General features: G+C 36.2%; 829 protein-coding genes, 1 tRNA gene, 25 pseudogenes, 7 riboswitches and 6 other annotated features (1 of these 868 only partly in view). Of the genes and pseudogenes, 661 read left to right on the top strand and 194 right to left on the bottom strand.

Annotated elements, in window-relative coordinates:
* The 3 genes and pseudogenes from BM350_RS05080 to BM350_RS05075 all read left to right on the top strand — a co-directional run.
* Positions 1-384: pseudogene (locus BM350_RS05080) on the top strand (hypothetical protein); the annotation flags it as partial.
* A gap of 127 nt (positions 385-511) precedes the next feature.
* The gene (locus tag BM350_RS26775; RefSeq protein WP_170857649.1) at positions 512-652 is read left to right on the top strand and encodes a hypothetical protein; all 141 of its coding nucleotides are present in this window, start codon (positions 512-514) and stop codon (positions 650-652) included.
* Between the two features lie 95 nt (positions 653-747).
* Positions 748-1,455 carry a YhcN/YlaJ family sporulation lipoprotein gene (locus tag BM350_RS05075; RefSeq protein WP_090920732.1) on the top strand — a complete coding sequence of 236 codons (708 nt, stop codon included), beginning with the start codon at positions 748-750 and terminating at the stop codon, positions 1,453-1,455.
* 18 nt (positions 1,456-1,473) lie between these two features.
* Here BM350_RS05075 and BM350_RS05070 read toward each other — a convergent pair whose 3' ends face one another.
* Entirely contained in the window at positions 1,474-2,004 is a 531-nt protein-coding gene (locus BM350_RS05070) for a P-loop nucleotide/nucleoside kinase family protein (protein ID WP_244547934.1), read from the bottom strand.
* Between the two features lie 834 nt (positions 2,005-2,838).
* Between BM350_RS05070 and BM350_RS05065 the strand changes: the two genes are divergently transcribed.
* The 8 genes and pseudogenes from BM350_RS05065 (at position 2,839) to yajC (ending at position 8,145) form a co-directional block, all read left to right on the top strand.
* Positions 2,839-3,369: a BofC C-terminal domain-containing protein gene (locus BM350_RS05065; RefSeq protein WP_090919695.1), complete on the top strand. Its 531-nt coding sequence runs from the start codon at positions 2,839-2,841 to the stop codon at positions 3,367-3,369.
* A gap of 166 nt (positions 3,370-3,535) precedes the next feature.
* A complete protein-coding gene (gene ruvA, locus BM350_RS05060) occupies positions 3,536-4,153 on the top strand; it encodes a Holliday junction DNA helicase RuvA (protein WP_090919698.1) in 618 nt (205 codons plus the stop codon).
* A gap of 5 nt (positions 4,154-4,158) precedes the next feature.
* Entirely contained in the window at positions 4,159-5,160 is a 1,002-nt protein-coding gene (ruvB, locus tag BM350_RS05055; RefSeq protein WP_139207768.1) for a Holliday junction branch migration DNA helicase RuvB, read from the top strand.
* Complete coding sequence (locus BM350_RS27415) at positions 5,157-5,510, top strand: hypothetical protein (protein ID WP_090919704.1); 354 nt, start codon at positions 5,157-5,159, stop codon at positions 5,508-5,510. The genes ruvB and BM350_RS27415 overlap by 4 nt, the downstream gene beginning before the upstream one ends.
* Positions 5,488-5,631 (top strand): annotated as a pseudogene (locus BM350_RS05045) (DUF2905 domain-containing protein); the annotation flags it as partial. The gene BM350_RS27415 and the pseudogene BM350_RS05045, both read left to right, overlap by 23 nt.
* A 19-nt stretch (positions 5,632-5,650) precedes the next feature.
* Positions 5,651-6,703: a tRNA preQ1(34) S-adenosylmethionine ribosyltransferase-isomerase QueA gene (gene queA / locus BM350_RS05040; RefSeq protein ID WP_090919710.1), complete on the top strand. Its 1,053-nt coding sequence runs from the start codon at positions 5,651-5,653 to the stop codon at positions 6,701-6,703.
* 14 nt (positions 6,704-6,717) lie between these two features.
* On the top strand, positions 6,718-7,857 hold the full coding sequence (gene tgt, locus BM350_RS05035; protein ID WP_090919713.1) for a tRNA guanosine(34) transglycosylase Tgt: 1,140 nt from the start codon (positions 6,718-6,720) through the stop codon (positions 7,855-7,857).
* Positions 7,858-7,884: 27 nt separating this feature from the next.
* On the top strand, positions 7,885-8,145 hold the full coding sequence (gene yajC / locus BM350_RS05030) for a preprotein translocase subunit YajC (protein WP_090919716.1): 261 nt from the start codon (positions 7,885-7,887) through the stop codon (positions 8,143-8,145).
* A 30-nt stretch (positions 8,146-8,175) separates the two neighbouring features.
* Here the strand turns inward: yajC and BM350_RS05025 are convergent, their stop codons facing one another.
* A complete protein-coding gene (locus BM350_RS05025; protein WP_090919719.1) occupies positions 8,176-8,562 on the bottom strand; it encodes a TIGR04086 family membrane protein in 387 nt (128 codons plus the stop codon).
* Positions 8,563-8,676: 114 nt separating this feature from the next.
* Between BM350_RS05025 and BM350_RS05020 the strand changes: the two genes are divergently transcribed.
* Together BM350_RS05020 and BM350_RS05015 are read left to right on the top strand one after the other, a co-directional pair.
* Positions 8,677-9,324 (top strand): DUF421 domain-containing protein, encoded by a 648-nt coding sequence (locus BM350_RS05020; RefSeq protein WP_090919722.1) that lies wholly within the window; start codon positions 8,677-8,679, stop codon positions 9,322-9,324.
* A 77-nt stretch (positions 9,325-9,401) separates the two neighbouring features.
* Positions 9,402-9,887, top strand: coding sequence for a GNAT family N-acetyltransferase (locus tag BM350_RS05015; protein ID WP_090919725.1), 486 nt, complete (start codon positions 9,402-9,404; stop codon positions 9,885-9,887).
* A gap of 33 nt (positions 9,888-9,920) precedes the next feature.
* Here the strand turns inward: BM350_RS05015 and spoVB are convergent, their stop codons facing one another.
* Complete coding sequence (spoVB, locus tag BM350_RS05010) at positions 9,921-11,480, bottom strand: stage V sporulation protein B (protein WP_090919728.1); 1,560 nt, start codon at positions 11,478-11,480, stop codon at positions 9,921-9,923.
* Positions 11,481-11,601: 121 nt separating this feature from the next.
* On the opposite strand from spoVB, the gene BM350_RS05005 reads away from it, so the two are divergent.
* From BM350_RS05005 to BM350_RS04970, 8 genes are all read left to right on the top strand, one after another.
* Positions 11,602-11,886: a post-transcriptional regulator gene (locus BM350_RS05005; protein WP_090919731.1), complete on the top strand. Its 285-nt coding sequence runs from the start codon at positions 11,602-11,604 to the stop codon at positions 11,884-11,886.
* Between the two features lie 106 nt (positions 11,887-11,992).
* A complete protein-coding gene (gene secDF / locus BM350_RS05000) occupies positions 11,993-14,254 on the top strand; it encodes a protein translocase subunit SecDF (protein WP_090919734.1) in 2,262 nt (753 codons plus the stop codon).
* Between the two features lie 335 nt (positions 14,255-14,589).
* Positions 14,590-15,483, top strand: a complete 894-nt coding sequence (locus BM350_RS04995) for a cation diffusion facilitator family transporter (protein ID WP_090919737.1) — start codon at positions 14,590-14,592, stop codon at positions 15,481-15,483.
* Between the two features lie 100 nt (positions 15,484-15,583).
* Positions 15,584-17,923, top strand: coding sequence for a single-stranded-DNA-specific exonuclease RecJ (gene recJ / locus BM350_RS04990; protein WP_090919740.1), 2,340 nt, complete (start codon positions 15,584-15,586; stop codon positions 17,921-17,923).
* Between the two features lie 47 nt (positions 17,924-17,970).
* Positions 17,971-18,483, top strand: a complete 513-nt coding sequence (locus tag BM350_RS04985) for an adenine phosphoribosyltransferase (protein ID WP_090919743.1) — start codon at positions 17,971-17,973, stop codon at positions 18,481-18,483.
* A gap of 206 nt (positions 18,484-18,689) precedes the next feature.
* Positions 18,690-20,873, top strand: coding sequence for a GTP diphosphokinase (gene relA, locus BM350_RS04980; RefSeq protein WP_090919746.1), 2,184 nt, complete (start codon positions 18,690-18,692; stop codon positions 20,871-20,873).
* 16 nt (positions 20,874-20,889) lie between these two features.
* Positions 20,890-21,330: a D-aminoacyl-tRNA deacylase gene (dtd, locus tag BM350_RS04975; RefSeq protein ID WP_090919749.1), complete on the top strand. Its 441-nt coding sequence runs from the start codon at positions 20,890-20,892 to the stop codon at positions 21,328-21,330.
* Between the two features lie 197 nt (positions 21,331-21,527).
* Entirely contained in the window at positions 21,528-21,929 is a 402-nt protein-coding gene (locus BM350_RS04970) for a hypothetical protein (protein WP_090919752.1), read from the top strand.
* A 516-nt stretch (positions 21,930-22,445) separates the two neighbouring features.
* On the opposite strand, the gene BM350_RS04960 is transcribed toward BM350_RS04970, so the two are convergent.
* The gene (locus BM350_RS04960; RefSeq protein WP_090916839.1) at positions 22,446-22,694 is read right to left on the bottom strand and encodes a VanZ family protein; all 249 of its coding nucleotides are present in this window, start codon (positions 22,692-22,694) and stop codon (positions 22,446-22,448) included.
* Positions 22,695-22,768: 74 nt separating this feature from the next.
* On the opposite strand from BM350_RS04960, the gene BM350_RS26770 reads away from it, so the two are divergent.
* The 4 genes from BM350_RS26770 to BM350_RS04940 all read left to right on the top strand — a co-directional run bounded on the left by BM350_RS26770 (position 22,769) and on the right by BM350_RS04940 (position 27,477).
* Positions 22,769-22,945, top strand: coding sequence for a hypothetical protein (locus BM350_RS26770; protein ID WP_020060835.1), 177 nt, complete (start codon positions 22,769-22,771; stop codon positions 22,943-22,945).
* A gap of 69 nt (positions 22,946-23,014) precedes the next feature.
* Positions 23,015-23,244, top strand: a binding site (T-box leader).
* A gap of 67 nt (positions 23,245-23,311) precedes the next feature.
* The gene (gene hisS, locus BM350_RS04950) at positions 23,312-24,583 is read left to right on the top strand and encodes a histidine--tRNA ligase (protein WP_090916837.1); all 1,272 of its coding nucleotides are present in this window, start codon (positions 23,312-23,314) and stop codon (positions 24,581-24,583) included.
* Positions 24,584-24,595: 12 nt separating this feature from the next.
* The gene (gene aspS, locus BM350_RS04945; RefSeq protein ID WP_090916836.1) at positions 24,596-26,371 is read left to right on the top strand and encodes an aspartate--tRNA ligase; all 1,776 of its coding nucleotides are present in this window, start codon (positions 24,596-24,598) and stop codon (positions 26,369-26,371) included.
* Between the two features lie 338 nt (positions 26,372-26,709).
* Positions 26,710-27,477 (top strand): tRNA threonylcarbamoyladenosine dehydratase, encoded by a 768-nt coding sequence (locus BM350_RS04940; RefSeq protein ID WP_090916834.1) that lies wholly within the window; start codon positions 26,710-26,712, stop codon positions 27,475-27,477.
* Positions 27,478-27,508: 31 nt separating this feature from the next.
* Here the strand turns inward: BM350_RS04940 and BM350_RS04935 are convergent, their stop codons facing one another.
* Entirely contained in the window at positions 27,509-28,150 is a 642-nt protein-coding gene (locus BM350_RS04935; RefSeq protein WP_090916832.1) for an RsfA family transcriptional regulator, read from the bottom strand.
* 273 nt (positions 28,151-28,423) lie between these two features.
* Here BM350_RS04935 and BM350_RS04930 point away from each other — a divergent pair, with 273 nt between their 5' ends.
* Together BM350_RS04930 and BM350_RS04925 are read left to right on the top strand one after the other, a co-directional pair.
* Positions 28,424-28,675, top strand: coding sequence for a hypothetical protein (locus BM350_RS04930; protein WP_090916830.1), 252 nt, complete (start codon positions 28,424-28,426; stop codon positions 28,673-28,675).
* A gap of 91 nt (positions 28,676-28,766) precedes the next feature.
* Positions 28,767-28,982: a hypothetical protein gene (locus tag BM350_RS04925; RefSeq protein ID WP_090916829.1), complete on the top strand. Its 216-nt coding sequence runs from the start codon at positions 28,767-28,769 to the stop codon at positions 28,980-28,982.
* 485 nt (positions 28,983-29,467) lie between these two features.
* Here BM350_RS04925 and BM350_RS04920 read toward each other — a convergent pair whose 3' ends face one another.
* A complete protein-coding gene (locus BM350_RS04920) occupies positions 29,468-30,751 on the bottom strand; it encodes a replication-associated recombination protein A (protein ID WP_090916827.1) in 1,284 nt (427 codons plus the stop codon).
* A 503-nt stretch (positions 30,752-31,254) separates the two neighbouring features.
* Here BM350_RS04920 and BM350_RS04915 point away from each other — a divergent pair.
* The 7 genes from BM350_RS04915 (at position 31,255) to BM350_RS04885 (ending at position 37,700) form a co-directional block, all read left to right on the top strand.
* Positions 31,255-31,671 (top strand): cysteine metabolism transcriptional regulator CymR, encoded by a 417-nt coding sequence (locus tag BM350_RS04915; RefSeq protein WP_090916825.1) that lies wholly within the window; start codon positions 31,255-31,257, stop codon positions 31,669-31,671.
* Between the two features lie 35 nt (positions 31,672-31,706).
* On the top strand, positions 31,707-32,864 hold the full coding sequence (locus tag BM350_RS04910; RefSeq protein WP_090916824.1) for a cysteine desulfurase family protein: 1,158 nt from the start codon (positions 31,707-31,709) through the stop codon (positions 32,862-32,864).
* A 4-nt stretch (positions 32,865-32,868) separates the two neighbouring features.
* Positions 32,869-33,984 carry a tRNA 2-thiouridine(34) synthase MnmA gene (mnmA, locus tag BM350_RS04905; RefSeq protein WP_090916822.1) on the top strand — a complete coding sequence of 372 codons (1,116 nt, stop codon included), beginning with the start codon at positions 32,869-32,871 and terminating at the stop codon, positions 33,982-33,984.
* A 266-nt stretch (positions 33,985-34,250) separates the two neighbouring features.
* Positions 34,251-34,907: a tetratricopeptide repeat protein gene (locus tag BM350_RS04900; protein ID WP_090916820.1), complete on the top strand. Its 657-nt coding sequence runs from the start codon at positions 34,251-34,253 to the stop codon at positions 34,905-34,907.
* A 19-nt stretch (positions 34,908-34,926) separates the two neighbouring features.
* Positions 34,927-37,257: an SF1B family DNA helicase RecD2 gene (locus BM350_RS04895; RefSeq protein WP_090916818.1), complete on the top strand. Its 2,331-nt coding sequence runs from the start codon at positions 34,927-34,929 to the stop codon at positions 37,255-37,257.
* Positions 37,258-37,365: 108 nt separating this feature from the next.
* On the top strand, positions 37,366-37,554 hold the full coding sequence (locus BM350_RS04890; RefSeq protein WP_020060848.1) for a hypothetical protein: 189 nt from the start codon (positions 37,366-37,368) through the stop codon (positions 37,552-37,554).
* A gap of 17 nt (positions 37,555-37,571) precedes the next feature.
* On the top strand, positions 37,572-37,700 hold the full coding sequence (locus BM350_RS04885) for a YrzQ family protein (RefSeq protein WP_090916815.1): 129 nt from the start codon (positions 37,572-37,574) through the stop codon (positions 37,698-37,700).
* Between the two features lie 100 nt (positions 37,701-37,800).
* On the opposite strand, the gene BM350_RS04880 is transcribed toward BM350_RS04885, so the two are convergent.
* Positions 37,801-38,016 carry a hypothetical protein gene (locus tag BM350_RS04880; RefSeq protein ID WP_090916814.1) on the bottom strand — a complete coding sequence of 72 codons (216 nt, stop codon included), beginning with the start codon at positions 38,014-38,016 and terminating at the stop codon, positions 37,801-37,803.
* A gap of 197 nt (positions 38,017-38,213) precedes the next feature.
* Here BM350_RS04880 and BM350_RS04875 point away from each other — a divergent pair, with 197 nt between their 5' ends.
* The 14 genes from BM350_RS04875 (at position 38,214) to BM350_RS04810 (ending at position 52,834) form a co-directional block, all read left to right on the top strand.
* A complete protein-coding gene (locus BM350_RS04875) occupies positions 38,214-39,290 on the top strand; it encodes an AI-2E family transporter (protein WP_170857657.1) in 1,077 nt (358 codons plus the stop codon).
* 42 nt (positions 39,291-39,332) lie between these two features.
* Positions 39,333-39,601, top strand: a binding site (T-box leader).
* A gap of 204 nt (positions 39,602-39,805) precedes the next feature.
* A complete protein-coding gene (alaS, locus tag BM350_RS04870; RefSeq protein ID WP_090916811.1) occupies positions 39,806-42,448 on the top strand; it encodes an alanine--tRNA ligase in 2,643 nt (880 codons plus the stop codon).
* A 73-nt stretch (positions 42,449-42,521) separates the two neighbouring features.
* Positions 42,522-42,788: an IreB family regulatory phosphoprotein gene (locus BM350_RS04865; protein ID WP_035434175.1), complete on the top strand. Its 267-nt coding sequence runs from the start codon at positions 42,522-42,524 to the stop codon at positions 42,786-42,788.
* A gap of 3 nt (positions 42,789-42,791) precedes the next feature.
* Entirely contained in the window at positions 42,792-43,205 is a 414-nt protein-coding gene (ruvX, locus tag BM350_RS04860) for a Holliday junction resolvase RuvX (protein WP_090916809.1), read from the top strand.
* 12 nt (positions 43,206-43,217) lie between these two features.
* A complete protein-coding gene (locus BM350_RS04855; protein ID WP_090916807.1) occupies positions 43,218-43,505 on the top strand; it encodes a DUF1292 domain-containing protein in 288 nt (95 codons plus the stop codon).
* 230 nt (positions 43,506-43,735) lie between these two features.
* A complete protein-coding gene (mltG, locus tag BM350_RS04850; RefSeq protein ID WP_090916806.1) occupies positions 43,736-44,806 on the top strand; it encodes an endolytic transglycosylase MltG in 1,071 nt (356 codons plus the stop codon).
* Positions 44,807-45,003: 197 nt separating this feature from the next.
* A complete protein-coding gene (locus BM350_RS04845) occupies positions 45,004-45,651 on the top strand; it encodes an O-methyltransferase (RefSeq protein WP_090916804.1) in 648 nt (215 codons plus the stop codon).
* Positions 45,652-45,657: 6 nt separating this feature from the next.
* The gene (locus BM350_RS04840; protein WP_090916802.1) at positions 45,658-46,587 is read left to right on the top strand and encodes a peptidase U32 family protein; all 930 of its coding nucleotides are present in this window, start codon (positions 45,658-45,660) and stop codon (positions 46,585-46,587) included.
* A 17-nt stretch (positions 46,588-46,604) separates the two neighbouring features.
* Complete coding sequence (locus BM350_RS04835) at positions 46,605-47,885, top strand: peptidase U32 family protein (protein ID WP_090916800.1); 1,281 nt, start codon at positions 46,605-46,607, stop codon at positions 47,883-47,885.
* 17 nt (positions 47,886-47,902) lie between these two features.
* Positions 47,903-48,541 (top strand): uridine kinase, encoded by a 639-nt coding sequence (udk, locus tag BM350_RS04830; protein WP_090916798.1) that lies wholly within the window; start codon positions 47,903-47,905, stop codon positions 48,539-48,541.
* A 280-nt stretch (positions 48,542-48,821) separates the two neighbouring features.
* Positions 48,822-49,298, top strand: a complete 477-nt coding sequence (greA, locus tag BM350_RS04825; RefSeq protein WP_090916796.1) for a transcription elongation factor GreA — start codon at positions 48,822-48,824, stop codon at positions 49,296-49,298.
* Between the two features lie 249 nt (positions 49,299-49,547).
* Entirely contained in the window at positions 49,548-50,252 is a 705-nt protein-coding gene (locus BM350_RS04820; protein WP_090916794.1) for a hypothetical protein, read from the top strand.
* Positions 50,253-50,347: 95 nt separating this feature from the next.
* Positions 50,348-52,105: a peptidoglycan D,D-transpeptidase FtsI family protein gene (locus BM350_RS04815; RefSeq protein WP_090916792.1), complete on the top strand. Its 1,758-nt coding sequence runs from the start codon at positions 50,348-50,350 to the stop codon at positions 52,103-52,105.
* Between the two features lie 84 nt (positions 52,106-52,189).
* Positions 52,190-52,834, top strand: a complete 645-nt coding sequence (locus BM350_RS04810; RefSeq protein ID WP_090916790.1) for a YrrS family protein — start codon at positions 52,190-52,192, stop codon at positions 52,832-52,834.
* Between the two features lie 34 nt (positions 52,835-52,868).
* On the opposite strand, the gene BM350_RS04805 is transcribed toward BM350_RS04810, so the two are convergent.
* The gene (locus BM350_RS04805; protein WP_090916788.1) at positions 52,869-53,084 is read right to left on the bottom strand and encodes a YrzA family protein; all 216 of its coding nucleotides are present in this window, start codon (positions 53,082-53,084) and stop codon (positions 52,869-52,871) included.
* Positions 53,085-53,221: 137 nt separating this feature from the next.
* On the opposite strand from BM350_RS04805, the gene BM350_RS04800 reads away from it, so the two are divergent.
* From BM350_RS04800 to BM350_RS04775, 6 genes are all read left to right on the top strand, one after another.
* Positions 53,222-53,860: a class I SAM-dependent DNA methyltransferase gene (locus tag BM350_RS04800; protein ID WP_090916786.1), complete on the top strand. Its 639-nt coding sequence runs from the start codon at positions 53,222-53,224 to the stop codon at positions 53,858-53,860.
* A 14-nt stretch (positions 53,861-53,874) separates the two neighbouring features.
* Complete coding sequence (mtnN, locus tag BM350_RS04795; RefSeq protein WP_090916784.1) at positions 53,875-54,570, top strand: 5'-methylthioadenosine/S-adenosylhomocysteine nucleosidase; 696 nt, start codon at positions 53,875-53,877, stop codon at positions 54,568-54,570.
* Positions 54,571-54,654: 84 nt separating this feature from the next.
* Complete coding sequence (locus tag BM350_RS04790; RefSeq protein ID WP_090916782.1) at positions 54,655-55,578, top strand: O-acetylserine dependent cystathionine beta-synthase; 924 nt, start codon at positions 54,655-54,657, stop codon at positions 55,576-55,578.
* A 1-nt stretch (position 55,579) separates the two neighbouring features.
* Complete coding sequence (locus BM350_RS04785; RefSeq protein ID WP_090916780.1) at positions 55,580-56,713, top strand: bifunctional cystathionine gamma-lyase/homocysteine desulfhydrase; 1,134 nt, start codon at positions 55,580-55,582, stop codon at positions 56,711-56,713.
* A 460-nt stretch (positions 56,714-57,173) separates the two neighbouring features.
* A complete protein-coding gene (gene adhE / locus BM350_RS04780) occupies positions 57,174-59,777 on the top strand; it encodes a bifunctional acetaldehyde-CoA/alcohol dehydrogenase (RefSeq protein ID WP_090916778.1) in 2,604 nt (867 codons plus the stop codon).
* Between the two features lie 312 nt (positions 59,778-60,089).
* Positions 60,090-60,326, top strand: coding sequence for a YrhC family protein (locus BM350_RS04775; protein WP_090916777.1), 237 nt, complete (start codon positions 60,090-60,092; stop codon positions 60,324-60,326).
* A gap of 346 nt (positions 60,327-60,672) precedes the next feature.
* Here the strand turns inward: BM350_RS04775 and BM350_RS04770 are convergent, their stop codons facing one another.
* Positions 60,673-61,428: an HAD family hydrolase gene (locus BM350_RS04770; RefSeq protein WP_090916775.1), complete on the bottom strand. Its 756-nt coding sequence runs from the start codon at positions 61,426-61,428 to the stop codon at positions 60,673-60,675.
* 59 nt (positions 61,429-61,487) lie between these two features.
* Here BM350_RS04770 and BM350_RS04765 point away from each other — a divergent pair, with 59 nt between their 5' ends.
* Entirely contained in the window at positions 61,488-62,543 is a 1,056-nt protein-coding gene (locus BM350_RS04765; protein WP_175483383.1) for a LacI family DNA-binding transcriptional regulator, read from the top strand.
* Positions 62,512-63,021, top strand: coding sequence for a GNAT family N-acetyltransferase (locus BM350_RS04760; protein ID WP_090916773.1), 510 nt, complete (start codon positions 62,512-62,514; stop codon positions 63,019-63,021). The genes BM350_RS04765 and BM350_RS04760 overlap by 32 nt, the downstream gene beginning before the upstream one ends.
* A 26-nt stretch (positions 63,022-63,047) precedes the next feature.
* On the opposite strand, the gene BM350_RS04755 is transcribed toward BM350_RS04760, so the two are convergent.
* Positions 63,048-63,590, bottom strand: a complete 543-nt coding sequence (locus tag BM350_RS04755) for a helix-turn-helix domain-containing protein (protein ID WP_090916771.1) — start codon at positions 63,588-63,590, stop codon at positions 63,048-63,050.
* A 155-nt stretch (positions 63,591-63,745) separates the two neighbouring features.
* Here BM350_RS04755 and BM350_RS04750 point away from each other — a divergent pair, with 155 nt between their 5' ends.
* A complete protein-coding gene (locus tag BM350_RS04750) occupies positions 63,746-64,150 on the top strand; it encodes a DoxX family protein (RefSeq protein WP_090916769.1) in 405 nt (134 codons plus the stop codon).
* Positions 64,151-64,205: 55 nt separating this feature from the next.
* Here the strand turns inward: BM350_RS04750 and BM350_RS04745 are convergent, their stop codons facing one another.
* The 3 genes from BM350_RS04745 to BM350_RS04735 all read right to left on the bottom strand — a co-directional run bounded on the left by BM350_RS04745 (position 64,206) and on the right by BM350_RS04735 (position 66,987).
* Positions 64,206-64,517, bottom strand: coding sequence for a 4a-hydroxytetrahydrobiopterin dehydratase (locus BM350_RS04745; protein ID WP_090916767.1), 312 nt, complete (start codon positions 64,515-64,517; stop codon positions 64,206-64,208).
* Positions 64,495-66,252, bottom strand: a complete 1,758-nt coding sequence (locus BM350_RS04740; RefSeq protein WP_090916766.1) for an aromatic amino acid hydroxylase — start codon at positions 66,250-66,252, stop codon at positions 64,495-64,497. Before BM350_RS04740 ends, BM350_RS04745 begins: the two co-directional genes overlap by 23 nt.
* A 240-nt stretch (positions 66,253-66,492) precedes the next feature.
* Entirely contained in the window at positions 66,493-66,987 is a 495-nt protein-coding gene (locus BM350_RS04735) for a GNAT family N-acetyltransferase (protein ID WP_090916764.1), read from the bottom strand.
* A gap of 213 nt (positions 66,988-67,200) precedes the next feature.
* Here BM350_RS04735 and BM350_RS04730 point away from each other — a divergent pair, with 213 nt between their 5' ends.
* The gene (locus tag BM350_RS04730) at positions 67,201-67,779 is read left to right on the top strand and encodes a histidine phosphatase family protein (protein ID WP_090916762.1); all 579 of its coding nucleotides are present in this window, start codon (positions 67,201-67,203) and stop codon (positions 67,777-67,779) included.
* Between the two features lie 318 nt (positions 67,780-68,097).
* Entirely contained in the window at positions 68,098-68,598 is a 501-nt protein-coding gene (locus tag BM350_RS04725; RefSeq protein ID WP_090916760.1) for a DoxX family protein, read from the top strand.
* 68 nt (positions 68,599-68,666) lie between these two features.
* On the opposite strand, the gene BM350_RS04720 is transcribed toward BM350_RS04725, so the two are convergent.
* Together BM350_RS04720 and BM350_RS04715 are read right to left on the bottom strand one after the other, a co-directional pair.
* Positions 68,667-69,545: an alpha/beta fold hydrolase gene (locus BM350_RS04720; protein ID WP_090916758.1), complete on the bottom strand. Its 879-nt coding sequence runs from the start codon at positions 69,543-69,545 to the stop codon at positions 68,667-68,669.
* A gap of 15 nt (positions 69,546-69,560) precedes the next feature.
* Positions 69,561-70,400, bottom strand: a complete 840-nt coding sequence (locus BM350_RS04715) for a GNAT family N-acetyltransferase (RefSeq protein WP_090916756.1) — start codon at positions 70,398-70,400, stop codon at positions 69,561-69,563.
* 238 nt (positions 70,401-70,638) lie between these two features.
* Between BM350_RS04715 and BM350_RS04710 the strand changes: the two genes are divergently transcribed.
* Entirely contained in the window at positions 70,639-72,024 is a 1,386-nt protein-coding gene (locus tag BM350_RS04710) for an alkaline phosphatase (protein WP_090916754.1), read from the top strand.
* Between the two features lie 62 nt (positions 72,025-72,086).
* On the top strand, positions 72,087-72,566 hold the full coding sequence (locus BM350_RS04705; protein WP_090916752.1) for a hypothetical protein: 480 nt from the start codon (positions 72,087-72,089) through the stop codon (positions 72,564-72,566).
* A gap of 30 nt (positions 72,567-72,596) precedes the next feature.
* On the opposite strand, the gene BM350_RS04700 is transcribed toward BM350_RS04705, so the two are convergent.
* The gene (locus BM350_RS04700; RefSeq protein ID WP_090916750.1) at positions 72,597-73,247 is read right to left on the bottom strand and encodes a GTP pyrophosphokinase; all 651 of its coding nucleotides are present in this window, start codon (positions 73,245-73,247) and stop codon (positions 72,597-72,599) included.
* 441 nt (positions 73,248-73,688) lie between these two features.
* On the opposite strand from BM350_RS04700, the gene BM350_RS04695 reads away from it, so the two are divergent.
* The 3 genes from BM350_RS04695 (at position 73,689) to BM350_RS04685 (ending at position 77,028) form a co-directional block, all read left to right on the top strand.
* Positions 73,689-75,173: a YcdB/YcdC domain-containing protein gene (locus BM350_RS04695; protein WP_090916748.1), complete on the top strand. Its 1,485-nt coding sequence runs from the start codon at positions 73,689-73,691 to the stop codon at positions 75,171-75,173.
* Between the two features lie 144 nt (positions 75,174-75,317).
* Positions 75,318-76,031: an RNA polymerase sporulation sigma factor SigK gene (gene sigK, locus BM350_RS04690; RefSeq protein ID WP_090916745.1), complete on the top strand. Its 714-nt coding sequence runs from the start codon at positions 75,318-75,320 to the stop codon at positions 76,029-76,031.
* Between the two features lie 217 nt (positions 76,032-76,248).
* Complete coding sequence (locus BM350_RS04685; RefSeq protein ID WP_090916743.1) at positions 76,249-77,028, top strand: phosphatidylserine decarboxylase; 780 nt, start codon at positions 76,249-76,251, stop codon at positions 77,026-77,028.
* Between the two features lie 143 nt (positions 77,029-77,171).
* Here the strand turns inward: BM350_RS04685 and BM350_RS04680 are convergent, their stop codons facing one another.
* Entirely contained in the window at positions 77,172-77,327 is a 156-nt protein-coding gene (locus BM350_RS04680; protein WP_139207688.1) for a sporulation histidine kinase inhibitor Sda, read from the bottom strand.
* 383 nt (positions 77,328-77,710) lie between these two features.
* On the opposite strand from BM350_RS04680, the gene BM350_RS04675 reads away from it, so the two are divergent.
* The 8 genes from BM350_RS04675 (at position 77,711) to BM350_RS04640 (ending at position 82,816) form a co-directional block, all read left to right on the top strand.
* Complete coding sequence (locus BM350_RS04675) at positions 77,711-78,223, top strand: YqeG family HAD IIIA-type phosphatase (protein WP_090916742.1); 513 nt, start codon at positions 77,711-77,713, stop codon at positions 78,221-78,223.
* Positions 78,224-78,226: 3 nt separating this feature from the next.
* Positions 78,227-79,333: a ribosome biogenesis GTPase YqeH gene (gene yqeH, locus BM350_RS04670; protein ID WP_090916740.1), complete on the top strand. Its 1,107-nt coding sequence runs from the start codon at positions 78,227-78,229 to the stop codon at positions 79,331-79,333.
* A gap of 14 nt (positions 79,334-79,347) precedes the next feature.
* The gene (gene aroE / locus BM350_RS04665) at positions 79,348-80,181 is read left to right on the top strand and encodes a shikimate dehydrogenase (protein ID WP_090916738.1); all 834 of its coding nucleotides are present in this window, start codon (positions 79,348-79,350) and stop codon (positions 80,179-80,181) included.
* A gap of 4 nt (positions 80,182-80,185) precedes the next feature.
* A complete protein-coding gene (gene yhbY, locus BM350_RS04660) occupies positions 80,186-80,485 on the top strand; it encodes a ribosome assembly RNA-binding protein YhbY (RefSeq protein WP_090916736.1) in 300 nt (99 codons plus the stop codon).
* A 103-nt stretch (positions 80,486-80,588) separates the two neighbouring features.
* Positions 80,589-81,158, top strand: coding sequence for a nicotinate-nucleotide adenylyltransferase (locus BM350_RS04655; protein ID WP_090916734.1), 570 nt, complete (start codon positions 80,589-80,591; stop codon positions 81,156-81,158).
* Entirely contained in the window at positions 81,148-81,717 is a 570-nt protein-coding gene (gene yqeK / locus BM350_RS04650; protein WP_139207687.1) for a bis(5'-nucleosyl)-tetraphosphatase (symmetrical) YqeK, read from the top strand. The genes BM350_RS04655 and yqeK overlap by 11 nt, the downstream gene beginning before the upstream one ends.
* On the top strand, positions 81,714-82,070 hold the full coding sequence (rsfS, locus tag BM350_RS04645) for a ribosome silencing factor (protein ID WP_090916730.1): 357 nt from the start codon (positions 81,714-81,716) through the stop codon (positions 82,068-82,070). Before yqeK ends, rsfS begins: the two co-directional genes overlap by 4 nt.
* On the top strand, positions 82,067-82,816 hold the full coding sequence (locus BM350_RS04640; RefSeq protein ID WP_090916728.1) for a class I SAM-dependent DNA methyltransferase: 750 nt from the start codon (positions 82,067-82,069) through the stop codon (positions 82,814-82,816). Before rsfS ends, BM350_RS04640 begins: the two co-directional genes overlap by 4 nt.
* 95 nt (positions 82,817-82,911) lie before the next feature.
* Here the strand turns inward: BM350_RS04640 and comER are convergent, their stop codons facing one another.
* The gene (gene comER, locus BM350_RS04635) at positions 82,912-83,736 is read right to left on the bottom strand and encodes a late competence protein ComER (RefSeq protein WP_090916726.1); all 825 of its coding nucleotides are present in this window, start codon (positions 83,734-83,736) and stop codon (positions 82,912-82,914) included.
* 82 nt (positions 83,737-83,818) lie between these two features.
* Here comER and BM350_RS04630 point away from each other — a divergent pair, with 82 nt between their 5' ends.
* From BM350_RS04630 to BM350_RS04620, 3 genes are all read left to right on the top strand, one after another.
* Entirely contained in the window at positions 83,819-84,418 is a 600-nt protein-coding gene (locus BM350_RS04630) for a helix-hairpin-helix domain-containing protein (protein ID WP_090916845.1), read from the top strand.
* A gap of 67 nt (positions 84,419-84,485) precedes the next feature.
* Positions 84,486-85,043, top strand: a complete 558-nt coding sequence (locus BM350_RS04625) for a ComE operon protein 2 (RefSeq protein WP_090916725.1) — start codon at positions 84,486-84,488, stop codon at positions 85,041-85,043.
* A 19-nt stretch (positions 85,044-85,062) separates the two neighbouring features.
* Entirely contained in the window at positions 85,063-87,420 is a 2,358-nt protein-coding gene (locus tag BM350_RS04620; RefSeq protein WP_139207686.1) for a DNA internalization-related competence protein ComEC/Rec2, read from the top strand.
* Here the strand turns inward: BM350_RS04620 and BM350_RS04615 are convergent.
* Positions 87,407-87,541: a YqzM family protein gene (locus tag BM350_RS04615; protein ID WP_020062228.1), complete on the bottom strand. Its 135-nt coding sequence runs from the start codon at positions 87,539-87,541 to the stop codon at positions 87,407-87,409. The genes BM350_RS04620 and BM350_RS04615 overlap by 14 nt on opposite strands.
* A gap of 367 nt (positions 87,542-87,908) precedes the next feature.
* On the opposite strand from BM350_RS04615, the gene holA reads away from it, so the two are divergent.
* A complete protein-coding gene (holA, locus tag BM350_RS04610) occupies positions 87,909-88,922 on the top strand; it encodes a DNA polymerase III subunit delta (protein ID WP_090916721.1) in 1,014 nt (337 codons plus the stop codon).
* 82 nt (positions 88,923-89,004) lie between these two features.
* On the opposite strand, the gene rpsT is transcribed toward holA, so the two are convergent.
* Positions 89,005-89,262: a 30S ribosomal protein S20 gene (rpsT, locus tag BM350_RS04605; protein WP_034638779.1), complete on the bottom strand. Its 258-nt coding sequence runs from the start codon at positions 89,260-89,262 to the stop codon at positions 89,005-89,007.
* 182 nt (positions 89,263-89,444) lie between these two features.
* Between rpsT and gpr the strand changes: the two genes are divergently transcribed.
* The 32 genes from gpr to BM350_RS04445 all read left to right on the top strand — a co-directional run bounded on the left by gpr (position 89,445) and on the right by BM350_RS04445 (position 121,541).
* Positions 89,445-90,548, top strand: a complete 1,104-nt coding sequence (gene gpr, locus BM350_RS04600; protein ID WP_090916719.1) for a GPR endopeptidase — start codon at positions 89,445-89,447, stop codon at positions 90,546-90,548.
* A 21-nt stretch (positions 90,549-90,569) separates the two neighbouring features.
* On the top strand, positions 90,570-90,911 hold the full coding sequence (locus tag BM350_RS04595; RefSeq protein WP_090916717.1) for a YqxA family protein: 342 nt from the start codon (positions 90,570-90,572) through the stop codon (positions 90,909-90,911).
* A gap of 213 nt (positions 90,912-91,124) precedes the next feature.
* Positions 91,125-92,948 (top strand): elongation factor 4, encoded by a 1,824-nt coding sequence (gene lepA, locus BM350_RS04590; RefSeq protein ID WP_090916715.1) that lies wholly within the window; start codon positions 91,125-91,127, stop codon positions 92,946-92,948.
* Positions 92,949-93,189: 241 nt separating this feature from the next.
* Entirely contained in the window at positions 93,190-94,329 is a 1,140-nt protein-coding gene (gene hemW / locus BM350_RS04585) for a radical SAM family heme chaperone HemW (RefSeq protein WP_090916714.1), read from the top strand.
* A gap of 429 nt (positions 94,330-94,758) precedes the next feature.
* A complete protein-coding gene (gene hrcA, locus BM350_RS04580) occupies positions 94,759-95,790 on the top strand; it encodes a heat-inducible transcriptional repressor HrcA (protein ID WP_090916712.1) in 1,032 nt (343 codons plus the stop codon).
* 123 nt (positions 95,791-95,913) lie between these two features.
* The gene (gene grpE / locus BM350_RS04575; RefSeq protein ID WP_090916710.1) at positions 95,914-96,480 is read left to right on the top strand and encodes a nucleotide exchange factor GrpE; all 567 of its coding nucleotides are present in this window, start codon (positions 95,914-95,916) and stop codon (positions 96,478-96,480) included.
* A gap of 25 nt (positions 96,481-96,505) precedes the next feature.
* Positions 96,506-98,341 (top strand): chaperone protein DnaK, encoded by a 1,836-nt coding sequence (dnaK, locus tag BM350_RS04570; protein ID WP_090916709.1) that lies wholly within the window; start codon positions 96,506-96,508, stop codon positions 98,339-98,341.
* A 216-nt stretch (positions 98,342-98,557) separates the two neighbouring features.
* Positions 98,558-99,670 (top strand): molecular chaperone DnaJ, encoded by a 1,113-nt coding sequence (gene dnaJ, locus BM350_RS04565; protein WP_090916707.1) that lies wholly within the window; start codon positions 98,558-98,560, stop codon positions 99,668-99,670.
* Positions 99,671-99,698: 28 nt separating this feature from the next.
* Positions 99,699-100,637: a 50S ribosomal protein L11 methyltransferase gene (prmA, locus tag BM350_RS04560; RefSeq protein WP_090916705.1), complete on the top strand. Its 939-nt coding sequence runs from the start codon at positions 99,699-99,701 to the stop codon at positions 100,635-100,637.
* Positions 100,638-100,812: 175 nt separating this feature from the next.
* A complete protein-coding gene (locus BM350_RS04555) occupies positions 100,813-101,562 on the top strand; it encodes a 16S rRNA (uracil(1498)-N(3))-methyltransferase (RefSeq protein ID WP_090916704.1) in 750 nt (249 codons plus the stop codon).
* 6 nt (positions 101,563-101,568) lie between these two features.
* The gene (gene mtaB, locus BM350_RS04550) at positions 101,569-102,921 is read left to right on the top strand and encodes a tRNA (N(6)-L-threonylcarbamoyladenosine(37)-C(2))-methylthiotransferase MtaB (RefSeq protein ID WP_090916702.1); all 1,353 of its coding nucleotides are present in this window, start codon (positions 101,569-101,571) and stop codon (positions 102,919-102,921) included.
* Between the two features lie 165 nt (positions 102,922-103,086).
* On the top strand, positions 103,087-103,752 hold the full coding sequence (gene deoC, locus BM350_RS04545) for a deoxyribose-phosphate aldolase (protein ID WP_090916700.1): 666 nt from the start codon (positions 103,087-103,089) through the stop codon (positions 103,750-103,752).
* A gap of 571 nt (positions 103,753-104,323) precedes the next feature.
* On the top strand, positions 104,324-104,497 hold the full coding sequence (rpsU, locus tag BM350_RS04540) for a 30S ribosomal protein S21 (protein WP_020062243.1): 174 nt from the start codon (positions 104,324-104,326) through the stop codon (positions 104,495-104,497).
* Between the two features lie 15 nt (positions 104,498-104,512).
* Complete coding sequence (locus tag BM350_RS04535; protein WP_090916698.1) at positions 104,513-104,956, top strand: GatB/YqeY domain-containing protein; 444 nt, start codon at positions 104,513-104,515, stop codon at positions 104,954-104,956.
* Positions 104,957-105,062: 106 nt separating this feature from the next.
* A complete protein-coding gene (gene yqfC, locus BM350_RS04530; RefSeq protein WP_035429805.1) occupies positions 105,063-105,356 on the top strand; it encodes a sporulation protein YqfC in 294 nt (97 codons plus the stop codon).
* 169 nt (positions 105,357-105,525) lie between these two features.
* Positions 105,526-106,725: a sporulation protein YqfD gene (gene yqfD / locus BM350_RS04525; RefSeq protein ID WP_090916696.1), complete on the top strand. Its 1,200-nt coding sequence runs from the start codon at positions 105,526-105,528 to the stop codon at positions 106,723-106,725.
* A gap of 7 nt (positions 106,726-106,732) precedes the next feature.
* Positions 106,733-107,692, top strand: a complete 960-nt coding sequence (locus tag BM350_RS04520) for a PhoH family protein (RefSeq protein ID WP_090916695.1) — start codon at positions 106,733-106,735, stop codon at positions 107,690-107,692.
* 404 nt (positions 107,693-108,096) lie between these two features.
* Positions 108,097-110,262, top strand: coding sequence for an HD family phosphohydrolase (locus tag BM350_RS04515; protein WP_090916843.1), 2,166 nt, complete (start codon positions 108,097-108,099; stop codon positions 110,260-110,262).
* Positions 110,246-110,716 carry an rRNA maturation RNase YbeY gene (gene ybeY, locus BM350_RS04510; protein ID WP_090916693.1) on the top strand — a complete coding sequence of 157 codons (471 nt, stop codon included), beginning with the start codon at positions 110,246-110,248 and terminating at the stop codon, positions 110,714-110,716. The genes BM350_RS04515 and ybeY overlap by 17 nt, the downstream gene beginning before the upstream one ends.
* Positions 110,713-111,066, top strand: a complete 354-nt coding sequence (locus tag BM350_RS04505; RefSeq protein ID WP_090916692.1) for a diacylglycerol kinase family protein — start codon at positions 110,713-110,715, stop codon at positions 111,064-111,066. Before ybeY ends, BM350_RS04505 begins: the two co-directional genes overlap by 4 nt.
* Before the next feature lie 55 nt (positions 111,067-111,121).
* Positions 111,122-111,520, top strand: coding sequence for a cytidine deaminase (locus BM350_RS04500; protein WP_090916690.1), 399 nt, complete (start codon positions 111,122-111,124; stop codon positions 111,518-111,520).
* Complete coding sequence (gene era, locus BM350_RS04495; RefSeq protein WP_090916688.1) at positions 111,513-112,421, top strand: GTPase Era; 909 nt, start codon at positions 111,513-111,515, stop codon at positions 112,419-112,421. Before BM350_RS04500 ends, era begins: the two co-directional genes overlap by 8 nt.
* Positions 112,422-112,572: 151 nt before the next feature.
* Positions 112,573-112,716: a YqzL family protein gene (locus tag BM350_RS04490; protein WP_090916686.1), complete on the top strand. Its 144-nt coding sequence runs from the start codon at positions 112,573-112,575 to the stop codon at positions 112,714-112,716.
* A gap of 33 nt (positions 112,717-112,749) precedes the next feature.
* Positions 112,750-113,496, top strand: a complete 747-nt coding sequence (gene recO / locus BM350_RS04485) for a DNA repair protein RecO (RefSeq protein WP_090916684.1) — start codon at positions 112,750-112,752, stop codon at positions 113,494-113,496.
* Positions 113,497-113,601: 105 nt separating this feature from the next.
* On the top strand, positions 113,602-114,234 hold the full coding sequence (locus BM350_RS04480; protein WP_090916841.1) for a transcriptional regulator CcpN: 633 nt from the start codon (positions 113,602-113,604) through the stop codon (positions 114,232-114,234).
* A 29-nt stretch (positions 114,235-114,263) separates the two neighbouring features.
* Positions 114,264-115,076: a pyruvate, water dikinase regulatory protein gene (locus BM350_RS04475; protein WP_090916682.1), complete on the top strand. Its 813-nt coding sequence runs from the start codon at positions 114,264-114,266 to the stop codon at positions 115,074-115,076.
* 254 nt (positions 115,077-115,330) lie between these two features.
* Positions 115,331-115,789 carry a YaiI/YqxD family protein gene (locus BM350_RS04470; RefSeq protein WP_090916680.1) on the top strand — a complete coding sequence of 153 codons (459 nt, stop codon included), beginning with the start codon at positions 115,331-115,333 and terminating at the stop codon, positions 115,787-115,789.
* Between the two features lie 38 nt (positions 115,790-115,827).
* Positions 115,828-117,624, top strand: coding sequence for a DNA primase (gene dnaG, locus BM350_RS04465; RefSeq protein WP_090916679.1), 1,797 nt, complete (start codon positions 115,828-115,830; stop codon positions 117,622-117,624).
* A 59-nt stretch (positions 117,625-117,683) separates the two neighbouring features.
* Positions 117,684-118,805 carry an RNA polymerase sigma factor RpoD gene (gene rpoD, locus BM350_RS04460; RefSeq protein ID WP_020062259.1) on the top strand — a complete coding sequence of 374 codons (1,122 nt, stop codon included), beginning with the start codon at positions 117,684-117,686 and terminating at the stop codon, positions 118,803-118,805.
* A 372-nt stretch (positions 118,806-119,177) separates the two neighbouring features.
* Positions 119,178-119,537 (top strand): cytochrome c550, encoded by a 360-nt coding sequence (cccA, locus tag BM350_RS04455; protein ID WP_090916677.1) that lies wholly within the window; start codon positions 119,178-119,180, stop codon positions 119,535-119,537.
* 178 nt (positions 119,538-119,715) lie between these two features.
* Positions 119,716-120,423, top strand: coding sequence for a tRNA (adenine(22)-N(1))-methyltransferase (locus BM350_RS04450; protein WP_090916675.1), 708 nt, complete (start codon positions 119,716-119,718; stop codon positions 120,421-120,423).
* Positions 120,420-121,541 (top strand): Nif3-like dinuclear metal center hexameric protein, encoded by a 1,122-nt coding sequence (locus BM350_RS04445; protein ID WP_090916673.1) that lies wholly within the window; start codon positions 120,420-120,422, stop codon positions 121,539-121,541. The genes BM350_RS04450 and BM350_RS04445 overlap by 4 nt, the downstream gene beginning before the upstream one ends.
* A gap of 94 nt (positions 121,542-121,635) precedes the next feature.
* Here the strand turns inward: BM350_RS04445 and BM350_RS04440 are convergent, their stop codons facing one another.
* Together BM350_RS04440 and vrrA are read right to left on the bottom strand one after the other, a co-directional pair.
* The gene (locus tag BM350_RS04440; protein WP_090916671.1) at positions 121,636-122,577 is read right to left on the bottom strand and encodes a 4-hydroxy-3-methylbut-2-enyl diphosphate reductase; all 942 of its coding nucleotides are present in this window, start codon (positions 122,575-122,577) and stop codon (positions 121,636-121,638) included.
* 90 nt (positions 122,578-122,667) lie between these two features.
* Entirely contained in the window at positions 122,668-123,336 is a 669-nt protein-coding gene (vrrA, locus tag BM350_RS04435) for a VrrA/YqfQ family protein (RefSeq protein WP_090916669.1), read from the bottom strand.
* A 501-nt stretch (positions 123,337-123,837) separates the two neighbouring features.
* Between vrrA and BM350_RS04430 the strand changes: the two genes are divergently transcribed.
* Positions 123,838-125,148, top strand: coding sequence for a DEAD/DEAH box helicase (locus BM350_RS04430; protein ID WP_090913725.1), 1,311 nt, complete (start codon positions 123,838-123,840; stop codon positions 125,146-125,148).
* 98 nt (positions 125,149-125,246) lie between these two features.
* Positions 125,247-126,143, top strand: a complete 897-nt coding sequence (locus tag BM350_RS04425) for a deoxyribonuclease IV (protein ID WP_090913728.1) — start codon at positions 125,247-125,249, stop codon at positions 126,141-126,143.
* Positions 126,144-126,212: 69 nt separating this feature from the next.
* Here the strand turns inward: BM350_RS04425 and BM350_RS04420 are convergent, their stop codons facing one another.
* Positions 126,213-126,467 (bottom strand): DUF2624 domain-containing protein, encoded by a 255-nt coding sequence (locus BM350_RS04420; protein WP_090913730.1) that lies wholly within the window; start codon positions 126,465-126,467, stop codon positions 126,213-126,215.
* Between the two features lie 148 nt (positions 126,468-126,615).
* On the opposite strand from BM350_RS04420, the gene BM350_RS04415 reads away from it, so the two are divergent.
* The 4 genes from BM350_RS04415 (at position 126,616) to BM350_RS04400 (ending at position 129,683) form a co-directional block, all read left to right on the top strand.
* Positions 126,616-127,494: a YitT family protein gene (locus BM350_RS04415; protein WP_090913732.1), complete on the top strand. Its 879-nt coding sequence runs from the start codon at positions 126,616-126,618 to the stop codon at positions 127,492-127,494.
* Positions 127,495-127,652: 158 nt separating this feature from the next.
* Positions 127,653-128,426, top strand: a complete 774-nt coding sequence (locus BM350_RS04410) for a metal ABC transporter ATP-binding protein (RefSeq protein ID WP_090913734.1) — start codon at positions 127,653-127,655, stop codon at positions 128,424-128,426.
* Positions 128,423-129,256, top strand: a complete 834-nt coding sequence (locus BM350_RS04405; protein WP_090913736.1) for a metal ABC transporter permease — start codon at positions 128,423-128,425, stop codon at positions 129,254-129,256. The genes BM350_RS04410 and BM350_RS04405 overlap by 4 nt, the downstream gene beginning before the upstream one ends.
* Before the next feature lie 13 nt (positions 129,257-129,269).
* Positions 129,270-129,683 (top strand): Fur family transcriptional regulator, encoded by a 414-nt coding sequence (locus BM350_RS04400; RefSeq protein WP_090913738.1) that lies wholly within the window; start codon positions 129,270-129,272, stop codon positions 129,681-129,683.
* 54 nt (positions 129,684-129,737) lie between these two features.
* On the opposite strand, the gene ispG is transcribed toward BM350_RS04400, so the two are convergent.
* The 3 genes from ispG to BM350_RS04385 all read right to left on the bottom strand — a co-directional run bounded on the left by ispG (position 129,738) and on the right by BM350_RS04385 (position 132,352).
* Complete coding sequence (gene ispG / locus BM350_RS04395; protein WP_170857655.1) at positions 129,738-130,820, bottom strand: flavodoxin-dependent (E)-4-hydroxy-3-methylbut-2-enyl-diphosphate synthase; 1,083 nt, start codon at positions 130,818-130,820, stop codon at positions 129,738-129,740.
* Between the two features lie 354 nt (positions 130,821-131,174).
* Positions 131,175-131,519: a hypothetical protein gene (locus tag BM350_RS04390; RefSeq protein WP_090913740.1), complete on the bottom strand. Its 345-nt coding sequence runs from the start codon at positions 131,517-131,519 to the stop codon at positions 131,175-131,177.
* 65 nt (positions 131,520-131,584) lie between these two features.
* On the bottom strand, positions 131,585-132,352 hold the full coding sequence (locus BM350_RS04385) for a DUF1189 domain-containing protein (RefSeq protein ID WP_090913742.1): 768 nt from the start codon (positions 132,350-132,352) through the stop codon (positions 131,585-131,587).
* 230 nt (positions 132,353-132,582) lie between these two features.
* Here BM350_RS04385 and BM350_RS04380 point away from each other — a divergent pair.
* The 15 genes from BM350_RS04380 to BM350_RS04310 all read left to right on the top strand — a co-directional run bounded on the left by BM350_RS04380 (position 132,583) and on the right by BM350_RS04310 (position 148,387).
* Positions 132,583-132,656 (top strand) — tRNA-Ile (locus tag BM350_RS04380).
* Positions 132,657-132,880: 224 nt separating this feature from the next.
* The gene (gene sodA / locus BM350_RS04375) at positions 132,881-133,492 is read left to right on the top strand and encodes a superoxide dismutase [Mn] (protein ID WP_090913743.1); all 612 of its coding nucleotides are present in this window, start codon (positions 132,881-132,883) and stop codon (positions 133,490-133,492) included.
* Between the two features lie 189 nt (positions 133,493-133,681).
* Positions 133,682-134,959: an MFS transporter gene (locus BM350_RS04370; protein WP_090913745.1), complete on the top strand. Its 1,278-nt coding sequence runs from the start codon at positions 133,682-133,684 to the stop codon at positions 134,957-134,959.
* A 108-nt stretch (positions 134,960-135,067) separates the two neighbouring features.
* Positions 135,068-137,197 carry a peptidoglycan D,D-transpeptidase FtsI family protein gene (locus BM350_RS04365; RefSeq protein ID WP_090913747.1) on the top strand — a complete coding sequence of 710 codons (2,130 nt, stop codon included), beginning with the start codon at positions 135,068-135,070 and terminating at the stop codon, positions 137,195-137,197.
* Between the two features lie 613 nt (positions 137,198-137,810).
* Positions 137,811-138,686 (top strand): PstS family phosphate ABC transporter substrate-binding protein, encoded by an 876-nt coding sequence (locus BM350_RS04360; RefSeq protein ID WP_244547950.1) that lies wholly within the window; start codon positions 137,811-137,813, stop codon positions 138,684-138,686.
* Between the two features lie 27 nt (positions 138,687-138,713).
* Entirely contained in the window at positions 138,714-139,664 is a 951-nt protein-coding gene (pstC, locus tag BM350_RS04355) for a phosphate ABC transporter permease subunit PstC (protein ID WP_090913751.1), read from the top strand.
* Position 139,665: 1 nt separating this feature from the next.
* Positions 139,666-140,532: a phosphate ABC transporter permease PstA gene (gene pstA / locus BM350_RS04350; RefSeq protein ID WP_090913752.1), complete on the top strand. Its 867-nt coding sequence runs from the start codon at positions 139,666-139,668 to the stop codon at positions 140,530-140,532.
* 29 nt (positions 140,533-140,561) lie between these two features.
* On the top strand, positions 140,562-141,377 hold the full coding sequence (pstB, locus tag BM350_RS04345) for a phosphate ABC transporter ATP-binding protein (protein WP_090913753.1): 816 nt from the start codon (positions 140,562-140,564) through the stop codon (positions 141,375-141,377).
* Positions 141,378-141,455: 78 nt separating this feature from the next.
* Positions 141,456-142,112 (top strand): phosphate signaling complex protein PhoU, encoded by a 657-nt coding sequence (gene phoU / locus BM350_RS04340; protein ID WP_090913755.1) that lies wholly within the window; start codon positions 141,456-141,458, stop codon positions 142,110-142,112.
* Between the two features lie 354 nt (positions 142,113-142,466).
* Positions 142,467-143,657 carry a glycosyltransferase family 4 protein gene (locus BM350_RS04335; protein ID WP_170857648.1) on the top strand — a complete coding sequence of 397 codons (1,191 nt, stop codon included), beginning with the start codon at positions 142,467-142,469 and terminating at the stop codon, positions 143,655-143,657.
* 6 nt (positions 143,658-143,663) lie between these two features.
* Entirely contained in the window at positions 143,664-146,021 is a 2,358-nt protein-coding gene (locus tag BM350_RS04330; protein WP_090914453.1) for a sugar phosphate nucleotidyltransferase, read from the top strand.
* Positions 146,022-146,091: 70 nt separating this feature from the next.
* Positions 146,092-146,241: a 50S ribosomal protein L33 gene (rpmG, locus tag BM350_RS04325; RefSeq protein WP_012095458.1), complete on the top strand. Its 150-nt coding sequence runs from the start codon at positions 146,092-146,094 to the stop codon at positions 146,239-146,241.
* A gap of 51 nt (positions 146,242-146,292) precedes the next feature.
* Positions 146,293-146,862, top strand: a complete 570-nt coding sequence (locus BM350_RS04320) for a 5-formyltetrahydrofolate cyclo-ligase (RefSeq protein WP_090913759.1) — start codon at positions 146,293-146,295, stop codon at positions 146,860-146,862.
* A gap of 113 nt (positions 146,863-146,975) precedes the next feature.
* Positions 146,976-147,182, top strand: coding sequence for a YqgQ family protein (locus BM350_RS04315; protein ID WP_090913761.1), 207 nt, complete (start codon positions 146,976-146,978; stop codon positions 147,180-147,182).
* 227 nt (positions 147,183-147,409) lie between these two features.
* Positions 147,410-148,387, top strand: coding sequence for an ROK family glucokinase (locus BM350_RS04310; protein ID WP_090913762.1), 978 nt, complete (start codon positions 147,410-147,412; stop codon positions 148,385-148,387).
* Between the two features lie 266 nt (positions 148,388-148,653).
* On the opposite strand, the gene BM350_RS04305 is transcribed toward BM350_RS04310, so the two are convergent.
* The gene (locus BM350_RS04305) at positions 148,654-148,827 is read right to left on the bottom strand and encodes a DUF2759 domain-containing protein (RefSeq protein ID WP_090913764.1); all 174 of its coding nucleotides are present in this window, start codon (positions 148,825-148,827) and stop codon (positions 148,654-148,656) included.
* 164 nt (positions 148,828-148,991) lie between these two features.
* Between BM350_RS04305 and BM350_RS04300 the strand changes: the two genes are divergently transcribed.
* A complete protein-coding gene (locus BM350_RS04300) occupies positions 148,992-149,621 on the top strand; it encodes an MBL fold metallo-hydrolase (RefSeq protein WP_090913766.1) in 630 nt (209 codons plus the stop codon).
* 11 nt (positions 149,622-149,632) lie between these two features.
* Positions 149,633-150,748 carry a class I SAM-dependent methyltransferase gene (locus tag BM350_RS04295; RefSeq protein ID WP_090913768.1) on the top strand — a complete coding sequence of 372 codons (1,116 nt, stop codon included), beginning with the start codon at positions 149,633-149,635 and terminating at the stop codon, positions 150,746-150,748.
* 157 nt (positions 150,749-150,905) lie between these two features.
* Here the strand turns inward: BM350_RS04295 and BM350_RS04290 are convergent, their stop codons facing one another.
* Positions 150,906-151,196: an ArsR/SmtB family transcription factor gene (locus BM350_RS04290; RefSeq protein WP_020062633.1), complete on the bottom strand. Its 291-nt coding sequence runs from the start codon at positions 151,194-151,196 to the stop codon at positions 150,906-150,908.
* A gap of 356 nt (positions 151,197-151,552) precedes the next feature.
* Here BM350_RS04290 and BM350_RS04280 point away from each other — a divergent pair, with 356 nt between their 5' ends.
* Both BM350_RS04280 and BM350_RS04275 read left to right on the top strand, forming a co-directional pair.
* Positions 151,553-152,398, top strand: coding sequence for an MBL fold metallo-hydrolase (locus BM350_RS04280; protein ID WP_090913770.1), 846 nt, complete (start codon positions 151,553-151,555; stop codon positions 152,396-152,398).
* 13 nt (positions 152,399-152,411) lie between these two features.
* The gene (locus BM350_RS04275; RefSeq protein WP_170857647.1) at positions 152,412-153,191 is read left to right on the top strand and encodes a class I SAM-dependent DNA methyltransferase; all 780 of its coding nucleotides are present in this window, start codon (positions 152,412-152,414) and stop codon (positions 153,189-153,191) included.
* 250 nt (positions 153,192-153,441) lie between these two features.
* Here BM350_RS04275 and metC read toward each other — a convergent pair whose 3' ends face one another.
* Both metC and BM350_RS04265 read right to left on the bottom strand, forming a co-directional pair.
* The gene (gene metC, locus BM350_RS04270) at positions 153,442-154,644 is read right to left on the bottom strand and encodes a cystathionine beta-lyase (RefSeq protein ID WP_090913774.1); all 1,203 of its coding nucleotides are present in this window, start codon (positions 154,642-154,644) and stop codon (positions 153,442-153,444) included.
* Positions 154,641-155,753, bottom strand: a complete 1,113-nt coding sequence (locus BM350_RS04265) for a methionine biosynthesis PLP-dependent protein (protein WP_090913776.1) — start codon at positions 155,751-155,753, stop codon at positions 154,641-154,643. Before BM350_RS04265 ends, metC begins: the two co-directional genes overlap by 4 nt.
* Before the next feature lie 74 nt (positions 155,754-155,827).
* A riboswitch (SAM riboswitch) is annotated at positions 155,828-155,947 on the bottom strand.
* Positions 155,948-156,148: 201 nt separating this feature from the next.
* A riboswitch (SAM riboswitch) is annotated at positions 156,149-156,259 on the top strand.
* 134 nt (positions 156,260-156,393) lie between these two features.
* Between BM350_RS04265 and BM350_RS04260 the strand changes: the two genes are divergently transcribed.
* The 8 genes from BM350_RS04260 to BM350_RS04225 all read left to right on the top strand — a co-directional run bounded on the left by BM350_RS04260 (position 156,394) and on the right by BM350_RS04225 (position 167,099).
* On the top strand, positions 156,394-158,229 hold the full coding sequence (locus BM350_RS04260) for a bifunctional homocysteine S-methyltransferase/methylenetetrahydrofolate reductase (protein WP_090913778.1): 1,836 nt from the start codon (positions 156,394-156,396) through the stop codon (positions 158,227-158,229).
* Complete coding sequence (gene metH, locus BM350_RS04255) at positions 158,226-161,627, top strand: methionine synthase (RefSeq protein ID WP_090913780.1); 3,402 nt, start codon at positions 158,226-158,228, stop codon at positions 161,625-161,627. The genes BM350_RS04260 and metH overlap by 4 nt, the downstream gene beginning before the upstream one ends.
* A gap of 41 nt (positions 161,628-161,668) precedes the next feature.
* Entirely contained in the window at positions 161,669-162,727 is a 1,059-nt protein-coding gene (locus tag BM350_RS04250) for an undecaprenyldiphospho-muramoylpentapeptide beta-N-acetylglucosaminyltransferase (protein ID WP_090913781.1), read from the top strand.
* 265 nt (positions 162,728-162,992) lie between these two features.
* A complete protein-coding gene (locus tag BM350_RS04245; RefSeq protein ID WP_090913783.1) occupies positions 162,993-164,720 on the top strand; it encodes a DUF2339 domain-containing protein in 1,728 nt (575 codons plus the stop codon).
* A 255-nt stretch (positions 164,721-164,975) separates the two neighbouring features.
* Entirely contained in the window at positions 164,976-165,179 is a 204-nt protein-coding gene (locus BM350_RS04240; protein ID WP_090913785.1) for a DUF3966 domain-containing protein, read from the top strand.
* Between the two features lie 58 nt (positions 165,180-165,237).
* Complete coding sequence (locus tag BM350_RS04235) at positions 165,238-165,615, top strand: nucleoside 2-deoxyribosyltransferase (protein ID WP_090913787.1); 378 nt, start codon at positions 165,238-165,240, stop codon at positions 165,613-165,615.
* Positions 165,615-166,592, top strand: a complete 978-nt coding sequence (locus BM350_RS04230) for an HD domain-containing protein (protein ID WP_170857654.1) — start codon at positions 165,615-165,617, stop codon at positions 166,590-166,592. Before BM350_RS04235 ends, BM350_RS04230 begins: the two co-directional genes overlap by 1 nt.
* 15 nt (positions 166,593-166,607) lie before the next feature.
* Positions 166,608-167,099: a hypothetical protein gene (locus BM350_RS04225; RefSeq protein WP_090913791.1), complete on the top strand. Its 492-nt coding sequence runs from the start codon at positions 166,608-166,610 to the stop codon at positions 167,097-167,099.
* Positions 167,100-167,326: 227 nt separating this feature from the next.
* Here the strand turns inward: BM350_RS04225 and BM350_RS04220 are convergent, their stop codons facing one another.
* Positions 167,327-167,629: a hypothetical protein gene (locus BM350_RS04220; protein ID WP_090913793.1), complete on the bottom strand. Its 303-nt coding sequence runs from the start codon at positions 167,627-167,629 to the stop codon at positions 167,327-167,329.
* A gap of 351 nt (positions 167,630-167,980) precedes the next feature.
* Between BM350_RS04220 and BM350_RS04215 the strand changes: the two genes are divergently transcribed.
* Positions 167,981-168,196, top strand: coding sequence for a DUF3912 family protein (locus BM350_RS04215; RefSeq protein ID WP_139207622.1), 216 nt, complete (start codon positions 167,981-167,983; stop codon positions 168,194-168,196).
* Positions 168,197-168,528: 332 nt separating this feature from the next.
* Here BM350_RS04215 and BM350_RS04210 read toward each other — a convergent pair whose 3' ends face one another.
* The 3 genes from BM350_RS04210 to BM350_RS04200 form a co-directional block, all read right to left on the bottom strand.
* Complete coding sequence (locus BM350_RS04210) at positions 168,529-169,923, bottom strand: L-cystine transporter (protein ID WP_090913797.1); 1,395 nt, start codon at positions 169,921-169,923, stop codon at positions 168,529-168,531.
* Between the two features lie 106 nt (positions 169,924-170,029).
* The gene (locus BM350_RS04205; protein WP_020061634.1) at positions 170,030-170,272 is read right to left on the bottom strand and encodes a DUF2626 domain-containing protein; all 243 of its coding nucleotides are present in this window, start codon (positions 170,270-170,272) and stop codon (positions 170,030-170,032) included.
* Positions 170,273-170,386: 114 nt separating this feature from the next.
* Positions 170,387-171,085, bottom strand: a complete 699-nt coding sequence (locus BM350_RS04200; protein ID WP_090913799.1) for a helix-turn-helix transcriptional regulator — start codon at positions 171,083-171,085, stop codon at positions 170,387-170,389.
* A 224-nt stretch (positions 171,086-171,309) separates the two neighbouring features.
* Here BM350_RS04200 and comGA point away from each other — a divergent pair, with 224 nt between their 5' ends.
* The 9 genes from comGA to BM350_RS04155 are packed head-to-tail and all read left to right on the top strand — an operon-like array spanning position 171,310 to position 175,967.
* Positions 171,310-172,353 carry a competence type IV pilus ATPase ComGA gene (gene comGA / locus BM350_RS04195; protein WP_090913801.1) on the top strand — a complete coding sequence of 348 codons (1,044 nt, stop codon included), beginning with the start codon at positions 171,310-171,312 and terminating at the stop codon, positions 172,351-172,353.
* Positions 172,340-173,380, top strand: coding sequence for a competence type IV pilus assembly protein ComGB (gene comGB / locus BM350_RS04190; RefSeq protein ID WP_280141353.1), 1,041 nt, complete (start codon positions 172,340-172,342; stop codon positions 173,378-173,380). Before comGA ends, comGB begins: the two co-directional genes overlap by 14 nt.
* Before the next feature lie 12 nt (positions 173,381-173,392).
* Entirely contained in the window at positions 173,393-173,698 is a 306-nt protein-coding gene (gene comGC, locus BM350_RS04185; RefSeq protein WP_090913806.1) for a competence type IV pilus major pilin ComGC, read from the top strand.
* Positions 173,695-174,129 (top strand): competence type IV pilus minor pilin ComGD, encoded by a 435-nt coding sequence (gene comGD / locus BM350_RS04180; RefSeq protein WP_090913808.1) that lies wholly within the window; start codon positions 173,695-173,697, stop codon positions 174,127-174,129. The genes comGC and comGD overlap by 4 nt, the downstream gene beginning before the upstream one ends.
* Positions 174,119-174,436 carry a type II secretion system protein gene (locus BM350_RS04175; RefSeq protein ID WP_090913810.1) on the top strand — a complete coding sequence of 106 codons (318 nt, stop codon included), beginning with the start codon at positions 174,119-174,121 and terminating at the stop codon, positions 174,434-174,436. Before comGD ends, BM350_RS04175 begins: the two co-directional genes overlap by 11 nt.
* Positions 174,423-174,863, top strand: a complete 441-nt coding sequence (gene comGF, locus BM350_RS04170; protein WP_090913812.1) for a competence type IV pilus minor pilin ComGF — start codon at positions 174,423-174,425, stop codon at positions 174,861-174,863. Before BM350_RS04175 ends, comGF begins: the two co-directional genes overlap by 14 nt.
* Positions 174,860-175,237 carry a competence type IV pilus minor pilin ComGG gene (comGG, locus tag BM350_RS04165; RefSeq protein ID WP_090913814.1) on the top strand — a complete coding sequence of 126 codons (378 nt, stop codon included), beginning with the start codon at positions 174,860-174,862 and terminating at the stop codon, positions 175,235-175,237. The genes comGF and comGG overlap by 4 nt, the downstream gene beginning before the upstream one ends.
* Position 175,238: 1 nt before the next feature.
* Entirely contained in the window at positions 175,239-175,736 is a 498-nt protein-coding gene (locus tag BM350_RS04160; RefSeq protein WP_090913816.1) for a shikimate kinase, read from the top strand.
* 36 nt (positions 175,737-175,772) lie between these two features.
* Positions 175,773-175,967: a YqzE family protein gene (locus BM350_RS04155; protein ID WP_090913818.1), complete on the top strand. Its 195-nt coding sequence runs from the start codon at positions 175,773-175,775 to the stop codon at positions 175,965-175,967.
* Between the two features lie 137 nt (positions 175,968-176,104).
* On the opposite strand, the gene BM350_RS04150 is transcribed toward BM350_RS04155, so the two are convergent.
* Positions 176,105-176,728 (bottom strand): VC0807 family protein, encoded by a 624-nt coding sequence (locus tag BM350_RS04150; RefSeq protein WP_090913820.1) that lies wholly within the window; start codon positions 176,726-176,728, stop codon positions 176,105-176,107.
* Positions 176,729-176,961: 233 nt separating this feature from the next.
* Between BM350_RS04150 and BM350_RS04145 the strand changes: the two genes are divergently transcribed.
* Positions 176,962-177,192, top strand: coding sequence for a hypothetical protein (locus BM350_RS04145; RefSeq protein ID WP_170857646.1), 231 nt, complete (start codon positions 176,962-176,964; stop codon positions 177,190-177,192).
* A gap of 91 nt (positions 177,193-177,283) precedes the next feature.
* Positions 177,284-177,430 (top strand): hypothetical protein, encoded by a 147-nt coding sequence (locus BM350_RS26765; RefSeq protein WP_090913824.1) that lies wholly within the window; start codon positions 177,284-177,286, stop codon positions 177,428-177,430.
* 138 nt (positions 177,431-177,568) lie between these two features.
* Here the strand turns inward: BM350_RS26765 and BM350_RS04135 are convergent, their stop codons facing one another.
* Positions 177,569-178,363 (bottom strand): YqhG family protein, encoded by a 795-nt coding sequence (locus BM350_RS04135; RefSeq protein WP_090913826.1) that lies wholly within the window; start codon positions 178,361-178,363, stop codon positions 177,569-177,571.
* Entirely contained in the window at positions 178,350-180,032 is a 1,683-nt protein-coding gene (locus BM350_RS04130; RefSeq protein WP_090913828.1) for a DEAD/DEAH box helicase, read from the bottom strand. The genes BM350_RS04135 and BM350_RS04130 overlap by 14 nt, the downstream gene beginning before the upstream one ends.
* 260 nt (positions 180,033-180,292) lie before the next feature.
* On the opposite strand from BM350_RS04130, the gene gcvT reads away from it, so the two are divergent.
* From gcvT to BM350_RS04065, 13 genes are all read left to right on the top strand, one after another.
* Positions 180,293-181,393 (top strand): glycine cleavage system aminomethyltransferase GcvT, encoded by a 1,101-nt coding sequence (gcvT, locus tag BM350_RS04125; protein ID WP_090913830.1) that lies wholly within the window; start codon positions 180,293-180,295, stop codon positions 181,391-181,393.
* A 20-nt stretch (positions 181,394-181,413) separates the two neighbouring features.
* Entirely contained in the window at positions 181,414-182,757 is a 1,344-nt protein-coding gene (gene gcvPA, locus BM350_RS04120; RefSeq protein WP_090913832.1) for an aminomethyl-transferring glycine dehydrogenase subunit 1, read from the top strand.
* Complete coding sequence (gene gcvPB / locus BM350_RS04115) at positions 182,754-184,229, top strand: aminomethyl-transferring glycine dehydrogenase subunit GcvPB (RefSeq protein ID WP_090913834.1); 1,476 nt, start codon at positions 182,754-182,756, stop codon at positions 184,227-184,229. The genes gcvPA and gcvPB overlap by 4 nt, the downstream gene beginning before the upstream one ends.
* A 465-nt stretch (positions 184,230-184,694) precedes the next feature.
* Complete coding sequence (locus tag BM350_RS04110; protein WP_090913836.1) at positions 184,695-184,919, top strand: DUF3929 family protein; 225 nt, start codon at positions 184,695-184,697, stop codon at positions 184,917-184,919.
* 161 nt (positions 184,920-185,080) lie between these two features.
* Positions 185,081-185,272, top strand: coding sequence for a hypothetical protein (locus BM350_RS04105; RefSeq protein WP_090913838.1), 192 nt, complete (start codon positions 185,081-185,083; stop codon positions 185,270-185,272).
* 291 nt (positions 185,273-185,563) lie between these two features.
* Complete coding sequence (locus BM350_RS27990; RefSeq protein WP_139232922.1) at positions 185,564-187,144, top strand: alpha-helical endospore appendage domain-containing protein; 1,581 nt, start codon at positions 185,564-185,566, stop codon at positions 187,142-187,144.
* 401 nt (positions 187,145-187,545) lie between these two features.
* Positions 187,546-187,920: a GntR family transcriptional regulator gene (locus BM350_RS04095; RefSeq protein WP_090913840.1), complete on the top strand. Its 375-nt coding sequence runs from the start codon at positions 187,546-187,548 to the stop codon at positions 187,918-187,920.
* 5 nt (positions 187,921-187,925) lie between these two features.
* On the top strand, positions 187,926-188,798 hold the full coding sequence (locus BM350_RS04090) for an ABC transporter ATP-binding protein (RefSeq protein WP_090913842.1): 873 nt from the start codon (positions 187,926-187,928) through the stop codon (positions 188,796-188,798).
* On the top strand, positions 188,779-189,450 hold the full coding sequence (locus BM350_RS04085; protein ID WP_170857645.1) for an ABC-2 transporter permease: 672 nt from the start codon (positions 188,779-188,781) through the stop codon (positions 189,448-189,450). Before BM350_RS04090 ends, BM350_RS04085 begins: the two co-directional genes overlap by 20 nt.
* Positions 189,451-189,465: 15 nt before the next feature.
* Positions 189,466-190,098: an ABC-2 transporter permease gene (locus BM350_RS04080; protein WP_090913845.1), complete on the top strand. Its 633-nt coding sequence runs from the start codon at positions 189,466-189,468 to the stop codon at positions 190,096-190,098.
* A gap of 555 nt (positions 190,099-190,653) precedes the next feature.
* Positions 190,654-191,556 carry an ABC transporter ATP-binding protein gene (locus BM350_RS04075; RefSeq protein ID WP_090913847.1) on the top strand — a complete coding sequence of 301 codons (903 nt, stop codon included), beginning with the start codon at positions 190,654-190,656 and terminating at the stop codon, positions 191,554-191,556.
* Positions 191,556-192,332 (top strand): ABC transporter permease, encoded by a 777-nt coding sequence (locus BM350_RS04070; RefSeq protein ID WP_090913849.1) that lies wholly within the window; start codon positions 191,556-191,558, stop codon positions 192,330-192,332. The genes BM350_RS04075 and BM350_RS04070 overlap by 1 nt, the downstream gene beginning before the upstream one ends.
* Positions 192,333-192,504: 172 nt before the next feature.
* Positions 192,505-192,684: a hypothetical protein gene (locus tag BM350_RS04065; protein ID WP_090913851.1), complete on the top strand. Its 180-nt coding sequence runs from the start codon at positions 192,505-192,507 to the stop codon at positions 192,682-192,684.
* A 27-nt stretch (positions 192,685-192,711) separates the two neighbouring features.
* On the opposite strand, the gene BM350_RS26755 is transcribed toward BM350_RS04065, so the two are convergent.
* The 6 genes from BM350_RS26755 to BM350_RS04040 all read right to left on the bottom strand — a co-directional run bounded on the left by BM350_RS26755 (position 192,712) and on the right by BM350_RS04040 (position 195,770).
* The gene (locus BM350_RS26755; RefSeq protein WP_170857644.1) at positions 192,712-192,870 is read right to left on the bottom strand and encodes a hypothetical protein; all 159 of its coding nucleotides are present in this window, start codon (positions 192,868-192,870) and stop codon (positions 192,712-192,714) included.
* Positions 192,871-192,929: 59 nt separating this feature from the next.
* Positions 192,930-193,187: a DUF3975 family protein gene (locus BM350_RS04060; RefSeq protein ID WP_090913853.1), complete on the bottom strand. Its 258-nt coding sequence runs from the start codon at positions 193,185-193,187 to the stop codon at positions 192,930-192,932.
* 13 nt (positions 193,188-193,200) lie between these two features.
* Positions 193,201-193,515 carry a DMT family transporter gene (locus tag BM350_RS04055; RefSeq protein ID WP_090913855.1) on the bottom strand — a complete coding sequence of 105 codons (315 nt, stop codon included), beginning with the start codon at positions 193,513-193,515 and terminating at the stop codon, positions 193,201-193,203.
* A 1-nt stretch (position 193,516) separates the two neighbouring features.
* Positions 193,517-193,849, bottom strand: a complete 333-nt coding sequence (locus BM350_RS04050; protein WP_090913857.1) for a DMT family transporter — start codon at positions 193,847-193,849, stop codon at positions 193,517-193,519.
* A 68-nt stretch (positions 193,850-193,917) separates the two neighbouring features.
* On the bottom strand, positions 193,918-194,499 hold the full coding sequence (locus BM350_RS04045) for a TetR/AcrR family transcriptional regulator (protein WP_139207608.1): 582 nt from the start codon (positions 194,497-194,499) through the stop codon (positions 193,918-193,920).
* 293 nt (positions 194,500-194,792) lie between these two features.
* Entirely contained in the window at positions 194,793-195,770 is a 978-nt protein-coding gene (locus BM350_RS04040; RefSeq protein ID WP_090913861.1) for a LacI family DNA-binding transcriptional regulator, read from the bottom strand.
* Positions 195,771-196,006: 236 nt separating this feature from the next.
* On the opposite strand from BM350_RS04040, the gene BM350_RS04035 reads away from it, so the two are divergent.
* The gene (locus BM350_RS04035; RefSeq protein WP_090913863.1) at positions 196,007-196,591 is read left to right on the top strand and encodes a DNA polymerase III subunit delta; all 585 of its coding nucleotides are present in this window, start codon (positions 196,007-196,009) and stop codon (positions 196,589-196,591) included.
* A gap of 31 nt (positions 196,592-196,622) precedes the next feature.
* Here BM350_RS04035 and BM350_RS04030 read toward each other — a convergent pair whose 3' ends face one another.
* Positions 196,623-197,012 carry a rhodanese-like domain-containing protein gene (locus BM350_RS04030; protein WP_090913865.1) on the bottom strand — a complete coding sequence of 130 codons (390 nt, stop codon included), beginning with the start codon at positions 197,010-197,012 and terminating at the stop codon, positions 196,623-196,625.
* Between the two features lie 167 nt (positions 197,013-197,179).
* Here BM350_RS04030 and BM350_RS04025 point away from each other — a divergent pair, with 167 nt between their 5' ends.
* Positions 197,180-198,016 (top strand): lipoate--protein ligase family protein, encoded by an 837-nt coding sequence (locus tag BM350_RS04025; protein WP_090913867.1) that lies wholly within the window; start codon positions 197,180-197,182, stop codon positions 198,014-198,016.
* Between the two features lie 71 nt (positions 198,017-198,087).
* On the opposite strand, the gene BM350_RS04020 is transcribed toward BM350_RS04025, so the two are convergent.
* From BM350_RS04020 to BM350_RS04010, 3 genes are all read right to left on the bottom strand, one after another.
* The gene (locus tag BM350_RS04020; protein WP_090913869.1) at positions 198,088-198,936 is read right to left on the bottom strand and encodes a hypothetical protein; all 849 of its coding nucleotides are present in this window, start codon (positions 198,934-198,936) and stop codon (positions 198,088-198,090) included.
* A gap of 199 nt (positions 198,937-199,135) precedes the next feature.
* Positions 199,136-199,807, bottom strand: coding sequence for a DUF1129 domain-containing protein (locus tag BM350_RS04015; protein ID WP_090913871.1), 672 nt, complete (start codon positions 199,805-199,807; stop codon positions 199,136-199,138).
* 5 nt (positions 199,808-199,812) lie between these two features.
* The gene (locus BM350_RS04010) at positions 199,813-200,130 is read right to left on the bottom strand and encodes a PadR family transcriptional regulator (RefSeq protein ID WP_090913873.1); all 318 of its coding nucleotides are present in this window, start codon (positions 200,128-200,130) and stop codon (positions 199,813-199,815) included.
* Positions 200,131-200,227: 97 nt separating this feature from the next.
* On the opposite strand from BM350_RS04010, the pseudogene BM350_RS26010 reads away from it, so the two are divergent.
* Both BM350_RS26010 and mntR read left to right on the top strand, forming a co-directional pair.
* Positions 200,228-200,358 (top strand): annotated as a pseudogene (locus BM350_RS26010) (spore photoproduct lyase); the annotation flags it as partial.
* 424 nt (positions 200,359-200,782) lie between these two features.
* Positions 200,783-201,211: a transcriptional regulator MntR gene (gene mntR, locus BM350_RS04005; RefSeq protein WP_090913875.1), complete on the top strand. Its 429-nt coding sequence runs from the start codon at positions 200,783-200,785 to the stop codon at positions 201,209-201,211.
* 40 nt (positions 201,212-201,251) lie between these two features.
* On the opposite strand, the gene BM350_RS04000 is transcribed toward mntR, so the two are convergent.
* A complete protein-coding gene (locus BM350_RS04000) occupies positions 201,252-201,656 on the bottom strand; it encodes an SA1362 family protein (protein ID WP_090913877.1) in 405 nt (134 codons plus the stop codon).
* Positions 201,657-201,738: 82 nt separating this feature from the next.
* On the bottom strand, positions 201,739-202,662 hold the full coding sequence (locus BM350_RS03995; RefSeq protein WP_090913879.1) for a DUF1385 domain-containing protein: 924 nt from the start codon (positions 202,660-202,662) through the stop codon (positions 201,739-201,741).
* 239 nt (positions 202,663-202,901) lie between these two features.
* Between BM350_RS03995 and BM350_RS03990 the strand changes: the two are divergent.
* From BM350_RS03990 to efp, 4 genes and pseudogenes are all read left to right on the top strand, one after another.
* Positions 202,902-203,388, top strand: a pseudogene (locus BM350_RS03990) (YqhR family membrane protein).
* A 50-nt stretch (positions 203,389-203,438) separates the two neighbouring features.
* Positions 203,439-203,879 carry a type II 3-dehydroquinate dehydratase gene (gene aroQ / locus BM350_RS03985; protein ID WP_090913881.1) on the top strand — a complete coding sequence of 147 codons (441 nt, stop codon included), beginning with the start codon at positions 203,439-203,441 and terminating at the stop codon, positions 203,877-203,879.
* 3 nt (positions 203,880-203,882) lie between these two features.
* Positions 203,883-204,944, top strand: coding sequence for a Xaa-Pro dipeptidase (gene pepQ / locus BM350_RS03980; RefSeq protein WP_090913883.1), 1,062 nt, complete (start codon positions 203,883-203,885; stop codon positions 204,942-204,944).
* Positions 204,945-204,964: 20 nt separating this feature from the next.
* On the top strand, positions 204,965-205,522 hold the full coding sequence (gene efp, locus BM350_RS03975; RefSeq protein WP_090913885.1) for an elongation factor P: 558 nt from the start codon (positions 204,965-204,967) through the stop codon (positions 205,520-205,522).
* Positions 205,523-205,565: 43 nt separating this feature from the next.
* Here efp and BM350_RS27410 read toward each other — a convergent pair whose 3' ends face one another.
* Complete coding sequence (locus tag BM350_RS27410; RefSeq protein WP_090913887.1) at positions 205,566-205,880, bottom strand: hypothetical protein; 315 nt, start codon at positions 205,878-205,880, stop codon at positions 205,566-205,568.
* Between the two features lie 208 nt (positions 205,881-206,088).
* Here BM350_RS27410 and BM350_RS03965 point away from each other — a divergent pair, with 208 nt between their 5' ends.
* Genes BM350_RS03965 through BM350_RS03925 form a run of 9 tightly spaced genes read left to right on the top strand, consistent with a single transcriptional unit; the run spans position 206,089 to position 211,479 of the window.
* The gene (locus tag BM350_RS03965; RefSeq protein ID WP_035429538.1) at positions 206,089-206,370 is read left to right on the top strand and encodes a YqhV family protein; all 282 of its coding nucleotides are present in this window, start codon (positions 206,089-206,091) and stop codon (positions 206,368-206,370) included.
* Positions 206,371-206,391: 21 nt separating this feature from the next.
* Positions 206,392-207,315 carry a stage III sporulation protein AA gene (spoIIIAA, locus tag BM350_RS03960; protein ID WP_090913888.1) on the top strand — a complete coding sequence of 308 codons (924 nt, stop codon included), beginning with the start codon at positions 206,392-206,394 and terminating at the stop codon, positions 207,313-207,315.
* Complete coding sequence (spoIIIAB, locus tag BM350_RS03955; protein WP_090913890.1) at positions 207,312-207,827, top strand: stage III sporulation protein SpoIIIAB; 516 nt, start codon at positions 207,312-207,314, stop codon at positions 207,825-207,827. The genes spoIIIAA and spoIIIAB overlap by 4 nt, the downstream gene beginning before the upstream one ends.
* A gap of 12 nt (positions 207,828-207,839) precedes the next feature.
* Entirely contained in the window at positions 207,840-208,043 is a 204-nt protein-coding gene (spoIIIAC, locus tag BM350_RS03950; RefSeq protein ID WP_020061584.1) for a stage III sporulation protein AC, read from the top strand.
* Positions 208,044-208,053: 10 nt separating this feature from the next.
* Entirely contained in the window at positions 208,054-208,452 is a 399-nt protein-coding gene (gene spoIIIAD, locus BM350_RS03945) for a stage III sporulation protein AD (protein ID WP_230317767.1), read from the top strand.
* 11 nt (positions 208,453-208,463) lie between these two features.
* Positions 208,464-209,636, top strand: a complete 1,173-nt coding sequence (gene spoIIIAE / locus BM350_RS03940) for a stage III sporulation protein AE (RefSeq protein ID WP_090913892.1) — start codon at positions 208,464-208,466, stop codon at positions 209,634-209,636.
* A 12-nt stretch (positions 209,637-209,648) separates the two neighbouring features.
* On the top strand, positions 209,649-210,278 hold the full coding sequence (spoIIIAF, locus tag BM350_RS03935; RefSeq protein WP_090913893.1) for a stage III sporulation protein AF: 630 nt from the start codon (positions 209,649-209,651) through the stop codon (positions 210,276-210,278).
* Positions 210,271-210,909, top strand: a complete 639-nt coding sequence (spoIIIAG, locus tag BM350_RS03930; protein WP_090913895.1) for a stage III sporulation protein AG — start codon at positions 210,271-210,273, stop codon at positions 210,907-210,909. Before spoIIIAF ends, spoIIIAG begins: the two co-directional genes overlap by 8 nt.
* Positions 210,910-210,921: 12 nt before the next feature.
* A complete protein-coding gene (locus BM350_RS03925; protein WP_090913897.1) occupies positions 210,922-211,479 on the top strand; it encodes a SpoIIIAH-like family protein in 558 nt (185 codons plus the stop codon).
* A gap of 4 nt (positions 211,480-211,483) precedes the next feature.
* On the opposite strand, the gene BM350_RS03920 is transcribed toward BM350_RS03925, so the two are convergent.
* The gene (locus tag BM350_RS03920) at positions 211,484-211,696 is read right to left on the bottom strand and encodes a DNA recombination protein RecO (RefSeq protein WP_090913899.1); all 213 of its coding nucleotides are present in this window, start codon (positions 211,694-211,696) and stop codon (positions 211,484-211,486) included.
* Positions 211,697-212,520: 824 nt separating this feature from the next.
* On the opposite strand from BM350_RS03920, the gene accB reads away from it, so the two are divergent.
* The 14 genes from accB to spo0A all read left to right on the top strand — a co-directional run bounded on the left by accB (position 212,521) and on the right by spo0A (position 227,230).
* Positions 212,521-213,003: an acetyl-CoA carboxylase biotin carboxyl carrier protein gene (gene accB, locus BM350_RS03915; protein WP_090913901.1), complete on the top strand. Its 483-nt coding sequence runs from the start codon at positions 212,521-212,523 to the stop codon at positions 213,001-213,003.
* 17 nt (positions 213,004-213,020) lie between these two features.
* The gene (gene accC, locus BM350_RS03910) at positions 213,021-214,373 is read left to right on the top strand and encodes an acetyl-CoA carboxylase biotin carboxylase subunit (protein ID WP_090913903.1); all 1,353 of its coding nucleotides are present in this window, start codon (positions 213,021-213,023) and stop codon (positions 214,371-214,373) included.
* Between the two features lie 23 nt (positions 214,374-214,396).
* Entirely contained in the window at positions 214,397-214,789 is a 393-nt protein-coding gene (locus BM350_RS03905; RefSeq protein WP_090913905.1) for an Asp23/Gls24 family envelope stress response protein, read from the top strand.
* A 344-nt stretch (positions 214,790-215,133) separates the two neighbouring features.
* Positions 215,134-215,517 (top strand): transcription antitermination factor NusB, encoded by a 384-nt coding sequence (gene nusB, locus BM350_RS03900; RefSeq protein ID WP_090913906.1) that lies wholly within the window; start codon positions 215,134-215,136, stop codon positions 215,515-215,517.
* 181 nt (positions 215,518-215,698) lie between these two features.
* A complete protein-coding gene (folD, locus tag BM350_RS03895; RefSeq protein ID WP_090913908.1) occupies positions 215,699-216,559 on the top strand; it encodes a bifunctional methylenetetrahydrofolate dehydrogenase/methenyltetrahydrofolate cyclohydrolase FolD in 861 nt (286 codons plus the stop codon).
* Positions 216,560-216,586: 27 nt separating this feature from the next.
* The gene (xseA, locus tag BM350_RS03890) at positions 216,587-217,945 is read left to right on the top strand and encodes an exodeoxyribonuclease VII large subunit (protein WP_090913910.1); all 1,359 of its coding nucleotides are present in this window, start codon (positions 216,587-216,589) and stop codon (positions 217,943-217,945) included.
* Complete coding sequence (locus BM350_RS03885; RefSeq protein ID WP_090913912.1) at positions 217,935-218,165, top strand: exodeoxyribonuclease VII small subunit; 231 nt, start codon at positions 217,935-217,937, stop codon at positions 218,163-218,165. The genes xseA and BM350_RS03885 overlap by 11 nt, the downstream gene beginning before the upstream one ends.
* Complete coding sequence (locus BM350_RS03880; RefSeq protein ID WP_090913914.1) at positions 218,165-219,058, top strand: polyprenyl synthetase family protein; 894 nt, start codon at positions 218,165-218,167, stop codon at positions 219,056-219,058. Before BM350_RS03885 ends, BM350_RS03880 begins: the two co-directional genes overlap by 1 nt.
* 256 nt (positions 219,059-219,314) lie before the next feature.
* The gene (gene dxs, locus BM350_RS03870) at positions 219,315-221,207 is read left to right on the top strand and encodes a 1-deoxy-D-xylulose-5-phosphate synthase (protein ID WP_090913917.1); all 1,893 of its coding nucleotides are present in this window, start codon (positions 219,315-219,317) and stop codon (positions 221,205-221,207) included.
* Between the two features lie 3 nt (positions 221,208-221,210).
* Positions 221,211-222,050, top strand: coding sequence for a TlyA family RNA methyltransferase (locus BM350_RS03865; protein WP_090913919.1), 840 nt, complete (start codon positions 221,211-221,213; stop codon positions 222,048-222,050).
* A gap of 155 nt (positions 222,051-222,205) precedes the next feature.
* Entirely contained in the window at positions 222,206-222,655 is a 450-nt protein-coding gene (argR, locus tag BM350_RS03860; protein ID WP_090913921.1) for an arginine repressor ArgR, read from the top strand.
* Between the two features lie 277 nt (positions 222,656-222,932).
* Entirely contained in the window at positions 222,933-224,672 is a 1,740-nt protein-coding gene (gene recN, locus BM350_RS03855) for a DNA repair protein RecN (protein ID WP_090913923.1), read from the top strand.
* Positions 224,673-224,791: 119 nt separating this feature from the next.
* Positions 224,792-226,093, top strand: coding sequence for a SpoIVB peptidase (spoIVB, locus tag BM350_RS03850; protein WP_090913925.1), 1,302 nt, complete (start codon positions 224,792-224,794; stop codon positions 226,091-226,093).
* A 342-nt stretch (positions 226,094-226,435) separates the two neighbouring features.
* On the top strand, positions 226,436-227,230 hold the full coding sequence (gene spo0A / locus BM350_RS03845; RefSeq protein ID WP_090913927.1) for a sporulation transcription factor Spo0A: 795 nt from the start codon (positions 226,436-226,438) through the stop codon (positions 227,228-227,230).
* A gap of 788 nt (positions 227,231-228,018) precedes the next feature.
* Here spo0A and BM350_RS03840 read toward each other — a convergent pair.
* A complete protein-coding gene (locus BM350_RS03840; RefSeq protein ID WP_020061562.1) occupies positions 228,019-228,165 on the bottom strand; it encodes a YycC family protein in 147 nt (48 codons plus the stop codon).
* A 286-nt stretch (positions 228,166-228,451) separates the two neighbouring features.
* Here BM350_RS03840 and BM350_RS03835 point away from each other — a divergent pair, with 286 nt between their 5' ends.
* Positions 228,452-229,180 (top strand): glycerophosphodiester phosphodiesterase, encoded by a 729-nt coding sequence (locus tag BM350_RS03835; RefSeq protein WP_090913928.1) that lies wholly within the window; start codon positions 228,452-228,454, stop codon positions 229,178-229,180.
* Positions 229,181-229,566: 386 nt separating this feature from the next.
* Here BM350_RS03835 and BM350_RS03830 read toward each other — a convergent pair whose 3' ends face one another.
* The gene (locus BM350_RS03830) at positions 229,567-229,800 is read right to left on the bottom strand and encodes a DUF2627 domain-containing protein (RefSeq protein ID WP_090913929.1); all 234 of its coding nucleotides are present in this window, start codon (positions 229,798-229,800) and stop codon (positions 229,567-229,569) included.
* A 138-nt stretch (positions 229,801-229,938) separates the two neighbouring features.
* On the opposite strand from BM350_RS03830, the gene BM350_RS03825 reads away from it, so the two are divergent.
* The 18 genes from BM350_RS03825 to BM350_RS03740 all read left to right on the top strand — a co-directional run bounded on the left by BM350_RS03825 (position 229,939) and on the right by BM350_RS03740 (position 247,580).
* Positions 229,939-232,011 (top strand): sigma-54 interaction domain-containing protein, encoded by a 2,073-nt coding sequence (locus tag BM350_RS03825; RefSeq protein ID WP_090913931.1) that lies wholly within the window; start codon positions 229,939-229,941, stop codon positions 232,009-232,011.
* Positions 232,012-232,208: 197 nt separating this feature from the next.
* Positions 232,209-233,108: a phosphate butyryltransferase gene (yqiS, locus tag BM350_RS03820; RefSeq protein WP_090913933.1), complete on the top strand. Its 900-nt coding sequence runs from the start codon at positions 232,209-232,211 to the stop codon at positions 233,106-233,108.
* Between the two features lie 104 nt (positions 233,109-233,212).
* Positions 233,213-234,313, top strand: a complete 1,101-nt coding sequence (locus tag BM350_RS03815; RefSeq protein ID WP_090913935.1) for a leucine dehydrogenase — start codon at positions 233,213-233,215, stop codon at positions 234,311-234,313.
* An 87-nt stretch (positions 234,314-234,400) separates the two neighbouring features.
* Positions 234,401-235,504: a butyrate kinase gene (gene buk / locus BM350_RS03810; protein ID WP_090913937.1), complete on the top strand. Its 1,104-nt coding sequence runs from the start codon at positions 234,401-234,403 to the stop codon at positions 235,502-235,504.
* A gap of 5 nt (positions 235,505-235,509) precedes the next feature.
* Positions 235,510-236,931, top strand: a complete 1,422-nt coding sequence (lpdA, locus tag BM350_RS03805; protein WP_090913939.1) for a dihydrolipoyl dehydrogenase — start codon at positions 235,510-235,512, stop codon at positions 236,929-236,931.
* Between the two features lie 81 nt (positions 236,932-237,012).
* Positions 237,013-238,014 (top strand): 3-methyl-2-oxobutanoate dehydrogenase subunit alpha, encoded by a 1,002-nt coding sequence (gene bfmBAA, locus BM350_RS03800; protein WP_090913940.1) that lies wholly within the window; start codon positions 237,013-237,015, stop codon positions 238,012-238,014.
* 13 nt (positions 238,015-238,027) lie between these two features.
* Positions 238,028-239,011, top strand: a complete 984-nt coding sequence (gene bfmBAB / locus BM350_RS03795; RefSeq protein ID WP_090913942.1) for a 3-methyl-2-oxobutanoate dehydrogenase subunit beta — start codon at positions 238,028-238,030, stop codon at positions 239,009-239,011.
* Positions 239,012-239,026: 15 nt separating this feature from the next.
* Positions 239,027-240,349 carry a dihydrolipoamide acetyltransferase family protein gene (locus tag BM350_RS03790; protein WP_090913943.1) on the top strand — a complete coding sequence of 441 codons (1,323 nt, stop codon included), beginning with the start codon at positions 239,027-239,029 and terminating at the stop codon, positions 240,347-240,349.
* Between the two features lie 312 nt (positions 240,350-240,661).
* Positions 240,662-241,366: a DUF421 domain-containing protein gene (locus BM350_RS03785; protein ID WP_139207610.1), complete on the top strand. Its 705-nt coding sequence runs from the start codon at positions 240,662-240,664 to the stop codon at positions 241,364-241,366.
* A gap of 76 nt (positions 241,367-241,442) precedes the next feature.
* A complete protein-coding gene (locus BM350_RS03780) occupies positions 241,443-241,904 on the top strand; it encodes an NUDIX hydrolase (RefSeq protein ID WP_090913945.1) in 462 nt (153 codons plus the stop codon).
* A gap of 139 nt (positions 241,905-242,043) precedes the next feature.
* A complete protein-coding gene (locus BM350_RS03775) occupies positions 242,044-242,451 on the top strand; it encodes a YjdF family protein (protein WP_090913947.1) in 408 nt (135 codons plus the stop codon).
* A gap of 152 nt (positions 242,452-242,603) precedes the next feature.
* Entirely contained in the window at positions 242,604-243,017 is a 414-nt protein-coding gene (locus tag BM350_RS03770; RefSeq protein ID WP_139207623.1) for a BrxA/BrxB family bacilliredoxin, read from the top strand.
* Between the two features lie 234 nt (positions 243,018-243,251).
* Positions 243,252-244,031, top strand: coding sequence for a transporter substrate-binding domain-containing protein (locus BM350_RS03765; protein ID WP_090913951.1), 780 nt, complete (start codon positions 243,252-243,254; stop codon positions 244,029-244,031).
* A gap of 36 nt (positions 244,032-244,067) precedes the next feature.
* Entirely contained in the window at positions 244,068-244,727 is a 660-nt protein-coding gene (locus BM350_RS03760) for an amino acid ABC transporter permease (RefSeq protein WP_090913953.1), read from the top strand.
* Positions 244,720-245,442, top strand: a complete 723-nt coding sequence (locus BM350_RS03755) for an amino acid ABC transporter ATP-binding protein (protein ID WP_090913955.1) — start codon at positions 244,720-244,722, stop codon at positions 245,440-245,442. Before BM350_RS03760 ends, BM350_RS03755 begins: the two co-directional genes overlap by 8 nt.
* A 103-nt stretch (positions 245,443-245,545) precedes the next feature.
* Positions 245,546-246,514: an aromatic acid exporter family protein gene (locus BM350_RS03750; protein ID WP_090913957.1), complete on the top strand. Its 969-nt coding sequence runs from the start codon at positions 245,546-245,548 to the stop codon at positions 246,512-246,514.
* Positions 246,515-246,531: 17 nt separating this feature from the next.
* Positions 246,532-247,119, top strand: coding sequence for a L,D-transpeptidase (locus tag BM350_RS03745; protein WP_090913959.1), 588 nt, complete (start codon positions 246,532-246,534; stop codon positions 247,117-247,119).
* 221 nt (positions 247,120-247,340) lie between these two features.
* Entirely contained in the window at positions 247,341-247,580 is a 240-nt protein-coding gene (locus BM350_RS03740; RefSeq protein ID WP_090913961.1) for a DUF3894 domain-containing protein, read from the top strand.
* 26 nt (positions 247,581-247,606) lie between these two features.
* On the opposite strand, the gene prli42 is transcribed toward BM350_RS03740, so the two are convergent.
* On the bottom strand, positions 247,607-247,699 hold the full coding sequence (gene prli42, locus BM350_RS26750) for a stressosome-associated protein Prli42 (RefSeq protein ID WP_090914459.1): 93 nt from the start codon (positions 247,697-247,699) through the stop codon (positions 247,607-247,609).
* A 406-nt stretch (positions 247,700-248,105) separates the two neighbouring features.
* Here prli42 and BM350_RS03730 point away from each other — a divergent pair, with 406 nt between their 5' ends.
* Complete coding sequence (locus tag BM350_RS03730; RefSeq protein ID WP_090913962.1) at positions 248,106-249,224, top strand: tripeptidase T; 1,119 nt, start codon at positions 248,106-248,108, stop codon at positions 249,222-249,224.
* Positions 249,225-249,506: 282 nt separating this feature from the next.
* Here the strand turns inward: BM350_RS03730 and BM350_RS03725 are convergent, their stop codons facing one another.
* Both BM350_RS03725 and BM350_RS27985 read right to left on the bottom strand, forming a co-directional pair.
* Positions 249,507-250,427 (bottom strand): MBL fold metallo-hydrolase, encoded by a 921-nt coding sequence (locus BM350_RS03725; protein WP_090913964.1) that lies wholly within the window; start codon positions 250,425-250,427, stop codon positions 249,507-249,509.
* Positions 250,428-250,452: 25 nt separating this feature from the next.
* Positions 250,453-250,653 (bottom strand): hypothetical protein, encoded by a 201-nt coding sequence (locus tag BM350_RS27985; RefSeq protein ID WP_090913966.1) that lies wholly within the window; start codon positions 250,651-250,653, stop codon positions 250,453-250,455.
* 137 nt (positions 250,654-250,790) lie between these two features.
* Between BM350_RS27985 and BM350_RS03715 the strand changes: the two genes are divergently transcribed.
* The gene (locus BM350_RS03715) at positions 250,791-252,029 is read left to right on the top strand and encodes a DNA polymerase IV (RefSeq protein WP_090913968.1); all 1,239 of its coding nucleotides are present in this window, start codon (positions 250,791-250,793) and stop codon (positions 252,027-252,029) included.
* A gap of 278 nt (positions 252,030-252,307) precedes the next feature.
* Here BM350_RS03715 and BM350_RS03710 read toward each other — a convergent pair whose 3' ends face one another.
* Positions 252,308-252,595, bottom strand: coding sequence for a hypothetical protein (locus tag BM350_RS03710; RefSeq protein WP_090913969.1), 288 nt, complete (start codon positions 252,593-252,595; stop codon positions 252,308-252,310).
* 304 nt (positions 252,596-252,899) lie between these two features.
* On the opposite strand from BM350_RS03710, the gene BM350_RS03705 reads away from it, so the two are divergent.
* Complete coding sequence (locus tag BM350_RS03705) at positions 252,900-253,673, top strand: alpha/beta fold hydrolase (RefSeq protein WP_090913971.1); 774 nt, start codon at positions 252,900-252,902, stop codon at positions 253,671-253,673.
* A 237-nt stretch (positions 253,674-253,910) separates the two neighbouring features.
* On the opposite strand, the gene BM350_RS03700 is transcribed toward BM350_RS03705, so the two are convergent.
* Entirely contained in the window at positions 253,911-254,159 is a 249-nt protein-coding gene (locus BM350_RS03700) for a DUF3932 family protein (RefSeq protein WP_090913973.1), read from the bottom strand.
* Between the two features lie 189 nt (positions 254,160-254,348).
* Between BM350_RS03700 and rnz the strand changes: the two genes are divergently transcribed.
* From rnz to sdaAA, 3 genes are all read left to right on the top strand, one after another.
* Positions 254,349-255,272, top strand: a complete 924-nt coding sequence (gene rnz / locus BM350_RS03695; RefSeq protein ID WP_090913975.1) for a ribonuclease Z — start codon at positions 254,349-254,351, stop codon at positions 255,270-255,272.
* Positions 255,273-255,870: 598 nt separating this feature from the next.
* Complete coding sequence (gene sdaAB, locus BM350_RS03690; protein ID WP_090913977.1) at positions 255,871-256,530, top strand: L-serine ammonia-lyase, iron-sulfur-dependent subunit beta; 660 nt, start codon at positions 255,871-255,873, stop codon at positions 256,528-256,530.
* A gap of 18 nt (positions 256,531-256,548) precedes the next feature.
* Positions 256,549-257,427 carry an L-serine ammonia-lyase, iron-sulfur-dependent, subunit alpha gene (gene sdaAA, locus BM350_RS03685; RefSeq protein WP_090913979.1) on the top strand — a complete coding sequence of 293 codons (879 nt, stop codon included), beginning with the start codon at positions 256,549-256,551 and terminating at the stop codon, positions 257,425-257,427.
* 31 nt (positions 257,428-257,458) lie between these two features.
* Here the strand turns inward: sdaAA and proI are convergent, their stop codons facing one another.
* The gene (proI, locus tag BM350_RS03680; protein ID WP_090913981.1) at positions 257,459-258,298 is read right to left on the bottom strand and encodes a pyrroline-5-carboxylate reductase ProI; all 840 of its coding nucleotides are present in this window, start codon (positions 258,296-258,298) and stop codon (positions 257,459-257,461) included.
* Positions 258,299-258,469: 171 nt separating this feature from the next.
* Between proI and BM350_RS03675 the strand changes: the two genes are divergently transcribed.
* Positions 258,470-259,420: an MBL fold metallo-hydrolase gene (locus tag BM350_RS03675; RefSeq protein ID WP_090913983.1), complete on the top strand. Its 951-nt coding sequence runs from the start codon at positions 258,470-258,472 to the stop codon at positions 259,418-259,420.
* Positions 259,421-259,429: 9 nt separating this feature from the next.
* Positions 259,430-260,224 carry an SDR family oxidoreductase gene (locus BM350_RS03670; RefSeq protein ID WP_090913984.1) on the top strand — a complete coding sequence of 265 codons (795 nt, stop codon included), beginning with the start codon at positions 259,430-259,432 and terminating at the stop codon, positions 260,222-260,224.
* A 391-nt stretch (positions 260,225-260,615) separates the two neighbouring features.
* On the opposite strand, the gene BM350_RS03665 is transcribed toward BM350_RS03670, so the two are convergent.
* A complete protein-coding gene (locus tag BM350_RS03665; RefSeq protein ID WP_090913986.1) occupies positions 260,616-260,801 on the bottom strand; it encodes a YqzH family protein in 186 nt (61 codons plus the stop codon).
* Between the two features lie 629 nt (positions 260,802-261,430).
* On the opposite strand from BM350_RS03665, the gene argC reads away from it, so the two are divergent.
* From argC to BM350_RS26745, 7 genes are all read left to right on the top strand, one after another.
* Complete coding sequence (gene argC / locus BM350_RS03655; RefSeq protein ID WP_090913988.1) at positions 261,431-262,468, top strand: N-acetyl-gamma-glutamyl-phosphate reductase; 1,038 nt, start codon at positions 261,431-261,433, stop codon at positions 262,466-262,468.
* A gap of 12 nt (positions 262,469-262,480) precedes the next feature.
* Complete coding sequence (gene argJ, locus BM350_RS03650; protein WP_090913989.1) at positions 262,481-263,704, top strand: bifunctional glutamate N-acetyltransferase/amino-acid acetyltransferase ArgJ; 1,224 nt, start codon at positions 262,481-262,483, stop codon at positions 263,702-263,704.
* Between the two features lie 11 nt (positions 263,705-263,715).
* Positions 263,716-264,510 (top strand): acetylglutamate kinase, encoded by a 795-nt coding sequence (gene argB / locus BM350_RS03645; protein WP_090913991.1) that lies wholly within the window; start codon positions 263,716-263,718, stop codon positions 264,508-264,510.
* Positions 264,479-265,633, top strand: coding sequence for an acetylornithine transaminase (locus tag BM350_RS03640; RefSeq protein WP_090913993.1), 1,155 nt, complete (start codon positions 264,479-264,481; stop codon positions 265,631-265,633). The genes argB and BM350_RS03640 overlap by 32 nt, the downstream gene beginning before the upstream one ends.
* 13 nt (positions 265,634-265,646) lie before the next feature.
* On the top strand, positions 265,647-266,597 hold the full coding sequence (gene argF / locus BM350_RS03635; protein ID WP_090913995.1) for an ornithine carbamoyltransferase: 951 nt from the start codon (positions 265,647-265,649) through the stop codon (positions 266,595-266,597).
* 103 nt (positions 266,598-266,700) lie between these two features.
* Complete coding sequence (locus BM350_RS03630) at positions 266,701-267,252, top strand: DUF2062 domain-containing protein (RefSeq protein ID WP_090913997.1); 552 nt, start codon at positions 266,701-266,703, stop codon at positions 267,250-267,252.
* A 54-nt stretch (positions 267,253-267,306) separates the two neighbouring features.
* Positions 267,307-267,465, top strand: coding sequence for a hypothetical protein (locus BM350_RS26745; RefSeq protein WP_170857643.1), 159 nt, complete (start codon positions 267,307-267,309; stop codon positions 267,463-267,465).
* 24 nt (positions 267,466-267,489) lie between these two features.
* On the opposite strand, the gene BM350_RS03625 is transcribed toward BM350_RS26745, so the two are convergent.
* Together BM350_RS03625 and BM350_RS03620 are read right to left on the bottom strand one after the other, a co-directional pair.
* Positions 267,490-267,963, bottom strand: coding sequence for a MarR family winged helix-turn-helix transcriptional regulator (locus BM350_RS03625; RefSeq protein ID WP_139207624.1), 474 nt, complete (start codon positions 267,961-267,963; stop codon positions 267,490-267,492).
* Positions 267,964-268,278: 315 nt separating this feature from the next.
* Positions 268,279-269,058, bottom strand: coding sequence for a GDSL-type esterase/lipase family protein (locus BM350_RS03620; protein WP_090914001.1), 780 nt, complete (start codon positions 269,056-269,058; stop codon positions 268,279-268,281).
* A 301-nt stretch (positions 269,059-269,359) separates the two neighbouring features.
* Here BM350_RS03620 and BM350_RS03615 point away from each other — a divergent pair, with 301 nt between their 5' ends.
* Complete coding sequence (locus tag BM350_RS03615; protein ID WP_090914003.1) at positions 269,360-271,579, top strand: bifunctional 2',3'-cyclic-nucleotide 2'-phosphodiesterase/3'-nucleotidase; 2,220 nt, start codon at positions 269,360-269,362, stop codon at positions 271,577-271,579.
* Between the two features lie 18 nt (positions 271,580-271,597).
* Here BM350_RS03615 and nhaC read toward each other — a convergent pair whose 3' ends face one another.
* Positions 271,598-272,974 (bottom strand): Na+/H+ antiporter NhaC, encoded by a 1,377-nt coding sequence (gene nhaC / locus BM350_RS03610; protein WP_090914005.1) that lies wholly within the window; start codon positions 272,972-272,974, stop codon positions 271,598-271,600.
* 243 nt (positions 272,975-273,217) lie between these two features.
* Positions 273,218-273,438, bottom strand: a binding site (T-box leader).
* A gap of 130 nt (positions 273,439-273,568) precedes the next feature.
* On the opposite strand from nhaC, the gene BM350_RS03600 reads away from it, so the two are divergent.
* The 8 genes and pseudogenes from BM350_RS03600 to BM350_RS03565 form a co-directional block, all read left to right on the top strand.
* Positions 273,569-273,916, top strand: a complete 348-nt coding sequence (locus BM350_RS03600) for a hypothetical protein (protein WP_090914007.1) — start codon at positions 273,569-273,571, stop codon at positions 273,914-273,916.
* A gap of 125 nt (positions 273,917-274,041) precedes the next feature.
* A complete protein-coding gene (gene bioA / locus BM350_RS03595) occupies positions 274,042-275,421 on the top strand; it encodes an adenosylmethionine--8-amino-7-oxononanoate transaminase (protein WP_090914009.1) in 1,380 nt (459 codons plus the stop codon).
* Positions 275,421-276,149 carry a dethiobiotin synthase gene (gene bioD / locus BM350_RS03590; RefSeq protein WP_090914011.1) on the top strand — a complete coding sequence of 243 codons (729 nt, stop codon included), beginning with the start codon at positions 275,421-275,423 and terminating at the stop codon, positions 276,147-276,149. Before bioA ends, bioD begins: the two co-directional genes overlap by 1 nt.
* A complete protein-coding gene (gene bioF, locus BM350_RS03585) occupies positions 276,115-277,302 on the top strand; it encodes an 8-amino-7-oxononanoate synthase (RefSeq protein WP_090914013.1) in 1,188 nt (395 codons plus the stop codon). The genes bioD and bioF overlap by 35 nt, the downstream gene beginning before the upstream one ends.
* Entirely contained in the window at positions 277,299-278,009 is a 711-nt protein-coding gene (locus BM350_RS03580) for an alpha/beta fold hydrolase (protein ID WP_090914015.1), read from the top strand. The genes bioF and BM350_RS03580 overlap by 4 nt, the downstream gene beginning before the upstream one ends.
* 4 nt (positions 278,010-278,013) lie before the next feature.
* Positions 278,014-278,871 (top strand): malonyl-ACP O-methyltransferase BioC, encoded by an 858-nt coding sequence (gene bioC / locus BM350_RS03575; protein ID WP_090914017.1) that lies wholly within the window; start codon positions 278,014-278,016, stop codon positions 278,869-278,871.
* Positions 278,825-279,823: a biotin synthase BioB gene (gene bioB / locus BM350_RS03570; RefSeq protein WP_090914019.1), complete on the top strand. Its 999-nt coding sequence runs from the start codon at positions 278,825-278,827 to the stop codon at positions 279,821-279,823. The genes bioC and bioB overlap by 47 nt, the downstream gene beginning before the upstream one ends.
* A gap of 338 nt (positions 279,824-280,161) precedes the next feature.
* A pseudogene (locus BM350_RS03565) lies at positions 280,162-280,371 on the top strand (hypothetical protein); the annotation flags it as partial.
* Positions 280,372-280,569: 198 nt separating this feature from the next.
* Here the strand turns inward: BM350_RS03565 and ribH are convergent.
* The 4 genes from ribH to ribD form a co-directional block, all read right to left on the bottom strand.
* A complete protein-coding gene (ribH, locus tag BM350_RS03560; RefSeq protein ID WP_020059455.1) occupies positions 280,570-281,031 on the bottom strand; it encodes a 6,7-dimethyl-8-ribityllumazine synthase in 462 nt (153 codons plus the stop codon).
* A 409-nt stretch (positions 281,032-281,440) separates the two neighbouring features.
* Positions 281,441-282,634 (bottom strand): bifunctional 3,4-dihydroxy-2-butanone-4-phosphate synthase/GTP cyclohydrolase II, encoded by a 1,194-nt coding sequence (locus tag BM350_RS03555; protein ID WP_090914021.1) that lies wholly within the window; start codon positions 282,632-282,634, stop codon positions 281,441-281,443.
* A 13-nt stretch (positions 282,635-282,647) separates the two neighbouring features.
* Positions 282,648-283,292, bottom strand: coding sequence for a riboflavin synthase (gene ribE / locus BM350_RS03550; RefSeq protein ID WP_090914023.1), 645 nt, complete (start codon positions 283,290-283,292; stop codon positions 282,648-282,650).
* A complete protein-coding gene (gene ribD / locus BM350_RS03545) occupies positions 283,273-284,385 on the bottom strand; it encodes a bifunctional diaminohydroxyphosphoribosylaminopyrimidine deaminase/5-amino-6-(5-phosphoribosylamino)uracil reductase RibD (protein ID WP_139207612.1) in 1,113 nt (370 codons plus the stop codon). The genes ribE and ribD overlap by 20 nt, the downstream gene beginning before the upstream one ends.
* 302 nt (positions 284,386-284,687) lie before the next feature.
* A riboswitch (FMN riboswitch) is annotated at positions 284,688-284,831 on the bottom strand.
* Between the two features lie 525 nt (positions 284,832-285,356).
* On the opposite strand from ribD, the gene BM350_RS03540 reads away from it, so the two are divergent.
* The gene (locus tag BM350_RS03540; protein ID WP_090914025.1) at positions 285,357-285,761 is read left to right on the top strand and encodes a fluoride efflux transporter FluC; all 405 of its coding nucleotides are present in this window, start codon (positions 285,357-285,359) and stop codon (positions 285,759-285,761) included.
* Positions 285,758-286,111, top strand: a complete 354-nt coding sequence (gene crcB, locus BM350_RS03535; RefSeq protein ID WP_090914027.1) for a fluoride efflux transporter CrcB — start codon at positions 285,758-285,760, stop codon at positions 286,109-286,111. Before BM350_RS03540 ends, crcB begins: the two co-directional genes overlap by 4 nt.
* Before the next feature lie 34 nt (positions 286,112-286,145).
* On the opposite strand, the gene BM350_RS03530 is transcribed toward crcB, so the two are convergent.
* A complete protein-coding gene (locus tag BM350_RS03530; protein WP_090914029.1) occupies positions 286,146-286,349 on the bottom strand; it encodes a CDGSH iron-sulfur domain-containing protein in 204 nt (67 codons plus the stop codon).
* A gap of 143 nt (positions 286,350-286,492) precedes the next feature.
* Here BM350_RS03530 and BM350_RS03525 point away from each other — a divergent pair, with 143 nt between their 5' ends.
* Positions 286,493-286,735, top strand: a complete 243-nt coding sequence (locus BM350_RS03525; RefSeq protein WP_090914031.1) for a DUF2552 family protein — start codon at positions 286,493-286,495, stop codon at positions 286,733-286,735.
* Positions 286,736-287,165: 430 nt separating this feature from the next.
* Here the strand turns inward: BM350_RS03525 and BM350_RS03520 are convergent, their stop codons facing one another.
* Positions 287,166-288,260: a serine hydrolase gene (locus tag BM350_RS03520; protein WP_090914033.1), complete on the bottom strand. Its 1,095-nt coding sequence runs from the start codon at positions 288,258-288,260 to the stop codon at positions 287,166-287,168.
* Positions 288,261-288,683: 423 nt separating this feature from the next.
* Between BM350_RS03520 and BM350_RS03510 the strand changes: the two genes are divergently transcribed.
* Positions 288,684-289,142, top strand: coding sequence for a DUF4352 domain-containing protein (locus tag BM350_RS03510; RefSeq protein WP_090914035.1), 459 nt, complete (start codon positions 288,684-288,686; stop codon positions 289,140-289,142).
* A gap of 8 nt (positions 289,143-289,150) precedes the next feature.
* On the opposite strand, the gene BM350_RS03505 is transcribed toward BM350_RS03510, so the two are convergent.
* Positions 289,151-290,074 (bottom strand): alpha/beta hydrolase, encoded by a 924-nt coding sequence (locus BM350_RS03505; RefSeq protein WP_090914037.1) that lies wholly within the window; start codon positions 290,072-290,074, stop codon positions 289,151-289,153.
* 350 nt (positions 290,075-290,424) lie between these two features.
* On the opposite strand from BM350_RS03505, the gene BM350_RS03500 reads away from it, so the two are divergent.
* Together BM350_RS03500 and BM350_RS03495 are read left to right on the top strand one after the other, a co-directional pair.
* Positions 290,425-291,591, top strand: coding sequence for a cation:proton antiporter (locus BM350_RS03500; protein WP_090914039.1), 1,167 nt, complete (start codon positions 290,425-290,427; stop codon positions 291,589-291,591).
* Between the two features lie 113 nt (positions 291,592-291,704).
* The gene (locus tag BM350_RS03495; RefSeq protein ID WP_090914041.1) at positions 291,705-292,649 is read left to right on the top strand and encodes a LacI family DNA-binding transcriptional regulator; all 945 of its coding nucleotides are present in this window, start codon (positions 291,705-291,707) and stop codon (positions 292,647-292,649) included.
* 143 nt (positions 292,650-292,792) lie between these two features.
* On the opposite strand, the gene BM350_RS03490 is transcribed toward BM350_RS03495, so the two are convergent.
* The gene (locus BM350_RS03490; protein ID WP_090914043.1) at positions 292,793-293,794 is read right to left on the bottom strand and encodes an alpha/beta fold hydrolase; all 1,002 of its coding nucleotides are present in this window, start codon (positions 293,792-293,794) and stop codon (positions 292,793-292,795) included.
* A 178-nt stretch (positions 293,795-293,972) separates the two neighbouring features.
* Here BM350_RS03490 and BM350_RS03485 point away from each other — a divergent pair, with 178 nt between their 5' ends.
* The gene (locus BM350_RS03485) at positions 293,973-294,428 is read left to right on the top strand and encodes a ribbon-helix-helix domain-containing protein (protein ID WP_244547932.1); all 456 of its coding nucleotides are present in this window, start codon (positions 293,973-293,975) and stop codon (positions 294,426-294,428) included.
* A 260-nt stretch (positions 294,429-294,688) separates the two neighbouring features.
* Here BM350_RS03485 and BM350_RS03480 read toward each other — a convergent pair whose 3' ends face one another.
* A complete protein-coding gene (locus BM350_RS03480; RefSeq protein WP_090914047.1) occupies positions 294,689-296,278 on the bottom strand; it encodes a bifunctional metallophosphatase/5'-nucleotidase in 1,590 nt (529 codons plus the stop codon).
* 603 nt (positions 296,279-296,881) lie between these two features.
* On the opposite strand from BM350_RS03480, the gene BM350_RS03475 reads away from it, so the two are divergent.
* Together BM350_RS03475 and BM350_RS03470 are read left to right on the top strand one after the other, a co-directional pair.
* Positions 296,882-297,142, top strand: coding sequence for a DUF3886 domain-containing protein (locus tag BM350_RS03475; protein WP_090914049.1), 261 nt, complete (start codon positions 296,882-296,884; stop codon positions 297,140-297,142).
* Between the two features lie 25 nt (positions 297,143-297,167).
* Entirely contained in the window at positions 297,168-297,683 is a 516-nt protein-coding gene (locus BM350_RS03470) for a GrpB family protein (RefSeq protein ID WP_090914053.1), read from the top strand.
* 39 nt (positions 297,684-297,722) lie between these two features.
* On the opposite strand, the gene BM350_RS03465 is transcribed toward BM350_RS03470, so the two are convergent.
* Entirely contained in the window at positions 297,723-298,688 is a 966-nt protein-coding gene (locus tag BM350_RS03465) for a quinone oxidoreductase family protein (RefSeq protein ID WP_090914055.1), read from the bottom strand.
* 210 nt (positions 298,689-298,898) lie between these two features.
* Here BM350_RS03465 and BM350_RS03460 point away from each other — a divergent pair, with 210 nt between their 5' ends.
* Together BM350_RS03460 and BM350_RS03450 are read left to right on the top strand one after the other, a co-directional pair.
* Positions 298,899-299,441, top strand: coding sequence for a DinB family protein (locus tag BM350_RS03460; RefSeq protein ID WP_170857642.1), 543 nt, complete (start codon positions 298,899-298,901; stop codon positions 299,439-299,441).
* Positions 299,442-300,008: 567 nt separating this feature from the next.
* Positions 300,009-300,836 carry an aldo/keto reductase gene (locus tag BM350_RS03450; protein WP_090914059.1) on the top strand — a complete coding sequence of 276 codons (828 nt, stop codon included), beginning with the start codon at positions 300,009-300,011 and terminating at the stop codon, positions 300,834-300,836.
* A gap of 26 nt (positions 300,837-300,862) precedes the next feature.
* Here BM350_RS03450 and BM350_RS03445 read toward each other — a convergent pair whose 3' ends face one another.
* Positions 300,863-301,777: an aldo/keto reductase gene (locus BM350_RS03445; RefSeq protein WP_090914061.1), complete on the bottom strand. Its 915-nt coding sequence runs from the start codon at positions 301,775-301,777 to the stop codon at positions 300,863-300,865.
* Between the two features lie 53 nt (positions 301,778-301,830).
* Positions 301,831-301,959 carry a Z-ring formation inhibitor MciZ gene (gene mciZ / locus BM350_RS03440; protein ID WP_090914064.1) on the bottom strand — a complete coding sequence of 43 codons (129 nt, stop codon included), beginning with the start codon at positions 301,957-301,959 and terminating at the stop codon, positions 301,831-301,833.
* 74 nt (positions 301,960-302,033) lie between these two features.
* Between mciZ and BM350_RS03435 the strand changes: the two genes are divergently transcribed.
* On the top strand, positions 302,034-302,573 hold the full coding sequence (locus BM350_RS03435) for an NUDIX hydrolase (RefSeq protein ID WP_090914066.1): 540 nt from the start codon (positions 302,034-302,036) through the stop codon (positions 302,571-302,573).
* A gap of 59 nt (positions 302,574-302,632) precedes the next feature.
* Here BM350_RS03435 and BM350_RS03430 read toward each other — a convergent pair whose 3' ends face one another.
* The gene (locus BM350_RS03430) at positions 302,633-303,184 is read right to left on the bottom strand and encodes a GNAT family N-acetyltransferase (RefSeq protein ID WP_090914068.1); all 552 of its coding nucleotides are present in this window, start codon (positions 303,182-303,184) and stop codon (positions 302,633-302,635) included.
* A 124-nt stretch (positions 303,185-303,308) separates the two neighbouring features.
* Between BM350_RS03430 and spoIIM the strand changes: the two genes are divergently transcribed.
* From spoIIM to corA, 9 genes are all read left to right on the top strand, one after another.
* Positions 303,309-303,959: a stage II sporulation protein M gene (spoIIM, locus tag BM350_RS03425; protein ID WP_090914071.1), complete on the top strand. Its 651-nt coding sequence runs from the start codon at positions 303,309-303,311 to the stop codon at positions 303,957-303,959.
* Positions 303,960-304,066: 107 nt separating this feature from the next.
* Entirely contained in the window at positions 304,067-304,522 is a 456-nt protein-coding gene (locus BM350_RS03420; protein WP_035429393.1) for a ferric iron uptake transcriptional regulator, read from the top strand.
* A gap of 104 nt (positions 304,523-304,626) precedes the next feature.
* Positions 304,627-304,857 (top strand): YqzK family protein, encoded by a 231-nt coding sequence (locus BM350_RS03415; RefSeq protein WP_090914463.1) that lies wholly within the window; start codon positions 304,627-304,629, stop codon positions 304,855-304,857.
* A gap of 6 nt (positions 304,858-304,863) precedes the next feature.
* Positions 304,864-305,754 carry a site-specific tyrosine recombinase XerD gene (gene xerD / locus BM350_RS03410; protein ID WP_090914073.1) on the top strand — a complete coding sequence of 297 codons (891 nt, stop codon included), beginning with the start codon at positions 304,864-304,866 and terminating at the stop codon, positions 305,752-305,754.
* 138 nt (positions 305,755-305,892) lie between these two features.
* The gene (locus tag BM350_RS03405) at positions 305,893-306,636 is read left to right on the top strand and encodes a FixH family protein (RefSeq protein WP_090914075.1); all 744 of its coding nucleotides are present in this window, start codon (positions 305,893-305,895) and stop codon (positions 306,634-306,636) included.
* 692 nt (positions 306,637-307,328) lie between these two features.
* Entirely contained in the window at positions 307,329-308,513 is a 1,185-nt protein-coding gene (deoB, locus tag BM350_RS03400; protein WP_090914077.1) for a phosphopentomutase, read from the top strand.
* Between the two features lie 12 nt (positions 308,514-308,525).
* A complete protein-coding gene (locus tag BM350_RS03395; RefSeq protein ID WP_090914079.1) occupies positions 308,526-309,347 on the top strand; it encodes a purine-nucleoside phosphorylase in 822 nt (273 codons plus the stop codon).
* A 7-nt stretch (positions 309,348-309,354) separates the two neighbouring features.
* The gene (locus tag BM350_RS03390; protein ID WP_090914081.1) at positions 309,355-310,659 is read left to right on the top strand and encodes a pyrimidine-nucleoside phosphorylase; all 1,305 of its coding nucleotides are present in this window, start codon (positions 309,355-309,357) and stop codon (positions 310,657-310,659) included.
* A gap of 77 nt (positions 310,660-310,736) precedes the next feature.
* Positions 310,737-311,699, top strand: a complete 963-nt coding sequence (gene corA / locus BM350_RS03385; protein WP_139207625.1) for a magnesium/cobalt transporter CorA — start codon at positions 310,737-310,739, stop codon at positions 311,697-311,699.
* Between the two features lie 81 nt (positions 311,700-311,780).
* On the opposite strand, the gene BM350_RS03380 is transcribed toward corA, so the two are convergent.
* Both BM350_RS03380 and BM350_RS03375 read right to left on the bottom strand, forming a co-directional pair.
* Positions 311,781-313,070 carry an NCS2 family permease gene (locus BM350_RS03380; RefSeq protein ID WP_090914083.1) on the bottom strand — a complete coding sequence of 430 codons (1,290 nt, stop codon included), beginning with the start codon at positions 313,068-313,070 and terminating at the stop codon, positions 311,781-311,783.
* Positions 313,071-313,204: 134 nt separating this feature from the next.
* Positions 313,205-313,864: an SIMPL domain-containing protein gene (locus BM350_RS03375; RefSeq protein ID WP_090914084.1), complete on the bottom strand. Its 660-nt coding sequence runs from the start codon at positions 313,862-313,864 to the stop codon at positions 313,205-313,207.
* A 262-nt stretch (positions 313,865-314,126) separates the two neighbouring features.
* On the opposite strand from BM350_RS03375, the gene BM350_RS03370 reads away from it, so the two are divergent.
* The gene (locus BM350_RS03370) at positions 314,127-314,546 is read left to right on the top strand and encodes a MarR family winged helix-turn-helix transcriptional regulator (RefSeq protein WP_139207613.1); all 420 of its coding nucleotides are present in this window, start codon (positions 314,127-314,129) and stop codon (positions 314,544-314,546) included.
* A gap of 257 nt (positions 314,547-314,803) precedes the next feature.
* Entirely contained in the window at positions 314,804-315,349 is a 546-nt protein-coding gene (locus tag BM350_RS03365) for a hypothetical protein (protein ID WP_090914088.1), read from the top strand.
* 12 nt (positions 315,350-315,361) lie between these two features.
* Here BM350_RS03365 and BM350_RS03360 read toward each other — a convergent pair whose 3' ends face one another.
* The 6 genes from BM350_RS03360 to BM350_RS03335 all read right to left on the bottom strand — a co-directional run bounded on the left by BM350_RS03360 (position 315,362) and on the right by BM350_RS03335 (position 322,047).
* Complete coding sequence (locus BM350_RS03360; RefSeq protein ID WP_090914090.1) at positions 315,362-317,146, bottom strand: adenine deaminase C-terminal domain-containing protein; 1,785 nt, start codon at positions 317,144-317,146, stop codon at positions 315,362-315,364.
* A 322-nt stretch (positions 317,147-317,468) separates the two neighbouring features.
* Complete coding sequence (locus BM350_RS03355) at positions 317,469-318,536, bottom strand: ABC transporter permease (protein WP_090914092.1); 1,068 nt, start codon at positions 318,534-318,536, stop codon at positions 317,469-317,471.
* A 50-nt stretch (positions 318,537-318,586) separates the two neighbouring features.
* Positions 318,587-319,657 (bottom strand): ABC transporter permease subunit, encoded by a 1,071-nt coding sequence (locus BM350_RS03350; protein WP_090914094.1) that lies wholly within the window; start codon positions 319,655-319,657, stop codon positions 318,587-318,589.
* A gap of 48 nt (positions 319,658-319,705) precedes the next feature.
* A complete protein-coding gene (locus BM350_RS03345; protein ID WP_090914096.1) occupies positions 319,706-320,791 on the bottom strand; it encodes an ABC transporter permease subunit in 1,086 nt (361 codons plus the stop codon).
* The gene (locus tag BM350_RS03340) at positions 320,781-321,662 is read right to left on the bottom strand and encodes an ABC transporter ATP-binding protein (RefSeq protein WP_090914098.1); all 882 of its coding nucleotides are present in this window, start codon (positions 321,660-321,662) and stop codon (positions 320,781-320,783) included. The genes BM350_RS03345 and BM350_RS03340 overlap by 11 nt, the downstream gene beginning before the upstream one ends.
* On the bottom strand, positions 321,628-322,047 hold the full coding sequence (locus BM350_RS03335) for a GntR family transcriptional regulator (protein ID WP_139207614.1): 420 nt from the start codon (positions 322,045-322,047) through the stop codon (positions 321,628-321,630). Before BM350_RS03335 ends, BM350_RS03340 begins: the two co-directional genes overlap by 35 nt.
* 167 nt (positions 322,048-322,214) lie before the next feature.
* Here BM350_RS03335 and BM350_RS03325 point away from each other — a divergent pair, with 167 nt between their 5' ends.
* The 12 genes from BM350_RS03325 to BM350_RS03270 all read left to right on the top strand — a co-directional run bounded on the left by BM350_RS03325 (position 322,215) and on the right by BM350_RS03270 (position 331,541).
* The gene (locus BM350_RS03325; RefSeq protein ID WP_090914101.1) at positions 322,215-323,393 is read left to right on the top strand and encodes a D-alanyl-D-alanine carboxypeptidase family protein; all 1,179 of its coding nucleotides are present in this window, start codon (positions 322,215-322,217) and stop codon (positions 323,391-323,393) included.
* 660 nt (positions 323,394-324,053) lie between these two features.
* Positions 324,054-324,404, top strand: a complete 351-nt coding sequence (gene spoIIAA / locus BM350_RS03320; RefSeq protein ID WP_090914103.1) for an anti-sigma F factor antagonist — start codon at positions 324,054-324,056, stop codon at positions 324,402-324,404.
* A complete protein-coding gene (gene spoIIAB / locus BM350_RS03315) occupies positions 324,405-324,845 on the top strand; it encodes an anti-sigma F factor (RefSeq protein WP_090914105.1) in 441 nt (146 codons plus the stop codon).
* A 12-nt stretch (positions 324,846-324,857) separates the two neighbouring features.
* On the top strand, positions 324,858-325,616 hold the full coding sequence (gene sigF / locus BM350_RS03310; protein WP_090914107.1) for an RNA polymerase sporulation sigma factor SigF: 759 nt from the start codon (positions 324,858-324,860) through the stop codon (positions 325,614-325,616).
* A 91-nt stretch (positions 325,617-325,707) separates the two neighbouring features.
* The gene (locus BM350_RS03305) at positions 325,708-326,328 is read left to right on the top strand and encodes a stage V sporulation protein AA (protein ID WP_090914109.1); all 621 of its coding nucleotides are present in this window, start codon (positions 325,708-325,710) and stop codon (positions 326,326-326,328) included.
* Positions 326,321-326,737 (top strand): stage V sporulation protein AB, encoded by a 417-nt coding sequence (locus BM350_RS03300; RefSeq protein WP_090914111.1) that lies wholly within the window; start codon positions 326,321-326,323, stop codon positions 326,735-326,737. Before BM350_RS03305 ends, BM350_RS03300 begins: the two co-directional genes overlap by 8 nt.
* A gap of 11 nt (positions 326,738-326,748) precedes the next feature.
* Complete coding sequence (gene spoVAC / locus BM350_RS03295; RefSeq protein WP_090914112.1) at positions 326,749-327,204, top strand: stage V sporulation protein AC; 456 nt, start codon at positions 326,749-326,751, stop codon at positions 327,202-327,204.
* Positions 327,205-327,241: 37 nt separating this feature from the next.
* Complete coding sequence (gene spoVAD / locus BM350_RS03290; protein ID WP_090914114.1) at positions 327,242-328,255, top strand: stage V sporulation protein AD; 1,014 nt, start codon at positions 327,242-327,244, stop codon at positions 328,253-328,255.
* Between the two features lie 3 nt (positions 328,256-328,258).
* Positions 328,259-328,609, top strand: a complete 351-nt coding sequence (gene spoVAE, locus BM350_RS03285; protein ID WP_090914116.1) for a stage V sporulation protein AE — start codon at positions 328,259-328,261, stop codon at positions 328,607-328,609.
* Between the two features lie 5 nt (positions 328,610-328,614).
* Positions 328,615-329,193, top strand: a complete 579-nt coding sequence (locus BM350_RS03280) for a stage V sporulation protein SpoVABEA (protein ID WP_090914118.1) — start codon at positions 328,615-328,617, stop codon at positions 329,191-329,193.
* Positions 329,171-330,643, top strand: a complete 1,473-nt coding sequence (locus BM350_RS03275; RefSeq protein ID WP_090914120.1) for a spore germination protein — start codon at positions 329,171-329,173, stop codon at positions 330,641-330,643. The genes BM350_RS03280 and BM350_RS03275 overlap by 23 nt, the downstream gene beginning before the upstream one ends.
* A 112-nt stretch (positions 330,644-330,755) precedes the next feature.
* Positions 330,756-331,541: a Cof-type HAD-IIB family hydrolase gene (locus BM350_RS03270; protein ID WP_090914122.1), complete on the top strand. Its 786-nt coding sequence runs from the start codon at positions 330,756-330,758 to the stop codon at positions 331,539-331,541.
* Positions 331,542-331,569: 28 nt separating this feature from the next.
* On the opposite strand, the gene BM350_RS03265 is transcribed toward BM350_RS03270, so the two are convergent.
* Positions 331,570-332,436 carry a DUF1002 domain-containing protein gene (locus BM350_RS03265; RefSeq protein ID WP_090914124.1) on the bottom strand — a complete coding sequence of 289 codons (867 nt, stop codon included), beginning with the start codon at positions 332,434-332,436 and terminating at the stop codon, positions 331,570-331,572.
* 208 nt (positions 332,437-332,644) lie between these two features.
* On the opposite strand from BM350_RS03265, the gene BM350_RS03260 reads away from it, so the two are divergent.
* Both BM350_RS03260 and BM350_RS03255 read left to right on the top strand, forming a co-directional pair.
* On the top strand, positions 332,645-333,082 hold the full coding sequence (locus tag BM350_RS03260; protein WP_090914126.1) for a peptidylprolyl isomerase: 438 nt from the start codon (positions 332,645-332,647) through the stop codon (positions 333,080-333,082).
* 487 nt (positions 333,083-333,569) lie between these two features.
* The gene (locus BM350_RS03255; RefSeq protein ID WP_090914128.1) at positions 333,570-333,935 is read left to right on the top strand and encodes a GNAT family N-acetyltransferase; all 366 of its coding nucleotides are present in this window, start codon (positions 333,570-333,572) and stop codon (positions 333,933-333,935) included.
* 17 nt (positions 333,936-333,952) lie between these two features.
* Here the strand turns inward: BM350_RS03255 and BM350_RS03250 are convergent, their stop codons facing one another.
* Entirely contained in the window at positions 333,953-334,471 is a 519-nt protein-coding gene (locus tag BM350_RS03250) for a DUF309 domain-containing protein (RefSeq protein ID WP_090914130.1), read from the bottom strand.
* A 137-nt stretch (positions 334,472-334,608) separates the two neighbouring features.
* On the bottom strand, positions 334,609-334,704 hold the full coding sequence (locus tag BM350_RS03245) for a YjcZ family sporulation protein (RefSeq protein ID WP_081904749.1): 96 nt from the start codon (positions 334,702-334,704) through the stop codon (positions 334,609-334,611).
* A 169-nt stretch (positions 334,705-334,873) separates the two neighbouring features.
* Here BM350_RS03245 and BM350_RS03240 point away from each other — a divergent pair, with 169 nt between their 5' ends.
* The 6 genes from BM350_RS03240 to phnF all read left to right on the top strand — a co-directional run bounded on the left by BM350_RS03240 (position 334,874) and on the right by phnF (position 340,211).
* Positions 334,874-335,605 (top strand): segregation/condensation protein A, encoded by a 732-nt coding sequence (locus tag BM350_RS03240; protein WP_090914132.1) that lies wholly within the window; start codon positions 334,874-334,876, stop codon positions 335,603-335,605.
* Between the two features lie 85 nt (positions 335,606-335,690).
* A complete protein-coding gene (gene scpB, locus BM350_RS03235; RefSeq protein WP_090914133.1) occupies positions 335,691-336,263 on the top strand; it encodes an SMC-Scp complex subunit ScpB in 573 nt (190 codons plus the stop codon).
* Positions 336,264-336,340: 77 nt separating this feature from the next.
* The gene (locus BM350_RS03230) at positions 336,341-337,243 is read left to right on the top strand and encodes a ComEC/Rec2 family competence protein (protein WP_090914135.1); all 903 of its coding nucleotides are present in this window, start codon (positions 336,341-336,343) and stop codon (positions 337,241-337,243) included.
* A 375-nt stretch (positions 337,244-337,618) separates the two neighbouring features.
* Entirely contained in the window at positions 337,619-338,761 is a 1,143-nt protein-coding gene (nagA, locus tag BM350_RS03225) for an N-acetylglucosamine-6-phosphate deacetylase (RefSeq protein WP_090914469.1), read from the top strand.
* Positions 338,762-339,550: a glucosamine-6-phosphate deaminase gene (locus BM350_RS03220; protein WP_090914136.1), complete on the top strand. Its 789-nt coding sequence runs from the start codon at positions 338,762-338,764 to the stop codon at positions 339,548-339,550.
* Positions 339,480-340,211 (top strand): phosphonate metabolism transcriptional regulator PhnF, encoded by a 732-nt coding sequence (gene phnF, locus BM350_RS03215; RefSeq protein WP_090914137.1) that lies wholly within the window; start codon positions 339,480-339,482, stop codon positions 340,209-340,211. The genes BM350_RS03220 and phnF overlap by 71 nt, the downstream gene beginning before the upstream one ends.
* A gap of 168 nt (positions 340,212-340,379) precedes the next feature.
* On the opposite strand, the gene BM350_RS03210 is transcribed toward phnF, so the two are convergent.
* Entirely contained in the window at positions 340,380-341,195 is an 816-nt protein-coding gene (locus tag BM350_RS03210; protein WP_090914139.1) for an HAD family hydrolase, read from the bottom strand.
* Positions 341,196-341,359: 164 nt separating this feature from the next.
* Between BM350_RS03210 and glcT the strand changes: the two genes are divergently transcribed.
* The 4 genes from glcT (at position 341,360) to ptsP (ending at position 346,706) form a co-directional block, all read left to right on the top strand.
* Positions 341,360-342,208, top strand: coding sequence for a glucose PTS transporter transcription antiterminator GlcT (glcT, locus tag BM350_RS03205; RefSeq protein WP_090914141.1), 849 nt, complete (start codon positions 341,360-341,362; stop codon positions 342,206-342,208).
* A gap of 324 nt (positions 342,209-342,532) precedes the next feature.
* Positions 342,533-344,593 (top strand): glucose-specific PTS transporter subunit IIBC, encoded by a 2,061-nt coding sequence (gene ptsG, locus BM350_RS03200; protein WP_090914143.1) that lies wholly within the window; start codon positions 342,533-342,535, stop codon positions 344,591-344,593.
* Between the two features lie 137 nt (positions 344,594-344,730).
* Positions 344,731-344,994 carry a phosphocarrier protein HPr gene (gene ptsH / locus BM350_RS03195; protein ID WP_020059386.1) on the top strand — a complete coding sequence of 88 codons (264 nt, stop codon included), beginning with the start codon at positions 344,731-344,733 and terminating at the stop codon, positions 344,992-344,994.
* The gene (gene ptsP, locus BM350_RS03190; protein WP_090914145.1) at positions 344,994-346,706 is read left to right on the top strand and encodes a phosphoenolpyruvate--protein phosphotransferase; all 1,713 of its coding nucleotides are present in this window, start codon (positions 344,994-344,996) and stop codon (positions 346,704-346,706) included. Before ptsH ends, ptsP begins: the two co-directional genes overlap by 1 nt.
* 487 nt (positions 346,707-347,193) lie before the next feature.
* On the opposite strand, the gene BM350_RS03185 is transcribed toward ptsP, so the two are convergent.
* The 3 genes from BM350_RS03185 to BM350_RS03175 form a co-directional block, all read right to left on the bottom strand.
* Entirely contained in the window at positions 347,194-347,505 is a 312-nt protein-coding gene (locus BM350_RS03185) for a DUF3915 family protein (RefSeq protein ID WP_090914147.1), read from the bottom strand.
* 223 nt (positions 347,506-347,728) lie between these two features.
* On the bottom strand, positions 347,729-347,947 hold the full coding sequence (locus BM350_RS03180) for a hypothetical protein (RefSeq protein ID WP_090914149.1): 219 nt from the start codon (positions 347,945-347,947) through the stop codon (positions 347,729-347,731).
* 386 nt (positions 347,948-348,333) lie between these two features.
* Entirely contained in the window at positions 348,334-348,951 is a 618-nt protein-coding gene (locus BM350_RS03175) for a nitroreductase family protein (protein ID WP_090914151.1), read from the bottom strand.
* A 299-nt stretch (positions 348,952-349,250) separates the two neighbouring features.
* Here BM350_RS03175 and BM350_RS03170 point away from each other — a divergent pair, with 299 nt between their 5' ends.
* The 4 genes from BM350_RS03170 (at position 349,251) to BM350_RS03155 (ending at position 353,010) form a co-directional block, all read left to right on the top strand.
* Positions 349,251-350,543: a GGDEF domain-containing protein gene (locus tag BM350_RS03170; RefSeq protein WP_170857653.1), complete on the top strand. Its 1,293-nt coding sequence runs from the start codon at positions 349,251-349,253 to the stop codon at positions 350,541-350,543.
* Positions 350,544-350,643: 100 nt separating this feature from the next.
* On the top strand, positions 350,644-351,792 hold the full coding sequence (locus BM350_RS03165; RefSeq protein ID WP_090914155.1) for a serine hydrolase domain-containing protein: 1,149 nt from the start codon (positions 350,644-350,646) through the stop codon (positions 351,790-351,792).
* Positions 351,789-352,673, top strand: a complete 885-nt coding sequence (locus BM350_RS03160) for an NAD(P)-dependent oxidoreductase (RefSeq protein ID WP_090914157.1) — start codon at positions 351,789-351,791, stop codon at positions 352,671-352,673. Before BM350_RS03165 ends, BM350_RS03160 begins: the two co-directional genes overlap by 4 nt.
* Before the next feature lie 4 nt (positions 352,674-352,677).
* On the top strand, positions 352,678-353,010 hold the full coding sequence (locus BM350_RS03155) for a DUF3909 family protein (RefSeq protein ID WP_090914159.1): 333 nt from the start codon (positions 352,678-352,680) through the stop codon (positions 353,008-353,010).
* A gap of 28 nt (positions 353,011-353,038) precedes the next feature.
* On the opposite strand, the gene BM350_RS03150 is transcribed toward BM350_RS03155, so the two are convergent.
* The 6 genes from BM350_RS03150 to BM350_RS03125 form a co-directional block, all read right to left on the bottom strand.
* On the bottom strand, positions 353,039-353,317 hold the full coding sequence (locus tag BM350_RS03150; RefSeq protein ID WP_090914161.1) for a hypothetical protein: 279 nt from the start codon (positions 353,315-353,317) through the stop codon (positions 353,039-353,041).
* Positions 353,318-353,653: 336 nt separating this feature from the next.
* On the bottom strand, positions 353,654-354,223 hold the full coding sequence (locus BM350_RS03145; RefSeq protein ID WP_090914163.1) for a 1,2-dihydroxy-3-keto-5-methylthiopentene dioxygenase: 570 nt from the start codon (positions 354,221-354,223) through the stop codon (positions 353,654-353,656).
* Complete coding sequence (locus BM350_RS03140; RefSeq protein WP_090914165.1) at positions 354,201-354,839, bottom strand: methylthioribulose 1-phosphate dehydratase; 639 nt, start codon at positions 354,837-354,839, stop codon at positions 354,201-354,203. The genes BM350_RS03145 and BM350_RS03140 overlap by 23 nt, the downstream gene beginning before the upstream one ends.
* A complete protein-coding gene (locus tag BM350_RS03135) occupies positions 354,836-355,495 on the bottom strand; it encodes a 2-hydroxy-3-keto-5-methylthiopentenyl-1-phosphate phosphatase (RefSeq protein ID WP_090914167.1) in 660 nt (219 codons plus the stop codon). The genes BM350_RS03140 and BM350_RS03135 overlap by 4 nt, the downstream gene beginning before the upstream one ends.
* Positions 355,492-356,736 carry a 2,3-diketo-5-methylthiopentyl-1-phosphate enolase gene (gene mtnW, locus BM350_RS03130; protein ID WP_090914169.1) on the bottom strand — a complete coding sequence of 415 codons (1,245 nt, stop codon included), beginning with the start codon at positions 356,734-356,736 and terminating at the stop codon, positions 355,492-355,494. The genes BM350_RS03135 and mtnW overlap by 4 nt, the downstream gene beginning before the upstream one ends.
* Before the next feature lie 63 nt (positions 356,737-356,799).
* Positions 356,800-356,906: riboswitch (SAM riboswitch) on the bottom strand.
* Positions 356,907-356,957: 51 nt separating this feature from the next.
* Positions 356,958-358,148, bottom strand: a complete 1,191-nt coding sequence (locus tag BM350_RS03125) for a pyridoxal phosphate-dependent aminotransferase (RefSeq protein WP_090914171.1) — start codon at positions 358,146-358,148, stop codon at positions 356,958-356,960.
* A gap of 104 nt (positions 358,149-358,252) precedes the next feature.
* Here BM350_RS03125 and BM350_RS03120 point away from each other — a divergent pair, with 104 nt between their 5' ends.
* Positions 358,253-359,032: a carbon-nitrogen family hydrolase gene (locus tag BM350_RS03120; RefSeq protein WP_090914173.1), complete on the top strand. Its 780-nt coding sequence runs from the start codon at positions 358,253-358,255 to the stop codon at positions 359,030-359,032.
* Positions 359,033-359,103: 71 nt separating this feature from the next.
* Positions 359,104-359,249: riboswitch (SAM riboswitch) on the top strand.
* Positions 359,250-359,351: 102 nt separating this feature from the next.
* Positions 359,352-359,537 (top strand): YvrJ family protein, encoded by a 186-nt coding sequence (locus BM350_RS03115; RefSeq protein WP_090914175.1) that lies wholly within the window; start codon positions 359,352-359,354, stop codon positions 359,535-359,537.
* Positions 359,538-359,812: 275 nt separating this feature from the next.
* Here the strand turns inward: BM350_RS03115 and BM350_RS03110 are convergent, their stop codons facing one another.
* The gene (locus BM350_RS03110; protein ID WP_090914177.1) at positions 359,813-360,589 is read right to left on the bottom strand and encodes a 3-hydroxybutyrate dehydrogenase; all 777 of its coding nucleotides are present in this window, start codon (positions 360,587-360,589) and stop codon (positions 359,813-359,815) included.
* A gap of 198 nt (positions 360,590-360,787) precedes the next feature.
* Between BM350_RS03110 and BM350_RS03105 the strand changes: the two genes are divergently transcribed.
* Positions 360,788-361,120: a PadR family transcriptional regulator gene (locus tag BM350_RS03105; RefSeq protein WP_090914178.1), complete on the top strand. Its 333-nt coding sequence runs from the start codon at positions 360,788-360,790 to the stop codon at positions 361,118-361,120.
* Positions 361,121-361,176: 56 nt separating this feature from the next.
* Entirely contained in the window at positions 361,177-361,938 is a 762-nt protein-coding gene (locus BM350_RS03100) for a DUF1129 domain-containing protein (protein WP_090914180.1), read from the top strand.
* Between the two features lie 344 nt (positions 361,939-362,282).
* Here BM350_RS03100 and BM350_RS03095 read toward each other — a convergent pair whose 3' ends face one another.
* On the bottom strand, positions 362,283-362,900 hold the full coding sequence (locus BM350_RS03095; RefSeq protein ID WP_090914181.1) for an ImmA/IrrE family metallo-endopeptidase: 618 nt from the start codon (positions 362,898-362,900) through the stop codon (positions 362,283-362,285).
* A 387-nt stretch (positions 362,901-363,287) separates the two neighbouring features.
* Positions 363,288-363,800 carry a hypothetical protein gene (locus BM350_RS26740; RefSeq protein WP_170857641.1) on the bottom strand — a complete coding sequence of 171 codons (513 nt, stop codon included), beginning with the start codon at positions 363,798-363,800 and terminating at the stop codon, positions 363,288-363,290.
* 368 nt (positions 363,801-364,168) lie between these two features.
* Here BM350_RS26740 and BM350_RS03080 point away from each other — a divergent pair, with 368 nt between their 5' ends.
* The 3 genes from BM350_RS03080 (at position 364,169) to BM350_RS03070 (ending at position 366,358) form a co-directional block, all read left to right on the top strand.
* A complete protein-coding gene (locus BM350_RS03080) occupies positions 364,169-364,462 on the top strand; it encodes a DUF3928 family protein (RefSeq protein WP_090914185.1) in 294 nt (97 codons plus the stop codon).
* A gap of 128 nt (positions 364,463-364,590) precedes the next feature.
* Positions 364,591-365,040: an NUDIX hydrolase gene (locus BM350_RS03075; RefSeq protein ID WP_090914187.1), complete on the top strand. Its 450-nt coding sequence runs from the start codon at positions 364,591-364,593 to the stop codon at positions 365,038-365,040.
* Positions 365,041-365,182: 142 nt separating this feature from the next.
* Entirely contained in the window at positions 365,183-366,358 is a 1,176-nt protein-coding gene (locus tag BM350_RS03070) for an acetyl-CoA C-acetyltransferase (protein WP_090914189.1), read from the top strand.
* Positions 366,359-366,396: 38 nt separating this feature from the next.
* Here the strand turns inward: BM350_RS03070 and BM350_RS03065 are convergent, their stop codons facing one another.
* Complete coding sequence (locus BM350_RS03065; protein WP_090914191.1) at positions 366,397-367,125, bottom strand: AAA family ATPase; 729 nt, start codon at positions 367,123-367,125, stop codon at positions 366,397-366,399.
* A gap of 234 nt (positions 367,126-367,359) precedes the next feature.
* Between BM350_RS03065 and BM350_RS03060 the strand changes: the two genes are divergently transcribed.
* The 3 genes from BM350_RS03060 to BM350_RS03050 all read left to right on the top strand — a co-directional run bounded on the left by BM350_RS03060 (position 367,360) and on the right by BM350_RS03050 (position 369,359).
* On the top strand, positions 367,360-368,103 hold the full coding sequence (locus BM350_RS03060; protein WP_090914193.1) for a hypothetical protein: 744 nt from the start codon (positions 367,360-367,362) through the stop codon (positions 368,101-368,103).
* Between the two features lie 298 nt (positions 368,104-368,401).
* Positions 368,402-368,911, top strand: a complete 510-nt coding sequence (locus tag BM350_RS03055) for a GNAT family N-acetyltransferase (protein WP_090914195.1) — start codon at positions 368,402-368,404, stop codon at positions 368,909-368,911.
* A 70-nt stretch (positions 368,912-368,981) separates the two neighbouring features.
* Positions 368,982-369,359 (top strand): hypothetical protein, encoded by a 378-nt coding sequence (locus tag BM350_RS03050; RefSeq protein ID WP_090914196.1) that lies wholly within the window; start codon positions 368,982-368,984, stop codon positions 369,357-369,359.
* Positions 369,360-369,381: 22 nt separating this feature from the next.
* Here the strand turns inward: BM350_RS03050 and BM350_RS03045 are convergent, their stop codons facing one another.
* Positions 369,382-369,816: a DUF3997 domain-containing protein gene (locus BM350_RS03045; RefSeq protein WP_090914198.1), complete on the bottom strand. Its 435-nt coding sequence runs from the start codon at positions 369,814-369,816 to the stop codon at positions 369,382-369,384.
* 146 nt (positions 369,817-369,962) lie between these two features.
* On the opposite strand from BM350_RS03045, the gene BM350_RS03040 reads away from it, so the two are divergent.
* From BM350_RS03040 to BM350_RS03030, 3 genes are all read left to right on the top strand, one after another.
* Positions 369,963-370,418, top strand: coding sequence for an RDD family protein (locus BM350_RS03040; protein WP_090914200.1), 456 nt, complete (start codon positions 369,963-369,965; stop codon positions 370,416-370,418).
* A 257-nt stretch (positions 370,419-370,675) separates the two neighbouring features.
* Positions 370,676-370,774 (top strand): flagellar motor protein, encoded by a 99-nt coding sequence (locus BM350_RS03035; RefSeq protein ID WP_090914473.1) that lies wholly within the window; start codon positions 370,676-370,678, stop codon positions 370,772-370,774.
* A gap of 97 nt (positions 370,775-370,871) precedes the next feature.
* Positions 370,872-371,348: an SDR family NAD(P)-dependent oxidoreductase gene (locus BM350_RS03030; RefSeq protein WP_090914202.1), complete on the top strand. Its 477-nt coding sequence runs from the start codon at positions 370,872-370,874 to the stop codon at positions 371,346-371,348.
* 38 nt (positions 371,349-371,386) lie between these two features.
* On the opposite strand, the gene ugpC is transcribed toward BM350_RS03030, so the two are convergent.
* Complete coding sequence (gene ugpC / locus BM350_RS03025) at positions 371,387-372,487, bottom strand: ABC transporter ATP-binding protein (RefSeq protein ID WP_090914204.1); 1,101 nt, start codon at positions 372,485-372,487, stop codon at positions 371,387-371,389.
* A 278-nt stretch (positions 372,488-372,765) separates the two neighbouring features.
* On the opposite strand from ugpC, the gene BM350_RS03020 reads away from it, so the two are divergent.
* Positions 372,766-374,442 carry a glycoside hydrolase family 13 protein gene (locus BM350_RS03020; protein ID WP_090914205.1) on the top strand — a complete coding sequence of 559 codons (1,677 nt, stop codon included), beginning with the start codon at positions 372,766-372,768 and terminating at the stop codon, positions 374,440-374,442.
* 242 nt (positions 374,443-374,684) lie between these two features.
* Here BM350_RS03020 and BM350_RS03015 read toward each other — a convergent pair whose 3' ends face one another.
* On the bottom strand, positions 374,685-376,445 hold the full coding sequence (locus tag BM350_RS03015; protein WP_090914207.1) for an alpha-glycosidase: 1,761 nt from the start codon (positions 376,443-376,445) through the stop codon (positions 374,685-374,687).
* A 303-nt stretch (positions 376,446-376,748) separates the two neighbouring features.
* Between BM350_RS03015 and BM350_RS03010 the strand changes: the two genes are divergently transcribed.
* The 4 genes from BM350_RS03010 (at position 376,749) to BM350_RS02995 (ending at position 381,598) form a co-directional block, all read left to right on the top strand.
* Positions 376,749-378,011, top strand: coding sequence for a sugar ABC transporter substrate-binding protein (locus BM350_RS03010; RefSeq protein WP_090914209.1), 1,263 nt, complete (start codon positions 376,749-376,751; stop codon positions 378,009-378,011).
* A 78-nt stretch (positions 378,012-378,089) separates the two neighbouring features.
* On the top strand, positions 378,090-379,391 hold the full coding sequence (locus BM350_RS03005) for a carbohydrate ABC transporter permease (RefSeq protein ID WP_090914211.1): 1,302 nt from the start codon (positions 378,090-378,092) through the stop codon (positions 379,389-379,391).
* Entirely contained in the window at positions 379,392-380,234 is an 843-nt protein-coding gene (gene malD, locus BM350_RS03000) for a maltosaccharide ABC transporter permease MalD (RefSeq protein ID WP_090914212.1), read from the top strand.
* A gap of 335 nt (positions 380,235-380,569) precedes the next feature.
* Complete coding sequence (locus BM350_RS02995; protein ID WP_090914214.1) at positions 380,570-381,598, top strand: LacI family DNA-binding transcriptional regulator; 1,029 nt, start codon at positions 380,570-380,572, stop codon at positions 381,596-381,598.
* 15 nt (positions 381,599-381,613) lie between these two features.
* Here BM350_RS02995 and BM350_RS02990 read toward each other — a convergent pair whose 3' ends face one another.
* The gene (locus BM350_RS02990; RefSeq protein ID WP_090914216.1) at positions 381,614-382,771 is read right to left on the bottom strand and encodes an aminotransferase A; all 1,158 of its coding nucleotides are present in this window, start codon (positions 382,769-382,771) and stop codon (positions 381,614-381,616) included.
* Positions 382,772-382,878: 107 nt separating this feature from the next.
* Positions 382,879-383,079 (bottom strand): hypothetical protein, encoded by a 201-nt coding sequence (locus BM350_RS02985; RefSeq protein WP_090914218.1) that lies wholly within the window; start codon positions 383,077-383,079, stop codon positions 382,879-382,881.
* A gap of 215 nt (positions 383,080-383,294) precedes the next feature.
* Here BM350_RS02985 and BM350_RS02980 point away from each other — a divergent pair, with 215 nt between their 5' ends.
* Positions 383,295-384,581: a sensor histidine kinase gene (locus BM350_RS02980; RefSeq protein WP_090914220.1), complete on the top strand. Its 1,287-nt coding sequence runs from the start codon at positions 383,295-383,297 to the stop codon at positions 384,579-384,581.
* A 30-nt stretch (positions 384,582-384,611) separates the two neighbouring features.
* On the opposite strand, the gene BM350_RS02975 is transcribed toward BM350_RS02980, so the two are convergent.
* The gene (locus BM350_RS02975; protein WP_090914222.1) at positions 384,612-385,370 is read right to left on the bottom strand and encodes a DUF3967 domain-containing protein; all 759 of its coding nucleotides are present in this window, start codon (positions 385,368-385,370) and stop codon (positions 384,612-384,614) included.
* 260 nt (positions 385,371-385,630) lie between these two features.
* Between BM350_RS02975 and BM350_RS02970 the strand changes: the two genes are divergently transcribed.
* Complete coding sequence (locus BM350_RS02970; RefSeq protein ID WP_090914224.1) at positions 385,631-386,065, top strand: NucA/NucB deoxyribonuclease domain-containing protein; 435 nt, start codon at positions 385,631-385,633, stop codon at positions 386,063-386,065.
* A 13-nt stretch (positions 386,066-386,078) separates the two neighbouring features.
* Positions 386,079-386,291, top strand: a pseudogene (gene comJ, locus BM350_RS02965) (competence protein ComJ); the annotation flags it as partial.
* Here comJ and BM350_RS02960 read toward each other — a convergent pair.
* Positions 386,215-386,550, bottom strand: coding sequence for an MFS transporter (locus BM350_RS02960; RefSeq protein ID WP_244547930.1), 336 nt, complete (start codon positions 386,548-386,550; stop codon positions 386,215-386,217). The pseudogene comJ and the gene BM350_RS02960 sit on opposite strands and share 77 nt — an antisense overlap.
* A 48-nt stretch (positions 386,551-386,598) precedes the next feature.
* A complete protein-coding gene (locus tag BM350_RS02955) occupies positions 386,599-387,072 on the bottom strand; it encodes a DinB family protein (RefSeq protein ID WP_090914227.1) in 474 nt (157 codons plus the stop codon).
* Positions 387,073-387,141: 69 nt separating this feature from the next.
* Between BM350_RS02955 and BM350_RS02950 the strand changes: the two genes are divergently transcribed.
* Positions 387,142-387,852, top strand: coding sequence for an ArsR/SmtB family transcription factor (locus BM350_RS02950; protein WP_090914229.1), 711 nt, complete (start codon positions 387,142-387,144; stop codon positions 387,850-387,852).
* 298 nt (positions 387,853-388,150) lie between these two features.
* On the opposite strand, the gene metE is transcribed toward BM350_RS02950, so the two are convergent.
* From metE to BM350_RS02935, 3 genes are all read right to left on the bottom strand, one after another.
* Entirely contained in the window at positions 388,151-390,442 is a 2,292-nt protein-coding gene (metE, locus tag BM350_RS02945) for a 5-methyltetrahydropteroyltriglutamate--homocysteine S-methyltransferase (protein ID WP_090914231.1), read from the bottom strand.
* Between the two features lie 127 nt (positions 390,443-390,569).
* A riboswitch (cobalamin riboswitch) is annotated at positions 390,570-390,758 on the bottom strand.
* 91 nt (positions 390,759-390,849) lie between these two features.
* A complete protein-coding gene (locus BM350_RS25995) occupies positions 390,850-391,125 on the bottom strand; it encodes a hypothetical protein (protein ID WP_139207616.1) in 276 nt (91 codons plus the stop codon).
* Positions 391,126-391,537: 412 nt separating this feature from the next.
* A complete protein-coding gene (locus BM350_RS02935) occupies positions 391,538-393,073 on the bottom strand; it encodes an MDR family MFS transporter (RefSeq protein ID WP_090914235.1) in 1,536 nt (511 codons plus the stop codon).
* 714 nt (positions 393,074-393,787) lie between these two features.
* Here BM350_RS02935 and BM350_RS02930 point away from each other — a divergent pair.
* The 4 genes from BM350_RS02930 (at position 393,788) to BM350_RS02920 (ending at position 396,729) form a co-directional block, all read left to right on the top strand.
* Entirely contained in the window at positions 393,788-394,324 is a 537-nt protein-coding gene (locus BM350_RS02930; protein ID WP_090914237.1) for a hypothetical protein, read from the top strand.
* Positions 394,325-394,775: 451 nt separating this feature from the next.
* Positions 394,776-394,949 (top strand): hypothetical protein, encoded by a 174-nt coding sequence (locus tag BM350_RS26735; protein WP_170857640.1) that lies wholly within the window; start codon positions 394,776-394,778, stop codon positions 394,947-394,949.
* Between the two features lie 284 nt (positions 394,950-395,233).
* A complete protein-coding gene (locus BM350_RS02925) occupies positions 395,234-396,052 on the top strand; it encodes a peptidoglycan-N-acetylglucosamine deacetylase (RefSeq protein ID WP_170857639.1) in 819 nt (272 codons plus the stop codon).
* Positions 396,053-396,108: 56 nt separating this feature from the next.
* Complete coding sequence (locus tag BM350_RS02920; protein ID WP_139207626.1) at positions 396,109-396,729, top strand: YkyA family protein; 621 nt, start codon at positions 396,109-396,111, stop codon at positions 396,727-396,729.
* 31 nt (positions 396,730-396,760) lie between these two features.
* Here BM350_RS02920 and BM350_RS02915 read toward each other — a convergent pair whose 3' ends face one another.
* On the bottom strand, positions 396,761-397,219 hold the full coding sequence (locus BM350_RS02915) for a YkyB family protein (RefSeq protein WP_090914240.1): 459 nt from the start codon (positions 397,217-397,219) through the stop codon (positions 396,761-396,763).
* Between the two features lie 426 nt (positions 397,220-397,645).
* Between BM350_RS02915 and BM350_RS02905 the strand changes: the two genes are divergently transcribed.
* Entirely contained in the window at positions 397,646-399,184 is a 1,539-nt protein-coding gene (locus BM350_RS02905; RefSeq protein WP_090914244.1) for a Ppx/GppA family phosphatase, read from the top strand.
* 110 nt (positions 399,185-399,294) lie between these two features.
* Positions 399,295-401,403: an RNA degradosome polyphosphate kinase gene (locus BM350_RS02900; protein WP_090914246.1), complete on the top strand. Its 2,109-nt coding sequence runs from the start codon at positions 399,295-399,297 to the stop codon at positions 401,401-401,403.
* Positions 401,404-401,725: 322 nt separating this feature from the next.
* Here BM350_RS02900 and BM350_RS02895 read toward each other — a convergent pair whose 3' ends face one another.
* Together BM350_RS02895 and BM350_RS02890 are read right to left on the bottom strand one after the other, a co-directional pair.
* On the bottom strand, positions 401,726-401,932 hold the full coding sequence (locus BM350_RS02895; RefSeq protein WP_090914248.1) for a hypothetical protein: 207 nt from the start codon (positions 401,930-401,932) through the stop codon (positions 401,726-401,728).
* 106 nt (positions 401,933-402,038) lie between these two features.
* Positions 402,039-402,905: a metallophosphoesterase gene (locus BM350_RS02890; RefSeq protein ID WP_090914250.1), complete on the bottom strand. Its 867-nt coding sequence runs from the start codon at positions 402,903-402,905 to the stop codon at positions 402,039-402,041.
* 198 nt (positions 402,906-403,103) lie between these two features.
* Between BM350_RS02890 and fadH the strand changes: the two genes are divergently transcribed.
* From fadH to BM350_RS02875, 3 genes are all read left to right on the top strand, one after another.
* The gene (fadH, locus tag BM350_RS02885) at positions 403,104-403,868 is read left to right on the top strand and encodes a 2,4-dienoyl-CoA reductase (RefSeq protein ID WP_090914253.1); all 765 of its coding nucleotides are present in this window, start codon (positions 403,104-403,106) and stop codon (positions 403,866-403,868) included.
* Positions 403,869-404,091: 223 nt separating this feature from the next.
* Positions 404,092-405,309: an EAL domain-containing protein gene (locus BM350_RS02880; protein WP_090914255.1), complete on the top strand. Its 1,218-nt coding sequence runs from the start codon at positions 404,092-404,094 to the stop codon at positions 405,307-405,309.
* 184 nt (positions 405,310-405,493) lie between these two features.
* Positions 405,494-405,985, top strand: coding sequence for a DUF3993 domain-containing protein (locus BM350_RS02875; protein WP_090914257.1), 492 nt, complete (start codon positions 405,494-405,496; stop codon positions 405,983-405,985).
* Between the two features lie 146 nt (positions 405,986-406,131).
* Here the strand turns inward: BM350_RS02875 and BM350_RS02870 are convergent, their stop codons facing one another.
* Positions 406,132-406,371: a glutaredoxin domain-containing protein gene (locus BM350_RS02870; RefSeq protein WP_090914258.1), complete on the bottom strand. Its 240-nt coding sequence runs from the start codon at positions 406,369-406,371 to the stop codon at positions 406,132-406,134.
* A gap of 341 nt (positions 406,372-406,712) precedes the next feature.
* On the opposite strand from BM350_RS02870, the gene BM350_RS02865 reads away from it, so the two are divergent.
* The 12 genes from BM350_RS02865 (at position 406,713) to BM350_RS02810 (ending at position 415,458) form a co-directional block, all read left to right on the top strand.
* Entirely contained in the window at positions 406,713-406,949 is a 237-nt protein-coding gene (locus tag BM350_RS02865) for a YkuJ family protein (protein ID WP_020059327.1), read from the top strand.
* Positions 406,950-407,235: 286 nt separating this feature from the next.
* Positions 407,236-407,385, top strand: a complete 150-nt coding sequence (locus tag BM350_RS26730) for a hypothetical protein (protein WP_090914260.1) — start codon at positions 407,236-407,238, stop codon at positions 407,383-407,385.
* A 74-nt stretch (positions 407,386-407,459) separates the two neighbouring features.
* Positions 407,460-407,978 (top strand): ribonuclease H-like YkuK family protein, encoded by a 519-nt coding sequence (locus tag BM350_RS02855; RefSeq protein WP_090914262.1) that lies wholly within the window; start codon positions 407,460-407,462, stop codon positions 407,976-407,978.
* An 86-nt stretch (positions 407,979-408,064) separates the two neighbouring features.
* Positions 408,065-408,256: an antirepressor AbbA gene (gene abbA / locus BM350_RS02850; protein ID WP_090914264.1), complete on the top strand. Its 192-nt coding sequence runs from the start codon at positions 408,065-408,067 to the stop codon at positions 408,254-408,256.
* 219 nt (positions 408,257-408,475) lie between these two features.
* Complete coding sequence (gene cbpB / locus BM350_RS02845; protein WP_090914266.1) at positions 408,476-408,919, top strand: cyclic-di-AMP-binding protein CbpB; 444 nt, start codon at positions 408,476-408,478, stop codon at positions 408,917-408,919.
* Positions 408,920-408,994: 75 nt separating this feature from the next.
* Complete coding sequence (locus tag BM350_RS02840; RefSeq protein ID WP_139207618.1) at positions 408,995-409,852, top strand: LysR family transcriptional regulator; 858 nt, start codon at positions 408,995-408,997, stop codon at positions 409,850-409,852.
* A gap of 71 nt (positions 409,853-409,923) precedes the next feature.
* Positions 409,924-410,646 carry a 2,3,4,5-tetrahydropyridine-2,6-dicarboxylate N-acetyltransferase gene (gene dapD, locus BM350_RS02835; RefSeq protein ID WP_090914268.1) on the top strand — a complete coding sequence of 241 codons (723 nt, stop codon included), beginning with the start codon at positions 409,924-409,926 and terminating at the stop codon, positions 410,644-410,646.
* Between the two features lie 57 nt (positions 410,647-410,703).
* Positions 410,704-411,834: an N-acetyldiaminopimelate deacetylase gene (locus tag BM350_RS02830; RefSeq protein ID WP_090914270.1), complete on the top strand. Its 1,131-nt coding sequence runs from the start codon at positions 410,704-410,706 to the stop codon at positions 411,832-411,834.
* Between the two features lie 591 nt (positions 411,835-412,425).
* On the top strand, positions 412,426-412,974 hold the full coding sequence (locus BM350_RS02825; protein ID WP_090914271.1) for a peroxiredoxin: 549 nt from the start codon (positions 412,426-412,428) through the stop codon (positions 412,972-412,974).
* Between the two features lie 72 nt (positions 412,975-413,046).
* Positions 413,047-413,505 (top strand): TlpA disulfide reductase family protein, encoded by a 459-nt coding sequence (locus BM350_RS02820; protein WP_090914273.1) that lies wholly within the window; start codon positions 413,047-413,049, stop codon positions 413,503-413,505.
* A gap of 99 nt (positions 413,506-413,604) precedes the next feature.
* A complete protein-coding gene (locus BM350_RS02815; RefSeq protein WP_090914275.1) occupies positions 413,605-414,471 on the top strand; it encodes a cytochrome C oxidase assembly protein in 867 nt (288 codons plus the stop codon).
* Positions 414,472-414,789: 318 nt separating this feature from the next.
* Positions 414,790-415,458: a potassium channel family protein gene (locus BM350_RS02810; RefSeq protein ID WP_090914277.1), complete on the top strand. Its 669-nt coding sequence runs from the start codon at positions 414,790-414,792 to the stop codon at positions 415,456-415,458.
* 39 nt (positions 415,459-415,497) lie between these two features.
* On the opposite strand, the gene rnjA is transcribed toward BM350_RS02810, so the two are convergent.
* Together rnjA and BM350_RS02800 are read right to left on the bottom strand one after the other, a co-directional pair.
* Complete coding sequence (rnjA, locus tag BM350_RS02805; RefSeq protein WP_090914279.1) at positions 415,498-417,165, bottom strand: ribonuclease J1; 1,668 nt, start codon at positions 417,163-417,165, stop codon at positions 415,498-415,500.
* 3 nt (positions 417,166-417,168) lie between these two features.
* Positions 417,169-417,381: a DNA-dependent RNA polymerase subunit epsilon gene (locus BM350_RS02800; protein WP_090914281.1), complete on the bottom strand. Its 213-nt coding sequence runs from the start codon at positions 417,379-417,381 to the stop codon at positions 417,169-417,171.
* A gap of 503 nt (positions 417,382-417,884) precedes the next feature.
* Between BM350_RS02800 and BM350_RS02790 the strand changes: the two genes are divergently transcribed.
* Positions 417,885-418,658, top strand: a complete 774-nt coding sequence (locus tag BM350_RS02790; RefSeq protein ID WP_090914283.1) for a Cof-type HAD-IIB family hydrolase — start codon at positions 417,885-417,887, stop codon at positions 418,656-418,658.
* A gap of 274 nt (positions 418,659-418,932) precedes the next feature.
* On the opposite strand, the gene def (BM350_RS02785) is transcribed toward BM350_RS02790, so the two are convergent.
* Both def (BM350_RS02785) and BM350_RS27405 read right to left on the bottom strand, forming a co-directional pair.
* Entirely contained in the window at positions 418,933-419,487 is a 555-nt protein-coding gene (gene def / locus BM350_RS02785) for a peptide deformylase (RefSeq protein WP_090914285.1), read from the bottom strand.
* Positions 419,488-419,593: 106 nt separating this feature from the next.
* A pseudogene (locus BM350_RS27405) lies at positions 419,594-419,692 on the bottom strand (YjcZ family sporulation protein); the annotation flags it as partial.
* A 558-nt stretch (positions 419,693-420,250) separates the two neighbouring features.
* Here BM350_RS27405 and pdhA point away from each other — a divergent pair.
* The 5 genes from pdhA to BM350_RS27400 all read left to right on the top strand — a co-directional run bounded on the left by pdhA (position 420,251) and on the right by BM350_RS27400 (position 425,844).
* Positions 420,251-421,366: a pyruvate dehydrogenase E1 component subunit alpha gene (gene pdhA / locus BM350_RS02775; RefSeq protein WP_090914289.1), complete on the top strand. Its 1,116-nt coding sequence runs from the start codon at positions 420,251-420,253 to the stop codon at positions 421,364-421,366.
* 3 nt (positions 421,367-421,369) lie between these two features.
* Positions 421,370-422,347 (top strand): pyruvate dehydrogenase complex E1 component subunit beta, encoded by a 978-nt coding sequence (gene pdhB, locus BM350_RS02770; RefSeq protein WP_090914291.1) that lies wholly within the window; start codon positions 421,370-421,372, stop codon positions 422,345-422,347.
* A gap of 89 nt (positions 422,348-422,436) precedes the next feature.
* Positions 422,437-423,723, top strand: a complete 1,287-nt coding sequence (locus BM350_RS02765; RefSeq protein ID WP_090914293.1) for a dihydrolipoamide acetyltransferase family protein — start codon at positions 422,437-422,439, stop codon at positions 423,721-423,723.
* Positions 423,724-423,729: 6 nt separating this feature from the next.
* On the top strand, positions 423,730-425,142 hold the full coding sequence (gene lpdA / locus BM350_RS02760) for a dihydrolipoyl dehydrogenase (protein ID WP_090914295.1): 1,413 nt from the start codon (positions 423,730-423,732) through the stop codon (positions 425,140-425,142).
* Between the two features lie 468 nt (positions 425,143-425,610).
* Positions 425,611-425,844, top strand: coding sequence for a hypothetical protein (locus BM350_RS27400; RefSeq protein ID WP_090914297.1), 234 nt, complete (start codon positions 425,611-425,613; stop codon positions 425,842-425,844).
* Here the strand turns inward: BM350_RS27400 and BM350_RS02750 are convergent.
* A complete protein-coding gene (locus BM350_RS02750) occupies positions 425,841-426,233 on the bottom strand; it encodes a DUF1885 family protein (protein ID WP_090914299.1) in 393 nt (130 codons plus the stop codon). The genes BM350_RS27400 and BM350_RS02750 overlap by 4 nt on opposite strands.
* A gap of 131 nt (positions 426,234-426,364) precedes the next feature.
* Here BM350_RS02750 and BM350_RS02745 point away from each other — a divergent pair, with 131 nt between their 5' ends.
* Together BM350_RS02745 and BM350_RS02740 are read left to right on the top strand one after the other, a co-directional pair.
* A complete protein-coding gene (locus BM350_RS02745) occupies positions 426,365-426,661 on the top strand; it encodes a DUF3055 domain-containing protein (RefSeq protein ID WP_090914301.1) in 297 nt (98 codons plus the stop codon).
* A gap of 199 nt (positions 426,662-426,860) precedes the next feature.
* Positions 426,861-426,992 carry a GapA-binding peptide SR1P gene (locus BM350_RS02740; protein ID WP_090914303.1) on the top strand — a complete coding sequence of 44 codons (132 nt, stop codon included), beginning with the start codon at positions 426,861-426,863 and terminating at the stop codon, positions 426,990-426,992.
* Between the two features lie 31 nt (positions 426,993-427,023).
* Here BM350_RS02740 and BM350_RS02735 read toward each other — a convergent pair whose 3' ends face one another.
* Positions 427,024-427,854, bottom strand: coding sequence for a protein-glutamine gamma-glutamyltransferase (locus BM350_RS02735; protein WP_090914305.1), 831 nt, complete (start codon positions 427,852-427,854; stop codon positions 427,024-427,026).
* Between the two features lie 341 nt (positions 427,855-428,195).
* A complete protein-coding gene (locus BM350_RS02730) occupies positions 428,196-429,680 on the bottom strand; it encodes an aminotransferase class I/II-fold pyridoxal phosphate-dependent enzyme (protein ID WP_090914306.1) in 1,485 nt (494 codons plus the stop codon).
* A gap of 516 nt (positions 429,681-430,196) precedes the next feature.
* Between BM350_RS02730 and BM350_RS02725 the strand changes: the two genes are divergently transcribed.
* Entirely contained in the window at positions 430,197-430,466 is a 270-nt protein-coding gene (locus tag BM350_RS02725; RefSeq protein WP_090914308.1) for a UPF0223 family protein, read from the top strand.
* An 82-nt stretch (positions 430,467-430,548) separates the two neighbouring features.
* On the opposite strand, the gene BM350_RS02720 is transcribed toward BM350_RS02725, so the two are convergent.
* Positions 430,549-431,175 (bottom strand): YktB family protein, encoded by a 627-nt coding sequence (locus BM350_RS02720; protein WP_090914310.1) that lies wholly within the window; start codon positions 431,173-431,175, stop codon positions 430,549-430,551.
* Between the two features lie 210 nt (positions 431,176-431,385).
* Between BM350_RS02720 and BM350_RS02715 the strand changes: the two genes are divergently transcribed.
* Positions 431,386-431,574 (top strand): hypothetical protein, encoded by a 189-nt coding sequence (locus tag BM350_RS02715; RefSeq protein WP_090914312.1) that lies wholly within the window; start codon positions 431,386-431,388, stop codon positions 431,572-431,574.
* Positions 431,575-431,662: 88 nt separating this feature from the next.
* Entirely contained in the window at positions 431,663-432,451 is a 789-nt protein-coding gene (locus BM350_RS02710) for an inositol monophosphatase family protein (protein ID WP_090914314.1), read from the top strand.
* A 67-nt stretch (positions 432,452-432,518) separates the two neighbouring features.
* On the opposite strand, the gene BM350_RS02705 is transcribed toward BM350_RS02710, so the two are convergent.
* A complete protein-coding gene (locus BM350_RS02705) occupies positions 432,519-432,698 on the bottom strand; it encodes a DUF5325 family protein (protein ID WP_090914316.1) in 180 nt (59 codons plus the stop codon).
* A 141-nt stretch (positions 432,699-432,839) separates the two neighbouring features.
* On the opposite strand from BM350_RS02705, the gene typA reads away from it, so the two are divergent.
* The 3 genes from typA to BM350_RS02690 all read left to right on the top strand — a co-directional run bounded on the left by typA (position 432,840) and on the right by BM350_RS02690 (position 435,441).
* The gene (gene typA / locus BM350_RS02700; RefSeq protein ID WP_090914318.1) at positions 432,840-434,681 is read left to right on the top strand and encodes a translational GTPase TypA; all 1,842 of its coding nucleotides are present in this window, start codon (positions 432,840-432,842) and stop codon (positions 434,679-434,681) included.
* 166 nt (positions 434,682-434,847) lie between these two features.
* Entirely contained in the window at positions 434,848-435,150 is a 303-nt protein-coding gene (locus tag BM350_RS02695) for a YlaH-like family protein (protein ID WP_090914479.1), read from the top strand.
* A gap of 15 nt (positions 435,151-435,165) precedes the next feature.
* Positions 435,166-435,441: a hypothetical protein gene (locus BM350_RS02690; RefSeq protein ID WP_090914319.1), complete on the top strand. Its 276-nt coding sequence runs from the start codon at positions 435,166-435,168 to the stop codon at positions 435,439-435,441.
* A gap of 328 nt (positions 435,442-435,769) precedes the next feature.
* Here the strand turns inward: BM350_RS02690 and BM350_RS02685 are convergent, their stop codons facing one another.
* On the bottom strand, positions 435,770-435,970 hold the full coding sequence (locus BM350_RS02685; protein ID WP_139207619.1) for a YlaI family protein: 201 nt from the start codon (positions 435,968-435,970) through the stop codon (positions 435,770-435,772).
* 265 nt (positions 435,971-436,235) lie between these two features.
* Here BM350_RS02685 and BM350_RS02680 point away from each other — a divergent pair, with 265 nt between their 5' ends.
* Positions 436,236-436,691, top strand: coding sequence for a pyridoxamine 5'-phosphate oxidase family protein (locus BM350_RS02680; protein WP_090914321.1), 456 nt, complete (start codon positions 436,236-436,238; stop codon positions 436,689-436,691).
* Between the two features lie 167 nt (positions 436,692-436,858).
* A complete protein-coding gene (locus BM350_RS02675; RefSeq protein WP_090914323.1) occupies positions 436,859-438,187 on the top strand; it encodes a PhoH family protein in 1,329 nt (442 codons plus the stop codon).
* Between the two features lie 81 nt (positions 438,188-438,268).
* Here BM350_RS02675 and BM350_RS02670 read toward each other — a convergent pair whose 3' ends face one another.
* The gene (locus BM350_RS02670; RefSeq protein ID WP_090914326.1) at positions 438,269-438,766 is read right to left on the bottom strand and encodes a molybdopterin-binding protein; all 498 of its coding nucleotides are present in this window, start codon (positions 438,764-438,766) and stop codon (positions 438,269-438,271) included.
* Positions 438,767-438,919: 153 nt separating this feature from the next.
* Here BM350_RS02670 and BM350_RS02665 point away from each other — a divergent pair, with 153 nt between their 5' ends.
* From BM350_RS02665 to pyc, 3 genes are all read left to right on the top strand, one after another.
* Positions 438,920-439,204 (top strand): Fpa/YlaN family protein, encoded by a 285-nt coding sequence (locus BM350_RS02665; RefSeq protein WP_020059288.1) that lies wholly within the window; start codon positions 438,920-438,922, stop codon positions 439,202-439,204.
* Between the two features lie 139 nt (positions 439,205-439,343).
* The gene (locus BM350_RS02660) at positions 439,344-440,537 is read left to right on the top strand and encodes an FtsW/RodA/SpoVE family cell cycle protein (RefSeq protein WP_090914328.1); all 1,194 of its coding nucleotides are present in this window, start codon (positions 439,344-439,346) and stop codon (positions 440,535-440,537) included.
* A gap of 338 nt (positions 440,538-440,875) precedes the next feature.
* The gene (gene pyc / locus BM350_RS02655; RefSeq protein WP_090914330.1) at positions 440,876-444,322 is read left to right on the top strand and encodes a pyruvate carboxylase; all 3,447 of its coding nucleotides are present in this window, start codon (positions 440,876-440,878) and stop codon (positions 444,320-444,322) included.
* 98 nt (positions 444,323-444,420) lie between these two features.
* On the opposite strand, the gene BM350_RS02650 is transcribed toward pyc, so the two are convergent.
* Positions 444,421-445,368 carry a COX15/CtaA family protein gene (locus tag BM350_RS02650; protein ID WP_090914332.1) on the bottom strand — a complete coding sequence of 316 codons (948 nt, stop codon included), beginning with the start codon at positions 445,366-445,368 and terminating at the stop codon, positions 444,421-444,423.
* A 629-nt stretch (positions 445,369-445,997) separates the two neighbouring features.
* Here BM350_RS02650 and cyoE point away from each other — a divergent pair.
* The 6 genes from cyoE (at position 445,998) to ctaG (ending at position 451,928) form a co-directional block, all read left to right on the top strand.
* The gene (gene cyoE, locus BM350_RS02645; protein ID WP_090914334.1) at positions 445,998-446,921 is read left to right on the top strand and encodes a heme o synthase; all 924 of its coding nucleotides are present in this window, start codon (positions 445,998-446,000) and stop codon (positions 446,919-446,921) included.
* A gap of 92 nt (positions 446,922-447,013) precedes the next feature.
* Entirely contained in the window at positions 447,014-448,063 is a 1,050-nt protein-coding gene (gene coxB, locus BM350_RS02640) for a cytochrome c oxidase subunit II (RefSeq protein WP_090914336.1), read from the top strand.
* Between the two features lie 33 nt (positions 448,064-448,096).
* Positions 448,097-449,959: a cytochrome c oxidase subunit I gene (gene ctaD / locus BM350_RS02635; protein ID WP_090914338.1), complete on the top strand. Its 1,863-nt coding sequence runs from the start codon at positions 448,097-448,099 to the stop codon at positions 449,957-449,959.
* Positions 449,959-450,582: a cytochrome (ubi)quinol oxidase subunit III gene (locus BM350_RS02630; RefSeq protein WP_090914340.1), complete on the top strand. Its 624-nt coding sequence runs from the start codon at positions 449,959-449,961 to the stop codon at positions 450,580-450,582. Before ctaD ends, BM350_RS02630 begins: the two co-directional genes overlap by 1 nt.
* 3 nt (positions 450,583-450,585) lie before the next feature.
* The gene (ctaF, locus tag BM350_RS02625) at positions 450,586-450,924 is read left to right on the top strand and encodes a cytochrome c oxidase subunit IVB (RefSeq protein ID WP_090914341.1); all 339 of its coding nucleotides are present in this window, start codon (positions 450,586-450,588) and stop codon (positions 450,922-450,924) included.
* A gap of 65 nt (positions 450,925-450,989) precedes the next feature.
* Complete coding sequence (gene ctaG / locus BM350_RS02620) at positions 450,990-451,928, top strand: cytochrome c oxidase assembly factor CtaG (RefSeq protein WP_090914483.1); 939 nt, start codon at positions 450,990-450,992, stop codon at positions 451,926-451,928.
* A gap of 168 nt (positions 451,929-452,096) precedes the next feature.
* Here the strand turns inward: ctaG and BM350_RS02615 are convergent, their stop codons facing one another.
* The gene (locus BM350_RS02615; protein ID WP_090914342.1) at positions 452,097-452,462 is read right to left on the bottom strand and encodes a YugN family protein; all 366 of its coding nucleotides are present in this window, start codon (positions 452,460-452,462) and stop codon (positions 452,097-452,099) included.
* Positions 452,463-452,673: 211 nt separating this feature from the next.
* On the opposite strand from BM350_RS02615, the gene BM350_RS02610 reads away from it, so the two are divergent.
* From BM350_RS02610 to BM350_RS02585, 6 genes are all read left to right on the top strand, one after another.
* On the top strand, positions 452,674-453,711 hold the full coding sequence (locus tag BM350_RS02610) for a CAP domain-containing protein (RefSeq protein WP_090914344.1): 1,038 nt from the start codon (positions 452,674-452,676) through the stop codon (positions 453,709-453,711).
* Between the two features lie 87 nt (positions 453,712-453,798).
* Positions 453,799-454,212 carry a YlbD family protein gene (locus BM350_RS02605; RefSeq protein WP_090914345.1) on the top strand — a complete coding sequence of 138 codons (414 nt, stop codon included), beginning with the start codon at positions 453,799-453,801 and terminating at the stop codon, positions 454,210-454,212.
* Positions 454,213-454,223: 11 nt separating this feature from the next.
* The gene (locus BM350_RS02600; RefSeq protein ID WP_090914347.1) at positions 454,224-454,469 is read left to right on the top strand and encodes a YlbE-like family protein; all 246 of its coding nucleotides are present in this window, start codon (positions 454,224-454,226) and stop codon (positions 454,467-454,469) included.
* Between the two features lie 76 nt (positions 454,470-454,545).
* Positions 454,546-455,118 carry a histidine phosphatase family protein gene (locus tag BM350_RS02595; RefSeq protein WP_090914349.1) on the top strand — a complete coding sequence of 191 codons (573 nt, stop codon included), beginning with the start codon at positions 454,546-454,548 and terminating at the stop codon, positions 455,116-455,118.
* Between the two features lie 76 nt (positions 455,119-455,194).
* The gene (locus BM350_RS02590; RefSeq protein ID WP_090914351.1) at positions 455,195-455,647 is read left to right on the top strand and encodes a YlbF/YmcA family competence regulator; all 453 of its coding nucleotides are present in this window, start codon (positions 455,195-455,197) and stop codon (positions 455,645-455,647) included.
* Between the two features lie 226 nt (positions 455,648-455,873).
* Positions 455,874-456,149 carry a YlbG family protein gene (locus BM350_RS02585; RefSeq protein WP_090914352.1) on the top strand — a complete coding sequence of 92 codons (276 nt, stop codon included), beginning with the start codon at positions 455,874-455,876 and terminating at the stop codon, positions 456,147-456,149.
* Positions 456,150-456,192: 43 nt separating this feature from the next.
* Here BM350_RS02585 and BM350_RS02580 read toward each other — a convergent pair whose 3' ends face one another.
* Entirely contained in the window at positions 456,193-456,582 is a 390-nt protein-coding gene (locus BM350_RS02580; RefSeq protein ID WP_090914354.1) for a DUF7147 family protein, read from the bottom strand.
* Between the two features lie 631 nt (positions 456,583-457,213).
* Between BM350_RS02580 and rsmD the strand changes: the two genes are divergently transcribed.
* Positions 457,214-457,789, top strand: a complete 576-nt coding sequence (gene rsmD, locus BM350_RS02575; protein ID WP_090914359.1) for a 16S rRNA (guanine(966)-N(2))-methyltransferase RsmD — start codon at positions 457,214-457,216, stop codon at positions 457,787-457,789.
* Positions 457,777-458,265: a pantetheine-phosphate adenylyltransferase gene (gene coaD / locus BM350_RS02570; protein ID WP_020059268.1), complete on the top strand. Its 489-nt coding sequence runs from the start codon at positions 457,777-457,779 to the stop codon at positions 458,263-458,265. Before rsmD ends, coaD begins: the two co-directional genes overlap by 13 nt.
* Here coaD and ylbJ read toward each other — a convergent pair.
* On the bottom strand, positions 458,260-459,492 hold the full coding sequence (gene ylbJ / locus BM350_RS02565) for a sporulation integral membrane protein YlbJ (protein WP_090914361.1): 1,233 nt from the start codon (positions 459,490-459,492) through the stop codon (positions 458,260-458,262). The genes coaD and ylbJ overlap by 6 nt on opposite strands.
* Positions 459,493-459,599: 107 nt before the next feature.
* Between ylbJ and BM350_RS02560 the strand changes: the two genes are divergently transcribed.
* Together BM350_RS02560 and BM350_RS02555 are read left to right on the top strand one after the other, a co-directional pair.
* The gene (locus BM350_RS02560; protein ID WP_139207621.1) at positions 459,600-460,391 is read left to right on the top strand and encodes a patatin-like phospholipase family protein; all 792 of its coding nucleotides are present in this window, start codon (positions 459,600-459,602) and stop codon (positions 460,389-460,391) included.
* Positions 460,384-461,409, top strand: a complete 1,026-nt coding sequence (locus tag BM350_RS02555; RefSeq protein WP_090914363.1) for a SepM family pheromone-processing serine protease — start codon at positions 460,384-460,386, stop codon at positions 461,407-461,409. Before BM350_RS02560 ends, BM350_RS02555 begins: the two co-directional genes overlap by 8 nt.
* Before the next feature lie 356 nt (positions 461,410-461,765).
* On the opposite strand, the gene BM350_RS02545 is transcribed toward BM350_RS02555, so the two are convergent.
* Entirely contained in the window at positions 461,766-463,007 is a 1,242-nt protein-coding gene (locus BM350_RS02545; RefSeq protein WP_090914366.1) for a nucleotidyltransferase, read from the bottom strand.
* Between the two features lie 153 nt (positions 463,008-463,160).
* Here BM350_RS02545 and BM350_RS02540 point away from each other — a divergent pair, with 153 nt between their 5' ends.
* The 3 genes from BM350_RS02540 to BM350_RS02530 all read left to right on the top strand — a co-directional run bounded on the left by BM350_RS02540 (position 463,161) and on the right by BM350_RS02530 (position 464,545).
* On the top strand, positions 463,161-463,661 hold the full coding sequence (locus tag BM350_RS02540) for a YceD family protein (RefSeq protein WP_090914368.1): 501 nt from the start codon (positions 463,161-463,163) through the stop codon (positions 463,659-463,661).
* A gap of 61 nt (positions 463,662-463,722) precedes the next feature.
* Positions 463,723-463,896 carry a 50S ribosomal protein L32 gene (gene rpmF / locus BM350_RS02535; RefSeq protein ID WP_001984764.1) on the top strand — a complete coding sequence of 58 codons (174 nt, stop codon included), beginning with the start codon at positions 463,723-463,725 and terminating at the stop codon, positions 463,894-463,896.
* A gap of 127 nt (positions 463,897-464,023) precedes the next feature.
* Complete coding sequence (locus tag BM350_RS02530; protein ID WP_090914370.1) at positions 464,024-464,545, top strand: RsfA family transcriptional regulator; 522 nt, start codon at positions 464,024-464,026, stop codon at positions 464,543-464,545.
* Between the two features lie 29 nt (positions 464,546-464,574).
* Here BM350_RS02530 and BM350_RS02525 read toward each other — a convergent pair whose 3' ends face one another.
* Positions 464,575-465,045, bottom strand: a complete 471-nt coding sequence (locus tag BM350_RS02525) for an N-acetyltransferase (protein WP_090914372.1) — start codon at positions 465,043-465,045, stop codon at positions 464,575-464,577.
* 346 nt (positions 465,046-465,391) lie between these two features.
* On the opposite strand from BM350_RS02525, the gene BM350_RS02520 reads away from it, so the two are divergent.
* The 40 genes and pseudogenes from BM350_RS02520 (at position 465,392) to pyrE (ending at position 509,653) form a co-directional block, all read left to right on the top strand.
* Complete coding sequence (locus tag BM350_RS02520; RefSeq protein WP_090914374.1) at positions 465,392-466,273, top strand: 2-dehydropantoate 2-reductase; 882 nt, start codon at positions 465,392-465,394, stop codon at positions 466,271-466,273.
* A 78-nt stretch (positions 466,274-466,351) separates the two neighbouring features.
* Complete coding sequence (gene bshC / locus BM350_RS02515) at positions 466,352-467,968, top strand: bacillithiol biosynthesis cysteine-adding enzyme BshC (protein ID WP_090914375.1); 1,617 nt, start codon at positions 466,352-466,354, stop codon at positions 467,966-467,968.
* A 383-nt stretch (positions 467,969-468,351) separates the two neighbouring features.
* The gene (rsmH, locus tag BM350_RS02510) at positions 468,352-469,284 is read left to right on the top strand and encodes a 16S rRNA (cytosine(1402)-N(4))-methyltransferase RsmH (protein ID WP_090914377.1); all 933 of its coding nucleotides are present in this window, start codon (positions 468,352-468,354) and stop codon (positions 469,282-469,284) included.
* Positions 469,285-469,299: 15 nt separating this feature from the next.
* A complete protein-coding gene (gene ftsL / locus BM350_RS02505; protein ID WP_090914379.1) occupies positions 469,300-469,665 on the top strand; it encodes a cell division protein FtsL in 366 nt (121 codons plus the stop codon).
* Positions 469,666-469,686: 21 nt separating this feature from the next.
* The gene (locus BM350_RS02500; protein WP_090914381.1) at positions 469,687-471,858 is read left to right on the top strand and encodes a PASTA domain-containing penicillin-binding protein; all 2,172 of its coding nucleotides are present in this window, start codon (positions 469,687-469,689) and stop codon (positions 471,856-471,858) included.
* An 85-nt stretch (positions 471,859-471,943) separates the two neighbouring features.
* Positions 471,944-473,860 (top strand): stage V sporulation protein D, encoded by a 1,917-nt coding sequence (locus BM350_RS02495; protein WP_090914382.1) that lies wholly within the window; start codon positions 471,944-471,946, stop codon positions 473,858-473,860.
* A 362-nt stretch (positions 473,861-474,222) separates the two neighbouring features.
* Positions 474,223-475,698, top strand: coding sequence for a UDP-N-acetylmuramoyl-L-alanyl-D-glutamate--2,6-diaminopimelate ligase (locus BM350_RS02490; RefSeq protein WP_090914384.1), 1,476 nt, complete (start codon positions 474,223-474,225; stop codon positions 475,696-475,698).
* Between the two features lie 22 nt (positions 475,699-475,720).
* Positions 475,721-476,692 carry a phospho-N-acetylmuramoyl-pentapeptide-transferase gene (gene mraY, locus BM350_RS02485; protein ID WP_090914386.1) on the top strand — a complete coding sequence of 324 codons (972 nt, stop codon included), beginning with the start codon at positions 475,721-475,723 and terminating at the stop codon, positions 476,690-476,692.
* Positions 476,693-478,045: a UDP-N-acetylmuramoyl-L-alanine--D-glutamate ligase gene (murD, locus tag BM350_RS02480; protein WP_090914388.1), complete on the top strand. Its 1,353-nt coding sequence runs from the start codon at positions 476,693-476,695 to the stop codon at positions 478,043-478,045.
* A 263-nt stretch (positions 478,046-478,308) separates the two neighbouring features.
* The gene (gene spoVE / locus BM350_RS02475; protein WP_090914390.1) at positions 478,309-479,406 is read left to right on the top strand and encodes a stage V sporulation protein E; all 1,098 of its coding nucleotides are present in this window, start codon (positions 478,309-478,311) and stop codon (positions 479,404-479,406) included.
* A 167-nt stretch (positions 479,407-479,573) separates the two neighbouring features.
* On the top strand, positions 479,574-480,677 hold the full coding sequence (murG, locus tag BM350_RS02470; protein WP_090914392.1) for an undecaprenyldiphospho-muramoylpentapeptide beta-N-acetylglucosaminyltransferase: 1,104 nt from the start codon (positions 479,574-479,576) through the stop codon (positions 480,675-480,677).
* A gap of 50 nt (positions 480,678-480,727) precedes the next feature.
* Entirely contained in the window at positions 480,728-481,633 is a 906-nt protein-coding gene (murB, locus tag BM350_RS02465; RefSeq protein WP_090914394.1) for a UDP-N-acetylmuramate dehydrogenase, read from the top strand.
* Between the two features lie 96 nt (positions 481,634-481,729).
* Positions 481,730-482,476, top strand: a complete 747-nt coding sequence (locus BM350_RS02460) for a cell division protein FtsQ/DivIB (RefSeq protein WP_090914396.1) — start codon at positions 481,730-481,732, stop codon at positions 482,474-482,476.
* Between the two features lie 113 nt (positions 482,477-482,589).
* Positions 482,590-482,720, top strand: a pseudogene (locus BM350_RS27395) (DUF1290 domain-containing protein); the annotation flags it as partial.
* Between the two features lie 165 nt (positions 482,721-482,885).
* Complete coding sequence (gene ftsA, locus BM350_RS02450) at positions 482,886-484,205, top strand: cell division protein FtsA (protein WP_090914397.1); 1,320 nt, start codon at positions 482,886-482,888, stop codon at positions 484,203-484,205.
* 39 nt (positions 484,206-484,244) lie between these two features.
* Positions 484,245-485,396 (top strand): cell division protein FtsZ, encoded by a 1,152-nt coding sequence (gene ftsZ, locus BM350_RS02445; protein WP_090914398.1) that lies wholly within the window; start codon positions 484,245-484,247, stop codon positions 485,394-485,396.
* A 419-nt stretch (positions 485,397-485,815) separates the two neighbouring features.
* Positions 485,816-486,733, top strand: a complete 918-nt coding sequence (gene spoIIGA, locus BM350_RS02440; protein WP_090914400.1) for a sigma-E processing peptidase SpoIIGA — start codon at positions 485,816-485,818, stop codon at positions 486,731-486,733.
* 21 nt (positions 486,734-486,754) lie between these two features.
* Positions 486,755-487,471 carry an RNA polymerase sporulation sigma factor SigE gene (gene sigE, locus BM350_RS02435; RefSeq protein ID WP_020059244.1) on the top strand — a complete coding sequence of 239 codons (717 nt, stop codon included), beginning with the start codon at positions 486,755-486,757 and terminating at the stop codon, positions 487,469-487,471.
* Between the two features lie 141 nt (positions 487,472-487,612).
* Complete coding sequence (gene sigG, locus BM350_RS02430; protein ID WP_090914402.1) at positions 487,613-488,392, top strand: RNA polymerase sporulation sigma factor SigG; 780 nt, start codon at positions 487,613-487,615, stop codon at positions 488,390-488,392.
* A 335-nt stretch (positions 488,393-488,727) separates the two neighbouring features.
* Entirely contained in the window at positions 488,728-489,006 is a 279-nt protein-coding gene (locus tag BM350_RS02425) for a YlmC/YmxH family sporulation protein (protein ID WP_090914404.1), read from the top strand.
* A 116-nt stretch (positions 489,007-489,122) separates the two neighbouring features.
* Entirely contained in the window at positions 489,123-489,941 is an 819-nt protein-coding gene (gene pgeF / locus BM350_RS02420; RefSeq protein WP_090914405.1) for a peptidoglycan editing factor PgeF, read from the top strand.
* Positions 489,938-490,612 carry a YggS family pyridoxal phosphate-dependent enzyme gene (locus BM350_RS02415; protein WP_090914407.1) on the top strand — a complete coding sequence of 225 codons (675 nt, stop codon included), beginning with the start codon at positions 489,938-489,940 and terminating at the stop codon, positions 490,610-490,612. The genes pgeF and BM350_RS02415 overlap by 4 nt, the downstream gene beginning before the upstream one ends.
* Positions 490,613-490,631: 19 nt before the next feature.
* Positions 490,632-491,093: a cell division protein SepF gene (locus BM350_RS02410; protein WP_090914409.1), complete on the top strand. Its 462-nt coding sequence runs from the start codon at positions 490,632-490,634 to the stop codon at positions 491,091-491,093.
* A 6-nt stretch (positions 491,094-491,099) separates the two neighbouring features.
* A complete protein-coding gene (locus BM350_RS02405) occupies positions 491,100-491,366 on the top strand; it encodes a YggT family protein (RefSeq protein ID WP_090914411.1) in 267 nt (88 codons plus the stop codon).
* Positions 491,367-491,376: 10 nt separating this feature from the next.
* Complete coding sequence (locus BM350_RS02400; RefSeq protein ID WP_090914413.1) at positions 491,377-492,150, top strand: YlmH family RNA-binding protein; 774 nt, start codon at positions 491,377-491,379, stop codon at positions 492,148-492,150.
* A 92-nt stretch (positions 492,151-492,242) separates the two neighbouring features.
* Positions 492,243-492,749: a septum site-determining protein DivIVA gene (gene divIVA / locus BM350_RS02395; protein WP_090914414.1), complete on the top strand. Its 507-nt coding sequence runs from the start codon at positions 492,243-492,245 to the stop codon at positions 492,747-492,749.
* A 51-nt stretch (positions 492,750-492,800) separates the two neighbouring features.
* Positions 492,801-493,020, top strand: a binding site (T-box leader).
* Positions 493,021-493,099: 79 nt separating this feature from the next.
* Positions 493,100-495,865, top strand: coding sequence for an isoleucine--tRNA ligase (gene ileS, locus BM350_RS02390; protein WP_090914416.1), 2,766 nt, complete (start codon positions 493,100-493,102; stop codon positions 495,863-495,865).
* 129 nt (positions 495,866-495,994) lie between these two features.
* Positions 495,995-496,327: a TraR/DksA C4-type zinc finger protein gene (locus tag BM350_RS02385; RefSeq protein ID WP_090914418.1), complete on the top strand. Its 333-nt coding sequence runs from the start codon at positions 495,995-495,997 to the stop codon at positions 496,325-496,327.
* Between the two features lie 121 nt (positions 496,328-496,448).
* Positions 496,449-496,907 carry a signal peptidase II gene (lspA, locus tag BM350_RS02380; protein ID WP_090914419.1) on the top strand — a complete coding sequence of 153 codons (459 nt, stop codon included), beginning with the start codon at positions 496,449-496,451 and terminating at the stop codon, positions 496,905-496,907.
* 3 nt (positions 496,908-496,910) lie between these two features.
* The gene (locus tag BM350_RS02375) at positions 496,911-497,819 is read left to right on the top strand and encodes an RluA family pseudouridine synthase (protein WP_090914421.1); all 909 of its coding nucleotides are present in this window, start codon (positions 496,911-496,913) and stop codon (positions 497,817-497,819) included.
* A 198-nt stretch (positions 497,820-498,017) separates the two neighbouring features.
* Entirely contained in the window at positions 498,018-498,560 is a 543-nt protein-coding gene (pyrR, locus tag BM350_RS02370) for a bifunctional pyrimidine operon transcriptional regulator/uracil phosphoribosyltransferase (RefSeq protein WP_090914423.1), read from the top strand.
* A 147-nt stretch (positions 498,561-498,707) separates the two neighbouring features.
* Complete coding sequence (locus BM350_RS02365) at positions 498,708-499,991, top strand: solute carrier family 23 protein (protein ID WP_090914425.1); 1,284 nt, start codon at positions 498,708-498,710, stop codon at positions 499,989-499,991.
* 148 nt (positions 499,992-500,139) lie between these two features.
* The gene (locus BM350_RS02360; RefSeq protein WP_090914427.1) at positions 500,140-501,054 is read left to right on the top strand and encodes an aspartate carbamoyltransferase catalytic subunit; all 915 of its coding nucleotides are present in this window, start codon (positions 500,140-500,142) and stop codon (positions 501,052-501,054) included.
* Positions 501,038-502,324, top strand: coding sequence for a dihydroorotase (pyrC, locus tag BM350_RS02355; RefSeq protein WP_090914429.1), 1,287 nt, complete (start codon positions 501,038-501,040; stop codon positions 502,322-502,324). The genes BM350_RS02360 and pyrC overlap by 17 nt, the downstream gene beginning before the upstream one ends.
* Complete coding sequence (locus BM350_RS02350) at positions 502,321-503,418, top strand: carbamoyl phosphate synthase small subunit (RefSeq protein ID WP_090914431.1); 1,098 nt, start codon at positions 502,321-502,323, stop codon at positions 503,416-503,418. Before pyrC ends, BM350_RS02350 begins: the two co-directional genes overlap by 4 nt.
* Complete coding sequence (carB, locus tag BM350_RS02345) at positions 503,403-506,621, top strand: carbamoyl-phosphate synthase large subunit (RefSeq protein WP_090914432.1); 3,219 nt, start codon at positions 503,403-503,405, stop codon at positions 506,619-506,621. Before BM350_RS02350 ends, carB begins: the two co-directional genes overlap by 16 nt.
* Positions 506,618-507,397, top strand: a complete 780-nt coding sequence (gene pyrK, locus BM350_RS02340; RefSeq protein ID WP_090914434.1) for a dihydroorotate oxidase B electron transfer subunit — start codon at positions 506,618-506,620, stop codon at positions 507,395-507,397. The genes carB and pyrK overlap by 4 nt, the downstream gene beginning before the upstream one ends.
* The gene (pyrD, locus tag BM350_RS02335; protein ID WP_090914436.1) at positions 507,394-508,305 is read left to right on the top strand and encodes a dihydroorotate oxidase B catalytic subunit; all 912 of its coding nucleotides are present in this window, start codon (positions 507,394-507,396) and stop codon (positions 508,303-508,305) included. Before pyrK ends, pyrD begins: the two co-directional genes overlap by 4 nt.
* Positions 508,306-508,307: 2 nt before the next feature.
* Complete coding sequence (gene pyrF / locus BM350_RS02330; RefSeq protein WP_090914438.1) at positions 508,308-509,024, top strand: orotidine-5'-phosphate decarboxylase; 717 nt, start codon at positions 508,308-508,310, stop codon at positions 509,022-509,024.
* Positions 509,021-509,653 carry an orotate phosphoribosyltransferase gene (gene pyrE, locus BM350_RS02325; protein WP_090914440.1) on the top strand — a complete coding sequence of 211 codons (633 nt, stop codon included), beginning with the start codon at positions 509,021-509,023 and terminating at the stop codon, positions 509,651-509,653. The genes pyrF and pyrE overlap by 4 nt, the downstream gene beginning before the upstream one ends.
* A 316-nt stretch (positions 509,654-509,969) precedes the next feature.
* On the opposite strand, the gene BM350_RS02320 is transcribed toward pyrE, so the two are convergent.
* The 4 genes from BM350_RS02320 to BM350_RS02305 form a co-directional block, all read right to left on the bottom strand.
* Entirely contained in the window at positions 509,970-510,425 is a 456-nt protein-coding gene (locus tag BM350_RS02320; protein WP_090914443.1) for a hypothetical protein, read from the bottom strand.
* 61 nt (positions 510,426-510,486) lie between these two features.
* Positions 510,487-511,167 carry an HAD family hydrolase gene (locus BM350_RS02315; protein WP_090914445.1) on the bottom strand — a complete coding sequence of 227 codons (681 nt, stop codon included), beginning with the start codon at positions 511,165-511,167 and terminating at the stop codon, positions 510,487-510,489.
* Positions 511,168-511,391: 224 nt separating this feature from the next.
* Positions 511,392-511,646, bottom strand: a complete 255-nt coding sequence (locus BM350_RS02310) for a YbeF family protein (RefSeq protein ID WP_090914447.1) — start codon at positions 511,644-511,646, stop codon at positions 511,392-511,394.
* A 27-nt stretch (positions 511,647-511,673) separates the two neighbouring features.
* Positions 511,674-512,348 (bottom strand): MOSC domain-containing protein, encoded by a 675-nt coding sequence (locus BM350_RS02305; RefSeq protein WP_090914449.1) that lies wholly within the window; start codon positions 512,346-512,348, stop codon positions 511,674-511,676.
* A gap of 246 nt (positions 512,349-512,594) precedes the next feature.
* Here BM350_RS02305 and BM350_RS02300 point away from each other — a divergent pair, with 246 nt between their 5' ends.
* Positions 512,595-512,975: a YoqO family protein gene (locus BM350_RS02300; protein WP_090914451.1), complete on the top strand. Its 381-nt coding sequence runs from the start codon at positions 512,595-512,597 to the stop codon at positions 512,973-512,975.
* A gap of 51 nt (positions 512,976-513,026) precedes the next feature.
* Positions 513,027-513,251, top strand: a binding site (T-box leader).
* A gap of 48 nt (positions 513,252-513,299) precedes the next feature.
* Positions 513,300-513,524: a binding site (T-box leader), on the top strand.
* Between the two features lie 457 nt (positions 513,525-513,981).
* Positions 513,982-515,328 (top strand): amino acid permease, encoded by a 1,347-nt coding sequence (locus BM350_RS02295; RefSeq protein WP_090912664.1) that lies wholly within the window; start codon positions 513,982-513,984, stop codon positions 515,326-515,328.
* Positions 515,329-515,706: 378 nt separating this feature from the next.
* Here BM350_RS02295 and BM350_RS02290 read toward each other — a convergent pair whose 3' ends face one another.
* The 6 genes from BM350_RS02290 to BM350_RS02265 all read right to left on the bottom strand — a co-directional run bounded on the left by BM350_RS02290 (position 515,707) and on the right by BM350_RS02265 (position 523,508).
* The gene (locus BM350_RS02290) at positions 515,707-516,237 is read right to left on the bottom strand and encodes a DinB family protein (protein WP_090912667.1); all 531 of its coding nucleotides are present in this window, start codon (positions 516,235-516,237) and stop codon (positions 515,707-515,709) included.
* 100 nt (positions 516,238-516,337) lie between these two features.
* Positions 516,338-517,408, bottom strand: coding sequence for a DUF4018 domain-containing protein (locus BM350_RS02285; protein ID WP_244547948.1), 1,071 nt, complete (start codon positions 517,406-517,408; stop codon positions 516,338-516,340).
* Positions 517,409-517,475: 67 nt separating this feature from the next.
* Positions 517,476-518,648, bottom strand: a complete 1,173-nt coding sequence (locus tag BM350_RS02280) for a DUF58 domain-containing protein (protein ID WP_090912671.1) — start codon at positions 518,646-518,648, stop codon at positions 517,476-517,478.
* 361 nt (positions 518,649-519,009) lie between these two features.
* Positions 519,010-520,335 carry an alpha-glucosidase/alpha-galactosidase gene (locus BM350_RS02275; RefSeq protein WP_090912673.1) on the bottom strand — a complete coding sequence of 442 codons (1,326 nt, stop codon included), beginning with the start codon at positions 520,333-520,335 and terminating at the stop codon, positions 519,010-519,012.
* Between the two features lie 145 nt (positions 520,336-520,480).
* Entirely contained in the window at positions 520,481-521,548 is a 1,068-nt protein-coding gene (locus BM350_RS02270; RefSeq protein WP_090912676.1) for a M24 family metallopeptidase, read from the bottom strand.
* A 250-nt stretch (positions 521,549-521,798) separates the two neighbouring features.
* Complete coding sequence (locus BM350_RS02265; protein ID WP_090912677.1) at positions 521,799-523,508, bottom strand: Rqc2 family fibronectin-binding protein; 1,710 nt, start codon at positions 523,506-523,508, stop codon at positions 521,799-521,801.
* A gap of 104 nt (positions 523,509-523,612) precedes the next feature.
* On the opposite strand from BM350_RS02265, the gene BM350_RS02260 reads away from it, so the two are divergent.
* The 17 genes from BM350_RS02260 to spoVM all read left to right on the top strand — a co-directional run bounded on the left by BM350_RS02260 (position 523,613) and on the right by spoVM (position 541,670).
* Positions 523,613-526,333: a calcium-translocating P-type ATPase, SERCA-type gene (locus BM350_RS02260; protein WP_090912678.1), complete on the top strand. Its 2,721-nt coding sequence runs from the start codon at positions 523,613-523,615 to the stop codon at positions 526,331-526,333.
* A 97-nt stretch (positions 526,334-526,430) separates the two neighbouring features.
* Positions 526,431-527,306: a YicC/YloC family endoribonuclease gene (locus BM350_RS02255; RefSeq protein WP_090912680.1), complete on the top strand. Its 876-nt coding sequence runs from the start codon at positions 526,431-526,433 to the stop codon at positions 527,304-527,306.
* 66 nt (positions 527,307-527,372) lie between these two features.
* Complete coding sequence (locus BM350_RS02250) at positions 527,373-527,636, top strand: extracellular matrix/biofilm regulator RemA (protein WP_020059206.1); 264 nt, start codon at positions 527,373-527,375, stop codon at positions 527,634-527,636.
* Positions 527,637-527,649: 13 nt separating this feature from the next.
* Positions 527,650-528,267: a guanylate kinase gene (gene gmk, locus BM350_RS02245; RefSeq protein ID WP_090912682.1), complete on the top strand. Its 618-nt coding sequence runs from the start codon at positions 527,650-527,652 to the stop codon at positions 528,265-528,267.
* A 1-nt stretch (position 528,268) separates the two neighbouring features.
* On the top strand, positions 528,269-528,481 hold the full coding sequence (rpoZ, locus tag BM350_RS02240; RefSeq protein WP_090912684.1) for a DNA-directed RNA polymerase subunit omega: 213 nt from the start codon (positions 528,269-528,271) through the stop codon (positions 528,479-528,481).
* A gap of 323 nt (positions 528,482-528,804) precedes the next feature.
* Positions 528,805-530,010, top strand: a complete 1,206-nt coding sequence (gene coaBC / locus BM350_RS02235; RefSeq protein ID WP_090912686.1) for a bifunctional phosphopantothenoylcysteine decarboxylase/phosphopantothenate--cysteine ligase CoaBC — start codon at positions 528,805-528,807, stop codon at positions 530,008-530,010.
* A complete protein-coding gene (gene priA, locus BM350_RS02230) occupies positions 530,007-532,412 on the top strand; it encodes a primosomal protein N' (RefSeq protein ID WP_090912688.1) in 2,406 nt (801 codons plus the stop codon). The genes coaBC and priA overlap by 4 nt, the downstream gene beginning before the upstream one ends.
* 140 nt (positions 532,413-532,552) lie before the next feature.
* Positions 532,553-533,029: a peptide deformylase gene (gene def, locus BM350_RS02225; RefSeq protein ID WP_090912690.1), complete on the top strand. Its 477-nt coding sequence runs from the start codon at positions 532,553-532,555 to the stop codon at positions 533,027-533,029.
* 16 nt (positions 533,030-533,045) lie between these two features.
* Positions 533,046-533,990 (top strand): methionyl-tRNA formyltransferase, encoded by a 945-nt coding sequence (gene fmt / locus BM350_RS02220; protein WP_090912692.1) that lies wholly within the window; start codon positions 533,046-533,048, stop codon positions 533,988-533,990.
* Entirely contained in the window at positions 533,987-535,321 is a 1,335-nt protein-coding gene (gene rsmB, locus BM350_RS02215) for a 16S rRNA (cytosine(967)-C(5))-methyltransferase RsmB (RefSeq protein ID WP_090912694.1), read from the top strand. Before fmt ends, rsmB begins: the two co-directional genes overlap by 4 nt.
* 4 nt (positions 535,322-535,325) lie before the next feature.
* A complete protein-coding gene (gene rlmN, locus BM350_RS02210) occupies positions 535,326-536,414 on the top strand; it encodes a dual-specificity RNA methyltransferase RlmN (RefSeq protein WP_090912696.1) in 1,089 nt (362 codons plus the stop codon).
* A gap of 4 nt (positions 536,415-536,418) precedes the next feature.
* Entirely contained in the window at positions 536,419-537,171 is a 753-nt protein-coding gene (locus BM350_RS02205; protein WP_090912699.1) for a Stp1/IreP family PP2C-type Ser/Thr phosphatase, read from the top strand.
* A gap of 8 nt (positions 537,172-537,179) precedes the next feature.
* Positions 537,180-539,147 carry a Stk1 family PASTA domain-containing Ser/Thr kinase gene (pknB, locus tag BM350_RS02200; protein ID WP_090912701.1) on the top strand — a complete coding sequence of 656 codons (1,968 nt, stop codon included), beginning with the start codon at positions 537,180-537,182 and terminating at the stop codon, positions 539,145-539,147.
* A 118-nt stretch (positions 539,148-539,265) separates the two neighbouring features.
* A complete protein-coding gene (rsgA, locus tag BM350_RS02195; RefSeq protein WP_090912704.1) occupies positions 539,266-540,147 on the top strand; it encodes a ribosome small subunit-dependent GTPase A in 882 nt (293 codons plus the stop codon).
* A 2-nt stretch (positions 540,148-540,149) separates the two neighbouring features.
* A complete protein-coding gene (rpe, locus tag BM350_RS02190) occupies positions 540,150-540,794 on the top strand; it encodes a ribulose-phosphate 3-epimerase (RefSeq protein WP_090912706.1) in 645 nt (214 codons plus the stop codon).
* A 90-nt stretch (positions 540,795-540,884) separates the two neighbouring features.
* Positions 540,885-541,526, top strand: a complete 642-nt coding sequence (locus tag BM350_RS02185) for a thiamine diphosphokinase (RefSeq protein WP_090912708.1) — start codon at positions 540,885-540,887, stop codon at positions 541,524-541,526.
* 63 nt (positions 541,527-541,589) lie between these two features.
* Entirely contained in the window at positions 541,590-541,670 is an 81-nt protein-coding gene (gene spoVM / locus BM350_RS02180) for a stage V sporulation protein SpoVM (RefSeq protein WP_020059192.1), read from the top strand.
* 71 nt (positions 541,671-541,741) lie between these two features.
* Here the strand turns inward: spoVM and rpmB are convergent, their stop codons facing one another.
* Positions 541,742-541,930 (bottom strand): 50S ribosomal protein L28, encoded by a 189-nt coding sequence (gene rpmB, locus BM350_RS02175; protein WP_012094952.1) that lies wholly within the window; start codon positions 541,928-541,930, stop codon positions 541,742-541,744.
* 374 nt (positions 541,931-542,304) lie between these two features.
* On the opposite strand from rpmB, the gene BM350_RS02170 reads away from it, so the two are divergent.
* The 30 genes from BM350_RS02170 to codY all read left to right on the top strand — a co-directional run bounded on the left by BM350_RS02170 (position 542,305) and on the right by codY (position 574,232).
* Positions 542,305-542,667 (top strand): Asp23/Gls24 family envelope stress response protein, encoded by a 363-nt coding sequence (locus BM350_RS02170; protein WP_000021111.1) that lies wholly within the window; start codon positions 542,305-542,307, stop codon positions 542,665-542,667.
* A gap of 22 nt (positions 542,668-542,689) precedes the next feature.
* On the top strand, positions 542,690-544,366 hold the full coding sequence (locus BM350_RS02165; protein WP_090912710.1) for a DAK2 domain-containing protein: 1,677 nt from the start codon (positions 542,690-542,692) through the stop codon (positions 544,364-544,366).
* Between the two features lie 457 nt (positions 544,367-544,823).
* Positions 544,824-546,872: an ATP-dependent DNA helicase RecG gene (recG, locus tag BM350_RS02160; protein WP_090912712.1), complete on the top strand. Its 2,049-nt coding sequence runs from the start codon at positions 544,824-544,826 to the stop codon at positions 546,870-546,872.
* Positions 546,873-546,959: 87 nt separating this feature from the next.
* The gene (gene fapR, locus BM350_RS02155; RefSeq protein WP_090913673.1) at positions 546,960-547,550 is read left to right on the top strand and encodes a transcription factor FapR; all 591 of its coding nucleotides are present in this window, start codon (positions 546,960-546,962) and stop codon (positions 547,548-547,550) included.
* Positions 547,547-548,539 (top strand): phosphate acyltransferase PlsX, encoded by a 993-nt coding sequence (gene plsX / locus BM350_RS02150; RefSeq protein WP_090912714.1) that lies wholly within the window; start codon positions 547,547-547,549, stop codon positions 548,537-548,539. Before fapR ends, plsX begins: the two co-directional genes overlap by 4 nt.
* Positions 548,540-548,554: 15 nt before the next feature.
* Positions 548,555-549,499 carry an ACP S-malonyltransferase gene (fabD, locus tag BM350_RS02145; protein WP_090912716.1) on the top strand — a complete coding sequence of 315 codons (945 nt, stop codon included), beginning with the start codon at positions 548,555-548,557 and terminating at the stop codon, positions 549,497-549,499.
* Complete coding sequence (gene fabG, locus BM350_RS02140) at positions 549,499-550,242, top strand: 3-oxoacyl-[acyl-carrier-protein] reductase (RefSeq protein WP_090912718.1); 744 nt, start codon at positions 549,499-549,501, stop codon at positions 550,240-550,242. Before fabD ends, fabG begins: the two co-directional genes overlap by 1 nt.
* Before the next feature lie 132 nt (positions 550,243-550,374).
* Positions 550,375-550,608, top strand: a complete 234-nt coding sequence (acpP, locus tag BM350_RS02135; RefSeq protein WP_020059185.1) for an acyl carrier protein — start codon at positions 550,375-550,377, stop codon at positions 550,606-550,608.
* 60 nt (positions 550,609-550,668) lie between these two features.
* A complete protein-coding gene (gene rnc / locus BM350_RS02130; RefSeq protein WP_090912720.1) occupies positions 550,669-551,406 on the top strand; it encodes a ribonuclease III in 738 nt (245 codons plus the stop codon).
* Between the two features lie 55 nt (positions 551,407-551,461).
* Positions 551,462-555,031: a chromosome segregation protein SMC gene (smc, locus tag BM350_RS02125; protein WP_090913675.1), complete on the top strand. Its 3,570-nt coding sequence runs from the start codon at positions 551,462-551,464 to the stop codon at positions 555,029-555,031.
* A 15-nt stretch (positions 555,032-555,046) separates the two neighbouring features.
* Positions 555,047-556,036, top strand: a complete 990-nt coding sequence (ftsY, locus tag BM350_RS02120; RefSeq protein ID WP_090912722.1) for a signal recognition particle-docking protein FtsY — start codon at positions 555,047-555,049, stop codon at positions 556,034-556,036.
* A gap of 141 nt (positions 556,037-556,177) precedes the next feature.
* Positions 556,178-556,510: a putative DNA-binding protein gene (locus tag BM350_RS02115; RefSeq protein WP_020059181.1), complete on the top strand. Its 333-nt coding sequence runs from the start codon at positions 556,178-556,180 to the stop codon at positions 556,508-556,510.
* Positions 556,511-556,522: 12 nt separating this feature from the next.
* Positions 556,523-557,872, top strand: coding sequence for a signal recognition particle protein (ffh, locus tag BM350_RS02110; RefSeq protein ID WP_090912724.1), 1,350 nt, complete (start codon positions 556,523-556,525; stop codon positions 557,870-557,872).
* A gap of 101 nt (positions 557,873-557,973) precedes the next feature.
* Entirely contained in the window at positions 557,974-558,246 is a 273-nt protein-coding gene (gene rpsP, locus BM350_RS02105; RefSeq protein ID WP_090912726.1) for a 30S ribosomal protein S16, read from the top strand.
* 14 nt (positions 558,247-558,260) lie between these two features.
* Positions 558,261-558,488: a KH domain-containing protein gene (locus BM350_RS02100; protein WP_090913677.1), complete on the top strand. Its 228-nt coding sequence runs from the start codon at positions 558,261-558,263 to the stop codon at positions 558,486-558,488.
* A 120-nt stretch (positions 558,489-558,608) separates the two neighbouring features.
* The gene (gene rimM, locus BM350_RS02095) at positions 558,609-559,124 is read left to right on the top strand and encodes a ribosome maturation factor RimM (RefSeq protein WP_090912728.1); all 516 of its coding nucleotides are present in this window, start codon (positions 558,609-558,611) and stop codon (positions 559,122-559,124) included.
* On the top strand, positions 559,124-559,858 hold the full coding sequence (gene trmD / locus BM350_RS02090) for a tRNA (guanosine(37)-N1)-methyltransferase TrmD (protein ID WP_090912730.1): 735 nt from the start codon (positions 559,124-559,126) through the stop codon (positions 559,856-559,858). The genes rimM and trmD overlap by 1 nt, the downstream gene beginning before the upstream one ends.
* Positions 559,859-559,999: 141 nt before the next feature.
* Positions 560,000-560,344, top strand: a complete 345-nt coding sequence (gene rplS, locus BM350_RS02085) for a 50S ribosomal protein L19 (RefSeq protein ID WP_035428999.1) — start codon at positions 560,000-560,002, stop codon at positions 560,342-560,344.
* 102 nt (positions 560,345-560,446) lie between these two features.
* Complete coding sequence (gene lepB, locus BM350_RS02080) at positions 560,447-560,998, top strand: signal peptidase I (protein WP_090912732.1); 552 nt, start codon at positions 560,447-560,449, stop codon at positions 560,996-560,998.
* A gap of 22 nt (positions 560,999-561,020) precedes the next feature.
* Positions 561,021-561,884, top strand: coding sequence for a ribosome biogenesis GTPase YlqF (ylqF, locus tag BM350_RS02075; protein WP_090912734.1), 864 nt, complete (start codon positions 561,021-561,023; stop codon positions 561,882-561,884).
* A 167-nt stretch (positions 561,885-562,051) separates the two neighbouring features.
* Complete coding sequence (locus tag BM350_RS02070) at positions 562,052-562,828, top strand: ribonuclease HII (protein WP_090912736.1); 777 nt, start codon at positions 562,052-562,054, stop codon at positions 562,826-562,828.
* Positions 562,829-563,023: 195 nt separating this feature from the next.
* A complete protein-coding gene (sucC, locus tag BM350_RS02065; protein ID WP_090912738.1) occupies positions 563,024-564,184 on the top strand; it encodes an ADP-forming succinate--CoA ligase subunit beta in 1,161 nt (386 codons plus the stop codon).
* 20 nt (positions 564,185-564,204) lie between these two features.
* Positions 564,205-565,107 carry a succinate--CoA ligase subunit alpha gene (gene sucD / locus BM350_RS02060; RefSeq protein WP_090912740.1) on the top strand — a complete coding sequence of 301 codons (903 nt, stop codon included), beginning with the start codon at positions 564,205-564,207 and terminating at the stop codon, positions 565,105-565,107.
* An 89-nt stretch (positions 565,108-565,196) separates the two neighbouring features.
* A complete protein-coding gene (gene dprA, locus BM350_RS02055) occupies positions 565,197-566,084 on the top strand; it encodes a DNA-processing protein DprA (RefSeq protein ID WP_090912742.1) in 888 nt (295 codons plus the stop codon).
* Between the two features lie 731 nt (positions 566,085-566,815).
* Positions 566,816-568,894 carry a type I DNA topoisomerase gene (topA, locus tag BM350_RS02050; RefSeq protein WP_090912744.1) on the top strand — a complete coding sequence of 693 codons (2,079 nt, stop codon included), beginning with the start codon at positions 566,816-566,818 and terminating at the stop codon, positions 568,892-568,894.
* Positions 568,895-568,945: 51 nt separating this feature from the next.
* On the top strand, positions 568,946-570,250 hold the full coding sequence (gene trmFO, locus BM350_RS02045) for an FADH(2)-oxidizing methylenetetrahydrofolate--tRNA-(uracil(54)-C(5))-methyltransferase TrmFO (RefSeq protein ID WP_090912746.1): 1,305 nt from the start codon (positions 568,946-568,948) through the stop codon (positions 570,248-570,250).
* Between the two features lie 65 nt (positions 570,251-570,315).
* The gene (gene xerC, locus BM350_RS02040; RefSeq protein ID WP_090912748.1) at positions 570,316-571,221 is read left to right on the top strand and encodes a tyrosine recombinase XerC; all 906 of its coding nucleotides are present in this window, start codon (positions 570,316-570,318) and stop codon (positions 571,219-571,221) included.
* Between the two features lie 191 nt (positions 571,222-571,412).
* Positions 571,413-571,955 (top strand): ATP-dependent protease subunit HslV, encoded by a 543-nt coding sequence (gene hslV / locus BM350_RS02035; protein WP_090912750.1) that lies wholly within the window; start codon positions 571,413-571,415, stop codon positions 571,953-571,955.
* A 22-nt stretch (positions 571,956-571,977) separates the two neighbouring features.
* Complete coding sequence (hslU, locus tag BM350_RS02030; RefSeq protein WP_090912751.1) at positions 571,978-573,375, top strand: ATP-dependent protease ATPase subunit HslU; 1,398 nt, start codon at positions 571,978-571,980, stop codon at positions 573,373-573,375.
* Positions 573,376-573,452: 77 nt separating this feature from the next.
* Complete coding sequence (gene codY / locus BM350_RS02025; protein WP_090912755.1) at positions 573,453-574,232, top strand: GTP-sensing pleiotropic transcriptional regulator CodY; 780 nt, start codon at positions 573,453-573,455, stop codon at positions 574,230-574,232.
* A gap of 46 nt (positions 574,233-574,278) precedes the next feature.
* On the opposite strand, the gene BM350_RS26725 is transcribed toward codY, so the two are convergent.
* Positions 574,279-574,443 (bottom strand): hypothetical protein, encoded by a 165-nt coding sequence (locus BM350_RS26725; protein ID WP_170857638.1) that lies wholly within the window; start codon positions 574,441-574,443, stop codon positions 574,279-574,281.
* 350 nt (positions 574,444-574,793) lie between these two features.
* Between BM350_RS26725 and rpsB the strand changes: the two genes are divergently transcribed.
* The 59 genes and pseudogenes from rpsB to mutL all read left to right on the top strand — a co-directional run bounded on the left by rpsB (position 574,794) and on the right by mutL (position 643,136).
* The gene (gene rpsB / locus BM350_RS02020) at positions 574,794-575,495 is read left to right on the top strand and encodes a 30S ribosomal protein S2 (protein ID WP_090912758.1); all 702 of its coding nucleotides are present in this window, start codon (positions 574,794-574,796) and stop codon (positions 575,493-575,495) included.
* A gap of 80 nt (positions 575,496-575,575) precedes the next feature.
* The gene (tsf, locus tag BM350_RS02015) at positions 575,576-576,463 is read left to right on the top strand and encodes a translation elongation factor Ts (RefSeq protein WP_090912760.1); all 888 of its coding nucleotides are present in this window, start codon (positions 575,576-575,578) and stop codon (positions 576,461-576,463) included.
* Between the two features lie 65 nt (positions 576,464-576,528).
* Positions 576,529-577,251 carry a UMP kinase gene (gene pyrH, locus BM350_RS02010; protein WP_090912762.1) on the top strand — a complete coding sequence of 241 codons (723 nt, stop codon included), beginning with the start codon at positions 576,529-576,531 and terminating at the stop codon, positions 577,249-577,251.
* A gap of 1 nt (position 577,252) precedes the next feature.
* Positions 577,253-577,810, top strand: coding sequence for a ribosome recycling factor (gene frr, locus BM350_RS02005; protein ID WP_090912765.1), 558 nt, complete (start codon positions 577,253-577,255; stop codon positions 577,808-577,810).
* 85 nt (positions 577,811-577,895) lie between these two features.
* A complete protein-coding gene (locus BM350_RS02000; protein WP_090912766.1) occupies positions 577,896-578,672 on the top strand; it encodes an isoprenyl transferase in 777 nt (258 codons plus the stop codon).
* A gap of 17 nt (positions 578,673-578,689) precedes the next feature.
* Complete coding sequence (locus BM350_RS01995) at positions 578,690-579,478, top strand: phosphatidate cytidylyltransferase (protein ID WP_090912768.1); 789 nt, start codon at positions 578,690-578,692, stop codon at positions 579,476-579,478.
* A gap of 23 nt (positions 579,479-579,501) precedes the next feature.
* Positions 579,502-580,644, top strand: a complete 1,143-nt coding sequence (dxr, locus tag BM350_RS01990; RefSeq protein ID WP_090912770.1) for a 1-deoxy-D-xylulose-5-phosphate reductoisomerase — start codon at positions 579,502-579,504, stop codon at positions 580,642-580,644.
* A gap of 18 nt (positions 580,645-580,662) precedes the next feature.
* Positions 580,663-581,919: an RIP metalloprotease RseP gene (gene rseP, locus BM350_RS01985; protein WP_090912771.1), complete on the top strand. Its 1,257-nt coding sequence runs from the start codon at positions 580,663-580,665 to the stop codon at positions 581,917-581,919.
* Positions 581,920-581,934: 15 nt separating this feature from the next.
* Entirely contained in the window at positions 581,935-583,632 is a 1,698-nt protein-coding gene (locus BM350_RS01980; RefSeq protein WP_090912773.1) for a proline--tRNA ligase, read from the top strand.
* Positions 583,633-583,714: 82 nt separating this feature from the next.
* Entirely contained in the window at positions 583,715-588,016 is a 4,302-nt protein-coding gene (locus BM350_RS01975; protein WP_090912775.1) for a PolC-type DNA polymerase III, read from the top strand.
* Between the two features lie 340 nt (positions 588,017-588,356).
* Positions 588,357-588,827 (top strand): ribosome maturation factor RimP, encoded by a 471-nt coding sequence (rimP, locus tag BM350_RS01970; RefSeq protein WP_090912778.1) that lies wholly within the window; start codon positions 588,357-588,359, stop codon positions 588,825-588,827.
* A 17-nt stretch (positions 588,828-588,844) separates the two neighbouring features.
* A complete protein-coding gene (gene nusA / locus BM350_RS01965) occupies positions 588,845-589,945 on the top strand; it encodes a transcription termination factor NusA (protein ID WP_090912780.1) in 1,101 nt (366 codons plus the stop codon).
* Positions 589,946-589,956: 11 nt separating this feature from the next.
* The gene (locus tag BM350_RS01960; RefSeq protein WP_020059150.1) at positions 589,957-590,229 is read left to right on the top strand and encodes an RNase P modulator RnpM; all 273 of its coding nucleotides are present in this window, start codon (positions 589,957-589,959) and stop codon (positions 590,227-590,229) included.
* Positions 590,230-590,541 (top strand): YlxQ family RNA-binding protein, encoded by a 312-nt coding sequence (locus tag BM350_RS01955; protein ID WP_090912784.1) that lies wholly within the window; start codon positions 590,230-590,232, stop codon positions 590,539-590,541.
* 4 nt (positions 590,542-590,545) lie between these two features.
* Complete coding sequence (infB, locus tag BM350_RS01950) at positions 590,546-592,612, top strand: translation initiation factor IF-2 (protein WP_090912785.1); 2,067 nt, start codon at positions 590,546-590,548, stop codon at positions 592,610-592,612.
* Complete coding sequence (locus tag BM350_RS01945; protein ID WP_035428961.1) at positions 592,609-592,890, top strand: DUF503 domain-containing protein; 282 nt, start codon at positions 592,609-592,611, stop codon at positions 592,888-592,890. Before infB ends, BM350_RS01945 begins: the two co-directional genes overlap by 4 nt.
* A gap of 16 nt (positions 592,891-592,906) precedes the next feature.
* A complete protein-coding gene (gene rbfA, locus BM350_RS01940) occupies positions 592,907-593,263 on the top strand; it encodes a 30S ribosome-binding factor RbfA (protein WP_017151269.1) in 357 nt (118 codons plus the stop codon).
* A 78-nt stretch (positions 593,264-593,341) separates the two neighbouring features.
* Positions 593,342-594,265, top strand: a complete 924-nt coding sequence (gene truB, locus BM350_RS01935; RefSeq protein ID WP_090912787.1) for a tRNA pseudouridine(55) synthase TruB — start codon at positions 593,342-593,344, stop codon at positions 594,263-594,265.
* A 43-nt stretch (positions 594,266-594,308) separates the two neighbouring features.
* Positions 594,309-595,280, top strand: a complete 972-nt coding sequence (ribF, locus tag BM350_RS01930) for a bifunctional riboflavin kinase/FAD synthetase (RefSeq protein ID WP_090912789.1) — start codon at positions 594,309-594,311, stop codon at positions 595,278-595,280.
* Between the two features lie 100 nt (positions 595,281-595,380).
* On the top strand, positions 595,381-595,650 hold the full coding sequence (gene rpsO, locus BM350_RS01925; protein ID WP_090912790.1) for a 30S ribosomal protein S15: 270 nt from the start codon (positions 595,381-595,383) through the stop codon (positions 595,648-595,650).
* 160 nt (positions 595,651-595,810) lie between these two features.
* A complete protein-coding gene (gene pnp / locus BM350_RS01920) occupies positions 595,811-597,964 on the top strand; it encodes a polyribonucleotide nucleotidyltransferase (RefSeq protein ID WP_090912792.1) in 2,154 nt (717 codons plus the stop codon).
* 259 nt (positions 597,965-598,223) lie between these two features.
* Positions 598,224-599,123, top strand: a complete 900-nt coding sequence (locus BM350_RS01915) for a polysaccharide deacetylase family protein (RefSeq protein WP_090912794.1) — start codon at positions 598,224-598,226, stop codon at positions 599,121-599,123.
* Between the two features lie 88 nt (positions 599,124-599,211).
* Positions 599,212-600,456, top strand: coding sequence for a M16 family metallopeptidase (locus BM350_RS01910; RefSeq protein ID WP_090912796.1), 1,245 nt, complete (start codon positions 599,212-599,214; stop codon positions 600,454-600,456).
* A gap of 487 nt (positions 600,457-600,943) precedes the next feature.
* A complete protein-coding gene (locus tag BM350_RS01905; RefSeq protein ID WP_090912798.1) occupies positions 600,944-601,195 on the top strand; it encodes a YlmC/YmxH family sporulation protein in 252 nt (83 codons plus the stop codon).
* Between the two features lie 168 nt (positions 601,196-601,363).
* The gene (gene dpaA, locus BM350_RS01900; RefSeq protein WP_090912801.1) at positions 601,364-602,266 is read left to right on the top strand and encodes a dipicolinic acid synthetase subunit A; all 903 of its coding nucleotides are present in this window, start codon (positions 601,364-601,366) and stop codon (positions 602,264-602,266) included.
* On the top strand, positions 602,263-602,862 hold the full coding sequence (locus tag BM350_RS01895) for a dipicolinate synthase subunit B (protein ID WP_090912803.1): 600 nt from the start codon (positions 602,263-602,265) through the stop codon (positions 602,860-602,862). The genes dpaA and BM350_RS01895 overlap by 4 nt, the downstream gene beginning before the upstream one ends.
* A 149-nt stretch (positions 602,863-603,011) precedes the next feature.
* Entirely contained in the window at positions 603,012-604,058 is a 1,047-nt protein-coding gene (gene asd / locus BM350_RS01890; protein WP_090912805.1) for an aspartate-semialdehyde dehydrogenase, read from the top strand.
* 22 nt (positions 604,059-604,080) lie between these two features.
* Positions 604,081-605,292, top strand: coding sequence for an aspartate kinase (gene dapG, locus BM350_RS01885; protein ID WP_090912807.1), 1,212 nt, complete (start codon positions 604,081-604,083; stop codon positions 605,290-605,292).
* Between the two features lie 23 nt (positions 605,293-605,315).
* Positions 605,316-606,194 carry a 4-hydroxy-tetrahydrodipicolinate synthase gene (gene dapA, locus BM350_RS01880; protein ID WP_090912809.1) on the top strand — a complete coding sequence of 293 codons (879 nt, stop codon included), beginning with the start codon at positions 605,316-605,318 and terminating at the stop codon, positions 606,192-606,194.
* Between the two features lie 951 nt (positions 606,195-607,145).
* Positions 607,146-608,816, top strand: a complete 1,671-nt coding sequence (locus tag BM350_RS01870; RefSeq protein ID WP_090912811.1) for a ribonuclease J — start codon at positions 607,146-607,148, stop codon at positions 608,814-608,816.
* A 362-nt stretch (positions 608,817-609,178) separates the two neighbouring features.
* Positions 609,179-609,928 (top strand): ClpP family protease, encoded by a 750-nt coding sequence (locus BM350_RS01865; RefSeq protein ID WP_090912813.1) that lies wholly within the window; start codon positions 609,179-609,181, stop codon positions 609,926-609,928.
* The gene (locus BM350_RS01860) at positions 609,925-610,131 is read left to right on the top strand and encodes a YlzJ-like family protein (protein WP_090912815.1); all 207 of its coding nucleotides are present in this window, start codon (positions 609,925-609,927) and stop codon (positions 610,129-610,131) included. The genes BM350_RS01865 and BM350_RS01860 overlap by 4 nt, the downstream gene beginning before the upstream one ends.
* Before the next feature lie 235 nt (positions 610,132-610,366).
* On the top strand, positions 610,367-612,736 hold the full coding sequence (locus BM350_RS01855) for a DNA translocase FtsK (protein ID WP_090912817.1): 2,370 nt from the start codon (positions 610,367-610,369) through the stop codon (positions 612,734-612,736).
* 171 nt (positions 612,737-612,907) lie between these two features.
* A riboswitch (purine riboswitch) is annotated at positions 612,908-613,010 on the top strand.
* A gap of 235 nt (positions 613,011-613,245) precedes the next feature.
* The gene (locus BM350_RS01850) at positions 613,246-613,971 is read left to right on the top strand and encodes a GntR family transcriptional regulator (protein WP_090912819.1); all 726 of its coding nucleotides are present in this window, start codon (positions 613,246-613,248) and stop codon (positions 613,969-613,971) included.
* Positions 613,972-614,060: 89 nt separating this feature from the next.
* Positions 614,061-615,143 (top strand): BMP family lipoprotein, encoded by a 1,083-nt coding sequence (locus BM350_RS01845; RefSeq protein ID WP_090912821.1) that lies wholly within the window; start codon positions 614,061-614,063, stop codon positions 615,141-615,143.
* Between the two features lie 81 nt (positions 615,144-615,224).
* A complete protein-coding gene (locus BM350_RS01840) occupies positions 615,225-616,757 on the top strand; it encodes an ABC transporter ATP-binding protein (RefSeq protein ID WP_090912824.1) in 1,533 nt (510 codons plus the stop codon).
* The gene (locus BM350_RS01835; protein ID WP_090912826.1) at positions 616,750-617,808 is read left to right on the top strand and encodes an ABC transporter permease; all 1,059 of its coding nucleotides are present in this window, start codon (positions 616,750-616,752) and stop codon (positions 617,806-617,808) included. The genes BM350_RS01840 and BM350_RS01835 overlap by 8 nt, the downstream gene beginning before the upstream one ends.
* On the top strand, positions 617,809-618,768 hold the full coding sequence (locus BM350_RS01830; RefSeq protein WP_090912828.1) for an ABC transporter permease: 960 nt from the start codon (positions 617,809-617,811) through the stop codon (positions 618,766-618,768). It abuts the gene before it with no gap.
* A 131-nt stretch (positions 618,769-618,899) separates the two neighbouring features.
* Positions 618,900-620,174, top strand: coding sequence for an EF-P 5-aminopentanol modification-associated protein YfmF (locus BM350_RS01825; protein WP_090912830.1), 1,275 nt, complete (start codon positions 618,900-618,902; stop codon positions 620,172-620,174).
* Between the two features lies 1 nt (position 620,175).
* Positions 620,176-621,462 carry an EF-P 5-aminopentanol modification-associated protein YfmH gene (locus tag BM350_RS01820; RefSeq protein WP_090912832.1) on the top strand — a complete coding sequence of 429 codons (1,287 nt, stop codon included), beginning with the start codon at positions 620,176-620,178 and terminating at the stop codon, positions 621,460-621,462.
* A 21-nt stretch (positions 621,463-621,483) separates the two neighbouring features.
* Positions 621,484-622,197 carry an elongation factor P 5-aminopentanone reductase gene (locus BM350_RS01815; RefSeq protein WP_090912834.1) on the top strand — a complete coding sequence of 238 codons (714 nt, stop codon included), beginning with the start codon at positions 621,484-621,486 and terminating at the stop codon, positions 622,195-622,197.
* 110 nt (positions 622,198-622,307) lie between these two features.
* The gene (locus BM350_RS01810) at positions 622,308-622,556 is read left to right on the top strand and encodes a DUF3243 domain-containing protein (RefSeq protein ID WP_090912835.1); all 249 of its coding nucleotides are present in this window, start codon (positions 622,308-622,310) and stop codon (positions 622,554-622,556) included.
* Between the two features lie 151 nt (positions 622,557-622,707).
* Positions 622,708-623,493 carry a DUF3388 domain-containing protein gene (locus BM350_RS01805; RefSeq protein WP_090912837.1) on the top strand — a complete coding sequence of 262 codons (786 nt, stop codon included), beginning with the start codon at positions 622,708-622,710 and terminating at the stop codon, positions 623,491-623,493.
* Positions 623,494-623,514: 21 nt separating this feature from the next.
* Positions 623,515-624,402, top strand: a complete 888-nt coding sequence (locus BM350_RS01800; RefSeq protein WP_090912838.1) for a helix-turn-helix domain-containing protein — start codon at positions 623,515-623,517, stop codon at positions 624,400-624,402.
* A 64-nt stretch (positions 624,403-624,466) separates the two neighbouring features.
* Positions 624,467-625,045, top strand: a complete 579-nt coding sequence (gene pgsA / locus BM350_RS01795) for a CDP-diacylglycerol--glycerol-3-phosphate 3-phosphatidyltransferase (protein ID WP_090912840.1) — start codon at positions 624,467-624,469, stop codon at positions 625,043-625,045.
* A 21-nt stretch (positions 625,046-625,066) separates the two neighbouring features.
* Positions 625,067-626,305 carry a competence/damage-inducible protein A gene (locus BM350_RS01790; protein ID WP_090912842.1) on the top strand — a complete coding sequence of 413 codons (1,239 nt, stop codon included), beginning with the start codon at positions 625,067-625,069 and terminating at the stop codon, positions 626,303-626,305.
* Between the two features lie 153 nt (positions 626,306-626,458).
* A pseudogene (recA, locus tag BM350_RS01785) lies at positions 626,459-627,067 on the top strand (recombinase RecA); the annotation flags it as partial.
* A 328-nt stretch (positions 627,068-627,395) separates the two neighbouring features.
* Positions 627,396-627,821 (top strand): annotated as a pseudogene (locus BM350_RS01780) (DNA recombination/repair protein RecA); the annotation flags it as partial.
* 656 nt (positions 627,822-628,477) lie between these two features.
* Positions 628,478-630,040 carry a ribonuclease Y gene (gene rny, locus BM350_RS01775; protein WP_090912848.1) on the top strand — a complete coding sequence of 521 codons (1,563 nt, stop codon included), beginning with the start codon at positions 628,478-628,480 and terminating at the stop codon, positions 630,038-630,040.
* Positions 630,041-630,222: 182 nt separating this feature from the next.
* Positions 630,223-631,017 (top strand): TIGR00282 family metallophosphoesterase, encoded by a 795-nt coding sequence (locus tag BM350_RS01770; RefSeq protein ID WP_090912850.1) that lies wholly within the window; start codon positions 630,223-630,225, stop codon positions 631,015-631,017.
* Positions 631,018-631,165: 148 nt separating this feature from the next.
* Entirely contained in the window at positions 631,166-631,426 is a 261-nt protein-coding gene (spoVS, locus tag BM350_RS01765; RefSeq protein WP_020059065.1) for a stage V sporulation protein SpoVS, read from the top strand.
* Between the two features lie 148 nt (positions 631,427-631,574).
* Entirely contained in the window at positions 631,575-632,498 is a 924-nt protein-coding gene (locus BM350_RS01760) for a dipeptidase (RefSeq protein ID WP_090912852.1), read from the top strand.
* 245 nt (positions 632,499-632,743) lie between these two features.
* Positions 632,744-634,501, top strand: a complete 1,758-nt coding sequence (locus tag BM350_RS01755; RefSeq protein WP_090912854.1) for a 2-oxoacid:acceptor oxidoreductase subunit alpha — start codon at positions 632,744-632,746, stop codon at positions 634,499-634,501.
* Positions 634,488-635,354: a 2-oxoacid:ferredoxin oxidoreductase subunit beta gene (locus BM350_RS01750; RefSeq protein WP_090912856.1), complete on the top strand. Its 867-nt coding sequence runs from the start codon at positions 634,488-634,490 to the stop codon at positions 635,352-635,354. Before BM350_RS01755 ends, BM350_RS01750 begins: the two co-directional genes overlap by 14 nt.
* Before the next feature lie 330 nt (positions 635,355-635,684).
* Positions 635,685-637,214: a tRNA (N6-isopentenyl adenosine(37)-C2)-methylthiotransferase MiaB gene (gene miaB / locus BM350_RS01745; protein WP_090912857.1), complete on the top strand. Its 1,530-nt coding sequence runs from the start codon at positions 635,685-635,687 to the stop codon at positions 637,212-637,214.
* A 3-nt stretch (positions 637,215-637,217) separates the two neighbouring features.
* Positions 637,218-637,649, top strand: a complete 432-nt coding sequence (locus BM350_RS01740) for a YlbF/YmcA family competence regulator (protein ID WP_090912859.1) — start codon at positions 637,218-637,220, stop codon at positions 637,647-637,649.
* A 215-nt stretch (positions 637,650-637,864) separates the two neighbouring features.
* The gene (gene cotE / locus BM350_RS01735) at positions 637,865-638,413 is read left to right on the top strand and encodes an outer spore coat protein CotE (protein ID WP_090912861.1); all 549 of its coding nucleotides are present in this window, start codon (positions 637,865-637,867) and stop codon (positions 638,411-638,413) included.
* A gap of 128 nt (positions 638,414-638,541) precedes the next feature.
* Entirely contained in the window at positions 638,542-641,208 is a 2,667-nt protein-coding gene (gene mutS, locus BM350_RS01730) for a DNA mismatch repair protein MutS (protein WP_090912863.1), read from the top strand.
* Between the two features lie 8 nt (positions 641,209-641,216).
* On the top strand, positions 641,217-643,136 hold the full coding sequence (gene mutL / locus BM350_RS01725) for a DNA mismatch repair endonuclease MutL (protein WP_090912865.1): 1,920 nt from the start codon (positions 641,217-641,219) through the stop codon (positions 643,134-643,136).
* Between the two features lie 70 nt (positions 643,137-643,206).
* Here the strand turns inward: mutL and BM350_RS01720 are convergent, their stop codons facing one another.
* Positions 643,207-643,569 carry a tyrosine-type recombinase/integrase gene (locus BM350_RS01720; protein ID WP_348272194.1) on the bottom strand — a complete coding sequence of 121 codons (363 nt, stop codon included), beginning with the start codon at positions 643,567-643,569 and terminating at the stop codon, positions 643,207-643,209.
* A 222-nt stretch (positions 643,570-643,791) separates the two neighbouring features.
* On the opposite strand from BM350_RS01720, the pseudogene BM350_RS01715 reads away from it, so the two are divergent.
* The 11 genes and pseudogenes from BM350_RS01715 to BM350_RS01675 form a co-directional block, all read left to right on the top strand.
* Positions 643,792-645,021: pseudogene (locus BM350_RS01715) on the top strand (cellulase family glycosylhydrolase); the annotation flags it as partial.
* 9 nt (positions 645,022-645,030) lie between these two features.
* Positions 645,031-645,326 (top strand): annotated as a pseudogene (locus BM350_RS27980) (SdrD B-like domain-containing protein); the annotation flags it as partial.
* A 364-nt stretch (positions 645,327-645,690) separates the two neighbouring features.
* Positions 645,691-646,641 (top strand): nucleoside hydrolase, encoded by a 951-nt coding sequence (locus tag BM350_RS01705; protein WP_090912869.1) that lies wholly within the window; start codon positions 645,691-645,693, stop codon positions 646,639-646,641.
* A gap of 169 nt (positions 646,642-646,810) precedes the next feature.
* Positions 646,811-646,936, top strand: a pseudogene (locus BM350_RS27385) (RidA family protein); the annotation flags it as partial.
* Between the two features lie 130 nt (positions 646,937-647,066).
* Entirely contained in the window at positions 647,067-647,960 is an 894-nt protein-coding gene (locus BM350_RS01700; protein WP_090912870.1) for an alpha/beta fold hydrolase, read from the top strand.
* A gap of 532 nt (positions 647,961-648,492) precedes the next feature.
* Positions 648,493-648,633 carry a hypothetical protein gene (locus BM350_RS26720; RefSeq protein ID WP_170857636.1) on the top strand — a complete coding sequence of 47 codons (141 nt, stop codon included), beginning with the start codon at positions 648,493-648,495 and terminating at the stop codon, positions 648,631-648,633.
* Positions 648,600-649,148 (top strand): N-acetylmuramoyl-L-alanine amidase family protein, encoded by a 549-nt coding sequence (locus BM350_RS01695; RefSeq protein ID WP_090912873.1) that lies wholly within the window; start codon positions 648,600-648,602, stop codon positions 649,146-649,148. Before BM350_RS26720 ends, BM350_RS01695 begins: the two co-directional genes overlap by 34 nt.
* A gap of 288 nt (positions 649,149-649,436) precedes the next feature.
* On the top strand, positions 649,437-650,234 hold the full coding sequence (locus tag BM350_RS01690) for a peptidoglycan-N-acetylglucosamine deacetylase (protein WP_090912874.1): 798 nt from the start codon (positions 649,437-649,439) through the stop codon (positions 650,232-650,234).
* Between the two features lie 16 nt (positions 650,235-650,250).
* Positions 650,251-650,910: a YkyA family protein gene (locus BM350_RS01685; protein ID WP_090912876.1), complete on the top strand. Its 660-nt coding sequence runs from the start codon at positions 650,251-650,253 to the stop codon at positions 650,908-650,910.
* 97 nt (positions 650,911-651,007) lie between these two features.
* Positions 651,008-651,697, top strand: a complete 690-nt coding sequence (locus BM350_RS01680; protein WP_090912878.1) for a response regulator transcription factor — start codon at positions 651,008-651,010, stop codon at positions 651,695-651,697.
* Positions 651,694-653,493: a sensor histidine kinase gene (locus tag BM350_RS01675; RefSeq protein WP_090912880.1), complete on the top strand. Its 1,800-nt coding sequence runs from the start codon at positions 651,694-651,696 to the stop codon at positions 653,491-653,493. The genes BM350_RS01680 and BM350_RS01675 overlap by 4 nt, the downstream gene beginning before the upstream one ends.
* Before the next feature lie 305 nt (positions 653,494-653,798).
* On the opposite strand, the gene BM350_RS01670 is transcribed toward BM350_RS01675, so the two are convergent.
* Positions 653,799-654,743: a nucleoside hydrolase gene (locus tag BM350_RS01670; protein WP_090912882.1), complete on the bottom strand. Its 945-nt coding sequence runs from the start codon at positions 654,741-654,743 to the stop codon at positions 653,799-653,801.
* 657 nt (positions 654,744-655,400) lie between these two features.
* Here BM350_RS01670 and BM350_RS27380 point away from each other — a divergent pair.
* The 7 genes and pseudogenes from BM350_RS27380 to BM350_RS01635 form a co-directional block, all read left to right on the top strand.
* A pseudogene (locus BM350_RS27380) lies at positions 655,401-655,569 on the top strand (IS3 family transposase); the annotation flags it as partial.
* Positions 655,570-655,635: 66 nt separating this feature from the next.
* Entirely contained in the window at positions 655,636-656,541 is a 906-nt protein-coding gene (locus BM350_RS01660; RefSeq protein ID WP_090912886.1) for an ABC transporter ATP-binding protein, read from the top strand.
* Positions 656,542-656,543: 2 nt separating this feature from the next.
* Positions 656,544-657,269: an ABC transporter permease gene (locus BM350_RS01655; protein WP_090912888.1), complete on the top strand. Its 726-nt coding sequence runs from the start codon at positions 656,544-656,546 to the stop codon at positions 657,267-657,269.
* Between the two features lie 15 nt (positions 657,270-657,284).
* Entirely contained in the window at positions 657,285-657,998 is a 714-nt protein-coding gene (locus BM350_RS27375) for an ABC-2 family transporter permease (protein WP_090912890.1), read from the top strand.
* Positions 657,999-658,313: 315 nt separating this feature from the next.
* The gene (locus BM350_RS01645) at positions 658,314-658,982 is read left to right on the top strand and encodes an O-methyltransferase (protein ID WP_090912892.1); all 669 of its coding nucleotides are present in this window, start codon (positions 658,314-658,316) and stop codon (positions 658,980-658,982) included.
* Positions 658,983-659,143: 161 nt separating this feature from the next.
* Entirely contained in the window at positions 659,144-659,791 is a 648-nt protein-coding gene (locus BM350_RS01640; protein WP_090912894.1) for a TetR/AcrR family transcriptional regulator, read from the top strand.
* 114 nt (positions 659,792-659,905) lie between these two features.
* Positions 659,906-661,216 (top strand): MFS transporter, encoded by a 1,311-nt coding sequence (locus tag BM350_RS01635; protein ID WP_090912896.1) that lies wholly within the window; start codon positions 659,906-659,908, stop codon positions 661,214-661,216.
* 105 nt (positions 661,217-661,321) lie between these two features.
* Here the strand turns inward: BM350_RS01635 and BM350_RS01630 are convergent, their stop codons facing one another.
* On the bottom strand, positions 661,322-662,665 hold the full coding sequence (locus BM350_RS01630) for an APC family permease (RefSeq protein WP_090912898.1): 1,344 nt from the start codon (positions 662,663-662,665) through the stop codon (positions 661,322-661,324).
* 527 nt (positions 662,666-663,192) lie between these two features.
* Here BM350_RS01630 and ald point away from each other — a divergent pair.
* The 13 genes from ald (at position 663,193) to BM350_RS01545 (ending at position 678,730) form a co-directional block, all read left to right on the top strand.
* Positions 663,193-664,302, top strand: coding sequence for an alanine dehydrogenase (gene ald / locus BM350_RS01625; protein ID WP_090912900.1), 1,110 nt, complete (start codon positions 663,193-663,195; stop codon positions 664,300-664,302).
* Between the two features lies 1 nt (position 664,303).
* Positions 664,304-665,302, top strand: a complete 999-nt coding sequence (tdcB, locus tag BM350_RS01620; RefSeq protein WP_090912901.1) for a bifunctional threonine ammonia-lyase/L-serine ammonia-lyase TdcB — start codon at positions 664,304-664,306, stop codon at positions 665,300-665,302.
* A 110-nt stretch (positions 665,303-665,412) separates the two neighbouring features.
* Positions 665,413-666,828, top strand: coding sequence for an amino acid permease (locus tag BM350_RS01615; RefSeq protein WP_090912904.1), 1,416 nt, complete (start codon positions 665,413-665,415; stop codon positions 666,826-666,828).
* A 915-nt stretch (positions 666,829-667,743) separates the two neighbouring features.
* Positions 667,744-668,463 carry a YebC/PmpR family DNA-binding transcriptional regulator gene (locus BM350_RS01600; RefSeq protein ID WP_090913679.1) on the top strand — a complete coding sequence of 240 codons (720 nt, stop codon included), beginning with the start codon at positions 667,744-667,746 and terminating at the stop codon, positions 668,461-668,463.
* 147 nt (positions 668,464-668,610) lie between these two features.
* Complete coding sequence (gene pepT, locus BM350_RS01595) at positions 668,611-669,843, top strand: peptidase T (RefSeq protein ID WP_090912908.1); 1,233 nt, start codon at positions 668,611-668,613, stop codon at positions 669,841-669,843.
* A gap of 695 nt (positions 669,844-670,538) precedes the next feature.
* Entirely contained in the window at positions 670,539-671,507 is a 969-nt protein-coding gene (locus BM350_RS01585; RefSeq protein WP_090912913.1) for an iron-hydroxamate ABC transporter substrate-binding protein, read from the top strand.
* A 22-nt stretch (positions 671,508-671,529) separates the two neighbouring features.
* A complete protein-coding gene (locus BM350_RS01580) occupies positions 671,530-672,537 on the top strand; it encodes a FecCD family ABC transporter permease (RefSeq protein ID WP_090912915.1) in 1,008 nt (335 codons plus the stop codon).
* Positions 672,530-673,552 (top strand): FecCD family ABC transporter permease, encoded by a 1,023-nt coding sequence (locus BM350_RS01575; protein ID WP_090912917.1) that lies wholly within the window; start codon positions 672,530-672,532, stop codon positions 673,550-673,552. The genes BM350_RS01580 and BM350_RS01575 overlap by 8 nt, the downstream gene beginning before the upstream one ends.
* A 15-nt stretch (positions 673,553-673,567) precedes the next feature.
* Positions 673,568-674,392: an ABC transporter ATP-binding protein gene (locus tag BM350_RS01570; protein WP_090912919.1), complete on the top strand. Its 825-nt coding sequence runs from the start codon at positions 673,568-673,570 to the stop codon at positions 674,390-674,392.
* A gap of 9 nt (positions 674,393-674,401) precedes the next feature.
* Complete coding sequence (locus BM350_RS01565) at positions 674,402-675,220, top strand: alpha/beta hydrolase (protein ID WP_090912921.1); 819 nt, start codon at positions 674,402-674,404, stop codon at positions 675,218-675,220.
* 1,018 nt (positions 675,221-676,238) lie between these two features.
* Entirely contained in the window at positions 676,239-676,544 is a 306-nt protein-coding gene (locus BM350_RS01560) for a hypothetical protein (RefSeq protein ID WP_090912924.1), read from the top strand.
* A gap of 369 nt (positions 676,545-676,913) precedes the next feature.
* Positions 676,914-677,453 carry a DUF420 domain-containing protein gene (locus tag BM350_RS01550; RefSeq protein WP_090912928.1) on the top strand — a complete coding sequence of 180 codons (540 nt, stop codon included), beginning with the start codon at positions 676,914-676,916 and terminating at the stop codon, positions 677,451-677,453.
* 113 nt (positions 677,454-677,566) lie between these two features.
* On the top strand, positions 677,567-678,730 hold the full coding sequence (locus tag BM350_RS01545; RefSeq protein WP_090912930.1) for an iron-containing alcohol dehydrogenase: 1,164 nt from the start codon (positions 677,567-677,569) through the stop codon (positions 678,728-678,730).
* A 441-nt stretch (positions 678,731-679,171) separates the two neighbouring features.
* Here the strand turns inward: BM350_RS01545 and BM350_RS01540 are convergent, their stop codons facing one another.
* Complete coding sequence (locus tag BM350_RS01540) at positions 679,172-679,414, bottom strand: hypothetical protein (RefSeq protein WP_090912932.1); 243 nt, start codon at positions 679,412-679,414, stop codon at positions 679,172-679,174.
* A 196-nt stretch (positions 679,415-679,610) separates the two neighbouring features.
* On the opposite strand from BM350_RS01540, the gene miaA reads away from it, so the two are divergent.
* Both miaA and hfq read left to right on the top strand, forming a co-directional pair.
* Positions 679,611-680,561, top strand: coding sequence for a tRNA (adenosine(37)-N6)-dimethylallyltransferase MiaA (gene miaA, locus BM350_RS01535; protein ID WP_090912934.1), 951 nt, complete (start codon positions 679,611-679,613; stop codon positions 680,559-680,561).
* Positions 680,562-680,585: 24 nt separating this feature from the next.
* A complete protein-coding gene (hfq, locus tag BM350_RS01530; RefSeq protein ID WP_000813896.1) occupies positions 680,586-680,810 on the top strand; it encodes an RNA chaperone Hfq in 225 nt (74 codons plus the stop codon).
* A 117-nt stretch (positions 680,811-680,927) separates the two neighbouring features.
* Here the strand turns inward: hfq and BM350_RS01525 are convergent, their stop codons facing one another.
* Positions 680,928-681,890, bottom strand: a complete 963-nt coding sequence (locus BM350_RS01525; protein ID WP_090912936.1) for a tyrosine-type recombinase/integrase — start codon at positions 681,888-681,890, stop codon at positions 680,928-680,930.
* A 119-nt stretch (positions 681,891-682,009) separates the two neighbouring features.
* On the opposite strand from BM350_RS01525, the gene spoVK reads away from it, so the two are divergent.
* Entirely contained in the window at positions 682,010-682,966 is a 957-nt protein-coding gene (spoVK, locus tag BM350_RS01520; protein WP_090912937.1) for a stage V sporulation protein K, read from the top strand.
* 39 nt (positions 682,967-683,005) lie between these two features.
* Here spoVK and sspL read toward each other — a convergent pair whose 3' ends face one another.
* The 3 genes from sspL to BM350_RS01510 all read right to left on the bottom strand — a co-directional run bounded on the left by sspL (position 683,006) and on the right by BM350_RS01510 (position 684,101).
* The gene (gene sspL, locus BM350_RS01515; RefSeq protein WP_090912939.1) at positions 683,006-683,140 is read right to left on the bottom strand and encodes a small, acid-soluble spore protein L; all 135 of its coding nucleotides are present in this window, start codon (positions 683,138-683,140) and stop codon (positions 683,006-683,008) included.
* Between the two features lie 6 nt (positions 683,141-683,146).
* A complete protein-coding gene (locus BM350_RS26715) occupies positions 683,147-683,290 on the bottom strand; it encodes a hypothetical protein (protein ID WP_170857635.1) in 144 nt (47 codons plus the stop codon).
* 187 nt (positions 683,291-683,477) lie between these two features.
* Positions 683,478-684,101 carry a trimeric intracellular cation channel family protein gene (locus tag BM350_RS01510; RefSeq protein ID WP_090912941.1) on the bottom strand — a complete coding sequence of 208 codons (624 nt, stop codon included), beginning with the start codon at positions 684,099-684,101 and terminating at the stop codon, positions 683,478-683,480.
* A gap of 88 nt (positions 684,102-684,189) precedes the next feature.
* On the opposite strand from BM350_RS01510, the gene hflX reads away from it, so the two are divergent.
* From hflX to glnA, 4 genes are all read left to right on the top strand, one after another.
* Entirely contained in the window at positions 684,190-685,470 is a 1,281-nt protein-coding gene (hflX, locus tag BM350_RS01505) for a GTPase HflX (protein ID WP_090912943.1), read from the top strand.
* A complete protein-coding gene (locus tag BM350_RS01500; protein WP_090912945.1) occupies positions 685,463-686,734 on the top strand; it encodes a methionine gamma-lyase family protein in 1,272 nt (423 codons plus the stop codon). The genes hflX and BM350_RS01500 overlap by 8 nt, the downstream gene beginning before the upstream one ends.
* Before the next feature lie 223 nt (positions 686,735-686,957).
* Positions 686,958-687,299 (top strand): MerR family transcriptional regulator, encoded by a 342-nt coding sequence (locus BM350_RS01495; RefSeq protein WP_090913681.1) that lies wholly within the window; start codon positions 686,958-686,960, stop codon positions 687,297-687,299.
* 48 nt (positions 687,300-687,347) lie between these two features.
* On the top strand, positions 687,348-688,682 hold the full coding sequence (gene glnA / locus BM350_RS01490; protein WP_090912947.1) for a type I glutamate--ammonia ligase: 1,335 nt from the start codon (positions 687,348-687,350) through the stop codon (positions 688,680-688,682).
* Positions 688,683-688,790: 108 nt separating this feature from the next.
* Here glnA and BM350_RS27210 read toward each other — a convergent pair.
* The 3 genes and pseudogenes from BM350_RS27210 to BM350_RS01475 all read right to left on the bottom strand — a co-directional run bounded on the left by BM350_RS27210 (position 688,791) and on the right by BM350_RS01475 (position 690,829).
* Positions 688,791-689,934: pseudogene (locus BM350_RS27210) on the bottom strand (site-specific integrase).
* A gap of 15 nt (positions 689,935-689,949) precedes the next feature.
* The gene (locus tag BM350_RS01480; protein WP_090912949.1) at positions 689,950-690,378 is read right to left on the bottom strand and encodes an ImmA/IrrE family metallo-endopeptidase; all 429 of its coding nucleotides are present in this window, start codon (positions 690,376-690,378) and stop codon (positions 689,950-689,952) included.
* A 22-nt stretch (positions 690,379-690,400) separates the two neighbouring features.
* Entirely contained in the window at positions 690,401-690,829 is a 429-nt protein-coding gene (locus BM350_RS01475; RefSeq protein WP_090912951.1) for a helix-turn-helix domain-containing protein, read from the bottom strand.
* Positions 690,830-690,972: 143 nt separating this feature from the next.
* Between BM350_RS01475 and BM350_RS01470 the strand changes: the two genes are divergently transcribed.
* The 16 genes and pseudogenes from BM350_RS01470 (at position 690,973) to BM350_RS01395 (ending at position 702,492) form a co-directional block, all read left to right on the top strand.
* Complete coding sequence (locus BM350_RS01470; RefSeq protein ID WP_090912953.1) at positions 690,973-691,230, top strand: helix-turn-helix domain-containing protein; 258 nt, start codon at positions 690,973-690,975, stop codon at positions 691,228-691,230.
* Entirely contained in the window at positions 691,215-691,916 is a 702-nt protein-coding gene (locus tag BM350_RS01465) for a Rha family transcriptional regulator (RefSeq protein ID WP_090912955.1), read from the top strand. The genes BM350_RS01470 and BM350_RS01465 overlap by 16 nt, the downstream gene beginning before the upstream one ends.
* A 19-nt stretch (positions 691,917-691,935) precedes the next feature.
* Positions 691,936-692,202: pseudogene (locus tag BM350_RS01460) on the top strand (group-specific protein).
* Between the two features lie 153 nt (positions 692,203-692,355).
* Positions 692,356-692,673, top strand: coding sequence for a hypothetical protein (locus BM350_RS01450; RefSeq protein WP_090912959.1), 318 nt, complete (start codon positions 692,356-692,358; stop codon positions 692,671-692,673).
* Between the two features lie 93 nt (positions 692,674-692,766).
* The gene (locus BM350_RS01445; RefSeq protein ID WP_090912961.1) at positions 692,767-693,630 is read left to right on the top strand and encodes a DnaD domain-containing protein; all 864 of its coding nucleotides are present in this window, start codon (positions 692,767-692,769) and stop codon (positions 693,628-693,630) included.
* A gap of 11 nt (positions 693,631-693,641) precedes the next feature.
* Positions 693,642-693,782, top strand: a complete 141-nt coding sequence (locus BM350_RS27975) for a hypothetical protein (protein WP_348272193.1) — start codon at positions 693,642-693,644, stop codon at positions 693,780-693,782.
* A gap of 125 nt (positions 693,783-693,907) precedes the next feature.
* The gene (locus BM350_RS27970; RefSeq protein ID WP_348272192.1) at positions 693,908-694,111 is read left to right on the top strand and encodes a hypothetical protein; all 204 of its coding nucleotides are present in this window, start codon (positions 693,908-693,910) and stop codon (positions 694,109-694,111) included.
* On the top strand, positions 694,104-694,328 hold the full coding sequence (locus tag BM350_RS01435) for a hypothetical protein (RefSeq protein ID WP_090686983.1): 225 nt from the start codon (positions 694,104-694,106) through the stop codon (positions 694,326-694,328). Before BM350_RS27970 ends, BM350_RS01435 begins: the two co-directional genes overlap by 8 nt.
* A 259-nt stretch (positions 694,329-694,587) precedes the next feature.
* Positions 694,588-694,974 (top strand): DUF1492 domain-containing protein, encoded by a 387-nt coding sequence (locus BM350_RS01425; RefSeq protein WP_090912963.1) that lies wholly within the window; start codon positions 694,588-694,590, stop codon positions 694,972-694,974.
* A gap of 240 nt (positions 694,975-695,214) precedes the next feature.
* The gene (locus tag BM350_RS01420) at positions 695,215-696,231 is read left to right on the top strand and encodes a lysozyme family protein (RefSeq protein WP_090912965.1); all 1,017 of its coding nucleotides are present in this window, start codon (positions 695,215-695,217) and stop codon (positions 696,229-696,231) included.
* A gap of 267 nt (positions 696,232-696,498) precedes the next feature.
* Positions 696,499-697,545, top strand: coding sequence for a GH25 family lysozyme (locus BM350_RS01415; RefSeq protein ID WP_090912967.1), 1,047 nt, complete (start codon positions 696,499-696,501; stop codon positions 697,543-697,545).
* Between the two features lie 340 nt (positions 697,546-697,885).
* Positions 697,886-698,008, top strand: a complete 123-nt coding sequence (locus BM350_RS27820) for a hypothetical protein (protein ID WP_280141349.1) — start codon at positions 697,886-697,888, stop codon at positions 698,006-698,008.
* 142 nt (positions 698,009-698,150) lie between these two features.
* Positions 698,151-699,023, top strand: coding sequence for a M23 family metallopeptidase (locus tag BM350_RS01410; RefSeq protein ID WP_090912969.1), 873 nt, complete (start codon positions 698,151-698,153; stop codon positions 699,021-699,023).
* A gap of 726 nt (positions 699,024-699,749) precedes the next feature.
* Complete coding sequence (locus tag BM350_RS01405) at positions 699,750-700,985, top strand: hypothetical protein (protein WP_090912971.1); 1,236 nt, start codon at positions 699,750-699,752, stop codon at positions 700,983-700,985.
* An 80-nt stretch (positions 700,986-701,065) separates the two neighbouring features.
* Positions 701,066-701,476: a phage holin family protein gene (locus BM350_RS01400; RefSeq protein ID WP_090912973.1), complete on the top strand. Its 411-nt coding sequence runs from the start codon at positions 701,066-701,068 to the stop codon at positions 701,474-701,476.
* A complete protein-coding gene (locus BM350_RS01395; RefSeq protein ID WP_090912975.1) occupies positions 701,476-702,492 on the top strand; it encodes a GH25 family lysozyme in 1,017 nt (338 codons plus the stop codon). The genes BM350_RS01400 and BM350_RS01395 overlap by 1 nt, the downstream gene beginning before the upstream one ends.
* Before the next feature lie 58 nt (positions 702,493-702,550).
* Here the strand turns inward: BM350_RS01395 and BM350_RS27370 are convergent.
* The 5 genes and pseudogenes from BM350_RS27370 to BM350_RS01370 form a co-directional block, all read right to left on the bottom strand.
* Positions 702,551-702,742, bottom strand: a pseudogene (locus tag BM350_RS27370) (hypothetical protein); the annotation flags it as partial.
* Between the two features lie 20 nt (positions 702,743-702,762).
* The gene (locus tag BM350_RS01385; RefSeq protein WP_090912976.1) at positions 702,763-703,209 is read right to left on the bottom strand and encodes a hypothetical protein; all 447 of its coding nucleotides are present in this window, start codon (positions 703,207-703,209) and stop codon (positions 702,763-702,765) included.
* A 24-nt stretch (positions 703,210-703,233) separates the two neighbouring features.
* Positions 703,234-703,734: a DUF3994 domain-containing protein gene (locus tag BM350_RS01380; protein ID WP_090912978.1), complete on the bottom strand. Its 501-nt coding sequence runs from the start codon at positions 703,732-703,734 to the stop codon at positions 703,234-703,236.
* Between the two features lie 123 nt (positions 703,735-703,857).
* Positions 703,858-704,427 (bottom strand): annotated as a pseudogene (locus BM350_RS01375) (helix-turn-helix domain-containing protein); the annotation flags it as partial.
* Positions 704,418-704,597 (bottom strand): WXG100 family type VII secretion target, encoded by a 180-nt coding sequence (locus BM350_RS01370; protein WP_244547926.1) that lies wholly within the window; start codon positions 704,595-704,597, stop codon positions 704,418-704,420. The gene BM350_RS01370 and the pseudogene BM350_RS01375, both read right to left, overlap by 10 nt.
* Positions 704,598-705,164: 567 nt before the next feature.
* Between BM350_RS01370 and BM350_RS01365 the strand changes: the two genes are divergently transcribed.
* On the top strand, positions 705,165-707,123 hold the full coding sequence (locus BM350_RS01365) for a M6 family metalloprotease domain-containing protein (protein ID WP_090912980.1): 1,959 nt from the start codon (positions 705,165-705,167) through the stop codon (positions 707,121-707,123).
* Between the two features lie 548 nt (positions 707,124-707,671).
* Here the strand turns inward: BM350_RS01365 and BM350_RS01355 are convergent.
* Entirely contained in the window at positions 707,672-708,064 is a 393-nt protein-coding gene (locus BM350_RS01355) for a hypothetical protein (RefSeq protein WP_090912982.1), read from the bottom strand.
* 54 nt (positions 708,065-708,118) lie between these two features.
* The gene (locus tag BM350_RS27815; RefSeq protein WP_139207588.1) at positions 708,119-708,250 is read right to left on the bottom strand and encodes a wnt family protein; all 132 of its coding nucleotides are present in this window, start codon (positions 708,248-708,250) and stop codon (positions 708,119-708,121) included.
* Positions 708,251-708,508: 258 nt separating this feature from the next.
* Here BM350_RS27815 and BM350_RS25965 point away from each other — a divergent pair, with 258 nt between their 5' ends.
* On the top strand, positions 708,509-708,646 hold the full coding sequence (locus tag BM350_RS25965) for a DUF3956 family protein (protein ID WP_139207589.1): 138 nt from the start codon (positions 708,509-708,511) through the stop codon (positions 708,644-708,646).
* A gap of 97 nt (positions 708,647-708,743) precedes the next feature.
* On the opposite strand, the gene BM350_RS01350 is transcribed toward BM350_RS25965, so the two are convergent.
* The 4 genes and pseudogenes from BM350_RS01350 to BM350_RS01335 all read right to left on the bottom strand — a co-directional run bounded on the left by BM350_RS01350 (position 708,744) and on the right by BM350_RS01335 (position 710,855).
* Positions 708,744-708,980 (bottom strand): hypothetical protein, encoded by a 237-nt coding sequence (locus tag BM350_RS01350; protein WP_090912985.1) that lies wholly within the window; start codon positions 708,978-708,980, stop codon positions 708,744-708,746.
* Positions 708,977-710,061: pseudogene (locus BM350_RS01345) on the bottom strand (Rap family tetratricopeptide repeat protein). Before BM350_RS01345 ends, BM350_RS01350 begins: the two are co-directional and overlap by 4 nt.
* Before the next feature lie 173 nt (positions 710,062-710,234).
* On the bottom strand, positions 710,235-710,441 hold the full coding sequence (locus BM350_RS01340; protein ID WP_090912987.1) for a bacteriocin immunity protein: 207 nt from the start codon (positions 710,439-710,441) through the stop codon (positions 710,235-710,237).
* A gap of 54 nt (positions 710,442-710,495) precedes the next feature.
* Complete coding sequence (locus BM350_RS01335; RefSeq protein ID WP_244547925.1) at positions 710,496-710,855, bottom strand: CdiA family toxin C-terminal domain-containing protein; 360 nt, start codon at positions 710,853-710,855, stop codon at positions 710,496-710,498.
* Between the two features lie 307 nt (positions 710,856-711,162).
* Between BM350_RS01335 and BM350_RS01330 the strand changes: the two genes are divergently transcribed.
* The 5 genes from BM350_RS01330 (at position 711,163) to BM350_RS01310 (ending at position 714,090) form a co-directional block, all read left to right on the top strand.
* On the top strand, positions 711,163-711,438 hold the full coding sequence (locus BM350_RS01330) for an NUMOD3 domain-containing DNA-binding protein (protein ID WP_170857634.1): 276 nt from the start codon (positions 711,163-711,165) through the stop codon (positions 711,436-711,438).
* A gap of 235 nt (positions 711,439-711,673) precedes the next feature.
* Positions 711,674-711,994: a PadR family transcriptional regulator gene (locus tag BM350_RS01325; protein WP_018768018.1), complete on the top strand. Its 321-nt coding sequence runs from the start codon at positions 711,674-711,676 to the stop codon at positions 711,992-711,994.
* Between the two features lie 71 nt (positions 711,995-712,065).
* Positions 712,066-712,407, top strand: a complete 342-nt coding sequence (locus BM350_RS01320; RefSeq protein WP_090912991.1) for a DUF1048 domain-containing protein — start codon at positions 712,066-712,068, stop codon at positions 712,405-712,407.
* Between the two features lie 171 nt (positions 712,408-712,578).
* Positions 712,579-713,340: an ABC transporter ATP-binding protein gene (locus tag BM350_RS01315; protein ID WP_090912993.1), complete on the top strand. Its 762-nt coding sequence runs from the start codon at positions 712,579-712,581 to the stop codon at positions 713,338-713,340.
* The gene (locus BM350_RS01310) at positions 713,341-714,090 is read left to right on the top strand and encodes an ABC transporter permease (RefSeq protein WP_090912995.1); all 750 of its coding nucleotides are present in this window, start codon (positions 713,341-713,343) and stop codon (positions 714,088-714,090) included. It abuts the gene before it with no gap.
* Between the two features lie 86 nt (positions 714,091-714,176).
* On the opposite strand, the gene BM350_RS01305 is transcribed toward BM350_RS01310, so the two are convergent.
* Both BM350_RS01305 and BM350_RS01300 read right to left on the bottom strand, forming a co-directional pair.
* Positions 714,177-714,407 carry a hypothetical protein gene (locus tag BM350_RS01305; protein ID WP_175483362.1) on the bottom strand — a complete coding sequence of 77 codons (231 nt, stop codon included), beginning with the start codon at positions 714,405-714,407 and terminating at the stop codon, positions 714,177-714,179.
* 239 nt (positions 714,408-714,646) lie between these two features.
* Positions 714,647-715,003, bottom strand: a complete 357-nt coding sequence (locus tag BM350_RS01300) for a carboxymuconolactone decarboxylase family protein (protein WP_090912997.1) — start codon at positions 715,001-715,003, stop codon at positions 714,647-714,649.
* Between the two features lie 217 nt (positions 715,004-715,220).
* On the opposite strand from BM350_RS01300, the pseudogene BM350_RS27965 reads away from it, so the two are divergent.
* From BM350_RS27965 to BM350_RS01285, 3 genes and pseudogenes are all read left to right on the top strand, one after another.
* Positions 715,221-715,650, top strand: a pseudogene (locus BM350_RS27965) (DUF2383 domain-containing protein).
* Between the two features lie 155 nt (positions 715,651-715,805).
* Positions 715,806-715,979, top strand: a complete 174-nt coding sequence (locus BM350_RS01290; RefSeq protein WP_090912999.1) for an asparagine synthase — start codon at positions 715,806-715,808, stop codon at positions 715,977-715,979.
* A gap of 109 nt (positions 715,980-716,088) precedes the next feature.
* A pseudogene (locus tag BM350_RS01285) lies at positions 716,089-716,280 on the top strand (IS4 family transposase); the annotation flags it as partial.
* Here BM350_RS01285 and BM350_RS27355 read toward each other — a convergent pair.
* From BM350_RS27355 to BM350_RS01260, 5 genes are all read right to left on the bottom strand, one after another.
* On the bottom strand, positions 716,277-716,579 hold the full coding sequence (locus BM350_RS27355) for a hypothetical protein (RefSeq protein WP_244547952.1): 303 nt from the start codon (positions 716,577-716,579) through the stop codon (positions 716,277-716,279). The pseudogene BM350_RS01285 and the gene BM350_RS27355 sit on opposite strands and share 4 nt — an antisense overlap.
* 487 nt (positions 716,580-717,066) lie before the next feature.
* On the bottom strand, positions 717,067-717,180 hold the full coding sequence (locus tag BM350_RS01275) for a YjcZ family sporulation protein (protein ID WP_090913000.1): 114 nt from the start codon (positions 717,178-717,180) through the stop codon (positions 717,067-717,069).
* A gap of 864 nt (positions 717,181-718,044) precedes the next feature.
* On the bottom strand, positions 718,045-718,344 hold the full coding sequence (locus BM350_RS01270; RefSeq protein WP_090913002.1) for a WGxxGxxG family protein: 300 nt from the start codon (positions 718,342-718,344) through the stop codon (positions 718,045-718,047).
* 507 nt (positions 718,345-718,851) lie between these two features.
* Complete coding sequence (locus BM350_RS01265; RefSeq protein ID WP_090913004.1) at positions 718,852-719,241, bottom strand: helix-turn-helix domain containing protein; 390 nt, start codon at positions 719,239-719,241, stop codon at positions 718,852-718,854.
* A 277-nt stretch (positions 719,242-719,518) separates the two neighbouring features.
* On the bottom strand, positions 719,519-720,052 hold the full coding sequence (locus tag BM350_RS01260; protein ID WP_090913006.1) for a hypothetical protein: 534 nt from the start codon (positions 720,050-720,052) through the stop codon (positions 719,519-719,521).
* Positions 720,053-721,182: 1,130 nt separating this feature from the next.
* On the opposite strand from BM350_RS01260, the gene BM350_RS01255 reads away from it, so the two are divergent.
* Positions 721,183-722,721, top strand: a complete 1,539-nt coding sequence (locus BM350_RS01255; RefSeq protein ID WP_090913008.1) for a glycosyltransferase family 2 protein — start codon at positions 721,183-721,185, stop codon at positions 722,719-722,721.
* A 1,160-nt stretch (positions 722,722-723,881) separates the two neighbouring features.
* The gene (locus tag BM350_RS27350; protein ID WP_348272195.1) at positions 723,882-724,064 is read left to right on the top strand and encodes an SH3 domain-containing protein; all 183 of its coding nucleotides are present in this window, start codon (positions 723,882-723,884) and stop codon (positions 724,062-724,064) included.
* Positions 724,065-724,170: 106 nt separating this feature from the next.
* On the opposite strand, the gene BM350_RS01245 is transcribed toward BM350_RS27350, so the two are convergent.
* Positions 724,171-724,596: a DUF1259 domain-containing protein gene (locus BM350_RS01245; RefSeq protein ID WP_090913010.1), complete on the bottom strand. Its 426-nt coding sequence runs from the start codon at positions 724,594-724,596 to the stop codon at positions 724,171-724,173.
* A 1,003-nt stretch (positions 724,597-725,599) separates the two neighbouring features.
* Between BM350_RS01245 and BM350_RS26700 the strand changes: the two genes are divergently transcribed.
* Positions 725,600-725,740, top strand: a complete 141-nt coding sequence (locus BM350_RS26700; protein ID WP_170857633.1) for a hypothetical protein — start codon at positions 725,600-725,602, stop codon at positions 725,738-725,740.
* Positions 725,741-725,876: 136 nt separating this feature from the next.
* Here the strand turns inward: BM350_RS26700 and BM350_RS26695 are convergent, their stop codons facing one another.
* Entirely contained in the window at positions 725,877-726,041 is a 165-nt protein-coding gene (locus tag BM350_RS26695; RefSeq protein ID WP_090913012.1) for a hypothetical protein, read from the bottom strand.
* Positions 726,042-726,240: 199 nt separating this feature from the next.
* Between BM350_RS26695 and BM350_RS01235 the strand changes: the two genes are divergently transcribed.
* The gene (locus BM350_RS01235; RefSeq protein WP_090948203.1) at positions 726,241-726,492 is read left to right on the top strand and encodes an ArpU family phage packaging/lysis transcriptional regulator; all 252 of its coding nucleotides are present in this window, start codon (positions 726,241-726,243) and stop codon (positions 726,490-726,492) included.
* A 461-nt stretch (positions 726,493-726,953) separates the two neighbouring features.
* Here BM350_RS01235 and BM350_RS25950 read toward each other — a convergent pair whose 3' ends face one another.
* The gene (locus tag BM350_RS25950; protein WP_139207592.1) at positions 726,954-727,094 is read right to left on the bottom strand and encodes an exosporium protein G; all 141 of its coding nucleotides are present in this window, start codon (positions 727,092-727,094) and stop codon (positions 726,954-726,956) included.
* A 601-nt stretch (positions 727,095-727,695) separates the two neighbouring features.
* On the opposite strand from BM350_RS25950, the pseudogene BM350_RS27960 reads away from it, so the two are divergent.
* The 5 genes and pseudogenes from BM350_RS27960 (at position 727,696) to BM350_RS01215 (ending at position 731,965) form a co-directional block, all read left to right on the top strand.
* Positions 727,696-728,865: pseudogene (locus tag BM350_RS27960) on the top strand (hypothetical protein).
* A gap of 479 nt (positions 728,866-729,344) precedes the next feature.
* Complete coding sequence (locus BM350_RS01225) at positions 729,345-729,572, top strand: Z-ring associated ZapG family protein (protein WP_090913015.1); 228 nt, start codon at positions 729,345-729,347, stop codon at positions 729,570-729,572.
* Between the two features lie 552 nt (positions 729,573-730,124).
* Positions 730,125-730,358, top strand: coding sequence for a hemolysin XhlA family protein (locus tag BM350_RS01220; RefSeq protein WP_090913017.1), 234 nt, complete (start codon positions 730,125-730,127; stop codon positions 730,356-730,358).
* Positions 730,359-730,681: 323 nt separating this feature from the next.
* The gene (locus BM350_RS26690) at positions 730,682-730,834 is read left to right on the top strand and encodes a hypothetical protein (protein WP_170857615.1); all 153 of its coding nucleotides are present in this window, start codon (positions 730,682-730,684) and stop codon (positions 730,832-730,834) included.
* Positions 730,835-730,906: 72 nt separating this feature from the next.
* Entirely contained in the window at positions 730,907-731,965 is a 1,059-nt protein-coding gene (locus tag BM350_RS01215) for a GH25 family lysozyme (protein WP_090913019.1), read from the top strand.
* Here BM350_RS01215 and BM350_RS01210 read toward each other — a convergent pair.
* Both BM350_RS01210 and BM350_RS01205 read right to left on the bottom strand, forming a co-directional pair.
* Positions 731,958-732,155 carry a hypothetical protein gene (locus BM350_RS01210; protein WP_090913021.1) on the bottom strand — a complete coding sequence of 66 codons (198 nt, stop codon included), beginning with the start codon at positions 732,153-732,155 and terminating at the stop codon, positions 731,958-731,960. The two genes, BM350_RS01215 and BM350_RS01210, sit on opposite strands and share 8 nt — an antisense overlap.
* A 2-nt stretch (positions 732,156-732,157) precedes the next feature.
* The gene (locus BM350_RS01205; RefSeq protein ID WP_090913023.1) at positions 732,158-732,631 is read right to left on the bottom strand and encodes a hypothetical protein; all 474 of its coding nucleotides are present in this window, start codon (positions 732,629-732,631) and stop codon (positions 732,158-732,160) included.
* A gap of 385 nt (positions 732,632-733,016) precedes the next feature.
* Between BM350_RS01205 and BM350_RS26685 the strand changes: the two genes are divergently transcribed.
* The 35 genes from BM350_RS26685 (at position 733,017) to BM350_RS01045 (ending at position 772,732) form a co-directional block, all read left to right on the top strand.
* Positions 733,017-733,154 carry a hypothetical protein gene (locus BM350_RS26685; protein ID WP_170857632.1) on the top strand — a complete coding sequence of 46 codons (138 nt, stop codon included), beginning with the start codon at positions 733,017-733,019 and terminating at the stop codon, positions 733,152-733,154.
* 816 nt (positions 733,155-733,970) lie between these two features.
* Positions 733,971-734,711 (top strand): YveK family protein, encoded by a 741-nt coding sequence (locus BM350_RS01200; RefSeq protein ID WP_090913025.1) that lies wholly within the window; start codon positions 733,971-733,973, stop codon positions 734,709-734,711.
* Entirely contained in the window at positions 734,660-735,322 is a 663-nt protein-coding gene (locus BM350_RS01195) for a CpsD/CapB family tyrosine-protein kinase (RefSeq protein ID WP_090913027.1), read from the top strand. The genes BM350_RS01200 and BM350_RS01195 overlap by 52 nt, the downstream gene beginning before the upstream one ends.
* 663 nt (positions 735,323-735,985) lie before the next feature.
* On the top strand, positions 735,986-737,812 hold the full coding sequence (locus BM350_RS01190; RefSeq protein WP_090913029.1) for a polysaccharide biosynthesis protein: 1,827 nt from the start codon (positions 735,986-735,988) through the stop codon (positions 737,810-737,812).
* 57 nt (positions 737,813-737,869) lie between these two features.
* Entirely contained in the window at positions 737,870-739,036 is a 1,167-nt protein-coding gene (locus BM350_RS01185) for a glycosyltransferase family 4 protein (RefSeq protein ID WP_090913031.1), read from the top strand.
* Positions 738,999-740,066, top strand: a complete 1,068-nt coding sequence (locus BM350_RS01180) for a glycosyltransferase family 2 protein (RefSeq protein ID WP_090913033.1) — start codon at positions 738,999-739,001, stop codon at positions 740,064-740,066. The genes BM350_RS01185 and BM350_RS01180 overlap by 38 nt, the downstream gene beginning before the upstream one ends.
* Before the next feature lie 11 nt (positions 740,067-740,077).
* On the top strand, positions 740,078-741,187 hold the full coding sequence (locus BM350_RS01175) for a glycosyltransferase family 1 protein (RefSeq protein ID WP_090913035.1): 1,110 nt from the start codon (positions 740,078-740,080) through the stop codon (positions 741,185-741,187).
* A 29-nt stretch (positions 741,188-741,216) separates the two neighbouring features.
* The gene (locus BM350_RS01170; protein WP_090913037.1) at positions 741,217-742,149 is read left to right on the top strand and encodes a glycosyltransferase family 2 protein; all 933 of its coding nucleotides are present in this window, start codon (positions 741,217-741,219) and stop codon (positions 742,147-742,149) included.
* A 42-nt stretch (positions 742,150-742,191) separates the two neighbouring features.
* On the top strand, positions 742,192-743,262 hold the full coding sequence (locus BM350_RS01165; protein WP_090913039.1) for an EpsG family protein: 1,071 nt from the start codon (positions 742,192-742,194) through the stop codon (positions 743,260-743,262).
* 73 nt (positions 743,263-743,335) lie between these two features.
* Positions 743,336-744,103: a glycosyltransferase family 32 protein gene (locus BM350_RS01160; RefSeq protein WP_090913041.1), complete on the top strand. Its 768-nt coding sequence runs from the start codon at positions 743,336-743,338 to the stop codon at positions 744,101-744,103.
* The gene (locus BM350_RS01155; RefSeq protein ID WP_090913043.1) at positions 744,096-744,704 is read left to right on the top strand and encodes an acyltransferase; all 609 of its coding nucleotides are present in this window, start codon (positions 744,096-744,098) and stop codon (positions 744,702-744,704) included. Before BM350_RS01160 ends, BM350_RS01155 begins: the two co-directional genes overlap by 8 nt.
* A gap of 91 nt (positions 744,705-744,795) precedes the next feature.
* Positions 744,796-745,998, top strand: a complete 1,203-nt coding sequence (locus tag BM350_RS01150; protein ID WP_090913045.1) for a glycosyltransferase — start codon at positions 744,796-744,798, stop codon at positions 745,996-745,998.
* A 411-nt stretch (positions 745,999-746,409) separates the two neighbouring features.
* Positions 746,410-747,441: a glycosyltransferase gene (locus tag BM350_RS01145; RefSeq protein ID WP_090913046.1), complete on the top strand. Its 1,032-nt coding sequence runs from the start codon at positions 746,410-746,412 to the stop codon at positions 747,439-747,441.
* Between the two features lie 18 nt (positions 747,442-747,459).
* Complete coding sequence (locus BM350_RS01140; protein WP_090913048.1) at positions 747,460-748,620, top strand: polysaccharide pyruvyl transferase family protein; 1,161 nt, start codon at positions 747,460-747,462, stop codon at positions 748,618-748,620.
* A gap of 9 nt (positions 748,621-748,629) precedes the next feature.
* Positions 748,630-749,820, top strand: coding sequence for a glycosyltransferase (locus tag BM350_RS01135; RefSeq protein WP_090913050.1), 1,191 nt, complete (start codon positions 748,630-748,632; stop codon positions 749,818-749,820).
* Between the two features lie 12 nt (positions 749,821-749,832).
* On the top strand, positions 749,833-751,032 hold the full coding sequence (locus BM350_RS01130; RefSeq protein ID WP_090913052.1) for a glycosyltransferase: 1,200 nt from the start codon (positions 749,833-749,835) through the stop codon (positions 751,030-751,032).
* A gap of 26 nt (positions 751,033-751,058) precedes the next feature.
* The gene (locus BM350_RS01125) at positions 751,059-751,619 is read left to right on the top strand and encodes an acyltransferase (RefSeq protein ID WP_090913055.1); all 561 of its coding nucleotides are present in this window, start codon (positions 751,059-751,061) and stop codon (positions 751,617-751,619) included.
* A 36-nt stretch (positions 751,620-751,655) separates the two neighbouring features.
* Complete coding sequence (locus BM350_RS01120) at positions 751,656-752,837, top strand: glycoside hydrolase family 88 protein (RefSeq protein ID WP_090913057.1); 1,182 nt, start codon at positions 751,656-751,658, stop codon at positions 752,835-752,837.
* A gap of 104 nt (positions 752,838-752,941) precedes the next feature.
* Complete coding sequence (locus BM350_RS01115) at positions 752,942-754,030, top strand: acyltransferase family protein (RefSeq protein ID WP_090913059.1); 1,089 nt, start codon at positions 752,942-752,944, stop codon at positions 754,028-754,030.
* A gap of 73 nt (positions 754,031-754,103) precedes the next feature.
* A complete protein-coding gene (locus BM350_RS01110) occupies positions 754,104-754,979 on the top strand; it encodes a glycosyltransferase family A protein (RefSeq protein WP_090913061.1) in 876 nt (291 codons plus the stop codon).
* A gap of 9 nt (positions 754,980-754,988) precedes the next feature.
* On the top strand, positions 754,989-756,536 hold the full coding sequence (locus tag BM350_RS01105) for a lipopolysaccharide biosynthesis protein (protein ID WP_090913063.1): 1,548 nt from the start codon (positions 754,989-754,991) through the stop codon (positions 756,534-756,536).
* A gap of 313 nt (positions 756,537-756,849) precedes the next feature.
* Positions 756,850-759,273 (top strand): right-handed parallel beta-helix repeat-containing protein, encoded by a 2,424-nt coding sequence (locus tag BM350_RS01100; protein WP_090913064.1) that lies wholly within the window; start codon positions 756,850-756,852, stop codon positions 759,271-759,273.
* 209 nt (positions 759,274-759,482) lie between these two features.
* On the top strand, positions 759,483-760,496 hold the full coding sequence (gene galE / locus BM350_RS01095) for a UDP-glucose 4-epimerase GalE (protein WP_090913066.1): 1,014 nt from the start codon (positions 759,483-759,485) through the stop codon (positions 760,494-760,496).
* Between the two features lie 328 nt (positions 760,497-760,824).
* On the top strand, positions 760,825-760,977 hold the full coding sequence (locus BM350_RS26680; protein WP_170857631.1) for a YwzD family small protein: 153 nt from the start codon (positions 760,825-760,827) through the stop codon (positions 760,975-760,977).
* Between the two features lie 315 nt (positions 760,978-761,292).
* Entirely contained in the window at positions 761,293-761,883 is a 591-nt protein-coding gene (locus tag BM350_RS01090; protein WP_090913068.1) for a sugar transferase, read from the top strand.
* Positions 761,884-761,903: 20 nt separating this feature from the next.
* The gene (locus BM350_RS01085; RefSeq protein WP_090913070.1) at positions 761,904-762,539 is read left to right on the top strand and encodes an acetyltransferase; all 636 of its coding nucleotides are present in this window, start codon (positions 761,904-761,906) and stop codon (positions 762,537-762,539) included.
* A gap of 11 nt (positions 762,540-762,550) precedes the next feature.
* Positions 762,551-763,702, top strand: coding sequence for a DegT/DnrJ/EryC1/StrS family aminotransferase (locus tag BM350_RS01080; protein WP_090913072.1), 1,152 nt, complete (start codon positions 762,551-762,553; stop codon positions 763,700-763,702).
* A 603-nt stretch (positions 763,703-764,305) separates the two neighbouring features.
* The gene (locus BM350_RS01075; RefSeq protein ID WP_090913074.1) at positions 764,306-764,650 is read left to right on the top strand and encodes a helix-turn-helix domain-containing protein; all 345 of its coding nucleotides are present in this window, start codon (positions 764,306-764,308) and stop codon (positions 764,648-764,650) included.
* 1,102 nt (positions 764,651-765,752) lie between these two features.
* A complete protein-coding gene (locus BM350_RS01070) occupies positions 765,753-767,651 on the top strand; it encodes a lasso peptide isopeptide bond-forming cyclase (RefSeq protein ID WP_090948199.1) in 1,899 nt (632 codons plus the stop codon).
* 14 nt (positions 767,652-767,665) lie between these two features.
* Positions 767,666-767,821: a paeninodin family lasso peptide gene (locus BM350_RS25945; protein WP_139207593.1), complete on the top strand. Its 156-nt coding sequence runs from the start codon at positions 767,666-767,668 to the stop codon at positions 767,819-767,821.
* 158 nt (positions 767,822-767,979) lie between these two features.
* Positions 767,980-768,906 carry an HPr kinase/phosphorylase gene (locus BM350_RS01065; RefSeq protein WP_090913078.1) on the top strand — a complete coding sequence of 309 codons (927 nt, stop codon included), beginning with the start codon at positions 767,980-767,982 and terminating at the stop codon, positions 768,904-768,906.
* 3 nt (positions 768,907-768,909) lie between these two features.
* Positions 768,910-769,215 (top strand): lasso peptide biosynthesis PqqD family chaperone, encoded by a 306-nt coding sequence (locus BM350_RS01060; protein ID WP_090913080.1) that lies wholly within the window; start codon positions 768,910-768,912, stop codon positions 769,213-769,215.
* Between the two features lie 39 nt (positions 769,216-769,254).
* Positions 769,255-769,707 carry a lasso peptide biosynthesis B2 protein gene (locus BM350_RS01055; RefSeq protein ID WP_090913082.1) on the top strand — a complete coding sequence of 151 codons (453 nt, stop codon included), beginning with the start codon at positions 769,255-769,257 and terminating at the stop codon, positions 769,705-769,707.
* Between the two features lie 21 nt (positions 769,708-769,728).
* Entirely contained in the window at positions 769,729-770,916 is a 1,188-nt protein-coding gene (locus tag BM350_RS01050) for a nucleotidyltransferase domain-containing protein (protein ID WP_090913084.1), read from the top strand.
* Positions 770,917-770,929: 13 nt separating this feature from the next.
* Positions 770,930-772,732, top strand: coding sequence for an ABC transporter ATP-binding protein (locus BM350_RS01045; RefSeq protein WP_090913086.1), 1,803 nt, complete (start codon positions 770,930-770,932; stop codon positions 772,730-772,732).
* A 278-nt stretch (positions 772,733-773,010) separates the two neighbouring features.
* Here BM350_RS01045 and BM350_RS01040 read toward each other — a convergent pair.
* The 3 genes and pseudogenes from BM350_RS01040 to BM350_RS01030 all read right to left on the bottom strand — a co-directional run.
* Positions 773,011-773,330: pseudogene (locus tag BM350_RS01040) on the bottom strand (phage integrase SAM-like domain-containing protein); the annotation flags it as partial.
* Between the two features lie 318 nt (positions 773,331-773,648).
* Positions 773,649-774,080 (bottom strand): exosporium protein C, encoded by a 432-nt coding sequence (locus BM350_RS01035; RefSeq protein WP_090913088.1) that lies wholly within the window; start codon positions 774,078-774,080, stop codon positions 773,649-773,651.
* 546 nt (positions 774,081-774,626) lie between these two features.
* Positions 774,627-775,454 carry a peptidoglycan-N-acetylglucosamine deacetylase gene (locus tag BM350_RS01030; RefSeq protein WP_090913685.1) on the bottom strand — a complete coding sequence of 276 codons (828 nt, stop codon included), beginning with the start codon at positions 775,452-775,454 and terminating at the stop codon, positions 774,627-774,629.
* A gap of 223 nt (positions 775,455-775,677) precedes the next feature.
* On the opposite strand from BM350_RS01030, the gene BM350_RS01025 reads away from it, so the two are divergent.
* From BM350_RS01025 to BM350_RS01015, 3 genes are read left to right on the top strand one after another with little or no spacing between them, the layout of a single operon-like run.
* The gene (locus tag BM350_RS01025) at positions 775,678-775,989 is read left to right on the top strand and encodes a PadR family transcriptional regulator (RefSeq protein WP_139207594.1); all 312 of its coding nucleotides are present in this window, start codon (positions 775,678-775,680) and stop codon (positions 775,987-775,989) included.
* A gap of 3 nt (positions 775,990-775,992) precedes the next feature.
* Positions 775,993-776,538 (top strand): DUF1700 domain-containing protein, encoded by a 546-nt coding sequence (locus tag BM350_RS01020; RefSeq protein WP_090913092.1) that lies wholly within the window; start codon positions 775,993-775,995, stop codon positions 776,536-776,538.
* Between the two features lie 5 nt (positions 776,539-776,543).
* The gene (locus tag BM350_RS01015; RefSeq protein ID WP_090913095.1) at positions 776,544-777,362 is read left to right on the top strand and encodes a DUF4097 family beta strand repeat-containing protein; all 819 of its coding nucleotides are present in this window, start codon (positions 776,544-776,546) and stop codon (positions 777,360-777,362) included.
* Positions 777,363-777,386: 24 nt separating this feature from the next.
* Here the strand turns inward: BM350_RS01015 and lexA are convergent, their stop codons facing one another.
* Positions 777,387-778,007: a transcriptional repressor LexA gene (gene lexA / locus BM350_RS01010; protein WP_090913097.1), complete on the bottom strand. Its 621-nt coding sequence runs from the start codon at positions 778,005-778,007 to the stop codon at positions 777,387-777,389.
* A 140-nt stretch (positions 778,008-778,147) separates the two neighbouring features.
* Between lexA and BM350_RS01005 the strand changes: the two genes are divergently transcribed.
* Both BM350_RS01005 and BM350_RS01000 read left to right on the top strand, forming a co-directional pair.
* Positions 778,148-778,804 carry a YneB family resolvase-like protein gene (locus BM350_RS01005; RefSeq protein WP_090913100.1) on the top strand — a complete coding sequence of 219 codons (657 nt, stop codon included), beginning with the start codon at positions 778,148-778,150 and terminating at the stop codon, positions 778,802-778,804.
* 45 nt (positions 778,805-778,849) lie between these two features.
* Positions 778,850-779,089: a DUF896 domain-containing protein gene (locus tag BM350_RS01000; protein ID WP_090913102.1), complete on the top strand. Its 240-nt coding sequence runs from the start codon at positions 778,850-778,852 to the stop codon at positions 779,087-779,089.
* A gap of 45 nt (positions 779,090-779,134) precedes the next feature.
* On the opposite strand, the gene BM350_RS00995 is transcribed toward BM350_RS01000, so the two are convergent.
* Positions 779,135-780,718 (bottom strand): bifunctional metallophosphatase/5'-nucleotidase, encoded by a 1,584-nt coding sequence (locus BM350_RS00995; RefSeq protein ID WP_090913104.1) that lies wholly within the window; start codon positions 780,716-780,718, stop codon positions 779,135-779,137.
* Between the two features lie 179 nt (positions 780,719-780,897).
* Here BM350_RS00995 and BM350_RS00990 point away from each other — a divergent pair, with 179 nt between their 5' ends.
* Both BM350_RS00990 and BM350_RS00985 read left to right on the top strand, forming a co-directional pair.
* Positions 780,898-781,632: a MerR family transcriptional regulator gene (locus BM350_RS00990; protein ID WP_090913106.1), complete on the top strand. Its 735-nt coding sequence runs from the start codon at positions 780,898-780,900 to the stop codon at positions 781,630-781,632.
* Between the two features lie 181 nt (positions 781,633-781,813).
* Positions 781,814-782,290 (top strand): coproporphyrinogen III oxidase, encoded by a 477-nt coding sequence (locus BM350_RS00985; protein WP_090913108.1) that lies wholly within the window; start codon positions 781,814-781,816, stop codon positions 782,288-782,290.
* A 73-nt stretch (positions 782,291-782,363) separates the two neighbouring features.
* Here BM350_RS00985 and BM350_RS00980 read toward each other — a convergent pair whose 3' ends face one another.
* The 3 genes from BM350_RS00980 to BM350_RS27810 form a co-directional block, all read right to left on the bottom strand.
* Positions 782,364-782,573 carry a hypothetical protein gene (locus BM350_RS00980; protein WP_090913110.1) on the bottom strand — a complete coding sequence of 70 codons (210 nt, stop codon included), beginning with the start codon at positions 782,571-782,573 and terminating at the stop codon, positions 782,364-782,366.
* Positions 782,574-782,629: 56 nt separating this feature from the next.
* Complete coding sequence (locus BM350_RS00975; protein WP_090913112.1) at positions 782,630-783,184, bottom strand: hypothetical protein; 555 nt, start codon at positions 783,182-783,184, stop codon at positions 782,630-782,632.
* A gap of 665 nt (positions 783,185-783,849) precedes the next feature.
* Positions 783,850-784,647, bottom strand: a complete 798-nt coding sequence (locus tag BM350_RS27810; RefSeq protein WP_280141347.1) for a 3D domain-containing protein — start codon at positions 784,645-784,647, stop codon at positions 783,850-783,852.
* 179 nt (positions 784,648-784,826) lie between these two features.
* On the opposite strand from BM350_RS27810, the gene BM350_RS27805 reads away from it, so the two are divergent.
* The 9 genes and pseudogenes from BM350_RS27805 (at position 784,827) to BM350_RS00920 (ending at position 795,630) form a co-directional block, all read left to right on the top strand.
* Positions 784,827-785,663 carry a C40 family peptidase gene (locus tag BM350_RS27805; RefSeq protein WP_139207595.1) on the top strand — a complete coding sequence of 279 codons (837 nt, stop codon included), beginning with the start codon at positions 784,827-784,829 and terminating at the stop codon, positions 785,661-785,663.
* Positions 785,664-785,969: 306 nt separating this feature from the next.
* Entirely contained in the window at positions 785,970-786,323 is a 354-nt protein-coding gene (locus BM350_RS00960) for a hypothetical protein (protein ID WP_090913119.1), read from the top strand.
* A gap of 278 nt (positions 786,324-786,601) precedes the next feature.
* Positions 786,602-786,909: pseudogene (locus BM350_RS00955) on the top strand (hypothetical protein); the annotation flags it as partial.
* 762 nt (positions 786,910-787,671) lie between these two features.
* Positions 787,672-788,100, top strand: a complete 429-nt coding sequence (locus BM350_RS00945; RefSeq protein WP_090913121.1) for a hypothetical protein — start codon at positions 787,672-787,674, stop codon at positions 788,098-788,100.
* 940 nt (positions 788,101-789,040) lie between these two features.
* Complete coding sequence (gene tkt, locus BM350_RS00940; RefSeq protein WP_090913123.1) at positions 789,041-791,041, top strand: transketolase; 2,001 nt, start codon at positions 789,041-789,043, stop codon at positions 791,039-791,041.
* Between the two features lie 204 nt (positions 791,042-791,245).
* Complete coding sequence (gene sirA / locus BM350_RS00935; RefSeq protein WP_090913126.1) at positions 791,246-791,686, top strand: sporulation inhibitor of replication protein SirA; 441 nt, start codon at positions 791,246-791,248, stop codon at positions 791,684-791,686.
* A gap of 78 nt (positions 791,687-791,764) precedes the next feature.
* Positions 791,765-791,989 (top strand): YneF family protein, encoded by a 225-nt coding sequence (locus BM350_RS00930; protein ID WP_035436970.1) that lies wholly within the window; start codon positions 791,765-791,767, stop codon positions 791,987-791,989.
* A 126-nt stretch (positions 791,990-792,115) separates the two neighbouring features.
* Positions 792,116-793,867, top strand: a complete 1,752-nt coding sequence (locus tag BM350_RS00925; RefSeq protein ID WP_090913127.1) for an ABC transporter transmembrane domain-containing protein — start codon at positions 792,116-792,118, stop codon at positions 793,865-793,867.
* A complete protein-coding gene (locus BM350_RS00920) occupies positions 793,867-795,630 on the top strand; it encodes an ABC transporter ATP-binding protein (RefSeq protein ID WP_090913129.1) in 1,764 nt (587 codons plus the stop codon). Before BM350_RS00925 ends, BM350_RS00920 begins: the two co-directional genes overlap by 1 nt.
* A gap of 578 nt (positions 795,631-796,208) precedes the next feature.
* Here BM350_RS00920 and BM350_RS00915 read toward each other — a convergent pair.
* Complete coding sequence (locus BM350_RS00915) at positions 796,209-796,415, bottom strand: DUF3903 domain-containing protein (RefSeq protein WP_090913131.1); 207 nt, start codon at positions 796,413-796,415, stop codon at positions 796,209-796,211.
* 719 nt (positions 796,416-797,134) lie between these two features.
* Between BM350_RS00915 and alsR the strand changes: the two genes are divergently transcribed.
* The 3 genes from alsR to BM350_RS00895 all read left to right on the top strand — a co-directional run bounded on the left by alsR (position 797,135) and on the right by BM350_RS00895 (position 800,917).
* The gene (gene alsR, locus BM350_RS00910) at positions 797,135-798,031 is read left to right on the top strand and encodes an acetoin biosynthesis transcriptional regulator AlsR (protein ID WP_090913133.1); all 897 of its coding nucleotides are present in this window, start codon (positions 797,135-797,137) and stop codon (positions 798,029-798,031) included.
* A 169-nt stretch (positions 798,032-798,200) separates the two neighbouring features.
* Entirely contained in the window at positions 798,201-800,090 is a 1,890-nt protein-coding gene (locus tag BM350_RS00900) for an FtsX-like permease family protein (RefSeq protein ID WP_090913135.1), read from the top strand.
* A gap of 251 nt (positions 800,091-800,341) precedes the next feature.
* Entirely contained in the window at positions 800,342-800,917 is a 576-nt protein-coding gene (locus BM350_RS00895; RefSeq protein WP_090913137.1) for an ABC transporter permease, read from the top strand.
* Positions 800,918-800,993: 76 nt separating this feature from the next.
* Here BM350_RS00895 and BM350_RS00890 read toward each other — a convergent pair whose 3' ends face one another.
* Positions 800,994-801,902, bottom strand: a complete 909-nt coding sequence (locus BM350_RS00890; RefSeq protein WP_090913139.1) for an EamA family transporter — start codon at positions 801,900-801,902, stop codon at positions 800,994-800,996.
* A gap of 775 nt (positions 801,903-802,677) precedes the next feature.
* On the opposite strand from BM350_RS00890, the gene BM350_RS00885 reads away from it, so the two are divergent.
* A complete protein-coding gene (locus BM350_RS00885; RefSeq protein WP_090913141.1) occupies positions 802,678-803,385 on the top strand; it encodes a cytochrome c biogenesis CcdA family protein in 708 nt (235 codons plus the stop codon).
* 89 nt (positions 803,386-803,474) lie between these two features.
* Positions 803,475-803,981: a CcdC family protein gene (locus BM350_RS00880; protein WP_090913143.1), complete on the top strand. Its 507-nt coding sequence runs from the start codon at positions 803,475-803,477 to the stop codon at positions 803,979-803,981.
* Positions 803,982-804,006: 25 nt separating this feature from the next.
* Here the strand turns inward: BM350_RS00880 and BM350_RS00875 are convergent, their stop codons facing one another.
* Positions 804,007-804,438, bottom strand: coding sequence for a DUF2621 domain-containing protein (locus BM350_RS00875; RefSeq protein ID WP_090913145.1), 432 nt, complete (start codon positions 804,436-804,438; stop codon positions 804,007-804,009).
* A 103-nt stretch (positions 804,439-804,541) separates the two neighbouring features.
* Positions 804,542-804,841, bottom strand: coding sequence for a hypothetical protein (locus tag BM350_RS00870; protein ID WP_090913147.1), 300 nt, complete (start codon positions 804,839-804,841; stop codon positions 804,542-804,544).
* Between the two features lie 257 nt (positions 804,842-805,098).
* Here BM350_RS00870 and BM350_RS00865 point away from each other — a divergent pair, with 257 nt between their 5' ends.
* The 7 genes from BM350_RS00865 to BM350_RS00835 all read left to right on the top strand — a co-directional run bounded on the left by BM350_RS00865 (position 805,099) and on the right by BM350_RS00835 (position 813,128).
* Entirely contained in the window at positions 805,099-805,791 is a 693-nt protein-coding gene (locus BM350_RS00865) for an aspartate/glutamate racemase family protein (protein WP_090913149.1), read from the top strand.
* A gap of 450 nt (positions 805,792-806,241) precedes the next feature.
* Positions 806,242-806,682 carry a hut operon transcriptional regulator HutP gene (gene hutP, locus BM350_RS00860; protein ID WP_090913151.1) on the top strand — a complete coding sequence of 147 codons (441 nt, stop codon included), beginning with the start codon at positions 806,242-806,244 and terminating at the stop codon, positions 806,680-806,682.
* A 107-nt stretch (positions 806,683-806,789) separates the two neighbouring features.
* On the top strand, positions 806,790-808,307 hold the full coding sequence (hutH, locus tag BM350_RS00855; RefSeq protein WP_090913153.1) for a histidine ammonia-lyase: 1,518 nt from the start codon (positions 806,790-806,792) through the stop codon (positions 808,305-808,307).
* A gap of 16 nt (positions 808,308-808,323) precedes the next feature.
* Positions 808,324-809,982 (top strand): urocanate hydratase, encoded by a 1,659-nt coding sequence (gene hutU, locus BM350_RS00850; RefSeq protein ID WP_090913155.1) that lies wholly within the window; start codon positions 808,324-808,326, stop codon positions 809,980-809,982.
* A gap of 12 nt (positions 809,983-809,994) precedes the next feature.
* On the top strand, positions 809,995-811,266 hold the full coding sequence (gene hutI, locus BM350_RS00845; protein ID WP_090913157.1) for an imidazolonepropionase: 1,272 nt from the start codon (positions 809,995-809,997) through the stop codon (positions 811,264-811,266).
* Complete coding sequence (gene hutG, locus BM350_RS00840; RefSeq protein WP_090913159.1) at positions 811,245-812,216, top strand: formimidoylglutamase; 972 nt, start codon at positions 811,245-811,247, stop codon at positions 812,214-812,216. Before hutI ends, hutG begins: the two co-directional genes overlap by 22 nt.
* A gap of 345 nt (positions 812,217-812,561) precedes the next feature.
* Positions 812,562-813,128 carry an undecaprenyl-diphosphatase gene (locus BM350_RS00835; RefSeq protein WP_090913161.1) on the top strand — a complete coding sequence of 189 codons (567 nt, stop codon included), beginning with the start codon at positions 812,562-812,564 and terminating at the stop codon, positions 813,126-813,128.
* A gap of 127 nt (positions 813,129-813,255) precedes the next feature.
* Here the strand turns inward: BM350_RS00835 and BM350_RS00830 are convergent, their stop codons facing one another.
* A complete protein-coding gene (locus BM350_RS00830) occupies positions 813,256-814,815 on the bottom strand; it encodes a PAS domain-containing sensor histidine kinase (protein ID WP_090913163.1) in 1,560 nt (519 codons plus the stop codon).
* A 585-nt stretch (positions 814,816-815,400) separates the two neighbouring features.
* On the opposite strand from BM350_RS00830, the gene BM350_RS00825 reads away from it, so the two are divergent.
* Positions 815,401-815,775 (top strand): VOC family protein, encoded by a 375-nt coding sequence (locus tag BM350_RS00825; protein WP_090913165.1) that lies wholly within the window; start codon positions 815,401-815,403, stop codon positions 815,773-815,775.
* Positions 815,776-815,809: 34 nt separating this feature from the next.
* Here the strand turns inward: BM350_RS00825 and BM350_RS00820 are convergent, their stop codons facing one another.
* Positions 815,810-816,619 carry a YitT family protein gene (locus tag BM350_RS00820; protein WP_090913167.1) on the bottom strand — a complete coding sequence of 270 codons (810 nt, stop codon included), beginning with the start codon at positions 816,617-816,619 and terminating at the stop codon, positions 815,810-815,812.
* A gap of 154 nt (positions 816,620-816,773) precedes the next feature.
* On the opposite strand from BM350_RS00820, the gene BM350_RS00815 reads away from it, so the two are divergent.
* Genes BM350_RS00815 through BM350_RS00805 form a run of 3 tightly spaced genes read left to right on the top strand, consistent with a single transcriptional unit; the run spans position 816,774 to position 818,309 of the window.
* Positions 816,774-817,577, top strand: a complete 804-nt coding sequence (locus BM350_RS00815; protein ID WP_090913169.1) for a protein phosphatase 2C domain-containing protein — start codon at positions 816,774-816,776, stop codon at positions 817,575-817,577.
* A gap of 11 nt (positions 817,578-817,588) precedes the next feature.
* Entirely contained in the window at positions 817,589-818,062 is a 474-nt protein-coding gene (locus BM350_RS00810) for a peptidoglycan recognition protein family protein (protein WP_090913173.1), read from the top strand.
* A 1-nt stretch (position 818,063) separates the two neighbouring features.
* A complete protein-coding gene (locus tag BM350_RS00805) occupies positions 818,064-818,309 on the top strand; it encodes a DUF2164 domain-containing protein (protein WP_090913175.1) in 246 nt (81 codons plus the stop codon).
* A 537-nt stretch (positions 818,310-818,846) separates the two neighbouring features.
* Here BM350_RS00805 and BM350_RS00795 read toward each other — a convergent pair.
* Positions 818,847-819,617 (bottom strand): annotated as a pseudogene (locus tag BM350_RS00795) (ANT(4')-I family aminoglycoside nucleotidyltransferase).
* Positions 819,618-820,211: 594 nt separating this feature from the next.
* On the opposite strand from BM350_RS00795, the gene BM350_RS00790 reads away from it, so the two are divergent.
* A protein-coding gene (locus BM350_RS00790) for an esterase/lipase family protein (RefSeq protein WP_090913177.1) crosses the window boundary here: on the top strand, positions 820,212-820,264 show its beginning. It continues 1,186 nt past the right edge of the window; the window shows 53 of its 1,239 coding nt (coding positions 1-53); the start codon lies at positions 820,212-820,214; the stop codon falls past the right edge of the window.

Genomic DNA, 820,264 nt, shown 5'->3' with positions numbered 1-820,264 from the left:
CCGATGCAAGGAATGCCGCCGATGCAAGGAATGCCGCCGATGCAAGGAATGCCACCGATGCAAGGAATGCCGCCGATGCAGGGGATGCCGCCAATACAAAGAATGCCACAATATGATATGCAATACACCGCTATGTCAAATCCAGATGTCGCATCTGTAACAATGGATAATAATACATCGTCTATTGCGCCGGTACAAGAGGATTGCGGTTGTGATGACGAACCGCAATTGTATAGTCCACAGCCAGGAATGCCCTATTTTTCACGTGAATTTCATCAACAAAATCCATATATTCCGCATGCGCTGCAGCCAGGTACAATGTATTATCAACAAAATTCTCCTTCTGTATTTGGAGCACCTTATCCAGAAGAAGAGGAAGCTTAAAAAGAGTGTTAGGAAGCCGTTCTTTCATGAAGAACGGTTTTTTTGTGAGAATTTGTTTGGAAATTCAGATTATATAATATAGTCCCATAAGAGTAAATGAACCCTGCTGAGAAAGAAAATAGCAGAAATGGAACAAAAAATTGAAAAACTTGTTGAGAAGCTACAAACGAAGGTAAAAGCAGCAAATGTAAAAGGCCTTATTACTGAGCACCTTCATGCCAGCTCGGAGTATAAGCGTTATTTAGCAGCGGTATCTCCGGAATTTTAAGTAAAATACTTACAGTGTAAAAACCTCCTTTGTGACTCATGATAAGAGGGAGCTTTTCGAATGAAAAGTTCATTCTAACAGAGGGGGTTTTTGCATTGAACAAAAAAATTAAACTTATTGCTGCTTCTTTGTTAGTTACCAGTGCATTAGCTGCATGTGGTACACCTAAAAATAAAAGTGCAATGGATCGTAATGCTACTTATAATTATGAGCGTACATCGTATGAGAATGCTTCTCCGTATAGAGATAATGTAGCACGTACAGACCGTTACACAGATTATGTCACATACCGTAACAATGCAAGAACTGACGATTATGGGAATGTAAAGTATACAAAAATTAATCAAGACATTCACAATCGTCGTGATAACGTTGGATACAATTATTACCGCGATGTAAATTATCATGGACAAATGACGAATCCATATCCAACTCGCAATGTTACGATGAACAACACGTATATAAACAATGATGGTAAAGTAGCTGAAGCAGTTACCAACCGAGTAAAAGGTATGGATAATGTCGACCGTGTTTCTACTGTTGTACGTGGTAACGATGTTGTCATTGCAGTAAAAACTCGTAACAATCCAGACGAAAAAGCGTTAGAAAATGATATTCGCAAAGCTGTTGCACCTCTTGTGAACAATCGTAATGTCTATGTAACAGCGAAAGCAGATATGTTTACTCGCGTAGATACAATGAGTACACAGCTACGAAATGGAACAATTACAAACGATTTAAATCGTGATATAACAAATATGTTCCGAGACATTCGTACGAATGTAACTAACGTGGTCCGATAATGGAAAGAAGGGGAGATGTTATTTCCCCTTCTTCTTATGTATATAATGTATCACTTTTTTCGTTAGTAAATGTATATCTTCTATGCAGTCTAATTGAAGTTCATCTTCTAATAATACGGCATCAATTGTACTATAATGTTTTTTTAATTCATATAAATCCGTGATGAGTTGATTCGGCTGAGGGTTTGTTTTTCGTTCATTTAGTCGATGCGCCCAGACAGATTCATCACTACAAGTACATGAAATAGACGTTAAAATCCCTTTTCGTTGTTCGACCCAAGATTTTAACTTCAGAACATCATCTAAGTGGTTATAACCGAAATCGATAATAACGGTTGCATTGCAAGCAAGAGTGGATTCTAACAATCGGAATAGAATATCAAAGCAAATTTTGTTTCGAATGAAATGATCTGTTATGTGTTCAGCGATAGAGTCATATAGATCGTCTTTATGAATAACCGGTATATGTAGTTGTGCGCCTACAGAATTTGATATTGTTGTTTTACCGGTACATATTTTTCCCCTAAATAAGATCACTTGTGTCATCATTCTATATCCTTTCTTTATAAGTGTTCTCCATATTCGACATTTTGTGAAATGATCCTTCTTTTTAGAGACAGCGTTTTTGATTATTATTTTTTTCTTGCTTTCTCTTAGCATTAATGTTATATTAACAAAGCGATGAGCTAATTTACGTAAGACGAGAGATATGCTTAAGTGCTAAACACGCGGATGTGGCCGCCTGGTCTCTCGCCGTAAACGCATCAAGACGCCTGCATGACAGGCGTCTTTCTTATTTATATAGAAAATGGTAGCGGAGTAGGTTGAAGAGCTTATTCCGCTTTTTTATATTCTTAATCTTGTACACCTCATTCTTTATTGACAAAAAATCTATTCAATACAAATTCATTTTAATGTTTCGACATATCAATTGCTGTTATGTAGAGTACGACATAACAGCTACTTGCTTTCTCCTTTTGTTTTAAACCTTGCATGTGGCAGAAAAAGGCCCTGACCGCTTCTATGCACAGCTAGATGCTCTCGTCCCCTAAAAAAGGGAGGATGTCGTTTTTAAAAAAATATATATAAATTTCTAGACATATAAATCGCTGTTATGCAGAATACAACATAACAGCTACTTGCTTTCTCCTTTTGTTTTAAACCTTGCATGTGGCAGAAAAAGGCCCTGACCGCTTCTATGTATGGCCAGATGCTCTCGCCCACCTAAAAAAGGGGGGATGTCGTTTTTTAAACTTGTATATAGCCAGTTGATGCTGCTTTTTGAGATATCTAACTTCGAATCTTCTAAGGGGCATAAAACTTCTACTTTCGGTCAAACTGTAAATAGAAGTTTTTTATTTTCCCTAAAAGAGGTGACAGCATATGAAGTTCATGATCGTTGCTATGCAGATTGTACTAGCTGCGTTTTGTTTGTATCATGAATCGAGTGTAGCATCGGCAGAGAGTTCAGGTAATGCAGTTAGGCAGGAACCTCAAATTACAATCATGTTGCAGCGTATATATTTAGACGGGGAAGTGAGTCAGGAGATTTTTAGAGAAGAAGTTGTGAATTTAGAAAAGCTTTTCGAGCAATATAAAGATTGGCAACTCGTTGATCGAGATGATGTACAAATTGTATTGCAACAGCGCATTGATGATATTTCACCGTTATTAAAAACGAGTGGGTATTTTGGAGTTTCAAAAGAGGGAATTCTCCAAATTTTTAACGGTGTGCCGGAAAATGACAATGCCATTCATTCCTTCTTTCAAATTGATATGAAAAAGATGAAGAGCTATCAGCGTGAACAGCTGAAGCGAGGAATTCGAGTGAAGTCAAAAGAGCGGTTTGTGAAAGTGATGAAAGATATGGAACAATATTCTATGAGAAATGGAAACAGCCGTAGCGTAAGATAGCTGCGGCTTGTTTCTTATTTTTGTTTTGCTAAAATCATTTTTCGAGAGCATTCTGTCAATATGAAAATGAAAAATAGGATAGAGAACATTTGTTGGGGGAACCTCGCATTTTTATCGTTATTTATGTTAAAATGGAATACATGATTTGAGAGGGAGAGATACAGTTTTGTTTGAATATATTACAGGTTATGTGGAATATGTAGGACCGGAATATATCGTTCTTGATCATAACGGAATTGGTTATCAGATTTTCACACCAAATCCGTATGTATTCCAAAGAAGTAAACAAGAACTTCGTGTATATACATATCATTATGTAAGAGAAGATATAATGGCCCTTTACGGATTTAAAACACGTGAAGAACGCTTACTATTTACAAAGCTTTTAGGTGTATCGGGGATTGGACCGAAGGGAGCGCTTGCGATTTTAGCTTCAGGTCAAACGGGGCAGGTTGTACAAGCGATTGAACATGAGGATGAAAAATTTTTAGTGAAGTTCCCTGGCGTTGGGAAGAAAACAGCGCGTCAAATGATTTTAGATTTAAAAGGGAAATTGGCAGATGTTGTGCCTGACGCTTTTGTCGACTTATTCTCAGATGCAGACCGCTTCGATGAGAAGAAAGGAACATCTGCGGAGCTTGATGAAGCACTAGAAGCGCTTAGAGCACTTGGATATGCAGAGCGAGAAGTATCTCGCGTCGTGCCAGAATTATTAAAAGAATCACTTACGACGGATCAATATATTAAAAAGGCACTTAGTCTTTTACTAAATGGTAAGAGGTGAGTAGAATGGACGAACGTCTCGTTTCAGGAGAATCCGCGTATGAAGATGCGGACTTAGAATATTCGTTAAGACCACAAACGCTCCGTCAATATATTGGCCAAGATAAAGCAAAGCATAATCTAGAAGTATTTATTGAGGCGGCGAAAATGCGTGAAGAAACGTTAGATCACGTATTATTATATGGACCGCCAGGACTTGGAAAAACGACATTAGCAAATATTATTGCGAATGAAATGGGCGTGAATATTCGTACAACGTCAGGACCAGCAATTGAACGGCCAGGTGATTTAGCAGCAGTATTAACAGCACTTCAACCAGGTGATGTTTTATTTATTGATGAAATTCACCGTTTACATCGTTCAATTGAAGAGGTGTTGTATCCAGCGATGGAAGATTTTTGTCTTGATATAGTTATTGGAAAAGGCCCGACAGCACGCTCAGTTCGGCTTGATTTACCGCCGTTTACGTTAATTGGGGCAACAACGCGGGCAGGAGCGTTATCTGCACCGCTTCGAGATCGCTTCGGTGTATTATCTCGTTTAGAATATTACACAGTTGATCAGTTGTCAGCCATTGTAAGGCGTACTGCAGAAGTGTTTGAAGTTGAAATCGACTCCTTAGCTGCTTTAGAAATCGCAAGGCGTGCACGAGGTACGCCTCGTATTGCGAACCGTTTATTGCGCCGTGTACGTGATTTTGCACAAGTTCGAGGCGATGGAACGATTACGATAGAAATTGCGCAAATGGCACTTGAACTACTACAAGTAGATAAGCTTGGACTCGATCATATTGACCATAAATTATTGCTTGGTATTATTGAAAAATTCCGCGGTGGTCCAGTTGGATTAGAAACCGTTTCCGCAACGATTGGAGAAGAATCACACACAATTGAAGATGTGTATGAGCCGTATTTACTACAAATTGGCTTCCTACAAAGAACACCACGAGGCCGTATTGTTACACCGCTTGTATATGAACATTTCGGAATGGAGATGCCACAAGCATGACGGATATGCCAAAGCTGCTCATTAAAGTAGGTATTTTCTTCATTGTTGTTGGATTGGCTTGGAAGTTTATCCCGCTATTCGTGGGCAGTAAGACCCTCACCTCAAGATTGAGAGAGAATCGTTGTCCAGCTCTAGCGGCTAGAATCTCCGGTCGTTTCGCCCCCTCCGACGAGGCAAAAAGCGCCTCTTTGTCAGGGACTCCAACGTCCTGTGTTTCTGAGCGAGCCGCTTCCGCTTTTCTAAAGAAGATAGGTGGGGGGATAACTGTCCGTAAAAGCCCGATTGGTTCAACTAACCATCAGTGGGGGATGAAAAAATCCCCACTGATGGAAGTTTCACTTTATAGGTAGGCTTCCAGGCGATATTTTTGTGAAAAAGGGGAAAGTTACCTTTTATTTTCCTGTCATTACGTGTATTGTGATAAGTATTGTATTATCTTTTATTATGTACGTAATAAATCGATTTAGATAGAAATAGGTGAACATAAGTTATGGATATTAATCTGTTTGATTTTCATTTACCAGAAGAACTCATTGCACAAATACCACTTGAAGAGCGAGAAACATCAAGGTTAATGGTGCTAGATCGTGAAACTGGCGAGATTCAGCATAAGCATTTTACTGACATTCTTTCTTATTTACATGAAGGTGATTGCTTAGTTTTAAATGAAACGAAAGTAATGCCTGCTCGTTTGCACGGTGTGAAAGAAGATACAGGGGCACATATTGAAGTGCTTTTATTAAAGCAAGAAGATGGCGATACTTGGGAGACACTTGTTAAACCGGCGAAACGTGTGAAAGAAGGAACGGTAATTTCTTTTGGTGAGGGAAAACTAAAAGCAACATGTGTTGGAACTGGCGATCAAGGTGGCCGCCATTTAGAATTTTCGTATGACGGTATTTTCTATGAAATTTTAGATGAACTTGGGGAAATGCCGCTTCCTCCGTATATTAAAGAAACACTTGAAGACCGTGACCGTTATCAGACGGTATTTGCACGTGAAGTTGGTTCAGCAGCAGCGCCAACAGCAGGGCTTCATTTTACAGAGGAGCTGTTAGAAGAACTGAAGAAAAAAGGCATTCATTTAGCGTTTATTACGCTTCATGTTGGTCTTGGGACATTTAGACCGGTTTCTGCAGATACAATTGAAGAACATCATATGCATGCGGAATATTATCATATGTCAGCGGAAACAGCAGACCTTCTAAATCGTGTGAAGCAAGAAGGTGGTCGTATTATTACTGTTGGAACAACATCAACGCGTACGCTTGAAACAATTGCAACAGATAATAATGGCAAGATTTGCGCCGCTTCTGGCTGGACTGATATTTTTATGTATCCAGGATATGAATTTAAAGCGATCGATGGTTTAATTACAAACTTCCATTTGCCAAAGTCAACATTAATTATGCTTGTGAGTGCATTTGCAGGAAGAGAAAATGTTCTTCATGCCTACAATGAAGCGGTAAGAGAAAAGTATCGTTTCTTTAGCTTCGGTGATGCGATGTTTGTTGCATCTCACTCTCAAGTAGAAAAGAAATAAAAAGGAGTAAAGATATGACAGCAATACGTTATGAATTAATTAAAACATGTAAACAAACGGGTGCACGTTTAGGACGCGTTCATACACCGCATGGTTCATTTGAAACGCCGATTTTTATGCCAGTTGGAACACTTGCAACTGTAAAAACAATGTCACCAGAAGAGTTAAAAGCAATGGATGCGGGTATTATTTTAAGTAATACGTATCATTTATGGCTTCGTCCTGGTCATGAAATTGTGCGTGAGGCAGGCGGCTTGCATAAATTTATGAACTGGGATCGGTCGATTTTAACAGATTCTGGCGGCTTCCAAGTATTTAGTTTAAGTGACTTCCGCCGCATTGAAGAAGAAGGCGTTCATTTCCGTAATCACTTAAACGGGGATAAATTGTTCCTGTCACCAGAAAAGGCAATGGAAATTCAAAATGCACTTGGTTCTGATATTATGATGGCGTTTGATGAGTGCCCGCCGTTTCCGGCAACATTTGAGTATATGAAAAAATCAGTAGAGCGTACGAGCCGCTGGGCAGAACGTTGCTTAAAAGCACATCAGCGTCCAGAGGATCAAGGTCTATTTGGTATTGTACAGGGCGGAGAGTTTGAAGAGCTTCGTCGTCAAAGTGCACGCGACCTTGTTTCAATGGATTTTCCGGGTTACGCAGTTGGTGGTTTATCCGTTGGGGAACCAAAAGATATTATGAACCGTGTGCTTGAATTTACAACACCGCTTCTTCCTGATAACAAGCCGCGTTATTTAATGGGCGTTGGATCACCAGATTCGTTAATTGATGGTGCAATCCGCGGTATTGATATGTTCGACTGTGTACTTCCAACTCGTATTGCGCGAAACGGTACGTGTATGACAAGTGAAGGCCGTTTAGTTGTAAAAAATGCGAAATTTGCGAAAGACTTTGGTCCGCTTGATCCGAATTGTGATTGTTATACATGTAAAAACTATTCACGTGCGTACATTCGTCACTTAATGAAATGTGATGAAACATTTGGAATTCGTTTAACGTCTTATCACAACCTGCATTTTCTGTTAAAATTAATGGAGCAGGTGAGACAAGCCATTCGTGAAGACCGTCTTGGAGATTTCCGTGATGAGTTCTTTGAACAATATGGTTTTAATAAACCGAATGCTAAAAACTTCTAATACATAATAATTAAGGAGGCATAAAAGATGAATCCAGGTATGATGAATATTATCATGATCGTTGCGATGTTTGCGATTTTCTACTTCTTACTAATTCGTCCACAACAAAAACGTCAAAAGGCTGTAGCGCAAATGCAAAGTGAACTGAAAAAAGGCGATGCAATCGTAACAATTGGCGGCTTACACGGTACAATTGAATCTGTAAACGATACAACAATTGTGATTAAATCTGGTGGTTCACACCTTACATTTGATCGCAGTGCAATTCGCGACGTTGTGAAAAACTAATGAAAAAGCCCTGAAAATACAGGGCTTTTTTTAATATGTTGTGCGCTTACCGATATTGACTCCAAGTATGCCTCCAATTGTACTTGCCGCAATAAGTACAAGTTGATATAGAAGCTGTACGTTCGATAACGCCGATGAAAAGCCTAAATAATTTACAAGAAATACGAGAATAGCAAATACAACTCCAGTAGATCCACCGACAAACCATCCTTTTCCTTGTGCTTTTACTCCAGCAACAAATCCAGCGATTACTGTCGATACAATTGCGAGGACAAGAAGTGCGATGGATAAAGTTCTTTCATTTATGTTTGTAAACTTCAATAATAAAGCAATGATGATACTTGCTAGGCAAGCAAAAATAAGCAAGGTAACGATGCCGAATCCAACTGCAATTGATAATTTTCTAGTTCCATCCATAGAGCATCTCTCCTTTCTAATACAAGCATATTTCTTCTTCTGCTAAGTTAGACTAGTTTCTTTTTGTGCGGGGAAACTAATATATAGAAATTGCGACGAGGAAGGAAATGAAAGATGGAACTACTTCAAATTATCTTTCGAACAATTCTTTTATACAGTGTGATGTTAATTATTTTTCGGCTGATGGGAAAACGCGAAATTGGTGAATTAAGTGTTTTAGACTTAGTTGTATTTATTATGCTTGGTGAAATGGCGGTTATTGCAATTGAAAATATGGATAAAGCAATTTGGCATCAACTCGTTCCGATGGTGCTGATTATGCTTATTCAAATTGTGTTATCCCTTGTCTCGCTAAAAAGTCAGCGTATTCGTCATATATTAGAAGGGGAGCCGGCTATTATCATACGTGAGGGAAAGATTGATGAGAAGCAAATGCGTAAACAGCGTTATAACATGGATGATTTACTTATGCAATTACGCGAGCAAAGTATCGGTGATATACGTGATGTAGAGTATGCGATTTTAGAGCCATCGGGAAGATTATCAGTATTTGAAAAACAAAAAAGTAAAAATGACACACCATTATTTTCAGTTCCACTTATTATTGATGGAGAGATTCAGAAAAAACATTTATACATGATGGAACATACCGATATATGGCTGGAGAATAAGCTAAAGAAACTGGGGCATACAGATATTGAGAAGATTTCATATTGTAGTTTTCAAAACGGTCAGTTTTTTGTTGATTTAAAAGATGAGTAAATATATGCTCCAAACAGGACTTCATAGAACTATGTCGAATATGAAAGTGCAAAGAAGTCTAATTTGGAGTGAATGATATGGGAGTCACACTAGAAAAAGCTGCGGTTTCTGACGCGGAATTGATTTATGCGATGCAAGTAGAGACTTTTCTGCCGTTATTGGAAACATACCAAGATTATAATACGAATCCTGCAAACGAGAAATTTGATAGAGTCATTACAAGAATTCATAATCCGTATGGTGGATTTTATAAAATCATGTACAATAAGGCCGTTGTTGGTGCTGTATGTGTAGTTTGGAAAGAAGGGACAACCAAGTTTTGGATCAGTCCTATGTTTATTCTTCCGAAGTATCAAGGAAAAGGAATTGCTCAAAAAGTAATATTGTTACTAGAAGAGATGTTCCCGCAAGCAACAAGTTGGGAATTAGCTACAATTTTAGAGGAAAAACGGAACTGTTATCTGTATGAAAAAATGGGTTTTGTACAGACTGGTGTTAGTAAACGATTGAATGATTGTACAACGCTTGTCTATTACCAAAAGCCATTGCAGCTTATGAAATAAAAATAGCCATCGAAATAAATTCGATAGCTATTTTTATTTTAAAAAAGAAAATTTGCGAAGAATAGGGAGCCTTAGTAATTCTTCTTTTCGAATAATTCGAAAAAGGATTAACAGGAATACATATAGTATCGTAGTAGATAGTACCTCCCATAATGTTTGCTTGCCAAGTGAAGGAGAAAAGGTAAGATGCTTATGTATGTAGTAACCTACTCCCCCGGAGATGATAATAGCAAGTAAACCGTATACATAATCTTTTATATAAATAGTAAACGTAATTTTTTTTAAGACAGTTGCATAGTGAAGTAAAGTAACTGTAACGATATTGGCTGCAATTGCAAGAGCGACGCCCATCATTTGAAACTGTGGTTGTGAGGCCAGGACGAAAATAACAAGTAATTTTACAATTGCTCCGATAAATGTATTCATCATGGCCGCTCGTGCTAAATTTAGAGCTTGTAATACAGACGTGAGTGGTCCTTGAAAATAGTGAAATAAAAAGCAAGGTGCGAGCACTTGAATGAAAAGAGTAGCGCTATCGGAACCGTACATAAGTGTTAAAATAGGCGAAGTGAATACATATAAAATAACGACAGACCAGCCGCCTGTGATAAGAGAGATGCGCAGCGCTTGCTGTAGTCTATGCTCTACTAACCGACGTTGTTTTTTTGCGTTTGCTTCGCTAATAGAAGGAACAAGTGCCGTAGAAAGAGCATATGTAATAAAGGCTGGCAGAGACAAAAGTGGAAAGGCATATCCATTTAAGATGCCGTATTGCTGCGTTGCGATAGAAGCTGCAACTCCGGCAATTGCTAAACTTTGCATAACAACAATTGGTTCGAAAAAGTAAGAAATAGATCCAATTAAGCGGCTTCCTGTTGTAGGAAGCGCAATATCCATTAAAGAATAAAAGGTACTTTTACTTTCTTTTACAGTACTTATAAAATGAGAACGTATGGAAAGATGTTTTTCTCTTTGAAATAATGTTAATAGAAATAACAGAGAAGCAATTTCTCCAAGTACAGCTGAGAGCATGGCACCTGCTGCTGCGTATTCCACTCCATATGGTAAGAAAAAGCGAATGCATACAGCAATAATAGTAATGCGAACGACTTGTTCTAGCACTTGTGCATAGGCACTTGGCTTCATGTTTTGTCTCCCTTGGAAATAACCGCGCAGCACAGAGGAAACAGCAATAACAGGCACAACCGGTAAAATAGCGATTAATGGATAGTAGGTTCGTTTATCAGTTAGTAATGTTTCTGCTAATAAAGGAGCAAGAAGCATAATTCCGATTGTTAATAGAATACTAATGACCGAGGTAATGGCCAATGAAACAGTTAATATTTTTTTAACTTGTTGTTTATCATGTGTCGCCTCTGCTTCAGCGATCAGTTTTGCAATGGCAACTGGAAGACCGATTTGTGTAATAGTAATAGCTAATATAAATGTTGGCACAGCCATCATATATAACCCAACACCTTCTTCGCCTAAAATACGCGCCATCACAATGCGATTAATAAAGCCTAATATTTTTGTAATAAAGCCGGCGAACATTAAAATAAAAGCACCTCGTAAAAAGGTTTGTTTCGTCATCGTTTTCTCCTACCTTCTCAAAATCAGTGGAATGATTTACAATAATTTATATGCATGAATAAGATAAGCATGACAAGCTTTTGAAATGAGGAATCTGTGACCAGAGGGAGATGAGATAGAAGTGGCTGAGAAAGAGGAATTAATAGAAGTGTACCGTGAACAATTACAAATTGTTTTAGACAGTAAAGTGGAAGAGTTTCACATGCTCGGCTATGATCGTGTTACACTAGAAGACGTATGGAAATGTTTAAAGGACAAAAAGTGGAAAAAAGTAGGGCCCGATGTCAGATTGTATGAGCTTGTAAATGATGTGTTAACGTTAACAGCTAGCGATTATATGACATATTTAACGCTGAAGGCGTATCAAGCACCGCTTTGGTCGTTTGATGAATATGAAAATAAATAATAAGGTTGTAATTGGTTTGTTCTTCCTCTTGCAGTATAATAATGAGTATTGATAAAGAGGTAATTTTGGAACAAGCGCTTTTGTTCAAAGGAGGAACAAGAAACATATGGCAAAGCGAAGCAGCAGAATCGTTGCCTTTTTCCTCGTTGTGTTATTAATTGGAGGAATCATTGGAGCAACGACAAAAAACATTACAAAAGGAATTAACCTCGGACTTGATCTTCGAGGCGGCTTTGAAATTTTATATGAAGTAAAGCCAGCGAAAAAAGGGGATAAAGTTACCAGGGATACTCTTGTGAGTACGGTTGGTGCACTCGAAAAACGTGTAAACGTTCTTGGTGTAAGCGAACCGAATATCCAAATTGAAGGGAATGATCGCATTCGTGTGCAGCTTGCTGGCATCAAAGATCAACAGCAAGCACGAGATGTATTATCAACTCAAGCGAAATTAACGTTCCGTGATGTGAATGATAACATTCTAATGGACGGTGCGGATTTAGCAACGGATGGTGCAAAGCAAACATTTGATGAGCAAGGACGACCAAGTGTTAGCTTAAAATTAAAGAGTGCTGATAAATTCCGTCAAGTGACTGAGAAAATATTAAGCATGAAGCCGAACAATTTAATGGTAATTTGGCTTGACTTTGAAGAAGGAAAAGATTCTTATAAGGCAGAAGCAGCAAAACCAAAACCGAAATATTTATCAGCAGCTACTGTGAATCAAGTGTTTAATCAAGCGGAAGTATCTATTGTTGGTGGGAACTTTACAGTAGAGAGCGCGAAACAACTTTCAGAGTTGTTAAATGCCGGAGCGCTTCCTGTTGATTTAAAAGAAATTTACTCTACTTCTGTTGGAGCAAAATTTGGTGAGCAAGCACTACAAAAAACAATTTTTGCGAGTGCAATCGGTATAGCTCTTATTTTCTTGTTTATGATTGTGTTCTATCGTCTACCTGGTCTTGTAGCGATAATTATGCTTGGTTTATATATTTACATAACGTTACTCGTATTCAATTGGATGCACGCGGTTCTCACATTGCCGGGTATAGCAGCACTCGTACTCGGGGTCGGAATTGCGGTTGATGCCAACGTTATTACGTATGAAAGGCTGAAAGAAGAATTGCGCATCGGAAAATCGATGTTATCAGCATATCGTGCAGGTAATCAGCGTTCGTTATCAACGATTTTAGATGCGAATGTTACAACACTTGCAGCAGCGGCTGTCTTATTTGCATATGGTAATAGCTCTGTTAAAGGGTTTGCGACAAGTTTAATTGTAAGTATTTTAGTCGGCTTCATTACCAATGTATATGGTACACGTTTCTTACTGAGTTTACTTGTTAAGAGCCGTTACTTTGATAAAAAATATTCTTACTTTGGTGTAAAACCGAAGGAAGTTATTCCGTTATCAAAAGGTGTAGAACATGCACCGACGAAATTTGACCGTATTAACTTTGTTAGTATCGGACATAAATTTTTCTGGTTCTCTGTTGTTGTCATGATTGCAGGTTCAATTATTTTACCAATTTTTAAATTAAACCTTGGTATTGATTTTGCAAGTGGTACGCGCATGGATATTAAAACAAATCAAGCGATAACAGTATCACAAGTACAAAAAGAATTGCATGATTTGAAAATAGATGTGAAGCCAGAAGATATCGTGCCAACAGGTAACGATAATAAAGGATTTGCTGTTCGTACAATTGGTGTACTATCAAAAGATGATATTACGAAAGTAAAAACAGTCTTCCACGATAAATATGGTACAGAGCCAAACGTAAGTACAGTTTCTCCAACAATTGGGAAAGAAATTGCACGAAATGCGTTTATTGCTGTACTGATTGCATCAGTTGTTATCATTTTATATGTGAGCATCCGTTTCCGCTTTACATATGCATTATCAGCAGTATTAGCACTTCTGCACGATGCATTCTTCATTATCGTTGTGTTCAGTTTACTTCACTTAGAAGTCGATCTAACGTTTATCGCAGCGGTGCTAACAATTATCGGTTATTCTATTAACGATTCGATTGTTACGTTTGACCGAAATCGTGAGTTGTACAAACAGAAACAAAAAATTCGCACATTAAGCGATTTAGAAGAGATTGTGAATGCGAGTATTCGTCAAACAATCGGTCGTTCTATCAATACAGTTATGACAGTGTTACTACCTGTTATTACATTATTAATTTTCGGTAGTGAGTCATTGCGTAACTTCTCAATTGCATTATTTGTCGGTTTAATTGTTGGTACTTACTCTTCTGTTTTCGTTGCATCCCAAATTTGGCTGATGCTTGAAAACCGCCGCTTGAAAAAAGGAAAAGGTCAGAAGAAAGTGGAAGTAAAGACATCTGAACCGCAAGTATAAGAAAAATCACTTGAATTTGAACGAAAAGAGATGCCTCTTTGCAGGCATTTCTTTTTTTGTTCTGGGATAGAATAAAGTAAAGGTTAGTGCGGGCTTTTACGGACAGTTATCCTCCACCTATCTTCTTTAGAAAAGCGGAAGCGGCTCGCTCAGAATCGTAGGACGCCCGCGCCCCTGACGGAGAGGCGTTTTTTGCCTCGTCCGAGGGGGCGAAACGACCGGAGATTCTAGCCGCTAGAGCTGGACAACGTTTTTCGCGGAATCTTGAGGTGGGGGTCTTACTGTCCGCGAGTAGCGGGATAACGTGTACGTTGATGAAAGAAAGGGTTTCGATTATGGAAAAAGATGAACGTTTTAAACAAGCGGAGTTTGGGGCAATTATTGGAATTGTCGGCAATATTGTGCTTGCGATTGTCAAAGCAGTCATTGGATATATTGGAAATAGTAAGGCGCTTATGGCGGATGCGGTTCATTCTGGTTCGGATGTGATTGGCTCATTAGCAGTCTTTTTTGGACTGCGTGCAGCAAAGCAACCGCCTGATGAGGATCATCCATATGGGCACGGAAAAGCGGAATCTATTTCTGCAATTATTGTAGCTGTTCTTTTATTTATTGTCGGAATTGAAATTGTTATTTCTTCTGTTAAAGCTCTTACACAAGTGCTTGAGCCTCCGCGCTGGATTACTGTGATTGCTGTACTTCTTTCTATTGTTGTGAAAGAAGGGATGTTTCGATACAAATATCAGTTAGGCAAAAGAATAAATAGTGATGCTATTATTGCAAACGCGTATGAGCATCGTTCAGATGTGTTTTCATCAATTGCAGCTTTAATTGGTATTGGAGCGGCGATTATAGGCGATAAACTGGGAATGGAGTGGCTTGTATATGCTGATCCAGTTGCTGGTTTATTTGTATCTTTACTCGTTATAAAAATGGCTTGGGATATTGGAAAAGAAGCGATTCATACAACGTTGGATCATGTGCTTCACGAAGAAGATATCATTCCGATGAGAGAAGCGGTTATGCAAGTAGAAGGAATTAAGAAAATAGGCTCGCTATATGCAAGAGAGCATGGACACTATGTCATTGTTGATATTAAAGTGTCTGTTGATCCATACATTACGGTAGAAGAAGGGCATCGCATTGGTAAACGTGTGAAAGAGATGCTCATGCAGCAAGATCATGTGCAAAATGTTTTCGTTCACATTAATCCATATTCTCCTGATTAATGTAGGAGAAGGGCTACCTGTAAGAGCCTAATTGGTTAGTCAAACCTCATTGTCACCCCTTAGTCTGTCTAGTATAATAGACAGGTTAAGGGGTGATGTCGTGTTACAACCGAAGACGCGTTGGAAAGAAAAGGATAATAATGAGGAGCTTGTAGGACAATTGGCAAATAAACTTCAATTGTCATCTCTTGTTACTTCGTTATTATTAAATAGAGGTTTAGATACAGAAGAAAAGATTGTGGATTTTTTAAATACAGAGCAGCAAGAATTTCACGATCCTTTTTTACTTAAAGGTATGGATCGTACTGTAGAGCGCGTTCGCCAAGCGATTCAAAACGGTGAACAAATTTTAATTTTCGGTGACTATGATGCGGACGGTGTTAGTAGTACAACCGTTTTATTTCTAGCATTGCAAGAACTCGGAGCGGATGTAGAGTTTTATATTCCGAACCGGTTTACAGAAGGGTATGGACCGAATGAAGAAGCGTTTCGCTGGGCGCACCGTGCTGGTTTCTCGCTTATCATTACGGTTGATACAGGCATTGCAGCCGTTCATGAGGCGCAGGTTGCGAAGGAGCTCGGCATTGATTTAATTATTACTGACCATCATGAGCCGCCGCCAGAATTACCGGAAGCTTTGGCTATCATTCATCCGAAGTTAGAGGGTGGCGTATATCCATTTCACTATTTAGCAGGTGTTGGTGTTGCGTTTAAAGTTGCTCATGCATTGCTTGGGAGTGTACCAGAACATTTATTAGAAATTGCTGTTATTGGTACAGTAGCCGATTTAGTGCCTCTTTATGGTGAAAACCGTCTGCTTGTGCAGCGCGGATTGAAAAAATTGCGAACAACGCAGCGAGTGGGACTACAGGCGCTGTTTAAAGTTGCTAATATTTCGCAAGGTGAAATTACAGAAGAAAGTGTAGGGTTTGCAATTGGACCACGCATTAATGCGGTTGGACGATTAGAAGATGCAGCGCCAGCTGTTCATTTATTATTATCAGAAGACGTAGAAGAAGCAAAAGAACTCGCACAAGAAATTGATGAATTGAACAAATTACGAAAAGATATTGTAAAGCAAATTACAGAAGAAGCGATTGCAGAAGTAGAAACACATTATCCACCAGAAGAGAATGCAGTATTAGTTTTGGCAAAAGAAGGGTGGAATCCCGGCGTAATTGGGATTGTTGCTTCAAAGCTCGTAGATCGCTTTTACCGTCCGACAATTGTGCTAAGTATTGATCCTGAAAAAGGTACGGCAAAAGGATCAGCTCGTAGTATTGAAGGGTTTGATTTGTACGCGAATTTATCAGATTGCCGGGATATTTTACCGCATTTTGGCGGGCATCCAATGGCTGCTGGTATGACCCTTAGTATGGATGATGTCGATGAATTGCGCCGACGCTTAAACGAGCAAGCTACTGCATTGCTATCAGATGAGGATTTTATCCCGGTCACTACGGTAGATGTAGTGTGTAAAGTTGAAGATGTCACACTTGCTGCAATAGAAGAAATGCAAAAGCTTGCTCCGTTCGGTGTTGGGAACCCAAAGCCGCGCGTTGCTGTGAAAGATGCAAGTCTGGAAAGTATTCGTGCTATTGGTTCCGATGGTTCACATTTGAAAATGACACTTCGTGATGGACAAGCGACATTAGATAGCATTGGCTTTGGTTTCGGGACATTGGCAAAAGAAATTTCTCCTGTTGCGCACGTATCGATTGTTGGAGAAGCTTCTATTAATGAATGGAATAATTTCCGTAAACCACAAATTATGGTTCAAGACATTGCTGTAGAAGCTTGGCAATTATTTGATTGGCGTAGTATGCGTAATGTAGAAACGAATTTAGCTGATCTTTCGAGAGATAAATTGATAATCGTCTATTTTAAGGAAGAAGCACTGCAAAAATTTTCTTTAGAAGCATATAACGATTATGTTGTACACGCTAAAGATGTGATAACATTAGAAGATCGTTATGTTGTTGTTCTTGATTTACCAGATGTAACAGAAGATTTAAAGCACATATGTGAAAAAGGATTCCCGGCCCGCATCTATACTGTTTTTTATCAAGAAAACAATCATTTATTTAGTACGGTTCCGACGAGAGAACACTTTAAATGGTACTATTCATTCCTACATCAAAAAGCACCATTTTCGCTTCGTCAATATGGTGAGCAGCTTTGCCGTCATAAAGGGTGGTCAAAAGATACAGTAAATTTCATGACACAGGTGTTTTTTGAGTTAGAATTTGTTACAATAAAAGACGGTGTCATTTTTATGGCGGAAGAAATGAAAAAGCGTGATTTAACGGAATCAAACACGTATCGTGAGAAAATAAACCAATTACAATTAGAAAAGGAACTAGTTTATAGCACATATCAGCAGTTATATGCATGGTTTGAAACGATTCGTAATCATAAAGAAGTAGAACAGTTAGGATAAAGGACTTGTATTTACAACTCTTTTAAATTCGAGGAGGATTCATAAATATGGATTTCAAGCAACATATTGCAATCGTACCAGATTATCCGAAAGAAGGTATTGTCTTTAAAGATATCACACCTTTAATGAACGATGGAAAAGCATATAAAGCAGCAACAGATGCAATCGTTGCGTATGCAAAAGAAAGAAGTATCGACCTTGTAGTAGGACCAGAAGCACGTGGTTTTATTATCGGATGTCCAGTTTCTTACGCATTAGAAGTAGGATTTGCACCGGTTCGTAAATTAGGTAAATTACCACGCGAAGTAATCAAAGTAGATTACGGTAAAGAGTATGGTAAAGATGTGTTAACAATTCATAAAGATGCAATCAAACCAGGTCAACGCGTATTAATTACAGATGACTTATTAGCTACAGGCGGAACAATCGAAGCGACAATTAAGCTGGTAGAAGAACTTGGCGGTGTTGTTGCAGGTATCGCATTTTTAGTAGAGCTTACTTACTTAGATGGCCGTAAAATGTTAGATGGCTATGACGTATTAGTATTAGAAAAATATTAATCGTAAACAGGACGACATGCGGAGTACCCGTGAATCTCTTTGAGAGGATCGGGTATTTTTATATATGTATCGAAAAAAAGTAAAGTGAAATGTCTGTGAAATCTTTTCCTTTTCACAATTCACACTCATTACGTTATAATGGTAAGATAAAAATTATTCTAATTGGCAAGGAAAAAGATTATGAATCTTCAATAAAAGGTGATTAGATGGCGAATGAACAAGTACTAACAGCTGAGCAGGTACTGGAGAAAGCAGGGCAATATTTACACGATGATGATATCGATCTTGTTGCGCGCGCTTATGAATTTGCACGTGCAGCGCATAGCGAGCAATACCGAAAATCAGGTGAACCATATATTATCCATCCTATTCAAGTAGCAGGAATTTTAGTGGATTTACACATGGATCCGTCTACTGTATCAGCAGGTTTTTTACATGATGTAGTAGAAGATACAGATGTAACATTAGAAGATATTGAACGTGAATTTACAAAAGAGATTGCGATGCTTGTTGATGGTGTAACGAAGCTTGGGAAAATTAAATACAAATCTCATGAACAGCAGCAGGCAGAAAATCATCGAAAAATGTTTATCGCAATGGCGCAAGATATCCGTGTTATTTTAATTAAGCTTGCAGACCGACTTCACAATATGCGAACATTGAAACATTTACCGCAAGAAAAACAGCGCCGCATTGCAAATGAAACATTAGAAATTTTCGCCCCATTAGCACACAGGCTCGGAATTAATACGATTAAGTGGGAATTAGAAGATACGTCGCTTCGTTATTTAAATCCGCAGCAATATTATCGTATTGTCAACTTAATGAAACGTAAGCGTGCAGAACGCGAAGAATATTTAGATGAAGTTATGACGGAAATTCGTGACAAATTAAAAGAAGTCGCGATTCAACCAGAGATTTCTGGTCGTCCAAAGCATATTTATAGCATTTACCGAAAAATGGCGATGCAAAATAAACAATTCAATGAAATTTACGATTTGTTAGCTGTTCGTGTTGTCGTAAATAGTATTAAAGATTGTTATGCCGTTCTGGGTATTATTCATACGTGCTGGAAGCCAATGCCGGGACGTTTTAAAGATTATATCGCAATGCCAAAAGCGAACTTATATCAGTCGCTGCATACGACAGTAATTGGACCGAAAGGCGATCCGCTTGAAGTGCAAATTCGTACGAAAGAAATGCATGAAATTGCTGAATACGGAATTGCAGCACACTGGGCATATAAAGAAGGAAAAACGGCTGAAACAACAGGTACGCTTGAGAAAAAATTAACATGGTTCCGTCAAATTTTAGAATGGCAAAATGAAGCATCGAATGCAGAAGAGTTTATGGAATCATTAAAAATTGATTTATTCTCTGATATGGTGTTCGTTTTTACACCAAAAGGAGATGTCATGGAACTGCCACTTGGCTCTGTTCCAATTGACTTTGCTTACCGCGTTCACTCTGAAATCGGGAATAAAACGATTGGTGCAAAAGTAAACGGTAAAATGGTTACTTTAGATTACAAGTTAAAAACAGGTGACATCATTGAAATTTTAACATCTAAACATTCATACGGTCCGAGTCAGGATTGGGTGAAATTAGCGCAAACATCGCATGCGAAAAATAAAATTCGTCAATTTTTCAAAAAGCAGCGCCGTGATGAAAATATTGAAAAAGGCCGCGAGCTTGTTGAAAAAGAGGTGCGAGGCCTTGAGTATGAGATGAAAGAAGTATTAGCATCTGATAACTTAAAGCGCGTTGCTGAGAAATTTAATTTTGCAAACGAAGAAGATATGTTTGCAGCTGTTGGGTATAATGGCATTACTGCATCGCAAATTGTCACACGTCTAACAGATAAATTCCGTAAACAACGCGAAGAGGAAGAGTTAACAGAAGTAAAAGAAGTTCGAAAACCGATGAAAATTCGCAAATGGGATTCTGGTGTGAAAGTAAGCGGAGCGGATAATTTACTTATTCGTTTATCAAAGTGCTGTAATCCAGTTCCAGGTGATGATATCATTGGCTATATTACAAAGGGCCGTGGTGTATCCATTCATCGTACCGACTGTGTAAATGTTCATACAGAAGAAGCGCAGGTTAGGTTGTTAGAAGTAGAATGGGAAGGCAGCCCAGAAAAAGAAATTGAATACAACGTTGATATTGAAATTTCAGGATATGACCGCCGTGGTTTATTAAATGAAGTATTGCAAGCTGTAACAGAAACGAAAACATACATTTCGGCTGTTTCAGGAAGAAGCGACCGCAACAAAATGGCGACTATTCATATGTCTATTTCGATTCGTAACTTACAGCATTTGAAAAAAGTTGTCGAGCGTATTAAACGAGTTCCAGAAATTTATGCGGTGCGCCGCATGATGCATTAATAAGGAGTGAAGAGAAATGAGAGTTGTCTTACAACGATCAAAAGAAGCATCTGTAACAGTAAAAGGTGAAGTTGTAGGACAAATTCCTTTCGGCTTAACACTATTAGTTGGAATTACCCATGAAGATACAGAAAAAGATGCAACGTATATCGCTGAAAAAATTGCAAACTTACGCATTTTTGAAGACGAAAACGAAAAAATGAACCATTCTGTATTAGATGTTGGGGGACAAGTTCTTTCCATTTCACAGTTCACGTTATACGGAGATTGCCGAAAAGGGAGAAGACCAAACTTTATGGATGCAGCAAAACCCGACTACGCAGAACGTTTATACGACTTCTTTAACGAAGAACTTCGCAAGCGAGGACTGCACGTAGAAACAGGACAATTTGGGGCGATGATGGACGTTCAGCTTATTAATGATGGTCCGGTGACATTGATTGTAGAGAGTAAATAATAATAGTAGAAGAGAGGGGATATGTTCCCCTCTCTTTTTGATTTGTTTAAAACATATGCACAATTGGTCTATTGTATAATGGAAAGGGGGAGTGATACGATGAATAGAGAATATGAAAAGTTAATCGTAAAAAATTTCTTTAAATGATATTTCCATTTATTGTCGTTATCGATTAGATCATATAGAAGGTGTTCGATATGATGAAGTATTCCTACAAAGAATTTTCACCAAGTTTATTAGCACAGATAAAGGAGATAGAAGAGTCCTTAAAGGAACCCATCGCTTTATTGTTAAAAAAATATAAATCCGTGTTCGCAGAAAAAAATATAGATTTCGGTGCAGGACTTGAGATAGAGGGAGAAAATCATTTTACTCCTGGATACAATTCTGTTGTTGTTATAGGAATAACAGAAGAAGATGATGAATTACTTGATTTATATATGATTACAATTTGGAAATGCGAACGAACGTGGCTTGGTATGCCTGTTTCTAAAAACATACCTGGATGCAAAATTACGGGAGAATTAGTGGAGGAATCGGTCAAGGAAGTTTTGCTAGAGTTGGAAGAGCATATAGAAGAGATATGGAAAGAGGATTAATTGGAAAGTGAACGAAATGAGACATACGTGTTTGAACATTCATCCCGCTATTTGTGGGCAGTAAGACCCCCACCTCAAGATTCAGAGAGAAACGTTGTCCAGTTCTAGCGGCTAGAATCTCCGGTCGTTTCGCCCCCTCCGACGAGGCAAAAAGCGCCTCTTTGTCAGGGACGTGGGCGTCCTGCGTTTCTGAGCGAGCCGCTTCCGCTTTTCTAAAGAAGATAGGTGGGGGATAACTGCCCGTAAAAGCCCGATTGGGCGGGCTTTCCATCAGTGGGAGATGAAAAAACTCTCCACTGATGGAAGTTTCACTTTATCGAACTAGCCGATGACTTTTATTTTTCAAAAATCTGCTGAAGGACTCAAAGATTTTTCATGGCTACAACTATATCGGCGCTTTTTTCGATATATCAGCGCAAATGTATCATTTATCGGCGACTTTTGCAATATATCGGCGATTCGACACGAAATAAAGATCTTTCGATCATATTCGACACAAGAAAAGCCACCTTATCATCAAAATGAGATGGTTTTATTAGTACGCTTATAGCGAATCCATAATTTTTTCATGCCAATATAAATGCTGTAGCCGATTAATGCGCCGCTAGTGTTCAAAATAATATCATCCACATCAAAGATGCCAGTAAAAGTTAGTAATTGCAGTAATTTGATAAAGAAAACGATTTTGATAAAACGCTCGCATATGTATTCTCCCAAAATAGGCGGGCATTCAGTTAGGGAATAGGCGATGACTCCTTTTGGCAATAGTGTATAACCTCCATATCAATATGGAACACTAGTCATTAGAATTCCACTATTTGAATGTGAGGGATATACGTATGCGTATGAATGAAAAGGGAAACTCTGCTACTAACGGAGCAAACCAATTGTTTAATGTGAATTTTCATGAGTTTATTTCAAAGGAACAGCAAAATACATCGCTAGAACTTGCTTCTGAATTTGGAATTTCTTTAAAAGATGTGAAAACTTTAAAGAAACACCTTGGACGTTCTTGAGAATCTTGACAACAATTGTGAATAACCGTATAGTAGTAAACAAATTCATTTTTTTACAGTTACATATGTTATAAACCGATGATAGAGAAGAGTAGATGAGAGACACATGAAAAGAGAGGAAATGTCCAGGGCTGAAAACATTTCTGCATGATGACTGATCGAATGACACTCTGTAGGTTTCGTCTTGAACGGCATAGTGCTTAGTAGAGGTCGAACGCAATTTAAGCGTTATTAAAAAAGTGGAAGCATACGTGCTTCAATTAGGGTGGCACCACGGGTATTATACTCTCGTCCCTACTGTAAAATCAGTAGAGGCGGGAGTTTTTTTATTTTTATTATTATTGAGAAAATGAGGAGGAACTGAATATGTCTATTCAAATCCCACGCGGAACGCAAGATATCCTTCCTGGTACTGTGGAACTATGGCAGTATATTGAAGGGCAAGCACGTGAAATTTGTCGTCGTTACAACTATAAAGAAATTCGTACACCGATTTTTGAGCACACAGAATTATTTTTACGTGGTGTTGGGGATACGACAGATATCGTACAAAAAGAAATGTACACATTCGAAGATCGCGGAGAGCGCAGCTTAACACTTCGTCCAGAAGGAACAGCACCAGTTGTACGTTCTTATGTAGAAAATAAAATGTTTGGCGACGCTACGCAGCCGACAAAATTATATTATATCGGGCAGATGTTCCGTTATGAAAGACCACAAGCAGGACGCTATCGTCAATTTGTTCAGTTTGGTATTGAAGCGATTGGTAGTAATGACCCAGCAATTGATGCAGAAGTTATTGCGCTTGCTGTTGAGTTTTATCGCGGGATGGGCTTAAAGAATATTAAAGTTGTGTTAAATAGCTTAGGTGATGCAGCGAGCCGTAAAGCGCATCGCGATGCATTAATTGCACACTTTGAGCCTCGCATCGGTGAGTTCTGTTCAGATTGCCAATCTCGTTTAGAGAAAAACCCACTTCGTATTTTAGATTGTAAAAAAGATCGCAATCATGAATTGATGAACACAGCGCCATCTATTACAGAATACTTAAACGAAGAATCAAGTGTGTACTATGAAAAAGTACAAGAATTATTAACAATGATGGGTATTCCATTTGAGAAAGATCCAAACCTTGTGCGCGGTTTAGATTATTATCAGCACACTGTATTTGAAATTATGAGCAAAGCAGAAGGTTTTGGGGCGATTACGACGTTAAGCGGCGGCGGTCGTTACAACGGACTTGTACAAGAAATCGGTGGACCGGAAATGCCTGGTATTGGTTTTGCGATGAGTATCGAACGTTTAATTATGGCGCTGAAGGCTGAGAATATTGAATTACCAATTGCTCATCATATTGATTGTTATGTTGTAGCACTTGGTGAAAAAGCGAAAGATCATGCTGCCAAAATTGTCTTTGACCTTCGTAAGGCTGGATTAGCAGTTGAGAAAGATTACTTAGATCGTAAAATGAAGGCGCAGTTTAAATCAGCGGATCGTCTAAGTGCAAAATATGTAGCTGTATTAGGTGATGATGAATTAGAAAAAGGTATTATCAATTTAAAAGATATGGCAACGGGCGAACAAGAAGAAGTTGCGTTAGATGTATTTGCTTCTTATGTAGCAGAAAAATCACTATAGGGGGAAAAAGAAATGGCTGAAAGAACGCATGCATGCGGAAAAGTAACAGTAGAAGCTGTGGGACAAACGGTTCAATTAAAAGGTTGGGTACAAAAGCGCCGTGATTTAGGCGGATTAATTTTCATTGACTTACGTGACCGTACAGGTATTGTACAAGTCGTATTTAGTCCAGAAACTTCAAAGGAAGCGTTAGAAATAGCAGAAACAATTCGCGGTGAATACGTACTGCACGTAGAAGGTACAGTTGTTGAGCGCGCAGCTGGTGCAATTAATGAAAATATGGCAACAGGTCGTATTGAAGTACAAGCGATAAAAGTAAACGTACTAAATGCAGCAAAAACAACACCAATTATGATTACAGATGATACGGATGCATCAGAAGATGTACGTCTAAAATATCGTTATTTAGATTTACGTCGCCCTGTTATGTACAACACATTTAAAATGCGTCACGACGTAACGAAAACAATTCGTAACTTCTTAGATAGCGAAGATTTCTTAGAAGTAGAAACACCAATTTTAACGAAAAGTACACCAGAAGGAGCTCGTGATTACTTAGTACCAAGCCGTGTACATGAAGGCGAATTTTATGCGTTGCCGCAATCTCCGCAGTTATTTAAGCAGCTTCTTATGGTCGGCGGATTTGAGCGTTATTATCAAGTAGCACGTTGCTTCCGTGATGAAGACTTACGTGCAGACCGTCAGCCAGAATTTACACAAATCGACATTGAGACATCATTCTTAACGCAAGAAGAAATTCTAGAAATGATGGAACGTATGATGGTAAAAGTGATGAAAGAAGCAAAAGATGTAGAGATTAACGCACCATTCCCGCGCATGACATATGCCGATGCAATGGCTCGCTACGGCTCTGATAAGCCGGATACACGCTTTGCGATGGAACTGATTGATCTATCAGAGTTTGCGGCAGACTGCGGATTTAAAGTGTTCACAAGCGCTGTAGAGAGCGGTGGACAAGTAAAAGCAATCAATGCAAAAGGTGCAGGGAGCAAATATTCTCGTAAAGATATCGATGCATTAACAGAATTCGTTAAAGTATACGGAGCGAAAGGATTAGCTTGGTTAAAAGTTGAAGAAGACGGCTTGAAAGGACCAATCGCGAAATTCTTTAACGAAGAAGATGCAAACACGCTTATGAGCACGTTAGAAGCGAATGCTGGCGATTTATTATTATTCGTTGCTGATAAGAAGAGCGTTGTTGCAGACAGCTTAGGAGCCCTTCGTTTACGTCTAGGTAAAGAACTTGAGTTAATTGATGAAAGCAAGTTTAACTTCCTATGGGTAACAGATTGGCCGCTTCTTGAGTATGATGAGGATGCGGATCGTTACTTCGCAGCGCATCATCCATTCACAATGCCATTCCGTGAAGATGTAGAGCTATTAGAAACAGCACCGGAAAAAGCGCGTGCACAAGCATATGACCTTGTATTAAATGGTTATGAGCTTGGCGGCGGATCACTTCGTATTTACGAGCGTGACGTACAAGAAAAAATGTTCAAAGCACTTGGTTTCTCACAAGAAGAAGCACAAGAGCAGTTCGGATTCTTATTAGAAGCATTTGAATACGGTACACCGCCGCATGGAGGAATTGCATTAGGTTTAGACCGCCTTGTAATGTTACTTGCAGGTCGTACAAACCTTCGTGATACAATTGCCTTCCCGAAAACAGCAAGCGCAAGCTGCTTATTAACAGAAGCGCCAAGCCCAGTTGCAGATGCACAGCTTGAAGAGCTTTACTTACAATTAAAAGTAAAAGAAGAGAAGTAAGAACGAATCCTAGATGGACATACTAATTCCATCTAGGATTTTTTATTTGAGTATATAACTTATATAAATACAAAATAACTACTCAGTTACTTTATGAAAAAACGACAGAAAAGCATTTTTTTTAAATGGGCGAGAGGGACTGGCCATGCATAGAAGCGGTCAGGGCCTTTTCCTGCCACGTGCAAAGTATAAAACAAAGAGAGAAAGCAAGTAGCAGTTATGTTTTATTCTGCACGGCAGCGACTTAGATTCTAAAAAATCAAAGTGGATATATACAAATAGTCGGAAAAACGCTAGAATACATGGTAGACCATTTTTGTAATAGGAGTGTAGAACGCATGTTACATCAATTTTCACGTAATGAATTAGCCTTTGGAAAAGAAGGTATTGAAATATTAAAGAATAGTACAGTTGGTATTTTAGGAATTGGCGGCGTTGGTTCGTTTGCAGCAGAAGCGTTAGCGCGTTCTGGCGTAGGTCGTCTTGTATTAGTTGATAAAGACGTTGTAGATATTACAAATGTTAACCGTCAAATCCATGCGTTACTTTCTACTGTAGGTCGTTCAAAAGTAGAATTAATGAACGAGCGTATTGCTGATATTAATCCGGACTGCGAAGTTATTGCATTAGAAATGTTTTATACAGATGAAACATACGAAGAGTTCTTTAAACATGGTTTAGATTTCGTAGTGGATGCATCTGATACAATTACGTTCAAAATTCACTTAATTAAACAGTGTTTGCGACGTAAAATTAAAATCATTTCAAGTATGGGTGCAGCAAATAAAATGGACCCAACTCGTTTCCGTATTGCGGATATTTCTAAAACGCATACAGATCCAATTGCGAAAGTTATTCGTACGAAACTTCGTAAAGAAGGTATTAAAAAAGGTGTAAAAGTTGTATTCTCTGATGAAAATCCAATTGTGATTCGTGAAGATATTCGTAAAGAAATCGTTCCAGATGAAAATGCAAAAATTCGCAAAGCGAAATTACCACCGTCCTCTAACGCATTCGTTCCGTCTGTGGCAGGCTTAATTATGGCAAGTCATGTTGTGCGTGAACGTTTGAAGGCTATCGAAGTAAAACGTGTCGGACAAGACTAAACGAAGAGAGGTGCTCATGCACCTCTCTTCTTCATTGTGAAACAATATCTAAATTTCCGTTCTGATCCATTTTAAAAATCGGTGCCATTTGTTCTTTCGGCTCATCTAGTAGGACGAGCTTGCGGGCACGGTCCATAATTCTAACGAGTGTTTCATAATCTTCTTGTACAGATTGCTGTTGTTTCTGCAGCGCTTCAAGCTTTTTCTCTAATTGATGATTTATTTTTTGTAGTGTTTCAAGCTGACTATGTAATGTTTCATTTTCAGTTTGTAATTTTTCTATATGTGGATTGTTTTGTTCTATATTTTGTAAAAATGAAATAATATCTTGCATCGTAAGTGACGGCTCAGTTGCGATAACATCTTCCGAAAACTCAGCCTCAATTACGACCTTTTTTTTCGGTTCCACTCGTGATACTTGCGTTTTCGGTTTCACTGCTTGTTCCCTCTTTAATTCTTTTCGTTGTTTTCTCGCAATTTGCACAGCTTCTTCATAACTTTGCCGAACTTCTGCATTCCAACGAAAGCCGCAAGCGGCAGATGTTCTATTTAATTGATCGCCAACTTCATCAAATGCTTTTAATTGTGTGCTGCCTTCGCGAATGTGACGTAAAACGGTTTCTGCGAGAAGTAAATCTTCTTCTCCAGTCCATGCATCCTGGCGCATTTTCATTATGAAACCTCCATATTTCATGTCGTTTTTGCTTATGTTACCCTTTTGCTTCATTTTTATACGAATGCTATCGTTTTTCATGATAAATTCTGTTGCTTCTTTTTTGGTAATTCGAAGTGGAAATAAATGGTTTCATAACTTATAGTTAGAAGAACAGGTAAAATTGCTATTATGTGGAGAATTGAAAATGTAAGCTTTTAAATGGAGATCGAATATAGTAGGAAAAAGAGGCTAGTAGTTTATTGAAACTTACTATAGTTTGGAGTGAAATACATGTACGCACTAATATTAGGACTACTTATAGTCGGGGTTCTTTTTACCGCTATTCCCATATCTAGAGCTATACAGGAAGTTAAACAAGAAAAATCAGTAGCAGATAAATGGAAGTTAGGGTTCGGTTTTATTATTGATATGTGTATAATGAATCCTCTTTCTGGTTTATTTTTCTCTCTAATGATTGGTATTCCAGCACTCTTAGGAGGAATCATATTAATTTTACTCATTGTATTGGACATACCGATTTAAAATAATTAAAAAATGGAGCTGAAAATGGATCGCTTGTATATGATATAGAATAAAAAATTTTAATTTTTTAACGGAAGCGGCAGGAGGAAAGATGGGGAAGGTAATAGGAGTATTTTTAATTTTGGCTGGATGCATCCCTTTAGTATATTTAATAATATCAATTTTCAAAGGGTGGAGAGAAAAGGGAAGTAAATTTGTCGTTAAGTCATTGGTGATGGTTGCCATTAGTATTATTTTAAACACGGGTGGAATTGTAGTCTGTATAGGAATAATCATATTAGGTTTTGCTTTCGTTTTATATGGATAAGCAATAATTGGGGATTTTTTGAACATAATATCTTTCTTTATTTGTATTTAATAGGAGAGAGGGGTATATATGCTAAAAATGATACGAAATAGATTACCTTTAATTGGAGCGATTTGTTTATTGTTACTTACTCTATTTAATTATTTTTTAGAAAATGATGTTTGGAGAAATTGTATAAGCATAGGGTTATTTTTGTTTGTTTTATTTTTATATCTGATATCTAGGGAGCGTAAAGAATAGTTGGATTTTTAAAGGGGTATTTTTGAACAGTCTAATATACCAGAGGAATATTGGGGCCCGGAAGGTTATGGTTTTGAAGATACCCTCTTTATATTATTGCCTGATAAAAGTAAAAGAATATAAGATTAATAATCAATACAGCTATAGTAGATTTTGAAACATTTATGAATGGCTTATACATCCATAGAGATTAGGAAACCTTTTTCGTTAAGGTTTCCTAATCTCTTATTTGAATAGTAACATTATCATTTTGATTTACTTTGATGCGAATGTTGCAGTCGTTCGTATACAGTAGCAAGTGCTTGCTCGAATTTACCAGTCGTTTTTGGTTTATAGTATTGCTTGTTTTTTATTTTATCCGGTAAGTATTGTTGCTGAACCCATCCATTTGGATAATCGTGCGGATAGAGGTAGCCAATTCCTCTGCCGAGCGATTCGGCACCTTTATAGTGACTATCTTTTAAATGAGCTGGAACATCACCTGTTTGTCCATTTCGTAAGTCGTGAAGTGCTGCATCGAGCGCTTTATATGCTGAATTTGATTTCGGTGATAAGCATAGTTCAATGACCGCATTTGCTAGTGGAATGCGAGCTTCTGGAAAGCCGACGCGTTCTGCGGATTCGATGGCTGCAAGTGTACGAGGCCCAGCCTGAGGGTTTGCAAGTCCAACATCTTCGTATGCCATAATCAGTAATCGTCTGCCAATGCTTTGCATGTCACCAGCTTCAATAAGGCGAGCTAAATAATGAAGAGCGGCATTCACATCACTTCCGCGCACTGATTTTTGGAAAGCCGATAATACATCGTAATGAGCGTCGCCGCCTTTGTCGTGTACAAAGCTTTTCTTTTGTAAACATTCTTCAGCGATTTCAAGTGAGATTTCTACTGTTTCTTCATTTGTTGAAAAGCTAGATAAGACAGCAAGTTCAAGTGCATTATAAGCAGAGCGCATATCACCGCCATTTGCGTTTGCAAAGTGACGCAGAGCTTCATCGGTTACGATTATGTTATATTCTCCTAGCCCTTTTTCCTTATCTGTTAAAGCGCGTTTTAATCCTTGTAAAAGGTTTTCTTCTGTTAAAGCGTGTAGTTCAAAAATTTGACAACGGCTCCGAATAGCGGAATTAATCGCGTGAAATGGATTGCTTGTCGTTGCCCCAATTAATGTAATGAGCCCGCTTTCTAGGTGAGGAAGCAGGAAATCTTGTTTTCCTTTATCTAACCGATGCACCTCATCTAAAATTAAGATGAGATGACGATGCATTTTGGCCTCTTGGACAACAACTTCCATATCTTTTTTATTATGAGTAACGGCATTTAATAGACGAAAAGGCATACCGATGCTGCCGGCAATGGCGCTTGCGATTGATGTTTTTCCTGTTCCGGGAGGTCCGTATAAAATCATTGATTGTAGATGCTTTGCTTGTACCATCCGCCATAAAATTTTGCCTTCGCCCACTAAATGTTCCTGTCCGATCACTTCTGTAATATTGGTCGGACGCATTCGATGTGCGAGTGGTTGTTTCATATGTTCTCTCTCCTTAAGTGACTGTTCCTGTTATATATAAATTCATTGTAACTACTCAGCCATATATTTAATTTAGAAGCTTGATAAGGGGCATTATTCCAGCGAAAATATGTCCCTTATTACCTATAGAAAGTTATTTTCATTTTTCGGCATATAGATTACTGCCATGAAGATAAAAATGGGCCTACACCTTGCTGTCTTTCTTTGTTTTCAAACTTTGCATGTGGCAGGAAAAGGTCCTGACCGCTCCTATACATAACCAGTCCCTCTCGACCAATTTAAAAAAATGCTTTTCTGCCGGTTTTCAATTTGTATTTATATAAATTCCGAGTTATTTGGTATATTTATATGTTATCATTTCTGTTAGAAAAGTTGAAATTCCTTATCATACTATATTATGCTATAATTTCAAAGGATTTTGATTTCAGAGAGTGTTTTTCCTATTAAATAAAAGAATAACAAACCAAGTAGAAGCGAAAGACTTGAAAAGAGGTGCTACATATATGAAAATCTCAACAAAAGGCCGTTACGGTTTAACAATTATGATCGATCTTGCGAAAAAGTTTGGAGAAGGTCCGATTTCATTAAAATCGATTGCGCAGGCGCACGATTTATCTGAGCATTATTTAGAGCAATTAATTTCTCCGCTTCGTAATGCTCGTCTTGTAAAAAGTACACGCGGTGCATATGGTGGTTATGTATTATCAGACCAACCGATTAACATTACGGCAGGTGATGTAATCCGCGTATTAGAAGGTCCGATTAACGTAGTAGAAATGTTGGATGAAGAAGAACCAGCACAGCGTCAGCTTTGGATACGTGTTCGTGATGCGGTGCAAGAAGTTCTTGATAGTACAACGTTAGAAGATTTAGTACGCTATGAAGAAGAAAACAACGGCGGTTATATGTTTTATATCTAATTCCGTGTGTAACGATTTGGAAAGAAGGAGATATTATGGAACGCATTTACTTAGATCATGCTGCGACATCTCCGGCTCACCCAGAAGTAGTCGAAAAGATGATTCCATATATGACAGAAGCATTTGGTAACCCGTCAAGCATCCATTTCTTTGGGCGCCAAGGCCGTCATGCAGTGGATGAAGCAAGACGTGCGTGTGCGCGCAGCATTCATGCAAATCCAAATGAAATTATTTTTACAAGCGGCGGTACAGAGGCTGATAATTTAGCACTTTTAGGCGTAGCTCGTGCGAATCGTAAAAAAGGAAATCATATTATTACGACAGCAATTGAGCATCATGCGATTTTGCATACGTGTAATGTGCTAGAACGGGAAGGGTTTGAAGTGACGTATTTACCTGTTGATGAAACAGGGCGTATTCGCATTTCAGATTTGCAAGCGGCATTAACAGAGCAAACGATTCTTGTCTCTATTATGTTTGGAAATAATGAAGTTGGTACAGTGCAACCAGTAGCAGAAATTGGTGCTCTATTAAAAGAACATAGCGCTTACTTTCATACAGACGCAGTACAAGCGTACGGTTTAACAGCAATTGATGTGAAAGAGCTTGGCATTGATCTATTGTCAATTTCGGGACATAAAATTAATGGTCCAAAGGGTGTGGGCTTTTTATATGCAGGACAGCATGTAAAGTTTGAACCGCTATTAACAGGCGGAGAGCAAGAGCGGAAACGCCGCGCTGGTACAGAGAATGTGCCGGGAATTGTTGGGCTTTGGCAAGCTATTTTATTAGCAGAACAAACTCGTGAGCAAAAAATTGCCCGGTACAAGGGATTTAAAGATATAATAATATCTGTCTTTAAAGACGAAAACATTACTTTCGAGGTAAACGGAAGCTTCGAACATAGCCTACCACATGTGTTAAATGTAAGTTTTGCAGGAATGCATATTGAGTCATTTTTAATGAATTTAGATTTAGCAGGAATTGCAGTTTCAAGTGGATCTGCTTGTACAGCCGGCTCTATTGATCCGTCACATGTGCTTGTAGCGATGTTCGGAAAAGAATCCGATAAAATACGTTCATCCGTACGTTTTAGCTTCGGTTTTGGAAATACGAAAGAACAAGTCGAAAAAGCAGCGTACGAAACAGTGAAGATCGTGAAGCGATTAACACAAAATGAATATAGGGGGTGACATGATGAACAAACTACCTCACGAAACACGCGTTGTCATCGGGATGTCTGGTGGCGTCGATTCATCTGTAGCAGCAATGTTGTTAAAGAAACAAGGCTATGATGTAATCGGAATCTTTATGAAAAACTGGGATGATACGGACGAAAACGGCGTATGTACAGCAACAGAAGACTATAACGATGTCATTGAAGTATGTAACCAAATTGGAATCCCGTATTATGCAGTCAATTTTGAAAAGCAATATTGGGAAAAAGTATTTACGTACTTTTTAGATGAGTACCGCGCTGGTCGTACACCGAACCCAGATGTAATGTGCAATAAAGAAATTAAATTTAAAGCATTTTTAGAACATGCAATGGCGCTTGGCGCAGATTATGTAGCGACAGGACACTATGCACGTGTAGCGTATATAGATGGTGAATATAAAATGCTGCGCGGCGTTGATGATAATAAAGACCAAACATATTTCTTAAATCAACTTGGTCAAGATCAATTATCAAAAACAATGTTCCCGCTTGGTGAGCTAAAGAAGCCGCAAATTCGTGAAATGGCGAAGGAAGCTGGTTTAGCAACAGCGGCGAAAAAAGATAGCACAGGTATTTGCTTTATCGGCGAGCGTAACTTTAAAGACTTTTTAAGCAATTACTTGCCGGCACAGCCAGGTAAGATGCAAACATTATCTGGTGAAGTGAAAGGGAAGCATGACGGGTTAATGTATTATACAATTGGACAACGTCATGGCCTTGGTATTGGCGGCAATGGTGATCCATGGTTTGCTGTTGGGAAGAACTTGAAAGAAAACATTTTATATGTAGAGCAAGGATTCCATAATGAACTGTTATATGGTGACGAAGTATTTGCTACAAATGTAAGTTGGGTAAGCGATAAGCCGAAAGAAAAAGAATTTGCATGCACAGCGAAATTCCGCTATCGTCAAGCGGATAACGGTGTAACGGTTCAAATCGTTGATGAGAATACAATTCGCATTCTTTGTGATGAACCAATTCGTGCGATTACGCCAGGACAAGCAGTTGTTTTTTATGATGGAGATGAGTGCTTAGGCGGTGCGACAATTGATGACGTATATTGTAATGGTAAGAAACTTGATTATTTAGGATAAGAAAGAAGAACCTCTGCCTTGTATCGGTCAGAGGTTTCTTTTTAGATAAAGTGAAACTTTAATCAGTGGGGGGGCTTTATCCCCCGTTGATTATCAGCCCTCACCAATCGGGCTTTTACGGGCAGTTTATCTCCCACCTAACTTCTTTGCTTTCGCCAAATCTTGAGGTGGGAGTATTACTGCCCGTTAATGCGGGATAAACGCGAATTTTTGTTCGCTCGGAAAATGGATTCTTTGTTATAATTTGTTGTAGAGGTGAAGGATAAATGTCAAACAAGCTTGAAACAGGCATTCAATATATGCAAGAAGGAAACTGGGAAGAAGCAGCAAAGAATTTTACTGAGGCGATTGAGGAAAATCCAAAAGATGCACTTGGTTATATTAACTTTGCAAATTTATTAGATGCATTAGGAGACAGTGAGCGTGCCATTGCTTTTTATAAACGTGCGATTGAATTAGATGAGAAATCTGCTACAGCATACTATGGATTAGGAAATATATATTATCAGCAAGAACTTTTTGCAGAGGCGAAAGAAGCGTTTGAGAAGGCGATGCAAGCGGGGCTACAGACAGGAGATGTATCGTTTATGCTTGGCATTACATATGTGCAGCTTGGAAACGACCGTTTAGCACTGCCGTTCTTCCAACGTGCAGCTGAGTTAGATGGAAATGATGTTGAAGCCATTTTCCAATGCGGATTATGCTTTGCGCGTCTAGAGCATGTAAAAGAAGCAAAACCTTATTTTGAACAAGTTGTAGCGCTTGATGAAGAACATGCAGATGCATATTACAATTTAGGTGTTGTGTATGCGTTTGAAGAAAATCGTGAGAAGGCGCTTGCGATGTTTAAGAAAGCTGTAGCGATTCAGCCAGATCACTTTTTAGCAGGTAATGGCATTCGTTTACTAGAGCAAGACGCATAAAATGGAAGGAGGGGGCAAAATGGGAAATCAACATGCAATGGATTTGTTTGAGGAAGAGCAAAAGTTTATAAAAGCGCAAGTTCTTCATACCATTTTCCACAACGAAGAAAACCTCTATTCCGTTGTCAGTATGAAAATTATTGAAACGAATGAAACATATGACGAAAAAAAGGTCATGATAACAGGTCATTTTCCCCGAATGCATGAAGATGAAGTGTTTACATTAACGGGTCACTTTAAAGATCATCCAAAGTACGGGAAACAATATCATATTGAAACGTTTAAAAAAGAATTGCCGCAAACAAAAACAGGAATGGTGCAATATTTAGCGAGTGATTTATTTAAAGGAATCGGGAAACGAACAGCTGAAAAGATTGTTGATCATCTTGGTGAACATGCGATTTCAAAAATTATGGATGATCCCGCAGCTTTGGACGGAATTGTAAATAAGCAAAAAGCACAGGAAATATACGAGACGATTATTGAACATCAAGGTCTTGAAAAAGTAATGAGCTTTCTAAACGGTTATGGATTTGGAACGAAGCTTTCTATTAAAATTTATCAACAGTATAAAGAAATGACACTGGAAGTCATTCGCAATAATCCGTATCAACTTATTGAAGAGGTAGATGGTATTGGTTTTGGTCGGGCTGATGATATTGGACGAGCGCTTGGTATCTCTGGTAATCATGCTGATCGTGTACGAGCAGGATGCTTTTATACATTAGAGCACGTGTCGCTGCAAGAAGGTCATGTATATATGAAAAGAGAGCAGTTAGTGCAGCAAACAATGGAGTTATTAAATAACCAGGAAATGGCTGTTACAGAAGAAGATGTTTTGCAATGTGCGGAAATGATGCAAGGAGAAGGTAAAATTATTATAGAAGATGAGCGTGTATATTTAGCCTCCTTGTACTATTCTGAAAAAGGTGTTGTAGCCTCCATTAATCGTTTACTTGGCCAAGAAGAACTTCCTTCCTTTCCTGAATCAGAGCTGTTGTTAACACTCGGAAAAATTGAAGAACAACTTGGCGTGCAATACGCACCGCTTCAGCAAGAAGGTATTCAAACAGCTCTTCATAAGCCAATGATGATTTTAACAGGTGGACCTGGTACAGGAAAGACGACTGTTATTAAAGGGATTGTTGAAATGTATGCTTCTCTTCACGGTTTATCATTAGACCCGAAGGATTATAGTGATGACAATCCGTTCCCTATTTTATTAACAGCACCGACAGGAAGAGCGGCAAAGCGTATGAGTGAATCAACAGGATTGCCTGCTTGTACGATCCATCGTTTGCTTGGATGGACACCGGAAGGATCGTTTCAACGTAATGAGCACGATCCTGTTAAAGGGAAACTACTCATTATTGATGAATTTTCCATGGTTGATATTTGGCTTGCGAATCAATTGTTCAAATCATTGCCATCTACGATTCAGGTCATCATCGTTGGAGATGAAGATCAATTGCCATCTGTTGGTCCTGGACAAGTGTTGAAAGATTTATTAGAAGCAGGCGTTATTCCGACGGTAAAGCTTACGGAAATCTATAGACAAGCAGAAGATTCATCTGTCATTCAGCTTGCTCATGCGATTAAAAAAGGTGTACTACCTTCTGATGTAACGCAAAACAAGAAAGATCGTTCGTTTATTGCATGTACAGGAACTCAAATTGTAGATGTTGTGAAGCAAGTGTGCGAAAACGCAAAAACAAAAGGATTTAGTGCGCGAGATGTACAAGTGTTAGCTCCGATGTACAAGGGACCGGCGGGTATTAATACGTTAAATGAAGCGCTGCAAGAAGTATTTAATCCGAAAAAAGAAAAAAGAAAAGAAATCGCATATGGCGAAGTTGTGTATAGGACTGGAGATAAAGTGCTTCAACTTGTCAATCAACCGGAAAGTCAAGTGTTTAACGGTGATATTGGTGAGATTGTGTCGGTGTTTTATGCGAAAGAAAACGTGGAACAACAAGATATGGTTGTTGTTTCTTTTGACGGTATCGAAGTGACCTATACAAAAGCAGATTTAAATCAAATTACACACGCATATTGCTGTTCGATCCATAAATCACAAGGAAGCGAATTTCCAATTGTAATCATGCCTGTTGTGAAAAGTTATTATCGTATGTTGCGCCGTAATTTAATTTATACAGGGATTACACGCAGTAAAAAGTTTTTAATTATTTGCGGCGAAGAATCGGCGTTTCAATCTGGCGTAAGTCGCCTTGATGACGCGCTTCGTCAAACTACATTATGCAACCGCCTGCAAGGAAAGACAGAAGTAACTGAGGTTATAACTGCGGAAGGTCTCGATGTGGAAAACATTTCACCGTATGATTTTATGTGATGAGGTGAAATTATATAGTGTAATGCAGTTCTTCTCGTGTATAAACATATACAGTTTGGACATAATGGCGTAATAGAATACGGGAGATTGTAAGGAGATGAACGCCATATGTTTAGTTGTCCAAACTGTAAAGGGAAAGATATTGGAAAAATCGGTGTGAATCAATATTATTGCTGGAACTGTTTTATTGAATTATCGATTTCAAAGGGGAAAATTCATACACATCAAGTCGAAGAAGATGGTTCATTAAGTTCTTTAGATGATTTGTTTGATGAGAATGAACGAACAATCGGCTAATAAGGAGAGTGTTAACTTTGAAATTGCGTTCATCATTAATTGCATTAGGTATAGGGGCAGCAGCATATCAATATGCACGTAAGCAAGATGTATTTTCAAGACGAAATATGAAAAGAGCACGTAAAATGCTTCGGTCCTATTTATAATTCACATTATACATGCGAAAAAGCTTCCTAATTTTAGGGAGCTTTTATCATATCTGGCGAGAAGACCCCCGTCTCAAGCGGAAACGGTAGGTGGGGTAGTTCAATATGTACTTGTATAGAGATAAAACAGTCCGATTTGGGAGAAGAGATGGGAAAGTCCGTAGCAGCCAAGTCCTAAAATGCCATAATGCCAGAGATGCCTGGCACGTTCTTGATTTGAAGAGGGAATGAAAAATCCCTTCCAAATGCCAAGACAAATACATACCCATTCTAATAGCATACAAAGTGCGGAAAGACCTAGCATCAACCAAACCATCGTATTCCCCCTAACTTTGTGGAACGAATTGGGATATTACTGCCCATTCATGCGTAATAGCGCATGAAATGGTGCTTGTTATTTTAAGTATATGTATTCTTCTACAAAACAATAAGAATACCTACAAAAATATTGCAACGCGGCAAGGTTTTTTAATTTTTACACATAACCTTCTCTATTTCTTTTCAAACTAAGAAATAGAGGAGGTTTTTCTGTTGAAGAATCTTAAAATTATTTGGATCTATCGGTTAGGATTATTATTGCTGATTTTTTTATGTTTACTTGTCTTTTTGAAAATTAAGCCGCTTTGGGCACCGATTTTATTTGTGTTTAAGGTTGCTATTACACCATTTCTCATCGCTTGCTTTGTTGCTTATTTGCTGCACCCGCTTATTGAAAAATTGCATGAAAAAGGTATGCCGCGTACAATTGCCATTTTATTCATTTACATTCTTTTCTTTGGGGGCCTTGGATACGGTGTGTATAAAGGGACACCAGCCGTTATTGCACAGCTCCAAGAAATGAACGAACAATTCCCACAAATTGTAAATATGTATGAAATGTGGACGGATGGAGTAACAGAGCAAACTGAAAATTTTCCTGAGTTCGTGAATGAGAAAGTGAAGCAAACATTTACAGGGATTGAAGGGAAGATACAAGCGCTTTTAAATAAAGTAATGAGTACAGCAAGAGGAATACTTGATTCGCTTCTTATTATTTTTTTAATTCCATTTATCGTATTTTATATATTGAAAGACTACGCAGAGTTTTACCGCATTTTTTGGAATATTGTACCAGTTAAATGGCGTAAGGATGGGCAACAGTTAGCAAAAGAAATTGATAAGTCTCTTGGAAATTATATTCGCGGCCAATTATTTGTTTGTTTAATTTTGGGTGGGGTTTCTGCACTAGCCTTTTGGTTTATCGGGATGAAATATCCACTGCTTTTAGGAATTATTGTTGGAGTTACTGACATTATCCCGTATTTCGGCCCTATTTTAGGAGCGATTCCAACATTAATGATTGCTGCAACAGTATCGACGAATTTAGTCATTAAAGCTGGCATTGCGCTTGCGATTTTACAATTTGTTGAGAGTAATATACTATCTCCGTATATTGTGGGAAGATCGCTGCGGATGCACCCAGTTGTTATTATGCTTGCGCTACTTGTTGGGGGAGAAGTTGGCGGCATTGTCGGGCTTTTATTATCCGTTCCCCTTCTAGCAATTCTTCGTACGATCATTGTGCATACTAAGCCATTTTGGAAACATTGACAAATAGAAATGGATTCGCTACAATTTGGGCATATAGTATATGTTAAATTGATGACGGAACGAGTATGTTACAGTCCATTTTGCAGAGAGAGGCTTCCTTAGGCTGTAAGAAGCTTCAAATGAAGGGTAACAGAACGCTATTCCTGAGAGCAGCTAATTCCTGCCGTCTTGCCACGTTACGGCAACTTGAGGTGATGAAATATATGCATATTGTTATGATATGCAATTTAGCCGTCGTGTCTAAAAATGAGACACTTCCGCTTTTTATTTCATAATCAGGGTGGTAACGCGAGTCAACTCTCGTCCCTGTTATAGGGGACGGGAGTTTTTTGTTTTTTATCCCGCATTAACGAGCAGTAATCCCCCACCTCAAGATTAAGAAAATGCGAAGGAGATAGGTGGGGGATAACTGCCCGTAAAAGCCCGATTGGTGAGGGCTAATGATCAGTGGAGGAAGAAGCCTCCCACTTATCAAAGTTTCACTTTAATTGATTTTAATGAAGGAGGAAATACATATGAAACACTTAACAGGCGCACAAATTCGTCAAATGTTTTTAGATTTTTTCCAGGAAAAAGGACATGCAGTAGAACCGAGTGCATCATTAGTTCCGCATGAAGATCCATCTCTTTTATGGATTAACAGTGGTGTTGCAACGCTGAAAAAATATTTTGATGGCCGCGTAATTCCGCAAAACCCACGCATTACAAATGCGCAAAAATCAATTCGTACAAACGATATTGAAAACGTAGGAAAAACAGCTCGTCACCATACATTCTTTGAAATGTTAGGAAACTTCTCAATTGGTGATTACTTCAAAGAAGAAGCAATTACATGGGCTTGGGAGTTTTTAACGAGCGACAAATGGATTGGATTCGATAAAGAATTACTATCTGTTACCATTCATCCAGAAGATGAAGAAGCATTTATGATTTGGCATGAAAAAATGGGTGTACCAAAAGAGCGCATTATTCGCTTAGAAGAAAACTTTTGGGATATCGGTGAAGGCCCAAGTGGACCGAACACAGAAATTTTCTACGATCGCGGAGAAGCTTACGGTAATGATTTTAGCGATCCAGAATTATATCCAGGCGGAGAAAATGAGCGTTATTTAGAAGTATGGAACCTTGTATTCTCACAATTTAACCATAACCCTGACGGTACATATACGCCGCTTCCAAAGAAAAACATTGATACAGGGATGGGTCTTGAGCGTATGGCATCTGTTGTACAAAACGTGCCAACGAACTTTGACACAGACTTATTTATGCCAATTATCGGTGCAACAGAAGTTATTTCTGGTGAAAAATACCGTGCTGGTAACCATGAACAAGATACAGCATTTAAAGTAATCGCTGACCATATTCGTACAGTAACATTTGCAGTTGGAGACGGAGCGCTTCCTTCTAACGAAGGTCGAGGTTATGTATTACGTCGTTTATTACGCCGCGCTGTACGTTATGCAAAGAAATTAAACGTTAACCGTCCATTTATGTACGAATTAGTACCAGTAGTTGGTGAAGTAATGAAAGACTTCTATCCAGAGGTTCTGGAAAAGAAAGATTTCATTGCACGCGTTGTGAAAAATGAAGAGGAGCGTTTCCATGAAACACTTCATGACGGCGAGGCAATTTTAGCTGAAGTGATTGGAAAAGCAAAAGAAGAAAAATCAACTGTTATTTCTGGCGAAGACGCGTTCCGTCTATATGACACATACGGATTCCCGGTTGAGTTAACAGAAGAATATGCAGAAGAAGCTGGCATGACAGTTGATCATGAAGGTTTTGAAGCAGAAATGGAAAAACAACGTGAGCGCGCACGTGCAGCTCGTCAAGATGTTGATTCTATGCAAGTACAAGGCGGCGTTCTTGGTGAAATTAAAGTAGCGAGCGAATTTGTTGGTTACAATACAGTTGGGACAGAAAGTAATGTTGTTGCACTTGTGAAGAATGGTGAGTTCACAGATAGCCTGCAAGTTGGTGAAGAAGGACAATTAATGTTAGATGTAACACCATTCTATGCTGAGAGCGGTGGTCAAATTGCGGACCGTGGTTACATTTTTGCTGATGGCGTAAAAGTACTTGTAAAAGATGTGCAAAAAGCGCCAAATGGTCAAAACTTACACAAAGTAGTTGTAGAAGAAGGAACATTAACGAAAGATGCGGCAGTAAAAACGGTAATTGATACGAAAAACCGTGGGGAGGTAGTGAAGAACCATACAGCAACTCATCTTCTGCATCAAGCATTAAAAGATGTTCTTGGTGGACATGTAAACCAAGCGGGATCTCTAGTAACATCAGAACGTTTACGTTTCGACTTCTCTCATTTTGGTCAAGTACAAGCTGATGAACTTGAAAAAATTGAGCGTATTGTAAACGAGAAAATTTGGGAAAGTATCACAGTAGATATTTCTCAAAAAGCAATTGAAGAAGCAAAAGCGATGGGTGCAATGGCCCTATTCGGTGAAAAATACGGAGATGTTGTACGTGTTGTACAAGTAGGTGATTATAGCTTAGAGCTTTGCGGCGGTTGCCACGTAGATAACACAGCATCTATCGGTATTTTCAAAATCGTTGCTGAATCTGGTATTGGAGCAGGAACGCGTCGTATTGAAGCAGTAACAGGAAAAGCTGCATATGAATTAATGAACGAACAAGTAAGTTTATTAAAAGAAGCAGCAAACAAAATGAAAACAAATCCGAAAGACATTTTAACAAGAGTGGATGGCTTATTTACTGAAGTAAAACAACTGCAAAAAGAAAACGAATCTCTTGCAGCAAAACTAAGTAACATTGAAGCTGGTAACTTAACAGATGCAGTGCGTACAATTGATGGTGTAAATGTACTTGCGACAAAAGTTAATGTTGCAGATATGAACAACTTACGTACGATGATGGATGATTTAAAGAATAAATTACAATCCGCAGTTATCGTACTTACAGCTGTAAATGATGATAAAGTTAACATTCTTGCTGGTGTAACGAAAGATTTAATTGAAAAAGGATACCATGCTGGTAAACTTGTGAAAGAAGTGGCATCTCGCTGCGGCGGTGGCGGCGGTGGTCGTCCTGATATGGCACAAGCTGGCGGTAAAAACCCAGCACAAGTAGAGGATGCACTTGTATTTGTAGAAGAGTACGTTAAATCTGTTTCAAAATAAAGAGATAGTAGTGTACAATAGTAGGGAGAAGGAATATCTTTCTCCCTATACCTAGTAAAGTGAGGTGCTTAAAATGGACGGATTCGATAAAACGATGAAGTTTAACTTCCAAGAAGAAAAACAAAATGTCCATGTCAATGACGTACTATTAACTGTGTATGATGCACTTCAAGAAAAAGGATACAATCCGATTAATCAAATCGTCGGTTATTTATTAAGCGGCGATCCGGCATACATACCTCGTCATAAAGATGCTCGCAATATTATTCGTAAGCTAGAACGTGATGAATTGATTGAGGAGCTCGTAAAGTCTTACTTGAAACATCATCGTGAGGAGTAGTTTATGCGTATATTAGGTTTAGATGTTGGTACAAAAACAGTTGGTGTTGCAATAAGCGATGAGATGGGCTGGACGGCGCAAGGTTTAGAAACGATTAAAATTAACGAAGAAAGAGGAGAATTTGGTTTTAATCGTATTTCTGAATTAGTAAAACAGTACAATGTGGACAAGATAGTAGTAGGATTGCCAAAGAACATGAATGGAACAATCGGTCCGCGCGGCGAAGCTTGTCAGCAATTTGCAGAAAAATTGCATGAGCTTGTGCAATTAGAAGTTGTACTGTGGGACGAACGCTTGTCAACAATGGCAGCAGAGCGCCTGCTCATTTCGGCAGATGTGAGCCGAAAAAAACGAAAGCAAGTCATTGATAAAATGGCAGCTGTCGTGATTTTACAAGGATATTTAGATAGCAAATAAGAGGTGACCATAATGGAAGAAAATCAAATTACAATTGTTGACGAAAAAGGTAACGAACATCTATGTGAAATTATTTTCACTTTTGATGCTGAGAAATTTGGTAAAAAATCTTACGTAGTATTCTCACCAATCGGTGAAGTTGACGAAGATGGAGACCCAATTTACGATGCTATGGCTTACGAGCAAAATGACGATGAGTCTGGCGGTACATTACTTCCAATCGAATCAGAAGAAGAGTGGGAAATGGTACAAGAAATGTTTAACACTCTTGCTGATGAAGAAGAAGGCGAAGAAGAGTAATATGGTAAGTACAAACAAACTGATTTCATATTGAAATCAGTTTGTTTGATTTGTAAGGTAAATGAAAGATTTTTTTATCGAAAGCATACCGTTCTTTGTAGTATAATAGTACAGATTGTAGAAAAAAGAAAAAACATGTCTAACGGTAGACATGTTTTTTAATATTCCGTAGATTTTGTATAGGGTAGGCCCGTGCAGTCTATAATTGGGAGTAAGGAGGAAGTACGGTAGTGGATCAAAGGAAAACAAAAAAACGAATACGAGTAGTTGCGGTCATTTTCATTGCATTGCTTGTTGTGTGCGGTGGTGCATATGCGTATGTTACATCAGCTTTAAAACCACTAAATACAGCAAGTAAACAGGAAATTGAAGTGGAAATTCCAAAAGGTTCTTCTACAAGTAAGATTGGAGAGATTTTGGAAGACAAAGGAATTGTGAAAAACGGGACTATATTTAGTTTTTATGCAAAAATGAAATCAAAAAATTTACAAGCCGGTACATATTTGTTAAACCCATCGATGAATGTAGAGGAAATAATGGGACAAATGTCATCAGGTAATGTACATCGCCCAGTTGTTTATAAAGTGACAGTTAAAGAAGGCGCACAAGTTGTTGAAATTGCAGATACAATTGCAAAGGAATTGAAATGGAATAAAGAAGATGTTGTTCGCCAACTAAACGATAAAGCGTTTGTACAAAAATTACAACAGAAATACCCTGTTTTATTAACAAATAAAATTTTTGATGCAAATATTAAATATCCATTGGAAGGATATTTATATCCAGCAACGTATTCTTTTTATAAAAAGGACCTAACGTTAGAAGAAATTATTATTTCAATGTTAGAGAAAACAAACAAGCTCATTGTTGAAAATGAGCAGAAGATGAAAGAGAAAAAGTGGGATGTTCATCAATTATTAACTTTATCTTCACTTATTGAAGAAGAAGCAACAGGTTATACAGATCGTCAAAAAATTGCAAGCGTGTTCTATAATCGTTTAGCGAAAGGAATGCCTTTGCAAACAGATCCAACAGTGTTATATGCATTAGGTAAACATAAAGAGCGTGTATTATATGATGATTTAAAAGTAAACTCTCCGTATAATACATACGTTATAAAAGGGTTACCAGTTGGACCAATTTCGAATTCTGGTGTAAAATCAGTACAGGCAGCACTTGAACCTGCACAAACAGACTATTATTATTTCTTGGCGGCACCGGATGGCCAAGTATACTACGCTAAGACATTAGAAGAACATAACGCGTTAAAACAAAAATATATTACACAAAAGCAATCGTAAATTTTTTGAGGGAAGCGAGAAAAATTCGCATATCCCTCTTTTTTATGATAAAATATACCGGGTTAAAAACTGGTAGAAGAATCGTTTTTAATATAGAAACGGGACGTACAAGCTAAGGATAGAGCGGGCTTGTATTTTTCTGTCCACATAGAGACAATATTCTTTTTTACTTCTCCATGCGATAAGGAGGACTATCTATGGAGCAACAAGATGTAGTTTGTGAATATTTGCTGTCTTTTATCGATCCAAAAGATGAGCTCATTCTTGAGATGGAACAGTATGCACGTGAGCATCACGTACCAATTATGGATCGCCTTGGCATGGAATTTATGTTGCAATTTTTGCGTTTAATTGGGCCAAAGAGCATATTAGAACTTGGTACAGCAATTGGATATTCTAGCATCCGCATGATGCAAGCCATTCCAAATTCAAGCATTGTGACAGTAGAGCGAAACGCAGATCGATATGAAAAAGCACTTGAATATATAAATCGTTCCCCAGTAAAAGAGCGCATTTCTGTTATTTTTGGAGATGCTTTAGAAACAGGGGAGAAAGTAAAAGAACATGGCACATTTGATGTTATCTTTATTGATGCAGCAAAAGGACAATATCGTCGCTTTTTCGATATATATGAGCCGTTATTAAATCCTGGCGGCGTCATTATTTCAGATAATGTATTATATCACGGTCTTGTGACGACAAAGGAACACATTGAAAATAGACGTACACGCGGTTTAATTAGACGAATTAAAACGTATAACGAGTGGCTCATGAATCATGAAGGATATGATACAACCATCTTCCCAATTGGTGACGGAGTAGCAGTGAGTAAAAAGAAAGGGTGACAGGCAATGAAAAAACCTGAGTTGTTAGTAACGCCAAGAACAGTGGCGGATATCGAATCACTTGCAAAAGCAGGCGCAGATGCAGTGATGATTGGTGAACAAAAGTTTGGCTTACGTTTAGCCGGCGAATTTTCTCGCGAAGATGTAAAAGAAGCGGTAGCGATTGCACATGAAAATAATATGAAAGTATATGTCGCAATGAATGCAATGTTCCACAATGAGAAAGTAGAGGCTTTAAAAGATTACGTTTCATTTTTACAAGAAGTAAACGTAGATACGGTTGTATTTGGAGATCCAGCTGTATTAATGACGGTGCGTGAAGTTGCCCCAAATATGAAAATGCATTGGAATACAGAAACAACGGCAACGAACTGGTTTACATGTAATTACTGGGGACGTAAAGGTGCAAAGCGCGCTGTGTTAGCTCGTGAATTAAGCTTAGATGCAATTGTTGAGTTAAAAGAACATGCAGAAGTAGAAATAGAAGTACAAATTCATGGTATGACATGTATGTTCCAGTCGAAGCGTTCTTTAGTAGGAAACTACTTCGAATATCAAGGTCGTGAAATGGAAATCGAGAAGAAGAAATACGAAGAAAACATGTTCTTGCATGATGCAGAGCGTAACAATAAGTACCCAATTTATGAAGATGAAAACGGTACGCACATTATGAGTCCAAATGACATTTGCTTCATCGACGAGCTAGAAGAGTTAATTGATGCAGAAATTGATAGTTTAAAAATTGAGGGTGTATTAAAAAGCTCTGAGTATATCATTGAAGTGACAAAGAAATATCGTAAGGCGATTGATTTATGTGTAGAAAATCGCGACGCATATTACGATGTGAAAGACGACTTATATAAAGAGATTGAGGAATTACAACCAGTAAATCGTCCGTTAGATACAGGGTTCTTCTTTAAAGAAACGGTTTATTAAAATAGGAGGTAACGCACATGAGTTTTCAAGAAATTTCACGCGTCATTAACGGAAAGCGTGTTATTGTAAAAAAACCTGAGTTATTAATGCCCGCAGGAAACCTAGAAAAATTAAAAATAGCTATTCATTACGGCGCAGATGCTGTATTTTTAGGAGGACAAGAATTTGGTCTTCGTTCGAATGCAGGGAACTTCACGTTAGAAGATATGGCTGAAGGCGTTGAATTTGCAAAGAAGTACGGTGCAAAAATATATGTTACAACAAATATCTTTGCTCATAATGAAAACATGGATGGGTTAGAAGAATATTTAAGAGGGATTGAAAAAGCAGGTGTAACAGGTATAATCGTTGCAGACCCTCTTATCATCGAAACATGTAAGCGCGTAGCTCCTTCTGTGGAAATTCATTTAAGTACACAGCAATCATTATCAAACTGGAAAGCGTCCCAGTATTGGAAAGAAGAAGGATTGCACCGCCTTGTACTTGCTCGTGAAGTAAGCTATGAGGAAATGAAAGAAATTAAAGAAAAAGTGGATATTGAAATTGAAGCATTTATTCATGGTGCGATGTGCATTGCTTACTCTGGAAGATGTACATTAAGTAATCATATGACAGCGCGTGACTCAAACCGCGGTGGTTGCTGTCAGTCTTGTCGCTGGGATTATGATTTAATTCAAACAGTATCGCAACATAAAGAAGCACAAGAACTTCCTCTATTCCAGGAAGAGGATGCTCCGTTTGCAATGAGTCCAAAAGACTTAAATCTTATTTTATCAATTCCGAAGATGATTGAAATCGGAATTGACAGCTTGAAAGTTGAAGGCCGCATGAAATCTATTCACTATATTGCAACTGTGGCAACTGTATACCGCAAAGTAATTGATACGTATTGCGGGGATCCAGACAACTTCGAGTTTAAACAAGAATGGTTAGAAGAGCTTGATAAATGCGCAAATCGTGATACAGCTCCTGCATTCTTTGAAGGAGTTCCAGGGCACTTAGAACAAATGTATGGAAATCATAGTAAGAAAACAACGTATGATTTTGCTGGTTTAGTGTTAGATTATAATGAAGAAACAGGCATTGTGACAGTTGAGCAGCGTAACTACTTCAAGCCAGGTCAGGAAGTTGAGTTTTTTGGACCAGAAATTGAAAACTTTACACAAACGGTGGAAAAAATTTGGGATGAGGATGGAAACGAATTAGACGCAGCGAGACATCCGTTGCAAATCGTGAAATTCAAAGTGGATCGACCAGTGTATGTGAACAACATGATGCGAAAAAGCATACTTCAATAAGAAAGAGTGATAGTTGAATGGGGACGAACAAGCCTGTTGTAATTGGAATTGCTGGTGGTTCAGGATCAGGTAAAACGAGTGTAACAAAAGCAATCTTTGATCATTTTCAAGGTCATTCGATTTTAATTTTGGAGCAAGATTATTATTACAAAGATCAAAGCCATTTGCCAATGGAAGAGCGTTTAAAAACAAATTATGATCATCCATTAGCATTTGATAATGACTTGTTAATTGAGCACTTGCAGCAGTTGCTGGAGTATAAGGCAATTGAGAAGCCAGTATATGATTATACATTGCATACACGTTCGGAAGAAATTATTCCAGTTGCACCGAAAGATGTAATTATTTTAGAGGGAATTCTTATTTTAGAAGATCCGCGTCTTTGCGATATAATGGACATTAAAGTGTTTGTTGATACAGATGCTGACCTTCGCATCTTACGTCGTATGCAACGCGACATTAAAGAACGCGGCCGTACGATGGACTCTGTTATTGAACAATATGTAAATGTTGTGCGTCCAATGCACAATCAATTTATTGAGCCTTCTAAGAAATTCGCGGATATTATTATCCCAGAAGGTGGACAAAATCACGTTGCAATCGATATTATGGCCACAAAAATTGCAACAATTCTTGAAGAAAAAGTGAATTTGTAATAGCATAGTAAAAGATATCCGATAGGAAGGGATTTTCTCCCTTTCTATCGAATACAATGAAACATGCAACCTCACCCGCATCTAGGTGAGGGCATATTTATATTACCTTTCCATACATATCTTTTGGATATAAGGAAGAATTAAGGAAATACGGGGTTGTATGTGACAACTCCGCTAGTGCTGTGTGTACTAGAAACCTTCGCTATTTTATAAGGCGGGGGAGTTTTCATATGGAACTCCTCTTTTTTCGGGGGATCGGTATATAAAAGGAGTGGAAAACATGGCAACAGAAAAAACATACCCTATGACACTTGAGGGAAAACAAAAATTAGAACATGAGCTTGAACAATTAAAAACAGTAAGACGTAAAGAAGTTGTAGAACGTATTAAAATTGCGCGCAGCTTTGGTGATCTTTCTGAGAACTCTGAGTACGATGCAGCAAAAGATGAGCAAGCTTTTGTAGAAGGTCGTATTACACAACTTGAAAACATGATTCGCAATGCAGTTATTATTGAAGATAACGGCGAAGATTCTACAGTTGTAACACTAGGTAAGACTGTAACATTCAAGGAATTACCAGATGGAGAAGAAGAAGCATATACAATCGTTGGTAGCGCGGAAGCAGATCCATTTGAAGGTAGAATTTCTAACGATTCTCCAATCGCGAAAAGCTTATTAGGTAAGCAAATTGGTGAAAAAGTAGCGATTCAAACACCAGGTGGAGAAATGCAAGTAGAGATCGTCTCTGTAAAATAATAAAAAAGGTTCACTCTTAGGAGTGAACCTTTTTTATTTATCCCCCATTTCAAGATTCACAGTACCAAGTTTTATATCAAATAGTGTGATCAATAAAAAAGAAGGTGGAACTATCTTTGAAGGAATTGTTATTTTATTCGACAGAATATGACAATACAAGGACTTTCATTCTGATATTATAGTTGAAGAATTTCTTTACGTTTTGAATTGTAAAGGAATTTTAAAGGGGATAGGAAAGAGGGGAAGTTTATGAACAAAAAATTATTTGTAGCACTTACTTGTGGTGTTATGATGACAGGATTAGCTGCATGTGGATCTAATGATAAAACAAGTGCATCAAATGAATCGAAACCGAAACAAGAAGAAAAAAAGGAAGAGGCGTCTGCATCTTCAAAAAATTCGACTAGCGAAAAGGGAAAACAAGAATTAGGAAAAGAACAAAAGAGAGAGAAATTTGAAGATTTCGATCCAGCATATCAGTTAGCTATTGTAATGAGAATGTTTCAAGATGTAACGATCAAGTATGATTATGCGATTGGTAATCCAGAGTATTTGTTAAAGGGTACAATGGATCAAAAGACAATAGATGATATGAAGGAGATGTTACAAGAACAGGCAAAGAATAATGATAAGCTGTTCAAAGATGAAGTGAATCAAGCGTTTACTTTCTTAAAACAGTCTAAAATAAGTAATAAAGGTGAAATCCAAAAGCTAATTGACGCAGAAAATGATTATTTAAAGATAGTAGACAAGATGATTGTATGTATTGATTCTGTAACAGTTGAAAATGCAAGTGAAAAAAGAAATGAAATGAATGCTTTACATTCGGAATATTTAAAAGCGGCAACTCAAGTAACAACTGCTTCAATTGAGACTGCAAAAAATTCAGGAATAGATGAAGAGGACTATAAAACGATTCTTAAGAAATTTTTAAAGATGCCAAAAGATCAATAAAAACTATACAAGAAAAATATAAACGCTAATAATAGCTTGCTTTGTATAAAAAGAATGACACCTCGTCTAAACTGAAAAGACGAGGTGTTTTTTTTATGAAAATCAAGCGGAGAATAATCTTCATCTTATTATGTTTTATGTCCATTATATTATTACTAATTGGCAGATTGGTGCAAATACAGCTTATAGCTACTGAGTCATTTACAGATAGACATATTAATTTAATAGAAAAGAGTGTCACTCAGCGTACACAAGCAGTCACAGTGGACGACGGTAGGGGACGTTTTATTGATCGAAATGGAGAAGATCTTGGAGAAGAAAGATATCCAGTTTTAGTTGTTTTTCCATTTGTACAAATAAACAATGATATGTTAGAGAAAATAGCTCATATAATTGGTGTGTCTCGCAAAGATATTCAAGTGCAGATGAAAAGTAGAAGTAAACCATTTGTATTTCAAAAAGATAATCGTTCATTTCCATTAACAAAAGAACAAATGGAAAAGGTGAACCGTACCGGTATGTTAGGTATGGTAGCAACCGAAGTAAGAATGCAACGAAGCCGAGAAGCAGAGCACTTAATCGGTGTAGTCGGAGAAAATGAGAAAGAATTTAAAACGCGTTATGAGAAATTAAAAAAGTTATCTAGCAAAACTCCCATCGGTATTTCTGGATTACAACAATCATTTGATGAATTTTTAATAACTGACGGTGAAACGAAAGTGTTGTATCAAATAGATAGGCAAGGGGAGCCGATTTTTGGAGAACGTGCGCAATATATAGCGCCTGGAAACCCCTTTTATCCAGTTACGGTTCAAACAACAATAGACAAATGGTTGCAGCTAAAAGCAGAAGAGCTTATGAAAAAGCATGGGTTGCAAAAGGGTGGATTAGTATTATTGGATGTACAGGCGAGTGAAATTGTAGCAATGGTGAGTAAACCATCATTGCAGATGAACAATCAACATACATATAAACAGAGACTGGAAAATCAGATGCTAACACCGCATTTTCCTGGTTCTGTCTTTAAAACAGTTATTGCAACGGCAGTAATTGATAACGGAATGATTCAATCTCATCGTATGTTTAACTGCGATACAGATTTATATGGCGAATATGCTCCGCAGGTTATGATGGGAAAATTAAGCTTTACAGATAGTTTCTCTAGGAGTTGTAATAGAACATTTGCGTTACTTGGTGATGAATTGATGCGAAAAGATCAACATATCATGGAAACGTATTTAGGGGCGCTAGGAGCGAGTGAGACAGTAGGATGGGAAGGTCAATTGTTTCATACGCCTCGATTTAAACAATTGCTAGAAGAAAAGAAAGCAATTGTTTGGAATGAAGAAGAAACTAAGAGGAGTCATAAGGCAATTGCTCAAACAGCAATTGGACAAAAGGATGTGAAGATCTCTCCTTTAGCGATTGCCAATATGATGGCAACAATTGCGAGGGGAGGCGAAAAGAAAGAAGTAAAAGCTGTTCGAGATATTACATATAAAAATGGAACGAATTTATTTCATTTTGAAGATCATATGTTGGGAGGGAAAACACTCTCAAGTAGCACAATAAAGAGAGTACAGCAGCTGTTAAGAAGCGTTGTAACGGCACCGAACGGTACCGGCTCTGCATATCAATCGTTGCCATTTACAGTAGCGGGAAAATCAGGAACCGCACAAACAGGGAAAGAAAATCGTGAGAATCGTTGGTTTGCTGGTTATTTTCCGTATGAAAACCCTCGCTATGCGTTAGTTGTTGTTGATTTGGAGACGAATCGCCAAGAAAATGCTGTCACACACATTTTTGTTGATTATGTAGACGCTATTTATAAGTGGGAACAGCAGAGAAAGTAGTAAGAAATATAGTGATAGTTCTTCACCCTTTTGGCATTTGATGTTACAATAACAAGTATGAAAATCGTCATGGAGGTTTGAATGATGGCAGGTGGATCTAGATTTCAGCAAAAACAAGAAAAACGTCGTCAAAATGGTGTATTGAATATTGCAATTGCTATCGTACTATTAGCAGTAGTAATTGTAGCATATCAACTATTCTTTACTTCTGATAATACAGAGCAGGCTGCTTCTAGTGATAAAAAAGTAACGCAGCAAACTGAAAAAGAAAAAGAAGCCGCAAAAAAGAAAGAAAAAGAAGAATCTGCTAAGAAGAAAGACGAAGCAAAAGCAGCGGAACAAAAGAAAAAAGAAGAAGCAGCAAAGAAGAAAGAGGAAGAAGAAGCGAAAGCAAAAGAGAATGAAAAAGTATCCGCAGAGAAAACAATTGCACAAGCAAAAGAAGCATATACAAAATCAGCTTGGAAACCAGTTGGTACTGAGCAAGGGCAATCACCAGCAATGACGTTCCAACAAGGAAGCGTAGATTGGAATGAGATGAAAAAAGCGATTGCTTATGCAATTGATATCCCAGAAGATCAGTTGGTGATTAACCGAATTGGAAATAGCGGAAAACAGAAAGCATACGGTAGAGTAACAGATAAACAAACTGGAAACAAATATTATGTAAATATTGATTGGGTAGAGGATGAGGGCTGGAAACCAACGCTTGTTCAAACCCTGAATTAAAAAAGGAGAGAGGTGATAGAGCCTCTCTCCTTTTTTAACGCAATTTTTTAAATTTAAAGTGGACAACAGCGCTATAATATGGCCGTTTGCTTTCAGGATCCATTATCATTTGATGCGAAACGTGATGCACTTCTAGCATAAGTGCCTTATTATTATCAATTTGTTCATTGATTTTCTTTTCTAGCAATGCTAAGTTAGCTGCCTCGAAAAACTCAACTTTATCTTCTATCATTTCGAATGTAAACGACATGAAGAGCACCTCTTTCTGCGTGTTCATAGTTTAGTTTATCAAAGAAAATTAAGAAATACCATGTGCATTTTTGTTGACTTTTTAACGAATAAGGCATATTATACTGATAAATCCGATAAGAAAAAGGGGAATTTTCTATGGGAACAGAATTTAATGAACTATTTGATCAATGGGCTCATACGTACGATTCTTTCGTACAGGGTGAAGATATACAGTATAAAGAAGTTTTCGCTCATTATGAGGAGATTTTAGAGGATGTAGTAAATAAATCTTTTGGTAATGTTTTAGAATTTGGTGTTGGTACTGGCAATTTAACAAATAGATTATTAGCTGCTGGTCGCGCTGTCTACGGTATAGAGCCATCAAAAGAAATGCGTACAATTGCGAAGCAAAAGCTTCCAAAAGAAGTATCGATTACAGAAGGTGATTTCTTGAACTTTGTCACTCCTTCGCATGTGGATACAATCGTCAGCACATATGCGTTTCACCACTTGCTTGATGAAGAAAAAAATGTAGCAATTGCGAAGTATAGTCAATTGCTAAACAAAGGTGGTAAAATAGTGTTTGCTGACACGATATTTGTAGATCAGGAAGCATATGATAAAACTATTGAATATGCACAAGAGCGAGGGTTTTATGAGTTAGTAAATGATTTACAAACGGAATATTATACGCGTATTCCAGTCATGCAATCTATTTTTGAAAACAATGGCTTTCATGTCACATTTACTCGTATGAATCATTATGTTTGGGTAATGGAGGCAACGAAGCAATAGAAAGAGGGATTAGATTGAGAATAGCTGTAATTGGAGCAATGGAAGAAGAAGTACGTATTTTACGTGACAAGTTAGAACAAGCAGAAACAGAAACAGTTGCGGGTTGTGAATTTACGAAAGGTACATTAGCAGGGCATGAAGTAATCTTGTTAAAATCTGGTATCGGCAAAGTGAATGCAGCGATGTCCACGACGATTTTATTAGAACGTTATCAGCCGGAAAAAATTATTAATACAGGTTCAGCTGGTGGATTCCATCATTCTTTAAACGTAGGCGATGTTGTCATTTCAACAGAAGTTCGTCATCATGACGTAGATGTAACAGCATTTAACTATGAATACGGTCAAGTACCAGGAATGCCAGCAGGATTTCCAGCAGATGAAGAACTTGTTGCATTAGCTGAAAAATGTATGCAAACAGCAGAAGGAATTCAAGTTGTTAAAGGTATGATTGCAACAGGAGATTCTTTCATGAGCGATCCAAACCGCGTTTCATTTATTCGTGAGAAGTTTACTGATCTGTATGCAGTAGAAATGGAAGCTGCGGCAGTTGCACAAGTATGTTATCAATATAAAGTACCATTTGTTATCATTCGTGCACTTTCTGATATTGCTGGTAAGGAATCAGATGTTTCGTTTGAGCAGTTTTTAGATCAAGCAGCTCTTCATTCTACAAACTTTATTGTAAAAGTATTAGAAGAGTTACAATAATGTAGCAAAAAGGCAACTGTTTCATATATAGAAACTACATACAGTTGCCTTTTCTTTTGAGGGGTTAGGTAAGGAGGAAATACGATGAAAGTGTATCACAGTGTTCATGACCTAATCGGACATACACCGCTCGTTGAGATTACGCGCTTTTTACTTCCAGAAGGTGTTCGAATTTTTGCGAAGCTTGAATTTTTCAATCCAGGCGGAAGTGTGAAAGATCGGTTAGGTCGAGAATTAATTGAGGATGCTCTTACGAAAGGGCTTGTAAAGCCAGGGGGAACCATTATTGAACCGACAGCTGGCAATACAGGAATCGGACTGGCACTGGCAGCACTTGAGCATGATTTACATGTTATCGTTTGCGTTCCGGAAAAATTTAGTATTGAAAAACAAGAACTTATGAAAGCTCTTGGTGCAACAATTGTCCATACACCAACATCACAAGGGATGACAGGTGCTATTGAAAAAGCAGCAGAACTTCTGAAAGAAATTCCAAATTCGTATTCTCCATGTCAATTTGCAAATGAAGCAAATCCACGTGCATATTATAAAACGTTAGGGCCTGAACTGTGGGAGGCACTAGATGGACATATTGATATATTTGTCGCTGGTGCTGGTACCGGTGGAACATTTATGGGAACGGCATCATATTTGAAAGAGCAAAATCAACAAATTAAAACAGTAATTGTTGAACCAGAAGGCTCTATTTTAAATGGGGGCGAAGCCGGTTCTCATGAGACAGAAGGAATTGGGCTTGAGTTTATACCACCATTTCTTAATCCAACATATTTTGATGCCATTCATACGATTTCGGATCGTGATGCGTTTTCAAGTGTTAAACACCTGGCGCAAAAAGAAGGGCTCCTCGTTGGCAGTTCTTCGGGGGCAGTACTTCATGCAAGCTTATTAGAAGCTGAGAAAGCAAAGCCAGGAACAAATATTGTAACCATTTTTCCAGATAGCAGCGAACGCTATTTGAGTAAGCATATATACAAAGGATGGGAATAAAATGAGAACAAAAACAAAGTTAATTCATGGTATTCATATCGGAGAACCTTCAACTGGATCTGTAACAGTACCGATTTATCAAACGAGTACGTACAAACAAGAAGGTGTAGGAAATCATAAAGGGTATGAATATTCACGTACAGGAAATCCAACTCGTTCAGCTCTTGAAGAAACAATTGCTGTTCTTGAAAATGGCCATGCGGGTTTTGCTTTTGGATCAGGTATGGCAGCAATTACAGCAGTAATGATGCTTTTCTCTAAAGGAGATCACGTTGTTTTAACAGATGATGTGTACGGCGGAACGTACCGCGTAATGGCAAAAGTATTGAATCGCTTTGGGATTGAACATACATTTGCTGATACAACAAACTTAGAAGAAGTAAAAGCAGCGATTCTTCCAAATACAAAAGCGATTTATGTTGAGACACCGACGAACCCGCTATTAAAAATTACCGATATTAAACAAATTGCAGCACTTGCTAAAGAACGAGGCTTATTAACAATTGTCGACAATACATTTATGACACCGTATTGGCAAACGCCAATCTCTCTTGGTGCAGATATTGTCCTTCATAGTGCGACAAAATATTTAGGCGGTCATAGTGATGTTGTTGCGGGTGTAGTAGCTGTGAATAACGCAGAGTTAGCAGAAGATCTTCACTTTGTACAAAACTCAACAGGTGGTATTTTAGGGCCGCAAGATAGCTTTTTATTACTACGTGGTTTAAAAACATTAGGAGTGCGCATGGAAGAGCATGAAGCAAATGCTCGTGCACTTGCTGAGTTTTTACAAAATCATCCGAAAGTAAATAAAGTGTATTATCCAGGACTTAGCACTCATCATAACCATAACTTAGCAGCAAAACAAGCAAATGGCTTCGGTGCAATTATTTCATTTGATGTAGATAGTCAAGAAACATTAAACACTATTCTTGAAAAAGTACAATATTTTACACTTGCTGAAAGTTTAGGAGCAGTAGAAAGCTTAATTTCTATTCCTTCGCAAATGACACATGCTTCTATTCCAGCAGAGCGCCGTGCGGAACTAGGAATTACAGATACATTAATTCGTATTTCAGTTGGCATTGAAGACGGAGAAGATTTAATTGAAGATTTAGCACGAGCGTTAGCATAAGGGAACAAGCACCATATGTATATAAATTAAAAAAAGACATAAAAACCTCTTTCTTTTTTATGGAAGGACGAGAGCATCTGACCGTGCATAGGAGCGGTCAGGGCCTTTTCCTACCACATGCCATGGTTTAAAACAAAAGGAGCAAGTTAGTAGCGGTCGCGATGTATTCTGGATAGCAGCGACTTATATGTCGAAACATTAAAACAGATTTATATAGAAGTAGTGTTTGTTTATTCTACCTTAAATTTGTGAAACTTTTCACAAATTAGACACACACATATATAAATATCTAGTGTATAGTAAAAACATAAAGCGAGATGCTTCACACATAATTATGTGAAACATTTCACAAATAATAAAATTCATGTAGAAAAGGTAGTTCTATTTTTTTAAGCTAATAGGGACATATTTAGACCCCTAGGGACTTTATGAGTCCAACAGCAGAATAGGAGGAAATTACATGGTAGTCAAAGAGAAAATTGTAAATGAAACACAAGAAGTTACAGGCATGATTGAGACGTTAGTAAAGAAAGGTCAAAAAGCTTTACAAGCATTAGAAGGTTTTACACAGGAACAAATTGATAAAATTGTACATGAAATGGCACTTGCGGGTGTGGATCAACATATGCCGCTTGCAAAAATGGCTGTTGAAGAAACGGGTCGCGGTGTGTATGAGGATAAATGTATTAAAAATATTTTCGCAACTGAATATATTTGGAATAGTATAAAAAATGATAAAACAGTGGGAATTATTCGTGAGGATCCACATGAGGAAGTAATAGAAATTGCAGAGCCGGTCGGTGTAGTTGCTGGGGTAACGCCAGTAACAAATCCAACATCAACAACAATGTTTAAAGCGATCATTGCGATGAAAACGAGAAACCCAATTATTTTTGCATTCCACCCTTCAGCGCAGCAATGTTCTATCGCAGCTGCAAAAACAGTGCGCGATGCTGCAGTGAAAGCTGGTGCACCAGAGAACTGTATTCAATGGATTGAAAAGCCTTCTGTTGAGGCAACAAAACAATTAATGAATCATGAAGGTGTAGCGCTTGTCTTAGCAACTGGAGGAGCAGGAATGGTGAAATCAGCATATTCTACTGGTAAACCAGCTCTAGGGGTAGGACCAGGTAACGTTCCATGCTATATGGAAAAATCAGCGAACGTGAAACGTGCTGTAAATGATGTGATTTTATCGAAAACATTTGATAACGGTATGATTTGTGCTTCTGAACAAGCGATTATTGTAGACAAAGAAATCTATAATGATGTGAAACAAGAAATGATCGCAAATAATTGTTACTTTGTGACAGAAGAGGAACGAAAAAAATTAGAAAAGCTTGTTATTAATGAGAATACATGCGCAGTAAATAGTGATATTGTTGGGAAATCCGCACATTACATTGCAGCTTTAGCTGGGATTACAGTGCCTGAAGATACAAAGATGCTTGTGGCTGAAATTAAAGGAGTCGGTGCAGCTTATCCGTTATCTCGTGAAAAGTTAAGCCCAGTATTAGCTTGTATAAAAGCGAATTCATTAGAAGAAGGATTACAGCATTGTGAAAATATGTTAGAGCTTGGCGGGTTAGGACATTCTGCTGTAATTCATTCTACAAATAAAGAAGTACAAAAACAGTTTGGACTACGTATGAAAGCGTGTCGTCTTATTATAAATGCTCCGTCAGCACAGGGCGGAATTGGTGATATATATAATGCTTTCATTCCATCACTTACACTTGGATGCGGATCATACGGAAAGAACTCTGTTTCTCAAAACGTAACGGCAACACATTTAATGAACGTAAAGAGACTTGCAAATAGAAAAAAGAACATGCAGTGGTTCAAGTTGCCACCAAAAATTTATTTTGAAAAACACGCTACGCAGTATTTAGCAAGTATGCCGAACATTTCACGCGCATTCATTGTAACAGATCCTGGAATGGTGCAGTATGGGTATATTGATGTAGTAACGCATTATTTAGCTCAACATAGAAATGATGTAAAAGTAGAAATATTCTCTGAAGTAGAACCAGATCCATCAGATGAAACTGTATTTAAAGGTGCAGAAATGATGAGAAGCTTCAAACCGGACGTTATTATTGCTCTTGGTGGCGGATCAGCGATGGATGCAGCAAAAGGAATGTGGCTATTTTATGAGCACCCAGAAACAGAATTCTTTGGTATAAAACAAAAGTTTTTAGATATTAGAAAACGTACATGTAAATATCCAAAACTAGGAAATAAGGCGCAGTTTGTTGCGATTCCGACAACATCTGGAACAGGGTCAGAAGTGACACCATTTGCGGTTATTACAGATAAAAAGAACAATATCAAATATCCGCTCGCTGATTATGAATTAACACCAGACGTTGCCATTGTGGATCCGCAGTTTGTTATGACAGTACCGCCGCATGTTACTGCTGACACAGGAATGGATGTTTTAACACATGCAATTGAAGCGTACGTATCAATTATGGCAAATGATTACACAGATGGATTAGCTTTAAAAGCAATGGAACTTGTGTTTAAATATTTACCACGCGCATATAAAGATGGCAATGATGAAGAAGCTCGTGAAAAAATGCATAATGCATCAGCAATGGCTGGTATGGCATTTGCAAATGCATTTCTTGGTATTAACCATAGCTTAGCACATAAACTTGGACCGGAATTCCATATTCCGCATGGACGTGCTAATGCGATCTTAATGCCGCATGTCATTCGCTATAATGCAATCAAACCAAGAAAACATGCACTATTCCCAAAATATGAGCACTTTATTGCAGATGAGCGCTATGCGCATATTGCAAGAGTGCTTGGACTTCCAGCACGTACAGTGGAAGAAGGAGTAGAATCATTAGTACAAGCTATTATCGCTCTTGGAAAAGAATTAAATATTAATATGAGCATTGCTGGCCAAGGTGTTGAAAAAGAAGCATTTGAAGCGGTTGTTGATGTACTTTCTGAACGCGCATTTGAAGATCAATGTACAACAGCAAATCCGAAATTACCGCTTATTTCAGAATTAAAAGAAGTATATAAGCAAGCATATAAAGGTGTATAAATCAAAAAGAGCCGTACTCTGATTACGGCTCTTTTTTAATTTTTCAACTATAAGTCACAGCTATGCAGAACAAAAAGTGACCACTACTTGCTTTCTCTCTTGGTTTTCATATGGCACGTGGCAGGAAAAGGCTTTGACCGTTTCTATGCATGGCCAAATACTCTCGCCCTCCCTTAAAAAGAAAAGGTTTTTAAATCCTACTTTTTCAATTTGTGTTTAAATAGTATGGAAAACTTCTCCCTCATTGGCTGTATTTACTTGCCTACGAAACGATGAAAATATGATACAGTGAAAAGGAGGAGTGATTAAAGAATGAAAGAATTACAGCAAAAAATTGCTGATTATATTCGTTTCGGTCAAGTCATGTTAGCACTAGGTGCATTTTTAATGCTCGGTTTATTACTCCCAAATGGACAGAAAGAAACGGTGCAAATATTTGCCATGATGGGTGTGATTGCTGCTTTTTTAGGCGGCTCATTTTATTTTTTCTACCGCGTGAGAGAGCTGCGTGACAAACTAGAGGAGAACGAACATGAACAGTCGCTATAAATAGAAACGTTACTTAAAGAATGCGTATCTTTGAGTAACGTTTTTTTATTTATATAAATCCTGTAACTACTCGGCCATACATTTTATTTAGAAGTTTGGTAAAGGGTATAGTTCCAGCGAAAATACGCCCCTTATTACCTATAATTGCTGCCATGAAGATAAAAATGGACCTACGCCTTGCTGCCTTTCTTTGTTTTAAAACTTTGCGCGTGGCAGAAAAAGACCCTGACCGCTTCTACGCATGACCAGATGCTCTCGCCCACCTAAAAAAATGGTTTTATGTCGGTTTTTTAATTTGGATATATATATAGTTATGATACGAATACAGTAGAGTAGACAGTTGTTCCTACTGCGTTTTTTTAGTTAAAATTTGAATGTCAGTGTAAGCTGTAATGATAAAGTCAGCATACGGTGTTAACTCTTCTATTGCATGTTCGTGATTTGCAATCCCTACAGCAATACTACCTGCCTCTTTGGCCATTTTCACATCAACAACAGTATCTCCTATCATAACGAGCTCCTTTGTTTGAATTCCAAGTTGTGTACATGTTTTTATAATCATCTCTGGGTTTGGCTTTCCGCATGTTACATCTTCTGGAGTAAGCAGAAAATGCAGAGGTGGCACGCGAAGAAGTTCGATACACTTTTTTGTTCGTAATTTATTGTCTGATGTTAAAATACCTGTATAAATTCCTTCGCTTTGCAAGGAACTTATACAATTAGCTGCTCCTTGAATCGGATGAAAAGCATTTTCGATACATAACTCTTCATCGCTTTCTTTAAAAATTGCAGCGGCAAGTTCTTTACAGTGATGCCATGGATATTTTGTAATTTGGTATAACAAGCTCGCGGTAACAATGATTTCATCTTCTTCAGGTGCAACTGCTAATAATCCTTTAAAATCAACCTGATCAGGATGTACGAAACCAACTGCTTTTTCCCAAAGTGACTCGTATTCCTCTCCGACAATTTGTGAAAATTTATATTTTCGCAGTCTATCAATTTCATACCAAAACGGGATAGCTTGAAATAATGTACCATCCTTATCGAAAGCAACAGCTTTTGCACTAATAATTTCTCCTGAAATTTGAATTTTCCCCATATTTAAGTTCACTCCATTTATAATAGATATATAACTTACTATATACTGTACATTCTGAAATGCGTTACAGGTCAAGGGGGAGAGTCAAAATTTCTACAATTGAAGATATTGCCAAATTAGCTGGAGTTTCGAAAGCGACCGTTTCTCGTGTAATCAATCATCATCCGTATGTTCGATCAGAATTAAGAGAAAGAGTGCAAGCGATTATTGATGAAAAAAATTATGTCCCTGTAGCGGTAGCAAAAGATTTACGTCGTCTTCAAACGAATTTAATCGGTGTGGTAGTACCAAATTTACATCATCCATTTTTCGGTAAATTAATTCAAGAAATCAGTAATATTTTAAAAGAAGATTGTTATGATGTTGTGATATTACAATCCAATTATGCTCCAGAGAGAGAAAGGGAATTTATCCATTACGTAAGAACGAAGAAGCTAGATGGGCTTATTTTTACGACACTTTCTTTGTCAATAGAGGAGGTTGAATGTGTAAGTACCTCAGGTATGATTGTTATATGCAATGAACATGTAGAAACAGAATTGATATCAACAGTTCAATTTGACGAAGAACGGGCAGGGTATTTAGGAACAAAGCATCTTTTAGAAAAAGGGTATACACGCATTGCATTTTGTTACGACACATTAAAAAGTAAGGCGCAGCGAAAAAGATATAAAGGATATAAAAAAGCTTTATGTGAGCATCATTTATCATTGCAACAGGAATGGATATTTCGCAATTGTTATGGATTAAAGGATGGAAAACGGATGATACAGATGATGCAATCCATGAAAAATGCCCCTGATGCAATGTTTACAGGTAGTGACGAAATAGCTGCTGGAATGATTATGGAAGCACAGCGAATGGGGATTTGTATTCCAAAAGATTTTGGTGTGATTGGATTTGATAATCAGGAACTGTCAGTGATGATGAGTCCTAGTATAACGACAGTTTCCACCTCGATTGCAAGTATGGCAAAGCATTCTATTATTTTATTACATAAACAATCACAAGGTGAAGGTGTGCAAAAGGTACAATTACCTATTTCGGTTATAGAAAGAGAATCGACAAGAAGGGAGGAAGGACATGTTTCATACAGACCGCTTACAGTTTCGTAAATATACAATGGATGATTTAGATTTTTACGCTTCTTTATGGGGGAACGATCAAGTAATTCGTTATATCGGGAAAGGAACACCAAAAACGTATGAACAATGTAAAAAAAGTCTTGAAAGCTGGGTCTTACCGGGATACGAACGTGGACTTGGTTTATTTCTAATGTTGCATAGAGAAACGGGAGAACCAATGGGACATGCGGGACTTGTTCGGCAACGCGTTGAGGGAAAAGAAGAGATTGAAGTTGGCTACTGGCTACTCCCAGAGTATTGGAGAAACGGATTTGCGAAAGAAGCGGCGGCGGCTTTTCGAGATTATGGCTTTCAAGTACTTAAGCTTCAAAAACTTATTTCTCTTATTAATCCGAATCACCCAGCTTCTATTTTTGTAGCAAGAAAAACAGGTATGGTTTATGAGAAGACAGTTTTATTCCACGATATGGATGTTCTCGTATATGCAATGAAACGAGCAGGAGAGTGAAGTAACGATCTGCTCGTTTTATTTTATTATACATGTTTTCGATTTTCAGTATGGCTTGAAATAAGAAGAAGTGCAGCTTCATCACCAATATTACGAACGATATGTGGTACACATGCGCTCCAAGAAAACGAATCTCCTTCTTCTACAATGGCAATATCTTCTCCGTGTTGTACTTGTAATTTTCCGCGTAAGACAAGATGACATTCTTCACCTTCATGAGCATTTGGTGTGTTTTCTTTCGGAAAGCCGACAGGAATTTCTACTAATGATAAACGCAGTCCGCCTTGCTCGGCTACATGTTCAATTTTTTGTTGATCTTTTCCGTAAATACTATATTTCCGTTCTTCTTTTTTTACAATTTTCATCCGATCTTTTTGCTCCAACAATAAATAAGGAAGAGGAACATTTAAAAAATGAGCGATTGTTTCGAGAGTAAGAATAGATGGAGATGTTTTATTGTTTTCCACTTGACTCATAAATCCTTTAGAAAGCCCTGTTCCTTCACAAATTTGCGCAATTGTAATTCCTCTGCGCTGGCGAATTTCACGTATTGTCGAACCGATATTCATAATGACCCTGCTCCTTTTTATTAACAGATAGTTGTATCATAGCAAATCTTTTTTATATTTTCTCAATAAAAATAAATTGACGGATAAAAATTTTTAGTGTATGTTTTGTAATGTTAATAAAAGTTTTGTATTACAAAACAAAAAGGAGAGAAAAGATGAATCAATATATTGGTAATTTAATTATTCGAGTTGTATTAGGAATTATATTTTTTGCTCATGGTTTAAAGAAATTTCAAGCAGGAATCGATAATATTGCAGGTTGGTTTACAAGTATTGGTTTACCAGGTGGTCTTGCGTATGGTGTTGCAACAGTAGAAGTAGTTGGCGGTGCGTTATTAATTATCGGTTTAGGTGTAAGATACGTAGGATTATTATTTGCACTTATTTTAGTTGGAGCAATTATAAAGGTAAACGGACCGTTTGGTTTATTAGGAGATGGAAAACATCCTGGATATGAATTAGACTTAGCGTTATTAACAATGGGTCTGTATTTATTTGTTGTAAAAGCAGAAGGGTTTGTAGATCGTTTCTTAAAAGCTACGATTTTGAAGAAAGACTAATGTAACATAAAATGAAAGGAACCAGCAGAAAAGTTTCTGTCTGGTTCACTGTAATTTATCTTATAATCGCTTTTTCATTTTGTAAAAACATCTCATCAAACTGCTTTGCCATTTCAAAATCGAGTTTTGTTAATCCTTTTGCATTCCATGATGACAATGTAATAATCACTGCTTTATATTGGATAAGGATAAATGGATGGTGATTGCGTTCTTCTGATAGTTTGGCTGCTTCAGAAACAAATTCTACACCTTTTAAGTAGTCGGAGAACATGTATTTTCGTTCAATCCATTTTTTGTCTTTTACTGTCCATTTATCCAACTTCATTAACTCTTCTTGTACCTCTTCATTGGTTAGTCGTTGCATTATTTGTCACATCCTTTATGGGAAGTAAGGCAAGTCCATTATTGATTAAACGCTGCACAGCTTCATTATCTGTAAAGGATGAAAGTTGTTGGAACAATGTTGCACGTTCTGGCTTCTCCACTTTATATTCTTGTAACAACTCTAAAATTTCAAGGCGCAGTAACCATTCTTTTTTATAAAATCGTTCTAGTACGTGATAAATCGCGACAAGCTGTTCTATGTGCTGTTCATGTAGTAAACCTTCACCACGAATGTTACGAACTGCTTCGTACATGTTTTCTAGTTCTGATTGAATACGCGGTGTAGGTGTTGCTTCTTCTTCGTCATCCGCCTGGAAGAATGCTGCTGGATCTGCTGCCCCGGGGAATACAGAAGTAATAGCCGAACCAATTGCCATGTCAAATGTACCCCATGATGCATCAAATAATAAGCGGTCTTTTAGCGTTACTGTACAGTTTGTAAACGAAATGACAGCGACTTTTTCTTTATTTCTAATCATATCACTTACTAGTCCTATTACATGTACACCACTTTTAAAAATAAGCTCAGCCTTATTACCAATAACGATTCCTAATGTGCGTAATTCTTCATCAGTACAAGACTCTAATGCGATATCATTTTGTAATAAGCCAATTGGTGTACCGAAACCGTCTTGATGTGCAGCTGTAGAATGATTTTGTAATTGTGTATGGTGAATTGCTAATGCCGTCGGGCTATTTGTTTTCATATAAATTGCTTCGCCGTTTTTATTTTTTACGATTTCAGCGAGCGTACCTGTAATTTGTAATCCGCTGTTTAGCTCTACTGTTGCTGTATTTTCAGAGCGCAGTGCTTTATCTAAACTTTCTGTACCGCCTAATTTGAATGCCATTGTTTCTGAGAATGCTTCAAGGGAGTCAATAAGCTCTTCAAACGATTGACAAACAAACAGTTGCGGTTGCATTTTCGTTACATCATAAGTTGTTTGAATACATGCTTCAATAGAGAAAGGTACTTTTTTGACTGCATCAGTTAAACAATGCTTACTTTCACCAACAGAGGAAAGGAGACCGGCACCGTAAATTTTCGGGTTTTGTAGATCCCCAATTAGCCCGTATTCTACTGTCCACCAGAATAGACGCGAAATTTGTTCTGCTTCTGATAGACCGGAAATATGTTTTTGTTTTTCTTCCACTTCTTTTTCTGCTGCTATAACTTCTTCTGGTGTAGACGTCCGGCTTTCTTTTACAATCGTTAATTGGCGAACTGCTTCAAATAATTCGTGTTCTTCTTTTGTCGAGAAAGCCTTTGCTCCAATCTTCCCAAATAATTTCACGTACTTTGCATATGTAGGATCAAGTAAGATTGGAGCATGACCAGCAGCTTCATGAACGATATCCGGAGCGGGTGTATATTCAATATTTTCTACTTTGCGAATATCTGTCGCAATGGGCAAAAGCCCGTGTCCTTGGAAATCAAAGAATGCGACGCCAGGAATCAATCCGTCAATTGTCACAGCACCCCAACCGCTTGGTGCCAAACAATCATTCATTTCTTCTACTTTTGGAATGGCATCTATGTTAATCCCGGAAGATTGCAATCCATTTACATACGCTGGATGTGCAACGTCTTTTAAAAAGTTATGATTTTGTCTCATAATGTAGCGCCATACAGCATGATCAACTGGTGTGTATTGATCGTAATGCTGCTTTGATACATACGGTTTTAAATGTGATGGAATTTCTGTTTTTTTAGTCATATATACATCCTCCTTTTAAGTGAAAAAATAAGATGTTACATGTGGTATACGCGCAGCTCCTTTCAGAATAATGTAAGCGCTTTTAATTTTATCACAAGATTCCGAATTATTTAATATTTCTTTTGGCATAAACAAAAAAATCCTTATCGGAAATCCGATAGGGATGATAACAAGGGCGCTACTGCCTATTTGTAAACGGAAATTAAGAGGGACAAAAAGGGTCTGAAATACTACAACTTGTTATAAAATCTTCGCCATATAATATTCATTTCTTGGCTGTCCATCAACAATTACACCGTGCACAGCTTCACCTTCAATCACAAACCCCATCTTTTTATATAACGCAATGGCTATTTCGTTATGAGACATGACTGTTAATTCTAGACGCAGTAATTGTTGGGTGCGGGCCCACTGTTCAATTTCATGTAGTAATTGTTTGCCGATTCCTTGACCTGCATACTCTTGAAGCACGCCAATGACTAAATATGCAGCGTGTTGCTTTCGCTTTACTCCGCCGCCGCGAGCGATTATATATCCAACAAGTTGCTCATCTTTCTCAGCTACTAGAAGTGTTGAATTATATGGAGAGAGAAGAGATTGAATCATAGATTTTTGCTTCTCAATCGTAAAGTTTCGCTCATTAGGCTCAAATAACAAAAAATTTGTTTCTTGATCAATTGTTTGACATAGTTTCAAAAAAGGAGCTGCATCTGCTTCTGTAATTTCACGAATCATTGTTACCACTCATTTCTATTTTTATGTAACGTATTACATTCGTTGTATAGATGGTAAACTCCTGTAAGAATGGAACGATCTTACTATGTTTCCCCCTGAAATTTATATATACGTTGCTCCTCTCTTTTACATAAAGAGAGGATTTTTTTGTAAAGAGGAGAAGGATAACAGTGAAGAAGAGAGTTCATTTCAATACGAGAAAGGGATTTTCATATGAATCTTATTTTTGTAAGGCACGGAGAAGGCGAGCATACAAACAATCTGCCAGATAGTTTGCGAATAGAGCATCCATCCCTGACTAATAAGGGGAGAGAGCAGGCATTAGCGCTACGAGAAAAACTTCCTTTACGTGAGAATGATATATTGATTGCAAGTCCGGCAGTCCGAACATTACAGACAGCTGCGCTATGGAGTGAGCAAGTTGCTTGTAGGAGAGTTGTTCATCCGTATATTTCATCACGTATTTTCCCATATCGAGAAGGAGCAAGAACGTTGCCTTGTGACAAGATGTTAAGTCAGAAGAGCATTCAGCAATTATTTCCGCAATTTTCATTAGTAGAAGAACGGAATGAAGAGTTATGGAGAAATGGGATTAATACGATTGCAGAAGCTGCATTTTGTAAGGCTGCTAGTAGCTTCATAGAATGGTGTAAAACGTTAGAAACTTCACGTGTAGTTATTGTTTCTCATGATGGAACGATTACAGCATATAGGCAATATATGATGAAACAAGTGTTAACAAGGGAAGATTTTTTAGAGGAAACAGGGATGTATGAAATTCAATTATGGTAGAAATACATGTTGTATGAACAAGAGTAGATAACGGTGTTTTATCCTCTCTAAGGGGGAGTAAGACCTCAACCTCAAAATACATCTAAAAATATGCTTTTTCATAGAACAAGAACATTTCATATTGAGAAAATAATTTTTTATAAATAGTAATGAAAATCAATATCATTTATGTTATTATAGGTTCAAGTTTTTATTTGCAAATAAAAGTAGTTATATAACGTACGTTTAAAGTATTTTGTCAAAATTGATAAAAAGCATTCATAATGAATTTTATTGTATTCATGTAATTTATTTAATCACAAAAATTAGGAGGAATGTATGGTTATTCAGTTTTTAAGAGAGAACAAAGCAGTGTCCTTTTTACTAGCAGCAGTGCGTATTTATATTGGATATACGTGGCTTATGGCAGGGATGAAAAAGCTAACAGGTGGTGGATTTGACGCAACAGGTTATTTAAAAGGAGCAATTGAAAAAGCATCAGGAGCTCAGCCAGCAGTGCAATCATGGTGGGCATCCTTTTTAAAAGAAGTAGCAATTCCAAATGTAGAGCTATTTAATTTTTTAGTTACATGGGGAGAAATTTTAGTTGGAATAGGATTAATTGTTGGTTGTTTAACGAAAACAGCTGTATTTTTTGGCCTTTTAATGAACTTTTCCTATATGTTTAGTGGGTCAACGGGCGTGAATCCACAATTAGTAATTTTGTCTATGTTGATTCTAGTTGCAGGTTATAATGCTGGCAAATTTGGTGTAGATGGATTTATTTTATCAAAAATTTTCAATAAAAAATCACGCAATTATAAAAATCAAGCTGCTTAGTGTATAAAAGGGGTATCTCATCATGAGATACCCCTTTTAAGGAATTTGAGGTGATTGTCTGCGAAAAATTACGACTTAGTAGGATGCTTCTTGAAAAACTCATCAACATACTGTATAAACTCTTTCGGCTGTTGACGAAATGGTGCATGTTCGCCTTCTTCGATAATATGAAATGTACTGTTTTTTAAGAATTGATGATACGTTTCGCCTTTTTGCCAGGAAACGCTTTGATCATGTCTTCCCCAAATAAGTAACGTTGGTAGTTGGATTTCATCAGCGTTAATGCGTAAACGGCGCGGCCACATTTTACCCAGCTCATCATGATGTGCTGTATCTTCACGTTTATTCTTTACCTCTTCCTCGCGAAATTCTTTCGGAGTAGAGACTGTACTTAAATCATTTGATAATTTTGGCTTTGGAGATCCTTTCCCGTGCTGTAAAGTTTCTGCACCTATGGCGTCCGTTAAAATAAGGTGAGTTACTGCATCAGGATACAAGTATGTTAAATTTAAAGAAATTTCTCCGCCCATAGAGTGTCCTAATATAGCGAATGTATCATAGCCTAATTTTTTCATTAATTTATAATATAAGTTTGCTTGGTTTGGAAAGGAGTAGCGAAAATCCATCGGCTTTGAAGAATGGCCGAAGCCTAAAATATCGACAGCGATAACGGTATGATTTTTTGCTAAATCGGGATAAATATCACTAAATCCATTTGATGAACCTCCAAAGCCATGAAGCATAAGTAAAGGAGGTTTATTTTTCCCGATTTGTTTGAAGTAAATGGTTTGTCCATCAATTTCAATCATTTTTTCTTTTGTCTCTAGTTTTGTTTCAATTGTTTCTTTTACTTGCGTTGCTTTTTCTGTTTGTTTTTCGATTGTACTGCAGCTCGATAATGTTGTGAGAACAAAGCAGCTGAGCATGTAAAGCTTCCATCGTTTCAAAATGGTTTCCCCTTTCTAGCATAGTGCTGCATCCATCATAGTAAATATAAAATCGCGCTTACCAGGGAGATTTTCTCCGTTTTTTATCATGAAAGGAGAAAGCAGCGTTTCTTCAAACTCAAATGATAGCAGTTTATCTCTAAAGCTTTTTTGTGTATGTGGAACATCGATACGAACAGTTCCATTCCATTGGTTACATATGGATAGCAGTAAATGCAAGGCATCCTCTTCATTGCTAGCGATAAGGGGAGTAACAGATAAGGTATCTCCTTTTCGGATACATAATGCGAAAGCTTCGAGTCTATCATTTTTTTCGATTTTTAATGCAATGTGTGCTCTATGTAACAGTATTGAATACAGCTTAGAACGATGAGCGCCGCTTGCTATGTAATCGAATTGAATGAGTGTATTAAGGTCCTGATTTGTGATTGTACGAGTAGCAAAGGAACCGAATTTTGTTGTTGTTTTATTTCGTTCAAATCGATGAATAGAAGTAACTGTATGAAATCCATATGCATGATATAAAGGCGCGCCAGCATCCGTTGCAATGAGTGTAACAGGTTGTAATGGCGGAGAATTTTTCATACAAATATCTAGCAAAGAACGCCCTAATCCTCTGCGCTGAAAATCTGGATGGACAATAAGCATACCAAGAGAAGTAAATCCTGTTTTATATGGAAAAACAGCAATACAAGAGACGAGCTGACCTTCGTTATCATGACCAAATAAAGTACCGACAGAAAGGTATGTCTCGAATTGCTCCTTCATAAATGACATATCGTGTAACCATCCTACAGCATCACAAAGAGATAATAGCTGTGATATATCAGATCTATTTAATATTTTTACTTCCATATATTATCCCCCTTAAATTTCCATATGCTAATCCATTTTAGCATATGCATTCAAAACATTCAGTTTGACATGAAAAAAATAATGTTAGGTCAAGAAATAAAACGACAAAGAAATGCACATTGTAACGATAATCATCAACAATTAACAAAACATTTACATTTTTCTCATTTTACCTTAACAGTTTTCTATTACATTGGGTAATGGGAATTGAATTAATAATTTAGGGGGGACTTATAAAGTGAAAAAATTTATGAAGAAAGCATGGCCATTTGCAGTTGTTTCATCGTTAGCACTTACTTCAATTGTTACATGGAATATGACACGTTCAGATGTTATTAAAGCAGACGAAAAAGAGAATGATACAAAGATTAAAAATGTAATTGTCTTAATAGGGGATGGTATGGGACCTTCTTATATGACAGCACATCGTTATATGAAAGATAACCCAAAAACATTTGAGATGGAGCAAACGGAATTTGATAAACACCTTGTAGGAACACAAGTTACATATCCAGAAGATGAGCATCAAAATATTACAGACTCAGCTTCTGCTGCTACTGCAATGTCATCAGGGATTAAAACATATAATGCAGCTATAGCAGTGGATAATGACAAAACAAACGTAAAGACAGTACTAGAGCAAGCGAAAGAACGCGGGAAATCTACAGGTTTAGTTGCAACTTCTGAAATTACGCATGCAACACCAGCGGCTTTCGGTGCACATGATGTTAGTAGGAAAAATATGGATGCAATTGCAAATGATTACTTCGATGAAAAAATTAATGGTAAGCATAAAGTAGACGTTCTTCTTGGCGGCGGTGTAAATAACTTTGTAAGAAAAGATCGCAATCTTACAGAAGAATTTAAAAAAGATGGTTATAGCTATGTAACAGATCGTCAGCAATTATTAAATGATAAGAGTGACCAAATTCTTGGTTTATTTGCACCAGGCGGTTTTGATAAAATGATTGATCGCAATGATAAAGCGCCTTCTTTAGCAGAAATGACGAACGCGGCAATTGAGCGCTTAAATAAAAACAAAAATGGTTTCTTCTTAATGGTAGAGGGTAGCCAAATTGACTGGGCTGGTCATGATAATGATGTTGTCGCAGCGATGAGTGAAATGGAAGACTTTGAAAGAGCATTTAAGGCAGCAATTGAGTTTGCGAAAAAAGATAAACATACATTAGTTGTAGCAACTGCTGACCATTCTACTGGCGGCTTCTCTCTTGGAACAAAAGGTGAGTACAATTTTGATGTAAAACCAATTAAAGCAGCAAAACGTACACCTGACTTTATGGCGGCTGAAATTGCTAAAGGGGCAAATGTTGAAGAAACATTGAAAAAGTATATTGATTTAGAATTAACACCAGAAGAAATGAAGTCTGTAAATGATGTTGCACCGTCAAAAGATGTAACAAAAATTGATAATGCAATTGAAGCGATCTTTAACAAGCGCTCTTATACAGGATGGACAACAGATGGTCATACTGGTGAAGATGTTGGTGTCTATGCATTTGGACCAGGAAAATATTTATTTGCTGGCGTTCAAGAAAATACAAACTTAGCAAAACGTGTATTTGATATTGTTGGCGGCGGTGACCCAAATAAAGGTAAACGCTAATATGGAGAAAAAGCGGGGCTGCTTTGCCTTGCTTTTTCTTTTTCAGTTTGGAGGGGAGATATATGAAACGAGTACTAAAAAAATTGGGGATTGTAGGAATCATGAGTCTTCAATTATGCGGATGCAGTTCACAAGAAAAAGTGCAAAACGATACAATGAAAAAGGAAGAAACGGTATATAAAGAAGAGAAAAATAAAAAGATGACAAAGCCTATACCGGAGAAAGAAGAACAAACAATTAAAAAGTTAATAGACTCATATATTCAAACAATAAATGAGAAAAACTTTGAGGGGCATATGGCACTTTTTTCGACAAAGTCATTAGGGTTAGAGGATACAAAAGCCCAAAAACAAGCAGAGTTTAAAAATAAGAATAAAAAAATCGACCTATTGGATTTTCATGTAGAAAATTTTGAAGGAGAGTATGCTGTTGTAGAAACAAAAGAGAAAGTAGAATCTGGTCAAAAGAAAGTGCGTTACACCGTAGGGAAAGAAAATGATGTATGGAAGATAGAAGATGTGCGTGTGATTGAGGAAGGATAAAAAGAAGTTCTCTAAAATAGAGAACTTCTTTTACACAGGTAATAAAATGCGCTCTGAACACGCTCCAATTTCATCAATATCTTGGCGGATAGATGCCATCTTATCATCAAGTTCTTCAGCTTTCATGGCAGCATCATGTAATTCGTTTTTTAAATACTCAGGGATATTTCCTTCATATTTATAATACATTTTATGTTCTAAACTTGCCCAGAAATCCATTGCTAACGTTCGTAATTGAATCTCCGCAAAAACATCTTGTGTTCCTGAATTTAATGCTAATGGGTACTTAATAATCATATGGAGACTTTTATAGCCGTTTGGTTTTGGTACTTTAATATAATCTTTAACTTCTACGATTTCCATATCTGTTCGTTTTTCTATCAATTTTCTTAAATAATAAATATCTTCCACGAAACAACATGTAATTCGAATACCGATAATATCGAATAAATGTTGTTGGGCGTTTTCGACAGTTGGTGCTAAGTTTTTTCGTTCTAGCTTTTTGATAATACTTTTTGGTTGTTTTAATCGTGTTTTTATATGTTCAAACGGGTTGTAGTCTTCTAGAAACTGCGCTTCCCGGTTCATAATTTCGAATTTTGTTTTCAGTTCTTCAAGAGCAAATGTATAAGGTAATACAAATGCTTTCCAGTAATTAACTGTTGTTTGGTTAAACTCCATTTTATACACACCTTTTTCGTATTTGGAAAGTAAGGTTGCTTAAACTAAATACCAAATCATATAGGCACATGCTGCGAATGATGAGATCATAAAGCGATAACGTGTTTTCATTAGATTTTCCTCCTTTATATGTGGGATTTATTGTATGTAAAATCTGTACACTCTTTATACTAATTGATTGATGTGAATTCCGTATGAACAAATTGTTTCAGTTTGTTGTCTTTTTTGTATTCTCTTTAGTTGGTCCGCAAAATGGTAAAGACAAAATGGTTTTGTGGGGTTCCGGTATAGTGCTAATAGTGATTATGATATTTTTTGTAATGGGAACTTTTTTTTGGAATCAGCCATAATTTCATAAATTCCTACTAATCCCATTTATACAAAATAAAGATAATTTCGTGTAATATGAAATAGATATATTTTTTGTCATAGGAGGGGGATATGATGAATCAAGTAGATAGAAAGAGAGTGCAACAGGTAGCACATATTCTTGAAATTCCATATGATTATAAACTTGTTGTTGATGATGGAAAAGTAAATGAAGATGTTCATTTATTATGGTGGGAGAAACAGGAGAATCCTGAAGAATACATTCAAGTCTGTTTACAAAAAGAAACAGGAGAGTTAATGGAATTATCCATACATAAAGAGTGTGCCCCAAAGCAGCTAAGTGTAAGTAAAGAGCAAGGAAAAAGCATTGCGGATGCATTCTTGCAGCAACATGCATCGCATACATATAAAGAATGTACAGCTATTTATATGAATGAAAGAAAAGAGAGTGTTTTTATTGAATATAGGCAGGAAGTAAATGGGTATTCGTTGCCTCGAACAGGTTGTGTAGTTGAAGTTGATGTAGATGGGAGTGTTATTAAATTTAGAAACGAGGGCATAAAGGAAAAACCATTGTGGCCGTGTTCTATTGTAGAGAAAGAAGTTGTTACAAAGCAGTTGAAGCAAAGACAGAGTATGGAGCCTATCTTTATACATCTCTCTAATTCGTTGTTTGAATGGGAGGATGGTGAAATAGAAGAAGGTTATTATCTTGTATATGAACCGATTCCTTCACATGCTTTTATTCATGTACATACTGGGGAAGACTTGCATGATCATAGTCATTATGTGATTGAAACAAGGGAATTGCCAGCTTTAAGTGAGAAACCACAACTGGAAGTAAATATTGATCATTTATTTCATATTGATAAAAACGTCATGAAGAAAGTACTTGAAGAAGAGGGGGAAACAGAGAAGACAATTGTTTGGGCAAAGTTACCAGATAAACAAGGTGATACAGAAGAATCTGACAAATCTTTCGATGCGTACTGGAAGCAACATTTTCATATGTTGCAGTATGAAACGTCAATTATCGTGAAAATAGATAAAGAAACAAATGAATTGCTTGAATATTATGAGCAAGGAAGTCACGGAGGAAAACCTGTATTAACTCGTGAACAATGTTTTGCAAAAGCACTACAATTTTTAGGAAAGGCATTTCCAAATTACGAACAATATCTTCGGGTTTGGAGCAATCAAGATGATCGGAATGAGGAAGATCCAGGACACTTTTATTTTTACGTATATGTAAATGGTATTCGGATAGAAGGTGAGTTGGTGCGCGTCGTTGTGGATGGAGAAACCGGCCGAATAAGAACGTATAGTGGTACATCGCAAAGTCTTATTCAAAAGCTGCTCACTTATGACAAGGTAGTGAAAGTGAGTAAAGAGCAAGCGTTAGAGCGGTATTGTCAATCGCTTCGTGCAGAATTAAGGTGGTTTGAAGAAGGTGAACAAGAGCCTTCTCAGTATCAACTTATTTATAGCCAAACAACGGCAGAAATCAATGAGAAATATAATGGAGATTATAGCGATAGACGAGAAATTCGCTATATAGATGCGAGTACGGGAAAAGCAATTTGGCGGAAAGTTTGAAATGATTGTATCTAGAAAATGAATAAACAAAAAACAAACTATTAAGGAATGTTTTTCGCCTTGTCCATAAAGCTGTACAGACACAAACAATCACTCGCCCACATACAAATAGTAAAGACCACTATTTTTGCGGGGGTGAAGAGGTTGAGTCTGTTCGCCGCAATTGGATATATGATTCATGAAATGTTTGTTTTCGTATCGTATGTCAAAAATAATGCATTTCCACAGCCGTTGTCGCCTGATGAGGAAAGGAAGTACTTAGAGCTTATGGAGCAAGGGGATGCGCATGCAAGAAATCTCCTCATCGAGCATAATTTACGTCTTGTGGCACATATTGTGAAGAAATTTGAAAATACAGGAGAAGATGCAGAAGATTTGATTTCCATTGGCACGATAGGTTTAATTAAGGCAATTGAAAGCTATTCACAAGGAAAAGGAACGAAACTAGCAACATATGCGGCTCGTTGCATTGAAAATGAAATTTTAATGCATTTACGTGTATTAAAGAAAACGAAAAAAGACGTTTCTCTTCATGACCCAATTGGACAGGACAAGGAAGGGAATGAGATTTCCTTAATCGATATTTTAAAATCAGAATCAGAAGATGTAATTGATACGATTCAACTGAGTATGGAGCTTGAGAAAATTAAAGAGTATATCGACATATTAGATGAACGGGAAAAAGAAGTGATTGTAAACCGATTTGGTCTTGGTATGGAGAAAGAAAAAACGCAGCGGGAGATTGCGAAAGCACTTGGTATATCGCGGAGCTATGTATCACGTATCGAGAAGCGGGCATTAATGAAGATGTTTCATGAATTTGTTCGTGCGGAGAAGGAAAAGAAAGGGAAACATTAAAGAAGAAAAGTGCTTGCTTTTATTCGAAAGCAGGCACTTTTCTTCTTTAAATAAAATGAAGCTTCTATGATAAATCTATGTTCACGGTTGAAAATGATGGGTTCTATCTGTAATATTAAAAGGTGCTAATAATTTATGATATAGAAACAAGAATAGGAAAAACTATATGTAAGGGTCTTATTCCAACATTATATATCATAGTAGGGGGTTTCGCAGTTTGCGACGTACGTTATATCGATTATTGATTGAACTTACAAACGGTCGTTTTACGTCCTATATATTGCGTAAATTTGCACAGTCTCGTTTAAGCTCAACTATTATTCCATCTTATGCGAAAGTATTTCAAATTAAACAAGATGAGATGGAGAAGGATTTAAAAGAGTATCGAACGCTTCATGAATTATTTACGCGTAAATTAAAAGAGGGTAAACGATCAATTGATACAGAAGAGTCTACTATTGTGAGTCCGGTTGATGGCGTTTTTGCAGATCATGGTCCCATTAATGAGGCAAAAATGTTTGAAATCAAAGGAAAGCAGTATTCTATTGTAGACATGCTTGGTACGGACGAAAGGGCAACGCGTTACGCAGGTGGTACATACATGGTTATTTATTTAAGCCCAAGCCACTACCATCGTATTCACAGTCCACTTTCTGGTACAGTGACAGAGCGCTTTGTACTTGGAAGGAAGTCATATCCTGTTAATGCAGCAGGTATGAAATATGGAAAAGATACGTTATCTAAAAACTATCGATCTGTAACAGAGATAGAGAGCAAAGGCGAGCGGATGGCGCTTGTTAAAGTAGGTGCAATGTTTGTGAATAGTATTGAACTGTTGCATGAGAGAGAAACTATGCAAAAGGGTGAAGAGATGGCCTATTTTACATTTGGCTCCACAGTCGTGCTATTATTTGAAAAAGGTATGGTTGAAGTCGTTCAATCATTAGCTAGTGGACAAGAGGTTCGTGTTGGTGAGAAAGTTGCAACTCGATTATAAAAGAGCCGTCTTATAAGATGGCTCTTTTTACAGGTGAAGCAGTATCTATTTCTGGCATAATAGGCAGTAAGTCTTTAGGGAATCTCGTTCAACTAATCATAAGCGGTTAAATGCCACCTATGGAAGTTTTACTGTATATATACTCAAGACGATTTTAAAAGCTTGTCCTCTAATGAGCGTCTAATAATTTCTTGTTTAATAAGTAAAATGAAGTCAGGATTTAATTTTAGCTCTTTTGCTTTATAATAAGACTCGGTGAGTAATTCAGTAGATAACTGTTCCATATGTTTCGCCGTCAAGGCGGTTCACCTCCTGCGAAAAAGGAAATTTGTCTCATTTAATGTACCAAAAATTGTCTTATGTCACAATCTGTTGATTATCCACATTCTGTAGTGGATAAGATGTGTAAAAATTGTTGATAATTTCCGAATTCCCTGAATTTAACAGGTGGGAAATTGTGTACAAGTTTATCCACAGATGCATAATCGAAAAATGCTGTCGAAAAATTTTATCTAACTTTAACAGACAGTAACTGTTAGATGATTTATCACGCTCTTACAGAAAATTACGAGAAGAATGACTTTCTGTAAGAGCCCGATAAGTTCAACTAACCAATTTGAGAGAAAATCACTCTCAAATTGGAAGTTGAACTTTACAAAACTCCTCAAAGAGGTGAAAGATATTGAGTTTATTTTTACCGAATGAATATGTGAAAAACGTGTATCATATTCAACCTGAAGAATTAAAAAACCGAGGCATAAAAGGAATTATTACTGATCTAGATAATACCTTGATTGAATGGGATCGTCCGAATGCGACACCGCAATTGGAAGAATGGTTTGCAAAAATGAAGGAACACGGCATTCAAGTGACAGTTGTTTCGAATAATAACGAACAACGTGTAAAAGATTTTGCTGATCCACTTGGTATTCCGTTTATTCATAGTGCACGTAAGCCACTTGTTCGTGCTTTTAAACGAGCACTAACGAAAATGAATCTACGTGCGGAAGAAGTAGTTGTGATTGGAGATCAAGTATTAACAGATGTGCTTGGAGGTAATCGTGTTGGATTGCATACGATTTTAGTTGTTCCAGTTGCAAAAACAGATGGATTTATGACTCGTTTTAATCGAAAGATTGAGCGTAGAATTATGCGTAACATGAAGAAAAAAGGTTTAATTAATTGGGAGGAATAAAGTTTGACTGAGACATTTAAATGTATTGGATGCGGCGTTGCCATCCAAACAGAAAATAAAAATGAAGTTGGTTATGCACCCGCTTCTTCGTTAGAGAAAGAACATATCATTTGTCAGCGTTGTTTTCGCTTAAAGCATTACAATGAAATTCAAGATGTGTCATTAACAGATGATGATTTTTTACGCATTTTAAATGGAATTGGACAATCTGATGCATTAGTTGTTAAAATTGTTGATATTTTTGACTTTAGTGGAAGCTGGCTTCCGGGTCTGCATCGCTTTGTTGGAAATAATAAAGTACTTCTTGTCGGTAACAAAGCAGATTTAATTCCCAAATCAGTAAAGAAGGAAAAGCTTACACATTGGATGCGCTATAGTGCAAAGCAACTTGGCTTAAAGCCGGAAGATGTTTTCTTAATTAGTGCTGCAAAAGGTCAAGGTATTGAAGAGCTTGCAAGTGCAATTGAACAATATCGTAATGGAAAAGATGTTTATGTGGTTGGATGTACAAACGTTGGGAAATCCACGTTTATTAACCGTATTATTAAAACGTTTAGTGAGGAAACGGAAAATGTTATTACAACATCACATTTCCCAGGTACAACACTGGACTTAATTGATATTCCACTTGATGAAGCTTCATCTTTATATGATACACCAGGTATTATTAATCATCATCAAATGGCACATTACGTTGGGAAACAAAGCTTAAAAATAATTACGCCAACAAAAGAAATTAAGCCGATGGTCTTTCAACTTAATGAAGAACAAACGTTATTCTTCGGTGGATTAGCACGATTTGATTATATAAGTGGTGGTCGTCGCGCGTTTACTTGTCATTTATCTAATCGTCTTACGATTCATCGTACAAAGCTTGAAAAAGCAGATGCATTGTATGAAAAGCATGCTGGGGAATTATTAAATCCGCCAACACCGGAAGAACTTGAGAACATGCCAGAGCTTGTAAAGTATGAGTTTACCATTCATGAACCGAAAACAGATGTTGTATTTTCAGGTTTAGGGTGGGTAACAGTGAATGAAGCTGGTGCAAAAATTGCAGCGCATGTACCAAAAGGAGTTAGTGTTTCATTACGTAAATCTTTAATTTAAAGTGGTGAGGACTTGTGAAACAATTATATGGTGTAATTGGAAATCCAATTGGACATTCCTTATCACCGCTTATGCATAATGATGCATTTGCCCATTTAGAAATGGATGCACATTATCATGCTTTTCTCGTTCAAGAGAGTGAATTAGGCGAAGCAGTGAAAGGATTGAAGGCACTTGGAGTTGTTGGATTTAATGTGACAACGCCGCACAAGGTTTCGATTATGAAGTATTTAGATGAAATTGATCCTTTGGCAGAACAAATCGGTGCGGTAAATACAGTGCTTCATAAAGAAGGAAAATTAATTGGCTATAATACAGATGGAATAGGGTATGTTCGTTCATTACAATCTATTAGTAAAGAGCCGTTAACGAACAAACGTATTTTACTGCTCGGAGCCGGCGGTGCGTGCCGTGCGATTTATTATTCACTTGCAGATGCTGGTGTGAAAGAGATCGACATTGCGAATCGTACAGTAGAGAAAGCAGAGCAGCTTATTACAGATTGTAGAAGTGAAGTCGTGTCTTCGGCGCTTTCTTTAGAAGAAGTAACAGATAAACAAGCACTGTATGATATTATCATCCATACAACGACAGTAGGGATGCATCCTCGTGTAGAAGATACACCGCTACGCATTCGAGATTTGAAAAAAGGAAGCATTGTGTCTGATATTATTTATAATCCGTTTGAAACGAAGTTATTGCAAGACGCGAAGGCGCATGGAGCGATTGTACAAAATGGCATTGATATGTTTGTCTTTCAAGGCGCACTTGCATTTGAAATTTGGACGGGACGTTTGCCGAATATAGAACGAATGAAACAAATAGTAATGAAAAAGCTTGGAGGCTAAATACATGTTAACAGGAAAACAAAAACGATTTTTACGTGCAGAGGCGCATCATTTAACGCCAATTTTTCAAGTTGGTAAAGGTGGCGTAAATGAAAATATGGTAAAACAAATTGCAGAAGCGCTAGAAGTACGCGAGTTGATAAAGGTGAGCGTACTGCAAAACTGCGAATTTGATCGCTATGAAGTAGCAGAAGAGCTTGCGGAAGGTGCAAAAGCTGAACTTGTACAGGTAATCGGAAGTACAATCGTTTTATATAAAGAATCAAAAGAAAATAAACGTATTGTGTTACCAAAAACAAAGTAACGATTTCTAAAAGTTAGTTGAACCAATCGAGTTCGTATAGGTGCCTCGTTTTTTTATGAATGAGAACTATCACCTATAAGGACAAGGTAAAGGGGCGTTTTCTTTGAAGAGAATCGGGATTATTGGCGGGACATTTGACCCGCCTCATAATGGACATTTGTTAATTGCAAATGAAGTGTATGATGCATTGGGACTTGATGAAATTTGGTTTCTACCAAATCAAATCCCCCCTCATAAACGAGATAAGGAAGTTACAAGTGTACGTAATCGTTTAGAAATGATTCATTTAGCAATTGAACAAGACATGCATTTCTCTACTTGTTTAGCGGAACTGGAACGAGAAGGTCCGTCATACACATATGACACTATGTTACAATTGACAAAGGAGCATCCAGACGTTCAATTTTATTTTATTATTGGCGGGGATATGGTTGAGTATTTACCAAAATGGTATAACATCGATGAATTGTTAAAGCTCGTTACGTTTGTCGGCGTTGCTCGTCCTGGTTATACACTTTCTACGCCTTATGACATTGTAACGGTAGAAATTCCGGAGTTTGCTGTCTCTTCTTCGCTTCTGCGCGAACGTTTTACAAAGAAGAAGACATGCAAATATTTACTTCCTAAAGGAGTACAGGAATACATTGAGAGGAATGAGCTATATGGATCGTAAACGAGCGCTTGAAATTGTGAAACACCAAATGCATGAAAAGCGTTATATTCATACAATTGGTGTTATGGAAACGGCTATCGAACTTGCAAAGCAATATGGTGTTGATGAAAAAAAGGCGGAAATGGCAGCGATTTTTCACGATTATGCAAAGTGTAGACCGATTTCAGAAATGGAAGAGATTATTAAGCGAGAAAATTTGCCAAAAGATTTATTGCTTTATAATAAAGAATTATGGCATGCGCCGGTCGGGGCATATTTAGTAGAACGAGAAGTCGGTATTACAGACACTGATATATTACAAGCTATTACGTATCATACAAGTGGACATGAACAGATGACGATGCTTGATAAAGTGATTTACGTGGCTGATTATATTGAACCTGGTCGTAAGTTTCCAGGCGTTGAAGAAGCACGGAAGTTAGCGCGAGAAGATCTTAATCAAGCGTTATTATATGCTTTAAAGCATACGATACAATTTTTAATGGAAAAGAATCAAACGATTTATCCATTAACATTCCAAACGTATAATGCAGTCATTAAGGAGGACCTTACGAAATGAAGGACAGAGAATTATTAGTATTGGCAGCGCGAGCAGCTGATGATAAAAGAGCAGAAGATATTGTTGTGTTGAATATGCAAGGAATTTCCCCGCTTGCTGATTATTTTGTAATTTGTCATGGTAACTCAGATAAACAAGTGCAAGCAATCGCTCGTGAAATTAAAGAACAAGCGCATGAAGTGCAAGTTGATGTAAAACGCATGGAAGGCTTTGAAGAGGCACGTTGGGTACTAGTTGATCTTGGTGATGTTGTTGTACACGTATTCCATAAAGATGAGCGTAATTATTATAATTTAGAACGTCTTTGGGGCGATGTACCGCGCGAAGATGTTACAGAAGAGTTAGGTCAATGAGATACGAACAATTTGCATTGTTATACGATGAGCTAATGAATGATGTCCCATATGAAAAATGGGTGGAATTTACGGAACAAAGCTTGGAGCAAATTGGTAAAACAGATGCGAAAATTCTCGATGTAGCCTGCGGAACAGGGAATGTTACGTTGCCTCTTGTGCAAAAAGGATACGATGTAACGGGAGTAGATTTATCAGAAGAAATGTTAACAATTGCTCAGCAAAAGTTAGGTGAAGAAGGACAATTTATTCCTTTTTATCAACAAGATATGCGTGAGTTAGATGTTCCAGGCGAGTTCGATTGTGTGACAATTTTTTGTGATTCTTTAAATTATGTATTAGAAGAAGAAGGTATCCAAGAGACGTTCAGGCGTGTGTATCATCATTTGCGTCCAGATGGTTTATTTTTATTTGATGTGCACTCTCTTTATAAAATTCATCATGTATTTCAAAATGAAACGTATACAATGAATGAAGATGAAGTTTCTCTCATTTGGAACTGTTTCCCAGGTGAAGAGCCAAACAGTGTGGAACATGATTTGACATTTTTTGTACGAGATGAAGAAGAGGATGTGTATCATCGGTTTGATGAATTGCATATGCAACGTACATATTCTGTTGAAGAACTGACGAAGTGGCTTGAAAAAGCTAGTTTTACTGTTCGTCGTGTGACAGGGGACTTCGAAAGAGTAGAAGTAACAGAACAAACAGAGCGTATTTTCTTTGTCGCTACAAAGAATGCATAATAAAAAAGCAACCGAGAATGGTTGCTTTTTTATTAGATAGCAAAAAATAAAATATTTTATGAAGGAATATAGTTGTTTTTGTCGTAAAAGATATATTAAAGTTTATTAAATTGCTGTTCTATGTGCTCTACATCCTCTTCGTACTTTTCATGTGTTCGTTTTAACACCTTGTTAAACATATCTCCAATATGTTCTTCTAAAATCCGAATCCCTTCTCCGGTTATACCGCCTTTTACGCAAACTTTCTCCTGTAAAGTCGGTAAGGTGAAAATTTGTTTTTCTAGCAGTTTTCCCATTCCGATAATCATTTCACTCGTTAAAACAGTAGCTTCTTCACGTGTAATATTTGTTTCCTCTACAGATGCGTCAATAAATCGTTGTAATAAATAGCTGAAAAATGCCGGGCCGCAGCTTGCGATATCAGATGCTACTCTCGTGATATTCTCCTCAATGATGATAGGTTTAGAGATTTTTTGAAACAAGTTCAATATGCGTCTTTGCCATTCTTGTGAGCAATTTTTCCCAAATGTGCATAGAGAGACTCCAGCTAATGCGCGATTTGTAATACTTGGAATAATGCGAGCAACGTGACAAGATACAATTGTTTCTAATTGCTCGGTAGATATGGGACTTGTAATGGAGATTAGACATTTATCATTGGTAAGAATCGAAGCATGTTTTGTCAAAACAGGATGTATGTCGAATGGTTTTACACAAATGAAAATCAGTTCAGAACGTTCGATTACTTCTTGAATTGTTTTTGCTATATGAATAGAAGGATACTTCTCTTTTATATGATATGCTTTTGCGAAAGTACGATTAATGATGGTAAGACACGAAGGTTTGACAGCGCGGGCTTCGATACATGCATCAATAAGTATATTCCCCATATTTCCTGTTCCTATTATTCCTATGTTCAATGTTTCATCCCCTCCTTCGTAACATCTTTCTCCTAAACAATATGAAGTTTATTTTGAATTTATGAATTAGAGGTGCAAAATGATGATGATGAATTTGCCAAGAAAGTGGTTCGTTTTGTTTGCAGCAATTGGTGTCATCAGTATTTTGTTTGTATGGCAAACAAAAGGTGGACAAGAACAATCGGCAGTGAAAGTGGAAGCGAATTCGAGGATGGAAGAAAGAAAGGAGAAAACAAAGGTAACAGAACCTAAATTGCAATCGAAAACGATCATTGTTGATACGAAAGGAGCTGTGCATCGTGAAGGGATATATGAATTACAAAGCGGAGCGCGGGTGAAAGATGCTGTTGAAAAGGCAGGAGGTTTTTTACCAGAAGCAGATGCAACAAAAGTAAATTTAGCGCAGCTTGTACAAGATCAAATGGTGATTTATGTGCCGAAAAAAGGAGAACAAATTGCCACTGTGAATGAAGCACCTTTGTCAGAAGGGAAAATACAAATAAACACAGCGACAAAGGACCAGCTTGAAAAAATATCGGGCATTGGTCCTAGAAAAGCAGAAAATATTATCAAGTATCGTGAGCAGCATGGCCCCTTTCAAAAAATTGAAGATTTATTAGAGGTCGATGGAATTGGTGAAAAATCGCTGGAAAAAATGAAAGATGAAATAATTGTTCATTAAATAAACATTGACGACTTTTTTCTTATTTCGCTACACTATAAACAGATTTTAAAAGTAGGTGAAGATAATGGAACGAGTTTCTTGGGATCAATATTTTATGACACAAAGTCATTTGTTATCACTTCGCAGCACGTGCACAAGGCTTGCGGTTGGTGCGACAATTGTGCGTGATAAACGTATTATTGCTGGTGGCTATAATGGGTCGATTGCCGGCGGTGTGCATTGTATAGATGAAGGTTGCTATGTGATCGATAATCATTGTGTGCGTACAATTCATGCAGAAATGAATGCGCTGCTGCAATGTGCGAAATTTGGTGCAAAAACAGATGGTGCGGAAATTTATGTCACGCATTTTCCATGTTTACATTGCTGTAAGGCAATTATTCAAAGTGGTGTTACAGCAGTGTATTATGCACAGGATTATAAAAATCATCCGTATGCACTTGAGTTGTTTGAGCAAGCAAATGTAAGAGTAAAACATGTTCCTCTTGCATTTGACGTAACAACATTAGAAGAACGACAGAAAATGCAGGAGCTAAAACAGCTTTTGTCTTCGTTACAAACTGACGAAGTGACGTTAGAACAGTTACAACAAGTATTACTGCGGGCAAAAAATATGGTATAAACCGTGAGGTGAGTGCGTGTTGCGCGGGCAATGGATTTGCGTTGCAATCTCAGTTATCTTTGGGATTGCAACAGCTTATTCCTCTTTTTTTATCGTTCCTTTTCTTATATTTGGTTGTTATTGTGTAGTTTGTTTTTTACGTACCTCTCTTCTGATGCTCTCCTTGATTATTCTCGTGTTTGGACTTACCTATGTATATGCAATCTATGTAGATGCGCAAAATGATTCTATGCTTTCTTTTCGGGAAACAGACGTAACAGGTACAATTCAAAGTACGCCGATTATAAATGGAAATCGCCTTTCTTTCCAGTTGCAACTGAACAATGATGAAACAGTCCAGTTGTTTTACAAAATCCCTTCTCGTGAATTAAAAGAAAAATTGAAGCAGTTGAACTCTGGTATGGTGTGTACGTTTACTGGTACTTTGAAAGAACCACCATCTCCTCGTAATTTTTATGCATTTGATTATAAGGATTATTTATATAAACAGTATATTCATGCTCTTTTTGAAGCGGAATCGATTTCGAATTGTATGCAAGAAGATATTTCGTTTGTTCATTGGTTATTTTCGATGCGACAAGCAGCCGTTTCTTATATAGGAGAGACCTTTTCTGGGCAGTCAGCAGCTTTTATGAATGCTTTATTGTTTGGTGATCGTCAATATATGACGTTTGAGGTAGAAGAACAGTATCAACAGTTTGGACTTGTTCATTTGTTGGCGATATCAGGATCACACATTGTTTTGTTAACCGCAATATGTTATTTTGTATCACTTCGAATTGGTGTAACGCGTGAAAGCACAACGATGCTTCTGCTTGTTTGTATTCCGTTATATATGTTTTTTGCAGGGGCTTCACCATCTGTTGTTCGGGCATCTATAGCAGCTGTTATTGTATTTGGAGCCCTTACGCGAGCAGTGCGGGTGTCTGGGATGGATGCTTTAAGTATGACATTAATCATCATGCTTTTTTATGATCCGTATGTATTATTTAACATTGGGTTCCAGTTTTCATTTGTTGGAAGCTTTTCTCTTTTGTTATCTTCATCACGTTTGCTAGCTAACGAAAACGGTATAGTGAAAAATTCTATATACCTTTCCGTTATTTCTCAATTAACAAGTACACCTATTTTGCTTTATCACTTCGGCTATGTTTCTCCTTACAGTATCCTTCTTAATATGATTTATGTCCCGTTTTTATCTTTACTTGTTTTACCGGTTTGTATTGTCATTCTTGTATGTCTTATATGTCTTCCAATTGTGTCTCAATGGTTAGCTAATCTGTTATCCCTATGCATACATGTTTCGAATGTGATGCTTCAAATGTGCGAAGCTTTACCGTTTGTACGTCTTACCTTTGGACAAACCCAGCCATTTCTCGTTGCTTTATATTGTATCAGTATTGTAACTGTTTTTTTATCATGGGAAGGGCTTATTTGGAGAAAATATCGCCTGTTGTTTCTATCGAGCTTTTTCTTTCTTAGTACATGCCACTATGCATTTCCATATGCAAATGCAAACGGAAGTGTTACTTATATTGATGTCGGACAAGGGGATGCCATTTTGATTCGCCTTCCATACAACCAAGGGACGTATTTAATTGATACGGGTGGAACGCTTCCGGTAAAGAAGGAAGAATGGCAGCAGAAAAAACATGAATTTTCTGTTGGACATGATATTCTCGTTCCTTTTTTACAAAAAGAGGGCGTGCGGATGATTGATAAGTTAATTGTGACACATGGAGATATGGATCACACGGGAGCAGTGCAAGAAATAATACAATCTATTGCGGTAAAAGAGGTTGTGTTAGGGAAAAAGATAAAACTCTCCTTACTTGAACAACAAATACAGCAGCTTGCTGCGCAAAAGAATGTACCTGTTCGAATTGTAGAAAAGGGAGATAGCTGGAAGGTGGGAGAAGCGGTGTTTTCAGTATTATCGCCGGAAGGAGAAGAAAAAGAGGATAATAATCAATCTATTGTACTTTGGACAAAAATAGGGGGATTAACATGGTTGTTTACGGGAGATTTAGAAGAAGTAGGTGAGAAACGCTTCATACAATGGTATCCAGAGCTGCGTGCAGACGTTTTAAAAGTTGGGCATCACGGTAGTAAAACGTCATCTTCTGGGCAGTTTTTAGATACTGTTCAGCCGACAAAAGTCATTATTTCTGTTGGAGAGAAAAATCGTTATGGTCATCCGCATATCGAAGTATTAGAACGTCTAACGGAGCGTGGAATTGAAGTGTGGAGAACGGATGAACAAGGGGCAATTTCTTATGTTTTCCGAGGAGAAACGGGAACGTTTCACAGTAAGTTAACATATGATGAAACACAGAAAAAAAGAAGACTGCCAAGTGCAGTCTTTAAGAACCGATAAATTTAACGACTGTTGCGATGATAAATAAAGTGGTAAAAAATCCGAATGAAACGATAAAGCCTACCCCTGAGTCGACAGCGTCATTACGCTTACTTTGAACGTTTTTTTCAAATTCATTCATCTTTGAATCCCTCCCAACATTCCACTTTAGTATAAAATATTGTCAGAAAAAAATCTACAATTTATCCCGTTATTCGTGGGCAGTAAGATCCTTTTTCAAGATTTTGAGAGCAGGGGACAACTGTTCATAAAAGCCTGATTGGTGCAATGCTTTTCCAAGTGTGTTAACAGTTGTCATTCATAGCCCGTAAGGTAGGTGCAAACAATAAGGTCAAGGTGGTCATCGTTATGAAATAAGATTCCCGGGGCTTATTTTGTAACGTTTTATATAGATCAAGGAACGGGTAGCTACCTGTTCCTTTGGACTTGTAAAACGGTAGCTGTCACATTACTATAAGTATATAAAGTGTTAGGGAGTAGGAAGTTACATGAGTGATATACATAAAAAAATAAAGAAAAAGCAATTCGCTTCGTTATATTTGTTATATGGAACGGAGGCGTATTTTATCAATGAAACGCTTCGGCTTTTAACATCAGTAGCGTTAGTTGAAGAGGATCGTGAGTTCAATGTCGTTACGTATGACTTGGAAGAAGTGTACATAGAGGAAGTTGTTGAGGACGCAAGAACGCTTCCTTTTTTTGGAGAACGTAAAATTATTGTTGTCAAATCACCGTTGTTTTTAACATCGCAAAAAGCAAAAATTGAGCAAAACGTCAAAGTGCTAGAAGAATATATTGCTGAACCTTCACCGTTTTCTATCCTTGTGTTTATTGCTCCGTTTGAAAAATTGGACGAGCGTAAAAAAGTTACGAAGCTTTTGAAAAAAACAGCGGATGTAGTAGAAGCAAATGCTATGCAAGTGCAAGATGTACGTAAATGGATTATAAGCCGCACGGAAGAAATGCATATTCAAATAGAAGAGGCGGCAGTTAGTTTACTATTAGAGCTTGTTGGAAGCAATGTAACGATGCTTGCTAAGGAAATGGATAAACTGACATTATATGTTGGAACAAGCGGTGAAATTACGGCAAAGCTTGTCGCAGAACTTGTTCCAAAGTCTGTTGAACAAAATGTATTTTCTTTAACAGAAAAGGTAGTGAAAAAAGATATCGCAGGTGCGATGCGTATTTTAGAAGGATTATTTACACAGCAAGAAGAGCCGATTAAACTGCTTGCGCTTCTTGTAAGTCAATTTCGTTTATTATATCAAGTGAAAGAACTTCAGCAGCGTGGTTATGGGCAAAATCAAATTGCATCGCATATTGGTGTGCATCCGTATCGTGTGAAGTTGGCTATGAATCAAACAAATTCTTTTTCCTTTGAAGCGTTAAAACGAGTAATTCACGAACTTGCTGAGGCAGATTATAATATGAAGACAGGAAGAATGGATAAACGTCTTGTGCTAGAATTTTTTCTCATGCGTTTAAATCATATTGAATAGTGGAAAAATGTTCATGTAGACAACTACATGAACATTTTTTTTGTAAATAAAAAACGACCCATACGGATCGTTTTTAAACGCCTTACGCGTTTACTTGTTTCGCTAAGCGAGATTTTTGACGAGCTGCAGCGTTTTGGTGGATAAGACCTTTACGAGCTGCTTTGTCAAGTTTTTTAGAAGCTACTTTGTATGCTTCTTTTGCTGTTTCAAGATCGTTATTGTTAACTAAAGCCTCTACAGTTTTAACAGCTGTACGCATGTCAGACTTGATAGAAGCGTTATGTGCACGACGCTCTTCGCTAAGTTTAGCACGTTTGATAGCAGATTTAATGTTTGCCATATCTTTCACCTCCCTGGTGCGATCGAGTGACTCGATTCTTACATAGAACAAGTGATATTCTATCAAACGGAGAAGAGAATTGCAATAGTGAGATCGATGAAATTTCAATATAGGAAAAGAATGTCTGAAAATAAATTGGGGAATTCTAATGAATATTTATTATAAATAGAGGAGGAGATTGTATGAGTGAACCGCTTGATTTAAGTAAATATGGGATTCGAACAGATCTTGCATTAGAAGCTCACCAAATGCTGCAAGAGAAGCAAGAAGAAAAAACAGCGATTCAAGGTGTAATTGTAAAAGAGCGCGAAGAAGAAGGGATTACAATTACAAAGGTGACGATTGATGAAAGTGCCGCTCCGGCGATGGGAAAGAAACCAGGAAATTATTTAACTTTAGAAGTCCAAGGAATTCGTCAGCAAGATACAGCGTTGCAACAAAAAGTAGAGGAGATTTTTGCAAAGGAATTTGCGCACTTTCTAAAAGAAATTGGAATTAGTAAAGAAGCGAGCTGCTTAATTGTTGGCCTTGGCAACTGGAATGTAACGCCGGACGCATTAGGCCCAATTGTTGTAGAAAATGTACTTGTTACGCGCCATTTATTTAAGTTACAGCCGGAAAGTGTTGAGGAAGGGTTTCGTTCTGTCAGTGCGATTAGGCCAGGTGTTATGGGTATTACAGGCATTGAAACGAGCGATATGATTTATGGTGTCATTGAAAAAACGAAACCAGACTTTGTGATTGCAATTGATGCGCTTGCTGCTCGTTCTATTGAACGAGTAAATAGTACCATTCAAATTTCGGATACTGGTATTCACCCTGGTTCTGGTGTTGGGAATAAACGAAAAGAACTGAGTAAAGATACGCTAGGTATACCGGTGATTGCAATTGGTGTTCCGACTGTTGTAGATGCGGTTTCGATTACAAGTGATACAATTGATTATATTTTAAAGCATTTTGGACGTGAGATACGTGAAGGGGGAAAACCAGCCCGTTCTTTACTTCCAGCCGGTTTTACATTTGGTGAGAAGAAGAAGCTTACAGAAGAAGATATGCCGGATGAAAAAAGTCGCAATATGTTTTTAGGAGTTGTTGGTACGCTTGAAGAAGAAGAGAAGAGAAAGTTAATTTATGAAGTGCTAGCACCGTTAGGGCATAATTTAATGGTAACACCTAAAGAAGTGGATGCGTTTATTGAAGATATGGCGAATCTGATTGCGAGTGGTTTGAACGCAGCTCTTCATCATCAAGTTGATCAAGATAACACAGGGGCATATACGCATTGATTGGAAAAGGAGAAATAAGAATTGGAGCAGTTTACACGCAAATGTATCATTCTCGTTGTTAGTGCATTTCTTATAACGTTAGCAGGTATGCAAGTTGCCACTAGCGGATTGAAACGAATGAAAGGCTACAATAATCCAACCTATGAGCAAATTGCCCACATAACAGGAACAGATCACGGGGATGTAGAAACAACAATTCTTGGAAATGCATTTTCTATTGAAGAAAAACAAAAGCAACTAGAAGAATTAAAAAGCTTTAATATATTCGAGAGTATGGGAAGAGGATTGACTTCTTTGGTGCAAAATGTAATTCGCAGCATAACATATACCATTGTTGATAAAATAAAAGGTGCATTTCATTAATGTAAAGTGTTAAAAAAGCGGCTATCTTACGTACGACGAGTAGGATAGCTTTTTGGATTTAAGGAAAGGTTTGTCTATTGTTTACGAATTGCATATGATAAAAGTAAGAGTACTTGCTTAAAACGTAACACCAGTTTTCATTGAATCTTTTTCCTTGTATTGATATAATCAGTGCTAGTGTATATTGGCGAGATTAGTAGGAGTGATAAATAGATGAACAAAGAAGAAAGAGCAAAAAGGCAGTCTAAAATTCGTAACTTTTCCATTATTGCTCACATTGATCACGGGAAGTCAACGTTGGCAGACCGTATTTTGGAGAAAACAAATGCGTTAACACAACGCGAGATGAAAGCACAGTTGCTTGACTCCATGGATTTAGAGCGTGAGCGCGGGATTACAATTAAATTAAATGCAGTACAATTAACGTATAAAGCGAAAGACGGAGAAGAATATATTCTTCACTTAATTGATACACCAGGTCATGTCGACTTTACGTATGAAGTATCTCGTAGTTTAGCGGCTTGTGAAGGTGCGATACTTGTTGTGGATGCGGCGCAAGGGATTGAGGCGCAAACATTAGCAAATGTATATTTAGCACTTGATAATAACTTGGAAATTTTACCGGTTATTAACAAAATTGATTTACCGAGCGCTGATCCAGAACGTGTTCGTCAAGAGGTAGAAGATGTAATTGGATTAGATGCGTCTGAAGCAGTGCTTGCTTCTGCAAAAGCGGGTATTGGTATTGAGGAGATTTTAGAGCAAATCGTTGAAAAAGTGCCAGCTCCAGCAGGTGATTCGGAAGAACCGTTACAATGTATGATTTTCGACTCTTTATATGATCCATATCGCGGTGTAATTGCTTATATCCGTGTTGTAAATGGAACGGTAAAAGTTGGAGATAAAGTACGCATGATGGCAACGGGTAAAGAATTCGAAGTAACAGAAGTTGGTGTATTCACACCGAAAACAACGCAGCGTGAAGAATTAACAGTAGGTGATGTAGGCTTCTTAGCGGCATCAATTAAAAATGTTGGTGATACGCGTGTAGGTGATACGATTACACATGCAAAACGTCCAGCGGCAGAACCTTTACCAGGGTATCGTAAATTAAACCCAATGGTATTCTGTGGTTTATATCCAATTGATTCTGCACGTTATAATGATTTACGTGATGCATTAGAAAAGCTAGAATTAAATGACTCTGCTCTTGAATTTGAACCAGAAACGTCTCAAGCACTTGGATTTGGTTTCCGCTGTGGATTCTTAGGCTTACTTCATATGGAAATCATTCAAGAACGTATTGAACGTGAATTTAAAATTGATTTAATTACAACAGCACCAAGTGTTATTTATAAAGTATATTTAACAAACGGTGAAGACATGACAGTTGATAACCCATCTAACATGCCAGATCCGCAATCTATTGATCGTGTAGAAGAACCGTATGTAAAAGCATCTATTATGGTTCCAAACGATTATGTTGGAGCCGTTATGGAAATTTGCCAAGGAAAACGCGGAACATTTATTGATATGCAATATTTAGATGAAACGCGCGTTACTTTGACATACGAAATTCCATTGTCTGAAATCGTATATGACTTCTTTGATCAATTGAAGTCGAATACGAAAGGATATGCATCGTTTGATTACGAGCTAATTGGTTATAAACCCTCTAAGCTTGTGAAGATGGATATTTTATTGAATGGTGAACAAGTCGATGCGCTATCTTTCATTGTGCATCGTGACTCAGCATATGACCGTGGAAAAGTAATTGTAGAAAAATTAAAAGAGTTAATTCCAAGGCAGCAGTTTGAAGTGCCTATACAAGCAACAATCGGAAATAAAGTTGTAGCGCGTTCTACAATTAAAGCGATGCGTAAAAACGTATTAGCAAAATGTTACGGCGGTGACATTTCGCGTAAACGTAAACTTCTTGAAAAACAAAAAGAAGGTAAGAAGCGTATGAAGTCTGTTGGTTCTGTAGAAGTACCGCAAGAAGCATTCATGGCTGTACTGAAAATGGATGATAACTAATAAAAAGAAGCCGTACAAACGGCTTCTTTTTATTTAGGAAGCAAAAACCAAAGTATTTAAAGTTTCGGTTAATATTTAGACATCTTTGTATCTCTCCTTTACAATAGTGGTGAAGCTTTTGATTGTAAGGAGAAAAGTTATTTGGGGAAGAATGCGAATAGAGAAAGTTCGCATAGGATTACAGAAGTAAATAAACCTCCGAAATGCGGAGGTTTTCTTTTTAGAAAGGTAGGAGCAGAACTTGATACAAGCTGCATATATTCATATTCCGTTTTGTCAGCATATTTGTCACTATTGTGATTTTAATAAAGTGTTTATTGAACGTCAGCCAGTTGAACAGTACTTGCAATATTTAGAGAAAGAAATTGCGAATACAATCAACAAAACGCCTTTTAAAGAAATGAAAACGATTTTTGTTGGTGGAGGAACGCCAACAGCGTTAAATATGGAACAGACAAAGCAATTGCTAGATATTATTAATCGTCGGTTACGTCCGTTTGCGCCAAATTGTGAACTAACTTTTGAAGCGAATCCGGGAGATTTACCTAAAGAGAAATTAAATCTTTTATTAGAAGGCGGTGTAAACCGGATTAGTTTTGGTGTTCAAACGTTTCGCGATGAATTGCTAGAAAAGATTGGGCGCAGACATACGAGAGAAGATGCATTCGTAGCGATTCGGGAGGCGCAGGAAGTTGGTTTTACAAATATTAATGTTGATTTAATTTATGCACTGCCGACGCAAACGATAGAGGATGTAAGAGAAACGTTAGATATTGCGTTTACACTTGGAGTTCAACATTTCTCTGCGTATTCTTTAATTGTTGAACCGAAAACGGTCTTTTATAATTTAATGAATAAAGGAAAACTGAGACTTCCAGGAGAAGACCATGAAGCAAAGATGTATGAAATTGTGATGGATGAGATGGAAAAGCATGGTTACCAGCAGTATGAAATTAGTAATTTTTCGAAAGAAGGCTATGAAAGTAGACATAACCTCACATACTGGAATAATGAAGAATACTATGGTTTCGGAGCTGGCGCTCATAGTTATGTAAAGGGCGAACGAATTCAAAATGTGGGTCCATTAAAACAATATTTCGCGAAAATCGATGAGGCAGGTTTGCCGTATTTAGATGTTCATACAGTAACAGGGCAAGAAAAAATGGAAGAAGAGTTATTTTTAGGGCTTCGAAAAACAGCAGGTGTTTCAAAAATAGAATTTAGCAAAAAATTCGGCGTAGAGATGAACGACATCTTTGCGAAACAATTACATCATAATAAAAAACATGAATTGCTGCGAGAATCAAATAATCATGTCTGTTTAACAAGGAAAGGGAAGCTATTAGGAAATGAAGTCTTTCAATCATTCTTAGTGGATTAACCTAATATGAAATTTTACTGTATCCCGTTCTATATAAATTAAAAACCGACAGAAAAACCCCTTTCTTTTTTAGGGGGGGGCGAGAGCATCTAGCCGCGCATAGAAACGGTCAGGGCCTTTTCCTACCACATGCAAGGTTTAAAACAGAAGGAGAACGCAAGTAGAGGTCATATTGTATTTTGCATAGCAGCAACTTATATGTCGGAAAAATAAAATGAATAAATAACAGTAGGTGCAGAAAGGTAAATTGAGAAGAAGAACCGTCTGTAAGAGCCCGATTGGCAGGGCTAATTAGCAGCAAAAAACCGTTTTGCTAAAAGTTTCACTTTATCTCATCACGTTTCCGTTGACAATTCAATATCAATTTTGGTAAGTTAGTAATAGATTTAGCACTCGAAACACAAGAGTGCTAACAGAGGTGATGATGAAATGCTTACGGAACGTCAGCTCTTAATTTTACAGGCGATAATTGACGATTTTATCGGATCAGCACAACCTGTTGGATCAAGAACATTAGCTAAGAAAGAAGAAATTACATTTAGTTCAGCAACAATTCGAAATGAAATGGCTGACTTAGAAGAATTTGGATTTATTGAAAAAACACATAGTTCTTCAGGGCGCGTTCCTTCTGAAAAAGGGTATCGCTTTTATGTAGATCATCTTCTTGCACCGCAACATTTGCCAAGTGAGGATGTTGTACAAATTAAAGACTTGTTCGCTCAAAGAGTTTTTGAAGCAGAAAAGCTTGCGCAGCAATCCGCGCAAATTTTATCAGAACTCACGAATTATACGGCAATTGTTCTTGGGCCGAAAGTAAGTGCGAATAAGCTGAGAAATGTACAAATTCTTCCGCTCGGTCATCAAACAGCGGTTGCAATTATTGTAACTGATACAGGACATGTGCAAAGTAAAACAATCACAGTTCCGGAATCCGTCGATTTGCAAGATTTGGAAAAAATGGTTAACATTTTGAATGACAAGTTGTCTGGTGTACCGATGTCAGAACTGCATAATAAAATCTTTAAAGAAATTGTAATGGTTTTGCGTCAGTACGTTCATAATTATGATAGTGTCATGAAGATGTTAGATGGTACATTTCAATTTCCATTATCTGAAAAAGTATATTTTGGTGGAAAAACAAATATGCTTGCGCAGCCGGAATTCCATGATATTCAAAAGGTCAGATCATTATTTAATATGATTGAAAATGAAGATGCCTTTTATGACATCTTAAAGAGTAAGCAAATTGGCATTCAAGTGAAAATTGGCCGTGAGAATTCTTCTGCTGTAATGGAAAATTGTAGTTTGATTTCTGCGACATACTCGATTGGAGATGAGCAGCTTGGAACAATTGCGATTTTAGGACCAACAAGAATGCAATATTCTCGTGTCATTAGTTTGTTGCAATTATTTACAAAACAATTTACAGATGGACTGAACGGTTTGTATAAACCGAAATAATAAGAAACTTTCATTTGTGGCGGAGATATATTCCGCTACTGATGATTAGTTAAATATAAAAAAATAGATAGCTGGGTTCGTGCTGAGTTGTGCCTGCCCTGCCTTTTTAAGGAGGTGAAAGTTGTGGAAGAGCGTAATGAACAAGTGGTAGAAGAAGTAAAAGAAGCGCAAACAGAAGAAGCTGTAGCACCAGAAAATAGCGAAGAAACTGTTGAAGAAAAAAGTGAAGCTGCTCTTTTACAAGAAAAAGTAGATGAATTGCAAGCGAAATTGACGGAAACGGAAGGCCGCATGCTTCGTTTACAAGCTGATTTTGAAAACTATAAGCGCCGCGTTCAACTAGAGAAGCAAGCGGCTGAAAAATATAGATCACAAAGCCTTGTGTCAGATATTTTGCCGGCTCTTGATAACTTTGAAAGAGCAATGCAGGTAGAAGCAAATGATGAGCAGATGAAATCCTTATTACAAGGGATGGAAATGGTATATCGTCAGTTGCAAGAAGCACTAGTAAAAGAAGGTGTTGAAGCGATTGAAGCTGTTGGAAAGCAGTTCGATCCGCATGAACATCAAGCTGTTATGCAAGTAGAAGACAGTGAATTTGAATCAAATGCGGTTGTGGAAGAATTCCAAAAAGGCTATAAGCTAAAAGATCGTGTGATTCGACCATCAATGGTAAAAGTAAATCAATAATTACATAAATGTAGGAGGTTTCGCCATGAGTAAAATCATCGGTATTGACTTAGGTACAACAAACTCTTGTGTAGCTGTTATGGAAGGCGGAGAGCCAAAAGTTATTCCAAATCCAGAAGGTAACCGTACAACTCCTTCTGTTGTAGCTTTCAAAAATGAAGAGCGTCAAGTTGGGGAAGTAGCGAAGCGTCAAGCGATTACGAACCCAAATACAATCATGTCTGTTAAACGTCATATGGGTACAGACTACAAAGTAGAAGTTGAAGGTAAAAACTACACACCTCAAGAAATTTCTGCAATTATTTTACAAAATTTAAAGGCTTCTGCTGAAGCATACTTAGGTGAAACAGTAACAAAAGCTGTTATTACTGTACCAGCATACTTCAACGATGCAGAACGCCAAGCGACAAAAGACGCTGGTCGTATTGCTGGTTTAGAAGTAGAACGTATTATTAACGAACCAACAGCAGCTGCGCTTGCTTACGGTTTAGAAAAACAAGACGAAGAACAAAAAATCTTAGTATATGACTTAGGCGGCGGTACGTTCGACGTATCTATCCTTGAATTAGCAGATGGAACATTTGAAGTTATTTCAACTGCTGGTGACAACCGTCTTGGTGGTGACGACTTTGACCAAGTGATCATTGATCATTTAGTAGCTGAATTCAAAAAAGAAAATAACATTGATTTAAGCCAAGATAAAATGGCGCTTCAACGTTTGAAAGATGCAGCTGAAAAAGCGAAGAAAGATCTTTCTGGTGTAACGCAAACACAAATTTCATTACCGTTCATTAGTGCAGGTCCTGCAGGTCCACTACACTTAGAGTTAACGTTAACAAGAGCGAAATTTGAAGAGCTTTCAGCGAACCTTGTTGAAAGAACATTAGAACCAACTCGTCGTGCGTTAAAAGACGCTGGTCTTTCTCCAAGTGAACTAGATAAAGTAATTCTTGTTGGTGGTTCTACTCGTATCCCAGCTGTACAAGAAGCAATTAAACGTGAAACTGGCAAAGAACCATATAAAGGTGTAAACCCTGATGAAGTTGTAGCATTAGGTGCTGCAGTACAGGGCGGTGTACTTACTGGTGATGTAAAAGGCGTTCTATTATTAGACGTAACTCCGCTTTCTTTAGGTATTGAAACAATGGGCGGCGTGTTTACAAAATTAATTGAGCGTAACACAACAATCCCAACAAGTAAATCACAAGTGTTCTCAACAGCTGCTGATAACCAACCAGCAGTAGACATTCACGTACTACAAGGTGAGCGTCCAATGGCGGCGGATAACAAAACGTTAGGTCGTTTCCAATTAACAGACATTCCGCCAGCACCACGCGGCATTCCACAAATCGAAGTAACATTCGATATTGATGCGAACGGTATCGTAAACGTACGTGCGAAAGATTTAGGAACAAGTAAAGAACAAACAATTACAATCCAATCTTCTTCAGGTCTTTCTGATGAAGAAGTAGATCGTATGGTAAAAGAAGCAGAGGCAAATGCTGATGCTGACCAAAAACGTAAAGAAGAAGTTGAACTTCGTAATGAAGCGGATCAACTTGTATTCCAAACAGATAAAGTTGTAAAAGACTTAGAAGGCAAAGTAGATGCAGCTGAAATAGCGAAAGCAACAGAAGCAAAAGATGCATTACAAGCGGCAATTGAGAAAAATGATCTTGATGAAATCCGTGCGAAAAAAGATGCGCTTCAAGAAATCGTACAACAATTAACTGTAAAATTATATGAACAGGCTCAAGCTGCTGCAGGAGCACAGCAAGCAGAAGGCGCACAAGGCAATGCGGGCGCGAAAAACGACAATGTAGTTGATGCTGAGTTTGAAGAAGTAAAAGAAGATAAGTAATAAAATAAGTAAGATGACAAAAAGTCAAAGTCAAGCGTGCCTTGGCTTTGGCTTTTTTGACGAGTGAAGAAAGGGCTGAGGGTACGCGAAGTCTTTTGCGTGAGAGTCCAATGTTTTTCTTTTTGCATACTGTAAGTGAGGAAACAGTGTTGCAAAGCACTTTCTTTCGATGTTAAAATTACGTTTATGTGAAAGGATTCGGGGGGTTACAAACTTATGAATAAACGAGATTACTATGAGGTGCTCGGCGTTAGCAAGGGCGCTTCCAAAGATGAGATTAAAAAAGCATACCGTCGTTTGGCGAAAAAGTATCATCCAGATGTAAGTACTGAAGAAAATGCAATTGAAAAATTTAAAGAAGTGCAAGAAGCATACGAAGTATTAAGTGATGATTCAAAACGTGCGCAGTACGATCAATTTGGTCATGCTGATCCAAATCAAGGTTTTGGTGGCTTTGGCGGAGGTGACTTCGGTGGTGGTTTCGGTTTTGAAGACATCTTTAGCTCGTTCTTTGGCGGAGGAGGCGGTAGACGCCGTGATCCGAATGCACCGCGTCAAGGTGCAGATCTTCAATATCAAGTCACTTTAGATTTTGAAGAGGCGATTTCTGGTAAGGAAATGGATGTTGAAATTCCAGCTGAAGATCCTTGTAATACATGTAACGGTAGTGGAGCAAAACCTGGAACTTCCAAGGAAACATGTTCACATTGTTCTGGAACAGGCCAAGTTAGCGTGGAGCAAAACACACCATTTGGTCGTATTGTGAATCGTCAGGCTTGTAGACATTGCTCTGGAGCAGGGCAAATTATTGAAGAGAAATGTACAACATGTCATGGATCTGGAAAAGTACGTAAACGCAAAAAAATTAATGTTAAAATTCCAGCAGGTATTGATAATGGTCAACAGATTCGCGTTTCTGGTAAAGGGGAAGCTGGTATCAACGGCGGCCCAGCAGGAGACTTATATGTAGTAGTTCGTGTGAAAGATCATGAATTCTTCCATCGCGAAGGTGATGATATTATTTGCGAAATGCCATTAACATTCGCGCAAGTAGCACTTGGGGATGAAGTGGAAGTTCCGACTGTGCAGGGGAAAGTGAAATTAAAAATTCCAGCAGGAACACAAACAGGAACAGAATTCCGTTTAAAAGGAAAAGGTGCGCCAAACGTACGCGGATATGGACAAGGTGATCAATATGTTGTTGTTCGTGTTGTTACACCAACAAAATTAACATCACATCAAAAAGAATTATTGAGAGAATTTACAGGTCAAGAGGATCAAGATGATAGCCTATTTGGAAAGCTTAAGCGAGCTTTTAAAGGGGAATAATGGAAATAAAAAATGGAGTTGGTAAATTGTGAAATGGTCAGAAATTAGTATTCATACAACGGAGGAAGCAGTAGAAGCAATCTCGCATATTTTACACGAAGCAGGAGCAAGCGGTGTTGCGATTGAAGATCCTGCTGAGTTAACAAAAGAACGTGAACAACAATTTGGTGAGATCTATGCGTTAAATCCAGCTGAATATCCGACAGAAGGCGTACTTGTAAAAGCGTATTTTCCAAAGAATGATACTTTACAAGAAACAATTACAAATGTGAAATCGTCCATTGATCTGTTACCTTCTTATGGAATCGAGATTGGAGCAACAACTGTATCTGTTAATGAAGTAGATGAAGAAGATTGGGCTACTGCTTGGAAAAAGTATTACCATCCAGTGAAAATTTCTGATACATTTACAATTGTGCCAACGTGGGAAGAGTATACACCTTCTTCACCGGAGGAAAAAATTATCGAGTTAGATCCAGGAATGGCATTTGGTACGGGAACGCATCCGACAACAACCATGTGCATCCGTGCTTTAGAGAAAACTGTTCAGCCGGGAGATACTGTCATTGACGTTGGAACAGGTTCTGGTGTGTTAAGTATTGCTGCGGCTAAATTAGGTGCTGTTTCTGTTCAAGCGTACGATTTAGATCCGGTTGCGGTAGAAAGTGCGGAAATGAATGTACGATTAAATCATACAGAAGATGTTGTAACTGTTGGACAAAACAGCTTACTAGAGGGCATTGAAGGTCCTGTAGATTTAATTGTCGCAAATTTACTAGCGGAAATTATTTTACTATTCCCAGAAGATGCAGCGAAAGTTGTTAAGCAAGGTGGATTGTTCATTACATCTGGTATTATTGCTGCAAAAGAAAAAATTGTAACAGAAGCGTTAGTAAATGCTGGTTTTACAGTAGAAGAAGTGTTAACAATGGAAGATTGGGTAGCAATTATTGCTCGTAGAGGGTAAGATAAAGTTTCCCTAATCAACTGTTTATTACCCGTTTGTACGGGGGGCTGTAAACGGAAAGTCTCTTGCTGAAAGCAGTGAGGGACTTATCGTTTGTTTCGTCCAAATCATACCGTTTGGCTCTTTTCGTAAGCACTCGTTTACGAAAAGAGCCAAACTTTACTAAGGTGATATAATGCAGCGTTATTTTGTAGAAGAACAAAATGTGAATGAAATGGAAATTCGTATTGTAGGAGATGATGTGCATCACATCGGAAGAGTAATGCGTATGACTCCTGGTGATCAAATTTATTGTTGTACAAATGGGAAGACAGCAGTTTGTACAATTGCTGAAATTACCAATGAATTTGTAAATACGACTATTGTAGAATGGATAGAGATGTCAACTGAGCTACCTGTCTCTGTGACAATTGCAAGCGGATTGCCTAAAGGAGATAAGCTTGAGTTGATTTTACAAAAAGGAACTGAGCTTGGAGCAGCCGCCTTTTTACCGTTTCAAGCATCTCGATCTATTGTGAAATGGGATGCGAAAAAAGCTGGGAAAAAAGTAGAGCGTTTCAATAAAATTGTAAAAGAGGCAGCTGAACAGTCTCATCGCAGTGAGATTCCGACTGTGTATGCACCTGTTTCTTTTAAAGAGCTTCTCGTAATGAGCAAAGATTATGATAGCTGCCTCGTTGCGTATGAAGAGGAAGCAAAACAAGGTGAAAAATCAAACTTCGCTAAAACTTTAACAAAATTAAAGCCAGGACAAAAGGTGCTCATTGTATTTGGCCCAGAAGGTGGTTTAACAGAAGAGGAAGTATCTTCTCTTTCTGAGCATGCTTTTGTACCTTGTAGTTTAGGGCCAAGAATATTGCGGACAGAAACGGCGCCTTTATACGCGCTAAGTGCCGCTTCTTATCATTTTGAATTAATGGGGTGAGTATATATGGCAACTGTTGCGTTTCATACGTTAGGTTGTAAAGTAAACCACTACGAGACAGAAGCAATTTGGCAACTGTTTAAACAAGGTGGTTATGAGCGAACTGAATTTGAGAAAACAGCTGATGTATATGTGATTAATACATGCACTGTAACAAATACAGGGGATAAAAAAAGTCGTCAAGTTATTCGTCGTGCCGTTCGTCAAAATCCTGATGCGGTAATTTGTGTAACGGGATGTTATGCACAAACATCTCCAGCAGAAATTATGGCAATTCCAGGTGTGGATATTGTTGTCGGAACGCAAGATCGTGAGAAAATGCTTGGCTATATTGAAGAATATCGCAATGAACGTCAGCCAATTAATGCTGTACGTAACATTATGAAAACACGTGTATATGAAGAATTAGACGTACCGTATTTTACAGATCGTACACGTGCATCTTTGAAAATTCAAGAAGGATGTAACAACTTCTGTACGTTCTGTATTATTCCATGGGCTCGTGGTTTAATGCGTTCTCGTGATGGGAAAGAAGTTATTCGTCAAGCGCAGCAATTAGTAGATGCTGGTTATAAAGAAATTGTCTTAACAGGTATTCATACAGGTGGATACGGTGAAGATATGAAAGATTATAACTTAGCGGGATTACTTCGTGATATGGAAGCGCAAGTAACAGGTTTAAAACGTCTTCGTATTTCTTCTATTGAGGCAAGTCAAATTACAGATGAAGTGATTGAAGTACTGCGTGACTCTAAAGTTGTTGTACGTCATCTGCATATTCCACTTCAATCTGGATCTAATACAGTGTTGAAGCGTATGCGCCGTAAATATACAATGGAGTTTTTCCAAGAGCGTTTAGATCGCTTAAAAGAAGCGTTGCCGGGACTCGCAATTACATCTGATGTTATCGTTGGTTTCCCTGGTGAAACAGAAGAAGAATTTATGGAAACGTTCAATTTCATCAAAAATAATCGTTTCTCTGAACTTCATGTATTCCCGTATTCAAAACGTACGGGGACACCAGCAGCACGTATGGATGATCAAGTGCTAGAAGAAATCAAGAACGAGCGTGTACACCGCTTGATTGCATTATCTGATCAATTAGCGAAAGAATATGCGTCTCAGTTTGAGGGTGAAGTGCTTGAAATTATTCCGGAAGAACCATTTAAAGAAGCTGGTCGTGAAGGATTATATGTAGGCTACACGGATAATTACTTAAAAGTTGTCTTTGAAGGCTCTGAAGAATTAATCGGTAAATTAATTAAAGTAAAAATTACGAAAGCTGGTTATCCTTACAATGAAGCACAATTTGTTCGTGTGCTAGAAGATGCATCTCCAAAAGAATCAGCAAGCGCGTAACAGAAAAGCATGCAAACGGTTTTGTTTGTATGCTTTTTTATTTGCTGGAGAAGTTAAAATATGAAACCGCTATACTTTATGATATAATGCTGAAGATTAAGGTTGTCAGACAACTCGTGAGCAACGAATTCACTAAGTATAAGTTGAGGAAGGAGTAAATTTAATATGAACTACGCAAAATTAATTGATCATACAGCATTAAAACCAGACACAAAAAAAGAGGCAATCGTGACTTTATGTGAAGAGGCAAAACAACATGATTTTGCTTCTGTATGTGTAAATCCAACATGGGTTGAAACGGCAGCAGAACTGTTAAAAGGAACAGATGTAAAAGTTTGTACGGTAATTGGTTTCCCTCTTGGAGCAAATACACCAGAAACAAAAGCATTTGAAACAACAGATGCGATTGCAAAAGGTGCAACAGAGGTTGATATGGTAATTAACATCGGAGCTTTACAAGATAAAAACGATGCGTTAGTAGAGCGTGATATTCGCGCTGTTGTAGAGGCTGCAAAAGAAAAAGCGCTTGTAAAAGTAATTATTGAAACATGCTTACTTACAGAAGAAGAAAAAGTTCGTGCTTGTGAATTGTCTGTAAAAGCAGGCGCCCATTTTGTAAAAACATCAACAGGATTTTCAACAGGTGGTGCAACAGTAGAAGATGTTGCGTTGATGAGAAAAACAGTAGGACCAAATATCGGTGTAAAAGCATCAGGCGGTGTTCGTGACGAAAAAGGCATGGATGCAATGGTAGAAGCAGGTGCAACACGTATCGGAACAAGCTCTGGCGTAGCATTAATAAGCGGAAAAACAGCAACAACTGATTATTAAAATAAAAGCGGAAGCTGCTCGTTTAGAACATGAGGACGTTGGAGCCCTTGACGTAGAGGCGTTATTTGCCTCGTAGGAAAGAGTGAAACGACCGATTGTTCTAGCGGCTGTAGCTGGATAAAATAAAAGCGGAAGCCGACTCGTTTATATAAATCCAAATTAAAAAAGACAGAAAACCATTCTTTTTAGGTGGATGAGAGCATCTGGCCATGCATAGCAGCAATCTATATGTCAAAAAATCAAAATGGATTCATATAGAACATGGGGACGTTGGAAATCTTGACGTAGAAGCACTTTTGATCTCGTTTGGCAGGTTACGGTGCAGTACTTAGAGGGTGACAAAGCAGAAGTGAACATTTGGATAGAATCATGTTGAATTGATATAGAAATATATATCGAAAATGTGCGTTTCATGAAAAAAGAAGAGCAAGTACTCTTCTTTTCTTTTATCAGATAGTTGACCAAAAAGTATAAAATGTATTATAATCGTAAAAGACATGCTGAGAAAGTGTTTACTTTTTGCATGCTGAAATTAGGATGTAAGTGGATGTTTCGGAGGGAGGGAAAGAGAATGTCAAAAACAGTCGTTCGTAAAAACGAGTCTTTGGAGGATGCACTTCGCCGTTTTAAAAGATCAACTTCTAAAGCTGGTACGCTTGCTGAAGCAAGAAAACGCGAGTTCTATGAAAAGCCAAGTGTAAAACGTAAGAAGAAATCTGAAGCGGCAAGAAAGCGTAAATTCTAAGAGAGGGTGTAATTTATGAGTCTTCTCGGTCGTTTAAACGATGATATGAAACAAGCGATGAAGAATAAAGAAAAAAATAAATTAACCGTTATTCGTATGGTTAAGGCTGCTTTACAAAATGAAGAAATTAAACTGCAGAACCCTCTTACAGAAGAAGAGGAACTAACAGTTTTAACTCGTGAAGTAAAACAGTATAAAGACTCCCTCCTTGAGTTTGAAAAAGCGGGTCGTGAAGACCTTGTCGATAAACTGAAAAGCGAAATTCAGATTTTAGAAACATATTTGCCAGAGCAATTGACAGAAGAAGAATTGCTTGCTGTTATTCAGCAATCTATCTCTGAAGTTGGTGCAGCTTCTAAAGCTGATATGGGCAAAGTGATGAGTGCTGTTTTGCCGAAAGTAAAAGGTAAAGCAGATGGCTCACAAGTGAATAGGCTTGTTTCACAACTATTAGCATAAAAAAGCGTCTCATTTATAATGAGACGCTTTTTTATGTTTTTTTTCAATTTGGACGTGATATTACAAGCTTTTTTTTCATACATATGGGATGAGAGGGGGGTCTTCGATGAGAAAGTTGCAGCAAATGAAAAACTGGATTACTAAGCAGATAGACCTACCTGCAGATGTGTTCATGGATCTGCCGAGAATTACACTTGTTGGGCAGGTACATATTTATATAGAAAATCATCGTGGATTATTGGTATTTAGTGATAAAGAGGTGCGGCTTTTATTAAAACAAGGACAATTATTAATAAAAGGAGACTCTTTTGTAATTAAGACGATTCTTCCAGAAGAGCTTTTACTTGAGGGAACCATTGAACAAGTCTTGTTTTTAGAAGACGAAAAAAAAGGTAAATAAAGTGAAACTTCCATTTGTGAGAGGTTTTATCGAACGAATCGGGCATAAGCAGATAGTATTTACTTCTTAGTTCTTTCGCTGCTAACCGTTTGAGTAGGGTACAGTCATAGATGTGGTGCAGATCTCTTAAGGGACTGCGCCTTTTTTAGAAAGCTGATGGAGGCGAGCTATGAAAAATAAGTGGTTTACAAATTGGATTGGGTATGTAAAAGTGCGAATTCAAGGAAGAGGAGCAGAACGATTTATTAACGAATGTGTACGACGAGATATCCTAGTTTGGGACGTCAAGAAAGTTGCAGATGATACACTTGTATTTTGTATATTGCTTCGTGATGTGAAACGATTACGCCCAATTTACCGTAAAAATGAATGCAATCTATATTTCATCGGGCGTTACGGAGTTCCATTTTGGAATAAGCGCTTACTTCGAAATAGCGGTTTTTTTGTTGGGTTTCTCTTATTTTTTTTAAGTGTCATTGTTTTATCGAATATGGTATGGAAAATAGAGATAACAGGGGCGAAGCCAGAGACGGAATATATTATGATGAAAGAATTAGACAAAATGGGTATAAAAAAAGGGAAGCTTCAATTTCAAATGCCGAGTGTGGAAAATATACAGCGTTATTTGACTGATAATATTAACGCCATTACATGGGTTGGTTTGGACGTGAAAGGAACGACGTATCATTTTAAAATAGTTGAAAAAAATGAGCCGGAAAAAGAAAAAGAACAGGTACCGCAACATTTAGTCGCAAAAAAAGAAGCGGTTGTCACAAAAATGTTTGTGGAGATAGGAAAACCAATGGTTATGAAAAATGAATATGTGCAAAAAGGACAGCTTCTTGTGTCAGGGATGTATGGGAAAGAAGAGAGTCCTACGATTGTGTCAGCCAAAGGTGTTGTATTTGGTGAAACTTGGTACAAGTCTGAAGTGGAAGTGCCTCTAAAGACGAAATTTCAAGTTTATACAGGGGATTCGTATAAAGAACATTATCTTGCTTTTGGAAACATGAAAATAAAAATATGGGGATTTCAGCATGATAAGTATAAGCAGTCTAAAACGGAGATAGTAAGACATGATGTGAAATTGCTCGGTTTTACACTCCCGATTGCTTATGAAAAAGCGATTGTACGTGAAGAGGAAGAAGCAAACCGTGAATATACAGAAAAACAGGCACTAGCGGTAGCAGAGGAAATGGGACAAAAAGAATTAAAGAAAAAATTGGATGAACGTGCTATGATTATAGGGAAGAAAGTTTTGCATAAACAGGTTGAGAATGGGAATTTGAAATTATTGCTGCATTATACAGTAATTGAGAATATTGCAGAGGCTCAACCGCTATCTGAATCCGATATTCAAGGAGATTGAGTAATTAATGGCTGAACAATTAGTAGAGATGAATCAACAATTGGAAAACCATAATGAAGCAATTGCTTTGTTTGGAGTAAATGATGCACATTTAAAAATAATTGAGAACGAACTTGGGGTATCGATTGTTACAAGAGGGGAATCTGTTCGTGTATCTGGAACGGACGAAGCGGTAGCGCTTGTTGAAGGTGTATTACAACAGCTTTTAGTTGTTATTCGCAAGGGTGTATCGATTTCTGAGCGTGATGTAGCCTATGCGATTCAACTTGGCCGTCAAGGGAAGCTGGCTCATTTTGAAGAGTTATATGAGGAAGAAATTTTTAAAACAGCAAAAGGTAAGTCTATCCGTGTAAAAACGATGGGACAAAGGCAATATATTTATGCCATTAAGAAAAATGACATTGTGTTTGGAATGGGGCCAGCAGGTACTGGTAAAACATATTTAGCTGTAGTAATGGCTGTTCGAGCATTAAAAAATGGTTATGTGAAAAAAATTATTTTAACAAGACCTGCCGTGGAAGCGGGAGAAAGTCTTGGTTTTTTACCTGGAGATTTGAAAGAAAAAGTGGATCCGTATTTACGGCCTCTTTATGATGCTCTTCATGATGTACTTGGACAAGAACATACGCAAAGAATGATGGAACGCGGTATTATTGAAGTTGCTCCATTAGCGTACATGAGAGGGCGAACACTCGATGATGCATTTGTGATTTTAGATGAGGCGCAAAATACAACGGGGGCGCAAATTAAAATGTTTTTAACACGTCTTGGATTTGGCTCAAAAATGGTTGTAACAGGAGACCCATCTCAGATTGATTTACCGAAAGGTGTGAAATCTGGTCTTTCTGTTGCAGCGAATGTATTAGACCGTGTGCCTGGTCTTTCGTTTATTAAACTTGAGCAGTCGGATGTTGTTCGTCATCCGCTCGTACAGCGTATTATTGAAGCATACGATAAAATGGAATGATCCTACTTATAAGGATCATTTCTTTTTATCTCAATTGGTTCTAACCTTCTAGAGAAGAACACTCTAAAAGGAAGTTTCACTGTATATTTTTTATATATAAATCCATTTTGATTTTTCGACATACAAGTCACTGCTATGCAGAATACAACATGACCGCTACTTGTTTGTTCCCTTTGTTTGTAAACCTCGCATGTGGCAGGAAAAGGCCCTGACCGTTTCTGTGCACGGCCAGATGCTCTCGTCCTCCTCTAAAAGAAAGTGGTTTTATGTCGTTTTTTTTAACTTGCATGTATATAGATTTTGTGAACAGGTTGGCTAATGCTTTATTTTTTATTATCATAAATAAAGGAAATGGTATTTGTTCTGTTTCACTTAATATTTGGAGAGGAGAAGGTATTGTAATTATGTTAAGGTTGCAAGAAGTTGCTAAGTGGTTTCGTAATTTACAGCATTCGAAAAAACTGAGCTGGATTTCTTATATTTTAATAGGAGCAGTGTTATTTTTTGCACTGATGAATAATGTAAAACCAGAACAACTCGATGTCAAAATGTTGTCTATTTCTAAAAAGACAATCCATTCTCCCATCAAAATTGAAGATAAAGTAACGACAGAAAAGAAAAAGAGAGAAGCAGCTCAAAAGATTGAAGATCAGTATACATATCGAAGTGAATATAAGCAAAATCGGATTGATGTTGTGAACTCAGTTTTTGATGCAATTAAGGAAGTGAATGCAGATTCAAATGCAGCCGCTTCGGCGCCGGCAGGACAAAATAAATTGTCGGCGGCAGAAAGATTGGATAAGTTAAAGGAGAAACTCCCAAGGGAGTTAACAAAAAGTTTGTCTGATCAAGTGTTATTACAATTTCTAGGTGCGACAGATGATCAGCTTCTTATAGCGAGGGAATCAACTGTTACAGCTGTGAATAGTTTAATGAGTTCTCATATTAAAATGAATGAAGTAGATCAGTTTAAAGACCGTATTACTAACGAGTTAAAAAATGTATCTGTCAGCAATGAATTGAAGCAAGCAATTACTGCGCTTGGACAGTATGCGATTGTACCGAACTATTTTTATGATTCGAATGCAACGAAAGAAAGAAAGCAAATGGCAATAGATCAAGTAGCTTCTGTTTATATTTTGCAAGGTCAAATTCTTGTGAAAGAAGGAGACACAATTACAAGAGAAGCGTATGAACAGTTAAAGTTAGTGGGGTTATTGGATCAAAGTAATTCGTTTCAGCCGTATTTGGGTCTAGCTATTTTTATTGGTGTTCTTTTATTTTTCATGCATAAGCAATTTGTAGCATTTTTGAAGCCGAGAAGAGAGGACAAGCCATATATTTTAGCTTATACAACAATTGTCGCTATTACAGTTGTTTTAATGAAAATTATTAGTTTGTTTCAAAAGTTAGAATATGTCGGTATTGCTTATATTGCTCCAGTTGCAATGGGGACTATATTAGTAAAATTAATGATTGGTGATCGATTTGTTTTTATAACAAGCGTAATTTTTTCGGTGTGCGGCAGCATTTTATTTAATGAAGGTGTGACGAGTACACTTAATTATGCAGTCGGAATTTATGTATTGCTTAGCTCGCTTTCTGTTAGTATTTTCTTACGGGAAAAGCATCGTCGTACAATGCTATTGCAAGTTGGGATACTTGTATCGATTTTAAATGTTGTCGTATTAGCAGCTTTATTGCTATTGCGTAACGGAAACTTTTCGGCAATTGAGATTGGAACACATTTAGTAATGGCAGCAGCGTCTGGGATTATTTCATCTATTTTAGCGATGGGGATATTGCCGTATTTAGAGAGCGGTCTTGGTCTTGTCTCTAGCATGAAATTAATAGAATTAGCAAGTCCGAACCATCCGTTGATTCGCAAAATTCTGTTAGAAGCACCCGGAACATATCATCATAGCGTTATGGTTGCCAATTTATCAGAAGCTGCATGTGAAGCTATTGGGGCGAATGGAGTATTAGCACGTGTAGGAGCATATTATCATGACATCGGAAAAACGGTGCAGCCGCATTTCTTTATTGAAAATCAAATGGGTATATCGAATCCCCATGATCGGTTAGATCCTGAAACAAGTAGAGATATTATTATCGCTCATGTTACAAATGGAGTGAAAATGTTAGAAAAACATCATATTCCACAAGAGATTATTGATATTGCGGCCGAGCATCATGGAACGACTCTGTTAAAATATTTCTACTACAAAGCAATGCAAGAAGATAAAGAGAAATATACAGAAGAAATGTTTCGTTATCCAGGGCCAAAAGCAACATCTAAAGAATCGGCAATTGTTGGGATTGCTGATAGTGTAGAAGCGGCAGTTCGTTCAATGAATGCACCAACACCTGAGCAAATTGATCATCTTGTTCGCAGTATTATTAAAGATCGTTTGCAAGATGGCCAATTCAGTGAATGTAATTTAACATTTAAAGAACTGCAAATTGTCGGGAAAACATTATGTGAAACATTAAATGGAATTTTCCATTCTCGGATTAAGTATCCGAAATTAACAGAAGAAAAGGTGGAAATAAATGGGATTAATAATTGACTTTATTGATGAAACAGAAGAAGTAAAAGAAGAGTATGTTGACATGATTCAACAATTAGTTGAAAAAGCTGCAGAGATAGAATCTGTAGAGGATGGAGCGGAGCTTTCGGTTACATTTGTTAGTAATGAACGTATTCAAGAAATTAACCGTGAATATCGTGATAAAGATCAGCCAACAGACGTAATTTCTTTTGCGATGGAAGATATAGGGGAAGGAGAGATGGAAATTGTCGGTGTAGAAATGCCTCGCATGTTAGGTGATATCATTATTTCTATTCCGAGAGCGAAAGAGCAGGCTGAAGAATATGGCCATTCTTTTGATCGTGAACTTGGTTTTTTAGCGGTGCATGGCTTTTTACATTTGCTTGGTTATGATCACATGACAGAAGAAGAGGAGAAGGTTATGTTTGGGAAGCAAAAAGAAATTCTTGATGCATATGGATTAGCTAGATGAAAAAAGGAAAACTTATAAACAGTTTTCGCTATGCGTTTGCTGGTATTTTCTTTTGTTTTCGCTATGAACGAAATGTGAAAATTCATTGTTTAGCAGCGTGTATTGTTAGTTTTCTCGGTCTTTATTTTCATGTTACAAAAACAGAATGGCTCATTTTGATTTTGACTATTGGTGTTGTATTTGCGCTAGAAATCGTGAATACAGCGGTGGAGAAAACCGTTGATTTAGTAACCATGGATGTGAAGCCCCTTGCTAAAATAGCAAAAGATACAGCAGCAGGCGCCGTATTAGTTTTCTCGATTATTGCTGTTGTAATTGGTGCTATTATCTTTGGACCGTATATGATATAGTTGCATTCCAAAGATTTTTATCTTTTCATATTGTGAATGGAAAGGAAGAGAAACAATGAACAACAATGAATTAATTCAAGAAGCGATTGAAGCGCGTAAACAAGCATATGTACCATATTCTAAATTTCAAGTAGGTGCTGCCTTATTAACGACAGACGGGAAAGTATACCGTGGTTGTAATGTTGAAAATGCATCGTATGGGTTATGTAACTGTGCGGAAAGAACAGCGCTATTTAAAGCGATTTCTGAAGGAAGCACAGAATTTACTGCAATTGCAGTTGTAGCAGATACAAGACGTCCGGTACCTCCATGTGGAGCGTGTCGCCAAGTTATGGTAGAATTGTGTAAGTCAAATACAAAAGTATACTTGACAAATTTACAAGGTGACATACAAGAAACAACAGTAGGAGAATTGTTGCCAGGAGCATTTGTAGCGGAGGATTTACATGAATAGAGAAGGTTTTAAATCAGGTTTTGTCTCTATTATTGGGAGACCAAACGTTGGGAAATCAACATTTTTAAATCGAATTATTGGTCAAAAAATTGCGATTATGAGTGATAAACCACAAACAACACGTAATAAAATTCAGGGTGTTTACACAGAAAATGATGCGCAAGTCGTATTTATTGATACACCAGGTATACATAAACCAAAGCATAAGCTTGGCGATTTTATGGTTAAAATGGCTCAAACAACAATAAAAGAAGTAGATATTGTTTTATTTATGGTCAACGCAGAGGAAGGCTTTGGACGTGGTGAAGAGTTTATCATCGAAAAATTACAAGAAACGAAGCAACCGGTATTTTTAGTTATTAATAAAATTGATCAAGTCCATCCAGAAGAGCTCCTCGGACTGATTGATCGATATCGTACGTTATATAATTTTGCTGAAATTGTGCCAATTTCAGCATTACAAGGAAATAATATTGATGCGTTAATCGGAGCAATTAAAAAGTATTTACCAGAAGGCCCTCAGTATTATCCGGAAAATCAAGTAACGGATCATCCGGAACGCTTTATTATTGCGGAACTTATTCGTGAAAAAGTATTGCATTTAACACGTGAGGAAGTGCCGCATTCTGTTGCCGTAGTTATTGATGCAATTCAAAAGCGTGAAGGCGGAGCGATTTACGTTAATGCCACAATTATTGTAGAACGTCCATCGCAAAAAGGAATTGTAATCGGAAAACAAGGTAAGATGTTAAAAGAAATTGGAAAAAGAGCGCGCCTTGATGTGGAGTCGCTTCTTGGTTCAAGAGTATTTTTAGAACTGTGGGTAAAAGTGCAGAAAGATTGGCGCAACAAAATGTCCCAGTTACGTGATCTTGGCTTCCGTGAAGATGAATATCTATAAAGTGAAACGTTTTTACTGCTCGCAAATTGCGGGATAAAATCTGTATAATTTAGAAAAATTTTTCTCACATGAAAATGAACAAAATGGGTCATTTTAATAGCAAAGAAAGAAATTGGATTACATGAACGCTCACTGAGAAAGGTGGATTCTTATGTTAGATTTTACCTGGAAAGTTTTCTCGAAAACAGGAAGCATTGAAACATATCTTCTTTTGAAGGAAATGGAAAAAAATGTAGAAGATGAAATGCAACAGCATGAAGAAATACAAGTAGAGCTAGATTCTCCAATTTCCTAACCCATTTTGTTCGAACCTTGGATGGTGACGAACATGTTTCAAAAAATTGAGGGAATAGTCATTCGAACGATTGATTATGGAGAAACAAACAAAATTGTAACTATATTTTCTCGTGAATTAGGGAAAGTTAGTGCGATGGCGAGAGGTGCTAAAAAGCCTAAAAGCAGATTGTCATCCGTTTCTCAATTACTAACTCATGGCCATTTTCTTATTCAAATGGGTTCTGGTTTAGGAACATTGCAGCAAGGTGAGATTATTTCTTCTATGAGAGAAATTCGTGAAGATTTATTTTTAACTGCTTATGCGTCATTTATTGTTGAGTTGACTGATAAAGCGACAGAAGAGAAAAAACATAATCCGTATTTATTCGAAATGTTATATCAAACGTTGCATTATATGGGCGAAGGGGTTGACCCGGAAATTTTAGCGCTAATCTATCAAACGAAGATGCTGCCAGTTCTAGGGCTTAATCCATACTTTGATACATGTGCAATTTGTCACCAGTCAACAGACTTTGTCGCCTTCTCTATTAGGGAAGGCGGCTTTCTGTGTAAACATCACGCCGAGCAGGATCCGTACCGTATTTCAATTAGCGAAGCTATTCACAAGCTGCTTAGGTTATTTTATCATTTCGACTTAGCCCGTCTTGGAAATGTCTCTGTGAAAGCAGAAACAAAAAAACAAATGCGCACAGTATTGAATATGTATTATGATGAATACTGTGGGATATATTTGAAATCAAGACGTTTTTTAGATCAACTTGATAAATTTCAAATATAAGGGACCAGATTCGGGTCCTTTTTACATACTTTCTTTTTCGAATGATATATTTAGTATATAATATTTAAGAGATAGTATAACTTTTTTCGTTTTGTAATGAAGGTGGTGATTATCATAGAACTGAATAAGCGCCAAGAACATATCATTCAGATTGTAAAAGACAACGGTCCAATTACAGGGGAAGCGATTGCTGAGCAATTAAATTTAACGAGAGCAACGCTTAGACCAGATTTGGCTATTTTAACGATGGCCGGCTATTTAGAAGCCCGTCCTCGTGTTGGGTATTTTTACACTGGAAAAACAGGTGGGCAACTGCTTTCAGAAGCAGTTAAAAAGATTATCGTACAAGATTATCAATCTAGACCAGTTGTGGTTGATAAAAATGTTTCGGTATATGATGCGATTTGTACAATGTTTTTAGAAGATGTCGGTACTTTATTTATCGTTGATCAAAATACATTGTTAGTCGGTGTTGTTTCTCGAAAAGATTTGTTAAGAGCAAGCTTAGGAAAGCAGGAATTAGCGTCATTACCGGTAAATATTATTATGACAAGAATGCCAAATGTTACGATGTGTCGCAAGGAAGATAACTTGTATGATGTTGCAATGGATTTAATAGAAAAGCAGATTGACTCTATTCCGGTTGTAAAAGAGACGAAACAGGGATTAGAAGTTGTTGGTCGAATTACAAAAACCAATATTACGCGTGCTTTCGTTGATTTAGTGAATCATGAGTAAAGGCAATTCGTTTAAAGTGAGGTAATGCAATGAATAGTAAAATTGTATATGTCGTGTCTGATTCAGTTGGAGAAACAGCTGATTTAGTTGTTCGAGCAGCTATGGGACAATTTCCATTTGCGCCGGATATTAGACGTGTGCCGTATGTAGAAGATACAGGGACGCTAAAAGAAGTTATTTCTATTGCCAAAAGTAATAACGCTCTTATTTGTTTTACATTAGTAAAGCCTGATATGAGAAAATATTTACGAGAAGAAGCGGCAAAAGAAGGCGTAGAAGTGTATGATATTATCGGTCCTCTTATCGATCAAATTGAAGATATAACAAAACAAACTCCAAGATATGAACCAGGGGTTGTGCGAAAGCTGGATGAAGAGTATTTCAAAAAAATTGAGGCAATTGAATTTGCTGTGAAATATGACGATGGTAGAGATTCAAGAGGTCTTTTAAAAGCAGATATTGTATTAATTGGAATTTCTCGTACATCGAAAACACCACTTTCGCAATATTTAGCACATAATAAGCGATTAAAGGTTGCTAACGTTCCGCTCGTACCGGAAGTGGATCCGCCAGAAGAATTATACCATGTGCCGAAAGAAAAATGTTTTGGGTTAAAAATAACGCCTGATAAATTAAATCATATTCGCAAAGAACGTTTAAAATCTCTTGGATTAAGTGATGGAGCAAATTATGCAAACATTGAACGTATTAAAGAAGAGATTAAACACTTTGAACAGATTGTAAGTAGAATAGGTTGCCCGGTTATCGATGTATCGAATAAGGCGATTGAAGAAACGGCAAATATTATTGTGAATGCAGTGCAAAACCAAAAAATGTTTTAGCACATTTACCAAAGGTGAATGTGCTTTTTTCACTAACTATAAAAATTAAAAGGACATGTAGCTAAGTTTAGAAAAATGTATTATAATAAAAAATTGTGATAAAAACATTCATTTTACGTTTAGACTTCAATTTTTCAGAATAAACTAGTGATAGGTTTTGTAAAGGACATGCTTTTACGTAAAATCGACAAAAATCTGAACAAGAAAACGCACATTATGGAAGGATTCACAGAAGGGATGTAGAATAGAGAAATATGCAAAACATCACTCGAATTTATGTTGATGCAGATGCATGTCCAGTGAAGGAAGAAATTATGCGCGTCGGTGCAAAATTTCATGTCGATATTTGGTTTATAGCATCCTACGCCCATCAGTCAAGAAGTCAGAAGGGAAATTGGGTATATGTAGATTCTGCGCAAGACGAGGTGGATTTTTATATCTATCAGCGTGCAGAAGTAGGAAATCTCGTTATCACACAGGATATGGGACTTGCTGGTCTTCTTGTCAAAAAAGGAGTATATGTATTATCTCCGCGCGGCACAATTGTGACCGATGAGCATATGGATACAATTTTATATAATCGATACGTATCTGCGAAGTTACGCAGACAAGGAACCTTTACAAAAGGGCCAAAAGCGTTTTCTAAACGTGATCGGCAATATTTTTTGGCAAATTTAGAAAAAATATTGTCGAATTATAAAGGAATCCTTTAATTTGTATCGAATACAAAATACGACACGGAGATGGAGTTATGGGGAACAGAATTCCCGAAGAAGTTGTAGAACAAATTCGTACATCATCTGATATTGTTGAAGTGATTGGTGAATATGTACAGCTTAAAAAACAAGGTCGAAATTATTTTGGGCTTTGTCCTTTCCATGGCGAAAACTCACCGTCGTTTTCTGTTTCTGCTGATAAGCAAATTTTTCATTGCTTTGGATGTGGAGAAGGGGGAAATGTTTTTTCTTTCTTAATGAAAATAGATGGACTGTCTTTTGTGGAAGCTGCGCAAAAATTAGGTGAGCGAAATGGTATTCCTGTTGCTAACTTTACATCAGAACTAGAGCAAACACAAAATATATCTGATGATAGCACGATTATGTTGCAAGCCCACGAGCTTTTGAAAAAGTATTATCATCATCTCTTAGTAAATACAGAAGAAGGAAAACAGCCGCTTGCGTATTTACTAGAGCGAGGTATTACAAAAGAAATGATTGTAAAGTTTGAAATTGGATACGCCACTCCTGCTTGGGATGCAGCGGCAAAAATCTTACAAAAACGAGGTTTTTCACCTGCTGTTATGGAGCAAGCTGGATTACTTGTTCGCAGTGAGAAGGATGGCAGTTATCATGATCGTTTTCGCGGACGAGTGATGTTTCCAATTCATACACTGCAAGGGAAAGTAGCTGCTTTTAGTGGACGGGCATTAGGGGATGATACGCCTAAGTATTTAAATAGTCCAGAGACACCTATTTTTCATAAAAGCAAGCTGGTATATAACTTTCATCAAGCAAGGTCATTTATTCGAAAACGAGGACAAGTTCTTCTCTTTGAAGGATATGCGGATGTTTTAGCTGCTGTGAAAAGTGGGATCGAAGAATCGGTTGCTACGATGGGAACTGCTTTAACTGAGGAACAGGCAAAGCTTTTGCGGCGTAATGTTGAAACTGTTGTTCTTTGCTATGATGGTGATAAAGCAGGACAAGAAGCAACAATGAAAGCAGGACAATTGTTATTGCAAACCGGTTGTGAAGTGAAAGTTGTCTCTATGCCAGATAAATTAGACCCTGACGAGTATGTACAGCGTTATGGAACAACAGCGTTTCAAAAACTTGTACAAGCGAGTATAAGTTTTGTTGGATTTAAAATAAATTATCTTCGTTTAGGGAAAAATTTGCAAGATGAGTCTGGAAAAGAAGCTTATGTGAAAAGTGTTTTAAAAGAGTTAGCGTCATTGCAAGATGCAATGCAAGCGGAATCGTATTTGAAGGCATTGTCACAGGAATTTGCTTACTCAATGGAAACACTGCTGGGGCAATTGCACCAATATCGCAAAGAACAAAAGGTACAGCAAAAACAGACAAAGCCAATTGCACAGCCTTCTCAAATTGTTCATGTGAAACCGAAATTTTCTGGTTTTGAAAGAGCTGAAAGAGAGCTTATTTATCACATGTTGCAGAGTGAAGATATCGCTTTTCGTATCGAACCTCATATAGAAGATTTTCATACAGAAGAACATAAAGGGATTTTATATGAGCTATACGCATATTATGAAAAGGGAAATGAACCGTCAGTCGCAAACTTTCTAAGTTGGCTTTCTGATGAAAAGCTGAAAAATATTGTAACTAATATTTCAACAGATGAAATGATTAATCCTGAGTTCTCAGAAGAATTGCTTCATGGCAATGTAGACGCGCTGCGTCGGCATAAGCAAAAGTTAAAGAAAATGGAAAATATTTTTACGCTGAAGCAAATGGAAAAAGAAGATCATTTAGCAGCAGCACGATTTTTCCAAGAATATTTGCAAAAACGAAAAGCAAGAAAATAGCTTTTTGTATAAAAACTTACTATAATCATTGTTTGTATCTCGCGTAAGGAGGGGAACAAATGGCTGATAAACCAGCTCGTTCTAAACAAATTGAAACTGATATGACACTTGAGCAAGTGAAAGAGCAACTCACAGAGCTCGGAAAAAAACGTGGCGTTCTTACATATGAAGAGATTGCAGAACGCATGAGCGGATTTGATATTGAATCCGATCAAATGGATGAATATTATGAATATTTAGGTGAACAAGGAATCGATTTAGTTGGCGACAGTGATGAAGATCCAAATACTCGTCAATTAGCCAAAGCTGAAGAAGAGTTTGACTTAAACGATTTAAGTGTACCGCCAGGTGTGAAAATTAATGATCCTGTCCGTATGTACTTAAAAGAAATCGGTCGTGTTGACTTATTATCTGCTGAAGAAGAAATTGCTCTTGCAAAACGTATTGAAGAAGGCGATGAAGAAGCGAAACGCCGCCTTGCAGAAGCAAACTTACGTCTAGTTGTAAGTATTGCAAAACGTTATGTTGGCCGCGGTATGCTTTTCTTAGACTTAATTCAAGAAGGGAATATGGGTCTAATTAAAGCTGTTGAAAAGTTTGATTACCGCAAAGGGTATAAATTTAGTACGTATGCAACGTGGTGGATTCGTCAAGCAATTACACGTGCAATTGCGGACCAAGCAAGAACAATTCGTATACCAGTTCATATGGTTGAAACAATCAATAAGTTGATTCGTGTTCAACGTCAATTATTACAAGATTTAGGTCGTGAGCCATCTCCAGAAGAGATTGGCGAAGAAATGGATCTTGCTCCTGAAAAAGTACGCGAAATCTTAAAGATTGCCCAAGAGCCAGTATCTCTTGAAACACCAATTGGTGAAGAGGATGACTCTCATTTAGGTGATTTTATCGAAGACCAAGAAGCAACATCTCCTGCAGATCATGCAGCGTATGAATTATTAAAAGAACAATTAGAAGATGTATTAGATACATTGACAGATCGTGAAGAAAATGTTCTTCGTCTTCGCTTTGGTTTAGACGATGGACGAACTCGTACGCTTGAAGAAGTTGGAAAAGTATTCGGCGTTACGAGAGAGCGTATTCGTCAAATTGAAGCAAAAGCGCTTCGTAAATTAAGACACCCAAGCCGTAGCAAACGCTTGAAAGATTTCTTAGAATAGAGCTTTGTGTAAAGTTTACTTCATTAATATGAAGTAAACTTTTTTTTGTTAAAATCTACATGTCAGTAGCAATTACAATTCTTGTAATTTATTTTACAGAATTGTCTTTTGATTTGCAAATAGTCATTTTTCGATTTTTCGATTAATTTCGTGTATTCTTAACAAAAATATATGGAGAATATAAATGTTTGTGATGAGAAAAGTGGATATTTAGCAAAAAATTACGTGATTTTGTAGCAAAATAATTAATTGAATATATGGAATATTTTTAACTTATTGTAGTTTGGTCTTTTCTGGTAGATTGTTTTCAAGTACAATAGAAATGACTAAATCATCAAACTATTGGGGGATATAGAGGGGGAAAAAGAAAAAATGAAGCGTAATCCGTTAATTCCATTTGCTCTTATTGCTGTATTGGGAATTATTATTATGTTTGTATTTTCATTTCAAGGCATGCATAAATCAAAGGAACTAGCTGACGCGAAGAAAAACGGGGGAAAAACGACACAAACAGCAGCAAAACCAGAAGAGATTGTAAAACAAAGTTGTGCAAGTTGCCATGGTGATCAATTGCAAGGGGCAGTTGGTCCTAATTTGCAAAAAGTTGGCGGTAAGCTTTCGAAGGATCAAATTCAAGAAGTAATTGTAAAAGGAAGAGGAAATATGCCGCCAGGTCTTATTCCAGCAGATCAAGCGTCTAAAGTAGCAGATTGGTTATCAAAGAAAAAATAATAGTTGATTACATAATGGCTCTTTACGTCTAAGTAAAGGGTTTTTTTTTATTAGTTAAAATGCCAAATTTAAAAATAAATGGTTTGTAAGCGAAGTAAAATGATTTATCTACTTGCAATAATAACTATAAATTCTTTATCATGGAGACAGACTGAAAGAGAAGGAGTAATTGAAATAAATGAATGAAGTAAAGCTTTCAAAACGATTAGAAGAAGTTGCACTTGAAATTCCGGTGGGTTCCACTGTTGCAGATATTGGTTCGGATCATGCCTATTTACCTTGCTATACAATCTTACATCATATTGCCATGCAGGCGGTAGCAGGAGAGGTTGTAGAAGGTCCGTTTCGTTCTGCACAAGCTACAGTAGCAGAGTGCGGATTGCAAGATAAAGTGAGTGTACGTAAAGGGAATGGTTTAGAAGTAATTGCGCCAGGCGAAGTAGATGTAATTACAATCGCAGGTATGGGTGGTGCGTTAATTCGTGATATTTTAGAAAATGGAAAAGAGAAGCTGAAGGGTGTAACTCGTTTAATTTTACAACCTAACATTGCTGCACATCATATTCGTGAATGGTTTATTGAGAATGGTTGGGAATTGATAAAAGAAAAAATCGTAAAAGAAGACGGAAAGATTTACGAAATTTTAGTAGGAGAACAGGGTAATGCTCTAGCGCCCTATAATGAGAAAAAAGAAGAAGCTTTATTCATGGGACCATTTTTAATAAAAGAGAAAAATAAAGTGTTTGTAGAGAAATGGGAAAGTGAACGAAAAAACTTTAAAAATATTTTTAAGCAATTAGAACGGGCAACAGAAACAGAAGAGACAAAAACGAAGCGTGCAGAAGTGTTAGAGAAGATCCGTATGATTGAGGAGGTTTTATCGTGAGTAAAACGCCTAATGGATATGAAATCATTTCTTTATTTGAAAGTATGTACCCGAAACATTTAGCAGTCGAGGGCGACAAAGTTGGATTGCAAATTGGGGCATTAAATAAACCCGTAGAGAATGTGTTAATTGTGCTTGATGTAACAGAAGAAGTTGTACAAGAAGCAATTGAAAAAGGGGTAAATTTAATTATTGCCCATCATCCGCTTATTTTTAATCCGCTCAAAGCGATTCATACAGAGCAAGCGTATGGGCGTATTATTGAAATGTGTATAAAAAACGATATTGCAGTTTATGCTGCTCATACAAATGTGGACATTGCAAAAGGCGGCGTGAACGATTTATTGGCAGCTGCTTTAGGATTGCAGGAAACAGAGGTGCTTGTTCCCACTTATACAGAAGAAATGAAAAAGCTAGTTGTATTTGTTCCTTCTTCGCATGCAGAAGTGGTACGTCGAGCGATTGGTGATGCAGGAGCAGGTTATATCGGGAATTATAGCCACTGTACGTTTAATAGCGAGGGTGCGGGTACATTTCTGCCACAAGAAGGAACGAATCCGTATATCGGAGAGACAGGGCGTTTAGAACAGGTAGAAGAAGTTCGTATTGAAACAATTATCCCGGCGTCGTTGCAACGTAAAGTTATGAAGGCAATGCTTGGGGCACACCCGTATGAAGAAGTGGCATACGATATTTATCCGTTAGAAAACAAAGGTGAAACGTTGGGTCTTGGGAAAATTGGATATTTGCCGCAAGAAATGACTTTACAACAATTTGCAGAGCATGTGAAGCAATCTCTTGAGGTGAAGGGAGCTCGCGTTGTTGGCAACTTACAGGATACGGTGAAAAAAGTAGCAGTACTTGGAGGAGACGGGAATAAGTATATAAAACAAGCGAAGTTTAAAGGGGCAGACGTATACGTAACGGGAGATATGTATTATCACGTTGCACATGATGCGATGATGCTCGGATTAAATATCGTGGACCCAGGGCATAACGTGGAAAAAGTAATGAAAAAAGGTGTACAAAAACAACTACAAGCAAAAGTGGATGAGAGAAAATTTACTGCACGTATTCATGCTTCAGAATTACATACAGATCCATTTACATTTGTATAGAATGAAAAAATCCGTTATCTCCTGAGATAACGGATTTTTTTGTACTATCTCGCCATTTGCGGGCAGTAAGACCCCCACTGATTGAAGTTTTCCTTTATTTTGCTTTTACTTTTGGTAAGATTTTTTGTAGCGGTACGTTTCGCTTACGGTCCCATGTTGCAGGATTTGTTGGATCGTACTGTTCAAAAAATGCAATTACTTCTTTTGTAATAGGCGTTGGAGTAGAAGCGCCTGCTGTAATAGCGACTGTTTCTACTCCTTGTAACCATTCTAATTGGATTTCACTGACATCGGCAACGCGGTATGCTTTGGTGCTAGCAATTTCTTCAGATACTTGTGCAAGGCGGTTAGAGTTATTACTTTTTGGATCGCCAACAACAATTGTTAAATCAGCAGCAGTTGCTTGTTTTGCAACAGCTTCTTGACGTACTTGCGTAGCAAGACAAATCTCTTTATGAAATTCTGCTGTTGGAAACTTTTCTTGAATTTTCTCCATAATATGTTGAACATCCCATTGGCTCATCGTCGTTTGGTTTGTAACTAGAATTTTTTCCGTTGGAATGGTAAGTGCTTCAAGATCTGCTTCTTTCTCGATAAGATGGACAATATCCGGGGCAATCCCGACTGCACCTTCAGGCTCAGGGTGTCCTTTTTTGCCGATATAGATAATATGGTAGCCTTCTTCTTTTTTTGTCTCAATTAAATCATGTGTTTTTGTAACATCAGGACATGTTGCATCAATTGTTGTTAAGCCTTTCTCTTTCGCACGTTGTTTCACTTCGGGAGATACACCGTGAGCTGTAAAAATAACAGTCCCAGACTCAATTTTCTCTAAAATATCTAAACGACTTGGGCCATCAAGCGTAATAATGCCGTCTTCTTCAAACGCATCTGTTACGTGTTTATTGTGGACAATCATGCCTAAGATATAAATTGGTCTTGGCAATGTTTTATCAAGCGCTGCATTGCGCGCAATGACCATCGCGTCTACAACACCGTAGCAATAGCCGCGAGGGGAAATTTTAACGATTTTCATGTAATTAATCCGCTCCTTTAAAAAAGGATTTGTTTTATAAAGCTAATCCTTTTCATTATAAAGGAGATGAAAGCAGATGACAAAGAAATGTTACACGTATAGCTTTGGTTTAGGAGTGGTAGACTGTACGTTTTCTACTGCTACCTCATCTTCAATTATGATTTTAGGAGCGAGTGGTTTTCTTGTAATAGGTATTTCTTTAGATGGAGTGGAAGGGGAGACTTCGACTACTTCTGTTTGTTTTTCGGCTACCTCTGTTTGTTTTTCCTCAGTGCTTTTTCCGGATGAAAGTATTTTCATGATGCTAGGAATATTGCGAACAATCGGACCATATTGCTGCACGACAGGTCCAAAGGATTGTGCCATTTGAACAACTTTTTCAACGTTGTTTAGCATTCCGGTGGGATTTGAAATAAAGTTCGTGAAAAAACTGCCAATTCCACTAGATGCGCCTCCTGCTGTTCCTACTGTTCCTCGTGTTTCACCTTCTGCCATCATTTGAGGTTGCGCCATTCGCTGTTGTTTTGGAGGGTGCATATATGGATGGTTTTGCTGGTACGGTGTATTTGAGTATGTTTCTAATTGTCTATAAGGGGGCATCATATACATATCTGCAGCAGGATTGCGTTTTTGAAATAATTTTGCAAGAAATCCTTTTTTCTTAGGCATCATCGGCTGCATGCCCGGTGTTGGGTACATTGTATGAGAATATGGAGACTGCGTGTACATTTGTTGATAGGGAGGGGATTTCATATACATTAGGAAATCCTCCTTTCTTCAATTAGGTAATATACACTACAATATGCAATAGAGAGAAAGAAGGTTAGTTTTTCCGTTGAAATGCTAAACTATATAAATACAAATTAAAAATCGGCATAAAAACCTTCTTTCTTTTTAGGCGGGCGAGAGCATCTGGCCATGCATAGAAGCGGTCAGGGCCTTTTTCTATCACATGCAAAGTTTAAAACAAAAGAAGAAAGGGAGCGCAGGTCATGCTGTGTTCTGCACGGCAGCGACTTATAAAGAAAAGCGGAGCCGACTGTTTAGGCCCGTTGGCTAAGGTTCTTTCACACAGAAGGTGTTTTTTACCTTCTCGTGTGGAAGGTTCTTAGACATGAGGGCTTAGGAGGCAGAGCTAGACAAAGATGCCGAAAAATGAAAATGGATATATATAAAGATAGATTTTACTGATAGATTTCGATATAATGTTAACTTGACTGATTAATGAACGCAGTAGAAATAAGAAAGAAGGTGGAATGTATGACAGTGCAAACATTTACACAGTATGATTTTCAACCATTTTTAATAGATGCAATTCGTGAATTACGTTTTTCAGAACCAACAGAAATTCAACAAAAGATTTTTCCGGTTGTGAAAAAGGGAGTTAGTATTATTGGACAATCACAAACAGGATCTGGAAAAACGCATGCGTATTTACTTCCAACATTAAATCGGATTGATGCAAACAAAGAAGAAGTACAACTTGTAATTACAGCTCCAACTCGTGAGTTGGCGCAGCAAATTTATGAAGAGATTGTAAAGATAACAAAGTTTTGTGAGGAAGACAACATGATAACAGCGCGTTGTTTTATCGGTGGAACAGATAAACAACGTTCAATTGAAAAATTGAAGAAACAACCGCATGTTGTTGTGGGAACACCAGGGCGTATTAAGGATTTGGTGGAAGAGCAAGCGCTATTTGTACATACGGCTTTTGCAATTATTGTCGATGAAGCAGATTTAATGCTTGATATGGGCTTTATTCATGATGTAGATAAAATTGCAGCGCGTATGCCTAAAAATTTACAAATGCTCGTTTTCTCAGCGACAATTCCACAAAAGTTAAAACCATTTATGAAGAAATATATGGAGAATCCAGAGCATATTCATATTAATCCGAAGCAAATAGCAGCGGTTAATCTGGAGCATCACCTTATTCCATCAAGACATCGTAATAAAATTGAACTTGTGAAAAATCTGTTACTACAATATCAGCCGTATTTAGCAATCGTCTTTACGAATACAAAGAAAATGGCGGATGAAGTAGCGAATGGTTTAACAGAACGTGGTTTAAAAGTTGGTCGTATTCACGGTGATTTATCACCACGTGATCGTAAGAAAATGATGAAACAAGTTCGTGATTTAGAATTTCAATACATTGTAGCGACAGATTTAGCTGCACGTGGCATTGATATCGAGGGAATTAGTCATGTTATTAACTACGAAATTCCATCTGATTTAGATTTCTTTATTCATCGTGTGGGCCGAACAGCGCGTGCTGGATATTCTGGTATTGCGGCAACAATTTATGATCAATCGGATGAAGAAGCATTAGATACGTTAGAAAAGCAACGTCATATTGAATTCAAACACGTGGACTTACGTGCAGGTGAGTTGATTGAATTAGGGCCTCGTCGTCGCCGTCAAAGCCGTAAGAAGCCAAATGACGGATTAGATGCTATGGCGCAAAAGGTTGTGAAAAAACCGAAAAAAGTAAAGCCGAACTACAAGAAAAAGCTTGAATGGGAACGCGAAAAAATTAAGAAAAAATATAACAAAAAGAAAAGATAAGGATTTTCCTTATCTTTTTTTTGCGGGGAAGTTAACAGTGTCAGATTTCTGCAAATTATGCTATCATTATAGCTATTGCATTTATAAGAGGTGATTACATGTTGAAAATTGGATCTCACGTTTCGATGAGTGGAAAGAAAATGTTATTAGCAGCAAGTGAAGAAGCTGTATCATATGGTGCAACAACGTTTATGGTCTATACAGGGGCACCGCAAAATACGAGAAGAAAACCGATTGAAGAGTTAAATATAGAAGCTGGTCGTAAACATATGGAACTGAACGGGATTGAAGAAATCGTTGTTCATGCACCGTATATTATTAATATTGGTAACACAACGAAACCTGAAACATTCCAACTAGGTGTTGATTTTCTTCGCCTGGAAATTGAAAGAACATCAGCATTAGGCGTTGCCAAGCAAATTGTGCTCCATCCAGGAGCGCATGTTGGAGCAGGTGCGGATGCAGGCATTCAAAAAATTATTGAAGGTTTAAATGAAGTATTAACAGTTGACCAAACAGTGAACATTGCGCTAGAAACAATGGCTGGAAAAGGAACAGAGTGTGGACGCAGTTTTGAAGAGCTTGCGAGAATTATTGATGGTGTAACACATAATGAGAAATTATCTGTTTGTTTTGATACATGTCATACGCATGATGCTGGTTATGATATCGTTAATGATTTTGACGGTGTTTTAAACGAATTTGATAAAATTATAGGTATTGATCGTTTACAAGTATTACACATTAATGATAGCAAGAATAAGCGCGGTGCTAGAAAAGACCGTCATGAAAATATCGGTTTCGGTCATATCGGCTATGAAACATTGCGCCACATTGTACATCATCCACAATTACAGCATGTACCAAAAATTCTTGAAACACCATATGTAGGTGAAGATAAACAGGATAAAAAACCACCGTATAAATTTGAAATTGAAATGCTGAAAAACGGTGTGTTTGATGAAGAGATTCTTCAGAAAATTAAAGGACAATAAAAAAGGGGAAAGCCCCTTTTTTATTTTACCCCGCTATTCGCGGACAGTAAAACCCCACTGATGGAAGTTTCACTTTATTAATTTTTGGAATAGGGTGTTGATTTGTTGTGCGGTAGCAGGAGAAGTAACCTGTGCAATTTGTTTTAAAAGTTGTAATCTTTCTTGGACATCATAAATATTAATATGTTTTCCTTGAATTAATGTGACAATTTTATCTGCTTGTTCGCCTGCTATAGGCACCCCATATTCTTTACTGTATTTTAATAATTCCTTAGAAGTCATATTGTTTATTTTTTTATTTACAAATTGTTGAATGAGGTTCATGTTGCTACCCCCTTTGTTTTGTCCTCATATCCGAATATATGTGGAATATGCTTGTGTATATTCCAGAACAGGTCGTTTTCTTATCAGAAAAAGTAGAATATGTTACAATAAAAGGAGGAAATTATATAAAGATACTTGAGGAGGTAGTATGGAAAAAAAACAGCATAAAAAAGAAAGTATAATTCATCTTGTGTATCGTCTTGTTATGATTGTCATAGGTGCGGGCTGTGCAGCAGTTGCACTCGAACTATTTTTAATTCCAAACAAGATTATTGATGGTGGTATTATCGGTGTTTCCCTCATATTAGATTACCTTACACCAAATATTTGGTGGCTAAGCTTTTCCACTTTAGTTGTAATCCTCAACTTACCATTTATGTACTCAGGTTATAAACAAATCGGAAAAACATTTATGCTATCTTCTGTTTTTGCAGTAATATGTTTAGCTTTGATTGAGTCCACATTACATTCTATTCAGCCTTTTACGACAGAGCCGATTTTAGCGACTGTCTTTGGAGGTTTAATTTTAGGTGTTGGTGTTGGGCTTGTAATTAGGCATGGTGGTTCATTAGATGGAGCGGAAATTCTAGGTATTTTGCTAACAAAGAAATTACCGTTTTCTGTCGGTGAATTTGTTATGTTTATGAATATTTTCGTCTTTGCCTGGGCGGCAGTCGTGTTTGGCGTAGAACAAGCAATGTATTCTGTCATGACATACTATATTGCATTTAAAACGATTGATACTGTTATCCAGGGATTAGATGAAACGAAAGCAGTGATTATTGTTTCGGACCATTATGAAGAGGTATCAAACGCAATTTTACATCGACTTGGCCGCGGAACAACGAAGTTAGTTGGGAAAGGTGGCTATACGGATAAAGAAAAAGAAGTCATCTATGCAGTTATTACTCGTTTAGAGGTAACGAAGCTAAAATCGATTGTTCATGAAGTAGATGAAAATGCTTTTATTACTATTATGAATACACAAGAAACAAAAGGTGCAAAATTTAAATCAGCAATTCACTAAAAGCGGAGAGATTTTCTCTGCTTTTTGTTATAATGGATAGGTTGTCTAAAATGGTATATATATTTTAGGACAGATTGGTTTACAACTTGTAATGAGCTATAATATAATTTAAATAAAGATAAATCGGAATCATTCTGAATTAAAATAGGTGAGATATGATGAAGTATATATTAGAAATCGAAAATTTAACCTTTCGTTATGAAGAGCGAAATGTGTTAGAGGACATTCAATTGCAAGTTCCTAAAGGAGCTTTTTTAGGGTTAGTAGGACCGAATGGATCAGGAAAATCTACATTATTGAAATGTATATTAGGGATTTTAAAACCGAAACAAGGAACGATTCGGTTGTTTGGTGTGGACAGTAAAAAATTTAAAGATTGGAATAAAGTTGGATATGTCTCCCAAAAGGCGAATAGTTTCAACTCTGGATTTCCCGCAACTGTATTTGAAGTTGTTTCGATGGGACTTGTTTCTAAAAAAGGTTTGTTTCGGTTCTTAACAAAGACGGATAAAGCGAAAGTAGCAAAAGCGATTGCTGATGTTGGAATGAGTGAGTTTATGAATCGGAATATTGGTGAACTTTCTGGTGGACAGCAACAACGTGTTTTTATTGCGCGCGCACTTGTAAGTGAACCGGAATTATTAATTTTGGACGAGCCTACTGTCGGTATTGATGTGAAAAATGTAGAAAGTTTTTATGAAATGCTAGAGCATTTAAATAAGCATTTAGGGATTACACTTATTCTTGTCACTCATGATATGGGAGCTGTCACAGAGAAGGTTACACATGTCGCTTGCTTAAATCAACGTTTACATTTCCACGGAAATGTAGACGCGTTTCAAAAGTTAGAAGATGCCGAAATGTCATTATTATACGGTTATCATGTTCATCGTTTAGAGCATGATCACGAGCATCATGGGGGGATACGATGATACAGGACTTTTTGCAATATGATTTTTTACGAAATTCTTTATATGCTGGAGTGTTAATTGGACTTGTCGCCCCGATGCTTGGCGTCTTTGTTGTCATTCGTCGTTTATCGTTGATTGCTGATGCATTAAGTCACGTTACGTTATCAGGTATTGCAGCGAGTTTATTACTAGAAAAAACCGTATTTACAGGTGGTTTTTTGAATCCGTTATATATGGGGATGATATTTTCTATTGGCGGCGCTCTGCTTATTGAAAAATTAAGAACGGTATATAAACATTTTCAAGAACTAGCAATTCCTATTATTATGTCAGCTGGTATTGGGATTGGTGTAATTTTCATTTCTCTTGCCAATGGATTTAATACAGATTTATTTAGTTATTTGTTTGGTAGCGTGAGTGCAGTGACAAGTAGTGATTTATTTATTATTGGATTCGTTGCTGTAATTGTGGTTGCTGTCATCATTTTATTATATAAAGAACTGTTTTTATTATCTTTTGATGAAGAATATGCTGTAGCAACAGGTTTGCGTGCGAAGTGGATTCACTTTATTTTTATTATTTTAGTTGCACTTGTGATTGCGGTTTCAATGCGTGTTGTCGGCATTCTTCTTGTTTCATCATTAATGACATTACCGGTTGCAGCAAGTATTCGAATTGCGAAAGGTTTTAAGCAAACGATCTTTTTCTCCGTTATATTTGGTGAAATTGCAGTAGTTGGAGGCATGTTAGCTTCTTATCAGCTCGACCTTGCTCCTGGTGGGACAATTGTTGTGTTATCAGTTCTTATTTTAATCGGTGCAATCTTATGGAAGAAGAAAAAAACTGCGTAAAGTAGGGATGACTATGAATCTTACAGAAGCTTTACACCTTATGAAGGAGGAGGGCTATAAACATACTGGAAAAAGAGAAGAGATGCTGCGTTTATTTGCTAATCATAATAAATATTTAACAGCAAGAGATGTTTTAGCCAATATGAAGGGTGATTATCCAGGGCTCAGTTTTGATACTATTTATCGTAACTTAACTCTGTTTGTAGAAATCGGTATTTTAGAACAGACAGAGTTAAATGGTGAAAAACATTTTCGCTTCAAATGTTCTACTACAGAGCATCATCACCATTTCATTTGTTTAGATTGCGGAGGAACGAAGGAAATCACATCTTGTCCAATGGAACGCATGAATAAAGACTTTAAAGGATATGAAGTAACGGGGCATAAATTTGAAATATATGGACGCTGTCCGAAATGTGTACAATAAAAAAGCTTGTCAGTTTCGAAACTGACAAGCTTTTTTTATCTAGAAGTTTTCAACTTATTTTTCTTGTTTTGCTGCATATTCTTCTGCAATTTTATCAATTTCTTTCTTTAATTCTTCCACCATTGTTTCTTCTGGTACTTTACGTACAATTTCACCTTTGCGGAAGAGAAGACCTTCTCCACGTGCTCCAGCAATCCCGATATCTGCTTCACGCGCTTCGCCAGGGCCGTTTACTGCGCAACCGAGTACGGCAACTTTAATCGGTGCCTTAATTTTTGAAATATATTCTTCTACTTCATTTGCGATGCTAATTAAGTCAATTTCAATACGTCCGCAAGTTGGACAAGAAATCAATGTAGCAGCATTAGAAGCAAGTCCGAATGACTTTAATAGTTCGCGCGCTACTTTTACTTCTTCAACTGGGTCTGCACTTAATGAGATACGCAATGTGTTACCGATACCTTTACTTAAGATTGCACCAAGACCAGCTGCACTTTTTACAGTTCCGGCAAATAAAGTTCCGGACTCTGTAATACCAAGATGTAATGGATAATTGAAAGCACGAGATGCTTTTTCATACGCTTCAATTGCCAAATTCACATCAGAGGCTTTCATCGATACGATGATATCATGAAAATCTAGATCTTCTAAAATTTTAATGTGATGCAATGCACTTTCTACCATGCCATCAGCGGTTGGGTATCCATATTTTTCTAGGATATGACGTTCTAATGAACCTGCATTTACACCGATACGGATTGGAATGCCGCGTTCTTTTGCAGCATTTACAACTGCTTCAACTTTATGACGGCGACCGATGTTTCCTGGATTAATACGAACTTTGTCAATGCCGCCTTCAATTGCTTTTAATGCTAGGCGATAGTCAAAGTGGATATCAGCAACAAGAGGGATATTAATTTGTTTTTTAATATCAGCAATTGCATTTGCAGCACGCTCATCGGGAACGGCTACACGAACAATTTGACAACCTGCCTCTTCTAAACGTTTAATTTCGGCAACTGTTGCTTCCACATCATGTGTTTTAGTTGTTGTCATACTTTGTATAATTAATTCATTATTACCGCCAATTGTTAAATTTCCAACTTTAACAGGACGTGTTTTTGTACGATGAGTTATTTCATTCACGAATAGATCGCTCTCCTTATAAAAGAAGTTTCTTATTTTGTAGACAAACACATTTATATTGTATGCAGTATTTGTCTAGTGAAGCCAAATGTCTATATAAATCCACTTTGATTTTTCAACATACAAGTCACTGCTATGCAGAAAAAACATGATCGCTACTTGCTTTCTCCCTTTGTTTTAACCATTGAAAGTGGCAGGAAAAGGCCCTGACCGCTTCTATGCATGGCCAGATGCTCTCGCTCAACTAAAAAGGAGCTTTTATGTTGTTTTTTTATTTGTATTTATATAGTTTCACTTTTTCTATTGTATCAGCGCCTTACTGCAGTTGACAAGAATTATGTGATGTTATTCCTGATAGAGGGGGAATTTGTATTTTTTCCCGACTTGTAATTTTGCTGGAGAGTCGTTTTGATTTAAGTCTTTGAAGTCCGTAACAACTTTTTCAATAGAAGGGACTTTTTTCTTATTAATTTCTTCTGTAATAGAGAGAACGGTCTCGCCTGTCTTTACTTCAATGACCTTATATTTTGCTAGTGATGTATTTCCTTTTTGTTTATTATTTGTAACTTTAGCCGAAGTTTCTTTTGTTTTGGAATATGTATGAAGCAACGGTAATGTGCCAATTGTCATATCATAGTACAAGACATAACCGAGAACAAGTAGTAACAAGATACCGCCAAGCCTTTTCATATTTTCCCACTCCTTTGTAGAGAAATATATGCTTGTCCAAAAAAAAAATGCCTTGAAGGCATTTTTTATAGTGAATTTTTTTCTTTTGGTTTTGGTACTTCTTTTATTGTTAAATAAAGAACCACAAGAACGATACCGATAAATGTAAATAACGAGAATATGACATGCACTTTTAACAAGTCCATAATCATAAAGAATATAGTTGGGATTGTATAACTATAAGCGGTTAATGTCCAAACTTGTTTGTAAGATAATTTACGTTCTCCACTCATTGCAGAGCCGATAAATGCTAATAGCGTAACACCAAGAAATGTAATAAATAGCTGGAATAAGTAAATAAATATCCCGATAAAGAATATAACAACTGCATAGATGCTATCAATGTATGAAACGATTTTTTGGATATCTTTCTTTTCAAAAGTTGTATTACCTAAATCGCTATATGGAAAGGATTGCGGTTGTTGTCCTGCTATTGAAATCATTTTATCTTTTAAAATGAATATACCATCGCGATTTGGATAATTTTTTATGTCTGTTGCATTTGGATCAAATACAAAAATAAAGTCTAATTCATCTTTTACAATTGGTTTGCTAATGTCTGCGTGAAGCTCGCTATTTTCAATTTTAAAATCAGGCACATCTTTTTCGATAGAGCGATCAATTAGACTAATACCCTCTTGAATAAAATCTCCAAATAAAATCGTTTTTGGAACAGTAGCAAGTAGACATAGTAACATTATGTAAAGAATCGTTTTTCCGATTTTTTGAAAACGAAAGAGTGCCATCTCTTTTGTTGTGTATAAGCTTTTAAATAGTTGTGTAAATATGGACATGCATTCACTTCCTTCTTTAAATATATTGATTTACAGTCTCATTGTAACGTATTTTTTTTAGGAACCACAAGATATATCATGTCGCATGTGAAAATATAATTGACACATTTCTTTTTAATATGGTAAATTTATCTTACATTTTTACATATAATCATACGTTCCATCGTAGTTTAACTGGCTAGAGTATATGGTTTATAACTGCGATGTCGTAGCAGTTATTCATATATTGCGGACCCTTAGCTCAGCTGGTTAGAGCAGACGGCTCATAACCGTCCGGTCGTAGGTTCGAGTCCTACAGGGTCCATATCCATTTCGCATATTGATACATAGCGGATAAGCTTCCTTAATAGAAGGGAGCTTTTTTTACGAAATGTATGAGCATTTCGTTTGAAAAGAAATGGGAAATTTGCTACTTTAATGTTAGCAAGGCAATACGCTAAATTTGTTTTCACCCTTATGTAATTAGGGTAAAATGAATTTGTATGCCAAGTTATTATCGGCAATACATACAATGGGAGGAATATAACAATGGCGAAACATGAATTACCAAATTTACCTTATGCGTATGATGCGTTAGAACCTCATTTTGACAAAGAAACAATGAACATCCATCATACAAAACATCACAACACATACGTAACAAACTTAAATGCTGCATTAGAAGGACATGCGGAATTAGCAGAAAAAAGCATTGAAGAGTTAGTTGCAAACTTAAACGAAGTGCCAGAAGCAATTCGCACAGCAGTACGTAATAACGGTGGTGGACATGCAAACCACTCTTTATTCTGGACAATCCTTTCTCCAAATGGCGGCGGACAACCAGTAGGTGAACTTGCAGGCGCAATTGAAGCGAAATTCGGTAGCTTCGATGCATTTAAAGAAGAGTTTGCAAAAGCAGGCGCAACTCGCTTCGGTTCTGGCTGGGCATGGCTTGTTGTAAACAATGGTGAATTAGAAGTAACAAGCACACCAAACCAAGATACTCCATTAATGGAAGGCAAAACGCCAGTTTTAGGATTAGACGTTTGGGAGCATGCATACTACTTACACTACCAAAACCGTCGTCCTGACTACATCAATGCTTTCTGGAGCGTTGTAGATTGGAACGCAATTGAAAAACGTTACCAAGACGCAAAATAATGATAATTGTAAAAACTAGGAGATGCTTCTCCTAGTTTTTTTGTTTTCTCTTCTATAGAGAACCGATCCGTTCACCTGGCTATCAGTGAGAAAAGTGCTAACTAATGAAAGTTTTACTTTTCACTTTTCTTCTTTACATAATTGTAACCTTCTTTGGAAGACTAGAACATGAAGTAAAGGAGAGTTTATATGAAGTGGAAACATTTAGTTGGCGATGTTGAGGTGAATCGTGATTTAGTTTTATTACTCATAATTGGCGGGTTATATACGTTGGCCATTTCGTTGTCCAATACGTTTGTTAATATTTATTTATGGAAACAAACGAAGGATTTTATGAATATTGGCTTTTATAATTTAGCAAGCGTTGTTTTACAGCCGCTCACTTTTCTTGTTGCCGGAAAACTTGCAAAACGAGTAGATCGTACGATTTTGCTCCGCATCGGTGTAACAACATTAGCTGCTTTTTTTATTGTTGTCTTACTGACAGGAACGAATGCTTCCCAGTATATTTTCCTTATCGGTGGTTTACTTGGGATAGGATATGGATTCTACTGGCTCGCATTTAATTTATTAACATTTGAAATTACAGAGCCAGAAACACGTGATTTTTTTAACGGATTTCTCGGACTTCTTACCTCATTTTCAGGCATGATTGGTCCAATTGCATCCGGATTTATCATTTCACGTATGGAAAAGTGGAGTGGATATACAGTTGTTTTTTTCCTATCTTTAACCTTATTTACCATTGCCGTAGTTGTCAGTTTTTTTCTGACAAAACGTGAATGTGAAGGGCGTTACGAACTTGTTGAAGTAATGAAAGAAAGGGAAAATAATAAAAACTGGGGAAGAATTACACTCGCTCATTTCTTTCAAGGACTTAGAGAAGGTACGTTTATATTTGTTATTTCTGTATATGTGTATATGGCTTCTGGCAGCGAATTAGCGCTGGGGAAATATGGGCTTGTAAATTCCGCTGTTTCTTTCATTTGCTATTATGTAGTAGCACGTGTATTGAAAAAGGAATGGCGAAAAAAAGCCATTTTACTCGGTGGAATTATTTTATATGCAGTTGTATTTTTAGTTGTCTTTCATGTCACATATACGAAATTACTTATTTATGCAGCTTGTATTGCCGTAGCATATCCGATTCTTCTTGTTCCATATGGTTCAATGACATATGATATAATAGGAAGAGCCAAACAAGCAAAGGAGCGGCGAGTAGAGTATATTGTTGTTCGTGAACTATGGCTAAACGGAGGAAGAATCTGTTCGGTTTTAAGTTTTTTACTAGCTGTTTCATTATTTCCGGCAGAAAAAAGCTTGCCTATTTTATTATTAATATTAGGTGCTGGACATTTACTTATCTATTTTGCGATTCGAAATGTCAAATACGATGATGAAAAAGCATGCCAGGCGGGGCTTGCAGCTGTACAAACGACGCAAAATACAACAGAAGGAGAAGGTTAACTTCTGCGATCTTTTATGTTAAAATAATAAAACGTATATAACAGTAGCGAGGACACCTGAAGAAGGTGTCCCTTTCCGCTTACATAGCTGTTGGCAGAGGGGGTTCGTATGAGTAAGAAAAAGAAAAAAAAGAAAACCCACGTTCCACTTCGGTTAAACGTGTTGTTTTTCTGTGTGTTTTTACTATTTTCATCAATAATTGTTCGATTAGGTATGGTACAGATTGTCCATGGTGAAGATTATAAAAATGAAGTAAACAGAAAGGAAAACTTAACGGTAAGCAACCCTGTTCCGCGCGGGAAGATTTTTGATAGGTATCACCGTGCGGTGGTGGATAATACACCACTTCGAACAATTACGTACACAAGAGTAAAGGGGTCAAAACCTGAAGAACGTTTAGAAACAGCCAAGCAACTCGCAAAGCTGCTTGATGTACCGACTGATAAATTAACAGAGCGAGATAAAAAAGATTTTTGGATTCTGTTAAATAAAGACCGGGCAAAAGCAAAAATTACGAAACAAGATGATGCTGATTTGAAAGCGAAAAAAATTGATGATAAACAACTGGCACAACGTCAGCTTGATCGTATTACAGAAGAAGAATTGAATGAATTAACTGCTGACGATTTAGAAGTGTTGGCAATTAAGAGTAAGATGGAAGGCGGCTATGCGATGACGCCGCAAATTATTAAAAAAGATGTGACGCCTGAAGAATACGCTATAGTTAGTGAGAATTTAGCGAAGCTTCCAGGGGTAGACACTACAGTTGATTGGGACCGTCACTATGCTTATGGGGATATGTTCCGCACTGTACTTGGCGGCGTAACAACTTCTGATCAAGGATTACCAAAAGAGAATCAAGACTATTACTTAGTTCGTGATTATAACCGCAATGACCGCGTCGGAAAAAGTTACATTGAGCAGCAATACGAGGATGTATTGCATGGCACGAAAGCACAAGTGAAAAATATTACGGATCAAAAGGGAAATATTCTTGAGACTGTCTATCTTTCTAAAGGAGAAAGTGGAAAGAATTTAACGTTGACCATTGATATGGAGCTGCAAAAGAAAGTCGAGCAAATTATTGAAGAAGAAATGAAAGCAGCAAAAGCTTCAGGCGGAGCGGAGTATATGGACCGTGCGTTTGTTGTGATGATGAATCCGAAAAACGGAGAAATTTTATCAATGGCTGGTAAACAGTTTGGGGAAGAAAATGGACAAAGAGTTATCAACGACTATGCACTTGGTACGATGACGAGTGCATATGAAATGGGTTCGACTGTAAAAGGTGCAACTGTGTTAACTGGATATCAAACAGAAGCAATTAAGCCAGGAGACGTAATTGTTGATGAACCAATGAAGTTTAAAAGTACAGATTGGAAAAAATCATGGAAAACAATGGGGGCGATTAATGATTTAACAGCCCTGCAACAATCTTCCAACGTATATATGTTTAAAACAGCGATGAAAATCGCAGGTGTAGATTATGTTCCAAACGGTACATTAAGTGTTAAACAAAAGGACTTTGATACAATGCGTTATTACTATAGTCAATTTGGGCTTGGAGTACCAACGGGAATAGATTTACCAAATGAAATGGCAGGAGTAAAAGGAAACGCAGTCGGACAACCTGGTAAGCTACTCGATTTAGCAATCGGGCAGTTTGACACGTATACACCGCTGCAATTGGCGCAATATGTATCAACGATTGCCAATGGTGGTTATCGGATGAAACCACAGATTGTAAAAGAAATTCGCAAACCGACTTCAAAACCTGAAGAGTTAGGAAAAGTAGTAGATTCGATGGAGCCAACGGTTTTAAATCGGATAGATATGAAAGATGAGTACATTAACCGTGTTCAAGAGGGCTTTAAAATGGTAATGCAAACACCAAATGGAACAGGGTATTCAAATGGTGGTTTTGCTGGTGCAACATATGATCCGGCAGGAAAAACGGGAACCGCACAGGCCGCTTATGCTGGTCCAAATGCAAAAGAGGTAAGAGCACAGATAGGTGATAGATCCATATATAATTTAACACTTGTTGGCTATGCACCGGCATCTGATCCAGAAGTTGCTTATTCTGTTGTTGTTCCGTGGTTGTCTAGTGATCAAAATCCAGTAAGTAAAAAAATTGGACGCCGAATTATGGACGCATATTTCGATTTGAAAAAGCAAGAAGTAAACGGAAATACTGGACCAATAGAAGATACGAAGAAAACAAATGAAGAAGAATAAAAATATGTAAGATTGGCACACTATCTGTGAAGATAGTGTGCTTTTTTTTATACATGTTGCATATAGTGATGACAGAAGTGTACAAGCCTAAGAAAAAATTCATGTACAATACTTATTTTATAAAAGGAGGTATGGAGAATAGTTTATAAATAAGTGTATTTAGCGTTACACATGGCAGGAAAAGGCCCTGATTGCTGCTATGTATAACGAGATACTCTCGCCCGCCTAAAAAGAAAAGGGTCTATATTCCGGTTCTTTAATTTGTATGTATATATGAATCCATTTTAATTTTTCAACATAAAAGTCACTGCTATGCAGAACAAAACATGACCGCTACTTGCTTTCTCCCTTTGTTTTAAATTTTGCATGTGGTAAGAAAAGGCCCTGACCGCTTCTATACATGGCCAGATGCTCTCGTCCACTTAAAAAGAAAGCTTTTATGTTGGTTTTTGAATTCGTATTTATAGATATTTACAAAACTTTTACAAACTATTAAAACCGCATTAATAGTTCAACATTATTCTTATATATGTACTCCTGTTAGCAGGAGGCTCCTAGGAGGAAATATTACGTGAAACGTAATAGAACATACACCATGGTTTTTATAATAGCAATGTTTTGTTTATCTGTTCATACGTTACCTGTTTCCGCCGCTAGTATTGTAGGAGAAGTACAAATTGATGGATCTTCTACAATTTTTCCGATTATGGAAGCAGTAGCAGAAGAGTATACGAAGCGAGAACCTCATGTGAAACTTTCTATTGGTATATCTGGAACGGGAGGCGGATTTCATCGTTTTGGAAAAGGAGAAGTAGATATAACAAATGCTTCTCGGCCAATGAAAAGAGAGGAAGAACGGCTTGCTAAGAAGCATCATATTACGTATACGCCGCTTCAAATTGCTTATGACGGTCTTACACTTATTGTGAATCGTGAGAATACGTGGGCAGATAACCTTACAATAGAAGAGTTACAAACGGTATGGAGTGATAGTGAAACAACGAAAAAATGGTCGCAAATTCATCCGAAATGGCCGCATGAAACGATACAATTTTACGCACCAGGGGTAGATTCTGGTACGTATGATTATTTTCAAAATGTAGTGTTGCAACAAAAGCAGATCACAAGAACAGTTACATTATCTGAAGATGACAATGTTTTAATACGGGGTGTTATGAGTAATAAGCACGCAATTGCATTTGTTGGATATGCATATTATGCTGCGAATCATGATAAAGTAAAGGCCGTAAAAATTAACGGTATTTCTCCGGCGAAAGAAACAATACAATCCGGAGCATATAAGCCGTTGTCTCGGCCGCTTTATGTATATGTAAATAACTCTTCTATTCGAGAGAAAAACAGTGTTGCAAATTATGTCTCTTTTATGATGAAGCATGCTGGAGAGCTTGTAGAAGAGATTGGATATGTGAAGTTGCCGCAATATAAATATAATGAACAGCTACAAATGTTAACAGAAATGCAAAAATAATGTCAAGATGGAAAGGGGTTTTCATCTTTGGCTCGTAATAAAAAGAGTCATGTTACGATTTCTGTTCAACATTTGATTGAAAGAAATACAGGCAAACGAAAGAAAGCACAGCGAATCAATCAAATGGTTCCTTTTGTGTTACGACTAATCGCCAGTATCTCTATTGTTACAACGATGGGGATTATTATAACTTTGGCAAATGAAACATTTATGTTTTTTGAAAGGGTATCAATCGTTTCCTTTTTTACAGAAAAAGAATGGCTTCCTTTTTTTGAAAATCCTAAGTTTGGTATTTTACCACTTATATATGGAACGTTGCTTGTAACTGTTATCTCTATGATTGTTGCAGTTCCGATCGGATTAGGCTGTGCAGTGTTTTTAAGTGAATATGCGTCTAATACGGCAAGGAAGGTGTTAAAACCAGCATTAGAGTTATTGGCAGGGATTCCGACAATTGTATACGGTTTTTTTGCTTTAACAGTTGTTACACCTATTTTGCAACGCATCGTCCCAAATTTACAGTTTTTTAACGCGCTTAGTCCGGGGATTGTAATTGGCATTATGATGATTCCAACGATTGCATCTCTTAGTGAAGATGCGATGCGTGCTGTTCCTCATAAAGTGCGGGAGGCTTCTTTTGCGATTGGCGCCACTCGTTTTGAAACGACAAAGCATATAGTGTTACCAGCTGCTTTTACTGGAGTTTTAGCAGCAATTGTGCTAGCTGCTTCAAGAGCGATTGGAGAAACGATGATTGTCGTCATTGCGGGGGGATCGACGCCGAGTTTATCGTTAAATCCGACACAGTCTATACAGACGCTAACAGCATATATTGTGCAAGTTAGCTTAGGAGATGCCCCTTATGGAACAATGCCCTATTACAGCATGTATGCTGTCGGAGCGACGCTATTTATTTTTACGTTGATTATGAATATGATTGCACAGCGTATTATGCGTCGTTTTAAGGGGGCGACATAATATGCGAATGCTAAACGAGCGAAACATAGAAGAACATATGCCTGCTCGGTTTTGGAAAGATCGTGTATATAGAACTGTATTTCGCATAGCGATGTTATTTTCACTTTGTATATTAATTTTTTTGCTGTATCAAATTTTTCAGCAAGGAATAACATATATTTCATTTGATTTTTTAATCCGTTTTGCATCACGAAATCCAGAGCAAGCTGGAATTGCAGCAGCTTTATCGGGAACGATTTTATTTATGAGTGTTGTCGCTCCTACTTCTTTTTTATTTGGAGTAGGAACAGCCCTATATTTAGAATACTATGCAAAACAATCATTGTTTACAAAAATAATTGAGGTCAACATTCAAACGTTGGCAGGAGTACCATCAGTTGTTTTTGGATTATTAGGATTAACAATGTTTGTATATGGCTTACAGTTAGGAGAAAGCATATTGGCAGCCGCATTAACGATGAGTCTTCTCGTCTTGCCAACGGTTGTTGTTGCAGCGCAAGAAGCGCTTCGCTCTGTACCAAATTCGTTGCTAGAAGCTTCTTATGGAGTAGGAGCAACGAAGTGGCAAACGATGTATCATGTTGTGATTAGAGCGGCAATGCCAGGGATTTTAACAGGTTGTATTTTAGCGTTATCACGAGCGATTGGAGAAGCGGCCCCGTTACTTGTCATTGGGGCACTTGCTTTTGCAAACTATGTACCGCTTGATGTAATGGATAGATTTACAGTTTTACCAATTCAAATCTTTAATTGGATGAATAGGCCGCAAGAGGAATTTCAACACGTAGCAGCAGCTGGAATTATTGTGTTATTAGTGCTGTTATTTCTTATCAATATTTTTGCAATATGGCTGAGAAATCGTAAGTAAGAAGGAATGGATGAAAGGGGATCTTCAAAATGGTATCTACAGTATTAAAAGTTCAGGTGAAAAATGAAGAGAAGGCAGAACCTCAAACAAAAAAAGTTGTATTTGATACGAAAAATTTAAACTTATGGTATGGGGAAGACCATGCATTAAAAGATATTAATTTAAGCATTCATGAAAATGAAGTGACGGCGATTATTGGACCAAGTGGATGCGGAAAATCTACGTATTTAAAAACATTAAATCGTATGGTTGAGCTAGTACCAATCGTGCGGACAACAGGGGTAATTGAGTATCGCGATCGCAATATTTTTGATAAATCTTATCCTGTTGAAGAACTGCGTACGCATGTGGGAATGGTATTTCAGAAGCCAAATCCATTCCCAAAATCAATCTATGAAAATGTTGTATATGGTCCGAAAATTCATGGTATTCGTGATAAGAAAACGTTGGATGAAATTGTTGAGAAAAGTTTACGCGGTGCGGCGATTTGGGATGAATTGAAAGATAGATTACATGATAATGCATACGGATTATCCGGTGGGCAGCAGCAACGTTTATGTATTGCGCGTTGCTTAGCAATTGAACCAGATGTCATTTTAATGGATGAACCAACATCAGCATTAGATCCAATTTCTACATTAAAAGTGGAAGAGTTAATTCAGGAGTTAAAGAAAGAGTTTAGTATTGTTATAGTTACGCATAATATGCAACAAGCAGCTCGTATTTCTGATAAAACTGCTTTCTTCTTAAGTGGAGAAGTTGTGGAATATACGGATACAAATAAATTATTTACAACTCCAACAGATAGACGAACAGAAGATTACATTACAGGACGCTTCGGTTAATAGTATCTGCTTGGGAGACCAATTTGTCTTTTTATTTTATATGAGAGTGTATGTGTAACAGCTGAAGGAGGAAGCAACATGGTACGCGAACAATTTCAATATGACTTACAAACATTACAGCAAAAGGTTATTGAACTAGGTGAATTAGCAAAACAAGCTCTTGAAGTTGCAATGGAAGGGTTGCGCACAAGAGATGTAGAGAAGGCGATTGAGGTAATCGATGGTGATTACCGTATGGATAATTTGGAAGAAGAAGTTAATGATTTTGCATTAATGTTGATTACGAAACAACAGCCGGTTGCTAGTGATTTACGAAGAATTTTTGTTTCGATTAAAACGGCAACAGATTTGGAACGTATTGCAGATCACGCGGTAAATATCGCTAAGGCAACAATTCGTCTTGGAGAAAAAGAGGTACCAGTCTCATTACAAAACCTTGAAAGCATGTTTAAAATTGCAATAGATATGTTACAAAATGTGATTCAAGCTTATAGAGAAGAAAACTTAACATATGCCAAAAAGATTGCTGAGATGGATGATGAAGTCGATGAACTGTATGGGAAAGCAATTCGTGAGTTTATTTCTTCTATTCCAAATAAGCCAGAGGCGATTGGACAAATCACACAGCTATCGTTTATTGCACGTTATATTGAACGAGTAGCAGATCATGGTACAAATATTGCAGAAAATGTTTTTTATCTTGTAAAAGGAAAGCATTATTTGTTAAATGAATAAAGTGAAAATTCTGTCAGTGGGGGGCTTACTGCCCGTTGGTGCGAGATAAAACTTATTACGAGAGGAATGCGAAAGCGTTCCTTTTTTTCAGTCAAAATATTACAAAAAAGGATTATTGTTACTTTCTTGTTGCGGTGATAAGATGGATTATAATGCGATTTCAAGAAAACGCTTACTTTTATGATGCGTGGAAGTTTCACTTTACCCCGCTCAAACGGCTGGTAAGAAGTACAAGCAAGAAGAAAATCAAACCATCCGTAAGAGCCCGATTGGTTCAACTAACCTCTCATGAGAAAGGCGTTCATGAAAGGAAGTTTCACTTTATTCTTCTATATGAAGAGAAAAGAGGGATGTATGGAGCCTTTGCGTATTTTAATGTTGGCATGGGAATATCCCCCGATGATGGTAGGGGGTCTTGGAAGGCATGTGTATGAATTATCACGAGCTCTTGCATATTATGGACATGACGTGCATGTAGTAACTGTACACGAAGAGCAATGTACAACATATGAAAAGGTACATGGTGTACATGTACATCGTGTTTCAGTTGATTATCGTGAAAAGTATCATTTTTATGAGTGGATTGCTGCGTTAAACAAATCTATGCTTGCTTATACACAAGAGCTATGTAAAGGTTATGTGTTTGATGTAATTCATGCTCATGATTGGCTTGTTGCTATTTGTGCTATGGATTTACAAAAAAAGCAACAGTTAACTCTTGTTACGACAGTGCATGCAACGGAACATGGACGGAATAGCGGGATTTATACATCATTGCAATGGAAAATACATATGCATGAAAAAGAGCTAGTAAAAGAATCTAATGTTGTAATTGTTTGTAGTCAGTTTATGAAGAGCGAAGTTATGCGGAATTTCGAAATAAATAGTGAAGGCGTTATAGTACATCCGAATGGAATTGATTGTAATTTTTTCCATGCGGTTACGCCTTCACTAGAAATCACAAAGCGCTATCATTTATCGGATCGATTGGTTGTATTTTCAATTGGTCGTATTGTGAATGAGAAGGGTTTCTATACCATTATTGAGGCAGCACCACATATTACCCAGCGGTACCCGCAAGTTTTATTTATTATTGCAGGTCAAGGAACTATGTTAGAACAGTACCGTGCGGTTGTTCAGAGAAGAGGACTGCAACATTCTATTCTTTTTCTTGGTCATATTACGGAAGAAGAGCAACGGGCGTTTTTCCAAAGATGTGATGTATTGTTGATTCCAAGCTTGTATGAGCCTTTTGGAATTGTTGCGTTAGAAGGAATGCTAGCAAAGAAACCAGTTTTAGTTTCGCGTGTAGGCGGCCTGCAAGAGATTATTATAGAGGGTGTGAATGGATTTCTAATGAAAGCAGGCTGTGCGCAAAGTTTGAATGAGAAATTAATATGTATTATAGAGCAACCAGAAATTGCTCAGTGCGCAGCAAATAAAGGATATGAAGATGTTCTTGTTCACTATAATTGGAGTGAAATTGCAAGAGCGACCGCACATACGTATGAAAAAGCAGTTCAACATCATAAATGTGGAGGTTGAATGCCGATGAAGGGGGTTATTTTAGCTGGAGGGAAAGGGACGCGTTTACGTCCGTTAACATGTAACCTTCCAAAGCCCATGTTACCTCTACTACAAAAGCCAGTGATGGAATACAGTATTGAACTACTGAAACAGCATGGTATTCGCGAAATTGCTATTACTGTTCAATATATGAGTTCTGTTATTCAAAATTATTTTGGTGATGGTAGTAAGTGGGGAGTGAAACTATATTACTTTGAAGATACTCCTCCTCTTGGTACGGCGGGAAGTGTAAAACAAGCAGAGAAGTTTTTAGATGAGCCATTTGTTGTAATTAGCGGAGATGCACTAACAGATTTTCATCTATCTAAAGGAATTGATTTTCATAATAGTCATAGTGGAATCGTTACGATGTTTGTGAAAGAAGTAGTTAATCCATCATCTTATGGATTAGTTGTTACAAATCAGCATTATGAAATTATTAAATATATTGAAAAACCAAGTTGGAATGAAGTAATTTCCAATACAGTAAACACCGGTATTTATATCATGGACCCCGACATTTTTTCTTATATTACACCTCATACGTTTTTTGATTTTAGTCACCATGTATTTCCTTTATTAGAAAACAAAGAAGCAATGTATGGATATGTAGCGAATGGATATTGGCTTGATATTGGAACGTTTACTCAATATCGCCAAGCTCAATTTGACTTGCTTACGAAGAAAGTTCATGTACCTATTTCATATACAGAAGTGTTACCAATGGTATGGATTGGAGAAGATGTAACAATTGAAAAGGGAACAAAGATACACGGACCTGCTTTTATTGGTGAGGGAACAACAGTGAAAACAGGAGTTATTATTGAACCGTATTCTATTATTGGTAAGCATAGCTTAATTTCTGCATATACTCGCCTTAAAAAAAGTATTTTACTCGCTCATACGTATGTAGGAAAGCGATGCGAATTGATTGGAACTACAATTGGAGCCAGTACAATTATTGAAGATGGAGTTACTTTATTTGAAAAGAGTGTTGTGGCTGATCAGTGCCGAATTGGTCAGAATGCAGTGATTAAGACGAAAGGGAAAGTATGGCCAGAGAAGATAGTTGAGAGCAGTACAATTATTGCTTCATCTGGAATTACAGAACATGAAAATATTTCGTGTTTTTTGCAGAAAAGTCGTATTTGCGGTAGAAGTAATTTAGATATTACGCCACAAATTGTCGTAAAATTGGCGATGGCATATGGTTCTTTATTAGCAGAAGGAGAAAGTTTGCTGATTGGTAGTAGTACACATGCAGAAGCACAAATGTTTAAACATATTTTTTTACATGCTGTTCATACAGTGGGAGTGCATACAATGGAATGCCAAGAAATGAATGAATCTTGCTTCCGATATGCAACCGAGCAAACAAATGTCGTTGGCGGAGTGTTTTTTTATAAGGGGCAAGATGAGAAACTTGTTATTCAATTTTATAATGGAGAAGGAATGGGATTAACGTATAAAAAGCAAAAAGAGATCGAAAATTTGTATATGGCAGAGTCATTTCGGTATATCAATTGTAAAAAAATTGGGAATAACGAGGTCATACATGTTTGTTCAGAAATGTATATTGAATCTGCTTTGGAATTAATAGATGTACCTGCTATAAAAAAACAACAATTTCATCTTCTTATAAATAAGTGGGATGAAATGTTTCAGCCTTTGCTATTCTTATTTTTACAGAAAATCGGCTGTACAGTAACGTGGATATATGCCACTGAGCAAAAAGAACACATCAAGTCATTAATGAAATCGAGCCAAGCGGATATGGCTATTATCTTTCGTGAGCAAGGGAACGAATTTGAATTATACGATCCTTATGGGAATATTTACAAAAATACAAATTGTGAAGAGATTGATATTCCTAATTTATTGTTTGAAAAAGACGAATGTTTCTATCCATTATCATTGAAATTAGGAGAATGTTATCTTCTTTTTTATATGCATAATGAGAATAAGAAGTTATTGCAAATGAGGTGGCAGCAAGATATTTTATTTCGAGTTGGTAAATTATTGGAGTTAATTGTTCTTCAAGGGAAAACATTGCCAGCGATGTTAGAGCAATACCCACCACTTTATTTATTGTGTGATGAAGTAGTTTGTTCATGGAATGAGAAAGGAAAAGTGTTAGGGATGTTGCTACGAGATATGGCGCAGCGAGAGTTTGAAGTATTAGAAGGAATTAAGTTTACACATGCAGAAGAAGAGTGGTCTTATATTGTTTCGGATGTAAATCAACCGAAATTTCTCGTGTATTCCCATGCAAGAAATCCAGTTATAGCAAAGGAGAATATGGATAATCTTATAGAAAAAATTAGACAATATCAAAAGGTGTAGAATTTTTGTTTTAAAAGTGTTATTATGGTATAGTCTGATTTAAGTTATTAGTGACTGGAGGGAAATAAGAATGCGTGTGAATATTACTCTAGCATGTACAGAATGCGGAGATCGTAACTATATCTCTAAGAAAAACAAACGTAACAACGCTGAGCGTCTTGAGCTTAAAAAATATTGCAAGCGTGACAAGAAGTCTACGTTACACCGCGAAACAAAGTAAGCAGTAGGAATATTTTCCTACTGTTTCTTTTGTATATAGGGGGAATTCAAAATGAAAGAAGAGAAAAAAAGATTACGAACAGAAATATTACAGCGTATGAATGCTTTATCAGAAGAACAGTATACGACTTTATCAGAAAAAATTGCAGATTCTCTATATAAACAACGAGAATGGATTGAGGCTAAAACAATTGGGATTACACTTTCTATGGAGCGCGAAGTAAATACATATGCAATTATTGAAAAAGCATGGGAAGAAGGAAAAGCAATTGTTATTCCAAAATGTAATCGTGAAACGAGAACAATGACATTCCATCAAATTACAGGTTTTGAACAATTAGAAACCGTTTATATGAATTTACGAGAGCCAGATGCGTCTATGACAGAAGAGGTATTAGCAGAGGAGATAGATTTACTTCTTGTACCAGGTGTTGCCTTTACACGAAAAGGAGAGCGTGTAGGGTATGGCGGAGGATATTATGATCGTTATCTTGTGAACTATAAAAGGAAAACGCTATCATTAGTTTTTGATTTTCAAATTGTTTCTCATATTCCAGTTGAACCGTTTGATAAGACTGTACAGAAAATTATTACAGAAAAAGAAACGTTTTCTATTTTATAACTTATATAGACAAATTATAAATTGACGATTCTTTTTTATGTTTATTATAATAAACTATGTGAACGTTTTCTTATTATGTTTTTATAGTAAGTAGACATTTAGAGGGTGAAAAAATGAAATCTATTTATGATATTCAACAATTATTAAAGCAATTTGGAACGATTATTTATACAGGAGATCGTGTTGCAGATTTACAATTAATGGGCGATGAGCTTCGTGAATTATATAAATCACAGCTTATTGAACCGAAAGATTATCAAACTGCCTTGTTTTTATTAAAGCAAGAAATTCAAAAAGAAGTACATGTAAATACAAATTGAAAAACAACATAAAAACAACATAAAAACAACTTTCTTAAGGCGGGCGAGAGCATCTGGCCATGCATAGAAGCGGTCAAATCCCTTTTCTGCCATGTGTCATACGAAAACAAAGAGAGAAAATGAGTGTAGATTACTTTTTGTTCTGTATAGCAGTGGTTTATATGTTGAGAAATCAAAATGTTTGATTAGCGAATGGCTGGAGAAACAGAGGAAAGAAGGAGAATGACATGGAAGAGAAATGGTTGGTTGGTGTTGATCTTGGTGGAACAACAATTAAATTAGCATTTATTAATATTTATGGTGAGTTTATACATAAATGGGAAATCCCAACGAATACAAGTGAACAAGGAAAACATATTACACTTGATATTGCGAAAGCAATTGATAAAAAGTTACAAGAATTAGGTGAGTTAAAAAGCAAACTGGCTGGAATTGGGATGGGTGCCCCGGGGCCGGTTCACGGTGCTTCTGGAATGATTTATGAAGCAGTAAACTTAGGGTGGAAAAACTATCCTCTTAAAGATTTATTAGAAGTAGAAACGGGTTTACCAGTTGTCGTTGATAATGATGCGAATATTGCAGCGCTTGGAGAAATGTGGAAGGGTGCTGGGGAAGGTTCAAAAGATATTATTTGTATGACGCTTGGAACGGGTGTTGGTGGCGGCGTTATCGTAAACGGTGAAATTGTCCATGGTGTAAGCGGAGCGGCCGGCGAAATTGGTCATATTACAGTTGTAACGGAAAATGGTTTTGCTTGTAACTGTGGAAAATCAGGATGCTTAGAAACTGTTTCTTCTGCAACTGGTATTGTACGGGTTGCAATGCAAAACATGCAGGAAACAGATGAGGCTAGTGTATTACGTAGGGTGTTAGAACAAGAAGGACAGATTACATCTAAAGATGTGTTTGACGCACTTGCACAAGGTGATGCATTAGCAAAAACGGTAGTCGAAAAGGTTGCTTCGTATTTAGGGCTAGCAGTAGCAAATTTATCTAGTACATTAAATCCAGAGAAAATTGTTATTGGCGGCGGTGTATCAAAAGCAGGTGATGCATTGTTACAACCAATTCAACGTTATTTTGAACAATATGCATTTTCACGTGCTGTTAAAAGTACAAAACTAGCAATTGCGACACTTGGTAATGATGCTGGGGTAATTGGCGGAGCATGGCTTGTGAAAAAGTATATTTATGAAGCAAAGTAATAAAATAAAGCTTTATCCCGCATTAACGGGCAGTAAGACCCCCACCTCAAGATTCAGAGAAAGCGAAGAAGATAGGTGGGGGATAACTGCCCGTAAAAGCCCGATTGGTTCAACTAACCATCAGTGGGAGATGAAAAAAACTCTCCACTGATGGAAGTTTCACTTTATATTTGTAGAAGATGAGCAAGAAAAGAAAAAGGAAGGGAAAACCCTTCCTTTTTCATATGCTAGAAATCATGATGTATGTAGAGATTGTAAACAATTGCTTAATGTGTTGGTGGATAGCCATTGTTTAGCACTGTCATGACTGTAAACCACCCGAAAACAAGTACAGTTGCAAGGGAAAATCCTCCAGCAAGAAGGTTCTTGTCTCGCAACGTTTTAAGAGAAGAGTATACAGCTAACAGAGTGACTAACGCAAAAATAATAACAAGACCCATACATATCCTCCTCTACTCTCTCGTTTTTTGTCTGAGTTTTTGTAATATTTTTTCATTTTTTATTGTACATGTTTTCTATATAGTTGTCGAGGTATCGTTTCGTTTCTTATAAGAAGAAAATGTTGTATGATGAAAGTGAGTGTCATGACTGGAGGAGATTAAGGATGAATTGGATTCAAATGCCATTAGGACCACTACAAACAAATGCATATATTTTAAGTAACGATCAAAAAGAATGTATTATTTTTGACCCAGGTAATGAAGGAGAAAAACTTATAAATTATGTAAAACAAGAACAATTAAAACCATTAGCTATTTTATTAACACATGCACATTTCGATCATATTGGTGCAGTGGATGAAGTACGTACTGCTTTTCAAGTTCCAGTATATGTTCATCAAGAAGAAGCGGATTGGTTAGGAGATGCTACTGTTAATGGTTCACAAATTTTTATGATGAATCGTAGTATTACGGCAAAACCTGCGGATCACATCATTGAAGGAGAAGGAACATTAACAATTGGTTCGTTTACGTTTGATATGTTTGAAACGCCGGGGCATTCACCAGGAAGTATTTCGTACTATTGCAAAGAGGCAAACGCTGTAGTTTCAGGGGATGTTTTATTTCAAATGAGCATTGGGCGCACTGATTTACCAGGAGGTAGCTTCCAAGAATTAATTATGAGTATTGAGGAGAAGTTATTTGTATTACCCGATAATACAAGCGTGTTATGTGGGCATGGCCCAGAAACAACTATTGGCTTTGAAAAAGAAAATAATCCATTTTTACAATAAGGGGAACGGCGATGAAGCACGTTCTAAAACAAGCGATGGAAAAAGAAAAAGACCAGTCTATTTCTTATAGTACATACATGAGCCTTGCTTTATATGACGTAAATAACGGCTATTATATGAAAGAACGTGAAAAAATTGGCAGGCAAGGAGACTTCTTTACAAGTAGTAATGTGTCCTCTGTTTACGCAAAAACATTTGCTCATTTTTTTATTCGGCTTGTAAAAGGAGAAGTTATTTCACCCCATATATGTGAAATTGGTGGTGGAACAGGGAGGTTTGCATACGATGTGTTGCAAGAGTGGCAAACGATATCCCCTGAAACGTTTATAAACATGCAATATTCTATTATAGAAGTGAGTCCATTTCATAGAAGGTTGCAAAAACAGCAGCTTATTTCTTTTGCAAACGTTTCGCAATATGCATCCTATGATGAATTGGATGCCGCTTTTACAGGAATTGTTTTTTCAAACGAGTTGTTTGATGCGTTTCCTGTTGAAGTAATTGAGAAGCGGGAAGGCGTGTTATATGAAGTACGCATAAAGTATAACAGTGAAGGCGGACTTATTGAAGTATTGCGCCCGTTAGATGATGAACAGATTATAAGCTATTTACAAAGACACCAAATTCAATTGTATGAAGGACAGCGATTTGAAGTACCATTACAAATGAATGTTTATGTAAAACAGCTCACAAGATGGTTACAAGAAGGCTTACTTATAACAATCGATTATGGATATACAAATGAAGAATGGATGCACCCAGCTCGTCGTGAAGGAAGTTTACGAAGTTATTATGAGCATCAAATGATTCGTAACCCTCTTCAATTTCCAGGAGAGATGGATATAACAACTCATATTCATTGGGATTCATTGAAGATTGCCTGCGAAGAACAAGGCTTACAAACAGTATGGCATACGAAACAAAGAGAATTTTTGCTTGCCGCAGGAATTTTAGAACAACTTGTTAATCATGAAGATCGTAACCCATTTTCTGATAATCAAAAGAAAAACCGCGCGATTCATTCTATGATTTTACAAGGTGGAATAAGCGATGCTTTTGATGTTGTCATTCAGCAAAAAGGGTTGCCTCAATTTAATTTAGATCATTATTTGCATATCTTTTCATAAAACAAGGCGCAGTATAAAATACTGCGCCTCATTTTATAGGTAAATACGACATTTTGTTTAGGAGTATGTTTATATTTCACCTCATGATATATATTTATATTAAAGATATGAGATGAAAAATACATACATAATACACCTTTTGTTTATTTGAATGCACCTAACCTAGTAATACACGAACTAATTGGATAATTGTTTCATTTTCTACTTTGTAGTAAATTTCCAATCCTTTTCTTTCACTTGAAACAATTTTAGCGCTTTTTAACTTCGCTAAATGCTGAGAAATTGTAGATTGGGGCATGTTTAAGCCTGTATACATTGTAGAAACGTTACTTGGCCCTCGCTCAATCAATCCTTTTACAATACATAAACGAACTGGATGAGCAAGTACTTTTAATAATTCCGCATTGTTTTCATATAATTCTAATTCCTGTTGAAAGGTTTCTAACATCTTTTCTCCACCTCCATGTGTGCTTATTATACCCATACTATACATAACAAAATTCTAAACCAAAGAGAATAGTTGTTGCAAAAAAAATGCTCTAAAGTAAAGAAATTGTAAGAAAAGAGACCGTGATGTAAATAAATTGGGTAAATCTAGACATATTTCCATTAAGATAAACCAGTGCTTATAGATTGCAATAATGAATATTTTTGTTCTCAATAAAAAAACGTTTACATTTATATTACAATTTTACCATATTTTATTTTTCTTTCAATAATGAAAATGAAAAAATTTTTCGATAATTTAAGAGGAGTTGTATATCTTAATCTGGAAATTAATAGAGATAGAAAGAAGGGATAATCATGAGAATAGAGTTTTTAGGAACAGGCGGTGCTACACCAACTCCAAGGCCAGGGAGTTATAGCAAAGTAAGTAAAGAAGCGAGAGAGAAAAGTTTACCATATAGTAGAATGGGACCAAGTGTTTTTATTCACGATCTCAGCTTATTAATTGATACGCCAGAGGAAATACGCTTGCAATTGGAGCGATCTCAAATTTTGAAAGTAGAAGCCGGGATATACTCTCATTGGCACCCAGACCATACAATGGGCCGGAGAATTTGGGAAACGATGGCGTTTGAAACGAACAAAGGTTTGGGCGCTGCAGTATATGTACCAGAGCAAGTAGCAGAAGATATGAAACAATTTTTAGGATCGTGGGACCATCTGCAATTTATGCAGCAGCAAGGATGGATTGATTTAATTGTATTACGAGATGGGCAATCCTTCGTGAAAAATAAAGTAAAAGTTACACCATTTCGTTTATATGAACAATATGTGTATGCATTCTTATTAGAAGAAAAAGAAAAGCGAGTACTTATTGCCATGGATGAATTATATAAATGGGAGCCACCTACTCATTTAATTGGTAACTTAGATGTAGCTATTTTACCGATGGGAATTGCTGAGTTTGATTGGAAGACGAAAGAGCAAATAAGAGACCGTGCCTTTATTGAACGCATACGCGAGGCGACGTTTGAAGATACGCTAGAAGTGGCGAAACGATTACGAGCAAAACATACAATTATTACGCACATTGAAGAAGTAGACAATCTTGGATATGACGAATTGAAAGAAATTGAAGCTGAATTACGAGCAAAAGGTATGAATATAACGTTTGCTTACGATACGATGAAAATCGATGTATAGCGGGGGAAAATACATGGCTGTAACAAAAGGGAATCTATATGGAAACACAGCTAGATTTTATGATTTAGAAGAAGGGAAAGATTGTGGAGAATTATCATTTTATCTTGAAAGAGCTTCTAAATTATCAGGTGATATTTTAGAAATTGCTTGTGGGACAGGAAGAATTACTTTGCCCTTAGCTCAAGCTGGTTTTTCGGTATGGGGAATTGATTTATCCGAATATATGTTATATTTACTTAAAGAAAAGCTACACACAATGTCTAATGAAATTCAGAAGAAGGTTCATCTTCAACAAGCAAATATGACGAATTTTGTTATGAATAAGAGCTATAATTTAATTTTAATTCCGGGTATTTCATATCAAGCACTTCTCAAAAAAGAAGACCAAATAGAATGTTTGAAAACAGTATATCACCATCTTAAAGCTGATGGAGAATTTATTTTCAATGTATTTCGCCCTTTTAAGCAATTAGATGAAACTTGGATTCAACCTGAAATGATTCAATGGGAGAAGATAGATCCGCAAACAGGAAGTACAATTCAAAAATCTCATATTGCCAAATCCATTGATGTGGAACATCAAATTATTTACCCCGAATATATATTTCGGATTACACATGAGAACGGAACAAAAGAAGAATTAAGAGAACAGTTGTCTCTAAAATATTACTACTATGAACAAATAACGGATATGATTCAGGCTGTTGGCTTTACAATCGCTGAGCAATATGGGAATTATGATGGTAGCTCTATTGAAGATGGGGCAGAGATGATTTTTGTTTGTAAGAAGTAAAAAGGGGAATTTGCTTAAGGCTAGATGAACTTTCATCTTCTATTTCCACTAGCGAGAGTTATGTGAGAAAAGTTCCTTCAATCTTCTGAAGGAACTTTTTGAGTCGATAATTCTTTTTCAAAAGACCAATACTTACTGTTTTCATTTTTTAGCAAGTAAATTCCTGTTATGCAGAAAAAACATGACCGCTACTATGCGGGGCTAGATGCTCTCGCCCGCCTAAAAAGAAAAAGGTTTTTATGTCGGTTTTTTAATTTGTATTTATATCATTCTCTAGTTTAACCCTTTTTTTAGAGATAACGACTTCTTCTACATACGTAAGCGCATGCTCAAGGTCCGCAATTAAATCATCTGCGTTTTCTAATCCAACAGATAAGCGCAGCAGTGCATTTGAAATTCCTCGTTTTTCACGTTCTGCTTGTGACATCGCAGCGTGTGACATTTTTGCTGGATACGAAAGAATCGATTCAACAGCACCTAAACTAACTGCGAATACGGGAAGTTGAATGTGTGCTAGAAATTGTCGTAATGCATTTTCAGATTCTAGTGTAAAGGAAAGGACCGCTCCTGCTGATTTTGCTTGATTGTGTTGCGTTTCATATTCGGGGTGTGATGGTAACCCAGGATAATAGATATCTTTAATTTTGGGATGCTGCTGTAAATAACAGGCGATTTTTTCAGCGTTTCGTGAAGAGTGCTCTAAGCGAACGTGTAATGTTTTTAAACCGCGAAGGACAAGGGAGCAATCTTGTGGTCCTAATATAGCTCCAAAAGAATTTTGTAAAAATCCCACTTTTTGTGCGAGTTCTTCATCTTTTACGATTGCTAATCCTGCAGTAACATCACTATGACCTGCAAGAAATTTTGTTGCGCTATGGAGAACGATATCAGCCCCAAGTTCTAATGGTTTTTGGTAAAGGGGTGTTAAAAATGTATTATCAACAAAAGTGAGTGCATGGGCAGATTTTGCAAGTTCACAAACGGCTCTAATATTTGTTACTTTTAATAGTGGATTTGACGGTGTTTCAACGTAAAAAACTTTTGTATTGGGACGAATATTTTGTTCTACCTCTTCTAAATTTGTCATGTCAACGAATGTGTGTGAAACGCCGTAACGAGAGAGAACTTCCGTTATAATTCGGTATGTACCTCCGTACACGTCTTCAGAAATAAGGACATGGTCTCCTTGTGATAAAAGAAGAAAAGCAGTTGAAATAGCAGCCATGCCAGATGAAAAGGCAAATCCTTTGCTTCCGCCTTCTAGTAAAGCGATTAGTTCCTCGAGAGCTTCACGTGTTGGATTTCCAGAACGACTATAATCATATTTTCCAAATGAATCTACATCAAATTGATGGAATGTAGATGTATTGTAAACAGGAACATTTACAGCACCTGTTTGTTTGTCATGCTTAAAACGATTATGAAGTAAAAGCGTATCTAGGGAATAACTCATATTCTCACTCCTTCTTTTACTTGTTTTAAAGTTTGCTGTAAATCTTGAATTAAATCATCTTGGTTTTCAATTCCTACGGAGAAGCGCAGCAGACGATTACAAACGCCTCGTGCTATGCGAATATCTTCTGGTATATCGGCATGTGTTTGTGTTGCGGGGTATGTAATAAAGCTTTCTACACCGCCAAGACTTTCTGCAAACGTAATAAGAGAAAGCGATTGTAAGAATGGATCAATCCACGCTTCTTCTCGTAGTTTAAAAGAGATCATACCGCCTTTTCCTGGATAATACACATCGGTTATGGCTTCTTCTTCTTGTAAATAGGAAACAATTGCTTTTGCATTCTCTTCATGCTGCCTCATGCGCAGCGCTAATGTTTTCATGCCGCGTATTAAAAGCCAAGAATCAAATGGGTTTAACACAGCTCCAGATGCATTGTGATAGTAAGCGAGTTCTTCGCATAATTTTGCCCCTTTTGCAACAACGAGTCCGCTTAATACATCATTATGACCGCCTAAATACTTTGTAGCGCTATGCAGGACAATGTCGGCACCTGCTGTTAATGGTTGTTGCAAATAGGGTGTGTAAAATGTGTTATCGACAATAAGGAGCAAGTCGTGACGTTTTGCAACGGCAGCAACTGCGGCAATATCCGTTATTTGCATAAGTGGATTTGTTGGTGTTTCTATGAAAATGGCTTTTGTTTTCGGTGAAATTGCTTTTTCAATTTCTTCTATATGTTGTGTATCTACATATCTACATCGAACATCCCATTTTTGCTCGTGTTCTGTAAATAACCGATATGTTCCGCCGTATAAATCTTCAGATACAATTAGTTCGTCACCAGAGCGAAATAGTGAAAGGACAAGAAGAACAGCAGCCATTCCTGAGCTACAGGCATAGCCTTGCTCACCATGTTCTAAGTCAGCGATCGCGCGTTCTAATAGAAGGCGTGTTGGGTTTCCGGTTCGGGAATAATCAAACCCTGTTGACTTTCCAATTCCTTCGTGGCGATAAGCAGTGGAAAAGTAAACGGGTGGGTTGACCGCTCCAGTTGTTGTTTCACTGCGATTTCCAATTTGGGCAAGCTTTGTTTCCATTGTAGACATAATAGAATTCCTCCCTAGTACAAAATAAAAAAGCCTTCTAAGAAGAAGGCTTATATACGGGAAATATAGTCTTCTTCTTATCTGTCAAATCATTTCTCAATTTGCTGGAATTAGCACCTTATTAACAAATAAAAAGCTTGTTAATGGTTGCTGAGGCGTCATTGGGCCAGTCCCTCGACCTCTCTCGATAAGAATTCGAAATATGAAGTTTTTAATTATGTTTTTTACTTTACAACAAATTTAGAAAGAAACGCAACTATATTTTGAATAATTTTATTTTTCTTTATTTTCATTGACTTTTGTATTTTAACATGCTAAATTAGTGAAAAAATTAACAAAGATTGTTAATAAGTGAACGGATGATGTTTACTTTTTGTAATTATAATCGAATGAAACTCTTATTAAGAGTGGTGGAGGGAAAGGCCCTGTGAAACCCAGCAACCTTCAAACAATATGTTTGAAACGGTGCTAAGACCTGCGGAACAAATTGTTCTGAATGATAAGAGGAGGATAAAATGCTGTCCCCCTCTTCATTGAGAAGAGGGGGTTTTTTATATAAATACAAATTAAAAAACGACATAAAAACCCCCACTGATTAAAGTTTCACTTCATATATATTGAAAAGAAGAGAGGGAGACATGTGAAACTACTAGATTTATTGCAAAGAAGAATTGTGATTGGGGACGGAGCGATGGGAACGTTATTGTATTCTCATGGTTTACAAAGCTGCTTTGAAGAATTGAATTTATCTGAGCCGGAACGGATTATTTCGATTCATAAACAATATGTTGCCGCAGGGGCAGATGTCATTCAAACCAATACATACGGAGCAAATGAAGGGAAACTTCGTATGTACGGTCTTGAGGATCGCGTAAGGAAAATTAACCGCGCTGCTGTAAGACATGCAAAAGAAGCGGTGACAGAAAAGAATGCAATCGTAGGAACAATCGGTGGAATGAAACATATTGGAGCAGTTACAACCACGGATATGGAGCGTGAATTTATGCTCTTAGAGCAAGCAAATGCCCTGCTAGAAGAAAGTGTTGATGGGTTATTACTAGAAACATTTTACGATGAATTTGAATTACTTCATGCAGTAAAAGTATTACGGAAGCAAACCAATGTCCCTCTTATTGCGCAGCTTGCCCTTCATGAAGCTAGTACAACACAAAATGGAAATAGTGTAGATGATGTATTGAAGCAGCTTATAGAGTATGGTGCAAATGTGGTCGGATTAAATTGTCAGTTAGGGCCGCTTCATATGATTGAATCTTTTAAGACGATAGAAATTCCTAAATATAGTTATTTATCTGCGTATCCAAATGCTGGTCTTCCTAAATATGTAGAGGGCCGTTACGTATACGAAGGAAGCCCGGCTTATTTTGAAGAAATGGCGCCGGAATTTATTAAGCAAGGCGTTAGGTTGCTTGGGGGGTGTTGCGGTACAACTCCTTCTCATATCGAAGCGATGAAGCGAGCACTTGAAAATGAGCATCCTGTAACAGCTAAAGAAGTTGTAAAGCGAGTTGAAGTAATAGCAAAGCCGCGTGTAAATACAGTAGATCGAATTACATTAGCAGAAAAAGCGAAAAAGGAAACGACAGTGATTGTTGAGCTAGATCCACCCAAAACGTTGGATACGCAGAGATTTTTTGAAGGAGCTAAGGCGTTGAAGCGTGCAGGAGCAGATGCCATTACGTTAGCTGATAATTCTTTAGCGTCGCCTCGCGTATCAAATATGGCAATGGGAGCGTTATTAACAAAGCACGATATCCCTATATTAATTCATTTAACGTGCCGTGATCATAATGTGATTGGGCTGCAGTCTCATTTACTAGGATTAGCAGCGCTCGGTATGGAGGAAGTATTAGCATTAACTGGAGATCCTGCGAGGGTTGGAGATTTCCCTGGTGCAACATCTGTATATGACCTTTCTTCTATAGAACTCATTAAAATGATTAAAGAAATGAACAATGGCCGGTCTATCTTAGGAAAAACAATAGGAGCAGCTACCCGTTTTTCGGTTGGTGGGGCTTTTAATCCACATGTAAGACATATCGAGGCAGCTGTAAAACGTATGGAGAAAAAAATTGCAGCTGGTGCTGAGTATTTTTTAACACAGCCCATTTATGATGCAGCAGTCATTCGAAACGTGTATGAAGCGACGAAGCATATCGAACAGCCAATTTTTATTGGGATTATGCCGCTTGTAAGTAAACGAAATGCAGACTTTTTACATTTTGAGGTGCCAGGCATTACCCTTCCAGAAGAAGTGAGAAGGCGTATGGATGGACATAAAACATCAGAAGAAGCAGTGGCAGAAGGAATTCGTATATCTAAAGAATTAATTGATGCTGCGATGGAGCTATTCAATGGTATCTATTTAATTACACCATTTTTAAAATATGAAGTGACAGAAACGCTCGTTCAGTATATTCAAGCAAGGAAAGAGCAGAAAGAAGGAATGAATATATGAGACCAATCGAGGAAAGATTACAACAAGAAATTTTAATATTAGATGGTGCAATGGGAACGATGATTCAACAAGAAAACCTTTCGGCTGCAGATTTTGGAGGAGAAGAATATGAGGGTTGTAATGAATATTTAGTAAAAACTCGGCCAGACGTTATTTTATATATTCATAAAGAGTATATTGAAGCAGGAGCAGATATTATTGAAACGAACACATTTGGTGCAACGAACATTGTACTCAGTGATTATAACCTTTCTCACTTAGATGAGGAGTTGAATGAACGGGCTGCCAGGTTAGCGAAACAGGCTGTCAAGGAGAGCTGCAAAGAAGTATATGTAGCCGGTGCAATGGGTCCGACGACAAAAGCGATTAGTGTCACGGGTGGCGTTACTTTTCATGAGCTTATTGAGGCATACACGAGACAGGCGCGCGGTTTACTGCGCGGCGGTGTAGATCTGCTACTTGTAGAAACAAGTCAGGACATGCGAAATGTAAAAGCAGCCTGTTTAGGAATTGAAAAAGCATTTATTGAGATAGAGAAAAAAGTTCCGCTTATGATTTCCGGAACAATTGAACCGATGGGAACGACGTTAGCTGGGCAAACAATTGAAGCATTCTACTTATCGGTAGAGCATATGAATCCATTATCGGTTGGGTTAAACTGTGCAACAGGACCAGAGTTTATGAGAGAACATATTCGTTCACTTGCAGAGTTATCTGAGTGTTATATCTCTTGTTATCCAAATGCTGGACTTCCAGATGAAGACGGTCATTATCATGAATCCCCGCAGTCCCTTGCCCATAAAGTGAAACAGTTTGCAGAAGAAGGCTGGGTGAATATTGTTGGCGGTTGCTGCGGGACAACGCCGGCACATATTCGTGCGATGAAAGAGGCATTATTATCATTTGAACCGCGTGTGAAACGAGAAAGAAAAGGACATGGAATTAGCGGACTTGAAGCGCTGCAATATGAAGATTCTATGCGCCCGTTATTCGTTGGGGAGCGCACGAATGTAATTGGCTCACGCAAATTTAAACGTCTTGTTGCAGAAGGGAATTTTGAAGAGGCGGCGGAAGTAGCAAGGGAACAAGTAAAGAAAAATGCCCATATTATTGATATTTGTATGGCAGACCCAGACCGTGATGAAATAGAAGATATGGAGAATTTCCTGCAAGCTGCGACGAAAGTATTAAAGGTGCCAATTATGATTGATTCGACTGATGAGAAAGTGATGAATCGAGCTCTTACTTATTTGCAAGGAAAAGGGGTGATTAACTCTATTAACTTAGAAAATGGAGAAGAGCGTTTTGAAAAAGTGATTCCACTTATTAAACAATACGGAGCTGCTATTGTTGTGGGAACAATTGATGAAGTTGGTATGGCGGTAACAGCTGAGCGGAAGCTTGAAATTGCTAAAAGAAGTTATGAGCTATTAACAATAAAATATGGAGTGCGTCCGTCAGATATTATTTTTGACGCACTTGTCTTTCCTGTTGGAACAGGTGATGAAGAATACATCGGTTCAGCTGCAGCGACAATTGAAGGCATTCGGCTCATAAAAGAAGAGATGCCTGAATGTTTAACGATATTAGGTGTAAGTAATATTTCATTTGGTTTACCGCCAGCAGGGCGCGAAGTATTAAATTCCGTCTTTTTATATCATGCGACAAAGGCTGGTTTAGATTATGCAATTGTGAATACTGAAAAGCTAGAGCGTTATGCTTCTATTTCTGAAGAAGAAAAGGCATTGGCGAATGCACTTTTGTTTGAGACGACAAAAGAAACGTTAGAGGAATTTACAAATTTTTATCGAAATGTGAGGCAAAAAGAAGTTGTAGCAGCTGAAACGTTAACACTTGATGAGCGGTTATCTCATTATATTGTAGAAGGAACAAAGCAGGGATTATATGTTGACTTACAAGAGGCACTAGATGAAGGAAGAAAGCCGCTTGACATTATTAACGGACCACTTATGGCAGGCATGGATGAAGTGGGACGTTTATTTAATAATAATGAGCTTATTGTTGCAGAAGTGCTGCAAAGTGCGGAAAGTATGAAAGCGGCCGTTTCGTATTTAGAGCCGTATATGGAGGCAAGTGATAGTGCGAAGAAAGGGAAAGTATTACTTGCGACAGTAAAAGGTGATGTGCATGACATCGGTAAAAATTTAGTAGAAATTATTTTATCCAATAATGGATATGACATTGTAAACCTCGGTATTAATGTGCGATCTGATCGTATTATTCAAGAGGTAAAAGAACAAAAACCAGATATTATTGGCTTATCAGGCTTACTTGTTAAATCTGCGCAGCAAATGGTAACAACAGCAGAAGACTTAAAAGCGGCAAATATTGATGTTCCTATTGTTGTAGGAGGTGCCGCGCTGACTCGGAAATTCACAGAAACGCGGATTTCTCCTTCTTATCAAGGACTTGTCCTATATGCAAGCGATGCGATGACAGGATTAGATCTTATCAATCGTTTGCAGCAAGAAGAGGAACGAGAAAAAATGCGTGAGGAAAAAGCGAAGCGTCACTTACATGTTGTTGTACAAGAAGAGAAGAAGGTAGTAGAGGTACCGATTCCAATTGAAAAATTGCCGCCAGTACCAGTAATCGTACCGCATTCTACAAAACGTGTCGTTCTTCGGGATATTTCAGTAGCACATCTTGCTCCGTTTTTAAATCGGCAAATGTTAATTGGACATCACTTAGGTTTAAAAGGGAATGTGAAAAAGTTGCTACAAGAAGGAGATAGAAGGGCCCATGAACTGAACGACTTAATCGATGAATTGCTTCGCGGGGAAGAATCATGGTTACGTCCGAGCGCTGTATATCAATTCTTTCCTGCACAAAGTGAAAATCAAGACATTTTAATTTATGATCCAGAAGATCAAAATCGTGTGTTAGAGCGTTTTACATTTCCAAGACAAGGAAAAGCACCGCATCGCACGCTTGGTGATTACTTACGCCCGGTTGGAGATGAAATGGATTATGTTGCTTTTCTAGCTGTAACGGTTGGGAAAGGTGTCCGTGCCGTAGCAGAAAAGTGGAAAGAACAAGGCGATTATTTGCGTAGCCATGCGATTCAATCACTTGCGCTGGAACTTGCAGAAGGATTAGCTGAAAAAACGCATATGCTCATCCGTGATCGCTGGGGATTTCCAGATTCACCAAATATGACGATGGAAGAGCGGTTCCGGACAAAGTATCAAGGAATTCGCGTTTCTTTTGGCTATCCTGCGTGTCCAGAACTTGCTGATCAAGAAAAGTTATTCCGGTTGCTTCGCCCTGAAGAAATTGGAATTTCCTTAACGGAAGGGTTTATGATGGAACCAGAGGCTTCTGTATCGGCGATGGTGTTTGCTCATCCAGAAGCGCGTTATTTCAGTGTGTTATAATTAAAAGTAAAACTTTTACTAAAAGGAGACATAGACATACTGTGAAGACGATTATATTTACAGGCGGAGGTTCTGCTGGTCACGTTACGCCGAACTTAGCACTTATACCACATTTTCAAAAGAGCGGTTGGAAGGTGTGTTATATTGGTTCACATAATGGAATCGAAAAGACGATTATTGAAAAAGAAGGGATTTCTTATTATGGAATAGCGAGCGGAAAGCTTCGCCGTTATTTTGATTTAAAAAATATAAAAGACCCCTTTCTTGTTATGAAAGGGGTTATGGATGCGTATTTCCTTATTCGAAAGTTAAAACCGGATGTTATTTTTTCAAAAGGCGGCTTTGTGTCTGTACCAGTTGTAATTGGAGCGTGGCTAAACCGTGTTCCTGTTTTTTTACACGAGTCTGATATGACGCCTGGACTTGCAAATAAAATTGCTCTTCGCTTTGCTTCGAAAATATTTGTTACGTTTGAAGAAGCGAAAAAACATTTACCGAAAGAAAAAACAGTATTTACTGGTTCACCTGTGCGAGAAGAGGTATTGCAGGGAAGTCGAAACAAAGGACTGCAATTTTTACGATTCACTGCATCAAAACCAGTTATTACGGTTATGGGAGGCAGCTTAGGAGCACGGCGCATTAATGAAGCAGTGCGCGGTGCATTACCGAACCTCCTGCAAAACTATCAAATTGTTCATTTGTGCGGGAAAGGCAATATGGACGAAAAACTTGAGAATACACCGGGATACAAGCAGTTTGAATATGTTCACGATGAACTTCCTGATATATTAGCGGCAACCGATATTGTCATTTCTCGTGCAGGATCCAATGCAATTTTTGAGTTTTTAACATTACAAAAGCCAATGTTATTAATTCCTCTTCCGAAATCTTCGAGCCGAGGGGATCAAATTTTAAACGGACAGTCTTTTGAAAAACAAGGATATGGACGTGTGTTATTTGAAGAAGACATAACAGAAACTTTGCTAATTGAATATGTAGAAGAACTGTATAAAAATCGTTTGCAGTATAAAAGATCGATGCAGCAATATAGCGGACAAGAGGCCTTGCAAACGATTATTGATTATGTAACAAAAGCATGATTTCATAGAAATCATGCTTTTGGGGCTGTTTGGAAAGCTGTTAACACCTTTTTTACTTAATCTAATTCGCCTATAAACAATATTTTCTAGTTAAGCTTAAAAATCGAATGGAAATGCTATTTGTTACTATAATAGCAGAAATTGGAGAATATCAGGAAAAATTCTCTTAAAAAATGAATAAACTAATAGTATGATGTAGTTAATTGGAAATTTAACTAATTATAGGCGTATTTCTATTTAGCGACATGATTAGAGGGGGGAGAAAATGAAGCAAGATTTGAACAAAAAAATAGAAGCTCTAGAAACAGCAATTGATACATTGCAGGAGACGCTCTATGAGTTAAAAGCACAGCAAAGAGCAATGGACGAAGAAAGAGTTCAACAAATAAAGGAACCTATTGAGAAGAAACAAGAAGTTAGTATCCCTGTGCAAAATGTACGACAAGAAGAAAGAGTCATTAGCCAAGAAAGTGTGAAGGAACCGGAGATAAAGCAGGTAGATATATCTGCATTTAAGTCTGAACCATTTGACATTATAAAATTTTGTCAAACATGGCTACCACGTATTTTCGTTGCCATTATGCTGCTTGGGGTAATTTGGCTATTTAAAGCGGGAGTAGATGCAGGATTACTTACTCCAGCAATTCGTATTGTATTTGGCGTAGCATTATCAGTTGCTTTGTATTATGTAGGTGACATACAAATAAAAAAAGAACGTCAAGCGTTAGGTTTAGTGTTAGCTGGAGGAAGCATTACAGGCATTGTTTTAACGACATTCGCTGCGCATTATTTGTATCATTTCTTTCCGGCAAGCATTGCATTTATATTCAACATTATTTGGATTACACTCGGTATCTATTTAGCTAAGCGATATCAATCAGAATATCTCGCTATATTTGTATCTGTAGGAGCCTTTTTTGTACCGTTCTTATTAAATAGTACAACACCTAATTCTTACATTTTCTTTGGATATGAAACAGTGTTAACGATGAGTTTATTATGGTATGCGTATAAAAATCGCTATCAATATTTATATATGGTATCTTACTCTGTTTCTGTACTTGTAACGTTTGTCTTTTTTGTAATTATGACCATGTTACTAGGGAATTTGCAGGTACAATTAACAATTGTTTATGGATTCATTCATATTCTACTTTTTTGGCATATGTTTATTGATCGAAGTTTTATTTATCAACCTAGAATGGCTTTGTTTAGTGCCAATGCAATCTTCTTTATTATGGCAATTGTAAAAATTCCAGATTTTACAACATGGGGATTGCTAATTAGTACAATTGTACACACTGTAATGTTTGTAGCTGACTATATGAAAAATAAAAAATCGTTATTTACAGATCTTTTATTTGGTTTTGCGATGGGGTCGTTTAGTTTAGCGATTTTATATGAATTTAGTTTAGTGAATGGAGCAATTGTATTGATGTTACAAGGGTTTTTAGGTATCGTTACTTCTGCGAAATTAAAACAAGAAATCAAGTTTTATATCAGTGCATTTATTTATGAAATCGGTATGTTGCAAACGCTTGTTAGTCCATTTGAGACATTTATGTCAGCAGCTTTTGTAGCCCATCTCATTTTAGTTGGAACATTTTATTATGGAATGATGAAAGTGAAACCAATGTTGCAACATTTTGGGAAATATGTGTATTCGATTACGTTATATGGCTTTATGGTGCTTGTATTTATTACGATTACTAGGATAGGAGAGGTTCTTTCAACAGACGGAAGTATTATCAGTGTATTTGTCTCTCTTTTATGGATGATATATGCTTTAGTTTCAGTTTGGTTTGGACGTAATAGAGGAATGAATGAAATATTATACGCCGGATTAGTTGTGTTAGTTGTGACAGTGATTAAGTTATTCCTCTTAGATTTACCAGAAGTATCAATGATGATTCGTGCAGTATTATTCTTACTTATTGGTGGGCTAGGGATTGTTATTTCTAGAATGTTTTTCTCGAAAGAAAAAGGTGAGTAGTAAAAAAAGCAATCCATTTAGGATTGCTTTTTAAGATAGAGATAACAGCATACTTTATCCCGCTATTTGTGGGCAGTAAGACCCCCGCCTCAAGATTCAGAGAGAAGCAAAGAAGAACTGCCCGTAAAAGCCCGATTGGGCGGGCTTTCCGTCAGTGGGGGATGGAGAAAACCCCCACTGACGGAAGTTTCACTTTATGTTACAATAACATAGATTTGACAGGGAAATTCTAATTGTTGACGCGTGTAAATACGGATGAGATTAGGAGTGACTACGTTGGGGCTAAGTCTCTATGAAAATATTGCTCTAGTTGTTTGTTTAGTATTGTATATTGGTAGTATTATAGTTTATATGGGACGGAATTTTTCACAAGAACGAAAATTAGAAAAATCAGAAATTACAGCTGAATTAGATATGTTAAATGATAAAATTGATAAAAAAGTAAATAGAGAATTGTAAATGTCCTTTTCCCCTAAGATTTTTCTACCTATTTTTGCATATGAAGGAGAGAGGTAGCATGAAATTTTACATCGCTTCAACCTTTACAAATAAACATATTGTCCACATTGTAGCTAATAAATTGAAACAAGCAGGGTGGATTCATACATATGATTGGAAAAAAAATGAAAAAGCGACAAATAGATTAGAATTAGAAAGTATTGGACAAGCAGAAAAACAAGCCGTACGAGACGCAGACGTTTTTCTGCTTTTATTAAATGGAGGAAAAGGAAGTCATACAGAATTCGGAATGGCACTTGCTTGGGGAAAGAAAATATTTGTGTATAAAGGAAACAGTCCTTTGGATACAACATTTTACCATTTACCGGAAGTGCGTATCGTTGAAGATAACCTAGATGGATTTATTAAACAAGTGTTAGAGGGGGCAGGGGTATGATTACAATTCATGATCCTATATACGGTGAACATGATATAGATGATGTGCTTGCGGAACTATTGCAATCAAAGGCAGTACAGCGTTTACAGAAGATTCATCAAGGCGGTGCAAGCTTTCTTGTGAATCCAACGTGGAACGTAACACGTTATGAGCACTCTGTCGGTGTTATGATTCTTGTGAAAATGTTAGGTGGTAGTGTAGAAGAACAAATTGCGGCATTGCTTCATGATGTATCTCATACAGCATTTTCCCACATTGTAGATCATGTATTAGAAGAGCAAGATGAGGATTATCATGAACAAATTTTTATGAATGTTATTGAAGCTTCAGATATCCCATCTATTTTGCAGAGATATGGCTATGATTATAGAATGATTGAGAAATGGGAACAATGGACGTTGTTAGAGCAACCTCTTCCGAATTTATGTGCAGATCGTATAGACTATACGTTACGGGATTTATATACATATGGAATGATTTCAAAGCAAGAAATGTGTTCTTTTTTAGAAGATGTAACAGTTCATAATGGGCAAATCTGTTTACAATCTGTACAGGCAGCAGAATGGTTTACAGAAGCTTATTACAAAGAAACGATTGATTTCTTTTTGCATCCGTTGAATTCGTATGGTTATTATATATTAACAAAGGTGTTAAAAGAGGCGCTGCAAAAGAATATTATACACCTATCAGATTTTTCAACTGACGATGAAACGGTGTTACATCTATTACGAAATTGCGGAGATTGTGTAATTGATAAGATGCTGAGTTCGCTACATTCGAAAGTAGTATTGGAAGAGAGTGACACAGAGTACGACATTTGTTATAAGGGGGGAAAAGAACGATTAATTGATCCGCTCATTTATATAAATGACATGATGCAAAGAGCGTCTGTCGCATCTCCATTTGTTAAACAGTGTAATGAGAAAGCGAAAAAGCAATTGAAACAAAACATATATGTAAAAATAAAGAGTGTATAAAAGGAGTTATAAAATATGAATGTAGAACAAGGATGGAAAACAAACTTTTTAACAGTTATACAGCAAAGTGAATATAAGAAAGGTGCAACTTTAGCACAATTACTATTTGAAGACGGCGAAGAAGCAGAAGAACTCGTCGATGATTATGGGTACGAAGAGATTATCAATCGTGAACATGATGAGGAACTAGAAGAGATTTTAGGTGAAGAATTATTTTATGAACTTGAGCGTAATGTTTTTATGTCGTCGCAGCCAAAAGAGAAATTCATTACCTTTTTGAATGGCTTAGGGTTTCAATCATTAGACTATATCGTGTTATTAGAAGCAGAATTTCATGTGGATAGTGCGATGTTTTCAGCTGATGCAGTGAAAAAGTTAGAGAAGCGTTTCCCAAAATTCCCTTATGTAGAAGATAAGCAAACGATTTTTGATATGACATTAGAAGAAGCGATTGAATTATTAGAGAATGTGACAGGTCTTAAGATTAAAGAAAATATGAATGTATAAAAAAGAACGTGCTTAGCACGTTCTTTTTTACAGAATAATTGTATGTTCTACGTTTTTATATAAATCCTTTTTAATTTTTTCACATATAAGTCGCTGCTATGCAGAATACAACATGACCTGAACTCGCTTGCTCCCTTTTGTTTTAACCTCGCATGTGGCAGGAAAAGACCCTGACCGCTTCTATGCACGGCCAGATGCTCTTGTCCTCCCATAAAAAGAAAGGGGGTTTATGTTATTTTTAACTTATATATATTACTTTCAATGATCGTATTTAAATACTCAACCTTTCGGATGCAAGATTGTATATGCTTTTCGACTTCATGCAATTCTGTAAGGTGATGCGTTTCGATAGGATGAATGTGCACGCTGAACTTTTCAAATTGAGCACTATAGGTAATTTCCGCATAGCCACTCATAATATCTGTTACATTTTGAAATAGATATTGTTTTGTTTTTTCACAATATGTTACATTTTGAAATCCATATGATTTTAACGTTTCGATGATTTTTGTAATTATTACTGTATTCATTGTTTTTCCTCTTTAAGAATTTCGACTTTATCCCGCTTTAACGGACAGTAAGCCCTTCACCTTAAGACTGTGAGAAAGCCAAAAAGATTGTGAAGAATAAATGCCCGTAAAAAACGATGTATGAAAATGACCATTAGTGAAGCCACCTTTTGATGGCGATTTCACTGTATTAGTATAACATGAGTCCATTTAAGAAAGCGCTATCAATTCATTTCTAACACGAATTTTTATGTATATTTTATAAAATTAAAATAAATGAAAAATAATTGTAATAAAGCAAAAAAGTAGAGTACTCTTTCACTGTTTCATCATATACATAGATAAGTGGAGCAAATGAAAGAGGTGAAGATGTTGAACTTTGATATTACAGGACAAAAAGCATATGTAAAAGATGGACCGCATCGAAATCAAATAGGAATCATAAAACGAGATAGTGCGGAGAACAGTGCAAAATATGTGATTGTAATTGACGGTATGGATATTGATATTGAATTAAAAGATATTGTTTTAATTGATGTAGATGTTCGGCAATTTCATGATTGGTGTGAAGAGCAAGGTTATTTATAAAACAATAGCTGTGTATGATATTGAAGGTCATAAAGTGAAACTTTAATCAGTGGGGGTTTTCTTCATCCCCCACTGATTATCAGCCCTCACCAATCGGGCGCATGCCAGCAGTTTATCTCCCACCGAACATTCTAGCCACTGGAGCTGGACAATGCTTTACTGAATTTTGAGGTGGGAGTATTACTGCCCACGAATAGTGGGATAAAAAGTCTTTTCTATAAGTTGATGTAGTGAAGCTTAAACATATGATTTTCATTTTAACTAACATCTAAAAGTGAGAAGGTTTGTGTCATTATAAGAAAACACCCTGGCAATCCAGGGTGTTTTCTTTCTTATAATGCAACTTCTTCAGCTTTATTGACTGCTTCATTGTACGCATATACATCTAACTCTCCAAGCCATTTGCTAGAAATAAGACCAGCTGTCATAGAGCCGCTCACGTTTAAAGCTGTGCGTCCCATATCAATTAATGGTTCAACAGAGATTAATAGAGCGACAATTTCAATTGGTAAGTTCATAGTAGAAAGTACGATGAGTGCTGCAAATGTTGCTCCGCCTCCGACACCAGCAACGCCGAATGAACTAATTGCAACAACAGCGATTAACGTTAAGATAAATTGCGGCTGTAATGGGTCGATGCCAACTGTTGGCGCGACCATCATGGCAAGCATTGCAGGATAAATACCAGCACATCCGTTTTGACCAATTGATACACCAAAGGAAGCAGCAAAGTTTGCAATTCCTTCTGAAACGCCAAGTTTTTCTTTTTGCGCTTCAATATTTAACGGCATTGTACCTGCACTTGAGCGTGAAGTAAACGCAAATGTTAAAACAGGGAATACCTTTTTCAAATATTGCATTGGATTTAAACCAGAAAGAGCAATCAGTAATAAGTGAATAATAAACATAACAATAAGTGCTACGTAAGATGCCAAAACAAAATTACCAAGTTTTAAAATAGCTTGCACATCACTTCCTGAAACAGTTTTTGCCATTAGAGCAAGTACGCCGTATGGGGTAAGACGTAAAATTAATGTAACCATCCGCATGACGACCGCATATACGGCATCTAGCATATTCTTAAGTTGTTCCGCTTGTTCGGGATATTTCTTTTTCACTCCTAAGAAGGAAATCCCAATTAATGCGGCAAAAATGACAACAGAAATTGTTGATGTTGGACGAGCACCTGTTAAATCTAGAAATGGATTTGCAGGAAGTAGTTCCAACAATTTTTGTGGAATGGGTGTTTGCTCAATGGAAGTGAATTTTTCTTGTACTAATTTTAAGCGAGCTGTTTCTGCGCTTCCTTGCTGCAAGCCAGTTGCCTGCAAGTCAAAACCAGCACTTGCTGCAATTCCGACTGCAGCCGCAATTCCAGTTGTAAGAAGTAAAATGCCGATAATAAGGCCGCTAATTTTGCCAAGATTATTGGTTAGCTTTAATTTTGTAAACGCTGAAATAATTGAAATTAAAATAAGTGGCATAACGATCATTTGTAATAATTTAACATAGCCACTTCCGATTAAGTTAAACCAATTATTAGACTGGATAATGACTTCAGAAGTTGGTTTATAAAAAAATTGTAAAATAAGTCCAAATATAATTCCGAGTCCGAGTGCAGTAAATACACGTTTATTAAAAGAAAGATGTTTACGTTGCATATAATATAGCGCACCGACTAATAGAAGCATAATGATGATGTTTATGCTAACTAACAATGTATCCATACTGTTTTCCTCCTTAAAATTTGTTACATATAAATATATTCAAAGAAAACCAATAAGTCAACTAGGTGATTGAAAGGAGATAAAAAAAGATGGCATATATGCCATCTTAATGTCCAATTCCTGGTGTAAGAAGAAATGTCGTATAGTATGTAAACCCAATGAAGAAGACTGTTAAATATGCCCCAAAAACATAAATGTACATGCGCTCTGTTAATTTTAAATAACTTAAAAGTACAAAAAAACCTGTTTGTCCTAAAAACAATAGTGCTGCCCCATACATATCCCCTAAATAAAACATTACGGAAAAAATACCAGTCCAAAAGCCGAGAACGCGAAACATGCGCTCCATCCCATTCCCCTCCCTTTATATGAACTCAATACTCTTTTTAATTATAATGCACTTTTCTAACTATTGTAAACATTTACAAAATAATAAGAAGCCAGTATAATCTGGCTTCTTATTTTACAGATGAAGATGATAATTACAAGACTTACAACCTGTTTCGAACATAGTATCATTACGTGTTAATTCCATGTTTGGAAATAGAACTTCAAAGATACCTTTCATCATATCTACGTGCATGTTACAAATTTCTTTTGGATGACGTACGGCAACTTCTTTAAATGGACAATTGTATACATCATAGAAAATTTTTGATCCATCGGTGCTTAATTCAAATTCCGGAGATAAGCCCGCTGTTGTTAAAGCTTCTTTGGCAATTTGTATTTTTTGTTCAACCGTCAATTCATTTTCGTTAATGCTTAATCGATTTAGCTGTTGTTCCATTAATTCTTTACCAAACTTTTTACCCGTTTCATAGAGTGCTTTCTCACCGACTTCGCCTAAGCTAAGTAATGTATTGCAAGCAATTTGTGCTAACAATTGATAATCACGAAACGGAAATTGCAGTTGAATTACATCATCTGATAAGACATATAATCGACTTGGTCGGCCGCCTTTACCCGTTTTTTTTGTTTCCGATTTTAGCATATTTACATCTTCTAGCTTTGAAAGATGTAAACGCGCAACATTTGGATGAATATCAAATTCGTCAGCAATTTCTTGTACAGTAACCTCAGTGTGTTTTTGAGAAATATATTTATAAATATAATAGCGTGTTGGGTCAGAAAGTACGTTTGTAATTTTTAAAGCTTGTTCCATGAGGATCGCCACCTTTGTCAGTTTATCTGGGATAACAATATTATAATATAGATAATGTTGTATAATCATGTTTTTGGGCAATGATTCATTAATTGTTCATAATTTCACAAACTGTTTTGGGTTTTTAATTTGTGAAATTCAAAAATAATGCAATAAAAATAGCAAATTCACTATTTTTCTTTTCAGGATGGCCATGATATATAAAGAGTGAGGAGGCGATAACAGTGAATGCTGTCGAACAGTTTGCTGACACAATTATGAAAGAAGCATGCAGGTTGCGCGCATCAGATCTTCATATTGTGCCGCGGCACGAAGATGCTGTTGTACAATTGCGTATTGGAAAAGATTTGGTGACAAAGCATCATACTTCAAAAGAATTTTGTGAACGACTTGTATCACACTTTAAGTTTTTAGCAGCTATGGATATTGGTGAAAGGAGAAAGCCGCAAAATGGTTCATTGCAGATGAAAGTTGATGATGAGGAGGTATATTTACGCCTTTCTACTTTGCCAACTGTGCATCATGAAAGTCTCGTTATTCGGTTGCACTTACAAACTGCGGTTCCGAACCTCTCTCATCTTTCATTATTCCCAAATTCCGCAAAAACACTTCTCTCTTTTTTACACCATTCGCACGGATTAATTATTTTTACAGGACCGACAGGGTCAGGAAAAACGACGACGATGTATGCTCTTTTAGAAGTAGCAAAGAAGGCGCAGACTCGCCGCATTGTTACACTGGAGGATCCAGTTGAAAAGAAAAAGGATGGACTATTACAAATTCAAATTAATGAAAAAGCTGGTATTACGTATGCAACGGGATTGAAAGCGATTTTACGTCATGATCCAGACATTATTTTAGTAGGAGAAATTCGTGATGAGGAAACAGCAAAGGTGGCGGTTCGAGCAAGTTTGACAGGTCATTTAGTTATGACGACATTGCATACGAATGATGCGAAAAGTGCGGTGCTACGTTTAATGGATTATGGTATTACCCTGCTAGAAATTGAACAATCGCTATTAGCAGTAGCGGCGCAGCGGCTAGTGGAATTAAAATGTCCATTTTGCAAAGGGAAATGCTCACCTCTATGCAAAAAAATGCGTCACGTACGCCGAGCGAGCATTTATGAATTATTGTATGGTGATGAGTTGAAAGAAGTCATTTATGAAGCAAATGGAAAACAAGCGACGTACCAATATACAACGCTTCAAGATGAATTAAGAAAAGGATATGCACTAGGGTTTATTGAAGAAGATGTTTATGTTTAAGCAAGAAAAGTGGCGGTTACATGAACAAGCATTATTGCTCCGAAGGCTTGGCGAACTTTTAGAGAAAGGATATTCTTTATTACATGCATTAGAGTTTCTGCATTTTCACTTAACCCCGAGTAAACAAATACAGCTTCAAGATGCTGCTGAAGAATTTAAAAAGGGAAGCAGCTTACATGATGTGTTTTATAAACTTGCATTTCATCCCGATATTTTAAGCTATTTATTTTATGCAGAGCAGCATGGTGACATTGCCTTTGCGTTGCAGAAAGGGAGCTCACTCCTCGGTAGAAAAGATAAACATCAAAAAAATATGATGAAGGTGCTGCGCTATCCATTCGTTCTTTCTTTGTTTTTATTAGGCATACTCCTCGTATTTAATCTAGTTCTTCTTCCACAGTTCTCTACTTTATACCGTTCACTCCATGGATCATCCACTTCATTTACAGACAATATTTTAACAGTTATTCAAGCACTTCCGTATGTTATGGGAGGCGTCGTTTTTGCAATTGGCACCCTAGCGCTTATATATATGCTGTATGTAAAAAGGTTGCATCCGGTTACGAGAATGGATATTTGTATGAGAGTGCCTCTTATAAAAATGTTTTTTAAATTAACAAACTCACACTATTTTGCAATTCAATTAAGCGGTCTTTTACAAGGCGGGCTATCTATATTAGAAGCGCTCACTTTAATGAAGGAGCAAAAGCATCATTTGTTTTTTCAATGCGAGGCTCTTAAAATACAGGAATTATTAACGATAGGTGAACATCTTGATTCTATTATGATGAATCGTTCGTACTATGAACAGGAGCTCGCTTATATTATTAAACATGGACAAGCGAATGGCAATTTAGCAACTGAGCTTGCCGATTATAGTGAAATGACAATAGAAAAAATCGAAGAGAAAATTAATCGTGTGTTGTTTGTTATACAACCCCTTTTGTTTGCATGTATCGGAATGGTGGTTGTGCTTATGTATTTAGCGATGATTATGCCGATGTTTCAAATGATGAATTCTATTTAGGAGGCGTGTTCTGTGAAAAATGAAAAAGGCTTTACGTTGTTAGAAATGTTGCTTGTTATGGTTGTAATTTCTGTGTTGCTACTGCTTATTATTCCAAATGTCGTAAACCAGCGTTCTTCCGTACAAGGAAAGGGATGCGATGCCTTTGTAAAATCTGTTGAATCACAAGTACAAGCTTATCAATTAGAACATAATAAAATCCCAACGGTGGATGATTTGTATACGGGTAAGTATATTACATCTAAAACTTGTCCAAAAGGGGAGAGTATTACAATCGATACTGCAAATGGAGAGGTTAAAGTTGTAGGGAAATCGTGAAGAAAAATGGTTTTACATTATTAGAAATGCTCCTCGTATTAAGTGCTATTTCTATTTTAAGTGTTGTAACGTATTTTAATTTATCGTCGATTTATGAAAAACAAAAGATGAATCAGTTTATGCAGCAATTTTCTCAAGACATCCTTTTTATGCAACAAGTAGCGATGAGCCGCCATAATCGTCACACATTACGGTGGTTTCCTAATCAGGCTTCGTACAGCATTACATCGTCAGGAGAAACAAATCCGGTTCTTGTTCGTTATTATCCATCTGATATACAGGTGAATGTAAACACATTCCCTAATCCAATGAGTTATGGGACGGACGGTAATATTAATAGAGGCGGAACAATTATTATTTCTTATAAATCCAAAACGTACCATGTTGTATTTCAACTTGGGAGGGGAAGATTTACGTATTATGAAGTGTGACAAAGGTTCGGTTATGCTAGAAATTCTTGTGTCTCTTAGTTTGTTAATGATGACGGTTTCGCTGTTACTTCCGCAAACGCTTCTCATTATGCAAGAAAGAAAAAATATTCAGTTTCGGTATAAAGCGCAGCTACTTTTGAAAGAAGCGGTAGCTGCATATATGTATGATCATATAGTTTCGCCAGTAATAGAAAAGCGATATGAAAATACGGTATATACAATTCAATGGGAGATCGAAAAGGTGTGTGTAATGTGGAAAGATAGTAAACAGCGTGAGAATGAACGGTGTCGTTATGTTAAAAAATAAACAAGCTGGGTTCACGTTGTTAGAAGTTATGATATGTTTTCTATTTTTATCTGTATTTTTTCTTCTTCTCCCGCGTCTTCAAGTCCTCTTTATAGAACCTCCGTACCCTAAACAGATAATGAATTGGGAATGGAACGTTTTTTTAGAGCAAGTGCAAATTGAGTTTCGCGAAGTGGAAGAAGGAAATAGCGGAGACGGAAAATTATTTTTCAAAACAAAGGCTGGAGAACGAATCACATATGACATGTCTGGAAATAATGTTGTTCGAAAAGTAAATGGGACGGGACATGAAGTTCTTTTACAAAAAGTAGAGAATATTTCTTATCAATTAGCAGCTCATACATTAATGATACGTGTACAGGATATAAGCGGTAAAGTATATGATGGTATTGTTACCCGTTATTCTGTTATTGAGGTGAAAGGATGAGATCGGAAAGTGGATTTACAATGCCAGGAACAATCATCCTCATATTTTTACTCATGTCTTTTTTAGTATATGAGACAAATATATTCCTATCAGATCAAAAATTTTATACAGAAGCAGAAGAATTGTTTATTTTAGAAGAAATAACGAACCAAGCTGTTGCCGATGTGAAACAAGAATTACAAGCTAAAATGGAAAAAAGAGAATTTTTTTATGCGTATGAAAAAGGAGAAGCAAAGGGAGATTACACAATAGTAGATGGGAATGCCTTTATTATTTTACAATGTATAACAAAACGAAAGCACACATGTAAAGTTAGCTTTCGTTATAATACAAATAACGAAGCGATTACGCATTGGCAAGAGGAGAGAGGATAACATGAAAGCATTATATATAACAGGTTTTATGGGATCGGGGAAAACAACAGTTGGTAAAGCGTTAAGCAGTGCACTTCATATGCCGGTTATTGATACAGATCAATGTATTGAAGAGAAGACAAAGAAAATCATTCGGGATATCTTTTCAGAAGAAGGGGAAGGTGTGTTTCGAAAGTATGAAAGTGAAGTGCTGCAATTACTGCCGACAAATGATTATATTATTACAACTGGAGGCGGAATCGTCGAAAAAGCCGAGAACCGAGAGTGGATGAAGGAACGTGGTACTGTAATTTATTTGTACTGTGATCCATATGTGATTGCAGAGCGAATTGCTGGGGATACAACAAGACCATTATTTCAAAAAGAAAATATAGGGTCGTTTATCGAGAAATTTGAAAAGCGTCAAGTTTATTATGAAGAAGCAACAGTGAAGATCGACACGACAAATAAAAGTATTGAAGCAATTGTTCAAGAAATTCAGGGGTGGATTACTAAATAAAAAAGTGGACATACTAATCTAGTAGAGGTGATAGATATGTCTACAAATGATTATATAAAATATGTCACACAACAATTCGTATCATATATGGATGCTCCAAAAGAGGACCGAAAACAAAAACGGCAGCAGCGCCGTGAAGAGAGAGAACCATTTTTGAATCGTTGGTTTGGTATGTTGCCGGTAAGCGCCGCAATCTTTTATCGCCAAATGAAGAAAAAGAAATTAAGTTAAGTGTTTTTGGGGATAATTTACAACTAGAAAAGGATTTCATGTCATAGTACAATTTCTACGGCGAATCATATATGCGACAATATAACCTAGAAAAGAAGTTCCATTGCTTACAAGCAGTGGAACTTCTTTTTTATGCGTTAAACTTCAGCTTCAGTCACCTGTTTAATTTTATTACCAATCCAAAGGAACCCAGCTCCAATTCCTATTGAAATGCACCAACCAATTCCTGTCATAATCGCTTTCATTTCTCCGTATCCATCTACTCCAAATTTAGAAATCATATATATCTTGATGCTACTAAGCACAATAAATTGTAAGCCAAAAAAGAAAGTAAAGTATTGGAACGATGGAAAGAGGCGAGGGTCACGATATAACAATTGTGATTCCTTTCGATCATCTCCTTGCAATGCAGCGTAGTCGGCTGCGAAATATAACATGAGTGGTTGTTTTATAAAAATAGTACATATGACAACAATACCAAGTGCAATGTGATAGTACACGTCGTTCCACAACATTTTTTCGGCTGAGCCAGAAAGTAAGTCTACGCTCGTATTTACAATCATCGTGATGAGGATAAAAAAGCCGGTTACATGAAATTGCCGTTCTTTTTTGAAACAATACAGTGTATAAAGAATGCCTGGAACAGAAGAAATGAGCATGGCATAATATGCATCTATATATTGTTTACCGAATTTCCAAATAACAAATGGAAAGATGAGATAAAAAATAATATCGTAGACAACTTTATTGTTTTGTTTCATTGAATTCCTCCTTTGTTTGTATTGTACAACAAAGATTCTGAATGTTAAACTTCTTTATATAACAATTAAAACGCTTTCATTTTTTAGATTTGTTCACAAAATTGTCTAAAATACACTTTGATACTATGGCAATATTGTTTTATAATGGAACTAATCATCTATACATGCATACATTAATTGTGAAATAAATAACATGTTGAGTTTATATAAATGTAAACGCTATCAAAGGAGAAGTGGTACAAATGAGTAAATTTTTCTTCGATCAAAATCCTGCAACAGTTGAAGATGGAAAATTGATAGAATATGCAGAAACAATTTATGGAAAAGGCGGACGTTCCGTATTAGAGAATTTAATTTTAAAGGCATCTATTCGCCTGCGCGATCGCTATCCTGATAAGTCAGATGAGCAGATTTCTTACCTTGTCAATCAAGGGCTGCATGATATGTTTCAAAAATATGTGTAAGGAGAGGCAGATGCCTCTCCTTATTTTTTGTATAAGGGAAATGTTGATTGCGAAAACTAATGTTGAAGTATAGACAAGTGGGGTGAACAAAATGAGTAACGGAGTAGGCGGTTCAAAGAAAAATAGAGAAACGGATGCAAATCATGTAAGTGCAAAACAGAGAGAGTATCAAAAGAGAATGACAAAGATTCACCAACAAGAACATAATGATGGCCGAAAATATAATGGGAAAATATAAAGCGAAACTTCCATAAGTGGGGGGCATTCTCCGCTTATGGAAAGTCCGTTCAATCGGGCTTTTACTGCTCAAAAATAGCGGGAGAATCTTTCCTCGTATTTTCTAACATAAAAAAAGCTCCTTGTAGAAGGAGTTTTTTTATGTTAGAAAATGATTCGCTGTCACATAAAAGAGTCCACCGTTTATAATTTGCATAGTAATGCGCGGCTCGTATTGTTCTTGCAAGGCTCGTTTTTCTATTTCATAGCTTTCTGGTAATTCATCACTTTCCTCATAAAAACGGTTTAGTAGTTGTAAATCGTGATTCCAACGAACTTTTGCTTCTTCAGCCCATGCGTGATCATCTGATTCAATGATACGTTTCATTGCTTCTTCAATTCTAGATAGCCCGCTTTGCGGTTTAATAATCGGCGTTAATGTAAAACAAAAATCAGGAATTTTTGGTGTAAGACGGAGCGCTGTTAATGCCTCATGAAAATTTGTAATCATCGCACCAGAAATAAGGTGAATCCCAATGGAATATAGCATATCTTTTTTTCGATCACATTGATAAGAGACTTTTATATTGACGCCAAGCCAAGGATGAAGCGGAGTACTTGTTTGTCCATTAGAATGTACATCTTCAAATAAACGAATGTAAGCACCTAATTCCTTTGTTGCTTGAAAAATTTGATGTAAGCGCGGAGAACCGTAGTGAATGAGTTCGCCTGTTTGCTCCTCATGTTTTGCATCGGTAATGAATGTAAGACGCATCGGATTTGGTATGCCACCTGTTTTTTCAAGATAATGCCAGTAGAATGGGCGGTTCATCAGTAGTTTGTCCATTTCAATTGTTAATTGAACGTCTAATAAATGAGGAAAACGCTGCAAAATTTCACAGCCGTTTGCCTCAAAAAAACAATGTAAATAATGATGGATTTCATGTTGCTGCATAGCCGTGCACCTCAGCTTCATTTCGTTTAGCAAATTCAATAATGGACGTTAAATTTTCCATTTTGATTCGGATTTCTCCTTCACTTTTGGAATGGGTAAAAATATCGTGAATGTGTGCATCGATATTTTTCATATTAATTCTTGTTAAAATTTCATCTAAATCACCAATGACACGCTCAAATAGGTCAATTTTCTCATACAGCAGTTTTAAAATGTGTTCCTCTACTGTATGTTTCGTTGCCAAATTATAAATATGAACATCATGTTTTTGTCCAAGGCGATGAATCCGTCCAATTCTTTGTTCAAGGCGCATCGGATTCCAAGGAAGGTCGTAGTTGATCATGTAATTACAAAATTGTAGGTTAATTCCTTCACCGCCTGCTTCTGTCGCAATTAATACTTGGGCATGGTTTTGAAATAATTCTTTCATCCAATCTTTTTTACCACGTTTAAATCCGCCTCGAAATGGTACAGACGAGATGCCGTGCTGCTTTAAAAACCATTGTAAATACATTTGAGAAGCACGGTATTCTGTGAAAATTACAACTTTATCATTAATTTCTTTAATGATTTCTAATGCTTTATTTGCTTTTGAATTAGAGGAAATACCATTAATTTTCTCCATTAACACATCTATGTATGGATCTACTGTGTATTGCGCATTTTCCTTTTGCCGTTTTTCTACATGTTTTTTGAGTGAGAAATAAACAGCTTCGCGGCTGCTGCAGGCTTCGCGCTTTAACGTTAAAGCGGAAAATGCAGAAGTAAATACATCTTGTCTTTTCCATTCCTCAATCGCATCGTATAGAGCTTTCTCTTGTTCATTGAAGTCGACAAAGAGCGTATGAACGTGCCGTTTTGGCCATTCAATGCCGGTGTCATGCCGGCGATTTCGTACCATTACTTTATTAATGAGTTCTTTTAAATGTCCATCTGTTTCATCGGTGCGATTTTTGGAAGCATAATATTCTTCAAAGTTGGATTGGTTGCCGAGGTGTCCAGGTTTTAATAACGAAACAAGATTAAAGATTTCATCAATGCGATTTTGAACAGGTGTTGCGGTAAGTAATAAGCAAAACTTTTTCTTTAATAGTTGCGCAAATTCATAGTTTTTCGTTTTGTTGTTTTTTAGTTTATGTGCTTCATCAATAATAATGAGATCATATTCTAAATTTAAAACAATATCACGGTGCGGAGAGCGCTTTGCTGTATCGATAGACGATACAATAACGTCAGCTTGCTCCCATGAGTAACTTTTTCGCTGGGCAACGGCTGGAATGAAAAATTTTGTGTTTAGTTCATATGCCCATTGTGAAACAAGAGATGCAGGTACAAGAATGAGCACTTTTTTCACAAGTCCGCGCACCATATATTCTTTTAAAATAAGCCCAGCTTCAATCGTCTTTCCAAGGCCAACTTCATCTGCTAAAATTGCTTTTCCGTTCATTTGTTCAATGACGGTTTGCGCTACCTCTAACTGATGTGGAAGTGGCGTGAAATTAGGTAAATGTTTAGGCGCCTGCAGCCCGTCAAATGTTGGGATGAGAAGGGACTGTTCAGTTTGATAGGCAAGATGAAATAGTTCCCAGTTTGTCCACGGGCCATCTTCTTCTATTCGTTTTAAGAAGTTTTCTTGCCAAGAACGTTCTATTGAAATTTCGACATTCATGGATAATATCTCACCTTCTATAAATTCTAAATTATTTTTTTAGCTAGAATATTGATGAAACGGCTCGAAAAATGTTAGGATAATGGTGTGAAATGTGTGGAATCTTTCGTATTTTATCCAAGAAAGCACTTTTTTATTTACGCTTTCATAAAAAAAAAGAATGAGATTCCGTATATCCCGTCTTTTCAGAATTGAAAATGTTTAGAAATGGGAAGCCAACTTTTATTAATTTGTCATAGAAAGCGCAAAGGGGAGAGAACATGATTACGTTACAACGTACACCGCTATTTGATGTATACGCGAAGTATGGTGGGAAAACAATTGATTTTGGTGGTTGGGAATTGCCAGTTCAATTTTCAAGTATTAAAGAAGAACATGAAGCTGTTCGTACAGCAGCAGGTCTTTTTGATGTTTCTCACATGGGAGAAGTAGAAGTAAAAGGTGCAGATAGTTTAGCATTTTTACAACGTGTAGTTACAAACGATGTTTCTATCTTAAAAGTAGGCGGAGCACAATATACGGCAATGTGTTACGAAGATGGTGGTACGGTAGATGATTTATTAATCTACAAACGCGGAGAAGAAGACTATTTATTAGTAATCAATGCATCTAATATTGAGAAAGATTACCAGTGGTTAGCTTCTCATGTAAGCGGTGATGTGCAAGTAGTCAACGTTTCTAGTGAAATTGCACAACTTGCAATTCAAGGACCAAAAGCAGAGGGCATTTTACAAAAAGTTGTATCAGAAGATTTGAAAGAAATTAAGTTTTTTAAATTTAAAGACCATGTTCTTGTGGCTGGTGTAGAAGCGCTTGTATCTCGTACTGGTTATACAGGTGAAGATGGATTTGAAATTTACTGTAAGAGCGAAGAGGCTGCAAAGCTTTGGGAGAAACTTCTTGAAGTAGGGGAAGAAGGCGGCTTAAAACCATGTGGTTTAGGAGCGCGTGATACACTTCGTTTTGAAGCAACACTTCCTCTTTATGGTCAAGAGTTATCAAAAGATATTACACCAATTGAAGCTGGCATTGGCTTTGCAGTAAAAACAAATAAAGAAATGGATTTCTTTGGAAAAGAAACGTTAAAGGAACAAAAAGAAAACGGTGCACCTCGTAAATTAGTCGGCATCGAAGTAATTGAACGTGGTATCCCGCGCACTCATTATTCAGTATATGTAGGCGAAGAAAAAATCGGGGAAGTTACAAGTGGGACACAATCTCCAACGTTAAAGAAAAGTATCGGTTTAGCGTTAATTGATGTGAAATATGCAGCAGTTGATACAGAAGTGGAAATTGAAATTCGTAATAAACGCGTCAAAGCAGTTGTTGTTCCAACACCATTTTACAAACGTTCAAAGTAACGGGGAGAGGGGTAGATTTCATGTTGCATCGTTATCTTCCAATGACAGAAGAAGACAAAAAAGAAATGTTACAAACGATTGGCGTTCAAACAATTGATGAATTATTTTCTGATATTCCAGAAAGCGTTCGTTTTCAAGGAAATTTAAATATTAAACAAGCAAAATCAGAACCAGAACTTTTAAAAGAGCTGTCTGAGCTTGCTCGTAAAAATGCAAACTTAAGAGACTATGCTTCCTTCCTAGGAGCAGGTGTATATGATCATTATGCGCCAGTAATTGTAGATCATGTTCTTTCTCGTTCAGAATTTTATACAGCTTATACACCGTACCAACCAGAGATTTCACAAGGGGAATTACAAGCAATCTTTGAATTTCAAACAATGATTTGTGAACTAACAGGTATGGATGTTGCGAACTCTTCTATGTATGACGGAGGTACAGCGTTAGCAGAAGCGGCAATGCTAGCAGCAGGTCATACTCGTAAAAAGAAAATTCTTGTTTCTAAAGCAGTTCATCCGGAATCAAGAGCAGTTCTTGAAACATATGCAAAAGGTCAACACCTTGAGGTTGTTGAAATTGATTATAAAGATGGTGTAACAGATCTAGACGTATTACAAAGCGAAGTAGATGATACAGTAGCTTGTGTAATCGTTCAATATCCAAACTTCTTTGGACAAGTGGAGAAACTGGCTGATATTGAGAAAATCGTTCATCAGCAAAAATCATTATTCATCGTTTCTTCTAATCCATTAGCGTTAGGAGCGTTAACACCACCTGGTAAGTTTGGTGCTGATATTGTAATCGGTGATGCACAACCATTTGGTATTCCAACACAGTTTGGCGGCCCACACTGCGGTTATTTTGCTACAACAAAAGCATTTATGCGTAAAATCCCAGGACGCCTTGTTGGACAAACAGTGGATTCTGAAGGACAACGTGGTTTCGTATTAACACTGCAAGCGCGTGAGCAACATATTCGTCGTGATAAAGCGACATCTAATATTTGTTCAAACCAAGCATTAAATGCATTAGCAGCTTCTGTTGCAATGACAGCACTTGGAAAACAAGGTGTGAAGGAAATGGCACGTCAAAACGTTTCTAAAGCACAATATGCAAAACGTCAACTTGAAGCAAAAGGCTTTACGGTAACATTTGCTGGGCCGTTCTTCAATGAATTTGTTGTAGATTGCAAACGTCCAGTACAAGAAGTAAACGATGCATTATTAGCAAAAAATATCATCGGTGGTTACGATCTTGGCCGTGATTATAAAGAACTTACAAATCGTATGCTTTTAGCTGTAACAGAGTTACGTACAAAAGAAGAAATCGACACACTTGTGAACGAAATGGGGGCTATCCAATGAAGAAGCAAGATCAAGCACTTATTTTTGAAATGAGTAGAGAAGGACGCGTAGGATATAGCTTACCCCAATTAGATGTAGAAGAAGTAAATTTAGAAGATGTGTTTGAGAGCGAGTATATTCGTACGGAAGACGCAGAGCTTCCAGAAGTATCAGAACTTGATATTATGCGCCATTACACAGCGCTTTCAAACCGTAACCACGGCGTTGATTCTGGATTTTATCCATTAGGATCTTGTACAATGAAGTACAATCCGAAAATTAACGAAAATGTAGCGCGTTTCCCTGGCTTTGCACATATTCATCCGCTTCAAGATGAAAAGACAGTGCAAGGTGCAATGGAATTAATGTATGACTTGCAAGAACATTTAAAAGAAATTACAGGTATGGATACTGTTACACTTCAACCAGCAGCTGGAGCACACGGTGAATGGACAGGATTAATGTTAATTCGTGCATATCACGAAGCAAAAGGCGATTATAAACGTACGAAAGTAATTGTTCCTGACTCTGCTCACGGAACAAACCCAGCTTCTGCAACAGTAGCAGGATTTGAGACGATTACAGTAAAATCAAATGAAAATGGCCTTGTTGACTTAGAAGATTTAAAACGTGTTGTGGACGAAGAAACAGCAGCGCTTATGTTAACAAACCCAAATACACTTGGATTATTTGAAGAGAACATTTTAGAAATGGCACAAATCGTCCATGATGCAGGTGGTAAATTGTACTATGACGGTGCAAACTTAAATGCAGTATTAAGTCAAGCACGCCCAGGAGATATGGGATTTGATGTTGTACATTTAAATCTTCATAAAACATTTACAGGTCCGCATGGCGGCGGGGGACCAGGTTCTGGTCCAGTAGGTGTAAAAGCAGATTTAGTTCCGTTTTTACCAAAGCCAGTTTTAGAGAAAACAGAAAGCGGCTACCACTTTAATTACGATCGTCCACAAGCAATTGGACGCGTGAAACCATTCTATGGTAACTTTGGTATTAACGTTCGTGCGTATACGTATATTCGTTCTATGGGTCCAGATGGACTTCGTGCAGTAACAGAATATGCAGTATTAAACGCGAACTATATGATGAGAAGATTAGCTCCATTTTACGATCTTCCATTTGATAGACATTGTAAGCATGAATTTGTTTTATCAGGTCGTCGTCAAAAGAAACTTGGTGTACGTACGCTTGATATTGCAAAACGTCTGCTTGACTTTGGCTACCATCCACCAACAATTTACTTCCCGTTAAATGTGGAAGAATGTATTATGATTGAGCCAACAGAAACAGAATCAAAAGAAACATTAGATGGATTCATCGATACGATGATTCAAATCGCAAAAGAGGCAGAAGAAAACCCAGAAGTGGTTCAAGAAGCGCCGCATACAACAGTAATTAAGCGTCTTGATGAAACAATGGCAGCACGTAAGCCGATTTTACGCTATCAAAAACTATCTATGGTACAAGTTTAATAATCAATAATAGTTTGTAGAGAACTCGCTATATGCGAGTTCTTTTTATATATAAATACAAATTGAAAAACCAACAATAAAAACCATTCTTTTTAGGTGGACGAGAGCATCTGGCCATGCATAGAAGCGGTCAGGGCCTTTTTCTGCCACATGCGAAGTGAAAACAAAGAGAGAAAGCAAAGTGCATACTTCTTTTTTCTTCGTAGCAGCGACTTATATGTTGAAAAATCAAAATAAATTTATATATTATGACCAAAAATGTTATTACTTAAAAAAGATGTTATAAAATCGCATGTTTTATGTAAAATTGGAGATTTATCAGACTTTCTCAACATTTTTGTTGAAAAAGTCTCTTTGATAAAAGTGTGTATTTTTGTTAGAATTTTATTGAAATTAAAGTGAATGAGAAGCAAAAAAGTCAATTTTTCATACATATGTGAAGAAATGAACAAGGGGATGGAAAAGATGGGCTATAAGCGCTGTAGGATGGTGTATCATTTAGAAAATGGTGATATGATTAAGGATATTAAAGAATTTTATTACCAAGATACAGAAAAAATGTTAGAGAGAGTGAAACATCACGTATTAGATAACACAAGTGTAACTGCAATTGATAGTAAAGGAACACTGATTCCAATCGCTTGTCATGATATTGTGAAAGTGGAGTTAGATCATTTACAGGAAAGTTAGCCTTGAGTCATAGAGGATAATTCGTTACAATAAAGTGAAACTTTAATCAGTGGGGGTTTTCTTCATCCCCCACTGATTATTAGCCCTCTCAATCGGGCTTTTACGGGCAGTAATACTCCCACGAATAGCGGGATAAATGAGTAATTAGAGAGGAGTTCGTTATGGGTAGTCAAAGACATTTCTATATGTTTATTGTTGCGTTTTTACTTGTTACAGCATTAACTGTATATTTAATTATTGATAGCCATTGGTACAACACAGTACATCCAGCATTTCTTATTTTTATGTATGTCGGAATTGCAGTTGTGAGCTTTGGTATGAGAGATGAGATGTTAAATCGCTTTGAGAAGTGATACATATATGAAAGACCAACAGAAAAATGTTGGTCTTTTTTTATTGTCCCAAATAGCGAGGGGATAAAAAGGGCTCGTTCACTAAAAAATATACCTTTGCGGCAAGACAAATGCTCAGCCATCTAGATGCTTGTTACATAGAATAGAGAGAATACCTAGTACACTCATTGTTCATAATATTCCTTTTAAAATTATGAACTTATGAATGTTTAAATTCCAAAAGTAGGAGACCTATCTATGCACAGAATAAAGTGATTCGATGGTTTCCTAGCTAGAAAGGATGAATATATATTGTCTTTTCCAAACATACCTAATATTACCCCTACCATTTCTGTTACGACTGCACAGACGATTCCATTGCTTTTAAGCTCTATTGCCCTAGAAGAATTAGCTTTGGCTCATATTATTAATGCTGAGGCAGAGAAGCTTCAATTTGTTTTAGGAACATTACCGCCGGGAAGAACTACACTTTCTCCTCCAGTAGTTACGATATCTAATCTTCTTGCTGTCGATTCAAGTGTACAAAGAACCCTTCGTGACGTCATTAAAAAGGAGATGTTACTAGAGTTTAAATTTGAAAATGTTCTTGATCTATTAGCAACTACTGCTCCTTCACCTACACCAATAATTACTCTGAATGCTGATCCAACCACGATATGCACTTCTGGAACAGGTCCCAATACTTCTACTCTTACTGGTCAAGTATTGGTGGGTGGAAGTCCCCCTTCAGCAGGTACGCCGGTTTCCTTTACAGTAGATAACCCTGCTCTTGGTACTGTAGCTCCTAACCCTGCTGTTACGGATGCATTTGGCAACTTTACTGCTACTTTCACAGCTATCGATGGACCCGGGACAGTAATGATTACCGCTACTGCTTTAGGAGGAAGTAGTGATCCAATCACTACTACTATTATTGATAACTGTAACGTTTTATCTGAACTTAGTCTTAACATTGCTTCCAATATATGCTCTAGTGGAACAGGACCTAATACGACAACTGTTTCTGGTCAAGTGTTAGTGGACGGAGGCGTCGCAGTTGCGGGAATTCCTGTAGAATTTTCAATTGATAATCCTCTCCTTGCTTCAATATCTCCTACTAATACTACTACTGATGCTTCGGGTAACTTTACTGCTACTCTTACAGCCATTGACGGACCTGGGACAGTAGATGTTACTACTACATTGCCTACTATAGGAGGATTCTCTATTACTCTCTCTGCTACCATTGCTGATTGCAGTGTTTTCGGTGGCGCTACTCTTGGCGTTGATGAAGTAAATATATGCTCTTCTGGAACAGGGCCCAATACGACAACTGTTTCTGGTAAATTGTTCGTCGATGGAGGCGTTGCAGTCGCGGGAATTCCTGTAGAATTTTCAGTTGATAATCCTCTTCTTGGTTCCGTATCTCCTGTTAATACTACTACTGATGCTTCGGGTAACTTTACTACTACTTTGACAGCCATTGATGGAACTGGAACAGTAGGTGTTACTGCTTCGTTTCCTACTTTTGGAAGTTCTCTCACTGTCGGTCCTAACATTGTCGACTGTAGCGTTTTCGGTGGCGCTAGTCTTAGCATTGCTGAAGATGTATGCTCTTCCGGAACAGGACCTAATACGACAACTGTTTCTGGTCAATTATTCGTTGGTGGAGGTTTAGGCGTCGCAGTTGCGGGAATTCCTGTAGAATTTTCAGTTGATAACCCTCTTCTTGCATCGGTATCTCCTGCTACGACGACTACTGATGCTTTGGGTAACTTTAGCGCTACTTTTACAGCCATTGACGGACCTGGGACAGTAGATGTTACTGCTACATTTCCTACTGTGGGAGGAGGATCCCTTACTGTCACTACTCACATTATTGACTGCCTGTAACTATTATTTTATTACTGCTGAATATGTAGTGAATGATTCCATAAAAGAATCTATATAAATACAAACTAAAAAATCGAAATAAAAACCCGCTTTCTTTTTATGCGGGCGAGAGCATCTGGCCATGCATAGAAGCGGTCAGGGTCTTTTTCTACAAAGGTATTGATAGATGATAGAAACAAAAACGAGCTGAATGAATATTAGCTCGTTTTTTATACATACATGAGAGAAAATGATATAAAAAAAAGCAGTTACTTCTTGTCTGAAGAACTGTCCTTCAGGCTTTCTTCACAGCCTGGAAAGACCAACAGGAAATTGTTGGTCTTTTTTTGTTGCCAAAAATGGATAATGTGTATATACTGTATATATGAGTTATATACAGTATATACACAGTGGAGGAGAAAATGGATATTATTATTTCAAACTCTTCACCAGACCCTATTTATGAACAGATTAGTAAGCAGATTCGGCAACTTATATTAAATGGTGGTCTAAAAGGTGGAGAGCAATTACCGTCTATCCGTAGTTTAGCGAAGGAATTACAAATTAGTGTAATTACGACGAAACGAGCGTATGAAGAGCTTGAAAAAGAAGGGTATATAGAAACAGTTGCTGGAAAAGGGACGTATGTTTCTGTGCAAAATAATGAGCTCATACGAGAACAAAGGTTGCGACTGTTAGAAAGTAAGGCTGAAGAAGTGGTAAATGAAAGTAAACTACTACAACTGTCTCTGGAAGAGTTACAGCACATCATTGCCTTTCTATATAAGGGGGAATAAGACACATGTTAGAATTAAAAAATGTTTGCAAAGACTATCAAGGTTTTTCTATCCGAAATGTAAATTTTAAACTGCCACGCGGATATATTATGGGGTTTATTGGAGCAAACGGATCAGGAAAAAGTACGACAATCAAAATGATAATGAATTTAGTAAAACGAAATAGTGGTGAAATTTATATTTTCGGTAAAGACAATCAAAAACATGAAAAAGAAGTAAAACAGAATATCGGTTTTGTATATGATGAAAATCATTACTATGAAGATTTAACATGTGAACAAATGAAGCGCATTATTGCGCCTTTTTATAAAAAGTGGGACGAAGCACAATACCAATCATACATGGAGCGATTACAAGTTCCGAAAAATAAAAAGATTAAACAGTTATCAAAAGGAATGAAAATGAAATATGCCATCGCTATGGCGCTGTCACATCATGCTGAGCTAATCATTATGGATGAACCAACAGCAGGGTTAGATCCAGTTGTCCGAAGTGAACTGCTTGATATATTGCAAGAGATTGTGATGGAAGAAGAAATATCCGTATTATTTTCTACACACATTACAACGGATTTAGAAGGCATTGCTGATTATATTACATTTATCAATGAAGGTGAAATCGTCTTTACTGGAGAGAAAGACGAGCTGCTAGAGAATTACACAATCGTAAAAGGAAGCAACGATTTGTTAGACAAAGAAGGGAAAGAACTGTTTATCGGTTTAAGAAAAAATAAATATGGATTTGAAGGATTGGCGCGTGATAAACAGGCAGTTGTAGATTGGTTCGGTCAAGAGGTTGTACTGGAAAAGCCGACGATCGATGATATTATCGTGTATACGGCGAAGGGGAGAAAGAGAAATGCGTCAACTTGTGTTTAAAGACTTGTATTTTCTACGCGCTATGTGGATATTTTGTTTAGGGTTTCCGGCTTTCTTATTTATAACGAATCCATCTAATTCAAACATTTTTTCTGTGAGCTGTTTAATATCAGTAATAGTATCTCTTCTGTTGTCTGTAGGATCGGATGAAAAGAATGGCAGTGAAAAAATCATTGCTAGTTTACCGATAGAACGGAAGGGAATTATTATAGCGAAATATATGACTTTTATTATATCAACAATTATAGCGATTGTATTAACAACAGCAGCCACTTGGATAATAAGAGGGATGACTTTAATTGAGGATATTCGTGTATATCATCCATATTTTTATATCGAGCTCAAGTGGTATACAGTGCTAGGAGGTATTATCGTCTCATTTATATACATTGCATTATTCTTGCCTGTTTATTATGGAACTGATTCAAAAATTATCCGCGGTTTATTTGCAATAGGACTAATTATACCTACGACGCTTATACCGTTATTTGTTATAGATGGGGAAGAGAATCGTGTGGAAGATTCATTCGGTGATTGGATCATGAATCTGTCTCATGTAGGGGTAAGTATAGTAGGGATAGCTGGGTTGGCAGTTATATATATTATTTCTATGTTTATTGCAATTAAATTATATGAAAAAAGAGATGTATAAAGGGGAGAAGGGATTGTGCGACAGTTAGTTTGGAAGGATTTTTTCTTACAACGAAAAGTTTTTTTTCTTTATCTTATATTGCCAATTTATTGTGCTTTGAAACAGTCCGCTGAGCCGTTTCAGATTGCGTGGGTTTGTTTTGTTACTTGTAGCGTATTGATATTTGGATCATTACAGTTGGAGGATAAAAATGGAACAGATAAACTATTAATTAGTTTTCCATTTGTTAGAAAGGATATTGTCATTGCGAAATACATCTCGTCAATTCTCTTTATTGGATGCGGGTTAATTGCTACATTAATCATTGTTATATTACCTAAAATTTTATTAGGTAAAGCTATAAATATTCCGTGGTATGCCATCTTTATAGCCGTTTGTCTTTCTGCTCTTTATGGAATTATGCTTCTTCCATTGAAATATGGAGGTAGTAAACAAATAATTACTATTTTTAGCCTAGTTTTCATGTTCCCGCTAATCGGCTTGTTGGGGTTAATGTGCAATGTTCTTGCGGAGGAAAGGCTTATGTTAATGTTTTTTCACTCTTCAAACCTTGTATTTATCGTAAGTATGTTAAGTATTGGAGTATGTATCGCGTATTTTGTTTCTATGTTTTTTTCTATTTCGATTTTTCAAGGTAGAGAATTTTAAGAGACTAAGCTGAAGATGAATAAAAAGGTATTGGTTTTCTTTACTTTCTGTATAATGCATAGTTTTTCAATATGAATTATATGAGAAGATAGATAATTCTATAATCTTTAATAAATATTTAGAGTTAATGAATAAACAAGGTTATTTTGAAATACTTTTTGATAGATTATGGATTGGATGTATTTAGTTTATCCCGCTATTTTTGGGCAGTAATACTCCCACCTCAAAATTCAGCGAAAGCATTGTCCAGCTCTAGCGGCTAGAATCTCCGGTCGTTTCGCCCCCTCGGACGAGGCGAAAAGCGCCTCTCTGTCAGAGGCGTGGGCGTCCTGCGATTCTGGGCGAGCCGCTTCCGCTTTTCTAAAGAAGTTAGGTGGGAGATAAACTGCTGGCATGCGCCCGATTGGTGAGGGCTGATAATCAGTGGGGAATGAACAAAACCCCCACTGATTAAAGTTTCACTTTATGCTACGAATGATTGCTAATCTTTTTATTAGTATTAATAACATTTGACTTTGTTGATAAAAAATTAGAGGTCTAAGGGAGGAAGAATCATTGGGGAATGTAGTAGTGAAATTAGAAAATGTTCATAAAAAAATAGGTAGTGCTGAAATTATTCGTGGGCTTTCATTTGAAGTACAGGAAGGAGAAGTATACGGCTTTTTGGGACCAAACGGGAGCGGAAAGACGACGACAATTCGGATGATGACAGGACTGATTTCAGTAACAGAGGGCGATATTACAATTTGTGGTCACAGTATACGTACTGAGCATGAAAAAGCGCTAGAGTACATTGGAGCGATTGTAGAGAACCCGGAATTATATGAATATATGACGGGAATGCAAAATTTAAAGCATTTTGCGAATATGGCCGTTACGCCAATTCGTAAAGAACGAATTGCTGAAATTGTAAAGCTTGTGGAATTAGAACATGCGATTCATAAAAAGGTAAAGACATATTCTCTTGGCATGAAACAACGTTTAGGGATTGCACAAGCACTATTACATAATCCTAAAATTTTAATTTTAGATGAACCGACAAATGGTTTAGATCCAGCAGGAATTCGTCAAATTCGCGATTACTTACAACGTTTAGCAAAAGAAGAAAACATTGCAGTCATTGTATCCAGTCACTTATTAAGTGAGATTGAGTTGATGTGTGATCGTGTAGTCATTATTCAAAATGGACAATTCATGCAAGAGTATAGCTTACGTGAAAAGGCAAAAAGTGACGACAAGATTATGGTAGTGTTTGAAGTAGATCAAGTAGAGAGAGCGAATGAACTGATAAAAGGAAACATACAAGAAAACAAAATTATTGCATCTGTCATGAAGGGGGAAATTCCGAATCTTGTGAAAAAATTAGTGTATGCCGATATTCACGTGTACAGTGTAACAGTTCAAAATAAATCATTAGAAGATGAATTTTTGGCAATCACAGGGGGAGTGACAGCATAATGATGAAATTAATCCAAAATGAATTTTTAAAGTTACATGCGAAAAAGAGTATGTATATTTTATTAGTCGTACTAGCAGTATTAGAATTTGCAGAAGCAGTTATTATAAAAAAGTGGGCACCGTCTGAATTGAAAATCGAAGGGTATATTATGTTTGCGGAGCAACATATCGGAATGATTGCTACATTTGCAACAATCTTTGGCATAACGCTAGCATCCCGCACAATTACAGAAGAATTCCAAAAAGGGACAATTAAACAATTGTTAATTCGTCCGAGAAAGCGAGTTACGATACTATTTTCAAAGTATATTACAGTTCTCTTAGCTATACTATTTGTATGTATCGCTTCTTTACTTATAGCAATGTTGATTGGTCTCATTGTATTTGGCGGGGGCACTGGAGAGGTTACTTTTGCAATTGTATTAAAACGTTTTGCGTATAACATTTTACCGATATTCTTTTATCCAACAGTTGCATTTTTGCTAGCTAATATTTTTAGAAAATTAGTTTTACCATTAATTATTACACTATTCTTCTTTTTTCTAGATGGATCGCTCAAAATGTTATTATTTCAATTTGCTAAAGGTGTAGCAAAATATGTTGTAATGTTTCATCTGAATTTAAATGTGTATGATAGTAATGAATTTCTTAATCAAGGAGCAAAACCGATGTTTTCAGAGTTTACATTTTTAACATCATTGTTATTTGTTTTAGCTCATTTTGTTGTTTTACTCGTTATTTCAAGTGCATTGTTTCAAAGGCGTGATGTCTTGTAAAAGAAAATAAATTACTCGCTAACTTCGTATTATTTTCTGCAGTTCAGCCGAAAGCGCTAACTGTAACTTTGTATTTTAATAATACTCCAGTTCTAATCAACCATTTTGTAATCAATTTTAGTTTGTGTGAAATTATATGAGCAGAAAGATATATAAATAGGGGGATGTAATTATGAAAGGCATGGGGAGCTTCTTCGTAATAGTTGGACTTCTGCTAATTATTGGTGCAGGGCTTGGAGTTACGTTTCATTTCATTCCTACTCATATATCGGTTCCTACTTGTCTTCTATTTGGCACTGTTTTCGTGACGACAGGAAATATAATTAGGAAAAAAGAAAATCGTTCGTTATAAAAGGTGTCTCATCGCGAGACACCTTCCTTAATGCAACAAACTATGCATAACAATTTTATAAACCGACACGACACTCGGTGAGTAAGCAGGTACGTTGTATGTATGTAAGATGAAACTAAAAAACACAGCAAACACAATAAAGAGGAAAAATAATAGTAAAATCTGCTTATGTACAGAAGTTTGCATATGATCAGCTCCTTTTTTGTAGTATGTCCAAAGAAGGAAATGATATAAAAAAAAGACAGTTACTTCTTGTTTGAAGAACTGTCTTTTGAAACGAGCTTATTCCAGAGTTTCGCGATACTCCAAATGATAATAATCCCAATAGAAGCGATAATGGACCAAATAACGGAAGTGACCTCAAGAGCCATGTTTGGGAGAAACGTGAGGATTGCAAATACTTTATAAAATAACCATTCTGCAATATGGAATATAGTTTGTAATAAGAATACAATGGCAATTAGGATTCCCATCATAATTTGTGCTACTCTTTTTTTCCACACCGCATTCACCTCATTAACTCATTAATTTTAAACCAACTGCACCGCATAAGATGCAGCTTAAGAAAGCAAGGCGGCGCCAATCAGCAGATTCGCGGAAAATGAGAATACCAAGAAGTGCGCTTCCTGCGGTTCCGATTCCTGTCCAGATTGCGTAAGCCGTTCCCATTGGCAGTGTATCCATTGCGAGGGATAAGAAGAAGAAACTTACACCGAAGTTTGCAATTAACATAAGTTTTGGTGTCCAGCCTTTTTTTTCATTTGCTATTTTCATAAAGATAACACCGGTAACTTCACATATACCAGCAATAATTAAATATACCCATGCCATTTTATGCAGCCTCCTTCTCTTTTTGTTCACCTGTTACTCGTTTTAAACCAATGACACCAATGAAAATTAAAGCGATAAATAAGATTTTTACAATCGAAAATGGTTCGCCGAAAATAAAGATTTCTGTTAGTACAATACCTCCGGCTCCAATTCCTGTGAAAACAGCATACACAGTTCCGACAGGGAGCTTCGCATAAGCTTTAAATAAAAGGAAAAAGCTAATAGCGATTGCAAGTGCAACGCCAAGCCATTCTAGTGGTGTTGTGGCATGCTTTAAACCAATTACCCAAACAATTTCAATGAGTCCTGCTATAATAACATAAATCCATTCCATCATTTATTCTCCTTCCTACCAGTCGTTAGGCCCGGGGCAAGAAAATGACGTATTGCGTGTGCAATCCGTCAGCTTGACAATCCGCGCCAAAATATTTTCCAAGATGCGTGTAATCGATTTTCAAATGGTTGTATCCCAGCAAATAAAAATTCAACCATTAATCCATCCATTAAACATAAATAAGCTGAAACAGCTTCTGTTACTTCAATACTACAAAGTTCTTTCTTTTCTTGTGCCTGTTCAAATATAGGTACTAAAAGCTGTCCGATGCTTTCAATGTATGCATTTGCTTTTTCGACAATTTGCTCACGAAAGGCATCTGGTGGAAAAAACGAAGTGCGCAGCCAAAACATTGTTTCAATACTTTCTTGAAAGCGATGACCATAATCTTTAAGAAGATGAAATAAAAAGTCTCCAAATGGAGTTTCTTCTGAATTCTTCACATACTGTTTAAAGAATACAAGATCCTTTTGTAAAGATTCTTCTAAGCAAATAAAATATAGCTCTTCTTTTCCTTTAAAGTGTGCATATATGGATGGTTTTTTAATTCCAACCTCCCCGGCAATGTTGGCTAATGAAGTTCCTTCATAGCCATAGCGTGCAAAGTGTGAAAGTGCTACAGATTTAATACGGTTTGCTGTCATTCTCATCCCCTACCTATCGTTCGTTAGTTAAAGTATAGGATAAAAAAAGGATATAGTCAACAAGGGCAATTATATGAACTATATGAATCCATTTTAATTTTTCGACATATAGATTGCAACTATACAGAAACAAAAGGGGCCTGCACTTGCTTTCTCCTTTTGTTTGAACTTCGCAAGTGGCAGAAAAAGGCCCTGACCGCTTCTGTGCATAGCTAGATGCTCTCGACCACTGAAAAAGAATGGTTTTATGCCGGTTTTTAATTTGGATTTATATAAAAAAGCTCCAGTAATAGGAGCTTTTATACTGTTCCACGTTCAATGAGACGAAACGGTAACTCTTCAGAAGTCCCTGTAATTTGTTCTTGTTGTATTTGTTCATAAAAGAGTGAAAAAGCACGATTCCCCATTGCTAAGCCTGGATGTTCAATCGTTGTGATCTCTAATGCTTCAGAAATAGGATGGTTATCAAATCCTAAAATCGCTAAATCTTCTGGTACTCGCAAGCCTTGTTTTTTTGCTTCCGTTAATAATCCAGAAGCAACTTGATCGCTTGCAGCAAAAAGAGCGGTAGGGCGATTTTTCATCGCTAGTATGCTTTGAATGACATTCGCACCGTCTTGAATATTGTAGCATTGATAAAACTGCCAGTCTGTTTGCGAGTGTTTACCTGCTGCATGAAGCGTATCAAAGAATGCTTGCTCACGCTGCTTTGTACTCACGCTTTTTTTACGTGCTAAACAAAATCCAATGTGTTCGTGTCCGTTTTGTAATAAATATTCTGTTCCAATCCGAAAGCCATCATAATGATTCACATAGACAGAAGATATAAGAGGATGCAGCAGTTTTTCACACGAAATGATAGGCGAAAATTTCGCGTAATGTTCAATGGCTTCCCATGAACTCGCTCGGGAGCAAATAATCATGCCATCAAATTGTTTCATTTTCATCATTTCGAGGACACGCATTTCTTCCATGCTATCGTAGTTTGTTTGACAGAGAGTAATGCGGTATCCGGCTTCAAGTGCTTTCGTTCCGATACCTTCAATAATTGTACTAAAGTACGGTAGATTAATAAAAGGAAGCATGACACCAATTGTATGTGTTTTTCCTTTTAGAAGATGAACCGCATTTACATTTTTCGCGTAGTTCAATTCTTCAACAGTTTCTAGGACGCGTTTTCGTTTTTCCTCACTGACATATGGATGGTCATTTAAGACGCGTGAAACAGTCGTAACAGAGACCCCAGCCGTTTTCGCGATTTGTTTTATATTTACCATATGTTTCACCTCTATTTTTATTATACAAGAAAATCTTGTGAAACTCTTGACATGAAAAGCGTTTCATATTCTATCTTGTTAATGACGCTTTTGCTATTCGCGTAACGATTTTATTCGGCGTGAGAATAGGGAAAGCGTTTTTGTCAAATTGTGTGAGATAAACGAGGAAAGTTTTCAAAGGTGGAACAGTAAGAAATAGAGAATATGAACATAACATACGAAAGCCTGAAAAGAGAATGTTGAGAAAGGGCGGATACACGTTGAAAAAACGGATGATATGTTTCGTATTTTCTAGTATGGTGTTAAGTGCATGTTCTTTTCAGCAAACAATGGTAGAAGAAAAAAAGTTTGCAGCAGATTTAGAGGCAAGTGAAGATATGATGTCTGATCCAATACCGGTACAGGCTGTAAAAAATGTTCTTCCTTTTTCTTTTTACACACCATCATTTTTACCATATGCATCAACAGATAATCCAAAAGCAGTAGTTCGAAAAATGGGAGATAAGCGGATTGTTCTTGATATTAAATATGAACGTCAAGAAAAAGGCATGCGAGATTATATTGAATTAACAGTTGCAAACTTTTCGTACAATTTTCCTTTTATCGTAGAACAAAATCGTTTTCAGGAGAAAGTAAAGCTTGCAAATGGTATAACAGCCTATTTTAAAAATAGTGACGAAAAAATGGACGGAGAAGATATGGCGACTCTCACATGGAAAGAAAAGAGTGTGGAGTATCAGTTGCTTTATCGAAATGTTCGTGATCAAAATAGTGAAGATGTCAAACAAAATTTGGTGTATATTGCTAATAAAATGCAATAGCTAGCTTGTGTAGGGCAAGCTAGCTATTTTATTATGAGTTTTTCTTTTTCACTTTACCAGACCAAGTTTTAAAGCCGCCTTGTAATTGATAAAATTCTTTATAGCCGTGTTTTTTTAAGAATTGTGCTGCGCGGCCTGTTCGGAAACCGTTTTGGCAATACATATAAATTGGTTGATCAGTACGTAGTTCTTTGTAACGAAGACGTATTTGTGAAATTGGAATATTGCGCGCTCCTAAAATGTGACCAGCATTATATTCGTCCGCTTCACGAATATCGATAAGCTGTGCTTTACGGTAACCAGCGCGAAATTCTTCTTCTGAAAGTGTTTTAATTAATTTTTTCTGATAGAAATACATCCATACAGAATAGCCGATGATTCCTGCAGCTATGGCTAGTAAAATAATAACATTTGTTGACACGATTATATCGCTCCCTTTTTCTCATCCTACTTTCCATATTATAATGCCCATATGTATTTATGCAACAAGTTCATTTTGTATTAGAAGAAATTTCGTATTCTTTCACAAATTTTGTCGAATTTGATAGACTAGAGAATGTGAGAAAAATTAGTTATATGAGGTGTGGGATGGAAAAGGAAAAATGGTGTTATATAAATTCCGGTAAATGTTCTCCGGCGTTTAATATGGCGTTGGACGAATGTTTATTAAATTGGCAAAGCGAAAAGAAACTGCCGCCAACAATTCGTTTTTATGAATGGGAAGTTCCGACGTTAACAGTCGGTTATTTTCAGCGTGTTTCAAAAGAAATTGATATGGATGCAGTACATAGAAATGGTTTTGGTTTTGTGCGTCGTCAAACAGGTGGACGAGGCGTTCTTCATGATAATGAATTAACGTATAGTGTCATTGTGTCTGAAGAGCATCCAAATATGCCAAAAACAGTGACAGAAGCATATCGCGTAATTTCACAAGGATTGTTAGATGGATTTGAAGAGTTAGGTTTAGAAGCATATTTCGCAGTACCAAAAACAGCTGAGGAACGCGAAAATTTGAAAAATCCGCGTTCAGCAGTTTGTTTTGATGCTCCGTCATGGTATGAAATTGTTGTAGAAGGACGCAAAATTGCTGGAAGTGCACAAACTAGGCAAAAAGGTGTTATTTTACAGCATGGTTCCATTCCGTTAGAAATTGACTTAGATATGCTGTATGATTTGTTCCTGTTTCCAAATGAACGTGTGAAAGAACGCATGAAAAAAATGTTCTCTTCAAAAGCAATTGCAATTAATGAATTAACAGATCGTACTTTTACAATTCAGCAACTTATCAATGCATTTCATATTGGATTTGAAAAAGGGTTAAATGTGGAACTTGTTCCGTATGATTTAACAGAAGAACAACTTCATGAAGTGGAAACGTTAGCAAAAGAAAAATATGAAAGTGATGAATGGAATTACAAAAAATAAGGAGATGGATACCCATCTCCTTATTTTTATATGAATGAGAGCTCCCCAGCAGGGAAAGCTGCGCTAAATTATTATAATAAGTTTAATACTTTTTCCACTTTAATACCTTTTTTCTTTAATGAACGTAAACGGTTTACAACATCCATAATTTCTGCATCGAATGCTACCGATATTCCTTGTTTTTGTAACTCATTTTTTAAGTTCTCAATAGAATCGTCTACATCCATACCAAGTTCGTAATCTTGACATACATCTACAGCCTGTTTTACAAGACGAACATATTTTTCTTGTAATTCAGAATTTGGTTGATTTGTCGCAGGTTGTTTAACCGAAGATGTTGGCTCTACTGGAGTTGACACCGTTACTACTTTTTGTGCTGTAGTTGGTGCCACTACTTCTTTTTGTACAGGTTTTGGTGTAGTTTTCACTACAGGATCTGGATGCACCGGCTTTGAAATTGATGCCTGTGTAGGTGCAACATTTACAACTGGTTTTGTGACAGGTGTCACTTCTTTTGAAGTTTCAACTATTGCTTCTTTCTTTGGAGTTGGTGCTTCGACAACGGATAGTGTGTTGTCTGTTAATTCTGCCACTTCTTCTTTCGTTTCTTTGCTCCACATAACGCGTTCAATTTGCAGTGAAACATTGTTTTTGTTCATGGCGCTTAATGTCACTTTTCCAACTTCAGCATTGCCAGTAAAATCGACAATTTTATAAATAACACTCTTGTTCCAATCTACTTTTCCGCTCAAAAATAATTCTTCGTTACATTTTGGTGTTAAGCCCTCGATTTTAATTTCTGCGTTTACACCGTTTTCACTATACACCATAATTAGCGAAGCATTTACATCTTCGTCGGCTAACATTAGTTCACGTACCATCTTGCCGGTGCGTACTTGCGTTTTCTTCTTCAGTGACATCAAATTTCCCCTCTCAAAAATGTAGTAACAATAAAAATCCATATAACGAAAAATAATTGCTCACGAAGAAATATGATACCGATAATAAAAGCATCACGTCAACAATTTACTTTAATTATTTTGTATTTTTCTTTTTTGTTTATGAAATTTTTTAATTTGTAAAATTAGACAGAAGAAAAACAGCCTGTGAAATAGGCTGTTAAAATCTTGAGGTTTTATATAAAAATTTATATGAAACGTAAAAGAAAAGGGTTAATAGGGCACCTTGCCAAATCGGTAAGTTATAGCATAGATAGCTTTGTTTTTTAAAATAAATATTAAAAAATACAGATGAACAAAATGGAATCGAAAAAGCTAAGCCAAAAATAATTCTTTGCTTCCAGTTCAGTGTTTGGTTAAAAGCATCACGTTTTAACAAATATAAAATAATAAAAATGCCGCCAGCAATCATAATGATTGATAACAAAGTTCCAGGAATACTAAATGGTACACCAGAAAGGTGGTTTTGTTTTTTAGCAAAAGAAAACCCTAATGCACCTATAGTATCTATACCAAACTGGATGGCGAGTAGTAAACTAACCATGAAACCGGCGATTGAAAAATTTTCTAACATTGTTTGGCGAGGTAATGCGCTAACTAATTCGTCACAATAATTTTGTAGATCAGTCCCAAAAACATCATAAGCATTTTTTCCATCTTTTTGGGCCTCAAGAAGATGATCTAAAATTTCTAGTAATAGTTCTTCTACTTGTTGTTCTGGAACGTTAGCTAATCGAAGGTAAACAAGCATATCCCCATAAGCTGCTTCATTTTCTGCTGTTAATAGCTCACGCTTTTTATTATTAAGCTCAATCATATCTTTCGCCTTCATTCATTTCACTCTCCCTTTAATAACTGATTTACCGTGGTTGAAACCATATCCCAGCTTTTTTTAAATTCCTCCAGTTTCTCAAAGCCTTTTTTTGTAACGTGATAATATTTGCGCTTCGGTCCCAGGCTGGAGACTTTCAATGTGCCTTCAATGAGTTTTTCTTTTTGCATACGTAACAATAGAGGATAGATACTCCCTTCACTTACGAATGTAAAACCATGTTGATGTAATTTCGTACTGAGTTCGTACCCATACACTTCTTCTTGCGAAATGATATATAAAATACACCCTTCCAGCACACCTTTTAACATTTGACTGTGCATTACTTTACCACCTCCGGGTAACTTGCCTTGCAAGGTAGTTGTTATTTGGAGTATAGCATTCAGTAACTTGCCTTGCAAGTTACTGAAGCTGGAAACCAGCAAAAAAGTAATCCAGCAGCGTTATCCAAATACAAAGCTCGATATGAAATTGGAAAATATGTTTATCCAAAAGATGAGGTGACGAAATTAGAAGAAACAATTAGATATGATATTTATCAATATTTGTAACTACTCAGCTATCCCTTTTAGAAATTTAGAAAAGGGTATGATTCTAGTGAAGATGTGTCTCTCTATTACTTGAAAAGTCATTTTTTGGCATATAGACTGTTGTCATGCAGACAGGGCAGGAGCCTGCACTTATTGTCTACTTTTGTTTTCAAACCTTGCATGTGGCAGGAAAAGGACCTGACCGTTCCTATGCATCGCCAGTCCTTCTCGCCCATTTAAAAAAATGCTTTTCTGTCGATTTTTCATAAAGTAACTGAGTAGTTACCAATATTTCACACAAAACAACCCACATATATAACGTGGGTTGTTTTGTGTGTTGCGGAAAATGGGCTTGTTTATCCCTTGTCACAATATCCTTTCTGTTGTATCATTTTATTGATTGCTTAGTGCGGAATATATAAACTGAATTGGATGGAGGAAAACGATGCCTACTCCTAGTATGGAAGATTATATCGAACAAATTTATTTGTTAATTGAAGAAAAGGGATATGCCCGTGTATCTGATATTGCTGAAGCGCTTAATGTACATCCATCCTCTGTAACAAAAATGGTACAGAAACTTGATAAAGATGAATATCTAATTTATGAAAAATATAGAGGGCTTGTATTAACATCAAAAGGGAAAAAGATTGGTAAGCGTCTTGTTTATCGTCATGAGTTGTTAGAACAGTTTATGCGTATTATCGGTGTAGATGAAAGTAAAATTTATAATGATGTAGAAGGAATTGAACATCATTTAAGCTGGGAAGCTATCGATCGCATTGGTGATTTGGTGCAATACTTTGAGCAAGATAAGCTTCGCATTGAGAAGCTTCGTAGTGTCCAAAGGGCAAATGAAGAGCAAGCGCAGTAATTGGACATATTACAACAATAAAAAAGAAAGATCACACTTCTTAAAAAGAAGCGCGGTCTTTCTTTTTGCCTTTTTTACCTTCAATGACTGTTAAATGGGATTGCTTTCTTTTTCGTTTTAGGAAGGAAGTATTTCCTTTCTTTCCTTTCGTATCGGAAGCATTTTTCTTTAACAGATTGTTACTTAGGGGTGTTACATTTTGTTTTCCATATTTTCGGTTTGATTGTTTCGCAGCACGTTTGTAGGAAGATTGTGAGTTAGTAGCTGAACTGCTCGAACTTGTAAGCATTTTATAAAGTAAATAAAAGACACCAACAACAATAAGCATTATCGCAATGTTTTTTACAACTCCCATTGGATCTTCAATTGTGAATGATACAAGGTTAAATATTGCTAATCCAACAATTACAACAAATAGAGCGAACATAAATGAGCGACCGTTCATAAGGAACACCTCCTAAAAAAGAAAGATATTTTAATTAGTTTATTAACGAAAGGTTAAGGAATTGAATAACATTACGAAAAAGTTATTGTTGTTTTCCTTCTAGACGAAGTAATTCTTCAAATGATGCAATTGCTACTTCAACTTGATCATCTGTTGGTTCTTTCGTTGTTAACAGCTGAAGCCATAGGCCAGGATATCCTAATGCGCGGAGCACTGGAACGCTTCGTAAGCTGTTTGTAAATTGCAACACTTCAAATGAAATACCGAGCACTACAGGGATGAGCAAAATACGATTTAAAACGCGAACCCAAAGAGGATCGGTTGGAACGAGAAAATATACAAACATCCCTATAATAACAGTAAATAAAATGAAGCTGCTACCGCACCGATAATGGAGACGAGTTTGCTTTTGTACGTTTTTTACTGTCAATGGAAGATTGTTCTCATAGGCATTAATTACTTTATGTTCTGCTCCGTGATATTGAAATACACGTTTAATAAGTGGAGTCAGTGAAACAAAGTAAATGTAACTAAGCAATAGCATGAGTTTAATAACACTTTCAATGATAATTTGCCCAGTATGAGATGGAAAAACAGGTCTTGTTAGTTCTGCTAAAATTGCAGGAACTGCCGTGAAAATCACTTTTCCAAAGATAAAGGATAAAACACCGACTGCTGCAACGCTAAGTATCATCGTTAACTTCGACTGTTCTTCTTTTTTTTGTGCGAATTGTGCATCCTCTGAAGGATCTACATCAAAGCGTTCTGAGGCAAAATTTAAATGTTTTGCTCCGTTTGCACTCGCATCAATAATTGCCGCGATTCCGCGTAGAAATGGAATTTTTTTAAACATAGATGATACTTTATTACGAACGCGAGGTAATCGATAAAATTCGATAGATTTATCTTTACGACGAATCGCTGTAACAGTATATTCTCTACCGCCAAACATAACTCCTTCTACTACCGCTTGACCGCCGTAGATTTGTTTTGTCTCTTCTGCCATGTCAACACCAACCTGTATTTGTTTCTCTCTTATCAGAAAAGAGGTAGCGACTCTAGGTGATGTCATTATATTGTATGACATCACTACAGTTTCCTTTATTTTATCGACAAAGGTGCACTTCTGACAAGGAAAATCAGCAGGCTAGGCGGACATTTCCTATTCTTTTTATAGACAAATTTCGCAGTATTTAAACATGCTTTAAATAAGTTTCGGACATACTAGTAGGCGGAGGTGTGGATGTGAAACAAGAACAATCTGTCACGAAAAAAATTGTCCAAATTGGTGTGTTTGGAGGGTTGTTTTGGGGAGCTGCTTGGTACTTTCTTCATATTTTTTCTTTTACTGCCCTGGGACCTAATTATTTGTTACTCCCATTTGCGCTTGGAGATTGGAAAGAAGGGGTATGGGGAAATATAGGTGGTATTATATGTATGGGGGTACTTTCAATTCTTGTGGCCTTTGTATATAAAGTAATTTTTAGTAAGTTTGAAGGTCTAATTCCAGGTATTATATACGGTCTTGTATGGTGGGGATTATTATTCTTTGTCATTGCACCTGTTGCACCAGTTATAAAAAGCATGATGGGAATGCCTAAGGAAACGATTGTAACAACAGCGTGTATTTTTATTTTATATGGTGTTTTTATTGCATACTCCGTTTCATTTGAGGTGAATAACAATACTAGTACAAGAGATGCAGAAGAAGACAAACTATTCAAATAAGTGAGAGGTATGGTAGAATATTATATAGACATTTTTTATTAAGGAGTTAGATATATGGAGAAGTTGCTCCTCGTTAACGGTCCTAATTTAAACCGTCTTGGTGTGCGAGAGGTTAATGTATATGGTACAGGGACGTTAGCGTCGTTAGAAACAGATATGAAGCAACAAGCAGAAAGTTTGGGAGTGGAGCTAGAGTGTTTCCAATCTAATCATGAAGGTGCCATTATTGATATTATTCATAAGGCTGAGGGTACATATAAAGGAATTATTCTAAATCCAGGAGCATTTACGCATTATAGCTATGCAATTCGTGATGCAATTGCGAGTGTTTCGATTCCTGTTATTGAGGTACATATTTCAAATATTCACCAGCGCGAATCGTTTCGCCATGTATCTGTTACGGCGCCGGTCACAGTGGGACAAATTGTAGGATTCGGTTTGTATGGCTATCATTTAGCGTTACTTGCATTAGTGGAGAAAATTCAGGAGGCGTAATTCATGGAGAAACTTACAAAATTAAGAAGTGCATTTGGGGAAGCGGGTATTGATGGTATTTTATTAACGAATCAACATAGTCGTAGATATATGACAAACTTTACAGGAACAGCAGGCGTTGTATTAATTTCAAACGAACGCGCTTTATTTATTACAGATTTCCGCTACGTTGAACAAGCGCAAAAACAAGCGGTTGGTTATGAAATCGTACAGCATACAAGTACGATTATTGAAGAAGTTGCAAAACAAGTAAAAGACTTAGGAATTCAAAAGCTTGGTTTTGAGCAAGATACCCTTACATACAGCTCTTATACAGCATACAAAGAAGAAGTTGATGCAGAATTTGTTGCAACATCTGGTATTGTAGAAAAGTTACGCTTGATTAAGACTGATTCAGAGATTAAGATATTAAAGGAAGCTGCACAGATTGCAGATGCTGCCTTTGAACATATTCTATCATTTATTCGCCCGGGAGTATCTGAAATTGAAGTGTCAAATGAACTTGAATTTTTCATGAGAAAGCAAGGAGCAACATCTTCTTCGTTTGATATTATCGTTGCTTCGGGACTTCGTTCAGCATTGCCGCACGGCGTGGCATCTGAAAAATTGATAGAAAAGGGAGATTTTGTTACATTAGACTTCGGTGCTTACTATAAAGGATATTGTTCCGATATTACTCGCACAATTGCAGTAGGTGAGCCGTCTGATAAGTTAAAGGAAATTTATAATATCGTATTAGAAGCACAATTGCGCGGTGTAAACGGTATTAAAGCTGGTTTAACTGGTCGTGAAGCAGATGCATTAACACGTGACTACATAACTGAAAAAGGATACGGTGAGTATTTCGGGCATTCTACAGGTCATGGAATTGGTCTTGAAATTCATGAAGCACCAAGTTTAGCATTCCGCTCTGAAACGGTACTTGAGCCAGGAATGGCAGTCACTGTAGAACCGGGAATTTATATTCCAAATGTAGGCGGAGTTCGCATTGAAGATGATATTATAGTAACAGCTGAAGGTAATGAAGTGTTAACTAAATCTCCAAAAGAACTTATTATTTTGTAATACACAGGAGGATTTTTTGCATGATTTCAGTAAACGATTTTCGTACAGGATTAACAATTGCGGTGGACAACGGCCTATGGCAGGTTATCGATTTCCAACACGTAAAACCAGGTAAAGGTGCAGCGTTCGTTCGTTCTAAATTACGTAACCTTCGCACAGGTTCTGTTCAAGAAAAAACATTCCGTGCTGGTGAAAAAGTAGAAAAAGCGCATATCGAAAACCGTCGTATGCAATATTTATATGCAAGCGGTGAAGCTCATGTATTCATGGACAACGGAACATACGAGCAAATCGAACTTGGTGAAAAACAAATCGAACATGAATTAAAATTCTTGAAAGAAAACATGGAAGTAGCAATCATGACATACCAAGGCGAAGTACTTGGTGTAGAACTTCCAAACACTGTTGAGTTAAAAGTTGTTGAAACAGAACCAGGTATTAAAGGTGACACAGCTTCTAACGTAACAAAACCAGCTACATTAGAAACTGGTCTAGTTGTACAAGTACCAATCTTCATTAATGAAGGTGAAATGCTTCTTATTAACACAGGAGAATCAAAATACGTTTCTCGTGCGTAATAAAACAAGACACTCGTGGTATTAAATATCCACGAGTGTTTTTTTATGTGAAATAAGGTAGATAATAGATGACAGTAATAATAAAGCTAATGGTAAGTAGTAGAAGAGTCCCTGTCATATAAGGGTTCATTCGAATTTGAAAAGGTGTTACTTCTCCGGTGTTAAACCCCGTCAAACTTTTTGTGATGGCACGATCCATATTCGTGTTTCGGTTCATATTCAAAGGAACCAGCCATGTGATTTCAAAAATGGCTAAACTTCCTAAAAAGAAACTTTCTATAAATGTCCAATTACCAAATTTAGAAAAAAAGAAAATAATAGCCACCTCTATAAAGACTGCAAGAATTATTTTTAGAATTTTCGTATATTTATCCTTTTCGCCTCAATATAACATATTTTTACAAAAAATCCTCTTGATTTTATTTGATAATCAAAAAAATTACTTTTTCACTTCTGAAATAGACAACCTGTGCATATGGTTGTACAAATGTACTCTTTCATCTTGTTTGAGCGGGATATATGTGTGCTGTTAGGACGGTGTAAGGATAACGAAAGAAGGTGAGAGGATGAAACAGTGGCTAGCGGCATTTGAAACGTCCGTGCTCGTAATGGCGCTTCTTAGGATCTTCTCAGGCAGCATGGAAATTTTCGCCGCTTTGCTTATGTTGTATTTCAATGATGCCAAAAAAGCATTGTTCGTAAATGGTATGCTTGCATTTGTTGGCCCAACTGTTTTGATTGTAACGATGTCAATTGGAATTGCGAGTGTTACGAACGAAATTTCTTTTTTGAAATTATTTTTTTTGGCGCTTGGAATCGGTTGTATTTTTATTGCAGTACTGAAATAGCGATGTGATGGGGAGAGAGCTATGAAAGAAGTATTAGAGATGTTGCCAAGGCAAATCGAACGTTTTATACAAGATTATAAGGAATGTGACGGATTGGAAGAAATACGGGTTCGGGTTGGTCGGCCGCTTGAATGCATTGCGCGCGGGGAAGCGCATTTTTATAACTATACTGTGACGACAGAAGATGCGGCATATTTACTGAATAAGCTTAGTCAATATTCACTTTATACGATGGAAGAAGAATTAAAACGAGGGTATGTTACACTGCGCGGAGGGCATCGCGTTGGATTAGCGGGCAAAGTCATTATGGAAAAGAGTACAGTGAAAATGATTCGGGATGTGGCGTCATTTAATATTCGAATTGCTCGGCAAAAAAAGGGGATTGCCGAGCCGCTTATACCATATTTATATGAGAAGCATTGGCTAAATACAATGATTATCGGTCCACCCCAAACAGGGAAGACAACATTATTGCGTGATGTAGCGCGCCTCATGAGTGCGGGTGTTCCAAGGCAACATATTCCTTCTTGTAAAGTTGGTATCGTAGACGAAAGATCAGAAATTGCGGGGTGCGTGAAAGGTGTTCCGCAATATGAGTTTGGAACAAGAGTGGATGTGTTAGATGCATGCCCAAAAGCAGAAGGTATGATGATGATGATTCGCTCAATGAGTCCCGATATATTAATTGTTGACGAAATCGGTCGTCCAGAAGATAGCGAAGCAATTATGGAAGCTGTTCATGCTGGTGTTCAATTATTTACTAGTGTGCATGGACAAGGGCATGAAGATATACTGAAACGACCTTCACTAAGGAAAATCATAGAGCTGGGCGTGTTCGAACGTTTTATTGAGCTTTCTAAAATAAAAGGACCAGGAACGATTATGAATATGAAAGATGGCAGTGGAAAGCCAATTCACCGCGGAGAGAAGGTGCTGAGCGTATGATTAAATTTTTTGGCGCTGCACTTATTGTTGCTGTATCAACATTTTTTGGTTTTTCATATGCGAAGAAATATAGTGAGCGTCCTCGCCAACTACGGTTGTTAAAGGCGGCTTTGCAATCACTTGAGGCGGAAATTATGTATGGACATACTCCTTTGTCTGAGGCCGCTGCACGCCTTGTAAAACAAATGCCTAAGCCTTTGAATTGGTTTTTTCATAGTTTTCACGAACGATTAGAAACGGGAGAGCAAACGGTTCGGGAAGCATGGATGGATAGTTTACAAGAAAATTGGAAACTCACAGCATTGAAGCAAACGGAATATGAGATTTTACAGCAATTTGGAGAAACGCTCGGACAACATGATCGTGAATCACAGCAAAAACATATTCGTTTATGTATTACACATTTAGAGAGAGAAGAAGGAGAAGCAAAGGAAATGCAAATTCAGTACGAAAAGATGATGAAAAGTTTAGGAGTATTAGCAGGATTACTTATCGTTATTTTACTGTTGTAAGGGGGAAAGGTGATGTCGATCGACGTTGGGTTAATCTTTCAAATTGCAGGCATTGGTATTATTTTAGCTTTCATTCATACTGTGCTGAAAGAACTAAAGCGAGAAGATATTGCCAACTGGGTGATTCTCGTTGGTTTTGTCGTTATTTTATTTCAGGTTGCATTTTTAATTAACAATTTATTTGACAAGATTAAAAGCGTCTTTCTTTTTCAGTAAAGGGGGGGCGATTCGAATCGAAATATTACAAATTGTAGGACTTGGACTTGTGGCAACTTTTTTGGCGGCAGTATTGAATCAGCATAAATCGAGTGTAACTTCATTATTTATTGTGTTTGTTAGTAGCGTTATGTTTTTACTTGTAATTGATCAAATTCATTCTATTTTAACGATGATTGAACGTATTGCAAATGAAGCGAAAGTGAGTAATGTGTATGTGGAAACACTGCTGAAAATTATTGGAATTGCTTACATTGCAGAATTCGGTGCACAAATTACGAAAGATGCAGGGCAAGGAGCAATTGCTTCAAAAATTGAATTAGCGGGAAAAATTTTAATTTTAGTGATGGCGATTCCGATATTAACTGTTGTAATTGAAACGATTCTCGGTTTTTTACCAACCGGATAAAGGAGGGGTGAATTGTGCGCTCGTTTGGAATAAAGCTTTCGTTTGCTTTTTTCCTCTTTTTTTCTTTGCCAATTATCGTACAAGCTTCCCCCTTAGAACAAAACGTTGTAGATGAACAGCTAGGAAAGCTTGGGATAGAAGATGTAAAGAAATATTGGGATGACCTTGTTGCTAAGTATGGAGGGTATTTGCCGGAAAGCCAGAAGGGGAATTTTATGGAGTTTGTCAAAGGGGAAAAAGAATTTTCAATTAAAGAGTGGGTGATTGGATTACTAAAATATTTATTTCATGAATTAGTGGCGAACGGAAAGTTACTTGGGACACTCATTATGCTTACTATTTTCAGCGCGCTTTTACAATCGCTTCAATCTGCTTTTGCAAAAAGTAGCGTTGGGAAAATAGCGGATGCTGTTGTATATATGGTACTTATCGTTTTTGCTTTAAACAGTTTTTATGTTGTTATGACGTATACAAAAGACACCATTCAAACAATGATCGATTTCATTTTAGCGCTCCTCCCTATTTTGTTAGCGCTCATAGCGACAGGAGGCGGTGTTGTATCTGTTTCTTTCTTTCATCCAATTATCGTTTTTCTTATGAATACGAGCGGAATGCTTATGAATTATATTGTTTTACCGCTTCTTCTCCTTGCTACAATTTTAAGTATTGTCAGTACAATGAGCGATCAATATAAAGTTACAAAATTGTCCAAACTGCTGCAAAATGTTAGCGTTAGCATCATTGGGATTTTCTTAACAATCTTTTTGGGTGTGCTCTCTGTACAAGGAACGGCAACAGCGGTAGCGGATGGGATTGCTGTTAAAACAGCAAAATTTGTAACGGGAAACTTTATTCCAGTTGTCGGCCGGATGTTTACTGAAGCAGCAGACACTGTACTTAGTGCATCGGCTTTATTAAAAAATACAGTGGGGATTGTTGGGGTTGTTATTTTATTACTTATCGTTGCTTTTCCTGCTATTCAAATTTTCTGCATTGCGTTCATTTATAAATTTGCGGCAGCAGTGCTGCAACCTGTTGGTGGAGGAACAATTATTCAATGTCTGGACATTATCGGAAGAAGCATTATATACGTGTTTGCTTGTTTGGCCATTGTATCGTTCATGTTTTTTCTAAGTATCACGATTGTTATTGCAGCTGGAAATATTACGTTAATGATGCGTTAGGAGGTGAGAAGGTTGCAATTTGTCGTGGAGTGGATTCGGAATATTATTGTGTTTCTACTATTAGCAACGATGCTTCATATGTTACTTCCTAATTCAAATTTACAAAAGTATGTCAAGTTTGTTGTAAGTTTGCTTCTAGTCGTTTTGATCTTAACCCCTTTATTTAAATTGTTTCAAACAGATATTCAAGATGTGATTGCAAATGCTAGTCAGGACAAGTATATGGCAAACGGATCAATAGAAAATAAAATTAATGAAAAGAAAAAAGAAATACAAGCCTCACAACGTGCATATATTTTAGAACAGATGGCTGTCCAAATGAAAAAACAAGTTGGAAAAGAACTAGAAAAGCAATATGGTATGGCCGTTATGAGTTTGCAGATAAAAGTACCAGAAGACAAAAAAGAAGTGAAATCTCAGCAAGATATTCAATCTGTTCTTGTAACGCTTCAGGCAAATGAACGAAGCCGAGCAGGAGCTATTGAAACGATTCAAAAGGTAGACATTAACTCGAAGGAACCTCGAAAGACGTCAGAACAAAATACAGCTGAAATGAAACAATTCTTCTCAAACAAATGGCAATTGGAAGAGAACAAAATTAAGATTCAGGTGGAAGGGGGGATAGGGAAAGTAAATGAATAATAAATTTCAATTTTTTCGCAATCTTTTTAAAGGAAATGAAAAAGATGAGAAAGAGAAAAAAATTTCAGCAAAGTTTTTGATCATTTTACTCATACTTGGGATCATCCTTATGTTTTCTAGTAACCTTTTCCAAGCAAAAAAGCCAGAAGTACCTGTTCTCAAATCGCAAACAGAGCAAGTAAAAGATGTACCAACATTTGGACAAAAGAATAGTGACAACAAATCTAACATTGATAAATATGAAAAAGAATATGAACAACAATTAAAAGAAGCATTAGAAAGTGTTACAGGCGTTAAAGATGTAACAATTGAAATTAATCTTGATTCATCAGAAGAAAAAATACTTGATAAAAATACGGTGAAGCGATCGCAAACGACGGACGAAACAGATAAAGAAGGCGGAAAGCGGAAAGTTGAAGATGAATCGACAGATGAAAAAACAGTGATTGTACGCCAAGGTGATAAAGAAGCTCCTATTATACTTCGAGAAAATAAGCCGAAAGTTCGCGGCGTTCTTGTTGTTGCAAAAGGAGTGGATAATTTACAAGTGAAACAGATGGTGATAGAAGCTGTTTCACGTATGTTAGAGGTTCCAAGTCACCGTGTATCTGTTTTACCAAAAAAGAATTAGGGAGGAAATAAAGTGTTAAAAAAACAAACAGTTTGGTTATTAACGATGTTAAGTTTGGTTATTGTACTTTCAGTATACTATGTAATGACTCCAGATAATAAAACAAAAGTTGTAACAACATCATTAGGAGAAGGAGCGAAAGAGAAGCAAGGCTCTGAAAAGGAAACTAGTAAAAAAGAAACAGGTAAGAAAGAAGGAAATGTATCGAGTCATTCAGCTAGTGATGATAGTTTCACAGCACTGCGTTTAAAAATGGAGGATCAGCGTAGTGAAGCAAAGGAAAAATTGCAAGATGTAATGAACTCAACAACCACTTCTGCCGAAGAGAGAAATAAAGCAAAAAATGAATTTGATGCATTGAGCGATTTAGCGACAAAAGAAACGTTATTGGAGACATTAATTAAAACAGAAGGCGGTTTTAAAGATGCGCTTGTACGTGCAGATGGAAATGATGTTAAAGTGACAGTAAAAGCAGCAAAACTTTCTGCAAAAGAAGCAAATAAAATTATACAGCTTGTAAAAAGTGAGACGGGCTTAATGGCAGACGTTCGATATGAAATAGCAAAGTAAAAAGCTATCGATTTTTTCGATAGCTTTTTTTATCTACTAGAAGTTTGTCTAACAATCGTAGTTCAGTTTCTTTCGTTTTTATAGGCGAAATTCGTTGTGAGTGAAAAATCATCGGTTCTTGATGAAGGTGATTACTTTGTCCGCATTTCATTTGAATAAAGAGGGATACACCCCAAATAATAACAGCTGGTAGAAAGAGAATAAGCCAAATGTTCACGTCTCACACCTCACTGTATATGATTCTATCTTTACGATACTACTCTTATATGAAGGGAATATGAAGTGGGTGTAAATAAACTTCAATTACTTAGTAAAAAATATATAAACTCACATAAATAAACGCAAATTGAAAAAACAACATAAAAACCCTTTTCTTTTTCGATGGGCGAGTGCACCTGGCCGTGCATAGAAGCGGTCAGGACCCTTTCCTGATACGCGCTAGATTTAAAACAAAGGGAGTAAGCGAGAGAAGGTCATGTTTTATTCTGCATAGCCACGACCTATATGTTGAGAAAACAATATGGATTTATATAAATGAAGTGGATGAGAGTGTTTTTTTAGGAAGTGGTCTTGCCAATTTTGAGTGAAACTTGGTATTATTACTAGGTAGTAAAATGGCATACTGTTATTTTTACAGGAATTTTCATACATCATACAGAAGAAATAAAATTGGAATGTTGAAAATATTTATCGTAAGATGAATATAGATATAAATACATTTTGATTTTCTAACATATAAGTCACTGCTATGCAGAACAAAAAGTGATTGTCTTTCTTTGCTTTCATATTGCACTTGGCAGGAAAGGGATCTGAACGCTTCTATGCATAGCCAGACGCTCTCGCCCGCATAAAAGAAAGAGGGTTTTATGTCGATTTTTTAATTTGTATTTATAGAGTATGAAACTTCATAGTAGTTTTTCATTGATAGTACGAGAAGAAATTTATGATTGACTGTTCTAGCTGGATTCAGTAAATGGTATTTATTACTGATAGTTTGAGCTGTTACAACAGGAAAAACAAGTATATAGGAGTGGATTTTACATGTTTAAAATTCAAGAAGTTCGTGAATTGATTAAGTTAATTGATGATTCTAATATTGATGAATTCGAATACAAAAAAGATGGTACTACAATTAAGATGAAAAAGCGTGGCAATGAAGTAATTGCTGTGCAACCTGCTCTGGCAGTGCAAAAACCTGTACAAGCTGTAGTGCCAGAAGTAGTTGCTGCACCAGCTCAAAGTGAAGCTCCAAAACAAGAAGCGAAACAAGTATTACAAGATGAGAACTTACTAAAAATTACTTCTCCGATGGTTGGAACGTTCTATGCTTCTCCATCACCAGATGCACCAGCATATGTAAATGTTGGAGATCGCGTAACAGAAGGGAAAATTGTTTGTATCGTAGAAGCGATGAAACTCTTTAATGAAATTGAAGCAGAAGTAAATGGGGAAATCGTTGAAATTCTTGTGAATAACGGTCAGCTTGTTGAATATGGACAACCGCTATTTCTTGTAAAAGCATAATAAGGGAGTCTGGAATCATGATTAAAAAAGTATTAATTGCGAACCGCGGGGAAATTGGGGTACGAATTATTCGTGCTTGCAAAGAAATGAATATTGAAACAGTTGCAATTTATTCTGAAGCAGATAAAGAAGCACTTCATGTACAAATTGCCGATGAAGCATACTGCGTTGGGCCAACTGTATCAAAGGAAAGCTATTTAAACTTAACTAACATTATTAGCGTTGCAAAATTAACGGGTTGTGATGCAATTCACCCTGGATATGGTTTTTTAGCAGAAAATGCTGATTTTGCAGAGCTTTGTCGTGAATGTAATTTGATTTTTATCGGTCCAAGCCCAGAAGCTATTTCAAAAATGGGCACAAAAGACGTTGCACGTGATACAATGAAGGAAGCAGGGGTTCCGATTGTACCGGGTTCACAAGGAATTATTAAAAATATCGAAGAAGCAGTAGCACTTGCAGAGAGAATTGGATATCCTGTTATTATTAAAGCAACAGCGGGCGGCGGCGGTAAGGGAATTCGCGTTGCGCGCACGGAAGAAGAGCTTATAAAAGGAATTCAAATTACACAGCAAGAGGCAAGTACCGCTTTTGGAAACCCTGGTGTATACTTAGAAAAGTATATTGAAGATTTCCGTCATGTAGAAATTCAAGTGATGGCAGATAGCCATGGTAACGTCATTCATTTAGGAGAGCGCGATTGTACAATTCAGCGTCGTTTGCAAAAACTGCTAGAAGAGTCACCATCTCCAGCATTAGATGCTACTATCCGTCAACGAATGGGAGAAGCAGCAGTAAAAGCGGCGGCAGCAGTAGATTATACGGGTGCTGGCACAGTTGAATTTATTTACGAATATAAAACGAAAAGTTTCTATTTCATGGAAATGAATACGCGAATTCAAGTTGAGCATCCTGTAACTGAAATGGTGACGGGAGTAGACCTTATTAAAGAGCAAATTCGCGTTGCATCAGGAGAGCAGTTATCGCTGCAGCAAGAAGAAGTACAATTTAACGGTTGGGCAATTGAGTGCCGAATTAATGCGGAAAACCCTGCCAAAAACTTTATGCCATCTCCAGGTAAGGTAGAAATGTATTTACCGCCAGGGGGATTTGGTATTCGCGTCGATTCAGCTGTATATCCTGGGTATACGATTCCGCCTTATTACGATTCGATGGTTGCAAAGCTCATCGTTTATGGAAAAACACGTGAAGAAGCAATTGCGAAAATGAAACGAGCGTTAAGTGAATTCGTCATTGAGGGTGTACATACGACGATTCCGTTCCATTTACAACTTCTTGACCACCCTGAATTTGTACAAGGTGAATTTAATACGAAGTTTTTAGAACAGCATGATTTAACGGCGCAGTGATACATTTAAAGGAGGTTTTTTTCATGGCTGAACATATGTTAGACATGGGACAAGATACAACTCTTGGTAAAGTAGAAATCGCACCGGAAGTAATTGAAGTAATTGCAGGTATTGCTGCTTCTGAAGTAGAAGGCGTAGCAGCAATGCGTGGTAACTTTGCAACAGATGTTGTTGAGAAGTTAGGAAAGAAAAATCATGGAAAAGGCGTAAAAGTAGAATTAGCAAACGATGATATTATTGTTGATGTTTACGTATTAATGTATTTTGGTGTAGCAATTCCAGTTGTTGCACAAAACATTCAAGATAATATTCGTCAAGCGTTGTTTACAATGACAGGCCTTGAACCGAAAGAAATAAACGTGCATATCGTTGGTGTAACATTTGAAGCACCAAAGACAGAAATCGAGCCAGTATAATGCTGTAAAAGGTGCCTTGTTACTCAGGCACCTTTTTTATCGTTTTGTTTTTTTTTATTCAAACTCAAAAAAATATATTATTAAAAAAAATGAAAAAATTTAAAGGTGAACGCGAGTTTTTGGAAAAAACGTACATTGTGGTATGATATGGAACTTGAAGTTAATCTTTTTATTATTTTTCCGTGAGGGAACTCGTGTATGAAACGATAAATTATGGTATTATCATTGTATTATAAGATTGAAGGGTCAGAAAAAATTATAAAGGGTAAGTAATTCAATGGCTTATAAATTATAATAATATAACAAAACATAAGGAAAGACTTGAAGTACAAAGGAGAGTTATCATGAAACGTAGGACGGCTAGAGAAAGAGCGATGCAAGCACTTTATCAAATGGATATTACCGGAGACTACAATCCGAAAGCAGCAGTAGAAAATACACTTGAAGAAGGCGAAAATACAAATGAATTTTTAGAAGCACTTGTCTTCGGATGTGTAGAGCATAAAGAAGTAATTGATGAGCTTATTCGTCAAAATTTAAAAAAGTGGAAATTAGAACGCATTAGCATTGTTGATCGCAGTATTTTACGACTTGCTGTATATGAAATGAAATACATGGAAGATATTCCGCACAGCGTATCTATTAACGAGGCAATTGAAATTGCAAAAGCATACGGAGACGAGGAATCTCGTCGTTTTATTAACGGCGTTTTATCTAGTATACAGTAAAATTTTCTTGGGCGGGGAACTTCATCCTCGCTTCAGAAAGCTCTTGCCAATCAGACTTTTACGGGCAGTTATCTTTCACCTTTATTCTTTCATTTTTTAGAATGTTAATGTGGAAGCTATACTGCCCGTTAGAGCGGGAGAAAAAAAGTAGCTTTGTAATTTTTAAAGGGGGAATTTTGAAATGGTAGCAGTAATCATCAAAGGAAATGAAGTTGCAGAGAAAAAGCGAGCGCAGTTAAAAGAGAAAGTTACAGAACTAGAAGAACAAGGAATTGTACCAGGGCTAGCTGTTATTTTAGTTGGAGACGATCCAGCTTCTCATTCGTATGTAAAGGGGAAAGAAAAAGGCTGCGAACAAGTTGGTATTTATTCTGAGTTAATTACATTTCCGGATACAATTACACAAGATCGTTTATTAGCGGAAATCGACCGTTTAAATAGTGATGATCGTATTCATGGTATTTTAGTGCAGTTACCGTTGCCAAATCATATTGAAGAGAAAGCTATCATTGAAAAAATTTCTCCTGAGAAAGATGTGGATGGTTTCCACCCAATTAGTATCGGGCGTATGATGACAGGACAAGATACGTTCCTTCCATGTACACCGCATGGTATTTTAGAATTAGTAAAAGAAACAAATCTTGATATTACAGGGAAACACGTTGTTGTTATTGGACGAAGCAATATTGTTGGAAAACCAGTAGGACAACTGTTTTTAAATGAAAATGCAACAGTTACATATTGTCATTCCAAAACAGCGAATATAAAAGAATTAACGAAGTTAGCTGATATTTTAATTGTTGCAGTTGGAAGAGCGAAAATGGTAACAGCTGATTACGTAAAAGAAGGCGCAGTTGTAATTGATGTCGGAGTAAATCGTTTAGAAACAGGAAAACTATGCGGTGATGTTGATTTCGACGATGTATTAAACGTTGCAAGTCACATTACACCAGTACCAAAAGGCGTAGGCCCAATGACGATTACAATGCTATTAGAAAATACAGTATTATCTGCACAGCGCGCAGGTGTTTTTTGTAAATAATTGCATGGCGGCTATGAGGAGAGAGAAATGGAAAAGCAATATTTAACCGTTACAGCGTTAACTCGTTATATGAAAACTAAAATAGAGTATGACCCTCATCTACAGTCTGTTTGGTTAAAAGGAGAAATTTCAAATTTTAAATATCATAGCCGCGGTCATATGTATTTCACATTAAAAGATGAAAATGCAAGAATTGCTGCGGTTATGTTTGCGAGTCATAATCGCAATGTAAAGTTTAGACCAGAAGACGGGATGAAAGTGCTTGTAAAAGGGAAAATTTCTGTTTATGAAGCAAGTGGTTCATACCAGATTTATATTCATGATATGCAGCCAGATGGAGTGGGAAATCTTCATTTAGCATATGAGCAGTTAAAGGCTCGTTTAGAAGAAGAAGGGCTGTTTTCACAAGTATACAAGCAGCCAATACCTGCTTATCCAACAACAATTGGTGTGATTACGTCGCCAACGGGTGCAGCAATTCGTGATATTATAACGACAATTGCACGTCGCTATCCGATTGGAAGGGTAATTGTATTTCCAGTTCTTGTGCAAGGGGAGTTTGCAGCTCCCTCAATTGTACAAGCTATTGAAAAGGCAAATGAAATGAATGGTATAGATGTGTTAATTGTTGGGCGCGGCGGAGGTTCGATTGAAGAGCTGTGGGCATTTAATGAAGAAACAGTGACCCGAGCAATCTTTGCGAGTCAAATTCCAATCATTTCTGCTGTGGGACATGAAACAGATTTTACTATTGCAGATTTTGTAGCGGACTTAAGAGCTCCAACGCCAACAGCGGCAGCTGAACTGGCAGTTCCTCACATTCTTGAATTAGAAGAAAAAGTGATGCAGCGTACACTTCGCTTGACGCGAGCGATGCGTGAGATGTTGAACTATAAGCAGGAACATTTGCAGGCATTACAAAAATCATATGCATTTCGCTATCCAAAGCAATTGTATGAGCAAAAGGAAGAACAATTGGATCGTACAATTGATAAGTTGATGCAAACGAAAGAGCGTTACATAGAAAAGAAGAGCAATCAACTTCAGCAGTTGTCATTTTATTTAGGAAAGCATCACCCTGCGCAAAAAATCGAACAAACAAGGCAGACGTTAGACACATTGCAAAAGCAATTGCAACGTGAAATGCAAACTCTTCTACGAGGAAAAGAGTTTGCTTTTACAAGAGCGATAGAGAAGTTAGAAACGTTAAGTCCTCTTAAGGTGATGATGCGAGGTTACGGTCTTGTTTATAATAATGAGAAACAGGTCTTAAAAAGTGTAAAAGGAATTGGGCTTGGAGATGAAGTTACAGTGCAGCTTCAAGATGGTGTGCTAGACTGTAATGTATGGGGAATAGAGGAGCGTGAACTAGGCGATGGAAAATAAAGTGAGCTTTGAAGAAGCTATTGCAAAGCTTGAACAAATTGTTTCCAAGCTCGAACAAGGTGATGTTCCGCTTGAGGAAGCGATTTCGTATTTTAAAGAAGGTATGGAACTTTCTAAGCTTTGCGATGAAAAATTAAAAGACGTACAAGAACAAATGGCAGTCATACTTGGTGAAAATGGTGAACTTCGTCCATTTTCTACTTTAGGAGAGGAAGCATAATGACGCATGTAGCTTTTGATGCTTTTATGAGAGAAAGTAAAGCGTTAGTAGAAGAAAATCTTGTGCGTTATGCAAATGATTTACAATGTCCGGATGTAATTCGCGAGGCGATGATGTATTCATTAGAAGCGGGCGGGAAGCGCCTCCGTCCGTTACTTTTATTTGCAACACTACAAGCGTTTGGAAAAGATAGAGAATTAGGGATAGGTACAGCTTGTGCACTAGAAATGATTCATACGTATTCTTTAATTCATGATGATTTACCTTGTATGGATGATGATGACTTACGCCGCGGGAAACCAACAAATCATAAAGTGTTTGGTGAGGCCATGGCCGTATTAGCTGGTGATGGGTTGTTAACGTATGCATTCCAAGTTGTAACAGAGCAAGACCATAAAGAAATTACTTCCGAAACAAAACTGCGCATCGCATTGGAACTTGCCAAAGCAGCAGGGCCAGAAGGAATGGTTGGTGGGCAAGTTGCGGATATGGAAGCAGAAGGGAAGCAATTAACTCTTCATGAGCTAGAATATATTCATAAGCATAAAACTGGACGTTTATTAGAATTTGCCGTATTAGCTGGTGCGTTATTATCAGGGGCTACGGCTGAGCAACAAGAAAAATTACTTGCTTTTGCGAAGTATGTCGGACTTGCTTTTCAAATTCGTGATGATATTCTAGATGTAGAAGGAACGGAAGAAGAGATTGGGAAACCAGTCGGAAGCGATATGACAAATGAAAAAAGTACATATACAACGTTATTTACAGTAGAAGAAGCGAAGGGAATTTTGGAAGAAACAATTATAAAAGCAAAAGATGCAATTTCTTCTTTACAATTACAAGATGAATATTTGTTAGTAATTTGCGATTTAATTGCAAAACGCAACCACTAGTATAAGAATGTTTTCATTTGTTGAGCCATTCAGGATTTTATGGTATAAATGTAGACAAAGGTTTTTCTTTTCTTTTTATTGGCAAAAATATACGTAGATTACATTGCCGTTATCACTTTGTGTTAGCGGCTCTTTTTTCATCGTATAAAATAAAGAATATGCTTGATTTTGGTAATTCAATTAAGTACAACCATGTTTTACGGATGTATAATAGTTGATATGACGACAGATTATGAAACGAAAGTGAGTGATCCTTGTGGATCTGACGCAAATTCAAAATCCTAGTTTTTTGAAGGATATGTCTATAAGCGAACTAGAAGCGTTAAGCGAAGATATTCGAAAGTTTTTAATTGAAGAGCTTTCTCAAACAGGTGGACATATTGCTCCAAATCTAGGTGTAGTAGAACTCACAATTGCTTTGCATAAAGTATTCAATAGTCCAAGGGATAAATTTTTATGGGATGTAGGACATCAATCCTATGTACATAAAATTTTAACGGGGCGTGCAAAGGAATTTGGCACATTAAGACAATATAAAGGTTTGTGTGGTTTTCCAAAGCGTTGTGAAAGTGAACATGATGTATGGGAAACGGGACATAGCTCTACTTCTTTATCTGCTGCCATGGGAATGGCACTTGCTCGTGATTTAAAGAAAACGAAAGAGTATATTGTTCCTATTATTGGTGATGGTGCATTAACAGGCGGTATGGCGCTGGAAGCACTAAATCATATTGGACATGAACAAACAGATATGACAGTTATTTTAAATGATAATGAAATGTCGATTGCACCAAACGTTGGTGCATTGCATAACGTACTTGGACGTTTACGTACAGCAGGAAAATATCAATGGGTAAAAGATGAACTAGAATACTTATTGAAGAAAATTCCAGCTGTTGGCGGTAAAGTAGCTGCAACGGCTGAAAAAGTAAAAGATAGCTTGAAATATTTACTCGTTTCGGGTGTGTTTTTTGAAGAGTTAGGCTTCACATATTTAGGGCCTGTTGATGGACATGATTATGAAAGTTTATTTGAAAATCTTCAATATGCAAAGAAAACGAAAGGGCCTGTACTTGTTCATGTCATTACGAAAAAAGGAAAAGGCTATAAGCCAGCTGAAAGTGATGTAATTGGAACTTGGCATGGTACAGGACCGTACAAAATTGAGTCTGGTGATTTTGTGAAGCCAAAAGAAGCTGCACCGGCATGGAGTTCCGTTGTTAGTGAAGCAGTTCGCAAATTGGCAAAGAATGATCAACGTATCGTTGCTGTAACGCCAGCAATGCCAGTTGGATCAAAGCTTGAAAAATTTGCAAAAGAATTTCCTAATCGTATGTTTGATGTAGGGATTGCTGAGCAGCACGCAGTAACAATGGCAGCTGGTTTAGCAACGCAAGGCATGAAGCCGTTTTTAGCGATTTATTCTACATTTTTACAACGCGCTTATGATCAAGTTGTTCACGATGTATGTCGCCAAAATTTAAATGTCTTTTTCGGGATTGATCGAGCGGGATTAGTAGGAGCTGATGGAGAAACACATCAAGGTATATTTGATATTGCATTTTTACGTCATCTTCCGAATATTGTTTTGATGATGCCGAAAGATGAAAATGAAGGTCAACATATGGTATATACAGCAATCAATTACGAAGATGGACCGATTGCGCTTCGTTATGCACGTGGAAATGGAATTGGTGTACCGATGGATAAAGAGTTTAAAGAAATTCCAATTGGTACATGGGAAACGCTTCGTGAAGGGTCACAAGCAGCGATTTTAACATTTGGTACGACAATTCCGATGGCAATGGAAGCGGCAGAATCACTTGAGAAGAAAGGGATTTCTGTAAAGGTTGTGAATGCTCGCTTTATTAAGCCGATGGACGAAGCATACTTGCATGAGCTATTAGGAAAGAATATGCCGATTTTAACAATTGAAGAGGCATGTTTAATTGGAGGGTTTGGTTCTGGTGTGTTAGAGTTTTCTAGTGAGCATGGATATCATAATGCGCTAATTGAGTGTATGGGTATCCCAGATCATTTCATTGAACACGGCAGTGTCTCTAAACTTCTTGAAGAAATTGACTTAACAGCAGATGCAGTTGTTGAACGCATTTGTACAATGATTCCATTAAAACAAAAAAGGGCGTAACAAATGAGCGGAAAAAAAGAACGAGTAGATGTACTATTAGTAGAACGAGGACTTGTTGAAACAAGAGAAAAAGCGAAGCGTGCTGTTATGGCAGGTCTTGTATATGCAAATGAAATGCGTCTAGATAAACCAGGTGAAAAAATACCACAAGATACAGAAATTACAGTAAAAGGACAAGTAATGCGCTATGTAAGTCGTGGTGGATATAAGTTAGAAAAGGCGTTAGAGACGTTTCATATAGATTTGCAAGATAAAATTATGCTCGATATTGGTTCATCAACGGGTGGATTTACGGATTGTGCTTTGCAAAATGGTGCAAAGCTATCATACGCTTTAGATGTAGGATATAACCAACTTGCATGGAAACTAAGACAAGACGAGCGTGTTGTCGTAATGGAACGGACGAATTTTCGTTATGTAACACCTGCTGATTTGCAGCAAGGATTACCGCAATTTGCAAGCATTGATGTATCGTTTATATCTTTGAAATTAATTTTACCTGTATTGAAAACGATGTTAACACCTGGTGGTGATGTTGCGGCGCTTATTAAGCCGCAATTTGAAGCCGGGCGAGAGCAAGTGGGGAAAAAGGGAATTGTTCGGGACCGTAAAGTACATGAAGCAGTTATAGAAATGATTGTCGATTTTGCGCTGGCAGAAGGTTACGATGTTCAAAACTTAACGTTTTCTCCAATTACAGGTGGAGATGGGAACATTGAATTTTTAATTCATTTAAAATGGTATGGTGAGCGTGAACAAGGAGAAAATCAATCTCCTATTCGAGTAGAGGAAGTTGTAACAGAAGCTCACGAAGCCTTGAAGCAAAAGGGAAAAGAGGAATAACAATTGTTGTTCCTCTTTTTACTCATATAGAAAATTAGAATTGTATAATGATTGTAAAAACAATTATGTACAAGTAGCCAATTATACGTTAACATAAATAAGTGAAGTATAATAATGGTAAAACTACGGTAAGAGATAGTGCGAGGTGCAAAAATATGAATAAAGGGCAGCGCCATATTAAAATTCGAGAAATTATTGCGAATAAAGAAATTGAAACGCAAGACGAACTAGTGGATATTTTACGTAATGAAGGTTTTAATGTAACACAAGCAACGGTATCGCGAGATATTAAAGAATTACATTTAGTAAAGGTACCACTTCATGATGGGCGGTATAAATATAGCTTACCAGCGGATCAACGTTTTAATCCACTTCAAAAATTAAAACGCAATCTTGTTGATTCGTTTGTTAAATTAGATACAGCCGGTCATATGCTTGTGTTAAAGACATTGCCAGGTAATGCACATGCTCTCGGTGCGCTGATTGATCATTTAGAGTGGAATGAAATTATTGGCACAATTTGCGGTGATGATACGTGTTTAATTATTTGCCGTACACCTGAAGATACAGGGGTTGTATCAAATCGCTTTTTAAATATGCTGTAACAAAAAGAATCTTGTTTGCTTTATTGCTCAGAAGAGTAAAAAAGTAGACAAGATATTTTTGTTATGGAGAAATAAAAATCCTAAAATAGCATGTGAAAATATATATTTCCATATAGGAATATCAGTATTGTTACATTGACCGTAAAAACAAATGTTTGTTACAATGAAGCAGGTTACATAACATATTCTTCATGAAAAAAGTAACAGAAGAATGTATGTGTGAATAGTTTAAGCCTCCCATGTGGAGTGTGAATGAAATAACGAGGTGAATGAGGCATTGTTATCGGAATTATCGATTAGAAACTTTGCTATTATTGAATCATTAAATATCTCTTTTCAAAAAGGGCTCACTGTTTTAAGTGGTGAAACGGGCGCAGGAAAATCAATCATTATTGATGCGATTAATCTTCTTGTTGGAGGACGCGGCTCAGCGGAGTTTGTACGTTATGGGACAGATAAAGCTGAAATTGAAGGGTTATTTTATATTGAAGATGAACAGCATCCTTGTGCCATGAAAGCAGAAGAACTTGATATTGAAATTGAAGATGGCATGATAATTTTAAAACGGGATATTTCTGTGAATGGGAAAAGCGTATGCCGCGTCAATGGAAAGCTTGTTACATTAAGTACATTAAAGGAAATTGGAAAAACGCTTGTTGACATTCATGGACAACATGAAACGCAAGATTTAATGAATGAAGACCGCCATTTATTTATGCTTGATCATTTTGAGGGAGATCATATTTTAGTTCAGTTAGAAAAGTATCAAAATGTGTATAGGGAATATGAGCAATTAAAAAAACAATTGCACTCTTTAACAGAAAATGAGCAACAAATGGCACATCGTTTAGATTTAATTCAATTTCAACATGAAGAGATTCGAAATGCGGATTTGAAAATAGATGAAGAGCAAAATTTATTAGAAGAACGATTGAAGATTTCGAACTTCGAAAAGATTTATAAGGCACTGGGTGATTCGTATCGTTCTTTAACGGAAGATCATTCTGGTTTAGATCATATTCGGAATGCGATGAACCAGATGGAGAGCATTACGGATTTAGATACTGCATATCAAGAAAACTACGATGCGATTGCGAATAGTTATTATTTATTAGAAGAAGTAGCATATCAACTCCGCGAAAAGTTAGATATGATGGAATACGATCCAAATCGTTTAGATGAAATTGAAACACGTTTAAATGAAATTCGTATGTTAAAGCGTAAATATGGAAATACTGTAGAAGAGATTTTAGCGTATGCGGATGAAATCGAAAAAGAGATATTTACAATTGAAAATAAAGATGTACACATTGAAACGACGAAAAGGAAACTAAAAGACATCGAGCAGCTTATAGTGAAAGAAGCGACACTACTAAGTGATATGCGTCGTAACCTTGCGAATCGATTAACAACGGCAATTCATCAAGAATTAAAAGAATTGTACATGGAAAAAACAAAATTCGAAGTGATGATAAAGAAAAAAGAAGGGACAATTGACGATCCTCTTGTCGAAGGAGCTCCTGTCAAAATGACACAAGATGGGTATGACAATGTAGAATTTTATATTTCCACGAATCCAGGAGAACCGTTAAAGCCGCTTTCTAAAGTAGCTTCAGGAGGGGAATTATCCCGTATTATATTAGCATTAAAGAGTATTTTTTCTAAACATCAAGGTGTTGCCTCTGTTATTTTTGATGAGGTAGACACTGGAGTAAGCGGGCGCGTTGCACAGGCGATTGCTGAAAAGATTTATCGTGTTTCTGTTAATTCACAAGTGCTATGTATTACGCATTTGCCACAAGTTGCGTCTATGGCAGATTCTCACTTATTTATTCGGAAACAAATTGTAAATGAACGCACTGTTACATCTGTTACTGTACTTAGTCAAGATGAAAAAGTAACGGAAATTGCTCGCATGATTTCTGGTGTGGAAATTACTGATTTAACGACAGAACATGCAAGAGAGTTACTTTCGCAGGCGCATCGTTTTAAACAAGCAGCAGAGGCTATCCAATAATGGATAGCTTTTTTGTTAACAACAATCATTTCTTAATTCTTCCGGTTATAAAGAAAGGATAGCAAGGAGACATTAAATAATGAAGCCGCTAGGCTGAATGTGGGTTAGGAGCGAGGAGAGTGAAAAGATTGAAATTAGAGCAATTTCGAAAAATCATAGGGATCTGTCTCCTTGTTTCGCTTGTCTTTATTGGGTGTTATAAACCGCTTCGCGCGTTTATTTTACTTCCAAAGCAACTTGTTATATTTCAAGATCAAGATTCACAAGTATCTTCTTTGCCTGTATTTCAAACAAAATCAACTGATGAAACTATTTTTACAATTGCTTCTGGGCATGCTAGTGAAAAAACAATTGCGGTAAATGCGCATGAAAGCGGAGAAGCTGCTATGGTTTATGAGCTTGCAGGATTACCCGTAAAAAAAGTAAATGTGAAAGTATTAAAAGATTTTAAAGTAGTTCCAGGTGGGCAATCAATTGGAGTGAAATTAAATGCAAAAGGGGTACTTGTTGTAGGGCATCATTTAATTCAAACGGAAAAAGGAAAGGTATCCCCAGGTGAACTTGCAGGTGTGCAAGTAGGGGATATGATTACTGAAATAAACGGTAAGACAATTGAACGAATGAGTGATATTGCACCATTTATTCATGATAGCGGGAAAACAGGAGAATCGCTTAATCTTGTCTTGCTAAGAGATGGGAAATATATTCGAACAAAATTAACTCCACAAAAAGATGGTGGAGAACAGTCATATCGAATTGGATTGTACATTCGTGATTCAGCTGCAGGCATTGGAACGATGACATTTATTCATCCGGAATCAATGAAATACGGCGCGCTTGGTCATGTGATTTCTGACAATGATACGAAAAAACCAATTCAAGTTGAAGATGGACAAATTGTTCGTTCGACAGTAACGTCTATTGAACGTGGGAGCAATGGAGATCCTGGTGAAAAACTAGCGAGATTCTCACCAGATCATGAAGTTATTGGTAATATTACAACGAATAGTCCATTTGGTATTTTTGGTAAGTTAAATACAGAAATGAAAAATGGAATTATGGATGAAGCACTTCCGATTGCCCTTTCCCATCAAGTAAAAGAAGGGCCTGCGAAAATTTTGACAGTTATTGATCAAGATAAAGTAGAAGCATTCGATATAGAAATTGTAAGTACAGTTCCGCAAAAATTCCCTGCAACAAAAGGAATGGTTGTAAAGATTACAGATAAACGCTTATTAGAAAAAACAGGTGGGATTGTACAAGGAATGAGTGGTAGTCCTATTGTACAAGACGGAAAATTAGTAGGGGCTGTAACACACGTATTTGTCAACGATCCAACATCTGGATATGGTGTCCATATTGAATGGATGCTACATGAAGCGGGGATTAATATTTATACAGATCAGAAAAAAGCAAGCTGAATGTATTCAGCTTGTTTTTTGTTACTTTTAAATAAAGGGAGAAAAGAAGAGGTCTCCTTATTGATGAAAAATTTTTCTTGTAAAGCCGCTGAAATGTTACAAAAGTTTCGCAACAGGTGTTTTTTGTTGTAAAATAAAAGTAGAGCATACATATTTAGCTATAACCACATGATGGAATATGTAAAATAACACTAAGAAATAGACGATAAAAATGTTTTTTTGTGATTTTTTCGGAATTTAAGAAAGTTTTAAAGGGGATTTTCACATAATTGTCGAACAATTCATGTAGTCTAGAAGGTAATACTTTATGCCGGGAGAAACCATTAGTAGGGAGGAAAAGCTGTGGAGAAAATTAAAGTGTGTCTCGTGGATGATAATAAAGAACTTGTATCTATGTTAGAGAGTTATGTTGCTGCGCAGGATGATATGGAAGTGATTGGTGTAGCGTATAATGGTCAAGAATGCTTAAATTTATTAAAAGAGAGACAACCTGATGTACTTGTTCTTGATATTATTATGCCACATTTAGATGGTCTCGCAGTACTAGAAAAAATGCGTCATATTGATCGTTTCAAACAGCCAAATGTTATTATGTTAACAGCATTTGGACAAGAGGATGTAACGAAAAAGGCTGTTGATTTAGGTGCGTCATATTTTATCTTAAAACCATTTGATATGGAAAACTTAACGAGTCATATTCGTCAAGTTAGTGGAAAATCAAGCGCTACCATTAAACGACCGCTACCAGCTTTTCGTTCTGTTACAACGTCTGATGGAAAACCGAAAAATTTAGATGCGAGCATTACGAGTATCATTCATGAAATCGGTGTACCAGCTCATATTAAAGGATACATGTATTTACGTGAAGCAATTTCTATGGTCTACAACGACATTGAATTGCTTGGATCAATTACAAAAGTACTGTATCCAGATATCGCAAAGAAATATAATACAACAGCAAGTCGTGTGGAACGTGCAATTCGTCATGCGATTGAAGTTGCGTGGAGTCGTGGAAATATTGAATCCATTTCTTCTTTATTTGGCTACACGGTATCCATGTCAAAAGCAAAGCCGACGAATTCCGAATTCATCGCGATGGTTGCGGATAAGTTAAGGCTTGAACATAAGGCGAGTTAATCGTATACGTATCAACGACTTGAGCGGATTGTAACGTTAGAGAGCGTTGAGCAATAAATATCTTTTCTGACCGATAAATAACTCGGTCAAAAGGCGATAAACGCCGTCTTTCGGTAGTTTTTACAAACTATTGAGAGGCGGTGTTTTTTATTGTCTGATTTTAACTTCTAAATTCAAAACGCTATGTTGTATTGCACATCAAAGAACCTGTAGATTAAGACGTTAAAATTATTTTCGGCGTATATGCAAAATGAATTCGATAAAGTTAAATCGCCTCATATACGCCATTATATTAAATATTTAAGAGAACGTGGTAAGTATACAGTCGCAGTTAGTGACAAATCTGTGAAAGTCAATCTCTCCCATAAGCGCTACAACAAACGCTAATTATATTCGAAATAAAAGGTGTTCTTTAATTATTTGTATGAAATAGAGCGAGAAATACGCAAGAATCCAGTAGAAGTAATAGAGAATATAAAGCCAAGCCGTAAGAAGAAACCGTTATTATCAAAGGAAGAACTACTAAAAACGCTTGCTTAACCAATAAATTATTGATATACAAACCGATAAACATTCTTTTTGGTAGTTTTAAATAACTATCATGAAAGTAATGTTCATATTTTCTTATAGCGCTATTCGTGGGCAGTAAGACCCCCACCTCAAGATTGAGCGAGCCGCTTCCGTATTTTTAAAGAAGATAGGTGGGGGATAACTGCTGGCATGTGCAAGGTTGAGCGGGCTTTCTATCAGTGGGGAATGAAAAAACTTCCACTGATGGAAGTTTCATTTTATTCTTTCTCTTGATTTTGTTTTTCTAATTCAACGAGTTTTTGAATTAAAATATGCTGAGGCATATGCATAAGCTGTTCAAGTGGAACACCGAGAGCTTTAGATAACTTAATAGCTGTCTCTGGTGAAAGTTGTAATGGTTTCATAAAAGTACCTCCTTTTTGTATAGTATAGCATAAAGTGAAATTAGCATCAGTGTAGAGGAATTGATGATAGCGGGTCGTATTATTATATAAATGTAAGTTGAAAAACCGACATGAAAATTAAGTGGCAAGAGCGACTAGCTATGCATAGAAGCCTGCTGCATGCATAGCTAGTCATTTTGTATTCTACATAGCAGTGACTTATATGGTGAAAAATATATAGTTTGATTTATAACCTATAATGATTTTTTGCTAATTTTTAAAGTGAGATAAAAATTGAGGTGAGAAGATGACGCATATTTTTGGACACCGCGGAGCTGCAGGGACGTATCCAGAAAATACGATGGTTTCTTTTCGGGCGGCAGAGAAGTTTGGAGCTGATGGAATTGAATTGGATGTTCAGTTCACAAAAGATCACCAAATTGTTGTCATTCATGATGAGACGGTAAATCGAACGACGAATGGAAAAGGGGCTGTTCGAAATTATTTATATGAAGATTTGCGCGCGCTAGATGCAAGTTATACATTTTATGATAAGGTCGGTGTGCAGCCTATTCCTTTATTAGAAGAAGTGTTGGAATGGCTGAAAACAAACAACCTTTTTCTTAATATTGAATTTAAGAATAATAAGGTACCGTATAGAGGTTTAGAAGAAGAGGTAATTACTCTTATTCGAAAATATAGTATGGAGGAGCGTACGATTCTATCTTCTTTTAATCATTATAGTATGAAGAATTGTCATATGATGGCTCCTGATATTGAGACGGCGATTTTGTATAAGGAAGGATTGCATAGCCCGTGGGCTTATGCCAAAAAGATGGGAGCGAGTGCTATTCATCCGAACTACCGATATATTTCGGATGGAATTGTAGAATTAACGATGGAAAATGGCGTAGCTGTACGTCCGTATACAATCAATGATGAGGAAGTGATGAGGAAGTTTTTAAAGATGAATGTGACGGCTATTATTACAGACTATCCAGAGCGTGTGAAAAGGATAATGCAAGGTGTAAAGTGAGGTCTTTCTTTATGAAGGGTCTCGTTTTTAAATTTCGCCATTTACGGGCAGCAAGACTGAGATTTAAAGTGGTGTAAAGAAGATAGGGGGATGAAAAACCCCCACTGATGGAAATTTCACTTTATCCCGCATTAACGGACAGTAAGACCTCACCTCAAGGTGGAGAGAGAAGCGTTGTCCAGCTCTAGCGGCTAGAATCTCCGGTCGTTTCGCCCCCTCCGACGAGGAAAAAAGCACCTCTTTGTCAGGGACGTGGGCGTCCTGCGCTTCTGAGCGAGCCGCTTCCGTTTTTCTAAAGAAGATAGGTGTGGGCTAACTGTCCGTAAAAGCCCGATTGGTTCAACTAACCATTCGAAGAAAAAGCACCTTCGAATGGAAGTTTCACTTTATCTTCGAAATCGAGCTTGTACTTTATTTCGTTTTCGGTCGCGGTATAGAATGAAGCCACCAAAGATATAAAAGCCAATAGCAAAACAGAGTGCTCCAATTACAAATTGTAACCATAATACAGGGATTGGAGAGAAGAGAATACCGAAGACCGTATCTCTCATCAGTTTAATGCCTACTACAGCAAGTGAAATAGGAATAACTGCTAATAGGAGAGCGAGATAACGTTGCATAAGGAAGACCTCTTTTCAGACAATTTAGTATATACAAAATCATGTAACAATTGACGTTCGTTTGTCAAGAGGTTTTGGACGAAGTAAGATGGAGGTATGAAAAATTTTGCAGAGATGCTGCGGGAGGATTGGTAGCATATGAAACAAAAGGTATTAATTATTGGAGCGGGTGCTGGGGGCAGTGCGATTCTAGGACTATTGCAAAAATCGAATATATTTGAAGTGGTTGCAATTGTGGATATTGATGAAAGAGCAAAGGGGATTCGACTTGCAAAGAATCTTTATATTTCTACAGGGAGTGACTGGGAAGCTTTTATACGTGAGGACATTGATGTCATTTTTGATATGACAGGTGATTACAGTGTGTATGAAAAGGTTTTAGTGCAGAAAAAAGAAGATGTACTTCTGGTCCCGGGGGATGTTGCGAATATTGTTGTGAAGCTTGCGCATGAAAAAGAAATGTTGATCGGGAAATTAAAAGATCAAACGCAGCAGCGGGATCTTATTTTAAATTCCACACACGACGGTATGATTGTGGTTGATAAAGAAGGGCATGTACTATTATTCAATAAAAGTGCGGAACGGATGACGGGATATAAAAGGGAAGAAGTTGTTGATAAGTATATTTTAGAAGTCATTCCAACGAGTAAGTTGCTTCGTATTATTCGTACGAAACAAATTGAGATTAATCAAGAATTAACATTAGATAATGGAAAGAAAATTATTTCAACGCGCATTCCGATTTTAAATGAAATTGGAGACGTGCAAGGGGCGTTTGCGGTTTTTAAAGATATTACTGAAATTGTAAATTTGGCTGAAGAAGTAACGGATTTAAAAGAAATTCAAACATTGCTAGAAGCGATTATCTATTCTTCCGAAGAAGCAATTTCTGTTGTCGATGAACAAGGGCGAGGACTTGTTATTAACCCGGCTTATACAAAATTAACTGGTCTATCTGAAGAAGATATTATTGGTAAGCCAGCGACAACGGATATTGTAGAAGGAGAAAGTATGCATATGAAGGTGCTGCGGACACGCAGGGCAGTGCGTGGTATTCATATGAAAATTGGGCAAAAAAAGAGAGATGTTATTGTAAACGTAGCTCCGGTTATTGTTGATGGGATTTTAAAGGGGAGTGTCGGTGTAATTCGCGATGTATCCGAGATTCAAAAATTAACAAATGAATTAAATAGGGCAAGACAAATTATTCGTACGTTAGAAGCGAAGTATTCATTCGACGATATTGTTGGAACGTCAGAAGGGATTGTGGCGGCGATTGAGCAGGCGAAACTAGGAGCGAATACACCGGCGACGGTACTCTTGCGCGGGGAGTCAGGAACTGGAAAGGAATTGTTTGCGCACGCCATCCATAATGGCAGCAATCGGAAGTACAATAAGTTTGTTCGGGTAAATTGTGCGGCAATTTCTGAATCGTTATTAGAAAGTGAACTGTTTGGTTATGAAGAAGGCGCTTTTTCGGGAGCGCGTCGCGGGGGGAAACGTGGTTTTTTTGAAGAAGCGAACAATGGAAGTATTTTCTTGGATGAAATAGGAGAATTGTCTGCGAATACACAAGCGAAGTTACTTCGTGTTTTGCAAGAGAAGGAAATCGTGAGAGTCGGGGGTACGAAGCCGATTCCGATTAATGTTCGAGTCATTGCTGCAACGCATGTGAATTTAGAAAAGGCAATTTTAGATGGTGATTTTCGGGAAGACTTATATTATCGGTTAAATAAAATTCCGATCCATATTCCATCACTTGGTCAGCGTAAAGAAGATATTGGTGAAATTGCTGATCGATTAATTCAAAAAATTAATCAAGATTATGGGCGTAATGTTGAGGGGTTAACGGAATCCGCGGTGAAGTATTTACAATCATATGATTGGCCGGGAAATGTTCGTGAGCTTGAAAATATTTTAGGCCGAGCGATTATTTTTATGAATTATAACGAGATGTATATTGATGTACAGCATTTACCGCCGTTACATCATGAGGACCACCATGAACTTATAGGGAGTAATTTACTTCCTGAATTAGAAGAAAGACCTCTTGAGGATTTAGTGGCTGAATTTGAGGGGAATATTATTCATGAGTATTTGTCTAGATTTAATGGAAACAAAACAAAAACAGCACAAGCGTTAGGGATTTCGGTTCGGAATTTATATTATAAGCTAGAGAAATATGAGTGTGCAAAAAATAGCATGCAATAATTTTCATACCGTGCAATAATTTGCACGGTATATATAATCTGACAAGATTAGACAGAATTTTTTATTTAGTTACAAAATGTTGATTTTTCTACGATTTGAATGCGTTTTCAAAAATATTTGAACAAAATTAAAAAGTTGGCACGGTATTTGCTTTAATATATAAGCGAGGGACGACGAGGAAGGGTTGATTACAAAATATGAAGTTACAAACTTTAATTGATCAAGCAGCAAAGCAACCGAAAAAAACAGTTGCTGTCGCAGTAGCTGAAGATCATGAAGTAATTGAGGCCGTAACAAAGGCTGTACAATTACAGTTAGCTCAATTTCGTCTATATGGAAATCAAGAAACAATTGTGAGTATGTTACAAGAGCATGGATTAACGCCTTCAGAACATATTGAAGTAATTTCTACTATATCTAGTGCAGAAGCTGCTGAATTGGCGGTAAAAGCTGTAAGAGGCGGAGAAGCGGATGTACTTATGAAGGGCAATATTCCAACAGCTAACATTTTAAAAGCAGTATTAAATAAAGAGTGGGGTCTTCGTAAAGGCGGTGTGTTATCACACGTTGCAGCTTTTGAAGTACCGAATTACGATCGCTTTATCATCGTAACAGATGCAGCGATGAATATCGCTCCAGACGTACAGCAAAAAGCAGCGATTACACAAAATGCAGTTGAAGTTGCCCGGGCAATAGGAATAGAAGTACCGAAAGTAGCTCCGATTGCTGCTGTGGAAGTTGTAAATCCTGCAATGCAAGCAACGATTGATGCAGCAATGTTAACGCAAATGAATCGCCGGGGTCAAATTAAAGATTGTATCATTGACGGACCACTTGCTTTAGATAATGCTGTTTCACAAATTGCAGCAGAGCATAAAGGAATTCAAAGCGATGTCGCTGGTAAAGCAGATATTTTACTCGTCCCAACAATTGAAGCTGGAAATGTATTATATAAATCGCTTGTATATTTTGCGGATGCAAAAGTAGGAGCGATTATCGCTGGAGCAAAAGCACCGATTGTGTTAACATCTCGTGCTGATTCAGCAGAAACAAAAGTGTATTCATTAGCATTGGCAGTTGCGACTGCTTCTAAATAAACTTTCTTGCAATGCATGTTTTATTTTCATTCATGATTAAGGAAATGCGTCCGATATAACGGACTAAAATTGAAAATGGTAAACATATCAAGGGGGAAATTAAAATGACATTAGAAATCTTCAAATACTTAGAAACTTACGATTACGAGCAAGTAGTGTTCTGTCAAGATAAAGAATCAGGATTAAAAGCAATCATTGCAATTCATGACACAACTCTTGGACCAGCTCTTGGCGGAACAAGAATGTGGACATACGATTCTGAAGAAGCTGCAATTGAAGATGCTCTTCGTCTTGCAAAAGGTATGACATATAAAAACGCAGCAGCTGGTTTAAACTTAGGTGGTGCAAAAACAGTTATTATCGGCGATCCACGCAAAGATAAGAGCGAAGCAATGTTCCGCGCGTTAGGACGTTACATTCAAGGATTAAATGGTCGTTACATTACAGCTGAAGATGTTGGTACAACTGTAGATGATATGGATATTATTCATGAAGAAACAGATTTCGTAACAGGTATTTCACCTTCATTCGGTTCTTCTGGTAACCCATCTCCAGTAACTGCTTACGGCGTATACGTTGGTATGAAAGCAGCTGCAAAAGAAGCGTTCGGTACAGATAGCTTAGAAGGTAAAGTAATTGCTGTTCAAGGTGTAGGGAATGTAGCTTATCACCTATGCAAACACCTACATGCAGAAGGTGCAAAATTAATCGTTACAGATATTAATAAAGAAGCTGTACAACGTGCTGTAGAAGAGTTTGGTGCAACTGCTGTTGAGCCAAATGAAATTTACGGTGTAGAATGTGACATTTATGCACCATGTGCACTAGGAGCAACAGTAAACGACGAAACAATTCCACAATTAAAAGCAAAAGTAATTGCTGGTTCTGCAAATAACCAACTAAAAGAAGATCGTCACGGTGATATCGTTCATGAAATGGGTATCGTATATGCACCAGACTATGTTATTAATGCGGGCGGCGTAATTAACGTAGCGGACGAGTTATACGGATACAATAGAGAGCGTGCATTAAAACGTGTAGAAGCAATTTATGACACAATTGAAAAAGTAATCTCAATTTCAAAACGTGATGGTGTGCCAACATATGTAGCAGCGGATCGTCTTGCTGAAGAGCGCATCGCAAGCTTAAAAAATACACGTAGCACATTTTTAAGTAACGGCCATAACATTTTAAGCCGTCGCTAATTCATAGAAAAAATAAATGCGAAAGCAGTAGCAGCTTCATTCAGCAGTTGCTACTGTCTTTCTAAATAAATGGTGGAGGGAGCAGTCTTGTCCGTGAATCGAATTCTTGTCATTAATCCTGGTAGCACATCTACGAAGATTGGTGTTTTTGATAATGAAAGACCTGTTTTAGAAGAAACAATTCGTCATGACGAAGAACAGATTGGGAAATATAAGCGTATTATTGATCAATATGAATTTCGTAAACAAACTATTTTAGAGGTGCTTCATTCTCATGGCATTAATATTTCTAAGTTAAATGCTGTATGTGGTCGCGGGGGACTACTTCGTCCGATTGAAGGCGGTACGTATACGGTAAACGAAGCAATGCTAGAAGATTTGAAGAATGGTTATAGTGGTCATCATGCTTCTAATCTAGGCGGAATTTTAGCATATGAAATTGCTTCTGGACTTAACATTCCAGCGTTTATTGTTGATCCAGTAGTTGTAGATGAAATGGAAGATATTGCTCGTATTAGCGGGATAGCTGGCATGGAGCGAAGAAGTATTTTTCATGCGCTAAACCAAAAAGCAGTAGCTCGTAAAGTTGCAAAAGAACTTGATCGTAAATATGAAGATTTAAATTTATTAATTGCACATATGGGCGGCGGTATTTCAGTTGGTGCTCATAAAAAAGGAAAAGTTATTGATGTAAATAACGGTTTAAATGGAGAAGGACCATTTAGCCCAGAGCGTGCAGGAACGGTTCCGGTAGGCCAGCTTGTAGAAATGTGTTTCTCTGGTGACTATTACCGTGATGAAATGATGAAAAAAATTGTTGGACAAGGAGGCTTAGTAAGCTTACTTGGTACAAATGATGCAATTAAAGTAGAAAAAATGGTAGAACAAGGCGATCCGGAAGCAACGCTTGTTTATACAGCGATGGCATATCAAGTTGCAAAAGAGATCGGCGGAGCAAGTGCAGTTCTTCATGGTAAAGTAGATGCCATTGTTTTAACGGGCGGTCTTGCATATAGTAAAATTCTCGTTGATGAAATTAAAGAACGTGTTCATTGGATTGCAGATGTTATTGTACATCCAGGTGAAGATGAATTACAAGCATTAGCAGAAGGTGCACTTCGTGTACTTCGTGATGAAGAAACTGCAAAAGAGTATGCTGTAAGGGAAAAAGAAACAGTAGCTAGGGGTTGAGTGATATGGCAAAAGAATACGATTTAGTCATCGTTGGCGGTGGTACAGGCGGATATGTCGCTGCTATTCGTGCATCACAATTAGGATTAAAAACAGCGCTTGTTGAAAAAGAGAACCTAGGTGGTACTTGCTTACACAAAGGATGTATTCCTAGTAAAGCGTTACTTCGCAGTGCTGAAGTTTTTGCAACTGCGAAAAAAGGTGAAGAATTCGGCGTTGTAACGAGCAATGTAGAATTAAATTTTGCAAAAGTACAAGAACGTAAAGAAAAAATCGTTAGCCAACTTCATAAAGGTGTTCAGCATTTAATGAAGCAAGGAAAGATCGATGTATACGAGGGAATTGGTCGTATTCTTGGCCCATCTATTTTCTCACCGATGCCAGGTACGATTTCTGTTGAATTGACGAGCGGAGAAGAGAATGAAATGCTTATTCCGAAAAATGTAATCGTCGCAACAGGATCACGTCCAAATTCTTTACCAGGACTTGAACTTGATGGTGAATATGTCATGTCATCTGATCACGCCCTAAAAATGGAAACGCTTCCTGAATCTATCATTATTGTTGGTGGCGGCGTAATTGGTATTGAGTGGGCATCTATGCTTGCTGATTTTGGCGTGGAAGTAACTGTACTTGAATATGCAAAACACGTTTTACCGCTTGAAGATCAAGATGTTTCTAAGGAAATGCAACGTTTACTTAAGAAAAAAGGCATTAAAGTTGTAACTGGTGCAAAAGTGTTACCAGAAACTTTAGTAAAAGATAACGGTGTAACGATTCAAGCTGAATTGAATGGTGAAAATAAAGAGTTTAAAGCTGAAAAAATGCTTGTATCTGTTGGAAGACAAGCAAACACACAAAATATCGGCTTAGAAAATACAGATATCGTTGTTGAAAAAGGTTATATTCAAACAAATGAATATTATCAAACGAAAGAATCGCACATTTATGCGATTGGCGATGTAATTGGTGGCCTGCAGCTTGCGCATGTTGCTTCTCACGAAGGAATTGTAGCGGTTGAACACATTGCTAGAAAAGAACCAATGCCAATTGATTACTCTATGGTGTCTAAATGTGTATATAGCAGCCCAGAAGTTGCTTCTGTCGGTTTAACAGAGCAAGAAGCGAAAGAAAAAGGTTATAAATTAAAAGTAGGTAAATTCTCATTCCGTGCAATCGGTAAAGCGCTTGTATATGGAGAATCTGATGGTTTTGTAAAACTTGTTGTTGATGAAGAAACAAATGATATTCTTGGTGTTCATATGATTGGACCACACGTAACAGATATGATCTCAGAAGCAGGTCTTGCAAGAGTATTAGATGCAACGCCTTGGGAAGTTGCACATACAATTCATCCACATCCATCATTATCAGAAGCGATTGGTGAAGCTGCGTTAGCAGTTGATGGAAAAGCGTTACACGGGTAAAAGTGAACCATTAGAAATGGATAGTGTATCGTTCTTGCTTTATAATAGAGCGGGGTAAAAAGGATTTAGGAGGGTGTTAAAATGGCTGAAGTAAAAGCAAAACGCCATGAAGAGCTTGGGTTAAGCGACGAGCAAGTATTAGAAATGTATCGCACGATGTTACTCGCACGTAAAATTGACGAGCGTATGTGGTTATTAAACCGTGCAGGGAAAATTCCGTTTGTAATTTCTTGTCAAGGACAAGAAGCTGCACAGGTAGGAGCAGCATTTGCACTTGATCGTGAAAAAGACTACGCATTGCCGTATTATCGTGATATGGGTGTCGTGTTAGCGTTTGGTATGACAGCGAGAGAGCTTATGTTATCCGGATTTGCAAAAGCAGAAGATCCAAACTCTGGCGGACGTCAAATGCCTGGACACTTTGGACAAAAGAAAAATCGCATCGTAACAGGTTCTTCACCAGTTACAACACAAGTACCACATGCAGTAGGTATTGCGCTAGCAGGAAAGATGGAAGGAAAAGACTTAGTAACATTTGTTACATTTGGTGAAGGTTCTTCCAACCAAGGTGATTTCCATGAGGGTGCAAACTTTGCTGGGGTACACAAATTACCTGTTATTTTCATGTGTGAAAATAATAAATATGCAATCTCTATCCCTGTTGAAAAACAATTAGCATGTAAAAATGTATCTGACCGTGCAATTGGTTATGGTATGCCAGGATATACAGTAGACGGAAATGACCCGCTTGAAGTATATAAAGCTGTAAAAGAAGCAGCAGATCGCGGACGCCGTGGTGAAGGTCCAACATTAATTGAAACGGTATCTTATCGTTTAACAGCACACTCTAGTGATGACGATGATCGTGTTTACCGTGACCGAGAAGAAGTAGAAGAAGCAAAGAAAAAAGATCCAATCTATACATTTGCAAATTACTTACAAGAAGTAGGCATTTTAACAGAGGAATCTGAAAAACAAATGTTAGATGACGTAATGCATATCGTAAACGAAGCAACAGAATATGCAGAAAATGCTCCGTATGCAGATCCAGAGTCTGCATTAAAGCACGTATACGCGGAATAAGGGGGAACGTTTCATGGCTGTAATGTCTTATATTGACGCGATTACATTAGCAATGCGCGAGGAAATGGAACGCGATGAAAAAGTATTTGTATTAGGAGAAGACGTTGGTAAAAAAGGCGGCGTATTTAAAGCGACAAATGGATTATATGATCAATTTGGTGAAATGCGCTCGCTTGATACACCGCTTGCAGAATCTGCAATTGCTGGGGTAGCAATCGGTGCAGCAATGTATGGAATGCGCCCAATTGCAGAAATGCAATTTGCTGACTTCATTATGCCAGCGGTTAACCAAATTGTTTCCGAAGCAGCAAAAATTCGTTACCGCTCTAACAATGATTGGACTTGCCCGGTAACAATTCGTGCACCATTTGGCGGCGGTGTTCACGGTGCATTGTATCATTCTCAATCTGTAGAAGCGCTGTTTGCAAACCAACCTGGTTTAAAAATTGTAATTCCTTCTACACCATATGATGCAAAAGGTTTATTAAAAGCAGCAATTCGTGATGAAGATCCAGTATTGTTCTTTGAACATAAACGTGCATATCGCTTAATTAAAGGTGAAGTGCCGGAAGATGATTATGTATTACCAATTGGAAAAGCAGACGTAAAACGTGAAGGTGATGACATTACTGTTATCACATATGGATTATGTGTTCACTTTGCTCTTCAAGCTGCTGAAAAATTAGCACAAGATGGCATTTCTGCTCACGTTCTTGATTTACGTACTGTATATCCATTAGATAAGGAAGCAATTATTGAAGCGGCTTCAAAAACAGGTAAAGTTCTTCTTGTAACGGAAGATAATAAAGAAGGAAGCATTATGAGTGAAGTAGCGGCAATTATCGCTGAAAATTGCTTATTTGATCTTGATGCACCAATTGCTCGTCTTGCAGGTCCAGACGTTCCAGCAATGCCATATGCACCAACAATGGAAAAATTCTTTATGGTGAATCCAGATAAAGTTGAAAAAGCAATGCGCGAACTTGCGGAATTTTAATCGGGGGGACTATACATGGCTGTAGAAAAAATTACAATGCCTCAGCTTGGGGAGAGTGTAACAGAAGGTACAATTAGTAAATGGCTTGTTTCTGTTGGTGATCACGTAAATAAATATGATCCGCTTGCAGAGGTAATGACAGATAAAGTAAACGCAGAAGTACCTTCCTCTTTTAGCGGGGTTGTTACAGAATTAATCGCTGGCGAAGGTGATACATTAGCTGTCGGTGAAGTAATTTGTATGATTCAAGTTGAGGGAGCAAATGAAGTAGCCGCAACAGCTGTAGAAGAGAAAACTGAAGAGGCGCCAAAAGCAGAGGCAGTTGCACCGCTATCCGCACCGGCACCGAAAGTAAAGCAACCAACTGATGGTAAACCGCGTTTTTCGCCAGCTGTATTAAAACTTGCAGGTGAACATAATATTGACTTAGATGCAGTAGTAGGCACGGGAGCAAATGGTCGTATTACACGCAAAGATATTTTAACATTAGTTGAATCTGGAAATATTCCACAAGCAGGTGCGAAGAAAGAAGCTGCACCAATTGCACCAGCAGCTCCAGCTGCACCAAAAGCTGCGCCAGCACCAGCAGCTCCTAAAGCAGAAGCGGCAAAACCGGTATCTGTACCAACAATGCCTGGAGATATTGAAATCCCAGTGACTGGTGTACGTAAAGCAATTGCTGCAAACATGCTGCGCAGTAAACATGAAGCACCACATGCTTGGATGATGATTGAAGTGGATGTAACAGATCTTGTTTCATACCGTAATTCAATTAAAGGTGAATTTAAAAAGCGTGAAGGCTTTAATTTAACATTCTTTGCATTCTTCGTAAAAGCTGTTGCACAGGCTTTAAAAGAATACCCACAAATTAATTCTATGTGGGCTGGCGATAAAATTGTTCAGAAGAAAGATATTAACCTTTCTATCGCAGTTGCAACTGACGATGAATTATTCGTTCCAGTTATTAAACATGCTGATGAAAAAACAATTAAAGGTATTGCTCGTGAAATTACTGAGCTTGCAACGAAAGTACGTACGAAATCATTAAAAGCTGACGAAATGCAAGGTGGAACATTTACGATTAATAACACAGGATCATTTGGTTCTGTTCAATCTATGGGTATTATTAACTATCCACAAGCAGCAATTTTACAAGTAGAATCTATCGTAAAACGTCCAGTAATTATGGATAACGGTATGTTCGGTGCACGTGATATGGTTAACCTATGCCTATCTCTTGACCACCGCGTATTAGACGGATTCATTTGCGGTAAGTTCTTAGGACGCGTAAAAGAAATTCTTGAAAACACATCTGCAGATAATACTTCTGTATATTAATAATAAAAAAGCTCGCTAATCGGCGGGCTTTTTTATGTACACAAATCCACTTTAATTTTTCGCCATATAAGTCGCTGCATGCAGAATACATCATGCTCTGAACTCGCATTCTCCCTTTGTTTTCTACTTTGGACGTGGCAGAAATAAGCCATGACTGCTTCTATGCATGGCCAGATGCACTTGCCCATCTAAAAAAGAGTTTTATATATGTCTTTTTCCCCCTTTTATATACTGAGGTACAGTTTTTTTACATAGACAATATAGATAAACGCAAACTAAAAGGATGACTTTTAGTAAGGGGTGCCATCTATTATGCATATGCACATATTTGAAGGAGCGAAGCATCTTTCGAGTTTCGAGTGGATGCTCCGTGCTATATTGGCATATATGTTTTTAATTATTGTGGCAAAAGCGATGGGACAACGCTCTATTGCTCAGCTTCGTTTTTTAGATCTTATTCTCGTGCTATTATTAGAGGGAAATTTATCGAATGCATTGTCTGATGAAAAAATAGGTCTTTTTGGTTCTATGATTACATCGTTTATTCTTGTCGTACTTCATATAGTAAGTTCTATTTTGACATTAAAGTGGGATCGGTGGAGACGATTTTTAGAGCCTGCACCCATTATTCTTATACATAATGGTTCCGTTCAGTTTAATAATTTAAAGAAAGCGCGGATTACAGTAGAGTATGTATTTTCTGAGCTGCGATTGCAAGGTATTACGGATATTCAAACAGTCAAACTAGCCTTATGGGAAGCGAGTGGAGTCGTTTCTGTATTTCAGTACGCAGCATATGAAAAAGTTTCTCGAAAAGATATGAAAATATACGCTGAACAATCACCTATTACATTTATCTTAATAAAGAACGGGAATATCCAAAAGGATGTTCTCTCTTTATTAGAAAAAACAGAAGAGTGGGTAAAAGACGAGTTAAAGCAGAAAGTACCGATTCAATCCATTCAATTAGCAACAGTAGATGAAAAGGGGCAAATAAATATTTTGCTTAAAAAGTAAAATAATGATCATTTTTCCATTTTATACATATGATACAATGGTGTGGACAAGGAAATAAAAAGAAAGGTTTGTGAAAATGGGATATGTGGAGGAATTACGAAAAGTAGTTGGTCATCGTCCGTTAATTTTAGTCGGTTCAGTTGTTCTTGTATTGAATAAAAATGAGGAAGTGTTATTACAACAAAGACAAGAACCGCATGGAAAATGGGGACTTCCTGGTGGATTAATGGAGCTGCGAGAATCACCAGAAGAAACTGCATACCGTGAAGTGTATGAAGAGACCGGTATTCATGTGAAGAATTTGCAGCTCATTAATGTGTTCTCAGGTGCAAAACATTTTGTGAAACTAGCAAACGGTGACGAGTTTCAAGCAGTAACGACTGCATATTATACGCATGATTATGAAGGAGAACCTACTGTAAACAAGGATGAAGCAATACAATTAAAGTTTTTTTCGATTACAGAATTGCCAGAGTATATTGTAGGATCGCATAAAAGAATGATTGAAGTATATACAGAAATGATACAAAATAAGTGAAAATTGTAATATAATGGTGATAGAGATGCGAAAACACAGTTCTGGTTGGTAGTCCAGACGCATAATTTTTTTATGTCAGTAACCTTCCCCTCCGGGATGTCCAGCATTTCTGAATAAGTTTGTAAGGGAGGGGCTGTCAGTGAAATTGACAGTATATCATGACGGTCAGTATTTTGTAGGAATGATTGAACGAGAAGAAAATGGGAAGTTGTATGCAGTACGGCATATTTTTGGTACTGAACCGTCTGATGAAGAAGTGCTTTTGTTTGTAAATGATACGTTGTTACCGTATTTTAATCGCTTTGCTAAATGCGGAGTAGAGATGAAACAGCAAAAGCGTCCGAAAAATGTAAAACGCATGATTCGGCAAGCAGCAAGGGAATTAAAAACTTCAAAATTTACGAAAGCACAAGAAGCTATTCAGTTATCGTATGAAGTGCATAAAAGAGAGAAGCAAGTGCAATCGAAAGAAATACGAGAAATAGAAAAACGGAAAAAACGTGCCTTAAAAGTGCAAAAAGCGAAACAGAAGCATCGTGGTCATTAAGAAAAACGTCTTCGAGCAAGGTCTTGAAGACGTTTTTTAGTGAATCATGGCTACAAAGAAAGTAAGTTTACTTGTATTTTCGAAATGGTTATTGGTAAGATACAGATAGAGATATGTGAGGAGGGAAAGCTTTGATTAACTTCAACTTTTTTATGAATGACGTTGTTCGTCAAGCGCGCGAAGAAATCGTAGCAGCTGGTTATGCAGAATTAACAACGCCAGAAGCTGTAGAGGAAGCATTGCAAAAGAAAGGTACAACACTTGTAATGGTAAACTCTGTATGCGGCTGTGCAGGGGGAATTGCTCGTCCAGCAGCAGCTCATTCTATTCATTATGATAAACGTCCAGATCATCTTGTTACTGTGTTTGCAGGTCAAGATAAAGAGGCAACAGCACGTGCTCGTGAATATTTTGAAGGATATCCACCATCTTCGCCATCGTTTGCACTATTGAAAGATGGAAAGATTGTAACGATGGTTGAGCGTCATGAGATTGAAGGCCATGAGCCAATGCAAGTTATTGCTAAATTACAATCGTACTTTGAAGAACATTGTGATGAAATGTAATATACGTTTTTAGAACCGTTAAGAATGTGATCTTAACGGTTCTTTTTTTATACATAATTCAAGTTGTTTATGCATTGAATTATACAGTATATACCGGTTTATTTACGCTATAAAAAGAAAATTAATTTATTTTTATTTTATTTATTGCATAAAAATAAATTTGTTGTTACAATACATTCATCGAATAAAAATTCTATAAAACATATAAATATACATTAACTAGGAGGGAAAGTAATGAAGAAGTTTTTATCAATTTCAGTTGCACTTATTTTAATCATGAGTATATTCACTGCTTGTAGTAAGGGTGGAAATGCAGGAAGTGATAATAAAAAGAAAGTGTTAGTTATGGGAACGTCTGCAGATTACAAACCGTATGAATATGTAGATGCAAAGAAGAGTGAAGACATTATCGGTTTTGATATCGATGTTATGAACTATATTAGTAAAGAATTAGGTTACAAAGTTAAAATTAAAGATATGGATTTTGGTGGATTGTTAGCATCATTAGAGGCTGGGAAAGTTGACTTTATCATGGCTGGAATGACACCGACAGCAGAGCGTAAGAAAAATGCAGATTTTACAGATATTTATTTTGTCGCTAAAAATGTAATCATTTCTAAAGAAGGTTCAAATATTACAACATTGCAAGATCTACAAAGAAAAAAAGTAGGAGTACAAACAGGATCTATCCAAGAAGAAAAGGCGAAAGATTTACAAAAACAAGTATCGTTCCAATCTGAAGGACGTGATCGTGTACCAGAACTAATTCAAGAAATTCAAGCAGGGCGTTTTGATGCAATTATTTTAGAAGATACAGTAGCAAAAGGATATTTAGAAAAAAATAAAGAGTTAAAGAGTGTGGAAATTCCAGAAGCTGCAGATGAAGCTGGTTCAGCAATTGCGCTTCCGAAAAATAGTGATAAGACAGCGGAGTTTAATAAAGTAATTAAGAAAATGAAAGAAAATGGAGAAATGGATAAATTAGTGAAGAAATGGTTTGGCGGCGAGAAATAAGCCGCCTTTCCATATTCTAGGGAGGACTGACTTAGGATGAACTTGGATTTTTCGCAAATAACGCCTTCAATACCATATATATTAAAAGGTTTAGAAGTAACATTAAAGATTGTAGCTGTCGCTTCTTTACTTGGTTTTGCGCTAGGGACGTTATTAGCGCTTTGTAAAATTGCTAGAATAAAAGTTTTAAGTATAATTGCTGATTTTTATACATCTCTTTTCCGCGGTACACCGCTTGTACTACAATTAATGCTTATTTATTACGGTCTTCCGCAAATTACAGGATATGATATTTCAGCATTTTTAGCAGCTGTGTTAGCATTTAGCTTAAATTCAGGCGCATACATGTCAGAAGTGATTCGTGCTGGAATTCAAGCAGTTGATAAAGGACAAACAGAAGCGGCAATGGCACTTGGTATTCCATATGGAAAAATGATGCGAAATATTATTTTACCGCAAGCATTAAAAAATATATTACCTGCATTAGTAAACGAATTTGTTACATTAACGAAAGAGTCCGCGGTAGTTACTGTAATCGGTGCAACAGATTTAATGCGCCGTGCGTATATTGTTGGCGGCGAGACATTGTCTTATTTTGAACCGCTATTGTTTGTCGGGATGATTTATTACATTCTTGTTATGATTCTTACATTCGTTGGGAAAGCAGTTGAAGGGAGAATGAAGAAAAGTGATTAAAATTAAAGACCTTCACAAATCATTTGGAAATAACGAAGTATTAAAAGGTATTACAACAACAATTGGACAAGGCGAAGTCGTAGCAATTATTGGGCCATCTGGTTCAGGGAAATCAACATTTTTACGTTGCATGAATTTACTAGAAGAACCAACGAGCGGACAAATTTGTATTGGTGATCAGGAGGTAACGAATCCTAATACAAACATTATGGAAGTTCGTCAGCATGTTGGAATGGTGTTTCAACATTTTCACTTATTTCCTCATATGACAGTGTTAGAAAATATTACGTATGCTCCTCTTACTGTAAAAGGTACTACGAAGGAAGATGCGGTAAAAAAAGCTGAAGAATTATTAGAAAAAGTGGGATTACTTGAGAAAAAGGATGCTTATCCAAATCGCCTTTCTGGTGGACAAAAACAGCGTGTTGCAATTGCAAGAGCATTAGCAATGGAACCGGACGTTATGCTATTTGATGAACCGACTTCAGCGCTGGATCCAGAGATGGTGAAAGAAGTATTAGAGGTTATGAAATCTCTTGCAACGACAGGAATGACGATGGCAATCGTTACGCACGAAATGGGTTTTGCAAAAGAAGTAGCCGATCGTGTTCTCTTTTTAGATGGTGGAAAACTTGTAGAAGACGCGAAGCCAGAGCAATTTTTTACAGCGCCGGAAAGCAAACGTGCTCAAGAGTTTTTGCAAAAAATGTTGTAACATGTAAACGTTACGTGAATAATAAGGGAAAAAGGATGACATTGTATCATCCTTTTCTTTATACTTAAGTTGAAAGTAGTTCTTACATAATAGGAGCGTTAACATGTTTAAAATTGGATATCGAACAGTGAAAACAGCAGCTGGAACTGCCTTGGCTGTGTGGATTGCTCAATTACTTCATTTGGAGTTTTATAGCTCAGCCGGCATTCTTGTCATTTTATGTGTACAAAATACAAAAAGAAAATCATTAGAAGTATCTATTCATCGCTTTTTAGCTTGTTTACTTTCTATGGTATTTGCATTTTTTATTTTTGAATCAATAGGATATACACCGTTAGCAATTGGGGTTTTATTACTTCTGTTTATTCCTAGTGCGGTTATGCTTAAGATTCAAGAGGGGATTGTTACAAGCTCTGTTATTGTTTTTCATTTATATTCACTGCAAAAAATTACATGGCCCATTGTTGGAAATGAGATTGCGATTTTAACGGTTGGAATTAGTGTTGCTTTGCTAATTAATTTGTACATGCCGAGCGTTGAAAGCGAGTTAAAAGAGTATCAACAAAAAGTAGAATCTAATTTTAAGACGATTCTATTTGAAATGGCTGCCTATTTAAGAAACCGTGATAGTGTGTGGAATGGAAAAGAGCTAATTGAAACGGAAACATTACTTGAGAGGGCAAAAGAAGTATCTTTTATAAAGCTGGAAAATCGGTTTATGCGTGAAGATGATTATTACTATCGTTATTTTCAAATGCGCCAGCAACAGTATGGAATTTTAGAAAGAGTTATGCCACTAGTTGCTTCGTTATCTTGGTCATATGAACAAGCGGGTATGGTGGCGGATGTAATTGAAAATGTCGGGAATGCAATTCGCCCCAAAAGTACAGGGGTTATATCATTAAGACAGCTTCAAGAGATGCGAGAAATCTTTCGAGAAATGCCGCTTCCAGAAACACGAGAAGAATTTGAAACGCGTGCTAAGCTCGTTCAGCTCGTCTATGAAATAGAGCAATTTTTACTCATTAAAAGTCGATTTATAGGGAAATATAACATCAAAGAATTAATATAAGAAGGACGGAATGAGTTATGCCATATCTTCTTTCATTCATTTTATTTATTTCCCTATCGCCTCTTTGGCCGCTCGGTGATAATCCGCGTGTTGGCGATCCGCTTATTATCGTTAATAAACAAACGAACCGACTTGCATATATTCATGATGGAAAGATACAAAATACATTTCCAGTTGCAACAGGTAAAACGAATGATTTAACGCCAGAAGGTACATTTGATGTTGTGATGAAGGCGAAAAATCCGTATTATATTGCGAAGAATATTCCAGGTGGTTCACCGGCAAATCCGCTCGGTTCAAGATGGATAGGTTTTAATGCCCGAGGTACAGATGGTAGTAAATATGGGATACACGGAACAAATCAGCCAAGCTCCATTGGCAAGTACATTTCGCAAGGGTGCATTCGAATGCACAAAAAAGATGTAGAGTATTTGTACGATCGTATTCCCATTGGAACAAAAGTATGGATTGTGAAATCAAAAAAATCATTTGAGCAACTTGCGAAAGAAAAGGGTGCAATTGCTTACGAAGAAAGCCAACAGTATATGTTGGCTTTTTGTCATATTATATCTTGTCTTGACATGTTTACATATAACATGCGTTAATGATGATAACATAAAGTGAAACTTCCATCAGTGGGGGGAGCTTCATCCCCCCACTGATGGTTAGCCCGTCCAATCGGGCTTTTACGGGCAGTTTCTTCCTTGCTTCTCTCTGAAGTCTTACTGCCGGCGAATAGCGGGATAAAGTGAAACTTCCATCAGGAGAACTAGTACTGCTCGTGAATACAGTATAAATAAAGGTTATGTGAAAAGGAGTTGCTGTTATGTATACGAATAATAGACTACCATACATTCAGTTCTTAATTGGTGCTCTTGCAATTATTACTTTCATATTGGCAACTTTTAATATATGTCCATTTTCATTATCTGTCTTTTCTATTTCTCTTCTTAATTTTACTTTTGCATTAAGTGCTTTTTATGAGCAGCAATATGCAAACTTTGTTCTTTCGCTTGGAATGGGAATTGCATTTAGTATTACAGGACTTATTATTATGGCAACATAAAAAGGGGAGAATATCCCCCCTTTTTTTTACCAAAACATACTTATGCCAGTAAGTAATGTTGTGACAAGCATGGAAATTAACATGACATAAACCATAATTTTTTGCATTTTTTTACTCATCATGATCGATCCTCCTTGCGAATCTCCTCAATCCTATTGTATATACAAACGAAATTTGGTACAAGGGTCTATTAAGAGACATTTTCTGCATAAATCTATTTTCATTTTTCAACATATAAGTCGTTGCTATGTAGTAATCATGACCTGCACTTGTTTCCTTCTTTCGTTTTCACCCTCGTACGTGGCAGAAAAAGGCTCTGACCGCTTCTATGCATGGCCAGGTGCTCTCGCCAACTTAAAAAGAGTTTTTATACACAGGGCTTAACCTGTAAAGTTTGAATTGTATAATTAGCAAGGAAAAGCTTCAACTAAGTAAAATTTTACTTTATATATCTTCTCCTTCGAAACTTTTCCAGAATTCTGTTATAATAGTCATTGTTACATACATAACAGGAGGCGCATTCTCATGATTAATCAAGAACGTTTAGTGAATGAATTTATGGAACTTGTGCAAGTAGACTCTGAAACAAAATACGAAGCTGAGATTTGCAAAGTGTTAAAAGAAAAATTCTCTTCTTTAGGCGTTGAAGTATTTGAAGATGATACAATGGGTGAGACTGGTCACGGTGCTGGTAACTTAGTTTGTACATTACCAGCAACAAAAGAAGGAGTAGATACAATCTACTTTACTTCTCATATGGATACAGTTGTTCCTGGTAAAGGAATTAAGCCTTCTATTCAAGATGGTTATATCGTATCTGACGGTACAACAATTTTAGGTGCTGATGATAAAGCTGGGCTTGCATCTATGTTTGAAGCAATTCGAGTGTTAAAAGAGAAAAACATTGCGCACGGAAAAATAGAATTCATCATTACAGTTGGTGAAGAATCTGGTCTTGTTGGTGCAAAAGCATTAGATCGTGAACGCATTACAGCAAAATATGGTTATGCATTAGACAGCGATGGAAAAGTTGGGGAAATCGTTGTTGCAGCACCAACGCAAGCGAAAGTAAATGCAATTATTCGCGGTAAAACAGCTCACGCTGGTGTAGCACCAGAAAAAGGTGTATCTGCAATTACAATTGCAGCAAAATCCATTGCAAAAATGCCACTTGGCCGCATTGATTCTGAAACAACTGCGAATATCGGTCGTTTTGAAGGTGGTACACAAACAAATATCGTTTGTGACTATGTAGAAATCTTTGCTGAAGCACGTTCTTTAGTAGACGAAAAAATGCAAGAGCAAGTTCGTAAAATGAAAGAAGCATTTGAATCTACAGCTAAAGAAATGGGCGGAGAAGCAGAAGTAGAAGTAAAAGTAATGTACCCAGGATTTAAATTTGCTGATGGCGATCATGTTGTAGAAGTTGCGAAACGTGCTGCTGAAAAAATCGGTCGTACACCATCTCTTCACCAAAGCGGTGGCGGTAGCGATGCAAACGTAATTGCGGGTCACGGTATTCCAACAGTAAACTTAGCAGTTGGTTATGAAGAAATTCATACAACAAACGAAAAAATTCCTGTTGAAGAATTAGTGAAAACAGCAGAGATGGTTGTTGCGATTATTGAGGAAGTAGCGAAGTAATCAAAAAATTGGCCAAGTTGAAACGCATGGGTAAATGACCCATGCGTTTTCTTATTACTTTACGTAAATGTTTTTCAACTATATAAACATAAGTTGAAAAAACGATATATACAAACCCTTTTCTTTTTAGATGGGCAAGAGCATCTGGCCATGCATAGTAGCGGTCAGGGCCTTTTCCTGTCGCGGGAAAGAGCTAAAACAAAGAGAGAAAACGAGTACAGGTCAATTTTTTCTCCATAGCAGCGACTTTTACGTCGAAAAATTAAAATGGATTCGTATAGCTTAACAATGCAATAGTTCTTTTAGTGTTTTTACATTTTGATGATAGATTTGCGGGGAAGGCCAATTTTTGTAGTCGTTAGGTAATGGAATCGTTTCAATCTCGTTGTTTTTTTGTGCAATTGCAGTTAAGTTATGTATATAATCGATTACTTGTAAGAAATTAATCTTTGTACCTACCGAGCCATGACCTGGTATGGCTATATCAATATCCATTCTTTCAACCTCTTTTAAAATATGAATCCAATTTTGCGGATTTGATTCTTCAAAAAATGTAGGATGGCAATCAACAAATAATAAATCACCCATGAATATTACTTTATCTTCTGGAATATACAGCATAGCATCGCAATGAGAATGTCCGTCGCCTAATGTGAAAAGCTTTGCACTGCGCTTCGTTCCATGGAAGATGACTTCATCTATAAATGTTTGTTGTGGTAGTACTAACTCTAGTGTAGGTAATGAGATTTCTAGTTCACTTAAAAAATTAATTTGATGTTCTAAGTTCATATCATAAGTTTGCGTTAATTGATCCTGTAAAGATTGAATATAATTTTTTAGACCATGAATATCATTTTTTTGTTTATTGATTCGTGATGGATGAGCAGTTTTCATTTTGTCGTATGTCATTTGACTTGAAATAATGGTACTTTCCTTAAACGTTTGGTTCCCCCGAATGTGGTCTCCGTGCCAATGACTATTTATTACCCACGTAACGGGCTTATTTGTTATCGTTTCTGCTGCATATTTTAAATCTTCAGAAGCTTGTTGTGTATTAAATGTATCAAAAACAATAGTTGTATCCCCTAAATCAATAAAACCAGCATTTGCTGCAGCACCGCCACCTTCTTTTGCAATTGCTGCATATATCCCGTTACGAATTTTTTCGAGTCTAAAATGTTTGCTATCAAATGTTTCATTCATTTTCTTCTCTCCTTAAAAGTGTTAGCTATTTTGATTCTACTGCCTTCACAAGGCGAATAAACCAGTACAGAAAAATCCATGGAAGAATGTACAAAGTCGAAAATGACAGTAGAGACGAAAGAAGCCCATAAGCATCAATGCCTATGATTGGAAGTAGGAAATAGATGAGCAACAAAAAGAAAATAACTAGTAAAATTAGATAAAGTGGTTTTAGATGTGTAGTCATTTCTTCTTTTTACCTCCCCCTTAGATTTCGTATGTAGGCATACTTCTATATAGTAACGATTCCATCCTTTCAAATATTGATTTTTTTACAATGTTTTTGATAAAATAAGAACAAACGTTCCTTTGGTGGTGAGAAAGATGCGTGAAATGTATCCGAAAAATGGTCGTGTCATTTTGCATGTTGATATGAATTGTTTTTATGCATCGGTTGAAATTGCCCATGATGCATCGCTGCAAGGAAAACCATTAGCGATAGCTGGTAATGTGAAAGAACGAAAAGGCATTATTGTAACTTGTAGTTATGAAGCAAGAGCGAAAGGAGTTCGTGCAACAATGCCTGTTTGGGAAGCAAAGCGGTTATGTCCGGAACTCATTATAAAACATCCAAACTTTGAGTTATATCGGGAGGCTTCTTTTACGTTGTTTCAAATTCTGGCACGATTTACAGAAAAAATTCAACCAGTCTCAATCGATGAAGGGTATTTAGATATTACAGATTGCTACGGGCTCGGGTCACCGTTAGAAATTGCTCAAATGATTCAACAAACACTACTCACAGAATTACAGCTTCCATGCAGCATTGGGATTGCTCCGAACTTATTTCTAGCTAAAACAGCCTCTGATATGAAAAAGCCTCTAGGTATTACAGTACTTCGTAAACGTGATATACAAGAGTTGCTTTGGCCGCTTCCAGTTGAAAAAATGCATGGAATCGGAAAGAAAACAGCAGAAAAATTAAAAGATGTACATATACATACGATTGGGGATTTAGCTACTGGAAAAGCCCCTATTATTCGTTCTGTCATTGGAAATCATGGATTGGATTTACAAAAACGTGCAAACGGTATCGATAATAGAGATGTTGATCCAAGTCAAATGGGGCAATATAAAACGATCGGAAATTCTATAACGCTGCCAAAAGATGTTGATGAAGAGAAGGAGTTGTTAAGTACGTTAGAGCGCTTGTCTCAATCTGTCAGCCGAAGATTACAAAAACGTACTCTTGTTACATATAATATTCAAATCACGATTAAATACTATAATCGCCGAACGATTACCCGCAGTAAAATGTTAGAAAATGCAATTTGGGAATGGTCGGACATTTTTCAGGCGACAATACGGCTATGGAAAAAACATTGGGATGGTGACCCTGTTCGATTACTTGGAATAACCGCTTGTGAATTAGAATGGAAAACAGAAGCAATTAAGCAGCTTGATTTATTTTCATTTGAAGAAGATGCGAAGGCAGAACCGCTTTTGACAGTGATGGAGCAATTAAATAATAAATATGGAGCGAAGGTTATTCAGCACGGTAGTCAATTGTTTCGGCAGCAAGAGAGAACATTTCAACAAAAATTAGAGAATAAATTCACATGAAAGCCCCCTTTCCTTTTAGGGGAGGACGAGAGCATCTGGCCGTGCGTAGAAGCGGTCAGGGCCTTTTCCTGCCACATGCGAGGTTTAAAACAAATGGAGGAAGCAAGTGAAGGTCATGTTGTATTTTGCATAACCATGACTTATCTGTCGAAAAATTAAAATGTATTTATATAAGACAAAACCTCGCATGTGGTATCTCCTGCGAGGTTTTTAGTATAATTGTTCTTCTTAAGAAACGTAATAAATTTATTAACCGTGTTTAATTAGTATCAGTTATACTAGTATTTTTTTTGCTTATTGGGAGTTATTTCATTAGCAATTTCCATATTTGTTAAATTTAAATTCATCGGCATAACTGTTCTATTTTGCAGGCCTCGAAAGAACCGCTGAAACGGTCGCATCATATTGGTGTTTCGGCTTGCTGCTAAACCAAAAATTGTTCCTATACTTAGTAAAGAAATCCAAATCCAATTTCTATTATTTCGTCTATTTCTAAACAATTGAAACACTCGCTGAGTTCCTCTTCCAAAAGTGAATAATGATATGAACCAATTTAGAATATTCATGTTCGACTCCTTGTAGAAAAATTTAGGAATAGATAATTAGCCTCATTCCGCATGATTTATATTGCGATATTTATAGGAATTTATGATGGCAACTTATGTTAATATATTTTCTGCTTCTTTCTTAAATATTTTTTATTGAAATATGCAAAATATATTCATCACGCATTAATCGATAGTAAAATTTTCATCCCATAAGAGCCTTCACAAATTATAAAAGAATTGCTAATGAAAGGATAACGTTAAAAACGGCATTATACTTTTAGCTAATGTCTAAAAAACAAAAGGCAATGAGGTGATTACATATATGCCAATGTTGGGTGTGGACGGTAGCAGTCTATACTATACTGTAAAGGGAAACGGGATTCCTATTGTTTTTATTCATCCTCCTGTTCTCACTTCTGTAAATTTTGAGTACCAAGTAGAAGAGTTAGCTCAAAAGTTTCAAGTTATTACTTTTGATATTAGAGGTCACGGAAGAAGTCAGTCTTCAAAACAATCGCTAACTTATCCATTGATTGTTGAAGATATTAGGTGTTTATTGGATCATTTGAACATCAAGAGAGCATTCATATGCGGGTATTCAACTGGAAGTTCGATTGCATTGGAATTTTTGTTGAATTATGCCGAAAGGTCCTTAGGGGGTATTCTAATCGGAGGGATGTCAGAGGTAAAGGATAACTATCTAAAGAATAAAATTTCTTTAGGTATGACACTTGCAAAAGCACGAGCTATTCATGTTTTAGCGTTGTCCATTGCATGGAGCAATTCGAATACACAGAAATTATTCATAAAGATGTTTACAGAAGCGCGAAAAGGAAATGCGAAAAATATCGAACAATATTACCGTTATAGTTTGTATTATAATTGTACAAATCAACTTAGAAAGATTAAGCTTCCTGTTTTGTTAGTTTATGGTAAGGAAGATAAACCATTTTACGGTTATGCGAAGCTATTGTATGAAAAATTGCCATGTAATAAATTAAATTTTATTAATAATGTAAAGCATCAAATTCCTACAAAAGCAGCGAGAGATTTAAATGAAATGATTAAGCAATTTGCGACAATACATGACAATTGATAGGCATTTTGTATTTATCACTCATATGCTCTTGTCACCCCCTAAAAAGACAGGAGGTTTTTTAACTTGTATATATAGATTAACTTTTAGGGATTTTTTCAAAATGATAGATCCGTGATTTGTATGCATTATAATTCAAAAATGGTGCCTGTTTAGGTACTTCACTTTGTGTTTAAACAAAGCGTTTTGTTTATCCCAACATAAAAAGGTATCGGAAGCCGATACCTTTTTTATGTTTTATATAGAAGGGATTTCGTAAATTACAATGTCTGTATTGGTTGGAGTAGAAATTCGTTGTGCATAATATGTGATGGAAGAAGGGATGTATTCTGGTACGGTTTGAACTGTATGCAATGCTATATATTCATGAATTAACTCTTTTAACGTAGACCATTGTAATTCTGCTGGTTTTTCAGAAATAAATAAACTTACCCAACGATCAAAAGAAGAAGAAAAGTCAGTTTGTAAACGAAATGCTTCTTTCATTGTTTTAGCCACCTTCTATAAATGATGATATTATTTTACTACAAAACACGAATGAATGTGATTTTTTTGTTGTTAACGTTCGTTTTATATAGTTGTCTATATGAGCGATTCGTACAAAGTTGATTTGCCATTTTTGTATATATTCCGTAAGATAATGATAGAGATTATGAAATGCTTGGAGGATGCAACGTGGAATTTGTGTTTTTAGGAACAGGAGCTGGCGTTCCTGCAAAAGGAAGAAACGTATCAGCAATAGCTTTGCAATTATTGGAAGAGAGAGGTGAAACGTGGCTATTTGACTGCGGTGAGGCAACTCAGCATCAAATTTTACATACATCAGTGCGTCCGCGTCGCATTGAGAAAATATTTATTACTCATTTACATGGGGATCATATTTTTGGACTGCCAGGTTTGTTAGGAAGCCGTTCTTTTCAAGGAGGGACAACGCCGTTAACTGTATATGGTCCAAAAGGAATTAAACAGTTTGTTGAAGTCGCATTGGCAGTAAGTACAACACATGTGAAATATCCACTAGAGATTATCGAAATTACCGAAGAAGGTATTGTATATGAAGATAAACAATTTCTTGTGGAAATGAAGCGATTATCACACGGTATTGAATGTTTTGGCTATCGCATTGTCGAAAAAGATATTCCAGGGCATCTTCTTGTAGATAAATTATTAGAAGAAGGAATTAAACCAGGGCCAATCTTTAAGCGTTTAAAAGATGGAGAAACAGTAGAACTTGAGGATGGACGTGTACTTTGCGGGCAGGATTTCATCGGACCACCACAAAAAGGCCGAATTATTACAATTTTAGGAGATACACGTTATTGCGAAGCGAGTATTCAATTAGCACAAGATGCTGATGTACTTGTACATGAAGCAACGTTCGGCGCAGAAGATTCACAGCAGGCTCACGATTATTATCATTCTACAACAGAACAAGCGGCAAATATTGCGTTGCAAGCAAATGTAAAACAAATGATTTTAACTCATATTAGTTCTCGCTATCAAGGGGAAGCATGTAAAATACTTCTTGAAGAAGCGAAGCGAGTATTTCCAAATACGGAAATTGCAGCGGATTTGAAACATTTTCTCATATCAAGATAATGAAAAAACAATGACAGAGGTATCCACTACATCTGTCATTGTTTTTTGTTATTCTCGCAAAACGGAGAAAAAACTTTAACAGTAGCATATGTGAAAAAGCATGTCCTTAATTTGAAATATTAAAAAACTTCAATTCTGCCAAAAAAGAGATATAATGAAAGCGTGTTCATTATATCTGTACAGTATAAGTTTATATTTTATTTATTTTTGTAAAAAAATGTAGTAAATCAAAAAGTGACAAGAGAGCTCTTATATATTATGATAGCTGATGGTGTGTATCAGTTTATTAAATGGATTCTATAAATTTATTAGTACAAATATACATATCCATTTTAAATTTCCAGCATATAAGTTGCTGCTATGCAGAATACAACATGACCGCTACTTGCTTTCTCCTTTTGTTTTCAACCTTGCATGTGGCAGAAAAAAGCCCTGACCGTTTCTATGCATGGCCAAGATGCTCTTGCCCGTCTAAAAAGAAAGAGAACTTTTATGTCGATTTTTTAATTTGTATTTATATAAAAAAGCAAAGAAAGCAGCAACTTAATAGATTATTAGTAAGTAACTTTTTCATAATGAAGATTTAGGGGGTACTGTTATGAAGTATCGTTCAGTTTTTGATATTATTGGCCCAGTTATGATCGGACCATCTAGTTCGCATACAGCAGGTGCAGCAAGAATGGGGCAAGTTGCTCGTCAGTTGTTTCGCTATGAACCTGAGAAAATTATCATTTCGTTATACGGTTCGTTCGCAAAAACATATCGAGGTCATGGTACTGATGTAGCACTTGTGGGGGGAATATTAGGGTTTGAAACGGATGATCCTCGGATTCCTCAAGCACTTGAAATTGCACAGGAACGCGGAATTGACGTCACATTTATTGAAGAGGAAGCACAAGCAATCCATCCAAATACAGCGAAAATTCGTTTGTATAAAGATGAGGATGAAATTGAAGTTGTTGCTTGTTCAATCGGCGGCGGGAAAATTGAAGTTGTAGAGCTCAATGGATTTGACTTGCAATTAACAGGTACAAGTCCAGCGCTTCTAATTGTAAATAATGATCGTTTCGGAACAATTGCTTCTGTTACATCTATTCTTGCAAAGCATGAAATTAATATTAGTATGATGAGTGTTTCACGTAAGGAAAAAGGAAGAAAAGCGCTAATGGTTATTGAAACAGATGAGTTGTTAGCAGATGAAATCATTGATGAAATTAAAGCGCAGCAAAATGTTTGTCAAGTAACAATTATGGATTAATAGCAGGGGGGACACAACATGTTTCGGAATGTAGCGGAACTAGTTGCACAAGCAGAAGAGCAAAATGTAAAAATTGCAGAGATTATGATTCAATGTGAAATGGAAACAAGAAACCTTTCTCGTGAAGTAGTAATCGCTGGTATGGAAAAAAACTTAGTTGTAATGGAAAAAGCAGTTGAACGCGGAATTCAAGGTGTGAAATCTCCGACTGGACTTACTGGTGGAGATGCAGTGAAAGTACAGGCGTATATGAAAAGTGGAAAAGGTTTGTCTGGGGATACAATTTTAGATGCAGTAAGTAAAGCTGTCGCAACGAATGAAGTAAATGCTGCAATGGGGATTATTTGTGCAACGCCAACAGCTGGTTCAGCGGGAACGGTACCAGGTGTGCTATTTGCATTAAAAGAAAAATTAAACCCAACGCGTGAAGAGATGATTGAATTTCTATTTACAGCGGGTGCATTTGGTATGGTTGTAGCGAACAACGCTTGCATTGCCGGGGCAGCTGGTGGGTGTCAAGCGGAAGTTGGTTCAGCAAGTGGAATGGCGGCTGCAGCTGCTGTTGAAATGGCTGGAGGTACACCAGAACAGGCAGCAACAGCAATGAGTATTGCACTTAAAAATATGCTTGGATTAGTATGTGATCCTGTTGCAGGACTTGTAGAAGTACCATGTGTAAAACGTAACGCAGCTGGTGCATCAAATGCCATGATTGCAGCTGATTTATCATTAGCTGGTGTAACGAGTATCATTCCGTGTGATGAAGTAATTGAAGCAATGTATCGCATCGGACAAACGATGCCAAGTGCGCTTCGTGAAACAGCAGAAGGCGGTCTTGCAGCAACGCCAACAGGACGTCGTCTACAGGAAGAAATTTTTGGGAAGAAAAGCGAATAAGGAAAAACCTTGCTTACTCAGCAAGGTTTTTTTATTTTTCATTTACAAACTTCTCCAACGTTTCACCAAGCTCGTGAGAACGTTTTGTTGCTTCTGTAATACATTGAATAAGTGCTTCTTGAAATTGAAAGCTTTTCAACACTTCAATGCCAGCTTCTGTCGTTCCTCCTGGTGATGTAATTTCTTTTCTTAATATAGAAGGGTGCTTTTCATTTGTTTTTAACATCTCTGCGGCGCCAATCATTGTTTGGAGAATAAGGGATTTTGCAACAGCTTCCTCTAAGCCGATTTGTTTTGCTGCGTTTTCCATTGCTTCCACAACGTAATAAATATAAGCTGGACCGCTTCCTGATAAAGCGGTGACAGCATGCATATGCTTTTCTTCTACAACAGATACAAGACCAATTGTTTCAAAAAGCGTTTTTGCGAGCATGATATGTTCTTCTTTTGCATGAACAGAAGGAGAAATGGCAGTAGCTGATTTTAAAATTGCTGATGATGTATTTGGCATTGCCCTAATAATAGGAACATTTTTTTTCAGTAAATTGACAATGGATGTTGTGGATACGCCTGCTAGCAATGAAATAATTAATTTATTCTTCGTAATGTAATCTCGTAATGGAGTAAGAGCTTCTACAACATCTTTTGGTTTCATTGCTAAAAATATAATGTCAGCGTTAGCGATCAGCTCTTTTTTATTATGTGTACCATGTACACCGTAACGGTGATGCAACTCTTGTAGTCTTCTTTTATTAGAGTGATTACTAACAGTAATCTGTTCTCCTTTTACAACTTGGGCTTGTAATAATCCAGCAATTGTAGCTTCGGCAATTGAGCCTGCACCGACAAAAGCAATTTTTTGTAATGACATGATGTGTCCCCCTTTATGTATATAAGAATAACTTATTAAATTTACATACATTCGGCTCTTCGTAGAAAATCCCTTCTTTTTATCTGAAAATAATGACAAATTTTCATGTTAGATGTAAACTGAAGGGAGATTCATTTTTTTGAAACGGTGAAATAGGGGAGGCATAAAGGTATGACAGTTATTCATAGAATGGAAATTCCTGTTCCATTTGCGGTAGAAATAGTTAACGTTTTTTTAGTAGAGGGAGAAACACTTACATTAATTGATACAGGAACGAATACAGAAGAAGCGAGATTAGCATTAGAGAAGCAACTAAATGCACTAGGATATAAGGTAGAAGATATTGAAACAGTTGTGCTGACGCACCATCATGCAGATCATTGCGGATTATTGGATATATTCTCTAATCAAACAAATATTGTGGGCCATCCGTGGAATGAACCGTGGATTACGCAAGATCCGCAATTTCTAAAGCGATATCAGCAATTCTTTTTAGAATCATCTAGACAATTTGGAGTTCCAGAAACATTTTTAAGACAAAGTGCATCGCTAACGAAAACAATGATATACTCCTGTAAACGTTCTCTTACACATACTGTAAGAGAAGGGGATGGCATTGCTTCGTTGCCGGAATTTACAGTGATTGAAACACCAGGGCATGCTTCTACCCATATTTCTTTATATCGTGAAAGGGATGGATTGCTAATTGGTGGTGATGCCTTAATTGGACATATTTCCTCTAATCCGATTTTAGAACCGCCATATGAAGGAGAAACAGAGCGAGCAAAGCCGATGCTGCAGTACAATGAAACATTAAAACGCTTAGCTCGTATGAATATTTCACGTGTTTTACCTGGGCATGGGGATGATATTATTGATGTGAAAAGATTGGTAAATGAGCGTCTACAAAAACAAGAGGCGCGTGCATTTAAAGTGTTAAATTTATTAAAGAAACAACCGATGACAGCATTTGAAGTGTGCGTTAAACTATTTCCTGTGCTATATGAAAAGCAGTTGCCGCTTACAATCTCTGAAACAGTTGGACAATTAGACTTTTTAGCATATAATCAACAGGTGATGATTGATAAGTCATCAAAGCAATGGATTTACTATGCAAAGTAGGTGACAGCCATGAATAGGCGCTTACAAGATAAAGTAATCGTCATAACAGGAGCTTCAAGTGGAATTGGGGAAGAGTTAGCAATGCAAGCAGCGGAGCGCGGTGCAATTCCTGTACTAATCGCTCGTACAGAAGAAAAATTACGAGCGCTCAAACAAAAAATCGAAACAACATATCATATTTCTTGTCATTATTATGTTTTGGATATAAGTAATGAAGAAGAAGTGGAACTTGTTTTTACACAAGTGCTTCAAGATATAGGGAGTATTGATATCTTAGTCAATAATGCTGGTTTTGGTGTGTTTAAAATGTTTGTCGATGCATCTGTGCAAGAAGTAAAGGATATGTTTGATGTAAATGTATTCGGTTTAGTAGCGTGTACAAAAGCAGTTTTACCTTATATGATTGAACGAAATAGTGGACATATTGTGAATATCGCTTCACTAGCAGGGAAAATTGCAACGCCGAAATCAAGTGCATATGCAGCAACGAAACATGCGGTGTTAGGGTTTACAAATAGCTTGCGCATGGAACTTGCAAATACAAACGTTACTGTAACAGCAATTAATCCAGGTCCAATTGATACAAACTTTCATACGATAGCTGATGAATCTGGTACATACGTAAAAAGTGTCGAACGTTACATATTAAAACCAAACTATGTAGCACAGCAAATTGTAAAAGCGATTGAAACAAAAAAACGTGAAGTGAATTTACCGAAATGGATGAGTTTAGGACCAATTGTCTTTTCCTTGTTTCCTGGTTTATTCGAACGTGTTGCTGGGAAATCATTAAGTAAAAAATAGGAGATTCTCAAAAAGAGAATCTCCTGTTTTTTTGTAAATACAAATTTAAAACAGGGCGTAAAAACCCCTTTTTTTAGATGGTCGAGAGCACCTGGCCGAGCGTAGAAGCGGTCAGGGCCTATTTGTGCCACGTGCAAAGTTTAAAAACAAAGGGAGGAAGCGATTACGAAGGCACTGAAAAAGTGATTACTTTGAAAAAACAAAACGTATTTTATCAATATGCTGAAAATAGTGAGGGGTACATCACCTGTATATAGTAGGTGGTGGACTCCTTTTTCTTATGAAGTGGACTTTTTCAGTGGCCTCAGCGAGTACAGGTTAAGTTTTGTTTTGTATAGCAGTGATTTGTAAGTTAAAAAAGGAAAATAGGTTTATATCATCTTCTCGTTTTTTACGATAACGTAATATACTCATAAACGGCATCTTCTACAGCCTCATATAAATCAATTTCCGCATTGTTAGAAATAATATTTTGAATACGTTCTATGAGCGTTTCATAGTCTTCTTGTGAAGTTGGCGTACATTGATATTGTTGAAAACTTTTAGTAATCATTTTTTTTATTAATTTTTCATTCATGATTTTTCCCACCTACATGTATATATGTATTGTTTTTATCCCGCTATTTGTGGGCAGTAAGACCCCCACCTCAAGATTCAGAGAGAGTATTGTCCAGTTCCAGTGGCTAGAATGTTCGGTGGCTTCGCTTCTTCCTACGAGGTAAAATACACCTCTACGTCAGAAGCTCCATCCCCCTCACATTCTGGACGAGCCACTTCCACTTTTCTTCATTGTCCAGCTCTAGCGGTTAGAACCTCCGGTCGTTTCGCCCCCTCCGACGAGGCAAAAAGCGCCTCTTTATCAGGGACGTGGGCGTCCTGCGCTTCTGAGCGAGCCGCTTCCGCTTTTCTAAAGAAGATAGGTGGGGATAACTGCCCGTAAAAGCCCGATTGGGCGGGCTTTCCATCAGTGGGAGATGAAAAAACTCTCCACTGATGGAAGTTTCACTTTATTGTACTTGAATTTCAAAAGAAAATCTCTATATCTTTATTTGTGCATAAAAATTCATTTGTTGTAAAAGTTTTATTAGTAAAATGACTTTTTTAACGCTAATTTTTATTGTTTATTAATTTATAAATATTTAATTGACTCTATAAATATACAATATTATAATCATATTTAAATCAAAAAGGTAATGAGGAGGAATTATGAAAACGGCGATTATTGGAGCAACCGGATATGGAGGACTTGAGCTTTTGCGGTTATTAACACATCATCCAAGCTTTACAGTGACATCGGTACATTCTTTTTCGCAAATTGGAGAATTCATGACAACACCATATCCTCATTTATCTACTTTTGTTTCTCATACATTAGCAGAGGTAGATGTTGAAGAGATTGCGAAAGAAACAGATATTGTATTTTTAGCAACGCCTGCTGGAGTGTCAGCGAATTTGACCCCGAGTTTACTAGAGGCTGGTGTAAGAGTTATTGATTTATCAGGAGATTTTCGAATTCGAAAGCCTTTTATATATGAAGAATGGTATAAAAAAACAGCTGCAAAAGAAGAAGTATTGCAACAAGCAGTGTACGGATTAACGGAGTGGAAAAAAAGCGAAATCGCAACAGCAAACTTAATTGCGAATCCAGGATGTTATGCAACTGCTACTTTGCTTGCGGTAGCTCCATTAGTAAAAAACGGAATTATTGAAGTGGATTCCCTTATTATTGATGCGAAATCAGGAGTTTCTGGAGCAGGAAAGACGCCAACAAATATGACACACTTCCCAGAAATTCACGATAATTTATACATTTATAAAGTAAATGAACATCAGCATATCCCAGAAATTGAGCAAATGTTGGGGGAATGGGATGAGAACATGAAACCAATTACGTTTAGTGCACATCTGATTCCGATTACGAGAGGGATTATGGTTACGCTCTATGCAAAGGCGAAGCAAGAGATAACAGATGATGTGCTTCAGCAGGTTTATGAGGAAAGCTATTGTCATTCACCGTTTGTAAGAATACGAGAAAAGGGAGTTTTTCCAAGTCCGAAAGAAGTAAGGGGATCTAACTTTTGTGACATCGGAACGGCTTATGATAAACGAACCGGGCGAATTACGATTGTTGCAGTCATTGATAATGTAATGAAGGGGGCGGCGGGGCAGGCAATGCAAAATGCAAATATATTAGCAGGGGTAGAAGAGACGGAGAATTTACACTTTATGCCGTTGTATCCGTAAGGGGGATAAAGCATGATTGAAACAGTATTATGTACGAAGATAGAAAACGGTTCAATTGTAACACCAAAAGGATTTGCAGCAATTGGAATTCATGCGGGATTAAGAAAAGAGAAAAAAGATATGGGAGCCATCGTATGTGAAGTACCGGCGAGTTGCGGGGCTGTTTATACGCAAAATCAATTCCAAGCAGCTCCTATTATCGTGACGAAAGAAGGTATTGCTGCTAAGCAAAAATTACAGGCTATTGTTGTGAATAGTGCAAATGCGAATTCTTGTACAGGTGTAAAAGGACTGCAGGATGCATATGAAATGCGTGCATTAGCAGCTAAGCAGTTTCATATAGATGAGAATTACGTTGCGGTAGCGTCTACAGGCGTCATCGGAGAGCCTCTACCAATGGAGAAAGTACGTAGTGGTATTTCTTTGTTACAACCATCAACAGAAGTAGAGATTGCGACATCATTTTATGAAGCAATTTTGACGACAGATTTAGTTGCGAAACAATCATGTTACAAGTTTTCAATTGAAGGGAAAGAGGTTGTGATTGCCGGAGCTGCAAAAGGATCAGGAATGATTCATCCAAATATGGCAACGATGCTCGGGTTTATTACGACTGATGTGAATATAGAAAGTGAAACATTACAAAGAGCTTTATCTCAGGTTATAAATCATACATTTAATCAAATTACAGTCGATGGAGATACGTCTACAAATGACATGGTACTTGTTATGGCAAGTGGGTTATCCAATACAACCGAAATATGCGAAGAACATCCAGAATGGGAGAAGTTTTTACTCGCATTTGGAAAGGTATGTGAAGATTTAGCAAAGCAAATTGCGAAAGATGGAGAAGGGGCGACAAAGTTAATTGAAGTAAATGTGCATGGCTCGCGAACTGTAGAAGAAGCAAATAGGATCGCGAAGCAAATTGTCGGCTCCAATCTTGTGAAAGCTGCTGTATACGGTGAGGATGCAAACTGGGGGCGGATTATTAGTGCAATTGGACAAAGCGGCATTGTGATTGAACCACATGCGGTGGATATTTCTATTCAGTCAATTGCGGTGTTAAAGAATAGTGAACCTCAATGTTTTTCAGAAGAGGAGATGAAACAAATGCTGCAACAAGAAGAGCTTGTTATCGATGTATACCTTCATATAGGCAAGGCAAGCGGAAGAGCATGGGGATGCGATTTAAGTTATGAATATATAAAAATTAATGCTTGTTATCGCACATAAGGAGAGAAGAGATGAGAGAACGTATTGTAATAAAATGCGGCGGCAGTATGTTGGCTCGTTTAGGTAAAACATTTTTTCAATGTATGAAACAAATTGCGCAAATGTATGATGTGATTGTTGTTCATGGTGGTGGGCCTGAAATTGATGCGATGCTAAACAAATTAAGTATTCCGATTGAAAAGAAAGATGGACTACGTGTGACAACAGCAGAGGTAATGAAAATTGTACAAATGGTATTATGCGGCAGTGCAAATAAGACATTTGTTTCAAAATTAAATGAACAAAAACTTGAAGCGATTGGATTATCTGGCTGTGATGGAATGTTATTGCAAGTCGCTCCGCTAGAAGCAGAATTTGGTTTTGTCGGTGAAGTGAAATTTGTTCGAAAGGCGCTATTACAATATTTGTTAGCAAATCAGTTTATTCCTGTTGTTGCACCTGTTGGAGTAATGGATGGACAGCTATATAACGTGAATGCAGATGCAGCAGCAGCGGCAATTGCGACAGCAATCAATGCGGAAAAATTAATTTTTATTACAGATGTAGATGGTGTTATGTACAAGGATCAGCTTCTTGAGAAAGTAGATGAACAGCAGCTTCTCGAGCTTATAGATAAGGAAACGATTACCGGTGGAATGATTCCGAAAGTGAAAGCTGCATTGACATCATTGGAACTAGGTGTAAAGGATGTTGTAATTGTGAACGGTACACAATGTTTTTTGACAAATAAAGGAGAGTGGATTGGCACAACAGTAACAAAAGGGGGGAGAGGTAGTGGGGCAGCATGTTTTTCCAACATACAGTAGACGAAATATTGAAATTGTGAACGGAAGCGGCACAAAGGTTACAGATAAACAAGGAAAGCAATATTTAGATTTTACTTCTGGAATTGCGGTATGCAATTTAGGGCATTGTCATCCAGCGGTAGTAAATGCTGTTGAAGAGCAATTACAAACAATATGGCACATTTCAAATTTATTTCCTCATACAGTACAAGAAGAAGTTGCTAAGTTATTAACAAAGGGCCGAGAGTTATGCTATGCATTTTTTTGTAATAGCGGAGCGGAAGCGAATGAGGCGGCGTTGAAGTTAGCACGTAAGTATACAGAGAAATCAGTTGTGATTACGTGCAGACAATCATTTCATGGACGAACTTTTGCAACGATGAGTGCAACAGGACAATCTAAAATTCATGATGGATTTGGACCACTTCTTCCAAGTTTTCTACACTTTCCTTTTAATGATATTACTGCGTTTCAAGAAGCGATGAATGAAGAAATTGCAGCCGTTATGGTGGAAATTGTACAGGGAGAAGGCGGTGTTCTTCCAGCAGATGTTCCATTTTTACGTGAAATTGAGAAGTTGTGTCATAGATACGGTGCACTTTTCATCGTCGATGAAGTGCAGACCGGAATGGGGAGAACGGGGACGTTATTTGCATATGAACAAATGGGAATTTCACCTGATATTGTTACAGTCGCAAAAGCGCTTGGAAATGGTATTCCGGTTGGAGCGATGCTTGGTAAAAAAGAGCTAGGGTCCGTTTTTTCTCCAGGAACACACGGCTCGACGTTTGGCGGGAATTTTATTGCAATGGCAGCTGCAAAAGAAGTATTACAAATTGTTTCACAGCCTTCTTTTTTGCAAGAAGTACAAGAAAAAGGAGCGTATTTTTTACGGAAATTACAAGAAGAGTTTCGGGATATGGAGTGGGTCATTGATATTCGCGGGAAAGGGCTCATGATTGGAGTTGTTTGCAAAGGAGAAGTTAGTGCACTGGTAGCAGCGTTAGAGAAAGAAGGCCTTCTCGTTTTACAGGCTGGATCCAATATACTGCGTATATTACCGCCGCTTATTGTAACGAAAGCAGAAATAGATGAAGCGGTGCATATGATGAGTCGTGTATGCAAACAAGCACTACTAAAATAGAGGAGGAATTTGTATGCAAACAGTGTCTGTACCAAAACTGCAAACAAAGGATATTTTAACATTAGAAGAATTAACACAAGAAGAAATCATTGCAATTATTGAGTTTGCGATGTACGTAAAAAAAGAAAAAACATTACCACTCTTAAATGGTAAAATTTTAGGATTAATCTTTGACAAACATTCTACTCGTACACGTGTATCTTTTGAAGCTGGAATGATTCAGCTTGGAGGACATGGTATGTTTTTAAACGGTAAGGAACTTCAACTTGGAAGAGGGGAAAGTATTGCGGATACTGCAAAAGTGCTATCACAATATATAGATGGAATTATGATACGAACATTTTCACATAAGGAAGTAGAAGAATTAGCAAAAGAAGCAACAATTCCTATTATTAATGGATTAACAGATGACCATCATCCGTGTCAAGCGCTGGCAGATTTAATGACGATTTATGAAGAAGTAAATACATTTCAAAATATTAAGCTTACTTACGTTGGGGATGGAAATAATGTTTGTCATTCACTGCTCATTGCGAGTGCGAAAGTAGGGATGAACATTACAGTTGCAACGCCTCAAGGGTATGAAGTGAATGAAGAAATTGTGAAACGTGCAATCGAAATTGCAAAGAAAACAGGAGCTAAAATTGACATTACATATAATGCAAAAGAGGCTGTCAAAGAAGCGGATTTTGTTTATACAGATGTTTGGATGAGTATGGGGCAAGAAGATAATAAAGAGAAATATAAATTGTTTCAGCCATATCAAGTAAACGAGCAACTGGTTCAAGAAGCAAAATCAACGTATCGTTTCTTACACTGCTTACCAGCTCATCGCGAAGAAGAAGTAACATCAGAAATCATTGATGGCCCACAATCAATTGTGTTTCAGCAGGCGGGAAATCGCCTGCATGTACAAAAGGCATTATTAGCCAGCTTATTACAAGAAAAACAACCTTCTTCATAATAGGAGGTTGTTTTTTGTTCCAAATGTCTTATCTAGATTTCGCATTTTCTCTTTACATACTTTATAATAGTAAGAACAGAAAAATATAAGAGAGATGATGTAGATGCGAGTAAATAAGAAAACATATTCATTCTTTCAACGTATTTGGCGAGGAATGAAGTTAAATTATTATAAATTATTACGGGCACCAGAAGGCGCGAAAAATGTATCACGAGGATTTGCTGTTGGTTTTGGAATGGAGATGCTAGTTATTCATACGGCTTCGCTCGTATATCTTATTTTTTATCCACTTGTTCGATTACTGAAAGGTTCGTTTCCTGCAGCTGTTATCGGTAATATTATCGGGAAATTAACATTTTTACCTGTTCTGTTAATTCCTTTTGCGCATGCATTAGGAAAACTTATTTATCCTTTTGAGGTAAAAAAAATCCCACTTCACCATTATACAATAAGAGACTTTTTTTCAAGTAATGGGTTAACAATCTTAAGAAGCCTGTTACAAAGTGAAGTATATGTAATAATAGGTATGACGATTTTAGGGATTGGACTCGGCATAATTGCTTACTTTGTGATGCACTATTTATACGAGAAAAACCGCAAATTACGATTGACGAAAAGAAAGAAACAAATAAAAAGACCCATTGCACAACTGTAATGAATGCACATCAAATTTCCTTTTTGAATATGCTTCTAAAAAGGAGGAAAGCTGATGTTTTTTTCTTATTATGATCCGAGATACTATCCGCGTGTTTTGTATTATCCTGTCCCGTATATAAGGCAGACTGTGCAACCATCGCAAGAAAGTAAACCGTATTTAACTACTTGGCCGTATTCAAATGTATATTACGGAAATTATTACGAAACATAAAGCTGCTTCGAGTTAGAAGCAGCTTTATATATTTGCTTTCATAATTAAATTTTGGATTGTTTGCAATGAATGGGTCAATTGTTCCCGGTCGCTTGCAGATAACGTTTGTAAATTTTCTTTTAGCTTTCCTAAAAGGAATTGTTTGTATTGATTAACTAATGATTTTCCTTCAGCTGTAAGAGACATTAAAATAACACGCCGATCTTTTTCGCTATAATGGCGCTCTACAAGTTCTTCTTGAATGAGTTTATTTAACAATGGTGTCATATTCGGTCTTGAAATAGCTAACCGTTTGCCGATTTCTGAAACTGCTAATGTATCTCGCTCATGCAATAACAATAACACCTGTGTATGTGATGGCGGCATATGTCGCTGAGAAGAGAACTCTCCAGGAAGCATAAACTTGCGATAAAAAAGAGGCACTAGCGAAAGGAGATGATCAATGATGCGTTCCCACTCACGTGAATCCATATAATAGGGCCCCCCTTCTGTTCTTATTGTAACAAAAAAACATAACGTTATAAAAATAGAATGATTTTTTTGTGAATCTAAGGTAAAAAACCGCCTGTAAGGACCCGATTGGTTCAACTATATAAACTCATTTTAATTTTTCAATATTTAAGTCGCTGCTATGCAGAATAAAACATGACCTCCACTTGCTTTCTCATTTTGTTTTAAATATTGCACGTGGCAGGAAAAGGAACTGACCGTTTCTATGCATGGCCAGACGCTCTAGCTCACTTAAAAAGAAAGAGGCTTTTATGTTGGTTTTTAATTTGTATTTATATAACCATAAGTAGGACCCCCGCTTACTTATGGAAGTTTCACCTTATACGATAACACTTGTTGTGCAAATGATTCTGCGATTTTTTCATATCCTTTATCATTTGGATGAACTTGATCATACAGTAAATCTTTTTGATCATTTGGTAATAATTTACGAATCGGTAAGACGAGTGAAGGTTGATTTTCTTTTGAAATCGAATATATGATTTTGTTCCAATTATCTAAGAAAACATTTGCATAAGAAGCAATGGAATCCTCAAGTTTTAATGGGTTATAGAGTTCAGATAAAATGATGAGTGCATTCGGATTAGAGGCACGAATCGTTTTTACAATGTTTTGTAAATCTTGTTCAAAACGATCTTTTTCTTCATTTAATAATTTCATTCCTTCTATAACACCGACATTTCGTTTTATGTGTAAAACGTTATTCCCGCCAATACTAATTGTAATCATATGAGCTTCTTTTATTTTTTGCTTCATTTCTTCGGTTTGCATCATTTGCAGTAACCGGTCTGTTGTTAAGCCGTTTATTGCAAGGTTATCGACTATAATTTGTTTTTGTAATTGTTTTTCTAATGTATGAGAAGCAAATTGTACATATCCACCTTGTGTAGACCCGTAACCTTTTGCAAGAGAATCACCTAGGACAAGATGATGAAGCGTCGCATCTGTTTGTGTATCAATCCAGTGCGAAACGGTTACTGCTGGAGATTCTTTTTGAATATTTGTCTCATGATCCTTTTCATAATACAAAAATGTAATGATAAGAAGGAGGAGACAAATTGTAGACAAAAGAAGTTTTTTCATCGTTTTATCCTCCTTATAAATGGTTATTGTATCATATTCATGATGAGAAGCAATGGAATATACATTACGTTTTTATGAAAAATTTACATTGTTTTTACAAAAAATTTGTAGAAGCACGTCAAAATTTGTTGACGATATAAACGACTGTTCGTTATGATGAATTTTAGATGGGGTAAATTTATCCAACTCGCAAAGGAAGTAGGACAACTAACTTCTTTGTAACCTGGATGATTAAGAAGTAGGGACACAGATTCCATCGTTTATTTTGTTACTAGGGATTATGTTATAGGGGGGATTTTTTGTGAAAAAATCAACAAAAACGTTGGCTGGTGCTGCACTTGCAATAGGTGTTATTGCTCCGCAAGTATGGCCTACACCTGCATATGCAGAAGGAGAGGACAGTACTGTAAAACTAAGAATATTAGAAACATCTGATATTCACGTGAACTTAATGAACTATGATTACTATCAAACAAAAACAGATAATAAAGTAGGATTAGTTCAAACAGCGACTCTTGTTAATGAAGCACGTAAAGAGGCAAAAAACTCTGTTTTATTTGATGATGGAGATGCTTTGCAAGGAACGCCGCTTGGTGATTATGTAGCAAATAAAATAAAAAAAGAAGATAATTTAGATCCAAGCTATGTGCATCCGTTATATCGTATGATGAATTTAATGAAGTATGACGTCATCTCTCTTGGAAATCATGAATTTAACTATGGATTAGATTACTTAAATCAAGTGATTAGTAAAGCACAGTTTCCTGTAATTAACTCGAATGTATATGATGCAAAAACTGGTAAAAATTATTTCAAGAATCCCTATCATATTTTAGAAAAAGAAGTAGAAGATGAAGCTGGACAAAAGCATAAAATAAAAATCGGCGTAATGGGCTTTGTTCCACCGCAAATTATGGGATGGGATAAAGCGAATTTAGAAGGAAAAGTAATAGCGAAGGATATTGTAGAAACAGCGAAAGAAATGGTGCCGAAAATGAAAGCGGAAGGCGCAGATATCATCGTTGCGTTAGCTCATTCTGGCGTTGATGAAAGCGGCTACATTCCTGGGATGGAGAATGCATCGTATTATTTAGCAACAGAAGTTCCTGGTGTTGACGCGGTGCTAATGGGGCACTCTCATAAAGTAGTAACGAAAAAGTATAATAATGGTGTTCCCGTTGTCATGCCAGGTGTTTTCGGAAATAATTTAGGAATGATTGATATGGAATTAAAGCAAGTGAACGGAAAATGGGAAGTACAAAAAGATAAATCGAACCCTGCTGTTCGTCCAATTGCAGATAGTAAAGGCAATGCTTTAGTAGAATCAGACCAAAAATTAGTAGACGAGATAAAGGCTGATCATGAAGGAACAATTAAATATGTAAATACACCAGTTGGCGAAACGACAGCGCCAATTAATAGTTACTTTGCGCTTGTACAAGACGATCCATCTGTTCAAATTGTAACGAATGCACAGAAGTGGTATACAGAGAAGAAGATGAAGGGTACGGAATTTGAAGGGCTGCCAATTTTATCAGCAGGTGCACCGTTTAAAGCAGGTGGACGTAACGGCGCTACATATTATACAGATATTCCAGTGGGGACGCTTGCAATTAAAAACGTTGCGGACTTATACGTATATCCAAACACATTACATGCAGTGAAAGTAAATGGCGCTCAGTTGAAAGATTGGTTAGAAATGTCGGCAGGTCAATTTAATCAAATTGATCCAAAGAACAAAGATGAGCAAAAATTAGTGAATATTGATTATCCAACGTACAATTTTGATGTATTAGATGGCGTGAAATATGAAATTGATGTAACGCAGCCTGCTAAATATGACAAAGAGGGAAAAGTTGTAAATGAAACTGCAAATCGTATTGTAAACTTAACGTATGACGGAAAGCCAGTAACGGATAGTCAAGAGTTTGTTGTAGCAACGAATAACTACCGTGGTAGCAGTAAAACATTCCCAGGCGTAAGCAAAGGAGAAGTACTTTTACAATCTCCTGATGAAACTCGTCAAATTATTGTGGAATATATGAAAGAAAAGAAAACGATTAACCCGGAAGCAGATAAAAACTGGACATTTAAACCAATCACTGGCGATAAACTAAATGTTACGTTTGATTCTTCTCCAAATGCCCAGAAATATATAACGAAAGACGGAAATATTTCTTATGTTGGCTCATCAGAAAATGAATTTGCCAAATATGCAATTGATTTAACAAAAAAAGATGAACCAAATGGTGGAGACAAGCCAAATGGCGGCGATAATGGAACGGATCAACCGAAAACGCCAACAGATAATAACAATGGCGGAGATCAGCCGAAAACAACAGAAGATAATAAAAACAGCGAAGAGAAGCCAGTAGCAGCAGATTCAGGTAAAGAGCAAACAAAAACAGACAACAATTTGCCAAATACAGGAGCAAATGTGTTTGCGACATTGGCTGCAGGTCTTGCATTTATTGGTGCAGGTGCGATAGCGCTATTTAGAAGAAAGAAATTAAATAAATAATAAAGAAAAAGTCCACTGCTAGGCAGCGGACTTTTCTTTATGTTCTTTCTCCCATGAAAGGCCAAAGCCTGTGAATCCAACAAATAAAGTAATGATTGGACAAAGTAAACAGAAAACGGTATATGGCAGGTAACTCATTGTTGGTACGTTTAGGACACTTGCGAGAAACACACCACTAACCCCCCATGGTACGAGCGGATTAATCACCGTGCCGGCATCTTCTAATACACGTGATAGATTGCGGCGCTTTAAGCCAAGCTCATCGTATTTTTCGGCAAATGCTTGACCTGGTAAGATGATTGATAAGTATTGTTCACCGAGCAAAAAGTTAACGCCGATTGCAGTAGCTGCTGTCGAGAAGATTAAACGTCCGCTCGTCGTGACAAAGCTTGAGATTGCGGCCATAAGCTGTTTGATAATCCCCATTTCTTGTAGTAATCCTCCCATACCGAGTGAAAGGAAAATAAGAGCAACAGACATTAACATACTTTGTAACCCGCCGCGTGTTAATAAACTATCAATATCTTTTACACCTGTATGCGATACATATCCGTTTTGCATAATATTAATTAAGTTTGTAAGAGATGTATTTGGAGTAAAAATAAATAGAATGATAATACCTGAGATAATACCAGCAAGTAATGTAGGAACTGCTGGAACTTTTTTAACTGCTAATACAAATAAAACAAGGACCGGTAGTAAAGTAATAATAGAAATTGTTGCATGTTCTTGTAATGTTTCTGTGAAAGAAGCAAACTGAAGTTGTCCAGAAGTACCTTTCCCAAGAATATAGAAAATAACAAGTGAAATAATAAACGCGGGTACAGTTGTCCATAACATATTTCGAATATGATCAAACATATCTACTTTAGAGACAGCGGGCGCTAAATTTGTTGTATCAGAAAGAGGTGACATTTTGTCTCCAAAGAAAGATCCAGAAATAACAGCACCAGCAACTAAAGCCGCATCGTAACCAAGAGCACTTCCCATTCCCATGAAAGCAATTCCAACTGTTGCAGCTGTTGTGAAGGCACTACCAATACTAGTACCGATAATAGAACAGACGATAAAGACTGTTGGTAAGAAAATTTTAGGTGAAACCATTTGAAAACCGTATACCATTAATGTAGGAATCGTACCAGCAGCGATCCAAACGCTAATTAATGCACCGACAAGTAAAAAGATAAAAATAGATGGTAATCCCGCTGAAATACCATTTCTCATCCCATTCTCCATCACAGACCATGGTATTTTCTTTATGAATCCAAATGCTAGTAATATGACAATCCCAAATAAAATAGGAATATGAGGCATAACTTGTAATCGAATGACGCTAAAACCGATACAGAAAAAGATAAGAGCTGTTAGTATAATAGATGCTCGTTTTGTAATCATGATAATACATTCTCCTTAGATGTTATGTTTTACTATGGTTTGAAAAAATACGCCAATATCGAATGATTCCTCCGGCCTCCCAAACTTGCATATTACTTCTCTCCTTTTTTGAAAATAAAAAACGCCCCTGCAATATATGCAGGGACGAAAATAATCGCGGTACCACCCTAGCTTGTGAAATGTACGTATGACAATTAAAGGTATACATCGATTGATGAAAATAAAAAACGTCCCTGCAATATATGCAGGGACGAAAACATCGCGGTACCACCCTAAATTGTGAAATAAAAACATTTCACCACTTTGCAGAAATAACGGTCTGTAACCGTCTTTCACTACTCCAACTGTTTCGTAAAAGAAGCTCAAGGGGGTAATTCATACTTCGTTCTGTACTGATTCGCACCAACCACCAGCTCTCTGAAATCATGAAGCGAAATACTACTAAATCCTATCATCGCCGAATCATGTCGTGTTAGTAAATTTTTATCATATAAAATAGGAGGGTGTCAATAGTTATTTTTGAAGTTGTATGATATAGAAAAAGAGTACAAATTATATTTTTGTTCGTTATAATGAATGTAAGGAGGACAAAATATGAAAATAAAAATCATAATTATTTCAATGTTGTTCACAGTCATTGGTGGTGCTGGAATTTATACAGCATTTGCGTCATCTCCTAATTCAATAAAGAAAAGTGTTGAAAAGCCAAAAGAAACAGTAAGGCAAAATGAAGAAGAAAACATGCAAAAAACAGCAGATAAATTCGGGGTTTCTACAGAAGGAAAAACAAAAGAACAAATCCAAAAAGAAATAGGTGCAGTGCGTTATGAAAAGCGCCAAGAGCTTCTTCGGGAGCATGCAAAAGAGCTCGGAATTGAAATAGAAGGTAAAACGGATGAACAATTAATTCAAGAGATTGGGAAAATTCAGCACGGTAAATAAGGCGGCTTATCATAGGATAGGTCGTTCTTTTTTTTGAGAATATGATTCCATGAAAAAGAATTGACAGTATTTGTTTTGTAATGTTAACTTTAATTTAAAATGAGTTAACATTAGGGGTGATAGTCATGACTGTAAGGAGCATGGATCAAACTTTTACATATGAGGAACTAGCTCAAAAAAATAAAAATTATGTGTGGCATCCATTTACTCAAATGAAAGATTATTTGGAGGATGATCCTGTCATTATTGAACGAGGAGAAGGAAGAAAATTATATGATGTGAATGGGAAAGGCTATTGGGACGGTGTGTCTTCTATTTGGCTCAATGTTCATGGTCACCATGTTCAAGAGCTAGATGATGCGATTCGTGAGCAATTAAATAAAATTGCGCATTCTACATTGCTAGGTATTGCGAATGTACCAAGTATTTTATTAGCCGAAAAAATTATTGAAATTGTACCCAATGGACTGAAGAAAGTTTTTTACTCTGATTCCGGTGCAACATCAGTTGAAATTGCAATTAAAATGGCCTTTCAATATTGGCAGCATAAAGGAAAGTCTAAAAAGAAAAAATTTATTACGATGAAAGAAGCGTATCATGGTGACACAATAGGAGCTGTATCTGTCGGGGCCATTGATATGTTTCACCAAGCGTATAGTACGCTTTTATTTGATACGTTAAAAGTACCATATCCGTATACATATCGTTCTCCTTATGGAGAAGATGGGCAAATGATTGTGAAAAAGCATTTAGAAGAAATGGAAGATTTATTGCAAAGCAATCACGAAGAAGTAGCAGCTGTTATTGTCGAACCACTTGTCCAAGGAGCGAGCGGGATTATTACAATGCCAGATGGTTATTTAAAAGGATTAAGAGAGCTTTGCACAGCATACGATGTTCTTCTTATTACAGATGAAGTAGCAACTGGATTTGGCAGAACAGGCAAAATGTTTGCATGCGAGCATGAGGGAATCACACCAGATATTTTAACTGCTGGAAAAGGATTAACAGGAGGGTATTTACCGGTTGCAATTACCGTAACCACAGAAGAAATTTATCGTGCTTTTTTAGGTGATTATGAGGAACAAAAAACGTTTTTTCATGGTCATAGTTATACAGGAAATCCACTAGGATGTGCCGTAGCACTTGCAAATTTAAAATTATTTGAAACTACTAATCTTATAGAAGCTGTTAGTCATAAAGCAGAATATATCGCAAAACGCTTAGAAGTTTTGCGTGAGTTTAAGCATGCGGGAGATATTCGTCAGCGAGGCTTTATGATTGGCATTGAGCTTGTGCAAAATAAAGAAACGAAGGAGGCATATTCTTGGCAGGAACGAGTCGGTGTGAAGGTTTGCAAAAGAGCACGTGATTTAGGAATGATTCTTCGTCCGCTTGGGAATGTCATTGTCTTTATGCCGCCGCTTGCTTCTACGATAGAAGAACTTGATGATATGATTGCGATTTTACAGCAAGCCATTCAAGAGGTAACGGAGGGAGAATGATGAGTGGTTTCTTTGTAACAGCAACTGATACGGAAGTAGGAAAAACGGTTGTAACAGGTGCATTAGCAGGTGTACTTCGTGAGCGTGGATATAACATAGGTGTGTATAAACCATTGCAAAGCGGTCATCTTTCCTCCCATCCAGAAGGAGACGCCGCTCGGTTGAAAGCAGCTGCGGGTGTAACAATATCATGTGAAGAGATTTGCCCTTATTCAGTTGAAGAACCGCTTGCGCCTCGTCTAGCAATGAAGCGGGCAGAAAGGCAAGTATTATTATCAGATATTACAAGTCATTACGGAGAATTATCGAAACAATTTGACTCTTTGCTTGTGGAAGGCGCTGGCGGACTTGTAGTTCCATACACAGACGATGCTCTCGTTGTCGATTTTGCGAAACAACTGCAATTACCATTACTTATTGTAGCAAGACCAACACTTGGGACAGTGAATCATACTATTTTAACAGTTTCTTATGCAAAAGCACACGGCTTATCAATCGCAGGTATCATTTTATCTGGATGCAGAGAACATGAAAAAGAAAGAGTGCTAGAAAATAAAGAAATGATAGAAGAATTAAGCGGCGTGCCAGTTATTGGATTGCTGCCAGCGCTTCCTGAAAATTTTACGAGAAATGAACTATTACAAGCGGCAGAAGAGAGTATTGCTATCTCAAGGTTAGAGGAGTTTTTACGAAATGAATTCAGTGTGGGAAGCTCATTTTCAGTCTAAGTTATCGAGTCTTATAGAAACTTCACAGCACCGAAAATTGTTGGCGACGGAGCACGCCGAACAAGCGTGGCTCGTTCGAAATGGAAAGAGGTTATTAAATTTAGCTTCAAACAATTACTTAGGATTAGCTGGTGATGAACGATTAAAAGAGGCGGCAATGGAAGCGACAAAAAGGTATGGGACCGGAGCAACGGCATCTCGTCTTGTTGTAGGGAACTATCCGCTATATGAAGAAATTGAAGAGTGTATATGTGCTTGGAAAGAAACTGAAAAAGCGCTAATTGTGAATAGCGGTTATACAGCAAACGTCGGAGCAATTTCTTCACTTGTAAGTCGTCATGACGTCGTGTTTAGCGATAAGTTAAATCATGCAAGTATTGTAGATGGCATCGTATTAAGCGGTGCCGAGCATAAGCGCTATCGTCATAATGATTTAGAACATTTAGAGAAATTACTGAAATCTGCTAAGGTAGAAAAACGAAAACTTATTGTTACGGATACTATTTTTAGCATGGATGGAGATAGGGCTCACTTAGAAGATTTAGTGATGCTGAAAGAAAAATATGGAGCACTTCTTATGGTTGATGAGGCACATGCCGGTGGAATATATGGGGAAAACGGAGCGGGTCTTGCTCATGAGCATCCCCAATTAGCTAAATCGATAGATATTCATATAGGTACATTTAGTAAAGCGATGGGCTGTTATGGTGCGTATATTACCGGAAGTGCTGTTTGCACTGAGTATATGATCAATACGATGCGTAGTTTTATTTTTACAACTGCTTTACCTCCAGGAACGCTTGGAGCAATCGGGAAAGCAATTGAAATTGTAAGAAAAGATGAAGCAAATCGTCAAAGATTAATAGAAAATGGCCGATATTTTCGAACAACCCTACAAGAAGCTGGTTTTCATATTGGAGACAGCACCACGCATATTGTTCCTGTTATTGTAGGCTCTAATGAAGCAGTACTTCGTTTTAGTATGAAATTGCAAGAAGCAGGAATAGCAGCAATTGCTATTAGGCCACCTACTGTTCCGCAGTGTAGTTCTCGCATCCGCTTTGCCGTAACAGCGCATCATACGAATGATGATTTACAATGGGCAACGCAGCGGATTGTACAAATTGGAAAAAAAGAAGGAGTGATTTCATGACAGAGCCTAGTATTATGCTTATTCCAGGGTGGGGCATGGAAGAACCGGTTTGGGAAGCAGTCCTTCCGTATTTACATGATTTTCCCGTACATGTTGTTCATTGGCGTAATAGTGAAGAGGGGCATGAGTTGCAACGTCGAATTATAGAGGGAGCGCAAGGGAAAGAAGTAATTTTAGTTGGTTGGTCACTTGGGGCACTGGCCGCTCTTCAAGTGCATCATTTATTGCAAACGAAAGGGATTGTTTTACTAGGAGGAACAGCGAAATTTACAACAGATTCCGATTACGTATATGGTTGGAAAAACTCTTTCGTCGAACGAATGAACCGAAATCTTTTGAAACAAAAAAGTGATACGTTAAAAAGATTTTATGTGAGTATGTTTTCAAAGGCGGAGCAGGAAAATGGACAGGACATTGCATTTCTTAAAATAGCTGAACAATTCCAAGGTGATTCAATTCACTCTTTGCAATGTGGACTCCATTACTTAATAGAAACAGATGTTAGAGAACAGCTATTGCAAATAGATGTGCCAGTATTGCTTCTTCATGGAAAAGATGATGTTATTTGTCCTCTGTCTGCAGCGGAGTATATACAAGAAAAAATAAACGCATCACTCATAATTATAGAAGAAGCTGGACATGCACTTTGTTTCACACAAGCAAAGCGATGTGCAAAAGAAATTATACAGTTTGTAAAGGAGATATAGCGAAATGATTAACAAGGCGTTGTTACAAAAACGATTTAATCAAGCTGCTGTATCCTATGATCAATATGCAAATATTCAAAAACAGATGGCAGATCGGCTGCTTACTCATATGAAAGAACATTACGATGAAGCGGCACAAATTCATATTTTAGAGCTTGGCTGCGGCACAGGTTATGTAACAGAGCAACTGGCAGCATCTTTTCCCAAGGCAGCGATTACAGCTGTTGATTTTGCAGAAAGCATGATTACGAAAGCAAAAACAAGGTGTGATGTAGAGTCTGTTACATTTCAATGTGAGGACATTGAACGAATTACACTTCATGAACAATATGATGTAATTATCTCCAATGCAACATTTCAATGGTTAAATGATTTATCAGCTACATTAGTGAATCTATATAAAAATTTACGTGAAGATGGTGTGCTATTGTTTTCGACATTTGGAAATGAAACGTTTCATGAGCTTCATACATCATTTCAGCGTGCGAAAACAGCGTATGCAGTAGAAGATACAACAACTGTTGGACAAACTTTTTTTACAAGATTACAACTACAAGAATTATGTAAAAGAATAACAGGGGATATACATGTGGCTGAAACATGTTACATAGAAACATTTGCTACAGTTCGTGAATTTTTACAATCTATTCGTAAAGTTGGAGCAACGAATAGTAATGAAGGGTCTTATTGTCAAAGTCCTTCTATCTTTCGCAGTATGCTTCGCATATATGAACAAGATTTTACAGAAGGTGAACGAATTGCAGCAACATATCATGCTTTATTTTCTTATATGAAAAAAGAGGGGAAGAGAAGAAATGAAACATGTACAAACGAAAACAGATTGGAAGCAAATCGCATTTGAAGTATTAGAGGGAAGAGAGGTAACGAAAGAAGAGGCACTAAGTATTTTGCAAGCAAATGACGAAGAAATTTTAGAAATTATGAATGCGGCGTATGTGATTCGTCATCATTATTTCGGAAAAAAAGTAAAACTAAATATGATTATTAATACGAAGTCAGGCTTATGTCCAGAAGATTGTGGGTATTGTTCCCAATCAATCGTATCAGAAGCTCCGATTGATAAATATGCTTGGTTAACACAAGAGAAGATTGTAGAAGGTGCGCATGAAGCAATCAGGCGTAAGGCAGGTACATATTGTATCGTTGCTTCTGGTCGTCGCCCAACTAATAAAGAAGTAGAGCATGTTATTGGAGCTGTAAAAGAAATCCGCGAAACGACTGATTTGAAGATTTGTTGCTGTTTAGGATTTTTGAATGAAGATCAAGCGCAGCGCCTTGCAGAAGCTGGTGTACATCGTTACAATCATAATTTAAATACACATGTAGATAATTACGAAAGCATTTGTTCAACTCATACGTATGACGATCGTGTTGATACAGTTGAAAAAGCGAAGCATGCGGGTATATCACCGTGTTCTGGTGCTATTTTCGGAATGGGTGAAACGAAGGAACAACGCGTAGAGATTGCATTTGAATTAAATCGTTTAGATGCAGATTCTATACCATGTAACTTCCTTGTTGCTGTAAAAGGAACACCGTTAGAAGGACAAAAAGAATTAACACCAATGCAGTGCTTAAAAGTATTAGCAATGATGCGTTTTGTGAATCCGTCAAAAGAAATTCGTATTTCTGGCGGACGTGAAATCAATTTACGATTTGTTCAACCTCTTGGCTTATTTGCGGCAAACTCAATCTTCGTTGGCGATTATTTAACAACTGCTGGCCAAGAGCCAACAGCAGATTGGGGAATGATTGAAGATTTAGGGTTTGAAATTGAGGAATGTGCATTATAAAGTGAAACTTCCATCCGTGGGGGGCTTTATCCCCACGGATGGCTAGTTGAACCAATCGGGCTTTTATGGGCAGTTATCCCCCATCTATCTTCTTCGCTTCTCTCTCAATCTTGAGGTGGGGGTCTTACTGCCCGTTAATGCGGGATAAACCTAGTGATAACTTGAGAAGAAAGCTCTTCATGAAGGAGCTTTCTTTTTTTGTAAATAAAATGTAATAAAGCGTATATAAGTGTTGCGATTACTGGATTTGTAAAGAGATTACATAATATGTATTTGAATTTCCCATTCTGTAATTGTGCATAGTAAGAGAGAATTTAATCGTGATTTGGAGGATTCGCATGCATAGATATATATTAGCAGTTATGAGTTTTCTTATTTTATTAAAAGCGGTTAGTGCAGATCCAGTAAAAGCGGCTGAAAATCCTGAACAGAAAGATTTGCAAAAGAGGGTCGAACAGCATTTTCGACACCAAGCTGAGTACTTTGGAATCGAAACAGAAGGTAAAAAATTAAAAGAAGTGCGTCAAGAACTTCAAATTTTGCAAGAAGGACAGAGAGAAGGAAAAACAGAAAAATAAAAAGAGACCGAAGCCTCTTTTATTTTGTATTTGAAATGCAATCAGTTCATTCCGCTCAAACGTCTGGTAAGAAGTAAGAACAGGAAGAAAATCTAACCAGCCATAAGAGCTCGATTGGGTGGGCTAACCCCTTGTGAGAAAAAGTGTCTCACAAGAGGAAGTTTCACTTCATGCCCACTGGCGGGATAAGTTTGCCATCTCAATCGCTGCAACTGCAGATTCCCAGCCTTTATTTCCAGCCTTTGTACCAGCACGTTCAATCGCCTGTTCAATCGTTTCTGTTGTTAACACGCCAAAGATAACAGGAATTTCTGTTTGTAATGAAAGTGAAGCTACGCCTTTTGCTACTTCATTACAAACATAATCATAATGCGTTGTTGCGCCGCGTATCACTGTTCCAAGCGTAATAACAGCATCGTATTTTCCGCTGTTTGCCATTTTCTTGGCGATTAACGGAATTTCAAATGCACCAGGAACCCAAGCGACATCAATGTTATTTTCCTCTACCCCGTGACGCTTTAAACCATCTAATGCACCGCCTAATAGTTTACTTGTAATAAATTCGTTAAAACGCCCAACGACAATACCTACTTTTAATCCTGTACCAACTAAATGACCTTCAAATACCATCATGTATCTCTCCCTTAATTTATTTTAATTTTTCCAATATAGAAGTGACTGCTGTGAAAAGAAAAATAAGACCTGCTCTCGCTTTAAACCTTTGTTTTAAACTTTGTATGTGGCAGGAATAGGTCCTGGCCGCTTCTATGCATGACCAGATGCTCTCGCCCGCCCAAAAAGAAAGGTTTTGTAATGTCCGTTTTTCAAATTGTATATAAATACACTTTGATTTTTTAACAAACAAATTGCTCATATGCAGAATATAATATGCCGGCTACTTGTCTGCGCCTCTTGTTTTAAACCTGGCATGTGGCAGGAAAAGGCCCCAACCGCTCCTATGCGCGGCCAGACGCTCTCGCCCTCCCCTAAAAAAAGGGGGGTATGTCGTTTTTAAAATTTGTATTTATATAGTTATATATTATAAATTTAATAAATGACCTAATTTGGTTGATTTCGTTTGTAAATATGCTTTATTTTCTTCTTTTGCTGGCATTTGGAGCGGCACGCGTTCCACAACTTCTAAATCATAACCTTGTAAGCCTGCGATTTTTCGTGGGTTATTTGTTAAAAGGCGAAGCTGTTGTAACCCTAAATCCTTTAAAATTTGTGCGCCAATACCGTAATCACGAAGATCAGCTGCAAAGCCAAGTTTTTCATTTGCCTCTACAGTATCGTAACCTTCTTCCTGCAGTTTATATGCTCGTAATTTATTAAGCAGTCCAATGCCTCGTCCTTCTTGACGCATATATAGAAGAACTCCTTTTCCTTCTCGTTCAATTTGAGCGAGCGCTGCATGAAGCTGCGGGCCACAGTCGCAGCGGCAAGATCCAAATACATCGCCAGTTAAGCACTCGGAATGGACGCGCACAAGCACTGGTTGACCTGTAGAAACATCGCCTTTTATAAGAGCAATATGTTCTTGATTATCCAGAGAATTAGAATAGCCAATGGCCCTAAATGTACCAAAGTCGGTTGGTAATGTAATTTCGACTTCGCGTTGCACTAACGTTTCATGATGACGGCGGTACGCAATTAAGTCTTCAATTGTAATCATTTTTAGATTAAATTGCTTGGCAATTTCTAATAAATCAGGCACTCGTGCCATCGTGCCATCTTCATTTATAATTTCACAAATAACACCTGCTGGCTCTGCGCCGCATAATTTTGCTAAATCTACAGCAGCTTCTGTATGCCCAGCGCGGCGAAGAACACCCCCTGCTTTTGCGATTAAGGGGAAAATATGTCCAGGGCGTTTAAAATCACTTGCTTTCGCTGTAGGGTTTAATAGTTCGCGTACAGTTGTTGCACGTTCATGAGCGCTAATACCAGTTGTCGTTGAAATGTGATCAACACTAACTGTAAAAGCCGTACCATGTGAATCTGTATTTTGTGAAACCATTGGCTCTAACTCTAAACGATGGGCATATTCTTCTGTAACGGGAACACATACAAGACCGCGCCCATGTGTAATCATAAAATTGATTGTTTCTGGCGTAATATACTCGGCTAAAGAAATAAAATCCCCTTCATTTTCTCTATTTTCATCATCGCATACGATAACCGCTTTCCCTTGCTTTAAATCTTCTAGTGCTTCTTCAATTCGATGAAACATTTTATCTCCTCCTTTATAGGAACCCATTGTCTTGTAAAAAGCTTTCTGTAATTGAGCTCTTTTTTGATGTTGGTTGTGTAATAAAACGTTCAATATATTTTCCAATCATATCGCACTCAATGTTCACGATATCGCCAGCAATTTTTGTTCCGATTACTGACTGACTTAATGTGTGTGGAATGAGAGAGATTATGATGGAAGATTCGTCTATTCCGAAAATTGTAAGGCTTGTACCATCAATGGCAACAGACCCTTTTTGTAAACAATATCGAAGCAATTCATTTGGTAATTGTATTTTGTAATATACAGCGTTATGGCTTCGTTTTTTATCGATAATTGTTCCAGTGCCGTCAATGTGTCCTGTAACAAAATGCCCACCGAAGCGGCCGTTTGCACTCATAGCACGCTCTAAATTTACTTTTGAACCGCGGCTAAGTGACTGTAACGACGTTGCCCGCATCGTCTCGGGCATGACATCAACGGTAAAAGAATAGGGTGTAAAAGAAGTGACAGTTAAACATATCCCGTTTACAGCAATGCTGTCACCTAAGTTTACATCTACTAAAATGATCTGTGCTGAAATTGTCAGTTTCATAGCTTCGCCGGTTTGCTGCATATTAGCGATTGTTCCAAGTTCCTCAACAATTCCTGTAAACATAAGGTACCTCTTTTCTCGGAGTGGCAACTACTTTTATATCATCACCAATTTGTTCCATCGATTGAATGTGCAGCGTGAGTGCATCTTCCAGTTGTGTAAAACCATTTCCGCCAAAGCATGTTGGGGCTTCTTTACCACCAATTAGCTTTGGACTAATGTAAGTAATCAGTTCCTGAAAACAATTTGCTTCTAAGAAACTTGCATGAACTGTTTGTCCGCCTTCGACAAAGAGAGAAAGAATATTTTTTTCTCCGAGAAGATTGAGCAGTTCGTTTATTTCAATATGATTCGTCTTCATTTGCAATACAGATACCATACCTGATTGGAATTTTGCGATTTTCTCTTTTGAAACGTCATTTCCAACGATAAGCCATGTTGGAGCCTCGCCATCTGTAATTACGTGAGATGAAAGCGGGGTTCGTAAATGTGTATCAAGCACGATGCGAATCGGATTTTTTCCGCCATTTACAATCCGCGTTGTTAAATGCGGATTATCGGTAATAATTGTATTTACACCGACGAGAATGGCATCGTGTGTATGGCGATAACGGTGTACATCAGCACGTGATTCTTCACCTGTAATCCATTTACTTTCTCCTGTACGAGTAGCAATTTTTCCATCTAAACTCATGGCTGTTTTTAGCGTTACAAATGGGCGCTTTGCTTGCATGTAGTGAAAAAAGTAACAATTTAATTCTTTTGATTCTTTTTCTAATACACCAATTGTTACGTCAATTCCAGCTTCCTGTAATCGCTTGACACCTTGACCTGAAACGAGCGGGTTGCTATCGAGTACCGCAACAACAACTCGTTTTACATTCTTTGCTATGAGTAAGTCACAGCAAGGAGGTGTTTTTCCGTGATGACTGCACGGCTCTAGCGTTACATATACTGTTGCGCCGTGAGCATTTTCACCGGCCATGCGAAGAGCGTGAACTTCAGCGTGTTCAGTTCCTGCTCGCAAATGGGCCCCTACTCCAATGATATTCCCATCTTTTACAACAACAGCACCGACCATTGGATTAGGACTTGTTTGCCCAGCTGTATTTTTTGCTAATTGCAAAGCAAGTGCCATATATTCTTGATCTGTCATAAACTCACCTCTCCTAAAAAAATCAAAAAACCCCAAGGATTATAATCCTTGGGGTGAGAGAGACGATGTTTCTAGAAATATAAGAAGGATACGAGAGTATGCGAAAGAAACCTAGCATTGATCGATATGTTTGCACAGAAAAGAAGCCTAGCAAACATCTATTTTTTACATGCTAGTGTTATCGTATGATTTCAGCAAAAAAAAGAATGGTATACGAAAGACAACATATGTATGTTTAAAAATAAACAGTACATATGTGTATGCTGAAATAAACATAGTATCCTATTATACGTACTAGAAAACATATCCTTCTCCCATCCAGACTATACTGTCGGCCCTAGAGTTTCACTAGATCCACCGTTTTCAATTTGAAAACGGGTCACGGACTTAGAAGTGTGCACTTCATCACCGCCGGTTGGGAATTTCACCCGACCCCGAAGGATGCTGTTTGCTCACATTATAGCACAAAAAAGACAAAAGGCTATAAAAAAATATTTGAATGTGAAGAATTGTATGAAAATAAAGGGGAGCTTAAATCATGCATTAGCGAAGAGAATAAATTTGTTATACTAGTGTAGAAAAATTGTAACTACTCAGTCACTCTATGAAAAACCGATAGAAAAGCATTTTTTTTAGTGGTCGAGAGGGACTGGCTATGTATAGTAGCGGTCAGGGCCTTTTCCTGCCACGCGCAAAGTTTTAAAATAAAGAAAGGCAGCGAGGTGTAGGTCCATTTTTACTCCGCTATTCGTGGGAGTGTTACTGCCCGTAAAAGCCTGATTGGTGAGGGCTGATAATCAGTGGGGGATGAAGAAAACCCCCACTGATTAAAGTTTCACTTTATCTTTATGGCAGCAATTATAGGTAAGCGTATTTTCGCTGGAATTATACTCCTTACCAAACTTCTAAATGAAATGTATGGCTGAGTAGTTACGAAAAATTTTATATAGCGTCTAAAATGAGGTGAAAGTATGAAATATATTGCTGTAGGAGTAGGCGGTGTTATTGGAGCTTTAGCTCGCTATGGAGTAGGATTGCTTTTTGAAACAACATCTTTTACTGGTTTTCCATTCGCAACATGGTTAGCTAATATGAGTGGCAGTTTTTTATTAGCATTTTTAACGATGTCTATCTTTCGGATGAAACAAGTTTCGCCGCTTATGATAAGTGCTATTGGTACAGGGATAATTGGTTCATATACAACGTTTTCAACGTTTAGTGTGGACACGCTGAAGCTATTGCAGCATGAAGCGTTCAGGGTGGCTTTTTTATATGTGAGTGCGAGTATGATAGGGGGATTGCTTTTCTCTTTTGGCGGATTTTATGTTGGGAATATGCTATATGAACGCGGTGTGAGGAAAGAAGGAAACGTATGAATATTTTACTTGTCAGTATCGGTGGCTTTTTCGGTGCAATTGGCCGTTTTTTTATTAGTACGATAGCGAAAGAAAAATATGGGGATTCTTTTCCGTATGGAACATTTTTTATAAATATAATTGGTTCGTTTTTACTCGGTATATTATACGGTGCTGGAGTAGCTAAAATGTGGCTATTGTTATGCGGCACAGGATTTATGGGAGCATTTACGACGTTTTCGACATACCAACTTGAAATGGTACAATTTATACATAAACGAGAAGGGCAGAAAGCATTACTATATTTTGTTATGAGTTATGTAATAGGTATTGCCAGTGCTTTTGCTGGATTTTATATGGGAAGGATGTAAAAACACGCGCACATTTTCTTGTGCGCGTGTTTTTTTATTCCTTCGGTGCACGTACAACAGATTCAAATTTTCCTTTATGTGAACCATCGCAATACGGCATATTTTTGGATAACCCGCAACGGCATAGTGAAAATGCCGGCTTTGCTGGAAATATATTTCCTTCTGCATCGATTAGTTCCACATCCCCTGTAATGCGGAACGAACCATTATCATTTACTTTAATTTGTACTTTCCCCATTGTTACACCTCCTTACCAAACGCATATGTTTATCATATACTTACTAGAATGACTTGACAATGTTTAGAAACAATGCTTTTTGTGAGAAAATAGAAATGATATAATAAGTCATATACTAAAAATATATTAAGGTGAACATAAATATGAACAAACAATTACGTACATTACAAAACATTGCAACAGAGCGAACGTGGGTATCGTTTTTAAATGATAATCATCCGTACAGCTTACTTCATTGGTCAATTGCTGGTGTGCAACAAGAAGTGAAGGATGTATGGTTATTACAAGATGAAGTGACATTTCAAACAACAGAGTTTCCATCACTTGATGAAGCAGTAAAGTGGATTTCTGAAAATATGGATCAAGTTACAGATGTATTGGCGTAATACAAGCTCGCCATTGTGAATGTAATAAAATTTGTGCTGTTGGTTGAGATAAGAAAAAGGCTAATTCATTTGGAGATGAATTAGCCTTTTTGTATGTAATCATGTGGGGGATTTCATAGCCAGCAAAGACGACCTGAGTAAACAGAAAGGATCGTTTGAAATTATATTGTCATAGTAATATAGTGTGTTTTTATTATTTTGAGAGTAACTATATAAATACATTTTAGTTTTTCGACATATCAGTCTCTGCTCTGCAAAACATGACCTGCAATTGCTTTCTTCTTTTATTTTAACCTGTGTACGTGGCAGGAAAAGGAACTGATCGCTTCTATGCATGGCCAGATCCCCTTACCCATCTAAAAGGGAAAGGTTTTTTAATTTGTATTTATATAGTTACGTTAAATTGATAGCGATAAGGTATATCTGGTAATTAATTTAAATTTTTAACAAAGTGGTCCCTAAATTTTGAGTCATTCAAAATTTTTAATAGAAATTCATAGTAATGTTCATGCAGGTTCACATAATCAGTTTCAGTTAAGTTATTAAACATGAACACTATTTCTGTCATATTTCCATCTTTATCTTTTGCATAAAAGGAGTTTGTCAATAGAAATGCTGTTGAACCACCTTTTTGCCCTGCATGTATTAACCATTCCTTGCTATTAGGGTCCTCCATAAATGATTCGACAATCTTGTCTAACTCTTTTTGCACGTTCTGTGGAAAATAGTCTTTACGATTCAGTCGTTCCATCAATAGCAGATAGTCTTTTGCAGATGCGGCTGGTAAATTATCCGACCAAATTCTTTGAAATTTCATATCGCCAAGTAATGGAATATTAAGCTGTTTAAATTCAGTAGGATTTTTCATCCATTGGTGAATCTTAATAGATTCCCTAGAAAATTCTTGTTGTGACATAGCTTTCAGTTTTTTAAAGGTTTCGCCTTCGGTTAAGTTCTCTTCTTTTTTTAAATTGCCAGCAACGTATAAACCAGATACAAGGGGATATATTTCTTGATGGTGAGGCAATTGTAAATTTTTTATCGTTTGATTAATGTTTTCAAGACCTAATTTGTCTATTAAATAATCGGCATTTGCATTAGAACTAAACTGCAACATCCCTTTTGCAACTTGTTCTAACGTTACTTGATTATTTTGAATAAGGTTTTTTTCTTTTAAATAATGAATCCAATCTGGATGAGCAGAGCCATCTGTATCTTTCACATAATAAGCTTCTAAATCATTTAAAGGAATTTGTTGATCAGCTTTAATTGTTCCTTCTGCAGATTGTTTAGCAAATTCTACAGCAATCATTAGTTTCATCATGCTTGCTAAAGGGATTACCTCATCAGAATGTATATTAACTAGATCTTTTCCGTTTCTTTGTAGAATAAAAGATACATTTTTATCTGTCTTATGTGTCTTTAAATACTCCATAACAGGGTCATAATTTTCTTTTTGTTTATGTACAATAAAGAAAATGAAAATGATTAGTAATATAATTCCTAGTCTTTTAATGAGTTTCAACTCAACTTCTCCTTCTGTCTGTCTAATTATTTTGTAAACTTTTGTAATATAATTATATCATAAAATTACCTTTTATTACACGAGTTACCAATTTTGTTTTTCTGGAATGAAATTTTACATATCCAAACACCTCGAATGACGAGTAAAGCTGAAGTAATTATTGGTACAAATAAAGTGAAACTTCCATCAGTGGAGGTTTTTTTCATCCCCCACTGATGGTTAGTTGAACCAATCGGGCTTTTACGGGCAGTAAGACCCCCACCTATCTTCTTCGCTTCTCTCTCAATCTTGAGGTGGGGGTCTTACTGCCCGTTAATGCGGGATAAAATTTGTACCAGTACCATGGATTTAATTCCTAATGCATAAAAACATCCAATGTGTGCAACATACAATCGATAGAAACAGCAAAGAAGGTGGAAGTTGTTGTGGAAACGAATGGTCATAATAAGTGTTATTATTTCTTTTTGCATAGCTGGATGCAATAGGGAAGAGCAGGCTAATAAATCAAGTGTAAAAGGTATTTTATCCGATCATCAAATAGATTTTGTTATAAAAAATGTAAATCGTGTACCGCATTATGATGTATGGACTGCAAAAAATAATTACACGCTTCTTGTTGTAAACTTTTCTTTAAAGAACAGTAGAAACAAAAGTATTATTGTTAAGCCTTCTCAGTTTAATGTTATTTCGGAAACGGGAAAAATATATGGAGTTGTTCAAACGAAAAGGAATACAAGTGTATTGCATGATAGAAAGCTAAAATCATACGATTCATTGCAATCGAGCATTATATTTGAAATACCTAAAGAAGAGATGGCATCTGAATTATTATTTGCTCCTTCTTTTGCTAAAGATAAACCGATTGTTATTTCCTTAAAATAAAAACAGGCTTATGCGAGCCTGTTTTTTGTTTCGTTTACATATGCTGTTAAAAATTGATCAACTGCAGCTTCATATTCTTCTTTATTTTCTGCATACGAACAAGCATGAGCGCCTTTTTCGGCAATAAAGAGTTCTTTTGCTCCTTCTTTTGCTTCATACAATGATTGCGTCATATTGCATAAAATGTAATCATCATCTTTACTGTGGATGAATAATACAGGATTTTTAATGTTTTTCACACATTCAATTGGCGAAACTTCCCGAATCGTATAACCATCACGTACTTTTAAAAATGCATTGGCCATTGGTAAAAGTGGCCATTTTGGTAAATGAAACTCAACTTTTAAACGGTGATGAAGCTGTTCGTAAAAATCAGAGAACGGACAGTCAGCAATGTAAAAATCAGCACCGTCCTCAACCATACCTGCATATTGCAGGAGCGTTGCTGCTCCCATAGATTCACCATGAATACCAAGTGTAATATTTGAACCGAATCGTTGTTTGAGCCAATCCACTACCGTTTTTAAATCGTGTTTTTCGTAATAACCATAACTTGTTGTTTTGCCGCCTGTTTGGCCGTGGCGGCGATGATCATAAATAAACACGTTGAATCCTCTGTTTAAAAATAAATTTGCATACTTAATAGAATTTATTTTGTTGACGGTGACGCCGTGACAAAAAATCATGAACTTATTTGAATGGCTAACAGGAATATAGTAACCATGGATGTTATAACCAAATTGAGAAGAGAGGTATACTTCTTCTTTCTGTAGAGCTTCAAAATCCTCCAAGCGAAAATGTTGCTTTGTTTCACGTTCTAAAATTTCTTCTTCTGTTTTTTTCTTTAAATACATGACTTTATTCGTAAAGAACATGCCAATTCCAATAAGAGTACCGATTATCGATAGTAATGCTGTCCAAAACGCTTTCATATTCTATCCTCCATATAGTACATATGATAATTACATTGTATCATAACCATATGAAAAGGTGAGAGCAGCAAGGATGGTAGGAATTCACAATATAAAGGGGAAATATTGACTATGATAGAGATATAATCTTACTTAAAGTTAAGTTTGAAAAATTTTTTTGTAAGATTAATAAGGGATTTGACTAAGAAAAATATCTATGTTTTATAAATAGGAAGTTTTTTTATAACAAGAAATTATTGGGAAAAAATACACATAATAATTACGTAAAGGTATGGATTTGATAATTTCACAGACTAGTATAAATCATATATAATTATTCAAATGAGTAAAATAGGAAAAGGAGAGATGAAATGATATTTTTCTTTCAATTAGCAGTAATTTTGCTAAGTACAAAACTTGCAGGTGACTTAAGTGTCAGATTAGGGCAACCATCTGTACTTGGTAAGCTTATTGTTGGTATTATAATTGGTCCAGCGGTACTAGGATTAATTGATAATACGGATTTACTAAAGCAGTTAAGTGAGGTTGGGGTTATTCTCCTCATGTTTATGGCTGGATTAGAAACGGACTTAAAGGAACTGAATGAAAATCGCAATTCTTCTTTCGCAGTAGCAGTTGGTGGAATTATTTTGCCGTTTCTAGGCGGCTATGTTGCTGGTCTTATTATGGGAATGGAGCAAGCAAATGCAGTATTTTTAGGCTTACTTCTTTGTGCAACTAGCGTTAGCATCTCTGTGCAAACGCTTCGAGATTTAGGGAAAATGAAAACGCGCGAAAGTACAACAATGCTTGGCGCCGCTGTGTTTGATGATATCCTTGTTGTTATTTTACTTGCATTTGCAATGAGCTTCTTAGGTGCAGATGATGTGAATTTAACAATGGTTATTTTGAAAAAGGTTGTTTTCTTTGCAGCTATAATCTTAATCGGATGGAAAGGCGTTCCGATGATTATGCGCTGGCTTTCTCCGCTTCGCGTTTCAGAATCTATTATTAGCGCAGCCCTTATTATTTGTTTTTCTTTTGCTTATTTCGGAGAATTATTAGGAATAGCGGGAATTATCGGAGCGTTTGCGGCAGGGATTGCTATCTCTCAAACAGATTATAAACATGAAGTTGAGAAGAAAGTTGAACCAATTGCATATGCAATGTTTGTTCCTATTTTCTTTGTAAGTATTGGGATGAATATTACGTTTGCAGGAATTGGAGATCAAATTTGGTTTATTGCCATTTTAACAGTAATTGCTGTGTTAACAAAATTAATTGGTTGTGGTCTTGGAGCGCGGATGACGGGCTTTAATTTACAGTCTTCTACAATCATTGGTTCTGGAATGATTTCGCGTGGTGAAGTAGCACTAATTATTGCTGGGCAAGGTCTTACGTCAGGATTATTAGCAAAAGATTATTTTACAGCAATCGTTATTGTTGTTATTTTGACAACGATGATTACACCACCAATGTTGAAGAAAACATTTGCGATAAAAGACAAACAATTGAAAGAGGAAAGAAGTGCTCTGTAAGCACTTCTTTTTTATGTAACAATTTTCAGAAATATAAAACAATAACCTTGACGTGGTGGTCAATTTGTTTTACGTTAAAATTGTAAACCATTTCCATACTGAGGGGTGAAGATGTGGCAACGATACGTGATGTTGCAAAGTTGGCAGGAGTTTCAGTCGCGACAGTTTCACGAGTGTTAAATGAAAAAGGATATGTCCATGAAGATACGGTAAAACAAGTGAAGAGTGCAATTGAGGAGTTGCAATATAAACCAAATGCGGTAGCCAAAGCTTTATTTAAAAAGTCTTCCACCATGATTGCTTTACTTGTATCTGACTTACAAGACCCAGCATCCTTATCCTTTCTTACGGTTATTGAAGAAGAAGCTTATAAAGAAGGGTATCAAATCGTGATATGTAATGTGAAACGTAAGCGTGGTTACATGGATATATTGGAACAAAATAATATCGCTGGTATTCTTATGACACGTGATGTATATGAAGGATTACAAAAAGAAAGAGTATCAGTTCCATTTGTAATTGTAGATTCAATCGAGGAAATGGCTTCGCAGTACTATAATGGAGCAATGCGAGCTGTTTCGTTTCTAGAAGAGAAAGGATGTCACTTTCTTGCTTATATTCATGAAGAACCAAGTAATGAAGCGATAGAAGAACATTTCACTGGTTTTTTAGACGCGGTGTGGAAGAAAAAGATATCTTATCGAGTGATAGAAACGCATAGAAGAGAGACAGATTTAGAACAAATAGCTGCAGAGGTATTGAGAAAACATCCATATATAGATGGAATCGTTACTTGTAGTGATACCGTCGGAATTGGTTTTATCCGTGCTGCGCAAAAATTACATATCTCCATTCCAGAACGTTTACAGGTTATTGGTTTGAACGGAACTGTGCAAGGAGAGTGGTCTACGCCGTCTTTAACGACAATTGTGCAGCCGATAACAAGTATAGGGAAAGTTGCTATTCATAAATTAATCGCAAAAATAAAAAAAGCGGAATATAACCAAGATATAGAGAAGTTAGATTTCATTCTAATTGAGAGAGAATCAACCAAATGAAAAGGGCGTGAGAACACGCACCTTTTCTATTTCGCTACTTGTAGGCAGTAAGAGTTCGATTGATAGAAGTTTCACTTTGAACAAGAAACATGCTTCATGCAGTGCACAATCCTTTTTATAAAATATAGAAAAAGTCGAAGTATTCAAGGGTGCAGTAAGAAGTGTTCTTGTTTAATTTCGAGTAACGTTTCCGCAAAACGTTCATGTTCTTCAAAGTGTGGAGAATGGGCTGAGTTAGGAAACCAAATCATTTTTTTGATAGGCGCGTTCAGAACATCGCAATATTGTTGTACAAGTGCATAAGGTGTTTGATAGTCATAGCGTCCAGAGCAAAAATAGACAGGAAACGAGACGCTTGGAATTTGTGAAAAGAAATCAATTGTTAACATTTCTCTCCATAATTCTCCGGATTTTATATTTCCACTAAAAAATTTTATCCAATCTATCCATGAGTATTCAGATGAAGAAAATCCTTTTCGAATGAACGAAAAAAATGTCCCATTTTGAATAGCACCCCCAAAGATACCAAGCCATTTCCTTTGAATAAGTAATCGTTTTTTATCTAGAAATGGTGGTTTTCCAAGTTTTTTTAAAGAAGCGAGTGCCTGGTCATGTCCGTGCTGTTTTGCGGATTGAATTAAATGTTCAAAAAGTAATTTCTCGTTTTGTTTCATATGCACAATTTGACCAACTCCAATATAGGCTTCGATGGATTGGGGAGATTGCCGTGCAGCAGATAATCCAATGATACTCCCCCAGGAATGCCCAACAAGAAATAACTTCTTTTTTTGAAACTTGTTTAGAAGATAGTCAATTAGTTTATGTGTATCCAAAATAAATTGCTCAATTGTTAGCGGTTCTTTGAAATCTCTCCATGAAAAGGATTTTCCTGCTCCGCGTTGATCCCAGTTGACAACAATAAAATGTTTCTCAAGTTCTTCTTGGAAATGGCGTGTAAAGCCAATATGAGCCATTCCTGGTCCACCGTGTAAACATAATAAAAGCGGTTGTTTGAGATCTTGCCCACGAATGAGCAACGATTGTTTGCGATTGTTTATAAGAACATTTTCAATTGTAGCAATGCTATTTGAAATCAATTGCTTATTTTTATCGTAAAAAGAGGGAGTGCTGCTGCGACTGAACATGAGAGAGACCTCCTTTTGAGCGCAATATAGTGAACGGTGTCGTTTTTTTCATCATATACTAAATATACTAATAAGAAATCATTGTATCATAACATAATAACTTTATCCCGCACGAATGAGCAGTAAGATGCTTAAAGATAGAAGTTTCACGTTATGTTTAAGGGAGAGGAGGGAGGAGGTGGAGATTGGTGAAATTATTGATCGTTTAAATAATCATGAACCGATAGCAATTGTTGCGAAACGACTAGAAATGAGTCCATATACACTATCAAAAAAATTACGATTGCTCGGATATGAATATGATAATGAACAGAAAAAAAGGATGTTTGTTGGGAAGGGAGCAGAGCCTCGTCATTTACAATTAAAAGAAGCTGTGAGCATACAACAGGAAAAAATAGATTATCAACGTCTCATTTATGAGCAATTGCAAAATATTTATAAGTTGTTGCAAAAACAGGAGTATGGAATGTGTATTACTTCTATCCAACAAGGAGAGAAAAAAAAACGTACGTTTTCTCTTTCAAAGCAAATATTAGAACAGTTAGATTGTTTTTCTGTTAGAAATGGTGTGCACAAGTCAAAAATTGTTGAAATTGCGCTGGAAGAATATTTAAAAAGATATCGTGAAAAATAATAAAAGCGGGATTTCCCGCTTTTATTCCACTATATAAATCCATTTTCATTTTTCGACATATGAGTTGCTGCTATACAGAATGCATGTTCCCTTTGTTTTAAACCTCGCATGTGGCAAGAAAAGGTCCTGACCGCTTCTATGCACGGCCAGATGCTCTCGTCCTCCCTAAAAAGAAAGGGGTTTTTATGTCGCTTTTTAAAAATTTATATATTATAGGTAATAAGGTTTGAAAAAGACTCTAAATCTGTATTTTATAATGACTAATTTATTTTTTGAATACGACCATCAATTTTTGCTTCAATTGGTGATTTTGCTTGTTTCACATAATTTACTAGTACATCTAAATCATTCGGGCCTGCCTCTGCATTTTTTCCATTTCTAAATGAAACAAAACCGTCCCCGCCAGAAGCTAAAAAGGCATTTGCCACGACAGTATATGTTTGTGAATCAACGAGGGATTCACCGTTTGATAGGCGTACATCAACGACTTTTTCACCAACTGCTTTATTATCATCCCATTTATATGTGATGCCAGAAATTTGGAGCATACGTGTTTTATCTTTTTGCCACTGCTGATTTAAAATGTCACGAATATCTTTTCCAGTCAATGTTGACTTTATTAATTGATTGCCAAAAGGTTGAATGCCATATAATTCTCCCCACGTAATATCTCCTGCGTCTAAATCGTTGCGAATGCCGCCAGGATTCATAAGGGCAATTTGTCCATTCATCGCACTGCGCTGTGCATCAGCAATTAAGTTACCGAGCGTTGATTCTCCAGCAGGTGATTGTTTTCTGTCTAAAGCAGTTGCAGATTTGCCGACAACTTCATTTACAAGAGGAGCAACTTTTTCTTTATACTGTTCGACTTTTTTCTGAATTTGTGAATCTGGTTGTATGCCGTCGCGGAATGTTGGAACAATTTCAGCCTTTTTCTCTACAATATCTTTTGTTTTCTTGTCAATTTTTAAATCAACATCTGCGAAAGCAGCACCGTATGAATAGGCTTGTACAAGAAGTTTCCCATTTACAGTGCCATTTACATATGCGTGGTTATGCCCGCCAAAAATGACATCGACTTCTGAATCGGTATTTTGAGCTAAGCGAATGAGATCCCCATCTGTAATTCCTTTATCATCTGTTGTACCAGGATTGTGTGCTAGTACAACAATTGATTTTACGCCTAATCGTTTTAATTGCTCGGCAGATTTGTTAATTGCTTCTACTTCATCTGTGAACTGTACATTTTCAATCATTTTTGGCATAACGACGTTTGGCGTTTCTGTTGTGACAACACCAATAAAACCGACTGGAACACCTTGTACCATTTTAACTGTAAATGGTGGTAAGAATAAGCGTCCTGTTGTCTTATTATAGACGTTAGCTGCAACGTAAGGGAACTGAGCGCCTTTAAAGTTTCCTGTTTTCTCGTGATACCCACCGTAAATAAGGCGACGCATTTCATTTATACCTTCATCAAATTCATGGTTTCCAAGTGTACCAACATCAAAGCCAAGATCATTGAGGATCTCAATTGTTGGCTCATCTTGTAATAAAGCAGAAATTGGTGGACTTCCTCCAACTACATCTCCGGCATGAACAAGTAATGTATTTGGGTTTTGCTTTTCGCGATCACGCAAATATGTAGCTAAGTAATCGACACCACCCGCATCCTTATTGTTTATTTTTGTTACTGTGTTTAATTGACCGTGGAAGTCATTAATGCCCAGCATTTGAACATCAATGTAACGATTTTCTTGTGCTGGTGTAGAAGTTGGTGGTGCTGCAAAGACGCTTGAGAATGTAACTGTGCTTAAAACAGCAACTGCAGGTATAATTTTTTTCCACATGTTTTTGTTTCTCCCCTTTTATATAAATCTGACATCATACGACACAATTTTAATAGATTACGAGAAAACAATCTATAAAAAAATTGCTATTTTAAAAGAATTCACAAAAAAAACTTTTATTTTTATATAGAAAATAAATAATTAATTGAAAGCGGTTAACTCTATAAACCTATTTGGAGTGTTCAATATATATAAATCCAAATTAAAAACCTGACATAAACCCTTTTTCTTTTTAGATGGTCGAGAGCATCTGGCCATGCGTAGGAGCGGCCAGGGCCTTTTTCTTCCACGCGCGAAGTTCAAACAAAGAGAGAAAGAAAGTGGCAGGTTATTTTTTGTTCAGCATAGCGGCGACTTGTGTGTTGGAAAGTCAATTTGGATTTATATATATAAATCCAAATTGAAAATCTGACATAAACCCCTTTTCGTTTTAGATGGTCTCGCCCCTCCTAAAACGAAAAGAGGTTTTTATGTCGTTTTTCACCTCGCTTGTATATAGAGAAAGCTAGGATTTGTGTAGCAAAATAGCGAAACTGTCCTTTTGGTTGCTGCTAATTCACAATTTCTACTATAATAAAGAAAAAAGTAAAAGGTGATTTAATTATGGCAAAGAAAAAACAAAAGCGTACGCAGAACCAAACAGCAATGAAGATGGAAAAGGAAACAATAACAATTGGGGATCAATTGAACGAGGCTCTAATGAAGCAGCTAAAAAGTAAACAGAAAGTATTAAAAGAGCAAGAAGAGCAGAAAAAAGAAATTGAGTTAGAGAGAAAGCGTAAAGAGCAGCGTGAACGTGAAAAAAATAAATCATTTGAAGAATTATTAAGTGAAAGTAGTTTGTCATGGAAAGACTTTAAGTAAGAAACGAGTATAAGGGGGGATGGGCATGAGAAAAGTGGAAGTAGTACCCTATGAAAATCATTGGGCAGAAAAGTTTCAGAAAGAAGCGAAACGTTTAAAGGAAGCAATGCCAGAACATGTGAAAGTTCATCATATTGGCAGTACATCTGTGCCAGGATTAGCGGCAAAACCGATTATTGATATGATTATGGAAGTTACGAATATTGACAAAGTGGAGAGTTGGAATGATATCTTCCAAAAACTCGGTTATACATCAAAAGGTGAAAATGGTATTTCGGGACGGCGTTTCTACATACACGGTACAGAAGAAAAGCGAAGCTATCATTTACATGTATATGAAACAGGTAACCAAGAAATTATACGTCATCTCTCTTTTCGTGATTATATGATGGAGCATTGTGAAGAGGCAGAAGCATATGCAACGTTAAAGCAAGAGCTTGCGAAACAATTTACATATGATATCGAGCGATATATTGAAGGAAAAGATGCATTTGTTCGTGAGAGGGAGCAAAGAGCTATAGAGTGGATGAAGAACAAATAACGTGCCATATAGATGTGGCACGTTATTTTTATCATTGTTTTACGGAAGTAATAAAATTTTCCCTGTGCTTTTTCTACTTTCTAAATGATGGTGTGCTTTTGCACCTTCACTTAATGGAAATGTAGTTGGTTTAGATAACTTAATCTTTCCTTGTTGAATCCACGTGAATAGCTCGTTAGAACGAATAGCGCGTTCTTTCTGAGAAGTGAGTACATTCCATAAATCCCCACCAGTTAGCGTCTTAGATGTATCCATAAGCATGCGCGGGTCTACAGGCGCTGGATCGCCTCCTGCCATTCCGTAAAAAACAACGGTTCCTCCAATGCGTGTTGCTTCAAAGCTATCCGTCAACGTAGAACCAACAGATTCATATACGACATCTACACCTTTTCCGTTAGTCGTATGCATGATTTTCTGTTTCCAATCATCCTCATACAAAAAGGTCCAGTCTGCACCAACTGCTTCAGCAGTTTTTGCTTTTTGAATAGAAGAAGTAAGTGCAATCACTTTGCCACCTAATAACTTTATAATTTGTACAAGAAGTTGCCCAACACCACCGGCAGCAGCGTGTACGAGTACAATATCTCCTTCTTTTACCGCATAGCTATCGCGAGTTAAATAGTGAGCTGTTAAACCTTGTAGTAAAATAGAAGCAGCAGTTTCATGTGAAATATGATGAGGAAGTGGAATTGCTTTCTCTACTGGAACTGCTACAAGTTCTGCATTTGCATAAGGAACATCTGCAAATGCGATAGAGTCTCCTTGCTTTATTGTCGTAACATTATTTCCGACCATTTCTACAATTCCAGCACCTTCGTACCCTAAAATATATGGTGGTTTACCAGCAAGGTGATAATTACCTTTTCTTCTATAAACATCGGCAAAATTTAAGCCAATTGCTTTCATTTTTACAAGAATTTCATTAGGTCCGATAACAGGATTAGGGATTTCTTTATATTGTAATACTTCTGGTTCTCCAAATGTGTTAAATATAAGAGCTTTCATCTTTTTTCCTCTACTTTGTGTATTTTGTTTTACGCTTACACTGTAAGATAAAAGGATGAGGAAAGCAAGGGGTTACGTTTTGGAAAAAATGGGAAAGGGGCGAATCGCTTCTAGGTATGGCCAGGTGCTCTGGGGGTGGTTTGAAACAAAGTTGAATTGTATTATCGTAGGATGAAAGCTTTCATTTAATTTTGAGTGAGGTGGAGATTAATGATTTTAGATTTAAAAGGTGAATCCAAAATGGAGCCCATTGTAGGTATGCTTTATTCTGCTGTAGATGGTAATTATAAGCGATTAATATCTATTGTTGCAGATATGTCACAGGAGGAATTAGATTATAAGGGGCCAAATCAGAAATATAACAGTACAGCACAATTAATAAGGCATTTGGCATATGTAGACCTTAACTGGGTTTTTAGAATTAAGGGTGAGCCAGTACCGGAACTTCTTGAAGATAAGTACGGACCTATGTTAGATAAAAACAATGAAATCCCATTGATTTATGGAGTTTCTTTAGAAAGGATTCTTTCTGATTATGATGAGATATTTAACATGTTTAAGTCTATTTGCTTTCAGTTAACTGACAAACAATTGAATAAAATAGTTGATTATGAGAATGGAGCAACTGCAACTATCCGATGGGGCATTTGGCATATAGCAGATCATAATAGATATCACCAGGCTCACATTAATCAACTTCGCAAATGGTATAAAGAAGAGAAGGAAATAACGATAAAAAAAGAAGTCTACTAAAATAAGTGATGCGACATGTTATTCTGCTAACGTTCAAAACATGCTCTTAAAGTTTATCAATTTATCAACGGTTGTTAGTACATATTTGATCAAAGTAACATCTATATAAATTCATTTTAATTTTTCAACATCTTTGTCTAGCTCTGCCTCCTAGTCCTGTCGGCTCCACCTTTCTTTATGATCCAGCTCCAGCGGCTAGAACAGTCGGTGGCTTCGCGTCTTCCGCCGAGGCAAAAAGCGCCTCTATGTCAGAAGCTCCATCCCCCTCTTGTTCTGAGCGAGCCGCTTCCGCTTTTCTGTATAAGCCACTGCCATGCAGAACAAAAAGGAACTTGCACTTGTTTTTTCTCTTTTTTTTAACCTCGCATGTGGCAGAAAAAGGTCATGACCGCTTCTATGCATGGCCAGATGCTCTCGCCTCCCTAAAAAGAAAGAGGGTTTTTATGCCGTTTTTCAATTTATATATCTCCTTCTAATTTTTAACATAACAAAATTTTGTGAACAAATCGCTTTTCTTTTGACTTTTTATTTCTTTCTTGTTGAAATGAAGGAAAGGAGGATTTTTTTATGTATATCCCAACAACAACACTTCATAACGGCGTGAAAATGCCAATGCTCGGTTTAGGCGTATATAAAGCGAAAGAAGGAGAGGAAGTAAAACGAGCAGTGCAGACTGCTCTTGAGATCGGATATCGTTCTATTGATACAGCTGCCATTTATGAAAATGAAAGCGGTGTCGGAGAAGCGATTCGTGAATTTGGAATTGCTCGCGAAGAGTTGTTTATTACAACGAAAGTATGGAACGATGAACAAGGATATGAAACGACGCTGAAAGCTTTCGATACAAGTTTAAAGAAATTACAGATGGATTATGTTGATTTATATTTAATTCATTGGCCGATACGTGGGAAGTATGTAGATACATATCGTGCGCTTGAAAAATTGTATGAAGAAGGTAAAGTGCGTGCGATTGGTGTGTCAAACTTTCATATTCATCATTTAAAACATTTATTAGCAAACTGTCACATTAAGCCGATGGTGAATCAAGTCGAGCTCCATCCAATGTTAGCACAATTTGAGCTTCGTAATTTTTGTCAGCAAGAACAAATTCAAATGGAAGCATGGAGTCCGCTTATGCGAGGCGGAGAGGTGTTTGAACATCCTATTATTCAAGAAATTGCTAAGAAATATGGAAAAACACCTGCTCAAATTATTTTGCGCTGGGATATTCAAAGCGGCATTGTAACAATTCCGAAATCTGTTACACCATCTCGCATTGCAGAAAATTTTCATATTTTTGATTTTTCATTAACAGAAGAAGAAGTGCACCAAATTGATCAATTAGATTGTAATAAGCGTTCAGGAACCAATCCAGAGAAATATGATACGATGTAAAAAGCTACCGATTTTCGGTAGCTTTTTCAACGATGAGATTCATATGTATCCAATTTCAAGAGTGCTTGAATGTGTTTATATTGCTCGTCTGTCAATGCATGTGTAGTACCTGCTTTTACATTTTCGCGTAATTGGTCAATTGAGCTAGCGCCTGGAATAAGAGCTGCAATTGCTGAAGTATGCAGGCAATATTGGAGCGCGGTTTCTGTTAGAGAGCGCTCATCAGTTATTTCTTTTATACGAGATACAGCGTGTTTTACTTCATTAAAGTTGTAAGAGAGATAGCCTTTTTCTTTCACTTTAGCTAACTTTTGCTCATTGTTATTCGTTAATAAGCCTTTTGCAAGTGGGCCGCGGGCAATTACACTAATACGGTGTTCCTGTAAGAGCGGAAGCCATTCTTCAGGGCGGCGATTGAACATGTTATATTCCATTAAAACACTTACAATATTAGAGCGCTCTGCATATTGGCGAATGACATTAGGACGGATGGAAGAAATACCGTAATGACGAATGAATCCTTCTTGTTTTAGTTCTTCAAATGTTTCAATGACTTCGTCTACATTATCTTCAATTGTTCCGCCGTGCAGCTGATATAAATCGATATAATCCGTTTTTAATCGGCGTAGGCTTTCTTTTACTTCTTCTTTTATATATGTCTTAGAAGGATCCCAGGACCAACCATTTTTTTCTTCTGTCCAACGGTTCCCAACTTTTGTGGCAAGGACAACTTGCTCTCGTTTTCCTTGCAGTGCTTTTCCAACAAACTCTTCATTTAATCCGTAATTGTATAAATCAGCTGTATCCAAAAAATTAATGCCTAAATCTAACGCTTCATGAATGATTTGAATGGCCTCTGTTTCATTTGTTCCAAGTGACATGCATCCAAGTCCAATTTCACTTACATATAAATCTGAATTTCCCAATTGACGTGTTTTCATAATTCTCCTCCTTACTTTTATTGTACGAAAGCGTAAGGAGTTACACAAACACTTTACTTTTGTGTATTTGTAATCCAGTTATGAACAGTTTTATAACGTTGTTCATATTGTTTTAGCGTATGACGAATTTCCCAAGCTTTTCCGACTAACGTTACTCGATTTGGTAAAATATACACTTTCATTTTCGTTTCGCTCCTTTCGATGTGATAGAATGTATGAAGAAAGACTAGGAAATAGAACAGGGAGATGAAGTCTTGTGAGTAATCTTGAAGAAAGAACGGTTGCGACTGAGCCTATTTTTGATGGAAGAGTAATTAAAGTTCGTGTTGATGAAGTAGTATTGCCAAATGGTGAGACAAGTAAACGTGAAATTGTGAAGCATCCTGGTGCGGTAGCAATTATTGCAATTACAGATGATGAGAAAATTGTGTTAGTTGAACAGTACCGTAAAGCGATGGAAAAAGCGCTTGTAGAAATTCCTGCTGGAAAGTTGGAGCAGGGGGAAAAACCTGAAGTAACAGCAATTCGTGAATTAGAAGAGGAAACAGGGTACATATGTGAGAACATGGAGCTCATTACGTCATTCTACACTTCACCGGGGTTTGCAGATGAAATTGTGTACGTATATGAAGCGACTGGATTGAAGAAGAAGGAAAACAAAGCGGATCTTGATGAGGATGAGTTCGTCGAGTTAATGGAAGTATCATTAGAAGAAGCGCTGCAACTAATAAAAGAACAACGTATCCATGATGCAAAGACAATGTTTGCAATTCAATATTTACAATTAAAAAAATAAACACTCGCTTCATGCAAGTGTTTATTTTTTTAGAATGTAAAAATGACTAGATACTCATTTTATTGTATTTTTGCATATACACACGTATCACATAAACTACCATCAGGAGCAAGGAAATCATTTTCGAGCGTACCTTCTAGAATAAATTCTAGGCGTTCTGCAACTAATCGTGCATTTGTATTATTCGCATCACAGCGAATTTCAAGACGTTTTGCTCCAAGTTTATCGAAAGCGAATTGAACAGCTCCTTTTAATGCTTCTGTCATATATCCTTGTTTTGTATAAGAGCTATGAAGCCAAAAGTTAATCGAAAACTTTGGAATATCCCAATTTTCTGGGTGAAGAGTGAGTGCACCGATGAAAGTACCCGATGTTTTATCGTATAGATGAAACGGTAATGTTTCACGAAGTAAAAACTTTCCATGTGCTTCTCTAACTGCTGACTCTGCACTTTCTTCAGTTTCATGTGTAATAGCCATCCATGGCTGTAAGTCTTCTAAAGAAGATTGAATTGCTTCGTAAACTTCCGCCCCATCACCTGGGAATGGTTTCCGCACTTGTAAGCGCTCAGTTTGAAATAATGTTGGAAAATCTAATAATAGTTGTTTCAAACGAAATCCCTCCTATTCTCTTCTTTTAAGTTTAGCAAAGTGACGTGGAATTTCAATGCTAATTCGTCATACTTTTTTCTTTCTCTCATACATTCTAGTAAGAGGAAGAACGGAGGGACATAATATGCTAAGGAAATCATCTTGGCAAGATCGTGTAACATATCATGTACAAGAACACGCTTCATTATATGTATTTGTAGCTGTCCTTTTATTAATGGGAGTTATTTTTGGAGCAATTCTTGTGAATAGTTTACAAGTAAGTCAAAAGCAAGATTTGTACTTTTATTTGAGTCGTTTTTTTGGACAAGTTTCCAAAGGGCAATTTGCAAATGCGGGTGAGATGTTTCGAGAAAGTTACTTATCGCAACTGAAATACATTGGCTTTATTTGGATTTTAGGTATTTCCATCATTGGTTTACCACTTATTTTTATTTTATTATTTTTAAAAGGAGTCGTTGTTGGATTTACAGTAGGTTTTTTAGTAAGTCAACTTGGATGGAACGGCTTATTATTAGCATTTGTAGCTGTACTTCCCCAAAATTTAATTATCATACCAACGTTTCTTATTATGACGACGATTGCAGCTAGTTTTTCGCTGCGTATGATTCGTCATCAATTTATTCGCAAAGTAAATGAGCCATTGTTACCACTTTTTATGCGCTACACTTGCTTTTTTCTTATTATCGGTGCGGTGTTAGCGGCTTCTTCGGGAATTGAGGCATATTTATCGCCAAATTTTATGAAACAAGTCATGGATACTATTAATAAAAAGTAATTATACTTTGAGAATTACTATCAAGTAATTTTGATTATTTTTCTTTTGACAGTTGCCCTTCTTCTGATATAATGGGGTAAGAGTGGCGAGGGAGGGAGTAGTACCGAATGGAAGAAAGAATTGATCGAATTAAGAAGCAGTTACATGCAGCGAGTTATAAATTAACACCACAACGTGAAGCTACGGTTCGCGTGCTGCTAGAAAATGAAGAAGACCATTTAAGCGCAGAAGATGTTTACCTCCTTGTAAAAGAAAAGTCGCCAGAGATCGGACTTGCAACCGTCTATCGGACTTTGGAATTATTATCCGAGTTAAAGATTGTCGACAAGATTAATTTCGGTGACGGTGTTTCGCGCTATGACTTACGCCAAGAAGGAGCATCACGTTTTCATCATCATTTAATTTGTACGGAGTGCGGTGCAGTAGAAGAAATTCAAGAAGATTTACTTGGCGAAGTAGAAAAAAGAGTAGAACAAGAGTGGCGCTTTAAAGTAAAAGACCATCGTTTAACGTTTCACGGTATTTGTGAAAATTGTCAAGAAAAATTAACAGAAGAAAATTAACCTTTTCCTATTTAATTAGGAAGAGGTTTTTTGTTCATAATTAGGTATAAATGATGAAAAGCTTGGCATATGTTGTAATAACATATATTTTGGAGGAATTTACAATGCGCCGAGCAATGAAAATTATTTTTGATGGTATGAAAGTATTTTTATTGTTTACCAGTTGTACCATTTTGTTTTATTTCGCTATACTATGGATAAATGAAGAATATGAAAGTTACCATCGTTATGAAAAACCGAAAGAAGAAATGGTAGAAAAAGTATCCGGAACAGAAGAACCTGCGAAAGATGCTTTCGTAAACAGAATGATTTTTTTCTATGAAAATGGGGAGTAGAGAAGATTGGAAGATCAATTACAAGACTTTATTCATTATATGGTTGTTGAAAAAGGATTAGCTAAAAATACAGTTGTATCATATGAACGTGATCTAAAAAGTTATATGAAGTATTTACAAAAAGTAGAGGAGATTACATCTTTTCATGATGTGACACGCATGCATATTGTTAATTTTTTACACCATCTAAAAGAGAATGATAAATCTTCGAAAACGATGGCGCGTCACATTGCATCTGTACGATCGTTTCATCAATTTTTATTACGTGAACGTGTTGTAGAACATGACCCATCTGTACATATTGAAACGCCTCAAGCTGAGCGTAAATTACCGAAAGTGTTATCCATTGATGAGGTAGAAGCGTTATTACAAACGCCAAAAGGAACAAGTGCCTTCGGAATTCGTGATAAGGCTATGCTGGAGTTATTATATGCAACAGGATTACGTGTTTCTGAATTAATTGAATTAAACTTAGCTGATGTACATTTAACGATGGGTTTTGTTCGTTGCATTGGAAAGGGAAATAAAGAGAGAATTATCCCTCTTGGCAGCTTAGCGGCCGAAGCGATCCAACATTATATTGAAAAAGGAAGACCGGAACTGTTAGGAAAGAAGACCGCTGAAGCACTCTTTTTAAATCATCATGGAAATCGTTTATCTCGCCAAGGGTTTTGGAAAATTTTAAAGAGACTTGCAAAAGAAGCAAATATTCAAAAAGAACTTACACCGCATACGTTACGTCATTCTTTTGCAACGCATTTATTAGAGAATGGGGCGGATTTAAGGGCGGTACAAGAGATGCTTGGTCATGCTGATATTTCAACAACGCAAATTTATACGCATGTTTCAAAAACTAGATTAAAAGATGTATATAACCAGTTCCATCCAAGGGCATGAATTTTCATGTCCTTTTGCTATTATGGTGAAAAAACTTCACAAAAACTTCACAAACATTTCGTACATTGTTTTCAGCAGAAGGCTAGAATATGAACGTATATTTCCTCTATACTATATAGGACGAAGGAGGAAGTTATAATGAAGAAACTTTTAATTACATTATTTATCACTATACTAGCATTAGCTGGTTGTAATACGAAATCAGACGAGAAAGCGAAAAAGGATAAGCCGCTTGAAGAAGTAAAAGTAGAAGTAAAAACAAATCCTGAAACAATCAAGCCAAATGAAAAAGTGGAAGTTCAAGCAATTGTTACACAAGGGAAAGAAAAAGTAACAGATGCAGATGATGTGAAATTTGAAATTTGGAAAGATGGCGAAGAGAAAAAAGAAATGGTAAATGCGAAGCATAAAGGAAACGGCGTTTATACAATCGATAAAACATTCCCATCTGACGGTGTTTATCATATTATTGCACATACAAATGCACGTGATATGCATGTGATGCCAGAAGTAAAAGTAGCTGTTGGAAATGCAAAAGTAACAGAAGAAAAGAAAGCTCATGATAGTCATGGGGCAGGTCATGGTGATCATAAAAGTGAGACAATGATTCATCTTATGGCAGATGGTGTAAAAGCAAATACAGAATCTACAATGAAAGTACACTTAAAACAAAAAGAAGAAACATTAACTGGTGCGGAAGTTCAACTTGAAATTTGGAAAGATGGTGCAGATAAGCACGAGTTTGTTCCAGCAAAAGAAGGTAACAAAGGTGAATATACAAGCGCTCATACATTTAAAGAAGCAGGCACATATAAAGTGAAGGTTCATGTACGAAAAGGTGATCTTCATGATCATAAAGAAGAAACGGTTGAAGTGAAATAAGGAACAGCTCTTTGAGAGAGCTGTTTTTATTTATTATTGGTAACTATTCAGTCACTCTATGAAAAAACGATAGAAAAGCATTTTTTTAAATGGTCGAGAGGGACTGGCTATGTATAGTAGCGGTCAGTGCCTTTTCCTGCCACGCGCAAAGTTTTAAAACAAAGAAAGGCAGCGAGGTGTAGGTCCATTTTTATCTTCATGGCAGCAATTATAGGTTAGCGTATTTTCGCTGGAATTATACTCCTTACCAAACTTCCAAATGAAATGTATGGCTGAGCAGTTACTATTATTAATATATATGCCAATTAAAAAATAAGAAAAGTCTTTCTTTTTCGGTGGGCGAGAGGATCTGGCCATGCATAGAAGCGGTCAGGACCTTTTCCTGCCACATGCAAGAATTAAAACAAAGAGAGAAAACGAATGCAGATCACGTGTTGTTCTGCATAGCAGCGACTGATATGTTAAAAAATCAAAATGGATTTATATATTGGTTTTATTAGCACTTCTGTGCAGAATAGATTACAATGAAAATGTGTAGAAAATATGAAATGTGATAAAAATTCCTTAAAAAGAAAGCGTGAACATGTTATGATAGCTGTGGGAGATGTCTGACATCTGACTTAGAAGAAGAAGGAAGTTTTTACAGCAATTTGAACATACTACATTAGTAGCATATATAGGAGGTTACAGTTGTGAGCAAATATAAACGTATTTTCCTTATCGTAATGGACTCCGTAGGAATTGGAGAAGCACCAGATGCTGAGAAATATGGTGATAAAGGGTCTGACACATTAGGTCATATTGCAGAGCATATGAATGGATTACAGATGCCAAACATGATGAATTTAGGTCTTGGTAATATCCGTGAAATGAAAGGGATTTCAAAAGTAGAGAAGCCGCTTGCATATTATACAAGAATGCAAGAAAAATCTATGGGTAAAGATACAATGACAGGACACTGGGAAATTATGGGTCTCTACATTGACACGCCATTCCAAGTGTTCCCAGAAGGATTCCCAAAAGAATTGCTGGACGAGCTAGAAGCGAGAACAGGGCGTAAAATCATTGGGAATAAACCAGCTTCTGGAACAGGAATTCTAGATGAGCTTGGACAGGAGCATATGGAAACAGGTGCATTAATTGTGTATACATCTGCTGATAGCGTACTGCAAATTGCTGCTCATGAAGAAGTTGTACCACTTGAAGAATTGTATAACATTTGTAAAATTGCACGTGAGTTAACACTCGATGAAAAATATATGGTTGGTCGTGTTATTGCTCGTCCATTCGTTGGGGAGCCAGGAAACTTTACACGTACACCGAACCGTCATGACTACGCTTTAAAACCATTTGGTCGTACAGTTATGAACGAATTAAAAGATTCCAATTATGATGTAATTGCAATCGGTAAAATCTCTGATATTTATGATGGAGAAGGCGTAACAGAGTCACTTCGTACAAAATCCAACATGGATGGTATGGATAAGCTTGCAGATACAGTGAATATGGACTTTACAGGTTTAAGCTTTGTAAATCTTGTTGACTTTGATGCATTATTCGGTCATCGCCGTGATCCTCAAGGCTATGGAGAAGCACTGCAAGAATATGATGCACGTCTTCCTGAAGTACTTGAGAAGTTAAAAGAAGACGACTTATTACTTATCACAGCTGACCATGGTAATGACCCAATTCACTACGGTACAGACCATACGCGTGAATATGTACCATTATTAGCGTATAGCCCAAGTATGAAAAATGGTGGACAAGAATTGCCACTTCGTCAAACATTTGCTGATATCGGTGCAACAGTTGCAGAAAACTTTAATGTAACAATGCCAAAATACGGAAAAAGCTTCTTAAACGAGCTAGGTAAATAGGAGGAATATAAAATGAATCGTGAATTAATTTCAAAATCTGCATCATATTTAAAAGGTAAATTTCAAGAAACACCAACAGTAGGACTAATCCTTGGTTCAGGTTTAGGTGTATTAGCTGATGAAATCGAAAATGCAGTAGCTGTACCTTATAATGAAATTCCTGAGTTTCCTGTATCTACAGTTGAAGGTCATGCTGGTCAATTAGTATTCGGTACACTTCAAGGAGTGACAGTTGTAGCAATGCAAGGTCGTTTCCATTACTATGAAGGATACGATATGCAAAAAGTAACATTCCCAGTTCGTGTTATGAAAGAATTAGGTGTAGAAACAGTTGTTGTTACTAACGCAGCTGGTGGTGTAAATACATCATATGAGCCAGGCGATTTAATGCTAATTTCAGATCACATTAATTTCATGGGCTACAATCCATTAATCGGACCAAATGATTCTGAAATGGGTGTACGTTTCCCTGATATGTCTGAATCGTATAGTAAAGATCTTCGTGCAATGGCGAAACAAGTTGCAGCTGATTTAAATATTAAAGTACAAGAAGGCGTATACGCTGGGATGACAGGTCCTGTATACGAAACACCTGCAGAAATTCGTATGATCCGTACAGTTGGCGGCGATGCAGTTGGAATGTCAACTGTACCAGAAGTTATTGTAGCGCGTCATGCTGGTATGAAAGTACTTGGTATTTCTTGTATTTCAAATATGGCAGCGGGTATTTTAGATCAGCCGCTTAATCATGAGGAAGTAATTGAAACAACAGAGCGTGTAAAAGCAAACTTCTTAGCACTTGTAAAAGAAATTGTAAAACAAATGAAGGGATGAGTTTACAATGAGAATGGTGGACCTAATTGCGAAAAAGCGTGATGGCAAAGCATTAACGACAGAAGAAATTAATTTTATCATTGAAGGGTACACAAATGGTGATATTCCAGATTACCAAATGAGTTCACTTGCAATGGCAATTTTCTTCCAAGATATGAATGAGCAGGAACGTGCTGATTTAACGATGGCAATGGTAAATAGTGGAGATACAATTGATTTATCAGCAATTGAAGGCGTAAAAGTAGATAAGCATTCAACAGGTGGTGTTGGTGATACAACTACACTTGTATTAGGTCCATTAGTAGCTGCTTTAGGTGTACCAGTTGCGAAAATGTCTGGTCGTGGTCTTGGACATACAGGTGGTACAATTGATAAACTAGAAGCGGTTCCAGGATTCCATGTAGAAATTGAAAACGAGGAATTTATTCGTCTTGTAAATGAAAACAAAATTGCTGTTATTGGGCAAAGCGGGAATTTAACACCTGCTGACAAAAAGTTATATGCACTTCGTGACGTGACGGCAACGGTAAACTCTATCCCGTTAATTGCCAGCTCTATTATGAGTAAAAAAATTGCAGCTGGTGCGGATGCAATCGTTCTTGATGTAAAAACAGGTGCGGGTGCATTTATGAAAACGGATGAGGATGCGAAGCAATTAGCAGAAGCGATGGTTCGTATTGGTAACAATGTTGGACGTAAAACAATGGCTGTTATCTCTGATATGAGTCAGCCGCTTGGTGAGGCAATCGGTAACGCTCTAGAAGTGAAGGAAGCGATTGATACATTGCAAGGAAAAGGACCAAAAGATTTAGAAGAGTTATGTTTAACACTTGGAAGTCAAATGGTCTACTTAGCTGGACAAGCTTCTTCTTTAGAGGATGCACGTGAAAAGCTAATTGAAGTGATGAACAATGGCAAGGCACTAGAAGCGTTTAAAACGTTCTTAGCAGCACAAGGCGGCGATGCATCTGTTGTTGATGATCCAGCGAAACTTCCGCAAGCACAATATATGATTGAAGTAGAAGCAAAAGAAGATGGCTATGTATCTGAAATTGTAGCAGATGAAATTGGTACAGCAGCGATGCTTCTTGGTGCAGGACGAGCAACGAAAGAATCTGAAATCGATTTAGCAGTTGGTCTAATGCTTCGTAAAAAAGTTGGCGATAGCGTGAAGAAGGGTGAATCACTTGTAACGATTTACGCAAACCGTGAAAATGTAGAAGATGTAAAACAAAAAATTTACGAAAACATGAAAGTGTCTTCGGAGCACGTAGATGCACCGAAGTTAGTACACGGCATCGTAAAAAAATAAAGTGACAATTTGTTCACAAATTGTGAGATAAAAAGGCTAAGGAGTTTTCTCCTTAGCTTTTTTTGCATATAATAATAATGGGTGAAATTATGATAAGAATTTGTGCAGTAACAAAGGAAAATGAAGTATTATATGACGTATCATTAGAAGAAACGAAGCGAGAAGATATCGTATGGTTTTGGTTAGACTTATGTAAACCGACGAAAGAAGAGTATACATATATTTTACAAGATTATTTTAAATTCCATCCCCTTGCGATTGAAGATTGTTTAGAGTACGTACAGAGGCCGAAAGTTGACTTTTATGAAGGGTATAATTTTTTAGTTCTTCATGCTTTTAGTGAAGAGGGACTAGAGCCTCATGAAATTGATTTATTTGTTAGTGATCATTTTGTTGTATCTTTTCACTTTTCGCATAATAAGGCGATTGAACGGGCGTGGAATAAACTGGGAGAAAAACAGCGCATAAAGAGAAGTACCCTTCATGTGACCCATATGATTATTGACCAAATTGTCGATGATTATTTTGCTCCTGTATATTATATTGAAGATCATTTAAATGCAATTGATGATAATTTAACGGGAGATACAGCCGGTGTTGTATTAGAAGAGGTATTTGATATTCGTTCTGATTTATCAAAATTACGACGAACAATTGTACCGATGCGCGATTTACTGTATCGTATTTTGAATTCAACGCGCTTTTATGGTGTCAATGAACATGAAATTTATTTTAAAGATATTCACGATCATCTTTTAAAGCTTGCCGAAATGATTGAAGCAAGCCGAGAGCTGACAGCTGATATTCGCGATAGTTACTTTTCGCTCAACTCTCATCATATGAATAACATTATGAAAACATTAACGGTTTTTTCAACCATTTTTATGCCATTAACATTTATTGTTGGTGTATATGGAATGAACTTTGATAATATGCCAGAGTTAAAGTGGGAGTATGGCTATTATATTTGTTTAGCCATAATGGCCTTTATCGGTGGAGGCATGATGGTCTGGTTTTATAAGAAGGGCTGGTTTAAATAAAGTGAAACTTCCATCAGTGGGGGTTTTATTGCCCGCGAATGGAGGAATAATAAAAACGCCGGGAATTCCCGGCGTTTTTATTTAGCCAATGGCATGTAACACAAACATGGCTAAGAAGAGACATGTGATAACATAAAGCGGTTTTGCAACTTGTTTATGTTTACCAAGTGCTACTTTTAAGATTGGATATGCAATGAATCCAAAAGCGATACCATCAGCAATGCTATATGTGAGCGGAATCATAACGATGATTAAAAACGCTGGAAATCCTTCTGAAAAATCGTTCAGAGGAATTTGTTGAATGTTTGTAATCATTAAACCGCCAATAATAATTAAAATTGGAGCGATTGCGCTATCTGGAATCAATTTTACAAACGGAAGTGCAAATAATGAGGCAAAGAATAATCCACCAGTGACGATAGACGTCAGACCTGTCTTGCCGCCCGCTGTAATACCAGCAGCACTTTCCACTGTAGAAACAGTTGGACTCGTGCCGAATAGACCGCACGTCATCGCTGAAATTGCATTTGCTTGATAAGCACGAGGGAATTTACGCTGATCTTCTAATAAACCGTGCAAAAGTCCCATGTTTTCAAAAATGAGTACCATACTCAATGAGAACGTTGCGATTAAAAATGGTAAAGAAGTCAGTTTCCCAAACGACATTGCTCCAAAAACATCACCATAGTTAGCAAAGGAGAATGAACTATTACCAACTTGACTTGTATCAACAACACCAAATAACCAGGAGATACCGGTTCCGATTGCGATTGTCCATAAAAAATTTCCACGTACGTTACGAATAAATAAAACTAATGCAACAATAAGAGTAAGCAGTGTTGCTAGAACAACTGGACTACTTAATTTTCCTAATGCAACAGCAGTATTTGAATTTGCAACGACAAGACCGCCTTTTTGTAAGCCGATAAATGCTAAAAAGAGTCCGATACCGACAGTAATGGCTTCTTTTAATGACGTTGGAATTGCGGCAGAAAGTGTGCGAGCAATTGGTGTAAAGGCGGCAATTGCAAAAATAATACCAGCGATAAATACTGCTGCTAATGCTTCTTGCCAAGTTAAACCAAGTGTATGCACAGCCGTGTACGTAAAGAACGCATTTACTCCCATACCTGGTACAAGAATCGCCGGTGCATTTGCCCAAAATGCCATTAATAGACATCCGACAAATGAGCTGAATACTGTTGCTAAAATTCCTGCTTCAAGAGGAATGCCAGCATCTGATAAAATCGATGCATTCACAATCATAATATAAACAATCGTGAAAAATGATGTTACACCAGCCAGTATTTCTTGTTTTGGTGATGTTTGATGTAAATTTAATTTAAATGTTTTTTCGAGAATTCCTTTCATGTTAAACCTTCTTTTTCATATCCCTCTCCCACCCGTGATATCCCTATGTAAGGCCCACCGTCTATTATTATAGCAAAACAATAGTTTTTTACAACAATAAAATGAGAACGGTTTCTTTTTTACTAGATATACAATTACATATAAGTAAAAACAGCACGTACAGTTGAAATGATTTCCATTTCTCCTGATTGAATAGGAGGAGCGCCGCCATGAACAGCAGAATGAGCAACAAATTCCCGCGGCATCTGAGAAGACTCTTCAACGACAGAATTAGGAACTGGATTTATATTTAGATTATATGTACTAGCGATTGTCCTTGCTTTTTCTTGAGCGTTTTGCACAGCGAGTACTAATGCTTGTTTATAGTAAGCATTTGGCCCTGAAACACGAAATACAAGTCCTCTGGCGACATTTGCTCCGTTTGCTACAGCTGCTTCATATACTTCGCCTGCTTTTTGTACATTGAGCACAATAATTTCATATAAATGATCAACTTGATAACCCCGTAGGGTAGGCTTTTCGTTCACGTGTTCATATTGTGGTGTAATGGTGTAAGAAAGTGTTTTAATATTTTGCTCTGTAATTCCAAGTTGCTTTAAAGAAGCAAGTAAATTAGTAGAAAGAGCAGCATTTTCTGCTTGTGCTTGTTTTAGATTTAGATCTTCAGTCCGAACACCAATTGTTAAGACGACAACATCCGGTTTTGCTTTCACGACACCTTCACCTTGTACAGTAATCGTTGCCTCTTTGCCGTTACGTAATTCATATGAATATGGGGGCATGCCCATTTGCATGATTGTTCACCTTCCTTTCTTTATGTATATGAAAGAAGGGAGTCCATTTTTTCCTTAAATTTAGAAATATAAAGTGAAACTTTCATCAGTGGGGGGCTTCATCCCCCACCTATCTTTCGCGCTTTTCTCTGAATCTTGAGGTGGGGGACTTACTGCCTGTTAATGCGGGATAGCAGAAAATCTAAGTAGAAAGAAAATATATACAATTAAGGTATTCATGCATTATAATATGTGTAAATATTATAAAAAAGGGTCGAGAACAGTGAACGAAAAACGAGAAGCGCTTATTTTAAACTTATCTACTTCCTTTCGGAGAATGCTTCGGTTATTGCAAAGTGATATTAATGAACTTTTTTCTGAACATATGCCATGGAATGAGTTTTCTGTACTGCGTGCGTTATATTGGAAAAGCCCGCAAATGGCATCGCAAATTGCAAGTGAAGTGAACGTTACATCCAGTCATATTACAGCAGTTACAGATCGCCTTGCTCGTAAGGGGCTTGTAATGAGAAAGCGATCTAATTCAGACAGGCGCATCGTGTATTTAGAAATTACAGATAGTGGAAGAGAAGTTGCTGAAAAACTTGAAAATGTTCGAAAAGAATACTATAGAGAGAAGTTTCAAGACTGGAGCGACGAGGAAATAGAAATGGCATTAGAGCTCTTTGATAGAGTCCTATGAAAATAGAAAAGCAACGATTGCTTTTCTATTTTTTTATGTGTAAATATATGTGCAAATTGAAAAAATGACATAAAAACCCCCTTTCTTTTTAGGTGGGCGAGAGCATCTGGCCATGCATAGAAGCGGTTAGGGCCTTTTCCTGCCACATGTAAGGTAAAACAAAAGGAGAAAACAAGTAGCAGTCATGCTGTATTCTGCATTGCATAAAAATAGCCTGAAATTCCTATACTTTACGTATATGGAATAGGAGGCTGGCAATGAAGCGTATTGTTTCTTTTGGAATTATCGGTATCTGTTTATTATGTTATGGCACTGAGATACGTGCAGCGTCTCCAAATCAAATTGTCCAAAAAGAACTGGAGTACCTCTCCAATCATAAAACGGTTTTATATTCAAAGTTATGGATGCGTTCAATGCAAACGTCTGTATTATTTCATCACAATGATCGCATTCATCATCAAGATACTTTACATAATATAAAACATTCTTCTCTTGTCGGTATAAAACAAATGTCACTAACGAAAGCTGCGGTTTATATGCCGCGAGTTTCTCAGTATGTATCAAAATTCGGAAAAGAAAATGTACAAGTATACTATTTAGCTGTGCAGTATGATGTGAAAAAAGAAAACACCTATCAAATAAATGGAACGAACTACTTTTTACAAGTATTTGTACGAGAGTATGGAGATTGGAAAATTGCTGAAAGTATTGTTGCACCGACAGATCGAATTGTGGCAAATGGTAATGGATTCGGGACAGATGAGGAGAAGAACTATAGTGAAAAACGAAACAATGTGAAATAGCCTCCTAGGAGGCTATTTTACATTGTTTATCTGATAGTCACTCTGTATTCTCCTAACCGAAGAAACAACCACATTCTCTTTAACAGAGTATACTCCTTCAGCTGTCAAGCGTACCGCTGGTAAATGGGTCGATGTCAAAAAGAACATCGTATATAGTGGATCGATATGCTGATGTCCTCTCTCTTTCAGAAGTTGTACAAGTCTTATCGTTTTTGAAATCAGTTCATGCATGGGTAACTTGCTCATTTTCCCTCCAAGCGGTAATTCCAAATTGAATAAGGTTTCCTCTCCCTCCATTAATATGGTACCGCCGCCTTGAGTGAGTAGCTGATTTACAGCCTGTATCATAATCTCTTTCTTTTGCCCTATAACAACAATATCTTGAGATGCTGTATAGGTTGTCGCTAAAGCATCTAGGTGATCGGCAAACCCTTTTAATATGCCGTTAGTAACCCATTTCCCCTTTTGATCAATAAGACTGACATAACAATATCCTTCTCTTGCTTCCAAGTCAATAATACCTTGCTTTAATGACAATGCTTCTAGACTTGGTTTCGTAATGACCGCATTCAGCATTTCTATTACAAGAACTTCCGGATGCTCAGCGGTCATATCAAGCCATTCCGGCTGAACGCGCCATTCTATGTGCATGGGCTCAAATTGCAATTGCTGCCAATCACATACAGGAAACGGGTTCAATAGCTGCCTGTTTGTCGCAACCAGCTGCCCGTTTGCCATCACCTTGATCGGAGAAGGTTTGCTTATATCCTCGAGAAAAAGAATATCTGCGATTCGTCTTGGGGCGATTCCGCCGATTTCTTGATCCAATCCATAATACGTTGCAGGGTTTAAAGTGGCCATCCGATAAGCGGCATGGAAAGGAACGCCATTATCGAGAGAAACCTTAATAAGATAGTCCATTAGTCCATGCTGAAGAAATGGGGGCATAGAGCCATCTGTTGTTAACATAAGTCTTGAAGCGGAAGAAAAATCAAAGTCGAGCTCTTGTAAATCTTTAATTAAGCCTGGCAAATCAGGACGTATGGAGGAGTGACGCAAAGTTGCATACATACCTAAACGAAGTCTTCTGATTACTTCTTCTCCATTGATAGCTTCATGACAAGCCGTAACACCGAGTGCTGCCAAAGCATTTAAGGTTTCACTAGAGGCTCCTGGGTTATGCCCTTCAATTCTTTTGCCGAGCCTCCGTGCTTCTGCTATTCCTTCTAGTATGGTTTCATCACCAGCCAAGGCGGCAGGCCAAGCTGTCAATTCACCGGCTTGTATAATCTGCTTATGACGAAGTAAACTGACCAAGCACTCAGTCGTGAATTTCGCTAACATATCCGGGTGGTTGCTTTGCGGATCCATCCTTGCCCACCAATAATTTTTGACAGGCAAATGACTGCTATAGTCTATTAAATATTCAAAGCCTTTCTGATCTGCATTTAAATAAAATATTAGATTATCATTCACTAAAGTCGTTGTGCCTAAGCTTAAAGCGAATTCTCCAAATGACGCAGGATTATAATACTGATACGGATGTGCATGAGGTTCGATGTATCCTGGAACTAACGTAAAGTTGGATGCATCTATAATTTGTGTTTTTTCATCAATTTGTGGTTCCCGCATTCCTACATAAGCAATACGGTCTTCATACAAAACGATATCTTTTCTTTCTAGCTCTCCTGTGTATACATTAAACACAATTCCTCCTGTAATCCAAACTGTTGCCGGAAGTTCCCCCCTTGATACCTCTATAAGTTTCCACAATGCATCCCTTTCAATGTATCTCATGTAAGTCTCCACCCCCTAATCTGTTTTTTTTCACGCTCTTTAGTTCATGTTTAAGTATCTAAATATTCAGTCTTATCTATTTTTATATTTTACTATAAAGGGTGATCACATTGTAGACCGTCTTTTCTTCTTCTGTTTTTTGATAAGTTAAATCTATGCCAAACCCGTGCAAGAAACGAAGTGTGGCTCACTTTTTTAGCTTCTGTTTTATAAAGTACATATAAAAACCCCTCTTTTAATTGTAAAGAGGAGGGAAGAGAAGCAAGTGTATAGAGACAAGTTTGTTTTTCGATACTCTGAAAATAGCCTCCTGACTAGGAGGCTATTTTGCATATAAAGAAAGTTTATGCTTTAATACCCACTGTAAAATGGCATATGTCAAAATGCCAAATCCGATAAAATACATATAGTGAAGTGGGACAGATTTACTGCCATCAGTGAACACTTCGCTGCCAAGAAGTCCAAAACAAATGGAAGTACATACTGAGAAATAGATATGAAGTTTTTGATAGAGCAATATCTTTCCATTATGTTCATTAGGGGAGCATGCATATAAATAAGCTCCTAGTGGAAGACAAATAAGTATATAAATTGCCGGACTTAGTAGTGTCCATGTAGACGGGATATGATGATAAGCAGGTCCTACATGTAGCTCTCCGTATTCATCTTGTATAGCTTCTCTTTGCGGTTGATAATCATAGTTAATATTAAAATGCATAAGAGGGGATAATGTACTTGTATTTTCTATATACACGGAACTTTTACGATAGACCTTGTCATATTCTTTTTCTGATAAATCAACATGTAATGCAAAGAACGGAAACGCAAGCTGAGAAATGTAAATCGGGAAAACCAATAAAATATAACTTAGCGCTCCTTGTGAAACGATATTTCCTGTAATGCTTCCGATGAAAAGGGATAATGTATAAACTGCAATTAATGTCATGATTGTATATACAAAGTATAGATGAAACGGTGTAAATGATTGATAATCGGCGTGTATCGTAGTTTTATAGATGATATACATAAGGAACCAGCTTATGCTAAGTGCACTTACGATATGGACCGTACCGAATAACCATTTTGATGAAAATAAGTGTGAGCGTTTAAATGGCATAGACCACAAAAAATTATTTGTTTGATTATGACGCTCCCAGCCTATTAATATGACAGCTAATCCAATTAAAAGCAGAGCAGGAAAAAATGTAGGACTATCTCCGCTCAAATGATAGGAATAATACGTATCCGTCGTTTCACGTAAGTACTTAGCTTGGTGCAGTGCGTTGCTATAATATCGATATGGTAAGAGACATAATGTACTGATCCAAAATAACACAATGACATACTTTCCTTGCTTCCAGTTTCGCATCCATAATGCTTTATTGAACATATAATTCACCTCGATTAATACGTATATTTGTATTGGTTAGAATAGTATCGCTATCTTCCTACGAAAGAAAATTTCCATTTTAACAGACGAGATAGAATGAGATAAGTAATAACTCCTGTGCCCAGAAAACCGCTATAATAGCCTACCAACGAATTGATTCCTCCTAGTAAACGAGCACCAAGTAAGGCAAAGCACGTTACGGTACAAACGATAAAGAGCTTTTGTAGTTTTGGAAAAAGGAGTATTTTTCCGTTTTGTTCGTTAGGTGACCGAGCATATAAGTACGTACTTAATGGTAATAGAAAAAGTATATATATAACTGGACTTAAAAGCTTCCATGCGGAAGGAATCTTAGTGAAATTAGGCTCGTCTAAATGCTTGCCATTGTCGTCTTTATAATTAAGGTTAGGATTATAATTGAAGTAAATTTGAAAATACATCATCGGTGAAAATGCCGTAAGTGTTCCGGCATTATTCATATATGTATTTTCTTGTTCGTAAGTGTTGGAATAAGATTTATTCGTATGAACAGAAATGAATCCAGCAATTAAAATAGACAATACGAACGGTAAAATAAGAACAATTGCAGTTAAAAAGCCTTGTGATACAATATTTCCAGCAATTGTTCCAATACATAGTGTTAACGTATAGATTGCAATGAGTACGATAGTTGCATATAGGAAATAATAGTGAAACGGTGAAAATATTTGATACTTATTATGAAAAGTTGTTTTTTTCATAATAGCGAAAATTCCCCAGTTTACAATAAGCATGCCAATAATATTCGAAACACCAAAAATCCATTTTGCAAGAAAGATGTGTGTTCGTTTAAATGGCATCGACCAAAGTAAGTCGGTAGATTGATTATGACGATCCCAGCCAATGAGTACACAACCTAGGACAATAACAAGTGCACTTTGTATTACTATAGTTTCTTCAGGGAAAATATAGTGATAATAGAAATGATATTTCCATCGACGCATCATTTGTAAGTTTTCAAACTCTTTTGCGGCTGCTTCATAATACTTGTATGACAGTATATAGAAATTAATGAGCCAAAAGAGTAAGATGGTATATTTCCCTTGTTTCCAGTTTCGCATCCATAATGCTTTATGGAACATGTAATTCACCTCTATTTGTATGTGTTTACTTCTTGATTAAAAATATCGTTATCTTCCACCGAGAGAGAATTTCCATTTCAGCAATCGAGTTAATATGATATAACTAATAATCCCAGTTCCAAAAACGCTTATATAATATCCCCATATAGAGAGGCGCATTCCCAATATGCGTCCACCTAACAGCGCAATACAAATGACAGTACAAGCAATGAACCATTTTTGTGACTTTGGAAATAAAAGGATTTTTCCGTTTTGATCGTTAGGAGAATACGTATATAAAGTAATTCCTAATGGGAAAAATATGATAATATAAGCAATCGTGCTGAGGAGATTCCAAGCAGATGGTATTGATATCTTTTCCATAGGATTTAACCTTGGTGATTCGGAGATTTTATTCCCATGTTGATCAAAATTTTCAATAGGATGGTAATCATATTGAATATAAAATTCGTGTAATGGTGCTAATACGCTTGTCTGTTCTATGTAGTCAATAAACTTAGGTTCTGTTTTATATAATTCTTTCTCTGAATCTCCTACATGAACGTAAAAAAATCCCAATAATGATACTATTAAAATGTATGGAAGATATAAAATACTTGCTGTTAAGAAACCTTGTGAAAGAAGACTTCCTGTAATGGTGCCAATAAACAACGCAAATGTATAGACAGCAATGAGTATAATTGTAGTGTACAAAAAGTAAGTGTGAAAAGGGCTAAAGATTTGATATTGATCATGAAAAGAGAGCTTTTTAATCCCATACATACTAATCCAACAAACAATGTTTACGATTATAATATTAAAAATACCAAACAACCATTTTGTTAGAAAAATATCTTTTCGCTTGAAAGGCATAGAGAAAAGAAAATCAATAGATTGATTGCTTCGTTCCCATCCAATCAATAGACAAGCGAGTGCAATGAGAGTAATACCTTGTATCATGACTGGATCTACTGTTTGAAAAGAATAGGCGTAGTAATATACATAACCATCAAATTTCATTGTTGATTGAGATAATTCAGATTGTGCACCGTTATAATATTGATAAGGAAGCATATAAAAACTACTTAACCAAAATAATAAAAGTACATATTTCCCCTGTTTAAACGTTCGCATCCACAACGCCCTATGAAACATGTGACCCCTCCTCAAAAGCCGTAACAAATACATCCTCAAGTGACATTGGTAATTCTTCTAATAAGAGCGGCTGTTCTTTATGAAATTTTTCTAACGTAGTTGCTACAGTGCCTTCGATTAAAACGGTGTATACTTTTCCGGTTTGTTGTAATACTTTTACATTACTTAAGTTTTCTAGCTTTTGTGGTAGTGAACGTTCATAAGCGACTTGAATTTTTGCATACCGTGATTTTGTATCGTCTAAAGCTGTAATCGATGCAATGGTATGATCTTTTAAAATGATGACTGTGTCTGCGATTTTTTCAATTTCATCTAAGTGATGCGTAGAAATGAGAATGGTAATTTCGCGTTCTGCTACTTCTTCAATTAAAAATTGCAGGATTTGTCTTTTTACGATTGGATCAAGTCCGTTTGTTGGCTCATCTAAAATAATGTATTCTACGCCAGTAGAAAAAGCTAAGATCATTGCTAATAATGCTTTCATTCCGCGGGAGTAGCTGCGAATACGTTTGTCTGGTAAGTTAAAACGCTCTAGTAACTCATAAAAATAGTCTGTATTGAAATTTTGATAGACTGCTTTATAGAATTTTACGATTTCTTTTACTGTATAGCCGCTTAATACGTTTGTAGAGTCTGGAACATATACAACTGTTTGTTTCACTTCAGGGTGTTTGTGCACGTCAACTTCGTTATAGGTAACAGTGCCTTCATCTGGATTTAAGATTCCAACGAGTGTACGTAATAACGTTGTTTTTCCAGCTCCGTTTCTTCCGAGTAATCCGGTAATGCTTCCTTTTTTTAAAGTAAATGAAATATCTTCTAATATCGTTTGATTATCAATTGTTTTCTTTACGTTCGTCACTTTTAACATGAGTATTTCCTCCTAACTCTTTATAGTATGAATCAATCCAATCATGAATTTTTTCTTTTGAAATACCGAGATAAGAAGCTTCTAGTAACAATTGATGAAATTGTTTTTCTACCATAGCAATTTTCCTTTCATCTTGTGCGGGAGTAATGGATTGCGAGACAAATGTTCCTTTGCCGCGCAGCGTTTCGATAATTCCTTGCCGCTCTAATTCTTGATAAGCCTTACTCACTGTGTTTGGATTAATCACTAGTGAAGAGGCAAGTTCACGAACGGAAGGGAGTTTATCGTTAGGTTCGAGCATCCCCCTTAAAATTAGCTCTTTAACATTATGAACAATTTGTTCCCATATCGGAGTGTTGCTTCTTGGATCTAGTTGAATGTGCAAGAGCAATGTCTCCTTTCTAATAAAAAAGTATAAGTGTACTATTAGGTGTAATACACTTAATACAATATATAGTGCATAATGATTTGTCAACTATATTTTTAGAAAATTATGGTATAAAACCCCTTCGTTTGGAAAAAATAGGTGTGATATAGAATGGAGGGTTAGTCATGAAGCGATTAATAGGAATACTTGTGTGTTTCATGTTATTGCTTTCTGCTGTTCCAATCGGTTTTGCACAGTCTGAGAAAAAAGAAGCAGAAACAAAACCGAAACTAGCAGAACAAGCATCGTCAGCAATTGTGATTGAGCAGGATACAGGGAAAGTTTTATTTGAAAAAAGTCCAAATGAAAAGTTGCCACCTGCTAGTATGACAAAAATTATGACCATGTTACTCATTATGGAACAAATTGAAAAAGGAAAATTAAAACTGAAAGATAAAGTGAGAACGAGTGAACATGCAGCTTCTATGGGCGGGTCACAAATTTTCCTTGAGCCTGGTGAAGAAATGACAGTCGATGAAATGTTAAAAGGCATTGCCATTGCATCTGGAAATGATGCATCCGTTGCAGTTGCAGAACATATTGCTGGATCAGAAGAAGGATTTGTAGATAGGATGAATAAAAAAGCAAAAGATTTAGGACTTAAAAATACTCATTTTCAAAATCCAACAGGTCTTCCAGCCGAAAATCATTATTCAACAGCATATGACATGGCAGTTATGGCAAAGGAATTAATGAAATACCCGTTAATCCGTAAATATACAGGGAAATATGAAGATTATTTACGAGAAGATACGGATAAGAAATTTTGGCTTGTAAATACAAACAAGCTTGTTCGTTTCTATCCAGGTGTTGACGGTGTAAAAACAGGTTTTACAACAGAAGCAAAATATTGTTTAACAGCATCTGCAGAACGCAATGGCATGCGTGTCATTTCTGTTATTATGGGATCTCCAACATCAAAGGAACGAAATGCGGAAGTAACGAAGCTTCTTGATTATGCATTTAGTCAATATATGACGAAAAAGATGTATACAAGGGGAGAAAAAATTCAAACGGTAAAAGTAGGAAAAGGAAAAAAAGAAACTGTCGACTTAGTAGCTTCTGACAATGTTTCTCTGTTAATGAAAAAAGGAGAAACAATGAAGAATCTCAAAAAAGAAGTAGTTGCTGAGGAGAAGGTGAAAGCTCCAATTAAAAAAGGAGATGCCTTAGGTACACTTGTTATAAAAAAAGGGAATGAAGTGTTACTCAAACAAACAATTGTTGCAAAAGAAGATGTTGCAGCAGCGAGCTGGTGGGAATTATTTAAACGAAGTTTTGGGATGTTTTCGACATCGAAATAGCGGCAATTTAGTTGCCGCTTTCTCTTTTAGTAATTTTGCTATGATTTCGATAGTGAGAGATGTTTCTATATGAATCCATTTTCATTTTTCGACATATAGATTGCGGCTATGCAGAAGAAAAGGAACCTGCACTTGCTTTCTCCCTTTGTTTTACCTTGTATGTGGCAGGAAAGGGCACTGACCGCTTCTATACATGGCCAGATGCTCTCGCCCACCGAAAAAGAATGGTTTTATCCCGCTATTCTTGGGCAGTAATACTCCCGCCTCAAAATTCGGCGAAAGCATTGTCTAGCTTCAGTGGCTAGAATGTTCGGTGGCTTCGCTTCTTCCTAAGAGGTAAAAAACACCTCTACGTCAGAAGCTCTATCCCCCTCACATTCTGAACGAGCCACTTCCGCTTTTCTTAAGAAGTTAAGTGGGAGATAAACTGCCCGTAAAAGCCCGATTGGTGAGGGCTGATAATCAGTGCGGGATGAAGACCCTCACTGATTAAAGTTTCACTTTATGTCGGTTTTTTAATTTGGATTTATATAGAAGGTTCATTTTATGACGAAATAGTACTTCTTTTGTCAGGTGGAAGGATTCTACATTTATTTTAGAGAAAAACTTCTTATATGTTTTGCGTGTATACGCGAATTTTGAATGTAAGGAGGAAATAGAGTGAGTCTTTCCATCCATTTAGAAGTAAAGCGTGACGTCTTATGTGTTCGTTTAGCGGGCGAACTAGATCATCATACTGCCGAAGAGTTGCGAGCGAAAGTAACTGATATGATTGAGACGCATCATGTTCATCATATTATTTTAAATTTAGAACAACTAGCATTTATGGATAGCTCTGGTCTTGGTGTTATATTAGGTAGATATAAACATGTCAAAAGCTTAGGCGGCGAAATGGTTGTTTGTGCAATTTCTCCTGCTGTAAAGCGCTTATTTGAGATGTCAGGGCTATTTAAAATTATTCGATTAGAAGAAGATGAAGCGCATGCGCTTGCGACATTGGGGGTGGCATAGATGAGAAATGAGATGAACCTTCAATTTTCAGCATTAAGTCAAAATGAATCGTTTGCTCGGGTTACAGTTGCGGCTTTTATTGCGCAGCTTGATCCAACGATGGAAGAGTTAACGGAAGTGAAAACAGTTGTGTCTGAGGCGGTAACGAATGCTATTATTCATGGATATGAAGGACACCCAGATGGCGTTGTGTATATTACGGTTATTTTAGAAGATGGTATGGTAAAGTTAACGATTCGTGATGAAGGGATTGGAATTCTAGATTTAGATGAAGCAAGGCAACCCCTTTTTACAACAAAACCCGAATTAGAGCGTTCCGGAATGGGATTTACCATTATGGAAAATTTTATGGACGAAGTAGAGGTTATTTCTAATAAATCCTTCGGGACAACGATCCATTTGACGAAGCATCTATCAAAAAGTAACGCTCTATGCAATTAAGGAGAATTGCCTATGGACATAGAGGTCAGAAGTGAAAAAGGAAAAGGTCAGTTAAAGGATCATGAGTTAAAAGAATTAATTAAGCGAAGTCAAGATGGTGATCAAGGAGCGAGAGATTTAATTATACAAAATAATATGAGACTTGTTTGGTCGGTTGTACAACGTTTTTTAAATCGCGGTTACGAGCCGGAGGACTTGTTTCAAATTGGCTGTATTGGTTTACTGAAATCTGTCGATAAATTTGATCTATCTTTTGATGTAAAGTTTTCAACATATGCAGTTCCCATGATTATTGGAGAAATTCAACGTTTTTTACGTGATGACGGGACAGTGAAAGTAAGTCGTTCTTTAAAAGAAACTGGAAATAAAATTCGTAAAATGAAAGACGAATTATCAAAAGAGTATGGCCGTGCACCAACAATTACCGAAATAGCAGAGGCGTTAGAGTTAACGCCGGAAGAAGTTGTAATGGCGCAAGAAGCAAGCCGGACACCATCATCTATACATGAAACGGTGTATGAAAATGATGGTGATCCTATTACTGTTTTAGATCAAATAGCGGATCGTTCTGAAACAAAGTGGTTTGATAAGATTGCGTTGAAAGAAGCAATTCGTGAATTAGATGAGCGTGAACGATTGATTGTATATTTGCGGTATTATAAAGATCAAACACAATCGGAAGTAGCGGAGCGTTTAGGAATTTCTCAAGTACAAGTATCACGGCTAGAAAAGAAAATATTAAAGCAAATGAAGGAACGAATAGGCGAATAGTCTATTCGTTTTTTTATTTTAAAAAAGTTGTATTAGAAAATTTTCCAATATCCATACTACAACTACGAGGAATAGTTAAGAGGTGATTGGAGTGGAGCAAACGATATATGTAAAGATGAGGAATCGTCTACAAGTGTCGCCTGCTTATGAGATTAAAATTGGTGATGTTGCACAAGTGGTTGGAGAGTCGCATATTGTAGACGAGATAAAACGACAGGCTGTATACAAAATTACAAAGAAAGATAAAACGCATGTTGTAATTGATGTGATGAAAGTTATTCAGAGTATTAGGCAGTATTCCAGCAGTTTAGAAATTAATTTGCTCGGTTCGGCGCAAACGATTGTTGAAATTGTATATGAAAAAAAAGAAGTAAATCCATTTCTCTTTGGGATGGTATGGTTATTGTTATTTGTGGGAGCGGCTCTTGCGATTATTTATTTTCATGAAGACGTTAGTATGCAGCAAGTGCATCAACGTTTATATTACATGGTTACAGGAGAAAGTAACAGAAAGCCACTTTTATTTCAAATCCCATATTCGTTAGGGCTTGGACTTGGAATGATTCTTTTTTTTAATCACGTTTTTCAAAAGCGCATTAATGAAGAGCCAAGCCCATTAGAAGTTGAAATGTTTCAATATCAGCAATCTCTCGATCAATATGTGATGATGAATGAAAATAAAGAAATGATAAAGAAAATTCGAAATGATTGAATATATTGAGGTTATCTTTATTGGATTTGCTGGTGGAATTGCGGTTGGAGGAGGATACGTTGCATTTTTAACTGTATTGGGTATGATTCCAAGGCTCGCTCAGTTAACGAAAAGTGGTCATCGAGTTCAATATTATGAATGGGCTGTTGTGAGTGGTGCACTAAGCGGTGCGTGGTGCAGTTTACGTGATGTTACATTGCTTGTTTCACCGTATTGGCTTTTGTTACTTGGACTGTTATGCGGCACATTTATCGGAATGCTTGCTGCTGCTTTAACAGAAGTGCTGAATGTACTTCCAATATTAGCAAAACGTGTTGGGGTTGATGGGAAAATTGTTATTCTTCTTATTGCACTTGTTCTTGGTAAGGTAGTAGGATCTTTATTTCATTGGATTTATTTTGTGAAATAGGAGGCATGTTAGTGGCACTGCATAGATTAAAAGACGATTATACGAATAAAGTGAAAGAGTATCATCCAAAACCTAACTATATGATGAACTGCATCAAGGCTTTTGTTGTGGGTGGACTTATTTGCACATTAGGTGAGGTCTTGACAAAGATGTATATACATTATTTCGATTTTACGGAGAAAAATGCAGGGAATCCAACAATTACAACATTAATATTACTATCAGCAATTTTAACCGGGCTTGGTGTATATGATAAACTTGGACAATTTGCAGGAGCAGGCTCAGCAATTCCGGTTACTGGATTTGCAAATTCAATGGTGAGCGCAGCAATGGAACACCGCAGTGAAGGAATTGTTCTTGGGATTGCCACAAATATGTTCAAAATTGCTGGAAGTGTAATTGTATTTGGCGTTGTTGGAGCGTATGTTGTAGGTCTCATTCGGTATACATGGAAGCTCCTCCAATGATGGAAGTTTCAGCTAATGTAAGTAAAGGAGAAGGCAGATGAGATTAACTGGGAAGCAAACGTGGCTATTTCAAAATGATGTATATGTGAATGCAACGGGGACGGCCGTTGGACCGGAAGAGGCAAAGGGACCGCTTGGAGATAGTTTTGATATTACATATGATGATTTACATTGCAAAGAAGAGAGTTGGGAGCTAGCAGAAAGACGGTTAATGCGAGAGTCGATTCAACAAGCATTGCAAAAAGAAAAGATACAAGCATCTGATATTGATTTTTTTTTAGCTGGAGATTTATTAAATCAAACAGTTACGGCAAATTATGTTGCAAGAGAACTTTCAATCCCATTTTTAGGCATGTTTGGAGCGTGTTCCACTTCGATGGAGACGTTAGCTGTTGGCGCAGCATTTATTGATGGGGGATTTGCAAATCGAGTATTAGCAACAGTCAGCAGTCATAATGCTACGGCCGAGCGGCAATTTCGTTATCCAACAGAGTACGGAGGACAAAAGCCAACTACAGCGACATTTACTGTTACAGGAGCTGGTACAGCTTTAATTAGTCGGGAAAGAAGTGCAATTAAAGTAACAGCAGCAACCATTGGAAAAGTGCAAGATTTAGGTATAACAGATCCGTTTGATATGGGATCTGCGATGGCCCCTGCTGCAGCTCATACAATCGGGCAGCATTTTGAGGATTTAAACAGAAGTGCTGCTGATTACGATTTGATTGTGACAGGAGATTTGTCAGCAGTAGGAACGCCGATTGCACGGCAGCTTTTGTTAGATGAAGGCTATGATCTAGGGAATGTCTATAATGATTGCGGTTTAATGATTTATAGAGATGACCAGCAAGTATTTGCAGGAGGAAGTGGCTGTGCTTGTTCCGCAGTTGTAACATATGGACATTTAATGAAAGAAATGAAAAAGGGGAATCTCAGGCGGATTTTTGTCGTCGCAACAGGTGCTTTATTAAGTCCGATTATGATTCAACAAAAAGAATCGATTCCAACAATTGCACACGGTATTGTATTTGAAAGAATAAAAGGGGTGTAATATGTGGAATTTATATATGCGTTTTTAGTTGGAGGGGCGATTTGTGTTATCGGACAACTCCTGTTAGATTTTGCGAAATTAACACCTGCACATGTTATGGCAATTTTCGTAGTAATGGGTGCTATTTTAGATGGTTTTGGCATTTATGATAAACTGATTCAGTTTGCAGGAGCGGGAGCGACTGTTCCGATTTCAAGTTTTGGCCATTCTTTATTGCATGGAGCGATGGAAGCAGCAGAAAAGTATGGTTATCTTGGGATTGGAATGGGAATGTTTAAGTTAACATCTGTTGGAATTTCAGCAGCAATTTTATTTGCATTTTTAGCAGCACTTATTTTTAAACCGAAAGGATAAATAAGATGAGAAGAAGGGTTATTTTGGTGACAGACGGAGATGAATATGCGCAGCGAACAATCGAGTTACTGGCAAAGGAGTTTGGGGGACGATGTATTTCGGCATCGCAAAGTAATCCAACGAAATTAACAGGGAGAAAGATTGTTGAGCTTATCATGCAAACACCACATGACCCTGTTTTTGTTATGTTTGATGATAGTGGATATATTGGGGAAGGATCAGGAGAAAAAGCATTAAAATATGTGGCAACGAACAAACAAATTGATGTGCTTGGCGTGTTAGCGGTTGCTTCGAATACGCATCATTGGGAATGGGCACGTGTTGATGTAAGTGTTGATCGAGAAGGACGATTAACTGAGTATGGTGTTGATAAATTTGGATTGGCGGATGTTGAAATAGGAAGAATTAACGGTGATACCGTTTACTGTTTAGACGAATTGCATGTTCCTATTATTGTTGGAATCGGTGATATTGGGAAAATGTACGGCAATGATGACTGGAAACGCGGGTCGCCAATTACAAAACAAGCAATTCAATTGATTTTAGAAAGGAGTGGGTTTTATGACCAATACAAAAAAGACTAATATACCAATTTCTTCATTTTTAAGTGACAATGAAAATTATTTGAAGCAAACAGTTGGACTTGGTGTTACCTTTGATGTGGGAATTCGTAAATTTCATATTTTAGATAAAGAAATTGGTGTTTTGTTTGTGAATGGTTTATGTGATACAAACTATATCATACACATTCTCGAAGAGGCTATTGATACGAATGAAATACAAAGGTATGGAGAAGGTACAGTAAAGTTGTTAGAAAATCGTCTGATTCATCAGCAAGTAAGTAAAATAAAGACGATGGATGATGTCATATTGCAAGTTTTATCAGGCTTAATCGTTATTTTTGTTGAGGGAGAGACAGAAGCATTTGTAATTGATGTTCGTAGTTATCCAGGAAGAACTCCAACAGAGCCGGATACAGAGAAGGTTGTTAGGGGTGCGCGCGATGGATTTGTTGAAAATATTATTGTAAACACAGCTCTTATTCGGAGACGTATTCGTGATCCGCGTTTGCGGCATGAAATTATCCGGGTGGGAGAGCGGTCACGCACAGATCTTTGTATCGCATATATACAAGATATTGCGAATCCTGATTTAGTGAAAATAATAAAGCAGGAGATAGCAAATATTCAAATCGACGGTGTAACAATGGCGGATAAAACAATTGAGGAGTTTCTTGTGAAACAAGGATATAACCCTTTTCCGCTTATTCGCTATACAGAAAGACCAGATGTCGCAGCGAATCATTTGTTAGAAGGACATGTTTTACTCCTGACAGATACTTCTCCTAGTGCAATTATTACACCAACAACATATTTTCATCATGTACAGCATGCAGAGGAATTTCGGCAAAATCCTGCTGTTGGAACATTTTTACGCTGGATTCGTTTTCTAGGAGTTGTATTTTCTCTGTTCTTATTGCCACTTTGGCTTGTGTTTGTAATGGATCCTGCTGTATTACCAGAAAAGTTAGCGTTTATTGGACCGAATAAAGTGACCAATATACCGATTGCTTTGCAGATTATTTTAGCGGAAGTAGGGCTGGAATTTCTGAGGATGGCATCGATTCATACACCAACACCGCTGTCATCAGCAGCAGGGTTAATTTCGGCTATATTAATTGGTCAAATTGCAATTAATGTCGGTCTATTTGTACCAGAAGTCATTTTATATACTGCCATTTCTATGATTGGATCATATGCAACGCCAAGTTATGAATTAGGATTAGGGAATAAAATCGGGAAATTATTCCTTATTATATGTACAGCTTTATTTCAGGAAATAGGCTTTGTTGTTGGAATGACATTGTTAATTTTATTTTTAGCATCTATTAGAAGTTTACAAACGCCGTATCTTTGGCCGTTTCTTCCATTTGATTGGGAAGCATTGGTGAAAATTTTAATTCGCCCATCTATTTCTAGTTTAAAGGTACGTCCTAGCATCGTCCATCCTCAAAATATAAGGAGGCAAAAATGAGCAGAAGAATAAATTCTGCTCATTTTTGTTATAAATTTATTTGTTTTTAACAAAAACATAACATTTCTTTTGTACACTAGAAGTAAATATGATGTATGGAAGGGGAGATTACATGATTAAGTTATTTGTTAGCGATTTAGATGACACACTCGTTTATAACGTGAATCGGATCCATCGTGACGATGAAAAAGCATTATGCTGGTTAGCAGAGAAAGGTACGAATATTTGTTTTGCTTCTGGTCGTTTTACTCACCGTATTCATGCTGTTGTGAAACAATTCGCTTTCCCTTATTATACAACAGGATTAAATGGTGCCGTTTTATTAACGAAAGAAGGAGAAATGTTAAACGAATCAACTTTTGATGGTGAGGTTGCCCGGGAAATATATAAATATATACATAAAAAAAAGATGGCGGATATTGTATGTGCGAAGGAGCATCGATATACAAAAAAGAAAAATGAACATCATCGTATGTTTGAAGAATATATTCAAGGAGAAATCGCAGAAGTAGAGACATTAGAGGAAGACTTCGGACAAACTATTCATCCGGCAAAATTATTTGTTTATGGAGAAGAAGAGGAAATTACAATGTTAGATCAAGAGCTGCGAAACGAATTTCAAGGCAAGGCGGAAGTCGTGATTTCAGGAAAGCGATATGTGGATATTATGCCCATTGGGATTAGTAAAGGAAGTGCACTGCAGCTTTTAATGGAACATTTACAAGTAGAAGCACATGAAGTAGCATGTATTGGGGATTCTTTTAATGATATTTCCATGTTTTCTGTGACGCCGCATTCCTTTACATTACATCATGCTCATCCATATGTGAAAGAAAAAGCGAGTCATGTTGTTCGTTCTGTAGAAGAAGCCATTATGAAACTACCATTGTTAGCATAAAAAAAGCTCGTCAATAACGAGCTTTTTATTACTTGAATAGCGATTTAATAAAGTCAATAAAGCTAGCGAATACGCCTTTTAACTTTTCTAAAAAGCCTTGACCTTCTTCAGAGCCTAGAAACGCTGAAACGTGTTCTTTTGCTTTATTTAATTGGTTACTAACTTGATTCCAATCAATGTTTAAGTTTTTCATTTTGTCAAAGAGTGCTACTAAATTATCAAGTTGTTCATCAGTTAATGTAATTCCAAGCTGATCTGCAATCTTTTTAATGAGTGAGCGTAAATCTTCTGTTGTTTTTGGTTGTTCTTTTGCAATCTCCTCTTTAACTTTTGCAACAAGTTGTACAGCTTTGTCATTTCCGATTTGGTCACCAAGTTTTGCAGTTTGAACCATTTCTTCATTAGCGACTTTTTTCACTTCTTCTGGAATTTCTTTTTTTGCTGTTGTCTCGTAAGCTTTCATTAAGCCTGTTAAAGCGGCAGTCCCTGATACTTTAAATGGTGCTGTAATGTAAATATTCGCATCTTTTACACCTGCTGTAATTAATGCGTTTGTATACATTGCATCTGTTACCCAATTGATATTATGCGCTTGTACAACAAGACCAGATCCTTTTTTTGTATACGTAATCATAGAAGAAGAAATTGCTTTTGTGCCGATTTGAGCGTTTGGTACAACTCCATCTAAATATTTATGTTCTTCCGCGTTTGATACCGTAATAATTTGTGCATCTTTTGGCGCTTTCATTTCTTGGAGAAGTTGTTGTTTTTGCTGTTCTGTTAAATTTTCTCCTAATGTAACAATAGACTCTCCCTCAATCACGTCTGCATATGAAGCTGCTGGAATCAAAAAGACCATAACAGCTAATAGCAGTGCTAACAATTTCGTTTTCACGAAAAATCGCTCCCTTTCTCTTTCTGAAATTTTCGGGCAACAAAGTAATTATAGTATATTTTTTGTATTTGTCATCCGCCTTTAGATTGATTTTAGAAAGAAATAGCAGGATTGTCGGATTTTATAAAGGTTTTCACAATAATATTTTTGTTTATTACAGCGATTGTGGTAATATAAGGCTGAGATTGTTGAAAGGAGCTTATTATACATGAGAACTTTAGGATACATATTAATGGAAAACGGTGAAAAAATCGAATTAGAATTTTTCACAGAAGAAGCACCAAAAACAGTGGAAAACTTTAGAAAATTAGCTAATGAAGGTTTTTATAATGGAGTTACTTTCCACAGAGTAATTCCTGGTTTTGTAAGCCAAGGTGGCGATCCAACAGGAACAGGAGCAGGTGGTCCTGGTTACTCCATTCCTTGTGAAACTGATGGAAATCCTCACAAACATAAAGTAGGGGCACTTTCTATGGCGCACGCTGGAAGAAATACTGGAGGAAGCCAGTTCTTTATCGTACATGAGCCACAACCGCATTTAGATGGCGTTCATACTGTGTTTGGTCAAGTAACAAATGGCATCGAAACAGTACTAAATATGCGTCAAGGCGATGTTATGAAAGAAGTTAAGGTTTGGGAAGAGTAAAATATTAAGAGGGAGCAAAATGCTCTCTCTTTTTTTATTAAAAAAAGAATTTGTAAGGTAAGCCAAGTAAAAGATACGTATAGAAGACTTTGCATATCATTTGTGTCATTTAAACTTTTTCAACATATAAGTTGCTACTATGCAGAAGTGTGATCTGGACTCGCTTCCTCCCTTTGTTTTAAACCTCGCATGTGGCAGGAAAAGGATCTGACCGATTCTATGCATGGTCAGACGCTCTCGCTTACCTAAAAGAAAGAGGTTTTTTATATCGCTTTTTTATTTATATTAGGTACGAACAATATAATGCTACTAGCATAATATAAACAGAATATCAACATTTGACTTCCACTTTCCCTCTTTGTATGATTATAAAGTTGTTTTTAGGCAAGCCTTCTCAGTAGGTTAGAAATGTTGTAAAATAGACATGATATGAACATGCTGATTAAGGGGATATGGTTTGTAACTTTTGTAAGAAGGGATAAATTCCATGTTAATTCGTTTTAAAAAAAGTTATGAAAAAATTGCAATGGGACTTCTTTCATTTATGCCAATGGAAAAAGACATAAAACGATTACAAGCAACGATGAAGGATTATGAACAAAATGACGATTGGCAGCTATACTTATGGAAGGAAGACGATGCGATTGTTGGGATTATTGGGACGGTAAAGCACGATGCTGGTGTGCTAGAAATTCAACATATTAGTGTGAATCCTTCGCATCGTCAAGCGGGAATTGGAACAAAAATGGTACAAGAATTACAAACAATTCTGCCGAATATTACGGTATGCGGAAACGAACAAACATCTAGTTTTTGTGAGAAGTGTAAAGAAGTTGAACATAATGTGCATTAGTAAAAGCAGAGATAACCTTATCTCTGCTTTCTCTTTTGTAATTGAATATTTCGTTCACTAATCACATCTTCACGATTACGGCGAGAATGTTTATGAATAATATCCTCGCTTGGAGTAGAAGAAGTCTCTTTCCACGGCAATCTTTTCGTTTTGCATAATTGTATACATATGTTTTCTAAATTCGAATCAGCAAAAGGAAGAAATAATGTTGTATAAGAATCATGATTTTGAATGATGTGCAGTCGTTCCTCAAGAAGCAATAGTAGTTTCAAATAGTCTAAACCTAATGCTTCTATATGTTGTTTTTCATTCTGTAAAATGAATAGGGCACTCTTCATCATTCGCTCAGCACCGTTCCAATTAGAGCGTCTATGGTGGTATAAAGCGACAGCAATTTGAATGAGTCCAACCCAATGCTGTTCTCGCTCTCCGCGTGGCTTTGTTTTCCAATGTTCTTCTAAAACTTCGTGACATTCAAAGTAGTCGTAATCACTATGAAAATGAATTAAAAACTGTATGTATGCTTCATGATACATGCTTTTCACTCCAATTCTAAGCAGTGTTGTATATAGTGTAGCATAAAGTGAAACTTCCATCAGTGGGGATCTTACTGCCCACGAATAGCAGGATAAATATAAAACGACTAGAGAGTACTCTAGTCGCTTTATGTCAGTTAGCAAAAACAAGCTGCGCCGACAATAATTAATAAAATAAATAACACAACTAGTAAAGCGAATCCGCCGTGGAAACCTCCAGAAACATGACCCATAGTTTGTAACCTCCTACAATGTACTCATTACACTGTCATCATATGAATGGGATGGGCATTGTGGCCTAGGTATACGTCTATTTTTAATTAATTTTTTGAAAAAGGTTGGATAGTCCATAAGTATACACTATACTTATGGTGTTACAGAAAAAATGTGGTGGGATGATTTGTGCAATATAATTTTAAAGTTGAGGCATTTGAAGGCCCTTTAGATTTACTATTACATTTAATTAATCGTTATGAAATTGATATATATAACATTCCTGTAGCGGAAATTACAGAACAATATTTATCATATATCCATGCGATGAAAGAATTACAGCTTGATGTTGCAAGTGAATATTTAGTTATGGCAGCGACGCTATTGCAAATTAAAAGTAAAATGTTGCTTCCAAAGTATGAAGAAGATGTACAGGATAGCAGTGAAGAATTCATGGAAGATCCTCGGCAAGAATTAATGGAACGTCTAATTGAGTATAAGAAATATAAGCAAGTTGCTACTCAATTAAAAGAAAAAGAACAAGAACGAGCGCAGTTATATACACGGCCTCCTCTTGATTTTATGATGTTTCAAAAAGAGGAGGCTGAAAAGCTGCCGATTGATGTGACGTTATATGATATGTTAGCAGCGTTCCAAAAGCTCATGCGTCGAAAGAAAATACAGCGGCCGGTAACAGCTACAGTTACTAGGCAGGAAATCCCAATCGAACAACGAATGGTCGATGTTTTAAAACAATTGGAACTTGCAGGAGGTCGTCAAAGTTTTTACGATTTATTTGTAGATGATGACCGAGATGTAATTGTTGTTACATTTTTAGCAATTTTGGAACTTATGAAACATCAGAAAATTGTTATTGAGCAAGAGCATAATTTTGATGAAATCTTTTTAATGAAACAATAGCTGTAATGTTCGACCGACCGTAAATTGTTGCTCGGTCTTTATGACGTATATGGATACAAAGAATGTGAGAAAGGAGCTTTTAGCGTTGGAAAGACAAGAACAAAAGGCAGTTATAGAGGGGCTGCTGTTTGTAGCAGGAGATGAAGGGATTTATCCAGAACAAATTGCAAAAGTATTAGAGGTAGAAGTGAAAGATGCAATAAAGCTTGTAGAAGAGCTGCAGGAAGAATATGATCAATTGCAACGCGGCTTGCAGATTGTTCAATTTGCAAAAGTGTATCGTTTTGCAACGAAAAAAGAGCACGCACCGTATTATCAAAAATTGATGGATGCGCCAACAACTGCATCTTTATCACAAGCAGCGTTAGAAACATTAGCGATTATCGCCTATCGCCAGCCAATTACAAGAACCGAAATCGAAGAGATTCGCGGTGTAAAAACAGATCGCGCTCTTCAAACGCTTGTATCCCATTTATTAATTAAAGAAGTAGGACGTGTAGAAGGGCCGGGACGCCCTATTTTATACGGCACAACAAAAGAGTTTTTAGATACATTTGCATTGCAAACATTAGATGAATTACCTGCTCTGTCAGAAGAAGGCGAAGGAATGAATGAAGCGGATTTATTCTTTGGTTCTTTACAAGAAATTTCGAAGTGAAAGCTTGGCATTTTGCCAAGCTTTTTTGTATATGAAATCAAAGCTGCGTCATACTAAATAGAAAAAGGAGAAGGTGTATGAAAGATGTGCGTATCGCTCTTTTTCTATTTTCAGCAGTATTATGTATAACTTTAAATAGTGCAACTCCTATACGTCAGTATGCTTCTATACATATGGTTTCCTCCTTTTCAAGTCAGCGTACGCATTTAGGTAAGATGACTGTAAATTTTTTAAGAGTTGGGCAAGGTGACGCAACAATTATTTCCTTACCAAACGGGAAAACAATTTTAATTGATGGTGGTCCGTATGAGGCTGGGGAGCCTATTATAGATAAATTAATTAAAAAGGGAATTAAACGCTTAGATGTTGTTATCGGTACACATCCTGATATGGACCATATAGGAGGGTTAATTCCAATTATTGAACAAATGCCGGTTTCACTTGTATTAGATAGTGGGAAATTATATAGTTCATTTACATATCATTCGTATATAAGAAGTATTAAAAAAAGAGGAGTTCCATTTTTACGTGTAAAGGAAGGGCAATATATTCCCTTAGATCCTCATATTTCAGTTCAAGTATTAAATGATGGAAAAACAAAACGAGAAAATAATGAGTCATCTATTGTATTGAAAATTCGTTATGGTAAGGCTGATTTTTTATTCATGGGGGATGCTGATACACATACGGAGGAAGAAATTGTGAAGAAGTACGATGTGCATGCAGATGTGTTAAAAGTTGGCCATCACGGTTCATATACATCAACGAGCGAACAGTTTATAACGGCTGTTGCACCGCAGTTTGCTATTATTTCGTATGATAAAAAAAATCCGTATGGCCATCCGCATCGAAGTGTGGTGAAACGATTATATCGGCACGGGGTGATTGTACATACTACCGTGAAAAATGATGTTGAAATTGAAACAGATGGTGAGTGTATTACTTTTCAGCATCAGTTACCTTTGCCGTTGTTAAAATAGTGTATGTATCATTCATTTCAGCAGCGTATGTAAGAAATCAAAGCTGCTGAAATGATAAGTATAGTTAAATTCGTTTATATACAGTAGCGTTCCAGAGTGTTTCTTGATATTTGTTTAATAAAATATTTAAGTCATACATAATATGATGTATTTCTACAAGTGTAGTCGCGTTTTTGTTTCGTATATGAGGAAATATTTTGAAAGTCCTTTTGAATAAAATGAAAGTTCTATATTATAATGAGAGAAGAAAAACAAAATTACTTTTTTCTTATATCAAAAACCCACCCGTAATGTATAGACAACTACCTGTATATATATTATGATGGGGATAGGTAATAAGAGAATTAGGAATTATATGGGAAAGGATCGATGGAAATGAAAACGCAAGTCGTCATCAATGCCAAAATTTATACAGGTCATGAAGTGTTAGAAAGCGGTTTTATTCGTTACACGGATCAAATTCAAGAACTTGGATTGATGGCTCAATATGTACCACAAGAAAATGAAACGGTTCATGATATAAAAGGGAATATTATGATTCCAGGTATGATTGATGTTCATATTCACGGTGGATACGATATTGATGCAATGGATGCAAATAGCGACGGATTAGTAACTCTCGGTAAACAGATGTTACAAGAAGGAGTTACAACGTTCTTTCCAACAACAATGACGCAGTCTTCTGAAGCGATTGAAGCGGCTTTGGGTGCTGCGAAGGAAGCGAAGGAAAAAGGTGCGCATTTCGAATATATTCATTTAGAAGGTCCGTACGTTTCAAAAAAACGTGCAGGTGCACAGCCGCTTGAATATATTGTCCCTGCAAATATTAAGCAATTTAAGCAATGGCAAGCAGCAAGCGGAAATTTAATTAAACTCGTAACATATGCTCCAGAAGAAGAAGGTGCGCGTGAGTTTGAAGAATATCTCGTAGAAACGGGTGTCATCGGTACAATTGGACATACAGATGCAACGAATGAGCAATTAATAGGGAGAAATATTATACATGCAACGCACCTTTATAATCAAATGCGTGGTTTGCATCACCGTGAGCCAGGTGTAGTTGGTCATGTGTTATTAAATCCAGATGTAATGGTCGAAGTAATTACAGATGGTATCCATATTCATCCGGATATGGTGAAATTGGCATATAAATTAAAAGGCGCTAAAAAAGTGAGTGTTATTACGGATGCGATGCGTGCAAAAGGCTTAGCAGATGGATTATATGAACTTGGCGGACAACCGGTTATTGTAAAAGATGGTAGTGCACGATTAGAAGATGGCACATTAGCAGGAAGTATTTTGAAAATGGATGAAGCATTTCGTAACGTGATAGCGTTTACTGGATGCTCGATCGAAGAAGCTGTTCTTATGACATCAGTTAACCAAGCTGAGGAATTTGGATTAGTAAACAAGGGCGTTTTAGAAACAGGAAAAGCTGCGGACTTTGTTATTATGTCTGAAGATTTATATGTACAAGATACAGTTCGATTAGGGATTCATATGAAAGAAGGGAGATAAATGAATATCGTTGTTGTAAAAACTCCAGAAGAATTAGCAGAAGCGGGCTATAAATTAATTGAACACCTTGTAAAATCAAAAGAAAATTCAGTATTAGGAATGGCTACAGGCAGCTCTCCATTAGGGGTTTATGCATTAATGAGAAAAAATAAACTTGATACAAGCCGTGTAACCACTGTAAACTTAGATGAGTACGTAAATTTACCACCCGAAGACAAAAACAGCTATCATTATTTTATGCAAGAACAGTTGTTTAACCATCTTCCGTTTAAAGAAACGTATGTACCAAATGGAATGGCAGGCGATTTACAAGAAGAATGTAAGCGTTATGAAAGTATTATTGATGCCAATCCAGTTGATTTACAAATTCTTGGAATCGGTGAAAACGGTCACATCGGATTTAATGAGCCGGGAACACCATTTGATTCTGTAACTAGCATTGTGAAGTTAACAGAATCTACCCGTCAAGCAAACCGTCGTTTCTTCGAAAAAGAAGAAGATGTGCCAACGCATGCTATTACAATGGGGATCGGTAGCATTATGAAGGCAAAGCAAATTTTACTTGTCGCTTCTGGAGTGAAAAAAGCAGAAGCGATTAAGGAAATGCTACAAGGGAAAGTAAGCGAGGGGTGTCCGGCTACAGTTTTACAACATCATCCAAATGTAACCATAATCGCAGATCAAGAAGCTCTATCTTTATGCAGTGAGGCGATTGCTGATGAATATCGACAAGTATTCACCATTTCCGATCTATTATCAGATTCAGGAGTGGGTGAAGCAACTAATTGAAGACGGTGAATGGAAGCCGGGAGATAAAATTCCATCTGAAAATGAATTATGTGATAAGTTTGAAGTAAGTCGAATGACAATCAGACAGGCCATTAATAACTTAGTTGAACAAGGGTATTTACATCGAAAACGTGGAATTGGTACTTTTGTGCAACTTCCAAAGGTTGAACAAAAGTTGCAAGGCATGACAGGATTTACAGAGGATATGCTCTCTCGTGGAATGCAACCAAGTAGCGTGCTATTAAGCTTTCACCTTGTTCCAGCTACTGCTAAAATAGCAGAGAAGCTTAGAATTCAAGAGGGAGAATCGGTTTACGAGGTAAGGCGTATTCGCTTAGCTGATGAAGAACCAATTGCGTTTGAGACAACATATTTGTCACCATCTCTTGTAAAAGATATTAATGAAGAAATTTTGCAACAATCATTGTATGAGCACTTAGAAAAAAAACTAGGCTTTAAGCTAATTCGTGCTACGCAATCTATTGAAGCGGCTATTGCAACGGACGAAGAGGCAGAGCACCTTCATATTCCGAATAAAGCACCAGTGCTTGTAATGAGACAATGGTCATATGCAGAAGGCGAGTTGCCGCTGGAATATGTAAAATGTATTTACAGAGGCGATCGTTATAAGTTTATTACGAATATTTCACGCAATAAGTAAAACGCGAAGTTTTATGTTGTGAAATAAAGTGATACTTCCATTAGCGAGGGGATCCCCGCTGATGGCTAGTTGAGTGAATCGGGCTTTTACGGACAGTTATCTTCTATCTACCTTCTTAAGATGAGGGCTTTATTGTCCGTTAATGCAGGAAAAAAATATGACTCATCCTTATAAGGAGTGAGTCATATTTTTTTGTTCTTGATTATAACGAAGAACATATTCGATTGCATTTTTAACAGAGGGAACAATATGTGATGCATGCTGCTTTACTTCATCGTCTGCACCCGCCATCGCAAAGCTATGAGGTGTTAAAGCAAACATAGGGATATCATTATAAGAATCACCGATACAAGCTATTTCATTAGGCCCAATATTAAATTCCTTTAATAAAACAGAAATAGCTGAACCTTTACTAATGTTAGGAGGCATAACATCTAAACATTGTTCGGCAGAAATAAAAGTACTTACCTTTCCTTTAAAATTTTCGTCAATTTGCTTTTGAAGAACAATTAACTCTTCTTTTGTACCACCAACTGAAATTTTATTTGGGAAAATTGTTGTATCAATTTTCTCGAGCAAGTTTGGTTCTTCAACGGAAGTCATTTTCACCTGCTTCTCGAGTTCATGAATAAATGGTGTTTTTTCTTCAATGTAATAATTATATTCATCACTTACATAACGAAAGAATGGTTCTTTATTTGTTATAGACAACAGCTCTGGTAAAATAGTAGAATCGAATGTTGCAGATAATAGTTGTTTATTTTCGTGTGTATATACAAATACACCGTTCACACTAATGCGATGAAATTTCATGTCAACTTTGTTCATTAAATCAGCAATTTCATTATCAAGCCTTCCAGATGCGAAACAAAGAATTATATTTTGATCAGCAAGGCTACACAGTGCATCTATATCTTGGTTAGCGATTACACCTCCGTGTTGCATCATTGTGCCATCGATATCGCTTATAAACATTTTAATCATGATATGGCTCCTTTCTACTAGACGTATGCCTTTACATTATACGCATCTCGTACATTCATGTCTAAAAAACGACATTTCTAAAATGGCAGATGTTTGACATTGACGAAAAATAAGATTGTTCTGTAACATGAAAGTAGACGTTTTATGCGCAAGGATGGTGTTGTATGGATAATTGTCTCGAAATTAAAAAAGTTTTAAATAATAATGTCATTATTGCTGCCCATCCAGAACACGAAGAAGTGGTCGTCATAGGAAAAGGGATTGGGTTTGGGAAAAAAACAAGAGAAATGTTACAAGTAGAACAGATTGAAAAAATGTTTGTATTAACAAATGAACGCGAGCGTGAACAATACAAACTTCTTGTTCCGCATGTGAGCGAGAAATTGATTGAATTAATGAACGATCTCATGTTTTATATTCAAGATCGAGTAGAAACACCGTTAAATGAGCATATTCATATTGCTTTAACCGATCATATTGCTTTTGCTATAAAGAGATTAAAGCAAGGGTTTACAGTGGATAATCCATTTTTAGTGGAAACAAAAGTGTTGTATCCAAATGAATATAAAATTGCAGAAGAAGTTGTAGAATTAATCAATTCCCGCTTAAATATTCATCTTCCAGAAGGAGAGATCGGGTTTATTGCACTGCATATTTATAGCTCTGTTACAAACTCTGAATTATCTTCTGTTAATCAAAATTCTAAATTAATTGCTCACCTTGTTTCTTTAATTGAAACAAATTTACAACTCGTGTTAGACAAAGAGAGCATTCATTATTTACGTCTCGTTCGTCACCTGCAATATGCAATTGAGCGGGTGAAAAATGGTGAGAAAGTGGAAGAATCACAAAACTTTGCGGATCTTTTAAAAGCTGAATTTCCAGAGTGCTATAATTTAGCATGGAAACTTGTAAAAGTTATGCAAAAACAATTACAACTGCCTGTGTATGAAGCAGAAACGATTTATTTAACGATGCACTTACAGCGTTTAATGAAGGTTGAACAAGTTTAAATTTTGTCGGAAATGTAAACGTTAAAAAAAGTTATTGAATCGCTTACAATTGTTATGTATAATCAATTATACAAAGTTCTACTAAATTCGACAAATGAATAACAGTACACAAAGAAAACGTTTGCTTAAATTTGTGAACTTATTATGTATACCTATTTTTGACACGTGTTACTGATTCGATCAGGCATGAGTGGAGAAAAGTTAGGAATGTAAGCTAAAGAAAGGGACATACTACCCCTTGTATAGCTATCGTTCTATCTTTTTTTCCTCATGCCTTTTGGCGTTTGTCGAAAGTATCAATTATATAAGAGAGGAAGGATATTTATGTTTAAGAAGATCTTTGGTGTTCTTCAAAAAGTCGGTAAAGCGCTTATGTTACCAGTTGCAATCTTACCGGCTGCAGGGATTTTACTTGGATTTGGTAATGCATTCCAAAATCCGCAATTAACAAATCATATCCCTGCGTTAAAAGCAGATTGGTTTGTTCTAGTTGCAAAAATTATGGAACAATCTGGTGACATTATTTTCGGAAACCTTGCACTATTATTCGCAGTAGGGGTTGCCATTGGGTTAGCAAATGGAGACGGAGTAGCTGGGTTAGCGGCATTCGTTGGATATTTGATTATGAACAAAACGATGAGTGTGTTCTTAGGAGTAGACAAGTTAGTTCAAGTAACAAGCAAAGCTGGAGATCCAATTAAAACTGGTTTTGCAGATCCATCTTATGCAAATGTATTAGGCATTCCAACACTGCAAACAGGAGTGTTTGGTGGTATTCTGGTAGGGATATTAGCAGCATATTGTTATAATAAGTACTTTAATATTGAATTACCATCATACTTAGGATTCTTTGCTGGTAAACGTTTCGTGCCAATTGCAACAGCAACATTCTCTTTAATTTTAGGGATTGTAATGTGCTTTATTTGGCCGACAATTCAAGGCGGTTTGAATTCATTCTCGCATCACATGATTGATACAAATAAAACATTAGCAGCATTTATATTCGGTTTAATTGAGCGTTCTTTAATTCCATTTGGGTTACATCACATTTTCTATGCACCATTCTGGTTTGAGTTTGGTCAGTATACAAATGCTGCAGGTGAAATCATTCACGGTGACCAAAAGATTTTCATGGCACAATTAAAAGATGGTGTGGAGTTAACAGCTGGTACATTTACAACTGGTAAATTCCCATTCATGATGTTCGGTCTTCCGGCAGCAGCGTTAGCGATGTACCATGAAGCACGTCCAGAAAATAAAAAAATAGCAGCTGGTATTTTAGCTTCTGCTGCGTTAACATCTTTCTTAACTGGTATTACAGAACCGATTGAGTTCTCATTCTTATTCGTAGCACCTGTACTATTTGGAATCCATGCAGTATTTGCTGGTTTATCATTTATGACTATGCAAATTTTAAACGTTAAAATCGGGATGACATTCTCTGGTGGTTTAATTGACTTTATTTTATTCGGTGTATTACCAAACCGTACAGCATGGTGGTGGGTAATTATTGTTGGTCTTGTACTAGCAGTGATTTACTACTTCGGATTCCGCTTTGCAATTCGCAAATGGGATTTAAAAACACCAGGTCGTGATGTAGTAGCTGATACTGATGGAGCAGGAGCAGTAGAAGCAGGCGAGCTTCCAGGTGAGATTTTAGTAGCACTTGGTGGAAAAGAAAACATCGCTTCTTTAGATGCTTGTATTACACGTTTACGTGTTCAAGTAAAAGAACAAAAGGATGTAAACAAAGATCGTTTAAAAGAGCTTGGAGCAGCAGGTGTTCTTGAAGTTGGTAACAACATTCAAGCTATCTTCGGTCCAAAATCTGATACATTAAAATCACAAATTCAAGATATTATGGCAGGCCGTGCAGTGCATATTGAAAAAGAAGCACCTGCAAAAGTAGAAGCACCTGTTCAAAAAGATACAAATGAAGTAATTGCGATTCCAATTGAAGGTAAAATTTTACCAATCACTGAAGTTCCAGATCAAGTATTTTCTGGAAAAATGATGGGTGATGGTTTTGCAATCGAACCGACAGAAGGAACAGTCGTATCTCCTGTAAATGGTGAAATTGTGAACGTATTCCCAACAAAACATGCAATCGGTATTCAATCAGAAGGCGGAAAAGAAATTTTAATTCACTTCGGTATTGATACAGTAAAATTAAATGGTGAAGGTTTTGAAGCACTAGTTTCTCAAGGAGATAAAGTAACACAAGGCCAACCGTTATTAAAAGTAGATATAGCGTTTGTAAAAGAAAATGCACCTTCTATTATTACGCCAATTGTTTTCACAAATTTACAAGAAGGACAACAAGTTGAAATCAAAAAGCAAGATAATGTTAAAAAAGGTGAAACAAACGTTATTAACATTCACTAATATTTAGACACAAAATTTTGATAATATAAAAGGCGATGTAGTTGACCGCTCATCGCCTATTATATACAATATAGATGGTGTGATACTCACATCTATACAACTTAAAATATATTGTAGTTTAAAGGAGATAGATTATTATGGAAAAAATCTTTAAAGTAACTAGTGACTCAGGAATTCATGCTCGTCCAGCAACTTTACTTGTAAACACTGCAAGCAAATTTGGTGCGGATATTAACTTAGAGTATAATGGCAAAACTGTAAACTTAAAATCAATCATGGGTGTTATGTCTTTAGGTATTCAACAAGGCGCAGAAATCAAAATTACTGCAAACGGTGATGATGCAGCTCAAGCAGTAGCAGCTATTGAAGAAACTATGAAAAATGAAGGATTAGGAGAATAATGACTCTTAACATTAAAGGGATTGCCGCATCAAGCGGTATTGCCATTGCAAAGGCATTCCGTCTCGAAAATCCTGAATTTAACATTGAAAAGAAAACGATTTCGGATGAAGCTGCAGAAATCGCACGCTTAGAAGCTGCGCTTGAGAAATCAAAATCTGAATTAGAAGCAATTAAAAATCATGCTTTTGCTGAGCTTGGTGCTGATAAAGCTGCTATTTTTGAAGCTCATTTACTAGTATTAAATGATCCAGAACTAGTAAACCCAGTGAAAGATAAAGTAAAAAATGAAAAAGTAAATGCTGAATTCGCGATGGATGAAGTTGCATCAATGTTCATTACTATGTTTGAGAGCATGGACAATGAATATATGAAAGAACGTGCAGCAGATATTCGCGATGTGACAAAACGTGTTATTGCACATCTACTTGGCATTAACTTCTCAAACCCTAGTACAATTTCTGAAGAAGTAATCATCATTGCAGAAGATTTAACACCATCTGATACAGCTCAGTTAAACCGTGAATATGCAAAAGGTTTTACAACTGATATTGGTGGACGTACATCTCACTCTGCAATTATGGCTCGCTCTATGGAAATACCGGCTGTTGTTGGTACAAAGGTTGTTATGGAGAAAATCCAAAACGGCGATATCGTAATTATCGATGGTTTAGACGGAGAAGTAATTGTAAACCCATCTGAAGAAACTCTTCGTGCTTATGAAGAAAAGAAAGCGCAATTTGAAGAGCAAAAAGCAGAATGGGCAAAATTAAAGAATGAAGCGACAGTTACAGCGGATGATCATCACGTTGAGCTTGTAGCAAACATCGGTACACCGAAAGATGTAAAAGGTGTGATCGACAACGGTGGTGAAGGTGTTGGTTTATATCGTACAGAATTCTTGTACATGGGCCGTGATAACCTTCCAACAGAAGAAGAACAATTTGAAGCATACAAAGCTGTTCTTGAAGGTATAGGAGAAGGTCAGCCAGTTGTTGTTCGTACACTTGACATTGGTGGCGATAAAGAGCTTCCATACTTACATTTACCAAAAGAAATGAACCCGTTCTTAGGCTACCGCGCAATTCGCTTATGCTTAGAAGAACAGGATATTTTCCGTACACAACTTCGTGCTTTACTTCGCGCAAGTGTATACGGTAATTTAAAAATTATGTTCCCGATGATTGCAACTCTTGATGAATTCCGTCAAGCAAAAGTAATTTTATTAGAGGAGAAAGAGAAACTTGTTCAAGCTGGTATAGCTGTTTCAGACGCTATTGAAGTAGGTATGATGGTTGAAATTCCTGCTTCTGCGGTATTAGCTGATCAATTTGCAAAAGAAGTAGATTTCTTCTCTATCGGAACGAACGACTTAATTCAATACACAATGGCAGCGGATCGCATGAATGAACGCGTATCTTACCTATATCAACCATATAATCCAGCGATTTTACGTCTTGTAAAAATGGTTATTGATGCAGCTCATAAAGAAGGAAAATGGGCTGGTATGTGCGGCGAGATGGCAGGAGATGCCCTAGCAATTCCGTTGTTAGTTGGATTAGGCTTAGATGAGTTTAGTATGAGTGCAACATCTATTCTTCCAGCGAGAACACAAATTCGCAAGCTTTCAAAAGTACAAATGGAAGAATTAGCACAAAAAGCTTTAAACATGTCAACTGCTGAAGAAGTAGTAGAACTTGTAAAAAGTATTTAATGAAAAAACCTGGGACTGATTTGAAATCGGTCCCAGTTTTTTTCATACAATTCATTTTTTATCCCGCTACTTTAGGGCAGTAAGACCCCAATTGGTTCAACTAATCATCAGTGGGGGATGATGAAGAAAACCTCCACTGATGGAAGTTTCACTTTATTTTTTCGATATCTTTGTCTAGCTCTGCCTCCTCTTGTTCTGAGCGAGCCGCTTCCGCTTTTCTTTATAAGTCACTGCTCTGCAGAATACAACATGACCGCTACTCGCTTTCTCCTTTTGTTTTAAACCCTGCATGTGGCAAAAAAAGGTCCTGACCGCTTCTATGCATGGCCAGATGCTCTCGTCCGTCTAAAAAGAAAGAGGATTTTTATGTCGATTTTTTACTTGTATATATCTAATTGTTTTCGAGTTAATTAACTTTTCATATTTGTGAGTAGTACATAAATAAAACCAGGAAAGCTATTGCTTTCCTGGGAAGTACTGATTCTTATTAGAAAACGATAGCTACAACGTCATTTGGGCAAACACGTAATAAACCAGATCCTGGTATATTGCCACCTGAGAAAAGTGCTACGCCATTTGAGAAGCCCTCAAATACAACGTTATTAAAAGTACCGTTATCTCTAATTGTTAATAGAGCGATTTGAGTACCGATTGAAAGATTTCTAAGAACATTACATAAACGATTTCTATGATCATCATCGTGTTTCATGTGGTGATCGTGTTTCATGTGGTGATCGCGCTTTATATGGTGATCACGTCTATCGCAGTTACAGCCATCAAATCCAAAACATCCGAACATAATTCTCACCCCCTTCACATTAATAAGATATGCTCTAGGTACATGCTTTGCTTGGACGTAGTGAAGAATTTTTTTAGATTTTTTCCTAATTTTTAGGAAAGGAATAAATGTTTTAGGTAGAATGTTGTTATTCTTCTTATAACATATGAGAAGAGAGAAATGAGAGTTTGGACAAAAGCTGATATGGAAATAAAAAAGACTGCCCCTTTTTTAAAGGCAATCTTTATATTTTTTTGCTTTTATATAAAACAATGATATATACAGGAAGTGCTAACAGTAATGGTGCAAAGGAGCGAGGGGTATACTGACTAATTTCTGATTGAAGCGTTGTTTCTTTTGAAAACTGTAGCATCGCAATATTTGTCATATCCCCAACGAAGTACAGAAGCAGTACTGTGACTATGTAGCACAATATGGCGATAAAGCTTCCATATAAATTCAACGAAAATCCCTCACTTGTTATCAATTTGTTACTATTGTATCATAATTGTAACAAAAAAGCATCTTTAGATCCCAACCTGTCATTTTGGAGTAGTAATTCTCACTTAAAATTCAGAGAGAAGTGAAGAAGATAGGTAGAGGATAATGTGCCCGATTGGTGAGAGCTTTCCATTAGTGGGGGATGAAAAAACCCTCCATTGATGGAGGGTTCACTTTATCCCGCTATTCGTGGGCAGTAATACTTCCACCTCAAAATTCAGCGGAAGCATCGTCCAGCTCCAGTGGCTAGAATGTTCGGTGGGAGATAAACTGCCCGTAAAAGCCCGATTGGTGAGGGCTAATAATCAGTGGGGGATGAAGAAAACCTCCACTGATTAAAGTTTCACTTTATTTTGCCCATTCTGTTACTTGTTCTACGCTCATGCGTGGTGCTGGGTGCCCTTCTAATGTAGATTCACCAATTGTAATTAACATGATTGGGATGTAACGAGAAGGAATGTTAAACTCTTCCATTAACGCCTGTGGGTTAAATCCTCCGATTGCACATGTATCCCAACCAGTTGCTTTTGCTGCAAGCATAAGTTGCATTGCTGCTAAAGATGCATTTGAGAACGCTGCATCACGCGGATATTGTTCACGTTGATATGCACTTTCAATATTTTGGGCTAAACGATTTTTTGCTTCTTCTTGCATAAGTCCTTGTTCTACAAGTGGGTTGTATACAGAATCAACATTTTTATATGCTTCTAGGTCGCCTAATATAGCAACAACTGCAGAGGCATCGAGAATTTGTTGTTGATTATATGCGATTGGATGTAAACGACGCTGCGCAGCTTCTCCTTGGAATACAAGGAATTTCCAATGTTGTAGATTCCATGCTGATGGTGCTTGGCCAGCAGCTTTTAAAATATCATATAGTTCCTCTTGTGAAATTTCTTTTTCAGAGTTGAAAGCACGATTAGATGTACGTTCGTATAAAACAGTAAAGAAATCTTGCTTTGTCATTATAGTTCCTCCAAGCTTTGTTTCTATTTGTAAATGATTTTAAATGTAATAACGTTCTTTACTTACATTTTGTAAGTTAGTACTGTAAAAGAATATAATATATACATTTCTATTGTCAAGTCTTTTGAAAAAGATATAGAAAAAAGAAGATATTCGCACAGACGTCTTATTTATTGTTGACATACAATAAAAGATGATACGGAGCTTCAATTGAAGCTACCATGTGATAGTCTGTTGAACAAATCAAGTTCTTTTAAGTTTGTAAGAATGGGATAAATGAAGTGAGTGAAAGCCTAATGGTGAACATTCTACATTTTTTATTGGAACATACAGTTTTTCAAAATGTATTACAGGATCTCGATATGAATGTTTTGTATATTGAAGATGGTCATAACGAGAGGCATACAGTTGCAATGGTAAAGCCAAAGTGCTTGTTTTTGGCACATAGTTTTGAAGAAGGGAAAATATTGTTTGAAAAAGTTCAGCCACAAATCGTGATTATATACATTTCTAATGCTTCTCAGGTTGATTTTGTGAAAGAACTATTCACTTCAGATATTTCGTTTATCATTGTATGGAGTGAAGAAGTGACATATCAATTTGTTGACTTAATTAAACTTGGTGTACGAAACATCGTCTTACCACCAATTACACCGCAATCTGTACTTGCTGAAGTGCAAAAGAGTGTATATGAGTTGTCATTAGTAAAACAAGTCATATTACAGCAAGAATTACTTCAAATGATATTTGATTTTCAGAATGATTTATTGTTTATTGTAGAAGATGATGAAATTATAGATTGCAATACGAATTTTTTACGTTTTTTCGGATACGAAGATCTTATGTCATATCATGAGAACCATATGACATTTGCAGAACATTTTGCGCAGGAGAGTGGGTATTATATCGCGGAAAATAATACAATGTGGATTGACGATTGCTTAACACAATCGAGAAAAATTAAAATGTATAATGAGATTGGAGAAGCGAGTGTATTCTTGTTACGCATTGCTCCAATGCCTAATGATATCTCGAGATTGATCGCTACATGTACAGATATTACAGAACTAGAAGAAGAATATAAAGAGCAGGAGCGTTTAGCAACAATTGATTCCCTGACAAATGTTTATAATAGGATGAAGTTTCAAAGACTATTTTCAGAAGGTTGGGAAACTGCTATACGAATGAATCAATCGTTTGCTCTTGTTTTATTTGATTTAGATGATTTCAAAAAAGTAAATGACACATATGGTCATGATTTTGGAGATTTAGCACTGGTGCAATTGGCGGAACTTGTAACAGCAAAATTACAGACGCATCATGTTTTTGCACGGTGGGGTGGAGAGGAATTTATTATTTTTTTATCTCAAACAACAGAAAAAGAAGCATTTCAAATTGCAGAAGCACTCCGATTTTTTATTGAAACAAAAAAATTTTCTGGAATTTCAAAGATCACAGCAAGCTTTGGTGTTGCTGCATTTGAAAATGGAATTACAAAAGAAATGTTAATGCATCGAGCAGATGTTGCACTATATGAAGCGAAGAAGAAGGGGAAAAATCAAGTGTGTTTATATCGAAAAGAAAAAATGTAATATTTTTTCGCAACAAATTGTTGCGATTTTTTTTTATTGACGGATAATGGAAAAGGGGGGGGAGAGTTAATATTTAAGATGCGATGGAGGATTTTTAGAAATGAAGACGTTATGGAGTATAATTATTTTTTTACTTTCTATTTTATTAGTGGGGAGCTATTTCTTTTTTAAAGTACCTGCTAAAAAAGAAGCTCAATCAATAAAAACAACTGCCCCTGCTAATACAACGAAAGAAAAAGAAAAAGAAGAAAAAAAAGAAAAAAAAGAAAAAGAAATTGATTATACTGCTGTTACCCAAAAATTAGATCAGTATCTAAAAGATAAACAATTTAATGGATCAGTCCTTGTTTCAGATAAAGATCGAACAATATTAGATAAAGGGTATGGCTATGCGGATGTACAAAAACAAGTTGAAAATACATCGCAAACAAAATATCGGATTGGTTCTATTACAAAAACGACAATTGCTGTGTCGATTTTACAGTTGCAAGAACAAGGAAAGTTAAATATACAGGACAATGTGCATACGTATATTCCGTCTTTTCCTGTTAATAAAAATATTACATTATATCATTTATTAACGCATACATCAGGACTTCCTGAACACGGGAAAGGGAAAGTTAATGCGGCATCTCGACTTAATTTAGTAACGTGGCTTGGACAACAACCAACTACTTTTCAACCGGGACATGGCTGGTTATATACAGATTATAATTATATGTTGCTAGCTTATATTGTAGAAAAAAGCTCGGGACAATCTATAGCACAATACGTTAGAGAACACATCTTTATTCCAGCAGGAATGACAGAGTCAGGTATGGGAGAGGCACCGGAAGGAGATGCAAATTTTTCAAAAGGATATAAAAAGAAAGAGAATGAGCTTGTATTAGCCCCGAACTTAATCATGAATTGGTTATATGGATGCGGTGAAATGTATACAACAGTAAATGATATGAAAAAACTAGACGAAGCAATTATGGCGGGTAAACTTATTTCGCCTGAAAGTTTAAAATTAATGTTAACACCATCTCCAGAAAGAAAATACGCATTTAGCTTTTATATATATCCAGATTATTATCACAATCATGGCGTACTTTCGGGATGGAATACATTTAATAACTTTAATTGGGATAAACAATTATTTGTCATTGTATTTTCAAATGTGCAAAATGGAATTAATGATGAGTTTAATACTGAATTTCGCAAACTTGTAAGTGATTTATTAGAAAAAGAGGAGATGGGAAGATGAAGCAGTTATTACCACCAACTTCCATTGGTTTTGTTGGTACCGGTGTTATGGGAAAGAGTATGGTACGTCATTTACTAAAGGCAGGTTATATGGTGTACGTATATAATCGTACAAAAGAAAAAACAGCAGATTTAATTGAAGAAGGTGCACATTGGTGTGATTCTCCAAAGGAAATTGCAAAAACAGTAGATGTCGTAATGACTATGGTTGGATATCCACATGATGTAGAGGAAGTATACTTAGGTGCAAATGGAATTCTTACTCACGCAAAACAAGGAACAATTACGATCGACTTTACAACATCAACACCAACTTTGGCGAAACGTATTTACGAAGAAGGAAAGAGTAAGGGGATTTATGTATTAGATGCCCCTGTATCGGGCGGAGATATTGGAGCAAAAGAAGGGCGTCTTGCAATCATGATTGGTGGAGACGAAGAAGTATATAAAGCATGTTTACTATTATTCGAACTGTTAGGTAAAAATATTATGTTGCAAGGAAAAGCAGGTAGCGGTCAGCATACAAAAATGTGCAATCAAATTGCTATTGCATCTAATATGCTTGGTGTATGTGAAGCACTTGCTTATGCAAAAAAGGCAGGGTTAGATCCAGAAAAAGTGTTACAAAGTATTTCTACTGGTGCAGCAGGCAGTTGGTCATTAAGTAATTTAGCACCTCGTATGTTACAAGGTGATTTTGAACCAGGATTTTACGTGAAACACTTTATGAAAGATATGAACATTGCTTTAGAAGAAGCAGAAGAGCTTGGATTATCTGCACCTGGCCTAACTCTTGCAAGGAAATTATATGAGCAATTAATGCAAGATGGTGAAGAAAATAGCGGAACACAAGCATTGTATAAACAGTACATAAAGGAGTGATTGTATGAGTTTAGAAAAATTCGATAATATCATTCGCACAGTACAGTGTACAGAAACGATTGTCATTAATGATAAGCAAATGGCTGCGTTTAAAGAGAAGTATAACTTTGAACCGGTATTTGAATATGGCAGAGATGCAACAGGTCGTTATGTTATTCGAACAACGAAAGAAATGCTAGAAGAAATGGAATTCTATTTAGCGCTAAAGTATGAGCGTGATCTCATTGATTTATATATGAATGCAGAAGTAGACGGAAAATTTTATGTTTCGGTTAGCTACGGAGACGATGCACTTCATTTACAGGAGTTGTTTCAATTTTTAAAAGAGAATAAATAAAAAAGTCCTCATATGAGGACTTTTTTATTTAGGAAAGGCTTGTTGCTCGGCGTGCTTTTTCAATTGGAAAGGGAATTACTTCAGCCATTCTGTTTCGAGTAAATCGTTTTGTGCGAGCGTGACGTAATATATATAATGCAAACAGTATACCAACAGGAATTGCACCATATAAACTAAAAAATAAAGCGCTTACAGTAGATGCGACGAAGCCAATCATACCAATTTCTAACTCATCCATAATAGCACCCACAACAGCAGGTATAGACCCGCAAACGACACCAAAAAGAATTGCTAAAATTAACTCCATGTATTCCCTTCCTCCTTTTTACAATTTCGTTCTTTTTTTCTATTATTTGTATTATAACATAGTTTAAACAGAATTTTCAGAAAAAATTCATAAAATGTTCATAAATTTGTAAAAAAATATTCAACAAAAAGAAGGTTTATCTCATAAAAGGAGATAAACCTGCCCATAGGAGGATGTATATATGTAGAGTGAATAAAGGAAAGGAAAAGGGGAACCAATTCCCTTTATTCAACATGCTACCTTAATAAAGTGAAACTTCCATCAGTGGGGGTTTTTTCATCCCCCACTGATGGTTAGTTGAACCAATCGGGCTTTTACGGGCAGTTATACCCCCACCTATCTTCTTTGCTTCTCTCCCAATCTAGAGGTGGGGGTCTTACTGCCCGTTAATGCGGGATAAATAGGAACCCAACCTTCAGTTGTTACAAAAATACGTATTGCCACAACTTGACGGTCGTTTTGAAGGGAAAAATAATGTCTCGTATTTTTAGGTACCGAAATTAAATCTCCTGGTTTAAGTTCAACATCAAAGAACCGGCCATTTTTTCCTTGGATGGTAAAAATGCCATGTCCGCTAACGATAAAGCGAACTTCATCATCAGTATGATGGTGTTCTTGTTTAAAGTTTACTAACAATTCATCTAGATTAGGTGTTGCACTAGAAAGTGAAATAACATCGTTTGCTTGATATCCACGGCGCTTAGAAATATCAGTAATTTCTAGAGCAAACACTTCTAAAATTTCGTTCTTATTTTCATCAGTTAATACATAGTTTTCTTGTAAATAAACAGGAAGTTTTGTAAGATCCCATTTTTCATACAAAACATCTTCATTTTGTAAAAACTGTTGTACGTCTATTTCTTTTTCAATACGTGTGTTAATTTCATGAATACGAATTTGCGCCATGTTGAACGCCTCCTTTAATTGATAAAAGTTTAATATGGAACTGGAAGAGAAACTCGTATGCTTCTAATCTTTTTTTTGCATCAAAGCGATCTTTTCCCCATACGGTAATACCGTGATTTCGAATTAAAACAGCTCCTTCATCTTTATGAATATGCTTACGGAATTCCTTACCTAAAGTGGGAATATGCGCATAATTTTCGATAATGGGAATTTGAATAGAAGCTCCTTCTTCCCAAATGTTAAGTGCTTTAATAATTTCTTGATTACAGAGTACAACCTCTTTATCATATATATTTGTAATGACATTATTATCGGTTGTATGAATGTGCAAGACACATGCAGCCTTTGTAAGGTTATAAATGTGAGTGTGCAGCAATGTTTCGGCTGAAGGGCGTAAATCAGTTTCTAAAACAGGATTGCCGTTTTGATCAACTAACAAAAAGTCGTCCGGCGTTGTTTTTGTTTTATCTCTTCCGCTTGCTGTAATGAGAAAGGTAAGAGGGTTATCACTCACTTTTATTGAAATATTACCGCTTGTTGCTGGAAACCAGTTTCGGTCGGTTAATTCTTTTTTCAGTTCACTCAGTTCCTGCCATTGATGAAAGAGTTGTTTCACTTCATCACCCCTAACAATTTCTCTATTTCGTTTTGTATATCATGAAATGTTTCAAATGGTATATAAGAAATGTTATGTTCTATACATTTTGTAATCAAAAAGTCACGAGCAAACACTTTGTCAGCAAGTTTTGCTGCCTGCAAATCTGTAATAGAATCACCGATTACAATTTTAAAATCGCTTTGTGAACTTAAATTACGAATAAGTGCCGATTTACAAAGACCACATTCATTTTCACAATGTTCATCACACGAATGCGGCCAATTTACTCGAATTGTTTCATTGGAAAAATCAGTTGTATTACAGTAAATTTGTTCAAAATCAACAAGTCCTTCGAGAAGAGGGTAAACAAAAAAGTCCATTCCTCCAGAAATGATATAAAGTGAGATATTGTTTTCTCGCAAAAACTGTACAAATTCTGTAAAGCCGGTACGAATGTCTGCGGTTTCTTTTATAAAATCTGTAATTTTATCTTGTAAACTTGTGGGTAATAGAGAAAAAAGTTTTCCTACACCTTCTTGAATAGAAAGTTCTTGTGATAAAATTTGTTGTTTAATGGTTTCGGCTTCTGGTGGGGCAAACTTTTGCATAATGGCAACAATATTATCGTTATTTGTAATTGTGCCATCGAAGTCACAAAAAATTTGGATGCTCATGCTTTCACCTCTTTAGATGGATCGCCCCATAAACGTAAAGCGGCTTGTAAATAAGAATCATCAACCTCATGAAGCGGCGTGTTTGTTAGCGCTGCATTGATAGCTGAGCGAAATGCTCTTCCGCCTCCCTGTGCACCAGAGGGGTGTCCGTGAATACCGCCACCAGCATTAATAACACATTGCTGACCAAAGTCACGAATGAGGAGCGGAACAAGTCCCGGGTGAATGCCAGCAGATGGAACAGGAAAGCTTCGTTTAAATGGTTCGTTTTCATCTGTAAGTGTTTTTGCTAAATAAAGTGCATCTTCTTGCTTTAAAGCGACATTTCCATACGGTGATGGAAATAGTGAGAAATCTGCACCAGCATAGCGAAGAAGCTTGCCAAGTAATAGAGAAGAAGAAAATCCATATAATTTAGATGCTATGTAAGTTCCGCTTACTGCTGGATGTGCCATAATTGGGATAGAAATATCATCATCTTCCGCTAATGCTTGCAACACATCAAGTCCATATGCGAATACGTTGAAAAGTAATAAATCAGCTCCAGCAGAAGCGGCTTGTTTTGCCTTTTCTTTTAAATCATAAGTCCGTCCTGAGAGATTAACGGCATATAACGTTTTATGACCGTATGTTTCATAAACAGATTGCAAAACTTCTTTTCCAGCGTGAATGCGTTCTGATAGTGGTGTTAACGGATTATCAAATAAAATTTCATCATCTTTTACAATGTCAACACCGCCTCTTGCTTGATCGCGAAGTTGTGTTTTTAAATAACCGATATTCCGACCGATCATTCCTTTGAAAATACTCATGAGAAGAGGGCGATTGTGAACATTCAAATTGTTTCGTATTTCATCGATACCAAATTTTGGGCCAGAAAAGCTCTTTTTGATATCATCAGAAAATGTTAAATCAAGTAATTTAATTTCTCCGTCCAAAGATAATTTTCCAAAAACAGTTGTAAAAATTGCTGGTAAATCGGTGCTGAAGTTAGCGGACGGATAATGAATTTTAATAAGTCCGCGTGTGACTTTTTTATCAAGATATATGTTTGTTTTTTCATCATCTTCTAATTTTTCTACGCTAACGACTGAACCTTTATGTCGTTTTAATTGTTTTTGTAATAAGTGGGGTAAGTGTGTCCACGAACCAACTGTTAAACCGAGAGCAATTTGCTCTGCTTTTTGACTTAAATTATGAGAATCATCATGAATGAAGTATGTTGCTGTTATTCCGCTCATTTTCATAACCTCCTAGTTGAATAAAAAAACCTCTCAGCTAAGGAGAGGTTTTTTACAACCAGCTCCTTATCTGTCAGCATAACGCTGCGAGAATTAGCACCGTGCCTACATAAAGTAGATCGGTTGCCGGGTTTCATCGGGCTCGTCCCTCCACCAGCTCTTGATAAGAAGTATTTGGAAATGTTTAAAATTTTTGATAACTGAATTTTGACAGAGAATTTTTACGTTGTCAATGGTTTTTTGAAAATTTTTAATTTAGCAATTCTATGAACTGCTTCTTGAAGACGTTCCTCTGAATGTAATAAGCCAACGCGAATATACCCTTCCCCGTGTTTGCCAAAGCCGATACCTGGGGCGACGGCGACATGTGCTTGGTTTAATAGTACATCAGCAAATTGCTCTGACGTATAGCCATCTGGAACGGGAAGCCATGCAAAAAAAGAACCATTTGGTGAGGCGACATTCCAGCCGATAGAGCGACAAGCAGTAATGAAAGCATTTCTGCGAGATTCATAGCGTTCTACGAGCTCATCGACACAAGTTTGCGGTTTTAATAACGCTTCACAAGCAGCTTCTTGTACGGCACCAAAAATACTAACATACATATGATCTTGTAATAAGTTAATCGTTTCAATGACACTTGCATTTCCAACAGCAAATGCAATGCGCCACCCTGCCATATTATATGTTTTTGATAACGTATAAATCTCAATGCCAACATCTTTTGCTCCATCGACTTGTAAGAAACTAAGCGGTTTTTTAGCATCAAAGCCGATGGCACCATACGCGAAATCATGACAGACTAAAATGTTATGTTCATTCGCAAACGATATAGTTTCCTCAAAGAATTTTGTTGTTGCAACGGCTCCGGTCGGATTGTTTGGATAGTTTAAAAACATTAATTTTGCTTGTTTAGCAGTTTGTACATCAATTTTTGTATAATCAGGTAAAAATTGATTTTTTGCTAGCAGTGGCATTGTAGCAATCTTTGCTTTTGCTAAGGCTACGCCTGATAAATAATCTGGATAACCTGGATCAGGAACAAGGATTGTATCACCTGGATTCGTAAAACAAAGTGGTAATTCAACTAAGCCAGCTTTCCCGCCAAATAGAATAGCTACTTCTGTTTGTGGGTTTAATTGTACACCGTATTCACGCTCATAAAATGTAGCGACAGCCTCTTTTAAATTTTCATGTCCTCGAAATGGTGGATATTTATGGTGAATAGGGTGTTCTGCTGCCCGTTGTAATGCTGTTACGATGTGTGTTGGTGTTGGCTGATCTGGATTTCCTTGTCCTAAGTTAATAACATCATGACCAGCTTGCATTACTCCATTTACTTTTGTGACAAGAGAAGCAAAAAATTGTGTTGGTAATGATGTTAATATCTCGGAAATTTGAAAATGTTTCATACTTTCCACCTCTTTTGAAAATTGTTACAATTATAGTGACAAATGATATAATTTTTCCAACTTTTTGTAAAGGAAAAAAATAAAAAGGAAGAAGGGAGAAAGTAATGAAAATTGCTTGTGTTCAAATGAATATTACTTTTGGTGATGTTGAAAAAAATATAGAACATGCCGAAAAAAAAATAAGAGAAGCAATGAAGGGAAATCCAGATGTTATTGTATTGCCAGAGTTATGGACAACAGGTTATGATCTAGAACGTCTTCCTGATATTGCTGATCTAGATGGCAATTATACGAAATGTTTATTATCAAAGTGGAGTAAGCAACATGGTATAAATATTGTCGGTGGTTCGATCGCAAAGCAGACAGAGAATGGTGTTACAAATACGATGTATATTAGTGATCGAAATGGAAAAATTGTGGCTGAATATAGTAAAGTGCATTTGTTTCAACTGATGGATGAGCATAAATATTTGATTGCTGGAAATGAAACGGGGCATTTTCTATTGGAGGATATACCGTGTGCAGGAACAATATGCTATGATATTCGTTTTCCAGAGTGGATGCGTATTCATACTGCGCATGGGGCAACGGTATTATTTGTTGTAGCAGAGTGGCCGCTTGTTCGTTTAGCACATTGGCGATTATTGCTTCAAGCAAGGGCGATTGAAAATCAATGTTATGTTGTGGCGTGCAATCGTGCGGGGAGTGATCCTAATAATGTATTTGCTGGCCATTCTCTTATTATTGATCCTTGGGGAGAAATTGTTACTGAGGCTGATGAAACAGAAACGATTTTGTATGGAACATTAGATATAAAGAAAATTTCTGAAGTGCGTAAAGGGATTCCTGTTTTTTTTGATCGGCGTCCAGAATTATACACATAAAAAATGTTGACAAACAAATTTTATTCTTGGTATAGTCAGAAACAGAAACGAAAAATTCAGACAACTATACACTCTTATCAAGAGCAGGTGGAGGGATTTGGCCCGATGAAACCCAGCAACCGACCGTAATACCATTGTGAAATGGGGCGCATGATTGGCGCCTAGTAAGGCACGGTGCTAATTCCAACAGAAAGAGAGACTTTCTGATAGATAAGAGGGGAGAAGTGAATCTTCAAACCTCTTTCGCAGTAGAAAGGGGTTTTTAGTTACCACTTTTTTGCCTCTCTGCTTATTTATAATAAGAAGGGAGGAGACATCGATGGAGGAATGGATATCCGTTATTGGCAATGTTGGTTTTCCAATTGTTGTGACGCTATACTTGCTGCATAGAATTGAAAGTAAGTTAGATAGCGTTATTGTTGCAATTGAGAAGTTACCAAAGCAAATGCAAAGGTATGAATCTCCAAAAGAAAATATGTACATGCAAATTGAAAAAACGACGTAACTACTCAGTCACTCTATGAAAAATCGATAGAAAAGCATTTTTTTGAGTGGTCGAGAGGGACTGGCTATGTATAGTAGCGGTCAGGGCCTTTTCCTGCCACATGCCAGGTTTGAAACAAAAGAAGCAGGCCAGTAGCCGGCATGTTGTATTCTGTATAGTTGCGATTTGTGTGTTGAAAAATCAAAGTGGATTTATATATGTAACAGAAACGGATTGTGTGAATAGGCACAATCCGTTTTTAAAATTGATATAGAAGAAAAATAGTTTATTGAATTTCACTGTGCAGTATAACCACCGTCAATGACAACAGCTTGTCCTGTAATCCCTTTTGCTTTTTCGCTTGTTAAAAATAAGGCGTAGTCTGAAATTTCTTCTGTATGTAATAATCGTTGTTGCGGTACAAGTGGGTAAATGACATCTTCTAGTACATGTTCAAGTGGGACATTTCTCGTTGTAGCTAAATCTTGAAGTTGGTTGCGAACAAGCGGTGTATCAACATAGCCAGGACAAAGTGCGTTTACGGTAATGCCATGTTCAGCTCCCTCTAATGCTGCGACTTTTGTAAGTCCGATTACCCCGTGCTTGGCGCTATTATATGCAGATTTTCCTGCAAAGCCAACGAGACCATTAATAGAGGCGATGTTGATGATGCGCCCGTATTTTTGCTTTTTCATAATAGGAAATGCATGTTTTATTGCAATAAACGGTGCAATTTGCATAATTTTAATAAGCATTTCAAACTTTTCAGTTGGGAAATCTTCAATTGGAGAAACGTATTGCATGCCTGCATTATTAATTAATACATCAAGTGAACCAAATCGTGTAACCGTTTCAGAAATAGCTTGTTCAATCTCACGTTCTACTGTTACATCACATTGCATTCCAAATACTTTATACCCTTCGTTCTCTAATTGTTTCACTGCCTCTTGTACTCGGTCCTCTAACCGATCCGTAATCATTACAGTTGCGCCTTCTTTCGCAAAAGCTTTTCCCATTTCATATCCAATGCCACTTGCTGCACCTGTTAAAAATACAACGCGATTTTTAAACATTTTTTATTCCATCTCCCCTATGAATATAGTTAGCTCTACTGCTCTATTTATAGAAACAAAGTGGAAAATCCTGCAATCTTTTGGAAAAAATACGCAAGCTATCTTGCTTTACAAAATACTGTTTGCTATACTATTTTGTAAAGCAAGATACTTATACCTATCTATCTTGTAAAACAAGGTAGAGGAAGGATTTGAATTATGTCGACAAGTCAAATGTTAAAAGGTATTTTGGAAGGATGCTTACTTGCCATTATTTCTGAAGGAGAAATATACGGATATGAAATGAGTGAAAAACTGGCACAGTATGGTTTTACAATGGCAAGTGAAGGAAGTATTTATCCGCTATTAATTCGCATGCAAAAAGAAGGATTGATTACGAGTACGATGAAAGAATCACCATCTGGTCCAAAGAGAAAATATTACACATTAACAGAAAAAGGTGAAGGTGCACTAGATGATTTCATGGAACGGTGGGAAGCGATGCAAAGTAGTGTACAGCGTTTGTTGGAAGGAAAGAGGAGGAAACGATAACGCTGACGCGATGAAAGAGAAGCAAAAATAAGTAATCTAAACGAGAGGGGAGTATTATGCAAGTTTCTAAAGAAGGTGAAAAGTTTTTAGTTGATATGAAAGTGTATTTATTAACAAAAGGAATAAAGGAGGAAGATGTAAATAGTTTTTTAGAAGATGCTGAGCTTCATTTAATAGAAGGAGAAAAAGAAGGAAAGACGGTAACAGATATTTTTGGGGATTCGCCGAAAGAATATGCGCAAGAATTGGCTGAAGAGATGGAAGTTGATAAGAAAGAAAATTGGAATTTACTTATTTCTTTCGTGATTGCAACAGCAGCTTATTGGTTGATTCCAGAACTTGTATTTCGAAATACAGAGAAACCAGTCACTGTATCACTTATTAGTTTAATTGGATACCCTATCATTCTATTCTTGATGATAGCAGGGATGATTTTTGCTTTTCGAAGCTCTAGTTTTCAGAGTAAATTAAGAGAGTTTTCCATTATATATGTAGTAATGGCTGTCATTCCAATGGTGTTGCTTGTTGGATTAATGCTACTAGATAAACAGTATGGTACACCATTTTTGTCTTTATCCTCAGTGCAAAGTTACATTCTAGGCTTTCTATTATTTGTGGTGGCTATAATAATTAATTTTCGCCTAAATAGCTGGATAGGAGTATTAACCTTAGTTGTTTTGCTCTTTATTATGTTTTTATTTGAATATCTTGGTATTAATAATACGGATTGGGGATTTTTAGAACCAATTTTGTTGTATGGAAGTTTAGCACTGCTTATGATGTGGGATTCCAAACGACAAAATATTGTACAGAGATAGTTAAGATAGGAAAGAGTTAGAGGTTTTCAAAACAATTAAAGTAGTTTCTAGAAGATACAGGAGCGTATTTAACGGTAAAAGGAATAAAAGAAGATATAAAGTCTTTTGGGGTAGAAGAGAGGAATTACTCATATAAATTCATGGTGGTTTTTCAACATATAGGTCGCTGCTATGCAGGATACAACATGACATGTACTCGTTTTCTTCTTTTGTTTTCAGCTTTGCATGTGGTAGGAGCAGGATCTGACCGTTTCTATGCGCGGCCAGATGCTCTCGTCCCCCTAAAAAGAAAGGAGTTTTTATGTCGGTTTTTTAACTAGTATATATAGAAGTACCTACAACAATTACTTTTTTTCTTTACGCAATAAAGGGCTTTGTAAAGATAATTCTCTTTGAGTATTTGTTAATAAGGAATCTATTTGTGATTTATGAGGGGGAGGAACGATATAATGCATAAGGTTTGTAGGAGAAGGATGGTGTTCGGAACCGTTTGGACACTCGGGATCTGCATTTGTAAGCTTGTCCTGTACACGTCGTGTGAATAAAATGTGACCAAGTTCGTGTGCAAGTGTGTACATGTTCCTCGAAGCTGAAGCGGCATTTGTTAATACAATGTAACCTTTAATTTGTGTGTGAATGGCTAAAGAATATGCGCAAGCGATAATGGATTGTTCTTGAAAATAATTACTGCCGATATAACAAATATAAATATCACATTGCGAGGCAAGTTCCCTGCACTCAGCAAATAAAGAAGTCAACTTTGGTTGTGATTTTAGCGAAGATACATAACTAATCTCACCATCATGAAAACGATATGGCTCATCTAGTACGTTGACATCCTTAATTTTAAATACGATAGGATGCCAAATATATTCAGCAATTGCAATATCTTTAGCAATACGTTCTTTATCAATATGAGATCCGGGAGTAATGCAAATACATATGTTAACATAAGGACGCATAGGAGGCACCTCAAATATAGTGAATTTTTCTGTCTGGATAAAAAGGAAATGAACTTAACGATTGAAAAAAGGGGGGATAAATGTTTTTAATGTATTTATATTATTTTTTTGTCGAACTAGGTAGGGAGAATATTCTTTATTTGATAAGAGTTGCGGAAGTATAGCATCCTCTTTATTTAGTAAACTGCTAAAATTTGTGATCATATGTGAGAACTGTTCATCAGTAATCATACCACTCGAGTGCCAATAACACATCATTGCATAAGCAAGGGAACTTGTATCGACGTTTACGTTCACATTAACATTAGAATTTCCGCTGTTTGAAATTTCGGAGCTATTTCGCCGCATGGTCAACCCTCCTTACAAAAATAGGCTACTTTTAGTAGCCTATTCATTTAAATTATTTTTGTTTTTGTTTTGGCTTTGGATTCGGCTTTGGTTTTGGTTTTTGTTTTGGCCTTGGCTTTGGTTTTTGTTTTGGCTTTGGATTTGGATTCGGCTTTGGTTTTGGAATTGGTTTTGTCCTTGGTTTTGGCCTTGGTTTTGGAATTGGTTTTGGCTTTGGTTTTGGAATTGGTTTTGGTTACTCTGCTGGGATGGAGTAGCATTATTTAATGCATTCGTTAAGAATGGAAGCAGGGCTGCTAATAGTTGGTTTGTAGCATCTGTATTCGATTGCCCTTGTCTCTGATTCTGTTCTACATCAGTAGGCTGCCGATTAGAAGAAGCTGTTTCAGAATCTATATCAGAGTCTACATTTAAATTTACGTGGGAGTTTCCACTATCTGAAATTTGAGCAACGTTATGATTGTGTGCATGTCTTTCTGTTACTTCGTCTGGGGGATAGGGCTGAGTATACTGGAGTCTTTTTCGATCGCGATCGTGATTACTATAAGACAAGAAAATCCTCTCCTTTAGTAGCTACATAAAATGTCTATACGATACTTTATGTAAAAAGAGAGAAAGTGTATGGACAAATGAACCATCACTTTGAGTTGTTTTTTATTTTGTTATAACGTGAGTTAATAATAATTTATTATATTTACATGAATTTGTGAAAAGTTTTAATACAAAAATAGGGGCATTTGTATTAGCAGCTGTATTTCAGATAAAGAATTTGTTCATTTTCTCTGAAACTTGAGGATGGGGCTTTACTATTCGTAAATAGCAGAATAAAAAAATGATGAAAAGAAGTCAGAAAATAGTCAAACTTCGACACGCTTATATATCCATTTTTTGTTATAGTAAAAAGAAAAGGGGGAAAAAACATGTATACACTTAAAATTGTTTCAGACCGTGAAGCTATTTATCAATTTGCGAGTTATGCTCAAGTTGTACAAGGGGTAGAAAATGTATATGTGGAAGTGGGTGAAACGTTGTATGAGCCCCCGCTCATGAAGTTTTATGTTCATGTCTCCGTCAAAGAAGGGTATGAACAAGGAAAAGCATTGCGGGAAATTGCACGTTTAGTAGAATTAGGACGTTTTACATATGTACATTACCGAGATGAAGAAATTGAAAGAGCATTTGAAGACGTAAAATACGAAAGTCATATAGGCTAGATAATGTAAGAGGAAGGGGCTAATGTGAGTTAGCCTCTTTTGTGTGAATAAAAATATTTTATATGTATCAAACAAATAAAGAAGGAATTTTGCTATTATAGGAGGGGAAAAGAAAGGGGAGTTACATAATGGGGTATATACAGGAGCTAAGGGAATTAGTTGGAACAAAACCACTTATAATAGTAGGATCAGCAATTATTGTTTTAAATGAAAAGAATGAAGTATTATTACAACTTCGTTCTGATACATATGATTGGGGATTGCCAGGGGGAGCAATGGAGTTAGGAGAAACAATTGAAGAAACAGCAGAGAGGGAATTAAGAGAGGAAACTAGTTTAAAAGCAGATTCCTTACAGTTTCTCGGTGTGCTCTCTGGTCAAGACTTATATTATCGTTATCCTCACGGAGACGAAATTTATAATGTAATCAATGTATTTCAAGCGCATCATGTGTATGGTGAAATGAAATGTGATGAAGAAGGATTGGATATTCAATATTTTCCGATTGATAAGTTGCCGAAATTGAATACAACAACAGAAAAAATTCTTCAAAAATTTTTATTAGCATTAACAGAATAGAAGGAGATAAGTATCTTTCTATTTTAATTTTATTAAATATTTTTATTTTTTAGTTACTTTCTAATATAATAGACATAGATATGCATCTTATGGTATTTCATCCGAATTTTACTAGGATACATAAGAGAGGAGAAAGTACACGATGCGTAATGTAGTCGTTACAGCGGCAGTTCGTTCACCGATTGGAACATTTGGAGGAGCTTTCAAAAATGTAAAACCAACTGAACTTATAGTTCCTGTATTGCAGGAAGCTGTAAAAAGAGGCGGTGTGTCGCCCCGTGAAGTAGATGAAGTGATTTTAGGTCACTGTATTCAGCGAACAGATGAGGCAAATACAGCAAGAACAGCAGCTCTTATGGCGGGATTTCCTGATACGGTTACTGGTTACACAATTCAGCGTCAATGCGCTTCAGGTATGCAGGCGCTAATTTCAGCCGCAATGCAAATTCAATTAGGTGTAAGTGATGTTGTTGTTGCAGGGGGAGTAGAAGCGATGAGCTCTAGTCCGTATTTATTAAAAGAGAACCGCTGGGGACAACGACTACAACATGGAGAAATTCGTGATATGGTGTGGGAAGTGCTAGAAGATCCAATCCATCATATTATGATGGGAGAAACTGCGGAAAATCTTGCGAAGCAATCTGAAATTTCTCGCGAAGAACAGGATGAAGTAGCGCTGTTAAGTCATCAACGTGCTCTTCATGCAATCGAAGCGGGTTATTTTGATGAACAAATTGTGCCGATTACGATAAAGGAACGTAGAAAAGAGGTTGTCGTTTCTAAAGATGAACATCCTCGTGCAGATATTACGTTAGAAAAACTTTCGGGTTTAAAGGCAGCTTTTCACAAGGGTGGCACAGTAACTGCTGGAAACGCATCAGGTATTAATGACGGAAGTGCAGCGTTAGTCTTAATGAGTGAAGAGAAAGCGAAAGAAAAGGGGCTGCAACCATTAGCGAGAATTGTTGGATACTCTGTAGCAGGCGTAGATCCTAAAATTATGGGGATTGGGCCAGTTCCAGCAATTCAAAAAGGACTGCAAAATGTAAATTGGTCGGTAAATGATGCCGATTTATTTGAAATTAATGAAGCATTTGCTGCACAATATTTAGCAGTAGAGAAAGAATTAGGCTTGGATCGTGAAAAAGTAAACGTAAACGGCAGTGGAATAGGTCTTGGTCATCCAATTGGATGTACAGGAGCACGTATTACAGTAAGCTTGATTCATGAATTAAGAAGACGAGGATTAGAAAAGGGTATTGCTTCTCTTTGCGTCGGTGGCGGTATGGGAGTAGCGTTATTTATAGAAGCATTATAATAACAAAACCAGCTAGTGTATCTACTAGCTGGTTTTGTTTATGAACGGAAGAGATGATGAAATAGTCTTTTGCGATCTTCAAAAAAGAGTTTCATCGTTTGATAATGTTCGGTTTCTTCTAACGTAATTTCTTGTATTTTCTCTTGATGTAAAGAGTACATAATCGCGTCTGGATATGCCATTAAAATCGGGGAATGTGTAGCTATAATAAATTGTGCATTTTGATTAATGAGCTCGTGCATACGAATTAACATGGAAAGTTGGCGCATTGGTGATAAGGCAGCTTCAGGCTCATCTAAAATATAGAGTCCGTTACCAGAAAAACGGTTCATAAATACAGAGAAAAATGATTCACCGTGGGACTGTTCGTGGAGGGAAGTACCCCCATAAGAGCGAATAGCATCAATTTCATCAATATAAGATGCAACATTATAAAAAGATTCCGCACGAAGAAAAAATCCATCTTTCGGTTTTTGTAAACCTTTTCTGAGTATGAGATATTCATGCAAGTCAGAATGAGAAGTGTTTGTCGAAAAACGAAAATTTTTTGTCCCTCCCTCTGGGTTGAATCCCCATGCAGTGGCAATTGCTTCTAATAATGTGGATTTTCCTGTCCCATTTTCTCCTATAATATAGGTAACCTTTGGATGAAAGGACAAAGATTGTAATGAATGAACAACAGGCAAGGAAAAGGGATATACAGAAAATGATGGGATTTTGTCTTTTTTTAATAAAATCGTTTGTAAAAAAGGTTGTTTCTCTAGCAATATAAGAACCTCACTTCAAAGTAGATTATATTTCTAAAGTAGCAGAAAAGCTAAGCGATAGACAACTTATGTAAATACAAGTTGAAAAACGGACATAAAAATCCCTTTTTTAGGAGAGAGAGGATCTAAGCATGCATAGCAGCGACTTATAGGTCAAAAAATTTAAATGGATATATAGAGTATAATAGTACATGCAATGATAGTTTCATAGTATGTACTGACAGGAGAAGGATTATGAAAATATGGAACGTATTTTGTATTTTATGTAGTTTTGTCATCATTTTAAGTGGTTGTACTCAGCAGGAAAAAGTGAAGCAACCGAGGAAGCAGGCCATTCCAGAAACAGATGAGTATGGCGGTATACAATTAACAAAAGTAGGACAAGAGATTAAAGAAAAAAACTGGGGTACTTTAACGTTAGAACAAATCAAACATGTAAATGAAACATTTACAGTTGGAACGATGAAAATCTATGTAGAAAATGTAAGAGTTATTACATTATCAAATATGGAATCTGAAACAAAAGAGACGTTGAAAATGTATACAAAATTAACTCCGGAAGAAGTACAACGCCGCTTAGGAGAGACACTGGAGCAAACAGAGGCAGAATTATATGCATCACTAAGTGGACAAGATATTGGTGATACTGCTAAATATCTTGAAATCACATATAAGGTTGAAAATGCAGGCGACAAAGAGATGCAGTTCTTTTCTATGAATGATGTAACTGTAAATGAAAAGCAACAATTTCATGTGCCAACGAAAAACTTCTTATATGCAGAAGATACGCTTGTTGGTACAAAAAGTGTAACGAGAGAGGATTATAGTTCTGGAGAAACAAGGGAAGGGTTAATCGGTCTTTTATTAAGTGATAATAATGAAAAAGTAAAAACGATTTCTTTTACAACAGATATACTTGCAATAGGAGACATACATGAAAAAATTGCAGAACCACAAACATTTACCATTTCACTATAATAGTGAAATGGTTTTTTCATTGTTATATAAATACAAATTTAAAAAATCGACATAAAAATCCTCTTTCTATTTAGGTGGGCGAGAGCATCTGGCTATGCATAGAAGCGGTCAGGGCTTTTTTTCTACCACATGCGTGATTAAACAAAGGGAACAAGTGAGTACAGGTCATGTTGTATTCAGCAGAGCTAGACAAAGATGTCGAAAAATTACAATGGATATATATAGTAGGATAGGAAATATGTCGTTTTATAGAGAATTTATATTTATATAGTGTTTAGTTTAGTAGGGAGATGAAAAAATGTATATTGTCAAAGCTAATGTAAATGATGCAAAAGCACTCGCACATGTTCATGTTGATAGTTGGAGAGAAACATATGAAGGGATTATGCCAAAAGAAGTGTTAGATAAAAAATCGTATGAGCAGCGAGAAGGACTATGGAGAAAAATATTACAAGAACAGCAATCGCATGTTTATGTTGCTAAAACAGTTGCCGGAAAAATAATCGGTTTTGCAGATGGTGGGAAAGAGCGAACAGGTAGTTATGAATATGAAGGAGAATTATATGCGATATATATTTTAAAAGAATACCAGCGTAATCAACTGGGGAAAAGATTGCTAAAAGCGGTAGCAGCGGATCTATATAAGAATGGCTATCAGTCTATGCTTGTTTGGGTAGTAGCAAATAATCCCTCTAAATATTTTTATGAAGCAGTACAAGGTTCTTTTATAGATGAGAAAAATATTGAAGAATTGCACGTAAAAGAAATTGCATACGGTTGGAAAGATATAAAAATTCTTCTTATATAATACAACTCCCCGCTCGTTTTATCATTTCATGAATATAATGAAGTGAATAGAGTGAAAGGAGAGACAATCCGTGAGAATGTTCACGGTTTTGGCTGGATTTATTATAGTCGCTTGCTTTCAAATAGGTTTATTATATATGTTACAACGAATTGAGCAAATATCTCCTATGTATCTTCTATGTGAATTTATATATATAGTAGTACTATTTGGATATGGAATGGGCAGTGCACATTATTTTTATAAACATAAGAAGTATATATTTATAGTCGTATTTATCTTTTTTTACATCTGGGGATATTATAGTTACAGCGATAGTGTTCAAGGCATTTTGCAACTGCATATTGTATCGATTCAACAGGCATTGCAATTATTATTTTGTATTATGTTTGGAGCTATTGTTTATGGAATGTTGTTTTATAAAGAAAATACGGAAAAAAAGGTCAAATGAAATATTTTCATTTGACCTTTTTTTAAGATTCTTGTTTTGCTTTCGTAAAGTAAGTTTTTACGTTCTGTAATTGCAGTTGTTCTGAGATGCGAAATTCTTGTTTTTGTTCGTCAAATTGTTTTTTTGTATAGGGACCAAACCGGCGGTTATTTTTTAAATCGATAATCCAATAATTCTCTTTTGCTTGATTGGTGAGAGAAGCATCAGGATTGTTAGGATCATCCGTTTGTTCCATTTGTTTTGCTAAAATATAAGCGTCATTCCAGGCAATTTCTACAATTTTTGCTGGGATATATTGAGAAGCATATAGGGCATCTGACTTTGGGAATAGTTCTAGTGCATCACCGCCAACGTTAATGAGTTCATATTCATCGCTAACGCTGTAATGAGATTGATTATAATTTGTTGCACAACTAGCTAGAAGTATGAAAGAGCAGAAAATGATGAATCGTTTCAAAATGAGCTCCTCCTTCAGAAATGTGACTGATACATATTGTACAGGAAAAGAGAGTAAAACACCAATTTATGAGTTGTTTACAACTGTTTTTAGACATGATACGATGAAACAGTTAATATAGGATAGAAAAAAGGAGTCGACACAACATGAAGCTGAAAATACATCGTCCAGCGATCGTTATGAATCGCATAGGGGCTGCAATTATCGATATGTTTTTCATTTCTGTTCTGTACGGTGCTGTTGTCTCAATTACAACAGGGAACTATAAAGCGATTTTGAATCGTTTTAATGTGAGTTCAGGAGATATTCGTTACGATCTTGGACTTGTATGTTTATTAATGGCGCTTTATTTTATCGTTCTACCATTTATTTGGAATGGATATACACCAGGGAAAAAATTTACACGTACAAAACTTGTATCACTTACAAATGAAAAGTTAACGTTAGGAATATTAACAATGAGGTTTATTGTATTGTTAATACCAAATATCTTATTTCTTGGAATCCCAGTAATATGTAATATATACATAATGCTGTTTAGAAGTGATAATAGCGGTTTTCATGATCTCATAGTAAAAACTAGAGTTATAAGTATTGTATAGAGAAAGAGAAGCAGTTGCTTCTCTTTTCTAATTATTGTAAAATTTCTTTTACGATAATAGTAAAGAGGAAATATTTCAATAAAATTTTTGTTAAGTCTAAATTTTTACAAAATTCGATACTTTTAATTGGTATAATAGAATTTGTATAGGACAGGCATCTCCTATATAGTACCCTCCATATTGGTGGCGCGTCACGGAAAGGCGCGCTTTTTTTATTTATAATAAAGAGTAATAATTTTATATTGGGGAGGAGCGAACTGATGGGAGGAAGTTTATTATTTTGGGGAACTCTTATTTTTGTCGGTCTAGCTTTTGATCCATATAATAGTAAGAAAAAAGAGAAAGTTCAAAAGTAAACGATTACATCTTATATATCGATCTTTTCCTGCTTGCAGATGTTTTGAAAAAAGGAGTATACTGTGACGGTAAGACTAACCAGAAGGGGTAATGACGATGAAGCTAGCAGGAAAAATTGTCGTTGTAACAGGTGGTGGCATCGGTATTGGCCGTAGCACGGCTCTTTTGTTGGCAGGGCGAGGTGCAAAAGTAATTGTGACAGATATTGATGAGGAAGGCGGACAAGCAACAGTCGAAGAAATTGTAGAATTAGGTGGAGATGCAATTTTTGTTACTCACGATATGAGTAAGCAAAGTGATTGGCGACACGTTTTAGAAGTTGCACTTGAAGTCTATAATAGGGTTGATATGTTGTTTAATAATGCTGGATTATATAAAATAGATCCGATTTTTTCTCATGAAAAAGAGAACGATTCCACTACACTTTGTATAAATGACGTCTGGATAAAAATAAAACAATTGACGTCATCTTTTATGAAGCAGCAAGAAGAAATGATGTTAACAGATTTACCGATTTCTGGTGTTATAGGAGCAAGGCAACAATCGTTTCAGACAGCAGAAGTAGTATTATAATGGAAAACCGTCCATGAATATGGACGGTTTCTTTGTATTTAGCGAATGCGGTTTTCGGTTTTTACATCAAAGAAGTGCGCTTTATTCATATCAAAAGCAAGCTGGATTTGATCACCATTTGTGAAAGTATGTCTCGCATCGACACGTGCTGAAAAATCTTGACCTCCAAGTTTCATATATAAAATAGATTCTGCGCCTAATAGTTCAGCAACATCGATTTTTGTTGTAAATGTTGTATCTTGTGAAGCTTCTAAAAATAAGAGTTCATCATGAATATCTTCTGGGCGAATTCCTAAAATAACTTCTTGATTGATGTAGCCTTGTTCGCTTAGTAGTTTCATTTTTCCTTCAGATACTTTAATTTTTATCTTATTGTCTATTACAAAGTGAGTCCCTGTTAATTGACCACGGAAAAAGTTCATTGCAGGAGAGCCAATAAATCCGCCAACGAAAATATTTTCTGGTGTTTCATATACTTCTTTTGGTGTTCCAATCTGCTGTATTTTCCCATCTTTCATAACAACAAGGCGCGATGCCATTGTCATAGCTTCTGTTTGGTCATGTGTCACATAAATAGTTGTTGTCCCAAGTTTTTGATGCAGCTTAGAAATCTCTGAGCGCATTGTTACACGTAATTTTGCATCAAGGTTTGATAATGGCTCGTCCATTAAGAAAACCTTTGCATCACGAACAATGGCACGTCCTAATGCAACACGTTGTCGTTGTCCTCCAGATAATGCTTTTGGTTTTCGATTTAAATATTCTTCTAGTCCTAAAACACGGGCTGCATCTTTCACGCGGCGATCAATTTCATCTTTTGTTATTTTACGAAGCTTTAAGCCAAATGCCATGTTATCATAAACACTCATATGCGGATAGAGTGCATAGTTTTGAAAGACCATTGCAATGTCGCGATCTTTTGGAGGAACATCATTCATTACCTTGCCATCAATTGAAAATTCACCTTTTGAAATATCTTCTAAACCAGCGACCATTCGTAATGTTGTTGATTTCCCGCATCCAGATGGACCAACGAATACGATAAACTCTTTATCTCGTATGTGTAAATTGAAATCTGTTACTGCTGTTACATTGTTATCATATATTTTGTAAATGTTTTCTAATTTTAGTTCTGCCATGACTTTTCCCCCTAGCAAAAAAAGTGTGCAAACGTTTTCTTTCGTTTTATTATAAATGAAGGCATGAAAAAAAGAAATATAAAAATTAAAACGTTTTCATGTTTTTTGAAAGCGTAGTTTAAATATTGTGTTCTTAGTATTAGCAGAGCGCTGGTTTTACAATTATTTGATAATAGGAAAGGTGTAAGTCTGTTTTCATTTTATTTAAAATCTGTTATCATTCACTAATGAAAACGTTTGCGCCTATTTGTAATTAAATAATGAAATGGGGTAGCACGATGAAGAAACAGTGGTGGAAAGAAAGTGTTGTATATCAAATTTATCCTCGCAGCTTTATGGATAGTAATGGTGATGGTATTGGTGATCTTCGCGGAATTATTTCAAAGCTTGATTATTTGCAAGAACTAGGCATTGATGTAATTTGGTTATCGCCAGTTTATGAATCTCCAAACGATGATAATGGTTATGATATTAGCGATTATCGTAAGATTATGAATGAGTTTGGGACGATGAATGATTGGGATGAATTGTTAGAAGAAATGCATAAACGTAATATGAAATTAATGATGGATTTAGTTGTCAATCATACTTCAGATGAACATCATTGGTTTGTTGAATCTCGGAAATCAAAGGATAATTCATATCGAGATTATTATATTTGGCGTAAAGGAAAAAGTGGAAAAGAGCCAAATAACTGGGGAGCTGCTTTTAGTGGATCTGCTTGGCAGTATGATGAAACAACAGATGAATATTATTTACATTTATTCTCAAAAAAGCAACCGGATTTAAACTGGGATAATGAACGTGTGCGTAAAGAGATTTATGAAATGATGGAATTTTGGCTTGAAAAAGGGATTGATGGTTTCCGTATGGATGTCATTAATTTTATTTCAAAAACAGAAGGGCTCCCAGCTGTTGATACCGAAGAAGAAGGATATGTATCAGGGCATCAATATTTTATGAATGGACCTAATATTCATACGTATTTACATGAAATGAATCAAGAAGTGCTGTCTAAATATGATATTATGACAGTTGGTGAAATGCCAGGTGCAACAACGGAAGAAGCTAAACTTTATACAGATGAAGAGCGCCGGGAATTACAGATGGTATTTCAGTTTGAACATATGGATTTAGATTCTGGAGAAAACGGTAAATGGGATGTGATACCATGCTCACTCCTTACGCTAAAGCAGAATTTAACAAAGTGGCAAAAAGCATTAGAACATATAGGATGGAATAGTTTGTATTGGAACAATCATGATCAGCCGCGCGTTGTCTCTCGCTTTGGTAACGATACAACTTATCGTATTTCGTCAGCGAAAATGTTAGCGACGGTACTTCATATGATGAAAGGCACTCCTTATATTTATCAAGGTGAAGAGATTGGAATGACAAATGTCAAATTTGCTTCAATCGATGAGTACCGTGATATTGAAACACTGAATATGTATCACGAAAAAGTGAATGAACGTGGTGAGAATCCAGAAATAGTAATGCAATCTATTTATGTGAAAGGCCGCGATAATGCTCGGACACCGATGCAATGGGAAGACAGCGAACATGCTGGGTTTACAACGGGTAAGCCGTGGCTTCAAGTAAATCCTAATTATAAAGACATCAATGCGTGGCAGGCATTACGTGATCCAAATTCAATTTTTTATCATTATAAGAAATTGATTGAGCTTCGTAAAAAGCATGAAATCATTGTGTATGGTACGTATGATTTAATTTTAGAAGATCATCCATCTATTTTTGCTTATGTAAGAACATGGAAAGATGAGAAATTAGTTGTGATTGCGAATTTTACTGAAGCTTCATGTGTATTTGAATTACCGAAAGAGATAACATATAGTAATTTAGAGTTATTAATCCACAATTATGATGTTCAGGATGAATCAATTGAAAATATTGTTCTACAACCGTATGAAGCACGGGTGTACAAATTGAAATAAGCAATATATAACTAGGTAATAGAGAGGCTTTGAGACAGGACACTCTTCTTTGGGATTGTGTAAAAAGAGGGTTATATTGGTACATAAAAACGACACGTGGCTTGTAAATGATGAGATACAACACATCTCAGTTTTTAGAAAATAGTTGCCGGACATGATAGAATCGCAGGGTGTTTGCTGCTTCGTCTTACGTGAAAAATGAGATCAAAAAAGCCTTGTATAGAAAACAAGGCTTTTTTGATTTACCATGTTAAAATTGAAAATCCGTATGGTGGAAGTGTAACTTGTAATGAGTTTGTATCGGCAGAAAACTCTTCTTTTGTATATAGATTTATAATTTTTTTGCCAGCGATATCATAAGGGATAGGAGCTGTAATTTTCTGGTTTGTTGCATTTAAAACAAAAAAGATTGTTTCGTCTTTGTATGTTTTTATATAAGAGATATAATCGTGTTTGCTATTTGTTTCAATCCATTGAAATGAACCATGTCCACTAAAGGCTTTATATTGTTTTCGCAGTGAAATTAATGTTTGTATATGCTTAAATAATACTTTATCTTGTTTATTTTCATCCCAAACCATACATTTTCGGCAATCAGGATCCATTCCACCATCCATACCGATTTCATCACCATAATAAATACATGGTGAACCAATGAAAGAAAGGTGGAATACGTATAGTAATTTCACTTTATCCTTATTTCCATTACAAGTTGTCAAAATCCTCGGTGTATCATGGCTATCTAATAGATGAAAGGCAGCTTCATTTACATTCATGGAATATGAATGTAAAGATGCTGTAATGTGTTCCATAAATTCACCAGCTTTAATCGTTTCATGTGCAAAGTAAGAAAGAAGGGCATTTGTAACAGGGTAACTCATAACAGCATCAAATTGGTCGCCCTGTAGCCATGGGAGTGCATCATGCCAAATTTCTCCTAAAATATATACTTCAGGATTAATTGCTTTTATTTCACTACGGAACTCTCTCCAAAAGCTATGATCCACTTCATTTGCAACATCAAGTCGCCAACCGTCAATGTGAAATTCTCGTACCCAATAACGTCCTACTTCTAGTAAGTATTCTTTTACGTCTGGATGAGTAGTATTTAGTTTTGGCATATGTGGTGTAAAAGCGAATGTATCATAATTAGGCAAAGGTGCTGTTGTAATTGGAAATTCATGAATATGAAACCAGTCTTTGTAAGGAGAGCATTCTCCTTTTTCAAGAACATCTTGAAATTTATCGAAAAAGTATCCGCAATGATTAAATACAGCATCTAGCATAATTTTTATACCACGTTGATGGCATGCTTCTACAAGCTTCTGAAATGTCTCCTTCGTCCCAAATTGAGGATCGATTTCCATATAATCAATTGTGTCATATTTATGATTAGAGTGCGCTGTAAAGATAGGGGTAAAGTAAATACCAGAAATACCAAGTTCCACAAGGTAATCAAGATGATTCATAATGCCAGCGAAGTCCCCGCCAAAAAAATTTGTTGCAGTTGGATTTGTGCTGCCCCAAGAAAGAGAGTTAGTTGGATTGTATGTATGATCTCCATTAGCAAATCTCTCTGGGAAAATTTGATACCACACTGCATCTTTTACCCATGAAGGGGCTGTAAAAACATCTTTTTCATGAATAAATGGGAAGCAAAAGTAATAGCCAACATCGTCGGTAGGTGCTTCGGAAAAGAAGCCTCTTTCGGTAAAAATGATAGATTCAGTACTGTTTTTTAGTTCGAACCCGTATCGTAAGCGCTTAAATTTCGGTTCAATTGATACAAACCAATAATCAAATAAATCTGTCGAACCACTCTTTTTCATTGATATTTTTGCTGTGAGCCATTTCCCATTTTGCCATTCATATGGATCACCATAAATGAAGGAAACTACATCTACATCGTTTTTTTTCGTACGCAGCCGAATGTGAAGTGTTTTTTGATCGTAAGCGTATGCGTAATTATCTTTTGGCCTATGGTATATAGCTTCTTTGAACATATAGAAAGTCCCCCTTGAATATTTTTATCAATAAAGATATGCTGCAAACGATTGCTTTTTAATATACTTTTAATATTGCTTATAAGAGTAGTACTCATTCCATATAAAGTCAATGGATGTAAAGAGTAACTTTATAAATTTTTAAAAAATAATATTGCAAAATTTATAAAAGAATGTATAATGATAGACAAATAGCGCAAACGTTTTCATAGATTGGAAAGTTGTTTGTGCTTCTATTAAACTATTATATGCAAACGTTTTCATTTTTGGTTATTATGTACATATTTTGGGAGGTAGTTAGGGATGAAGAAGAAAGCGCTATCATTGTTAACAGTTTCAGCTTTGACAATCGGAATGTTGTCCGCGTGTGGTCCGAAAGATTCAGGGAAAAAAGAAGCGAGCAAGGAGAAGAAAGATTATGATCTTCTTGTTTGGGAAGATCAGAAAAAAGGTGTTGCTTTAGATCCAGCCGTAAAAAGTTTTGAAAAGAAATATAATGTAAAAGTAAAAGTTGTAGAAGTTCAGATGACGAAACAAGAAGAAAAACTTCGACTGGACGGTCCGGCTGGTACAGGGCCAGATGTTGTAACATTGCCGCATGATCATATTGGGAATGCAGCAACAGAGGGGCTGCTTTCTGAAATAAAAGTAGATGATTCTGTTAAGAGCAAGTTTACTGATTTGTCACTAAAAGCACAAACATATGATGGGAAATTATACGGTTTACCAAAAGCTATTGAAACCCCGGTATTTATTTACAATAAAAAATTAATGCCAAAAGCGCCAGAAACGATGGATGAACTGTTTAATTTTTCAAAAGGGTTTACGAAGGACGGGAAATACGGATTTTTAGCATTAGGAGATAACTTCTATTTTGCGAATGCATTTATGGCTGGTATGGGTGGTTATGTATTTGGTGAGAAAGATGGTAAACCGAGCCCAGCAGATATTGGTTTAAACAATAGCGGTGCAGTACAAGGTGCAGAATATATTCAAAAATGGTATAAAGAAAACTTATTTCCAAAAGGTATTATCGGTGAGTCTGGCGGTTCAGCTGCAGATGGATTATTTAATGAAGGAAAAGCAGCATCTATTATGAACGGTCCATGGGCATTTCAAGCAATTGAAAAAGCAGGGATTGATTATGGCGTAGCACCAATGCCAAAATTACCAAATGGTCAACCGTTGAAAACATTTGTTGGTGTAAAAGGATGGCATGTAACAAGCTTTTCAAAAAATAAAGATTTAGCAGCAAAATTTGCTGAATGGGTAACAAATGAAGAAAATGCAAAAATTCGTTTTGAAAAAACAAAAGAAATTCCTCCAGTGAAATCAGTGATGGAAGACCCAATTATTAAAGATAGCGAAGTTGCAAAAGCGGTAGTAGCACAAGCGGAAAATAGTATTCCAATGCCGAATATTCCAGAAATGCAAGAAGTTTGGAAACCAGCGGGTGATGCGCTGCAATTAGTTGTAACAAACAAGCAAGATCCAAAAGCTGCACTTGATGGGGCTGTGAAACAAATTAAAGGAAACATTGAAGCAAATCATAGTAAGCAAAAATAATATAGAATTCGTGTCTTTTGTATACAAAAGACACGAATTCTCCTCCTTCCAAGGGGAAGAAAAAAAGGGGGAAGAACCATGCAGACATCCTTTGAACCAGCTCATGCAGGAAACGTTTCAAAACACCGAAAAACAGCGGCAACGTTGTCTATTATTCCGGGTATTGGTCAACTGTACAATAAACAATATGTAAAAGGTATTATTTTTTTAGTATTGACTTGTTCGTTTTTTGTAGCATTTGCTGACTTATTAAATATTGGGTTGTGGGGGATTGTAACGCTCGGTACAGAAGTTCCTCGTGATCACTCTATCTTTCTATTAGTAAAAGGGATTTTAGCGCTTATCGTTATTGTGTTTGGATTAAGCGTATATGCTTTTAATTTATATGATGCATATCAAAATGGGAAAAGGCGTGATGAAGGAATACCGTTACACTCTGTAAAAGAGCAGTATCATCATTTATTAGACCAAGGCTTTCCATATATGATGGTTTCGCCAGGATTTCTGTTATTAATCTTTGTTGTTGTACTTCCAATTATTTTCGTCATACTCATTGCATTTACAAACTATGATTTATATCATTCTCCTCCTGCAAAACTTGTAGATTGGGTTGGTTTTAAAAATTTTGTTGATATTTTCACATTACCAATGTGGCGAAGTACATTTGTAAGTGTATTTTCTTGGACAATCATTTGGACGTTTTTCGCAACGACATTGCAAGTAGCGCTTGGGATTTTCTTGGCAATTTTAGTGAATCAGCCAGGAATTAAAGGGAAAGCGATAATTCGTACCATTTTTATTTTACCTTGGGCTGTTCCAGCATTCGTATCGATCCTCGTATTTGCTGGGATGTTTAATGAATCATTTGGTGCCATTAACAATCAAGTGTTAGCTCTATTTGGAATTGAAAAAATTGCTTGGATGACAGACCCATTTTGGACGAAAGTTGCCTTAATTTCCATTCAAACATGGCTTGGTTTTCCTTTTATCTTTGCAATGACGACAGGTATACTGCAATCGATTCCAAGTGAATTGTATGAAGCTGCGACGGTAGATGGTGCGACAGCTTGGCAACAATTTCGTAAAATTACATTACCGCTCGTTTTATATGCGACTGCTCCTATTTTAATTACGCAATATACGTTCAACTTTAACAATTTCAGTATTATTTATCTGTTTAACGACGGTGGTCCAGCTGTATCGGGACAAAATGCAGGCGGAACAGATATTTTAATTTCTTGGATTTATAAGTTGACGATGACATCGTCTCAATATGGGAAAGCAGCAGCACTTACGATGATTTTATCGCTAATTGTTATTTCAGTTGCTTTATGGCAATTTAAAAGAACAAAATCATTCCAAGAAGAGGATATGATGTAAATGAACATAAAACGACAGAAGATATTACGTCTTTCATTAAGTTATTTTGTAATTTTCATGATGTGTGTAATTATTTTCTATCCATTATTATGGATTGTAGGATCATCATTTAACCCAGGAGATAGTCTCTCTGGATCAAGTATCATTCCTAAAAATGCAACGCTGGATCATTACAAAAAACTACTTGATCTCTCGCAAAGTAACTATGTACTTTGGTATAAAAATACGTTGAAAGTTAGTATTTTGACAATGATTTTCTCTGTATTGTCAATTAGTTTTACAGCATATGCATTTTCGAGATATCGTTTTGTCGGAAGAAAGAATGGGTTACTAACATTTTTAATTCTCCAAATGATCCCAAACTTTTCAGCGTTAATTGCATTGTATGTTTTAGCGCAGCTAACAGGATTAATGGATACACATATTGCGTTGATTTTAATTTATGTTGGCGGTGCAATTCCGATGAATACGTGGCTCATGAAAGGATACTTTGATACGATTCCAAAAGAATTAGACGAATCAGCTCGTATGGATGGGGCAGGACATTTTCGGATTTTTTGGCAAATTATTATGCCTTTAGCAAAACCAATTGTAGCGGTTGTAGCGTTATTTACTTTTATTGGTCCATTTACTGATTTTATTTTAGCGAGTATCATTTTACGTACACCAGAAAATTATACATTAGCTGTTGGATTATATGAAATGGTAGCGAAAAAATTCGGTAATGAATTTACAACATTTGCGGCAGGCTCGGTATTAATTGCGATACCAATTTCAATTTTGTTCTTATCTTTGCAAAAATATTTTATTTCTGGTTTAACAGCTGGAGGAACGAAGGGATAAATGGGACAGCATGTCTCATTTATCTTTTTTTATAGAAATATCGGTTTAGATGATATAAGAACAGGGTAATTATAAAAAAAATAGCATATAGTATAGGAAAATAATGCTCTATCCCTTACAATACATGGAGAGGGAGATTATAGACTGACATTGATAGAAATTTTTCGGGTGGAATAAAGTGGCTTTTTTATCAGTAAGAGGGCTTTATCCATCATCTGTTTTCTTTATTTTCTCTGAATCTTGAGGTGGAAAGTTTACTGCCCGTTAATGGGGAATGGAAATAGAAGTAATTTGTATAAATGATTTAAAGAAAAGAAGAGAGGAGGAACAAATTTATGACAGTTACAATTAAAGACGTGGCAAAAAAAGCAAATGTTGCTCCTTCTACGGTTTCACGTGTAATTGCTGATAATCCGAGCATTAGTGAGAAAACAAAGCGACGTGTTCGGAAAGTAATGGCTGAATTAGGCTATCACCCGAATTTAAATGCGCGAAGTCTTGCAAACCAAACAACAAAAACGATTGGACTCGTTATGCCGAGTTCTGCGAGTAAAGCCTTTCAAAATCCATTTTTTCCAGAAGTGATTCGAGGAATTAGCTCATTCGCACATGGAGAAGAATATTCATTGTATATGTCAACGGGAGAAACGGAAGAAGAGATTTTTAATGGTGTTGTGAAAATGGTACAAGGAAGACAAATAGGTGGTATTATTCTTTTATATTCCCGTATGAATGACCGTATTTTAGAATATTTACATGAACAGAATTTTCCATTTGTTCTTATTGGTAAGCCATATGAGCGAAAAGAAGATATTACATATATTGATAATGATAACTATGCGGCGGCACGAGAAGTAACGGAATATTTAATTTCACTTGGACATGACCGAATTGCTTTTATTGGTGGGGATTCAGATTTACTCGTTACGAAAGATCGCCTTGCTGGAATGACAGATGCATTAAAATTAGCTGATATTTCTCTGCCATCTGAGTATATTTTAAATCTTGGTTTTTTACGAGAAAGTGGTCAAGAAGCAGTAGAAAAACTTATGACACTTGGTGCACAGCCAACAGCTATTATTGCGACGGATGATTTAATAGGATTAGGTGTATTAAGTGCTTTATCAGAAAAGGGAATCTCCGTACCGAAAGATATTTCTATTGTTAGCTTTAATAACGTATTATTATCTGAAATTGCAAATCCACCATTAACAACGATAGATGTAAATATTTATCAACTAGGCTACGAAGCGGCTAGATACTTAGTTGACAAAGTTGAACATTGTGAAGTTTCACCAAAGTGTATTATTATTCCTCATAAATTGGTGAAACGTCAGACTTGTAGTGAAAATAAAAAAAACTAAGAGAAGGATTTCCTCTTAGTTTTTTTGTTGTATAAATGTTTCTAAACGGTCACAGCCTTCTTTCAGCATTTCCATGCTATAAGCATAAGAAATACGAATGAACCCTTCACCGTATTCAGAAAATGCCGATCCTGGAACAACTGCAAGTTTAGCTTCTTTCACAAGTTCCATTGCAAAATCAAAAGAAGAGGAAGAGAAATTACCGATATAAGGAAAGAGATAAAATGCTCCTGTTGGTTTTTCTACAGTTAATCCCATTTGTACAAGACGGTTGTATACATAATCAAGGCGTTTTTTGTATTGATGACGCATCATACGGGGAGCGTCCTTTGCTGCTGTTAGCGCTTCGATTGCCGCATATTGGGAAATTGAAGTTGCACATGTAACGTTATATTGATGAACTTTTAAAATTTGACTTGTTAAGAAGTTTGGGGCAAATAAAAAGCCGATGCGCCATCCTGTCATAGAATGAGATTTGGCTAAACCGTTAATGACAATTGTTTTGTTGCGCATTTCTGGGAAATTTGCAATAGATATATGTTTATCCTGATATACAAGTTCGCTGTAAATTTCATCGGAAAGAACAAAAATATCTTTATTCTTTAATACTGCCACAATTTCTTCAAGTTCTTCTTTAGATAATGTTACACCAGTTGGATTTGATGGATATGGTAGTACGACGCACCGGGTTTTGTCTGTAATGGCTTCTTCAAGTGCTTTTGCTGTTAAGCGAAAGTCAGTTTTACGAACATCTACAAAAACAGGTTTTGCACCGCACAGACGAATAATAGGTTCATACCCTGGATAGACAGGAGCTGGTAAAATTACTTCTGTTCCTTCTTCCAAAATTGTACGAAAGGCAATATCAATTGCTTCACTTGCTCCAATAGTGACAATTGTTTCATTCTCAGGAGAATATACTAAATCATAGCGTTCTTTAAAAAAATCACAAGCGGCTTGACGAAGCTGTAATAAGCCCGCATTATGTGTATAACTTGTAAAGTTTTCTACAATAGCTCGCTTAGCGGCTTCTTTTACTAAAGAAGGCGTTGGAAAGTCAGGTTGTCCAATTGTGAGTGAAATAAGATCATCATAATGTTGAATCATGTTAGAAAATTGACGAATTCCAGAAATTTGAATGTCCTTTACGCGAGGGTTAATAAATTGTTCCATTTTGTCTCCCTTTCTTCCGTTGCAAAATTTATTTTATTTTATCATATTTATCATATAATCGCTTTGAAAAGCTACAAATAAAAAAGGCCGCTAAAGCGACCTTTTGCTTAATAACCGTATTCCCAATCGATTTCGTCTTCACTCCAAAGAACAGAAGAAATTTTTCCTAAATGCACTACTGAGTTGTTTACAGAGCATGTACAATCATTTGTACCTGTTTGCCCTTGTAATTCTTCGTACACTGATTTCTCAATATCTTCTAATACAACAAGATTTTCCTCGTTTAAGACGAGCGCAGTTCCTGTCATTTTATCTTCCTCCAATCGATTTCTTATCCTGTATTTATTGTATATGGCATCAGGATAATTTGATACATGGTTTACAATCATTTCGAAAAGTTGTAACACTTGTGAATGAATCTTCACAAATTATTTACGGAAATGTTTGGAATAATCTAAAAAATTAAACAAATTTGTCAATAAAATGATATAATCATATCAAAATGAATATAGGTGATGAGGGGATGGGACTTATCCGCGACTTAATGATTCAAGTTGCTATCATTATTTTGCCGCTATTTTTGTATGAAGCAATTCGTTTAAATCGTTATCAAAGTATGAATCAAAAGCCCAATCGCTATTTTATTGTATTATTATCAACAATTACGCTTATTCTTTCGATGACGTATCCGATTTGTGTTTGGGAAACTTGTAATTATGATTTTCATCAAATTTCAATTATTAGTGCATTTTTGTATGGTGGCATAGTTGGTATCATTCCAGCTATAATTGCCATTTTATACGATGGATTTCTCAATGGTTTAAGTTGGTTGCGTGTACTAGAAGTTACTTTTATCTCTGTCATTCCTTTTTTATTGTCTAAAAAGTGGGGGACATTTTCGAGACATAAAAAAATGGTTTTATCTTTTATGTTGGCATCTGTTTATACTCTAATCTCTTTAGGATTTGAAATATTTGGTCTGTTATTTGGGAAGGGATTTGCACCAATGATATCTTATTTATATAGCGAATATATATTTGCTTCTTTCATTATGATAATGACGATGACCTTCCAAGTTTACTTAACAGAATATTTATATGAAAATGCAATGTTACGAACAGAAATGCAAAAATCTGAGAAATTAAATATTGTTAGCGAGTTAGCAGCGAGTGTAGCTCATGAAGTTCGTAATCCACTTACAGTTGTACGCGGATTTATTCAATTATTGGAAAGTACAGAAGATGTGAAAAATAAAGAATACATGCGTCTTGTTTTAGCTGAATTAGACCGGGCAGAACAAATTATCTCAGACTATTTAAATTTAGCAAGGCCGCAAATTGATAAGAAAGAACATATTTGTTTATCTGCACAACTTATTGAAATGACTACGTTAATGTCTTCATTTGCTGCAATGCGAGGTGTATATTTACAAGTTGAAATTGCAGAAAATTTATATACGATAGGTGACAAAACGAAATTAAAACAAGCGATTATGAATGTTGTGAAAAATGGGATTGAGGCAATTCAAGACAATAAAGGATATTTAAAAGTGACTGCATGGCAAAAAGATGAATCTATTGTTATTCGTGTTAAAGATAGCGGTGTTGGAATGACGAAAGAGCAGCTTGCGAGACTTGGACAACCATACTATTCATTGAAAGAAAAGGGAACAGGTCTTGGATTAATGGTTACATTTAGTATTTTGCAAGCTCATAGTGGTACACTTGTATATAAAAGTGAAATAGGACAAGGAACGGAAGCGATTATTACCTTACCAGATGCGATGCAAAACATTGTACATAAAGAGTAAAAGTTACCAAGGTACGGTAACTTTTATTTTTTATTTATTTATTTCTCCCGTTTTTTCAGATTTAAATCGAACGAATAAATTTTTAAACGATTTAAATAAACTTTGTTCTTGCGAAGCGGCAATTAATCGTTTTGTTTCTTGAATTTCTCGAATTACTTGCATGAGTTGTACATCACGATTACTTTCTTTATTATAAACTTGATTCATAAGTTTGTTCATTTTTTCTTCTTGTTTGGATTCACGCTTATACATATGGTTCATGAGTAGATCCATTTTTTCTTTTTGGAGCGCATCAGTTTCTGCGGCATGATCCACAAGACTTTGCAACATCTCTTCTTGGTTTACTTCTTTTACATATACTTGGTGAATTAATTCATTTAGCTTTTCATCTTTTAAACGATTCTGTGTAATAAGGGTTGAATTTTGATGAATAATGGCTTCGTTTAATTGGGCGAGCATATCTAATTTGTGCATGAATTCTTCAAATTTTTTGCTTTGTTCATTCGGTTGCAAGTCGTTATTTTCCTCTATAATAGCAGGAGACGCTGTTGGAGATTCTTCCCCTTTTAGTATAAATGCAATCGTTTCCATAATATCTTCTTCCAATGTAGCGGCTCGTTCGTGAATCATTTTTAATATTCGTAAATCATCCATTTTATACGAGCGAGATTGAGCTGTTTTATCAATAAAATAGCCATGTTGTTCTAAAAGTTGGCTATATTTGCGAATTACATTTTTGGGGATTCCCGTTTTATTTGTGACATCTTTCGTTTTATATGTTCCACTCATGACATTTCCTCCCTAAAAAGTATCATGTATATCAATTCCATTTCTTGTTTTGTACTTCCTTTGAAAAAAAATGTCGGAAGGTTGAAAGTTTTCTACACGATTAGTGGAATGCTGCATAAAACAGCATGTTTTTGATGGAAAAGAAGACAGGAATATAGAATAATGTCTGAAAATATAAGAATATGAAATTTGTTATAATGACAGGATGAGGAGGAGAAACGTTCCATATTAGCGGCAAGAAAATGGAGGACTTAGATTAGATGAAACAAGTTAAAGGTATTTTAATTACAATCGTTGCAATCCTTTCTTTACTAATTGGTGTATACAAAATTTTGATAGTACCGGAACCAGAGAATAAGAAAGACGTAGCATACGACCAAATTCTTGAGTTTCCGAAAAAACAGTATCCTGAAACAGGAAATCATATTGAAAATGCAATACAAGAAGGTCATTCTAAAATTTGTACGATTGATCGAAATGGTGCTGCAGATAGAAGAAAGCAATCATTAGCTCCATATCCACCAAAGAAAGGGTATGATCGTGATGAATGGCCGATGGCGATGTGTAAAGAAGGCGGAAAAGGAGCACATATTGAATATATTAGTCCTGCAGATAACCGAGGTGCAGGTTCTTGGGTCGGTAATCAATTGGATCAATATCCAGATGGAACACGTGTGAAATTTATTGTGAAATAATATATTACCTTGTATGAAAGGAGTGAGGAGGGGGGAGTTAACAATTTCCTATTCGCAATTCATGTTGATGAATCAAGACATGACACCTCCACATGTAGACTGGACGGATAAGGATTTTGAAAGAGGCTATGCTGAGGCTGGGGGAGCAATTATATTTGAAGCACTATCTGATTATACGTGTGAAATAATGGTATATACTCAGAAGTTTGTAGAAAACAAAGAAGATTAAATAATAGTAATCCTCCTGCGATATACCACGAATATCGGAAAGCTTGAATAAGCTTGTATGTTTCTATGTCGCCTTGTGAACTCATAAATGTTGTAGCAACTGCAGCACCAAATGCAATTGCTACGTTTTGTAACATACGTTGTACAGCTCCAATCGTACCTTGTTTTTCTTTGGATACAGACGCCATAACTGATACAATATTAGCTGGTTGAAATATCCCTTCCCCAATTCCATATAGAAATAATAGACTAGCCATTATATACGATGACCAATGGGGATTTCCTCACAAAATCTTTATTTAAGGTTAATCCCATATAAGGGGCCTTTCCAACTCTACCATTCGTAAGTATTGTAAAAACTGACCCGTATGAACGGCATCATGATAGGCAATTCTTAAAAGCATGTCACCTAAATATCGTTGGTAGCCTACATCACTTCTATCAATAAGTCTTGACTCTAGTTCCTCCGTTGATATGGATTCAACATATTCTATAAAATCGTCAAAATACAATTGCGATAACTCGATCTCTTTTTCAACAGAAGTGATTGGTTTTTCATCACATGGGGTATATATGTCTGTCTTTATCAATCCGTTGTTCCTTAAGAGCATGTGATAATGGAAACTTGCACTCCACACATGACGAATCATCTCCCCAAAAGACATTGCTTCGTTGTCAGGTTTCCAAGAAAGCAAGTTATCAGGAAGAGACCTCCACAATTTGATAGAGCGCCTTCTTGTTTCCTTTAAATTTAATATACAAAGCTCAATTGTATTCATTATAAACTCCTCCTTGCTTGTGGATTTAAGATAATTGTATCAAATAGATAATTAGGGTATCATCGAAATATGAATGTATATCCGAATATCTCATATATAGCAAAACTAATTGCTGAACCTACAAGGGCAATAATTTTAGATTGTTTAATGAATGGTCAGGCTTTACCAGCTAGTGAATTAGCATATATGGCAAAAGTGTCACATCCAACAATCAGTTCTCATCTTTCTAAATTGGTCGAGGGTAATCTCCTTAATGTTGAACAACATGGTAGACATCGGTACTATAGACTTGCTAATCAGGAGGTAGCGGAAGCTCTTGAAAAATTAGGGACGATTGCACCAACTGCTCCAGTTCGCTCTTTGAGGCAGTCCGATCAACTAAAAAAAGTTCGTAATGCTCGAACATGTTATGATCATCTTGCAGGGGAGCTTGGTGTAAAAATAACAGAGGGGCTAATTGATAGACAACTTCTAACTCTAGAAGATGAAGAGTACGCTGTGACTGAGCAAGGGAAAAAGTGGTTTTTAAAATTTGGGATCAATATCGAAAAGGCTAATATAAAAAGGAGGATATTTGCAAAGCCTTGTCTTGATTGGAGTGAAAGACGTTATCATATTTCGGGGTGGTTAGGATCTGAAATAGCCAATCTTTTTTTTGAACAAGGATGGATTACAAAAGAAGAAAACAGTCGAGCAGTCCATCTTACAAACAACGGTAAAAAAGCCTTGCAAGATCAATTAGGTATAAACATAAATAAAAACGAAAGTAAGTCTGTTTAATTCTATTAGTCCGTCAAGTGATGTGATCTTTCATTGTAGGAGGAAATTTTATCCTAAAAAGGCTAGATATATTATTATTCCTTAACGTATGTTTTTGGTGGAACCCCTATAAGAAAGGTACAAATCAAGTTCAGTTTCAAATATAAAAGGTTCTAACATATTGTATATGACTAATATGTTAGAACCTCTATATTTTAAGTTTTTTTGAATTTAGGTCTTGATAACCAAGGGGCAGTAGTTTTCTATTTTATCTAGTGATTCGCGGACAGTGAGCCACACAGAGGGAAGCTTTAAGTTATTATTGCGCACTTGTTTGTAAAAGTTGACGTGCTTTTACAGCTGCTTTTACCATATGTGTTAGTGCGGGAATAACTTCTTCTGTTCTTCTTGTTTTTAAGCCGCAATCTGGATTAATCCAGAAATACTTTGGATCACACACCTTTAATGATTGCTCTACAATTACATACATTTCATCTATACTTGGTACACGTGGACTATGGATGTCATATACACCAAGACCAATTCCCTTTTCATATGGATGTTCTTTTAATGTATCAATAAACTCCCCGTGACTTCTTGATGTTTCAATGGAAATAACATCTGCATCAAGTTGACGGATTGCTTCTACGATATCTTCAAAATTACTGTAGCACATATGCGTATGAATTTGTGTTTCGTTTTCCACTGAAGAAGTAGAAAGGAGGAATGCTTGGACAGCCCATGTTAAATATGTTTCCCAATCTTTTTCTTTTAATGGCATTCCTTCGCGTAGTGCAGGCTCATCAACTTGAATGACACGAATACCGGATGATTCAAGTAATTTAATTTCATGGCGAAGTGCTAGGGCAATTTGATAAGCAACTTCTTTTCTTGGAATATCATTTCGAACGAAAGACCAATTTAAAATTGTGACAGGACCAGTTAACATACCTTTAACAACTTTTTTCGTACAACTTTGTGCAAATGCCGTTTCTTTTATTGTCATACCATTAATGAACGCAACGTCAGCATAAATAACAGGAGGTTTCACACAGCGGGAACCGTACGATTGTACCCAACCGTTTTTCGTAAAGGAGAAACCAGCAAGTTTTTCGCCAAAATATTCTACCATATCTGTTCGTTCAAATTCGCCGTGAACGAGGACATCAAGCCCAATTTCTTCTTGATATTGAATCCACTTTTTTGTTTCTTCTTCAATAAACCTTTCGTACTGTTCATTTGAGATATCGCCGCTGCGCCATTGTTTTCTCTTTTGACGAACTTCTTGTGTTTGCGGGAAGCTACCAATTGTTGTTGTTGGAAGTAATGGTAGATTCAGAGCTTTTTGCTGTAAGTTATAGCGGTTTTCAAATGAAAGAGGACGGGAAAAGTCTTCTTCTTGTAATGCTGATAGTGTAGATTGTACATCTTTACGATTACGAGCTGCTGAAGTACAAATGGCTTCGTGCACACGTCGATACGTTTGTAATTCATCAGAAATACTTTCTATTCCATGTACGAGAGCTTTTTGTAAAATAGTAAGTTCTTCTAGTTTTTGATATGCAAAAGCGAGCGCATCGTATAATTCGTGTACAAGGTGTGTTTCAGTTGTCTTGTCAATAGGGGTATGAAGTAAACTACAAGAAGGTTGGACAATCCATCCTTTCGGTTGCAAAGTTTCTTGCAATGTATGGAAAAGGGAGAGAATTTCGTCAAGGTTTGCTCTCCAAATGTTACGGCCATCTACACAACCGACCCCTAATACTTTATCAGATGGGAATCCATGTTGTAGTAAGGCGCGCAAATTCCCTTCTTTACCGTGTACAAAATCAAGCCCGATCCCAGTAACCGGGAATGAAATAACCTCTTCATAGTTTTCTTCTATGCTATCAAAGTACGTTTGTAGCATAATAGATAGATTTGGAACAGCTTTACAGATTGTTTCATACAAATTTCTTGCGATACTAACTTCTTGTTTTGATAGGGAAGTAAGGATTGGTTCATCAATTTGAACCCAGTGTACACCAGCATCTTGTAATTCTTGTAACAATTGAATGTACGGTTGTGTTAATTTTTGTAAAATGGTTGTGAATTGTTCTTTTTTATAACCCTTGGCTAAGCTTAAAAACGTATAAGGTCCTAATATAACAGGCTTACCATCAATACCTAGTTCTCGTTTTGCTTCTTCATATAAACGAAGTGGACGATTCTCTTTAAGGGAAATATGTAGATGATCCTCATATTCGGGAACGATATAATGATAATTTGTATTAAACCATTTTGTCATTTCAGAAGCAACGTGATCTTTTGAACCGCGTGCCATGCCAAAGTATACGTCAAGTTCCGATGTATACTTTGAAAAACGAGAAGGGATAAACCCCAGCATATATGCTGTATCAAGGACATGGTCATAATATGTAAAATCACCGATTGGAATGAGATCGATTCCTTTTTCTTGTTGTACTTTTAGATGTTGAAGGCGAATCTCTTTCATTTGTTTCACAAATTGTTGTTCATCCACTTTGTTTGTCCAAAAAGATTCTAAAGTTTTTTTCCATTCGCGTTGTAATCCAATTCGTGGATACCCTAAGTTACTTGTTAAAAGTGTCATTGTAAATTCCTCCCTAAATATAAGTAAGCATTTCCGTATACTCGGAAATGCTTTTAACGAAAAGTGGCCACAGAAGCAGAAAATACTTCTCTTTCGTTAAAAACACCTCCTCATCATCCGTGAGTCTATCAGTGCCGTTAAAATAGGCAGGTCTCCTGGCTCATGCATCAGCGATTTCGATCACCTTCCCGTTTTCACAGTGGTATATAGAAAGAAATCTTTGCACTTACAGTGGCGGGACCGCGTTGGATTTTCACCAAACTTCCCTTTTAAACACGAAAATATTTTTTCGTGTACCTATCTCCTTTTGGAAAGGAATGTAACTAGCGTAAATGATATTGAAACAGATTTTATCATAATATTTTAAAAATTGTCTACTATTTTTAAAAATAAGATAATTAATTTTGTTAAAACAAAAAATTTTCTAAATGCCACCACCAATGTGATGGTGGATATGTATGTGAAAAAACAGAGTAGGAACGATGTATTCGTTTATATATATCGTGAGCGTGATGAAAGAGTAATCGGTCATAGGAGAGTAGTTCCAGTTGTTCATTAGGGTGTAATGTATGGGACTGAAAAGCGATTTCGCTGCGAAGTATTAGTATGTATAAGATTTGTTTTTGTAAATAAGAATGATAGTATACGGAGAATCCGTATTGTTTAATTAAATGACCATTCATAAGATTTCACCTCCTTTATATATTTGTATTGTAATGAAAAAGGAGAGAGGTCACAAAAAAGAAAAATGGAAAGAAACGCTTCAGAAAATCCGTTTTTATAAATAGAAAAAACAGTCACTCTCGGTGACTGTTTATATATTTAATAGCCTAATTCTGTATGGATTTCTGAAAATTTTTCTACTCTTGTATATTTATATGTAAATCCACTTTGCCTTTTCAACATCTAAGTAGCTGCCGCGCAGAACAAAACGTGATCGTTACTTGCTTTCTCTCTTTGTTTTATACTTTGCACGTGGTAGGAAAAGGTTCTGACCGCTTCTATGCATGGCCAGATGCTCTCGCCTGCCTAAAAAAGAGGGTTTTTATGTCATTTTTTCAATTTGTATTTATATATAGCTGTATCCGGGAAATGTTAACTCACTTGTTTTTGTTTCTTGTTTGTTGGTGCAACTAATCGGTCTTTTCCCATTAATAAGATACATATAATGCTAAGTGATGCAGGAATAAGTGCCCATAAAAATGTGTCGGCGATAGAGTTTGCTAGCGCATCTTTAATGCCATGTAAAATTTCTGGTGGTATTTTTTCAGTGGCATTTGGAGATAATAAGAAACTTGTATCTCCGCCTTTTGGAGCCATTTTTGCTAGTTCTGGCGGGAAAATAGATTTTAGTTTATCTGTAAATGCATGATTTTGAATGGTACCAAAAATTGTTACACCAAGTGTCATACCAAGTGAACGGAAGAAAGAGTTTGTTGATGTTGCAGAGCCTCGTTCTCTCATACTTAAATTATGAATAGAAGCCATACTTAAGACCGAGAAGGAAAAACCAACGCCAAATCCAGCTAAAATCATAAAGACTGTTACCATTGCGCGTGAGGTATCTATTGTTAATGTACTTAATAAATACATACCAAGAATAAAGAAAATACCAGAGATAGTCATAATGTTACGATAACTTGTACGCGTTGCTAACTGTCCGCCTATTTGACTTCCGATAACAGATCCTACCATCATCGGTGTTAAAATTAGTCCAGCATTTGCTGCAGATCCACCAAGAACACCTTGAACAAAAATCGGAATGTAGACTGTGCAAATAATAAATGTTGCACCATAGAAAAAAGCAACGCCTTGACTTGCTGCAAATAAACGTTTTCGGAATAAATGGAAAGAAATAATCGGTTCCTCCACTTTTCGTTCAATAAAGAAAAAGATAAGAAGCATAACAGTAAATGTAGCAAATAAGCTAATAATTACACTTGAATCCCAAGCATACTCTTTACCACCAAGTTCTAAAGCAAACATGAGACAAACGATACCGATAATTAAAGTAACGGCACCTGCCCAATCAATTTTTTGTTTACTATATTGTAAAGATTCTTTATAGTATTTTGTAATTAGAAAGAGCGAGATAATTCCTAATGGGATATTAATATAAAATACCCAGTGCCAACTAATATAGTCGGTAATATACGCACCTAGCAGCGGACCAAACACACTTGACGTTCCAAAAACAGCTCCAAATAGTCCCGTCATTTTACCGCGTTTTTCCGCTGGGAAAATATCATACATAATTGTAAAGGCGATTGGCATAAGAGCTCCTCCGCCAATACCTTGAATTGCGCGGTATATACTTAATTGTTCAATGCTATTGGCAGTGCCGCAAAGCATTGAACCAACTAAAAAGAGAAGCAATCCTCCTATGTAAAACCGTTTACGTCCGTACATATCTGATAGCTTTCCGAAGATAGGCATTCCGGCCATAGTAGCTACCATATAGGCAGAAGTAACCCATACAAACTTATCAAATCCACCTAAATCACCTACAATAGTAGCCATTGCAGTAGCAACAATTGTATTATCCATTGACGCTAGTAGTATTCCAAGTAACAATCCAGTTACAACGAACTTTGTATTCCTTGCTTGCTTTTGAGTTATTTGTTCCTCCAAGCATAGCCCTCCTTTGTATACTAATAATAAAATGAAACTTCCATTATTATTTTTCCATCCCTACTCATGGTGAGTGCGGGATAAATTATATTATAGTCAAAATTGACTAAATAACAAATTATTTCTTTCAGTAAAATTATTTTGCTTTGTGCATGAATCTTTTAGTCAAAGATCACATATATTGTGGATTATTTGTTATTCAAAGTATTGACTTTAATTATAGTAGAAGTGAAGAAGGGAAATTATTCTTAACAAAACATATTATGAAAAATGATTCATAAACATAGAAAGCATGGGAAATTTTACGTGTTTTGTTATATGAGATATAGAGGGAAAATTACTATATATACAAGTTAAAAAACGACATAAAAACCCCTTCTTTTTAGGGGAGGACGAGAGCGTCTGGTCGTGCATAGAAGCGGTCAGGACCTTTTCCTGCCACATACGAGGTTTAAAACAAAAGGAGGAAGCAGAGCTAGACAAAGATAAACTTTCATCAGTAAGAGAGTTTTTATTCATAGTTAGTAGAGGATAAATAAATACAGGAAAAAGCTGTATATGATGTGCAGCTTTTTTAAATGATTTTTTCTTTTGTTTATCGAATACTATATAAAGTAAAGAGTACAAAAAGGATAAATTTTTGTCGGGGGCTGCTCATGGAAGAAGTAGAAGTGAGAACGTTATATATTCAATATGAGAATGGGGTGAATTTGTATGGTGAGATATTGCGGGGAGTTAGAAAACCGAAATAAGTTTACTTTGAGTATACAACCTGCTTTATGGTCAGGGAGTATTGATAAAGATTTAGCTTATAAGCAATACATTCCTCGTATAGAAGTAACGCTTACGGTGTGCGATGTGAAACAACACTCTTCGTTTTCAAACACTGTTTATTATGGAATTCAAGATATAATTGCTCTTCAAATTGAAGTAGATAATCAAGGAGAAGAAGCTGTTTCTCACATATGTGTCAGTCATATGATTAGAGATCAGTTGTCGTATGTACCTAATACTTTAACATCCGATAATGGGCAAAATGAATTTCTTTTTCAACTTGTTCGTTGGCGCATTGATAACTTATTACCGAAAGAAAAAGCACGTTTAGTATGGCAAGTAAAAGCTCTTCGTAACAGTATATCACCTTCTTTGCCTCTTCGGGCTACGTACACATTCCAACATAATCACCAAGTGTATGGACCATTGCAAACAAAGGAGGCTCTGCTGATAAAAAGGAATTATGAAACCTATTGAAAACGAATGTATGTATAAATACAAATTGAAAAAACGCCCTAAAAACCCCTTTCTTTTTTTGGAGACAAGAGTATCTGGCCATGCATAGAAGCAGTCAGGGCCTTTTCTTGCCAAATGCAAAAATAAAAATAAAGAAAGAAAGCGAGTACAGGTCATGTTTTGTTCTGCATAGCAGCGACTTATATATAATTATAAATAAGTGAAGAAGGAAATCGTCGATGTATCATTTCCTTCTTTTATGTTGAACCAATCGGGCGCATGCTCGCAGTTGTCCCCCATCTATCTACTCCGTTTTTCTCTGCACCTTGAGGTGGGGGTCCTACTGCCTACGAATAGCGGAATAAAATTTTTTCAGTTCCTTCTTATAGAGAGGTTCTTTTTATTTTGTTTAAATGATCTATCATACCTTTCGAGAGGACTCCCACCTCTAAACATATGTGAAGGTGGTAAGGTGAATCGAATCACTAAAAATTTAACAAAAGTGTTACAAGATGATATTGTACACATCACATTTATGTCTACGGGAGCAATATATCCATTAGAAGGATTTTCATTTGAAGAACTGTTAGAACTAGCGCAAACAGGTTTATATCAAAATAGGGATATGCAAAAAGTAGAATTATAACATTATTATTTTGAAACATTTTTTGCAGTTTTGTTACAAGATATTGTGTATTTTGTAACAACCCCCTTTAAAAATGGAGTTAATCATCATATAATAAACGATGGACGTATCAGTACATTTTGCACGATGATTTCTCATTAAAGTGTAGAGTTGGAAAGATCTCTACACTTTTCCTTTTGAAGATGTTTGGAAAATAATCGGAATTTATTATTGCGTCGATTCTTTTATACTGTGTAAAATGAAAAAAGTACAGATGTATAGAAAAATAGAAAGGAAATGATAGAATGGTAGACGTTACGAACCGTCGCTCTACAATAATTAAGCGATTGGGTATCGCTATTATCGTAATTTTTACTGTAGCAGCAGGTTTTTTTATGTTTCAATCCATTACTTCTCCTGCAAGAGCAGTTGCGAATCAAGAAAATACTGTTCAGTTTGCCGGTGAACAACCAAAAGTAGAATTGAGAAAAGAGGCACCAGAAAAATATAACGGTCAAATACGTAAAGTAGTATACTTAACATTTGATGATGGTCCAAGTGAATTTCAAAAGGAAATATTAGATATTTTAAAGAAGAATAATATAAAAGGAACATTCTTTATGATTGGTGGAAATATTCCAGCTCATAAGGATAGTGTAAAGCGTTTAGTAAAAGAAGGCCATTATCCAGGTGTTCATAGTATGACGCATAATTATAGCAAACTGTATAAAGAAGGTAAATTTGTTGAGGAAATGAAACAAGCTCAGGATATTATGAAAGAGGTAACAGGTATTCATCCGAGCCTTGTTCGCTGTCCATATGGAAGTATGCCGGGACTTACTCAAGCGTTGCGTGATCAAATGTTATCTGTCGGTATGAAAGAATGGGATTGGACTGTTGATTCTTTAGATTGGAAATTACCAGGAAATCCTAATGGGGTCATTCAAAATGTTGTTTCTCACGTTAATAAAGAACGAGAAGTCGTTTTAATGCATGAAAAGAAACAAACAGTGGAAGCTTTGCAAACAATCATTGATGATCTTCGTAAAAAAGGATATGAATTTGAAGTATACGATGAAGCAAATCATTTTCCATTAAATTTCTGGCATGATAATCGTATATAAAATAGGAGGAATTGAAGTTGAAATATAAAAAAGTAGCACTAGTAGCAGCTATATCAATGAGTTTACTTGCAGGTTGCTTCGGGCCTAAACCAGAAGAAGAGTTATATGTAGCATTTGAGAATGCTGCAAAAAAAGAAAAAACAGTCTTTGAAGATGCGAAAAAATTAGAAACATTAGAAAAGCAGGGGCAAGAATTATATGGCCAGATTGTAAAAGACGGAAAAGATAACAATCAAGTGGTAAAAGAGAAGTTAGATCAAGCTGTAAAAAGCGTTACTGATCGTGAAAAGGTGTTAGATAAAGAAAAGGAAACGTTAGATAAAGCACAAGCAGAAACAAAAGATGTTGATAAATATGTAAAGGAACTTAAAGATAAAAAGTTACAAGAACAAGCAAAGAAAGTACAAGATGCATATAAAGGCCGTTATGATGCCTTCAAAAAGATGTATGATAACTATAAAAAATCATTAAAACTAGAAAAAGAATTATATACGATGTTGCAAGCGAAAGATGAAAAATTAAAAGCGATTAGTGAAAAGGTGAAAGTTGTAAATCAATCTTATCAAGAGATTGACTCTCCAAAAAATAAATTTAATGAATATACAAAGCAGTATAATGAAGAAAAACTGTCTTTCTACAAGCAAGCAAATATTAAAATAAAAGAAGATAAAAAATAAAGAAGCTTTGGCCGTTTCGGCCAAGGCTTCTTTATTTTTTTGTGTAAGTACGACGATACCAAGGAGTTGGTTCGCTTAACTTTTTTTCTTGTTGAAATGCCTCTTTTCCAATATACTGCTGGAGCATTTTTTTAGCAGAGGTTAAGGATAGATGTGTTTTTGGGTTTCGATATGCACAATCAAGGTTGCCGAGATGTGGAAGGTTACGAAAATCGTCTTTCGTAGGAGGGATATGGAAGTAATAATTACCTGCTCGGACAAGAACGTCAGATTGTTGCTGACTAAACCGTGGGTTTTTAGAAAAATGTAAACCTTCTTTCGTAGCTTGTTTTTCTGCAATTAATCGTTCTAAAGCTGTTTTTTTTAACCAATATAAATATTTCGGATTTGTAGCAGATTTAGCATGTCGGTTGACACTGAAAATTGCTTCAGCAAGTTGATGAACCGAAAATTGATTATAGGAACGAGACTGGGGTTGTGAAGATTTCATTTTAGCACTCCTTTCCTGTCTACATTATCATAATTCAATAAAAGTTAGCAATTTTTCTATGTAGAAAGCTAATATAAGTATTTTCAATATTAAAGCAATGTTGTGACAAAAAACAACTATTTTGTATAATATATAAATACAAATTGAAAAAACGACATAAAGACCCTCTTTCCTTTTGGATGAGGCCATGCATAGAAGCAATCAGGACCTTTTCCTGCCACATGCAAGGGTGAAACCGAATACAGGTCATATTTTGTTTTGTATAGCAGTGATTTATATAGTTATATCTTTTTTAAAAGTAAGTCAATACTTTTATTTAATTGAGAGGAAAAACTGGAAAGAGTCTTTTATTCATTTATGTGCTTTTATGCTATGGTGGATGAGTTTTGTAATTTTAAAAAACGATATAATGATACGAAGAAAAGGATGACGAGAGCGTTGAAAAAACAATATGGAATTATTGATATCGGATCGAACACAATGAGATTAGTTATTTATGAAAAACAAAGTGGTGGCTTTTACAAAGAAATTGAAAATACAAAAGTAGTTGCTCGCTTACGGAATTATTTAGTAGATGGTTCCTTAAGCGAAGAAGGGATTCATATATTATTACATACTTTGTTGCAATTTCAAGAAAGCACGCGCTTTCACCAGCTGCATAAAGTATTGTGCGTTGCAACGGCAACAGTTCGGCAGGCTAAAAATCAAAAGGAAATTAAATGTCTTGTTGAAGAGAGCACTGATTTTAAGCTTCGAGTATTGTCAGAATATGAAGAAGCGCGGTATGGATATATAGCTGTTACAAATTCTACCTCTTTCACAGAAGGGATTACTGTTGACATTGGAGGAGGAAGTACAGAAGTTACGTATTTTCAAAATCGAGAAATTGTAAACTATCATAGTTTTCCGTTCGGAGCGTTGTCGTTAAAACAACAATTTTTTCATTATGATACGCCAACTTCGGAAGAACTTGAAGAATTAAGAAGTTATCTATGGTATCAATTCCAATCTCTTCCGTGGCTTAAAGATAAGGAATTACCATTAATTTCAATTGGAGGTAGTGCGCGTAATATGGTGACAATTCACCAAAATCTCATTTCTTATCCAATTTCTGGATTGCATTTATATAAGATGAAGCCAACTGATATTGAATATGTTCACGAACATTTACTAAGACTTTCTTTTCCAGAATTGCAAAAGTTAGAGGGTCTTGCTAAAGATCGCGCAGATACTATTATTCCGGCAGTAGAAGTGTTTAAGATGTTAACAACTATTATAGAAGCTCCGTCCTTTGTATTAAGTAGAAAAGGACTACGCGAAGGAGTTTTTTATGAAGAATTAGTTAGTTCACTTGGGATTACTTATTATCCAAATGTTGTAGAAGAAAGTTTCCACTTACTTTCTTATGAATATGAGATGGACATGAGTGGTGTGATACAGCTTATGAAAAATACGACAATGATTTGTAAGGAATTGGAAAAAAATAGGATTGTTTCTTTTGAGCGAGAAGACTGGACTGCGCTGCATAGAGCGGCAAAAGTATTTAATATTGGAAAATATATTGACGAAGAGTCAAGCAGACAGCATACATTTTATTTATTGGCAAATAAAACGATAGATGGGATGATGCATAAAGAACGAATTAAATTAGCATTAATTGCTTCTTATAAGTCAAAATTGTTGTTTAAACAATGCATAGAACCGTTTACAGGTTGGTTTGAAAAAGACGAACAAAGAAAAATCCGATTATTAGGATCGGTTTTGCAATTTTCAGCAGCGTTACATGTAACCAATCGTAATCTTATTGAATCTATTCGTATTGTGAAAAAAGAAGGTGGGCTTGATTTTTATATTTACTGTAAGCAATCAGCTTTATCTGAAAAAGTACAAGCAGAAAAGCAGAAAAAGCAGATAGAGAAAATTTTAAAGATGAACATTGATCTATATTTTCATGAAGAATGTTAAGTTGTACGGACTTCTTTACAAAAAATTTACATTTATCCCAGTAAAAATTTGTTAAAATAAATATAACTAAATTATATTGAGAAAGCTTTAGAGGGAAGTGTGAAGGAAATATGGAAGCGATGAAAAATAGTCTTATAAACTTGAATGATACAGCTTATTATAACAATCGTGAATTGAGTTGGCTTGCTTTTAATGAACGAGTATTACAAGAAGCACAAGATGACAGTAATCCATTACTAGAGAGATTAAAGTTTATTAGTATCTTCAGCTCAAATTTAGATGAATTTTTCATGGTGCGTGTTGCAGGACTAAAAGATCAGGTGAAAGCTGGATTTAATCAACCGGAAAATAAAGCTGGACTAACACCGAAAAAACAACTGGGGAAAATTTCATATAAAGCACATGAATTAATGCAAGTACAGTATGACACTTATCAAAATGTTTTACTTCCTGCACTGCAGGAAGAAGGAATCGAAAAGTTGTCTTTTCGTGATTTAACGAAAGAACAACGAGAATTTATTGAGGAATATTTTGATGAACAGATTTTCCCTGTGTTAACACCTGTAGCAATTGATGCGTATCGACCGTTTCCTATGTTATTAAATAAAAGCTTAAATTTAGCTGCTATTTTATATGATGAAAGACAAACAGTAGAAGAAAATCGGACAAAGCTTGGCATCGTTCAAGTTCCCTCACTATTAGAACGCTTTATTTTTTTACCTAATGAAGATAATAAGCAAAAATTTATTTTTTTAGAAGACGTGATTAGTAACTTTACTCATAAATTATTTACAGGATACAAAGTATCATCTGTTACGCGTTTTCGAATTACGCGTAATGCAGATTTAACAATTCATGAGGAAGGCGCACGTGATTTATTGAAAGTCATTGAGAAAGAATTAAAAAAACGAAAATGGGGAGCGGCGGTTCGTTTAGAGGTAGGGACGGATAATTTAGATAAAAGAGTATTGTCTCTATTATACGAAGTGTTAGAAGTGAAAGATGAAGATGTATATATGATTGAGGGTCCGCTTGATCTAACATGTTTATTTGCGCTCTATAAAAAGTTAGCACCTACATATGAGCATCTAATATATCCTGCATTTATTCCTCAACCATCTCAAGATTTAGATGACGAGGAAAATATATTTGAAAAAGTGCTAGAACAAGATATTTTATTACATCATCCGTTTGAGTCATTTCATCCTGTCATTGATTTTGTAGCAGAGGCAGCTGAAGATCCAGATGTATTAGCAATCAAACAAACACTATACCGTGTAAGTGGGGATTCACCCGTGATTCAAGCTTTAAAAACAGCTGCAGAAAATGGGAAGCAAGTGACAGTACTTGTGGAATTAAAGGCTCGTTTTGATGAAGAAAATAATGTCCAATGGGCAAAAGAATTAGAAAAAGCAGGCTGTCATGTGATTTATGGTGTTAGCCATTTGAAAACACATAGTAAAATTACGCTTGTTGTAAGGCGGAAGCATGGGAAAATTGAGCGATTTGTTCATTTAGGTACAGGGAATTATAATGATGCAACAGCGAAATTATATACTGACTTTGGATATATTACATCACGCAAAGATTTCGGAATTGATGCAACAAACTTTTTTAACTATTTAAGCGGATATACGATGAAACCACATTTTCATCAATTATCTGTTGCCCCGTTTGATATTCGTCAGCAATTTATTGAACTCATTGATGAAGAGATTCGCTATCATAAACAATATGGAAATGGCTATATTATAGCAAAAATGAATTCTTTAACAGATAAGCCGCTCATTCAAAAATTATACGAAGCATCGCAATCCGGTGTAAAAGTTGATCTCATTGTGAGGGGGATTTGTTGTTTACGCCCTCAAATTCTAGGTGTAAGTGATAATATTCGCGTTATTAGTGTGGTAGGTCGTTATTTAGAGCATAGTCGTATTTATTATTTTCACCATAATGGAGAGGAAAAAATATTTTTATCTTCAGCCGATTGGATGACGCGTAATATGGAAAAGCGTGTAGAAATATCATTTCCTATTTTAGGACTTGATATGAAAACGCGAATTAAAGATGTTTTACAACTTATTTTAGATGATAATGTAAAAGCACGTGAACAAAATGAACATGGAGAATATCATTATGTGGTAAGGGATCGTATAGAAAATATTGAAAGTCAAGTGCAGCTCTTTCAAATGGCATATATACACACTGAAGAGGAATAAAGTGAAACGGGAAATCTTTATAAGTATAAATTGAAAAAACGACATAAAATTATTTTCTTTTTATATATACAAGTTAAAAAAACGACATAAAAACCCCCTTTCCTTTTAGGGAGACGAGAGTATCTGGCCATGCATAGAAGCGGTCAGGGATTTTTACTACCAAATGCAAGATGAAAAGTGATAGGAGGTTATTTTTTAGTCTGCATAGCGGTGATTTACATATTGAAAAATGAAAATGGATGTATTTGTACGTAATAGAATAAGATATATAGAAAAAAGGCCTCGATTTGAGGCCTTTTTTACATAGTTGTTTCTACTTACATTAGTAAAAATACGGTGTTGGATAAGGGTAGCCGTAGCAAGGATACGGTGGGCAATATGGTCTAGGTCCAAATGCCAATGCTCCGCCAAGTAAACCTCCTGCAAGCCCAGCTAAAAACGGAAATCCGAAAAATGGGACAAATCGTGAATCTCCGATTGGACCAACTGGAGCTGAGCGGAAGGGAATTGGCTGATATTGAGGATACATGTTAAAACCTCCTTCAATGAACTCATTGTTATCATATGGGAAAATAGTGTGGATGAGCGAGTACAAGAGAGAGTGGTGCAGAAAATAGGCGAAACGTATTCAGATATTATGTCGATTGTAATGTGAAGAGTGTAATTTCTGGTTTTGCTAAAAATCGAAATGGCACACGCGTTGTTCCAAGGCCGCGATTTACATGTAATAACAACTCGTAGTTTTGCTTAATATGATAAAAGCCTTCAATATAATGCTTTGCAAATGCAGGAGTAATAATGGCGCCAAAGAAAGGGAGTTGCACTTGTCCACCGTGACTATGTCCAGAAAGTTGTAAATTAATAGGGAAAGTTGCAATATGCGGTGCAACATCGGGTTCATGTACGAGAACAATCGTATAAAGATGATCTTGCGCTTGTTTTAAGATTCCATGTATGTCAGGTTTGCCAAGCATAATATCGTCAATACCGAAAATAGAAATTTCACTTCCATCTAGTAGACGAATGCGTTTTTCAGCATTTTGTAATATTTCAAATCCGGATTGCTTCATGATGTGATCATAGTATTCTGTTCCGTATCCACCATGATCGTGATTACCGAAAACAGCAAATTTACCGAGCGGGGCATGAATCGTTTGTAAAATTGATGAGACAAATGGAGTATCTTCATATGTTTGATAATTGTCGATTAAATCTCCGGTAAAGAATACGATATCTGGTTTTTTTTCATTTATTTTTGCAACTACTTTAGAAAGTTGCTGCAGTGAATAATAATATCCTAAATGTAAATCACTAAATTGAACAATTTTAATACCGTTAAACCCATATGGAATAAGTGGAGAATGAAGTGTATGATACGTAAAAGAGAGAAGGGATGGTTCTATAAACTTTGCATAATAGTAACCTGTACCAGTCGTTATACAAGTATATAATAGTGTGCGAATGCCTTTTTTTATAAAATTTCTTCTTGTTATTTGATTCATATTTATATGAGCGAGATGATAGAAAATGATAATAGTAGAAAGATGTGATTTGTTAGAATGAGTCGCTGCGTATCTTCTCTCCTTTCGTTAATTTATAGTGTATTTTATTAAAATATATCAGAAAAATTTAAATTTATAAAGAATTCCGTCGAATAAAATGATAAAATGAATATGTATTCATTTTAGGGAGGGAAAATTATGAAAGAAAAAGTAGTTGTAATTACAGGTGGTTCAAGTGGAATGGGAAAAGGAATGGCAACTCGTTTTGCAAAAGAAGGAGCGCGAGTTGTAATTACAGGACGTACACTAGAAAAGTTAGAAGAGACAAAGAAAGAAATTGAACAATTTGAAGGACAAATATTACCAGTGCAAATGGATGTGCGTAATATTGAGGATATAAAAGCGATGATTGAAAAAATCGATAAAGAATTTGGACGCATTGATGTACTCGTAAATAATGCAGCAGGAAATTTTCTTTGTCATGCTGAAGATTTATCGCCAAATGGTTGGAATGCTGTTATTAACATCGTGTTAAATGGTACATTTTATTGCAGTCAATCTATCGGTAAATACTGGATTGAAAAAGGGATAAAAGGAACAATTATTAATATGGTTGCAACTTATGCATGGGATGCAGGTCCTGGTGTTATTCATTCAGCAGCAGCGAAAGCGGGTGTATTAGCGATGACGAGAACACTTGCTGTTGAATGGGGACGTAAATATGGAATTCGTGTGAATGCAATTGCTCCAGGGCCAATTGAACGTACAGGGGGAGCTGATAAGCTTTGGATATCTGAAGAAGCAGCGAAGCGAACATTACACAGTGTTCCACTTGGCAGGCTTGGTACACCAGAAGAAATTGCTGGTCTTGCTTTTTATTTATGCTCTGAAGAAGCAGCGTACATAAATGGAGCTTGTATTACAATGGATGGTGGTCAACATTTGCATCAATATCCGTTTTAAGAGAGGGGTTATTTGTGACGAATTTGTGACATTTAGAAAAAGGACCTTTACAAAGATTCTATTTATAAGGTAAGATTAAAATCTCTTTTTTCTTCATAGTAGAATTGCTAATTCCCCTTAGCATTTTACCCCTCTAATCCCTTCAGGAGAACTGAAGGGATTTTTTTATTATTTTTTCTACATAACGTGTTATAATCTTTGAAAAGTAAAGGGGGGGAGCACTATGGTAGATGCATTAGATGTGATGAGTAATTTGGATAAAGTCCTTCCTTATTATCAAGCTATTTTTAGTGCAGATGAACATACTGTAATTGGATATGAAGTAGTAGGACGTATACAAACAGAAGAAGGGATTCACAGTCTTGCTTCATTTTTTCGCGATGATTCGATTCCATATGAATTTCAACTTGAAGTAGATAATGTTATTTTAGGAAAAGCATTGGATCGGTATTTGGAAACAGATCAATCATTTTTATTATTTGTGCATCGTAATGCGCATATACTGATGAGTGATGAAAGTGAAAGTTTACTGCATTTATTATTAACGTATGAGAAGAAAGGATTACGTTTAAATCATATTGTATTAGAAATAACAGAACACGATTTTAAAGAAGATATTGAACAGTTCAATCATTTACTTATGTATTACCGTACATATGATATTCAAGTCGCAATTAACAAAGTAGGAACAGGCACAAGTAATCTTGAAAGAATGAGTATGTTAACTCCTGATATTTTAAAAGTAGATTTAACAAATTTACGTCAAACGGCGTTGTTACAATCGTATCAGGATATTTTGTATTCATTATCACTCTTGGCGAGACGCATTGGAGCAACATTATTGTATGAAGATATTGATGCATTCTATCAGTTGCAATATGCGTGGAAAAATGGAGGGAGATACTACCAAGGGAATTACCTGAAAGAATCTTTACCTGATTTTATTGATAAAGACATTTTGAAAGAGCGTCTTGGCAATGAGTGTCATCAATTTATTCAGCGTGAAAAACGAAAATTGCAGAAGATTTATGAACTGACAGAAACGCTTCGAGAATATGTTGGGAATGTATTAGCAAAACAGAGAAGAATAGAAGATTTTAATAAATGGCTAATGAATTTTAGTCAACAAGTGACACATTGTAGCTTTCGTATTTTTATTTGTAATGAAGATGGATTTCAAAAATCAGGAAATGTTATGAAAAAAGATGGAGAATGGGTGCTAATGCCAGAGTATTATATGAAAAATTGGAGCTGGCGTCCGTACTTTTTAGAAAACATTATGAAACTACGCTTTGAACAAAAGGGAAGATTGTCTGATTTATACGGGGATCTTGAAACGGGTGAATTGGTTCGGACATTTTCGTTTCCTATTGATGATGAGCATTATTTATTTATTGACTTATCTTATGAATTTTTATATGAAGAAGATGTTTTATTATAATGCACGAAATATTTCGTGCATTTTTTTGTTTGTTTTTATCATAAATTGGTAATAGTGACAACTATGATAAGAATGGTGTCTATCGTTGTAAACATTTTACGAACGAAAGCTACTCTTTCATGGCATAATCATTGCTACAATGAATAGTAGAAGGATAAGCTCTTTTTATAAGGAGGGTGCGAAAATGAGGAAATACGGGATTTGGATTGTGCTATTTCTTTTTGTTGCATTTGTAATTGGACAAGGCGTAACAACGGTTCTTGGAAAAGAAGAAACAAAAATTGATCAAAATGAAATATTTGAAACGATTCAAAAGGGATATGAAGCGCAGTTTTCTATTCGTGGTAAGCGACTATCAATGGATAAAATGTATGACACATTATCTCCTTATTTCACGGATAACTTCCTTCAAGTTTTTACGGATGAAAATAATCAGGATGTGAAACGGAGTGCTCAATATTTATTGCCTACTAAAGAAGCACCATTTACTTTTTCATCAAAAACAAAAATTGTATACAATCAAGAGCATAATTTGTTATACGTGTATGAACGGAATATGAAAACGGATGAGTATCAAATTATGACATTGCAAAGGAATGGTGATAAATGGAAATTGGCGGGGTATCATGAAAATAAACAGCTCTTATCTGAAATAAAAACATACGAAAAAGAGTAACGTGAAACTCTTGTTATTAAGAGGCCGTTCCAAAATGACAGGAATTTCATTTTATCGTCTCCATTTTGGTGTCCTTAAAGTATTGAGGCAAGGAATTTACCATTGGCGGATAGCGAAAAAAAGTGACTTATATACTGTCACTTTTTTTATTGTTCTAATTCTAAAAGTTGTTGTAATTTTTCAACTTGAAATCCTGCTACAACTTCTCCATCTATAACAACAGTAGGGGTAGAATAGGACTCATAATCATAGAGGAGACGATTGCGAGCTGCAGCATCTTTTTTGACATCATATTCTGTAAAAGTAACATGATTATGTTTTAAAAATTCTTTTATAATTTGACACGGTGGACAATCAGGTTGTGTGTATATATCTACTTTCTTCATGTAAATCCTCCTTTTTAACTCCTTCTCATTATATTCTCGTATGAAAAAAACTGCAATAAAGTCAATTTTTCATTCATACAGATGTTTTTTATATGAGAGGCTATACGCAATCTTCTTTTAGTTTTTCGAAATTTTGATGTCAAGTATTTTCTATTAATCATGGAAGAAAAGTGATAGAAGTGTGTATTTCGGCTTTTTGTATGTTTTTTCGACAAATTTTAGTTGAGTTTCTTGCTCATAACCATTATCCTAGGGTGTGGGACATTTTTTCAGTTATGACGGATAGAATGAGTATTGCTGCAAAACCTATTCGTAGGAATATTAGAGAAAGGGGAGATTTCATGTCTCTGCTCCAAGGAATTTTAACTCGTCTTGTTAGTCTAAAAGAACAAGCTGAAAGCGGCGAAGTAGCACAACGCTATTTTGAAGTGAACGGTGAACGCAAATGTAGCGTAAAATATTTTGATAAAAGCGATATGTACGAGCTAGAAGTGTATCAACAAGGAGAAAAACCACAAGTATATCAATTCGATAATATTGATATGGTTGCAATCGAAATTTACGACATTCTTTCTTGATACATAAAAAGAAGGTGCCTCAGAATGAAGGCACCTTCTTTTTTTATCCCGCTATTCGAGGGCAGTAAGACCCCCACCTCAAGATTCAGAGAGAAGTGAAGAAGATAGATGGAAGTTTCACTTTATATGCTGAATAATATTCTCTCTCTAGTCCTACACTGATAACACATTCTATAAAGTGAAAATTCCATCAAAAGGATCATTCTTAAACGAACTGATGGGAAGCTCTTACTTTATTTTGAGATAGAGATCCATTCGTAAGTAGCGTAAAAAGGAGGTGAGAAAAATGGAAAAAATGCCTGTTGTTGTATGTCCAAAGTGTCATAGACAATCAGAGATTACACATGTATTAACAGCGCAATCTAATCAAAATGTTATTTTCAAATGTCCATTTTGTACATATTTAATCCGGAATATTGAAACGAGCAAGGGATAAGTAAGACATATTTTGTTACTCTGTCCCATACAATGAGAATGCGAAAGTCTGTCTATGAGAAGGGACGTGACTATATGGGCGGAGAATATCAATTTTATAATTTATCAGAGCGAAACATGAGTTTTGAAGCTGTATTCTCAAGGATTTGTCATTTTATTCAAAGTGCACCGCGTAATATGTATCGATTGTCAATTGGAACAGATTCACAAGTACATCAAAATGATACACGTTTTATTACAGCTATTCATTTGCATCGAGTTGGAAAAGGGGCATGGGGGTGTTTATACCACCAAACAATAAAGCGAAAGCCCCCGAGTTTACGAGAGAAAATTTATTTGGAAACACAATTTAGCCAAGAGATTGCTTGTTTATTTACACCTAAGCGAATACAACAGCTGTGGGATATTCTTTATCCATACCGCGGAGAAGGTGCTGAATTTGTTATGGAGATTCATTTGGATATTGGGAAATACGGTTTAACGAGAGAGTTTATTTTAGATATGACAAATAAAATTACAGCAATGGGATTAATTCCTAAGATTAAACCGGATGCATATGCGGCTTTTAGCTATGCTAATCGGTACACGAAATAATTTTTGTGCTAAATTTTCAATCTATTAAATAAAAGGAATATTTTGTATAATAAATAATAAGGACGGTTGAACAAGGGGAGGAGAAAATGAGTAGAGAAATTGATTTAACGAAAGAAGAACAAAACTTATTGTTAGATGTGTTGTTTCGGCAAAATTATGCGAGTGAAATACTTTCCGTTGAACTTTCTGATATCGAAACTGGACGAAAGAAAACAGATATATCTCATTATAAACAGGTTACAAACTTATTTGCTCGGCTGAAAAATGAAGGATATTAAGGCTGCCAGAATGGTGGTCTTTTCTTTTGTTTCTATGGTAAAATGAACTGTGATTATTTATTTTTATAATAAGAAAATAAGGACAAATAATAATGTGTAAACGCTGTCATAAACTAAAAATAGAATTGAGAAAGTAGAGCATTACTTGAATGAATTGTTTTTTTACGATTGGTTTACAATTGCTACTTGTTAGAATGAGTTAAAGTGGGGGATATTAATATGATTAGCATTCCGAAAGAAGAGTTTCAACAAGTTTTTGTAAAAGACTTAATGATTTCATCGGAAAAAGTAGCTCATGTTCAAATTAGAAATAGTTTGGAGCATGCTTTGCTTGTTTTGGTAAAATCTGGTTATTCAGCAATTCCAGTATTAGATCCGATGTACAAATTGCATGGATTAGTAAGTACAGCAATGATTTTGGACGGTATTTTAGGGCTAGAGCGTATTGAGTTTGAAAAATTAGAGGATATGAAAGTAGAAAGTGTAATGAAGGGTGACATTCCACGTCTGAAGTTACAGGATTCATTTTCAAAAGCACTAGAGGTGACGATTGATCATCCGTTTGTATGTGTTGAGAACGATGAAGGATATTTTGAAGGGATTTTGACGCGCCGGGCAATTTTAAAATTACTAAATAAAACAGTAAGACGATTTAATCGATAATGTTGGAAAAGGCGACTTCAACTGAAAGAAGAAGTCGCTTTTATCGTTCAGTTGTAACGAAAGAAGGGGAAAACATTGCAAATTGATGATTTTCAGATGATGGTTATCTTAGCACAAGAGTTAAATATGCGAAAGGCTTCTGAGCGTTTATTTGTATCACAACCAGCGCTTAGTCAAAGGCTACAATCGATGGAAAAACAATGGGGGATGAAGTTTTTTATTCGCTCTCAAAAAGGACTAACGATTACACCAGAAGGCGAGAAGGTGGCGAATTATGCTAAAGATATGTTGCAAAGAGAGGAAGCAATTAAGAGCGAATTAGCAACTTTTCAAACAGAAACATACGGTACGTTAAAGATTGCTGTTGCCTCTGTCATTGGACAATATTGGTTGCCGCCAGTTTTAAAAATGTTTGTACAAAAGTATCCATTTGTAAAAATTTCTCTCTTCACAGGGTGGAGCAGTGAAGTGCAAAATCATTTTTACGAAGGTGATGTTCATGTTGCAATTTTGCGAGGGACACAAGAATATAAAGGATATAAACAACAATTGTTTGAAGATGAGTTGTATTTAGTTGATACGGAAATTAAGGATATTTCCATGTTAAAAGACACCAATAGACCGTTTATTCAATTTAAAAGTGATTCGACATATTATGGACAAATCCAAAATTGGTGGTATGGTTTATTTTCTAATCCCCCTAAACGTACGATTGTTGTCGATCAAATTGAAACATGTAAGCAACTTGTTTTAAATGGTATTGGTTATGCACTTTTGCCCTCTACTGTTTTAAAAGAAGTAAGGGAAAAGACATATAAAACTCCAGTACAACTGACGAGAGAAACGTGGTTATTAACAAGTGAATCGGCTCGACAATTAAAACAAGTGCAGGCGTTTTTAGATATTATTGAAGAAATTCAAGCAGAAAAATAAGATTATTTTCTTGCGAGGAGTCTTTTCGTTTGGTAGAGTAACAGTATAAATGGATTTAGGAGGCAACAAGCATGAAGATGATGGATGCAAACGAGATTATCTCGTTTATTCAAAAAAGTGAGAAGAAAACTCCTGTAAAGGTATACATAAAAGGGGATTTAAAAGAAATTACATTCCCAGAAACAGTACAAGCATTTGTAAATAAAAAATCAGGCGTATTATTTGGAGAATGGTCTGAAATTAAGACAATCCTTGAAGAAAATAAAAAACATGTTGTAGATTACGTTGTAGAAAATGATCGTCGTAACTCGGCAATTCCAATGCTTGACTTAAAAGGTATTAAGGCACGTATTGAACCAGGTGCTATTATTCGTGACCAAGTTGAAATTGGTGATAATGCAGTTATTATGATGAACGCAACAATTAACATTGGTGCTGTAATTGGTGAAGGTTCAATGATTGATATGAATGCAGTGCTTGGTGGGCGTGCAACGGTAGGTAAGAACTGTCACGTTGGAGCTGGTGCTGTACTTGCAGGCGTTATCGAGCCACCTTCTGCAAAACCAGTTATCGTTGAAGATGATGTTGTAATTGGTGCAAACGTAGTAGTTCTAGAAGGTGTTACAGTAGGTAAAGGTGCAGTTGTTGCAGCTGGTGCAGTTGTAACAGAAGATGTACCACCATACACAGTTGTTGCAGGAACGCCAGCGCGTGTTATTAAAGAAATTGACGAAAAAACTAAAGCAAAAACAGAAATTAAACAAGAGCTTCGTCAACTGAATCCAGAAGAATAAAAAAGAAAGCGTAAGGGCTTGTAGGCTCTTACGCTTTTTATCAATGGTGGTGAAACGATGATGATAAATAAATTTATTCAAATGCGCAGAGATTTACATCAAATTCCAGAGCTTGGTTTTCAAGAATGGAAAACACAGCAATATATTTTAAACTATATAAATACCCTTCCGAGTGAGTATATGGAAGTAAAGACATGGAAAACAGGTGTCATTGTAAAAGTACATGGCCGTAATCCAGAAAAAACAATTGGTTATCGTGCTGATATTGACGGACTTCCAATTACGGAAGAGACAGGATATGAATTTGCCTCATTACATGAAGGGATGATGCACGCATGCGGGCATGATATGCATACAACAATTGGTCTTGGGTTATTAACAGCTTTTGTTACAGAGCGAATTGATGATGATCTTGTTTTTATTTTTCAACCAGCTGAGGAAGGGCCGGGTGGTGCTCTTCCACTATTACAAAGTGAAGAGTTAGAAGCATGGAAACCAGATATGATTCTTGGGCTTCATATTGCACCAGAATATCCAGTTGGATCAATTGCGACAAAAGAGGGATTGCTTTTTGCGAATACATCCGAGTTATACATTGATTTGAAAGGGAAAGGTGGACATGCAGCATATCCGCATACAGCAAACGATATGATTGTTGCCGCAAGCCATCTTGTCACACAGCTACAATCTGTTATTAGTCGCAATGTGAATCCGCTAGATAGTGCAGTTATTACAATCGGAAAAATTACTGGTGGAACGGTACAGAATATTATTGCAGAAAAGGCTCGTTTAGAAGGAACGATTCGTACATTATCTGTTGAATCTATGAAACGAGTAAAGGGACGAATTGAAGCAATTGTTACTGGAATCGAAACGTCTTTTGAGTGTACAGCGCATATTGATTACGGAGCGATGTATCACCAAGTATATAACGATGAAACGTTAACGAAGGAATTTATGGAGTTTACGGACGAACATACAGATATGAATGTTATCACTTGCACAGAAGCGATGACAGGAGAAGATTTCGGATATATGCTGCGTGAGATTCCAGGTTTTATGTTTTGGCTCGGTGTCGAATCTGAATATGGTCTACATCATGCGAAATTACAGCCGGGTGAATCAGCAATTGAAAAAGCGATTCTATTTTTAACAACATACGTAAAATGGAAAGGGAACAGGGTGTAATGCCTGTTCCTTTTTTGTATAATAAAATTTTCGTGGTCTATATATACCCATTTTAATTTTTCAACATCTTTGTCTAGCTCTGCCTCCTAGAACCTTAGCCAACGGGCCTAAACAGTCGGCTTCGCCTTTCTTTATGATCCAGCTCCAGCGTCTAGAACAGTCGGTGGCTTCGCGTCTTCCGCCGAGGCAAAAAGCACCTCTATGTCAGAAGCTCCATCCCCCTCTTGTTCTGAGCGAGCCGCCTCCGCTTTTCTTTATAAGTCGCTGCTATGCAGAATACAACATGCCCGCTACTTGCTTTCTCCTTTTGTTTTAAACCTTGCATGTGGCAAAAAAAGGCCCTGACCGCTTCTATGCATGGCCAGATGCTCTCGCCCACTTAAAAAGAAAGAGGGTTTTATGTCGATTTTTTAATTTGTATTTATATAGTACATTTTTTTTTGTAATTCTAGCACAATACTTTATAATGGTAGGTGGGGGAAAGAGTTAATAGTTGGTTATTTTATAATAATTATTAAATGACATTGACTAAAAACTATTTTTTCCTATATAATACAATATATGACTAAAAATTAACGGAGGTTGGTACATATGGCAGAACGTATGGTAGCAAAACAGGCTCCACGCTTTGAGATGGACGCTGTTATGCCAAACAAAGAATTCGGTAAAGTAAGCCTTGAAGAAGTTATGAAACAAGACAAATGGACAGTGCTTTTCTTCTATCCAATGGATTTCACTTTCGTATGTCCAACAGAAATTATCGCCCTTTCTGATCGTTATGATGAGTTCGAAGATTTAGATGCAGAAGTAATTGGTGTATCAACTGACACAATCCATACTCATTTAGCGTGGATTAACACTGATCGTACGAAAAACGGTTTAGGTGAGTTAAAATATCCATTAGCTGCTGATACAAATCATGTAGTATCTCGTGAATATGGCGTATTACTTGAAGAAGAAGGGATCGCACTTCGTGGTCTATTCATTATTAGCCCAGAAGGCGAATTAATGTATCAAGTTGTACATCATAATAACATTGGACGTGAAGTTGACGAAGTAATCCGTGTTCTTCAAGCGCTTCAAACTGGCGGACTTTGCCCAGCAAACTGGAAACCAGGTCAAGCGACTTTAAACGTTTAATTTTTGAATGAGTGAACAAGGTCTAGCAAATTGTTGTTAGACCTTTCTCTACATATATAAGGGGGAAATGTTATGAAATTACGTGAACCAATGCCTTCCTTAGAAGGAGCAACGACTGTACTAAATGGAGAAGTAGTCAAGGAAGCGCTAATTGGCGATAAACCAACATTGATTCATTTTTGGTCTGTTAGCTGTCATTTATGTAAAGAAGCAATGCCGAGTATTAATGAATTCCGTGATAACTATAAAGATAAATTAAATGTAATTGCTGTACATATGCCGCGTTCAGAAGAAGATTTAGATCTTGAAAAAGTGAAAGCAGTGGCAGAGGAGCACGGTATTGTACAGCCCATTTTGGTAGACAATAAGCATGCGATTACAGACTCTTTTGAGAATCAATATGTACCAGCATATTACGTGTTTGATAAAAACGGTGTATTGCGCCATTTCCAAGCGGGCGGTAGTGGTATGCAAATGTTAACAAAACGAGTAAATCGCGTTCTTGATGAAGCTGAAAAAACAGCTGAATAAAGGAAAACCTCCCTTGTAACAGGGGGGTTTTTAGTTTACATTTTATATGAAAATTGTGTAAAATCAATATGGTACATAGAGAAAAAGGTAGGGGATAGTGTGCAAATCGGAAGTACTATACTATGTTTCTTTTTATATACATATGTAATTGTAGCAGCAATTTATTTTGGTGTTAGTTTTTATACATATTGTATAGCGAAAAAAGAAAACTATACGAACACATATGAGTGGGTGAGAGAGTATTTATCACCTGTAGCAGAAATTATGAATGCATTCGCTTTATTCTTATTTGTTGGATTAATCGCTTTTTCAACGAGTTTAGTAGGAAATAAAATGACTTTATTTATCCTTGGGGCCATTATTTTTATGTTATTAGGAATTCGAATTGGTAATATGGTGTTTTGGAATAAGGCATTGGTGGAAGGGTATACTGGCATATGTATTCCAGGGTTGTTAGCTGCAATTGTTACGAATATAGAGCATGAGTATTATCAGCTTCATTTTTGGTTAATTATTATTCTAACAATTGTATCGGTCTTATACATAAGCGCTACTTTTTTAACGTATTGCGCACATAAACGAGAAGACAGGAATGCGGTATTATTCTTTCGAAAGTGGGCTCTATTTTGGAGCGTTCCAACTATGGTTGTTATAGGAGCAATTGCTATTGTTGTGAACGGGTATGAGATAGTAGGGTGGCAAAAGATGATTGAAATGTGGTGGGTGTTCATTGTTTCTTTTGTTGGCTTTTTAGGAGCGACCCATTATTTATTTCATCAGCACCACTATCAGTTTGCGATATTATTTGCTTTTATAAATTTACTATTTGCTTTTTTTGGACAAGAAACTTTAATATTTGTATTTCAAACGTTCAGTTCATTTGGAAATATATTTATCTTTGGTATGTTAGTATGTATGCTTACTTTTTATTTACAGCAATTTTTTTATATTCAAAAGCAGAAATAAGAATGGAGAGGCAATCAATATAGCATTTGTACCGAGGGTGACCCTTACCTCAAGAGTGTGAGGAATTTGAAGAAGATAGATATAACTGCTGGTGTGTGCCTATTTGATGAGAGCTTTCCTTTTCATCAATGGAAATAAAAAACAGCGATATAAGTTTCACTTTATAAAATATGCTACAATGATAGTTGGTCCTGATGTAAAGAGAGCAAAACCTTCACATCACGTTTTTGAAAAGTTAAAGAGGATAGGTGGGAGATAAAGAAATTCCACCGATAAAAGTTTTACTTGATATGATTTGATATTACTGGAGGAATTTGTGTGAGTACGAAAGAAAAAGAATTTGCTGTTATTGGTCTTGGACGATTTGGTGGTAGTATTTGCCGGGAATTAGCGCAATTAGGAATGGAAGTTATGGCGATTGATATGGATGAAGAGCGTATAAATGAGTTTGCAAATATTGCATCTCATGCTGTAATTGCGGATTCTACAGATGAGATGGTATTAAAAAGTCTTGGTATTCGAAACTTTGATCATGTAGTTATTGCAATTGGAGATAATATTCAATCAAGTATTTTAACAACGCTTATTTTGAAAGAACTAGGTGTAAAAAATATTACTGTAAAAGCACAAAATGATTATCATGAAAAAGTTCTTCGAAAAATTGGAGCAGATCAAATTGTTCACCCTGAGCGCGATATGGGAAAAAGAATCGCCAATAATATTGCCTCAAGTAGCGTTTTGGACTATTTAGAACTTTCAGATGAACATAGTATTGTTGAGATTATTGCAAGCGAAAAGATAAATGGTCATTCATTGATCGAATTAGATATTCGTGCGAAGTTTGGATTGAACATTGTAGCAATTAAGCGTGGGAAGGAAGTTCTTGTTTCACCGCGTGCGACAGAAAATGTTCAAATGGGAGATATTTTAATCGTTATCGGTCACGATAATGATGTAGATCGCTTCGAAATGTTTTTAGCGAAATGAGAAAAAGGACAATGCCCATCGCAGCATTGTCCTTTTTATTTAAATTTCCATAATGATTGGTAAAATCATTGGTCGACGTTTTGTTTTTTCGTATAAGAATGGAGCCAATGTATCTGTAATTTCATTTTTGATCTCAGACCATTGTGTCGTTTTGCGCTCCATTACTTTTTCTAAATGATTTGTAATTAATGTTTGTGCATCGTTAATTAAATCGCTACTTTCACGCATATAAACGAATCCACGAGAAATGATATCTGGTCCAGCCGCTACTTTGAAATCCTTCATATCGATGCTAACAACAACGATAACAAGTCCCTCTTCCGAAAGAATACGACGATCGCGAAGTACGATGTTACCGATATCACCAATACCATTTCCGTCGATATAGACAGAACCAGAAGGGATTTTTCCTGCGATTGTTGCTTCATCTTCACGAAGTGCAAGTACATCTCCATTATCAATTATGAAGCAATTTTCTTCTGGGATACCACAATCATTTGCTAATTTTGCATGCATACGTTGCATACGATATTCGCCGTGAATTGGCATGAAATATTTTGGTTTAATGAGACGTAACATTAGCTTTTGTTCTTCTTGTCCACCGTGTCCGCTTGTATGAATGTCAGTCAATGGTCCATGAATGACTTCAGCACCTGCACGATATAGCATGTTAATTGTGCGGCTTACACTTACTGTGTTTCCAGGGATTGGAGAAGAAGAGAATACAACAGTATCACCAGCAATAATTTGAATTTGACGGTGTGTACCGTTAGCGATGCGAGATAATGCAGCCATTGGTTCACCTTGACTTCCTGTACATAAAATCACAACTTGATTTGCTGGTATGCGATTTAGTTGTGATGGTTCAATAATTGTATCTTTCGGACAGCGAATATAGCCAAGATTTTGTCCAATTTCCATTGCCGCTTCCATGCTTCGACCAAACACCGCGATCTTTCGATTGTTTGCTACTGCTGCTTCTACAACTTGTTGCAGCCTGTGAATATTAGAAGCAAATGTTGCGAATATAATGCGGCCTTCTACTTTACGGAAAATATCCTGGATGCTGTCACCTACGCGGCGCTCAGACATCGTAAAGTGAGGGACTTCGCTATTCGTGCTATCAGATAGCAAGCAAAGGACACCTTCTTTTCCGATTTCAGCCATCTTTGTTAAATTTGCCGGCTCACCAACTGGTGTAAAATCAAATTTGAAATCTCCTGTATGCACAACCTGTCCTTGTGGTGTCTTCACAACGATACCGTATGAATCTGGAATGCTATGTGTTGTGCGGAAGAAGGAAACGGATGTTTTTTTGAATTTAATCACATCGTCTTCTTTAATCTCATGCAATTGTGCTTTTCGTAGTAATCCGTGCTCTTCTAACTTATTTTTAATCAGTCCGAGCGCTAGTTTCCCACCGTAAATTGGAATGTTTACTTGGCGCAATAAATAAGGAATTCCACCAATATGATCTTCATGACCATGTGTAATAAAGAGTCCTTTAATTTTTTCTTCATTACGTACGAGATACGTGTAGTCAGGGATGACATAATCAATCCCAAGAAGTTCGTCTTCTGGAAATTTGATTCCAGCATCAATAATAATAATTTCATCTTGAAATTGAACAGCATATGTATTTTTGCCGATTTCACCGAGTCCGCCAAGCGCGAAAACAGCAGTTTGGTCATTTTTTAAGAATTTCATAAATTAAACTTTCTCCGCTAATTTAAAATCTGCATATTGCTTTTCATATTCAAGATGAGCACCAGTAACAGGCTGGATAAACTCAATATTATATGCGAACTTGTGTAATTTTGTGCGAACTTCTCTTTCAGACTCAGCTTCTAGATAAAGCACCTTAGTATTTTCACGTACAGGTACTTCTAGCATTTTCTCTTGATAAAATACTTTAAAAATCATTAAAACAATCTCTCCTTGTCTATGTTTTAGGTTATCTTTTACCTATTATAAAGCAAATGGTTATGATTTTCATGTTTTTTCGAATAAGAGTGAAGAAAAAAGCCCGAAATGGGCATGATTTAAGCAATTGTTTTTTTACGAAGCAAATCGTTCCAATATACTTTTAATTTTTTCTTCAGTTTCTTTAGCACGGTTGTCCCTTCCTTTCTTCGCTCAAAACATGCATATAATCTTATTCGAATGCGCAAGAAGAATTAAGTTTTTAAAAATGAACTACTTGTAAGAAAATATTTCGTTCAAATTATAGTATGAGATAGAATAGAAAAGAAAATGCATATGTTGAACCGTAGTACCGTTTTTATTTCAGTATATGCATAGTTAGGCAGGAAGGTTAGATAAGAAGCACTTTATTCATCAATATGTTATACTTTTTTAGTATTTGAAAAAATATTTACAGTATAAAGCGATACGTTTGAATTGATGAAGTAGAAAGGGTTATGTAAATGAATGATAAAATTGTCTTTTTTGATATTGATGGAACGTTGCTAGATCATAACAAAGAAATACCAAAATCCACAAAAGAAGCTGTACGTCGTTTGCAAGAAAAAGGTGTACATGTGGCAATTGCAACAGGAAGAGCGCCATTTATGTTTGAAGATATTCGTAAAGAGCTAAATATTCATAACTATGTAAGTTTCAATGGACAGTATGTGGTGTTTGAAGATGAGGTTATACATAAAAATCCTCTACACCCTGATGCATTACATGATTTTACGAAATTTTCAGAGCAAGAAGGTTATCCGCTTGTATACTTGGATCATAAAGAAATGAAAGCAACAGTGCCATCACATCAGTATGTAGCAGAAAGCTTTGCTAGCCTTCATATGGATCATCCTGCGTTTGAACCTAGCTTTTATGAAGAACGTGACATTTATCAAACACTTTTATTTTGCAGGGCTGGAGAAGAAGAAAAATTTATTAACGACTATTCAAAGTTTCATTTTATTCGCTGGCATGCTTACTCTATGGATATTATTCCAATGGGAGGATCGAAAGCGAAAGGAATTGAAAAGTTTATTGAAAAGCTTGGCTTCACACGAGAACAAGTGTATGCATTTGGAGACGGGTTAAATGATTTAGAAATGATTGAAACTGTAGGTACAGGAATTGCTATGGGAAATGGACATGAAGATTTGAAAAAGCTTGCGAATTATGTAACAAAAGATGTTGCAGAAGATGGTATTCTTCATGGATTGCAGTGGGCAGGCCTATTATAAAGTATAAATATGAGAACCATTTCAATAAAAAGAGTGAGTTTTTACCAACTTCAGTGAAAACTCACTCTTTTTATCCCGCATTAACGGACAGTAATACTCCCACCTCAAAATTCAGCAAAAACAAAGAAGTTAGGTGGGAGAGAAACTGTCCGTAAAAGCCCGATTGATTCAACTAATAATCAGTGGGGGATGAAGAAAACCCCCACTGATTAAAGTTTTACTTTATCTTGTTATTCGCAAGTCGTGAAAAATTCCTAATGATGAAAATTTTGTTTTATCTTTCTAAAGGTGCTGCATTTTCTGGAATCATAAATGGATTATCTTTATTAATATGGTCATAAAACATAACGCCATTTAAGTGATCAATTTCATGCTGGAATACAATTGCCGATAACCCTTTTAAACGTAGTTTGACTTCTTCACCATCCACTGTGGTTCCTTTTATAGTAATGCGAGTGTAACGTGGTACATAGCCAGGAACTTCTCGGTCCACTGATAGGCATCCTTCGCCCCCTTGTAAGTATGTACGTTCTACAGAGTGACTAATAATTTTTGGATTAAATAAAGCGTAGCTATATAATGTACCATCTTGATCTGTGACATGGACAGCAATCATTCTTTTAGAAACACCGATTTGCGGCGCGGCTAAACCAATTCCGGGGCGTAAATTATATTTTTCAACCATTTCGGGGTTTTGACTGTTAATCACAAATTCGATCATCTTTTGTAACATATGAACATCCTCTTCGCTTGCTGGTAGAGTTATTTCTTCAGCCACTGCTCGTAAAATGGGATTTCCTTCACGAATCACATCGTCCATTGTAAGCATATGCAATCTCTCCTTTCATCTTTAGTCTACCAAAGGTCATGAAAAAAGTCATGACAAAGAACAAGACGAAAAACGCCTTGTTCTTTTATAATTGTTTCATTTTACATTAACAGATACAAGCGGCACCGACGATAATTAAAAGAATAAACAATACAACGATTAAAGCAAAGCCGTGTCCAAAGCCGCCGCAACCACCATAGCCATACGTAGGATATGCGCCAGTTGAGGGGTAACAAAAAGTGTATCCGTACATGGTGTGACCTCCTTTACCATTTCCGCGAATGCTGCGGTTAGTATAATGTATGGAAGAAAGGAGAGAAATGTATAGTTATTTGCCTAAAAAGAAGGCAGATGCTGTATATTTTTATTAGGGTGGGACAAAAGATAAGAGTGAAGTGAAGCGTTTACATATTATTCTACGAGCAAAATATCTACGAAAAGGGAACAATATAACAGGAGGTTTTTGTTCACTAATACAGATAGTATTTTGAAAACTTGTATTTGTTAAGAAAATCTCTCTAACCTTTGAAAAAAATCGAAATCAAAGTGATTGACATGATGATTAGAATAGTTGTAAACTTAAAAACGTGATCAATATTGTATTAATTTGTTTAAATGAAAACATTAGTACAGATTGTTAGGTATACAAATTATTCAATAACTGACGAATGATGCGTCAGTTTACAAACTTATGCTTTCATTTTAGTGAGGTGCTAGTGAAAGCGTTTAAGAATATGGTTCAAGAGAGGAAGAGGTGAACGGAATGGGTACTAAAACAAAAAAGGCCCTATTTAATGTTGATGAGCAAATGAAAGCTATCGCAGCTCAATTTGAAACATTACAAATTTTAAATGAAAAAGGCGAAGTTGTGAATAAAGCAGCTATGCCAGAATTAACTGATGAGCAATTAAAAGAATTAATGCGTCGTATGGTGTATACTCGCGTATTAGACCAACGTTCTATTTCTTTAAACCGTCAAGGTCGCTTAGGTTTCTATGCGCCAACAGCTGGACAAGAAGCTTCTCAATTAGCAAGTCATTTTGCTCTTGAAAAAGAAGACTTCATCTTACCAGGATATCGTGATGTTCCACAATTAGTATGGCACGGTTTACCATTATATCAAGCATTCTTATTCTCTCGTGGACATTTCATGGGTAACCAAATGCCTGCAGATGTAAATGCACTTTCTCCACAAATTATTATCGGTGCACAAATCATCCAAACGGCTGGTGTTGCATTAGGTATGAAACTACGTGGTAAAAAATCTGTTGCAATTACTTACACTGGTGACGGCGGAGCGTCTCAAGGTGACTTCTACGAAGGTATGAACTTTGCAGGTGCATTTAAAGCTCCAGCAATCTTCGTTGTTCAAAACAACCGTTATGCAATTTCTACTCCAGTAGAAAAACAATCTGCAGCAAAAACTGTAGCACAAAAAGCAGTTGCAGCTGGTATTTACGGTATTCAAGTAGACGGTATGGATCCATTAGCTGTATATGCAGCAACTGCTTTCGCTCGTGAGCGCGCAGTAAACGGTGAAGGTCCTACTTTAATTGAAACTTTAACATTCCGTTACGGTCCACATACAATGGCTGGTGATGATCCAACTCGTTACCGTACAAAAGATATCGAAAATGAATGGGAACAAAAAGATCCAATCGTACGTTTCCGTGCATTCTTAGAAAACAAAGGCATCTGGTCTCAAGAAGAAGAAGAAAAAGTAATCGAACAAGCTAAAGAAGACATTAAAGAAGCGATTGCTAAAGCTGACCAAGCTCCAAAACAAAAAGTAACTGATTTAATGGAAATCATGTACGAAAAAATGCCTTTCAACTTAGCTGAACAATATGAAATTTATAAAGAAAAGGAGTCGAAGTAAGCCATGGCTCAAATGACAATGATTCAAGCAATCACTGATGCTTTACGCGTTGAAATGAAAAACGATCCTAACGTACTTGTATTTGGTGAAGACGTTGGTGTAAACGGCGGTGTATTCCGTGCTACTGAAGGATTACAAGCTGAATTTGGTGAAGACCGTGTAATGGATACGCCACTTGCAGAGTCTGGTATCGGCGGACTTGCAATCGGTTTAGCATTAGAAGGCTTCCGTCCAGTTCCTGAAATCCAATTCTTCGGTTTCGTATACGAAGTAATTGATTCTATTTCTGGTCAATTGGCTCGTTTGCGTTACCGTTCTGGTGGACGTTGGACTGCTCCAGTTACAATTCGTTCTCCATTTGGCGGTGGTGTTCATACACCAGAATTACATGCTGACAGCTTAGAAGGATTAATGACACAACAACCAGGTTTAAAAGTTGTAATTCCATCTACTCCATACGATGCGAAAGGTCTTTTAATTTCTGCAATTCGTGACAACGATCCAGTTGTTTACTTAGAGCATATGAAATTATACCGTTCTTTCCGTCAAGAAGTACCAGAAGGCGAATACACAATTGAAATTGGTAAAGCTGATGTGAAACGTGAAGGTACAGATGTATCTATTATCACTTATGGTGCAATGGTACATGCTGCATTAAAAGCTGCTGAAGAACTTGAAAAAGAAGGTATCTCTTTAGAGGTTGTGGACTTACGTACAGTTCAACCATTAGATATCGAAACAATTATCGCTTCTGTTGAAAAAACAGGCCGCGTTGTAGTAGTTCAAGAAGCTCAAAAACAAGCTGGTATTGCAGCTAACGTTGTAGCGGAAATCAATGACCGTGCAATCTTAAACTTAGAAGCTCCAGTTGTACGTGTTGCAGCTGCTGATACAATATTCCCATTCTCTCAAGCTGAGAGCGTATGGTTACCAAACCATAAAGATATTGTTGAAGCTGTTAACAAAGTAATGAACTTCTAATTTGAGTTTTATGTGCAAAAGAAGTCAGCACATGCTGATTTCTTTTGCAATTTCCAATAATAATGATAAGAATCAGGGGGCTGAATTCCGTGGCATTTGAATTTAAACTACCAGATATCGGTGAAGGTATCCACGAAGGCGAAATCGTAAAATGGTTTATTAAAGTAGGCGATGAAGTAAACGAAGACGATGTACTTCTTGAAGTACAAAATGATAAAGCAGTTGTAGAAATTCCTTCTCCAGTTAAAGGGAAAGTACTTGACATTCTTGTAGAAGAAGGTACAGTAGCAGTAGTAGGAGATACTTTAATTAAGTTCGACGCTCCTGGCTATGAAAACCTTAAGTTTAAAGGTGACGATCATGACGACGCTCCAAAAGCTGAAGAAGTAAAAGAAGAAGCTCCAGCAGCAGCTACTCCAGCAGCAACTGAAGAAGTAGTTAATGAGCGCGTAATTGCTATGCCATCTGTTCGTAAATATGCACGTGAAAAAGGCGTAGACATTCGTTTAGTAACTGGTACTGGTAAAAACGGTCGTGTTGTAAAAACTGACATCGATGCATTTGCAAACGGTGGACAAGCAGCAGTAGCACAACCGGAAGCTCCAGCAGCGGCAGAAGCTCCAGCAGCAGCGAAAGAAGAAGCTCCAAAAGCACAACCAATTCCAGCTGGTGAATACCCAGAAACTCGTGAGAAAATGAGCGGTATCCGTAAAGCGATTGCAAAAGCAATGGTTAACTCTAAACATACAGCTCCTCACGTAACATTAATGGACGAAGTAGATGTAACAGAACTTGTTGCTCACCGTAAGAAGTTCAAAGCTGTTGCAGCTGAAAAAGGTATTAAATTAACTTACCTTCCATACGTTGTAAAAGCGTTAACATCTGCATTACGTGAATTCCCAATGCTGAACACTTCTTTAGATGATGCAAATCAAGAGATCGTTCACAAACATTACTTCAACATCGGTATTGCAGCTGATACAGACAAAGGTCTTTTAGTTCCAGTTGTAAAAGATGCTGATCGTAAATCTATCTTCTCTATCTCTAATGAGATCAATGAGCTTGCAACTAAAGCACGTGAAGGTCGCTTAGCTCCAGCAGAGATGAAAGGTGCATCTTGCACAATTACAAACATTGGTTCTGCAGGCGGACAATGGTTCACTCCAGTTATTAACCACCCAGAAGTAGCAATCCTTGGTATCGGCCGTATTGCTGAGAAACCAGTTGTGAAAAACGGTGAAATCGTTGCAGCTCCAGTATTAGCATTATCTTTAAGCTTTGATCATCGCTTAATCGACGGTGCAACAGCTCAGAAAGCATTAAACCAAATTAAACGTCTATTAAACGACCCACAATTATTAGTAATGGAGGCGTAATAAACAATGGTAGTAGGAGATTTCCCAATTGAATTAGATACAGTCGTTGTTGGTGCAGGTCCTGGTGGATATGTTGCAGCAATTCGTGCAGCACAATTAGGACAAAAAGTAGCTATTATTGAAAAAGCTAACCTTGGTGGTGTTTGCTTAAACGTTGGATGTATTCCTTCTAAAGCATTAATTAATGCAGGTCATCGTTATGAGAATGCAAAACATTCTGATGACATGGGTATTACTGCAGAAAACGTAACAGTTGACTTCACAAAAGTTCAAGAATGGAAAAACGGCGTAGTTAAGAAATTAACTGGCGGTGTAGAAGGTCTTTTAAAAGGTAATAAAGTTGAAATCATTCGCGGTGAAGCTTACTTCGTAGATGCAAACACATTACGCGTAATGACTGAAGAAGCAGCACAAACGTATACGTTTAAAAATGCTGTTCTTGCAACAGGTTCTACACCAATTGAAATTCCTGGATTCAAATACTCTAAACGCGTTCTTAACTCAACTGGTGCTTTAAGCTTACCAGAAATTCCGAAAAAGCTTGTTGTAATCGGCGGCGGTTACATCGGTATGGAATTAGGTACTGCATATGCAAACTTCGGTACAGAAGTTACAGTATTAGAAGCTGGCGATGAAATTTTAGCTGGTTTCGAAAAAGCAATGAGCCAAGTTGTAAAACGCGCTCTTCAGAAAAAAGGCAACGTAACAATCCATACAAAAGCTATGGCTAAAGGCGTTGAAGAAACTGAAAACGGCGTAAAAGTTAGCTTCGAAGTAAAAGGCGAAGTACAAACTGTTGATGCTGATTATGTATTAGTAACTGTAGGTCGTCGTCCAAATACGCAAGAAATCGGTCTTGAGCAAGTTGGAATTAAAATGACTGACCGTGGTGTAATCGAAATCGATGAGCAATGCCGTACAAATGTACCAAATATCTATGCAATTGGTGATATCGTTCCTGGACCACCATTAGCTCATAAAGCTTCTTACGAAGGTAAAGTAGCTGTTGAAGCAATTAGCGGTCATGCATCAGCAATCGATTACATCGGAATTCCAGCAGTATGCTTTACTGATCCAGAATTAGCATCTGTTGGTTATACGAAAAAACAAGCAGAAGAAGCTGGAATGACAGTAGCAGTTTCTAAATTCCCATTCGCTGCTAACGGACGTGCATTATCGTTAAACAGCACAGATGGTTTCGTACAGCTTGTAACTCGTAAAGAAGATGGACTTATTGTAGGTGCACAAGTTGCAGGTGCAGGCGCTTCTGATATTATTTCTGAGCTTGGTTTAGCTATCGAAGCTGGAATGACAGCTGAAGATATCGCTCAAACAATCCATGCTCACCCAACATTAGGTGAAATCACAATGGAAGCAGCTGAAGTTGCTCTTGGAATGCCAATTCACATTGTAAAATAATATAAGATAAATAAAAGAACCGCCTCCTAGATATTAGGAGACGGTTCTTTTATTTATATAAATTCATTTTAATTTTTCGACATCTTTGTCTAGCTCCAGCGGCTAGAACAGTCGGTGGCTTCGCATCTTCCGCTTTTCTTTATAAGTTGTTGCTATGCAGAATACAGCATGATCGCTTCTTGCTTTCTCCTTTTGTTTTAAACCTTGCATGTGGTAAAAAAAGGCCTCGACCGTTTCTATGCGCGGCCAGATACTCTCGTCCCCTTTAAAATGAAAGGGGTTTTTATGTCGTTTTTTTAGTAATTAGTACATACATCCAAATTACTGCCATACAAAATAAAAAATGTGATAATTAGCTAAAAAATAAACCACTTTGCTTCTTCTGCCTGTTTCCTCATATATATGTAATGATTTCTTTTAGCGCCCATATATTGTAATACAATAGGACGTGCGAAAGGAGGCAACAACATGAAAATGACTTTTGTTGCTTTGTTTCATTTTATTATATGGGGCGGATTTTCCATTGTGTTATTGTTATCAAGTCGCGATAAAGTACATTACAAAATATTGCTCTTTTTTGTGTTTTTTTATTTGGCTTATGTTATTGCTCATATTATGTTGCACTCCAGAAAAGAGGCAATTTTTTTCACTGTTACTAATAGTTTTCTCTTTTTTATGAGTAAGCTGCTCTTTTTTAGTTAACGTTTATAAAAGTACATTGTTCTTCCATTAAAAAGCTGTAATTCTCCTTCTAATTTTTTGGCTAAAAATCTGCAAAACTCATTAGCTTTTCCTTTATCTCCAAATGTTGCAGTAGACGGTAATGTAATTTGTACAAAAGATTGTTCATTTTCAATGCCTATTCCTACATAAATAGAATGATAGCGTTCATGATTAGATTTTAAATAGAGTGTTGTATCAGAAGTATCAACCATTTCGTATGGAAAGGCAGTATTTGAGTATGAAAAGCCGAGTTGTTGACCTGTTTGAGCTGTAATTGTTTTATAATAATGAAATAGTTTTTTGACATCGTCTAGTGAAATAGCTTGCTGTTTTGAATTTGGGACGAGTTTAATGAATGCATCTTGCATAATAAACCTCCTAAGGGCATAATATATTACTATTTTAACATCGTTGTAAATTTTTTGACAATTAAAAGGAATCCGACTTTTTTTGTTTAATATGTACAATATGGATAAATCAAGAAGAAAGGAGAGGGACAATGTTTGAAAAATTATATGATGAACATGAAAAAGCAAAAGTCCGCTTTCTTGGTTTTATGACAAATGAGACACGGTATGATTTTGGTGTGGTGTACACAACTATGTTTTTTGGTAAACCTCTTGTTGTTTGTATGCAAACTGGTCGAGCAACTCTCCTTGGACAGGATGATATTGAAAATGTGCACCATTTACAAGATGTCTTTAAACTAAAAACGAGTGAAGAAGCAACAGATCTTGCGCAGTTTTTTAAATTTCTATTGCCACCTACTTCCGTGCATGCTGAATATGAGGAATAATTGTTTAAAAGCAGTCGTAATAATAAATATACGGCTGCTTATTATTTATAAATGTTTCATACTAATGGATTTTAAAAATAATTAATATGTCACAATTAAAAACTATTGACGAAAAAAGTATAACATATTAAAATAAAGACAGAAAGTTAAGCGGTTACAAAAAATTCTTAGGAATTACAATATTAGGGGGAATTTAAAAATGGGAACTATCGTATGTCAAATTTGTGAGAACACAATTGCGCATTTTGAGGATGAAAAAGTAACAGTATTATACGGAAAATGCGCTTCTAAATGTGAGTGTGAGCATAAAGAGCATACTAAAGCCCAATAAATAAGGAAACGCCTGTATATGCAGGCGTTTTTTAGTGAATTGAAGTTGTGTGACCAATCGTTGCAATAATTGCATCATCTCGAATGGGAATGAGGTCGATTTCTGTTTGCATTTTCTTTGTAGAGGAAAATTGACTCATCATACGACTATCTATACGTGTTAGAAAATCTGTTAAATATGCTGATAAAAAAGCGAAAGGAATACGGCGTTGATTGAGTACATCAATAATTTGATTTTCAGTTTTTACACCGACACCATGCCCATAAAAGAAGAAATTTCCTAAGTAAATTGCATTTTCTCCTTGCCATTCAATTGTTGCTGGGTTTACTTGTGGGTTTTTAAAATAAACAAGGTCACCAGGAACAACTTCTCCTCCTGTTTTTGTAATTAGTTTCAAATCCTTATCATAGTCCCATGTATATAAGTGAAGATTTGCAAATAAACGATTAAACGTTTTTTCGTCATATAATGCTAACAGTGATTTATAGAAGAGAATAATCATTGCAGTTGCACATTCTGTTCCATATTTTTTGCCGTTTAGAAAAATATCACGAATAGCAAAAGAGGGTAACACATTAGGGCGAAGTTGAAAGCCACCTAAATGAGTTCTTTCCCAAAATTCAGGGTTACAGTAAGATTGCTTAAAGGTACGAAATTGTAATCCGCTATGGAATAATTCTAAAGCGGAAGTAATAATATGAACACGGATATTTATATCGAACCTTAATTCTTGTAATGATTGGAAGTTATATACTTCTTGGTTTCCGGTCATAATTTCTAAAATTTGTTGTTTTTCCGAAAAGAAAGGTTCATTTTCGTTTTTTATATATGGGTGTACAATGGAACGGCCAATTACAATCATAAAATCCCACCTATATGTTTACATTCTTTTGATTTTGAATTAAAGGGCGGTGAGGCTCTCAGCTTAAATTTTAGAGGAAATTAAGAAAAATACTGCTGAGCTGTATCTAATTGATTCTCACCTACTAATGGGGCCATACACTAATGGATAGTAGCTTTTTATGATAGCAAGGAGAGAACGCGATTCGTAAGAGCCCAATTGGGAAGGATTCTGCCTGATGGAAGTTTCACATTATATCGTATGAATAGGCGAATAAAGGGTGCATAGGAAAAATAATATGAAGGCTAGAAGAGGGAAAGAATGAAAAAATCCCACCTCAATGATATGAGGTGGGAAGGAAGTTATTTGCTAATTGCTTTATATTCTTTAATGACACGTAAAGTTTGTAATGTCATGTCTTCAGGACCTTGTACTGGTAATCCTGCTTCTAAATTCTTTTGAATATAGTCTAAATTTTCTTTTGTAATAATTTCACCAGGAGTAAAAATTGGAATACCTGGTGGATAGACCATAACGAAATCTGCTATAATGCGGCCAGCAGCTTCTGCAAAAGGAACAACCTCTGTTTCAGAATAAAAGGCATCGCGTGGAGATAGCGCAAGTACAGGGATTTCCGGAATATCCACTTGTACTTGAACACCTTTTTCTGCTCGATGTTTAAAGGTAGCTGATAAATCATGCAGAGCGTGCACTAGTAAATTTGTTTCTTCTTCCGTATCTCCAAGTGTAACAAGGCAAAGAATGTTATATAAATCGGAAAGCTCAACCTCTATATTATAATGCTGTCTTAACCATAACTCTGCATCATGTCCTGTAATTCCTAATTCTTTTACAGAAATAATGAGCTTTGTTGGATCATAACCAAAAGTTGCATCTGTTCCTAGCAGCTCTTTACCAGGACAATAGAGGTGTTCAATCTCATTTACTTGCTTTCGAACATCTTCTGCTAATTGAATCGTTTTCGTAATAAGTTCTCGTCCTTCTGTTGCAAGACGCTTTCTTGCAACGTCAAGTGAAGCTAATAAAATATAAGACGTTGAAGTTGTTGTAAGCATACTAATAATCGATTGAACATGTTTTACGTTTACAAGCCCTTCTTTTACATTCAAAATAGAGCTTTGTGTTAATGAGCCACCTAGTTTGTGAACACTTGTTGCAGCCATATCGGCACCAGCCTGCATCGCTGACTTTGGCATTTCGTCATGAAAATGAATATGAACACCATGGGCTTCATCCACTAGTACCGGTATATTGTATGAATGTACTAACTTTACAATTTGCTCTAAGTCAGCTGCAAAACCAAAATATGTTGGATTAATAACAAGGAGTCCTTTTGCATCTGGATGTTCTTCAAGCGCTTTTTTTACAGAAGGAATTGTAATTCCGTGTGAAATTCCTAATGTTGAATCAATTTCTGGATGAATAAAAATTGGTTTTGCGCCTGAGAAAATAATCGCTGACATAACAGATTTATGAACATTACGCGGTACAAGAATTTTATCTCCAGGACCACAAACGCTCATCACCATTGTCATAATTGCTCCGCTGGTTCCTTGGACAGAAAAAAATGTATGATCAGCGTCGAAAGCTTTGGCTGCTAAATCTTGCGCTTGCTTAATCATACCTTTTGGATGATGTAAATCATCGAGCGGTGCAATATTAATTAAATCAATTGATAATGCATTATGCCCAATAAATTCGCGGAATTCAGGATCCATTCCTTGTCCTTTTTTATGACCTGGGATATGAAATTGGACTGGATTTCGCTTGCTGTGCTCTTTTAAAGCAGTAAACAATGGTGTTTCGTATTGGGACAATCTATACACCCCTTCTTTTTAGTTAATATTTATTAATTTTGTTTTATGTTTATTCTGTTACACTAATCAATAGCAGAAGAGAAATTCTCACTACTATTTGAAGTATCCCTTTATGTTCTATAAAACAAAAGCATTATATCACCTATAGAAGAAGATGTATAGAAAAATAATAATGGTAATTATCGTTTTTTTTTATGCAGAAGGAATCATACGTAAAAAATAAAAAGTAGTATAAAATAAAGAATGGTTATTATGAAAAGGAATTTATGTAGGAAATGTTTAATAGCTGGATTTAGAGATAGAGTATCAACGAACAAAATATGATTAAGAAAAGTGACGGGAAGAGTGGAAGACATCCTGATTAACGGATGATATCTTTACCGATCCAAAATATTATTGGTAAGATTTTGGATCGGTAAAGAAAACGATTAGTGACTAAGCATACGGGTGGAAGTTTCACTTTATCTCGCGTATGATAATGAAGGAGAACAAATTAGAGTGAACTGGAATAGATGAGGTGTTATTATGGAATATCAATATCCAATTAATTATGATTGGTCAACAGAAGAAATGGTTGCAGTAATTAAATTTTATGAAGCGATTGAACAAGCTTATGAAAAAGGGCTGAAAAGAGAAAATCTGATGAGTTTGTATCGTCATTTTAAAGAAATTGTGCCAGGAAAAGCAGAAGAAAAGAAAATCGACAAAGAATTCCAAGAAGTGAGTGGTTATTCCATTTATCGTACAATTCAAAAGGCGAAAAATTTACAAGAAGAAGATACTGTTAAAATGTAAAAATTTTTTGAAAAATAAAAAATGAAGTGTTATAATGGGATAACAACTAAAAACGGACAATACATGTATTGTCCGTTTTGCTTTATCGATTACAAATTTTATATAAAGGAAGGAGTGAGTGCATCGTTGCTTCAATTTTTTGGATGAACTGTTCATCAGTAAGATTTACAAATTCTTCTGGAGAAATATGAATTCCTACTAATAATTCTGCTTTTTTAACAGTGCCTAACCGCTCAATCATTTCTTGTAGCTCTTCTAATTGAAGAGTATTATGTAATTTTACATCAGGCTTAGTATGGTCAATGGACCAAACGAAATCATTTGGTAGATTTGTTTTTAAATCATTTAAATGTTTTAAAAAGGCATGAGCCGCTTCCATTTTTTGTGGGCATTCATAAATTAAACCAAAGTATATAAAAGCATGTGACCCCCATAGTCCAATTTGAAAATGTGGTAGCATTTTATATCCGCGTTTATTTGTTGAAAATGCAACCCAAGTATCGTTTGGTGGATTGACTTTACGACGTGCATGTTTCGCTACATGATAGAAAAAAGGTTCACCAGTTTCATTTGTTAAGAAATGAGAAATTTGTTCGCCGAGAGCTTCTAACTTCGGATGAATGTTCGTTTTAATTGCAGCCATCCGTTCTTCTAGACCATCTACAGAGAACACAGTAAAGTCCTTTTCTTTGAAAGTTATTGATGTCATGGTTGTTCCTCCAACTCCTAGTTTGTTTTTATTCTAACATAGCTTGTAAAATTCATAAAAAAAGACGCTTATAAAAAATTTTTAGATAAAAATGCAAATTAGTTGCATAGATGATTTATCCCACATAATATAGTATAAAACAAAAAAAATCAGAAAATTGAGTAAATTTAAGGCCGAGGGCAAACGAATATTGGGAGGAGGCAAACGAATATGAGACAGGTAATTAACGCATTAAAAAGAACAGATGCGGAGAAGAGAATTCCGGTGTTACGTTTAGAATTAGATTATGAATTAGCGACGCTATATGATGCAATGATGGAAAATGACAACATGAAAAAAGAAGAGTGTATGAAAAAATTAGAAGTGTTAAGACTTGAAATGATTCGGTTAGAGGCGTAATAATAGTGTATGTATAAAAAATTAGTTGGTGCGAACCTTATAAAGGGTTCGTTTTTTCTGTGAACTGTACAGATCGGAGTGTTTAAACATGCAAGAGGTATGGGAAGAAATTGATGTATACGCAAAACAATGGATAAAAGAAGCGGGGCAGCAGCTTGTTTCATCAATGAAGCAGTCTCTTATTATTGAAACGAAGTCAAATGCCTCTGATTTAGTAACAAATATGGATCGGGAAATTGAACAGTTTTTTATCGGGAAAATTAAAGAGAAATTTCCTAAACACTATATTCTCGGAGAAGAAGGATATGGGGATGAGTTAGCTTCAACGGATGGGGTTTTGTGGTTAATTGATCCGATTGACGGCACGATGAATTTTGTTCATCAAAAGCGAAATTTTGCAATTTCAATTGGCATATATGAGAATGGTATTGGGAAAATTGGTCTCGTGTATGACCCAGTTCATGGTGAGTTATATCATGCGAAAAAGGGTGTCGGAGCATTTTGTAATGATAAAAAAATTCCATCATTACAGCCGAGTGAAGTGTCTTCAGGAGTTATTGCTGTAAATGCTACGTGGCTTACTGATAATCCTCGTCTTGATATGAGGAAAATGGCACAACTTGTAAAAAGAGCAAGAGGCACACGTTCGTATGGATGTGCAGCACTTGAAATGGTATATGTAGCAACAGGACGATTAGATGCGTATGTGACGCCCCGCTTGTCTCCATGGGATTTTGGCGGAGGGAAGATTATTGTAGAAGAGGTTGGAGGAAAAGTAACGACTTTTACTGGAGAGCCGCTTCGAATTATTGAGAAGAGCAGTGTTCTCGTTGCAAGACCAGGTGTGTATGAAGAGATGCTACAATATGTACAGTAGGTGTATAAAATTCATAGAATAAACAAAAAAGTAAGAGGCATAGAAAATCGCTTCTTACTTTTTGCTGTTATTGTAGTTTACGCATTTTTCTCTTTGTCATAAATCCGTATCCGATTGTAAAAATCGTACCGACAATACAAATAATAACACCGATTGGGCTATTCTCAGCGATCATAATTCCAATACCAATCATAAAAATAACGCCAATGATAGCTGTTAATAAAAAACGATACTGAATCTGTTCCATGTATTTCACCCTCCAGTTTTATTGTACTTTCACAAAAGTGAGAATACAACTATATTTTCATTCTTGATTTTATTTTGATTGCTATTGTATCCCCTTCGCTCTTATAATAGAAAAGGATTAAAAAGACACTAGGAGTTGGACATGTTGAAAAAACGAGAAGATTTACGAAATATAGCAATTATCGCCCACGTTGACCATGGTAAAACAACACTTGTTGACCAATTGTTACGTCAAGCGGGGACGTTCCGTGCAAATGAGCATGTTGAAGAACGTGCGATGGATTCGAATGATTTAGAAAGAGAACGCGGTATTACTATTTTAGCAAAAAATACAGCGATTCATTATGAAGATAAACGAATTAATATTTTAGATACACCTGGACACGCTGACTTCGGTGGTGAAGTAGAGCGTATTATGAAAATGGTTGATGGTGTGTTACTTGTTGTTGATGCATATGAAGGTTGTATGCCACAAACACGATTTGTTTTAAAGAAAGCACTTGAGCAGAATTTAACTCCAATCGTTGTTGTGAATAAAATTGACCGTGACTTTGCTCGTCCAGATGAAGTGGTTGATGAAGTAGTTGATTTATTCATCGAACTTGGGGCAAACGAAGATCAGTTAGAATTCCCTGTTGTATTTGCATCAGCAATGAACGGAACAGCAAGCTTAGATTCAAACCCAGCAAATCAAGAAGAGAATATGAAATCATTGTTTGACACAGTTATTGAACATATTCCAGCACCAGTTGATAATAGTGAAGAGCCACTTCAATTCCAAGTAGCACTTCTTGATTACAATGATTATGTTGGTCGTATCGGAGTTGGACGTGTATTCCGCGGTACAATGAAAGTAGGGCAACAAGTTGCGTTAATGAAAGTTGATGGAAGTGTAAAACAATTCCGTGTAACGAAATTATTTGGTTATATCGGATTAAAACGTCAAGAAATTGAAGAAGCGAAAGCTGGAGACCTAGTAGCTGTTTCTGGTATGGAAGACATTAACGTTGGTGAAACGGTATGTCCAGTTGAACATCAAGAGGCATTGCCATTATTACGTATTGATGAACCAACACTACAAATGACATTCCTTGTAAATAACAGCCCATTTGCAGGTCGCGAAGGTAAATATATTACATCTCGTAAAATCGAAGAGCGTCTTCGTTCACAGCTAGAAACGGATGTAAGTTTACGTGTAGACAATACAGAATCTCCGGATGCATGGATTGTATCTGGACGTGGAGAGTTACATTTATCAATTTTGATTGAGAATATGCGTCGTGAAGGATATGAATTACAAGTATCTAAACCAGAAGTAATCATTAAAGAGGTTGACGGCGTAAGATGTGAGCCGGTAGAACGTGTACAAATTGACGTACCAGAAGAATATACTGGTTCTATTATGGAATCAATGGGGGCACGTAAAGGTGAAATGTTAGACATGGTCAATAACGGAAACGGCCAAGTTCGTCTTACATTTATGGTTCCAGCACGTGGACTAATTGGTTACACAACTGAATTCTTAACTTTAACTCGTGGTTACGGTATTTTAAACCATACATTTGATAGCTATCAACCAGTACATGCAGGTCAAGTTGGTGGACGTCGTCAAGGTGTTCTAGTTTCACTTGAAACAGGAAAAGCATCACAGTATGGTATTATGCAAGTTGAAGACCGTGGTGTAATCTTCGTTGAACCAGGTACGGAAGTATATGCAGGTATGATTGTTGGGGAACATACACGTGAAAATGATTTAACAGTTAACGTTGTGAAAATGAAGCAACAAACTAACATTCGTTCTGCAACAAAAGACCAAACATCAACGATGAAAAAACCGCGTATTATGACTTTAGAAGAGTCATTAGAATACTTAAATGATGATGAATACTGTGAAGTAACACCAGAATCAATTCGTCTTCGTAAAAAGATTCTTGATAAGAGCGAACGTGAAAGATCTGCAAAGAAAAAGAAATTCGCTGAGTGATAAACAAAAAAGAAGCTACCTCATCTGAGGTAGTTTCTTTTTTGTTTATTGGGGTTTGAATTTTCGGAATTTTTTATAGACAATGTGTATATAGCACGCTACTCTTATAGTAGAGCATAATAGAAAGTATAATTGGGAAAAAGGGGAGTGCCAGAAAATGTCGGAAGTGATAGAAAGAATGTCATTTTTTGCGAAATTATACAATGTAGATACGAACCCTGAATTAGGAATGTGGCTTCTTTACGGTACGATTATTATATTTAGTATTATTGTTTATAATTTAGGGTTTGCTAGAAAGTTATCTTTGTTAAAGAATGTAGTAATCTATACTGTACTAATACTTGGTTGCACTATTTTAACCTTTTTTGCTGTTTTCCTGCCTGTAGGAGAAGGGCTTGTTGTAGCAATTATTATACTGGGTATATATAAATTACGTTTACGGCAAGCAAAATATTCAAAGGCAGGCTAAAAGGGGGAAGGAAAGATGCGTTCTGTGCAAGATGCACTATATAATTGGTTAACCATTAAAATTGTTGCAGAAGCCCGTCCATATGATGAAGCTGCTCAGGAAACATATATGCTTTTTCATAATATGTTACATGAAGACCATCAGTTAAAACATGTTACGGTAGAAAAAAAGGAAGATATGTATTTTGTTACATATGAAAGAAAAGGGGAAAAGAAATCAGTTCGGTTTCCACTTGAGCTGATTGATTGTTTTTTAGAACAGATAAACCGTGAGCCAGAGAAATATAAATAAGCCTTTATCCTGTTCGATAAGGGCTTATTTATACGTTACAATTATGTATATCATATAGACGATTGGATTTACTATATATATAAATCCAAGTTAAAAAACCGACATAAAACCATTCTTTTTTTCGATGGGCGAGAGCATCTGGCCATGCATAGAAGCGGTCAGGGCCCTTTCCTGCCACATGCAAGATAAAACAAATGGAGAAAGCAAGCGTAGGCTCCGTTTGTTTCTATAGCCGCAATCTATATGTCGAAAAATTAAAATGGATTCATATAGTAATGTTTATTTGATTCCTTTCAGCGTTCAAATAGACGATATTCCTATTAACAGATTACCATTCATCTTCAACTGTTTTATCACGATATAATCGGAAATTGCCTGTTGCGTGTCGTTCTAAAGTACGTTCTGTAATTCGATTTGTACATTGTTTACACATAAATGTATGAATAGGACGATTGCGAAGCCGCTTCGCTACTGGATTTTCGTCATTTAAATCTTCTTTTTTATCGCAAAGAATACATTTGACTCTCATTTTGTCACCTCGGCACAAGTTCTATCTTACTTTAGTATATCATGGACCGTAGAAGTTTTTGAACTATAGGAGAAAAAATAAATATTTTCGCAATTCAAAAAATAGGTTATTATATAAGTGAAACTATTATTAACATTGAATGTACATTTTTGTTGATGATTAGTTGAATCATGTGGGCAGGCTTCTTTTCTTCGTTTGTTGCAGTCTCGCGGTAGGAAGTGCCTGTTAGAGCGAAATCAATATAGATGTTTATGGAGGTGGAAACATGGCAAATATAGTTGAACTAACATTAACGGATGCTTTAGTGAAAGCGTTACGTGAAGAGCGTATTGTAACAATTGCAACAACTGATTTTGAGAAAGGTGTTCCAAATGTAAGCGCGATTTCATGGGTATATGCAATGGGTGAAAAAGTTATTCGTTTTGCAGTGGATCAACGTTCTCGTATTGTAGAGAATTTGCGCCATCACGCAGGGCTTGTTCTTATTGTAATGGCAAATGAATCCGTATATTCTATAAGTGGTAAAGCGATTATAAAGACAGAGCGGATGGAAGGTGTTCCGCTGAAATTAACTTTAATTGAAGTTTCTGTGCAAGAAGTACGTGACGTAATGTTTTACGGTGCGAAACTTGCCATTGAACCGAAATATGAAAAAACATACGATCTTCGCGCTGCAGAAAAATTAGACAACCAAGTTTTATCAGCGATGAGGGATGCGTGAAAAAGGATGGGCAGCAAGGAAAGTTGTTCATCCTTTTTCTTTATATTTCAAGTAATTTCTATTCTATCTCGTTTGTACAGTACATATAATTATAACAATGGTTCGTCCATACTCATGGATGAAACCCTTGTTCTACAAATTTCATGGTGGAGTCAGGGGGTAACAGGTTGAGTAAAATTTATGTGCTAGATACGAATGTGCTTTTGCAGGATCCGTTATCTATTTTTTCTTTTGAAAATAATGATGTAGTCATTCCAGCTGTTGTGTTAGAGGAAGTAGATTCAAAGAAACGTTATATGGATGAAGTTGGAAGGAATGCGCGTTATGTATCAAAACTAATAGATAAATTTCGTGAACTTGGGAAATTGCATGACAGTATTCCTCTCGAAAATGGAGGGACGTTTCGAATTGAGCTAAATCATCGTTCATTCGTTCAATTACAAGATATTTTTGTAGAGAAAACAAATGATAATCGTATTTTAGCTGTGGCCAAAAATTTATCATTAGAAGAGCAAGAAAAAGAAAATGGGAAATCTGTCATTCTTGTGAGTAAGGATGTACTTGTTCGAGTAAAAGCTGATGCTTTAGGATTACAAGCCGAAGATTATTTGAGTGATCGTGTTACGGAAGTCGAAAACATATATACAGGCTTCTTAGAGTATTACATACAAAAAGAGATTTTAAACCGTTTTTATGAAAAAGGGGAGCTTTCTCTTTCTGAAATTGCTAATCATCCATTTTATCCAAATCAATTTATTGTAATGAAGGATGCTTTAGGGGGATCGAGTTCGGCTCTCGGGATCGTTGATCATTCTGGGAAAAAGATAAAAAAGCTTATTTTTCCAAACGAGCAGATTTGGGGAATTCGTCCTCGAAATGTACAACAAATTATGGGGATGGAATTGTTGTTACGTGAAGACATTCCTCTTGTAACATTGACTGGGAAAGCTGGGACGGGGAAAACATTATTAGCATTAGCTGCGGGACTTATGCAAACTGAAGATTTGGGAATGTATAAAAAATTGCTCGTGGCAAGACCTATTGTTCCAGTGGGAAAAGATATTGGATATTTACCAGGAGAGAAAGAAGAAAAGTTAAGACCTTGGATGCAACCAATTTATGATAATTTAGAATATTTGTTTAATACGAAAAAACCTGGGGAATTAGATGCAATTTTAGCGGGAATGGGTTCTATTGAAGTAGAAGCTTTAACATATATTCGCGGACGTAGTATTCCAGAGCAGTTTATTATTATTGATGAAGCACAAAATTTAACAAAACATGAAGTGAAGACAATTTTAACGCGTGTTGGAGAGAGGAGCAAAATTGTTTTAATGGGAGATCCACAGCAAATTGATCATCCATATTTAGATGAATATAATAATGGCTTAACATATGTTGTAGAGAAGTTTAAAGAACAAAAAATTAGTGGACATGTGAAGTTTGTAAAAGGTGAGCGATCTAATTTAGCGCAACTAGCAGCGGATTTATTGTAGGAAAGAGTGGCGAAAAGCCACTCTTATTTGCTTGTCCTCTGTGAATGTAAAGTAAACTTTTTTGCTACCGAAAGTTTCACTTTACACGATAGTAAACTTTCGAATATATCGAACAGGATTATTGACATTAGAGCCATCTCCGAAATAAAGGTGAACAGGACCGTCTTCTTTTAGTGGTTTTCCTTTAATAGAAAAACCGAGAATAGCATCCTTTGCTTCCTTTATTGAAATCGTTGTAATACCGAATTCAGTATGAATTTCTACATGTGCTGCGTCGCTAGAAATCTCTGCGTTTTCTAAAAAAGGTAAAAATGGTATGCCGAATGTTCCTGTAATAATTTTCTCTTTTTCAAATCTTGCAACGCTTTTATTGACAGGTGGAAAAATAGCTCCTTCTCTAATTTCGCGATCCCAATGTTTAGATGCTTCTTCAGTATACTGTGCTAACTCACTTGTTATTTCTTTTGGAGTTGTAAAGTATGTTGTTAAGTCGACTTTTCGATCATCAAAAATCCAAACACTTGGATCGATTGTAATTGGAAAGCGGACATTTCCATTAATAAATAAGATTTCAGTCATTGTTGTTCCCCCATTTGTCTTATACTCCCACTTTTCAGTATAATAGGACTAGGAACAATTGTCACAGAAAATGTTTCTATTGCAATTTATGAAAACTATCGCTAATATTAATAGATAGGATAGAGGAGTAGGACGGAAACGGAGGGAACCAATTTGGCGTCTGAGACAGTAACAAATCATCAGGAAAAGGCACTTGCCCTTCTACAAGCTGATGCAGAGAAAATATTAAAACTTATTAAGGTGCAAATGGACCACCTTACGATGCCACAGTGTCCATTATACGAAGAGGTACTTGATACACAAATGTTTGGCTTATCCCGTGAAGTTGATTTTGCGGTTCGTCTTGGTCTCATTGCGGAAGAGCAAGGTAAAGAAATTTTAGGCGAATTAGAACGCGAGCTATCGGCGTTACATGATGCTTTTACAAACAAACAATAATAGCTGGTTCAAATAAGGAGCTCAAACTGAATCAGTTTGAGCTTTTTTTATGAAAAAAACGATTTTTCCTGAAAAGCAGGAAGAAAGCAAATACATATGGAATACAACTGTAAAAAAGAAGAGAGAAAGAGGATTTTGAATGAAAAGAGTCTGGAAGTCCATAGATTATTCTTTAGTGCTTCCTCTTGTTATCGTATGTGTGCTCGGCGTTATTATGGTATATAGTGCCAGTTCTATTGTTGCAATTACAAAATATTATCCGAAATACGGATGGACGAGTGATCACTTTTTTCTATCACAGTTAAAAGCGTTGTTCGTTGGAACGATTGGATTGTTTATTGCTATGTTTGTTCCCTTTCAAGTATGGCGAAAGCGTATTATTACTGTTTTAATCGTTGTTGTTAGCATTGGAATGCTGCTAATTGTTTTAAAATGGGGAACTGTTGTGAATAATGCGAAATCCTGGGTGTTTGGTGTACAGCCGTCGGAGTTTGTTAAATTAGGGATTATCATTGTATTAGCGCGTTTTTATGCAAAAAAGCACGCGACAGATGGACCGATTTGGCATGGTGCCGGCCGAGTGTTTATTTTTTTATTCACTACAATTTGTTTAATTTTAAAACAGCCTGATTTAGGAACAACATTATTAATTGTGTCAACGATTGGGATTATGACGTTCTGTTCAGGGGTACCCCTTCAAGTTTGGCTAAAACGAATTGCTCTTACATCTATTATATGGATTCCGCTCGGATATTTTATAGGAAAAAATATTTTAACACCTGTTCAAATTGCGCGGTTCACTACGTTTTGGAATCCGTTTGGAGATGCGCAAGGGAAGGGATTTCAATTGATCAATTCGTTTGTTGGAATTGCTTCTGGTGGTGTAGGTGGTAGAGGACTAGGAAATAGTATTCAAAAGTATGGGTATTTACCAGAACCACATACAGACTTCATTATGGCAATTATATCTGAGGAACTAGGGTTTGTTGGAGTGGCAATTATCTTAATAGGTTTACTAGTCATTGTCGTTCGTGCTTTTCGAATTGCGCAAAAATGTAAAGATCCTTTTGGGAGTTTACTTGCAATTGGAATTGGCAGTATGATTGGAGTGCAATCTATTGTAAACTTAGGCGGAATTACAGGGGTTATGCCACTTACTGGTGTGCCTTTACCATTTGTTAGTTATGGCGGTACTTCTTTAGTGGTAACCTTAGCAGCTATGGGAATTTTATTAAATGTAGCTAGTTTTGTGAAACAGCAAGAAAAAAGAGAACAGAAAGAGCAGGAACAACAACAACCTAAACAAGAGAGACATCTTGTTGTTGTAAAATAAAAGAAGCTTTGTACACGTGTACGAAGCTTCTTTTATTTGCATAGCTTCAGAAAAAAAAAGGATGATTATTTTATGATCTTGTAACAAAAAGTATGTCACTTTTATCAAATGTGTTCTACAAAAAGGATGGTTGCTTCCTTCGTTTTATGCTATACTAATTTTGTGAGATGAATTGGACAGAATGCTTATCATTTGTCAAAAAATAAGGTATGATGAATAAAAATAAGGTGAAGCTTGCACGCAGTGAAAAAATACTGCTGGAAGTGAAATACTTACTCCCACTAAAGCGGGACAAATTTATGGTGTTATGAATGGTAGGAAAATAGAGGGGGAAAATCATGAAAAAGCTGCAACGTATTCAAAAAGTATTAGTAGCTAACCGCGGAGAAATTGCGATTCGTGTGTTTCGTGCTTGTACAGAATTAGGACTACGCACAGTTGCGATTTACTCGAAAGAAGATAGCGGTTCATATCATCGCTATAAAGCAGATGAAGCGTATTTGGTAGGAGAAGGAAAAAAACCAATTGAGGCATATCTCGATATTGAAGGTATTATTGAAATTGCCAAAAGTAATCATGTTGATGCAATTCATCCAGGATACGGATTCTTGTCAGAAAATATCCAATTCGCAAAACGTTGCGAAGACGAGGGGATTATTTTTATTGGTCCAAAGAGTAAGCATTTAGACATGTTTGGGGATAAAGTAAAGGCAAGAACGCAAGCTCAATTGGCAAATATCCCGGTTATTCCTGGTAGTGATGGCCCTGTACAAGAGATTGACGAAGTAGCCAATTTTGCAAAAAAGTATGATTACCCAATTATCATTAAAGCAGCTCTTGGTGGTGGCGGCCGCGGGATGCGGATTGTACGCAGTGCAGAAGAACTAAAGGAAGCGTATGATCGTGCGAAATCCGAGGCGAAAGCTGCATTTGGGAACGATGAAGTTTATGTAGAAAAATTTGTTGAAAATCCAAAACATATAGAAGTACAAATATTAGCAGATGAACATGGAAATACTGTTCATCTATATGAGCGTGATTGTTCTGTACAGCGCAGGCATCAAAAAGTTGTAGAAGTAGCACCAAGTGTGTCTCTTCCAGCTGAACTGCGCAATCGTATTTGTGAGGCTGCAGTTCAATTAACGAAAAATGTTAATTATGTAAATGCAGGGACAGTTGAGTTTCTTGTAAAAGGAAATGAATTCTATTTTATTGAAGTGAATCCGCGTGTCCAAGTGGAACACACAATTACAGAAATGATTACAGGCATTGATATCGTTCAATCACAAATTTTAATTGCTGATGGATATGCTTTACATAGTGAAAAAGTAAGTATTCCAAAACAAGAAGATATCATTACGCATGGATTTGCAATTCAATCTCGTGTGACAACAGAAGATCCGCTAAATAATTTCATGCCAGATACCGGAAAAATTATGACGTATCGTTCTGGTGGTGGCTTTGGGGTGCGTTTAGATACAGGAAATAGCTTCCAAGGTGCAGTTATTACACCATATTATGACTCATTACTTGTAAAAGTAACAACTTGGGCATTAACATTTGAACAAGCAGCAGCTAAAATGGAACGTAACTTAAAAGAATTCCGTATTCGCGGCATTAAAACAAATATTCCATTTTTAGAAAATGTTGTAAAGCACCAAAACTTTTTATCAGGAGAATATGATACATCTTTTATCGATTCCTCGCCGGAATTATTCGTATTTCCAAAACGAAAAGACCGTGGTACAAAAATGCTATCATACATTAGTACGGTAACGGTAAATGGATTCCCAGGAGTAGGAAAACAAGAAAAACCGATTTTTGCAGAAGCACGCATTCCGAATATAAAATATTCTGAACCAATCAAAGCTGGTACGAAGCAAATTTTAGATAAGCGCGGAGCTGATGGATTAGTAAAATGGGTTCAGGAACAAAAACAAGTTTTATTAACCGATACTACATTCCGTGATGCACATCAGTCGTTATTAGCAACGCGTATTCGTACAAAAGAGTTGAAACAAATTGCTGAACCAACAGCAAGAATGTTACCGAATTTATTTTCGGCAGAAATGTGGGGCGGAGCAACATTCGATGTCGCGTATCGTTTCTTAAAAGAAGATCCATGGGAACGCTTATTACAATTACGTGAGAGTATGCCAAATGTATTATTCCAAATGCTTCTTCGTGCATCGAATGCAGTAGGATATAAAAACTATCCAGATAACTTAATTCAACAGTTTGTAGAGTGTTCTGCGCAGGCTGGCATTGATGTATTCCGTATTTTTGATAGTTTAAACTGGATAGAAGGTATGCGCGTTGCAATTGATGCTGTGCGTCAAAGCGGTAAAATTGCAGAGGCAACAATGTGTTACACAGGTGATATTCATGATCCAATGCGCAGTAAATATGATTTAAATTACTACAAAAACTTAGCAAAAGAGTTAGAAGCATCTGGTGCTCATATTTTAGGGATTAAAGATATGGCAGGCTTATTAAAACCAAACGCAGCGTACGATTTAGTATCCGCATTAAAAGAGACGGTATCGATTCCGGTGCATCTTCACACGCATGATACGAGTGGAAACGGTGTATTAACATATGCAAAAGCAATTGAGGCTGGAGTTGATATTGTAGACGTTGCGGTAAGCTCTATGGCAGGTTTAACATCTCAGCCGAGCGCTAATACATTGTTCTATGCATTAGAAGGAAATGAAAGACAGCCGAATGTGGATGTGAATTCTTTAGAGAAGCTCTCACATTATTGGGAAGATGTTCGTAAATATTATTCTTCTTTTGAAAGTGGAATGAATGCACCGCATACAGAAGTGTACATGCATGAAATGCCAGGCGGCCAATACAGTAATCTACAGCAACAAGCAAAAGCTGTCGGGTTAGGAGATCGATTTGATGAAGTAAAAGTGATGTATCGTCGCGTTAATGATATGTTCGGCGATATCGTGAAAGTAACCCCATCATCAAAAGTAGTCGGTGATATGGCTCTATTTATGGTACAAAATCATTTAACAGAGAAAGATATTTATGAACGTGGTCATGCATTAGATTTCCCAGGATCAGTTGTCGAAATGTTCTCTGGTGATCTTGGACAACCGTATGGTGGTTTTCCTAAAAAGCTACAAGAGATTATTCTAAAAGGAAAAGAGCCTTTAACAGTAAGACCAGGTGAATTGCTAGAACCGATCGATTTTGAAGCATTAAAAAAAGAGTTATTCCATAAGCTTGGTCGTGAAGTAACGATTTTTGATATTGTAGCGTATGCATTATATCCGAAAGTATTTATGGATTATCAAAAAGTTGCAGGACAATATGGAAATATTTCTGTTCTTGACACACCGACATTCTTCTATGGAATGAGACTTGGTGAGGAAATTGGTGTGGAAATCGAACGTGGTAAAACGTTAATTGTGAAATTAATTTCGATTGGAGAACCACAATTAGATGGTACACGTGTTATCTACTTTGAATTTAATGGACAGCCTCGTGAAATTGTTGTAAAAGATGAAAGTGTGAAAGCAACAGTTTCGCAACGAGTGAAAGGGAATCGTGAAAATCCAAATCATATTAATGCAACAATGCCGGGTACTGTAATTAAAGTAGTGGTAAAAGAAGGAGAGCAAGTGAAAAAAGGTGATTCCATGGCAATTACAGAAGCGATGAAAATGGAAACAACTGTACAAGCTCCATTTACTGGAACGGTGAAAAAAGTGTATGTGAAAGACGGCGAGGCAATTCAAACAGGTGATTTGCTGATTGAGTTAGAGCAATAAAACAAGGTTATCACTCGAATTTTGAAAATAAAAAAGAGCTGCTTTTGTGCAGCTCTTTTGTTTTTAAAAAATAATAACTTGTCAGAAGAGACAAGTTATTATGATAGTTTCGTTTGCTTAGTAGTATGATTTATTTCTGTTTTTTTCATGTTTGTTTTACTGCGTGTTCCTAGCATAACTAAATAGCATAATACGGCAAATAAGCATGATATAAAGAGTGAATGCAGAAGTGACATTGTTAAACTTGCTTCTGTATATACAACTAAAATACCAGCGATTGCTTGACATGTGACAAGAATGAAAGCTGTAATCCATCCATAACATATAACAGGTTGTTGCTTATAGTGCCTGATAGCTATAAGCATTGCATATAAAATCCAAGCGAAAATTAATAGAGCAGCAATTCGGTGTCCCATCTGTACCCATTCATGAAACTGCATTGGAAGAGGGCTGTTTTTACTGCATAAAGGGAAACTCGGACATGCTAAACTCGCATGCTCATGACGCACTAACGCTCCTGTATAGACAACAAGGTAACTGTAAATTGTTACACCGTAAATGTGAAATTTCATCTTCTTATCAATAACAAGTGAATGAGCATCAAATTTCTTATCAATTTCAAAGATAAGAAGTGTTAATAAAATAACAGCAGCAAACGAAATAAGGGAAATACCGAAATGAATTGCTAATACAGCCGGAACTTGTCCCCATACAACCGCAGCAGCGCCCATGAGTGCTTGCGCTATTAAAAACGCGAAAGATAAGATGGCAAGTGCTTTTGTTTCACGAACTTGTCCATAGTATTTCCAAGATAAGATACATAGTAGTGTAACGAGAATTCCAGCAGAACCTGAAGTAAGACGATGACTCAGTTCGATAATTGTTTCCATTGATAAATTCGAAGGAACAAGTTCTCCATTACACAGCGGCCAAGATTTACCACAACCTTGTCCAGAGCCAGTTTTAGTAACTAACGCTCCGCCAAGTAGAACAAATAATAAATCAAGACTTGTAATGACTGCTAACCATTTTATAAAGCGTTGCAATCCTTTTCACCAGCTTTCAATTTCAAAGTTATTGTGCAATATTTTATTAAAATAAAGTAGAACTTCCCTCGGTGTTGTTTTTAATCCTCACTAAGGGTTAGTTAAACGACTTCGGCGCATACTAGCAGTTACCTAACCTATATTCTCTACGTCTTCAGAATCTTGAGGTGGAGGTTTTACTACTTGTAAATAGCCGTATAAAGGTTATAGAAACAGAAATGCACTACAGTCCTATGATATATAAAATCTGATAAAATAGCAAAGGGGAGAGAGCGGAAGAAGATAAGGAAAATAAATTGCTGATTTTTAACAAAAAATAGTGAGTTTTATAAAGAAATATACGGAAATGCATGCGGAATTTGACAAAATGGTTTATTATAAAAGATAATTACGTTCTATAATTGATGAAGTAATAGGAAAACTTTTTAAGTCATAGACACAAAAAGTTCATGTTTTCTTCACAATTTTTTCATGAAATATGTTTTAATATATTCGAGCGAGAAGTGTATATTAATAACAAAACCAAAAAACAACATTTCTACTGTAATAATATTGCTATATAAAAGCGATATTTTATTTTAAGTAAATGGGCAAAAGAAAGATGGAAGTTTTAAGAGGGGGTTAAAATGATGAACCATGCAACAAGTGAACTGCATGATGAGTCAGCTATAGCAAATGTACCGGAAACAACACGTGTACAAGATTTATTAGCGCTCGTTAAGATGGGGATTGTAAATTCAAATACACTTACTGTATTTACAGGATTTTGGTTAGCTCTACATTTCAATGGATTGAATGTTTTGGACCATCTAGATAAAATGTTTTTTACAATCATCGGCTCTGCATTAATTATGGCGGGAGCATGTAGCTTAAATAATTATATTGACCGAGATATTGATCATTTAATGGAACGAACAAAAAATCGTCCAACAGTAACAGGAAAATATAAACCTGGATTCGCATTAACATTAGGTATTACAATTACGCTTTTAGGCTTTGTATTTTTGCTATTTACAACACCGATGGCAGCATTTATTGGTTTTATTGGTTTCTTTACGTATGTTGTTCTGTATTCATTATGGACAAAGCGAAAATATACGTTAAATACAGTAGTAGGGAGTGTATCAGGTGCAGTTCCGCCTTTAATCGGTTGGGCAGCTATTGATCCAAGTTTGAATCACCCTATTGCTTGGATGCTATTCTTAATTATGTTTATTTGGCAAATTCCACATTTCCTCGCACTTGCGATGAAACGTGTTGAAGAATATCGCAATGCAGGCATTCCAATGCTTCCTGTAGCGCATGGATTTGATATTACAAAACGTCAAATTATGATTTGGACAGTATGCTTATTACCACTGCCATTTTATATGAGTGCACTTGGAGTAACATTTATGGTAATTGCAACATTGCTTAACATCGGTTGGATCGTGTTAGGGTTTTATGGCTTCCGCAAGAAAGACGACATCAAATGGTCCGTGCAAATGTTTGTATACTCCTTAAATTATTTAACAATCTTATTTATTTTAATGATTGTTGTAACTTTCTTCTAAGACAACGACATGAGGGGATTTCTTTACGTTGAGGTTTACTTTACTTACTATAAAGTACAATCTAATTAACAAAGAAAGTGGGGGTTGTTTGCATGAAGAAACAGTGGCGATTGCTTTCGCTCGTTTCACTAGTGGCTTTACTGTTAGGGGGATGCGGTAAAGCCTTTCAATCTACTTTGATTCCACAAGGTGAAGTAGCAAAAATGCAATATGATTTATTGTTATTAGCCAGTGCAATCATGATTGGTGTTGTTCTTGTTGTTACGATTATTTTCTTGTATGTAATTGTACGTTTCCGTCAAAGGAAGGGACAGGAAAACTATATTCCGAAGCAAGTTGAAGGAAATCACAAGCTAGAAATTATATGGACAGTCATTCCGATTTTACTTTTATTGGTGTTGGCTGTCCCTACTGTTACATATACGTTTAAACTTGCTGACGTTAGTGCAATGGAGAAAAAGAATATTGATAAAGATACAATCGTTGTTGATGTAACAGCGAATCTTTATTGGTGGGAATTTTCTTATAAAAATGAAAAAATAGTAACTTCGCAAGATTTAGTCATCCCTACAGGTAAAAAAGTGTATTTAAATTTAAAGGGTGCCGATATTAAACACTCATTTTGGGTTCCCTCTTTAGCTGGAAAAATGGATACAAATACAGATAATGTGAACAAGATGTGGATTAAAGCAGATAAGGCCGACACATATAATGGATTTTGTACAGAATTTTGCGGACCGTCGCATTCTTTAATGCAGTTTAAAGTGAAAGCTGTTAATGAAAGCGAGTACAAAAAGTGGATTGCTAGTATGAAAGAATTAGATGGTAAAAAGGCTGTTGCTTCTTCGAAAGAACAAGAAGGTAAACAAATCTTTGAAAAGAGCTGTATCGGTTGTCATGCTACTGGATCAAATGATAGCAGACCACCTTCTGCACGTATTGCACCAAACTTAGCAAACTTTGCAGACCGTGACATGGTTGCGGGAATTGCTAAAAATAATGATGAGAATGTAGAAAAATGGTTAAAAGACCCTGAAAGCATGAAACCAGGAAACAAAATGACTGGAAAATACGGTAATCTTACTGAAGATCAAGTAGAGGCATTAAATGCTTACTTGAAAACATTAAAAGTTGAAAAGTAACGAGAAACTATTTGCGAAGGGGAGGTTGAAAACGTGAGTTCTGTAGCAAAAAAACAGGGAGTGGGCTCTGTAATTTGGGATTATTTAACGACAGTAGACCATAAAAAAATAGCCATTCTCTATTTAATTGCAGGTGGGTTGTTTTTTATCATCGGTGGAATAGAAGCGTTATTTATTCGATATCAGCTAGCGTTTCCAAACAATGATTTTCTGGTTGGGGATGCATACAACCAAGTATTAACAATGCACGGAACAACAATGATTTTCTTAGCAGCAATGCCGCTTGTGTTTGCCATGATGAATGCAGCTGTACCACTTCAAATTGGTGCACGAGACGTTGCGTTTCCATTTTTAAACTCGCTTGGATTTTGGCTATTTTTCTTTGGAGGCGTATTTTTAAATTTAAGTTGGTTTTTGGGAGGGGCACCTGATGCAGGATGGACATCATATGCATCGTTATCACTCGCATCGAAAGGACACGGCATCGATTTTTATGTTCTCGGATTGCAAATTTCAGGTATTGGAACATTAATAGGTGGAATTAACTTCCTCGTTACCATTATTAATATGCGTGCACCTGGAATGACATATATGCGTATGCCGATGTTTACATGGACGACGTTTGTAACATCTGCACTTATTTTATTTGCATTTCCGCCGCTTACAGTAGGTTTAGCTTTATTAATGTTAGACCGTTTATTTGGAACAAGCTTTTTTAACCCTGCTTTAGGAGGAAATACGATTATATGGGAGCATTTATTTTGGATTTTCGGTCATCCAGAAGTGTACATTCTTATACTCCCAGTTTTCGGAATATTCTCAGAAATATTTGCGACATTCTCTAAAAAACGATTATTCGGATATTCATCTATGGTATTTGCAACGGTATTAATTGGATTTTTAGGATTCATGGTGTGGGCACATCATATGTTCACAGTGGGTCTTGGACCAGTAGCAAATGCCATTTTTTCTGTAGCTACAATGGCAATTGCTGTTCCGACAGGTATTAAAATTTTTAACTGGCTCTTTACGATGTGGGGCGGTAGTATTCGTTTTACAACGCCAATGATGTGGGCCGTTGGTTTCATTCCATCATTTGTTATGGGTGGTGTGACAGGGGTTATGCTTGCATCTGCTCCTGCTGATTATCAATTTCATGACAATTACTTCGTTGTAGCTCACTTCCATTACGTAATTGTTGGTGGAGTTGTATTTGGATTATTTGCGGGGGCTCATTATTATTGGCCGCTTATGTTTAATAAAATCTTAGATGAGACACTTGGTAAAATTACGTTTTGGTTGTTCTTTATTGGTTTCCATTTAACGTTCTTTATTCAGCACTTCCTTGGTTTAATCGGTATGCCGCGCCGATATTTTACGTATTTGCCAGGACAAGGATTAGAAACTGGTAATTTAATTAGTTCAATAGGCGCAGTATTTATGGCACTTGGAACAATTGTGCTTTTGGTTAATGTTGTAAAAACATCTTTTTCAAAAAAACAAGCTGGTAGCGATCCGTGGGATGGTCGTACTTTAGAATGGGCAATTCCTGCGCCGACACCTGAATATAACTTCAAGCAATTACCGTTTGTGCGTGGATTAGATCCACTATGGATTGAAAAACGTGAAGGGAAAAATGAGATGACGCCAGCAGAGCCGATTGGTGATATTCATATGCCAAACTCATCTTTCTTACCGTTTGTTATCTCTTTAGGCCTATTTATCGCAGCATTTGGAGCGATGTATATGCATGGTGGGAAAGAGAAAATGTGGTTAGTGATAGCGATCGTTGGTCTTATTATTACGTTTGGAGCAATGTTCTTCCGATCTGTAATTGATGATCATGGATACCACATTCATAAAGAAGATTTAGATGATAAAGGGGGTAAGGCGTAATGCATGTAGAGGAAAAATTAACAAATGAAACCTTTCCAGCAGAGCCTGAAAAAGCAACCCTCGAAGGAAAGAATAAATTCATTGGATTTTGGTTATTTTTAGGAGGGGAAACTGTACTGTTTGCTTCCTTGTTTGGAACATACTTGGCATTGAAAAATTCAACAAACGGTGGGCCGACGTCACAAGAAATGTTTCAAATGCCGCTTGTGTTTATTATGACAATGCTTCTTTTAACAAGTAGTTTAACGAGTGTATATGCAATGTATCATATGAAGAATTTTAATTTTAAACAAATGCAGTTTTGGCTTATTATTACGATATTGCTTGGGATTGGCTTTTTAGGCTTTGAGATTTATGAGTTTAATCATTATACTCATGAATTTAAGCATACGATGAAAAGTAGTGCATTTGGTTCTGCATTTTATGCGTTAGTTGGTACGCATGGGTTACACGTTTTATTTGGATTACTTTGGATTTTAACTCTAGTGCTCCGTAATGCGAAGCGTGGTTTAAATTTATATAATGCTCCGAAGTTTTACGTCGCATCAATTTACTGGCATTTTATTGACGTAGTTTGGGTGTTTATTTTCACTGTAGTATACTTAATGGGAATGGTGGGATAAACAATGGCGATAAAACAAACAAATATAAACAATCCTAAAGTGGATCTTGCTTATCGCAGAAAAAAAAGTGCGGAAGAAATGAAACATCAAGTCATTACGTTCGGATTAATGATTTTTTTAACAATGATTGCATTTGTAGCAGTCGCATATCCGAAAACATTTAGTCCGCTTTTTTCGGTACCATTTATTTTATTGTTAGCTGCCATACAAGTTATTTTTCAATTGTATTATTTTATGCATATGAGCCATAAAGGGCATGAGGCTCCAGCATTTTTCTTGTATGCTGGTTTGCTAGTTGGATTAGTAACGATTTTAACTTTTACGACAATTGTTTGGGTTTAAAATAGAAAGGGGATTGAATGTTTCATCAATCCCCTTTTACTTATGAAAGGGTGGGTGAAAGAAAAGTGAACAACTTATGGATATTTGGTTTTGAAGCACTGTGGAGCCCAATCTTTTTTCTTTTTATATTAGCTATTGTGATTGGTTATTTTTTAATTATTGGAAAGTATAGACATCGCTTTCCGAATGGGGAAGAAGTAAGTAAACGAAAAATCTTTTATTTTACAAGTGGGATGTTCCTTTTATATTTAGTTAAAGGGGGTCCTATCGATTTACTTGGACATATTGTGTTTAGTGCGCATATGTTAGAAATGGCAATCATGTACATTGCTGTACCGCCATTATTACTACTGGGGCTACCAATCTGTTTTTTTGAGTATATAACATCATTTCGATTTATTCGTATAATGTTACGCATATGGGCAAATCCTATTATCGCGTTATTTGTTTTTAACGGGTTATTTTCGATGTATCATTTACCATTTGTGTTTGATACGGTAAAGCAAAGCCAAATTGGACATCCAATTGTTCTTGCTATCTTGTTTTTTATGGCAATTATGCTATGGTGGCCGATATTTAATCCGTTAGCACAATATCAAACATTAAGTGATATTAAAAAGATTGGTTATATGTTTGCTAATGGGATGCTATTAACACCGGCTTGTGCACTTATTATTTTTGCGAATGAGCCGTTGTTTGTGACATATACAGATCCAAATTCATGGATGAAGGCGATGGAGCTTTGTGTACCAGCTGGAACATTATCTAATTTAAATATTACAGGTCCGGATTTCTTACATTGGATTCCTGTTTTAGAGGATCAGAAAACAGGAGGTATTGTAATGAAGATTATACAAGAAATTGTATATGGCACAGTCATTGGGTATGTTTTCTTCTCGTGGGTGCGTAAAGAACGGAAAAAGGATGCGGAACAGATACATGCATTACCCCCGTATTTGCAATCCCAATCATCTGTCACTGATAGCAAGCTCTCACCAAGATAAAGTGAAACTTCTCTCAGTAGGAAGGCTTACTATCCACGAATAGCGAGGTAAATTTACTAAATCAAAAGAAGGTGTACCATCGTGTACACCTTCTTTTGATTTTTCGACATCTTTGTCTAGCTCTGCCTCCTTAGCTATGAGGGCTTAAACAGTCGGCTCCGCTTTTCTTTATTCTATAATCGCTAAATCTTGCAACTCTTTTTCGATATTTTGAAGTAACTGTTCGCTTTTTTGAAGAACATTTTTTGGGAATTTTTCGTTCTCTCCATACTCCACGCCGTGTGGATAATAATGTTTACCAAGAAGAGGTTGTAATAATTTAATATGGGCATGTCGCCGGCCAATATCTCCTTCTAGCGCAAAACCTTGTATACGTAAATAATACACATCTTTCAGCATTTCAAATTTATAGTCGTATGTAACTCGCTCGTAATCCCATTGCCCAGCTAGTACAAAGTGATGATTGTCCATTACCTCAGTAAGAAGTGTGAAGTCAACAACTACGCCTTCAAGTTTCGTATTTGTAAATTGCATGAAATAGCCTCCTTATTATAAACGTAAAACCACTTGAATTTATAATAGTACGAATAGTGAGAAAACGCAATTCATATAGAGAGAAAAGGGAGAATGTCTGATTTTATGAAAGAAATATGATATAGTGAACATAGTGTGGTACACACAAAATGGAGAAAACAGTTTTGTTTGTGTATACCTCAATTTCATGGTTATTCAGGAGGTATATAATTTGAAAAAGTTGTTTCGCATTATAGTAATTACTATTCTTATTTTAGCAATTGATCTATACGGGAAATTACTCGTTTCTCAATATATATTTCAATCCCCTCATTTAAAAAAAGAGCATAAAATTGTGAAAACCAAAAAAGAAAAAGAGATTAAAGGAGTACCCGAAACCATTCCGGAGTTACTTGGTAGTGATTCTGAAATTTTATTAGCAAATTGGGATGAACCATCGCGAATTGAACCATCTGCATATGGTTATGAATGGTGGATATATAATAAAAACTTAACACAATATGTGCAGTTTGGGATTAAAGAGCATAAAATTGTTACGATTTATGTTAGTGGAGAGAAAGTAAATATTTCGCCATTTCATATTGGGGAAACATATGAAGATATTTATAAGAAAAATCCGTTTTCACATGAAATTTCACTTAAAATGGGAAAAAATAGCTATCAATTCGAATTATCTGATGTTGAACTAACAGAACAACCACTCGTTGCTATAGAAGATGGATGGGCGCAATTATATTTTGATCATTTTACACATAAACTTGTTGGTGTTCGTTATATGGATGATGAAACGTTAATCAGCCAAAGACCGTATCAGATTGTTTTTTCTGGAGAATTAACGAATCCACAGCCATTATCACAAGAACAAATAAAACAAGTTGAACAAGGGAATGCACAGCAAATTTTAGATTTGACAAATGTAATTCGAAGTCGTAACCATCTTCCATTATTAGTATGGGATCAGCAAGCAGCGGTAGTAGCATATGAACATAGTAAAGACATGAAAGATAACAACTATTTTTCACATGATTCACCTTCGTTTGGAACATTAGGAGATCGTTTACAAAAAGGGAATGTATCATTTCAGCTAGCGGGAGAAAACATTGCAGCGCAGCATAGTGATGGAATTGCAGCGGTTCAAGGATGGTTAAATAGTGAAGGACATCGAAAGAATTTGCTAAATGAACAATTCACTGGTTTAGGAATTGGAGTGTATGATAAATTTTATACGCAAAATTTTATTCAAAAGTAAGGTGTATGGATTGCCTAAAAATAGGCGAACCATGCGCCTTTTTTTTCTTACAATATAGTAAAAGATACATCTGGTGGGGTGATTGTAATGACGACGGTGAAAGGAGATTTACATCCTTCTATTCAAAAGTTCAAAGAGTTTGTACGTCAGCATCCAAAGATGGTTCATGACGTTCGAAATGGAAAGAAATCATGGCAACAGTTTTACGAAGAATGGTATTTACTTGGAGAACAAGATGGTGTGTGGAATCGCTACAAAGTAAATGGAGAGATAGTTCCTCCACCTGTACAAGAAGAGAGCGGAGAAAAGCTTGGTGATTTTATGGGACAAATGGTATCGTTTTTAAAAAAAATAGATGTAGAACAGGTGCAGCAACATTTAGCGAATATGACGACTGCCATTGGAAGTGTGCAGCAGGTTATTCAACAGTTTCAAGGGGATCAAACAACAAAGCAACAGCGTAATTCCGAAAATAATCCGTTTTTCTTTCAAAAAGATTAGGAGGAAAGGTGATGAGAACTGAACTCATCGAATTTGTAAGGTCGAATGAAGATTTACAGAAATATATTCGAGAGCAACCATATTGGTATCGGAAACTTTCTAGAAATCCAAGTGAAAAAGAAGCATTTGAATTAGCAGCCATGCAATATTTTAAAAAGACAATCCCAGACAAGGTAGCTAAGTTTCAAAATCAATTATCCGTTGCTTCTCTTATGATAGACATGTTTCAATATATGAAACAGCAAAACGTTAATTAATTGGAAGTAAAAAATGTGTCCGTCATGCGAAACTTTTGTTACAATAAAAATGGATTATAGAAAAAGGAGTTATAGCATGACGGAAATTTGTTTAGTACGACATGGACAAACTGATTGGAATTTTCAAGAGATTATTCAAGGAAGAGAAGATATTCCTTTAAATGAAATTGGAAAAAAGCAAGCAAGTCAAAGTGCAGTAGCTTTAAAAGCTGAATCATGGGATATCATCGTTAGTAGTCCACTAGTAAGAGCATATGAAACAGCGCAAGCTATTGCTAATGCGGTGAAAATAGACACAATTCATCTTGATGAACGTTTTATGGAACGAAATTTTGGAGTAGCATCCGGAAAGCCAGTTGCTGAAGTTAGACAGTTTATTGCAGATGGTAACGTGGAAGGAATGGAAACGGATCAAGAAATTGTTGAGCGGTGTTTTGTAGCATTAAAAGATGTTGCTCAAAAATATATGGGAAAACGTATTATTATTGTTGCACATTCCCATGCAATTAAAGCGATGTTACATGCTATTTCTCCAGAAGAAATTACGTTTCAAACACCACTACAAAATGCTTGTATCAGTTATGTGAGAGAAATAGAGGGAACGTGGGAAATTTTGAAGTACAATATTGCCGAACATATTTGTCTGTAATCTATATCTGAATAAAGTCATGGAATTAGTAGTTCTGCTGTAAATGTGATATGATTAATATTCGGAGGTGTCTCTCATGATTGCAGCGACGCTAGAGAGCGTAATGATTTTAGACAAGGCTGAACAACTTGCAAAGGCAGTTGTTCTTTCAGATATAGCAGAGCAATACCGCAAGTGCTACTATGCATTGCAGCAAGATTCGGAAGTACAAACGCTAATAGGGCAATTTACAGAAATGAAAGAGCGTTATGAAGAAGTGCAGCGCTTTGGAAAATATCATCCGGACTATACATCTGTATCGAAACAAATGCGGGAGTTAAAACGAGCAGTAGATTTACATGAAAAAATAGCTGCTTTTAAAAAGGCGGAAAATGATTTACAAAAGTTATTGGATGAGATTAGTGTAATTATGGGTGCTGAGATTTCTCCTGCTATTAAAGTTCCGACAGGCAACCCGTTTTTTGATGCAGGTGGTTGTGGAGGCGGTTGTGGTTCTGGAGGTAGTTGCGGGTGCAAAAAAACGGGGTAATCTGCCCCGTTTTTTAGAATATAGAAGAAAAAAGAATGTAAGAAATGGCTTCCGGTATTTTTAATATTTGAAAATCGATGATGAAGCCTTCATCGGTAGGGGTACCCATTAATACAGGATAAATTTCTGTGGCTTATTATGAAATAAAGTGAAACTTCCGTCAGTGGGGGTCTTACTGCCCGTTAATGCGGGATAAATGAATGATATTAAATAAAAGGAGAACATTATGTTTGGGCAACGACAAAGTATGATTGTCTATCTACATTCCTTAAAACATGCTAAAATTTTAAGGAAATATGGAAACATTCATTACATATCGAAACGGTTTAAATATGCTGTTGTGTATTGTGATATGGAGCAATTAGAACATATGATGCAAAAATTAAATAAGCTTCCGTTTGTAAAAAAAATAGAGCCATCTTATCGGCCGTTTTTAAAAACGGAGTTCGAAAATTCCAGACCAGATCGTGCGAAAGAATATGATTATAATAAGATAGATTAAAACCCCACCTAAATTCTGGTGGGGCTTTCTTGTATTCTTCACCTTATTGCATCGGTGGAATAAAATGATTCATTCGTAAAATACCGATGAGATGGTTGAAGTATAGTTCATTTTCTGGAAATGTAGTAGATGGTTTTACAGTAAAAGAAACTACTTTTTTTCCGATTTGTTCAGCTGTTTCTTCAAATAAAGTAATTCGTTTGCTTTTTTTATCTGTTAATACAGGAATCCCTTCTCGACATATGTATAAAGGCTGAAAATCGCCTACTGTCGTGGGGTGAAGAACAACGACGAGAGAGCATACAGCTTTGTCGTTTTTCGAAGTATTAAATTGAAGCATATGCGATACTCGATGTTTGTTTGCTTTTGCAATTTCGAGTAATTCGTATAAATCGGAGTATCCTTCTCCTAGTTCAATAAAACGTTGAATCATGTCTTTTCCTCCTCTTTCTTTTACTGTATCATTTCAGTTTCAAAATGAAAAGGAGACAAAGAAAAAACCCTGCCGAAGCAGGGCCCTTCTTATACTAGCATGACTAGCAAGAAGGCAAAGGGAGAGGAGAAACCGGAGGAAGAACTTATGGGGAAACGTAAGTCTTCTCCGCGGTTGGCAACAACATCGAAGGTGATGTTGTTATACTTATTTATCCCCAAACTGTATGAAGATATACATTATAAAATTAAATTTTCTCTTTTCCTTTTTATTTTTCTTTCGCATGTTTTATGATAGGATAAAAAAGGTGAATATACATAAAGTGAAACTTTCATCAGTGGAGGTATTATTGCCCACGAATAGCGGGATAAAGTTGAGCTTATACAAGAATGATTTATATGAACATTTGTTATATGAATCCATTTTGATTTTTCGACATATAGATTGCTGTTATGCAAAAACAAAGGAGCCTGCACTTGCCTTCTTCCTTTGTTTGAACTTCGCATGTGGCAGAAAAAGGCTCTGACCGCTTCTATGCATAGCCAGATGCCCTCGCCCACCTAATGAGAATGGTTTTATGTCGTTTTTTAATTTGGATTTATATAGAAAGAGATAAAGGTAGTGAAAAATTATGAGAGTAGTTTCGGGAAAGTGTAAAGGTCATCCTTTAAAAGCTGTACCAGGTAATACAACACGGCCGACAACAGATAAGGTGAAAGAAGCGATTTTTAATATTATCGGTCCTTATTTTGACGGTGGTTTAGCTCTTGATTTGTTTGGCGGGAGCGGTGGGCTTGGTATTGAGGCTCTTAGTAGAGGGATAGATAAGGCTATTTTTGTTGATCGTGATGGAAAAGCAATAAAGGTTATCCATCAAAATTTAGAAAGTTGCAAGTTAGAAGCGCAAGCTGAAGTATATAGAAATGATGCAGAACGTGCTGTAAAAGCGCTTATGAAACGTAAGTTATTGTTCGATCTTGTACTATTAGATCCGCCGTATAAAGATCAAAAGATTGTTTCTTTAATAAGTATAATGGATCAACATGGTCTATTGAAAGAAGATGGAATCGTTATGGCTGAACATGGGGTAGATGTAGAACTACCTGAAACTATTGGTAGACTTGTGAAGGTAAGAGCTGAAAACTATGGTATTATAGCGATTTCGATTTATAAGTACGAAGGTGAGGGGACCGAATGGCAAGCATAGCAATTTCTTCGGGAAGTTTTGATCCGATTACGCTTGGACATTTAGATATTATTAAAAGGGGTGCAAAAGTTTTTGATGAAGTATATGTTGTGGTTTTAAATAATTCATCAAAAAAACCGCTTTTTACGGTAGAGGAGCGTTTAGAATTAATTCGTGAGGCGACAAAAGACATTCCGAATGTAAAGGTTGATTCGCATAGTGGGTTATTAGTTGAGTATGCGAGGATGCGTAATGCGAATGCGATTTTACGCGGTTTACGTGCGGTATCTGACTTTGAATATGAAATGCAAATTACATCCATGAATCGCAAATTGGAAGAGAATGTAGAAACGTTTTTTATTATGACGAATAACCAATATTCCTTTTTAAGTTCAAGTATTGTAAAAGAGGTAGCTCGTTATGGTGGTAATGTTTCTGGGCTTGTTCCACCAATTGTAGAACGTGCTTTAAAAGAGAAGTTTCAAACCCCGTTATGATGAACGGGGTTTTTTGTTATGAATGAGACGTAAAAAGAGTAACGTAACATATAAATATAAACAAAATAGTGTAAAAGTCGGACCGTACATAATAAGTGAGGTCCATCCTTTTGCAAACACGGTAGATTGTTCAGATAAAAAGACTGGAATGTCATATTGAGTAGGTGAAAAAGAATGTAATTTTTCATAAAGTGGTCCCCAAAATATGTATGTATAGATTGGAGCAAGGAAACTTTGAATAATACGTGCAATAAAGTATGGTTTAAAGCGAATATCTGTTTCTGCTAAAATGCTGGCAACTTGAGCTTGGATGGAAAGACCGCTAAATGCTAAAACAAAACTTGTCATCATGGCTTGTTGTAAAAGAGAAGTGTGTTCTGTTTGGCTAATCATTTGACTCCCGAGTGTCATTTCAAAAAGGCCTGACAAAATAGGGAAACTAAAATAAGGCGAAAGTTGAAATGCAACTAATATTTGTTTCATAATAAAAGCAAGGAAAGTTGTAATATGAAACACAGTTAACATTTTATTTAAAACAGAGAATAAAATAATAAACCCGCCAATCATAAGTAATGTTTGAACAGAAGAATTAATCGCATCACCAATTAATTTGCCAATGGGACGTTTTTCTTGTAAGCGAGTTTTATGAAGAACAGAAAAAGCTTGCCGCAATGGGATTGGCGGTGCATGCCTTTTTGCTTTTGGTTGCGCGCGATTATCTTGGTAAAAGCGCATGAGTAGTCCAACTGTGAAATTACTAACATAATGGGAGGCTGCTAAAATAAGTCCTAGTTTTGGGTTGTCAAAGAAACCAATCGCTACAGCACCAAAAATAAATAATGGATTAGAAGAGTTTGTGAAAGATACTAGACGTTCTGCTTCAATTTGTGTAAGTTGGTTTTCTTGGCGTAACCGAGCACTTAATTTTGCGCCTGCAGGGAAACCCGAGGCCATCCCCATTGCCCATACAAAGCCTCCGATACCAGGTACACGAAAGAGTGGACGCATCAAGGGTTCTAATAACACACCGATAAACTTTACAACTCCTAGCCCGATTAGAAGTTCTGCAATAATAAAAAAAGGTAGCAATGAAGGAAATACAACTTCCCACCATATATTTAAGCCTCGAATAGATGATTGTAGTGCTGCTTGGGGATGGAGTACGAGAGAAATTGTAATAAAAGAAACCGATATGGTGAGAAAGCTTGTTTTCCATTTTTCGTACATTTTGTATCCCCCTTTGTCCCAAATGTTCATTTCAGTATACGAGGATACATGGTGAAATTAGACCATAAGTATAAAAAGAGAGTGAAAAATTTTTGAGGGTGAAGAAGATGAGAGAACCGAAAATTGGATTAGCGCTTGGATCAGGCGGAGCAAAGGGATTTGCGCATGTTGGTGTTATTAAAGTGTTGCGAGACGCTGGTGTACCTATTCATATGATCGCAGGGAGCAGTATGGGGGCACTAATAGGTACGTTTTATGCAGCGGGATGTAATGTGGATCGTTTGTATCGTTTAGCGACAGTATTTAAGCGGAAGTACTATTTGGACTTTACTGTACCTAAAATGGGATTTATTACTGGAAAACGTGTAAAAGATATGATTAAAATGTTTACATATAATAAAAAATTAGAAGAGCTAGATATTCCAACAGCGGTTGTAGCAACTGATATTCTAAAAGGTGAAAAGGTTGTCTTTACACAAGGTTCTATTGCAGATGCTGTTAGGGCAAGTATTTCTGTGCCCGGTATATTTGTTCCAGAGAAAATAAATGGAAGACTGCTCGTTGATGGAGGAGTGATTGATCGTATTCCAGTATCGGTAGTAAAAAAATTAGGAGCTGATATTGTGATTGCTGTTGATGTATCTCCTATTAAGGTTAATGGAGAAGTTACATCCATTTATGATGTCATTATGCAAAGCATTGAAATTATGCAACACGAACTTGTAGTAAATAGACAAATTGCATCAGATTTAATGATGCATCCAGCTGTAGAACAATTTAGTTCGCGAGCCTTTACCAATATAGAAGATATTATTCGTGTTGGTGAAGAAGAAGCAAAGCAGCATATTCAAACAATTTACACATTGATTGAGCAGTGGAAGGAGAAAAAGGATGTTTAAAAAGTTTCGGTATTTATATGCACTACTTATTGGAGTAATTATTGCAATGCTAATTGTATTTGTCCCTCTGCCATACTATATTACAAAGCCAGGTATGGCAGAGAAATTAGAGCCATATGTAAAGGTTGAAGGAGGGAATAAAGAGAAAGGGGATTTTATGCTTGTTACAGTTTCGATGGGACGAGCGAATGTTGTGAATTTTCTTTCTGCTAAATTTAACAAATATGAAGAAATTTTTAAGAAGGAAGAAATTTTAAGAAAAGGTGAAAGTGATGAAGAGTATCAATTTCGCCAAGTATATGCAATGAAAGAGTCACAAGATGCGGCTATTTATAATGCTTATAAACGAGCAAATGCCCCTGTTACGTTTGAAAATCAAGGTGTGCTTGTAGTTGGTATTGCAAATGATATGCCAGCTGCTGAAAAATTAAAGCTTGGAGATCGTATTCTTGCTGTTGATGGGCAATCATTGCAAACGGCAGAGCAGTTTATTGCATATATGAAAACAAAAAAACAAAATGATGAAGTAAGTGTTAAATATGTCCATGAAAATAAAGAAAAGGAAGACAAATTTGTACTGAAGCCAATTCCAGAAGATAAAAGTCGCGCTGGTATTGGGGTTTCTATTATTACAGATAAGAAGCTTACAGTAAGTCCTAATGTGAAAATTGATGCGCATAAGATTGGGGGACCTTCTGCTGGTCTTATGTTTACGTTAGAAATTTATAATCAGCTCGTGAAAGAAGATATAACGAAAGGTCACGAAATAGCTGGAACTGGAACGATAAATGAAAAAGGAGAAGTTGGTCCAATTGGAGGTATTTCTCAAAAAGTAGTTGCAGCTCATAATGCAGGTGCAGAAGTATTCTTTGCTCCAAATGAGAATGGAAAAGAGAATTCAAATTATAAAGAGGCAGTGAAAACAGCTAAAGATATAAACACCAAAATGAAAATTATACCTGTAGATACGCTAGATGATGCGTTAACGTATTTGGATAAAATGTCAGAAAAAAAGTAAATCCTCTCGTTTAAGAGAGGATTTTTTTATCATTCTATTTTTAGACAGCGAAAGATAAAGAAGGGAAAGCTGGAAGATTCACTTTATCCCGCTATTCGTGGGTAGTAAGACCCCCACCTTAAGGCTGAGAGAGGGTCGTTGTCCAGCTCCAGTGTCTAGAATGTTCGGTGGCTTCGCTTCTTCCTACGAGGTAAAAAACGCCTCTACGTCAGAAGCTCCATCCCCCTCACATTCTGAGCGAGCCACTTCCGCTTTTCTAAAGAAGATCGGTGAGGGATAACTGCTGGTATGTGCAAGGTTGGGCGGGCTTTCCATCAGTGGGGGAGGAAGAACCCCTCACTGATGGAAGTTTCACTTTACAAAAATACATGTTGCACTTCGTTATACCGAATAGGGTGCTGCGTTATATCTCGCTTTATCATTTCACCACAAAGGGTTCCTTGTAAAATAGAGAAATAAGCAGCGCTTGCTTTTCGGTCTATATCTAGAAGAGGATGTTGTAACGTTTTTGTATGAGAAAGCAATGGAAGTGTTATTTGCTTTTTTTTTGCTGATATATACGCTTGTCCTTTTTGGGACATGCCGAGTAAACGAATATATTGTGCGTGTTGTTCTACATGGGCTTTGTGCATCTCTTCTTTTGTTGTGTTGGTTAAAATGTGTGTGCAAATGCGCTGTAGTCGTGTCCATGTGTAACGTTTTGTTTTTAATACTTCCATAAATTTTGTGAATGAAGTTGCTTCTTGGATAGAAGATAAAATCCGATGTTCCAACCCTTCCTCTACTTCATATATATTTTGTAATTGCGATGGTGACATGGTTAGGAGTTTATATTTTAGTAAGTGAAAATAATGCTCCCAATTATGTAATAGGTGATAGGAATGTTTATATTGCTCTAAAAGTAGGTTTGTTATTTTTGGAACAAAGGGAATAATTGTTGAAAAAGTTTCCGAATCATTAAATAATTGTTTGCGAATACTCGTTGCACTAGCAATTCGTTCATTTTGAAATGTTTCGTCATGATAGTGAGAAGCAAAACGCTTAATTGTACTTGCCTTCATTAAACTTTTTTGTTTGATAATTGCTTCTATGTAATGCATTCCTAAAATATTATTAGGCTCTGAAATGTCGATAGTAGCTATGTTTTTTTGTAAGGATGAAAATGCCTCAGAAGTTGCTTTCGCATAACTCATGCCTGTTTTTAAGTATCGCTGCACAAGGGAATGGAATGCCTCTTGCTCAGTTTGACGCAAAGTAACTGTATTGTAGAAATGTTCGATATTACCACTTTCACTCCCAAAACAAATCTCAGAGACACGAAGAGCATCTAATATTGAAATAGCACCGTTTGCAAATGTTTCAGCTTTTTGCGTTGCGAAGGCATATGGGAGTTCGACGACAATGTCCACACCATTTGCTAATGCCATTTGTGTTCGCGCCCATTTTGAAACGAGAGCAGGTTCCCCACGCTGTAAAAAGGGTCCGCTCATAACAGCAATGATGATATCCGCATTTGTTAACTTTTTTGTTTGTTGCATATGATAAGCATGACCATTGTGAAATGGATTATATTCAACAACAATGCCGCTAGCTTTTATAATAATCTCTCCTTTCAGTGTAGCATCTTTTTCTAAAACATGATAATCTATATATTATTTCCTATAATGACTTCATTATAGTGTAAAGAAAAAATATTGACAAATATACAATGGCTAGCTATAATTTTGTTTGTTGCCTTGAGGTGATATGATATGAAATGGTCCATCCATCAATTGAACAAATATCGACAAAAAGGACTAACGTTAGATGAGATGGTAGATGTAAGTGAGCTGAAAAATGTTGAGAAAGATGTTCGAGACATTACTCCTGTTCATGTGACAGGAAGAGTTGATTTTGGCTCTAACAAATTTACGTTCCATCTACATATAACAGGAAGCATGGTATTACCATGTTCTAGAACGTTAGTAGATGTAACATTACCATTTGACATTGAAACAACTGAAGTGTTCTTAGTTTCGAAAGAAGATTATGAAACTGAAGCAGATTTTCATTACTTAGAAGGAGAAGTACTTGACTTACTCCCTGTAATTAAGGAAAATATACTATTGGAGATTCCAATGCAAATTTTCAGTGAGGATGTTTCAGAAGGAACACCGATGCAAGGTCGAGACTGGCAAGTGATTTCGGAAAAAAGCGAAGAAAAGCCTGTTGATCCAAGATTGGCAGGACTTGCGAAGTTTTTTGACAAATAATCAGAAGACCGGTTCGGTCCTTCGTATGAAAATAACTTTCTCTTTTAAGGAGGTGGGAAGAATGGCTGTACCTTTTAGAAGAACTTCTAAAACAGTAAAAAGAAAGCGTCGCACGCATTTCAAATTATCAGTACCTGGTATGGTAGAGTGCCCAAGCTGTGGTGAAGCAAAATTAGCTCACCGTGTATGTAAAGCATGCGGTACTTACAAAGGTAAAGAAGTAATCAGCAAGTAATTGCAAAAATAAACGCAGGAGGGAAACCTTCTGCGTTTATTTTTTTGCTTTTCTTTACATGTTATTCTTCTATCTTTTCTAGTAACTGCATATGTTTAATAAAAAATGCATAAGGAGGACTAGAGAGATGGCAACAACAAGACAAGATGCATGGACTGATGACGAAGATTTACTTCTGGCAGAAGTAGTGCTCCGGCATATTCGCGAAGGGGGAACGCAGCTTTCTGCCTTCAAAGAAGTAGGGAGACATTTATCGCGGACACCTGCTGCTTGTGGATTTCGTTGGAATTCTTACGTGCGTAAACAATATAAAGAACGCATTGAAGAAGCAAAGCAAATACGAAAAGCTGAAAATTATGAAGTGCAAGAACAAAAGAAGGAGAAAGTGAGCTCTCTTTCAATAACGTTAGAAGATGTAATTGTTTTTTTACAAAGTTATAAAAAAGAAGAAGAAGAAATGGAGTTATATAAAAAAATTGAGGCGTTGCAAAAGGAAAAAGAAGGGCTGCTGCAGCAATTGTCTTTGTATGAAGAAGAATATCGTACTTTATTTGATTATATTGACCGAAAAAGAAACTCGATGGTATTAGAGCCTTCTGAAAGAGAAAGGAAACGAGAAAAAGGAATACTTGAAAAAACATCAAAATAAAAACAGCTGTCACGCAGCTGTTTTTATTTTTAAGCGGATTCACTTTTTGTAACCGCATTCAAATTTGCGTTTGGATACCAAATATAGAAATCACCATCATCAATGGTTACTTTTTCGAAGTGTAATTTCTCCCAAAAATCAGCAGATTGGACACGAGCAATCGTTTTGATAGGAAGATGCAATTGTTTTGCATAATCGACAAGCATCTTACCGAATCCTTGTTTTTGGAATATTGGTAACACTTCAAGTTTAAAAAGTTCTACATAAGGGCCAGAAAACAATTTGTTGCTGGACTGTTGTTTCGTATACAAGCTCATGCGTGCGATAAGAGAACCGCCGTAATAAATTCCATAAAAGGGGGATTCGCTATCGTTTTCGATGATATTTGCTTGTAAATCTTCCAGCATAGATAATTCTTCAGCGCCGCATCCTTTGAATTTTTTAAACTCTTCTAACGTTTTATAATTGATGAGCAAGCGCTCAACTTTCGGGAAATGCATAGAATCACATCCTTTTCTTGTTGTAAAATAAAGAAAAGTATAAATATTTACAATAATATTATAACGCATTTTTTTAATTTTATGAAGAAAAGAGATCATTCTTTCAGTATTTTTTTTAGAAGTTTGCTAAACTAATTTTATAAACTATATAAATACAAATTAAAAAATCGACATATAAACCCTCTTTCTTTTTAGGGGGCGAGAGCATCTGGCCATGCATAGTAGCGGTCAGGGCCGTTTTCTGCCACATGCAAGGTTTAAAACAAAAGGAGTAAGCAAGTAGTGGTCATGTTGTATCTTTTAAATTTTGATGTATAGCGTGATGAAAATGGGGGTCTTTTTAAAAATGGAAATTGGAATTGTTGGGCCAGGAGCAATCGGACTTCTTTTTGCGTTTTATTTACAAAAAAATGAGCAGGATGTCAAACTGTATACACGAACAGTAGAGCAATCTGAGCGCTTGAATAAGTGCGGGATTACATGTGTGCAAAATGGTATGAGGGAAACTGTATTTCCTCGTGTTAGCCCTTTAGAGAATATAAAAAATGAAACACATGATTATACATTTATCGCGGTAAAACAATATCATTTAGAAGAGATATTACCGTATTTGCAAGCGGAAAAACGACTTATTTTCTTGCAAAATGGAATGGGACATCTTCATTTATTACAGCAAATTCAAGGCGCTAGTGTTGCAATAGGAATTGTAGAACACGGAGCGAAAAAGGAAAATGCGAGTATCGTTCATCATACTGGGATAGGTAGTACAAAATTTGGGATTATACATGGAGAAAAGGAACGATTTGAAAATCTGTTTACTGTGTTTTCTTCTAGTCTATTTCCGGTAGCAATTGAAAATGATTGGAAACAAACAATGATAAATAAGCTTGTCGTTAATGCGTGTATCAACCCATTAACTGCGCTGTTTGGTGTGCAAAATGGAGAGTTATTGACAAATCCCTCGTTTCACAAAGTGATGAAGCAAGTGTTTTCAGAAGTAATGGGAATTGTCGGCGACTTACAATGTGGAGAGTATTGGGAGCGTGTATGTACAGTATGTGAAAATACAGCTCATAATATTTCCTCTATGTTAACGGATATACGCAATAATAGAAAAACAGAAATTGATGCAATTGTCGGTTATTTAATTCAAGAAGCAGAGAAGCAACAAAAATCAGTTCCGACGCTGTCTTTTTTGTATCATTCTATAAAAGGATTAGAAAGATAAGAGATATTCTTTGCTTTTACAACGAACATTGACTACAATTTGGTTGGTGAGAGATCAGGAGATGAAAGGAAGAAGTATATGGAGATAAAAGAAATCTCTGTCCCGCTTCAAGGAGTTGTTGCGGACTATTTAAACCATGAAAAAGATATTCAAGAATGCTTTGATTATCAAATAACAGAAGAGAGCTTTGTAAGACGTATACAAGATTTACGAAATAGACAGTATCCAAGACAAGAGTTAGTATCACATTTATTACAATATAATCAAGAATTAAATGCAGGAGAAAAAACGCTTCAAAATATTCATGCTTTGTTGGAAGAAGATACATACGTTGTTGTAGGGGGACAACAAGCTGGATTACTAACAGGTCCTCTTTATACAATTCATAAAATTATATCTATTTTACAACTTGCAAAGGAAAAAGAAGCTTCACTTGGAGTGCGAGTTGTTCCTGTTTTTTGGATTGCTGGGGAAGATCATGACATTGATGAAATTAACCATGCGTTCGTTACGAAAAACGGAAAAGTGAAAAAAACAATTTTTCATGAACGTCATCTAAATAAAGCAAGTGCTTCTGAAACGGAGATTTCCATCGAGGATTGTAAACAATGGATTGAAGAAATATTTAAAACATATCCAGAAACAAAGCATACAAAGGATGTCTTTCGTTTTGTAGAAGAATGTTTACAGCAATCACGCACATATGTTGATTTTTTTGCACACTTTATTACAAAGCTATTTGCGCATTCAGGTTTAATCCTTGTAGATTCTCATCATCCTATCCTTCGGAATATTGAAGTTCCTTTTTTAAAAGAATTATTAGCGCGCTACAAAAATGTGCAAGTAGCACTTAACGATCAACAACGTGTATTACGTGATTTGGGGTATAAACCGATTATTGAAACAAAACAGAATGTAGTTCATATCTTTATGGAAATGAATGGGGAACGTCTTTTGTTAGAGGAAGAAGAAGGGTGTTTTATTTGTAAAGAAGGGATGTATTCGTTTTCCTACGAGGAGCTTATAGAAAGTATGGAAGATCATCCGGAACGATTCAGTAACAATGTTGTTACAAGACCACTTATGCAAGAATATATTTTTCCTACACTTGCATTTATTGGTGGACCAGGAGAAATTGCGTATTGGAGTGAACTACAACAAGTGTTTCATGCAATGGACTTCCAAATGCCGCCGGTTGTACCTCGTTTGACAATTAGTTATTTAGCGCGTGATATTGAAACTGATTTGCGGGATTTGCAGATTCAAGAGAGCGAAGTGTTCTGTGAAGGTATTGCTACATTACAAGAAAAGTGGTTATCTATGCAAGTTGAAGAGCCGATAGATAATCAATTTACGAATGCAGCGGAGCAGATTGGAGCAATTCATACATCTTTGCAGCAATTTGTTCAAAAAGTGAGTCCAGGCCTTCGAGATTTTGCGAAGAAAAATGAGTTGAAAATTATGCAACAACTTGAATTGTTAGAGCGGACACTTCAATCTGATTTAGAAAGAAAGTATGAAGTGCAGCTTAATAAATTCCGAAGAATCGAGCACTCATTAAAACCGCTAGGTGCGCCGCAAGAACGAATATGGAACATTTGTTATTATTTAAATGGCTATGGGCTTGATTTTGTAGAGCGAGTTATGAAACAAACTTTTAGTTGGAATGGAAAACATCATATTATAAAATTATAAAATCTTGCTCTTAAGAGCAGGATTTTATTTTATTTTGTGGAATTACCTGTAAAATAAATTTATTTATTGATTATGTATATCGTAAAGTATATGGGTTGAAAGTACTCTGTTTTTGAAGAACGGTTCTTTTTTGATAAAATGAAACAAAAAGAAGGTGAATTATTATCTTTTTCGGCATGTTTTTATGTAATTTCCCGAAAAAGATGATAAGATTTAGTATATAATAAGATAAGACTATTATTTAGTAGGGAGTGGAATTCTTACTAATTACTAACCTTGCCAATCGAAATTTTATGGACAATTATCCTGATTTCTCTTCATTTTTGAAGTTGGGATAAAAAGATGACTCCAAAAGATTATTTTGTAAAAAAGTAGGTGCAACAATGTTTAAACATGTAACAGTGCTTTTAAAAGAAACAGTAGATGGTTTAGAAATTAAACCAAATGGTACATATGTAGATTGTACGCTAGGAGGTGGAGGACATAGTGCTTATTTACTATCTCAACTTTCTGAAGAAGGAAGACTAATTGCATTTGATCAAGATGAGGTTGCAATTCAAAATGCAAAAGAAAAATTTTCTTCTTACAATGGTCAATTTATAACTGTAAAAAGTAACTTTCGTTATTTAAAGGAAAGGTTATATGAATTAGGAATAACAGAAGTAGACGGTATTTTATTTGATTTAGGTGTTTCTTCCCCACAATTAGATACGCCAGAACGTGGATTTAGTTATCACCACGATGCTCCGCTTGATATGCGCATGGATCAAAATGCCCCGCTAACAGCATATGACGTTGTAAATAGTTGGTCATATGAACAACTTGTAAGAATCTTTTTTCAATATGGTGAAGAAAAGTTTTCAAAGCAAATTGCAAGGAAAATTGAAGCGTACCGTGAAAAACAACCAATTGAAACAACTGGAGAACTAGTGGAGTTAATTAAAGAAGGGATTCCAGCTCCAGCAAGGCGAACGGGAGGACATCCTGCGAAGCGAGTATTCCAGGCAATTCGTATTGCAGTTAATGATGAATTGAAAGTATTTGAGGAAGCGTTGGAAGCGGCAATTGACATGACAAAAACAGGTGGCCGAATTAGTGTGATTACATTCCACTCGTTAGAAGATCGGATTTGTAAAACGACATTCAAAAGATATAGTACAACACCACAGCTTCCACCAGGATTGCCAATTATTCCTGACGAATACAAGCCGAAGTTGAAACTAATTACAAGAAAGCCGATTTTGCCTTCTGATGTAGAGTTAGAAGAAAATAACCGAGCGCGTTCTTCGAAGTTACGAATTGCTGAAAAACTATAAAAAGGAGAGAGAGGTATGTCGAATTTAGCTGTTAAGTATAAAAAGCAACAAATAGAAGTACAATCTCAAGCTCCGCAGCAAGTAGTACAGCCAGCTGTAAAAACAAAAGTTAAGCGAATTACAAGACTTGAAAAATTATTGTATGTTGCATTTATTGGTTTTTTACTATATGCATGCGTAGCCTTTATTGGTAATAAAGCGGCATTATATGAAGCTGATGCTAAAGTAACAGAAATAGAAAGCACTCGCATAAAACAACAAAAAGAAAATCAAGAATTACAAGCTGAAAAGGAAAAGCTAACACGTTATGATCGCATTGCAGAAATTGCAAAAAAACATGGGCTTGAAATTAATGCCAATCATGTAAAAGGTTTAAATTAATATAATAGGTGTGAAGAAGAGATGAATATACGTAAATTTCATACCAATAAAGGAGCAGGATTCTTCATTAAGGTGTTTCTCCTGCTCTTTTTTCTGTTGTTAGCCCGCTTTCTTTATATTCAGACAATGAAAACAGTGCATGGAGTAGATTTAAAACCAATTGCAGAGCGAAAACATAATAAAAATGGAGTACTTGAAGCGAATCGAGGAACGATTTACGATCAAAATGGTTACGTGCTTGCCCAAGATGCAAATTCATATAAGATGGTTGCCGCACTTAAAGGCCAAGAGCATGTGGAAGACAAAGAAGATGCTGCAGAGAAAATATCGAAAGTACTTGAAGTAGATAAAGAAAAGATTTTAGAGTATTTAAATAAAGATGCTGCGCAAGTAGAATTCGGATCGATTGGAAAAAACTTAACGAAAGAAAAGAAAGAACAAATTGTCAATATGCATATAAAAGGAATTTCTTTTGTTACAGAAAAAGCAAGAATATATCCGAATGGGGATTTTGCTTCTTATATACTTGGATTTGCAAAACCAAATGATGAAGGAATTGCAGAAGGAAAGTTTGGACTTGAACAAAGCTTGGATAAATATTTACGAGCTTCTAATGGAAGCATGAAGTATACAGGAGATACGAAAGGTATCGCATTAGAAAGTGGAAAACAGTCTGTGAAGCCGCCTAAAAACGGAGATAATGTATATTTAACAATCGACCAACATATTCAAAGTTTTCTAGAAGATGCGATGGTAGAGGCGGATAAACGTTATAATCCGTCTATGTTAATTGGGATCGTAGCAGATCCGAAAACAGGAAAGATTTTAGCGATGTCTAGCAGACCAAGTTATGATCCGAATAAACAAGATATCCAGTATTTTTTAAATGATCCGATTGCAAATGCTTATGAACCAGGTTCAACAATGAAAATCTTCACGTTAGCAGCTGCTATTAATGAGGGAGTATACAAAGGACAAGATTACTATCAATCTGGTAAATACAAAGTAGGGAATGAGGAAATTAAAGACCATAATAGCGGTGCAGGATGGGGTTCTATTACGTTTGATGAAGGAGTTGAGCGCTCATCGAACGTTGCTTTTGCTATTTTAGGAAATGAAAAGCTAGGACCTGATCGTTTTCGTCAATATATTCATAAGTTTGGTCTAGACGAAAAAACAGGTATTGATTTACCTAGAGAAGGCGAAAATACAATTTTATTTGATAAAAAAATCCAACAAGTAACAACAGCATTTGGACAAGGTTCTACTGTAACTCCGATTCAACTTGTACAAGCAGCTACTGCAATTGCTAACGATGGGAAAATGATGAAGCCCTATGTGATTGATCAGGTTGTAGATCCGATGGATGATAAAGTTGTCTTGCAACACCGTCCAGAGGAAGTAGGGAAACCAGTTACAAAAGAGACTGCAACGCAAGTAAGGCAACTGCTAGAACGGGTTGTAACATCACCAAAAGGGACTGGAACGATGTATAAACTTGATGGATATTCCGTTGGTGGTAAAACAGGAACAGCACAAATTCCAAATGGAAAAGGCGGTTATATGACAGGGCGAGAAAATTATATTTTCTCCTTCCTTGGTATGGCACCAATGGATGACCCGCAGCTTGTCGTATATTTAGCAATTAAACAGCCTAAATTGAAAGACACTGAAAATGGTGCACAGCCGTTATCTGAAATGTTTAAATCTGTAACGAAAAATAGTTTGGAGTATTTAAAAATCAAACCGAATGAAATAAAAGATGTGAAAAAGCAAGTACAACAGCAGCAAGCTACCGTTCCAAATGTAACAGGTAAAACAATGGAAGAAGCAAAGGGAATATTGGAAAAGGCGAAGTTTCGACCTGTTGTATTAGGAGAGGAAAAAGTTGGACAACAAGTGCCAAAAGCGAATGAAAAAACGTTAACGGGTGATCGCGTATTCTTAGTAGGGAATCAACCGAAAATGCCGAATATTAATGGTTGGGCACTTCGTGATGTGATGAATTTAGCTAAAATACTAAATCTTGATTTGAAGCTTTCAGGTACAGGATATGTAACAGAGCAAAGTGTTGCTGAAGGCACTCCGTTAAAAGAAAAAACGCAGGTAGAAATAAAACTTGAACCACCTCTTGAACCGCAGCAAGAAGCAGAGCAGGAGCCAAATAAGAAGGAACAGAAAGAGAGCACGTAACATAGAAGAGGTGTACGTGTTCTAATCAAACAAGTACAAGCATATATTGGAACAAGCTAGGTGTGAAGGAGGGGCTTGTTCCAATATGCGTGTATCGAATGTAACAGTGAGAAAACGACTTATTTTTGTGCTTATTTTTGGTATACTTATTTTTACAATTATTGATATTCGTCTTGGATATGTGCAGTTTTTTCTTGGAAATATGTTATCGGATCGTGCGAAAGATTCATGGAGTCGAAATATTACATTTGAGCCTGAACGGGGGAAAATTGTAGATCGAAATGGTGTGGAACTTGCAACAAATAAAAGTGCACCAACTGTCTTTGTGGTACCACGGCAAATCGAAAAACCAGCAGAGACTGCAGAGAAATTAGCTGCAGTTTTAGGTGTGTCGAAAGAAGAGATTTATCAACGCCTTACAAAAAAAGAGTCCATAGTCAGATTAGACAAAGGCGGGCGGAAAATTTCCCATGATAAGGCGAAAGAAGTGAGAGCTTTAAGTTTAAAAGGTGTATATATTGCTGAAGATTCAATTCGATACTATCCGTTTGGGAAATATTTATCACATGTGCTTGGATTTGCTGGGAGTGATAATCAAGGGCTTATGGGACTGGAGTCATATTATGACAAAGAATTAAATGGTGACAAAGGATATGTCCGTTTTTTTGCTGATGCGAAAGGACAACGCATGCCGAACATTGGTGATGATTATAAAGAACCTGGAGATGGCTTGAATTTAAAGTTGACAATTGATTCACGTGTTCAGACAATTATGGAGAGAGAATTAAATATTGCAGAGTCTACGTATCATCCAGATGGAATAATCGCGATTGCTATGAACCCAAATAATGGTGAAATTTTAGGAATGTCCAGTCGCCCGAGTTTTGATCCAGCAGATTTCAGGAGTGTTTCACCAGAAGTGTTTAACCGAAATCTTCCAGTATGGAGTACATATGAACCAGGATCCACATTTAAAATTATTACACTTGCAGCTGCTTTAAATGAAAAATTAGTAGACTTGGAGAAAGATACGTTTTATGATGATGGAGCAGCAGAAGTTGGCGGTGCAAGATTGCGTTGCTGGAAAGCAGGGGGGCATGGCAGCCAAACGTTTTTAGAGGTTGTTCAAAACTCTTGTAACCCAGGTTTTATAGAACTTGGAGACCGTTTAGGGAAAGAAAAGCTGTTTCAATATATCCGTGATTTTGGATTTGGACAAAAAACAGGTATTGATTTACAGGGAGAAGGCAAAGGGATTTTATTTGATTTAAAAAAAGTAGGACCTGTGGAACAAGCGACTACAGCGTTTGGTCAAGGAGTCTCTGTTACCCCGATTCAACAAGTAGCAGCAGTAGCGGCTGCTGTAAATGGAGGTACGTTATATCAGCCTTACATTGCGAAGGAATTTATAGACCCAACTACGAACAAAGTGATTAGTAAAAAAACGCCTGTCACAAAGAAACAAGTTATTTCCAAGGAAACCTCTGAAAAGGTGCGTTATGCACTTGAGAATGTTGTTGCAAAAGGTTCAGGTAACAAAGCTTATATTGATGGATATCGTGTTGGAGGGAAAACTGGTACAGCACAAAAAGTAAAAGATGGGAAATATTTGGATAATAACTATATCGTATCATTTATTGGGTTTGCACCAGCAGATGATCCGCAAATTGTTGTATACGTCGCTGTAGATAATCCAAAGGGAATTACACAATTTGGCGGGGTTGTTGCTGCGCCAATCGTTGGGAATATTCTGCGTGATGTATTACCGGTTATGGGAGTAGAGCCTAGAAAAGAGCAAATTGAAAAGAAATTAACTTGGGATGAGACGCCTTTAGTAGAGGTCCCTGATATAGTAGGTATGGATCGAAAGGAACTACAAAGTCAACTTGTCGACTTACAAATTGATGCCAGCGGTGATGGAAACAAAGTGGTTGAACAGTCTCCAAGACCAGGCACGAAAGTAAAAGCAGGCTCCAAGGTTCGAATATATTTTAATAAGTAAGTATGAAGGCATGTGTGTACGATATAATAACATTCAACTAACTATATAAATACAAATTGAAAAAACGACATAAAAACCGCCCTTTTTAGAGGGACGAGAGCATCTGGCCATGCATAGAAGCGGTCAGGGCCTGTTTTTGGTCACATGCTAGGTTTAAAACAAAAAGAGAAAGCGAGTAGCGATCATTTTTTGTTTTGCAGAGCAGTGACTTATATGTTGAAAAAACAAAATGGATTTATATATAGTAGTGAGATGTTTGATTCACATTGCCTGTTGATGAAATGTATGACGTTCTTATGTATGGAGTATTTTAACGGCTCCATTTATAAGGGGTAAATAAAGAGTAGAGAGGGTTTAAAGAAATGAAGTTGCATACACTCGTATCAAGTTTGCATGATTTTCCGGTTATTCCAAAAGAAAATCCGGAAATTACATCTATTGAAGCGGATTCACGTAAAGTGACAACTGGAAGTTTATTTGTATGTATAAAAGGTTTCACGGTTGATAGTCATGAATTTGCTATGCAGGCAGCCGCGCAAGGTGCGGCTGCTATTGTTGCGGAAAGGCCTATTGATGTTGACGTTCCAGTTGTACTTGTTAAAGATACAGTACGCTCTTTAGCGATGTTAGCGGATTATTTTTATGGACAGCCAACGCAAAAGTTACATTTAACGGGGATTACAGGTACAAATGGAAAGACAACAACATCGCATATAATGAACGAAATTATGCGCGCACATGGACATAAAACAGGCTTAATTGGAACGATTAATATGAAAATAGGTGATGAAACGTTTGAAGTGAAAAACACAACACCTGATGCATTAACGTTACAAAAGACGTTTTATAAAATGGTCGAACAAAATGTAAACAGTGCTATTATGGAAGTATCTTCACATGCTTTGCATCTTGGAAGAGTGCATGGATGTGATTATGATGTAGCGGTGTTTACAAACTTAACGCAAGATCATTTAGATTATCATAAAACGATGGAAGAGTATAAATATGCAAAAGCCTTGCTATTTGCACAACTTGGTAATAGCTATCACCATAATCGTATCAAGTATGCTGTATTAAATAATGACGATGCTGCAGCAACAGACTATATGAAAAGTACAGCAGCTACAGTGATTACGTATGGTATTGATACAAAAAGTGATATAATGGCGAAAAACATTGAGATGACAAGTGCTGGTACGAAATTTACACTCGTAACTCCGAGCGAAAGTATCGATATCACGATGAAATTAATTGGGAAGTTTAATGTATATAACGTGTTAGCTGCAACAGCTGCGTGTCTTGTTTCGGGTGTAGCGCTGCAAACAATTATTGATGTTGTAAAAGAATTAAAAGGTGTACCTGGACGCTTTGAAGTTGTTGATAGAGGTCAAGATTTTACTGTCATTGTTGATTATGCACATACACCAGATAGTTTAGAAAATGTATTGTTGACAACGAAACAATTTGCAAAAGGAAATGTATATTGTATTGTTGGTTGCGGTGGAGACCGAGATCGTACGAAACGACCAATTATGGCCAGTGTTGCCACTAAATATGCAACGCATGCGATCTATACATCAGATAACCCGCGCAGCGAACAGCCCAAAGCAATTCTTGATGATATGATAGAAGGTGTAAAAGGGAATAACTATGAAGTAATTGTTGATCGAAAAGAAGCGATATCTCACGCTGTTGCCGAAGCAAAAGCTGGAGATATTATTGTAATTGCAGGTAAAGGGCATGAGACATATCAAATTATCGGTACAGAAGTACATCATTTTGACGATCGTGAGGTTGCCGGTGAGGCAATTGCACAACGTTTAAGCATGAAAGAATAACAACAAGAGAGGGGGACTAAAAGTGCTTGAACAAGGATTATTAATTACAGTTGGGGTGGCATTTTTAATTTCTGTTGCGTTGTCACCAATTTTCATTCCATTTTTACGTCGTTTAAAATTTGGACAGAGCATTCGCGATGAAGGACCAAAATCACATCAAAAGAAATCGGGAACACCGACTATGGGCGGAATTGTTATTTTTATTTCAATTATGATTACGTCTATTATTATGATGTTTAAATTTCAAAAGGGTGCTGAGATGTACTTATTGCTTCTTGTTACATTTGGCTATGGTTTAATTGGATTTTTAGATGATTATATTAAAGTTGTTAAAAAAAGAAATCTTGGTTTAACATCAAAACAAAAATTAGTAGGACAATTTATTATTGCAGTAGCTTTCTTTATCATTGCAAAAGGACAAGGATTTGATACACATTTAAATATTCCAGGGACGGAAATTAAGTTTGACTTGCAGTGGGCATACTTTATTCTCGTGCTCTTTATGCTAATCGGAGCTTCAAACGCAGTTAACTTAACAGATGGTCTAGATGGATTATTAGCAGGAACGGCTGCCATTGCATTTGGTGCGTATAGTATTATTGCGTTTGCTGAGGGACAGTACACAATTGCTATTTTTTGTATGGCTGTTGTGGGAGCTGTATTAGGATTTTTAGTATTTAATGCTCATCCTGCAAAAGTATTTATGGGAGATACAGGATCTTTAGCTCTTGGTGGTGCTTTAGCTGCTGTTTCCATTTTAACAAAAACAGAATTGTTATTAGTTATCATTGGTGGGATGTTTGTTATTGAGACACTCTCTGTTATTATTCAAGTTGTCTCGTTTAAAACGCGAGGAAAGCGTGTATTTAAAATGAGTCCGCTTCATCACCACTATGAATTATGTGGTTGGTCAGAATGGCGAGTGGTTGTGACATTCTGGTCAGTAGGACTTTTATTTGCAGTGTTAGGAATTTATATCGGGGTGTGGATGTAATTGAAAACGATAATTGACTATCAAAATAAAAATATTCTTGTATTAGGTATGGCAAAAAGCGGCTATGCTGCAGCTGTCTTATTAAAGGAACTTGGAGCAAATGTGATTGTAAATGATAGCAAGCCGCTCGCTGAAAATCCGTTAGCGACAGAGTTGCAAGGGCAAGGCATAGAAGTTGTATGTGGTGGTCATCCTTTAGAATTATTAGAAAAAAATATTTCTGTTGTTGTAAAAAATCCAGGGATTCCATACTCTAATCCGTTACTTGTAGCGGCAAAAGAAAAAAATATTCCGATTGTAACAGAAGTAGAATTAGCATATCGTATTTCTGAAGCGCCCTTTATTGGGATTACAGGATCTAATGGGAAAACAACCACAACAACATTAACATTTGAAATGTTAAAAGAAGGAGAAAAACATCCTGTTATTGCTGGAAACATCGGTACGGTAGCATGTGAAGTTGCACAAGATGTAACAGAACAAGAAGTGGTTGTAACAGAACTTTCTTCCTTTCAATTAATGGGCATTGAAACGTTTCAACCGAAGATTGCGGTACTGTTAAACTTATTTGAAGCACACTTAGATTATCATGGTACGAAGGAAGAGTACGGCTTAGCAAAAGCGAATATCTTTAGAAACCAAACTGAAAATGACTTTAGCATCATTAATGCTGACGATGAAGATGTAATGGTGTTATCTGAGCAAAGTAAAGGACAAAAAGTATACTTTTCTACGACGAAAATGATTGAAGACGGCGCTTGTGTAAAAGATGGTGCTCTTTACTTCAAAGGCGAAAAAGTGATTGATATTCAAGATATCGTATTGCCGGGTAAACATAATTTAGAAAATATACTAGCTGCTATGAGCATTGCAAAGCTTATGGGAGTTGCAAATGAAGCAATTGAAGCAGTTTTAAAGCGCTTTACAGGTGTAAAGCATCGTTTAGAATATGTAACGACGATTCAAAATCGCAAGTTTTATAATGATTCGAAAGCAACAAATATGCTGGCGACAGAAAAAGCGTTGTCTGCATTTACGCAACCAGTCATTTTATTGGCTGGTGGACTAGATCGTGGGAATGAATTTGATGATTTAATTCCATACTTTGAGCATGTGAAGGCGCTATTTACATTTGGACAAACTGCACCGAAGCTTGTCAAAGCTGCGGAAAAGGCTGGAATGAAAGTAATTACATGTGTTGATAATGTGGAACAAGCAGTACAACAAGCGTTTACTTTGTCTGAAGAAGGAGATGTAATTCTCTTATCTCCTGCATGTGCGAGCTGGGATCAATTTAAAACATTTGAAGAAAGAGGAGACATGTTTATACAAGCTGTGCATAAGCTAGTATAAAGTGAAAGAATCATCAGGGGATTATTCCTACTGATGATTCTTTTATAGGTAGAATAATGTGAAATTTCTATTAGTGAGAGGATTTACCATCCGCTAATAGAAAGCCTTTACCAAATGGGTTCTTACAGGCAGTTTTTCATACATCTCTTCTTTGATATTGCACAATTTTGCGATGGAATCAGACTGCTTGCCTGAATAAATGAGACTTCGGTTGTGAAAAAAGTATGGTTAACGAAAAGCTGCATTCAAAGAGGTGATACTCATTGCGGGCAAAGAAGACGCCTGATTTTATTCTTATTATTGTAACTTTGTTACTTTTGACAGTAGGAATGGTGATGGTATACAGCGCTAGTGCTGTATGGGCTTCGTATAAAATGGGAGATTCATTCTTTTTTGCAAAGCGTCAATTGTTATTTGCTGGAATTGGTGTCGTTGCTATGTTTTTTATTATGAAGATTGATTATTGGGTGTGGCGTACATATTCCAAAGTGATTTTACTCATCTGTTTTGTTCTCCTTATTTTAGTTTTAATTCCGGGTATTGGACTGGTGCGCGGCGGGGCTCGAAGTTGGATTGGGGTAGGAGCATTCTCTATTCAGCCTTCGGAGTTTATGAAGTTTGCGATGATTATTTTTTTAGCGAAATTTTTATCGGAAAAACAAAAAATGATTACGTCTTTTAAACAAGGATTACTTCCTTCGCTTAGTTTTGTATTTGTTGCATTTGGCATGATTATGTTGCAACCAGATTTGGGAACGGGAACTGTAATGGTGGGAACTTGTATTGTTATGATTTTTGTTTCGGGAGCACGTATTTTTCATTTTGCCATGTTAGGATTAATAGGAATTGCAGGATTTGTTGGGTTGATTGCATCAGCACCATATCGAATAAAACGTATTACATCTTATTTAGATCCATGGTCAGATCCGCTTGGAAGTGGATTTCAAATTATTCAATCGTTACTTGCAATCGGACCGGGGGGGTTATTTGGTCTTGGCCTTGGACAAAGTAGACAAAAATTTCTTTACTTACCAGAGCCGCAAACAGATTTTATTTTTGCGATTCTCTCTGAAGAATTAGGTTTTATTGGTGGTTCGTTTGTGTTATTATTATTTAGTCTGTTGTTATGGCGTGGGATTCGTGTAGCGTTAGGAGCGCCAGACTTATACGGTACTTTTTTAGCAGTCGGGATTGTAGCGATGATTGCGATTCAAGTGATGATTAACATCGGCGTTGTAACTGGATTAATGCCAGTTACAGGAATTACCTTACCATTTTTAAGCTATGGTGGGTCCAGCTTGACCCTTATGTTAATGGCGGTTGGTGTGTTATTAAACATAAGTCGTCATTCTCGCTACTAAACCCTGTTTTTTATGACAGGGTTTTTCGTATGTAAAAATGGAAACTAAGTGATTGACATATGAATAGCATACAGTGAAATTTACTATCAGTAAGGTTAGTTAAATAAATCGGACTTTTATTGCCCGGCAGTAGCGGGATAATAGAGAAAGAAGTGGAGGAATAGGCAGTGCGAGTATTAGTCAGTGGTGGCGGAACAGGTGGGCACATTTACCCAGCTCTCGCGTTAATTCGAGAAATCAAAAAAATTCATCCTGAAGCAAGATTTTTATATATTGGTACAGAAAATGGTTTGGAGAGTAAAATTGTTCGCAAAGCTGGCATATCGTTTCAATCCATTGTTATTAGTGGGTTCAAGCGAAAGGTATCAATTGATAATGTGAAAACGGTGATGCGTTTTGTGAAAGGTGTACAGGATAGTAAACGGTACATACGTCGTTTTAATCCAGATGTTGTCATTGGAACAGGTGGTTATGTATGTGGTCCAGTTGTATACGCAGCAGCTAAACTGGGTATTCCAACAATTGTACACGAACAAAATAGTGTACCTGGTGTAACAAATAAATTTTTGAGTCGCTACGTAAATAAAGTAGCAGTTTGTTTTGAAGCGGCAGTAGAACATTTTCCGCAAAATAAAGTTGTGATGACGGGGAATCCTCGTGCTTCAGAAGTGATGAATCAAAATGGTATGAAAGGCAAGCGTTCTGTCAGTTTATCTCTTTCAAAAAAATCAGTGTTAATTTTTGGCGGAAGCCGAGGCGCTAGACCAATTAATGATGCGTTTTTAGAAGCAATTGAACAATTTGGTAATAAAGCTTATGAAGTATTGTACGTTACAGGTGAAGTGCATTATGATAAAGTAATGGAATTGGTGAAACAAAAAGGGAATCCACACAATGTTATCATTAAGCCGTTCATTGATAATATGCCAGAAGTACTTACTGGGGTGGATCTTGTTGTTTCGCGTGCAGGTGCCACAACGTTAGCTGAGTTGACAGCTTTAGGAAAACCAAGTATTTTAATTCCGAGTCCATATGTAACAAACAATCATCAAGAGAAAAATGCTCTTTCTGTCGTTGAGAAAGGGGCAGCGAAAATGCTTCTTGAAAAAGATTTAACAGGTGAAACGCTTCTTGGTGATATTGATGAAATTTTATTGGATACACAAAAATTACAAAATATGAAACTAGCTGCAAAACAATTAGGAATTCCGGATGCAGCAAACAAATTATTTGAAGTTATGAAAAAACTTGTAGAAAATAACGTTAGGTGAATGCCCTGCATACTACTGTAGTACGGAGATTTAATACGGGGGAGATCATCATGAAACAATTAGTAAAAGAACTTATGGAAGCACAGGTAGGGAAAGTATTAGAAAATGAACCGTTAGCTCGTTATACAACAATGAAAATCGGTGGTCCAGCAGATATTTTAGTAATTCCAAGTAGCGTGGAAGGTATAGAAAAATCGCTAGAGCTTGTGAAAAAGCATGGAACAAAATGGACCGCAATTGGTCGTGGTTCAAATCTGCTTGTATCAGATAAAGGAATTGAAGGTGTTGTCATTCGATTAGGAGAGGGTCTGGATCATTTAGAAGTGATCGGAATGAACGTTCGTGTGGGGGGAGGATATCCTCTTATCAAGCTTTCAACTTTACTAAGCCGTCAAGGACTTGCAGGATTAGAGTTTGCTAGTGGAATTCCAGGAAGTGTAGGCGGAGCCGTTTATATGAATGCAGGTGCTCATAAATCGGATATGTCTGAAATTTTGAAGAGCGCTCGTGTGATGTTTGAAGATGGAAAGATTGAATGGTTAACGAAAGAAGAACTAGAATTTTCTTATCGTACATCTGTTTTACAAAAGAAACGCCCTGGTATTGTACTAGAAGCAGAATTGCAGTTGAAAGAAGGAAATCGTGACGAAATTATTGGGATCATGCAAAAAAATAAAGATTATCGTCGTGATACACAACCTTGGAATCATCCTTGTGCAGGAAGCATTTTTAGAAACCCACTACCAAACTATGCTGGTAACCTAGTGGAAAAGGCTGGGCTACGCGGTTATCAAGTTGGTGGTGCGAAAATTTCAGAAATGCATGGAAATTTCATTGTAAATACGGGAACAGCATCAGCGCAAGATGTTCTTGATTTAATTGCTTTTGTAAAGAAGACAATAAAAGAACAGTTTGGGGTAGATATGCACACTGAAGTAGAAATCATTGGAAGATAATAGTTGTCTGTCCCGCTTTGTATCATTTATGATATAATAAGAAGAAGAACGGCATGCATAACATGCCGTTCTTTATGTTACATAGGGGGAGCGTACATGAAGAATAGTAAAGTTATTAAGTTACAAGATCGTGTACCAAAATTAAAAAATCAAAAGAAGAAAAAACAAGTAAATAAACGATTAATTTTATATGTATCGATTTTATTTTTATTGGTGCTTTTTTTAATTTATTTTCGATCTCCGCTTAGCAACATAAAGGGGATTACGGTTCATGGTAATCATTATATGACGGATGAACAAATAATGGAGCAATCAGGGATTGCATATAAAACAAGCTATTTTAGTGTTATAGTACATCAAGCGGAAGCGAAATTAAAGAAGCAAAAGGAAATTAAAAATGTCCATGTGAAGAAAGAATTTCCAAATAAAATAGTCATCAATGTTGAGGAATATGTAACAATTGGCTACATTAATAAAGAAGGGAAATTATATCCCCTTTTACAAAATGGGAAATCATTAGATGCTCTTCCAAATGGGAAATTACCAGTTGCTGCGCCGATTTTTGTTCCTTTTGAAGAAAAGAAAATGAAAGAATTGATTGCTGAACTAGAAAAGTTAACACCAGCTGTTCTTCGGTCCATTTCTGAAATTCATTACAAGCCAACAGACTTGTATGCAGATCATCTTACACTGTATATGAATGAGGGATACGAAGTAAGTACAGTTATTCAAGATTTTGCAAAACGAATGGAAGCTTACCCTCTTATTGTTAAGAACTTGTTGCCAGATAAAAAAGCAATTATCCATTTAGAGGTAGGAGCTTATACTGAATATGTTAATTAATTGATTGATAAAATCGGGGTAGAGTGGATATTTTAACTGTAAAGGGTGTTTGGTTAAGGAAAATAGAAACGTATTCTTAAAAATTATGTAATTCAGTCATATTTTCCCTTATTTTCTTTTTTAATATAATCTTAGGTGCAAGTTTCACTTTTCTAGAAGTACATCTTAGTGTAGACTTATATTTGGCGGTAATCTTTGTAGTTAGATAAGAGTGTTTCAAAATATAACAGTGATTTGCATGTAGTTATTATAAAAGTGAATAAATGCCAAATGAAAATAAGAAAAATATGGTGTTAAAAAAGGGAAACGCATAAATACGTTGAATATTTTTCTTATAGCATAGTAAAACAATGATTGTTGTTCCGTATATTGAATTTTATGGTATAAATAAAGAAGGAGGTGCCAAAGAATGAACAGCAATGAAATATATGTGAGTCTTGACATCGGTACATCCAATGTTAAAGTCATCATTGGCGAGATGGTCAATGACGCTTTAAACATTATTGGTGTTGGAAATGTAAAGTCAAATGGTTTGAAGAAGGGCTCCATTGTTGACATAGATGAGACTGTGCAATCGATTAAAAAGGCGATTGAACAAGCTGAACGCATGGTAGGAATACACATTGAACGCGTTGTTGTAGGTGTAAATGCAAATCAAGTACAGCTTCTTCCTTGTCATGGAGTAGTCGCTGTTTCAAATGAAGACCGTGAAATTGGAAACGAAGATGTGCTTCGGGTACTTGATGCAGCACAAGTTGTGTCAATTGCACCAGAACGTGAGTTTATTGACGTGGTACCTCGACAGTTTATCGTAGACGGTCTCGATGAAATTAATGATCCGCGTGGAATGATTGGCGTACGTTTAGAAATGGAAGGTACATTAATTACAGGCTCGAGAACATTGTTACATAATTTACTTCGATGTGTAGAAAAAGCGGGTCTTGAAATAATTGATATTTGCCTTCAGCCATTAGCAGCATCAGCAGTTGCTTTATCAATCGATGAAAAAAATCGTGGAGTCGCTCTTGTTGACATCGGTGGAGGCTCGACGACATTATCAATTTTCCAAGATGGAGAATTACAAACAACAAGTATATTACCGATTGGCGGAGATCATATTACAAAAGATATCGCCATCGGATTGAAAACATCAACTGAAAATGCCGACCAAATTAAACTAAAATATGGACATGCTTTTTATGATACAGCATCTGAGGAAGAAATATTTACTGTTTCAATGATGGGCAGTGATCAAACAGAGCAATATTCTCAATTAGAGCTAGCTGATATCATTGAAGCTCGTGTAGAGGAAATTCTTATGCTTGTACAAGATGAGGTACAAAAACTTGGCCTGAAACAGTTACCAGCTGGTTATGTACTTACTGGTGGTGTTGTTTCTATGTCTGGTATTCTTGACCTTGCAAATGACATTCTACATCAAAATGTTCGTATTGCAACGCCAGATTATATTGGTGTACGTGAACCACAATATACAATTGGTGTTGGACTTATTAAAAATGCATACCAAAAAGCTAAGTTACGAGGAAAGAGTATGCAGGAAAAGCAGGAAAACTATGAGTTACAGCATACACATGCACCAGTACCTGCTGCAGTGCAACAACCGGTAAAGCAAAAGCCTCGTAATAACAATGATAACAATGATAACAATGATAACAATGAACGAATGATGTCAAAAGTGAAGCGCGTATTCCGATATTTATGGGATTAGATTTGAACGCGAAAAATGAGGTTCTAGGGGGATTTCGACATGTTAGAGTTTGATACTACACAAGATCAATTAGCAAATATAAAAGTTATTGGTGTTGGCGGCGGAGGAAACAATGCTGTCAATCGTATGATTGAAAATGGCGTACAGGGCGTAGATTTTATCGCTGTAAACACAGATGCACAAGCACTAAATTTATCAAAAGCTGAAACAAGAATGCAAATCGGTGGTAAATTAACGCGCGGACTTGGTGCTGGAGCAAACCCAGAAGTAGGAAAAAAAGCTGCTGAAGAAAGTAAAGAACAGATTCAAGAAGCACTTCGCGGTGCGGATATGGTCTTTGTCACAGCTGGTATGGGCGGTGGAACTGGGACCGGGGCAGCTCCAGTTATTGCACAAATTGCAAAGGAGCTAGGGGCATTAACAGTTGGGGTTGTAACGCGCCCATTTACATTTGAGGGTCGTAAGCGTGCAACGCAAGCTACATCTGGAATTGCTGCGTTTAAAGAAAATGTAGATACGATCATTGTTATCCCGAATGATCGTATTTTAGAAATTGTGGATAAAAATACACCAATGCTTGAAGCATTCCGTGAAGCAGATAACGTATTACGTCAAGGTGTTCAAGGTATTTCTGACTTAATTGCAACGCCTGGTCTTATTAACTTAGACTTTGCAGACGTAAAAACAATTATGTCTAACAAAGGTTCTGCTTTAATGGGTATTGGTATTGGAACTGGTGAAAACCGTGCGACAGAAGCAGCAAAACGTGCGATTTCTAGTCCGTTGCTAGAAACATCTATTGATGGTGCACAAGGTGTTATTATGAACATTACAGGTGGCACGAATTTAAGTTTATATGAAGTACAAGAAGCGGCAGATATTGTAGCTTCAGCTTCAGATCCAGAAGTAAATATGATTTTCGGCTCAGTAATTAATGAAGGCTTAAAAGATGAAATTGTTGTAACAGTGATTGCAACAGGTTTTGATGATAGCATCTCAATGCAACCACCTAAGCCAATTACTCGTTCTACAGTAACTGCTACTAAAAGTGTGCAGCAACCAGTACAACCAGTTAAACAACGCGAAGTAAAGCGTGAAATAAAGCGTGAAGAGCCGGTTGGAAATGATCGTCATACAGATGTAGATGATATTGATATTCCAGCATTTTTACGTAATCGTCGCAGACGCTAAGGGAGCGTTTGTAAAGTGAAACTTTAAGCAGTGGGGAGCCCCCACTGCTTATTAGTTGAATCAATCAAGTTCTTACTGTCCATAAGTATCGAGATGAATTCTCTTATTTCATGGAAACATAAAAAAGACAATCCTCTATTATGAATAGATGGTTGTCTTTTTTATTTCCTTTATCCTGCTATTCACGGGCAGTGAAATCCCCACTGATGGAAGAATCACTTTATATTGATACCAATTCCGTTACTTACTCAAAGAAAGTGCTTTTTCAGTAGCTTATTTTTACAGAGTCTTCTTTTTCTATATGACAAATTATTCCTCAAAGTTTCAAAATAACAAAAAATCCCTTCCGTGAATTGACACACTTTTCCATTGGATATGCATTATACTAGTCTCAACTTTATAAAAAAGAGGTGAACCGTTTGATCGTTTACGCCGACATTATATGGTTATTAAATGTCTGCATTGATTTTCTTTTACTTCTATTAACAGCAATTGTTTTAAAACGGAAAGTGAAAAGATGGAGACTTGTGCTTGGCGCATGTATCGGTTCAACAATTGTTATTTTTGCATTCACTCCGTTAGCATCGTTGATGACACATCCTGTAATGAAATTAATATATTCATTTTTTATTGTTTATGCTACATTTGGCTTTATTCGTTTTCGGACATTTTTACAGAGCGTTTTAATGTTTTATTTTGTGACGTTTATGGTAGGAGGAGGCCTTGTTGGCACACATTTTTTTCTTCAAACAAATGACATGATGAATGGACTCATTTCGACAAAATCCATTTCGTATGGTGATCCTGTAAGTTGGTTGTTTGTAATAATCGGGTTTCCTATTATCTACTATTTTTCTAAAAAGAGAATTGCAGATGTAGAAGTAACAAAAATTCATTATGAGCAAATTGTGAAAGTAGATATCAAAATTGATATAAATGATATTCAACTGGATGGATTGATTGATAGTGGAAATCAATTGTATGACCCGCTTACAAAAACACCAGTTATGATTATACATGTTTCTTCTTTGGAACATGTGCTACCCAAGTGGCTAATAGAACAAGTTCAAATGAAAACAGCAATTCCTTATATACCAGATGAAGAATCAAAGTGGGCAACACGTTTGCGCTTAATTCCCTATCGAGCTGTAGGGGTTAACCAACAATTTTTATGGGCGTTTAAGCCTGACTTTGTACAAATTTATCATGAAGGTACAAAGGTTACTGTAAATAAAGTATTAATTGGTTTGAATGCACAGCAGTTATCAGCGAATGGTGAGTATCAATGTATTTTACATCCAAAAATGTTATTGTCACAAAAAATAACAATTGCTTAATACAGAAACGGAGGGATTAGATTGAAACTAAAATTTCGGTTAACTTATCTTTGGTATAAGTTATTACTAAAACTTGGAATAAAGACCGATGAAATTTACTATATTGGTGGAAGTGAAGCGTTGCCACCGCCATTAACAAAAGAAGAAGAAGAAATTTTGTTGCAAAAACTACCAAAAGGGGATGAAACAGCAAGGTCACTTTTAATAGAACGCAATTTACGTCTTGTTGTATACATTGCCAGAAAGTTTGAAAATACAGGAATTAATATTGAGGATCTTATTAGTATTGGAACCATTGGTTTAATTAAAGCGGTTAATACATTTAATCCAGAAAAAAAAATTAAACTTGCAACGTATGCTTCAAGGTGTATTGAGAATGAAATATTGATGCATTTGCGGAGAAATAATAAAAATCGTTCAGAAGTGTCATTTGATGAGCCTCTTAATATTGATTGGGATGGAAATGAACTATTGTTATCAGATGTTTTAGGAACAGATGAGGACATTATTACAAAGGATTTGGAAGCAACTGTTGACCGCCATTTACTTATGAAGGCATTGCATCAATTAAATGATCGAGAGAAGCAGATTATGGAACTTCGTTTTGGGTTAGATGGTGGAGAAGAAAAAACACAAAAGGACGTTGCAGATATGCTTGGGATTTCCCAGTCTTATATTTCACGTTTAGAAAAACGGATTATTAAAAGGCTTCGTAAAGAATTTAATAAAATGGTATGAGATGAGGCTAAACGGCCGATTGTCTCGTTATAAAGAATGTAAGTTTCATTTGATAAAGTGAGATAAATAAATATATGCATAAAATTCCCTCCAAAGGAGATACTTTACACTGTACAGCAACTCCCGATAGGAGGGAACACTTTGACGAGAAACAAAGTAGAAATTTGCGGTGTTGATACATCTAAACTTCCAGTACTAAAAAACGAAGAAATGCGACGGCTATTTCGAGAAATGCAAAGCGGTGATATAAGCGCAAGGGAGAAACTAGTAAACGGAAACTTACGTCTTGTACTAAGCGTCATCCAAAGATTTAACAACAGAGGGGAGTTTGTTGATGATTTATTTCAAGTTGGCTGCATTGGACTTATGAAATCCATTGATAATTTTGACTTAAGCCAAAATGTTAAATTTTCAACATATGCTGTACCGATGATTATCGGGGAGATTCGAAGATATTTACGTGATAATAATCCAATACGAGTATCACGTTCCTTGCGAGATATTGCTTATAAAGCATTGCAAGTACGCGAAAAACTTATTGCTGAAAATTCGAAGGAGCCAACAGCAATGGATATAGCAAAAGTACTTGATGTGACGCACGAAGAAATTGTGTTTGCCCTCGATGCAATTCAAGATCCAGTTTCATTATTCGAGCCAATATACAATGATGGTGGGGATCCAATTTTTGTTATGGATCAGTTAAGTGATGATAAACAAAGGGACGAACAATGGGTCGAAGAGCTAGCATTAAAAGAAGGAATGAAGCGATTAAATGAACGAGAAAAGATGATTATTCGCAAGCGTTTCTTTCAAGGGAAAACACAAATGGAAGTGGCTGAGGAAATTGGGATTTCTCAAGCGCAAGTGTCACGTCTTGAAAAATCAGCAATTAAACAAATGAATAAAACAATTCAAGGCTAAGGTCTCATCATTTATGATGAGACCTTTTATAGTTTTGAGGGGAAATTCTGTTCATAGGAAAGATGGCGTATTCATATAATGGCTATAAAGAAAAAGTTTTGTACGTGAAGGGACATATTCTCTACTAATGAAGGCGCATTAACGGTCCGCATCTCAAGATTGAGAGAGAAGCGAAGAAGATAGGTGGGGGATAACTGCCCGTAAAATCCCGATTGGTGAGGGCTTTCCATCAGTGGGGGATGAAAAAAACCCCACTGATGGAAGTTTCACTTTATTTTTTACTTGAGGTGAAATTGCGATTGTCAGTTAAGTATGAGGCAAAGGAGAGGGTTGCAATGATACGCATTTCAGAATTTCAAATGAAAGATGTTGTCAATGTGTCAGATGGAAAGAAACTTGGAAACATTGGAGATATTGATATTGATATGAGGACAGGGAAAATTCAGGCAGTTATTATTACAAAACAAGGGAAGATGTTGGGGTTATTTGGAAAAGAAGAAGAATCTGTAATTCCTTGGAAACAAATTGTAAAAATAGGAGAGGATGTTATTTTAGTTCGAGCAGATCATGTTCCTACAGTTACAGAAACATTACAAACACCAACAACTTTTTGAAAAATATTACAAGTTTCTCTTTTTTTTTATGTTGTCATTATGGAAAAATAAAAGTATGGTAAAATAGACAGGAAGTACCATACTTTTTATGTTATTTTATTATAAGGAGCCTTTTTATGAGAGAACCATTTACATATAAGGACGGTATGTTACATTTACATATGTGGGAAGAACTTGGACCCATTATAGCTGGATTTACCACAAAAGAAGGTGGAGTGAGTACTGGGCCGTTTTATACAATGAATCTGGGGCTACATGTTCATGACAAAGTGGAAGATGTTCATGAAAATCGACGTCTTTTAGCAGAAAAATTACACGTTCCATTAGAGACCTGGATTTGTTCTGAACAGGTTCATGATCATCATGTTGCAAAAGTGGGCAAACAAGAGAGAGGAAAAGGTGTCTTTTCCTATGAAGACGGTATCCCGAATACTGATGGCATATATACGAAAGATACAGATGTGCTATTAACATCTTGCTATGCGGATTGTGTACCACTCTATTTTTATGCGCCATCTTATAGAATGATTGGACTTGCACATGCTGGCTGGAAAGGAACTGTAAAAGGAATTGCGAGTGAAATGATCGGTAAGTGGAAAGATGAAGGTATACCGCTTGGTGATATACATGTTGCTATTGGTCCGTCTATTGGCGCGTGTTGTTATGTTGTGGATGAACGTGTATTGTCTGCCGCTAAACAAGTGCTTCATAGTTCCGTTCCATATGACATGGTTTCTGATGGACAATATGCAATAGATTTAAAAGAAATAAATCGGTTGCTATGTTTACAAGCCGGGATTAAAGAAGAGCAGATTGCCATGTCATCTCTTTGTACAAGCTGTGAAACGCAATTATTTTTCTCACATCGACGCGACCATGGGAAGACGGGAAGAATGCTTAGTTTTATTGGTTTTAAGGAGGATGAAAAGCAGTGACAGTACAAGGGAATTTAACATATGTTAGGCAAGAAGTTGAAAGAGCATGTAGGCGAGTGAATAGATCTATAGACGAAATTACACTTGTTGCTGTTACAAAAACAGTAGGGATTGAAAAAACAAATGAAGTGCTACAAGCGGGGCTTGTACATCTTGGAGAAAATCGCAATGAAGGTCTTTTACAGAAGTATGAGTATTTTGGAAACAAAGCGACGTGGCACTTTATCGGTTCATTGCAATCTAGAAAAGTAAAAGAGATTGTAAATGAGATTGATTATTTGCATTCACTTGATCGTCTTTCACTTGCAAAAGAAATTCAAAAACGAGCAATGAAACCGATTCGTTGCTTTGTTCAGATAAAAACCTCAGCAGAAGAGTCTAAACAAGGGCTAAACATAGAGGAGACGGTTGAGTTTATTTGCAACTTACAACAATTTGATAAAATTGAAGTTGTCGGACTGATGACAATGGCACCTTACACAGACGATGAAATGCAAATTCGTAGCTGTTTTCAAATGTTGCGTAAACTGCAAAAACAAGTACAAGATTTAAACCTATCGCATGCTCCGTGTACGGAGTTATCAATGGGAATGTCGAATGATTATACAATTGCAATTGAAGAGGGCGCTACATTTATTCGTTTGGGAACGATTTTAGTGGGAAAAGAATAGAGGGAAGGAGAGTTTGATTATGAGTTGGTCAAAAGTAAAGTATTTCTTTTTTGACACACCAGAAGAGCGAGAAGCACACTATGCTTACGAAAAGGAGCAAAATGAAATGAAAAAACAACAGGAACCAGAGTCGGATATTCCTCTTGCAAAGGTACAACCGAAACAAAACGTAGTAAGCATTGAAACAGCGAAACAACCTTCGAAAGTTGTTTTATTAGAGCCTCGTACGTACTCAGAAGCACAGGGGATTGCTGATCATTTGAAAGGTCGTCGTGCAGTTGTAATTAATTTACAACGTATGTCTACAGATCAAGCGCTGCGTATTGTTGACTTTTTAAGTGGAACTGTATATGCGATAGGCGGAGATATTCAAAAATTAAGTCCCAAAACATTTATATGTACGCCGGATAATGTAGATATTGTTGGAGCAATTTCTGAATTGTTTGGTGAAGAAGAAGAGACAAATATAAAAAGGTGGTAGTGCGCTATGACGCTGGTTTTACAAATTTTGCTTTATCTATTCGAGTTATATTCATATGCGCTTATTATTTATATCCTTTTGACTTGGGTTCCAGGAGCAAGAGAGTCGACATTTGGTGATTTTCTTGCCCGTATTTGTGAGCCGTATTTAGAACCGTTCCGGAGGTTTATTCCACCACTTGGTGTAATTGATATTTCTCCAATCGTGGCGATTCTTGTACTACGTTTTGCAAGTTCAGGATTAGTACGTATATTCGAAGTATTTTTAAGGTAATCAAGTATAGATGAGCATTTATGAACATTTTAGACCTGAAGAAACAGTTTTCGTTGATAAAATATTAGAATGGAAGCATGCAGCAGAAGAATACCATCAAGTGAAACTTACTGATTTTCTTGACCCGCGAGAACAACAGATTGTTTCTATGATTGTTGGACATCAAGGAGATGCTGCCTTTCAGTTATACGGGGCTGCTCCGAGTGCAGAAAGAAAACGAGCGTTAATTTATCCCAATTATCTTATGCCGAATGCAGAAGAGTTTCAAATAGAAATATTAGAAATTGACTATCCTTCTAAATTTTATACGCTGGAGCATCGTCAAATATTAGGAGCATTTATGTCTCTTGGTTTAAAGCGAGAGAAATGCGGAGATATTTGGCCCCAGAACGATCGTGCCCAAATTGTAGTTGCAAAAGAAGTTGTATCGTATATAGAAATGAATTTACAATCGATTGGAAAAACAAAAGTATCTTTATCACCTGTGTCAATTGATCATGCATTACATATACAAGATCAGTGGGATGAAAAGTCAGGGACTGTCTCGTCGCTTCGATTAGATGTACTACTAGCAGAAATGTTCCATCTATCTCGGCAAAAGATACAGCCGTTCATTAAAAATGGTCTTGTGAAAGTGAACTGGAAAGTAGTTGAGCAATCTGCTTATGAATGCTTTCCGGGAGATGTATTTTCTATAAGAGGTCATGGTAGAAGTAAATTACTCACTGTTGAGGGAAAAACAAAGCGCGATAAATGGAGAATTTTGTATGGTATTTTAAAATGATTTCTTTTTTTAGAAGGAAAATCTCCTATTTTGTCGAAGAAAAGATATAATTAAAAAGGAAAATTTAGATAACCTACTTGGAGGTGGCGTTTGTGCCGTTAACACCGTTAGATATTCATAATAAAGAATTTAGTCGCGGCTTTCGTGGCTATGATGAGGATCAAGTAAATGAATTTCTTGATCAAGTCATTAAAGATTATGAATTAGTAATTCGTGAGAAAAAAGCATTAGAAGAAAAGGTTGCACAACTAGAAGGGAAATTAGAACATTTCTCCAATATTGAAGATACATTAAATAAATCTATCGTTGTAGCACAAGAAGCGGCAGAAGAAGTAAAGCGTAATGCACAAAAAGAAGCAAAGTTAATTGTGCGTGAAGCAGAAAAAAATGCGGACCGTATTGTTAACGAAGCGTTAGTAAAATCAAGAAAAGTTGCATTTGACATTGAAGAATTGAAAAAGCAAGCAAAGGTGTTCCGTACACGTTTCCGCATGCTATTAGAAGCGCAGCTTGAGATGTTAAACAATGATGATTGGGACAAGCTAATTGAGTTAGAAGAAGAAGTAGATGAGCTTCTTAAGAAAGAAGAGACAGTGTAAGCTTGACGTTTTTCTCATTATTACATATAATTCTATACAACATAATTTTTTAGAAAAACGAAGATAGGGATAAGTACTTTTTTCATACCTTATATAGCGAACTGAGGACGGTGGAAGCTCAGGATAAGGAGAGAATGGGAATATCACCCTGGAGTTCCTCGCTGAACAACAAAGTAAGCAGAGGCGTGTATTCGCGTTAAGAATATAAAGAGGATTGCTACATATAGCAGTCTACTAGGGTGGTACCGCGGGAGACCTTCTCGTCCCTTTTTTGGGATGAGAAGGTCTCTTTTTTATTCCATTTATTTAGAAAAATGTCTTTCTGTTATATATTCAAGGAGGAATCAAGTATGGAGTACAAGGATACATTATTAATGCCAAAAACAGAATTTCCAATGCGTGGAAATCTACCGAAGCGTGAGCCTGTAATGCAAGAGAAATGGGCTGAAATGAACATTTATGAAAAAGTACAAGAACGTACAAAAGGACGTCCGCTATTTGTACTACATGATGGACCGCCATATGCGAACGGCGACATTCATATGGGACATGCGTTAAATAAAGTATTAAAAGATTTTATTGTTCGTTACAAATCGATGACGGGATACTGTGCGCCATATGTACCAGGTTGGGATACACATGGATTACCAATTGAGCAAGCTTTAACAAATAAAGGTGTTAAACGTAAAGAAATGACAGTTGCTGAATTCCGTAAACTTTGTGAAGAATACGCATATGAACAAGTAAGCCGTCAGCGCGAGCAATTTAAACGTTTAGGTGTACGCGGTGATTGGGATAATCCATACATTACATTAAAGCCAGCATATGAAGCACAGCAAATTAAAGTATTTGGTGAAATGGCGAAAAAGGGTTATATCTATAAAGGACAAAAACCGGTGTACTGGTCTCCAACGAGTGAATCTGCATTAGCAGAAGCAGAAATTGAATATAAAGATAAAAAATCTGCATCTATTTATGTAGCATTCCCTGTAAAAGATGGAAAGAATGTTTTAGAAGGCGACGAAAAATTCATTATTTGGACAACGACACCTTGGACGTTGCCAGCTAACTTAGGTATTTCTGTTCATCCAGAACTTGAATACAGCATTGTAAAAGTAGCAGATGCGAAGTATATCATTGCTTCTGAGTTATTTGAAACAGTTGCCAAAACATTAGAGTGGGAAAATACTGAAGTTGTGAAAACAGTAAAAGGTAGCGAACTTGAGTATACAACGGCGAAACATCCATTCTATGATCGTGATTCTCTTGTTATGCTTGGTGAGCATGTTACAACAGATGCTGGTACAGGCTGTGTACATACAGCACCTGGACACGGGGAAGATGACTTCCTTGTTGGAAAGCAATACGGTTTAGAGGTTCTTTGTCCAGTTGATGATAAAGGTGTATTAACAAGCGAAGCACCTGGATTTGAAGGATTATTCTACGATAAAGCAAATAAACCAATTACAGAAAAATTAGAAGAGGTTGGTGCGTTATTAAAATTAACATTTATTACGCATTCTTATCCACATGATTGGAGAACGAAACAACCAATTATTTTCCGTGCAACAGCACAGTGGTTTGCATCTATTGAAGCGTTCCGCACAGAATTATTACAAGCAGTAGAGGAAACAAAATGGGTGCCAGCTTGGGGTGAAACACGTCTTCATAACATGGTTCGTGACCGCGGTGACTGGTGTATTTCTCGTCAACGTGCATGGGGTGTGCCGATTCCTGTATTCTATGCAGAAAATGGTGATCCGATTATTACAGACGAAACAATTAACCATGTAGCAGCGCTATTCCGTGAATATGGTTCGAACATATGGTTTGAACGTGAAGCGAAAGACTTATTACCAGAAGGGTTTACACATCCATCTAGCCCAAATGGCGAATTCCGAAAAGAAACAGACATTATGGATGTATGGTTTGATTCTGGTTCTTCTCATCAAGCTGTATTAGAAGAGCGTGATGATTTGCAACGTCCGGCTGATTTATATTTAGAAGGATCTGACCAATATCGTGGTTGGTTTAACTCTTCATTATCAACAGCAGTTGCGGTAACAGGTAAAGCACCATATAAAGGTGTTTTAAGTCACGGCTTCGTACTAGATGGTGAAGGGCGTAAAATGAGTAAGTCTATTGGAAACATTGTTGTACCGAAGAAGATTATGGACCAATTAGGCGGCGATATTTTACGTTTATGGGTATCCTCAGTTGATTATCAATCTGATGTACGTATTTCTGATGATATCTTAAAACAAGTAGCAGAAGTATATCGTAAAATTCGTAATACATTTCGTTTCTTATTAGGAAACCTAGCTGATTTTGAACCAAGCAAAGATGCGGTATCTGCTGCAGAACTTCGTGAAGTTGACCGCTACATGTTAGTGAAATTAAATGACTTAATTACAAAAGTAAAAGATGCTTATGAGACGTATGAATTCGCTGCTGTATATCATGCGATTCATAACTTCTGTACAATTGATTTAAGTTCATTCTATTTAGATTTTGCAAAAGATATTTTATATATCGAAGCAGAAAATAATCACGATCGCCGTGCAATTCAAACGGTATTATATGATGTACTTGTTGCATTAACAAAACTTGTAACGCCAATTTTACCGCATACAGCAGATGAAGTATGGCCATATATCCCTGGCGCTGTAGAAGAGAGCGTCCAATTAACTGATATGCCAGAAGCTGTAGAAGTAGAAGATGCTGAAAAATTAAAAGTAAAATGGGATGCATTTATGACACTTCGCGATGATGTATTAAAAGCGTTAGAGGATGCACGTAATGCAAAAGTAATTGGTAAGTCATTAAATGCAAGTATCACACTTTATCCAACAGCAGAAATGAAAGAATTATTACAATCTATTACAGAAGATGTGAAACAATTATTTATCGTTTCTGAGTACCATCTTGGTGGAACAATGGAAGAAGCGCCAGCTGATGCGCCGAAATATGAACATACAGCTGTTGTTGTAACGCAAGCAACTGGTGAAACGTGTGAACGCTGCTGGGTTGTCTCTGAAACAGTAGGAAGTAATGCGGACCATCTAACATTATGTAAGCGTTGCGGAGAAGTTGTAACAGAACATTATGTAAAATAATGAGATGAGAGAAATCGACTGTAAACAAGGCAGTCGATTTTTTCTTCCTTCGAAGGAAAAATGTGTGTGCAGTAATCGTTTGCTTTTCGGATAAACTAACGATACATTCCAGCCGGGAGGGACGCGCTTGTGACTGACACATACATGGAAATCCAAGAAGAGTTACAATTAATGCAGCGGGAATTACAGCAGCGATTAGCAAAAGAAGAGTTGTATGCGTATGAGGTAGAATTTGGACAGGAATTGCTAGCTATGGCCAAAACAGATGTGAAAAATAAATTATTATTGCATGATATAAGAGAAGATTTAAAAGATGTAGAGCGAGCACTTTGGAAAATAGAAATAGGCATGTATGGAATTTGTGAGGAAACCGGACAAAGAATGACACTTAGGCAATTAAAAAGCATGCCAACAGCACGTACAGTTCATGAATGTTTCTATGAAAAAGTAAAAACAATTTAAAGACAACAATATTATATTACCTAATTCAATTTATTTTATGCTCCCATGCGATGCTTCATTGTGAAAACATAGCAGCTATGCTAAAATTTTGAGGTACACTGTCATTGTGGGGGAAATGAAAATGATATATTATTTAATAGCATTATTCGTGATTGCCATTGATCAAGTATCAAAATGGATTATCGTAAAGGAAATGGAATTAGGTGAGAGCATTCCAATTATTGATAATGTGCTGTATATAACGTCTCACCGCAATCGCGGAGCTGCATGGGGCATTTTAGAAAATAAAATGTGGTTTTTCTATGTTATCACCGTTATCTTTGTTATTTTTATTCTGTTTTATATGAAAAAATACACAAAGACAGACAAGCTTCTCGGCATTTCGCTTGGGCTTATTTTAGGCGGAGCCATTGGTAATTTTATTGATCGTGTAGTACGAAAAGAAGTTGTTGATTTTATTCATACGTATATTTTTTCATACAACTTCCCGGTATTTAACATTGCAGACTCGGCGCTATGTGTTGGGGTTGCATTAATTATTATTCAAACATTATTAGAAGGAAAGAACACAAAGGAGTAAATAATGAGCGAAGTAGTACAAGTAACAGTTATAGAAGAGCAAAAGAATGAACGGATTGACAAATTTGTTGCTGGGGTGAACAATGAATGGTCTCGTTCACAAGTACAGCAATGGATTAAAGATGGTGTTGTAACGGTAAATGGTAAAGACGTTAAAGGGAATTATAAAGTAAAAACAAATGATGAAATTACAGTTACCATTCCAGAACCGGAGTCATTAGATATTCTTCCAGAAGATATGAATTTAGAGATCTACTATGAAGATAGTGATGTGCTTGTTGTAAACAAGCCACGTGGCATGGTTGTACACCCAGCACCAGGGCATACGAGCGGTACGTTAGTGAACGGCTTAATGTATCACTGTAAAGATTTATCAGGTATTAACGGCGTAATGCGCCCAGGGATTGTGCATCGCATTGATAAAGATACATCTGGGTTATTGATGGTGGCAAAAAACGATATGGCACATGAGGCACTTGTCAATCAGCTTGTAGAGAAAACGGTAACGAGACGTTATCAAGCGATTGTTCACGGTGTTATCCCGCATGACAAAGGAACAATTGATGCTCCAATTGGTCGTGATAAACAAGATCGTCAAAGTATGACCGTTGATGAAAAGGGAAAACATGCTGTGACTCATTTCCGTGTACTAGAACGTTTTAATAATTTCACTCATGTGGAGTGTCAATTAGAAACAGGCCGCACGCATCAAATTCGTGTACATATGAAATATATTGGATATCCACTTGCAGGTGACCCAAAATATGGTCCAAAGAAAACATTTGATATAAATGGTCAAGCACTGCATGCAGGTATTTTGGGTTTCATTCACCCGCGCACAGGTGAATATTTAGAATTTGAAGCACCAGTTCCACAACTCTTTACAGATCTTCTAAATGATTTACGAAAATAATATTGACAATCGTTATAAAAACTGACATAATAACAGCAGTTGAATAAGTCCTTTAACACAACCCCGTGAGGTTGAGAAGGTAACGGTTTGAAATAAGTAGGGTATTTATACCCTTTTTCAGAAAACCCTCTCGCACACGACGAGAGGTTTTTTTATACCATTCCTCTCACGCAAGAAAAAAGCCTGGAGGTGAAGAACATGAATGAAAAAGCAGTGGTACTAGATGATCAAATGATTCGCCGCGCTTTAACACGTATTAGTCATGAAATTGTGGAACGCAATAAGGGTGTTGAAAATTGTGTTCTAGTTGGGATTAAAACACGCGGTATTTTCATTGCACAGCGCTTAGCAGAACGAATTGGTCAAATTGAAGGAAAAGAAATAGCTGTCGGTGAATTAGACATTACATTATATCGTGATGATTTGACTTTGCAATCTAAAAACAAAGAACCGCTTGTAAAAGGTTCAGACATTCCTGTTGACATCACAAATAAAAAAGTTATTCTTGTTGATGACGTATTATATACGGGAAGAACAGTGCGAGCTGCTATGGATGCATTAATGGACATCGGTAGACCATCACAAATTCAGCTAGCTGTTCTTGTAGATAGAGGTCACCGTGAACTGCCAATTCGCGCTGATTATGTAGGGAAAAATATTCCAACATCAAGCGAAGAACGTATTGAAGTAGACCTTCAAGAAACAGATAAACAAGATCGAGTAAGCATATACGAAAAATAAAGCCCTTTTAAATGTAGTCCTGTGAGGCTGCCAAAGGGTCTTGACTTTCATATGTCTAATTTGACATACGTAAGTATAGGACTCTTTGTGCATAGGCGCAAAGAGTTTTTTTATTGTAAGTTTCCAACATTGGAGGAGGAGATAACAATGGAACAAAAGCCAGTGTTAGACATTCATGAAGTACCGAAACCAGGGAAATGGTTATTGTTAAGTATACAACATTTATTCGCAATGTTTGGGGCAACGGTGCTTGTTCCATTCTTAACAGGATTAAGTCCAGCAGTTGCTTTAATTTCAAGTGGATTAGGAACGCTAGCATTCTTGCTTGTGACGAAAGGACAAGTGCCTGCTTACCTCGGATCATCGTTTGCATTCATTGCACCGATTATTACAGCAAAAGCAGCAGGTGGCCCAGGAGCAGCTATGCTCGGCGGAATGCTAGCCGGTCTTGTCTACATGTTAATCGCACTTGGAATTAAAAAGTCTGGATCAAACTGGATTATGAATCTCTTACCTCCAATTGTAGTTGGTCCAGTTGTTATGGTAATTGGACTTGGGCTTGCACATACAGCGGTAAATATGGCAATGAATAATGCAGATGGAAAATATAGCTTTACACACTTTTCCGTTGCACTCGTAACATTAGCAATTACAATCATCTGCTCGATTTTTGGAAGAGGCTTCCTTAGCATCATACCAGTTTTAATTGGAATTATAGGTGGTTATATCTTTGCTTACTTCCAAGGCTTAGTCGATTTGAAACCAGTGGTAGAAGCAAAGTGGTTCGAAGTACCGGACTTCGTAGTACCATTTGTCACATATACACCGGAGTTCTCGTGGAAAATCGTACTAGTAATGGTACCAGTTGCAGTCGTAACAATTTCAGAACATATCGGACATCAAATTGTACTTGGAAATGTTGTAAATAGAGACTTGATTGAAAAACCAGGTTTGCATCGCTCTATTATGGGAGACGGCATTGCGACATTTATCGCGTCCACAATTGGAGGACCACCAAATACAACGTATGGTGAAAATATTGGGGTACTTGCGATCACTAGAGCATACAGCGTGTACTTGTTTGTCGGATCAGCAATATTTGCAATTATCTTCGGATTTATTGGGAAAATCTCAGCACTTATCCATTCGATTCCAACGCCGGTAATGGGCGGTGTATCAATCTTGCTCTTCGGTGTTATTGCATCAAGCGGTTTACGTATGTTAGTAGATGAGAAAATAGATTTTGGAGATAAACGTAATCTAATGATTGCATCTGTTATACTAGTCATTGGCATCGGCGGTGCAGTGCTTCATATTGGTCAGTCTTTTCAGATGGAAGGTATGGCTCTTGCGGCAATGGTGGGAGTACTGTTAAATCTAGTTTTACCTGAAATAAAAACGAAAAAACAATCAAAGCAAATTGCTTCATAAAGACAGCCTTTTAATTCAGTCCTGTGAGACGGAAAAGGGTGTGTAGTTTGTTACACCCTAGTCTCACACGGCTAGGGTATTTTTATGCAAAAAATATTATATAAATTCAAAAGTGTTATCATAAAAATCAGAAAGATGAGGGATGACAATGAACCATTTGTTAACGATGAGTGAGTTATCGGAGCAGGAGATTTCAGAAATCCTAAAAGATGCAGAAGATTTCGCGAACGGAAAGAATATAAAAGCGACAGAGCAAACATTTGTTGCAAACTTATTCTTTGAGAATAGCACGAGAACACGTTTTAGCTTTGAAGTAGCAGAAAAGCGTTTAGGACTTGATGTTCTCAACTTTTCAGCAGAATCTTCTAGCGTACAAAAAGGAGAAACATTGTACGATACGGTAAAAACACTAGAATCGATAGGAACAAGAGCTGTTGTCATCCGCCACGAACAAGATCGTTATTTCGACGAGCTTAGAGAACAAGTAAATATTCCAATCTTAAATGCAGGTGATGGATGTGGAAATCATCCAACGCAATGTTTGCTTGATCTACTAACGATAAAACAAGAATTTGGAACATTTGAAGGACTGAAAGTGGCAATTGTTGGAGATATCAGTCATAGCCGAGTAGCACGTTCAAATGCAGAGGCGTTAACGAAATTAGGAGCAACCGTTTGTTTTGCAAGTCCAGAAGAATGGAAAGACGAAACGAACACATTTGGAACGTACAAAGCATTAGATGAACTAGTTCCAGAAGTGGATGTAATGATGTTACTACGCGTGCAGCATGAGCGTCATAATCATTATGAAACAGACATTATGAAAGAGTATCATGAAGAGCACGGTTTAACGATCGAACGTGAGAAACGCATGAAGCCAGGTAGCATTATTATGCACCCAGCACCTGTGAACCGTGATGTAGAAATTGCGAGTGAGCTTGTCGAGTGTGAGCGTTCACGCATCTTTAAACAGATGGAAAACGGTGTTTATGTAAGAATGGCTGTATTAAAACGCGCACTACCAAATGTATTAGGAGGAATGAAACATGAATTATTTGTTTAAAAATGGTCGCTATGTAAATGAAGAGGGAAATATCGTCACAACAGACCTTCTCGTACAAGATGGTAAAATTGCGAAAGTAGCAGAAAGCATCACTGCTGAAAATGTAGAAGTAATTGATGTAACCGGAAAATTAATTGCACCTGGGTTAATTGATGTACACGTACACCTTCGCGAACCAGGTGGTGAACATAAAGAAACGATTGAAACAGGAACACTTGCAGCAGCAAAAGGTGGATTTACAACAATTTGTGCAATGCCAAATACGCGCCCTGTACCAGATAGTAAAGAACATATGGAAGATTTGCAAAAACGAATTCAAGAAAAAGCACATGTAAATGTACTGCCATATGGCGCTATTACAGTACGCCAAGCAGGTTCCGAAATGACAGACTTTGAAACATTAAAAGAACTTGGTGCATTCGCGTTTACTGATGATGGAGTAGGAGTACAAGATGCAAGTATGATGCTGGCAGCAATGAAGCGTGCAGCAAAATTAAATATGGCAGTTGTTGCACACTGTGAAGAAAATACGTTAATTAATAAAGGGTGTGTACACGAAGGGAAGTTTTCTGAGAAACACGGATTAAACGGTATCCCATCAGTATGTGAATCTGTACATATTGCCCGGGACATATTACTTGCGGAAGCGGCGGATTGCCACTATCACGTATGTCACGTAAGTACAAAAGGATCTGTACGAGTGATTCGTGATGCAAAACGTGCTGGAATTAAAGTAACAGCAGAAGTAACACCGCATCACTTAGTATTATGTGAAGATGATATCCCATCAGCTGATCCAAACTTTAAAATGAATCCACCACTTCGTGGAAAAGAGGATCAAGAAGCATTAATTGAAGGATTATTAGATGGAACAATCGATATAATCGCAACAGATCATGCACCGCATGCAGCGGAAGAAAAAGCACAAGGTATTGAAAGAGCTCCATTTGGAATTACTGGTTTTGAAACAGCATTCTCACTACTATATACAAACCTTGTGAAAAAAGGAATTATCACATTAGAACAGTTAATTCAATTCTTAACAGAAAAACCAGCTGACACATTTGGTTTAGAAGCAGGCCGACTGAAAGAAGGAAGAGCGGCTGATATTACAATTATCGATTTAGAACAAGAAGAAAAGATTGATCCAGCAACATTCTTATCAAAAGGAAAAAATACGCCATTTACGGGCTGGAAATGTCAAGGATGGCCGATGATGACATTAGTTGGCGGTAAGATCGCATGGCAAAAGGAGAGTGCATTAGTATGAAAAGACAGCTTATCTTAGAAGATGGAACAATTTTAATTGGAAAAGGTTTCGGCGGAGAAATTGAAAAATCAGGTGAAGTGGTATTCACAACAGGAATGACAGGATACCAAGAGACTTTATCTGATCCATCTTACTGCGGTCAAATCGTAACATTTACGTATCCGTTAATTGGAAACTACGGTATTAACCGTGACGATTTTGAATCTATTCAACCATCTGTACACGGATTAATTGTAAATGAAATATGCGATCATCCATCTAACTTCCGTAATGAGTTAACATTAGACCAATATTTAAAAGAAAGAAATATTCCAGGTTTAGCTGGTATTGATACACGAAAACTAACACGAAAAATTCGTCAATACGGAACACTACGCGGACGTCTTTGTAACATGGATGCAGATGTAGAGTATGTTGTAAGTCAATTAAAAGCAACAGTATTTACTGATCATGTAAAACGTGTGTCTACAAAAGATCCGTACCCAAGCCCAGGACGCGGTTACCGTGTTGTACTTGTTGACTTTGGTATGAAGCACGGAATTTTACGTGAGCTAAATAAGCGTGATTGTGACGTAATCGTTGTACCATATAACACAACGGCAGAAGAAATTTTACGATTAAATCCAGACGGTATCATGTTAAGTAACGGACCTGGGGATCCAAAAGATGTACCAGAAGCAATTGAAATGATTAAAGGAATCCTTGGAAAAGTACCATTGTTTGGAATTTGTCTTGGACATCAATTATTTGCACTAGCATCTGGTGCAAATACAATCAAATTAAAATTTGGTCACCGTGGTTTAAATCATCCTGTAAAACATCTTGAAACTGGAAAAGTTGCCATTACATCTCAAAACCACGGATATGCAGTAGAAGAAGAGTCCGTAGTAAATACCGATCTTGAAATTACACATGTTGCATTAAATGATGGTACAGTAGAAGGTCTTCGCCATACGAAGTTCCCAGCATTTACAGTGCAATATCATCCAGAAGCATCAGCAGGACCAGAAGATGCAAACAACTTATTTGAAGACTTCTTAACAATGATTGAAAACTTTAAGAAAGAAGGGGAAGAGTTATGCCAAAACGCCTAGACATTAACACAATTTTAGTAATCGGATCAGGACCTATTGTAATCGGGCAAGCAGCGGAGTTTGACTACTCTGGAACGCAAGCTTGTCAATCTCTTAAAGAAGAAGGTTACAAAGTAATTCTTGTAAACTCTAACCCAGCAACAATTATGACTGATACTGCAACAGCAGATAAAGTATACATTGAACCATTAACATTAGAATTTGTAAGCCGCATTATTCGTAAAGAGCGCCCAGATGCAATCTTGCCAACACTTGGCGGACAAACAGGACTAAACATGGCTGTTGAACTTGCAAAATCAGGTGTACTTGAAGAGTGCGGAGTTGAAATTTTAGGAACGAAATTATCAGCAATTGAGCAAGCGGAAGATCGCGATTTATTCCGTACATTAATGCAAGACTTAAACGAACCAGTACCACCAAGTGAAATTATTCATACGCTTGATGAAGCATATGAATTTGTAAAAGAAATTGGCTATCCAGTAATTGTTCGCCCTGCATTTACGCTAGGCGGAACTGGCGGTGGTATTTGCCATAATGAAGAAGAGTTAATTGAAACTGTAACAAGCGGTCTAAAACATAGCCCAGTAACACAATGTCTATTAGAAAAAAGTATCGCTGGTTTTAAAGAGATTGAATATGAAGTAATGCGTGATGCAAACGATAATGCCATTGTAGTATGTAATATGGAAAACATTGACCCAGTTGGTGTGCATACAGGGGATTCGATCGTTATAGCGCCGAGCCAAACATTAAGTGACCGCGAATATCAAATGTTACGTAATACTTCATTAAGAATTATTCGTGCACTTGGAATTGAAGGTGGATGTAACGTTCAGCTTGCACTTGATCCGCATAGTTTCCAATACTATGTAATCGAAGTAAATCCACGTGTAAGTCGTTCATCTGCATTAGCATCAAAAGCAACAGGATATCCAATTGCAAAATTGGCAGCGAAAATTGCAGTCGGCTTAACGCTTGATGAGATTGTAAACCCGGTTACACAAAAAACATATGCATGTTTCGAACCAGCATTAGACTATGTTGTTTCTAAAATTCCACGCTGGCCATTTGATAAATTTGAATCAGCAAACAGAACGCTTGGTACACAAATGAAAGCGACTGGGGAAGTCATGTCAATCGGTCGTAATTTAGAAGAATCGCTATTAAAAGCGGTTCGTTCTTTAGAGCTTGGTATTTATCATTTAGAGCTTGATCACCTAAAAGAACTTGATAAAGACACAATGAAAAAACGTATTATGAAAGCAGATGATGAGCGTCTGTTCGTTGTAGCAGAAGCGATTCGTCAAGGTGTAACGAAAGAAGAAATTAATGCATGGTGTGAAATGGACTTCTTCTTCTTACAAAAAGTTGAAAATATCGTAAACATGGAGCATAACGTTAAAAACCATATAGGCGATATGGAAGTATTACAAGAAGCAAAAGCAATGGGATTCAGTGATCATTATATCGCAGCTGCTTGGAATAAAACAGAGCGTGAAATTTACGATATGCGTAAAGAAAACAGCATGACACCAGTATTCAAAATGGTAGATACATGTGCGGCGGAATTTGAATCTGCAACGCCTTACTACTACAGCACATATGGCGATGAAAACGAATCAATCGTTACAGAGCGTAAAAGTGTAGTCGTTCTTGGTTCTGGTCCAATTCGCATCGGTCAAGGTGTCGAGTTTGACTATGCAACAGTTCATTCTGTATGGGCAATTAAAGAAGCTGGTTACGAAGCAATTATTATAAATAATAACCCAGAAACAGTTTCAACAGACTTTAGTATTTCAGATAAATTATATTTTGAACCACTTACAATTGAAGATGTAATGCACATCATCGATTTAGAACAACCAGAAGGCGTAATCGTTCAATTTGGTGGTCAAACAGCAATTAACTTAGCGGCAAAATTACAAGAGCGCGGCGTGAAAATTTTAGGTACATCGCTAGAAGATTTAGATCGCGCAGAAGACCGTGATAAATTTGAAGCAGCTTTAACAGATTTAGGTATTCCACAGCCAGTTGGAAAAACAGCAACAACTGTAGAACAAGCGGTAGCAATCGCTGAAGAAATTGGTTACCCAGTATTAGTAAGACCATCTTACGTACTAGGTGGGCGTGCGATGGAAATCGTATATCGTCAAGAAGAACTACTGCACTACATGAAAAATGCGGTTAAAGTTCATGCGGATCATCCAGTATTAATTGACCGCTACATGGTTGGGAAAGAAATTGAAGTAGATGCAATTTCAGACGGTGAAAATGTATTCATTCCAGGTATTATGGAACATATTGAACGCGCTGGAGTTCACTCTGGTGACTCAATTGGAGTATACCCACCGCAAAGCTTATCTGCAAAACTGAAAGAACAAATTATCGAAAATACAATTGCACTTGGAAGAGGATTAAACATTGTTGGATTACTGAATATCCAGTTTGTAGTATTCAAAGACGAAGTGTATGTAATTGAAGTAAACCCACGTGCGAGCCGTACAGTACCATTCTTAAGTAAAATTACAGGTGTACCGATGGCGAATATCGCAACAAAAGTTATATTAGGTCAAAATCTTGTAGAACAAGGATATGAAACTGGATATCGCCCAGAAGAGAAAGAAGTGTATGTAAAAGCACCGGTATTCTCTTTTGCGAAACTACGTTCTGTTGATACAACATTAGGGCCTGAAATGAAATCAACAGGGGAAGTAATGGGTAAAGACTTAACGCTTGAAAAAGCATTATATAAAGGACTTGTTGCTGCTGGAATCAATATTCCAACGCACGGATCTGTAATCATCACAGTAGCAGATAAAGATAAAGAAGAAGCACTAGAAATCGCAAAACGATTCCATGAAATTGGCTATAACTTATTAGCGACAGCAGGAACTGCAAAATCATTAACTGACCAAGGCGTTCCAGTTCAAGTTGTAAACAAAATTGATTCTGAAGACTACAACTTGCTTGATATTATTCGCCAAGGAAAAGCACAATTTGTTATTAACACATTAACAAAAGGAAAACAACCAGCGCGTGATGGCTTCCGTATTCGTCGTGAGTCTGTAGAAAATGGTGTGGCATGCTTAACATCATTAGATACAACAAGAGCAATTTTACGCGTACTTGAATCTATGACATTTTCGGCTCACGCAATGAAAGAATTTGCGGGGGCTGAGCGTCACGAGGTGGTACATGCATGATGCAAAAGCAAAACATGATCGTCGTTAACCAAAAAGAAATCGCAAAAAATATTTACGAACTCGTACTTCAAGGTGATTTAGTACAGCACATGAACGAGCCAGGGCAATTTGTACACATTAAAGTAGCAGAGGGCAATGCGCCTCTGCTGCGCCGCCCGATTAGTATTTGTAATGTAGATCAAGAGAAAAACGAATTTACAATGCTATACCGTGCAGAAGGACAAGGAACAAAAACGTTGTCACAAAAGAAACAAGGTGAAATGGTTGATGTATTAGGTCCATTAGGTAACGGTTTTCCGGTGCAAGAAGCAAAGTCGGGACAAACAGCTCTTTTAGTAGGAGGCGGAATTGGTGTACCACCGCTATATGAATTATCACAGCGTCTTACAGCAAAAGGCGTTCGTGTCATCCACATCTTAGGTTTTCAGTCAAAAGATGTCGTTTTCTACGAAGAAAAATTTGCAGAACTTGGTGATACGTACGTTGCGACAGTAGACGGTACACATGGTACAAAAGGATTTGTAACAGATGTAATTGATGCATATGGAATTGACTTTGACATTCTTTACTCATGTGGACCGCTGGCAATGCTACGTGCACTAGAAGGGCGCTATAAAGAGAAAAAAGCGTACATTTCACTTGAAGAACGTATGGGCTGCGGCATTGGAGCATGTTTTGCGTGCGTATGTCATCTGCAAGAAGATCCAACTGGCTATTCCTATAAGAAGGTGTGCAGCGACGGACCAGTATTTCCAATCGGGGAGGTTGTACTATGAACAGATTGCAAGTTGACTTACCAGGCTTAACATTAAAAAACCCAATCATCCCGGCATCTGGTTGCTTCGGATTTGGCCGTGAATTTGCAAAGCTCTACGATTTAAGCGTACTTGGATCAATCATGATTAAAGCGACAACAGAACAACCGCGTTTTGGAAATCCAACGCCGCGTGTTGCTGAAACACCTGCTGGTATGTTAAATGCAATTGGTTTACAAAACCCAGGGCTAGAAAAAGTCGTGAACGAAGAATTACCATGGCTTGAGCAGTTTGATGTACCTATTATTGCGAACGTTGCTGGATCACAAGCTGAAGATTATGTGGCAGTTGCGAAAGAAATTTCAAAAGCACCGAATGTTCATGCATTAGAGTTAAATATTTCTTGTCCGAATGTGAAGACAGGTGGGATTGCTTTCGGTACCGTACCAGAAATTGCTGCAGATTTAACGAAACGTGTAAAAGAAGTATCTGAAGTTCCGGTATACGTAAAGCTATCACCAAACGTTGCAAACATTGTTGAGATTGCAAAAGCAATTGAAAACGCGGGAGCAGACGGATTAACGATGATTAATACATTGCTTGGTATGCGTTTAGATATAAAAACAGCAAAACCAATTTTAGCAAACCGTACAGGCGGATTATCTGGACCAGCGATTAAGCCAGTGGCAATTCGCATGGTGCACGAAGTGAGTCAAGCTGTTAACATTCCGATTATCGGAATGGGCGGTATTGAATCGGCGGAAGATGTAATTGAGTTCTTCTACGCTGGTGCAAGTGCAGTAGCAGTTGGAACAGCAAACTTCGTTGATCCATTTGTCTGTCCAACAATTATTGAAGAATTACCAGCGCTTTTAGATGAATTAGGATTTGAACATATTTCGGAATGTCAGGGAAGGAGCTGGAAGTAAACATGTCACAATCTTTAATTGTTGCACTGGATTTTCCAGGTAAAGCAGAGGTTGAACAGTTTTTAAGTCACTTTGAAGGGGAACAATTATTTGTCAAAGTTGGTATGGAACTGTTTTATAAAGAGGGACCTGCTATTATCACGTATCTTAAAGAAAAAGGACATCAAATTTTTCTAGATTTGAAACTTCATGATATTCCGAACACAGTAAAAAGTGCAATGCGCAATTTAGCTAGTTTAGAAGTTGATATGGTAAACGTTCATGCTGCTGGGGGAAGCCGCATGATGAAATATGCGCTTGAGGGATTAGAGGAAGGTACGAAAGAAGGAAAAGAGAGACCGATTTGTATCGCAGTTACACAACTAACAAGCACATCGGAAGAAGTAATGAAAAAAGAGATCGGCATTGAGAAAACGTTAGAAGAAGCGGTTGCTCACTATGCGAAATTAACAAAAGAAAGCGGTTTGGACGGCGTTGTTTGTTCAACACTTGAAGTACCAAAACTACGCGAAGTATGCGGAGACGCTTTCGTAACAGTAACACCGGGGATTCGTCTTGCAAGCGACGATGTAAATGACCAAGTGCGCGTAGCAACGCCAAAACGTGCACGTGAACTAGGCTCTAGTTATATCGTAGTAGGACGTAGTATTACAAAAGCAGAAAATCCGCTAGAGGCGTATCGAATTGTAAAAGAACAGTGGGAGGGTGTAACAATATGAAAAAACAAATTGCATCTCATTTATTAGATATCGGAGCAGTATTCTTACAACCAAATGATCCATTTACATGGTCTTCTGGCATGAAATCACCAATTTATTGTGATAACCGTTTAACGTTATCATACCCAGAAGTACGCGGGGCGATTGCTGCAGGATTAGAAGAATTAATTCAAACACACTTCCCATCTGTAGAAGTTATTGCAGGCACAGCAACAGCAGGTATTGCGCACGCTGCTTGGGTAAGCGATCGTATGAACTTACCAATGTGTTATGTACGCAGCAAGGCAAAAGGTCATGGTAAAGGAAACCAGATCGAAGGTAAAGCAGAAAAAGGCCAAAAAGTTGTCGTAGTAGAAGATTTAATCTCAACTGGCGGTAGTGCAATCACTTGTGTAGAGGCACTTCGTGAAGCTGGTTGTGAAGTATTAGGAATCGTATCAATCTTCACATACGAACTGGAAGCAGGAAAAGAAAAATTAGCAGCAGCAAACGTTGCATCATACTCTTTAAGCGACTACACTGCACTTACAGAAGTAGCTGCAGAAAAAGGTATGATTGGCGAAGCAGAAACAAAGAAACTACAAGAATGGCGCAAAAATCCATCTGATGAGGCTTGGATTACAGCGTAATGATAAAGAAAACACGACCGTGGGGGGAAACTCGGTCGTGTTTTCTTTATATTAATACAAATTAAAAAACCGACATAAAAACTCTTTTTTAGGTGGGTGAGAGCGTCTGGCCATGCGTAGAAGCGGTCAGGTCCTTTTTCTGCCGCAAGTGATGTTCAAACAAAGAAAGTGAGCGCAGAATCATTTTTCTGCATAGCCGTAATTTATATGTCAAAAAGTTAAAATGTATTTATATATTGATAGACTAAAGTATCGCTCCTTTTCTCAAAATTTAGAGAAAATAGAAGAGAGGTCCAGTAATTATTATCTAACATTCTTATTGTAAAAAATAAGGTAGGTAATAAAATATGCCAACACCAATACTTACAGTTGATAAAATAATCGTTCCTAATACAGGAGGATTTAAAGAAAGACGGAATACTGCTACTGATCCTAAATCCACACCGCCGCTATGATATTTATCAAAAATTTTAGTATTGTTTCTTTGAATGGTAACGAAATATGGAATGAGCCAAATGCAACATAATAATAAAATACTTCCCATCACTAAACTTTCTAAGGCAGATACTTTAAAAAAAACTGAGAAGCGCCAGATTACTAGTAATTCGAAGAAGATGGTCATGGCTGTTAAGATGACCTTTCTCCACTTTTCACTAAGCCTTTTTAAAATTGTTGTATTAAGAAATTGCTCGGTTTTATCCCATGCAAATGCTAAAAAGAAGATGCAACAAACAAAAATGAGAGGGACTAGAAATTCTAATAATAAGGACATATGCTTGTTCCTTTCTTTTATTGTTTTATAATAGATAGTCTAAGTATTCGTACTAGGGCGTTTATGTAAGTATATGAATTAGCTCATACAACGATTGTATAGTTGGAACACTGCATTGTTGTTTTTTATTACATCGATCTAACCATATTCCATGCATACCAGCATTTTTACTACTTAGGGCATCTGTTTCTAATCTGTCTCCTATATAATAGCAATCTTGAATTGGGGATTTTGCTTTCATACTAGCCACTTGAAAGATAGCTATATTTGGTTTTATGACCCCTACTCTACTAGAGGTGATGATTGGATTAAAATAATGTAAGATGTTTAACCGACTTAGTTTTTCAATTTGTTGATCATAATCTCCATTACTAATAATTCCCATTAGATAACCTTTTTGCTTTAAAGTATCTAATACATCCATTACATCTTCATACACTACCCAGTTTTCTTTATATAAGGATAAATATAAGTTGAATTTCTGATCAGCTTCTTCGTTTGTTAAGAGTACGCCATACTTTTGAAAAAGGCCTATCATTCTGAACCTTTTTTGTTCTTGAAATGATAGTTTATTACATAAAAATTGATTGAAGTATCGTTCTGAGAGTTGATTCCATAGTTTGCTAGCTTCGAGTTCCTCACCAGAAAAAATGTGACTATGCTCACGAAAGAAGTCAAGAATACCATTTCTTTCAGCAAGTTCATAATCAAGTAAAGTACCATCAATATCAAAGAAAATCATGAATAGTGCTCCTTAAAAAATGGAATAAAAGTTATATATAAATCCAAATAAAAAAGCGACATAAAACCATTCTTTTTCAGTGGGCGAGTACATCTAGCCGTGTATAGAAGCGGTCAGGGCCTTTTTCTACCACATGCGAAGTTCAAACAAAAGGAGAAAGTGAATGCATGCTCTTCTACATAGTAGCAATCTATATGTCGAAAAATTAAAATAGATTCATATAGTTATTGCTTTTTATCTACTTCCTTTTCACCCTTTACAAATAATAGCGTTATATAAGAAACAAGAAATGAAAAAATACTATACATCCCGACCCAAAAGAAAAATGATCGATTAAATAAGGTTACTGCGAAAATAAGAAAAATCGCAAACGTAATAATAGGCATCACATAATACGTTCTCGTAATCCGTGTACCAATAACAGAGAAAATAAAGACAAGCAATGGACAAACAAGTAATGCGAATATAAATTCACTCATGCGCTGTCCTCTTTTCCTATAAGTTTGTTATTTTCCTGTCAGACGCTTTTCTGTACTCGTTTCTTTTCCTTCTAATCGCTTCGTAAATGTATTTCGCCAGCTTTCTGATAGAGAATCAACTGCTAATATGCTCTTTATTCCTTTTATATTATGTTTATCGTGGTGCATCATTTCGTTTGCGAAGGCAATTGTTATGTGATGCTCATTTTGTTCTATTAACTTCATTTCATCAGAAGGGGAAACAGTTCCCTCCTCTAACACTCGTACGTAAAAACCAGTAAATCCTGTATTTTGCACGAGAAGCGGGAAATCTTTTCGATCGTAGCGATAAGATAACTTATAGCAAGGTTGTCTCGGCTGCGTTACTTGAACGAGCGCTTCACCTATTTTATATATATCACCAATGCATACATCTGATTCCAGTAATCCGGTTACTGTTAAGTTTTCTCCGAATGCCCCGTATGGAAGTTGCTGCGCTAGCTCTTGTTCCCAATATGGATAATGTTCAAGGGCATATATACAAACAGCTTTATCTTTTCCGCCGTGGTGTTTTAAATCAGCTTGACCGTCGCCTTCGAAGTTGAGTGTCGATAAATATAACGGTCTGTTAACACTTGCTTTAAAGAGGCCGGTTTCAATTTCTTTTCCTTGAAACTGTAATTTTTGCGGTGTTCCGATATTGAGGGAAATAATGTGTGGCATAAATATTACTCCTTTCTGTTATTGTATATGGTTTATATTACCATGAACGAGATGAGGAATGTTAGAGTTGTGTAAAAATTCACATATTTTCAAATGGGATGTCATTTCGTGGATTGCTTATAGCAGAAGTTACATGTGGAAATAATTTCACTTATCGTAATGAAATAAGAATGACATACAGAAAAAAATAATGAGTAAATGTTATAATGAAAGTAATCCTAAATATGGAATATGAGGGAGGACTTGATGGCGAAAAAAATAGGTTTTTACGGCTTAATTGGTTGTATTATTTTATCAATTATTTTAAATCATCTAATTGAGAGTAATTGGATAAACATTGTTATTGTTGCTGGAATTATTTTTGCTTTACTATACAGGTGGGACGATATTCGAAATTTAAATAAGAAAAAGAAACTAATTTTTACGATTGAATTTATTATTCTAGTACCTACTGTAGCATTTCTCTTAATAGAAGGTCAGAAAAAATTGGCTGCTATGTCACTTTTTCAAGAGTGGTTATTTTTAGCGAAATTCATTTATATATTTGTAATTTTAATCGTTTCTGGAATGATTGTTTCCACAGTGAATAGAAAGTTATCATTACATGACGATACATTTAATGTATAAAAAATATTGCTTTTTCACCTTATTTATTATAGGATAATCATTAAGTAAATAAGATAAGCGATGAATGGAATAAAGTAGTGTATGTTCTCCCTGTTAAAGAGAGCTGGCGGTTGGTGTAAGTCAGTACATAGAACAGCATGAATTACAGTCCAGGAGCATCTTCTTCGAACGAATTGTAAGGGGAAGACGGTGAAGAGCCGTTATAGAGAATGAAGAGATTGACATATAAAGTTTGTCAATAATTAGGGTGGTACCGCGAATAAAATCGTCCCTACTGATTAGTTTCAGTAGGGGTTTTTTGTTTTTTTGTCACAACTAAATAATAGATAAGCGATGAATGGAATAAAGTAGTGTATGTTCTCCCTGTTAAAGAGAGCTGACGGTTGGTGTAAGTCAGTACAAAGAACAGCATGAATTACAGTCCAGGAGCATCTTCTTCGAACGAATTGTAAGGGGAAGACGGTGAAGAGCCGTTATAGAGAATGAAGAGATTGACATATAAAGTTTGTCAATAATTAGGGTGGTACCGCGAATAAAATCGTCCCTACTGATTAATTTCAGTAGGGATTTTTTATTTAGATAATATATATAAATCAATTGTAATTACTCAGTCACTCTATGAAAAACCGACAGAAAAACATTTTTTTAAATGGTCGAGAGGGACTGGCTATGTATAGGAGCGGTCAGGGCCTTTTCCTGTCACGCGCAAAGTTTTAAAACAAAGAAAGGCAGCAAGGGGTAGGTCCATTTTTATCTTCATAGCAGCAATCTATATGCTGAAAAATGAAAATAACTTTCTATAGGTAATAAGGGGCGTATTTTCACTGGAATCATACCCCTTACCAAACTTCTAAATGAAATGTATGGCTGAGTAATTACAATCAATTCATCTATCAAATAAAAATAGTGATGTAAAGGAGGTGAATAGCTATGGAAGATGGCTATTACTATGTAAAATTACTTGCAAAACAATTTGAAAAATTAGGAACAGAAAGAGGAGAACAGAATGAAGAAGGATGGTTTAAAGAAAGAGTTATTACCTAGACATGTTCAATTTTTAGCGTTAGCGGGAATGATTGGTACGGGCATTTTCAAAGGGAGTGGAGATACTTTAGGGATTGCCGGGCCTGGCGTAATTATTTCGTACTTACTTGGTGGATTATTAATGATGATTGTTATGGTGGCTTTAGCTGAAATGGCTGTTGTTTATCCAAATCATAATGTTCAACATTTAGTTCATAAGGCTTTTGGATTTCATGTATCATTTGTCGTTGGATGGCTATACTGGATTAACTGGACGCTTGTTACAATTGTAGAAATATTAGCTGCAGGCTCTTTTTTACAATTTTGGTTTTCGAATGTACCTCTTTGGTTACTGAGTGCTATTTGTGCGCTTTTAGTTGTGGGAATTAACAGTTTTCAGGTGAAATTTTATGGCGAAATGGAATTTTGGTTTGCTAGTATAAAAATTCTGGCACTTGTATTATTCATCCTTTTAGGTGGAGCAGTCTTATTCGGACTAACGAGTTTTGCTCCATCGACACCAACGGAACATTTACTTGGACATGGAGGATTCTTTCCAAATGGTATTAAAGGAGTTTTTAGTGCTTGTTTTATTGTAATGTTTTCGTTTGGAGGATCTGAGTTAATAGGGGTAGCAATTTCTGAGACAAAAGACGTTGAAAAGGTTTTACCTAAAGTGATAAAGGGTGTTGTTTGGCGCGTTATCATATTTTATATCTTACCCATTACAATTATTGCGGGATTAATACCTTGGAATAAAGTTGCAGGAAATGAAAGTCCATTTATACAAGTAATGAATGCAATTGGTATTCCAGGTGTTGCACACATCATGAATTTTGTTTTATTAACTGCAGTTCTTTCAGCTGCGAATTCAGGAGTTTTTGCTACTTCCAGAACAATGGTTGCGTTAGCTGAAAAAGGAGAAGCGCCAAAAATATTGAAAAAGACTGCGAAATCAGGTGCACCAATCATTGCAATTTCTTTGAATGGCTTATTATTATTGATAGGGGCAGGCCTAGCATTCTTTGCTCCAGATAGTATTATTGGAACAATGATGACAATTCCAGGATTTACAATGTTATTGCTTTGGCTAAGTATTTGCTTTGCGCAACTTAAATTACGTCCTACTTATTCAACAATGCCAAATTTTAAAATGAGTTTTTTTCCATCTACGACTATTATTGGAATCGTGGGATTGTGTATTATTTTCATAGGTTCAACGTTTAGTAATGGAATTTCAGTTGGAACAGTGGTTTGTTTTACAACTTTAGCAATTTTAATTGGTGTTGCTTTACTTAAAGGACGGAATAGAAAGAAGACACACAATTAAAGCATATAAGTTAAATCCATGAAGGGAGATTAATTTATATAAATACAAGTTGAAAAAACAACATAAAAACCCTCTTTTTTAGGAGGGACGAGAGCATCTGGCCGTGTATTAGGAGCGGTCAGGTCCTTTTTCTGCCACATGCAAGGTTAAAACAAAGAGAGAAAGCGATTCTAGGTCATGTTTGAAGATAAAGAGTATGAGTCTGGGGCAAAAAAGTATATAATTTCATTCACCAAAATAAAAGTGTCTTTTACTTAAATAAAATAAAATGAAACTTCCATCAGTGGGGGTCTTACTGCCCAAAAGTAGCGGGATAAATCAAAGTCATAACAAAAAGATGTACTACTTCACGTATACAGTAATACATCTTTTTGTATATTATTTTACGGAATGAGCTTGTTGTATTTTTTTAATAATTCGTATTTGTCCGCGATGACTTAACTCATCTTCAAACACATGAAACCATTTGAAATAATTGTTTGCTGGTTTATCATACCAAAATGTAGTTGTTTTAAATAACCATTCGTTTGGAAGTGATTGAAATGTAGCGATTGTTTTCTCACGCACTTCTTGTAATGTATTGATGTAGAAGTCTAATGGCTGGTTTTTAATTTTCTCGCGTCCAAGATTACCTAGTTCAACACCTGGTAACCACCGTTCTAGTTCATCCTCTGTCGGTTCTCTGTCTTCAAATGTATGAATTTGATAATAAAATTCGATAGCCGCCATGTGATATAAAAGCATACCAATTGAATTTGCGTTTTCATCATATAAATAGTCTAATTCTTCAATTGTTAAATCTTGAACAGCACGTAGTGTCGAGAAGCGTGCGTAGTTCATCATCGAAACAAGTTTAGAAAAATCGTCGCTTAATCCGTCGATTTTATCAATTAAAAATAAATTCTCCATAGAAATCCCCCTGTTATGAAATGTAGACCTTTATTTCATTTCTCCAAATAGGAAGAGATTCCTTTTTTATGTAGAGGAATAAAAATGTAGTGATCGATCTTTAATTTCTATGTTCTTTGGGATTTAAATTATTCCTCCACTTTTTTTGTTGATAAATAACATGTTCAACTTCTTTTTTTAGTGAGGTCAGTAGATGAGAATCTAGTTTATTTTGCGAATAACGAGCTTCGTTAGAAGATTGAATAATAAGCATCTCATTCATTGAAATTCCCAGTCTTTTTAAACGAAATAACCAATCTTCCAACGTTTCTCCGCGGTTTCGGGAGAACGGATGTTGCAATTGTTGTTCTAATCGAAAAATGATAAATCGAAACGAATTTTCAGGTGCCTTGACTTTTTTGTTTTTGGTTGCATTTGTGTCTCTACTTAGCATAAAAACAGCAGGTAGTATGTTCGATTCATTTATTTTTAAGCTGTTTTTTCTTTTTAAAATGCGATACACGGCATAACTCATTAGAAGCAAAATCGTTATTCCAATGAGTGTATCGGGAAGTTGTGATGAATGATTAGAATTAGAAGAAGAAACAATACCTTCTTTCAATTGAGACTTATTCCCATATGTATCTTGCCATACTTGTACAATTTTGTTACTCGTTCTTGTAGGAATCAGTTCAAATAAAGGAGTTACTGCATAGCCAATACCAGGAAGAATCATAGTTATGACATTAAGTAAGCCCATTCGAAAATAGATTCCTATATGTAAGAGAACAAAGCTAGCAATACTTAAACCAATTATCATGATAGTCCGAGAAACTTTTTGTTTTTTGTTGTGACTGGTTAGTAAAAGTGTAATAAATCCTTGAAGTAAAAGTAGAAAAATATCAAATGATGAAGGAAGATCCATACTTAAGAATATCGATACAATAATGATTAACACAGAAAAACTAAATTTTTCTATTAAAGATATATTCTTTTTGAATAAGAGAATAAAGAAAGTACATGAAAAAATTAGTGTGTGAAAAATTGTAGTAAAAAATAGAAAATAATTGCTGATGATAAGAAATGAACAAAGGAAAAGGTAGCCCCAATAGTTATGTATATATTTCCTTACAATGTAATGAGCAAAATAATAGACGATTAAAAACAAAAAGAGAAAGTGTAGTTTTATCATCCCAAGTGAGGATGCAAGTAAGAGAAGGAGCAAGGTGTCAATCATATAAGGAATACATAATTTCATCTTATTCTACAACTCCTTTATCTGATACGAAATATGTAGGTTGCTGAGCAGATGGAATATCTTTTTTATTTACTCCAATAAAAATAAGAGAAGAAGAGTAATTTCGTTTGTTCATAAAATAGTGAATAACCCGCTTTTTTGGTAGTAATACATTTCCTTGTGTAATACGAGCTAATTTTTCTAAAGCTTGTGTATATTGCTGAATGCCTTCATTTGTAGGCAGGTGAATGGGATTGTTCTCTGAAAGAATGCTAATAAATAATTCAAAGGGAATCTTTTTTTCTACTGCAGTTTGGCAAATAAATGCTGTATAAGAAATTAGGTCTTCCATATTTACATTCCAATCAGGTATTGCATCATAAGATAAGCAAAGACAAATACTCCAAGAATGATTGAGAACAGGTTGATATTGTTTTGCGTGTAGTTGTTGCATTTTTGCTGATGCTTTCCAATGAATAGAGCGAAAGGATTCTCGTTCATATGGTTTTATACCAATAATAGTAGATTCATCTTGATTAAAAGATAGAGTTGTTTTGTAAGTACCAGGTGTAGTTTGGAATACTTGTTGTAATCCTACAACTGATTTTAGTGATGGATAGACGAGAATTTCTGTTCGCAACTTATGGATTGAGAGTAAATGAATGTGAATAAGCTGAAAAGGATCAGCAATGATACATTCTAAATTCTCAATTTGAAAACAACCTCTTTTTGTAGTTTGAAATGAAAAATCCCATTGTTGTATGGAAGTAGCATTTTGTACAAAAGAGAAAGTAAATATTGTATTGGATACAGTTTCTACTTTTGAGTAGTTATAAAGAGACGAACTAGGATTGAATAGTATGTTTTCATTTACAAGAGGAAGCTTAGCTGTACGAAATGTAATTTTTCCATTCATAACGGGAAGTCTAGCATTGTTTTGCATCATGATGCTTAGTGTTCCGATTTCTTTAGGGAAGAGGCGGACAGTTTTTTTAGAATCTGTAACGTTTATATTCTTTTCTATATAGGAGACATACAAATGTAGAGAAACTGCTAGTAAATAATAGAAAAGAAAAAAGTATATAATCGTATTATTTTGGAATACAAAGAAAAATAAAAGGAAAATAGGAATGGTTAATTTGAGAATATAATGTTGCAGGAAAATAGGAACTACTTCGATATGTTGATTGTTCATATATAACCTCTTCTTGAATTTTATTTTAAACTTGTGAGGTGATTTACTATTTTGGTTATAAATATAACATATTTTCTGTTTATTTAGAATTCTTGGAGGTGACGGAGATACGTTTGGTAATCGATATTAAAGGTTGATAATCTATAAAAAAATTGAAAAAGGAAAGCCGCAATGATGTACACGCGGAAAGCGATTATTCACTAGAAATATGGTAAAAAATAACAGACTTCTTCGTAATTGAAAGAAGCCTGTTATTTTTTTGAAACATATACGCTTTTGAGTTCTAGTGAACATTTTTTTCACCCAAACAGAATAAACCAGTCTAGAATCCATTCTATTCTGTCGCATTTATTCACGTTATTTAGATTGTCTCCAAAACAGCGTCCCCTTTAAATTGAGGTAACCAGTCACCATGTGCTTCAATAAGATCATCGCATAATGAAACGATATCATCGATAGACAGTTCTGCCGCAGTATGTGGATCAAGCATTGCAGCTTGGTAAACGTGTTCTCTCTTACCTGTTATAGCTGCTTCAATGGTAAGAAGCTGGGTATTGATGTTAGTACGGTTCAGCGCCGCCAGCTGTTCAGGAAGTTCTCCTACATAACAAGGTGTAATTCCGCTCCGATCAACCAGGCACGGAACTTCAACCACGGCTTTTTCCGGAAGGTTACTAATTAAGCCTCCTGTATTCATTACATTTCCGTGGAGTCTAAATGGTTTATCAGTTTCAATTGCATCAATGATATAAGAAGCGTATTCATGTGTACGTTTATGCGTCAGATTTTTGTTGTTAACAAGGTCTTCACGCATTTTCACCCAGTCCTCAATTTGATTGATACAGCGGCGCGGGTATTCATCAAGCGGAATGTTCAACTTATCGATGAGTTCTGGATAATTCTTTTTGATGAAGTATGGATGATATTCGGCATTATGCTCGGACGATTCCGTTACGTAATAGCCGAAACGGTTCATCAGTTCCAAACGAACCATATCATCATGTTTTTCTTTTTGCTTTTCAGCCGCACGTCTCTTGATTTCCGGGTACAAGTCTTTCCCATCTCTTGTCACTTCTAAAAGCCAGGCCATATGATTGATTCCGGCAATTTTCCACTGGACATTTTCTTTATCCATTCCAAGCAAACGAAATAAGTACGGAACACAAACTTGGACGCTGTGGCACAATCCGACCGTTTTTACGCCGCCGTAACGAATCATAGCCGCCGTTAACGTCGCCATCGGGTTTGTATAGTTTAAAAACAAAGCATCCGGACAAACTTCACGGATATCTTTGGAAAAATCAAGCATTACCGGAATTGTTCGTAATGCGCGGAAAATGCCGCCAATGCCGATTGTATCTCCAATTGTCTGGCGAAGCCCGTACTTTTTCGGAATTTCGAAGTCGGTCACCGTACAAGGCTCATAGCCGCCGACCTGTATGGCATTAATGACGTATTTTGCTCCTCTTAACGCTTCTTTTCGGTCCGTATAAGTCTTGATGTGCACGTTGCTACCGGAGCTTTCCTTTAGATTTTGCAGTATGTTCTCAGAATCCTTTAAGCGTTGATGGTCAATATCAAACAGAGCAAACTCGAACCCTTGGATACTAGGCACTAACATGCAGTCACCAAGAACATTTTTGGCAAAAATCGTACTTCCAGCACCTAGAAATGTAATTTTTGACATTTATAAAACCTCCTAAATGAGAAGTGTTTAAAAGTGAACGCGATACATTCTTAGATAAGACAGATATATGTTTCTTTCCTTCTCAAAAATGGCTTTGTTTGAAAAATCTATGTAAACCAGAGAAGTTGAATTTAAGATCTCCACTTTATCCCAGAACGATAAGTTCTCTATTCGCATGTGTAATCACTTCATGCCCATTTTTCGTCACGACAATATCATCTTCAATTCTGCAACCGCCAAAGTTTGGGATATAAATGCCTGGTTCTACGGTTACAACCATTCCTTCTTGCAGCGTGTCTTTACTGTCTTTTGATAATCGAAGAGGTTCGTGAATTTCCAATCCAAGTCCATGACCTGTTGAATGACCGAAGTATTCACCGTAGCCATGTTCAGTAATGTAACTTCTTGTAATGTCATCGATTGTTTTTGCTGATTCACCCGGACGGATTGCTGCAGTGCCGCGTTTTAAAGCTTCGAGTACAACGTTGTATATCTTTACGAATTCTTCAGAACAACTGCCAATTGCAACAGTGCGCGTTAAATCAGAGCAATATCCGTTATAAAGTGCACCAAAATCTAATGTAACAATGTCCCCGTCTTCAATGATTTTACTTGTAGCTACCCCGTGCGGGAGAGAAGAGCGAGTACCGGACGCTACGATAATGTCAAACGATGAAGAAGAAGCTCCTTGTTTGCGCATGAAAAATTCTAATTCATCTCTTACATCGTGTTCGGATACGCCAGGTTTTAGGAAAGTTGTAATATGCCCAAAGGCATCATCTGCGATGCGAGCCGCAATTTTAATCATTTCGATTTCGGACTCTTCCTTTACGGTACGAATTGTCTCGATTATTTCATTTACATGAACAAGTTTGACATTTATATAATTTTGCAACGCTGTGTATTGTTTTAGCGTCATGTTATTTTCTTCTATACCTAGTTTTTTAATTTGTAATCTGTCTGCTTGAGCGGCAATTTCTTGTTCTATGTTCCCTTTGTGCATAATAATTTCTGCTTCATGTACTTGTGCTTTCGCTTGATCTGTATAACGGAAATCTGTAATAAATACTGCATTTGTAGGGGAGATTAAGACAACTCCAGCAGTACCTGTAAATCCAGTTGTATATCTGCGGTTTTCTTTTTTTGTAATAAGTAATCCGTCTATTCCATATTGATGTAGCTGTTCTTGTATTTTTTTAATTCTTGAATTCATTTTAATTCCTCCCTTTCATCCCCTTACATAAAGCAATAATAATGCCAACATTTTGTATAAGGGGAAAAGTTGTTTATGTAGCATGAATAGGGAGTAAAGTTCTGCTGAGAAAAGAGTTTCGTTAAATCTCTGTCAAATAATATAGACACACAAGGTGATTTTGTGTCTATATTATTTGACAAAAAAATGATTGTGTAAAAAATGAACGAAAAAGAGATGATTACCCTATTGTAATCATCTCTTTTTATCTTTAAGCCTTTAATTTCATCACCGTGTCTGCATCTGGCGTTACATATACTGTTTGTTGATTATCGTACGTCACAAACCCAAGCTTTGCTCCGCTCGGCTTTTTTACATGACGAATTTTCGTATAATCGACTGGAACTGAGCTCGATTCTTTTGCCTTACTAAAGTAAGCAGCGAGCTTTGCAGCTTCAAGTAATGTTTCGTCATTTGGCTCTAATGAGCGGATGACTACGTGTGATCCTGGAATGTCTTTCGTATGAAGCCAAATTTCATCACGGCGTGCAAGTTTATTCGTTAAATAATCGTTTTGTTTGTTATTTTTCCCGACTAAAATCTCTGTTCCATCACTTGCAATATATTTGTCTAATATAGGTTTTGTAGGTTTTTTCTTTACATTTTTCGCCTTGCGATTCCGCATATATCCTTCTTCAGCTAGTTCTTCGCGAATTTCCTCGATATCTTTAGAAGAAGCAGCTTCCATTTGTTGTAGTAAGCTGTCAAAGTAAAAGATTTCTTCGTTTGTTTTTTCAATTTGTTCTTCAACGATTGCGATAGAATTTTTTGCTTTTTGATATTTTTGGAAATAACGCTGTGCATTTTCTGATGGTGTGCGCAGCGGATCTAAAGTAATTTTTACAGTGCCGCTATTTTCATCATAGTAATTGATAACTTCAATTTCTTTGTCGCCTTTTTTCATTGCGTACATATTAGCTGTAAGCAATTCACCAAATAGTTGATATTTATCTGCTTTTCCCGCGTCTTCTAACGTTTTTTGCAGTTTAATTAATTTCTTTTCATTTTTTGCTTTTTCATTTTGCATAAACCGCTCTAAATCATGGGCCTGTTGCTTTACGCGGTCACGCTCTGCTTTTCCAAAGAAGAATCGATCTAGTAATTCACTGACAGATGAGAATGCTTTCTCTTCACCTTTTAAGTGTGAAAGTGGGAATAAATAAAAGAATTCTTTCCCATTTGCTACAATCATCGAAGGCGTATACTGATGTTGTAAGAGCGGTTTTTGTAGTGTGAAAAATGCTTCAGATAATGCATGCTCATTCACCATGCCAGCTTTTGCAACTACTTCTTTTGCAAATAATGGAGAGATTCCTATAAAAGCTCCTACAAGTTGTTTATCCATATTTCCTGATAAAAAGTCGAGCGGTCGAATAAATTCTTCTTGCGTTTCAATTTGCAAGGGATTGATTTTCTGTTGCGTTGGCGGTGCAATATATTCAGACCCGGCATATACAGTGCGGTGACGGTTTACCGATAAAGAAACGTGTTTTAAACTATCCAAAATTATATTTGTTTTGGAGTCTACTAAAATGATATTACTATGACGCCCCATGATTTCAATGATTAATGTTTTTAATGATTCATCACCAATTTCATTGCGGCTGCGAATTGTAATTCGAATCATCCGTTCTAAATCAATTTGTTCAATTTTTTCAATGAATCCACCTTCTAGATGTTTGCGAAGAAGCATGCAAAACATTGGCGGTAATGCAGGGGAGTCATAATTTTGTGTTGTTAGATGCATCCGTGCATATGTTGGGTGTGCGGAAAGAAGTAATTTTTGATTTTTTCCGTTTGCCCGAATATGTAATAAAATTTCATATTTTGACGGTTGATATATTTTGGAAATTCTTCCTGTTTGAAGAGAATTTGCAATTTCATGTGTGATTGCTCTTGTAAATAATCCATCGAATGCCATGTTAAACACTCCTTTCTCACTAAAAGTTAATTATAGCATTTTTTCGGACGAGGCTGAATAAGCTTTCATTAGAGCATGTCTGCAATCAGGAGGTAGATGGCGAGATGAATTGGTATGAACTGCGTGCACATGAAGTTGAAGAGCGAACGAATACAAATGTAAAAACAGGATTGACGGAGCAAGAGGTGGGAATTCGGCTGAAAAAACTAGGCCCAAACGAATTGCAAGAAGCAAAACGGCCTTCTGCACTTCTTGTGTTCTTGGCGCAATTTAAAGATTTTATGGTACTTGTTTTGTTTGGAGCAACGATTATTTCTGCTTTTTTAGGAGAATATGTTGATGCAATTGCGATTGTAGCAATTGTTATTATTAATGGCATTCTTGGTTTTTTTCAAGAGAGAAAAGCAGAAAAATCACTGGAAGCATTAAAAGAGCTTGCCGCCCCGCAAGTAACTGTACTTCGAAATGGGAAGTGGATGAAAATTCCTTCGAAAGGTCTTGTACTTGGAGATATTATTAAATTTTCAAGTGGAGATCGTATCGGTGCGGATGTACGTCTCATTGAAGCCTCAAGTCTATATATTGAAGAGTCAGCATTAACCGGAGAATCAGTGCCGGTCCAAAAGAAAATGGATGTTCTGCATGGTGCTGATATTTCAATTGGTGATCAAACAAATATGGCATTTATGGGAACGATGATTACGAGAGGATCTGGTATTGGAGTTGTTATTGGAACAGGGATGAATACAGCAATGGGACAAATTGCAAATATGCTGCAAAACGCACAGCAAAATGAAACACCATTGCAGAGAAGACTTGAGCAGCTTGGGAAAATTTTGATTATTGTTGCATTAATTTTAACGGCACTTGTTGTATTAGTTGGTGTTTATCAAGGAAATGAAATGTATCATATGTTTTTAGCGGGTGTTTCGCTTGCTGTTGCAGCGATTCCAGAAGGGCTGCCAGCCATTGTAACAGTAGCACTCTCACTTGGAGTTCAACGGATGATTAAGAAAAAAGCAATTGTAAGAAAGCTGCCTGCGGTTGAAACATTAGGGTGTGCATCTGTCATTTGTTCAGACAAAACAGGGACAATGACACAAAATAAAATGATGGTCACACACGTATGGTCGAGTGGTGAAACGTGGAATGTAACAGGGCAAGGCTATGAACCAAAAGGTGAATTTATGAAGGGTGATAAGAAAATAAATCCGACAGCGGCTCGCTCTTTATATCAGCTTCTCACATTTGGATGCTTATGTAATAACGCAAATATTGTCAAAAAGAAAAAAACATATGTATTAGACGGTGATCCGACAGAAGGTGCACTCGTTGCAGCAGCAATGAAGGCTGGTATTTCAAGAGAAGGGGTAAAGGATCAATTTGAGGTCATTCACGAATTTCCGTTTGATTCAACGAGGAAAATGATGAGTGTAATCGTTCGTGACAAGGCAGGGAAAAAATTTGTGGTAACAAAGGGAGCACCTGATGTTTTATTACAAATGAGTCAGACCATTTTATGGGGAAATAAACAGCAGCCATTAACAGAATTGTATCGAAATGAAGTACAAACGGCGATTCATCATTTAGGAAGTCAAGCACTTCGTACAATTGCAATTGCTTTTAAACCATTAAAAACAACGGATCACCTGCAAAATGAACAAGAAGCGGAACAAGATTTAATGTTTATTGGATTGCAAGGAATGATTGATCCGCCAAGACCGGAAGTGAAGCAAGCGGTACAAGAATGTAAAGATGCGGGTATTAAAACAATTATGATTACAGGAGACCATAAAGTAACAGCGATGGCAATCGCTGAGCAGCTTGGGATTTTGTCACATGGTGGTCGCGTTGTAGAAGGAATCGAACTTGCAAACATGTCGATTGAAGAATTGGAAGATATTGTTGATGAAACATATGTCTTTGCACGTGTTTCTCCGGAACATAAATTGAAAATTGTGAAGGCGTTGCAAAATAAAGATCATATTGTGGCAATGACCGGTGATGGCGTGAACGATGCGCCTGCTATAAAAGCAGCTGATATTGGTGTGGCGATGGGGATTACTGGAACAGACGTTGCGAAAGAAGCATCATCTCTTGTGTTATTAGATGACAATTTTGCAACTATAAAAGCAGCAATTAAAGAAGGAAGAAATATTTACGAAAACATTCGTAAATTTATTCGTTATTTATTAGCGTCTAATGTAGGGGAAATTTTAGTTATGCTATTTGCAATGATATTAGCATTGCCTCTGCCGCTCGTACCCATTCAAATATTATGGGTGAATTTAGTAACAGATGGTTTGCCGGCCATGGCGCTCGGACTTGATGCAGCAGAAGGTGATGTGATGCGAAGAAAACCGCGCCATCCAAAAGAAGGGGTCTTTGCGAGAGGGCTTGCATGGAAAATTGTGAGCCGTGGTTTTTTAATTGGTGCGATGACACTCTTAGCATTCATTATTGCATACAATCAACATCCGAATGAATTAAAGTATGCGCAAACAGTTGCGTTTGCAACACTTGTTTTAGCTCAGCTTATTCATGTGTTTGATTGCCGTAGTGAACATTCTGTCTTTCACCGTAACCCATTTGGAAATATGTATTTAGTAGGAGCAGTAATTATTTCGATTTTACTCATGCTAGTAGTGATATATTATCCGCCGTTGCAACCGATTTTTAGTACGATGCCAATTCAAGCGAGAGATTGGCTCTTGGTTGTTGGGCTCTCTTCTATTCCGACATTTTTATTAGTAGGATCTTTACTAACTGGGAAGTCTGAAAAAAAGAAACCAATTGTATATAAAAGAGGTGTAAACTTGAAATAGTAAATGAGATAAAAGTGTGCTATAATTTTAAAAGGTAGTAGAGTAGAATCTCTATTACCTTTTTCATTGAGGAAGATCATGGCTTGGATGTGATAAAATGATTTCGAGTATGACAGGTTTTGGACGCGCAAAAGTAGAAAGTGATGCGTTTCAAATTACAGTAGAAATGAAGTCGGTCAACCATCGTTTTTTAGAGATGAATATTCGTCTTCCGAAGCAAATGATGGTGTTCGAGGATAAAATCCGCAAATTAATTGCAGAACAAGTAGGCCGCGGACGTATTGAAGTATCGATTATTGTTGAAGGACAAGGACTCATTGAACGGAAATTACGCGTGGATTGGTCCCTTTTAGAGCAATATAAGCTCATTATGGAAGAAGCGAAGGGGAAATTTCAATTACAGGATTCGATTACATTACAGCAGCTTATTGCTATGCCGGAAGTGACAGCAATTGAAGAAGTTGAAAATGTAAATGAAGCGTTTGAACATAGTTTGTATGAAGCGGTTTGCTGTGCAGCTAGTATGTTAAAAACGATGCGTGATGGTGAAGGGGAACGACTGCATAAAGATTTGGAGCATCGTTTACAAGGAATTTACGCGTGTGTGCGTGCCATTGTCCCATATGCGCCGTCAGTTATTCAAAAATATCGTGAGCGCTTAGAAAACCGTTTGAAAGAATTACATAATCAAGAATTAGAAGAACAACGATTACTTACAGAGATAGCGGTATTTGCAGACCGCTGTGATATTCATGAAGAATTAGTTCGTTTGCAAAGTCATTTAGAACAATTTCAAGAGGCGCTGCAAAGTCAAGAGCCAGTTGGAAGAAAGTTGGATTTCATCGTACAAGAAATGCATCGTGAAATTAATACAATTGGTTCAAAAGCAAATGACTTAACAATTTCAAAATATGTTGTTGAAATGAAAAATAATCTTGAAAAAATTCGTGAACAAGTACAAAATATTGAGTAGCTGTCAATTGTATATGAAGTTATACGAGAGGGAGAAATCGGATAGACTTACTAGGAGGCGCAAATTATGGCCATGCGGTTTTTAAATATTGGATATGGAAATATCGTATCAGCACATCGAATTATTTCCATTGTAAGTCCGGAATCAGCACCGATTAAAAGGTTAGTGCAGGAAGCTCGTGAACAAAATGTGCTGCTTGATGCTACCTATGGTCGAAAAACACGAGCAGTGATTGTTATGGATGATGGGCATATTGTATTAAGCCCAATACAACCGGAAACAATTGCACATCGGTTAAACAATAAAGAAGATTTAAGTGACGAAGGGTAGGTTTAACATATATATGAGAAGTAGAAGAGGGTTGCTCATTGTTCTTTCAGGGCCTTCTGGTGTTGGAAAAGGAACAGTTCGAAAGGAATTGTTCAGTAAAGAAGATACAAATTTACAATATTCTATTTCTGTAACAACGCGTAAACCGCGTGAAGGAGAAGTAGATGGTGTTGATTATTTCTTTAAAACGAGAGAAGTGTTTGAAGAGATGATTCGTAACAATAAACTGCTTGAATGGGCGGAGTTTGTTGGAAACTATTACGGAACACCAATTGATTATGTAGAGCAAACATTGCAGCAAGGGAAAGACGTTTTCTTAGAAATTGAAGTGCAAGGTGCAATTCAAGTAAAGAAAGCTTTTCCAGAAGGGGTATTTATCTTTTTAGCTCCTCCGAGTTTATCGGAACTAAAAAACCGCATTGTGGGCCGTGGTACAGAAACAGAAGAAGTAATTCAAAATCGTTTAACAGTAGCAAAAGAAGAAATCGAAATGATGGATGCTTATGACTACGTAGTAGAAAACGATGAAGTAGAACTTGCTTGCGAACGTATTAATGCAATTGTGGTAGGTGAACATTGTCGCCGTGAGCGAGTAGCAAAATATTATAAAGAAATGACGGAGGAAATGTAATATGTTAAACCCATCTATTGATTCATTGTTACAAAAAATTGATTCTAAATATACGCTAGTAACAGTAGCTGCAAAACGTGCTCGTGAAATGCAAGAGCATAACGATTGCAGTGTTGAACAACCAGTATCGCATAAATTTGTAGGAAAAGCGTTAGAAGAAATTAATGCGCAATTATTAAACTACGAACCAAGTGAAGATAACAACCATAAATAAAGCTTTTTTTTTCGACAAATAGAGGCATAGATACTATACTTTTCTATGTAACAGTAACAACCTATTTACAAGTAGGTTGTTATTTTTTTACGATATAGATAAGTGAAAAAACCAACATAAAAGCTTTCTTATTAGATGGGCGAGAGCATCTGGCCATGCATAGAAGCGGTCAGGGCCTTTTCCTACCACATGCGAGGTTTTAAAACAAAGGGAGAAAGCAAGTGGCGGTCATGTTGTAGTCTGCATAGCAGAGATCTATATGTCGAAAAATCAAAATGGATTCATATAGGACTAAGTTTCATAAAAGAAAGAGGACGAGGCTTATGCTAAATGGAAAAAAAATACTTTTATGTGTCACAGGTGGCATTGCTGTATTTAAAGCAGCTGCGCTCACAAGTAAATTAACACAGGCAGGTGCGCTTGTGAAAGTGATGATGAGTGAATCGGCAATGAAGTTTGTTACACCGCTTACGTTTCAAGCGCTTTCTCGCCATGATGTATACACAGATACATTTGATGAAAAAGATTCAGCAGTTATTGCTCATATTGATTTAGCAGACTGGGCTGATATTGTTCTTGTTGCACCGGCGACAGCAAACATTATTGGTAAATTTGCAAATGGTCTTGCCGATGATATGGTTTCAACGACGCTTCTTGCAACAACGGCTCCAGTGTGGATTGCACCTGCGATGAATGTTCATATGTACGAAAATCCAGTTGTCCAAAAAAACATGCAAACGTTAAAACAGTTAGGTTATACATTTATTGAGCCTGGAGAGGGCTTTTTGGCTTGCGGATATGTTGCCAAAGGCCGATTAGAAGAACCAGAAAATATTGTGTCAATGTTAGAAATGCATTTTTCACAAGAGAAGCCGCTTCAAGGCAAACGAATATTGGTGACAGCAGGTCCGACACGTGAAAAAATTGATCCAGTTCGTTTTATGACGAATTTTTCTTCTGGGAAAATGGGATATGCACTTGCGGAAGTTGCGGCAAGTCTTGGTGCAGAAGTCATTCTTATTTCTGGTCCAACGGCGCTAACGCCCCCTGCGAATGTAACGACAATACAAGTACAATCTGCACAAGATATGTTAGAGGAAGTTTTACATCATTATGCCAATATGAATGTTGTAATCAAAACAGCAGCAGTAGCGGATTACCGTCCAAAGTTTGTATACGATGAGAAGATGAAAAAGAAAAGCGGCGATACAGTTATTGAATTAGAAAGAACGACAGATATTTTGAAAACATTAGGTGAGAAAAAGGAACATCAATTACTCATTGGTTTTGCAGCAGAAACAACAAACGTTGAAGAGTATGCAACGAAAAAATTACGCGAGAAAAATGCTGATATGATTGTTGCCAATGATGTAAAAGCAGAAGGTGCAGGGTTTGGTACAGATACAAATATTGTGACGATGTATAAACGAAATAGCGCCGTGATTGAATTGCCGCTGCTAACAAAGCAAGAAGTAGCGAGAGAAATTTTACTACAAGTTGAAAAAATGCTGGAAGAGGATCCTGCATGAAATTTGCAAGTGTAATTGTCGATGTTCCAGCAAGGCAAACGGATAGGCCATTCGATTATATTATTCCTAAACGTTGGGAAGATCTTGTTCAAACGGGTATGCGAGTCGTTGTTCCATTTGGACCGCGAAAATTACAAGGATTTGTCATCGGGATAAAAGATACAGTAGATGTAGATGTAAATAAGTTAAAAACATTGCATGAATTGTTAGATGTTACACCTGTGTTAAATGAGGAATTGTTGCAACTTGGAAGTTGGCTTACAGAAGAAACGCTTTGTTTCACAATTTCAGCATTCCAAGTTATGTTGCCAACAGCAATTAAAGCGACATATAAAAAACAGCTACGTCTTTATAGACCGGAAGACGTAGCGGCCAATGTGAAATTGCTTTTTCAAGGAAAAGAAAGCATCGATTGGAATGTGCTTGATGAACAACCACAGATGTACCGTGCAGTGCAAACAGAAATTGCAAAAGGGAATGTAGAAGTTGTTTATGAAGTAAAGGATAAGGCGCAAAAGAAAAAACAAAAAATGATTCAACCTGTTTTGCCTCATGAAGAATTAGAGGAAACGGCCTTTCATCTAAAGAGTAAAAAGCAGCAAGATGTATTGTATTATTTCATGGAACACTATCAGTCCGTACCGTTAAAAGTAGTAATGGAAGAATTGCAAATGACTGATGCTCCCATTAAATCTCTTGTGAAAAAAGGTTTGTTAGCTGAAAAATATGTGGAAGTATACCGGAATCCGTATGATGATGATGCTTTTGAGCGTACAAAACCATTCCCGCTTACAGAAGAGCAACGACAGGTGATTACACCGATCTTAACTTCTATTACAGAAGAGCAGCATGAGACGTTTTTACTGTACGGTGTCACAGGAAGCGGAAAAACAGAAGTTTATTTACAGTCAATTGAAGAAGTGCTTAGAAAAGGGAAAGAAGCCATTGTACTTGTACCTGAAATTTCGTTAACGCCGCAAATGGTGGATCGTTTTAAAGGGCGTTTTGGCTCGCAAGTTGCAGTTCTTCATAGTGCATTGTCTGTTGGGGAAAAATATGATGAATGGCGTAAAATCTTACGGAAAGAAGTTAAAGTAGTTGTAGGGGCGCGTTCAGCAATTTTTGCACCATTTGAGAATTTAGGAATTATTATTATTGATGAAGAACATGAATCGAGTTACAAACAAGAGGACAATCCACGCTACCACGCACGTTCTGTTGCAATTCGGCGGGGAGAATATCACAATTGTTCTGTTGTATTAGGAAGTGCTACACCTACACTAGAATCGTTTGCTCGTGCCCAAAAAGGTGTATATACACTTCTTACGATGACAAAACGGATGAATGAACAGGATTTGCCGGCAGTTGAGATTATTGATATGAGAGAAGAGCTTCGTGATGGCAATCGTTCTATGTTTTCTCAGCTTCTTCATGAGAAGATAGCGGATCGATTAGAGAAAAAAGAACAAATGGTGCTTTTTTTAAATCGAAGAGGACATTCGACATTTGTTATGTGCCGTGATTGCGGATATGTCGTGCAATGCCCGCACTGTGATATTTCACTTACATATCACAGAATGAATAACCGCTTGAAATGTCATTATTGTAGTTATGAGGAAAATTTGCCGAATGCTTGTCCTGCTTGTAATAGTACCTATATCCGCTTCTTTGGAACAGGAACACAAAAGGTTGAAGAGGAAATTACAAAATTGTTTCCAGAAGCACGCGTTATTCGAATGGATGTGGATACGACAAGTCGTAAAGGGATGCATGAAAAGCTTCTGAAGTCATTTGGGGCAGGCGAGGCAGATATTTTACTTGGAACGCAAATGATTGCGAAAGGTCTTGATTTTCCAAATGTGACGCTTGTAGGTGTATTGACAGCAGATACAATGCTGCATTTGCCGGATTTCCGGGCAAGTGAAAAAACATATCAACTTTTAACACAAGTAAGCGGCCGAGCTGGACGTCATGAACTTCCAGGAGAAGTAGTGATTCAAACGTATACGCCTGAACACTATAGTATAGAATTAGCAAAACAGCAGAAGTATGATATATTTTTTGAACGTGAGATGTATATGAGGAAAATGCGGCAATATCCACCATATTATTACGTTGCATTAGTTACAGTATCTCATCCGGAATTGTTAAAAGCAGTGCAGGTAACAGAGAAAATTGTTGGTTTTTTAAGACAACATTGTTCACAGCAAACGATGATCTTAGGTCCGGTTGCTTCGGCAATTCCTCGTATAAAAGATAGATATCGCTACCAATGCATGATAAAATACAAACGGGAACCAAACTTAAAGTACGTGCTTAAAATGGTAAATGAACATTATCAAGCAGAAATGCAAAAAGACTTGCAAATCTCAATTGATTTTAATCCAACTATGTTGATGTAGTAGAACTGAATTTAGACGGAAATGGATAAAATAAAGTGGAACATTTACAAGTAGGGAGATTAATTATTAGTAAGGAGTGCCCTCATTGATGGGAGTTTCACTTTATTTTAATCTGATTGTATGTTGAAAAGGAGAGCAGTATGGCAACATTAGAAATAGTAAAACATCCAAATGAAGTATTAGAAACGCCGTGTGAACGTGTTATAAATTTTGATAAAAAGTTAGTGAAGCTTTTAAAAGATATGCACGAAACAATGTTAATTGCGGATGGTGTTGGATTAGCAGCGCCTCAAGTTGGTGTAAGTCTGCAAGTTGCTGTTGTAGACATTGATGATGATAACGGGAAAATTGAATTAATTAATCCTGTTATTTTAGAACAACGTGGTGAACAAGTAGGTCCCGAAGGCTGCTTAAGTTTTCCGGGGCTTTTTGGTGATGTAACACGTGCTGAGTATATTAAAGTACGTGCCCAAAATCGCCGCGGGAAAGTGTTTTTATTAGAAGCAGACGGCTTTTTGGCCCGTGCAATCCAACATGAAATCGATCATTTACATGGTGTGTTATTTACATCTAAAGTAACGCGATATTATGAGGAAAATGAATTAGAAGAGATGTAAAAGGAGAGTTTTTTAAATGGTGAAAGTTGTATTTATGGGAACACCGGACTTTTCAGTGCCGGTGCTTCGTCGTCTTATTGAAGATGGATATGATGTGATTGGTGTTGTGACACAGCCCGATCGTCCGGTAGGTAGAAAAAAGGTGTTAACCCCAACGCCTGTGAAGGTTGAAGCAGAAAAACATGGTATTCCGGTGTTACAACCGTTAAAGATTCGTGAAAAAGAGGAATATGAACAGGTGTTGGCATTAGAGCCGGACTTGATTGTGACAGCTGCATTTGGACAAATCGTACCAAATGAAATTTTAGAAGCGCCGAAATATGGATGTATTAATGTTCATGCTTCGTTACTTCCAGAACTTCGCGGCGGTGCACCTATTCATTATTCTATTATGCAAGGAAAAGAAAAAACAGGCATTACAATCATGTATATGGTTGAAAAATTAGATGCTGGTGATATTTTAACGCAAGTAGAAGTGGAAATTACAGAACGTGAAACAACCGGCTCGTTATTTGATAAATTAAGCGTAGCTGGAGCTCATTTATTATCTGAAACAGTTCCGCTTTTAATACAAGGAAAGTTAGAACCAATTAAACAGAATGAGGAAGAAGCAACATTTGCTTATAATATTAAACGTGAGCAGGAAAAGATTGATTGGACGAAAACAGGAGAAGAGATCTACAATCATATTCGGGGATTAAATCCTTGGCCAGTTGCTTATACGACATTAGCAGGACAAGTTGTAAAAGTATGGTGGGGAGAAAAAGTTCCTGTAACAGAGAAAGCTGAAGCGGGAACAGTTGTTGCAATTGAAGAGGATGGTTTCGTTGTGGCAACAGGAAATGAAACGGCAATTAAAATTACTGAGTTGCAACCGTCTGGTAAAAAACGTATGGATTGTTCACAATTTTTACGTGGAACAAAACCTGAAATGGGTACGAAGTTAGGAGAAGACGCATGAAACAAAATGTTCGTGAATTAGCTCTTGACGGTTTAGTGCAAGTTGAAAAAAGCGGCGCATATAGCAACTTGCTTTTAAATAACCTTATTGAAAAAAGTAGCATTGATAAAAAAGATGTTGGATTGTTAACTGAAATTGTATATGGAACAATCCAAAGACGTGATACACTTGATTATTATTTACAGCCGTTTTTACGAAAAAAGATTGAACTATGGGTAAAAGTATTGCTTCGTCTCTCTTTATATCAAATGTTGTATTTAGATCGTGTTCCAGAGCGGGCAGCCATTCATGAAGCAGTTGAAATTGCGAAGCGTCGTAGTCATAAAGGAATCGCCGGACTTGTGAATGGAGTACTTCGTTCGATTCAGCGTGAAGGTGTTCCATCGCTAGATGAGATTAAAAGTCCAGAAAAGCGCCTTGCTATTGCAACTAGTCATCCAGAATGGCTTGTAAAAGAGTGGATAGAAGCGTACGGAATTGAAACAGCAAGGCAAATGTGTGAAGTAAACTTACTCCCGCCAGTTCCGACAGCCAGGGTTAACGTAGCAAAAGCGTCTGTAGAAGCGGCGCTCAAAATGTTAGAAACAGAAGGGATTCAGGTAAAGCGTGGCGATTTATCGGAAGATGCGATTCAAATTGAAAAAGGGAATGTAGCTCATACAGAAGCATTTCAAGAAGGAGTGTTATCTATTCAAGATGAAAGTTCTATGCTTGTAGCTCGTGCGCTTGATCCAGAAGCAGGAGAGATAATTCTTGATAGCTGCGCTGCTCCTGGTGGGAAAACGACGCATATTGCTGAACGTTTGGGAGGAACGGGAAAAGTTATCTCTCTTGATTTACACCCACATAAAGTGCGTTTAATTCAGCAGCAAGCAAAGCGCCTTCAACTAGAGAATGTAGAAGCAAAAGCACTTGATGCACGGAAAGTGCAAGAGCATTTTGAACAAGAGAGCTTTGATAAAGTATTAGTAGATGCCCCGTGTTCTGGATTTGGGGTAATTCGCCGTAAACCAGATATTAAAATGGGAAAACAAAAAGAAGATAGTGAAAGACTTGCCAATATTCAACTATCCATTTTAGAAAAGGTAGCGCCTTTGTTGAAAAAGGGAGGGCGCCTTGTTTATAGTACGTGTACAATTGAGAAAGTAGAAAATGAACAAGTAATAGAGCAGTTTTTACAATCACATCCTGAATTTGAATGGGATACAACGGTGAAAGAACGACTGCCAAAAGCTGTGCATCCGTATGTAGTAGAAGGTGGATTGCAAATTTTGCCGCATTACTTTGCAACGGATGGATTTTATATTGCTTGTTTAAGAAAGAAGGTGTAGCATCATGGAAACAACTGTGAAAAAACAAAAAAAAGAATTAGAAGAAAAAAAACCATCTATTTACTCCTTGCAGCTTCATGATATGGAACAATGGTTAAAAGAACAAGGAGAACCTAAATTCCGTGCCGGTCAAGTTTTTGATTGGCTATACAAAAAAAGAGTAACAACTTTTGAGGATATGTCAAACCTTTCTAAAGGATTGCGTGAAAAATTGTCGAATTCCTTTGATATTACAACTTTAAAAACATTAGTAAAACAAACGTCTTCAGATGGAACGATTAAATTTTTATTTCAACTGCATGATGGCTATTCTATTGAAACAGTATTAATGCGCCATGAATACGGAAATTCAATTTGTGTGACAACACAAGTTGGCTGCCGAATTGGCTGTACGTTTTGTGCATCAACACTTGGCGGTTTAAAACGTAATTTAGAAGCTGGTGAGATTGTTGCACAAGTTGTCGAAGTACAACGTGAGTTAGACGCTACAGATGAGCGTGTCAGCTCTCTTGTCGTGATGGGAATTGGAGAACCATTTGATAATTATGATAGTTTAATGGCGTTTTTACGCATCGTGAATCATGAAAAAGGACTTCACATTGGAGCGCGTCATATGACGGTATCAACAAGTGGGATTATCCCGAAAATTTATAAGTTTGCGGAAGAAAACATACAAATTAATTTTGCGGTTTCTTTACATGCTCCAAATACAGAGCTGCGTTCAAAATTAATGCCAATTAACCGAGCGTACAAGCTGCCAGATTTAATGGAAGCTATTAAATATTATACTGAAAAAACAGGGCGCCGTGTTACGTTTGAATATGGCTTATTTGGAGGAGAAAATGACCAAGTCGAACATGCTGTAGAATTAGCTCAGCTGTTAAAAGGTGTAAAATGTCATGTTAACTTAATTCCAGTTAACTACGTACCAGAACGCGATTATGTGAGAACGCCGCGTGAACAAATTTTCTTGTTTGAAAAAACATTAAAAGATCGTGGTGTTAACGTAACAATTCGTCGTGAACAAGGTCATGATATTGATGCAGCCTGCGGTCAATTGCGTGCAAAGGAGCGCAAAGAAGAGACGAGGTGAGATAATGAAAACCGTGTTTCTATCTGATAAAGGGAAGGTTCGTCAACATAATGAAGATAGTGCAGGAGTATTTCATAATTTAGATGGAGAGGTTTTAGCTGTTGTAGCAGATGGAATGGGAGGTCATCGAGCGGGCGATGTTGCTAGCTCGATGGCAATCCAATTGTTCCATGACTATTGGAAACAAACGTATAATATGGATACGCCTAAAAAAGCAGAACAATGGTTACATAATCATGCTCAAATTATTAATGAACGAGTATATAAATATTCTGGAGAACATCCAGAATGTAGTGGAATGGGGACAACAATCGTTGCTGCTATATGTACGGATACTTTTGTTACGATTGGTCATATTGGAGATAGTCGCTGTTATATGTTATCAGATGATTATATGTCACTTGTTACAGAAGATCATTCCCTTGTAAATGAACTCGTTCGGCATGGAGAAATTTCAAAAGAAGATGCTGAATATCATCCTAGAAAAAATGTTTTACTTAGGGCACTTGGTACGGAAGAAACCGTTATATTAGATGTGAAAACCTTAGTATTAGAAGAGGGAGATCAACTGTTACTCTGTTCGGATGGGTTATCTAATAAAGTTGCAATGAGTAATATGCAAGAGATTTTAAAATCTGATGAGCCTCTGCAAGCAAAAAGTGAGCAGCTTGTGCAGCTTGCAAATGATTTTGGAGGGGAAGACAATATTACTCTTGTCATTATTGATTATGCGGACTCGGCGAACGAAAGTAGGTGAATGACAACGTGATGATTGGAAGACGCCTAAATGACCGTTACAAGCTACTAAAAATGATTGGCGGCGGGGGAATGGCCAATGTATATTTGGCACATGATGACATACTCGATCGTGATGTAGCTGTAAAAATGCTGCGGCTTGACTATTCAAATAATGAAGAATTTATTAAGCGTTTCCATCGAGAAGCACAGTCGGTTACAACGTTATCGCATCCAAATATTGTGAATATGTATGATGTTGGAGAAGAAGATGGAATCTATTATCTTGTTATGGAATATGTACCAGGTCAAACGTTAAAACAATACATACAACAGCGAGGTCTTCTTCCTGTAGAAGAAGCAATTAATATTATGGAACAATTAACTGCTGCGATGGCTCATGCGCATCATTTTGAAATTGTCCACCGTGATATTAAGCCTCATAACATTTTAATTCGAAATGATGGTGTTGTGAAGGTTACAGACTTTGGGATTGCAACTGCGACAAGTGCAACTACTATAACACACACAAATTCTGTGCTTGGTTCTGTTCATTATTTATCTCCTGAACAGGCAAGAGGTGGTGTTGCAAATAAGCAATCAGACATTTATTCGCTTGGGATTGTAATGTTTGAATTATTAACTGGAAGGCCGCCGTTTTCTGGAGAATCTGCTGTTTCTATTGCGCTTAAACATTTACAAAATGAAACACCATCTCCCAAAAGGTGGAATCCTGATATTCCGCAAAGTGTAGAAAATATTATTTTAAAAGCAACAGCGAAAGATCCGTTTCATCGTTATCAGTCTGTAAATGCAATGAAACGTGATATTGAAACTGCATTATATCCAGAACGAATAAATGAACAACCTTTCTATATACCAGAAGATATGGAAGCAACAAAAGCGATTCCTATCATTCAGCAGGAACAGTTAATAAGTGCAAATACTGAAGAAACAATTGTTTTACCTGGAAAGTCGAAAGAAGAAAAGCAGCAGGACGAACCAGAAGAACAAAAGAAGAAAAAAAGCAATCGTTGGCTTAAAATTTTGTTAACGACGTTCCTATTTTTAGTTGTTTGTGGAATATTGGCAGTGACGGTGATTCCAGGTTTCTTTATTCCAAAGGAAGTTAAAGTGCCAGATGTGTCTGGAATGACATATGAAAAAGCAGTGAATATACTTGGGAATAAAGGATTTGAATTGACATCATCACCGCAAGTTATATATACGAATGAAGTGGAAGAAGGTAAGGTTATTAAAACAAGTCCAGCGGCAGGACGAGTTGTACGAGCAAATACAAAAATTACGATTTTCAAATCAGGTGGAAAGCAAAAGAAAAAAATGCTTAATTTAATAGGGAAAGATTATGAAAAGATTAAAGATGAATTGACTCCATATAAAGGGGTTATTCCTTATTATATTGAAAGTGACAAGCCGCAAGGTGAAATTGTGGAACAAAGTCCAGAAGCAGGGCAATCTATTGTAGAAGAAGAGCAAGAGGTAAAGGCTTGGATTAGTAAAGGACCAAAACAAATACGACTCGTTGATTTTTCTGGTTGGACAGAAAGTAGTGTGAATAGCTATTTAAACGAGAAAAAGCTAGTGCCAGAAATAAAGAGAGAGTATTCCGATACAGTGGAGAAGGGGCTTGTTATTTCCCAATCACCAAAGCCAGACACGAACTTAAAAGAAGGGGCAAAAGTAACAATTACTGTCTCTGAAGGACAAAAAGAAAAACCAACAAAAATTGTAAAAGTTGACAATATTCCGATTCAGTATCAAGGACCAGCAACTGGAGAGAAAACACCACAAAAAATTGAAATATATAAAGAAGATATGCAAAATACTATGGATAAACCGTTTGAAACGAGAACGATAACAGAGTCAACGACAGTCTCTCTTGACTTTATTATTCAAGAAGGAAAAAAAGGGCGTTACAAAATTGTTCGTGACGGAACGACCTTAATTGAAAAAGAAGTTTTGTATCCAACGCAATAAAGTGAAACTCCTATTAAAAATAATGATAAATGGTGAGTTGAACGAATCTCGTTCTAAGGTCTATTATGAATAGCTATTTTTATGTCTTTTAGGACAAGATAAATAAAGGAGAGAATGTATGCCAGAAGGGAAAATTATAAAAGCTTTAAGTGGGTTCTACTATGTGCAGCATGAAGAAGGGATCACGCAGTGCCGAGGGCGTGGTGTATTTCGTAAGCATAAGATTACACCGCTTGTTGGTGATCAAGTTGTATTTCAAGCTGATAATCCGAGTGAAGGATATGTTCTAGAGATATTAGAACGAAAAAATGAACTCGTGCGTCCGCCGATTGCGAATATTGATCAAGCACTTCTTGTGTTTTCAGCCGTAGAACCAGAATTCAATCCATTGCTATTAGATCGGTTTTTAGTTTTAATTGAGTTTCATAACATTAAGCCAATTATTTGTATTAGTAAGATGGACTTAATAGATATGAAAACACGTGAAAAGATTGAGGCATATGCGAAGGATTACATGGAAATTGGATATGACGTTATATTCACTTCAACGACAACATCAGAAAGTATAGAAGTGTTAAAGCCGTTTTTAGAAGGATGTGTTTCCGTTGTAGCAGGTCAATCTGGTGTAGGCAAATCTTCGCTTTTAAATGTGTTACGTCCAGATTTAGCACTAAAAACGAGTGGGATTTCAGCTCATTTAGGACGAGGTAAGCATACGACAAGACATGTGGAATTAATTGAAGTAGGAAGTGGGCTTGTGGCGGATACACCTGGATTTAGTTCACTCGATTTCATCGATATAGAAGTAGAAGATCTCACATATTGTTTTCCAGAGTTGAAAGAACAGAGTCAATACTGTAAATTTAGAGGTTGTACACATCTTTCTGAACCGAAGTGTGCGGTGAAAGAAGCGGTAGAAGAAGGGAATATTACAAGCTATCGTTATGAGCACTATGTGCAATTTATTGAAGAAATTAGAGAGAGAAAGCCGAGGTATTAATTATGATTAAAATTGCACCATCGATTTTATCAGCAGATTTTTCAAGATTGGGAGAAGAAATTAAAGATGTAGAAAAAGGCGGAGCAGATTACATACATGTCGATGTAATGGACGGACATTTTGTTCCAAACATTACAATTGGACCGTTAATTGTGGAAGCTATTCGCCCGATTACCTCTTTACCATTAGATGTTCATCTTATGATTGAAAATCCGGATCAGTATATTGAGACTTTTGCGAAAGCAGGCGCTGACATTATTACGGTACATGTAGAAGCTTGCCCGCACTTACATCGTACAATTCAATTAATTAAATCACAAGGCATTAAAGCGGGTGTTGTTTTAAATCCACATACACCGGTTTCTATGATTGAACACGTATTAGAAGATGTAGACATGGTGCTATTTATGACGGTAAATCCAGGATTTGGCGGACAAAAGTTCATTCATTCTGTATTGCCGAAAATTAAACAAGTTGCTGATGTGATTCGTGAACGTAATTTGCAAGTAGAGATTGAAGTTGATGGCGGCGTGAATGTAGAAACAGCAAAATTATGTGTAGAAGCAGGAGCGAATGTTCTCGTTGCTGGATCTGCAGTATATAATGAAAAAGATCGCGGAGCAGCAATTGCTGCGATTCGCGGATAAAAAGGAAGCAGTAGATAGGAATATTGTTTAAAAGAAAAAGGTAATCTAGCTATTAGCAGATTGCCTTTTTTCTATAGGAGGAGAGAGAACGTGATTATTCATATTTTAGCTGGGGGTCCAGTAGAGTGCTGGGCAGATTTTTCTAAATATGAGAGTGAAGAGGTTGTATGGGCAGCTGTTGATCGCGGAGTATACCATTTGTTGCAGTTTGGAATCATGCCAGAAGTAGCGTTTGGTGATTATGATTCTGTTACAAAAGAGGAACTAGTATGGATGCAAAAGCAGAAACATGATCTGCATATTGTACCGAAAGAAAAGGATCAAACCGATTTAGAGATTGCGATTAACTGGGCTTTAAAGCAACAACCAGAACAAATTCGTATTTTTGGTGCAACAGGTGGAAGGCTGGATCATAGTTTAGCAAACATTCAAATGTTAATAAAAGGTTTACAATCCAATATCAATATAAGTATTGTAGATTATAAAAATGAAATTTCAGTTAGGGAATCCGGTACATATACAATTGAAAAAAATTCATCATTTCCTTACATATCCTTTGTTCCAATGACAGAAATAGTGACGGGAATTACACTTCGTGGTTTTAAATATCCCCTTAATGATAAAACGATAAAATGGGGATCGACACTTTGTATTAGTAATGAACTCGTTGCGGAAAAAGGTACTTTTTCATTTACCTCTGGCATATTAATGGTGATAAGAAGCACTGATTGAAGGAATACTTTTGTTGCGGCGTCTATAGTAAACAAGTGGAGTAATGGGATTAGGAGGGAAACCATGAGATTTTATACAATTAAGTTACCGAAATTTCTTGGTGGAATTGTTCGCGCGGTATTGAATACCTTTAAAAAAGGATAAAAAGCACCTATTACCGGTGCTTTTTTCATGAGCATAATAAAAAAAGAGCCAACAGGCTCTCTTTTTTATTATTAAACACGTTCGATTTTGCCAGATTTTAATGCTCTAGCAGAAACGTAAACACGTTGAACTTTACCGTTAATGCGTACGCGAACTTTTTGAAGGTTAGCGCCCCATTTACGTTTTGTAGCGTTCATTGCGTGAGAACGAGAGTTACCAGAACGAGCTTTTCTTCCAGTAATAGCACAAACACGAGCCATCTATATTTCCCTCCCTTAACTACCGTAACCTACGTAATTTTCAATGTTAGTCTTTTATGCGATGCTAAAAACACTACTATAATTTAACACAACTAAAAAGAGAATGCAACAGTGTATAAAAAAGAAATCAAGAAAAATTACTTGACACTATATGTAAGGAATTAAAAGTTGAAATCAAGAAAAATTACTTGACATATTGTAGTAGTATATGTTGTATAATAACAATGGACTATTTTGCTCACCATAAAAAATGCTATTTTTTATATAAATGTGAGAGCGAAAAGAAAGAACGATGGAATTTTCTTTAAAAAGATTATATGATAGTAAATAAAGTAGTCTAGCTCACTTTCACCATTTCAGAAGGGGGAAACGAGATGTCAATTGAAATTAAAACGAAGTACGGTCAAATTGATATTAGTACAGATGTAATTGCAACAATTGCTGGAGGCGCTGCAGTAGACTGTTACGGCATCGTCGGTATGGCTTCTAAAAACCAATTAAAAGATGGATTGACAGAAATTTTACGAAAAGAAAACTTCACTAGAGGCGTTATTGTTCGTAAAGACGAAGATGAAGTACATATTGATATGTATATTATCGTGAGCTATGGTACAAAAATTTCAGAGGTAGCACATAACGTCCAAACGAAAGTGAAATATACACTAGATCAAACGGTAGGACTAGCAGTAGATTCTGTAAACATCTACGTACAAGGAGTTAAAGTAATAAACTTGTAATGTGCATTAAGGAGGAAGAACTGTGTCAATTCAAAAAATTGATGGAAAACGTTTGTCACAAATGATCATACAAGGAGCAAATAATTTAACAAACAATGTTCAACTTGTTGATGCTTTAAACGTTTTTCCAGTTCCAGATGGCGATACGGGTACAAATATGAACTTATCAATGACTTCAGGTGCGCGCGAAGTGAAAGGAAATCCTTCACAACACGCTGGTAAAGTCGGAATAAGTTTAGCCAAAGGATTATTAATGGGAGCGCGTGGTAACTCAGGTGTTATTTTATCTCAGTTGTTCCGTGGTTTTTCGAAATCCATTGAACAAAAAGAAGAATTAACAACAATTGATTTTGCTGATGCGTTAGAAGCAGGCGTAGAAACGGCATATAAAGCAGTTATGAAGCCAATTGAAGGAACAATTTTAACTGTTGCAAGGGAAACGAGTAAACATGCAATCACAGTTGCGAAAAAACAGCGCGACTTTGTTTTATTTATGGAAGAAGTTGTGAAAGAAGCGAATGCATCATTAAATCGTACACCTGATTTATTGCCTGTATTAAAGCAAGTTGGTGTTGTAGATAGCGGTGGGAAAGGTCTTGTTGTCGTTTATGAAGGATTTCTAGCGGACTTAAAGGGTGAAACAATCGCTTCTAATCAGCCAACACAACCATCTATGAACGAAATGGTACGTGCAGAACATCACCGTAGTGTACAAAGTCAATTGAGTACAGAGGATATTAAATACGGCTACTGCACAGAATTTATGGTTAAGTTAGACGATGAGAAAATGAAAGAACATAATTTCTCTGAGCAAAAATTCCGCGAAGAGATTAGTGTGTATGGTGATTCATTGCTTGTTGTATCTGATGATGAAATCGTAAAAGTTCATATTCATGCAGAGCATCCTGGAGATGCGATGAACTACGGACAACGTTATGGAAGCTTAATTAAAATTAAAGTAGAAAATATGCGTGAACAACATACTGCTTTATTAGATGAGCCTATGGCGATGCATGTAGAAGTAAAACAACCTGCTGAAAAACAGCCTTATGGAATTGTAACTGTAGCAATGGGTTCTGGTATTAAAGAATTGTTTGAAAGCATCGGTGCGACGGTAGTTATTGAAGGCGGTCAAACGATGAATCCAAGTACAGAAGATATTGTAAAAGCGATTGAAGAAGCAAATGCAGAAAAAGTTATTATATTACCGAACAATGGTAATATTGTAATGGCTGCAGAGCAAGCAGCTTCTGTAGTGGACCAAGAAGTAATTGTTGTTCGTTCAAAAACAGTTCCACAAGGTATGGCAGCGATGCTTGCTTTTAATCCAGCAGGAACTCTTGAAGAAAACGAAGCGCAAATGAACGAAGCGCTTGCTCATGTGAAAACGGGCCAAATCACGTATGCGGTTCGTGATACAGAAATTGATGGTGTAACAATTAATAAAGATGACTTCATGTGCATTGCAGATGGGAAAATTGTATCTACAGATGTAGAAAAAATTACAGCTGCGAAAAAACTGTTAGAAAATATGCTTGATGAAGATGCAGAAATTTTAACAATTTTACAGGGTGAAGATGCATCAGAAGAAGAAGTAGATGAATTAGTAACATTTGTAGAAGAAAAATTTGAAGATGTAGAAGTGGAAGTTCATAATGGAAATCAACCTTTATATTCTTTCATTTTTTCTGTAGAATAAAGTTTTATTTCGTTTAAAATGTACTTACTCTATAATGAGATGAACTAATATAAGTGATGAGAGGGTCTTGCTAATAGATATGGTGAGGCTCTCTTTCTTTTGGGGAATAAAGTGAAACTTCCATCTGTATGGTTTTCTTTATCTCGTATTAACGGGCAGGGCATTTTTTGCTACATGCGAGGTTAAAACAAAAGGAGAAAGCAAGTAGCGGTCATGTTGTATTTTGCGTAGCAGGACTTATATGTTGGGAAATTAAAATGAATATATATGCGACTAGGGGAAGGTGAAATGACTACTATGCTTTCTTGATGCTATGGTAGAATAGGAGAGGTAGTGATTGCATATTCAAAGTGAAAATGAAAATATGTAATCTATTGTTGAGATATAACCTGCAAGTAAAGAAGATGAGTGTTATACATGAAAGGTTAGGAATAAGATTTGACGGGGCGTGAAGATCTTGGGTGAAGTGGTGCAAATTCCAATTACGGATGTGAAAGGGATTGGAGAAGAAACAGCTGTATTACTAAATGAGATGGGGATTTTTACGGTTTCTGATTTACTAGAGCATTTTCCGTATCGTTATGAAGACTATGCGATGAAGGATTTGGCTGAAGTTAAACATGAAGAACGGGTAACTGTGGAGGGAAAAGTACATAGTGCACCTCTTTTACAATATTATGGAAAAAAGAAATCTCGTCTTACTGTACGTGTTCTCGTTGGGCGCTATTTAATTACAGCTGTATGCTTTAACCGACCCTACTATAAGCAGAAGTTAAATATTGATGAAACGATAACGATATCTGGAAAATGGGATCAACATCGTCAAACGATTTCGGTATCTGAACTTCACTTTGGGCCGGTTGTTCGTCAACAAGAAGTAGAACCAGTATATTCAGTTAAGGGTAAATTGACAGTAAAACAAATGCGTCGCTTTATTGCGGGGGCGTTTAAAGAGTATGGTTCTTTTGTGAAAGAAGTGTTGCCAGAAGGATTGTTGTCGCGTTACAAATTATTATCTCGCTATGAAGCACTATATGCTTTGCATTTTCCTAGTGGACAAGAAGATATGAAACAGGCGCGTCGTCGCTTTGTATATGAAGAATTTTTCTTGTTTCAATTGAAGATGCAGGCACTTCGTAAAATGGAGCGGGAAAGTTCGAAGGGAACAAAAAAAGACGTATCTCTTGAACAATTAGAAGAGTTTATAGGAGCCCTTCCTTTTCCGTTAACGAATGCGCAGCAGCGTGTTGTTACAGAAATTATGAAAGATTTGGAGTCCCCGTATCGAATGAATCGTTTACTACAAGGTGACGTAGGTTCTGGAAAAACGGTAGTGGCTGCAATTGCTTTGTATGCAGCGAAATTAGCTGGATATCAAGGGGCATTAATGGTACCGACAGAAATTTTAGCAGAGCAACACTATCAATCGTTAGTATCTATATTTTCTCATTTTAATATGAATATTGAATTATTAACAAGCTCTGTAAAGGGAGCGCGTCGCCGCGAGATACTAGCTAGACTAGAACAAGGAGAAATTGATATTCTCGTCGGAACTCATGCTTTAATTCAAAATGAAGTCATATTTCACAGGCTTGGGCTTGTAATTACGGATGAACAACATCGCTTCGGTGTAGCGCAGCGTCGTGTATTGAGGGAAAAGGGGGAAAATCCTGATGTTTTATTTATGACAGCAACGCCAATTCCTCGTACATTAGCAATTACTGCGTTTGGTGAAATGGATGTATCAATTATCGATGAGATGCCGGCAGGTCGTAAAGTCATTGAAACATACTGGGCGAAACATGATATGTTTGAACGTGTTCTTGGATTTGTAGAGAAAGAAGTAAAAAAAGGACGACAAGCGTATGTCATTTGTCCATTAATTGAAGAATCGGAGAAATTGGATGTGCAAAATGCAATTGATTTGCATAGTATGTTGACTCATCATTATCAAGGGAAATTTCAAGTTGGTCTGATGCATGGCCGCCTTTCTTCTCAGGAGAAAGATGAAATAATGCACCAATTTAGCGAAAATAAAGTGCAAATTCTCATTTCGACAACAGTTGTAGAAGTTGGTGTGAACGTGCCAAATGCAACAACGATGGTTATTTATGATGCAGAGCGTTTTGGGTTATCGCAACTTCATCAACTTCGTGGTCGTGTAGGACGTGGCAGTGAACAATCTTATTGTATTTTAATTGCTGATCCGAAATCGGAAACAGGAAAAGAACGTATGCGTATTATGACAGAGACAAATGATGGATTTGTCCTATCGGAAAAAGATTTAGAATTGCGTGGTCCTGGGGATTTTTTTGGGAGCAAGCAAAGTGGTTTACCTGAATTTAAATTAGCTGATATGGTACATGATTATCGAGCGTTAGAAACAGCAAGGCAAGATGCTGCGCTACTTGTTGATTCGACTGCGTTTTGGCAAAGTAAACAGTATGAAATGCTGCGTAGATATTTAGAGAAATCAGGGGTTTTTCAAGGAGAAAAGCTAGATTAAAGCGCAATACGTAAAAAAATGTTGCATTCTGTATTTAATGCTTATATACTACTGTTAGTACCTAGTCATAAAAATGGATGGTGCGGAATGAAAAAGAGAAGGAAAAAAGAAAGACAAGAGTTATTACAACAAACAATAGAAGCAAATCCGTTTATTACGGATGAAGAATTAGCTGAACAATTTCAAGTGAGTATTCAAACAATTCGTCTTGATCGTATGGAACTTTCGATTCCAGAATTACGAGAACGAATTAAACATGTGGCAACAAAACAACATGAAGAAGATGTAAAATCTTTACCGCTTGATGAAGTGGTAGGAGAAATTATTGATATAGAATTAGATAGACATGCGATTTCTATTTTTGAGGTGAAAGAAGAACATGTCTTTAAACGTAATCAAATTGCTCGCGGGCATCATTTATTTGCACAAGCAAACTCATTAGCTGTTGCGGTTATTGATGAAGAATTAGCTTTAACTGCGAAGTCTACCATTCGATATATTCGTCCTGTAAAATTAGAAGAGCGTGTTGTTGCGAAAGCACGTGTTGAAGATGTAGAGAATGATAAAGGACGGACGGTTGTCAAAGTGCGTAGTTTTGTTGGAGACGAACTTGTATTTACAGGCACTTTTGAAATGTATCGATCTAGTAATTATAGTGAGGAAGGTAGTAACTTATGAGAATCGCAATAGATGCAATGGGCGGCGATCATGCACCGAAATCTGTCGTACTTGGAGCAATGAAAGCAATTAAAGAATATTCAGATTTACATATTACGTTAGTTGGAAAAGAAGACGAAATTCGTAAGTATTTAACAAGTGAAGAGCGTATTACGGTGCTGCACACAGAGGAAGTAATTGAAGGAACAGACGAGCCGGTACGAGCAGTGCGTCGGAAAAAACAAGCTTCTATGGTACTTGCTGCGCAGCAAGTAAAAGAAGGTGCCGCTGACGCTTGTATTTCAGCTGGGAATACAGGGGCTCTTATGGCAGCTGGATTATTTGTGGTAGGACGTATAGAAGGGATAGAGCGCCCTGCTCTTTCTCCTACGATGCCAACAGTAGATGGAAAAGGCTTTGTTATGCTAGATGTTGGTGCGAATGTCGATGCGAAAGCAATTCATTTATACCAGTATGCTGTAATGGGATCTGTATATGCAGAGAAAGTAAGAGGGATTTCTAATCCTCGCGTAGGTCTTTTAAATGTAGGAACTGAGGATGGAAAAGGAAACGAGCTTTCTAAACAAGTCTTTGCAATGCTAAAAGATGCGCCGCTTAACTTTGTTGGAAATGTAGAATCACGAGACTTATTACAAGGTGTAGCTGATGTGGTTGTTTGTGACGGATTTACTGGAAATGTTACCCTTAAAACGTTAGAGGGGACTGCAATTGCATTATTCTCTATGCTAAAAGAGCAATTGATGAGTTCATTTACAAGCAAGCTAGCGGCAAGCGTATTAAAACCAAAACTTAGGGTGTTAAAAGATAAAATGGATTATTCAGAGTATGGAGGAGCAGCTTTATTTGGATTGAAAGCTCCTGTCATCAAAGCGCATGGTTCTTCTAATGACCAGTCGATTTTTAGTGCGATTCGTCAAACTCGAGAAATGGTAGCGAAGGAAGTTATTCCTACTATTACGAGCGTAATGGAGGAGGAACCGCTTCAATAATGAGGAGGGTTTGAAATGGGAAAATTGGCATTTCTTTTTCCAGGACAAGGTTCACAAGCAGTTGGAATGGGAAGACAATTAGCAGAAAATCATGAAGAGGTTGCGAAAGTTTTTCATCAAGCTGATGAAATTTTAAAAGACTCTCTTTCAACACTTATTTTTGAGGGACCTCAAGAAGCGTTGACATTAACAATAAATACGCAACCGGCATTGTTAACGACAAGTATTGCAATTTTAAAGGCATTGGAGCAGTACGATATTACACCAGATTATGTTGCAGGACATAGTTTAGGTGAGTATAGCGCACTAGTGGCAGCAGGTGCTATGTCATTTGAAGACGGTGTATACGCTGTAAGAAAACGTGGTGAATACATGGAAGAAGCTGTGCCAAGTGGTGAAGGTGCAATGGCGGCTATTATGGGAGCAGATCCTGATATGTTAAAGCGGGTAACTGAAGAAGTAACGCGTGAAGGTTATCCCGTTCAAGTTGCGAACATGAATAGCACAAAGCAAATTGTAATTTCTGGTACAAAACAAGGTGTAGAATTAGCTTCAGAAAGAGCGAAAGAAAATGGTGCAAAGCGTGCAATTCCACTGCGTGTTAGCGGTCCATTTCATTCGTCACTTATGAAACCGGCAGCTGAGAAGTTTCGAGGTGTGCTAAATGAAATTAAGATCGAGGATGCGGAAATTCCAGTTATTGCAAATGTAACAGCAGATTGCATTACGCGTAAAGAAGACATTCAAGAAAAGTTAATTGAGCAACTTTATTCCCCTGTATTATGGTACCCATCCATTGAACGTATGGTGGAGCTTGGTGTAGATACATTTATTGAAATTGGACCTGGAAAAGTTTTAGCTGGTCTTATGAAATCAATCGCTCCGTCTACGAAAGTATATGCAATATACGATGAGGAAACGATGAAAGATACCATTTCAAAACTGAGAGGAGAAGGCTAATGTTATTAAAAGACAAAGTTGCATTAGTAACGGGAGCATCTCGCGGAATCGGCCGTGCCATCGCATTAGATTTAGCAAAACAAGGTGCAAAAGTAGTTGTAAACTACGCAGGAAACGAAATGAAAGCAAATGAAGTTGTTGATGAGATTAAAAATTTAGGTTCAGAAGCAATGGCAATAAAAGCAAATGTTGCTAGTAGCGAAGAAGTAGCTGACATGGTAAAACAAACTGTTGATACATTTGGCCAAATTGATATTCTTGTAAATAACGCTGGCATTACGAGAGATAATTTGTTAATGCGTATGAAAGAGGAAGAATGGGATGCGGTTATTAATACAAACTTAAAAGGTGTCTTTTTATGTACAAAGGCTGTATCTCGTTATATGATGCGTCAACGTCATGGGCGCATTATTAATATCGCTTCCGTTGTCGGTGTTACTGGGAATCCAGGGCAAGCAAATTACGTTGCAGCAAAAGCTGGTGTAATTGGATTAACAAAAACTGCAGCAAAAGAGCTGGCAAGTCGTAATATTACAGTAAATGCGATCGCTCCTGGATTTATCGTAACAGATATGACAGAGGTATTGGCGGAAGATGTGAAGAACGAAATGTTAAAGTTAATTCCAATTGCAAAATTTGGAGAAGCAGAAGATATTTCAAATGCAGTTGCCTTTTTAGCATCAGATGCGAGTCGTTATATTACTGGACAAACACTTCATGTTGACGGCGGCATGGTAATGTAAGAGAAGAAACTGTAGAAATAGGTTGATTTCATCTCGTTTTTCTGTACAATATTAAATATAATGTCTTGAGAAGAGCGGATGAATTTAAAAAAGTAGTAGTTTGTCTATACTTTTTAAAGGAGGTGAATGAATATGGCAGACGTTTTAGAGCGTGTAACGAAAATCATCGTAGATCGTTTAGGAGTAGACGAAACAGAGGTAACACCAGCTGCAAACTTTAAAGAAGATTTAGGTGCTGACTCCCTAGATGTAGTAGAACTTGTGATGCAACTAGAAGATGAGTTTGAAATGGAAATTTCTGATGAGGAAGCAGAAAAGATTGCTACTGTTGGCGATGCTGTGACTTACATAGAGAGTCATCTATAATGCTTGATGAAGTCCCGTTTATATACGGGGCTTTCTCAGCATATATACCTGGAGGGACCTATGCCGTACAGAAAGTATAGAGATAAGAAGCATGAAGCTAAATATCGAGAGGCTTTTAAAAAGTTTCAAGAGAAAATAGGTATTACATTTACAAATGAAAAGTTGTTGATTCAAGCATTTACGCATTCATCCTATGTGAATGAGCATCGGAAAAAGCCACATGAAGATAACGAGCGTCTTGAATTTCTTGGAGATGCGGTATTAGAACTGACAGTTTCGCAATATTTGTTTCAAAAATATCCGACAATGAGTGAGGGAGAATTAACAAAACTTCGCGCTGCTATTGTATGTGAACCTTCTCTCGTTCGTTTTGCAAATGAGCTATCATTTGGAAATCTTGTCCTTTTAGGAAAGGGAGAGGAAATGACAGGAGGGCGTGAACGTCCAGCGTTATTAGCGGATGTCTTTGAAGCGTTTGTTGGCGCACTTTACCTGGACCAAGGTTTGGACAAGGTATGGGGATTTTTAAAAACAGTTGTTTATCCGAAAATTAATGAAGGTGCTTTTTCTCATGTGATGGATTTTAAAAGTCAACTCCAAGAGTTAATTCAGCGTGATGGTAGCGGGAATATAGAATATCAAATTCTGCAAGAAAAAGGACCAGCTCATAATCGAGAATTTGTATCGCGCGTTACATTAAACGGCGAATCATTAGGTCTTGGAAGTGGGAAGTCTAAGAAAGAGGCAGAACAGCATGCTGCCCAAGAAGCGTTGGAAAAATTAAAAGAGCACTTATAGCGAATCCCCCTTATACTTAGGGGGATTCCTTGTGCATAAAGGGGGAAAGTCTTTCGTGTTTTTAAAGCGGTTAGAGATAGTTGGATTTAAATCTTTTGCGGAACGTGTTTCGATTGACTTTGTACCAGGCGTAACGTCTGTAGTAGGTCCAAATGGAAGCGGGAAAAGTAATATTACAGATGCAATTCGTTGGGTACTTGGTGAACAATCTGTAAAGTCGCTGCGCGGTGCGAAAATGGAAGATATTATTTTTTCTGGAAGTGATACACGTAAAGCGTTAAATATTGCAGAAGTAACATTAACATTAAATAATGAGGACCAACGTCTACCAATTGAATATAACGAAGTAAGCGTAACGAGACGAGTATATCGTTCTGGGGACAGTGAATTTCTTATTAATAAACAGTCTTGTCGTTTAAAAGATATTGTTGATTTATTCATGGACTCCGGTATGGGGCGTGAAGCGTTTTCTATTATTAGTCAAGGTAAAGTGGAAGAAATTTTAAGTAGTAAAGCAGAAGACCGCCGTAGTGTTTTTGAAGAAGCGGCTGGTGTGTTGAAATATAAAATTCGCAAGAAGAAAGCAGAAGGGAAATTAGCAGAGGCACAAGATAATTTAAATCGTGTAGAAGATATTATTCATGAATTAAGTACACAAGTAGAACCTCTTGAAAGACAAGCTTCTATTGCGAAAGATTATCTAGAGAAAAAAGATGAACTAGAAAAAGTCGAAGCGGCATTAATTGTGTATGAAATTGAAGAATTACATGAAAAATGGGAAGCGCTTCGTGAGCAGTTTGAACATAACAAAGATGAAGAAGTGGAGTTATCGACACTGCTTCAAAAAAATGAAGCGGATTTAGAAGAAGTGCGTGGAAATGTACAAGCTATTGATGAGTCTGTTCAATCTTTACAAGAAGTTCTTCTTCTTTCTAGTAAAGAACTTGAAAAGTTAGAGGGACAACGTGAACTGCTGAAAGAAAGAAAGCGCAATGCAACAACACATTGTGCGCAGTTAGAAACACTCATTCATGAATTAACAGAAAAAGTTTCTGCATATGAAGGAAGTGCCATGCAAGGAACAGGGGAATTAATGAAATTAGCAAGTCATGTGAAAGAGTTAGAACAGAAGTTACATGACAGCGAACAATTGTTGTCTACATATGAACAAAATTTGGATGAGAAAATTGAACATCTAAAAGGTGATTATATTGAACTTTTAAATCAACAAGCTAGCTATCGAAATGAACTTTCTATGTTAGAGGAACAATTTAAACAGCGAGATTTCAAAAATCAGCGTCTTGATAAAGAAAATGAAAAATATGTGCAGATGGGCATAGCGATTGCACAGCAAAAATCAACTTTTGTTGAAAAATATGAACATATAAAAGATCAAATCACAAATCTGTTGTCGAGCATGCAGCAAACGGAAGCTACGCTTGGGAAATGTAAAGAGCAATATAGTGAAAATGAGACCAAGCTGTATCAAGCATATCAATATGTTCAGCAAGCTCGTTCTCGTAAAGAAATGCTTGAAGAAATGCAAGAAGATTATTCGGGCTTTTATCAAGGTGTCCGTGAAGTATTAAAGGCGCGTGACAGCAAGTTGCATGGTATTGAAGGTGCGATTGCAGAGCTTCTTACTGTACCGAAAAAATATGAAGTGGCGATGGAAATTGCACTTGGAGCAGCAATGCAGCATGTGGTTGTACAAACAGAAGAACATGCGCGCCGTGCAATTACATTCTTAAAGCAAAATCGCCATGGCCGTGCGACTTTTTTACCACAAAGTGTTATAAAAGGCAGAGCGCTTAATATAGAGCAACTTCGTATTATAAACCAGCATCCTTCATTTATAGGGATAGCTTCGGAGCTTGTACAGTATGATAATAAATATGAAAATGTGATTACAAATTTATTAGGTACAGTAATAGTTGCCTGTGATTTAAGAGGAGCAAATGAATTAGCAAAGCAGCTGCAGTATCGTTATCGTATTGTTACATTAGAAGGAGATCTTGTGAATCCAGGAGGTTCAATGACAGGCGGTGCTGTGAAGCAAACAAATTCTTCTTTATTAGGACGTCAACGAGAATTGGAAGAGTGGAATGAAAAGTTGATAGATATGGAAGAAAAGACTGAGAAGCTAGAGAACTATGTTAGAGCGCTAAAACAAGAAATACAAGAAAAAGAAGTGAAGTTGAAGGAACTTCGACAATATATTGATGAAAAGCGTGTAGACGAACAAAAGTACAAAGAAGAAATGAATCAGTTAGAGCTAGAAGAACATCGCATTAAAGAGCGTTTATCTATTTATGATTTAGAGCTAGAAGGATTTTTGCAAGATCAAGCAAAGATACAAGGGCGAAAAACTGAGATAGAAGAAACGCTTACTGAGCTGCAAGAAAAAATTATGCAACTCGATATAACGATTACAGAGTTAACAAAACAAAAGAGCGAGCAGCATTCTTCGAAGGAAAAAGTACAGAAAGAGATTACAGAGCTAAAAGTACAAGCAGCTGAAGAGCAACAACGATTATCAAACCAAAAAGAGACAGTAGAACGCCTTACAAAAGAACGAGATGAAACGAAAAAGAATCTTATAAAGACAAAAGAAGATTTAGCATTCTTAAAACAAGAAATGACATCGAATTCTAGCGGCGAAGAACAAATTACAAGTATGATTGAAAAGAAAACGCACGATAGAAATCAAACTGTGGAATTAATTAGCTCACGCCGTGAACAACGTCTTGATTTACAAGGACGGTTAGAACATCTAGAGTTAGAGGTAAAAGAAGCAAAACGTAGGCATAAATATTTGCTTGATGTATTAAAAGATCAAGAAGTGAAAATAAATCGTTTAGACGTGGAGTTAGAAAATCGCTTGCAACATTTACGGGAAACGTATACCATTTCTTTTGAAGCTGCAAAACAAAAATATACGATGACAATGTCTAGCGAGGAAGCTCGTAAAAAAGTGAAATTAATTAAATTATCCATTGAAGAACTCGGTACAGTAAATATAGGTGCCATTGATGAATTTGAGCGGGTATCTGAGCGTCATACGTTCTTATTAGAGCAACGGGATGATTTGCAAGAAGCGAAAACAACGTTGCATCAAGTAATTGACGAAATGGATGAAGAAATGAAAAAACGTTTTTCTTATACGTTCGAAGCAATTCGCACAGAATTCCAGTTCGTATTTAGTGAATTATTTGGCGGTGGGCGTGCAGATTTAGTTATGACAAACCCGAAAGATTTATTAAATACAGGAATTGATATTGTTGCACAACCGCCAGGGAAAAAGTTACAAAATTTAGGTCTTCTTTCTGGAGGAGAACGAGCATTGACAGCTATTGCGTTGCTATTTGGTATTTTAAAAGTTCGTCCTGTACCGTTTTGTGTACTTGATGAAGTTGAAGCCGCACTAGATGAAGCGAATGTTGCTCGCTTTGCGCAGTATTTGAAAAAATTTAGTAATGAAACGCAGTTTATTGTTATTACACATCGAAAGGGTACGATGGAAGAATCTGATGTATTATACGGTGTAACGATGCAAGAGTCTGGTGTGTCCAAGCTTGTTTCCGTTCGTTTGGATGATGGAGAAGAGCTTGTTACGAGCAAATAGGAAGGATGGGAAAGAATGAGTTTTTTAAAAAAATTAAAAGAAAAAATTTCGAAGCAAACAGATACGGTAACAGAGAAGTTTAAACAAGGTTTAGAGAAAACGAGAAACTCTTTTGCTGAAAAAGTAAATGATTTAGTATATCGTTATCGTAAAGTTGACGAAGAGTTCTTCGAAGAGTTAGAGGAAATTTTAATTGGTGCGGACGTGGGTGTGTCCACAGTAATGGAGTTAATTGACCAATTAAGAGACGAAGTGAAGCATCGTAATATTCAAGACCCAAAAGAAGTGCAAGCTGTTATCTCTGAAAAATTAGTTGAGATTTATAAAGGTGACGGTAATTTTAATAATGAATTAAATGTGCAAGAAAACGCATTGACAGTTATTTTATTTGTCGGGGTAAACGGTGTTGGAAAAACAACGACGATTGGAAAAATGGCACATAAATTTAAATCAGATGGAAAATCTGTATTATTGGCAGCTGGCGACACATTCCGTGCTGGTGCAATCGAGCAGCTAGAAGTGTGGGGGGAACGTGTTGGTGTAGATGTAATTAAACAAGGATCAGGTTCTGACCCAGCAGCTGTTATGTATGATGCAATTCAAGCTGCAAAATCGCGGAAAGTTGATGTTTTGTTATGTGATACAGCGGGACGTTTGCAAAACAAAGTCAACTTAATGAAAGAGTTAGAGAAAGTAAAACGTGTAATTGAACGTGAAGTTCCTGGTGCTCCTCATGAAGTACTACTTGTCATTGATGCAACAACAGGACAAAATGGTTTAAGTCAAGCGAAGACATTCCGTGAGGCAACAAATGTAACGGGTATTGTCCTAACAAAATTGGACGGAACTGCTAAAGGTGGAATTGTATTGGCGATTCGTAATGAGATGGATGTACCGGTGAAATTTGTTGGTCTGGGAGAACAGATGGATGACTTGCAAGCATTTGATCCAGAACAATATGTATATGGATTATTTGCGGACCTTGTAGAAACAGCAGTGGAATAAGTAGAAAAAGAGGGAGCGGTGTTTACCGCTCTTTCTTTTTGAATTTAAATTAAGTTGTTAAGAAAAAAACTTGACACACATTTACTCTCCATGTAAACTAATTCATGTAAAGGTAATTCACTTAACAAAGGGTGATTCAACATGCTCGAAAAAACAACGAGAATGAATTATTTGTTTGATTTTTATCAATCGTTGTTAACGCCAAAACAAAGAAGTTATATGTCACTTTACTATCTCGATGATCTATCGCTTGGTGAAATTGCAGAAGAATTTGAAGTAAGCCGCCAAGCAGTGTATGATAACATTAAACGGACAGAAGCGATGCTTGAAGAATATGAAGAAAAGTTATTATTACTTCAAAAGTTTCAAGAAAGGCAGCAACTTGTTGCAAAGTTAAAGCAGCTAATCAGCGAAGAAGAGCATGTAGATGAACAAGTAAAACAAGTTGTTGAAGCTATCGAAAATTTAGATTAGGAGGGCGGCAATATGGCATTTGAAGGATTAGCCGACCGACTTCAACAGACAATGCAAAAAATTCGCGGTAAAGGGAAAGTATCTGAAGCCGACGTAAAAGAAATGATGAGAGAAGTTCGTCTTGCTCTTTTGGAAGCAGACGTTAACTTTAAAGTAGTAAAAGATTTTGTTAAACGTGTGTCTGAGCGGGCTGTCGGACAAGATGTAATGAAAAGTTTAACGCCTGGACAGCAAGTTATTAAAGTAGTACAGGAAGAACTTACAGAATTAATGGGCGGCCAGCAGAGTAAAATTGCTGTCTCTAACCGTCCGCCAACCGTTATTATGATGGTTGGATTGCAAGGTGCGGGTAAAACGACGACAACAGGTAAACTTGCGAATTTACTTCGTAAAAAGCATAATCGGAAACCGATGCTTGTTGCAGCTGACATTTATCGTCCAGCGGCAATTAAACAGCTTGAAACACTCGGTAAGCAATTGGATATGCCAGTTTTCTCTTTAGGAGACAAAGTAAGTCCTGTTGAAATCGCAAAGCAAGCAATTGCAAAAGCAAAAGAAGATCATCATGATTATGTTCTTATTGATACAGCAGGTCGACTGCATATCGATGAAGAGCTTATGGATGAATTAGCACAAGTGAAAGAAGTAACAAAGCCGGATGAAATTTTCCTTGTTGTTGATGCAATGACAGGACAAGATGCGGTAAACGTTGCGCAAAGTTTCCATGAACAGCTAGGTTTAACAGGTGTTGTATTAACGAAATTAGATGGTGATACGCGCGGAGGTGCAGCACTATCTATTAAAGCTGTTACAAACACACCGATTAAATTTGCTGGTATGGGTGAGAAATTAGATGCACTAGAGGTATTTCATCCAGAACGCATGGCATCGCGTATTTTAGGTATGGGTGATGTTCTGACGTTAATTGAAAAGGCGCAGGCGACAGTTGATGAAGAAAAGGCAAGAGAACTTGAGCAAAAAATGCGCACACTTTCCTTTACGTTGGATGATTTTCTAGAGCAATTAGGACAAGTGCGTCAATTAGGACCACTTGATGAGCTATTAAATATGCTTCCTGGTGCTGGGAAAATTAAAGGATTAAAAAATGTCCAAGTTGATGAAAAGCAAATCGGACACATCGAAGCGATTATTCGCTCGATGACAAAATTAGAGCGTGAACAACCGGAAATCATTAACGCTAGTCGTAAGAAACGTATTGCTAAAGGTAGTGGTACAACTGTGCAAGAGATCAATCGTCTTTTGAAGCAATTTGAAGATATGAAAAAGATGATGAAAACGATGTCTGGTATGCAAAAAGGTAAGAAAAAAGGACTAGGTGGTTTGAAGTTTCCATTTATGTAAGGAAAAAAAGATGGCTCTGTTAAGAAATTATACTTTACAAAGGGTCACTCTTTTTGCTAATATTATTATCTGTGTGAAATATATTCGGAGGTGCTTTATAAATGGCAGTTAAAATTCGTTTAAAACGTATGGGAGCTAAAAAATCTCCTTTCTATCGTGTAGTTGTTGCAGATTCTCGTTCTCCTCGTGACGGACGTTTCATCGAGGAAATCGGAACTTACAATCCAGTTGCTCAGCCAGCTGAAGTTAAAATTAACGAAGAAGCAGCATTAAAATGGTTAGGAAACGGTGCGAAACCATCTGATACAGTTCGTAACCTATTCTCTAAGCAAGGCATCATGGAGAAATTCCACTTATCTAAACAAGGTAAGTAATTGAAGCAATGGCTATGTCAGGGTTAATCGAAACAATTGTTAAACCCCTTGTGGATCATCCTGAAGATGTAAAGGTTACACAGGAACTGTACAACGGAGAGATGAAGTATCGATTAACCGTACATCCTGAGGATGTGGGTAAAGTCATTGGGAAACAAGGGCGAGTTGCAAAAGCAATTCGAACGATCTTATATGCAGCGGGACATCATCAAAATGAAAAAGTCACGCTGGAAATTCAATAAGTATAAAAAGGGCGAGGATCTGTTCCTCACCCTTTTTTAACATTTTAAGATAAATCGCATCTTCAGCAAAGAGAATGGAGATGCTAACGACATATAACGAACAGGGGTGACGTGCTGTTTATGACGAAATGGTTTAATGTAGGGAAAATTGTAAATACTCACGGTGTTAGAGGAGAAGTGCGTGTCGTTTCGCGTACAGATTTTCCAGAAGAGCGTTATAAAGTAGGAAACATATTATACATATGGCAAGAGAAGGGCGCTGAGCCATTAGCTGTAAAGATTACTTCTCATCGTAGTCATAAGTCTTTTGATTTATTGACATTCGAAGGCTATAACAATGTAAATGAAGTAGAACAGTGGAAAGGTTCTTTATTAAAAGTCCCAGAGGACCAGCTTGGAGAATTGGCTGAAGGAGAGTATTATTATCATGAAATTATTGGTTGTACAGTTGTAACAGAAGACGGAGAGACAATTGGTACAATTAAAGAAATTCTTTCTCCTGGCGCAAACGACGTTTGGGTCATTAAACAGCCAAAAGGCCAAGATATTTTAATTCCGTATATTGAGGAAGTTGTCTTACAAGTAAACATCAATGAACAGCTTGTGACCATTCATGTGATGGAAGGATTACTGTAATGAAAATTGATATTTTAACATTGTTTCCAGAGATGTTTACAGGTGTATTTGGTTCTTCTATATTAAAAAAAGCACAAGAAAAAGAAGCAGTGCAGCTAAGAGTTGTTAATTTTCGTGATTATTCAACTAATAAACATAATAGTGTGGATGATTACCCGTACGGCGGCGGAGCTGGAATGGTATTAACACCACAACCCATTTTCGATGCGGTAGAAGAGTTAACGAAGGAAACGGAACGCAAACCACGCGTTGTGTTAATGTGTCCGCAAGGAGAGCGTTTTACCCAAAAAAAAGCTGAAGAATTAGCTGAAGAAGAACATCTAATTTTCATTTGTGGCCATTACGAAGGGTATGATGAGCGTGTTCGTGAGCATCTTGTAACCGATGAAATTTCAATAGGTGATTATGTATTAACAGGCGGAGAATTGGCATCTATGGTTATTACAGATAGCGTTGTCCGCTTATTACCTGATGTTTTAGGGAATGAACAATCACAAATAGAAGATTCATTTAGTACAGGGTTACTAGAACATCCGCATTATACAAGACCAGCGGATTTTCGTGGAATGAAAGTACCAGATGTACTTCTGTCTGGAAATCATAAATATATTGAAGAATGGCGTCAAAAAGAATCATTGCGCCGTACCTTTATGCGTCGCCCTGATTTATTAGGGGAACGTAGTTTATCTAAACAAGAGGAAAAATGGTTAGCAGAATTTAAAGAAGAGAAGTAAAAAATGCTATTGCAACAAACTGAGCAATATGCTATTATAACACTTGTGCTACTTATAGAGGGTAGCCGTTAACAACGGTGTTCCGCTGCAATTTATGAAATGACTTTGTATGAGCATCTGTTTGGAAGGAGAGAATTGAATATGCAACAATTAATCGCAGAAATTACAAAAAATCAATTAAAAACTGATTTACCTTCATTCCGTCCTGGTGACACTTTACGCGTACACGTAAAAGTAGTAGAGGGTACTCGTGAGAGAATTCAGATTTTTGAAGGTGTTGTAATTAAACGTCGTGGTGGCGGAATTAGCGAAACATTCACAGTTCGTAAGATTTCTTACGGTGTAGGTGTTGAACGTACATTCCCAGTTCACACGCCAAGAATCGCGAAAATCGAAGTACTTCGCCGTGGTAAAGTACGTCGTGCTAAGTTGTACTACTTACGTAACCTTCGCGGTAAAAAAGCACGTATTAAAGAAATTCGATAAGACATGTATGGGAGCTTGTATTTGCAAGCTCCCTTTTTCCAATCTAGCTGTGTTTTTACTTACATATAATAAACAGCTTACATAACCGTGGAGGGGAATCGCATGACGAAACAAAAAAGTACGCTTTGGGAATGGACAAAAGCTATTTTGATTGCTGTTGTCTTAGCTTGGATTATTAGACAGTTTTTCTTTGCACCAATTCTTGTAGATGGTGTATCTATGGCACCGACTCTTCATGATCGTGATCGTATGATTGTCAATAAAATAGGTTATCACATTGGAGAACCAAAACGCTTTGATATCATTGTGTTTCAAGCGACAGAAGATAAAGATTACATTAAACGTATTATTGGTTTGCCTGGTGATCAGATAGAATATCGAAATGACACACTCTATATTAACGGAAAGCCATATGAAGAGCCGTATTTAGAGAAGCAGAAAAAGCAGCTTGCTGATGGTCCATTAACGTATGATTTTAAGCTTGAAGAAATTACAGGGAAGACAACAGTTCCAAAAGGAGAATTATTTGTATTAGGAGATAATCGCCGTTTTAGTAAGGATAGTCGTACAATTGGAACGATTTCAATAGACCAGGTAATTGGGAAAGCTAATATATTGTATTGGCCGTTAAAAGATGCACGTATTGTAAAATGAATGTAGAAAAGAAGGTGGAAATATGGTAATTCAATGGTTTCCTGGTCATATGGCTAAAGCAAGGCGCCAAGTAACAGAGAAATTAAAATTAATCGATGTGGTAATTGAACTTGTTGATGCAAGGTTGCCATTATCATCACGAAATCCAATGATTGATGAAATTATTACGCACAAGCCAAGACTTGTTGTTTTAAATAAAGCGGATATGGCAGATGATCGTGTAACAAAAGAATGGATTGCTTATTTTGGAGAAAAAGGCCATAAAGCAATCTCTATTAATGCGCAAGCTGGACAAGGTATGAAAGAAATTACAGCGGCTTGTAAAGAACTTGTGAAAGAAAAATTTGATAAAATGATAGCAAAAGGTATTAAACCAAGAGCAATTCGTGCTTTAATTGTTGGTATTCCGAACGTTGGAAAATCGACATTAATTAATAAATTAGCGAAGAAAAATATTGCTAAAACGGGCGATCGTCCAGGTGTAACAACAGCACAGCAATGGATTAAAGTAGGAAAAGAAATGGAACTATTAGATACGCCAGGTATTTTATGGCCAAAATTTGAGGATGAAATGGTTGGGCTTCGTCTCGCAACGACTGGAGCGATTAAGGATTCTATTTTAAATTTGCAAGATGTGGTTGTGTATGCACTTCGCTTTATGGAGAAACATTATCCCGAACGTTTGAAAGAGCGTTATAAGTTAAATGAAATTCCAGAAGGTATTGTAGAGCTATTTGATGCGATTGGAAAAAATAGAGGCTGTTTAATGGGCGGAGGACTTGTTGATTATGATAAAACATCAGAACTTGTTCTTCGTGAACTTCGCGCTGGTAAACTTGGAAAAATGACATTTGAGACACCGGAAGAAATAATGGAAGAAGCATAGAGCGAAACTTCTATTTAGTTCATCTCATTCGATGGATTTTACGAGTAGTTATTTTTAGTTTAGCATCTTTCATTTTTCTGAATGCAGAGATAAGAATTGCTGCTGTTAAATGGGAGAGAAAAGGTGCGCAATTGTGCACCTTTTCTTACTTGTAGGAGGAACTACGTATGTCTAAAAAACAAACAATTCAAGAAATTGAAGCTTTATTACAAGAAATTGAACAAGAAGACGACGAGCGTTTTAGTATGTTATTAGCAGACGAACGAAAAGGTGTGCAGAGACTTATTTTAAAGTGGAAAAAACAGCAAGGTGATAAAGAAAAAGAAAGACAAAAATTCGCTGAGATGTCAACGTATGAGAGTACACTTCGTCAAAAGGGGATTGTATCTATTGTTGGTATTGATGAAGTCGGAAGAGGACCTTTAGCAGGGCCTGTTGTTGCGGCAGCTGTTGTGCTCCCAGAAGATTTCTATATGCCTGGTTTGGATGACTCGAAAAAACTGAGTGAGGCCAAGCGTGAGCGGTTTTATGATGGAATTAAAGAGCAGGCGTTAGCAATTGGGATTGGGATTATTCCATCTCATGTTATTGATGAGATAAATATTTATCAAGCAACGAAACAAGCGATGTTAGAGGCTGTAAGTAATTTATCATGCAAACCAGAGCATTTGCTAATTGATGCAATGGAACTTCCGACTTCTATCCCGCAAACGTCTATTATTAAGGGAGATGCGAAAAGTATTTCGATTTCAGCTGCATCTGTAATTGCGAAAGTAACGAGAGATCGCATGATGAAGGAACTTGGAAAAAGGTATCCACAGTATGGATTTGAGCAACATATGGGTTATGGAACGAAACAACATTTACACGCGATTGAAGCTTACGGTGTGTTAGATGAGCACCGAAAAACGTTTGCTCCAATTAAAGATATGATTGAACAATAAGTTGTGAATTCACAGCTTATTTTTTTATTTTTGTATATTAACATTATTATTTTTAAAAAAAGAATAAAGCGATTTCAGTTTTCTGACACTTTATTGTAGACAGCATGGCAATCATTTTATACAATGACTAATGTAGTGTTTAAAAACATTAAAAAACTTTTCGAGTAAAACAGAAAAATAGGGGAGGATGGGACCATGAATATCCACGAGTATCAGGGTAAAGAAGTCCTTAGAAACTATGGGGTAAGTGTTCCGAACGGGAAGGTTGCCTTCACAGTAGAAAAAGCTGTAGAAGCAGCGAAAGAATTAGGAACGAGTGTATGTGTAGTAAAAGCACAAATTCATGCTGGCGGACGCGGCAAAGCTGGCGGTGTAAAAGTAGCAAAGAACTTAGAAGAAGTTCGTACATATGCAGAGGAAATTTTAGGGAAAACACTTGTAACTCATCAAACAGGTCCTGAAGGTAAAGAAGTAAAGCGCTTACTTATCGAAGAAGGATGCGATATTAAAAAAGAATATTATGTTGGTCTTGTGTTAGATCGTGCGACTTCTCAAGTTGTGTTAATGGCGTCTGAGGAAGGCGGAACAGAAATCGAGGAAGTAGCAGAGAAAACACCAGAAAAAATCTTTAAAGAATATATTGATCCTGCGGTAGGCCTGCAAGGCTTCCAGGCGCGTCGTATCGCGTTTAATATCAATATTCCAAACGAGCTTGTTGGACAAGCTGTGAAGTTTATGATGGGCTTATACCGTGCGTTTATTGAAAAAGACTGTTCTATCGCAGAAATTAACCCACTTGTTACAACAGGTGACGGAAAAGTTATGGCGTTAGATGCAAAATTAAACTTTGATTCTAATGCTTTATATCGTCATAAAGATATTTTAGCGCTTCGTGATCTTGATGAAGAAGATCCGAAAGAAGTAGAAGCTTCTAAGTATGACCTTAACTATATTTCATTAGACGGAAATATTGGTTGTATGGTAAATGGTGCAGGACTTGCAATGGCAACGATGGATATTATTAAACATTATAGCGGTGACCCAGCTAACTTCTTAGATGTTGGCGGTGGTGCTACAGCTGAAAAAGTTACAGAAGCTTTCAAAATTATTCTTTCTGACAAAAATGTAAAAGGTATTTTCGTTAACATTTTTGGCGGTATTATGAAATGTGATGTAATTGCAGAAGGTGTTATCGAAGCGACAAAACAAGTAGGTCTTGAATTACCGCTTGTTGTTCGTTTAGAAGGTACAAATGTAGAGCTAGGAAAGAAAATTTTAAATGAATCTGGCTTAAATATTGTTGCAGCAGAATCTATGGCAGACGGTGCGCAAAAAATTGTTTCACTAGTAGGCTAATAGAAAGTGGGGGAGAAAAAATGAGCGTATTAGTTAATAAAGATACAAAAGTTATTGTACAAGGTATTACAGGTTCTCAAGGTTTATTCCATACAAAACAAATGATTGAATACGGTACGAAAATTGTCGGTGGTGTAACGCCTGGTAAAGGTGGTACTGAAATCGAAGGTGTACCAGTATTTAATACAGTAGAAGACGCTGTAAAAGCGACAGGTGCAAATGCTTCTGTTGTATACGTTCCACCTGCTTTTGCTGCGGATGCAATTATGGAAGCTGTTGATGCAGAAATTGATTTAGTAGTATGTATCACAGAAGGTATCCCTGTATTGGATATGGTAAATGTTAAGAAATATATGCATGGCAAAAAGACACGTCTTCTTGGACCAAACTGTCCAGGTGTTATTACGCCAGATGAGTGTAAGATTGGTATTATGCCAGGATACATTCATAAAAAAGGTCATGTTGGTATCGTATCTCGTTCAGGTACATTAACATATGAAGCTGTACATCAATTAACACGAGAAGGAATCGGCCAATCAACTGCAGTTGGTATTGGTGGTGACCCTGTAAATGGCACAAACTTCATCGATGCTTTAAAAGCATTCAATGAAGATGAAGAGACACATGCTGTTATTATGATTGGTGAAATTGGTGGAACGGCAGAAGAAGAAGCTGCTGAATGGGTAAGAGCGAACATGACGAAACCTGTTGTCGGCTTTATCGGTGGTCAAACAGCACCTCCAGGAAAACGTATGGGCCATGCTGGTGCGATTATTTCTGGTGGTAAAGGTACAGCTGCTGAAAAGATTAAAACAATGGAAGCATGCGGTATTAAAGTTGCTGAAACACCAGCTGTTATGGGTGAAACTTTAATTTCTGTTTTAAAAGAAAAAGGCTTATTTGAAACTTGTAAAAATTATTAATCATTTAGAAAGACACCTTCTGTAAAAGAGGGTGTCTTTTATCCTTTTTATAGTTAACATAATAATAATTATGGGTAAGGAGAATGTATATGAAACGTGAAAGATTATTGCATCTTCATTACTGCTTGGCAGATCAGTGGAAAGTACTTAGGCGTTTATTAGCTATTGATCCGCAGTTAACGGAAATTTACTCCTTTCAAGCTCCTCAAATTGAAAAATATCTTGGGCTGCCTATGCAAAAAGCCTCTGCACTTGTTTCTTATCTCCAAAAAACATCCCCTTCTTTTTGCATTCAACAATTACAAGATGAACACGTTTTTTATATGACGATATGGGATGATGATTATCCGAGTTTATTGTGCCAAATTCCTGATCCCCCGTTTATTTTATATGGAAAGGGACAGAAGGAAATATTGCAATGGACAAAAAAATTAGCTGTTGTTGGAACGAGAAATCCGTCTTTATATGGAAAAGGAAGCATACAATCTATTTTACAACCGCTTATGAACAATGAATGGCTAATCGTGAGTGGTCTTGCAAATGGAATTGACACAATTGCTCATGAAATTGCAGTAGAACAGCGCTTTGCGACAATTGCAGTATTAGGACATGGTTTACAATATATGTATCCAAAGAAGAATCGAGATTTTTATGAAAAATGGAAAGCACAAATCTTGCTTGTAACGGAGTATCCCCCGCATTATGCGCCGCAAAAATGGTATTTTCCGAGACGAAATCGTATTATAAGCGGGCTTTGTCAAGGGGTTCTTGTAGTAGAGGCGAAAGTGCGGAGTGGTTCTCTTATAACAGCAGATTACGCCTTAGAGCAAAATAGAGAAGTATTTGCTATGCCGGGTCCTAATTATATTGAAAGTGCGGTTGGAACGAATCAGCTCATTCAACAAGGAGCAAAATTAATTCAATGTGCCGAAGATGTGATAGAAGAACTTTCAAATTATAAAATAAATCCATTTTAATTTTTTGGCATATAGATTACTGCTATGCAGAAAAAAGGAGTATGCACTCGCTTTCTCCCTTTGTTTGCACTTTGCGTGTGGCAGAAAAAGGCCCTGACCGCTTCTATGCATGGCCAGATGCTCTTGTGCCGCAGAGGGTTTTCCTTCGTTTTCTCAACTTAAATTTCTAAAGTTATCTATATATCCTTGCCACGCAAAATAAAACATACCCCGCTCCCGCTATCTACCTTGTGTTTTCAACCTTGCGTGTGGCAGAAAAAGGCCCTGACCGCTTCTATGCATGGCCAGATGCTCTTGTACCTGTTGAAAAAGAAAGAGGATTTTCTTTCTTTTTCAACTAATATTTTTAAAGTTATCTATATATCCTTGCCACGCAAAATAAAACATACCCCGCTCCCGCTATCTATCTTGTGTTTTCAACCTTGCGTGTGGCAGAAAAAGGCCCTGACCGCCCCTATGCACGGCCAGACGCTCTCGCCCGCCTAAAAAGAATGGGTTTTATGTCTCTTTTTAATTGAATTTATAAAGTATATTTCATGTTTTTTATTAAACAATTATTGACAAATAGTAGATAGTCACTGTATGGTATATTCATTGTTGATTGACAAAAACGAGAGAAATCAATAATATTAGTCAATAATCCATCCAAAAAGGTTTTAGGAACTTTGAGGAAGGAACTTTTGTGTGAATAAAGATGAAGACTTGAATCCACCTCTTAAGGAGGCACTAGCATGTCAGATTACCTTGTAATCGTGGAGTCGCCTTCTAAGGCGAAAACTATTGAAAAATATTTAGGGAAAAAATACAAAGTAGTCGCGTCTATGGGCCATGTTCGCGACTTACCTAAAAGTCAAATGGGGATAGAAGTGAAAAATAATTTCACCCCAAAGTATATTACCATTCGTGGTAAAGGGCCTGTTTTAAAAGATTTGAAAACAGCGGCAAAAAAAGCAAAAAAAGTGTATCTTGCAGCCGATCCAGATCGCGAAGGAGAAGCGATTGCTTGGCATTTAGCAAATACGCTGAATGTAGATGTGGAGTCGGATTGCCGAGTCGTATTCAATGAAATTACAAAAGATGCGATTAAAGAATCCTTTAAACATCCTCGTGCAATTAATATGGATTTAGTGGATGCACAGCAAGCGAGACGTGTACTTGATAGACTTGTCGGTTATAATATTAGTCCTTTATTATGGAAGAAAGTAAAAAAAGGATTAAGTGCAGGTCGTGTGCAGTCTGTTGCAGTTCGCTTAATTATAGAACGCGAAAAAGAAATTCAAGCGTTTATCCCAGAAGAATTCTGGACAATTAAAACTGAATTTGTAAAAGGGAAAGAGACGTTTGAAGCATCCTTTTATGGAATAAGCGGGGAAAAAGTAGAATTAACAAATGAACAACAAGTAAATGAAATCATTGAAAAAATGCAAGAAAATGCTTTTTCGGTTGAAAATGTAACGAAAAAAGAGCGGAAACGTAATCCGGCATTACCATTTACGACATCTTCTCTGCAACAAGAAGCTGCGAGAAAGTTAAATATGCGAGCAAAGAAAACGATGATGCTTGCGCAGCAGCTTTATGAAGGTATCGATATTGGAAAGCAAGGAACGGTTGGATTAATCACATATATGCGAACGGATTCAACGAGAATTTCAGAAACTGCGCAGCAAGAAGCACGTTCTTATATTGAAGAAGCATTTGGTGCAGACTACATAGGAGCACAAAAGAAGAAAGAATCGAAAAAAGTAAATGCACAAGATGCGCATGAAGCAATTCGCCCTTCATCTGTCTTACGTAAACCAGACGAACTAAAAAGTTATTTGAGTCGTGACCAATATCGTTTATATAAACTGATTTGGGAGCGATTTGTTGCAAGTCAGATGGCATCTGCTATAATGGATACCGTTACAGCTACACTGATAAACAATTCTGTTCAATTTCGTGCGCATGGATCTGTTGTGAAGTTCCCGGGATTCATGAAGGTGTACGTGGAATCAAAAGATGACGGGACAGAAGAGAAGGATAGAATGTTACCGCATCTAGATATAGGGGAAACAGTCTTTTCTAAAGATGTCGAACCGAAACAACACTTTACGCAGCCGCCACCACGTTATACAGAGGCGCGTTTAGTAAAAACGTTAGAGGAACTTGGAATTGGTAGACCGTCTACATATGTACCAACGCTAGAAACGATTCAAAAACGTGGGTATGTAGGGTTAGACAATAAGCGATTTGTTCCGACTGAACTTGGCGAAATTGTAATTGAACTTATTTTAGAGTTTTTCCCTGAAATTATTAACATTGAGTTTACGGCCAATATGGAGAAAAATCTTGATGAAGTGGAAGATGGAAAAGCAAATTGGGTACAAATTGTCGATGATTTCTACAAAGGTTTTGAACCGCGTTTAGAAAAGGCGGAAAAAGAAATGCGCGAAGTAGAAATTAAAGATGAACCTGCCGGAGAAGACTGTGAACTGTGTGGCAATCCAATGGTCTTCAAAATGGGTAAATTCGGAAAGTTCATGGCTTGTTCTAATTTTCCGGATTGCCGAAATACGAAACCGATTGTAAAAGAAATCGGTGTTACATGTCCAAAATGTAATGAAGGGCAAATTATCGAACGAAGAAGCAACAAAAAGAAACGTCTTTTTTACGGCTGCGGTACATATCCAGAGTGTGACTTCGTTTCTTGGGATAAACCAATTGGTCGGAAATGTCCAAAGTGTGAAGGTATGCTTGTTGAGAAGAAGTTGAAAAAAGGCGTTCAGGTACAGTGTATTTCTTGTGATTATGAAGAAGAACAACAAATGTGAGCCTACCAGCTCACATTTTTTTCGGGAAATGAAAAAAGAAAGGTGAGACATATGACAACACAAGTAGTAAACGTAATTGGCGCAGGTCTTGCGGGAAGTGAAGCAGCTTATCAAATCGCAAAGCGCGGGGTTCAAGTAAGGTTATATGAAATGCGACCAGTAAAACAAACACCAGCTCATCATACGGATAAATTTGCTGAGCTTGTATGCAGTAACTCGCTTCGTGCAAATACATTGACAAACGCGGTTGGTGTAATTAAAGAAGAGATGCGCCGTATGGATTCTGTTATTATTCGTGCAGCAGACGAATGTTCAGTGCCAGCAGGCGGTGCGTTAGCTGTAGACCGTCATGAATTTGCTGCTAAGGTAACGGAATATGTGAAAAATCATCCGAACGTGACGGTAGTGAATGAAGAAATTACAGAAATTCCAGAAGGACCTACTGTAATTGCAACAGGGCCTCTTACTTCATCAGGTCTAGCAGCGCAACTGAAAGAGCTAACAGGCGAGGATTATTTTTACTTCTATGATGCAGCAGCGCCGATTGTAGAAAAAGATAGCATTGATATGGAGAAAGTATACTTAAAATCCCGTTATGATAAAGGGGAAGCAGCATATTTAAACTGTCCGATGACAGAGGAAGAATTTAACCGTTTTTATGATGCGTTAATTGCTGCAGAAACAGTGCCATTAAAAGAATTTGAAAAGGAAATTTTCTTTGAAGGGTGTATGCCGGTAGAAGTAATGGCAAGTCGTGGTAGACAAACATTGCTATTTGGACCGATGAAACCAGTTGGATTAGAAGATCCAAAAACAGGGAAAACACCGTATGCTGTTGTTCAATTACGTCAAGATGATGCAGCAGGAACGTTATACAATATTGTTGGTTTCCAAACACACTTAAAGTGGGGACCACAAAAAGAAGTGTTACAATTGATTCCTGGACTAGAAAATGCAGAAATTGTACGTTACGGTGTGATGCATCGTAATACATTTATTAATTCACCGAAATTACTTCGTCCAACGTACCAATATAAAAATCGTGATGATTTATTCTTTGCAGGACAAATGACTGGAGTAGAGGGATATGTAGAATCAGCTGCTTCGGGCTTGTTAGCAGGCATAAATGCAGCTCGCCTTGTGAAAGGTGAAGAACCGGCTGTGTTACCAGCAGTAACAGCGATGGGGAGTATGGCGAATTACATTACAACGACGAATGCGAAAAACTTCCAACCGATGAACGCGAATTTCGGGCTATTTGCACCGCTAGAAAAGAAAATTAAAAAGAAGCAAGAGCGTAATGAAGCATATGCAAATCGCGCATTAGAAACAATTCAAAATTTTGTAAATATTTAGTCAAATTTCTTGCAAAGGCTACTAAATTGTGATACGATTTAGTAGCCTTTATTGAGGTGAAGAGTATGAATGAAGATGTGAATAAAATGTTACAATTATTCGTCGGATATTTACAAATTGAAAGAAATTATTCAAAATATACAATTGCAAGTTATCAAAATGATTTAGAACATTTTGTACAATTTATGAGGCGAGAAGGTATTTTGACTTTTGAGGATGTTACGTACGTTGATGTTCGTTTATATTTAACAACTTTACATAATGAAAAGTTAGCAAGGAAGTCTGTAGCACGAAAAATCTCGAGTTTACGAAGTCTGTATCGCTTCTTGATGCGTGAAGGATATCGGGAAGATAATCCATTTGCACTTGCCGCGCTCCCCAAAAAAGAATGGTCAATTCCAAAATTTTTGTACGATGAAGAATTAGAAAAGTTATTCGAAGTTTCGGATACTTCTAAACCACTAGGGCAACGAGATCAGGCTTTATTGGAGCTTATGTATGCGACGGGGATTCGTGTAAGCGAATTCGTGAAGCTTCAGCTTACGGATATTGATTTTTCAACAGGTACGATTTTGGTAATGGGGAAAGGAAAGAAACAACGCTATGTTCCTTTCGGAAGTTATGCACAAGATGCTTTAGTAACTTATATAGAAAATGGGAGAAAACAATTGGAGAAAAAATCGCAAGAACACTCGCAAACGGTGTTTTTAAATGCGAAAGGCACACCGCTAACTGATCGAGGTGTTCGATATGTTTTAAATGAACTAATAAAAAAAACATCTCTTACAATGCATATAAGTCCGCATATGTTAAGACATACATTTGCAACCCATATGTTAAATGAAGGGGCGGATTTAAGAGCTATACAAGAATTATTAGGACATGAGAATTTATCGGCGACACAAATTTATACGCACGTCTCAAAAGAAAGATTGCGCTCGGTTTACATGATGCACCATCCTCGCGCATAAATTGCTTTTAAAAGCTATAAAGTGAAACTTCTATTAATGGAAGAGGGCTTTTTCTTCCTCACTAATAGTTAGTTGAACCAATCGGGCTCTAACGGGTAGTTAACCTTTAATCATTTTTTGATTTATCAGAATTTCGAGGTTTAATTGCTTGTTAATAGCCAGATAAAAACAAATAAAGGAGTTTTTTTGCTATGGGAAACTTCCATGCTACAACGATATTTGGGATTCACCATAATGGAGAATGTGCAATGGCTGGTGACGGGCAAGTTACGCTTGGGAATGCTGTTGTTATGAAGCATACAGCTCGTAAAGTTCGAAAGTTATTTCATGGTAAAGTGTTAGCTGGTTTTGCAGGCTCTGTAGCAGATGCTTTTACACTATTTGAGATGTTTGAAGGAAAGCTTGAAGAATACAATGGTAATTTACAGCGAGCTGCCGTAGAAATGGCAAAGCAGTGGCGAGGAGATAAGATGCTTCGCCAATTAGAAGCAATGTTAATTGTTATGGATAAAAATACGCTATTGCTTGTGTCAGGAACAGGTGAAGTAATTGAACCTGATGATGGCATTTTAGCAATTGGTTCTGGTGGACATTACGCACTTGCAGCAGGACGCGCTTTAAAACAACATGCAGGTTCTCATTTTACAGCGAGAGAAATTGCGAAGGCGAGTTTAGAAATCGCTAGCAATATTTGTGTGTATACAAACGAAAATATTATTGTGGAAGAACTGTAGAACTGTAAGGGAGGCATTTTATATGCATTTACATTTTACTCCGCGACAAATTGTAGAAAAGTTAGATCAATATATCATTGGTCAAAAAGATGCGAAAAAAGCAGTTGCAGTGGCGCTTAGAAATCGTTATCGCCGCAGCAAATTGGCAGAAGGACTTCGTGATGAAATTGCACCAAAAAACATTTTAATGATTGGACCGACTGGGGTTGGAAAAACAGAAGTAGCAAGGCGAATTGCAAAACTTGTTGGTGCCCCTTTTATTAAAGTAGAGGCCACAAAATTTACAGAAGTAGGCTATGTTGGTCGTGATGTGGAATCTATGGTTCGTGATCTTGTGGAAACTTCCGTTCGAATTGTGAAAGAAGAAAAAATGATTCATGTTAAAGACAAAGCGGAAGAGCAAGCTAACCAACGAATTGTTGAAATTTTAGTGCCGCATAAGCAAAAAGAATCGGGATTTAAAAATCCGTTAGAAATGTTATTTGGTGGATATCAAAATCAAAACACAGCTCCAACATCAGAACAGCAAGATGAGAGAGAAGTTGAACAAAAACGAAAAGAAGTGGAAAAGCAGCTTGCTTCGGGTTTACTCGAAGAAGAAATGATTACAATTGAAGTGACGGAACAACAATCATCTATGTTCGATATGCTCCAAGGTACGGGAATGGAACAAATGGGCATGAATTTTCAAGATGCGCTTGGAAGTTTTATGCCGAAAAAAACGAAAAAACGTAAAGTTTCTGTAAAAGAAGCAAGAAAAGTCTTGACAAATGAAGAGGCACAGCGCTTAATTGATATGGATGAAGTTACACAAGAAGCCGTTTATCGTGCTGAACAGCTTGGGATTATTTTTATTGATGAGATTGACAAAATTGCTGGTAAACAATCGAATAGCGTTGATGTATCACGTGAAGGCGTGCAGCGCGACATCTTACCGATTGTGGAAGGATCGACTGTTGTGACAAAATATGGACCGATAAGAACGGATTATGTTTTATTCATTGCAGCGGGCGCTTTTCATATGTCAAAGCCGTCAGATTTAATTCCAGAACTGCAAGGAAGATTCCCAATTCGCGTAGAGTTGACGAAATTGTCAGCAGAGGACTTTGTGAAAATCCTTGTAGAGCCAGATAATGCTTTAGTGAAACAATATATAGCATTATTGGAAACTGAAGGTATAGAAATTGAATTTTCTGACGAAGCTATTCGTAAGATTGCCGAGATTGCTTATCAAGTCAATCAAGACACAGATAATATTGGAGCAAGAAGGCTCCATACCATTATGGAAAAACTTCTTGAAGATTTATCGTTTGAAGCATCTGAAATTACGTTAGAAAAGGTAACGATAACACCTCAGTATGTAGAGGAAAAGTTAGCGACGATTGCTAAAAATAAAGATGTGAGCCAGTTTATTTTGTAATAGTATCATCAGGTGACTCGCCCTAGTTTCCAAGTGATTAAAAAGCATGTGAATAATGTGTAGGAGGAAATTTAGAAATGGAATTATTAGCAAAAACAAGAAAGTTAAATGCGTTATTACAGAGCGCAGCAGGAAAACCAGTAAACTTTAGAGAAATGGCTGACACGATGTGTGAAGTAATTGAAGCGAACGTGTTTGTTGTAAGTCGTCGCGGGAAATTATTAGGATATGCAATTCACCAACAAATCGAAAACGAGCGTATGAAACAAATGCTTGCTGAGCGTCAGTTCCCAGAAGAGTATACAAAGAATTTATTCAATGTAACTGAAACATCTCCAAACTTAGAAGTAAACAGTGAATATACAGCGTTCCCTGTAGAAAATAGAGAGTTATTTGGTCAAGGTTTAACAACAATCGTACCAATCGTTGGTGGTGGTGAGCGTCTAGGTACATTAGTATTGGCACGTCTTGGTCAAGAATTTTTAGACGATGATTTAATTCTTGCTGAATATAGCTCTACTGTAGTAGGTATGGAAATTCTACGTGAAAAAGCGGAAGAAATTGAAGAAGAAGCACGTAGTAAAGCGGTTGTACAAATGGCGATTAGTTCATTATCATACAGTGAACTAGAAGCGATTGAACATATTTTCGAAGAGTTAAATGGAACAGAAGGTTTACTTGTTGCAAGTAAAATTGCTGATCGTGTAGGTATTACACGTTCTGTAATTGTAAACGCACTTCGTAAATTAGAAAGTGCTGGTGTAATTGAGTCTCGTTCTTTAGGTATGAAAGGAACGTACATCAAAGTATTAAATGACAAGTTTTTACATGAACTTGCAAAATTAAAAACAAACTAATTTCAATAGACTAAAAGCTCTTCTGTGTAATGCAGAAGAGCTTTTTTTAATAGGAGTAGCATATATAAATACAAGCTGAAAAACGGATATAAAATCCTTTTTTAGGGGGAGGAGAGAGGAACTGACCGTGCATAGAAGCGGTCAGGGCCTTTTTCTGCCACATGCGCAGTGAAAACCAGAGAGAGTAAGCGAGTGCAGGTTCTTTTTTCATAACAGTAATCTCTATGTTGAAAAATCAAAAGGGATTCATACATAAATCCCAATTAAAAAATCGACATAAAACTATTTTTTTCAGTGGAATACTAGCGTAAACAGAATGAAAAATGGAAATGTTATAAAGAGTGAGTAATGATTTCATAGAAAAAAAGAGCAATGAAAAAGAAAGTTTGACAATGTATGTATTTTCGACTTGATTGTGATATTTTGTTGTGATATAGTTGTCAGTGGTGTCAGTACAAAGTACACACGTTCATTGATTTAAGTGTTGGTGCTACGCTTGTAGTTTCGCTTAAAGATGAAGTGAACGGAGGATATCAAAAACCATTTAGGAGGAACTAAATTATGTCAGTAATTTCTATGAAGCAATTGCTTGAAGCTGGTGTTCACTTCGGACATCAAACTCGTCGTTGGAACCCAAAAATGAAACGTTACATTTTCACAGAGCGTAACGGTATCTACATCATCGACTTACAAAAAACTGTGAAAAAAGTTGAAGAAGCATTCAACGTAATGAGAGACATCGCTGCTAACGGCGGTAACGTATTATTCGTAGGTACAAAAAAACAAGCACAAGATGCTATTAAAGAAGAAGCAACTCGCGCTGGTATGTATTTCGTTAACCAACGTTGGTTAGGTGGTACATTAACAAACTTCCAAACAATTCAAAAGCGTATTAAACGCCTTAAAGACATCGAAAGAATGCAAGAAGATGGCACTTTCGAAGTACTTCCTAAGAAAGAAGTTGTACAACTTAAGAAAGAATTAGAGCGTCTTGAAAAATTCTTAGGCGGCATTAAAGATATGAAAGGTCTTCCAGATGCATTATTCGTAGTAGACCCTCGTAAAGAGCGTATCGCTGTTGCTGAAGCACGCAAATTAAACATTCCAATCATCGGTATCGTTGATACAAACTGTGATCCAGATGAAATCGATCATGTAATCCCAGCAAACGATGATGCAATTCGTGCTGTAAAACTTCTTACATCTAAAATGGCAGACGCGATCCTTGAAGCAAAACAAGGTGAAGAAACTGTTACTGCGTAACAAATTTAGAAAGGTGATAAGGGGGTAGGCCTTTTATCACCTTTTTTAAGGTATATACATATTTTAGGAGGATGAAAAGTATGGCAATTACTGCACAAATGGTAAAAGAACTTCGCGAAAAAACTGGCGCAGGTATGATGGATTGCAAAAAAGCGCTAACAGAAACTAACGGTGACATGGAGAAAGCAATTGACTTCCTACGTGAGAAAGGTATTGCGAAAGCTGCGAAAAAAGCAGACCGCATTGCTGCTGAAGGTTTAACTTTCATCGAAGCAAACGGTAACGACGCTTTAATCTTAGAATTAAACTCTGAAACTGATTTCGTTGCGAAAAATGAAGGTTTCCAAACATTAATTAAAGAATTAGCTGCTCACTTATTAGCTAACAAACCTGCTAACATTGAAGAAGCTATGGCTCAAACAATTTCAAACGGCAAAACAGTAGAAGAGCACATCAACGAAGCAATCGCTAAAATTGGTGAAAAACTTACACTTCGTCGTTTCGAAATCGTATCAAAAACTGATGCAGATGCATTCGGTGCTTACCTACACATGGGTGGACGCATTGGTGTATTAACAGTTCTTGAAGGTTCTACAGATGAAGCAGCTGCTAAAGATGTAGCAATGCACATTGCAGCAGTTAATCCTAAATACATCGACCGCGATGCTGTAACAGCTGAAGAAGTTGAGCATGAGCGTCAAGTATTAACACAACAAGCTTTAAACGAAGGCAAGCCAGAAAAAATCGTTGCGAAAATGGTTGAAGGTCGTCTTGGCAAATTCTTCGAAGAGATTTGCTTACTTGACCAAGCATTCGTTAAAAACCCTGATATGAAAGTTCGTCAGTTCGTTGAGTCTAAAGGTGGAACATTAAAAGGATTCGTTCGCTACGCTGTTGGTGAAGGAATCGAAAAACGCGAAGATAACTTTGCTGAAGAAGTAATGAACCAAGTAAAAGGTAACAACTAATAAAGATTTGGGGACACATTGTGTTCCCTTTTTTAAAATAAAGATGCAAGTACTGGAGGTTCATTATGAGTAAGCCAAAATATAATCGTGTAGTATTAAAGCTAAGCGGTGAAGCTTTAGCTGGAGATAAAGGGTTTGGAATAAACCCATCTGTTATTAAATCTGTTGCACAGCAAGTAAAAGAAATTGCTGAGCTTGATGTAGAAGTTGCAGTCGTTGTTGGTGGCGGTAACATTTGGCGTGGAAAAATCGGGAGCGAGATGGGAATGGACCGTGCAACAGCCGACTACATGGGCATGTTAGCAACAGTAATGAATTCCTTAGCTCTTCAAGATAGCTTGGAAAATTTAGGAGTTCAAACACGTGTGCAAACTTCTATTGAAATGCGCCAAGTAGCAGAACCTTACATTCGTCGTAAGGCAAATCGTCACTTAGAGAAGAAGCGTGTTGTAATTTTTGCGGCAGGTACAGGTAACCCTTACTTCTCTACTGATACAACAGCGGCATTACGTGCAGCTGAGATTGAGGCAGATGTTATTTTAATGGCGAAAAATAATGTAGATGGCGTATATAGTGCAGATCCAACTGTTGATGAAACAGCGACAAAATATGAGTCACTTACATATTTAGATGTCTTAAAAGAAGGTTTAGGTGTAATGGATTCTACAGCTTCTTCTTTATGTATGGACAATGATATTCCACTAATTGTATTCTCAATTATGGAAGAAGGAAATATTAAGCGCGCCGTTATCGGCGAAAATATCGGAACAATTGTAAGGGGGAAATAAGATGGCACAACAAGTAATGAATAATGCAAAAGAAAAAATGGAAAAAGCAGTTGCAGCATATTCTCGTGAACTTTCAACAGTTCGTGCAGGTCGTGCGAGTGCGTCTGTATTAGATAAAGTACAAGTAGATTATTACGGTGCACCAACGCCAGTTGTACAATTAGCAAATATCACAGTGCCTGAAGCACGTTTACTAGTTATTCAACCGTATGATAAAACATCTATCGGTGATATTGAGAAGGCAATTTTAAAAGCTGATTTAGGATTAAATCCTTCTAATGATGGATCTGTTATTCGTATTGCATTCCCTGCATTAACAGAGGAACGCCGTCGTGAACTTGTGAAAGTTGTGAAGAAATATTCTGAAGATGCAAAAGTAGCTGTTCGTAACGTTCGTCGCGATGCAAATGATGATTTAAAGAAACTTGAGAAAAATGGCGATATTACAGAAGATGACTTAAGAGGATATACAGAAGATATCCAAAAAGAAACAGATAAGTATATCGTAAAAGTTGACGATATTACAAAAAACAAAGAAAAAGAAATTATGGAAGTGTAATCGCGAAATTTTCGCAAATATGACCCTCTTCTTAAGGGGGTCTTTTTACACTTTTAGGCATATGTCTGCTCGTTGGAGGGTTTGAATGATGTTTAGAAAACTTCCTTTTTTTAAAGGCAATAAGATTGCGTCGTTTGATCATCTCGTAGAAGAAGCAAAAAAAGGAGAAATTCCAGCACATATTGCAATCATTATGGATGGTAATGGAAGATGGGCGAAAAGAAGAGCGATGCCTCGTATTGCAGGTCATCATGAAGGGATGCAAGTCGTAAAGAAAATTACGAAGTTTGCCAGCAAGCTCGGTGTTAAAGTATTGACCCTTTACGCCTTTTCTACAGAGAACTGGAAAAGACCTAAAGTGGAAGTGGATTATTTAATGAAACTTCCTGAAGAGTTTCTAGGTACATTTTTACCGGAGCTTGTTGAAGAAAATGTACAAGTACGTGTGATGGGACAAAAGGATCGCCTTCCAGATCATACGCGAAGAGCGATGGAAAAAGCAAGTGAAGATACGAAAGATAACACGGGGTTAATTTTAAATTTTGCGTTAAACTATGGAAGTCGTGATGAAATTGTGTCTGCTGTGCAAAATATAGTTAAGGATAGTGAGGGAGGAAAACTTCGTTCTGAAGAAATAACAGAAGAAATGATTTCTTCGTACTTAATGACAAGAACATTGCCTGATCCTGATTTACTAATCCGAACAAGCGGTGAACTTCGTATAAGTAATTTTATGTTATGGCAAATTGCTTATACAGAATTTTGTTTTACCGATGTATATTGGCCAGATTTTACAGAGGAACACTTATTACAGTCTATTACTGACTTCCAAAATAGAGGTCGCAGATTTGGAGGCGTGTAGAAAGAGAGGGTTTGGTAGTGAAACAGAGAATAATTACTGGAGTGATTGCTGCCGCGCTATTCATCCCCATCGTATTTTACGGTGGCGTGCCTTTTACAATTTTAGTGTATGCATTAGCTTCTGTTGGATTATATGAATTAATTCGAATGAATAAACTAACGATTATTTCTGTACCGACAATTTTATCAGCATTATTGTTATGGACTATTTTAGTTCCGAGTGATGTAATGGGCGTATTTGAAACAATTGGTTTATCAAAAGTAGAAATTACATTTGTAATTGTCTTATTACTTTTATCATATACTGTCCTTTCTAAGAATACATTTACTTTTGACAATGCTGCATTTTTATTAATGGCAACAACGTATGTTGCGATGGGTTTCTTTTATTTAAATGAAACGCGTATTGCAGGAATTCAGTACGTATTTTATGCGTTGTTTGTAATCTGGGCAACGGATTCCGGCGCTTATTTTATCGGAAAAGCCATCGGGAAACGAAAACTTTGGCCGGAAATTAGTCCAAATAAAACGATAGAAGGTTCTATCGGTGGTATTTTATGTGGAATTGTTGTTGCTCTTGTGTATAATGTATTTTTACCGGTTCATTCCAATATAGGTGTCCTTATTGCAGTTACAGTTGCAATATCGGTATTTGGCCAAATTGGAGACTTAGTAGAGTCAGCATTTAAACGTCATTATGGTGTGAAAGATTCGGGTACAATTTTGCCAGGACATGGTGGTATTCTTGATCGCACTGATAGCTGGCTATTTGTATTGCCGCTATTACATTTCTTACATTTCATTTAATGAATGAACGAGGAGTAGAAGCAATGAAAACCATTAGTTTATTAGGTGCAAGCGGATCAATTGGAACGCAAACATTAGATGTATTGCGCGCGCACCAAGACCAATTCCGTCTCGCTGCTTTTTCTGTCGGGAGAAATATTGAGTTTGCTCAGCAGATGATTCAAGAATTTTCTCCTGAGATTGTTTCTGTAAGGCAAAAAGAAGATGCTTGGAAATTACAGACGGTTTGTGGAAATACGAAAATTGTATATGGAGAGGAAGGACTGCTTGCAGTTGCACTTCATCCAGATGCAGAAATAGTTGTAAATGCTGTTGTTGGGAGTGTTGGATTATTACCGACATTGCGTGCAATTGAGGCAAAAAAAACGATTGCAATTGCAAATAAAGAAACATTAGTAACAGCAGGACATTTAGTTATGGAAGCTGCAAAGAAACATAACGTACCTTTGCTTCCTGTAGATAGTGAACACTCTGCTATTTTTCAATGTTTGAATGGGGAAAATGAGAAACGAATTTCTAGATTAATTTTAACGGCATCAGGTGGAAGTTTCCGAGATAAAACAAGGAATGAGCTTAAACATGTAACAGTGGAAGATGCACTTCGTCATCCAAACTGGTCTATGGGTTCGAAAATTACTATTGATTCTGCTACAATGATGAATAAGGGATTAGAGGTTATTGAAGCGCATTGGCTTTTTAATATCCCTTATGAGCAAATCGATGTTGTATTACATAAAGAAAGTATCATTCATTCTATGGTTGAGTTTGAAGATCGTAGTGTAATGGCACAGCTTGGTACACCAGATATGCGTGTTCCAATTCAATATGCACTTACTTACCCTGATCGATTTTCGCTTCCAAATGCTAAACAGTTGAATTTATGGGAAATTGGAACATTACATTTTCAAACAATGGATATGGAACGTTTCCGCTGTCTTCAGTTTGCATATGAAGCTGGGAAAATGGGAGGAAGTATGCCAACTGTGATGAATGCAGCTAATGAAGCAGCTGTAGAAGCTTTTCTACAAAAGAAAATCAGTTTCTTAACAGTAGAAGAACTCATTGAAAAAGCAATGCACCATCACAATGTCATTGCGCGTCCAAGCTTAGAAGAAATTCAGGAAATTGATGCTGCCACAAGACGGTTTGTGATGGAACAAATTTAGCAAAGGTGGTAATGGGAATTGAATACAGCGATTGCCTTTATTTTAATTTTCGGTGCACTTGTATTTTTTCATGAACTTGGACATTTGTACTTTGCCAAACGTGCTGGCATTCTGTGTCGTGAATTTGCCATTGGTTTTGGTCCGAAATTGTACTCGTTTGAAAAAAATGAAACAGTGTATACAATTCGTTTGCTTCCGCTTGGCGGGTATGTACGAATGGCTGGCGAGGACCCAGAAACAGTTGAACTAAAACCTGGTACAAAAGTGGGTCTTGTTTTAAATGAAAAAGAAGAGGTTACGAAAATTGTTTTGGATAATCGTGAAAAATATCCAAATGTTCGTGTCGTTGAAGTAGACCAAGCTGACTTGGAACATAAGCTGATTATATCTGGATATGAAGAATATGAAGAAGAATTACAAACATTTCGAGTACATGAGAAAGCTCATTGCGTTTCAGCAGGAGAGGAGACACAAATTGCTCCGTTTAACCGACAATTTGGTTCAAAGACATTGGGGCAACGAGCGCTTGCCATTTTTGCTGGCCCTGCAATGAACTTTGTTCTTGCTTTTGTAATTTTTATTGTGATCGGGCTTATTCAAGGTATTCCTGTTGATAAGTCGATGGTTGGAAAAGTAATGCCAAATAGCGTTGCCGAGAAAGCAGGATTACACGAAGGTGATAAGATTACATCTATTAATCAGCAACCAACAAATAGTTGGAAAGATTTCACAAATATTGTCCGTAAAAATCCTGAAAAAGAAATTACGATGGATATAACGCGTGATAGCAAAAAAATGGTAATCCAAGTTACTCCTGCTGCTGAAAAAGAGGGCGACGTTACAGTTGGTAAACTCGGTGTACAAGAGCCTCGTGAGAAATCAGTCTTAGGTTCTATCAAATTAGGGTTTGATGAAACATGCAGATGGACAAAGATCATATTTGTCTCGCTTATTCAGCTAGTTACAGGACATTTTTCTATTAACGATTTATCTGGTCCAGTAGGGATTTATAATTTAACAGACCAAGTTGTAGAATATGGTCCGATTCGTGTTCTTAGCTTAGCGGCTGTTTTAAGTATAAATCTTGGTTTATTTAACTTATTACCTGTTCCTGCACTTGACGGAGGGCGACTTTTCTTTTTCTTAATTGAAGCGCTCCGCGGGAAGCCGATTGACCGTCAAAAAGAAGGAATGGTTCACTTTATTGGTTTTGCTTTACTAATGTTACTTATGTTAGTTGTAACATGGAATGATATACGGAAGTTTTTCTTATAAAAGAGGTGCTATAGAATGAAACAAAGTATGGTATTTAGTCCTACACTGCGTGAAGTGCCAGCTGATGCAGAAATTAAAAGTCATCAGCTTCTATTGCGCGCAGGATTTATGCGTCAAAATGCTTCAGGCATATATAGTTTTTTACCGCTTGGTCTGAAAGTGTTGCATAAAGTGGAACGTATTGTTCGTGAAGAAATGGAGAAAGCTGGTGCTGTAGAATTGTTAATGCCAGCTCTTCAAGCAGCTGAATTATGGCAAGAATCTGGCCGCTGGTATTCATATGGTTCAGAATTAATGCGTATGAATGATCGTAATAACCGTGAGTTTGCTTTAGGTGCAACACATGAAGAGGTGATTACTGATCTTGTACGTGACGAAATTAAGTCATATAAGAAATTACCTTTGACACTTTATCAAATTCAAACAAAATTCCGTGATGAGCAAAGACCTCGTTTTGGTTTGTTACGTGGAAGAGAATTTTTAATGAAGGATGCATATTCTTTCCATGCAACGCAAGAGAGTTTAGATGAAGTATATAATCGTCTGTTCCAGGCGTACTCTAATATTTTCACACGTTGCGGTTTAAATTTCCGTGCTGTTATTGCTGACTCTGGAGCGATGGGCGGAAAAGATACGCATGAATTTATGGTATTATCAGATGTAGGAGAAGATACAATTGCATACTCTGATACATCTGATTATGCTGCAAATATTGAGATGGCACCTGTTATTGCTTCTTATGAAAAGAGTGATGAAGTAGAAAAAGCGCTTGAAAAAGTAGCGACGCCAGATCAAAAAGCAATTGAAGAAGTATGTGCGTTCTTAAATATTGAAGCAACAAATTGTATTAAGTCTATGGTCTTTAAAGTAGACGAGAAGTTTATCGTTGTGCTTGTTCGCGGAGATCATGAAGTAAACGATGTTAAGTTGAAAAACTTATATGGTGCTTCTGTTGTCGAACTTGCATCGCATGAAGAAGTAAAAGAGTTGTTAAACTGTGAAGTAGGTTCTTTAGGTCCAATTGGCACAGCAGAAGTAGAAATCATTGCTGACCATGCGGTGGAGGCTATCGTAAATGGATGTTGCGGAGCAAATGAAGAAGGTTTCCATTACGTGAATGTAAACCCAGAACGTGACTTTAAAGTAAGCCAATATACAGATTTACGTTTTATCCAAGAAGGAGATCTTTCCCCAGACGGCGAGGGAACAATTCGTTTTGCTCGTGGTATTGAAGTGGGACATGTATTTAAACTTGGTACTCGCTATAGTGAATCAATGAATGCAACGTTCTTAGATGAAAATGGTAAAACGCAGCCGATTATTATGGGCTGCTACGGAATTGGTGTATCTCGTACAGTTGCGGCTATTGCTGAGCAATTTAATGATGAGAATGGTTTGGTTTGGCCAAAAGCAGTTGCACCATTCCATGTACACGTGATTCCAGTAAATATGAAATCTGATGCACAGCGTGAAGTAGGCGAAAATATCTACAGTTCATTACAAGAGCAAGGATATGAAGTGTTATTAGATGACCGTGCAGAGCGTGCCGGTGTAAAATTTGCTGATGCAGATTTATTTGGTCTTCCAGTCCGAGTAACAGTTGGTAAAAAAGCTGATGAAGGTATTGTTGAAGTAAAGGTACGTGCAACAAATGAATCTGCAGAAGTGAAAGTCGAAGAACTTCACACATACATTGCAAATATTTTAAAATAAGAAGAGGTACCTCGTGATGAGGTACCTTCTCTTTCTTTGTGGAACGTTTCAATTTATAATAGCAGATGGAAGGAGGTTGCTTATGTCATTAACAAACGAACAACAAGAGCGATTTCAAATTTTGCTTGAGCAGTTACAAATGCCTGAAGACCTTATCAATCAATATTTACAAGGTGGTGGCATTCAAAGGTTAGTTGTTGATAAAACAAATAAGAGTTGGCATTTTGATTTACAAGTACCACGTATTTTACCAACAGAATTATATGAATTGCTTGAAACACAGCTTAAGCAGTCATTTTCTCATATTGCAAAAACATCATTTTCACTAGAAACAGAGAATAAGCAATTTACGGAAGAAGAGGTCAAGGCGTATTGGCCGCTCTGTACAGATCGAATTACTTTCTCGCCTATGTTTGCGTATTTAAAAAAGCAACTTCCGCATGTAAACGGAGTGAAGTTGTTACTTGATGTGAATAATGATTTAGAATCTACTGCACTAAAAAAAAATCTTGCGAAGCCAGTCGGAGACCAATATGAAGTTTTTGGATTTCCTCGTTTTCAGCTAGAAACAAATATAAAACAAAATGAAGAGGAAGTTCAAAAGTTTCGTGAACAAACACAGCAAGAGGATCGTCAGCGTGTTATACAAGCCATGGAAGAAATGGCCAAGAAACAAGCGGAAGAAAGTGATGTTGTACACGAAGGGCCGATTGTACTCGGTTATCTCATTAAGCCTGATGAGGAGATTACACCACTTCGTGAAATTCAAGATGAAGAAAGAAGAAAAACTGTTCAAGGTTATGTCTTCCATGTGGAAACAAAAGAACTTCGTAGTGGACGTACATTATTGACATTAAAAATAACGGATTACACCGATTCTATTATGATTAAAATGTTTTCACGCGATAAAGAAGATATTCCACTCTTACAATCCTTGAAAAAAGGAATGTGGGTAAAAGCGCGTGGATCGATTCAAAATGATACGTTCGTTCGAGACTTGGTCATGATTGCAAACGACATTAATGAAATAACAGGTCCGTCTCGGAAAGATAAAGCAAATGAAGGAGAAAAAAGGGTAGAACTTCATATGCATACACCGATGAGCCAAATGGACGCTGTAACTTCTGTATCTACACTTGTGAGTCAAGCAGCAAAATGGGGACATGAAGCGGTAGCTGTGACAGATCATGCTGTTGCACAAGCTTTTCCTGAAGCGTATTCTGCTGGAAAAAAAGCGGGGATTAAAGTGATTTTTGGTGTAGAAGCGAACCTTGTGAATGACGGTGTGCCAATTGCTTATAATGAGGAACATCGATTACTGGCAGACGAAACATATGTTGTATTTGACGTTGAGACAACAGGATTATCAGCTGTATATGATACAGTTATTGAGCTTGCTGCTGTGAAAGTAAAGGGTGGAGAGATTATTGATCGTTTTGAATCCTTTGCAAATCCACATCAACCGTTATCAGCAACAATCATTGAATTAACTGGTATTACAGATGATATGCTAACAGATGCACCAGAAGTAGAAGAAGTATTTAAAAAGTTTGAACAGTGGATGGGGAATCATACACTTGTCGCTCATAATGCAAGCTTTGATATGGGATTTTTAAATGTTGGATTTAAGAAAAGCGGATTAGAAAAACCGAAAAATCCAGTTATTGATACGTTAGAGTTGGCTCGTTTCTTATTTCCAGAGATGAAAAACCATCGTTTAAATACGTTATGTAAAAAGCTTGATATCGAATTAACACAACATCACCGTGCGATTTATGATACAGAAGCAACGGGCTATTTGCTTGTGAAAATGCTGAAAAATGTAATTGAAAAAGGCTTTGAATATCACGATCAGTTAAATGACAGTATGGGACAAGGAGATGCGTATAAACGTGGACGTCCAAGTCATGTGACGCTTCTTGCAACGTCGGATGAAGGGCTGAAAAATTTATATAAACTTGTTTCTTACGCGCATCTTCAATACTTCTATCGTGTACCCCGTGTTCCGCGTTCTTTATTAAAGAAATATCGCGAAGGTATATTAGTCGGTACAGCTTGCGATAAAGGTGAAGTATTTGAAGCGATGATGCAAAAGGCACCGGAAGAAGTAGAAGAAATTGCCCAGTTTTATGATTACATTGAGGTTATGCCTCCGGTAGTGTTACGACATTTGGTAGAGCTTGAGCTCGTTCGTGATGAAGGTCAATTAAAAACAATTATTTCTAACTTAGTAAAGTTAGGTGAAACGTTAGATAAGCCTGTTGTTGCAACAGGAAATGTTCATTATATAAATCCAGAAGATGCAATGTATCGGAAAATTTTAGTCAGTTCGCAAGGCGGAGCGAATCCATTAAATCGTCATTCATTGCCGCCTGTGTATTTCCGAACAACAGATGAAATGTTAGAATGCTTCTCCTTCTTAGGCGAAGAGAAAGCAAAAGAAATTGTTGTAACAAATACACAAAAAGTTGCATCGATGATTGGGGAAGTAAAGCCTGTAAAAGATGACCTTTACACGCCAAAAATCGAAGGTGCAGATGATGAAACGCGGGATATGAGTTACGAAATGGCTCGAAGTATTTACGGTGATGAACTTCCAGAAATTGTAGAGGCCCGCTTGGAAAAAGAATTGAAAAGTATTATTGGACATGGATTTGCTGTTATTTATTTGATTTCGCATAAACTTGTAAAGAAATCACTTATTGATGGTTATCTTGTTGGTTCACGTGGTTCGGTTGGTTCCTCATTTGTTGCGACAATGATGGAAATTACAGAAGTAAACCCATTGCCGCCGCATTATGTTTGTCCAAATTGTAAGCAATCGCAGTTCTTTAATGATGGTTCAGTCGGTTCTGGATTTGACTTACCTGATAAAGATTGTTCAAACTGTGGAACTGCATATAAAAAAGACGGTCATGATATTCCGTTCGAAACGTTCCTTGGCTTTAAAGGAGATAAGGTTCCGGATATTGATTTGAACTTCTCAGGAGAATACCAACCTCGTGCTCATAACTATACGAAAGTACTGTTCGGTGAAGATAATGTATATCGTGCTGGAACAATAGGGACCGTTGCCGAAAAGACCGCGTATGGTTATGTGAAAGGCTATGCTTCAGACCATAATTTAACGATACGAGGGGCAGAAGTAGATCGCCTTGTAGCAGGATGTACGGGTGTTAAGAGAACAACAGGGCAACATCCAGGTGGTATTATCGTAGTGCCGGATTACATGGATGTCTTTGATTTTACACCGATTCAATTTCCAGCAGATTCTTTAGAGGCGGAATGGAGAACGACACATTTTGATTTCCATTCTATTCATGATAACTTATTAAAACTTGATATACTCGGACACGATGATCCGACAGTGATTCGTATGCTTCAAGATTTAAGTGGAGTGGACCCAAAGACGATTCCAACTGATGACCCAGAAGTAATGAAAATTTTCTCGGGTACAGAATCACTTGGTGTAACGGAGGAACAAATTAACTGTAAAACTGGTACACTTGGTATCCCGGAATTTGGTACGAAATTCGTTCGCCAAATGTTAGAAGAAACGAAGCCGACGACATTCTCAGAGCTTGTCCAAATTTCTGGACTATCTCACGGTACAGATGTATGGCTTGGAAACGCAAATGAACTCATTTATGATGGTACATGTACATTAAGTGAAGTAATTGGTTGTCGTGATGACATTATGGTGTATTTAATTTACCAAGGTTTAGAACCATCTTTAGCGTTTAAAATTATGGAATCTGTGCGTAAAGGGAAAGGTGTACCTCCAGAGTGGGAAGAAGAAATGCGCAATAATAATGTGCCGGGATGGTATATTGATTCATGTAAAAAGATTAAGTACATGTTCCCTAAGGCCCATGCGGCAGCATATGTACTCATGGCTGTGCGCATTGCGTATTTTAAAGTGCATTTTGCACTCTTATTCTACGCAGCATACTTTACTGTTCGTGCCGATGATTTTGATCTAGATGCAATGGTAAAAGGTTCAGCATCTATCCGTGCTAAAATTGATGAAATTACGCAAAAAGGATTAGATGCATCTCCAAAAGAGAAAAGCTTACTAACAGTATTAGAGATGACACTTGAAATGTGTGAACGTGGTTATTCATTCCAAAAAGTTGATTTATATCGCTCTAGTGCAACAGACTTTATTATTGATGGGAATACATTAATTCCGCCGTTTAATGCAATACCTGGTCTTGGTACAAATGCTGCATTAAACATTATAGCAGCACGTGAAAATGGCGAGTTTTTATCGAAAGAGGATTTACAACAGCGCAGTAAGATTTCCAAAACAATTATTGAGTATTTAGATAGTCAAGGTTGTTTAGGAGAACTTCCAGATCAAAACCAGTTATCACTGTTCTAATAGGTAGGAAAAGTCTTTGCAAAACTATGGTCACTATGCTATACTAGATAGCGAGATAACCATGTCATGTATATTTTGTGAAAAAAAGAGTGGGGAAACCCACTCTTTCGTTTTACTATCTACGTTTCTGCGTCTAAAATTTTCGTAGACGCTTCTGTCGTATATACATATTTTGTTACAAGTTTTACTTCTTAAATTTGGTAATACTAAGACAGATATTCCCTGCTTATTAGCAGGGGCTTTTGTTAGCTAACGAGAAAGAATATACAAACTGCATTGGTTAAAAGTACGCAGGATGAAATCTTTCAACTGTTACATGGCGGCAGAAAGGAGGCTGTTTATGGATAAGAAAGTTACAGAAGTTGTTGAAGCACTTGCGCAGCCAATTGTCGAAGAGCTTGGCCTTGAGCTTGTAGATGTAGAGTATGTGAAAGAAGGAAAAGATTGGTTTTTACGCGTATCCATTGACTCTGATACAGGAGTAGATATTGAGGAATGTGGTGCGGTAAGTGAGCGGTTAAGTGAAGCTTTAGATAAAGAGGATCCAATTCCTCATCTTTACTTTTTAGATGTATCCTCTCCAGGAGCGGAGCGTCCATTAAAGAAAGAAAAAGATTTCCAGCAAGCAGTAGACAAACAAGTTGCAATTAAAACATACGAGCCAATCGATGGTGAGAAAATGTTTGAAGGAAAGTTGCTTGCATATGATGGAACAATGATTACATTACTATTAACAATTAAAACACGTAAAAAAGAAATCCAAATTCCGATGGATAAAGTTGCCAATGCGCGACTTGCAGTTACGTTTTAGTAAGAAGGGGGATCTTCATGAGCACTGAGTTGTTAGATGCTTTGCTCGTATTAGAACAAGAAAAAGGTATTAGCAAAGATATTATTATTGATGCTATTGAAGCAGCTTTAATTTCTGCTTATAAACGAAATTTCAATCAAGCGCAAAATGTTCGCGTTAGCTTCAATCCTGAAGTTGGAACTATTCAAGTATTAGCGCGTAAAGATGTAGTGGGAAATGTATTTGACCCACGTCTTGAAATTTCTGTTGAAAAAGCAAGACAAGTTAACCCAAACTATCAAGAGGGCGACGTATTAGAGATTGAAGTAACGCCAAAAGATTTCGGGCGTATTGCAGCACAAACAGCAAAACAAGTTGTGACGCAGCGTGTACGTGAAGCAGAACGTGGCGTGATTTATTCTGAGTTTAGCGACCGTGAAGAAGACATTATGGTTGGTATTGTACAACGTCAAGATGCTCGCTTTATTTATGTAAGCTTAGGGAAAGTAGAAGCACTTTTACCAGTAAGCGAGCAAATGCCAAACGAACAGTACAAACCGCATGATCGCATCCGTGTTTTCATTACAAAAGTAGAGAAAACAACAAAGGGACCGCAAATTTATGTATCACGTACGCATCCAGGCCTTTTAAAGCGTTTATTTGAAATTGAAGTGCCAGAAATTTATGATGGAACTGTAGAAATTCGTTCTGTAGCACGTGAAGCAGGAGATCGTTCAAAAATCTCTGTGTACTCTGAAAATGTAGATGTAGATCCAGTAGGTTCTTGTGTAGGACCGAAAGGACAACGTGTACAACGCATTGTAGATGAGCTAAAAGGGGAAAAAATTGATATTGTTCGCTGGTCAAATGATCCAGTGGAATATGTAGCAAATGCACTAAGTCCATCACAAGTTGTAAAAGTGCTTGTAAACGAAGAAGACAAAGCAACTACTGTAATTGTTCCAGATCATCAACTTTCCTTAGCAATTGGTAAGCGTGGACAAAATGCGCGACTTGCAGCAAAATTAACGAATTGGAAAATTGATATTAAAAGCGAGTCTGATGCGAAACAACTAGGACTTTTAACAGAAGAAGATATGATAATCGCATTCGATTCTGCTGAAGATGAAATCGAATAGAGGTGATGAACGTGAGCAATCGAAAAGTTCCGTTACGAAAATGTGTGGTAACACAAGAGATGAAATCAAAACGCGAGCTCATTCGCATTGTTCGTTCCAAAGAGGGAGTCGTGTCGATTGATTTAACAGGCAAACAATCAGGACGCGGTGCATATTTGTCAAAAGATAAAGAATGCATCTCTCAGGCGAAAAAGAAAAATGTTTTGGAACATCACCTAAAAGCGAAAATTGATGACTCTCTTTATGAAGAGCTAATCGAGCTTGTTGAGAAGGAGTCGAAGTAAGTGTCCAATTGGAAATCGTTTTTAGGGCTGGCTAATCGGGCCCGAAAGATTATATCGGGTGAAGAGCTTGTTTTAAAAGAAGTTCGAAGTGGTAAAGCAAAGCTCGTATTGCTTTCTGAAGATGCGTCAGCAAATACAACAAAGCGTATTACGGACAAAACAACGTTCTACAACGTACCAATGAGAAAGGTCGAAAATCGACAAGAATTAGGGCATGCGATTGGGAGAGAAGAACGAGTCGTTGTAGCGGTGTTAGATGACGGCTTTGCTAAGAAGCTGCTTAGCATGCTCGATATAACTTACCGGGGGTGAAGGTATGAGTAAAATTCGAGTACACGAATATGCAAAAAAACACAATATCTCAAGTAAGGATATTATTAAAAAACTAAAAGAAATGAATATTGAGGTTTCGAATCATATGACGATGTTAGACGATGAAGTAGTAAACAAGTTAGATAATCAATATAATGATGGAGCAGAAAAACCTTCTGTTGCAGATGAGTTTGAAGTAGAGGAAAAAGTTGTTCGTAGCAAAAAGAACAGCAATAAGAATAAGAAAAAAGGCAAAGGGAATCAAGACAAACGTCAAGAAAACTTTGCTGGAAGACAACAAACGCAAGTGGTAGAAACACCGGACAAAATCACTTTCTCTGGTACGCTTTCAGTAAGCGAACTTGCGAAAAAATTAAGTAAAGAGCCATCTGAAATTATTAAAAAGCTCTTTATGCTTGGAATCATGGCAACAATTAACCAAGATTTAGATAAAGATACAATTGAGCTAATTGCTAGTGATTATGGTATTGAAGTAGAAGAAGAAGTAATTGTTAGTGAAACAGAATTCGAGACGTTTATGGACGAGCAAGACGATGAAGAAAACTTAAAAGAACGTCCGGCTGTCGTTACAATTATGGGACACGTTGACCATGGTAAAACAACATTACTTGACTCTATTCGTAATTCAAAAGTAACTGCTGGTGAAGCGGGCGGAATTACGCAGCATATTGGTGCATACCAAGTTGAAGTAAATGACAAAAAAATTACGTTCTTAGATACACCAGGTCACGCAGCATTTACAACAATGCGTGCACGCGGTGCGCAAGTTACAGATATTACAATTCTAGTTGTAGCAGCTGATGACGGTGTTATGCCACAAACAGTTGAAGCGATTAACCACGCGAAAGCAGCTGGAGTACCAATTATTGTTGCTGTAAATAAAATGGATAAACCATCAGCAAATCCGGATCGTGTAATGCAAGAATTAACTGAATATGAGTTAGTTCCAGAAGCTTGGGGCGGCGATACAATCTTCGTACCAATCTCTGCCATTAAAGATGAAGGAATTGACAACTTGTTAGAAATGATTCTTCTTGTAAGTGAAGTAGAAGAATATAAGGCAAATCCAAATCGCTATGCAACTGGTACAGTAATCGAAGCACAGCTTGATAAAGGTAAAGGAACAATCGCGACATTACTTGTTCAAAACGGTACACTTCGAGTAGGAGACCCAATCGTTGTTGGTACATCATTCGGCCGTGTTCGTGCGATGGTAAATGATATTGGGCGTCGTGTAAAAGTTGCTGGTCCGTCTACTCCTGTTGAAATTACAGGCTTAAACGAAGTGCCACAAGCAGGCGATCGCTTTATGGCATTTGCCGATGAGAAGAAAGCACGTCAAATCGGTGAATCACGTGCACAACAAGCATTGCTTGCACAGCGCGGTGAAAAATCTAAATTAAGCCTTGAAGATTTATTCCAACAAATTAAAGAGGGCGATGTAAAAGAAATTAACTTGATTGTGAAAGCAGACGTACAAGGTTCTGTGGAAGCAATGGCAGCATCACTTCGTAAAATTGATGTTGAAGGCGTAAAAGTGAAAATTATCCATACTGGCGTAGGTGCAATTACAGAATCTGATATTATTTTAGCTTCTGCATCTAATGCAATTGTAATTGGATTTAACGTACGTCCTGATGTCAACGCGAAGCGTACAGCTGAATTAGAAAACGTTGATATTCGTTTGCACCGCATTATTTATAAAGTAATCGAAGAGATCGAAGCAGCAATGCAAGGTATGCTAGATCCTGAATTCGTAGAAAAAGTAATTGGTCAAGCAGAAGTTCGTCAAACGTTCAAAGTAACGAAAGTTGGAACAATTGCAGGATGTTACGTAACAGACGGTAAAATTACACGTGATAGCGGCGTGCGTATCATTCGTGACGGCGTAGTTATTTATGAAGGACAACTTGATACGTTAAAACGTTTCAAAGATGACGTAAAAGAAGTTGCACAAAACTATGAGTGTGGTATTACAATTGAGAAATATAATGATCTTAAAGAAGGGGACATCATTGAAGCATACATTATGGAAGAAGTGAAGCGATGATCATCGCTTCACTCTCATTCGAATGTATAATCTATGATGTGCATTCTTTAAAAGAGAAACGAGCAATTTTACAGCGTGTTTTAACTCGTGTAAAACAGCGTTACAATGTATCTGTTTCAGAAGTAGGACATCAAGATGTATGGCAACGTACAGAAATTGCGATTGTTTCCGTATCCTCAAATCGTGTTGTGTGCGAAAAAGAAATGGATCGTGTACTTGCCTACATTGATTCATTTCCTGAAATTGAACGTACGATAACACAATTGGAATGGTATTGAATGAGGTGAAATGGTTATGAAACTACGTGCAAACCGTGTGGGCGAACAAATGAAAAAAGAATTAGGCGACATTATTAGTCGTAAAATTAAAGACCCGCGTGTTGGATTTGTGACAGTAACAGATGTACAAGTGAGTGGAGATTTACAAATTGCCAAAGTATACATTTCTGTTTTAGGAGACGAAGAACAGAAAGAAAATACATTAAAAGGTTTAGCGAAGGCAAAAGGCTTTATTCGTTCCGAAATTGGACAGCGTATTCGTCTTCGAAAAACACCTGAAATCTCCTTTGAATTTGATGAATCGATTGGATACGGTCATCGAATTGATACACTTTTACATGAAATTAATAAAGACGGTAAACGTGAAGAATAATGGATAGACATTTGTCTATCCATTTTTTCAATCTGAAGTAAGTTTGACATACAAAAAGTATAACGATGAGGTGAATATATGGAAGGTGTAGTGCTATTACATAAACCAAAAGGGATGACATCACATGATTGTGTATTTAAATTAAGAAAAATATTAAGAGAGAAACGTATAGGGCACACCGGGACTTTAGATCCAGATGTGACAGGTGTATTACCAATTTGTGTAGGACGTGCTACGAAAATTGCACAATTTTTAACGAGTGAAACAAAAACGTACGAAGGTGAAGTTACGCTAGGATTTTCAACCACTACAGAAGATGCTTCAGGTGAAGTTGTTGAAAAACAAGATGTCAATCGTGTTATTACACGTCAAGAAGTAGAATCAGTATTAGCTGCCTTAACAGGAACAATCGAACAAGTACCACCAATGTATTCGGCTGTAAAAGTGAATGGAAAGAAACTATATGAATATGCAAGGGCGGGAATAGAAGTAGAGCGTCCAGTTCGTACAATTACGATTCATGAGTTCACTTTACTTGATAACCGTGAATTATTTGAAGGGGAGACAATTTCCTTCCGTTTTCGTGTGACTTGTAGTAAAGGAACATATGTAAGAACATTAGCTGTTATGATTGGGGAAAAGCTGGGATTTCCAGCGCATATGTCCGATCTTGTGAGAACAGCATCAGGAGAGTTTAAATTAGAAGATTGCATATCATTTGAAGAAATTGAGCAAAACGTGCACAATGGAACGGTAGATTCTATTTTCATTTCGATTGATGAAGCGTTACGTAAGTTTCCAAAAATGGTTGTAAGTAGGGAACAAGCAGAAAAAGTGAAGAATGGTATGTTTTTACCGAATAAAGAACAAGTGACAGCGCCATTCATTACAATTTTTGATGAAAATGAACGCTGCTTAGCGATTTATGAACATCATCCAAAGCATCCAGGTATGTTGAAACCGATGAAAGTACTTGTGAATAATCAAGAACTACAGCTATAATGAATAATTGGAAGGATTATTACAGAAAAAGGTGAATTCAAGCGTGAAACTCATTCATTTAACTCATCCACACGAACAAAATAAAATAGAATTACCACCTACTGTAATGGCATTAGGATTTTTTGATGGCATTCATTTAGGGCATCAACGTGTGATTCGAACAGCAAAAAAAGTAGCAGATGAAAGAGGATATAAAAGTGCTGTCATAACGTTTCATCCACACCCATCTGTTGTGTTAGGGAAAAAAGAAGCGCATGTGGAGTATATTACACCGTTATCTATTAAAGAAAAAGTAATTGCAGATTTAGGGATTGATATGTTATATGTGGTGAAATTCGATGAATCATTTGCTGGATTATTGCCACAACAGTTTGTAGATGAATATATTATTGGGCTAAATGTAAAGCATGTAGTAGCAGGTTTTGACTATTCATATGGACGTTTAGGAAAAGGGACGATGGAGACTTTACCATTTCATGCAAGAGGGGAGTTTACCCAGACTGTGATTGAAAAAGTTGAATTTCAAGAAGAAAAAGTAAGTTCCACGGCATTACGAAAACTGATTCGAAATGGGGAAATGGAACAAATTCCATCTATTTTAGGTAGAGCTTATACAGTAGAAGGAACGGTTGTGCACGGAGATAAACGTGGACGTCAAATTGGCTTTCCAACAGCTAATGTAGCTTTGAGCGATGAATACCTTCTACCACCTGTTGGTGTATATGCGGCAAGATTAAAAGTTCATGATGAGTGGCATGATGGCGTATGTAACATTGGCTATAAACCAACATTTAAAGAAGATGAACGTAAATTGTCTATTGAAGTGCATCTATTCCATTTCAATGAGGATATATATAATCAGGTTGTTACTGTTGAGTGGCATATGCGTATTCGAGAAGAGAAAAAATTTAATGGTATTGATGAGTTAGTTACCCAAATTGCAAAAGATAAAAAAACAGCACAAGAATATTTTAGTATGGGAAAGAATATACTTGCTTTTTCTAATGAAAAGTAGTATTCTATCTTATGTACTTTACAATAACCATTGCTTGGCATTACGACTCACCGACGTTTGCTAGGTAATTGGGGATTTATTACTTAGGAGGTGAAATAGGATGGCTTTAACACAAGAGCGTAAAAATGAAATCATTGCACAATTTAGAACTCATGAGACTGATACTGGTTCTCCAGAAGTTCAAGTTGCTGTCCTAACGGAGCAAATTAACACTCTAAATGAGCACTTACGTACTCACAAGAAAGATCATCATTCACGTCGCGGTCTTTTAAAGATGGTTGGTAAACGTCGTAACTTACTTACTTACCTTCGTAACACAGACATCACTCGCTACCGTGAACTAATCACAAAGCTTGGATTACGTCGATAGTCAAAAAAGCGGGAATATTCCCGCTTTTTTGTTAGGTAAAAATATATCTTCTACTCTTGATAGCTTACTGTATTTTCGGTAATACTAGAGGAAGAATATTGTGATATATTATCCATTTACATAGAAGAATTGAATATTTTAAATTGAGAGGGGTACTTAAATGAGTCAGGAAAAGCAAGTCTTCTCGATAGATTTGGCTGGTCGTCAGCTAACGATTGAAACAGGTCAGCTTGCAAAACAAGCAAACGGAGCAGTATTAGTAAGGTATGGCGACACAGCAGTTCTATCTACAGCAACTGCATCAAAAGAGGCAAAAAATGTAGATTTCTTCCCACTAACAGTAAACTATGAAGAACGTTTATATGCAGTAGGGAAAATTCCAGGCGGCTTTATTAAACGTGAAGGTCGTCCAAGTGAGAAAGCGATTTTAGCGAGCCGTTTAATCGATCGTCCAATTCGTCCTCTTTTTGCTGATGGTTTCCGTAATGAAGTACAAGTTGTCAGCATTGTAATGAGTGTAGATCAAGATTGTTCTTCAGAAATGGCAGCTATGCTTGGTTCTTCATTAGCATTATCGATTTCAGATATTCCATTTGAAGGCCCGATTGCTGGTGCGACAGTTGGTCGTATTGACGGTGAATTTATTATGAATCCAACAGTTGAACAACAAGAGAAGAGTGATATTCACCTTGTTGTTGCTGGAACAAAAGATGCGATTAACATGGTAGAAGCTGGTGCAGATCAAGTGCCTGAAGAAACGATGTTAGAAGCGATTATGTTTGGCCATGAAGAAATTAAACGTTTGATTGCATTCCAAGAAGAAATTGTACAAGCAGTTGGAAAAGAAAAAACGGAAGTTCAGTTATATGAAGTGAACGCTGAGCTTGATCAAGTTGTACGTGAAATGGCAGAGCAAGATATGCATTCAGCAATTCAAGTGCACGAAAAACATGCGCGTGAAGATGCAATTAATGCAGTGAAAAAGCGTGTTATCCAGCATTATGAGGCGCAAGAAGCTGATGCTGAAACATTAGGACAAGTAAATGAGATTTTATATAAAATTGTAAAAGAAGAAGTACGTCGTCTTATTACAGTTGAAAAAATCCGCCCAGATGGTCGTAAAGGTGATGAAATTCGTCCTCTAGCATCAGAAGTAGGGATTTTATCTCGTACGCATGGTTCTGGTTTGTTTACACGTGGACAAACACAGGCATTAAGTATTTGTACATTAGGAGCATTAGGCGATGTGCAAATTTTAGATGGTCTTGGTGTAGAAGAGTCCAAACGCTTCATGCATCATTATAATTTCCCATCCTTTAGTGTTGGTGAAACAAGACCAATGCGTGGACCAGGTCGTCGTGAAATTGGGCACGGTGCGTTAGGTGAACGTGCTCTTGAACCTGTTATTCCATCTGAAAAAGATTTCCCATATACAGTTCGTCTTGTATCAGAAGTATTAGAATCAAATGGTTCTACTTCTCAAGCAAGTATTTGCGGTAGCACTTTAGCGATGATGGATGCAGGTGTTCCGCTTAAAGCTCCAGTTGCTGGTATTGCAATGGGACTTGTGAAGTCTGGTGAGCACTACACAATTTTAACGGATATCCAAGGTATGGAAGATCACTTAGGTGATATGGACTTTAAAGTAGCTGGTACAGCTCAAGGTGTAACGGCACTTCAAATGGATATTAAAATTGAAGGGTTATCACGTGAAATTTTAGAAGAAGCATTGCAACAAGCAAAAGTTGGACGTATGCACATTTTAGATCATATGTTATCTGTTATTGCTGAGCCACGTACGGAGTTATCTCAATATGCTCCTAAGATTGTGACAATGACAATTAATCCGGACAAAATCCGTGATGTTATTGGACCAAGTGGAAAGCAAATTAACAAGATTATTGAAGAAACAGGCGTGAAAATTGATATTGAACAAGATGGTACAGTCTTTATTTCATCTATTGATCAAGAGATGAACGAAAAAGCGAAGAAAATTATCGAAGATATCGTTCGTGAAGTGCAAGTAGGTGAAATTTATTTAGGGAAAGTAAAACGAATTGAAAAATTTGGTGCTTTCGTTGAATTATTCAGTGGTAAAGACGGTCTTGTTCATATTTCTGAATTAGCACTTGAACGTGTAGGGAAAGTAGAAGATGTTGTGAAAATCGGTGATGAGATTTCAGTAAAAGTTATCGAAATCGATAAACAAGGTCGTGTAAACTTATCTCGAAAAGTATTGCTTAAAGAAGAGCAGGAAAAAGAAGCTGCAAAGCAAGAGCAAGAAAAAGAAGCTGCAAAGCAAGAACAAGAATAAGCAAAAGAAAAGCTAAGGGATTCCCTTAGCTTTTTTATTATGTAAAAAACCTTGGGATATATCTCAAGGTTTTTTGTATATAACAGAGTATAGTTTTAATGAGAACGTTTAAATTAACAATGATAAGAAAAGAAACTTTTGATTACTTTGTTTTAACGAAGAGTACATCAAAAGAATAGAAGGGAAATCGGACTAACTATTAGTCGGTGGATGGAAGATCCCTGACTGATGGAAGTTTCATTTTACTGGAGGGTGCTTTATGAAAATTCGCATCATTTTACTTATAGTTATATTATGGTTCTCCCCTATGCATATTTCGTATATATCATATGCAAAAGACCGTTTGTATGAAGAGATTGAAGAAAGAGCAAAAGTGTATGCGATTCCGCCGCAAAATGCATGTATTGATAGAGTGTGGAAAGCGACGCCAGGATACAATGGGAAGGAAGTAGATGTAAGGGCTTCCTATGGTAACATGAAGAGGTATGGCAGTTTTGATGAGAAGCAATTGGTATACCGAGAAGTATCGCCAAAAGTACGTTTAACAGACTTACCACCTACACCTATTTATAGAGGGAATCCAAGTAAAAAAATGGTTGCTCTTACCATTAATGTTGCTTGGGGGAATGAATATCTTTCACGGATGTTAGAAATACTGCAAAAGCATAATGTTAAAGCAACTTTTTTTCTAGAGGGAAGATGGGTAAAAGAGAATTTACGTTTTGCAAAAATGATTGCAGATGCTGACCAGGAAGTGGGAAATCATTCATATACGCATCCTGACATGAGAACCTTGTCAGTTCATGCAATTCATGAACAATTACAAAAAACGAATCAAGTCATTGAAGCAGCTACAAATCAAAAAGTGCGTTGGTTTGCACCTCCAAGTGGTAGTTTTCGTGACGATGTTGTTCATACTGCTGCAAAAATGCACATGGGGACAATTATGTGGACAGTGGATACAATTGATTGGAAGCATCCAGAACCGCACGTATTGCTACAGAGAGTGTTAAGTAAAGTACATCCCGGTGCCATTATTTTAATGCATCCAACTTCTTCTTCAGCGGAATCGCTTGATACATTGATTTCAAAGCTAAAAGAGAAAGGGTATACCGTAGGAAACGTATCTGCTTTAGTAGACGAAAAGCGTATTGATTAAACACATTTGCATGACATTCGCCCTTAAACTTGTTATGATTATATAATAGAATCTTTTTACAGAGAATTTGTCAATAGGAGGAAGGCTTTTGATCAAAAAATATACATGTAAAAATGGAGTAAGAATCGTAATGGAGCATATTCCAACAGTACGTTCTGTTGCAATTGGAGTATGGATTCATGCGGGATCACGAAATGAAAATGAAACGAATAATGGGGTTTCTCATTTTTTAGAACACATGTTTTTTAAGGGGACGAAAACACGTAGTGCTAGAGAAATTGCAGAGTCCTTCGATAGCATTGGCGGGCAAGTTAATGCGTTTACATCAAAGGAATATACGTGTTATTATGCAAAAGTGTTAGATGAACATGCAAAATACGCACTTGATATTTTGACGGACATGTTCTTTAATTCAACGTTTGTTGAAGAAGAATTGAAAAAAGAAAAAAATGTTGTGTTTGAAGAAATTAAAATGTATGAAGATACGCCAGATGATATTGTCCATGATATGTTAACGAAAGCCACGTATGAGACGCACCCGCTGGCATATCCTATTTTAGGAACAGAGCAAACGCTTGAAACGTTTACAGGCGATATGCTTCGTGAGTATATGAAAGATCATTATACGCCAGAAAATGTCGTTGTTTCTATTGCTGGTAACATTGATGAATCCTTTGTTCAAATCGTCGAACAATATTTTGGGAATTATGAAGGAACGACAAATCGCGAACAAGTACATAACCCTAGTTTTCATCCAAATAAAGTAGCACGCAAAAAAGAAACAGAGCAAGCCCATTTATGTTTAGGATTTAAAGGATTACAGATGGGCGATGAAAGTATCTATAATCTAATTGTATTGAATAATATTCTAGGCGGTAGTATGAGTAGTCGTTTGTTCCAAGAAGTGCGTGAGCAGCGCGGGTTAGCGTATTCTGTATTTTCTTATCATTCTTCTTATGAAGATACAGGTATGTTAACAATTTACGGGGGAACGGGCAGTCAGCAACTCGATATGTTGTACGAAACAATTCAACAAACACTTGATACATTAAAAGATACAGGTATCACAGAAAAAGAATTACTTAACAGTAAAGAGCAACTAAAAGGCAATCTTATGTTAAGTTTAGAAAGTACAAATAGTCGGATGAGCCGTAATGGTAAAAATGAATTACTTCTAAAAAAACACCGTTCTTTAGATGAAATTATTGAAAGTGTAAACAATGTTACAAAAACAGATGTAGATACATTAATTCGTAACATGTTCACAGATGAGTTTTCTGCAGCGCTGATTAGTCCAAATGGAGAACTTCCAAAAGGGATAAGTCAAAAATAAACAAGTAAAAAACACCGTTTCTTATTAAGGAGAAACGGTGTTTTAATTTGTCCCGCTACTTTAGGGTAGTAAGACTCCCACCTCAAGATCCTGAGCAAGCCGCTTCCGCTTTTCTAAAGAAGATAGGTGGGAGATAACTGCTGGTATGCGCCCGATTGGGCAGGCTTTCCATCAGTGGGGGATGAAGAAAAACCCCCACTGATGGAAGTTTCACTTTATATTTGTATATCTATTCATTTAATTGTTTCAGCATAAAAGTTGCTGCTATGCAGAATACAATATGATCTGCGCTTGCTTTCTCTTTTTGTTGTAAACCTTGCATGTGGTAGGATGACCGTTTCTATGCACGGCCAGATGCTCTCTTAAAAAGAAAAGAGGTTCTTATATCATTTTTTTACTTATATATGGGTATTTTTTTTGAAGTTTAGAATAGGTACTTAATATAAAGAAATCTTTTAATTAGAGTGTTATGTAAGGAGAGGATGGAATGCGATTAAGTGAGCTAAGTGGGAAAGAAATTGTTGATTTACAGCGTGCGGAAAGAATGGGAGTACTAGGGCATGCTGACCTAGAGATTGATGAAAAAGATGGAAAGATTCAAGCACTCATTATTCCAGTTGGAAAATGGGGAGGGTTTAAACGAGGACAACAAGAAGTGCGTGTGGAGTGGAGTAGAATTAAAAAAGTGGGGCAAGATATGATTATTTTTGACCTTGCTAATTATTCAGATTCTAATTAAAAGATGACCCTTACGGTCATCTTTTTTATTGTGGGAATCCATAGATGTAAATCACCCTTACTTTGTTGTTTTCAATCACCTTATACTCGTACATTACATATGATGTGGAGGAAAACGAAAAAGTAGGCACTTTTCTTATAATGAGAGAAAAAGAAGGTGAAGAAAAGAATGTTGACTGATATTCATATTGCTGTCATAGGGGGAGATGCAAGGCAGCTTGAAGTCATTCGTAAGCTAGTTGAGCTTGATGCAAGACTCTCATTAGTAGGCTTTGACCAACTTGATCATGGATTTACAGGATCAGCAAAGGAGAGTATGCAAAATCTCGATTTTACTTCTTTAGACGCCATCATTTTGCCGGTATCTGGAGCAGATGCAAACGGACAGATTGATACAATTTTTTCTAATGCAAAAATTAGGATTACAAAAGAACAAATCGAAAACACGCCAGCACATTTTACGATATATTCAGGTATTAGTAACACTTACTTAGATACAATTGCTTCTTCAACGAATCGAAAACTTGTCAAATTGTTTGATCGTGATGATGTAGCGATTTATAATTCAATTCCAACTGTTGAAGGGACCATTATGATGGTTATTCAACATACCGATTATACAATTCATGGATCTACAGTAATGGTGTTAGGTTTTGGGCGAACTGGAATGAGTGTAGCAAGAGCGTTTCAGTCACTAGGAGCGAAAGTGAAAGTAGGTGCTCGTCGTTCTGAGCATATCGCTCGTATTACAGAGATGACATTTACACCATTTCAAATGCGAGATATAGAGCAAGAAGTACAAGATGTTGACATTGTCATTAATACAATTCCGCACCTTGTTGTAACGGCAAGTGCAATTTCAAAAATGCCTGCCCATACATTAATTATTGATTTAGCCTCTAAACCGGGAGGGACAGACTTCCGTTATGCAGAAAAGCGAGGGATTAAAGCTTTGTTAGCCCCTGGACTTCCAGGAATTGTTGCGCCAAAAACAGCCGGACAGATTCTCGCAAATGTCCTTTCTAATTTATTAATGGCAGATGTAGATGCAAGAAAGGAGAATAAAAAATGAGTGTAAAAGGTAAACGAATTGGCTTTGGACTAACAGGCTCACATTGTACGTATGCAGAAGTCATGCCACATTTAGAAAAACTTGTTGCAGATGGAGCGGAAGTACTACCTGTCGTATCGTATACATTACAAACGACAAACACAAGATTTGGTGAAGGTGCAGAATGGGTTGAGAAAATAGAAGCCATTACAGGTCATAAAGTAATTGATTCTATTGTAAAGGCAGAACCGCTTGGTCCGAAAATTCCATTAGATTGTATGGTTATAGCACCATTAACAGGAAATACGATGAGTAAATTCGCGAATGCAATGACAGATTCACCTGTATTAATGGCTGCCAAAGCTACACTAAGAAATGGTAAACCTGTTGTATTAGCAGTTTCAACGAATGACGCTCTTGGGTTAAATGGTGTGAACCTAATGCGCCTTATGGCAACAAAGAATATTTATTTTGTGCCGTTTGGGCAAGATTCACCGTATAATAAACCGAACTCTATGGTGGCGCGTATGGAATTACTGCAAGATACAATTGTAGAATCGATGGAAGGAAAACAACTGCAACCTGTAGTTGTAGAAAAATTCAAGTATATGAATTAATAAGCGAAAAACAGACAATTTTTTTCATGAAACCATCATTCTTATCGCAGAATATGATAAAATTAATTCTATTAAGAATGAGAAGGAGTATTTGTTACTCCTTTTTATTCTAAGTATAGAAGGATTGGTACCTAGAAAGGGGCATAGTGATGGAAAAGAAAAAATCTTTTCATGTCGCTGTAGTTGGAGCAACCGGCGCAGTTGGTGAACAAATGTTAAATACTTTAGAGAAACGTAATTTTCCAATTGGGAAGCTAACGTTACTTTCATCTAAACGTTCTGCAGGTAAAACGCTTTTATTTAAAGGAGAAGAAGTAACAGTACAAGAGGCTACTCCTGAAAGTTTTGAAGGAGTGGATATTGCACTCTTCAGTGCAGGTGGGTCTGTATCAAAACAATTAGCACCAGAAGCTGCAAAGCGCGGTGCAATCGTTGTCGATAATACTAGTGCGTTCCGCATGACAGAAAATGTCCCGCTTGTTGTACCAGAAGTAAACGAAAAAGATTTATTAGAGCATAATGGAATTATTGCAAATCCAAACTGTTCTACAATTCAAATGGTAGTTGCTCTTGAACCAGTTCGTCAACACTTTGGTTTAAAACGAGTAATCGTTTCCACATATCAAGCTGTATCAGGAGCAGGAGCCGCTGCAATTGAAGAGCTTCACGAACAATCACAAGCCATTTTAAACGGTGAAGAAGTAAAAGCGAATGTTTTACCAGTAAAAGGTGATGAAAAACATTATCAAATTGCCTTCAATGCGATTCCGCAAATTGATAAGTTTGAAGATAATGGCTTTACGTTTGAAGAAATGAAAATGATTAATGAAACAAAGAAAATTATGCATATGCCAGATCTTGAAGTAGCTGCTACATGCGTACGTTTGCCAGTTGTATCTGGTCACTCTGAATCTGTTTACATTGAAGTGGAAAAAGAAGGTGTAACAGTAGAAGATGTGCGTAATCTGTTAGCGAATGCAGAAGGAATTGTACTGCAAGACAACCCAGCAGAACAAGTATACCCAATGCCAGCAACTGCAGTGGGTAAAAACGAAGTATTTGTTGGTCGTATTCGTAAAGATTTAAACAATGATAAAGGATTCCATCTTTGGGTCGTATCGGATAACTTATTAAAAGGTGCTGCATGGAACTCTGTTCAAATTGCAGAACGATTAGTGAAATTACAATTAGTGTAAACGGCTAAAAGAAGGTGCGAAAATGAAAATTATTGTCCAAAAATTTGGTGGTACATCTGTACGTGATGAAAATGGTCGAGAACATGCTCTTCATCACATCAAAAAATCATTAAAAGAAGGCTATAAAATTGTAGTTGTTGTATCTGCAATGGGACGCAAAGGTGAGCCTTATGCGACGGATACATTATTAAGCCTTGTAAATGAAAAACAGTCGTTCATTTCAAAACGTGAACAAGATTTATTGTTGTCTTGTGGTGAGTTAATTTCAGCAATTGTGTTTTCAAATATGTTAAATGAAAATGAAATTAAAGCAGCAGCATTCAATGGTGCACAAGCTGGTTTTATCACAAATGATGATTTTACAAACGCTAAGATTATTGAAATGAATTGTGAACGTATATTAAAAGAGTTAGAAGAAGTAGATGTAATCGTTGTAACAGGTTTCCAAGGCCAAACGACAGAAGGCGATACGACAACACTTGGACGCGGGGGTAGTGATACATCAGCATCAGCGTTAGGTGTTGCACTTCATGCTGAGTATATTGATATTTTTACAGATGTAGAAGGTGTGATGACTGCCGACCCACGTATTGTAAAAGATGCGCGTCATCTTGAAAATGTAACATATAATGAAATCTGTAATATGGCATATCAAGGTGCGAAAGTTGTTCATCCGCGTGCAATTGAAATTGCGATGCATGCAAAAGTTCCATTACGTGTGCGTTCGACATACTCTGATAGCGAAGGAACTTTAATTGCAGCGTATGATGGCGCACGCGACGTACAAGAACGTCCGGTAACTGGTATTGCTCATTCTTCAAGTGTCACGCAAATTAAAGTGTTGGCTAAGGACGGAGCATACGACCTACAAACAGAAGTGTTCAAAGAAATGGCAAATGAAAAGATTAGCGTAGATTTGATCAATATTTCTCCTACAGGTGTAGCATACACAGTTAGTGATGATGTTGCAGATCGAGCTGTTGAAGTACTTCATAAGCTTGGATATGATCCAATTGTAACCGAGCACTGTGCAAAAGTATCTATTGTTGGAGCTGGTATCGCAGGTGTTCCAGGTGTGACTGCGAAAATTGTGACAGCATTAGCTGAAAAGGGTGTTCAAATATTACAGTCTGCAGATAGCCATACGACAATATGGGTACTTGTGAAAGAAGAAGAACTGATAGATGCCGTAAATGCGCTTCATTGTGCATTTGAACTTTCAAAAGAAAAGTAACTGGAATGATAAGGAGTGAGACCATGAGAGATTTTGGGACAATTGCAACTGCGATGGTCACACCGTTTGATAAAAATGGAAACATCGATTTTGCAAAGACAACAAAATTGGTAAACTATTTGATTGATAATGGTACAACAGCAATCGTTGTAGGAGGAACAACAGGTGAATCTCCTACGTTAACATCTGAAGAAAAGGTAGCGCTATATCGTCATGTTGTATCTGTTGTCGATAAAAGGGTGCCGGTAATCGCTGGAACTGGTAGCAATAATACACATGCTTCTGTCGAGCTTACGAAAAAAGCGGAAGAAGTAGGCGTAGATGCTATTATGTTAGTTGCACCGTATTATAATAAACCAAGCCAGGAAGGTATGTATCAGCACTTTAAAACAATTGCTGAAAGTACAAAACTGCCGATTATGTTATATAACGTTCCGGGGCGATCTATCGTACAAATTTCTGTTGATACAGTTGTTCGTTTATCACAAATTCCAAACATTGTTGCAATCAAGGATGCAGGCGGCGATGTATTAACAATGACAGAAATCATCGAAAAAACAGATGATAATTTTGCCGTATACAGTGGTGATGATGGATTAACATTGCCAGCGATGGCAATTGGAGCAAAAGGTATTGTATCTGTTGCTTCTCATATTATTGGTAACGAAATGCAAGACATGATTGCGGCATTTCAAACTGGTGATATGAAAACAGCGCAAACACTTCATCAATTGTTAGTAAGAGTGACGAATGCATTATTTATGGCGCCGAGTCCAACTCCTGTTAAAACTGCACTGCAAATCGTAGGATTAGATGTTGGATCTGTTCGTCTCCCTCTTCTGCCATTAACAGAAGTAGAAAGAACGAGATTACTTGAAGTTATACAATCTATTCCTCGCTAATACGAAAGTGGCTTAGTGATATGTGCTAAGCCGCTTTTTTGTGTTTAGTAATACTCCCACCTCAAAATTCGATAAAGCATTGTCCAGCTTCGCCTCCTAGCCCCTCATGTCTAAATAGTCGTCTCCGCTTTTCTTTATGATCTAGCTCCAGCGGCTAGAACAGTCGGTGGCTTCGCGTCTTCCGCCGAGGCAAAAAGCGCCTCTATGTCAGAAGCTCCACCCCCCTCTTGTTCTGAGCGAGCCGCTTCCGCTTTTCTTTATGATCCAGCTCCAGCGGCTAGAACAGTCGGTGGCTTCGCGTCTTCCGCCGAGGCAAAAAGCGCCTCTATGTCAGAAGCTCCATCCCCCTCTTGTTCTGAGCGAGCCGCTTCCGCTTTTCTTTATAAGTTGCTGCTATGCAGAATACAACATGACCTGTACTCCTTGCTCCTTTTGTTTTAAACCTCGCATGTGGCAGGAAATGGACCTGACCGCTTTTATGCACGGCCAGATGCTCTCGTCCCCCCTAAAAGGAAAGGGGGTTTTATGTCGTTTTTTCACTTGTATATATAGGTGATGAATAAAGAAAATTCCTACTGCTAGATGTTTCACTTTGCTTCTTGCATGTAGTAGTGAAATAAATCCAGTTTATCATCTTATACATATTCTTCTCTTTTCTTTCTTATAATTTAACTTGTGTTCTATTTCTTATATCAGTTATAATATGGCTAAGTAGCTTAGTACGGGTATGCTTAGCAAAAATGGAAAAACTTTACGGATTATCGGATTTTGTATGAAATTACATAAAACATATGATTTATATAATGAAAGAGAGGTGGAACCTGGTTTAAAAACAAAAAACGTGATAAGACCTTCGTTTTAGATGTTGAAAAATGATGGTGGAGTTTCCCCTGGTTTCTCTACAATGTTAGTGGGATCAGTTTTTACAATAGTTTTAAACCAGGAAACAACATGAAGAAGAAAGAGATAGATACTGTAAAAGTATTCGCTCTCGGTGGAGTGGGCGAAATTGGAAAGAATATGTACTGCGTAGAAATTGATTCTGAAATTTTTATTGTGGATGCAGGACTTATGTTTCCGGAAGAAGAGATGTTTGGAATAGATATTGTTATTCCTGATATCACATATTTAGTGGAAAATAAAGAGCGCGTAAAAGGGTTATTTTTAACACATGGTCATGAAGATCATATTGGTGGTATCGTTTATGTGTTAAGAAAATTAGATATTCCAGTTTATGGAACGAAACTAACAAACGGTCTTGTGAAAGAAAAATTAGGAGAAGCAGGTATGTTAGGTCGCGTTGATTTAAGAACGATTGATTCTAATGCTACTGTAGAATTCGATACAACAACTGTTTCTTTCTTTAAAACAACACACAGTATTCCTGATGCCGTGGGTGTTTGCTTCCATACTTCACAAGGTGCAATTGTATATACTGGTGATTTTAAATTTGATCAAACTCCTATTGGGAATAATGGTTCGGATATTGGAAAAATGGCGCAAATTGGGAATGAAGGTGTGCTTTGCTTACTATCTGATAGTACAAATGCAGAGCGCCCTGGCTATACAGGATCTGAGAGAGAAGTCGGTTTGGAAATATCTAAAGTATTTTATAATTCAGAAGGCCGTATTATTGTGGCCTCATTTGCTTCTAATGTACATCGTATTCAACAAGTTTTTGATGCAGCGTATGAAACTGGGCGTAAGGTAGCGGTAGTTGGACGAAGTATGGTAAAGGTTGTTGATATCGCGTATAATCTAGGGTATTTAAATATTCCAGATGGTATGTTAATTTCATTGCAGGATGTTGATAATTATCCTGAGAAAAAGGTGACAATATTAACGACTGGTAGCCAAGGGGAGCCAATGGCTGCTCTTTCTAGAATGGCAAGACAAGCTCATAAACAAATTTCAATTCGTAAAGGTGATACAGTCATTATTGCTGCATCTCCAATTCCAGGGAATGAAACATCTGTTTCAAGAACAATTGATTTACTATTTAGAGCAGGTGCGGATGTAGTATATTATGGAGAAAAGAAAGTACACGTTTCCGGACATGGTAGTCAAGAAGAATTAAAGTTAATGTTGAATTTAATGAAACCAAAGTACTTCTTGCCTGTACATGGTGAATTTCGTATGCAAAAGGCGCATGCCCGTTTAGCTCAAGATGTTGGTATTCACTCGGATCGTATTTTTATCACGGAGAAAGGTGAGGTAATCTCCTTTACAGATGGTGAAGCGAAACCAGCAGGTAAAGTTCCTGCTGGAAATGTATTGATTGATGGGTTAGGCGTTGGTGATGTTGGGAATATCGTGTTACGTGATCGAAAGATGTTATCACAAGACGGTATTTTAGTCGTTGTTGTGACGCTTGGAAAAGAAGAGAAAAAAATTATTTCTGGACCAGAAATAATTTCACGAGGCTTTGTTTATGTTCGTGAATCTGAAGCGTTAATTGAAAAATCAACTGATATTGTGCGTACAATTGTAGAACAATCTATTAAAGAATATTCTATTGAATGGTCTACGTTAAAACAAAATATTCGTGAGTTACTTGGACAATTTTTATTTGAAAAAACGAAGCGAAAACCGATGATTTTACCAATTATTATGGAAGTATAAGAAGTGGCTACCTATTTATAGGTAGCTTTTTCTTTTATCCCGCTATTCGCAGGCAGTAAGACCTCCATCTTAAGATTAAGATCCAGCTCCAGTGGCTAGAATGTTCGGTGGCTTCGCTTCTTCCTACGAGGTAAAAAACACCTCTATGTCAGAAGCTCCATCCCCCTCACATTCTGAGCGAGCCACTTCTGCTTTTCTAAAGAAGATAGGTAGGGGATAACTGCTGGCATGTGCCAGGTTGGACGGGTTAACCATCAGTGGGGGATGAAAAAAACACTGATGGAAGTTTCACTTTATCCTCTTTCGAATGAAATTTATAACTTAACAAATAATAGTTGTATACGTGAGAAAGGGGTTACGATATGGTAGAGCGTGATGAAATGAAAAATGAAGAAAAAGAGACCGAGACAAAAGAAGAAGTGAAAGAAGCTTCTGTACTAGAGAAAATTCAGCAACTTGGACAAACGAATGTCCCGCAATTAAATGAATCACGTATTCATTGTTTAACAATTGTAGGGCAAATTGAAGGGCATGTGCAATTGCCGCCGCAAAACAAAACAACCAAATATGAGCATGTTATTCCGCAAATTGTCGCAATTGAACAAAATCCTAAAATTGAAGGGTTGTTAATTTTGTTAAATACAGTTGGAGGGGATGTAGAAGCTGGGCTTGCAATTTCTGAAATGATTGCTTCGCTTTCGAAACCAACTGTATCGATTGTTCTTGGTGGAGGACATTCCATAGGTGTGCCGATTGCGGTATCAACAGATTATTCATTCATTGCAGAAACAGCAACAATGACAATTCACCCTATTCGTCTTACAGGTCTTGTAATAGGTGTTCCACAAACATTTGAGTATTTAGATAAGATGCAAGAGCGTGTTATTCGTTTTGTAACAAAGCATTCAAAAGTAACAGAAGATCGTTTTAAGGAGTTAATGTTTGCAAAAGGGAATTTAACACGAGATATTGGTACAAATGTTGTAGGCATGGATGCGGTGAAATATGGTTTAATTGATGATGTTGGAGGGATTGGCCAAGCGATTAAAAAATTAAATGAATTAATTGATACAAAAACATCAACTGAACAAGGCGGGGCGTTGTTGCAATGATTTTGTATACGATTATGCCAGAACAACTTGTGTATCCGATAGATCATACAGAATTTGCGAAGCAGAAAATGATACATGTAGATGGTATTGATATGGTTGTAGAAATGGGAAATGAAAATAATTATTCTGTTGTACGTGTATTAAGTACAAACCCTCAACATTTTTTACAGTATGAACCTGGGCAGAAAATATCCTTTTCGTAAAAGCAGGATTTTGTTTATGAGCTATGGTATAATATAAAAAACAAGAGGGTGAAGCAGCCGTGTGTAGGCTGCTTTCTTCAATTTATCCTGTAAAATCCTGTTTGAGTGGATGAAAAAGCATGCATGGAAGTTTCGCTTTCTTCGATTTTAAATAATCCGTGGGTAAAATAACGAGCTGGAAACTGCACTTGTTCTAAGAAAAATATATTTTTGAATGAGAATTTGAGGTGAAGAAATGGCAAAACAAAAGCAAATAGGGACGAAAACAAAAGCAAGACGTACCATAAAGCCAACTTTGTACTACGAAATCGTTGGTTTGACTCTTTTTGCGCTCTCCATCATTACAATTATGCAACTAGGTGTTGTCGGAAAAGCATTCGTGCTATTTTTTCGCTTTTTCTTTGGAGAATGGTACATACTTGGAGTCCTTGGGGTTATTGTACTTTCTATAGCATTTGTTATAAAACGAGAGTGGCCGAATTTATTAAACAAACGATTGATTGGTCTATATTTAATTGTATTAGCTATATTGATGTTTAGTCACATTACATTAGTCAACCTTTTAACAAAAGATGGGGCAGTGCAAAGTGCATCTGTTATTGTAACGACAAAAGATTTATTTTTTCATGAAATGAAAAAAGGAGTCGACTCGGTACATTTAGGTGGGGGAATGTTTGGGGCTATTATGTTTGCGACATGTTACTTTTTATTTGATGAGGTTGGCGCGTACATAATTGGAATGATTCTCATTTTACTTGGTGTACTATGCATTACAAATAAACATATAGGAGAAGTACTTGCGCCGATTGGACGTATACTTAGCCGGCAATTTCAAGTGATGCAAGGTGATTATAAAGACTGGCAAACGAAACGCGCTGCTGAAAAAACTGAAAAGAAAAAGACTGCTCGTACCCGGAGTGAGCGTCATGTACCAAAAGCCCCGCAGTTAGTGGACAGTATAGAAGAGGTTGATATAGCGCCGCCGATTATATCAAACTTTACTGAAAACTATGCAACGCCAGATCCAATAAGTGAAGAATCCTTTATTCCTGAAGCAATTCAAGAAGAAGCTTTGCCTATACAAGAAGAAAAGACAAAGCGGAAAAAAGGTGAAAAAATTGTTGAATCGATTGCCGGAGAGACGACAGCGCCGCCAATGCATTTTTCCGATGTTGAAAATAAAGATTATAAGTTGCCGTCTTTAGAGCTATTAAAGTTTCCGAACAATAAGCAAGTAACAAATGAAAATGAAACGATTTATGAAAATGCTCGAAAGTTAGAACGAACATTCCAAAGCTTTGGTGTGAAAGCGAAAGTAACGAAGGTTCATAGAGGGCCAGCTGTTACAAAATATGAAGTGTATCCTGATATGGGGGTTAAAGTTAGTAAAATTGTTAGTTTAAGTGATGATTTAGCACTAGCTTTAGCGGCGAAAGATATTCGAATTGAAGCACCAATTCCAGGAAAATCAGCTGTTGGAATTGAAGTGCCAAATTCAGAAGTTGCAGTGGTTACGTTAAGAGAAGTATTAGATTCGAAAGCGAATAATCATCCGGAAGAAAAGCTATTAATTGGACTTGGGCGTGATATTACAGGAGAAGCTGTATTGGCTCGCCTAAATAAAATGCCTCATTTACTCGTAGCGGGGGCAACCGGTAGTGGAAAGAGTGTATGTATTAACGGGATTATTACAAGTATTTTAATGCGTGCTAAACCGCATGAAGTGAAACTCATGATGATTGACCCAAAGATGGTAGAATTAAATGTATACAATGGTGTCCCGCATTTATTAACGCCTGTTGTGACAGATCCGAAGAAAGCGTCACAGGCACTAAAAAAGGTTGTCAATGAAATGGAACGGCGTTATGAATTGTTTGCCCATAGCGGAACACGTAATATTGAAGGATATAACGAATACATTAAACAACATAATGAACAATCTGAAGCGAAGCAACCAGAACTTCCGTATATTGTTGTTATCGTGGACGAGCTGGCAGATTTAATGATGGTTGCTTCTTCTGATGTAGAGGATGCAATTATGCGTCTGGCACAAATGGCACGTGCAGCTGGTATTCATTTAATTATTGCGACGCAGCGCCCATCTGTAGATGTTATTACCGGTGTTATTAAAGCGAATATTCCATCGCGAATCGCTTTTGCGGTTTCTTCTCAAACTGATTCAAGAACAATTCTTGATACAGGGGGAGCAGAGAAATTATTAGGACGCGGTGATATGTTGTTCGTACCGATTGGTGCTTCTAAGCCAGTTCGTGTACAAGGTGCATTTTTATCAGATGATGAAGTAGAGAAAGTAGTAGAATATGTTGTTGCGCAGCAAAAAGCACAATATCAAGAAGATATGATTCCACAAGATGTACAAGAAACGATGCAAGAGGTAGAGGATAATTTATATGATGAAGCAGTGCAGCTCGTTGTAGATATGCAAACCGCATCAGTCTCTATGTTGCAGCGTAGGTTTCGTATTGGATATACGCGTGCAGCTCGATTAATTGATGCAATGGAAATGAACGGCGTTGTTGGTCCGTATGAAGGAAGCAAGCCTCGTGAAGTGTTGATAAAAGATATTCAAGAGAAAAGTTCATGATAAAGAAGCCGATTGGAAGTGATTCTAGTCGGTTTCTTTATTGAATAGAAATGATAACGCTTACCATCAGCGTGTTTTATTGGGAATACGAATGGTTGTGTTTTTTTTTATTTCAACGTTCGATTTTTTCTTGGATTGTATTGACAGTAATCATATCAAGTGGTACGATTACTTCGAAATCAAAATATCCCTCATATAATCTTGGTAATAAGGTCCATAAGTTTCTACCTAGCAACCATAAATTTGCTAGACTATGAGGAAAAAGTGTCAATACAAGGTGTATAGCAACTTTGTTCCTAACTTTTTCAACATATGAGAAATGTAAGGTGCAAAGTTTTTTTTATGGGTTAAAGAAAGAAAATTTCATTTAAAGAAATTATTATGACTTATTCGACAAATCACAATTTTCTTATTTTTATTTAAGAGAATTCATGATATATTGAATGTGGAAAAAATAGGAAAGAGGTCTTACATCAGAGGTCGAATAAGTGGAGTGCGAGGGGAGTCTTATGTCAGTAAAATCAGATAGTCGACATTTGTATTTACGAGTGATTGACCACATTAAAGAAAAGATTAAAAGCGGTGTATATAAAGAGAAGCAAAAGCTACCGTCCGAATTTGATTTAGCGAAAGAATTAGGTGTGAGTAGAGCAACCTTGCGAGAAGCACTTCGAATTTTAGAGGAAGAAAGCGTTGTTATTAGGCGGCACGGTGTAGGGACATTTGTAAATGCAAAACCTTTGTTTTCTTCAGGAATTGAACAATTATCTAGTATTACAGATATGATCGCTAATGCAGGAAAAAAGCCAGGTACAGTATTTCTATCATCAGCAGTAGGGAATTTAACGGAAGAAGAAAAAGAAAAATTTAATAGTGAAGATGGTTTTGAAACACTTATGATTGAACGCGTTCGTACAGCAGATGGGGAACCTGTTGTTTATTGCGTTGATAAGTTACCGAAAGAAGTTCTTCCTGATTTGTCAGAATACAAAGAGGAATCACTACTTACGGTCATTCATAGAAATACACATAAACGCATTACGTATGCTGTTGCTCATATTGAACCACTCGGTTATCACTCTAAAATATCACCAATTTTAGAATGTGAACCGGAAACAGCATTACTTGTATTAAAGCAAATGCATTATGATCAAAATGATGAACCGATTTTATATTCTATTAATTATTTTCGAGCAGACAAATTTAGCTTCCATGTGTTAAGAAAGCGTATGTAAATTGTACCCATTTTAGGGAGGTGACAGCAAGAAAATAGGGGTATGGCTGTATAAGTAACTAGATACATATTTTAGGAGGGGTTTTTAGTATGAAGAAAAAAGCGGGGATTTTATTATCATTAACGTTGGCAGCAAGCACAATTTTAGGAGCTTGTGGAAACACTGATAAGTCAAGTGAGAAAAAAGAGGGAAAAGAAAGTAAAAATTTTAAAGTTGGTATGGTTACAGACCTTGGTGGAGTAGATGATAAATCATTCAACCAATCTGCTTGGGAAGGTTTAAAAAAGTTTGGTAAAGATAACAAGTTAAAAGAAAATGAAGGATATCGCTATCTTGAATCTACTAAGGATGCAGATTATATTCCAAACTTAGCAAAATTTGTAGACACGAACTACAATTTAACATTTGGAATTGGTTATAAAATGCAAGAGGCTATAAAAGAAACGGCAGTAAAGAATCCGAAAAAACAATTTGCAATTGTTGACGCAGTAGTTGATAAGCCAAATGTAACAAGTATTACATTTAAAGACCACGAAGGTTCTTTCCTTGCAGGTGCGGTTGCAGCAATGACAACAAAATCAAATAAAGTAGGGTTTATTGGAGGAATTAAAAGTCCTCTAATCCAAAAGTTTGAATCTGGTTTCATGGCTGGTGCGAAAACAGTAAATCCGAATATTGAAGTTATATCTCAATATGCAGAAGCATTTGATAAACCAGAAAAAGGTTCTGTATTAGCTTCGGCTATGTACGGTCAAGGTGTTGACGTAATTTATCATGCATCTGGTGCAACTGGTAATGGTGTATTTACAGAAGCGAAAAACCGTAAGAAAAAAGGTGAAAATGTTTGGGTAATTGGGGTTGACCGTGACCAAAACCAAGAAGGTATGCCAGAAAATGTAACATTAACTTCAATGGTAAAACGCGTTGATGTTGCGGTAGAAAAGGTTTCACAAAAAGCAAAAGACGGTAAACTTGAAGGCGGTAAAAAAGAAGAGTTTGGTTTACAAGATGATGGTGTTGGAATTGCAAAAACAACTGACAACGTGAAAAAAGTAAATCCAGAAATTGTAACAAAAGTAGAAGAGTTTAAAAAGAAAATTGTAAGTGGTGAAATTAAAGTGCCATCTACTCCAGATGAGTACAAAACATATGAGGCTTCTCTTAAAAAATAATGGTAGATCGATAGCAAAGGTTAGTTCTAGGAACTAACCTTTGCATATATAAAGAACTTTGTCCTGTTAAGGAGGAATAATATGGAATACGTCATTGAGATGAATAATATTACAAAAGTATTCCCAGGAATTGTGGCGAATGATAATATTACGCTGCAAGTGAAACAGGGAGAAATTCATGCTTTACTTGGAGAGAATGGTGCTGGGAAATCCACACTTATGAATGTTTTGTTTGGATTGTATCAACCAGAACAAGGTGAAATTAAAATTAAAGGGAAACCTGTAAAAATTACAAATCCAAATGTAGCGAATGATCTTGGAATTGGCATGGTACATCAGCACTTTATGCTAGTTCATAATTTTACAGTTACAGAAAATATTATTCTCGGAAATGAACCGAAGAAAAGCGGGAAAATTGCTATTAATGAAGCTGCTAAAGAAATTAAAGCATTATCTGAGCAATACGGATTGTCGGTAGATCCATATGCGAAAATAGAGGATATTTCTGTTGGAATGCAGCAGCGTGTAGAAATTTTGAAAACGCTCTACCGCGGAGCAGAAATTTTAATTTTTGACGAACCGACAGCTGTATTAACGCCGCAGGAGATTCAAGAACTTATTCATATTATGAAGAAGCTTGTGCAAGAAGGGAAATCTATTATTCTTATCACACATAAGTTGAAAGAAATTATGGAAGTATGTGATCGTTGTACAATTATTCGTAAAGGAAAGGGAATTGGAACGGTAGACGTTGCAAATACAGATGAAAACAAGCTTGCAGAATTAATGGTTGGACGTCAAGTGAATTTTAAAACAGAAAAGTCAGACGCCAAACCACGTGAAAATGTACTTGAAATTTCCAATCTTGTTGTGCACGATGCACGTCATTTACCTACCGTAAAAGGACTTGACTTAACTGTTCGTGCAGGAGAAATTGTTGGTATTGCTGGAATCGATGGAAATGGACAAAGCGAATTAATAGAAGCGATTACTGGTTTACGAAAAGTTGAGTCAGGCTCTATTACGTTAAGAGAGAAAGACGTAACAAATTGGCCAGTTAGACGTATTACAGAGGAAGGTGTTGGACACATTCCTGAAGATCGTCATAAGCATGGACTTGTTCTTGATTTTTCTATCGGAGATAACATGGTACTGCAAACGTACTATAAAAATCCGTATTCTAAAAAAGGTGTTTTGAATTTTACAAAGATTTATGAAAAAGCAAAATCATTAATTGGGCAGTTCGATGTTCGTACACCGAGTGAGCATACGCCAGCGCGAGCATTATCTGGAGGAAATCAGCAAAAGGCAATTATTGCTCGTGAAGTAGATCGTGATCCGGATTTATTAATTGCAGCACAGCCAACACGTGGTTTAGATGTTGGGGCAATTGAATTTATTCATAGAAAGTTAATTGAACAGCGTGATAAAGGAAAGGCAGTTCTGTTGCTTTCGTTAGAACTTGACGAAATTTTAAATGTAAGCGACCGCGTCGCTGTGATTTATGAAGGGAAAATTGTTGATATTGTAAATGCAAAAGAAACAAATGAGCAACAACTAGGTCTATTAATGGCTGGGGGAAAGAAGAAAGAGAAGGTGAACACAAATGGCTAAAAAATTTTTAACGGAGCGAACAATTAACATTTTAGTACCTGTATTATCCGTTATTTTTGGTTTACTTGTTGGAGCCATTGTCATGATTACGAGCGGATACGATCCAATCGTCGGCTATGCCGCATTATGGGATGGCATGGTTGGAAATCCACGTGCAATAGGTGAAACACTCCGTACGATGATTCCACTTGTTCTTGCTGGTTTATCAGTAGCGTTTGCCTTCCGTACAGGTTTGTTTAATATCGGGGTAGAAGGACAATTGTTAGTGGGATGGCTTGCTGCGGTTTGGTTCGGTTATGCTGTTTCGTTACCACCTTTCCTCCATGTTCCATTATCGATATTAGTTGCAGCACTTGTTGGAGGACTGTGGGGATTTATTCCTGGATATTTAAAAGGGAAGTTTAAGGTAAATGAAGTTATCGTCACAATTATGATGAATTATATCGCACTTTATGTAACTTATTACATCATAAGAAATTTTTTACATGAAGCAAATGAAAAATCGTATGATATAAAAGCGAGTGCGTCTTTAGCTTCTTCTTGGTTAGCGTCTTTAACAGATGGTTCTCGCCTGCACTGGGGAATCGTTGTAGCGATTGTTACAGCACTTATTATGTGGTTTTTATTAGATCGTACAACATTAGGTTACGAGCTCAAATCAGTTGGATTCAATCAGCACGCTTCTAAATATGCGGGAATGAAAGTATCACGTAATGTTGTGTTATCAATGACGATTGCTGGTGCATTTGCTGGAATTGGCGGTGCAATGGAGGGGCTTGGAACATTCCAGAGCATGACAGCGATGTCTTCTTTTACAGGAATAGGATTTGATGGTATTGCCGTTGCTCTTCTTGGTGCAAATAATGCATTTGGTATTTTGTTATCAGCACTTTTATTTGGCGGATTGAAAAGTGCTGCACCGCAAATGAACTTTGAGGCGAACGTTCCATCTGAACTTATTAACGTTATTATTGCATGTATTATTTTCTTTGTAGCATGTAGCTATATTTTACGATGGGCACTTTCGCGTTTTAGCAAGGAGGGGAAATAAATGAGTTTCCTAGATATTGTAGCCGTTCTTGTCACTGGTACGTTATATACGGCAGCACCGCTTATTTTTACAGCACTTGGAGGCGTATTTAGTGAACGTTCTGGAGTTGTTAACATTGCATTAGAAGGTTTAATGCTGTTTGGTGCGTTTATTGGCGTTGTTACAACTTTATTAATGGGGGATACATGGGGAGCGATGACGCCGTGGATTGCACTTATTTTTGCAGCGATTGGCGGGGGATTATTTGCACTTCTTCATGCGGTTGCTTCAATTACATTCCGTGCAGATCAAGTTGTTAGTGGAGTGGCGATTAACTTTTTAGCGTTAGGATTAACAGTGTTTGCGATTAAAAAGATTTTTGGAAAAGGTCAAACTGATTTTATCCAATATCGTATTGAAAAAATTGATATTCCTGGCCTTTCTGATATTCCTGTTATTGGAAAAGTGTTTTTCTCTGATGTACCATTAACTTCTTATATCGCAATTATTTTAGCATTTGTAGTTTGGTATGTAATTTATAAAACACCATTTGGCTTACGATTACGTGCTGTTGGGGAACATCCGATGGCAGCTGATACGATGGGTATTAATGTTTATAAAATGCGCTACATTGCAGTTTGTTTATCAGGTATGTTTGCAGGTGTCGGTGGTGCTGTGTTTTCAACATCTATTTCAAATAATTTTTCTGGCTCTACAATTACAGGGCAAGGATTTTTAGCGTTAGCAGCAATGATTTTTGGGAAATGGCATCCAATTGGAGCGCTAGGTGCAGCGTTATTTTTTGGATTTGCACAGTCACTTGGTGTTACAGGTGGTACAATTCCTGTTTTAGATCAAATTCCAAGTATCTTTTTAACGATATTACCATATGTATTAACAATTTTTGCACTTGTCGGTTTTGTTGGGCGTTCTGAAGCACCAAAAGCGCTTGGAACACCGTATGAAAAAGGAAAACGCTAAAAGCTAAAAAGCTCGCACATTAGTGCGAGTTTTTTTACATACAATAACGTTAATACATGAGAAAATTTGCATTTTCTTTTGTGAAAACTGTATATTGAAGAAGAAAATTCCTTTTTAGAGGAGGTTTACGAATGGATCTTATAAAACAAGAAACACATGAATTAGGTGGATTACGCGTACATATGATTCCAACAGAAAAATATAAAACGAATACATTTGTATTACGGTTAAAGTCACCGTTATGTGAAGAAACGGTAACAGAACGGGCCTTGCTTCCTTATGTATTACAAAGTGCTACAGAAACACACCCATCTGTTATTCGAATTCGCCAATATTTAGAGGAGTTATATGGTTCGTCATTAGCTGTTGATGTAAGTAAAAAGGGTGAGGATCATATTATTTCTATTTATATAGACATTGCCAATGAAACTTATTTACAAGAAGCGCCGCCGCTCTTTGAAAAAGCGCTTGCTATGCTTGCTGATATTTTACTAAGACCAGCAACAGAAGGAAATGGTTTCTTACAAACGGTAGTAGAAAGTGAAAAACGTGCACTCGTGCAGCGTATTGAATCTACGTTTGATGATAAAATGCGCTATGCCAATGAACGCCTTATCGAAGAAATGTGTAAAGTAGAACCGTATCGCTTAAGTGCAAATGGTCAAAAAGAGCACGTTTCTAAGATTACAAACGAAACATTGTATCAATATTATAAAAAAGTAATAGCTGAAGATGAAATGGATTTATACATTATCGGTGATATTGAAGAAGGAGCTCTTGACCTTGTGAAACGGTATTTTTCTGTTTCTAAACGTGAACCGAAAGAAAGAAATGTATTGCTTCATAAGAAAAATGAGGAAGAGCAAGAAGTTGTAGAAAAACAAGAACTTAAACAAAGTAAATTAAATATTGGATACCGCACGTATATTACGTATCGTGACGAAGACTATTTTGCTTTGCAGTTATTTAATGGCTTGTTTGGTGGTTTCTCGCATTCGAAATTATTTGTTAATGTACGTGAGAAAAACAGCTTGGCATATTATGCTGCTTCTCGTTATGAAAGTCATAAAGGACTTCTGTTTGTAATGTCTGGAATTGAGGGAGAAAATTATGAAAAAGCTGTTACGATTATTAAAGAACAAATGATAGCGATGCAAAATGGCGATTTTACTGATGAGGAAATCGTACAAACAAAAAGTGTAATTAAAAATCAAATTTTAGAGACAATTGATACGCCGCGCGGTCTTGTAGAACTTCTGTATCATGGAGTAATTGCAAATTATGACCGCCCTGTAGAAGAATGGTTAACAGAGATTGAACGAGTAACGAAAGATGGAATCGTTAAAGTAGCAAATAATATTCAGCTAGATACAATTTACTTCTTACATGGGACGGAGGGTGTTTAAGATGGAAAAAATCGTGTATGAACAATTAAAAGAAACGCTGTATTACGAAAAACTGTCCAATGGCCTAGAAGTATATATTCTCCCAAAGCAAGGGTTTAATAAAACGTATGCAACATTTACGACAAAGTATGGTTCTATTGATAATACGTTTGTGCCGCTTGAGAAAGACGAGATGCTTCGTGTACCAGATGGAATTGCACATTTTTTAGAACATAAATTGTTTGAAAAAGAGGATCACGATGCGTTTCAATTATTTAGTAAGCAAGGAGCTTCTTCAAACGCATTTACATCGTTTACAAGAACTGCATATTTATTTTCTTGTACATCAAACGTTGAAACGAATCTAGAAACATTGTTAGATTTCGTGCAAGATCCATACTTTTCGGAACAAACTGTTGAGAAAGAGAAAGGAATTATTGGGCAAGAAATTCAAATGTATCAAGATAATGCAGATTGGCGCTTATACTTTGGGTTAATTGATAGTTTATATAGGAAACATCCTGTAAAGATTGATATCGCTGGAACAATTGATTCGATTAGCGAAATTACGAAAGATTTGCTGTATGAATGCTATCATACATTTTATCACCCAAGTAATATGTTATTATTTGTTGTTGGTTCTATTGATCCAGAAAAGACAATGAATTTAGTGCGTGAAAATCAAGCGAAGAAAAATTATACTGCTTCCTCAGAAATTGCGCGGTCTTTTGATGAAGAACCAGAACAAGTAAATGAGAAAAAAATGGTCATTACAATGCCAGTACAAACACCGAAATGTTTAGTTGGTGTAAAAACGAAAGACTTGAAACAAGAAGGAAAGGACTTGCTGAAACAAGAAATTGCTTTAACGCTTCTGTTAGATTATTTATTTGGAAAAGGTTCTACCCATTATGAAACATTGTATAATGAAGGGTTAATTGATGATACGTTTTCGTATGATTATACAGAAGAAAGCAGTTTCGGTTTTGCGATGATTGGCGGAGATACGAAACAACCGGATGAACTAGCAAAGCGCGTAACTGATATTTTGTTGCAAACAAATTATGATGAGTTATGCGCAGAAACGTTAGAGCGTGTGAAAAAGAAGAAAATAGGTGGTTTTTTACGCTCGCTAAATTCACCAGAGTATATTGCAAATCAGTTCACACGATATGCATTTAATAGTTCTAGTTTGTTTGACGCATTATCTGTTTTGGAAAGTTTATCAATTGAAGATTTACAAACAGTTTCGAAAAGCTTTTTAAAAGAAGAACGAGTAAGTATTTGCCAGGTACTTCCGAAGAAATAATGTAGTAGAGAGAGGAAAAAGATGAAGAAGTTTGCATTAGTTACCGGGGGAAGTGGGGGAATCGGTTCTGCCATTGTAAGACAGTTAGTGAAAGATGGCTACACAGTGTATGTTCATTATAACCAAGGTGAAAAGAGAGTTCAGCAATTAGAACAAGAACTGAAAGATATTATTCCAGTTCAAGCTAATTTATCAGAAATAGATGGCGCTTGGCAACTATGGTCGCAAATCTATCATCCAATTGATACTGTTGTATATGCAGCTGGAAAAAGTATCTTTGGGTTAAAAACAGATATTACCGATGAACAATTAAATGAGATGGTGGAACTGCAAGTGAAAAATGTATATAAACTTGTTTCATTTGCACTTCCCTCAATGATTCGAAACCGAAGTGGGAATATTGTTGTTATCTCTTCCATTTGGGGACAAATAGGTGCTTCCTGTGAAGTGTTGTATTCTATGGTAAAAGGAGCACAAAATTCATATGTAAAAGCATTGGCAAAAGAAGTTGCATTAAGCGGTGTACGAGTAAATGCAATTGCTCCAGGTGCAATTGAAACAGAGATGCTGCATATATTTTCGAATGAAGAAAAGCAAGAGATTGCAGAAGAAATTCCGCTTGGTCGATTAGGATTGCCAGAGGAAGTGGCAAATACAGTTGCATTTGTAGTTTCTTCACAAGCATCTTATATAACAGGTCAAATTATTGGGGTTAATGGGGGCTGGCATTGTTAATTGCTTAAAGTAAGGAGTATCATATTTTACTTTTTGCTCTCGTACATAAAAAAGGACATAATGGCAAATAGTAAACATGACTCCATTACTTTATAGCGAGGTGCTTAACAATGTCAGTATTAGATAACTTTGAACAATGGAAAGGCTTTTTAGGAGAGCGTTTAGATCAAGCACAAGGAAAAGGCTTAGACGGCGGTGCAATTTCTGATATGGCTTATCGCATTGGGGATTATTTAGCAAATGAAGTAGAAGCACGAAATGACCAAGAAAAATTATTGATGGAGCTTTGGAAGGTTGCAGATGAACAGGAGCAACATACAATTGCAAACTTAATGGTGAAAATGGTCAACCATAAGTAGCGAAAAGAGAGGAAGAATCCTCTCTTTTTTTGTCGATTTTGAGAATCTCTACATTAAATTGAGTTCTCAATTATACATTTCACTTTCCTATTAAGAGAAAATCATATAATATAGTACGTAGATGTAAAGTAAGCAAGGGGAGTGTCATCAAATGATTGAATGGTATTTTGAGTATGAAATACATAAAAACCGACCTGGCTTGCTTGGTGATGTTTCTTCGTTAATCGGTATGCTTGGTATTAATATTGTAACAATTAATGGGGTAGACAATGCTAGGCGCGGATTATTATTAATGTGCGATAATCAAGAACAAATTTCTAGACTTGAATCAATTCTAAATACGATGGATAATATAACTGTAACGAAATATCGTCCACCGAAGCTTCGTGATCGATTAGCAGTTCGGCATGGAAGATATATACAACGGGATGCGGATGATAAGAAAACATTTCGTTTCGTTCGTGATGAATTAGGTTTACTTGTTGATTTTATGGCAGAACTTATGAAAAAAGAAGGCCATAAATTAATTGGAATTCGTGGGATGCCGCGCGTTGGAAAAACCGAGTCCATCGTTGCTGCAAGTGTGTGTGCAAATAAACGTTGGCTTTTTGTGTCGTCTACTCTTATTAAACAGACGGTACGCAGTCAATTAATTGAAGATGAATATAATGATAATAATATCTTTATTTTAGATGGAATTGTTTCAACGAAGCGCGCAAATGAACGACACTGGCAGCTTGTTCGCGAAATTATGAGATTGCCAGCAACAAAGGTTGTAGAGCATCCAGATGTATTTGTGAGTCAGTCAGAATATACACTTGATGATTTTGATTACATTATTGAATTGCGAAATGATTACGATGAAGAAATTCAATACAGTCTAGTAGATGAAATTGAACAGGGAAATCAAAATAATTTTTCTATGTTCGACTTTTAAAGAAATATTGAGGTGTTAGCATTGACAGAATTAGGACAAAAGCTGAAAGAAGCACGAGAAATGAAAGGTTTTTCCATCGATCAGCTGCAGGAAATTACGAAAATTCAAAAACGCTATTTAATTGGTATTGAAGAAGGAAATTTTAGTATAATGCCTGGGGATTTTTACGCGCGTGCCTTTATAAAGCAATATGCGGAAGCAGTTGGGCTAAATGGAGAGGCGACACTAGAAGAATATAGACACGAAATACCACAGACGGCTTCTCAGAGTGTTCCGCAAGTTCCAACGGGACAAAAAGCGCAGGAAACTGTGCAAAGAGCAGCGTCATCGCCAATTGCAGACCATATGCCAAAAATTTTAATTACATTGCTTGTTATTGCTGTTGGTGTTGCAATTTGGTTCGTATTCCGGTTTGTTACAGGTAAAAGTGACGTTAGTCAAGTAAATCAAACGAAAAATGCCCAAACAGAAGTGGAAAAAGCAGAAAATTCTCCTCTTGATCAAAAGAAAGAAGAGAAAAAAGAGGAGAAAAAAGAAGTACCGCAACAACCACAACAGCAACAAAATGCTGCACAAGAAGAAATTAAAGTTGTTGAAAAGAATGGAAAAGAATCTACATTAGAACTAAGCCATAATAAAGAACTTAAGGTAGAAGTTCATGCAAAAGGTACAAGTTATGTAGATATTAAAAACGATAGCGGTAAAGAATATTATACAGGCACTTTAAATAAGGATGAAACACAACAACAAGATTTATCATCAGAACATGTTGTTCGTTTAAACATTGGTAATGCGCCAAATGTGGAAATTAAAATTAACAGTAAAGTTGTTGAATTCCCACAAAATGCAGAAGAAATACGTCATCAAATTTTGGTGATTAAAAACTTAGGAGAACAACCTGCACAATAATAGTCATCGTTCCGATGACTTTTTTCAATGCAGAAACCGTTTTTGACATGATGGAGGAATAGCTGTGAATTTACCAAATAAAATTACTGTATCAAGAATTTGCTTAATTCCTATATTTTTAATTATTATGCTCACTCCGTTTGAATGGGGAGTATATACAATTGGAGATGTAGAATTGCCAATTCAGCACTTAGCTGGGGCTCTTGTTTTTATTATTGCTTCTGCGACCGATTGGATTGATGGCCATTATGCAAGAAAACATAATCTTGTAACGAATCTAGGGAAATTTTTAGATCCTTTGGCGGATAAATTATTGGTATCTGCAGCATTAATTACGCTTGTAGATTTACATTATGTAGCGACTTGGATGGCGGTTGTTATTATTAGCCGAGAATTTGCTGTTACAGGCTTACGCCTCGTATTAGCTGGTACAGGAGAAGTGGCTGCTGCGAAAATGCCTGGGAAAATTAAAATGTGGATGCAAGTTATTGCGATTTCTGCATACTTACTTCACGATGTTCCGTTAAATTTAATTCATATTCGAATTGCAGATATTTCAATCTGGATTGCACTTATTTTTACAATTATTTCAGGTTGGGATTATTTCTGGAAAAATAGAGGAGTCTTTGTTGATTCGAAATAACGGCTTATGGGGGAATGGAAGATGAATGCAGAGATTATCGCGGTTGGTACAGAGCTATTGCTTGGGCAAATTGCGAATACGAATGCCAAATTTTTATCAGAAAAACTGGCATCTATCGGAATCGATGTATATTATCACACTGTCGTTGGAGATAACAATAATCGCTTACGCCGAGCAATTGAAATTGCTCAAAAACGTGCAGATATATTGATTTTTACAGGTGGTCTAGGGCCGACAAAAGACGATTTAACGAAAGAAACAATTGCTTCCTCCTTGCAGGAAGAGCTTGTATATGATGAAGTAGCTCTCGATTCCATTGCTGATTATTATAAAAGAACGGGAAGAGAGTTTACAGAAAATAATAAAAAACAAGCTCTTGTTTTAAAGGGAGCGACTGTGTTTGCGAATGATCATGGTATGGCTCCAGGAATGGGATTATGTAAAGATAACAAGGTGTATATTTTACTTCCAGGACCACCTAAAGAAATGAATCCAATGTATATAAGTTATGTAGAGACTTGGCTTCTTCCTTTTACATCTGGTGAGAATCTGTATTCTCGCACGCTTCGATTTTTTGGAATTGGAGAATCACAATTAGAGACAACGATTCAAGATTTAATAGATGTTCAAACGAATCCAACGATTGCGCCCCTTGCTTCTGAAGGAGAAGTAACACTTCGCCTGACAGCGAAGCACCATGATGCAAAAGAAGCTGAATCCTTAATAAACCATGTGGAAGAATTGATTTTACAAAGAGTAGGGCAATTTTTTTATGGATATAATCAAGATCTTCTTCATCACAAAGCAATTGCTTTGTTGAAAGAAAAATGTTTGAAGATTGCATGTGCTGAAAGTTTAACAGGTGGCTTATTTGGTGATCGTATTACTGAGGTTGCTGGTGTGTCTTCTCTGTTTAAAGGCGGCATAATTTGTTATAGCAATGATGTAAAGCAAAATGTTTTACATGTTCCAGAAAAGACTTTACAAATAGATGGTGCTGTTAGTGAAGCTTGTGCCCGTTATCTTGCTGAAAATGTGAAAAAACTTATGCAAGCGAATATCGGAATTAGTTTTACTGGAGTAGCAGGGCCGAATGTATCTGAAGGAAAAGAGCCAGGGACAGTGTTTATTGGCTTAGCAATAGATGAACAGCCGACGGTAGTTATTCCTCTTACATTAAGTGGAAGTCGTCAGCAAATTCGTGAACGTACTGTTAAATATGGGTTTTATCATCTGTATAAGAAGCTAGAAGAGATATGAATCTCTTCTAGCTTCTGTTATTTTATATAGAAAAATAGAGATTTTCATCTACTGGAAAATAAAAAAATCGAATAAACGTTCGATTTTTGTTGGCATAATGGGTAGAAAATATGTATAATAAGATTAGCATTTAAGTTAAGGAGGAATTTTTGAATGAGTGATCGTCAAGCGGCATTAGATATGGCGTTAAAACAAATAGAAAAACAATTCGGTAAAGGCTCTATTATGAAACTAGGAGAGCAAGCGGAACGTAAGATTTCTACTGTACCAAGTGGTTCATTGGCACTTGATGTTGCCCTTGGAGTTGGTGGTTATCCACGAGGCCGTATTATTGAAATTTATGGACCTGAAAGCTCAGGTAAAACAACAGTTTCTTTACATGCGATTGCAGAGGTACAGCGTCAAGGTGGGCAAGCGGCATTTATTGATGCGGAACATGCAATGGATCCTGTATATGCACAAAAACTAGGTGTTAACATTGATGAATTATTATTATCTCAACCAGATACAGGAGAACAAGGACTAGAAATTGCTGAAGCATTAGTACGAAGCGGTGCAATTGATATTATTGTTATTGACTCTGTAGCAGCACTTGTTCCAAAAGCAGAGATTGAAGGAGAAATGGGTGACTCTCACGTCGGTTTACAAGCACGTTTAATGTCACAAGCTCTTCGTAAATTATCTGGTGCGATTAACAAGTCAAAAACAATCGCAATTTTCATTAACCAAATTCGTGAAAAAGTTGGAGTAATGTTTGGAAATCAACAAATGGTTGCTTAATCTTTATAGATTAAGGAGTTTACTATGGGTTTCCCTTGCTAGTGATAGCATGTTCAAAAAACCTTGTGAACCTTATTGCCTAAGGGTGTAGCTATATAGCTGCTAACGGTGAAGCCCTCCAAATAATAGGGTAATACCGTGCCAAGCTTCAGAATGATATGAAGAAGGTGTAGAGACTACCGAAAAGAACTTTTAAAGTTAACTGAGTAGGGTACGGCAGAAGATAGGCTCCTGCTGGAAGTGCAAGGCTCTCTGTAAAGAGATGAAGAGATAGTCCGCGCTATAGAGATGGAAAATCTATAGAATTATGCCAGAAACAACTCCAGGTGGACGTGCATTGAAATTCTATTCAACAGTGCGTCTAGAAGTACGTCGTGCTGAGCAGTTAAAGCAAGGTAACGATATTGTTGGTAATAAAACAAAAGTGAAAGTAGTAAAAAATAAAGTAGCGCCTCCTTTCCGCGTTGCAGAAGTTGATATTATGTACGGAGAAGGAATTTCAAGAGAAGGCGAAATTTTAGATATGGCATCTGAACTTGATATCGTTCAAAAGAGCGGAGCTTGGTATTCTTATAATGAGGAACGCTTAGGACAAGGACGCGAAAATGCGAAGCAATTCTTAAAAGAAAATCCAGAACTTACAGATGAAATAGCATTCTTTATTCGTGAGCATCATGGCATTGGTGAAGAGGCTGCATCTGGAAGTGGAGAAGATATGACTCTTCTTAATGATTAAAAGACACGGTTTCGTGTCTTTTTTCTTTTCTTTGCGACCTATAATAATCTATTTTGAAATTGTACTAAAAACATAGAAAGTAAGTGGAGAATACCTGCTAGCATTTTTTCAATTGGTTTGACTAATAAGTCCATTTTAATATTTCTGCATACAAGCCGCTGTTATGTAGAAACAAGTGGCTTGTATTCGTTTTCTCCTTTTGTTTTGAACTTTGCGTGTGGCAGGAAAAGGCACTGACCGCTGCTATGCATGGCCAGATGCTCTCGTCTATCTAAAAAGAAAAAGGCTTACATGTCATTTTTTCAATTTGTATTAAAATAATAACCAGAGAAAGAGAAAGAAATTTCATGAATAGTCGTTTCACTTTATCATAGGTAAAGAAAGTAAAGGTAGACAATGCTTGACAATGAAAATAGCGGTAGATACAATGATAATGTATATTTTTTCTTATATTATATACGACACACTCTTCTCAAGAAGAGAAGTAACATTCGGAGAGGACGTATACTTTCCGAAATAAGCATATGTCTAGTTTAATTGTGAAATGAAGAAAGTCCCTTGAAAAGGCGGGACGACGGTCATCGCTGTACGTTGCAGGTGCAAACAATGTACATCCATGCAGTCTTTTTTCATTCATAGCAAGAGGAGGTGAATTTATGAGTAATGAATTTTGGATACTCATCTCCATTTTGCTGGCCATCGTCAGTGCAGTTGTTGGGTTTTTTGTTCGAAAGTCCATTGCAGAAGCGAAGATTAACGGTGCGGCCAATGAAGCGAAGCGCATTGTAGAAGATGCAAATCGTCAAGCAGAAGCACTGAAAAAAGAAGCGCTATTAGAAGCAAAGGATGAAATTCATACACTTCGTACAGAAGCAGAATTAGAAATTCGTGACCGAAGAAGCGAGTTGCAAAAACAAGAAAATCGTTTAATGCAAAAAGAAGAGAACCTTGATCGAAAAGACGAATCGCTTGAGAAAAGTCAGCAATTGTTAGAAAAGAAAGAGGAATCTCTTGTAGCAAGACAACAGCAGATTGAAGATTTGGAAAGCAAAGTGGGAGAGTTAGTACAAAAACAACAAGATGAATTAGAGCGAATTTCTAACCTAACGCGTGAACAAGCAAGAGCTATTATCTTAGAAAAAGTTGAAAATGAAATTTCGCATGAAATCGCTGTTATGGTAAAAGAAACTGAAGTACGTGCAAAAGAAGAAGCAGATAAGAAAGCGAAAGAAATCCTATCTTTAGCTATGCAAAGATGTGCTGCTGATCACGTTGCCGAAACAACGGTTTCAGTTGTAAATCTCCCAAATGACGAAATGAAGGGTCGTATTATCGGACGTGAAGGACGTAATATTCGTACACTAGAAACATTAACGGGTATTGATTTAATTATTGATGATACACCAGAAGCAGTAATCCTATCAGGTTTTGACCCGATTCGTCGTGAAACTGCTCGTATTGCTTTGGATAAACTTGTACAAGACGGACGTATTCACCCAGCGCGTATTGAAGAAATGGTTGAAAAATCAAGACGTGAAGTGGATGAGTATATTCGTGAAGTTGGAGAACAAACGACTTTTGAAGTAGGTGTACATGGATTACACCCAGACTTAATTAAGATTTTAGGTCGTTTGAAATTTAGAACAAGTTACGGTCAAAACGTCTTAAAACACTCTATGGAAGTTGCTTACTTGGCTGGGTTAATGGCAGCTGAACTTGGTGAAGACGAGAAGCTTGCTCGTCGTGCTGGTTTATTACATGACATCGGAAAGGCAATTGACCATGAGGTTGAAGGTAGCCACGTTGAAATTGGTGTCGAGCTTGCGACAAAATATAAAGAGCATCCAGTGGTTATCAATAGTATTGCATCTCATCATGGAGATACAGAACCGACTTCTATTATCGCAGTTCTTGTGGCAGCAGCAGATGCACTGTCAGCAGCAAGACCTGGAGCACGAAGTGAGACGCTTGAAAATTATATTCGTCGTCTTGAAAAGCTTGAAGAGATTTCTGAGTCTTATGAAGGTGTTGAGAAATCTTATGCAATTCAAGCTGGACGCGAAGTTCGTATCTTAGTGAAACCAGATACAATTGATGACTTAGAGGCTCATCGTTTAGCACGTGATATTCGAAAACGTATTGAAAATGAACTGGATTATCCAGGACATATTAAAGTTACTGTTATTCGTGAAACTCGTGCAGTTGAATATGCAAAATAAAGTGGTGGTGTTGCACCACTTTATTTTTTTGTGCCGAGAATGGACACAATATAGAAAAGCTTGTAGAATCGGAAATGATTCACGAAATAGGAAAATGTGAGAAGATCCGTATTTTTATAAGTGAAGGTTGCAGTTTATGAGAAGAAACTGCGAAGAATGTATAGATGGAAAGGGTAAGAACAATGAGAATTTTATTTGTTGGGGATGTAGTAGGCTCGCCAGGAAGAAAGATGATTCAAGATTACGTGCCTGCATTAAAGAAAAAATATACACCTACAGTTACAATTATTAACGGAGAAAATGCTGCAGGTGGACGTGGAATTACAGAGAAAATTTATCGTAACTTTTTAGAGTGCGGTGCACAAGCAGTTACACTTGGAAACCATGCGTGGGATAACCGTGAAATTTTTGAGTTTATTGATGATGCAAAGTATCTTGCAAGACCAGCAAATTTCCCAGAAGGAACACCAGGAAAAGGACTTGTTTTTGTAAACTGTAATGGTATAGAAGTAGCGATAATTAATTTACAAGGCCGCACATTCCTTCCGCCAATTGATTGTCCATTCCGAAAAGTGGATGAATTGATTAAAATTGCGAAAAAACGTACGAACATTATTTTTATTGATTTTCATGCGGAAACAACGAGTGAAAAGCAAGCGCTTGGATGGTATGTAGATGGACGGGCTACAGCAGTTGTTGGAACGCACACGCATGTTCCGACAGCGGATAATCGTATTTTACCAGGTGGAACGGCTTATATTACAGATGTTGGGATGACAGGTCCATATGATGGGATTTTAGGAATGGATCGCGAAGCTGTGCTGAAGAAATTTTTAACAAACCTTCCAGTGCGATTTGAAGTAACGAGTGGAAGAACGCAGTTAAGTGCTGTACTAATTGATGTAGATCCAAATACAGGGAAAGCTAAAAAAATTGATCGTATTTTAATTAATGATGATCAGCCTTTTTTTGAATAAAAAATAAAAAATTAGAAAAGAGAATATATTTTAATTTTTTAGAAAAATTAGAGGGTTTTAGCAGGAATATGAATCATTGCTCGTGAATATAAGTTAAAAGTGAATTCAATCGCTAATATTTTTTAAAGAAACGAGGAGGAAACGAGCAATGGAAATATTAAAAGTTAAAGCAACTTCGGTACCTAACTCTGTAGCTGGTGCACTTGCTGGAGTCATTCGTGAGCGTGGTTCAGCAGAAATGCAAGCAATTGGTGCAGGTGCATTGAATCAAGCCGTAAAGGCAGTAGCAATTGCGAGAGGATTTGTGGCGCCAAGTGGTGTGGATTTGATATGTATCCCAGCATTCACAGATATTATGATTGATGGTGAAGAACGTACAGCAATTAAGTTAATTGTAGAGCCTCGTTAAATTGGATGACCTGTTTGCATTTGCAAACAGGTCATTTTTATTCTTCTATTTGTGGGCAATAAGACCCTCAATTTAAACTTCGGAGGGGTGGATGAAGTTTACCACTGATGGAATGTAAGGATATTTTAGGAAGAAAGGATGAAAAGCATTGAAAATTTTTGATGCGCATTGTGATGTATTGTGGCAGCTATGGCTCGGGAAAGGCAAGCGAACTTTTCAAAATGATTCTTTTTTACATATTACATACGATCAATTAAAACGAAAGGGTGGTAGTATTCAGTGTTTTGCAATTTATGTACCGGAAGAAATTCCATATGGACAGCGATTTGCAGTTGCATTAGAGATGGCGAATATATTTCATGAACAAATTTTGGCACTGCCGAATATAAAATTGATCCGGAAAAAAGAAGATATTCAGCAATTAGGAAAAGATGATATAGGAGCCCTTTTAACTTTAGAAGGATGCGATGCAATTGGAAAAGAATTAACGAAGCTACAAACGTTGTATTATCTTGGTGTTCGTTCTGTTGGACTTACTTGGAACTACGCGAATTTAGTTGCTGATGGAGCGTTAGAGTCTCGAGGTGGCGGTTTAACACTGTTTGGAGAAAAAGTAGTGGAAGATTTAAATCGTTACAAGATATGGACAGATGTTTCTCATCTGTCAGAGAAAGGGTTTTGGGATGTGATGGAACTTGCTGATTATCCTATTGCGTCGCATTCAAATAGCTATGAGTTATGTCCGCATCCAAGGAATGTAACAAATGAACAAATAAGAGCGTTAATTCAAAAAGACGGAATGATTGGGATAACATTCGTTCCAATGTTTTTATCTGCAAACAAGTCTGTTTGTACAGATGATATATTGCGCCATGTAGAGCATGTATGTATGCTTGGTGGTGAGAGGAATGTTGGATTCGGATCAGATTTTGATGGAATCACGGAAACAGTCGAACATGTGGAAAGATATGAGCATTATGACTATGTCATAAATGAATTATTAAAGCGCTATAAAGAAGATCAAGTTCATAATTTCATATATCGTAATTTTATACACCATATTCCATTCTAAGACATTGTTATAAAAGAGGGAAAAGAAGTTAGAAAATTTGAAAAACAATCAATAAAACTGTATCAAATTGTTGCATTTTTACTGTTGTAGGGCTAGAATTGTAAACGAATTAAGATTATGCAAAACATTTACTGAAATCAGAAGAGGTATAATTTGTGTCCATTGTAGTTTCTTGTCTTAAAAAGTGCTAAACTAGTACTGTAAAAAAATACACTACAATGCATGCAGTTAAAGGGGTGTAGGAAATGATTAGTCAACTTTCATGGAAAGTTGGAGGCCAACAAGGTGAAGGAATTGAAAGTACAGGAGAAATCTTCTGTATTGCATTAAACCGACTAGGTTATTATTTATATGGTTATCGTCATTTTTCATCACGAATTAAAGGTGGTCATACAAACAATAAAATTCGCGTAAGTACAACAGAAGTACGCGCGATATCAGATGATTTAGATATTTTAATCGCATTTGATCAAGAAACAATTGATTTTAACTTCCACGAACTACGTTCTGGTGGAATTGTTGTTGCAGATGCAAAATTCAATCCAAGCATTCCTGAAGGAACAGATGTAACTTTATATGCAATTCCATTTACGGATATTGCTTCTGAACTAGGTACATCTTTAATGAAAAACATGGTTGCGGTTGGAGCGTCTAGTGCGGTATTAGGGTTAGATGAAAAAGTGTATTTAGAAGTTGTAGATGAAATTTTCGGTCGTAAAGGAGAGCAAGTTGTTCAGAAGAACATGGAAGCAATTCAACGCGGCTCTCAGTATATGAAAGAATTGCTCGGCGAAAAAGTAAATATGATGCAACTTGAAAAAGCAGATGGAAAAAAACGTATGTTTATGATTGGGAACGATGCAATCGCATTTGGTGCAGTAGCTGGCGGTGCTCGTTTTATGTCTGCTTATCCAATTACACCTGCTTCTGAGATTATGGAATACTTAATTAAGAAGCTTCCAAAAGTAGGAGGAACGGTTATTCAAACTGAGGACGAAATCGCTGCTTGTACGATGGCAATTGGTGCAAACTATGCTGGTGTACGTACATTAACAGCTTCAGCAGGTCCTGGTTTATCTCTCATGATGGAAGCAATTGGATTAGCTGGGATTACAGAAACACCTCTTGTAATCATTGATACACAGCGTGGTGGACCAAGTACAGGGTTACCAACAAAACAAGAACAATCTGATTTAATGGCAATGATTTACGGAACGCATGGTGAGATTCCAAAAATCGTTATGGCGCCAAGTACTGCTGAAGAGGCATTTTATGATATTGTCGAAGCGTTTAACTTATCTGAAGAATACCAAGTTCCTGTTATCTTTTTAACAGATTTACAACTTTCTTTAGGTAAACAAACAGTAGAACCGCTTCAATTAGAAAAAGTTGAAATTCGCCGTGGTAAACTTGATTTACATGCTGAGCTACCAGAGCGTGAAAATAAAGCATACTTCAAACGTTATGAAGTAACAGAAGATGGCATTTCACCACGTGTTGTACCTGGTATGAAAAATGGTATTCACCATGTAACAGGCGTAGAGCACGATGAAACAGGTAAACCATCTGAGTCAGCGCTTAACCGCAGCGCACAAATGGACAAACGTTTCCGTAAAATGGAGAATATTAAGTTTAATACCCCTGTATATAAAAATGCAAAATATGATGACGCTGATGTATTATTAGTAGGCTTTAACTCAACTCGTGGTGCAATTGAAGAAGCGATGGAACGTTTAGAGCAAGATGGATTAAAAGTAAATCATGCTCATGTTCGCTTAATTCATCCATTCCCAACGGATGAAATGTTGCCGCTTGTGAAAGATGCAAAACGTGTTGTCGTTGTAGAAAACAATGCAACTGGACAGCTTGCTAATATTATGAAGATGAATCTTGGCTCTGGTGAGAAAATTTCTAGTCTGCTGAAATATAACGGAAACCCATTCTTGCCAAAAGAAATTTACAACGAATGCAAAAAAGGGGTTGTTTTAAATGGCAACATTTAAGGACTTTCGTAATAGTGTAAAACCAAACTGGTGTCCAGGTTGCGGTGATTTCTCAGTACAAGCAGCAATTCAGCGTGCTGCTGCAAATGTAGGATTGAATCCTGATGAATTAGCGGTTATTTCTGGTATCGGTTGCTCCGGTCGTATTTCTGGTTATATTAACTCTTACGGCGTTCATAGTATTCATGGACGTGCCCTTCCAATTGCACAAGGTGTAAAAATGGCAAATCGTGATTTAACAGTTATCGCATCTGGTGGTGACGGTGACGGCTTTGCAATCGGGATGGGACATACAATTCATTCTATTCGTCGTAATATTGATATTACGTACATCGTTATGGATAATCAAATTTACGGTTTAACGAAAGGTCAAACTTCACCACGTAGTGAAGCGGGCTTTAAAACGAAAAGTACGCCGCAAGGATCGATTGAGCCAGCGTTATCTGTAATGGAAATGGCATTAACTGCTGGAGCAACGTTCGTAGCACAAAGTTTCTCTAGTGATTTAAAAGAATTAACACAGCTAATTGAGGCTGGTATTCAACATAAAGGGTTCTCTCTCATCAACGTATTTAGTCCATGTGTAACATATAACAAGGTAAACACGTACGATTGGTTCAAGGAGAACTTAACAAGACTTAGCGAAGTAGAAGGATATGATCCATCTAATCGTATGCTTGCTATGCAAACATTAATGGAAAACAAAGGTTTAGTAACAGGTTTAATTTATCAAAATACAGAACAACCTTCTTACCAAGAGCTTGTAAAAGGCTATAGTGAAGAACCATTAGTTCATGCTGATCTGCAAATGGATCAAAAAATGTTTGATGAGCTTGTAGCAGAGTTCATGTAATAGATGAAAGGCTATCGAAACTTCGGTAGCCTTTTCTGATACAAAATTATGATTACGTCTATTCATAAATAAGATGTACTTTCTTTACTGTGAAAATTCAGAATGATAAAATAATAAATGAGAGTCATATTATATGAGCTCCCCTTATTCCCCTTAGTATCAGGTGAAATCGTTCATGAATCCAAGCTATCTCTATTGTTTAATTTGACTGAACGCTTTATACTATAATAATGTGTATAGGAATGAAGCGATATGCTTTTTTATAAGAACAACTTAAACAACAACTAAAAGTTAAAACTTTGAATATGTAAGGTTGAAAGGAGATTATTCATGAACGAAGAGCAACGATTAGCAGGTCAACAAGCAACTTCAACTACTAAAAAAGCAGAAAAAGATTACAGTAAATATTTTGAAAGTGTATATCAACCACCTTCTTTAAAAGATGCGAAAAAACGTGGAAAAGAAGAAGTTAAAATTGAACGTGACTTTGGCTTACCAGAAGAGTTTCGTAATTTTGGTGCTGGAAGAAAGTTTTATATCCGTACTTATGGATGTCAAATGAATGAGCATGATACAGAAGTAATGGCTGGCATCTTTACGACTCTTGGATATGAGCCAACATTCTCTACAGAAGATGCAGATGTGATTCTACTAAATACATGTGCAATTCGTGAAAATGCTGAAAATAAAGTATTCGGGGAACTTGGTCATTTAAAATCTTTAAAACAAAGAAATCCTGATCTTTTAATTGGTGTATGTGGTTGTATGTCACAAGAGGAATCTGTCGTAAACAGAATTATGCAAAAGCATCAGCATGTAGATATGGTATTTGGTACACATAATATCCACCGCCTGCCATACATTTTAAAAGATGCTATGTTTGCGAAAGCGACAGTTGTTGAAGTATGGTCAAAAGAAGGAGATGTCATTGAGAATCTTCCAAAAGTACGCCGCGGGGATATTAAAGCGTGGGTAAACATTATGTACGGATGTGACAAATTCTGCACGTACTGTATCGTACCGTATACACGTGGTAAAGAGCGTAGTCGCCATCCTGAAGACATTATTAAAGAAGTACGTCATTTAGCGGCAAATGGTTATAAAGAAATTACGCTACTTGGTCAAAACGTAAACGCATACGGAAAAGACTTCGAAGATATGAAATATGGTTTAGGAGATCTTATGGATGAACTTCGTAAGATTGACGTAGCACGTATTCGTTTTACAACAAGCCATCCGCGCGACTTTGATGATCATTTAATTGAGGTACTTGGAAAAGGTGGTAATTTAGTTGAACATATTCACTTACCGGTGCAATCTGGAAGTACGGATATGTTGAAAATTATGGCACGTAAATACTCACGTGAACATTATTTAGAACTTGTACGTAAAATTAAAGAAGCGATTCCAAATGCAGTACTAACGACAGATATTATCGTCGGTTTCCCAAATGAAACAGATGAACAATTTGAAGAAACGATGTCGTTATATCGTGAAGTAGGATTTGATAGTGCATATACATTTATTTATTCACCACGTGAAGGTACACCAGCTGCAAAAATGCAGGATAATGTACCGATGGAAGTGAAAAAAGAACGTTTGCAACGTTTAAATGCATTAGTAAATGAATTTTCTGCGAAGAAGAATAAAACGTATGAAGGGCAAATTGTTGAAGTGCTTGTTGATGGAGAAAGTAAAAATAATCCTGATGTACTTGCAGGTTATACACGTGCCAATAAACTTGTAAACTTCGTAGCTCCAAAATCTGTAATCGGTCAGCTTGTAAAAGTGAAAGTAACAAAAGCAAAAACTTGGTCTCTAAACGGGGAATTGGTTGAGGAGCCGATCGAGGTGAAATAATAGATGAAAATCTTTACAAAAGATGAAATTGTAGAGCAAGCGAAAGAATTAGCAAAAATGATTTCTGAAACAGAAGAAGTGGATTTCTTTAAACGTGCAGAAGCGCAAATTCATAAAAATGAAAATGTAAAACGTACGATTGATGAAATTAAAGTTTTGCAAAAACAAGCAGTAAATTTACAGCATTATGGGAAATGGGAAGCGTTAAAAAAGGTAGAATCGGATATTGATGCGCTGCAAGATAAACTAGATGAAATTCCAGTTGTCCAACAGTTTAAATCTTCTCAAACATATGTAAATGATTTATTGCAGCTTGTCGCAAGTACAATTTCAAACACGGTCACAGATGAAATTTTAATTTCAACTGGCGGCGATGTGTTAAAAGGAGAGACAGGTGCTGAAGTAGCAAATAAAAAAGGCACGTGTGGATGCTAAAAAAGATGTCGAGTTCGGCATCTTTTTTTGTTTCGTTTCTAATAGATGACAATTTATCATGCACTTCTTGAAGTTTCAATGGTTGTTTGCAACTTCTGAAAATCAGAGATTTTCTATTATAAAATGAAAGGTGCATGGCTTTTTCAAAAAAGAATAACACATTCCGCATTTGTCCCGCATATAATGAATTGAACATTCATTGAGGAGGGTTTCGTATGTCCGAATTTAGAGAGATTATTACGAAAGCAGTTGTGGGAAAAGGGCGTAAGTATATGAAAACAACTCACACTGTTGAGCCGAATCATCCGCCGACAAGTATTCTGGGATGCTGGGTTATTAACCATGCATACGAAGCAAAAAAGAATGGAAAGTATGTAGAAATCGAAGGATACTATGACATTAATACATGGTATTCGCATGATGAAAATACGAAAACTGAAGTGGTAACAGAGCGTGTGCATTACACAGATGACGTGAAAATTGGCTATCGTGATAAGGGGGTTTCTGGGGAAGATATCGAAATTATTGCACGTGTCGTGCAACATCCAAATTGTTTAGAAGCAGTGATTTCACCAAATGGGAATAAAATGGTTGTTACAGTAGAACGTGAATTTGTCATAGAGGTTGTCGGCGAAACAAAGATTTGTGTAAGTGTGAATCCAGATGGTTGTGAAGAAGATGATACGCAATTTGAAGTGGATGATGATGAGTTTGAAGAACTGGATCCGAACTTTATCGTAGAAGCGGAAGCGGAAGAAGAATAAGCTGAAGCTAGGAAGAACATCTTCCTAGCTTTTTGTATATGTTTCAGATGATGGATCAAAATCATTTGTGTATAATTGTGTTATAATATATTTTTAAAGTGAAAAAGAGAGATATATGGAGGAGCAAAATGGCACAGTACACGCCGATGATGCAGCAATATTTAAAAATCAAGGCAGATTATCAAGATGCCTTTTTATTTTTTCGATTAGGTGATTTTTATGAAATGTTCTTTGAAGATGCTGTAAAAGCAGCACATGAACTTGAAATTACATTGACAAGTCGTGATGGGGGCGGAAGTGAACGAATTCCGATGTGTGGCGTACCGTATCACGCTGCGAAAAATTACATTGAACAATTGATTGAAAAAGGATATAAAGTAGCAGTTTGTGAACAGGTTGAAGACCCGAAAACAGCAAAAGGTGTTGTACGCCGTGAAGTCGTTCAATTAATTACACCAGGAACGATGATGGAAGGTCGTACGATAGATGAAAAGGAAAATAATTTCCTTGCAGCATTAGCACAGTTTGAGGATGGTTCCTATGCATTAGCTTGTAATGACTTAACGACAGGGCAAAATACAGTAACATTATTAATGGGAACACTTGAAGATGTATTACTAGAAGTATACGCAACGGGTGCGAAAGAAATTGTTGTATCTTCTACGTTCTCTAAGGAAGAACTAGACAAGCTGTTAGCAACACTAAAAATGACAGTTTCATATGAGGAAGAAACAAAAATTCCAGAGAGTCTTATGCATCTCGTTCAAAATGTGACGCAAACAAAACTACTTGCAGCAGTTGGACGTTTATTTAACTATGTCTTACGAACGCAAAAACGTTCTTTAGATCACCTGCAACCTGTGGAAATTTATTATACAAATCAATTTATGAAGATTGATGTCCATTCTAAACGTAATCTAGAACTAACAGAAACCATTCGAACAAAAGAAAAAACAGGTTCGTTACTATGGCTCTTGGATAAAACGAAAACAGCGATGGGGGGACGTATGTTAAAACAGTGGATGGAACGTCCGCTCATCCAAAAAGAAAAAATTGAAGAACGTTTAGAAATGGTTGAAACGTTTGTGAACGATTATTTCTTACGTGAAGATTTAAAAGAAAAACTAAAAGAAGTATACGACTTAGAGCGGTTAGCAGGAAAAGTTTCATATGGTAGTGTTAATGCGCGCGATTTACTGCAATTAAAGCGTTCCTTACTGCAAGTACCAGCCATTCTAGAAGCGGTTAGTCTGTTAGATAATTCTTATGCTGCAAGGTTAATTCAAGGCGCTGATCCGTGCGAAAGTCTAGCGGCGTTACTAGAGAGAAGTATTCAAGAAAACCCGCCGCTTTCGATAAAAGATGGTGACATTATAAAAGATGGTTACAGTGAGAAATTAGATCAGTATCGTTATGTAAGCAAAAACGGGAAAACGTGGATTGCAGAGCTTGAAAAACGTGAGCGTGATATAACGGGAATTAAATCATTAAAGATTGGTTATAATCGCATTTTTGGCTACTATATTGAAGTCACAAAAGCAAATCTATCTGCACTTCCAGAAGGGCGTTATGAGCGGAAACAAACACTTGCGAATGCAGAACGTTTTATTACAGATGAGCTAAAAGAAAAAGAGACATTAATTTTAGAAGCAGAAGAAAAAATCGTTCAGTTAGAATATGATTTATTCACAGCTCTTCGTGAAGAAGTGAAAGTATTTATTCCGAAATTGCAGCAATTAGCAAAAATTATTAGTGAATTAGATGTCCTTCAAAGCTTTGCAACTGTAAGTGAAGAAGAACAATTTGTAAAACCAACATTAACGGGAAAACGAGAAATTTTTATTAAAGATGGTCGTCATCCGGTCGTTGAAAAAGTATTAAATGGAAAATTGTATGTTCCGAATGATTGTATCATGCCTGAAAATATGGATGTTTTTTTAATTACTGGTCCAAATATGTCTGGTAAAAGTACGTATATGCGTCAATTAGCACTGATTACCGTGATGGCGCAAATCGGTTGTTTTGTACCGGCAGCAGAAGCAGTTCTACCTGTGTTTGACCAAATCTTTACGAGAATTGGGGCAGCTGATGATTTAATTTCAGGCCAAAGTACGTTTATGGTCGAAATGTTAGAAGCGAAAAATGCGATTGCGAATGCATCGGAACGAAGCTTAATTTTATTTGATGAAATTGGACGCGGTACATCTACGTATGACGGTATGGCACTAGCGCAAGCAATTATTGAGCATATCCATGATCAAATTGGTGCGAAAACGCTATTTTCAACACACTATCATGAATTAACAGTTCTAGAAGAAAGTTTAGATAAGCTAAAAAATGTGCATGTTTCAGCAATTGAAGAAAATGGAAAAGTTGTCTTCTTGCATAAAATTCAAGAAGGAGCAGCAGATAAGAGTTACGGTATTCACGTTGCTCAGCTTGCAGAGCTACCAGATAGCTTAATTGCTCGTGCTAAAGAAGTATTAGCGCAGCTTGAAGGACAAGAGGAAGTAATCATTCCGAAACGAACGGAAATGAAAGTTTCAGAAGAAATAGTGCAAGAACCTGTAGTCGTAAAAGAAGAACTAGATGCATTGCCAGAAGAAGTGGAAGAAGAATCACAGCTATCCTTCTTTACAGCGGAACAACGAGTGAAAAAAGAAGACAAACCTGCGCTTGATTCAAAAGAAACAGCAGTATTAACGCAAATTAAAAAAATCGATTTACTTGATATGACACCGTTAGAAGCGTTAAATGAACTGTACCGTTTACAGAAAAAGTTGAAGAAAGGATGAGTAAGTAGATGGGGAAAATTCGCAAACTCGATGATCAGCTTTCTAACTTAATTGCGGCAGGAGAAGTGGTAGAACGCCCTGCCTCGGTTGTAAAAGAACTTGTCGAAAATTCCATCGATGCGAATAGTACATCTATTGAAATCCACTTAGAAGAAGCTGGATTATCGAAAATTCGCATCATCGATAATGGAGATGGTATCGCGGAAGAAGATTGTATTGTTGCCTTTGAACGACATGCAACAAGTAAAATTAAAGATGAAAATGATTTGTTTCGTATTCGGACGCTTGGCTTTCGCGGTGAAGCATTGCCAAGTATTGCATCTGTCAGTGAATTAGAATTAATCACAAGTACAGGGGATGCACCAGGAACCCACCTTGTGATTAAAGGCGGCGAGATTTTGAAACAAGAAAAAACAGCGAGCCGTAAAGGAACGGACATTACGGTTCAAAATCTGTTTTTTAACACACCAGCACGCTTAAAATATATGAAAACGATCCATACAGAGCTGGGGAATATTACCGATATTGTATACCGCATTGCTCTGTCGCATCCAGAAGTCTCATTGCGTTTGTTTCACAATGAGAAGAAGCTGCTTCATACATCAGGAAATGGTGATGTAAGACAAGTCCTTGCAGCAATTTACAGCATTCAAGTTGCGAAAAAATTAATTCCAATTGAAGCAGAATCGTTAGACTTTACGATTCGTGGTTATGTGACCTTACCAGAAGTAACACGTGCATCTCGGAATTATATGTCAACGATTGTAAATGGTCGTTACGTTCGGAATTATGTCTTAATGAAAGCAGTGCAACAAGGCTATCATACATTGTTACCTGTTGGACGTTATCCAATTGGTTTCTTATCAATTGAAATGGATCCGATGCTAGTTGATGTGAACGTTCATCCAGCAAAATTAGAGGTTCGCTTCAGTAAAGAACAGGAACTATTGCAGCTGATTGAAACAGCATTGCAGAATGCTTTTAAAAAGATTCAACTCATTCCTGATGCCGGCTCTGCAACAAAGAAAAAAGAAAAAGATGAAAGTGTCCAAGAACAGTTTCAATTTGAGCATGCAAAACCGAAAGAACAAACCATGCCAAAGATCGTTCTGCCAAGTGGAATGGATGAACTAGAAGAAAAACCGAAGTCACAACCACCGCTTTGGAATCCACCAAAACAAGAATGGCTACCGCCAGAGTCTCTTGTAAAAGAAGAAAACAATTGGCAACCGTCTAAGCAAATTGTAGAAGAACCGCTATCAGGGGAGAATGATTGGGAAGACCATGAAGAAGATTTTGAATTAGAAGAACTCGAAGAAATGCAAGAAATCGAAATGAACGGAAACGATTTACCACCGTTGTATCCAATTGGGCAAATGCATGGAACATATATTTTCGCCCAAAATGATAAAGGGTTATATATGATTGACCAACATGCAGCTCAGGAGCGCATTAACTATGAATATTTCCGTGATAAAGTAGGACAAGTAACGCCGGAGGTACAAGAATTACTCGTTCCGTACCGAATTGATCTATCGCTTAATGAATTTTTGCGCATCGAAGAACAACTAGAAGAACTGAAAAAAGTAGGAATCTTTCTAGAGCAATTCGGCCATCAATCGTTCATTGTCCGCTCACATCCAACATGGTTCCCAAAAGGACAAGAGATGGAAATTATCGATGAAATGATGCAGCAAGTATTGAAATTGAAGAAAGTTGATATTAAAAAATTACGCGAAGAAGCAGCCATTATGATGAGCTGCAAGGCATCAATTAAAGCAAATCAATATTTAACGAATGATCAAATCTTTGCCCTATTAGAAGAACTACGAACAACAACAAATCCATATACATGCCCGCACGGTAGGCCAATTATTGTGCATCATTCGACTTATGAGCTTGAGAAGATGTTTAAGAGGGTAATGTAAATAAAATAGCGCTAAACTCTTTATTTATAAAGGGCTTAGCGCTATTTTTTATAAAATTGACCACATTGTATCAATTTGTTTGCTGAAAAGCTTTTTCAAATCGATCTGATGATTCCTTTTGCATGTCGAAAGTCACATGAGAATAGGTGTTCATTGTCATTTCGATAGATGAATGTCCTAATCGTTCTGATACAATCTTCGGATGTTCTCCAAGAAGTAACATAAGTGATGCATGTGTATGACGCAAATCATGAAAACGGATTTTTTTCACATTGGCTTTTTTTATTGCTTTAGAAAAGTGATTGTATACATAGTTTGGATTCAGTGGACCACCTTTTTCGTTTTGGGAGCACTTTAAAATATTAGCTTGATGGCTATGTGGTGGTACGCCAAATAGTGTAGTTAACAATCTTTTATATGTTGTGTAACTCAAAATCAAATGTTTATAAAATTAAGACTACCAAGGTATTTAGAGTTCAAGGTGGTTACACAAGATATAAGATATGGGTAAGTAAAGGAAAGTATTATATGTTTTTTCAAATTCCTAAAAGAGTTCTATAGATCAATAAAATATGTTTATTTGAAATTGTCACATTCCTGTAACATAAGTGATTTATCCTATAATAGGAAACTAACATGAAAGGAAGGGGAATTTATGAAAAAAATCATACCGATAGTCGCATTAATAGGCATGATGAGCTTAGGAATGCAAGAAATGAATGTGAAAGCTGAGACATACAAAAGTGCAGGTTCCAAAATGGATTTTTGGAATTCTAAAAGAACAGGCACTAATTTTATGAATAGCACTTCATTACCTGAGAATTACAAGAGTGCAAAGGAGGCCAATATTGAATATGTTCGTTTAGCACCTGATAAATGGGCAAAAGATAAAGCTTTCTTCTCTGGAGACAAACCAGATACACCAGGAAAAGATTTTCTTATAGGTAATGCAGATAACTATCAAGGATTAGTGAAAGAGGATGTAGCAAAATTAAAAACAGATTTAGATGCTGCACAATCACAAGGAGTTAAGGTTGTACTTACAATGCTTTCATTACCTGGTGATCGTTGGCGTCAATTTAACAATAATAAGAATGATGATAGAATCTGGGAAGAAGAAAAATATCAAGAACAAGCAAGCCAATTTTGGAAGGACCTTGCTCTTGAATTAAAGGATCATCCGGCTGTGGTTGGTTACAATATTATAAATGAGCCACACCCAGAAACATCTAAGAAAAATAGATATAATGATTTTTGGACGGAAGATTATGAGAAATGGTATTCAAAAGTGAAGGGGACCCCAGCAGATTTAAATAAATTTTATCAAAAAGTTGTTACTTCAATTCGTGAAGTAGATAAAGAAACACCCATTATTTTAGATTCAGGCCTATATGCCACACCTTGGGCTTTTAAATATCTTAAACCAGTTAAAGATAAGAAGACATTGTATGCATTTCATATGTATGAGCCATATCAATTAACAAGCCAGCGTGAAAATCAAAATAAAGAGTATCAATATCCTGGAATTGTAAAAGTAGGAGATTTAGAAACACCTATGATGTGGGATAAAGATGGATTAAATAAATTCTTACAGCCTGTTCAAAATTGGTCTAAGAAAAATCATGTACCATCTAATCGAATCATTGCTGAGGAATTTGGAATTAACCGTACTGCTCCTGGGGCACCTCAATACATGCAAGACTTAATTTCTATATTCAATCAGAAAGGATGGCATAAATCATTCTATGCATTCCGTGAAGATACTTGGACAGGAATGAATTATGAATTAGGAACAGGAAAAATAAAGTGGGACGAAGAGGGGAAACCAATATGCCAAGATAATCCACTTTGGGATGTAATAAAAAATGATTTACAATCTCATAAACTTCTCAAGTTAGGCGACCGAGTATGGGAAGATAATAATCAAAACGGCATTCAAGATTAAAGTGAAAAAGGAATGGAAGGCGTTCGTGTTCAACTGTTAAATAAAGATGGTAATGTAGCAAAAGAAGTAAAACAGATAAAGAAGGGCACTACTTGTTTGATGGGTTAACAGCAAACACATATCGTGTACAAGTAGAGAAACCATCCGGTTATGCCTTCATGCCAAAACAAAGTGGACAAGATATAACGGTTGACTCCAATGTAAGAGAGGCTGGAGTAACAGACACTATTACTCTTTCAAATGAGCGATCCCATCAATAAAAAGAAAATAAAGTTGAGTAGCCTATTATATCATCATTATAAGGGAGTATTACTGCACGTAAAAGTTTAATTGGTGATACCCCATCACCATCAACTTAAGAAATCAAGTCACCCCAAAAACGACAAAGCTAGCTTCTTATTTGAAAAAAGATAAGAAGTGAGCTTTTTTGTCTGCTACGATAATGATTGGCTATGTAAGTCACATTTTTATACCAATAATTGTTTTTATGATAACTACATATGAATAGAATTCACTTTTTAGGAATACATAAAATATATACGTACAAGCCTATCCTACTCACTACATCCTTAGTGAAAATAGGATTCTATAAATTTTGGAGGAAGATATATGCAAAAAAAAGTTCTCCTATTTACAGATTTGGGAATTGATGATGCATTTGCAATTTTGTATACTTTTTTTCGTAAAGATATTCAACTTGTAGGGATTGTCGCCGATTATGGAAATGTATCAAGAGAGAATGTTATCAGAAATATTAACTATTTGAAGTACATTGCAGGAAGAGAAGAGATACCTGTATTCCTTGGTGCTTCTGTACCGTTGACAGGTATATTGGTTCAGTATTTCCCCGAGGTACATGGAAAAGTCGGATTAGGACCTATCATTCCCCCTGAAATTTCTTATCCAGTTTATCCCTTAAATGATATTTACCAAGTTATACATTCAAATTTAGAAGATCTTACAATTATCAATTTGGGAAGACTTTCTTCGTTAGCTACGACTTTTGTATTAAATTTAGAAACAATGCGGAACGTAAGGGAATGTATTTGCATGGGCGGAGCTTTTTTTTATCCAGGTAATGTGACTGCTGTAGCTGAAGCTAACTTTTACGCCGATCCTTATGCAGCAAACTTAATTCTGCAGCATGCGAAGAACTTGACAATTATCCCGTTAAATGTAACTCAACATGCGATTGTTACACCCGAAATGGTCCAACAAATCGATGCATTTCATCAGAATACACAGGATCTTGCAGGAATCATCATCAAACCTATGTTAGACTATTATTATAGTTTCTACTCCAAGTCTAATCCCGGTATAAGCGGAAGTCCTATGCATGATTTTGTAACAGTGTGGTATTTGCTGAATCAAGAGGCTGTTAGCCTTTCAAGAGTACCCATTAAAGTAATTCCTGATCAAGGAGAAGGATTTGGTCAAAGCATTGCAGACTTTCGTTTTGTGACTAATCCAGGTTATAAAACGCATAATGTAGCTTTTCAGTTGGATTATGAAAGATTCAAGAAGGATATTATGGAAACGTTCTTACAGAAGAGATTGTAACATACTTTATTAACTTCAGATAATACGGATTACGTGAATGAAAAGTAAACTCAGATTTTTTGAAGTGACTTTTCTAGGTTTCTAGATAGAGTGACTATCCCTAGGGGGATTTGATTAAAAAAATGTTTTAGACTATAGAAAAAAGTCTTAGACTGTTAAAAATAGTTGTAGAAAAATTATTGGAGATTTTCTAGGTGAACATCTTCCTTGTACTACTATGATTTATGTGGTGGCATTAGCAGCTCCTGTATTTAAAATAGAGGTAGACGCTTGGGCATGCAAGGAAAATATTTGAAATTAATAAATAATTATAAAATTTATGAAAATTTGAAATTAAAACTTTTTACTATAAAATATATTGAAAAAAGAACTTACCCAAATTAGGAACATTATTGATTACAATAAACTTTGAGGAGAGAATTTGCGTGATAGAGACGGTTATTAAACTTAAGAATTCCATAGGTATTAATGTTAAGTATTCAATAAAGAAAAAGCCTGCTGTTTTATTTCTTCATTTTAGTGGAGGAACATTGAACATGTGGGATGGTGTTTTACCTATATTTGAAAAGGATTTTAGAATTATTACCCCTGACTTTCGTGGGCACGGAAAATCAGATAAACCAGAGACTGGATATCATATTGATGACATGGCACATGATATGTATCTTTTACTTCAAGAATTAGATATTAAAGAATGTCATGTTGTAGGTAGTTCGTTAGGTGCAGAAGTTGGCTTGAGTCTTGCTGTGTCTTATCCAGGATTAGTATTATCATTAGTTTGCGAAGGCGCACTTTATAATGAATTTGGAGAACATGGATTGTTTAACGGTAGTGAGGACGAAATTGAGAAAGAAAAGAAAAAAATGCAGATTCAATTATCTGAAAGAAAACTTCCATTATTTAATACACCTTATGAATACATAGAAGAACATAAAACATCTTTTGTAAAACAAGGACTTTGGAATGAACATTTTTCTACTTTTCTAAAAAGTACGATACAAGAGACGGAAGATGGACATTTTACAAGCCATTATCAAAACTATGTTAGAAATGAATATATTCAAAAATACTGGGATGTTAAATTCGAGGAATATTATGAAAACGTAGAATGTCCTATTTTATTTTTACCTAGTAAAGAAGAATGGGCTAATGAAAAGATTAAAAACAATTTTAAAGCTTTTACAAAACTAGTAAATACATTTGAAGTTAAATTAATTGAAAATTCCGTCCATGCATATGTTTGGATGCAATTCCCAACTATAGTTGCTGAAGAAGTTAGACTTTTTATTAGTAAACAGAAAGGTTTTGATTCAAAATAAAATTTGTTAAATAATTAAGAGTTACAAGAATAAGTTGGTTATAATGGTTCTGGCATTGGTAAAGCCTTGGTTAGTTGATAAATTTAGATGATTGTACAAACGGGTAAGAAAGGAATATTTCAAGGTTGTATAAAAAAATCTAAACCTACTTTTGTTCAGCAATCGGGCGTGATTGTGGAGCAATACTGATAGAAAATGATTAAGCTTTTATAAAAACAAAACGTAAAACTGCTAGTTAAGAATCCATTTTTCAAAATGGATTCTTTTTATTTATTAAAATATAATCAAGAGCTTTTTCACTTTCTGTACATAACAATTTTTAAAAGAAATGCATGTTATCTGCATTTAATCTTTACATAAAACCTATACCATATCAGTATATCCAGAAGGCGTTGCTAGATTTATAGATGGTTAAGGAAATTTAGTATTTGCATTTATATTTGTAGGGGTTTCAAACAATCATGATTAACCAAGTCTATTAGATTGTAATGATAGTAGTCAAAAATAAGTTGGCCAAGAGGAGGAACTTTTTATGAACAAAAAAATAATTATATATCCTATATTGACATTTATAAGTTTTGCATCGGTTTATTTTCTATTGAGTTCAAAAGTAACAGGAACTAGTTCTGAAGAGGTGTTATGGAAAGAAGGACAAGTTCAAAAAAAGTTATAGTCATTGATCCAGGACACGGAGGAAATGACCCTGGATCTATTGGACAAAAAGGAACAAGAGAAAAGGATATAACTCTTAAAACAGCTAAAAACATTCAACAAAAACTTGAGGAAAAGGGAATGACTGTAATATTAACGCGTCAAGATGACACGTTTGTATCATTAAAAGATCGCGTTGCTATCGCTGAAAATAAGTCGGCAGATCTCTTTCTTAGTATTCATTATGATGGTTTCACAACTAATGATGCAAAAGGAGTAACAACTTATTATTACAAAGGAGAACAAGCACTAGCGGAAACCATACATGAAAATTTATTCAAACATATACAAGCAAAAAATAGAGGTGTAAAATTTGGCGATTATTATGTATTACGTGAAAATCAAAAACCATCAATTTTACTTGAGCTAGGTTATATTACAAATCAAGAAGACGAAGAACGAATGAATTCGCAGGAGTTCCAAACAAACGTAACTTCTGGAGTTGTTAGCGGTATTATAGAATATTTCAAAAGTTAGTAGTTTAATTAAATATAAGTAAAAAAACGACGTAAAAACTCCTTTCTTTTTGGGGGAGGACGAGAGCATCTGGCTGTGCATAGAAGCGGTCAGGGCCTTTTTCTGCCACATGCGAAGTTTAAAACAAATGGAGGAAGCAAGTAGCGGTCGTGTAGTGTTCTGCATAGCAGTGACTTATATGTCGAAAAACTAAAATGGATTTGTATATATTTAAAGTTTTCATTTCAGTAAAAAAAATTATTTCATTGAAATTTTTAAAATAAAGATTACTAGAAAGGACATAATAGAATGTTTCCAAAAGGACTAAAAATAGCAGTCATTATTTCAATATTTGCTTGTATCACACTAGGTTTTTTTATGTTTCAATTTTTTACATCACCTGCAAAGGGAGTAATGAATCAAGAAAATGTTGTTCAGCTTGCAAGTGAACAAACAAAAGTAGAAATGAAAAAAACGGCACCAGATGAATACAATGGTCAGGTTCGTAAAATAGCATACTTAACATTTGATGATGGACCAAGTGTGTTTCAAAAAGAAATCTTAGATATCTTAAAGCGTAATAATATAAAAGGAACGTTTTTTATGATTGGTGGAAACATCCCAGCGCATAAAGAAAGTGTAAAGCGTTTAGTAAATGAAGGGCACTACCCAGGTGTTCATAGTATGACACATAATTATGGAAAGTTATATACACAAGGCAAATTTGTCGAAGAAATGCAACAAGCGCAGGATATTATGAAAGAAGTAACTGGAGTTCATCCAAAGCTTGTTCGTTGTCCGTATGGGAGTATGCCTGGTCTTACAGAGGCATTACGAGATCAAATGGTAACTGCTGGTATGAAAGAGTGGGACTGGACAATAGATTCTTTAGATTGGCAGTTCCCAGGAAATCCGGATGCTGTTGTTCAAAAAACAATTTCTCAAGTTAGTCAAAATCGTGAAGTCATTTTAATGCATGAAAAATCACAGACAGTGCAGGCGTTGCAAAGAATTATTGATGATCTTCGTAACAAAGGTTATGAATTTGAAGTGTATGATGAATCTTCTCATTTCCCATTAAACTTTTGGAAGGATAATCGTATCTAAGTAGGAGGAATTGCAGATGAGATATAGAAAACAGGCATTTATAATAGCATTATCAGTATTCTTGTTGTCCGGATGTTTAGGACAACAAGCAGAAGAAGAATTATATATGGCATTTGAAAATGCTGCAAAACAAGAAAAGGAAATGTTTGAGGATACGAAAACATTAGCAGCATTAGAAAAGCAAGGCCAAGAGTTATATACTCAAATTACACATGAGGGAAAAGAGAATAATCAAGTAGTAAAAGAAAAGTTAGATCAAGCTGTAACAAATATACGTGATCGTGAAAAAATATTAGAGAAGGAGAAAATTTCCTTAAGAAATGCAGAAGAAGAAATGAATTCTGTTGATAAATATATAAAGAAATTAGAAGATAAGAAGCTACAAGAACAGGCTGAAAAAATTCAAGAGACGTACAAAAATCGTGCCGATTCTTTTAAGAAATTGTATGATGGTTACAAACAATCATTACAATTAGAACAAGAACTGTATACAATGCTACAAGCGAAAGATGAAAAACTAAAATCAATTAGTGAGAAAATAAAAACGATCAATCAATCTTATGAACAAATTCATTCAGAAAAGGATAGATTTAATAAATACACTAATGAATATAATCAGGAGAAAGTAGCTTTTTATAAACAGGCAAATATTAAAATGAAAGAAGTAAAAAAATAAAACGATTGTAAAAACGAAGTTTATTTCGTTATTCTTGATATTATGCAATAGGTCGTTGGTCTATTTGTTGTTGAATTAAAAAAAGGAGCAGTAGGATATGTCTAAAAACATTTTAATTGTTGAAGATGAAGATATTTTACGTGAAATTTTGAAGGATTATTTTTTAAATGAACAATATAAAGTATTTGAGGCAAGTGATGGGAAAGAAGCCTTATCCTTGTTTGAAGAAGAAGAGGTTCATTTAGTTATTCTTGATATTATGTTACCAGAATTAGATGGTTGGTCCGTTTGCCGAAGGATTCGTAAGACATCTCAAGTGCCAATCATTATGCTAACAGCACGTGTTGATGAAGATGATACGCTACTTGGATTTGAGTTAGGAGCAGATGATTATGTAACAAAGCCATATAGTCCACCTATTTTATTGGCAAGAGCAAAACGATTGCTTGAAAGCCGAAAGCTTGTAAGTAAATCTCCAAGTAATGATAATGACACGTTATCTATTAATGGGATTTATGTTCACTTTCCATCGCGTATCGTTACTGTAGATGGGATTGATATTAATCTGACACATACAGAGTTTGAAATATTAACGTATTTTATGAAGAACCAAGGGATTGTTCTGACAAGGGAACAATTGATTACAAAGATTTGGGGCTATGAATTTGTTGGTGATGATCGGACCGTGAATAGCCATATTCGTAATTTGCGAAATAAATTAGGAGACAAGGCGAAGTATATTACGACTGTTGTTCGGATGGGGTATAAATTTGAGGGGAATGTATGAGAAGAGGTATTGTACTAAAACTATTTATCCTTACGGCAGCCTTATGCATGTTAATTTTAGCAACAATTTTTATTGGACAAACGATATTTTTTAAAAAATATTATGAGAATCGAAAAGTGAATAATATTCAAACAAATATGACCTCTTTTGAGAAAGCGTATTTAAGTAATCATAATACAGAAGCAATTCAAAAACTTGAACAAGACTTTTATCGAGAAAATAATACGTGGATTACAACATTAGATCGTTATGGGAATTTAAGGGGTTTGAATGATTTTTATTTAGAGGTGAAGTTAGATCGTGCTTCACAAAATGAATTGGGAAAAGCGACCGTTACAATTCCCTTATATAATCTTTTGAACATCGATGAGATTGAACATGAAGAGATATTTCGTAAGCCAGGTACAAAAGTCTCTCTTTTTGGGATTGAGAAAGATGATACGTTTATTCCGTCTTCAATTACTATGGCAAATGGAAGTTTAAATTGGACAAATAAAACACTTAATAAGAAAATGAATGAAATTAATTTGGAAATAAAAAAGGGCAATAAAAAAAAGAGCGAAGTCCCTTATACTTCTTTTACAGGTAGTGTTGTGAAACTTCAATTCCCTGATAAAACAGCAGGGGGAAATACAATATATAAAAACAACTTATTTATGGAAAGTATAAGAGAATTTCAAACGGATTTATTGTTAAATGAAAATCAACAGACACAAGACTCCTTACAAATAAATGACTATGAAAAAAATGATATAAAATATAAATTATTAATTAAACCGATAAAAGAAAAAGATGGCTCGTTGACCTATATATTCGCGATGGCTTCCTTGCAGCCGGTAGATGAAGCTGTACAAATGGTAAAAGATTACTATGTATATCTCATTGCATTTGTATTGGTTCTTATTTTTCTTGCTTCCTTTTATTATTCAAAACAGATTGCCAAACCTTTATTACGAATAAATGATACAACGAAAAAAATTGCACGTTTAGATTTTTCGGAAAAGATTCCAATTACTTCAAAAGATGAGATTGGTGATTTATCACAAAATATTAATATGTTATCTAATACACTACATTCACATATTGAACAATTGGAACAAGACATCGAAAAAGAAAGAAAATTAGAAAATACACGGAAAGAGTTTATTTCAGGTGTCTCACATGAATTGAAGACGCCACTAAGTATTATGAAAAGTTGTATTTCTATTTTAAAAGATGGGGTAGCAGAGCACAAAAAAGAATATTACTTTCAGGCGATGGAAAAAGAAGTGGATAAGATGGATATATTAATTTTAGATATGCTGGAATTAGCTAAATTTGAATCTGGTACATATAACATGAAGATGGATTCTTTTTATATTGATGAGATGATTGAGGAAATATGTGAGCAGCTCTCATCAGAGATAGAGAAAAAAGAACTTCATGTTTACAAATATGTATATTCAGCTGAAGTTATTGCCAATCAAAACCGTATTGAACAAGTAATTGTTAACTTTATTACGAATGCAATCCGCTATACACCAGAAAAAGAAGATATTATTATTTCTACAATAGACGAGCAAAATTGTATAAAAGTTTGTATCGAAAATAAAGGTGCCCATATTGAAGAGGAACAAATAGATAAAATTTGGGAACGTTTTTACCGGATTGATACAGCTCGTCAACGCTCACAAGGTGGAACGGGGCTTGGACTTGCTATTTCCAAGAATATTTTAGAACTTCATAAAGTGGAATATGGGGTAACGAATACGGTAGATGGTGTGTTGTTTTATTTCTATTTACGGAAAAAAGTGTAGAATTTCTTTGAGTCCACTGAGAAAGTTTATATTCTTTAAACAAGTGAAGGCTTTCTCGATGAAATCGAGGAAGCCTTCACTATTTTCATGTGTAATAGTTGTACTAATTCTAGGTGGTGACCCGAATGTTTTACTTAGCGTATATTTTCGTTGAGGGAGTACTTCAAAATCTTAACTTGATGGGCATGCGGCAGCACCCCGTTAACAAATTCCGATTCATCTTTTTATGAACGGTGTGTCTGTGTTTTAAACCAACACGTGACCTTGATATAATGGTATTTCACAGTCCTATATAAGATTTTTCGCTAAAATAGTTCACCAGCCATTACCGTCATAAACTCCTTAAAAAACTGTTCGTAATTCATATGTATTGCAATCCTATGTTTTGGACGATTACCAAATGTTTCGGGTTCAAAAGTGGATCTAAAATCCCCTATGCTTTGTCCTCGTAAAGTCTCAAGTACATTAACCATTACAGACGATTGATAGTACGTAAAAATATCATCACGATTAAGCGCAATCAAAGTCAGCGCATCATGAACTGGACTACCTTGTATGCCAGGAACTTTTTTTTGATAAAATTGATAATAGTAATAGTCTAAAAGAGGCTTTAAAAACTTAGTTTTTCCTTTAGAGTGAATATAATTGACCATTTCTGGTGTTACAATAGCCAGTTGTGTAACATTCAAAGGATAAATTGATAAATTTTTTGCGTATCTCATTACAATATTAGCCGCTACAGGATCACCATAAAAATTAGCTTCTGCAATTGGAGTAACATTTCCCGGATATAGAAAAGCTCCCCCCATAATATAATAAGAATGGACATTTTTCATCACATCTCCATAAAGGAGAAATAAGGTTGCAAGAGAAGTTAATCTTCCAGTATTCACAATAATAAGTTCGTTTTTGTACTGTTTAATAAGTTTGAGAACTTCAAAGAAATTCTCAAATATTTTAAGCTCTAGTCCTGGTTGAATGGGTCCTATCCCAAATGTGCCGTGAACTTCTGGATAAAAAGTTTCCACTTCTGCAGCCATGGAATGTTCCGCCCCGCCAAAAACTTCTATATATTCTTTTCCGACACTTTTAAGTAGAAAACGAACATTTCTAATCACTTCTGTTTGTGGTACATTCCCATAATCCGCAACAATTCCTATCACATCAATTTTATCTGTTAAATGTGCATATGTAAGAGCTATCGCATCATCAATTCCAAAATCTCCAAAAAACAATACTTTTTTTCCCATACACTTTTTCTCCTTAACTTTAGTGTTAGCCTTTTAAATTATTGAGGATAATTAGGGATTAATAAGATTGTTCCTATACCTTTTTGTAGCCATGTGTACAAATAAAATGAAACTTCCATCAGTGGAGAGTTTTTTCATCTCCCACTGATGGAAAGCCCGCCCAATCGGGCTTTTACGGGCAGTTATCCCCCACCTATCTTCTTTAGAAAAGCGGAAGCGGCTTGCTCAGAAGCGCAGGACGCCCACGTCCCTGACAAAGAGGCGCTTTTTGCCTCGGCGGAGGGGGCGAAACGACCGGAGATTCTAGCCGCTAGAGCTGGACAATGAAGAAAAGTGGAAGTGGCTCGTCCAGAATGTGAGGGGGATGGAGCTTCTGACGTAGAGGTGTATTTTACCTCGTAGGAAGAAGCGAAGCCACCGAAGATTCTAGCCACTGGAACTGGACAATACTCTCTCCGAATCTTGAGGTGAAGGTCTTACTGCCCACGAATAGCGGGATAAATTAATTTAGTTAGCATACACTTTCGGGAAAAGAGAACAAATTCCTTTTGTATGAAATGAAATAACTAGAGTTAGTATAGTCATATGGACACAACTTAGTTAATTCCTTACAATGGGTTGTAAGAAGGGAAAAAATGTAATGAAGAATTTTAAAAAATAGTGGTTGAATTATATTATTCAGGACAATTTGTAAAAGAATTAAGCAGCGATTATGGCATGTCAGGAGTAACAGTTTATAAATAGATTAAAACATATTCTCTTATCACATCAGTGGATAAAGATGAAATGATGCTAGAAGATCTAAAACGAATGAAAAAGAAAGGAATGAAATAAAAAAAGCTATGGCTATATTCGCGAGAAAATAAAAGATTAGGAAAGAGAGAGAAACAAAATGAAATTAGCAATTCAAACTAAAAATTTGACAAAGTCTTTTGCAGATCAACCGATTGTAAGTGATTTAAACCTATCTGTTCCTGAAGGAAGTTTATATGCTTTTATTGGACCAAATGGTGCAGGAAAAACGACAACTATGCGAATGTTATTAGGATTAATTCCATCAGATAACGGAACGGTATTATTTAATGATAAAGATATAAAAGAGTGGAAAGAAGAATTATTTGAAAATGTCGGTTGTTTTATTGATTCACCTACCTATTATCCTAATTTAACAGCATATGAAAACTTAGCATATGTACAAAAAATGATTAATAAACCTTTGGATGATATAGACAGAGTATTAAAGACTACAGGGATATATAAAGCAAAAGATAAAAAAGTTAAAAATTTTTCTTTGGGAATGAAACAGAGGCTAGGTATTTCGTTTGCTATTCTCAATAACCCTAAAATATTGATTCTTGATGAGCCAACAAATGGATTAGACCCAGAGGGAGTACATGAAATAAGAAATTTATTGCTTCATTTAGTAAAAAATGAGGGGAAGACTATTTTTATTTCTAGCCATAATTTAGCTGAAATTGAAATGATAGCAGATCACATAGCATTATTAAATAGGGGGAGTGTAATCTATGAAGGGAAATTAGATAGTATTATTACTTCGGGAGAGTATATCGTTCATATTAATAATACGGATGCTACAGAAAGGATATTAAGTAACGAAGGCATACCTTATAGTATAGAAAAAGAAGGGGTATTTAAAATAGTAATCAATCAAGATGGTGTTCCTAATTTAACCAGAATATTAATTAGTAATGATATAGATATTTTTGAAGTTAGCCCCAAAAAACAAACATTAGAAGAAGTATTTTTATCTTTAACTAAACAAAAGGAGCTTCTATAATCATGCAATTTATCATTAAAAGCCTAAATGGCGAGATGAAGAAAATTGGTGGGAGAAAATTATTATTACTTTCTTTGCTTTTTTCATTATTATCAAGTTTTTTGTGTATAAGTTATTTTATGTATAACAAGAATCATCCTGACATGTTTCAACCCAAAAATCTTATAGCAATTACAATGAACTTTAATACACTAACGTTAATCATTTTTTCTGCTTGTATGTGGTATTTTATCATTTCTTCGGAAAATAAATATGGAACTTGGGCCATTATTTATACTAAGCCTATTTCGAAATTTAAATTATTAATATCTAAAAATTTATTGTTTCTGCAGTTCTATTTCGTCTTTAATATTTTTAATTTTTTAATTATAGGTATTTATACTTGTTTGAATCAATATGAAATATCAATGCCCTATTTTTTAAAAATGATGATACTTTGTACTTTTTTATCCTTAACAATACCATATTCGCAATTGCTTTTTCATCTAATTATAAAAAAAGGGATTCTTGCCGCGTCTTTGTCAGTTATTTGGATTTTCTTTATCGTAACATATGGATTGTTCCCTGTAATGTTCACAAAGATATTTCCAATATTTTATGCATTTAATATAGTAAATGACTTAGTTTTTAAAGAAACAACTATTTTATTGTATCTCGCAATCTCTTCAGTATATATTCTAGGGATAATGTTATTATCTGTGAGTTTTAAGTATTATACATATGAATAATAAAGGGTGAAAAAAATGGGTATTATAGGTGAATATAAAAAAAGTCTTAACAATGGATTGTATATCCTGCTACTCGTATTTCTTTTGATACCAATTAGTTTTCAAGTCTTTCTAACATTACTTGCCCAATTAAAAGATGGCATTGCAATGTATATAGCGATTATGAGCCTTTTTTGTAGACTATTTTTACCTATTTCTATAGGTCTATTAGTATCATTTTCTTTTGTAAACGAATTTAGAAGAAAAGGGTATATGTCCGCTATTTATCATGGGATTACTTTAAAAACTATATTAATTAATAAGTTTTTGTTTTGTTTAATAACTATTTTTTGCTATTTAATATGTGCTTTAATCATAACTAGCTTACCAATAGCATTAACAGTAGATAATCTCGGCACCGTTTATCAAAGTGTAAGTTTATCTATACTTTTTATGGTAATTAGCTCTTTAATTATAGTTAATCTTCATTTTCTAATAAATATAATATTCTATAAAATACCATTACTTTCACTAATAGTCGGGTTTATAGGTGGACTTGGAAGCTTTTTGATCTCCTCGACAAAGTATTGGATACTATTCCCTTGGTCATATCCGGTTAGAAGTCTTTATTTTGATAGTATCGAAATTGAATATTTGTATATTATTGTAACTGTATACTTCTTATCGTTAATAATTTGTATATTTACGTTGTCTATTTTATATAGTAAAAAATCAATGAGATGGAATTAAATTTACATGGAAATATACTCTTTAAAGGTGTTGTATTACATAATGGGTTAAAAAAGCCCTCTTGAGTATTAAAATGTACCCTATAGAGTAGACACTAAAAAAGTCTATTCTATAGGGGATTTCTTATATGATAGGAGAAAAATTAGATTGGAGAAATATATTAAAAAGGGGAAATTCGTCGTTAAATTATAACCTTTTTTTCAATTTTGAACGAAGTATACTAAATAAAGAATAGGGGAGAACGATTTTAAGAAGAAACCTAAATAATAGAATTGGAATTAGTTAGGAATACATATAACAAAGGAGCGAATTATAATGGAGGATTTACAGAAATGGATTGAGGTGGATGCATATATTACAAAGCAGTTATTACCTGCAGATGAAACCCTTGAGAATGTATTGGAAGCAAATTCTAAGGCAGGATTACCTGCAATCGACGTTGCTCCGAATCAAGCAAAATTCCTTCACTTACTAGCGCTAATAAAAGGAGCGAAAAGAATATTAGAAATTGGAACATTAGGAGGATATAGTACGATTTGGCTGGCACGAGCTTTACCAGCAGACGGGCGTTTAATTACGCTTGAATCAGAGGTATATCACGCTGACGTTGCAAAATCAAATATAGCCAGTGCGGGGTTATCCGATTTAGTAGAAGTACGAATTGGACCTGCTCTCGAAACATTGCCGAAATTAAATGATGAGGGAGTCGGCCCATTTGATTTCATTTTTATTGATGCAGATAAACAAAACAACTCGGAATATGTAAAGTGGGCACTCAAATTATCTCGAAAAGGTACAGTAATTATAGGGGACAATGTGGTTCGCAAAGGAGAGGTAGTGAACGCTTCTAGTACTGATTCTAATGTTCAAGGAATTCGTTGCTTTTTTGATACTCTTGCATCTGAATCACAACTATCTTCAACGGCAATACAGACTGTGGGAAGTAAAGGATATGATGGATTTGCGATAGGAGTAGTTTTGTAATAATTGTTGAAAAAGGAGCATAATAAATTGCTTCTTTTTTGTTTACGGTTATAAGGGTTTTTATGTTTTTAGTCAGTTATATACAAAAAATACACTTTTTTATATACTATACATATAATTACATTAGACCGGCAGTCGGTCTAATTGAAAGGAGTTAATGGATGAGAATCGTAAAAGAATATGAAGAACGCAGAAATGAAATTTTAGATACCGCAGAAAAATTGTTTGTTTCTAAAGGATATAGGAAAACGACCGTAAACGATATTCTGCAGGAAATCGGTATTGCAAAAGGAACATTTTATCATTATTTCAAATCAAAAGAGGAAGTAATGGATGCTATTATTATGCGAATGATAGATGCGGATGTAGCGGCAGCAAAAAAGATCGCTTCAGATCCTAACATCCCTGTACTTGATAAATTATTTCATATTTTAATGACGCAAGCACCAAAAGCTGGAGGAAACAAAGAAAAAATGATTGAGCAATTTCATCAACCAAGTAATGCTGAAATGCATCAGAGAAGTTTAGTTCAGTCTATTGTACATTTAACACCTGTTTTGACGGAGGTGATTAAGCAAGGAATCAATGAAAATGTTTTTGTGACAGATTATCCACAAGAAACCATGGAATTTTTACTTGCTTCTGCACAAGTAATATTCGATGAAGGGTTGTTTCAATGGCAGCCTCATGAAGCGATGCAAAGAGCAAAGGCGTTTATTAATATGATGGAGATGACTCTTGGTGCTAAAAAAGGCAGTTTTGATTACATTTTAGATATTTTAATGGGACAGTCTGAAAATGGCCAATAAGATACACGAGAAAATGTAGGGCAAGTTTCTTCATAAATATTAATATACTTGTCTCTACATTTAGCTTTAGTATTTTATACAAAATTATAGACCGGTAGTCGGTCTAATCCCTTAATGAAAGGTGTATATATTATGCGAAATAATAGCAATATAAAGCCTTTTCCTAAAGCTTTTAATTTAATGGTAATGGGACAGATTATATCAGTATTAGGTTCTTCTTTCTTACGTTTTGCTTTATCTCTCTATGTGTTGGACATAACAGGTCGGGCAGATATATATGCGACTTTGTATGCCGTATCAAATGTACCACTTTTGTTATCACCTCTTGGCGGGGCTATTGCTGACAGATTTAATCGCCGCAACTTAATGGTGATTTTTGATTTTGCAAGCAGTGCCATTGTATTTTGTTTTCTTTTGTTGTTAGCAGCTAGTAATACTTCTGTGATACTGATCAGTGTTGTTATGATTTTACTAGCGATGATTAGCGCCATGTATTCGCCAGCTGTCATGGCAAGTGTTCCTTTGTTAGTTGCGGAAAATAAGCTGGAGCAGGCGAATGGTATCGTGAATGGCGTTCAAGCACTATCAAGCGTAGCAGCTCCTGTTTTAGGCGGAGTATTGTATGGTATTGTAGGTTTAGAAATGCTTGTTGTAATGAGTTGTATCGCTTTTTTCTTAGCCGCAGTATTAGCAATGTTTATTCATATCCCGTTTGTTAAAAGGGAACACGATGGACATATTATATCGACAATCGTAAAAGATTTAAAAATAGGGTGCATCTATGTAGTTAAACAGCCTTTTATTTTGAAATGTATAATCCTTGCAGCTTTCCTCAACTTAATTCTCACACCGTTGTTTGTTGTTGGCGGCCCCATCATTTTACGAGTAGTCATGAAAAGTAGTGACACAATGTATGGTATTGGAATGGGGCTCATAGATTTTGCTACAATTTTAGGGGCATTATCCATCGGTTTTTTTGCAAAAAAGATGCAAATGAAAAAACTGTATCTTTGGTTTCTCATAATGGCCTTATTGATTGTACCAATGGCTTTATCGATTACACCACTTGTACTTAACTTCGGATACTATCCATCATTTATACTCTTTATCTTGTGTGCAATCTTTATTGCGATGGTGATGATTATTGTCTCTATTTTTGTCATTACCGCTGTGCAAAAGAAAACACCCAATGAAAATTTAGGGAAAGTCATGGCGATTATTACGGCGGTTTCACAATGCATGGCACCTGTAGGTCAGGTCATATATGGTGTCATATTTGAAGCTTTTAGTATAAAGGTTTATATTCCTATACTGTTTGTAAGTATTGCGATGATTGTAATGACAGTTGTAGTGAAAATGGTATTAAGAAATGAGGGGGAAATAACATCTCCTAAAGGAACGAAGGATATACAAAGTGGTATTTGAATGGCAATCTTTAGGTTTCGGATATCTATAGAGTTATGAAAAAATAAACGTGTATAAAATCCATTATCTATTTAGCATAAGGATTTTATACACGTCTATAAATGATTATTTATTAGGTTCTACATGCTTGCTTCGCATTGCAAAGTAAATAGGAAGACCTAAAGCGGTTAAGCCGATACCACATAATGCTAGCAACGTTTGTGTGAAAAGAGTATTAATAACGATAAATGATCCACCTAAAATGGAAATTATAGGGATAATAGGGTATAGCGGTACTTTGTAAGGACGCACAAGATCTGGTTCTCTTTTACGTAAAATGAATACTGCTACGAAAGTCATTGTATAGAATATCCATATAACAAACACTAACATATCTGTTAATGTGTTGAATCCACCGATAACCATCATGATAATCGAAACGCATAACATAAAGATTCCAGAATTATAAGGAACGTGGCCATTTTTAGATAATGTTGCAAACCATTTACTAAACGGTAGTTTATTTTCTAATGCCATTGCATAAGGGATACGCATTCCTGTCATGATATATCCATTGATTGTTCCAAATACGGAAATTAAAATACCGATTGTAACTAATTTTCCTCCCATTGCTCCAAATAAAATTGTCGCTACTTGAGATGCAGGTGTATCAGTTCCTGCAAGTGCTGTTGCAGACATTACCATAAGGAAAGCAATATTAATGAGTAAGTAAACAACCATAACAGTAGATAATCCGATTACAATTGCTTTAGGTAAGTCTTTTTTAGGGTTTTTCATTTCCCCAGCGATATTTCCTACATGAATCCATCCATCATAAGCAAACATTGTTGCAAGTAAGCCAGATCCAAGTGCAGAAATAAATGATTTACCTGGTCCTGCTTCAACTGGAAACAGTTGTAGAGTTACGTCGCCTTTATGCAATAATCCAAAAATAATAAGCAATGCTAAAGGAACTAATTTACAAATAGTTGATACCATTTGAATTCCGCCGGCTGCTTTCGCTCCTAAGGAGTTCATAAAGGTTACGAAAGCTGCGGTAATAACAGCAACTCCAATAATCATCAATTTATGTTCATTCGCATTTAATCCAAATAAACTAACTGCTTGTGTTCCGAAAATAATTGCAAGTGCTGCAATATTGGCAGGGAAGTAAATAACAGTTTGTGCCCAGCCTAGTAGGAAAGCAGTTAAGTTTCCATAAGTGCGTTTTAGATATGCCATCATTCCACCTGTTTCAGGAATAGCTGCTGAAAGCTCAGCTGCAGTTAAACCTGAGCAAACAGTTAAGATTCCTCCAATTACCCATGCGAGTAATCCTAAACTTGCTGACCCAGTTACGCCGTATAATGCAGTAGGTTTAAAAAATACACCTGCTCCAATAACAGTACCAATAACAGTGGTTAATGCTGCGAAGAAGCCAATCTCTTTTTTTAGTTGTTCTTGTGACATTATAATCACTCCTGTTTCGCAAAATACATACAATCTCTAATGAATTCATTTTTGTCTCAATTTTAATAGTATACCCTCTCAATTTTTTAATAGTGCTCTATCATTGTAAGATTTAATTTTATTTGTGATATCATTCACAAGTTTATAGAAATATATACATCTTATAAAGGTATTTCCATATTATTCAATGTGAAGATATTCACAAATGTAAATAAAAAAATAAAATTGCGGTTTATTTGAATTCATAAGAGATGTTACTCGTGACAAAGTCTAGCATACTTAAAAAGTGGTTTCAATGCTTCTTTGTAAGAAAAAATTTATTTTAAAATAAAAATAAACATTTTGTGAACTGTTTCACAAAATGTTGACTCATTATTTTCCGGAGTGCTATCTTGTAGGTGTGAACAGGCGATTCAAACAAATGAGGAAATATAAGAACGTTTCATATCTTCCACAAATGTATTTGGATCGTATAAAAATAATGTAATGGTATATATTACATTTTAAAAGTAAAAGGATGTGGCAGCATGAAAATTGGCGTAGTAAAAGAAATTAAAAAAGGTGAAGCTCGTGTAGGGATGACACCAGAAAATGCCCAGAAATTAATTGAAGCTGGACATGAAGTATTAATAGAAAAAGATGCTGGTCTGGGATCAGGTTATACAAATGAAGAATATACAAATGCAGGTGCTACTTTAGTTAATCAAGAGCAAGCCTGGGATGTTGATATGGTAGTAAAAGTAAAAGAACCTTTAGTGGAAGAATATAAATATTTTAAGAAAGACTTAATCGTTTGGGGATTTTTACATTTAGCAGCTTCAAAAGAGTGTGTGGAAGCGATGAGAAAAGCGGGAACAACAGCTATTGCTGGAGAAACAATTAGTGAAAATGGAGTTTTAACATTATTAAAACCGATGAGTGCAATTGCTGGGCGTCGTGCAGTGTTTATGGGAGCTTATTATTTAGAAAAACAACATGAAGGAGAAGGTATTTTATTATCAGGAATAGAAGGTATTCCAGCTGGTAATGTTGTAATTTTAGGCGGAGGTAACGCGGCAATTAATGCTTGTGATATGGCCGTTGGAATCGGTTGCCACGTAACGATTTTAGAGTTAAATCAAACACAAATTGCTTATTTAAAAGAAAAATACGCAAATGATCAAGTTGAAGTTATCGAATCTACTACTGAAAACTTAGAGAAAGCTATTAAAACTGCAGATTTATTTATTTCAACAATTTTAATTCCGGGTGCTAGACCACCAAAAATTGTGAAAGAGTACATGATTCAGTCCATGAAGCCGGGCAGTGTTGTTGTTGATATTTCAATCGATCAGGGTGGAACGATTGAAACGATTGATCACTATACAACACATAATGATCCTGTATTTATTAAGCACGGTGTCATTCATTATGCTGTACCAAATATGCCAGGGGCAACTCCACGTACTTCTACTATGGCATTAGCGAATGGAAATATCGATTATTTATTAGCAATTGCGAACGATGGTTTAGAAGAGACGATTCAAAACAAACCTTCATTAGTACATGGTATCAATATTTATAAAGGAACCATCACTTATGAAAATCTAGGAACAACGTTAGGGTTAGATTATAAACAATTGAAAGAAGTGTTATAATATGATTACTAAAACTTTGCCGCTAAATATTGTTGATATTAAAAATGCCAAACAAGTTCTTGATAGAAACGCTCGTAAAACACCGCTTGTTAAATCCTTTTATTTAACAAGTAAAACAGGCGGGGAAATATATTTAAAATTAGAAAATATGCAATTAACAGGATCATTTAAATTTCGCGGGGCATTCAATAAAATTTCCACTTTAACAGATGAAGAAAAAGCTCGTGGAGTTATTGCTTGTTCTGCTGGTAACCATGCACAAGGTGTTGCGTTATCTTCACATTTACTTGGAATTAAAAGTAAAATTGTGATGCCAACTTCTGCTCCAAAGGCGAAAGTTGAAGCAACGAGAGGATACGGTTCAGAAGTCATTTTATACGGTGATACGTTTGATGATGCAAAAGCAAAATGTGAAGAAATTATAAAAGAAACTGGAGAAACATATTTACATCCATATGATGATGTACAAGTTATGGCAGGTCAGGGAACAATTGGTCTCGACATTCTTGATGATATGTGGGACGTTGATACTGTAATTGTACCAATTGGCGGCGGCGGAATTATTGCTGGAATCGCGGTAGCACTTAAAACTTTTAATCCTTCTATTAATATAATTGGTGTTCAAGCTGATAATGTTCATGGAATGAAAGCTTCGTATGATAAAGGTGAAATTGTAGAGCATTATGAAGCACCAACTATTGCTGATGGTTGCGCAGTAAAAATTCCAGGGACTTTAACTTTTGAAATCGTAGAAGAATTAGTAGATGATATTGTAACTGTATCAGAAGATGAGTTAGAAGTAGCTATGAAAGATTTATTACAACGCGGAAAAGCTGTTGTAGAAGGTGCAGGAGCATTAGCGACAGCTGCTCTTCTTGCTGGTAAAGTTGATTCCTATATAAAAGGGAAAAAAGTAGTAGCGATTATTTCTGGTGGAAACGTTGATTTGACTCGTATTTCTAGCGTATGTGAGCATTTCTTTGCGAATGAAGTAAAGTAATAATCTAAAATTTGTTAAATAAAAAATGAGACTAAGAAATATGTTTATAGAACACGAGAAGAGCTAAGAGAAATCCTCTTAGCTTTTCTTAGTAAAAGGGGGTAAGTCTTATAGTTAATCTATTTAAAAAGAAATCTGTTACCCAATTGTTAAGAGAAAGTCAAAGTAAGACTTTAACGAAAACATTAGGGGCGTTTGATTTAACAATGTTAGGTATTGGTGCGATAATTGGCACAGGAGTTCTTGTGCTCACTGGATTGGTTGCGGCAAGAGATGCTGGGCCAGCAGTGATTTTTTCATTTATGATTGCAGCAATTGTTTGTGGATTTGCAGCTTTATGCTATGCCGAAGTCGCTTCTACACTTCCGGTATCAGGTAGTGTATACACATATTCATATGCAACAATTGGAGAGTTTGTAGCACATTTAATGGGATGGACGTTACTATCCGTATACGTTGTAACAACGGCAGCAGTAGCTGGTGGATGGACGGGGTATTTTCACAACTTAATAAGTGGATTTGGATTAGAGATACCGAAAGCATTATTAACAATTCCATCACAGGGCGGTATTGTGAATTTGCCAGCAGTAATGATTACACTTGCACTAACATGGTTATTATCACGTGGGACGAAAGAAAGTAAACGTGTGAATAATGCAATGGTGTTAATTAAAATTTGTATTGTTGTATTATTTATTGCCGTTGGTGTGTTCTATGTAAAACCAGCAAACTGGATTCCATTTGCACCGTATGGTTTAAGTGGTATTTTTTCAGGGGGAGCTGCTGTATTCTTTGCTTTCTTAGGATTTGATGCGCTAGCAACTTCAGCAGAAGAAGTAAAAAATCCACAGCGCGATCTACCAATCGGTATTATTGTATCATTAGTAATTTGTACAATTATTTATGTCGCAGTATGCCTTGTAATGACTGGAATGGTATCTTATAAAGAATTAGATGTACCAGAAGCAATGGCTTATGTATTAGAAGTTGTGGGACAAGATAAAGTGGCAGGCATAATTGCATTCGGAGCTGTAATTGGAATTATGGCGGTAATCTTCGCTTACATTTATGCAACAACACGCGTATTCTTTGCGATGAGCCGTGATGGTTTATTGCCAGAAGCTTTGGCGAAAATCAATAAAAAAACGGAAGCGCCGTCGTTTTCAACTTGGTTAACTGGAATGGGTAGTGCTTTAATTGCTGGATTTATTGATTTGAAAGAGTTATCGAATTTAGCGAATATTGGGGCACTCTTAACGTTTGCGATGGTGGGGGTATCTGTTATCATTCTTCGTAAAAGGCATCCAGGCTTGCAGCGGGGATTTATGGTACCACTTGTACCGCTTGTACCGATTATTTCAATTGTATGTTGTTTATTTTTAATGGTTAACTTGCCTTTAACAACGTGGTTGTATTTTGGAATTTGGTTAGCAATTGGAGCATTTGTATACTTTGCTTATTCAAAAAAACATAGTCATTTGAGAAAAGAAACTATTTCAGAAGATAAATGTAAAGGAATAAATTGAAGAGAAAAGTTTTTTGTATACTTGCATGTTATTTTATGCCCCAAAATATATTACTATTTTTGAAGAAGTGCAGTTTGTAATCTATTTAATAGTAAAGTCTACTATACGAGAATATGTCATAATAATTTTAATATTTGCCTATCGTTCGAAGCGTCTTCAAAAAAGTCTAATGGAGTTGGCAGTATACATCAATATATATAGTGAAACTTCCATTAATGGGGGGATTCTTCATCTCCCACTGATGGAAAGCCCTCACCAATCGGGCTTTTACGGGCAGTTGACCCCCACCTATCTTCTTCGTTTTTCTCTAAATCTTAAGGTGGGGGTCTTACTGCCCGTTAATGCGGGATAAATTCATTTTGATTTTTTCAGTATATAAGTGCTGCTAGGGAGAAAAAAGTGCCTTGCACTCGTTTTCTCCCTTTGTTTTCAGCATTGCCCGCGGCAGAAAAAGCTACTATGCATGGCCAGATGCTTTTGCCCGTCTAAAAAGAAAGAGGGTTTATATGGCGGTTTTTCAACTTGAATTTATATGTTAATTTTTCAATATACAAGGCGCTGCCATGCAGAATACAACATGATCTGTATTCGCTTTCTCCTTTTGTTTTAAACCTTGGATGTGGAAGAAAAAGGATCTGTCCGCTGCTATGCATGGCTAGATGCTCTCGCCCTCCTAAAAAAAGAGGGTTTTTATGTCGATTTTTTAATTTGTATTTATATAGATAAGAATGACCGGTCTTTCTTTGATTATTAAACTTGTAATAAGGTATAATACAATGTAGTGAATAAATGTGACATCTTCAATTTGTCTTTTTTGTTAACAATATGAAATATAATGAAAAATTGTTGAAGAAACAGCATGTTTTATATTACTATTTTTATGTAGATTCAAAGTTGAAAGAGAGTGGAACAAGTATGGGACGTAAGTGGAACAATATTAAAGACAAAAAAGCGTCAAAGGATGCAAATACGAGTCGTATTTATGCAAAGTTTGGACGTGAAATTTATGTAGCAGCAAAACAAGGGGAACCAGATCCAGAATCTAACCAGACTTTAAGAGTTGTACTTGAACGTGCAAAAACGTACAGCGTACCGAAAACAATTATTGACCGTGCGATTGAAAAAGCAAAAGGCGGTTCAGAGGAAAGCTATGACGAACTTCGTTATGAAGGCTTCGGACCAAATGGATCAATGGTAATCGTAGATACATTAACAAATAACGTGAACCGTACTGCAGCAGATGTACGTGCTGCATTTAGCAAAAATGCTGGTAACATGGGGGTAAACGGATCAGTAGCGTATATGTTTGATGCAACTGCTGTTATTGGTCTTGAAGGTAAGACAGCAGATGAAGCACTTGAAATCTTAATGGAAGCAGATGTAGATGTGCGTGACATCTTGGAAGAAGAGGAAGCAGTTATCGTTTATGCAGAGCCGGATCAATTCCATGCAGTGCAAGAGGCATTTAAAAATGCTGGCATAACTGAATTTACAGTTGCAGAACTAACAATGCTTGCACAAAGCGAAGTAACACTTCCAGAAGATGCACAAGTAAAATTTGAAAAAATGATCGATGCATTAGAAGATTTAGAAGATGTTCAGCAAGTGTACCACAATGTTGATTTAGGTGAATAATAGTAGGAAAGCAGACCTTTGTTTTAGAACAAAGGTCTGCTTTTTTTGATTGTTCATTGAAATTTAAAAGATAAGATTAAAATAGATAAAAAAACGTGGAACAAAGGCTTATAATAAATAAAGATAGATAAAAAGGAGTGAGGTAGTATGAAAAAAGAAATTATCGAACGCTTTACAAGATATGTTAAGGTAGATACACAATCTGATGCAGAAAGTCATACTGTACCATCAACGCCTGGCCAAATTGAATTCGCGAAGCAACTAGTAGAAGAGCTGAAAGCAATTGGATTATCGGAAGTAACGATGGATAAGAATGGCTACGTGATGGCGACGCTTCCTCCAAATACGGACAAGCAGGTTCCTGTAATTGGATTTTTAGCTCATTTGGATACAGCTACGGATTTTACAGGGAAGAATGTTAAGCCGCAAATTCATGAAAATTTTGATGGGAAGGCAATTACGTTAAATAAGGAGCTAGGTGTTGTATTAACACCAGAATTATTTCCAGAGCTCCCATCTTATCAAGGTCATACATTAATTACAACCGATGGAACAACGCTCCTTGGTGCAGATGATAAAGCGGGCATTGCAGAAATTATGACAGCAATGAATTATTTATTACATAACCCACAAATTAAACATGGGAAAATTAGAGTAGCATTTACACCTGATGAAGAAATTGGTCGCGGTCCAGCTCATTTTGATGTAGAAACTTTTGGGGCTTCATTTGCGTATACAATGGATGGAGGTCCGCTAGGTGGATTAGAATATGAAAGCTTTAATGCTGCTGGTGCCAAGCTCACTTTTAAAGGGAATAGTACTCATCCTGGAACAGCTAAAAATAAGATGGTAAATGCCAATAAGCTCGCGGTGGAATTTCACGGGCAACTACCAGTAGAAGAAGCACCGGAATATACAGAGGGATACGAAGGATTCTATCACCTTATTTCTATAAATGGTGATGTGGAGCGAAGTCAATCTACTTACATTATTCGTGATTTTGACCGCGAAAATTTTCATGCTCGAAAAGAGAAAATAACAGCCATTACAAAACAGATGCAAGAGAAGTATGGTACAGAAAATATTATTCTTGAGATGAATGATCAGTATTACAATATGCTTGAAAAAATTGAACCGGTGAAAGAAATTGTTGATATTGCATATGAAGCAATGAAAAATATTGATATCGAACCAAATATTCAACCAATTCGCGGAGGAACTGATGGTTCGCAGTTATCGTATATGGGTTTACCGACACCAAATATTTTTACTGGTGGGGAAAATTACCACGGTAAATTTGAATATGTATCTGTAGATAATATGGAAAAAGCCGTTCAAGTTATTATTGAAATTGCACGATTATTTGAAGAAAAAGCTTAAAAGACAAAACTTAAAAGACAAAACCCCGAATAGTGTTCCTATTCGGGGTTTTTGATTATATAGAATTATTTATATTAATCCGTTTTAATGTTTCGACATATAAGTCGTTGCTATGCAGAATACATTATGACCTGCACTTAGCTTTCTCCCGTTCTTTGAAACCATGGCATGTGGCAGGAAAAGACCCTGACCGCTCCTATGCACGGCCAGATGCTCTCGTCTCTTCCCATAAAAAAAGAAAGGAGTTTTATGTCGTTTTTTTAACTTATATACATATAGTTTCAATAAAAAGTTCTTTGTATTAATTTTTTAGAGTGTAATGAATAAAGAACTCGCCATAAAGTAAGACTTCCATTTTATCTTATCTCTTTTATAGTGTTCATTGTTCCAAAATTAGTAGGTGTAAAAGAAAAAGATTTACGAGGAATATGGATTTCTAACTATTATTTTCTATTTTTTGTTAAAACTTTGCAAATTATTCTTGAAATAATTTTAGTCTATGCATATAATCAATATTGATAATCATTATCATTATTAATGGTTAAGGGGAATTAAAAGATACTATGTTTAATAGGTGAAGTGGAGAATGTGCGTGTCAATATTGGCTAATTGTACTGCAATACATAGATAAGAATACTATTTTATTAGATTGACCAAGTTATAAATTTTTATTTTTGAAAGGAGCACTTTTTAATATGAACAAAAAGTTATTTACACTAGGAATGGTTACAGTATTAAGTTTAGGTCTTGCTGCATGTAATAGTGCAGAAAAAAGCTCAAGTGAGAAGAAAACAGAAAGTGCAGAAACTACAGCAAAGAAAGATGAAAAACAGAAAATCACATACCTTGGTAAAGAATATACAGTACCTGCAAAAGTAACAAAAATTGCAACAGCTAGTTTAGAATCAATGGAAGATGCAGCCATGCTTGGAGTGAAACCAGTAGCTGCAATTACAGTAGGTGGGAAAATACCTGACTATTTAGCTAAAGATTTAAAAGGTGCAGAATCTATTGGTGAAAAAATGCAGCCGAATTTTGAAACACTACTTAAATTAAAGCCAGATGTTATTACATCTAGTTCTAAATTCCCAGCAGAGACAGCGGAAAAATTTACAAAAGTAGCACCAACATTCCCTGTTTCTCATATTTCAACACATTGGGAAGATAACCTAAAATTAATGGGTGAGCTAACTGGTAAAAAAGATAAAGCGGAAAAAATTATAAAAGATTATAAAGCGGATGCTGCGAAAACGAAAGAAAAAGTAGCAGATAAATTAAAAGATAAAAAAGTTGTTGTAATAAGATTGAGAGAAGGAAGCATTAATCTGTATCCAGAAGATGTTTATTTCAATCCAGTAATTTATAAAGATTTAGGCTTAACGGCTCCTGAAGCGATTAAAGCAGTTAAAAAGCAAGAAAAAATTGCTTTAGAAAAGTTTGCAGAAATGAATCCGGATTATATCTTTGTTCAATTTGAAGGAAGCGAAAATAAAGATAATCCGAAAGCGCTAGAAGATTTACAAAGCAATCCAATTTGGCAAAGTATTAACGCTGTAAAAGATAAAAAAGTATTCGTAAACGCTGTTGATCCGATGGCACAAGGCGGTACAGCTTGGAGTAAAACAGCTTTCTTAAAAGCTGCAGAAAAAAACTTATCTAAATAAATAGTAAGGTGCGTTGAATGATATGCGGAAAATGAATGCAGTACCAATGATGATTTTATGTTTGGCACCTGTGTTAATTTTATTAACGATTATGTTATCCATATTGTATGGAGCAAAAAATATTACTTTTGAAACAGCTTGGAATGCGCTATTCCATTTTGATTCAGGAAATGTAAATCATAATATTATTATTACATCTCGTTTACCGAGAGCAATTGGTGCGTTATTAGTAGGAGCATTTTTGGCCATATCAGGAGCACTTATGCAGGGGATGACAAGAAACTATCTTGCATCCCCTTCTATTATGGGTGTGACAGAGGGGTCAGTGTTTGTTATTACGATTTGTATGGTATTTATTCCAGAGATGTCTTCAGTGAATATGATACTATATTCTATCCTTGGTTCGGCATTAGGAGCGGGAATTGTTTTTGGATTTGGTTCATTGCTTCGAAATGGATTATCGCCGGTTCGTTTAGCTATCATAGGAACTGTTATAGGAACATTTTTAAATAGTACGGCAATAGCAATTGCATCTTATTTCCAACTTTCTCAAAATGTTAGTTTTTGGTACAATGCGAAGTTGGACCAAATCGATCCGAAGATATTAAAATTATCTATTCCATTTGGTGTTATTGGTATTGTTTTGGCACTTGTGATTTCAAAATCTATTACAATTCTCTCGTTAGGAGAAGAGGTTTCGATTAATTTGGGCCAACGTACAAAACTTGTGAAAGTTGCTGCAATCCTATCTGTTGTGTGTTTAACAGGTACTGCTGTAGCTGTAGTTGGAAAGGTGGGTTTTGTAGGATTAATCATCCCTCATATTACTCGTTTTTTAATTGGAGTAGACTATAGGTGGATTATACCGTGTACTGGTATAATAGGCGGAGTCTTTCTCGCTTTATGTGATGTATTGAGTAGATTTGTAAATTATCCATTTGAAACACCAATAGGGGTCGTTACTTCATTGATTGGAGTTCCTTTCTTCCTTTATTTAATTCGAACAAGAGGAGGAGAGAAACATGCATAGAGATTCATGGCAGTGTTATATGGTCACATTTAGTGTAATCCTGTTTTTGGTTATAGTTGCCATTTATATTAGTTTAACGAATGGTACATTTGATATGACAGTTATGGATATAATTCGGACGATATTTCGAATAAATCCTGTGCCTGAACATGATTTAGTTATATTTGATTTTAGGCTTCCCAGAATAGTAATTGCGGCATTAGTAGGGTTTGGTCTTGGCGTTGCGGGAGCTGCTATTCAGGGAGTTACACGAAACGGATTGGCAGATCCAGGTATTTTAGGAATTAATGCGGGTGCAGGGGCGGCTATTGTTGTCTTTATGTTTTTCTTTCAAGGACAAATCAAGAGTACAGACTGGTTTTCTATTATGCTTCTGCCGTTATTTGGCTTGGCCGGGGGACTTGGTTCTGCAATCTTAATTTATATGTTTTCTTGGAAAGGCGGAAGATTAGATTCACAGCGCCTATTATTAACAGGAATAGCAATTGGTTACGGTCTTAGTTCTTTCTCTGTATATTTATCTTTGAAAATGAAAGCTACTGATTTTGAAATGGCAGCAGTTTGGGTCTCAGGGAGCATATATAATGCAAATTGGAAATATATTATTGCGATGTTACCATGGTTAATTATTTTAGTGCCTATTATACAAAGGAAAGCATATTTACTTGATATGTTTCAACTAGAAGAGACGAGTATAAAAAGTCTCGGAATTTCAGTCGAAAAAGAGAAATCCATTTTATTATTAAGCGGTATTGGGATAGTGAGTGCTTGCGTTTCTGTTTCTGGAAGTATTGGATTTGTTGGGCTGATGGCACCGCATATTGCAAAACGTCTCGTTGGAATTCATCATAATCAAGTTATTCCGATATGTGGTGTGATTGGTATGTTACTTGTTATTGTTTCTGACTTTATTGCAAAGACTGTTTTCGCACCAATAGAGCTGCCGGTTGGAATTGTCATTTCTATCATTGGTGTACCGTATTTTCTATATTTGTTATTTAAAGCGAAAGCGTAAAAGGAGTGAAGATGAGTGAGTGTTTTAAGCACAGAAAATTTAGAAACGAGCTATGAAAAGCTTACGGTATTTCGTAATTTAAATGTAGAAGTACAAGAAGGAAAAGTGACGACGATTATTGGACCAAATGGATGCGGGAAATCTACGCTACTAAAAACAATGGGGCGAATTTTAAAGCAGAAAAGTGGAAAGGTCTACTTGCAAGGACAAGATTTACATACCATTTCAACAAAACAAATTGCGAAGCAACTTGCGTTATTACCACAAAATCCAATTGCTCCATCAGAATTAAAAGTAGAAGAGCTTATTTCTTACGGACGATATCCGCATCGTAATAATGTGAATAAATTATCATCAAAAGATAAAGAAATGATTGAATGGGCAATGGAAATTACAAATACCACTCCTTTTCGCAACCGTCAAATTGGAAATTTATCAGGAGGACAAAGACAAAAAGTATGGCTAGCAATGGCTTTAGCACAAGAAACAGAAGTTTTACTATTAGATGAACCAACAACTTATCTTGATATGGCTCATCAGCTAGAAGTACTACAAATTGTTGAACGATTGAACCAAGAACATAAATGTACAGTTGTTATGGTTTTACATGATATTAATCATGCAGCACGTTTTTCACATGAAATCATTACGATGAAAGCAGGGGAAATCATTAAGATTGGGAACCCATTAGAAATCATTACAAATGAAGTATTGAAACGTGTGTTTCATATTGATGCAAGGGTAATGATAGATCCTTATAATGGTGCTCCGGTGTGCTTTGGGTATGATAGTGCACTGCAAGAAGAACGTACAGATATTTATAACAAGTTAAGCATGTAGGAGGTTATAATGCAGTCTAGAGTAGATATACAAAATGTTATTATTCCAAATACAGAGCATTGGACAATGTATTCGAAACGAGAAAATCGTCAGTATGAAATTTTTATCGCAAAACCGAAGCAACCAGCACCGCCTTCTGGGTATCCGGTTATTTATGTATTAGATGGAAACGCTTTTTTTCAAACATTTCAAGAAGCTGTGCGAATTCAATCTGTTAGAGCTGAAAAAACAGGGGTTCTACCAGCGATTGTTGTTGGAATAGGCTATCCCATAAAAGAAAGTTTTTCTTCTACATATCGATTTTATGATTTCACTCCTCCGGCATCATCTCTTATTGTGCCGCCAAAACCAGATGGTAAACCGTGGCCGGTAACAGGGGGAGCGAATCACTTTTTAGAGTTTATTCAAGCAGAGCTAAAGCCTGAGCTTACTAAATATTTTCCGATTGATACAAAGAGACAAACATTATTCGGCCATTCGTTAGGTGGGTTATTTGCTTTACATGTCTTATTTACAAACACACATGCATTTCAAACATACTTTATAAGCAGTCCTTCTATTTGGTGGAATAATCAATCCGTTTTAGAAAAAGAATCTAATTTTATAAATGAATTAAATAAAATAGATTCTGAGATTGGTGTATTTCTTACAGTGGGGTCATTAGAAAAAGATCATATGGTTCAAGATGCAAATGCGTTAACTGATCGATTATACAAGATGCAGCATAGCAGATTACGATTCTCGTTTTATGAAGCTGAGGGAGAAAATCATGGATCTGTAGTACCAACTGTTTTAAGCCGGGCGCTACGTTTTATATTTCACCCATAAATAATAGAGATACTGTTTACTATTATATAAGTTAAAAAACGACATAAAACCCCCCTTTCTTTTTAGGAGGGACGAGAGCATCTGGCCGTGCATAGAAGCGGTCAGGGCCTTTTCCTGCCACATACGAGGTTTAAAATAAAGGGAGAAAGCAAGTAGCGGTCATGTTGTATTCTTCATAGCAGCGATTTATAAAGAAAAGCGGAAGCGGCTCGCTCAGAACAAGAGGGGGATGGAGCTTCTGACATAGAGGCGTTTTTTGCCTCGGCGGAAGACGCGAAGCCACCGACTGTTCTAGCCGCTGGAGCTGGATCATAAAGAAAAGCGGAGCCGACTGTTTAGGAGGCAGAGCTAGACAAAGATGTCAAAAAATTAAAATGGATCTATATAGTGTGGTTTTAAATAGTAGGAAAATAAGGTCATAGTGTATACACTATGACCTTATTTTTATGAATTGATTTGTGTTGTTTTTTCTTCTACAATTTGTATTTTACTTGGCCAAAATGCAAATCGTCCAAGTAAAGTGGTGATAGCAGGTACTCCCATGCCGAAAGTGTATTTGATTATTCTTATATTTTATTATATATAACAGAAGGTTAATTTTCAAAAAAAGAATAAAACTTTTAAAATAATGGGGTCTGTATATATGAATGGAGAAAAAATAAGTAAAAAACCAGGAAGGCCAAAAAAGAAAAATGCAGATTCTACAAAAGATAATATTTTACAAAGAGTTGGTTGAATTGTTTTGGATGGGGAGTGCCTTGAAGGAATAATGATTGGAGGATCTTTCCTACCGATGGGGACAGAAAAAACTCTAGGTAATGCGGCCTTGGACTGAAAATATTCTTGTTATCACTTGAATAAAGTAGATGTAAATAACAATAAGAGGTACAGGTGAAGATGGATCAATCAAGATATTCCATTATATGTAATAAACATTACCACAGTGTATATAAAATATTTTTCTTGACTTTTTATACGAATATTAGGAAAATAGTAAAAAAAGAAAGGAGGGGTAACGTTGGAGGAATATGTGCTAGATATATATAATTTTTTGTATACGACTGATTGGGAAGATATCATGTCAATTGTAAGCATTGTATTATGTATTCAATTCCTATTTTTATATGGGAAAATGAATAGTGCTAATTTTTCTTTAACGTCCCCGTCCGACATACAAGGAGAAATATCGCTAAGACAGACAAACTTGAAGCATGTATATTTCCCTATAATTATTATGCTCTTTATTCGTTATATTACTGCTGTTGTAAAGAAAAAAGAAGGAGACGACCACTATCATCTGATTTGTCATCTGAATTTTAAATGAATGATACAAGGAGGAGATTCGTATGTGGATTCGTTTCGTATTAATTGGTTTCTTTTCATTAACAGCAATGTCTCTGATTGGTTTTCAATTAACTGAGATTTTTCAAGCATATAGCGATATGTTTCTTAATAAAAACTAATGTGAGTGTTATAGTTTGAAATTTTTAGTGTGAAACGATACAATCCTTCTTAAGTGGTCAAAGACTTAAGGAGGATTTTTTATCTTTTCATTTAAATATCGCTAAGAACAGCGCTGATGGGAGTTTTATGTTATATAATTATTCAAACATTTGTCACATTTACAATATTGATAATATGTTAAAATAATGAAGCTACTGTATATTTTAAGAAAAATGAGGGAGTGAATAATTTGACTGATCGTTCTGTGAAACAGAAGAGCTATGCTCCTGTTGTAATAACGCTTTCTGTGATCGTCAATGCGATTATTTTATTTTTGTTTTTTGGACCAGTTGGATACAAAGGAGAAGTGCATTTTGATGTAACAATTTTGCCACTTGTCAATGCGATTTGTAATAGTTTTACATTCGTGTTTTTACTAGCAGCGTTGTTCTCAATTATTAAAAAGAATGTAAAGTTACATAGAGGATTTATTCTTGCCGCATTTACAACAACATTGATATTTTGTGTTTCGTATTTAACGTATCATTATTTAGCGCCAGCAACGCATTTTGGTGGAGAAGGAATCATTAAATATGTATATTTCTTTATTTTAATTACGCATATTTTCCTTGCTGCTATTATTGTGCCGCTTGCATTATTTTCTTTAGTATATGGATTTACAAACCAATTGACTCGTCATCGTAAAATTGTACGTTGGACGATGCCAATCTGGTTATATGTAAGTCTTTCTGGAGTTATCGTATACTTAATGATTTCACCTTATTATTAAAAGAGTCTCAGTTTTAGCTGAGATTCTTTTTTGTATAAGCATATTTTTTTATAAAAAACTAAATATATGATATACAAAAGTATAGTTACTTTTATCTAGAAAGGATGAAGTGTATGCAAAATTTTGTGTTTCGTAATCCAACAAAGCTTATTTTTGGAAAAGGACAATTAGAACAATTGAAATTAGAAATACCTCAATACGGGAAAAAGGTGTTACTCGTATATGGCGGTGGAAGTATTAAACAAAATGGAATTTACGATAACGTGATATCTATGTTAAAAGAAATAGATGCAGAAGTTTTTGAGTTAAGTGGAGTGGAACCTAACCCACGTTTATCGACAGTAAACAAAGGGATTCAAATTTGTAAAGAAAATGATATCGAGTTTATTTTAGCTGTGGGCGGTGGAAGTGTAATAGATTGCACAAAAGCTATTGCCGCTGGTAGTAAGTATGATGGAGATGCGTGGGATCTTGTTACGAAAAAAGCTATCGCAAAAGAAGCGTTACCTTTTGGAACAGTGTTAACTCTAGCTGCAACAGGTTCTGAAATGAATGCAGGTTCAGTTATTACAAATTGGGAAACAAATGAGAAATATGGCTGGGGGAGTCCAGTAACATTTCCGCAATTTTCTATTTTAGATCCGAACCACACAATATCTGTACCGCGTAACCAAACAATTTACGGTATTGTTGATATTATGTCGCATGTACTCGAGCAATATTTTCACCAAGGTACAAATACGACATTGCAGGACCGCTACTGTGAATCAATTTTACAAACGGTTATTGAGACAGCTCCGAATTTGCTGCATGATTTAGAAAGTTATGAGCATCGTGAAACGATTTTATATTGCGGTACAATGGCGTTAAATGGTATTTTGGCGATGGGCGTAAGCGGGGACTGGGCAACTCATAACATTGAGCATGCTGTTTCGGCAGTGTATGATATTCCGCATGGCGGTGGCTTAGCAATTTTATTCCCAAATTGGATGAAACATGTTTTACATGAAAATGTAGAGCGTTTTAAACAATTTGCGATTCGAGTATTTCATGTTCAAACAGAAGGGAAAACTGATGTTGACATAGCATTAGAAGGAATTGAAGCATTGCGTCAATTTTGGAAATCTATTGGAGCGCCGGCTCGTTTAGCTGATTACAAAATTGGTGAAGAACAAATTGATATTATGGCAGAAAAGGCAATGGCATATGGTGAGTTTGGACAGTTTAAAAAATTAAATAAACAAGATGTTGTAGCAATTTATCAAGCATCATTATAAAGAAACAAAAACACTTCTTTAATAAAGAGGTGTTTTTTATTTGTTAATATTCTCACCAAACTATATATACAAGTTAAAAAAATGACATCAAAACCCCTTTCTTTTTAGGGGAGGACGAGAGCGTCTGGCCATGCATAGAAGCGGTCAGTGCCTTTTTCTGCCACATGTAAGGTTTAAAACAAAAGGAGAAAGCAAGTGCAGATCATGTTGTATGCCGCATAGCAGCGACTTATAAAGAAAAGCGGAAGCGGCTCGCTCAGAACAAGAGGGGGATGGAGCTAGACAAAGATGTTGAAAAATTAAAATGGATTTATATAGCAACTGTTAATGGAGTATTTATTGTAAAGTGAAGTGATAAAAGGGCACACGATGAATTTACAAGCCTCTTAAAAACATTCGTAAGCAAACTCATTAAACAATTAGATGAAGATGGATGATGATTTAGAATGGATATATTGTTCGTCCTGTTAAAATATTATATGCGGTGCAAAACTGAGTTTGGATATATTCAGTATTCATTGTGTCCGTTTCTTCATTTGTAAGTAGTATATGAAATGAGCGGAGTAAACAATTTAGTGCAAAGTATACCTCTTCCTGGGAGCGATCTATTTCATTTGTTGCTGTTGCTAAAATTAAATCTTCTATTAATGAACGAAAATCAATAGTAGCTTGTCCAACTTTCATAGTATCATCTCCATTTTTGTTTTTACTATGTATATGAAGTGGTTGGACAAAACATGCAAAATAGATTATATTTTTTAACAAATATATTTGTAATTTCAATTACCGTAATAAGATAACTTGCATTTTGGCTATTAAAATTGGTAAGATTGGGTATAATAATCAGATGTATAATGTTACATAAAGAGAGTTGAAGTGTATGGGAGCAGAAAAACAGGACAAAGTTGTTGTTATTATTGGACCAACTGCAGTTGGAAAGACAAAGCTTAGCATTGAATTGGCAAAAGCGTTAAATGGGGAAATTATAAGTGGCGATTCAATGCAAATCTATCGTAATATGGATATAGGTACGGCGAAAGTTACGGAAGAAGAGATGGACGGAATTCCGCATTATATGATTGATATAAAAAATCCAGAAGATTCCTTTTCTGTTGCTGAGTTTCAAGAACTTGTACGCGGTCATATAGAAGATATTACAAATCGTGGTAAACTACCTATAATTGTTGGTGGAACAGGTTTATATGTACAATCCGTGTTATATGATTACCAGTTTTCTGATGAGCCGGGAGATCATGCGTACCGTAAACAGTTAGAACAATTAGCAGAGGAACATGGTGTAGAGTATATACATGGGAAGCTGGGAGAGGTTGATCCAATAAGCGCAAAGCGTATTCATCCAAACAATGTAAGACGTGTCATTCGTGCTTTAGAAATTTTTCATACAACAGGGCAAAAAATGAGTGATCAATTAGAACAACAAGAAAATGAATTGTTATATGACGTTGCTTTAATTGGTCTAACAATGGATCGAGATTTATTATATAGTCGCATTGATTTACGTGTAGACATTATGATGGAGCAAGGTTTATTAGATGAAGTTAAGCGCTTGTATGAAGAAAAAATTCGAGATTGTCAATCTATTCAAGCGATTGGTTATAAAGAACTGTATGAATATTTTGATGGGAAAACGTCGTTAGAAGAAGCGGTAATCGCTTTAAAAACGAATTCTCGCCGCTACGCAAAACGACAATTAACTTGGTTCCGTAATAAAATGGATGTTGAGTGGTTTGATGTTACAAGTGGTGAAAAATTTCGAGAAATTTTACAGTACACAGAAGGAAAGCTACAACTTAAGTCGAATAATAAGTAGTAGAGAAAAAGAGGAGGATTCGACATGAAGCAATCAATCAATATTCAAGATCAATTTTTAAACCAACTCCGTAAAGAGAATACGTTTGTCACGCTGTACTTATTAAATGGCTTCCAACTTCGTGGTTTAATTAAAGGTTTTGATAATTTCACTGTATTGTTGGAAACAGAAGGTAAGCAACAGCTTATTTATAAACATGCGATTTCTACATTTGTTCCACAAAAGAACGTTTCAATCGAATTAGAATAGTAAAGAATTGTACATAGCAAAAAGAGCGAATCATTCGCTCTTTTTTATTTGCGTGCCCAGCTAAGTCTGGGCACTTCTTACTGGTGGAAATCCCTTTAAAAATAAAGAAAACGCCTATTACGAGGCGTTTTCTTTTTGCTTTGCATAGTTATAATATCTTTTTAATGAAATCTTTGACTTGAAACCAATACGTTTTATAATTTCCTGTTCAGGAATGTGGTGTTGAATGAGTCGTAAAATAAATGTATTGCGTAAATGCTGACCAGAGATACCTTTGCGCAGTCCTGCGCGTGCTACTTCAAGTCGAATCATTTTTTGTACGGAAATTTCTGTTAATGCTTTTGGAGCGTCATTTTCATATACCCAACGGAATGTATTTCGATTAAAATCAAAGGCTACAAATAATGGATCCGAGCTATGGTATTTTGGGCGTACTGGCTCGGGAATTTTTTTATAGTAATGATATAGCTTTTTTTTATCTTCTTCAGTTAATGAAATGACTCGTTCTATTCCAGATACGGCGGGAATAGATAATGTATTATTTTCAAAATGGACATGCTGCATATTCAATGAGACGAGTTCTTGTAACGATAAACCGTAATCGAGCAGAAGCATAATAATGCATACGTTTCGATCCATGAGTAATGGACGTACAGGTCGTTGTTTATCTGACAGTCCTTCTAAAGAAGTTAAAATATATTTTAAACGCTGTTCTTCTTGTGGCGAAATGAAATCTTCATCTCGCAATGTACGATCTGGCTGTATAATAAGTTCCATGTCTTTTAGTGGGCTAGGCAAGTTTAAAAAATGATACAGTCGATTTAACACAATGAAAACACGGTGCATTGTTTTTTCGGAGTAATGACGTTTTATTTTTAAGTCCGAAAAATAATCTTCATAGTCTTTTGGACAAAGAGTCTCCCATATATTATTAGAAGAAACTTTTTTGTTTTTTTGTAACCAATGAACAAAATCCTCGATGTCGTAGACGTATCTTTTAATAGTTGAAGGTTTTCGTCCCTTGTTTAATAAATAAGCAGAGAAAGCTTGTACTGTATCATTAATTTCTTTTGTTGACATAGTCCCACCTCCCTAGTTTTCTTATATTATAACAAAAATTTTCAGAAAATGTTTATTTCTTGGGAAAGCGCAAATGTTGACAATATTCGTCAGTGAAATGATAAAAATGAGGTGATTGTATGGAACAGTCGATGCGAAAGAAGAATAATAACCAAATTAACATTGTGCTGAATCACCGAAAGAAGGTTTCTGTTTCTTCTACAGAACAAAAGCAAAATCTTTCAACTGAAACTGTTACAAAACATGAAATGTTGCAGCGAATTGAAGAAGAAATGAGCAAGCTTGTTGGAATGCAGGAAATCAAAAAAATTATAAAAGAAATTTATGCATGGATTTATGTAAATAAAAAGCGGCAAGAAATGGGTTTGAAATCAGAGAAACAAGTTCTTCATATGTTGTTTAAAGGTAATCCAGGAACGGGGAAAACAACTGTTGCTAGGATGATTGGAAAATTATTATTTGAGATGAATGTGTTGTCAAAAGGGCATTTAGTTGAAGCGGAACGAGCGGACTTAGTCGGTGAATATATTGGGCATACTGCACAAAAAACGCGTGACCTCATTCGAAAAGCAATGGGGGGGATTTTGTTTATTGATGAAGCCTATTCGCTTGCGCGTGGTGGTGAAAAAGATTTTGGAAAAGAGGCAATTGATACGCTCGTTAAACATATGGAAGATAAGCAACATGCTTTTGTGCTCATTTTAGCAGGGTATTCACGTGAGATGAACCATTTTCTATCACTAAACCCTGGTTTGCAATCTCGTTTTCCTTTCATTATTGAGTTTTCGGATTACACCGTCAATCAACTATTAGAGATAGGGAAACGGATGTACGATGAACGGGAGTATCAATTATCAAAAGAGGCAGAGTGGAATCTTCGCGATCATTTAAATGCAGTAAAATATTCATCTCAGGTTACCTCTTTTAGCAATGGGCGTTACGTTCGTAATATTGTGGAAAAGTCTATTCGTACACAAGCGATGAGGTTGCTTCAGGAAGAAACGTACGATAAATATGATTTAATAACAATTTCTAGTAGTGATTTAACACTTGAAGAAGAAACGCACAGTTCATAAATTGTTTATAATAAAACACGAAGCGTAATGCTTCGTGTTTTATTTCGTATTCTTTGTTTTTGCGCGTTGTTCTAATTGGCTTTTTGGACTTTGATCTGCTACATCTGAAGCAAGTCCTTGTGGATTAACGCTGCTGTTTTGTCCACGATTACGTTTGTTATTTCCTTTTGCCATTTTACCTCACCCCTGTTCTTCTTTTGCTTTTTGTTGATATTCCTTGTGATAGCGCTCCATTTTTTTGCTTTTTTCGTATGCGGAATTTACATCATGTCCAAATTGATCTACGGAACTTCTTTGCGCCCCTTTATTCACGTGCTTTGTCATTTGTCTCACCTCTCTTTATGGAATAGTATTTACGGATATGTGCAAAAAACATGCAATAAAATAATACTTTCATGAGTGGTATTTTTCGTTACTAATGATGATAAGGAGGATTAAGCGGAATGTTTTTTTGATTAGGATAGGGGAAAGTAGAAAAACCCTTTACAAAAAAAGTAAAGGGTTCATTTGTTTATCGATCACTGAAATGTTCAATCTTTTCTACACTACGATGTGGCAAATGCCATTTGTAATAGATAGAAATCATACGGAAACATACGATAAGAACGAATAAAATATACAATGCTGAGTCACTCGTAACAATTTTAGCACCAATTAACAATCCGGCCAAAATTGTCCAAAGTGCATAAATCTCTGATTGTAGTACAAGTGGTTTTCGGCGTGCTAATAAATCACGGATAATACCACCCCCGATTCCTGTTAACACAGATGCTACAATCGTTGCGCTAATTGGCAAGTTTAGTTTTTGTGCATATAGTGCACCTTGAATTGCAAAAGCAGATAAACCAATTGCATCGGTGATATTTTCCCAGCGCTTCCAATGTTTGATAAGTTTATTTGGAAATAAGAAGATAATAGTTATTGATAATAGTGCAATTTGAAATAGCATATCTTGTTGCCAAAACGAAACAATTGGATAACCGATTAATAAATTGCGCATTGCGCCTCCTCCGAAGGCGGTTGCCATCCCTAAAATATAAACCCCAAAAATATCATATTCTTCTTCCATCGCGATGATTGCTCCGCTTAAAGCAAAGGCAATTGTACCAATGATGCTAAATAAATCCCATGCCATGAAATTCTCCCCCACTAACTAGATGAAATGTTTTTACTCTGCTATTATATTAGAAGGTTTAATTTTCGAAAAGGATGAGTGAAGATATTTGTTAGAAAAAAAAGAAAAAGTGATACTAGTTGGCTGTCAATTACCCCAAGATGATGACGAACGTTTTGAACATTCAATGGAAGAGCTAGCTTCATTAGCAAAAACAGCACAAGCAGAAGTGTTAGTTATGGCGGTGCAAAAGCGTTCTAAGTTCCATCCAGCAACGTATATCGGGAAGGGGAAGTTAGAAGAGCTTACTTTGCTTGCAGAAGAACTAGAACCAGATGTTATTATTTTTAATAATGAATTAACACCGAGCCAAATTCGAAATTTATCAGCACAGTTAGATGCGAGAGTTATTGATCGTACACAACTGATATTAGATATTTTTGCTCAGCGCGCGAAGTCGAGAGAAGGGAAATTGCAAGTGGAACTTGCGCAGCTTCAATATGCGTTGCCGCGTCTTGTAGGACAAGGGCAAGCGTTATCTCGTCTTGGTGGTGGTATTGGAACAAGAGGTCCGGGGGAAACGAAGTTAGAAACGGATCGTCGTCATATTCGTTCTCGCATTGATGAAATTAAACGGCAACTCTCTGGTGTAGTAGAGCATCGCAAAAGATACCGTGAACGACGTAAGGAAAATCAGGTTTTTCAAGTTTCTTTAGTTGGATACACGAATGCTGGAAAATCTACGCTGTTTAACAGATTAACAGCGGCTGATACATTTGAGGAAGACTTACTGTTTGCAACTCTTGATCCGACGACACGTAAAATGCAGTTGCCATGTGGATATACAGTGTTATTAACAGATACAGTTGGGTTTATTCAAGATTTACCGACATCGTTAGTTGCAGCATTTCGTTCCACGTTAGAAGAAGTAAATGAAGCGGACGTTATTTTGCATGTTATCGATTCAGCTGATCCAAATTATATTGGGCATGAAGAAACGGTGAAAAAATTATTGCAAGATCTTGAATTTGATCACATTCCAATTATTACTGTGTACAATAAAAAAGATAAGTTACATCCAAACTTCATTCCGTTCCCGAAGAATGATTTTATTATGACAAGTGCTTTTCAAGCGGTGGATTTAGAAAAATTAAAAGAAGTTGTAGAAATAGAAATGATGAAGCGAATGGATTCGTATGAATTAATGATTCCGGTGCATGAAGGCAGATTGTTGACGCTTTTAAAAACAGAAACAGTATTAAAAGCAATGACGTTTCGAGAAGAGAAGCAAGCATACGAATGTACAGGGTATATTTTTGCTCATTCTCCGCTAAACGGACAAATCCATAAATATTCAACGAGAAAAGGAGAAGAGAAAGAAGATGTTTAATCGATTGAAGAATGGGGAAAAGATTGCCCCGATTGTAAAAGAAGTAGAAATGCAAGTTGCGGGAATACATAAATATATTGATGGAGTAATTGAAAGTAATCAATTTCGTGTGTTAGAAAGTTTTCGTAATCATAAAATTAGTGACGTGCATTTTATTCCAACAACAGGATATGGCTATGATGATATCGGCCGTGATACGTTAGAAAAAGTGTATGCTGATGTATTTGGGGCAGAAGCAGGTCTCGTGCGTCCGCAAATTATTTCTGGAACTCATGCAATCTCTACAGCGTTGTTTGGAATTTTACGCCCTGGTGATGAATTGTTATATATAACTGGGAAGCCATATGATACGTTAGAAGAAATTGTTGGTGTTCGCGGAAAAGGTGTTGGCTCATTTAAAGAGTATAATATCGGTTACCAGGCAGTTGCTTTAACAGAAGAGGGACGTGTTGATTTTGCTGCAGTGCAAGCGGCAATCCATGAAAATACAAAAATGATTGGGATTCAACGTTCAAAGGGCTATGCAACTCGCCCGTCATTTACAATTGCCGAAATTAAAGAAATGATTGCATTTGTAAAAGAAATTAAACCGGATGTTGTTGTGTTTGTAGACAACTGCTACGGAGAATTTGTAGAAGAGCTAGAACCGTGTCATGTCGATGCAGATTTAATGGCAGGTTCACTTATTAAAAATCCGGGTGGCGGCATTGTGAAAACGGGCGGCTATATTGTTGGAAAAGAGCAATATGTAGAAGCGTGTGCATATCGTTTAACGTCCCCAGGTATTGGAGCAGAAGCTGGTGCATCTTTATATAGTTTACAAGAGATGTATCAAGGGTTTTTCTTAGCGCCACATGTTGCTGGTCAAGCACTAAAAGGTGCGATTTTTACAGCGGCCTTTTTAGAAAGGCTTGGTATGAATACATCGCCAACTTGGGATGCGCCGCGAACAGATTTAATACAATCTGTTCAATTTGATGATAAAGAACGTATGATTGCATTTTGCCAAGCGATTCAATATGCATCACCGATTAATGCGCATTTTACACCATATCCAAATTACATGCCGGGGTATGAAGACGATGTGATTATGGCTGCAGGTACATTTATTCAAGGTGCGAGTATTGAATTATCAGCAGATGGTCCAATTCGTCCGCCTTATGTTGCTTATGTACAGGGGGGCTTAACATATTCGCATGTGAAGATTGCGATTTGTTCTGCTATTGATACGCTTATTGAAAAAAATCTATTAGTAATTTCTTAAATAAAGGCTGCCAATTTTGGCGGCTTTTTTGTATATAAGTAATGAATTGAGCCATTTTAATAAGAGTGAAAAAATTTTTCGGAAAAACCATGTAAGAAAAGCTAACATCTGTTGACATGATACATAACATGGTATAGAATGAGAATCAAGTTAAGGCGAAGGGGGAACTGAAGTGACGCAAAATGATCGACGTTCTGCTCCGCTGTTTCCAATAAGTATAGTTATGGATTTAACACAATTATCTGCACGTCAAATTCGTTACTATGAAGAACATAAATTGATTTCCCCAACCCGTACAAAAGGAAATCGTAGATTATTTTCATTTAACGATGTAGATAAATTGTTAGAGATTAAAGATTTGTTAGATCAAGGTTTAAACATGGCTGGTATTAAGCAAGTACTACTAATGAAGGAAAATCAATCAGAGGCGAAACAAGTAAGAGAAGAAGTGAAGGAAATTTCGAAATCTGAGCTTCGTAAAATTCTTCGAGATGAACTGCAACATACAGGCAGATTTAATCGAACGTCTTTACGACAAGGTGATATTTCAAGGTTTTTTCATTAATGATTGATAATTTTGAGAATGTTTAGAGGGACTAAGGAGGAATTGAACATGGCAAAGTACACAAAAGAAGATATTTTCCGTTTAGCGAAAGAAGAGAATGTAAAGTATATCCGTCTGCAATTTACGGATCTTTTAGGAAGTATTAAAAACGTAGAAATTCCAGTTAGTCAGTTAACAAAAGCTCTAGATAACAAAATGATGTTTGACGGATCTTCTATTGAAGGATTTGTTCGCATTGAAGAATCTGACATGTACTTATATCCAGACTTAGATACATGGGTAGTCTTCCCGTGGACTGCTGAAAAAGGGAAAGTAGCGAGATTAATTTGTGATATTTATAATGCAGACGGTACACCGTTTGAAGGTGATCCACGTAACAACTTAAAACGCATGTTAAAAGAAATGGAAGAACTAGGCTTCACTGATTTCAATCTTGGGCCAGAGCCGGAGTTTTTCTTATTTAAAGTTGATGAAAAAGGAAATCCAACATTAGAATTAAATGATAATGGTGGATATTTCGACCTTGCTCCGATGGATTTAGGGGAAAACTGCCGTCGTGATATCGTTCTTGAACTTGAAGAAATGGGCTTTGAAATTGAAGCATCTCACCATGAAGTTGCACCAGGGCAACATGAAATTGACTTCAAATATGCAAGTGCAATTAAGGCATGCGACGATATTCAAACGTTTAAACTTGTTGTAAAAACAATCGCGCGTAAACACGGTTTACACGCAACATTTATGCCAAAACCACTATTTGGTGTAAACGGTTCTGGTATGCACTGTAACTTATCACTATTCAAAAATGGTGAGAACGTATTCTACGATCAAAATGGTGATTTACAATTAAGTGACGATGCTCGCCACTTCATCGCAGGTATTTTAAAACATGCACCAAGCTTTACAGCTGTAACAAATCCAACTGTAAACTCTTATAAACGTTTAGTACCTGGATATGAAGCACCTTGTTACGTAGCGTGGTCTGCACAAAACCGTAGCCCGTTAATCCGTATCCCTGCATCTCGCGGTGTAAGTACGCGTGTAGAAGTACGTAGCGTAGACCCAGCTGCAAACCCATATTTAGCAATGGCTGTATTACTAGCAGCAGGTCTTGATGGGATTAAAAATAAACTAGCGGTACCACCTGCGGTAGATCGTAACATTTATGTAATGACTCCAGAAGAACGCGAAAAAGCAGGCATTATTGATTTGCCAGCTACATTAGCACAAGCATTAAATGAACTAAAATCAAGCGAAATCATTTGCGGTGCGTTAGGAGAACACTTACTTGAGCACTTTATTGAAGCGAAAGAAATTGAGTGGGATATGTTCCGTACGCAAGTTCACCAATGGGAACGCGATCAATATATGACTCTTTACTAAGAGTTGGAAGCCTTGATACTACTTGTATCGGGGCTTTTTTCTTTTTGTGGCTAAATCAATGTTAAAAGTATGAAAAGAAAAACAGCCACAAAAAATCGAAAAAATTTTTTAACCCAAAACATCATTCATATAGGCTTCAAATTCTGCGATGGAATCTTTATTAATCTTGTCACTAATATGTGAATAAACGTTCGAAGTGATTTCGATATTTTTATGTCCCAAACGATCTTGAATGTATTTCATACTTGCACCAGATTCTAATAGAAGAACCGCATGTGTATGTCGAAGCGAATGAATTTCTAATTTTGGTAAATCTGCTTTCTTAAGGATTCGAGAAAAAGCGTTGAATAAAGTTGATTTCGGTAAAAAACTACCGTCTACTTTAGTGAATACTAAATCTAATTCATGTTTATACGCTTCTTGTAAAACAAGTTTGTTTTCGTTTTGCCATTTCTTATGATTAAGTAAGTCGTTAACTAATAGTTTAGGTATTAAAATGGTACGGCGAGAAGTAAAGGTTTTTGTATCTCCAAAAAGGTTCTCACCTTTTTTGGCTGAAAAATCTAATGTTTTAGTGATGTTGATTGTTTGTTCTTTGAAATCAATATCACTCCATTGTAATGCTGCAGCTTCACCTTTTCGCATGCCTGTATTGATTAGAGTTTTGAAAAAGATATAATAGATATAGTTATATTGATAAGTATTTTTTAGAAAAAGAGGGATGTCTTCAGTTCGCATATACTTGAGACATTCTTTTTCTTTATTGTTTTTATTAGAAATTACTATGTCTTCACAAGGGTTGTATTCAATTTTTTTTAAACTAACAGCTTTTTTCATAGCGTTATGCATTGTACCATGGATAATTTCTATTGTGCGTTTACTATATCCTTTATCAGTCAAGTGATTGATGAAATTTTGATACATCATAGGTTTAATCTCTTTTAAGTTGATGTTCTTGAAATAAGGAATTAAATGTTTTGCAATATTACGCTCATGTAGAATAAAAGTGTTTTTTCTAACTGTATTTTCTTTAAATAATTTTAACCAGTCACGAAGGTAATACTTTAATGATGTAAGGGTGCTTTCAACTTCTAAACCATTCAATATTTTTTTCTTCTTCAGCCGCAGCGATTTGGGCTTCTTTTTTTGTTTTGAATCCACGTTTAGTTTTTTCTTTAAACTCTTGAGTATAAGGGTCTTTGAATTTAATACGATATTGCCAGCCGTTACTTACTTTTCGAAAACTAGCCATTTTATTTCCTCTCCTTCAATAAAATGTATAAAACTCTAAGAGTTCCACTGGGATATTATTTTTATATGCTATACATGCTTTTGTATCTCCAAGATTAATGGTTGTATCATCAATTAACAAAAGCGCAGCAAAAGTATTTGCTTCTATCTCTAATTTATCAACAGAAAAAAATGTGTTCTTACGCAGAAAAGGTGTATTTGCATGAGTGTGTAGGATTGCATGTCCTAATTCATGAGCACAAACCGTTCTTTGCATGGATGGAGATAAATTATTATTAATAACAATAAAACGATTTCTTTTTTCATATTTGTAAAATCCGTTTATTTCCTCGTGTAGATCCCAGTTTAGTATATTAATCTTTAAGTAATCTGCAAGCTCATAGGGGTTATTCGTGTTGTATTTTTTGCAAAGTTGTTTGACTAGATCTCTTATGACGAATTTCAATGTTTTCCCTCCTAAGCTCGCATCAGTTATTGTTAGTATTACGATATTTCTTAGGAACGTATTTTTTATTGATTACTTTAGTTTGTTTCACGATGTATTCCATTGCGTCCAATAACGATTCTACAGCTTCCGGACTCATAGGTTCGCCAGAGAACATTAAACCATCTTCACCTTGAAGATCTCTTTTTATTTCTTCCATTCTCTTTGCTATGTCTTTTTCATCTTTTGAAGTAAGGTTACTTGTTTGAGTAGCTCCATCTTCAGTAAGTAATAAATTAATATCAATATCTAAAGCGGAAGCGATTGTTCTTAATGTGTCTAAACTAGGATTGTATCTTCCACTTTCAAGATCGCCTAAATACGAGCGTGAAATATTAGCTTTTTCTGCTAAGGCTTTTTGTGTCATTTTCTTTTCTTTCCTATATTTTTTTATGTTTATTGATATGCTCATAAGGCATGTTTCCCTCCTAAAATGTCGGTATTATCGACCTTTATGAAAAGTTTAATGCAAAAATGACGGAAAAACAATATAAAATCTATTTACAATATGACGGAAATACCGTACAATAATTTTTGTAAGGCGGTGATTAACTGATGGAACACCATGAAACACTGGGGATGATAGTCAAAAAAAGTCGTCAAAATAAAAAGTTGCGACAAATTGAAGTATCAAAATCAGCTTCTATATCTAGGAATTACCTTTCCGATATTGAAAATGACAGGTATACTCCTAGTTTGAAAACTTTTATAAGGTTAGCTTCTGTTTTGGAGTTAGACCTTAATTTATTGACAAAAATGACGGAAATACAAGTTAAATATAGTGGGGAGGAGTCGAAATGTACGACCAACTAGCTGTAGTGGAAGAGAAGTTTTCATTAGGAGTTATAAATCAGGGTGGAAAATTGTTAGTTGATAGTAGAGAAGTTGCAAATATGATAGGTAAACGTCACACGGATTTATTAAGAAGTATTGAAAATTATATAAAAATTTTAGAAAACGCAAAAATGCGTTCTCAGAATTTTTTTGTAGAGGACAATTATACCACTGAGGGTAATAACAAAGCTTACAAAAAGTATCTCTTAACTCGTAAGGGTTGTGACTTGGTAGCAAATAAATTAACCGGTGAAAAGGGAGTACTTTTTACTGCTACATATGTTATGCAATTTGAAAAAATGAAAAGGCAAATACAAGGGGAGCAAGAAATGCTAGGAAACACTTACAGTCAAATTAAACTGCTAGCAACAGGGACACTGGATTTAAACAACAGAGTTACATCCTTAGAAGAAAAAATTGAAACGCAATTAACTATTGATTACGGTCAGCAACGTATTCTGGAGAAGAGTAAAGCCAAAAGAATCTACTTCTTATGGGAAAACGAGCATGTAGATAGAGAAATACATGATTCTACTCGCAAGCTATTCGGATTATTGGGGCGTAATTTGAAAGATACATTCAATGTTAATAGTTATCGTGACATTTTGAAGAAGGATTTTGAGGAAGCTTTGAACTTTATAAATGGCTGGAGACCAATAGTTTGAAACTCGGGGGGAAATGAGTATGTTAAATGTTCAAATAGACGAGGATGTTGTGAAGAAATTATGTGTGGAAGAAATTCAAAAGAAGGTTAAAAAATATGATGCTGAATTAACATTTTGAGATACCAAAGAACTTAAAAAGCGTGTATGTATGTCGTGGAATACAATTCAAGATCAGTTTTTCTTTGATCCGCGGTTCCCAAAATTTAAAGTGGATAAGAAATGGTATTTTCCAGCAAAACAGGTTCAAGCGTTTTTAATAGAGTGGGCAGAAGAAAGGATGGATTAATTATGTTAATAATCGATTACAACAATGTAAAAGTATCTGATTATCTTAGATTACTAGCTCATTATACGTTACCAAATAAAAAGCAACGTCGTTTAATTGAGAACAGATTTATATGTTTAAACGCTCTGATTAAAAAAAAGGAAGGTGAATCTAATGGAAATTGAAAGCTTAGTTTTATCAGAAGATGTAGAGTTAGCAAAATCATTGCGTAACAAGAAGGAGAACTACATAAAGAATCAATTCTTGTTAACTTGCATTGCTAGGCAGAAAAATACAGAAGGTAAAACAAAAGAATTCTATCAAGCTTATAAAGAGTATGAGGAATGGGGAGAAAAAGTTAAAGAATGTAATGAGCAACTAGCAAAGCTGTTCTTCAAAAAGGAAGAGCGTGACCGTGTAGAAATGGTAGCAAATAGAATGCGTGAGGTCGATATACCGGACCATATCATTGAGTACGTGTTAAATGAATAAAAAGAAACCCACGGCAATGGGTTCCTAAAATAAATAGAACTGCATTTATTATAGCAAGTAATTAAAGGTTTGAAAACGTGAGAGGTAGATATTATGGGGATTTTTCGAGTTAAAAAGGATAATAATTATTCTGTCATAAATAATACCAGTTTAAAAGATGAAAGGCTTTCTTGGAAAGCAAAAGGTATTTTGGCATATATTCTTACTCTTCCAGATGATTGGGTGTTTTATAGAGAAGAATTAGCTAGCCATGCGAAAGATGGTATTAACAGTTTGAGAGCTGGGATGCAGGAATTAAAAGAACATGGATATGTTAAACGATTCCCTATAAGGAATGAAAAAAACAAAATTATTAGATGGGAGACTGTTATTTACGAAATCCCAGTGGATGATTTTCCACCGGCTGAAAAGCCACCGGTGGAAAATCGCCAGCTACTAAATACTAATATACAAAGTACTAAAGAACTAAGTACTGATATACAAAATACTAATCATCATGTTGATAATGACATCACAACTCAAAAATTAATTGATGAAGAATTTAAAATAAGTTACAACTTTTTGCTAGGAAAAGGAATCCCTTTAAGTGAAATTGCGATTACAGAATTAGGAGAGTTTTGTAACACTTTAGGAAGCGAACTAATTGTACATGCAGTAAACAAAGCTCTCGATGAAAATGCACCAAAGTGGAGATATATACGTTCCATTCTTAGTAACTGGGAAAAGCAAAAAGTAAAAACATTAAATGATGTTGCTTCATTAGATGCACAGTTTGAGCTTAGTAAGAATAGAAAGAAATCTGGTACAGGATACACACAACGAAATGAAATGGTACCAGAATGGCTACATCAACAAGAAAATGAAGATTCAAGAGAACAGCATCAACAAAATACTCATTCAAATATAGATGAAGAGCGTAAAAGATTAGAAGCTGTATTGCAAAAATATAAATCCTAGGAGATGTTTACATGTTTGATCTATTTAAGGTAGGAGATTGGTGTGACATTTGCGGAGATAAAATAGAAAGTTTCGAAATGCGTTCCATGTATATTGAAGGATGCGAAAAAAACTTTGTCAAAAATGCCGTGATGAAATGGATAAAAGTGTAAAGGTTGTATATTTTTGTGTAATTTAGGGTGTTATAAAAAAGCTGATTGAGCTGTTTGGAAGAAATAAAGTACAGCAATTCAATTTAACTGCAGCCGAACAGTTTGTAAAAGAGAATGACATTTCTATGAAAATAGAAAAACGTGGCGGTAGATTCCACCAAGAACGATTAGGAGAATTTAGTGTATTCTCTACAGCAGAATTAATAACAGTAATTACATTCTTAAAACGAAAGGTTAGTAGCCATTTATGGATGAACGCAGTAATTGGAGCAATCTTAAATCAGCAAATAACAATTACATTATCCCTAGAAGGTAATAGCCATGACTGAACAAATTACGATGGAAGACATGATTTTTGAGCAATTAGATACGTATTTAGTAGACATTGTTACAAATTACGGTTTTAAATTAGAGTTTTGTAAAGCTGAAAATGAAAAAGAAGCACGGCTCTTAATACGTGAGAAATATCGTAAACATTATGATTTTCGAATTCGTAGTGTAGAGGTTTCTAATAGATCTTTAGAAGAAATTGAAGCGTTAGATTAAGAAGGAGAAAAGAAAATGGATTTACAAATAGGTAAAGGTTTTACAAAAGTCTCAATCGGGTATTGAGTTGTTTGTGAGATGGAGAATAGGCCACAAATTACACAAGTTGAAAAAAACATTAAAGATACGCTCAATAATAAAGTAGACTTATGGGTCCGTTGGCATAGCGAAGACTCAATTAATGGTGAATATGGTTACAAAAGTTCGTGGTATTGGACAAAAACAGAATACAAATAGAAAAAAGTAGGTGAATCATCAGTTGTTTAATTGGCTAAAAGATTATCAAAAATTAGAAGAAGAAATTGCGTATTTAGAATACAACTTAGACAAAACAAAAGCTGAATTAAAACGCTGGATCAGTGGTGATTTGCAAGATGTTCGTTTAACTGCTGATTCGGATGGGGCGAAAGTTGAAGGACATCTTGAAGCAATTGAATATGAATTAGCTCATAAGATGAATGAAATGTATGATTTAAAGCATTTGATTAATAAGTTTACAGGATTGGATCATCGAATACTTAGAATGAAGTATATCGATGGAATGACTTTAGAACAAATCTCTTATGATCTACATTATAGTTCAGGGTATATTCGACGTAAGCATGCTGAAATAAGAAAGATTGTCAAGTGTCTAGATGAATTTTAATGTTACCTTTATGTAGGTTACATGTGGTGTACAGAAACCATTGAAAAAATGATTTATAGTAGTAATATAAGATTTTGACGAAAGGGCAACTATTGTATGGTTGCTCTTTTTCTTGTGAAAGAAGGTGAGTACTATGAATTAATTTTACATAATAATGAGCATTTAGCAGTTAGATGTACTTGGTAAAGTAGTAGGTTTTTTAGACAGAAAATAATAGGGAAAATAAGGAGATGTTTAGTAATGAATACATTAGTTGCTTCAGCTAAAACAGTGAATCTGCCGCAACAGGTTCTACGATGGCAGACAATGGTGGAAGAAGAATGTAATGCACAAGGTGTACCAGAATTAGTGCCTTATGTGCTTGGAATTATTATGGTGGAAAGTGGTGGGAATGCTGAAACGACTCCCGATATTATGCAGTCAAGTGAATCCCAAGGAAGACCTGCGAATTCAATTAACAACCCTAAGGAATCCATTCATTACGGAGTAATGCACTTAAAAGGATCTTTTGAAGATGCAAAGAAGTACGGTATTACTGATTTAAGTGCTATTGTTCAAACATATAATTTTGGACGTGCTTACATTCGTTGGTTAGCTTCTAACAATAAACAGCATTCACTACCGGTGGCAGACCTTTATTCTAAAACTGTTGTTGCACCATCTCTTGGGAATACAAATGGTACTATGGTTCGGTATAGTCACCCTATCGCTGTGGCATACAATGGTGGCTATAGATATAAAAGTGGTGGGAATTTTTTCTACGCTGAAATTGTTAAACAATATGTGGATTTTAATGGAGGAACTGATCCTACAGATGTAGATACACGCCAGAATATCTCGTTACCGTCTGATTGGCTAACCAATAACTTAGGTTGGCTACAATGTGTGGAACGCCAATCTTGGGTATATAAAGAGCCGAATGAGTTTGTGGAAGTAGTAGGAAAGATTCCTCTCGGAAGTGGTCATGTTTATTTAGCGAACGCATGGGATGGAAAAAGATTTTGGTTTAAAATTGCAAATGACAATTGGGTTCCCGAAACAGCAATGCGTATCGAAAAAGACGGTAAAAGTAAAGGTGTTATTTGGAATGAATGGGATGGATTAGAGTGTTACCATCATGCTAATTATAATAGTGGCATACGTGATCGTGTAGGTGTTGGTCAGTGGGAAATTGAGTTTAGAGATAACAATTGGATTTACATTAAAGATAAAGGGTGGGTAGAATTTGACGAAAAAATCATTCGTTGGATTCGGTAAAAAAAGGGCGGGCTCTTATGAGTCGGTTCTTCTTTGTTTTCACATCAATAATATTAAACTTAAAAATAGTTTTGTTATAGAAAGTATCTTGATATACAACTTTTATGTTGATAAATACGAAGTGGATTTCTTCCTGAGGTGTTAACTATAGAGAAAAGGAGAAGTTTTAGCGTATTTCTTTAACGGTTTTTGTAAGTTCATTCAAAGGTAAACTTATTAGCAGAAAGAGAAAATTTTCTCCAGTAATTAAAAGAGGAGTATGTAAGAATGAAGAAAATAGCAGATATATCTTATTATAATGGAACTATTAATTGGGCAGAAGCGAGTAAAGAGTTGGAGCTTGCGATTATTCGTGTACAATATGGATCTAATAAAATTGATTCAAAGTACAAGGAATATATACAAGGTTGTAAAGCATATGGAGTTCCATTTGGCCATTATGCTTATGGATGTTATACAAGCGTTCAGGATGCTATTGTAGAAGCAAATGATTTTATGAACCGTGCTGACAAGGATGCAAAGTTTCTTGTATTGGATGTAGAAGATGATACACTTGCTAGTTGCGGGCCAACTAACTTGGCAAAAGCGTCTCAGGCTTTCATTGATACTTGCCGTGCAGCAGGGTGGAAAGTTGGATTATATGTATCACATCACATGTATGCAAGTTATGGATTAAATAGTGTAAGTGCAGATTTCCTATGGATTCCTCGTTATGGTGGCAGTAAACCTGCTTATAGCTGTGATATTTGGCAATATACTGATAAAGGTAGCGTTGCAGGCATAACTGGTAATTCTGGTAATGTAGATTTAAACTACTTAGTTGGAAATAAATCTATTGAATGGTTCATAGGAAATGGTTCTGATCCTACAGATGTAGATACACGCCAGAATATCTCGTTACCGTCTGATTGGCTAACCAATAACTTAGGATGGCTACAATGTGTGGAACGCCAATCTTGGGTATATAAAGAGCCGAATGAGTTTGCGGAAGTAGTAGGAAAGATTCCTCTCGGAAGTGGTCATGTTTATTTAGCGAACGCATGGGATGGAAAAAGATTTTGGTTTAAAATTGCAAATGACAATTGGGTTCCCGAAACAGCAATGTGTATCGAAAAAGACGGTAAAAGTAAAGGTGTTATTTGGAATGAATGGGATGGATTAGAGTGTTACCATCATGCTAATTATAATAGTGGCATACGTGATCGGGTAGGTGTTGGTCAGTGGGAAATTGAGTTTAGAGATAACAATTGGATTTACATTAAAGATAAAGGGTGGGTAGAATTTGACGAAAAAATCATTCGTTGGATTCGATAATAAAAGAGATGGCTCTTATTGAAGTGACACCAAAAAGTTAGACGGTTTATTTCATTAGGCAGTTTTTTGGGCATGGGTCCGGTATTGTAAAGGATTCATGCCTTTTAATTTTACCGTAATTCTTTTGTGATTATACTAATGGATATCATTCTGTAATTTTAGTTTAAAATGCTCTAAACTTTCAAGTTTCTTAAGATAAAGTGGAACATAATAGGATACTAGTTTCTAAACTGATCCTTCTGAAAAAACTCTGCAATCAATAGGTCCTGAAATTGCGACATCTAAATATTCAATTGGCTGGGGTGTTATTCTATATAGCCAACCACAAGGTGGATATTTTATGGATAACGTAATTAATGATAAAACACCGTATTTTATTTTAAGTGCAGCTTGGTATGAACAACCTATGTTATACCTTGGAAACAGTACATGGTTAAAAGAAGAACATTTTGATATTAGGTAACGGCAAGAGAGCTTTTCGTTCTGTTCATCTTAAGATTTGAAAAACTAGAATATATCCAAAAAATAACAAATATAGACAGTGAGCGAAGGTGCTCATGTAAGTACCTTTTTTACATTGTGTAAAAATAGAGAGGAAGATTAATATGGCAAAATTTATTTATCCAACAGATACAACGAGAGTAACAAGTGGTTTTAGAGGTGACAGACCAGATCATCATGGGGTAGACCTTGCTGAAGCGGGTGATCATCCGATTTATGCAGCGGCTAGTGGGAAAGTCAGTCGTTCTTATCCTTCATCCAGTTATGGTGAATGTATTATGATTGTGCATACTATAGATGGAGTTATATGGGAAACTGTATACGCTCATATGCGTAGTGGTTCTCGAACGGTTAAAGAAGGCGATTATGTTACACAAGGACAAACAATTGGAGTTATGGGGAACACGGGGCAGTCTAGTGGCCAACACTTACACTTTGAATTGCATAAAGGACGCTGGGATATTAATAAGAGTAATGCTGTGAACCCGTTAGACTACTTGGGGAAAGGGGACGGTGGCAACACTGATCCTACGGATGTAGATACACGTCAGAATATCTCGTTACCGTCTGATTGGCTAACCAATAACTTAGGTTGGTTGCAATGTATGCAACGCCAATCTTGGGTATATAAAGAGCCAAATGAGTTTGCGGAAGTAGTAGGAAAGATTCCTCTTGGCAGTGGTCATGTTTATTTAGCAAACGCATGGGATGGAAAAAGATTTTGGTTTAAAATTGCAAATGACAATTGGGTTCCTGAAACAGCAATGCGTATCGAAAAAGACGGTAAAAGTAAAGGTGTCATTTGGAATGAATGGAATGGATTAGAGTGTTACCATCATGCTAATTATAATAGTGGCATACGTGATCGTGTAGGTGTTGGTCAGTGGGAAATTGAGTTTAGAGATAACAACTGGATTTACATTAAAGATAAAGGTTGGGTAGAATTTGACGAAAAAATCATCCGTTGGATTCGATAATAAAAGAGACGGCTCTTATTGAAGTGACACCAAAAAGTTAGACAGTTTATTACATTAGGCAGCTTCTTGGGCATGGGTCCGATATTTTAAAGGACTCATGCCTTTTTTAATTTTACCGTAATTCTTAGGGAGTGCTTTTTATTATGCGTGCCCAGCTAAGCTGGACACTGCTTACTGATGAAAGTCCAGTCTAGGTAAGAACCAAGTCGCCTAGTAGCTGACAGGCAACTGGTGGAGAAATCCTAAGGTTGAAGCCCTATGACAAAGTAACTTCTAATAGAAGTGCGAGCGAATCAGCAGACCGTAACATAAAGTGAACCTTGCCGCCTCGTCAAAAGCAACCTAGGAATAGGACAAAGGGAAGTCGAGCCTGGAGAATATAGGCGAAGACCATGGAAGATGTGAAGAACTTGGAAGCGCAGCATCGAGGAATCCCTCGGGGTACGGAGGGTGGTATGTTGAGTAAGTAGTTGAAAGCCAAAGAAAGAAGAACATCGGAAAGCCGTATGAGGGAAAACCTCACGTACGGTTTGATGAGGGGAAGCTGGAACAGAAAAGAGATGGCAAAGCCATCTCCAAAGAAATCTGTTTCAGTTTTCTACTCTACGAAAGGAGATGAGAACTATAGGTGAGGAATATATGAAATTAGTTAATAAATCGATAGCCGATTTGAGTTAGAAAAAAATCAACAGTATTAGAACCGAAACTATTATGGGAGGTGGCATTATGCCATTGGAATCATTATCAAATATTTTAAATAAAAAATTCGAGAATTTCTTAGAGCATCAAAAAGTTCTGTATTCCACTAATATCTTGCTTGATGGCCAGTTAGATTTCCCTCAAGGATTCGCTATAAATCAGGAAAAAAATGAGTTGTATATATCCCGGCAGATAAACGGTGGAACAGATGTTAAAATCAGCAGATATTCCCTGCCAAATTGTGATTTGATAGACACAAAGTCATTCGCAAAATCAAAGGGTGCTTTTCAAGAAGGATTACCATTCTATTATGATATTAACAACAAGTTATGTTTCCTAGTTCGGACTACTTATGATAAGAATCTAGCCATCTTTAATTACGATGATGGAGTATTAGGAGATAATACTCCTGTTTTAGGAGGTTCAAAACTAGGGAAAGATAAAGATAATAAGTATTTAGTTACTTCTTTTGGTAGTGCAGATCGAACAGAGGGTGTGTATATTTATGATTTTAAATCTGTTGTAAATAGTGAACCCATTTTAATTAAAACCATCTTTTTTAGCAACGTTATCGCTAATGGTGAAAAAACACAAGGTCTTACAATTATTGACGATAAAATTGTATTAGGACGTGGGAAAACATACCCTGTCTTAACGGTTATTGATTTTAATAACACTATATTAAGTACTATTGAACTTAACAAAAAAGAGTTAGGAGCGTTAGTTAGAAGATTTGATAACCAAAATATAGACATTAATAATTTTAGGTATGAAAACGAAGGTGTGACATTCTATGAATACAATGGCAGCTTCGTCCCTGTTGTATGTCATATTATTGGTAGTAAAATGTATTTCTCGTTATGTGGATTACTGGAGTTCGAAAAAATTAACACTTCTTTGAATACAGAAATTTCGGTTTCTAATTCAATTAAATGGATTGATGCAACTCTAGAACCAGGCGTAACTAACTATGGTGTTGACGTTCCTGTAAGGTACGGAAAAGATAGTAATGGAATTGTATATTTCGAAGGAGTATGTACCCATTCTTATACAAGTCAAGATCCTAATTTAGTATTGTTTAAATTGCCTTTTCCATATGCTCCTAAACGTAATAAGTTTCACAATACCCAAGCTTCTGGTGGAGCAGACAAGCGAAATAGAATTGAAATAAAAACGAATGGGGATGTGATTTTAGTTACTACCACATCAATAACAACAAAACCATTCACTGCTTTAGATGGTATATTTTTTAATGTGGAGTAAGGAATTGTTGAGTAATAATTGTTTTTAAGCAAAGAGGGATAAATCGTCTCTCTTTTTATTTTGAAAGGAGATGCAAACAATTGGATCGTATCGATGTATTAACTAAATCATTTATAGCTGCCTTCGGTGGCTTTTGCGGTTATTTTTTAGGGGGGTGGGATGTGTCGCTGAAAATTCTAATTACGATGGCTGCAATTGACTATATTACTGGAATGATTGCTGCAGGATATAACGGGGAGTTAAAAAGTAAAATCGGATTTCGAGGCATTGCCAAAAAGGTAGTGCTTTTTTTATTGGTCGGAGCTGCTGCTCAAGTAGATGTCATGTTTGGAAGTAACAGCGCGATTCGTGAAGCAACTATCTTTTTCTTTGCAGGAAATGAATTGTTATCAATCCTAGAAAATGCAGGTCGTATGGGTATTAAGTTACCAACTGCACTAACAAATGCTGTTGAGATTTTAAATAACAAAAATAAAGGAGAGAATAAATAATGGGATACATTGTAGATATTTCAAAATACAACGACAATATTAATTGGGATGTAGCTGCTCCAAATCTTGATTTAGCAATTTGCCGTGTGCAATATGGTTCAAATAAAGTAGACGCTCTATATAAACAGCATGTAGCAAATCTAGAATCACGTAGTATTCCACACGCTGCTTATGCGTATGGTTGTTTCGTATCTGTGGAAGATGCAATTGTGGAAGCAAAAGACTTTATAAATCGTGTGAGTAAAAACGCTAAATTTCTAGTTTTAGATGTGGAAGATGATACTTTAGCAAGCTGTGGAGCTACTAATCTAGCAAAGGCGTCACAGGTATTCATTGATACTTGTAAGGCTGCAGGATGGAAAGTAGGTTTCTATGTATCTCATCATATGTATGGTTCCTATGGGTTGCAAAATGTAAAAGCTGATTTCCTTTGGATTCCTCGCTATGGAGCAAAGCCTGCATATGCATGCGATATTTGGCAGTATGCTGATAATGCAACAGGCGGTTATGTAGAAGGTATCGGCAACTGTGATGTAAATAAACTTATTGGCGATAAGTCACTAGAATGGTTTATAGGAAATGACTCTCAACTTGCTCCTCCACAAGAAGAAGTTTTAGGATACCTTACAACGACTGCTGATGTAGCTAATATCCGTAAAGAACCTAATGTAAATGCACCTATCATGAGAACGGCTGTAAAAGGTCAAGGTCATACATACTACGCATGGCATTGGGATGGTTCACATTTTTGGTATAAAGTTGCCCTTGACAATTGGATGCGTGATGATACAGCAAGTATCAATAAAGATGGAAAATCAAAAGGTGTCGTGTGGGTTAATGCAACTGATGTTAACCTTAGAAAAGGTGCAAGTACAGGCGACCCTGTTATCAATAAAATTACAAAACGTTCTGCTTATGACGTTCATTACCGTTATGAAAATTGGATTTACGTGACAGGTGAAGGCGTTGAAGGTTGGATGTATTTCCATGAGTCATATGTACATTGGATTAGATAAAATAAAAGCCGGCTCTTAATTGAGTCGGCTTTTTTACTATGTATTAAACTTTAGCATACATAAGTAACTCTTTTAATTCTTCTGTAGATAATTTGCTTTCTAACTCTTTACTTAAGTCAAGTATAGAAGTTTTATAATCTACTGCTACTTGTAAGCTATCAGTCTTCTTCTCTTCTGCATTGTCTTAACTACAACCTACCCCTGCTACTAACATGATTGGTACTGCTACTGCTAATAATTTGCGTTTCATTGTTATATACCCCTTTCTACTTAATTTGCTTCACCCATTTCCTTTAATTTCTTATGTGCTTCAACTATACGTTTAGATGAGTTAGACATAGTCTGTAACCCTTGATTGAGAAGAACTCGGTCTTGTTTATCTAAACCGTCTTGAGTTTGACTTACAGACTCTTTTATTAAATCCATAGATTCATTTAGAAGAGATTGTACGTATTTATACTTTTCACCTGGTTCTAACTTCTTAACTTTCTCTGCTGTTTCTAAAAGAGGTTTCGACTTCTCTTTAAACTCTTTTGCTTTTTCTTCTACTGGTTTCTGACTTGTTAAGATGTCATTAATAACTTTTGACTCTTCTGAAATGTCTTTCATCTGATAAGCCATTTGCATTTTGTAGTCTTTCTTCTCTGCTTTGTCTGTTGCACAACCACCTAATAACATGATTGGTAGTGCTAACGTTATTAGTTTCTTTGCTCTCATCAACATATACCCCTTTGATATTGATTATTTAGATTTTCTTTCTACGTTTAATGGACTACCTGTTTCATCTATTATCTTTAACTGTCCTGCTCTAAAGAAGTCAACTTTATATTTTATTTCTGGTCTATAATCAGTTATTGGTCTGTCATCACCAGCAGTCTCTTCAATGGTAAAGATGATTTGCTTATTGTCATAATCGTACTTCCATTTACCCTTCATGTTGTTTTCTTCTTTTGAAGTTTTACCACTATTATCATAAGCACCATATGTACCATCACTTTTAAAGTCTAAACCCACAAAGAACTTGTCACCAACGTAACTACCCCACTCACCTAATAACTCCTTACCGTCTCTAGATATTTGTACTCTAGAATCGTCATCGTAGTCACCTTTAGTAGTAGAAGGTTTTTCTATCTTTAAATCAGATACATTCATAGAATTCGGTTTCATTTCTTGTTTTTCTGTACTACAACCTACTAATAATAGAATAGGTATTGCTAATGATACGAGTTTCGTGGCTTTCATTATGCATTCTCCTTTTAGAAAGTATTGTAATTAATTAACATATTGTACCATAATATAAATCAAATAAATAATATGAATTTCCCCCTTACTTTTTGAATTCCAAATGTTTAGCATTTTGGTTTTTTATGCTCCCATAAATTCTTTATCAAAATAGAACTTGTCCATTAAATTATTTACAATACCGTTGAAATATGCGAACATACCATTCTCCATCTTTACTCCAGCTTTCACTTTCATAACAAACTCTTTAATAGCTTGTAAGCCGATTGCAAGCTCCTGGTCTTTGCTGAATGCTGTAGCACCTGTTGTGTAGTTAACAACTCTATTACACTGTCTTACAACCTTCCACAGTTCTTGTATTGTTTTTGATTCATAATAAAAAGAATTAGTTAAAGAAACAAAACGTTCTGGTACCCAATGAGGCACAAAATCAGCTTGTTTAATATTCTCTTCAGGAGTATTGCTATCCTCATTACTATTACGTTTGTTTATATCTTTTATATTTTGTTTTAAGGAAACAGGTTTTGTCTTATTGGTCGGACACTTCTCGGACTTTTCAGCAGCTACCTTGTTGGACACTTCTTCCACAATAGGTTGAATTACAATAGCGTTAGCAGTTTGCAGCATATCGGATTTACGTTTCATTTCGATTTGCTTGATCATGCCCAGGTCAACGAGTTTCTTCATTTTTTTGAAAAAAATTCATTGAAAAATCGTTGGTACGCCATCCCTTCCCAAGACATTTGTAATTCGAACGTGACTTGTAAAAGTTCTCGAATTATTCTTTCCATAGTTTCTCTATTTCGTAATATAGAATCTGCAGATTCTTCTAGTTTATCTGGATCAACACGTACTTGCCCCAATTGATTTATACCTCCTCTCTGTTATGTGTATAAAATTACCAATATAAATATAGCAAATTTATAGAGGGATACTTCCGAAAAATATAAATTAATGAAAAGATAACCTGTTGAATAAGAGGTTTCTGAAAAAGTTTCAATCTTTAGTAAATAACAGAAATTTTATCAATATAGGGGTACTTCAAAATATTAGCTTGATGAGCATGGGGTCACCACATTAAAAAAAGAAAATTATACGTTTAGAAACAACTTAACCGATTCCCTGTACGTTAAGGAATTAGTTATATATTTTACTCCTTTTAAAGAATTTTTATCTTGTAATTAAGGTTTCTATAGAAGACATATGAAGTGTTCAGCCAATTGCAATTACAAAACAAATTCCTTTATTCATCTATAATTCCAATAATCATATTTCTCAACTTATTTTATAAGATTTAAACTCCTTAAATTTACCATAAAATGGTATTTAAATTATGCTGTTGAATATTTTTTAAAGGGGGAGGCGATCTTCATGAATCTATAGAAGAAACCATTCCCACATGATAACAACTTCTAAAAGGAGGAAAGTTTATGCAAAGAATTTTTAAATTCCTGTTCACGTCTGTTTTTTCTTTGATTTGTGTTTTGTACTTTCAAACGAACGCTTTTGCCGCACCAGCATACGAAGGAATTGTCAAAATGGAGCAGCCGTCAGGCGAATCGTTTCAAGCCACGGTGCATGGAGATGAATGGTTCCATTGGGCAAGCACAAAGGATGGCGACGTACTTTTACAAGATGAGAAGGGGTATTGGAATTACGCTGAACTTACATCAGACGAACTGAAATCGACGGGGAAAAAATATAAAATTGACAAGAAGCCTGCAAAAGCGGTAAATGAGAACAATTTGAACAAATGGATAAAGAAATACAACCCTCAAGCAAAGAAAAAACAGGAGCTCATGAAAGAATTTACGGGATCACCAGAAAATGTTGACGGAACTGTCACTCCAGTTTTAGGAACCAAAAAATTACTTGTTTTGTCAATTGGGTTTACAGATGTTGATATCGCATATAACGACAACGATTGGAGTAACAAATTCTTTTCTGCAAATCAAAAGTCAGTAAAGAATTACTATAATGAAGTCAGTAATGGAAAATTACAGATCACTCCGGCATCCGAAACATATGGTACGCAAAATGATGGGGTGGTTAAAGTGAAATTAGATTACGCTCATCCGGATACATCGGGAAAAGACATTAGAACGGTTATAACAGATGCACTGGCTAAAGCTGATCCTACGGTGAATTTTGCTAGTTTTGATACTAATAATGATCAAGTCATCGACTCTAAAGATGGCTTCTACATTGTAACTGTTCTTGCTGGCAATGAAGAGGCTAGTGGTGGTTCAGCGCCAAATATTTGGGCACATCAGTGGTATGCTCCTAACACAAATCACGATGGTGTTACAGTATCAGGTATGTATACGACGCAGGGTGAAAAACAATATGGTCATATGGCAACGATTGGTATCCCTGCTCATGAATTGGGCCATTCCTTTGGCCTTCCAGACCTATATGGCGATAATAATCATGTGGGTGGTCTAAGTATAATGGCTAATGGAGCCTGGAATAGTCTTCAAGGAGAAGAGTATGGAGCTACACCCGATCATATGGATGCCTGGTCAAAAGTAAAATTAGGATTTGTAACACCAACTGTAGTAAATACCACCAACAATTTTACTCTAAATGCGATCCCAAATAACTATAATGTTTTAAAGATTCCTTTAAAGGATAATACGTATTTTTTAGTTGAGAATCGCGAAAAGGTTGGGTATGATGCAAGCTTGCCAACAAATTCTGGTGGCATCGCGGTTTGGCATATTGATGAATCCATGAATAATAATTCTAATGACCCTCATCCTTTCATTGATGTAGAGCAATCCATCAGTGAATACCAAGACCCGTTCTATTACACGAATAACAATCACGCTGCTTCCTTTGGCCCAGACACCAATCCGAACAGTAATACCTACACTGGAGAAAAATCGGGAGTAACGATTACGACGACAAGCACAAGTAATTCTGCCATGAATGTAGCAGTCACAACAAAAGAAGCTAATTGGATTCCGCAAACAAATTGGACACTAAAATATGTAGACAGCTATAATTCGTACAATTTGGGTACGTATGCCTTTGATGGAAACAAAAACACGTTTTGGCATACGAACTGGAGCCCCGTAGCTCCAATGCCGCACGAGATTCAAATTGATTTAGGTGCAACCTATAGCCTCTCCAAATTCAACTACCTGCCAAGACAAGACGGCCAAGTGAACGGAACGATTAAGGGCTATGAGTTCTACGTCAGTAGTGATGGAGTGAATTGGGGAACAGCTGTAGCCACAGGTACCTTTACAAATGATACCACTTTGAAAGAAGTCAGCTTTGCAACCAAGACAGGTCGCTATATTAAATTGCGTGCCTTAAGCGAGATAAACAATAATCCATGGACAAGTGCGGCTGAAATCAATGTATTTGGAACGGCGCAATAATGTATTTGTAAAGGTAGCTATTGAAATCATTGATAAGCTATCACAAAAGTACCCACAAAATATTGAAACGATATTCTTTATTTTAATTTTATGGTGTGAAGCTTGTTCCGTACGCAAGTTCACCAATGGGAACTCGATCAATATATGACTCTTTATTAAGAGTGAGAGGCCTTGATACTACTGGTATCGGGGCTTTTTTCTTTTTGTGGATAAAACATTTTTCAATGAGTTAGAACACATTCATCCACAAAAAATGCAAAGATAAACATCACCCCAAAACGTTATTCATGTATGCTTCAAATTCAGCGATAGATCTTTTATCAATTTTATCGCTAATATGGGAATAGACATTTGGTGTAAATACATTATCGATATGCTGACTGGATTTACATTGCAGGTGAAGGCGTTGAAGGTTGGATGTATTTTGATGAGGAATATGTACATTGGCTTAGATAATAAAATAGTTAGCTCTAATTAAAGTGCACCTCCAATTGTTAGACTGTGTTTAGCAATTGGGATGCACTTCAGTGTACGGTGACCCCATTTAGCTACTTTTGCTTTACTTGTATGTCTAACGTTCCATCTTGACGAATAGATCTAATAACGATATCTATTGTACCTGTACCTTTACCTTCAAAATAACCAAAGATAACCACTTCTTGCATTTTTTTATTATTATCTTGATAATTTAAAGTTAAACTATTTTCTCCTACGTCTTTTAAATCGATTTTAGTTTTATATTGTTTATTAGAATCAATAGTAGGTATTGTAATTTGTTTAGTTTTACGACCATCAATAATTATAAGATTTTTAATATCTTGATCTGTTTTGTTAGTAATTGTAATATCAAAACCATGATAAAAAAGTACAATATACAATATTCCTATAGTTGAGATACTTAATATTGCTAAAATTGTATAAAACCATTTGTTTTTTTTCATTATTTAAACTCTTTTCTTGTTTATAATTTTTTTGTTTAAAAGATAAAATCGAATTTAATACCAAGTAGGTCTTAAGTCTCCATTCCCATCAAATCCTCTAAAATAACCCCATCTTGCTAAATCTCTTAATTTATCATGTCCTTGACCAGCATGCGCTCTTCCGACAGCATTATTGTGTAAATTCATCGCTTTATTAAGCTAATAAAACAAAGTATCTTCTAAAGTGAAAAAATACGCTGTTTTTTCTATAAAATAATAGGGGAGGATAGTATTTTTTAACACTTGGAGGTAGTTAATATTTTTAAGCTGATGAGCATGTGATGTGATTCTAAGTAATTTAAACTATATTTGAGTAAAACTTATTAATTATTAGGAGCTTGTCCATTTCACTTTCTTCCTTTTTTCATAGTTTATATAGAGTTTGATAGAAAGGGGGGAAGTGAAATGGTAGTAACTTGTATTGCACAAGTCACTGATCAATTTTTCCTAGTTACCGAATTTGATGGAGTTGAAATTAGAATTCATATTTCAGCTCAATTGGCAGCAATTTTGAAGGCATTAGGTGTACCATCATGCGAATAGTAAGTGATAAGTGACATTTCTTCATATTGAATGAAATGTAATAAAGAAAGCCGCTCATTTTTAGGTGGGCGGCTTGTTCTTTAACTCTATTAAAGTGTTACGCTTGTGGTGTAGGAAGATCCGCTTCACCTTCAGTGCTTATACTACCAAAACCACCAGGATCTTTTACAGATCCATTACTTACCATACCGCCACCAGGATCTCCATGCGTATAAGCTAAATCAGGTCTTGTTGGTGCTCCACCTGTGTCACCTTTGTTGAATCCCATAAATCCAGCTGTTATAGATACCACAAATGTACAACCTATTGTTGTTAAGAGGACTTTTTTCATCATTTTAATGCTCCTTTTTCCATTTGTTTTTGTCGTGCGTCCTTGCTTATACGATAATACTTGCTTTTTCATAGTTGTTTTCATTATAAAATTTATCAGCTAAACGATCTGTATATTCTTCAATACAGTCAAATAGTTTTTCTTTTTCAAAGTACGTAATTCCTTCTAAAACAGCTTTTTCTAATGCACCTGTATTTGTATTCATTTCTTTTAAAATTATAAAACGATATTGATATTCTCGATTTTTTAAATGATTACAGATGTATAACCCTTTTTCTATTAATGGTTCGGCTATATTTAGCTGATTTAATTTCAAATTTTCATCAGCTTCTAAATACAATGCTCGGAAATGATTTGGAGATTTCTTTGTTACTTCTGATAAGTGACGAAGTGCTAATTCTGATAAATTTTGATTTGCATAAAGTAATCCTAAGTTGTTGCGTACCATAAGGCCATATTTTGCATGATTTATTTTTTGGAATAAATTTAATGCTGTATTTAATGCTTCTTCAGCTAATTCAAATTGTTTTAAATCGATACAACATAGTCCATATACATTTTCACATAAAGCAAGATTAATATCATATCCATCTTGTTTAGAAAAGCCTGCTTTTGCTTTTCGAATACAATCAATGGACTTAAGGTGTTGATATGAATGATAATAAAATTCTCCTAAACGATAATGAAATTCAGCTTTTTCAAAAGGATTTACAATGTATTGTAATAGTGTTTCAGCTTTATCAAACTGTTCTTTTGCTTCTGTATAGTTAGTAATAAGTCTTAAGTGAAGAGCCTTGAAGAAGTGATAATAATATGCTAGGGATTTATCTGTTGGGATTTCAAAGGACGCTACTTGATTAAAACTGTCTTCTTTAATTGAAACCCAATCAGTTAGAACATTATAGCGGAAATTTAATAATGCATGATATAAAGATATATTGTAATCTGTTTCTATATTCTTAATTTCATTATCAACTTCTTGTTTTAATGTCGTTGCTTTTGAAACTTGTTGTTGCAACATGGCTTGGTACCAATCATTTAGCAACTTTGTAATCTGTTCATTCCCCTTCACTGATACGTTCATAATATCCTCCTCATCCATATATTATTAATTAAATATTAACATAATTCGGATAAATAAAACGAATGAATTGATTGTTTTTCAATAAAAAATAGAATATTCAGTTTTTTGTTAAGTTAAAATAAAAAAGGACAAAAAGCCATTCCTTTTTCAAGAGTAGCTCTCCCCTTAATATTTTATTTTTCTTCTTCTTTGTAGTTCAACGCAATCTCTACTATCTCTTCTGGCATTAAGTCTCTAAAATCCCAAAAAATTATATCACTTGGAGCCGGGTGGGGCACACCGCTATCGTTAAATTGGTTTACATATTCATTAAGTTCTTCTTCGGGTAATTTAGGATTACAAATCTTTGTTACAAGTTCAATAAGTTCCTCTTTCGTCATTTTATTATAAACCTATCTTTAATCTGTTCTAAGTATTTCTTCACCTGTTTTTCATCATTCTAATATCTGTTTGTCTGAGATTATATTAGGATCATAGACTGTTTTTGGTGTTCTGACATTCTTAAGTTCTCCAGGTATAATATTTTTTTCTCTGTCTAGTGCAGGTAAACCATATTTTATCTCATAAATTCCTTTAATAGAAGGATGTTCTATTTTCGAAATTGTGCATTGTTCTATATCCCAACCATAATCTATAAATACTTGCTCAAAGTTTTTTAGATTATGACATCCAACTATTCCTTTATTTTTCTTTCTTACAACACCTTGTACCTCGATTAAATGTGTGTCATATCCAGATTCAAAAATAATGTTTTTTGTTGCACCTTCTGTATCGAACTTTGCATCATTTTTCAAATTCAAATCATCAAAAGACTGTGTATAGTGAATCACTAAATATAAATTATCATAATATACACCAAGTGTATTTAGGGAAAAATAATAGTGCTAGAGGAAATGACGAAAAGTATTATCAGTTTGCTTATTATGAAGATGGTAAAGAATATGTTTTAAAAAAATAAAAAAATTAAAATTACCTAAAAAAGTAATTTGCATAAATACAGGAGAAATTTTTAATAGTGCAAGAGAAGCTTCTAAAAAAATGGGAATAAACCAGCCGCATATATCTGAATGTTGTAATGGAAAGAGAGATTTCGGAGGAATAATGAATAATGGAGATCGTATTGTTTGGGAATTTAGAAATAATTATGATCCAAATAAAAAATATTCATTCAAAATGACTAGAGTTCATAGTAAAGAAACGAGAGAAAAAATTTCATTATCTAATAAAGGTAAGTATTCTAAAAATAGACAGTATGTAATACTAGACGATAACAATAATGAAAAAATAAAGTTTAATGATGTAGAAGAATTGAAGAGTTATATGTACAGCTGCTGGATGGGAATGATCAGCGGTGTAATCATTGTGAAAGAAGCATAGGAGGAAGTAAAAGCTCCATAAAGAAAATCAGCTGTATCCAATGGGGATAGCTGATTTTAAAAATATTTAGAAAATCCAGTTGACACTCCCTACTACTCGGTGTTACGATGTACTTGTAATAAGCAATACTGAATAGCGTGTTTTCCAAAAAGCTATTCAGTAAAAAATTCCCTCAGTACTCTGTTATACTGAATATAAGTCAGACAAAATAGAGGAGGTAGAGGAGGATCTGAACATGGAAAATTTAACTGAAATGTTGAAGGGTTCGCTGGAAGGCTGCGTGCTGGAAATTATTAGCCGTCATGAAACCTATGGCTACGAGATTACCCGCCGCCTGAACGAGCTTGGGTTTACCGAAGTCGTGGAAGGGACGGTCTATACCATCCTTGTGCGATTAGAAAAGAAAAAACTTGTGAACATGGAAAAGAAACCGTCAGATATGGGACCGCCCCGTAAGTTTTACTCACTTAATGAGGCTGGCCGCCAGGAGCTTGAATTGTTTTGGAAAAAATGGGATTTTGTATCATCAAAAATCAACGTCTTAAAGTCAATCTAGCTTCATAAGATATTCCGTCCGATATTTTTGGAGTGTCTTGCTCAGCTTTATAAAAAAGGAGGAAAAATAACATGATGGAAATGTTCAAAAAAATAATTGGTGATAAAAAAGAATACAAGATGATGATGGCACGGGTTGAAGCCCTGCCAGAGGACTACCAGTTTGTATTTAAGAAAATTCAAAACTACATGTGGAATTTCTCAGCGGGCAACGGGATGGATATGCTACACATACAGTATGAATTAATCGAGTTGTTCGAAACCGGTGCGGCGGAAGGGAGACAAGTGCTGGAAATTACTGGAGACGACGTAGCGTCCTTTGCCGACGAACTAGTGGCAAACGCTAAAACCTATGTCGCCAAGTATCGTGAAGATTTGAATCAGAGTATTATGAAGCGATTGGGAAAAAAATAAATTCAATAGATAATACCGACTGATTAGCTGGTTACAAATGTGAATTGCAACCTTCGCTATTCAGTTATATTTTTAACCTGGTACTAAGTTATACAGATTATCAGTCAGACTAAATAGAAGGGTATAGGCAATCTAGCTCCGCAAGGTGCTTTTTATAAGGAGGAAAAAAGTATGAGCAATGCAGCGATTTCTGTAAAAGGATTAAAAAAATCCTTTAAAGACAAGGAAGTCTTAAAGGGGGTGGATTTTGAGGTGCGGCGTGGTGAAATTTTCGCACTGCTGGGCTCAAATGGAGCGGGCAAGACAACGACGGTCAACATCCTCTCGACGCTGATGAAGCCCGATGGCGGCGAAGTAGGTATTTGCGGCTTTGACGTCCAGCGTCAACCGGATCATGTTCGCCAGAGCATCAGTCTGACAGGGCAGTTCGCAGCTTTAGATGGCATGCTCACCGGACGGGAAAACCTGATGATGATCGCCAAGTTGCGTGGAGTTTCCAATCCCACGCAAATCGTCGACAATCTGCTTGCAAGATTCAGCCTGACCGATGCGGCCAACCGCCGGGCAGACAAATATTCCGGCGGGATGAAGCGCCGGCTTGACATCGCCATGAGCCTGATCGGGACGCCAGCAGTTATTTTTCTCGACGAACCAACGACAGGGCTTGACCCCGAAGCGCGGATTGAAGTCTGGGATACCGTCAAGGAACTTGCCGGCGGTGGCACAACCATCTTGCTGACAACCCAGTACCTGGAGGAAGCCGAACAACTGGCGGACCGTATCGCCATCCTACATGGCGGAAAAATCATCACGACCGGTACCCTTACCGAACTCAAAGAGATGTTCCCGCCAGCGAAAGTGGAGTACATCGAGAAGCAACCGACATTGGAGGAAATTTTCCTCGCGATTATCGGCAAAAAGGAGGAGATGTAAATGAAAAGTAAAACAGGGGTATTACTAGGGCGTTTAATGCGCAACATCATGCGTAGCCCGGATACGATTATCACGGTGGCGATTACGCCGATTATGATGCTGCTGCTGTTTGTCTACGTATTTGGCGGCGCCATAGAGACAGGTACGGACAACTATGTAAATTATTTATTGCCGGGAATCTTACTGATGGCTATCGCATCCGGCGTCGCTTACACTTCTGTGCGGCTGTTTACGGATGTAAAGAGCGGGCTAATGGCGCGTTTCATTACCATGCCCATCAAGCGCTCGTCGGTATTGTGGGCTCACGTATTGACCTCGCTTGTTTCCAATGCGCTTACTATCGTGGTGGTTATCCTTGTTGCGCTCTTGATGGGCTTCCGTTCCAGCGCTGATATCCTGGATTGGCTCGCGGTAGCTGGGATACTCGGGCTGTTTACACTGGCGCTGACATGGCTGGCTATCATTCCCGGATTGACAGCGGGATCTATGGAAGGGGCGACAGCCTACTCGTACCCGCTGATTTTCCTGCCGTTTATCAGTTCGGCCTTTGTCCCCACCGAAACCATGCCTAAAATTGTCCGTGCGTTCGCTGAGAACCAGCCCGTGACTTCAATCGTGAATGCGATTCGTGCCCTCTTGTATGAAGGGTCTGTTGGCAACGATATCTGGATCGCGCTTGCTTGGTGCGTCGGCATCATGGCCATCGCTTACTTCTTCGCCAGTAAAGCATTTAAGCGCCAGTTAGGGTAAGTACACTATCGGTTCGGTTCCGTTATGCTTATGGGATATACAAAAAGAAACTTCATGACCTCTTTATAAAGGGCACATATCCAAGGTCATAAATCCATACGGCTAATAAAATCATTGCTAATAAGACCTGCACAACCAATAATTTCACCCGAATCCTCCATTAAATACCAAATGGGAAGTGGATTGTCCGTTGTTATACTATGTGTAATACAGTCCTCATATACTTTCATACTATTTTCATTTGCCCATTTGCCCTGAATATATTTAATTGCTTTTTCTTTATATTCTAGATGTTCTCTAACGTTAATAATTTGCATAATAACTTTCCTTTCCCTATTTTTTAACATCATTAGTAACTTTTCTACTATACTGTTATATTAAAAATTGTAATATTCCATAATTTTAATTTTGAATATAAAAACACCCAATTAAGGATAAAAACAAAAAACTTGAGTATAATTAGCACACGCTCAAGTTTTTTGTTTTTATTTATTGTGTAAGAATAGTAACACATAAACTCGAGAAATATATTTCTCAATCCATGATGATATTCTTATTACTGCTTTAACTCTTGCATACATTCTTGTACAAGAGTAACTGCCTGACTCATAGTAGCACCACCACCAAATGCAGCTGTCACTCCCACTGCCTCAAAGATCTCCTGTTCTGAAGCTCCTTGATCTAGACATCCTTTAATGTGATAAATGATACAATATTCATCCTGAGAATAAAGGCTAATCCCTAAAGCAATTAGCTGTTTTTGCTTTTTGGATAAGCTGCCTTCTTTAAAGCATTCCTCTGTAAAAGAATTAAATTGTTCAGCTAGCTTAGGCATCTTCTCAGTAAATAAACCCAAACCATACTTATAATGATGAAGTGCAGATTCTGTAGAGTTTCTACCTTCAAATTCCATATTTAATCCATCTCCATTTCTCATATATTTAAACAAAAGTTAGTATGAACCTAATCCGAATTGATTAAACCCAAATAATATTTATATCAGGAGGAGTGAAAGGTGAGAGAGGATTTAAAAGCATGATATAACAAGAAATTAGCTTAGGATATTGTACAAAAGGGGGGGATACTCTCTCTACTTCTGTCAAAGGATAACGTAAAAAGGAAGTGATTATATGGAAAAACAAGGTGTAGTGAATACATTAAATGCCTTTTTAAAAGGTCAGTACATGGGTATTCACGGTTATGAGCATTATATAGAAAATTTAAAGGATCCAGAAATAAAATAGGAATTTCAAAGAATACAACAAGATCACAAACAACATGCTTTAAAAGTAGCAGAAAGAATACAAAATCTTGGAGGAGTACCGGTTAATAAAGGAAGGGATCGTTGGCTCTGTTCAAGGTTTGATAAGTCAATCTACAGTACCAAATACAACAGAAGGAATTGTAAATAACGCGTTAAAGGGCGAAGATTATTACGGAATTAAAATATCAGAAGAAATTGTACAAGGTAATTTGGATCCAGAAAGTCATAAGTTAATACATGATATTTTAGATAAACATAGGGAACATGTAAATGTATTAAAGCAACTTACGCATTAACATTTTTAGTTACGCTGCATCATAATTAAGTAGAGGTATTTAAAATAGCTCCACATACTTTCCACAAAGCGGGAAAATACTAATACTTGTCTTAGTACTTTAATTTCAAAGTATTAAAACATAATTACTAACTGCGATACTAGGAGGACGTTACTATGAATATTCGTGAAGGATTAATTCCAACTACACTAGGTACAGCAGTTACAGCTGCGGGTTATGCTCTTAAGCAAACTCGTGGGTCTAATAAGATGATTGCAAATACAGTATTTGGATTTGGTTTAGCTCATGTTGTTTTAGGGGTAATTGATCTTATAGAACATCGTCGTTAGAAGATAGGGCAAGCACCTTTTGATGCTTGCCTTTTTAATATCGAAAGTGTTTATTAATTTTTAATTTTGTTTATTTTATGGGATACATAGGAAAGGATGGCGTTTTTGTATGTCTATTTCTGTATCTGATGAATTGCAACTATTTGCTCAAGAAATTCAAAGCTTCTTATCCCCAAATATCTTACAAGATCTTGCTAGAGATGTTGGGTTTGTGCAACGAACTAGTAAGTACCAAGCAAAAGATTTAGTCGCTTTATGTGTATGGATGAGCCAAAATGTCGCTACAACTTCTTTAACTCAGGTAAGAGTAAGTGATGAAGAACTAGAAAAGCGCATAACATACATCTTTTGGATTTCCTCGTTCCACAGATCGCCAATAAATTCGTATATATCTTTAAATTCCTCTTTCGTGTCATCAATAGAACTCTCCACAAAGTCTATAAGTCCGTATTTTGCGTCTTCGAGTGCGCCTTTTGGGTCATCGACTAGGTTTCCAAAAAAATCCGATGTTTTGTTTCCACACTTTTTTAAGTGGATCAAAAATGGTGTCTTCTGCTGCTCTCGCGCCTCCTCACTGAAAGGCTTCCCATATCTTATCAAGCTGATTAAAATCCTCGTAAGCCTTCTCATTCACTTCATGGAATGTTTTCGCAGCTTTCTTTAATTCGAGTTTAGTATGATGTAAATATTTCTACTTTTTTAGGGAATAAATAGTTTTTAATTTACTAAAAAATACTAAAATTAACAAAAAAAGAAAATCTTCCTTGGGAAAAATGTATTCAGAATATAAAATGTCAAGGAGGATACTATGTTAAAAAAGTAGGAATTACAATAGGAGCTGTACAGAGATAATAAAGTCATTTAATTTACAATAAAGTCGTTTAAAAACAGATTAAGATATTGAAAATTTTACAATTACTGATGGCCGTAAACTTCAAAAATTTAAAATACCTACTATTCATTCCAATAAACAATATAACACTAAAATGAAGTTAAAAGATGTAGGAGAAAATATTTTGTAGTGAAGTGAGGGGAAAGTACTGGACAAATAAATGAAGACACTCGAATTGAGTGCCTTCTCTTAGCCTTAGCAGCCAAATCCACCTCCAAAACAACTACAACCGATTATGATTAATAAGATAAATAACACAATCAGTAAGGCGAATCCGCCGCCGAAGCCACCACAACCAGCAAAACCCATGATCTATTCCTCCTTTTAGTGAGGAAAAAAACTATGTGGGCTGTCGTTATAGGTATTCCAGCGGATTTACATTACATTATGTGACGTGGATCTAAAGAGTGCATATATGTAAAGAAAATTAATTTAGCAGTTCCAACTATAATTTGAAGAAGATGTATTGAAAAGAGCAGCCAGCAAAAGCTAACTGCTCGTCCTCGAGGGGGAGGAAAGTAAAACTACAAATGGAGTACAGCTATGAGTGGCCTGTTTGTAATATGTGCAGATTTTGAAAAGTTATGCATAAGGAAAGTTTAAAAAATAAAAAAGGCTATTGGGACTTTTAAACGACACGTTTCGACATCTCGCTTTCTCCTCTCTTAATCAAATTTATAGGTTACACTGATTAATTACATCGTCTATTTTAAAGAGCAACGCTGATGCGTTGTTAGGTTATATAATTATTATGATAGTAGTATGGATGTTTTAACGAAAGGTCAACTGATGCATGGTTGTCCTTTTTTATAGGTATTTCTTTTTTTATTTATACAGTTACTCATAATTTTCGTACTGTGTAACGCAAAAAAGAAATGCTTATAAATTCACTGGTATAAATGGGTGTGGCGTTTAGGGCAGTTACACAAAATATAAGATATGGGCAAGTGAAGCAACGGTATAAAAAAGAAGCTTAGTTTGTCAAATGGACGTACCGCTCTATTATTATCAAGTTAGGGAATTTATTGTTTCCAAATAGTATCCGTTTTTATGTGAATTATTATTGGATTTGAAAAATTAAAAAATCGCCTTATTAAAGGCGATTCATGGTCTATCTATTTTTCATTCTTTTGATAAATAAGTATCTTTTAAAGTTAAATACAATGTTCTACATTAACGTGTTTCTTTTTCTTTTCTTCTAAGACCGAATAAACCTAATAATCCTAATAAACCAAGCCATGCCCAATTATTATCATTATCACGATCATTATTTAAATCATTTGTTGTATTCACATTTCGAGTTCTAGTATCATTATTAACTCTATTCATGTTATTGTCATTAACTCGAGTTGTAATATCATTATTGTTAACTCTATCCCTATTATTACCATCGTATTCAGCATGAACACTTGTACCAAAAACCATAATAGTTAGTAATAGAGCACTTAAAATAGATGAGAATTTTTTCTTCATAGTTTTCCCTCCTTTCATATTTAGTAATGTCTCCAGTTCCTTTAGATAATATTCTTTTAAAAATATATAAATCCATTTGAGTTGAAATTAGGATAAATATCTTTAATTTCTATTATTAAAAATACTGGTAATAATGGAGTATGTTAATTGAAATATATGTGTTATTTATAAGAATAAATTTTTTGTAACAGTATATTCTATGAGAGATAATTACTGTATTTGGATAAAGTGTTCCTTATGAGTTATAGGAACCTATTTTCTTTAATCCGGAACATGGTTGGGAAAATTTTTGCTATCACTTGATGTCGTATCGATTGACGTGCAGCGGAATATATCAACATTAAGTGATTGAGAGAAGGATAAAATTTCACATACCTTATTTATAGTAATAGTATAAAGATTTAATGAAAGGGCAACTGTGTATAGTTGCTTTTTCACATTTTGAGAAGGGCGAGCATATATTGAAGTATAGGGAAGAGACAATGTAATCACCTTTTCTATTCAATATCAACACTTCTTAACACATTGAGAGCATCCACTAGATGGATTGCTCTTTTTATTATGTAAAAAAGGATGAATACGGGCTTCGGCTTTCTTTAGCTTCTCATCAGATGATAATAATCTTGTAGAAGGACACCCTGTACTTCCTTTTCCACGACGCTCTGTATAAAAACCTTCTTCACCAAATTGTTCATATGTCTTTCTCCAACGTTTTAAACATTGATTAGGTTTTTTCTCACCGATGATGTCCAAGTCGAATCCATTCTCTAAAAAGATTTGATTTGGACCTTTTCCTTTTTGATTTTCTTTCACAGCTTTTATCTTAAAATCTGGACAATAGCTAATCGAACGTTCTGATACTTTTAATACATTTTCATTCTTCTCTAGTTGTTTCATTTAGCTTTCGTTAAAAATAATTTTACTCATTTTCTGTACCTCACTTCTATCATTGTCTCCATTATAACGAGGAATGCTTATCAAAATATACAAAAACCCCGAATCATGGACTTTTTTTAAGTGTCCACGATTCGGGGTACAGTTCAATAAGTGCTCTTGTAATAATTTGCATAATTTTGTCTAATGTTAATAGTAGTTAACAAAAAGAAATTGGAATTTTCTCGTTTTTATATAAGTTAGAGAAAACTTACTATTTCTTGTGTTGCTAGAAGAAGTTTTAATGAAATTGTTGTTGATTGCTCATTTGTTGCCCTTGTTGGTTACCCATTTGTTGCCCTTGTTGGTTACCCATTTGTTGTCCTTGTTGGTTACCCATTTGTTGTCCTTGTTGGTTACCCATTTGTTGCCCTTGTTGGCCGCCCATTTGCTGTCCAGGTTGACCACCTATTTGTGATTGAGCCTGAGAAATAGCTTGATTTACTTGGCTTAGTGTTTGATTAGCCTGTAGATACTGTAATCCTTGATTTAGTGTTTGAATAGCTTGTTGAATAGTTTGCTGTAATTGTTGATCAGCTTGTTGCATTTGTTGTTGAGATTGTTGGCTAAACTGCTGAAGTTGTTGCATTAGTTGATTAGCCTGTTGTAACCCTTGCTGTGGTTGCTGTCCTTGTTGTTGCCCTTGAGAAGCTTGAGATAAAGAATGTTGTAACTGTTGAATTTGATTTTTAAGGCTAGTTAATTCTTGTGAAACTTCCAAATCAGCAGCTTTACGTGCCACGGCTTCAACTTTTTTCTCTGTTCGTTTGTCCATTTTAAAATCCTCCTTTTGTGCTCACATATTAGTGAGGAACATCTTTATAATGTTACAAACTTTTGTATTTAATACAAAAAAATAAATTTTAAATATAGAGAATAGGAAAATGAAAAATGTAGATTTAAATGCAAATAAGAGAAGCTAAATTGATTGTCCTATGAGGAGAAAAATAACTTAAGTAGATTTTCAAAACGCTCAAATGACTTGTATTGGTAAACTGGTTCATGAATAGTATGATTCAAATCAAAAAAGCTATACAAAAAATAGCAGGCAAAGATTCCTTGCCTGCCTGTGGGTTCAATGGGTTTCCCAATTAGATAAGTTGGTTTCCTCATTGCAAAAAAGAGTGAAGCCGCTAGTTCGAACGGCCTATAGATAACATGTGCATTCTCTTTAGAAAATATGTAAGAAAGATTAAAGGTCTTATTTTCTTAATAAAAGAGTAGCTAGCAAAAGCCAACTGCTTGGTTGAAAAGAGGATTCAGGAATGACTGTCGCTACGATATAGCTTATTCGTAGTATGTGTTGATGATGAAACGTTATACGAAAAAAGGCAGTCAGCAAAAGCTAACTGCTCATCCTCGAGGGGGAGGACAGATAGGCAAATAAAGTTGCAATACAAGGAGTTGCCTGTTTGTAGCATGTGCATATTTTGTAAAATTATACATGATGTGAGTTCAAGAAATGAAAAAAGCTGTTTGGATTATCAATCGACATATTACGACATTAAAATGGTTGTTAGAAATACAGTAAATTGACGTTATTTTTATATTTGAATGCCATTGGTCTAGAAAGTGATAAAACGTCTTAAAACGAAAAATAAATGTATTTTACGAGATTTACTGTTTTGAGTAAAAGTGAGATTGATCAGTCATAAGCTGTCTAACATCCTAAGTTCATACCTTTGGAATAGTGTTAAAACAATATGCATTAGATGTGGAAGAACAGGGAATATGTATGGATCAAATTTCTACAAAAAGCAAGATCCCAAATACCTTACTTTTTTTATTAGATTGTTGTAAGTATACACTTTAGTTGTAATATAATTTTTTACACAAAAAAACGAGGTCAGGCATATATATAATAAGATGAAAAACATACAAATAAATTCATAAGAAAGGATTTTTATGTGTAAAAAACTATCCATTATTATTCCTGTTTACAATGAAGAAAAAACATTGCAAGACGTTTTACAAACATATCAACAACTAAACCCTTTTGAAATTATTGTTGTTGCTAATGGATGTAATGATAAATCTGTTGAAATTGCAAAGGATAATCATTGTAGGGTATTAATTTATGATGAACCACTTGGACATAATGTAGGTCGTGCAATAGGTGCAAAGGAAGCAAAAGGTGATATTTTATTATTTGTCGATGCCGACTTTACAATTGATCCTGCTACATTAGAACAATTTCTTAAACCATTAATGGAGAGAAAAACAGATGTAGTATTAAACAACTTAAACTATATATTCTATAAAAGACAAATACCTCATTCAACGACTATTTGGCGACAAGTTACTAATCGTTTTTTTCATCGTTCTGATTTAGGAATCGATTCATTAGTGTCTGTTCCCAATGCAATGACAAAAGAGGTGATTGATAAAATTGGAGCTGATAGTTTAGCAAACCCAACTTTAGCTCATTTAAGAATTATTCAACAAAAATTCCGGATTTTTAATAATATGCAAATAGACGTTATTTCAGTTAATCGTTTTAGTACTCAGCAACATTTAAATACTGCTAAAACTCTTTCTGTTTCAGAAAAACGGATTATAGGTAACCATATTGAAGCAATGGCTGCATGGTTTAAGGATGTTCAACATCCAAGAGCTAATTATTCAGATGGAGATAGAAAACGAGATATTGTAGAAGGTTTAAAATTAAAAAAGCAAGAGTATATGCCTAAAATCATTGGCGGTTGGGGAAAACGATCTCAGAACTATGGAGGAAAACAAGTATCTATTATTATTCCCGTACAAAATGAAGAAAATGTAATAGGAGCTATCATTAAAGAAGTTCGAAAGATAGATCCTTTTGAAATTATTATTGTAGTGAATGGAACAACAGATAAAACAGCAGAGGTTGCCAAAAGCTATGGAGCGACTATTATTGTTTATGAAGAAGAACTTGGGAATGATACTGGTCGCGCTGTTGGTGCATATTTTGCTAAAGGAGATATTTTGCTTTTTATTGATGGAGACTTTGTTATTCCTGCAACTGATTTATTACCATTTATTTATGAGGTCCAACATGGTGTTGACTTGGCATTAAATAATTTAGAACATTATTTGGCTTATCGTTTTCCGTTTCATATTGTTACAGCTTGCAAGTATGCAATTAATTTGGCATGTGATCGTAAGGACTTAGGAATTGGTTCAACAACAGCTATACCTCATGCATTTAGTAAAAAATGTATTGATGAAATTGGTTTTGAGACACTTGTTTCACCCGTGTATAGTCAAATGAAAACAATTCTAGACGGATACAATGTTAAAAATGTTCACCGTGTAGAAGTAGATCAAATGAATAAAATTCGGCCAGATAAACATTTTGCTAAAAATAAAGGAGAATTACCTCCATCTACAACAAGAATAGTAGGTGATCACATAGAAGGTATCTCATATTTAATTAAAAGGATGGGAAAGCGCGGCTTATTCTAATAGAAGTATCAAGAAGCATATAAAATTTTTCCCTAGATATAAAATAGTTCCAGCACCTTTTGATACGTTAATAGATATAAAAATGTATAGGGTTATTCTTCTTCCGGTTACTGAACGCTGAGTGTGTAGCTAATAGTCTATTGTGCAGTGATTGAGAAAAGCTCGAAATCATACAGGGAGATTGAACCAGGTGTCTCATTGATATGAAAATGACAATAGCAAAAAAGTGAAACAGCAACAGTATCCAAAACGGGTGCTTTTGTCACATTTTGAGAAGGACGAGCATATATTAGAGTATAGGACAAGCTAATCGCTTATTCTATTCAATACCCACACTCCTTGTCACATTGAGAGCATCCACTGGTTCGGATGCTCTTGTTTATTATGTAGAAATTACACAATGAACGAGAATGGGACAAAATTAGTATTTGAAATAAAAAGATTGTGGTTTGTTATATGGAAATAAATTACTTATGATGATTTGAAGATAAAAGTTTAAAATTGAATATATTTTGGGGGTGGAGAATCTCTGAACAAGAAAAAGGAGTTAGTTAAAGATTGGCTTGTATTGTCAGGAATACTATTTACAATAATAATATTTTTTACAGCTTGGTATTATGATATAGACTCTAAAATAGCGGCTAGTGTATCTTCAATTGTTATAGCGTGTATTTCAATATTTATTACATTAAAAATAGGTTGGAATGATGAAGAGGAAAGTGAATAAACCAAAAGTAATTATTTTAGGCGCTGCCATTATTGGTACAGCGCCTTATTTGTTGTTAAGAGAAGATAAGGGGTGAGTGTCTTACAACAATGTAAGGTGGATGTAAGGGAAATGAATGTTTACATTGAAGCATAATAGCTAAACTAACAATATATGAATCGACTAAAAGATAGTAAGTGATAAGGAGTAAGCGCATGATCTTGTTAATGTTAATCATCGTATATGGATTGTTTTTGTTATATTGTGTTCGCACGGCCGAGGAAGTAGATGAATCGTTGGATATTTAGCGAAACAAGCTAAATATAGTGGTTATATTTACTTTGCTAGGCACCATGACGACTCTCATTTCTGGTATAAAATTGCGGAAAACAATTGAGTTCGTGATGATGTAGAAAAAATTAATAAAGACGGGAAAGACAAAGGTATCGTTTGAATAAATGGTATTGATATCAACCTTAGAAAAGGTGCAAGTACTGGTGATGCTCTTATAAATAAAATTACAAAACGTTCTGCTTATGAAGTACATTATCGATACGCTGACTGGATTTATGTTGTGGGTGAAGGCGTTGAAGGCTGGATGTATTTTGATGAGTTTTATGTGAATTGGCTTAGATAATAAACAGAACGTATTTTAATGAAGACAAGTTAGAGATATTATGTTATAGAAACAAAGAAATAGGGAGGAGTGACTTAAATTCCGCCCTAATAGAAATAAAATTAGATTATGCTTTTAATACTTTAAATGCTTCTCTTATTTTTCTAGCAAACTCTAATGGTGGTTCAATGGATTCAAAATGCATATACATAGCTCGTGGCTCTTCAAATAACCAATGATTATGAAGTGCCGTAACTATAATGTTTCTTTTTCGAAGTTCAGTTAATAACGGGTTAACCTCTTCTTGTAAAAGAACGGTTTCGCCTAAGTTCAAAGCATTGCCATTACGATCGACATCTTCAAACGAGAAAAATTGAGGGTTAACTAGCGGGGATTTTGTTCTACGTCCAAGAATAGTAAATCTGATATTACGAAATTTTTGTACTAAGCATACCCCTTCTGGAGTAACCATTCCAGATCCATTTAAGATCCTCGCAAATTCGTTACATAAGTTGCTTTTGGAGTCATTTGAGTGGCAACTATTTGAAGACATAAAAAAACCTTCTTTCCATATATAATTATGACTTATATAACTAGTTCTCTCTAGTAAAATATTCATATTACGGAGAAAAGGCTTGGACTAAATACTTATTCTTAAACAAGATGTACTAAAGAATTTCTGAAGCCTAAAGCCTTTAATTCAATTATGACCAACAATTTTTAAGATATAAGATAGTTTATACGTAAAAATATCATTTCGATATGGCCAGGCTAAATATTCAATTATATTTTTTCTGGGGACAAGTTGATGCATTTTAATTCAGACATGCATATCGTATATTGAAATCTAAAAGAGAAGAGGTGAAAAACATGTGCAAAAAACATAAATGTGGTTGCAAAAACAAAAAGAAACGTTGCCACTGTAAAAAATAATATTAGGAATCACTTTATCCCGCATTAACGGGCAATAAGACCCCCACCTCAAGATTCAGAGAGAAGCAAAGAAGATAGGTGGGGATAACTGCCCGTAAAAAGCCCGATTGGGCGGTCTTTCCATCAGTGGGGGGTAAAGAAAACCCCCACTGACGGAAGTTTCACTTTATCCAATGAGTATTTTATTAAGTCGAAAATACAATTTTCTTATTTTGCATAGGGCTTATTTTTTGATAAGGTAACCTCTTCTAAAAACTCATTTTCGCATAGAAAAATGAGTTTTTATCTATTTGCACCAATTTATTCCGTACGCAAGTCTATCAATGGGAACGCGATCAATATATGACTCTTTACTAAGAGTGAAAGGCATTGATACTACTGGTATCGGGACTTTTTTCTTTTTGTGGCTAAAACACTTTTCAATGCGATAAAGCTCATCCAGCCACAAAAAAATTATATTTACTCCAATACGTTATTCATATAAGTTTCAAAAAAAGTAACCACATTTACCGGTTATCAGAGTGATAGCTAAAAAAAGTGGTACTAAAGTGATGAATATTAAAGAGCTTATTTGATAGTGAGTCATATAAAAACGCCTTCTTATAAATATGAATAAAGCGCTGATGAATTACGAATTGTTCGAAGAGTTGAAATTACATATTGAAAATGTAGCTGAAGAAAATAAAGATCCGAAAGAAGTAATTAAAACTTTAGTTAACTTAATTGAACCCGTTGCTGAGTTTTATATGGAGGATAAAAGCTAAAGAGCAGCTAGCAAAAACTAACTGCTCGGCTCAGGGAGTTGGAGAAAAACTGATTCTGAATGAGTTCTGGCTATCGCCTGTCTATAGTATTGACGGAATATTAAGATTTATTCAAGTGGAATGTTTATTAGGGAAGTCATACTAAAGTTTTTATTATTAACCATGTGACTCCTATAAGAATTAAAAATTCAAAGAATATTAGGAATATGTTTTTCTGTGGCTTTTTAAATTCCCTTATTAAAGCGAAAAATGCACTAATTCCTGCAAGGATAAAAATAATGAGTCTCAATGTATCTGGCATGTCCGACACTCCTAAATTTTGGTTAAATTAATTATACATTAATTTCCTTTTTGTGAAAAAATGTTATTTTAATTTAAGCTCAATTTTAATAAAATAATCCTTTTTCCTTAGAAATAAAAATTAACACTATTTCAATAGACTAGTCGTACAAAAGATATAGAATTGGATCCAATAATAAAAAAACTAATAGGGCCTTCCAATGATGTTACTGACAATTATGAAAGAATTAGATGTAACAAAATCAGTGAAGAAAGCGGTGTGTACTTTAAAGAAGTATCGTATGTATATGCTATCTGTCGATGATAAGCATCTGCCAAAAGTAACACCTATATATTTACTTACACTTCCAAGTAACACAAACCGATCCCATTCCTCAAATGAAAGCGTGATTGAGTTTGTAGATAGAGAGAGAGAAGGAACAATGCATGACTCTCATATGGAAGCGGATTAATCGTTTATCAGTAGAATCTAGAAAACTGATTGTTAAGAAGTTTAGGAGGCGTTGTTAGGTTATATAGCTGTTATGATAGTAGTATAGATGATTTGACGAAAGGACAATTGCTCTTTTAGATTGTATGTACTAAAACTTCACATACCGTATGTAAATTAAAGAAAATAGTATTGGAATTTAAAGCATCTAAAATGGGTGCTTTTTTTTCACATTTAGAGAAGGACAAGCATATATTGAAGTATAGGACAAGCTAACCGCTATCCTATTCAATACTCACACTCTCTTTCACATTGAGAGCATCCACTTAATTGGATGCTCTTTTTTATTGAATAAAATGGACTTTAATAGTACTTAATTTCTTTTTTGTTATTCTATAATGTATATGTAATTCCTGTATTGTTAAAAAGGACAGGCAAAATGCTTGTCCTTTTTGTTAATTTAGATTAGCGGATGATTGACTTTTAGCTACACATTGGAATTCCTAATAATAATAGAAATGAAACGAATTCTGGTGTGATAGGGGATCGATAAAGGAATTTATCATTGAATTTAACAACTAAGAAGTAAGCATCTCCCTCTTGTATAATACATGCTGATAACATAAAGGAATACACCTCCTTGTAGATCAGAGATTGATATATTTTATGAATAATTAATAGAATATGCTTGTACATTTGTAGCAAAACGGTATTAAGTTACAAGTTCAATAAGTTCCTCTTTCATCATTTTGTTTTATTTAATGAACCATACTAAAGAAGGATCGACTCCGTAAAGTATCAATCTATCAAAATCTAAACCATTTACAGTTTAAGGGAAACATAATTTTTGTTGATTAAGTCAGGAATGCTAAAAAAAGAAGCCCCGTGGTATACGGGACTTCTAAGGGTAATATGTCAAGTAATGGCGTACTTGACTAAGTAAATTTAACATGAATTTTCGAAAAATAATATTGGTAAATGTGTCCAAATGCAGGTAAATAAGGGGATTTTAGATTTTATACAAGTTGAACTTTATTAAAAAGTGACGGCTGGAAATGAAGGTTTTAGAATGTGGAGGGTATTTTGACTATATAAGATTTATAAGTATATAGACATAATGTAAAAAATTATAATGAAAGATTTCCATTGAATCCATTTTGTTTATCCGTTCATATAATACAACTATATGAAAATGAAATAAAAATGGAAGGAGAAATAAAACTAGATGAGTGTACAGGAATTATGGATATCTAGGACCAATACGGCTGTAGTAATGAAATCAGGAAATGATTCAACAGCTTTCATTGGAGGAAATCCTTTTAAAACAATTAATGGTGCTATAACAGCAATTAACGCAATAGGGGCTCCAGGAATTACAATTCTTGTATTTCCTGGAGTTTATGATGAAACAGTAGTTATTCCCAATGGAAATTCATTACGAGGGATTAGTTTATTAACGGTAATAATTTGTCAGCAGAATGTAATATCGAATACCACTGTACTCACAATGGGTGAAAATACAAGGGTAGAGGATGTTACCGTACTATTAACTTCGTCTAACCATGTGAATTTAACAGGAGTTGCTTTTCCTGGAACAACATCACAAAACGCTAGATTAAGAACGACAGTAATCACTGTAGATAATTCGACAGCCTCAACAAGTGGAACTTCCAATGTTTATGCGATTCATTCTTTTGGGACAGGCACTCCAGATGATAGCATAAGTGCTGTAAGAGCAACGACTATCACAACAAGATCAGTTGGTTTAGGGAATAAAAGAGCAATATTAGTTGATACGAATCCACATAATTTTCATTGTCGGGATGTTAATTTGACCACTATTAGTTTAGGGGGAGCAGGATCTTGTATTGGGGCAGAAGTGAATCGGGCGGGGGCAGAATTAAGTTTGCGTTTAGTATAGGTTCAAGGGACTACAGCGGATGTATCTCAAACAGCTGGAACGATGATTTTAAGTTCAACGAATCTTATAAATTCCAATGCTAACAATTTAAGTTTTTCTATAGTTTTACAGCCTACTACTATTCTTTGGGCAGATCCTGCTGGTTTACCAACTGGTGGAACTCGTTTTTACAGGCCAGGTACAGCATCTGTTTCAGCTACAGAGGTCTTTGTAAGATTGAGTCAAAAAGCTGTTATCAAATCATTAGCAATAGGAGCTCGAGTTGCTTCTGGAGGGACAAGCACAGATACTTGGGCTATTCGAAAAAATGGGGTAGATACACCTCTTACAGTTTCATTAACTGGTGCTCAGACGTCTAATATAAATAATAATGTTTCTGTAACATTTCAAGCAGGAGATAGTATTTCGTTAAAATTAACAGCTTCTACAGGAAGTAATATAACAGATACTGTCATACAAGTTGATGTTTTCTAAGATTTAAGTAATAAAATTTCGTAGATTTTTCAAAATGAGCTTGGTATTAAGTTTTTCATAGGGCGAGCCCTGAGAGGAGTATCCACATCTTTTATCAAAAATTGAAAGAAGAGTACGATATGGAACTATATACAATCAAATCAGGCAGTTAAGTATCTATTCGGATGCTTTTGTCACATTTTGAGAAGGACGAGCATATATTAGAGTATAGGACAAGCTAATCGCTTGTTCTATTCAATACTCACACTCCTTGTCACATTGAGAGCATCCACTAGATCGGGTGCTCTTTTTCACATTTTTACAAGAACGAGCATATACTGCTTGTACCTCTTAACTTTCGTTAAAAGGAATATCGTAATCCAAATCCCAAAGAAGAGCGCTTGCGGAAACAGGTGCTCTTTTTATTTGTAGGATTTAGTAGATTTTTGTCGAATAAACTAATTAAGGGACGAAAAATATGGGAAATGAGGAATGATATCATGATGTGGTTAAGTTTCTTTATCGGATATAGTGTAGGTACAATAATTTGTTTAATCATTATGATTCAGTTTCTTAAAGCGAAGGAAGTTAAGGAATTGGATTATGATATTGATTCTTCAATTAAGAAAGAAATGGAACAGTTGAAAGAGATAAAGAATGATAATGACATAGAAAATAAGACGAGAATTAGAATTACTTATTGTAAAAAGTGTGGAAAGCCAGTATGAAATCGAAGGGCCCTTTTATTATTTTAGTTTGCTGTGGAATAGAGTATCGATAAGGAAAGATAAGGAGTGACCAGTGACCCTATAAATAAAAAAATCTACTCTCTATATAATGAGAGTAGAGTTCATGGATGCAGTTGCTGACTTCTCGGGATGGTGTCAGCAACTAAATAATATCATGAGTATTCAGAAAAAACATTGAATAAATATTTCCTATTTTTCGAATGATAGTTAAATTAAGTGAAATGTACAAAAACGTTATTTTACACACAATAGTAGCTAGCAAAAGCCAACTGCTCTCAATGGGTAAATAGGCTGTCTGCAGTATGAACGAAATATTGAGATTTATTCAAAGAAAACAGAGTTAGTATATGTATAAGTTATAAGATGAATTAAATAAAAAATAACATAATTGTAGCATGGCAAGATAAAACTGTGATGATCTGAAACATGTTTTTAAATGGTGTGGAAATAATTAGAATGTATTCACAATGAAAAAAGCGCCTCATAATATATAGAAAAAGCAATATTTTGAATTTTAAAGGATGTGAATACATGGAAGACATAGAAGATTTAAATGAAAAATTAGAAAATATAAGAATAGAACAAAAAGAAATCATGAGAGATATTCGTAATCTAGAAACTCGTGTAACTATTAGTGAAAAAGATATTACTACAATCAATAAACAATTAGAGAAAATTAGCGTAAATACAACTTGGATTTTAAGAATCATAATCAGTGCTATTGTCATGGGGGTATTAGGACTGTTAATGAAAGGCGGATTATGAGATATTGATTGTATTTAAAAGAGGGACAAGTGTCTCTCTTTTTTATTTATAATAATAATGTTTTTAATAGCTCGGTGTTATGGTATAGACGCTAAAATGGCGGGTAGTATATCTTCAATTGTTATAGGGAGTATTTCAATATTCATTACATTTAAAATAGGTTGAGGCGATGAAGAGGAAGATAAATAAATCAATAGTAATTATTGTAGTCGCTGCAGAAAAATGGTTTATAGATACTAAAGAAGAATGAGAGCGCTGTATGAGGAAAAGAACACTGTAAAAAAGCATTGCTTTTTTATTTTCACTAAATTATAATGGCACTGATGGATACCATTCCACATTTCAATACTGGGCAATATCAAGGATATGTAGATATCAAACTAGTAATTTTAGTCGCTACAGGTGTTATTTCTAATCCTGCTGCGGGAAAACGATTTGTTGAAAAGGTGCTAAAGAAGAATAAAAACGCTGTATGAGGCAAAGAGCACTGTCCAAAGGCATTGCTTTTTTATTTTTATTATTATCGAAATATAAGGAGATAACGAATAATGAATAAAAACATCGTAGACATATCAAAATACAATGACAAAATTAATTGGAACGTAGCTGCTCCGAATCTTGATTTAGCAATTTGTCGTGTGCAATATGGTTCAAATAAAGTAGATAATCTATATAAACAGCATGTAGCGAATCTAGAAGCGCGCGGAATTCCTCATGCTGCTTATGCATATGGTTGCTATGTATCTGTGGAAGATGCAATTGTAGAGGCAAAGGACTTTATGACTCGTGTTAGCCCTAACGCTAAATTTCTAGTGCTAGATGTTGAAGATGACACTTTAGCTAGTTGCGGTTCTACTAATCTAGCAAAAGCGTCACAAGTGTTCATCGATACTTGTAAATCTGCAGGATGGAAAGTAGGTTTCTACGTATCTCATCATATGTACAGCTCTTATGGATTACAAAATGTAAAAGCTGATTTCCTTTGGATTCCTCGCTATGGAGCAAAACCGGTATATGCATGTGATTTGTGGCAATATGCTGATAATGCAACAGGTGGTTACGTTGAAGGAATTGGGAATTGTGATGTAAACCGTTTAAATAGTGATAAAACCTTAGAATGGTTTATTGGTAAGGGAAGTAACAACATTGCAGGAGATAATGAAAATGTTGTTTTACCTCCAGATTGGAAAACAAATAATTTGGGCGGTATCACTGTAACAGCAGATATTGCAAATGTACGAGAAAATCCATCTACTGATGCAAAAGCTATGCGTCAAGTAAAAAAGGGAAGCGGTCACGTTTACCTTGATTGGCATTACGATGGCTCTTATTTCTGGTACAAAATTGCGGAGAAGAACTGGTTACGTGCTGATGTTTGTAAAATCAATAAAGACGGAAAAAATAAAGGTGTCGTTTGGGTAAATGGTACTGATATCAATCTTAGAAAAGGTGCAAGTACAGGTGATGCTGTTGTTGAGCAGATTAATAATGCTGGAGCATATGATGTACACTATCGCTACGAAAATTGGATTTTCATAAATGGCGGCGGATTGAAAACTGGTGGTTGGATGTATTTTGATGAATCTTATGTAAACTGGATTAGATAATGAAGAAAGCCGCTCCTTTTTCGGGAGCGGCTTTCTCTTTACATATTTTACTTTTTTCTTTCTTGTAGTTCCGAACAATCTCTACTACTTCTTTGGGCGTCAAATCTCTAAAATCCCAGAAAATTAGGTCTGAAACAGCAGGGTGAATTTGTTTATTTCTATATTCACCAAGTTCTCTTTCAATTGTCATAATTATACAATCTCGTTAGTTGAAACAATAAATGGAATTTTTGTTTTAAATATCTCGTTGTTATCAATAGATGCGGATATACCCATTTCATCGTGGTGTTTACCAGTACAACTAATGTGTAAATAGTAATAGTTATTAACGAAATCTATGTTAGAAAAATCATCATCTATAGGGATTTGGAATTCAATATGATCAATATCTTTGCTAGTGTAGCCTTGTTCTGGATCATATTCAACGATATATCTTTTAACAATAGTTGTTTCTTTTCCTCCAAATTGATGATATAAGGTGAACCATATTGCTACATAATCAGGAGTTTCATGAATATAAGGGAGTGTTCTTTGAGTAAGCCCTCCAATTGTACATGAAACACTAAGAGCATTATCTTTTCCTTTATATAATATTAATTCTGAGAAATCTTTTTTTGTGTGTAAATGAATAGATGTTATTGCCGGAGAAAAATTACTCGAACTCATATATAAAGCCCTCCTTTAATTATTTAAAAGTAACTATTTTTCTGGAGAAATATCACAGTATGCTCCGAACTTTTTTTTCTTTCATCAAATTCCTTTTTATCCCGCTATTTATGTTTTGGATGCAAATTCTTTTATTAAAAAATAAATTGCACATAATACAAGAAATAATCCGAGTGTTAGAATGGATGAAAAAACTACAGTTAGAATGAATAGGGCAACTAAAATTGTAATTACTCTATTTAAGACTAATCTATTACTTACAGTAGCTGCTGCTTGCTGTAGTTGTTGCATACGTTACAGCGAAGCGACTGTATCATAGTTCATAAAATCCCCTCCCGCGATATAATAAATCTATTATATCAAAATTTTGGAAATTCCACTGTTCATGCAGCAGATTTTAGAAATTTGTAAAAGAGAAGAGCTTCCAATGGTAGCGCAATTTTATTTCGCAGAAGAATCACCATATGTTGAAGAAGGTGGTCCGCCAGTTGTATGGTCTTTTATTATTTGGAAGGTTGATTAAAAACAGCAGCTAGCAAATGCTAACTGCTGTTTCTTAGAGTACTTTTAATCTATTGTTTTTTATCCCGCATTAACGGGCAGTAAGACCCCCACTTCAAGATTCGGAGAGAAACGAGGAAGATAGATGGTGGATAACTGCCCGTAAAAGCCCGATTGGGCGGGCTTTCCATCAGTGGGAGATGAAAAAACTCTCCACTGATGGAAGTTTCACTTTATTAGTATTCAATAATGGAGGTGATAATTTTGGTGATAAAAAAAGACACTCCTATGAGTGTCGTCATCCATCTTATTGCTTTCGAGGTTTGAAAAGGGAAGTAATGAAAAAGAAACCTTTTACAAATCAAATTTATCATGTATGGAATATATAGTAAATTGAGAAAAAATATACGGAAGATTTAGTATAGATACTTTTCACTATTAATATGAAGAAAATCAGCTATTCTTCACATCTTTTAAAGCCTCAGGTAAATCTTACATCTTATAATTTTAATTTATAAAAATATAAATATTTCATTAGTAGAGGGTGTTTTGTTCCTCATCCATCAGGTTCAGTGTGATATGAAATTGTTGAGAAAAAACTGTGTAACAAGTCAGGATACCCAAATTTATAGAAAAAGAATCTGTATAAGAGAGAAAAGTATTTATAGAATATTTATGTTGACTTGTTCTGTATAAAGAACTAAAATTTATTTTAAATAGAACACTTGTGTTTTATTAAGTAATGGCTTTATGCATAAATAAATTGTACATAAAAATGTTTTATGAGTGAGGTAGGTTTAAAAAGCCCGATTCATTTATAAAAATGTAGGGGGAAACTATGGAAAAGGAAATAAATCTTAAAAATTTATTTGCTGTGATAAGAAGACGACTATGGATAATTGCCGCAGTTACACTAACGATTACGTTAGTAGGAGCGATTTATAGTATCTTCTTAAAAACTCCATTATACGTATCTTCTGCGAGAATACTTATTCAAGCAAATAGTGAAAGTATGAACACGCTTAAAGTAATGATAAATGAACCGGTTGTGATGGAGAAAGTCGCTGCAGAATTAAATAATAATAGACCAGCAGGTGCGTTAAGTGGACAAATAAGCGCTGAAATTGTCCAAGGTTCACAGATTGTGAAAATCAATGTGGTTGATCCAAATCCTGTAATGGCGGCTAAAATTGCAAATGTTACAGCAGCTGTTTATAAGAAAGAGGTTGCAAGAGTATTAAATTTTAATAGTGTTAACATTTTAACAGAAGCAAAAGCTCAGAAATACGCTGTACCAATAAACATAAAGCATATCAATACGATAATGACTGCTTTCATTGTTGGTTTGGTGTTAAGCGTTGGTTTCGTATTTTTACTAGATTCTTTGGATGATACAATTAAATCAGAGCGAGCTATTGAAAAATTATTAGATATCCCTACTTTAGGAAGTATTTCTAAAATGGATGAGAGAAGTATGGTAGATAAATACAGTGAAAAGAAATCTATATCATTAAGGGGGATAGGCAAGTGGTTTTCAAAAACAGAAGAAAAAGAGACAAAGGAAAGAATGAAAGCCTAGTTACTCATACTGTGCCAAATTCCAAAGTTGCTGAAGAATATCGTACGATTCGTACCAATCTTCAGTTTTCATCTGTCAATAGTAAAGACAAGACGATAGTTATTACTTCTCCGAGATTTGGGGAAGGAAAATCAACAGTTGCAGCGAATCTTGCTGTTTCTATAGCTCAACAAGGTGAGAAAGTATTACTAATTGATGCTGACCTACGGAAGCCGGCCATTCACGAAATATTCCAACTTGAAAATACAATTGGGTTAACAAATGTTTTAAGTGGCGAAAAAGTAATGGAGGGGGCTGTAAAGAAAACAGGAATTGGAAGACTGCACGTATTAACAAGTGGTCCAGTTCCGTTTAACCCCGCTGAGCTACTTAGTTCGGTAGTAATGGAGACCTTAATTCAAAAAGTAATGGAGCAGTATGATATCATATTAATCGACTCTCCGCCGATTTTAGAGGTAGCAGATGCAAGCATTTTAGCTGATCGATGTGATGGAGCATTATTAGTAATAAACTGTAATCATACTATGAATGAGGATGCGATCGAAGCTAAAAGAATATTAAGTTTTACAAAAGGAAAATTAGTAGGAGCTATATTAAACAATAAGGTATAATGATTTTTGTTTAATATAGCTATATAAATCCAAATTTGAAAAACGACATAAAACCATTCTTTTTAGGGGGAAAGAGCATCTGGCCATGCATTGAAGTGGTCGGAGCCTTTTTCTGCCACATGCGCAGTGAGAACCGGAGAGAAAGCAGGTGCAGGTCACTTTTTCTACATAGCAGCGATCGACTTCTATATTGAAAAATTAAAGTGAATTTATATAAATTGAACTAAAAATTTTTTTATAGGTCCTCTCATCGCCAAGTTCCTTAAAACACATTGTCTTATAAAGGGAATTTGAATGGTGATTGGCTACTCAATTGAGAAGTGTAAAAATTAAGTTCAATTTATCTATAGGAGTGTTCGGGAAATATAAAGGTTATCTATTTAACGGGATAAAAGGATTTTAAACTAACTCGTTCTTTATAAAGTACATAAATAGTTCTTTTAGAAGATTCAATATGGTGATGCCTCTTTACCAATATCAATGGAGGCACTCGGCTATACTGTGGGTTGAAATAAACCTTAGATGCTAGTCGTCAAGAGTGTGGTGTGAGGTTGGGTTAGATGCCCAAATTTTATTAAAGCTTTTAACTATGGGTTTTTGGAAAGATCTCATAGTTAAAAGTTTTAATTTTTTCAAAGTCATGATTAAAAAGGTGGGAATTTTATGACGTACCGGCAAAGGTTGTCGTTATTGCTTTTAATGGATTCACTTATAGTATTGGGTGCAATTTATTTTAGTTATTTTTTTGTAAATGGTAGTTTTCGAGTTATTACATTAACATCTGTAATTAGTTCTATAACTTTACTACTTAGCCATCATTTTTTTGCTTTTCTTTATAAGTTGTATAAAAAGGCATGGGAATATGCAAGTATAGGGGAATTATTAATTATTTTTAAAGCTATTACATTGACTATCGTTACTACAGCTTTTGTACAAAAAGTAGTGATACACGAAGTTTACTTTCGTTTACTTGCTGTAACTTGGATGATACACATTTTGTTAATTGGAGGGTCCCGTTTTATTTGGCGGATGTTCCGGGATGCGTATTTTAAAAATGATGATACGAAAAAGAGAACCTTAATTATTGGGGCTGGTTCTGCGGGGACAATGGTCGTAAGACAATTGCTACAGAACAATGATACAGAATTATTACCTGTTGCATTTATTGATGATAATGTAAAGAAGCATAATCTCGATATTTTGGGGATTCCAGTAATCGGAGGGGTAAATCAGATTGAGCGTGTTGTTGAAGAACTTAATATTGAGAGTATTATAATTGCCATCCCTTCGCTTAGAAAAAAAAGATTGAACGCCATTTTTAAAGAGTGCTCAAAAACAAAAGCAAAGACGCAAATTCTTCCTATGTTAGAAGATTTAGTAACAGGGAAAGTTTCAGTTAATGAATTCCGCGATGTTCAAGTAGAAGACTTGCTAGGACGTAGTCCGGTTGAGCTGGATATGAATAGCATTTCAGAATATATAACTGATAAAGTCATTTTAGTGACTGGTGCTGGTGGTTCAATCGGTTCAGAGATTTGTAGACAAGTCGCAAAGTTTAATCCAAAACAGTTAATTTTATTAGGCCATGGGGAAAATAGCATTTACTCCATTGAAATGGAATTGAGAGAGTTATATGGTAATACAGAGATTATATTTATTCCAGAAATTGCAGACATACAAGACAGTCAGAAAATGATGTCAGTGATGAATAAATATCACCCGCACGTTGTCTATCATGCTGCTGCACATAAACATGTCCCATTAATGGAATATAATCCGGAAGAAGCCGTGAAAAATAACTTGATGGGAACGATGAATGTTGCAAAAGCAGCAAGTTGGCACGATGTTGAAACGTTTGTTATGATTTCTTCTGATAAAGCAGTAAATCCAACAAATGTTATGGGAGCAACGAAAAGATTGGCTGAAATGATTGTTCAATATACAAATAAAACAAGTCATACAAAGTTCGTTGCGGTTCGTTTTGGAAATGTATTAGGAAGTAGAGGTAGTGTAATTCCGTTATTCAAGAAGCAAATTCAAAAAGGCGGACCAGTTACAGTTACTCATCCAGATATGGTTCGTTACTTTATGACTATTCCGGAAGCATCAAGACTAGTTATGCAGGCCGGGGCTTTAGCTAAGGGCGGAGAAATTTTTGTATTAGATATGGGAGAACCAGTGAAAATTGTCGACCTGGCTAAAAATTTAATTAAACTATCAGGAAATTCTGTTGAAGAAATTGGTATAGAATTTACTGGGACGAGACCGGGAGAAAAGCTTTTTGAAGAGCTATTAAAAGATGATGAAATGATTGAACAACAAATCTATCCGAGAATTTATGTAGGAAAAGAAACTAATATTTATATAGAAGAAATTGAAAAAATTATTTCTACACACTCTGATTTGGATAAAGAAGAATTACGAAACATATTATTAGATTTGGCTAATAAACATAACGCTTCAAAAATATTAACACCAACATTGGGTTAACGGTTTGTGGAAGCTGTACTTGAATCAAAAATATAGTTGAATGGGTGTGTGATTTAATTGCCTAAGAAAGTGTTGTTTTGTGCAACAGTAGATTACCATTTTAAAGCATTTCACTTACCGTATATGGAATGGTTTGCGGAGCAGGGATGGGAGGTACATGTTGCTGCAAGTGGTAATATACACCTTCCATATGTACATAAAAAATATGATATTCCTATTCAGAGATCACCTTTTAAAAAGCAAAACTTCCAGGCATATAAGAAGCTTACATCAATTATCAATAAAAATAAGTACAGCATTATTCATTGTCATACACCTATGGGAGGAGTGCTTGCCCGCTTAGCTGCAAGAAAAGCGAGAAGACAAGGAACTAAGGTGATTTACACAGCTCATGGATTTCATTTTTGTAAGGGTGCACCTCTTATAAATTGGCTTGCATATTATCCAATTGAAAGAGGATTAGCTTCTTATACAGATTGTCTCATAACAATCAATACAGAAGATTACAATCTTGCAGTGAAACATCGATTTAAAGCAAATCGTATTGAACACGTTCATGGAATAGGCGTAGATACGGAAAAATTCAAATTGGTAAAAGAAGAATATAAACGAGATTTAAAGATGAAATTTGGTTACAAACCAGATGATTTCCTAATGTTCTATGCTGCTGAATTTAACAAAAATAAAAATCAGCAATTTTTGCTTCATTCGTTAGCCCTACTAAAGGATGAAGCTCCTAACGCAAAGCTTTTACTGGCAGGAAAAGGTCCATTAATGGAAGAATGTAAAAGATTGGCTATTGAGCTTGGGATTGCTGAGATGGTTCATTTTCTTGGATATCGAACAGATATTGCTTCATTATTACCAATGTGTGATATTGCCGTTGCATCTAGTCTTCGAGAAGGTTTGCCAGTTAACATAATGGAAGCTATGGCTTGTGGTCTTCCAGTTGTAGCTACTGATAATAGAGGACATAAAGAGCTTATAAAGGATACAATAAATGGTTATCTTGTATCACCAAAAGAGGAAGAACTTTTTGCTTCGCGAATACTGGAGTGTATTCATTCAAGAACACTACGTGAAAAAATTGGGATTGAAAATGTAAATAGAGTAAAAAAATACTCAATTGCCCAAGTAGGTGCAGAATTGAATGATATTTATACACAATATATGTTGAGGGATGTAGATGAAACCAAAAATCAGTGTGATAGTGCCTATATATAATGTTGAACAATACTTAAGTAGATGCTTGGATAGTTTGTTATCACAAAATTTTAGTGATATCGAAATTATAGCTGTAAATGATGGTTCAACAGACGGAAGTGCAAAAATACTTTATGATTATGCAAAAAAAGATAGTCGTATTGTGGTGATAGAAAAGGAGAATGGTGGAGTTTCTTCAGCTAGGAATGAGGGGATACGCGCGGCAAACGGAGAATATATTGGTTTTGTTGACCCAGATGATTGGGTAGATAAAGATATGTATGAGTCAATGTATAATAGCGCAGTTGATGAAAAATCCGATATTGTTATGTGTACGTATATTCGAGAGTTTGGCAGTCATTCAAAGATAAAAGAATTCAACCTTCCTGAAAAAGTTTGTTATCACAATGAAGAAGTCCAATTAAACGTTATGAGACGCTTGATTGGTCCTTTAAATGAAGAAATAGCAAATCCAGAACTTCTCGATGCGTGGGGGACGGTATGGTCAAAGTTATATCGCTTAGATATTCTTAAAGAAAATAATCTTGAATTTGTAGACCTTAGTACTATAGGGACTAATGAGGATTCTCTTTTTAATATATATGCTTTTTATTATGCAAAAACTTTTGTTTTTATAAATAAACCTTATTATCATTATTGGAGGGTAAACACTACATCAGTTACATCGTCTTATAAGCCTAGTTTAATGAATCAGTGGTTTAATCTTTACGGTATAATTGAAAATTTCTTAGATGATAAAAAGATGGAAAAAGCTTTTTATATAGCCTTAAATAATCGCATATGTCTTGGTACATTAGGGCTTGGCTTAAACACAATAAGCAAAGAAAATAAAGTATCTGCTTTGATGAAAATCAGTAAGTTACATTCAATATTAAAGGATAAACGTATCAAACAATCCTTTAGGCAATTTGAAATGAAATATTTTTCAGTTGCTTGGAAGGCATTTTATTTTTGTGCAAAATTCCGATTTACACTAGGATTTTATTTCATTTTAGTAGTAATTGATAAACTCAGAAAAATAGTTAGATAGGGGGGAGAATATTGGAACCTAATCGTATATTGCAAGTAGTGACGATCATGAATCGTGGCGGGCTTGAAACGATGTTGATGAATTATTACCGAAAGCTTGACCGCAATAAGATACAGTTTGATTTCATGGTACATAGAGAAGAAAAAGGGCATTATGATGATGAGATATTGAGTCTTGGCGGAAGAATTTATCGAATGCCGCAAATAAGACCTGGTAATTATCGTTCCTATTTCAAATTACTTGATAAATTCTTTACTGCTCATCCTGAATATAAAGTAGTACATTCTCATATTAACGAAAATAGCAGTTTTGTACTTGGAGCAGCCAAACGCGCGGCTGTTCCTTGCCGTATTGCGCATAGTCATTTAAGCGATTTGGGTATAGATATAAAGCTACCTTTTCGTTTGTATGCAAGATTTTCGATGAAGGATAATCCAAACAAGTATTTTGCATGTTCAAAAAATGCAGGACAATGGTTATTCGGACGGAAAATATGTGAATCTAAGGAAGTAACTGTTCTTAACAATGCAGTTAATGTAGAGGAATTTCAATATGATGAAACAATTAGGAAGCAAATAAGGAAAGAAATAGGTGCAGAAGATAAATTAGTATTAGGACATATCGGAAGATTTAACAAGCAAAAAAATCATGATTTCCTAATTGATGTGTTTAAAGCTGTACATGATAAGAATCCTAACTCCCTGCTTGTTATGGTAGGGGATGGTCAATTACGACCATTGATAGAAAAGAAGGTAGCTGCCTTAGGGTTATCGTCACATGTGAGGTTCTTAGGGGTTAGAGGAGATATATCATCCCTTATGCAAGGGTTCGATTTATTTCTGTTTCCTTCGCTTTTTGAAGGGTTGCCGGTTGTGTTGGTTGAAGCGCAGGCTGCCGGTTTAAAATGTGTTATATCCGACACTATAACAGATGAAACGGATGTGTCCGGTCGAATAGAGTTTGTGAGCTTAAAGGAAACGCCGGAGGTCTGGGTAGAAAAAATTCTTACTTCATCATATGACCATGAAGATACGTCTGATTTATTACGTAAAAACGGATATGATACTGCTACGATGGCAAAATGGCTAACGGATTATTATTTAGATCATAGTTACATATAAAACAAACTTAGATTTCTGGAGGTTTTGTGATGGGTCCTACTTTAACTGTCTTTACACCTGCGTTTAATCGTGCGTACACATTACATCTATGCTACGACAGTTTGAAAAGACAAACTTCTAAAGACTTTATTTGGTTAATTATTGATGATGGATCTACAGATAACACAAAGGAACTTGTGGAAAAGTGGATTTCAGAGGGTTTCGTTCCAATTCGTTATTATTATCAGGAAAATCAAGGAATGCATGGGGCCCACAATACTGCTTATGAATTAATTGATACAGAACTAAATGTTTGTATAGACTCTGATGATTATATGGCTGATGACGCTGTGGAGAAAATCCTTTCATTTTGGAAACAAAATGGAAGTGATCGTTATGCTGGGATAGTTGGATTGGATGCAAATCAGAATGGAAACATCATTGGAACTAAAATGCCGTCTGATTTAAGAGAATCTAAACTTTCAGATTTATATGTAAAACATAAAGTGAAAGGGGATAAAAAACTTGTATATCGATCCGAACTTACACGTAACTCCCCGCCCTATCCAATATTTTCAGGGGAAAAGTATTGTCCACTTAGTTATAAGTATATTCTGATTGATCAAGAATGTCCCTTACTTATTATGAATGAAGTGCTGTGTTTTGTAGAATATTTAGATGATGGGTCAAGTATGAACATTATTAAGCAGTATAAGAAAAATCCACGTGGTTTTTCTTTTTTTAGGAAAATAGCCATGCAATATGCACCTTCATTTAAAGACAGATTTAGAGAAGCCATGCATTATGTGTCCAGTAATTTCATGATAAAAAACTATAAATTTTTAAAAGAGTCTCCATGTAAATGGACTACTTTCGTGGCAACGCCTTTGGGGTTTTTACTTTATTGTTATATTCTGAATACACATAGAACTACTGTTTTGAAAAAAAATAAAACGAGTAGAGGTACAGGTAAAGAAGAATAGGGATGGAGTTATATACACTTAAGATATGGAAGTGATTGGTGAATGACTGTATTATGGGTGAATCTTGCTTTAGTTTATTGTTTTTCTTTTTTTGCAAGGTATTTTTCTAAACCGATTATTATGAGGGGATCTTTTATCCGACCAAATAAATTTTTAGTGTTTTGTGCTATGACCACATTAATATTAGTATCGGGCCTTCGTAATAATATTGGAGATACTTTTGCCTATATGCATTCATATGCCACTCTCAATTTTAGCTGGGAAATGATTAAGTCGGAAAAGGACATTGGATTTAATATTTATCAAATGTTTTTACAAAATTTTTCCCATGATCCGCAACTGCTGATTTTTGTAACAGCATTGATTACAAACCTATTGATAGTGCTTGTTTTATATAAATATGCAAGAATGTTTGAGTTAAGTTTATTTGTATATATAACAGGTGGCATGTTTTTAACTTCAATGAATGGAATAAGGCAATTTTTGGCAGCTGCAATTGTATTTGCGGCAACAAAATATATATTTGAAGGTAATTGGAAAAAGTATATTTTAATTATCCTACTTGCATCAACTGTACACCAGACTGCGCTTATCCTCATTCCTATTTATTTTATAGTTAGGAAAGAAGCTTGGTCAAAGCAAACGTATATTCTTCTCGTTTGCGCGGTACTTATCGTTATAGGATTTAACCAATTTATGGATGCTTTATTTGCAGTTATAGAGAATAGTCAATATAGTGAGTACAAAAACTTTTCTGAGGGCGGTGCAAATATACTCAGGGTTATTGTTTATGCCGTACCGATTATTCTCGCTTACTTAGGGAAAGATAGATTAAGGGAGTTGTTTCCTAAAAGTGATCCTGTTGTAAATATGTCTATATTAGGGCTTGTCTTTATGATTATCTCAACCCAAAACTGGATATTTGCTAGATTTTCTATTTATTTTGGATTGTATCAACTCATATTAATTTCTTGGGTTGTAAAATTATTTACTGAAAAAGATCGAAAGCTTATTTATTATGGGATTTTAATATTCTATCTTGTGTATTACTACTATGAATGTGTAGTAAGCCTTGCAGGCGTTGGATATGGAAGTGACTATATAAAACTTTAGAGTTATATTTGAATAAGTATAACGAATAGAGCATAAAAAAGAGGACTTCCTACTTTAAAGAGGAGGCTTTAAAGTGAAAAAACTCGAAAAAATACCCAGGACTATACATTACTGCTGGTTTGGAGGAAAAGACAAACCTGACATTGTCAAAAAATGCATAGAGAGTTGGAAAAAGAATCTACCAGAATATGAAATACTAGAATGGAATGAAGATAATTTTGATATAAACTGTAATTCATATGTAAAAGAGGCATACAAAGCTGGCAAATTTGCATTTGTAAGTGATTATGTTAGGGTACATGCTTTATATTATTATGGCGGTATTTATTTGGATACTGATGTGGAGGTATTTAAATCTTTTAATAATCTATTGCATCATGATTCATTTTGGGGATTTGAACAAGAAAATTACATAGCTACAAGCACAATAGGAGCGGCTAAAGAAAATAAGCTTATAAAAACATTTTTAGATTCATATGAAGAGAAGGGTTTCATTAAAGAGGATGGAAGCTATGATGATTTGACGAATGTAGCTATTGTGACAGAGATATTAAAAAATATAGGATTAAAAACAAACGGAGAGTATCAGGAAATAGAGGGGATAGGAACTTTCTATCCCCAAACATATTTCTCACCATATGACTATATTAATTGCAGAAAATTTATAACAGAAAATACACATGCTATGCATCATTTTTATAAGAGTTGGTTACCACCTAAAGCGCGGATAAAGGGTAAAATAAAATTAATTTTAGCCAAAATCATAGGTGGAGATAATATCGCTAAGTTGAGACAACATGCGGGGCGAAAAGAAGCTTTTAAGGAGAAAATGCATGATTAATATATTAAAAAAAATATTCCAAACGCTAGTTACAGAAAGTCGTAACAGAGGGTTATATTTTGCAGTGTTGATGAATCTTTCACACTTAATCGGTGTATTAAGAGGTGTTTTCTATAAGTTAATATACTTCCGTAATATAAATTGCTCAATTTTTGCACTCCAAACAAAAAGTAGGATAGAGGTTTTTAATAAGCATTCAAAAATCAATATTGGAAAATTTGTGTTTGTCAGAAGAAATACGAGTATTCGAATTGATTTTAATGGGGTACTAGATATAGGTGAGAAAGTGTTCATTAATGATAACTGTAACATTAACTGTATAAATAAAATATCAATTGGAAAAAACACAAAGATAGCTCCTAATGTAAGTATTAACGATCATGACCATAATTATAAGAACATTGAAGATGAGCACTTAATAAAGGGTGAAGTAAAGATAGGAGAGAATGTTTGGATTGGTTCTAATGTAGTTATATTGAGGGATACGTTTATAGGTGATAATACTGTGATAGCTGCTGGAAGTGTTGTAAAAGGACATATTCCTTCAAATACACTGTTTGTAAATAAACGAGAAAACGTATGTATCAATCGCACGAGTTGAAGCGGTTCATGTGAAAGTGTCGTCTATATAATTTCATAATGTATAATGATTTCACTCATATCAAGAACAAAATATGAACGCGGGGAATTACATGAAGAAAAATATTTTAATTTCTATGTATGATATGGAAATTGGTGGTGCGGAAAGAAGCTTAATTAATATGCTAGAAACCTTTGACTACAACACATATAACGTAGATTTACTAATATTAAATCACACAGGAGATTTCATGCATTTAATCCCTGATAAAGTTAATGTGTTACCTCAAATAGGTAAATACACCGTATTTAGAAAATCCATTAGGCAATGCATACGGGAAGGCTATTTTTTAGCATCAATTATAAGAATAGTAAGCAAGTATATCGCAGGTAGAAAATCAAAACAACGGCAATTAAAAGAAGGATCAGGATATATTCAGATGCAACTTGTTTCAAAATATGTATCATACTTCTTGCCTAAACAGAAAAAAAAGTATGACTTTGCAATTAGTTATGCATGGCCACACGATATTTTAGCTGATAATGTAAATGCTGATAAAAAAATAGCTTGGATCCATACAGATTACAGTACGTTAGAAATTGATAATGAAATAGATCTTACTATGTGGAATAAGTTTGATTATATTGCATCTATATCAGATGAATGCACAAAAGCGTTCTTGACTGTATATCCATCATTGAAAGAGAAAATCTTGCTTATAGAGAATATTACTTCACCAGAGTTTATTCGGAAAATGGCTGCTAATGTTGTAGATTTTAATAAGCAAGATAATGGTACTTTTAATATCGTATCGGTTGGAAGATTGTCGTATGCCAAAGGGTTTGATCGTGCTATAAAAGCACTTAGAATGTTGCACGACAAAGGATTTAATAATATAAAGTGGTATGTGATAGGATATGGCTCAGATGAATCTATTCTTAGAGAACTAATAGCAGAGAACAATTTAGAAAATAGTTTTATATTATTAGGCAAACAAACCAATCCATATCCATATATGAAAGCATGCGATTTATACGTGCAGCCGTCTAGATATGAAGGAAAAGCAGTTACAGTGACAGAGGCTAAAATACTTGAGAGACCTATATTGATTACGAATTATCCTACTGCAGCTAGTCAGTTGGAAGATGGATTTGAAGGTATAATATGCGATTCAAGTATTGAGGGGTTAGTTAAAGGGATTGAAACTCTATATAAAGATGATAAGCTCAGAAATACATTGATTCATCATCTGAAAAGTAGGGACTATAGTAATAGTTATGAGTTAGATAAGTTATATAAAATTATTGAAACCTAAAACAAATTATATAAATTTAAATTAAAAATCGACATAAAAATCCTTTTTCTTTTTAGGCGGGCGAGAGCATCTGGCCATGCATAGAAGCGGTCAGGGCATTTTCCTACCACATGCAAGATTTAAAACAAAAGGAGCAAGCAAGTAGCGGTTATGTTGTATTCTACATAGCAGCGACTTATAAAGAAAAGCGGAGCCGACTGTTTAGGCCTGTTGGCTAAGGTTCTTCACCGTAACATGGGGTTGATTTTTCGAAAATGAAACATTTTTCATACACGGAACGGAAAGCGTCCACTCGGAGTGGAGTGTACATCTATCTATATGTTACCCCCGTCTTTTGGTGATGAACCGATCATAATAAAAATGTATGGATTATTATAATGCAGGGTTTCCTGGTAGAGGCGGGATTTAGGCATGAGCATAAAAGTAAGTGTAATAATACCGGTTTATAATGCAGGAAAATATATTACACAGTGTGTAGAATCACTTTTAAATCAAACACTTCAACAATGTGAATTTATATTTATTAATGATGGTTCGACGGACAATAGTAGAGAAGTTATTGAGCGTTATAAAGAATTAGATAATAGGATAATACTTATAAATCAAGAAAATCAGGGCGTAAGCATTGCCAGGAACAAAGGGTTATGTTTAGCGACTGGGGAATATGTTGGATTTGTTGATGCTGATGATTACATAGAGAGAGCAATGTATGAAGTATTATATAACTCTGCAAAGCAAGATGATTGTGATGTAGTTATATCAAATATTAACGGTGAAATGGAAGGACATAAGGTAGCAATAAGGTATCCATTTCCAGTAGATACTGTTCTTAAAAAAGAATATATAGATCAAGAACTATTGCCTTATTTTCTTAAGACAGATCATTTAAATACTGCTGTGAATAAAATTTATAAAAATAATATAATAAATGAAAATGATGTGAAATTTCCAGAAAAAGTTGCATTAGGAGAAGACGGAATGTTTAACATCGAATTCTTTAGTAATGCAACTAGTATGAAATATATAAATTATGCTGGATACCACTATAGAGAGGTAACTGGCAGTGCTACTAGAAATATAGTAGAAAAAGATTATTTTAAGAGAGCCGTAGAAGTGTATAACATGGAATTGCCACAAATATATACTGATAAGGTCGACAAAGTAAAGGCGCACCAGTTAAAATCAATAAAATTTATAAATAGTGTAATGTCTTATATATATATTTATTTTACCCCATCTAAAGATGTAAGTTTTAGTACGAGGTATAGATATGTAAAAAATATGATTCGAAATAAATATGTTAGAGAAGCGTTACCTGTTTATTGCAGTGAAAATCACAGTAAATTAGGAAGATATGAGAAAGCTGTGATAGACATGATAAGGAAAAAGTCGGCAATTGGACTATATTGTGCTGTTGCTTACAGTAGATTTCGAAGTAAATAGTTATTGGGAGAGGCTAATATGAAAATTATGATGTTTGCCCATGGAGGCAGTTTAAATAGAGGATGCGAAGCAATAGTTCGTTCTTCTACGAATATTATCAAAGAAAAAACAGATGACACAAAGGTGTACTTAGTATCAAGTAAACCAGAAACGGACAAGATAATTCCTCAGTTGGATGAAATATATGAGGGTTCTAGCAGTAGTATAAAGAAGTATTCATATGATTGGTGGATTGCTTTACTTAAGGTAAAGTTTTTTAATGATGAATCTTATGCATTAGCTAAAATGGAAAATAACATCATTAAACGTATAAAAGATGTAGATGTATGCTTATCTATAGGCGGAGATAACTATTGCTATGGAGAGCAGCCTGCATTGTATGAGATAGATAGAAGAGTAAAGGCACAAGGGAAAAAATTGGTTTTATGGGGATGTTCTATCGGTGACGAGGACATGTCTGAGAAAAAATTAGAAGACTTAAAGTTGTTTGATGCAATACTAGCTCGTGAAAGCCTTACTTATAATATGTTAAAAAGTAAGGGGCTCAATAATGTTAAATTATGTGCTGATCCAGCATTTACTATGGAAAAAGAAGAGTTGGAATTGCCTAAGGGATGGCAAGAAGGAAATACAGTTGGATTAAACTTTAGCCCACTTGTCTGGGAGAGAAATAAAGACTCCCAAGCGGCAGTAAGAGAATTAATAAATCATATATTAAATACTACAGATTTAACAATTGCTCTCACACCTCATGTAATAATGGATGGAAATAACGATTATGAAGTTTTATATAAATATTATGAGGAATTTAAAAATACTGGGAGAGTAATCATACTGCCAAATGATTTAAATGCAATACAATATAAGGGGTATATTGCTAGAATGAGATTTTTCATAGGAGCTAGAACACATGCGACTATAGCAGCTTATTCGAATTGTGTTCCAACTATGGTATTAGGGTATAGCATAAAGTCAAAAGGAATATCGAAAGATATATTCGGAGAAGAAAAATTAGTTTTAGGGTTAGAAGAGATATCAAGCAGTGAGAAGCTAAAGGCTAAATTTGATGAGATGGTAAGCGAAGAAACAGAATTGAGACAAACATTACAGAAATCTATCCCTAATATAAAGAAAATGTCGTATAAAGCGGTAGAATATTTAGCTGAACTAGTTAAGTGAGGTGTATCAATGAAAAAGAATTTATTATTTGTTATACCTAGTTTAACAGCTGCTGGTGGAGAAAAGAGTTTAGTAAATTTATTATCTCAAATAGACTACAACTTATATAATGTAGATTTGTTTTTGTTAAAACATGATGGAATGTTTATGGAATTTGTACCAAAAGAGGTACAAATTCTATCACTTCCAGAAACTTACCACTTATTTGCTTTACCACTATTTAAATCTATTAAGCAGCTCATATTAAAGCGTGAAATGACACTAGCATATAATCGAGTGATGTTTGCTATAAGAAATAGAAATGCTAGAAATATATCAATAAGGGAACAATATAACTGGAAATATGTCTCCAAATCTTTGGACAAATTACCTCAAAAATATGATGTAGCTATAGGATTTTTAGAAAAAACATCTACATATTTTTGTGTAGACAAAGTAAATGCTTTTAAAAAAATAGGATGGGTTCATATTGATTATGACAAATTAGGTATGGATCCAAATTTTGATATTGATTACTTTAAAGAGTTAGACCATATCGTTACTGTTTCGGAAGAATGCGCAAATAAACTAAAAAATAGATTTCCGAGCCAAAAGAATAAAGTAAGAGTTATATATAATATCGTTTCACCGACAATGATAAATAAAATGGCCAATCAAAATAATGCCGATGTGTATGATAGAAAGGGTAATGAAATTGTACTACTTTCTATTGGGAGATTACATTATCAGAAGGCTTTTGAATTGGCTATAGAATCTTGTAAGAAACTAATTGATAGAGGATATAACATAAAGTGGAATATTATTGGCGAAGGGGAAGAGAGAGAGAAATTAACGAATTTAATTAAAGAAAATAAATTAGAAGGAACGTTTCGTTTATTGGGCTTAAAGTCCAATCCATATCCATATATAAAGCAAGCCGATATATATATACAGACATCTAGATTTGAAGGAAAGTCTATAGCTATAGATGAAGCAAAAATATTAAACAAACCTATAATTGTAACTAATTTCAGTACAGCAAAAGATCAGATAAATGATGGCATAGATGGCCTAATTGTAGATATGGATGCAGATGCTGTTGCAAATGGGGTTGAAAAGCTTGTAAAAGATATAAGTTTAAGAGAACGTTTAGCATATAATTTATCCCAATTGAAATTAGGGACAGAAGGAGAAATAAATAAGCTGTATGAGACTTTTTAGTGGGTGGGACTCATGAAAAAAAAATTATTATTTGTAATGAATAATCTAACTTGTGGCGGGGCTGAGAAATCGCTAATATCTTTATTGGAAACGATAGATTATTCTTTGTACAGTGTAGATTTGTTTTTATTCAAGCATGAAGGGATATTTATAAATAAGCTACCAAAAGAAGTTCATTTACTACCTGAGCCTATGAATTATAAATATTTTGATATGCCTATAAAGAAATCATTAATAGAGTTAATTAAAAAAAGAGATTTTAAAACATCTTTTAATAGGATTGTATTAGGATATTTAGCTAAGACAGAAGATAATGGCGCTATTATTGAACAAAAATTATGGAAATATATGTCGAATTCAATAAGTGAAATCAATAAAGAGTATGATGCAGCTATAGGGTTCCAAGAAAAAAACCCTATATATTTTTGTGTAGATAAGGTAAAAGCAAAAAGAAAAATTGGATGGATACATACAGATTATAATAAGTTAGGGATTGATTATAAAAAAGAGAACGTTTATTTTGGTAAACTAGATTACGTAGTTACTGTATCAGAAGAATTAGTTAATATTCTAAAAAAGAACTTTCCTGAATATGAAAAAAAATTTGTATGTATACACAATATCGTTTCTCCAAAAATGATAAGGAAAATGTCATTAGAGAAGGTAGAATTTAAAACAGAAGGTGCCAAAAGCATATCGTTAATTTCTGTAGGTAGATTGGCTAAAGAAAAGGGATTAGATATTTCCTTAGAAGCAGTCGATAGGCTTGTTAAAAAAGGGTATGACATTAAGTGGTATATCATTGGAGAAGGTAATGTAAGAAAAGAATTACAAAGAAGTATAAAAGAAAGAAATTTAGAAGAAAGAATAATACTATTAGGTTTAAAAGAAAATCCATACCCGTATATAAGGCAATCAGATATATACATACAAACTTCGAGATATGAAGGAAAATCAATTTCTATAGATGAAGCAAAAATATTGGCAAAACCAATAGTAATTACTAATTTCGAAACAGCTGATAATCATATAAAAAATAATATCGATGGGTTGATTGCAGAAATGGATTCCATCTCAGTAGCTGATAATCTTGAGATATTAATAAGTGATGAAATGTTAAGAGCGAAGTTTATTAATAATCTTGCAGAAGAAGAATTGGGAACAGAAGATGAAATCGATAATTTATATAAATTAATAAACAGTAAAATATAATATGAAAAAAATTATGGGGGGTAACAATGTTTAATCGCATAAAAAAGTCGTTAATGATAAGATTAGGAATGCTATCCCGTGAAGAGTTAACAGTAGAAGCGTGTTTGCAACGAGGTATGAAGGTAGGGAAAAATTGTTCCGGGTTAGCTGGGAGTACAATTGATTATGCACATTGCTGGTTAATAGAAATTGGTGATAATGTTACGTTTGCGCCCCAAGTGTATCTTCTTGCACATGACGCTAGTACGAAACGATATTTAGATTATACAAAAATAGCAAAAATAAAAATAGAAGACAATTCATTTATAGGAGCAAGGGCCTTAATTATGCCTGGGGTTACAATAGGGAAGAATGCTATTGTAGCTGCAGGAAGTATCGTAACTAAATCGGTACCTGAAGGGTCTATAGTTGGCGGTAACCCAGCAAGAATAATCGGGAAAACTGAGGATTATATTAACAAGCATAGATTAAATATGGAAACTGCTCATGTTTATGATAAAGATTGGACAATAGGCGGGAATATAACGCTAGACATGTGTAATAAGATGGCCGAAGAGTTGGAGAATACTGTAGGATATGTTAAGTAAACTAAACTATTTCTATATCGAAAGGGCTTTATAGAGATGATATTTCAAATTTTGAGTTGTACGATAATTATTATTCTTTTAATAACGATAGCAATAGACGTAGTACCTTTAATAAAAGACTGGATACTAAGAATTCATATGGGAAGATACGATGATAAATCGTTATGGAATAAAGCTATTACTAATAAAGGATCTAAATTTTTATTGAATGTACCAAAAATAAAGGTAACAGATAATACAAGATTAGTCGTAATAGATATGCTGAAGAAAAATTATACAAAAAGTACTATACAACATTGGCAAGAAGCATCTTTAGTTTTAGGGTTATCTGAGTACTTAAAATATAATGATGATCAGGAAGTAAAAAAAGCAGTTGTAAAATTTTTGGATGCGAAATTTGATAGTAATGGTCAATGGAGAGAAAAACCAAAGTATGTAGATGGAGCTATACTAGCATATTCTATTATGAAGATAGATTTTATAGAGACAGATAAGTATAGGAAAGCATTGGACTATACTTGGGAAATGATAAAAGAGCATCTAGGTGAAGATGGATCAGTAGAGTATAGAAAGTATATGAAAAGTTATAGATATGTAGATACTATAGGCTTTATATGTCCATTTTTAGTAGCTTACGGTACGAAATATAACAAAGACGAGTGTGTAGATTTAGCAGTGAAGCAAATTAAAGAGTATGAGCAGTATGGAATGTTAGACGAACATTATATTCCAAGTCATGTATACAAGTTAGAAAATAAAGTACCCCTTGGATTATATGGATGGGGAAGAGGTCTTGGTTGGTTTGCTATAGGCCTTATAGATGCATGGAGTGAATTACCACAAGACAATCAATATAAACTTGTTTTAGAAGAATGTGTAAAGAGATTTGCAAAAGCTGCTATGAACTTTCAACAAGATAATGGAAGCTGGAACTGGACGGTAACTAGAAGTGAATGTAGGCCGGATTCTTCTGCTACAGCTACATTAGGCTGGTTTCTGTTAAACGCATCAAAAATAGATGTGATTTCTAAAGAATGTTTAAATAGTACAGATAAAGCTATAAGTTATTTGATGAAGGTTACGAGGAAAAATGGAGCAGTTGACTTTTCACAAGGAGATACAAAAGACATAGGAGTATATTCGACGTTGTTCAATATATTGCCGTTTACGCAAGGATTTTGTATGAGATTAATCAATTTATATGTAAGTAAGAGATAAACTTTTGCTTATATTTGTATAAGGAATATCCATTAACAAAGGTAATAGCTAGTTTGAGAATTCAAATAAATTGTTTTTGGAGAAGTGAAAAAGGAGGAATTTATTTGCTAAATTCTTTAACGTCATTTAGGTTTATTGCTGCATTAATGGTGTTTTTATTCCATATGCGGGTGTTCAGTCAATATCAATTAGGTTCAGCGGGCGTTCAGTTTTTCTTTGTTTTATCTGGTTTTATATTAGCCTATAACTATCATTCTAAGTTTATAGAAATCAATAAAAACAATATCAAAAAATTTTATAAAGCAAGATTTTCAAGAATATATCCGGTTCATGTATTAACTTTTTTGCTCTCTGTACCATTGGTTATTTTGTACTTTCACCCCAATAGTTTATATTTTGTAAAACTTACTTTTATGTCAATGATCAATTTGCTATTGTTACAAAGTTTTTTTCCGAGTCAAGGAACTTATTTTAATTTTAATGGTGTTTCATGGACGTTATCAGTTGAAACGTTCTTTTATTTTATGTTTCCTTTTCTGCTATGGATATTTATAAAACTTAAAGTTAACAAAAATATAGTTAAATCTGTATTGATATTTTGGATAGTGTGGGGCGTTTTATTTCTATTAAATAAAAATTTGGATGGAGATAATCCATTTTATATTTGGTTACTACATATCTTCCCAGGAGTTAGATTGTTTGAATTTTCAACAGGGATGCTTTTAGGATTGATTTATATTGAAAAATCCAATAAAGAAAATTTAAACAAGGCTATATTTACTGTTTTAGAACTACTAAGTTTATTGTTATTCATTGTCTTATTATTGTATTCGGTAAACTTAGATGTAGGAATCGTTCGCGGTGTGTATTTTGTTCCACTATGGTGTTTGTTAATTTTCACCTTTGCATTTCAAGGTGGTATGATTTCAAAAATATTATCACAAAGGTTTTTTGTTTATTTGGGTGAAATTAGTTTCTCATTCTATATGATCCATCAATTGGTGATTCGATACTTAGATTTTCTTCATTTAGCGAATACGTATCGCTTTTTGATTTGTTTAGTAATTTCTTTATTATTCAGTTCAATCATTTATCAATTTTACGAAGAGCCATTACGTAAGAAAATTCGTTTTGGTTTTCGAAAACAAACGCATAAAATGCAAGTACCTTTATCAAAAGAAATCCTTAAATAAGGGCTTATTTTTAAATAATTACTGTAAATAGATGAAAAGAAAAAATTATGGTCAGTAACAATGGGAGGATTAAATGAGAATAACAGTATTCACTCCAACATACAACAGAGGCTATATTATAGAAAAACTGTACAGATCATTACAAGAGCAAACATATACAGATTTTGAATGGTTAGTTATTGATGATGGTTCAAGCGATAACACAGAAGAGTTATTTAGATTATGGACAGTAGAAAAAAATCCATTCCCCATAAGGTATTATAAAGTTGAAAATGGTGGGAAACATAGAGCAATTAATAAAGCTACTGACTTAGCAGAAGGGGAATTGTTCTTCATTGTCGATTCTGATGATTATCTGACGAAAGATGCATTAGAAAACATAGAAAATTGGGAACGAAACTTGGAAAATAAAGAATTATTTTGTGGTGTTTCCGGTAATAGAGGAAGACAGGTTAATGACTTTTTAGGAACAACATTTGAAGGGGAATATGTAGACGCAACTTCACTTGAACGTACAAAATATAATATAACCGGTGATAAAGCAGAAGTCTTTTATACGAACATCCTTAGAAAATATAAGTTTTGTGAATTTGAAGGAGAGAAATTTATAACAGAGGCTACAGTGTGGGAGAAAATGGCCCATGATGGCTATAAAATAAGGTGGTTTAATAAAACCACTTATATATGCGATTATCTTGAGGATGGCTTAACGAAAAATATGAAAGAGATATTTGCTAAAAGTCCTAAAGGTACAGCGTATTATATAAAACAGCAAATTAAGTTTTATAAATGTAATGTAAAAGGCAGATTGTCTTATTATAATTTATACTATGATTTTGTAAAGTCTAATTTAAAATTAGGACAGGCTGCAAAATATTTGGAAATTCAACCTGTTACTTTAATCTTTTCTATATTTTTAGTTAAATGTAAGAAAATCATGATGAAGTAGGTTTTAAATATGAGAGTAAAAAATTCGATAATTAATATATCCGCTGGTCTTGGTAATCAAATTATTATTACGTCATTAAGTTTTATTTCAAGAACTGTATTCATTAATAGCTTAGGCGTTGAGTACCTAGGAATAAACGGATTACTTACCAACATACTGTCTATGCTGTCTTTAGCAGAAGCAGGAATAGGTTCTAGTATAATGTACAGTCTTTACAAACCGGTAGCCGAGAATGATCAGCAGAAAATAAAAGTGCTTATGCGCTTGTATCGAAATGCATACATGGTAATCGCCTTAGTAGTATTGTTACTAGGGCTCGCATTAATGCCTTTTCTAGGTTATTTTGTTAAAGATTCAAATGTTGAAAATGTCCATCTCATTTATGCCATATTTTTACTGAACACAGTTGCACCGTATTTGTACTCACATAGAAGTTCGTTTTTAAATGTTTGTCAGAAAGGTTATGTTGTAACAGGGGTATATTCTATATCTTCCATTATATCCACTTGTCTTAAGATAGGAGTATTGCACTATACAAAAAATTATATTTTATATCTAATTATAGATAGTGTTATTACCATAACTACAAGTATCCTTTTAGCAGTTATAGTGAGTAAATTGTATCCATTTTTAAAAGATAAAGTATCTAGTAAATTAGATAGCGAAACGAAAAATAGCATTATAAAAAATGTAAAAGCGATTGTTCTACAAAATATAGGAAACTACCTAGTTTTAGGTACAGATAATATTATTATTTCATCATTTGTGAGTGTAGCAGCAGTTGGATTGTACTCCAATTACAATATGTTAATTGATATTTGTAGAACTTTTACTTATCAAGTGTTTAATAATATTTATCATAGTGTAGGAAATTTAGTAGCAAAAGAGAGTGCAGAAAAAATTTACAGTATATATAAAATCTATACACTCCTCAATTTTTGGTTATATTCATTTTTTAGTATACTGTTATGTATTACTATAGAGCCCTTTATTACTTTATGGATAGGCCCGAAATTCTTAATGAGTGAAGGGATATTATTTGTATTAATGGCTATCTTCTATGAAAGAGGAATGAGAAATGCGATAACAACTGTGAAGACTACAGCAGGAATTTTTCAAGAGGATAAATACGCTCCTTTGTTTCAAGCTGCTGTAAACCTTATTGTATCTATTATTTTAGTTCAGTATATAGGTATAGTAGGTGTTTTTATTGGAACATTTATAAGTGTATTAACTGTTCCATTCTGGGTTACGCCTTATCTAGTGTATAAGAAGGTGTTCGAAAAACCTATTATTCATTATTATAGAACATACATGTATTATGTAGTTATATGTATAGGAACATATCTAATAACAAAAGTGATAAGTAACTTTATATTGTTAGATGGTTGGTTAGGTTTAATATTAAAAGGCACCGTTTGTCTAATAGTGCCAAATATAATTTATGTATTCATTTTTCGTAAAACAGATGAGTTTAAGTATTTATTTGGTGTTTTTAAAAGAATTGCGGGCAAGTTATTGAAGCGTTTTAAATTAGGAAAAGGAATTTCATATTAACTTCAGTCAGCTGGTATATATTTTAAACATTACCATCATGAAGCGGAGTTAAAAAATAAAGTGTTCTGAAATTAGAAATTTCAGATATATACAAAAGGTAGCTAGACTACCGTGTTTTCGCAATTCAAACAATCACAAGTTAAAATGATGAACATATGTAGTGAGATTTCTTAGTTTATAATAAATTTGTTGAAAAGAGGAAAGAAAAAACTATTCATAGAATAGTTTTTTCTTTTTTTCATCCTAACTCATACACCCAATCTATTTAATCTATAGAAGCATAATATATAAAAAAGAAAAAGGGTGTAAACATATGACAAGTTATTTAAACGCTAATCTTGGAGATATGAGTGATGTTGATTTAACAAATATGTCTCCTGCCCATGGTGATGTATTAACTTATGATGATGTTAAATCAAAGTGGATTCCTAAAAAGCTTTCAATTTCAAGTACAGAAAATGCCTCAAGTGTTGTATATGTAATAGAACCAGATAGATGGAATATTAAAAATGATGGGACGAATGCTGCTGCTACTACACTAGGTATAAATCAAGCATTAATTTGGGCAAAATCTCAAGGGTATAATCATGTTATATTGCCAGGAGGGACATATAAGTTAAAGATTGACAGTACATCATTTTCATGTATTGTTATGCCAAGCAATATACATTTTGAAATGGCTGATGGATGCGTATTACAGTTAGAAGCCAATTCATCACCTTGGTATAGAATATTTGAGGTTAAAGGAGTTAGAAATGTTAGGGTTTCTGGTGGGAAAATAGTCGGAGACAAAAAGGGGCATATATATGAAATAGGTGTAAAGTTTGTTAGGGGAGGTGTAAATCCTGACGGGTCATTAAATAGTAATCCGAATTTTATCCGTAGTGAGGTAGTAGATAGGTATGGAAATCCTGGACTACTAAAATCTTTTAGACTATGGTCTATTTCAGGAGTAACTGCTACGAGATATAGTTTTTATCAATATAATGGCACGGTTTCTTCTAGTACGTTAGTTGGATTTAAAACCGATGGACAGTTTGCCCCAACATCTCCGTCAGGAAGAAATTGGGTTGCTCCAATAGACAAGGCTAATAAGATGATATTTGTTATTGATATTACGTCTTCACCTTTGAGTGATGATCAAATTGCAAAAATTAATGCGAAAGTCGACGCTCAGAACTATACACACGAATGGGGACAAGGGATAGAAATAAGCGGTTCAAATTATGTTGAAATAGATCATGTAGAAATAAGTGATTGTACTGGCGATGCTGTTTCCACGGGCTGGTTAGAATATAAATTGAATCCAGCTGACTATACGCAAGAACAGATGGGATCACATATTTACATCCATAACTGCGATATTCACAACTGCAGAAGACAAGGTATTACTCTTGGTAGTGCAAACGATACCTACATCTTTGATAACAAAATCTACTTTATTGGTAAGGCTGATGATGGCATTACAGTGGATGGAACTGCTCCTATGTTTGGAATAGATATTGAGTCTATGTGGTCTCAAAGTAATATACCAACATGGCGGCCTGAACTAAATCAATCCGGGCTTGAATTGAACACTAGAATTTATATTTATAATAATTACATTTATAGCAATGCACGTGGGCATTTTGTAAACGTTGATGGTATTCATGTAGTTTTAGAAAATAACATATTTGAAGGTTTTAATGTTGGAGGAGTTAGTTCTTATCAGAATAACTGGTATATTAAATATCTAAATAATACTTTTATTGGATGTGAACTCACTGTTAAAGGAGATAACTTTGTCAATGGAGCAGTATGTAATAACGGGAATATAAAGTTACAAGATATTAGAGGAGCAGTCGTTACAAATTGTCAAATAAAGAATGGCTCATTTTCCGTTTCGAGTACTTATGGTTACTTTGGAACTCCTGCTGTAAATGTCACTACTAGGACATTTACTTATAGCTCACCGCATGGAATGGGAAATGGCGCAAAGATATGTTTCGAACAATGGATTGGAAAAGTTCCTGCTGGAATTAGTGTAGATAAACTGTATTATACAGTAAATGTAACACCAACAAGTTTCCAAGTGGCTGAAACATTAAATGGGCCGCCGGTAGTCATAACGGATGCAGGAACAGCAGGATTCAATATAAGCAGATGTGATTATGGGAGATGCTACATCTCAGATATTACTATTGAAAGAGAGTGGAGAAGCGATAATGCTGTAGCACAAAACCTTTCAGTAATTATGACAGGAGGGGTTCTTAAGAACATTAATGTCAAGAACTATGACATTAGCATCAAGCCACCTGCTAATTATGCTGGACGACCTATCACAGTAGAAGGATTAACCTTGATTGAAGGCGCTGCAGATTTGGAATGTTGTAATTTAAGTAACGGTAAGTTCTTAAGAGCAAAAACTAGTCGAATGGGTGGAGATCTATCGCTAGGTTCTAATAATGCTCAATATACGAGGAAGATAAATACAGACAACTGCTTATTTCAAAACGTAGGCATAAATTTTGAAGGAAACGTTGTGAATAATCGCAGTACATTTTTAAACTCTATTATCAAGAAAACAGATAGTTCTACCGTTTCCATCATTGCACATAGTTATTTGGAAAATACTGTGGTCAGCTTACGGTGGTTAACGAAGGAAAAAGCGGTGACGATAGCACGGTGTATATTTAATAATGTGTCTACTGATATAAACGCAAGTACTAGGTTGATAGATAATACTGTTATTAATTAAGTGGAGATTCATATGAGCCAGAGCTAGACAAAGATGTCGAAAAATTAAAATGGGTTTATACAGTAAGGCACAAAGTCATAAAAAGCATCTCAATTCGTTATTTTACAACAACGAACCGGGATGTTTTTTAATACCTAATGTAAAAGTTAACCACGTTTCAATAAAAAAATGTATGAATAAGGATATGAATAACGAGGAGGAAAAAACATATGAAAATTCTAGTTACAGGCGGAGCAGGATACATCGGAACTCATACATGCGTAGAACTATTAAATGCCGGATATGAGATAATCGTAGTTGACAATTTTTCAAACAGTAAACCAGAAGCTTTAAAACGTGTTCGTGAAATTACAGGAAAAGATTTTACATTTTATCAGGCAGATATATTAGATAAAGAGATGCTAGATACTATTTTTGGTGAAAATCAGATTGATGCCGTTATCCATTTTGCAGGATTGAAGGCGGTAGGAGAGTCGGTTACGTTACCACTTTGGTATTATCATAATAACATTACAGGTACTCTTGTATTATGTGAAGTCATGAAAAAGCATGGTGTAAAGAAAATGGTCTTCAGTTCCTCAGCAACAGTATATGGAATGGCAGAACAAGTACCGATTTCCGAAAATTTTTCACTTGGAGCGACGAATCCTTATGGGCGCACAAAACAGATAATTGAAGAAATATTACGTGATCTGTATGTGTCTGACCATGAGTGGAGTATTGCTCTTTTACGTTACTTTAATCCAATTGGAGCACATAAAAGCGGGCGAATTGGGGAAGATCCAAAAGGTATTCCAAATAATCTTATCCCGTACATTACACAAGTAGCTGTTGGAAAGCTAAATGAATTAAGCGTTTTTGGGAATGACTATCCAACGCAAGATGGTACAGCTGTAAGAGATTATATACATGTTGTAGATCTTGCAATGGGACATTTGAAAGCGCTCGAAAAGATATCGAGATCTCAAGGAGTAGAAGCGTATAATTTAGGAACCGGATGTGGTTATAGTGTATTGGAAATGGCTACTGCCTTTGAAAAAGCATCAGGTAAGAAAGTTCCATATAGAATTGTAAATCGTCGTCCAGGTGATGTAGCTATTTGTTATGCGAATGCATCAAAGGCTAAACTAGAGTTGGGATGGGTTGCTCAAAAAGGAGTCGAAGAGATGTGCGAAGATTCATGGAGATGGCAGTTTAATAATCCAAATGGTTATGCCAAATAAAATTATATGATATATATACAAGTTAACAAGACGACATAAAAACCTCCTTTCTTTTTTAGGGGGGACGAGAGCATCTGGCCGCACATAGAAACGGTCAGAGCCTTTTCCTACCACATGCAATATTTAAAACAAAAGGAGGAAGCAAGTAGCGATCATGTTGTATTCTGCATAGCAGCGACTTATATGTCGAAAAATGAAAATGGCTATATATAAGGGATGTTAGAGAGTAAAAAATTGTTAGTAATAGAGGAGAAAATAAATACAAATCCCACTTGAAATAGCTAGAATTTGTATATGTAAACAGATTTTTCGAAAGAGGGGATTAAACATGAACATTTCTGAGAGATTAACTCAGCAGGAATTTAAAGAGATACTCATGTATATATACAAAAGAGGTCAAGAATCAAAAAATGTAGAAGTAAAACGTTTAATCGAAGAAATTAAACAATACCTCATTTCGATTATGTATACATCAAAATAATTTATAAATCTTAAAAAATTGGTTCTAAGATTTATTGTGAAATGATATGTATATAAACACCAATTGAAAAGATCGACATAAAATCGTTCATTTTAGATGAGAGAGAGCGTCTGATCATGCATACAAGCGATCAGGGCCTTTTTCTGCCATGTGCGAAGTGAAACAAGAGAGAAAGCAAGTGCAGGCTCCTTTTTCTGCATAGCAGCGACTTATATGTTGAAAAATGAAAATGGATGTATATATAACGAAAGCCTTTCATACTATTGATCTGTGAAAAGGCGCTTGCAAGAATCTTGGATAGGAGTATGATTATTAATGAAGCGAATTTTTGATTTACTGATTTCTTTGTTTTTATTATTGTGTTTATCTTCTGTTATCGTTGTAGTAGCCGTTTTGGTTAGATTAAAATTAGGATCACCTATAATATTTAAACAACAACGTCCAGGACTACATGGAAAACCGTTCTATCTTTACAAATTTCGCACAATGACTGATGAAAGAGATAATCAGGGTAAGTCCTTGCCGGATCAAGTGAGATTAACCACATTTGGTAAGTTTCTTAGGAAATGTAGTTTAGATGAATTGCCGCAACTTATAAATGTTGTGAAAGGTGACATAAGTTTAGTAGGACCGCGACCATTATTAATGGAATACTTACCTTTATATTCTAGTGAACAAGCTAAAAGACATGATGTAAAGCCTGGGATTACTGGGTGGGCACAAGTGAATGGAAGAAATGCAATTACTTGGGAAGAAAAATTCAAACTAGATGTATGGTATGTAAATAATCAATCTTTTTTAATCGATATGAAGATATTATTTCTTACACTAATAAAAGTGTTTAAATCAGAAGGAGTAAATCAAGATGGTCATGTAACAATGGAACGTTTTACGGGTATCAAATAGACTGTGAGAGAAGGTAGTGAATGAAAATTGTAATGATTGGACAAGGTGGTCACAGTAAAGTTATACAGGATATTATTTTATCAAACAAGGAATATGAAATTGTTGGATATTTAGATGATCGATATGAAGATATAACTAGAGTAGATAATATTTATTTCGGCCCGATTTCAACTGCCTATGAAATGATTAACGATGTTAATCAAATAAAATTTGTTATTGCAATAGGGAATAATAAAGTTAGAAAAAAAATTGCCGAAAAATTGAGTCTGTCTGACAATTTTTATGCCACGTTAATACATAAAACAGCCGTTATAAGTCCGAATGCTAAGATAGGAAACGGTACAGTTGTTATGCCGCATGCGGTGATTAATGCTGATACTCGAATTGGCAATCACTCTATTATAAATACGGGTTCTATTGTTGAACATGACAATATATTAGGGGATTTTGTGCATATTTCTCCTCATGCTACACTTACAGGTTCTATCATCATCGAAGAAGGGACACATATAGGGGCAGCGGCTACTCTTATTCCAAGTGTTAAAATCGGAGAATGGTCTGTTATTGGAGCAGGAGCTGTTGTGATAAATGACATTCCCCCTAATTGTACAGCCGTTGGTATCCCTGCCAAAGTTATTAATGAATTGAGTTACTAGGAGTGATAAAAATGGTAATAACACAACAAAAAAACCGAATCTTTCTCTCTACTCCGCATATGAGCGGCAATGAACAAAAATATATTCAAGATGCCTTTGATACAAACTGGATTGCTCCTCTTGGGCCAAATGTGGATGCTTTTGAAGAAGAACTCGCATCTTTTGTTGGAACTAGAGATGCTGCAGCGGTTAGTTCAGGTACTGCCGCTATCCATTTAGCTCTGCGGTTATTAGATGTTCAAAAAGGGGATAAAGTGTTTTGTTCAAGTCTTACTTTTATAGCGAGTGCCAATCCAATTATGTATTTAGGGGCTGAACCAGTATTTATCGATTCAGAGCCAGAAACATGGAACATGTCGCCGCAAGCTTTAGAACGTGCGCTTTCTGATGCTCATAAAGAAGGTAAATTGCCAAAAGCTATTATCACTGTTAACTTATATGGGCAGAGCGCAAAAATGGATGAGATTTGTTCTTTATGTAATAAATATAATGTTCCTATTATTGAGGATGCAGCGGAATCTTTAGGTTCTACATATAAAGGAAAAGCCAGTGGTACATTTGGGAAATTTGGTATTTATTCTTTTAATGGCAACAAAATTATTACAACTTCTGGTGGAGGAATGCTTGTTTCTGATGATGTTGAGGCATTAAAGAAAGCGCGTTTTTTTGCAACCCAAGCAAGGGATGTAGCACCGCATTACCAGCATAGCGAGATGGGATATAACTATCGAATGAGTAATATATTAGCTGGTATTGGAAGAGCTCAATTAGAGGTGTTAGAAGATAGAGTGAAGGCTAGAAGATTAATATTTGCACGATATTACCAGGAATTATCTAGTATACCTGGATTTTACTTTATGCCTGAATTAGAAAATACTCAGTCGAATCGTTGGCTCACAGCTTTAACAATCAATGAAAAAGAAACGGGTATATCTATTCAATCATTATTGGAGGCTTTAGCTGAAGAGAATATTGAAGCTCGTCCTGTGTGGAAGCCGCTTCACATGCAACCGCTTTTTGAAGGGATGAAATATTATTCTCATAGCGAAAATGACCATGTGGCTGAACAATTATTTAAAACAGGTATTTGTCTTCCTTCTAGTTCCAACATGACAGAGATAGAGCAACAAAGGGTTATTCAATGTATTAAAAATCTTTTATAAAATAAAAGAACCTTCTGAATGAGGTGTGTAAATTCAGAAGGTTCTTTTTACCCGAAAGGGGGTTAAATACGAGAAAAAGCAGAGGGATCTATCTTCTTTTCATGAAGGCCTTCCTTTTGGTTAATTTTTCTTTTAATTGAATGTAAAGGAAATCCCTGTATAAAATATGATTATAAGTATATATGAATATTATATTGATTGCTTTTTGTCTTTTTGTATGCAAATATTAAAAGTGAAAACATAATGCTGAACTGAATCTCCTGGCTAAATTGTATAAGTACAAGGAAGTGTATATTCAATGGTGTGCAACTTATGATCTATTTTACGTTACTACTTCTTAATAAGTTTACGTTTTTTACGAAATATATAAGTGCAAATTGAAAAATCGACATAAAACTTTTCTTATTTAGGTGGGAGAAAGCATCTGAACATGTACAGAAGCGGTCAGGTGCTGTTTCTGTCACATATGCAGGTGCCTCTTTTTTCTGCATAGCAGCAATCTATATGTCGAAAAATCAAAATGGATTTATATAGTTTCCCTTACATTATAGGATATAGAAAAATAGGACTAAGGAGCATTTATAGAGGGAGGACTATAAACGGATGATTGGGAGAAATATTTATCAATTTCGAAAGAAAAGGGGACTTACTTTATCCGAATTAGCAGAAAGGGCTGGAATTTCAAAATCCTATTTAAGTAATATTGAAAGAAGTATAAACCAGAACCCGTCTATCCAAGTGATGGAAAAGATAGCGTTGGTATTAGAAGCAGATCTCAATACATTACTCGAAACGAAAACAAATACGGAAACAAAACAGCAGATTGAAGAAGAGTGGGTTGATTTTGTGTATGAATTAAAAAAGGCAGGGATTAATAAAGAAAAGCTCGGGGATTATAAAATATTAATTGATTTTATTAAGTGGCAGAATTCAGCGATAGATAAGTGAAAAAATGGTTTATTCTTTTTTATTATTCTGGTACGAAATGTGTTAAGTAGCTTATCTATATTTAAAAATTGCACATAAAAAGATTGATTTCCTTTCATTCTCTAATATTATCACTTAGTAGAACAACGAAGACTAATTCCTCTTATGATGACACGAATTTTTTATTCGTATATACATGTTCTGTACAGCTTGTTTATTATGTTGACAGTAACATTCTAATTATTTTTTCACCTAAGATTGTAAGCGTTTTTACGAAACATAACAGTATTACCCCATCTCAAAGTTCGAAAGAAAATAAAGAAGTTATGCGGGAGATAAACTACTGGTAAATATCTACTTAGATGTGATTGAGCTCCCGTTGATGGAAATTTTAGTTTATTTTTATAATTTACTCCTGTAAAATAAAGGGAATAAAAAGAATGCAGAATATTCGAATAATTTTGTTAGTATTTAAATTGCAAAAAGGAAGGGGGGATGAATAGTTCTGTAGTTATATTTATTTTGAATTATATAAAAAAAATATTTACAAATAGAATATCATTATATAAAATGAAAACAAGTTCGTTATACAGAACGAAGATAAACCAAAATGTTTACCTTCAGGAAAATATATTCGTTTAAACAAGAGAATGTACATTCTTAACCCAGTCTGTATCCAAAGGGTTGAAGAAATGGATAAAATATACTTTTGAGACGAAAATTCTCTATAATGAACTTCAGCGATAAAAACTTTTTTGCTGAAAATATGGGATATGAATTGACATAACAAAAAGGAAATGATAGTTTATATCTTGTAATCGTTCTTTTTACAGAACAAAAATAGTAATATAATAAAAATTATATGCATAGAATCAGTTCGTAGATTTTATTTGTGATATTTATTGAACAAAACAGAATTGTTCTTTAAATAGAACGAATATAAGCAATAATAATATAGAGGATTAATTACATATTAGCGATTATTTATCCCGTGTCAGTAATCCTTACCTTCAGATTCTGAGGAATCCATAGAAAATAGGTGGAGATGAAGAAAACCTCATTGATAGACGTCTCACATTATCCGATTGGATTTTACTTATTTGCTGCAAAACAGGAGGAAAAAATGAGTGCTATAACTGGAATTTTACATTTTAACAACGAGTCTATACCGATTGAATACGGCATTAGATTAATGAGGGATTTACAAAAATATCCCGCTGATGATGTTCAAATATGGCACAAAGAAAGCGTTTTCCTTGGCTGTCACGCACAATGGATCACACCGGAGTCTATTGGTGAACAATTGCCTTTTTATGATTACCAAAGGAAATTGGCGATTACAGCAGATGCTATAATCGATAATCGTGAGGAGTTATTCGAGAGGTTACAAGTGGATTATGCTGATAGAAAAAAGATAACAGATAGTCAGTTAATTTTGCTTTCCTATCAAAAGTGGGGGGAAGAAGCTCCTAAGTATTTGGTAGGCGATTTTGCTTTTATGATTTGGGATGAGCGAAATCGAAAAATGTTTGGAGCAAGAGACTTTTCTGGGAGCCGAACTCTGTATTATTGCTCCAATCAACAACAATTTGCTTTTTGTACGACAATACAGCCATTGCTGTCTTTACCTTATGTTCAAAAGCAATTAAATGAACAGTGGCTTGCTGAATATTTGGCTATATGTGGAATGGTTGATGTAGCCGATACCACTATAACGCCTTATAAAAATATAGAACAAGTACCACCATCTCATAGCATTATAGTAGTTGGGAATAAAGTAACGCTTTCGAGATATTGTACGCTAGTTCCAGAAAGAAAGCTTCGCTTAAAGTCAAATGAAGAGTATGTAGAAGCATTTCAAGAAGTTTTTCAAGAGGCTGTTACATCTCGAGTACGAACTCACCGACAAGTTGGAGCACAGTTAAGCGGAGGATTGGATTCGGGTTCTATTGCGAGCTTTGCTGCCAAAGTTTTACGTGAAGAAAACAAACCATTACATACATTTAGCTACATACCATCAAATGATTTTGAGGATTTTACACCTAAACATCTAATGCCGGATGAGCGACCGCTTATTAAAGAAACGGTACGATATGTAGGAGGTATAGAAGACAATTATTTAGATTTTAAGGGAAGGGATCCATTTTCTGAAATAACGGATTTCCTCGGAATAATGGAGATGCCATATAAATTCTTTGAGAATTCTTTTTGGATGAAAGGAATGTTTGAGGAAGGGTACAAGGAAGACGTTGGAGTCCTTTTAAATGGTGGAAGAGGAAATCTATCTATATCATGGGGATCAGCTCTGGATTATTATGCTCTTCTTTTAAAAAGGCTAAAGTGGATTCGCCTAGCCCAAGAATTGCATCAATATAGTAAAAATGTAGGTGGAGCTCGATTGCGGAGGTTACCATTCATTGCGAGGTTGGCATTTCCGTCTATTGATCGACTATTCTCATCAGATACGCCGTATATATTTCCGATGGTAATTAATCCGGATTTTGCAAAAAAGATGGATGTGTTTAATAAACTTAGGGAATATGGAATTGATGAAACGGGATGGTTTTCTGCAGCGAACATATATGAACAAAGAAAAAGTCACTTTGAAGAGTTGTTTCACTGGAATGCAAGTAATACAGTGGCAACAAAATTGTCATTGCACTACTCATTGTGGAAACGCGATCCAAGTAATGACATACGTGTGATTCGTTATTGTTTATCTGTACCAGAAGAACAATATGTACAAAATGGATTGGATCGTGCGTTGATTCGTAGATCTACCGAAAAGTATTTGCCTGATAAAGTACGATTAAATCAACACATTCGAGGTGTACAAGGAGCAGATTGGGTTCATCGAATGAGTCCAGACCAAAAAGCTTTAGAATTTTTAGATGGTCAAGCAATAAAGAAAGCGCTATTAAAAGCTCAAGAGGGGCCTCTTTTAGAACGTGCAATCGATCCTGATTATAAGATTTTAATGCGTAGCTTAATTGTTTATCGATTTATTCAACAATTTACTTGAAAGGAGGTGAGAATATGAAAAAGGAATGGCAACAACCTGTATTAGAAGTACTTGATGTTAACATGACAATGGCTTCAACAGTTTATGGTCCATATACTGATGAAGCATATAACCCTGGTCACCCTGTTGATCCAAAAGATCCTAATACTTGGAACCGCTTTACTAGCTGAGTAAGGAGTAGCATATACAATTTATCTTACTGAATGTATATCTATGAAACTATGTAAAATGTTCTTATTTTTAAGTTCGTATATGCTAAAAAGACCTTTATACTTTTTTATTGTATAAAGGTCTTTCATTTAACCATGGATATATTGGAGTGAAAATAATGCTAGAAACTGGAAAAAAGGTTATGTATAAAGCCTTTGATTTCAAAATTTCAAGTGATATTCCTTTGCCGGAATTACATCAAATAAATGAACAAGAGGTTTCAATAGACATTGAAATTCTAATTGATAATATATCGAGTTTTCCCTCTGAATTAGTAGATACACCATTTAAACATGTTGTTAAAGATGATCAAGTGATGTTTTATGTTCCTGATGTAGGTTTTTTTTCCGCTCAAGAGGGAAAAAGGATAACAGTTTGCCCACTCGATGGTGCTGATGATAGTTTGGTCCGTCTCTATATTCTTGGAACGTGTATGGGTGTAATATTGATGCAAAACAAAATACTTCCTCTGCATGGCAGTGCTGTAGTAATTGATGGGAAAGCATATGCTTTTGTAGGTGAGTCAGGGGCTGGAAAGTCGACGTTGGCTTCAGCTTTTTTAAAGAGAGGATATAAACTTCTAAGTGATGATGTAATCGCTGTATCTCTTTCTCATGAGAATGTTCCTTTTGTCACACCATCTTATCCACAGCAAAAGTTGTGGCAAGAGAGTCTTGATAATTTTGGTATGGATAAAAGTCAATATAAATCAATATATGGTAGAGAAAATAAATATAGTGTCCCAGTTTCTTCTCATTACTTTTCTACCCCAGTACCACTTGCGGGTGTATTTGAACTAGTGAAGACAGAGAACGAAATAGTTGAGATACAACAAGTTGAAAAACTTGAACGTTTACATACCATTTTCCGTCAAACTTATCGTAATTTTATTATTCCACGTTTAGGATTAATGGATTGGCACTTTCACATCTCTACAAATATTGTAAATAAGCTGGCTGTTTATCGATTATGTCGACCGTTGTCTGGATTTAGTGCTCCGCAACTAGTTGACCTAGTAATAAACACTGTAAATAAAGGAGAATAAGTGATGTCGAAAAAACAGGATATTTTATTAAATCAATTTATTACACAAGTCCCAGGGAATATAGTAAGTGATATGGATGGAGAAAAAGTGATGTTAAGTATTTCTAATGGGAAATACTACAATTTAGGTGAAGTAGGTGGAACTATATGGGGGCTTATAGAGAAACCAATATCGGTTACTAAAGTGATTACTGAATTAATGCAAGAGTATGAGATAGATCAATCTACATGTGAAAAGCAAGTTATTTCTTTTTTAGAGCTCTTGTTAGATGAAGCTTTGATTGAAATCGTAGAAGAGGCAGCCGAGTAGTCTAGTATTTTATCCTAGATAAGAAGTAGGGAAGTGTGTATGAATATAATAAAAAAGATACGAACGTTTCTTTCATTAGATATGAAAACAATGTTTTTATTTATAGAGGCTTATATTTATTTGGGATGGGCTCGTATTCTTAAAGGTAGGCCATTCTCTAAGATTGCTCCTACACTAGGTGTTCCTATGAATGAAACATCTTTAAGTTATAATGAGTCTAATAAATTCGTATTGAGAGATATTTCCGAAGCAATACATATTATGAGCCGTCATACCTTTTGGGAAAGTAAGTGTCTTGTAAGGGCAATAGCTGGTATGAAAATGCTAGAGAGACGACAAATGGAGAGTACACTATATTTAGGAACTGCGAAGGATGAAAACGGAAATATGATTGCTCATGCATGGTTGCGTAGCGGTCCTTTTTATATTACTGGAGCAGAAGAAATGAAGAGGTTCACTGTAGTTAGTAAATTTGCTAGAAAAATTGGTTAAAAAATCTTGAAGGAGAATATCATGCATAATAGTTGTGGGCTTGATTTAAGATGTGTGGCTAAGGAGCTCAAATTGCAGCTTGAAATCATGAAAAGAGAAACTGCTGCGGAGCTACAAGAAATCGATAAGGCTTGGTTTGCAAACATTGATTGGGATAAATTTCTCGAATTAACAATGCATCACCGTGTTTATTCGTTCATTTATCCAAAGATGAAAGAGCTGGATGAAAAGTTGATTCCTGTACATGTCATGCAAACTTTACATCAATATTTTAAGATGAATACATTTCAAATGCTTTATTTAAGTGCAGAAATGGAACAAGTGAGTAAATTGTTTGCTCAAAACGAAATTCGTCTCCTTGTTTTAAAAGGTCCTGTACTTGCTGATGATCTTTATGGTGATATTTCTCTACGTACCTCGAGTGATTTGGATGTTCTCATTCCTTTACATAATCTTGATAGAGCGGAAGAACTTTTATTAAACCTTGGCTATGTTAAAGATGATTATATTGAGAGCGTTTTAAACGACTGGAAATGGAGACATCATCATGTAACATATGTTCATCCTCAGAAGAACATTAAGATCGAAATTCATTGGAGATTAAATCCTGGTCCAGGAAAGGAACCACATTTTGAGGAACTATGGAATCGAAAGAGAATAAGTTCTCTTACTAGTACCCCTGTTTACATTTTAGGTAGAGAGGATCTATTTTTATTTCTAGTTTCTCATGGTGCACGTCATGGCTGGTCAAGGCTGCGTTGGTTAGTAGACATTAATCAAATTGTAAAGCAACAACTTGATTGGGAAAAAACTATTAAGTTATTGAAGAAAAATTATTACTTCCATATAGGTGGTCAAGCATTGTTTTTAACTTCGCAGTTACTAAAAACTCCATTAATTGAAGAAGTGGAACCATTGTTATCTGGAAACCGTCCGAAGACGTTAGCGCAGGAAGCAGTATTTTATTTGGAAAGAATGGTGAACTTACATACAGATCCAGTTCCAGATGATGTAGCAATGTACCATAGTCGTCACTTATTTTCATTAATGTCTTATCAGCAAAAGTTTTTATATACTATGAGTTGCCTTTATCCCTATCCAATTGATGCTGAAACATTGCCGTTACCTAAGCAACTTCATATGTTGTACTTTCCTTTACGTCCTATTTTATGCATCTGGAGAAGAGTAAGAAAGCACGAATTATCATGAGGAGGACAAAATAGTGGAACATCTCTTATATTTTGCAAAGAAGTTACATTCTTTTTCTGGGAAAATATTGTATATAAATTTATTAGGGATGGCTTTAGTCAGTCTTTTGGAGGGAATAGGAATTCTTTTATTAATTCCTATGATAAGTATCAGTGGAGTTGTAAAAGTAAATAATGGTTCAACTCCAGTTCCAGAGATGTTTAAATTTCTGCACAATATTCCTGAAACAATAAGTTTGTTGCTTATTTTAGGCATTTATATCTTTTTGGTAATAGCTCAGTCCCTCTTACAGCAAAATCTTACCCTTCGCAATACAAAAATTCTTATAAATTTTACAAATCATATAAGATTGGAAATTTATCGTGCTTTATTACAGGCTAATTGGACTTTCTTTGTGAAAAAGAGGAAGTCTGATCTTATCAGTGCAATGACCGATGAATTAGGACGCGTTGTAAATGGAACAAATTTATTTTTTCAGATGTTAACTGCTCTTATTTTTACACTAATACAGTTTGGAATCGCCTTATGGTTATCTGTAAAGATAACAATTTTTGTACTATTCGCTGGTTTAGTACTTGCCTATTTTTCTAGACATTTTATAAAAAAGTCAAGAGCGCTAGGAAATCGAACATCTGAGATAGCCAGAAGTTATCTTGGGGGTATAACAGACTATTTTAATGGAGTTAAAGATATTAAAAGTAATATGTTGGAAGAGTCTAGATATACATGGTTGCATACTTGGTGCCAAAAGATAGAGCAAGAGCAACTGGCATTTATTAAATTGAAAAATAGCTCACAACTTTTTTATAAAGTTACATCGTCTATTCTAATTGCATTTCTTGTTTTTGCATCTGTAAAACTATTCCAAGCTCAGCCAGCGCAATTAATATTAATTATCCTTATTTTTTCTAGATTATGGCCGCGATTTACAACTATTCAGTCTAACCTGGAACAACTTGCTGCAAGTGTTCCTGCTTTTAAGTCTTTAATCGAATTGCAGGAAGAATGCAACAAAGCCGCGGAACTGCAGGATATAGAACGACAATACAAAGATGTAAAACCGATGTCTATAGAACAAGGAATTGAATGCCGGAATATGTATTTCCGCTACAACTCGCAGGAATCCTTATATGCTCTTCGAAATATCAATTTCGAGATACCTTCCAACTGCATGACGGCTATTGTCGGTCCTTCGGGAGCTGGAAAAAGTACCTTAATTGATATTTTAATGGGACTCATGCAGCCAGAAAAAGGACAAATATTAATAGATGGTACTCCGCTCACAAGTGATAATTTATTGTCATTAAGAAAATCTATTAGTTATGTTCCGCAGGATCCATTTTTATTCAATGCAAGCATAAGAGAAAATTTGTTGATGATTGAACCAAATGCAAGTGAAGAACAAATTTGGGAAGCGTTGGAATTTTCGGCAGCTGCTGAATTTGTACGAAGACTTCCGCAAGGACTGGATACATTCATTGGAGATCGCGGAGTGAGGCTTTCTGGAGGCGAACGACAGCGACTTGTACTAGCACGAGCTATTTTAAGAAAACCTTCGATTCTAGTGCTAGATGAAGCGACAAGTGCGTTAGATACGGAAAATGAAGCGAAAATTCAAACTGCTCTAGAAAGATTAAAAGGAAAGATGACTATTATCGTTATTGCCCACCGTTTATCAACGATACGTAATGCTGATCAAGTGCTTGTATTAGACAAGGGAGAAATCGTTCAAAAAGGAGCCTTTATCCAATTGGCAAAAGAAAAAAAAGGTATGTTTAGTAAGCTGTTAGGAAATCAGGTAGAAGTTAGCGTCTAGAGATAGTAGGTATTAGTAGCACGTCTTGACAGAACTAAATAAATACAAATTGAAAAAACGACATGAAAATTTTCTCTTTTTAGGCAGTCGAGAGCATCTGGTCATGCATAGAAGCGGCCAGGGCCTATTCCTGCCACATGCAAGGTAAAAGAAAAAGGTAAAGAAAGTGCAGGTTATGCTTTGTTCTGCATAGCAGAGACTTATATGTTAAAAAATTAAAATGAATTTATATAGCGGTAGATTGTAATATTTATGTGATGATTCCAGAAGAGTATGAAAAAGCGAATATAGTTATATTGATAAGCGGTTTTTAGGAAAAGAGGGATGTCTTCAGTTCGCATATACTTAAGACCTTCCTCTTTTTTATATTTTTGTTTGAAATAACTGCGCTTTCGCATGGGTTACTCCCGATTTTCTTTAAGGGAACAGCTTGCTGCATTGCATTATGCATTGTACCGTGGATAATTTCTACTGTACGTTTACTATACCCTTTATCAGTTAAGTAATTGATAAAATTTTGGTACATCATAGGTTTAATCTCTTTTAAATTGATATTCTTAAAATATGGAATTAAATGTTTCTCAATATTACGCTCATAAAAGCCCTAGCTTTAATATAGCTAAGGCTTTTATGAGGGTACATTTTGAATAGACTATGCGCTTTTCATAAAAAAATTTAACATGTATTTCATTGAATTTTTATAGATGGATTTTACAATTAATCGAACAAGTGAATTAGAAAAACATAATTGGATTATAGGCTTGTATTAAAAAGAGCACCGTTTTATAAGTGCTCTTTTTAGGGAAGGTGCTATGAGAAAAAATAAGGTGTGAAAAGCGATGCGTATAGTCTAAGCTTAATATAATTTATGTTTTTCTTTTTCAAATGTGCTATACAAACAAGTTCGTCTTTTTGATTAACAATCATGATTTTGGCTAATAGCTAAGCCGCTAAAAGAAATAGGTCCAACAACGTCTGCACGTGTATTATTAGTAAGGTTTTCGACCGTTAAAGTATAAACGTGAGATCCAGAATGTAAATTCTTATCGATGGCTTGAAATGTTTCAATGTAAAATTGTTCAGAGTCAGCGGATTCAATTCCAGCTTGTGCGTTAAAAATCTCTTTGTCATCACGAAAAATTTTAAACAGAATTTGTGCAATGCCAGTTATACCTTTAACACCGACTGTGCCGATTAATTCTACTTTATTTTCATGTGAATCACTTTTCGAAATTCGTAATTTAATGGAAGCTAGCTTTAATTTTTGAGGAGAGTGTGGGATTTCAAAAGTAACTTCATTGACTTTACTAATCGGTTGGATAGCTTGAAAATCAATAATATGAGTCATATAATTCACCTCCTGTTTGTACATAATACAATATGAAATTAGTAATTAAGTGGCTTGGACATATATTATAAATTTTTTAGTTAAATACTTTTTTATAGAAATGAACAATTAATAATGGGAAAGAGTCAACGAGATAAAGGAGCAAGACGTGAAAGGGAATTTTTTAGTTTAATGGGAGGGCTCGTGTGCCGCTTTCTAGTGCGGTGTAACCGTCAAGTAGAATTGGTTCTTACACTAATTTGAGGAAAGTTTGTACAGCACTTTACAAATGTAGTTATCGTTTTTTCAATAGGATGTTAGAGTTGATATAGGACACGTTTCTGCAATAAGGAAAAGTCTGCTTTACCGTAAAGTAAAATGTTCTGTATACAAGTTCATCAATAAGGACGCCGTCAGTATATGACTTTTTATTCCACATTAATGAGAAGTTAGCTCCTCACCTCAAGATTGTGAGAGAAGTGAGGGATAAAATTGCAGGCATGCACCCGATTTGGTGAAATTTCCATCAGTGGGAGATGAAAAACCCCCACTGATGAAAGTTTCACTTTATTCTCTTTGCTTTGAAGTATTAAACATTTTGGGGAGAGTCACGAACCGTGCTCCGTTAGATGTAAGGTCAGGAATAAATCGGTCGAGAGCGTCTACGGACCCCTGTAAATTCTCCCCTGGCGCAGTGTGCTGCAAGAGGATACTTCCAGGAAAAGCATTCCCTAATACTTTGTTAGTAACTTCTTTGGCAGTTAAGCCTTTCCAATCTAATGTATCTACACTCCATTGAATAATTATAAAGTTTTGTTCGGTAGCCCACTTCACTTGATTTTCATTTATAATCCCATAAGGAGGCCGGAAGAATTTGGGGGAGTATCCAGTTAGCTTTTGTAATATTTTTTCTGTATTTAAAACCTGTTCATGATATTGTTTATCATCTACTTTTATTAAATTAGGATGATTATAAGTATGATTTCCCACGATATGCCCTTCGTTAACAATCCGTTCTACAACTTTAGGATATCTTTCAGCATTTTCACCTAATAGAAAAAATGTCGCTTTTACACCATGTTTTTTCAATTTATCTAATACTTGAGGAGTGTAAAGAGTATCTGGACCATCATCGAATGTGAGAGCAACTTCAGCCTTGTTATAAGGTCCTGCAAACGCATATGCATATTTTTCTACCCATGAAAAAGGAGTCCATGAGCCTCTAACTGTCGGACTCTTTTGTGAGATAGGAACGTTCTCCACATAATTTAAAGGATAAAATGTATTTTGAACGAGTGGGTAAGGAATTTCTACAGAGGAAGTGTCACGTGGAATATTATAATAAGGAACATATTGAAAGGGAACTACTATTTGGTTTGGATAAAAATCGTACATCATTAAAATACCTCCTTAGAAAAGATAACAATCTCTTTAAAACTTTTATATGTCAATAATTGTAGTTTGGTTAGGAGAGAATGAAGAATTCCTCAATGAGAGAGATTTTCTCTGTTTTGTAAAAAAACGGAATAGTACCTTGTAATGTTCAATACTGAATGATATATTATAATTAATAAGGTATCTTGCATTGAATAGTACTGGATCGAGAGGAGAATTACCTTTGAATGTTCAATTTAAAAAAGGGGTATTGGAGCTTTGTGTTCTTGCACTTGTCAAGAAACGAGATTGCTATGGCTATGAATTAGTTCAGCAAATTTCAAATAAATTTTTAATATCAGAAGGATCCGTGTATCCTTTGCTGCGTCGTTTAACAAAAGAAGGGTACTTTCAGACATATTTAAAAGAATCATCGGAAGGGCCTCCGCGGAAATATTATCAGTTAACAAATCAAGGCGCAAAGCAGCTCTATACACTTGTGACAGAGTGGCATGATTTTGCAAAGGGAGTACAAGAAATTATTGAGGAGGTGTAGGGAATGACTAAAGAGAAATTTCTTCAAGAATTATCAGGACACCTTAGAAAGCTACCAGAAGAAGAACGGAACGATATTTTGTATGATTACGAGGAACATTTTCAATTCGGAATAGAAGAGGGGAAAACGGAGGAAGAAATTATAAAAGCGCTTGGTTCACCTAAAGCAATTGCTAAGGAAACATTAGCGTCTCATCGTTTGGAGCAGGTGAAGCATAATCCAACTTTTTCTAACGTAGCAAGAGCAATTGTAGCAATTATTGGACTTAGTTTTTTTAACTTGGTTGTTGTGTTAGGACCGCTCATAGCAATTGGGAGTCTTATTTTATCACTTTGGATAGTTAGTGCTGTATGTGTTTTCTCGCCAATACTTCTGTTAACAAAAATTGTTTTCGCTCAAATTTTTATTTTATCTGATGTATTTGTCTCTTTTATACTCTTCGGTGTTGGTTTACTTTTAGGGATTGCTGCGTATTATTGTACGATTTGGTTTACAAAGTTTTTTGTCAAATACGCTAATTGGAATTTAAAGGTGATCAAAGGGGAGTAGATGAGATGAGGAAAATTGTATTCATCGCAATTATTTGTATTGTAATCGGGGGAATTGGGTTATTTTTTACGGGGTCAGCCTTTTTTATGAAATCGCTGAATGGATCCGCAGAAGCAAAGAAATTGGAACAGAAACAATTTAAAAATGAGCAAATTAAAAACATTCATGTTGACACAGATGTTGGAGATGTTGTGATTGAAAAAGGCAAGACTGACTTATTTGAAGTTCGGTTTAACGGCGATCAGGAAAAGCGAAAGTTAGACGTAAATGAGAACGGTGAAATGTTACAAGTGGAAGTGAAAACGAAAAGGAAACATATATTCGATTTTTCTTTTTTTTCATTTGATTGGGAAGATGAAGGCCTTACAGTTATTGTGCCTGAACGTGTATATAATAAAATTGAAGCAAAGACAGCAGCGGGAACGATTCATGTGCAAGATATTCAAAGCGAAGATATATCTGTGCATTCAGCAGCGGGCGATGTGAAAATGAAGGAAATGAAAGCGCAAAATGTAAAAGTGTCATCTAGTGCGGGCGAGGTTGTTCTTCATGAAGTGGAAGGGAAAGTGCATGCAGAGGCAGCGGCAGGAAGTGTAGAGATAACGCAGCATAATCCAGAGTATAGTGTTGAGGCGGATTCGGCAGCAGGAGATGTCAGTATTCAGCTGCAGGAAATGCCGAAAGATGCTGTTGTGAAAGGAACTTCTCATGCAGGAGATGTTCAGATTTTCGGGAAAGAAAATAAAGAAATTACTTTAGGCAATGGAAAGGTACAGATTAGGGGGAAAACAGCAGCCGGCTCTGTGACAATCGAAGCGAATTAAAAACAGACCAAATTTGGTCTGTTTTTAATGTAAATGACGATAGACACCAATTACTTTTCCAATAACAGAAACGTTATCTAAAATAATAGGTTCTAAAGAAGAGTTCTCTGGCTGTAAGCGGAAATGATCTTTTTCTTTGTAAAAACGTTTTACCGTAGCTTCGTTGTCTTCTGTTAAAGCGACAACGATTTCACCATTGTATGCAGATTGCTGCTGGCGAACAACAACTAAGTCTCCGTCAAAAATCCCTGCTTCAATCATACTATCTCCAGAAATTCGTAACATAAATACTTGATCTGAGCCTGAAACGAGATTCGCTGGAAGTGGAAAATGTTCTTCTACACTTTCAACTGCTGTAATTGGTAAGCCGGCTGTAACTTTTCCGACAATTGGTACGTGAACGACTGATTGCGTATCTGCTTGGATATTGTCGTTTCCTAAAATTTCAATCGCTCTCGGTTTTGTTGGATCGCGGCGAATGTATCCTTTTTCCTCTAAGCGAGATAAATGTCCGTGCACAGTAGAGCTAGAAGCAAGGCCGACTGCCTGACCGATTTCACGTACGGAAGGTGGATAACCTTTTTCTTGAACTTTTTGTTTAATGAAGTCAAGAATGTCTTGTTGCCGTTTCGTTAACTTCTCCATATTTTCACACCTCGTTTTCTATAAATTTTCTTATTTGTATTATAACATGCAAGAAAACATTCTACAAACGTAAGTTCGAATAAAAGCTGCATTTATGGTAAAATATGATGTAAAAGGCGAGATAGAGAAGAGGGTATGAAATGAATGCGATTATTTATGCACGTGTGAGTACAACGAAAGAAGCGCAAGAAACATCATTAGTACGTCAAAAAGATGAATTATTGCATTTAGCTAGGCAGTATGACATGAATGTTGTAAGAGTAGTAGAAGAGAAAGCGAGCGGATATAGTATCGAACGAGATGGGATTTTAGAAGTGCTAGATGTCATTCGTGATGAACATGTTGATGTACTCCTTATTCAAGATGAAACGCGTCTTGGAAGAGGGAATGCGAAAATTGCCTTAATGCATTGTTTGAATAAAGAAGGAGTAAAAGTATATACACATGCACATAATGGCGAATTGCAGCTTTCTGATTCAGATTCAATGGTGCTTGATATTATTGGTATAGTAGAAGAATATCAGAGAAAGATTCATAATTTGAAGATTAAACGAGGAATGAAACGAGCTGTAGAAAATGGATTTCGTCCCGAAAAAAACTTGAAGAATCGGCATTTAAGCACAGGTCGTGAGAAAAAAGAAGTACCTATTGAAGAGATTGTTCGTCTGCGCCGCAATGAGTTAACATTTGAAGAAATTGCAGCAACGCTCCGTGGTTTTGGTCATAATGTATCAAAAGCAACGGTACATCGCCGGTATGTGGAATATACGAAGCAATTGCTTGATAAACAAGAGTAACTATTGTATGATAATAATCAGTTTGTAGTAGAAAGGGGATTCGAGATGCTAAGTCACGAACTCATTGAACGCATTAACTTCTTAGCGAAAAAAGCTAAAGCAGAAGGTTTAACGGAAGAAGAGCAACGTGAGCGTCAATCGCTCCGTGAACAATATTTAAAAGGCTTTCGTAAAAATATGTTAAACGAATTGAAATCAATCAAAGTCGTTAATGAAGAAGGTAAAGACGTTACGCCGAAGAAGTTAAAAGAATTAAAAAAACAAGATAAAGCAAAGTTAAATTAAAAGATGGGCGCAGCCCATCTTTTTTTAGTTTGATAGGAAAATTCGTTATGTAACAACTTTCCAATTATGATTCGTTGTCGCTTCGATTGTTTTTCGTTCTAATATGTAATTTGCAATGAGCTCAGACATATCAATTGGTATATCTTTTATAATGGGCTTATTTTGATACATAGCATAATTTCCGCCACCGCTTGCACGGTAATTGTTCATGACAACGTCATACTCTTGATGAAAGTGAATAGGAGCGCCTTTATATTGTAGGGAAACGACTCTTTCCCCTACTGGTTTTGAAATGTTTAATATGTATGAAATGCCTTCCCACATATCGTAATTATAATGTTGCGGTTTTGGTTCTATATATGCAGGGTTTACAATGATATTTCTATCTGTATCTAACGAGAAATATTCAGCAGTTAACTCAAGTGCCTCTTTTATATCTTTTCCTGTAACGCGAACAACTTTTAATGTATTTGGATAAATATAATTCGAAACAATATCTCTCATTGTAATCTGGTTTGGAAAGCCGGAAGATTCGTTATGAAACAGACTGGTACATGAAATATCTACTCCGGATACATCCATCTGTACTTTATTTATGAATTCGATAAAGGCGCAATCTTGTAAGCGAGTTTGCATCGCATCGTGAATCAACATATCACCAATAATGGAGCCAATAGGTTGGTCTAACCATTCTTGCGTTCGCTCTTCATATGTCGATATAAGTGAAAGCACCTTCTCATCTGCTGGAATACCTTCAATAGGTAATAATTCAGAATGACATTCTTCAATCATCCACTGATTTTGATTCCTTGTTAAAGTGACATGGATTTTCCCTAATGAACGGCCATTGGATCCAGTTTGTAGAACAGTTACACCATTTACTTTTGTATGAGCAATATAGCGATGTTGATGCCCCGTTAATAAAATATCAATACCTTCAATTTCTTGACACATTTCATATCCTTGATTTTCCCCTGTTAAAATCTCTGTTGGTTCTCCGGTTTGTAAGTCACGTTCAAAACCGCCGTGGTAGGCAACAATGAATAAATGTGGTTGCTCATGCTCTTTAATATAGGAAACCCACTGCTTTGTTGTTTCGAGTGCGTTTTCGAATATTACATCTTCAATATGATGAGGCTGTTCCCAATTTGGAATGTAATGCGTTGTTACTCCTAAAACAGCAATTTTTATATCTGGATGTATATGTTTAATTATATATGGCTTTCCAAAATAAGGTTTCCTTGTTTGTTTATTCATAATATTAGCGGCTAAATAAGGCATATTTGCATGAGCAACAGCTTTGTTTAATACGTCCATTCCGTAGTTAAATTCATGATTTCCAATAATCGCTGCATCATAACCGATATGATTGGCGATAATCGACATTGGATTTTCTTCATTCTGCATATATTTGGTGTAGTAATAAGTAAACGGAGTTCCTTGTATGAAATCACCGTTATCAATTACGAGAACATGATCATTCTGGGTGCGTTCCTGTGCAATGCGCGTTGCAATCTTTGCTAGTCCTAGTTCTGCATTTTCGTTATTTTGATAGTGTATCGGGTAAACCGTACCATGAATATCACTCGTTAATAAAATATTCACATTTACAATGTTGTTTTGATTCAATGTTATCAACCTTCTTTTATATAATCCTTCTACAGGGAATATCACAGTTAGTTTTCATATGTATTATCTACATTTGAAGTAAACATATATGCAACTGCGACTTTAGAAATTTTTATCCTTTCGTGTTGACTCTCACGTTACGTTATACTTTATTGTATGTACTAAGGGAGGGCAAAACAATGACAATGAAAGTGAAAGAAGTAGCAGATTTAGTTGGTATTAGTGTGCGCACACTGCATCATTATGATGAAATTGGGTTATTAACCCCAGAGGAGACGACCGAATCTGGTTATCGCCTTTATTCCGATGATAATCTGGAGACATTGCAACAAATTCTATTTTTTAAAGAACTTGGCTTCCCTTTAAAGAAAATTAAAGAAATTATCGATAATCCTTCATTTGATCGACAAGAGGCACTTGTTTTGCATCGTAAAATGTTGCTTGAGAAGCGCTCTAGATTAGACAAAGTGATTTCGACGGTTGATAAGACGATTCAACACTCGAAAGGAGAAATTCAAATGACAAACAAAGAAAAATTTGAGGGCTTTGATTTTAGTCAAAATCCATATGAGCAAGAAGCACGTGAAAGATGGGGAAATGAAGCGGTTGATAAGGCTAATAAAGCAGCGAGCAGTATGACGAAAGAGAAGCAAGAAGAATATAATGCGATTTATAGGAAGCTTGCAACGCTTCGTAATGATTCACCTGAATCAGAACAGGCTCAAGAAGCAATTCAAGAATGGTATAACTATTTGCAGAATTTTGGTCATTACTCATTGGATGCGTTTAAAGGTTTAGGACAAATGTATGTCGATGATGAACGATTTACAAAAAATATTGATCAATTCGGTGAAGGATTAGCGAAGTTTATGCAGGTTGCAATGGCTGTGTATGCTGATCGTAATAAGAAGTAAAATGAACGCTTGTAATTTAAAAGGCTCTATTCTTCATTTGGAGAATAGGGCCTTTTTCGTATTTCACGAAAAAGGTGGAGTGTGTAGTTGTGAGGCTGTTAATTATTACATAAATATTGTGTTCTAAACCATGAGCGAAGAAAGAGAGTATAATAAAATAAGAAGAGAAAGGGGGATTATTATGGCGCTACAACATGAATTTGTATTTGTTTCACCTGAAAAAGGGGAGTTAAGTTCTGAAGATTTTTCTTGGAATGACATGGAGTTTTCTTATAAAGACGGTACAGCTGTTGAAGAATACGTCATTTTAAGTGATGAGTTTATTTTATATATACTAGATTTCTTGCGTTGGATTCCAACTTATAACCCTTCTAGAAGAGAGAATGGATTTGGTCTTCATTATCATGGCATCACTAAAATTGAGAAAGAAGGAGCAAATATAGCAGTAAATTTATTTCGTTCACTAATTAATTTGTTTTCATTAGCACCCGAAACAATGGAACTTACAGGATCATTTCAATGGACTGATGGTGATGATGGCGAATATGAAAAGCTATTTTTCAATCGAGATACTCTGTGTGCAGAATTACAATCTTTGGTTAAGTTATGTTATAAAGTGAAATGTGAAGAAGGATACATTTTACATTTTGGAATTTAATTTTGGAAAAATATTTGTATCATTTCAGATAAATTGTTTAAAGATAATATTGAGTCAGCTTTTTTACTATGTATTAAACTTTAGCATTCATAAGTAATTCTTTTAATTCTTCTGTAGATAATTTGCTTTCTAACGCTTTACTTAAGTCAAGTATAGAAGTTTTATAATCTACTGCTACTTGTAAACTATCAGTCTTCTTTTCTTCTGCTTTGTCGTTACTACAACCTACCCCTGCTAATAACATGATTGGAAGTGCTAACGTTACAAGTTTCTTTGCTTTCATATTTCTATTACCCCTTATTAGTTGAATAATTGTATGTATAATTACAAGTTACTCTATTACTTTGTACGTTCTTCCATTTTCTTATCAAGTGCTTTGGCGTAGGCATCTTTGGTTTCCTGATTTAACTTATAAATTGCTTCTCTCCACTGTTCTCCATCTACACCTGACATATGTGGAGAACTTTTTAATACAGATTCTTGAATCTTCAGTCCATCGTCTTTATCAGCGTCTTTTATTAACTTTGTTCCTTTTCTTGCATCTGTTATCCCTTCTTGTACGAGTTTATGAATGCCCTTGTATTTATCAGGTACTATTATGTTCTCCATACGGTCTAAGGCTTCATCCATATCGTTTGCTGTTTTAAATACATCTTTATATTTCTTATTATCTTTTGAAGCTTCTCCTAGTTTTAACAATATTTCATCCTTCTTGAATTGAAACTCTACCAGTTGCTCACAAATATAATACGGATACTGTTTTTCAGATATTACTGTTTTCGACATTGCTTTACTAGTTTCCTCAGTCTTAGGGATAGAATCTTTATCTCCTACCCCACAACCTACTAATAATAGAACAGGTATTGCTAATGATACGAGTTTCGTTGCTTTCATTATGTATACTCCTTCTTAACAGTGTTGTAATTGACTAACATATGGAACTGTAACATAAAATAAATAAACAAATATAAAATCATTTTTTGTCATTAAAGTAAATATTAGGAATTTTAATAATATGATAACATGTATTACGATTGTAGGAAATCCCCCCTCTGCATGCTTTACTTCCCAATTTACCCTTATTCGACCTCTAACGTTTAGCGTTTGGGGGCTTTTTTATGCTCCCAATAAAATCCCCATCAAAGTAATACTTGTCCATTAAGTTATTTACAATACCGTTAAAATATACAAACTTACCTTTAGATATTTTCGTATGTAAAAAGATTTATGTGTATATCATAGGGAGTTAAATCAGTTTAATTCTCTATCCTGTCTGTATATAATAGTAGAAATTAAAAAAACAAATATCTTTGTTATTACCATGTTGGTGTAAACTTGATGAGTCTTATGTAAGTTGGCTTAGATAATAAAGAAAGCCGACTCATATAATGTTGAGTTGGCTTTCTTTTTCATATTTCCATACTTGTTAGTTTTCCGCAAACAAAGCTCATCAGTAGACGAAATCTATATCTTGGATATATTTCACCAGTAAATTGCAAACGCTCATTTTTAAGTTTGACGACCCTGAAAGAGAAAATTCTAACTTTAAGATTACTATTTTAATATTTTATTTCAACTGATAAATACTTACGTCCCCAGTAGTTAGCTTGTGCTGTTTTGGCAAAAAGGACATCAAGACGATTACCTTTAATAGATTTTCCAGTATCACGAGCTACTGCTGTTCCATAACCAGGAATATACAGTGTTGTTCCAAGTGGAATTAGTGAAGGATCAACTGCAATCATTTTCTGATTTGGATCACCGGTAATCGGAGTTCCATCACGTGCGTCTCCAGTATTTTCCTCGGCGCTATAAGCGGTTACCTCTGCATCGAATGCAGTCCAGTAGCCATTCGAATCAAAATGGCAATTTATAGGATGTCCATTTACATAAATAAGTCGAGTTTCATTTGTTGCCAATCCGTAATCTCCAGGTATGTAATAGACCCACTTACCGTTAACTGTACTCCAGCCTTCCAATTGAATGAGGCTTCCTGTATTCGAATCTAAATTATACCAATGTCCATTAATAAGTTGCCAATCAGTCTTCATGGCACCATATTCACTTGGAACGCTAGTACTTTCATTTAAATAGTACCATTTGCCGTTATCTTGAACCCAGCCAGTCTTCATGGCACCACCATTTGGATCTAGGTAGTACCATTTGCCATTATCTTGAATCCAACCTGTTTTCATAGTTCCGTTTTGATAATAGTACCATTTTGAATCAGATTGCACCCAACCATTTTGTACAGAATTCGTCTGTATATTTGATGATGGAGAGTCAGCCAAACTAGGTACAGGTAGAACTGATATAAAAGTTACTCCTAAAATAATAATTGAAATTAATTTTTTCATAAATACCCCCATTTTTTATGGTAAACTACAAATCTCACAATAAAACATACCATAATTATCTAAAAAAATAAAATATTGTAATTTTACTGATAATTTTGTAATATTTTGTTTGAAGACTTCTTTTTTTATTTGACAAAAATTAGGTTGTATTAAATTCCTGAATTTTAGAGTCTTATTTTATGAGGAAGTGTTTAAATAAATATACGGGGGAGAAAAGAATGAAAAAATTAGTGTTGAGTGTAGGTCTTGGTGTTACGTCTATGTTTGCTTATTCATTAGTAGTGCCTTCAGAAGGTGTACATGCCGAAGTAACTCAAAATGGTTGGGTACAATCTAATTCAAATTGGTACTATTATGAAAATGGAACTATGAAAACAGGTTGGATTCAAGATAATGGCAAATGGTACTACCTAGATCCAAATGGTGGTGCCATGAAGACTGGCTGGGTTCAAGATAACGGCAAATGGTACTATTTAAATGAAAGTACTAGCGTTCCAAGTGAATATGGTGCCATGAAGATTGGCTGGATCCAAGATGGAGGTGTGTGGTACTACTTAGATGCAAATAATGGTGGTGCTATGGCAACTGGACAATTACAAATTGATGGGAGATGGAACTATTTCACTTCTAGTGGTCATTGGGTAAAGGTTCTTGATGTTGCTCAAAATTATTTGGGTGTTCCTTATGTATGGGGAGGTAAAAACTCAAGTGGTCTTGATTGTTCGGGATTTGTTTATTATTCTTGGAATCAAGCGGGGTATTCAAGAGGATATGAGACTTCTCAAGGATTATATAATAGTTCCCAAAGAATTAGTAGAGCAAACGCTGAACCAGGAGATTTAGTATTTTTTAGTGAAACATATAGTACAAGCGCCGTTACTCATGTAGCTATCTATGTTGGTGGAGATGACATTATTGAAGCTAGTAGCGGAGCGGGTAAGGTTAAATATTCTAAACTATCTACTAATTGGTATAAAGATAAATTAGTGGGCTTTGGAAGAATAACAAACTTTTAATAGATAATATTTAAGGTTATACATAACAAACTATGTATAAATATTATTTAAAATAAGGTTATAAATTAATAATTATATTGTCTTAAAAGAGATGATTCACGTATAAAATGAATCATCTCTTTTTTCTTTTTTAAGAACAGGTTTTATAGATAAATTAACCATAATTTTATATCTACTTAATATTTAACTATTAAAATTTTACATGAAATAACAATTAAGGGGATGATTTTAGTGGAATTGACAGTAATCGATGAACAAAAGGTAACAGCGTACTTAGTGCAAGTATCGCAGTAAGATAAAAATTTCTTGTTTCATATTCGGGAAATCGATGACAACATAGATATTAATTTTATTGATGAAAATAATAACTTTTTAACACCTGTTCCTGTTGAACTATTTCTTAGTAAACTTCTGAGCGAGGAAGATAAAGTGAACTTTAGAAGAGTATATAGAAATATGTCAGGATTGGTATTATTAGAACCATTGACACGTGAGGAATCAATTTATGTAAGAGAAATGACAAAAGAAGAGGCTGTTGCATTTAGATACTTAGAAGATACTTTTTCACGAGACTTAATGGATAAAGTAAAAAGTCCTCTCATGCGAGAAGGGCTTTCCGTTCACATAATCAGTATGATCAGAAGTGCTTTTTATAAATAGTTTGAGAAGAAGTCTATTGGATTGATAATCTGCGTTTCTACTCATACCGCAAGTGTTCCATAGATAAAATAAAAAGGGCTTTTCCAACAAAGAATGTACTTCTACAGCAAGACAAGTACTCAGTCATCCAAACGCTTGTTACATAAAATGAAGAGAATAACTCATACATTCTTTGTTCATGAACTTGCAGATTTATGAACGTTTAAATCACAAAAATAGGAGACCTATCTATGCATAGAATCAGATGATTTGAAGGTTTCTTAGAAAGGATGAATATATTGTCTTTTCCTAACATCCCCAATATAACACCTACTATTTCTATTACTACTGCACAGACCATTCCATTGCTTTTAAGCTCATTGCCTTAGAAGAATTAGCTCTGGCTCATATTGTCAATGCTGAGGCTGAAAAGCTTCAATTTGTTTTAGGAACATTACCGCCGGGAAGTACGACACTTTCCCCTCCGGTAGTTACAATATCCAATCTTCTTGCTATTGAATCCAGTGTGCAAAAGACTCTTCGTGATGTCATCAAAAAGGAAATGCTCTTAGAATTCAAGTTTGAAAATGTTCTGGATCTATTAGCTACTCTTCCTCCTTTGTTTCTTTTTGTATCGAATCGTGACAATAACACGATATCCATTTTTGATATCTCCAATCCTTTAAGTCCTGTACTTGTAGAGGTGTTTGGTAATGCAGAGGAGTTAAATGGTCCTACCGAATTGGCGATTACCGGTAACACGCTTTATGTCTCAAATCAATTCGATAATACGATATCCATTTATGATATTTTCGTTCCTCCGACTCCTATGCAATTTGTAAAGAAGTTTGGTGGTGCAGGAGAGTTAACTGGCTCTGCCGGATTGGCGATTACAGGTAATACTCTCTATATCGCAAATCAACTGGCTAACACGGTATCAATTTTTGATGTTTTTACTCCTCCGGTTCCTGTACGTATAGGAGAATTTGGTGCAGACGTTTTACATGCTCCTACTGGATTGGCTATTTTTCTTCCGCCTGCTCCAGTCTAAAACGAATAATTATTTATGTGAGGTTAACATAAATAATTATTCGTAGTAAACAAAGAGGCTAATCCCATTGTAAATTTATCAAGGATTACGACTTTTTCTCTTTTGAAAGCTTTATATATAGTAGGGAGTTATTTTCTTTTTTTAGGATTTAGTGCCGTCTTTAACTATTTTTTAACAGCCTAATACTTTTTTATAGTCTAAAACGTTTTTAAAATAAAACAATTAGTTTTGGTAATAATTACAAATTCCCGATATATAATTATCATTGTGACATACGAATTAGTTCGCATGAACTATGTTTAAAAGGAGGAGAATTACGTGGGGAAAATCAAAAAAATGATATCAATTGTGGGAATTATAGGAATGATGGTATTAGGTTTTTTGTTTATTTCACCACTACAAAACGCATCAGCAGCGGACATGGGGAGATTTACTACACAGTGGGGAACAAAAACAATTGGTACTGTTTGGGCATCAGGGGACAAAACAATTTGGATTAATGGTGTTAATAGATATTATAAAGATGGAACTGGACCTATAAAACCAGCGAATGTAGGAGCAATACAAGTAAGATTATGCACTGCTGGTACAAATAGCTGTACTAGTTGGAAACCATTCACTGAGACTTATAGTTGGCCATATTATAATGGAAATGCAAGATTTACTGGTATGAGAGGCGCGTATTATAACGTACAAATTACGGATGCTTGGGAAAATTATTATTTCACATATACTTGGTCTATTTAATCTTTTATATTTATAAAAAATTTTGATTAAAACTCATAAAGAATTCTTTAATGAAAAAGAAACTAAACTGTATAACTTTTTTCAAAACATCGTTATCAGGTTAACAAAAGTATACTGCCCCAAAACGATAAAATTGAGTAATTTACAAAAAATTGTTTTAGGGTAATTCTAAATTCTTAAGTTGATGGCAATGTAAGGTGACCCCTTCTAAAAAATATCATTTTCGCATAGGGAAATGCGTTTTTATCTATTTGCGCCAATTTATCTCACGTCATATACTCAAATTGCATATTTTTCGACTTGATGTAGGAGATGGCGATAAAAAGCTACTCCTACTTTTTTATACACATATATACTTATTAATAGAAGAAAACAAAATAGCATAGGATAAAGTCTAGTAGGGAATGAAATTTTATCTACAATTTGTAAGTTAAAGTTTGCGACGCGAAGGCACTTAATGCTTGTATATGATATGTGTGGCAATAGAAATGCAAATCGAATACTAAAAGAATTAGAACGATACGTAGATGTAACGGTTGTATTGTAATTGTCCAGATATTGGGTATATTGAAAGGCCTATAGAATTTCGTTGTGATGGAAAAAATATTTGTATTATTCCAGGTGTAATGTTTAAAGATAATAATGGCTTACATGTAAGGATTATTTGCAGTAAAACATGATTTGTTTGTTAGAGTTTTTGTTATGCAGGACATATTGTAATTTGACCACATTTTTGACCACATTCTTTTTAAAAAGTGTGAAAACCTAAAAAAGTATAGCAGATTGGAACCCTATACATTGTGGAAAATAGTACGTTTTTTTGAACAAATACGAAAAAACATCAACATATTTGTCGATACATGTTGTATAATCTTGCAAGGAAAGATATCATATAAATGTGTAAAACGTTTACTTTAATATAAGCGAAGGGAAGAATAGCATGACACATTCAATCGAACAACTTTCTATCAACACGATTCGCACATTATCCATTGATGCGATTGAAAAATCAAACTCTGGTCATCCAGGAATGCCAATGGGTGCAGCTCCAATGGCGTATACATTATGGACGAAATTTATGAAACATAATCCAAAAAACCCAACGTGGTTTAACCGTGATCGTTTCGTATTATCTGCAGGTCATGGTTCAATGTTACTATATAGCTTACTGCATTTAGCTGGTTATGATGTAACAATGGATGATTTAAAGAATTTCCGTCAATGGGGAAGTAAAACACCAGGTCACCCTGAGTTCGGTCACACACCAGGTGTAGACGCAACAACAGGTCCACTTGGACAAGGTATTGCAACAGCTGTAGGTATGGCGATGGCTGAAAGACATTTAGCAGCGAAATACAATCGTGATGAGTATAATCTTGTTGATCACAATACATATGCAATTTGCGGTGACGGAGACTTAATGGAAGGCGTTTCTGCTGAAGCATCTTCATTAGCAGCTCATTTAGGATTAGGTCGTCTAGTTGTACTATATGATTCTAATGATATTTCATTAGATGGCGATTTAAATCGTTCTTTCTCTGAAAGTGTAGAAGATCGTTATAAAGCATACGGCTGGCAAGTAATCCGTGTTGAAGATGGAAACGATATCGAGGCAATTGCGAAAGCGCTTGAAGAAGCAAAAGCTGACGAAAAACGTCCAACATTAATCGAAGTAAGAACAACAATCGGATTTGGTTCACCAAACAAATCTGGAAAATCAGCTTCACATGGTTCTCCGCTTGGCGTAGAAGAAACGAAGTTAACAAAAGAAACATATGCTTGGGCATTTGAGCAAGACTTCCATGTACCAGAAGAAGTGTATGAGAACTTCCGTAAAACAGTACAAGATGCTGGTGAATCAGCACAAGCTGAGTGGAATAAAATGCTTGATGATTATGCGAAAGCATACCCAGAATTAGCAGCTGAACTGCAAGCAGCAGTGAAAGGTCTTCTTCCAGAAGGTTGGGATAAGAACTTACCAACATACGAAATCGGTTCAAAAACAGCAACTCGTTCATCTTCTGGACAAATTATTAATGCAATTGCTGAATCTGTACCGTCATTCTTTGGTGGATCTGCAGACCTTGCTGGTTCTAACAAAACGTACATGAACAAAGAAAAAGACTTCACAAGAGAAGATTATAGCGGCAAAAACATTTGGTACGGTGTACGTGAGTTCGCAATGGGTGCAGCAATGAACGGTATCGCACTTCACGGCGGTTTAAAAACTTACGGTGGTACGTTCTTCGTATTCTCTGACTACTTACGTCCAGCAATTCGTCTTGCTGCATTAATGCAACTGCCAGTAACATATGTGTTCACGCATGATAGTATCGCAGTTGGAGAAGACGGACCAACGCATGAGCCAATCGAACAGCTTGCAGCTCTTCGTGCAATGCCAAATGTAGATGTTATTCGTCCTGCTGACGGTAACGAATCTGTTGCAGCTTGGAAACTAGCGTTAGAATCTACAAAAACACCAACTGCATTAATCTTAACTCGTCAAGATCTTCCAACATTAGAAGGTGCAAAAGACGATACGTATGAAAAAGTTGCAAAAGGTGCATATGTAATTTCTCCAAGCAAGAAAGAAACTGCTGATGCAATCTTACTTGCAGCTGGATCTGAAGTAAGCTTAGCAATTGAAGCGCAAACAGCATTAGCAAAAGACGGTATCGATGCAGCTGTTGTTAGCATGCCATCTATGGATCGCTATGAAGCGCAATCAGCTGAATATAAAGAATCTGTATTACCAAAAGCAGTAACGAAACGTTTCGCGATTGAAATGGGTGCTACTTTCGGATGGCATCGTTACGTTGGCCTTGATGGAGACGTATTAGGAATCGATACATTCGGTGCTTCTGCTCCTGGTGAAAAGATTATGGAAGAATACGGATTCACTGTAGAAAACGTTGTTCGCAAAGTAAAAGAAATGCTATAATGATTTTAGAAAAATCTCTCCAGCATGGAGGGATTTTTCTATGTAAAAGAAGTTATTTCGTTGTTTTTTTGCAGTAAAACCTACTGATGGAAGTTTTGCTTTATTCGACAGAAAAAGTTTTTTCTTTCTCCGCAGTCAGACAATCATTGCATATTTACTTCTATATAATGAAGGGAATAAGTTGTCCAATGCGGGAGGGAAAGTATGAGAACGTATGAATTATACTTAATTCAAGAAGATATTACGAAGACGTATTTCGGTCGTGAATTTTTATTGTTTGATTTGTTTACTCGTTTTGCACAGTCTCGTTCCCTTTCAGAAAAGAAAGTGTTGTATAAACAAATGAAGTATATAACGTTGCCTTTACAAGTAATGAAATTACATCATAAAATGGAACAAGCACTGCGGACATATGAGAAATATGAAAGAAATGATTATATGCATATAGTGTCTAATGAAAATGTATACGGTGAAGTGAGTATTAAATCGCAGTATATCCGAATGTACACTTCTAGAAATGTTGAGTTAGAAACAGCTATTTTTGAAGTGCTTAGAAAATGTGAAATGACATTTCTTGCGATGGATTATGAGAGTAAACAGTATGGATGGTTAAATCCTCTCAAACAAGTACGTACTTATATATAAAAAATGTCGAATACAATCTTGTCTTATTGAAAAGGTTTTAGTACACTGTAAGGTAGACAACATGAAGGAGGAAAATATATGTCAACTTGGGTAATTGTTCTATTGAGCGTATTAGCAGGACTAGCTGCAGGCGTAGCGTTAGGATTTTTTATCGCACGCAAATATATGATGAACTATTTACAAAAAAATCCACCAATTAATGAACAAATGTTAAAAATGATGATGATGCAAATGGGACAAAAACCATCCCAAAAGAAAATCAATCAAATGATGAGCGCAATGAACAAGCAACAACTGAAATAAGCGCTAAAAAGGGCACTCGAAGAGGAGTGCCCTTTTATTTTGTCTTCTAAAAATGTTTTAAACTTTAAAAAATTCAGTATTTTTGATAAACTAAAAACATCGCTCATTTGGGATAGGAGGTATATAATGAAGGTTTTTTTAGACTTGGCATGGTTTTTTAAACAAGAGAAGCGAGCATACATAATTGGTATTTTTTTATTGTTTGGCGTTGCTCTTCTTGAGCTCGTACCACCAAAAATAATTGGTATCATTGTTGATGAAATTAACAATCATTCATTAACGACTCAGAAGTTATTACAATGGGCAGGAATTTTAGTTGGTGCTGGGGTGATGATGTATATTTTGCGTTATTTGTGGCGCATGATGATTTTTGGTTCTTCTTTAAAGTTAGCCCGTCAATTACGCCGAGAGCTGTATGAACATTTTACGAATATGAGTCCATCATTTTACCAAAAACATCGTACCGGTGATTTAATGGCACACGCAACGAATGATATTCAAGCAGTCCAGCAAACAGCAGGTTCCGGAGTATTAACGTTTGTAGATTCATTAGCAGTAGGCGGGTGTGTTCTCGTTGCGATGGGGTTTACAATTAGCTGGAAATTAACATTACTCAGTTTAATTCCAATGCCAATCGTAGCGATTGCAACGAACTACTACGGAACTTTGTTACATCGTCGTTTTCATAAAGCGCAACAGGCTTTTTCAGAAATCAATGATAAAGTTCAGGAAAGTATGAGTGGAATGAAGGTAATTCGTTCACTTGGTCAAGAAAAAGAAGATTTACAATCATTTCGTAATAAATCAGAAGAGGTGGTACAGAAAAATATTCTCGTTGCTCGCATTGATTCATTATTTGATCCGACAATTACTTTAATTGTAGGTTTTTCTTTTTTAATTGCAGTGTGTTATGGCTCTGTATTGGTTGTTCGTGGGGAGATTACGATTGGGGAACTTATTACATTTACTGCTTACTTAGGGACACTCGTATGGCCTATGTTAGCATTCGGTTGGTTATTTAATATTATGGAGCGCGGCCGTGCTTCTTATGATCGTATTCAAAATTTATTTATGCAAGTGTCTGATGTGGTAAATAGAGAAGGAGCAAGTGAAGAAATAGCAAGTGGTGATATCAATTTTGATATTGACACATTCTCGTATAAGAAAAATGAAGTAACAAATTTACAAGACATTCATTTTTCTTTACAAAAAGGGGAAACTTTAGGGATTGTAGGTCGTACTGGAGCAGGGAAAACGACATTATTAAAATGTTTAATTCGAGAATATGATCATTTTGATGGGGGCGTGCGAATTGGAGAAACTGATATTCGAGATATGACACTACATGCTATTCGTTCCGCAATTTCATATGTACCACAGGATCATTTTTTATTTTCTGCGAGTATAGGAGAAAATATCGCATTTGGAAAACCTAGTGCTACATATAAAGATATTGCACATGCTGCTACTATAGCATGTATTCATGAGGATATTACAAAATTTCCAGAAGGATATGAAACTGTAGTTGGTGAACGAGGTGTTTCTTTATCAGGTGGTCAAAAGCAACGTATTTCGATTGCACGTGCATTATTAACCAATGCTGAAATTTTAATTTTAGATGACTGTTTATCAGCAGTAGATGCAAAGACAGAAGAAACGATTTTGGCGTCATTAAAACGTGAACGACAAAATAAAACGACTATTATTACAGCGCACCGTTTAAGTGCGATTCAACATGCAAATTTAATTCTTGTTATTGATGATGGAAAGATTGTACAGCGTGGTACGCATGAAAGTTTAATGCAACAAGATGGCTGGTATAAAGACATGTATGAAAGTCAGCAATTAGAATCGTTAGTTGAGAAGGGAGGAGTATGATGCAGGGGGAAAAACGAAGTGATCTATGGCGTCTATTATCATATATGAAGCCATATAAAAAACTGCTGACATTCGCGTTTCTATTTTTAGTGGGTGCAACTATAGCGGAAATGATGGGTCCTTTTTTAATTAAGAAATTTATTGATGAGCATTTAGTTCCGAAGAATTTTGAGCAAAATGTATTAGTAACGTTATTTATTGTTTACATCGTATTTCATTTATTAAAAGTCCTCTTTACGTATTTGAACTTATTGTATTTCCAAAATATTGCCTTCAAAATTGTGCAAGATATGCGTGTGGAAGTGTATGAGCATGTACAAAGTTTATCGCTTAGCTTCTTTGATCGTACACCGATTGGAACGCTCGTTTCGCGAATAACAAACGATACAGAAGCAATTAAAGATTTCTTTGTGAGTGTATTATCCACCTTCGTAAAAAATATTGTATTTTTAATCGGTATTTTAATATCTATGTTTTTATTGAATGTGAAACTTGCACTGTTTTCGTTACTTCTTATCCCAATAATGATTACGATTATGGCTCTTTATCGTCGGAAAAGTTCAGTTTTTTATTTAGAACTCCGCAATCAATTAAGTGTTTTAAATGCAAAATTGAATGAATCGATTCAAGGCATGAACATTATTCAAGTATTCCGCCAAGAAAAACGAATGCGTAAAGAATTTGAAGAAGTGAATGAAAAACATTACGGAGCAGGGCGCCGTAATTTGAAGTTAGATGCACTCTTTTTACGCCCAGCAACCGATCTTGTTCATATTTTGGCAATCGTATTGGTGCTCACGTTGTTTGGGATTGATGCAATGCATAGCCCTGTTGAAGTAGGTGTATTATATGCCTTTGTGAACTACATTCATCGTTTCTTTGATCCAGTAAATGAAATGATGATGAAATTGTCTTTCTTTCAGCAAGCGGTTGTATCATCATCACGTGTGTTTCTTTTAATGGATGAAAAAGATTTAGCACCAGTCCAACAAGGGAATGGAACTCCTTTCATGACGGAAGGGGAAATTGAGTTTAAAAATGTTACTTTCTCTTATGATGGAAAACGCGATGTGCTGAAAAATGTGTCTTTTCATGTGAAACCTGGGCAAACCGTTGCATTTGTTGGGCATACAGGTAGTGGAAAAAGTACAATTATGAACTTATTGATGCGTTTTTATCATGTTAATGAAGGGGAAATTGTAGTTGATGGAGTTCGACTAGAGAACTTTCAAGAAAAGGAGATAAGGAAACGCATTGGTCTTGTATTGCAAGATGCTTTCTTATTTGCTGGAACAGTGAAGCAAAACATTCGTATGTACGATGAAAATATTACAGATGAAGAAGTCGAAACGGCTGCAAAATTTGTGCAGGCAAATACATTTATTGAACAGCTACCAAATCAATATGATACAGAAGTAGTTGAGAGAGGGGCGGCGTTTTCAAGTGGTCAAAGACAACTTGTAGCATTTGCGAGAACTGTTGCAACAAATCCAAAAGTATTAGTGTTAGATGAAGCAACGGCAAATATTGATACAGAAACAGAAGAAGCTATTCAAACAGCACTGCAGCATATGCGAAAAGGGAGAACAACTATCGCAATTGCACATCGCTTATCTACAATTCAAGATGCAGACCAAATTTTTGTGATGCATGACGGCCAAATTGCGGAAAAAGGAACACATCAGGAATTGCTGACGCAACAAGGGTTATATTACAATATGTATTTGTTGCAGAATAAAGGAAGTCTTCAGAAAGCATTGTGAGAATAAAGCTTGGAAGGCTTTTTTCTTAAAAATAGTATAAATAACTTGATTATATATATTCATTTTATTTTTTAGACATATAAGTCACTGCTATGCAGAATACACAATGACCGCTACTTGCTTTCTTTTTTTGTTTTAAACCTCGCCTGTGGCAGAAAAAGGTCCTGACCGCCTCTATGCACGGCCAGATGCTCTCGCCCCCCTTAAAAAGAGAGGGGTTTATTAATCCTAGGAATAAGAGATTAATATGTATTACATATTAATTATATATGTAATACATATTTCCGATATGAAGAAGATTACTATATTATAATAGATGTAACGTTCGAATGTTTGAAGTATTACCGGTAATATCCCTATCCCTTTTTTAAAAATGCGAACTAATCTTCCCTTTTTTCTGGATAATTTGTTGTAGATTATACAGAAAATATTGTTCGATATCCATTATGGAACGCACATAATGGAAAAATTCCGATTTCATAGAGGATGCCCCTAATCTTCATGTGATAATATGTACGGAAAGAAAACGCAAATGTTTTCCCTGTGTACGATCGGAAATAGAAAGCTGACCATTTTGGTCAGCTTTTCGTTGTTTCTGCAATGAATTCTTCTTTTATAATTTCCGCTTTTAATAATAATGTTTTCCCGAAACGTCGCTGACATTCTTCTGTTATTTTTTGAATTGCTAATAGGTTAGAAGAGGCAGAAACAGTCACAGTTGCTTGTCTTGTTCTTCGATTTTTCTCACAAAATACACAATCCACAACATACTTAGAAATTTTCACAGAATCATTCCTTTCTGTTTTTTGGAATGCGCTGTCAATGAAGTTGTTGGAAATATTCGATAGATTATAAGTTTTTTCCTCTTTTTTCGAGGGGAAAATAAGTAGAATACAGAATAATATGCAAGGGAGGGATAAGTGTGGAACGGTGGATTGGAGCAGCTGCAATTTGTATGAACGAAAAATTTGTGCATTTTGCTCTTGGGATAACTCGTTCTTGTTAGCTTGATGGCAATGGGTCTATAGCCCTTATAGTATATAGATAAGATAATATTAGTCATCAAAAAAACACGCATATTCAGCGTGTTCAAGTATTCTTGTCGTTATCTTTAAATTTCAGAATAGCGATTACAAGCATACCAAAACTAAGCATCAGAGATAAAGCCTCATAGGTACTCATTCATAGATCGCCTCCTTACATTCAGCCTTCCCCGATTCAAGATTGTCCTATACAAAAGTAATTATTTTTATTTAACATATTTCCAAAAGAATAGATTCCAATAAAAGGATAAAAAGTACACTGTATAATTTTTTACTTTAGGTGACGTGACCCCATGTACTTACCTCTTATTTCTCCTTAAACTAAGGCTCCACATTAGCTTAAATATTTCAATGTGCCTCTAATGGTATTTTCCCGTATGATTTCTTTAAAAATATTTGTCTAATATATAATTCTTATGTTATTAATTTATTATATATATTAATAAAAAAGGGTGTTCTATATGGAATTACGGCATTTACAATATTTTATTGTTGTAGCAGAAGAGCTTCACTTTGGTAGGGCAGCTGCTCGCTTGCAGATGACACAGCCGCCGCTAAGTCAACAGATTCAACAATTAGAGCAAGAGATGGGAGTAACATTATTTTCAAGAACGAAACGAAGAGTAGAATTAACAGAAGCAGGGGATTTGTTTTTAAAAGAAGTGAAAAAAGCTTTTATACAAATTGATAAGGCAGTCGAAGTTGCCCAGAGAGCGCAAAGGGGAGAAATCGGAGAGCTGTCTATTGGGTTTGTTGGTTCAGCGATGTACGATATTTTGCCGCCTATTGTTCAGGAATATCGAAAGAAATTTCCAAATGTATCTGTTGTACTACATGAATTGTCTACCCCAGAACAAGTAGATGCACTTCATGATAATCGAATTGATGTTGGGATGTTGCGTCCACCTATTACAAGTCAGTTATTACAGCTAGAAACAGTTCAACACATTTCTTGTACACTTTGCTTACCGAAAGCACACCCACTTGCGAATAAGCAAACAATATATATTGAAGACTTGCAAAAAGAATCTTTTGTTTTCATTACTCGAAATGTTTGGCCGACTTTATATGATAATATTCTTTCATTATGCCGTGCTGCGGGGTTTAGTCCGCAAATTGTACAAGAGGCGACAGAATATCAAACAGTTATAGGGCTTGTGGCTGCTGGGATTGGGATAACAGTAATACCAGTGTCTGCAAATAAATTATATCAATCAGAAGTTGTCTACAAAGAAATACATGATTCTAAAATTGTTGCAGAACTAGCTGTTGCATATCGAAAAGCAAATATAAATCCAGAATTACAAGAGTTTTTGAAAATAGCGAAAGACAAGACAATGAACAAACTTATAAAATGACGAGAAAAATGACAAAACTGTAAGAATGTACTCTTGTATGTAAGAAAGTTCGATGTTTTCCTTTTTCTTTTTTTATTATAGTGAAAAAAGAAGAAAGAAGAAGGAGATGTTATACTCGTGATAATACCTATTTTTATGAAAGTACAAAAAACGTGGGAGGGGAAGGAAGATGACGTTTTCTCAACTCGCGTTTAAAAACGTAAGTCGAAACATACGTGCATATGCCGCTTATTTTTTAAGCAGTGCATTTTCAGTTATGATTTTCTTTTTATATGCTTTATTTATTTATCATCCTGATATAGATGGACAAGGTGCTATTCGGCAAGGAATGCTTGTTGCGGAGTACATTATTTATTTCTTTTCGTTTTTCTTTATTTTCTACTCTGTTAGTTCATTTTTAAAAATAAGGAATAAAGAGTTTGGGATTTTTGTGATTCATGGTATTACAAATTGGCAATTAATACGGATGATTTTCTTTGAAAATATGATCGTTGGCATAAGTGCTCTTATTAGCGGTATTGCTTGTGGATTTTTATTTGGAAAGTTATTTTTTCTGTCAGCAAGTACAGTAATGGGATTAAAAAGTTTGCCGCTTTATATGCCATGGAAAGCAATGAAATTAACAGCTGTTGTGTTTTCAGCATTGTTTTTCATTGTTGCTTTTACGACAAGTTTCTTTGTGAAAAGTAAAAAAGTAATCGCGTTATTAAAAGGGAATAAGAAGCCAAAACCTGAACCGAAAGCTTCAATTATATTATCTATAGTAGCAGCGACTTTAATAGCTATTGGATATATGTTATCTATAACAGCAAATCCCGGCAGTGTCCAGTTTTTGTTACTTCCCGTTGCAACCATTGTAATTATTGGCACGTATTTTTTATATTCGCAGCTTAGTGTATTTATCATAAAGTTTTTAAAGAAATGGAAGCCTTTCTATTGGAAGAAAACGAATTTATTATCATTTTCTATGTTGGCATACCGCATGAAAGATAATGCACGTATGTTTTTTATGGTCACGATTGTCTCGACAGTTGCTTTTTGTGCCATTGGAACGTTTGCTGCTTTTATAGAAGCGCAAAAGGGCGAGTCGATAAAGAACATCCCATTTGCATTTAGTTTGATTACATATAATGAACATCAAGGACAGAAAGGGCAATATGAAAAGGAGATTGAAGATACTTTTCAAAAGGAAAATATCATATTCCAAAAAGTAAGTGCACAGTTGAAGTTTCAATCTATTCCTAACCATTTGCAACCAGCTGTAATTATGAGTCAGGATGATTATAATAAGTTTGCAAAGCGGCTCGGATATGAAACTGTGACATTAACGGGAAATGAAGCGGTTCGCGTTCCTTCTTTTGGAATAGAAGGTAATATTATTGATCATTCTAAAGAACCAGATGTAACTTTGAAAGAAGGTGGGAAACAAATTCATGTTTCTTCTATGTTGAAACAAAATATTTTTTCAGGCGGTGTATTTCCTGGAGGGATTTTTGTTGTTTCCAATGAAATGGAAAAACAAATGACAGCAGTAGAGAAAACCGTGAGTTATACAGGATATACAGTAAAGAGTTGGGAAGGAACAACGCAAGTAGCAGCAGAATTAGAAAAACGACTGAATCAAAAAGGGCAGTATGAATTTTCATCACGTGTGATCACTTATAATAAGATTAAAGAATTGACAAGCATTATTTTATTTATCGGATTGTTTGTCGGAGCTATTTTTTATTTATCTGCTGTAAGCTTTTTATATTTTCGCTTGTTTACCGATTTAGAAACAGATAAACAATATTATCAATCACTATTGAAACTCGGCATGGATGAAGAGGAAATGAAACAAATTATAACGGTGCAAATGGGCGCGTTATTCTTTATCCCGATTGTTATAGCTGTTTTGCATACGAGTGTTGCTTTTACAACATTGCAAACATTATTTACAACACCGATTCTTCGCTCTTCACTGATCGTTATCGGGCTATTTTTACTCGTTCATATATGTTACTTTTTATTATTAAGAAGACGCTATTTTAAACAATTGAAAAAGCAAATTATGCGATAAAAACGGCGATGTTACTGAGTAACATCGCTGTTTTTAACTTCAATATAATATGTGTATAAGACACTGCTATTTTGTTTGTGCTAAAAATTCGTGCAACAAGAATAATTTTCTTATTAATACATACAGCGAATTCATATATGTACGTTTCTAAGACTTAAGTCTTAGAAACAATTCCTATTAGAGTTCCATGTGAAAACATGTGTTATGTTATACACTAATGTTGGGATAGGAAGTTGTACGGAGGAGTTGTTATGTCGTTATTTCAATTAGTAAGAAAAAATATACAGCAACATGCGGCAGAACGCTTACAACATTTTGTTTTTATTTCTTGTAGTGTGAGTGTATACTTTCTTTTAGTATCCATTCAATATAATGAAGCTGTTGTAGGGACAATGAAGGATAAATCGTTATTAATGAATTTTTTATGTTATGGATCAACAATAACATTCAGTTTTTCATGTCTTTTCATACTGTATGTACATACTCATTTTATGAAAAAGCGTCAAAAAGAATTACAATCATATCGATTAACTGGCATGAAACGAAAGCAAATAGGGCTTATATTATGCTATGAGCAACTTATGATAGGGGGAGGAGCGCTTACAGTAGGGCTTCTTCATGGTATGTTATTTTTAAAGTTATTTACTATTGTTATTTTGAGAGTAACGGGTTGTCATGGAATAAGTAGTGCACCGATTACAATATATGGTCTTTTGTATACAGCTATTTTATTTCTTATTATGATTTCACTGACAATGGGACAATGTTATCGATGCACGTATCAGTTGACTGTTATAGATTTATATAACATGAAAGAGAAAGTATAAAGGGAAATTGGGAGTCTTATTGCTCACGAATAGCGGGATAAATAAAAAACCAGGCTTCTTATAGAAGTCCGGTTTTTTATGCTGCCACTTTTTTATGTGTATGCTGCCTTGTGTATCGTCCGCGCATTTTATAGGCAATTTGAGGAATTGTAATGCCGATAAGGATAAGAGCAACTCCAAGCCATTGTGAAGTCAGTACGGCTTCTTTTAAAAGAAGCACTGACATGATTGTTGTAACTGGAAGTTCGGCAGCACCTAAAATTGTTGCTAAACCAGAACCGATCTTAGGAATTCCAATTGTAAATGCAATAGTTGGAATGACAATACTAAAAGTGCCTAGTGCTAATCCGTATTTCCATAGTCCATTTGCAAGTGTGCCGTTATATATAAATGTTGGTGGGAAAACAATCATTACTAATGTTAACGCACCGGCCATAAGCGTTACACCACGGGGCAATGAGGGAACTTCTACTGCTACTCTTCCGCTCACGAAAATATAAAAAGCAAATGCTACCGCTGATAATAATCCAAAGAAAATTCCTTTCATGTCAATTGCTCCTGCTGATTGTTCAAGTAAACCACTTGAAAGAAACGTTCCAACAAGTAAGAAAAGTACAGAAATCAATTTTTCTCTAGAAGGTAACGTTTTCGTTGCAACTGCTTCAATGATAATTCCGATCCAAACGAATTGAAATAGCAAAACAATACCGATTGAAGCAGGTACCGTTTGTAATGCGCCGTAATAAAAAATACCTGTTAAACTAGCTGATGTTCCTGCAATAAATAAAATAATCATTTGTTTAAATGGTACACGATGTCTCGAAAATAATAATGTAATCGCAAGTAAAATGAGCCATCCGAACAAATATTGACTTCCAATTACTTCTCCAAGCGTAAATCCTTCGCTGTATGCAAATTTAACAAAGATTGCTAAAATACCGTAACTACATGCTCCTAATAAAACGAGTAATGAATAACGAAGCATCTATATCCCTCCGATCTTATCTATATAAATCCAAATTAAAAACTTGACATAACCCCCTTTTCTTTTTAGATGGTCGAGAGCATCTGGCTATGTGTAGAAGCGGTCAGTGCCTTTTTCTGCCACATGCGATGTTCAAACAAAGAGAAGAAAGTATTAGGTTACTTTTTGTTCAGTATGGCGCGACTTGTGTATTAGAAAGTCGAGTTGGATTTATATATATGGTAATCCTGTTCAAAAACGAACAAACTTAGCTAGATGGAAGTATACAAAATTAAAAATGGAGGGTCAACTGAAAGAAAAGTGTGAAATTTTATAGAATAATAATAAAAGTATGATATTTATGCATAATGATGAAAAAAGAGAACGAATTCCATAAGAATATAAGGTGAATATGAATATAACTTTCATTGTAAAAAAATATTTTCCAATAGTAAATGAAGTGAAATATAAATAAAGTAACTATATAAATACAAATTGAAGAAACGACAAAAAAACCTCTTTTTTTAGGGTGGGCGAGAGCATCTGGCCATGCATAGAAGCGGTCAGTGCCCTTTTTTGCCACGTGCAAAGCTAAAACAAAGGGAGAAAGCCAGTAGCTGTAGTGTTTTGTTCTGAATGACAGCAGTTTATATGTTTGAACATCAAAAAGGACTTATATGTAAACACGAAGAATAAGAATTTAATATTTTCATAGTGATAATAGTATGTTCACGAATTTTTCATGGTATTTGCTGTGAATTTTGCTACAATAAATTGAGAAGAAAGGAGGCATAATATGCAAGACATTAATATCTTTTTAGCATTTGGAGCAGGTTTTTTATCGTTTATTTCTCCATGTTGTTTACCGCTCTATCCAGCATTTTTATCATACATAACAGGGATGTCTATTTCTGATTTGAAGGAAGAGAATGCAATGCTTCGTAAACGGAGTATGTTGCATACTGCATTTTTCTTAATTGGATTCTCGATTATTTTCATTGCAATCGGTTTTGGAACAAGCTTTCTAGGGAAGTTTTTTGTAGATTATCAAAATTTAATTCGTCAATTAGGAGCAATTTTTATCGTTGCTTTCGGTCTCGTTATAACAGGGGTGTTAAAACCAACATTTTTAATGCAAGATCGGAAAATTACATTTAAAAGTAGACCGAGTGGTTATTTTGGCTCTACTTTAATTGGAATTGCATTTGCTGCCGGGTGGACGCCTTGTACAGGTCCAATTTTAGTATCGGTTATTGCGCTTGCTGCAACAAAACCACAATCGGCGATGTTATATATGATTACCTACATACTCGGTTTTGCAATTCCATTCTTTATTTTATCATTCTTTATCACAAAGATGACGTGGATTAAAAAACATAGTGCATCGTTCGTTACAATTGGTGGTTATATTATGATTGCAATGGGTGTATTACTGTATTTTAATGGTCTTACAAAAATTACAATATTCTTTTCAGATTTATTTGGTGGATTTAAAGGGTTTTAGTTTTTTTTGTTGAAAAGTTGGAAATACTATCAAAAATACATATAATGATACTATATTTTTGATATTTCCAAAACAAAGGGTGAGTGCGAATGAATTTAGCTCTCTTATCAAGTATTCTTGCAGTTTGTATGGCTGTTGGAGTCATGTTTATTCGTTTGAAGGCAGCAAAAAAACCAGCAACTTTGAAAAAAATTGTGCTTCCACCAATCTTTATGAGTACAGGAGCTTGTATGTATCTGTTTCCTGAATTTCGCTTAACAACATCAGAAATATTAGAAGCAGTTGCTGTAGGATTAATTTTCTCAATTTTTCTTATTAAAACGTCAAAATTTGAAATACGTGGACAAGAGATTTATTTAAAACGCTCTAAAGCGTTTGTCTTTATTTTAATCGGTTTACTTGTTGTTCGTATTGTATTTAAATCATATTTAAGTCAGTCACTTGATATAGGACAACTGAGTGGCATGTTCTTTCTACTTGCGTTTGCCATGATTATATCTTGGCGTATTGCAATGTATCGTTCCTTTACGAAATTGCAAAAGGAAATGAAAAAACAAGAAGATTTTTATAATGAAAAAGATATGAAGTTAACATAAAAAACCTCAAAATTTTTGAGGTTTTTTATTTTGCTAATAACGATTGATAACGTTTGTAATCAATTTGCTTTTCCTTTAATTTTTTAATTAAAAATTTATGATCTCGCTTTGGAGTTGCTATAATATATCCTTTAATAATTAAATCTTCAGTTATTTTTGATGCTTTCTCTTCTAAAGCTAACTCTCCGATTTTACCGGCAATTTTAGATTTTGCAACATCGCGGAAAAGTTCAGGAACTGGACTTACAAGTTCCTCTAATAATTGTTTTTGCTCTTCATCCCATAAGTGCCGTGTTTGATTAATGTAATGATCTTCCCAATCTAAAATAGACATGCCATCTTCTTTTGGTAATCGTTTTAAGAATTTTCGGAACATAAAATATCCACCAATGGACATAAGTCCTAGTAAAATAACCGTCCATATGACAATAAACCAACTGAACCACCCTTCGAGCAAATAGAACCCTCCTTTATGATAGCAGTTTTCCTTTACTAGTATTATAAGCAGTGAGATTGATAGAAATCAAGAACGCTTGGTCATTGTGACCAAGCGTGGTGAGTTAAACGAAATATAATTGTTCAACACATAATATGTCATTATCATCTTCTAAATATTCAATGATAAGCGTGCCAACTTTGCGATCTTTGTCATCGTTAGTGAAAATAGAGTAAGAAGTAAAGCGTGCTGCTGATAAGCCGCTAATATGTGTAGGAAGGGCAATATATTCGTTGTCTTGAAAGAAAGTCATTAGTTCCATGTCTTCAAACTGCTTGCGATTTTCAACTGCTGCTCCAGTATAATGCTTTTGTAATTGTTTTAATGTGTAGTTCCATGATTGTACTTTTGTGTCGTATACCATTGTTCAAACTCCTTACTGTATGTAGTAAAAAGAACATATGTTCCTTTTCAGTATACTCCTTTTAAAAGAAAAGGAAAAGCAAAAAATAATGTAAGCTTGGACTTCCAAGCTTACATAGTGGAAAAATACGTTCAATTTAATCTCTGTTTTTTATTATAAGACAGATAGAAAAAGGAAACAAGGTGATAAGTATATTGCTTATAATTTCGAAAATTATATATAATTAACAAGGGAGATTTTTGACAAGGAGGAAAATTATGAAAAATATCGGCCTTATTGGTGGGATGAGTTGGGAATCAACTGTAGAGTATTATCGGGTTATTAACGAAGAAGTAAAAAGAAAATTAGGAGGATTGCATTCAGCGAAATGCCTTTTATATAGCGTTGACTTTGAAGAAATTGAACGTTATCAATCAAAGGGTAACTGGAAACAAGCTGGTGAAGTATTGGGTGAAGCTGCATTTTCATTAGAAAAAGGTGGAGCTGATTTTATTGTCATATGCACAAATACGATGCACAAGGTTGTAGATGACATAAAAGAAAAAATCAATATCCCTATTTTACATATTGCCGATGCTACAGCTAATCAAGTAAAAAAGGAAGGAATTAGCACGGTAGGTTTACTTGGAACAAAATATACGATGGAGCAGGAATTTTATAAATCCAGATTAGAATCAAATGGTATAAACGTGATTGTTCCAAATGAAAATGATAGAGAAATTGTAAATAAAGTGATTTATGAGGAATTATGTTTAGGAAAAGTGTCTCAAAAATCAAGAGATTACTACAAAAAAGTAATTGAGCGTTTAGTTTATAACGGAGCTGAAGGAATTATATTAGGCTGCACAGAAATCGGGTTATTAGTTAAACAAGAGGATTCTAGCGTTCCATTATTTGATACGACTTTCATCCATGCTGTTGAAGCTGTTAATAAATCTTTAGAAGGTTGAGTGCATTCGACTCATATGAAAGGAGGGGAAGGGTTCTCCCTTTGTTTGAACTTCGCCCGTAGCAGAAAAAGGCCCTGACCGCTTCTATGCATGGCCAGATGCTCTCGCCCACCGAAAAAGAATGGTTTTATATTATTTTTTAAATTTTGATTTATATATAAATCAATTTTAATTTTCCGACATATAAGTTGCTGTTATGCAGACTGCAAAACGACCTGTACTCGTTTGCTCCCTTTGTTTTAAAACATTGCATGTGGCAGGAAAGGGCCCTGACCGCTTCTATGCACGGCCAGATGCTCTCGTCCCCCCCTAAAAAGAAAGAGGTTTTTATGTCGTTTTTTAATTTTGATTTATATAAAACATTATAATTAACCATTGACGATTTAAGCGTTTTCATATATTCTTAAATTAAGAAATATTTAAACAATTCAAAAGAAAAGAGAGAGTCACATGCTTCTTCATGGAACACAACGAATTGGTCGCATGGCGATGCTGCTTGCACTTGCGGAGGAACACGAGAGTCCGGTTTTATCTCTTCCTAAGGGCTGGAAATATTGTACGGGCAAAGTCGGTTCAATGAATTCGCAAAAAGTTGTTGCTGCAATGGAAACAGCTGCACGTAGTAACCATGTTATTGAAACAGACGTTTACAGAGAAACACATGCGCTTTATCATGCAATTATGGAAGCGTTGTACGGAGTAACGAGAGGACAAATTCAGTTAGCAGACGTTCTTCGTACAGTAGGGCTTCGATTTGCGATTGTGCGCGGCACGCCATACGACGGTGAGAAAGAAGGCGAATGGATTGCTGTTGCACTATATGGTACGATAGGTGCGCCTGTGAAGGGATCAGAGCATGAGGCGATTGGATTAGGTATTAATCACATATAAAAAACTGCCCATAGTTAATTAGTTAAAAGGGGGCCTTACAACTTTTTAGGACATTAGTCTGTCTTAAAAAGGTAAGGTCCCCTTGTGCTGTTTAAAGGAGGAAAATCATGATTACATTAACTGGACATTCATTAACACTACAAGAAATGAAACGAATACTGTTTGAAGGAGAGCAGGTAACTGCTTGTCCAAATAGTATGCAAAAAGTTACAGAATGCAGGCAAGCAGTAGAACAAATTGTTGAAGAAGGTAAAGTCGTTTATGGCATTACAACAGGTTTTGGAAAATTTAGCGATGTCCTTATTCAAAAAGAAGATGTAAAAGCACTTCAACATAACTTAATTCTATCTCATGCATGTGGTGTTGGTGAACCTTTCTCTGAAGAAGTGTCACGCGCTATGCTTGTGTTGCGTGCGAACACAATGCTGAAGGGAGTTTCTGGTGTTAGACCACTTGTTGTAAATATGCTTCTTGAACTAGTAAATCGTCAAATTCATCCCGTTGTTCCGCAGCAAGGTTCACTTGGAGCGAGCGGAGATTTAGCACCGCTTTCGCATCTTGCGCTTGCTTTATTAGGAGAAGGAGAAGTGTTTTATAAAGGTGAGCGTGTCCATACGATGATTGCTCTAACAAAAGAAGGATTAGAACCAATTACATTAGAAGCAAAAGAAGGTTTGGCGCTTATTAACGGAACACAAGCAATGACTGCACAAGGTATTGTTGCCTATTTAGAAGCAGAGGCAATTGCTTATCAAGCAGAATTAATTGCTTCCATGACAATTGAAGGGTTACAAGGCATTATTGATGCATTTGATGAAGATGTTCATCTTGCGCGTGGATATAAAGAGCAAGTAGAAGTTGCCAATCGTATTCGTAATGTGCTTCATGATAGCAAACTTGTTACAAAGCAGGGAGAACTTCGTGTACAAGATGCGTATTCACTTCGCTGCATCCCGCAAGTGCACGGAGCATCTTGGCAAGTGTTGAATTATGTGAAAGAAAAATTAGAAATTGAAATGAATGCTGCAACAGACAATCCGCTTATTTTTGAGGGCGGTCAAAAAGTAATTTCTGGAGGTAATTTCCACGGACAGCCAATTGCATTTGCGATGGACTTCCTAAAAGTAGGAATGGCAGAGCTTGCGAATATTTCTGAACGTCGCATTGAAAGACTTGTCAATCCACAGTTAAACGATTTACCACCATTTTTAAGTCCAGAACCAGGTCTTCAATCTGGTGCGATGATTATGCAATATGCAGCAGCATCACTTGTTTCGGAAAATAAAACATTAGCTCATCCAGCGAGCGTAGATTCTATTCCATCATCAGCAAATCAAGAAGATCACGTAAGTATGGGAACAATTGCGTCGCGTCATGCACATCAAATTATTCAAAATGTACGCCGAGTATTAGCGATTGAAACGATTTGTGCGATGCAAGCAGCTGAGTATCGCGGTGTTGAACAAATGAGTACGTCAACGAGAGCGTTTTATCATCAAGTTCGCCAAATTGTACCATCTATTACAAACGATCGTATTTTTTCAACAGATATTGAAAGCACGGCTCATTGGTTAAAAACAACAAATTGGACAATGGACCGTTTAAATGTAAATACAACACTATAATAGGGGAGAGATTACAATGGAAAACGTAAAACAAACAATTCGTGCACCAAGAGGTACTGAATTACATGCAAAAGGTTGGGTACAAGAAGCGGCACTTCGTATGCTTATGAATAACCTTGATCCTGAAGTAGCAGAAAAGCCAGAAGAGCTTGTTGTATATGGTGGTATCGGCCGTGCTGCTCGTAATTGGGATAGCTATCATGCAATTGTAGAATCTCTTAAAAATTTAGAAAGCGATGAAACGTTATTAGTTCAATCTGGGAAACCAGTGGCAATTTTCAAATCTCATGAAGATGCACCGCGCGTTCTTCTAGCAAACTCAAACTTAGTGCCAAAATGGGCAAATTGGGAGCATTTCCGTGAGCTTGAGCAAAAAGGTTTAATGATGTACGGACAAATGACAGCTGGTAGCTGGATTTATATTGGTACGCAAGGAATTCTACAAGGAACTTACGAAACATTTGGTGAGGCAGCACGTCAGCATTTTGGCGGTTCATTAAAAGGAACATTAACAATTACTGCTGGTCTTGGTGGAATGGGCGGAGCACAGCCGCTTGCTGTTACAATGAACGGTGGGGTTGTTATTGCAATCGACGTTGATAAGCGCAGCATCGATCGCCGCATTGAAAAAAGGTATTGTGATATGTATACAGAATCTCTTGAAGAAGCATTAACGGTTGCAAAGGAGTATAAAGAAAAGAAAGAGCCAATCTCGATTGGATTATTAGGGAATGCAGCTGAAATTTTACCGCATCTTGTAAAACGCGGCATTACACCAGACTTAGTAACAGACCAAACATCTGCACATGATCCGTTAAATGGTTATGTTCCAGTTGGATATTCATTAGAAGAAGCAGCAGTACTTCGTCAAGAGGATCCAGATCGTTATGTTCAATTATCAAAAGAAAGTATGAAAAAGCATGTAGAAGCAATACTTGATATGCAAAAGAACGGTGCAATTGCATTTGATTATGGAAATAATATTCGCCAAGTTGCATACGATGAAGGCTTAAAAAATGCGTTCGATTTCCCAGGATTCGTTCCAGCATTTATTCGTCCACTATTCTGTGAAGGAAAAGGACCATTCCGCTGGGTAGCACTTTCTGGTGATCCAGAAGATATTTATAAAACAGATGAAGTTATTTTACGTGAATTTGCTGATAATGAGCATTTATGTAATTGGATTCGTATGGCACGTGACCAAGTTGAATTCCAAGGGCTTCCATCACGTATTTGTTGGTTAGGATACGGAGAGCGTGCGAAGTTTGGCCGTATTATTAATGAAATGGTAGCAAATGGTGAATTATCTGCACCAATCGTTATCGGTCGCGATCATTTAGATTGCGGATCTGTTGCTTCACCAAACCGTGAAACAGAAGCAATGAAAGATGGCAGTGATGCAGTAGCTGACTGGCCAATTTTAAATGCGTTAATTAACAGTGTAAACGGCGCAAGCTGGGTGTCTGTTCACCACGGCGGCGGTGTTGGTATGGGATATTCTCTTCATGCGGGAATGGTTATTGTTGCAGATGGAACAGAAGCAGCGGCAAAACGAATTGAGCGCGTTTTAACTTCTGATCCTGGAATGGGTGTTGTTCGACACGTTGATGCTGGATATGATCTTGCGGTGCAAACAGCAAAAGAAAAAGGCGTTAACATTCCGATGATGAAGTAAGGAGGAGAAACTATGTTAGACATTTTACTAACAAATATCGGTCAATTATTAACAATGGATCAAGAAGATGGATTACTGCGGCGGGAAGCGATGAATACGCTTCCTATCATTGAAAACGGTGCGGTAGGTATTGAAAATGGTGTGATCACATTCGTAGGAACAATGGAAGACGCGAAGGAATTAAGTGCGAAAGAAGTTGTAGATTGCGAAGGGAAAATGGTTTCACCGGGTCTTGTTGATCCGCATACACATCTTGTATTTGGCGGTTCTCGCGAAAATGAAATTGCTCTGAAATTACAAGGTGTTCCGTATTTAGAAATTTTAGAACAAGGCGGTGGCATTCTTTCTACTGTAAATGCTACAAAACAAGCGACGAAAGAAGAACTTGTTGAAAAGGCAAAATTCCACTTAGATCGCATGTTATCTTTTGGTGTAACAACAATGGAAGCGAAGAGTGGTTATGGATTGGATGATGTAACAGAGTGGAAACAATTAGAGGCAGCAGCAGAGGTTCAGAAGGAGCATCCAATTGATGTTGTGTCAACATTTTTAGGAGCTCATGCAGTGCCAAAAGAGTATAAGGGAAGATCGAAAGAATTTTTACAGTGGATGCTCGATTTATTACCAGAAATTAAGGAAAAACAATTGGCAGAGTTTGTTGATATTTTCTGTGAAACAGGAGTGTTCTCTGTTGAAGAATCAAAAGAATTTTTACGTAAAGCGAAAGAACTTGGTTTTGATGTAAAGATTCATGCAGACGAAATTGATCCGCTTGGCGGTGCAGAAGCGGCTGCTGAAATTGGTGCAGCATCAGCTGATCATTTAGTCGGGGCATCTGATAAAGGGATTGAAATGTTAGCTAATTCGAATACAGTTGCTGTATTACTTCCAGGGACAACGTTCTATTTAAATAAAGAAAGTTTTGCTAGAGGGCGTAAAATGATTGATGATGGTGTAGCAGTAGCTTTAGCGACTGATTTTAATCCTGGTAGCTGCCCGACCGAAAATATTCAACTGATTATGAGCATTGCAATGCTAAAACTAAAAATGTCACCAGAAGAAGTGTGGAACGCTGTAACAGTAAACTCAGCGTATGCGATTAATCGCGGTGATGTTGCTGGGAAAATCCGTATTGGGCGTAAGGCAGATATCGTATTGTGGGATGCATACAATTATGCCTATGTACCGTACCATTACGGTGTTAGCCATGTAAATACAGTATGGAAACAAGGGAATATTGCATATACACGAGGTGAAAAAGCGTGGAGCAAGACCACTATTTAAAGAAAAATGCAAAGTTTATGGATCGTGAAGTAACGAAATGGAGCGATATCATTAAGAGCTGGGATGAGAGTGAAGAAATCTTCGGCGGGGCATTAATTGGTGCTCCGCTTTCAAAACCATCAATTAGTCACTCAGGTGCATGCTTTGCACCAAAAACAATTCGGGCAATGCTAGATGCGTATAGTACGTATGCAATTACAGAAGAGCATGATATGAAAAAAAGTGTCCTATATGATTGCGGTGATATTACAATGCACGTTACGGATATAAAAGAAAGTCATGTTCGCATTGCGAAAACGCTAGAAAGTCTTACAAAATCAAACCCACAGATGGTACCGATTGTTCTTGGCGGAGATCACTCGATTAGTTTTCCAAGTATAAGTGGGTTTGCAAGCAGTAAAGGAAAAGTTGGGATTATTCAATTTGATGCTCATCATGATTTACGTAACTTAGAAGATGGCGGGCCGTCAAACGGGACACCGTTTCGTAGTTTACTAGAGAATGATGTCATTACAGGAAAGCAATTAGTACAAATAGGAATTCGAAACTTTTCTAATGCTCATACGTATCATGAATATGCAAAAGAGCATGGAGTAACGGTATATACGATGCAACATGTGAGAGAGCGTCATATAAAAGATATCATTACAGAAAGTATTGAATTATTGCGTCGTCAAGGGGTAACATCTATTTATGTTTCTGTTGATATGGACGTATTAGATCAAGCATTTGCGCCGGGCTGTCCAGCAATCGGCCCAGGTGGTATGGATAGCACGACATTACTGGATGCAATGACAGTGCTTGGGCAAGAACCACTTGTAACAGGTATGGATATTGTGGAAATCGACCCAACTCTTGATTTCCGTGATATGACAAGCCGCGTTGCAGCACAGGTCATTATGAGTTTTTTACTGTCACGTGAAACGGTACGTAAGCAAGTAAATATATGAGAAAAAAGAGCCAATTCGAAATTTCGTTTTAACGGAATAACGAGTTAGCTCTTTTTCGTTCTATATACAAGTTAAAAAAACCTTTCTTTTTAGGGAGGAGACCAGAGTATATGGCCGTGCATAGGAGCGGTCAGGGCCTTTTTCTGCCACATGCGAGGTTTAAAACAAAGGGAGCAAACAAATACAGATCATGTTGTATTCTGCATAGCGGCGATTTATATGTTGAAAAATTAAAATGAATTTATATAGTTACGCCATTTTTTTCTTTGGAGCCTAACACATAGTTCTTTTTTATATGGAAATAATAAGAATTATATTTGAAGTGAAATTGAAGGAGATACTCTTATGGACTACAAAATATTTAGAGCTATTAACCGATTGGTTGGCCGTTATCCATCTGTAGATGCCATTATGATAATGATTTCTCGAAAAGCGCGTTATGTATATGTTCTTTTATTAATCTTAATGTGGTTTCGTAGTGGTTTTTATAAAAAAATTACGATACAGGCCACAATTTCTGCATGTATAACGTTACTTATTCATTTTTTTATAAAACAATTTTATTTTAGACCTCGCCCTTTTGTAAATCATAATGTGCATATATTACCTCCAATTCCATCAGGAATGAATTCTTCATTTCCAAGCAAACATACGATGCTCTCGTTTGCCGTGGCAACTTCTATTTTGTTTTATAATCGTTTGTTAGGATGGTTTATGTGGTTATTAGCGTTTTTAACAGGATTCTCCCGCATTTGGAGCGGGCAGCATTATCCATCTGATATTATAGGAAGCGCATTAATTGGAAGTATAACTAGTATTGTGGTGTACGTTATTCGCTGGTTATGGAATTGTTTTGTTTCATGTGTTATGCATAGCTACAACCGAGTTTGTGCTTTTGTAAGAATGCGTTAGCCATGAGTAGAATATGAAATATGTATCATCTTATTAGAGCAAATTCCAATTATAGAAAGTTAGTGGAGGGTTGTTTATAAAAAAGAAGAGCAAACAGGAAAGTGAATTTTCTGTTTGCCTTTCTTTTTTATGTCGTTTTTCGGAATATAGGTAACCGAATATCTACAGTTGTCCCTTTATTTACTTCACTTGTAATTTGTAATTTCCCATTATGCTCTTCAATGATTTTATAGCACATCATTAAACCTAATCCAGTTCCTTTTTCCTTCAAACTATAGAAAGGTTCACCTAAGCGTGAAATGCGATCTTGTGAAATTCCACAACCTTCATCTGTAATGCTAATTACTATAGAATGATTTTCTATAGTAATTGTTTGAATAGAAATAGTCCCTCCGTGAGGCATTGCTTCCATTGCGTTTTTTAATATGTTAATAAATACTTGCTTGAGCTGATTTCCATCACATTGAATTGCTGGTAAAGAAGACGTGTGATTCATGGTAATATGTGTATTATGCATCATTGCTGTTGGTGAAATAAATGTTACCACTTCCTCGATTAATGTTTGAATTTGATAAGGTTGTATGGATATAGCTTGTGGTTTAGACATTGCCATAAATTGATTTGTAATAGATTCCATTTGAGCAATTTCGCTTAGCATAATATCAACATACCATTTGTTGTTTTCGTTTATATCAGGTTCTAGCAATTTTAAAAAACCTTTTAAAGAGGTTAAGGGGTTTCGTATTTCATGGGCAATACCAGCAGTTAGCTGTCCAACAACTGCGAGCTTTTCGGATTTTTTTAATAATTCTTCGGTTTTCTTTAAATTTGTAATATCTTGTCCCATAATGACAATCCCTTTTCGCGATCCATCAGGATGAAAAAGAGGAACTTTTATAATGTTAAGAATGATAGGAGTGGAGTCAGCATGAATAATAATTTCTTCACGACACATGCTCTCTTGTTTCTGCCATGCATATTGATCGGATTTTTCACAGTATAAGAAAGAGTTACGATAGGATTCATTATATTGGATGAGCTCACTATCTTTTTTACCACGATACGGTACATTTTCAAATTTTAAACTAGAAATTGCATAATCGTTAGCCTCAAGCCATCTTCCTTCTTCATCTTTCAAAAGAATAAATGCTGGCATTGCATTTATAAGAGTCCGTAAGCGTTTTTCACTTTCTTTTAATGCAAGTTCCATTTTCTTTTTTTCTGTAATATCTCTTAAGCTACTTACAAACGCTACTACTTCTCCATATGTGTTTACAATAGGGGAGATAAAATTAGTGACGTGTATTAAATTCCCATTTTTTTGTTGTCTAATTGTTTCTTTCGACGTAAACAGTTTATTATGTGCTAGATCTTGATATAGTTTGTTGTATTTATCTTTTGAGAAATCCGGAATAGTAGGTATGATTTCTCCAAGTATTTCTTGTTCAGTCCAGCCGAAAAGAATTTCAAAAGCTTTGTTTACTTTCATCACACGAAGCTCTAAATCAAGAACAACAATAGCATCTATTGTGTCTTTAAGAAGTGAATCTAATTGTTGTTTTGTTAATATAAAATTTTCTTTACTCTGTTTTGTGTTTCTTGTTTCTTTCATTCTATTTTTTGTAATAGTAGCGCGTCTTTTTAGATATATGCTTTTTTTAACAGACGTAAATCTTTTCCTTTGCATCAATGATTCCTCCGCATATATATAATAATTTTAAATAAATGACTATACTATATAAATTCATTTTAATTTTCCTGCATATAAGTGGCTGCAAGGCAGAGCAAGACATGACCTGCACGTGCTTTCTCCTTTTGTTTTAAGCTTTGCATGTAGCAGGAAAGGATACTGATCGTTTCTATGCGCAGCCAGATTCCCTCGTTCTCTCTACTTATATATATTAATTTTTCGACATATAAATCGGTGCTATGCAAAATCCAACATGACCGCTTCTAGACATGGCCAGATGCTCTCGCCCGCCTAAAAAGAAAGAGGATTTTATGTCAATTTTTTAATTTGTATTTATATAACTTGTGTTTATATTTTATTTTAGAGATATAACGCTGCTAATGTTATATCCTTTAAGAGTATAGACGTGATAAGGATAAATAGTCAATTTCTCATTTAATATTTTTGAATTGTAAGTTTTATTTCGCGATTGAAAAAATGAGAGGTTCTTTCGTTTTGCTTATACATCTTCATAATAAGTATGAAAGTTATTGTTAAAACAATCTTTGGTATAATAAGGATAGTAAAGGGGAGGAGATTGTTATGACGTTTAAGATTCAAGGGATTGATCATGTACAATTAGCAGCACCAGAGGGGTGTGAAGAAAAAGCGCGTGCGTTTTATGGAAATATACTCGGATTAGAAGAAATTCCAAAGCCTGCAGAACTAAGGAAGCGGGGAGGTTGTTGGTTTCTCTGTGGGAGTCAAGAATTACACATTGGAGTAGAGCAGAAATTTTCTCCTGCAAAAAAAGCTCATCCGGCGTTTTATGTTCAACATATTGAATATTTTCAAGAAAAATTAACACAAAAAGGAGTCGCTGTTATAGTCGATACAGCACGTCCTGATGTTACAAGGTTTTATGTATTAGATCCATTTGGGAATCGAATTGAATTTATGGAACGGAAAAATAGATAAAAAAACGAGGTGGATACAGTGCCACCTCGTTTTTTTATCCTCTTCTAAATAATCCCAATACTTCCACAGTTTCTGTAATATTCACGAATGCTTGCGGATCAATTTCAGAAATCATAGTTTTCATTCCTGCTAGTTCTTCCCTAGAAATAACAGTCATTAGTACACGTTTCTTCTCATTTGAGTATGCGCCTTCTCCATCGAGTAATGTAATGCCCCGTACAAGACTTGAAAGGAGCTTTTCTTTCATTTCTTCTGCTTGACTTGTTACAATCATTAGAGTTACTTTTCGATGTTTTGTGTGGATTGCATCAATTACTTTCCCTGTAACGAAAATAGATAATAAGCTGTTTAAGGCAGTATCCCAATCGAAGAAAAATCCAGAAATAACGATTACAATAGCATTAAGTGCGATTAAGAATCCGCCAAGTTGAATATCTTTTTTACGTGAAAGTAACATACCAATAACATCAAAACCACCTGTTGAACCGTAGCAGTTGAAAACAAGGCCAATACCTGCCCCGGCAATTACACCACCAAATAAAGAAGAAAGTAGTGCATCTGTTGCCACTGCATGTACAGGAATCACATATAATGCCGCTGAAAGTGTAATAACGGATATGATTGTATAACCAATAAATCGTTTTCCAAGTCCAATATACCCTAAAATAAGAATAGGTAAGTTTAGTAAAAAGTTTACTAATCCGGTATTAAAGGGAGTTAAGATTCCAATGATCATTGCGATTCCACTAATCCCACTGCTTAAAATCTTGTGGGGAATAAGGAAAAGATTAAAAGATAGTGCCACAACTAAAGATCCTAAAATCACTCCAAGTAATCGATACATACCTTTCCCGTCCTTCACTAAAGATGCTATATATACAAACTGACAATAATTCAAAATTATATATGAGATTGTAAGATTTGAGGGAAAACAGTTTATTTCGGGAAATTAGATTAGTTCGAAAATTGGAAGCGATTTATTCTAGGGGGAGAGGGATATGAAGGTCCAGCTTTTTCAACAAACAAGTCCATTAAAACAAGAATGCGAAGATGCACTAATTTGTAATGAAGCTTTAAAATTATATGGTGTTTGCGATGGGGCAACGCCGCTTATTGAGTTTCAAGATGAGAATGGGCATAACGGAGCATACTTAGCCTCTCATTTGTTTCGACAACACTTTGAATCGATTTCGAATGTATATTCATTACAAACTGAAGTTGCTATAGCAAATCAGTTACTGCAAGAAAAAATGCAATTATATCATATTGATATGGCAAAAAAGGATCAACTTTGGTGTACTTGCATTGCTGCTATTCATATCACAGATAAAACAATAGAATATGCGCAGCTTGGAGATTGTATGATTGTTGCTAAATTTGTTGACGGGTCAGTTAAAGTGCTTACGGAAGATACAGTGAAAGGCATTAGTAAACGGGCAAAGCAACAACGCGAGGAAGATCGTAAAAAGGGGCTTTCTGTTCCAAATGAAGCAATATTTACTGATAAAAAAGAGCAATTACGATACAATCGTTACATGGCAAATACTCTAAACGGATATTCTGTTGCAAATGGGATGAATGAAGCAATTTCTCTTATTCAGCAAGGAGAACTGTTACGACAAGAAATTGCAAATCTATTTATTTGTTCAGATGGTTTGTTTCATCTCGAGTGGCCGCTAGAAATAAGTGCACAATTTGTGTGGGAACATGGTATTAAGAAATACTTAAAAATAATAGAAGAATTAGAAGCGAAACAGCTTATCCATCCAGATGATAAAACCGCAATTATCATTCATTTATAAAGGGTGAGACTATGCACATTCAGAAAGCGCATTTATCTTTTCGTGATCCGTTGCAGCCATTACAAGCTGTTACACATATTATTATTCATCACACAGCGGAAGATGGCTGGGACGTATATAAGACACATGAATTTCATCAAAATAATCGAGGATGGAGCGGGATAGGATATAATTATTTTATTGAGGAAGATGGCACCATTTACGAAGGAAGAGGACTGCATATAGGAGCTCATGCGAAAGGTTATAATACGAGTAGTATTGGGATTTGTATATCTGGTAATTTTGATGTATATGATCCAATAACAGTACAAATGATTTCTTTGCATTGGCTATGTAAACAGTTCATGTATCAATTTTCTTTAGATAGTGAGCAAGTTCTCGGTCATCGTGAATTAGATGGGGTAACAAAAACGTGTCCAGGAACGCGTTTTTCAATGGGAAAACTACGCCATATTCTATCAAATAACGAAAAAGGAGCTGTATAATATGACTTTTATGAAATTACCAAATGAGAAAAAAGAAACACTTGTAGAACATATTCAAGAATTTTTTAAAGAAGAAGAGCTAGGGGAGATCGGCCGTTTTCAAGCGGAGCGCTTAATTGAAGAAATGATAAAAGAACTAGGACCACATATATATAATCAAGCAATAGGCGATGCTAGAAAACTTGTCGCAGATAAACTTGCAAATTTAGAAGAAGACTTATATGTGCTAGAAAAACCAATCAAATAGTACAAATAGGAGAGCAGTACTTTGTAATATTAAAGACAAGTGATAAACACTCCTCGCTCCATTTGATTCACGAGGAGCGTTTATCACTTAGGTTTTGTTTATTGACTATATATCCATTTTCATTTTTCGACATCTTTGTCTAGCTCTGCCTCCTAAGCCCTCATGTCTAAGAACCTTCCACACGAGAAGGAAAAAACACCTTCTGTGTGAAAGAACCTTAGCCAACGGGCCTAAACAGTCGGTGGTTTCGCGTCTTCCGCCGAGGTAAAAAGCGCCTCTATGTCAGAAGCTCCATCCCCCTCTTGTTCTGAGCGAGCCGCTTCCGCTTTTCTTTATAAGTCGCTGCTATGCAGAATACAGGATGACCGCTACTTGCTTTCTCCTTTTGTTTTAAACCTTGCATGTGGTAGAAAAAGGCCTTGATCGTTTCTATGCATAGCCAGATGCTCTCGCTCACCTAAAAAGAAAGAGTGTTTTTAGGTCGATTTTTTAATTTGTGTTTATATAGAGTGCTTTTGTTGGAAAATTAATGAATTATCAAATAAAAGGTATATCATTTGAACATTTTATCACATAACCATTTTTAGCTGACCAACTTAATAAACCCTTCCAAAAGTTTTCACAGACATTCATAATTTGTTTAGGTTCGGAAAGATATCCTGACATCACCATTTCACAAAGTGCATCAAATCCTTCTGGCTTATCTGTAAAAGCTCTAGCCTCAGGTAATACTTGAGCTGATGTCGTAAAATATCGTTTGTTGTGTAATCCTAAAATCATCGCACCTGCAGTTGCTATTTTTATAGCTAAAGTAGGTAAGAACGTTTCAGGTCCTTGAATTTTTATATTTCTTAATTTCCCAATGTATTCGTACATTTCTTCAACTAGTGTTTTACAAATCGCTTTTTAAAAAATTGTGTGATCTACAGAACGTGCTTTTTGTCTTAACTCTTTGAAAAATTCTTCAGGATCATATATTGGTAGTATCGTGAAGAATTGTCCATGAGTAAGTGGCCAATCTTCTTCTATTGTAGTGGCTTCTTCTACAATATCTTCTTCACTATCAAAGTTTACTTCTGCCTTCCAATCACCTGCTGTCCATTCATAGCTATAGCTATCTTCTAAAGAATTTAAAATACATTTCATTTCGATATCTGAAAATGGACCATCTGCTTTTCTGGCTAAAGAACCGTATATACCAATAGCTTTAACCTCTGAACCATATTTTTCTAATATTTGATTTGCTATCGTATAAGCGATTTTTATTCTTTCTTCTCTTGTAACCTTTCCTGGACCCATCATATACATTTCTCCTTTTTTATAAAAATATTGAGTGAGATAATATATAGATGATCAAGGAGGACCACGGGCTTAACGGGGAACTTTATCTGGTTTCATTTAAATACACTACCTTTCTAAATCATATAAAGTGAAACTTCCATCAGTAGGGGGTTCGCCATCCTCCACTGATGGTTAATTGAACTAATCGGGCTTTACGAGCAGTTGTCCCTCACCTATCTTCTTTAGAAAAGCGGAAGCGGCTCGCCCAGAAGCGCAGGACGCCCGCGCCCCTGACAAAGAAGCGCTTTTTGCCTCGTCGGAGGGGGCGAAACGACCGGAGATTCTAGCCGCTAGAGCTGGACAACGCTTCTCCCTAAATCTTAAGGGGGGTCTTACTGCCTGTTAATGAGGGATAAAAAGTCACGTACATATAAATTAGAAAATGAAATAAAATCCATTTTATGAAGTTTATTGTAAATGGAATGAGATATTTAGTCAAAGAACAATATAAAAACCCTCTTTTTGTTAACACATATGACAGCAATTGTTGAGAAAAATTTTCATGCCTTTAAAAATAACAGAAAATTCAGTAAAATTTAATTAAAACAAAGGAGGTTTTTTATGAGGAGATATGTAAATGCAATGCTTTCTATGTTACTTATTATTGGTTTACT

This window comes from Bacillus sp. 103mf, from assembly GCF_900116295.1.
GTDB lineage: Bacteria > Bacillota > Bacilli > Bacillales > Bacillaceae_G > Bacillus_A > Bacillus_A bruguierae.
The sequence above is the reverse complement of the archived record's forward strand: the minus strand, read 5'-3'. Positions and strand labels throughout refer to the sequence as shown.

Bases quoted from the DNA above. Each gene is read 5' to 3' on its own strand.
- BM350_RS26775 (WP_170857649.1), top strand. From the start codon at position 512: ATGGAACAAAAAATTGAAAAACTTGTTGAGAAGCTACAAACGAAGGTA.
- BM350_RS05070 (WP_244547934.1), bottom strand. From the start codon at position 2,004: ATGATGACACAAGTGATCTTATTTAGGGGAAAAATATGTACCGGTAAA.
- BM350_RS05065 (WP_090919695.1), top strand. From the start codon at position 2,839: ATGAAGTTCATGATCGTTGCTATGCAGATTGTACTAGCTGCGTTTTGT.
- ruvB (WP_139207768.1), top strand. From the start codon at position 4,159: ATGGACGAACGTCTCGTTTCAGGAGAATCCGCGTATGAAGATGCGGAC.
- BM350_RS27415 (WP_090919704.1), top strand. From the start codon at position 5,157: ATGACGGATATGCCAAAGCTGCTCATTAAAGTAGGTATTTTCTTCATT.
- queA (WP_090919710.1), top strand. From the start codon at position 5,651: ATGGATATTAATCTGTTTGATTTTCATTTACCAGAAGAACTCATTGCA.
- tgt (WP_090919713.1), top strand. From the start codon at position 6,718: ATGACAGCAATACGTTATGAATTAATTAAAACATGTAAACAAACGGGT.
- yajC (WP_090919716.1), top strand. From the start codon at position 7,885: ATGAATCCAGGTATGATGAATATTATCATGATCGTTGCGATGTTTGCG.
- BM350_RS05025 (WP_090919719.1), bottom strand. From the start codon at position 8,562: ATGGATGGAACTAGAAAATTATCAATTGCAGTTGGATTCGGCATCGTT.
- BM350_RS05020 (WP_090919722.1), top strand. From the start codon at position 8,677: ATGGAACTACTTCAAATTATCTTTCGAACAATTCTTTTATACAGTGTG.
- BM350_RS05015 (WP_090919725.1), top strand. From the start codon at position 9,402: ATGGGAGTCACACTAGAAAAAGCTGCGGTTTCTGACGCGGAATTGATT.
- spoVB (WP_090919728.1), bottom strand. From the start codon at position 11,480: ATGACGAAACAAACCTTTTTACGAGGTGCTTTTATTTTAATGTTCGCC.
- secDF (WP_090919734.1), top strand. From the start codon at position 11,993: ATGGCAAAGCGAAGCAGCAGAATCGTTGCCTTTTTCCTCGTTGTGTTA.
- BM350_RS04995 (WP_090919737.1), top strand. From the start codon at position 14,590: ATGGAAAAAGATGAACGTTTTAAACAAGCGGAGTTTGGGGCAATTATT.
- BM350_RS04985 (WP_090919743.1), top strand. From the start codon at position 17,971: ATGGATTTCAAGCAACATATTGCAATCGTACCAGATTATCCGAAAGAA.
- relA (WP_090919746.1), top strand. From the start codon at position 18,690: ATGGCGAATGAACAAGTACTAACAGCTGAGCAGGTACTGGAGAAAGCA.
- dtd (WP_090919749.1), top strand. From the start codon at position 20,890: ATGAGAGTTGTCTTACAACGATCAAAAGAAGCATCTGTAACAGTAAAA.
- BM350_RS04970 (WP_090919752.1), top strand. From the start codon at position 21,528: ATGATGAAGTATTCCTACAAAGAATTTTCACCAAGTTTATTAGCACAG.
- BM350_RS26770 (WP_020060835.1), top strand. From the start codon at position 22,769: ATGCGTATGAATGAAAAGGGAAACTCTGCTACTAACGGAGCAAACCAA.
- hisS (WP_090916837.1), top strand. From the start codon at position 23,312: ATGTCTATTCAAATCCCACGCGGAACGCAAGATATCCTTCCTGGTACT.
- aspS (WP_090916836.1), top strand. From the start codon at position 24,596: ATGGCTGAAAGAACGCATGCATGCGGAAAAGTAACAGTAGAAGCTGTG.
- BM350_RS04940 (WP_090916834.1), top strand. From the start codon at position 26,710: ATGTTACATCAATTTTCACGTAATGAATTAGCCTTTGGAAAAGAAGGT.
- BM350_RS04935 (WP_090916832.1), bottom strand. From the start codon at position 28,150: ATGAAAATGCGCCAGGATGCATGGACTGGAGAAGAAGATTTACTTCTC.
- BM350_RS04930 (WP_090916830.1), top strand. From the start codon at position 28,424: ATGTACGCACTAATATTAGGACTACTTATAGTCGGGGTTCTTTTTACC.
- BM350_RS04925 (WP_090916829.1), top strand. From the start codon at position 28,767: ATGGGGAAGGTAATAGGAGTATTTTTAATTTTGGCTGGATGCATCCCT.
- BM350_RS04920 (WP_090916827.1), bottom strand. From the start codon at position 30,751: ATGAAACAACCACTCGCACATCGAATGCGTCCGACCAATATTACAGAA.
- BM350_RS04915 (WP_090916825.1), top strand. From the start codon at position 31,255: ATGAAAATCTCAACAAAAGGCCGTTACGGTTTAACAATTATGATCGAT.
- BM350_RS04910 (WP_090916824.1), top strand. From the start codon at position 31,707: ATGGAACGCATTTACTTAGATCATGCTGCGACATCTCCGGCTCACCCA.
- mnmA (WP_090916822.1), top strand. From the start codon at position 32,869: ATGAACAAACTACCTCACGAAACACGCGTTGTCATCGGGATGTCTGGT.
- BM350_RS04900 (WP_090916820.1), top strand. From the start codon at position 34,251: ATGTCAAACAAGCTTGAAACAGGCATTCAATATATGCAAGAAGGAAAC.
- BM350_RS04895 (WP_090916818.1), top strand. From the start codon at position 34,927: ATGGGAAATCAACATGCAATGGATTTGTTTGAGGAAGAGCAAAAGTTT.
- BM350_RS04890 (WP_020060848.1), top strand. From the start codon at position 37,366: ATGTTTAGTTGTCCAAACTGTAAAGGGAAAGATATTGGAAAAATCGGT.
- BM350_RS04880 (WP_090916814.1), bottom strand. From the start codon at position 38,016: ATGGTTTGGTTGATGCTAGGTCTTTCCGCACTTTGTATGCTATTAGAA.
- alaS (WP_090916811.1), top strand. From the start codon at position 39,806: ATGAAACACTTAACAGGCGCACAAATTCGTCAAATGTTTTTAGATTTT.
- BM350_RS04865 (WP_035434175.1), top strand. From the start codon at position 42,522: ATGGACGGATTCGATAAAACGATGAAGTTTAACTTCCAAGAAGAAAAA.
- ruvX (WP_090916809.1), top strand. From the start codon at position 42,792: ATGCGTATATTAGGTTTAGATGTTGGTACAAAAACAGTTGGTGTTGCA.
- BM350_RS04855 (WP_090916807.1), top strand. From the start codon at position 43,218: ATGGAAGAAAATCAAATTACAATTGTTGACGAAAAAGGTAACGAACAT.
- BM350_RS04845 (WP_090916804.1), top strand. From the start codon at position 45,004: ATGGAGCAACAAGATGTAGTTTGTGAATATTTGCTGTCTTTTATCGAT.
- BM350_RS04840 (WP_090916802.1), top strand. From the start codon at position 45,658: ATGAAAAAACCTGAGTTGTTAGTAACGCCAAGAACAGTGGCGGATATC.
- BM350_RS04835 (WP_090916800.1), top strand. From the start codon at position 46,605: ATGAGTTTTCAAGAAATTTCACGCGTCATTAACGGAAAGCGTGTTATT.
- udk (WP_090916798.1), top strand. From the start codon at position 47,903: ATGGGGACGAACAAGCCTGTTGTAATTGGAATTGCTGGTGGTTCAGGA.
- greA (WP_090916796.1), top strand. From the start codon at position 48,822: ATGGCAACAGAAAAAACATACCCTATGACACTTGAGGGAAAACAAAAA.
- BM350_RS04820 (WP_090916794.1), top strand. From the start codon at position 49,548: ATGAACAAAAAATTATTTGTAGCACTTACTTGTGGTGTTATGATGACA.
- BM350_RS04815 (WP_090916792.1), top strand. From the start codon at position 50,348: ATGAAAATCAAGCGGAGAATAATCTTCATCTTATTATGTTTTATGTCC.
- BM350_RS04810 (WP_090916790.1), top strand. From the start codon at position 52,190: ATGGCAGGTGGATCTAGATTTCAGCAAAAACAAGAAAAACGTCGTCAA.
- BM350_RS04805 (WP_090916788.1), bottom strand. From the start codon at position 53,084: ATGTCGTTTACATTCGAAATGATAGAAGATAAAGTTGAGTTTTTCGAG.
- BM350_RS04800 (WP_090916786.1), top strand. From the start codon at position 53,222: ATGGGAACAGAATTTAATGAACTATTTGATCAATGGGCTCATACGTAC.
- BM350_RS04790 (WP_090916782.1), top strand. From the start codon at position 54,655: ATGAAAGTGTATCACAGTGTTCATGACCTAATCGGACATACACCGCTC.
- BM350_RS04785 (WP_090916780.1), top strand. From the start codon at position 55,580: ATGAGAACAAAAACAAAGTTAATTCATGGTATTCATATCGGAGAACCT.
- adhE (WP_090916778.1), top strand. From the start codon at position 57,174: ATGGTAGTCAAAGAGAAAATTGTAAATGAAACACAAGAAGTTACAGGC.
- BM350_RS04775 (WP_090916777.1), top strand. From the start codon at position 60,090: ATGAAAGAATTACAGCAAAAAATTGCTGATTATATTCGTTTCGGTCAA.
- BM350_RS04770 (WP_090916775.1), bottom strand. From the start codon at position 61,428: ATGGGGAAAATTCAAATTTCAGGAGAAATTATTAGTGCAAAAGCTGTT.
- BM350_RS04765 (WP_175483383.1), top strand. From the start codon at position 61,488: ATGCGTTACAGGTCAAGGGGGAGAGTCAAAATTTCTACAATTGAAGAT.
- BM350_RS04760 (WP_090916773.1), top strand. From the start codon at position 62,512: ATGTTTCATACAGACCGCTTACAGTTTCGTAAATATACAATGGATGAT.
- BM350_RS04755 (WP_090916771.1), bottom strand. From the start codon at position 63,590: ATGAATATCGGTTCGACAATACGTGAAATTCGCCAGCGCAGAGGAATT.
- BM350_RS04750 (WP_090916769.1), top strand. From the start codon at position 63,746: ATGAATCAATATATTGGTAATTTAATTATTCGAGTTGTATTAGGAATT.
- BM350_RS04740 (WP_090916766.1), bottom strand. From the start codon at position 66,252: ATGACTAAAAAAACAGAAATTCCATCACATTTAAAACCGTATGTATCA.
- BM350_RS04735 (WP_090916764.1), bottom strand. From the start codon at position 66,987: ATGATTCGTGAAATTACAGAAGCAGATGCAGCTCCTTTTTTGAAACTA.
- BM350_RS04730 (WP_090916762.1), top strand. From the start codon at position 67,201: ATGAATCTTATTTTTGTAAGGCACGGAGAAGGCGAGCATACAAACAAT.
- BM350_RS04725 (WP_090916760.1), top strand. From the start codon at position 68,098: ATGGTTATTCAGTTTTTAAGAGAGAACAAAGCAGTGTCCTTTTTACTA.
- BM350_RS04715 (WP_090916756.1), bottom strand. From the start codon at position 70,400: ATGGAAGTAAAAATATTAAATAGATCTGATATATCACAGCTATTATCT.
- BM350_RS04705 (WP_090916752.1), top strand. From the start codon at position 72,087: ATGAAACGAGTACTAAAAAAATTGGGGATTGTAGGAATCATGAGTCTT.
- BM350_RS04700 (WP_090916750.1), bottom strand. From the start codon at position 73,247: ATGGAGTTTAACCAAACAACAGTTAATTACTGGAAAGCATTTGTATTA.
- BM350_RS04695 (WP_090916748.1), top strand. From the start codon at position 73,689: ATGATGAATCAAGTAGATAGAAAGAGAGTGCAACAGGTAGCACATATT.
- yhbY (WP_090916736.1), top strand. From the start codon at position 80,186: ATGTTAACAGGAAAACAAAAACGATTTTTACGTGCAGAGGCGCATCAT.
- yqeK (WP_139207687.1), top strand. From the start codon at position 81,148: ATGGATCGTAAACGAGCGCTTGAAATTGTGAAACACCAAATGCATGAA.
- rsfS (WP_090916730.1), top strand. From the start codon at position 81,714: ATGAAGGACAGAGAATTATTAGTATTGGCAGCGCGAGCAGCTGATGAT.
- BM350_RS04640 (WP_090916728.1), top strand. From the start codon at position 82,067: ATGAGATACGAACAATTTGCATTGTTATACGATGAGCTAATGAATGAT.
- BM350_RS04630 (WP_090916845.1), top strand. From the start codon at position 83,819: ATGATGATGAATTTGCCAAGAAAGTGGTTCGTTTTGTTTGCAGCAATT.
- BM350_RS04625 (WP_090916725.1), top strand. From the start codon at position 84,486: ATGGAACGAGTTTCTTGGGATCAATATTTTATGACACAAAGTCATTTG.
- BM350_RS04615 (WP_020062228.1), bottom strand. From the start codon at position 87,541: ATGAATGAATTTGAAAAAAACGTTCAAAGTAAGCGTAATGACGCTGTC.
- holA (WP_090916721.1), top strand. From the start codon at position 87,909: ATGAGTGATATACATAAAAAAATAAAGAAAAAGCAATTCGCTTCGTTA.
- rpsT (WP_034638779.1), bottom strand. From the start codon at position 89,262: ATGGCAAACATTAAATCTGCTATCAAACGTGCTAAACTTAGCGAAGAG.
- gpr (WP_090916719.1), top strand. From the start codon at position 89,445: ATGAGTGAACCGCTTGATTTAAGTAAATATGGGATTCGAACAGATCTT.
- lepA (WP_090916715.1), top strand. From the start codon at position 91,125: ATGAACAAAGAAGAAAGAGCAAAAAGGCAGTCTAAAATTCGTAACTTT.
- hrcA (WP_090916712.1), top strand. From the start codon at position 94,759: ATGCTTACGGAACGTCAGCTCTTAATTTTACAGGCGATAATTGACGAT.
- dnaK (WP_090916709.1), top strand. From the start codon at position 96,506: ATGAGTAAAATCATCGGTATTGACTTAGGTACAACAAACTCTTGTGTA.
- dnaJ (WP_090916707.1), top strand. From the start codon at position 98,558: ATGAATAAACGAGATTACTATGAGGTGCTCGGCGTTAGCAAGGGCGCT.
- BM350_RS04555 (WP_090916704.1), top strand. From the start codon at position 100,813: ATGCAGCGTTATTTTGTAGAAGAACAAAATGTGAATGAAATGGAAATT.
- mtaB (WP_090916702.1), top strand. From the start codon at position 101,569: ATGGCAACTGTTGCGTTTCATACGTTAGGTTGTAAAGTAAACCACTAC.
- deoC (WP_090916700.1), top strand. From the start codon at position 103,087: ATGAACTACGCAAAATTAATTGATCATACAGCATTAAAACCAGACACA.
- rpsU (WP_020062243.1), top strand. From the start codon at position 104,324: ATGTCAAAAACAGTCGTTCGTAAAAACGAGTCTTTGGAGGATGCACTT.
- BM350_RS04535 (WP_090916698.1), top strand. From the start codon at position 104,513: ATGAGTCTTCTCGGTCGTTTAAACGATGATATGAAACAAGCGATGAAG.
- yqfC (WP_035429805.1), top strand. From the start codon at position 105,063: ATGAGAAAGTTGCAGCAAATGAAAAACTGGATTACTAAGCAGATAGAC.
- yqfD (WP_090916696.1), top strand. From the start codon at position 105,526: ATGAAAAATAAGTGGTTTACAAATTGGATTGGGTATGTAAAAGTGCGA.
- BM350_RS04520 (WP_090916695.1), top strand. From the start codon at position 106,733: ATGGCTGAACAATTAGTAGAGATGAATCAACAATTGGAAAACCATAAT.
- BM350_RS04515 (WP_090916843.1), top strand. From the start codon at position 108,097: ATGTTAAGGTTGCAAGAAGTTGCTAAGTGGTTTCGTAATTTACAGCAT.
- ybeY (WP_090916693.1), top strand. From the start codon at position 110,246: ATGGGATTAATAATTGACTTTATTGATGAAACAGAAGAAGTAAAAGAA.
- BM350_RS04505 (WP_090916692.1), top strand. From the start codon at position 110,713: ATGAAAAAAGGAAAACTTATAAACAGTTTTCGCTATGCGTTTGCTGGT.
- BM350_RS04500 (WP_090916690.1), top strand. From the start codon at position 111,122: ATGAACAACAATGAATTAATTCAAGAAGCGATTGAAGCGCGTAAACAA.
- era (WP_090916688.1), top strand. From the start codon at position 111,513: ATGAATAGAGAAGGTTTTAAATCAGGTTTTGTCTCTATTATTGGGAGA.
- BM350_RS04490 (WP_090916686.1), top strand. From the start codon at position 112,573: ATGTTAGATTTTACCTGGAAAGTTTTCTCGAAAACAGGAAGCATTGAA.
- recO (WP_090916684.1), top strand. From the start codon at position 112,750: ATGTTTCAAAAAATTGAGGGAATAGTCATTCGAACGATTGATTATGGA.
- BM350_RS04475 (WP_090916682.1), top strand. From the start codon at position 114,264: ATGAATAGTAAAATTGTATATGTCGTGTCTGATTCAGTTGGAGAAACA.
- BM350_RS04470 (WP_090916680.1), top strand. From the start codon at position 115,331: ATGCAAAACATCACTCGAATTTATGTTGATGCAGATGCATGTCCAGTG.
- dnaG (WP_090916679.1), top strand. From the start codon at position 115,828: ATGGGGAACAGAATTCCCGAAGAAGTTGTAGAACAAATTCGTACATCA.
- rpoD (WP_020062259.1), top strand. From the start codon at position 117,684: ATGGCTGATAAACCAGCTCGTTCTAAACAAATTGAAACTGATATGACA.
- cccA (WP_090916677.1), top strand. From the start codon at position 119,178: ATGAAGCGTAATCCGTTAATTCCATTTGCTCTTATTGCTGTATTGGGA.
- BM350_RS04450 (WP_090916675.1), top strand. From the start codon at position 119,716: ATGAATGAAGTAAAGCTTTCAAAACGATTAGAAGAAGTTGCACTTGAA.
- BM350_RS04440 (WP_090916671.1), bottom strand. From the start codon at position 122,577: ATGAAAATCGTTAAAATTTCCCCTCGCGGCTATTGCTACGGTGTTGTA.
- vrrA (WP_090916669.1), bottom strand. From the start codon at position 123,336: ATGTATATGAAATCCCCTCCCTATCAACAAATGTACACGCAGTCTCCA.
- BM350_RS04430 (WP_090913725.1), top strand. From the start codon at position 123,838: ATGACAGTGCAAACATTTACACAGTATGATTTTCAACCATTTTTAATA.
- BM350_RS04425 (WP_090913728.1), top strand. From the start codon at position 125,247: ATGTTGAAAATTGGATCTCACGTTTCGATGAGTGGAAAGAAAATGTTA.
- BM350_RS04420 (WP_090913730.1), bottom strand. From the start codon at position 126,467: ATGAACCTCATTCAACAATTTGTAAATAAAAAAATAAACAATATGACT.
- BM350_RS04415 (WP_090913732.1), top strand. From the start codon at position 126,616: ATGGAAAAAAAACAGCATAAAAAAGAAAGTATAATTCATCTTGTGTAT.
- BM350_RS04410 (WP_090913734.1), top strand. From the start codon at position 127,653: ATGAAGTATATATTAGAAATCGAAAATTTAACCTTTCGTTATGAAGAG.
- BM350_RS04405 (WP_090913736.1), top strand. From the start codon at position 128,423: ATGATACAGGACTTTTTGCAATATGATTTTTTACGAAATTCTTTATAT.
- BM350_RS04400 (WP_090913738.1), top strand. From the start codon at position 129,270: ATGAATCTTACAGAAGCTTTACACCTTATGAAGGAGGAGGGCTATAAA.
- BM350_RS04390 (WP_090913740.1), bottom strand. From the start codon at position 131,519: ATGAAAAGGCTTGGCGGTATCTTGTTACTACTTGTTCTCGGTTATGTC.
- BM350_RS04385 (WP_090913742.1), bottom strand. From the start codon at position 132,352: ATGTCCATATTTACACAACTATTTAAAAGCTTATACACAACAAAAGAG.
- sodA (WP_090913743.1), top strand. From the start codon at position 132,881: ATGGCGAAACATGAATTACCAAATTTACCTTATGCGTATGATGCGTTA.
- BM350_RS04370 (WP_090913745.1), top strand. From the start codon at position 133,682: ATGAAGTGGAAACATTTAGTTGGCGATGTTGAGGTGAATCGTGATTTA.
- BM350_RS04365 (WP_090913747.1), top strand. From the start codon at position 135,068: ATGAGTAAGAAAAAGAAAAAAAAGAAAACCCACGTTCCACTTCGGTTA.
- BM350_RS04360 (WP_244547950.1), top strand. From the start codon at position 137,811: ATGTTTTGTTTATCTGTTCATACGTTACCTGTTTCCGCCGCTAGTATT.
- pstA (WP_090913752.1), top strand. From the start codon at position 139,666: ATGCGAATGCTAAACGAGCGAAACATAGAAGAACATATGCCTGCTCGG.
- pstB (WP_090913753.1), top strand. From the start codon at position 140,562: ATGGTATCTACAGTATTAAAAGTTCAGGTGAAAAATGAAGAGAAGGCA.
- phoU (WP_090913755.1), top strand. From the start codon at position 141,456: ATGGTACGCGAACAATTTCAATATGACTTACAAACATTACAGCAAAAG.
- BM350_RS04335 (WP_170857648.1), top strand. From the start codon at position 142,467: ATGGAGCCTTTGCGTATTTTAATGTTGGCATGGGAATATCCCCCGATG.
- BM350_RS04330 (WP_090914453.1), top strand. From the start codon at position 143,664: ATGAAGGGGGTTATTTTAGCTGGAGGGAAAGGGACGCGTTTACGTCCG.
- rpmG (WP_012095458.1), top strand. From the start codon at position 146,092: ATGCGTGTGAATATTACTCTAGCATGTACAGAATGCGGAGATCGTAAC.
- BM350_RS04320 (WP_090913759.1), top strand. From the start codon at position 146,293: ATGAAAGAAGAGAAAAAAAGATTACGAACAGAAATATTACAGCGTATG.
- BM350_RS04315 (WP_090913761.1), top strand. From the start codon at position 146,976: ATGAAATCTATTTATGATATTCAACAATTATTAAAGCAATTTGGAACG.
- BM350_RS04310 (WP_090913762.1), top strand. From the start codon at position 147,410: ATGGAAGAGAAATGGTTGGTTGGTGTTGATCTTGGTGGAACAACAATT.
- BM350_RS04305 (WP_090913764.1), bottom strand. From the start codon at position 148,827: ATGGGTCTTGTTATTATTTTTGCGTTAGTCACTCTGTTAGCTGTATAC.
- BM350_RS04300 (WP_090913766.1), top strand. From the start codon at position 148,992: ATGAATTGGATTCAAATGCCATTAGGACCACTACAAACAAATGCATAT.
- BM350_RS04295 (WP_090913768.1), top strand. From the start codon at position 149,633: ATGAAGCACGTTCTAAAACAAGCGATGGAAAAAGAAAAAGACCAGTCT.
- BM350_RS04290 (WP_020062633.1), bottom strand. From the start codon at position 151,196: ATGTTAGAAACCTTTCAACAGGAATTAGAATTATATGAAAACAATGCG.
- BM350_RS04280 (WP_090913770.1), top strand. From the start codon at position 151,553: ATGAGAATAGAGTTTTTAGGAACAGGCGGTGCTACACCAACTCCAAGG.
- BM350_RS04275 (WP_170857647.1), top strand. From the start codon at position 152,412: ATGGCTGTAACAAAAGGGAATCTATATGGAAACACAGCTAGATTTTAT.
- metC (WP_090913774.1), bottom strand. From the start codon at position 154,644: ATGAGTTATTCCCTAGATACGCTTTTACTTCATAATCGTTTTAAGCAT.
- BM350_RS04265 (WP_090913776.1), bottom strand. From the start codon at position 155,753: ATGTCTACAATGGAAACAAAGCTTGCCCAAATTGGAAATCGCAGTGAA.
- metH (WP_090913780.1), top strand. From the start codon at position 158,226: ATGAGACCAATCGAGGAAAGATTACAACAAGAAATTTTAATATTAGAT.
- BM350_RS04245 (WP_090913783.1), top strand. From the start codon at position 162,993: ATGAAGCAAGATTTGAACAAAAAAATAGAAGCTCTAGAAACAGCAATT.
- BM350_RS04240 (WP_090913785.1), top strand. From the start codon at position 164,976: ATGAGATTAGGAGTGACTACGTTGGGGCTAAGTCTCTATGAAAATATT.
- BM350_RS04235 (WP_090913787.1), top strand. From the start codon at position 165,238: ATGAAATTTTACATCGCTTCAACCTTTACAAATAAACATATTGTCCAC.
- BM350_RS04225 (WP_090913791.1), top strand. From the start codon at position 166,608: ATGAATGTAGAACAAGGATGGAAAACAAACTTTTTAACAGTTATACAG.
- BM350_RS04220 (WP_090913793.1), bottom strand. From the start codon at position 167,629: ATGAATACAGTAATAATTACAAAAATCATCGAAACGTTAAAATCATAT.
- BM350_RS04210 (WP_090913797.1), bottom strand. From the start codon at position 169,923: ATGGATACATTGTTAGTTAGCATAAACATCATCATTATGCTTCTATTA.
- BM350_RS04205 (WP_020061634.1), bottom strand. From the start codon at position 170,272: ATGGAGCGCATGTTTCGCGTTCTCGGCTTTTGGACTGGTATTTTTTCC.
- BM350_RS04200 (WP_090913799.1), bottom strand. From the start codon at position 171,085: ATGGAACAAGCTTTAAAAATTACAAACGTACTTTCTGACCCAACACGC.
- comGB (WP_280141353.1), top strand. From the start codon at position 172,340: ATGTTTATGTTTAAGCAAGAAAAGTGGCGGTTACATGAACAAGCATTA.
- BM350_RS04175 (WP_090913810.1), top strand. From the start codon at position 174,119: ATGAAGTGTGACAAAGGTTCGGTTATGCTAGAAATTCTTGTGTCTCTT.
- comGF (WP_090913812.1), top strand. From the start codon at position 174,423: ATGTTAAAAAATAAACAAGCTGGGTTCACGTTGTTAGAAGTTATGATA.
- comGG (WP_090913814.1), top strand. From the start codon at position 174,860: ATGAGATCGGAAAGTGGATTTACAATGCCAGGAACAATCATCCTCATA.
- BM350_RS04160 (WP_090913816.1), top strand. From the start codon at position 175,239: ATGAAAGCATTATATATAACAGGTTTTATGGGATCGGGGAAAACAACA.
- BM350_RS04155 (WP_090913818.1), top strand. From the start codon at position 175,773: ATGTCTACAAATGATTATATAAAATATGTCACACAACAATTCGTATCA.
- BM350_RS04150 (WP_090913820.1), bottom strand. From the start codon at position 176,728: ATGAAACAAAACAATAAAGTTGTCTACGATATTATTTTTTATCTCATC.
- BM350_RS26765 (WP_090913824.1), top strand. From the start codon at position 177,284: ATGAGTAACGGAGTAGGCGGTTCAAAGAAAAATAGAGAAACGGATGCA.
- BM350_RS04135 (WP_090913826.1), bottom strand. From the start codon at position 178,363: ATGCAGCAACATGAAATCCATCATTATTTACATTGTTTTTTTGAGGCA.
- BM350_RS04130 (WP_090913828.1), bottom strand. From the start codon at position 180,032: ATGAATGTCGAAATTTCAATAGAACGTTCTTGGCAAGAAAACTTCTTA.
- gcvT (WP_090913830.1), top strand. From the start codon at position 180,293: ATGATTACGTTACAACGTACACCGCTATTTGATGTATACGCGAAGTAT.
- gcvPA (WP_090913832.1), top strand. From the start codon at position 181,414: ATGTTGCATCGTTATCTTCCAATGACAGAAGAAGACAAAAAAGAAATG.
- gcvPB (WP_090913834.1), top strand. From the start codon at position 182,754: ATGAAGAAGCAAGATCAAGCACTTATTTTTGAAATGAGTAGAGAAGGA.
- BM350_RS04110 (WP_090913836.1), top strand. From the start codon at position 184,695: ATGGGCTATAAGCGCTGTAGGATGGTGTATCATTTAGAAAATGGTGAT.
- BM350_RS04105 (WP_090913838.1), top strand. From the start codon at position 185,081: ATGGGTAGTCAAAGACATTTCTATATGTTTATTGTTGCGTTTTTACTT.
- BM350_RS04095 (WP_090913840.1), top strand. From the start codon at position 187,546: ATGGATATTATTATTTCAAACTCTTCACCAGACCCTATTTATGAACAG.
- BM350_RS04090 (WP_090913842.1), top strand. From the start codon at position 187,926: ATGTTAGAATTAAAAAATGTTTGCAAAGACTATCAAGGTTTTTCTATC.
- BM350_RS04085 (WP_170857645.1), top strand. From the start codon at position 188,779: ATGCGTCAACTTGTGTTTAAAGACTTGTATTTTCTACGCGCTATGTGG.
- BM350_RS04070 (WP_090913849.1), top strand. From the start codon at position 191,556: ATGATGAAATTAATCCAAAATGAATTTTTAAAGTTACATGCGAAAAAG.
- BM350_RS04065 (WP_090913851.1), top strand. From the start codon at position 192,505: ATGAAAGGCATGGGGAGCTTCTTCGTAATAGTTGGACTTCTGCTAATT.
- BM350_RS26755 (WP_170857644.1), bottom strand. From the start codon at position 192,870: ATGCAAACTTCTGTACATAAGCAGATTTTACTATTATTTTTCCTCTTT.
- BM350_RS04055 (WP_090913855.1), bottom strand. From the start codon at position 193,515: ATGGCATGGGTATATTTAATTATTGCTGGTATATGTGAAGTTACCGGT.
- BM350_RS04050 (WP_090913857.1), bottom strand. From the start codon at position 193,849: ATGGAATGGATTTATGTTATTATAGCAGGACTCATTGAAATTGTTTGG.
- BM350_RS04045 (WP_139207608.1), bottom strand. From the start codon at position 194,499: ATGAGAATGACAGCAAACCGTATTAAATCTGTAGCACTTTCACACTTT.
- BM350_RS04040 (WP_090913861.1), bottom strand. From the start codon at position 195,770: ATGGTAAATATAAAACAAATCGCGAAAACGGCTGGGGTCTCTGTTACG.
- BM350_RS04035 (WP_090913863.1), top strand. From the start codon at position 196,007: ATGTTGAGAAAGGGCGGATACACGTTGAAAAAACGGATGATATGTTTC.
- BM350_RS04025 (WP_090913867.1), top strand. From the start codon at position 197,180: ATGGAAAAGGAAAAATGGTGTTATATAAATTCCGGTAAATGTTCTCCG.
- BM350_RS04020 (WP_090913869.1), bottom strand. From the start codon at position 198,936: ATGTCACTGAAGAAGAAAACGCAAGTACGCACCGGCAAGATGGTACGT.
- BM350_RS04015 (WP_090913871.1), bottom strand. From the start codon at position 199,807: ATGAAGGCGAAAGATATGATTGAGCTTAATAATAAAAAGCGTGAGCTA.
- BM350_RS04010 (WP_090913873.1), bottom strand. From the start codon at position 200,130: ATGCACAGTCAAATGTTAAAAGGTGTGCTGGAAGGGTGTATTTTATAT.
- mntR (WP_090913875.1), top strand. From the start codon at position 200,783: ATGCCTACTCCTAGTATGGAAGATTATATCGAACAAATTTATTTGTTA.
- BM350_RS04000 (WP_090913877.1), bottom strand. From the start codon at position 201,656: ATGAACGGTCGCTCATTTATGTTCGCTCTATTTGTTGTAATTGTTGGA.
- BM350_RS03995 (WP_090913879.1), bottom strand. From the start codon at position 202,662: ATGGCAGAAGAGACAAAACAAATCTACGGCGGTCAAGCGGTAGTAGAA.
- aroQ (WP_090913881.1), top strand. From the start codon at position 203,439: ATGGAGAAGTTGCTCCTCGTTAACGGTCCTAATTTAAACCGTCTTGGT.
- pepQ (WP_090913883.1), top strand. From the start codon at position 203,883: ATGGAGAAACTTACAAAATTAAGAAGTGCATTTGGGGAAGCGGGTATT.
- efp (WP_090913885.1), top strand. From the start codon at position 204,965: ATGATTTCAGTAAACGATTTTCGTACAGGATTAACAATTGCGGTGGAC.
- BM350_RS03965 (WP_035429538.1), top strand. From the start codon at position 206,089: ATGAAACAGTGGCTAGCGGCATTTGAAACGTCCGTGCTCGTAATGGCG.
- spoIIIAA (WP_090913888.1), top strand. From the start codon at position 206,392: ATGAAAGAAGTATTAGAGATGTTGCCAAGGCAAATCGAACGTTTTATA.
- spoIIIAB (WP_090913890.1), top strand. From the start codon at position 207,312: ATGATTAAATTTTTTGGCGCTGCACTTATTGTTGCTGTATCAACATTT.
- spoIIIAC (WP_020061584.1), top strand. From the start codon at position 207,840: ATGTCGATCGACGTTGGGTTAATCTTTCAAATTGCAGGCATTGGTATT.
- spoIIIAG (WP_090913895.1), top strand. From the start codon at position 210,271: ATGAATAATAAATTTCAATTTTTTCGCAATCTTTTTAAAGGAAATGAA.
- accB (WP_090913901.1), top strand. From the start codon at position 212,521: ATGTTTAAAATTCAAGAAGTTCGTGAATTGATTAAGTTAATTGATGAT.
- accC (WP_090913903.1), top strand. From the start codon at position 213,021: ATGATTAAAAAAGTATTAATTGCGAACCGCGGGGAAATTGGGGTACGA.
- BM350_RS03905 (WP_090913905.1), top strand. From the start codon at position 214,397: ATGGCTGAACATATGTTAGACATGGGACAAGATACAACTCTTGGTAAA.
- nusB (WP_090913906.1), top strand. From the start codon at position 215,134: ATGAAACGTAGGACGGCTAGAGAAAGAGCGATGCAAGCACTTTATCAA.
- folD (WP_090913908.1), top strand. From the start codon at position 215,699: ATGGTAGCAGTAATCATCAAAGGAAATGAAGTTGCAGAGAAAAAGCGA.
- xseA (WP_090913910.1), top strand. From the start codon at position 216,587: ATGGAAAAGCAATATTTAACCGTTACAGCGTTAACTCGTTATATGAAA.
- BM350_RS03885 (WP_090913912.1), top strand. From the start codon at position 217,935: ATGGAAAATAAAGTGAGCTTTGAAGAAGCTATTGCAAAGCTTGAACAA.
- BM350_RS03880 (WP_090913914.1), top strand. From the start codon at position 218,165: ATGACGCATGTAGCTTTTGATGCTTTTATGAGAGAAAGTAAAGCGTTA.
- BM350_RS03865 (WP_090913919.1), top strand. From the start codon at position 221,211: ATGAGCGGAAAAAAAGAACGAGTAGATGTACTATTAGTAGAACGAGGA.
- argR (WP_090913921.1), top strand. From the start codon at position 222,206: ATGAATAAAGGGCAGCGCCATATTAAAATTCGAGAAATTATTGCGAAT.
- BM350_RS03840 (WP_020061562.1), bottom strand. From the start codon at position 228,165: ATGAAACCATTACAACTTTCACCAGAGACAGCTATTAAGTTATCTAAA.
- BM350_RS03835 (WP_090913928.1), top strand. From the start codon at position 228,452: ATGACGCATATTTTTGGACACCGCGGAGCTGCAGGGACGTATCCAGAA.
- BM350_RS03830 (WP_090913929.1), bottom strand. From the start codon at position 229,800: ATGCAACGTTATCTCGCTCTCCTATTAGCAGTTATTCCTATTTCACTT.
- BM350_RS03825 (WP_090913931.1), top strand. From the start codon at position 229,939: ATGAAACAAAAGGTATTAATTATTGGAGCGGGTGCTGGGGGCAGTGCG.
- yqiS (WP_090913933.1), top strand. From the start codon at position 232,209: ATGAAGTTACAAACTTTAATTGATCAAGCAGCAAAGCAACCGAAAAAA.
- BM350_RS03815 (WP_090913935.1), top strand. From the start codon at position 233,213: ATGACATTAGAAATCTTCAAATACTTAGAAACTTACGATTACGAGCAA.
- lpdA (WP_090913939.1), top strand. From the start codon at position 235,510: ATGGCAAAAGAATACGATTTAGTCATCGTTGGCGGTGGTACAGGCGGA.
- bfmBAA (WP_090913940.1), top strand. From the start codon at position 237,013: ATGGCTGAAGTAAAAGCAAAACGCCATGAAGAGCTTGGGTTAAGCGAC.
- bfmBAB (WP_090913942.1), top strand. From the start codon at position 238,028: ATGGCTGTAATGTCTTATATTGACGCGATTACATTAGCAATGCGCGAG.
- BM350_RS03790 (WP_090913943.1), top strand. From the start codon at position 239,027: ATGGCTGTAGAAAAAATTACAATGCCTCAGCTTGGGGAGAGTGTAACA.
- BM350_RS03785 (WP_139207610.1), top strand. From the start codon at position 240,662: ATGCATATGCACATATTTGAAGGAGCGAAGCATCTTTCGAGTTTCGAG.
- BM350_RS03780 (WP_090913945.1), top strand. From the start codon at position 241,443: ATGGGATATGTGGAGGAATTACGAAAAGTAGTTGGTCATCGTCCGTTA.
- BM350_RS03770 (WP_139207623.1), top strand. From the start codon at position 242,604: ATGAATGACGTTGTTCGTCAAGCGCGCGAAGAAATCGTAGCAGCTGGT.
- BM350_RS03765 (WP_090913951.1), top strand. From the start codon at position 243,252: ATGAAGAAGTTTTTATCAATTTCAGTTGCACTTATTTTAATCATGAGT.
- BM350_RS03760 (WP_090913953.1), top strand. From the start codon at position 244,068: ATGAACTTGGATTTTTCGCAAATAACGCCTTCAATACCATATATATTA.
- BM350_RS03750 (WP_090913957.1), top strand. From the start codon at position 245,546: ATGTTTAAAATTGGATATCGAACAGTGAAAACAGCAGCTGGAACTGCC.
- BM350_RS03745 (WP_090913959.1), top strand. From the start codon at position 246,532: ATGCCATATCTTCTTTCATTCATTTTATTTATTTCCCTATCGCCTCTT.
- BM350_RS03740 (WP_090913961.1), top strand. From the start codon at position 247,341: ATGTATACGAATAATAGACTACCATACATTCAGTTCTTAATTGGTGCT.
- prli42 (WP_090914459.1), bottom strand. From the start codon at position 247,699: ATGAGTAAAAAAATGCAAAAAATTATGGTTTATGTCATGTTAATTTCC.
- BM350_RS03730 (WP_090913962.1), top strand. From the start codon at position 248,106: ATGATTAATCAAGAACGTTTAGTGAATGAATTTATGGAACTTGTGCAA.
- BM350_RS03725 (WP_090913964.1), bottom strand. From the start codon at position 250,427: ATGAATGAAACATTTGATAGCAAACATTTTAGACTCGAAAAAATTCGT.
- BM350_RS27985 (WP_090913966.1), bottom strand. From the start codon at position 250,653: ATGACTACACATCTAAAACCACTTTATCTAATTTTACTAGTTATTTTC.
- BM350_RS03715 (WP_090913968.1), top strand. From the start codon at position 250,791: ATGCGTGAAATGTATCCGAAAAATGGTCGTGTCATTTTGCATGTTGAT.
- BM350_RS03710 (WP_090913969.1), bottom strand. From the start codon at position 252,595: ATGAATATTCTAAATTGGTTCATATCATTATTCACTTTTGGAAGAGGA.
- BM350_RS03705 (WP_090913971.1), top strand. From the start codon at position 252,900: ATGCCAATGTTGGGTGTGGACGGTAGCAGTCTATACTATACTGTAAAG.
- BM350_RS03700 (WP_090913973.1), bottom strand. From the start codon at position 254,159: ATGAAAGAAGCATTTCGTTTACAAACTGACTTTTCTTCTTCTTTTGAT.
- sdaAB (WP_090913977.1), top strand. From the start codon at position 255,871: ATGAAGTATCGTTCAGTTTTTGATATTATTGGCCCAGTTATGATCGGA.
- sdaAA (WP_090913979.1), top strand. From the start codon at position 256,549: ATGTTTCGGAATGTAGCGGAACTAGTTGCACAAGCAGAAGAGCAAAAT.
- proI (WP_090913981.1), bottom strand. From the start codon at position 258,298: ATGTCATTACAAAAAATTGCTTTTGTCGGTGCAGGCTCAATTGCCGAA.
- BM350_RS03675 (WP_090913983.1), top strand. From the start codon at position 258,470: ATGACAGTTATTCATAGAATGGAAATTCCTGTTCCATTTGCGGTAGAA.
- BM350_RS03670 (WP_090913984.1), top strand. From the start codon at position 259,430: ATGAATAGGCGCTTACAAGATAAAGTAATCGTCATAACAGGAGCTTCA.
- BM350_RS03665 (WP_090913986.1), bottom strand. From the start codon at position 260,801: ATGAATGAAAAATTAATAAAAAAAATGATTACTAAAAGTTTTCAACAA.
- argC (WP_090913988.1), top strand. From the start codon at position 261,431: ATGAAAACGGCGATTATTGGAGCAACCGGATATGGAGGACTTGAGCTT.
- argJ (WP_090913989.1), top strand. From the start codon at position 262,481: ATGATTGAAACAGTATTATGTACGAAGATAGAAAACGGTTCAATTGTA.
- argB (WP_090913991.1), top strand. From the start codon at position 263,716: ATGAGAGAACGTATTGTAATAAAATGCGGCGGCAGTATGTTGGCTCGT.
- argF (WP_090913995.1), top strand. From the start codon at position 265,647: ATGCAAACAGTGTCTGTACCAAAACTGCAAACAAAGGATATTTTAACA.
- BM350_RS03630 (WP_090913997.1), top strand. From the start codon at position 266,701: ATGCGAGTAAATAAGAAAACATATTCATTCTTTCAACGTATTTGGCGA.
- BM350_RS26745 (WP_170857643.1), top strand. From the start codon at position 267,307: ATGTTTTTTTCTTATTATGATCCGAGATACTATCCGCGTGTTTTGTAT.
- BM350_RS03620 (WP_090914001.1), bottom strand. From the start codon at position 269,058: ATGAAAAAACTTCTTTTGTCTACAATTTGTCTCCTCCTTCTTATCATT.
- nhaC (WP_090914005.1), bottom strand. From the start codon at position 272,974: ATGATTACAAAACGAGCATCTATTATACTAACAGCTCTTATCTTTTTC.
- BM350_RS03600 (WP_090914007.1), top strand. From the start codon at position 273,569: ATGAAAATAAAAATCATAATTATTTCAATGTTGTTCACAGTCATTGGT.
- bioA (WP_090914009.1), top strand. From the start codon at position 274,042: ATGACTGTAAGGAGCATGGATCAAACTTTTACATATGAGGAACTAGCT.
- bioD (WP_090914011.1), top strand. From the start codon at position 275,421: ATGAGTGGTTTCTTTGTAACAGCAACTGATACGGAAGTAGGAAAAACG.
- bioF (WP_090914013.1), top strand. From the start codon at position 276,115: ATGAATTCAGTGTGGGAAGCTCATTTTCAGTCTAAGTTATCGAGTCTT.
- BM350_RS03580 (WP_090914015.1), top strand. From the start codon at position 277,299: ATGACAGAGCCTAGTATTATGCTTATTCCAGGGTGGGGCATGGAAGAA.
- bioC (WP_090914017.1), top strand. From the start codon at position 278,014: ATGATTAACAAGGCGTTGTTACAAAAACGATTTAATCAAGCTGCTGTA.
- bioB (WP_090914019.1), top strand. From the start codon at position 278,825: ATGAAACATGTACAAACGAAAACAGATTGGAAGCAAATCGCATTTGAA.
- ribH (WP_020059455.1), bottom strand. From the start codon at position 281,031: ATGGTATTTGAAGGTCATTTAGTTGGTACAGGATTAAAAGTAGGTATT.
- BM350_RS03555 (WP_090914021.1), bottom strand. From the start codon at position 282,634: ATGTTTCATCGAATTGAAGAAGCACTAGAAGATTTAAAGCAAGGGAAA.
- ribE (WP_090914023.1), bottom strand. From the start codon at position 283,292: ATGTTTACAGGAATTGTTGAGGAACTTGGAACAATCGCTAATATGCAG.
- ribD (WP_139207612.1), bottom strand. From the start codon at position 284,385: ATGACAGATCAAGAATATATGGCACTTGCTTTGCAATTAGCAAAAAAT.
- BM350_RS03540 (WP_090914025.1), top strand. From the start codon at position 285,357: ATGAAATATATTGCTGTAGGAGTAGGCGGTGTTATTGGAGCTTTAGCT.
- crcB (WP_090914027.1), top strand. From the start codon at position 285,758: ATGAATATTTTACTTGTCAGTATCGGTGGCTTTTTCGGTGCAATTGGC.
- BM350_RS03530 (WP_090914029.1), bottom strand. From the start codon at position 286,349: ATGGGGAAAGTACAAATTAAAGTAAATGATAATGGTTCGTTCCGCATT.
- BM350_RS03525 (WP_090914031.1), top strand. From the start codon at position 286,493: ATGAACAAACAATTACGTACATTACAAAACATTGCAACAGAGCGAACG.
- BM350_RS03505 (WP_090914037.1), bottom strand. From the start codon at position 290,074: ATGAAAGCGTTTTGGACAGCATTACTATCGATAATCGGTACTCTTATT.
- BM350_RS03500 (WP_090914039.1), top strand. From the start codon at position 290,425: ATGATATTTTTCTTTCAATTAGCAGTAATTTTGCTAAGTACAAAACTT.
- BM350_RS03490 (WP_090914043.1), bottom strand. From the start codon at position 293,794: ATGTTCAGTCGCAGCAGCACTCCCTCTTTTTACGATAAAAATAAGCAA.
- BM350_RS03480 (WP_090914047.1), bottom strand. From the start codon at position 296,278: ATGTGGAAAAAAATTATACCTGCAGTTGCTGTTTTAAGCACAGTTACA.
- BM350_RS03475 (WP_090914049.1), top strand. From the start codon at position 296,882: ATGGCAAAGAAAAAACAAAAGCGTACGCAGAACCAAACAGCAATGAAG.
- BM350_RS03470 (WP_090914053.1), top strand. From the start codon at position 297,168: ATGAGAAAAGTGGAAGTAGTACCCTATGAAAATCATTGGGCAGAAAAG.
- BM350_RS03465 (WP_090914055.1), bottom strand. From the start codon at position 298,688: ATGAAAGCTCTTATATTTAACACATTTGGAGAACCAGAAGTATTACAA.
- BM350_RS03460 (WP_170857642.1), top strand. From the start codon at position 298,899: ATGATTTTAGATTTAAAAGGTGAATCCAAAATGGAGCCCATTGTAGGT.
- BM350_RS03450 (WP_090914059.1), top strand. From the start codon at position 300,009: ATGTATATCCCAACAACAACACTTCATAACGGCGTGAAAATGCCAATG.
- BM350_RS03445 (WP_090914061.1), bottom strand. From the start codon at position 301,777: ATGAAAACACGTCAATTGGGAAATTCAGATTTATATGTAAGTGAAATT.
- mciZ (WP_090914064.1), bottom strand. From the start codon at position 301,959: ATGAAAGTGTATATTTTACCAAATCGAGTAACGTTAGTCGGAAAAGCT.
- spoIIM (WP_090914071.1), top strand. From the start codon at position 303,309: ATGCTAAGGAAATCATCTTGGCAAGATCGTGTAACATATCATGTACAA.
- BM350_RS03420 (WP_035429393.1), top strand. From the start codon at position 304,067: ATGGAAGAAAGAATTGATCGAATTAAGAAGCAGTTACATGCAGCGAGT.
- BM350_RS03415 (WP_090914463.1), top strand. From the start codon at position 304,627: ATGCGCCGAGCAATGAAAATTATTTTTGATGGTATGAAAGTATTTTTA.
- BM350_RS03405 (WP_090914075.1), top strand. From the start codon at position 305,893: ATGAAGAAACTTTTAATTACATTATTTATCACTATACTAGCATTAGCT.
- BM350_RS03395 (WP_090914079.1), top strand. From the start codon at position 308,526: ATGAATCGTGAATTAATTTCAAAATCTGCATCATATTTAAAAGGTAAA.
- BM350_RS03390 (WP_090914081.1), top strand. From the start codon at position 309,355: ATGAGAATGGTGGACCTAATTGCGAAAAAGCGTGATGGCAAAGCATTA.
- corA (WP_139207625.1), top strand. From the start codon at position 310,737: ATGGGTGAAATTATGATAAGAATTTGTGCAGTAACAAAGGAAAATGAA.
- BM350_RS03380 (WP_090914083.1), bottom strand. From the start codon at position 313,070: ATGAAAGGAATTCTCGAAAAAACATTTAAATTAAATTTACATCAAACA.
- BM350_RS03375 (WP_090914084.1), bottom strand. From the start codon at position 313,864: ATGCAAATGGGCATGCCCCCATATTCATATGAATTACGTAACGGCAAA.
- BM350_RS03365 (WP_090914088.1), top strand. From the start codon at position 314,804: ATGAAGCGTATTGTTTCTTTTGGAATTATCGGTATCTGTTTATTATGT.
- BM350_RS03360 (WP_090914090.1), bottom strand. From the start codon at position 317,146: ATGAGATACATTGAAAGGGATGCATTGTGGAAACTTATAGAGGTATCA.
- BM350_RS03355 (WP_090914092.1), bottom strand. From the start codon at position 318,536: ATGTTCAATAAAGCATTATGGATGCGAAACTGGAAGCAAGGAAAGTAT.
- BM350_RS03350 (WP_090914094.1), bottom strand. From the start codon at position 319,657: ATGTTCCATAAAGCATTATGGATGCGAAACTGGAAACAAGGGAAATAT.
- BM350_RS03345 (WP_090914096.1), bottom strand. From the start codon at position 320,791: ATGTTTCATAGGGCGTTGTGGATGCGAACGTTTAAACAGGGGAAATAT.
- BM350_RS03340 (WP_090914098.1), bottom strand. From the start codon at position 321,662: ATGTTAAAAGTGACGAACGTAAAGAAAACAATTGATAATCAAACGATA.
- BM350_RS03325 (WP_090914101.1), top strand. From the start codon at position 322,215: ATGAAGCGATTAATAGGAATACTTGTGTGTTTCATGTTATTGCTTTCT.
- spoIIAB (WP_090914105.1), top strand. From the start codon at position 324,405: ATGAGAAATGAGATGAACCTTCAATTTTCAGCATTAAGTCAAAATGAA.
- sigF (WP_090914107.1), top strand. From the start codon at position 324,858: ATGGACATAGAGGTCAGAAGTGAAAAAGGAAAAGGTCAGTTAAAGGAT.
- BM350_RS03300 (WP_090914111.1), top strand. From the start codon at position 326,321: ATGATTGAATATATTGAGGTTATCTTTATTGGATTTGCTGGTGGAATT.
- spoVAD (WP_090914114.1), top strand. From the start codon at position 327,242: ATGAGATTAACTGGGAAGCAAACGTGGCTATTTCAAAATGATGTATAT.
- BM350_RS03280 (WP_090914118.1), top strand. From the start codon at position 328,615: ATGAGAAGAAGGGTTATTTTGGTGACAGACGGAGATGAATATGCGCAG.
- BM350_RS03275 (WP_090914120.1), top strand. From the start codon at position 329,171: ATGACCAATACAAAAAAGACTAATATACCAATTTCTTCATTTTTAAGT.
- BM350_RS03270 (WP_090914122.1), top strand. From the start codon at position 330,756: ATGATTAAGTTATTTGTTAGCGATTTAGATGACACACTCGTTTATAAC.
- BM350_RS03260 (WP_090914126.1), top strand. From the start codon at position 332,645: ATGAGAACTTTAGGATACATATTAATGGAAAACGGTGAAAAAATCGAA.
- BM350_RS03255 (WP_090914128.1), top strand. From the start codon at position 333,570: ATGTTAATTCGTTTTAAAAAAAGTTATGAAAAAATTGCAATGGGACTT.
- BM350_RS03250 (WP_090914130.1), bottom strand. From the start codon at position 334,471: ATGTATCATGAAGCATACATACAGTTTTTAATTCATTTTCATAGTGAT.
- BM350_RS03245 (WP_081904749.1), bottom strand. From the start codon at position 334,704: ATGGGTCATGTTTCTGGAGGTTTCCACGGCGGATTCGCTTTACTAGTT.
- BM350_RS03230 (WP_090914135.1), top strand. From the start codon at position 336,341: ATGAAAGATGTGCGTATCGCTCTTTTTCTATTTTCAGCAGTATTATGT.
- nagA (WP_090914469.1), top strand. From the start codon at position 337,619: ATGAAAACGCAAGTCGTCATCAATGCCAAAATTTATACAGGTCATGAA.
- BM350_RS03220 (WP_090914136.1), top strand. From the start codon at position 338,762: ATGAATATCGTTGTTGTAAAAACTCCAGAAGAATTAGCAGAAGCGGGC.
- phnF (WP_090914137.1), top strand. From the start codon at position 339,480: ATGAATATCGACAAGTATTCACCATTTCCGATCTATTATCAGATTCAG.
- BM350_RS03210 (WP_090914139.1), bottom strand. From the start codon at position 341,195: ATGATTAAAATGTTTATAAGCGATATCGATGGCACAATGATGCAACAC.
- glcT (WP_090914141.1), top strand. From the start codon at position 341,360: ATGGATAATTGTCTCGAAATTAAAAAAGTTTTAAATAATAATGTCATT.
- ptsG (WP_090914143.1), top strand. From the start codon at position 342,533: ATGTTTAAGAAGATCTTTGGTGTTCTTCAAAAAGTCGGTAAAGCGCTT.
- ptsH (WP_020059386.1), top strand. From the start codon at position 344,731: ATGGAAAAAATCTTTAAAGTAACTAGTGACTCAGGAATTCATGCTCGT.
- ptsP (WP_090914145.1), top strand. From the start codon at position 344,994: ATGACTCTTAACATTAAAGGGATTGCCGCATCAAGCGGTATTGCCATT.
- BM350_RS03185 (WP_090914147.1), bottom strand. From the start codon at position 347,505: ATGTTCGGATGTTTTGGATTTGATGGCTGTAACTGCGATAGACGTGAT.
- BM350_RS03175 (WP_090914151.1), bottom strand. From the start codon at position 348,951: ATGACAAAGCAAGATTTCTTTACTGTTTTATACGAACGTACATCTAAT.
- BM350_RS03165 (WP_090914155.1), top strand. From the start codon at position 350,644: ATGAAGACGTTATGGAGTATAATTATTTTTTTACTTTCTATTTTATTA.
- BM350_RS03160 (WP_090914157.1), top strand. From the start codon at position 351,789: ATGAAGCAGTTATTACCACCAACTTCCATTGGTTTTGTTGGTACCGGT.
- BM350_RS03155 (WP_090914159.1), top strand. From the start codon at position 352,678: ATGAGTTTAGAAAAATTCGATAATATCATTCGCACAGTACAGTGTACA.
- BM350_RS03150 (WP_090914161.1), bottom strand. From the start codon at position 353,317: ATGGAGTTAATTTTAGCAATTCTTTTTGGTGTCGTTTGCGGGTCTATA.
- BM350_RS03145 (WP_090914163.1), bottom strand. From the start codon at position 354,223: ATGGCGCAAATTCGTATTCATGAAATTAACACACGTATTGAAAAAGAA.
- BM350_RS03135 (WP_090914167.1), bottom strand. From the start codon at position 355,495: ATGAGCATCCAAATTTTTTGTGACTTCGATGGCACAATTACAAATAAC.
- mtnW (WP_090914169.1), bottom strand. From the start codon at position 356,736: ATGAGCGGAATAACAGCAACATACTTCATTCATGATGATTCTCATAAT.
- BM350_RS03125 (WP_090914171.1), bottom strand. From the start codon at position 358,148: ATGAAACATTTTCAAATTTCCGAGATATTAACATCATTACCAACACAA.
- BM350_RS03120 (WP_090914173.1), top strand. From the start codon at position 358,253: ATGAAAATTGCTTGTGTTCAAATGAATATTACTTTTGGTGATGTTGAA.
- BM350_RS03115 (WP_090914175.1), top strand. From the start codon at position 359,352: ATGGAGGAATGGATATCCGTTATTGGCAATGTTGGTTTTCCAATTGTT.
- BM350_RS03110 (WP_090914177.1), bottom strand. From the start codon at position 360,589: ATGTTTAAAAATCGCGTTGTATTTTTAACAGGTGCAGCAAGTGGCATT.
- BM350_RS03105 (WP_090914178.1), top strand. From the start codon at position 360,788: ATGTCGACAAGTCAAATGTTAAAAGGTATTTTGGAAGGATGCTTACTT.
- BM350_RS03100 (WP_090914180.1), top strand. From the start codon at position 361,177: ATGCAAGTTTCTAAAGAAGGTGAAAAGTTTTTAGTTGATATGAAAGTG.
- BM350_RS03095 (WP_090914181.1), bottom strand. From the start codon at position 362,900: ATGCGTCCTTATGTTAACATATGTATTTGCATTACTCCCGGATCTCAT.
- BM350_RS03080 (WP_090914185.1), top strand. From the start codon at position 364,169: ATGTATACACTTAAAATTGTTTCAGACCGTGAAGCTATTTATCAATTT.
- BM350_RS03075 (WP_090914187.1), top strand. From the start codon at position 364,591: ATGGGGTATATACAGGAGCTAAGGGAATTAGTTGGAACAAAACCACTT.
- BM350_RS03070 (WP_090914189.1), top strand. From the start codon at position 365,183: ATGCGTAATGTAGTCGTTACAGCGGCAGTTCGTTCACCGATTGGAACA.
- BM350_RS03060 (WP_090914193.1), top strand. From the start codon at position 367,360: ATGAAAATATGGAACGTATTTTGTATTTTATGTAGTTTTGTCATCATT.
- BM350_RS03055 (WP_090914195.1), top strand. From the start codon at position 368,402: ATGTATATTGTCAAAGCTAATGTAAATGATGCAAAAGCACTCGCACAT.
- BM350_RS03040 (WP_090914200.1), top strand. From the start codon at position 369,963: ATGAAGCTGAAAATACATCGTCCAGCGATCGTTATGAATCGCATAGGG.
- BM350_RS03030 (WP_090914202.1), top strand. From the start codon at position 370,872: ATGAAGCTAGCAGGAAAAATTGTCGTTGTAACAGGTGGTGGCATCGGT.
- ugpC (WP_090914204.1), bottom strand. From the start codon at position 372,487: ATGGCAGAACTAAAATTAGAAAACATTTACAAAATATATGATAACAAT.
- BM350_RS03020 (WP_090914205.1), top strand. From the start codon at position 372,766: ATGAAGAAACAGTGGTGGAAAGAAAGTGTTGTATATCAAATTTATCCT.
- BM350_RS03015 (WP_090914207.1), bottom strand. From the start codon at position 376,445: ATGTTCAAAGAAGCTATATACCATAGGCCAAAAGATAATTACGCATAC.
- BM350_RS03010 (WP_090914209.1), top strand. From the start codon at position 376,749: ATGAAGAAGAAAGCGCTATCATTGTTAACAGTTTCAGCTTTGACAATC.
- BM350_RS03005 (WP_090914211.1), top strand. From the start codon at position 378,090: ATGCAGACATCCTTTGAACCAGCTCATGCAGGAAACGTTTCAAAACAC.
- malD (WP_090914212.1), top strand. From the start codon at position 379,392: ATGAACATAAAACGACAGAAGATATTACGTCTTTCATTAAGTTATTTT.
- BM350_RS02995 (WP_090914214.1), top strand. From the start codon at position 380,570: ATGACAGTTACAATTAAAGACGTGGCAAAAAAAGCAAATGTTGCTCCT.
- BM350_RS02990 (WP_090914216.1), bottom strand. From the start codon at position 382,771: ATGGAACAATTTATTAACCCTCGCGTAAAGGACATTCAAATTTCTGGA.
- BM350_RS02985 (WP_090914218.1), bottom strand. From the start codon at position 383,079: ATGACAGGAACTGCGCTCGTCTTAAACGAGGAAAATCTTGTTGTATTA.
- BM350_RS02980 (WP_090914220.1), top strand. From the start codon at position 383,295: ATGGGACTTATCCGCGACTTAATGATTCAAGTTGCTATCATTATTTTG.
- BM350_RS02975 (WP_090914222.1), bottom strand. From the start codon at position 385,370: ATGAGTGGAACATATAAAACGAAAGATGTCACAAATAAAACGGGAATC.
- BM350_RS02970 (WP_090914224.1), top strand. From the start codon at position 385,631: ATGAAACAAGTTAAAGGTATTTTAATTACAATCGTTGCAATCCTTTCT.
- BM350_RS02960 (WP_244547930.1), bottom strand. From the start codon at position 386,550: ATGGCTAGTCTATTATTTCTATATGGAATTGGGGAAGGGATATTTCAA.
- BM350_RS02955 (WP_090914227.1), bottom strand. From the start codon at position 387,072: ATGAATACAATTGAGCTTTGTATATTAAATTTAAAGGAAACAAGAAGG.
- BM350_RS02950 (WP_090914229.1), top strand. From the start codon at position 387,142: ATGAATGTATATCCGAATATCTCATATATAGCAAAACTAATTGCTGAA.
- metE (WP_090914231.1), bottom strand. From the start codon at position 390,442: ATGACACTTTTAACAAGTAACTTAGGGTATCCACGAATTGGATTACAA.
- BM350_RS25995 (WP_139207616.1), bottom strand. From the start codon at position 391,125: ATGAATGGTCATTTAATTAAACAATACGGATTCTCCGTATACTATCAT.
- BM350_RS02930 (WP_090914237.1), top strand. From the start codon at position 393,788: ATGGTGAGATATTGCGGGGAGTTAGAAAACCGAAATAAGTTTACTTTG.
- BM350_RS02925 (WP_170857639.1), top strand. From the start codon at position 395,234: ATGGTAGACGTTACGAACCGTCGCTCTACAATAATTAAGCGATTGGGT.
- BM350_RS02920 (WP_139207626.1), top strand. From the start codon at position 396,109: ATGAGTTTACTTGCAGGTTGCTTCGGGCCTAAACCAGAAGAAGAGTTA.
- BM350_RS02915 (WP_090914240.1), bottom strand. From the start codon at position 397,219: ATGAAATCTTCACAACCCCAGTCTCGTTCCTATAATCAATTTTCGGTT.
- BM350_RS02905 (WP_090914244.1), top strand. From the start codon at position 397,646: ATGACGAGAGCGTTGAAAAAACAATATGGAATTATTGATATCGGATCG.
- BM350_RS02900 (WP_090914246.1), top strand. From the start codon at position 399,295: ATGGAAGCGATGAAAAATAGTCTTATAAACTTGAATGATACAGCTTAT.
- BM350_RS02895 (WP_090914248.1), bottom strand. From the start codon at position 401,932: ATGTATCCTCAATATCAGCCAATTCCCTTCCGCTCAGCTCCAGTTGGT.
- BM350_RS02890 (WP_090914250.1), bottom strand. From the start codon at position 402,905: ATGAATCAAATAACAAGAAGAAATTTTATAAAAAAAGGCATTCGCACA.
- fadH (WP_090914253.1), top strand. From the start codon at position 403,104: ATGAAAGAAAAAGTAGTTGTAATTACAGGTGGTTCAAGTGGAATGGGA.
- BM350_RS02880 (WP_090914255.1), top strand. From the start codon at position 404,092: ATGGTAGATGCATTAGATGTGATGAGTAATTTGGATAAAGTCCTTCCT.
- BM350_RS02875 (WP_090914257.1), top strand. From the start codon at position 405,494: ATGAGGAAATACGGGATTTGGATTGTGCTATTTCTTTTTGTTGCATTT.
- BM350_RS02870 (WP_090914258.1), bottom strand. From the start codon at position 406,371: ATGAAGAAAGTAGATATATACACACAACCTGATTGTCCACCGTGTCAA.
- BM350_RS02865 (WP_020059327.1), top strand. From the start codon at position 406,713: ATGTCTCTGCTCCAAGGAATTTTAACTCGTCTTGTTAGTCTAAAAGAA.
- BM350_RS26730 (WP_090914260.1), top strand. From the start codon at position 407,236: ATGGAAAAAATGCCTGTTGTTGTATGTCCAAAGTGTCATAGACAATCA.
- BM350_RS02855 (WP_090914262.1), top strand. From the start codon at position 407,460: ATGGGCGGAGAATATCAATTTTATAATTTATCAGAGCGAAACATGAGT.
- abbA (WP_090914264.1), top strand. From the start codon at position 408,065: ATGAGTAGAGAAATTGATTTAACGAAAGAAGAACAAAACTTATTGTTA.
- cbpB (WP_090914266.1), top strand. From the start codon at position 408,476: ATGATTAGCATTCCGAAAGAAGAGTTTCAACAAGTTTTTGTAAAAGAC.
- dapD (WP_090914268.1), top strand. From the start codon at position 409,924: ATGAAGATGATGGATGCAAACGAGATTATCTCGTTTATTCAAAAAAGT.
- BM350_RS02830 (WP_090914270.1), top strand. From the start codon at position 410,704: ATGATGATAAATAAATTTATTCAAATGCGCAGAGATTTACATCAAATT.
- BM350_RS02825 (WP_090914271.1), top strand. From the start codon at position 412,426: ATGGCAGAACGTATGGTAGCAAAACAGGCTCCACGCTTTGAGATGGAC.
- BM350_RS02820 (WP_090914273.1), top strand. From the start codon at position 413,047: ATGAAATTACGTGAACCAATGCCTTCCTTAGAAGGAGCAACGACTGTA.
- rnjA (WP_090914279.1), bottom strand. From the start codon at position 417,165: ATGAAATTCTTAAAAAATGACCAAACTGCTGTTTTCGCGCTTGGCGGA.
- BM350_RS02800 (WP_090914281.1), bottom strand. From the start codon at position 417,381: ATGATTTTTAAAGTATTTTATCAAGAGAAAATGCTAGAAGTACCTGTA.
- BM350_RS02790 (WP_090914283.1), top strand. From the start codon at position 417,885: ATGAATGATAAAATTGTCTTTTTTGATATTGATGGAACGTTGCTAGAT.
- def (WP_090914285.1), bottom strand. From the start codon at position 419,487: ATGCTTACAATGGACGATGTGATTCGTGAAGGAAATCCCATTTTACGA.
- pdhA (WP_090914289.1), top strand. From the start codon at position 420,251: ATGGGTACTAAAACAAAAAAGGCCCTATTTAATGTTGATGAGCAAATG.
- pdhB (WP_090914291.1), top strand. From the start codon at position 421,370: ATGGCTCAAATGACAATGATTCAAGCAATCACTGATGCTTTACGCGTT.
- lpdA (WP_090914295.1), top strand. From the start codon at position 423,730: ATGGTAGTAGGAGATTTCCCAATTGAATTAGATACAGTCGTTGTTGGT.
- BM350_RS27400 (WP_090914297.1), top strand. From the start codon at position 425,611: ATGAAAATGACTTTTGTTGCTTTGTTTCATTTTATTATATGGGGCGGA.
- BM350_RS02750 (WP_090914299.1), bottom strand. From the start codon at position 426,233: ATGCAAGATGCATTCATTAAACTCGTCCCAAATTCAAAACAGCAAGCT.
- BM350_RS02745 (WP_090914301.1), top strand. From the start codon at position 426,365: ATGTTTGAAAAATTATATGATGAACATGAAAAAGCAAAAGTCCGCTTT.
- BM350_RS02740 (WP_090914303.1), top strand. From the start codon at position 426,861: ATGGGAACTATCGTATGTCAAATTTGTGAGAACACAATTGCGCATTTT.
- BM350_RS02735 (WP_090914305.1), bottom strand. From the start codon at position 427,854: ATGATTGTAATTGGCCGTTCCATTGTACACCCATATATAAAAAACGAA.
- BM350_RS02725 (WP_090914308.1), top strand. From the start codon at position 430,197: ATGGAATATCAATATCCAATTAATTATGATTGGTCAACAGAAGAAATG.
- BM350_RS02720 (WP_090914310.1), bottom strand. From the start codon at position 431,175: ATGACATCAATAACTTTCAAAGAAAAGGACTTTACTGTGTTCTCTGTA.
- BM350_RS02715 (WP_090914312.1), top strand. From the start codon at position 431,386: ATGAGACAGGTAATTAACGCATTAAAAAGAACAGATGCGGAGAAGAGA.
- BM350_RS02710 (WP_090914314.1), top strand. From the start codon at position 431,663: ATGCAAGAGGTATGGGAAGAAATTGATGTATACGCAAAACAATGGATA.
- BM350_RS02705 (WP_090914316.1), bottom strand. From the start codon at position 432,698: ATGGAACAGATTCAGTATCGTTTTTTATTAACAGCTATCATTGGCGTT.
- typA (WP_090914318.1), top strand. From the start codon at position 432,840: ATGTTGAAAAAACGAGAAGATTTACGAAATATAGCAATTATCGCCCAC.
- BM350_RS02690 (WP_090914319.1), top strand. From the start codon at position 435,166: ATGCGTTCTGTGCAAGATGCACTATATAATTGGTTAACCATTAAAATT.
- BM350_RS02685 (WP_139207619.1), bottom strand. From the start codon at position 435,970: ATGAGAGTCAAATGTATTCTTTGCGATAAAAAAGAAGATTTAAATGAC.
- BM350_RS02680 (WP_090914321.1), top strand. From the start codon at position 436,236: ATGGCAAATATAGTTGAACTAACATTAACGGATGCTTTAGTGAAAGCG.
- BM350_RS02670 (WP_090914326.1), bottom strand. From the start codon at position 438,766: ATGACTGAAATCTTATTTATTAATGGAAATGTCCGCTTTCCAATTACA.
- BM350_RS02660 (WP_090914328.1), top strand. From the start codon at position 439,344: ATGAAAAGAGTCTGGAAGTCCATAGATTATTCTTTAGTGCTTCCTCTT.
- pyc (WP_090914330.1), top strand. From the start codon at position 440,876: ATGAAAAAGCTGCAACGTATTCAAAAAGTATTAGTAGCTAACCGCGGA.
- cyoE (WP_090914334.1), top strand. From the start codon at position 445,998: ATGAACCATGCAACAAGTGAACTGCATGATGAGTCAGCTATAGCAAAT.
- coxB (WP_090914336.1), top strand. From the start codon at position 447,014: ATGAAGAAACAGTGGCGATTGCTTTCGCTCGTTTCACTAGTGGCTTTA.
- BM350_RS02630 (WP_090914340.1), top strand. From the start codon at position 449,959: ATGCATGTAGAGGAAAAATTAACAAATGAAACCTTTCCAGCAGAGCCT.
- ctaF (WP_090914341.1), top strand. From the start codon at position 450,586: ATGGCGATAAAACAAACAAATATAAACAATCCTAAAGTGGATCTTGCT.
- BM350_RS02615 (WP_090914342.1), bottom strand. From the start codon at position 452,462: ATGCAATTTACAAATACGAAACTTGAAGGCGTAGTTGTTGACTTCACA.
- BM350_RS02605 (WP_090914345.1), top strand. From the start codon at position 453,799: ATGACGACGGTGAAAGGAGATTTACATCCTTCTATTCAAAAGTTCAAA.
- BM350_RS02600 (WP_090914347.1), top strand. From the start codon at position 454,224: ATGAGAACTGAACTCATCGAATTTGTAAGGTCGAATGAAGATTTACAG.
- BM350_RS02595 (WP_090914349.1), top strand. From the start codon at position 454,546: ATGACGGAAATTTGTTTAGTACGACATGGACAAACTGATTGGAATTTT.
- BM350_RS02590 (WP_090914351.1), top strand. From the start codon at position 455,195: ATGATTGCAGCGACGCTAGAGAGCGTAATGATTTTAGACAAGGCTGAA.
- BM350_RS02585 (WP_090914352.1), top strand. From the start codon at position 455,874: ATGTTTGGGCAACGACAAAGTATGATTGTCTATCTACATTCCTTAAAA.
- BM350_RS02580 (WP_090914354.1), bottom strand. From the start codon at position 456,582: ATGATTCAACGTTTTATTGAACTAGGAGAAGGATACTCCGATTTATAC.
- rsmD (WP_090914359.1), top strand. From the start codon at position 457,214: ATGAGAGTAGTTTCGGGAAAGTGTAAAGGTCATCCTTTAAAAGCTGTA.
- coaD (WP_020059268.1), top strand. From the start codon at position 457,777: ATGGCAAGCATAGCAATTTCTTCGGGAAGTTTTGATCCGATTACGCTT.
- ylbJ (WP_090914361.1), bottom strand. From the start codon at position 459,492: ATGTACGAAAAATGGAAAACAAGCTTTCTCACCATATCGGTTTCTTTT.
- BM350_RS02560 (WP_139207621.1), top strand. From the start codon at position 459,600: ATGAGAGAACCGAAAATTGGATTAGCGCTTGGATCAGGCGGAGCAAAG.
- BM350_RS02555 (WP_090914363.1), top strand. From the start codon at position 460,384: ATGTTTAAAAAGTTTCGGTATTTATATGCACTACTTATTGGAGTAATT.
- BM350_RS02540 (WP_090914368.1), top strand. From the start codon at position 463,161: ATGAAATGGTCCATCCATCAATTGAACAAATATCGACAAAAAGGACTA.
- rpmF (WP_001984764.1), top strand. From the start codon at position 463,723: ATGGCTGTACCTTTTAGAAGAACTTCTAAAACAGTAAAAAGAAAGCGT.
- BM350_RS02530 (WP_090914370.1), top strand. From the start codon at position 464,024: ATGGCAACAACAAGACAAGATGCATGGACTGATGACGAAGATTTACTT.
- BM350_RS02525 (WP_090914372.1), bottom strand. From the start codon at position 465,045: ATGCATTTCCCGAAAGTTGAGCGCTTGCTCATCAATTATAAAACGTTA.
- BM350_RS02520 (WP_090914374.1), top strand. From the start codon at position 465,392: ATGGAAATTGGAATTGTTGGGCCAGGAGCAATCGGACTTCTTTTTGCG.
- bshC (WP_090914375.1), top strand. From the start codon at position 466,352: ATGGAGATAAAAGAAATCTCTGTCCCGCTTCAAGGAGTTGTTGCGGAC.
- rsmH (WP_090914377.1), top strand. From the start codon at position 468,352: ATGTTTAAACATGTAACAGTGCTTTTAAAAGAAACAGTAGATGGTTTA.
- ftsL (WP_090914379.1), top strand. From the start codon at position 469,300: ATGTCGAATTTAGCTGTTAAGTATAAAAAGCAACAAATAGAAGTACAA.
- BM350_RS02500 (WP_090914381.1), top strand. From the start codon at position 469,687: ATGAATATACGTAAATTTCATACCAATAAAGGAGCAGGATTCTTCATT.
- BM350_RS02495 (WP_090914382.1), top strand. From the start codon at position 471,944: ATGCGTGTATCGAATGTAACAGTGAGAAAACGACTTATTTTTGTGCTT.
- BM350_RS02490 (WP_090914384.1), top strand. From the start codon at position 474,223: ATGAAGTTGCATACACTCGTATCAAGTTTGCATGATTTTCCGGTTATT.
- murB (WP_090914394.1), top strand. From the start codon at position 480,728: ATGAAACAATTAGTAAAAGAACTTATGGAAGCACAGGTAGGGAAAGTA.
- BM350_RS02460 (WP_090914396.1), top strand. From the start codon at position 481,730: ATGAAGAATAGTAAAGTTATTAAGTTACAAGATCGTGTACCAAAATTA.
- ftsA (WP_090914397.1), top strand. From the start codon at position 482,886: ATGAACAGCAATGAAATATATGTGAGTCTTGACATCGGTACATCCAAT.
- ftsZ (WP_090914398.1), top strand. From the start codon at position 484,245: ATGTTAGAGTTTGATACTACACAAGATCAATTAGCAAATATAAAAGTT.
- BM350_RS02425 (WP_090914404.1), top strand. From the start codon at position 488,728: ATGATACGCATTTCAGAATTTCAAATGAAAGATGTTGTCAATGTGTCA.
- pgeF (WP_090914405.1), top strand. From the start codon at position 489,123: ATGAGAGAACCATTTACATATAAGGACGGTATGTTACATTTACATATG.
- BM350_RS02410 (WP_090914409.1), top strand. From the start codon at position 490,632: ATGAGTTGGTCAAAAGTAAAGTATTTCTTTTTTGACACACCAGAAGAG.
- BM350_RS02405 (WP_090914411.1), top strand. From the start codon at position 491,100: ATGACGCTGGTTTTACAAATTTTGCTTTATCTATTCGAGTTATATTCA.
- BM350_RS02400 (WP_090914413.1), top strand. From the start codon at position 491,377: ATGAGCATTTATGAACATTTTAGACCTGAAGAAACAGTTTTCGTTGAT.
- ileS (WP_090914416.1), top strand. From the start codon at position 493,100: ATGGAGTACAAGGATACATTATTAATGCCAAAAACAGAATTTCCAATG.
- lspA (WP_090914419.1), top strand. From the start codon at position 496,449: ATGATATATTATTTAATAGCATTATTCGTGATTGCCATTGATCAAGTA.
- BM350_RS02375 (WP_090914421.1), top strand. From the start codon at position 496,911: ATGAGCGAAGTAGTACAAGTAACAGTTATAGAAGAGCAAAAGAATGAA.
- pyrR (WP_090914423.1), top strand. From the start codon at position 498,018: ATGAATGAAAAAGCAGTGGTACTAGATGATCAAATGATTCGCCGCGCT.
- BM350_RS02365 (WP_090914425.1), top strand. From the start codon at position 498,708: ATGGAACAAAAGCCAGTGTTAGACATTCATGAAGTACCGAAACCAGGG.
- BM350_RS02360 (WP_090914427.1), top strand. From the start codon at position 500,140: ATGAACCATTTGTTAACGATGAGTGAGTTATCGGAGCAGGAGATTTCA.
- pyrC (WP_090914429.1), top strand. From the start codon at position 501,038: ATGAATTATTTGTTTAAAAATGGTCGCTATGTAAATGAAGAGGGAAAT.
- BM350_RS02350 (WP_090914431.1), top strand. From the start codon at position 502,321: ATGAAAAGACAGCTTATCTTAGAAGATGGAACAATTTTAATTGGAAAA.
- carB (WP_090914432.1), top strand. From the start codon at position 503,403: ATGCCAAAACGCCTAGACATTAACACAATTTTAGTAATCGGATCAGGA.
- pyrK (WP_090914434.1), top strand. From the start codon at position 506,618: ATGATGCAAAAGCAAAACATGATCGTCGTTAACCAAAAAGAAATCGCA.
- pyrD (WP_090914436.1), top strand. From the start codon at position 507,394: ATGAACAGATTGCAAGTTGACTTACCAGGCTTAACATTAAAAAACCCA.
- pyrF (WP_090914438.1), top strand. From the start codon at position 508,308: ATGTCACAATCTTTAATTGTTGCACTGGATTTTCCAGGTAAAGCAGAG.
- pyrE (WP_090914440.1), top strand. From the start codon at position 509,021: ATGAAAAAACAAATTGCATCTCATTTATTAGATATCGGAGCAGTATTC.
- BM350_RS02320 (WP_090914443.1), bottom strand. From the start codon at position 510,425: ATGTCCTTATTATTAGAATTTCTAGTCCCTCTCATTTTTGTTTGTTGC.
- BM350_RS02315 (WP_090914445.1), bottom strand. From the start codon at position 511,167: ATGATTTTCTTTGATATTGATGGTACTTTACTTGATTATGAACTTGCT.
- BM350_RS02310 (WP_090914447.1), bottom strand. From the start codon at position 511,646: ATGAGTGAATTTATATTCGCATTACTTGTTTGTCCATTGCTTGTCTTT.
- BM350_RS02305 (WP_090914449.1), bottom strand. From the start codon at position 512,348: ATGCCACACATTATTTCCCTCAATATCGGAACACCGCAAAAATTACAG.
- BM350_RS02300 (WP_090914451.1), top strand. From the start codon at position 512,595: ATGGCGAAAAAAATAGGTTTTTACGGCTTAATTGGTTGTATTATTTTA.
- BM350_RS02295 (WP_090912664.1), top strand. From the start codon at position 513,982: ATGAAGAAGGATGGTTTAAAGAAAGAGTTATTACCTAGACATGTTCAA.
- BM350_RS02290 (WP_090912667.1), bottom strand. From the start codon at position 516,237: ATGGAGAATTTATTTTTAATTGATAAAATCGACGGATTAAGCGACGAT.
- BM350_RS02285 (WP_244547948.1), bottom strand. From the start codon at position 517,408: ATGATAAAACTACACTTTCTCTTTTTGTTTTTAATCGTCTATTATTTT.
- BM350_RS02280 (WP_090912671.1), bottom strand. From the start codon at position 518,648: ATGAACAATCAACATATCGAAGTAGTTCCTATTTTCCTGCAACATTAT.
- BM350_RS02275 (WP_090912673.1), bottom strand. From the start codon at position 520,335: ATGTCAAAAATTACATTTCTAGGTGCTGGAAGTACGATTTTTGCCAAA.
- BM350_RS02270 (WP_090912676.1), bottom strand. From the start codon at position 521,548: ATGAATTCAAGAATTAAAAAAATACAAGAACAGCTACATCAATATGGA.
- BM350_RS02265 (WP_090912677.1), bottom strand. From the start codon at position 523,508: ATGGCATTCGATGGATTATTTACAAGAGCAATCACACATGAAATTGCA.
- BM350_RS02260 (WP_090912678.1), top strand. From the start codon at position 523,613: ATGAATTGGTATGAACTGCGTGCACATGAAGTTGAAGAGCGAACGAAT.
- BM350_RS02255 (WP_090912680.1), top strand. From the start codon at position 526,431: ATGATTTCGAGTATGACAGGTTTTGGACGCGCAAAAGTAGAAAGTGAT.
- BM350_RS02250 (WP_020059206.1), top strand. From the start codon at position 527,373: ATGGCCATGCGGTTTTTAAATATTGGATATGGAAATATCGTATCAGCA.
- gmk (WP_090912682.1), top strand. From the start codon at position 527,650: ATGAGAAGTAGAAGAGGGTTGCTCATTGTTCTTTCAGGGCCTTCTGGT.
- rpoZ (WP_090912684.1), top strand. From the start codon at position 528,269: ATGTTAAACCCATCTATTGATTCATTGTTACAAAAAATTGATTCTAAA.
- coaBC (WP_090912686.1), top strand. From the start codon at position 528,805: ATGCTAAATGGAAAAAAAATACTTTTATGTGTCACAGGTGGCATTGCT.
- priA (WP_090912688.1), top strand. From the start codon at position 530,007: ATGAAATTTGCAAGTGTAATTGTCGATGTTCCAGCAAGGCAAACGGAT.
- def (WP_090912690.1), top strand. From the start codon at position 532,553: ATGGCAACATTAGAAATAGTAAAACATCCAAATGAAGTATTAGAAACG.
- fmt (WP_090912692.1), top strand. From the start codon at position 533,046: ATGGTGAAAGTTGTATTTATGGGAACACCGGACTTTTCAGTGCCGGTG.
- rsmB (WP_090912694.1), top strand. From the start codon at position 533,987: ATGAAACAAAATGTTCGTGAATTAGCTCTTGACGGTTTAGTGCAAGTT.
- rlmN (WP_090912696.1), top strand. From the start codon at position 535,326: ATGGAAACAACTGTGAAAAAACAAAAAAAAGAATTAGAAGAAAAAAAA.
- BM350_RS02205 (WP_090912699.1), top strand. From the start codon at position 536,419: ATGAAAACCGTGTTTCTATCTGATAAAGGGAAGGTTCGTCAACATAAT.
- rsgA (WP_090912704.1), top strand. From the start codon at position 539,266: ATGCCAGAAGGGAAAATTATAAAAGCTTTAAGTGGGTTCTACTATGTG.
- rpe (WP_090912706.1), top strand. From the start codon at position 540,150: ATGATTAAAATTGCACCATCGATTTTATCAGCAGATTTTTCAAGATTG.
- spoVM (WP_020059192.1), top strand. From the start codon at position 541,590: ATGAGATTTTATACAATTAAGTTACCGAAATTTCTTGGTGGAATTGTT.
- rpmB (WP_012094952.1), bottom strand. From the start codon at position 541,930: ATGGCTCGTGTTTGTGCTATTACTGGAAGAAAAGCTCGTTCTGGTAAC.
- BM350_RS02170 (WP_000021111.1), top strand. From the start codon at position 542,305: ATGTCAATTGAAATTAAAACGAAGTACGGTCAAATTGATATTAGTACA.
- fapR (WP_090913673.1), top strand. From the start codon at position 546,960: ATGAAAAAGAGAAGGAAAAAAGAAAGACAAGAGTTATTACAACAAACA.
- plsX (WP_090912714.1), top strand. From the start codon at position 547,547: ATGAGAATCGCAATAGATGCAATGGGCGGCGATCATGCACCGAAATCT.
- fabD (WP_090912716.1), top strand. From the start codon at position 548,555: ATGGGAAAATTGGCATTTCTTTTTCCAGGACAAGGTTCACAAGCAGTT.
- fabG (WP_090912718.1), top strand. From the start codon at position 549,499: ATGTTATTAAAAGACAAAGTTGCATTAGTAACGGGAGCATCTCGCGGA.
- acpP (WP_020059185.1), top strand. From the start codon at position 550,375: ATGGCAGACGTTTTAGAGCGTGTAACGAAAATCATCGTAGATCGTTTA.
- rnc (WP_090912720.1), top strand. From the start codon at position 550,669: ATGCCGTACAGAAAGTATAGAGATAAGAAGCATGAAGCTAAATATCGA.
- ftsY (WP_090912722.1), top strand. From the start codon at position 555,047: ATGAGTTTTTTAAAAAAATTAAAAGAAAAAATTTCGAAGCAAACAGAT.
- BM350_RS02115 (WP_020059181.1), top strand. From the start codon at position 556,178: ATGCTCGAAAAAACAACGAGAATGAATTATTTGTTTGATTTTTATCAA.
- ffh (WP_090912724.1), top strand. From the start codon at position 556,523: ATGGCATTTGAAGGATTAGCCGACCGACTTCAACAGACAATGCAAAAA.
- rpsP (WP_090912726.1), top strand. From the start codon at position 557,974: ATGGCAGTTAAAATTCGTTTAAAACGTATGGGAGCTAAAAAATCTCCT.
- BM350_RS02100 (WP_090913677.1), top strand. From the start codon at position 558,261: ATGTCAGGGTTAATCGAAACAATTGTTAAACCCCTTGTGGATCATCCT.
- rimM (WP_090912728.1), top strand. From the start codon at position 558,609: ATGACGAAATGGTTTAATGTAGGGAAAATTGTAAATACTCACGGTGTT.
- trmD (WP_090912730.1), top strand. From the start codon at position 559,124: ATGAAAATTGATATTTTAACATTGTTTCCAGAGATGTTTACAGGTGTA.
- rplS (WP_035428999.1), top strand. From the start codon at position 560,000: ATGCAACAATTAATCGCAGAAATTACAAAAAATCAATTAAAAACTGAT.
- lepB (WP_090912732.1), top strand. From the start codon at position 560,447: ATGACGAAACAAAAAAGTACGCTTTGGGAATGGACAAAAGCTATTTTG.
- ylqF (WP_090912734.1), top strand. From the start codon at position 561,021: ATGGTAATTCAATGGTTTCCTGGTCATATGGCTAAAGCAAGGCGCCAA.
- BM350_RS02070 (WP_090912736.1), top strand. From the start codon at position 562,052: ATGTCTAAAAAACAAACAATTCAAGAAATTGAAGCTTTATTACAAGAA.
- sucC (WP_090912738.1), top strand. From the start codon at position 563,024: ATGAATATCCACGAGTATCAGGGTAAAGAAGTCCTTAGAAACTATGGG.
- sucD (WP_090912740.1), top strand. From the start codon at position 564,205: ATGAGCGTATTAGTTAATAAAGATACAAAAGTTATTGTACAAGGTATT.
- dprA (WP_090912742.1), top strand. From the start codon at position 565,197: ATGAAACGTGAAAGATTATTGCATCTTCATTACTGCTTGGCAGATCAG.
- topA (WP_090912744.1), top strand. From the start codon at position 566,816: ATGTCAGATTACCTTGTAATCGTGGAGTCGCCTTCTAAGGCGAAAACT.
- trmFO (WP_090912746.1), top strand. From the start codon at position 568,946: ATGACAACACAAGTAGTAAACGTAATTGGCGCAGGTCTTGCGGGAAGT.
- xerC (WP_090912748.1), top strand. From the start codon at position 570,316: ATGAATGAAGATGTGAATAAAATGTTACAATTATTCGTCGGATATTTA.
- hslV (WP_090912750.1), top strand. From the start codon at position 571,413: ATGGGAAACTTCCATGCTACAACGATATTTGGGATTCACCATAATGGA.
- hslU (WP_090912751.1), top strand. From the start codon at position 571,978: ATGCATTTACATTTTACTCCGCGACAAATTGTAGAAAAGTTAGATCAA.
- codY (WP_090912755.1), top strand. From the start codon at position 573,453: ATGGAATTATTAGCAAAAACAAGAAAGTTAAATGCGTTATTACAGAGC.
- BM350_RS26725 (WP_170857638.1), bottom strand. From the start codon at position 574,443: ATGAAAAAAGAACCTGCACTCGCTTACTCTCTCTGGTTTTCACTGCGC.
- rpsB (WP_090912758.1), top strand. From the start codon at position 574,794: ATGTCAGTAATTTCTATGAAGCAATTGCTTGAAGCTGGTGTTCACTTC.
- tsf (WP_090912760.1), top strand. From the start codon at position 575,576: ATGGCAATTACTGCACAAATGGTAAAAGAACTTCGCGAAAAAACTGGC.
- pyrH (WP_090912762.1), top strand. From the start codon at position 576,529: ATGAGTAAGCCAAAATATAATCGTGTAGTATTAAAGCTAAGCGGTGAA.
- frr (WP_090912765.1), top strand. From the start codon at position 577,253: ATGGCACAACAAGTAATGAATAATGCAAAAGAAAAAATGGAAAAAGCA.
- BM350_RS02000 (WP_090912766.1), top strand. From the start codon at position 577,896: ATGATGTTTAGAAAACTTCCTTTTTTTAAAGGCAATAAGATTGCGTCG.
- dxr (WP_090912770.1), top strand. From the start codon at position 579,502: ATGAAAACCATTAGTTTATTAGGTGCAAGCGGATCAATTGGAACGCAA.
- BM350_RS01980 (WP_090912773.1), top strand. From the start codon at position 581,935: ATGAAACAAAGTATGGTATTTAGTCCTACACTGCGTGAAGTGCCAGCT.
- BM350_RS01975 (WP_090912775.1), top strand. From the start codon at position 583,715: ATGTCATTAACAAACGAACAACAAGAGCGATTTCAAATTTTGCTTGAG.
- rimP (WP_090912778.1), top strand. From the start codon at position 588,357: ATGGATAAGAAAGTTACAGAAGTTGTTGAAGCACTTGCGCAGCCAATT.
- nusA (WP_090912780.1), top strand. From the start codon at position 588,845: ATGAGCACTGAGTTGTTAGATGCTTTGCTCGTATTAGAACAAGAAAAA.
- infB (WP_090912785.1), top strand. From the start codon at position 590,546: ATGAGTAAAATTCGAGTACACGAATATGCAAAAAAACACAATATCTCA.
- BM350_RS01945 (WP_035428961.1), top strand. From the start codon at position 592,609: ATGATCATCGCTTCACTCTCATTCGAATGTATAATCTATGATGTGCAT.
- rbfA (WP_017151269.1), top strand. From the start codon at position 592,907: ATGAAACTACGTGCAAACCGTGTGGGCGAACAAATGAAAAAAGAATTA.
- truB (WP_090912787.1), top strand. From the start codon at position 593,342: ATGGAAGGTGTAGTGCTATTACATAAACCAAAAGGGATGACATCACAT.
- rpsO (WP_090912790.1), top strand. From the start codon at position 595,381: ATGGCTTTAACACAAGAGCGTAAAAATGAAATCATTGCACAATTTAGA.
- pnp (WP_090912792.1), top strand. From the start codon at position 595,811: ATGAGTCAGGAAAAGCAAGTCTTCTCGATAGATTTGGCTGGTCGTCAG.
- BM350_RS01915 (WP_090912794.1), top strand. From the start codon at position 598,224: ATGAAAATTCGCATCATTTTACTTATAGTTATATTATGGTTCTCCCCT.
- BM350_RS01905 (WP_090912798.1), top strand. From the start codon at position 600,944: ATGCGATTAAGTGAGCTAAGTGGGAAAGAAATTGTTGATTTACAGCGT.
- dpaA (WP_090912801.1), top strand. From the start codon at position 601,364: ATGTTGACTGATATTCATATTGCTGTCATAGGGGGAGATGCAAGGCAG.
- BM350_RS01895 (WP_090912803.1), top strand. From the start codon at position 602,263: ATGAGTGTAAAAGGTAAACGAATTGGCTTTGGACTAACAGGCTCACAT.
- asd (WP_090912805.1), top strand. From the start codon at position 603,012: ATGGAAAAGAAAAAATCTTTTCATGTCGCTGTAGTTGGAGCAACCGGC.
- dapG (WP_090912807.1), top strand. From the start codon at position 604,081: ATGAAAATTATTGTCCAAAAATTTGGTGGTACATCTGTACGTGATGAA.
- dapA (WP_090912809.1), top strand. From the start codon at position 605,316: ATGAGAGATTTTGGGACAATTGCAACTGCGATGGTCACACCGTTTGAT.
- BM350_RS01870 (WP_090912811.1), top strand. From the start codon at position 607,146: ATGAAGAAGAAAGAGATAGATACTGTAAAAGTATTCGCTCTCGGTGGA.
- BM350_RS01865 (WP_090912813.1), top strand. From the start codon at position 609,179: ATGGTAGAGCGTGATGAAATGAAAAATGAAGAAAAAGAGACCGAGACA.
- BM350_RS01860 (WP_090912815.1), top strand. From the start codon at position 609,925: ATGATTTTGTATACGATTATGCCAGAACAACTTGTGTATCCGATAGAT.
- BM350_RS01855 (WP_090912817.1), top strand. From the start codon at position 610,367: ATGGCAAAACAAAAGCAAATAGGGACGAAAACAAAAGCAAGACGTACC.
- BM350_RS01850 (WP_090912819.1), top strand. From the start codon at position 613,246: ATGTCAGTAAAATCAGATAGTCGACATTTGTATTTACGAGTGATTGAC.
- BM350_RS01845 (WP_090912821.1), top strand. From the start codon at position 614,061: ATGAAGAAAAAAGCGGGGATTTTATTATCATTAACGTTGGCAGCAAGC.
- BM350_RS01840 (WP_090912824.1), top strand. From the start codon at position 615,225: ATGGAATACGTCATTGAGATGAATAATATTACAAAAGTATTCCCAGGA.
- BM350_RS01835 (WP_090912826.1), top strand. From the start codon at position 616,750: ATGGCTAAAAAATTTTTAACGGAGCGAACAATTAACATTTTAGTACCT.
- BM350_RS01830 (WP_090912828.1), top strand. From the start codon at position 617,809: ATGAGTTTCCTAGATATTGTAGCCGTTCTTGTCACTGGTACGTTATAT.
- BM350_RS01825 (WP_090912830.1), top strand. From the start codon at position 618,900: ATGGATCTTATAAAACAAGAAACACATGAATTAGGTGGATTACGCGTA.
- BM350_RS01820 (WP_090912832.1), top strand. From the start codon at position 620,176: ATGGAAAAAATCGTGTATGAACAATTAAAAGAAACGCTGTATTACGAA.
- BM350_RS01815 (WP_090912834.1), top strand. From the start codon at position 621,484: ATGAAGAAGTTTGCATTAGTTACCGGGGGAAGTGGGGGAATCGGTTCT.
- BM350_RS01810 (WP_090912835.1), top strand. From the start codon at position 622,308: ATGTCAGTATTAGATAACTTTGAACAATGGAAAGGCTTTTTAGGAGAG.
- BM350_RS01805 (WP_090912837.1), top strand. From the start codon at position 622,708: ATGATTGAATGGTATTTTGAGTATGAAATACATAAAAACCGACCTGGC.
- BM350_RS01790 (WP_090912842.1), top strand. From the start codon at position 625,067: ATGAATGCAGAGATTATCGCGGTTGGTACAGAGCTATTGCTTGGGCAA.
- rny (WP_090912848.1), top strand. From the start codon at position 628,478: ATGAGTAATGAATTTTGGATACTCATCTCCATTTTGCTGGCCATCGTC.
- BM350_RS01770 (WP_090912850.1), top strand. From the start codon at position 630,223: ATGAGAATTTTATTTGTTGGGGATGTAGTAGGCTCGCCAGGAAGAAAG.
- spoVS (WP_020059065.1), top strand. From the start codon at position 631,166: ATGGAAATATTAAAAGTTAAAGCAACTTCGGTACCTAACTCTGTAGCT.
- BM350_RS01755 (WP_090912854.1), top strand. From the start codon at position 632,744: ATGATTAGTCAACTTTCATGGAAAGTTGGAGGCCAACAAGGTGAAGGA.
- BM350_RS01750 (WP_090912856.1), top strand. From the start codon at position 634,488: ATGGCAACATTTAAGGACTTTCGTAATAGTGTAAAACCAAACTGGTGT.
- miaB (WP_090912857.1), top strand. From the start codon at position 635,685: ATGAACGAAGAGCAACGATTAGCAGGTCAACAAGCAACTTCAACTACT.
- BM350_RS01740 (WP_090912859.1), top strand. From the start codon at position 637,218: ATGAAAATCTTTACAAAAGATGAAATTGTAGAGCAAGCGAAAGAATTA.
- cotE (WP_090912861.1), top strand. From the start codon at position 637,865: ATGTCCGAATTTAGAGAGATTATTACGAAAGCAGTTGTGGGAAAAGGG.
- mutS (WP_090912863.1), top strand. From the start codon at position 638,542: ATGGCACAGTACACGCCGATGATGCAGCAATATTTAAAAATCAAGGCA.
- mutL (WP_090912865.1), top strand. From the start codon at position 641,217: ATGGGGAAAATTCGCAAACTCGATGATCAGCTTTCTAACTTAATTGCG.
- BM350_RS01705 (WP_090912869.1), top strand. From the start codon at position 645,691: ATGCAAAAAAAAGTTCTCCTATTTACAGATTTGGGAATTGATGATGCA.
- BM350_RS26720 (WP_170857636.1), top strand. From the start codon at position 648,493: ATGAACAAAAAAATAATTATATATCCTATATTGACATTTATAAGTTTT.
- BM350_RS01695 (WP_090912873.1), top strand. From the start codon at position 648,600: ATGGAAAGAAGGACAAGTTCAAAAAAAGTTATAGTCATTGATCCAGGA.
- BM350_RS01690 (WP_090912874.1), top strand. From the start codon at position 649,437: ATGTTTCCAAAAGGACTAAAAATAGCAGTCATTATTTCAATATTTGCT.
- BM350_RS01685 (WP_090912876.1), top strand. From the start codon at position 650,251: ATGAGATATAGAAAACAGGCATTTATAATAGCATTATCAGTATTCTTG.
- BM350_RS01680 (WP_090912878.1), top strand. From the start codon at position 651,008: ATGTCTAAAAACATTTTAATTGTTGAAGATGAAGATATTTTACGTGAA.
- BM350_RS01675 (WP_090912880.1), top strand. From the start codon at position 651,694: ATGAGAAGAGGTATTGTACTAAAACTATTTATCCTTACGGCAGCCTTA.
- BM350_RS01670 (WP_090912882.1), bottom strand. From the start codon at position 654,743: ATGGGAAAAAAAGTATTGTTTTTTGGAGATTTTGGAATTGATGATGCG.
- BM350_RS01660 (WP_090912886.1), top strand. From the start codon at position 655,636: ATGAAATTAGCAATTCAAACTAAAAATTTGACAAAGTCTTTTGCAGAT.
- BM350_RS01655 (WP_090912888.1), top strand. From the start codon at position 656,544: ATGCAATTTATCATTAAAAGCCTAAATGGCGAGATGAAGAAAATTGGT.
- BM350_RS27375 (WP_090912890.1), top strand. From the start codon at position 657,285: ATGGGTATTATAGGTGAATATAAAAAAAGTCTTAACAATGGATTGTAT.
- BM350_RS01645 (WP_090912892.1), top strand. From the start codon at position 658,314: ATGGAGGATTTACAGAAATGGATTGAGGTGGATGCATATATTACAAAG.
- BM350_RS01640 (WP_090912894.1), top strand. From the start codon at position 659,144: ATGAGAATCGTAAAAGAATATGAAGAACGCAGAAATGAAATTTTAGAT.
- BM350_RS01635 (WP_090912896.1), top strand. From the start codon at position 659,906: ATGAAAGGTGTATATATTATGCGAAATAATAGCAATATAAAGCCTTTT.
- BM350_RS01630 (WP_090912898.1), bottom strand. From the start codon at position 662,665: ATGTCACAAGAACAACTAAAAAAAGAGATTGGCTTCTTCGCAGCATTA.
- ald (WP_090912900.1), top strand. From the start codon at position 663,193: ATGAAAATTGGCGTAGTAAAAGAAATTAAAAAAGGTGAAGCTCGTGTA.
- tdcB (WP_090912901.1), top strand. From the start codon at position 664,304: ATGATTACTAAAACTTTGCCGCTAAATATTGTTGATATTAAAAATGCC.
- BM350_RS01600 (WP_090913679.1), top strand. From the start codon at position 667,744: ATGGGACGTAAGTGGAACAATATTAAAGACAAAAAAGCGTCAAAGGAT.
- pepT (WP_090912908.1), top strand. From the start codon at position 668,611: ATGAAAAAAGAAATTATCGAACGCTTTACAAGATATGTTAAGGTAGAT.
- BM350_RS01585 (WP_090912913.1), top strand. From the start codon at position 670,539: ATGAACAAAAAGTTATTTACACTAGGAATGGTTACAGTATTAAGTTTA.
- BM350_RS01580 (WP_090912915.1), top strand. From the start codon at position 671,530: ATGCGGAAAATGAATGCAGTACCAATGATGATTTTATGTTTGGCACCT.
- BM350_RS01575 (WP_090912917.1), top strand. From the start codon at position 672,530: ATGCATAGAGATTCATGGCAGTGTTATATGGTCACATTTAGTGTAATC.
- BM350_RS01565 (WP_090912921.1), top strand. From the start codon at position 674,402: ATGCAGTCTAGAGTAGATATACAAAATGTTATTATTCCAAATACAGAG.
- BM350_RS01545 (WP_090912930.1), top strand. From the start codon at position 677,567: ATGCAAAATTTTGTGTTTCGTAATCCAACAAAGCTTATTTTTGGAAAA.
- BM350_RS01540 (WP_090912932.1), bottom strand. From the start codon at position 679,414: ATGAAAGTTGGACAAGCTACTATTGATTTTCGTTCATTAATAGAAGAT.
- miaA (WP_090912934.1), top strand. From the start codon at position 679,611: ATGGGAGCAGAAAAACAGGACAAAGTTGTTGTTATTATTGGACCAACT.
- hfq (WP_000813896.1), top strand. From the start codon at position 680,586: ATGAAGCAATCAATCAATATTCAAGATCAATTTTTAAACCAACTCCGT.
- BM350_RS01525 (WP_090912936.1), bottom strand. From the start codon at position 681,890: ATGTCAACAAAAGAAATTAATGATACAGTACAAGCTTTCTCTGCTTAT.
- spoVK (WP_090912937.1), top strand. From the start codon at position 682,010: ATGGAACAGTCGATGCGAAAGAAGAATAATAACCAAATTAACATTGTG.
- sspL (WP_090912939.1), bottom strand. From the start codon at position 683,140: ATGGCAAAAGGAAATAACAAACGTAATCGTGGACAAAACAGCAGCGTT.
- BM350_RS26715 (WP_170857635.1), bottom strand. From the start codon at position 683,290: ATGACAAAGCACGTGAATAAAGGGGCGCAAAGAAGTTCCGTAGATCAA.
- BM350_RS01510 (WP_090912941.1), bottom strand. From the start codon at position 684,101: ATGGCATGGGATTTATTTAGCATCATTGGTACAATTGCCTTTGCTTTA.
- BM350_RS01500 (WP_090912945.1), top strand. From the start codon at position 685,463: ATGTTTAATCGATTGAAGAATGGGGAAAAGATTGCCCCGATTGTAAAA.
- BM350_RS01495 (WP_090913681.1), top strand. From the start codon at position 686,958: ATGGATTTAACACAATTATCTGCACGTCAAATTCGTTACTATGAAGAA.
- glnA (WP_090912947.1), top strand. From the start codon at position 687,348: ATGGCAAAGTACACAAAAGAAGATATTTTCCGTTTAGCGAAAGAAGAG.
- BM350_RS01475 (WP_090912951.1), bottom strand. From the start codon at position 690,829: ATGAGCATATCAATAAACATAAAAAAATATAGGAAAGAAAAGAAAATG.
- BM350_RS01470 (WP_090912953.1), top strand. From the start codon at position 690,973: ATGGAACACCATGAAACACTGGGGATGATAGTCAAAAAAAGTCGTCAA.
- BM350_RS01465 (WP_090912955.1), top strand. From the start codon at position 691,215: ATGTACGACCAACTAGCTGTAGTGGAAGAGAAGTTTTCATTAGGAGTT.
- BM350_RS01450 (WP_090912959.1), top strand. From the start codon at position 692,356: ATGGAAATTGAAAGCTTAGTTTTATCAGAAGATGTAGAGTTAGCAAAA.
- BM350_RS01445 (WP_090912961.1), top strand. From the start codon at position 692,767: ATGGGGATTTTTCGAGTTAAAAAGGATAATAATTATTCTGTCATAAAT.
- BM350_RS27975 (WP_348272193.1), top strand. From the start codon at position 693,642: ATGTTTGATCTATTTAAGGTAGGAGATTGGTGTGACATTTGCGGAGAT.
- BM350_RS27970 (WP_348272192.1), top strand. From the start codon at position 693,908: ATGAAAATAGAAAAACGTGGCGGTAGATTCCACCAAGAACGATTAGGA.
- BM350_RS01435 (WP_090686983.1), top strand. From the start codon at position 694,104: ATGACTGAACAAATTACGATGGAAGACATGATTTTTGAGCAATTAGAT.
- BM350_RS01420 (WP_090912965.1), top strand. From the start codon at position 695,215: ATGAATACATTAGTTGCTTCAGCTAAAACAGTGAATCTGCCGCAACAG.
- BM350_RS01415 (WP_090912967.1), top strand. From the start codon at position 696,499: ATGAAGAAAATAGCAGATATATCTTATTATAATGGAACTATTAATTGG.
- BM350_RS27820 (WP_280141349.1), top strand. From the start codon at position 697,886: ATGGATAACGTAATTAATGATAAAACACCGTATTTTATTTTAAGTGCA.
- BM350_RS01410 (WP_090912969.1), top strand. From the start codon at position 698,151: ATGGCAAAATTTATTTATCCAACAGATACAACGAGAGTAACAAGTGGT.
- BM350_RS01405 (WP_090912971.1), top strand. From the start codon at position 699,750: ATGCCATTGGAATCATTATCAAATATTTTAAATAAAAAATTCGAGAAT.
- BM350_RS01395 (WP_090912975.1), top strand. From the start codon at position 701,476: ATGGGATACATTGTAGATATTTCAAAATACAACGACAATATTAATTGG.
- BM350_RS01385 (WP_090912976.1), bottom strand. From the start codon at position 703,209: ATGAGAGCAAAGAAACTAATAACGTTAGCACTACCAATCATGTTATTA.
- BM350_RS01380 (WP_090912978.1), bottom strand. From the start codon at position 703,734: ATGAAAGCCACGAAACTCGTATCATTAGCAATACCTATTCTATTATTA.
- BM350_RS01365 (WP_090912980.1), top strand. From the start codon at position 705,165: ATGCAAAGAATTTTTAAATTCCTGTTCACGTCTGTTTTTTCTTTGATT.
- BM350_RS01355 (WP_090912982.1), bottom strand. From the start codon at position 708,064: ATGAAAAAAAACAAATGGTTTTATACAATTTTAGCAATATTAAGTATC.
- BM350_RS27815 (WP_139207588.1), bottom strand. From the start codon at position 708,250: ATGAATTTACACAATAATGCTGTCGGAAGAGCGCATGCTGGTCAAGGA.
- BM350_RS25965 (WP_139207589.1), top strand. From the start codon at position 708,509: ATGGTAGTAACTTGTATTGCACAAGTCACTGATCAATTTTTCCTAGTT.
- BM350_RS01350 (WP_090912985.1), bottom strand. From the start codon at position 708,980: ATGATGAAAAAAGTCCTCTTAACAACAATAGGTTGTACATTTGTGGTA.
- BM350_RS01340 (WP_090912987.1), bottom strand. From the start codon at position 710,441: ATGACGAAAGAGGAACTTATTGAACTTGTAACAAAGATTTGTAATCCT.
- BM350_RS01330 (WP_170857634.1), top strand. From the start codon at position 711,163: ATGAATAATGGAGATCGTATTGTTTGGGAATTTAGAAATAATTATGAT.
- BM350_RS01325 (WP_018768018.1), top strand. From the start codon at position 711,674: ATGGAAAATTTAACTGAAATGTTGAAGGGTTCGCTGGAAGGCTGCGTG.
- BM350_RS01320 (WP_090912991.1), top strand. From the start codon at position 712,066: ATGATGGAAATGTTCAAAAAAATAATTGGTGATAAAAAAGAATACAAG.
- BM350_RS01315 (WP_090912993.1), top strand. From the start codon at position 712,579: ATGAGCAATGCAGCGATTTCTGTAAAAGGATTAAAAAAATCCTTTAAA.
- BM350_RS01310 (WP_090912995.1), top strand. From the start codon at position 713,341: ATGAAAAGTAAAACAGGGGTATTACTAGGGCGTTTAATGCGCAACATC.
- BM350_RS01305 (WP_175483362.1), bottom strand. From the start codon at position 714,407: ATGCAAATTATTAACGTTAGAGAACATCTAGAATATAAAGAAAAAGCA.
- BM350_RS01300 (WP_090912997.1), bottom strand. From the start codon at position 715,003: ATGGAATTTGAAGGTAGAAACTCTACAGAATCTGCACTTCATCATTAT.
- BM350_RS01290 (WP_090912999.1), top strand. From the start codon at position 715,806: ATGAATATTCGTGAAGGATTAATTCCAACTACACTAGGTACAGCAGTT.
- BM350_RS01275 (WP_090913000.1), bottom strand. From the start codon at position 717,180: ATGGGTTTTGCTGGTTGTGGTGGCTTCGGCGGCGGATTCGCCTTACTG.
- BM350_RS01270 (WP_090913002.1), bottom strand. From the start codon at position 718,344: ATGAAGAAAAAATTCTCATCTATTTTAAGTGCTCTATTACTAACTATT.
- BM350_RS01265 (WP_090913004.1), bottom strand. From the start codon at position 719,241: ATGAAACAACTAGAGAAGAATGAAAATGTATTAAAAGTATCAGAACGT.
- BM350_RS01260 (WP_090913006.1), bottom strand. From the start codon at position 720,052: ATGGACAAACGAACAGAGAAAAAAGTTGAAGCCGTGGCACGTAAAGCT.
- BM350_RS01255 (WP_090913008.1), top strand. From the start codon at position 721,183: ATGTGTAAAAAACTATCCATTATTATTCCTGTTTACAATGAAGAAAAA.
- BM350_RS01245 (WP_090913010.1), bottom strand. From the start codon at position 724,596: ATGTCTTCAAATAGTTGCCACTCAAATGACTCCAAAAGCAACTTATGT.
- BM350_RS26700 (WP_170857633.1), top strand. From the start codon at position 725,600: ATGAATTACGAATTGTTCGAAGAGTTGAAATTACATATTGAAAATGTA.
- BM350_RS26695 (WP_090913012.1), bottom strand. From the start codon at position 726,041: ATGCCAGATACATTGAGACTCATTATTTTTATCCTTGCAGGAATTAGT.
- BM350_RS01235 (WP_090948203.1), top strand. From the start codon at position 726,241: ATGATGTTACTGACAATTATGAAAGAATTAGATGTAACAAAATCAGTG.
- BM350_RS25950 (WP_139207592.1), bottom strand. From the start codon at position 727,094: ATGTTATCAGCATGTATTATACAAGAGGGAGATGCTTACTTCTTAGTT.
- BM350_RS01225 (WP_090913015.1), top strand. From the start codon at position 729,345: ATGATGTGGTTAAGTTTCTTTATCGGATATAGTGTAGGTACAATAATT.
- BM350_RS01220 (WP_090913017.1), top strand. From the start codon at position 730,125: ATGGAAGACATAGAAGATTTAAATGAAAAATTAGAAAATATAAGAATA.
- BM350_RS26690 (WP_170857615.1), top strand. From the start codon at position 730,682: ATGGATACCATTCCACATTTCAATACTGGGCAATATCAAGGATATGTA.
- BM350_RS01215 (WP_090913019.1), top strand. From the start codon at position 730,907: ATGAATAAAAACATCGTAGACATATCAAAATACAATGACAAAATTAAT.
- BM350_RS01210 (WP_090913021.1), bottom strand. From the start codon at position 732,155: ATGACAATTGAAAGAGAACTTGGTGAATATAGAAATAAACAAATTCAC.
- BM350_RS01205 (WP_090913023.1), bottom strand. From the start codon at position 732,631: ATGAGTTCGAGTAATTTTTCTCCGGCAATAACATCTATTCATTTACAC.
- BM350_RS26685 (WP_170857632.1), top strand. From the start codon at position 733,017: ATGCAGCAGATTTTAGAAATTTGTAAAAGAGAAGAGCTTCCAATGGTA.
- BM350_RS01200 (WP_090913025.1), top strand. From the start codon at position 733,971: ATGGAAAAGGAAATAAATCTTAAAAATTTATTTGCTGTGATAAGAAGA.
- BM350_RS01190 (WP_090913029.1), top strand. From the start codon at position 735,986: ATGACGTACCGGCAAAGGTTGTCGTTATTGCTTTTAATGGATTCACTT.
- BM350_RS01180 (WP_090913033.1), top strand. From the start codon at position 738,999: ATGAAACCAAAAATCAGTGTGATAGTGCCTATATATAATGTTGAACAA.
- BM350_RS01170 (WP_090913037.1), top strand. From the start codon at position 741,217: ATGGGTCCTACTTTAACTGTCTTTACACCTGCGTTTAATCGTGCGTAC.
- BM350_RS01165 (WP_090913039.1), top strand. From the start codon at position 742,192: ATGACTGTATTATGGGTGAATCTTGCTTTAGTTTATTGTTTTTCTTTT.
- BM350_RS01155 (WP_090913043.1), top strand. From the start codon at position 744,096: ATGATTAATATATTAAAAAAAATATTCCAAACGCTAGTTACAGAAAGT.
- BM350_RS01150 (WP_090913045.1), top strand. From the start codon at position 744,796: ATGAAGAAAAATATTTTAATTTCTATGTATGATATGGAAATTGGTGGT.
- BM350_RS01145 (WP_090913046.1), top strand. From the start codon at position 746,410: ATGAGCATAAAAGTAAGTGTAATAATACCGGTTTATAATGCAGGAAAA.
- BM350_RS01140 (WP_090913048.1), top strand. From the start codon at position 747,460: ATGAAAATTATGATGTTTGCCCATGGAGGCAGTTTAAATAGAGGATGC.
- BM350_RS01135 (WP_090913050.1), top strand. From the start codon at position 748,630: ATGAAAAAGAATTTATTATTTGTTATACCTAGTTTAACAGCTGCTGGT.
- BM350_RS01130 (WP_090913052.1), top strand. From the start codon at position 749,833: ATGAAAAAAAAATTATTATTTGTAATGAATAATCTAACTTGTGGCGGG.
- BM350_RS01125 (WP_090913055.1), top strand. From the start codon at position 751,059: ATGTTTAATCGCATAAAAAAGTCGTTAATGATAAGATTAGGAATGCTA.
- BM350_RS01120 (WP_090913057.1), top strand. From the start codon at position 751,656: ATGATATTTCAAATTTTGAGTTGTACGATAATTATTATTCTTTTAATA.
- BM350_RS01110 (WP_090913061.1), top strand. From the start codon at position 754,104: ATGAGAATAACAGTATTCACTCCAACATACAACAGAGGCTATATTATA.
- BM350_RS01105 (WP_090913063.1), top strand. From the start codon at position 754,989: ATGAGAGTAAAAAATTCGATAATTAATATATCCGCTGGTCTTGGTAAT.
- BM350_RS01100 (WP_090913064.1), top strand. From the start codon at position 756,850: ATGACAAGTTATTTAAACGCTAATCTTGGAGATATGAGTGATGTTGAT.
- galE (WP_090913066.1), top strand. From the start codon at position 759,483: ATGAAAATTCTAGTTACAGGCGGAGCAGGATACATCGGAACTCATACA.
- BM350_RS26680 (WP_170857631.1), top strand. From the start codon at position 760,825: ATGAACATTTCTGAGAGATTAACTCAGCAGGAATTTAAAGAGATACTC.
- BM350_RS01090 (WP_090913068.1), top strand. From the start codon at position 761,293: ATGAAGCGAATTTTTGATTTACTGATTTCTTTGTTTTTATTATTGTGT.
- BM350_RS01085 (WP_090913070.1), top strand. From the start codon at position 761,904: ATGAAAATTGTAATGATTGGACAAGGTGGTCACAGTAAAGTTATACAG.
- BM350_RS01080 (WP_090913072.1), top strand. From the start codon at position 762,551: ATGGTAATAACACAACAAAAAAACCGAATCTTTCTCTCTACTCCGCAT.
- BM350_RS01075 (WP_090913074.1), top strand. From the start codon at position 764,306: ATGATTGGGAGAAATATTTATCAATTTCGAAAGAAAAGGGGACTTACT.
- BM350_RS01070 (WP_090948199.1), top strand. From the start codon at position 765,753: ATGAGTGCTATAACTGGAATTTTACATTTTAACAACGAGTCTATACCG.
- BM350_RS25945 (WP_139207593.1), top strand. From the start codon at position 767,666: ATGAAAAAGGAATGGCAACAACCTGTATTAGAAGTACTTGATGTTAAC.
- BM350_RS01065 (WP_090913078.1), top strand. From the start codon at position 767,980: ATGCTAGAAACTGGAAAAAAGGTTATGTATAAAGCCTTTGATTTCAAA.
- BM350_RS01060 (WP_090913080.1), top strand. From the start codon at position 768,910: ATGTCGAAAAAACAGGATATTTTATTAAATCAATTTATTACACAAGTC.
- BM350_RS01055 (WP_090913082.1), top strand. From the start codon at position 769,255: ATGAATATAATAAAAAAGATACGAACGTTTCTTTCATTAGATATGAAA.
- BM350_RS01050 (WP_090913084.1), top strand. From the start codon at position 769,729: ATGCATAATAGTTGTGGGCTTGATTTAAGATGTGTGGCTAAGGAGCTC.
- BM350_RS01035 (WP_090913088.1), bottom strand. From the start codon at position 774,080: ATGACTCATATTATTGATTTTCAAGCTATCCAACCGATTAGTAAAGTC.
- BM350_RS01030 (WP_090913685.1), bottom strand. From the start codon at position 775,454: ATGTACGATTTTTATCCAAACCAAATAGTAGTTCCCTTTCAATATGTT.
- BM350_RS01020 (WP_090913092.1), top strand. From the start codon at position 775,993: ATGACTAAAGAGAAATTTCTTCAAGAATTATCAGGACACCTTAGAAAG.
- BM350_RS01015 (WP_090913095.1), top strand. From the start codon at position 776,544: ATGAGGAAAATTGTATTCATCGCAATTATTTGTATTGTAATCGGGGGA.
- lexA (WP_090913097.1), bottom strand. From the start codon at position 778,007: ATGGAGAAGTTAACGAAACGGCAACAAGACATTCTTGACTTCATTAAA.
- BM350_RS01005 (WP_090913100.1), top strand. From the start codon at position 778,148: ATGAATGCGATTATTTATGCACGTGTGAGTACAACGAAAGAAGCGCAA.
- BM350_RS01000 (WP_090913102.1), top strand. From the start codon at position 778,850: ATGCTAAGTCACGAACTCATTGAACGCATTAACTTCTTAGCGAAAAAA.
- BM350_RS00990 (WP_090913106.1), top strand. From the start codon at position 780,898: ATGACAATGAAAGTGAAAGAAGTAGCAGATTTAGTTGGTATTAGTGTG.
- BM350_RS00985 (WP_090913108.1), top strand. From the start codon at position 781,814: ATGGCGCTACAACATGAATTTGTATTTGTTTCACCTGAAAAAGGGGAG.
- BM350_RS00980 (WP_090913110.1), bottom strand. From the start codon at position 782,573: ATGAAAGCAAAGAAACTTGTAACGTTAGCACTTCCAATCATGTTATTA.
- BM350_RS00975 (WP_090913112.1), bottom strand. From the start codon at position 783,184: ATGAAAGCAACGAAACTCGTATCATTAGCAATACCTGTTCTATTATTA.
- BM350_RS27810 (WP_280141347.1), bottom strand. From the start codon at position 784,647: ATGAAAAAATTAATTTCAATTATTATTTTAGGAGTAACTTTTATATCA.
- BM350_RS27805 (WP_139207595.1), top strand. From the start codon at position 784,827: ATGAGGAAGTGTTTAAATAAATATACGGGGGAGAAAAGAATGAAAAAA.
- tkt (WP_090913123.1), top strand. From the start codon at position 789,041: ATGACACATTCAATCGAACAACTTTCTATCAACACGATTCGCACATTA.
- sirA (WP_090913126.1), top strand. From the start codon at position 791,246: ATGAGAACGTATGAATTATACTTAATTCAAGAAGATATTACGAAGACG.
- BM350_RS00930 (WP_035436970.1), top strand. From the start codon at position 791,765: ATGTCAACTTGGGTAATTGTTCTATTGAGCGTATTAGCAGGACTAGCT.
- BM350_RS00925 (WP_090913127.1), top strand. From the start codon at position 792,116: ATGAAGGTTTTTTTAGACTTGGCATGGTTTTTTAAACAAGAGAAGCGA.
- BM350_RS00920 (WP_090913129.1), top strand. From the start codon at position 793,867: ATGCAGGGGGAAAAACGAAGTGATCTATGGCGTCTATTATCATATATG.
- alsR (WP_090913133.1), top strand. From the start codon at position 797,135: ATGGAATTACGGCATTTACAATATTTTATTGTTGTAGCAGAAGAGCTT.
- BM350_RS00900 (WP_090913135.1), top strand. From the start codon at position 798,201: ATGACGTTTTCTCAACTCGCGTTTAAAAACGTAAGTCGAAACATACGT.
- BM350_RS00895 (WP_090913137.1), top strand. From the start codon at position 800,342: ATGTCGTTATTTCAATTAGTAAGAAAAAATATACAGCAACATGCGGCA.
- BM350_RS00890 (WP_090913139.1), bottom strand. From the start codon at position 801,902: ATGCTTCGTTATTCATTACTCGTTTTATTAGGAGCATGTAGTTACGGT.
- BM350_RS00885 (WP_090913141.1), top strand. From the start codon at position 802,678: ATGCAAGACATTAATATCTTTTTAGCATTTGGAGCAGGTTTTTTATCG.
- BM350_RS00880 (WP_090913143.1), top strand. From the start codon at position 803,475: ATGAATTTAGCTCTCTTATCAAGTATTCTTGCAGTTTGTATGGCTGTT.
- BM350_RS00870 (WP_090913147.1), bottom strand. From the start codon at position 804,841: ATGGTATACGACACAAAAGTACAATCATGGAACTACACATTAAAACAA.
- BM350_RS00865 (WP_090913149.1), top strand. From the start codon at position 805,099: ATGAAAAATATCGGCCTTATTGGTGGGATGAGTTGGGAATCAACTGTA.
- hutP (WP_090913151.1), top strand. From the start codon at position 806,242: ATGCTTCTTCATGGAACACAACGAATTGGTCGCATGGCGATGCTGCTT.
- hutH (WP_090913153.1), top strand. From the start codon at position 806,790: ATGATTACATTAACTGGACATTCATTAACACTACAAGAAATGAAACGA.
- hutU (WP_090913155.1), top strand. From the start codon at position 808,324: ATGGAAAACGTAAAACAAACAATTCGTGCACCAAGAGGTACTGAATTA.
- hutI (WP_090913157.1), top strand. From the start codon at position 809,995: ATGTTAGACATTTTACTAACAAATATCGGTCAATTATTAACAATGGAT.
- BM350_RS00835 (WP_090913161.1), top strand. From the start codon at position 812,562: ATGGACTACAAAATATTTAGAGCTATTAACCGATTGGTTGGCCGTTAT.
- BM350_RS00830 (WP_090913163.1), bottom strand. From the start codon at position 814,815: ATGCAAAGGAAAAGATTTACGTCTGTTAAAAAAAGCATATATCTAAAA.
- BM350_RS00825 (WP_090913165.1), top strand. From the start codon at position 815,401: ATGACGTTTAAGATTCAAGGGATTGATCATGTACAATTAGCAGCACCA.
- BM350_RS00820 (WP_090913167.1), bottom strand. From the start codon at position 816,619: ATGTATCGATTACTTGGAGTGATTTTAGGATCTTTAGTTGTGGCACTA.
- BM350_RS00815 (WP_090913169.1), top strand. From the start codon at position 816,774: ATGAAGGTCCAGCTTTTTCAACAAACAAGTCCATTAAAACAAGAATGC.
- BM350_RS00810 (WP_090913173.1), top strand. From the start codon at position 817,589: ATGCACATTCAGAAAGCGCATTTATCTTTTCGTGATCCGTTGCAGCCA.
- BM350_RS00805 (WP_090913175.1), top strand. From the start codon at position 818,064: ATGACTTTTATGAAATTACCAAATGAGAAAAAAGAAACACTTGTAGAA.